At 71.4% G+C, this 922,746-nt stretch carries 833 protein-coding genes, 7 tRNA genes, 3 rRNA genes, 2 other RNA genes, 4 pseudogenes and 3 riboswitches (2 of these 852 running past the window's edge); of the genes and pseudogenes, 305 read left to right on the top strand and 544 right to left on the bottom strand.

Annotated features, from left to right (window positions below):
* The 8 genes in view from arc to hisF are tightly spaced (at most 55 nt apart) and all read left to right on the top strand, a layout consistent with a single transcriptional unit that may run on beyond the window.
* Positions 1-601, top strand: the 3' end of a protein-coding gene (gene arc, locus ATL40_RS06605; RefSeq protein ID WP_098468844.1) for a proteasome ATPase. It extends 1,022 nt beyond the left edge of the window; only the last 601 of its 1,623 coding nucleotides appear in the window; its start codon lies beyond the left edge, outside the window; the stop codon is at positions 599-601.
* A gap of 45 nt (positions 602-646) precedes the next feature.
* On the top strand, positions 647-2,230 hold the full coding sequence (gene dop / locus ATL40_RS06600) for a depupylase/deamidase Dop (RefSeq protein ID WP_281254886.1): 1,584 nt from the start codon (positions 647-649) through the stop codon (positions 2,228-2,230).
* Positions 2,231-2,261: 31 nt separating this feature from the next.
* Positions 2,262-2,441, top strand: coding sequence for a ubiquitin-like protein Pup (locus ATL40_RS06595; RefSeq protein ID WP_098468843.1), 180 nt, complete (start codon positions 2,262-2,264; stop codon positions 2,439-2,441).
* A gap of 29 nt (positions 2,442-2,470) precedes the next feature.
* Positions 2,471-3,277, top strand: a complete 807-nt coding sequence (gene prcB / locus ATL40_RS06590; protein WP_098470339.1) for a proteasome subunit beta — start codon at positions 2,471-2,473, stop codon at positions 3,275-3,277.
* Positions 3,274-3,978 carry a proteasome subunit alpha gene (gene prcA / locus ATL40_RS06585; RefSeq protein ID WP_098468842.1) on the top strand — a complete coding sequence of 235 codons (705 nt, stop codon included), beginning with the start codon at positions 3,274-3,276 and terminating at the stop codon, positions 3,976-3,978. The genes prcB and prcA overlap by 4 nt, the downstream gene beginning before the upstream one ends.
* On the top strand, positions 3,975-5,354 hold the full coding sequence (gene pafA / locus ATL40_RS06580; RefSeq protein ID WP_098468841.1) for a Pup--protein ligase: 1,380 nt from the start codon (positions 3,975-3,977) through the stop codon (positions 5,352-5,354). The genes prcA and pafA overlap by 4 nt, the downstream gene beginning before the upstream one ends.
* A gap of 13 nt (positions 5,355-5,367) precedes the next feature.
* Entirely contained in the window at positions 5,368-6,249 is an 882-nt protein-coding gene (locus ATL40_RS06575; protein ID WP_098468840.1) for an FKBP-type peptidyl-prolyl cis-trans isomerase, read from the top strand.
* Between the two features lie 55 nt (positions 6,250-6,304).
* A complete protein-coding gene (gene hisF / locus ATL40_RS06570) occupies positions 6,305-7,075 on the top strand; it encodes an imidazole glycerol phosphate synthase subunit HisF (RefSeq protein ID WP_098468839.1) in 771 nt (256 codons plus the stop codon).
* Between the two features lie 26 nt (positions 7,076-7,101).
* Here hisF and ATL40_RS06565 read toward each other — a convergent pair whose 3' ends face one another.
* Complete coding sequence (locus ATL40_RS06565; RefSeq protein WP_098468838.1) at positions 7,102-7,743, bottom strand: maleylpyruvate isomerase family mycothiol-dependent enzyme; 642 nt, start codon at positions 7,741-7,743, stop codon at positions 7,102-7,104.
* Between the two features lie 74 nt (positions 7,744-7,817).
* Between ATL40_RS06565 and hisI the strand changes: the two genes are divergently transcribed.
* The 14 genes from hisI (at position 7,818) to pyk (ending at position 23,917) form a co-directional block, all read left to right on the top strand.
* Complete coding sequence (hisI, locus tag ATL40_RS06560) at positions 7,818-8,222, top strand: phosphoribosyl-AMP cyclohydrolase (RefSeq protein ID WP_098470338.1); 405 nt, start codon at positions 7,818-7,820, stop codon at positions 8,220-8,222.
* A 10-nt stretch (positions 8,223-8,232) separates the two neighbouring features.
* On the top strand, positions 8,233-9,786 hold the full coding sequence (locus ATL40_RS06555; RefSeq protein ID WP_245866845.1) for an anthranilate synthase component I: 1,554 nt from the start codon (positions 8,233-8,235) through the stop codon (positions 9,784-9,786).
* Complete coding sequence (locus ATL40_RS06550) at positions 9,783-10,322, top strand: Trp biosynthesis-associated membrane protein (RefSeq protein WP_169925895.1); 540 nt, start codon at positions 9,783-9,785, stop codon at positions 10,320-10,322. Before ATL40_RS06555 ends, ATL40_RS06550 begins: the two co-directional genes overlap by 4 nt.
* A 109-nt stretch (positions 10,323-10,431) precedes the next feature.
* Positions 10,432-10,725: an HGxxPAAW family protein gene (locus ATL40_RS06545; protein ID WP_098468835.1), complete on the top strand. Its 294-nt coding sequence runs from the start codon at positions 10,432-10,434 to the stop codon at positions 10,723-10,725.
* A 5-nt stretch (positions 10,726-10,730) separates the two neighbouring features.
* The gene (locus ATL40_RS06540; protein WP_143556880.1) at positions 10,731-11,105 is read left to right on the top strand and encodes a hypothetical protein; all 375 of its coding nucleotides are present in this window, start codon (positions 10,731-10,733) and stop codon (positions 11,103-11,105) included.
* Positions 11,106-11,144: 39 nt separating this feature from the next.
* On the top strand, positions 11,145-11,681 hold the full coding sequence (locus tag ATL40_RS06535) for a DUF4190 domain-containing protein (protein ID WP_098468833.1): 537 nt from the start codon (positions 11,145-11,147) through the stop codon (positions 11,679-11,681).
* Between the two features lies 1 nt (position 11,682).
* Positions 11,683-12,117 (top strand): DUF2752 domain-containing protein, encoded by a 435-nt coding sequence (locus ATL40_RS06530; RefSeq protein WP_098468832.1) that lies wholly within the window; start codon positions 11,683-11,685, stop codon positions 12,115-12,117.
* Positions 12,118-12,208: 91 nt separating this feature from the next.
* Positions 12,209-13,021, top strand: a complete 813-nt coding sequence (gene trpC, locus ATL40_RS06525) for an indole-3-glycerol phosphate synthase TrpC (RefSeq protein WP_098468831.1) — start codon at positions 12,209-12,211, stop codon at positions 13,019-13,021.
* A 92-nt stretch (positions 13,022-13,113) separates the two neighbouring features.
* Positions 13,114-14,433 (top strand): tryptophan synthase subunit beta, encoded by a 1,320-nt coding sequence (gene trpB / locus ATL40_RS06520; protein ID WP_098468830.1) that lies wholly within the window; start codon positions 13,114-13,116, stop codon positions 14,431-14,433.
* A gap of 29 nt (positions 14,434-14,462) precedes the next feature.
* The gene (trpA, locus tag ATL40_RS06515; RefSeq protein WP_098468829.1) at positions 14,463-15,257 is read left to right on the top strand and encodes a tryptophan synthase subunit alpha; all 795 of its coding nucleotides are present in this window, start codon (positions 14,463-14,465) and stop codon (positions 15,255-15,257) included.
* Positions 15,254-16,246, top strand: coding sequence for a prolipoprotein diacylglyceryl transferase (gene lgt / locus ATL40_RS06510; protein ID WP_098468828.1), 993 nt, complete (start codon positions 15,254-15,256; stop codon positions 16,244-16,246). Before trpA ends, lgt begins: the two co-directional genes overlap by 4 nt.
* Before the next feature lie 97 nt (positions 16,247-16,343).
* Positions 16,344-20,921: a glutamate synthase large subunit gene (gltB, locus tag ATL40_RS06505; protein ID WP_211283074.1), complete on the top strand. Its 4,578-nt coding sequence runs from the start codon at positions 16,344-16,346 to the stop codon at positions 20,919-20,921.
* A complete protein-coding gene (locus tag ATL40_RS06500; protein ID WP_098468826.1) occupies positions 20,914-22,377 on the top strand; it encodes a glutamate synthase subunit beta in 1,464 nt (487 codons plus the stop codon). Before gltB ends, ATL40_RS06500 begins: the two co-directional genes overlap by 8 nt.
* 91 nt (positions 22,378-22,468) lie before the next feature.
* A complete protein-coding gene (gene pyk / locus ATL40_RS06495) occupies positions 22,469-23,917 on the top strand; it encodes a pyruvate kinase (RefSeq protein ID WP_098468825.1) in 1,449 nt (482 codons plus the stop codon).
* 55 nt (positions 23,918-23,972) lie between these two features.
* Here pyk and ATL40_RS06490 read toward each other — a convergent pair.
* Positions 23,973-24,046 (bottom strand) — tRNA-Leu (locus ATL40_RS06490).
* A 93-nt stretch (positions 24,047-24,139) separates the two neighbouring features.
* On the opposite strand from ATL40_RS06490, the gene ATL40_RS06485 reads away from it, so the two are divergent.
* Positions 24,140-24,724: an ANTAR domain-containing response regulator gene (locus tag ATL40_RS06485; protein WP_169926013.1), complete on the top strand. Its 585-nt coding sequence runs from the start codon at positions 24,140-24,142 to the stop codon at positions 24,722-24,724.
* Positions 24,725-24,866: 142 nt separating this feature from the next.
* On the top strand, positions 24,867-26,168 hold the full coding sequence (locus ATL40_RS06480) for an ABC transporter substrate-binding protein (RefSeq protein ID WP_098468823.1): 1,302 nt from the start codon (positions 24,867-24,869) through the stop codon (positions 26,166-26,168).
* 201 nt (positions 26,169-26,369) lie between these two features.
* On the opposite strand, the gene ATL40_RS06475 is transcribed toward ATL40_RS06480, so the two are convergent.
* Genes ATL40_RS06475 through ATL40_RS06460 form a run of 4 tightly spaced genes read right to left on the bottom strand, consistent with a single transcriptional unit; the run spans position 26,370 to position 30,518 of the window.
* Entirely contained in the window at positions 26,370-27,179 is an 810-nt protein-coding gene (locus tag ATL40_RS06475) for an ABC transporter ATP-binding protein (protein ID WP_098468822.1), read from the bottom strand.
* Positions 27,179-28,075, bottom strand: coding sequence for an ABC transporter ATP-binding protein (locus ATL40_RS06470; RefSeq protein ID WP_098468821.1), 897 nt, complete (start codon positions 28,073-28,075; stop codon positions 27,179-27,181). Before ATL40_RS06470 ends, ATL40_RS06475 begins: the two co-directional genes overlap by 1 nt.
* Entirely contained in the window at positions 28,068-29,051 is a 984-nt protein-coding gene (locus ATL40_RS06465; RefSeq protein WP_098468820.1) for a branched-chain amino acid ABC transporter permease, read from the bottom strand. The genes ATL40_RS06470 and ATL40_RS06465 overlap by 8 nt, the downstream gene beginning before the upstream one ends.
* A gap of 9 nt (positions 29,052-29,060) precedes the next feature.
* Positions 29,061-30,518 carry a branched-chain amino acid ABC transporter permease gene (locus tag ATL40_RS06460; protein WP_245866840.1) on the bottom strand — a complete coding sequence of 486 codons (1,458 nt, stop codon included), beginning with the start codon at positions 30,516-30,518 and terminating at the stop codon, positions 29,061-29,063.
* 204 nt (positions 30,519-30,722) lie between these two features.
* Here ATL40_RS06460 and ATL40_RS06455 point away from each other — a divergent pair, with 204 nt between their 5' ends.
* Complete coding sequence (locus ATL40_RS06455) at positions 30,723-31,430, top strand: GNAT family N-acetyltransferase (RefSeq protein ID WP_169925894.1); 708 nt, start codon at positions 30,723-30,725, stop codon at positions 31,428-31,430.
* Here ATL40_RS06455 and ATL40_RS06450 read toward each other — a convergent pair.
* Positions 31,349-31,747: a PaaI family thioesterase gene (locus ATL40_RS06450; protein WP_098468818.1), complete on the bottom strand. Its 399-nt coding sequence runs from the start codon at positions 31,745-31,747 to the stop codon at positions 31,349-31,351. The two genes, ATL40_RS06455 and ATL40_RS06450, sit on opposite strands and share 82 nt — an antisense overlap.
* Positions 31,748-31,781: 34 nt before the next feature.
* On the opposite strand from ATL40_RS06450, the gene polA reads away from it, so the two are divergent.
* The gene (gene polA / locus ATL40_RS06445; protein ID WP_098468817.1) at positions 31,782-34,517 is read left to right on the top strand and encodes a DNA polymerase I; all 2,736 of its coding nucleotides are present in this window, start codon (positions 31,782-31,784) and stop codon (positions 34,515-34,517) included.
* Between the two features lie 37 nt (positions 34,518-34,554).
* Here polA and ATL40_RS06440 read toward each other — a convergent pair whose 3' ends face one another.
* Positions 34,555-35,430 carry a class I SAM-dependent methyltransferase gene (locus ATL40_RS06440; RefSeq protein WP_342747604.1) on the bottom strand — a complete coding sequence of 292 codons (876 nt, stop codon included), beginning with the start codon at positions 35,428-35,430 and terminating at the stop codon, positions 34,555-34,557.
* A gap of 141 nt (positions 35,431-35,571) precedes the next feature.
* Here ATL40_RS06440 and ATL40_RS06435 point away from each other — a divergent pair, with 141 nt between their 5' ends.
* The 4 genes from ATL40_RS06435 to coaE all read left to right on the top strand — a co-directional run bounded on the left by ATL40_RS06435 (position 35,572) and on the right by coaE (position 40,004).
* Complete coding sequence (locus ATL40_RS06435) at positions 35,572-36,597, top strand: 6-phosphofructokinase (RefSeq protein WP_098468815.1); 1,026 nt, start codon at positions 35,572-35,574, stop codon at positions 36,595-36,597.
* Between the two features lie 236 nt (positions 36,598-36,833).
* Positions 36,834-38,306, top strand: a complete 1,473-nt coding sequence (rpsA, locus tag ATL40_RS06430) for a 30S ribosomal protein S1 (protein WP_098468814.1) — start codon at positions 36,834-36,836, stop codon at positions 38,304-38,306.
* Between the two features lie 94 nt (positions 38,307-38,400).
* Positions 38,401-39,015 carry a pyroglutamyl-peptidase I gene (locus ATL40_RS06425; protein WP_098468813.1) on the top strand — a complete coding sequence of 205 codons (615 nt, stop codon included), beginning with the start codon at positions 38,401-38,403 and terminating at the stop codon, positions 39,013-39,015.
* 20 nt (positions 39,016-39,035) lie between these two features.
* Positions 39,036-40,004, top strand: coding sequence for a dephospho-CoA kinase (gene coaE / locus ATL40_RS06420; RefSeq protein WP_098468812.1), 969 nt, complete (start codon positions 39,036-39,038; stop codon positions 40,002-40,004).
* 5 nt (positions 40,005-40,009) lie between these two features.
* Here the strand turns inward: coaE and ATL40_RS06415 are convergent, their stop codons facing one another.
* Positions 40,010-40,441, bottom strand: a complete 432-nt coding sequence (locus ATL40_RS06415; protein WP_098468811.1) for an OsmC family peroxiredoxin — start codon at positions 40,439-40,441, stop codon at positions 40,010-40,012.
* Between the two features lie 117 nt (positions 40,442-40,558).
* Between ATL40_RS06415 and uvrB the strand changes: the two genes are divergently transcribed.
* The 3 genes from uvrB to ATL40_RS06400 all read left to right on the top strand — a co-directional run bounded on the left by uvrB (position 40,559) and on the right by ATL40_RS06400 (position 44,834).
* The gene (gene uvrB / locus ATL40_RS06410; protein ID WP_098468810.1) at positions 40,559-42,640 is read left to right on the top strand and encodes an excinuclease ABC subunit UvrB; all 2,082 of its coding nucleotides are present in this window, start codon (positions 40,559-40,561) and stop codon (positions 42,638-42,640) included.
* Between the two features lie 164 nt (positions 42,641-42,804).
* Positions 42,805-43,812, top strand: coding sequence for a TerC family protein (locus ATL40_RS06405; RefSeq protein ID WP_098470336.1), 1,008 nt, complete (start codon positions 42,805-42,807; stop codon positions 43,810-43,812).
* 5 nt (positions 43,813-43,817) lie between these two features.
* Positions 43,818-44,834 (top strand): TerC family protein, encoded by a 1,017-nt coding sequence (locus tag ATL40_RS06400; RefSeq protein WP_245866838.1) that lies wholly within the window; start codon positions 43,818-43,820, stop codon positions 44,832-44,834.
* A gap of 21 nt (positions 44,835-44,855) precedes the next feature.
* Here the strand turns inward: ATL40_RS06400 and ATL40_RS06395 are convergent, their stop codons facing one another.
* Positions 44,856-45,152: a YciI family protein gene (locus ATL40_RS06395; protein WP_245866834.1), complete on the bottom strand. Its 297-nt coding sequence runs from the start codon at positions 45,150-45,152 to the stop codon at positions 44,856-44,858.
* 126 nt (positions 45,153-45,278) lie between these two features.
* Between ATL40_RS06395 and uvrA the strand changes: the two genes are divergently transcribed.
* The 10 genes from uvrA (at position 45,279) to ATL40_RS06345 (ending at position 57,098) form a co-directional block, all read left to right on the top strand.
* On the top strand, positions 45,279-48,137 hold the full coding sequence (gene uvrA / locus ATL40_RS06390) for an excinuclease ABC subunit UvrA (RefSeq protein WP_245866831.1): 2,859 nt from the start codon (positions 45,279-45,281) through the stop codon (positions 48,135-48,137).
* Positions 48,134-50,077, top strand: coding sequence for an excinuclease ABC subunit UvrC (uvrC, locus tag ATL40_RS06385; protein ID WP_098468809.1), 1,944 nt, complete (start codon positions 48,134-48,136; stop codon positions 50,075-50,077). Before uvrA ends, uvrC begins: the two co-directional genes overlap by 4 nt.
* Positions 50,074-51,051 carry an RNase adapter RapZ gene (gene rapZ / locus ATL40_RS06380; RefSeq protein ID WP_098468808.1) on the top strand — a complete coding sequence of 326 codons (978 nt, stop codon included), beginning with the start codon at positions 50,074-50,076 and terminating at the stop codon, positions 51,049-51,051. Before uvrC ends, rapZ begins: the two co-directional genes overlap by 4 nt.
* Position 51,052: 1 nt before the next feature.
* Positions 51,053-52,027, top strand: coding sequence for a gluconeogenesis factor YvcK family protein (locus ATL40_RS06375; protein ID WP_098468807.1), 975 nt, complete (start codon positions 51,053-51,055; stop codon positions 52,025-52,027).
* 54 nt (positions 52,028-52,081) lie between these two features.
* Positions 52,082-53,062, top strand: coding sequence for a DNA-binding protein WhiA (whiA, locus tag ATL40_RS06370; RefSeq protein ID WP_098468806.1), 981 nt, complete (start codon positions 52,082-52,084; stop codon positions 53,060-53,062).
* A gap of 195 nt (positions 53,063-53,257) precedes the next feature.
* On the top strand, positions 53,258-54,265 hold the full coding sequence (gap, locus tag ATL40_RS06365) for a type I glyceraldehyde-3-phosphate dehydrogenase (protein ID WP_098468805.1): 1,008 nt from the start codon (positions 53,258-53,260) through the stop codon (positions 54,263-54,265).
* A 114-nt stretch (positions 54,266-54,379) separates the two neighbouring features.
* A complete protein-coding gene (locus ATL40_RS06360; RefSeq protein WP_098468804.1) occupies positions 54,380-55,588 on the top strand; it encodes a phosphoglycerate kinase in 1,209 nt (402 codons plus the stop codon).
* A 3-nt stretch (positions 55,589-55,591) separates the two neighbouring features.
* A complete protein-coding gene (tpiA, locus tag ATL40_RS06355) occupies positions 55,592-56,374 on the top strand; it encodes a triose-phosphate isomerase (RefSeq protein WP_098468803.1) in 783 nt (260 codons plus the stop codon).
* 117 nt (positions 56,375-56,491) lie between these two features.
* Positions 56,492-56,737, top strand: coding sequence for a preprotein translocase subunit SecG (gene secG / locus ATL40_RS06350; RefSeq protein WP_098468802.1), 246 nt, complete (start codon positions 56,492-56,494; stop codon positions 56,735-56,737).
* Between the two features lie 10 nt (positions 56,738-56,747).
* Positions 56,748-57,098, top strand: a complete 351-nt coding sequence (locus ATL40_RS06345) for an RNA polymerase-binding protein RbpA (protein ID WP_098468801.1) — start codon at positions 56,748-56,750, stop codon at positions 57,096-57,098.
* A gap of 75 nt (positions 57,099-57,173) precedes the next feature.
* On the opposite strand, the gene ATL40_RS06340 is transcribed toward ATL40_RS06345, so the two are convergent.
* Genes ATL40_RS06340 through tkt form a run of 4 tightly spaced genes read right to left on the bottom strand, consistent with a single transcriptional unit; the run spans position 57,174 to position 62,974 of the window.
* Positions 57,174-58,118: a glucose-6-phosphate dehydrogenase assembly protein OpcA gene (locus ATL40_RS06340; protein WP_098468800.1), complete on the bottom strand. Its 945-nt coding sequence runs from the start codon at positions 58,116-58,118 to the stop codon at positions 57,174-57,176.
* The gene (gene zwf / locus ATL40_RS06335; RefSeq protein WP_098468799.1) at positions 58,115-59,638 is read right to left on the bottom strand and encodes a glucose-6-phosphate dehydrogenase; all 1,524 of its coding nucleotides are present in this window, start codon (positions 59,636-59,638) and stop codon (positions 58,115-58,117) included. The genes ATL40_RS06340 and zwf overlap by 4 nt, the downstream gene beginning before the upstream one ends.
* Positions 59,635-60,759 (bottom strand): transaldolase, encoded by a 1,125-nt coding sequence (gene tal / locus ATL40_RS06330; protein ID WP_098468798.1) that lies wholly within the window; start codon positions 60,757-60,759, stop codon positions 59,635-59,637. Before tal ends, zwf begins: the two co-directional genes overlap by 4 nt.
* Positions 60,760-60,811: 52 nt before the next feature.
* Positions 60,812-62,974: a transketolase gene (tkt, locus tag ATL40_RS06325; RefSeq protein WP_211283072.1), complete on the bottom strand. Its 2,163-nt coding sequence runs from the start codon at positions 62,972-62,974 to the stop codon at positions 60,812-60,814.
* 189 nt (positions 62,975-63,163) lie between these two features.
* On the opposite strand from tkt, the gene ATL40_RS06320 reads away from it, so the two are divergent.
* The 10 genes from ATL40_RS06320 to der all read left to right on the top strand — a co-directional run bounded on the left by ATL40_RS06320 (position 63,164) and on the right by der (position 72,399).
* Complete coding sequence (locus ATL40_RS06320; protein ID WP_098468796.1) at positions 63,164-64,189, top strand: heme o synthase; 1,026 nt, start codon at positions 63,164-63,166, stop codon at positions 64,187-64,189.
* On the top strand, positions 64,186-65,118 hold the full coding sequence (gene xerD, locus ATL40_RS06315; RefSeq protein WP_098470332.1) for a site-specific tyrosine recombinase XerD: 933 nt from the start codon (positions 64,186-64,188) through the stop codon (positions 65,116-65,118). The genes ATL40_RS06320 and xerD overlap by 4 nt, the downstream gene beginning before the upstream one ends.
* Before the next feature lie 99 nt (positions 65,119-65,217).
* Complete coding sequence (locus ATL40_RS06310) at positions 65,218-66,078, top strand: ParA family protein (protein WP_245867207.1); 861 nt, start codon at positions 65,218-65,220, stop codon at positions 66,076-66,078.
* A complete protein-coding gene (locus ATL40_RS06305; RefSeq protein WP_245866829.1) occupies positions 66,047-66,895 on the top strand; it encodes a segregation and condensation protein A in 849 nt (282 codons plus the stop codon). Before ATL40_RS06310 ends, ATL40_RS06305 begins: the two co-directional genes overlap by 32 nt.
* Positions 66,888-67,511, top strand: a complete 624-nt coding sequence (scpB, locus tag ATL40_RS06300; RefSeq protein WP_245866825.1) for an SMC-Scp complex subunit ScpB — start codon at positions 66,888-66,890, stop codon at positions 67,509-67,511. Before ATL40_RS06305 ends, scpB begins: the two co-directional genes overlap by 8 nt.
* On the top strand, positions 67,508-68,248 hold the full coding sequence (locus ATL40_RS06295) for a pseudouridine synthase (protein WP_098468793.1): 741 nt from the start codon (positions 67,508-67,510) through the stop codon (positions 68,246-68,248). Before scpB ends, ATL40_RS06295 begins: the two co-directional genes overlap by 4 nt.
* On the top strand, positions 68,245-69,405 hold the full coding sequence (locus ATL40_RS06290) for a prephenate dehydrogenase (protein WP_098468792.1): 1,161 nt from the start codon (positions 68,245-68,247) through the stop codon (positions 69,403-69,405). The genes ATL40_RS06295 and ATL40_RS06290 overlap by 4 nt, the downstream gene beginning before the upstream one ends.
* Positions 69,402-70,112 (top strand): (d)CMP kinase, encoded by a 711-nt coding sequence (gene cmk, locus ATL40_RS06285; RefSeq protein ID WP_098468791.1) that lies wholly within the window; start codon positions 69,402-69,404, stop codon positions 70,110-70,112. The genes ATL40_RS06290 and cmk overlap by 4 nt, the downstream gene beginning before the upstream one ends.
* Positions 70,105-70,815 (top strand): lysophospholipid acyltransferase family protein, encoded by a 711-nt coding sequence (locus ATL40_RS06280; RefSeq protein ID WP_098468790.1) that lies wholly within the window; start codon positions 70,105-70,107, stop codon positions 70,813-70,815. The genes cmk and ATL40_RS06280 overlap by 8 nt, the downstream gene beginning before the upstream one ends.
* A gap of 30 nt (positions 70,816-70,845) precedes the next feature.
* Positions 70,846-72,399 (top strand): ribosome biogenesis GTPase Der, encoded by a 1,554-nt coding sequence (gene der, locus ATL40_RS06275; protein ID WP_098468789.1) that lies wholly within the window; start codon positions 70,846-70,848, stop codon positions 72,397-72,399.
* 18 nt (positions 72,400-72,417) lie between these two features.
* Here der and ATL40_RS06270 read toward each other — a convergent pair whose 3' ends face one another.
* Entirely contained in the window at positions 72,418-73,848 is a 1,431-nt protein-coding gene (locus ATL40_RS06270) for a dihydrolipoyl dehydrogenase family protein (protein WP_098468788.1), read from the bottom strand.
* Between the two features lie 78 nt (positions 73,849-73,926).
* Between ATL40_RS06270 and ATL40_RS06265 the strand changes: the two genes are divergently transcribed.
* From ATL40_RS06265 to ATL40_RS06215, 11 genes and pseudogenes are all read left to right on the top strand, one after another.
* The gene (locus ATL40_RS06265; RefSeq protein ID WP_098468787.1) at positions 73,927-74,976 is read left to right on the top strand and encodes an MsnO8 family LLM class oxidoreductase; all 1,050 of its coding nucleotides are present in this window, start codon (positions 73,927-73,929) and stop codon (positions 74,974-74,976) included.
* A gap of 74 nt (positions 74,977-75,050) precedes the next feature.
* A complete protein-coding gene (locus ATL40_RS06260; protein ID WP_098468786.1) occupies positions 75,051-76,439 on the top strand; it encodes an MFS transporter in 1,389 nt (462 codons plus the stop codon).
* Positions 76,436-77,980: a pyridoxal phosphate-dependent decarboxylase family protein gene (locus tag ATL40_RS06255; protein ID WP_098468785.1), complete on the top strand. Its 1,545-nt coding sequence runs from the start codon at positions 76,436-76,438 to the stop codon at positions 77,978-77,980. The genes ATL40_RS06260 and ATL40_RS06255 overlap by 4 nt, the downstream gene beginning before the upstream one ends.
* Positions 77,970-79,460 (top strand): cardiolipin synthase, encoded by a 1,491-nt coding sequence (cls, locus tag ATL40_RS06250; protein WP_245866822.1) that lies wholly within the window; start codon positions 77,970-77,972, stop codon positions 79,458-79,460. The genes ATL40_RS06255 and cls overlap by 11 nt, the downstream gene beginning before the upstream one ends.
* Before the next feature lie 78 nt (positions 79,461-79,538).
* Positions 79,539-79,982, top strand: a pseudogene (locus tag ATL40_RS15680) (DUF222 domain-containing protein); the annotation flags it as partial.
* A 44-nt stretch (positions 79,983-80,026) separates the two neighbouring features.
* On the top strand, positions 80,027-80,800 hold the full coding sequence (locus ATL40_RS15375) for an HNH endonuclease signature motif containing protein (protein WP_098468784.1): 774 nt from the start codon (positions 80,027-80,029) through the stop codon (positions 80,798-80,800).
* 24 nt (positions 80,801-80,824) lie between these two features.
* Positions 80,825-80,898: transfer RNA gene (locus tag ATL40_RS06240), tRNA-Pro, on the top strand.
* 260 nt (positions 80,899-81,158) lie between these two features.
* Positions 81,159-82,745, top strand: a complete 1,587-nt coding sequence (locus ATL40_RS06230) for a metallophosphoesterase (protein ID WP_098468782.1) — start codon at positions 81,159-81,161, stop codon at positions 82,743-82,745.
* 90 nt (positions 82,746-82,835) lie between these two features.
* Positions 82,836-83,516, top strand: a complete 681-nt coding sequence (locus ATL40_RS06225) for a DedA family protein (RefSeq protein WP_098470329.1) — start codon at positions 82,836-82,838, stop codon at positions 83,514-83,516.
* Positions 83,517-83,560: 44 nt separating this feature from the next.
* Complete coding sequence (locus ATL40_RS06220; protein ID WP_098468781.1) at positions 83,561-84,526, top strand: aldo/keto reductase; 966 nt, start codon at positions 83,561-83,563, stop codon at positions 84,524-84,526.
* A 94-nt stretch (positions 84,527-84,620) separates the two neighbouring features.
* Positions 84,621-85,595, top strand: a complete 975-nt coding sequence (locus tag ATL40_RS06215) for an IS481 family transposase (protein ID WP_098468780.1) — start codon at positions 84,621-84,623, stop codon at positions 85,593-85,595.
* A 20-nt stretch (positions 85,596-85,615) separates the two neighbouring features.
* On the opposite strand, the gene ATL40_RS06210 is transcribed toward ATL40_RS06215, so the two are convergent.
* Positions 85,616-86,659 carry a LacI family DNA-binding transcriptional regulator gene (locus tag ATL40_RS06210; RefSeq protein ID WP_098468779.1) on the bottom strand — a complete coding sequence of 348 codons (1,044 nt, stop codon included), beginning with the start codon at positions 86,657-86,659 and terminating at the stop codon, positions 85,616-85,618.
* Positions 86,660-86,689: 30 nt separating this feature from the next.
* Entirely contained in the window at positions 86,690-87,931 is a 1,242-nt protein-coding gene (locus ATL40_RS06205; RefSeq protein ID WP_098468778.1) for a glutamyl-tRNA reductase, read from the bottom strand.
* A gap of 141 nt (positions 87,932-88,072) precedes the next feature.
* Between ATL40_RS06205 and hemE the strand changes: the two genes are divergently transcribed.
* From hemE to hemL, 8 genes are read left to right on the top strand one after another with little or no spacing between them, the layout of a single operon-like run.
* Positions 88,073-89,137 carry a uroporphyrinogen decarboxylase gene (gene hemE, locus ATL40_RS06200; protein ID WP_098468777.1) on the top strand — a complete coding sequence of 355 codons (1,065 nt, stop codon included), beginning with the start codon at positions 88,073-88,075 and terminating at the stop codon, positions 89,135-89,137.
* Positions 89,134-90,423: a protoporphyrinogen/coproporphyrinogen oxidase gene (locus ATL40_RS06195; protein ID WP_098468776.1), complete on the top strand. Its 1,290-nt coding sequence runs from the start codon at positions 89,134-89,136 to the stop codon at positions 90,421-90,423. The genes hemE and ATL40_RS06195 overlap by 4 nt, the downstream gene beginning before the upstream one ends.
* Entirely contained in the window at positions 90,420-91,082 is a 663-nt protein-coding gene (hemQ, locus tag ATL40_RS06190) for a hydrogen peroxide-dependent heme synthase (RefSeq protein WP_098468775.1), read from the top strand. Before ATL40_RS06195 ends, hemQ begins: the two co-directional genes overlap by 4 nt.
* Positions 91,079-92,290: a ferrochelatase gene (locus tag ATL40_RS06185; protein ID WP_098468774.1), complete on the top strand. Its 1,212-nt coding sequence runs from the start codon at positions 91,079-91,081 to the stop codon at positions 92,288-92,290. The genes hemQ and ATL40_RS06185 overlap by 4 nt, the downstream gene beginning before the upstream one ends.
* On the top strand, positions 92,287-93,261 hold the full coding sequence (hemC, locus tag ATL40_RS06180; RefSeq protein WP_098468773.1) for a hydroxymethylbilane synthase: 975 nt from the start codon (positions 92,287-92,289) through the stop codon (positions 93,259-93,261). Before ATL40_RS06185 ends, hemC begins: the two co-directional genes overlap by 4 nt.
* Complete coding sequence (locus ATL40_RS06175) at positions 93,258-94,010, top strand: uroporphyrinogen-III synthase (RefSeq protein WP_098468772.1); 753 nt, start codon at positions 93,258-93,260, stop codon at positions 94,008-94,010. Before hemC ends, ATL40_RS06175 begins: the two co-directional genes overlap by 4 nt.
* Positions 94,007-94,987 carry a porphobilinogen synthase gene (gene hemB, locus ATL40_RS06170; RefSeq protein ID WP_098468771.1) on the top strand — a complete coding sequence of 327 codons (981 nt, stop codon included), beginning with the start codon at positions 94,007-94,009 and terminating at the stop codon, positions 94,985-94,987. Before ATL40_RS06175 ends, hemB begins: the two co-directional genes overlap by 4 nt.
* Positions 94,984-96,348, top strand: a complete 1,365-nt coding sequence (gene hemL, locus ATL40_RS06165) for a glutamate-1-semialdehyde 2,1-aminomutase (RefSeq protein ID WP_169925893.1) — start codon at positions 94,984-94,986, stop codon at positions 96,346-96,348. Before hemB ends, hemL begins: the two co-directional genes overlap by 4 nt.
* Positions 96,349-96,352: 4 nt before the next feature.
* Here the strand turns inward: hemL and rnhA are convergent, their stop codons facing one another.
* Positions 96,353-96,787: a ribonuclease HI gene (rnhA, locus tag ATL40_RS06160; RefSeq protein WP_245866819.1), complete on the bottom strand. Its 435-nt coding sequence runs from the start codon at positions 96,785-96,787 to the stop codon at positions 96,353-96,355.
* Positions 96,788-96,824: 37 nt separating this feature from the next.
* Between rnhA and ATL40_RS06155 the strand changes: the two genes are divergently transcribed.
* From ATL40_RS06155 to ATL40_RS06120, 8 genes are all read left to right on the top strand, one after another.
* Complete coding sequence (locus ATL40_RS06155; RefSeq protein ID WP_098468770.1) at positions 96,825-98,234, top strand: UTP--glucose-1-phosphate uridylyltransferase; 1,410 nt, start codon at positions 96,825-96,827, stop codon at positions 98,232-98,234.
* A 46-nt stretch (positions 98,235-98,280) separates the two neighbouring features.
* Positions 98,281-99,189, top strand: a complete 909-nt coding sequence (locus ATL40_RS06150; RefSeq protein ID WP_143556877.1) for a DUF881 domain-containing protein — start codon at positions 98,281-98,283, stop codon at positions 99,187-99,189.
* The gene (locus ATL40_RS06145; RefSeq protein WP_098468768.1) at positions 99,186-99,518 is read left to right on the top strand and encodes a small basic family protein; all 333 of its coding nucleotides are present in this window, start codon (positions 99,186-99,188) and stop codon (positions 99,516-99,518) included. Before ATL40_RS06150 ends, ATL40_RS06145 begins: the two co-directional genes overlap by 4 nt.
* Positions 99,515-100,252, top strand: a complete 738-nt coding sequence (locus ATL40_RS06140) for a DUF881 domain-containing protein (protein ID WP_098468767.1) — start codon at positions 99,515-99,517, stop codon at positions 100,250-100,252. The genes ATL40_RS06145 and ATL40_RS06140 overlap by 4 nt, the downstream gene beginning before the upstream one ends.
* A 63-nt stretch (positions 100,253-100,315) precedes the next feature.
* A complete protein-coding gene (locus ATL40_RS06135; RefSeq protein ID WP_098468766.1) occupies positions 100,316-100,774 on the top strand; it encodes an FHA domain-containing protein in 459 nt (152 codons plus the stop codon).
* Positions 100,771-101,559 carry a transcriptional regulator FtsR gene (gene ftsR / locus ATL40_RS06130; protein ID WP_098468765.1) on the top strand — a complete coding sequence of 263 codons (789 nt, stop codon included), beginning with the start codon at positions 100,771-100,773 and terminating at the stop codon, positions 101,557-101,559. The genes ATL40_RS06135 and ftsR overlap by 4 nt, the downstream gene beginning before the upstream one ends.
* 18 nt (positions 101,560-101,577) lie before the next feature.
* Positions 101,578-102,078 carry a bifunctional nuclease family protein gene (locus ATL40_RS06125; protein WP_098468764.1) on the top strand — a complete coding sequence of 167 codons (501 nt, stop codon included), beginning with the start codon at positions 101,578-101,580 and terminating at the stop codon, positions 102,076-102,078.
* 161 nt (positions 102,079-102,239) lie between these two features.
* Complete coding sequence (locus tag ATL40_RS06120; protein WP_281254884.1) at positions 102,240-102,839, top strand: MerR family transcriptional regulator; 600 nt, start codon at positions 102,240-102,242, stop codon at positions 102,837-102,839.
* 14 nt (positions 102,840-102,853) lie between these two features.
* On the opposite strand, the gene ATL40_RS06115 is transcribed toward ATL40_RS06120, so the two are convergent.
* Positions 102,854-103,408, bottom strand: a complete 555-nt coding sequence (locus ATL40_RS06115; RefSeq protein ID WP_169925892.1) for a DUF1697 domain-containing protein — start codon at positions 103,406-103,408, stop codon at positions 102,854-102,856.
* Positions 103,409-103,416: 8 nt separating this feature from the next.
* Complete coding sequence (locus ATL40_RS06110) at positions 103,417-104,151, bottom strand: alpha/beta fold hydrolase (RefSeq protein ID WP_098468761.1); 735 nt, start codon at positions 104,149-104,151, stop codon at positions 103,417-103,419.
* A 111-nt stretch (positions 104,152-104,262) separates the two neighbouring features.
* Between ATL40_RS06110 and ATL40_RS06105 the strand changes: the two genes are divergently transcribed.
* Positions 104,263-104,466 carry a hypothetical protein gene (locus ATL40_RS06105; RefSeq protein ID WP_098468760.1) on the top strand — a complete coding sequence of 68 codons (204 nt, stop codon included), beginning with the start codon at positions 104,263-104,265 and terminating at the stop codon, positions 104,464-104,466.
* 4 nt (positions 104,467-104,470) lie between these two features.
* On the opposite strand, the gene ATL40_RS06100 is transcribed toward ATL40_RS06105, so the two are convergent.
* Positions 104,471-105,004: a shikimate kinase gene (locus tag ATL40_RS06100; protein ID WP_245866816.1), complete on the bottom strand. Its 534-nt coding sequence runs from the start codon at positions 105,002-105,004 to the stop codon at positions 104,471-104,473.
* Complete coding sequence (locus ATL40_RS06095) at positions 105,001-105,687, bottom strand: type I 3-dehydroquinate dehydratase (protein WP_169925891.1); 687 nt, start codon at positions 105,685-105,687, stop codon at positions 105,001-105,003. The genes ATL40_RS06100 and ATL40_RS06095 overlap by 4 nt, the downstream gene beginning before the upstream one ends.
* Positions 105,688-105,891: 204 nt before the next feature.
* Between ATL40_RS06095 and ATL40_RS06090 the strand changes: the two genes are divergently transcribed.
* Positions 105,892-106,236 (top strand): RNA polymerase-binding protein RbpA, encoded by a 345-nt coding sequence (locus tag ATL40_RS06090; protein ID WP_098468758.1) that lies wholly within the window; start codon positions 105,892-105,894, stop codon positions 106,234-106,236.
* A gap of 12 nt (positions 106,237-106,248) precedes the next feature.
* Here the strand turns inward: ATL40_RS06090 and ATL40_RS06085 are convergent, their stop codons facing one another.
* The 8 genes from ATL40_RS06085 to ATL40_RS06050 all read right to left on the bottom strand — a co-directional run bounded on the left by ATL40_RS06085 (position 106,249) and on the right by ATL40_RS06050 (position 115,787).
* A complete protein-coding gene (locus ATL40_RS06085; protein ID WP_098470325.1) occupies positions 106,249-106,995 on the bottom strand; it encodes a polyprenol monophosphomannose synthase in 747 nt (248 codons plus the stop codon).
* A 5-nt stretch (positions 106,996-107,000) separates the two neighbouring features.
* The gene (gene lnt, locus ATL40_RS06080) at positions 107,001-108,581 is read right to left on the bottom strand and encodes an apolipoprotein N-acyltransferase (RefSeq protein ID WP_098468757.1); all 1,581 of its coding nucleotides are present in this window, start codon (positions 108,579-108,581) and stop codon (positions 107,001-107,003) included.
* A 299-nt stretch (positions 108,582-108,880) separates the two neighbouring features.
* Positions 108,881-109,621, bottom strand: a complete 741-nt coding sequence (locus ATL40_RS06075; protein WP_098468756.1) for a hypothetical protein — start codon at positions 109,619-109,621, stop codon at positions 108,881-108,883.
* Complete coding sequence (locus ATL40_RS06070) at positions 109,618-112,458, bottom strand: DEAD/DEAH box helicase (RefSeq protein WP_098468755.1); 2,841 nt, start codon at positions 112,456-112,458, stop codon at positions 109,618-109,620. The genes ATL40_RS06075 and ATL40_RS06070 overlap by 4 nt, the downstream gene beginning before the upstream one ends.
* A gap of 40 nt (positions 112,459-112,498) precedes the next feature.
* Positions 112,499-113,458, bottom strand: coding sequence for a diacylglycerol/lipid kinase family protein (locus ATL40_RS06065; protein ID WP_169925890.1), 960 nt, complete (start codon positions 113,456-113,458; stop codon positions 112,499-112,501).
* Between the two features lie 7 nt (positions 113,459-113,465).
* Positions 113,466-113,798, bottom strand: coding sequence for a hypothetical protein (locus tag ATL40_RS06060; RefSeq protein ID WP_098468753.1), 333 nt, complete (start codon positions 113,796-113,798; stop codon positions 113,466-113,468).
* Complete coding sequence (locus tag ATL40_RS06055; protein ID WP_169925889.1) at positions 113,798-114,766, bottom strand: helix-turn-helix transcriptional regulator; 969 nt, start codon at positions 114,764-114,766, stop codon at positions 113,798-113,800. The genes ATL40_RS06060 and ATL40_RS06055 overlap by 1 nt, the downstream gene beginning before the upstream one ends.
* Positions 114,759-115,787 (bottom strand): helix-turn-helix transcriptional regulator, encoded by a 1,029-nt coding sequence (locus ATL40_RS06050; protein ID WP_098470324.1) that lies wholly within the window; start codon positions 115,785-115,787, stop codon positions 114,759-114,761. Before ATL40_RS06050 ends, ATL40_RS06055 begins: the two co-directional genes overlap by 8 nt.
* Before the next feature lie 33 nt (positions 115,788-115,820).
* Between ATL40_RS06050 and ATL40_RS06045 the strand changes: the two genes are divergently transcribed.
* Positions 115,821-116,984 carry a DUF3866 family protein gene (locus ATL40_RS06045; protein ID WP_098468751.1) on the top strand — a complete coding sequence of 388 codons (1,164 nt, stop codon included), beginning with the start codon at positions 115,821-115,823 and terminating at the stop codon, positions 116,982-116,984.
* Here the strand turns inward: ATL40_RS06045 and ATL40_RS06040 are convergent.
* From ATL40_RS06040 to ATL40_RS06020, 5 genes are read right to left on the bottom strand one after another with little or no spacing between them, the layout of a single operon-like run.
* Positions 116,981-117,430 carry a PH domain-containing protein gene (locus tag ATL40_RS06040; protein WP_098468750.1) on the bottom strand — a complete coding sequence of 150 codons (450 nt, stop codon included), beginning with the start codon at positions 117,428-117,430 and terminating at the stop codon, positions 116,981-116,983. The genes ATL40_RS06045 and ATL40_RS06040 overlap by 4 nt on opposite strands.
* Positions 117,431-117,433: 3 nt before the next feature.
* Complete coding sequence (hisG, locus tag ATL40_RS06035; protein WP_098468749.1) at positions 117,434-118,276, bottom strand: ATP phosphoribosyltransferase; 843 nt, start codon at positions 118,274-118,276, stop codon at positions 117,434-117,436.
* Between the two features lie 46 nt (positions 118,277-118,322).
* The gene (locus ATL40_RS06030) at positions 118,323-118,586 is read right to left on the bottom strand and encodes a phosphoribosyl-ATP diphosphatase (protein WP_098470323.1); all 264 of its coding nucleotides are present in this window, start codon (positions 118,584-118,586) and stop codon (positions 118,323-118,325) included.
* Between the two features lie 11 nt (positions 118,587-118,597).
* Entirely contained in the window at positions 118,598-119,626 is a 1,029-nt protein-coding gene (locus tag ATL40_RS06025) for an ABC transporter substrate-binding protein (RefSeq protein ID WP_098468748.1), read from the bottom strand.
* A 29-nt stretch (positions 119,627-119,655) separates the two neighbouring features.
* Positions 119,656-120,471, bottom strand: coding sequence for an ABC transporter permease (locus ATL40_RS06020; RefSeq protein ID WP_098468747.1), 816 nt, complete (start codon positions 120,469-120,471; stop codon positions 119,656-119,658).
* Positions 120,472-120,577: 106 nt separating this feature from the next.
* A riboswitch (FMN riboswitch) is annotated at positions 120,578-120,711 on the bottom strand.
* 54 nt (positions 120,712-120,765) lie between these two features.
* Between ATL40_RS06020 and ATL40_RS06015 the strand changes: the two genes are divergently transcribed.
* A complete protein-coding gene (locus tag ATL40_RS06015) occupies positions 120,766-121,644 on the top strand; it encodes an ATP-grasp domain-containing protein (protein WP_098468746.1) in 879 nt (292 codons plus the stop codon).
* Positions 121,645-121,657: 13 nt separating this feature from the next.
* On the opposite strand, the gene rpe is transcribed toward ATL40_RS06015, so the two are convergent.
* The 38 genes from rpe to ATL40_RS05825 form a co-directional block, all read right to left on the bottom strand.
* Positions 121,658-122,323, bottom strand: a complete 666-nt coding sequence (rpe, locus tag ATL40_RS06010) for a ribulose-phosphate 3-epimerase (RefSeq protein WP_098468745.1) — start codon at positions 122,321-122,323, stop codon at positions 121,658-121,660.
* A gap of 22 nt (positions 122,324-122,345) precedes the next feature.
* Complete coding sequence (locus tag ATL40_RS06005) at positions 122,346-123,818, bottom strand: RsmB/NOP family class I SAM-dependent RNA methyltransferase (protein WP_098468744.1); 1,473 nt, start codon at positions 123,816-123,818, stop codon at positions 122,346-122,348.
* Entirely contained in the window at positions 123,815-124,789 is a 975-nt protein-coding gene (gene fmt, locus ATL40_RS06000; RefSeq protein ID WP_211283070.1) for a methionyl-tRNA formyltransferase, read from the bottom strand. Before fmt ends, ATL40_RS06005 begins: the two co-directional genes overlap by 4 nt.
* Before the next feature lie 9 nt (positions 124,790-124,798).
* Positions 124,799-126,577 carry an HNH endonuclease gene (locus tag ATL40_RS05995; protein ID WP_098468743.1) on the bottom strand — a complete coding sequence of 593 codons (1,779 nt, stop codon included), beginning with the start codon at positions 126,575-126,577 and terminating at the stop codon, positions 124,799-124,801.
* Positions 126,578-126,727: 150 nt separating this feature from the next.
* The gene (locus ATL40_RS05990; protein ID WP_098468742.1) at positions 126,728-127,336 is read right to left on the bottom strand and encodes an HAD family hydrolase; all 609 of its coding nucleotides are present in this window, start codon (positions 127,334-127,336) and stop codon (positions 126,728-126,730) included.
* 12 nt (positions 127,337-127,348) lie between these two features.
* Complete coding sequence (locus ATL40_RS05985; RefSeq protein WP_098468741.1) at positions 127,349-129,442, bottom strand: primosomal protein N' family DNA-binding protein; 2,094 nt, start codon at positions 129,440-129,442, stop codon at positions 127,349-127,351.
* A gap of 58 nt (positions 129,443-129,500) precedes the next feature.
* Positions 129,501-130,712, bottom strand: a complete 1,212-nt coding sequence (gene metK, locus ATL40_RS05980) for a methionine adenosyltransferase (RefSeq protein WP_098468740.1) — start codon at positions 130,710-130,712, stop codon at positions 129,501-129,503.
* Positions 130,713-130,752: 40 nt separating this feature from the next.
* A complete protein-coding gene (gene coaBC, locus ATL40_RS05975) occupies positions 130,753-131,973 on the bottom strand; it encodes a bifunctional phosphopantothenoylcysteine decarboxylase/phosphopantothenate--cysteine ligase CoaBC (protein WP_098468739.1) in 1,221 nt (406 codons plus the stop codon).
* A gap of 17 nt (positions 131,974-131,990) precedes the next feature.
* Positions 131,991-132,254 (bottom strand): DNA-directed RNA polymerase subunit omega, encoded by a 264-nt coding sequence (gene rpoZ / locus ATL40_RS05970; protein WP_098468738.1) that lies wholly within the window; start codon positions 132,252-132,254, stop codon positions 131,991-131,993.
* A gap of 34 nt (positions 132,255-132,288) precedes the next feature.
* Positions 132,289-132,852, bottom strand: a complete 564-nt coding sequence (gene gmk, locus ATL40_RS05965; protein WP_098468737.1) for a guanylate kinase — start codon at positions 132,850-132,852, stop codon at positions 132,289-132,291.
* Positions 132,849-133,160, bottom strand: a complete 312-nt coding sequence (gene mihF, locus ATL40_RS05960; protein WP_098468736.1) for an integration host factor, actinobacterial type — start codon at positions 133,158-133,160, stop codon at positions 132,849-132,851. The genes gmk and mihF overlap by 4 nt, the downstream gene beginning before the upstream one ends.
* A gap of 103 nt (positions 133,161-133,263) precedes the next feature.
* Positions 133,264-134,121 (bottom strand): tyrosine-protein phosphatase, encoded by an 858-nt coding sequence (locus tag ATL40_RS05955; protein WP_169925888.1) that lies wholly within the window; start codon positions 134,119-134,121, stop codon positions 133,264-133,266.
* Complete coding sequence (pyrF, locus tag ATL40_RS05950) at positions 134,118-134,993, bottom strand: orotidine-5'-phosphate decarboxylase (protein ID WP_098468734.1); 876 nt, start codon at positions 134,991-134,993, stop codon at positions 134,118-134,120. Before pyrF ends, ATL40_RS05955 begins: the two co-directional genes overlap by 4 nt.
* Positions 134,990-138,295, bottom strand: coding sequence for a carbamoyl-phosphate synthase large subunit (gene carB / locus ATL40_RS05945; RefSeq protein WP_098468733.1), 3,306 nt, complete (start codon positions 138,293-138,295; stop codon positions 134,990-134,992). Before carB ends, pyrF begins: the two co-directional genes overlap by 4 nt.
* On the bottom strand, positions 138,295-139,479 hold the full coding sequence (carA, locus tag ATL40_RS05940) for a glutamine-hydrolyzing carbamoyl-phosphate synthase small subunit (RefSeq protein WP_098468732.1): 1,185 nt from the start codon (positions 139,477-139,479) through the stop codon (positions 138,295-138,297). Before carA ends, carB begins: the two co-directional genes overlap by 1 nt.
* Entirely contained in the window at positions 139,476-139,976 is a 501-nt protein-coding gene (locus tag ATL40_RS05935) for a PH-like domain-containing protein (RefSeq protein ID WP_098468731.1), read from the bottom strand. Before ATL40_RS05935 ends, carA begins: the two co-directional genes overlap by 4 nt.
* On the bottom strand, positions 139,973-141,280 hold the full coding sequence (locus tag ATL40_RS05930; RefSeq protein WP_098468730.1) for a dihydroorotase: 1,308 nt from the start codon (positions 141,278-141,280) through the stop codon (positions 139,973-139,975). The genes ATL40_RS05935 and ATL40_RS05930 overlap by 4 nt, the downstream gene beginning before the upstream one ends.
* A complete protein-coding gene (locus ATL40_RS05925) occupies positions 141,280-142,227 on the bottom strand; it encodes an aspartate carbamoyltransferase catalytic subunit (RefSeq protein WP_098468729.1) in 948 nt (315 codons plus the stop codon). Before ATL40_RS05925 ends, ATL40_RS05930 begins: the two co-directional genes overlap by 1 nt.
* Complete coding sequence (gene pyrR / locus ATL40_RS05920; RefSeq protein ID WP_098468728.1) at positions 142,224-142,832, bottom strand: bifunctional pyr operon transcriptional regulator/uracil phosphoribosyltransferase PyrR; 609 nt, start codon at positions 142,830-142,832, stop codon at positions 142,224-142,226. The genes ATL40_RS05925 and pyrR overlap by 4 nt, the downstream gene beginning before the upstream one ends.
* Before the next feature lie 69 nt (positions 142,833-142,901).
* Positions 142,902-143,357: a transcription antitermination factor NusB gene (nusB, locus tag ATL40_RS05915; protein WP_098468727.1), complete on the bottom strand. Its 456-nt coding sequence runs from the start codon at positions 143,355-143,357 to the stop codon at positions 142,902-142,904.
* Between the two features lie 7 nt (positions 143,358-143,364).
* Positions 143,365-143,922 carry an elongation factor P gene (gene efp / locus ATL40_RS05910; protein WP_098468726.1) on the bottom strand — a complete coding sequence of 186 codons (558 nt, stop codon included), beginning with the start codon at positions 143,920-143,922 and terminating at the stop codon, positions 143,365-143,367.
* Between the two features lie 78 nt (positions 143,923-144,000).
* Complete coding sequence (locus ATL40_RS05905) at positions 144,001-144,429, bottom strand: hypothetical protein (protein WP_098468725.1); 429 nt, start codon at positions 144,427-144,429, stop codon at positions 144,001-144,003.
* A gap of 24 nt (positions 144,430-144,453) precedes the next feature.
* A complete protein-coding gene (locus ATL40_RS05900) occupies positions 144,454-145,020 on the bottom strand; it encodes a hypothetical protein (protein ID WP_098468724.1) in 567 nt (188 codons plus the stop codon).
* Positions 145,021-145,101: 81 nt separating this feature from the next.
* Positions 145,102-146,199 carry a 3-dehydroquinate synthase gene (gene aroB, locus ATL40_RS05895; RefSeq protein ID WP_098468723.1) on the bottom strand — a complete coding sequence of 366 codons (1,098 nt, stop codon included), beginning with the start codon at positions 146,197-146,199 and terminating at the stop codon, positions 145,102-145,104.
* Positions 146,196-146,726: a shikimate kinase gene (locus tag ATL40_RS05890; RefSeq protein ID WP_098468722.1), complete on the bottom strand. Its 531-nt coding sequence runs from the start codon at positions 146,724-146,726 to the stop codon at positions 146,196-146,198. The genes aroB and ATL40_RS05890 overlap by 4 nt, the downstream gene beginning before the upstream one ends.
* Positions 146,723-147,910 carry a chorismate synthase gene (aroC, locus tag ATL40_RS05885; protein WP_098468721.1) on the bottom strand — a complete coding sequence of 396 codons (1,188 nt, stop codon included), beginning with the start codon at positions 147,908-147,910 and terminating at the stop codon, positions 146,723-146,725. The genes ATL40_RS05890 and aroC overlap by 4 nt, the downstream gene beginning before the upstream one ends.
* 43 nt (positions 147,911-147,953) lie before the next feature.
* A complete protein-coding gene (locus tag ATL40_RS05880; RefSeq protein ID WP_143556875.1) occupies positions 147,954-148,622 on the bottom strand; it encodes a prepilin peptidase in 669 nt (222 codons plus the stop codon).
* A gap of 20 nt (positions 148,623-148,642) precedes the next feature.
* Entirely contained in the window at positions 148,643-149,551 is a 909-nt protein-coding gene (locus tag ATL40_RS05875; protein ID WP_245866812.1) for a shikimate dehydrogenase, read from the bottom strand.
* Positions 149,545-150,729: an endolytic transglycosylase MltG gene (mltG, locus tag ATL40_RS05870; protein ID WP_143556874.1), complete on the bottom strand. Its 1,185-nt coding sequence runs from the start codon at positions 150,727-150,729 to the stop codon at positions 149,545-149,547. The genes ATL40_RS05875 and mltG overlap by 7 nt, the downstream gene beginning before the upstream one ends.
* Before the next feature lie 23 nt (positions 150,730-150,752).
* On the bottom strand, positions 150,753-151,205 hold the full coding sequence (gene ruvX, locus ATL40_RS05865; RefSeq protein ID WP_342747602.1) for a Holliday junction resolvase RuvX: 453 nt from the start codon (positions 151,203-151,205) through the stop codon (positions 150,753-150,755).
* 17 nt (positions 151,206-151,222) lie between these two features.
* On the bottom strand, positions 151,223-153,916 hold the full coding sequence (alaS, locus tag ATL40_RS05860; protein WP_098468717.1) for an alanine--tRNA ligase: 2,694 nt from the start codon (positions 153,914-153,916) through the stop codon (positions 151,223-151,225).
* 75 nt (positions 153,917-153,991) lie between these two features.
* Entirely contained in the window at positions 153,992-154,315 is a 324-nt protein-coding gene (locus ATL40_RS05855) for a hypothetical protein (protein WP_098468716.1), read from the bottom strand.
* The gene (locus ATL40_RS05850) at positions 154,312-154,677 is read right to left on the bottom strand and encodes a DUF948 domain-containing protein (RefSeq protein ID WP_098468715.1); all 366 of its coding nucleotides are present in this window, start codon (positions 154,675-154,677) and stop codon (positions 154,312-154,314) included. The genes ATL40_RS05855 and ATL40_RS05850 overlap by 4 nt, the downstream gene beginning before the upstream one ends.
* A gap of 127 nt (positions 154,678-154,804) precedes the next feature.
* Complete coding sequence (gene rpsD / locus ATL40_RS05845) at positions 154,805-155,428, bottom strand: 30S ribosomal protein S4 (protein ID WP_098468714.1); 624 nt, start codon at positions 155,426-155,428, stop codon at positions 154,805-154,807.
* A gap of 133 nt (positions 155,429-155,561) precedes the next feature.
* Positions 155,562-156,914 carry a replication-associated recombination protein A gene (locus tag ATL40_RS05840; RefSeq protein ID WP_098468713.1) on the bottom strand — a complete coding sequence of 451 codons (1,353 nt, stop codon included), beginning with the start codon at positions 156,912-156,914 and terminating at the stop codon, positions 155,562-155,564.
* A gap of 9 nt (positions 156,915-156,923) precedes the next feature.
* Positions 156,924-157,796 carry a GNAT family N-acetyltransferase gene (locus ATL40_RS05835; protein WP_098468712.1) on the bottom strand — a complete coding sequence of 291 codons (873 nt, stop codon included), beginning with the start codon at positions 157,794-157,796 and terminating at the stop codon, positions 156,924-156,926.
* Entirely contained in the window at positions 157,793-159,625 is a 1,833-nt protein-coding gene (aspS, locus tag ATL40_RS05830; protein WP_098468711.1) for an aspartate--tRNA ligase, read from the bottom strand. The genes ATL40_RS05835 and aspS overlap by 4 nt, the downstream gene beginning before the upstream one ends.
* A gap of 76 nt (positions 159,626-159,701) precedes the next feature.
* Entirely contained in the window at positions 159,702-160,901 is a 1,200-nt protein-coding gene (locus ATL40_RS05825) for a pyridoxal phosphate-dependent aminotransferase (RefSeq protein WP_098470320.1), read from the bottom strand.
* A gap of 282 nt (positions 160,902-161,183) precedes the next feature.
* Here ATL40_RS05825 and ATL40_RS05820 point away from each other — a divergent pair, with 282 nt between their 5' ends.
* Positions 161,184-163,007 carry a DEAD/DEAH box helicase gene (locus ATL40_RS05820; protein WP_425443363.1) on the top strand — a complete coding sequence of 608 codons (1,824 nt, stop codon included), beginning with the start codon at positions 161,184-161,186 and terminating at the stop codon, positions 163,005-163,007.
* A gap of 81 nt (positions 163,008-163,088) precedes the next feature.
* On the opposite strand, the gene hisS is transcribed toward ATL40_RS05820, so the two are convergent.
* Positions 163,089-164,501 (bottom strand): histidine--tRNA ligase, encoded by a 1,413-nt coding sequence (gene hisS, locus ATL40_RS05815; RefSeq protein WP_098468709.1) that lies wholly within the window; start codon positions 164,499-164,501, stop codon positions 163,089-163,091.
* A gap of 144 nt (positions 164,502-164,645) precedes the next feature.
* Here hisS and ATL40_RS05810 point away from each other — a divergent pair, with 144 nt between their 5' ends.
* Together ATL40_RS05810 and ATL40_RS05805 are read left to right on the top strand one after the other, a co-directional pair.
* Entirely contained in the window at positions 164,646-166,121 is a 1,476-nt protein-coding gene (locus ATL40_RS05810) for a DUF349 domain-containing protein (RefSeq protein WP_281254882.1), read from the top strand.
* Positions 166,122-166,183: 62 nt separating this feature from the next.
* Entirely contained in the window at positions 166,184-166,741 is a 558-nt protein-coding gene (locus ATL40_RS05805) for a hypothetical protein (protein WP_143556873.1), read from the top strand.
* A 30-nt stretch (positions 166,742-166,771) separates the two neighbouring features.
* Here the strand turns inward: ATL40_RS05805 and ATL40_RS05800 are convergent, their stop codons facing one another.
* The 26 genes from ATL40_RS05800 to ATL40_RS05675 all read right to left on the bottom strand — a co-directional run bounded on the left by ATL40_RS05800 (position 166,772) and on the right by ATL40_RS05675 (position 194,568).
* Positions 166,772-169,075, bottom strand: coding sequence for a RelA/SpoT family protein (locus ATL40_RS05800; protein ID WP_098468706.1), 2,304 nt, complete (start codon positions 169,073-169,075; stop codon positions 166,772-166,774).
* A gap of 20 nt (positions 169,076-169,095) precedes the next feature.
* The gene (gene secF, locus ATL40_RS05795; RefSeq protein ID WP_098468705.1) at positions 169,096-170,220 is read right to left on the bottom strand and encodes a protein translocase subunit SecF; all 1,125 of its coding nucleotides are present in this window, start codon (positions 170,218-170,220) and stop codon (positions 169,096-169,098) included.
* A complete protein-coding gene (secD, locus tag ATL40_RS05790; RefSeq protein WP_245866809.1) occupies positions 170,220-172,133 on the bottom strand; it encodes a protein translocase subunit SecD in 1,914 nt (637 codons plus the stop codon). Before secD ends, secF begins: the two co-directional genes overlap by 1 nt.
* 108 nt (positions 172,134-172,241) lie before the next feature.
* The gene (gene yajC / locus ATL40_RS05785) at positions 172,242-172,571 is read right to left on the bottom strand and encodes a preprotein translocase subunit YajC (RefSeq protein ID WP_245866808.1); all 330 of its coding nucleotides are present in this window, start codon (positions 172,569-172,571) and stop codon (positions 172,242-172,244) included.
* A gap of 45 nt (positions 172,572-172,616) precedes the next feature.
* Positions 172,617-173,687 carry a Holliday junction branch migration DNA helicase RuvB gene (gene ruvB / locus ATL40_RS05780; protein WP_098468703.1) on the bottom strand — a complete coding sequence of 357 codons (1,071 nt, stop codon included), beginning with the start codon at positions 173,685-173,687 and terminating at the stop codon, positions 172,617-172,619.
* A complete protein-coding gene (gene ruvA, locus ATL40_RS05775) occupies positions 173,684-174,346 on the bottom strand; it encodes a Holliday junction branch migration protein RuvA (RefSeq protein ID WP_098468702.1) in 663 nt (220 codons plus the stop codon). Before ruvA ends, ruvB begins: the two co-directional genes overlap by 4 nt.
* Positions 174,347-174,440: 94 nt before the next feature.
* Positions 174,441-175,040, bottom strand: coding sequence for a crossover junction endodeoxyribonuclease RuvC (ruvC, locus tag ATL40_RS05770; protein WP_098470318.1), 600 nt, complete (start codon positions 175,038-175,040; stop codon positions 174,441-174,443).
* Between the two features lie 22 nt (positions 175,041-175,062).
* Positions 175,063-175,821, bottom strand: a complete 759-nt coding sequence (locus tag ATL40_RS05765; RefSeq protein WP_098468701.1) for a YebC/PmpR family DNA-binding transcriptional regulator — start codon at positions 175,819-175,821, stop codon at positions 175,063-175,065.
* Between the two features lie 59 nt (positions 175,822-175,880).
* Positions 175,881-176,495: a pyridoxal 5'-phosphate synthase glutaminase subunit PdxT gene (gene pdxT, locus ATL40_RS05760; RefSeq protein ID WP_098468700.1), complete on the bottom strand. Its 615-nt coding sequence runs from the start codon at positions 176,493-176,495 to the stop codon at positions 175,881-175,883.
* Positions 176,492-177,037, bottom strand: a complete 546-nt coding sequence (locus ATL40_RS05755; protein WP_281254881.1) for an NUDIX hydrolase — start codon at positions 177,035-177,037, stop codon at positions 176,492-176,494. The genes pdxT and ATL40_RS05755 overlap by 4 nt, the downstream gene beginning before the upstream one ends.
* Entirely contained in the window at positions 177,034-177,954 is a 921-nt protein-coding gene (gene pdxS, locus ATL40_RS05750; protein WP_098468698.1) for a pyridoxal 5'-phosphate synthase lyase subunit PdxS, read from the bottom strand. Before pdxS ends, ATL40_RS05755 begins: the two co-directional genes overlap by 4 nt.
* Positions 177,955-177,962: 8 nt before the next feature.
* Positions 177,963-179,057: a PrsW family intramembrane metalloprotease gene (locus tag ATL40_RS05745; protein ID WP_098468697.1), complete on the bottom strand. Its 1,095-nt coding sequence runs from the start codon at positions 179,055-179,057 to the stop codon at positions 177,963-177,965.
* A gap of 54 nt (positions 179,058-179,111) precedes the next feature.
* Positions 179,112-179,666, bottom strand: a complete 555-nt coding sequence (locus tag ATL40_RS05740; RefSeq protein WP_098468696.1) for a hypothetical protein — start codon at positions 179,664-179,666, stop codon at positions 179,112-179,114.
* Entirely contained in the window at positions 179,663-180,787 is a 1,125-nt protein-coding gene (locus ATL40_RS05735) for a glycosyltransferase family 4 protein (protein WP_245866805.1), read from the bottom strand. Before ATL40_RS05735 ends, ATL40_RS05740 begins: the two co-directional genes overlap by 4 nt.
* A complete protein-coding gene (locus ATL40_RS05730; protein ID WP_098468694.1) occupies positions 180,784-181,731 on the bottom strand; it encodes a phosphatidylinositol mannoside acyltransferase in 948 nt (315 codons plus the stop codon). Before ATL40_RS05730 ends, ATL40_RS05735 begins: the two co-directional genes overlap by 4 nt.
* On the bottom strand, positions 181,728-182,357 hold the full coding sequence (gene pgsA / locus ATL40_RS05725; protein WP_098468693.1) for a phosphatidylinositol phosphate synthase: 630 nt from the start codon (positions 182,355-182,357) through the stop codon (positions 181,728-181,730). The genes ATL40_RS05730 and pgsA (ATL40_RS05725) overlap by 4 nt, the downstream gene beginning before the upstream one ends.
* Positions 182,351-182,929 (bottom strand): HIT family protein, encoded by a 579-nt coding sequence (locus tag ATL40_RS05720; protein WP_245866802.1) that lies wholly within the window; start codon positions 182,927-182,929, stop codon positions 182,351-182,353. Before ATL40_RS05720 ends, pgsA (ATL40_RS05725) begins: the two co-directional genes overlap by 7 nt.
* A 3-nt stretch (positions 182,930-182,932) precedes the next feature.
* Positions 182,933-184,933: a threonine--tRNA ligase gene (thrS, locus tag ATL40_RS05715; protein WP_098468692.1), complete on the bottom strand. Its 2,001-nt coding sequence runs from the start codon at positions 184,931-184,933 to the stop codon at positions 182,933-182,935.
* Between the two features lie 61 nt (positions 184,934-184,994).
* On the bottom strand, positions 184,995-186,161 hold the full coding sequence (locus tag ATL40_RS05710; RefSeq protein ID WP_143556872.1) for an MFS transporter: 1,167 nt from the start codon (positions 186,159-186,161) through the stop codon (positions 184,995-184,997).
* Positions 186,162-186,190: 29 nt separating this feature from the next.
* Positions 186,191-186,826 carry a DUF624 domain-containing protein gene (locus tag ATL40_RS05705; RefSeq protein ID WP_098468690.1) on the bottom strand — a complete coding sequence of 212 codons (636 nt, stop codon included), beginning with the start codon at positions 186,824-186,826 and terminating at the stop codon, positions 186,191-186,193.
* A complete protein-coding gene (locus ATL40_RS05700; RefSeq protein WP_098468689.1) occupies positions 186,823-188,781 on the bottom strand; it encodes a DUF4962 domain-containing protein in 1,959 nt (652 codons plus the stop codon). Before ATL40_RS05700 ends, ATL40_RS05705 begins: the two co-directional genes overlap by 4 nt.
* Entirely contained in the window at positions 188,778-190,523 is a 1,746-nt protein-coding gene (locus tag ATL40_RS05695) for a heparinase II/III domain-containing protein (RefSeq protein WP_098468688.1), read from the bottom strand. The genes ATL40_RS05700 and ATL40_RS05695 overlap by 4 nt, the downstream gene beginning before the upstream one ends.
* Positions 190,520-191,284: an SDR family NAD(P)-dependent oxidoreductase gene (locus ATL40_RS05690; RefSeq protein WP_098468687.1), complete on the bottom strand. Its 765-nt coding sequence runs from the start codon at positions 191,282-191,284 to the stop codon at positions 190,520-190,522. The genes ATL40_RS05695 and ATL40_RS05690 overlap by 4 nt, the downstream gene beginning before the upstream one ends.
* A gap of 39 nt (positions 191,285-191,323) precedes the next feature.
* The gene (locus tag ATL40_RS05685) at positions 191,324-192,262 is read right to left on the bottom strand and encodes a carbohydrate ABC transporter permease (protein WP_098468686.1); all 939 of its coding nucleotides are present in this window, start codon (positions 192,260-192,262) and stop codon (positions 191,324-191,326) included.
* Positions 192,262-193,188 (bottom strand): carbohydrate ABC transporter permease, encoded by a 927-nt coding sequence (locus ATL40_RS05680; RefSeq protein ID WP_098468685.1) that lies wholly within the window; start codon positions 193,186-193,188, stop codon positions 192,262-192,264. The genes ATL40_RS05685 and ATL40_RS05680 overlap by 1 nt, the downstream gene beginning before the upstream one ends.
* A gap of 63 nt (positions 193,189-193,251) precedes the next feature.
* Entirely contained in the window at positions 193,252-194,568 is a 1,317-nt protein-coding gene (locus ATL40_RS05675) for an ABC transporter substrate-binding protein (RefSeq protein WP_169925887.1), read from the bottom strand.
* A gap of 288 nt (positions 194,569-194,856) precedes the next feature.
* On the opposite strand from ATL40_RS05675, the gene ATL40_RS05670 reads away from it, so the two are divergent.
* Both ATL40_RS05670 and ATL40_RS05665 read left to right on the top strand, forming a co-directional pair.
* On the top strand, positions 194,857-195,912 hold the full coding sequence (locus ATL40_RS05670; RefSeq protein ID WP_098468683.1) for a LacI family DNA-binding transcriptional regulator: 1,056 nt from the start codon (positions 194,857-194,859) through the stop codon (positions 195,910-195,912).
* Complete coding sequence (locus ATL40_RS05665; protein WP_098468682.1) at positions 195,909-196,853, top strand: sugar kinase; 945 nt, start codon at positions 195,909-195,911, stop codon at positions 196,851-196,853. Before ATL40_RS05670 ends, ATL40_RS05665 begins: the two co-directional genes overlap by 4 nt.
* 3 nt (positions 196,854-196,856) lie before the next feature.
* On the opposite strand, the gene ATL40_RS05660 is transcribed toward ATL40_RS05665, so the two are convergent.
* The 5 genes from ATL40_RS05660 to ATL40_RS05640 all read right to left on the bottom strand — a co-directional run bounded on the left by ATL40_RS05660 (position 196,857) and on the right by ATL40_RS05640 (position 199,565).
* A complete protein-coding gene (locus ATL40_RS05660) occupies positions 196,857-197,948 on the bottom strand; it encodes a mandelate racemase/muconate lactonizing enzyme family protein (RefSeq protein WP_098468681.1) in 1,092 nt (363 codons plus the stop codon).
* Positions 197,949-197,952: 4 nt separating this feature from the next.
* A complete protein-coding gene (locus ATL40_RS05655) occupies positions 197,953-199,113 on the bottom strand; it encodes a glycoside hydrolase family 117 protein (protein WP_098468680.1) in 1,161 nt (386 codons plus the stop codon).
* A 187-nt stretch (positions 199,114-199,300) separates the two neighbouring features.
* Positions 199,301-199,375 (bottom strand) — tRNA-Val (locus tag ATL40_RS05650).
* A 7-nt stretch (positions 199,376-199,382) separates the two neighbouring features.
* Positions 199,383-199,453: transfer RNA gene (locus tag ATL40_RS05645), tRNA-Cys, on the bottom strand.
* Between the two features lie 39 nt (positions 199,454-199,492).
* Positions 199,493-199,565: transfer RNA gene (locus tag ATL40_RS05640), tRNA-Gly, on the bottom strand.
* A 155-nt stretch (positions 199,566-199,720) separates the two neighbouring features.
* On the opposite strand from ATL40_RS05640, the gene ATL40_RS05635 reads away from it, so the two are divergent.
* From ATL40_RS05635 to ATL40_RS05625, 3 genes are all read left to right on the top strand, one after another.
* Positions 199,721-200,578, top strand: coding sequence for an aminotransferase class IV (locus tag ATL40_RS05635; protein ID WP_098470316.1), 858 nt, complete (start codon positions 199,721-199,723; stop codon positions 200,576-200,578).
* Between the two features lie 89 nt (positions 200,579-200,667).
* Positions 200,668-200,739 (top strand) — tRNA-Val (locus ATL40_RS05630).
* Positions 200,740-200,811: 72 nt separating this feature from the next.
* Positions 200,812-202,467 (top strand): DUF389 domain-containing protein, encoded by a 1,656-nt coding sequence (locus ATL40_RS05625; protein WP_098468679.1) that lies wholly within the window; start codon positions 200,812-200,814, stop codon positions 202,465-202,467.
* Between the two features lie 9 nt (positions 202,468-202,476).
* Here the strand turns inward: ATL40_RS05625 and hrpB are convergent, their stop codons facing one another.
* Both hrpB and ATL40_RS05615 read right to left on the bottom strand, forming a co-directional pair.
* The gene (hrpB, locus tag ATL40_RS05620; RefSeq protein ID WP_245866798.1) at positions 202,477-204,981 is read right to left on the bottom strand and encodes an ATP-dependent helicase HrpB; all 2,505 of its coding nucleotides are present in this window, start codon (positions 204,979-204,981) and stop codon (positions 202,477-202,479) included.
* Positions 204,972-205,910: a magnesium and cobalt transport protein CorA gene (locus tag ATL40_RS05615; protein WP_245866795.1), complete on the bottom strand. Its 939-nt coding sequence runs from the start codon at positions 205,908-205,910 to the stop codon at positions 204,972-204,974. The genes hrpB and ATL40_RS05615 overlap by 10 nt, the downstream gene beginning before the upstream one ends.
* Positions 205,911-206,199: 289 nt before the next feature.
* On the opposite strand from ATL40_RS05615, the gene ATL40_RS05610 reads away from it, so the two are divergent.
* The 7 genes from ATL40_RS05610 to ATL40_RS05580 are packed head-to-tail and all read left to right on the top strand — an operon-like array spanning position 206,200 to position 218,888.
* Positions 206,200-207,687, top strand: coding sequence for an SDR family NAD(P)-dependent oxidoreductase (locus tag ATL40_RS05610; RefSeq protein WP_098468678.1), 1,488 nt, complete (start codon positions 206,200-206,202; stop codon positions 207,685-207,687).
* Positions 207,687-209,408, top strand: coding sequence for an alpha/beta hydrolase (locus tag ATL40_RS05605; protein ID WP_169925886.1), 1,722 nt, complete (start codon positions 207,687-207,689; stop codon positions 209,406-209,408). The genes ATL40_RS05610 and ATL40_RS05605 overlap by 1 nt, the downstream gene beginning before the upstream one ends.
* A gap of 37 nt (positions 209,409-209,445) precedes the next feature.
* On the top strand, positions 209,446-211,155 hold the full coding sequence (locus ATL40_RS05600) for an alpha/beta-hydrolase family protein (RefSeq protein WP_169925885.1): 1,710 nt from the start codon (positions 209,446-209,448) through the stop codon (positions 211,153-211,155).
* Positions 211,156-211,210: 55 nt separating this feature from the next.
* Positions 211,211-213,463, top strand: a complete 2,253-nt coding sequence (gene glgX / locus ATL40_RS05595) for a glycogen debranching protein GlgX (protein ID WP_098468675.1) — start codon at positions 211,211-211,213, stop codon at positions 213,461-213,463.
* Positions 213,463-215,922: a malto-oligosyltrehalose synthase gene (treY, locus tag ATL40_RS05590; RefSeq protein ID WP_098468674.1), complete on the top strand. Its 2,460-nt coding sequence runs from the start codon at positions 213,463-213,465 to the stop codon at positions 215,920-215,922. Before glgX ends, treY begins: the two co-directional genes overlap by 1 nt.
* The gene (treZ, locus tag ATL40_RS05585; protein ID WP_098468673.1) at positions 215,919-217,658 is read left to right on the top strand and encodes a malto-oligosyltrehalose trehalohydrolase; all 1,740 of its coding nucleotides are present in this window, start codon (positions 215,919-215,921) and stop codon (positions 217,656-217,658) included. Before treY ends, treZ begins: the two co-directional genes overlap by 4 nt.
* Before the next feature lie 9 nt (positions 217,659-217,667).
* Positions 217,668-218,888 (top strand): carboxylate--amine ligase, encoded by a 1,221-nt coding sequence (locus tag ATL40_RS05580; RefSeq protein ID WP_143556869.1) that lies wholly within the window; start codon positions 217,668-217,670, stop codon positions 218,886-218,888.
* A 12-nt stretch (positions 218,889-218,900) separates the two neighbouring features.
* Here the strand turns inward: ATL40_RS05580 and ATL40_RS05575 are convergent, their stop codons facing one another.
* The 5 genes from ATL40_RS05575 to ATL40_RS05555 all read right to left on the bottom strand — a co-directional run bounded on the left by ATL40_RS05575 (position 218,901) and on the right by ATL40_RS05555 (position 223,981).
* On the bottom strand, positions 218,901-219,656 hold the full coding sequence (locus tag ATL40_RS05575; protein ID WP_098468671.1) for an iron ABC transporter ATP-binding protein: 756 nt from the start codon (positions 219,654-219,656) through the stop codon (positions 218,901-218,903).
* Positions 219,653-220,723 (bottom strand): iron chelate uptake ABC transporter family permease subunit, encoded by a 1,071-nt coding sequence (locus tag ATL40_RS05570; protein ID WP_245866792.1) that lies wholly within the window; start codon positions 220,721-220,723, stop codon positions 219,653-219,655. Before ATL40_RS05570 ends, ATL40_RS05575 begins: the two co-directional genes overlap by 4 nt.
* Positions 220,716-221,738, bottom strand: coding sequence for an ABC transporter permease (locus ATL40_RS05565; RefSeq protein WP_098468670.1), 1,023 nt, complete (start codon positions 221,736-221,738; stop codon positions 220,716-220,718). The genes ATL40_RS05570 and ATL40_RS05565 overlap by 8 nt, the downstream gene beginning before the upstream one ends.
* Entirely contained in the window at positions 221,716-222,738 is a 1,023-nt protein-coding gene (locus ATL40_RS05560) for a siderophore ABC transporter substrate-binding protein (protein WP_098468669.1), read from the bottom strand. Before ATL40_RS05560 ends, ATL40_RS05565 begins: the two co-directional genes overlap by 23 nt.
* 97 nt (positions 222,739-222,835) lie before the next feature.
* Entirely contained in the window at positions 222,836-223,981 is a 1,146-nt protein-coding gene (locus tag ATL40_RS05555; RefSeq protein ID WP_169925884.1) for a M23 family metallopeptidase, read from the bottom strand.
* A gap of 173 nt (positions 223,982-224,154) precedes the next feature.
* Between ATL40_RS05555 and ATL40_RS05550 the strand changes: the two genes are divergently transcribed.
* Complete coding sequence (locus ATL40_RS05550; RefSeq protein ID WP_098468667.1) at positions 224,155-224,556, top strand: HIT family protein; 402 nt, start codon at positions 224,155-224,157, stop codon at positions 224,554-224,556.
* A gap of 39 nt (positions 224,557-224,595) precedes the next feature.
* Here ATL40_RS05550 and zapE read toward each other — a convergent pair whose 3' ends face one another.
* Positions 224,596-225,618, bottom strand: a complete 1,023-nt coding sequence (gene zapE / locus ATL40_RS05545) for a cell division protein ZapE (RefSeq protein WP_098468666.1) — start codon at positions 225,616-225,618, stop codon at positions 224,596-224,598.
* Positions 225,619-225,692: 74 nt separating this feature from the next.
* Between zapE and ATL40_RS05540 the strand changes: the two genes are divergently transcribed.
* The 5 genes from ATL40_RS05540 to ATL40_RS05520 all read left to right on the top strand — a co-directional run bounded on the left by ATL40_RS05540 (position 225,693) and on the right by ATL40_RS05520 (position 231,541).
* Positions 225,693-226,172, top strand: a complete 480-nt coding sequence (locus ATL40_RS05540) for a hypothetical protein (RefSeq protein ID WP_098468665.1) — start codon at positions 225,693-225,695, stop codon at positions 226,170-226,172.
* 76 nt (positions 226,173-226,248) lie between these two features.
* Complete coding sequence (locus ATL40_RS05535; RefSeq protein WP_245866787.1) at positions 226,249-226,836, top strand: DUF3000 domain-containing protein; 588 nt, start codon at positions 226,249-226,251, stop codon at positions 226,834-226,836.
* Positions 226,829-228,082 carry a ribonuclease D gene (locus tag ATL40_RS05530; protein ID WP_211283069.1) on the top strand — a complete coding sequence of 418 codons (1,254 nt, stop codon included), beginning with the start codon at positions 226,829-226,831 and terminating at the stop codon, positions 228,080-228,082. Before ATL40_RS05535 ends, ATL40_RS05530 begins: the two co-directional genes overlap by 8 nt.
* A gap of 133 nt (positions 228,083-228,215) precedes the next feature.
* Positions 228,216-229,427: a thiolase family protein gene (locus ATL40_RS05525; protein WP_098470311.1), complete on the top strand. Its 1,212-nt coding sequence runs from the start codon at positions 228,216-228,218 to the stop codon at positions 229,425-229,427.
* Entirely contained in the window at positions 229,424-231,541 is a 2,118-nt protein-coding gene (locus ATL40_RS05520) for a 3-hydroxyacyl-CoA dehydrogenase NAD-binding domain-containing protein (RefSeq protein ID WP_098468663.1), read from the top strand. Before ATL40_RS05525 ends, ATL40_RS05520 begins: the two co-directional genes overlap by 4 nt.
* Before the next feature lie 21 nt (positions 231,542-231,562).
* Here ATL40_RS05520 and pflA read toward each other — a convergent pair whose 3' ends face one another.
* Both pflA and pflB read right to left on the bottom strand, forming a co-directional pair.
* Complete coding sequence (gene pflA / locus ATL40_RS05515) at positions 231,563-232,396, bottom strand: pyruvate formate-lyase-activating protein (protein WP_098468662.1); 834 nt, start codon at positions 232,394-232,396, stop codon at positions 231,563-231,565.
* Between the two features lie 71 nt (positions 232,397-232,467).
* On the bottom strand, positions 232,468-234,738 hold the full coding sequence (gene pflB / locus ATL40_RS05510; RefSeq protein ID WP_098468661.1) for a formate C-acetyltransferase: 2,271 nt from the start codon (positions 234,736-234,738) through the stop codon (positions 232,468-232,470).
* Between the two features lie 160 nt (positions 234,739-234,898).
* On the opposite strand from pflB, the gene ATL40_RS05505 reads away from it, so the two are divergent.
* Genes ATL40_RS05505 through ATL40_RS05495 form a run of 3 tightly spaced genes read left to right on the top strand, consistent with a single transcriptional unit; the run spans position 234,899 to position 237,809 of the window.
* The gene (locus ATL40_RS05505; RefSeq protein WP_098470310.1) at positions 234,899-236,350 is read left to right on the top strand and encodes a GuaB1 family IMP dehydrogenase-related protein; all 1,452 of its coding nucleotides are present in this window, start codon (positions 234,899-234,901) and stop codon (positions 236,348-236,350) included.
* Entirely contained in the window at positions 236,347-237,069 is a 723-nt protein-coding gene (locus ATL40_RS05500; RefSeq protein ID WP_245866784.1) for a trimeric intracellular cation channel family protein, read from the top strand. The genes ATL40_RS05505 and ATL40_RS05500 overlap by 4 nt, the downstream gene beginning before the upstream one ends.
* Positions 237,066-237,809, top strand: coding sequence for an NUDIX hydrolase (locus ATL40_RS05495; RefSeq protein ID WP_098468660.1), 744 nt, complete (start codon positions 237,066-237,068; stop codon positions 237,807-237,809). Before ATL40_RS05500 ends, ATL40_RS05495 begins: the two co-directional genes overlap by 4 nt.
* Here the strand turns inward: ATL40_RS05495 and ATL40_RS05490 are convergent.
* Both ATL40_RS05490 and ATL40_RS05485 read right to left on the bottom strand, forming a co-directional pair.
* Positions 237,791-238,636 carry an ABC transporter permease gene (locus ATL40_RS05490; RefSeq protein WP_098468659.1) on the bottom strand — a complete coding sequence of 282 codons (846 nt, stop codon included), beginning with the start codon at positions 238,634-238,636 and terminating at the stop codon, positions 237,791-237,793. The genes ATL40_RS05495 and ATL40_RS05490 overlap by 19 nt on opposite strands.
* Entirely contained in the window at positions 238,633-239,595 is a 963-nt protein-coding gene (locus ATL40_RS05485) for an ATP-binding cassette domain-containing protein (protein ID WP_211283068.1), read from the bottom strand. The genes ATL40_RS05490 and ATL40_RS05485 overlap by 4 nt, the downstream gene beginning before the upstream one ends.
* 139 nt (positions 239,596-239,734) lie before the next feature.
* On the opposite strand from ATL40_RS05485, the gene ATL40_RS05480 reads away from it, so the two are divergent.
* On the top strand, positions 239,735-240,676 hold the full coding sequence (locus tag ATL40_RS05480) for an aminoglycoside phosphotransferase family protein (protein ID WP_098468657.1): 942 nt from the start codon (positions 239,735-239,737) through the stop codon (positions 240,674-240,676).
* Positions 240,677-240,792: 116 nt separating this feature from the next.
* Here the strand turns inward: ATL40_RS05480 and acnA are convergent, their stop codons facing one another.
* The 3 genes from acnA to ATL40_RS05465 form a co-directional block, all read right to left on the bottom strand.
* Complete coding sequence (gene acnA, locus ATL40_RS05475) at positions 240,793-243,576, bottom strand: aconitate hydratase AcnA (RefSeq protein WP_098468656.1); 2,784 nt, start codon at positions 243,574-243,576, stop codon at positions 240,793-240,795.
* Between the two features lie 121 nt (positions 243,577-243,697).
* On the bottom strand, positions 243,698-244,933 hold the full coding sequence (locus ATL40_RS05470; protein WP_098468655.1) for a class I SAM-dependent RNA methyltransferase: 1,236 nt from the start codon (positions 244,931-244,933) through the stop codon (positions 243,698-243,700).
* On the bottom strand, positions 244,930-246,951 hold the full coding sequence (locus tag ATL40_RS05465; RefSeq protein WP_425443360.1) for an APC family permease: 2,022 nt from the start codon (positions 246,949-246,951) through the stop codon (positions 244,930-244,932). The genes ATL40_RS05470 and ATL40_RS05465 overlap by 4 nt, the downstream gene beginning before the upstream one ends.
* Before the next feature lie 50 nt (positions 246,952-247,001).
* Here ATL40_RS05465 and ATL40_RS05460 point away from each other — a divergent pair, with 50 nt between their 5' ends.
* Together ATL40_RS05460 and ATL40_RS05455 are read left to right on the top strand one after the other, a co-directional pair.
* Positions 247,002-247,652, top strand: a complete 651-nt coding sequence (locus ATL40_RS05460; RefSeq protein ID WP_211283154.1) for a potassium channel family protein — start codon at positions 247,002-247,004, stop codon at positions 247,650-247,652.
* Positions 247,652-248,335: a potassium channel family protein gene (locus tag ATL40_RS05455; RefSeq protein ID WP_098468654.1), complete on the top strand. Its 684-nt coding sequence runs from the start codon at positions 247,652-247,654 to the stop codon at positions 248,333-248,335. The genes ATL40_RS05460 and ATL40_RS05455 overlap by 1 nt, the downstream gene beginning before the upstream one ends.
* Here the strand turns inward: ATL40_RS05455 and ATL40_RS05450 are convergent.
* Genes ATL40_RS05450 through dut form a run of 4 tightly spaced genes read right to left on the bottom strand, consistent with a single transcriptional unit; the run spans position 248,259 to position 250,679 of the window.
* Positions 248,259-248,981: a DUF3159 domain-containing protein gene (locus ATL40_RS05450; RefSeq protein WP_245866782.1), complete on the bottom strand. Its 723-nt coding sequence runs from the start codon at positions 248,979-248,981 to the stop codon at positions 248,259-248,261. The genes ATL40_RS05455 and ATL40_RS05450 overlap by 77 nt on opposite strands.
* On the bottom strand, positions 248,978-249,385 hold the full coding sequence (locus ATL40_RS05445) for an OB-fold nucleic acid binding domain-containing protein (RefSeq protein ID WP_098468653.1): 408 nt from the start codon (positions 249,383-249,385) through the stop codon (positions 248,978-248,980). The genes ATL40_RS05450 and ATL40_RS05445 overlap by 4 nt, the downstream gene beginning before the upstream one ends.
* 2 nt (positions 249,386-249,387) lie before the next feature.
* Positions 249,388-250,185 carry a DUF3710 domain-containing protein gene (locus ATL40_RS05440; RefSeq protein ID WP_098468652.1) on the bottom strand — a complete coding sequence of 266 codons (798 nt, stop codon included), beginning with the start codon at positions 250,183-250,185 and terminating at the stop codon, positions 249,388-249,390.
* Positions 250,185-250,679, bottom strand: coding sequence for a dUTP diphosphatase (gene dut / locus ATL40_RS05435; protein WP_245866779.1), 495 nt, complete (start codon positions 250,677-250,679; stop codon positions 250,185-250,187). The genes ATL40_RS05440 and dut overlap by 1 nt, the downstream gene beginning before the upstream one ends.
* Before the next feature lie 63 nt (positions 250,680-250,742).
* Here dut and ATL40_RS05430 point away from each other — a divergent pair, with 63 nt between their 5' ends.
* Entirely contained in the window at positions 250,743-251,219 is a 477-nt protein-coding gene (locus ATL40_RS05430; protein ID WP_098468650.1) for a DUF3093 domain-containing protein, read from the top strand.
* A 96-nt stretch (positions 251,220-251,315) separates the two neighbouring features.
* Here the strand turns inward: ATL40_RS05430 and ATL40_RS05425 are convergent, their stop codons facing one another.
* Both ATL40_RS05425 and ATL40_RS05420 read right to left on the bottom strand, forming a co-directional pair.
* Positions 251,316-251,615, bottom strand: coding sequence for a DUF4193 domain-containing protein (locus ATL40_RS05425; RefSeq protein ID WP_098470305.1), 300 nt, complete (start codon positions 251,613-251,615; stop codon positions 251,316-251,318).
* Between the two features lie 239 nt (positions 251,616-251,854).
* Complete coding sequence (locus ATL40_RS05420; RefSeq protein ID WP_245866776.1) at positions 251,855-252,718, bottom strand: inositol monophosphatase family protein; 864 nt, start codon at positions 252,716-252,718, stop codon at positions 251,855-251,857.
* A 102-nt stretch (positions 252,719-252,820) separates the two neighbouring features.
* On the opposite strand from ATL40_RS05420, the gene sepH reads away from it, so the two are divergent.
* Entirely contained in the window at positions 252,821-254,011 is a 1,191-nt protein-coding gene (gene sepH / locus ATL40_RS05415; RefSeq protein WP_098468648.1) for a septation protein SepH, read from the top strand.
* Between the two features lie 23 nt (positions 254,012-254,034).
* On the opposite strand, the gene ATL40_RS05410 is transcribed toward sepH, so the two are convergent.
* From ATL40_RS05410 to ATL40_RS05400, 3 genes are read right to left on the bottom strand one after another with little or no spacing between them, the layout of a single operon-like run.
* Positions 254,035-255,567, bottom strand: coding sequence for a lipopolysaccharide biosynthesis protein (locus ATL40_RS05410; RefSeq protein ID WP_098468647.1), 1,533 nt, complete (start codon positions 255,565-255,567; stop codon positions 254,035-254,037).
* Positions 255,564-256,565: a glycosyltransferase family 2 protein gene (locus ATL40_RS05405; protein ID WP_098468646.1), complete on the bottom strand. Its 1,002-nt coding sequence runs from the start codon at positions 256,563-256,565 to the stop codon at positions 255,564-255,566. Before ATL40_RS05405 ends, ATL40_RS05410 begins: the two co-directional genes overlap by 4 nt.
* Positions 256,562-257,305: a glycosyltransferase family 2 protein gene (locus ATL40_RS05400; protein ID WP_245866773.1), complete on the bottom strand. Its 744-nt coding sequence runs from the start codon at positions 257,303-257,305 to the stop codon at positions 256,562-256,564. Before ATL40_RS05400 ends, ATL40_RS05405 begins: the two co-directional genes overlap by 4 nt.
* A 583-nt stretch (positions 257,306-257,888) precedes the next feature.
* On the opposite strand from ATL40_RS05400, the gene ATL40_RS05395 reads away from it, so the two are divergent.
* Positions 257,889-260,657: a phosphotransferase gene (locus ATL40_RS05395; protein WP_098468644.1), complete on the top strand. Its 2,769-nt coding sequence runs from the start codon at positions 257,889-257,891 to the stop codon at positions 260,655-260,657.
* Here ATL40_RS05395 and ATL40_RS05390 read toward each other — a convergent pair.
* Complete coding sequence (locus ATL40_RS05390; RefSeq protein ID WP_169925883.1) at positions 260,636-261,790, bottom strand: glycosyltransferase family 4 protein; 1,155 nt, start codon at positions 261,788-261,790, stop codon at positions 260,636-260,638. The genes ATL40_RS05395 and ATL40_RS05390 overlap by 22 nt on opposite strands.
* Before the next feature lie 106 nt (positions 261,791-261,896).
* Here ATL40_RS05390 and ATL40_RS05385 point away from each other — a divergent pair, with 106 nt between their 5' ends.
* Complete coding sequence (locus tag ATL40_RS05385) at positions 261,897-263,258, top strand: glycosyltransferase family 2 protein (RefSeq protein WP_169925882.1); 1,362 nt, start codon at positions 261,897-261,899, stop codon at positions 263,256-263,258.
* Entirely contained in the window at positions 263,255-265,465 is a 2,211-nt protein-coding gene (locus ATL40_RS05380; protein WP_098468642.1) for a hypothetical protein, read from the top strand. The genes ATL40_RS05385 and ATL40_RS05380 overlap by 4 nt, the downstream gene beginning before the upstream one ends.
* A gap of 11 nt (positions 265,466-265,476) precedes the next feature.
* Here the strand turns inward: ATL40_RS05380 and ATL40_RS05375 are convergent, their stop codons facing one another.
* From ATL40_RS05375 to ATL40_RS05365, 3 genes are read right to left on the bottom strand one after another with little or no spacing between them, the layout of a single operon-like run.
* A complete protein-coding gene (locus tag ATL40_RS05375) occupies positions 265,477-266,628 on the bottom strand; it encodes an alkaline phosphatase family protein (protein WP_098468641.1) in 1,152 nt (383 codons plus the stop codon).
* Positions 266,625-267,191 carry a DUF5998 family protein gene (locus tag ATL40_RS15180; RefSeq protein WP_098468640.1) on the bottom strand — a complete coding sequence of 189 codons (567 nt, stop codon included), beginning with the start codon at positions 267,189-267,191 and terminating at the stop codon, positions 266,625-266,627. The genes ATL40_RS05375 and ATL40_RS15180 overlap by 4 nt, the downstream gene beginning before the upstream one ends.
* A gap of 28 nt (positions 267,192-267,219) precedes the next feature.
* Entirely contained in the window at positions 267,220-269,865 is a 2,646-nt protein-coding gene (locus tag ATL40_RS05365) for a GNAT family N-acetyltransferase (RefSeq protein ID WP_098468639.1), read from the bottom strand.
* A 97-nt stretch (positions 269,866-269,962) separates the two neighbouring features.
* Here ATL40_RS05365 and ATL40_RS05360 point away from each other — a divergent pair, with 97 nt between their 5' ends.
* On the top strand, positions 269,963-272,431 hold the full coding sequence (locus ATL40_RS05360) for a DNA gyrase/topoisomerase IV subunit A (protein WP_098468638.1): 2,469 nt from the start codon (positions 269,963-269,965) through the stop codon (positions 272,429-272,431).
* Here the strand turns inward: ATL40_RS05360 and ATL40_RS05355 are convergent.
* Both ATL40_RS05355 and ATL40_RS05350 read right to left on the bottom strand, forming a co-directional pair.
* Positions 272,428-273,462 carry a GNAT family N-acetyltransferase gene (locus ATL40_RS05355; protein ID WP_098468637.1) on the bottom strand — a complete coding sequence of 345 codons (1,035 nt, stop codon included), beginning with the start codon at positions 273,460-273,462 and terminating at the stop codon, positions 272,428-272,430. The genes ATL40_RS05360 and ATL40_RS05355 overlap by 4 nt on opposite strands.
* A gap of 79 nt (positions 273,463-273,541) precedes the next feature.
* Positions 273,542-275,668 (bottom strand): DNA gyrase/topoisomerase IV subunit B, encoded by a 2,127-nt coding sequence (locus tag ATL40_RS05350; protein WP_098468636.1) that lies wholly within the window; start codon positions 275,666-275,668, stop codon positions 273,542-273,544.
* Positions 275,669-275,795: 127 nt separating this feature from the next.
* Between ATL40_RS05350 and ATL40_RS05345 the strand changes: the two genes are divergently transcribed.
* Complete coding sequence (locus ATL40_RS05345; protein WP_098470303.1) at positions 275,796-276,002, top strand: DUF7455 domain-containing protein; 207 nt, start codon at positions 275,796-275,798, stop codon at positions 276,000-276,002.
* A complete protein-coding gene (locus tag ATL40_RS05340) occupies positions 275,986-276,729 on the top strand; it encodes a LysR substrate-binding domain-containing protein (protein ID WP_098468635.1) in 744 nt (247 codons plus the stop codon). Before ATL40_RS05345 ends, ATL40_RS05340 begins: the two co-directional genes overlap by 17 nt.
* A 107-nt stretch (positions 276,730-276,836) precedes the next feature.
* On the opposite strand, the gene ATL40_RS05335 is transcribed toward ATL40_RS05340, so the two are convergent.
* The 4 genes from ATL40_RS05335 to ATL40_RS05320 all read right to left on the bottom strand — a co-directional run bounded on the left by ATL40_RS05335 (position 276,837) and on the right by ATL40_RS05320 (position 280,441).
* The gene (locus ATL40_RS05335; RefSeq protein ID WP_098470302.1) at positions 276,837-278,282 is read right to left on the bottom strand and encodes an RNA polymerase sigma factor; all 1,446 of its coding nucleotides are present in this window, start codon (positions 278,280-278,282) and stop codon (positions 276,837-276,839) included.
* Positions 278,283-278,488: 206 nt separating this feature from the next.
* On the bottom strand, positions 278,489-278,872 hold the full coding sequence (gene gcvH / locus ATL40_RS05330; protein ID WP_098468634.1) for a glycine cleavage system protein GcvH: 384 nt from the start codon (positions 278,870-278,872) through the stop codon (positions 278,489-278,491).
* Between the two features lie 39 nt (positions 278,873-278,911).
* Positions 278,912-279,292 (bottom strand): universal stress protein, encoded by a 381-nt coding sequence (locus ATL40_RS05325; protein WP_098470301.1) that lies wholly within the window; start codon positions 279,290-279,292, stop codon positions 278,912-278,914.
* Between the two features lie 51 nt (positions 279,293-279,343).
* A complete protein-coding gene (locus ATL40_RS05320) occupies positions 279,344-280,441 on the bottom strand; it encodes a DUF4192 domain-containing protein (protein ID WP_169925880.1) in 1,098 nt (365 codons plus the stop codon).
* Between the two features lie 168 nt (positions 280,442-280,609).
* On the opposite strand from ATL40_RS05320, the gene ATL40_RS05315 reads away from it, so the two are divergent.
* Positions 280,610-281,695, top strand: coding sequence for a polyprenyl synthetase family protein (locus ATL40_RS05315; protein ID WP_098468632.1), 1,086 nt, complete (start codon positions 280,610-280,612; stop codon positions 281,693-281,695).
* Between the two features lie 5 nt (positions 281,696-281,700).
* Here the strand turns inward: ATL40_RS05315 and ATL40_RS05310 are convergent, their stop codons facing one another.
* On the bottom strand, positions 281,701-282,099 hold the full coding sequence (locus tag ATL40_RS05310; protein WP_098468631.1) for an Rv2175c family DNA-binding protein: 399 nt from the start codon (positions 282,097-282,099) through the stop codon (positions 281,701-281,703).
* An 81-nt stretch (positions 282,100-282,180) separates the two neighbouring features.
* Here ATL40_RS05310 and pknB point away from each other — a divergent pair, with 81 nt between their 5' ends.
* The gene (pknB, locus tag ATL40_RS05305) at positions 282,181-284,169 is read left to right on the top strand and encodes a Stk1 family PASTA domain-containing Ser/Thr kinase (RefSeq protein WP_211283065.1); all 1,989 of its coding nucleotides are present in this window, start codon (positions 282,181-282,183) and stop codon (positions 284,167-284,169) included.
* 52 nt (positions 284,170-284,221) lie between these two features.
* Here the strand turns inward: pknB and ATL40_RS05300 are convergent, their stop codons facing one another.
* From ATL40_RS05300 to ATL40_RS05290, 3 genes are all read right to left on the bottom strand, one after another.
* Positions 284,222-285,580, bottom strand: coding sequence for a class II 3-deoxy-7-phosphoheptulonate synthase (locus tag ATL40_RS05300; protein ID WP_098470299.1), 1,359 nt, complete (start codon positions 285,578-285,580; stop codon positions 284,222-284,224).
* 116 nt (positions 285,581-285,696) lie between these two features.
* Positions 285,697-286,926 carry a pyrophosphate--fructose-6-phosphate 1-phosphotransferase gene (locus tag ATL40_RS05295; protein ID WP_098468630.1) on the bottom strand — a complete coding sequence of 410 codons (1,230 nt, stop codon included), beginning with the start codon at positions 286,924-286,926 and terminating at the stop codon, positions 285,697-285,699.
* Positions 286,923-287,771, bottom strand: a complete 849-nt coding sequence (locus tag ATL40_RS05290; RefSeq protein ID WP_098470298.1) for a lysophospholipid acyltransferase family protein — start codon at positions 287,769-287,771, stop codon at positions 286,923-286,925. Before ATL40_RS05290 ends, ATL40_RS05295 begins: the two co-directional genes overlap by 4 nt.
* Positions 287,772-287,883: 112 nt before the next feature.
* Here ATL40_RS05290 and ATL40_RS14970 point away from each other — a divergent pair, with 112 nt between their 5' ends.
* Positions 287,884-288,447, top strand: coding sequence for a hypothetical protein (locus tag ATL40_RS14970; protein ID WP_169925879.1), 564 nt, complete (start codon positions 287,884-287,886; stop codon positions 288,445-288,447).
* Between the two features lie 22 nt (positions 288,448-288,469).
* Here the strand turns inward: ATL40_RS14970 and ATL40_RS05275 are convergent, their stop codons facing one another.
* Complete coding sequence (locus tag ATL40_RS05275; RefSeq protein WP_098468627.1) at positions 288,470-289,411, bottom strand: ROK family glucokinase; 942 nt, start codon at positions 289,409-289,411, stop codon at positions 288,470-288,472.
* A gap of 259 nt (positions 289,412-289,670) precedes the next feature.
* Between ATL40_RS05275 and ATL40_RS05270 the strand changes: the two genes are divergently transcribed.
* The 3 genes from ATL40_RS05270 to ATL40_RS05260 all read left to right on the top strand — a co-directional run bounded on the left by ATL40_RS05270 (position 289,671) and on the right by ATL40_RS05260 (position 293,668).
* A complete protein-coding gene (locus tag ATL40_RS05270) occupies positions 289,671-291,482 on the top strand; it encodes an AMP-dependent synthetase/ligase (RefSeq protein WP_098468626.1) in 1,812 nt (603 codons plus the stop codon).
* Positions 291,483-291,604: 122 nt separating this feature from the next.
* Positions 291,605-293,377, top strand: a complete 1,773-nt coding sequence (locus tag ATL40_RS05265; RefSeq protein WP_098468625.1) for a DEDD exonuclease domain-containing protein — start codon at positions 291,605-291,607, stop codon at positions 293,375-293,377.
* Positions 293,378-293,386: 9 nt separating this feature from the next.
* The gene (locus ATL40_RS05260; RefSeq protein ID WP_098468624.1) at positions 293,387-293,668 is read left to right on the top strand and encodes an Lrp/AsnC family transcriptional regulator; all 282 of its coding nucleotides are present in this window, start codon (positions 293,387-293,389) and stop codon (positions 293,666-293,668) included.
* Positions 293,669-293,683: 15 nt separating this feature from the next.
* Here ATL40_RS05260 and trpD read toward each other — a convergent pair whose 3' ends face one another.
* Complete coding sequence (trpD, locus tag ATL40_RS05255; protein WP_098468623.1) at positions 293,684-294,733, bottom strand: anthranilate phosphoribosyltransferase; 1,050 nt, start codon at positions 294,731-294,733, stop codon at positions 293,684-293,686.
* Positions 294,730-295,179 carry a response regulator transcription factor gene (locus ATL40_RS05250; protein ID WP_245866772.1) on the bottom strand — a complete coding sequence of 150 codons (450 nt, stop codon included), beginning with the start codon at positions 295,177-295,179 and terminating at the stop codon, positions 294,730-294,732. Before ATL40_RS05250 ends, trpD begins: the two co-directional genes overlap by 4 nt.
* Before the next feature lie 250 nt (positions 295,180-295,429).
* Between ATL40_RS05250 and ctaE the strand changes: the two genes are divergently transcribed.
* The 5 genes from ctaE to ATL40_RS05225 all read left to right on the top strand — a co-directional run bounded on the left by ctaE (position 295,430) and on the right by ATL40_RS05225 (position 300,397).
* Positions 295,430-296,032 carry an aa3-type cytochrome oxidase subunit III gene (ctaE, locus tag ATL40_RS05245; protein WP_483880241.1) on the top strand — a complete coding sequence of 201 codons (603 nt, stop codon included), beginning with the start codon at positions 295,430-295,432 and terminating at the stop codon, positions 296,030-296,032.
* A 73-nt stretch (positions 296,033-296,105) separates the two neighbouring features.
* The gene (gene qcrC, locus ATL40_RS05240; RefSeq protein ID WP_098470297.1) at positions 296,106-296,885 is read left to right on the top strand and encodes a cytochrome bc1 complex diheme cytochrome c subunit; all 780 of its coding nucleotides are present in this window, start codon (positions 296,106-296,108) and stop codon (positions 296,883-296,885) included.
* On the top strand, positions 296,882-297,991 hold the full coding sequence (qcrA, locus tag ATL40_RS05235) for a cytochrome bc1 complex Rieske iron-sulfur subunit (protein WP_098468620.1): 1,110 nt from the start codon (positions 296,882-296,884) through the stop codon (positions 297,989-297,991). Before qcrC ends, qcrA begins: the two co-directional genes overlap by 4 nt.
* Entirely contained in the window at positions 297,988-299,664 is a 1,677-nt protein-coding gene (qcrB, locus tag ATL40_RS05230; protein ID WP_098468619.1) for a cytochrome bc1 complex cytochrome b subunit, read from the top strand. The genes qcrA and qcrB overlap by 4 nt, the downstream gene beginning before the upstream one ends.
* A gap of 109 nt (positions 299,665-299,773) precedes the next feature.
* Positions 299,774-300,397 (top strand): superoxide dismutase, encoded by a 624-nt coding sequence (locus ATL40_RS05225; protein ID WP_098468618.1) that lies wholly within the window; start codon positions 299,774-299,776, stop codon positions 300,395-300,397.
* Positions 300,398-300,481: 84 nt separating this feature from the next.
* On the opposite strand, the gene ATL40_RS05220 is transcribed toward ATL40_RS05225, so the two are convergent.
* From ATL40_RS05220 to ATL40_RS05190, 7 genes are all read right to left on the bottom strand, one after another.
* Entirely contained in the window at positions 300,482-300,934 is a 453-nt protein-coding gene (locus tag ATL40_RS05220; protein ID WP_098468617.1) for a cytochrome c oxidase subunit 4, read from the bottom strand.
* On the bottom strand, positions 300,931-302,715 hold the full coding sequence (ctaD, locus tag ATL40_RS05215; RefSeq protein WP_098468616.1) for an aa3-type cytochrome oxidase subunit I: 1,785 nt from the start codon (positions 302,713-302,715) through the stop codon (positions 300,931-300,933). The genes ATL40_RS05220 and ctaD overlap by 4 nt, the downstream gene beginning before the upstream one ends.
* Entirely contained in the window at positions 302,715-303,572 is an 858-nt protein-coding gene (gene ctaC, locus ATL40_RS05210; RefSeq protein WP_098468615.1) for an aa3-type cytochrome oxidase subunit II, read from the bottom strand. The genes ctaD and ctaC overlap by 1 nt, the downstream gene beginning before the upstream one ends.
* 134 nt (positions 303,573-303,706) lie before the next feature.
* Positions 303,707-304,663, bottom strand: a complete 957-nt coding sequence (locus tag ATL40_RS15630) for an FKBP-type peptidyl-prolyl cis-trans isomerase (RefSeq protein WP_169925878.1) — start codon at positions 304,661-304,663, stop codon at positions 303,707-303,709.
* 99 nt (positions 304,664-304,762) lie between these two features.
* On the bottom strand, positions 304,763-305,137 hold the full coding sequence (locus ATL40_RS05200; RefSeq protein ID WP_098468613.1) for a HesB/IscA family protein: 375 nt from the start codon (positions 305,135-305,137) through the stop codon (positions 304,763-304,765).
* Positions 305,138-305,240: 103 nt separating this feature from the next.
* Positions 305,241-306,344 carry a glycerate kinase gene (locus ATL40_RS05195; RefSeq protein ID WP_098468612.1) on the bottom strand — a complete coding sequence of 368 codons (1,104 nt, stop codon included), beginning with the start codon at positions 306,342-306,344 and terminating at the stop codon, positions 305,241-305,243.
* Complete coding sequence (locus tag ATL40_RS05190; protein ID WP_098468611.1) at positions 306,341-307,747, bottom strand: M20/M25/M40 family metallo-hydrolase; 1,407 nt, start codon at positions 307,745-307,747, stop codon at positions 306,341-306,343. The genes ATL40_RS05195 and ATL40_RS05190 overlap by 4 nt, the downstream gene beginning before the upstream one ends.
* A gap of 58 nt (positions 307,748-307,805) precedes the next feature.
* Between ATL40_RS05190 and ATL40_RS05185 the strand changes: the two genes are divergently transcribed.
* Entirely contained in the window at positions 307,806-308,411 is a 606-nt protein-coding gene (locus tag ATL40_RS05185; protein ID WP_098468610.1) for a DUF3043 domain-containing protein, read from the top strand.
* Positions 308,412-308,432: 21 nt separating this feature from the next.
* Here ATL40_RS05185 and ATL40_RS05180 read toward each other — a convergent pair whose 3' ends face one another.
* From ATL40_RS05180 to ATL40_RS05170, 3 genes are read right to left on the bottom strand one after another with little or no spacing between them, the layout of a single operon-like run.
* Entirely contained in the window at positions 308,433-309,485 is a 1,053-nt protein-coding gene (locus tag ATL40_RS05180) for a quinone-dependent dihydroorotate dehydrogenase (protein ID WP_098468609.1), read from the bottom strand.
* 54 nt (positions 309,486-309,539) lie between these two features.
* Entirely contained in the window at positions 309,540-309,968 is a 429-nt protein-coding gene (locus tag ATL40_RS05175) for a hypothetical protein (RefSeq protein ID WP_098468608.1), read from the bottom strand.
* 1 nt (position 309,969) lies between these two features.
* On the bottom strand, positions 309,970-310,323 hold the full coding sequence (locus ATL40_RS05170; protein ID WP_098468607.1) for a hypothetical protein: 354 nt from the start codon (positions 310,321-310,323) through the stop codon (positions 309,970-309,972).
* Positions 310,324-310,399: 76 nt separating this feature from the next.
* Here ATL40_RS05170 and ATL40_RS05165 point away from each other — a divergent pair, with 76 nt between their 5' ends.
* The 4 genes from ATL40_RS05165 to ATL40_RS05150 all read left to right on the top strand — a co-directional run bounded on the left by ATL40_RS05165 (position 310,400) and on the right by ATL40_RS05150 (position 315,806).
* A complete protein-coding gene (locus tag ATL40_RS05165) occupies positions 310,400-311,878 on the top strand; it encodes a leucyl aminopeptidase (protein WP_098468606.1) in 1,479 nt (492 codons plus the stop codon).
* A gap of 135 nt (positions 311,879-312,013) precedes the next feature.
* Positions 312,014-314,104, top strand: coding sequence for a 2-oxoglutarate dehydrogenase, E2 component, dihydrolipoamide succinyltransferase (gene sucB / locus ATL40_RS05160; RefSeq protein WP_098468605.1), 2,091 nt, complete (start codon positions 312,014-312,016; stop codon positions 314,102-314,104).
* A 25-nt stretch (positions 314,105-314,129) separates the two neighbouring features.
* The gene (locus ATL40_RS05155) at positions 314,130-315,035 is read left to right on the top strand and encodes a TIGR01777 family oxidoreductase (protein WP_098468604.1); all 906 of its coding nucleotides are present in this window, start codon (positions 314,130-314,132) and stop codon (positions 315,033-315,035) included.
* 42 nt (positions 315,036-315,077) lie between these two features.
* On the top strand, positions 315,078-315,806 hold the full coding sequence (locus ATL40_RS05150) for a DUF4191 domain-containing protein (RefSeq protein ID WP_098468603.1): 729 nt from the start codon (positions 315,078-315,080) through the stop codon (positions 315,804-315,806).
* 77 nt (positions 315,807-315,883) lie between these two features.
* Here the strand turns inward: ATL40_RS05150 and adhE are convergent, their stop codons facing one another.
* Both adhE and ATL40_RS05140 read right to left on the bottom strand, forming a co-directional pair.
* Complete coding sequence (adhE, locus tag ATL40_RS05145; protein ID WP_098468602.1) at positions 315,884-318,625, bottom strand: bifunctional acetaldehyde-CoA/alcohol dehydrogenase; 2,742 nt, start codon at positions 318,623-318,625, stop codon at positions 315,884-315,886.
* Between the two features lie 119 nt (positions 318,626-318,744).
* Complete coding sequence (locus ATL40_RS05140; protein ID WP_169925877.1) at positions 318,745-319,167, bottom strand: RDD family protein; 423 nt, start codon at positions 319,165-319,167, stop codon at positions 318,745-318,747.
* A gap of 225 nt (positions 319,168-319,392) precedes the next feature.
* Between ATL40_RS05140 and glnA the strand changes: the two genes are divergently transcribed.
* Positions 319,393-320,817 carry a type I glutamate--ammonia ligase gene (gene glnA / locus ATL40_RS05135; protein WP_098468600.1) on the top strand — a complete coding sequence of 475 codons (1,425 nt, stop codon included), beginning with the start codon at positions 319,393-319,395 and terminating at the stop codon, positions 320,815-320,817.
* A gap of 116 nt (positions 320,818-320,933) precedes the next feature.
* On the opposite strand, the gene ATL40_RS05130 is transcribed toward glnA, so the two are convergent.
* The 4 genes from ATL40_RS05130 to ATL40_RS05115 all read right to left on the bottom strand — a co-directional run bounded on the left by ATL40_RS05130 (position 320,934) and on the right by ATL40_RS05115 (position 325,472).
* On the bottom strand, positions 320,934-322,073 hold the full coding sequence (locus ATL40_RS05130) for an NAD(P)/FAD-dependent oxidoreductase (protein ID WP_098468599.1): 1,140 nt from the start codon (positions 322,071-322,073) through the stop codon (positions 320,934-320,936).
* A gap of 52 nt (positions 322,074-322,125) precedes the next feature.
* On the bottom strand, positions 322,126-323,517 hold the full coding sequence (locus ATL40_RS05125; RefSeq protein ID WP_098468598.1) for a carboxylesterase family protein: 1,392 nt from the start codon (positions 323,515-323,517) through the stop codon (positions 322,126-322,128).
* Positions 323,518-323,527: 10 nt separating this feature from the next.
* Positions 323,528-324,829, bottom strand: a complete 1,302-nt coding sequence (locus ATL40_RS05120) for an ion channel protein (protein WP_098468597.1) — start codon at positions 324,827-324,829, stop codon at positions 323,528-323,530.
* 67 nt (positions 324,830-324,896) lie between these two features.
* Positions 324,897-325,472 (bottom strand): potassium channel family protein, encoded by a 576-nt coding sequence (locus ATL40_RS05115; protein WP_098468596.1) that lies wholly within the window; start codon positions 325,470-325,472, stop codon positions 324,897-324,899.
* Between the two features lie 132 nt (positions 325,473-325,604).
* Between ATL40_RS05115 and ATL40_RS05110 the strand changes: the two genes are divergently transcribed.
* On the top strand, positions 325,605-326,678 hold the full coding sequence (locus ATL40_RS05110) for a threonine aldolase family protein (RefSeq protein ID WP_098468595.1): 1,074 nt from the start codon (positions 325,605-325,607) through the stop codon (positions 326,676-326,678).
* Between the two features lie 40 nt (positions 326,679-326,718).
* Here the strand turns inward: ATL40_RS05110 and ATL40_RS05105 are convergent, their stop codons facing one another.
* Both ATL40_RS05105 and ATL40_RS05100 read right to left on the bottom strand, forming a co-directional pair.
* Positions 326,719-329,769: a bifunctional [glutamine synthetase] adenylyltransferase/[glutamine synthetase]-adenylyl-L-tyrosine phosphorylase gene (locus ATL40_RS05105; protein ID WP_098468594.1), complete on the bottom strand. Its 3,051-nt coding sequence runs from the start codon at positions 329,767-329,769 to the stop codon at positions 326,719-326,721.
* 4 nt (positions 329,770-329,773) lie between these two features.
* Positions 329,774-331,111 carry a glutamine synthetase family protein gene (locus tag ATL40_RS05100; protein ID WP_098468593.1) on the bottom strand — a complete coding sequence of 446 codons (1,338 nt, stop codon included), beginning with the start codon at positions 331,109-331,111 and terminating at the stop codon, positions 329,774-329,776.
* Positions 331,112-331,280: 169 nt separating this feature from the next.
* On the opposite strand from ATL40_RS05100, the gene panB reads away from it, so the two are divergent.
* Positions 331,281-332,099, top strand: a complete 819-nt coding sequence (gene panB, locus ATL40_RS05095) for a 3-methyl-2-oxobutanoate hydroxymethyltransferase (RefSeq protein WP_098468592.1) — start codon at positions 331,281-331,283, stop codon at positions 332,097-332,099.
* On the opposite strand, the gene ATL40_RS05090 is transcribed toward panB, so the two are convergent.
* Positions 332,087-332,335, bottom strand: a complete 249-nt coding sequence (locus ATL40_RS05090) for a hypothetical protein (RefSeq protein ID WP_098468591.1) — start codon at positions 332,333-332,335, stop codon at positions 332,087-332,089. The genes panB and ATL40_RS05090 overlap by 13 nt on opposite strands.
* Positions 332,336-332,409: 74 nt before the next feature.
* On the opposite strand from ATL40_RS05090, the gene ppgK reads away from it, so the two are divergent.
* On the top strand, positions 332,410-333,165 hold the full coding sequence (gene ppgK, locus ATL40_RS05085) for a polyphosphate--glucose phosphotransferase (RefSeq protein ID WP_098468590.1): 756 nt from the start codon (positions 332,410-332,412) through the stop codon (positions 333,163-333,165).
* The gene (locus ATL40_RS05080) at positions 333,162-333,557 is read left to right on the top strand and encodes a hypothetical protein (protein WP_098468589.1); all 396 of its coding nucleotides are present in this window, start codon (positions 333,162-333,164) and stop codon (positions 333,555-333,557) included. The genes ppgK and ATL40_RS05080 overlap by 4 nt, the downstream gene beginning before the upstream one ends.
* A gap of 43 nt (positions 333,558-333,600) precedes the next feature.
* Here the strand turns inward: ATL40_RS05080 and ATL40_RS05075 are convergent, their stop codons facing one another.
* The 3 genes from ATL40_RS05075 to rnpB form a co-directional block, all read right to left on the bottom strand.
* Positions 333,601-334,065, bottom strand: coding sequence for a PPOX class F420-dependent oxidoreductase (locus ATL40_RS05075; RefSeq protein WP_098468588.1), 465 nt, complete (start codon positions 334,063-334,065; stop codon positions 333,601-333,603).
* A gap of 9 nt (positions 334,066-334,074) precedes the next feature.
* The gene (locus ATL40_RS05070) at positions 334,075-334,437 is read right to left on the bottom strand and encodes a hypothetical protein (protein WP_143556866.1); all 363 of its coding nucleotides are present in this window, start codon (positions 334,435-334,437) and stop codon (positions 334,075-334,077) included.
* A gap of 58 nt (positions 334,438-334,495) precedes the next feature.
* Positions 334,496-334,862, bottom strand: an RNA gene (rnpB, locus tag ATL40_RS05065) — RNase P RNA component class A.
* 60 nt (positions 334,863-334,922) lie between these two features.
* Here rnpB and ATL40_RS05060 point away from each other — a divergent pair.
* The gene (locus ATL40_RS05060; protein WP_098468586.1) at positions 334,923-335,648 is read left to right on the top strand and encodes a YaaA family protein; all 726 of its coding nucleotides are present in this window, start codon (positions 334,923-334,925) and stop codon (positions 335,646-335,648) included.
* Between the two features lie 118 nt (positions 335,649-335,766).
* Positions 335,767-337,284, top strand: coding sequence for an MFS transporter (locus ATL40_RS05055; protein WP_211283064.1), 1,518 nt, complete (start codon positions 335,767-335,769; stop codon positions 337,282-337,284).
* On the opposite strand, the gene ATL40_RS05050 is transcribed toward ATL40_RS05055, so the two are convergent.
* The 10 genes from ATL40_RS05050 to ATL40_RS05005 all read right to left on the bottom strand — a co-directional run bounded on the left by ATL40_RS05050 (position 337,281) and on the right by ATL40_RS05005 (position 345,598).
* Entirely contained in the window at positions 337,281-338,012 is a 732-nt protein-coding gene (locus ATL40_RS05050) for a zinc ribbon domain-containing protein (RefSeq protein WP_098468585.1), read from the bottom strand. The genes ATL40_RS05055 and ATL40_RS05050 overlap by 4 nt on opposite strands.
* A gap of 63 nt (positions 338,013-338,075) precedes the next feature.
* Complete coding sequence (locus ATL40_RS05045; RefSeq protein WP_245866769.1) at positions 338,076-338,945, bottom strand: Nif3-like dinuclear metal center hexameric protein; 870 nt, start codon at positions 338,943-338,945, stop codon at positions 338,076-338,078.
* Positions 338,946-338,965: 20 nt separating this feature from the next.
* Positions 338,966-339,292, bottom strand: coding sequence for a metal-sulfur cluster assembly factor (locus ATL40_RS05040; RefSeq protein ID WP_098468583.1), 327 nt, complete (start codon positions 339,290-339,292; stop codon positions 338,966-338,968).
* Complete coding sequence (sufU, locus tag ATL40_RS05035; protein ID WP_098468582.1) at positions 339,289-339,804, bottom strand: Fe-S cluster assembly sulfur transfer protein SufU; 516 nt, start codon at positions 339,802-339,804, stop codon at positions 339,289-339,291. Before sufU ends, ATL40_RS05040 begins: the two co-directional genes overlap by 4 nt.
* Positions 339,804-341,096, bottom strand: a complete 1,293-nt coding sequence (locus ATL40_RS05030) for a SufS family cysteine desulfurase (RefSeq protein WP_098468581.1) — start codon at positions 341,094-341,096, stop codon at positions 339,804-339,806. The genes sufU and ATL40_RS05030 overlap by 1 nt, the downstream gene beginning before the upstream one ends.
* A 1-nt stretch (position 341,097) precedes the next feature.
* Positions 341,098-341,856 carry a Fe-S cluster assembly ATPase SufC gene (gene sufC, locus ATL40_RS05025; RefSeq protein ID WP_098468580.1) on the bottom strand — a complete coding sequence of 253 codons (759 nt, stop codon included), beginning with the start codon at positions 341,854-341,856 and terminating at the stop codon, positions 341,098-341,100.
* A 13-nt stretch (positions 341,857-341,869) separates the two neighbouring features.
* Positions 341,870-342,208 carry a non-heme iron oxygenase ferredoxin subunit gene (locus ATL40_RS05020; RefSeq protein ID WP_098468579.1) on the bottom strand — a complete coding sequence of 113 codons (339 nt, stop codon included), beginning with the start codon at positions 342,206-342,208 and terminating at the stop codon, positions 341,870-341,872.
* Complete coding sequence (gene sufD / locus ATL40_RS05015) at positions 342,205-343,407, bottom strand: Fe-S cluster assembly protein SufD (protein ID WP_098468578.1); 1,203 nt, start codon at positions 343,405-343,407, stop codon at positions 342,205-342,207. The genes ATL40_RS05020 and sufD overlap by 4 nt, the downstream gene beginning before the upstream one ends.
* Positions 343,407-344,834: a Fe-S cluster assembly protein SufB gene (gene sufB, locus ATL40_RS05010; RefSeq protein WP_098468577.1), complete on the bottom strand. Its 1,428-nt coding sequence runs from the start codon at positions 344,832-344,834 to the stop codon at positions 343,407-343,409. Before sufB ends, sufD begins: the two co-directional genes overlap by 1 nt.
* Positions 344,831-345,598: a helix-turn-helix transcriptional regulator gene (locus tag ATL40_RS05005; RefSeq protein WP_245866766.1), complete on the bottom strand. Its 768-nt coding sequence runs from the start codon at positions 345,596-345,598 to the stop codon at positions 344,831-344,833. Before ATL40_RS05005 ends, sufB begins: the two co-directional genes overlap by 4 nt.
* Before the next feature lie 142 nt (positions 345,599-345,740).
* On the opposite strand from ATL40_RS05005, the gene ATL40_RS05000 reads away from it, so the two are divergent.
* The 4 genes from ATL40_RS05000 to ATL40_RS04985 all read left to right on the top strand — a co-directional run bounded on the left by ATL40_RS05000 (position 345,741) and on the right by ATL40_RS04985 (position 352,565).
* Positions 345,741-346,718, top strand: coding sequence for an ABC transporter ATP-binding protein (locus tag ATL40_RS05000; protein WP_098468575.1), 978 nt, complete (start codon positions 345,741-345,743; stop codon positions 346,716-346,718).
* A complete protein-coding gene (locus tag ATL40_RS04995; protein ID WP_098468574.1) occupies positions 346,715-347,458 on the top strand; it encodes an ABC transporter permease in 744 nt (247 codons plus the stop codon). The genes ATL40_RS05000 and ATL40_RS04995 overlap by 4 nt, the downstream gene beginning before the upstream one ends.
* 115 nt (positions 347,459-347,573) lie before the next feature.
* Positions 347,574-351,497, top strand: a complete 3,924-nt coding sequence (locus tag ATL40_RS15560; RefSeq protein ID WP_143556865.1) for a S8 family peptidase — start codon at positions 347,574-347,576, stop codon at positions 351,495-351,497.
* An 81-nt stretch (positions 351,498-351,578) separates the two neighbouring features.
* On the top strand, positions 351,579-352,565 hold the full coding sequence (locus tag ATL40_RS04985) for a COX15/CtaA family protein (protein WP_098468572.1): 987 nt from the start codon (positions 351,579-351,581) through the stop codon (positions 352,563-352,565).
* Positions 352,566-352,572: 7 nt separating this feature from the next.
* On the opposite strand, the gene ATL40_RS04980 is transcribed toward ATL40_RS04985, so the two are convergent.
* The 26 genes from ATL40_RS04980 to argC all read right to left on the bottom strand — a co-directional run bounded on the left by ATL40_RS04980 (position 352,573) and on the right by argC (position 384,022).
* Positions 352,573-353,217 (bottom strand): NUDIX domain-containing protein, encoded by a 645-nt coding sequence (locus ATL40_RS04980; RefSeq protein ID WP_098468571.1) that lies wholly within the window; start codon positions 353,215-353,217, stop codon positions 352,573-352,575.
* Positions 353,214-354,905, bottom strand: a complete 1,692-nt coding sequence (locus tag ATL40_RS04975) for a CTP synthase (RefSeq protein WP_098468570.1) — start codon at positions 354,903-354,905, stop codon at positions 353,214-353,216. Before ATL40_RS04975 ends, ATL40_RS04980 begins: the two co-directional genes overlap by 4 nt.
* A 39-nt stretch (positions 354,906-354,944) precedes the next feature.
* The gene (locus ATL40_RS04970; protein ID WP_098468569.1) at positions 354,945-356,033 is read right to left on the bottom strand and encodes a glycosyltransferase family 4 protein; all 1,089 of its coding nucleotides are present in this window, start codon (positions 356,031-356,033) and stop codon (positions 354,945-354,947) included.
* A complete protein-coding gene (gene murJ / locus ATL40_RS04965) occupies positions 356,030-357,799 on the bottom strand; it encodes a murein biosynthesis integral membrane protein MurJ (RefSeq protein WP_098468568.1) in 1,770 nt (589 codons plus the stop codon). The genes ATL40_RS04970 and murJ overlap by 4 nt, the downstream gene beginning before the upstream one ends.
* The gene (locus ATL40_RS04960) at positions 357,789-358,619 is read right to left on the bottom strand and encodes a hypothetical protein (RefSeq protein ID WP_098468567.1); all 831 of its coding nucleotides are present in this window, start codon (positions 358,617-358,619) and stop codon (positions 357,789-357,791) included. The genes murJ and ATL40_RS04960 overlap by 11 nt, the downstream gene beginning before the upstream one ends.
* Positions 358,616-359,665, bottom strand: coding sequence for a copper transporter (locus ATL40_RS04955; RefSeq protein ID WP_098468566.1), 1,050 nt, complete (start codon positions 359,663-359,665; stop codon positions 358,616-358,618). Before ATL40_RS04955 ends, ATL40_RS04960 begins: the two co-directional genes overlap by 4 nt.
* 3 nt (positions 359,666-359,668) lie before the next feature.
* Complete coding sequence (gene steA / locus ATL40_RS04950) at positions 359,669-360,859, bottom strand: putative cytokinetic ring protein SteA (protein ID WP_098468565.1); 1,191 nt, start codon at positions 360,857-360,859, stop codon at positions 359,669-359,671.
* A complete protein-coding gene (gene recN, locus ATL40_RS04945) occupies positions 360,856-362,592 on the bottom strand; it encodes a DNA repair protein RecN (protein WP_098468564.1) in 1,737 nt (578 codons plus the stop codon). The genes steA and recN overlap by 4 nt, the downstream gene beginning before the upstream one ends.
* Positions 362,589-363,455, bottom strand: a complete 867-nt coding sequence (locus ATL40_RS04940) for an NAD kinase (protein WP_098470295.1) — start codon at positions 363,453-363,455, stop codon at positions 362,589-362,591. Before ATL40_RS04940 ends, recN begins: the two co-directional genes overlap by 4 nt.
* Positions 363,452-364,303, bottom strand: a complete 852-nt coding sequence (locus ATL40_RS04935) for a TlyA family RNA methyltransferase (RefSeq protein WP_098468563.1) — start codon at positions 364,301-364,303, stop codon at positions 363,452-363,454. The genes ATL40_RS04940 and ATL40_RS04935 overlap by 4 nt, the downstream gene beginning before the upstream one ends.
* Complete coding sequence (locus tag ATL40_RS14965) at positions 364,303-364,446, bottom strand: hypothetical protein (protein WP_169925876.1); 144 nt, start codon at positions 364,444-364,446, stop codon at positions 364,303-364,305. The genes ATL40_RS04935 and ATL40_RS14965 overlap by 1 nt, the downstream gene beginning before the upstream one ends.
* Positions 364,443-365,480 carry an HAD-IIA family hydrolase gene (locus tag ATL40_RS04930; protein WP_098468562.1) on the bottom strand — a complete coding sequence of 346 codons (1,038 nt, stop codon included), beginning with the start codon at positions 365,478-365,480 and terminating at the stop codon, positions 364,443-364,445. Before ATL40_RS04930 ends, ATL40_RS14965 begins: the two co-directional genes overlap by 4 nt.
* Before the next feature lies 1 nt (position 365,481).
* Complete coding sequence (locus ATL40_RS15175) at positions 365,482-367,683, bottom strand: hypothetical protein (protein ID WP_211283189.1); 2,202 nt, start codon at positions 367,681-367,683, stop codon at positions 365,482-365,484.
* Between the two features lie 264 nt (positions 367,684-367,947).
* Positions 367,948-368,066, bottom strand: a 5S ribosomal RNA gene (gene rrf / locus ATL40_RS04920).
* Between the two features lie 109 nt (positions 368,067-368,175).
* A 23S ribosomal RNA gene (locus ATL40_RS04915) occupies positions 368,176-371,287 on the bottom strand.
* 379 nt (positions 371,288-371,666) lie between these two features.
* Positions 371,667-373,194: ribosomal RNA gene (locus tag ATL40_RS04910) — 16S ribosomal RNA — on the bottom strand.
* Together the 16S, 23S and 5S rRNA genes form the textbook arrangement of a ribosomal RNA operon.
* Positions 373,195-373,703: 509 nt before the next feature.
* Positions 373,704-374,972, bottom strand: a complete 1,269-nt coding sequence (gene tyrS / locus ATL40_RS04905; RefSeq protein ID WP_098468561.1) for a tyrosine--tRNA ligase — start codon at positions 374,970-374,972, stop codon at positions 373,704-373,706.
* A gap of 98 nt (positions 374,973-375,070) precedes the next feature.
* Positions 375,071-375,715, bottom strand: coding sequence for a DNA-3-methyladenine glycosylase (locus tag ATL40_RS04900; protein ID WP_098470294.1), 645 nt, complete (start codon positions 375,713-375,715; stop codon positions 375,071-375,073).
* 13 nt (positions 375,716-375,728) lie between these two features.
* Complete coding sequence (locus ATL40_RS04895; protein ID WP_245867201.1) at positions 375,729-376,451, bottom strand: uridine kinase family protein; 723 nt, start codon at positions 376,449-376,451, stop codon at positions 375,729-375,731.
* Between the two features lie 13 nt (positions 376,452-376,464).
* Positions 376,465-377,955 carry an argininosuccinate lyase gene (gene argH / locus ATL40_RS04890; protein WP_245866764.1) on the bottom strand — a complete coding sequence of 497 codons (1,491 nt, stop codon included), beginning with the start codon at positions 377,953-377,955 and terminating at the stop codon, positions 376,465-376,467.
* 90 nt (positions 377,956-378,045) lie between these two features.
* On the bottom strand, positions 378,046-378,570 hold the full coding sequence (locus ATL40_RS04885) for an arginine repressor (protein ID WP_098468560.1): 525 nt from the start codon (positions 378,568-378,570) through the stop codon (positions 378,046-378,048).
* On the bottom strand, positions 378,567-379,508 hold the full coding sequence (argF, locus tag ATL40_RS04880) for an ornithine carbamoyltransferase (protein ID WP_098468559.1): 942 nt from the start codon (positions 379,506-379,508) through the stop codon (positions 378,567-378,569). The genes ATL40_RS04885 and argF overlap by 4 nt, the downstream gene beginning before the upstream one ends.
* Complete coding sequence (locus ATL40_RS04875) at positions 379,505-380,770, bottom strand: acetylornithine transaminase (RefSeq protein WP_281254880.1); 1,266 nt, start codon at positions 380,768-380,770, stop codon at positions 379,505-379,507. Before ATL40_RS04875 ends, argF begins: the two co-directional genes overlap by 4 nt.
* Positions 380,767-381,768, bottom strand: coding sequence for an acetylglutamate kinase (gene argB, locus ATL40_RS04870; protein WP_098468558.1), 1,002 nt, complete (start codon positions 381,766-381,768; stop codon positions 380,767-380,769). The genes ATL40_RS04875 and argB overlap by 4 nt, the downstream gene beginning before the upstream one ends.
* 17 nt (positions 381,769-381,785) lie before the next feature.
* Positions 381,786-382,949 carry a bifunctional glutamate N-acetyltransferase/amino-acid acetyltransferase ArgJ gene (gene argJ / locus ATL40_RS04865; RefSeq protein WP_098468557.1) on the bottom strand — a complete coding sequence of 388 codons (1,164 nt, stop codon included), beginning with the start codon at positions 382,947-382,949 and terminating at the stop codon, positions 381,786-381,788.
* Positions 382,946-384,022: an N-acetyl-gamma-glutamyl-phosphate reductase gene (gene argC / locus ATL40_RS04860; RefSeq protein WP_211283063.1), complete on the bottom strand. Its 1,077-nt coding sequence runs from the start codon at positions 384,020-384,022 to the stop codon at positions 382,946-382,948. The genes argJ and argC overlap by 4 nt, the downstream gene beginning before the upstream one ends.
* Before the next feature lie 87 nt (positions 384,023-384,109).
* Between argC and ATL40_RS04855 the strand changes: the two genes are divergently transcribed.
* Entirely contained in the window at positions 384,110-385,093 is a 984-nt protein-coding gene (locus tag ATL40_RS04855; RefSeq protein WP_098468555.1) for a quinone oxidoreductase family protein, read from the top strand.
* Positions 385,094-385,097: 4 nt separating this feature from the next.
* On the opposite strand, the gene ATL40_RS04850 is transcribed toward ATL40_RS04855, so the two are convergent.
* The 15 genes from ATL40_RS04850 to infC all read right to left on the bottom strand — a co-directional run bounded on the left by ATL40_RS04850 (position 385,098) and on the right by infC (position 399,086).
* Complete coding sequence (locus ATL40_RS04850; protein WP_143556864.1) at positions 385,098-385,661, bottom strand: hypothetical protein; 564 nt, start codon at positions 385,659-385,661, stop codon at positions 385,098-385,100.
* Positions 385,658-386,842 (bottom strand): hypothetical protein, encoded by a 1,185-nt coding sequence (locus ATL40_RS04845; protein ID WP_143556863.1) that lies wholly within the window; start codon positions 386,840-386,842, stop codon positions 385,658-385,660. The genes ATL40_RS04850 and ATL40_RS04845 overlap by 4 nt, the downstream gene beginning before the upstream one ends.
* Positions 386,843-386,892: 50 nt before the next feature.
* A complete protein-coding gene (locus ATL40_RS04840) occupies positions 386,893-387,564 on the bottom strand; it encodes an ABC transporter ATP-binding protein (RefSeq protein WP_169925875.1) in 672 nt (223 codons plus the stop codon).
* Between the two features lie 822 nt (positions 387,565-388,386).
* The gene (locus ATL40_RS04835; RefSeq protein WP_098468551.1) at positions 388,387-388,725 is read right to left on the bottom strand and encodes a hypothetical protein; all 339 of its coding nucleotides are present in this window, start codon (positions 388,723-388,725) and stop codon (positions 388,387-388,389) included.
* Between the two features lie 308 nt (positions 388,726-389,033).
* Positions 389,034-389,549, bottom strand: coding sequence for a flavodoxin domain-containing protein (locus ATL40_RS04830; protein ID WP_169925874.1), 516 nt, complete (start codon positions 389,547-389,549; stop codon positions 389,034-389,036).
* Positions 389,550-389,619: 70 nt separating this feature from the next.
* Positions 389,620-390,450 (bottom strand): SDR family oxidoreductase, encoded by an 831-nt coding sequence (locus ATL40_RS04825; RefSeq protein ID WP_245866762.1) that lies wholly within the window; start codon positions 390,448-390,450, stop codon positions 389,620-389,622.
* A complete protein-coding gene (gene pheT, locus ATL40_RS04820) occupies positions 390,443-393,037 on the bottom strand; it encodes a phenylalanine--tRNA ligase subunit beta (protein WP_098468549.1) in 2,595 nt (864 codons plus the stop codon). The genes ATL40_RS04825 and pheT overlap by 8 nt, the downstream gene beginning before the upstream one ends.
* The gene (gene pheS / locus ATL40_RS04815) at positions 393,037-394,152 is read right to left on the bottom strand and encodes a phenylalanine--tRNA ligase subunit alpha (protein ID WP_098468548.1); all 1,116 of its coding nucleotides are present in this window, start codon (positions 394,150-394,152) and stop codon (positions 393,037-393,039) included. The genes pheT and pheS overlap by 1 nt, the downstream gene beginning before the upstream one ends.
* Positions 394,153-394,296: 144 nt before the next feature.
* Positions 394,297-395,007 (bottom strand): nucleoside/nucleotide kinase family protein, encoded by a 711-nt coding sequence (locus ATL40_RS04810; RefSeq protein WP_245866759.1) that lies wholly within the window; start codon positions 395,005-395,007, stop codon positions 394,297-394,299.
* Positions 395,004-395,834, bottom strand: coding sequence for a TrmH family RNA methyltransferase (locus ATL40_RS04805; RefSeq protein WP_098468547.1), 831 nt, complete (start codon positions 395,832-395,834; stop codon positions 395,004-395,006). Before ATL40_RS04805 ends, ATL40_RS04810 begins: the two co-directional genes overlap by 4 nt.
* Before the next feature lie 72 nt (positions 395,835-395,906).
* Positions 395,907-396,878, bottom strand: coding sequence for a DUF1648 domain-containing protein (locus ATL40_RS04800; protein WP_098468546.1), 972 nt, complete (start codon positions 396,876-396,878; stop codon positions 395,907-395,909).
* Positions 396,875-397,243, bottom strand: a complete 369-nt coding sequence (locus tag ATL40_RS04795) for a GntR family transcriptional regulator (protein ID WP_098468545.1) — start codon at positions 397,241-397,243, stop codon at positions 396,875-396,877. Before ATL40_RS04795 ends, ATL40_RS04800 begins: the two co-directional genes overlap by 4 nt.
* A 293-nt stretch (positions 397,244-397,536) precedes the next feature.
* Positions 397,537-397,929 (bottom strand): 50S ribosomal protein L20, encoded by a 393-nt coding sequence (gene rplT / locus ATL40_RS04790; RefSeq protein WP_098468544.1) that lies wholly within the window; start codon positions 397,927-397,929, stop codon positions 397,537-397,539.
* Positions 397,930-397,957: 28 nt separating this feature from the next.
* Positions 397,958-398,152: a 50S ribosomal protein L35 gene (rpmI, locus tag ATL40_RS04785; RefSeq protein ID WP_098468543.1), complete on the bottom strand. Its 195-nt coding sequence runs from the start codon at positions 398,150-398,152 to the stop codon at positions 397,958-397,960.
* A 94-nt stretch (positions 398,153-398,246) separates the two neighbouring features.
* Positions 398,247-399,086: a translation initiation factor IF-3 gene (infC, locus tag ATL40_RS04780; protein WP_245866757.1), complete on the bottom strand. Its 840-nt coding sequence runs from the start codon at positions 399,084-399,086 to the stop codon at positions 398,247-398,249.
* A gap of 311 nt (positions 399,087-399,397) precedes the next feature.
* Between infC and ATL40_RS04775 the strand changes: the two genes are divergently transcribed.
* Positions 399,398-399,850 (top strand): DUF1844 domain-containing protein, encoded by a 453-nt coding sequence (locus tag ATL40_RS04775; protein ID WP_425443357.1) that lies wholly within the window; start codon positions 399,398-399,400, stop codon positions 399,848-399,850.
* A gap of 69 nt (positions 399,851-399,919) precedes the next feature.
* On the top strand, positions 399,920-400,564 hold the full coding sequence (locus tag ATL40_RS04770; RefSeq protein ID WP_098468541.1) for a DM13 domain-containing protein: 645 nt from the start codon (positions 399,920-399,922) through the stop codon (positions 400,562-400,564).
* A gap of 15 nt (positions 400,565-400,579) precedes the next feature.
* On the opposite strand, the gene ATL40_RS04765 is transcribed toward ATL40_RS04770, so the two are convergent.
* On the bottom strand, positions 400,580-401,365 hold the full coding sequence (locus ATL40_RS04765) for an alpha/beta hydrolase (protein WP_098468540.1): 786 nt from the start codon (positions 401,363-401,365) through the stop codon (positions 400,580-400,582).
* A gap of 167 nt (positions 401,366-401,532) precedes the next feature.
* Between ATL40_RS04765 and ATL40_RS15170 the strand changes: the two genes are divergently transcribed.
* The gene (locus tag ATL40_RS15170) at positions 401,533-402,276 is read left to right on the top strand and encodes a hypothetical protein (RefSeq protein WP_211283062.1); all 744 of its coding nucleotides are present in this window, start codon (positions 401,533-401,535) and stop codon (positions 402,274-402,276) included.
* Between the two features lie 99 nt (positions 402,277-402,375).
* On the opposite strand, the gene ATL40_RS04755 is transcribed toward ATL40_RS15170, so the two are convergent.
* The 6 genes from ATL40_RS04755 to ATL40_RS04730 are packed head-to-tail and all read right to left on the bottom strand — an operon-like array spanning position 402,376 to position 407,114.
* On the bottom strand, positions 402,376-403,191 hold the full coding sequence (locus ATL40_RS04755) for an SseB family protein (protein ID WP_098468539.1): 816 nt from the start codon (positions 403,189-403,191) through the stop codon (positions 402,376-402,378).
* 2 nt (positions 403,192-403,193) lie between these two features.
* Positions 403,194-403,937: a bifunctional 1-(5-phosphoribosyl)-5-((5-phosphoribosylamino)methylideneamino)imidazole-4-carboxamide isomerase/phosphoribosylanthranilate isomerase PriA gene (priA, locus tag ATL40_RS04750; RefSeq protein WP_098468538.1), complete on the bottom strand. Its 744-nt coding sequence runs from the start codon at positions 403,935-403,937 to the stop codon at positions 403,194-403,196.
* Between the two features lie 45 nt (positions 403,938-403,982).
* On the bottom strand, positions 403,983-404,642 hold the full coding sequence (hisH, locus tag ATL40_RS04745) for an imidazole glycerol phosphate synthase subunit HisH (RefSeq protein WP_245866754.1): 660 nt from the start codon (positions 404,640-404,642) through the stop codon (positions 403,983-403,985).
* A complete protein-coding gene (locus ATL40_RS04740; RefSeq protein WP_098468537.1) occupies positions 404,639-405,376 on the bottom strand; it encodes a hypothetical protein in 738 nt (245 codons plus the stop codon). The genes hisH and ATL40_RS04740 overlap by 4 nt, the downstream gene beginning before the upstream one ends.
* Positions 405,373-405,984, bottom strand: a complete 612-nt coding sequence (hisB, locus tag ATL40_RS04735) for an imidazoleglycerol-phosphate dehydratase HisB (RefSeq protein WP_098468536.1) — start codon at positions 405,982-405,984, stop codon at positions 405,373-405,375. The genes ATL40_RS04740 and hisB overlap by 4 nt, the downstream gene beginning before the upstream one ends.
* Positions 405,981-407,114 (bottom strand): histidinol-phosphate transaminase, encoded by a 1,134-nt coding sequence (locus ATL40_RS04730; RefSeq protein ID WP_098468535.1) that lies wholly within the window; start codon positions 407,112-407,114, stop codon positions 405,981-405,983. Before ATL40_RS04730 ends, hisB begins: the two co-directional genes overlap by 4 nt.
* Positions 407,115-407,212: 98 nt before the next feature.
* Between ATL40_RS04730 and ATL40_RS04725 the strand changes: the two genes are divergently transcribed.
* Together ATL40_RS04725 and ATL40_RS04720 are read left to right on the top strand one after the other, a co-directional pair.
* Positions 407,213-407,827, top strand: a complete 615-nt coding sequence (locus tag ATL40_RS04725; protein WP_098468534.1) for a TetR/AcrR family transcriptional regulator — start codon at positions 407,213-407,215, stop codon at positions 407,825-407,827.
* The gene (locus ATL40_RS04720; protein WP_098468533.1) at positions 407,824-408,819 is read left to right on the top strand and encodes an EamA family transporter; all 996 of its coding nucleotides are present in this window, start codon (positions 407,824-407,826) and stop codon (positions 408,817-408,819) included. Before ATL40_RS04725 ends, ATL40_RS04720 begins: the two co-directional genes overlap by 4 nt.
* Positions 408,820-408,892: 73 nt before the next feature.
* Here ATL40_RS04720 and ATL40_RS15675 read toward each other — a convergent pair whose 3' ends face one another.
* Positions 408,893-409,120 (bottom strand): hypothetical protein, encoded by a 228-nt coding sequence (locus tag ATL40_RS15675; protein ID WP_425443356.1) that lies wholly within the window; start codon positions 409,118-409,120, stop codon positions 408,893-408,895.
* Between ATL40_RS15675 and ATL40_RS04715 the strand changes: the two genes are divergently transcribed.
* The gene (locus tag ATL40_RS04715; RefSeq protein WP_425443355.1) at positions 409,011-411,134 is read left to right on the top strand and encodes a RecQ family ATP-dependent DNA helicase; all 2,124 of its coding nucleotides are present in this window, start codon (positions 409,011-409,013) and stop codon (positions 411,132-411,134) included. The genes ATL40_RS15675 and ATL40_RS04715 overlap by 110 nt on opposite strands.
* A gap of 47 nt (positions 411,135-411,181) precedes the next feature.
* Here ATL40_RS04715 and ATL40_RS04710 read toward each other — a convergent pair whose 3' ends face one another.
* Positions 411,182-411,475, bottom strand: a complete 294-nt coding sequence (locus tag ATL40_RS04710) for a PspC domain-containing protein (RefSeq protein WP_098468531.1) — start codon at positions 411,473-411,475, stop codon at positions 411,182-411,184.
* 91 nt (positions 411,476-411,566) lie between these two features.
* Positions 411,567-412,910 (bottom strand): histidinol dehydrogenase, encoded by a 1,344-nt coding sequence (gene hisD / locus ATL40_RS04705; protein ID WP_098468530.1) that lies wholly within the window; start codon positions 412,908-412,910, stop codon positions 411,567-411,569.
* Positions 412,911-412,972: 62 nt separating this feature from the next.
* Here hisD and ATL40_RS04700 point away from each other — a divergent pair, with 62 nt between their 5' ends.
* The 3 genes from ATL40_RS04700 (at position 412,973) to ATL40_RS04690 (ending at position 415,970) form a co-directional block, all read left to right on the top strand.
* Positions 412,973-413,194, top strand: a complete 222-nt coding sequence (locus ATL40_RS04700; protein ID WP_211283061.1) for an RNA-binding S4 domain-containing protein — start codon at positions 412,973-412,975, stop codon at positions 413,192-413,194.
* 106 nt (positions 413,195-413,300) lie between these two features.
* Complete coding sequence (locus tag ATL40_RS04695; protein ID WP_098468528.1) at positions 413,301-414,620, top strand: chloride channel protein; 1,320 nt, start codon at positions 413,301-413,303, stop codon at positions 414,618-414,620.
* Positions 414,621-414,629: 9 nt separating this feature from the next.
* Positions 414,630-415,970, top strand: a complete 1,341-nt coding sequence (locus ATL40_RS04690; protein WP_098468527.1) for a ClC family H(+)/Cl(-) exchange transporter — start codon at positions 414,630-414,632, stop codon at positions 415,968-415,970.
* Here the strand turns inward: ATL40_RS04690 and ATL40_RS04685 are convergent.
* Both ATL40_RS04685 and dnaE read right to left on the bottom strand, forming a co-directional pair.
* Positions 415,930-416,517 carry a GNAT family N-acetyltransferase gene (locus ATL40_RS04685; RefSeq protein WP_098468526.1) on the bottom strand — a complete coding sequence of 196 codons (588 nt, stop codon included), beginning with the start codon at positions 416,515-416,517 and terminating at the stop codon, positions 415,930-415,932. The genes ATL40_RS04690 and ATL40_RS04685 overlap by 41 nt on opposite strands.
* Positions 416,518-416,602: 85 nt before the next feature.
* Complete coding sequence (gene dnaE, locus ATL40_RS04680) at positions 416,603-420,163, bottom strand: DNA polymerase III subunit alpha (protein WP_098468525.1); 3,561 nt, start codon at positions 420,161-420,163, stop codon at positions 416,603-416,605.
* Between the two features lie 61 nt (positions 420,164-420,224).
* On the opposite strand from dnaE, the gene ATL40_RS04675 reads away from it, so the two are divergent.
* Positions 420,225-421,658 (top strand): cryptochrome/photolyase family protein, encoded by a 1,434-nt coding sequence (locus ATL40_RS04675; protein ID WP_098468524.1) that lies wholly within the window; start codon positions 420,225-420,227, stop codon positions 421,656-421,658.
* 18 nt (positions 421,659-421,676) lie between these two features.
* Here the strand turns inward: ATL40_RS04675 and ATL40_RS04670 are convergent, their stop codons facing one another.
* From ATL40_RS04670 to dinB, 21 genes are all read right to left on the bottom strand, one after another.
* On the bottom strand, positions 421,677-422,600 hold the full coding sequence (locus tag ATL40_RS04670) for an RluA family pseudouridine synthase (RefSeq protein ID WP_098468523.1): 924 nt from the start codon (positions 422,598-422,600) through the stop codon (positions 421,677-421,679).
* Positions 422,597-423,133 (bottom strand): signal peptidase II, encoded by a 537-nt coding sequence (gene lspA / locus ATL40_RS04665; RefSeq protein WP_245866751.1) that lies wholly within the window; start codon positions 423,131-423,133, stop codon positions 422,597-422,599. Before lspA ends, ATL40_RS04670 begins: the two co-directional genes overlap by 4 nt.
* 120 nt (positions 423,134-423,253) lie before the next feature.
* A complete protein-coding gene (locus tag ATL40_RS04660) occupies positions 423,254-423,919 on the bottom strand; it encodes a DivIVA domain-containing protein (RefSeq protein ID WP_098468521.1) in 666 nt (221 codons plus the stop codon).
* Between the two features lie 172 nt (positions 423,920-424,091).
* Positions 424,092-424,385, bottom strand: coding sequence for a YggT family protein (locus tag ATL40_RS04655; RefSeq protein WP_425443352.1), 294 nt, complete (start codon positions 424,383-424,385; stop codon positions 424,092-424,094).
* 29 nt (positions 424,386-424,414) lie between these two features.
* A complete protein-coding gene (locus tag ATL40_RS04650; RefSeq protein ID WP_098468520.1) occupies positions 424,415-424,903 on the bottom strand; it encodes a cell division protein SepF in 489 nt (162 codons plus the stop codon).
* 94 nt (positions 424,904-424,997) lie between these two features.
* Complete coding sequence (locus ATL40_RS04645; RefSeq protein ID WP_245866747.1) at positions 424,998-425,771, bottom strand: purine nucleoside phosphorylase YfiH/LACC1 family protein; 774 nt, start codon at positions 425,769-425,771, stop codon at positions 424,998-425,000.
* 2 nt (positions 425,772-425,773) lie between these two features.
* On the bottom strand, positions 425,774-426,994 hold the full coding sequence (ftsZ, locus tag ATL40_RS04640) for a cell division protein FtsZ (RefSeq protein WP_098468519.1): 1,221 nt from the start codon (positions 426,992-426,994) through the stop codon (positions 425,774-425,776).
* 189 nt (positions 426,995-427,183) lie between these two features.
* A complete protein-coding gene (locus ATL40_RS04635) occupies positions 427,184-428,089 on the bottom strand; it encodes a cell division protein FtsQ/DivIB (protein ID WP_098468518.1) in 906 nt (301 codons plus the stop codon).
* Positions 428,086-429,579 carry a UDP-N-acetylmuramate--L-alanine ligase gene (murC, locus tag ATL40_RS04630; protein WP_098468517.1) on the bottom strand — a complete coding sequence of 498 codons (1,494 nt, stop codon included), beginning with the start codon at positions 429,577-429,579 and terminating at the stop codon, positions 428,086-428,088. Before murC ends, ATL40_RS04635 begins: the two co-directional genes overlap by 4 nt.
* A gap of 11 nt (positions 429,580-429,590) precedes the next feature.
* The gene (gene murG, locus ATL40_RS04625; RefSeq protein ID WP_098468516.1) at positions 429,591-430,733 is read right to left on the bottom strand and encodes an undecaprenyldiphospho-muramoylpentapeptide beta-N-acetylglucosaminyltransferase; all 1,143 of its coding nucleotides are present in this window, start codon (positions 430,731-430,733) and stop codon (positions 429,591-429,593) included.
* Positions 430,730-431,989: a peptidoglycan glycosyltransferase FtsW gene (locus ATL40_RS04620; protein WP_245866744.1), complete on the bottom strand. Its 1,260-nt coding sequence runs from the start codon at positions 431,987-431,989 to the stop codon at positions 430,730-430,732. The genes murG and ATL40_RS04620 overlap by 4 nt, the downstream gene beginning before the upstream one ends.
* Positions 431,986-433,515 carry a UDP-N-acetylmuramoyl-L-alanine--D-glutamate ligase gene (gene murD / locus ATL40_RS04615; RefSeq protein WP_098468515.1) on the bottom strand — a complete coding sequence of 510 codons (1,530 nt, stop codon included), beginning with the start codon at positions 433,513-433,515 and terminating at the stop codon, positions 431,986-431,988. The genes ATL40_RS04620 and murD overlap by 4 nt, the downstream gene beginning before the upstream one ends.
* Positions 433,512-434,594 carry a phospho-N-acetylmuramoyl-pentapeptide-transferase gene (mraY, locus tag ATL40_RS04610; RefSeq protein ID WP_098468514.1) on the bottom strand — a complete coding sequence of 361 codons (1,083 nt, stop codon included), beginning with the start codon at positions 434,592-434,594 and terminating at the stop codon, positions 433,512-433,514. Before mraY ends, murD begins: the two co-directional genes overlap by 4 nt.
* Positions 434,591-436,000, bottom strand: coding sequence for a UDP-N-acetylmuramoyl-tripeptide--D-alanyl-D-alanine ligase (locus ATL40_RS04605; protein ID WP_245866742.1), 1,410 nt, complete (start codon positions 435,998-436,000; stop codon positions 434,591-434,593). The genes mraY and ATL40_RS04605 overlap by 4 nt, the downstream gene beginning before the upstream one ends.
* Positions 435,997-437,589 (bottom strand): UDP-N-acetylmuramoyl-L-alanyl-D-glutamate--2,6-diaminopimelate ligase, encoded by a 1,593-nt coding sequence (locus ATL40_RS04600; RefSeq protein WP_098468513.1) that lies wholly within the window; start codon positions 437,587-437,589, stop codon positions 435,997-435,999. Before ATL40_RS04600 ends, ATL40_RS04605 begins: the two co-directional genes overlap by 4 nt.
* An 11-nt stretch (positions 437,590-437,600) precedes the next feature.
* A complete protein-coding gene (locus tag ATL40_RS04595) occupies positions 437,601-439,406 on the bottom strand; it encodes a peptidoglycan D,D-transpeptidase FtsI family protein (RefSeq protein ID WP_098468512.1) in 1,806 nt (601 codons plus the stop codon).
* 58 nt (positions 439,407-439,464) lie between these two features.
* Positions 439,465-439,839: a cell division protein FtsL gene (gene ftsL, locus ATL40_RS04590; protein WP_098468511.1), complete on the bottom strand. Its 375-nt coding sequence runs from the start codon at positions 439,837-439,839 to the stop codon at positions 439,465-439,467.
* Positions 439,836-440,834: a 16S rRNA (cytosine(1402)-N(4))-methyltransferase RsmH gene (gene rsmH, locus ATL40_RS04585; RefSeq protein WP_098468510.1), complete on the bottom strand. Its 999-nt coding sequence runs from the start codon at positions 440,832-440,834 to the stop codon at positions 439,836-439,838. The genes ftsL and rsmH overlap by 4 nt, the downstream gene beginning before the upstream one ends.
* A 182-nt stretch (positions 440,835-441,016) precedes the next feature.
* On the bottom strand, positions 441,017-441,445 hold the full coding sequence (mraZ, locus tag ATL40_RS04580; RefSeq protein ID WP_098468509.1) for a division/cell wall cluster transcriptional repressor MraZ: 429 nt from the start codon (positions 441,443-441,445) through the stop codon (positions 441,017-441,019).
* Between the two features lie 496 nt (positions 441,446-441,941).
* Positions 441,942-442,310, bottom strand: coding sequence for a DUF3040 domain-containing protein (locus ATL40_RS04575; protein ID WP_098468508.1), 369 nt, complete (start codon positions 442,308-442,310; stop codon positions 441,942-441,944).
* 28 nt (positions 442,311-442,338) lie between these two features.
* The gene (dinB, locus tag ATL40_RS04570) at positions 442,339-443,562 is read right to left on the bottom strand and encodes a DNA polymerase IV (protein WP_245866739.1); all 1,224 of its coding nucleotides are present in this window, start codon (positions 443,560-443,562) and stop codon (positions 442,339-442,341) included.
* A gap of 90 nt (positions 443,563-443,652) precedes the next feature.
* Between dinB and ATL40_RS04565 the strand changes: the two genes are divergently transcribed.
* Positions 443,653-444,537: a spermidine synthase gene (locus tag ATL40_RS04565; protein WP_098468507.1), complete on the top strand. Its 885-nt coding sequence runs from the start codon at positions 443,653-443,655 to the stop codon at positions 444,535-444,537.
* A gap of 106 nt (positions 444,538-444,643) precedes the next feature.
* Here ATL40_RS04565 and ATL40_RS04560 read toward each other — a convergent pair whose 3' ends face one another.
* Both ATL40_RS04560 and ATL40_RS04555 read right to left on the bottom strand, forming a co-directional pair.
* The gene (locus ATL40_RS04560; RefSeq protein ID WP_098468506.1) at positions 444,644-444,847 is read right to left on the bottom strand and encodes a cold-shock protein; all 204 of its coding nucleotides are present in this window, start codon (positions 444,845-444,847) and stop codon (positions 444,644-444,646) included.
* A 195-nt stretch (positions 444,848-445,042) separates the two neighbouring features.
* Complete coding sequence (locus ATL40_RS04555; RefSeq protein WP_245866736.1) at positions 445,043-446,104, bottom strand: proteasome assembly chaperone family protein; 1,062 nt, start codon at positions 446,102-446,104, stop codon at positions 445,043-445,045.
* Between the two features lie 252 nt (positions 446,105-446,356).
* Between ATL40_RS04555 and ATL40_RS04550 the strand changes: the two genes are divergently transcribed.
* Together ATL40_RS04550 and serA are read left to right on the top strand one after the other, a co-directional pair.
* Positions 446,357-448,501, top strand: coding sequence for a HelD family protein (locus tag ATL40_RS04550; RefSeq protein ID WP_245866734.1), 2,145 nt, complete (start codon positions 446,357-446,359; stop codon positions 448,499-448,501).
* Positions 448,502-448,601: 100 nt separating this feature from the next.
* The gene (gene serA / locus ATL40_RS04545; protein ID WP_098468504.1) at positions 448,602-449,804 is read left to right on the top strand and encodes a phosphoglycerate dehydrogenase; all 1,203 of its coding nucleotides are present in this window, start codon (positions 448,602-448,604) and stop codon (positions 449,802-449,804) included.
* A gap of 21 nt (positions 449,805-449,825) precedes the next feature.
* Here the strand turns inward: serA and nrdR are convergent, their stop codons facing one another.
* Positions 449,826-450,278 (bottom strand): transcriptional regulator NrdR, encoded by a 453-nt coding sequence (gene nrdR, locus ATL40_RS04540; protein ID WP_098468503.1) that lies wholly within the window; start codon positions 450,276-450,278, stop codon positions 449,826-449,828.
* Positions 450,279-450,349: 71 nt separating this feature from the next.
* The gene (locus ATL40_RS04535; RefSeq protein WP_211283060.1) at positions 450,350-450,754 is read right to left on the bottom strand and encodes a LysM peptidoglycan-binding domain-containing protein; all 405 of its coding nucleotides are present in this window, start codon (positions 450,752-450,754) and stop codon (positions 450,350-450,352) included.
* Positions 450,755-450,970: 216 nt separating this feature from the next.
* Between ATL40_RS04535 and lexA the strand changes: the two genes are divergently transcribed.
* Complete coding sequence (gene lexA / locus ATL40_RS04530) at positions 450,971-451,726, top strand: transcriptional repressor LexA (protein WP_098468501.1); 756 nt, start codon at positions 450,971-450,973, stop codon at positions 451,724-451,726.
* Between the two features lie 63 nt (positions 451,727-451,789).
* On the opposite strand, the gene ATL40_RS04525 is transcribed toward lexA, so the two are convergent.
* The 3 genes from ATL40_RS04525 to hflX are packed head-to-tail and all read right to left on the bottom strand — an operon-like array spanning position 451,790 to position 456,365.
* Positions 451,790-452,767, bottom strand: coding sequence for an L-lactate dehydrogenase (locus ATL40_RS04525; protein ID WP_098468500.1), 978 nt, complete (start codon positions 452,765-452,767; stop codon positions 451,790-451,792).
* Positions 452,768-452,793: 26 nt separating this feature from the next.
* The gene (locus tag ATL40_RS04520; protein WP_281254879.1) at positions 452,794-454,878 is read right to left on the bottom strand and encodes an ATP-dependent DNA helicase; all 2,085 of its coding nucleotides are present in this window, start codon (positions 454,876-454,878) and stop codon (positions 452,794-452,796) included.
* The gene (gene hflX, locus ATL40_RS04515; RefSeq protein ID WP_098470279.1) at positions 454,875-456,365 is read right to left on the bottom strand and encodes a GTPase HflX; all 1,491 of its coding nucleotides are present in this window, start codon (positions 456,363-456,365) and stop codon (positions 454,875-454,877) included. The genes ATL40_RS04520 and hflX overlap by 4 nt, the downstream gene beginning before the upstream one ends.
* Positions 456,366-456,441: 76 nt before the next feature.
* Here hflX and ATL40_RS04510 point away from each other — a divergent pair, with 76 nt between their 5' ends.
* Positions 456,442-457,056, top strand: a complete 615-nt coding sequence (locus tag ATL40_RS04510; RefSeq protein WP_098468499.1) for a class I SAM-dependent methyltransferase — start codon at positions 456,442-456,444, stop codon at positions 457,054-457,056.
* Positions 457,057-457,092: 36 nt separating this feature from the next.
* Here ATL40_RS04510 and dapF read toward each other — a convergent pair whose 3' ends face one another.
* A complete protein-coding gene (dapF, locus tag ATL40_RS04505; RefSeq protein ID WP_098468498.1) occupies positions 457,093-458,004 on the bottom strand; it encodes a diaminopimelate epimerase in 912 nt (303 codons plus the stop codon).
* Positions 458,001-458,924, bottom strand: a complete 924-nt coding sequence (gene miaA / locus ATL40_RS04500) for a tRNA (adenosine(37)-N6)-dimethylallyltransferase MiaA (protein ID WP_245866732.1) — start codon at positions 458,922-458,924, stop codon at positions 458,001-458,003. Before miaA ends, dapF begins: the two co-directional genes overlap by 4 nt.
* Positions 458,925-458,957: 33 nt before the next feature.
* On the opposite strand from miaA, the gene ATL40_RS04495 reads away from it, so the two are divergent.
* Positions 458,958-459,506 carry a YbjN domain-containing protein gene (locus ATL40_RS04495; protein WP_245866729.1) on the top strand — a complete coding sequence of 183 codons (549 nt, stop codon included), beginning with the start codon at positions 458,958-458,960 and terminating at the stop codon, positions 459,504-459,506.
* The gene (locus ATL40_RS04490) at positions 459,503-459,928 is read left to right on the top strand and encodes a type III secretion system chaperone family protein (RefSeq protein WP_098468495.1); all 426 of its coding nucleotides are present in this window, start codon (positions 459,503-459,505) and stop codon (positions 459,926-459,928) included. Before ATL40_RS04495 ends, ATL40_RS04490 begins: the two co-directional genes overlap by 4 nt.
* A gap of 35 nt (positions 459,929-459,963) precedes the next feature.
* Here the strand turns inward: ATL40_RS04490 and miaB are convergent, their stop codons facing one another.
* Positions 459,964-461,592, bottom strand: a complete 1,629-nt coding sequence (gene miaB, locus ATL40_RS04485; RefSeq protein WP_098468494.1) for a tRNA (N6-isopentenyl adenosine(37)-C2)-methylthiotransferase MiaB — start codon at positions 461,590-461,592, stop codon at positions 459,964-459,966.
* Positions 461,593-461,840: 248 nt separating this feature from the next.
* Between miaB and ATL40_RS04480 the strand changes: the two genes are divergently transcribed.
* From ATL40_RS04480 to ATL40_RS04465, 4 genes are all read left to right on the top strand, one after another.
* A complete protein-coding gene (locus ATL40_RS04480; protein WP_098468493.1) occupies positions 461,841-462,587 on the top strand; it encodes an amino acid ABC transporter ATP-binding protein in 747 nt (248 codons plus the stop codon).
* Positions 462,588-462,714: 127 nt separating this feature from the next.
* Entirely contained in the window at positions 462,715-463,602 is an 888-nt protein-coding gene (locus tag ATL40_RS04475) for a glutamate ABC transporter substrate-binding protein (RefSeq protein WP_098468492.1), read from the top strand.
* Positions 463,603-463,683: 81 nt separating this feature from the next.
* Positions 463,684-464,370 carry an amino acid ABC transporter permease gene (locus tag ATL40_RS04470; protein ID WP_098468491.1) on the top strand — a complete coding sequence of 229 codons (687 nt, stop codon included), beginning with the start codon at positions 463,684-463,686 and terminating at the stop codon, positions 464,368-464,370.
* Positions 464,367-465,242, top strand: coding sequence for an amino acid ABC transporter permease (locus ATL40_RS04465; RefSeq protein WP_098468490.1), 876 nt, complete (start codon positions 464,367-464,369; stop codon positions 465,240-465,242). Before ATL40_RS04470 ends, ATL40_RS04465 begins: the two co-directional genes overlap by 4 nt.
* Before the next feature lie 476 nt (positions 465,243-465,718).
* On the opposite strand, the gene ATL40_RS04460 is transcribed toward ATL40_RS04465, so the two are convergent.
* From ATL40_RS04460 to ATL40_RS04450, 3 genes are all read right to left on the bottom strand, one after another.
* Positions 465,719-466,381 carry a regulatory protein RecX gene (locus ATL40_RS04460; protein WP_245866726.1) on the bottom strand — a complete coding sequence of 221 codons (663 nt, stop codon included), beginning with the start codon at positions 466,379-466,381 and terminating at the stop codon, positions 465,719-465,721.
* A 123-nt stretch (positions 466,382-466,504) separates the two neighbouring features.
* Positions 466,505-467,563 (bottom strand): recombinase RecA, encoded by a 1,059-nt coding sequence (gene recA / locus ATL40_RS04455; RefSeq protein WP_098468488.1) that lies wholly within the window; start codon positions 467,561-467,563, stop codon positions 466,505-466,507.
* A gap of 384 nt (positions 467,564-467,947) precedes the next feature.
* Entirely contained in the window at positions 467,948-468,199 is a 252-nt protein-coding gene (locus ATL40_RS04450; RefSeq protein WP_098468487.1) for a DUF3046 domain-containing protein, read from the bottom strand.
* Positions 468,200-468,243: 44 nt separating this feature from the next.
* Here ATL40_RS04450 and ATL40_RS04445 point away from each other — a divergent pair, with 44 nt between their 5' ends.
* Both ATL40_RS04445 and ATL40_RS04440 read left to right on the top strand, forming a co-directional pair.
* Positions 468,244-473,391 (top strand): DEAD/DEAH box helicase, encoded by a 5,148-nt coding sequence (locus ATL40_RS04445; protein WP_098468486.1) that lies wholly within the window; start codon positions 468,244-468,246, stop codon positions 473,389-473,391.
* Positions 473,391-474,173: an Fpg/Nei family DNA glycosylase gene (locus ATL40_RS04440; protein ID WP_098468485.1), complete on the top strand. Its 783-nt coding sequence runs from the start codon at positions 473,391-473,393 to the stop codon at positions 474,171-474,173. The genes ATL40_RS04445 and ATL40_RS04440 overlap by 1 nt, the downstream gene beginning before the upstream one ends.
* Before the next feature lie 65 nt (positions 474,174-474,238).
* Here the strand turns inward: ATL40_RS04440 and ATL40_RS04435 are convergent, their stop codons facing one another.
* The 6 genes from ATL40_RS04435 to dapA form a co-directional block, all read right to left on the bottom strand.
* A complete protein-coding gene (locus tag ATL40_RS04435) occupies positions 474,239-474,553 on the bottom strand; it encodes a helix-turn-helix domain-containing protein (RefSeq protein WP_098468484.1) in 315 nt (104 codons plus the stop codon).
* Between the two features lie 178 nt (positions 474,554-474,731).
* Positions 474,732-475,226: a CinA family protein gene (locus ATL40_RS04430; protein WP_245866723.1), complete on the bottom strand. Its 495-nt coding sequence runs from the start codon at positions 475,224-475,226 to the stop codon at positions 474,732-474,734.
* A 51-nt stretch (positions 475,227-475,277) separates the two neighbouring features.
* Positions 475,278-475,859 carry a CDP-diacylglycerol--glycerol-3-phosphate 3-phosphatidyltransferase gene (pgsA, locus tag ATL40_RS04425; RefSeq protein ID WP_281254878.1) on the bottom strand — a complete coding sequence of 194 codons (582 nt, stop codon included), beginning with the start codon at positions 475,857-475,859 and terminating at the stop codon, positions 475,278-475,280.
* A 70-nt stretch (positions 475,860-475,929) separates the two neighbouring features.
* Positions 475,930-479,013 (bottom strand): DNA translocase FtsK, encoded by a 3,084-nt coding sequence (locus ATL40_RS04420; RefSeq protein WP_098468481.1) that lies wholly within the window; start codon positions 479,011-479,013, stop codon positions 475,930-475,932.
* 111 nt (positions 479,014-479,124) lie between these two features.
* Positions 479,125-480,810 carry a ribonuclease J gene (locus ATL40_RS04415; protein WP_098468480.1) on the bottom strand — a complete coding sequence of 562 codons (1,686 nt, stop codon included), beginning with the start codon at positions 480,808-480,810 and terminating at the stop codon, positions 479,125-479,127.
* 40 nt (positions 480,811-480,850) lie between these two features.
* Positions 480,851-481,762 carry a 4-hydroxy-tetrahydrodipicolinate synthase gene (gene dapA, locus ATL40_RS04410; RefSeq protein WP_098468479.1) on the bottom strand — a complete coding sequence of 304 codons (912 nt, stop codon included), beginning with the start codon at positions 481,760-481,762 and terminating at the stop codon, positions 480,851-480,853.
* A 71-nt stretch (positions 481,763-481,833) separates the two neighbouring features.
* On the opposite strand from dapA, the gene ATL40_RS04405 reads away from it, so the two are divergent.
* Positions 481,834-482,400: a GNAT family N-acetyltransferase gene (locus tag ATL40_RS04405; protein ID WP_098468478.1), complete on the top strand. Its 567-nt coding sequence runs from the start codon at positions 481,834-481,836 to the stop codon at positions 482,398-482,400.
* A 1-nt stretch (position 482,401) separates the two neighbouring features.
* Here ATL40_RS04405 and ATL40_RS04400 read toward each other — a convergent pair whose 3' ends face one another.
* The 13 genes from ATL40_RS04400 to ATL40_RS04340 all read right to left on the bottom strand — a co-directional run bounded on the left by ATL40_RS04400 (position 482,402) and on the right by ATL40_RS04340 (position 496,080).
* Positions 482,402-482,845, bottom strand: coding sequence for a tetratricopeptide repeat protein (locus tag ATL40_RS04400; protein ID WP_098468477.1), 444 nt, complete (start codon positions 482,843-482,845; stop codon positions 482,402-482,404).
* Positions 482,846-482,847: 2 nt separating this feature from the next.
* Entirely contained in the window at positions 482,848-483,591 is a 744-nt protein-coding gene (gene dapB, locus ATL40_RS04395) for a 4-hydroxy-tetrahydrodipicolinate reductase (RefSeq protein WP_098468476.1), read from the bottom strand.
* A gap of 9 nt (positions 483,592-483,600) precedes the next feature.
* A complete protein-coding gene (locus tag ATL40_RS04390) occupies positions 483,601-484,959 on the bottom strand; it encodes a M16 family metallopeptidase (protein ID WP_098468475.1) in 1,359 nt (452 codons plus the stop codon).
* Between the two features lie 3 nt (positions 484,960-484,962).
* Positions 484,963-487,200, bottom strand: coding sequence for a polyribonucleotide nucleotidyltransferase (locus ATL40_RS04385; protein WP_098468474.1), 2,238 nt, complete (start codon positions 487,198-487,200; stop codon positions 484,963-484,965).
* A 243-nt stretch (positions 487,201-487,443) separates the two neighbouring features.
* Complete coding sequence (rpsO, locus tag ATL40_RS04380) at positions 487,444-487,713, bottom strand: 30S ribosomal protein S15 (RefSeq protein ID WP_098468473.1); 270 nt, start codon at positions 487,711-487,713, stop codon at positions 487,444-487,446.
* A 103-nt stretch (positions 487,714-487,816) separates the two neighbouring features.
* Positions 487,817-488,809 (bottom strand): bifunctional riboflavin kinase/FAD synthetase, encoded by a 993-nt coding sequence (locus tag ATL40_RS04375; protein ID WP_098468472.1) that lies wholly within the window; start codon positions 488,807-488,809, stop codon positions 487,817-487,819.
* Between the two features lie 139 nt (positions 488,810-488,948).
* Positions 488,949-489,674, bottom strand: coding sequence for an alpha/beta fold hydrolase (locus ATL40_RS04370; RefSeq protein ID WP_169925873.1), 726 nt, complete (start codon positions 489,672-489,674; stop codon positions 488,949-488,951).
* Positions 489,675-489,754: 80 nt separating this feature from the next.
* A complete protein-coding gene (gene truB / locus ATL40_RS04365; RefSeq protein ID WP_098470278.1) occupies positions 489,755-490,708 on the bottom strand; it encodes a tRNA pseudouridine(55) synthase TruB in 954 nt (317 codons plus the stop codon).
* 1 nt (position 490,709) lies between these two features.
* Entirely contained in the window at positions 490,710-491,180 is a 471-nt protein-coding gene (gene rbfA, locus ATL40_RS04360; RefSeq protein WP_098468470.1) for a 30S ribosome-binding factor RbfA, read from the bottom strand.
* Positions 491,177-494,107, bottom strand: a complete 2,931-nt coding sequence (gene infB / locus ATL40_RS04355; RefSeq protein WP_098468469.1) for a translation initiation factor IF-2 — start codon at positions 494,105-494,107, stop codon at positions 491,177-491,179. Before infB ends, rbfA begins: the two co-directional genes overlap by 4 nt.
* 105 nt (positions 494,108-494,212) lie before the next feature.
* Positions 494,213-494,563: a YlxR family protein gene (locus ATL40_RS04350; protein WP_098468468.1), complete on the bottom strand. Its 351-nt coding sequence runs from the start codon at positions 494,561-494,563 to the stop codon at positions 494,213-494,215.
* A gap of 15 nt (positions 494,564-494,578) precedes the next feature.
* Positions 494,579-495,589: a transcription termination factor NusA gene (nusA, locus tag ATL40_RS04345; protein ID WP_098468467.1), complete on the bottom strand. Its 1,011-nt coding sequence runs from the start codon at positions 495,587-495,589 to the stop codon at positions 494,579-494,581.
* Positions 495,589-496,080, bottom strand: a complete 492-nt coding sequence (locus tag ATL40_RS04340) for a ribosome maturation factor RimP (protein WP_098468466.1) — start codon at positions 496,078-496,080, stop codon at positions 495,589-495,591. The genes nusA and ATL40_RS04340 overlap by 1 nt, the downstream gene beginning before the upstream one ends.
* A 97-nt stretch (positions 496,081-496,177) precedes the next feature.
* Between ATL40_RS04340 and ATL40_RS04335 the strand changes: the two genes are divergently transcribed.
* The gene (locus tag ATL40_RS04335) at positions 496,178-497,218 is read left to right on the top strand and encodes a hypothetical protein (protein ID WP_098468465.1); all 1,041 of its coding nucleotides are present in this window, start codon (positions 496,178-496,180) and stop codon (positions 497,216-497,218) included.
* Here the strand turns inward: ATL40_RS04335 and ATL40_RS04330 are convergent.
* From ATL40_RS04330 to rpsB, 10 genes are all read right to left on the bottom strand, one after another.
* Positions 497,191-498,981 (bottom strand): proline--tRNA ligase, encoded by a 1,791-nt coding sequence (locus tag ATL40_RS04330; protein WP_098468464.1) that lies wholly within the window; start codon positions 498,979-498,981, stop codon positions 497,191-497,193. The genes ATL40_RS04335 and ATL40_RS04330 overlap by 28 nt on opposite strands.
* A gap of 76 nt (positions 498,982-499,057) precedes the next feature.
* Entirely contained in the window at positions 499,058-499,924 is an 867-nt protein-coding gene (locus tag ATL40_RS04325) for a GNAT family N-acetyltransferase (protein WP_098468463.1), read from the bottom strand.
* A 3-nt stretch (positions 499,925-499,927) separates the two neighbouring features.
* Positions 499,928-501,220: a M50 family metallopeptidase gene (locus ATL40_RS04320; RefSeq protein ID WP_098468462.1), complete on the bottom strand. Its 1,293-nt coding sequence runs from the start codon at positions 501,218-501,220 to the stop codon at positions 499,928-499,930.
* Positions 501,221-501,228: 8 nt separating this feature from the next.
* Positions 501,229-501,798 (bottom strand): cell division protein DivIVA, encoded by a 570-nt coding sequence (locus ATL40_RS04315; protein ID WP_245866721.1) that lies wholly within the window; start codon positions 501,796-501,798, stop codon positions 501,229-501,231.
* Positions 501,799-501,825: 27 nt separating this feature from the next.
* Positions 501,826-503,025: a dual-specificity RNA methyltransferase RlmN gene (gene rlmN / locus ATL40_RS04310; protein ID WP_098468461.1), complete on the bottom strand. Its 1,200-nt coding sequence runs from the start codon at positions 503,023-503,025 to the stop codon at positions 501,826-501,828.
* A 7-nt stretch (positions 503,026-503,032) separates the two neighbouring features.
* Positions 503,033-504,181: a phosphatidate cytidylyltransferase gene (locus ATL40_RS04305; protein WP_098468460.1), complete on the bottom strand. Its 1,149-nt coding sequence runs from the start codon at positions 504,179-504,181 to the stop codon at positions 503,033-503,035.
* A 3-nt stretch (positions 504,182-504,184) separates the two neighbouring features.
* A complete protein-coding gene (gene frr, locus ATL40_RS04300) occupies positions 504,185-504,742 on the bottom strand; it encodes a ribosome recycling factor (protein WP_098468459.1) in 558 nt (185 codons plus the stop codon).
* A gap of 79 nt (positions 504,743-504,821) precedes the next feature.
* Positions 504,822-505,586 carry a UMP kinase gene (gene pyrH / locus ATL40_RS04295; RefSeq protein ID WP_098468458.1) on the bottom strand — a complete coding sequence of 255 codons (765 nt, stop codon included), beginning with the start codon at positions 505,584-505,586 and terminating at the stop codon, positions 504,822-504,824.
* A gap of 111 nt (positions 505,587-505,697) precedes the next feature.
* A complete protein-coding gene (tsf, locus tag ATL40_RS04290) occupies positions 505,698-506,543 on the bottom strand; it encodes a translation elongation factor Ts (RefSeq protein ID WP_098468457.1) in 846 nt (281 codons plus the stop codon).
* 35 nt (positions 506,544-506,578) lie between these two features.
* A complete protein-coding gene (gene rpsB, locus ATL40_RS04285; RefSeq protein ID WP_098468456.1) occupies positions 506,579-507,466 on the bottom strand; it encodes a 30S ribosomal protein S2 in 888 nt (295 codons plus the stop codon).
* Positions 507,467-507,859: 393 nt separating this feature from the next.
* Between rpsB and ATL40_RS04280 the strand changes: the two genes are divergently transcribed.
* Positions 507,860-508,414: a murein hydrolase activator EnvC family protein gene (locus tag ATL40_RS04280; RefSeq protein ID WP_098468455.1), complete on the top strand. Its 555-nt coding sequence runs from the start codon at positions 507,860-507,862 to the stop codon at positions 508,412-508,414.
* Positions 508,415-508,446: 32 nt separating this feature from the next.
* Here ATL40_RS04280 and ATL40_RS04275 read toward each other — a convergent pair whose 3' ends face one another.
* From ATL40_RS04275 to ATL40_RS04095, 37 genes are all read right to left on the bottom strand, one after another.
* Positions 508,447-509,466, bottom strand: coding sequence for a tyrosine recombinase XerC (locus tag ATL40_RS04275; protein WP_098470276.1), 1,020 nt, complete (start codon positions 509,464-509,466; stop codon positions 508,447-508,449).
* Positions 509,467-509,540: 74 nt separating this feature from the next.
* Positions 509,541-510,071 carry a GNAT family N-acetyltransferase gene (locus ATL40_RS04270; protein ID WP_098470275.1) on the bottom strand — a complete coding sequence of 177 codons (531 nt, stop codon included), beginning with the start codon at positions 510,069-510,071 and terminating at the stop codon, positions 509,541-509,543.
* A 39-nt stretch (positions 510,072-510,110) separates the two neighbouring features.
* Entirely contained in the window at positions 510,111-511,370 is a 1,260-nt protein-coding gene (gene dprA, locus ATL40_RS04265; protein WP_098468454.1) for a DNA-processing protein DprA, read from the bottom strand.
* Positions 511,363-512,886, bottom strand: coding sequence for a YifB family Mg chelatase-like AAA ATPase (locus ATL40_RS04260; protein WP_245866716.1), 1,524 nt, complete (start codon positions 512,884-512,886; stop codon positions 511,363-511,365). The genes dprA and ATL40_RS04260 overlap by 8 nt, the downstream gene beginning before the upstream one ends.
* Entirely contained in the window at positions 512,886-513,242 is a 357-nt protein-coding gene (locus tag ATL40_RS04255) for a YraN family protein (protein ID WP_098468452.1), read from the bottom strand. Before ATL40_RS04255 ends, ATL40_RS04260 begins: the two co-directional genes overlap by 1 nt.
* A 114-nt stretch (positions 513,243-513,356) precedes the next feature.
* The gene (locus ATL40_RS04250; protein WP_098468451.1) at positions 513,357-513,668 is read right to left on the bottom strand and encodes a DUF2469 domain-containing protein; all 312 of its coding nucleotides are present in this window, start codon (positions 513,666-513,668) and stop codon (positions 513,357-513,359) included.
* A 7-nt stretch (positions 513,669-513,675) separates the two neighbouring features.
* Positions 513,676-514,368: a ribonuclease HII gene (locus tag ATL40_RS04245; protein ID WP_245866712.1), complete on the bottom strand. Its 693-nt coding sequence runs from the start codon at positions 514,366-514,368 to the stop codon at positions 513,676-513,678.
* Positions 514,369-514,393: 25 nt separating this feature from the next.
* A complete protein-coding gene (gene lepB, locus ATL40_RS04240; protein ID WP_098468449.1) occupies positions 514,394-515,131 on the bottom strand; it encodes a signal peptidase I in 738 nt (245 codons plus the stop codon).
* A 44-nt stretch (positions 515,132-515,175) separates the two neighbouring features.
* Positions 515,176-515,517 (bottom strand): 50S ribosomal protein L19, encoded by a 342-nt coding sequence (gene rplS / locus ATL40_RS04235; RefSeq protein ID WP_098468448.1) that lies wholly within the window; start codon positions 515,515-515,517, stop codon positions 515,176-515,178.
* A gap of 146 nt (positions 515,518-515,663) precedes the next feature.
* A complete protein-coding gene (trmD, locus tag ATL40_RS15625) occupies positions 515,664-517,094 on the bottom strand; it encodes a tRNA (guanosine(37)-N1)-methyltransferase TrmD (protein WP_211283059.1) in 1,431 nt (476 codons plus the stop codon).
* The gene (gene rimM, locus ATL40_RS04225; protein WP_245866711.1) at positions 517,091-517,624 is read right to left on the bottom strand and encodes a ribosome maturation factor RimM; all 534 of its coding nucleotides are present in this window, start codon (positions 517,622-517,624) and stop codon (positions 517,091-517,093) included. The genes trmD and rimM overlap by 4 nt, the downstream gene beginning before the upstream one ends.
* Positions 517,625-517,716: 92 nt before the next feature.
* On the bottom strand, positions 517,717-517,953 hold the full coding sequence (locus ATL40_RS04220) for an RNA-binding protein (protein ID WP_098468447.1): 237 nt from the start codon (positions 517,951-517,953) through the stop codon (positions 517,717-517,719).
* A 1-nt stretch (position 517,954) separates the two neighbouring features.
* Positions 517,955-518,392: a 30S ribosomal protein S16 gene (gene rpsP / locus ATL40_RS04215; RefSeq protein WP_098468446.1), complete on the bottom strand. Its 438-nt coding sequence runs from the start codon at positions 518,390-518,392 to the stop codon at positions 517,955-517,957.
* Between the two features lie 178 nt (positions 518,393-518,570).
* Positions 518,571-520,157 (bottom strand): signal recognition particle protein, encoded by a 1,587-nt coding sequence (gene ffh, locus ATL40_RS04210; RefSeq protein WP_098468445.1) that lies wholly within the window; start codon positions 520,155-520,157, stop codon positions 518,571-518,573.
* A gap of 33 nt (positions 520,158-520,190) precedes the next feature.
* The gene (locus ATL40_RS04205) at positions 520,191-522,020 is read right to left on the bottom strand and encodes a [protein-PII] uridylyltransferase (RefSeq protein ID WP_245866708.1); all 1,830 of its coding nucleotides are present in this window, start codon (positions 522,018-522,020) and stop codon (positions 520,191-520,193) included.
* Positions 522,021-522,034: 14 nt separating this feature from the next.
* Complete coding sequence (locus tag ATL40_RS04200) at positions 522,035-522,373, bottom strand: P-II family nitrogen regulator (RefSeq protein ID WP_098468443.1); 339 nt, start codon at positions 522,371-522,373, stop codon at positions 522,035-522,037.
* Position 522,374: 1 nt separating this feature from the next.
* Complete coding sequence (locus ATL40_RS04195; RefSeq protein ID WP_098468442.1) at positions 522,375-523,703, bottom strand: ammonium transporter; 1,329 nt, start codon at positions 523,701-523,703, stop codon at positions 522,375-522,377.
* 205 nt (positions 523,704-523,908) lie between these two features.
* Entirely contained in the window at positions 523,909-525,108 is a 1,200-nt protein-coding gene (ftsY, locus tag ATL40_RS04190; RefSeq protein ID WP_098468441.1) for a signal recognition particle-docking protein FtsY, read from the bottom strand.
* Entirely contained in the window at positions 525,105-525,605 is a 501-nt protein-coding gene (locus ATL40_RS04185; RefSeq protein ID WP_143556862.1) for a hypothetical protein, read from the bottom strand. Before ATL40_RS04185 ends, ftsY begins: the two co-directional genes overlap by 4 nt.
* 78 nt (positions 525,606-525,683) lie before the next feature.
* A complete protein-coding gene (smc, locus tag ATL40_RS04180) occupies positions 525,684-529,409 on the bottom strand; it encodes a chromosome segregation protein SMC (RefSeq protein ID WP_098468439.1) in 3,726 nt (1,241 codons plus the stop codon).
* Between the two features lie 7 nt (positions 529,410-529,416).
* A complete protein-coding gene (gene ndk, locus ATL40_RS04175; protein WP_098468438.1) occupies positions 529,417-529,839 on the bottom strand; it encodes a nucleoside-diphosphate kinase in 423 nt (140 codons plus the stop codon).
* Positions 529,840-529,904: 65 nt separating this feature from the next.
* Positions 529,905-530,342 (bottom strand): DUF4233 domain-containing protein, encoded by a 438-nt coding sequence (locus ATL40_RS04170; RefSeq protein ID WP_169925872.1) that lies wholly within the window; start codon positions 530,340-530,342, stop codon positions 529,905-529,907.
* Entirely contained in the window at positions 530,339-531,136 is a 798-nt protein-coding gene (dhaM, locus tag ATL40_RS04165; protein WP_098468437.1) for a dihydroxyacetone kinase phosphoryl donor subunit DhaM, read from the bottom strand. The genes ATL40_RS04170 and dhaM overlap by 4 nt, the downstream gene beginning before the upstream one ends.
* The gene (gene dhaL, locus ATL40_RS04160) at positions 531,133-531,777 is read right to left on the bottom strand and encodes a dihydroxyacetone kinase subunit DhaL (protein ID WP_098468436.1); all 645 of its coding nucleotides are present in this window, start codon (positions 531,775-531,777) and stop codon (positions 531,133-531,135) included. Before dhaL ends, dhaM begins: the two co-directional genes overlap by 4 nt.
* Positions 531,774-532,772 (bottom strand): dihydroxyacetone kinase subunit DhaK, encoded by a 999-nt coding sequence (gene dhaK / locus ATL40_RS04155; protein WP_098468435.1) that lies wholly within the window; start codon positions 532,770-532,772, stop codon positions 531,774-531,776. The genes dhaL and dhaK overlap by 4 nt, the downstream gene beginning before the upstream one ends.
* Before the next feature lie 391 nt (positions 532,773-533,163).
* Complete coding sequence (locus ATL40_RS04150; RefSeq protein WP_098468434.1) at positions 533,164-534,603, bottom strand: bifunctional folylpolyglutamate synthase/dihydrofolate synthase; 1,440 nt, start codon at positions 534,601-534,603, stop codon at positions 533,164-533,166.
* On the bottom strand, positions 534,600-537,974 hold the full coding sequence (ileS, locus tag ATL40_RS04145; RefSeq protein WP_098468433.1) for an isoleucine--tRNA ligase: 3,375 nt from the start codon (positions 537,972-537,974) through the stop codon (positions 534,600-534,602). The genes ATL40_RS04150 and ileS overlap by 4 nt, the downstream gene beginning before the upstream one ends.
* Before the next feature lie 269 nt (positions 537,975-538,243).
* Positions 538,244-538,771 carry a hypothetical protein gene (locus ATL40_RS04140; RefSeq protein ID WP_143556861.1) on the bottom strand — a complete coding sequence of 176 codons (528 nt, stop codon included), beginning with the start codon at positions 538,769-538,771 and terminating at the stop codon, positions 538,244-538,246.
* Positions 538,772-538,783: 12 nt separating this feature from the next.
* A complete protein-coding gene (locus ATL40_RS04135) occupies positions 538,784-539,311 on the bottom strand; it encodes a hypothetical protein (RefSeq protein WP_143556860.1) in 528 nt (175 codons plus the stop codon).
* 12 nt (positions 539,312-539,323) lie between these two features.
* Positions 539,324-539,854 (bottom strand): hypothetical protein, encoded by a 531-nt coding sequence (locus tag ATL40_RS04130; protein ID WP_143556859.1) that lies wholly within the window; start codon positions 539,852-539,854, stop codon positions 539,324-539,326.
* A gap of 12 nt (positions 539,855-539,866) precedes the next feature.
* Positions 539,867-540,409, bottom strand: coding sequence for a hypothetical protein (locus ATL40_RS04125; RefSeq protein ID WP_143556858.1), 543 nt, complete (start codon positions 540,407-540,409; stop codon positions 539,867-539,869).
* A gap of 14 nt (positions 540,410-540,423) precedes the next feature.
* Positions 540,424-542,577 carry a hypothetical protein gene (locus ATL40_RS04120; RefSeq protein ID WP_143556857.1) on the bottom strand — a complete coding sequence of 718 codons (2,154 nt, stop codon included), beginning with the start codon at positions 542,575-542,577 and terminating at the stop codon, positions 540,424-540,426.
* 99 nt (positions 542,578-542,676) lie between these two features.
* A complete protein-coding gene (locus ATL40_RS04115; protein ID WP_098468427.1) occupies positions 542,677-543,009 on the bottom strand; it encodes a hypothetical protein in 333 nt (110 codons plus the stop codon).
* Positions 543,009-544,010, bottom strand: coding sequence for a DUF6177 family protein (locus ATL40_RS04110; RefSeq protein ID WP_143556856.1), 1,002 nt, complete (start codon positions 544,008-544,010; stop codon positions 543,009-543,011). Before ATL40_RS04110 ends, ATL40_RS04115 begins: the two co-directional genes overlap by 1 nt.
* Positions 544,011-544,262: 252 nt before the next feature.
* Positions 544,263-544,790 (bottom strand): hypothetical protein, encoded by a 528-nt coding sequence (locus ATL40_RS04105; RefSeq protein ID WP_098468425.1) that lies wholly within the window; start codon positions 544,788-544,790, stop codon positions 544,263-544,265.
* 171 nt (positions 544,791-544,961) lie between these two features.
* A complete protein-coding gene (locus ATL40_RS04100) occupies positions 544,962-545,669 on the bottom strand; it encodes an HAD hydrolase-like protein (RefSeq protein WP_245866706.1) in 708 nt (235 codons plus the stop codon).
* A complete protein-coding gene (locus tag ATL40_RS04095) occupies positions 545,666-545,968 on the bottom strand; it encodes a thiamine-binding protein (protein ID WP_098468424.1) in 303 nt (100 codons plus the stop codon). Before ATL40_RS04095 ends, ATL40_RS04100 begins: the two co-directional genes overlap by 4 nt.
* 249 nt (positions 545,969-546,217) lie before the next feature.
* On the opposite strand from ATL40_RS04095, the gene ATL40_RS04090 reads away from it, so the two are divergent.
* The 3 genes from ATL40_RS04090 (at position 546,218) to ATL40_RS04080 (ending at position 551,354) form a co-directional block, all read left to right on the top strand.
* On the top strand, positions 546,218-547,336 hold the full coding sequence (locus tag ATL40_RS04090) for a calcium/sodium antiporter (RefSeq protein WP_098468423.1): 1,119 nt from the start codon (positions 546,218-546,220) through the stop codon (positions 547,334-547,336).
* A gap of 305 nt (positions 547,337-547,641) precedes the next feature.
* Entirely contained in the window at positions 547,642-549,546 is a 1,905-nt protein-coding gene (locus tag ATL40_RS04085; protein ID WP_342747596.1) for an ABC transporter ATP-binding protein, read from the top strand.
* The gene (locus tag ATL40_RS04080; protein WP_098468421.1) at positions 549,543-551,354 is read left to right on the top strand and encodes an ABC transporter ATP-binding protein; all 1,812 of its coding nucleotides are present in this window, start codon (positions 549,543-549,545) and stop codon (positions 551,352-551,354) included. Before ATL40_RS04085 ends, ATL40_RS04080 begins: the two co-directional genes overlap by 4 nt.
* A 110-nt stretch (positions 551,355-551,464) precedes the next feature.
* Here ATL40_RS04080 and ATL40_RS04075 read toward each other — a convergent pair whose 3' ends face one another.
* The 4 genes from ATL40_RS04075 to ATL40_RS04060 are packed head-to-tail and all read right to left on the bottom strand — an operon-like array spanning position 551,465 to position 555,256.
* Positions 551,465-552,382, bottom strand: coding sequence for a metal ABC transporter permease (locus ATL40_RS04075; protein ID WP_098468420.1), 918 nt, complete (start codon positions 552,380-552,382; stop codon positions 551,465-551,467).
* Positions 552,379-553,464, bottom strand: coding sequence for a metal ABC transporter permease (locus ATL40_RS04070; RefSeq protein WP_245866704.1), 1,086 nt, complete (start codon positions 553,462-553,464; stop codon positions 552,379-552,381). Before ATL40_RS04070 ends, ATL40_RS04075 begins: the two co-directional genes overlap by 4 nt.
* Positions 553,461-554,258, bottom strand: coding sequence for a metal ABC transporter ATP-binding protein (locus tag ATL40_RS04065; protein ID WP_245866702.1), 798 nt, complete (start codon positions 554,256-554,258; stop codon positions 553,461-553,463). Before ATL40_RS04065 ends, ATL40_RS04070 begins: the two co-directional genes overlap by 4 nt.
* A 2-nt stretch (positions 554,259-554,260) precedes the next feature.
* Entirely contained in the window at positions 554,261-555,256 is a 996-nt protein-coding gene (locus ATL40_RS04060) for a metal ABC transporter solute-binding protein, Zn/Mn family (protein WP_098468419.1), read from the bottom strand.
* A gap of 173 nt (positions 555,257-555,429) precedes the next feature.
* Here ATL40_RS04060 and ATL40_RS04055 point away from each other — a divergent pair, with 173 nt between their 5' ends.
* Positions 555,430-556,107: a pentapeptide repeat-containing protein gene (locus ATL40_RS04055; RefSeq protein WP_098468418.1), complete on the top strand. Its 678-nt coding sequence runs from the start codon at positions 555,430-555,432 to the stop codon at positions 556,105-556,107.
* A 35-nt stretch (positions 556,108-556,142) separates the two neighbouring features.
* Here ATL40_RS04055 and ATL40_RS04050 read toward each other — a convergent pair whose 3' ends face one another.
* From ATL40_RS04050 to ATL40_RS04010, 9 genes are all read right to left on the bottom strand, one after another.
* Positions 556,143-556,913 (bottom strand): SDR family NAD(P)-dependent oxidoreductase, encoded by a 771-nt coding sequence (locus ATL40_RS04050; RefSeq protein WP_098468417.1) that lies wholly within the window; start codon positions 556,911-556,913, stop codon positions 556,143-556,145.
* Between the two features lie 46 nt (positions 556,914-556,959).
* A complete protein-coding gene (locus ATL40_RS04045) occupies positions 556,960-558,309 on the bottom strand; it encodes an aspartate aminotransferase family protein (protein ID WP_098468416.1) in 1,350 nt (449 codons plus the stop codon).
* Positions 558,310-558,449: 140 nt separating this feature from the next.
* Positions 558,450-559,643 carry an ABC transporter substrate-binding protein gene (locus ATL40_RS04040; protein ID WP_098468415.1) on the bottom strand — a complete coding sequence of 398 codons (1,194 nt, stop codon included), beginning with the start codon at positions 559,641-559,643 and terminating at the stop codon, positions 558,450-558,452.
* Between the two features lie 57 nt (positions 559,644-559,700).
* Positions 559,701-560,453: an ABC transporter permease gene (locus ATL40_RS04035; protein WP_245866700.1), complete on the bottom strand. Its 753-nt coding sequence runs from the start codon at positions 560,451-560,453 to the stop codon at positions 559,701-559,703.
* 40 nt (positions 560,454-560,493) lie between these two features.
* Complete coding sequence (locus ATL40_RS04030) at positions 560,494-561,312, bottom strand: ABC transporter ATP-binding protein (protein WP_098468413.1); 819 nt, start codon at positions 561,310-561,312, stop codon at positions 560,494-560,496.
* A complete protein-coding gene (locus ATL40_RS04025; RefSeq protein ID WP_098468412.1) occupies positions 561,309-562,184 on the bottom strand; it encodes an ABC transporter permease in 876 nt (291 codons plus the stop codon). The genes ATL40_RS04030 and ATL40_RS04025 overlap by 4 nt, the downstream gene beginning before the upstream one ends.
* Complete coding sequence (locus ATL40_RS04020; RefSeq protein ID WP_098468411.1) at positions 562,181-563,227, bottom strand: TIGR03842 family LLM class F420-dependent oxidoreductase; 1,047 nt, start codon at positions 563,225-563,227, stop codon at positions 562,181-562,183. The genes ATL40_RS04025 and ATL40_RS04020 overlap by 4 nt, the downstream gene beginning before the upstream one ends.
* A 30-nt stretch (positions 563,228-563,257) precedes the next feature.
* Complete coding sequence (gene hydA / locus ATL40_RS04015) at positions 563,258-564,694, bottom strand: dihydropyrimidinase (protein ID WP_098468410.1); 1,437 nt, start codon at positions 564,692-564,694, stop codon at positions 563,258-563,260.
* 52 nt (positions 564,695-564,746) lie between these two features.
* Positions 564,747-565,595: a nitrilase-related carbon-nitrogen hydrolase gene (locus ATL40_RS04010; RefSeq protein ID WP_098468409.1), complete on the bottom strand. Its 849-nt coding sequence runs from the start codon at positions 565,593-565,595 to the stop codon at positions 564,747-564,749.
* Between the two features lie 164 nt (positions 565,596-565,759).
* On the opposite strand from ATL40_RS04010, the gene ATL40_RS04005 reads away from it, so the two are divergent.
* From ATL40_RS04005 to ATL40_RS03975, 7 genes are all read left to right on the top strand, one after another.
* The gene (locus ATL40_RS04005; RefSeq protein ID WP_098468408.1) at positions 565,760-567,187 is read left to right on the top strand and encodes an aminotransferase class I/II-fold pyridoxal phosphate-dependent enzyme; all 1,428 of its coding nucleotides are present in this window, start codon (positions 565,760-565,762) and stop codon (positions 567,185-567,187) included.
* Between the two features lie 152 nt (positions 567,188-567,339).
* Positions 567,340-568,431 (top strand): putative F420-0 ABC transporter substrate-binding protein, encoded by a 1,092-nt coding sequence (locus ATL40_RS04000; protein WP_245866699.1) that lies wholly within the window; start codon positions 567,340-567,342, stop codon positions 568,429-568,431.
* A 9-nt stretch (positions 568,432-568,440) separates the two neighbouring features.
* Positions 568,441-569,541: a putative F420-0 ABC transporter permease subunit gene (locus tag ATL40_RS03995; RefSeq protein WP_098468407.1), complete on the top strand. Its 1,101-nt coding sequence runs from the start codon at positions 568,441-568,443 to the stop codon at positions 569,539-569,541.
* Positions 569,542-569,545: 4 nt separating this feature from the next.
* Entirely contained in the window at positions 569,546-570,331 is a 786-nt protein-coding gene (locus tag ATL40_RS03990) for an ABC transporter ATP-binding protein (protein ID WP_098468406.1), read from the top strand.
* Positions 570,328-571,320, top strand: coding sequence for a 2-phospho-L-lactate transferase (gene cofD / locus ATL40_RS03985; RefSeq protein ID WP_098468405.1), 993 nt, complete (start codon positions 570,328-570,330; stop codon positions 571,318-571,320). Before ATL40_RS03990 ends, cofD begins: the two co-directional genes overlap by 4 nt.
* The gene (cofC, locus tag ATL40_RS03980; RefSeq protein WP_098468404.1) at positions 571,317-572,042 is read left to right on the top strand and encodes a 2-phospho-L-lactate guanylyltransferase; all 726 of its coding nucleotides are present in this window, start codon (positions 571,317-571,319) and stop codon (positions 572,040-572,042) included. The genes cofD and cofC overlap by 4 nt, the downstream gene beginning before the upstream one ends.
* Before the next feature lie 9 nt (positions 572,043-572,051).
* Complete coding sequence (locus ATL40_RS03975; RefSeq protein ID WP_245866697.1) at positions 572,052-572,675, top strand: helix-turn-helix domain-containing protein; 624 nt, start codon at positions 572,052-572,054, stop codon at positions 572,673-572,675.
* On the opposite strand, the gene ATL40_RS03970 is transcribed toward ATL40_RS03975, so the two are convergent.
* On the bottom strand, positions 572,588-573,349 hold the full coding sequence (locus tag ATL40_RS03970; RefSeq protein ID WP_098468403.1) for a DUF1028 domain-containing protein: 762 nt from the start codon (positions 573,347-573,349) through the stop codon (positions 572,588-572,590). The two genes, ATL40_RS03975 and ATL40_RS03970, sit on opposite strands and share 88 nt — an antisense overlap.
* Positions 573,350-573,479: 130 nt before the next feature.
* Between ATL40_RS03970 and ATL40_RS03965 the strand changes: the two genes are divergently transcribed.
* The 4 genes from ATL40_RS03965 to ATL40_RS03950 all read left to right on the top strand — a co-directional run bounded on the left by ATL40_RS03965 (position 573,480) and on the right by ATL40_RS03950 (position 578,664).
* Entirely contained in the window at positions 573,480-575,039 is a 1,560-nt protein-coding gene (locus ATL40_RS03965) for an ABC transporter substrate-binding protein (RefSeq protein WP_098468402.1), read from the top strand.
* A gap of 76 nt (positions 575,040-575,115) precedes the next feature.
* Positions 575,116-576,084: an ABC transporter permease gene (locus ATL40_RS03960; protein WP_098468401.1), complete on the top strand. Its 969-nt coding sequence runs from the start codon at positions 575,116-575,118 to the stop codon at positions 576,082-576,084.
* A gap of 79 nt (positions 576,085-576,163) precedes the next feature.
* On the top strand, positions 576,164-577,015 hold the full coding sequence (locus ATL40_RS03955) for an ABC transporter permease (RefSeq protein ID WP_098468400.1): 852 nt from the start codon (positions 576,164-576,166) through the stop codon (positions 577,013-577,015).
* Positions 577,012-578,664 (top strand): ABC transporter ATP-binding protein, encoded by a 1,653-nt coding sequence (locus ATL40_RS03950; protein WP_098468399.1) that lies wholly within the window; start codon positions 577,012-577,014, stop codon positions 578,662-578,664. Before ATL40_RS03955 ends, ATL40_RS03950 begins: the two co-directional genes overlap by 4 nt.
* 102 nt (positions 578,665-578,766) lie before the next feature.
* Here ATL40_RS03950 and ATL40_RS15555 read toward each other — a convergent pair whose 3' ends face one another.
* Complete coding sequence (locus ATL40_RS15555) at positions 578,767-580,548, bottom strand: HNH endonuclease signature motif containing protein (protein ID WP_169925871.1); 1,782 nt, start codon at positions 580,546-580,548, stop codon at positions 578,767-578,769.
* Positions 580,549-580,719: 171 nt separating this feature from the next.
* On the opposite strand from ATL40_RS15555, the gene ATL40_RS03940 reads away from it, so the two are divergent.
* Entirely contained in the window at positions 580,720-581,166 is a 447-nt protein-coding gene (locus ATL40_RS03940) for an SRPBCC family protein (RefSeq protein ID WP_098468397.1), read from the top strand.
* A gap of 123 nt (positions 581,167-581,289) precedes the next feature.
* Positions 581,290-581,844, top strand: a complete 555-nt coding sequence (locus tag ATL40_RS03935; RefSeq protein WP_098468396.1) for a hypothetical protein — start codon at positions 581,290-581,292, stop codon at positions 581,842-581,844.
* Between the two features lie 77 nt (positions 581,845-581,921).
* Here ATL40_RS03935 and ATL40_RS03930 read toward each other — a convergent pair whose 3' ends face one another.
* Together ATL40_RS03930 and ATL40_RS03925 are read right to left on the bottom strand one after the other, a co-directional pair.
* Positions 581,922-582,704 (bottom strand): DeoR/GlpR family DNA-binding transcription regulator, encoded by a 783-nt coding sequence (locus ATL40_RS03930; protein ID WP_245866694.1) that lies wholly within the window; start codon positions 582,702-582,704, stop codon positions 581,922-581,924.
* Entirely contained in the window at positions 582,701-583,747 is a 1,047-nt protein-coding gene (locus ATL40_RS03925; protein WP_098468395.1) for a zinc-dependent dehydrogenase, read from the bottom strand. Before ATL40_RS03925 ends, ATL40_RS03930 begins: the two co-directional genes overlap by 4 nt.
* A 198-nt stretch (positions 583,748-583,945) precedes the next feature.
* Between ATL40_RS03925 and ATL40_RS03920 the strand changes: the two genes are divergently transcribed.
* Positions 583,946-585,961, top strand: coding sequence for a PTS mannitol transporter subunit IICBA (locus tag ATL40_RS03920; RefSeq protein ID WP_098468394.1), 2,016 nt, complete (start codon positions 583,946-583,948; stop codon positions 585,959-585,961).
* A 180-nt stretch (positions 585,962-586,141) separates the two neighbouring features.
* Here the strand turns inward: ATL40_RS03920 and cofE are convergent, their stop codons facing one another.
* From cofE to lysX, 3 genes are all read right to left on the bottom strand, one after another.
* Positions 586,142-586,951: a coenzyme F420-0:L-glutamate ligase gene (cofE, locus tag ATL40_RS03915; RefSeq protein WP_245866691.1), complete on the bottom strand. Its 810-nt coding sequence runs from the start codon at positions 586,949-586,951 to the stop codon at positions 586,142-586,144.
* Positions 586,948-587,976 carry a TIGR03557 family F420-dependent LLM class oxidoreductase gene (locus tag ATL40_RS03910; protein WP_098468393.1) on the bottom strand — a complete coding sequence of 343 codons (1,029 nt, stop codon included), beginning with the start codon at positions 587,974-587,976 and terminating at the stop codon, positions 586,948-586,950. The genes cofE and ATL40_RS03910 overlap by 4 nt, the downstream gene beginning before the upstream one ends.
* 145 nt (positions 587,977-588,121) lie before the next feature.
* Positions 588,122-591,523 carry a bifunctional lysylphosphatidylglycerol synthetase/lysine--tRNA ligase LysX gene (lysX, locus tag ATL40_RS03905; RefSeq protein ID WP_098468392.1) on the bottom strand — a complete coding sequence of 1,134 codons (3,402 nt, stop codon included), beginning with the start codon at positions 591,521-591,523 and terminating at the stop codon, positions 588,122-588,124.
* 145 nt (positions 591,524-591,668) lie between these two features.
* Between lysX and valS the strand changes: the two genes are divergently transcribed.
* From valS to ATL40_RS03880, 5 genes are all read left to right on the top strand, one after another.
* Positions 591,669-594,434, top strand: a complete 2,766-nt coding sequence (gene valS, locus ATL40_RS03900) for a valine--tRNA ligase (RefSeq protein ID WP_098468391.1) — start codon at positions 591,669-591,671, stop codon at positions 594,432-594,434.
* 161 nt (positions 594,435-594,595) lie between these two features.
* Positions 594,596-595,408, top strand: a complete 813-nt coding sequence (locus ATL40_RS03895; RefSeq protein WP_098468390.1) for a transporter substrate-binding domain-containing protein — start codon at positions 594,596-594,598, stop codon at positions 595,406-595,408.
* Between the two features lie 2 nt (positions 595,409-595,410).
* On the top strand, positions 595,411-596,235 hold the full coding sequence (locus ATL40_RS03890; RefSeq protein ID WP_098468389.1) for an amino acid ABC transporter permease: 825 nt from the start codon (positions 595,411-595,413) through the stop codon (positions 596,233-596,235).
* Positions 596,232-596,996 carry an amino acid ABC transporter ATP-binding protein gene (locus ATL40_RS03885; RefSeq protein WP_098468388.1) on the top strand — a complete coding sequence of 255 codons (765 nt, stop codon included), beginning with the start codon at positions 596,232-596,234 and terminating at the stop codon, positions 596,994-596,996. Before ATL40_RS03890 ends, ATL40_RS03885 begins: the two co-directional genes overlap by 4 nt.
* A 32-nt stretch (positions 596,997-597,028) precedes the next feature.
* On the top strand, positions 597,029-598,864 hold the full coding sequence (locus tag ATL40_RS03880) for an AMP-dependent synthetase/ligase (RefSeq protein WP_098470264.1): 1,836 nt from the start codon (positions 597,029-597,031) through the stop codon (positions 598,862-598,864).
* A 127-nt stretch (positions 598,865-598,991) separates the two neighbouring features.
* Here the strand turns inward: ATL40_RS03880 and ATL40_RS03875 are convergent, their stop codons facing one another.
* From ATL40_RS03875 to ATL40_RS03815, 13 genes are all read right to left on the bottom strand, one after another.
* On the bottom strand, positions 598,992-599,303 hold the full coding sequence (locus ATL40_RS03875; protein WP_098468387.1) for a chorismate mutase: 312 nt from the start codon (positions 599,301-599,303) through the stop codon (positions 598,992-598,994).
* A complete protein-coding gene (clpX, locus tag ATL40_RS03870; protein WP_098468386.1) occupies positions 599,300-600,634 on the bottom strand; it encodes an ATP-dependent Clp protease ATP-binding subunit ClpX in 1,335 nt (444 codons plus the stop codon). Before clpX ends, ATL40_RS03875 begins: the two co-directional genes overlap by 4 nt.
* Before the next feature lie 180 nt (positions 600,635-600,814).
* Entirely contained in the window at positions 600,815-601,486 is a 672-nt protein-coding gene (locus ATL40_RS03865; protein ID WP_098468385.1) for an ATP-dependent Clp protease proteolytic subunit, read from the bottom strand.
* A 26-nt stretch (positions 601,487-601,512) separates the two neighbouring features.
* A complete protein-coding gene (locus tag ATL40_RS03860; RefSeq protein WP_169925870.1) occupies positions 601,513-602,127 on the bottom strand; it encodes an ATP-dependent Clp protease proteolytic subunit in 615 nt (204 codons plus the stop codon).
* A 177-nt stretch (positions 602,128-602,304) separates the two neighbouring features.
* Positions 602,305-602,673: a transfer-messenger RNA gene (gene ssrA, locus ATL40_RS03855) on the bottom strand.
* Positions 602,674-602,758: 85 nt separating this feature from the next.
* Entirely contained in the window at positions 602,759-603,172 is a 414-nt protein-coding gene (locus ATL40_RS03850) for a DoxX family membrane protein (protein WP_098468384.1), read from the bottom strand.
* A 62-nt stretch (positions 603,173-603,234) separates the two neighbouring features.
* Positions 603,235-605,103, bottom strand: coding sequence for a DUF2207 domain-containing protein (locus ATL40_RS03845; protein ID WP_098468383.1), 1,869 nt, complete (start codon positions 605,101-605,103; stop codon positions 603,235-603,237).
* A gap of 11 nt (positions 605,104-605,114) precedes the next feature.
* On the bottom strand, positions 605,115-605,621 hold the full coding sequence (gene smpB, locus ATL40_RS03840; RefSeq protein WP_425443390.1) for an SsrA-binding protein SmpB: 507 nt from the start codon (positions 605,619-605,621) through the stop codon (positions 605,115-605,117).
* Positions 605,622-605,708: 87 nt separating this feature from the next.
* The gene (locus ATL40_RS03835) at positions 605,709-607,223 is read right to left on the bottom strand and encodes a M23 family metallopeptidase (protein ID WP_098468381.1); all 1,515 of its coding nucleotides are present in this window, start codon (positions 607,221-607,223) and stop codon (positions 605,709-605,711) included.
* Between the two features lie 4 nt (positions 607,224-607,227).
* A complete protein-coding gene (gene ftsX / locus ATL40_RS03830) occupies positions 607,228-608,151 on the bottom strand; it encodes a permease-like cell division protein FtsX (protein WP_098468380.1) in 924 nt (307 codons plus the stop codon).
* Positions 608,148-608,939 (bottom strand): cell division ATP-binding protein FtsE, encoded by a 792-nt coding sequence (ftsE, locus tag ATL40_RS03825; RefSeq protein ID WP_098470262.1) that lies wholly within the window; start codon positions 608,937-608,939, stop codon positions 608,148-608,150. The genes ftsX and ftsE overlap by 4 nt, the downstream gene beginning before the upstream one ends.
* A 157-nt stretch (positions 608,940-609,096) precedes the next feature.
* Positions 609,097-611,817, bottom strand: coding sequence for a pyruvate, phosphate dikinase (gene ppdK / locus ATL40_RS03820; protein WP_245866687.1), 2,721 nt, complete (start codon positions 611,815-611,817; stop codon positions 609,097-609,099).
* A 225-nt stretch (positions 611,818-612,042) separates the two neighbouring features.
* The gene (locus tag ATL40_RS03815; RefSeq protein ID WP_425443350.1) at positions 612,043-613,851 is read right to left on the bottom strand and encodes a gamma-glutamyltransferase family protein; all 1,809 of its coding nucleotides are present in this window, start codon (positions 613,849-613,851) and stop codon (positions 612,043-612,045) included.
* A gap of 47 nt (positions 613,852-613,898) precedes the next feature.
* On the opposite strand from ATL40_RS03815, the gene ATL40_RS03810 reads away from it, so the two are divergent.
* Positions 613,899-614,285: a pyridoxamine 5'-phosphate oxidase family protein gene (locus ATL40_RS03810; RefSeq protein WP_098468377.1), complete on the top strand. Its 387-nt coding sequence runs from the start codon at positions 613,899-613,901 to the stop codon at positions 614,283-614,285.
* Between the two features lie 29 nt (positions 614,286-614,314).
* Here ATL40_RS03810 and prfB read toward each other — a convergent pair whose 3' ends face one another.
* On the bottom strand, positions 614,315-615,436 hold the full coding sequence (gene prfB, locus ATL40_RS03805; protein ID WP_098468376.1) for a peptide chain release factor 2: 1,122 nt from the start codon (positions 615,434-615,436) through the stop codon (positions 614,315-614,317).
* Positions 615,437-615,533: 97 nt separating this feature from the next.
* Here prfB and ATL40_RS03800 point away from each other — a divergent pair, with 97 nt between their 5' ends.
* Together ATL40_RS03800 and ATL40_RS03795 are read left to right on the top strand one after the other, a co-directional pair.
* On the top strand, positions 615,534-616,601 hold the full coding sequence (locus ATL40_RS03800) for a serine hydrolase domain-containing protein (protein WP_098468375.1): 1,068 nt from the start codon (positions 615,534-615,536) through the stop codon (positions 616,599-616,601).
* A 73-nt stretch (positions 616,602-616,674) separates the two neighbouring features.
* On the top strand, positions 616,675-617,688 hold the full coding sequence (locus tag ATL40_RS03795) for an aldo/keto reductase family protein (RefSeq protein WP_098468374.1): 1,014 nt from the start codon (positions 616,675-616,677) through the stop codon (positions 617,686-617,688).
* Positions 617,689-617,779: 91 nt separating this feature from the next.
* Here ATL40_RS03795 and ATL40_RS03790 read toward each other — a convergent pair whose 3' ends face one another.
* The 4 genes from ATL40_RS03790 to ATL40_RS03775 form a co-directional block, all read right to left on the bottom strand.
* Complete coding sequence (locus ATL40_RS03790; RefSeq protein ID WP_098468373.1) at positions 617,780-618,487, bottom strand: hypothetical protein; 708 nt, start codon at positions 618,485-618,487, stop codon at positions 617,780-617,782.
* Positions 618,484-619,443: an ABC transporter ATP-binding protein gene (locus ATL40_RS03785; protein WP_098468372.1), complete on the bottom strand. Its 960-nt coding sequence runs from the start codon at positions 619,441-619,443 to the stop codon at positions 618,484-618,486. The genes ATL40_RS03790 and ATL40_RS03785 overlap by 4 nt, the downstream gene beginning before the upstream one ends.
* Complete coding sequence (locus tag ATL40_RS03780; RefSeq protein WP_098468371.1) at positions 619,440-619,823, bottom strand: GntR family transcriptional regulator; 384 nt, start codon at positions 619,821-619,823, stop codon at positions 619,440-619,442. Before ATL40_RS03780 ends, ATL40_RS03785 begins: the two co-directional genes overlap by 4 nt.
* Positions 619,824-620,131: 308 nt before the next feature.
* Positions 620,132-621,268, bottom strand: coding sequence for a pyridoxal phosphate-dependent aminotransferase (locus tag ATL40_RS03775; protein WP_098468370.1), 1,137 nt, complete (start codon positions 621,266-621,268; stop codon positions 620,132-620,134).
* A gap of 119 nt (positions 621,269-621,387) precedes the next feature.
* Between ATL40_RS03775 and ATL40_RS14955 the strand changes: the two genes are divergently transcribed.
* Both ATL40_RS14955 and ATL40_RS03770 read left to right on the top strand, forming a co-directional pair.
* Positions 621,388-621,552 carry a hypothetical protein gene (locus ATL40_RS14955; RefSeq protein ID WP_169925869.1) on the top strand — a complete coding sequence of 55 codons (165 nt, stop codon included), beginning with the start codon at positions 621,388-621,390 and terminating at the stop codon, positions 621,550-621,552.
* On the top strand, positions 621,549-622,175 hold the full coding sequence (locus ATL40_RS03770; RefSeq protein WP_098468369.1) for an MBL fold metallo-hydrolase: 627 nt from the start codon (positions 621,549-621,551) through the stop codon (positions 622,173-622,175). Before ATL40_RS14955 ends, ATL40_RS03770 begins: the two co-directional genes overlap by 4 nt.
* A gap of 71 nt (positions 622,176-622,246) precedes the next feature.
* Here ATL40_RS03770 and ATL40_RS03765 read toward each other — a convergent pair whose 3' ends face one another.
* The 7 genes from ATL40_RS03765 to ATL40_RS03735 all read right to left on the bottom strand — a co-directional run bounded on the left by ATL40_RS03765 (position 622,247) and on the right by ATL40_RS03735 (position 630,910).
* Complete coding sequence (locus ATL40_RS03765) at positions 622,247-623,380, bottom strand: cysteine desulfurase family protein (RefSeq protein ID WP_098470261.1); 1,134 nt, start codon at positions 623,378-623,380, stop codon at positions 622,247-622,249.
* A gap of 125 nt (positions 623,381-623,505) precedes the next feature.
* Positions 623,506-624,381, bottom strand: coding sequence for a carboxylating nicotinate-nucleotide diphosphorylase (gene nadC, locus ATL40_RS03760; protein WP_098468368.1), 876 nt, complete (start codon positions 624,379-624,381; stop codon positions 623,506-623,508).
* Positions 624,381-626,027, bottom strand: a complete 1,647-nt coding sequence (gene nadB, locus ATL40_RS03755; RefSeq protein ID WP_098468367.1) for an L-aspartate oxidase — start codon at positions 626,025-626,027, stop codon at positions 624,381-624,383. The genes nadC and nadB overlap by 1 nt, the downstream gene beginning before the upstream one ends.
* Positions 626,024-627,379, bottom strand: a complete 1,356-nt coding sequence (gene nadA / locus ATL40_RS03750; protein WP_098468366.1) for a quinolinate synthase NadA — start codon at positions 627,377-627,379, stop codon at positions 626,024-626,026. The genes nadB and nadA overlap by 4 nt, the downstream gene beginning before the upstream one ends.
* On the bottom strand, positions 627,376-628,158 hold the full coding sequence (locus tag ATL40_RS03745) for an NUDIX hydrolase (protein WP_098468365.1): 783 nt from the start codon (positions 628,156-628,158) through the stop codon (positions 627,376-627,378). Before ATL40_RS03745 ends, nadA begins: the two co-directional genes overlap by 4 nt.
* A gap of 252 nt (positions 628,159-628,410) precedes the next feature.
* Entirely contained in the window at positions 628,411-629,856 is a 1,446-nt protein-coding gene (locus ATL40_RS03740; protein ID WP_245866685.1) for a multidrug effflux MFS transporter, read from the bottom strand.
* A gap of 577 nt (positions 629,857-630,433) precedes the next feature.
* On the bottom strand, positions 630,434-630,910 hold the full coding sequence (locus ATL40_RS03735; protein ID WP_098468364.1) for an arsenate-mycothiol transferase ArsC: 477 nt from the start codon (positions 630,908-630,910) through the stop codon (positions 630,434-630,436).
* A gap of 191 nt (positions 630,911-631,101) precedes the next feature.
* Here ATL40_RS03735 and ATL40_RS03730 point away from each other — a divergent pair, with 191 nt between their 5' ends.
* The 9 genes from ATL40_RS03730 to ATL40_RS03690 all read left to right on the top strand — a co-directional run bounded on the left by ATL40_RS03730 (position 631,102) and on the right by ATL40_RS03690 (position 640,928).
* A complete protein-coding gene (locus tag ATL40_RS03730; RefSeq protein WP_098468363.1) occupies positions 631,102-632,355 on the top strand; it encodes a TadA family conjugal transfer-associated ATPase in 1,254 nt (417 codons plus the stop codon).
* Complete coding sequence (locus ATL40_RS03725) at positions 632,355-633,218, top strand: type II secretion system F family protein (RefSeq protein ID WP_098468362.1); 864 nt, start codon at positions 632,355-632,357, stop codon at positions 633,216-633,218. Before ATL40_RS03730 ends, ATL40_RS03725 begins: the two co-directional genes overlap by 1 nt.
* On the top strand, positions 633,215-634,072 hold the full coding sequence (locus tag ATL40_RS03720) for a type II secretion system F family protein (protein ID WP_098468361.1): 858 nt from the start codon (positions 633,215-633,217) through the stop codon (positions 634,070-634,072). Before ATL40_RS03725 ends, ATL40_RS03720 begins: the two co-directional genes overlap by 4 nt.
* A gap of 26 nt (positions 634,073-634,098) precedes the next feature.
* The gene (locus tag ATL40_RS03715) at positions 634,099-635,502 is read left to right on the top strand and encodes a recombinase family protein (RefSeq protein ID WP_098468360.1); all 1,404 of its coding nucleotides are present in this window, start codon (positions 634,099-634,101) and stop codon (positions 635,500-635,502) included.
* Between the two features lie 591 nt (positions 635,503-636,093).
* Positions 636,094-636,384 carry a hypothetical protein gene (locus ATL40_RS14670; protein WP_143556855.1) on the top strand — a complete coding sequence of 97 codons (291 nt, stop codon included), beginning with the start codon at positions 636,094-636,096 and terminating at the stop codon, positions 636,382-636,384.
* 215 nt (positions 636,385-636,599) lie between these two features.
* A complete protein-coding gene (locus ATL40_RS03705) occupies positions 636,600-638,399 on the top strand; it encodes an AAA family ATPase (protein WP_143556854.1) in 1,800 nt (599 codons plus the stop codon).
* 411 nt (positions 638,400-638,810) lie between these two features.
* Positions 638,811-639,071, top strand: a complete 261-nt coding sequence (locus tag ATL40_RS03700) for a WhiB family transcriptional regulator (protein WP_169925868.1) — start codon at positions 638,811-638,813, stop codon at positions 639,069-639,071.
* Positions 639,072-639,219: 148 nt separating this feature from the next.
* Complete coding sequence (locus ATL40_RS03695; protein WP_098468356.1) at positions 639,220-639,465, top strand: hypothetical protein; 246 nt, start codon at positions 639,220-639,222, stop codon at positions 639,463-639,465.
* 332 nt (positions 639,466-639,797) lie between these two features.
* On the top strand, positions 639,798-640,928 hold the full coding sequence (locus ATL40_RS03690; protein WP_098468355.1) for a phage major capsid protein: 1,131 nt from the start codon (positions 639,798-639,800) through the stop codon (positions 640,926-640,928).
* 1,322 nt (positions 640,929-642,250) lie between these two features.
* Here ATL40_RS03690 and ATL40_RS03685 read toward each other — a convergent pair.
* Complete coding sequence (locus tag ATL40_RS03685; RefSeq protein WP_098468354.1) at positions 642,251-642,547, bottom strand: hypothetical protein; 297 nt, start codon at positions 642,545-642,547, stop codon at positions 642,251-642,253.
* The gene (locus tag ATL40_RS14665; protein ID WP_143556853.1) at positions 642,544-642,723 is read right to left on the bottom strand and encodes a hypothetical protein; all 180 of its coding nucleotides are present in this window, start codon (positions 642,721-642,723) and stop codon (positions 642,544-642,546) included. Before ATL40_RS14665 ends, ATL40_RS03685 begins: the two co-directional genes overlap by 4 nt.
* A 322-nt stretch (positions 642,724-643,045) precedes the next feature.
* Here ATL40_RS14665 and ATL40_RS03680 point away from each other — a divergent pair, with 322 nt between their 5' ends.
* The 4 genes from ATL40_RS03680 to ATL40_RS03665 are packed head-to-tail and all read left to right on the top strand — an operon-like array spanning position 643,046 to position 644,601.
* Entirely contained in the window at positions 643,046-643,234 is a 189-nt protein-coding gene (locus ATL40_RS03680) for a hypothetical protein (protein ID WP_098470259.1), read from the top strand.
* Complete coding sequence (locus ATL40_RS03675; RefSeq protein WP_281254913.1) at positions 643,231-643,638, top strand: TadE/TadG family type IV pilus assembly protein; 408 nt, start codon at positions 643,231-643,233, stop codon at positions 643,636-643,638. Before ATL40_RS03680 ends, ATL40_RS03675 begins: the two co-directional genes overlap by 4 nt.
* A 10-nt stretch (positions 643,639-643,648) precedes the next feature.
* Positions 643,649-644,134, top strand: a complete 486-nt coding sequence (locus ATL40_RS03670) for a pilus assembly protein (protein WP_245866683.1) — start codon at positions 643,649-643,651, stop codon at positions 644,132-644,134.
* Entirely contained in the window at positions 644,131-644,601 is a 471-nt protein-coding gene (locus tag ATL40_RS03665) for a glycosyltransferase (protein ID WP_098468352.1), read from the top strand. Before ATL40_RS03670 ends, ATL40_RS03665 begins: the two co-directional genes overlap by 4 nt.
* A 340-nt stretch (positions 644,602-644,941) precedes the next feature.
* Here ATL40_RS03665 and ATL40_RS03660 read toward each other — a convergent pair whose 3' ends face one another.
* Positions 644,942-646,093, bottom strand: a complete 1,152-nt coding sequence (locus ATL40_RS03660) for a benzoate/H(+) symporter BenE family transporter (RefSeq protein ID WP_098470257.1) — start codon at positions 646,091-646,093, stop codon at positions 644,942-644,944.
* 66 nt (positions 646,094-646,159) lie between these two features.
* Positions 646,160-647,209, bottom strand: a complete 1,050-nt coding sequence (locus ATL40_RS03655) for an SLAC1 anion channel family protein (RefSeq protein ID WP_098468351.1) — start codon at positions 647,207-647,209, stop codon at positions 646,160-646,162.
* 109 nt (positions 647,210-647,318) lie between these two features.
* On the opposite strand from ATL40_RS03655, the gene ATL40_RS03650 reads away from it, so the two are divergent.
* From ATL40_RS03650 to ATL40_RS03585, 14 genes are all read left to right on the top strand, one after another.
* The gene (locus tag ATL40_RS03650) at positions 647,319-648,017 is read left to right on the top strand and encodes a TetR/AcrR family transcriptional regulator (protein ID WP_169925867.1); all 699 of its coding nucleotides are present in this window, start codon (positions 647,319-647,321) and stop codon (positions 648,015-648,017) included.
* Entirely contained in the window at positions 648,014-649,042 is a 1,029-nt protein-coding gene (locus ATL40_RS03645) for an ABC transporter ATP-binding protein (RefSeq protein WP_098468349.1), read from the top strand. Before ATL40_RS03650 ends, ATL40_RS03645 begins: the two co-directional genes overlap by 4 nt.
* Positions 649,039-649,836 (top strand): ABC transporter permease subunit, encoded by a 798-nt coding sequence (locus ATL40_RS03640; RefSeq protein WP_098468348.1) that lies wholly within the window; start codon positions 649,039-649,041, stop codon positions 649,834-649,836. The genes ATL40_RS03645 and ATL40_RS03640 overlap by 4 nt, the downstream gene beginning before the upstream one ends.
* Positions 649,837-649,999: 163 nt before the next feature.
* Positions 650,000-651,451: a sugar porter family MFS transporter gene (locus ATL40_RS03635; protein ID WP_098468347.1), complete on the top strand. Its 1,452-nt coding sequence runs from the start codon at positions 650,000-650,002 to the stop codon at positions 651,449-651,451.
* A 105-nt stretch (positions 651,452-651,556) separates the two neighbouring features.
* Positions 651,557-653,179 (top strand): DHA2 family efflux MFS transporter permease subunit, encoded by a 1,623-nt coding sequence (locus tag ATL40_RS03630; RefSeq protein ID WP_425443349.1) that lies wholly within the window; start codon positions 651,557-651,559, stop codon positions 653,177-653,179.
* Between the two features lie 352 nt (positions 653,180-653,531).
* Positions 653,532-654,836, top strand: coding sequence for a GAF domain-containing protein (locus tag ATL40_RS03625; protein WP_245866680.1), 1,305 nt, complete (start codon positions 653,532-653,534; stop codon positions 654,834-654,836).
* Between the two features lie 190 nt (positions 654,837-655,026).
* The gene (gene exaC / locus ATL40_RS03620; protein ID WP_098468346.1) at positions 655,027-656,550 is read left to right on the top strand and encodes an acetaldehyde dehydrogenase ExaC; all 1,524 of its coding nucleotides are present in this window, start codon (positions 655,027-655,029) and stop codon (positions 656,548-656,550) included.
* 219 nt (positions 656,551-656,769) lie between these two features.
* On the top strand, positions 656,770-657,168 hold the full coding sequence (locus ATL40_RS03615) for a DUF779 domain-containing protein (RefSeq protein ID WP_098468345.1): 399 nt from the start codon (positions 656,770-656,772) through the stop codon (positions 657,166-657,168).
* A gap of 67 nt (positions 657,169-657,235) precedes the next feature.
* Positions 657,236-657,976, top strand: a complete 741-nt coding sequence (locus ATL40_RS03610; RefSeq protein ID WP_098468344.1) for an SOS response-associated peptidase — start codon at positions 657,236-657,238, stop codon at positions 657,974-657,976.
* A 53-nt stretch (positions 657,977-658,029) separates the two neighbouring features.
* Entirely contained in the window at positions 658,030-661,830 is a 3,801-nt protein-coding gene (locus ATL40_RS03605) for an FG-GAP-like repeat-containing protein (protein WP_098468343.1), read from the top strand.
* 188 nt (positions 661,831-662,018) lie between these two features.
* Positions 662,019-663,491 carry a sensor histidine kinase gene (locus tag ATL40_RS03600; RefSeq protein WP_245866676.1) on the top strand — a complete coding sequence of 491 codons (1,473 nt, stop codon included), beginning with the start codon at positions 662,019-662,021 and terminating at the stop codon, positions 663,489-663,491.
* Positions 663,488-664,207: a response regulator gene (locus ATL40_RS03595; protein ID WP_098468342.1), complete on the top strand. Its 720-nt coding sequence runs from the start codon at positions 663,488-663,490 to the stop codon at positions 664,205-664,207. Before ATL40_RS03600 ends, ATL40_RS03595 begins: the two co-directional genes overlap by 4 nt.
* Positions 664,208-664,354: 147 nt before the next feature.
* Positions 664,355-664,792, top strand: coding sequence for a hypothetical protein (locus ATL40_RS03590; protein WP_098468341.1), 438 nt, complete (start codon positions 664,355-664,357; stop codon positions 664,790-664,792).
* Between the two features lie 47 nt (positions 664,793-664,839).
* Positions 664,840-666,051 carry an aminotransferase class I/II-fold pyridoxal phosphate-dependent enzyme gene (locus tag ATL40_RS03585; protein WP_098468340.1) on the top strand — a complete coding sequence of 404 codons (1,212 nt, stop codon included), beginning with the start codon at positions 664,840-664,842 and terminating at the stop codon, positions 666,049-666,051.
* A gap of 32 nt (positions 666,052-666,083) precedes the next feature.
* On the opposite strand, the gene ATL40_RS03580 is transcribed toward ATL40_RS03585, so the two are convergent.
* A complete protein-coding gene (locus tag ATL40_RS03580; RefSeq protein ID WP_143556852.1) occupies positions 666,084-666,515 on the bottom strand; it encodes a hypothetical protein in 432 nt (143 codons plus the stop codon).
* A 197-nt stretch (positions 666,516-666,712) separates the two neighbouring features.
* Here ATL40_RS03580 and ATL40_RS03575 point away from each other — a divergent pair, with 197 nt between their 5' ends.
* Entirely contained in the window at positions 666,713-666,961 is a 249-nt protein-coding gene (locus tag ATL40_RS03575; RefSeq protein WP_098468338.1) for a WhiB family transcriptional regulator, read from the top strand.
* 88 nt (positions 666,962-667,049) lie between these two features.
* On the opposite strand, the gene ATL40_RS03570 is transcribed toward ATL40_RS03575, so the two are convergent.
* Both ATL40_RS03570 and ATL40_RS03565 read right to left on the bottom strand, forming a co-directional pair.
* Complete coding sequence (locus tag ATL40_RS03570; protein ID WP_098468337.1) at positions 667,050-667,445, bottom strand: hypothetical protein; 396 nt, start codon at positions 667,443-667,445, stop codon at positions 667,050-667,052.
* 250 nt (positions 667,446-667,695) lie between these two features.
* A complete protein-coding gene (locus ATL40_RS03565; protein WP_098470253.1) occupies positions 667,696-669,177 on the bottom strand; it encodes a sensor histidine kinase in 1,482 nt (493 codons plus the stop codon).
* Positions 669,178-669,249: 72 nt separating this feature from the next.
* Here ATL40_RS03565 and ATL40_RS03560 point away from each other — a divergent pair, with 72 nt between their 5' ends.
* Positions 669,250-670,011 (top strand): glycerophosphodiester phosphodiesterase, encoded by a 762-nt coding sequence (locus tag ATL40_RS03560; RefSeq protein ID WP_098468336.1) that lies wholly within the window; start codon positions 669,250-669,252, stop codon positions 670,009-670,011.
* Positions 670,012-670,130: 119 nt separating this feature from the next.
* On the opposite strand, the gene ATL40_RS03555 is transcribed toward ATL40_RS03560, so the two are convergent.
* Positions 670,131-673,559, bottom strand: coding sequence for a proline dehydrogenase family protein (locus ATL40_RS03555; protein ID WP_342747595.1), 3,429 nt, complete (start codon positions 673,557-673,559; stop codon positions 670,131-670,133).
* Between the two features lie 184 nt (positions 673,560-673,743).
* On the opposite strand from ATL40_RS03555, the gene ATL40_RS03550 reads away from it, so the two are divergent.
* Positions 673,744-674,268 carry a GNAT family N-acetyltransferase gene (locus ATL40_RS03550; protein ID WP_098468335.1) on the top strand — a complete coding sequence of 175 codons (525 nt, stop codon included), beginning with the start codon at positions 673,744-673,746 and terminating at the stop codon, positions 674,266-674,268.
* Positions 674,269-674,340: 72 nt separating this feature from the next.
* On the opposite strand, the gene ATL40_RS03545 is transcribed toward ATL40_RS03550, so the two are convergent.
* On the bottom strand, positions 674,341-674,772 hold the full coding sequence (locus ATL40_RS03545; protein WP_169925866.1) for an OsmC family protein: 432 nt from the start codon (positions 674,770-674,772) through the stop codon (positions 674,341-674,343).
* A gap of 221 nt (positions 674,773-674,993) precedes the next feature.
* Between ATL40_RS03545 and ATL40_RS03540 the strand changes: the two genes are divergently transcribed.
* From ATL40_RS03540 to ATL40_RS03500, 9 genes are all read left to right on the top strand, one after another.
* The gene (locus ATL40_RS03540; RefSeq protein ID WP_098468333.1) at positions 674,994-675,800 is read left to right on the top strand and encodes a thymidylate synthase; all 807 of its coding nucleotides are present in this window, start codon (positions 674,994-674,996) and stop codon (positions 675,798-675,800) included.
* A gap of 26 nt (positions 675,801-675,826) precedes the next feature.
* A complete protein-coding gene (locus tag ATL40_RS03535) occupies positions 675,827-676,348 on the top strand; it encodes a dihydrofolate reductase (RefSeq protein WP_098468332.1) in 522 nt (173 codons plus the stop codon).
* A gap of 13 nt (positions 676,349-676,361) precedes the next feature.
* The gene (locus ATL40_RS03530; protein ID WP_098468331.1) at positions 676,362-677,144 is read left to right on the top strand and encodes a DUF4129 domain-containing protein; all 783 of its coding nucleotides are present in this window, start codon (positions 676,362-676,364) and stop codon (positions 677,142-677,144) included.
* Entirely contained in the window at positions 677,141-677,743 is a 603-nt protein-coding gene (locus ATL40_RS03525; protein ID WP_098468330.1) for a hypothetical protein, read from the top strand. Before ATL40_RS03530 ends, ATL40_RS03525 begins: the two co-directional genes overlap by 4 nt.
* Positions 677,740-678,756 (top strand): AAA family ATPase, encoded by a 1,017-nt coding sequence (locus ATL40_RS03520; protein ID WP_098468329.1) that lies wholly within the window; start codon positions 677,740-677,742, stop codon positions 678,754-678,756. Before ATL40_RS03525 ends, ATL40_RS03520 begins: the two co-directional genes overlap by 4 nt.
* 9 nt (positions 678,757-678,765) lie before the next feature.
* On the top strand, positions 678,766-680,133 hold the full coding sequence (locus ATL40_RS03515) for a DUF58 domain-containing protein (protein ID WP_098468328.1): 1,368 nt from the start codon (positions 678,766-678,768) through the stop codon (positions 680,131-680,133).
* The gene (locus tag ATL40_RS03510) at positions 680,130-680,843 is read left to right on the top strand and encodes a hypothetical protein (protein ID WP_098468327.1); all 714 of its coding nucleotides are present in this window, start codon (positions 680,130-680,132) and stop codon (positions 680,841-680,843) included. The genes ATL40_RS03515 and ATL40_RS03510 overlap by 4 nt, the downstream gene beginning before the upstream one ends.
* 69 nt (positions 680,844-680,912) lie before the next feature.
* The gene (locus ATL40_RS03505) at positions 680,913-681,869 is read left to right on the top strand and encodes a DNA-formamidopyrimidine glycosylase family protein (protein WP_098468326.1); all 957 of its coding nucleotides are present in this window, start codon (positions 680,913-680,915) and stop codon (positions 681,867-681,869) included.
* A gap of 129 nt (positions 681,870-681,998) precedes the next feature.
* A complete protein-coding gene (locus ATL40_RS03500) occupies positions 681,999-683,255 on the top strand; it encodes an APC family permease (RefSeq protein WP_245866673.1) in 1,257 nt (418 codons plus the stop codon).
* Here ATL40_RS03500 and ATL40_RS03495 read toward each other — a convergent pair.
* From ATL40_RS03495 to ATL40_RS03470, 7 genes are read right to left on the bottom strand one after another with little or no spacing between them, the layout of a single operon-like run.
* Positions 683,164-684,024, bottom strand: a complete 861-nt coding sequence (locus tag ATL40_RS03495; RefSeq protein ID WP_098468324.1) for a GDSL-type esterase/lipase family protein — start codon at positions 684,022-684,024, stop codon at positions 683,164-683,166. The two genes, ATL40_RS03500 and ATL40_RS03495, sit on opposite strands and share 92 nt — an antisense overlap.
* Complete coding sequence (locus ATL40_RS03490; protein ID WP_098468323.1) at positions 684,017-685,219, bottom strand: glycosyltransferase family 4 protein; 1,203 nt, start codon at positions 685,217-685,219, stop codon at positions 684,017-684,019. Before ATL40_RS03490 ends, ATL40_RS03495 begins: the two co-directional genes overlap by 8 nt.
* Positions 685,216-686,328, bottom strand: a complete 1,113-nt coding sequence (locus ATL40_RS03485) for a glycosyltransferase family 4 protein (protein WP_098468322.1) — start codon at positions 686,326-686,328, stop codon at positions 685,216-685,218. The genes ATL40_RS03490 and ATL40_RS03485 overlap by 4 nt, the downstream gene beginning before the upstream one ends.
* A 36-nt stretch (positions 686,329-686,364) precedes the next feature.
* Positions 686,365-687,516 (bottom strand): ABC transporter ATP-binding protein, encoded by a 1,152-nt coding sequence (locus tag ATL40_RS14660; protein ID WP_143556851.1) that lies wholly within the window; start codon positions 687,514-687,516, stop codon positions 686,365-686,367.
* On the bottom strand, positions 687,513-688,325 hold the full coding sequence (locus tag ATL40_RS14655) for an ABC transporter permease subunit (RefSeq protein WP_143556850.1): 813 nt from the start codon (positions 688,323-688,325) through the stop codon (positions 687,513-687,515). Before ATL40_RS14655 ends, ATL40_RS14660 begins: the two co-directional genes overlap by 4 nt.
* Positions 688,322-689,164 (bottom strand): ABC transporter permease subunit, encoded by an 843-nt coding sequence (locus ATL40_RS03475; RefSeq protein WP_211283057.1) that lies wholly within the window; start codon positions 689,162-689,164, stop codon positions 688,322-688,324. The genes ATL40_RS14655 and ATL40_RS03475 overlap by 4 nt, the downstream gene beginning before the upstream one ends.
* Positions 689,161-690,405, bottom strand: coding sequence for an ABC transporter substrate-binding protein (locus ATL40_RS03470; protein ID WP_098470250.1), 1,245 nt, complete (start codon positions 690,403-690,405; stop codon positions 689,161-689,163). Before ATL40_RS03470 ends, ATL40_RS03475 begins: the two co-directional genes overlap by 4 nt.
* Positions 690,406-690,496: 91 nt before the next feature.
* Between ATL40_RS03470 and ATL40_RS03465 the strand changes: the two genes are divergently transcribed.
* Positions 690,497-691,204: a CDP-alcohol phosphatidyltransferase family protein gene (locus ATL40_RS03465; protein WP_098468320.1), complete on the top strand. Its 708-nt coding sequence runs from the start codon at positions 690,497-690,499 to the stop codon at positions 691,202-691,204.
* A complete protein-coding gene (locus ATL40_RS03460; RefSeq protein WP_098468319.1) occupies positions 691,201-691,920 on the top strand; it encodes a TVP38/TMEM64 family protein in 720 nt (239 codons plus the stop codon). The genes ATL40_RS03465 and ATL40_RS03460 overlap by 4 nt, the downstream gene beginning before the upstream one ends.
* Positions 691,921-691,925: 5 nt before the next feature.
* On the opposite strand, the gene ATL40_RS03455 is transcribed toward ATL40_RS03460, so the two are convergent.
* From ATL40_RS03455 to ATL40_RS03435, 5 genes are all read right to left on the bottom strand, one after another.
* Positions 691,926-693,368 carry a dihydrolipoyl dehydrogenase family protein gene (locus ATL40_RS03455; protein ID WP_098468318.1) on the bottom strand — a complete coding sequence of 481 codons (1,443 nt, stop codon included), beginning with the start codon at positions 693,366-693,368 and terminating at the stop codon, positions 691,926-691,928.
* Entirely contained in the window at positions 693,365-693,643 is a 279-nt protein-coding gene (locus tag ATL40_RS03450; protein WP_098468317.1) for an anti-sigma factor family protein, read from the bottom strand. Before ATL40_RS03450 ends, ATL40_RS03455 begins: the two co-directional genes overlap by 4 nt.
* The gene (locus ATL40_RS03445; protein ID WP_211283056.1) at positions 693,640-694,263 is read right to left on the bottom strand and encodes an RNA polymerase sigma factor; all 624 of its coding nucleotides are present in this window, start codon (positions 694,261-694,263) and stop codon (positions 693,640-693,642) included. Before ATL40_RS03445 ends, ATL40_RS03450 begins: the two co-directional genes overlap by 4 nt.
* 165 nt (positions 694,264-694,428) lie before the next feature.
* Positions 694,429-694,505: transfer RNA gene (locus tag ATL40_RS03440), tRNA-Met, on the bottom strand.
* Between the two features lie 128 nt (positions 694,506-694,633).
* Complete coding sequence (locus tag ATL40_RS03435; RefSeq protein ID WP_245866670.1) at positions 694,634-697,666, bottom strand: UPF0182 family membrane protein; 3,033 nt, start codon at positions 697,664-697,666, stop codon at positions 694,634-694,636.
* A 168-nt stretch (positions 697,667-697,834) separates the two neighbouring features.
* On the opposite strand from ATL40_RS03435, the gene ATL40_RS03430 reads away from it, so the two are divergent.
* The gene (locus ATL40_RS03430; protein ID WP_098468316.1) at positions 697,835-698,419 is read left to right on the top strand and encodes a PPA1309 family protein; all 585 of its coding nucleotides are present in this window, start codon (positions 697,835-697,837) and stop codon (positions 698,417-698,419) included.
* 18 nt (positions 698,420-698,437) lie between these two features.
* Here the strand turns inward: ATL40_RS03430 and ATL40_RS03425 are convergent, their stop codons facing one another.
* The gene (locus ATL40_RS03425; RefSeq protein WP_098468315.1) at positions 698,438-699,586 is read right to left on the bottom strand and encodes a YlbL family protein; all 1,149 of its coding nucleotides are present in this window, start codon (positions 699,584-699,586) and stop codon (positions 698,438-698,440) included.
* Positions 699,587-699,747: 161 nt separating this feature from the next.
* Between ATL40_RS03425 and ATL40_RS03420 the strand changes: the two genes are divergently transcribed.
* Entirely contained in the window at positions 699,748-701,247 is a 1,500-nt protein-coding gene (locus ATL40_RS03420; protein ID WP_098468314.1) for a zinc-dependent metalloprotease, read from the top strand.
* A gap of 31 nt (positions 701,248-701,278) precedes the next feature.
* On the opposite strand, the gene ATL40_RS03415 is transcribed toward ATL40_RS03420, so the two are convergent.
* Positions 701,279-701,830, bottom strand: a complete 552-nt coding sequence (locus tag ATL40_RS03415; RefSeq protein ID WP_098470247.1) for a M48 metallopeptidase family protein — start codon at positions 701,828-701,830, stop codon at positions 701,279-701,281.
* A 165-nt stretch (positions 701,831-701,995) separates the two neighbouring features.
* On the opposite strand from ATL40_RS03415, the gene ATL40_RS03410 reads away from it, so the two are divergent.
* Complete coding sequence (locus tag ATL40_RS03410) at positions 701,996-703,156, top strand: hypothetical protein (protein ID WP_098468313.1); 1,161 nt, start codon at positions 701,996-701,998, stop codon at positions 703,154-703,156.
* Between the two features lie 32 nt (positions 703,157-703,188).
* Here ATL40_RS03410 and ATL40_RS03405 read toward each other — a convergent pair whose 3' ends face one another.
* The 3 genes from ATL40_RS03405 to ATL40_RS03400 all read right to left on the bottom strand — a co-directional run bounded on the left by ATL40_RS03405 (position 703,189) and on the right by ATL40_RS03400 (position 706,098).
* Positions 703,189-703,527, bottom strand: a complete 339-nt coding sequence (locus ATL40_RS03405; protein ID WP_098468312.1) for a WhiB family transcriptional regulator — start codon at positions 703,525-703,527, stop codon at positions 703,189-703,191.
* A gap of 140 nt (positions 703,528-703,667) precedes the next feature.
* Positions 703,668-703,808 (bottom strand): hypothetical protein, encoded by a 141-nt coding sequence (locus tag ATL40_RS14950; protein WP_169925865.1) that lies wholly within the window; start codon positions 703,806-703,808, stop codon positions 703,668-703,670.
* Positions 703,809-703,980: 172 nt separating this feature from the next.
* Positions 703,981-706,098 carry an ATP-dependent DNA helicase UvrD2 gene (locus tag ATL40_RS03400; RefSeq protein ID WP_098468311.1) on the bottom strand — a complete coding sequence of 706 codons (2,118 nt, stop codon included), beginning with the start codon at positions 706,096-706,098 and terminating at the stop codon, positions 703,981-703,983.
* A 172-nt stretch (positions 706,099-706,270) separates the two neighbouring features.
* Between ATL40_RS03400 and ATL40_RS03395 the strand changes: the two genes are divergently transcribed.
* Positions 706,271-706,528, top strand: a complete 258-nt coding sequence (locus ATL40_RS03395; RefSeq protein WP_098468310.1) for a mycoredoxin — start codon at positions 706,271-706,273, stop codon at positions 706,526-706,528.
* Positions 706,529-706,563: 35 nt separating this feature from the next.
* Here ATL40_RS03395 and nudC read toward each other — a convergent pair whose 3' ends face one another.
* Entirely contained in the window at positions 706,564-707,592 is a 1,029-nt protein-coding gene (gene nudC, locus ATL40_RS03390) for an NAD(+) diphosphatase (protein ID WP_245866667.1), read from the bottom strand.
* 68 nt (positions 707,593-707,660) lie between these two features.
* Between nudC and ATL40_RS03385 the strand changes: the two genes are divergently transcribed.
* Positions 707,661-708,632 carry a phosphotransferase gene (locus tag ATL40_RS03385; protein ID WP_245866665.1) on the top strand — a complete coding sequence of 324 codons (972 nt, stop codon included), beginning with the start codon at positions 707,661-707,663 and terminating at the stop codon, positions 708,630-708,632.
* Here the strand turns inward: ATL40_RS03385 and ATL40_RS03380 are convergent.
* Together ATL40_RS03380 and ATL40_RS03375 are read right to left on the bottom strand one after the other, a co-directional pair.
* The gene (locus ATL40_RS03380; protein ID WP_098468309.1) at positions 708,619-712,080 is read right to left on the bottom strand and encodes an ATP-dependent helicase; all 3,462 of its coding nucleotides are present in this window, start codon (positions 712,078-712,080) and stop codon (positions 708,619-708,621) included. The genes ATL40_RS03385 and ATL40_RS03380 overlap by 14 nt on opposite strands.
* Positions 712,080-715,502: an ATP-dependent helicase gene (locus ATL40_RS03375; RefSeq protein WP_098468308.1), complete on the bottom strand. Its 3,423-nt coding sequence runs from the start codon at positions 715,500-715,502 to the stop codon at positions 712,080-712,082. Before ATL40_RS03375 ends, ATL40_RS03380 begins: the two co-directional genes overlap by 1 nt.
* Before the next feature lie 146 nt (positions 715,503-715,648).
* On the opposite strand from ATL40_RS03375, the gene ATL40_RS03370 reads away from it, so the two are divergent.
* Positions 715,649-715,870, top strand: coding sequence for a DUF3107 domain-containing protein (locus ATL40_RS03370; RefSeq protein WP_098468307.1), 222 nt, complete (start codon positions 715,649-715,651; stop codon positions 715,868-715,870).
* A gap of 141 nt (positions 715,871-716,011) precedes the next feature.
* On the opposite strand, the gene ATL40_RS03365 is transcribed toward ATL40_RS03370, so the two are convergent.
* Positions 716,012-716,722: a ferritin-like fold-containing protein gene (locus ATL40_RS03365; RefSeq protein WP_098468306.1), complete on the bottom strand. Its 711-nt coding sequence runs from the start codon at positions 716,720-716,722 to the stop codon at positions 716,012-716,014.
* A 223-nt stretch (positions 716,723-716,945) separates the two neighbouring features.
* On the opposite strand from ATL40_RS03365, the gene ATL40_RS03360 reads away from it, so the two are divergent.
* Positions 716,946-718,799: a DEAD/DEAH box helicase gene (locus ATL40_RS03360; protein WP_098468305.1), complete on the top strand. Its 1,854-nt coding sequence runs from the start codon at positions 716,946-716,948 to the stop codon at positions 718,797-718,799.
* Between the two features lie 96 nt (positions 718,800-718,895).
* Here the strand turns inward: ATL40_RS03360 and ATL40_RS03355 are convergent, their stop codons facing one another.
* The 4 genes from ATL40_RS03355 to ATL40_RS03340 form a co-directional block, all read right to left on the bottom strand.
* Positions 718,896-719,624 carry a hypothetical protein gene (locus ATL40_RS03355; RefSeq protein WP_098468304.1) on the bottom strand — a complete coding sequence of 243 codons (729 nt, stop codon included), beginning with the start codon at positions 719,622-719,624 and terminating at the stop codon, positions 718,896-718,898.
* 213 nt (positions 719,625-719,837) lie between these two features.
* A complete protein-coding gene (locus ATL40_RS03350) occupies positions 719,838-720,461 on the bottom strand; it encodes an L-threonylcarbamoyladenylate synthase (RefSeq protein WP_098468303.1) in 624 nt (207 codons plus the stop codon).
* 170 nt (positions 720,462-720,631) lie between these two features.
* Positions 720,632-721,471: a PHP domain-containing protein gene (locus ATL40_RS03345; RefSeq protein ID WP_098468302.1), complete on the bottom strand. Its 840-nt coding sequence runs from the start codon at positions 721,469-721,471 to the stop codon at positions 720,632-720,634.
* Positions 721,472-721,584: 113 nt separating this feature from the next.
* Positions 721,585-724,842, bottom strand: a complete 3,258-nt coding sequence (locus ATL40_RS03340; protein WP_098468301.1) for an efflux RND transporter permease subunit — start codon at positions 724,840-724,842, stop codon at positions 721,585-721,587.
* Positions 724,843-725,038: 196 nt separating this feature from the next.
* Here ATL40_RS03340 and ATL40_RS03335 point away from each other — a divergent pair, with 196 nt between their 5' ends.
* Together ATL40_RS03335 and ATL40_RS03330 are read left to right on the top strand one after the other, a co-directional pair.
* Positions 725,039-726,565 (top strand): aminopeptidase P family protein, encoded by a 1,527-nt coding sequence (locus tag ATL40_RS03335; RefSeq protein ID WP_098468300.1) that lies wholly within the window; start codon positions 725,039-725,041, stop codon positions 726,563-726,565.
* On the top strand, positions 726,562-728,004 hold the full coding sequence (locus ATL40_RS03330) for a DUF2079 domain-containing protein (RefSeq protein WP_169925864.1): 1,443 nt from the start codon (positions 726,562-726,564) through the stop codon (positions 728,002-728,004). Before ATL40_RS03335 ends, ATL40_RS03330 begins: the two co-directional genes overlap by 4 nt.
* A 75-nt stretch (positions 728,005-728,079) precedes the next feature.
* Here ATL40_RS03330 and ATL40_RS03325 read toward each other — a convergent pair whose 3' ends face one another.
* Entirely contained in the window at positions 728,080-728,631 is a 552-nt protein-coding gene (locus ATL40_RS03325) for a hypothetical protein (protein ID WP_098468298.1), read from the bottom strand.
* A gap of 214 nt (positions 728,632-728,845) precedes the next feature.
* Positions 728,846-729,895, bottom strand: coding sequence for a YflT domain-containing protein (locus ATL40_RS15165; protein ID WP_211283055.1), 1,050 nt, complete (start codon positions 729,893-729,895; stop codon positions 728,846-728,848).
* A 118-nt stretch (positions 729,896-730,013) separates the two neighbouring features.
* Between ATL40_RS15165 and ATL40_RS03315 the strand changes: the two genes are divergently transcribed.
* From ATL40_RS03315 to ATL40_RS03295, 5 genes are all read left to right on the top strand, one after another.
* Positions 730,014-731,297, top strand: a complete 1,284-nt coding sequence (locus ATL40_RS03315; protein ID WP_098468297.1) for a magnesium transporter MgtE N-terminal domain-containing protein — start codon at positions 730,014-730,016, stop codon at positions 731,295-731,297.
* Entirely contained in the window at positions 731,290-732,015 is a 726-nt protein-coding gene (locus ATL40_RS03310) for a DUF1003 domain-containing protein (protein WP_098468296.1), read from the top strand. Before ATL40_RS03315 ends, ATL40_RS03310 begins: the two co-directional genes overlap by 8 nt.
* 82 nt (positions 732,016-732,097) lie before the next feature.
* Positions 732,098-732,991, top strand: coding sequence for an ABC transporter ATP-binding protein (locus ATL40_RS03305; protein WP_098468295.1), 894 nt, complete (start codon positions 732,098-732,100; stop codon positions 732,989-732,991).
* Positions 732,988-733,827 (top strand): ABC transporter permease, encoded by an 840-nt coding sequence (locus ATL40_RS03300; protein ID WP_098468294.1) that lies wholly within the window; start codon positions 732,988-732,990, stop codon positions 733,825-733,827. The genes ATL40_RS03305 and ATL40_RS03300 overlap by 4 nt, the downstream gene beginning before the upstream one ends.
* A 53-nt stretch (positions 733,828-733,880) precedes the next feature.
* Positions 733,881-735,029, top strand: coding sequence for an Mrp/NBP35 family ATP-binding protein (locus ATL40_RS03295; protein WP_098468293.1), 1,149 nt, complete (start codon positions 733,881-733,883; stop codon positions 735,027-735,029).
* A 63-nt stretch (positions 735,030-735,092) separates the two neighbouring features.
* On the opposite strand, the gene ATL40_RS03290 is transcribed toward ATL40_RS03295, so the two are convergent.
* From ATL40_RS03290 to sigE, 4 genes are all read right to left on the bottom strand, one after another.
* Positions 735,093-735,560: a twin-arginine translocase TatA/TatE family subunit gene (locus tag ATL40_RS03290; protein WP_143556849.1), complete on the bottom strand. Its 468-nt coding sequence runs from the start codon at positions 735,558-735,560 to the stop codon at positions 735,093-735,095.
* A gap of 81 nt (positions 735,561-735,641) precedes the next feature.
* Complete coding sequence (locus ATL40_RS03285; protein ID WP_245866662.1) at positions 735,642-736,823, bottom strand: S1C family serine protease; 1,182 nt, start codon at positions 736,821-736,823, stop codon at positions 735,642-735,644.
* Positions 736,816-737,772 carry an anti-sigma factor family protein gene (locus tag ATL40_RS03280; RefSeq protein WP_098468292.1) on the bottom strand — a complete coding sequence of 319 codons (957 nt, stop codon included), beginning with the start codon at positions 737,770-737,772 and terminating at the stop codon, positions 736,816-736,818. The genes ATL40_RS03285 and ATL40_RS03280 overlap by 8 nt, the downstream gene beginning before the upstream one ends.
* Positions 737,769-738,353, bottom strand: a complete 585-nt coding sequence (gene sigE, locus ATL40_RS03275) for an RNA polymerase sigma factor SigE (RefSeq protein WP_245866659.1) — start codon at positions 738,351-738,353, stop codon at positions 737,769-737,771. The genes ATL40_RS03280 and sigE overlap by 4 nt, the downstream gene beginning before the upstream one ends.
* Before the next feature lie 105 nt (positions 738,354-738,458).
* Here sigE and ATL40_RS03270 point away from each other — a divergent pair, with 105 nt between their 5' ends.
* Positions 738,459-739,097 (top strand): O-methyltransferase, encoded by a 639-nt coding sequence (locus tag ATL40_RS03270; RefSeq protein ID WP_098468290.1) that lies wholly within the window; start codon positions 738,459-738,461, stop codon positions 739,095-739,097.
* 69 nt (positions 739,098-739,166) lie between these two features.
* Here ATL40_RS03270 and ATL40_RS14945 read toward each other — a convergent pair whose 3' ends face one another.
* The 7 genes from ATL40_RS14945 to ATL40_RS03240 all read right to left on the bottom strand — a co-directional run bounded on the left by ATL40_RS14945 (position 739,167) and on the right by ATL40_RS03240 (position 745,750).
* Positions 739,167-739,538, bottom strand: coding sequence for a hypothetical protein (locus tag ATL40_RS14945; protein ID WP_169925863.1), 372 nt, complete (start codon positions 739,536-739,538; stop codon positions 739,167-739,169).
* Complete coding sequence (locus ATL40_RS03265) at positions 739,535-740,125, bottom strand: hypothetical protein (protein ID WP_098468289.1); 591 nt, start codon at positions 740,123-740,125, stop codon at positions 739,535-739,537. The genes ATL40_RS14945 and ATL40_RS03265 overlap by 4 nt, the downstream gene beginning before the upstream one ends.
* A gap of 435 nt (positions 740,126-740,560) precedes the next feature.
* Entirely contained in the window at positions 740,561-740,728 is a 168-nt protein-coding gene (locus ATL40_RS03260; RefSeq protein ID WP_098468288.1) for a DUF3117 domain-containing protein, read from the bottom strand.
* A 162-nt stretch (positions 740,729-740,890) separates the two neighbouring features.
* Positions 740,891-741,652, bottom strand: coding sequence for an LOG family protein (locus ATL40_RS03255; RefSeq protein ID WP_211283054.1), 762 nt, complete (start codon positions 741,650-741,652; stop codon positions 740,891-740,893).
* Positions 741,649-742,806: a succinyl-diaminopimelate desuccinylase gene (gene dapE / locus ATL40_RS03250; RefSeq protein ID WP_211283053.1), complete on the bottom strand. Its 1,158-nt coding sequence runs from the start codon at positions 742,804-742,806 to the stop codon at positions 741,649-741,651. The genes ATL40_RS03255 and dapE overlap by 4 nt, the downstream gene beginning before the upstream one ends.
* A gap of 46 nt (positions 742,807-742,852) precedes the next feature.
* A complete protein-coding gene (locus ATL40_RS03245; protein WP_098468286.1) occupies positions 742,853-743,944 on the bottom strand; it encodes a hypothetical protein in 1,092 nt (363 codons plus the stop codon).
* Positions 743,945-744,094: 150 nt separating this feature from the next.
* On the bottom strand, positions 744,095-745,750 hold the full coding sequence (locus ATL40_RS03240) for a tyrosine-protein kinase domain-containing protein (protein WP_169925862.1): 1,656 nt from the start codon (positions 745,748-745,750) through the stop codon (positions 744,095-744,097).
* 529 nt (positions 745,751-746,279) lie between these two features.
* On the opposite strand from ATL40_RS03240, the gene ATL40_RS03235 reads away from it, so the two are divergent.
* The gene (locus tag ATL40_RS03235) at positions 746,280-747,392 is read left to right on the top strand and encodes an O-antigen ligase family protein (RefSeq protein WP_143556848.1); all 1,113 of its coding nucleotides are present in this window, start codon (positions 746,280-746,282) and stop codon (positions 747,390-747,392) included.
* A gap of 855 nt (positions 747,393-748,247) precedes the next feature.
* Here the strand turns inward: ATL40_RS03235 and ATL40_RS03225 are convergent.
* Positions 748,248-749,198, bottom strand: coding sequence for a GlxA family transcriptional regulator (locus ATL40_RS03225; RefSeq protein ID WP_098468282.1), 951 nt, complete (start codon positions 749,196-749,198; stop codon positions 748,248-748,250).
* Between the two features lie 70 nt (positions 749,199-749,268).
* Between ATL40_RS03225 and ATL40_RS03220 the strand changes: the two genes are divergently transcribed.
* Positions 749,269-749,865 carry a cysteine hydrolase family protein gene (locus ATL40_RS03220; RefSeq protein ID WP_098468281.1) on the top strand — a complete coding sequence of 199 codons (597 nt, stop codon included), beginning with the start codon at positions 749,269-749,271 and terminating at the stop codon, positions 749,863-749,865.
* Positions 749,866-749,901: 36 nt separating this feature from the next.
* Here ATL40_RS03220 and ATL40_RS15335 read toward each other — a convergent pair whose 3' ends face one another.
* A complete protein-coding gene (locus tag ATL40_RS15335; protein WP_245866656.1) occupies positions 749,902-750,138 on the bottom strand; it encodes a transposase in 237 nt (78 codons plus the stop codon).
* 615 nt (positions 750,139-750,753) lie between these two features.
* A pseudogene (locus ATL40_RS03210) lies at positions 750,754-751,776 on the bottom strand (ISL3 family transposase); the annotation flags it as partial.
* A gap of 117 nt (positions 751,777-751,893) precedes the next feature.
* Here ATL40_RS03210 and ATL40_RS03205 point away from each other — a divergent pair.
* On the top strand, positions 751,894-753,213 hold the full coding sequence (locus tag ATL40_RS03205; protein ID WP_425443336.1) for an ISL3 family transposase: 1,320 nt from the start codon (positions 751,894-751,896) through the stop codon (positions 753,211-753,213).
* A 20-nt stretch (positions 753,214-753,233) separates the two neighbouring features.
* Here ATL40_RS03205 and ATL40_RS15670 read toward each other — a convergent pair.
* The 7 genes and pseudogenes from ATL40_RS15670 to ATL40_RS15665 form a co-directional block, all read right to left on the bottom strand.
* Positions 753,234-753,542: pseudogene (locus ATL40_RS15670) on the bottom strand (ISL3 family transposase); the annotation flags it as partial.
* 625 nt (positions 753,543-754,167) lie between these two features.
* Complete coding sequence (locus tag ATL40_RS03195) at positions 754,168-755,082, bottom strand: nitroreductase family protein (protein ID WP_169925861.1); 915 nt, start codon at positions 755,080-755,082, stop codon at positions 754,168-754,170.
* 20 nt (positions 755,083-755,102) lie between these two features.
* The gene (locus tag ATL40_RS03190) at positions 755,103-756,308 is read right to left on the bottom strand and encodes a hypothetical protein (protein WP_143556847.1); all 1,206 of its coding nucleotides are present in this window, start codon (positions 756,306-756,308) and stop codon (positions 755,103-755,105) included.
* A 78-nt stretch (positions 756,309-756,386) separates the two neighbouring features.
* Positions 756,387-757,499, bottom strand: a complete 1,113-nt coding sequence (locus ATL40_RS03185) for a polysaccharide pyruvyl transferase family protein (protein WP_143556846.1) — start codon at positions 757,497-757,499, stop codon at positions 756,387-756,389.
* Positions 757,500-757,657: 158 nt separating this feature from the next.
* The gene (locus ATL40_RS03180; RefSeq protein ID WP_211283052.1) at positions 757,658-758,707 is read right to left on the bottom strand and encodes a polysaccharide pyruvyl transferase family protein; all 1,050 of its coding nucleotides are present in this window, start codon (positions 758,705-758,707) and stop codon (positions 757,658-757,660) included.
* Complete coding sequence (locus ATL40_RS03175; RefSeq protein ID WP_245867191.1) at positions 758,704-759,618, bottom strand: glycosyltransferase family 4 protein; 915 nt, start codon at positions 759,616-759,618, stop codon at positions 758,704-758,706. The genes ATL40_RS03180 and ATL40_RS03175 overlap by 4 nt, the downstream gene beginning before the upstream one ends.
* Before the next feature lie 106 nt (positions 759,619-759,724).
* Positions 759,725-760,795, bottom strand: a complete 1,071-nt coding sequence (locus tag ATL40_RS15665) for a glycosyltransferase family 4 protein (protein WP_143556845.1) — start codon at positions 760,793-760,795, stop codon at positions 759,725-759,727.
* A 1,377-nt stretch (positions 760,796-762,172) separates the two neighbouring features.
* Here ATL40_RS15665 and ATL40_RS15325 point away from each other — a divergent pair.
* Complete coding sequence (locus ATL40_RS15325; RefSeq protein WP_245866653.1) at positions 762,173-762,427, top strand: hypothetical protein; 255 nt, start codon at positions 762,173-762,175, stop codon at positions 762,425-762,427.
* 85 nt (positions 762,428-762,512) lie between these two features.
* On the opposite strand, the gene ATL40_RS03165 is transcribed toward ATL40_RS15325, so the two are convergent.
* On the bottom strand, positions 762,513-764,015 hold the full coding sequence (locus ATL40_RS03165; protein ID WP_098468275.1) for a sugar transferase: 1,503 nt from the start codon (positions 764,013-764,015) through the stop codon (positions 762,513-762,515).
* Between the two features lie 129 nt (positions 764,016-764,144).
* A complete protein-coding gene (locus ATL40_RS03160; RefSeq protein ID WP_098468274.1) occupies positions 764,145-765,641 on the bottom strand; it encodes an NAD(P)H-quinone dehydrogenase in 1,497 nt (498 codons plus the stop codon).
* A gap of 117 nt (positions 765,642-765,758) precedes the next feature.
* Here ATL40_RS03160 and ATL40_RS03155 point away from each other — a divergent pair, with 117 nt between their 5' ends.
* Positions 765,759-766,631: a purine-nucleoside phosphorylase gene (locus ATL40_RS03155; protein WP_245866649.1), complete on the top strand. Its 873-nt coding sequence runs from the start codon at positions 765,759-765,761 to the stop codon at positions 766,629-766,631.
* A 98-nt stretch (positions 766,632-766,729) separates the two neighbouring features.
* Here ATL40_RS03155 and ATL40_RS03150 read toward each other — a convergent pair whose 3' ends face one another.
* From ATL40_RS03150 to ATL40_RS03095, 12 genes are all read right to left on the bottom strand, one after another.
* A complete protein-coding gene (locus ATL40_RS03150; protein WP_098470241.1) occupies positions 766,730-767,848 on the bottom strand; it encodes an adenosine deaminase in 1,119 nt (372 codons plus the stop codon).
* A gap of 10 nt (positions 767,849-767,858) precedes the next feature.
* Positions 767,859-768,743, bottom strand: coding sequence for a hypothetical protein (locus ATL40_RS03145; protein WP_098468272.1), 885 nt, complete (start codon positions 768,741-768,743; stop codon positions 767,859-767,861).
* 70 nt (positions 768,744-768,813) lie between these two features.
* Positions 768,814-769,386: an arsenate-mycothiol transferase ArsC gene (locus tag ATL40_RS03140; RefSeq protein WP_098468271.1), complete on the bottom strand. Its 573-nt coding sequence runs from the start codon at positions 769,384-769,386 to the stop codon at positions 768,814-768,816.
* 40 nt (positions 769,387-769,426) lie between these two features.
* The gene (locus ATL40_RS03135) at positions 769,427-770,722 is read right to left on the bottom strand and encodes a thymidine phosphorylase (protein ID WP_098468270.1); all 1,296 of its coding nucleotides are present in this window, start codon (positions 770,720-770,722) and stop codon (positions 769,427-769,429) included.
* A complete protein-coding gene (locus tag ATL40_RS03130; protein WP_098468269.1) occupies positions 770,715-771,239 on the bottom strand; it encodes a cytidine deaminase in 525 nt (174 codons plus the stop codon). Before ATL40_RS03130 ends, ATL40_RS03135 begins: the two co-directional genes overlap by 8 nt.
* A complete protein-coding gene (locus tag ATL40_RS03125) occupies positions 771,239-772,525 on the bottom strand; it encodes an ABC transporter permease (protein ID WP_098468268.1) in 1,287 nt (428 codons plus the stop codon). Before ATL40_RS03125 ends, ATL40_RS03130 begins: the two co-directional genes overlap by 1 nt.
* Positions 772,522-773,787, bottom strand: a complete 1,266-nt coding sequence (locus ATL40_RS03120) for an ABC transporter permease (RefSeq protein ID WP_098468267.1) — start codon at positions 773,785-773,787, stop codon at positions 772,522-772,524. The genes ATL40_RS03125 and ATL40_RS03120 overlap by 4 nt, the downstream gene beginning before the upstream one ends.
* Positions 773,780-775,393: an ABC transporter ATP-binding protein gene (locus ATL40_RS03115; RefSeq protein WP_098468266.1), complete on the bottom strand. Its 1,614-nt coding sequence runs from the start codon at positions 775,391-775,393 to the stop codon at positions 773,780-773,782. Before ATL40_RS03115 ends, ATL40_RS03120 begins: the two co-directional genes overlap by 8 nt.
* A 165-nt stretch (positions 775,394-775,558) precedes the next feature.
* On the bottom strand, positions 775,559-776,698 hold the full coding sequence (locus ATL40_RS03110; protein WP_098468265.1) for a BMP family lipoprotein: 1,140 nt from the start codon (positions 776,696-776,698) through the stop codon (positions 775,559-775,561).
* A gap of 233 nt (positions 776,699-776,931) precedes the next feature.
* Positions 776,932-778,242 carry an amidohydrolase gene (locus tag ATL40_RS03105; RefSeq protein WP_245866647.1) on the bottom strand — a complete coding sequence of 437 codons (1,311 nt, stop codon included), beginning with the start codon at positions 778,240-778,242 and terminating at the stop codon, positions 776,932-776,934.
* Between the two features lie 70 nt (positions 778,243-778,312).
* Positions 778,313-779,470, bottom strand: a complete 1,158-nt coding sequence (locus ATL40_RS03100; protein ID WP_245866645.1) for a mannose-1-phosphate guanylyltransferase — start codon at positions 779,468-779,470, stop codon at positions 778,313-778,315.
* A gap of 59 nt (positions 779,471-779,529) precedes the next feature.
* Positions 779,530-780,711, bottom strand: coding sequence for a substrate-binding domain-containing protein (locus ATL40_RS03095; RefSeq protein ID WP_098468264.1), 1,182 nt, complete (start codon positions 780,709-780,711; stop codon positions 779,530-779,532).
* A 191-nt stretch (positions 780,712-780,902) separates the two neighbouring features.
* Between ATL40_RS03095 and ATL40_RS03090 the strand changes: the two genes are divergently transcribed.
* The 10 genes from ATL40_RS03090 to ATL40_RS03045 all read left to right on the top strand — a co-directional run bounded on the left by ATL40_RS03090 (position 780,903) and on the right by ATL40_RS03045 (position 791,416).
* Positions 780,903-781,883 (top strand): hydroxyacid dehydrogenase, encoded by a 981-nt coding sequence (locus ATL40_RS03090; protein WP_098468263.1) that lies wholly within the window; start codon positions 780,903-780,905, stop codon positions 781,881-781,883.
* Positions 781,880-783,868 (top strand): DUF2264 domain-containing protein, encoded by a 1,989-nt coding sequence (locus tag ATL40_RS03085; RefSeq protein ID WP_098468262.1) that lies wholly within the window; start codon positions 781,880-781,882, stop codon positions 783,866-783,868. Before ATL40_RS03090 ends, ATL40_RS03085 begins: the two co-directional genes overlap by 4 nt.
* The gene (locus tag ATL40_RS03080) at positions 783,868-785,226 is read left to right on the top strand and encodes an ABC transporter substrate-binding protein (protein WP_245866642.1); all 1,359 of its coding nucleotides are present in this window, start codon (positions 783,868-783,870) and stop codon (positions 785,224-785,226) included. The genes ATL40_RS03085 and ATL40_RS03080 overlap by 1 nt, the downstream gene beginning before the upstream one ends.
* Positions 785,227-785,305: 79 nt before the next feature.
* Positions 785,306-786,244 carry a carbohydrate ABC transporter permease gene (locus ATL40_RS03075; protein WP_098468260.1) on the top strand — a complete coding sequence of 313 codons (939 nt, stop codon included), beginning with the start codon at positions 785,306-785,308 and terminating at the stop codon, positions 786,242-786,244.
* Entirely contained in the window at positions 786,244-787,128 is an 885-nt protein-coding gene (locus ATL40_RS03070; RefSeq protein WP_098468259.1) for a carbohydrate ABC transporter permease, read from the top strand. Before ATL40_RS03075 ends, ATL40_RS03070 begins: the two co-directional genes overlap by 1 nt.
* A complete protein-coding gene (locus tag ATL40_RS03065) occupies positions 787,125-787,826 on the top strand; it encodes a DUF624 domain-containing protein (protein WP_098468258.1) in 702 nt (233 codons plus the stop codon). Before ATL40_RS03070 ends, ATL40_RS03065 begins: the two co-directional genes overlap by 4 nt.
* A gap of 112 nt (positions 787,827-787,938) precedes the next feature.
* Positions 787,939-788,376 carry a succinate dehydrogenase, cytochrome b556 subunit gene (gene sdhC, locus ATL40_RS03060; protein WP_098468257.1) on the top strand — a complete coding sequence of 146 codons (438 nt, stop codon included), beginning with the start codon at positions 787,939-787,941 and terminating at the stop codon, positions 788,374-788,376.
* 1 nt (position 788,377) lies between these two features.
* Entirely contained in the window at positions 788,378-788,833 is a 456-nt protein-coding gene (sdhD, locus tag ATL40_RS03055; RefSeq protein ID WP_098468256.1) for a succinate dehydrogenase, hydrophobic membrane anchor protein, read from the top strand.
* 52 nt (positions 788,834-788,885) lie between these two features.
* Positions 788,886-790,655, top strand: coding sequence for a succinate dehydrogenase flavoprotein subunit (gene sdhA, locus ATL40_RS03050; protein ID WP_098468255.1), 1,770 nt, complete (start codon positions 788,886-788,888; stop codon positions 790,653-790,655).
* A complete protein-coding gene (locus tag ATL40_RS03045) occupies positions 790,655-791,416 on the top strand; it encodes a succinate dehydrogenase iron-sulfur subunit (RefSeq protein WP_098468254.1) in 762 nt (253 codons plus the stop codon). The genes sdhA and ATL40_RS03045 overlap by 1 nt, the downstream gene beginning before the upstream one ends.
* Positions 791,417-791,439: 23 nt before the next feature.
* Here the strand turns inward: ATL40_RS03045 and ATL40_RS03040 are convergent, their stop codons facing one another.
* The 4 genes from ATL40_RS03040 to trpS form a co-directional block, all read right to left on the bottom strand.
* Positions 791,440-792,522 (bottom strand): hypothetical protein, encoded by a 1,083-nt coding sequence (locus tag ATL40_RS03040; RefSeq protein WP_143556843.1) that lies wholly within the window; start codon positions 792,520-792,522, stop codon positions 791,440-791,442.
* A gap of 197 nt (positions 792,523-792,719) precedes the next feature.
* Positions 792,720-793,925: a YihY/virulence factor BrkB family protein gene (locus ATL40_RS03035; RefSeq protein ID WP_245866638.1), complete on the bottom strand. Its 1,206-nt coding sequence runs from the start codon at positions 793,923-793,925 to the stop codon at positions 792,720-792,722.
* Positions 793,926-793,976: 51 nt separating this feature from the next.
* Positions 793,977-794,534, bottom strand: a complete 558-nt coding sequence (locus ATL40_RS03030; RefSeq protein WP_245866634.1) for a 2'-5' RNA ligase family protein — start codon at positions 794,532-794,534, stop codon at positions 793,977-793,979.
* Complete coding sequence (trpS, locus tag ATL40_RS03025) at positions 794,531-795,547, bottom strand: tryptophan--tRNA ligase (protein WP_098468252.1); 1,017 nt, start codon at positions 795,545-795,547, stop codon at positions 794,531-794,533. Before trpS ends, ATL40_RS03030 begins: the two co-directional genes overlap by 4 nt.
* Positions 795,548-795,737: 190 nt before the next feature.
* On the opposite strand from trpS, the gene galK reads away from it, so the two are divergent.
* From galK to ATL40_RS03000, 5 genes are all read left to right on the top strand, one after another.
* Positions 795,738-797,027 carry a galactokinase gene (gene galK, locus ATL40_RS03020; protein WP_098468251.1) on the top strand — a complete coding sequence of 430 codons (1,290 nt, stop codon included), beginning with the start codon at positions 795,738-795,740 and terminating at the stop codon, positions 797,025-797,027.
* 164 nt (positions 797,028-797,191) lie between these two features.
* Positions 797,192-798,253 (top strand): hypothetical protein, encoded by a 1,062-nt coding sequence (locus ATL40_RS03015; protein WP_098468250.1) that lies wholly within the window; start codon positions 797,192-797,194, stop codon positions 798,251-798,253.
* On the top strand, positions 798,250-800,028 hold the full coding sequence (locus ATL40_RS03010) for an efflux RND transporter periplasmic adaptor subunit (RefSeq protein WP_098468249.1): 1,779 nt from the start codon (positions 798,250-798,252) through the stop codon (positions 800,026-800,028). The genes ATL40_RS03015 and ATL40_RS03010 overlap by 4 nt, the downstream gene beginning before the upstream one ends.
* Positions 800,029-800,108: 80 nt before the next feature.
* Positions 800,109-800,765, top strand: a complete 657-nt coding sequence (locus ATL40_RS03005; protein ID WP_098470236.1) for an ABC transporter ATP-binding protein — start codon at positions 800,109-800,111, stop codon at positions 800,763-800,765.
* Positions 800,762-801,985, top strand: a complete 1,224-nt coding sequence (locus tag ATL40_RS03000; RefSeq protein WP_098468248.1) for an ABC transporter permease — start codon at positions 800,762-800,764, stop codon at positions 801,983-801,985. The genes ATL40_RS03005 and ATL40_RS03000 overlap by 4 nt, the downstream gene beginning before the upstream one ends.
* A gap of 49 nt (positions 801,986-802,034) precedes the next feature.
* Here the strand turns inward: ATL40_RS03000 and ATL40_RS02995 are convergent, their stop codons facing one another.
* The 11 genes from ATL40_RS02995 to ATL40_RS02945 form a co-directional block, all read right to left on the bottom strand.
* A complete protein-coding gene (locus tag ATL40_RS02995; RefSeq protein WP_143556842.1) occupies positions 802,035-802,778 on the bottom strand; it encodes a hypothetical protein in 744 nt (247 codons plus the stop codon).
* A gap of 2 nt (positions 802,779-802,780) precedes the next feature.
* A complete protein-coding gene (locus ATL40_RS02990; RefSeq protein ID WP_098468246.1) occupies positions 802,781-803,503 on the bottom strand; it encodes a hypothetical protein in 723 nt (240 codons plus the stop codon).
* Positions 803,500-804,081, bottom strand: coding sequence for a hypothetical protein (locus tag ATL40_RS02985; protein ID WP_098468245.1), 582 nt, complete (start codon positions 804,079-804,081; stop codon positions 803,500-803,502). Before ATL40_RS02985 ends, ATL40_RS02990 begins: the two co-directional genes overlap by 4 nt.
* A complete protein-coding gene (locus ATL40_RS02980; RefSeq protein WP_098468244.1) occupies positions 804,078-804,764 on the bottom strand; it encodes a signal peptidase I in 687 nt (228 codons plus the stop codon). Before ATL40_RS02980 ends, ATL40_RS02985 begins: the two co-directional genes overlap by 4 nt.
* Positions 804,765-804,837: 73 nt before the next feature.
* Positions 804,838-805,488, bottom strand: coding sequence for an alternate-type signal peptide domain-containing protein (locus tag ATL40_RS02975; RefSeq protein ID WP_143556841.1), 651 nt, complete (start codon positions 805,486-805,488; stop codon positions 804,838-804,840).
* A gap of 37 nt (positions 805,489-805,525) precedes the next feature.
* The gene (locus tag ATL40_RS15160) at positions 805,526-806,095 is read right to left on the bottom strand and encodes a DUF7507 domain-containing protein (RefSeq protein ID WP_211283050.1); all 570 of its coding nucleotides are present in this window, start codon (positions 806,093-806,095) and stop codon (positions 805,526-805,528) included.
* A gap of 478 nt (positions 806,096-806,573) precedes the next feature.
* Positions 806,574-807,218 (bottom strand): alternate-type signal peptide domain-containing protein, encoded by a 645-nt coding sequence (locus tag ATL40_RS02965; RefSeq protein ID WP_098468242.1) that lies wholly within the window; start codon positions 807,216-807,218, stop codon positions 806,574-806,576.
* Positions 807,219-807,573: 355 nt separating this feature from the next.
* On the bottom strand, positions 807,574-808,401 hold the full coding sequence (locus ATL40_RS02960) for an exodeoxyribonuclease III (RefSeq protein WP_098468241.1): 828 nt from the start codon (positions 808,399-808,401) through the stop codon (positions 807,574-807,576).
* A gap of 185 nt (positions 808,402-808,586) precedes the next feature.
* Positions 808,587-809,477, bottom strand: coding sequence for a bifunctional 5,10-methylenetetrahydrofolate dehydrogenase/5,10-methenyltetrahydrofolate cyclohydrolase (locus ATL40_RS02955; protein WP_245866632.1), 891 nt, complete (start codon positions 809,475-809,477; stop codon positions 808,587-808,589).
* On the bottom strand, positions 809,474-810,757 hold the full coding sequence (gene glyA / locus ATL40_RS02950; RefSeq protein ID WP_098468239.1) for a serine hydroxymethyltransferase: 1,284 nt from the start codon (positions 810,755-810,757) through the stop codon (positions 809,474-809,476). The genes ATL40_RS02955 and glyA overlap by 4 nt, the downstream gene beginning before the upstream one ends.
* 50 nt (positions 810,758-810,807) lie before the next feature.
* Positions 810,808-810,905: riboswitch (ZMP/ZTP riboswitch) on the bottom strand.
* Positions 810,906-810,937: 32 nt separating this feature from the next.
* Positions 810,938-811,459: a GNAT family N-acetyltransferase gene (locus ATL40_RS02945; protein ID WP_098468238.1), complete on the bottom strand. Its 522-nt coding sequence runs from the start codon at positions 811,457-811,459 to the stop codon at positions 810,938-810,940.
* A 50-nt stretch (positions 811,460-811,509) separates the two neighbouring features.
* Here ATL40_RS02945 and purU point away from each other — a divergent pair, with 50 nt between their 5' ends.
* On the top strand, positions 811,510-812,361 hold the full coding sequence (gene purU, locus ATL40_RS02940) for a formyltetrahydrofolate deformylase (RefSeq protein ID WP_098468237.1): 852 nt from the start codon (positions 811,510-811,512) through the stop codon (positions 812,359-812,361).
* A 59-nt stretch (positions 812,362-812,420) separates the two neighbouring features.
* Here purU and ATL40_RS02935 read toward each other — a convergent pair whose 3' ends face one another.
* Positions 812,421-813,176 carry an ATP-binding cassette domain-containing protein gene (locus ATL40_RS02935; RefSeq protein WP_098468236.1) on the bottom strand — a complete coding sequence of 252 codons (756 nt, stop codon included), beginning with the start codon at positions 813,174-813,176 and terminating at the stop codon, positions 812,421-812,423.
* Positions 813,173-814,342, bottom strand: coding sequence for an ROK family transcriptional regulator (locus tag ATL40_RS02930; RefSeq protein ID WP_098468235.1), 1,170 nt, complete (start codon positions 814,340-814,342; stop codon positions 813,173-813,175). Before ATL40_RS02930 ends, ATL40_RS02935 begins: the two co-directional genes overlap by 4 nt.
* A gap of 316 nt (positions 814,343-814,658) precedes the next feature.
* Between ATL40_RS02930 and mmsA the strand changes: the two genes are divergently transcribed.
* The 3 genes from mmsA (at position 814,659) to ATL40_RS02915 (ending at position 818,713) form a co-directional block, all read left to right on the top strand.
* Complete coding sequence (gene mmsA, locus ATL40_RS02925) at positions 814,659-816,179, top strand: multiple monosaccharide ABC transporter ATP-binding protein (RefSeq protein WP_098470235.1); 1,521 nt, start codon at positions 814,659-814,661, stop codon at positions 816,177-816,179.
* A gap of 24 nt (positions 816,180-816,203) precedes the next feature.
* Positions 816,204-817,493 carry a multiple monosaccharide ABC transporter permease gene (gene mmsB / locus ATL40_RS02920; RefSeq protein ID WP_098468234.1) on the top strand — a complete coding sequence of 430 codons (1,290 nt, stop codon included), beginning with the start codon at positions 816,204-816,206 and terminating at the stop codon, positions 817,491-817,493.
* An 83-nt stretch (positions 817,494-817,576) separates the two neighbouring features.
* Positions 817,577-818,713, top strand: a complete 1,137-nt coding sequence (locus tag ATL40_RS02915) for a substrate-binding domain-containing protein (RefSeq protein ID WP_098468233.1) — start codon at positions 817,577-817,579, stop codon at positions 818,711-818,713.
* A gap of 150 nt (positions 818,714-818,863) precedes the next feature.
* Here the strand turns inward: ATL40_RS02915 and ATL40_RS02910 are convergent, their stop codons facing one another.
* The gene (locus tag ATL40_RS02910) at positions 818,864-819,853 is read right to left on the bottom strand and encodes a malate dehydrogenase (protein WP_098468232.1); all 990 of its coding nucleotides are present in this window, start codon (positions 819,851-819,853) and stop codon (positions 818,864-818,866) included.
* 128 nt (positions 819,854-819,981) lie between these two features.
* On the bottom strand, positions 819,982-821,199 hold the full coding sequence (locus tag ATL40_RS02905; RefSeq protein ID WP_098468231.1) for an NADP-dependent isocitrate dehydrogenase: 1,218 nt from the start codon (positions 821,197-821,199) through the stop codon (positions 819,982-819,984).
* Positions 821,200-821,485: 286 nt separating this feature from the next.
* Between ATL40_RS02905 and ATL40_RS02900 the strand changes: the two genes are divergently transcribed.
* Positions 821,486-822,745, top strand: a complete 1,260-nt coding sequence (locus ATL40_RS02900; protein ID WP_211283049.1) for an aquaporin — start codon at positions 821,486-821,488, stop codon at positions 822,743-822,745.
* A gap of 52 nt (positions 822,746-822,797) precedes the next feature.
* On the opposite strand, the gene ATL40_RS02895 is transcribed toward ATL40_RS02900, so the two are convergent.
* The 10 genes from ATL40_RS02895 to ATL40_RS02850 form a co-directional block, all read right to left on the bottom strand.
* Positions 822,798-823,085, bottom strand: a complete 288-nt coding sequence (locus tag ATL40_RS02895) for a DUF3017 domain-containing protein (RefSeq protein ID WP_098468230.1) — start codon at positions 823,083-823,085, stop codon at positions 822,798-822,800.
* A gap of 299 nt (positions 823,086-823,384) precedes the next feature.
* Positions 823,385-825,061, bottom strand: a complete 1,677-nt coding sequence (purH, locus tag ATL40_RS02890; protein ID WP_098468229.1) for a bifunctional phosphoribosylaminoimidazolecarboxamide formyltransferase/IMP cyclohydrolase — start codon at positions 825,059-825,061, stop codon at positions 823,385-823,387.
* Positions 825,062-825,082: 21 nt separating this feature from the next.
* Positions 825,083-825,190, bottom strand: a riboswitch (ZMP/ZTP riboswitch).
* A 79-nt stretch (positions 825,191-825,269) separates the two neighbouring features.
* Positions 825,270-825,959, bottom strand: a complete 690-nt coding sequence (purN, locus tag ATL40_RS02885) for a phosphoribosylglycinamide formyltransferase (RefSeq protein WP_098470234.1) — start codon at positions 825,957-825,959, stop codon at positions 825,270-825,272.
* Between the two features lie 25 nt (positions 825,960-825,984).
* Complete coding sequence (locus tag ATL40_RS02880; protein WP_143556840.1) at positions 825,985-827,457, bottom strand: cell division protein PerM; 1,473 nt, start codon at positions 827,455-827,457, stop codon at positions 825,985-825,987.
* 171 nt (positions 827,458-827,628) lie between these two features.
* Positions 827,629-828,504, bottom strand: coding sequence for a succinate--CoA ligase subunit alpha (sucD, locus tag ATL40_RS02875; protein WP_098468227.1), 876 nt, complete (start codon positions 828,502-828,504; stop codon positions 827,629-827,631).
* 33 nt (positions 828,505-828,537) lie between these two features.
* Positions 828,538-829,704 (bottom strand): ADP-forming succinate--CoA ligase subunit beta, encoded by a 1,167-nt coding sequence (gene sucC / locus ATL40_RS02870; protein ID WP_098468226.1) that lies wholly within the window; start codon positions 829,702-829,704, stop codon positions 828,538-828,540.
* Positions 829,705-829,854: 150 nt separating this feature from the next.
* Positions 829,855-830,310 (bottom strand): TA system VapC family ribonuclease toxin, encoded by a 456-nt coding sequence (locus ATL40_RS02865; RefSeq protein WP_245866629.1) that lies wholly within the window; start codon positions 830,308-830,310, stop codon positions 829,855-829,857.
* Positions 830,307-830,558: an antitoxin gene (locus tag ATL40_RS02860; protein WP_098468225.1), complete on the bottom strand. Its 252-nt coding sequence runs from the start codon at positions 830,556-830,558 to the stop codon at positions 830,307-830,309. Before ATL40_RS02860 ends, ATL40_RS02865 begins: the two co-directional genes overlap by 4 nt.
* A gap of 99 nt (positions 830,559-830,657) precedes the next feature.
* Positions 830,658-833,387: a DNA helicase PcrA gene (gene pcrA / locus ATL40_RS02855; RefSeq protein ID WP_098470232.1), complete on the bottom strand. Its 2,730-nt coding sequence runs from the start codon at positions 833,385-833,387 to the stop codon at positions 830,658-830,660.
* Positions 833,388-833,449: 62 nt separating this feature from the next.
* Entirely contained in the window at positions 833,450-834,628 is a 1,179-nt protein-coding gene (locus ATL40_RS02850) for a class I SAM-dependent methyltransferase (protein ID WP_098470231.1), read from the bottom strand.
* A 102-nt stretch (positions 834,629-834,730) separates the two neighbouring features.
* Between ATL40_RS02850 and ATL40_RS02845 the strand changes: the two genes are divergently transcribed.
* Both ATL40_RS02845 and ATL40_RS02840 read left to right on the top strand, forming a co-directional pair.
* The gene (locus tag ATL40_RS02845; protein WP_098468224.1) at positions 834,731-836,164 is read left to right on the top strand and encodes a sensor histidine kinase; all 1,434 of its coding nucleotides are present in this window, start codon (positions 834,731-834,733) and stop codon (positions 836,162-836,164) included.
* Complete coding sequence (locus ATL40_RS02840) at positions 836,161-836,922, top strand: response regulator (protein ID WP_098468223.1); 762 nt, start codon at positions 836,161-836,163, stop codon at positions 836,920-836,922. Before ATL40_RS02845 ends, ATL40_RS02840 begins: the two co-directional genes overlap by 4 nt.
* A 5-nt stretch (positions 836,923-836,927) precedes the next feature.
* Here ATL40_RS02840 and ATL40_RS02835 read toward each other — a convergent pair whose 3' ends face one another.
* The 3 genes from ATL40_RS02835 to ATL40_RS02825 form a co-directional block, all read right to left on the bottom strand.
* Entirely contained in the window at positions 836,928-839,297 is a 2,370-nt protein-coding gene (locus ATL40_RS02835; RefSeq protein WP_211283048.1) for an FAD-binding protein, read from the bottom strand.
* Positions 839,294-840,202 carry an LLM class flavin-dependent oxidoreductase gene (locus ATL40_RS02830; RefSeq protein WP_169925829.1) on the bottom strand — a complete coding sequence of 303 codons (909 nt, stop codon included), beginning with the start codon at positions 840,200-840,202 and terminating at the stop codon, positions 839,294-839,296. The genes ATL40_RS02835 and ATL40_RS02830 overlap by 4 nt, the downstream gene beginning before the upstream one ends.
* Before the next feature lie 150 nt (positions 840,203-840,352).
* The gene (locus tag ATL40_RS02825) at positions 840,353-841,912 is read right to left on the bottom strand and encodes a helix-turn-helix domain-containing protein (protein ID WP_098468221.1); all 1,560 of its coding nucleotides are present in this window, start codon (positions 841,910-841,912) and stop codon (positions 840,353-840,355) included.
* A gap of 248 nt (positions 841,913-842,160) precedes the next feature.
* Here ATL40_RS02825 and aceA point away from each other — a divergent pair, with 248 nt between their 5' ends.
* Positions 842,161-843,519: an isocitrate lyase gene (gene aceA / locus ATL40_RS02820; protein WP_098468220.1), complete on the top strand. Its 1,359-nt coding sequence runs from the start codon at positions 842,161-842,163 to the stop codon at positions 843,517-843,519.
* Between the two features lie 36 nt (positions 843,520-843,555).
* Positions 843,556-845,181 (top strand): malate synthase A, encoded by a 1,626-nt coding sequence (gene aceB, locus ATL40_RS02815; protein ID WP_425443344.1) that lies wholly within the window; start codon positions 843,556-843,558, stop codon positions 845,179-845,181.
* Between the two features lie 193 nt (positions 845,182-845,374).
* Here the strand turns inward: aceB and ATL40_RS02810 are convergent, their stop codons facing one another.
* Both ATL40_RS02810 and ATL40_RS02805 read right to left on the bottom strand, forming a co-directional pair.
* Complete coding sequence (locus ATL40_RS02810) at positions 845,375-845,797, bottom strand: organic hydroperoxide resistance protein (protein WP_098468219.1); 423 nt, start codon at positions 845,795-845,797, stop codon at positions 845,375-845,377.
* Positions 845,798-845,808: 11 nt separating this feature from the next.
* Positions 845,809-846,297 carry a MarR family winged helix-turn-helix transcriptional regulator gene (locus ATL40_RS02805; RefSeq protein WP_245866623.1) on the bottom strand — a complete coding sequence of 163 codons (489 nt, stop codon included), beginning with the start codon at positions 846,295-846,297 and terminating at the stop codon, positions 845,809-845,811.
* 482 nt (positions 846,298-846,779) lie between these two features.
* Between ATL40_RS02805 and ATL40_RS02800 the strand changes: the two genes are divergently transcribed.
* On the top strand, positions 846,780-847,691 hold the full coding sequence (locus ATL40_RS02800) for an ABC transporter ATP-binding protein (protein ID WP_098468217.1): 912 nt from the start codon (positions 846,780-846,782) through the stop codon (positions 847,689-847,691).
* Positions 847,691-848,839 (top strand): ABC transporter permease, encoded by a 1,149-nt coding sequence (locus ATL40_RS02795; protein WP_098468216.1) that lies wholly within the window; start codon positions 847,691-847,693, stop codon positions 848,837-848,839. Before ATL40_RS02800 ends, ATL40_RS02795 begins: the two co-directional genes overlap by 1 nt.
* A gap of 78 nt (positions 848,840-848,917) precedes the next feature.
* On the opposite strand, the gene ATL40_RS02790 is transcribed toward ATL40_RS02795, so the two are convergent.
* The 4 genes from ATL40_RS02790 to ATL40_RS02775 form a co-directional block, all read right to left on the bottom strand.
* On the bottom strand, positions 848,918-849,400 hold the full coding sequence (locus tag ATL40_RS02790) for a DUF456 domain-containing protein (RefSeq protein WP_098468215.1): 483 nt from the start codon (positions 849,398-849,400) through the stop codon (positions 848,918-848,920).
* 66 nt (positions 849,401-849,466) lie between these two features.
* Entirely contained in the window at positions 849,467-849,811 is a 345-nt protein-coding gene (locus ATL40_RS02785) for a hypothetical protein (RefSeq protein ID WP_098468214.1), read from the bottom strand.
* 26 nt (positions 849,812-849,837) lie between these two features.
* On the bottom strand, positions 849,838-850,566 hold the full coding sequence (locus ATL40_RS02780) for a LuxR C-terminal-related transcriptional regulator (protein ID WP_098468213.1): 729 nt from the start codon (positions 850,564-850,566) through the stop codon (positions 849,838-849,840).
* Positions 850,563-851,948, bottom strand: coding sequence for an ATP-binding protein (locus ATL40_RS02775; protein ID WP_098468212.1), 1,386 nt, complete (start codon positions 851,946-851,948; stop codon positions 850,563-850,565). Before ATL40_RS02775 ends, ATL40_RS02780 begins: the two co-directional genes overlap by 4 nt.
* 125 nt (positions 851,949-852,073) lie before the next feature.
* Between ATL40_RS02775 and ATL40_RS02770 the strand changes: the two genes are divergently transcribed.
* Both ATL40_RS02770 and ATL40_RS02765 read left to right on the top strand, forming a co-directional pair.
* Positions 852,074-853,633, top strand: a complete 1,560-nt coding sequence (locus tag ATL40_RS02770; RefSeq protein WP_169925860.1) for a PspC domain-containing protein — start codon at positions 852,074-852,076, stop codon at positions 853,631-853,633.
* Positions 853,630-853,842, top strand: a complete 213-nt coding sequence (locus tag ATL40_RS02765) for a hypothetical protein (RefSeq protein ID WP_098468210.1) — start codon at positions 853,630-853,632, stop codon at positions 853,840-853,842. The genes ATL40_RS02770 and ATL40_RS02765 overlap by 4 nt, the downstream gene beginning before the upstream one ends.
* Before the next feature lie 58 nt (positions 853,843-853,900).
* On the opposite strand, the gene ATL40_RS02760 is transcribed toward ATL40_RS02765, so the two are convergent.
* The 3 genes from ATL40_RS02760 to ATL40_RS02750 form a co-directional block, all read right to left on the bottom strand.
* Positions 853,901-855,112, bottom strand: coding sequence for a glycosyltransferase family 4 protein (locus tag ATL40_RS02760; protein WP_098468209.1), 1,212 nt, complete (start codon positions 855,110-855,112; stop codon positions 853,901-853,903).
* A 37-nt stretch (positions 855,113-855,149) separates the two neighbouring features.
* Positions 855,150-856,739, bottom strand: a complete 1,590-nt coding sequence (gene guaA / locus ATL40_RS02755; protein ID WP_098468208.1) for a glutamine-hydrolyzing GMP synthase — start codon at positions 856,737-856,739, stop codon at positions 855,150-855,152.
* 77 nt (positions 856,740-856,816) lie between these two features.
* Positions 856,817-857,269: a DUF3817 domain-containing protein gene (locus tag ATL40_RS02750; RefSeq protein WP_098468207.1), complete on the bottom strand. Its 453-nt coding sequence runs from the start codon at positions 857,267-857,269 to the stop codon at positions 856,817-856,819.
* Between the two features lie 120 nt (positions 857,270-857,389).
* Here ATL40_RS02750 and ATL40_RS02745 point away from each other — a divergent pair, with 120 nt between their 5' ends.
* From ATL40_RS02745 to ATL40_RS02735, 3 genes are all read left to right on the top strand, one after another.
* Positions 857,390-858,388 (top strand): hypothetical protein, encoded by a 999-nt coding sequence (locus ATL40_RS02745; protein ID WP_098468206.1) that lies wholly within the window; start codon positions 857,390-857,392, stop codon positions 858,386-858,388.
* 90 nt (positions 858,389-858,478) lie between these two features.
* On the top strand, positions 858,479-860,335 hold the full coding sequence (locus ATL40_RS02740) for an ABC transporter ATP-binding protein (RefSeq protein ID WP_098468205.1): 1,857 nt from the start codon (positions 858,479-858,481) through the stop codon (positions 860,333-860,335).
* Positions 860,332-862,107, top strand: a complete 1,776-nt coding sequence (locus ATL40_RS02735; protein ID WP_098468204.1) for an ABC transporter ATP-binding protein — start codon at positions 860,332-860,334, stop codon at positions 862,105-862,107. Before ATL40_RS02740 ends, ATL40_RS02735 begins: the two co-directional genes overlap by 4 nt.
* 146 nt (positions 862,108-862,253) lie before the next feature.
* Here ATL40_RS02735 and ATL40_RS02730 read toward each other — a convergent pair whose 3' ends face one another.
* On the bottom strand, positions 862,254-863,075 hold the full coding sequence (locus tag ATL40_RS02730) for an SURF1 family protein (RefSeq protein WP_098468203.1): 822 nt from the start codon (positions 863,073-863,075) through the stop codon (positions 862,254-862,256).
* Positions 863,076-863,192: 117 nt separating this feature from the next.
* On the opposite strand from ATL40_RS02730, the gene ATL40_RS02725 reads away from it, so the two are divergent.
* Genes ATL40_RS02725 through ATL40_RS02715 form a run of 3 tightly spaced genes read left to right on the top strand, consistent with a single transcriptional unit; the run spans position 863,193 to position 868,990 of the window.
* Positions 863,193-865,676: a phosphoketolase family protein gene (locus ATL40_RS02725; RefSeq protein ID WP_098468202.1), complete on the top strand. Its 2,484-nt coding sequence runs from the start codon at positions 863,193-863,195 to the stop codon at positions 865,674-865,676.
* Positions 865,677-865,723: 47 nt separating this feature from the next.
* Entirely contained in the window at positions 865,724-867,799 is a 2,076-nt protein-coding gene (pta, locus tag ATL40_RS02720) for a phosphate acetyltransferase (RefSeq protein ID WP_098468201.1), read from the top strand.
* A 6-nt stretch (positions 867,800-867,805) separates the two neighbouring features.
* A complete protein-coding gene (locus ATL40_RS02715; RefSeq protein WP_098468200.1) occupies positions 867,806-868,990 on the top strand; it encodes an acetate kinase in 1,185 nt (394 codons plus the stop codon).
* A 102-nt stretch (positions 868,991-869,092) separates the two neighbouring features.
* Here ATL40_RS02715 and ATL40_RS02710 read toward each other — a convergent pair whose 3' ends face one another.
* From ATL40_RS02710 to ATL40_RS02695, 4 genes are all read right to left on the bottom strand, one after another.
* Positions 869,093-870,127, bottom strand: a complete 1,035-nt coding sequence (locus ATL40_RS02710; protein ID WP_098468199.1) for an Acg family FMN-binding oxidoreductase — start codon at positions 870,125-870,127, stop codon at positions 869,093-869,095.
* 117 nt (positions 870,128-870,244) lie between these two features.
* A complete protein-coding gene (locus tag ATL40_RS02705; RefSeq protein WP_169925859.1) occupies positions 870,245-871,654 on the bottom strand; it encodes a class II fumarate hydratase in 1,410 nt (469 codons plus the stop codon).
* Positions 871,655-871,774: 120 nt separating this feature from the next.
* Positions 871,775-872,635, bottom strand: a complete 861-nt coding sequence (locus ATL40_RS14640; protein WP_143556839.1) for a DUF4190 domain-containing protein — start codon at positions 872,633-872,635, stop codon at positions 871,775-871,777.
* A gap of 17 nt (positions 872,636-872,652) precedes the next feature.
* Positions 872,653-873,777, bottom strand: a complete 1,125-nt coding sequence (locus ATL40_RS02695) for a GuaB3 family IMP dehydrogenase-related protein (protein ID WP_098468197.1) — start codon at positions 873,775-873,777, stop codon at positions 872,653-872,655.
* 72 nt (positions 873,778-873,849) lie between these two features.
* Between ATL40_RS02695 and ATL40_RS02690 the strand changes: the two genes are divergently transcribed.
* Positions 873,850-874,719, top strand: a complete 870-nt coding sequence (locus ATL40_RS02690) for an exonuclease domain-containing protein (RefSeq protein ID WP_098468196.1) — start codon at positions 873,850-873,852, stop codon at positions 874,717-874,719.
* A 115-nt stretch (positions 874,720-874,834) separates the two neighbouring features.
* Here ATL40_RS02690 and ATL40_RS02685 read toward each other — a convergent pair whose 3' ends face one another.
* The 6 genes from ATL40_RS02685 to ATL40_RS15155 all read right to left on the bottom strand — a co-directional run bounded on the left by ATL40_RS02685 (position 874,835) and on the right by ATL40_RS15155 (position 881,051).
* Positions 874,835-875,548 carry an ABC transporter permease gene (locus ATL40_RS02685; RefSeq protein WP_098468195.1) on the bottom strand — a complete coding sequence of 238 codons (714 nt, stop codon included), beginning with the start codon at positions 875,546-875,548 and terminating at the stop codon, positions 874,835-874,837.
* Positions 875,548-876,285: an ABC transporter permease gene (locus tag ATL40_RS02680; RefSeq protein WP_098468194.1), complete on the bottom strand. Its 738-nt coding sequence runs from the start codon at positions 876,283-876,285 to the stop codon at positions 875,548-875,550. Before ATL40_RS02680 ends, ATL40_RS02685 begins: the two co-directional genes overlap by 1 nt.
* On the bottom strand, positions 876,285-877,397 hold the full coding sequence (locus ATL40_RS02675) for an ABC transporter ATP-binding protein (RefSeq protein ID WP_098468193.1): 1,113 nt from the start codon (positions 877,395-877,397) through the stop codon (positions 876,285-876,287). The genes ATL40_RS02680 and ATL40_RS02675 overlap by 1 nt, the downstream gene beginning before the upstream one ends.
* A 13-nt stretch (positions 877,398-877,410) precedes the next feature.
* Positions 877,411-878,373 (bottom strand): ABC transporter substrate-binding protein, encoded by a 963-nt coding sequence (locus ATL40_RS02670; protein WP_098468192.1) that lies wholly within the window; start codon positions 878,371-878,373, stop codon positions 877,411-877,413.
* 151 nt (positions 878,374-878,524) lie between these two features.
* The gene (gene guaB / locus ATL40_RS02665; protein WP_098470228.1) at positions 878,525-880,045 is read right to left on the bottom strand and encodes an IMP dehydrogenase; all 1,521 of its coding nucleotides are present in this window, start codon (positions 880,043-880,045) and stop codon (positions 878,525-878,527) included.
* Positions 880,046-880,154: 109 nt separating this feature from the next.
* Positions 880,155-881,051 (bottom strand): MerR family transcriptional regulator, encoded by an 897-nt coding sequence (locus ATL40_RS15155; RefSeq protein WP_211283047.1) that lies wholly within the window; start codon positions 881,049-881,051, stop codon positions 880,155-880,157.
* Between the two features lie 349 nt (positions 881,052-881,400).
* Here ATL40_RS15155 and ATL40_RS02655 point away from each other — a divergent pair, with 349 nt between their 5' ends.
* Positions 881,401-881,691 (top strand): WhiB family transcriptional regulator, encoded by a 291-nt coding sequence (locus ATL40_RS02655; RefSeq protein ID WP_098468191.1) that lies wholly within the window; start codon positions 881,401-881,403, stop codon positions 881,689-881,691.
* A 196-nt stretch (positions 881,692-881,887) separates the two neighbouring features.
* Here the strand turns inward: ATL40_RS02655 and groES are convergent, their stop codons facing one another.
* Positions 881,888-882,184 (bottom strand): co-chaperone GroES, encoded by a 297-nt coding sequence (gene groES / locus ATL40_RS02650; RefSeq protein WP_098468190.1) that lies wholly within the window; start codon positions 882,182-882,184, stop codon positions 881,888-881,890.
* 226 nt (positions 882,185-882,410) lie between these two features.
* Between groES and ATL40_RS02645 the strand changes: the two genes are divergently transcribed.
* Entirely contained in the window at positions 882,411-883,625 is a 1,215-nt protein-coding gene (locus tag ATL40_RS02645) for a class I SAM-dependent methyltransferase (protein ID WP_098468189.1), read from the top strand.
* Positions 883,625-884,794: a glutamate--cysteine ligase gene (locus ATL40_RS02640; RefSeq protein WP_098468188.1), complete on the top strand. Its 1,170-nt coding sequence runs from the start codon at positions 883,625-883,627 to the stop codon at positions 884,792-884,794. The genes ATL40_RS02645 and ATL40_RS02640 overlap by 1 nt, the downstream gene beginning before the upstream one ends.
* 58 nt (positions 884,795-884,852) lie before the next feature.
* Here ATL40_RS02640 and ATL40_RS02635 read toward each other — a convergent pair whose 3' ends face one another.
* Together ATL40_RS02635 and tsaD are read right to left on the bottom strand one after the other, a co-directional pair.
* Positions 884,853-885,518, bottom strand: a complete 666-nt coding sequence (locus ATL40_RS02635) for a GNAT family N-acetyltransferase (protein ID WP_098468187.1) — start codon at positions 885,516-885,518, stop codon at positions 884,853-884,855.
* 157 nt (positions 885,519-885,675) lie between these two features.
* On the bottom strand, positions 885,676-886,731 hold the full coding sequence (gene tsaD / locus ATL40_RS02630) for a tRNA (adenosine(37)-N6)-threonylcarbamoyltransferase complex transferase subunit TsaD (protein WP_098470227.1): 1,056 nt from the start codon (positions 886,729-886,731) through the stop codon (positions 885,676-885,678).
* An 83-nt stretch (positions 886,732-886,814) separates the two neighbouring features.
* Between tsaD and ATL40_RS02625 the strand changes: the two genes are divergently transcribed.
* A complete protein-coding gene (locus ATL40_RS02625; RefSeq protein ID WP_098468186.1) occupies positions 886,815-887,423 on the top strand; it encodes a malonic semialdehyde reductase in 609 nt (202 codons plus the stop codon).
* A 58-nt stretch (positions 887,424-887,481) separates the two neighbouring features.
* On the opposite strand, the gene ATL40_RS15320 is transcribed toward ATL40_RS02625, so the two are convergent.
* From ATL40_RS15320 to ATL40_RS02600, 6 genes and pseudogenes are all read right to left on the bottom strand, one after another.
* Positions 887,482-888,462, bottom strand: coding sequence for a sulfurtransferase (locus tag ATL40_RS15320; RefSeq protein ID WP_425443389.1), 981 nt, complete (start codon positions 888,460-888,462; stop codon positions 887,482-887,484).
* Between the two features lie 3 nt (positions 888,463-888,465).
* Positions 888,466-888,846, bottom strand: a pseudogene (locus ATL40_RS15315) (GNAT family N-acetyltransferase); the annotation flags it as partial.
* A gap of 38 nt (positions 888,847-888,884) precedes the next feature.
* On the bottom strand, positions 888,885-889,565 hold the full coding sequence (tsaB, locus tag ATL40_RS02615) for a tRNA (adenosine(37)-N6)-threonylcarbamoyltransferase complex dimerization subunit type 1 TsaB (RefSeq protein WP_245866620.1): 681 nt from the start codon (positions 889,563-889,565) through the stop codon (positions 888,885-888,887).
* 294 nt (positions 889,566-889,859) lie between these two features.
* Positions 889,860-890,354 (bottom strand): tRNA (adenosine(37)-N6)-threonylcarbamoyltransferase complex ATPase subunit type 1 TsaE, encoded by a 495-nt coding sequence (tsaE, locus tag ATL40_RS02610; RefSeq protein WP_098468184.1) that lies wholly within the window; start codon positions 890,352-890,354, stop codon positions 889,860-889,862.
* Positions 890,351-891,511, bottom strand: coding sequence for an alanine racemase (gene alr / locus ATL40_RS02605; RefSeq protein ID WP_098468183.1), 1,161 nt, complete (start codon positions 891,509-891,511; stop codon positions 890,351-890,353). The genes tsaE and alr overlap by 4 nt, the downstream gene beginning before the upstream one ends.
* On the bottom strand, positions 891,508-893,127 hold the full coding sequence (locus tag ATL40_RS02600) for a bifunctional ADP-dependent NAD(P)H-hydrate dehydratase/NAD(P)H-hydrate epimerase (RefSeq protein ID WP_098468182.1): 1,620 nt from the start codon (positions 893,125-893,127) through the stop codon (positions 891,508-891,510). The genes alr and ATL40_RS02600 overlap by 4 nt, the downstream gene beginning before the upstream one ends.
* Positions 893,128-893,268: 141 nt before the next feature.
* On the opposite strand from ATL40_RS02600, the gene ATL40_RS02595 reads away from it, so the two are divergent.
* Complete coding sequence (locus ATL40_RS02595) at positions 893,269-894,093, top strand: DUF1275 family protein (RefSeq protein ID WP_098468181.1); 825 nt, start codon at positions 893,269-893,271, stop codon at positions 894,091-894,093.
* Positions 894,094-894,190: 97 nt separating this feature from the next.
* Here the strand turns inward: ATL40_RS02595 and ATL40_RS02590 are convergent, their stop codons facing one another.
* The 5 genes from ATL40_RS02590 to glmS all read right to left on the bottom strand — a co-directional run bounded on the left by ATL40_RS02590 (position 894,191) and on the right by glmS (position 899,944).
* Positions 894,191-894,601 carry a hypothetical protein gene (locus ATL40_RS02590; protein WP_098468180.1) on the bottom strand — a complete coding sequence of 137 codons (411 nt, stop codon included), beginning with the start codon at positions 894,599-894,601 and terminating at the stop codon, positions 894,191-894,193.
* Complete coding sequence (locus ATL40_RS02585; RefSeq protein WP_098468179.1) at positions 894,601-895,818, bottom strand: CaiB/BaiF CoA transferase family protein; 1,218 nt, start codon at positions 895,816-895,818, stop codon at positions 894,601-894,603. The genes ATL40_RS02590 and ATL40_RS02585 overlap by 1 nt, the downstream gene beginning before the upstream one ends.
* Before the next feature lie 14 nt (positions 895,819-895,832).
* A complete protein-coding gene (gene oxc / locus ATL40_RS02580; protein WP_098468178.1) occupies positions 895,833-897,536 on the bottom strand; it encodes an oxalyl-CoA decarboxylase in 1,704 nt (567 codons plus the stop codon).
* Between the two features lie 207 nt (positions 897,537-897,743).
* Positions 897,744-898,094 carry a holo-ACP synthase gene (locus tag ATL40_RS02575; protein WP_098468177.1) on the bottom strand — a complete coding sequence of 117 codons (351 nt, stop codon included), beginning with the start codon at positions 898,092-898,094 and terminating at the stop codon, positions 897,744-897,746.
* Positions 898,095-898,096: 2 nt separating this feature from the next.
* A complete protein-coding gene (glmS, locus tag ATL40_RS15150; protein WP_098468176.1) occupies positions 898,097-899,944 on the bottom strand; it encodes a glutamine--fructose-6-phosphate transaminase (isomerizing) in 1,848 nt (615 codons plus the stop codon).
* 72 nt (positions 899,945-900,016) lie between these two features.
* Between glmS and coaA the strand changes: the two genes are divergently transcribed.
* Positions 900,017-901,018 carry a type I pantothenate kinase gene (coaA, locus tag ATL40_RS15145; protein WP_425443343.1) on the top strand — a complete coding sequence of 334 codons (1,002 nt, stop codon included), beginning with the start codon at positions 900,017-900,019 and terminating at the stop codon, positions 901,016-901,018.
* 24 nt (positions 901,019-901,042) lie between these two features.
* Here the strand turns inward: coaA and ATL40_RS02560 are convergent, their stop codons facing one another.
* From ATL40_RS02560 to rplM, 4 genes are all read right to left on the bottom strand, one after another.
* Positions 901,043-901,690 carry a DedA family protein gene (locus ATL40_RS02560; protein ID WP_098468175.1) on the bottom strand — a complete coding sequence of 216 codons (648 nt, stop codon included), beginning with the start codon at positions 901,688-901,690 and terminating at the stop codon, positions 901,043-901,045.
* A gap of 190 nt (positions 901,691-901,880) precedes the next feature.
* Positions 901,881-903,269, bottom strand: a complete 1,389-nt coding sequence (glmM, locus tag ATL40_RS02555) for a phosphoglucosamine mutase (RefSeq protein ID WP_098468174.1) — start codon at positions 903,267-903,269, stop codon at positions 901,881-901,883.
* A gap of 11 nt (positions 903,270-903,280) precedes the next feature.
* Positions 903,281-903,754, bottom strand: coding sequence for a 30S ribosomal protein S9 (gene rpsI / locus ATL40_RS02550; protein ID WP_098468173.1), 474 nt, complete (start codon positions 903,752-903,754; stop codon positions 903,281-903,283).
* A 34-nt stretch (positions 903,755-903,788) separates the two neighbouring features.
* Positions 903,789-904,241, bottom strand: a complete 453-nt coding sequence (rplM, locus tag ATL40_RS02545; protein ID WP_098468172.1) for a 50S ribosomal protein L13 — start codon at positions 904,239-904,241, stop codon at positions 903,789-903,791.
* 382 nt (positions 904,242-904,623) lie between these two features.
* Here rplM and ATL40_RS02540 point away from each other — a divergent pair, with 382 nt between their 5' ends.
* Positions 904,624-905,100 (top strand): DUF5709 domain-containing protein, encoded by a 477-nt coding sequence (locus ATL40_RS02540; protein WP_211283046.1) that lies wholly within the window; start codon positions 904,624-904,626, stop codon positions 905,098-905,100.
* Here the strand turns inward: ATL40_RS02540 and truA are convergent.
* The gene (truA, locus tag ATL40_RS02535; RefSeq protein WP_098468171.1) at positions 905,082-906,008 is read right to left on the bottom strand and encodes a tRNA pseudouridine(38-40) synthase TruA; all 927 of its coding nucleotides are present in this window, start codon (positions 906,006-906,008) and stop codon (positions 905,082-905,084) included. The genes ATL40_RS02540 and truA overlap by 19 nt on opposite strands.
* 60 nt (positions 906,009-906,068) lie before the next feature.
* Here truA and ATL40_RS02530 point away from each other — a divergent pair, with 60 nt between their 5' ends.
* Positions 906,069-906,818, top strand: a complete 750-nt coding sequence (locus ATL40_RS02530; RefSeq protein ID WP_098468170.1) for an ROK family protein — start codon at positions 906,069-906,071, stop codon at positions 906,816-906,818.
* Here ATL40_RS02530 and ATL40_RS02525 read toward each other — a convergent pair.
* The 26 genes from ATL40_RS02525 to rpsS form a co-directional block, all read right to left on the bottom strand.
* Positions 906,757-907,599 carry an alpha/beta hydrolase gene (locus tag ATL40_RS02525; protein ID WP_143556838.1) on the bottom strand — a complete coding sequence of 281 codons (843 nt, stop codon included), beginning with the start codon at positions 907,597-907,599 and terminating at the stop codon, positions 906,757-906,759. The two genes, ATL40_RS02530 and ATL40_RS02525, sit on opposite strands and share 62 nt — an antisense overlap.
* Positions 907,596-910,400 carry a helix-turn-helix transcriptional regulator gene (locus tag ATL40_RS02520; RefSeq protein WP_098468168.1) on the bottom strand — a complete coding sequence of 935 codons (2,805 nt, stop codon included), beginning with the start codon at positions 910,398-910,400 and terminating at the stop codon, positions 907,596-907,598. The genes ATL40_RS02525 and ATL40_RS02520 overlap by 4 nt, the downstream gene beginning before the upstream one ends.
* A gap of 321 nt (positions 910,401-910,721) precedes the next feature.
* Positions 910,722-911,234, bottom strand: coding sequence for a 50S ribosomal protein L17 (gene rplQ, locus ATL40_RS02515; RefSeq protein WP_098468167.1), 513 nt, complete (start codon positions 911,232-911,234; stop codon positions 910,722-910,724).
* A gap of 51 nt (positions 911,235-911,285) precedes the next feature.
* Entirely contained in the window at positions 911,286-912,296 is a 1,011-nt protein-coding gene (locus tag ATL40_RS02510) for a DNA-directed RNA polymerase subunit alpha (RefSeq protein WP_098468166.1), read from the bottom strand.
* A gap of 111 nt (positions 912,297-912,407) precedes the next feature.
* Positions 912,408-912,818 carry a 30S ribosomal protein S11 gene (gene rpsK / locus ATL40_RS02505; RefSeq protein ID WP_098468165.1) on the bottom strand — a complete coding sequence of 137 codons (411 nt, stop codon included), beginning with the start codon at positions 912,816-912,818 and terminating at the stop codon, positions 912,408-912,410.
* A gap of 56 nt (positions 912,819-912,874) precedes the next feature.
* Complete coding sequence (rpsM, locus tag ATL40_RS02500) at positions 912,875-913,252, bottom strand: 30S ribosomal protein S13 (RefSeq protein ID WP_098468164.1); 378 nt, start codon at positions 913,250-913,252, stop codon at positions 912,875-912,877.
* Between the two features lie 139 nt (positions 913,253-913,391).
* Positions 913,392-913,505 (bottom strand): 50S ribosomal protein L36, encoded by a 114-nt coding sequence (rpmJ, locus tag ATL40_RS02495; RefSeq protein WP_098468163.1) that lies wholly within the window; start codon positions 913,503-913,505, stop codon positions 913,392-913,394.
* Between the two features lie 52 nt (positions 913,506-913,557).
* Positions 913,558-913,779, bottom strand: a complete 222-nt coding sequence (gene infA, locus ATL40_RS02490) for a translation initiation factor IF-1 (RefSeq protein ID WP_098468162.1) — start codon at positions 913,777-913,779, stop codon at positions 913,558-913,560.
* A 184-nt stretch (positions 913,780-913,963) separates the two neighbouring features.
* On the bottom strand, positions 913,964-914,533 hold the full coding sequence (locus tag ATL40_RS02485; protein ID WP_245866618.1) for an adenylate kinase: 570 nt from the start codon (positions 914,531-914,533) through the stop codon (positions 913,964-913,966).
* Entirely contained in the window at positions 914,530-915,837 is a 1,308-nt protein-coding gene (gene secY, locus ATL40_RS02480) for a preprotein translocase subunit SecY (RefSeq protein ID WP_098468161.1), read from the bottom strand. The genes ATL40_RS02485 and secY overlap by 4 nt, the downstream gene beginning before the upstream one ends.
* Before the next feature lie 114 nt (positions 915,838-915,951).
* Positions 915,952-916,452 (bottom strand): 50S ribosomal protein L15, encoded by a 501-nt coding sequence (gene rplO, locus ATL40_RS02475; RefSeq protein WP_098468160.1) that lies wholly within the window; start codon positions 916,450-916,452, stop codon positions 915,952-915,954.
* A complete protein-coding gene (gene rpmD, locus ATL40_RS02470; protein ID WP_098468159.1) occupies positions 916,452-916,634 on the bottom strand; it encodes a 50S ribosomal protein L30 in 183 nt (60 codons plus the stop codon). The genes rplO and rpmD overlap by 1 nt, the downstream gene beginning before the upstream one ends.
* Positions 916,634-917,314 carry a 30S ribosomal protein S5 gene (gene rpsE / locus ATL40_RS02465; protein WP_098468158.1) on the bottom strand — a complete coding sequence of 227 codons (681 nt, stop codon included), beginning with the start codon at positions 917,312-917,314 and terminating at the stop codon, positions 916,634-916,636. The genes rpmD and rpsE overlap by 1 nt, the downstream gene beginning before the upstream one ends.
* A 46-nt stretch (positions 917,315-917,360) precedes the next feature.
* On the bottom strand, positions 917,361-917,738 hold the full coding sequence (gene rplR, locus ATL40_RS02460; RefSeq protein ID WP_098468157.1) for a 50S ribosomal protein L18: 378 nt from the start codon (positions 917,736-917,738) through the stop codon (positions 917,361-917,363).
* Positions 917,739-917,740: 2 nt separating this feature from the next.
* On the bottom strand, positions 917,741-918,277 hold the full coding sequence (gene rplF, locus ATL40_RS02455) for a 50S ribosomal protein L6 (RefSeq protein WP_098468156.1): 537 nt from the start codon (positions 918,275-918,277) through the stop codon (positions 917,741-917,743).
* Positions 918,278-918,289: 12 nt separating this feature from the next.
* Positions 918,290-918,688, bottom strand: a complete 399-nt coding sequence (gene rpsH / locus ATL40_RS02450) for a 30S ribosomal protein S8 (RefSeq protein ID WP_098468155.1) — start codon at positions 918,686-918,688, stop codon at positions 918,290-918,292.
* Positions 918,689-918,755: 67 nt separating this feature from the next.
* On the bottom strand, positions 918,756-918,941 hold the full coding sequence (locus ATL40_RS02445; protein WP_098468154.1) for a type Z 30S ribosomal protein S14: 186 nt from the start codon (positions 918,939-918,941) through the stop codon (positions 918,756-918,758).
* A 1-nt stretch (position 918,942) separates the two neighbouring features.
* Entirely contained in the window at positions 918,943-919,530 is a 588-nt protein-coding gene (gene rplE, locus ATL40_RS02440; RefSeq protein ID WP_098468153.1) for a 50S ribosomal protein L5, read from the bottom strand.
* A complete protein-coding gene (gene rplX / locus ATL40_RS02435; protein WP_098468152.1) occupies positions 919,530-919,877 on the bottom strand; it encodes a 50S ribosomal protein L24 in 348 nt (115 codons plus the stop codon). The genes rplE and rplX overlap by 1 nt, the downstream gene beginning before the upstream one ends.
* A gap of 2 nt (positions 919,878-919,879) precedes the next feature.
* The gene (gene rplN, locus ATL40_RS02430; protein ID WP_098468151.1) at positions 919,880-920,248 is read right to left on the bottom strand and encodes a 50S ribosomal protein L14; all 369 of its coding nucleotides are present in this window, start codon (positions 920,246-920,248) and stop codon (positions 919,880-919,882) included.
* Positions 920,249-920,318: 70 nt separating this feature from the next.
* Positions 920,319-920,654 (bottom strand): 30S ribosomal protein S17, encoded by a 336-nt coding sequence (rpsQ, locus tag ATL40_RS02425; protein ID WP_098470223.1) that lies wholly within the window; start codon positions 920,652-920,654, stop codon positions 920,319-920,321.
* A gap of 11 nt (positions 920,655-920,665) precedes the next feature.
* A complete protein-coding gene (rpmC, locus tag ATL40_RS02420; protein ID WP_098468150.1) occupies positions 920,666-920,905 on the bottom strand; it encodes a 50S ribosomal protein L29 in 240 nt (79 codons plus the stop codon).
* Entirely contained in the window at positions 920,905-921,324 is a 420-nt protein-coding gene (rplP, locus tag ATL40_RS02415) for a 50S ribosomal protein L16 (RefSeq protein WP_098468149.1), read from the bottom strand. Before rplP ends, rpmC begins: the two co-directional genes overlap by 1 nt.
* Positions 921,325-921,327: 3 nt before the next feature.
* A complete protein-coding gene (gene rpsC / locus ATL40_RS02410) occupies positions 921,328-922,077 on the bottom strand; it encodes a 30S ribosomal protein S3 (RefSeq protein ID WP_098468148.1) in 750 nt (249 codons plus the stop codon).
* A complete protein-coding gene (gene rplV / locus ATL40_RS02405) occupies positions 922,077-922,436 on the bottom strand; it encodes a 50S ribosomal protein L22 (protein WP_098468147.1) in 360 nt (119 codons plus the stop codon). The genes rpsC and rplV overlap by 1 nt, the downstream gene beginning before the upstream one ends.
* 50 nt (positions 922,437-922,486) lie before the next feature.
* On the bottom strand, positions 922,487-922,746 hold the 3' portion of the coding sequence (rpsS, locus tag ATL40_RS02400) for a 30S ribosomal protein S19 (protein WP_098468146.1). Its footprint extends 22 nt past the window's final position; 260 of the gene's 282 nt are visible here — the last part of the coding sequence; its start codon lies beyond the right edge, outside the window; the stop codon is at positions 922,487-922,489.

Raw genomic sequence — 922,746 nt, 5'->3', positions numbered from 1 at the left:
CGGGGCCTCCAACCGGGAGGACATGATCGACCCCGCGATCCTGCGCCCGGGACGCCTGGACGTGAAGATCAAGATCGAGCGTCCCGACGCCGTGGCCGCGAAGGACATCTTCGGCAAGTACCTCACCGAGAACCTGCCGCTGCACCCCGATGACCTCGCTCGGCACGGGGGCGACGCCGCACGGGCCGTGGCCGGCATGGTCGAGGCCACGGTGGAGCGGATGTACCACACCGGCCCCGAGAACGAGTTCCTCGAGGTCACCTACGCCAGTGGCGATCGAGAGGTGTTGTTCTTCAAGGACTTCGCCTCGGGAGCCATGATCCGCAATGTCGTCGACCGCGCCAAGAAGTCAGCGATCAAGGCGCTCCTGCAGGGAGGGCCGCGGGGGATCAGCGTCCAGCACCTGTTGGACGGTGTCGCGGCGGAGTTCCACGAGAACGAGGACCTGCCGAACACGACGAACCCGGACGACTGGGCCCGCGTGTCCGGCCGCAAGGGCGAGCGCATCGTCTTCATCCGCACGATCGTGCAGAAGAAGAGCGCCGGCTCCCAGGCCCCGCGCGCCGTCGAGACGGCCGCTAATCCCGGCCAGTACCTGTAGTCCCGCAGCCTGCCGGCTCTGCCGGAGCACCCTAGGCTGGTGGCCGTGCCTGTGATCGGAATCGAGACGGAGTACGGGGTTCTCGGCGCGCCCGACTCCCGGGTGAACGCCATGACCGCCTCCGCGCTGGTGGTCGCCGCGTACGCCCAGGGGGACGGGGTCGCGCCCGGGGTGCGCTGGAGCTACGAGAGCGAGGATCCCCTGGCGGACGCACGCGGGTGGCACCTGGCACGCCAGGACGCGCACGCGAGTCAACTCACCGACTCCAGCATCGGGCAGGACGGTGAGATCCAGCGCCGCGCCCGCCGTGACATGGAGCCGAATGTCACCAACGTGTTGCTGACCAATGGCGCGCGGCTGTACGTGGACCACGCGCATCCGGAGTACTCCGGCCCCGAGGTCACCACCGCGCGCGATGCCGTGCTCTGGGACCGCGCGGGGGAGGAGGTCATGCTGCGCGCGGTGCGCACGCTGGCGGCGTCGCCCCACACGCCCGACATCGCGCTGTACAAGAACAACGTCGACGGCAAGGGCGCCTCCTACGGCACGCACGAGAACTACCTGGTGGACCGCGCGGTGCCGTTCGACGACCTCGTGCGGCACCTCACCCCGTTCCTGGTCACCCGACCGATCATGGTGGGTGCGGGTCGCGTGGGTCTGGGACAGGCGGGGGACGAGGCCGGGTTCCAACTCTCGCAGCGCGCGGACTACATCGAGGCCGAGGTGGGCCTGGAGACCACGCTGCGCCGACCGATCATCAACACTCGTGACGAGCCGCACGCCGATCCGCGACGCTACCGCCGACTGCACGTCATCATCGGCGATGCCAACTGTCTCGAGGTGGCGACCTACCTGAAGGTCGGCACGACCGCCCTGGTGCTGCGCGTGCTGGAGGAGGCGGAACGCGGTGGCGAGGTGCCGCTGGGGTGGGAGGGGCTCACCCTGGCGGATCCGGTGGCCGCCGTCCGGGAGGTCTCCCGTGACCTCACCCTGGAGCGGGGCCTGGAACTGATGGCGGGGCGGGACCTCACGGCCTGGGAGATCCAGCGGGCCTACCTCGAGGGGGTCGAGCAGGCACTGGGCGAGGACCTCGACGAGGACGAGCGAGAGGTGCTCCGGACATGGCGGCGGGTCCTGGACCTGTTGCGGGAGGACCGCGACGCGGCTGCGGCGGAGGTGGAGTGGCTCGCCAAGCTCCGCGTGTTGGAGGGCCTTCGGGCGCGCCACGCACTGACGTGGGACCACCCCAAGGTCCAGGCAGTGGACCTGCAGTGGTCCGATGTGCGGCCAGAGCGCGGCATCTACGCCCGACTGCGCGCCTCGGGCGCCGTTCGCACTCTCGTGACACCCGAGGAGGTGACGCGTGCCATGCTCACGCCCCCGGCTAGTACCCGGGCCTGGCTGCGCGGGGAAGCGGTCCGCCGATTCCCGCGTGCCGTGGTGGCTGCGGGCTGGGACGGCGTGGTCTTCGACCTGCCGGGGCAGGCCACGCTCCTGCGCCTGCCGATGCCGGATCCACACCGCGGCACCCGCGACCTGGTGGGTGAGGCGCTGACGGGCGCGCAGGATGCCGCGCAGTTCCTGGCCGCACTGGGCGTCACACCGACGGCGCGCGAGGATCACGCCTAAGATCGAGCACGAGACGCCAAGGAGGTAGCCCGTGGCACAGTCACAGGAACACGTCACCCCGCCCGGGGAGCCCGACGACGGCGAGCAGCCCGTCCCCAGCCACCAGGTCTCGACCCAGGCGGTGGACGATCTGCTGGACGAGATCGACGACGTGCTGGAGACGAACGCCGAGTCGTTCGTGAAGGGCTTCGTCCAGAAGGGCGGGCAGTGACCCGCACCGACCCACCGGGCGCGCACCGGATGTGGGCGGACGGCGCAGCGTCCTTCCTCGACCTGGTCCGGGATCAGGCACCGGACCGCCTGCTGGCCTGGGCGCGTGAACCCCGAGCGGGCGAGGGCGGCGAGATGGGCGCCCCCCCACTTGCCCCCCACGCCACCACGATCGTGGCGCTCACCTATCCCGGGGGCGTGGTGATGGCGGGGGACCGGCGCGCCACGAGCGGCACCCACATCGCCCATCACGAGATCGAGAAGGTCTTCCCTGCCGACGACCACAGCGCCGTGGGCATCGCCGGCGCCGCGGGTGTGGGCCTGGAGCTGGTGCGATTGTTCCAGCTCGAACTCGAGCACTACGAGAAGATCGAGGGCACGACGCTCTCGCTGGAGGGCAAGGCGAACCGGCTCGCACATCTCGTGCGTGGGAACCTGCCGCTGGCCGCTGCGCACGGGCTCCTGGCACTGCCGCTCCTGGCGGGATTCGATGCCGCGCGTGCCACGGCGAGCCTGTACTCCTTCGACGCCGTGGGCGGTCGGTACACCGAGCGCCGTTATCACGCGATCGGCTCCGGTTCCCCATTCGCGCGCGGGAGCCTCAAGGCGACCTACCGGGCCGACGGCGATGCCTCCTGGGCGATTGCCGCGGCCGTGGCGGCCCTGATGGACGCCGCGGAGGACGATTCGGCCACCGGCGGCGTGGACCTGACACGGGGCATCTTCCCCGTGGTCGCGGTGGTGGACGCCGCCGGGTACCGCCGGGTGGCCGACGGCGATCTCGCAGGCCACGTCGCTGAGATCTCGCGGTTGCGGACGGAGGCGGGCCGGGAATGAGCATGCCGTTCTACGTCGCGCCCGAGCAGTTCATGCAGGACCGCGCGGACTTCGCACGCCAGGGCATCGCGCGGGGGCGTTCGGTCGTGGTGATGTCCTACGCCGGCGGCATCCTGTTCGCGACCCACAATCCCTCCCGCGCGCTGCACAAGGTGAGCGAGATCTATGACCGGATCGCTTTCGCCGCAGTCGGCAAGTACCACGAGTTCGAGTCGCTGCGGGTGGCGGGGATCCGCTACGCGGACCTTCGCGGCTACACCTACGACCGCGCGGACGTGAACGTGCGGGGCCTGGCCACCAGCTACGCGCGTACCCTGGCGACCGTCTTCACCCAGGAGGCCAAGCCGTTCGAGGTCGAACTCGTGGTGGCGGAGGTGGCGCAGGACGTGGCCCACGACCAGATCTACCGGCTCTCCTTCGACGGGTCGCTCACGGAGACACCCGGCTACGTGGTGATCGGGGGCGATGCGGAGCAGCGCACCGATCACCTCGCCTCCTCCTGGTCGCCGGACGCGGCGTTGCCTGCGGCGCTGCGCGGCGCGCTGGCCGCGCTGGCCGTCGGTGCCGACCACGACACACCGCCGACGGGCGAACTGGAGGTGGCCGTGCTGGGCCGCTCCGGTCCGCGCCGGGCGTTCCGGCGTCTGGCGGAGGCCGACCTCGCGGGCGCACTGGACCCGGCGGGCGGCGAGCAGCCGTGAGTGAGGCCGACCGCCGGATCTTCGGGCTCGAGACCGAGTACGGCATCACGTGCGCGACCTCTGCCGGGCAGGGGATGAGCGCGGACGAAGCCGCGCGCTACCTCTTCCGCACGGTGGTCGCCTGGGGGCGCTCCAGCAACGTGTTCCTGCGCAACGGCGCCCGCCTGTACCTCGACGTGGGCAGCCACCCCGAGTACGCCACCGCTGAGTGCGACTCGATCCGGGACGCTGTGGTCCAGGACGGTGCGGGGCAGCGGATCCTGGACTCCCTCGCGCAGGACGCGAACGCTCGGATGGCAGCCGAGGGGCTGCCGGGAACCATCCACCTGCTGCGCAACAACGTGGACTCCGTGGGCAACTCCTTCGGGTGCCACGAGAACTACCTGCTGCGCCGCCGCGCGGACTTCGCCCGGACCGCCGAGGTGCTCGTCCCGTTCTTCGTGACCCGTCAGATCCTCACCGGGGCCGGGCACGTTCAGGAGGGTCCCCGCGGACCGAGGTACGTCTTCTCGCAGCGCGCCGACCACATCTGGGAGTCGGTGTCCTCGGCCACCACCCGATCGCGTCCCATCATCAACACCCGTGACGAGCCGCACGCCGATGCCGAGGCGTACCGGCGGCTGCACGTCATCGTGGGGGACTCCTCCATGGCCGAACCGACCACCATGCTGAAACTCGGGACGACCGACCTGGTGCTGCGGATGCTCGAGCACGGCGTCAGCCTGCGTGAGAGCGCGCTGGAGAACCCGGTGCGTGCCATTCGGGACATCAGTCACGACCTGACGGGCCGGGCCGAGGTGCGGCGAGCCTCCGGTGGCACGACGACGGCGATCGAGATCCAACGGGATCTGCTCGAACGCGCCCAGGCCTTCGTCGATCGCACGGGCGATGACTCCGCGAGCACCGCCTGGGTACTGCAACTGTGGGAACGTGGACTGCGCGCCGTCGAGACCGGCGATCACTCCCTCGTGGAGACGGAACTCGACTGGGCCATCAAGGAGCGCCTGATCGAGCGGTACCGGGCGCGCCACGGGATCGGCCTGGACGATCCGCGCGTCGCGCGGCTCCAGCTCGCCTACCACGACATCTCCCCGACCTCGGGCCTGTTCGCCTCGCTCACCGCGCGGGGTCTCGTGCAGCGGATCACCACCGACGAGGAACTCGAGACGGCCCGCAACATCCCGCCTCAGACCACGCGTGCGCGCCTGCGTGGGGCGTTCGTTCGGGCGGCCCAGGAGGCCCGCCGCGATCACACGGTGGACTGGGTCCACCTGAAGGTGAACGATGCCGCGCAGCGGACCGTGCTGTGCTCGGACCCGTTCCGATCCCACGACGAGCGTGTGGATCGGCTCATCGAGAACATGCAGGCGACCTAGGCACAATGGCAGCATGAAGACTCCGGGCACCCTCGTCCTCGCCGTGGCCCTGTTCCTGACCGGCTGCAGCCCGGAGGAGCCCGAGCCCGAGCCGGCCGCCACGGTCGAGGTCGCCGGGGAGTGGGGCCAGCGACCTTCCATCACGGTGCCGGAGAACCTGGAGGTGACCGAGTCCCTCACCTCGACCTTGATGACCGGGGACGGGCCGGCCGTCGAGGAGGGTGCGCCGCTCCTGCTGCACTACCGCGCGGTGAACGCCGTCACGAGCGAGGTGGCCGCGGACACCTACGAGACCCTGCCCGAGATCCGGTCGCTGACCGAGGAGGATCTCGGCGAACCGCTGTTCGACCTGCTGGACGGCGCAACCGAGGGGTCGCGCCTCATGCGCGTGGAGCTCGGGACCGCCGAGCGGCCGGATCCGCACGTGCTCGTGGTGGACGTCCTGCCGACCACGGCCACCGGAGTGCCGCGTGACCCGGTGGCAGGGATGCCGACCGTCACGGTCGAGGAGGAGGGACCCGCCGTCTCGGTCCAGGACGCGGTGGAGCCGGCCGAGGTGACCACCTCCGTCCTCCTCAAGGGCGAAGGGACACAGGTCGCCTCGGACGCCACGGTCATCGTGGGGCTCCGCGCGATCGGGTGGTCCGACGGCGAGGTCCTGGACGACACCTGGGGCCAGCCGCCCCGCGAGGTCGCGCTGACCGAGCTCCCGCCCGGGCTCAGCGCGGGGCTGGTGGAGCAGACCGTCGGCTCGCGTGTGCTGGTCGTCACCCCGCCGGCGGAGGGGTTCGACGAGACGGTCGTGTACGTCGTGGACATCCTGGCGGCATCCGGGGTGGTGCTGCCCTCGGCGACCCCCAGCGCCGAGACGACCGAGGCCGAGGAGGCCGGGTGACGCCGCAGGCGCGGGTGAGCGCGGCGGCGCGGGTGGCGCGACTACTCTGGTCATCATGAGCGTCGCCCTGCGTGTGATCCCGTGCCTGGACGTCGACGCCGGTCGGGTGGTCAAGGGAGTGCGGTTCGTGGGGCTGCGAGATGCTGGCGACCCGGTCGAACTCGCGCGCCGTTACGACGCCGACGGCGCCGACGAGGTCACGTTCCTGGACGTCAGCGCCTCCAGCTCGGACCGGGCGACGACAGTCGAGACGGTCACGAGTGCAGCCGAGCAGGTCTTCGTGCCGCTCACCGTCGGCGGCGGGGTGCGTGGCGTGGCGGACGTGGAGCGTCTGCTGCGGGCCGGCGCCGACAAGGTGGGGATCAACACGGCGGCGATCGCCCGCCCCGAGGTGATCACCGAGATCGCCCGCCGCTTCGGGAATCAGGTGGTGGTGGTCTCGGTGGACGCCCGTCGCTGCCGGGACGGTGCCGTCACGCCGTCCGGGTACGAGGTCACGACGCACGGGGGCCGGCGCGGCACCGGGATGGACGCGGTCGCCTGGGCCGCGGAGGCGGCTGACCGCGGCGCCGGGGAGGTGCTGCTGAACTCGATCGACGCGGACGGCACCACGGACGGGTTCGATCTGCCCATGCTGCGTGAGGTCCGCGCCGAGGTCGACGTGCCGCTGATCGCCAGCGGCGGCGCGGGCACGGTGCAGCACTTCGTGGAGGCAGCGGACGCAGGCGCCGACGCCGTCCTGGCGGCGAGCGTATTCCACTTCGCCACGCTGGGGATAGCCGAGGTGAAGGAGGCCCTGGCGCGCGCGGGTCACCCCGTGCGCTGAGTCGCGGCCACCACGCCGGGCCGGCCCTACCTCAGCGCCCCCGACAGCGCGGCCACGGCCTCACCGTCGCCACTCCACTGCGTGAGACTGGCCTCACCGCGCCCCCACAGCGCAAGGAGTAGTTCGACCGGTTCACCGGTCAGCACCGCCGAGGTGGCGCCGCGGCGCACCACGGCACGAGGACCCTCGGGTGTGACCAGCACCAGGCCATGGCCGTCCCGGTGACGCAGCAGCCGCATCCGTGCCATCGCGAGGCAGGACCGCCACACGGACGCGGATACGCGGGGTCCCAGGCGCGTGGGCGAGGAGGGCAGGGCCTCGCCTCGACGCACATCCTGCTCGTGCACCAGGAACTCCGTCAGGGTCGCGGCCCGCGTGGCCATCGGTGAGAACCGCCAGGGGCCCTGGGTGATCTCCTCCACGAGCCGGGTGTACCCGGGCAGCTCCGCCGCGTCGTCGGCCACCGCCCCCAGGTGACCACCCGTCACCGGGGCACGGCGCAGCAGGTCGGCGACGACCCGATGCGGTGCGCGCTCCCGCAGCATCACGTGGGCGGCGAGGTGCCGCGCCTGCCAGCCCTCGCACAACGTGGGCGAGTGGGGCGTCACGGCGGCGAGCGCCGCCGCCAGCCGGATGCGTGGGGTGGTGTCCGGGTCGTCGTGGTCCATGGCCCTATCCTCACCCGCCCGCCAGGCCCGTGCCGAGCGGTCGGCGGTGGGTGGCCGCGTGGCAGGATGACGTGGTGAGCCAATCCCGACCCGACACACCCGCCGCACCGGTCCTCGCGCCCACGATCGCCTCCAGGCTCAAGAGGGATGCGGACGGCCTCGTCGCGGCCATCGTGCAGGACCACTCGACCGACAGGGTCCTCATGCTCGGTTGGATGGACGACGAAGCGTTGCGCCGGACCCTCGCGGAGGGCCGGGTGGTGTTCTGGAGCCGCTCCCGGCAGGAGTACTGGCGCAAGGGTGACACCTCCGGTCACGCACAGTACGTGCGTGGTCTGGAGATCGACTGCGACGGCGATGCGCTCCTCGTGCGGGTGGCGCAGGTCGGCGCGGCCTGTCACACGGGTGCCCTCTCCTGCTTCGATGCGGGCGGCGAGCTGCCCGCCGTGACGTCGCTGCCGGAGCCGTCCCGTGGCTGAGGCGCCGAGCGTGGAGTTTCCTGCGGATCTTCCCAGCGGCGCCATCTGGCCCACCCTGTCGGAGTTCCGCGACCTCGGCCGCGATCACCGCGTGGTGCCGGTGGTGCGCCGCCTGCTCGCCGATGCCCTCACGCCCGTGGGGATCTACCGCGCGCTCGCCCAGGGCAGGCCTGGCACGTTCATCCTCGAGTCGGCCACGAGTGAGGGCTCGGGTGGTCGCTACAGCTTCATCGGAGTGGCCTCCCGGGCGCTGCTCACCGCTCGCGACGGCGAGGCCGCCTGGCGGGGCGACGTGCCCCGGGGGTTGCGGCACCAGGGGAATCCGCTCGAGGTCCTCGATCACGCCCTTGCCGCCCTGCGTACGGAACCGATCGCGGGGCTCCCGCCGCTGACGAGCGGTTTCGTGGGCGCCATCGGGTGGGACGCGATCCGGTACTGGGAGCCGACCCTGACCCCGACCGGGCAGGACGAGCTCGGCCTGCCCGATCTGTCCCTGGCACTGGTGGAGGACCTCGCGGTGGTGGACCACCACAGCGGCTTGGTGTGGTTGATCTCGAACGCAATCAACGCCGACGGGCTGCCGGGTGGGATCGGGGATGCCCACCGCCGCGCGGTGGGTCGCCTGGAGGACATGACGGCGGCGCTCACGCGCCCGGTGCCAGGCGGCACCATGCGTGAGGACCCCACGGCCCCGGCACCGCGCGTGCGTGCACGTTCCACCCGCGAGGAGTACGAGGACGCCGTGGAGCGGGCCAAGGAGCACATCCGCGACGGTGACGTGTTCCAGGTGGTCCTCTCCCAGCGGTTCGACGTGGAGTGCGCAGCCGAGCCGATCGACGTCTACCGTGCGCTGCGGGCACTCAACCCGAGTCCCTACATGTACTGCGTGCACCTGGAGGATGCCGAGGGGAGACCCTTCGCGGTGGTGGGTTCCAGCCCCGAGACCCTGGCGCGGGTCGAGGGTCAGGAGGTCATGACCTACCCGATCGCCGGGTCCCGGCCCCGTGGGAAGGACGCCGCGCAGGACGCGGAACTCGCCGAGGAACTGCTGGCCGATCCCAAGGAGGGCTCCGAGCACCTGATGCTGGTCGACCTCGGCCGCAACGACCTGGCAAAGGTCGCTCGTGCGGGAACCGTGGCCGTGAGCGAGTTCATGGACATCAAACGCTTCTCGCACATCATGCACATCTGCTCGACCGTCACCGGCCAGATGCGCCCGGACGCGGGAGCGCTGGACGCCCTGACGGCGACCTTCCCGGCAGGGACCTTGAGCGGAGCCCCCAAGCCTCGTGCGGTGCAGTTGATCGCGGAGCTCGAGCCGACACGCCGCGGCGTCTACGGCGGCACTGTCGGCTACGTCGACCTGGCCGGGAACCTGGACATGGCGATCGCGATCCGCACCGCGATCATCGCGCGCGGAACTGCCCACGTGCAGTCCGGTGCGGGGATCGTGGCGGATTCCCAGCCGAGCGCCGAGTTCGAGGAGTGCCGCAACAAGGCCGCCGCGGTGATCGCCGCGGTCGATCTCGCCGGCCGGTTGGCGGACCGGGACGTGCCCGAGTGACGCGGCTGCGGCTGCTGGGCGCGGTGCTGCTGCTCGCCGCGCTCGCCGCGGCCGGCGCAGCCGCGACGTGGTTCTCGGCTCCGGTGGATGCCGCGACCGGCACCATCGTGGTCTCGGCCTCCGGTTTCGAGGCGTCCCCCGTGCTCGGGGCGCTGGTGTTGGTGCTCGGTGCGGGTCTGGCGGCGCTCCTGTTGGTGCACGGCGCCCTCGCGCGGGTGGTGACGGGGGTCATGGTCCTGGCCGCGCTGTCCCTGGTGGTCGCGGGTGTCCTGGCCTGGCGTGATCCGCACGCGGCGCTGGCCTCCGCGGCCGCGCAGGCCACGGGCGTGGCGCAGGTGTCGGGCGCCGTCACCACCACGGTGTGGCCGGTCGCCTTTCTCGTGGTGGGTGTGCTGCTGACCCTCACGGTGGCAGGCCTGCTGGCTGTGCCTGCGTCCGCCGCGCGGGGAGCCCGGTACGAGCGCGACGCCCGTGGGTCGCACACGCCCGCTGACGACTGGGACTCGCTCTCGCGCGGGCAGGACCCGACCGCGTAGAGCGGTGCCGCGCGGAGCCCGCCGGTCGGCGTCGGGTCGCCGGTACACAGTAGGGTGGGGGCAGGAGATGCACGGCGGGCGCAACAGCCCCACACCCGGAGGTCGGCACGTGAGTGAGAAGTCCCTGATGCTCGTCTCGGAGGGCGGCGACGCCATCCCGCAGTACGTGCCCTTCCACAACGAGGGCAAGACGACCGCGGGTTGGCTCGTGTGCTACGGGCTGATGCTCGCTGCCACGATCGTCGGGGTGGGACTCGTCGCCCACCTCACACCCGTGTGGTGGGCCGGCATCGTGGTCGGTGTCCTCTCACTCGTCGTGGGTGGCGCGCTGCGCGCGGCAGGGCTCGGACAACCCGCACCGCACCGGGTGGATCGCGCGGGCGCGGACCACATCGCCTCCTAGTCCCCATGGCGCGCCGTTCCCGCGCGAGGGAGCACCCGGAGGTGCCCGCATACGGCACCCCGGAGCCCTTCCTGGGCGAGCCGCGAGCGGTGCCCGTGGCTGCGGACGACCTGCCCGTCGACCCACCACCGCGCTCGCGTGAGCGGGTGGTGTGGATCCGGGAGCTGGTGTCCCGTCCGCTGGTGAGCACGTCACCGTGGGTCATGGTGACCGCGGTGCTCGCGACCCTGATCGGGTTCGTCCCGCTCGCGGTGCCCGGCGTGGTGCTCGCCGGACGGGCCGCAGTGGGCCCACGGGGTGTCCGGGACCGGGCGTGGTCCCTGGCCTTCTCGCTGTTCGCCCTCGGCTGCCAGGCGGGCGTGATCGCGCTCGTCGCGTGACTACGCTGGGTGGGCAGCAGTAACGAGACAGGAGCAGCAGTGAGCAATCCCCCGGACGAACCACGCTACGGAGCGCGCCTGCCCGAGGGGCAGCAGCCGCCCGCCTCGGGCGCCTGGGGCAGCCCTCCTGGTACGAGCGGGACCCCGCAGGACCCCTACGGCACGCCGCCGGGTTACGCCGCACCGCCGAACTACTCCGCATCACCGAACTACGCCGCCCCTCCCACCCCGTACGGCACGCCGCCGGGGTACTCGGGGCGCGGAGGCGGTGGTGGGTTCGACCCGTACCGCACGGGCAAGGAGCGCAACGCCCTCGGCATCTGGTCGCTGGCGCTGGGGATCGCCAGCCTCGTGCTGTTCTGTACCACCTTGGTGGCCGCCACGATCGGACTCGCGGGCATCATCACGGGCGCCATGGGTGTCTCCGCTGCGCGCCGTGGCCTCGCGAGCAACCGGACCATGGCGATCACCGGACTGGTCCTGAGTGTGCTCGGGGCCCTCGTGGGCGTGGGCTACCTGCTCTGGGTGATGACCACCCCCGAGTACGCCGAACTGATGAACCAGCTCGTGGGTTGAGATGACCCGGGGTGCGCCGTCGGCCCATGGCCGTGCCGCGAGGGCGCAGGCCTGGTCCTTCGGTGCGCTCCTGGCGGGGGGAGTGGCGCTGGTGGTGCTCGCGGCGCCGAGCGAGCACCACTACGTGACCTGCCCGAGTCTGCTGATCGGCCTGGTCTGCCCCGGATGCGGCGGACTGCGCGCGGTGGACTCCCTCCTGCACGGTGATCTCGCCACGGCGTGGGCCTACAACCCGCTGGTGGTGGTGGGCCTGGTCGCGGTGGCCGCCGCCGTGATCCGCTGGGCCCTGGATGCGAGGGCGGGTCGTGAGCCCTGGGAGCCTCCCGCGGGTGCGGTGGTCACGCTCGGCGTGGCGGTCATCGGTTTCTGGGTGCTGCGCAACGTGCCACTGCTGGTGCCGTACCTGGGACCTCTCGCCCAGCCCGCGGCCGGGTGAGTCCGCTCTCGCCGGTGCCACGGGTCCGTGGTCCCGACCTGCCGCGCGGGGCATTAGCCTGGGAGCACGGGGTCGATCGGGAGGACACAGCGTGACAGTGTTGGAGGACATCGTTGCCGGTGTGCGCGAGGACGTCGCGGCGCGCCAGGAGCGCGTCACGCTGGAGGACCTGAAGGAACGCGCGGGCAGAGCACACCCGGCGATCTCCTGCCTCGGCCGGTTGAAGAACGACGACGGCGTGCAGGTGATCGCGGAGATCAAACGCGCCAGCCCGAGCAAGGGACCCCTGGCCCCGATCCCGGACCCTGCCGCGCTCGGTGAGGCCTACGAGTCCGGAGGGGCGTGCGCGGTCAGCGTGCTCACCGAGGAGCGCCGCTTCCTCGGCTCTCTCGCCGACTTCGATCAGGTGCGCGCTCGGATCGACATCCCCATGCTCCGCAAGGACTTCGTGGTCACCCCCTACCAGGTCTGGGAGGCCAGAGCGCACGGAGCCGATCTGGTCCTGCTCATCGTGGCGGCCTTGGAGCAGAGCGTGCTCACCTCGCTGGTGGAACGCGTCCACTCCCTGGGCATGACGGCCTTGGTCGAGGCGCACGACCAGGGTGAGGCACAGCGCGCTGTCGACGCCGGCGCCCACATCGTGGGAATCAACGCGCGTAACCTGCACACCCTGCAGGTGGATCGGCGCACCTTCGAGGAGGTGGTCCGCGTGCTGCCCGAGCATGTCGCGAAGATCGCGGAGTCGGGGGTGCGGGACGCACGCGACGTGCGGGACTACGCCCGCTCCGGTGCTGATGCCGTCCTGGTGGGGGAGAGCCTCGTGCGCTCCGCCGACCCCCGAGCCGCCGTGGCCGAGTTGGTCGCGGCCGGCTCCCACCCCTCGTTGCGCTCCACCCGTCCCTGACCGCCGCGATCCCGCCGGCGCCCGGTCCCACACCGGGTATCGAGGCGGGCCACGCCCCGCGCACCGTCCGCTCCGACGCCCAGGAAAGACTGATGTCCGACTTCGAGCCCACGCCCCCCACTGCCCCCGATCCCAGCACGATCAGCACACGATCGGCCCCCGCGCGCGACGCTCACCGAGAGACACCGCTCGCGGACGTCGCCGGACCGTACTTCGGGGCCTACGGTGGCCGCTACGTGCCCGAGGCGCTCATCGCCGCGCTGGACGAGCTCACCGACGCCTGGGAGAAGGCGGGCACCGATCCGCAGTTCGCGCGCGAGCTCGCGGCGCTGCACCGGGACTACACCGGGCGGCCCTCACCGTTGACCGAGGTGCCCCGGTTCGCCGCCCATGTGGGATCGGGCGTGCGGGTGTTCCTCAAGCGCGAGGACCTCAACCACACGGGTTCGCACAAGATCAACAACGTCCTCGGCCAGGCGCTGCTGGTCAAGCGCCTCGGCAAGACCCGGCTCATCGCGGAGACCGGTGCCGGTCAGCACGGGGTGGCCACGGCCACCGCTGCCGCCCTCATGGGGATGGAGTGCACGGTCTACATGGGCGAGGAGGACACCCGCCGGCAGGCGCTCAACGTGGCCCGCATGCGGCTGCTGGGCGCCGAGGTGGTGCCGGTGACGATCGGCTCCCGCACCCTCAAGGACGCGATCAACGAGGCCTTCCGCGACTGGGTCGCGAACGTGGAGAACACCCACTACCTGCTCGGCACCGTGACCGGGCCCCATCCCTTCCCCCAGATGGTCCGCGACTTCCACCGCGTGATCGGTGAGGAGGCCCGCGCGCAGGTGCTCGAGCGGACCGGACGGTTGCCGGACGTCGTCGCCGCCTGTGTGGGCGGTGGCTCCAATGCCATGGGGATCTTCAACGCGTTCCTCGACGACCCCGGCGTGGACCTCGTGGGATTCGAGGCGGGCGGACACGGGATCTCCTCGGGGGAGCACGCCTCGCGCTTCTCCGGTGGCTCCCCGGGGGTCCTGCAGGGGGCGAGGTCCTATGTGCTCCAGGACGAGGACGGCCAGACCAGGCCCACCCATTCCATCTCCGCCGGACTGGACTACCCCAGCGTCGGTCCCGAGCACGCCTGGCTCCACGAGACGGGCCGCGCGCGATATGAGCCGGTCACGGACGAGGAGGCAATGGCGGCCTTCCAGTTGCTGTGCCGCACCGAGGGGATCATCCCGGCGCTGGAGTCGGCCCACGCCCTGGCGGGCGCGCTGCGACTGGGCCCGGCGCAGCCGAACTCCTCCGCGCCGGCCACGGACAGGATCGTGCTGATCAACCTCTCCGGACGCGGAGACAAGGACGTGGAGACTGCCGGACGTTGGTTCGGCTACCTCGAGACGGGAGAGACCGAGTGACCGCCCCCAGCAGTAGCGAGACTTCCCCGGTGGGTTCCAGCATCCGCGCCATCGAGCGTGCGCGCCAGGAGGGCAGGGCGGCGTTGGTGGGTTACCTCCCGCTCGGGTACCCGAGCGTGGCGGGGTCGGTCCGCGCCGCGCGTGCCATGGTCGAGGCCGGGGTCGACGTCGTGGAGCTCGGGATCCCGTACTCCGACCCCGGGATGGATGGTCCGGTCATCCAGGCAGCCGCCGACCATGCGCTGCGGGGCGGCACGCGGGTGCGTGACGTCTTCGACGCCGTCTCTGCGATTGCGCAGACGGGCGCTCCCGTCCTCGTGATGAGCTACATCAACCCGGTGCTGGCCTATGGCACCGCGGCGTTCGCGCGTGACCTGGCCGCAGCCGGGGGTGCGGGGCTCATCACGCCCGATCTGATCCCGGACGAGGCCTCGGAGTGGATCGCCGCCTCCGACGAGCACGACCTGGACCGGGTCTTCCTGGTCGCACCCAGTTCCACACCGCAGCGCCTCGCGATGACCAGCGCGGCCTGTCGCGGTTTCGTCTACGCGGCCTCGACGATGGGCGTCACCGGTACCCGCGCGAGCGTCGGATCGGGTGCGCAGGAGCTCGTCGCGCGCACCCGCGAGACCGGCGCCCCGCGGGTGTGTGTGGGCCTCGGGGTCTCGACCGCCGAACAGGCCCATGAGGTCGCCAACTACGCCGACGGTGTCATCGTCGGCTCGGCGCTCGTGAAGGCGCTCGGCAGTCCCGACGGTCCCGACGGCGACTACGAGGCCCTGCAGTCGCTCGCCGCCGAACTCGCGGCGGGAGTGCGTCGATGATCCTCGCTGACGGCATCCCCAGCCCCTCGCAGAGCGTGTGGTACCTGGGACCCCTGCCGCTGCGCGCCTACGCCCTGTTCATCCTCGCGGGCGGTGTGATCGCCTATCTCATGCTGCGCCGGCGGTACGCCGAGCGCGGCGGTGACGCCGAGAAGGTCGCGGACATCACCGTGTGGGCCGTGGCATTCGGCATCGTGGGTGCGCGGCTGTACCACGTGTTCAGCTCGCCGGACGCCTACTTCGGGCCGAACGGGAACCTTGCCCTGATCCCACAGATCTGGCTCGGGGGCCTGGGCATCTGGGGGGCGATCGCGGGTGGTGCGCTCGGCGCCTGGATCGGTCTGCGTCGAGCGGGCCTGCGGATGGCTCCGTTCGCGGACGCGCTCGCGCCCGGGCTGCTGGTGGCGCAGGGCATCGGGCGGATGGGCAACTACTTCAACCAGGAGCTGTTCGGCGCTGCGACGACCCTGCCGTGGGGTCTGCAGATCGACGAGCGGTACCTACCCGACGGCTACGCGGTGGGCACCTTGTTCCACCCCACGTTCCTGTACGAGCTCCTCTGGAATCTCGCGGCGGCCGCGGTGCTGCTGTGGCTGGACCGCCGGTTCCGGCTGGGTCACGGCCGGGTGTTCTGGCTCTACGTCGCGCTGTACACCACCGGGCGGGTGTGGATCGAGATGCTGCGGGTGGACGAGGCGCAGATCATCCTCGGACTGCGGCTCAACGTGTGGACCTCGATCCTGGTGTGGCTCGTGGCCGTGGTCACGTTCGTGGTCCTGTCCCGACGCCACCCGGGTCGGGACGAGACCGTGTGGCTCCCCGGCCGTGAGCCCGAGGGTGCGTCTGAGCCCGAGGGTGCGTCCGTGGGTTCGGACACGGCCGCCCCACACGAGGGTGAGAGCAAGGACGAGAACCAGGGCGAGAACGAGGTCGACTCGGCGGCGGACGAGCGAGGGACCGGCGCCCCTCCGAGCACGACGTCAGGGTAAACACTGGGTATAGTGCAGGTGTTGTGGGCCGACGGCGTCCCGTGGACATTCAGGCGTGATCCCCCGGTTGTGCCGGGGAGTGAGGACGGTCGCCCGTATGAGCAGTACGACGCAGTGGTCGCATGAGGTCAGCGCTCCGCTCCGCGCGCCGGAGGCGACGGGGCTCTACGACCCGAGCGCCGAGCACGACGCCTGCGGTGTCGCCTTCGTGGCCACCATGCGCGGCACCCCAGGTCGCGACATCGTGGACGCCGGGCTGACCGCCCTGCTCAATCTCGATCACCGTGGCGCCGTGGGAGCGGAGGAGGACACCGGGGACGGCGCGGGAATCCTGACGCAGATCCCCGACGCCTTCCTACGCGATGTGATCGACGCGGAACTGCCGCCCGTGGGTCGCTACGCGATCGGGATGGCGTTCCTGCCCGCGCAGGAGGACGCTCGTGCGCGGGCGATCGAGGAGATCGGCGCGATCGTGGACTCCGAAGGTCTCGCGGTCCTGGCGTGGCGTGAGGTCCCGGTGGTCGCCGAGCTCGTCGGTCCGAGTGCTCGCGCCACGATGCCGCACTTCCGTCAGCTCGTGATCGCCGACCCGGACGCCGCACTGGCCGGGATGGACCTGGAACGGCGCACCTACCGGGTGCGTAAGCGCGTGGAGCGCGAACTCTCGGTGTACTTCGCCTCGCTCTCCTCTCGCACCCTGTCCTACAAGGGCATGCTGACGACGGCGCAGCTGGAGCCGTTCTTCCCGGACCTGTCCGACCCCCGCTACGCCAGCGAGCTCGCCCTGGTGCACTCGCGGTTCTCCACCAACACCTTCCCCTCCTGGCCGCTCGCGCAGCCGTTCCGGATGATCGCGCACAACGGCGAGATCAACACGGTGAAGGGCAACCGGAACTGGATGGCGGCCCGGGAGGGCATGCTGCGCAGCACCGCGCTGGGGGAGCTGGAGCCCCTGATGCCGGTCGTCACCCCAGCCACCAGCGACAGCCAGTCCTTCGACGAGGTCGTGGAGTTGCTGCACCTGGGCGGGCGGTCGCTGCCGCACTCGGTGCTGATGATGATCCCCGAGGCGTGGGAGAACCACGCCACCATGGATCCCGATCTGCGGGCCTTCTACGAGTACCACTCCACCCTCATGGAGCCGTGGGACGGTCCGGCGTGCCTCACCTTCACCGACGGTACGGTGATCGGTGCCGTGCTAGACCGCAACGGGTTGCGCCCCGGTCGGTACTGGGTCACCGAGGACGGCCTCGTGGTGCTCGCCTCCGAGGCGGGTGTCCTGGAGCTCGACCCCGCGACCGTGGTCAGCAAGGGCCGGCTCGAGCCGGGCCAGATGTTCCTCGTGGACACCGGCGCCGGTCGGATCGTGCCCAACCACGAGATCAAGGCCTCGCTCGCGGCCCAGCGCCCGTACGCCGCGTGGCTCGCCGAGCACCGGGTCTCCCTGGACCAACTCCCGCCGCGCGAGCACGTGCGCCACACCGCCGCCTCCGTGCTGCGCCGGCAGCGCACCTTCGGGTACACCCAGGAGGAGTTGCGGGTGCTGCTCAGCCCGATGGCCTCCAGCGGCGCCGAGCCTCTGGGCGCGATGGGCAGCGATACCCCGATCGCGGTGCTCTCCCAGCGCCCGCGGCTGCTGTTCGACTACTTCACGCAGATGTTCGCGCAGGTGACCAATCCGCCGCTGGACGCGATCCGCGAGGAGTTGGTCACCTCGATCGGTGGCGCGATCGGGCCCGAGCCGAACCTGCTCGAGGACACGCCGCTGCACGCCCGCAAGCTGGTGCTGCCCTTCCCGGTGCTGAACAACGACCAGCTCGCCAAGGTGGTGAAGGTGGACCGCGACCCGGAACTGATCGGGAAGTTCCGCAGTGTCGTGGTCCGTGGTACCTACCGGGTGGCCGGGGGAGCGCAGGCCCTGGCCGAGCGGTTGGAGGAGATCTGCCGGCAGGTGGACCGCGCGGTCGCGAACGGCGCGAGTTTCCTGGTGCTCTCGGATCGCGACTCCGATGCCGACATGGCGCCGATCCCCTCGCTGCTGCTGCTCTCGGCGGTGCACCACCACACCATCCGCAACCACACCCGCACCCAGATCTCCCTGGTGGTCGAGGCGGGTGACGTGCGTGAGGTGCACCACGTGGCGCTCCTGATCGGGTACGGAGCGGCTGCCGTCAACCCCTACCTCGCGATGGAGTCCGTCGAGGAGCTCGCCCGCACGGGGTACGTCTCGGTCAGCCCTGAGCAGGCGGTGGCGAACCTCATCAAGGCCCTCGGCAAGGGCGTGCTGAAGGTCATGAGCAAGATGGGGATCTCCACGATCTCCTCCTACCGCGGCGCGCAGGTGTTCGAGGCGGTGGGCCTGGCCCCGGACCTCGTGGCGAAGTACTTCACGGGGACCACCTCACGCGTGGGTGGCGTGGGCCTGGAGGTGCTCGCGAGGGAGGTCGCCGAGCGGCATGCCGACGCCTACCCGGCCAGCGGCAACCCCGCTCCGCACGAGCAGCTCGAGGTGGGCGGTGAGTACCAGTGGCGGCGCGACGGCGAGGAGCACCTGTTCGACCCGGAGACCGTCTTCCGTCTGCAGCACGCCACGCGTACCCGCCGGTACGACATCTTCCGCTCCTACACCTCCCGGGTGAACGACACCTCCGCGCGGCTCATGACCCTGCGTGGTCTGCTGCGATTCGCCTCGGACCGCCCGAGCATCCCGATCGAGGAGGTGGAGTCGGTCGCGGACATCGTGAGCCGGTTCAACACCGGGGCGATGAGCTACGGCTCCATCTCCCAGGAGGCGCACGAGACGCTGGCGATCGCCATGAACCGGCTCGGTGCCCGTTCCAACACCGGCGAGGGCGGCGAGAACCCGGAGCGCCTGCACGATCCGGAGCGTCGCAGCAAGGTGAAGCAGATCGCCTCGGGCCGCTTCGGGGTGACCGCGGAGTACCTGACCAACGCGGACGACCTGCAGATCAAGCTCGCCCAGGGCGCCAAGCCCGGTGAGGGCGGGCAGCTCCCGGGGCACAAGGTCTACCCGTGGGTGGCACGGACCCGGCACTCCACGCCGGGGGTGGGCCTGATCTCGCCGCCGCCGCACCACGACATCTACTCCATCGAGGACCTCGCGCAGCTGATCCACGATCTGAAGAACGCCAACCCGGCGGCGCGGGTCCATGTGAAGCTCGTGAGCGAGTTCGGGGTCGGGACCGTGGCCACCGGCGTGTCCAAGGCCCACGCCGATGTCGTGCTCATCTCGGGGCACGACGGCGGCACCGGGGCCAGCCCGCTGACCTCGCTGAAGCATGCCGGCACCCCGTGGGAGATCGGCCTCGCCGAGACGCAGCAGACCCTGGTGCTGAACAACCTCCGCGACCGCATCACGGTGCAGGTGGACGGGCAGCTCAAGACCGGGCGCGATGTCGTCATCGCCGCGCTCATGGGCGCCGAGGAGTACGGTTTCGCGACGGCGCCGATGGTGGTCTCCGGCTGCATCATGATGCGGGTGTGCCACCTGGACACCTGCCCGGTGGGCGTGGCCACGCAGAACCCCGAGCTGCGGGCGCGGTTCACCGGTAAGCCGGAGTTCGTGGAGACGTTCTTCGAGTACATCGCCGAGGAGGTGCGCGAACTGCTCGCCGAGCTCGGGTTCCGCAGCCTGGAGGAGGCGATCGGCCAGGTCCAGGTGCTGGATGCGAGCGACGCGGTGGAGCACTGGAAGGCGAAGGGGATCGACCTCGCGAACGTGCTCGCTCGTCCCGAGCCGGTTGCGGGTTCCGGCCTCACCAAGGTGCGTGAGCAGGACCACGGGCTGGACAAGGCGCTGGACCGTCAGCTCATCGCGCAGGCGGAGCCGGCGCTCGAGCGGGGTGAACGCGTGGAGATCTCCCTGCCCGTGCGCAACGTCAACCGCACGGTCGGCACCATGCTCGGGCACGAGGTCGCGCGCCGCTACGGTGACACCGGCCTCGCACCGGACACGATCCAGGTCACGCTCACCGGCTCCGCAGGCCAGTCCTTCGCGGCCTTCGTGCCGCAGGGCATCACGCTGCGGCTGTGGGGCGATGCGAACGACTACGTCGGCAAGGGCCTGTCCGGTGGTCGGGTGGTGGTCCGCCCGGACGAGGTCGCCAGCTTCGAGGCTGGGTCCAACGTGATCGCCGGCAACGTCGTCGGCTACGGCGCCACGGCCGGGGAGGTCTACCTCTCGGGCCTGGCAGGGGAGCGCTTCGGGGTGCGTAACTCCGGCGCCACCCTGGTCGTGGAGGGCACCGGCGACCACGCCCTGGAGTACATGACCGGTGGCACCGTGATGATCCTCGGCCGCACCGGCCGGAACGTCGGGGCCGGGATGTCCGGCGGCACCGCCTATGTGCTGGACCTCGACGAGGACCTGATGAACATCGCGGCGATGTCCACCGGGGAGTTGCAGTTGTCCGCGTTGGACGCCGCCGACCGTGAGGTGGTCACGGCGCTGCTGCGCACGCACGCCGCCGAGACCGGCTCACCGACCGCGCACGCACTGTTGGCCGACCTTCCGGCAGCGCTGGCGCGTTTCACCCGCATCCTGCCCACCGACTACGCCCGCATGCGCGATGTCCTGGAACAAGCGCAGACCGAAGGCCGTGATCCCTCCGCCCCCGGCGTGTGGGAAGAACTCCTGGAGGCCGCTCGTGGCTGATCCCCGTGGATTCCTCAAGACCCGGGAGCGCGAGCTCCCCACCTCCCGACCGGTCCCGATCCGGCTCGCGGACTGGAAGGAGGTCTACGAGAAGCGCGAGGCCGACAGTCCGTACCTGACCCGGCAGGCGGGTCGATGCATGGACTGCGGCATCCCGTTCTGCCACTCCGGGTGCCCCCTGGGGAACCTGATCCCGGAGTGGAACGACCTGGTGTGGCGAGATCAGTGGCACGAGGCCAGCGAACGGCTGCACGCCACCAACAACTTCCCCGAGTTCACCGGACGGATCTGCCCCGCCCCGTGTGAGAGCAGTTGCGTCCTCGGCATCAACCAGCCGGCGGTGACCATCAAGAACATCGAGGTCTCGATCATCGACGAGGCCTTCGATCGCGGTTACGTGCAGCCGGTGATCCCCGAGCGCCTGACGAGTTCGACGATCGCGGTGGTGGGATCCGGCCCCGCCGGGCTCGCCGCGGCCCAGCAACTCACCCGCGCCGGTCACACCGTGGTGGTGTATGAGAAGGACGACGCCGTCGGTGGCCTGCTGCGCTACGGGGTGCCGGACTTCAAACTCGAGAAGCGGCACATCGATCGACGCATCGCGCAGATGGAGGCGGAGGGCACCCGCTTCCGCACCGGCGTGCGGATCGGCGAGGACATGACCTGGGACGAACTGCGCACCCGGTTCGACGCCGTCATCGTCGCGACCGGGGCCTCCGTGGCGCGCCCGCTGCGGGTGGAGGGTGCCGACCTCGACGGGGTCGTGGAGGCCATGACCTACCTGCACCAGGCGAACGAGGTGGTTGCCGGTCGCGAGGTCCCCGACCAGATCCACGCCGAGGGCAAGCACGTCATCATCATCGGTGGTGGCGACACCGGCTCGGACTGCCTCGGCACGGCTCTGCGGCAGGGCGCGGCCTCCGTGACCACGCTCGCGATCGGGTACCAACCCCCGCTGGACCGTCCCGAGGACCAGCCGTGGCCCACCACGCCGAAGGTGCTGGAGATCTCCAGTTCCCACGAGGAGGGCGGGTCGCGGGAGTTCCTCGCCTCCACCGTGCACCTGCACGGTCAGCACGGCGCGGTGCGATCGATCTCGGTCGCCGAGACGGAGTACCTCGCGGACGGCCGCCGCGTGCCCAAGCCGGGGACGGAACGCGACCTGCCGGCGGATCTGGTCCTGATCGCGATGGGATTCTCCGGCCCGGAGACCACGACCCTGACCTCCCAGCTCGGTCTCGAGGTGGGCAAGCGGGGTTCGCTGGCGCGCGAGGAGAGTTACGCGACTGCGGTGCCCGGCGTCTACGTCGCGGGTGATGCCGGGCGCGGCCAGTCCCTCATCGTGTGGGCGATCGCGGAGGGCCGCGCCGCGGCCGCCGAGGTCGACCGCTACCTCACGGGTGCGACCGACCTGCCGGTGCCGGTCCGCCCTGCCGACCAGGGTTTCACGGTCTGAGACGACGTCTCACACTCGTTCCCTGGTGTTCATGCGACGGTCGGGACTTCCGGCCGTCGGCCCCGTTACCCATCCCATTAGGCTGAAGCACATGCGTAGAGCAAAGATTGTCTGCACCCTCGGTCCGGCGACCGCGTCCACCGAGAAGATCCAGGAGCTGGTCGACGCCGGCATGGATGTCGCCCGCATCAACCGCAGCCACGGTTCCTCCCAGGAGCACGCCGAGGTGATCGAGCGGGTCCGGGACGCCGCCGAGCGCGCCGGCCGCGCCGTCGCGATCCTCGTGGACCTGCAGGGCCCGAAGATCCGCCTGGAGCGGTTCGTCGAGGGCGGTCACGAGCTCGCTGTGGGTGACACCTTCACCATCACGGTCCGCGACGTGCCCGGCACCAAGGAGATCGTCGGCACCACCTACAAGGGACTTCCGGGTGACTGCACACCCGGGGACGTCCTCCTGATCGACGACGGGAAGGTCTCGGTGCGTGTCACCGAGGTCACCGAGACCGACGTGGTGACCACGGTCGAGGTCCCCGGCCCGGTCTCGAACAACAAGGGCATCAACCTGCCGGGCGTCGCGGTCTCCGTGCCGGCGATGAGCGAGAAGGACGTCTCGGACCTGCGCTGGGCGCTCGGCCTCAAGGCGGACTTCATCGCGCTGTCCTTCGTGCGTTCGGCGAAGGACTACGACGACGTCGCCGCGATCATGGCCGAGGAGGGCTACAAGGCCCCCGTGATCGCCAAGGTCGAGAAGCCGCAGGCCGTGGAGAACCTCGCCGAGATCGTCGATGCGTTCGACGGCATCATGGTCGCCCGCGGCGACCTGGGCGTGGAGTTGCCGCTCGAGCGGGTGCCGCTCGTGCAGAAGGAGGCCATCGCGCTGGCGCGCCGCAACGCCAAGCCGGTGATCGTGGCCACCCAGGTGCTGGAGTCCATGATCCACTCCCCGCGCCCCACGCGCGCGGAGACCTCCGACTGCGCCAATGCGGTGCTCGACGGCGCGGATGCGGTCATGCTCTCCGGCGAGACCTCCGTGGGCGACTTCCCGATCGAGTGCGTGCGCACGATGGCGAAGATCATCGAGGCCACCGAGAAGCACGGCATGGAGCGCATCGCCTCCTTCGCATGGACGCCGCACACCCGCGGTGGCGTCATCACGGCGGCGGCGAACGAGATCGGCAAGACCCTCGCCGCCAAGTACCTCGTGACCTTCACCCAGTCGGGTGACTCGGCTCGCCGGATGTCGCGCCTGCGCTCCGAGCTCCCGCTGATCGCCTTCACACCCGACCCGCGCACGCGCCGTCGTCTCGCCCTCAGTTGGGGCGTGCAGAGCATCGTGACGCCCACCGTGCCGCACACCGACGCGATGGTGGCCGAGGTCGACCGGTCCCTGCAGGGCCGCGACCTCGCCGTCCCGGGCGACCGCGTCGTGGTGGTCTCCGGTGCACCTGTCGGCCGCGCCGGCACCACGAACCTCGTGCAGGTGCACACGATCGGTGACGACACCGATCGTCACCAGCCGACCCCGGCGCCCGCGGGCTGAGACCAGGACTGACGAAGCGGCCGGTACCCGATCGGGTACCGGCCGCTTCTCGTTGTGCCCCGGGAGGGATTCGAACCCTCACTGTGCCGGGTTTGAGCCGACTGCCTCTGCCAGTTGGGCTACCGGGGCCCTCCGGACGTATAGGCTACCGGGGTGAGCACGGAATCGAAGAATCCGTCCGAGAAGGACGCGAAGGACGAGAGCAGCGCCGAGAACGTCGGCATCGGCAAGGGCCGCCGCGTGGTGGTCGCCGAGGACGAGGCCCTGATCCGGATGGACGTCGTGGAGACGCTCGCCGATGCCGGGTTCGACGTCGTGGGCGAGGCGGGTGACGGCGAGAGCGCGGTGAAGCTCGCGACCGAACTGAAGCCGGACCTCGTGGTGATGGACGTCAAGATGCCCGTCCTGGACGGCATCAGCGCGGCGGAGCAGATCGGGCGCGACCGGATCGCGCCCGTGGTGCTGCTCACGGCGTTCTCCCAGACCGAGTTGGTGGAGCGGGCGCGGGATGCCGGCGCGATGGCCTACGTGGTGAAGCCGTTCACCCAGGCGGACCTGCTCCCGGCGATCGAGATCGCCCTGCACCGTCACTCCGAGATCCTGGCCCTGGAGGACGAGGTCGCGGACCTCGCGGACCGCTTCGAGACCCGCAAGCGCGTGGACCGCGCCAAGGGCCTGCTGATGACACGGATGGGCTTGAGCGAGCCCGAGGCCTTCCGGTGGATCCAGAAGACCTCCATGGACAAGCGTCTGACCATGCGCGAGGTCGCCGACGCGGTCATCAACCAGGTCGGTTCCGACGACTGACGTCAACCCACCAGGGGCGTTACCGCATTGTTGCCCGTCGTGACGGCGCGGTGACAGGTGCGTCACACCGGCGACACACGGAGTTGGTGTCCTTCTCGTGTCCACTGCACCACGGGTGCAGATCACACGAAGGAGACGCTCCATGAACCGATCCATCCCTCGCGTGGCGGCGGTGGCGGGTGCCCTGGCACTCGTCCTCGCGGCCTGCAGCAGTGACAGCTCGAGCGAGTCCGCCGAGGGCGGTGAATCGAGCGAGTCCGCCGAGGGCGGTGCGTCGGGTGAGGGCGGTACGCTCCACATCGGCACCCTCCTGCCGGTCACGGGATCGCTGGCTCAGCTCGGTCCGCCCGAGATCGCCGGAGTCGACCTGGCGGTCGAGGAGATCAACGAGGCCGGCGGAGTGTTCGGCAACGACGTGACCGTGACCCACACCGACTCCAGCGACACGGAGAACGCCTCGGTGGCCACGGAGTCCTCCCAGACGCTGATCTCCGAGGGGGTCCAGGCCGTCATCGGCGCCGCGTCCTCGGGCGTGACCTTGAATGTGATCGACGACATCACCGGCGCCGGGATCGTGCAGGTGTCCCCGGCCAACACCGCGACCTCGCTCTCGGCCTACAGCGACTACTACTTCCGCACCGCCCCGCCGGACACCGTGCAGGGTGACGCCCTGGCGAACCTCATGCTCGGCGACGGCGCGGCGAACCTGGGCATCCTGGTGTTCAACGACCCGTACGGCACCTCGCTGCGCGACGTCGTCCAGGGCGTCACCGAGGAGGCCGGCGGCTCGCTCGTGTACGGCACCGAGGGTCAGGAGTTCGACCCGAACGAGACGAACTACACCGCGATCGTCTCCGATGCGATCGCGTCCGAGCCGGATGCGATCGCGATCATCGCCTTCACCACCCAGACCCCGCTGATCGTGCGCGAGCTCGTGGCGCAGGGGTGGGACATGTCGAAGACGTACTTCGTGGACGGCAACCTGCAGAACTTCGGCACCGAGGGCGACACCGGCTTCCCGGAGGGCACCCTCACGGGCTCCAAGGGAACGCTGCCCGGCGCCTTCCCCTCCGAGGAGTTCCAGGAGCGGATGCTGGGCGTGAACCCTGACCTGACGGAGTTCTCCTACGGGGCGGAGTCCTACGACGCCACGATGCTCGTGGCACTCGCGGCGTTGAAGGGTGGCGCGGCCACCGGTGAGGCGATCCAGGCGAACATGGCGGCCGTCTCCGGCGCAGACGGCGGCACCGAGTGCACCGGGTGGGAGGAGTGCTCCACGCTCATCACGGACGGCGAGGACATCATCTACCAGGCGGTGGCGGGTGTCGGTCCGTTCAACGACGCCAACGACCCCTCCTCGGCCTACATCGGGATCTACGAGTTCGGTGCGGACAACAACTACACCTTCCTCGAGAGCCAGCAGGGCGAGGTCCCCGAGGGCTGAGCCGCCCCGGATCGGCCTGAGCGCGAGGGCCCGGACACCCCAGGGTGTCCGGGCCCTCGCCCATGCCACCACCCGCGCCTCTCTGTCGCCGAGCGGGTGGTTCGGCCGGGTCAGCGCGCCGGCGGGATGCGCAAGCACCCGCTCGGCGAGCCGGAGGGCTCGTCGAACGGGTGCTTCGGGCGGATGGTGCGGGGCGGCCGCTCAGGCGCCGTGGTCCTCCTCGGCGGCCTCGACGTCGGCCGCGAGCGTGCCGAGGTAGAGCTCGATGACCTTGGGGTCGCTCATCAGGTCCCGCCCCGGGCCGGAGTAGGCGTTGGTGCCCTGGTCCAGCACGTAGGCCCGGTCGCAGATCTGCAGGGCGCGGCGCGCGTTCTGCTCCACGATCACCACCGAGACACCTGCCTTGTTGATGCGCCGGGTGCGCAGGAAGGCCTCGTCCTGGCGCACGGGGGACAGGCCGGCGGACGGCTCGTCCAGCAGGAGAACGGACGGTTCGGGCATGAGCGCGCGGGCCATCGCCACCATCTGGCGCTCACCACCGGAGAGGGCACCGGCGCGTTGCTTGCGGCGCTTGCCGAGCTCGGGGAAGAGGTCGATCACGGCCTCCACCCGCTCGGCGTACTGCTTGGGCGTCTGGAAGACGCCCATCTGCAGGTTCTCCTCGATAGTGAGGGAGGGGAACACATTGTTGGTCTGCGGCACGAACCCGACGCCGCGGCGCACGAGGGCGTCCGCCCGCATGTTGGTGATCTCCTCGCCCTTGAGCGTGAGCGTGCCGGATCGGATGTTCACCAGCCCGAACAGCGACTTCAGCAGCGTGGACTTCCCGGCGCCGTTGGGTCCGATGATCCCGACGAGTTCCCCGGGGTGCAGCACGAGTGAGCAGCTCTGCAGGATGTTGACGCCGGGGAGGTACCCCGCCACGAGGTCGTCGGCGAACAGCAGCGGCTCGCCGCTCGGCGCACCGCGGTGCACCTCGGCGAGCGTGGCGGTCTGCGATTCCGGGGTCATCACGCGCTCTCCTTCGTGCTGGGCTCCTCGAGCAGGGCGTCGTCCCCGAGGTCGGTGTCGTGGTGCGCCCCCAGGTAGGCGTCGACCACAGCCTGGTTCGCCATGACGTCCCTCGGTGGACCCTCGGCGACCACCTTGCCCTCGGCCATCACCACGACCCAGTCGGAGATGTGGCGCACCATGTGCATGTCGTGCTCCACGAACAGCACGGTGGTGCCGGAGTCGCGCAGGTCGATGATGTGGCCCAGCAGGGACTGTGTCAGGGCCGGGTTCACGCCGGCCATCGGTTCGTCGAGCATCACCAGGGCCGGATCGGACATCAGGGCACGGGCCATCTCCAGCAGCTTGCGCTGACCGCCGGAGAGCGAGCCGGCGAAGTCCTGTGCCTTGGCGTCGAGCTTGAACCGCTCGAGCAGGGACATCGCCTTCTCGGTGATCTCCTTCTCCCGTGGTCGCCACAGTGCCGGGACCAGGGCGGTGAAGAGGTTCTCCCCGGGTTGGGCGCGGGCGCCCAGGCGCATGTTCTCCAGCACCGTCATCCGCGAGAGGGCCTTGGTGAGCTGGAACGTGCGCACCATCCCGCGGTTGGAGACGGTGCTGGCGGGGACACCCGCCAGTGGGGTGCCGTCGAACTCCCACTGGCCGGCATTCGGCTTGTCGAAACCGGTCATGAGGTTGAAGAACGTGGTCTTCCCGGCGCCGTTGGGTCCGATGAGCGCCGTGATGACGTTCTTCTGGACCTCGAGCCGTTCCACGTCCACGGCGTGAACGCCGCCGAACGTGCGCTGCACGCCCCAGGCCTTCAGCACGGCGTCCGGCTTGACCACGCCCGGGGTGTGGGCCACGGTGCCGAGGTCGGCACGGGCCTGCGCCACGATGGGAAGCATCTCAGCCATTGATCGCCAGCTCCTTCTTGTCGCCGAGTATTCCCTGTGGTCGGAACACGATGAGCAGTGCGAGGGTGATGCCCACGAGCACGAATCCGAGCGGCTCGATCTGGGGGCTGCTCAGCACGCTCTCGGGCACCACGCCGCGCAGGACCCCACGCACGAGCACGAGTGCCGCCCAGAACAGGATGGAGCCGAGTACCGGCCCGAAGACGGTGGCGGCGCCGCCCAGGAGCAGGATCGTCCAGGTGTTGAAGGTGACCGGTCTGCCGAGGGAGTCGGGTTGGACCGAACTGGCGAGTACGAACACGATCCCGCCGAGGGCGCCGAGCACACCGCCCAGGACCAGTGCCTGCATCTTGTAGCTGTACACGTTCTTCCCGAGCGCCCGCACGGCGTCCTCGTCCTCCCGGATGCCCTTGAGGACACGGCCCCAGGGCGAGCGGATGAGCAGGTAGACCATGAAGCAGGCGAGGGCCACGAGCGCCCACCCCGCGATGCGCAGCCACCAGGAGTTGGACTGGTTCATCGGAAGGGTGATCGGCCCAAGGCTGACCACACCGTCCGGGAACGGCGAGGCGTCCTGGAAGGTGTGCTTGAAGGTGTTGCCGAGGAGGCCCTGGGAGCCGCCCGTGATGTCGTTCAGCGCAACGGAGCGGCCGATGTAGCGGACGATCTCCGCGGCCGCGATCGTGACGATCGCGAGGTAGTCGCCGCGCAGTTTGATGGTGGGGAAGCCGAGCAGGAGCGCGAAGGCGATGGCGGCGAGCACGGCGATCAGCAGGGCGACCAGGAGGGGCAGTCCCGCAATCGTGGAGATCGCGAAGCCGTAGGCACCGATGAGCATGAAGCCCGCCTGGCCCATGTTGATCAGCCCGGTGAGCCCGAAGTGGATGTTGAGGCCGATCGCCGCGAGGGCGTAGGCGATCGCTGTGGGCCCGGTGGCCTCCCGCAGCGCGTTGACGAGGAGATCTGCGATGTCCATGGTGGCTCCTTATCCGATCCGCTGCGCTCTGCCGAGGATGCCCTGGGGTCTGATCAGCAGCACCACGATGAGGATGCCCAGCGCGGTGGCATACCGCAGGTCGTTGGGCAGGAAGAGGGTCGAGGTCTCCACCACGATCCCGATCACCAGCGCGCCGAGCAGGCCACCCAGCGGGGACCCGAGGCCACCGAGGGTGATGGCTGCGAACATCAGCAGCAGCAGCACGGAGCCGAAGTTGAACCGGGTGGACCCGAGGTAGAGACCCATCAGGGCGCCACCGAGCGCCGCGAGGCCCGCGGAGGAGACCCAGACGCCGCGGATGATCGCCGCGACGTTGATGCCGGATGCCGCGGCCAGCGGCGGGTTGTCGGAGACGGCGCGAGTGGCGCGCCCCAGTCGGGTGCGCTGCAGCACGAGCGCGACGGCGACCAGCACGACGACGGCGACCGCGACCAGCACGAGCGACTGCGGGCTGAGCGAGAACAGACCGAAGTTCACCTGGGTGGAGATCTCGGTGACGATCGGGAGCGGATTCGCGCCGAACAGGACCAGGAACACGTTGAGCATCGCCAACGCGATACCGATGGTGACGATCAGTTGCTGGGTGATCCCGACTCCGCGGCGGCGCAGGGGGGCGAACACACCCGCGTCCAGGAGCCAACCGGCGGCGCACCCTCCGACGACGGCGACCACGATGGCGAGCCACAGCGGCAGTCCCCACCACTGGACACCGGCGAACGCCAGGACACCGCCCAGCGTCACGAGATCGCCGTGGGCGAAGTTGCTCAGCCCGGTGGTGCCGTAGATCAGGTTCGCCCCGACGGAGGCGAGTGCGAGCAGGATCCCGAACACCAGGCCCGAGACGAGCAGCTGCACCACCCGGTTGTTGCCGGCCAGGCCCGCGCTCTCGGAGGAGGTGCCGCCCTCGGTATCGGTGGCGGTGGTGTTGGTGGCGGCCGCCGTGCTCTCCTCGGCGGCCTCAGCCGTGGCCTCGGCCGTGGACTCCTGCGTGGACTCCTGCGCGCCGGCGCCCGATCCGGCCGCGACGAGCGGGAAGAGGGCCGCGCTGTCGCGCCCGAGCTCGACCGTGACGGTGCGGGGGTTGTCCGCACCCTCGCGCAGTTCCTCCCCCTCGGGAAGGGTAGTGACATCGAGCAACACCGTGTACTCCCCGGACTCCTGGAGGGCCACGTCCCAGGTGCCGTCCTCGCGGGAGATGGCCTCGGTCTGCGCGCCAGGCCCGGTGACGGTGAGCACCGCCCCGGAGACGGGGTCGCCCTCGGAGGTGCGCAGCGTGCCGTTGATGCACGCGGTGGTCGGTCCCGATTCGCACGCGGCACTCTGGGCGGAGGCGGGTGCTGCACCGCCGCCGAGGAGGCCGAGCACGAGGAGGCCGAGCACGACGGCGAGGATCACCTGCCAGGTGCCGGGGACTCGCGCCGGGGCGCGGGAGGTGGGTGGCGTCACGCCGTTCTCCAGTTCGCCAGTCGGTGACGGTCAGCGGTCGCGGCCGTCTTCTCTGCTGCGCCTGAGGCTAGGGAGGTCGTGTAACGGATGGATGTGTCGGCGTGTCGGTTGTGTTACGTCTGGCCCGCGTCTGGCCCGGTCCGCGCGATCGACGAGGCAGGCGTATCATCACGAGCACAGGGGGCGGTCACGAGTGGAGGACCGTTGGCACGAGCGATCGACATTCACGCGGCCGGGGAGACCGAACTCGCCGAGGTCGCCGATCTCTTCGAGGCGGCGCACCGGGAGTTGCGATGGTCCTTCGAACCGGAGGGGCTGGACGCAGCGACGACGCTGCGGCGGTTGCGCGCGTTCGCAGAGAACCACGATGCGCGCATCGCGGTGGCGCACGAGGGCGCGCACGCCGTCGGGCTGCTCGCGGCCGAGGTGCGGCCACCCGGTCTGTTCTCCGACACCCGTTCAGTGCAGGTGGAGGCGATGTACGTCCGCCCGGAGGCCCGACGACGCGGCGTGGGGCACGCACTGCTCGCCCACCTCGTGGAGTACGCCGACCAGGCTGGGGCGGGTCACATCGTGATCATCCCGGCCAACCGCTCACGCGCCGAGGTCCGCTTCCTCTCCCGTGAAGGCTTCGTCGACGACCGGGGTCGGCGGGTGATTGCCACGCAGAGCCTGCGTCGCCGGCTGGACCACCCGCCGACGCCGGCCCGTGGCATCGATCTCGTGCTCGCCCGGCGGCGGGCCGCCCAGGCCAGGCGCGAGCAGTCCGAGGCCGAGACCCAGGAAGGCTCCCCGCGCGGCGACCTGCCCACCGGGGGCGAGGGGAGCGATCAGGCGTTCTCGAGCACCAGGCAGGTCAGTCGGGCTGAACTGACGCGGACGTCGTCCTCGGTCACGACCGCTACCTCGTAACTGGCGATCGTGCGCCCCCGGTGCAGCGCCGTCGCGGTGGCGATCACGTAGCCGGAGCGCGCGCTGCGGTGGTGGGTGATGGACAGATCGAGTCCGACCACGTGGCGATCGGCGCCCGCGTGCGCCTTGGCGGCGAAGGATGCCGCCGTCTCCGCCAGCGCCGCGCTCGCCCCGCCGTGCAGCAGACCCATCGGCTGGGTGTTCCCGGACACGGGCATGCGCACCACGCAGCGCTCGGCGGCGACCTCGAGCACCTCCATCCGCATGCGTTCGAGCAGGGTGCCCGTGGGGTCGTAGCCGAGGGCGATGTCAGTCATGGGATCTAGGCTGGCACCCGTGAGTACCTCGAGCATGTCCAACGCGCCGGACGAGACGATCCAGGAGGTGTCCGCCACCGCGTCGCTCGACCCGGGCACGCCCGCGCGGGTCCTGCTGATCGATGGGCACTCGATGGCCTTCCGCGCCTATTTCGCGCTACCGGTGGAGAACTTCGCCACCACCTCGGGCCAGGCGACGAACGCCGTGTACGGGTTCACCTCGATGCTCATCAACCTGATCCGGGATGAGGACCCGACCCACGTTCTCGTGGCCTTCGACAAGTCGGCCCCGACGCACCGCACGCAGGCCTACCCGGAGTACAAGGGGACGCGCGCGGCCACGCCTGAGGAGTTCCGAGGACAGGTCCCGTTGATCCAGCAGGTACTGGACGCGCTGCGTATCCCGCACGTGGGGATCGAGGGTGTGGAGGCGGACGACATCCTGGCCACGCTCGCGACCGTGGCGCAGGCGGAGGGTGCGCAGGTGCTGATCTGCTCCGGCGATCGCGACACGCTGCAGCTCGTGACCGATCAGGTCACGGTGCTCTACCCCCGCAAGGGCGTCTCGGACCTGGTGCGGATGACGCCGGTGGCGGTCGAGGAGAAGTACGGCGTGCCGCCGCAGCGCTACCCCGACCTGGCTGCCCTCGTGGGCGAGACCAGCGACAACCTCCCCGGCGTCCCCGGGGTGGGACCCAAGACCGCCGCGAAGTGGATCGGTGCGCACGGCGGACTCGACGGCGTCATCGCGGCCGCCGGGGAGATCCGCGGCAAGGCGGGGGAGAACCTGCGCGAGCACCTGTCCCAGGTGATGCTGAATCGCCAGCTGAACGCTCTCCTGCGCGACGTCGAGGTGCCGCTCACGTTCGCTGACCTGGCCCGCGTGCCGATCGACCGCGAGGGGGTCCACGAGGTCTTCGATGCGCTGCAGTTCACCGTGCTGCGGGACCGACTGCTGAAGATGATCCCGCAGGAGGAGGACGACCAGGTCTCTGCCGGTGCCCTCGGGATGACCACGACGGTCCTCGAGCCCGGCGGCCTGGCTGCGTGGCTGCAGGCTCGGGGTGGGCGCATGCTCGCGCTCGCGGTGGACGGCGCGGGCGCCCGGGGCGCGTGGGACGCCTGGCGGGTGGCACTCGCGGACGGCGAGGAGGTCATCACCCTGGACCTCACCGCGCTGGAGGAGGCCGACGAGCAGGCGCTGGCCGGTTGGCTCGTCGACACGGACCGCCCGGTGCTGGTGCACGACGGCAAGCCGGCGGCCCACGCACTGGCCGCACGCGGCATGCCGGTCCACGGGGTCCGGGGCGACACGTTGCTGGCCGCCTACCTGTGTCACCCCGACCAGCGCTCCTACGACCTGTCCGACCTGGTGCTGCGCTACCTCAAGCGAGAACTCCCTTCGGCGCAGGGGGAGCAGGCGCAGGGCGCTCTCGACCTGGGATTGGCGGGAGAGTCGGACGCCGCAGCGGATCTTGCTGCCCGTGCCGTGGCGATCGGTGAGCTCGCCCCCGTGGTGGACACCGACGTTCGCGCCCGCGGCGCCGAGGATCTCCTGCACCGGGTGGAACTCCCGGTGCAGGAGATCCTGGTGGACATGGAGGCGGCCGGTATCGCGGTCGACGGCGACCATCTGGACGGCCTGGCCGCGCAGTTCGACGCCGCGGTCGGGCAGGCGGCGCAGGCCGCGTACGACGCGATCGGGCACGAGGTGAATCTCGGCTCGCCCAAGCAGCTCCAACAGGTGCTGTTCGAGGAACTGGACATGCCCAAGACCCGGCGCACGAAGACCGGGTACACCACGGATGCCGATGCGCTCGCCGAGCTGTTCGCGAAGACCCAGCACCCGTTCCTGGAGTCGCTGCTGGCGCACCGTGAGTCGATCCGTCTGCGCCAGACCGTGGACGGGCTGCGCAAGACCGTCGCCGCCGACGGACGCATCCACACCACCTTCCAGCAGACGGTGGCGGCGACCGGCAGGTTGTCCTCCACGGACCCGAACCTGCAGAACATCCCGATCCGCACCGAGGAGGGGTATCGGATCCGCGAGGCCTTCGTGGTGGGTGCGGGCTACGAGTGCCTGCTCACGGCGGACTACTCCCAGATCGAGATGCGGATCATGGCGCACCTGTCCGGGGACCAGGGCCTGATCCACGCGTTCAACGAGGGTGAGGACCTGCACCGGTTCGTCGGCTCGCGGGTGTTCGGGGTGGACCAGGCAGACGTGACCTCCGCGATGCGCGCCAAGATCAAGGCCATGTCCTACGGGCTGGCGTACGGACTGTCGGCGTTCGGTCTGTCCAAGCAGCTCGGGATCGATGTGGGGGAGGCCCGCGGGCTGATGGAGGACTACTTCGACCGGTTCGGTGGTGTGCGGGACTACCTCACCGGTGTGGTGGAGCAGGCGCGTCGTGACGGCTACACCGAGACGATCCTGGGGCGTCGGCGCTATCTGCCAGATCTGGTCAGCGACAACCGGCAGCGCCGCGACATGGCGGAGCGGATGGCGCTGAACGCGCCGATCCAGGGTTCCGCCGCGGACATCGTCAAGGTCGCGATGATCCGCGTGGCCGATCGAGCGCGCAGGGAGGGTCTCGCCTCGCGCCTGCTGCTCCAGGTGCACGACGAGCTCGTGGTCGAGGTGGCGCCCGGCGAACTCGAGGCCGTCACGAGCCTCCTGCGCGAGGAGATGGCGGGCGCCGCGGATCTCAGCGTGCCGCTGGACGTCTCCGTCGGCTCCGGGCGCACGTGGCGCGAGGCGGGGCACTAGCAACCGCCCGGATGCTCGGTGCCGGGTGGAGGCGGCGTCAGCCGTCCACGAGCCGGCGAGCGCTGAGGATCAGCGTGCCGGGCAATGTCCGACCACGCAGTTCGCTCCACCCGCCCCAGGTGCGCCGGCCCGGCTGCCATCGCGGTTCCCGCAGGTCCACGACGGCGAAGCCCGCCGCGACCAGAAGCGCCACGTGCTGCTCCAGGGTGCGGTGATACTCGCTGTACAGGGCCTCGCCGTCCTCGGCGCGCTCCCGGTAGGGCCGGTCGTCGTAGTAGGAGCGTCGTGCCGTGAGGCCCTCGGGGCCAGGATCGTCCGGGAACGCCCATCGCACCGGGTGCGTGGTGGAGAAGACCCACCGGCCCCCCGGCCGCAGCACCCGTGCCACCTCCCGGTGGACCGCACCGAGGTCGGCGACGAAGGGGATCACCCCGTAACTGGTGAACACCACGTCGACGGTGTTCGCAGCGAACGGGAGGTGGCGGGCGTCCGCCTGCACGAGCGGGATGTCGACCTCGCCCTCCTTCGCCCTGCCTCGCGCGGCGCGTCCCGCCGCGAGCATCGGATGCGAGATATCGGAGGCGATGACCTCGGCACCATGATCGGCCAGCCATGCGCTGCACGGCGCGCTCCCGGCCCCGATCTCCAGGATGCGCCGGCCACGCACGTCCCCCAGGAGCCGCGCATCGGCCTCACGCAACCCCTCCGGCCCCCAGGTGAAGTCCGCCACGCCGAGGTCGGTCGCGTGGTCGGCGAGGTACTCCGTGGCGTTCGCGTCCCACCAGCGGCGGGCGGTGAGTGCGTCGTCCACCGTGCCCTCGGTGCTGCCGGGTGGTTCCTCGTAGCCGGCCCACGCGAGTGCGGGGAGCGTCGGGTCGTCCGGGGCCTCGCCCACGGGATCGGATGAGTTCACCTGGTCTTTACCTCGCATCTAGGTCCTTTGACCGCGTGCGAACGGAGCGCTGCGGATAATGTGAAACCGTACGCCGCCGACGGCTGCGCGCGCGGCCAGCCGCGCGCACAGCCCGGCGATCGGAATCGGCAAGGAGAACACATGCGAGTCGGACTTCTCACCGGCGGCGGGGACGTCCCCGGGCTGAACGCGGCGATCCGGGCCGTCGTCAAGCGGGGGGTCGGAGAGTACGGGCACCACATCGTGGGCTTCCGCAACGGTTGGAAGGGCGTGGTCGACGGCGACGTCGTGCCCCTGGACCGTACTCACATCCGCAATGTGCTCCCGGTGGGCGGCACCCTGCTCGGCACGGCGCGATTCCACCCGCACGCGGCGGACGGCGGCCTCGACGCGGTGCTCACCACGATCGAGAACGAGCACATCGACGCGTTGATCTGCATCGGTGGGGACGGCACCCTGCACGCCGCCAGCAAGATCGCCGAGGCCGGGGTGAAGATCGTTGCCATCCCCAAGACGATCGACAACGACGTGTGGGGCACGGACAGTTCGATCGGCTTCGACACGGCCGTGACGATCGCGACGGATGCGATCGACAGGCTGCACACCACCGCCGAGTCCCACAACCGCGTGATGATCGTGGAGGTCATGGGGCGTTCCGCGGGGTGGATCGCCGCGACCGCCGGTATCGCGGGTGGAGCGGAGCTGGTCCTGGCACCCGAACAGCCCTTCGACATCGAGCGTGTGGTGCGCTTCCTGAAGCACCGCCACCGCTCGCACGCCTCCTTCTCGATCATGGTGGTCGCCGAGGGCGCCGTCCCGGCGGAGGGGAGCGCGATGGACTACGAGATGCAGCTCGGCCAGTTCGGGCAGATCGTGGCGGGCGGCATCAGTGAGCGGCTCAAGGTCGAGATCGAGGAGCGCACCGGATTCGACACCCGGGTCGCCGTCCTCGGTCACATCCAGCGCGGCGGCACGCCCACGGCGCAGGACCGGATCCTCGGCTCGAGGTTCGGTGTGGCCGCGATCGACGCCGTCACGCGGGGGGAGACCGCCGTCATGACCGCGGTGCGTGGGGAGAACGTCGAACTCGTGCCCCTGTCGGAGATCGCCGGCAAGGTCAAGCACGTGCCCACCGACATGCTCGAGGTGGCACGCGCGCTCGCCTGATCGCGTCGCCTGCGTCGGGGCGCACCGGAGTTGCCGAACGGTCGCGCACCGGCGTAAGGTATCCGGCGGTGCTGTGTGGGCTGTGCCCGCGCACCGGTGGAGTGTTGTCACGCGGTCACGCGGACGGCGGTATCAGCGGCTGGCGCGCGCGGAGCGATGCACGGTACTTCGGGACCCGAACCCGGGTGCCGAGACATTGTCCGCTCTATCCCTGTCCGCAACGGAGTCTCTCCTACATGACCATCTCCACCCCCGCCCCGACGGTTCCCCAGGTCGCCATCAACGACATCGGAACGTCGGAGGACTTCCTCGCCGCCGTCGACGCCACCATCAAGTACTTCAACGACGGCGACATCGTCGAAGGCACCATCGTCAAGGTCGACCGTGACGAAGTGCTCCTCGACATCGGGTACAAGACGGAGGGGGTCATCCTCTCCCGCGAGCTCTCCATCAAGCACGATGTCGACCCCGAGGACGTCGTGTCCGTCGGTGAGGTCGTCGAGGCGCTCGTCCTCCAGAAGGAGGACAAGGAAGGCCGCCTCCTGCTCTCCAAGAAGCGCGCCCAGTACGAGCGCGCCTGGGGCACCATCGAGAAGGTCAAGGAGGAGGACGGCGTCGTCACCGGCACCGTCATCGAGGTCGTCAAGGGCGGCCTGATCCTGGACATCGGCCTGCGTGGCTTCCTCCCGGCGTCGCTGGTGGAGATGCGCCGCGTCCGCGATCTGCAGCCGTACGTCGGCCGCGAGATCGAGGCCAAGATCATCGAGCTGGACAAGAACCGCAACAACGTGGTGCTCTCCCGCCGCGCGTGGCTCGAGCAGACCCAGTCCGAGGTCCGCTCCACCTTCCTCAACACGCTCGCCAAGGGCCAGGTGCGCCCCGGTGTGGTCTCCTCGATCGTCAACTTCGGTGCGTTCGTGGACCTGGGTGGCGTGGACGGTCTGGTGCACGTCTCCGAGCTGTCCTGGAAGCACATCGACCACCCGAGCGAGGTCGTCGAGGTCGGCCAGGAGGTCATGGTCGAGGTGCTGGACGTCGAGCTGGACCGCGAGCGCGTCTCGCTGTCGCTCAAGGCGACCCAGGAGGACCCGTGGCAGCAGTTCGCCCGCACCCACGCCATCGGGCAGGTCGTGCCGGGTAAGGTCACCAAGCTCGTCCCGTTCGGTGCGTTCGTGCGCGTCGAGGACGGCATCGAGGGCCTCGTGCACATCTCCGAGCTGGCCGTGCGCCACGTCGAGGTGCCCGAGCAGGTCGCGAAGGTCGGCGAGGAGGTCTTCGTCAAGGTCATCGACATCGACCTGGAGCGTCGCCGCATCTCGCTGTCGCTGAAGCAGGCCAACGAGGGTGTGGACCCGGCCTCGGACGACTTCGACCCCAGCCTGTACGGCATGGCGGCCGAGTACGACGAGCAGGGCAACTACAAGTACCCCGAGGGCTTCGACCCGGAGACCAACGAGTGGCTCGAGGGCTTCGACGCCGAGCGCGAGGCCTGGGAGGCGCAGTACGCCGAGGCGCAGGCTCGCTGGGAGGCCCACAAGGCGCAGGTCGCCGCGGCACTGGCCGCGGACTCCGAGCCGGAGGGCGAGGCCCCCGAGGCCGCCGTGGAGAGCTCCTCCTCGAGCTACACCTCCACCCCGGCTGCCGGCAGCGGCACCCTGGCCTCCGATGAGGCCCTGGCCGCGCTCCGCGAGAAGCTCACCGGCAACTGATCCTGATCGCATGATCAGCGACTGATCCGGTCGCACGGCGCCCGTCACCTTCGGTGGCGGGCGCCGTCGCATGTCCGGGTGGGAGACTGTCCCCATGACACGAACCGTTCTGGTCACCGGGTTCGAGCCGTTCGGCGGCGATGCGACGAACTCCTCCTGGGAGGTGGCACGTGAGGTGGCCCGGACCTGGGAGGGTCCGGGCGTGCTGGTCCCGGAGCGGCTCCCGGTGACGTTCGCCGGCGCACCCCTCGCGCTGCGTGAGGCGATCACCCGGGTTCGCCCCGCCGTCGTGCTCTGCCTCGGTCTCGCGGCGGGCACCGACCGGGTGCGCCTGGAGCGGGTGGCGATCAACCTCGCCGATGCGCGCATCCCCGACAACGACGGCGCGCAGCCGGTGGACGAACCGGTCGATCCCGCGGGGCCTGCGGCCCGGTTCACCACGCTCCCCGTCAAGGCGACCCTGGCGCGGGCCGCGGAGCGGGGCCTGCCGCTGACCTCCTCGCTCAGCGCCGGGAGCTATGTGTGCAACGCCGTCATGTACCACGCCCTCGGCCTGCTGCCCGGCGCCCCGGTCGGGTTCGCGCATGTGCCCGAGCTGCGCGCCGAGGAGGACGTGGCGGACTTCGCCGCGTGCGTCCGGGAGGCGCTGGCCACCGCGCTGGAGCTCGGCACCGCGGATTCGCGCCTGATCGGCGGGGCGATCGCCTGAGCAACCCCTAGCCTGGAGCCATGCTGCTCGTGGGCCTGACCGGGGGGATCGCCTCGGGGAAATCGACCGCCGCCTCTCACCTCGCCGCGCTGGGGGCGGTGGTCGTGGATGCCGACCGACTCTCCCGCGAGGTCCTCGAACCCGGGACCCCGGGCCTCGCGGCCGTGGTGCGCGAATTCGGCCCCGCGGTGCTCCAGGAGTCCGGGGCCCTGGACCGCGCGGCGCTGGCCCGCCTCGTGTTCTCCGACGACGACGCCCGGTCGGCGCTCGAGGGCATCGTCCATCCCGCCGTGGCCAGGGCGTTCGAGGCGCGGGTCGCGGCGGCACCCCAGGATGCGATCGTGGTGCACGACGTGCCGCTGCTGGTCGAGAACGGCCTGGCCCCGCGCTACCACCTCGTCCTGGTGACGCACGCCCCCGAGGCCGAGAGGGTGCGGCGGGCGGTCTCGGAACGCGGGATGGACTCGGAGGCGGTCGAGCGGCGGATCGCCGCCCAGGCGAGCGACCAGGAGCGGGCGGCGGTGGCCGACGTGTTCCTGGACACGAGCGCGGGGCCGGCGCACACCCGGGCCGCGCTGGAGCGGCTCTGGAGCGAACGCCTGGTGCCGTACGAGGCGAACGTTCGCGAGCGGCGCGCGGTGGAGGGCGACTCCGGCCGCCTCGATCCCGCGGCGGCGGCACGCCTCGCGGCACGGATCCGGCACCTCGGGGGTGACCTGGTGGCGGGGATCGACCACCCGGCACCCCCCGGGGAGGACGACACGGACGGCACGGACGGCACGGACGGTGTCGACCTCGTCGTGCGGGTGGTCGTGGGGGTGTCCAGCGCGCGGCGGGCGGGCGGGCCTCATCCGGTGTCCACGGTGCGGGACCGCCTGCACGAGGGCGGTTTCCCGCGGCTGCCCGCCGGGGTCGATGGCGAGGGCGGTCACCTGCATGGCAGCGCGGACCCGGGCCGAGAAGCCCGGATCCGCGTCGGCACCGCCTGATCGCCTCAGCGCAGCGTGGCCGCCAGCGTGATCGGCACCGCCGAGAGCGCGGCCGAGACCGGGCAGCCGGTCTTGGCGGCCTCGGCGACGGCGAGGAAGTCCTCCTCGGAGATCCCGGGCACCTCGGCCTCGACCGTCAGGGCGATGCCGGTGATGCCCTCACCGGCCACGAAGTCGACCGCGGCGGAGGTCTCCACCCGGGTGGGCGGGGTGCCCTTCCCGGCGAGCTCGTGGGAGAGCGCCATCGCGTAGCAGGACGCGTGCGCCGTGGCGATGAGCTCCTCCGGGGTCGTCTGGCCGCCCATCTCGCCGGTGCGCGACTTCCAGGAGACGTCCACGGGGCCGAAGGCGCCGCTGGCGGGTTCGGTGCGGCCGGAGCCGGAGGCGAGGTCGCCGAGCCAGACCGTGCTCGCGCTGGAGGTGGTGGGGGTGGGCATGGCAGTCCCTTCGTCGACGGGTGGTGGCGTGCGCCACCTCGTCACCATCCTGCCCCCGTGGGTGTGGTCGGTGTCGAGTGGTGTCAGGATGTCGGAGGGCCCACGTACCGTTGTCGCATGCGACCCGTATCCGATCTGCAGCGCACCGTCGCCCCGTTCGAGGTGGTCTCGGAGTACACGCCCTCAGGCGACCAGCCCACGGCGATCGCGGAGTTGACCGAGCGGCTGAACGCGGGGGAGAAGGACATCGTGCTGCTCGGCGCCACCGGCACCGGGAAGTCCGCGACCACCGCGTGGCTCATCGAACAGGTCCAACGCCCCACCCTGGTGATGGCGCCGAACAAGACCCTTGCCGCGCAGCTGGCCACGGAGTTCCGGGAGCTGCTGCCGAACAATGCGGTGGAGTACTTCGTCTCCTACTACGACTACTACCAGCCCGAGGCGTACGTGCCCTCCTCGGACACCTACATCGAGAAGGACTCCTCGATCAACGAGGAGGTGGAACGGTTGCGGCACTCCGCCACGAACTCGCTGCTCACCCGGCGCGACGTGGTGGTGGTCGCCTCCGTGTCCTGCATCTACGGCCTGGGCACGCCCCAGGAGTACGTGGACCGGATGGTGCGGCTGCGGGTGGGGGACGTGGTGGATCGCGACGCGCTGCTGCGGCAGTTCGTCACCATGCAGTACGCCCGCAACGACGCCTCCTTCCAGCGCGGCACCTTCCGGGTACGGGGGGACACGGTGGAGATCATCCCCGTGTACGAGGAGCTGGCGATCCGGATCGAGTTCTTCGGGGACGACATCGAGGCGATCGCCACCCTGCACCCGTTGACGGGTGACGTGGTGCGGCAGGAGGAGGAGATCCACATCTTCCCGGCCACGCACTACGTCGCCGGCCCCGAGCGCATGGAGCGCGCGATCGGCACCATCGAGGCGGAGCTCGAGGAACGCCTCGCCGAACTCGAGGGCGGTGGCCGGTTGCTGGAGGCGCAGCGGCTGCGGATGCGCACCACGTACGACATCGAGATGATGCGGCAGATCGGCACGTGCTCCGGCATCGAGAACTACTCCCGCCACATCGACGGCCGCGTGCCGGGGTCCGCACCCAACACCCTGCTGGACTTCTTCCCGGAGGACTTCCTGCTCATCATCGACGAGTCGCACCAGACCGTGCCGCAGATCGGCGCGATGTTCGAGGGCGACTCCTCCCGCAAGCGCACCCTCGTGGACCACGGGTTCCGCCTCCCGAGCGCCATGGACAACCGGCCGCTGCGCTGGGAGGAGTTCCTGGAGCGGATCGGGCAGACCGTGTTCTTGTCCGCGACCCCCGGCGACTACGAACTGGGGCAGTCCGACGGCGTGGTGGAGCAGGTCATCCGGCCCACCGGGCTGGTGGATCCGCAGGTGGTGATCAAGCCCCCGAAGGGGCAGATCGACGACCTGCTCGGGGAGATCCGCCAGCGCACCGAGCGCGACGAGCGCGTGCTGGTGACCACCCTGACGAAGAAGATGGCCGAGGACCTCTCGGACTACCTGCTCGAGCGGGGGGTGAAGGTCGCCTACCTGCACTCGGAGGTGGACACCCTCAGGCGCATCGAACTGCTGCGCGACCTGCGGATGGGCGTGTACGACGTGCTGGTGGGAATCAACCTGCTGCGCGAGGGCCTCGACCTACCCGAGGTCTCCCTGGTGGCGATCCTGGATGCCGACAAGGAGGGGTTCCTGCGTTCGGAGACCTCCCTCATCCAGACGATCGGTCGCGCGGCGCGCAACGTCTCGGGCCAGGTGCACATGTACGCCGACACCATCACGCCGTCCATGCGGCGCGCGCTGGAAGAGACCGACCGGCGCCGGGAGAAGCAGCTCGCCTACAACGCCGAGCACGGGATCGACCCGACCCCGCTGCGCAAGCGGATCACCGACATCACCGATCAGCTCGCGCGCGAGGACGTCGACACCAAGGAACTGCTCGCGGGTGGCTACCGCAAGGGCGGGGCGGCGCCGAAGCCCACGGGCTCCTCGGCTCGTGAGCGCCTGGCCGGTGCCGCGGCATCGGACCTCGCGGAGCTCATCCAGGAACTCTCCGACCAGATGCACACCGCAGCCGCCGAGCTCAAGTTCGAGGTCGCGGCGCGGCTGCGCGACGAGATCTCCGACCTGAAGAAGGAGTTGCGCCAGATGGTGGCCGCCACGAGTTGAGGGCGGGCGCGCCCTCATCGCGTATGCTCTGACGACGAAGGGGAGTACTCCCGAGCAGCAGCATCGTCACCACGGCGCCCAACGGCGGGTTCCCGGTGCTGCTGGGCCGCACGCGGCCGGAGAAGACCTTCGGTTCCCAGTCGTCGGTACCGAAGGGTGTACCCATGGATGTTCCTGTCTGGTTGTGGGCGGTCACAGTGGCCGGCATCGTCGCGATGCTGGCCGTCGACCTGTTCGGCCACGTCCGTAAGCCGCACGCACCGACCCTGCGCGAGGCGGCGATCTGGTCGGCGGCCTACGTCGCGATCGCGCTGCTGTTCGGGGTCGCCATCCTCGTGATGTTCCCGAGCCCCTACGGCGCTGAGTACTTCGCGGGCTACATCACCGAGAAGAGCCTCTCCCTGGACAACCTCTTCGTGTTCGTCCTGATCATGGGCGCGTTCTCGGTGCCGCGCGAGAACCAGCAGAAGGTGCTGTTCGTCGGCATCATCCTGGCACTCGTGCTGCGCACGATCTTCATCTTCATCGGTGCGGAGATCGTCAACAACTTCGCCTGGGTGTTCTACATCTTCGGTGCGTTCCTGATCTGGACGGCGATCGCGCAGCTGCGTCACACCGAGGAGACTGACGAGAAGCGCGAGAACTTCCTCGTGCGCTGGGTGCGCCGGATCTTCCCGGTGACGGATTCCTACCACGGCGACCGGATCTGGGTGAAGCACGACGGCCGCTGGCACATCACGCCGATGCTGCTGGTGATGGTGGCGATCGGCAGCGCCGACATCCTGTTCGCGATCGACTCGATCCCCGCGATCTTCGGCCTCACCCAGGAGGTCTTCCTGATCTTTGCCGCCAACGCCTTCTCCCTGCTGGGGCTGCGGCAGCTCTTCTTCCTGGTGGACGGCCTGCTGGACCGCCTCGTGTACCTGAACTACGGCCTGGCGGCGATCCTCGCGTTCATCGGGGTCAAGCTCGTGCTGCACGCGTTGCATGAGAACGAGCTCCCGTTCATCAACGGCGGTGAGCACGTCAGCGTGCCCGAGGTGTCCATCGCCTTCTCGCTGATCTTCATCGTCGGGGTGCTGACGATCACCACCGTCGCGAGCCTGGCCAAGTCCCGGCGGGATGCCGCGCTCACATCCGCCGCGGCCGACGACGACGGCGCGCGGGACTGATCGGGGTGCTGGGCACGCACGAGCTGCCGCTCTGGTTCGAGGTCGCCTCACTGGTGGTACTCGCGGCCATCCTCGTGATCGACCTGGTGGTCGTCGGGCGGCGTCCGCACGTGCCCAGCTTCGCCGAGAGCGCGCGCTGGGTCGCCTTCTACGTCGGCCTCGCGCTCGTGTTCGCCCTCCTTGTCCTCACGGTGGGCGGCAGCGCGCCGGCGGGGGAGTTCCTGGCCGGGTGGCTCACGGAGTACTCCCTCTCGCTGGACAACCTGTTCGTGTTCGCCCTCATCATGGGCTCCTTCGCGGTGCCGCACCTGCAGCAGCAGCGCACCCTGATGATCGGCATCCTCATCGCCCTGGTGCTGCGGGCGGGCCTGATCCTCGTGGGTGCCGCGATCATCGAGCGCTTCAGCTGGGTGTTCTACCTCTTCGGGGTGGTGCTGCTGGTCACCGCCGTGAAGATGGTCGGCGGGCAGAACGAGGAGGAGTACTCCGAGAACGTCCTGGTGCGGGTGGTGCGGCGCGTGATGCCCGTCGCCCCGGACTACGACGGTGCGCGCCTGACCACCCGCATCGACGGCCGGCGCATGGTCACGCCGATGCTCCTGGTCATCCTCGCGCTCGGCACCACCGACCTGCTGTTCGCGCTGGACTCGATCCCGGCGATCTTCGGGCTCACCAGTGACCCGTTCATCGTCTTCAGCGCCAACATCTTCGCGCTCATGGGCCTGCGCCAGCTGTACTTCATGCTGGATGGGCTCATGGAGCGCCTCGCCTACCTCAGCTACGGCCTCGCGGCGGTGCTCGCCTTCATCGGGGTGAAGCTCATCCTGGAGGCCCTGCACGGCAACACGGTGCCGTTCATCAACGGTGGTCAGGGGGTGCCGTGGGCGCCGGAGATCCCCACCTGGCTCTCGCTGGCGGTCATCATCGGCTTCCTGGCCATCGCCGCCGTCGCGAGCCTGCTCTGGCCGCCGCGCGTCCAGGACACCCAGGACACCCAGGACGCCGAGGACGCCTCCCGCTGACCGTCCCGCCCCGCGGGTCCCTCAGATCCGGTCGGCGAACGGGCCGATCACCGGCTTCCACCCGCGGACCCCGACCTCGGCCACCACACCCTCGGTCAGGAACGGGTCCTCGGCGAGTAACGCCGTCGCCGCCTCGGCATCGGGCGCCACGAGGAGCAGCATCGCGCCCGGAGTCTCGACCAGCGGCCCGGAGGCCAGCAGGCTCCCGGCGTCCAGGAGGGTGCGCAGGAAGTCGCGGTGCCGCGGGCGCACCTCGTCGCGCAGCCGCTCGGCCTGTGCGCCCACCTGGTAGCGGTACTCGACGATCTGAACGGCCACGGTGTCCTCCGGTGGTTGCGCGACGGGCCGGTCCCGGCCGCGCGATCAGCCTAGCGAGCACGATCTGGATTCCGCTCTGCTCGAACATCTGTGCGAGATGGGGGTGGGCGCGATTAGCATGGCGGCGTGAGTCTCATCGTCTCGGGTGCCCGCGAGCACAACCTGCGCAACGTCTCGATCGACCTGCCGCGTGACAGCCTGGTCGTGTTCACCGGGCTGTCGGGATCCGGCAAGTCCTCCCTGGCCTTCGACACCATCTTCGCCGAGGGCCAGCGTCGGTACGTGGAGTCCCTGTCCGCCTACGCCCGGCAGTTCCTGGGGCAGATGGACAAGCCGGACGTCGACTTCATCGAGGGACTCTCCCCGGCCGTGTCGATCGACCAGAAGTCCACGAACCGCAACCCGCGCTCGACGGTGGGCACGATCACCGAGGTGTATGACTACCTGCGGCTGCTGTTCGCCCGCGCCGGGACCCAGCACTGCCCGGTCTGTCAGGAGCGTGTCACCTCCCAGACCCCGCAGCAGATCGTCGACCGCCTGCTCGAGCTGGAGGAGGGCACCAGGTTCCAGGTGCTCGCACCCGTGGTGCGGGGCCGCAAGGGTGAGTACGAGGACCTCTTCCGCGACCTGCGGCAGCAGGGGTTCGCGCGCGCCCGGGTGGACGGCGAGGTGGTGCCGCTCGCGGAGCCGCCGGCGCTGGAGAAGAAGCTCAAGCACACCATCGACGTGGTCGTGGACCGCCTCGTGGTCCGCGCCAGCGCGAAGCAGCGCATCACCGACTCCGTCGAGACCGCACTGCGTCTGGCCGAGGGCCTGGTGCTCGTGGACCTCGTGGACCTGGAGCCCGAGGACCCGCAGCGCGAGCGGCGCTTCTCCGAGAAGCGCGCCTGCCCCAACGACCACCCGCTCGCGCTGGACGAGATCGAGCCGCGCACGTTCTCCTTCAACGCCCCCTACGGTGCCTGCCCCGAGTGCACCGGCATCGGCACGCGACTGGAGGTGGACCCCGACCTCGTGGTGCCCGACGACGAGCTGAGCCTGGCCGAGGGGGCGATCGCGCCCTGGACCCAGGGCAGTGCCGAGTACTTCCAACGGCAGATGACCGCCCTGGCGGAGCAACTGGGGTTCGCCATGGACGTCCCGTGGCGCGCCCTGCCCGCCCGCGCGAAGAAGGCCCTGCTGCACGGTGAGGACCACGAGGTGAAGGTCCGTTACACCAACCGGTGGGGTCGGCAGCGTCAGTACTCCTCCGGCTTCGAGGGGGTGCTTTCCTTCGTCAAGCGCCGTCACGCCGAGACCGAGTCGGACTACTCGCGCGAACGGTACGAGGGCTACATGCGTGAGGTGCCCTGCCCGGTGTGCCAGGGCGCCCGCCTCAAGCCCGAGGTGCTCGCCGTGCGGGTCTCCGGCTACTCCATCGCGCAGTTGTGCGACCTGTCCATCGACGGCGCCAAGGAGGTGCTGGAGCGCCTCGAGCTCGGGCCCCGCGAGCAGGTCGTGGCCGGCGCCGTGCTCAAGGAGATCCAGGCTCGGCTCTCCTTCCTGCTCGACGTGGGCCTGGACTACCTCACCCTCTCGCGTCCGAGCGCCACCCTCTCGGGTGGCGAGGCGCAGCGCATCCGCCTCGCCACCCAGATCGGTTCCGGACTGGTGGGCGTGCTCTACGTGCTGGACGAGCCCAGCATCGGGCTGCACCAGCGGGACAACCGCCGCCTCATCGACACCTTGACCCGGCTGCGCGACCTCGGGAACACCCTCATCGTCGTCGAACACGACGAGGACACCATCCGCGCCGCGGACTGGGTGGTGGACATCGGCCCGGGCGCCGGCGAACACGGCGGCCGGATCGTGCACTCGGGGGACTACGCGGGGCTGCTGAGCGCGAAGGAGTCCGTGACCGGGGCCTACCTCGCCGGCCGCCGCTCGATCCCCGTGCCCGCCACGCGCCGCGCCCCGACCCCCGGGCGCGAGGTCACCGTGGTGGGTGCCCGCGAGAACAACCTGCACGACGTCACGGTCACCTTCCCGCTCGGCGTGCTCACCGCCGTCACGGGGGTCTCCGGATCCGGGAAGTCGACGCTGGTGAACTCGATCCTGTACACCGTGCTCGCGAACGAACTGAACAAGGCGCGACGCGTCCCCGGTAGGCACAAGCGGGTGACCGGCCTGGACAACCTCGACAAGGTGGTCCACGTGGACCAGGGGCCGATCGGCCGCACGCCGCGCTCCAACCCCGCCACCTACACCGGCGTCTGGGACCACGTGCGCAAGCTCTTCGCGCAGACCCAGGAGGCGCAGGTGCGCGGCTACGGGCCGGGGCGGTTCTCCTTCAACGTCAAGGGCGGACGCTGCGAGGCGTGCAGCGGCGATGGCACCCTGAAGATCGAGATGAACTTCCTGCCGGACGTCTACGTGCCCTGCGAGGTGTGCGAGGGGGCGCGGTACAACCGGGAGACCCTCGAGGTGCGCTACAAGGGCAAGACGGTCGCCGAGGTGCTGGACATGCCGATCTCCGAGGCGGCGGACTTCTTCGCCGCCGTCCCGGCGATCGCGCGGCACCTGACCACTCTGGTGAACGTGGGCCTGGGGTACGTGCGGCTGGGGCAGAGCGCGACGACCCTCTCGGGCGGCGAGGCGCAGCGCGTGAAGCTCGCCAGCGAGTTGCAGCGGCGCAGCACCGGTCGCACGGTCTACGTGCTGGACGAGCCGACCACGGGTCTGCACTTCGAGGACATCCGTCGCCTGCTCGAGGTGCTGCAGGGCCTGGTGGACAAGGGCAACTCCGTGCTGGTGATCGAGCACAACCTGGACGTGATCCGCAACGCCGACTGGGTGATCGACATGGGACCGGAGGGCGGCTCCGGCGGCGGGCGCGTGGTGGCGCAGGGCACACCGGAGGACGTGGCCCGCGTCCCGGAGAGCTATACCGGTTCCTTCCTGCAGGATCTCCTGGAGGCACCCGAGCGCGAGCGCGTCGGGGCGTGAGCGACCCCGCCTCCTACCGTCCGGCCCCCGGGGAGATCCCCGACTCCCCGGGGGTGTACCGCTTCAGCGACCCCACCGGCCGCGTCATCTACGTCGGCAAGGCCAAGAGCCTGCGCGCGCGTCTGGCCAACTACTTCGCGCCGCTGCACACCCTGCATCCGCGCACGGCGCGGATGGTGACCACCGCGAGTCAGGTGCAGTGGACCGTGGTGGGCACCGAGGTGGAGGCACTGAGCCTGGAGTACTCCTGGATCAAGGAGTTCGACCCGCGCTTCAACGTCAAGTACCGTGACGACAAGTCCTACCCCTACCTCGCCGTCACGATGGCCGAGGAGATCCCCCGGGTGCAGGTGATGCGCGGGGCGAAGCGCGCCGGCACCCGCTACTTCGGGCCCTACTCCCATGCCTGGGCGATCCGCGAGACCGTGGACCTGCTGCTGCGGGTGTTCCCGATCCGCAGTTGCAGCGCGGGGGTCTACCGGCGCGCCGCGGCCAGCGGGCGCCCGTGCCTGCTGGGCTACATCGAGAAGTGCTCGGCGCCGTGCGTGGGTCGGATCTCACCGGCCGAGCACCGTGACCTGGCGGAGGACTTCTGCCGGTTCATGGCGGGGGAGACCGCGACGTTCGTGCGGCGCGTCGAGCGGCAGATGCGGGAGGCGTCCGACGAGCTCGACTTCGAGCGTGCGGCGCGCCTGCGCGATGACCTGGCGGCGCTGCGCCGCGTGGTGGAGAAGAATGCTGTGGTCCTGCCGGATGGGACCGACGCGGACGTGTTCGCCCTGGCCAGCGACGAGCTGGAGATCTCCGTCCAGGTCTTCCACGTCCGCGGCGGCCGGATCCGCGGGCAGCGGGGCTGGGTGTCCGAACGCGTGGAGGACCTCGACGAGAGCGAGCTCACCGAGCGTCTCCTGCAGCAGGTCTACGCCGAGCGTGGCGTGGAGGTGCCCCGGGAGGTCCTGGTCCCGGTGCTCCCCGCGGACGCCCCCGAACTGACCGAACTGCTCAGCAACACGCGCGGCTCCCGGGTGGAGATCCGGGTGCCCCAGCGCGGGGACAAGCGCGCCCTGATGGACACCGTCCGCAGCAATGCCGACGGCGCCCTGGCCCTGCACAAGACACGCCGCGCCGGCGACCTCACGGCTCGGTCGCTGGCGCTCGCGCAGCTGCAGGAGGAGTTGGACCTGCCGGCCTCGCCGCTGCGGATCGAGTGCTACGACATCTCCACCACGGGCGGTACGCACCAGGTCGGGTCCATGGTGGTCTTCGAGGACGGACTGCCCAAGAAGTCCGACTACCGCCAGTTCGTGGTGCGGGGTGAGTCCGGCGAGGGTGCCAGGGACGATACCGAGGCGATGCACGAGGTCCTCACGCGCCGCTTGCGGCGCCTGGCCCAGGAGCGGGAGGCCTCGGCCACCTCCACCGAGGTGGATGCCGACGGCGTGCCGCTGGGGCGGGTGGACCCCGACACGGGCAGGCCGCGCCGCTTCGCCTACCCGCCCAACCTCATCGTGGTCGACGGCGGAGCCCCCCAGGTGGCGGCCGCCGCCCGGGCCGTGTCCGAGGCGGGTGTGGTGGATGTGGCGCTGATCGGTCTGGCCAAGCGCCTGGAGGAGGTGTGGCTACCGGGGGAGGAGTTCCCCCTGGTCCTGCCCCGCACCTCCGAGGGCCTCTACCTGCTGCAGCGGATCCGGGACGAGGCCCACCGCTTCGCCATCACCGCGCACCGCAAGCGGCGCGGCGCGGCGATGACCCGGTCCGTGCTCGACGACATCCCGGGCCTCGGCCCGGCGCGGCAGAAGGCCCTGCTGAAGCAGTTCGGTTCCGTCAAGGGCATCCGGGCTGCGAGCGTGGAGGAGATCGCCGCGGTGAAGGGATTCGGCCCGCGGCTCGCGGCCACCCTCAGCGAGGCACTGGCGGCACCTGGCATCCTGGAGCCATGACCGAGAAGCCGCCGCCCGACCCGCCTGCGGGCGAGGCACTGCCCGGTGAGGCAGACCCCGTGACCGTTCCAGATGGCATCCCACTGCTGGAGGCGCGGGCCACGGCGCCACCGCGCGAGCGGAGCGAGGTCCTCATCGTCTCCGGGATGTCCGGCGCCGGGCGCACCCGCACGGCGGCCGTGCTGCAGGACCTGGACTGGTACGTGGTGGACAATCTTCCACCGCGGCTCCTGGCGCCGATGGTGGGGATGATGTCCCCGAGCGGTGGCGTGCGGCGTCTCGCGGCGGTGGTGGACGTGCGCGGGAAGGAGTTCTTCGCCGAGCTCTCCGCCGTGCTGGAGGCATTCCGTGCGCAGGGGATCGAATACCGCATCGTGTACCTGGACGCCGACGACGCCACCCTGGTGCGTCGCTACGAGCAGGTGCGCCGCCCGCACCCGCTGCAGGGTGAGGGCACGATCATCGATGGGATCGCGGCCGAGCGCGACCTCACCCAGGACCTGCGTCGTCGGGCGGACACCTACCTGGACACCTCCACCCTGACCGTGCACGAACTGGCCGGCAGGGTGCGCGAGATCGTGGCGGGGGAGGACTCCCACCCGTTGGCGATCACGGTGCAGTCCTTCGGCTTCAAGTACGGCATCCCGCTGGACGCAGACCATGTGGTGGACGCACGGTTCCTCGCGAACCCCTACTGGGTGACCGAACTGCGTCATCTCACGGGGAAGGACGCCCCCGTGGCCGAGTACGTGCTCGGTCTGCCGGGCGCCGCCGAGTTCATCGAGGGCTATGCCGCGTTGTTGGACCCGATCCTCGCGGGCTACGTCGCGGAGCAGAAGCACTACCTGACGGTGGCGGTGGGCTGCACCGGCGGCAAGCACCGCTCGGTGGCACTCAGCGAACGCCTGGGAGTGCTGCTGCGGGCCAGGGGTCACCTCGTGCGCAACGTGCACCGCGACCTCGGGAGGGAGTGACGTGCGCGCCCTGGACCCGCTGCGGATCGAGCCCAGTCGGATCGTGGCGCTCGGGGGCGGGCACGGGCTCGCGGCCTCGCTGCTCGCCCTGCGGCATCTGACCCCTGACCTCACCGCCGTGGTCACGGTGGCGGACGACGGTGGCTCCTCGGGGCGGCTGCGCCACGAGATGGGGATCCTGCCACCGGGCGACCTGCGCATGGCGTTGGCTGCGTTGTGCGACGACACCCCCCAGGGTCGGGCGTGGCACGACCTGCTCCAGCACCGGTTCGCCACCGACGGTCCGTTGGACGGGCACGCACTGGGCAACCTCATGCTCGCGGGTGCCTGGGCCGAGCGTGGAGACGTGGTGGAGGGACTCACCCGTCTCGCGCTGCTCATGGGGGTGCGCGGACGGGTCCTGCCGATGGCCGAGGAGCCGCTGGTCATCGAGGCGGATGTGCACCGCGAGGGCTATCCCGACCGCGTGGTTCGGGGCCAGTCCCGTGTTGCGGTCACCACCGGCCGGGTCGCCCAGGTGCGGTTGCTACCCGAGGAACCCCGGATGTGCGGTGCGACGCTGGAGGCGATCCGGGCCGCGGACTGGGTGGTCCTGGGACCCGGCTCCTGGTACACCTCCGTGCTGCCGCACCTCCAGGTGGCGCCCCTGCGCGAGGCGATCCACACCGCATCCCACCTCGCGCTCACCCTGAACCTGCAGCAGCAGGAGGGGGAGACCGACGGCTTCACCGCCGCCGACCACGTGCGCGTGCTGGCCGAGGTGGACCCGGACCTGCGCCCCGACGTCGTGCTCGCGGACCCCGCCTGGGTGGACGATGTGAGCGACCTCGAGGACGTGACCCGCTCGCTGGGGGCACGCCTGCTGCTGCGCCAGGTGCGGGCCGATGACGGGACCGCGCGGCACGATCCGCTGCGGCTCGCCGCCGCCTACCGCGATGCGTTCACGGCGACGTGGGGTGACGTCACGGATCGTTGAGGCAATCTCGATCGGAGTGGGACGCGGAGGCGGTTCGGTGGCAGGATGGCGACCATGTCTCTGACCGCAGCCGCCAAGGACGAGCTGGCCAGAGTTCGCATCGATCGGACCTCGAGCCGAAAGGCCGAGGTGTCCGCGACGCTGCGTTTTGCCGGGGGTCTTCACATCATCTCCGGGCGCATCGTGATCGAGGCCGAGCTCGACAACGCCGCCGCAGCACGCCGTCTCCGGGTCGCTATCGCCGAGGTGTACGGCCACTCCAGCGAGATCATCGTGGTCTCCGGTGGAGGCCTTCGCAAGGGCAACCGGTACGTGGTCCGGGTGGTGCGCGAGGGGGAGGCGCTCGCCAGGCAGACGGGCCTGTTGGATCAGCGCGGTCGCCCGGTCCGAGGGTTGCCGCCCCAGGTGGTCTCCGCCAGTGTCGGCGACACCGTGGCGGCGTGGCGTGGTGCCTTCCTCGCCCACGGCTCGCTCACGGAACCAGGTCGTTCCTGTGCCCTCGAGGTGACCTGCCCCGGGCCCGAGGCCGCACTCGCCCTGGTGGGCGCCGCGCGGCGCCTCGGCATCACGGCCAAGGCGCGTGAGGTGCGCGGGGTGGACCGGGTGGTGGTCCGCGACGGTGACGCGATCGCGGCGCTGCTGACCCGGATGGGCGCCCACGACGCGGTGCTGGTCTGGGAGGAGCGGCGCACCCGCCGGGAGGTCCGTGGTACTGCGAACCGGCTGGCGAACTTTGACGATGCGAACCTGCGTCGTTCCGCACGCGCCGCCGTGGCGGCCTCGGCCCGGGTGCAGCGTGCCTTCGAGATCCTGGGGGAGGAGGTGCCGGAGCACCTCGTGGAGGCCGGCCGCCTGCGGCTGGAGCACCGCCAGGCCTCCCTGGAGGAACTGGGCCAGTACTCCGATCCGCCGCTGACAAAGGACGCCGTGGCCGGCAGGATCCGGCGGCTGCTGGCGACGGCGGACAAGCGCGCCGCGGAACTCGGGATCCCCGACACCGAGAGCATCCTCACGCCGGAGATGCTTGACCTGTAGCAGACACCGGGTCTGGTGCCTCATGGTCCGGCCCGCCCGGTTACGCCACGGGCTGAGCGGGCATTTGGTCCCCCCGGCGAATCCGGTGGTGCGTAGTAGGGTCGTTCATGGAGAAACGGGGACGACCCCCTCCGCGTGTCCTGACCGGGCACGCCACCGGACGAGAGCGTGTGACACACGCATGGAGGACTCATCGTGACCATCCGCGTCGGGATCAACGGCTTCGGCCGCATCGGCCGCAACTTCTACCGGGCGATTCTCTCCTCGGGAGCTGACATCGAGGTCGTCGGAGTCAACGACCTCACGGACAACAAGACCCTCGCTCACCTGCTGAAGTACGACACCGTCCTGGGTGTCCTGCCCCAGTCGGTCGAGTTCGACGACGAGAACATCGTCGTGGACGGCAAGGCCATCCGCGCTCTGGCCGAGCGCGACCCCGCCAACCTCCCTTGGGGTGAGCTGGGCGCCGACATCGTGATCGAGTCCACGGGCTTCTTCACGGACGCTACCAAGGCCAAGGCGCACATCGACGCCGGCGCCAAGAAGGTCATCATCTCCGCTCCGGCGAAGAACGAGGACGCCACGTTCGTGGTCGGCGTGAACCACACCGACTACGACCCGGCCACGCAGCACGTGATCTCCAACGCGTCCTGCACCACGAACTGCCTCGCCCCGATGGCCAAGGCCCTCAACGACGCCATCGGCATCGAGAAGGGTCTGATGACGACCATCCACGCCTACACGGGTGACCAGAACATCCAGGACGGCCCGCACAAGGACCTGCGCCGCGCCCGCGCTGCCGCGCAGAACATCGTGCCGACCACCACCGGTGCCGCCAAGGCCGTGGCCCTGGTGCTCCCCGAGCTCAAGGGCAAGCTGGACGGGTTCGCGCTGCGCGTCCCGACCATCACCGGTTCCGCCACCGACCTCACCTTCGAGGCCGGCCGCGACGTCACCGTCGAGGAGGTCAACGCCGCGGTCAAGGCCGCCGCGGAGGGCGCCATGGCCGGGACCCTGGAGTACACCGAGGACCCGATCGTCTCCTCGGACATCGTCACCAACCCGCACCAGAGCATCTTCGACGCCGGGCTGACGAAGGTCTCCAACGGCAACCTCGTCAAGGTCGTCTCCTGGTACGACAACGAGTGGGGCTACTCCTCGAGCCTGGTGAAGCTGACGGAGTTCGTCGGCGGCAAGCTCTGACCTCTCGCTCGACCACGATGCCCGCGCTCGTACCCCTCCGGGTGCGGTCGCGGGCATCGTCCGTCCCACCCCATTCCTTCGACCTTCCGCCCTCGGGCGAACTGGAGAGACGCTGTGAAGACGCTCGCTGACCTCGGCGACCTGCGCGGCAAGACCGTGCTCGTACGCTCCGACTTCAATGTGCCGCTGGACGGCACCACCATCACTGACGACGGCCGCATCCGCGCCGCACTGCCCACGCTGACCGCGCTGCTGGACGCCGGCGCAAAGGTCGTCGTGACCGCGCACCTGGGCCGCCCGAAGGGCACCCCGGACGCGAAGTACTCCCTGGCCCCGGTGGCCGCCCGCCTGGGTGAACTCCTCGGCAAGGACGTGACGCTCGCGGGCGACCTCGTCGGCGACTCGGCTGACGCCGCCGTGGCCGGTCTCGGCGAGGGCGAGGTCGCCCTGCTGGAGAATGTGCGTTTCGATGCGCGCGAGACCTCCAAGGACGCCGACGAGCGCGCCGCACTGGCCGCCGAGCTCGTGGCCCTCGGCGACGGCGTGGATGCCTTCGTCTCGGACGGCTTCGGTGTGGTGCACCGCAAGCAGGCCAGTGTCTACGACGTCGCGCTCGCACTGCCGCACGCGGCGGGTCTGCTCGTGCAGACCGAGGTGGACGCGCTCGGCAAGGCGATCTCCGACCCGGAGCGGCCCTACGCGGTCGTGCTCGGTGGTTCGAAGGTCTCCGACAAGCTCGGCGTGATCGACAACCTCATCGAGAAGGCCGACACGCTGCTCATCGGTGGTGGCATGGTCTTCACGTTCCTCGCGGCCAAGGGCTACGAGGTGGGCAAGTCCTTGCTCGAGGCGGACCAGATCGAGACCGTCAAGGGCTACCTGGCTCGCGCCGAGGCCAAGGGTGTGCGCATCGTGCTGCCCACGGACATCGTGGCGGCCGAGGCGTTTGCAGCCGACGCCGCTCACGAGGTCGTCGCCGCGGATGCGATCCCGGCCGAGGCCATCGGCCTGGACATCGGTCCGGCCTCCGCCGAGGCCTTCGCCGAGGCGATCAAGGAGGCCCGCACCATCGTGTGGAACGGCCCGATGGGTGTGTTCGAGATGGCAGCCTTCGCCGCGGGGACGCGGGCGGTGGCGCAGGCCATGATCGATGCGACCGCCGCCGGTTCGTTCTCCATCGTCGGTGGTGGCGACTCCGCGGCCGCCGTCCGCACGCTCGGCTTCGACGAAGCCGGGTTCAGCCACATCTCCACCGGGGGCGGCGCCTCCCTGGAGCTGCTCGAGGGCAAGACCCTGCCCGGACTCGCCGTACTGGAGGACTGAGAGATGACCGACCGCACCCCCTTGATGGTGGGCAACTGGAAGCTGAACCTGGACCACCACCAGGGCATCCAGCTCGTCCAGAAGCTCGCCTGGTCCCTGAAGGACGCCGAGCACGACTACGAGGCCGTCGAGGTCGCCGTGGCGCCGTCCTTCACGAGCCTGCGCAGCGTGCAGACGCTCATCGACGCCGACGAACTCGGCATCAAGCTCTCCTCGCAGGACATCTCCTCCCACGCCAAGGGCGCCTACACCGGTGAGGTCTCCGCCGAGCAGCTCACGGCGCTCGGGGTCGACTTCGCGATCGTCGGTCACTCCGAGCGGCGTGACTACCACGGCGAGTCGGACACGATCGTGGGAGCCAAGGTGGCCGCAGCAATCGCCGCGGGCATCACACCCATCCTGTGCGTGGGGGAGAAGCTCGAGGTCCGCCAGGCGGGCGAGCACGTCTCGCTCACGCTGAGCCAGATCGACGGCGCGCTGGAGGGGCTGAGCGCCGAGCAGGTCGCCGACGTCGTGGTCGCCTACGAGCCCGTCTGGGCGATCGGCACCGGTGAGGTGGCGACGCCCGAGGATGCGCAGGAGATGGCCGAGGCGATCCGTGCGCGTGTCGCCGAGACCGTCGACCCCGATGTGGCCGCAGGCATGCGGATCCTCTACGGCGGCAGCGTGAAGGCCGACAACGTGGCGGCCATCATGGCCAAGCCGGATGTGGACGGCGCCCTCGTGGGCGGCGCGAGCCTGGTCGTGGAGCAGTTCGCCGCGATCGCGGGGTTCCGCTCCCTGTGACAACGACACGGTGATCGGGCGGGGTGTGGCACCCCGCCCGATCGCCTATCCTTGACGGGCCGGACGGCCGGCATCGCTCAGCGCGGCTGAGCGCGACTCGACGAAGGGCAAAGTGGCGTGGACGCGCTCCGAATCGGACTCCAGGTGATCCTGGTCCTCACCAGTGTGATCCTGGTCCTGACGATCCTCATGCACAAGGGACGTGGCGGGGGAATGTCGGACATGTTCGGTGGTGGTCTCTCCAGCGGTTTCAGTTCATCGGGGGTCGCGGAGCGGAACCTGAACCGCATCACGATCGGCACGGCGGTGCTGTGGGGCACCTGCGTGATTCTGCTGGGACTGATCCAGCGCTACTCGTTCTGAGGGGACAGACATGGCTGGTGGAAGCGCGATACGTGGATCCCGCGTCGGAGCGGGGCCGATGGGTGAGGCCGAACGGGGTGAGGCCGCACCGAGACTATGGATCTCCTACTGGTGCGCCGCCGGTCACGAGACCCGGCCCAGTTTCGCCGCCGAGGCCGGGGACGAGGCGCCCGAGACGTGGGACTGTCCGCGATGCGGGCTCCCGGCCGGGCAGGACAAGGCCAACCCCCCGCAGGCCCCGCGCAATGAGCCCTACAAGACACACCTCGCCTACGTGAAGGAGCGTCGCAGCGAGGCAGAGGGCGCCGAGCTGCTGGACGAGGCCATCGCCGCGCTGCGGGAGCGCCGCGGCGGCGCCTAGAGCGACCTGGTCAGACGACCCGACGACGAACGGCCGGTGGAGCATCGCTCCACCGGCCGTTCGCGTCACGGCTACTCAGTCCTGCGAGTCCAGGAATGCGGGCAGGCCTCGGGTGAGGACGTCCTCGTACACGGTGTCGGGGTCGAGCCGTCGCAGGTCCTCGATCAGCGAGTCCGACCGGGTCCGCAGCGGCAGGGACACCCGGTGATGGATCCCGCTGGGTTCGGTGATACGCAGGATCGTGGTGTCCACCGGTCGGTCCAGGACGAGGTCGCCCGCGCCGCCGCTCAACGTCACCCCGACCAGCGCCGGGGCCTGTGGCGCGTCGGCGATCGTCACCGGGACACCCAGCGCCCCGTACAGCCAGGCGGCCAGGAGCACCACCGAGGGGTGGTCGGCGCGCCCGGTCACGGTGATCGAGGTGAGGTCCTCGACGTCGACGTCGTCCAGCGCCGCGGCGAGCAGCCCCCGCCACAGGGTGGCACGTGCCCAGGCCAGGTCGGTGTCGCCGGCGGCGTGGTTCTCGGCCAGTTCGCGCAGATGACCGAGCGGGTCCTCACACCCGAGCACATCCGTGATGCGCCGCTGGGCCATGCGCCCGAGTTGATCACTGGAGGGAACTGCGGGCGCCGTCGTCGGCCACCACGCCACGATCGGCGCGTCCGGGAGCAGCAGCGGCATCACCAGGGTGTCCAACTGCTCTGCGGCGCCCCCACGGGGTCGCAGCACGATGATCTCGGAGGCTCCGGCGTCGCGCCCCACCCGGATCTCCGCGTCCAGCCCGTCCTCGGTGCGCTCGGGATCGGACCGAGGGCCCTCGGAGGCGATCACGATCACCCGGCACGGGTGCTCGCGGCTGGCTGCATTGGCGGCCTCGATCGCGTCCTCCACCGCGTCGGCCTCCGCGGCCACCAGGAGGGTGAACACGCGTCCGAGCGCCACCGCACCGCCCTCGTCCCGCAGGTGCACGAGCTGGTCGGCGATGGCGGAGGAGGTCGTCTCCTGCAGGGTGATCTTCACGGTCGCCTCCAGGCTCGGCCGTCGCGGGCCATCATCTCGTCGGCACTGGGCGGACCCCAGGTGCCGGGGCGGTAGGCATCGGGCAGCACACTCGAACTCTCCCAGTGCTGCAGGATCGGGTCGAGCACCCGCCAGGAGAGCTCCACCTCCTTGCTGTGCGGGAACAGCGGCGGATCGCCCAGCAGCACGTCCAGGATGAGCCGTTCGTACGCCTCCGGGGAGTTCTCCGTGAAGGCGTGCCCGTACCCGAAGTCCATGGTCACGTCCCGCACCTCCATCACGGTGCCCGGGACCTTGGCGCCGAAGCGCAGCGTCACACCCTCGTCCGGCTGGACCCGGATCACCAGCGCGTTCTCCCCGAGCTCGACCGTGTCCGGCAGCGGGAACGGCAGGTGCGGGGCCCGCTTGAACACGATGGCGATCTCGGTGACCCGGCGCCCCAGGCGCTTGCCGGTGCGCAGGTAGAACGGCACGCCCGCCCACCGTCGGGTGTTCACGTCGAGCCGGATCGCGGCGAAGGTGTCGGTGATCGAATCGGCCGGGATGCCGTTCTCCTCGTGGAAGCCCTTGACCTTCTCCCCGCCCTGCCAGCCCGAGGCGTACTGGCCGCGCGCGGTGTGGGCCGCGATGTCCTCGGGCAGCGTGATGGCCGAGAGGACCTTCTCCTTCTCCGCCCGCAGCGCCTTGGGGTCGAAGGAGACGGGTTCCTCCATGGCGGTCAGCGCCAACAGTTGCAGGAGGTGGTTCTGGATCACGTCGCGCGCACTGCCCACGCCGTCGTAGTACCCGGCGCGGGAGCCGATGCCGATGTCCTCGGCCATCGTGATCTGCACGTGGTCCACGTAGTTCGCGTTCCAGATCGGCTCGAACATCTGGTTCGCGAACCGCAGCGCCAGCAGGTTCTGCACCGTCTCCTTGCCGAGGTAGTGGTCGATGCGGAACACCGAGTCGCCCGGGAAGACCGACTCGACCACGGACTGCAACTCCAGCGCGGAGGCCAGGTCGTGGCCGAAGGGCTTCTCGATGACCACGCGACGCCACGCGTCGCCCTCGCTCTCGGACAGGCCCGAGCGCGCGAGCTGCCGGCACACCAGCGGGAAGGCGCTCGGCGGCACGGACAGGTAGAAGGCGTGGTTGCCCGCGGTGCCGCGCTCCGCGTCGAGCTCGCGCACGGTCGCCGCGAGCCGGTCGAAGGCGTCGTCGTCGTCGAACTCGCCCGGGACGAACCGGATGCCCTGCTCCAGCTGGCGCCACACCCGCTCCCGGAACGGGGTGCGGGCGTGCTGCTGCACTGCCTCCTTGGTGACCTGGGCGAAGTGATCGGCGTTCCAGTCGCGCCGCGCGAACCCGGTCAACCCGAATCCGGGCGGTAGCAGGCCGCGATTGGCGAGGTCGTAGACCGCGGGCAGCAGCTTCTTGCGCGCCAGGTCCCCGGTCACGCCGAAGATGACGAGACCCGCCGGCCCCGCGATGCGGGGGAGCCGGCGGTCCTCGTCATTGCGCAGGGGGTTCGGGCTCACGCGGCGTCCTGGAGGGCGGCGGTCACCGTGGCCAGGAGGTTCTCCCAGCTCGCGATGAAGGACTCCACGCCCTCGCGGGTCAGGGTGGCGATGATCTCCTCGTACGGCACCCCGACCCGCACCACGGCCTCCAGGGTGGCCACCGCGTCGGAGACAGTGTCGGTCACCGTGTCGAAGGCGTCCTCGCCCGCGGGGACACGGGCGTGGTCGAAGGAGGCCTGCAGGGTCTTCTCCGGCATGGTGTTGACGACATCGGCCACCACGAGCTGATCCACGTACATCGTGTCGGGGTAGTCGGCGTTCTTCGTGCCGGTGGAGGCCCACAGCGGTCGCTGCACCTGCGCACCGGCCTGGGCGAGCGACTGCCAGCGCGGCGAGCCGATGATCTCCAGGTAGGCGCCGTACGTGGCGCGGGCACCGGCGATCGCGGCCGTCCCGCGCAGTTCGAGCGCCTCCGGGGTGCCGATGCCCTCCAGCACGGGGTCGATCTTCGCGTCGATCCGGGAGAGGAACACCGACGCCACCGAGGCGATGGCCGACAGGTCCACTCCGGCGGCCTTCGCGCGCTCCAGCCCGTCGAGGTAGGCGAGGGCAACGGCGCGGTAGGTGTCGACGTCGAAGATCAGCGTGGCGTTGACCGAGATCCCCTCGGAGATCACCTCGGTGATCGCGAGCAGGCCCTCGGGTGTGGCCGGGATCTTGATGTACACGTTCGAGCGGTCCACGAGGCTCCACAGCTCGCGGGCCTGGGCGATCGTGCCCTCGGTGTCGTGGGCCAGGCGCGGGTCCACCTCGATCGAGACGCGGGCGTCTCCCGGCCGGGCCTGCGGCAGCTCGGCGGCGAAGACGTCGGCAGCGGCGCGCACGTCGTCCGTGGTCATCGCCCGGACCGCCTCCTCCACGCCGGCCCCGGCTGCGGCGAGCGCTGCCACCTGCTCGGCGTAGGCCTCCCCGTCGGCGATCGCCTTGTCGAAGATGGTCGGGTTGGTGGTCACCCCCACCACGTGGCGGGTGCGGATGAGTTCCGTCAGGTTGCCGGAGGCGAGTCGAGCGCGCGAGAGGTCGTCGAGCCACGGCGACACACCGGATTCCACGATGCGGGCGAGGGGGTCGGTTGCCATGAGAGTCTCCTGTCGTCGGTGAGTCAGGGTGTGATGTCGAGTGGGGGCGGGGTCAGGACTGGTCGCCGGTCCCGGAACCGCCGGCGGTGGCGCCGACCGGGGTCGGGTCCGGGTTCCCGGCGGCTGCCGCGAGCGACTCGCGCGCCGCAGCGACGACGGCCTGCGCCGTGATACCGAACTCGCGGAAGAGGGTCGCGGCGTCTGCGGAGGCGCCGTAGTGGTCGATGCCGACGATGCGTCCGGCGTCCCCGACGATGCCGTGCCAGGACAGCGGCACGCCGGCCTCCACGGCCACCCGGGCGCGCACGTCACCGGGCAGCACCGCGGAGCGGTAGTCCTCCTCCTGCGCGGCGAACCACTCCAGGCACGGAGCGGAAACCACCCGGGTGGGCACTCCCTCGGCCTCGAGCGTCTCCCGTGCGGCCACGGCCAGCTGCACCTCGGAGCCGGTACCCACGAGGATGACCTCGGGCGTACCGGTCGAGGCCTCCTGCAGCACGTAGGCGCCGCGAGCGACCGCCTCCTCGGCGAAGCCCTGCTCACCACGCGGGAACACCGGGAGGTTCTGGCGCGACAGGATCAGGCCGGTGGGGCCGCCCTTGACGAGCGTGGCCAGCCAGGCGGCAGCGGTCTCGGTGGCGTCGGCGGGTCGCACGACGGCGAGGCCCGGCATCGCGCGCAGCGCGGCCAGGTGCTCGATCGGCTGGTGCGTCGGGCCGTCCTCACCGACTCCGATGGAGTCGTGGGTCCACACGTAGGTGACGTCCACGCCCATGATGGCGGACAGCCGCACGGCGCCCCGCATGAAGTCGGAGAAGGTCAGGAACGTGCCACCGTAGGGGCGGGTCAGACCGTGCAGGGCGATGCCGTTGAGGATCGCGCCCATCGCGTGCTCGCGGATGCCGAAGTGCAGCGTGCGGCCGTAGGGGTCACCCGCGAACTCCGCAGAGGAGCGTTCGACCGGGAGGAAGGAGGGCTCCCCCGCCATCGTCGTGTTGTTGGAGCCGGCGAGGTCGGCGCTGCCCCCCCAGAGCTCGGGCAGCGGGTCGGCGAGGGCCGCCAGCACCTTCCCGGAGGCGGCACGTGTGGCGAGTGAGGTCCCGGCCTCGAACGTGGGCAGCGCCTGCGCCAGATCGGCGGGCAGCTCGCGTGCGACGAGACGGTCCAGGAGTGCGGCGCGCTCGGGGTTCGCCTCCCGCCATGCCTGGTACCGGATGTCCCACTCGGCGCGTGCGGCCCCACCCCGCTCGCCGAGCGCTCGGGTGTGTGCGAGCACCTCCTCGGCGACGGCGAAGGAGGCCTGCGGGTCCAGGCCGAGCGCGGACTTCAGCCCCGCGACCTCCTCGGCGCCGAGCTTGGAGCCGTGGGCGCCGTGGGTGTCCTGCTTGGTGGGGCTGGGCCACGCCATGATGGTGCGCAGCCGGATGATCGAAGGCTTGCCCGTCTCCGACTTCGCCGCGGCGAGCGCCGCGGCGAGCGCGTCCACGTCCTCGCGGTACTCCGTGCCGCCGTGGGTCCAGTCCACCGACTGGGTGTGCCAGCCGTAGGCCTCGTAGCGAGCGAGCACGTCCTCGGTGAACGCGATCGAGGTGTGACCCTCGATGGTGATGTGGTTGTCGTCCCAGATGACCACGAGGTTGCCGAGGTCCTGGGTGCCGGCGAGGGAGCTGGCCTCGGAGGAGATGCCCTCCTGTAGGCAGCCGTCGCCGGCGATCACGTAGACCATGTGGTCGAACGGGCTCTCGCCGGCCGGCGCCTGCGGGTCCAGCAGACCGCGCTCACGGCGCGCCGCCATGGCCATGCCGACGGCGGATGCCAGCCCGGTGCCCAGCGGTCCCGTCGTGATCTCGATGCCGTCGGTGTGCTTGTACTCAGGGTGGCCCGGGGTCTTGGAACCCCAGGTGCGCAGTGACTCGAGGTCCTCCAGCTCCAGGCCCCAGCCGCCGAGGTAGAGCTGGATGTACTGGGTGAGGCTGGAGTGCCCGGCGGAGAGCACGAACCGGTCGCGACCCAACCAGTGGGGGTCGGCGGGGTCGTGTCGCATCACGTTCTGGAAAAGCAGGTACGCGGCGGGGGCCAGGCTGATCGCGGTTCCCGGGTGACCGTTGCCCACCTTCTCCACCGCGTCCGCGGCCAGTGCCTTGGCGGTGGCGACGGCGGCGAGGTCGAGGTCGTTCCACCCGACGGTGGTGGCGTTCGGAGAGGCGACGTTCACTGGTGCTCCTTGCTCTGGGCGGGTGCGGGCGTACTCTGACGTCACGCTGGTCGGTCGTGCGCGCGTCAGCCGACGGTGGCCCCGCGCTGCGGGACCTCCCGGCGGTGCACCATCGACCCTACCCGGCGAGGGCCCTGTCCAGCACGGGCAGGGGCGGCCCGTCTCACGCATCGGCCCGGCACCCATAGGATGGGGGTGGACCGCGGACCCAGACGGAAGGACTGCCACGTGGCGCACACGGACTCCCGGCCCGCACGGGTGACTTCCGGCGCCCCCGGGAGGGTCACGCACACGCCCGGGACGGTCGGTCATCGGCCCACGTGGCGTGGCCGGCTCGCGGCGTACGTTTCGCTGACCAAGCCCCGCGTGATCGAGCTCCTGCTCGTGACGACGGTCCCCACCATGATCCTCGCCGCGGACGGCTGGCCAGGGCTGTGGCTGGTGGTGGCGACCCTCGTCGGTGGCGCCGTGGCCGCCGGCTCGGCGAACGCGCTCAACTGCGTCTTCGATCGTGACATCGACGCGAAGATGGGCCGCACCAAGCGCCGCCCGCTGGTCACGGGGGAGATCTCGCCCCGTGCCGGGACGATCTTCGGCCTCACCCTGGGTGTGGTCTCGATCGCCTGGTTCGCCCTCCTGGTCAACGTGGTGGCCGCGGCACTCACGCTGGCCGCGATCCTGCTCTACGTCGTGGGCTACACCATGATCCTGAAGCGGCGCACATCCCAGAACATCGTGTGGGGCGGAGCTGCAGGCTGCATGCCAGTCGTGATCGGGTGGTCGGCGGTCACCGGCTCGCTGGCCTGGCCCGCCCTGGTGCTGTTCGGGATCATCTTCCTGTGGACACCCCCGCACTACTGGCCCCTGTCCATGAGGTTCCGTGCCGACTACGAGGCGGCCGGCGTGCCGATGCTGCCGGTGGTGGCATCGCAACGTAGGGTGGCTGCCGAGATGCTCGGGTACGCGGTCGCGATGGTCGCCTGCAGCCTGCTGCTGACCCCGGTCGCCGGGATGTCCTGGGTGTACACGGTGGTCGCGGCGGCTGCCGGTGCGTGGTTCCTGGTGATGTGCGTTCGTCTGATGCGGCTGGCCTCCCGCCCGGAGACCGAGCGCACCGCCGGGCGTGCACCGGCCATGGCGGTCTTCCACGCCTCGATCACCTACTTGACGCTGGTGTTCGCCGCGGTCGCCGTGGACCCGTTCCTGCCGTGGTGACGCGGGGCCTCACCCGGCTCCTGGAGGACTACCTGGCGCACCTGTCGGTGGAGCGCGGGGTGAGTGCCCACACCTCCGCCGCCTACCGCCGCGACCTCACGCGGTACCTGTCCTACCTCACGGCTGCCGGCCACAGCGACATCACCGCGGTGGATACCGGTGGCGTGGAGCAGTACGTCGAGGTCCTGCGGCTCGGTTCCGACGGTGGCCGGCCGCTCTCAGCAGCCTCCACCTCCCGCGCCGTGGTCGCCGTGCGCGGTCTGCACCGGTTCGCCGTGCAGGAGGGACACCGTGAGGACGACCCGGCCGCCGGGGTGCGCCCGCCGGCTGGGACCAAGCGGTTGCCGAAGGCGATCAGTGTGGAGGAGGTCGAGCGTCTCCTGGAGGCGGCGTCCGCCAGCGAGGGTCCCGCGGGACTACGCGATCGCGCGCTCCTGGAACTGCTCTATTCCACCGGGGCGCGGATCTCCGAGGCGGTCACCCTGGCGGTGGACGATCTCGACCTCGACGCGCCCGAGCCGGTGGTCCGGCTCTTCGGTAAGGGCCGACGGGTCCGCGTGGTGCCGGTCGGCTCCCACGCCACGCGTGCCGTCGGGGCCTACCTCGTGCGGGCGCGGCCCAGCCTTGCTGCCCGTGGCCGTGGGGGAGCGGTCCTGTTCCTCGGTCAGCGCGGCGCGCCGCTGTCCCGGCAGTCCGCGTGGGCCGTGCTGCAGGCATCAGCGCAGCGTGCCGGTCTGGACGCGCACGTCTCCCCGCACACCCTGCGGCACTCCTTCGCCACGCACCTGCTGGCCGGGGGCGCGGACGTGCGGGTGGTCCAGGAGCTCCTCGGGCACGCCTCGGTCACCACCACCCAGATCTACACCCACGTCACGGTGCAGACCCTGCGCGAGGTCTACGCCACCTCCCATCCCCGCGCACAGGGCTGAGGGGACGAGGCAGGGGGCTGCTCCCGTGCGTTCCGGCACGACTCGGCACGTCTCGCCCGCCAGGGGCGCCCGGCGCGATACGGTGAGCCGGTGAGTGATGTGCAGCCGACACTTGACGTCGACACGGCGACCGCGGGGACGACGCCCGCCGATTTCCCCGAGCCTGCGCCACTTGCCTCGCACGGGCCCGCGCGCATCATTGCGATGTGCAACCAGAAGGGCGGCGTGGGGAAGACCACGACCACCATCAACCTGGGCGCCGCGTTGGCGGAGTACGGCCGGCGTGTGTTGCTGGTCGACTTCGACCCGCAGGGTGCCGCGTCGGCGGGTCTGGGGATCAACGCCAACGAGCTCGAGGCCACGATCTACACGGCGTTGATGGCGCCACGATTCGATGTGCACGACATCGTCCACGAGACCTCGGTACCGGGCCTGAACCTGGTGCCGGCGAACATCGATCTGTCCGCCGCCGAGGTACAGCTCGTCAACGAGGTCGCCCGGGAGCAGGCGCTGGCCCGGGTGCTTCGTGGCGTGTCGGAGGAGTACGACGTCATCCTCGTGGACTGCCAGCCCTCGCTCGGCCTGCTGACCGTGAACGCGCTCACCGCCGCCCACGGCGTGATCGTGCCGCTGGAGACGGAGTTCTTCGCGCTGCGCGGGGTCGCGCTGCTGCTGGAGACCATCGAGAAGGTGCGCGATCGCCTCAACCCGCGCCTGCGTACGGACGGCATCCTGGCCACCATGTTCGACGGGCGCACCCTGCACGCCCGCGAAGTGCTCGCGCGTGTGCGGGAGGCATTCGGGGAGGACGTGTTCACCACCGTGATCGGGCGCACCATCAAGTTCCCCGATGCCTCGGTGGCCACCGAACCGATCACCACCTACGCGCCCTCGCACCCGGGCGCGCTCGCCTACCGCACGCTCGCCCGTGAACTCGTCTCCCGCGGCGACGTCGCCTGAGGACCGCAGCCCGGACCGCACCGCGCAAGGTTCCGGCGGCTTCGAGGTCAACCTCGAGAACTTCTCCGGACCGTTCGACCTGCTGCTCTCGCTGATCGCGAAGCACAAGATGGACGTCACCGAGGTGGCGCTGGCGGTCGTCACCGACGACTTCATCGCCCATCTCGCGGCACAGGGCACCTGGGAACTGGACACCGCGAGTGAGTTCCTCGTGATCGGCGCCACCCTGCTCGACCTCAAGGCTGCCCGGCTGCTGCCCGGAGCCGACACCGAGGACCCCGAGGACATGGAACTCCTGGAGGCTCGCGACCTGCTGTTCGCGCGGCTGCTGCAGTACCGCGCGTACAAGCAGGTGGCGGCCGACCTCGGGGACCGGTGGGAGCGTGCCGCGCACTCCTTCCCCCGTGCGGTGGCCCTGGAGGAGGAGTTCGCGGCGCTGTTGCCGGAGTTGGTCCTGGCCATCGGCCCCCAGGACCTGGCCAGGCTGGCGGCACGCGCGTTGACGCCACGGCCGGAACCCGTGGTGGGGATCAGCCACCTGCACACCGCGGTGAGCGTCGCCGAACAGGCCGCCGTGCTGACCGCGCGGCTGCGCCGTGTGCGGGCGGCGACCTTCGCGGAACTGACGGCGGATGCGGACGGTGCGGGCGTCGTCGTCGCGAGGTTCCTGGCGCTGCTGGACCTCTACCGCCGGGCGGCGGTCGATTTCGAGCAGGCCGAGAGCCTCGGCACCCTGACCGTGACCTGGACCGGGGGAGCGGCCGAGGTGGTGGTCTCCTCGGAGTTCGACGAGCCGATAACCTCACCTGGTGACTGAACGGCAGCCGGTACACCAGGCCACCCCTGACGCGGCCGATCTTCCCGACCCCGCTGAGTTGCCGGGCGGTGAGGCCGCCGTGCTCGAGGCGATCCTCGCGGTCGTGGACGAGCCCATCAGCACCGCCCGGATCGCGGCGGTGCTCGGCACCAGCCACGCCGAGGCGCACACCCTGGCGCTCTCGCTGGCCGCGCAGTACCGCGGTGAGGACGGCTCCCGGCCCCGCGGCTTCGAACTGCGGGAGGTCGACGGCGCCTGGCGGCTCTACTCCGCCCCCGCCTACTCCGCGTTCGTGCGCCACCTCGTGCTGGAGGGACAGACGGCGCGGCTGACGCAGGCGTCCCTGGAGACGCTCGCGGTCATCGCCTACCGGCAGCCCGTCACGCGGGGGAGGATCGCGGCCGTGCGTGGGGTGAACGTGGACGGCGTGGTGCGCACACTCCTGGGGCGTGGACTGATCGAGGAGGCGGGACGCGACGGCGAGGGCGGCGCCGTGTTGTACCGCACCACCACCTACTTCCTGGAGCGGATGGGGCTGTCGGATCTCGGGGATCTCCCGCCGCTGGCGCCCTACCTGCCCGAGATCGACGAACTGGACGGGAGCGACCTACGGTGAGCGAGGAGACGAGCGGACGGATCCGCCTGCAGAAGGTACTGGCCGGCGCGGGATTCGGGTCCCGCCGCGCCTGCGAGAACCTGATCGTGGACGGGCGGGTCTCGGTGAACGGCGAGGTGACCGACCAGCTGGGCAGCCGGATGGACCCCGCGGTGGACACGCTGCACGTGGACGGACTGCGGGTCCAGTTGGACGCCTCGAGCCTGACGCTCGCGCTGAACAAGCCCGCGGGGGTGCTCTCGGCGATGTCGGACGACCGCGGCCGCCCCACCCTCGCACCGTGGGTCGAGTCCGCCGGCACCCGCCTGGTGCACGTGGGCCGGTTGGACGCCGAGACCACCGGACTGCTGCTGCTGACCAACGACGGCGAGCTCGCCCATCGTCTCGCGCACCCCTCCTACGAGGTCCCGAAGACCTACGTCGCCACGGTGCGAGGCAGCGTGGGCGCGGGTGCGCGTCGCGCGCTCCTGGCGGGGATCGACCTGGAGGACGGAGCGGTCCGGGCGGACACCTTCAAGGTGCTCGAGGCCCGGGCGAACGCCTCCGTGGTGCAGCTCTCGCTGCACTCCGGGCGCAACCGCATCGTGCGGCGGATGCTGGAGGCCGTGGGGCACCCCGTCACGCAACTGACGCGCACCCAGGTCGGCGCGGTGCGACTCGGCTCGTTGCGCGAGGGGGAGACGCGCGTGGTCGCCGGCACAGAGCTCGGCACGCTGATGGCGCAGGTGGGCCTGTGAACCCGGGAGCGGGACTGCGCGACGGTGCCGCCATCGCCACCGCGGGACCGGTTCGCGTCATCGGCACGGGACTGCTCGGGGCGAGCCTGGGCCTGGCGTTGGCGCGACACGGCGTTCCCGTGCAGCTCGCGGACGCCTCGCCGGCGGCCTCCGCGCTCGCACGTGACCTCGGGGCCGGCGACCTCGTCGCCACCGCCGATGCGATGCCCGAACCCGCCCTCGTGGTGGTGGCGGTCCCGCCGGATGTGACCAGCGATGCCGTCGCCGAGGCGCTGCGGGCGCATCCGGGCGCCGTGGTCACGGACGTGGCCAGCGTGAAGGCCGTGGTGCTCGCCGAATTGCGCGCGCAACGCGAGCGGGGCGACCTGATCGGGAGCGACCTCGCCCGCTACGTGGGCTCCCACCCGATGGCAGGCCGCGAGCGCTCCGGCGCCGCGGCGGCGGATCCGGACCTGTTCGCCTCCCGGCCGTGGGTGATCGCCCCGCACGAGGACTCCTCGAGCGCGGCCGAGCTCGCCGTGCGCACTCTCGCGGTCGACGTCGGAGGGATCCCGGTGCGGATGGCCGCCGGCGAGCACGACGAAGCCGTGGCGGTCGTCTCGCACGTGCCTCAGGTGGTGGCCTCCCTGACGGCCTCGTTGCTGACCGACACCCCCACCGAGGCGCTCGGCCTGGCCGGGCAGGGCCTGCGGGACGTCACCAGGATCGCTGCCAGTGATCCGCGGCTGTGGTCGGCGATCCTGGTCGGCAACGCCGGTGCGGTCGCGGCCAGGCTGGCCCGGGTGCGCGAGGAGATCGATACCCTGGTGGCGGCGCTGGAGCGCGCGGCCGCCGAGGGTCCCCTCACCCCGGGCGCGATGGCCGCGGCCAGTGCGGTGGTGCGGCGAGGCAATGACGGCGTCGCGCGCATCCCCGGCAAGCACGGCGGCGTGCGGCGTACCTACGCCGAGGTCACCGTGTTGGTGCCGGACGAACCGGGAGCACTCGGGCGGCTGTTCGCCCAGGTTGGAGAGTTGGACGTGAACATCGAGGACTTCGAGATGGAACACGCCCCGCGTCAGCGGGTCGGCCTGGCGATGCTGTCGGTGATGCCCGACGCCGCCACGGCGCTCGAGGAGGGCCTCACCGCCCGCGGCTGGCGTGTGGTGGTCGCATGAGCGGCGTCGTCGTCGCGCTCGACGGTCCCTCCGGGTCGGGGAAGTCCACGGTCGGGCGGCACCTCGCGACCACCTTCCACCTGGCCTGCCTGGACACCGGCGCGATGTTCCGCGCCGTGGCGTGGGGATGCCTGGCCGACGGCGTGGACCTGAGCGACCACGCCGCCACCGAACGTCACGCCCGCGACCTCGACATCACGATGGGCCTGGACCCCGACGATGCCCGGGTGTGGGTGCGTGAGCACGACATCACCACCGAGATCCGCACCGACCGGATCACGACGGCGGTCACCGAGGTCGCCACCAACCTCGGGGTGCGCGCCGAGCTGAAGCGGCGTCAGCGCGCCATCATCGAGGCCGAGCGCACCGGGGGGTACAGCGGCGGTCACGGCATCCTCGCCGAGGGGCGGGACATCACCACGGTGGTGGCGCCGGATGCCGACGTGCGCATCCTGCTGGTGGCGGGGGAGGAGGCCCGGCTGCGCCGCCGGGCGTTGGAGACCCTAGGCCGCGACGACGCCGAGGCGCTGGAGGCCACGCGCGCCCTGGTGGTCACCCGGGACCAGCGGGACTCCACGGTCTCGCAGTTCCTCACGCCGGCCGAGGGCGTCACCCCGCTGGACTCCTCCACCCTGAGCCTTGCCGAGACCCTCGAGGCCGCCACGGCGCTGGTCACCGCGGGCCTCGAGCGGCTGCGCCGTGAGTAGGGCACAGCGGCACTACGGCCGCGACGTCACCCCGGGCGACATCCGGCGGTGGGGACCGCGCTGGTCGCGTCACGTCGGGGCGTTCCTGGACCACGTCTGGTGGAACACCCGTGTGGTGGGTGCGGAGCACATCCCGGCGAGCGGACGGGTGCTGATCGCCCCCAATCACACCGGCATCGTGGACGGACCCGTGGTCCACGGCGCCCTGCCCCGGGGTTCGCACTTCCTCGTGAAGGAGGAGTTCTTCACCTCCCGGCTCGGGTTCCTCATGGAGCTCTCGGGGCAGATCCCGGTGGACCGCAGCCAGGGGCACCCGGCGCTCGTGACCGCGCAGGCGCTCCTGGAGGAGGACCGCGTGGTGGGGGTCTTCCCGGAGGGCACCCGCGGCCGCGGCGACGTCGCCTCCGCCCGCGCGGGCATCGCGTGGCTCGCCGCCCACACCGGGAGCCCGATCGTGCCGTGCGCGGTGCTGGGTACCCGGCCGGACGGCACGCCCCGCGGCCACGTGCCCCGGCCCCGCTCCCGCCTGCACGTGGAGTTCGGGCCCGCGATCCCCGCCCCGCCGGATTCCTCGCGCCGGTCGGTGGCCCAGACGATGGCCACGCTGCGGGCCGCCATGGTGGAGTTGCTGGCCGATGCCCAGGCCCGCACCGGGATGCGGCTGCCGGCGGATGCTGCCGAGGCGCCACCGCCCGCGGTGTGAGGCGCCCCGAGGACCTGGGACAATGGCGGGGTGAGTGAGTCAGAACACCCCGACGGCGCCCCGATCACCGACGAGCACCCGGACGAACACGAGTCCACGCTCGACGGCGTGAGCCTCGCCGACCGCCTGACCGAGTCCGAGGAGGACCTGAGGGCGAGCGAGGTCATGCGCGCGGGCCTCGAGGCCTACGAGCTCGGCGAGGAGGACCAGGCCGTCCTGTCCGGGGTGCGCGAACTGGACCCCGATGAGGTGCCCGACTCCTCGCTCCCGGTGCTCGCCGTCGTCGGCCGGCCGAACGTGGGTAAGTCCACGCTCGTCAACCGCATCCTCGGGCGCCGCGAGGCCGTGGTGCAGGACACCCCGGGTGTCACCCGGGACCGGGTGCGCTACCGCGCCGAATGGGCCGGCCGCCCCTTCATCCTCGTGGACACCGGGGGCTGGGAGCACGACGCCCGCGGCCTGGACGGCAGGGTGGCGCAGCAGGCGGAGATCGCGATCTCGCTGGCGGATGCGGTGATGTTCGTCGTGGATGCCACCGTGGGTCCCACCAGCACCGACGAGCACGTGGTGCGGGTGCTGCGCCGTTCGGGCAAGCCCGCGCTGCTCGTGGCCAACAAGGTCGACTCCCATCGGGACGAGGCGGACGCCGCCACCCTGTGGGGCCTCGGCCTGGGGCAGCCCTACCCGGTCTCCGCCCTGCACGGGCGGGGCAGTGGTGACCTGCTGGACGCCGCGATGCTGCTGCTGCCCGACGTGACCGCGGTCGGCGGCCAACTGCCGGCCGGCGGACCGCGCCGGGTGGCGCTGGTGGGCCGTCCGAACGTCGGGAAGTCCTCGCTGCTGAACTCGATCCTGGGTCAGCAGCGCGTGGTGGTCGACGACGTGGCCGGCACCACCCGCGACCCCGTGGACGAACTGGTGGACGTGGGCGGGCAGCCGTGGGTGTTCGTCGACACCGCCGGGATCCGGCGCCGGGTCAATCAGACCCAGGGCGCGGACTTCTACGCCTCATTGCGCACCCAGGCCGCGATCGAGAAGGCCGAGGTGGCGGTGGTGCTCATCGACGCCAGCACCCCGATGACCGAGCAGGACATCCGGGTGGTGCAGATGGCGGTGGACGCCGGCCGCGCGCTGGTGATCGCCTACAACAAATGGGACCTCGTGGACGAGGACCGCCGCCCGTTCCTGGAGCGGGAGATCGAACGCGAACTCGTCCAGATCACCTGGGCGCCGCGGGTGAACATCTCCGCGCGCACCCGCTGGCACGTGGACCGGCTCGCCAAGCACCTGGACGCCGCGCTGGAGGGGTGGGAGACCCGCATCCCCACGGGCCGGTTGAACTCCTTCCTCGGCGAGCTTGCCGCCGCGCACCCGCACCCGGTGCGAGGCGGCAAGCAGCCGCGGATCCTGTTCGGGACCCAGGCCGACACCCGGCCGCCCCGATTCGTGCTGTTCGCCACCGGGTTCCTCGAGCACGGCTACCGCCGGTTCATCGAGCGCCGGTTGCGCGAGGAGTTCGGGTTCGTCGGCACGCCGATCGAGATCAGCATGCGGGTGCGGGAGAAGCGCAAGAACCGCCGCTGAGGCCCGCACCCGCCCCTCTCAGCGCGTGAGCGCGCTGTCCCGGCCGAGCTCCTCCAGCAGGCGCAGCCAGATCTCGCTGATCGTGGGGTAGGCGGGGACCGCGTGCCACAACCGGTGCACGGGGATCTCGCCCACCACCGCCATGGTGGCGGCCTGCACGAGTTCGCCCACGTCCGCGCCCACGAACGTGGCGCCGAGCACCACCGACCGCTCGGTGTCCACCACCAGGCGGGCCTGGCCGGTGTAGCCCTGCGCGAAGACCGCGGCTCCGGCGACCCAGCCCAGGTTGTAGTCGACGGCCTTCACGCGCTGCTCGCCGAACCGCTCGGTGGCCTGCGCGGCGCTCAGCCCGACCGAGGCCACCTCGGGTCGGGTGAAGGTGACCTGCGGCACGGCGTCATGGTCGGCGGTGGCGACGTGGGCCCCCCACGGGGCGTCGTCCAGGGCGCGGCCGGAGGCGATCGCCGCGATCGCGTCTCCCGCGGCGCGCGCCTGGTACTTGCCCTGGTGGGTCAGCAGCGCCCTCCCGTTCACGTCGCCCACGGCCCACAGCCACCCCAGCGGCGCGCCGTCGTCGTCGAGCACCCGCATCGCCTCGTCCACCTGCACCCGCTCGGGTGCGCCCTCGGGCGGGGCGGGGCGGCGCCCGGTGGCCACGACGACCTCGTCGGCCTCGATGACCTCGCCCGAGCCGAGCGTGGCACGGACCACGCCGTCCTGCCCGCGCTCCACCCGCTCGGCGCTCGTGCCCAGGCGCACGTCCGCGCCCATCTCGCGCAGGGAGGCCGCCACGGCCTCGCCCGCGAACGGTTCGTTGCGTTCCAGCAGCCGCTCACCGCGCACGAGCATCGTGACCCGGCTGCCCAGGTCCGTGAACGCCGTCGCGAACTCGCTGCCGACCACGCCGCCGCCGATGATCAGCACGCGCTCGGGCACGCTCTCGGCCGAGATCGCCTCCCGGTTGGTCCACGGCGAGGCCTCGGCCAGGCCCGGGACGGGCGGGATCGTGGGGCGGCTGCCGGTGGCGAGCACCACCGCGTGGCGAGCGGTGAGCACCAGCGGATCCTCGCCGTCGCGCACCACCTCGACCGTGCGTTCCCCGGCCAGCCGGCCACGACCGCGCACCAGGTCGATACCGGCGCCGGACAGCCAGGAGACCTGACCGTCGTCCTTCCAGTGCGAGGCGAAGGAGTCCCGGTAGGCCAGGCTCGCCGCGGCGTCGATCCGCTCGGCGGTGACCTCCCGGGCGCCGGGGACCGCCCGGGCCGCCGCGAGGGCGTGCCCGGGGCGCAGCAGGGCCTTGGTGGGCATGCACGCCCAGTAGGAGCACTCGCCGCCCACCAGTTCGGCCTCCACGATGACGGCGCTCAGTCCGCCCTGGACGGCGCGGTCGGCCGCGTTCTCCCCGACGGGGCCGGCCCCGATCACGATGACGTCATAGGTGTTCATCACCCGAGGCTAGATGCGCGGGAGCGCGGGCGCCATCGGGTGAGGGAACACCGGGGGCCTGACGGCGTTGTACCAGGGGTGAAGCTCAGCGTCCTCGACCTCATCCCCACCCGCACCGCCCAGACCTCCGCGCTCTCGCTCGCCGCCAGCGCCTCCCAGGCGCGGCTCGCCGACGCCCTCGGCTACACCCGGTACTGGGTGGCCGAGCACCACAACATGCCGGCCGTGGCCTCCTCGGTGCCCGGCGTGCTCATCCCGTTCCTCGCCCAGGGCACCTCACGGATCCGGTTCGGCTCCGGGGGAGTGATGCTGCCCAACCACACCCCGCTCGCGGTCGCCGAGCAGTTCGCGCTCCTGGAGGCCATGTTCCCCGGCAGGATCGACCTGGGCCTGGGCCGGGCACCCGGATCCGATCCGGTCACGAGTTACCTCATGCGCGGCGGCGGCGCGGATGCCGCGGAGCGCTTCGAGCAGGACGTCGAGTTGCTGCGTGAACTGCTCGGGCGGGGCCGCACGGGCGTGGGGGAGCCGGTCTCGCTCTCCCTGGCCGGGCGGCCGTATGAGGTGCGGGCGACGCCGCGGGCGACCTCCGCCCCCGATGTGTGGCTGCTCGGGTCCTCGGGGTTCTCCGCCGACCTCGCGGCCCGCACCGGCCTGCCGTACGTGTTCGCGAATCACTTCGGGATGCCCGGGCTGGAGCGCGCGCTGGCGACCTACCGCGAGAACTACCAGCCCTCGGACGCTTACCCCGAGCCGGTGACGATCCTGCCGGTCAACGTGGTGGCGGCGCGGGACGCCGCCACGGCGCGCCGGCTGGCGCGACCGCAGGCGGTGCAGATGGCGTTCCTGCGCACCGGGGCGCCGCTGCGGCCGCAACTCACGGTCGAGGAGGCCGAGGCCATCGCGCTGACGACGGCGCAGGCCGAGCTCGTGGCGGCGACCTCGGGTGCCGCGGTGGTCGGCACCCCGCAGGAGGCGGCCGAGCAGCTGCGGGCGATGGCGCGGCGGCACGGTGTGGACGAGGTGATGATCTCCCCGGCCGCGGGGGCGTTCGAGGCCGATCCGCTGGACCGGGTCCCGGCGCGGGAGGAGACCCTGCGGCTGCTCGCCGAGGAACTGCTCGCGTGAGCAGGGACGCGCGTTTGACCGGGAGATGACCGGCGCGTAGCGCGCCGATGGCGAGGCGATGACGTAGCGTTCGGATGGTGCAGGAACCGGTCGTCCCCGAGCCGCGGCTGCCCCGCGCCGTCGTGCGGCGCTATGCCCTGGGCTCGGTGGGGACCGGAGGGTTCGCGACGCTGCCCGGCCTGGTGCTGATCTTCTACCGCACCGACACCCTCGCGGTGGCCGCCTGGGTGGCGGGCCTGATCGTGACCCTGGTGCGGGTGTGGGACGTGCTCATCGACCCCGTGATCGGCGCCCACAGCGACGCGGCCCTGGTGCGCTGCGGCACCCGGGCCCGGGCGATGGTGGTCGGCGCGCTCGCCCTCCCGGTGCTGTTCGTCGCGACGTTCGCGGTGCCACCGGGCACGGGGGCGGCACTCGCCGCGCTGTGGGTGGGTGTGGCCTACCTGGCCGCCTCCACGGCCTTCTCGCTGTTCCAGGTGCCCTACATCGCGCTACCCGCCGAGCTCACCGGCGACTACGACGAGCGCTCCAGGCTGCTGGGCTGGCGGGTGGCCGTGCTGAGCCTGGCGATCCTCGCCTTCGGCGGGCTGGGTCCCCTGCTGCGGGACGTCGGCACGGAGTACACGGGGTACCTGCTGATGGCGGCTGTGGCGGGGCTGACGATCGGCGCCGGACTGCTGATCTCCACGCGCGTTGCACCCCGGATGCCCCCGGGGGCGGCGGGCGGGGTCCGCGCCGCGGGAGCCTCCGGTGCCATGGCCGCCTACCGCGCCGGGCTGCGGGTGCTGCGCCGCAGCGCGGCGTTCCGGGTGCTGCTGCTCGCCTTCGCGCTGCAGGCCGTGGCCACGGGAGCCATGCTCGCCGGCGCCAACTACGTGGCCGTGTGGGTGATGGAGTCCGAGCTCGCGCTCTCGCTGCTGTTCGCGGCGTTGATCGCCCCCGCGATCGCCCTCGCGCCGCTGTGGGGGCGCCTGGCGTACCGGATCGGGAAGAAGCGCTCCTTCACGTGGGCGAGCCTGCTGTTCACCATCGGCACCCTGGCCCTGGTGGCGAGCGCGTTCGCGCCGGGAGCCTGGATGTACCTCCCGGTGGCGCTGGCCGGGGGCGCCTATGCCGGCATGCAGGCCATGCCGATGGCGATGCTCCCGGACGTGATCGGCGACGACGCCGCTCGCCACGGTGAGGACGTCGCCGGGGTCTTCGGCGGGGTCTGGACGGCGGTGGAGACCACCGGGATGGCCCTGGGCGCCGCCGCGCTGACGGTGGTGCTCACGATGACGGGCTATGTGGAGACCTCTGGTGGCGTCACCGTCACGCAACCGGCCCCCGCCGTCGTCGGTATCGCCCTGAGTTTCTCCCTGCTGCCCGCCGTGCTCACCGCCGCGAGCCTGCTGCCGCTGTGGCGGTACCGGATCGATGCGCGGGCGAGAATGGACGACGACGCATCGAAAGGACGGCCATGACCCCACCACCCCCACCCGGGGCCGGCGAGCCCACCAGCACGGTGATGGACCGCCTGCGCGCGCTGCGGACCCTCGACGCCCCCACCCACGGAGGCCGCCTGCTCTCCTACGTCTACGACTCCGGTCAGGCCGAGCTCGACGACCTCGCCGCCCAGGCGGTTCACACGATGCTGCCGGTGAACGGGCTCGACCCCACGGCCTTCCCCTCGGTCGCGGTGATCGAGTCGGAGATCCTCGCGTTCGCGATCGAGGCGTTCGGCGGGAGTTCCGCGGGCGAGGTGGTCGGCAGCGTGACCTCCGGAGGCACCGAGAGCTGCCTGCTCGCGGTGAAGACGGCGCGGGATGCCTGGCGGGCCCGTCGCGGCGCGGGCCCCGGGAGCGTGCCGCGCCTGGTGGCGCCCTCGACCGTGCACGCCGCCTTCCACAAGGCGGCGCACCTGTTCGACCTCGGGCTCGACCTGGTGCCGGTGGACGCCGAGACCGGGCGCCCGCGCGCGGCGGACCTCCTGGACCGCCTCGGCGACGATGTGGCGTTGCTGGTGATGTCCGCACCCAGTTACCCGGTCAGCGTGCTCGACCCCATCGCCGAGGTCGCGCCCCGGGCGGCGGCGCTCGGGGTCGACGTGCACGTGGATGCCTGCCTCGGCGGCTTCGCGCTGGCATTCTGGCCCGAGGACCTCCCGCCCTGGGACCTGCGCGTGCCGGGCGTGGTGAGCCTGTCCGCCGACCTGCACAAGTACGGCTACGCGCCCAAGGGCGCCTCCGTCCTGCTCCAGCGCGGCCGCGACCGGCAGCGCCTTCAGTACTTCGCCACCGCCCGCTGGCCCGGGTACCCGGTGGTCAACCCGACCCTGCTGGGCTCGCGCAGCGCCGGGCCCGCGGCCGCCGCATGGGCGATCCTGCGCCACCTCGGGCGCCGCGGCTTCGAAGAGATCTCCCGGGGCCTGGCCGCCACGACGTCCTCCCTCGCGCAGGCGCTGAGCGAGATCGAGGGGCTACGGATCGTGGGGGAGCGGGTCGGTCCGATGATCGCCCTCGCGGCCGACGAGGCCGTGCCAGCGGCGCAGCGCGTGGACCCGCACCGGTGGGCGGATGCCATGGGGCGGCATGGCTTCGCGATCCAGCAGCAGCCCGGTCACCGGCAGGCTGACGGGACCCGCCTGCCGCACACCGCGCACCTGACGATCACCCCGGTCACGACGCAGGTCCTGGAGCCGCTCGTTGCCGCGGCCGCCGCGGCCGCCGCCGAGGTGCGCGGCGCTGCGCCGTTGGACGTGCGCGAACAGGCGGCCGCCCTGGTGGCCGCTTTCCGGGAGGGTGATGCCCAGGGCGGGGCCGTCATGACCTCGGGTGCTGCGCTCGCGGCGCTCCAGTCCGCCGGGCTGCTGACAGGCGCCGAGGGCGCGGGTGCGCTGCCCGACGACCTGGCCCCGGTGCTCGCCCTGGTCGAAGAACTCCCCGCGCCGGTCGTGGAGCGCCTGCTGATCGAGCTCCTGGCGCGCGGCTTCGAACCCCCCACGGGAGGTGACGGTGTTCACTGACACCGGCATCGACTGGTCCGTGATCGTCGCCGTCACCGGCGTGCTCGCCCTGGTCCTGGACGGCGTGGTGCGGGTGCTGTCCGTCGGCGTCGTCCCCGGCAACCGCAAGCCCTCCACGGGGATGGCGTGGATCCTGCTGATCATGTTCATCCCGGTGGCCGGGCTGATCATCTTCTGGCTCTTCGGGCGCGTGGATGTGGGCCGACGGCGCCACCTGCGCCAGATCGAGGCCCGTAAGCGGGTGCGGGAACAGGTCGGGGCGTTCCCCGCGGTCGCCCCGCCCGCCGACTCCTCACCGCTGATGCCCGCCGTGGTGCGGCTCAACGACAACCTCGGGGCGCTGCCCCTGGTGGCGGACAACGACGTGCTCGTGATCGAGCAGTACGAGGACGTCATCGCCGAGATGACCGCGGAGGTGGAGCAGGCCCAGCGCGCGGTGCACGCCGAGTTCTACATCGCGGCCTGGGACGAGCTGACCGGCCCGTTGTTCGAGGCGATGGCACGGGCGGCCGAGCGCGGGGTGGACGTCCGGTTGCTGTTCGATCACATCGGCTCGCGGCGTCTGGCGGGGTACCGGGACTTCACCCGGCGGTTGGATGCCACGGGGATCCGCTGGTACCCGATGCTGCCGATCATGCCGCTGCGGGGCCGGTTCCGCCGCCCCGACCTGCGCAACCACCGCAAGCTGCTCGTGGTGGACGGCGCCGTCGCGTTCACCGGGTCCCTCAACCTCACCGAACGCGGCTATCACAAGGCCCGCAATCACCGGCTGGGGCGGCAGTGGGTGGAGTGCATGGTGCGGCTGCGTGGGCACGCGGTCTCGGCGTTGGACGCGGTGTTCGCCACCGACTGGTACTCCGAGACCTCCGAGGTGCTCGATGTCGAGGTCGCCGAGCCCGTGCGGGTGGGGGACGGCGCACAGGTGCGGAGCGTGTCCTGCCAGGTGGTGCCGAGCGGCCCGGGGGTGCGCGCGGAGAACAACCTCGCGCTGTTCACCACGCTGATGTACTCCGCGACCCGGCGCATCTCGTTGACCAGCCCGTACTTCGTGCCGGATGAGTCCCTGCTGTACGCGGTGAAGGCGGCCGCGCAGCGCGGGGTTGAGGTGGAACTGTTCGTCTCGGAGCAGTCCGACCAGTTCATGGTGGGACATGCCCAGGCGTCCTACTACCGCACGCTGCTGGAGGCGGGGGTGCGGATCTACCTCTACCCGGCGCCGTACATCCTGCACTCCAAGCACTTCACGGTCGACGACGACATCGCCGTGATCGGTTCCTCCAACATGGACATGCGCTCGTTCGCGCTGAACTTCGAGATCTCGGTGATGATGCTCGGCGAGCCGATCACCACGCGCATGCGCGCGGTGGAGGACCACTACCGGGAGATCTCCCGCGAGCTGCTGCTCGAGGAGTGGTTGGCGCGCCCGAGGCACCTGAAGTACCTCGACAACGCGATGCGGCTGACCTCGGCGCTGCAGTAGGCGTCCATCCCCAGGCGTCGTTCGACCCTGGCGCCATGAGTCGAACAGGCGTATCATATCGTCATGGGGACGGGCTAGGTGGTCGTTGCGGAGGGGGCGGCACTGCTCGCCTGCGCCCTTGACCCAGCCACTCCCTCAGTCCTTGCCCCTGCCTCGCTCGGCGCCTTCGACACCTCGGGTCCGCAGTGGGCGGAGGTCGAGGACCCGACGCTCTCGTGGGACATCTGCCCGGCCACGGTGCCGCGGAATCGGCTGGGCGAGGCGCTGCAGGTGACGCACCGCGCCGATGCGGCGCACCGCGCGCGGGCCGGGCGCGTGCACCCGGTGCGCTCACGCGGTCACGGAATGGCCACGCTCGGGGCCACCGTGCCGGCGCCCGCGGCCGCCGCGTTGGATGCCACGTGCGAGGCGGCTGCGCGTGCCGCCCATGCGGCGGGCGATGCACGCTCGCTGCAGCAGTTGCGTGCGGACGTCCTCGTGGCGATGGCGCAGCAGGCCCTGGTCACCGGGACGGCCGGGGTCCGCGGTGCGACCGACGACACCTTCACGTTCGACGCCGACGGGCCGTGGTGCGGATCGTTGCGTCGCCGCGGGCCCAGGCGGGGAAGGCGGATCAGGCGGTCAGCCTGGTGGATGCCGACGCCTGTGCGATCCGGGCCCCTGAGGCTGCCGATCCCGTCGCCCGGTCGCCGTTCCTCGGGTACCAGCCGCCCGCAGCATGCGTGGCCGGACGGGACGTGCCGCAGGTGGTCGGGGTCGGGCCGATCGCGCCGCGCCTGGTGCCCGCGCTGGTCGATCGCCCCTGGGTCGAGGTGGTGACGCCCGTCGTGCACCACGCCGACGCCGCAGGCGAGCCACTCCCGGGCGTCGTCCCACCCCCGTGCGAGGGCTATCGACCCTCAGCCACACTGAGCCGCTACGTCCGCACGAGGGACGGCATCTGCCAGGCGCCCGGCTGCTGCGTCTCGGCCTGGTGGTGTGACCTCGATCACGTCATCGAGTGGCCGCGTGGCTCGACCAGCGCCGGGAACCTGGTGGCGCTGTGTCGCCGACATCATCGGCTTCGCACGCACGAGGGCCATCGCTCCACACGCCTGGATGATGGCTCGCTCCTGTGGCGCACACCCCTGGGACAGGCGTTTCTGAGGCTGCCCGACGGGCGGGTTGCCTTGCCGAACGAGCGCGGCCTCCGCGCCGCACCCGGACCGTCCCGTCAGGAGCGCTACCTCGAGTCGGTCGAGGCCCTCCAGCCGGCCGATGGGCCCGTGGCGGGTCGGCTCGATGCACTCTACGACCGCCTGCACGCGGACGAGTTCGGAGACTGGCCTGTGGCGGTGTAGAGTGTCCGAGGCCCTACGGGGCAACGGGCTGTGGCGCAGTTTGGTAGCGCACTTGACTGGGGGTCAAGGGGTCGCAGGTTCAAATCCTGTCAGCCCGACCGTGTGATGTCTCAGGACATCGGAATGGCCCGAACCCACGGATGTGGGTTCGGGCCATTCGTCATCGTGGGCCGTGCGGTGATCAACCCGACCACACTCGTGGAGTTCGGGGAGAACGGGTGGGTGAGCGCGGCTGCGCCGACTGAGGTGTGGTGCACATCACGCGGATCACTCCGGTTCCCCACCGTGGACGACCTGCCACTTAGCATGATCGCCGCAGAGGTGTCCAGACACTTCTGAACAGTCTCTATCCTCGATCATGGCCAAGGACCCCCTCATGACGTTGCCACAGCGCCGCCTGACCACTCGAACTGCCATCGCCCTGCTCGCTGCCGCCCCCGTGTCCGCACTCCTGGTGGTCGGAACGCCACTGACGACCGCCTCGGCGGACACCGCCGCCTGCTCCGCTCTCGAGGACCCGATCCACGAGCGGGTGAAGTCGAGCACCGATCAGACCCTGTTGACCCAGTGGGGAGGCGAGGCGGACGGCGCGATGACGCACTACGGCTTCGACGACTCCTGGGGTTCGCCGTTCGAGGCGAGCATCCACGAGCGTGAGGGGCTCGTCGAACTGGTCCGGTTGTGGCACCCGCGCACGGGCAACTTCGTGTGGATCCAGGCGGGGGGCGAGGTAGACACTGCCGTCGCGAAGTACGGGTACATCCGCTCGGGGTCCCCGTTCTACGCGGCAGCGAACGGCGGTGAGGGCTGCATCGAGGTGCACCGACTGCTCAAGGGCACCATGCACGCCTTCGCCGCGGGCGACTTCGAACGCGCCCGGCTCGAGTCGGAGGGTTGGACCTACGAGAAGGTGGCGTTCTACGCCGCGCCGGGGGAGGACTTCGTGGCAGACGGCGCGGCTGCGGCCCCGTCGCCACAGCCCGTTCCCGTTCCCACACCCGAGCCTGAGCCTGAGCCTGAGCCTGACGCCGATTCCACCTTCACGGTGGCCGTCATCCCGGACACCCAGACGTGGGTCGGTACGCGGGATCCACGCTGGAGCGGCTTGACGAGCTGGCTCGCTGAGAACGCCGACGACCTCGACCTGGAGTTCGTGATGCACTCCGGGGACGTCGTGAACTGGGGATGGCTGGACCAGTCGCAGTACGACGTCGCCAGCGAGGCCACCGACATCCTCGCTGAGGCCGATATCCCGTTCGTGCTGAGCATCGGCAACCACGACACCCGTGCCGTGGGGGTGGGTGGCAGCGCCTACATCAACTCCGGGGAGTGCGAGGCCCGTCTCGGTGCAGACGCCTGCCACACGAGCAAGTTGCTGCGCGCGACCCAGGAGTTCAACGAGAACTTCACCGCGGAGGACTTCGGCGGGGTCGACGGCGCGTTCGAGGCGGGGAAGGTCGACAACGTCTACTCCACCTTCAGCGCCGGCGGCAAGGACTGGATGGTGCTCTCGCTCGAGTACAACCCGCGGGCCGAGGCGGTCGCCTGGGCGCAGGACGTGGTCGAGTCGCACCCCGAGCACAACGTGCTCCTGTCCACCCACTACTACCTCTCGTGGGACGGCAGCATCCACGGGGGCGCCGTGGGTAACAACGCGACCAACGGCCGCTATGTCTACGACCAGCTCGTGAGCAAGTACCCCAACATCTCCATGGTGTTCTCCGGTCATATCGGGTCGTCTGCCACGCGCACGGACACCGGCGCGCAGGGGAACACCGTGGCCGCGATCCTCAACAACGATGTCACCGGGAACAAGGCGAACGGGGTCACCCTCGTCACGATCGACGCCGCCACCGGCGAGACCACCACGCGCATCTACGCCCCGAGCAACGACACCCACTACTCCCAGTACGACTACGACGTGACGCTCGACCTCGTGGGCTGAGGACTCCTCGCGATCAGGTGCTTCCTGCCGCTCGGTTAGGCTCGTCGCAGGTACCGGTGCGAAGCCGCTCGGACCGATCGGAGTGTGTGGGTGAACGAGGTGATCAGCGCGGCGCTCGACGCCGTGGCCGAGGTCGACCCGTGGCTGCGCACCCTTCTCGCGGGGCTCGGCATCATGCTGGAGACGAGCGTGCTGATCGGGTTGATCTTCCCCGGCGACACCGTGGTGATCGTGGCCGGCACCGCTGTGACCACACCGTTGCAGGGCGTGCTGCTCGGGGTCGCCGTGGTGCTGGGCGCCTTGGTGGGGGAGAGCATCGGCTTCTGGCTGGGCCGCATGCTCGGCCCTGCGATCCGGCGTTCGGCACTGGGCCGCCGGATCGGGGAGGACAACTGGCGCCGGGCCGACCTCTACCTCGAACGCCGCGGCGGTGTGGCGATCTTCCTGTCCCGCTTCCTGCCCGTGCTGCACTCGCTGGTACCGCTCACGGTGGGTATGAGCACCTACACCTACCGGCGCTTCCTCGCCTGGACCCTGCCCGCGTGCGTGGTGTGGACCACGGCGTACGTCTCGGTCGCCGCCGCCGCGGCCGGCACCTACCGCGAACTCGCCGACCGCGCGCACTATGCGGGCTACCTGTTCGTGGGCATTGTCGTGCTGTTCCTGCTCGCCGTGCTCGTGGCCAAGAAGCTCATCCAGCGCAGCGAGGGCAGGTACCTCACATTGGAGGAACGCCCGGGGGAGTCGGGATCCGAGGCCGACCGGGACTGAACGGTTGTCGGGAATACGAGACGCTGCACTGCGTTGCAGGTGACATGATCACCGGAAGCGACACGGAACCCACCACCCTGGGCACGCTCGACCTCGCCGCGGCGCCGCTGGTGCTGGGCGGGAACGTATTCGGATGGACGGCCGACCGCACCGCGACCTTCGAGGTGCTGGACGCCTTCCTCGCCTCAGGCGGCCGCATGGTCGACACGGCGGACGCGTACTCGGCCTGGGTGCCGGGCAACGACGGCGGTGAGAGCGAGACCCTGATCGGGCAGTGGCTGGCTGCCTCCGGACGGCGCGACGACGTCGTGATCGCCTCCAAGGTCTCCAAGCACCCGCAGTTCCGCGGCCTGTCCGCCTCCAACGTCGCAGCGGCGGCGCGCGCCTCGTTGCAGCGCCTGCGCACCGACCGGATCGACCTCTACTACGCCCACTTCGACGACACCGACACCCCCATCGCGCAGACCGCAGCCGCGTTCTCCCGGCTCAAGGACGAGGGACTGATCCGGGAGATCGGCATCTCCAACTACACCCCGGAGCGGATCGCTGAGTGGTTCGAGGCCGTGGAGCGAGACGGTCTGCACGCGCCCGTTGCCCTCCAGCCGCACTACAACCTCATGGAGCGTGGCTTCGAGGACGGCCTGCGCGGCGCGGCTGAGCGCTTCGGCCTCGGGGTGCTGCCGTACAGCGCGCTGGCGTCCGGCTTCCTCGCGGGCTCCTATCGCGACGGCACCAGCCACGACTCGCCCCGCGCCCGCGGCGCCGGGAAGTACCTCGACGACCGTGGCCGCGCGGTGCTCGCGGCGCTCGACGAGATCGCCGCTGCGCACGTGGTCGAGGTGGCCACGGTGTCGCTCGCGTGGCTTCGCGCCCAGGCCACGATCGCCGCTCCCATCGCGAGCGCGCGTCACACCGGCCAGCTGCCGGCGCTGATGGCCTCCATGAGCCTGGAGCTCTCGGCCGAGGAGATCGGCACCCTCACCGAGGCCTCGCAGGTCACCGGGGCCTAGCTGTACTGACCAGGAGGGTTGTTGACGTAGCGAGAGACCTCCGTGTCGAGTTGGGACTGCTGAAAGTGCCCAGATCGATCAACGGAGGTCTCTCGTGTCTCACGCTAACGCCCGGCTGACCCCTGCCGGCAGGCTCACGATGGTGCAACGGATCGGATCCGGTCGAGCAGTGGCTCATGTCGCGGCCGAGATGGGTGTCTCCCGCACCACGGCCTGGCGCTGGTGGCGACGATTCCAGACCGAAGGACTACCCGGTCTTCAGGACCGCTCGAGCGTGGCCCACAGCCACCCGGGACGAACCCCGGCCTGCATCGAGACCCGGATCCGGATCGAGCGCCTCCTGAGCCGCCGTGGCCCGGTCTGGATCGCACGCCGCCTCGGCCTGCCCGCCTCGACCGTTGGCCGGGTCCTGGCTCGTCACCACACCCCACGTCTGTCCGAGTGCGACCCGCTCACGGGCCAGGTCATCAGGGCCCGGCGCCGCAGCGCTCAGCGCTACGAGCACGCCTACCCCGGCTCGTTGATCCACGTGGACGTGAAGAAGCTCGGGCGCATCCCCAGCGGCGGTGGCTGGCGTGCCCACGGCCGCCGCGAACAGGTTCGCGGACGCGGGAACGGCTACGACTACGTCCACGCCGCGATCGATGACCACACCCGGCTCGCCTACGCCGAGATCCACCCCGACGAGAACACCGCCACCTGCGCCCAGTTCCTGACCAACGCCGCGGCCTACTTCGCCACCCACGGCATCACACGGATCGAACGAGTCATCACCGACAACGCCCTGGCCTACCGCCGCGGCACAGCCTTCATCAGCGCGGTCGCCATGCTGGGAGCGAAGCAGAAGTTCATCCGCCCCCACTGCCCCTGGACCAACGGCAAAGTCGAACGTCTCAACCGCACCCTGGTCACCGAGTGGGCCTACACCCAGGTCTGGACCAGCAACACCGACCGAGCAGCAGCCTTGCCAACCTGGCTCGAGCACTACAACCTAGAACGACCCCACCTCGGCATCCGCGGTCAACGCCCCATCGACCGCGTCAACAACCCCACGGGTCAGTACACCTAGCGCGGGCCCCGTCAACGCCGTCAGCGCAGCGGCGGGGGAGCGGTGCTCTCCCGCTCAAGGAGGCCCACAGGGAGCACCTGGTTCCGTGGCGGCACCTCGTCCCCGCCCGAACCAGGTGCGCCGGGGATCTGCGCCAGGAGCGCAGCCACGAGATGCCGACCGACCGCATCGAAGTCCAGATTCACCGTGGTCAGGGGCGGGTACAGCACCTCGGCCAACTCGATGCCATCGAACCCGACGACCGAGACGTCGTGCGGCACGCGGCGTCCCGCGCGATGCAGGGAGAGCATGACCCCGGCCGCCATCTCGTCGTTCGCGCACCACACGGCAGTCACCGTGGGGTCCTGGGCGAGGCGGGTACCCACCTCCAGGCCTGAGCGCGCGGTCCAGTCACCTCGTACCACTGCGGGCACTGGCGCTCCGGCGGCGGTGAGCGCGGCCCGCCAGCCGCGCTCGCGGAGCAGGCCCGGCACGGAATCGGCCGGACCGCCCACGTGGTGCACCGTACGGTGCCCGAGACCGAGCAGGTGGTCCACGGCGAGGGCGCCGCCGCCGAAATCGTCCACCGTGACGGTGGTGTAGTGGGGCGAGGGGCGCGAATCGGCCACGACCACCGGGATGCGAGCCGGGAACAGGAACTCCGGGGGAGTACCTTCCGCGCGCAGGATGATCAGCCCGTCCACGGCCTGGTTCGTCAGTCGTCGGGCTGCGTCCGCCACCCGCTCGTCGTCGGGCTCCTCCACGTCCACCAGGGTGACGGTGTAGCCGACGTCGCGTGCGCCGTCGACCACGGCCTCGGCGATCCGGCTCTCGCCGGTGCGGGAGAGCCGATGGGCGATCAGGCCGATGCTGGCGAACGTGCCCGAGCGCAGGGCGCGTGCGGCCTGATTGGGCACGTAGCCCAACTCCGTCATCGCGGCCAGGACGCGATCGCGGGTCTCCGGGCGAACGTTGGAGGCGCCGTTGGCCACCCGGGAGACGGTCTGTTGGGAGAGCCCGACATGGCGGGCGACATCCGTGATCGAGGGCCCCGGACGCGACGTGCGGGATTCCCTGGGCGGCATGCCCCGGAGCCTAGCAACCAGCCGGGTGGCTCATGGCGTGACCGGGGCACCCCGGACGCCGAGGACACGGTCCAGGGCCGAGTCGAACTCCGCGAGCGTGCCCTGTGCTGCGGCCTGACGCGCCCGGATGGTCGGGCCGTGCTGCAGCACCCCAGCGAGGTGTCGTAGTGCAGCCTCGGTGCGGTCGGCCTCCTCGACGTCCTGTGCGCGGCGTCGGGCCCGCATGATCTCCGCGTCCAGGATGTCGCCGACGTGGCGGCGCAGGGCCACCACCGTGGCTGCGGCGTCCTGGTCCGCGCTCAGGTCGGCCACGGCGTCGTGGATGAGGGTGGCCGAGACCTCATCGGTGCGTAGGCCCGGTACCTGGGCGTGCTTGCCGATCGTGTCGAGATCCAGCAGGTCCACGCCGGGAAGGTCCGCCACGTGCGGATCGACGTTTCGGGGGAGTCCGAGGTCGATCACGAGCAGGCGCCCCCGGGTGCGGTCGGGGAGGTCAGAGGCGGCGATCGCGGTCCGGGAGGTGCAGGTGAGCACGATGTCGGCCTCGGCGAGCGCCGGACCGAGATCGGGCACCGCGCGCACGCCATGTCGCAGTGCGAACCGCTCCGCGCGGCCAGCAGCGGAGTAGACGGCGACGTCGCGGACGCCGCGCCCAGCCAGGGCGACCACAGCGGTGCGCGCGTGTGCCCCGGTGCCGATCAGGAGCACCTGCGCGCTGCGCAGGTCCTCGACGTGCCCGGAGGCGAGTTCCAGGGCGAGCTGGGTCACGGACGCCTCACCGCCGCCGACCGGACCGGCCGCGCTGCGCACCTCACGTGAGACGCGCTGGGCGCGCTGGAACACGGCGTCGAGGTCGGGGGTGGTGTGCCCGGCCTCCCGCGCTAGGTCGTAGTCGCGGCGCACCTGGCCGGCGATCTCACCCTCGCCGCGCACCAGCGAGTCCAGGCCGCTGGTCACGGTGAACAGGTGGGTGGCGGCCTCGTCCCGGCGGCGGACGGCCACGGCGTCGCGAATCGTCTCGACCGGCTCCCCGACGCGCGCGGCCAGGGCGCCGAGCACCGCGGTCGTGACATCGCGCTCCCGGTCGGGATGGATGTCGAGGTAGGCCTCGAGGCGGTTGCACGTGGTCAGGAGCACAGCCCCGTCGATGTGGTCGTGGGCGAGTGTGCGCTTGAGCACCTCCGGTACGAGCATCCCCGAGACGGCAGCGGTGGCGCTCTCCAGCGTGGCGAACCCAGCCGTGGCATGGGTCATCGACAGCGCCAGCAGCATGGGCACACGGTAGGCAACGCACCCGCCCCTCGCCAGTTAGGCTCACCTGAGCGTTTTCGCAGGTCAGAGGGATATGACGCACTGTCACGACGTCCCGTCACCTCGTGCTCACGGGGGCGGACCAGGTGCCACAATGACGCCGTGCCCCTCCCCGAGAACCACCCGCTCGAGACCGGACAGACCCGGGACTCGGCCCTGCTGCGCTCCTACCGTGGCGAGTACGTCACCGCTCGCCCCGTCTGGTTCATGCGGCAGGCGGGCCGTTCGCTGCCGGAGTACCGGGCGCTGCGCGCCGACATCCCGATGCTGCAGGCTTGCCTCGAGCCCGAGCTCGTGACGGAGATCACGCTGCAGCCGGTCCGGCGACACGGGGTCGATGCCGCCATCCTCTTCAGCGACATCGTCATCCCGGCACTGCTCGCCGGGGTCGAGGTCGAGATCGTGCCGGGTCGTGGTCCGGTCTTCGCCCACCCGGTGCGCACCCGGGCCGATGTGCACGCCCTCCCGGACCTCGATCCGCAGGCGCTGGACGTCATCCGACGCGCCGTGGCGCTCACGGTCGCCGCGCTGGGGACCACCCCCCTTATCGCGTTCGCCGGTGCCCCCTTCACCCTCGCCTCCTACCTGGTGGAGGGCGGTCCCTCCAAGGATCAGCTCCGCGCCCGCACCATGATGCGCGCCGACCCCCAGACCTGGGACGCCCTGGCCCGCTGGTGCGCCCGCGTCTCGGGCGCCTTCCTGCGTGCCCAGGTCGAGTCGGGTGCCAGCGCCGCGCAGGTCTTCGACTCCTGGGCCGGCTCGCTCGATCGCGAGACCTGGCGCCGGCACGCCGCGCCGCACACCGCGCGCACCATCGCCGCCCTGGACGGCCTCGCCGTGCCACGGGTGCACTTCGGGCTGGGCACCGCCGGGGTCTACGACCTGCTGCCGGACCTCGGTGCCGACGTGATCGGGGTGGACTGGCGCACGCCGCTGGACCTGGCACACGAGCGCGCACCCCGCGTGCCGCTCCAGGGCAACATCGACCCGGCCGTGCTCGGGGCGGACTGGCCCGCGGTCGCCGACCACGTGCACGACGTGCTGCGCCGCGGGGCCGCGGCCCCCGGGCACGTGGTCAACCTCGGCCACGGCGTCCCGCCGAGTACCGACCCGGACGTGTTGACGCGGATCGTGGAGTTGGTCCACGCCACTGAGGTGCGAGGGTGACCGACCCGGTGATCGTGGTGGGCGGCGGGATCGCCGGGCTCACCCTGGCCGCCGACGTCGCGGCGGCGGGCCGGGAGGTCACGGTGCTGGAGCGCGCCGAGCGGCTCGGCGGTCAGGTCGAGGGCGCCACCCTGGCCGGCCACGCGATCGACCTCGGGGCGGAGGCCTTCGCCACCCGCGGCGGCGTGCTCGCCGGCCTCGCCGCGGACCTCGGTCTCGACGTGGAGACCCCGGCCACCGGCCCGGCCTGGGTGGTCGGCCCGCACGGCGCCTACCCGCTCCCCGCCGCCGGTGTGCTCGGCATCCCCACGCACCCGCTGGCGCCGGAGGTGCGCCACGCCATCGGGACGCCGGCCGCGCTGCGCGCCTGGGCGGACCGTGTCCTGCCGATCCGGGCCGGCGGGGAGGGCACGCTCGGCGAGGTGGTCCGCCGACGCATGGGTCGCCGTGTCCTGGAACGCCTCGTGGACCCCGTGGTGCGCGGGGTGTTCTCCAGCTCGGCCGAGAACCTTCCCGTGGCGACGGCGAGCCCCGCCCTGGCCCGCGAACTCACCTCCGGTGCCTCGCTCGCCGCGGCGGCGCAGCGGGTGCGGGCTGCCTCACCCGCCGGCAGCCAGGTGGCCCGCGTGACGGGCGGGATGTCCACCCTCGTGACCGCGCTGCAGTCACGACTCACGGCGGCCGGGGGCCTCATCCGCACCGGCGCGGAGGTCACCACGGTGCGGCCCGACGGCGTGGAGCTGGCCGGCGGTGAGCACCTCTCCGGTCGTGTCGTGCTCGCGGCCGCGGACCTGGTCGCGCCATCCCGGACCACGCGCCGGATCGCCGTGGTCGCCCTCGCCGTGCGCTGCCCGGCACTGGATGCGGCGCCTCGCGGCACCGGAGCCCTGGTCGCGCGCGACACACCGGGCATCACCGCCCGCGCACTCACGCACACGAGCGCCAAGTGGAGCAGTGGTGCCGGTGACGGCGTGCACCTGGTGCGCCTGTCTTACGACGAGGCGCCCGCGCAGGCCACCCCGGCCGCGGACCTCGCCGCCATCACGGGTGTGCCCGACGGCGGGATCGAGATCCTCGACGTCGCCCGACGCACCTGGGTGCGCACCATCGCGGTCGAGGGCACCGCCCTCGAGTCCGCGATACCCGGGATTCCCACGATCGGGGAGGCGAGCGGCCGCACCGGTCTCGCCGCGATCGTGTCGCATGCCCGCGAGGTCGCCGCACACCTGAGCGATGAGATCCGGCTTCCCGGACCTGAGAACCCGATGCAGAGCGAGGAACGATGACAGTGCACACCGAGACACCAGCCCGCCCGTACTACACGCTCTGGGCCACGTTCGCCCGCGCGGGCAGCCACGAGGTCGGCGACCTGCACGAGGCGGTCGCCGACCTGCCGGACACGGTGACCCTGCGCGGCCTCTACGACGTCTCCGGGCTGCGCGCCGATGCCGATCTCATGGTGTGGCTCATCGGGCCCGACCCGCAGGACCTGCAGGCCGCCCTGCGCCGCCTGCGCCGCGCGCAACCCCTGGCGTCCATGCGGCCGGTCTGGAACGCCCTCGGGGTGCACCGGGACGCGGAGTTCGCCCGCAACCACGAACCCGCCTACCTGCGCGGCCTACCTCCCAAGGAGTGGGTCACCGTCTACCCGTTCGTGCGCAGCTACGACTGGTACGTGCTGCCGGAGGAGGAGCGGCGCGCCATGCTGGCCGAACACGGTCGCAAGGGCAGCGAGTACCGCAGCGTGCAGACCAACACCGTCGCCTCCTTCGCCCTGGGGGACTACGAGTGGATCCTGGCCCTGGAGGCCGCCGAGCTCACCGAGCTCGTGGACCTGATGCGGCACCTGCGCGCCACCCGGGCGCGCCTGCACGTGCGCGAGGAAGTCCCCTTCTACACCGGCCGTCTGATCGGCCTCGACGAGATCGCGGAGGTCGTCTCATGAGCGAGAGCTCCACCCAGCCCACCGAGCCCACGTCACAGACCGTCCCGTTCGCGAGTCCGGCCGCCGCCGCGGGGCCCGAGCACGTCACGGAGCCGGTCGCCTACGACGGGATCCTGCTGGCCGGGTTCGGCGGCCCGGAGGGGCAGGACGACGTGATCCCGTTCCTGCGCAACGTCACCCGGGGCCGGGGCATCCCCGACGAGCGGCTGGAGGAGGTGGCGCACCACTACCGTCACTTCGGCGGCGTGAGCCCGATCAACGCCCACAACCGGCAGCTCAAGGCGGCCCTGGAGGCCGAACTCGCCCGCCGGGGCATCGACCTGCCGGTCTACTGGGGCAACCGGAACTGGGACCCCTACCTCCCCGACGCCCTGAAGGAGGCGGACGCCGCCGGGCACCATCGCCTGATCGCGATCGCCACCTCGGCCTACTCCAGTTACTCCTCCTGCCGGCAGTACCGGGAGGACTTCGCCCGCAGTCTCGTGGAGTCGGGGCTCGCCGGCACCACCACCATCGACAAGGTGCGGCCGTTCTTCGACCACCCCGGCTTCGTCACCGTGTTCGTCGACGGCGTGCGCGACGCCCTGGCCACGCTCGCGGTCGACGGCGAGGACGGCGCGGGCGTGCCCGCCGACCGGGTGCAGGTGCTGTTCTCCACCCACAGCGTGCCGACCGCGGACGCCCAGCGCTCCGGACCGGCCGAACTGGGCCTGGGGGAGGGCGGCGCCTACGAGGCCCAGCACCTCGCCGTCGCCTCCTACGTCATGGCGCAACTCGAGCCCACCGTGGGCGAGGTGCCGTGGCGGCTGGTGTACCAGTCCCGCTCCGGCCCGCCGAGCCAGCCCTGGCTGGAACCGGACATCGTCGAGGTGATCGAGGGCCTGCCCGAGGGCGAGGTCGACGCCGTGGTGATCGTGCCGCTCGGCTTCGTCAGCGACCACATGGAGGTGATGTGGGACCTGGACACCGAGGCGGTCGAGGCGGCGCAGGAGCGCGGCATGCGGGTGCTGCGCACCCCCACCCCGGGCATCGACCCGGGCTACGTCACCGGCCTGGTGGACCTCGTCGTCGAACGGCTGCAGGGCACACCTCCCGAGCAGCGACCCGCGCTGACGGACCTCGGCCCCTGGTACGACGTGTGCCGCCCCGGGTGCTGTGAGAACGTACGGCTCGGGTTCAAGCCCGCCGCCGCGGGCCTGGCACCGTGACCGAGGACACCGAGACAAGGGACACCGGGCGACCGCTGCGGGTCGGGACCCGCCGCAGCGCGCTGGCCCGGGCGCAGACCGAGGCGTTCTGCGCCCGGATGCCCGGGTGGCCGCACGCGGTGGAGATCGTCCCGATCACCTCCCAGGGCGACACCACAACGGCGAGCCTGGCCTCCCTGGGCGGCACCGGCGTGTTCGTCACCGCACTGCGCGAGGCGCTGCTGGCCGGGCAGATCGACGTGGCGGTGCACTCCGCGAAGGACCTGCCGACCGCCCCCTGCCCCGGACTGAGCATCGCGGCGTTCCCCACCCGGGAGGACCCGCGTGACCTCCTGGTGGCCGGCGCCCCCCTGGCGCAGTTGCCCGCCGGGGCCCGCATCGGCACGGGTTCGCCCCGCCGCCGCGCGCAGCTGCTGCGGCGCCGGGGTGACCTCGAGGTAGTGGACATCCGAGGGAACATCGACACCCGGATCGGCCGGGTGCTCGCCCCGCGTTCGCCGAGCGAACGGCTCGACGGCGTGGTGCTGGCCGGCGCGGGCCTGGCCCGCCTGGGGCGCACCGGGGACGCGGTGGAGCACCTGGACCTGCGCGAGTGGCCCACCGCACCCGCCCAGGGCGCGCTCGCGGTGGAGACGCGCACCCACAGCGAGGCCCACCGCGTGGTCGCCACCCTCGACGACCCGGCGACGCGACAGGCGGCGAGCGTGGAGCGGGCCGTGCTGCGGCTGCTCGAGGCCGGCTGCGCGGCGCCCCTGGGGGTCAGCGTGCTGGAGGCCGACGCCGCGACCGGTGAGCGCGAGGTGCTGGCGCGGGTCTACGCCCTGGACGGCTCGGGCGTCGTGGAGTCCCGCGGCCGGCTGCATCCCGACGCCCTGCAGGACGCGGAGGTGCACGAGGTGGCCCGCGGCATCGTCGCGGACCTCCTGGACCAGGGGGCCGCGGACCTCGCCCCGCTGCACGGGACGCCGTGACGGCGGCGAGCGCCGAGCCGGTCCGGCGGCCGCGGGTCCTCGTGCCCCACGGTCCGTGGGCGCAGCGGGTGCGCGAGCGCGGGGGTGAGGCCGTGGAGGCGGACCTGCTGCGGGTCGAGGAGGGCGAGACGCCCGCGCTGCGCCAGGTGATCGCCGAGTTGACCGGGCGCGCGGGGGAGCGGCCGTGGCTGGTGCTGACCAGCGCCCGCGCCGTGGCGGCGGTGCACGCCGTGGCGCGGGAGGTGCCCGCGCCGGTGCGCGTGGCCGCCGTCGGCCCGGCGACGGCGCAGGCCGCCCGGGAGGTGCTCGGTCGCGAGGCCGACCTGGTCCCGGAGCGGCACGACGCGGTCGGCCTCCTGGCGGCATTGGCCCGCCAGGCACCCGCGCTCGCCGTCCTGCCGCTCTCCAGCCTCGCCGCCGCCACCCTGCCCAACGGGCTGCGCGACCTCGGCTGGGAGGTGCGCGACGTCGTCGCCTACCGCGTGACGCCGCAGCCTCCCACTCCGCACGTCGCCGAGGCCCTGGCGACCGGCCGGATCGACGCCGTCGTCCTCACCTCGCCCAGTGTCGTGACCGCCCTGGCCGCCACCCTCACCACCACACCCACCACGGCCCTCGCCGTCGCGATCGGGGAGCGCACCGCGCACGCCGCGCGCGAGGCGGGGATCAGCCTCGCCGCCGTCGCCCCCACCCCCGAGGCCGTGATCGACACCGTGTTCAGATCGACCCCCACCGGAGACGAGAGATGACCCACGCCCCGAGAATCCGCCCGCGCCGGCTGCGCAGCAGCGCGGCCATGCGGGAGATGGTGGCCGAGACCCGGCTGCACCCCCGCAACCTCGTGCTGCCCCTGTTCGTCCGGGAGGGCGAGGGCACCCGGGAGATCGCCTCGATGCCTGGCGTGAGGCAGCACGACCTGGACTCCCTGGCCCGCGAGCTCCACGCCGCAGCGGCGGCGGGCGTCGGCGGCATCATGCTGTTCGGCGTCCCGGCCACCCGGGACGCCACCGGCTCCGGCGCCGACGACCCGTCCGGGATCCTCAACCGGGCCACCACCCTCGCCGTGCGCGAGGTGGGTGAGGCCCTGGTGGTCCAGACCGACCTGTGCCTGGACGAGTTCACCGACCACGGCCACTGCGGGGTGCTGGACGGCGCGGGAGGCGTGGACAACGACGCCACCCTGGAGCGCTATGCGGCGATGGCGCTGGCGCAGGCCGAGGCGGGCTCGGCGCTCCTGGGCCTTTCGGGGATGATGGACGGCCAAGTGGCGCACGTGCGCGCCGCGCTCGACGCCGCCGGTCACACCGACACCGCCCTGCTGGCCTACTCCGCCAAGTCCGCCTCCGCCTTCTACGGGCCCTTCCGCGAGGCGGTCGACTCCCAGCTCGTGGGCGATCGCCGCACCTATCAGATGGACCCGCGCAACGCGCGCGACGGCGTGCGCGAGGTGGCGCTCGACGTCGCCGAGGGCGCCGATGTGGTCATGGTCAAGCCCGCCGGCAGCCAGCTCGACCTGATCGCGCGGATCGCACCGCGGGTGGACGTGCCGCTGTGGGCGTACCAGGTCAGCGGCGAGTACGCGATGATCGAGGCCGCGGCGCAGCGCGGCTGGATCGACCGGGACGCCGCCATCGCCGAGTCCCTCGTGGCGATCCGCCGCGCGGGGGCGCAGGCCGTCCTGACCTACTGGGCGCTCGAGGTAGCGCGGAAGGAGAGCAGCCGATGAGCAGCGCACGGACGAACGACGCCGCACTCACGAACGACACCACACTCACCAACGACGCAGCGATGAGACGGGCACGCGCCGTCCTGCCCGGCGGGGTGGACTCCCCGGTGCGCGCCTACGGCGCGGTCGGTCTGACCCCCCGCGTGCTCGCCCGCGCCGCCGGGTCGCGCGTGTGGGACGTGGAGGGGACCGAGTACGTCGACCTCGTCGGCACCTGGGGGCCCGCGCTGCTCGGGCACGCCCACCCCCAGGTCGTGACCGCGGTGCAGGCCGCCGCGGCACGCGGCCTCAGCTTCGGCGCCCCCACCGTGGGCGAGAGCGACCTCGCGGAACTGGTGCGGGACCGGATGACGCTCGAGTCCCTCGCCCCGATCGAGCGGGTCCGCTTCGTCTCCACCGGCACCGAGGCCACCATGACGGCGATCCGACTCGCCCGCGGCGCCACCGGGCGCGACCTGGTGATCAAGTTCGCCGGGCACTACCACGGGCACTCCGACTCGTTGCTCGCGGAGGCGGGCTCCGGCGTCGCCACCCTCGGGCTGCCCGGGTCCGCGGGCATCCCCGAGGCGATCGCCGCCCAGACCATCGTGCTGCCCTACAACGACCCCGACGCCGTGCGTGCGGCCTTCGCCGCCCATCCCGGCAGGATCGCCGCCGTCATCACCGAGTCCGCCGGAGCCAACGCCGGCATCCTGCGCCCGGACCCCGGCTTCAACGCCGCCCTGCGCGCCCTCACCGCGAAGCACGGCGCGCTGCTGATCGTGGACGAGGTGCTCACCGGCTTCCGCGTCTCACCGGCCGGCTGGTGGGGCCTGGAGGCGAGCGAGGACGCCTGGGCGCCCGACCTGTTCACCTTCGGCAAGGTCATCGGCGGCGGGATGCCGCTGGCCGCGCTCGCGGGCCGAGCCGAGGTCATGGATCTGCTGGCGCCGCTCGGACCGGTCTACCAGGCGGGCACCCTGTCGGGGAACCCGCTCGCGGTGGCCGCCGGAACCGCGACCCTGCGGCTGGCCGACGAGGCGGTCTACACCCGCGTGGACGAGGTGAGCGCCGCGGTCCGCGCGGGGCTGGCCGAGGCGTTCGGCGCCGTCGGGCTTCCCGTGACGATCAGCGAGGCCGGCAGCCTGTTCTCCCTCGCCTTCCGGGACGCGCCGGTACGCACCTACGCCGACGCCCAGGACCAGGAGACCTGGCGGTTCGCCCCGTTCTTCGCCGCGATGGTCGAGGCGGGTGTGCTGCTGCCGCCGAGCATCTACGAGGCCTGGTTCCTCTCCGCCGCGCACACCGATGCGGATGTGGAGCGCATCCTGGCGGCGCTCCCGGCCGCGGCCCTCGCCGCCGCGGCGGCGAGGGGGGAGTGACGGACTAGCCGAGCTCCGCCACGCCCCGGTTCGCCAGAGCGTCGGCGCGCTCGTTGCCGGCGTCCCCGGCGTGCCCCTTCACCCATACCCACCGCACCTCGTGCCGCTGCACCTGCTCGTCCAGTGCACGCCACAGGTCGGCGTTCTTCACCGGCTGCTTCGATGCGGTGCGCCACCCGTTGCGTTTCCACCCGGCCAACCAGCTCGTCATGCCCTGCATCACGTAGGTGGAGTCCACGTGCAGGGTCACCTCGCACCGGCGCTTGAGGGCGCCGAGTGCCTCGATCACGGCCGTGAGCTCCATCCGGTTGTTGGTGGTTGCGGACTCCCCGCCCCACAGCTCCTTCTCGCTGCCGCCGGAGACCAGCAGTGCGCCCCACCCGCCCGGTCCGGGGTTGCCCTTGCACGCGCCGTCGGTCCAGATGTTCACAGTGCTCACCCCCACACGGTAGGCGCTGCCTGGCTAGGCTGGGAGCATGAGCGCCCGTGGACTCGACCTCGCCGTGACCAAGATGACCGAGGCGGGCGTCCCCGACCTCGCGATCGCCACCTTCGCCCGCCTCTACGGCGAACTGGAGGCCGGGAAGACCGGCCTGATCCGCGAGTCCGAGGTGGCCCCGCTGACCGGGATCGACCGCCAGGCCGACCTGGAGGTGAGCGAGGAGCAGATCGCCGAGACCCTGGCCGCCACAGTGGTGATCAAGCTCAACGGGGGACTGGGCACCTCGATGGGGCTGGAGGGCCCCAAGTCGCTGCTGCCGGTGCGCGACGGCGCCACCTTCCTCGACCTCATCGCCCAGCAGGTCCTCGCCGCCCGGGAGCGGTACGGCGTGAACCTCCCCCTGCTCCTGATGAACTCCTTCCGCACCCAGGCGGAGTCGCTCGACCTGCTCGCTGCCTACCCCGACCTCCCGGTGGACGGCCTGCCGCTGGACTTCCTGCAGAACAAGGAGCCCAAGCTCGACGCCGAGACCCTCGAGCCGGTCTCCTGGCCCGCGGAGCCTGACCTCGAGTGGTGCCCGCCCGGGCACGGGGACATCTACACGGCGCTGCAGACCTCCGGCGCGCTGGACACCCTGCTCGGTGCCGGGTACCGGTATGCGACTATCTCCAACGCAGACAACCTGGGTGCTGTTCCGGACGGGGCGATCGCTGCCTGGTTCGCCGCCTCCGGTGCCCCGTACGCCGCCGAGCTGGTGGCGAAGTCGGACGCCGACGTCAAGGGTGGGCAGCTCGTGGTGCGCCGCAGCGACGGCCAGATCATCCAGCGGGAGACGGCCCAGACCTACCCGGAGGAGCTTGATGTCGCCAACGACCGGCACGTGCACCCCTTCTTCCACGCCAACAACCTCTGGATCGACCTGGTGGCGCTGAAGGACCTGCTGGCCGAGCACGACGGCGTGATGCCGCTGCCGCTCATCCGCAACGTCAAGACGGTGGACCCGAGCGACAAGACCTCCACGGCGGTGTACCAGTTGGAGACGGCGATGGGCGCCGCGGTGAACGTGTTCCCCGGAGCCCGGGTCATCGAGGTGGAGCGCAAGCGATTCCTGCCGGTGAAGACCACCAACGACCTGTTCCTGCTGCGTTCGGACGTGTACGAGCTCACCGAGGAGAAGCACCTGCTCGCACGCACCGCCGCGCCGCTGATCTCCCTGGACGGCACGTACAAGCTGATCGGGGACTTCCAGGCCCGGGTGAAGCAGGTGCCCTCACTGGTGGAGGCGTCCTCGCTCACGGTCGAGGGGGACTGGCACTTCACCGCGCCGGCCCGCGTGGTCGGCGAGGGTGTGCTGCGCGCCGAGGACGACCTTCCCCACGCCGTTCCCGACGGCGCCACGATCACGGCGCACGGGATCTCCACCTCGAATGAGACCGGAGCGTGACCCGCGAGTGAGCCCGTGTCCTCGCGCGGCTGGATAGTCTGGGACGGTGACCCCCGCACGTTCGCACGAGGCATCGACGCGGCGCCCGGACGCCTCGATGACCCTGCTGCGGGAGTTGCAGGACTCACCGCTGGACCCGGCTTACGCGGATGCGCGTGCACGGCGTGAGCGGCGCGCGGCATCCGGCGCACGGGTGGAGTCCGGGTGGGGCCGCGTGGGGACCTTCCTGCTGGCGGCCGCGCTCGGTCTGGGCCTGACGATCGCGGCGACGACGCTGCGGACCCCGGACGGCTCCACCCGAGCCACCGAGTTGCTCACCGAGCAGATCGCGCAGCGGCGTGCGAGCACCGACGCACTCGAGGAGCGCAATGCCGCTCTCGCCGCGGAGATCCGGGACCTGTCCACCACGCAGCTGGCCGCATCCGATCCGGAGCTCGCGGAGCAGTTCGACGCGCTCGGGGTCGCCTCGGCGGTGACGGCGGTGACCGGTCCGGCGCTCACGGTGCGACTGAGCGACTCGGCACGCGCGCTGGAGGCTCCCGCGGAGTACCCCTCCGAGCGGGTGCAGGCGATCGACCTGCAGGTAGTGGTCAACGCCCTGTGGGCGGCCGGCGCGGAGGCGATCGCGGTCAACGGCACCAGGATCTCCGGTCTCGGCGCGATCCGATCCGCGGGCTCGGCCGTGCTGGTGGATCTGGTGCCGGTCACCTCGCCCTACGAGATCGTGGCGATCGGTCACTCCGAGCGGATGGTCAACGCCTTGGATCGTTCGACCGCCGGCGCCCACCTCGAGGTGCTCTCCGACCGGTACCGGATCCAGGTGACCACCGATCTCACGGACAGTGTCACCCTGGATGCCTCCCGGGTGATCCAGCCTCGCTACGCCGATCCGCTCGGGAACCCGGACGACGTCGGGACGAGTCAGGTCCCCGCAACCACAGGAGATGTCAATTGATCGCGGTCATCGGTCTGATCGTCGGGATCGTGCTGGGGCTCCTGGTCTCCCCGGACGTCCCCGCCGTGCTGCAGCCCTATCTGCCGATCGCCGTGGTCGCCGCGCTGGATGCGCTCTTCGGCGGCGTGCGCGCGCAACTGGAGGGCATGTTCAACGACCGGGTCTTCATCTCCTCGTTCCTGTCCAACGTGGTGGTCGCGGCGCTGCTGGTGTTCCTCGGTGACCAGCTCGGCGTCGGTTCGCAACTGTCCACCGCGGTGCTGGTGGTGCTGGGTATCCGCATCTTCTCCAACGCCGCCTCGATCCGACGCGCAATCCTCAAGGCATGAGCACTACACCGGACGCCCCGCACGCCCACCACTCCCATCGCGCCCCGCGACCGAGCTGGACGCGCCGCTCCCACCTGCTGGTGGCGCTGCTGGTCGCGGGCCTGGGGTTCGCTCTCGTGCTCCAGGTGCGGCAGGTGGCCGGTGACGACCTGGCTGCGCTGCGTCAGGACGAGCTGGTGCGTCTGCTCGACGAGATCACCCAGCGCAATGACACCCTCGAGGCCGAGCAGGCGCAACTGGTGCTGGACCGCGCGGACCTGGTCTCCGGCGCGAACGCCTGGGAGGTCGCACGCCGCAACGCCGAGGTCCAGGGAATCCTCGCGGGCACCATCCCGGTGTCCGGACCGGGCATCGAGATCGCGATCCTTGGCGCCGACGGTGTCCCGGCCTCGGGTTGGGTCAACCTGATCGAGGAACTGCGCATCGCGGGTGCGGAGGCCATCGAGGTGAACGGGGTGCGTGTGGGCGCCGCGAGCTGGTTCGACGACGCCGTGGGCGGGGTGCTGCTGGATGATGTGGAGATCTCCTCACCCGTCACGGTCAAGGCGATCGGGGACGGGCAGACCCTCGACGTGGCGCTGGGGATCCCCGGTGGCGCGCTGGCCACCCTGCGCTCCTACGACGCCCGAACGCAGGTGACGCGGGCCGATGCCCTGGTCATCACCTCCGTGGTGGAGCTCTCCGACCCGGTGTTCGCGACCCCGGCGCCGGAAGAGGACGCTGGAACCGGATAGGCTGGTGCCAGCGGAGTGCGACAGCGCGAACCGCGAGCACGTTGAGCGAGGGAAGGGTCGGCCATGGGCGCCAACGACGAGACATCGACTGACCTGCCGGAGTCGGCCGTCAGCACCACTGCCCACTTCGAGGCGATCACCGACGTCGAGATCCCCGGGGCACCGGGTGCGAGCGGCCAGGCTGCCGCCGCGATCGAGGCGCTCCCGGCGGGGAGCGCGCTCCTGGTGGTGCAGCACGGCCCGACGACAGGCGCGCGCTTCCTGCTGGACGCGGACGCCACCATGGCAGGCCGCGATACCCGTGCCGACATTTTCTTGGACGATGTGACGGTCTCCCGTCGGCACGCTGAGTTCCGTCGGGTACCGGACGGCTTCGAGGTGCGTGACATCGGTTCCCTGAACGGCACCTACGTCAATCGCGTGCGGATCGACGCCGTGCGGCTGCGTTCCGGCGACGAGGTCCAGATCGGCAAGTACCGGCTGACCTTCCACCCGAGCCCGCACGGGACTGCGGCCCCATGACGAGCGGAGCGCCGCGCCGCCGCGTGGGCGCCGCTGCGGACTCGTCCGGGGACGCCGCGGGCGAGTCCGCCGGCCTGCGCGCACTCGCTCAGGAGCCGTGGCCACGCGGTGTCTCGACGAAGCCGACCATGAACATCGGCGCAGTCCTGACGGTGCTCAAGCGGGAGTTCCCCGCCGTGTCCCATTCCAAGTTGCGCTTCCTGGAGGAGCAGGGCCTGGTGCACCCGCACCGCACCCCTGCGGGTTACCGGGTGTTCTCCGACGCCGATGTGGAACGGTTGCGCTACGCCCTGGCGGCGCAGCGCGATTCCTTCCTTCCGCTGCGTGTGATCCGGGACAAGTTGGCCGCGCTGGACGCCGGCCTCGACGAGGACGCCCTCGCGGAGCCGAGGATCCCCAGCGGCGGCGGTGCCCGGTTGAGCGCGGAGGAGTTGGTGCGCCTCGCGGACCTGACGCGTGAGGAATTGGACGACCTCGACGCCGCGGGACTGATCGTGGCGGACGCTGCCGGTCGCTATCAGGCCACCTGCCTGCCGGTGGTGCAGGCCGCCAGCGACCTGCGGCGCCGCGGACTCGACCTGCGGCACCTGCGCCTGATGCGCAGCGCGGCGGACCGCCAGGTGGACGTCATCGCGCAGCTGACCGCGCCCCTGCGTGGACGACCCAATGCGCCGCAGGACTCCCGCGCGAGGGAGAAGGCGATCCAGGAGGCCAACGACCTCTCCGGCCTGCTCAGCCGGCTCCACGGGGCGCTCGTCGCGGCGGGGGTCGACAGGATCGTCTAGAAGGCGGGGAGGATTCGCGTGCGACGCGTCTCGGTCCGAGGAGTGCGGGTCCATGTGCCCGACGGCGAGGTGGTACTGCTGCTCGAGGAGGAGGAGGGGCACCGGATGCTCGCGATCATGATCGGGCCACGCGAGGGTGCCGCCATCGCGACGGCCCAGGCGGGGGTCAGGCCACCACGGCCGCAGACGCACGACCTCGCCCTCGCCATGCTGGCCGCCACGGGGACCACCCTGACGCAGGTCGAGATGGTCGCGGTTCGTGACGGGATCTACTTCGCGGAGATCGTGTTCGGGGACGGCACACGGGTCGACGCCCGTACCTCCGATGCGGTGGCCCTCGCGCTGAGGGCTCAGGTACCGATCCTGTGCGCCGAGGAGATCCTCGCCAGCGAGTCCGTGATCGTGACCGGCGACGCGCCAGGACCCCTGGAGGACGGCGCAGGGGAGGATGAGCTCGCCCGCTTCCGACGCTTCCTCGATGGTGTCGAGGCTGACGACTTCGACGAGCGGGACTCATGAAAGAGTCACCTTCAGGTCAAACTTGAGACTTGGTCGATCGTGGCTCGGCGTGTCGCGCCGATGGGCGTTGACCGGCCCCGCACGCTTCCCTAGGTTGGCAGGTGAGCGAGGCAGACGGCAGTAGTATGAGCGTCACCACCGGTGGCCGAGAGGAGAGTCGCGTGTCCAGCACCGAGGCAGGGGCAGCGTCCACGAGCCACCAGATCACGCAGGGCGCGCTGTTCGGGGACCGCCTGCCGGACCTCGACGCGCACACCGGCTATCGCGGCCACACCGCGTGCCGCGCCGCGGGCATCACCTACCGACAGCTCGACTACTGGGCCCGCACCGGGCTGGTGGAGCCCTCGGTTCGGCCCGCCACCGGCTCCGGCACCCAGCGGCTGTACTCCTTCCGCGACGTGCTGGTGCTCAAGGTGGTCAAGCGACTGCTCGACACCGGCGTCTCGCTCCAGCAGATCCGTCAGGCAGTGGAGCACCTGCGCGAACGCGGCGTGGAGGACCTCGCGCAGATCACCTTGATGAGCGACGGAGCCAGCGTGTACGAGTGCTCCAGCGCCGACGAGGTCTTCGACCTGGTGCAGGGCGGCCAGGGCGTGTTCGGTATCGCCGTGGGCCGAGTCTGGCGCGAGGTCGAGTCCACCATCGCGGAGTTCCCGGTGGAGTCCACCGAGCCGCAGCCCGATGCGCTGATGGCGCGACCGGACCCCAAGGACGAGCTCGCGCGCCGCCGCGCTGCCAAGCGAGCACAGGCCGCCGGCTAGTCAGTCCGGTCGGTTCAACCGCTCATCAGCCGCCGCATCGTGCGGACATTGCGCGTCGTGGTCATAGCGCCCCGCGCCGCCGCCTCGATCGCGCTCGCTACGGGGGTCTGCATCGAACGCTCACCGTCCCGGGGGCGCGGGTACCACCAGTAGATCGCCGGAAGCGGGGCGGGAGCCGCGCACCAGTCCTCGTCCCGGTACCCGCCGGGGGAGGGGACCGCGGCCCGCAGGCCCTTCAACGCGGCCGCGTCCGGCACCAGCACGACGTAGGCGTGATGGCTCTGGCTGTCCGCCTCGTACGGGCACGCGGCCACCAACGCGGCAACCTCGGCCTGGGGGAGTGCCACCACTCCGATCGCTCGCCCGAAGGCCGCCTCGATGGCGCCTTCCGCGCGCGCACGCACCGCGCCACGATCCACCCGCGTAGTGGTCACCATGGCGTTGCCGCTGGCCAGGACCGTCCGCACGTCCGTGAAGCCCGCACCCGCCAGGCACTCCCGCAACGCGGCCGAGGTGACCGTGACGCCACCGACGTTCACGCCGCGCAGGAAGAGGGCGTACCGGGACACCGGCACGATTATGTCAACTCACGCAGGGCGGTCAGGAGGGTCTGCGCGAGGTCACCGGGACGCGTGAACTGCGGCCAGTGGCCGGTCGGCAGGTCCACCCAGGTGACGTCCTGGACGCGTGCCGTCTCCGCCAGGTAGGAGTGCCACGGGTGCTCGGGGTCCTCGGCGATCCCGCGCATCGTGGCTACGTCCATCTCGCAGCAGATCAGCGTGATCGGCACGGTGAAGCGGGCGGCATCGTTCAGGCGCTGGGGATCCGAGGCGACCGCGGCGGGTGTGGGGATCGCGACGCGTGCGAAGGCGGCGCGGATCACCGGGCTCATGTCGCGCAGGGATTCCTCGTCGAAGACCGACCAGTCCGGGAGCGGGATCTCGCCCTGCGCGGCCGGGAGGTCGGCATTGATGCACCCGCCGTCAGCGAGCGGCGCGGAGTCCACGTAGACCACATGGGCGACGGCGTGGGGGCGAGCACCGACGACCGCATCCACCACGGCGTGCGCGACGGCGCCGCCGCCGGAGTGACCGACCAGCACCACGCCGTCGGGCAACTCGTCCACGAGAGCGACCACGGCGGCGACATGATCGGCCAGGCCGATCCGCGCGCGGGTCTCGCTGATGTCGTCCGGCCCGAGACCGGGGAGCGTCACCGGATGTACGCGATGCCCCTCGGCACTCAGCGCGTCGGTGATCGGGGCCCAGGAGTCGCCGGTGAGCCAGAAGCCCGGGATGAGGATGACGTCCATGCACGGAACCTACCGCCGGTGCGCAACGGGGGCGAGAGCCGTTCGTGTAATGACATAATGTACCTTATCGGCGCCCGGTGTCACGGGGCGTGGCGTGTAGCCTGGGCAGCGATGAGCGCATACGACCTCGCCTGGACGGTCTTCCTTGTTCTCGCGATCGGCACGCTGTGCACGGCCCTCGCGGTGTGGCTGCGCTCCACCGACCGCAGCATCGTCGGCCTTGCGTGGTTCTTCGGGATCTTCGCCCTTCCCATCGCCGGACCCGTGGCGTACGTGCTGGGTGAACAACGCCGGCGGCGCCTCGAGGACGCCTGAGAACTCAGCCGAGCGTGTCCAGGATCACTGCGGCCACCCGGGCCGGCGAACGATGGTGCGTGGACACCTCGTGGGTGGCGACCTCCTGGTAGAGGCCTCGGCGTTCCGTCATGATCCGCGCCCAGCGACGCGCCGGTGACTCCGTTCCTGCCAGGAGCGGCCGGTTCTGATCCGCGCCGATGCGGCGCATGGCGTCGCGCTGGCTGACCTCGAGGTAGATCACCACACCGCCGCCCCTGCGGTACTGCGCCAGGGCACGCCGCGTGCCAGCGTGCACCACAGCGCCGCCACCCAGCGAGAGCACCCCGGTGTGGTCCTGCAGCGCCGCGACCACGGCCCGGTGCTCCAGCTCCCGGAAGCCCGCCTCGCCCTCGGCCGCGAAGATCTCCGGGATCGTGCGACCCGCCGCGGCCACGACGTCCTCATCGGTATCGCGCAGCGCCACGCCGAGGCTCGCCGCGAGGCGCCGGCCCACGGAGGTCTTCCCCGATCCCATGGGCCCGCAGAGCACCACGGCGGGGCGATGCGTCACGTTCACGAGGTCCCGCCGAGAAGCGCGAGGGCAGCCGCCACCTCGGAGACGGTCGGCTGTCCCGGCGCCGAGCCCGCCCCGTGCCGAGCAAAGGTGAAGGGAGCGCCCCACAGGGCACCCCCGACCCGGGTCAGCACCCCCCGCTCCCCCATCGCGATCGGCACGACCGCGCGTCCCAGCGTGTGACGCGCCGTGACCGCGGCCTCCAACAGCCGGATCACCTCGAGGTCGTCCCCGGCCGTCACGGCCACCTTCAGCACGTCGTGGCCGCGGCGCGCCAGCTCGGCGAATCGCGTGACGACATCGTCCGGAAACCCGGTGAAGTCGTGACTGGAGCCCACGGTAGGGACCTCGGCGCATCGGGCGGCCGCGACGATCGCGGCGACGTCCTCCTCCGGCCGGGACAGTTCGACGTCGACCGCGGCCAGCCCGCGGGGGTGCTCGAGCAGCGCCAGCAGCAGGTCCCGGTAGGCGTCATCGCCCAGCGGCCCGGCGCCGCCCTCGGCGATCGAGCGGTAGGTGGCCAGGATCTCCACGCCCACCTCCCGGGCCAGGCCCCCGATCGCGGCACCCGCATCGGCGAGGTCGTCCACCGCGAGGGCGTCCAGCCGCCACTCGATCACCTCGGCCCCGGCCCGCACCGCGGCACGAGAGGACTCCCGGGCGGCCGCCACGGTAGGCTCACTCACAGGGACAACGATCACGGGGACGGACGGGCTCAGCAGCACGTCCCTATCCCATCACGAACCGGCTCATCTTCACGCGACCTTCACGCGGGCAACCCGATCACGGGAACAATGCCGCGTTCGGTGACGTTGGACTGTGCAGAACAACCAGGTGTCGCACCCCCCACCGCGGCGGCACCGACTCACGCATCACGAAGGGATACGGCTATGGCAGAGCGAAGCCTGCGCGGAATGAGAATCGGCGCCAACAGCATGGAGACCGAGGTCGGCGTGGAGTTCGCGCCGCGCGTGGAGGCCGTCTACGACTGTCCGGACGGCCGCGTCATCGTGATCCCGTTCTCCGCCGACGCCGACATCCCGCCGGTGTGGGAGGCCCCGGGCGGTGGTGAGGCACTGCTGCGTGACGCCGAGCGTCCCGAGGACAAGCCCTCCAAGCCGCAGCGCACCCACTGGGACATGCTGCTGGAGCGCCGCTCCATCGAGGACCTCGAGGTGCTGCTCAACGAGCGTCTGGACCTGCTGCGCTCGGGCCGCCTTCGCAAGAGCGCCTGATCCCTCGCGGCCCTACAGCCGCGCACCCGAACGCCTCTGGCGCCGCACTCGGCGCCAGAGGCGTTCTGCTCCCCAGCGGGTGACGTTCACGAACGCCTCGAGCACGATGTCTCGGCTCATCTTCGACACACCCTCGCTGCGCTCCACGAAGGTGATCGGGACCTCCACGATCCGCCCCCCGGCCAGGTGCACCCGGTTGGTCATGTCCACCTGGAAGCAGTAGCCCTGCGAGGTGATCTCGGCCAGTGGCAGGGCGCGCAGCGTGGCCGCGGGATAGACCCGGAAGCCCGCCGTGGCGTCGTGCACCGGCAGACCCAGCGCCAGGCGTGCATAGGTGGTGCCGGCGCGGGAGATGGCCTGTCGGTAGGCGGGCCAGTCCACGATGCCGCCGCCCGGCACCCAGCGTGAGCCGATCACCAGGGCGACGTCCTCGTCCACGGCGTCCAGGAGGTCCGGCAGTTGCTCCGGCTGGTGGGAGGCATCGGCATCCATCTCCACCACGAGGTCGTACCCACGCTCCAGCGCCCACCCGAAGCCCGCGATGTAGGCCCGCCCCAGCCCCTCCTTTCCGGTGCGGTGCAGCACGTGGACGGCGCCGTCGCGCGCCGCCTGCTCCTGCGCCCACTCCCCGGTGCCGTCCGGGGAGGCGTCGTCCACGACCAGCACGTCGGCATGCGGAACCGCGGCCCGGGTCCGCACCAGCGTGCCGGGCAGCGCCGCCCGCTCGTTGTAGGTGGGAATGATCACCAGGACGCGCACACTGCTCACGCCGCCACCCTACGGCGAGGCGAGCGGGTGCGGGTGACCGCGCCGTGCGTGGCCGCAGCCACCAGCAGCAGCGCCGTGGCGGCCAGGACCACGTAGGCGGGCCAGGGCCCGATCCGCGCGGCCAGGGTGATACCCGTGCGCAGCGGCAGCTCCGCGACGCCCTGCGCCGCGGTGAACAGCTCTGTCTCCTGCGTGACCACGCCGTTGGGCGAGACCACCCCGGAGACCCCCACGGTGGAGACCTGCACGGCGGCGCGGCCCAGTTCCACGGCGCGGAAGGCGGTCATCGCGAGTTGCTGCTCCGACTCGGCGGTGTATCCGAAGGAGGCGTTGTTCGTGGGCACCACCAGCACCTGCGCACCGGCGAGCACCGCCTCGCGCAGCACGTCGTCGTAGGCCACCTCGAAGCAGATCCCGATCCCCCAGGGCACGACCCGGTCATCGGGGTAGGTGACGTCGAGCACGGCGACCTGCGTCCCGGGGGCCATGTCGACGGTGACGAGGTCCACGGCACTGGAGAAGCGCCGGGCGATGTCCCGCATCGGGATGTACTCCGCGAAGGGTGCGGGGCGCTGCTTGGCGTAGACGTCCACGGCCCCCTGGCCCGGTTCCCACAGCACGTAGTCGTTGTAGCGCTCGACGGCGTAGCCCTCCTCGTCGCGCAGGTAGGACTGGGTGCCGAGCAGGATGGGCGCCCCGATGGCCTCGGCCGCTTCCGCCACGAGCGCACCCGCCTCGGCGTCCTCGCGGGGGTTGTAGTCCGAGGCGTTCTCGGGCCACAGCACCACGTCGAGTTCGCCGGGGTACTCCTGCGCCAGCGCCAGCGTGCCGGCCGTGTGGTTCTCGACCACCTCCCGGGCGTTCGCGAATGCGCCCAGGCCCGGGTTGGCGACGTTGCCCTGCACGAAGCCCACCCGCGTGGTGCCGGCTTGGGCGGAGGCATCCAGCGGCACGAGCACCGCGAGGGCCGGCACCGCGACGACGACGATGGCGGCCAGGGAGGCGCGCAGCACCCCACCGCGCCGCAGCGCCACGACTCCCAGGGCGAGGGCGGCCCCCAGGGCCGCCACCACGAAGGTCACGAGCACCACTCCCCCGAGGCTCGCCAGACGCAACAGCGGTCCCGTGCTCTGGGCGTAGGCGAGGCGTCCCCACGGGAAACCGCCGAACGGCGCCGCGGACCGCGCCACCTCCCAGGCGGAGAAGACCGTGGCGAACGCGAGCACCGACCACCAGGGATGCTCACGCAGCGCGGGCAGGCGACGCACCCACACCCAGCACGCTGCCGTGGCACCCACGGCCAGGGCCTGCGCGGCCGACAGCGCCACCCAGGGGATCACGCCGACGGAGTCGTTCGCCCACCAGATGTGGACGAGGAAGAAGGACAGGCCCCACACGGTGCCGACCAGGAACCCCCACCCGGCGTGGTCTCGCCGCAGGGCGAGCAGGAGCAGGGCGACCGCCGCGATGGCCAGCGGCCACAGCCCGCGTTGCGGGAAGGCCGCGTCGCACAGCAGGCCGCCGGCGACGGCGAGGAGCAGGCTGAGGGTTCGCGAGGGTTGGGCGGGTGAGGGCACCCCTCGAGGATACGGTGGCGGATACGGCTCCCCGGTCGCATGGACTTCGGACCGCGGACGCGGTGCGTCACGCGTTTTCTAATGCCCACGCGACCGGGAACCGAGCACCCCCTGGGTGCGTCCTCGCACCCCGGGCTCGAAGCTCAGTGGCGCGAGGACGAGACTTTCGTGATCCGATCGTGATGTCAAGCGGGTGACGGCGCAGGCCAGGGCCGTAGGCGCAGGTCAGCGGCACAGAAGAAATCCGGTCGAATCCTGCCTCGTCCGGCGTGTCGCCGCGACACGAGGGCCGCGGTCATCTAGATCGAGGACGGACCCGCAGCGTCGAGGGGGACCCCCTCCGGCCACCCCGCGTCCACGGGCGCATCCCACGCGGGCAGCACCGGGAGCGGGACCATGCCTGCGCGGGCGTCCACGCTCCAGCTCGAGCGGGCGGCGTCGGCCACCTGGATACCCAGTTCCGTGGACCGCCACCGCGTGAGGGACGCGGGTGATCCGGGCGCCAACACGCCCCGGATCATGGCGTCCGGGGCGGTGCTCGCCCGCCAGCCGCCCCGGGTGTGGGCGCGGAACGCGGCCCGCGCCGAGAGTCCCAGGCGCAGCGCCGCCGCCACCGTGCGCCAGGGCGTCACGCTCGGATCGGCCGATCCCAGCGCGAGGGGCACACCCGACCCGGAGACCGCGCCGAGGTCGAGGTCGTCGGCACCCTCGGTGAGCAGTCGCACGGGATCCACCAGGGCGACGGCGCCCGCCGGCCAGGACTGCGGGGCGCGCAGCGCGGCCGCATCGGCGTGGCGGCCGCTCGGAGCGAGCGGGAAGCCGGGGTCACCGATCGGGTCGACGAACGCGGGGGCCAGCAGGTCACCGCCGAGTTCGACGACGTGCTGCGCCTCCCGTTCGCGGGGCCTGGCCGCCTCCTCGTCCCCGAGCCACGCGATCGTCTCGCCCGCGGTCAGCAGGGCGGTGGCGAACAGGTCCCGTTCGCTGTAGACCGTGCCGCCGCGGTAGAGCACTGCCTGCATGGGCGTCGCGCCCTTCATGCGGTCACCTCGCCCGCCACCACGCCGCGTCGCACGGCGCCCACGGCGTGCTCCGCGCGTGAGCGCAGCGCAGCATCGGGGGCGGCGATGCGCACCTGGTCCAGCACGTCCAGCACCTGCTTGCACCAGCGCACCAGGTCCCCGGCGGCGATGTCGGTGCCACCCAGGGTGGTGGCGAGGCTCGCGCCGCTGGCCCAGGTGTGCATGATGCGCACCAGGCCGGTATCGATCCCGCTGGTGGGCACGAGGCCCGCCTGCTTCTCGGCGAGTTCGATGTCCACGGCGATCCGCGCCGTCGTGGCCAGCGCCGCCTCCAGCCGCGGCGGGATGCCGGCAGGGATCGCGGAGGGGTTGTCCTCCTCGCCGCGGGTGGAGTACACGATGCAAGTCAGCGCCGCGGCGAGCTCCGCGGGTGAGAGGCCCTCCCAGGCCCCGGAGCGCAGGCACTCCGCCAGGGTGAGGTCCCGCTCGGCGTACAGGCGGCGCAGCCACCGCCCCGAGTCCGTCACGCGGGTCTCGGGGGTGGACTCCTCCGCGGGGCGCAGGTACCCCAGCGTGGTCAGCACCTCGCACACCTTGTCGAAGTCCCGCGCGATGGAGGCGGTGCGGGCATCGATCCGGGCGAGGAGTTTCTCGTGGTCGGCCTGCAGCCCCTGGGCGCGCACCGCCCAGCGCAGGTGCTCGCCCCGGTCGGGGCAGCCGTGGCACGGGTGCTCGCGCACGGCCGCGCGGGCGGCGGCGAGGTCCTCGTTGCCGCGGCGCAGCACATCGCTCTCCCGGGAGGGGACCCCGGCCGCGACGGCGTTGCGCAGGCTGGAGGCGAGGTCACGCCGGGAGCGGGCATCGCGCGTGGTGAAGTCCTTCGGCACCTTCACCCGCCCGTGCGGGGCCAAGCCCCGCGGCACGTCCGCCACCGTCACGGTGCGCACCTGACGTTCCAGGGTGAGCACCTGGATGATCGGCCCGGAACGCCCCTGATCGGGCATGGAGACCACCACGGCCCACTGCGAGCCACGGCCACCGGAGAGGTCCACCACCATGCCGGGGCGCAGCGAGGCGATGTCCCGGGTGGCGGCCTTGCGGCCCTCCCGGGAGGCCTCGCGCTGCTCCGCGGCCTCCAGGGTGGTGACCCGCTCCCGCAGCGCGAGGTAGCCCGCGATGTCGCCGCGTTCGCACGCCATCGCCTCGCGGTATCCGGCCAGCGCCTCGGCCTGGCTGCGCGACTGCCGGGCCAGGTGCACCACGCCGCGGTCGGCCTGGAACTGGGCGAAGGATTGCTCCAACAGGTCGCGCACCTGCTCCTGATCGGCGCGGGAGAGCAGGTTGACGGCCATGTTGTACGTGGGGTGGAAACTGGACCGCAGCGGGTAGGTGCGGCGGGAGGCCAGGCCCGCCACCGCCTTGGGGTCCACCCCGGAGGCGTACAGGACGACGGCGTGGCCCTCCACGTCGATGCCGCGCCGCCCCGCGCGGCCGGTGAGCTGGGTGTACTCCCCCGGCGTGACCGGGGCGTGCTCCTTGCCGTCCCACTTGTCCAGGCGCTCCAGCACCACCGAGCGCGCCGGCATGTTGATCCCGAGCGCGAGGGTCTCGGTGGCGAAGACGACCTTGACCAGCCCCCGGGCGAACAACGCCTCGACGGCCTCCTTGAACACCGGCAGCAGCCCGGCGTGGTGCGCGGCGACGCCGCGCAGGCAGGCGCCCTCGAAGGCCGGCCAGCCCACCGCGTCGGCGTCCTCGGCCGGGATGCGCTGCTCGAATCCCGCGAGGACGGCCGTGATCTCCCGCCGCTCGGCCTGGGTGGTCAGGGCGATGCCGGAGGCGATCACCTGGTCCACGGCGGCGTCACAGCCCTTGCGGGAGAAGACGAACATGATCGCGGGCAGCAGCCCGGCCGCGTCCAGCCGGGAGACCACCACGTCCCGGCGCGGTGGGCGCACCCCCGCGCGCCGACCACCACGCGGGGCGTTGCCAGCGAACCGGCCGCCGCGGCGATCGCGGCCCTTGCGGCCACCCCCTCGGCCGTGGTCCCGGCCGCCCCCGCGGCGGGGGTCCTCGCTGGAGTGCTCCGCGCGCCGCACCGCCTCCAGCAGGTCCGGGTTCACCGGCGGGTCGGTGCCGGGGTTGGTAGGGTCCACCCGGGCGGTGTAGAGGTCCAGCACCTCGTGGCGCACCATCATGTGCTGCCACAGCGGCACCGGCCGGTGCTCGGAGAGGACCACCTCGGTGGCGCCGCGCACCTCGCGCAGCCATTGGCCGAACTCCTCGGCGTTGGACACGGTCGCCGAGAGCGAGACCAGGCGTACAGTCTCGCCCAGCAGCAGGATGACCTCCTCCCACACGGGTCCCCGGAAGGAATCGGCGAGGTAGTGCACCTCGTCCATCACCACGTAGCCGAGGTTCTCCAGCGCCGGTGAGGCGGCGTAGATCATGTTGCGCAGCACCTCGGTGGTCATGACCACCACGTCCGCGTCGGCGTTGATGCTCACGTCACCGGTCAGCAGCCCCACGTGCTCGTTGCCGTGCGCGCGGGCGAGGTCGAGGTACTTCTGGTTCGAGAGCGCCTTGATCGGGGTGGTGTAGAACGTCTTGCGGCCGGTGGCCAGGCCCAGGTGGACGGCGTACTCCCCCACGACCGTCTTCCCGGCGCCGGTGGGGGCGGCCACGAGCACGTCCACCCCGGTGGACAGGTGCTCGCACGCCGTGCGCTGGAAGTCGTCCAGGGCGAAGTCGAGGCGGTCGGTGAAGGCATCGAGCTCCCCGGCCAACGCCCCCATCGCCCGGGTCGCTCGTGCGCGTTGCTGGGCTGCCGCGAACCGCTCGGCGGGTGAACTCATGGCTCCACCCTAGGCGGCCCTCTCACCCTCGGCGGCCCGGTCAGGTGTGGACGGCGACCGCGCCGGGCACCACCCGCAGCCGCATCGGCAGCGTGCCGAACGGCTCCCCGTCGCCGTGCAGGTGCGGAGCGGGCGCGAGGCCCGCGGCGCGGGCGGCGGCGTCCTCGCGCAGCACCACCTCGCGGCCCCGGGTCACCGTGACCACGGGATGCTCCACGTGGGTGCCGGCGAACACCCGGGGGAAGACCCGCAGCAGGGTGCGCCGCGGCACGGTGACGGCGGTGACCACCTCGAGCACGCCGTCGGTGGGGTCCGCCCCGGGAGCGATGCGCATCCCGCCGCCGATCCACGCGGTGTTCGCGACCGTGGCCAGCGTGCCGCACAGGCCGAGATCGATGCTCTGGCCCGCACCGTCGACGACCTCCACCCGCACGGCGTAGCCACGGAAGCCCACCAACTCGGCCAGCACCCCGAGCACGTACCGCGCGGTACCCCGGGGCCAGGCGATCCGATTGGTGCGCCCCGCGACCGCCGCGTCGAAACCCGCGACCGCCGCGCTCAGCAGGTACCGGCCGCGGGAGGTGCCCGTGAGTCCGGGCGAGACGAGCACGGCATCCAGCCGCCGCGGATCGCGCGCCAGTGCGGCCACCAGGCGGTCCAGCACCTCCTGCCCGCGCACCGGTTGCCCCAACCCGCGGGCGGCGTCGTTGCCCGTCCCGGCCGCGACCAGCGCCAGCGCCGTGTGGGGACCGTGCACGAGGATCGCGTTCAGCGCGAGGTTCGCCACGCCGTCGCCGCCCACGGCCACGAGCACCCGCGGCCCGGGCTGCGCCACGAACTCGCGCGCCAGGGCGCGGGCCGTGGCCGGGTCCGGTGCGGTCAGATCGGTCACCTCGTGCCCCGCCGCGCGCAGCACCTGGATGACCCGTGGGCCTAAGTGTCGGGCGCGTCCCCGGCCGGCCGCGGGATTGACCAGGACGCCCAGGGTGCTGGCGCTCACTGAACCCTCACTGGGGGCCGGTGACCTCGTCCCAGCTCGCGCTGGCACGCTCGTAGCGGTCCCGACGGCGGGCCTCGCGGGTGGCGCGCACGGCCGCGCGGGTCTCGTGCAACTCGGCGCGCCGCTCTGGGCTGAGGGTCAGTTCGGCCTCGATGGCGCCGGCGGTGGCGGCGGCCTCCTCGAGGTCGGCGATCCGCTCCTGCAGCTCGTTCACCACGGCCTCGGCGCGCCGCAGTTCCGCGAGCAGCGCGCGGACCTGGCGGTACAGGCGCAGCCCGATCCAGATCAGGAACGCGAGGGCGGCGAGCACCAGGAGCACCCACACCAACCACCAGGGCACTACGCCACCTCCTCCTCGTATGCCGCGAGGGCCCGGGTGGCGCGTGCGGCGATGTCGCGGGCCAGCGTATCGGGCTGCAGGCCCAGCACGTCCGCGCCGAGATCCAGCACGAGCTGGGTGAGCCAGGCGGTGCTGGCGACGTCGAGCTCGACCTCGAGCGTCTCCCCCTCCGCCGTGACGGTGCCGCCGTAGCGTTCGGCGACCCAGCGGCTGCGCGGGGTGAGCGTCAGCGTCACGCGCAGCGCGGCGTCCTGCGGCCGCAGGGACGTGCCCACCTCGCCGGCCTCCGGGTGGGGCTGCGCGGCGCCGTCGGGCAGGAGGTCGAGGAAGCGGTCGAGGCGGAAGTGCCGCACCGCATCGGCGCGCAGGCACCATGCCCGCAGGTAGGAGTAGTCCCCGTCGCTGGTGAGTTCGAGCGGGTCCACCAGGCGCGTGGTGGTCTCATCGGCCGCGGACACGTATGTGAGCCGCAGCCGGGTGCCGGTGCGCATCGCCTCGCGCACGATCGCGGCGTGCTCGGCCACGCGCTGCGCGAGCGGTTCGGTGCGGGGCTCCAGGCTGACCTTCTCGGCGCCGGCGGCGGCGTCGCCGACCGCGGCGGTGAGCTTGGCGAGCGCCGTGCTCAGCGCCGGGGTGTCGGCCACGCCCGGGAGGGACTGCATGGCGCGCAGCGCGACCACGAGCGAGACCGCCTCCGTGGTGCCGAGCCGCAGCGGCCGGTCCATGCCGCGGGCGTTGGTCAGGGCGATGCGCTGCGCGTCGTAGGCGTCGGAGGAGAAGTCCAGCAGGTCGTCCGGCTGGTAGCCGGGGGTGCCGGAGACCCACAGGGTGTCGATGTCACGCAGGATCTGCGCCCGGCTGACCGCGAAGTGCTCCGCGAGCTCGGCCACGGGCACGTCGTCGTGGTCGGAGAGGTAGGTCACCAGCGCCAGGAGGCGGGCGAGGCGTTCCGAGGTCGACTCAGGCATCGGCGTCTGCCTCCTGTCGGTTCGGGGCGGGCTGTGCAGCGAGGGCCGCCGCGGCCCGCAGCCGGGCGATGACGCCCGCGCGCAGGTCGGCGGGGGCCAGCACGAGCACATCGGCGGTGTACCCGGCGATCATGCCCGCCAGGGCCTCCAGGTCGCTCTCGAGCACCACCACCCGCTCGTAGCCCTCGGGCACGGGTTCACTGGCAGCGTCCTCGGGGGCTTGTTCCTCGGGCCCCTCGACCACCGCCCGCAGCCGGAGCGCGGCCGCGCGGTCCGGGCGCACCGCCAGCACGCAGCGCCGCGGCGGCGCACCCTCGCGGCGCAGATCCGCTGGCACCGGTTGGGTGGCACTGTCCGCCTCGGCGACCGAGACCGACCCGGCGATCCGGGAGAGCCGGAAGAGCCGCTCGGCCTCGCGGTCCAGGTCCCACGCCTGCAGGTACCAGGCGCCGTCACGGGCCACCAGGCGCCAGGGCTCCACGCGCCGTCGGGCAGGGGTGATACTGCCGCGCGCCGAACTCGAGGCGGCCCGGTAGCGGAAGCTCACCCGGGCGCGGGTGGTCGCGGCGCGCACCAGCGGCTCGAACGTCGCCTCCGGCGGCGGTACCCGCAACCGGGCGCCCACGTCGTCGGCGGCGGCGGGTGAGATGGCGCGCAGCTTGGTCACGGCGCGGCGTGCCACCGGGTCCAGGTGCGCGCCCTGCCACACCTGCGCGGCGGCGCTGAGCACGCCGATCTCCTCCGGCGTCAGGTCGATCGCGGGGAGGCGGTAGTGCTCGGTGTCGATGCGGTAGCCGACGTCGTCCCCGTGCGCCTGGTTCACCAGGGTCACCACCGGGATGCCGAGGTCGCGCAGCATGTCCTTGTCCCGCTCGAACATCCGCTCGAACGCGTCGTCGTTCGGCGCGTCGGCATAGCCGTTGACCCGCGACCGGATCTCCGCGCGGGTCATCCGGTGCGGGGTGTGCGTCAGGGCGATCACCAGGTTCATGGCGCGTTCCGCAGGGGCCACGGTGCTCATCGTCTCCACCCTAGTGCGCGGCATGATGGACGCATGATCATCTGGCGCGACGGCGTGGTGGAGAACGTGCGGGGCACCTGGCCCGGTGCGGTGGAGCTCGAGGTGCGCATCACGGCGGGGCCGAGCGAGCCCGCGTCCGTGGCGGCGGGCGCCCGGGTGATGGCGCTGGCCTACCCCGCGCTGGTGGGCACACCGGGAGTGGGTGACCGGGTCTCCCTCACCTGCAACGCCCTCGCCCGGGGCCTGGGCACCGGCGGGTACGCCATGGTGGCGGCGCTGCCCGACGCGCTGCCCGCGGACCCCGAACCCGGCCCCGGCCACCTGGTGAAGGCCCGGTACACGCCCCTGCAGCCCATGGTGCTCGGCGTGGACGAGCAGGACTCCCCCGCCCACGGCATCCTCGCGGAGGCCGACGACCTGGGCGGGATGCCGGTCGTCGTGGCCGACCTGCACTCCGCCGTGCCGGCGATCCTCGCCGGGATGCGCGCGGAGGCTGCCGCGGTGGGGTCCCCCATGCCGCACGTCGCGTACCTCATGGCCGACGGCGGAGCGTTGCCGGCCTGGTTCTCCCGCTCCCTGGCGCAACTGCGCGAGGCGAACTGGCTGGAGGCCTCGATCACGGTCGGCCAGGCGTTCGGGGGCGACGTGGAGGCCGTCACCGTGCACTCCGGGCTGCTGGCGGCGCGCCACGTGCTCGGCGTGGACGCGGTGATCGTGGCGCAGGGGCCGGGGAATCTCGGCACCGGCACCCGGTGGGGGTTCTCCGGCGTGGCGGCCGGGGAGGCCCTGAACGCCGCCGGGGTGCTCGGCGGGCGGGGTGTCGCCTCGCTGCGGGTCTCCCGGGCCGATGCCCGTGGGCGGCACCAGGGGCTCTCCCACCACTCGACCACCGCCTACGGGCGGGTGGCGCTGGTGGCGAGCGACGTCGTCGTGCCGGTGGCCCAGGGTGAGGAAGTGACCGGGTGGGACTCCGAGATCGAGGCCGAGGTGGCGACCGCCGCCCGGGAGCTCGTGGACGGCTCGACGGCGGGCCACCGCCTCATCGAGGTGCCGCTGGCGGGCCTGGATGCTGCGCTCGCCGAGGTGCCGGTGCGACTGTCCACGATGGGTCGGGGCCTCGCCGAGGATGCGACGCCGTTCCTCGCGGCGGCGGCGGCCGGCCGGTGGGCCGTTCGGCTGCCGGCCGGCACGGCCTAGTCGTTGACGCTCGTGCCCCCGTAGCGTTCCACGAGCGTGGCCAGGCGCTGGGCCTCGTCCCGGGCGCGCGCGCCGTCGGCGTTCTGGATCGCCATGACGGCGATCGGGTCGTCGTCGATCACGTCCAGTTGCGCCCAGGCGCGGTCGGAGGAGAAGCGCACGGAGACCACCTCGGCCCACTCCACCCGCCGGGTGAGGACGAGATTGCGCACCGTGACACCGCGCTCGTCCGGCACCGCGGAGACGGTGGCCTGGCGCCACAGGATCGCGATCAGGATCGCGGCGAAGACGAGGACGATCCCGTAGTCCCCGGCGCCCAGCGTGGTCGCGGCGTTCGGGCGCACCGTGACGAACAACGCGATGACGCTCGCGATGACCACGGCGGTCAGCACCCACGCGACCGTCCGCGCCCGGCGGGCGCGGAACGGCGCGAGCAGGGGGTCCACGCGCTACAGCCGGGTGGCGTGGATCTGGGTGACGAGGATGCCGCGGGCGCCGAGCTCCTGCAGTTCGTCCATGATCCGGTGACTCGCGCGGCGCTTGACCATCACGCGCACTGCGGCCCAGGAGCCATCGTGCAGCGGGGACACCGTCGGGGACTCCAGGCCGGGCGCGATCGCGGCGGCGGCGTCCACCTTCCCCACGGGGATGTCGAAGTCCATGAGCACGTACTCGCGCGCGGTCAGCACGCCGAGGATGCGCCGATCGAGCTTGTCGAAACCGGGCCGCACGTCGCCGGTGGGGCGGATGAGCACGGCCTCGGACTCCAGCAGCACGTCCCCGAAGGTGGCCAACCCGGCCGCCCGCAGGGTGGAGCCGGTCTCCACGACGTCCGCGACGGCGTCGGCCACCCCGAGCTGCACGGTGGACTCGATCGCGCCGTCCAGGCGGATCACCTCCGCGCTCACGCCGCGCTCGGCGAGGTATCCCTCCACCAGCACGCGGTAGGAGGTGGCGATGCGCTTACCCGCCAGGCCCTCCACGCTGCTGATCGCGGCGGGCGGGGCGGCGAAGTGGAACCGGGAGCGGGCGAAGCCGAGCGGGCGGTGCTCCACGGCCTCGACCCCGGAGTCGATGAGCAGGTCGCGGCCGGTGATGCCGGCGTCCACGGTGCCCGAGCCGACGTACACGGCGATGTCGCGGGGACGCAGGAAGAAGAACTCCACGTCGTTCTCGGAGTCGTGCAGCACGAGCTCGCGGGAGTCGCGGCGAGCCTTGTAGCCGGCCTCCCGCAGCAGGGTGGTGGCGGGCTCGGACAGGGAGCCCTTGTTCGGGACGGCGATGCGCAGCATGGGGGTTTCCTTAGAAGTGTCTAGCGAGTCCGGACGCGGGGCGGCATCACAGATGTCGGTAGACGTCCTTCAGCTCCAGGCCGCATGCGAGCATCATCACCTGGGCGTGGTAGAGCAGCTGGGAGATCTCCTGCGCGGCGTGCTCCGGCCCCTCGTGCTCGGCGGCCATCCAGGACTCGGCGGCCTCCTCCACGAGCTTCTTGCCGATCGTGTGGACCCCGGCGTCGAGTTCCGCGACGGTCCCGGACCCCTCGGGGCGGGTGGCGGCCTTCTCGCTCAGCTCGGCGAACAGTTCCTCGAACGTCTTCACGTGGCGCAAGCCTACCGGCCCGCGCCGGAGGCGAGGTCGTTCGTGACGGCGCCCTCGGGCACCGCCTCGATGATGCCGGCGCCCACCATGGCCTCGCCCATGGCCTGCCACACCTCCAGGTCGGTCTCCGCGCCGTCGGACCACAGCGGGATGGTGGCCTCCAGCACGGCCAGGGCGTCCTCCCGGGCGTCCGCCGTCATCCCGGAGATGTGGCCCGAGGCGATCTCCACGGTGCCCTCGGGGTCCTCGGCCGCGGCCTGCGCGCCGCGCACGCTCGCCTCGATGAAGGCGGTGAGTGCCTCGGCCTCGCTCTCGATCTCCTCCCCCGTGGTGGCCACGCCCACGCTCACCAGGCTCGGCGGCTCGAGCATGGTCACGGGGGTACCGGCGGCCGCGATGCGCACGCCGTCGCCGTTGGAGAAGCCCATGACGGCGTCCACCTGCTCGGTCAGCAGCGCGGTGGTCTGGGTGTAGCCGATGCTCTGGATCGTCACGTCGTCCGCGCCAAGGCCCGCCTCCTCCAGCAGGGTCAGCAGCCCGAGGTAGGTGGAGCCGAACTCCCCCGGCGTCCCGATCGTCAGGCCCTCCAGGTCTGCGGCGCTCGTGATCCCCGCCTCCTCGGGGGCGATGAGGGCCACCGGGGAGGTGGCGTACAGGGTGGCGATCTGCACGACGTCGCTGCCGGCGGCGGCCTGGCCGAGCACCTCGTCACCGGAGGCGACGACCACGTCCTCGGCGCCCTGTTCCAGGGCCGTGAAGATCCCCTCCTCGGCGCCGTGGTGGCGCAGGGTGACGTCCAGGCCCGCCTCCTCGTAGAACCCGAGGTCCTCGGCCACGTAGAACGGCGCGAATTGGATGTCGGGCACGTAGGACAGGCCCACGGTCAGGGAGGTGGGTGTGGTGGCGGTGGCGGCGCTGGACTCTGCCGTGGAGGCATCTGTCGCCGGGCTCTCGGTTGCGGACTCGGTGCTGCATGCGCTCAGCGCGAGGGTCGCGATCCCGGCGACGGCGAGGAGGTGGTGGGTGTGACCTGAAATCATGGCGTGCCTTTCGTGAGGAGGAGGGGCTTCTAGCGTTCGGTCATGAGCGAGGCGCGGTACTCGGCCAGGCGCACCAAGCCGTACCCCGTCATGGACACGGCGCACACCACCAGGAGGGTGGCGAACAGGGCGGAGGTGTCGGCGCGGTCCCTGGCGGCGACCAGCAGCCGGCCCAGGCCCTCGCCGCCGATCACGAACTCCCCCACGATCGCGCCGATCATCGCCAGGGTGACGCCCACCCGGATGCCGGCCAGCAGGTGCGGCAGGGCGAGCGGGAGCTCGAGGTGACGCAGCATGCGGGCGGTGCCGGCGCCGTCGACCCGCGCGGCGTCCAGCACCTCACGGTCCAGGCTGCGCAGGCCGACGGCGCCGGTCACCACGACCGGGAAGAAGACCATGAGCGCCGCCAGCAGGGCGGTGGTGCCCGAGCCGTAGCCGAACCACAACACCAGCAGGGGGGCGATCGCCACGGCGGGAATGGCCTGGGAGGCGGCGATGTAGGGCTCCAGGGCCGCCGCGGCGTAGCGGGAGTGCACGATCACCCACGCCAGGGGCGCGGCCACCACGACGGCGAGCAGCACGCCGCGCAGCGCCGTCCAGGCGGTCGTGGCGGCGGCGGGCCAGAGGTCACCGGTCGCGGAGAGCTCGCCGAGCGCCGCGATCACGGAGGACGGCGAGGGCAGCAGGATCGGGCCGAGGCGGGGCGCCCAGGCGACCCACAGCGCGAGGATCGCGGCGCCGAGCAGCACGGGAGGCAGCAGCGCGGTGAGCCGGCGCGCGCGCAACGCGGCACGCTCGTGCCGTCGCCGTTGCTCAAGATCGCCTCGGACCAGCGCCTGCGTCATCCTCCACCCTTCGGTTCGCACCACTGCGACCGGGGTGAGGGCGTTGCGCCCCTGGGTTGCCGAGAACGCACCGGGCGCGTCAGGCGCGCCAGCGGCTCACGACACCCTCGTGCTTCCTCCCATCCGGACTTTCACCGTCGGTCCCGGAATTCCACCAGGTCAACCGCGCCCTCCTGACGGAGGGAGCGGGTCGCGGACTGTCACCGCCGGCTCGGACTTTCACCGACCCCGGAGCACGTAGCGTGTTCTGGTTCGATGATACTCACACCCACGAGACGGAGCACGATGCCGCCCATGCCCCGCGTCGCCGTGGCGACGATGGCCTCCTACCTGCCCACCGACCCCGACGTCGACACCCCGCTGCTGCTGCCGGCGTTCGCGCGGGCGGGTATCGCCGCCGACGCCGTGCCGTGGCGCAGCCAGGCGGACTGGGCGGCGTACGACCTCGTGCTGGTGCGCTCCACGTGGGACTACCCGCAGCACGCGGGCGAGTTCGACGCCTGGCTCACCCGCGTCGCCTCGGTGACCCGGCTGGTCAACTCCCCCGGCACGATCCGCTGGAATCTCGACAAGCGGTACCTGAGCGATCTCGCCGAGGCGGGCATCGCCGTCGTGCCCACCGTCTTCCACGACGACGCCGCCGCCCTCGGCGCGGACCTCGCCACGCGCTCGGGTGGGGTCGTGGTGAAGCCGACCGTCTCGGCCGGTTCCATGGACACCGGCTTGTTCGATGCCGCCGACCCCGGCGCGCCGACCCTGGGCGAGCGGATCCTGCGGCGCGGCGGCACGGTGATGCTGCAGCCGGAGGTCCCCGAGCTCTCCGAGGGCGCGGAGCGCTCGGTGTACGTGATCGGGGGCGAGCCCACCCACACCATCGCCAAGGGGGCGCTGTTGGAGCGCGGCGGCACCCTGATCGGCGGCGTCTACCAGGAGCACCCGGAGATCGTGACGGCCACGCACGCCGAGGCGGCGCTGGCCGCCCGCACCCTGGAGGCGGTCGCCGCCGTCACGGGTGAGCCCGCGCCGCTGTACGCGCGGATCGACCTGGTGACCTCCGCGCAGCACGGCGTGGTGGTGCTGGAGGCGGAACTCATCGAGCCCGCCCTGAACGTGAACCTCGCGCCGCATGCCGCGCAGGCGTTCGTGCGGGCGGTGGCGGAACTCCTGGTCTGAGTAGGCGTGTGGGTCAGTGCGCGTGTGCGCCCTGGGCCAGCGCCCGCAGCGCGTCGACCTCGGCGGCGGCATCCTCGGCCCCGTAGACGGCGGATCCCGCCACGAACGTGTCGGCCCCCGCCTCCGCAGCGCGTTCGATGGTGGCGCGGGAGACGCCGCCGTCCACCTGGATCCACACCGGCAGATCCCTCTCGCTGACCGCGGCGCGGGCGGCGCGGATCTTCGGGAGCATGGAGTCCAGGAACTTCTGGCCGCCGAACCCGGGCTCCACGGTCATCACCAGGAGCATGTCGATCTCGCCGAGCAGCTCCAGGTACGGCTCCACCGGGGTGGCGGGCCGCAGCGCCATCCCGGCGCGCGCCCCCTGCTTGCGGATCTCCCGGGCGAGGCGGATCGGCGCGGCCGCCGCCTCGGCGTGGAAGGTGACGCTGTGCGCACCCGCCTCCGCGTAGGCCGGCGCCCACCGGTCGGCGTCGGTGATCATCAGGTGGATGTCCAGAGGCACCGGTGTGACCGGTAGCAGCGCCTCGACCACCGGCAGACCCCAGGTGAGGTTCGGCACGAAGTGGTTGTCCATCACGTCGATGTGCGCGTAGTCGGCGCCCGCGATCTTCGCGAGTTCGCCGCGCAGGTCGGAGACGTCGGAGTTCAGGATGCTCGGTGTGATGCGGATACCCACACCACCACCCTAGCCACTGCCGCTAGCGTCGTCGCAGCAGCGCCAGGAACATCGCGTCGGTGCCGTGCCGGTGCGGCCACAACTGCAGGTAGGGACCCTCGCCGAGACCGTCGAGCCGGGCGCCGGCATCGCGGGCGGCGGCGACGGCGTCGAGCACCTCCACGTCGCGGCGCGCCACGGCCCGATCGACCACGGCGCGGGTCTCGGCCAGGTGCGGGGAGCACGTCACGTACCCGACCACTCCCCCGGGCCGCACGGCGCGCAGCGCGGAGTCGAGCAGGTCGGTCTGCAGCGCGGTCAGTGCGGGCACATCGGCGGGCTGGCGGCGCCACCGGGACTCCGGCCGACGGCGCAGCGCACCCAGGCCCGTGCACGGGGCGTCCACGAGGATCCGATCGAAGTGCTCGGGGTGCTCCTCACCGAGGGTGCGCCCGTCCCACTCCACGACCTCGACGTGCTCGCTCGGGATCGCCTTCACGCTGCGGCGCACGAGGCCCACGCGGTGCGGCTGCACCTCGCCGGCCACGAGCATGGGCGGGGCGTCGGCCGCTGCTCCGACCTCGTCTCGCCCCGCGCGCTCGGCGAGCACCGCGCCCAGCAGCGCGCTCTTGCCGCCCGGGCCAGCGCACAGGTCGGCCCAGAGGTCGTCGGTGCCCTCGATGCTCGCTCCGGCCATCGCGAGGGTGACGAGCTGGGAGCCGGCATCCTGCACGCCCATCCGGCCCTGCCGCAGCGCGGGGATCCGCTCCGGGGAGCCGCTGCGCAGCAGCCACGCGGTGGGGGCGGCGGGGTGCGATTCGAGGCGACCGAGCTCGTCCGCCTCCTCGAGTTCGCGATCATCCACCAGGCCGGGGCGTGCCACGAGGGTCACCTGCGGCGCCTCGTTGTCCGCGCGCAGCAGCTCACGTAGCTCGCCCTCGAGGGTGGGCTGATCGATCAGGTGTTCATCGCCGTCGTGCTGCCGCTGCTGCGCCAGTGAGGCGCGCAGTTCCCGCACGATCCACGTGGGGTGCGCCTCGATCGTGGCCAGCCGCTCGGTCTCGTCCGGGATCTCGCGCTCCAGGCGAGCGAACCACTCCTGCCTGCTGGCGCGTCCCACGCTGCGCAGCACCGCGTTCGCGAAGGTGGCCGCACCCGGTCCCGCGACGCCGCGCACGAGGTTCACGGTCTCCCCCACCGCCGCGTGCGGGGGCACGCGCATCCCGAGGAGTTGATGCGCGCCCAGGCGCAGGGCGTCCAGGACCCGCGGGTCGATCTCGCGCAGGCTGCGGGAGGAGCAGCGTTCCAGCACGGCGTCGTAGCGGCCCCGCAGCCGCAGCGTGCCGTAGGCCAACTCTGTCGCGAACGCGGCATCGCGCCGGCCGAGGCGACGCTCGGCGAGCATGCCGGGCAGCACGAGGTTCGCGTAGGCGTCGGAGTCGGCGACGGCGCGCAGGACGTCGTAGGCGGCCTGGCGGGCCGGGTCGGTGCCGGAGCGGCGCTGCGGCTGGGTCATGCCTGGTCCTGAGTTGCCTCGAAGCGCGCGCCGTCGATGGTTGCGCCGCGGGCCCAGTCGGCGGCGGGCATCCACTGCTTGCCGGCGGGTGCGACGTCGCTCAGTTGCACGCTCTCGCTGCCGGTGCCGACGAACACCGCCTGCTTGGTCGCCTCGATCTCCCCGGGAGCCAGGGTCCGGCTCGGCATGGCCGACCCCACGCGCGGCATGGACACCGGGGTGACGGGGCCGAGCTTGACGCGCCGGCCCGCCACCTCGCCCCAGGCACCGGGTGCGGGCGTCATGGAGCGGACGAGCCGGTCGATGGCGAGGGCCGGGTGCTCCCATCGCACGCGGGCATCGGCGACGTCGATGCGCGGCGCGAGGCTGATGCCGTCCGTGGGCTGTGGTACCGGGGTGGCGGAGCCGTCGGCGAGTGCCGCGACGCTCTGCAGCACCAGGGGTGCCCCCGCCACCGCGAGCCGGTCCAGGAGGTCCCCGGAGGTGTCGCGGGGACGCACCGCCTCGGTCATCGTGCCGACCACGGGTCCCTCGTCCAGGCCGGCGGTCAGCCGGAAGACGGTGGCGCCGGTGACGGGGTCCCCGGAGCGGACGGCCCACTGCACGGGTGCGGCGCCGCGCCAGGCGGGCAGCAGCGAGAAGTGGAGGTTCACCCAACCGTGCCGGGGCATCTCCAGCAGGGCCTGTGGGACGAGCGCCCCGTAGGCCACGACGACGGCGATGTCCAGGTCGAGGTCGGCCAGGCGGCGCCTGGCTTCCTCGGTGCGCAGGGTGGGCCACTCCAGCACATCGATCCCCCGCTCCCGGGCGGCCAGCGCCACCGGGGACGGCTCCGGTTCGCCGCGGCGACGACGGCGCGCGGGCGGTCGGGTGAGGGCCGCCACCACGTTGTGTGTCTCGGCGAGCGCGTCGAGGGTCGGGATCGCCACCTCGGGCGTGCCCGCGAACAGGACTCGTAGTCGATCGGTCACCCGGCGAGTCTAGATTCTCCGCGGGTAGGTCTTCCTCCGACCGGACTCGATCCCCGGTCCGTGGGTGGATCGCGCGACGGTGGGCGTCGGGCCCATCGGCGTCGCCAGGTGCACGATGCCGGCTCGTGTGCCGGGGACCCGGCGGGTGGTGCGGTCCCAGCGACAGCCAGCCGGCTCGCCGAGCGCGGCCTGACGGGTATTCGGTGGTGATGTCGCGCCGGGGAGCGGATCGGGTCGGCTGCGGTAGACGTGACCGGTCGGGGTGCGAAGCGACGCTGTCGCCGAACCTCCTGTTGCAGCACCCACCGCTGCGGCACCCACCGCTGCGGCACCCACGGCTGCCCGCGAGCTGCGGGGGACACCGCTCGCGTCTGCTCCCACGGTGGCGGCCCACCCGGGCGCCTGCTTCGCGTAGTTGCAGCGTTCGCACAGGCCCTGCAGATTCTCCGCGGTGGTCGGTCCGCCGCGTGCGACCTCGTGGGCGTGGTCGGTGTGCCGGATCGCCGCATCGCAGTACGGGGTGCGGCAGGTGCCGTCCCGCAGCACGACGAACCGGCGCAGTCCGGGCGGCGCCACCCGAGAGCGGGACTCCAGTGCGAGGAGTTCGCCGGTGGTGGGTTCGGTGAAGAGCCGACGCAGGGTGACGGCGGTGGCCGGGTCAGGTGAGCGACCGGCTGTGCCACCAGGCGTGCCCTCAGCCGTGCCATCAGTCGAACCATCGAGGGCTGCCGCGACGAGTTCGCGCGCCCAGCCGGCCGGGAGCGGTCCGATGCCCGCGGGCGGCGGCGCGAGTCGGCCGTCGCACGAACCCACGATGCCTGCTGGCTCGTCGCGACCGGGTGTCCCGGGTGGCGCCAGGAGCGCCGCGTCGGTCATCACGAGGTTCACGCCGACCGGAACCGGCGCGGCCGCCGCTCGCCCCGTCAGCCGCTCGACGAGCGTGTCCGCCATCACCTGCCCGCGTCCGCGCGCATCCCCAGCCGCCCGCGCCGCTGCGGCCGCGGCGTCAAGCGCCGCGTACGCGCTCACCCCCTGGGCCACGGGAAGCAGCGCCGTCAGGTACACCATGGTGTCCGGCGCCGGGCGGATCGTCACGGTGCGGTCCCGCTCGGCCTTGCGTGCCCGTGCGACCAGGCTCGCGGCGTCCAGGCGCTGCGCGACCCGGCGGGCCCGTGCCCCGAGCCTCCGGGCCCCGACGCCCACCAGCGCCTCCGGATCGCCGCAGACCTCGCGGTCGAGCTGCATCCGGTCCTCGACGGAGAGACAGGCCGACTCCCGCACGAGAACGATCGCCCGCCACTCATCGATCCGCCCGGTGCTCAGCGCACGCATCGTGCACGGCATCTCGGCGCTCAGCGCGCGGGCTACCCCGAGCAGAGTGCTGCCCTGGCTAGGCGAGACCCCACGAGCCAACGCCACCTGGTGGGCTATGCCGACGCCAACCTGCGCAGCGGGGACGCCGGCGTCTCGTTGCGCCCCACGCTGCCGGTCCGCGAGTTGCGCCGACAGGCGTGCCTGGGCGGCGCACGCCGCCGACTTCAGCGACTCCAGCGCGCTGATGGCCTCGACGAGCGCGGCGCTCGGGTCCAGCCAGGTGAGGCCTGTGGAGACAGCGGGGTCGGTGAGGCCTGTGGAGACAGCGGGGTCGGTGGGGTCGGTGGAGTCAGCGACCCGGGCGATGCGTTGCGTGAGGTTGTGCACCGCTGCGAGCAGGTCGGCCACACCCTCGCGGTGGCCACCGATACCGGGCCAACCCTCGCCGTGCCCGCTCGCCGCTTCCCTGTCCATGACCACACCATCTCACCGACCACCGACATCCTGACCCACGACCCTCTGACCTGTGAGAACACCTGACTCGAACGTGCGATCGAGCACAGATCCGATCGTGACCCGAACCCGCGTGACCCGCAGTACGAGCCGACGCGAGCCGCTCCGGCTCTACCCGGCCGCCACCTCGATGCCCCATGCCCGCAGCTCGACCCGGAGGGCCTGCGCGCTGGTGAACACCACCCCGCGCATCCCGAGTGCCTCGGCGGCGAAGACGTTCTCGGGCCTGTCGTCCACGAACACGGAGCGCGCGGGCCTCACGCGGTGCTCCCGCATCAGGTGGCGGTAGATGCGCGGATCCGGCTTGATCAACCCCACCTCGCCGGAGACGACCACGGCCTCCAGTGAGGCGACCGTCGGTGAGACCCGTGGCGCCACCGGGTAGGTTTCCGCCGAGAAGTTCGTCAGCCCGATCAGGCGCAGCCCGAGGGCTCGCAGCTCCGCCACGAGCTCCGGCATCCCCGCCACCGGCGACTGGATGCTGGCCGGGAATCCCGCGACGTACTGGGCCAGGAAACCCGCGCGCCGGGGATGCCGGGTCGCCACCTCCGCCTCCAGCGCGGCCCAGCTCTCCCCCGCGTCCGCGCGCAGGTTCAGATCGGCGAACCCGATCTCCTGGCAGATCCGCGCGTGCTCCTCGCGGGAGAGGTCGGGGTGGGCGAGGGCCGCGTCCCACTCCAGCAGGACGTTCCCCAGGTCGAGGATCACGGTGTCGATCACAGCGTCATCCTGCTAGAGCTCCCGAGGGTCCAGCACGATGCGCACCGCGCCGCGCCGCTTGTGCGCGCTGCGTACCGCCCGCGCGGCGCGCAAGGCCACCGCCAGGGCGACGCCCTGCGCCAGCGGTGCCCGCACCAGGGCGCGCACGACCTCGCCGTCCTCGCCGTCCTGGCCCTCGTCGAGGGACGCCGTCATCGCACCGGCCGGCGCCGGTCGTGGCGGGATGACCTCGCCGCCCTCCGGGGCCTCGAACTCGGCGAGCAGGTCCTCCACGGCGTCGATCGTGCCCGTGACCGTGGCCATCCGTACGGCCGGCGGGAAACGCAGCTCGGCGCGCTCGGCCAGCTCCCGCTCCGCGAACCCCACGGGATCGGCACGCACGAGGGCCTGCACCAAGGTCGGTTCTCCCCCGCCGACCACCACCACCCGACCGCCGTCCCGAGCGCTCCTGACCAGGGAGGTGGTGTGCATCCACCGTCGCATCGCCTCCTCGCCTCCACCCAGGCCCGGCAGCGACGTCGCCAGCGCGGCGTCCAGGAGCACCGCGGCCGCGTACCCGCCCGCGGCCTCGGGCTCGGCGCCGGGGGTCGCCACCACGATCCGGGGAGTCTCGTCCACGTCCGAGGCGATCGACCCGGCCTCGCTGGCCAGCACCGGCACCTGCGGGAACGCCCGACCGAGTTCCTCCGCGGTGCGCAGCGTCCCGATCCGCGCCGCACGCAGCCGGACGCCACCGCACTGCGAACAACGCCAGCCCGCCTCGGCGTGCCCGCACGCCGTGCACACCGGCGCCCCGCGCGCCGAGGGGAAGGCGAGCACGCCCTCGCACTGCGAGCAGCGCGCCACCTCCCGGCAGCGCGCGCACACGAGGTGCGGCACGTACCCGGACCTGGGGGTGGACACGAGGACCGGTCCGTGCTCGAGCCCCTCGGCCAGGGCGCGCCAGGCGGGCGTGGGAATCCGGGCGTGCTCCCCCGGTCCCGAGCGCCCGAGGTCCTCGGCATCCGGCGCCATCACCCGCGGCGCCCGTTCCCGCACCCACGCGCGCTGCGCACGCAGGGACGCGGCCCAGCCGGTCGCCACCAGGTGCTGGGCCCACACCGAGCGGGCGGGCGAGGCCAACAGGAGCGCGGCGCCCTCCCCCTCCGAGCGCAGCGCGAGCACCTGGCCGGCGTGCGGATAGGGCGAACGCTGCTCGACCAGCGAGTCGTCGCCGTCGTCCCAACAGACCGCCAGACCCAGGTGCTGCACCGGCGCCCACACCGCCGATCGGGTGCCGACCACCACCCGGGCCAGGCCGGTGGCGAGCCGCAGGTGCGCGCGCGCCCGCACCGAGGGGCCATCGCTCGCCACGAGCCTGACGACCTCGGCCGCGAGGGCCTCGTCGAGATGGCTCGCCACCCGATCCACATCCGCCACATCGGGCACGACGACGAGCACGCCCCGCCCGGAGGACAGCGTCACCCGGGCGGCGTGCACCAGCGCGTCGCGGAACGTGGCCGGACCACCCGTGAGGGTCCACACCGCGCGCGGCGCCTGCCGATCCGCGATCCGGCGCAGCAGCGCCTCCCCGCCGGGTACGTCCCGCCAGGGGCCGAGGTCGGCCGGCGCGTCGGGGCCGCCGACCGGCGCGCCGGGGCCGCCGACCAGCGCTGGACTCGGCTCGCCCGGCTCCGGGCGCTCCACTTTGCTGAGCGCGGTCAGCACCCCCGCCTCCGCGCGCGCGTGCCGAGGCGGCACCGCAAGGCGCAACACGTCCGAGAGGGTGCCCGCGTACCGGTCCGCCACCCGGCGCGCGAGCGCCGCGATCTCGGGGGTGAGCGCCACCACCGGGGAGACCAGGCGCTTCAGGGGGGCGAGAGCACGCACCTCGTCCTGCGGGGTGGCCGCGCGCACCGCCAGCACCCAGCCGTCGCGTTGCCGTCCGGAGAAGGTGACCTTCACGCGGGTGCCCACACCCACATCGGCGGGCGAGTCCGCGCCGTCCAGGTGCTCCGGGATGCGGTAGTCGAACGGGCGGTCCAGGTGCGCCAGCGGAAGGTCCACGCAGACCTCCGCGACGAGCGGGGGCGTCCCCGCCCGCTCACCACCTGCCTCCTGCGTCATGCGCTCATCAGATCACGAGCGACCGACAAGGCCGCGCGGCTGGGCCGGCCGGTGCCGCTCAGTCCAGTCCGGCGGCCGCACGCAGGGCAGGCACGCGGTCCGTGCGCTCCCAGGTGAACTCCGGCAGCTCCCGCCCGAAGTGACCGTAGTTCGAGGTCAGCGCGTAGATCGGGCGGATCAGGTCGAGGTCGGCGATGATCGCGGCCGGGCGCAGGTCGAACACCTCGTCGATGGCCGCGGCGATCCCCTCGGGCGTCACCCCGGGGGCCTGGGTACCGAAGGTCTCCACGTACACCCCCACCGGGTGCGCCTGCCCGATCGCATAGGCCACCTGCACCTCACAGCGCCGCGCGAGGCCCGCCGCCACCACGTTCTTGGCCACCCACCGCGTGGCGTACGCCGCCGAGCGGTCCACCTTCGAGGGGTCCTTCCCGGAGAAGGCACCGCCGCCGTGACGGGACATGCCGCCGTAGGTGTCCACGATGATCTTGCGGCCCGTGAGGCCCGCATCACCCATCGGACCGCCGAGGGTGAACGCCCCGGTCGGGTTCACCAGCAGCCGCACCCCGGAGGTGTCCACCCCGTGGGGCACGTGCTCGGCGAGCACCGGCACCAGGACCTCGCGGTGCAGGGCCTCGCGCAGCTCTTCCTCGCTGAGGGCGGGAGCGTGCTGTGCGGAGATGACCACCGTCTGCACGGCCGCGGGGCGATCGCCGTCGTACCCGATCGTCACCTGGGTCTTCCCGTCGGGGCGCAGGTTCGCCACGATCCCCGCCTTGCGCACGTGAGTCAGACGCTCGGACAGGCGGTGCGCCAGGTGCACCGGGAGCGGCATCAGGGTGGGGGTCTCGTCCGTGGCGTACCCGAACATCAGGCCCTGGTCGCCGGCGCCCTGCGCGTCGTAGGGGTCGATCGCCTCACCCTCGCGCTTCTCGCGGGAGGAGGTCAGGCCCTGCTCGATCTCGGGCGACTGCTGTCCGATCGAGAGCGAGACGCCGCAGGAGTTGCCGTCGAAACTCACCTCCGAGGAGGTGTAGCCGATGCCGGTGATGACGTCACGGACGAGGGCCGGCATCTCCACGTAACCGCGGGAGTTGATCTCGCCCGCCACGTGCACCAGACCGGTGGTGACGAGGGTCTCGACCGCCACGCGGGAGTGGGAGTCCACCCGCAGCAGGGCATCCAGGATGGAGTCGGAGATGAGGTCGCTGACCTTGTCCGGGTGCCCCTCGGTCACGGATTCGGAGGTGAAGCTGCGCAGTGATGTCACGGGAATGCAGCCTACGCCCGCCACACGGAGGCTTCTCGCGCTATGCGGACCGTCTCAGGATGAGGTCGGCGACGTGAGACACCAGCGCCGCGGCGACCTCCTCCTTGCTGCCCTCACTGCTTCCGACGAGGTCCCCCGCGGCATCCAGCACCGTGAGGGCATTCGGCACATCCCCGAAGCCACGATCATGCCCGACGGCGTTGACCGCCAGGAGGTCGGCGCCCTTGCGCCTGGCCTTGGCACGGCCGTGCTCCAGGGGGTCGGAGTCGGCATCCCCGGTCTCGGCGGCGAACCCGACGATCACCTGACCCGCGCGCCGGCCGGACACGAGCCCGGCGAGGATGTCGGGGTTCTCCACCAGCTCCAGCGTGAGTCCACCGCCGGTCTTCTTCAGTTTGTGCTCGCTCCCGGTCGCGGGCCGGTAGTCCGCGACGGCGGCGGCCATCACCACGATGTCGCTCGCAGCGGCGCGCGTGGCCATCGCCTCGGCGAGGTCCGCCGTGGAGACGACCTCCACGACGGCGTGGCGGCCCCCGTGCACCGCGGGTGCCACGTTGGCGGCCACCAGGGTGACCTGCGCGCCACGCGCCGCGAGGGCATCGGCCACGGCCACGCCCTGGCGCCCGGAGGACCGGTTGCCGAGGTATCGCACCGGGTCGATCGCCTCCCGGGTCCCCCCGGCGCTCACCACGGCGCGAAGACCAGCAAGATCCTGCGGCGGCGAGGACGGTTCGACGGCGCCCACCAACTCCAGGGCGGCCCGTGCGATGGCCTCGGGTTCGGGCAGGCGTCCGGGACCCGTGTCCGCGCCGGTGAGCCGGCCGGAGTCGGGATCCAGCACGTGCACACCGCGTGAGCGCAGGGTCGCCACGTTCGCCACGGTGGCCGGGTGCAGCCACATCTCGGTGTGCATCGCCGGCGCCAGCAGCACCGGGCAGGTCACCGTGAGCAGCGTGGTGGTCAGGAGGTCATCGGCGGCGCCACTCGCGGCCCGCGCGAGCAGGTCCGCGGTGGCCGGCGCCACGATCACGAGGTCGGCTGAGCGCCCCAGGGCGACATGCTCCACCCCCGCCGCGCCGGTGAAGACGTCGGTGTGGGCGGTGTGGCCCGAGAGGGCCTCCCACGTGGCGGCACCGACGAACCTCAGCGACGCCTGCGTGGGGATGACGTGCACATCGTGCCCCGCCTCGGTCAGCGACCGCAGCAGCAACGCCGCCTTGTATGCGGCGATGCCGCCGGTCACGCCGAGCAGGATGCGCACGAGGTGTCAGGAGTGGATCAGGCGTCGATCTGCTGGATGTCCAGCAGGCCCTTGTTGATCTCGCGCATCGCGATGGACAGCGGCTTCTCCTGCGGGCGGGTCTCCACCAGCGGGCCCACGTACTCCAGCAGGCCCTCGTGGAGCTGCGCGTAGTAGGCGTTGATCTGACGTGCACGCTTGGAGGCGTACAGCACGAGCGCGTACTTGGAGTCGGCGACCTCCAGCAGCTCGTCGATGGGCGGGTCGGTGATGCCCTCGGGGGCAGCGACGGAACCAGACAATGGTGCTCCTTCAGCGGGTGGACAAACGAGCAGTCTACTCGGTCATGAGGTGGGCGAGTTCCTCCGCCGCGCGGGCGACGTCGTCGTTCACGATCACGTGATCGAACTCCGGCTCAGCCGCGAGCTCCACCCGGGCGGTGGCCAGGCGGCGTTCACGCTCTTCGGCGTCCTCCGTGCCACGCCCCACGAGGCGGTGCACCAACTCCTCCCAACTGGGCGGGGCGAGGAAGACGAACCGGGCGTCCGGCATGGTGCGCCGCACCTGACGTGCACCCTGCAGGTCGATTTCCAGCAGCGTCGGCGTGCCAGCGGCCAGGCGCTCGGCGACCGGGGACCGGGGGGTGCCGTACCGATGCCGGCCGTGCACCACCGCCCACTCCAGCAGGTCGCCGGAGACCTCCAGTGCGTCGAACTGCTCCTCGGACAGGAATCGGTAGTGCACGCCGTCGACCTCACCGGGGCGGGGTGCCCGGGTGGTGGCGGAGACGGACAACCACACCTCGGGGTGCTGGGCACGGATGGCGGCCGAGACCGTGCCCTTCCCCACCGCGGTGGGGCCGGCGAGAACGGTCAGGCGGGCGGGGCTGCGGCCGCTCACCCGAACCGCGCGATCAGCGCCTCGCGCTGGTGATGCCCCAGGCCGCGCACCCTGCGGGTCTCGGCGATGCCGACCTCGGACATGATGGCCGACGCGCGAACCGGTCCCACGCCGGGCAGGGACTCCAGCAACGCACTCACCTTCAGCTTCCCGATGGCCTCATCATGCTCGGCTGCCTCCAGCACGCTGGACAGAGACGCGCCCGCGTACTTGAGGCGGTTCTTCACCTCGGCGCGCCTGGTGCGGGCCTCGGCCGCCTTGGCCAGCGCCTGGGCGCGTTCCTCGGGAGTGAGTTTCGGTAGTGCCACGGGAGTCTCTCCTGCCTGTGTGCAAGGTCCGGTAGTGCAACGTATCGGGACGGGCATCCAGGGGGCAACGGCGCAGGGGGGCGATGCGTCCTAGCGGGAGAGCCTACCGTGTCAAACGCTGTGCAACGCGCGCACGGGTCTGCTCGCTCACGCCGGCTGCCTCCAGGACACCGGCGAGGTCCCCGAACTGCCCCAGCGCCGCCGTACGTGCCGCCTGCAGGTACTCCACATCCACCCCGCGCAGCGGCGCCAGGGCCGCCGCATCGATCCCGGGCACGGTTGCGACCTCGCCCTGCTGATCGGCGGCGTGGTTGGAGTAGAGGTAGTCGCGGGTGACGGCGTCCGGGTCGGCGCCGGCCACCAGGCCGGCGAGCGCGACGGCCAGGCCCGTGCGGTCCTTGCCTGCCGAGCAGTGCACCAGGACGGCGCCCTCGGCCTGCGCGATCACCTCGAGGGTGGCGCCGAGCTGCCGCAGCGACGGCCCATCCGTGACGATGGAGACGTAGGTCTGCTCCATGAACTGCAGCATCAGTTCCCGCGGGTCCCCCTGCTGCAGCATCGCCGCGAACTGGCTCATGGCGTCGGCCATCGAGGACTGGGCGCCCGCGTCACCCTGGGCGATCGCCCCAGCGAGTTGGCCGCCGGCGGAGATGGGCAACTGGTGCACCGTGACCCCCGCGGGGACCCGGTCGGCCCCGTTGGCCGCCACCTCGCGCGGATCGCGCAGGTCGACGACGTCGCTCACCCCGAGCTCGAGCAGGCGTTCCTGCCCGGCCGTGGTCAGCTCGAACAGCGCCGAGGAGCGCAGCAGCACCCCGGGCGCGGTGCCCGCCAGCGTCGCGGAGTCACGATCGTTCCAGGCCCCCTCCAGGCCCAGCGCAGGTACGGCTCCCGCGGGTGCGCCGTGGTCCTCGTGCCTCGGATCCGAGGCCTCGCTGGTGGTGCTGGGCTGGGTGGTCATGCCATCTCCGTTCGTGCGGCGTCGGCCGCGGCGGCCAGGGCCGCGGCATCGGGTCCCGCCGCGAGCACGGCGCGGGAGATGGACGGCAGGGTCCATCGCCACGCGTCGCCCACCACGGCGTGCAATGAGCCTACGTCGCCACCCTGCGCGCCGACACCCGGGGCGAGGATGGGCCCGTTCAGCCCCACCAGGTCCACGCCCCCGCGGCGCGCGGCATCCCCGATCGTGGCGCCCACCACGAGACCCACACTGCCGGGGGCGTTGCCTCCCGCCTGGGCCGCGTTGTACGCCGCGGCCTGCTGGGCGATGTCCGCGGCGGTGCTCACCCCGTCCTGCGCGCGGGCCAGTTGCACCCGCTCCCCGTCGGGGTTCGAGGTCAGGCACAGCAGGAACACCCCGCGCCCATGCGCCAGGGCCGTCTCGATCGCCGGTGCCACCGCGCCCACCCCGAGGTAGGGCGAGAGCGTCACGGCGTCCCCGGCCAGCGGCGACCCCTCGGTGCAGTACGCGTCCGCGTACCCCTGCATCGTCGAGCCGATGTCCCCGCGCTTGGCGTCCACGATGCTCACCACCTCGGCCGCGCGGGCCGCCGCGATGACCTCCTCCAGGGCGGCGAGCCCGGCGCTGCCGTAGCGTTCGAAGAACGCCACCTGGGGCTTGACGGCCGCCACCCGCGTGGCCAGCGCCTCGATCACCCGCAGCCCGAAGTCCCGGGCGCCGATCGCCGTCGTCGGCAGCCCCCACGCCCGCAGCAGCGGCGGGTGCGGGTCGATCCCCACCACCACGCGGCCGCGTGAGTCCATAGCGCCCGCCAGTCGTTCCCCGAACGTGGGCCCCTCGGGCGCCAGGGACAGGGCGTCGTCGAGCCTCATCGGACCCTGCGCGGCACGTCGAAGGACTGCAGCGAGGCCACCCCGAACGGACCGCGGCGCAGCGCCTCGATCGCGAGCACGGCCACCGCGAACTGCTGGATCGTGGTGACGATCGGTTTGTCCGCCGTGGTGGTCGCCGTGCGGATGTCGTACCCGTCCGCGCGGGCACCCTGACCGTTGGGGGTGTTGACCACCATGTCGATCCGGCCGGTCTCGATGAGGTCGAGCACGGTGGGCTCCCCGTCCGGTCCGCGACCGTCGGAGGCCTTGCGCACCGTGCGTGAGGCGATGCCGTAGCGCCGCAGCACGTCCGCGGTCCCGGCCGTCGCGAGCACGTCGAACCCGAGTTCCACCAGGCGGGCCACCGGGAACACGATCGAGCGCTTGTCCCGGTCGGCCACCGAGACGAACACCGTGCCGGTGCTCGGCAGCCCGCCGTAGGCGGCCGCCTGCGACTTCGCGAAGGCGAGCGGCACGTCCACGTCGAAACCCATCACCTCACCGGTGGAGCGCATCTCCGGGCCCAGGATGGTGTCCACGCTGGTGCCGTCGGTGGTGCGGAACCGCTTGAACGGCAGCACCGCCTCCTTCACCGCGATCGGGGCATCCGGCGGCAGATGCGTGCCGTCCTGCTCGGGCAGGACTCCGCGCGAGCGCAGCGAGGCGATGGACTCCCCCGCCATGACCAGCGAGGCGGCGCGCGCGATCGGCACACCGGTGGCCTTCGCCACGAACGGCACGGTGCGCGAGGCGCGCGGGTTGGCCTCCAGCACGTACAGCACGTCCGAGGACAGCGCGTACTGCACGTTGATCAGGCCGCGCACGCCCACCCCGCGGGCGATGGCCTCGGTGGAGGCGGCGATCCGCTCCAGCTCCTTGCGGGAGAGGGTCACCGGCGGCAGCACGCACGCGGAGTCACCGGAGTGGATCCCGGCCTCCTCGATGTGCTCCATGATCCCGCCCACGAACAGTTCCTCGCCGTCGAAGATGGCGTCGATGTCGATCTCGATCGCCTCGTCCAGGAACCGGTCGATGAGCACCGGGGAGTCGAACACCTCCGCCTCGTCCCCGTGGATCGGGGTGGCGCGGCGCACGTAGTCGGCGAGCTGCTCGGCGTCGTAGACGATCTCCATGCCCCGGCCGCCCAGCACGTAGCTGGGCCGCACCAGCACGGGGTACCCCACGCCGTCGGCCACCTCCAGGGCCTGCGGCAGCGAGGTGGCGGTGCCGAACGCGGGTGCGGGCAGCCCCGCGGCCACCAGCACACCCCCGAAGCTGCCGCGGTCCTCGGCGGCGTCGATCGCCTCGGGCGGGGTGCCCCAGATCGGCAGGCCGGCGGCGGCCAGGTCGGCGGCCAGACCGAGCGGGGTCTGCCCCCCGAGCTGCACGATGATCCCGGCTACCGGGCCCACGGCGAGCTCGGCCTCGTAGACGGCCAGCACGTCCTCCAGGGTGAGGGGCTCGAAGTACAGCCGGTCGGCCGTGTCGTAGTCCGTGGAGACCGTCTCCGGGTTGCAGTTGACCATGACGGTCTCGTAGGTGTCCTTCAGCGCGAGGGCCGCGTGGACGCAGGAGTAGTCGAACTCGATGCCCTGCCCGATCCGGTTCGGGCCCGACCCGAGGATCAGCACGGCCGGGCGGTCGCGCGGTTGCACCTCGGTCTCGGCGTCGTAGCTGGAGTAGTGGTAGGGGGTGCGTGCCTCGAACTCCGCCGCGCAGGTGTCCACCGTCTTGTACACCGGCGCGAGCCCGTAGGCGCGGCGCACCTCGCGCACCGTGGCCTCCTCCAGGTGGCGGATCTGGGCGATCTGGGCGTCGGAGAAGCCGTGCCGCTTGGCGCGGCGCAGCACCTCGGGTCCGAGCGCGTCCACGGCCTGCAGCTCCTCGGCGATCTCCTGCAGGAGAAAGAGCTGGTCCAGGAACCACCGGTCGATGCGGGTGGCCTCGTACAGCTCCTCCAGCGTGGCACCGCCGCGGATCGCCTGCTGCACCTGCTGCAGCCGCGCCTCGGTCGGCGTCGCGCTCGCCTCGATGAGCGCGGCGGTCTGCTCGGCGTCGGGCTTCGGACCCCTCCAGTGCAAGCCCACCCCGCCCTTGTCGATCGAGCGCAGCGCCTTGTTCAGCGCCTCGGTGAAGTTGCGGCCGATCGCCATCGCCTCACCCACCGACTTCATGGTGGTGGTCAGCCGGGGATCGGCGGCGGGGAACTTCTCGAAGGCGAACCGGGGCACCTTGACCACCACGTAGTCCAGCGTCGGCTCGAAGCTGGCCGGGGTGGAGCCGGTGATGTCGTTCGGGATCTCGTCCAGCGTGTAACCGATCGCCAGGCGGGCGGCGATCTTGGCGATCGGGAAGCCCGTGGCCTTGGAGGCCAACGCCGAGGAGCGCGAGACGCGTGGGTTCATCTCGATGACGACCACCCGGCCGGTCTCGGGCTGCACCGCGAACTGCACGTTGCAGCCGCCGGTGTCCACCCCGACCTCGCGGATCACGGCGATGCCGACGTCACGCAGCTTCTGGTACTCCCGGTCCGTCAGGGTCATCGCGGGGGCCACGGTGATGGAGTCCCCGGTGTGCACGCCGACCGGGTCCACGTTCTCGATGGAGCAGACGACCACCACGTTGTCGTGCCGGTCCCGCATCAGCTCGAGTTCGTACTCCTTCCACCCCAGGATGGACTCCTCCAGGAGCACCTCGGTGGTCGGGGAGTAGTGCAGGCCGGCGCCCGCGATGCTGCGCAGCTCCGCCTCGTCGAACGCGATCCCGGAGCCGAGGCCGCCCATGGTGAAGGAGGGACGCACCACGAGGGGGTAGCCCAGGTCCTCGGCGGCGGCGAGCACCTCCTCCATGCTGTGGCAGATGGAGCTGCGGGCGGACTCGGCGCCGCAGCGCTCCACCACGCCCTTGAAGGCCTCACGGTCCTCGGCGAGGTTGATCGAGGCGATGTTCGCGCCGATGAGCTCCACGCCGTGCTCGGCGAGCACCCCCGCCTCGTCCAGGGCGATGGCGGCGTTCAGCGCCGTCTGCCCGCCCAGGGTGGGCAGCAGTGCGTCCGGCTTCTCGGTCTCGATGATCCGGGTGAGCACCTCGGGCGTGATGGGCTCGATGTAGGTTGCATCCGCGAACTCCGGGTCGGTCATGATCGTGGCCGGGTTGGAGTTGACCAGGATGACCCGCAGTCCCTCCTCGCGCAGCACGCGGCAGGCCTGCGTCCCGGAGTAGTCGAACTCCGCGGCCTGGCCGATGACGATCGGGCCGGACCCGACCACGAGGACCGAGTTCAGGTCGGTGCGGCGGGGCATCAGGCGTTCTCCTTCGCGGGGGTGGCGGAGCGGGACGTGATCATGTCGACGAACCGGTCGAAGAGGTAGGCGGCATCGTGCGGGCCGGCCGCCGCCTCGGGGTGGTACTGCACGGAGAAGGCCGGGATGTCCAGGCACGCCAGGCCCTCGACCACCTGGTCGTTCAGGCCCACGTGGGAGACGATCACCCGCCCGTAGCGCGCATCGTGCGGGGCGATGGTCTCCTGCCCGAGCGGGGCGTCGACGGCGAAGCCGTGGTTGTGGGCGGTGATCTCCACCTTGCCGGTGGTGACGTCCTGCACCGGCTGGTTCACGCCGCGGTGGCCGAAGGTCAGCTTGTAGGTGCCGAACCCGAGGGCGCGGCCCAGGATCTGGTTGCCGAAGCAGATACCGAAGTAGGGGATGCCGGCGTCCAGCACCTCACGCAGGCGCGCGACCTCAGCCTCGGCCGCCTGCGGGTCGCCGGGCCCGTTGGAGAAGAACACCCCGTCCGGGCGGTGGGCGGCGATGTCGGCGAACGAACCCCCAGCGGGGATCACCACCACCCGCAGGCCGCGCTCGGCCAGACGGGTGGGGGTCATGTCCTTGATGCCGAGGTCGACGGCCACCACCGTGGCGACCGGCTCGCTCCACTGGCCGATGGGCTCCACGACGTAGGGCTCGGGGGTCGTGACCTGGGAGGCCAGCGCCGCCCCGGCCATCGGCGGTGCGCTACGCACCCGCTCCAGCAGGGTGGCCAGCCGCGCCTCGCCGACCGTCTCGGGCAGCGCGTCACCGGAGAAGATGCCCGCGCGCATGGCGCCGGCCGAGCGCAGGTGCCGGGTCAGGGCGCGGGTGTCGACCTCGCTGATCCCGACGATGCCGCCGGCGATCAGGTCCTCCTCCAGGGTGGTCCGTGCGCGCCAGTTGGAGGGTCGCCGGGCGGGGTCACGCACCACGAAGCCGGCCACCCAGATCGCCCGGGACTCCGGGTCCTGCGGGTTCATGCCGGTGTTCCCGACGTGCGGGGCCGTCATCACCACGATCTGGCGGTGGTAGCTGGGGTCGGTGAGGGTCTCCTGGTAGCCGGTCATCCCGGTGTTGAAGACGATCTCGCCGAGGGTCTCACCGCGGGCGCCCCAGGCGCGTCCGATGTAGTGCGTGCCGTCCTCGAGGACGAGGATCGCGGGGGTCTCGTGCGTCATGCTGCGTCCTTCGTGTGGTGCGTGAGGGTGTTCACGGCGGAGATGAGGGGGTCGACCTGGTCGGGGTGGCGCAGGCGCAGGCCGGTGTCGACGTCGACCTCACCGCCCCGCCAGCGGATCACCACGATGCCGCCGCGACCTGTGACCTTCCCGGCGATGCCGTCCTCCCGGCGGGCCCCGCGCAGGTCGTCCTCGCCGATGACCACGTCACCGGCGCGACCGCGGCGCAGCGCGAGGCCGCGGGTACCGACCTGCACCGTCACCGGTGAGCGGGCGCCGAGACCGTCCGCGGTGATCCGCTCCAGCCACTGACCGGCGATCGTGGAGGAGACGTACACGCCGACGGCGCTCAGCGAGATATCCCCGATCTCGCCGGCGTGCTCGGCCTGCAGCCCGGTGCCGGTGCGGGCGGCGCGGCGACGCCAGCCCCACCACATCGCGGCCAGCGCGAGCAGCGCGAGTACGACGACGATGGCGACCCCGACCCAGCGGCTCACGCGGCGGCCACCACACCGTCGCGGACCGTGGCCCGGCCACGCAGGAAGGTCCAGCGCACCGCGCCGGGCAGTTCCAGGCCCCGGTAGGGCGAGTTGCGGCTGCGGCTGACGTGCTCGGCGGGCGTGACCACCCGACGGGCGGCGGGATCCACGAGCGTGAGGTTCGCCGGCTCACCGGCAGCCACCTCTCGACCCTGGTCCTCGACCCTCCCGATCCGCGCTGGCGTGTGGGACATCACTCGGGCGACGTCGGCCCAGGTGAGGATGCCGGTCTCGACCATGACCTGCTGCACCACCGAGAGGGCGGTCTCCAGGCCGGTCATCCCGAAGGAGGCCGCGGCCCACTCGCAGTCCTTGTCCTGCCCGGCATGCGGGGCATGATCGGTGGCCACGATGTCGATCGTGCCGTCCGCCAGACCCGCCCGGACCGCCTCGACGTCACGCTGGGTGCGCAGCGGCGGGTTCACCTTGTACACCGGGTCGTAACTGCGCGCGAGCTCGTCGGTGAGCAGCAGGTGGTGCGGCGTGACCTCCGCGGTCACGCCGATCCCGCGGGCCTTGGCCCACCGGATGATCTCGACCGAACCGGCGGTCGAGAGGTGCTGCACGTGCAGCCGGCCGCCCACGTGCTCGGCGAGCAGCACGTCCCGAGCGATGATCGACTCCTCCGCGACGGCGGGCCAGCCGGCCAGGCCGATCTGGGCGGAGACGTCGCCCTCGTGCATCTGGGCGCCCACGGTCAGCCGCGGCTCCTGCGCGTGCTGGGCGACCACGCCGTCGAACGCCTTGGTGTACTCCAGCGCCCGGCGCATCAGCACCGGGTCCCACACGCAGATCCCGTCGTCGGAGAAGACCCGCACCCGGGCCGCGGAGGAGGCCATCGCGCCGAGTTCGGCCAGCCGCTCCCCCGCCAGGCCCACGGTCACGGCGCCCACCGGGTGCACGTCCGCCATCGCGGCGTCGCGGCCGATCCGCCACACCTGCTCCACCACGCCGGCGGTGTCGGCGACCGGGGAGGTGTTGGCCATCGCGAACACGGCGGTGAACCCGCCCGCGGCCGCCGCCGCGGTACCGGTGGCGATGGTCTCGGTGTCCTCCCGGCCCGGTTCGCGCAGGTGGGTGTGCAGGTCCACGAGGCCCGGCAGCAGCACGAGGCCGTCGGCATCGATGGTCTCGATGTCCGCCTCCGCTGCGGCGCGCTCGCGGGCGGCGGCCCCGCGGGCGGTGATCGTCTCACCCTGGATCAGGACGTCGTCCGCGCCCTCGCCGAGCACGTCGGCGCCGGCGATCAGGTACCCGCTCATCACTCCTCCATCCCCTGCTCGCCCTGGGCGAGCAGTGTGTACAGCACGGCCATACGCACCGAGACCCCGTTGGCGACCTGCTCCACCACGGTGCAGCGCGGGGAGTCGGCCGCCTCGGCGGAGATCTCCAGGCCACGGTTCATCGGCCCGGGGTGCAGCACGATCGCGTGCTCGGGCAGCGCCGCCACCCGCAGGGCGTCCAGGCCGTAGCGGCGCGCGTACTCCCGCTCGGAGGGGAAGTAGCCGCTGGTCATCCGCTCGCGCTGCACCCGCAGCATCATGACGGCGTCCGGGCCCGCGGCAATCACGGCGTCCAGGTCGTAGGACACCGCGCAACGCCAGGTCTCCACGCCCACCGGCAGCAGGGTGGGAGGGGCCACGAGGGTCACCTGGGCGCCCAGGGTGGTGAGCAGTTCCACGTTCGAGCGCGCCACCCGGGAGTGCAGGATGTCGCCCACGATCACCACGTGCCGCCCGGCCAGGTCCCCGATGCCGGCGGAGAGGTGCCGGCGCAGCGTGAAGGCGTCCAGCAGCGCCTGGGTGGGGTGCTGGTGCGTGCCGTCGCCGGCGTTGATGACCGGGGTGTCGATCCATCCCGCGCTGGCGAGCCGGTGCGGCGCACCGGAGGCGGGATGGCGGACCACGACCGCGTCGGCGCCGATGGCCCGCAGGGTCTGCGCGGTGTCCTTCAGCGACTCCCCCTTGGAGACGCTGGAGCCCTTGGCGGAGAAGTTGATGACGTCGGCCGACAGCCGCTTCTCGGCCGCCTCGAAGGAGATCCGGGTGCGGGTGGAGTCCTCGAAGAACAGGTTCACCACGGTCAGGCCCCGCAGCGCCGGGAGCTTCTTGATCTGCCGGGACTGGGTCTGGGCCATCGACTCGGCGGTATCCAGCAGGGCGACGGCGCCGGCGTGGTCGAGGTCGGAACCGTTGAGCAGGTGCCTCATCGCGACTCCCCTTCCGTCCCGGCGATCGTGCGGGCGCTGATCGCGACGGCGTCCACGCCGTCGGTCTCCACCAGGCGCACCTGGACGCGCTCGCTGGTGGCGGTCGGGAGGTTCTTGCCCACGAAGTCCGCGCGGATCGGCAGTCGGCGGTGCCCGCGGTCCACCAGCGCCACCAGTTGCACGGCGCGGGGGCGGCCCAGGTCGGTCAGCGCGTCCAGCGCGGCCCGCACGGTGCGCCCGGAGTAGAGCACGTCGTCGACCAGCACCACGGTGCGCCCGTCGATACCGCCGGGCGGTTCGATGGTCGGGGTCAGGCCCCGTGTGGGGTGGCGGCGCAGGTCGTCGCGGTGCAGGGTGATGTCCAACTCGCCGACCGCGACCAGGGAGTCCACGCCGTCGGGCGACTTCCCCTCGGCGATCGCGATGCGCTCGGCCAGCCGGTGCGCCAGCGGCACCCCGCGGCGCGGGATGCCCATGAGGGCGACACCGTCCGCGCCGTGGTTGCGTTCCAGGATCTCGTGGGCGATGCGGGTCAGGGCACGAGAGATCTCGTGCTCGGTCAGCACCACCCGCTCGGCGGGGTCTCCCGCTGCGGTGGACGTCACGTCCGCTCCTTTCCCGCCTCTCTGGACGGAGTTAAAGGGATGTCGGTGCGCTGCACCCTCTGGCGCAGCCTAGTGTTCAGGGCCGTGCGGTGCCTCGGCTGTTCGCAGGGTGGGCGCCAGCCGCTGGAGCTGGCCCAGCAGGCCGTTGACGTAGCCCGGGGACTCGTCGGTGGACAGTTCGGAGGCCAGGTTCGTCGCCTGCTCCACGGCCACACCGTCGGGGATGTCGTCGTTGTACAGCAACTCCCAGACCCCCATCCGCAGGATGGAGCGGTCCACGGCGGGCATCCGGTCCAGGGTCCAGGCGGAGTAGGTGGCCAGCAACTCGTCGATGCGCTCGGCGTGCTCGTCGACTCCGAGCACGATCTGTGCGGCGTAGGTGCGCTGGGGCTTCAGGCCCGCGGGGTCGGCGAGCCGATCGGTCAGCGTGTCGCTGAGCGAGACCCGCTCACCGGCGCGCCGGCGCTGATCCACCTCGAAGAGCAGATCCAGGGCCCGACGGCGGTCCTTGCTTCGATCCGGCATGCGAGACTCAGGCGCGGCCGAGGTAGGCGCCGCTGCGCGTGTCGACCTTCACCTTGGTGCCCATCTCCACGAACAGCGGCACCTGGATCTCGGCGCCGGTCTCGATGGTGGCGGACTTGGTCCCGGCATTGGAGCGGTCGCCCTGGATGCCCGGTTCGGTGTAGGTGATCTCGAAGACGGCCGAGGCCGGCAGTTCCACGTAGATCGGGTTGCCCTCGTGCAGCGCCACGATCACCTCGGAATTCTCCAGCAGGTACTTGGCGGAGTCACCCACCAGCTCCTCGCTGAGATAGAACTGCTCGAAGTCACTGGAGTCCATGAACACGAACGACTCGCCGTCCTTGTACAGGTACTGCATGTCGCGCTTGTCCACGGTGGCCGTCTCGACCTTGAGGCCGGCGTTGAACGTCTTGTCCACGATCTTGCCGGAGAGCACGTTCTTCAGCTTGGTGCGCACGAACGCCGGGCCCTTGCCAGGCTTGACGTGCTGGAACTCCACCACGCTCCAGAGCTGGCCCTCGAGGTTGAGGACGAGGCCGTTCTTCAGGTCGTTCGTCGTTGCCACGCGTGATGTCCTTGTTCGTCTGGTGAGTGCGTCCGATGGACCTCATCCGCGCCGGTGGCACGGGTCCGAGGGGACATGTTACCCGCCGAGCAGGTTCAGACCCCAGCGACCCAGCGCGCCCAGGGCCGTCGCCCACAGCAGCGAGGCCAGGGTCCCGATGAGGAAGCGCTCCGAGATGGCCGCGGCGAGGTCGGCCGCCTCCCCGGTTCCCGAGGCGTCGGCTCGCTTGCCCGCGAGTTCCGGCAGCCGCCCCAGGCCCTTGACGGCGACGACCACGGCCACACCCTCCGGGTGCCCGAGCAGGATGGTACCGGTCACGGCGATGCGCTCCAGGACCCCGATCGTGGTACCACCTCGCAGCGCACGGGCCGCAGCGCCGGTCGCGGCCCGCTGCTCGCGGGAGTCGGCGAAGCGCAGCAGCGCCGAGACCAGGACCGAGCCACCGGCGGCGGAGATCGCCAGGCTGATCGCGGCGACGAGGCCGAGGAGGAGAGGCGTGTCGGTCACGGCGTCATCCTCGCATCAGGGCCGTCACGCCGCGTCCATGAGTTCCGCGAGCGCGTGCCGTGCCCGGACCTCGGTGTCCCACAGGGACGCACGACGGTGCCAGGAGACGGCCTGCGGGGTGATGTCCAGCGCCTTCGCCACATCCACCCCGGTCGCGCCGGTCTCCAGGAGATCGACGACCCGCCAGCTCGCCTCGCTGCGCTCACCGACCACGGCTGCCAGCAGGTGAAGGAGCGGTTCGAGCCGGCCGGACCGGGGGTCCTCGAGCGCGACGGGCACCGGGGGCCTGCGCCCCTTGGCGCGCTCGACGGCGGCGCGAGCGCGCACGAAGGCCGGACCGTCGCTGGCACGCGACTCCCCCGCCAGTCGGACCTCGCCACCCCCGATACCGACGCTCCACCGGCCGTCACGCACCAGCACCAGCGTGGCGCGCAGCGCATCGGCCGCCGTCGGCACCACGCCTTGGAGCTCGTCCCCGACGGTGCGGGTGAAGGGCAGTGTGGTGGGCACGGCGTCGAGGAGGTCCAGGGCCGCCGGCACCAGGTCGCTCCCCCGGCGCGAACCGATCTGATCCGCCGTGATCACCCACATGAGGAGGAGACTACCGCCCAACCGCCCCCACATCAAGGGGTACCGCTTTATCCAGTCCGATCACATGCTATCGCTTGATCTCTAGAGATCAATGCTACTGGCTTGATCCACCGCGACCTCGGCGTACGCTGCCGTCAGCAGAGTCGGATCGGGCCCCTCGAGCCGCGTCGGTCGGGCGACATCCTCCAGCACCACGAAGCGCAGCATGTCCCCGCGGGTCTTCTTGTCGCGCCGCATCGCCTCCAGCAGTCGCGGCCACCGATCGCCCCGGTAGGTGGTGGGCAGACCGAGGAGTTCCAGCACCGCACGGTGCCGCGCGACCACGTCCTCCGAGAGCCGCCCGGCCAGTCGCGCCAGCTCGGCCGCGTACACCATGCCCACGCTCACCGCCGCGCCGTGCCGCCAGGAGAAGCGCTCCGTGAATTCGATCGCGTGACCGAACGTGTGCCCGTAGTTGAGGATCTCCCGCAGCGAGGCCTCGCGCAGGTCCTGCGAGACCACGCTGGCCTTCACCGCCACCGATCGCTCCACGAGCTCGGCGAGCACGGCGCTGCCCGGTGTGCGGGCGCCGTCCGGATCGTTCTCGATGAGGGTGAGGATCTCCGGATCGGCGATGAACCCGCACTTGACGACCTCGGCGAGCCCGGCGACGAGGTCGTGGCGCGGCAGGGTCTCCAACGTGGAGAGGTCCGCCAGGACCCCGCGCGGGGAATGGAAGGAGCCCACGAGGTTCTTCCCCTCCGCGGTGTTGATGCCCGTCTTGCCGCCCACCGCGGCATCCACCATCGCCAGCAGCGTGGTGGGCACCTGGATCACCCGGATCCCCCGCAGCCAGGTCGCGGCCACGAAGCCGGCCAGATCGGTGGTCGCACCGCCGCCCAGCCCCACGATCGCGTCGCTGCGGGTGAAGTCCGCCTGCCCGAGCACGCCCCAGCAGAAGGCCGCGACCTGCGCGGTCTTTGCCTCCTCGGCGTCCGGCACCTCCGCGATGTAGGCCTCCAGGCCACCGGCGAGCAGGTCCTCCCGCATCGCCTCCGCCGTGGTGGCCAGAGCGTGCGGAGCCAGGATCAGCACGCGACGCACGTCACCACCGAGCAGGGGCGCGAGCTCGCCCAGCAGGGACGATCCGATCAGGACGTCGTAGGTGTGCTCGGCGGTCACCGTGATCCGGCGGGTCATACCTGTCCTTCCGTGATGAGCGTGACGATCTCGTGCGCGACCTGCTCCGCGCTGCGCTGGTCGGTGCTCACCGGCACAGCGCCCAGTTCCTCGTAGCGCGCCGCGGCCTGCTGTGCGAGCCTGGTCCACTGCGCGCGGGGATTACCGAGGAACACCGGGCGTGGCGCCGTGAAGGCCAGCCGCTCGGCCGCCGTCGCGAGCGAGACCGTGAGCTGGACCAGCACCGCGGTGCCGGCGCCCACGTGCTCGCGCACCGCGGCCGCCACCTCCTGGTCCTCCACGAGGCTGGTGCCCAGGTCCACCACCCCGCGGTGAGCGACCAACGCGTCCAGGGCGATGCGCACCTCGGTGGCGCGGAAGGTCTCCGCGCCGTGCGTGACATACGCCAGGGAGACGTCCTGCGTCCCCAGCGCCTCGGCCGTCGCCTGTTGCGTGGAGAGGGACTCCACGCCGAGCGCCTCGGCCGCGAGCCGCGCCACCACGGGCAGATCGGTGCCGGCCGGCCCCACCAGCAGGAGGTCCGTCATCGCATGGTCTCGGGGACGGACTCCAGGTACCCGCGCAGGTTGCGGGAACACTCCTGCACGCTGTCGCCCCCGACCTTCTCCAGCAGGGCCTGGGCGAGCACCAGCGCCACCATGGCCTCGGCCACGACGGCGGCCGGCGGCACCGCGCACACATCACTGCGCTGATGGATCGCCTTCGCCGCCTCACCCGAGGTGGTGTCCACCGTGTCCAGCGCCCGGGGCACCGTGGAGATCGGCTTCATGGCGGCGCGCACGCGCAGCACCTCGCCGTTCGTCATGCCCCCCTCCAGCCCGCCGGCGCGGTTGGTCCGACGGCGGATCACCCCGTGGGGATCACGCTCGATCTCGTCGTGTGCGAGCGATCCTCGACGACGAGCGGTCATGAAACCGTCCCCGACCTCCACGCCCTTCATCGCCTGGATCCCCATCAGCACCCCGGCGAGGCGCGCGTCCAACCGACGATCGGACTGGACGTAGGACCCCAGGCCCGGCGGCAGACCATAGGCGAGGACCTCGACCACACCGCCCAGGGTGTCCCCGGCCTTCTGGCAGTCGTCGATCTCGGCCACCATGGCGGCCGAGGTCTCCGGGTGCGCGCATCGCACCGGGTCGGCATCCAGCGCCGCGACGTCGTCAGGGCCCGGGAGCGGCGCGTCCTGCGGCACCGCCACGGGCCCGATACCGACCACGTGGGAGACCAGCCGCACCCCGGCGATCTGCTCCAGCAGGTGCGCAGCGACCACGCCGAGCGCCACCCGCGCCGCGGTCTCCCGCGCGCTGGCCCGCTCCAGCACGGGCCGCGCCTCCTCGAAGGCGTACTTCGTCATGCCCACCAGATCTGCATGGCCAGGCCGCGGACGGGTGAGCGCGGCGGCGCGAGCACCGGTGAGGGCCTCCGGGTCGACCGGGTCCGCGGACATCACCCGTTCCCACTTGGGCCACTCGGTGTTGCCGATCTGGACGGCCACGGGACCACCCTGGGTGCGGCCGTGGCGCACGCCCCCGAGCAGGGTCACCTGGTCCTGCTCGAACTTCATCCGCGCTCCGCGGCCGTAGCCGAGGCGGCGCCGGGCCAGCGCGGCGGTCAGGTCCGAGGTCGTCACCTCGACCCCGCTGGGAACACCCTCGATCACTGCCACGAGCGCCGGTCCATGGGACTCACCGGCCGTCAACCATCTGAGCATGATGCCGATCCTCCCACGTTCCCCCGTCCTCGTCCGCGCGTGTTCACCACACGGGCATCGTCAGGGCCGCGAGCGTTCCCGCGAGCAGGACGGGGCCGAACGGGATCGCCGTGCCCCGGCTCGCCTGCCCGAGTACCAGCAGCACGAGCGCGGTCACGCCACCGGTCAGGAAGGCCAGCGCGAGCGCCAGCACCGGGGCGGTGATCGAGAACGCGCCGGTGACGACGGCGAGGGCACCGGCGAGCTTGACATCGCCGAAACCCAGGCCGGGCGGGTAGAGCCACGCGAGTGCCGCCAACAATGACCAGGTCCCGGCGCTCGCCACGACGGCCCGCAGCAGGGTCTCGAGGTCCTGCTGGGCCAGGCAGCCGAGGGCGACCAGCACGATGCCGGCCACCCAGCCCCGGAGCACCAGCACGTCGGGAAGACGGTGCGCCGCGAGATCGACGAGGCAGGCGGCCGCCGCGGTCGCCACGATCACCAGGCAGCCGAGCGCCGCCCACCCGAGCGCCGGCACCACCGTCAGGGCCGAGAGACCCGTGGTCGCACCGGTCAGCAGGGGCGCCCAGGGGCGGCGCAGGTACCAGGGCGCCGGCCGTGCGTGGGCGAGTCCCGCCATGCGGGCGGCACCGACCCAGACGGCGAGCGCGCTCAGTACCGCAGCGGCCACCGCCACAATGATCGACACCGAGACCGATTCCGACGCCGTCATCGTGGTCGCCTGCACCGGCCTCAGCGCGTGGCCAGTGCGGTGGACAACGCCTCTCGCATCGGCGCGACACGGACCTGTCTCCCGGTCATCAGGCGCACCTGCTCGACCGCCTGGTGCAGGAGCATCAGCCAGCCGGCGGCGACGGCGCCACCGTGGTGCTGCCATGCGGCCGCGAGCGGCGTGGGCCACGGGTCGTAGACCACGTCCAGGAGTACCTGGTCCGCGCGCAGCGAGGCCGTGCCCAGCACGTCCCCCAGGCCGGCGGCGATCCCGTCTGCCGCCCCGGCGGGCGCCGTCTGCACCACGACATCCGCATCGGCGATCTCCTGCGCGGCACGGGTGAACCGGCGCAGTCGCACCTCCACACCCATCCGGTGCGCGGCCTGCAGGAGGCCGCCGGCCCGCGCCGGGTCACGGACACAGACCACGCTGCTGGTGAGGCCGAGCTCGGCGAGCGCGGCGAGAGTCGCGGCGGCGGTCCCGCCCGCGCCGAGCACCACCGCCCGCGCGGTCGGGGCGAGGCGGGCGGCGAGCCCGCGGGTCTCCCGCACCGCCTCGGCCACCCCGTAGACGTCGGTGTTCGCGGCCACCAGGAGTCGACCCGCACCCGAACCCGTGACCAGCACGGTGTTGGCGGCACCCACCGCCTCGGCCAGCGGCTGCACCACGTCCACGGCACCCAGCACATCGTGCTTGTGCGGCATGGTGACCGACAGCCCGAGCCACTGCTCGTCCAGGCCACCCAGGAAGCGGGGCGCCTCCCCCGCCGGGACCCGGATCGCCTCGTAGGTGTGCGGCAACCCCAGGGTGCGATAGGCGGCGGCGTGCAGCACCGGGGAGAGGCTGTGCCCGACCGGGTCTCCGATCACCGCGGCGCGGCGCGGCGCGCCCTCGCCCACGGTGGCCTCGCCCGCCGCTGGCGTCAGCACGTGCTCCCGTTCGCCTCGTACTGCTCGTTCCACGCCTGGAACTCGAGCTTGAGCTGGTTGAACTCGTCCTCGGACTCGGTGAACACGGTCTCCCCGGTGCACAGGTCCAGGGTGACGAACCAGACCCAGTCGCCCTCTGGCGGATTGATCACGGCCTGGATCGCGGTGGCGTCCACGCCGCCGATGGGCGTGGGCGGGAGACCCGGGACGTTGCGGGTGTTGTACGCGCTCGTGCTGTCGTTGTGGAGCTGCGGATCCATGGCCTCGCCGGGGTTCTCCCGATCCCAGGCGTAGCGCAGCGTCGAGTCCATGCCCAGGGTGTTGGCGCCCGTGGAGTTGTCCGGTTGGAGTCGGTTCTCGATGACGCGTGCCACCCGGCCGTAGTCCTCGGCGGAGAGCACCTCACGAACCGCGATCGAGGCCACGGTGAGCACCTCCTGGCGGTCCTCGGGCGCCACACCCGCCTCGTCGAGCGCCGTCACCGTGCGCTGCACCATCTCGGCGAGGACATCGGACACCTCGGCGTCCGGCGCCACCGTGTAGGTGCCGGGGAAGAACCACCCCTCCATCGGGTCGATCGCGTCCTCATCGGTGGTGGGAGCGCCGTCCAGGCCGAGCGCCTCGTAGTCACTCGCCGCGGCCTGGACCTCCTCGAGTCCCACCCCGAGCAGATCCGCCACCCGCTGGTAGGTCTGATCCGAGCGCCAGCCCTCGGGGATGGTGATCTGCGTGTCCACCCGGCGCGCCGGGTCCAGGAGCCCCGCCACGGCGTCGGCCGCACGCATCTCCTCCAGCAGCTGGTAGGTGCCCGCCTGGATGCTCGTGGCCGAGGAGTTCGCCGTGTAGGCATCGGTGAAGGCACCCACCGTGGCCACGACGCCGGCGTCGTAGAGGATCTGCCCGATGTCGGCTCCCGTGGCACCGTCGGGCACGGTGACCTCGACCGCGTCGGCACCGGGACCCGGGTAGTCGGTGACCACCACGGTGGCCTCCACGGTCGGGGAGAGCATGGGTCGCACGACGAAGAAGAGCAGGGCTCCCAGACCGGCGAGGATGGCGATCATCACGATGAAGCTCAGGATGGAACGCCGACGGGCCCCGCGGGCTCCGTCACGTCGCCGGGATCGTCGCCGCATGTCCTGCGGGGTGTGCTCCTGCGCACCAAAGATGTCAGTCAAGGTCCTGCGTCCTCATTCTCGTTTCAGCCCCCCGCTGTCACGATGCTTCCGGGTGCCCTCCCGGTGGAGCGCTCGATGTCGAGTGCGTGCTGCAGCACGATGACCGCAGCAACCTGGTCTACCACGGCTCGCTGGGAGCGACCCCGGCGACCCGCCTCCCGCATCTGGTGGTGTGCGCTGGTGGTGCTGAACCGTTCGTCGACGAGTCGGACCGGGATCGGGTGCAGGTGCGCCGCAAGGATCTGGGCGTAACTGCGCGCGCGGTCTGCCGCAGCCCGCTGTTTGCCGTCCAGCGAGCGCGGCAGTCCCACCACGACCTCGGTGGCGCCGAGGTCGCGAGCGTGAGCCACGATTGTAGCGGTGCCGTCGTCCCCGCTGGTGCGTTGCACCGTCTCGACCGGGGTCGCCAGCAACCCGTCCGGGTCGCTGCGCGCCACGCCGACCCGCACCGAACCGACGTCCACGGCGAGTCGCACGCCGTGTCGCATCCCGCTCAGGCCCGCACCACGGCGGTGACGGCGGACTCGAGGGTGGCGAGTGCCTCCGGCAGCCGGGAGGCATCGGGTGCGCCGCCCTGGGCCACGTCGTCCCGACCGCCGCCCTTGCCGCCCATCGCCTGGGTCAGTTCCCGCACCAGTGCTCCGGCCCGCAGGCCGCGCTCACGGGCCTGCGGCGAGGTGGCGATCACCAGAGCGGCGCGGTCCTTCGCCACGCCCCCGACCGCGACCACGCTGGCTCCACCCAGGCGCTCGCGCAGGTCGAGCGCGAGGGTGCGCAGGTCGTCACCACTGCCGACGGTGCCGGCGTCGTGCGCCACCACGCGCACGCCGTCGACCTCGCGCGCGTTCGCGGCGAGTGCTGCCGCGGAGGCCAGCAGTTGAGCCTGGCGCAGCGCGGCGATCTCGCGGTCGGCCTCCTTGAGTCGCTGCATCAGCGTGGCGACGCGATCGGGGAGCTCCTCGCTGCGCGCGCCGACCAACTGCGACAGTTGGGAGACCAGGGCCTGCTCGCGGGCGTGGAACCGGGTGGCGCTGTCGCCGACCAGGGCGTCGACGCGACGCACGCCGGAGCCGATGGAGGACTCCCCCAGGATCGTCACCGGGCCGAGCAGACCCGTGCTGGCGACGTGGGTCCCGGCGCACAGCTCGCGCGACCAGTCGCCGCCGACCTCCACGACACGGACCTGGTTGCCGTACTTCTCCCCGAACAGGGCCATCGCGCCCAGCGCCTTGGCATCCTCGATCGGCATCGTGCGGTCGGTCACCTCGAGGTTCTCGAAGGCGCGGGAGTTCACACGCTCGTTGATCTCGGCGAGTGCGCCGCCGGGGACCGCGCCGGTCGCGCGGAAGTCGAACCGCAGCCGGTGCGGGGCGTTCTCGCTGCCGGCCTGGGTGGCAGTCTCCCCGAGGGTCTCCCGCAGTGCCTTGTGCACGAGGTGGGTGGCCGTGTGGGCCCGCGCGATCGCGTGGCGACGCTCGGTGTCGATCGCGGCGACACCCGTCTCCTCCAGGTCGACCTGACCCTCGATCAGGCGCGCACGGTGCACGATCAGGCCGGCGATGGGTCGCTGCACGTCATCGACCTGCAGCACGCCCCCGCCGCGAAGCGTGACCTGGCCGTGGTCGGCCAACTGCCCGCCGGACTCCGCATAGAACGGGGTCTGGTCCAGGATGACCTCCACGTCGGCCGGTGCCGTCGCCGTGGGCGTGGGCACGCCGTCCACCAGCAGGCCCACCACCCGCACGTTCGCGGTGGCCTCGGTGTAGCCCAGGAAGCGCACGGGCGCACTCAGGTCTGCCGACAGCGTGGTGTACACGGAGGTGTCGGCGTGCCCGGACTTGCGTGCCAGCGCGTCCGCGCGGGCGCGGGCCTTCTGCTCGCCCATGAGGCGCCGGAACTCCTCGGTGTCGATCGACACGCCCTGTTCGGCCGCCATCTCCAACGTCAGGTCGATCGGGAACCCGTAGGTGTCGTGCAGCTTGAAGGCGTCCTGCCCGCTGAGCACGCCACCACCGGAGGTGCGCAGCGCCGTCACCGCGTCCTGCAGGATCGTCGTCCCCGAGGCGAGGGTGCGCAGGAACGCCTCCTCCTCGGCGTAGATGATCGCGGAGATCCGCTCGAAGTCGGCCTCCAGCTCGGGGTAGGACTCCTTCATGGCCTCCTTGGAGACCGGGAGCAGCTGGGGCAGCGAGGGCTCGGTGACCCCCAGCAGCCGCATCGCGCGCACGCTGCGGCGCAGCAGCCGCCGCAGCACGTAGCCGCGGCCCTCGTTCGCCGGGCGCACACCGTCGCCGACCAGCATGAGGGAGCTGCGCACGTGGTCGGCGACGACCCGCATCCGCACGTCGTCCTCACCGCCGGCCCCGTAGGCCTTGCCGGAGAGCTCCTGGGCGCGCTGGATGACGGGGAAGACCTCGTCGATCTCGTACATGTTGTTCTTGCCCTGGAGCAGGAACGCGATGCGTTCCAGACCCGCGCCGGTGTCGATCGACTTGGAGTCGAGTTCCTTCAGCAGCGGGTAGTCCTTGCCGCTGCCCTCCCCGCGCAGGTACTGGTCGAAGACCAGGTTCCAGATCTCCAGGTAGCGGTCGCCGATCTCGTCGGTCCACCCGGCGGCGCCGGTCGCGGGGTCGTAGGCGGGCCCGTACTGCGGACCGCGATCGACGTGGAACTCCGCGCACGGTCCCGCCGGGCCGGGCTGCCCGGTGTCCCAGAAGATCTCCTCGCGCGGGAGCGCCACGATGCGCTCGGCCGGGACCCCGATGTCGATCAGGGCGTGCCGTGCGACATCGTCCTCCTCCCAGATCGTGACCCAGAACAGGTCACGGTCCATCCCCAGGCCGCCCTGCTCGGTCGAGGAGGTCAGGAAGTGCCACGCGAAGGAGATCGCCCCCTCCTTGAAGTAGTCACCGAAGGAGAAGTTCCCCAGCATCTGGAAGAACGTGCCGTGCCGCGTGGTGCGGCCCACCGACTCGATGTCGTTGGTGCGGATGCACTTCTGGGCGCTCACGGCGCGGGAGTACGGCGCGTCCTGCGTGCCCACGATGTAGGGGATGAACGGCACCATGCCCGCGATCGTGAACAGGATGGAGGGATCCGGCGAGACCAGCGGGACGCTGGGCACGACGGTGTGGCCGCGATCGGCGAAGAAGTCCAGGTAGCGGCGGCGGATCTCAGCGGTGCGCAATGGGGTTCCTCAGACGGGGTGTGGGAGAAGCGAGCGGGTGTCGGGCCTTGCGGGAGGACGCTGGGGCGCGGGGACTCAGAAGTCCTCGTCGAACTCCCAGTCCTCGGTCCCGGGCCGGGCACGCGAGGCGCGCTCGGCGCGGTAGGTACGAGCGGCAGCCTCGTCGGCGGGATCCGGCAGCATCTGCGAGGTCAGGGTCGACTCCTGCTCGCGCATCGCCTCACCGACCTCACCCGCCACCGCGCGCAGTTCCGCGAGGCCGGCGGTCACGGCCTCGGCGAAGCCGACTGGGGTCAGGGTCCGCGCCACGGAGTCGGCGGCCGAACGCGCCCGTCCGATCTGGTGCAGCACCACGACAGCGATCGCCGCACCGCCCACGGCCCACAGCAGCGGCTTCATGCGCGGCCCTTGCGGCGGCGGCTGACGACGGCGCGCACCGCGTAGGTGAAGGACGCCGCCTTGATCATCGGCCGCGCCAGCGTCGCGGAGACCAGCGTCGTCAACGCGGAGACGTTCGTGCCGACCTCGGCGGCCGAGGTGGTCACCGTGTCGACCTTCGCGAGTTGGGCATTCGCGCCACGCACCGCCTCGGCGGCCTCGTCGATCACCGGGAGCGTGTGCTCGGTGACCTGCGTGATGCTCGAGCGGGTCTCGTCCAGCACGGAGCCGAGTCGCAGCAGCGGGACCGCGATCGCGATGACGAGTGCAACGAACGCGATGGCCGCGATGAGGCCAGCGATGTCGCCGAGGGATACCGACACGGTTCACCTTCCGATCCAGGGGTGCCCGCCGTCACCGGACTGCGGGCGTGGTCCGTACCGAGAGCCTACCCAGAGACGACTGTGCCCCGGATCGCTCCGGGGCACAGTCGCATCGATCAGGCGCAGATCAGCGGGCGTAGAGCTCGACGATCAGCTGCACGTCGGCGGTCACGGGGACCTCGGCGCGCTTGGGCTCGCGCACCAGCGTGGCGCGCAGCTTCTCCAGGTTGACCTCGAGGTAACCCGGGACGGCGGGCAGCACATCGCGGTGCGCGCCGGCGGCGGCGATCTGGAACGGCACCATCGTCTGGCTGCGCGGCTTGATCTGGATGGTCTGGCCCGGCTTCACGCGGAAGGAGGGACGGTCCACGATCTTGCCGTCCACCAGCACGTGACGGTGCACGACGGCCTGGCGGGCCTGGGCGGTGGTGCGGGCGAAGCCGGAACGCAGCACGAGGGCGTCGAGGCGGCGCTCGAGCAGCTCCACGAACGTGTCACCGGTCAGACCCGGGTGACGGCGCGCGTCCTCGAAGGTGTTGCGGAACTGCGCCTCGCGCATGCCGTACTGGGCGCGCAGACGCTGCTTCTCCTTCAACCGGACGGCGTAGTCGGAGTCCTGGCGCTTGCGGGCGCGACCGTGCTCCCCGGGCGGGTAGGGGCGCTTCTCGAAGGCGCGCTGCGCCTTCGGGGTCAGCGGGATGCCGAGGGCGCGCGAGAGGCGCACCTGGTTGCGGGCGCGGCTGGATGCCATGCGTAACTCTTCCTGTCTCGTTGTCACACCGGCACCCGCATCTCGAGCACCGGGTGGGACCGACCATGATGCACGCGGTGCGTGCGGCGGCTAGGGCCCCAGGGAGGCCCGCGCACTGGCGCGGGCAACCTGACTAGGTTACACCATCCAGGATGGCGCGGATCCGCTCGAGGCGCGCCGCCACCTGCGCCTCGTGGCCCCTGCCGGTCGGCTCGTAGTAGCGACGATCCGCGAGGTCCTGCGGCAGGTACCGCTGGGCTGCCACCCCGTGCTCCGCATCGTGCGCGTAGGTGTAGCCGACCCCGTGACCCAGGCCCTCGGCACCGGCATAGTGCGCATCACGCAGGTGCATCGGCACCGGGGGGATGTTCCCGGCGCGGACATCCGCCAGCGCGCGGTCGATTGCCGTGTAGGAGGCATTCGACTTCGGCGCGGTCGCGATGTGCACCACCGCCTGGGCGAGCACGATCCGCGCCTCGGGCATCCCGATGAAGCTCACCGCCTGGAACGCCGCCACGGCGGTGGCCAGGGCGCTCGGATCGGCCATCCCGACCTCCTCACTGGCGGCGATCACGATCCTGCGCGCCACGAACCGGGGGTCCTCCCCCGCCGCGAGCATCCGGGCCAAGTAGTGCAGGGCGGCGTCCACGTCGCTGCCGCGCATCGACTTGATGAAGGCGCTCGTGACGTCGTAGTGCTGATCGCCGCCCTTGTCGTAGCGCACCGCCGCCACGTCCACCGCGCGCTCCACGGTGGCCACGTCGATGGTGTCCGCCTCCTGCTCCAGTGCGGTGGCCGCCGCGGCCTCGAGCACCGTGAGGGCCTTGCGGGCATCGCCCCCCACCAGCCGTAGCAGATGGTCCAGGGCGTCCTGCTCGAGCGTGAGCCGACCGGCCAGTCCGCGCTCGTCTGCGACGGCGCGGCGCACCAGGGCGGCCACGTCGCCTTCCGTGAGCGGGCGCAGCGTCAACAACAGGGAGCGTGACAGCAGCGGGGAGATCACGGAGAACGAGGGGTTCTCGGTGGTGGCGGCGATCAGGGTCACCCACCGGTTCTCCACGCTGGGCAGCAGGGCGTCCTGTTGCGACTTGGAGAAGCGGTGCACCTCGTCGACGAACAGCACGGTCTCCTCGCCACCACCCGCGAGGCGGCGTCGGGCGTCCTCCACGACGGCGCGCACGTCCTTCACCCCGGCGGTCACCGCCGAGAGTTCCACGAAGCGGCGTCCCCCGGCATGCGCGACCAGGTAGGCGATGGTGGTCTTCCCGGTGCCGGGAGGGCCCCAGAGCACCACGGAGGAGGGTGGCGTGGCCCCGGGGCGCGCCGGCTCCACCAGACGGCGCAGCGGAGAGCCCGGCGCGAGCAGGTGGTCCTGGCCGACCACCTCCGCCAACCGCGCCGGACGCATGCGCACGGCCAGCGGGGCGCTCGCGCGCGAGGCGGGCACGCCGTCCTCGTCCAGAGCGGCAGCCGAGAAGAGATCCACCCCGACAGCCTAGGTCGAGTCCTCCACCTCCCAGCGCAGCGCGGCGGTCTCGACGCTGCGCAGGCGTGGTTGCTCGGGCAATGCGCGGTCCGGGTACACCGCCCGCACGCCCACCCGGGAGCGGGCGCGCACGCTGGCGTGGGTATAACTGGTGACGAGGCCGAGCTCGTGGAATCCGAGCCGCTCGTATATCGCCCGGGCCCGGTGGTTCTCGGCGTACAGGCCGAGGGAGACCCATGCCGCGCCGTCGGCCAGCGCCTCCCGGGTGGCCACGGTCACCAGGGCCGTGCCCAGGCCCTGCCCGCGGGCGCGGTCCCGCACGGCCACGCCGTGCAGGTGCCAGCTGTGGCTGCCGGGAACGTACCCGCCCTCGCGGACCGCACCGATCACGCCGTCCGGGGAGCCGTCGGCGCCGTCCACCACCCACCACACGATCTCGTCCGGCCCCTCGGGGTCGGCGTCGGAGCGCGGGTTGACCTCGTCCACGGTGGCCCGCAGGGCCTCCGCCTCGCGGGTGAGGTCGGCGCGCCGGACGCGGTCGGCATTCGGGTTGGGTGCAGGTGCCTCCTCGGTCCACATCCAGGCCCAGTCCGAGACGTGCCGCAGACCCAGCGCCCGGCGCTGCGCCGTGGGGACACGCGTGCCGCTGGTCACCGAGAGGCGCCGGACGAACACCCCGGGATGGGTGTTGAGGTAGGCCGCCAGGAGCTCCTGCAGCCGTGGCGGGCTCCCGCGCCCGGCGATCGTGGCACCGCGCCGGGCGCGCTGCGCCAGCAGCACGCCCTCGTCGTCGCCCGTCAACTCGGTGAACTGGGGCAGGTCCGCCAGGACCAGCCGATCGCGCCGCCAAGCCGGGGGAAGCGTGGCGATCGGCGGTCTCACGCCCCGGCGCCCCCGGCGCTCGCGACCTGCTGGTCGTCCTGCGTCGGCTCGCCGTGACCCTGCTGCGGCGGCCTCGCGTCCACGCCGGCCTCCTTGCGCTGCTGCGCCGTGATGGGCGCGGGAGCGCCGGTCAGCGGGTCGAACCCGCCGCCGGACTTCGGGAAGGCGATCACGTCGCGGATCGAGGCCGAGCGGGTCAGCAGGGCCACGATGCGGTCCCAGCCGAAGGCGATCCCGCCGTGCGGCGGCGCGCCGAAGGCGAAGGCGTCCAGCAGCCACCCGAACTTCTCCCGCGCCTCCTGCTCGCCGATGCCCATGACGGCGAAGACCCGCTCCTGCACGTCGCGGCGGTGGATACGGATCGACCCGCCGCCGATCTCGTTGCCGTTGCAGACGATGTCGTAGGCGTAGGCCAACGCGTTGCCGGGGTCGGACTCGAACGTGTCGATCCACTCCGGGGTGGGCGAGGTGAAGGCATGGTGCACCGCCGTCCACGCGCCGTCGCCCACGGCGACGTCGTCGTCCTCCCCGGTGGGCTTGAACAGCGGCGCGTCCACGACCCACACGAAGGACCAGGCGTCCTCGTCGATCAGGCCCGCGCGCTTGCCGATCTCCAGGCGTGCGGCGCCGAGCAGGGCGCGCGAGGCCGCCACCGCGCCCGCGGCGAAGAACACCGCGTCCCCCGGCTCCGCGCCCACCGCGGCGGCCAGGCCCTCGCGCTCGGACTCGGAGAGGTTCTTGGCCACCGGCCCGCCCAGGGTGCCGTCCTCGGCCACGGTCACGTAGGCGAGTCCCTTCGCTCCGCGCTGCTTGGCCCACTCCTGCCAGGCGTCGAACCCGCGGCGCGGGGTGGCCGCGCCGCCCGGCTGCACCACGGCGCCCACGTACGGCGCCTGGAAGACCCGGAAGGGGGTGTCGGCGAAGTACGCGGTGAGCTCGGTCAGTTCCAGGCCGAAGCGCAGGTCCGGCTTGTCGCTGCCGTAGCGTGCCATCGCGTCGGCGTAGGTCATCCGCGGGATCGGGGTGGACAGGTCCACGTCGATCAGGGCCCAGATCTCGCGCAGCAGCGACTCGGTGAGCGCGATGATGTCGTCCTGGTCCACGAAGGAGGCCTCGACGTCCAACTGGGTGAACTCGGGCTGCCGGTCGGCCCGGAAGTCCTCATCGCGGTAGCAGCGGGCGATCTGGTAGTAGCGCTCCATGCCGCCGACCATGAGCAGCTGCTTGAACAGCTGCGGGGACTGCGGCAGTGCGTACCAGGAGCCGGGCGCCAGCCGGGCGGGGACCAGGAAGTCACGCGCGCCCTCGGGGGTGGAGTGGGTCAGGGTGGGGGTCTCGATCTCGATGAAACCCTGGGCGTCCAGCACCCGGCGGGCGGCCTGGTTCACCTTGGCGCGCAGCCGCATCGCGTGGGCCGGCGCGGGGCGCCGCAGGTCCAGGTAGCGGTAGCGCAGGCGTGCTTCCTCGCCGATCTCGTTGCTCTCCGCCGCGTCCAGCGCGGTGGAGACCTGGAACGGGAGCGCCGCGGCGGTGTTGAGGACCACCACATCCTCGGCGATGACCTCGATCTCACCGGTGGCGAGGTTGGGGTTGGCGTTGCCGGCCGGACGCTGCGCGACGACTCCGGTGATCTGCAGCACCCACTCGGCGCGTAGCGGGTGGGCCACCTCCTCGTCGCGCACCACGACCTGGGCGATCCCGGAGGCATCCCGCAGATCGAGGAACGCCACTCCCCCGTGGTCGCGACGGCGATCCACCCACCCGGTCAGGGTGACGGTGGTGCCGATGTCGGATGCGCGCAGGTCGCCTGCATGGTGGGTGCGGAGCACGGACGTTCCTTCCGGGTTGCGTGGCTCGGCAGCCTGCGCGAGCCACCGACGATTGTAGGCGGCGAGGCGGGTCGCCTCAGCCGCGGGCGTGCGCGGTGACCGACCAGGCGGCGATCCGCTCGCACGCCGCTGCCACCACGGCGCTGCCCGGGGAGAAGGACAGACGCACCCAGTCGTCACCCTCGCGCGTATCGAAGTCGCCACCGGGTGCCAGCGCCACCCCGGTGTGGTCCAGGAGCCGCGAACAGTACTCGCGGGAGGTGAGACCGCTCCCCGAGACCTGCGCCCACAGGTAGAAGGCCCCGTCGGGCGGCGCGATCGAGCGCCATCCCAGGCGCGGGGCCCAGTCCAGCACGATCTCGCGTGCCCGGGCCGTCTCGGCCACCCTGGCGTCGCACTCGGCGTATGCCTGGGGCGTGAAGGCCCCGAGCGCGGCGGTCTGGGCGAGGGTCGGTGCCGCAAGTTGCAGGTTGCTGCCGAGCGCGCGTGCGGCCGGCACGAAGGACTCCGGGAGCACGAGCCACCCCAACCGCCACCCGGTCATCCCCCAGTACTTCGAGAACGAGCCCACGATCACGGTGTGGTCAGGTCGACCCGCCGTCAACGCGCACGCGCCACGGCTCCCGGTATAGGTGAGGCCGTGGTAGATCTCGTCGCTGATCAGGATCACCCCGGCCTCGGCGCACCACGCGGCCAGGGCCGCGACCTCCCGGGCAGCCAGCATGGTGCCGGTCGGGTTGCCAGGACTGGCCAGCACGACGGCGCGCAGCGGACGGATCCGGTGCGCGCGCTCCAGCGCGGCCGGCGTGAGGCGGAACTGCTCGTGGGGACCCACCCGGATCTCGACGACCTCGGCACCCAGGGCCGAGAGCAGGTTGCGGTAGGCGGGGTAGCCCGGGACGGTCAGCGCGACGGCATCGCCCGGCTCCAGTGCGCACAGGGCGGCGATCATGAACCCGCCCGAGGCTCCGGTGGTCACCATCACGCGCCCCGGATCCACCTCCAGGTCGTACCAGGCTCGGTAGTGGCCGGCGATCGCGTCCAGGAGCGCCGGCATCCCGGCCGCGGGCGTGTATCCGAGCGTTCCGGTCAGCGCCTCCCGTGCGGCGTCCCGCACGGACGCGGGGGCACCCCCACCGGGTTCCCCCACGCACAGCACGAGCGGGTCGGGGTGCCGGGCTGCGCGTTCGATCATCTCCATCACCTCGAACGGCGGCATCGCGGAGCGCAGCGACGGCGCGGGCGCGCGTGGGGGCGTGGGGGTCGGTGCGGACATCGCCCCATTCTGCCGCGCCGCCCCCACCGCCCGGGTGAGCGAGATCACGCCGGGTTCGCCTGATTGCTGCCCGCCGGCACTGTGCACAACGCATGATCCCCGCTAGACTTGAGGGGTTCTGGAGCGCAGATTCCCGCCACAGGGCCCCCCACGAGTGTCCCGACGACGATCGGGACCCACGATCGACGCAGGGTGCGACGATCGCATGAGACGGGCACGGACGCGGGCGAGCCGAGCATTGATCGGCCACATCGCTCCCCGCGCAACGACGAAACGGTTCCCGTGACTGACGCATCCATGCCCTCGACCCATTTCTCCGACCTCGGACTGCCCGAGGACCTGCTGGGCGCCGTCTCGGCTCTCGGTTTCACCACACCGACCCCGATCCAGGAGCAGGCCGTGCCGGCGCTGCTGTCCGGGCGCGACATCGTCGGCGTGGCGCAGACCGGGACCGGCAAGACGGCCGCCTTCGGTCTGCCCCTGCTCGCCGCGATCGACACCTCCCGACGCGGCCAGCAGGCGCTCGTGCTCACCCCCACCCGTGAGCTCGCGATCCAGGTCGCTGACGCCATCTCCTCCTTCGTGCCGCGCGGCAGCGGCATCGAGGTCGTCTCCATCTACGGCGGTTCGAGCTTCGTGCCGCAGCTGCGCGGTCTGCGCTCCGGCGCGCAGGTGGTGGTCGGGACCCCCGGCCGCGTGATCGACATGATCGAGCGTGGCGCCCTGGACGCCGCCTCCCTGCGCTTCGTGGTGCTGGACGAGGCCGACGAGATGCTCCGGATGGGCTTCGCCGAGGACGTCGAGACGATCCTCACCGACACCCCCGAGGATGTGCAGGTGGCGCTCTTCTCCGCCACCATGCCCGCCCCGATCCGCCGGGTGGCGGACACGCACCTGACGAACCCGGTCGAGATCTCCATCGCCCGGCAGTCCACCCCGATCGCCTCGGTGACGCAGAGTTACGCCATCGTGCCGTTCCGCAACAAGGTCGAGGCGCTGACCCGCGTGCTCGCCCTGTCCGACACCGATGCCGCCATCGTGTTCGTGCGCACCCGGGACGCCGCCGAGGAGGTGGGCCTCGCGCTCGCCGGCGCCGGCGTCTCCGTGGCCTCCATCTCCGGTGACGTGGCCCAGCGCGACCGCGAGCGGATCGTCGAGCGCCTGCGTGGCGGCGAGGTCGACGTGCTGGTGGCCACCGATGTCGCGGCCCGCGGCCTCGACGTGGAGCGCATCGGCCTCGTGGTCAACTTCGACATCCCCCGCGAGGGCGAGACCTACGTGCACCGCATCGGCCGCACCGGCCGCGCCGGTCGCACCGGTGAGGCGCTCACCTTCGTCACCCCGAAGGAGAAGGGGAAGCTGCGTCAGATCGAACGCACCACGGGTGGGAAGATCGCCGAGCGCCGCATCCCCACGCGCAGCGACGTCATGGAGCATCAGGTCGCCAAGGTGCTCGAGCGCGCGCAGGCCCGCCTCGGTGGTGCTCCCCTGACCCGTTCCACCGCCGCGCTGGCGGCGCACACCGAGCGCACCGGCACCGAGGTCGGCGACCTCGCGGCCGCGCTCCTCGCCCTGCTCATGGGCGACGACGGCGCACCGGTCACCGAGGAGGTCGACCTCGCCGACCGGGCCGAGCGCGGTGACCGGTTCGAACGCGGCGAGCGCCATGACCGCTTCGAGCGCGGCGGCCGCTCCGACCGTGGGCACGATCGTGCGGGTCGGGACCGCGGCGGACGCGAGCGCGCTCACCGTGGCGGGCAGGACACCGGCAACCGCTACCGCATTGCCGTGGGCCACCGCGACGGCGTGACTCCCCAGGGCATCGTGGGCGCGATCACCGGTGAGGGCGGCCTGCGCGGTTCCGAGATCGGCAAGATCGACATCTTCCCGAGCTTCTCCCTCGTCGAGATCCCGTTGGGCCTGGAGTCCGACGCGCAGCGGCGGATCGCCGCGGCGTCCCTCGCGGGCCGGCAGCTGAAGATCCGCTCCGACTCGGGTCCGCCCAACCGCGGCTCCTTCCGGGGTGACCGGGGCGATCGTGGCGACCGTGGGTTCCGCGCGGACCGCAGTGAGCGGCCCGCTCGGCGTCGTTTCAGCGACGCCTGAGTCCCCGGCGCCTGCGGCGCCGACACACCAACGGCCGGCCGGGATCACTCCCGGCCGGCCGTTGTGCTGTGACCGGTGACCTCAGCCTGCCGACGCCGCGCTCACGCTCGGCCACCGGTCCGCCGCCGGCGGCTCCCACGTGGTGGCGTCGGCATCCACCTGCTCACCGCTGCGGATGTCCTTCACCTGGCCGATCAGGTCACCCGCCTCAGTCGTGGAGTCCCCGGGGAACCAGACGAACGGGATGCCCCGCCGGTCCGCGTACCGGATCTGCTTGCCGAACTTCGCGGCATTCGGGGTCACGTCAGCGGGGATCCCCCGCGCCCGCAACGCATCCGCCACGGCGGTCGAGTGCGCGCGCCCCGCCTCGTCCGTCACCGCCACCAGCACCGCGGTGGGGACCGACCGGGACACCGAGACCAGGTCCTGAGCGAACAACCGCGACAGCACGCGCGAGACCCCGATGCTGATCCCGACCCCGGGGAACGTGCGCCCGCCGTCGGAGGCGAGTGCGTCGTACCGACCGCCCGAACAGATCGACCCGAGCCCCTCGTGCCCCACCAGGACGGTCTCGTACACCGACCCGGTGTAGTAGTCCAGGCCACGGGCCACGGAGAGGTCGGCCTGGACGAGTCCCGGCGCGCGCCGCTCGCACTCCCGCAGCAGGGAGCCCAACTCGCCCAGGCCCTGCTCCAGGAGGGCCTGCGCGGCATCCTCGTCCCCGGTCGCGGGCTCGTCCGCCCTCGCCCGCTGCGCGAGTGCCCGCACCTGCTCGAGCACCTCGACTCCGCCCCGGAGCTCAGCCAGCGCCAGGCATGCCTGGATGGCCGCCTCGCTCGCGCCGAGCCTCTCGCGCAGCGCGGCGGCCACGCCGTCCGCCCCGATCTTCGCCAACTTGTCCACGATGCGCAGCGTCTCGGCGACGTCGCCCAGGCCGATGGTGCGGTAGAAGCCCTCCGCGAGGCGACGGTTGTTGACCAGGATGCGCACCTCGGGCAACCCGAACTCCGCCAGTGCCGCAAGTGCCCGGCCCGCCACCAGCGCCACATCCACCTCGAGGTGGAAGGGCAGCTCGCCGTCGCCGACCACGTCGATGTCCGCCTGCCAGAATTCCCGGAACCGGCCCTCCTGCGGGCGTTCGCCGCGCCAGACCGGCTGGATCTGGTAGCGCTTGAACGGGAAGGTGAGCTTCCCGGCGTTCTCCAGGACGTAGCGAGCGAACGGGACCGTGAGGTCGAAGTGCAGGCCGAGGCGGTCCTTCTGGTCGGCGGCCGCCTCCCCCTCCGTGGCCTGCAGGCGGTCCAGGACATAGACCTCCTTGGAGGTCTCCCCCTTGCTCAACAGCCGCTCCAGCGGCTCCACCGCGCGGGTGTGCACGCTCGCGAAACCGTGCAACTCGAAGGTGTGGGCAATGCGCTCCAGCACGCGCTGCTCCACGATGCGTTGCTCGGGGAGCCATTCGGGGAATCCGGACAGGGGTGCGATGCGAGCCATGGGGGAATCCTAGGAGGCGGCAACGGCGCGTCGCGAACTTCGGTAGCGTGTGCCACGGGCCGGACCTCCCGGCCTCCCGCGCAGCGGATCCACCCGCTCAAGTACCACCGGCGACGGTGGTCATCGACAAGGACGTGACTGGCCGTGACCAACGAGACCCCCGACTCCCAGAACGCCCCGAGTGCACCTGCTGCACCGGACGCCGAGCAGTCGGCCCCCGCGGCGCGACCCGGCCCGCGGCCCGGACCGCGCCCCGGACCGCGCCCCACGCCCGCCGCGATGCCCCAACGGCCCTCCGCACCCGCACCCGGCGGGTCGAGCCCGGCCCCGGCTGCGGTGACGGTGGTGCCGGTGGCCGACGAGCAGGCAGAGATCCGTGAGGCGGCAGCCTTCGGATCGGTGGCCCCGGACGGCACGGTGTCGGTGCGCGACGGCGAGAGCGAGCGCGTGGTCGGGCAGTTCACCGATGCGGAGACCGCCCAGGCACTGGACCTGTACGTGCGCCGCTACCTGGACCTCAAGGCCCAGGTGCTGCTCCTGGAGCAGCGGCTGCCCACGCTCACGCCCAAGGAGGCGGCCGCCACGTTGGCCTCGCTCACCGAGCAACTCCTCGAACCCGCCGCGGTGGGCGACCTGCCGGCGCTGCGTGCCCGGCTGGAGGCGCTCTCCGGTGAGATCGCGGCGCGCGCGGAGGCCGCGGCCGCGGAGCGGGCCGAGGCGAAGGCCGAGGCCACCGCGGCACGCGAGGCGATCGTCACCCAGCTCGAGGAACTCGTGAGCACCGACCCCGAGCGGATGCAGTGGCGCGACGCCACCAGCCGGATCGGTGAACTCCTCCAGCAGTGGAAGACGGCGCAACGGACCGGTCCGCGCATCGACCGCGGGGTGGAGGACGCGCTGTGGAAGCGGTTCTCGAAGGCCCGCACGTCCTTCGACAAGGCGCGCCGCGCACACTTCGCCGATCTGGATCGGCGCAACGCCGATGCACACGACGTGAAGGCCGCCCTGGTCGAACGTGCCGAGGCGCTCTCCTCCTCCACCGACTGGCGGGAGACCTCCTCCGCCTACCGCGACCTGATGGACGCCTGGCGCGCCGCGCCACGGGGCAACCGGCGTGACGACGACCAGCTCTGGGCCCGCTTCAAGAAGGCGCAGGACGTGTTCTTCGCCGCACGCACCGCGCAGAACGCCGCGGTGGACGCCGAGTACCAGGCGAACCTCGAGGTCAAGCTCGGCCTCCTCGAGCGCGCCGAGGCGCTGCTTCCCATCTCCGCGGATGAGGACCTGGGCGCCACCAAGTCGGCATTGCGCGACATCCAGGACGCCTGGGACGAGGCCGGGAAGGTCCCGCGCGAGGCGATGCACGACGTCGAGCGCCGGCTGCGTGCCGTGGAGCGCGCGTTGCGTGATGCGGAAGCAGAGCAGATGCGGCGCAGTGATCCCGAGGTCAAGGCCCGGGTGGAAGGCGCCTCGGCAGCGCTCGTGGACTCCATCGCGGCGCTTCAGGCCGAGCTCGCGGCCGCCCGTGAGGCCGGGGACACCAAGGCCGCGCAGGAGGCCGAGCGCGCCCTGGAGACCCGCAAGGGATGGCTGGCTGCCGTCCAGGGCGCCCAGCGCTGATCTTTTCCACAGGGCGTCCCTCGCCGCGGCAGCGGTGCGGGACGCCCTGACATCCTCGGGGGATGGACTGGCACCCGCGCCCACTGATGCCCGTGCTCACGGTGCCCGAGACCGGAACCTGGCGACTGGACCACCTGAGCGGGCAACCCCTGACCCCGAGCGCGCGCAGCGCCGCTGACCTCGACGGTGGCCTCGTGCAACGCGCTGAGGTCCTCCCGGTACGCAGCGAGGTCTACGCCCTGTGCACCGCCGGTTGGCTCCATCTCGGCGGTGAGGTACCCGACCCGCTGGAGGTCGCCGCGCCGCGGGCGCGTCGCAGCAGGCACGACGGCGTGCGGCACCGCGTGATCTCGCACCATCCGGGCGAGGTGCTCACGGTCGCAGGCCGGCGCCTCACCACCCCGCTGACCACGGTCTGCGACCTCGTGCGCTACGCGGGTCGGGAAGGGAGCCTCGACCTATCGCCGCAGCGCGTGGCCGGCCTCGTGCAGTCCCTGGTGGCAGGAGGTGTGGACCCCGCCGAGGTCGAGCGGCGCCTCCTGACGGACGGGCCGATGCGAGGCAGGCGGCTGCGTGCCTCCCACACCCTGCGGGAGATCCTCACCGCATCGCGGGTGTGAGGGGCATCAGTGCCACTCTCAGCGTCAGTCTCAGTGCTGCGGCACCGGGGCGGCATCGGGGCGCACACCGGTGACCCGGTAGACGTCGTACACGCCATCGATCGCGCGCACCGCACGCAGCACGTGTCCCAGGTGGCTCACGTCGCCCATCTCGAACACGAACTTGCTCAGCGCAAGGCGGTCACGGGAGGTCGCGACCGTGGCCGAGAGGATGTTCACGTGGTTCTCCGAGAGCACACGCGTCAGATCGGAGAGCAGGCCGGCGCGATCCAGCGCCTCCACCTGGATCTGCACGAGGAAGACGCTCTGCGCATCGGGCGCCCAACTCACATCGACGAACCGCTCCTGATCGCCCTCGAGAGCGAGTACGTTGCGGCAGGAGGCCTGGTGCACCGAGACGCCCTGACCCCGGGTGACGAACCCGACGATGGGGTCACCCGGCACCGGGGTGCAGCACTTGGCGAGTTTCGTCCAGACGTCACCCATCCCGGCGACGACCACGCCACCGGAGGTGGAACGCGGGGTGGCCACATTGGCCCCAGGCCGGGTCACCTCGGCGAGGTCCTCCGTGGTGCCGTCCTCACCGCCCAGGCTCTCCACGAGGCGCCGGACCACGTTCCCGGCCGAGACGTGGTTCTCCCCGACGGCGGCGTACAGCGCCGAGACGTCCGCGTAGCGCATGTCCGAGGCGAGGGCGGTCAGGCTGTCGTGGCTGAGGAGGCGCTGGATCGGGAGGTTCTGCTTGCGCATCGCCTTGGCGATCTCGTCCTTCCCCCGCTCGATCGCCTCCTCCCGGCGTTCCTTGGTGAACCACTGCCGGATCTTGTTGCGCGCACGGGGCGAGGCGACGAAGGACAGCCAGTCCTGGCTCGGGCCGGCGTCCTGGGACTTGCTGGTGAAGATCTCGACGCTGTCGCCGTTCTCCAGCTTCGACTCCAGCGGCACCAGACGGCCGTTGACCTTCGCACCCACCGTGCGGTGGCCCACCTCGGTGTGCACGGCGTAGGCGAAGTCCACCGGGGTCGAGCCCCCGGGCAGGGACATCACCTCACCCTTGGGGGTGAAGACGTACACCTCGCTGCCGGACATCTCATACCGCAGCGAATCGAGGAACTCCCCCGGGTCGGCGGTCTCGCGCTGCCAGTCCACCAACTGGCGCAACCACGGCATCTCGCCGGCGCCCCCGGGCGCCGGTGCGCCCGCGCGGGCGGTCTCCTTGTACTTCCAGTGCGCCGCGACGCCGTACTCCGCCCGGCGGTGCATGTCGTGACTGCGGATCTGGATCTCGACCGGTTTGCCACCGGGCCCGATGACCGTCGTGTGCAACGACTGGTACATGTTGAACTTGGGCATCGCGATGTAGTCCTTGAAACGCCCCGGCACGGGATTCCAGCGCGCGTGCAGCGCGCCGAGCGCCGCGTAGCAGTCCCGGACCGAGTCGACCAGCACCCGCACACCCACCAGGTCATAGATGTCGGCGAAGTCACGTCCACGCACGATCATCTTCTGGTAGATCGAGTAGTAGTGCTTGGGCCTGCCCGTCACCGTGCCGCGGATCCGGGCCTCCTTGAGGTCCTCCCCGACCTTCTCCCGCACGAGAGCGAGGTACTCCTCGCGCGCGGGGGCACGCTCCCCCACCAACCGCACGATCTCGTCGTAGATCTTGGGGTACAGGGTGGCGAAGGAGAGGTCCTCCAGTTCCCACTTGATCGTGTTCATCCCGAGCCGGTGGGCCAGCGGGGCGTAGATCTCCAGGGTCTCGCGTGCCTTGCGCTCCGCGGAGGAGGAGGGCACGTAGCGCCAGGTGCGGGCGTTGTGCAACCGGTCGGCCAACTTCAGGACCAGCACCCGGATGTCCTTGGCCATCGCGACGACCATCTTGCGCACGGTCTCGGACTGCGCGGCGTCGCCGAAGCTCACCTTGTCCAGCTTCGTCACGCCGTCGACCAGCAGCGCGATCTCCTCACCGAAGTCGCGCCGCAACGCCTCCAGGGAGTAGTCGGTGTCCTCGACCGTGTCGTGCAGCAGTGCGGCGGCCAGCGTGGGCGGGGTCAGCCCGAGCTCGGCCACGATCGTGGCCACCGCCACGGGGTGGGTGATGTAGGGGTCCCCGCTCTTGCGCACCTGACCGTCGTGGGCGCGTTCGGCCACCTGGTAGGCCCGCTCGATGATCGCCACATCGGCCTTGGGGTGATTCGCGCGCACCACCCGCAGCAGCGGCTCGATCGCGGGCGGCGGACGGTGCCCCCGTGACCCGAACCGGACCAACGAGGAGCGCATCCGCGACCGCGGCACGATCGGTTCCAGACCCGATGCCCTCTGCTGCTCCGCCATTGGCCCATTCTAGGGCGGGCTCAGCGCCCCTTGCGACGCGGCTGGGCGGCCTGACCGCGGTGCCCCCCGGGCACGGTTCCCACCACGCGGGCATCCTCGTCCTGCACGTCGGAGACCGTGACGCGGAACTCCTGTGGGTCCTCCTCGGAGCCGGCGGACCCCGCGGAGGCCGCGCGACGGGACTGCAGGACCCGGGCGGTGTGGTCGTGGAAGCGCTGCTGACGTCCACGCAGCGCCACCTCGATCGGCGCCGCGAGGAAGATCGAGGATGCCGTGGAGACGATCAGGCCGATGAACAGGGCGAGCGCGATGTCCCGCAGCGTCCCGGCTCCGAGCAGGTACACGCCCACGAAGAGGATCGAGCCGATCGGTAGCAGACCCACCACGGAGGTGTTGATCGAGCGCACCACGGTCTGGTTCACCGCGAGGTTGGAGGCCTCGCCATAGGTGATGCGGCTCTGATCGAGGATCCCCTCGGTGTTCTCCCGCACCTTGTCGAACACCACCACGGTGTCGTAGAGCGAGTACCCGAGGATCGTGAGGAATCCGATGACGCTCGCGGGGCTCACCTCGAACCCGCTCAGCGCATACACCCCGACCGTGACCACGATGTCGCTCAACAGGGCGAGCACCGCCGCTGCGGCCATCGTCCACGCCCGGAAGTACAGGGTCATCACCAGCGTGACGAGCACGAGGAAGACCACGAGCGCGGTGACGGCCTTCTGCGTGACGTCAGCGCCCCACTGCGGGCCCACGAAGGAGGAGGTGACCTCACTGGGCTCCACGTCGTAGGCCTGCGCGAGCAGCAGCGCCAACTCCTCCGACTCCTGGCTGGTCAGCTGCTCCGTCTGCACCCGCACCGAGTCGGTGCCGAGCACCGCCACCTGCGGGACGTGCGAGGTGGTGATCTCGGCCACGGCCTCCTCGGCCGGGGCGGAGTCCGTGCTGGTGACGCCCGAGATGGTGAAGGACGAGCCACCGGTGAACTCGATGCCGGCGTTCAACCCCCGCGTGAGGAGCAGGCCCACCGAGAGCAGCACCAGGATGCCCGCGATCGCGAGCCAGAGCCGCAGCCGGCCCACGAAATCGTAGGAGCGCCGGCCCGTGTACAGGTCGTTGCCCAGCTGGGCGAAGCGGGAGACCATCAGCGGGTACCACCCTCGGAGTCGTGCGAATCGTGTTCGTCGTGGGCGTCCGCCGCGACGGAGACCGCCTCGGGCTCGCTCGCCTGTGGTGCCTCGACGTTGTTCTCAGCGGCCTCGAGCTCACGGCGCTCGTCCGCCTTGCGCTGGGCGATGGTGCGGGTGTCAGCGCCGGTGGCGGCGGCCTCGCGCTCCGGCTTGGAGCGCATCCGACCACGGCCGCGGTAGGCCGCGACGTTCACACCCAGTCGCACCGGGTCCAGACCGGACCACGGGTGGCCCTCACCGTAGAAGCGGGTGCGGATCAGCAGGCGCATCACCGGGTGGGTGAACAGGACCACGACGACGAGGTCCATGATCGTGGTGAGTCCAAGCGTGAAGGCGAAGCCGCGCACGCCGCCGACCGCGAGGAAGTACAGCACCACCGCCGCGAGGAAGTTCACCGCGTCCGAGGCGATGATCGTGCGCCGTGCGCGCAGCCAGGCGTGGTCCACGGCAGCGGACAGCGAGCGACCGTCGCGCACCTCGTCCCGGATCCGCTCGAAGTACACGATGAAGGAGTCCGCGGTCATCCCGATCGCGATGATCAGGCCCGCGACCCCGGCCAGCGAGAGGCGATAGCCCTGCGCCCAGGACAGCAGCAGGAGGGCGCCGTAGGTCAGGGCGAACGCCGCGATCAGGCTGGTGACCGTCACCAGGGCCAGGCCGCGGTACTGGAAGAAGGAGTAGATCACCACGAGCACGAGGCCGATCAGGCCGGCGAGCAGTCCGTTGCGCAGTTGCTCGGTACCGAGCGTTGCGGAGATCTGCTCCTGGGACTGCACCTCGAAGGTGATCGGCAGCGAGCCGAAGTTGAGCTGGTTCGCCAGGGACGTGGCCTCGGCGCGGGTGAAGGGGTCACCCGTGGGGCCGCTGATCTGCGCCTGGCCGCCGGGAATCGTGGTGGTGACCTGCGGCGCCGAGATGACCCTCCCGTCCAGCACGATGGCGAACTGGTTCAACGGCGAGGTCAGCTGGGAGATCCGCGCGGTGATCTCCTCGAAGATGTCCCCACCCTCGCTGGTGAAGTCCATCGAGACGACGGGGATGTTCGTGGCCGCACCCGTGCTGGAGGTCTCGAAGCCCATCTGCGCTCCGGAGAGGTCCGCGCCGGTGAGCTCGGCCGGGCCGAGGATGTACTTCAGGCTGCCGTCGTCGCTGCACGTGACCAGCGGGTTGTCCAGGTCGTCGTCGGAGCCGCCGGTCCGGTTCTCCGGCAGGGTGCAGTCCAGCATGTAGAAGTCGTAGAGCACCTGCTCGCTGACCCAGGCCTGGTCCGACGGGCTGGTCGGCTCCGTCTCCGGCTGGTCGGACAGCTCCCCGTCGCCGTTGGTGTCGGCGCTGGCCATCGCCGCCTCCTCGACCTGGTCGGCCGCGAAGGTCGGCTGGGTGGTGATCGCGTTGCCGTCCTCGTCCACCTCCCCGCTGTCCTCGGGCTCGGCATCCGGATCGATCACCTGGGTGGGGTCGATCGTGCCCGGGGCCGCCGTGTACAGCACCGTGCGCATGCGCATCTGCGCGGATGCGGTGATCAGGTCGACGGTCGCCGCGTCCACCTCGCCGGGGATGGCCACCACGATGTTGGATCCGCCCTGGCTGGTGATCTCGGCCTCGGCCACACCCGAGCCGTCCACACGCTGGCGGATGATGCCGATCGCCTGGTCGATGTCCTCGTCGGTGATCTCGCTGCCGTCCTCGGTCTGCGGGGTGAGGACCAGTTGGGTGCCACCCTCCAGGTCCAGCGCGAGCCCCGGGGTGAAGGACGCGTCGCCGTCCTCACCGCCGGTCGCCACACCGATCCCCACGGCCCCGTACATCACCACGAGGAGGAGCGCGAGGACATACAGCGGGCGTGCCGCTCTGCTACGTCGAGCCACGGATGTTTCTTCCTTCGTCGGGGCGACGCGCCACCTCAGCGCGCCGCCGTCGTGCGACCCTCGCCGCTCACCGGCCTGGGGCAAGGAGCACGGGGATCGTGCGGCGGATCAGATGCGGTCGCGCCGATCGGGGTCGTCGGGGTCGATCACGTCGTCCTGCGCGGGGACGGACTCGGCCGTGGCGAACTGGGGGGGAACGGCCTGGATCGCCGCCTTGACCCACCGGGTCACGACACCCGGGGTGGTCTCGATCAGCACCGTCTCCCCCACTACGCTGTGCACCGTGCCGAGTTGCCCGGAGGAGGTCATGACCTCGTCCCCCGGGTTCAGGGTGTTGCGGAACTCCTGTTGCTTGGCCTGCTGCTTACGACCGCGCGAGCTCATGAAGAACAGCGCGACGAGCGCAAGGCCCAGGAAGATGAACATCGTGTATTCCATCAGGAACACCCTCGGGTCGGTGACATGTGCGTCATCGAGTGTAGGTCACGCGGGCGGCGCACCGGACCCGTCCACGAAGAGCGTGCCCTGCGCCTGGGTTCCGGGGGCCGACGGCGGTCGCAGTCCGAGGTGGTCCCACGCCAGGGCGGTCGCGGCACGTCCGCGCGGCGTGCGCACGAGGAACCCCTCCCGCAGGAGATAGGGCTCGGCCACGGTCTCGACGGTCTCCGGCTCCTCTCCGACCGCCATGGCGATCGAGGTCAACCCGACCGGGCCACCACCGAATCGGACGCACAGCGTGTGCAGCACCGAACGGTCCAGGCGGTCCAGGCCGCGTGGATCCACCTCGAAGACCTCCAGGGCAGCTCGCGCCGCTGCCTCGTCAGCCGCACCGTTCCCACGCACCTGCGCCCAGTCCCGCACCCGTCGCAGCAGGCGGTTCGCGATGCGGGGTGTGCCGCGGGAACGCCGGGCGATCTCGCGACCGGCGGCAGGGTCCAGGGAGATGTCCAGGAGTCGGGCGGAGCGGGCGATCACCCGCTCCAGGTCGGCCGCCTCGTAGAAGTCCATGTGGCCGGTGAAGCCGAACCTGTCGCGCAGTGGCGCCGGCAGCAGCCCCGCACGCGTGGTCGCCCCGACCACCGTGAATCGTGGGAGCGAGAGCGGGATGGACGTGGCGCCCGCCCCCTTGCCGACGACCACGTCGACCCGGAAGTCCTCCATGGCCAGGTACAACATCTCCTCCGCCGGCCGCGCCAGACGGTGGATCTCGTCGATGAACAGCACGTCGCCCTCCTGCACGGAGGACAGGATCGCGGCGAGGTCACCGGCATGGGTGATCGCCGGACCCGAGGTGAGGCGTAGCGAGGCGTGCATCTCGCTCGCGATGATCATCGCGAGGGTGGTCTTGCCCAGACCCGGCGGGCCGGCGAGCAGCACGTGGTCCGCGCAGGCGCCGCGGCTGCGCGCCGCCTGCAGCACGAGGGCGAGTTGCTCGCGCACCACCCGTTGGCCGACGAACTCCTCCAGGCGCTTGGGCCGCAGCGCGGCCTCCGCTGCACGCTCGAGCTCGTCCGCCTCGGCGCTCGTGAGGGCCTCCTCGTCCACCGCCGTCACCGACCGGGACTCGCGAGCGACTGCAGTGCGGCGCGCAACACGGCCGCCGCGTCCTGGATGGGGGCATCACCGCGCTCGAGCACCCCCGCGACGGCGTCGGAGGCCGCCTTGCTGGGCCAGCCCAGCCCGACCAGCGCCTCGGCGACGTCCGCTTCGACCCCCGGGGTGGACGGGGAGTCCGCCGACGCTCCGGACCCGGCGGGACCCGACGGGCCCTCGCCCTCGCCACCAGGCGCATGCGCACCGGCCAGGGTGCTCGGCGGGCCGAGCTTGTCGCCGAGTTCCAGGACCAGTCGGCTCGCCCCCTTGCGTCCGATACCAGGCACCCGCACGAGGGCGGCGAGGTCCTCCTGCGCCACCGCGAAGCGCAGCGTCTCCGGGGTGTGCACCGCGAGCACCGCCAGGGCGAGGCGGGGCCCGACACCCGAGACGGACTGCAGGGTCTCGAACACCTCCCGCTCGTCCGCGTCCGAGAAGCCGTACAGCGTCAGGGAGTCCTCCCGGACCACGAGGGAGGTGTGCAGTTCGCACTCCTGGCCCACCCGCAGGGACGCCAGGGTCGCCGGGGTGGCGAGCACGCGCATCCCGACCCCCGAGGTCAGCAGCACGGCGTGGTCGAGGCCGACCGCCCTCACCTCACCCTGCACCAGCGCGATCATCGATCTCCTCTCGCAGGGGTATCCCCCCTACTCACCAGCCCCGGCGCCAGAGGCCCGAGGACATGGCGAACACCTGTACGAATCCGAGATCAGGCTAACGTCCCACGGTGGGTCGCGCCGCCGCGACGCGCCGAGGTGATCGCGCCGCGCGTCGCGCCGCCTCGCGCCAGGCGCGCTGCGCCGCCGTCCCGTCCCCGGATCCCTCGCTGACTCCCGTGGCGGGTGAGCCGCGCCAGGCGTGACAGATCGCGAGCGCCAAGGCATCGGTCGCGTCCGCGGGTCGCGGGACCTTGTCCACTCCCAGGATGCGGGCCACCATGGTCGCCACCTGTTCCTTGCCCGCCCGGCCGTTGCCGGTCACCGCGGCCTTCACCTCGCTCGGGGTGTGCAGCGTCACGGGCAGGCCGCGGCGCTGGGCGGCCACCATCGCCAGGCCCGCCACCTGCGCGGTGGATGCCACCGTGCTGACGTTGGACTGGGCGAACACCCGCTCCACGGCCACGGCGTCCGGTTGCAATCGGTCGAGCCATGCCTCGATCTCGTCCGCCACCCGCACCAACCGCGCCGCCAGTTCCTCCCCCGGCTCCGAGGTCGCCACACCGACATCGCGGATCCGCACCGCACGGTCGGGAGTCGCGTACACCGCCGCGAGCCCGCATCGCGTCAGGCCCGGGTCGACGCCGAGAATGGTCAGGCCGTGCGCCGCCACGGTGGGATCACTCCTCGTCGAGCTGCGCCATGACCTCGTCGGAGGCGTCGACGTTGGAGAAGACGTTCTGGACGTCGTCGGAGTCCTCCAGCGCGTCGATCAGGCGCATCACCTTGCGGGCTCCCTCCACATCCACCTCGACCTCCACCGACGGTACGAACTGCGCCTCCGCGGAGTCGTAGTCCAGACCCGCCTCCTGGACGGCCTGTCGCACCGCGAGGAAATCCGTGGCGGCACTGAGCACCTCGAAGGACTCCCCGAGGTCGTTGACCTCCTCCGCGCCGGCGTCCAGGACCGCCATCAGCACGTCGTCCTCGGTGAGCCCGTCCGTCTTGGGGACCACCACCACACCGCGGCGGGAGAAGAGATAGGAGACGCTTCCCGGGTCGGCGAGGCTCCCGCCACTGCGCGTGAAGGCAAGCCGCACGTCCGAGGCCGCACGGTTGCGGTTGTCGGTCAGGCACTCCACGAGCACCGCGACACCGCCGGGCGCGTAACCCTCGTACATGATGGTCTCGTAGTCGGCCCCGCCCGCCTCGGCCCCGGAGCCGCGTTTGACGGCACGCTCGATGTTGTCATTGGGAACGCTGGACTTCTTCGCCTTCTGGATCGCGTCGAACAACGTGGGGTTACCCGCCGGGTCCCCACCGCCGGTACGCGCCGCCACCTCGATGTTCTTGATGAGCTTGGCGAACAGCTTCCCGCGCTTGGCGTCGATCGCCGCCTTCTTGTGCTTGGTAGTGGCCCACTTGGAGTGACCCGACATCGTCTCGTCCTCGTCTCTACGTCGTCTTCAGACCCGTGGGCCACGGCGCTCGCCCGGCATCATCCGACACCTCGCACCAGCCTGGCGAACTCGCGGTGCACGCGCAGATCACCGGACACCTCCGGGTGGAAGGAGGTGGCCATCAGCACACCCGCACGGATCGCGACGATCCTACCCGCGGCCGGGCCGCCATCCGGGAGGCGCGCGAGCACCTCCACGCCCTCACCCACCCGTTCCACCCAGGGAGCGCGGATGAAGACCGCGCGGATCGGTGCGGGATCCCCCGTGAGCGCCGGAGCCACCAGATCGGCCTCGAAGGAGTCCACCTGCCGCCCGAACGCGTTGCGGCGCACCGTCATCGGGATCCCTCCCAGGCCCGTCTGGCCGGTGATCGCGTCCTGGATCTCCTCGGCCAGCAGGATCATCCCCGCGCACGAGCCGTAGGCGGGCAGACCACCTCGCAGCGCATCACGCAGCGGGGCGAACAGTTCCAGCCGGCGCAGGAGCTTCTCGATCGTGGAGGACTCACCACCGGGCAGGATCAGTCCGTCGATCCGGGCGAGCTCACGCTCGCGGCGCACCGGCACCGCCGTCTCGCCGAGGGCCTCCACGGCACGCACGTGCTCGGCGACGTCACCCTGCAGCGCGAGGACACCGATGGTGCGACCGGTCATGCCTGTCCTCCTCGCTCCTCGCTCAGGTGCCGGGTCACGCCGTCCCAGCCGGCGTGCAGGTCCGCCACGAGATCCGCGAGGCCGGCCGGGAACACCTCCACACTCGCCTCCCGCAGGTCCCCGGGTTCCCACCACGCCAGTTCGTCCACGACCTCACGCTCCAGCGCGGTCCACCCAGACACGCTCAAGGCGGCGGTGCCTGGCACCCGCGCCAGGAAGATCGCCTCGTGCTGCCGGCAGTGCTCGGAGAAGAAGTCGAACACCGCCGAGCGTGTCAGCACGGGCCCGATGAGGTGCTCCGCGTCCAGCCGCAGTCCGGTCTCCTCGGCGAGCTCGCGCACGGCCGCCTCCCGTTCGCTCTCCCCGGGCTCGATCCCGCCGCCCACCGTGAACCACCAGGTGCGGTCGGGCTGGTCGTCGTCGTGGCCGCGCACCAGGAGCACCCGGCCGCGCTCGTCCAGCACGATCACCCGGGCCGCGCGGCGCTCGCGCAGCCCGTCCGCGCCGCGCACCCAGTCCGGACCGAGCCGGGAGTAGCTCACCAGCCCCGCTCGGCCAGGCGATGAGGCTGCGGGACCTCGTCCACGTTGATCCCCACCATCGCCTCCCCCAGGCCTCGGGAGACGTTCGCGATCACGTCGGGGTCGTCATGGAACGTCGTGGCCTGCACGATCGCCGCTGCGCGCTTGGCCGGGTCGCCGGACTTGAAGATCCCCGACCCCACGAACACCCCGTCGGCGCCCAGTTGCATCATCATGGCCGCGTCCGCGGGGGTGGCGATCCCACCGGCCGTGAACAGCACCACTGGCAGCGCGCCGGTCCGCGCGACCTCGGCCACCAGCGGCAGCGGCGCGCCCAGTTCCTTGGCAGCGAGGTACAACTCGTCCTCGGCCAGGGAACTCAGGCGCCGGATCTCCCCGCGGATCGTCCGCATGTGCGTCGTCGCGTTGGACACGTCCCCGGTGCCGGCCTCCCCCTTGGAGCGGATCATCGCGGCGCCCTCCCCGATCCGACGAAGTGCCTCGCCGAGGTTCGTGGCGCCGCACACGAACGGCACGGTGAAGGCCCACTTGTCGATGTGGTGGGCGTAGTCGGCGGGGGTGAGGACCTCGGACTCGTCGATGTAGTCCACGCCCAGGCTCTGCAGGACCTGCGCCTCGACGAAGTGCCCGATCCGGGCCTTGGCCATCACGGGGATCGAGACCGCAGCCACGATGCCGTCGATCATGTCGGGGTCGCTCATCCGGGAGACGCCGCCCTGGGCGCGGATGTCCGCGGGGACTCGCTCCAGGGCCATCACGGCCACGGCACCGGCATCCTCGGCGATCCGCGCCTGATCGGGCGTGACGACGTCCATGATGACGCCGCCCTTGAGCATGTCCGCCATGCCGCGCTTGACGCGCGTGGTGCCGTGAGCGGACCGGGGGTCGGCGCCGGCCGACGGGGTCGAGGTGGTCATACTTCAGGTTAGCGCGCCGGCACCAGAGCCGATCGTGATCGCGCGATGGAGTCCAGCAACTGTGCCTCGGAGCGGTGGTGGTGGCGAAGGTCCGCTCGTCCCAGCACGGCGCGCTGCCGCAGGAACGCCAGCGACGTCGAGTCCCGGATGAAGGTGCGCATGCCCGCCCGCGCCGCCGGTGAGGTGGCGCGGGCCCATCGCCGAGCGCGGGTGCGTTGCCGCAGGGAGGCGAGCATCGCGATCTCCTGCTGGTTGAACCATCCCACGGCCGCGTACTCCTGCAGACGCGCGGCGATGACGCCGCTCTCCTTGCGGCGCAACCAGACCACCAGGACGATCGCCCCGAGGAACACCGGCACATGCACCAGCGCGTAGATGAGGAAGAACTCATCCCCCGAGACCAGGGTCGCGCTCCCGTTCCAGGCCGCGTGGGAGAGGATCGCGCCCAGCAGGCCCAGGGGGTAGCGCCACCACAGGCCGGCGCGATGGCGCCCGGCGGCGCTCCCTACCGCGATGCCGATGCAGATCGTGAACAGGACATGGGCGAACGGTGACAGGACGCCGCGCATCAGGAAGATCGTCGGGAGGTGCTCGGGCGCCTGACCGAAATAGAGGATGTTCTCCACGAAGGCGAACCCGGCAGCGATCGTCGCCGCGTACACGATGCCGTCAACGACACCGTCGAAGAAGCGCGGCCGCACCAGGAAGAGCAGCAGGACGCCCAGGCCCTTGATGCCCTCCTCCACGATCGGTGCCGACACGATCGGGGTGGCGAGCACGGCGTCATCGGCGGAGCCCGTGACCTCCCACGCCACGACCTGGAAGAGGCTGTTGAGCACCAGGGCCACGATGACGCTCACTCCCGCGCCCCACAGCAGCGCCAGGAGGAGCAGGGAGAACGGCTCCGGCTCCCACCGGTCGAGCCACGCGATAGCGGCGAGTACGACGGCGAGGGGAACCAGGGCGAGCAGGAAGCCCCAGGCCGCCGGACCCGGACCCGTCAGGGCCAGGACCGCGCCGAGGCTCGCGAGGACCACCACACCCAGCACCGCCGCGATGACCGTCGCCATGACCGCGCCCGCGCGCGAGGCCCTCTCCCCCATGGATGTCCACACTAGCGTCCCGCACCATCGTGACCGGGATCCGGTGAGGGCGCCTCAGGCCGTGGGCAGTGCGTCGTCCAGGTCCACCATGCGCGGCATGGGGGCGTGCCCCGCGAGCCGCAGCAGCCGCACGGAGAGTTTGCTGCGCAGGCGGATCGTCTGAGCCACCGCATCGTTGTGGAAGCGGCGGGCGTACCCCGCGCGGCGCCAGGCGGTCAGCACGTCCGCCACGAGCGGGTCCTCGGTGAGATCCGCGCCCTGCAGCCCCTCACGCAGCACGCGCGTGAGATCGGACTCCGCCTGCTCACGGTGAGGGCCGAAGTGGTCACCGGCCAGCACGTCGGGCAGCGCGGCGTCCGACGGCATCGGGTCGTGGGAGAGGCACTCCTCGGCGGCCCCACCCAGGAGGATGGAGGTCGCCGGGTCCAGGATCCCGGACCGCGCCAACTCGGCCGCGAGCCCCGCACGGCGCAACAGTTGCGCGTCCAGTGTGGCGGCGGACCGCGTGACCTTCTGGTGCAGCAGGTCGATGCGGTTGGCGCGGGCGAGGGTGAGCCACACGCCGATACCCACCAGGAGCACAGCGACGAGGGCGATCTCCGCGGTCACGGTGCCGCCACCTCCCCCACGGCCAGGCCGTAGACCTCCAGGACCCGTTCGGTGACCACGTCCCAGTCGAAGCGGCGCGACCACCGGTCGGCGTGGTCGCGCAATTGCGCGGCCCGGGCCGGATCGGCCAGTACCCGCGCGACCGCTGCGGCCAGGGCTGCGGGGTCGCCCGTGGTGAACAGTTCACCGGCGCGGCCCTCGTCCAGCACGCGGCGGAACGCCGACAGGTCGCTCGCGACCACCACGGCGCCCGCCGACATCCCCTCCACCAGCACGATCCCGAAGCTCTCCCCACCGGTCTGCGGCGCGATGTACACGTCGGCGGAGCTCAGCAGTCGCGCCTTCTCCTCCTCGGAGATCTCCCCCAGCAGTTCCAGGGTGTCCGGATAGGTCTCCTGGACCTCGCGGGCCCGGCTCATGTCGCCCCGTCCGGCCACGAGGATCCGGATGCCGGGAACGGCGTCCACCAGGGCGGGCATGGCCTCCAGCAGTACGCCGAAGCCCTTGCGCGCCTCGTCGGTGCGCCCGAGGAAGACGGCGGTGGGGCGCTCGGGTGTGCCCTGCCACTGTGGATCGGCGGCAGCGGCGCGGAAGACCCCGGTCTCCACGCCGTTGGGAACGATCACGGCGTCGCCACCGATGTGCTCCACGACGGTGCGCCGGGCCTCCTCCGAGACCGCGATGCGGGCCGAGATGCGCTCGAGGAAGCCCCGCACGATCGGGTAGGCGGCTCGCATGGCACGGGAGTGGTCCGTGGCGGTGTGGAAGGTCCCCACCACCGGGACGTCGGCCTGCGCAAGGGCCAGCACCGAGAGCGAGGGGCTCAGGGGCTCGTGGATGTGCACCACGTCGAACTCCCCCGCCTCCAGCCAGGAGCGGACCTTGCGGGCCGTGACCGGCCCGAAGGAGAGCCGGGCGACGGAGCCGTTGTAGTGCACCGCCACGCTCTTGCCGGTGCTGTCCACGAACGAGGGCACGGTGGTGGCGGGGTCGGCGGGGGCGAGCACCCGGACGTCGTGTCCGCGGTCGATCAGCCGCTGCGCGAGGTCGAGCACGTGGATCTGCACGCCACCGGGGGCGTCCAGGGAGTAGGGGCAGACGATCCCGATGCGCATCCTCATCCCTCCCCGTGGGAACGAGCCAGGCGCTCCATGTCGAGGTCGGCGTGGAAGACCTTCTGCAGCATGTGCCAGTCCTGCGGGTGCTGCGCGTAGGCCGCCATCAGCACGTCCACCCAGTCCTGGGTGATCTCCTGGACGCCACGGCGCTGCCCGGACTCGTCGTGGGTCGCGATCGCCGGCAGCAGGCGGATCACGAGCCCCCACCGCGAGCCGGCCGCGCGCCGCTGCTCGCCCCGCAGTCGCTCGTAGTGCACATCCACCGGCACCAGGGGGAATCCCGTCGCCAGGCTGAGCGCGGCCGGCCCCGCGGCCACCCGGGCCGGCAGCCCGGCGATCTGCACCTCCACGCCGTGCCTGGTCAGGTCGCGGTCGGAGAGCAGCGGGACCACCTGGGGCCGCTCCCCCGCACGACGCAGCAGGGTGCGGAAGGTGTTGCCGTCCTCCAGCGGCACGATCTCGATGCCGAGGGAGTTGCGGAACGCCACGAACTGCTCGTACAGGCCGTCGGGGAGCTTCTCCGCCACGGTGAGCACGGGGCCGAGGTCGTAGGCGGCCCAGGCACCGGCGAGGTCCCAGTTGCCGCTGTGCCCCAGGGCCATGACCACCGAGTCACCGCGCGTCAGGACCTCGGCCACGGCGGGCACCCCGGTGGGTCGCACCCGGGCGAGGACCTTCTCGCGGGAGAACCCGGCGACCTGGAACGCCTCCACGAAGTAGCGCATGTAGGAGCGCATCCCGGCGCGCGAGAGTCGGCGCAGTTCGCGGGCGCTCAGTCCGGGTCGGATCCGGGCAAGGTTGCGCTCGAGCTGCTTCACGCCGTCGGTGTGCAGCAACCAGGTGACGTCGGCCGCGACGGCGCCGGCGGCCTGCGCCGGCCACTCCGGCAGCCGCGGCGCGATGCGCCAGGCCCAGGCGTATAGGTCGGTGCTGGTCGGGAGTCTCACTCCGTCTCCTCCGGGGGGTCGAGGTGGGCGGGGTGGATCTGGGCGCGCACGTGCCAGATCCGGTGGATCGAGGTGGTGAGGGACAGCAGCGCGAGCACCCCGAGCACGACGACGAGGACCACCTGGGGCACGCCGAGGCCGACGATGCCGGTGGCCACCAGGGCGATGAGCAGACGGTCGCCGCGCTCGGCGATGCCCACCGTGGCGCTCGCCCCGACCGACTCCGCCTTCGCCCGCGCGTACGGGACGATCGAGCCGAAGACCAGGCACGCCAGGGCGAAGGCGGCACCCCACATCTCGTCCTGGGACACGAGGTACCAGGTCAGGGCGCCGAACACGGCGCCGTCCGCGTAGCGATCCAGGACCGAGTCGAGGAAGGCACCCCACGGTCCGCTGCGCCCGGCCGCCCGCGCCATCGCGCCGTCGATGACGTCGAAGAGGACGAAGAAGGTGATGACCATGGTGCCGGCGAACAGGTACCCGCGGGCAATGAACCCGAGCGCACCGACCACCGCCCCGAGGGTGCCGATCACGGTGACGGCGTCCGGGCTGATACCCATCCGCAGCAGGGCACGCGCCAGCGGGTCCAGGATCCGCGAGACCACGGCGCGCAAGTGCTTCAGCATGTCGTGACCGCCTCGACCTCGGCGTGCTCGGCCCACGCGGCGGCCAGGCGGTCACGGGTCTCTCCCAGCAGCTGCGGCACCGGCTTGGTGCCCGCCACGATGGGCATGAAGTTCGCGTCGCCCTGCCAGCGGGGCACCACGTGCTGGTGCAGGTGAGCGGCGATGCCCGCTCCCCCGACCGCACCCTGGTTCACCCCGAGGTTGAACCCGGCCGGCGCGGAGGTGGCGCGCAGCACCCGGATGGCGCCCTGCGTCATGGCCCCCACCTCGGCGAGCTCCGCCGTCGTGAGTTCGGGGTATCCCGCCACGTGCCGGTAGGGCACCGCCATCAGATGGCCGGGGTTGTAGGGGTAGAGGTTGAGCACCACGTAGGCCAGGTCCCCCCGGGCGACCACCAGTCCGTCCTCGTCACCACGCGCGGGGATCGCGCAGAACGGGCACTGCCGGGGGGTGTCGTCCGCCGGCTTGTCCGCACCGTCGATGTAGACCATCCGGTGCGGCGTCCACAGTCGCTCGAAGCCGTCCGCGTCTCCCGCGAAGTCCGCCGCGCGCTCACCGCCGGTGGCTGCCACGTCTCACACCTGCACGCGGTCGCGGATGGCCGCCTGGATCCGCTCGATCGCCTCGTCCAGTGGCACGCCGTTGTCCTGGCTCCCGTCCCGGTAGCGGAAGGAGACCGACCCGGCCTCGGCGTCCTCACCGCCGGCGATCAGCACGAACGGCGCCTTCTGCCTGGCCGCGTTGCGGATCTTCTTGTTGAAGCGGTCGTCGGAGGCGTCCAGTTCGGCGCGCACCCCCAGCGCCTTCAGCCGCGAGACGAGGCTACCGAGATAGTCGTTGAAGGGCTCCGCCACCGGCACCGCCAGCACCTGCACCGGTGCGAGCCAGGCGGGGAAGGCTCCGGCGTAGTGCTCCAGCAGCACGGCGAAGAACCGTTCGATCGAGCCGAACAGGGCGCGGTGGATCATCACCGGGCGTTGCCGGGAGCCGTCCGGGGCGGTGTAGGTGAGGTCGAACCGTTCCGGCAGGTTGAAGTCCAGCTGGATGGTGGACATCTGCCAGGTGCGGCCGATGGCGTCCTTGGCCTGCACGGAGATCTTCGGCCCGTAGAAGGCGGCCCCGCCCGGGTCCGGCACGAGATCCAGGCCGGAGGCCACGGCGACCTCGCGCAGGGTCTCGGTCGCCTCGGCCCACACCTCGTCCGAGCCCACGGACTTCTCCGGGTTGCGCGTGGAGAGCTCGAGGTAGAAGTCGTCCAGGCCGTAGTCCTTCAGCAGGTCCAGCACGAAGGTCAGCAGCGAGGCGAGCTCCTCACGCATCTGCTCGCGGGTGCAGTAGATGTGCGCGTCGTCCTGGGTGAACCCACGGGCGCGGGTCAGCCCGTGCACCACACCGGACTTCTCGTACCGGTAGACCGTCCCGAACTCGAACAGCCGCAGCGGCAGCTCGCGGTAGGAGCGCCCCCGGGAGTCGAAGACAAGGTTGTGCATGGGGCAGTTCATCGGCTTGAGGTAGTAGTCCTGACCCTGCTTGGTGATGTTCCCGGCGGCGTCCCGCTCCTCGTCCAGCCGCATCGGGGGGTACATCCCGTCCGCGTACCAGTCCAGGTGCCCACTGGTCTGGAACAACTGCGCCTTCGTGGCGTGCGGGGTGGTGACGAACTCGTAGCCCGCGGCCAGGTGGCGGCGCCGGGAGTAGTCCTCCATCTCCATGCGCACCATCGCACCGCGGGGATGGAAAACCGCCAGCCCGCTGCCGATCTCGTCGGGGAAGGAGAACAGGTCCATCTCGGCACCCAGGCGTCGGTGGTCGCGTCGCTCGGCCTCCGCCAGGCGCTCCTTGTAGGCGGTCAGCGCCTCCTTGCTCGGCCACGCGGTGCCGTACACGCGCTGCAGCTGGGCGTTGGCCTGATTCCCCTTCCAGTACGCGGCGGCGGAGCGCATCAGCGACCAGCCGTTGCCGAGCACCCGGGTGGTGGGCACGTGCGGACCGCGGCACAGGTCCTTCCACGCGACCTCGCCGCCGCGGCGCACGTTCTCGTAGATCGTGATCTCGCCGTCGCCGATCTCCACGGAGGCGCCCTCGGTGGCGGAGGCCTCGGTGTCCTCGACGTCCAGCAGTTCGCACTTGTACGGCTCCGCCGCGAGCTCCGCCAGGGCCTCGGCGCGGGTGACCTCGCGGCGCACGAAGGTCTGGCCCTCCTTGACGATGCGCTGCATCGCCTTCTCGATGGCCTTGAGGTCCTCGGGGGTGAAGGGCTCGGCGGCGTCGAAGTCGTAGTAGAAGCCGTCGGTGATGAAGGGTCCGATGCCCAGGGTGGTCCCCGGGTAGAGCTGCTGCACGGCCTGTGCCATCACGTGCGCGGCGGAGTGGCGCAGGATGTTCAGACCGTCCTCGCTGTCGATCCGCACGCGCTCCACCACGGCGTCGGCGGGCAGCTCACGCGCGAGGTCCCGCAGGTCGCCGTCGACCCGGACCGCGACGACGTCGCGTTCTCCCTGCAGCAGGGTGGTCGCCGTGGTGCCCGCCTCGATCTCGGTGGTGACGCCGTCGAGGGTGAGGGAGATGCTGGGCACGGGTGGGGCTCCGAATCGCGTGGGACGGTCGGGCGCACGCGGCGCCCATGGCCTCACCAGGCTACTGGGTGCCGGACGTCGCCGCCGACGGCGGCGCGCCCCCGGGGCCCCGGGTCCACAGCAGGGTCGCGACGGCGAGGCCCACCCCGACGAAGACGAACCACACCGCGGTGGACAGCGCTCCCCCGCCACCGGCGATGGTGTAGAGCGCACCGCCGGCGAGATTCCCGACGATGCCGCCGATCGCGCGGGCCAGTCCGGCCGCACCGAAGTAGGTGGCGATCGAGTGCGGCTCGGCGAACTGGGAGATCAGGGAGTTCACCGTCGGTTGGGTGAGCATCTGCCCCACGGTGAAGACCAGGGCGCCCGCCACCAGGCCGACGACGGAGTCCCACAGCCCCATCACCGCGATCCCCGCGCCCAGGGAGAGTCCCCCGAGCGCGATGACCCGACCGGGAGGCAGGTGGCGGGAGGCGAAGCCGGTCAGTGGCAGCATCGTGGCCACCATGAACACGGCCGCGCTGGTGTACACGAGGCCGACGCCGAACGAACCGTCCAGCACGGCGGCCGCACGCACGGGGACCACGAGGTAGAGCTGTCCCGAGAGCATCCACACGGTGCCGACCATGGCGAGCATCGGCACGAACCGTCGGTCCCGCAGCGCCGCACCGATCTTGGCGCGTTCCTTGCCGTGCGCCAGCGACACGGGCGGCAGACCCACCACGGTGATGACGAACGCCACGAGGAACAGGGTCGCCGAACCCAGCGCCACCCAGCGGAACTCCAGGCCGGCGAGGAGTCCCCCGATCATCGGCCCGAGCACGAAGCCGACGTTGGAGTAGAGCTCGCGGGTGGCGTACACCCGGGTCTGATCGCGCCCGGCCGAGAAGGCCGCGTACGCAGCATAGCTCGCCGGGTGGAACAGGGCGCCACCCAGGCCCGCCAGGATCGACCCCGCCACCAGGATGGGGAGGCTCTCGGTCAGCCCCAGCACGGCGAAGCCGCTCGCCCGGATCAGGACCCCGCCGCTGATCGCGGTGCGGTAGCCGATCCGGTCGGCGATCCATCCCGCGATCGGCTGCGTGCCGTTCTGGGCCGCCCCCCGGATCGCGGCCAGCATCCCGACCACCGCGACGGCGAGCCCGAGGTTCTCCAGGAAGTGGTAGGCCAGCAGCGGCACCAGCATGTAGAACCCGACGGCCATCGTCAGGGTGTCGGCGTAGAGCACCCAGAGCGCGTGGCGCGGTGCGACGCCTCTCACGCGGCGTCGGCGGGGCCGGGCTTGGCGATGAAGGTGAGGACCGCCAGGTAGATCGGCAGCGAGAGCACGAGGAACGGCCCCAGGGTCCACAGCACGACGCAGGCGCCCACCACGGCAACGGCGAGGATCAGCACGAGCAGCGCACGCAGCGGAGCGCGCATCACCAACTCCACGGCGACCCGGGACCACTCGCGCATCGAGGCCTGGGGTTCCAGCGCACTCGCGACCGGGACCAGGAGGCCGAGCAGGAGCACCACGAGCGCCACCGGGACGGTGGCCCCGGCGAGCAGCACCGCCGGCTGTGAGCCTTCCTGCCCGAACTGCGCGGCCAGGAACAGACTGTTCAGCACGAGCACCACCACCACGAGGCCGAAGAGCAGACCCCAGGCCCAGGTGCGACGCCAGGTGACGCGCAACTCGCGCAGCAGGTTGGTCACCACCGCGTCGTCCTCCTCGGTGCGCCACCTCGCCATGGATCGACCGAGCGCGATCAGCACCGGAAGGAGGGTGACGACGGGGATCGCCAGGAGGAAGGCGACGATCCCGCCGAGCACGAGGTTGGCCGGGACGGCCAGGACGCGGAGCGTCCCGGCCTCCCAGCCTCCACCGCGCCGCTGCGGACGCTCGCTCACTGGACGCTGTGCCCGCGGAAACCGGGACCGGTCACGCCCTCGCCGCTCATCTGCGCCAGTTCGGTGTCCAGGGTGACCGTCTCCGTCACGCCGCGATGGGTGATCGTGATGGTCACCTGGGTACCCGACTCCGAGACGGCCACCTCGGCCGGATCCGCCGCGAACCACGGCCGGGGCTGCAGCACGGAGACGAAGCGCGCGGTGGTGGACCGCGGGCTGGAACGCCGCAGGGTGTGCTGCACCTTCTCGATCGCCAGGCTCGGCGTGGAGGAGGTCGGGTTGGCATGCACCGCGGTGACCACCGACTCCACCTGCTCCCCCTCACCGATGGCACGCACGATGAGTCGGCCGCTGCCGGCGTCCGCGATCCACTGACCGCTCTCGCCCAGTTCCACCGCAGGGTTCTCGGTCTGCAACAGCCAGGTCCACACCCGGGGCTGGGCGGCACGCAGATCATCCAGGAGCACCAGGTTGCCGCGCGGGGTGAGCACCAGGTGTCGGCGCACGCGCTCGACGCCGAGCTCGCGGTCGTACATCGCTTGCGTCTCGCTCACCGCGTGGGTCCACCCGCCCTCGACACTCGCGGTGAGGATCTCGGCGGTGTACTCGTGTGCCAGGTCCTCGTAGACGTGGTATCGGTCCTCGTTCACGAAGCCGTTGCCGTCGACCAGGATCGCGTTGTGGTGCTCGGTCTTCTTGCGCGAGGAGTAGCCCTCGTCCAGCGCGAGGTAGGCGCCGTACCCGAGCAGGGTGTAGGTGCCGGCGTCCGGGTGGTGGTGACCGGCGTTCAGGGTGCTCCAGCCGGTCTCCTTCTTCAACCGGTGCGAGGTCTCCCACGCCTTGTGGCCGCCACCCGGGGATGCCTTGAAGGAGACCATCACGGCGTCGGGATCCCAGGAGGTGCGTCCCACCACGAGGCCCAGGTCGGTGAAGTACCGGCTCGCGGGGAGTTGGTAGGGGTCCTGGCTCGGCGCCGTGGGGTCGAACCACAGCAGTTCCTGGTATGCCTCGGCCCGTACGCCCGGGCGCACGTCGCTCTCGTAGGCCTCCCGCCAGAAGAAGTTGTCCACGACCGTGTCGGCCAGCCACTGGCACTGCGGGATGCGGTACTCCGAGGCCAACTTGTAGTACATCGCGACCGGGTGCCCACTGCGTCGGTCGTGGCAGTCACCGTGGTTGATGATCCGCTCGAGGTCGGGGGCCGCCTGGTAGAGGCGGTACCAGAACGTCTCGCGCAGGTAGTCGCTGCGGGCGAACCAGTCGATGCCCTCCTGCTGCTTCAGCAGGTCCAGGTAGATCACCAGCCACGGCACGCCGTAGCGCCAGTACACCACGCCCTCGTTGTTCGAGCCGTCCTCGGTGAGCATGTCCAGGACCGTGTCGAAATTGGCCTTGGCCCGCTCGGTCCACTCCCGCGCCGGCGGGTGCTCATCGGCGAGTGCGTACCCGACCGTGGCCAGACCCGCGTAGCAGATCCAGTTGTGGTTCTGCCAGTAGGAGACCGACCACCAGCCCCCCTCGGAGCCGACCGCGAAGTCGTACAGGCGGGTCCCCTGCAGGATGAGCTTCTCGCGCAGTGCCGTGCGCTCGCCCTCGCTGAGGGCGTCGCCCGCCCAGGTGTAGGCCTGCCCGAGTCCGTGGCACAACCACCCGGCGTCGAGGTCGTGGTCGGGAAGGTTCGCGCGGCCCCAGTGCGGGAAGGACAGCGCCGGCACCAGGTAACGACGCAACTCCTGCAGGTACTGCTCCTGGCCGGTCAGCCGGTAGGCCAACGCCAGGTTGGCGGCGCCGGCACCGATCCAGGTGATGGAGGCCAGCGGGTGCTCCTGCGGCAGTTCGAGCGTGCGCAGCCGCTCGCACTCCTCCAGCAGGCGGCGCAATTGCGGCCGGCGGACGTCGCGCAACTCTGCGCGCAGCTGGTCCTCACGGTCGGCGAACAACAGGGGGCGGGTCATGAGGTTACCTCGATCGTTCTCTCCCCGGCGGGAGTGTTGAGTCGGACGATCACGCGCTCTGGCGCGTCGATCTCGATGGTGCAGGGCACAGGGACGCCCTGCTGGTAGACGGAGACGAACTCGGCGCGGGGCGCCTGGACCTTCCAGTCCGCAAGGGTGCGGACCCTGGCCGGATCCTCGGAGGTGCCGCGCCCGGGCACGGCCTGGAGCGCGGCCTCGGGCCGGGCGGCGTGGGTGCCGTGCAGCTCGGCCCCGGTGTCGCAGCGCCATCGGGTGCTGGACACCTCACCGGCGGTGGCGATCTCGAGGTCGACCGCGGGACGCAACGCGAGAGCGAGGTTGCGCGGCGAGTCCGCTTCCACGCGGAACACGTCCACCACGACCCCGTGCTCGATGGTCACGCTGCGCTGCATCCGGATCCCCGGGTAGGGCTCGGCTTCCGCCAGCAGGCGACGCCCCTGGGGATCCCAACTGCGGATCTCCCCGGTGGTCGCGTCCTGATCCACATCGTCCACGCGGACGGTGGGATGCGCCAGGGTGCGGGCGTAGTACCCCCGCCGTAGGCCGCTGGCGTAGGGCGGCACGCCCGGTGCTGGCTGCCACGCGGCATTCCCGTACAGATACAGACCGAGCTTGTCCAGGTGTCCGTGGGAGCCGCCGTGCTCCCCCGCGTCCACCACCACCTGGATGCTGTCGGCCGCATCCCGCAGCACGGCGTAGCCCATCGAGGGGTAGTGGACGCAGCCGCGACTCACCTCGACGACGCCCTCGGGCGAACCGGTGAACCAGTCGCTGAGCAGGCGTTCGAGGCCGTCGTCCCACTCCCCGAGGCTGGCGCGCGCGAACTGCGCCACGCGTTCCAGGCCGGTGGAGGTGAACAGCCCGGAGGCCAGGGCATCGATCTCCAGGACCTCGCGGTGCGCCAGCGGGCGGTCGTAGGGCCCGTCGTGGATGGCGGGGAGCCGGCCGTCGGGCGCGGCCACCTCGGCGAGCACCCGCACCATGGCCGCGAGCCGCTCCCGGACCTGTGGGTCCAGCGATCCGGCATCGGCACCACGACGAGCCAGCAGGTGGCCACGCAGCACGAACAGGTGGTAGTAGGTGCTGCCCTCCCACTCCCAGCCATCGGCGGTGAGGCAGCACGCCAGGTGTCGGTCCGCACGCTGCACCCACAGCGCCGCGCGCTCGGCCGCCCCCTGGGCCTGCGCCACGAGCGAACCGGCTGCGCACAACCACGCGGTGTAGTTGTTGCGCTCGTCGTCGCGCTGGTCGACCAGCACGTGGTAGGCGTCCTCGAAGGTCTCCGCGAGGCCCGCGAGCAGGTCGGCCACCCCGGGTCGGGTGTGCTCGGGGTCGACCAGCAGCACCGCGTCGGCCACGAGGACCGCCCACTGCGCCTCGGTCAGCGCCTGCGCGAACATGCGCCCCCGCAGCATCCACGCCTCGGCCGACTCGTTCCAGCCCGGGCCGACCACGGTTGCGTAGACGCGGGCGATCTCGTCCAGGATCTCCAGGGCGGCCTGGCGGTCGGCGGAGTCTCCCGTGCGTGCCAACCGCCGCAGTTCCCGGGCCGCGGCCTGGTGCTGCAGTGTCCGCCAGGCTGCGTCGTAGCGGTCACCCACCACGACGCAGCCCCGCGTGCAGCCGTGTCCGGCATCGGCCGGGCCGGTGAGCTCGGTGTCGTGGGTGGGGCACACGTAGTCGTGCCACCAGCCACCGGCGCGATCCGGAACAGCGATCATCGGAAGTTCAGACCCCCGTTGATGTCCATGACCTGACCGGTCACGTAGGACGCGGCGTCCGAGGCGAGGAACGTCGTCACACCGGCGACGTCCTCCACGCTCCCGGCGCGACCGAGCGGGATACCGGCCACGATGTTCTTCTGCGCCTCTTCGGGCGTGAAGGTGTTGTGGAACGGGGTGTCACCGATGAAGCCCGGGGCCAGCGCGTTCACCGTGGTCCCCGTCGGCGCGAGTTCCTTGGCCAGGCCCCGGGTGAAGCCGATGACGGCGGCCTTCGCTGCGGCGTAGGCGACCGATCCGTTCCCGCCACCGTTCTCCGCGGCCAGGGAGGCGAGCGAGACGATGCGACCGTTGGCCGACTCGGTGAGCGCGGGGATGGCGGCGCGGGTCGCATAGAACATCGAGGACACGTTCACAGCGAACACCTTGTCCCAGTGCTCGTCGGACATCTCCGCCACGGTGTGGCGTCCCACGAGGTTGCCCACGTTGTTCACCAGGATGTCCAGACCACCGAGCTCGGCGATCGCGGCCTCGACCACAGCGGTCGTGGCAGTGGAGTCGGTCATGTCGCCGGGGATCGCCACGGTGCGGCGTCCCATGGCCGTGATCTGGGCCACGACCTCGTTGGCGCTCTCCGCGCTGCCGTAGTAGTGCACCACCACATCGGCTCCGGCCTGCGCCAGGCCGAGGGCGAGCGCCGCCCCGATCCCGTGCCCGCTGCCCGTGACGAGCGCCTTACGACCTTCAAGCGTGTTCTGCATGTCTCCTCTTTCGTGTGGTCGGTCCGGGGAGGACCCGGACTACTTGATGCCCGTGTTGGTGAAGCCCTGGATGAAGTACTTCTGGGCGAAGATGAACAGGAGGACCATAGGCACGGTGGCCAGGGTCGTGCCCGCCATCAGGTACTGCCAGGCCGTGGCGTCCAACTGCTGGAACACTGCCAGGCCGACCTGGATCACCCGCAGGTTCTCCGAGGTGGTCACCAGGAGCGGCCACAGGAAGTTGTTCCAGCTCTCCTGGAAGGTCAGCAGACCGACCGTGGCGATCGCCGGCTTGATCAGCGGGGTGTAGATCTGCGCGAAGATCCGGAACTCGCCGAGGCCGTCGATGCGGGCCGCCTCCTCCAGTTCCTTCGGCAGCGAGAGGTAGAACTGGCGGAAGAGGAAGATGGACGTCGCGGACAGGCCTCCGGGGATGAGCAGGGCCCACCAGGAGTCCAGCCAGCCCGATCCGCCCTGCCCGAGGATGTCGTTGCCGCCGAAGAGCGGCATCATCTTCACGATCAGGAACTGCGGGACGATCTTGGTGTAGGTCGGGATCATCAGCATCGCGACCATGGCGAGGAACACGATGTTGCGGCCTCGGAACGGGATCCGCGCGAGGGAGTAGCCCGCCATGGAGCCGAACACCAGGGTGATCAGGGTGTGCCCCGTCGCGATGATGAAGCTGTTGCGGAAGTACAGGTCGAACCGCGCTGCGTCCAGGGCCTCGGGGTAGTTCTCCCACCGCCACTCGGTCGGGAAGAACGTGGGCGGGTTGGCGGCGAGTTCCGCGTTGGTCTTCACCGAGGTGAAGATCATCCACAGGAACGGGATGATCATCGTGATCGCGCCGACCATCAGCAGCACGTGCAGGATGATCGTCGAACGCGTCTTGGCCCCCTTGGCAGAGGTCGTACGCGGGGCCTTGGGCGTCGCGCCGGGCTCCTCGTCGAGCACCAGGTCAGTCGTGGTGGACATCAGTCATCCTCTCGCGTCACGCGGCGACCGGCGAGGGTCATCACCAGCAGGAAGGCGAACAGCACCACGGACTGTGCTGATGCCAGGCCCATGCGGAACTTCTCGAACGCGGCGCGGTAGACCTCGTAGGTCATCATCGTGGTGGCGTTCGCCGGTCCGCCGTTGGTCAACACGTAGATCTGGTCGAACACCTGGAAGGCGTTGATGATCGAGATCACCAGGACGAAGAAGGTCGCGGGCTTCAGCATCGGCACGGTGATCGCGAAGAACTTGCGCACCGTCGAGGCCCCATCCATCGACGCCGCCTCGTAGAGGCTCTCGTCGACGTTCTGCAGCGAGGCGATGTAGATGAGCATCTTGATCCCGATGCCCTGCCACGCGCCGACCAGGATGACCGACCACAGCGCCCACTCCGGATCCACCAGCCACGCCTGGCCGGGGATGCCGAACAGGCCCAGGAAGGCGTTGAGCAGGCCCTGTTGCGGGTTGAAGATCCACAGCCACACCATGGCGATCGCCACGGTCGCGGTGACCTGCGGCAGGAAGAACGCGGTGCGGTACCACTTCTGCAGCTTCAGGCCCGTGTTCAGGGCCACGGCGATCACCAGGGCGATCGCCATGGAGACCGGCACGGTCCAGAAGGTGTAGACGATCGTGTTCCACGTCGCCTTGCGGAACACCGGGTCCTGGAAGATCTCGACGTAGTTGTCGAACCAGATCCAGTTCGGCGAACCGAGCACGTTGTAGTCGGTGAAACCGAGCACGAAGGTCGCGATCACGGGGATCGTGGTGAAGATCCCGATGTGGATGAGCGACGGGGTGACCATCCACCAACCGGTGCGGCGCAACTTGCGTTCGGCGGGTGAGGTCTTGTTCATCTTGCGGGGCGGTGCATCCGCCCTGGCGAGCTTCTCCGTTGTAGCCATGGCCTCCTGCTTTCTACGAGGGGGTGTCCGGGCGGATGTGCCCGGACACCCCACATCGATCCGTTAGGAGCGAGCCAGCGTGGACTCGACGAGCGCGGCGAGGTCGTTCAGGGCTTCCTCGGGCGTCTTCTGCTGCAGCAGTGCGGACTCGATCGCGGGAGCGAAGTCACCGCGGACCTCGAGCCAGGAGGCGGGACCACCCTCGCGCTGGGCGTACTCGAGGTTCTCCAGCGAGAACTGCACGAATCGGTTGGACTCCACGTACTCGGTCTCCAGCAGCTCCTTGAGCGCGGGCACGTTCCCTCGCTGCTCGTTGGCCGCCAGCGCGATGTCGGGGCTGGTGAGGAACTCCAGGAAGGCCTGGGCGGCCTCGGGGCTGCTCGAGTTCGCCGACCGGGTGGCGAAGGTGCCGCCGAAGAACATGCCCGGCTGCTCCCCGGTGATCAGGAAGGGCTCCATGTGCTGCAGGATCTCGGGGTCGACGTCCTCGGCCTGGGTCCACAGGTTGTTGTGGGACAGGCCCATGGCGGCTCGACCGTTGATCAGGGGGTGCACGGCCTGGTCGGTGGACGCGAACCCGATGTCCTCCACCTTGTAGGTGTTGATGAGTTCGGTCATCAACGTGAGCGCATCGATGCCGGGCTGCTCGTTGAACGCCGGCGCCGTGTTGTCCTCGTTGAACAGCGCGCCGCCCGCGGAGAACAGGAAGGTCTCGAAGACCTGCCGGGAGTCGTTGGAGAGCAGGTCGAACCCGGCGCGCTCCAGCGTGCCACCGTTGCGCACGGTGAGCGCCTCGGACATCTCGATGAGCTCGTCCCAGGTGGCGGGCGGGGCGTCGTAGCCGGCCTCCTCGAGGATGTCCATGCGCGCGATGCCGATGCGGGTGTCGAGCATGATCGGCACGCCGTACACGCCGCCGTCGTACATGCCGGCCTCCACGATGGTCGGCTCGTAGGACTCCAGGAGCACGTCCTGGGTCAGCCCGAGGTCCGACATGTCGGCGAGGAAGTCCTTGGCGGCGAAGCCCTCGATCCACCCCACGCCCATCAGCATGACGTCCGGGACCTGCCCGGAGACCGCGGCGGTGGTCAGCTTCTCGTTCAGGTTGCCGTAGGTGGTGTAGTCCACCGAGACCTTCACGTTGGGGTACTCGGCGTAGAACTGCGGGAGCAGTTCGTCCTCGAGGAGCTTCTGCCCCTCGGTCCCCTCGAAGATCGGGGTGAGCAGCGAGATCTCCCCGGAGACCTCGTCGGGGTCGACGTCCTCGAGCGAGCCCGAGGTGTCGGAGTCCCCGGAGCTGCAGGCAGCGAGGACCAGTGAGGCGGCAGCGAGCGAAGCGATGCCGGCGAGCGGTCGGCGGAGGTGCCGGGTATCGATCATCGTTGATCCAATCGTCGTGTGCGGTCGGCGGGGTGCCGGCGGGTCTGACGGTGACCCTGGTGCAACGGTGCACCAAACTAGACACCACCGGACCCCGGCGTCAAGGGAAACCCACCGGTGTGACGATTTACTCGACGATCGTGACCGTTCTGTGACCATCGCCACAGCCCCGGCCGTCCCGGGCCGGACCGCCCCTGATCGACTGCGGCCCCACGCTAGGAGTAGACTCACTGCAACGATGCACTAGCATGTCCGACGACACCCCACCGCTGACGTTGGAGGAATACCGTGGCACGCGTCACCATCCAGCAGGTCGCCGAGGCCGCTGGCGTCTCCCCGAGCACGGTCTCGAACGTCCTCAACGGGCGCACCAACCGCATGGTCCCAGCGACCAAGGAGCGCATCGACCGGGCGATCGCCGAGTTGGGATACCATCCGAACAAGGCTGCGCGGCAACTACGGACCGGGCGCACCCAGACGATCGGACTCATCGTGCCATCCGTGGGCAACCCGTTCTGGGGCGCCTTCGCGCGAGAGCTGGAACTCGCGGCGATGACGGTGGGGCACAATCTGCTGCTGTGCAACTCCGAGCGTGACGCGGAGCGCGAGCGGCGCTACGTCCAGGAGTTGTGGGAGGACGGGGTGCGCGGCATCGTGCTGTGCTCCTCCCTCCCGACCCTGGATCACGTGGCCGATATCGTGGCGCGCGGGCTACGTCTGGTGACCTTCGACCGTCAGGCACAGCCGGGCGATCCCGAGAACGTGATCAGCGTGAGCATCAACAACCTCGTCGGGGGGCACCTCGCGACCTCTCACCTCCTGGAACTGGGGCATCAGCGCGTGTCGTTCGTGTCCGGCTCGCTCGCCTCGGTCAACCGCGCCGGTCGATACCGGGGCTACTGCATGGCGCTGGAACAGGCGGGCCTGGACCCGGCCGAGATGCCCGCGTGGACCGGCGCGGATGCACCCGCCTTCGGGGACGTCGAGGCCGCCGAGGTCGGGCGTCGCGCCGCCCACGCCCTCTTCGAGGACCCGGCCACCGCGCCCACCGGCGTCGTCGCGATCAACGACATGACGGCTCTGGGACTGTGCCGGGGCCTGCGCGACCTCGGTCTCCAGGTCGGCACCGACGCCTCGATCGTCGGGTTCGACGACATCGTGCTCGCCGAACTCTACGATCCGCCGCTGACCACGGTGCGCCAGCCGATCGCCCGCATGGCGGCCCTCGCCCTGGAGGAGATGCTGGACGACACCGGCGAGGACCCGGGACGCACCGTGCTGCTGCGCCCCGAACTCGTCGTCCGCGGATCCACTCAGGCGCCCCGCGTGGGGGCCTCCCGATGACCGGGGTCCTGACCGTGGGTGAGTCCATGGCCCTGGTCGGCTCCTCCCGTCCTGAGCCACTGCATGCCGGAGCCACCATGACCCTGGGGATGGGGGGCGCGGAGAGCAACGTCGCCATCGGGCTGCGCCGGCTCGGTACCGCAGCCACGTGGGTAGGGCGGTTGGGCGAGGACTCCGCAGGCGACCTCGTGGAGAAGGTCCTGCGGGGCGAGGGTGTCACCACCCGCGCCCTGCGCACCCGCGATGTCCCCACGGGTCTCATGCTCAAGGAGCAACGCTCCACGATGGAGACCCGGATCTGGTACTACCGCGCGGGGAGCGCGGGTTCGCGGCTGCGCCCGGGGGATGTCACGGCGCAGGAGGTCGCCGAGGCCGATCTCGTGCACCTGACCGGCATCACCTCGGCGCTGTCCGCCTCCGCCCGCGACCTGGTCCTGGACACCGCGCGACTGGCCGCCGACGCCGGCGTCCCGGTCTCCTTCGACCTGAACTACCGCTCCCGCCTGTGGGACGAGGCATCGGCGCGCGCGCTGTATGCGCGCATCGTGCCGCAGTGCGCGATCGTGTTCGGCGGACTGGAGGAGGTGGAGATCCTGATCGGACCCGAGACGGACCCCGTCCGCGCCGGTCACGCTCTGCGCGCTCTCGGCGCCGGTATCGCGGTGGTGAAGCTGGGGGCGCAGGGCGCCGTCGCGGTATGGGACGGCGGCGAGGTGCGGGTACCGGCCGTCCCGGTCCAGGTCCGTGACACGGTGGGTGCCGGCGATGCCTTCGTCGCGGGGTTCCTTGCCGACCACCTCGCCGGGAACGACGTCGCCACCGCGTTGGCGACGGCGGCCTCGGTCGGGGCGTATGCCTGCACCGGGGACGGCGACTGGGAGACGCTGCCCACCCGTGCCGACCTGAGGCGACTGGGCGGAGCCGAACCCGTCACGCGCTGAGGCTCACGCCGCGCAGGCGTGGGCCAGCCGGTCGAAGTCGAGGAGGACGCCGTGCCCGGGGGTGTCGGGCGCGCGCACGTGCCCATCGATGATCGCCATCGGATCCGCCATGTACTCCTGGAGACCGAAGCCGTGCGCCTCCATGTAGGTGCGTGTCCCGGTGGCTGCCATCGCATGCACCGTGAGATCGTGCACCCCGTGGGAGGTCAGCCGGAGGTTGTTGGCCTCGGCCAGCGCCGCGACCTTGCGGAAGGTGGTGTAGCCGCCGATGTTGCTGACGTCGGGCTCGGGCAGCGTGAGGGCCTCGGACCGGATGGCGTGCTCGAACTCGTACAGCGTGTGCAGGTTCTCCCCACCCGCGATGGGATGGTGTCCCTCGCGCACGATCCGGGCGTATCCGCGCACGTCGTCCGGGATGGTCGGCTCCTCGATCCACCCGAGGTCGAACGGCGCCAGGGCACGGCAGGCACGGAGCGCCTCGTCCACCGACCACCGCATGTTCGCGTCCACCATCAGCGGGAAACCCGCACCCAGGTGCTCTCGCATCGCGGCCACGCGGGCCACGTCCTCGCGCAGGTCCGCACGACCGACCTTCATCTTGATCGCGCGGAAGCCCTCGGCGAGGAACGCGTCGGCCTGACGCCGCAGATCGTCCACGGGCAGCTCGAGATCGATGCCCCCCGCATACACCGGGACCCGCGGGTCGTGGCCTCCGAACAGGACCCACAACGGGAGGCCTGCCCGGCGGCCCAGCAGGTCCCACAGCGCGATGTCGACCGCGGAGATCGCCGAGGTGGCGTGCCCTCCTCGACCCGCATAGTGCAGCCGCCACCACATCGTGTGCCACAGATGCTCGATGCGGCCCGCCTCCACCCCGATCAGGGCATCGGCGAGGTCGCGTTCGATCATGGTCGCCACCGCGGCACCGCCGTGGTTCACGGTGTAGGTGTACCCGGTGCCCAGGAGTCCGTCGGAGTCCAGAACCCGCACCGTGATGAGATCGAACGCCACCATCGGTCCGTGCATGGCATCGGTGAGCATGGTGCGCAGGGGAACGCGGAACAGGTCCGTCTGGACGCGTTCGATGGTCGCCATCGGGTCACTCTCCTTCGTGCGCTCGGGGCGCCGGTAGCGCCCGCGGCGCGGGCAACGGTGTGGTCTCGGGACTGCGGCCCGAGGAGTACAGCGTCTTCTGACGTTCGTCCGCAGCGAAGCCCTGGATGAAGTGCCAGGGTCCGGTGACGTCGTGGCACAGCCCCCACCGGATACCGTCCAGCGGTTGCAGCGCCGCTCCCTCCAGGCGGAGCGGTCCCGGCGCCACCGGCGGCGCGGGCACATGGGCCATGATCGCGAAGTCGACCCCGTTGGGCGCGAACTGGATGGTGTTGCGCTCCGGCCCGTCCGTGGTGAGCAGTGCAGCGATGCCCTCGCCGTACCGCCACAGGCAGGTCTCATGTCCGCTGTTGGTGACCGGATTCGCCGCGCACCTGCGGTAAGGCCCCTCGATCCGATCCGCCACGGCCAGACCCCAGCGTGTGGTCCGCCCTCCCGCCGAGAATCCCTCGCCCATCTGCTCACCCTTGTAGTAGAGGAAGAACCGGTCACGGAACGGGATGAGGATCGGATCGTGCACCTTGAGGCTGTCGAACGAGCCACGCGAGGACACCGCGAGCCTGTCGTCCGCGGTACCTGACCACTCACCGTCCGCGCTGGGGCGCAGGATCGGCGCGTCGCCGCAGCGCCACGGACCCTCCGGCGCGTCCGCGACAGCGAGCGCGATCGACTCCTGACTGCGCAACCGGTAGGGCGCCTGGACCACCTGGTAGACCAGGAAGAAGCGACCCTCGTGGTGCAGGACCTCCGGTGTGAAGACGCTGCGGTCGTCGTATCGTCCGGCCTCTCCCCGCCCGACGGCGCGACCGCGCTCGACCCAGGTCTGGCCGTCCTCGCTCGTGGCGAACCAGATCTCCGAGAGGTCCCACGGGAACACCTTGGCGGCGGGGTCCTGTGTGCCGAAGCCGGCAGTCTCGCCGACCGAGCGGGTGTACCAGACGTAGTACCGGCCCTCGATGGTCAGGACGGAACTCGGGTCCCGACGATGGACGCCGGCCTCCTCCCCCAGTCCGCGCACCGGGAAGGTCACGAAGTCGGTGAACCAGGCGGTGTCCGTCGGGTAGGTGCGCGCCCGACGGGTCGCCGCACTCTCCGCAGCCGCACTCTCCGCAGGGGACCCCGAGGCGTCTCCAGGCCATTCACTCATCGTCACTCCATCGTGGTGAACCGGTTTTCTAGACCATAGCGCAGGAGACCCCTCGAAGCAAAGCCGAACGAGTAGGACACATCAGGGAGGGCAACAGCACCGAACCTGCTCGCGGAGCCACGCCTGTTCTCGCGATGTCGTGGAGACGCCGCAGCCCCCAGGCGTAGAGCGCCTGGGGGCTGCTGGGTGGTGGGCGATACTGGGATCGAACCAGTGACCTCTTCCGTGTCAGGGAAGCGCGCTACCGCTGCGCCAATCGCCCGGGTGCGAGGTGGGTACGGGATTCGAACCCGTGTATACGGCTTTGCAGGCCGCTGCCTCGCCTCTCGGCCAACCCACCGAGGTTGGTACTCATCGTTGGACCGCGGTGGATCCATCGAGCGGATGACGGGACTCGAACCCGCGACCCTCACCTTGGCAAGGTGATGCTCTACCAACTGAGCCACATCCGCGTTGCGCCTGGTCGAGGTCTCCGGCTTGGCCTTCGCTCTCGTCCGTGGCGCGGAGACGACTCTAACCCACGAACGGCGAGAGTACAAAACCGGCAGGATTCCGCGCTTCCCGGGTGGGTCCCGCGGCCCACACCCGGCGGTGGCAGGATCAGGACATGGACGATCGCGCCATCGCCTGGCTGAACGGGCGTCTCGTGGACGCCGACGCGCCTCAGATCACCCTGCGCGACCACGGCTTCACGGTGGGTGACGGCGTGTTCGAGAGCGTGAACCTGACGCCCGCGGGACCGTTCGCCCTCACCCGTCACCTGCGACGCCTGGCGCGCTCCGCCCGCGGGCTGGGGTTGGCCGAGCCCGACGAGGCGACGGTGCGCGACGCCGTCGCCGACGTGACGCGCGCCTGGCGCGAACACGGGGGCGAGCGCGGCGCCGCGCTCCGGATCACCTGGACCCCCGGACCCGGCGGAGCGGGTTCGACCCGACCGGCACCCGGTTCCCCGGGCACGCTGGCCGTGCTCGCCACCGCCAGCCGTGCGCACGCCCCCGCGACCGTGTGGCGCTCCCCCTGGCCCAGGAACGAGCGCGGCGCACTCGCGGGCCTGAAGACCCTCTCCTACGCCGAGAACGCCGCGGCGCTGGCGCACGCCCACCGGATGGGCGCCACCGAGGCGGTGTTCGGGAACACCCGCGGGGAGCTGTGCGACGGCGCGACGAGCACGGTGTTCCTGGAGGACGCGGACGAACTGGTCACCCCGCCCCTGTCCAGCGGCGCGCTCGCGGGAGTGACCCGTGAGCTCGTGCTGGAGTGGGCCGCGATGGAGGGGTTGCCGGTGCGTGAGCAGCACCTACCGCTGTCCGCACTGCTGAGCGTGCCGCACGTCGCGATCACGGCGAGCTCACGCGGGATCGCCCCCGTCGTGGCCGTGGAGGGTCGGGCGCGCCGACCCGGCCCGCTCACCCTGGCCATGGCCGAGGTCTTTGCCCGCCGCCGGACCTCGGACCCCGATCCGTAGCATCGCCTCAGCCGCGCGAGCCGCACCAGGACGCCGATTCGGCATCCGCGCGATTTCTGGGTATAGTTGCGGGGCCGCCGCGCGGCAGCGGGCGATTGGCTCAGTGGTAGAGCGCCTCGTTCACACCGAGGAGGTCACTGGTTCGAACCCAGTATCGCCCACCGACACCGCAACGCCCCGGGCACGGCCCGGGGCGTTCGTCGTCTCCCCTCTCCCTCCCCCTGGAGAAGCCCGTGGAGCAGCACAACCCGTCAGGGACCCTCTCCTGGCGCGACCGCGCCGCGCCGCTCGCCCACGCCACCCGAACCGTCTTTGCCGACCCCGTGGCACTGCGCGGGCTGCTCGCGGCGATCGCGGGCACGATCGTGCTGCTGCTACCGAACGCCACGACGGTGACGATGACCGTCGTCGTGATCGTCCTGCTCGCCCTGAGCGGCCTGGTCGACCTGAGCTACGCCGTCACCGGTCGACGCCGGTTCGGCCGCCGGATCCGGCGCTCCCTCGCCGCCGCACGCGGCCTCGCGGCGCTGCTGTTCGCCGCCTTCATGGTGGTGCTCACCCTCACCGGAGCCGGCCGCCTCACCCTTCCGCTGATCGGCGGCGTGATCGGGGTCTACGTCGGCATCCGCGGCCTGATCTCCGTGATCTCGGCGATCCTCAACCGCCGCACCCAGGACCCGGCCCTGCGCCTGGCCCAGGGCGGGGTCGCCGTCGTCATCGGGGTGCTCTCGGTCACGGTGCCGGAGTCGGTGGTCTCCGCCGCGATCGTCACGGCCGCGCTCGGGGCTCTGGTGACCGGCGTGATCATGATCGCGTGGAGCCTGCGCGGCCCCGCGCAGCGCACCGACGGCACCGATGCTCTCGACGGCGCCACCGCATCCATCCCCGCGGTGGTCTGGGACTGGATCGTCGGATCGGACATCGGGCGCCGGGAGCGCACCGCCCAGGCCGCCACCCTGTACTTCGAGGAACCCAACCGCCGCACCAAGCTCGGAACCTGGTGGGTGATGCTGCTCTCGGTCGCGATCGCCTCCTTCGCCGTGCTCGCCGACTCCACCGCCGTGATCATCGGCGCCATGCTCGTGGCGCCGTTGATGACCCCGATCCTGGGCCTGGCGGGAGCACTGGTGAACGGGTGGGGGCGCCGGGCGCTGTCCTCCGCCGCGCTCGTGACCTCCGGCGCGCTCGCCGCGATCACCCTCGCCTACGGTGTGGCCGCCTGGTCGCCCGTGGCGATCTCCTTCGCCACGAACTCCCAGATCGTCTCCCGGGTCTCCCCCAACACGATCGACATGCTCATCGCCCTGGCCGCCGGCGCCGCCGGCGCGTTCGCCACCGTGAACGCCCGCGTCGCCAGCGGGATCGCCGGTGTCGCCATCGCCGTCGCGCTCGTCCCGCCGCTCGCGGTGGTCGGAATCTGCATCAACGGCGGCCAGTTCGCCGACGCCGGCGGCGCCGCGCTGCTGTTCCTGACCAACTTCGTCGCGATCGTGCTCTCCGCCTCGCTCACGTTCGTGCTGACGGGTTTCGCGCGGCCGTACGCGCTGCACCACCGCCCGGCGCAGATCATCAAGACCGTCGCCCCGTTCGTGGTGGGCGCCGGGGTCATCCTCGTGCCGCTGATGGCCACCTCCGAGGGCCTACTGCAGTCCGAGACCCACGCCCGCAACGCCTCGGCGACGGTGACCGCCTGGCTCGGCGAGGACTCGGCGTTCACCCTGGCCGACGTGGCCGTGACCGATGGCACCGTCCAGGTCACGATCACCGGGCCCGGGCAGCCGCCCTCGGCCGAGGAACTGCTCGCCTCCCTGCAGGAGGGATTCCGGGATCCCGTCGGCCTGGAACTGACGGTGGTCCCGGTGGAGGTGACCGATCTCCCGGCGCCGTAGCCCCCGGCGCTAGGGGCGCTCCGGCCAGGCGTGCTTGGGGTAGCGTCCGCGCAGGTCGGCGCGTACTGCGCGGTAACCCGACTCCCAGAACCCGGCGAGATCGCTGGTGATGGCCGCCGGCCGCCCCGCCGGGGAGAGCAGGTGCACCACCACCGGCACCCGACCGCCCGCCAGCAGCGGCGTGGTACGCAGCCCGAACGCGTGCTGCACGGCCACCGCGAGGATCGGTCGGTCACCGTCGTAGGTCAGGCGCGCGCGGCGCCCCGAGGGCAGGTCGAGGTGGGTGGGGGCCAGTTCCTCCAGTCGCGCCGCCTCGGGCCACGGCAGGAGGGCGCGCAGGCCGGCGAGCGTGTCCACCTCCGCCACGCGACGCACCGGAGCAACCGAGGTGGTCAGCGCGGCCAGGAGCGCCTCGTCGTCGACGGCCGGCCAGGGCTCCCCGATCGCGGCGTGCAGGAAGGCCATCCGCTGCCGCAGCTCGCGTGCGGCGGGTGGCCACGGGAGCCGGTCGAGGCCCTCGGCCCGCAGGTAGTCCCTGAGCACCTCCTGCACCTGCTGCGGATCAGGTCGGCTGATCGGTCGCTCACGCACCCGGATGGCACCGAGCGCCTCCACCTCGCGCGCCACGATCCGGCCCTCCTGCACGACCACCTGGGAGAACGTGTGGCGCAACGCGGCCCCGGCCTCCTGCGCGATCGCGCCATCGATCGGGACGGCGGAGCGCACCAGGGCATCGGCGCCACGGGAGTCGTCGGCATCCGCGACGGCCAGCCATTCCTCCTCGCGCAGGGGCGAGCGCGCATCCACGTGGCATCCCGCGCCCGAGGCCAGCAGGTACCTCCCCTCCCCGCGGCTGCGCGCGATGCGCTCCGGGTGGGCGAGGGCGACCACCAGGCCCACGGCCGCGTCGTCCTGCGATCCCATGACGGCGAGTCCCGGCTCCCTCCGGTCTCCTCCGAGGCGATCCAGCGCCCGCTCGAGGTCCTCCCGGCTGCGACGCCAGGACACGGGCGCCTCCCGACGCAACTCTCCCAGGCGCCGCACGAGGTCGGCCCCGGGGGACCGCACCTCCTCAGCCAGCGCGGCCACGATCTCCGCGGTCACCCGCGATCCGAGCCGGCCCACCGCATCCAGCGCCGCCCGGGCCAGACGGACCTCCAACGGCAGCCGCAGCATGCTGTGGCCCCGCGGGGTGATCCTCAGCGCGTCCTGTGCAGTGCCGTCGGTGCCGTCGGTGCCGTCTGCGGCCAGGGCACCGAGATCCACCAGCACACGCTCCGCGTGCTGCAACGCGTGCTCGGGCGGGTCGTCGGGCAGCACCAGGTCGCGGGCTCCGCCCCGGCTCCACGCCCTCGCCTGCAACGCGAAGGTCGCCAGGTCCGCCGTCGCGATCTCGGGTGCGGGGTGCTCGGGCAGCGTGCCGTGCTGCTCGGGCGACCAGGTGCGGTAGACAACGCCCGGCGCCTCGCGCGCCGCCCGACCCGCGCGCTGCTCGGCCGAGGCCCGGGAGGCCGCGATCGTCTCGAGCCTGGCGAGGTCTCGGCGTCTATCCAGTCGCGGCACCCGCACGAGCCCGCTGTCCACCACCACCCGGACGCCCGGCACGGTGAGGGAGGACTCCGCCACGGGCGTGGCCACGACGATGCGGCGGACGTCGGCGCGCGCCAGCACCCGATCCTGTTCGCGCGGGTCGAGCCGGCCGTGCAGGCGCTCGACCCGGATCCCGGGGAGGCGGTCGAGCAGGGATCGCGCCGCCCGGTCCACCTCCGCCACGCCCGGGAGGAACACCAGGACGTCCCCCTCGGCCTCGGCCGCCGCACGGCAGGTCACCCCCACCACGTGGTCCAGGGCGGCGCGGGTCATGCCCCGCTCGTCGTGGCGCACCGCGGGGCCCGGGTGCCATCGCACCTGCAGCGGGTGCGGGCTACCCGGCACCACGATCACGGGCAGGTCCGCGCCGGTTCCCCACACGCGCTGCAAGGCCGCCGTCGCCGGTGTGGCCGAGGCCGCCACGACGGCGAGATCGGGCCGCAGCGCCTCGCGCACCTCCCGCAGCATCGCCGAGACCAGATCGGCCTCGAGGGTGCGTTCGTGGACCTCGTCCAGCATGACCGCGCCGACGCCCTCGAGGGCGGGGTCACGCTGGAGCCGGCGCAGCAGCACCCCGGTGGTGACCACCTCGATCCGGGTGTGGCGACCTCCCACCCGCTCGCCCCGCACGGCAAAGCCGACCTCCTGCCCCAGGGTGGTGCCGGTCACCGCGGCGATGCGCCGCGCCGCGGCCCGCGCGGCCACCCGGCGCGGCTGGGTGACCACCACGCGCTCCTCGCCGCGCCGCAGGTCCGCGAGGTGCCCGGCGAGCGCGGGCGGCAGCAGGGTCGTCTTCCCGCTGCCCGGGGGCGCCTGCAGCAGAGCGGTCCCGCTGCGCGCCAGGGCGGCACGCACCTCGCCGAGGCCCGCGGCGGCGGGCAGGTCGCGGGTCTCGGGCGCGAGCGCCCACGCGCTCACATCCACCGGCGCCGACGGAAGACGACGTACAGGATCACCGAGAACGCGACCATGCCCACCATCGCGAACGGGTAGCCCCAGGGCCAGGCGAGTTCCGGCATGCGGTCGAAGTTCATGCCATAGATCGCCGCCACCAGGGTGGGCGCGAACAGGATGGCCGCCCAGCCGGAGATCTTCTTCATGTCCTCGTTCTGCCGCTGCGCCACGATGGTGGCGTTCACGGTGAGGATCTGGGTGAGCGCCTCGCGCAGATCGGCCACCTGGTCGTTGACGCGGGCGAGGTGATCGGCGACGTCCTCCAGGTAGGCCGCCAGGGGGTCCTCGCCGTCGGCGGCCGCGCCGTCCACCGCCTGGCGGCTCACGTCGCGGAAGGCCTCGAGCACGTCCGCGAGCCCGGTGCTGGCCTGCTGCAGTTCCACCACCTCCTGGCTGAGGCGGTAGATGCGCTCGGTGGCCGCCGGGTCCCCGGTGAACACCTGGCGCTCGATCTGCTCCTTGTCCACCACCAGGCCGCGCAGCACCGGGAGGTAGGCATCCACGACGGCGTCCAGGAACCGGTAGGCCACGGCCCGCGGGCCCAGCCGCAGCAGGTCGTCATCGGCGAGCAAGGCGGCGATCCGGCGGCTGGCCGGGTCGCTGCCCTCCGGGTCCATCGCGTGCGCATCGGTGCCGTCGATCCACCGGCCGTCCTGGCACAGCACCGCCACGGCCCCCGGGCGCAGCAGGAGATGGAACTCCTCCAGGGCGATCTCCTCGGTCGCATCGAGGTAGCGGGCGGAGCGCACCACGAGGAACAGGTCCTGGCCGTGCCGTTCGAGTTTGGGCCGCTGGTGCCCGGTGTGCAGGTCCTCCAGGAGCACCGGGTGCAGGTCCCAGGCCGCGCCGAGTTCGGCGACCCTCTCCCGGGTCGGGTCGGGGTAGAGGGACAGCGTCATGGGGCCCGCAACCGTGCGCGTCAGGACCCGCCCGACCGGCGGTGACCCGGTCGCGGGGCCGCGTCGGCCGACCGCGCGCAGCGCGGACATCGGGGTGCGGCGAGCCTCGTGCGTCACTGGTCCTTCCCTTCCCGTCCCCCTGCGGGGACCCGGTGCACCACGCTACGCGGCCCACCTCGTGGCAGGTAGCGGCAGGTAGCGGTCCCGCACCTCGCCTACCATGGGCGGGACCGTTCCGGGCGCCGGGACGGGCCCACGCCCACCGCGCCCGCCTGCAGGAGGCCCTCCCATGACCACCCCTGGCGCTCCCACGCCCACCCCCGCCGCCGGTATCGACCCTGCCGACATGGCGGTCTTCCTGCGCGTCGCGCAGCAGGTCGCGCACCTCCCGTCGGACCACCCCGACCAGATCGCCGCCCGCCGGGCGACGTCGGGGCTGTACAAGCTGGCGAAGAAGGTCCGCCGGGACGAGCGCCGCAAGGACCTGCTGGCGCACGACGCCGCCGTCTTCGCCGCCACCGCGACCGCGAGCCCCGGGCGGATCGACGACGAGACGGCCGGCCTGCTCCCGAGCGCCACCGCCGCGCCGGGCGCCTCCGCCGGCACCCTGCGCCGCCCCCAGCCCTGCTACATCTGCAAGCAGCCCTACACCCGGGTGGACTGGTTCTACCACCAGCTCTGCCCCCGTTGTGCCGCGCTCAACCACGCCAAGCGGGACGCCCGCGCGGACCTGACCGGGCGGCGCGCCCTGCTGACCGGCGGCCGCGCGAAGATCGGCATGTACATCGCCCTGCGACTGCTGCGCGACGGCGCCGACCTGACCATCACCACGCGGTTCCCGAAGGACGCCACCCGGCGGTTCGCGGCCATGGCGGACTCCGCGGACTGGCTGCACCGACTGCGCGTGGTCGGGATCGACCTGCGCGACCCCGCCCAGGTGGCCACCCTGGCCGACCACGTCGGCGCCGCCGGAGAGCTGGACATCCTCATCAACAACGCCGCGCAGACCGTGCGCCGCTCCCCCGGCGCCTACTCACGGTTGAGCGAGGCCGAGCTCATCGACCTGCCCGATGACCCCGATGTACCGGTGCTCGCCCTGGAACGCAGCAGCGACGCCCACCCCGCCATGTTGGCCGGCGCGATCAGCGATCTGCCGCGTCACGATCTCGCTCCCGCGGACCTCGCGCGATCGCTGACGAGCGTGGCCACCCACGCCGCGAGCGCCTCGCTGCAGCGGCACCGGGAGGGCACCGCCATCGACGCCGGGGGCCTGCTTCCCGACGAGGTGTCGCACAACTCCTGGGTCGCGAGCGTGGAGCAGGTCGATGCGATGGAGCTGCTGGAGGTGCAGTTGTGCAACTCCACGGCGCCGTTCATCCTGCTCTCACGTCTGCACGGCAACCTCGCCGCGGCGGCCAGGCGGCGCGGTCGCGCCTACGTGGTCAATGTCTCCGCCATGGAGGGGGTCTTCTCCCGCGGGTACAAGGGCGCCGGACACCCGCACACCAACATGGCCAAGGCCGCGGTCAACATGCTCACCCGCACCAGCGCGGGCGAGCTGGCCGAGCAGGGCATCTACATGACCAGTGTCGACACCGGGTGGATCACCGACGAACGGCCGCACACCACCAAGCTGCGGTTGGCCGAGGAGGGCTTCCACGCACCCCTGGACCTGGTGGACGGCGCCGCCCGGGTCTATGACCCGATCGTGCGGGGTGAGGCCGGGGAGCTGCTGCACGGGGTGTTCCTCAAGGACTACGAGCGATCGGGATGGTGATGGCCGCACTGCAGACCCTCGCGCGGGCCCTGGTGGACTTCCTGCGCTCCTTGTCGGTGCCGGGGCTCGCGGTCGGCACGCTCGCGTTCGCCGCCTCCACCCAGCCCTCCCTGATCCCCCGCGGCTGGATCTTCTCCGCGGTGATCTCCGCTCTCGCGCTGCTGGTGGGTTACGTGGTGGGCGTGGCCGCACGCGCGCTGCTGCGACGGCTCGGGCTCGCCCGGGTGCTGCCGCCGCGGTGGCGCCCTGCCGTGCAGCGCGCGCTCCTGGTCGTGCTCGGTGTGGTCGCCGTGGTCACCACGGTGACCGGAGCCGCCTCCCAGCGCCGGCAGGCCCTGCTGTGGGGCCTGGAGCCCACGGCGGGCGGGCACGTGGTGACGATCGTGGCGGGTTCCCTGCTGCTGTTCGCGCTGCTGCTGCTCCTCGGGCGCGCCATCAGGCGCGGCATCCGGGCCCTGGGTCGTCTCCTGGCCCGGCACCTCCCGCGCCCGGTGGCGGCCACGCTGAGCTTCGCCCTCATCGTGGGCGGCACCGTAGCCGTGATCAGCGGCGCCTTCACCACCGTGGTCCTGGACGGGCTGACGCGCTCGTTCCTGGCGCGGGACGCCACCACACCGCACGGCGCGCAGCAGCCGCAGGAACCCGAGCGCTCCGGGTCGCCGCAGTCCCTCGTCGCATGGGAGGACCTGGGCTACGAGGGTCGCCACTTCGTCTCCGACGGCCCCAGCGCGCAGGAGATCACCGAGGTGACCGGGCGCCCCGCGCTCGAACCGATCCGGGTGTACGCGGGCCTGGCCACGGCATCGGGGCCGCTCCTGGACGCCGACCTGCAGGAGGTGGCCGACGCCGTCGTGGCCGAGCTGGACCGCACCGGGGCGTGGGATCGGGAGGTCCTGGCCGTGGCCACCACCACCGGGACCGGTTGGGTGGACCCGATCTCCGCGGCCACGCTGGAGTACCTGCACGAGGGTGACACCGCCGTGGCCACGATGCAGTACTCCGTCAACCCCAGCTGGGTGCAGCTGGTGACGGATCTGGACCGCCCGGCACAGGCCGGGCAGATCCTGTTCGACGCCGTCGCCACGCGCTGGGCGCAACTGCCCGAGGACCAGCGTCCCCTCCTGGTCCCGTTCGGCATCTCGCTCGGGTCCTTCGGGAGCCAGGAGGCGTTCACCTCCTTGGCCGCCCTCACCGACCGTGCCTCGGGCGCCGTGTGGGTGGGCACCCCGAAGTTCACCGAGCTGCGCAACGACATCGCCGAGACCCGCGTGGCGGGCTCCCCGCAGATCCATCCGGTCATCGGGCAGGAGGAGAGCGTGCGGTGGTTCACCGGGAACGGCGGGGACCAGCTCGCCGAGGTGCAGTGGCAGCGCGAGGCGCCCGCGGACGGCCAGGAGTGGCAGGCCCGCGTCGCCTACGTCCAGCACCCCAGCGACGGCGTGGTGTGGTGGTGGTGGGACGTCGCCTGGAACCGTGATCCCTGGTTCACCGAGCCCCCCGGGCAGGACGTGCTGCCGGGCATCCGGTGGTACCCGCTGATCACCGGGATGCAGGTGATGGGCGACATGTTCGTGGCGGGATCCCCCACGGTGCCGCTGGGCTACGGGCACAACTACGGCGAGGAGTGGGTGGATGCCTGGGTGTGGGTGACCACCCCCGAGGGCTGGGACGACGCGAGCCTCGCCGAGCTGCGCGACCTGGTGCACACCATCGAGCGGTGACCGAGCACGCGGCGCCGTGCCATGTCACCATGTCGGGGTGCGCCCCCGACTCGCCTCCCCCCTGCGCGCCGCCGCCCGTGCCGTGCGTGACTTCCCCGCCTCGTTGAGTGCGACGGGCCTCACCGTCGCATCCGCTGCCTCCTGGGCCTCCTCGCGCCCGACGCTGGCGCCCCGCACCTGGCAGACCCAGTCCGTGGTGACGGGCGTCTCGATGATGGTCGGGTACTGGGCGGGCACCCGCGGCAGCCAGGTCGCGCAATGGGCGCTGCCCCGGCTCACACCCGCCGAGGCGACCCGCTCCGTGGTGCGCAACCTCGCCGTCGCCGGCCTCGTGGCCACCACCGCGGGAGCGCTGGTGACCGGGCACCGCTTCGAGAGGCAGCGCGCCGCACTGTGGGGACGCAACCACGACGGCGCCCACCTCCTCACGGCGCTCCCGCTCTCGCTCGCCGCCTTCACCACCCCACTCCTCATCCAGCGCGGGGCCAGGCGTCGCATCCGGGCGCTGGACACCACGCTGGAGAGATGGATCTCCCACCCGGTGGCCGCCGTGGCGGGTGAGGTGATCTACCTGGCCGGCTGCGCCCTGGCCCTGCGCGCGGGGATCAACGAGGTGCTCGGCAAGGTGATCACCGGCATGTACGCCACGATCTCCGGCACCAAGATGCCACCTGGGGAGCCACCGACCGCGCCGGAGCGCTCCGGCTCCCCCGCCTCCTTGGTCTCCTGGGAGCAGGTGGGGTACGAGGGCCGACGCTTCGTCTCCGGGGGACCGAGCGCGGACGAGATCGCCGCCGTCACCGGCCGCATGGCCCGTGACCCGATCCGGGTCTACGCCGCGCTGCCGGTCCAGGGGCGCAGCGTGCTGGCCGCGGACCTGCACGAACTCGCGCAGACCCTCCTGGCCGAACTGGACCGCACCGGGGCGTGGGACCGGCGGGTGCTCGCGGTCGTCACCCCCACCGGGACCGGGTGGGTGGACGGCTGCGCGAGCGCCGCCCTGGAGTACCTCAACGACGGCGACACCGCCATCGCGGCGATGCAGTACTCGGTGGACCCGAGCTGGGTGCAGCTGGTGCTGAACCTCGCCGAACCCGAGCGTGCCGGGCGGGTGCTGTTCGAGGCCGTGCACGAGCGCTGGGCCGCCCTCCCGCCCGATCGGCGCCCGCTCCTGATGCTCTTCGGTCTCTCCCTCGGCGCCTACGGCAGCCAGGGCCCATTCCGCGGCCTGGAGGACCTGCGGGGCCGGGTCGACGGCGCGGTGTGGGCGGGCTCGCCGCGGTTCACGCCGCTGGCCGGCGCCCTGACCGCGCAGCGCGATGCCGGTTCCACCCAGGTCCACCCGGTGCTGGACGGCGGACGCCATGTGCGGTGGGCGACCCGCAACCACGGCGACCAGGGACTGGCGGCGCTGGGTCCGGGCGAGTCGCCACGGGTCGTCTACCTGCAGCACCCCAGCGACGGTGTGGTGCGCTGGTGGTGGCCCGCCGCGTGGCGCCGCGAGGACTGGTACCGCGAGCAGCCGGGCCAGGACGTGCTGCCCGGGATCCGGTGGTGGCCCGCCGTGACCGGGATCCAATTGTTCGCCGACATGATGAACTCCGACTCCGGGGTGATCCCCGCGGGTTACGGGCACCACTACGCCGGGGAGTACGTGGATGCCTGGCACTGGGCGACCCAGGCGCCGGGGTGGGACGAGGAGTCCTTGGCACGCCTGCGTGAGGTGATCGCGGCCGTCCCCCGGTAGCGAACGCCGCCGCGTCTTCCTGACAGGCGGGGCAGAGCGTGGGACAGTTGCACCCATGCAGATCTGGCCCGGCCACCCCTACCCGCTCGGTGCGACCTACGACGGCACCGGCACCAACTTCGCACTGTTCTCCTCCGTGGCGGAACGCGTGGAGCTGTGTCTCGTGGACGACGACGACACCGAGGAACGCATCGAACTCACCGAGGTCGATGCCCACGTCTGGCACGCCTACCTGCCCGGGGTCTCCCCCGGCCAGCGCTACGGATACCGGGTGCACGGCCCCTACGACCCGGCCGCTGGGCTGTGGTGCAACCCGGCGAAGTTCCTCCTGGACCCGTACGCGAAGGCGTTCGACGGCACCGTGGACGGTGACGAGTCGCTGCACTCCTACTACTTCGGCGACCAGCCCGGTGAGGGCGAGATCAACGACCTGGACTCCCGCGCCCACACCATGACCTCGGTGGTGCACAACCCGTTCTTCGCATGGGGCCACGATCACCCCCCGGCACACGAACTGCACCGCAGCGTGATCTACGAGAGCCACGTCAAGGGGATGTCACAACGGCACCCCGAGGTTCCGGAGGAGATCCGCGGGACCTACGCCGGCATGGCCCACCCGGCGATCATCGCCCACCTGAAGGACCTGGGCGTCACCTCCCTGGAGTTGATGCCGGTGCACCAGTTCGTCAACGACTCCACGCTGCAGGACAAGGGGCTGGCGAACTACTGGGGCTACAACACCATCGGGTTCTTCGCCCCGCACAACGCCTACGCCGCCTACGGCACCCGCGGGGAGCAGGTGCAGGAGTTCAAGGCCCTCGTCAAGGCGATGCACGAGGCGGACATCGAGGTGATCCTCGACGTGGTCTACAACCACACCGCCGAGGGCAACCAGCTCGGTCCGAGCCTGTCCTTCCGGGGCATCGACAATCCCGCGTACTACCGGCTGGTGGACGAGGACAAGCGCTACTACTTCGACACCACCGGGACCGGCAACTCCCTGCTGATGCGCTCCCCCGCGGTGCTGCAACTCATCATGGACTCGCTGCGGTACTGGGTCACCGAGATGCACGTGGACGGGTTCCGGTTCGACCTCGCAGCCACCCTCGCCCGCCAGTTCCACGAGGTGGATCGGCTCTCGGCGTTCTTCGACATCGTGCACCAGGACCCGGTGATCTCCCAGGTCAAGCTCATCGCCGAGCCGTGGGACCTCGGTGACGGCGGATACCAGGTGGGCGGGTTCCCCCCGTTGTGGACGGAGTGGAACGGGCAGTACCGCGACACGGTGCGCGACTTCTGGCGCAGCGAACCCTCCACCCTGGGCGAGTTCGCGATGCGCCTGGCCGGGTCGGCCGACCTGTACGAGCACACGGGGCGCAAGCCGATGGCCTCGATCAACTTCATCACGGCGCACGACGGCTTCACGCTGGCGGACCTGGTCTCCTACAACTCCAAGCACAACGAGGCCAACGGCGAGGACGGACGCGACGGCGAGAGCCACAACCGGTCCTGGAACTCCGGGGCCGAGGGGCCCACGGACGACCTGGCGGTCCGTGAGCTGCGCGGCCGGCGCCAACGATCCTTCCTCGCCACGCTGCTGCTGTCCCAGGGCATCCCGATGCTCTCCCACGGCGACGAGATCGGCCGTACCCAGGGCGGGAACAACAATGTCTACTGCCAGGACAACGAGATCTCCTGGATGGACTGGGACCTGAGCGAGGAGAATGCCTCGCTGCTGCAGTTCACCAGCAAGGTGATCGCGCTGCGGCGCGAGCACCCGGTCTTCCACCGCCGCCGGTTCTTCGCCGGGAGCACCCAGGACGTGGACGGCGACCCGGCGCAGGACATCATCTGGTTCACTCCGGCGGGCACCCAGATGACACCCGAGGAATGGGACACCACCTACGCCCGCGCGCTCATGGTCTTCCTCAACGGTGACGCCATCAACGAACCGGACGAGCGCGGCAACCCGATCCTGGACGACTCCTTCCTGCTGCTGTTCAACGCCGGTGCGGAGCCCGTGGAGGTCACGCTGCCGGAGAGCGCCTACGGCAAGGCGTGGACCGGGGTGTTGGACACCGACCACACGATCGAGGACTGGCACACCTTCGCCGCCGGGAGCACCCTGACCCTCTCGGCCTTCACGCTCGTGGTGCTCTCCCGCCCGAGCGAGGACGAGGACATCACCACCCCGAAGGTCGCCGTCTCCGCCACCGACCCGACCGTGACCGGTGAGGTCATCCGGGCCACCGACCCGATCGCGGCGTCGGCTGCGGCCGGGGACGACGCCGGGGAAGGTGACGCCTGATGGGGCGCACCCCGGTCTCCACCTACCGCCTGCAGCTCGGGCCGGACCTCAGCTTCGATGCCGCCCGCGGACTCCTGCCCTACCTGCACGAGCTGGGCGTGACGGACCTGTACCTCTCCCCCGTGCTGACCGCGGCACCCGGCTCCACGCACGGCTACGACGTGGTGGACCACGCCACGGTCAGCGAGGTGATGGGCGGCCGCGCCGGGCTGGAGCGGCTGTGCCATGCCGCGCACGCCGCCGGCATGGGTGTGGTGCTGGACATCGTGCCCAACCACATGGCCGTCCCCACCCCCGCCTGGCACAACGCGGCGCTGTGGTCGGTGCTGTCCGAGGGGCGCGAGTCCCCCTACGCCTCCTGGTTCGACGTGGAGTGGGACTCCTCCGACACCCTGTTGATGCCGCTGCTGGGCGATCGCATCGGGGCGGTGCTCGCCCGCGACGAGATCAGCCTGGAGGAGATCGAGGTCCCGGGCCGGGGGCTGACGACCGTGCTGCGCTACTTCGACCACGTGCTGCCGGTGCGGGCCGGCACCGAGGCACTGCCGCTCACCCAGTTGCTGCAACGTCAGCACTATCGGCTGGCCTACTGGCGGGTGGCCGCCGAGGAACTCAACTACCGCCGGTTCTTCGACGTCGGCACCCTCGTGGCGGTGCGAGTGGAGGACGAGGAGGTGTTCGAGGCCACGCACGCCCTCGTCGTCGACCTCGTGCGCAGCGGCCTGGTCGACGGCCTGCGTGTGGACCACCCGGATGGCCTCGCCGACCCCCGGGGCTACCTGCGCCGCCTCTGGGAGGCCACCGGCGGCGCCTGGATCGTGGCCGAGAAGATCCTCGAACCCCACGAGGAACTGCCCTCCGACTGGCCGGTGGCCGGCACCACCGGGTACGACGCCGCGTGGCGCATCAACCAGGTGCTGACCGACCCGGCCGGGTCCGGGCCGCTGGCCGCCACCATGCAGCAGATCGCAGGCGATGACCTGATGGCCTACCCCGCGCTGGTGGCGGCGAGCAAGGAGCAGGTGCTCGAGGACTCCTTGTACACCGAGGTGCACCGCCTGGCCCAGCTCATCGCCGAGGTCTGCGCCGACGACATCCGGCTGCGCGACCACACCTGGCGCGCGCTGCTGGACTGCGTCAAGGCGATGGTGGTGGCGATGGACCGCTACCGCGCCTACATCGTGCCGGGCGAGAACCACCCCGACGAGACCGCGGTGATCATGGAGACCGCCGAGCGGGCGGCCGCGATGCTCTCGGGCGAGCGCGGCGACACGCTGTCCGTCGTCGTCGACCTGCTGCTCGGCCGTGAGGTGGGCAGCGCCGGCAAGGCCCGTGAGCCCCGCCGGGACGAGATCATCGTGCGCTACCAGCAGGTGTGCGGCGCCGTGATGGCCAAGGGCGTGGAGGACACCACGTTCTACCGGTGGACCCACCTGACGAGCCTGTGCGAGGTCGGCTCCTCACCCAGCAGCTTCGCGATCGCCCCGGACCAGTTGCACGCGTGGGCGGGTCGGATGCAGCAGCGGTGGCCCACGAGCATGACCGCGGGCACCACCCACGACACCAAGCGCGGCGCCGATGTGCGCGCCCGGATCGGGGTGCTCTCGGAGCACGCCGAGTCGTGGCGGGACCTCGTGGCCGCGCTCCGGGCCGCCACGGCCCACTTCCGCCCCAGCGGGTTGCACCCCCGCACCGAGAACCTGCTGTGGCAGACCCTCGCCGGCACCTGGACCGAGGAGGGCCCCCTCGCCGCGGACCGACTCACCGGGTACCTGCTCAAGGCCGCGCGGGAGGCGAAGGACTGGACCACCTGGACCGAGTCCGACGGCGCGCGCGAGGGCAGGATGATGCGGTTCGCCGAACGGGTCCTGGCGGATGGGGACGTCGCGGCGCTCATGGAACGCTGGGTGACGCGCACCGCCACCTCCGTGCGGGCCGCCACCCTGGCCCAGGCCCTGCTGCAACTCACCCTTCCCGGTGTCGCCGACGTTTATCAGGGCACGGAGACCACCTCCATCGCCCTGGTGGACCCGGACAACCGGCGCCCGGTGGACCACGAGGCGCTCCACGCCATGCTGGCGCGCCTGGAGCGGGAGAACCCCACCACTCTCGGAGAGGAGAAGCTGCAGCTTCTCGCCGCGGTGCTGCGGGCGCGGCGCGCGGCCCCCGAGGCCTTCGTCGGCGAGCGAGCGGGATACCGGCCCCTGCCGATCTCCTCCGGCCACGCCGTCGCCTACGCCCGAGAGCTGGACGGCGAACCCCACGCGGTCACGCTCGTCACCCGCCACCCGGCCGCCCTGGCGCGCGTCGGCGGCTGGCGCGGGGCCCAGGTGGTCCTCCCGGACGGGGCGACGTGGGTGGACCCGCGATACCCGGACCTCGCCTTCCCCGGCGGCTCGGTGCCGCTGGAGGAGATCCTGACCACCTCCCCCGTGGCGTTCCTGGTGGCCCGGCGATGACCGCGATCAGCGTCTGGGCGCCCACGGCGAGCGAGGTCACCCTGGTGACCGGCGATACCGAGACGCCGATGGTGCCCGAGGCGGACGGGTGGTTCCGGGGTCCCGTGCTCGACCCGGGCACCGACTACGCCTTCCGGTTGGACGGCGGCGACGCGCGGCCCGACCCCCGAAGCCGGTGGCAGCCGCACGGCGTCCATGCCGCCTCGCGGGTCTTCGACCCCTCGGCCCACGCCTGGCGGGACGGGTCCTGGGCGGGCCGCGACGCCCGCGGCGCGGTCACCTACGAACTGCACGTGGGCACCTTCACGCCCGGCGGCACCCTGCACGCCGCGATCGAGCGGCTCGATCACCTGGTGGATCTGGGCATCGAGGTGGTCGAGCTCATGCCGCTCGCGGCGTTCAACGGCCCTCGCGGGTGGGGGTATGACGGCGTGGCGCTGTGGGCGGTGCACGAGGCCTACGGCGGGCCCGCTGCCCTGCAGGCGTTCGTGGACGCCGCCCACGCGCGGGGCCTGGCGGTGTGCCTGGACGTGGTCCACAATCACCTGGGCCCCTCGGGCAACTACCTCGGCGAGTTCGGCCCGTACTTCACCGACGCCCACGAGACGCCCTGGGGCAGCGCCGTGAACCTGGACCAGCCCGGCAGCCGTGAGGTGCGGGAGTTCCTCATTGGTTCGGCGCTGTCCTGGTTGCGGGACTTCCACGTCGATGCGCTGCGCCTGGACGCGGTGCATGCCCTGGTCGACGACTCCCCACGGCACGTCCTGGCAGAACTCGCCGACCGGGTGGCGGACCTCGCCGAGGAGGTCGGCCGCCCCCTCACGCTGATCGCCGAGTCCGACCTCAACGACGTGATCATGGTGACGCCCACCGCCGAGGGCGGCCGCGGCATGCAGGCGCAATGGGCCGACGACGTCCATCACGCCCTGCACGCCTGGCTCACCGGCGAACGCGCGGGGTACTACGTGGACTTCGGCTCGGGTGAGGTGATGGCCAAGGCCCTGACCGAGGTGTTCGTGCACGACGGCGGCTACTCCACCTTCCGCGGCCGCGACTGGGGCCGGCCCGTGGGTGACGTACCCCGCGACCGCTTCGTGGTCTTTGCCGCCAACCACGACCAGATCGGCAACCGTGCCACCGGTGATCGGCCCAGCGCCTCCCTCAGTCCGGGACGGGTTGCGGCCGCCGCGGCCCTCGTGCTGTGTTCACCGTTCACCCCGATGCTGTTCATGGGTGAGGAGTGGGCGGCGAGCACGCCGTTCCAGTTCTTCACCAGCCACCCGGAGCCGGACCTGGGGCGCGCGGTCACGCAGGGCCGCCGCCGCGAGTTCGCCTCCCACGGGTGGACCAGCGACGTGGAGGTCCCGGACCCGCAGGATCCCGCCACGTTCCAGCGCAGTGTGCTGCGCTGGCAGGAGCGTTCCACCGGGATGCACTCCCGGGTGCTGGCGTGGCATCGCGACCTGATCATGCTGCGGCGGGATCTGGCCGCGCTTCGCAGCAACGGAGCGCATGACACCCGGGTCAGCGTCAGCGGACCGGTGCTGCTGATGGAGCGCGGACAGGGAGCCGAGTGCGTCCAGGTAGCCGTGAATCTCGGCGAGGAGGTGGTCCACCTGGAGGGGCTGCTGTTGCTGGGGTGGGACGCCAACGCGCTGGGGCGGGAGGCGAGGTCGGGAGTCGACCTGGCGCCGGACGGCGTCGCGGTGCTTCGCGGTGCCGCACTCGCCGACTAGGCTCCCGACGTGACCCTTCCTCCCGTGCGCCCGATCGTCCTCGGCGGCGACATCGGCGCCTACGCGACCGCCCGCACCTTCCACGAGCGCTACGGCGTGCGCAGCGTCGTGCTGGCCGGTGTGGCCACCGGACCCGTGCGCGACTCGGTGGCGGTGGACCTGCGCATCACCGACGGCCTGGACGAGCCGGCCGGCATGCTCGCTGCGCTGCGCGCCGTCGTGGCAGAGCAGCCCGGTGCGCAGCACCTGGTGCTGGCCAGCGCGGACTGGCGGCTGGCGACCCTGTTGGAGGTCCGCGAGGAACTCGAGGCGGGCCCGGGTCATGTGCTGGTGCCCTACGCCTCACGCGAGATCGTCACGCGGGTCGGGGACAAGGCGGCCCTGGCGCACGCCTGCGCTGAACTCGGCGTCGCGACGCCCGCCACCCTCGTGGTCGAGCCCGGGAGCGCACCGGCGGCCGCCGACCTACCCGCGGACTTCCCGCTGATCGTGAAGCCGGCCTCCACCGCCGCGGCGCACGAGGTGTCCTACCCGGGCCAGGCCAAGGTGCACACGGTGCACGACCTGGCCGCGTTGCACGACCTGCTCGCCCGGATGGGAGCGGCGGGGATGACCGGCCAGGTCTGTGTGCAGGAACGGGTACCCGGCGCGGATGATGCGATGGCCGCCGTCAACGTCTTCCTGGACCCCGACGGTGCCGTCAGGTTCGCGCAACTGGGACGGGTGCTGCTGGAGGAGCACACGCCGACAGCGCTGGGCAACTCCGTGGCACAGGTCACGGTCCCCGGCTCCCACCCGGGCGTGGAGCAGGTGCTGGAGGACGTGATCCGCGTGCTGCGCCACCTCGGTATGACCGGCTTCGCCAACGTGGACCTGAAGCGGGACGCCGAGGGCACCTACCGGGTGCTGGAGGTGAACCCGCGGGTGGGTCGCAGCGGCTATGCCGTGACCGCATCGGGCTACGACATCGCCGAGATGTACGTCAACGCCTACCTGGAGAAGGTTCCGGCGCAGCGCATCACCGGTGAACACGAGCACCTGTTCACCGTGGTGCCTCTCGCGGTGCTGCACAGGTACGCACCCGACTCCGCGGCGCTGGTGCGGCGGCTGCGCCGAGCCGGCGCCGTGACCAACCCGCTGTACTACCGCGCGGAGCGTCACCCCCGGCGCTGGGCGTGGATCGCCGTCGCGATGGTGAACCAGGCGCGCAAGTTCGCCCGGCACTCCTGAGCCTGCCCGGTCCTACCAGTACACCGCGACGCGCCGGTCGCCGTGCTGCACCACGTCCACCGGGGTGTTGAAGACCTCGGAGAGCACCTCGGGGGTCATGATCTCCTCGGGCGTGCCGATGTGCCGCACCTGCCCCTGCGTCATCGCCACGATGCGGTCGGCATAGGCCGCGGCGAAGTTGATGTCGTGCACCACGACGACGATCGTGCGCCCCAGGTCCAGCGCGGCGCGGCGCAGCCGCTGCATCATCGCCACCGCGTGCTGCATGTCCAGGTTGTTCAGGGGCTCGTCCAGGAGCACGTACTCGGTCTCCTGGGCCAGCACCATCGCCACGAACGCGCGCTGCCGCTGGCCCCCGGAGAGCTCATCGACGTACCGGTCCTGCAGGTCCAGGAGGTCCAGGAACTCCAGTGCGCCCTCGATCGCCACGGCGTCCGCGGCGTCCAGGCGCCCCTGGGAGTGCGGGAACCGGCCGAGCGCCACGATCTGCCGGACCGTCAGCCGCGCCACGATCTGGTTCTCCTGCCGCAGGATCGCCAGGTGCTGCGCGAGCTGGCGGGGCTTGGTGGTGGCCACGTCCCACTCCCCCACCCGCACCGTGCCGGCATCGGCGCCGAGCAGACGGCCCACGATGGTCAGCATCGTGGACTTGCCGGCGCCGTTCGGGCCCACGAGGGCGGTGACGCCCCCGGAGGGGATCCGCAGGTCCACGGGTCCCAGGGCGTGCACGTCGCCGTAGCTCTTGGAGACGGCCTCGAGGTCGATCATCGCAGTCCCTTACGCAGCAGGTAGATCAGGAACAGGGTGCCGCCGACGAGTTCGATGACCACGGTCACCAGCCCGCCGGCGTAGAAGACGTGGCGCAGCACGAAGTAGGCGGCCAGCAGTGCCAGGGTGCCCAGGACGGCCGCCATGGGCAGCATCCGCGCGTGGGTCTGCTCCCGGACCAGCTGGTAGGTCAGCATCGCCACGATGAACCCCAGGAACGTCATCGGTCCCACCAGCGAGACCGACACCGAGACCAGCACCGCCACCAGCACCAGCACGATCAGGACCTCGCGGCGGTAGGCCACGCCCAGGCTGGTGGCGGTCTGGCGACCCAGGGCGACGACGTCGAGCACGTAGCGGCGACGCCACAGCACCGCGCACGCGCCGGCGACCACGAGCGCGGCCCACGGCAGGTAGGCACCGTCCGCGGTGGAGATGTTCCCGAACAGGCGGGCGGCCAGGATGTCGAACTCGCTCGGGGTGAGCATGCGCTGCATGAGGGTGGCGGCGGAGGAGAAGGCCATGCCGAGCACGATGCCCACGAGCAGGGTGACGTGCAGGGACAGCCGCAGCCGGGTGAACAACCAGCCGTACAGGATCGTGGCGAAGGCCACCATGAGCGCGCTCTGCAGGCCCACCTTGACCAGGCCGTCGGTCTCGGCGAGTGCGGCCGAGCCGAGGAAGAACACCAGCGCGGTCTGCACGAGGCGGTACAGGGCGTCGAAACCGAGCACGGCGGGGGTGAGGATGCGGTTGCCCACCAGGGTCTGGAACACCAGTGTGGCCACGCCCTGTGAGGCGCCGACCAGCACGATCGTGGCCACCGACTCCAGCCGTATCGCCACGATCGTGGGGAACCCGGCGTGGGTGAGGGGAACCGGGATCGCCCAGGTGAGGATGCCCACGGCGCATGCCAGCGCGAGCGCGAGCGCGATGAGCGTCACGGCGCCGTCATGGTGTGTGCGCCAGGCCTGACGGACCCGGTGGCGGCGGGGCGGGTGGTCGGCCACGGCGGGAGCAGCGGAGGGTGCGCGGACCTCGACCGCGCTCGTGTCCAGGTCAGTCACGTCGGGCTCCCTTCAGGACCAGCGCGATGAACACCACGGCGCCCACGACGCCGAGCACCATCGCGACCGGCACCTCGAACGGCCAGCGGATCAGGCGCCCGACGATGTCGCACGCGGTGACCAGGGCGATGCCGCCGAGCGCGACCCACGGTGTGGTCGCGCGCAGGTCGTCGCCCCGCAGGATCGAGACCATGTTCGGGACCACCAGACCGACGAACGGGAGGAACCCGACCACCACCGTGGTGACCCCGGTGGCCAGGGCCACCAACGCTGTCCCGGCGAACAGGACGCGCTCGTAGTTCACCCCGACCGTGGTGGCCACATCCCGACCCAGGCCCACGACCGTGAGGCGATCGGCCATGAGCATGACCATCAGCATCACGGCGGCCACGAGCCACAGCACCTCGTACTGACCCCGCACCACCGAGGTGAAGCTACCCATGAACCAGGTGCCCAGCATCTGCAGGTAGTTCGTCTGGAACGCGATCATGGTGGTGAAGGCGGATACCACCGCTCCGAGCATCATCCCGACCACGGGCACCACCAGGGTGGTGCGCACCTGGATCCGGCGCAGGATCGCCATGAAGACCAGCGTGCCGAGGAACGCGGTCAGGCTCGAGGCGATCATCTGCACCGTCAGGCTCGCCTGCGGCCAGAGAATCACCACGAGCAGCAGCCCCAGCATGGCCCACTCGGTGGTGCCGCTCGTGGTCGGCTCCACGAAACGGTTCTGCGTCAGGCGCTGCATCACGAGGCCGCTGACCGCCATCGCACTGCCCGCGAGCACGAGTGCGAGCGTGCGCGGCACCCGGGTGATGAGGAACATCTCCCCGCCGCCCTCGCTGCTCAGGTCGTAGACGCCGACGAACAACGAGACGACGACCAGGGCCGCGGTGACCAGTGCTGCGAGCAGCAGCGCGTGGCGCCGCACCCAACTGGGTGCGGCGCCACGCGCCTGGATCGTGCTCACCTCGGTATCAGCAGTCCGCGACTCAGGAGGCAGAGCCGAAGGCATCCGCGATCTGGTTGAACAGCGTGGTGTAGGACTGGATGTCCTCGGTGAGGTAGAAGGCGGGGTCGAGCACGATGACCTGGCCCTTCTCGACGGCGCTCACGCCGGCGAGAGCCTCGGAGTCCTCGATCACGGCGCTGGCCGGGACGTACTCACCCTCCGGCGGCACGGCGCCGTCGCGGTCCAGCACGATGATCCAGTCCGGGTTGGCCTCGGCGATCGCCTCCACCGAGATGTCGTCACCGTGGGTGGGGTCCTCGGCGTCGGACTCGATCGCGGCGTTCAGCCCCAGGGCCGGGAACACCATGCCGACGCTACGACCGGTGCCGGGCGCGCTGTAGGAGATCTCACCCCCGGAGGTGATCAGACCCACGACGGTGTCGGTGCCGTTGTAGTTCTCGCTCGCGGCGGCGATGGCGGCGTCCAACTCCTCGTTCAGGGCGGCGGCCTCGTCCTGGTGGCTGAAGATCTCCCCCAGGGCCGTGGCCTGGCGCTTCAGCTCGGCCACCTCGTCCTCTCCCTCACGCGGTGCGAGGTCGATCACCACGGAGTCGGGGTTCTGGGAGACCAGGTCCTCGTAGTGGCCTTGGAAGCGGTACCCGCCGATGATCAACTCGGGCGAGGCGGCGATGATCGCCTCGAGGTCGGGCTCGCCGTGATTGCCGATGTCGGCCACCGACTCGTCCTCGGTGTACTCCGGCCACACGGACCCCATGATGCCCTTGGGCGCGGCCACGAGCTCGACGTCCCAGTCCGAGAGGGTCTGGAACACGTGGTTGTCCAGCGCCACCACCGTGGCGGGGTTCACCGGGACCTCCACCTCACCGTAGTTGTCCGTGATCGTCACGGCCTCGGTGTCCTCGTCCGCGGCAGCGCTCGACTCGGTGCCCTCGGCGGAGTCGGAGGTGTCGGCGGACGAGTCCCCGCTGCTGCACGCGGCGAGGAAGAGGGCGGGCGCGATCGTCAGCGCGAGCAGGCGGCGCGCCGGGACAGACTTGAGCATGCGGGGCTCCATCGTTGAAACAAGTTGGTGAGGCGATCCTTACAAAGGACTGCCTAACCTTGCAACAACGAAGGGGCGACTTAGCCTGTGACGTGCCTCACTCCGCGGTCGCGCTCGGGGTCGGCGTCGGTTCGGTCGCGCTCGGCTCGGGGCTCGGCTCGGGGCCTGGGTCCGGGGTGGGCGACGGCGTGGGTGTCGGCGACGGGGTGGGTGTCGGCGACGGGGTGGGTGTCGGCGACGGCGTGGGTGTCGGCGACGGCGTGGGTGTCGGCGACGGCGTGGGTGTCGGCGACGGCGTGGGTGTCGGCGACGGCGTGGGTGTCGGCGTGGGCGACGGCGTGGGTGTCGGGGTGGGCGTGGGCGACGGCGTGGGTGTCGGCGTGGGCGTGGGCGACGGCGACGGCGTGGGTGTCGGCGTGGGCGTGGGCGTGGGCGTCGGCGTCGGGGCGTACGCCCCGGAGCGGAGCTTCTCCTGAGCCTCCAACCAGTCCTCCGTCAGCGGCACGGGCGTGATGCGCGTCCCCGACTCCAGGTCGATCCCGCGCGACCGCATGAACACCACCGGGTCCACCGCGTTGCCCTCGATGTGAACGGTGAAGTGGAGGTGCGGACCGGTCGAGCGGCCCTCGTTCCCGACGACCGCAATGATCTCGCCGCCGAGGACCTCCTCACCCTCGGCCACCAACACGCCGTTGCGGGACATGTGGTTGTACGTGGTCACGATCCCGTCACCGTGGTCGAGCGCCACGACCCACCCGGAGATCCCGCCGTACTGCGCGCTCCCATTGGTGACCGAGAGCACCGTGCCGGCGCTCGCGGCCCGGATCGGGTGCCCCAGGGGCGCCGCGATGTCGATGCCGTTGTGCAGTCCACCCACCGTCACCCCGGGGATCGCTGCGCGGTAGCCGAAGGGGGATGCGAAGCGGCCGGTCGGCAGCGGATGCACCCACCCGGCGTCGGACGCCTCGGCGTCCGGCGCCACCCGCGGGTCGTCCTCCTCCTGCGCGCTCTCGAGAACAGGCGGGATCGCGACCACGTGCGCGGACTCCCACCATGCACCGGGGCCTGCGGAGTCCACGGGGATCAGGTCGTCCATGTGGGTGTCGATGCCATGGACCCCGCTCGCCTGGATGAGCGCGAGATCGATCGGAGCCTTATAGCGGCGCTGGTCCGCCGGGTCGACCTGCGTGGCCATCGCACCCGGACCGAGCACGAGCGCCAACACCGCGACCAGGCTCGTCACCCATGCCAACCGCTGTGCTCGCATAGCCGTCCGTTCTCCGGGGCGCCCCACACCACCGGCTCACAAGAGTGGAGGCCGAATGGCCTGGATCACACGCTAGCGCACGTGCGTGTGCTCGGCACGCCGATGGCCAGAGCCCCAACCTCGGGTTCGCCCTCCGGTACGTTCGTGCCATGGCCACGCTCTTCACGCAGATCATCGCCGGCGAGATTCCCGGCCAGATCATCCACTCCGACCCGGAGTGCGTCGTCTTCCTCACCATCGCCCCGGTCACCCCCGGTCATGCTCTCGTGGTGCCCCGGGCCGAGATCGATCACTGGATCGAGGCGGATCCGGATCTGCTGGCACACCTCACTGCCGTGGCGCAGCGGATCGGGAGGGCTCAGCTCACCGCGTTCGGGGGGAACCGGATCGGGCTCGTCGTGCAGGGATACGGCGTGCCGCACCTGCACCTGCACGTCTTCCCCACCACCGGGCCCGAGGACTTCCGCCACATCGAGGGCGAGCAGGCAAGCCCCGACCAGCTCGCTCAGGCGGCGGATCGACTGCGCGCCGCGCTGGCGCACCTCCCGTAGGCCCTCGACGCCGGTCCCGACGTCGCAACCACCTCGTGGTCACTCGCCAGGCCACTCGCGGTGTGTCAGCGCACCCAGCCGGGACAGCGCGCGCAGGTACTTCTTGCGGTATCCCTTGGCGAGCATGCGCTCGCTGAACAGATCCGCCACGCCGCTCGGTCCGAGACGGACCGGCAGGTCACGGTCGTACAGGCGGTCCACGAGCACCACGAGACGCAACCCGACCATGTCCTCGTCGATCCCGTGCGCCCCGGTGATCACCACCGCATCCAGGTCGTCGACCAGTGCCCCGTACCGCGAGGGGTGGATCGTGGCGAGATGGGCGAGTAGGGCGTCCCACCCGTCACAACTGACGCGCGCACCGCTCGCCAACGCTCCCTCGAGCGCACGCTCCACCTGCGCCACCGACAGCCCCTCGTGCTCCGGCAGACCGGAACGATGCCGGTAATCGGGCCCGTCGATGCGCAGGATCTCGAACCGGGAGGCGAGCGCCTGGATCTCGCGCAGGAAGTCCTCGGCGGCGAAGCGGCCTTCCCCCAGCGCCTCGGGCAGTGTGTTGGACGTGGCCACGAGGGTCACGCCGGCGTCCGCCAGTTCGCGTAGCAGCCGGGACATCAGCACGGTGTCGCCCGGGTCGTCCAGTTCGAACTCGTCGATCGCGACCAGGGCGCGTCGGGAGAGCACCTGGACGCACTCCGCGAACCCGAGCGCACCCACCAGGTGGGTGTACTCCACGAACGTGCCGTACGCGGAGCGCTCCGGACCGATCTCGTGAGCCAGGGCCGCGAGCAGGTGGGTCTTGCCGACCCCGTAGCCACCGTCGAGATACAGGCTCGGCGGGGCAACGGGCCGTCGCAACAACCCTCGGCGGCGCGGGGTGCGGATCTGGTCCGCGAGATCCGCCATCCGCGCCATCGCCTCACCCTGGGAGGGGTGCGCGGGGTCGGGCCGGTAGGAGGAGAAGGTCGCGGCGGCGAACTGCGGTGGCGGGACGAGACCGGCGAGCAGGTCGTCGGGGGTGACGCGCGGCTGGCGCGAGGTCAAGGACTGCGACTCGGACACACGAGGAAGCCTACGGCGCGAGCGGCGAACGCCGTGGCGTCTAGGCTGGAGGCAGCGCAACGAGGAGGACCCACATGCCGCAGACCGTTCTGGTGCTCACCGAGCACGCCCTCTCCGACCGGGACATCGCCAACATCGAGGCGGTCTCTCCGAGCGAGGACGTGCGCTACCGACTGATCGTGCCGACCGAGACCTCCCGCAGCGTCGTCCTGCAGGTGATCGACTCCCTCGCGCTGCTCGACCTTCGCGAGGCGTGGGACAGCATGACCGGCGAGCGCAGCGGCCACGACCCCGCCGAGGCCGTGTTGACCGCCAGCCGCGAGGCCATGGAGGCTGCCGGGCTCGAGGTGGCCGCCGGCGTCGTGGCCGACGACCCGATCGCCACCCTGCGCGAGGAGTCCGAGTCCGCCGGGGACGTGCTGCAGGTCCTGACCGTGACCGACCCGCACGCCTTCGAGGACACGGTGCACCGATCCTGGGCGGATCGCGCACAAGATGCCCTGGGCCTGCCGGTGCTGCACATGTACGCCGGCACCTCCCGCCTGGGAACCTGACCCGGACGAGCACGAGGCGAGACCTCCTCGGCGCGCCCCCACCGTCACCCCGGCTGCTGCCCTCTACCCTGGCCAGGTGTCCACGACCGACGAGCCCGGGCTTCCCGAGGAGTTCGAGGCCGCGCTGCTGAGCCTGCGCGGCGTGCAGACGCGCCCCGAGGTGCACCTGGAGGAGGTACCCCCTCCCACCCGCATCGCGCCCTGGGCGCTCGCACTGACGGCCGAGGTGAACGCCACCGGCGAGGTGGAGGACATGCTCGGGAACGGCCGATTCGTGGTGCTGCACGATCCCGAGGGCCAGGAGGCGTGGGAGGGCACCTTCCGCGTGGTGGTCCTGGTACGCGCCACCCTGGAGGACGAGCTCGGCGAGGACCCCCTGCTGGGTCAGGTCGCCTGGTCGTGGCTCACCGATTCGCTACACGAGGCCGGGGCGAGTTACCACGCGCTCTCGGGCACCGTGACCCGGGTGCTCTCGGAGACCTTCGGAGGCCTCGAGGTCCGGGAGAACCAGGTGGAGATTGAGATCCGGGCGTCCTGGACACCGCACGGGACGGACCTGTCGGGTCACCTGGCCGCCTGGGCGACGGCCACGGCCTGGGCCGGTGGGCTCCCGCCGCTGCCCGCCAACGTCACGACCCTTGCCCAGCGCAGGCGTCGTGGCTGAGGACACGCGGGCCGCCACGGGCCAGGATGTCGAACCGCTGCTGGAGCCCCGCGAGGGCGTGCCCGCCGTCATCACCACGCAGCAGGAGTTGCACCGATACGCGCAGGCGCTCGCGGCGGGCAGCGGCAGCGTCGCTGTCGACGCCGAGCGCGCATCCGGGTTCCGCTACAGCCAGCGCGCCTACCTCGTGCAACTGCGCCGCGCCGGGGCCGGTACGGCGCTGGTGGACCCGATCGCCCTGCCCGATCTGAGCGTGTTGAACGAGGCACTGCGCGGCGTGGAGTGGGTACTGCACGCCGCCAACCAGGACCTGGAGTGCCTGCGCGAGGTCGGCATGACACCGGATGCGCTCTTCGACACCGAGCTCGCCGGCCGGATCCTGGGCCGCGATCGGGTGGGCCTGGGCGCCATCGTCGCAGCAGAACTCGGGCTCGGGCTCGCGAAGGAGCACTCGGCCGCGGACTGGTCCACACGCCCCCTCCCGGAGAACTGGCTGCGGTACGCCGCGCTGGACGTGGAGGTGCTCGTGGACCTGCGCGACGCGCTCCACGCCGACCTGGAGTCCCAGGGGAAGTGGGCGTGGGCCGAGCAGGAGTTCGAGCACGTGCGCACCCTGCCACCCCCTGCCGCACGCGTGGAGCCGTGGCGGCGGCTCTCCCGCATCACGACCCTGCGCGGCTCCCGGGCCATGGCCGTGGCCCGGGAGCTCTGGTACGCCCGTGACGAGGTCGCGCGCGAGCGGGACACCGCCCCGGGCCGGATCCTGCCCGATCGCGCCATCGTGGCGGCAGCCGCGGCCATGCCGCGCGACCGCGCCGGACTGGCGCGGCTGCCGGAGTTCAGCGGACGCGGCACGCGTCGGCGTGTGGAGCGCTGGTGGGCGGCCGTCGCCCGGGCCCAGTCGCTACCGGAGCAGGACCTGCCCTCCCGGCGGGGGCCGCGAACCGACGACATGCCGGCGTCGCGGAGTTGGGCGCCCCGTTTCCCCGAGGAGGCGGAGCGGTTGCGTGCCGTGCGCGCCACCCTGCGCCGGATCGCCGGCGAGGTCGGCACACCGCAGGAGAACGTGCTCACACCCGACACCCAACGCAGGATCGCGTGGGATCCGCCCTCGCCGGTCACGGCTGAGGCCGTCGGGGAGCGGCTGCGGGTCCTGGGCGCGCGCGCCTGGCAGACCGAACTCACGGCGCCGGCGATCGCCGCGGCGCTGCGCGACCCCGCGAGTGTGCCGGACGACGCGGCGTAGCGAGGCGGGGTTTCCGGTACGGCGGGTTTCAGGTACGCCGGGTCTCAGGTAATGTGTCCTGTGACATCGACGTCCAGTCGCATCGCAGCGACACCCCGGAGGCGCAATCGTGACCACATCCACCACCACCGGCATGCTCGGGCGCCGCGTCGTCCTCGTGGACGGCGCCCGTACCCCGTTCGGGCGGGCCAGGCCTGATGGCCTGTACGGCGCCACCCGCGCCGACGACCTGCTCGTTACCCTCGTGCGCGAACTCATGCGCCGCCACCCCGAGGTGAGCCCCGACCGCATCGGCGAGGTCGCGATGGCCGCCACCACCCAGTCCGGTGACCAGGGACTGACCCTGGGGCGCACCGTGGCCCTGCTGGCGGGTCTCGGCCAGGAGGTACCGGGCTACGCGGTCGACCGGATGTGCTCCGGAGCGATGACAGCCACCACCCAGGTCGCCGCGCAGATCGCGGTCGGTGCGATCGACATCGCCCTGGCCGGCGGGGTGGAGCACATGGGACGCCACCCGCTCGGCGACGGTGCCGACCCGAATCCGCGGTTCATGACCGAACGCCTGGTGGACTCCGACGCCCTGGTGATGGGCGCCACCGCCGAGAACCTGCACGATCGCTACCCTGCGTTGACCCGCGAACGCGCGGACGCCTACGGCGTGCGCAGCCAGCAGCGCTACGCCGCGGCGCTGGCCGCCGGGCGCATCGACGCCGACCTGGTGCCGGTCGCGGTGCGCGGCGAGGACGGCGCGTGGGGCCTGGCCACCGCCGACGAACCGCCCCGACCGGAGACCACCCTGGCGGGGATAGCGGACCTGAAGACCCCGTTCCGCCCCGGTGGCCGGGTCACCGCCGCCACCAGTTCGCCGCTGACCGACGGGGCGACGGCGTGCCTGATGATGGCCGAGGACGTCGCCGCCGACCTGGGCACCCCCGCCCGCATGCGGTTGGTCTCCTACGCCTACCGCGGCGTGGACCCGGCCCTGATGGGCATCGGTCCCGTGCCCGCCACCGAGATCGCCCTGGCGCAGGCTGGCCTCGAGATCGGGCAGATCGGCGCGATCGAGATCAACGAGGCCTTCGCGGTGCAGGTGCTGGCCTTCCTCGATGCCTTCGGCATCGCAGAGGACTCCCCGATCGTCAACCCCGACGGCGGCGCGATCGCCATGGGCCACCCACTCGCCGCGTCCGGGGTCCGCCTCGCCGTGCAACTCGCCCGGCGCTTCGAGGCCGACCCCAGCATCCGCTACGGCCTGACCACGATGTGTGTGGGCCTGGGCCAGGGCGCCACCGCCGTGTGGGAGAACCCCCACCACCCCGACTACACCCCGCAGGAGAAGAAGTGACCACCACCCGCGTCCTGGTCCGCGACGTCGACCTGCCCACCACCGACGCCCCCCGCGGCGGCGGCACGCTCGCTCTGATCACCCTCGACAACGGTGACCTGCGCGCGCCCAGCACGCTGGGTCCGGAGACCATCAACGAGCTCACCGGGGTGCTGCTCGGTCTGCGCGAACGCGCCGCCGCCGGGGAGATCGCGGCGGTCGCCGTCACCGGGAAGCCGTACGTGTTCGCCGCCGGCGCCGACCTCAAGCGCGTCTCGCAGGTGCACGAGCGCACCGCGGCGCTCGCTCTCGGTCGCGACGGGCACGCGGCCTACCAGTTGCTCGCGGAGCTGGGCGTGCCCTCGTTCGCGTACGTCAACGGGGTGGCCCTCGGCGGCGGGCTGGAACTCGCGATCGCCTGCGACTACCGCACCGTCTCCGCCACCGCCCGGCCGCTCGGACTGCCCGAGACCTCCCTGGGCCTGGTGCCCGGGTGGGGCGGTGCCACCCGCCTGGCCTCGATCGTGGGCACCCCGGCGGCGCTGGACATCATCCTCACCCGCGGGATGACGGGCCGGCACCTCTCGGCCCCGGATGTCGCCCGCCTCGGGCTCGTGGACGCCGTGTTCGAACCGGCGGACTTCCTCGAGCGCTCCATCGCGTGGACCGCGGCCGTCCTGCGCGGTGAGATCACGCCGACGCGCCCCGAGCCGGAGTCCCGGGCCTCGACGGATGCCGCGTTCGCCGTCGCCCGCGCCCAGCTCGACGCCGTGGTCGGTACCTCGCGTCCGGCGCCGCACCGTGCCCTCGACCTCATGGAGCGCGCCCGCGACCGCAGCGTGGCGGAGTCCTTCGTGGCCGAGGACGAGGCCCTGGCCGACCTGGTGATGACCGACGAGATGCGTGCCAGCGTGTACGCCTTCGGCCTGACCACCGCGGCCAAGCGACCGACCGGCGCGCCGCCGAAGGAGGCGGCGCGACCCGTGCGACGCGTCGGCATCGTCGGCGCCGGGCTCATGGCCGCGCAGATCGCCTACCTGGTCGCGCGCAAGATGAAGGTGCCGGTCGTGATGCGCGACATCGACACCGCGCGCGCCGAGGCCGGCCTCGACCACGTCTCCCGCGAGGTCGCGAAGGCCACCAAGCGCGGACGGCTCAGCGAGGGTGCCGCGGCACGGGTGCTCGGGAGCGTCTCGGCGACCACCGAGATCACCGCGCTGGCCGACTGTGATCTGATCATCGAGGCCGTCACCGAGAAGCTCGAGCTCAAGCAGCGGGTCTTCGCCGAACTCGAGGAGATCATCCCGGCCGAGACGGTCCTGGCCACCAACACCTCCGCGCTCTCCGTCACGGCGATGGCCTCACAGTTGCGCCACCCCGAGCGGGTGGTGGGCCTGCACTTCTTCAACCCTGTGGCCGCGATGCCGCTGGTGGAGGTCATCCGTGCCGAGCAGACCGACGAGTCCGCCCTGGCGACCGCGTTCGCGGTCACCAAGGCGCTCGGCAAGAGCGCCGTGGCCTCGGCGGACCGTCCGGGGTTCATCGTCAACCGGCTCCTGGTCCTGCTGATGGGCCGCATCATCGCGGCGGTGGAGAACGGCACCCCGGTCACGCAGGCGGACCACGCGCTGGACGAGTTGGGGCTGCCGATGCCGCCGTTCCAGCTCTTCGACCTGGTGGGCCCCGCCGTCGGCCTGCACGTGCTGACCTCGCTGCGCGAGGACCTCGGCGAGCGGTTCCCCCGCTCCCCCGGCCTGGAGGCGATCGTGGCCACCGGTGCCACCGTGGTGACTGAGGCGCCCGCGCCCGGGCTCCCCAAGCGGGTGGCGCCCTCGCTGCAGGCCGTCTTCGACGAGCACCGCGACCCGGCCGGTCAGCGCGGCCCCGTGCTGGACGCCGTCGGGGTGCGCGAGGACGTGCTGGAGGCGCTCGCCCGGGAGATCGACCTCATGCTCACCGAGGGCGTGATCAGCGAGCCGAGCCAGATCGACACCGCGATGATCCTCGGCGCCGGCTGGCCCTTCCACCTCGGCGGGATCACGCCCTACCTGGACCGCACCGGCTGGTCCCAGCGTGTGCGGGGTGCGCGGTTCCTGCCCGAGGGCGTCGCGGACGTGGGAGGACACCGATCCTGAGGCCCGTGGTCCCCTCGGGGCTCAGTAGGTGGTGAGCCCAGCCGCCCGGAACATCTCGCGCACCTGCTCGGTGCGCGCGGCATCCGGCGGCTGGGTCTCCCCCAGCTCGTACGGCAGCCCCAGCTCGGCCCACTTCTCCCGCCCCATCTGATGGAACGGGAGGATCTCCACCCTGCTGACAGAACTCAGGCTCGCCGCGTACTGCACGATCGGTTCGATGTTCTCGTCCACATCGGTCAGGTCGGGGACCTGCACGAACCGCAACCAGATCTCGATCCCGAGGTCGGCCAGGCGACGCCCGAAGTCCAGGGTGGGCTGCAGGTCGCGGCCCGTGACGCGGCGGTAGGTCTCCGGGAGTCCGGACTTCACGTCCAACAGCACGAGGTCCACATCCGCCAGGAACTCCTCGCTCGCATTGCGACCGAGGAAACCCGAGGTGTCCAACGCGGTGTGGACGCCCATCTCCTTGGCTCCCCGCAGGATGCGGTGCGCGAACGCCGGCTGCATCAGGACCTCGCCCCCCGAGAGGGTGATCCCACCCCTGGTGGCCTTGAACACGTTGCGGTAGCGGCGGATGCGGGCGAGGAGGTCCTCGGCTCGCACCGGCTTGCCGTCACGCATCTTCAGGGTGTCGGGGTTGTGGCAGTACAGGCACCGCAGCGGGCACCCCGAGAAGAAGGTGGTCATCCGGGTGCCGGGGCCGTCCACCGCGGTGACCAGCTCCCAGGAGTGGATCATCCCCACCTCCCCGGTGCGCATCCCCGCCAGCATCTCGCTGCGTTCGGCGTCCACGTCGCCCAGCCCGCCGAGCGCGCTGGGACCCGTCGGCATACCCAGGCCGATGCTCGTCGTCATGCACTCCACCCCTCATGGCGGCGCCGGGTGGGAGGACCTCCCACCCGGCGCACGATCGGTGACGCTGCGCGTCAGACGGACTCGTGGAACGTGCGGTTGAGCACGTCCCGCTGCTGCTCCCGGGTGAGCTTGACGAAGTTCACCGCGTAGCCCGAGACCCGCACGGTCAGCTGCGGGTACTTCTCCGGGTTCTCCATCGCGTCCACGAGGGTGTCCTTGTTCAGCACGTTGATGTTCGCGTGGAACAGACCCTCACCCATGCCGGCGTCCAGGATGCCGACCAGGTTGGTGACCTGCTCGTCCTTCACCCGGCCCAGGGCGGAGGGGGTGATGGTGTTCGTCAGCGAGATGCCGTCCAGGGCGTCGTCGTAGTTCAACTTCCCGACGCTCATCATCGAGGCGATCATCCCGTGCGTGTCCATCCCGTTCTCCGGGTTGGCACCCGGGGAGAACGGCTCCCCCTTGCGGTGCCCCGAGGGGAAGTTGCCGGTCGCCTTGCCGTAGACCACGTTGGAGGTGATCGTCAGCACCGACTGCGTCGGCACGGCGTCCCGGTAGGTGGGCAGCGCACGGATCTTGTCCATCACCGTCTTCACCACGAGCTGGGCGAGCTCGTCGGCGCGGTCGTCGTCGTTGCCGTAGATCGGGAACTCACCCTCGGTGATGTAGTCGACCACCAGACCGGTCTCGTCGCGCACCGGGGTGACCGTGGCGTACTTGATGGCCGAGAGGCTGTCCGCCACGATCGACAGGCCCGCGATCCCGCATCCGAGGGTGCGCAGCACCTCGTCGTCGTGCAGGGCCATCTCGATGGACTCGTACGCGTACTTGTCGTGGCTGTAGTGGATGATGTTGAGCGCCTCCACGTAGGTGGCGGTCACCCAGTCCAGCATCGCGTCGTACTTGTCCCAGACCTCCTCGAAGACCAGCGGACCGTCTGCGGTGATCGGCTCGTAGCCCGTGACGATCTGCTTCCCGGTCATCTCGTCCCGGCCGCCGTTGATGGCGTACAGCAGCGACTTCGCGGCGTTCACGCGGGCCCCGAAGAACTGCATCTGCTTGCCCACCCGCATCGGCGAGACGCAGCAGGCGATCGCGGCGTCGTCGCCCCAGTGGCCACGGATCTCGTTGTCGGACTCGTACTGCAGGGCCGAGGTCTCGATGGAGATGGCGGCGCAGAAGTCCTTGTAGCCCTCGGGGAGCTCGTCGCTCCAGAAGATCGTGATGTTCGGCTCCGGGGCGGGCCCGAGGTTGCGCAGGGTCTGCAGCAACCGGAAGGAGGTCTTGGTGACCTGGGTGCGGCCGTCCTCGCTCATGCCGGCGTCGGACCAGGTGGCCCAGTACGGGTCACCGGAGAAGATCTGGTCGTAGTCGATGGTGCGCAGGAAGCGCACGATGCGCAGCTTGATCACCAGGGCGTCGATGATCTCCTGGGCCTCGTCCTCGGTCAGGGTGCCGGCGGCGAGGTCACGCTCGAAGTAGATGTCGAAGAAGGGCGAGAGGCGGCCGATGCTCATCGCGGCGCCGTCCTGGCTCTTCACCGAGGCGAGGTAGCCGAAGTAGGTCCACTGCACCGCCTCCTTCGCGTTCGCGGCCGGGCGGGAGAGGTCGAACCCATAGATGGTGCCGAGGTTCTTCAGCTTCTTCAGCGCCTTGATCTGCTCGGAGTGCTCCTCGCGACGGCGCGCCCACGCCTCGGAGAACGGGGCGTCGACGTCGGAGTCCTTCTCCTTGAGCTTCTGCTCGATGAGGAAGTCCACACCGTACAGCGCCACGCGGCGGTAGTCGCCGATGATCCGGCCACGGCCGTAGGCGTCCGGGAGCCCGGTGACGATGTGGGCCGAGCGGGCGGCGCGGATCCGCGGCGTGTAGACGTCGAAGACGCCCTCGTTGTGGGTCTTGCGGTACTTGGTGAAGATCTCCTTGACCTGCTCCTCGGGCTCCTTACCGGCCTCGCGGATCGCGGTCTCCACCATCCGCCAGCCGCCGAACGGCATCATGGCGCGCTTGAGGGGGACGTCGGTCTGCAGGCCGACCACGACGTCGTCGTCGGCGCTGATGTACCCGGCCGGGAAGGCGTCCACGTCCGCGGGCGTGTGGGTGTCCACGTCGTAGACGCGGTTGGCGCGCTCCACCGAGAGGTAGTCCTTCTCCAGGGTGTCCCAGGTGCGCAGGGTCTTCTCGGTCGGGCCCGCGAGGAAGGCCGCGTCACCGGTGTAGGGGGTGTAGTTGCGCTGGACGAAGTCGCGCACGTCCACCGACTCCGTCCAGGGACCGGTGGCGAAACCGGACCACGCGTCGGCGCTCTGCGACTCTTCGACCGGGGGTGTGGCGATGCTCATGGCTTCCTCCTGCTTGTGGCTGGACCGAGGTGCTGGTTCTTGACCAAGACGTTACGCAGCGATGATCTCCACCGCGCGGGACCCTGGTCCCGAGGACCCTGTGACCCCCCTCACGCTATGTGATATGGGCCACCACGGCACCCTGACCTACGCTGAGGGCATGCGCTTTCTCCCGGGTCAGGAACCCTCGACCGACCTCACCTACGGCGACGTCTTCCTCGTCCCCTCGCGATCGGAGGTCACGAGCCGGTTCGACGTCGACCTCACCCCCCAGGACGGCACGGGCGCCACCCTGCCGATCGTCGCGGCGAACATGACCGCGGTCACCGGCCGGCGGATGTCGGAGACCCTCGCCCGCCGCGGAGCGCTGGCCGTGATCCCGCAGGACGTCCCGACCGAGATCGTCGCCGAACAGGTGGCCTGGCTCAAGGGCCGCCACCCGGTGGTCGAGACCGCCGTGCACGTCACCCCGCGCCACACCGTGCACGATGCGCTCGCGCTGATGACCAAGCGTTCCCACGGGATGGCCGTGGTGCTGCAGGACGAACGCCCCGTGGGCGTGGTGACGCCGGTGGACTGCCAGGGCGTGGACCAGTTCACCCAGGTCGGTGAGGTAATGGCCGCGACCCCCACCACGATCCCCGAGGCCACCCTGGAGCAGGAGGACGCGGTGGTGCGCGCCTTCGAGGAACTGCACCACGCCCGCCGCAAGGTGGCGCCCGTGGTCCGGGCGGACGGCACCCTGCTGGGCGTGCTGACCCAGTTGGGCGCGCTGCGTTCCTCCATCTACCGGCCCGCGCTGACCGCGCAGGGCGCGCTGCGCACCGCCGCGGCCGTCGGGATCAACGGGGACGTGGCCGCGAACGCCGAGGCGCTGCTGGACGCCGGGGTGGACGTCCTGGTGGTCGATACCGCCCACGGCCACCAGGAGAAGATGCTGCAGGCGCTGGCCGCAGTGCGCGCGGTCTCCTCCGATGCCGTGGTCGTCGCCGGCAACGTGGTCACCGCCCAGGGCGTGGAGGACCTGGTGGGCGCCGGCGCCTCCATCGTCAAGGTGGGCGTGGGCCCCGGCGCGATGTGCACCACCCGCATGATGACCGGCGTGGGGCGCCCCCAGTTCTCCGCGGTCCTGGAGTGCGCGGCCCGCGCCCGCGAGCTCGGCGCCCACGTCTGGGCCGACGGCGGGGTGCGCCACCCGCGCGACGTCGCCCTCGCCCTGGCGGCCGGCGCCTCCCAGGTGATGGTGGGGTCCTGGTTCGCGGGCACCCACGAGTCCCCCGGGGACCTGCGCACCGACGGCGACGGCCGGGCCTACAAGGAGAGCTTCGGGATGGCCTCCGCACGGGCCGTGAAGGCCCGCACGAGGGCGGACTCCGCGTTCCAGCGCGCCCGCAAGGCGCTGTACGAGGAGGGCATCTCCGCCTCCCGGATGTACCTCGACCCACAACGACCCGGCGTGGAGGACCTGCTGGACTCCATCACCTCCGGCCTGCGCTCCGCCTGCACCTACGCCGGGGCCTCCAGCCTCGCGGAGTTCCATGCCCGTGCCGTGGTCGGTGTGCAGTCCGCCGCGGGCTATGAGGAGGGCAGGCCACTGCCCGCCGGCTGGTGAGCTCCCTGCCCGAGGCGCTCCACACCGTGGGCTGGGTGATCGCCGAGGGTGTGGACGTGCCCGCGGCGAGCGGGGAGGTGGTCCGGGTGCTGGACCTGCTCGGTGTCGCGGCCAACGCCTTCCTCGCCTCCGTCCTGGCCCGGGAGCGCCGCTTCGACCTGGTCGCCTTCCTCGTGCTCGGGGTGGCGGCCGGACTCGGCGGCGGGATGATCCGCGACACACTGCTGCAGCAGGGACCGCCCGTGGCCCTGACGGACCCGGCCTACCTCAGCGTGGCCCTGGGCACCGCCGTGGTGTTCTACCTGATCCGGGTCGAGGCGCGCTGGTGGCGCGGCGGGATCCGGATCATCGACGCCGTGGCGCTGGGTACCTGGGGCGCGGTGGGAGCCCAGAAGGCGGTCCTGGCCGGGCTGCACCCGCTGCCCGCGATCCTCCTGGGCACCATCACCGCCGTGGGTGGTGGCATGGTGCGCGACCTGCTGCTGCAACGCACACCGATCGTGTTCGGCGGCAACACCCTGTACGCCACGAGTGCCACAGCGGCGGCCGCCGTCGTGGTCCTGGCCGATGCCCTCGCACCCGAGGGCTATGAGAGCGTGACCGTGCTGCTCGCCGCAGTGATCGGCGGCGGGCTGTGCCTGATCTCCTACCGGCGCGGATGGCGACTGCCGGAGGCGCGGGAGTGGCGCCTACGTCTGCGCGGACGGAGAGTGGAATGACCGTCCCGGCTCCCGAGGAGGCGCGGCGCGCCCTGCGTGCTCTGGTGGACCAGCCTCGCGCGTGGCACACCGATCTCGGGGAGGTTCCGAGCGGGACCGCCCTGCGGCGCTCGGCGGTGCTGCTGCTGTTCGGCCCGCTGGAGGAGTCCGATCACGTCGGTGCCGCCGCGCAGGCGGATGTGGACGTCCTCCTGACCCGCCGCTCCGACGCCCTGCGCCACCACCCCGGCCAGGTCGCCTTCCCCGGAGGCGGCATCGAGGAGGGTGAGGCCATCGAGGACGCCGCGCTGCGCGAGGCCGTGGAGGAGACCGGCCTGGACCCCCGGGGCGTGGAGATCCTCGGTGCCCTGAGCGCCGTCCCCGTGCTGGCCTCCGGGAACGCGGTCGTACCGGTCGTGGCGTGGTGGCGCCGCCCCAGCCCCCTGGTGGCGGACGGCGTGGAGACCGCCGAGGCGTTCCGCGTGCCCGTGCGCCACCTCGTGGACCCCCGGGTGCGCGGAACGGTGAAGATCGAGCGGCCCGGGCGGCGCTACCGCGGTCCGGCGTTCGCGGTGGACTCCGGCCACGTGGTGTGGGGGTTCACGGCACACGTGCTGGACGCCCTGCTGGAGGCCCTCGGGTGGGCCGGGCCGTGGGACCGCGACCGGGAGATCAACGCTCCCGGGTTCGGACCGGGCACACCCGGCACGTCGGTGCCGCCCGGTTCCTCCCCACCCGCCTCCTACCGCGGATCGCGGTAGCGCCACATCGTCAGGGTGCCGAAGACGGCGATCAGAGCGGCCGACCACCCCAGGGTCCACACGAGCTCCGGGCCGGGCGCGGCGCCCGCCATGAGGTCGCGCACCGCCGTGACCAGGTGCGCCACGGGGTTCACCCCCACCCACGCCTGCAGCCACCCCGGCATCGTGGCGGGGTCCACGAAGATGTTCGAGCCGAACGTCAGCGGGGTGATGATCAACATCGCCACCCCCATGATCGATCCGGGTGTGCGCAGGATGAGGCTGAGGAAGGTCCAGATCCAGCCCAGGGAGAACGCGAAGACGAGGATCAGCGCGACGCCCAGCACGACTCCGACCACCCCGCCCTGCGGGCGCCACCCGATCGCGAGCCCGACCAGGGAGGTGATGACGGCGGCGATGGTGAACCGCACCGCATCGCCCAGCAGCATGCCCACCAGCGGCGCCGGACGCCACACCGGCAGCGAGCGGAACCGGTCGAAGACCCCCTTGCCGATATCGGTGCGCAGGGTGTGCCCGGTGTACATCGTGATCATGATCAGCGACTGCACCAGGATGCCCGGGAGCAGGAACTGCACGTACCCACCGGTCGACCCCGCGAGCGCACCCCCGAAGAGGTAGGTGAACAGCAGCGTCATCATGATCGGGAACACGGTGACGTCGAACAGCTGCTCCGGGACGTGCTTGATCTTCAGCATGGCGCGCCAGCCGAACGTGAGGGAGGCGGACAGCGCGCTCGGGCGGGTGGGGCGGGCGCCGGAGGCCAGCGCGTGGGCGATCGTCACCGGGGCCTCCTGCTCCGGCTGCGTGGTGGCGGTGGGGGCGCTCACGCCGCCTCCTCCTCGCCGCCGGTCTGCGTCGCGTGACCGGTGAGCGCGAGGAACACCTCGTCCAGACTCGGTTGCCCGAGCGAGTACTGCGCCAACACGATGCCGCTCTCCTCCAGGCTCGTCAGGGCACGGGCCACGCGAGAGGTGTCCTCCAGCGTGACCGTCAAGGCCTGCGGGTCACCGGACTCCACCACCTCCACCCCCAGCGCCCGGGTGAGCAGATCCCGGGCAGCCGCCCGCTCGGAGGGGTGCATCACGCGCACGTGCAGCGATCCCGCGCCCACGGAGGCCTTCAGTTGGCTCGAGGAACCCTCCGCGATCACCCGGCCGGAATCGATCACGCCGATCCGGTCCGCGAGTTGATCGGCCTCCTCCAGGTACTGGGTGGTGAGCATGACGGTGGTGCCGTAGCGCACCAGGGCCCGGATGATCTCCCAGACCTCGTTGCGGCTGCGGGGATCCAGCCCGGTGGTGGGCTCGTCCAGGAACAGCAACTGCGGCGTGACGACGATGGAGGCCGCGATGTCCAGGCGGCGGCGCATCCCGCCGGAGTAATTCTTGGCCTGCTTCGCGGCGGCCTCGGCCAGGCCGAACGCCGCGAGCAGTTCCTCCGCGCGTTCCCGCGCCGCCCGCGGTCGATAGCCGTACAACCGCGCCAACAGGATGAGGTTCTCCGCGCCCGTGAGGTCCTCGTCCACGGAGGCGAACTGCCCGGTCATGCCCACCGCGCTGCGCACCGCATCGGCCTCCCGGACCACGTCGTGACCGAGCACCCGCGCCTCGCCCCCGTCCGGGGCCACGAGCGTGGCCAACATCCGGATCGTCGTCGTCTTCCCGGCACCGTTCGGACCGAGGAAGCCGTACACCCCGCCCTGCTCGATCGCGAGGTCGACGCCGTCGACCGCCCGCATCTTCCCGTAGACCTTCGTCAGACCCCGGGTCTGGACGGCAAGTGTCATGGGCCGCTCCCCTCCGTCGGTGATCGTGCTCCTCGGGAGCAGGGTAGAGCAGGGCACCGACATCGAGGAACGGAATTGTCGCGATCCACCCCCCGAGAGCACCCGACAGCACCCGACGGATTCCGACAGACTGGACCCCATGACGACGCAGCACCCGTCGCCGCCACCCCGCGGGGCGCCACCCGGGGACGTCGTCGTGACCGATGCGCTCGCCGCGGACCTCCTGGCGGCGCAGGCACCCGCGCTGCTCCCGCTCCCCCGACACGTGGCCGCGCAGGGCTGGGACAACGTCATGATCCGCCTCGGGGCCGACCTCGCGATGCGGCTGCCGCGACGCGCCGTGGCCGCGGAACTCGTGCTCGTGGAGCAGCGCTGGCTGCCCGCACTCGCCCCCGCGCTCCCCGTGCGGGTCCCCACGCCCCTCGTGCGCGGGGTGGCGCAGGCCGGGTACCCGTATCCGTGGAGCGTGGTGCCGTGGCTGCCGGGCGTCCCGGCGGCCACCCTGATGAGCGGCGGTACGCGGGTCGGGACGGGCGACGACGAGGAGCCCTGGGCCCGGGACCTGGCCGCCGTGCTCGCCGCCCTGCACCGGCCGGCCCCGGCGGATGCGCCGCACAACCCCGTGCGGGCGGTGCCCCTGGCCGGGCGCGCCGCGTCCATCAGGGAGCGGATCGAGCGGATCGGTGCCGACTGGGCAGTGCCGATCCTGGACGCCGGCGTGGGTGCGCCACGGCACGACGGGGTGCCGCGCTGGGTGCACGGCGACCCGCACCCCGGCAATGTGCTGCTCGGCGAGGCGGGCGAGCTCGCTGCCCTCGTGGACTTCGGTGACCTCAGCGCCGGGGACCCCGCGTGCGACCTCGCCGCGGCGTGGCTGCACTTCGGACCGAGCGGCAGGGCCGCCTTCCGCCGGCGCTACGACGACCTCGTGCCCCGGCACCGGGAGGGCCGATGGGAGCGCGCCGCCGCGTGGGCGCTGGCGATGGCCTGCGCCGTGGTGGAGCAGGCGCCGGACGACCCCACCAATCGCGGCTGGGCCGATGCGGCGCTGGACTCCCTGCGCACCGACGCCCCGGGGTGAGGACGGCCGGGACCTGAGGAGACCCCGCACGTGGCGAGAAGACCCCGGACATGGCGAGTGCCCCGCCGGTCCGGCCGGCGGGGCACTCGCGCGAGGTGTTACGGGGTGAGCACCACTCAGGCGACGAGCGAGCGCAGCACGTACTGCAGGATGCCGCCGTTGCGGTAGTAGTCCGCCTCACCGGGCGTGTCGATGCGCACCACGGCGTCGAAGGAGACCACCGTGCCGTCCGCCTTCGTGGCCGTGACGGCCACCGTGGCGGGCGTGGTGCCCTCGTTCAGCGCGGTGACCCCGGCGATGTCGAACGTCTCCGTGCCGTCCAGGCCGAGGGAGTCCGCGGACTCCCCCGCCGGGAACTGCAGCGGCAGCACGCCCATCCCGATGAGGTTGGAGCGGTGAATGCGCTCGAAGCTCTCGGTGATGACGGCCCGCACCCCCAGCAGGGCGGTGCCCTTGGCGGCCCAGTCGCGCGAGGAGCCGGATCCGTACTCCTTGCCACCGAGCACCACGAGCGGCACACCGGCCTCGGCGTAGGCCACGGAGGCGTCGTAGATCGAGGTGTCCTCACCGGTCAGGTGGTTGACCGTGAAGCCGCCCTCCACGCCCTTGCCCTCGTTGCGGTCGGCGAGCAGCTGGTTGCGCAGCCGGATGTTCGCGAACGTGCCGCGGATCATCACCTCGTGGTTGCCGCGGCGGGAGCCGTAGGAGTTGAAGTCCTTGCGCGCCACGCCGTGCTCGGCGAGGTACTTCCCGGCCGGGGAGTCCACCTTGATGGCGCCGGCGGGGCTGATGTGGTCGGTGGTGACCGAGTCGCCCAACTTGGCCAGGACGCGGGCCCCGGAGATGTCCGTGACGGGCTCGGGCGTGTGCCCCATCCCGTCGAAGTACGGGGGCTTGCGCACGTAGGTGGACTCACCGTCCCAGGAGAAGGTGTCGCCCTCGGGGGTGTCCAGACCGCGCCAGCGCTCGTCGCCGGTGAACACGTCGGCATAGTCCTTGGTGAACATCTCGCGGCTGATGGAGGCGTCGATCGTGGCCTGCACCTCCTCCGGCGTGGGCCACAGGTCGCGCAGGAAGATCGGCGCACCGTCCTCGGTACGGCCCAGCGGCTCGCGGTCGAAGTCGAAGTCCATCGTCCCGGCCAGCGCGTAGGCGATCACCAGCGGCGGCGAGGCGAGGTAGTTCATCTTCACGTCGGGGTTGATGCGACCCTCGAAGTTGCGGTTCCCGGACAGCACCGAGACCACCGCCAGGTCCTTGTCGTTCACGACCTCGGAGACCTTCGGGTCCAGTGGTCCGGAGTTGCCGATGCAGGTGGTGCAGCCGTACCCGACCAGGTGGAAGCCGAGCTTCTCCAGGTAGGGCCACATGCCGGCCTTCTCGTAGTAGTCGGTCACCACCTGGGAGCCGGGCGCCATCGAGGTCTTCACCCACGGCTTGGACGTCAGCCCCTTCTCCACGGCGTTCTTGGCCAGCAGCGCGGCGGCGAGCATCACGGAGGGGTTGGAGGTGTTGGTGCAGGAGGTGATCGAGGCGATCGCCACGGCGCCGTGGAAGAGCTCGAACTCCTTGCCGTTGGAGTCGGTCACCGGGAAGCGCGGCATCACGGCCTTGCCGATCGCCGGGGAGTCCGAGGCGGGGAAGGACTCCCGCTCCGACTCGTCGATCATGTTCATGATCTCCGGGGCGTACACGGTCAGGTCGCGGGCGAACTGCGTCTTGGCGTGCGAGAGCTCGATGCGGTCCTGCGGGCGCTTCGGCCCCGCGATGGAGGGGACCACCGTGGACAGGTCGAGCTCGAGGTACTCGGAGTAGACGGGCTCGATGTAGCCGGGGTCGCTCGGGTCGAGCCACATCCCCTGCTCCTTGGCGTAGGCCTCCACCAGCGCCATCTGCTGATCGCTGCGGCCGGTCAGGCGCAGGTAGTCCAGCGTCACTTGGTCGATCGGGAAGATCGCGGCGGTGGAGCCGAACTCGGGGCTCATGTTGCCGATGGTGGCGCGGTTGGCGAGCGGCACCTGCGCCACGCCCTCGCCGTAGAACTCCACGAACTTGCCCACCACGCCGTGGCCGCGCAGCATCTCGGTGATCGTCAGCACCACGTCCGTGGCCGTCACACCGGCGGGGATCGAGCCGGAGAGCTTGAAGCCCACCACCCGCGGGATGAGCATGGAGACGGGCTGACCGAGCATCGCGGCCTCCGCCTCGATGCCGCCCACGCCCCAGCCCAGCACACCCAGGCCGTTGACCATCGTGGTGTGGGAGTCGGTGCCCACGCAGGTGTCCGGGTAGGCGCGCAGCACCCGCTCGCCGTCGACCTCGACCTCGCGGGTCATGACGACCTGCGCGAGGTACTCGATGTTGACCTGGTGCACGATCCCGGTGCCCGGGGGGACCACCTTGAAGTCGTCGAAGGCGGTCTGACCCCAGCGCAGGAACTGGTAGCGCTCGTGGTTGCGCTCGTACTCGAACTCCACGTTGCGCGCGAAGGCGTCGCGACGGCCGGCGATGTCGATCTGCACCGAGTGGTCGATGACCAGTTCGGCGGGTGCCAAGGGGTTGATCTTGGTCGGGTCGCCGCCCAGGTCGGCCACGGCCTCACGCATCGTGGCGAGGTCGACCACACACGGCACGCCGGTGAAGTCCTGCATGACCACGCGGCCGGGGGTGAACTGGATCTCGGTGTCGGGCTGCGCGTCCGGGTCCCAGGAGGCGATGGCGCGGATGTGATCCGCGGTGATGTTCGCGCCGTCCTCGGTGCGCAGCAGGTTCTCCGTGAGCACCTTCAGGCTGAACGGGAGCTTGGCGGCACCCTCGACAGCGGCGAGCCGGAAGATCTCGTACGAGGCGCCGTCGACCTCGAGCGTTCCTTTGGCGTTGAAGCTGTTCGGTGTGCTCACGGGCTCTCCTTCAGTCGAGGCAATTTATCTTGACGTCAAGATATCGCAGGTGGACCCTCGAACGCACGCGGCTCGCGGGACTCCCCCAGCATCCCACCGCCGAGCGCCGGGCACCACCTGCTCATCCCTCGCGGTCCAGGACGGCGACCGCTTCGACGTGGTGGGTGTGCGGGAAGAGGTCCAGGCCCTGCACCGAGGTCAGGGTGTACCCGTGCTCGACGGCGATCGCCGCGTCGCGCGCAAGGCTCGCGGGGTCGCAGGCGACGTAGACGATGCGCCGGGGCGTGGCCGCGGTGATCGCCGCCATCACCTCGCGCCGCGCACCCGCACGGGGCGGGTCCAGGACCACCACGTCGGGGCGCTCCTGCGCGTGGGTGGACAGCTCGCCGACCACAGTGCGCACGTCCCCGGCGTGCAGCCGGATCCAGGGGTGCTCACGGGCGTTGCGGCGCGCGGCCCGCGAACCCGAGGCATCCCCCTCCACGGCGTCGATCCGACCGCGGGGGCCCACGGCGTCCGCGAGCGGGAGCGTGAGCAGACCCGCGCCGGAGTACAGCTCCCACACCCGCTCCCCCTCCTGCAGGTCGGCGGCCTGCAGCACGGTCTCGGCGATCACGCCGGGAGCCTCGCGGTGGGTCTGCCAGAACCCGTCCGCGGCCACCCGGTAGCGGTAGGTGCGCGGCAGGCCGTCCGGACCGGTCACCGTGACCTGCTCGGTGACCCAGCGCCCCTTGCCACCCTTCCGCTCACCGTCGGCCAGCACGAACGCGCCCGCGGACGGCTCCGAGGGTGCCACCAGGTCGAGACGGGTACCGGCCCGCACCCGGGAGTCCCACACCGCCAGGTCCGCCAGCGCGGGCACCGCCAGCGGCATCTCGCCGATCGGCACCAGCTCGTGGGAGCGCGCACGGTGCATCGCCGGGCGTCCCTCGGCGTCGGCCACCATCGTGATCCGGGTGCGCGTGCCCAGTCCGCCACGGTCCTCATCCCCCGGCGCCGCCCGCACCTCGAGGTCGGGGGCCTCCAGGTGACCCACCCGGGTGAGGGTCTCGATGAGCACCTCGCGCTTCCACGCGCGCTGCGCCGCCAGGCGCAGGTGTCCCAGTTCCGCGCCGCCCACGCCACCCGGACCGGCCGCCGGCCAGACGTGCGCGACACGGTCGGGCGAGGGCTCGTGCACCACGACCGCCTCGCCTCGCCAGAAGCGTGCGTCCGGCGCGTCCTCCTCCACCCGGACGTCGACGAGTTCGCCCGGTGCGGTGTGCCGCACGAAGATCACCCGCCCCTCGTGCCGGGCGACGGCGTGCCCACCGTGAGCGGGGCGCTCGACCCTGACCTGACCCAGCGTGCGACTCATTCGCGGTCCTCCCCGATCGTTTGTCCCGGCAACGTCACCGGTGGGGCATCCCACCGGGACTCGCCCTGTTCCTGTGCACTGACCAACTGCCACGGCACACTCGCCACGACCACACCCGGGGACCGCTGCAGCCTGGACTTCAGGCGCATCGCACTCTGGTTGTGCAGCGCACGCTCCCACCACCGGCCCACCACGTACTCCGGCACGTAGACCACCACGAGGTCGCGGGGCGAACGGCGACGCAGCCGCGCCACGTACTCCACCACGGGTCGGGTGACCTCGCGGTAGGGGGAGTCCAGCACCGTGAGCGGAACGGGGATCTGTGCCTCGTCCCACTCCTTGCGCAGGAGCTCCACCTCCGCCGGCTCCACCCCCACGGTGATGGCCTCCAGGGAGGAGGGACGCGTGGCTCGCGCGTAGGAGATCGCCCGCATCGTGGGCTTGTGCACCCGGGAGACGAGCACGATCGCCTGCACCCGTGAGGGCAGGGCTCGGGCGGCGGAGACGTCCTGCAGCGTCAGTTCCTCGCGCACGCTGGCGTAGTGGGAGGCGATGGCGCGCATCGCGACGAACACCACGGCCATGAGCAGCACCGCAATCCAGGCGCCCCGCGTGAACTTCGTCAGCAGCACGATCGCCAGCACCACGGCCGTGGTCGCGAAGCCGAAGGCGTTGATCGCGCGCGAGCGCGCCATCGAGGAGCGCACCCGGCGATCCACCTGCGTGCGCATCTCACGCGTCCAGTGCCGCACCATGCCGAGCTGACTGAGGGTGAAGCCCACGAAGACCCCGACGATGTAGAGCTGGATCAGCAGGGTGACGCGGGCATCGAAGATCCACACCAGCGCGATCGCCACCACGGCCAGGGTGAGGATGCCGTTGGAGAACGCCAGCCGGTCACCGCGGGTGTGCAGCTGGCGCGGTAGCAGTCCGTCCCGCGCCAGGATGGACCCCAGCACGGGGAAACCGTTGAACGCGGTGTTCGCCGCGAGCACGAGGATGAACCCCGTGGCCGCGGTCACGAAGTAGAACAGCGGCGGCACGTCCTGGAACACCGTCGCCGCGATCTGCCCGATGACCGGGTCCTGGCGGTAGTCCGCGGGCAGTGCCTGGCCCTGGAAACTCATCTGGGCGTGCGGGTCCTCCGCGTAGTGCACACCGGTCGCCTGCGCGAGGAAGAGGATCGCGAAGATCATGCTGACCGAGATCGCGCCGAGCAGCAGCAGCGTGGTCGCGGCATTGCGACCCTTGGGTTCCTGGAAGGCGGGCACCCCGTTGTTGAGGGCCTCCACACCGGTCAGCGCGGCACAGCCGGAGGAGAAGGCGCGTGCCACCAGCATGGCGCCGCCGATCCCCACCAGGCCCTGCTCGAAGCCCGGCTCCGCCACGAGCTCGAACGCGGCGCTCTCGGCGGGACGCAGCCCACCCGTGAGGTACTGGAAGGATCCCACCATCGCGAGGATCCCGAGCGCGGCCATGAAGAGGTAGACCGGGATCGCGAAGGTGATGCCCGATTCGCGCACCCCGCGCAGATTCATCATGGTGAGCAGCACGATCAGGCCGATCGCCACCGGCGCCTCGTACCCGTACAGGGCGGGGATGATGGTGGCCAGGTACTGCGAGGCCGTGGAGATCGAGACGGCCACCGTCAGGGTGTAGTCCACCAGCAGGGCGCTCGCGACGCCGACCCCGGCCGTGCGCCCGAGGTTGGCGGTGACCACCTCGTAGTCGCCGCCCCCGGAGGGGTAGGCGCGCACGGTCTGACGGTAGGAGGCCACCACCGTGAGCATCACCACGGCCACCGCCAGACCCACCCACGGGGACAGCGCATAGGAGGTGAGCCCGGCGATCGAGAGGGTCAGCAGGATCTCGTCCGGGGCGTAGGCCACGGAGCTCAGCGCATCCGAGGCGAACACGGGCAGCGCGATGCGTTTGGGCAGCAGTGTGCTCCCGAGGCGGTTGCTCGCCATCGGGCGGCCCACGAGGAGTCGCTTCACCCCGTCCAGAATTGCCGGCACGGTCACCCATGCTAGGCGCGTGTACCGTCATGGGCGTGCATGTCGTCATCATGGGAGCCGGCCGGGTCGGCACCACGCTCGCGGAGACCCTGGAGTCCCAGGGCCATTCCGTGGCGATCATCGACTCCAACGCGGATGCCTTCCGGCGCCTGAGCCCGGACTTCTCCGGCCGCCGGGTCACCGGCATGGGCTTCGACCGCGACGCCCTGACCCAGGCCGGTATCGAGGAGGCCTACGCCTTCGCCGCGGTCTCCAGCGGCGACAACTCCAACATCCTCGCCGCCCGCGTGGTGCGGGAACGGTTCAACGTCGAGAACGTGGTCGCGCGGATCTACGACGCGGGACGGGCCGAGCTGTACTCACGGTTGGGCATCCCCACCGTCGCCACCGTGCGCTGGACCGCCGACCAGATGCTGCGGCGCCTGATGCCCGCGCGGGAACTGACCGAGTTCACCGACTCCTCGGGGCAGATCGCCCTGGTGGAGATGGAGCTGCACACCGCATGGATCGGGCGCCCCATCGAGGAGTTGGAGTCGGCGTGCGGTGCGCGGGTGGCCTACCTGACACGGTGGGGTGTCGGTGAGGGCGTGAGCCCCCACACCGTGTTGCAGGAGAACGACGTGGCCCACATGGTGTGCCCGCCCGCGCAGGCCAACGCCGTGCAGCGGGTCCTGGCCACCCCACCCGGAGGGAACCCCTGATGCGTGTCGTGATCGCCGGAGCGGGCAGTGTGGGGCGTTCGATCGCCCGGGAACTCCTGGCACACAAGCACGAGGTGACGTTGATCGACCGCAACCCCGCGGCGATGCGCGTGGCGAGTGTGGTCACGGCCGAGTGGCTCCTGGGTGACGCCTGCGAGATGTCCACCCTGGAGGAGGCCCACCTGGAGACCTGCGACGTGGTCGTGGCGGCGACGGGCGACGACAAGGTCAACCTCGTGCTCTCCCTGATCGCACGCAACGAGTACGCGGTGCCCCGCACGGTGGCGCGCGTGAACAACCCGAAGAACGAGTGGATGTTCGACGCGACGTGGGGGGTGGACGTGCCGGTCTCCACGCCGCGCATCATGACCGCGCTCGTCGAGGAGGCCGTCAGCGTGGGCGACCTGGTGAAGTTGTTCCAGCTCCAGGCCTCCGGCGCCGGCGTGTACGAGGTGACCCTCGGGCCCTCCTCCGGCCTGGTCGGGCGCCGGGTCGGCGAGATCCCCTGGCCCCGGGACGTGGTGCTGGCCACCATCATCCGCGGCACGGTGCCGATCTCCCCGACTGCGGACGATGCCGTGGAGGGGCACGATCAGTTGATCTTCGTCATCGCCGATCGGTTGGATCCGGACCAGGACGAGGACTCCCCGGCGCAGCAGTTGCAGGCCCTGCTGGACTCCTGACCAGCAGCCACGTGAACCACAGCACCAGCGCCCACATCGGCAGCCCCATCACCAGGCGCGCCGTGCCGAGCCATCCCACCCAGTCGCCCAGGTAGAGCGGCACCTGCACCGCCAGGCGCAACGCGAAGGCGGCCGCCCACAGCCAGGAGGCCAACGTGTAGCGCCGCATCCGCGCGGGATCGCGCCGCCAGGTGGTCTCCAGCACCGGTGGTTCGGCATCGGCCTGGTGCGGGCGCGAGAGCCCGAGCGCGGCCACGACGATGCCCACCACCGGCCACCGGACCGCGATCGAGACCAGCACACCGAGGAGGAAACCGGCGTTGGTGATCAGGCCCCAGACGTAGTAGTTCGACGCCTCCCCCGAGCGCCATGCCCAGATCGCACCGACCGCCACACCCAGGAGCCCGCCCAGGGCGTAGGTCAGCGGGCTGCGGCGCGCCAGGCGGGCCAGCACTGCCACGAGCGCCACGGCCACCGACGCGATCACCGCGGGGACCACCTCACTGGTGGTCAGGTAGACCACGATGAACACGAATCCGGGCGCGATGGACTCCGCCATGCCCCGTACGCCGCCGAGCGCCGCGAGGGGCGAGGACCCGCCGGCCAACGCGCCCAGCCCGCCGGGCCGAGCCTGTGAACCCGTCACCGTCTGATCTCCCCGGTCTGCTCGTGCTCCCCGGGCAGCAGGGTGTAGCGCGGGTTGTTCAGCACGCAGCGCGAGGCGGTGGGCTCCGGAGCGGCCACCATCCCGGAGGCAATCAGGCGGCGCCCCGGGCAGATGCCGTGCACCTCGTGCCGGCCGGTCCAGCGCAACTCCACGCTGCCGGTCCCGTCGTACAACTCCGCCCGCAGTGGCTCGATCGAACCGCTCGGGGCGTAGGTGACGCTGCGCACCGTGCCGGCCACCTCCACGCGCTCACGGGGCTGGATCGCCGCAATGGTCCTCACGCCCAGACCCGCCACCCAGCGGCGCAGGTCCGCAGCGCGCAACTCCTCGTGAGAGGCGAGGAATCCTCTCGTGCGTTCGGTGGCACCCGGCGGCGCACCCATGGCTAGGCGTCCGCGCCCGGTTCGGCGACCGTCGGCGGCGTCGGGTCGGTCGGTTGAGCCGACGGCACTGCCGCCGCGTCGCCGGCGGCACCCGACTTGGTCGGCATCGTGAGCGTCAACAGTTCGGCCGGTGGCCGCGGCTCGTCGCCCCGCGCCACCACCACCTCGCTGAAGTACTCCTCCATCTGCAGCATCGCGGCCTTGTCCACCAAGGCCGCACCGGTCAGCACGCCGCGCAGGAACCAGCGGTCGCCGTCCACCCCGAGGAAGCGCGCCGGACGACGGGCGGGCTTGCCCTCCGCGTCCTTCACCGGGAGCAGAACGAGCAGCTCGGGACCGAATCGTCCGTTCCCCTGCTTCACGCTCCCGCCCTGCTTGCCGATCGAGGCCGCGAGCTGCGTGCGGATGTCGTCCCAGATCCCGGCCGTGCGCGGCGCGGAGAATGCCTGCAACTGCAGGTTCGACTGGCCGATCGTCACATTCGCGGCGACCACGCGCCGGGTGCGGCGGTCGAGTTCCATGCGCAGCGCCATTCCCGCGCGCCCGGGGATCCGCAGCGCGCCGAGGTCCACCAAGCCGGGGCGGTCCGGCGCCTCGGAGACGTCCCAGGGGCCCGCCGATCGCTCCTGCGACGCCACCGCGCCCGCGTCCTCCTGCCCCTGCGGAGCCTCCCCCGACTCTCCGCCGGTACCCTCACGGGCCTCCCGGGCGGCACGCGCCTGGGCCACGGCCTCGAGCTCAGCCGCGGACGGCTCCGGGGCCTGCTCCGCTCGCGAGCGGTTCCGACCGAACAGTGCCATTACTCACCCTTCCCTGCGGCGCCATGGCCGCCCGTGGATCCGAAGCCGCCGTCGCCGCGCTGTGTCTCGTTCAACTCTGCCACCGGCACGAACCGTGCGTGCACCACCGACTGCACCACCAGTTGCGCGATCCGGTCACCGCGGCGGATCGTGGCCGTGGCCTCGCGGTCGGTGTTGACCAGGAGTACGCGCACCTCACCGCGGTACCCCGCATCGATCGTGCCGGGCGCGTTCAGCACGGTCAGCCCGTGCCGCGCGGCCAGGCCGGATCGCGGGTGGACCAGGGCCACGAACCCGGGTGGGACCGCCACAGCGATGCCGGTCCCGATCAGCGCCCGTTCACCCGGCGCCAGGTCGACGTCGTGCGCGGCGTACAGGTCCGCGCCCGCGTCACCCGCACGCGCGTAGGAGGGCAGTGGCAGGTCGTCGTCGATACGTCGGACGGGCACGTCGAGGTCGGCGGCCTCGGGCACCTCGGGCACGGGGTTGGTCACGACGATCCACTGTACTGCCGGCCAGGTCCCGAGGCGATCACGCGGACGTGGCACCCTTGATGCATGGTGCGCGAGGTGATCACGAGCGAGGCACATGCCGAACGGCAGTGGCCGTCGGCGGCTGCGTGGCTCCTGGCCCCCGGCGCGGGCATCACGATGGCGCTGATCGTCTGGCCCCTGGCACCCGGAGCGGCACTGGCCGTGGGGCTCATCGTCACCGTGACGTGCGTGCTGCTGTTGACGCGCAGCGCCGAACGCGTGGTGGTCACCGACGGTGGGGACCCGGGCCTGCGGGTCGGTCCGGCGTTCCTGGACGCCTGGTCCATCGGGGAGGTCACGGCCCTGGACGCGGAGGGCACGCGCCTGGTGCTGGGGCCTCAGGCCGATGCCCGCGCCTACCTGGCGCACCGGGGCTGGATCTCGACTGCCGTGAAGATCACCGTGGTCGACTCGGAGGACCCCACGCCGTACTGGGTGGTCTCGACCCGGCGCCCGGAGCAACTCGCGCAGGCGGTGCGCGCCATCCGTCCGCCCAGCTGAGCCGTCCACCCGGGTGAATCGCGTGAATCGCGTGAATCGCGCGCGTGAGTCACGCCCGCGGTGTGGCGCGACGAGCCCGCGCCACACCGGCCGGTCTCAGCCCGCGCACTCCGTGCAGACGGGACCGAGGTCGTCGTGGGAGGCGAGCTGGCTGCGGTGGTGGACCAGGAAGCAGCGCGTACAGGTGAACTCGTCCGCCTGGCGCGGGAGCACGCGCACGCTGAGTTCCTCGCCCGAGAGATCGGCGCCGGGGAGTTCGAACCCCTCGGCGGCCTCCGTCTCGTCCTCGTCGACGGTCCCCGACCCCTTCTCGGCGCGACGCGCCTTCAACTCCTCGAGCGAGTCCTCGCTCATGTCCTCATCGGTCTTGCGGGGGGCGTCGTAGTCGGTCGCCATGGTGGCGTCACACTCCGTCATCGTCATGGTGGCAGGGGGCCACCGGGCAGTCATTCCGGCCGGCGGCTGAACCGCCCCCGACCGACATCCGGCGCGAGGATTGTGCCCTATTCCCCGGCGCCGCGCACACATCCGGTCACGTGTTCTCACTCACGTCCACGGCGGTGTACACCTGGGCACAGGCTCGAAACGTCGGCAAGGCCCAAAATGTTCCCGACGGGCGGGTCCGTTTCGCCAGGTCAGTCGGCGACGGCCTGGCGCAACGGACCCATCAGCCCCGGCGCGGCCGCGATGCTCACCCGCCCGAGCGGACCGTCGAGGTAGCACACCTCACCGCCGGCCTCGGTGACCACGAGGGCGGCTGCGGCGACGTCCCACGGGTGCAGGCCCAGTTCGACGTTCGCATCGCTGCCGCCCCGGGCCACATCGCACAGGTCGAGGGAGGCGGCGCCCGCCCGGCGGATGTCGCGCACGAGGGGCAACCAGCGCACCAGGAGCTCGGCTTGCGCACGCCGCACCTCGGGCCGGTAGGAGAAGCCGGTGCCCACGAGCGCCTGATCCAACGACGGCGCCGCCCCCATCCGCAGCGGTGCCCCGTTGCGGTGGGCACCCAGGCCGTGGCCGGCGGTGTAGGTGACCCCCATGGCTGGTCCGTGCACGCAGCCGGCGACGGGGGTCCACGCCGTGACGTCGGTGGGGTCGCCGAGCACCGCGGCGACCGAGACGGCGTAGTGCTCGCGCCCGTAGAGGTAGTTCACCGTGCCGTCGATCGGGTCGACCACCCAGGTGAGTCCGGACGTCCCGGGCCGCAGGCCACCCTCCTCCCCCAGGAATCCGTCCATGGGGCGCCGTTGCGCCAGTTCGTCCCGGATCAGTGCCTCGGCGGCCAGATCCGCGCGGGTCACCACATCGGTCAGCGTCGACTTCGTCAGTGCGACCTCCACGCTCTCGGCCCGCATCTCGTGCGCGAGTGCGCCGGCGCGTGTGGCCAGGTCGACCGCGAGCGTCCGCAGCTCGTGGACGGTCACATCCGGGGGCAACCGGGTACCCCCGGACGCGGCGCTGGAGAGGTCCGTGGGCTCGTCGGCATGGGAAGTACTCACCCCCCGAGCCTAGTTCGGCCGCAGATCCCGGGCGGGCCACTCCGAGGCAAATCCCGCGCGCACACGCCGCGGGATGGCAGTGTGGTGCCCCAAGGAGGCGCTATGCGTGAACTCAGGTTCGAGAGCCTGCACCCCGATGGGGAGTACATCGTCCTACGCGACGACACCGGTGAGCCCTATCGAGTGGTCATCGACGAAGGCCTGCGTCTCGCGGTGCGCCGAGATCGGCCGCAGTTGGAGGCCCACCGTGCGGCCGAGCGCAGTTCGCTGACGCCGAAGGAGATCCAGGCACGGATCCGCGCCGGAGCGACCGTGGAGGAGGTGGCCGAGGCGGGCGGGCTGAGCCCGGAATCGGTGCGCCGTTTCGAGGGACCCGTGCAGGCGGAACGGTCCTGGATCGCTCAGCAGACGCAGACCTTCACCCTGGGCCGGGACCTGGGTGCCCCCACGCTCGGGGACCTCGTGCTGGATCGCCTCGCGGCACGTGGGGTGGACTCCACCCCGCAGTGGGACGCCGTGCGCGAGGGCGGTCAGCCCTGGGAGGTGACCGTGCGCTTCGCGGCGGGCGACCAACCGCGCGAGGCGCGCTGGCGGGTGGACCTGGTCGCACGCACGCTGGTCGCCTTGGACGACGAGAGCAGGTGGCTCTCCGAGACCGAGCTGCCCAGCCGGCATCATCCCTACGACGTCGAGGGCGCCCGCGGCCACGTCGGTGCGGCCACGATCGCCCCGACCCGACCCGCTGCCCGCCCGACCCCTGCCGGCCCGGCCGTGACGCCTGCGCCCACGACGACCCCGGCACCCGCCGAACCTGCGGCCTCCGCGGCGTCCGCGGTGACGGATGCCCTCCTGGCGGACCTGGCGGATCGCCGTGGTCGGCCACGCCGGGAGGAACCCGAGGGCACGACCACCACTCCCCCCCAAGACACCGACCCTGCGCCCACCGCGGGTGAGGGGTCCGAGACCGGGTCCGCCGGTGAGTCGAGCGGACCCGACCAGGCGATCGGGGGCGGGTCGCCGCTGGATGACGCGCTGTTCCCCGCCGCCCCGGTGCTGCACCTGCGCACCTCGCGGGACGCAGGCGAGGGAACGCACCCGGAGCCGGCGGACGGCGACGCCGCACCCGATGCGGCACCACACGACCCTGCGCCGACCGGCTCGGATTCCGCCGAAGCGGAGACGACCGACGCCGCGCCACGCTCGAACCGCCGCGGCGCGCGGGCACGCTCACGCCGCACCTCGGTCCCCTCCTGGGACGAGATCGTGTTCGGGGCCCGCTCGGAGGAGCGCTAGGAACGCCCGCCGTGCGAGGTGCCTCAGGAGCCTCGTGAGTGTCGCGCCGCGTAGGTGCGGGTGAAGGGGCGGCACAATCGCAGGACGACGGCACCCGCGCGCCCCGGCATCACGGCCGCCAGGGTCGTCACGACCTCCGGGTAGCACACCAGCACAAGCCCCGGCGCGACGAGGAGGCCACCCAGCACCGTGACGATGACGAGCGCCCACCCGCTGAGTGGTGTCTGCGCCACGATTCCGGCCACGACTGCGATGCCCACCGCACCGAGCACGCCCGGGCCGAGCATCGACCACACCGCGGCCGGCGGTAGTCGCAGCAGGCGGGAGGCGATCGTCTGCTTGATCGCCACGAACAGGCACTCGGTCGCCAGGTGCGCGAACGCCACCCCGAGCACCCCCCACTGTGTGCCCAGCACCAGGGCAGGGATGAGGACGCACAGGCGCGCGATCGAGGTCCACAGGGAGATCATCGGCCGGCCGAGCGCCTTGTAGACCTCGTTCGCCCCATTGGCCATCGCCCGCACCCCGGCGTACAGGGCGAGGACCACGAGCACATCACCCGCGCTCGCCCACTGGGTCCCGAAGACGAGCGGCACCAGGTCCTGACCGATGACCGCCAGACCGACCCCCGCCGTCAGGCCGAACAAGACCTGAGCCTGCGTGCTCACCACCCAGGCGCGCTCCAGCAGGTGCGGCGTGGCCCGGGCACGGGTGTAGAGGGGGTACATCACCCCCGCGATCACGAAGCACACCTGGATGATCACCATCTCCGGCAACCGGAAGGCGAGGGTGTACACACCGAGCGCCGTGCTGCCCAGGAGGGCACCGACCACGAGGTAGTCGACGTCGAACGCGGCCCGGGAGAGGAACTGATTTCCCGCCACCGGTGCACCGAAGCGCAAGGTCGTGCGCATGTCAGTCGCGTCGACCCTGCCCCACAGGGACCTGGCGACACCGCGTGGCGCGAGCAGCCAGCAGCACACCAGGTAGCTCGCCGCGCCGGCAACCGTCCCCCACACCAGCGACCAGGGTCCCGACCCCAGGGCGAGGAGCGTCAGGGTGACGCCGGCGCTCGCCGCCCCGCGCAGCATCACGGCGTACGTGAGCCGCCGGAACTCCAGCGCCCGCCGCAGGAGGGCATCCGGGACTGCGGCGAGCGCCGTCAGGAGGACCACCACGCCGAGGGCTCGCACGAGGGGCTCCACCCCGGCCTGGCCGAACACTCGCGCGGCCGCCGGGGCCGCGGCCATCACCACACCGGCGAGCACCGTGCCCGCGCCGAGGGAGATCGCGAACGAGGCGCGGACGAGACCCGCCCGGCGCGGGAGGTACACCAGGGCCTGGGCGACGCCGGCATCGGCTACCGTCTCGACGAACCCGATGACCACGAGCGCTGCCGCGACGAGACCGTACTCCTCGACGCTGAGCACCCGCGCCAACACGATCGTGGCGATCAGGGTCAGCGCCCGGGAGACCACCTGCGCGAGGCTCTGCCAGGCCACACCGGAGGCACCGGCGCGGGCCAGGGTCTGCGCTTCGGCGGGCGCGGAACTCACCCCGTCCTCGTCCCCTCACGCTGCGCGGGGGGTGCGACCTGGCGCCGACGGCGTGCGAGTGTGTCGAGACTGCCGCGCAGATAGCCCGCGCCCGTGGCGGCGACGGCGAGCAGCACGGCAACCGCGCCGGCCGCGCGACCTGACCCGAGTTCCCGCAGGAGCGCGCGCGGCAGGATCCCCGCGAGGTAGGAGGACTCGGTGGCAAGAGCGTCACCCGGGCCGACCAGCGCGGCCACCGCGGACTTGGAGACTCCCTCGGCCCACCCCCGGGTGGCGAGGTAACGCCAGGTGACCCGGTCCTCGGAGACCCGGTGGTCCACGACGGCCTCCGGGACCAGCACGACCCGGGCGGGGGTATCACGTTGCCGCAGTCGGATCGACAGTTCCGTCTCCTCACATCCCAAGGGGGTGCGTCCGACGCGACCGAGGTCCTCGTGGAATCCGCCGGCCGCGACCATGGCCTCGCGGCGGATCGCCATCGCGCACCCCATCACGTTGCGCACCTGCGCGCGCGTGCGCGGCAGGCCGCGGTAGCTGCACCCCACGACCCAGTCGAGTTCTCCCCACTGCCCCGGCTGCGTCGGGAGGCAGGCGGGTCGGCCGGACGCGGGCCACACGGGTTCCGCTGCCCCGCCCACGGCGACCACGCGTGGATCCACGAACGGCTCGAGCATGCGCTCGAGCCAGTCGCGTCGCGGCGTGGCGTCGTCATCGAGGAACGCCACGATCTCGCCGTGTGCTGCGCCGACCCCCGTGTTACGGGCACCGGAGAGACCCTGCCGTCTGGTGTTCGACATCACCCGCACCGCCACGCCGGGCGCGTGAGCCGGGAGCTCGGCGGCGGCGCGGACCCGAAGGCCCTCATTGTGGTCGATCACCACCACGATCTCCTCGGGCGGCTCGGATCCTGCGGCCACGGCGGCGATCCCAGCGCACAGGTCGCGCCAGCGGCGCCCGGTGTAGGCGCACACGACGAGGCTGACGGAATGCGCGCTCACGCCGCGACGGAGGCGCGGGCGATCCCCGCTGCGCGGGAACGTTCCGAGAAGATGGTCCGAAGCACGCGCCACCCGTCCACGAAGGTGCGCAGGTTCGTCTCCCCGTGGATGCGCAGGCGCTCCACGCTGGGAACCTCCACGATCCGCACGTCGGCCGCGGCCATCCGGCAGTTGATCACTGTCTCGATCTCGAATCCGTCACCCCAGTGCATCTGACCGTCGGCGCGTTCCGGCGTTCGGGTATCGGGCAGCGAGAGGACCGGCACCATGTCCCGCCAGAACGCGTTGTAGCCGTAGCACAGGTCGGAGAAACGGGTCCGGAACGCGAGGTTGGCCACGACGTGCAGCGCGGCGTTACCCGCGCGGCGGATCGGTGTGATGTCCTCGCTGCCCCCGCCGGGCGCGAACCGCGAGCCCTTGGCGAAGTCCGCACCCTGGGTGAGCGCATCGACGAAGACGGGGATCTCCGCGGGATCCGCTGAGCCGTCCGCGTCGAACATCACGATGACGTCGCCCGTGGCGACCTCGAAGCCGCAGGCGAGCGCGTTCCCCTTCCCGCGACGCGTTTGCTCCACGATGCGGACGCCGGGCAGCGTCTCGCGCGCCGCCTGCACCGTGCCGTCCACCGAGCCGCCATCGACCACGATCACCTCGTGGACGGCAGGCAGCCTCGGCAGGACCTCACGCAGGTTCGCCGCTTCGTTCTTTGTCGGTACCACGATGCTGATCGTGGGTTGCACAGGCCTTGTCGGCATAGATCCCCCCGTGTCCAGTCGCCGAGGACGACACGACATCGCCTCGAGCGCGCCCGCCCCCTGCGGACACCGCAGCGCCATCTGAAGGACGCCCGGCGTTCACCATGCCACATCGTCACCAGCAGGGGGTAAACCACCTTCGTCGTGGGTCGTGGGAGGAGACAGGGATCTCGGGCACCGTTTCCCGGCCCCGGCGCAGCGCTCACGCCGCACGTTCCCGGCAGGCGAGCCGTACGCTGGGGCCGTGACGCACTCGACCCCCCGGCGCCACGCGATGCCGGCGACGTGCCGCTGCGGTCACCCACGCGCGGCCCACGAACACTATCGATACGGGAGCGAGTGCTCGGTGTGCCGGCGGTGCCCGCGGTACCGCCCACGGCTCACCGACCGTCTGCGGGCCCTGCGGTGGCGCTTCGGGTCCCGGTAGCCGGACCCGGTTGCGTGGCGACGACGGCGGACCGCGGTCGGGAGGCGCGGACACGCGAGCCACCACGAGGCGCCCGCCGTCGATTAGCGTGGCATCTCCCGCACGGCAATGGCGGGAGGAACCAGGGGGACCCACGTGTCGATGCCATCCGTTCATCCGCAGGCGCGCGCAGCCTTCGACGCGCTTGATCGGGCCGGGGTGCCGTGGCTGCTGTTGCGCGGTCGGCGCTCCCTCGCCCGGCCGGACCGGGACATCGACGTCCTCGTCTCTCGCGACTGGCGCGCGATCGCGCAGGAGTCCCTGGCTCAGTCCGGGCTGGTGCGGGTGCTCGCGCACGGGCACGGATCCCACCGCTTCCACTTCGCCTTCGGCCAGGACGGGTGGACCGGGCTCGACGTGGTGGACGAACTCGCCTTCGGTCGCTACCAGGACCTGGTGAGTCCGTGGGCGCCGCAGGTGTTGGCACGAGGGGTGGTGCGCGAGGGCATCCCCTCCCCCGACCCGAGCGATGAGGCCCTGCTGCTGCTGCTGCACCTCGTCCTGGACAAGGGTGGCGTCCCCGCTCACCGGCGAGCCGAGGCGCTCGCTGCGCTCCGGCACCGGCCCCTGGACTCCCCGCTGGCCGCCCGCCTGGACGCGATCGCCGGCGAGGGCTGCGCCTACCGGCTGACCCGGGTACTCGGGGACGAGGACGCGAGCGCACGGCTGTCACGTCTGCTCGCCGCCAGGTGGCGTCGCAGCGTTCCCGGGCCGGCGGTGACCCGGGCCGTCACCGCTCGCCTCGGCCGCAGGATCCCGGTGCGGGTGCCTGGTCGCCCCCGGGGCGTCGCGATCGGTGTCCTCGGCCCGGACGGCGCCGGCAAGACGACCCTGTTGGACGGCCTCGCCGCCTCGCTCCCCCTCACGACCCACTACCGTCACCTCGGTCTCTGGAAGCCGCACGCGTGGGACGCTCTCCTCGAGCGGGTCCCGGGGGCGCGGCTGGGGCTCGCGCTGACGCGGGTCAGCGCCACCGCTCTCAGTGTCGCTGTGCACCGGTTGCGCGGGGAGGTGGTGCTGCTCGACCGGCTGGCTCTGGACACCCGGCTCAGCTCGGACGACTCCTCCGTCGGGGGGCGCATCACGCGCTGGGTGGCGCACGCGGTGGCACCACCGGTGGACCTGATCCTCGTCCTGGATGCCCCCGGGAGCGTGATGTACCAGCGCAAACGGGAGCACAGCCCCCAGATCCTGGAGGAGTGGCGGCAGGAGTACCGGCGCATCGCCGAGGAGCACCCGCGCGCCCACCTTCTCGATGCGACCGCAACACCCGGGCAGACGCTCGCCAGCGCGACCAGGATCGTGTGGCGCACCCTGGTGGGGGACCCCCCAGGGCCCCTGCACGGTCGCCAGGCGGTCGACGCCGTGATGCTCGGCGACGGCCCGTGGTTGCAGCCGGGGGCACAGGTCGGGATCGGGTCCGTGCCCCTGCCTGCGGGCTGGGTCCGGGGGCTGCAGGAGGCGGGCGCCCAGGTCCGCCCGCTCGCCGGGGCACCGACCGCCACCCTGCACCTGGTGGTGACCCACAATCCGCACCGTCGGGAGCTCTCCCACGCTGCGCGGGCGCTGACGCCGGACGGCGCGATGCTCACGCTAGGCTCGGGCCTGCCGGGTCTGGGAGTGCTCCCGCGCCTGCGGAGCCGGATCCGTGCCGCCGGATGGACGGTGTCCGGGGTCACCTGGCATGCGCCGAGCCTGCACCGCTCCGCCCGCCTGGTGCCGCTGGACTCCGCCCCCGCACTCGACTCGACCCTGCGGCGCGTGGCGGGGATCCCGGCGGGAGCGCTGGTCGGCGTCGCGGCGCGAGGGACCGCACGCCTCGGCGCGATGCCCGTGCTGGTGGCCCAGGGAAGCCTCTGGTCGGCACGGGGAGGGATTCCGCGCACCTGGCTCGCGGGTCTGCTCGCCGACCCCCGGGCAGCCGACCGGATCGACGCCGCACAGGCGGCCGGCGCGGTCGTCATCACGCCGCGCTACGAGACGTCGCGGCACCTGATCGCCCTGCTCCACCACGGGCGAGGGGCGCGACCCTCGCTCGCCGTCAAGGTGCCGCGCGACCCCGGCGACACGGCGGGGATCGACCGGGAGTCCCGAGTCCTGACCCATCTCGGTGACCAGGGGTTCTCGGGAGTCCCGGAACTGCTCGGGGTCTGGGCCCATCGTGGCCGTCCCGCCATGGTCACCACCGCCCTGGCGGGCGAGGAACTCTCCCCGCAGCGCGTGCGTGCCGATCCGGTGGGTGCCCGCGGCGCGGTGCTGGCCTTCGTGGCGCGGCTGGGGCGCCTCCCGGCGCCCCCGGTCGAACCGGCCGCGGCGCTGCGCGGTCTGGTCGACCTCGCGGCGCGGTGCGGACAACCCTCCTGGCTCACCGCCCTCACCGCCGCGACACACGCGGCCATGCGCCCGGAACTGCTGACCGGTGCGGTCGAACACGGCGACCTCGGGCACCCGAACCTCCTGGTGGAACCCGCGAGCGGGAGGTTGACCGTGCTGGACTGGGAACGAGCCGACCTCACCGGCATCGCCGGGAGCGACCTCGTGTACGCCTGGCACTACCTCACCTGTGCCCTGGAGGGCGCCTGGCGCACGCAGGACCAGGTGGCTCTCCTGCGTCGGGAGTTCTCGCCGTCGGGAGCCGGCCTGTCCGCGCTACGCGGCCATCTCACCTCATGCGGCGCCGATCCTCGGCGGGCCGAGGAGGTCGTGATGCTCACCTGGGCTCGGTGCGCCGCCAGCCTGGCCGAACGGCTCCCCGCACGGGGTGCCGAGGCAGCCGTGGCCGTGGACCGGGACGTGGCGCTGTGGCGTGCGAGCGTGGTGCTGATGACCGGCACCGACCTCGATCCGGCTCAGGACAACGCGGCCAGGTAGTCCGCGGCCGCGTCCGCCCAGGTCCGCATCGCGACCCCGTGCTGGGACGGCTGCGCGGCCGGTGGGCGCTCCCACGCCGCCAGGACGGCCCCGGCGAGGTCGCGATCGCTCTCAGCGCGAGTCAGCAGCGGGTGTTCACCCTGTTCCCGTGCCGCGACGGCGGTTGCGACCACCGGGGTGCCCACCGCGAGCGCCTCACTGACGGAGTTGCGCTTGCCCAGCCCGTGAAGATCGGGGAACACGGCGACACGGGCGGAACGCACCAGGGCGGCAAGGTCAGGCACATTGGCTTGCACGGTGACCCGATCAGAGGCGAGCTCCAGCACCTGTGGCACGGGCGAACGACCCGCCACCACGATGCTCAGGTCGGGGCGCTGTTCCCACAGCAGGGGTGCCACGCGGTGGACGAGCCGGCGGGCGGACTCGACGTTCGGCGCGTAGTCGAGGCTGCCCACGAAGCACACATCGGGGGCGCCGCGGGGCGGGGCATCCGGCGGGACGTGGGGTGCTGGGCCCGTCAGTGCCGCGGTGTCCACGCCGTTCGGCACGGCTCGCACTGTCCGTCCCAGGGCGCGGGACCACGACTCGGCATCCGCCTGACCCACCGTGAGCAGCCGGACCTGCGCGGGCAGCGCACGCTCCAGGCGATGCCGCACCAGCGCGCTGTAGCGCCGGTACCAGGCGCGAGGACCGCTCGTCAGATGCGCCTCCATCGCGGTGCGCAGGGACCATGGATCGACGGTCTGGAAGGCCACGGGCGCAGCGGTCGGCGGCAGGCCGCGCAGCGCGCCCGCGAGATGCGGGCCGTGCACCAAGGTCGCGTCGTGCGTGCGGATCAGGTCCTGCGTCATCCTGCGCACACGCGCACTGCCGCGCCGCGAGTCCGCCGGGTACACCCCGCGCAGGAGGCCCGCGAGGTCGGCCGGACGCGAGCGGGGCAGGTCGATCTCGTCCACGTGCGCACAGCGCTCACGGATCTCCGGTGGCACGGCGGCGCCCCCTCGGAAGGACACCAGCGTGACCTCCACGTGACGCGGCAGCGCCCGGATCACCTCGTAGGGGATCATCGCGCTGCCGTCGGAGAACTGCGGGTCCCGGCTCGGTGCGGCCTCGGTCAGGTACAACATGCGCATCGAGCAGACGGTACAGTCACACGCAGGCCGATCGCGGGGGCGATCCATGGTGGCGTGTCCACCGGGGCCGGGGCGGGCGCGGGGGCGCCCGGTACGAGGGGGGACCATGACGGAGACCGGCGCGCCGACCGACACCGAGCGCGAGGCGGGGCGCGAGGCGATCCGGGACACACGACCCGACGAGCCCGCTGCCACCGGCATCGCCTGCGCCGGCATGGATCTCGCCGACGATGCTGCCCACTGGCTGCCCGCGCGCCGGGACCACACCCGCAGTCGCGTCCTGGTGAGCCTGCACGGCGAGGTCCTCGGCTACCTCGAGTTCGCGCTCGCCCCCCACGAGGTGACGGCGGCGCTCGTGCGCCAGGAAGCGACCCGCACGTTTGCCCCACGCATCGCCACCCACCTGCGCCTGGAGGGACGCCGCGCGTCCCCCGGCGCGGACCAGGTGATCGCCCCCGCGGGGCCGCTGTGCCCCCGGCGATGGACCGGCGGGCCGCTCCCCTCCCTCACGATCGCCGTGTGCACCCGCGATCGTGCCGACATCCTGGAGTCCTGCCTTCGGCACGTGATGGCGACCCCCGATCCGGAGGTCGAGATCCTGGTGATCGACAACGCGCCCTCCGACGAGCGCACGGCCGACCTGGTGACCTCGTTGCAGGCCATCGACCCGCGGTTGCGGTACCACCGCGAGGACCGCCCGGGGCTCTCCAGCGCCCGCAACGCGGCGCTCGCGCACGCGAGTGGCGAGGTACTCGCCTTCACCGACGACGACGTGAGCGTGGACTCCGGCTGGGCGAGCGCACTGCAGCAGGCCGCCGCCACGGGTGCCGGGTGCGTCACCGGCCTGGTCGCCACCGCCTCGGTCGACTCCCCGGCCGAGGCCTACTTCGACGCACGATCCCCCTCCTGGTCCGCGCGCTGCGAACCCGAGACCTTCGATCTCGCGCAGAACAGGCGAGCGGGGGCCCTCTACCCGTTCTCCGCCGGCATCTTCGGCACCGGCGCGAACATGGCGGTGCGCACCCGCCTGGTACAGGAACTCGGCGGGTTCGACGAGGCGCTCGGAGCGGGAACCCGGACCCGCGGCGGGGAGGACCTGGACATGTTCGTCCGCATCCTGCTCGCCGGGGAGCGGATCGTGTACGAGCCGTCCGCGCTCGTCTGGCACCACCACCGCGCGGACGACGCCGCGCTGCTGCGCCAGTTGCGCGGGTACGGCTCCGGTCTCACCGCCTACCTCACGGGCACTCTGCTCTCCCCTGGGTCGAGGGCAGCGCTGCTGCGCGCGATCGGTCCGGGTCTGTGGCGGATGCGGCAGATCGACCGCACCACCCGGGAACGGATGAGCGCGGGGATCGCCCCACCCCCGGGGGTGCGGCGCGCCGAGCTCGCCGGTGCGCTGCGGGGACCGTGGGACTACCTGCGCGCACGCCGCCGGGCGCGCGCGTCACGCCCAGCCGACGCATGACGACGCTCGGACGCCCGCTGCGGCACTCCGCGGCACCGCCACCGCGTACGCCGCCGGCCGGGTTCTCGGTTCGACGCGCGGTCGTCACCGATCGCTGGCGGTACGTGCTGGCCGTGGCATCGCTGCTCGCGGGTGCGCTCGCGCTGATCGCCCTGACCGGGGTCCTGCCCGCTACGCTCGCGCTCCTGACCTGGTGGGCGGCCGCGCTCACGACCGTGGGCCTTGCGCCATGGCAGTTCGCCCCCACGCTGCGCCTGCACACCCGCCTGGCGCTCGCGACCGGGTCGGCGCTGTCGCTGCTGACCCTGGGTGGCACCGCCATGACCCTCACCCTCTGGTTGCCGTGGCTGCTCGCGTTGCTCACCGTCGCCGGGATGGTGGCCCACGGGATCGTCCTGACGCGAGTGCGCACCTCCTGGAGCCGACGCCTGCCCGCCCGGGACTGGCTCCCGCGGCGCACCGGCTGGGGTGGGGTCGGGGTCAAGGGAGCCCCCGTGCCCATCGCGATGGCCCTGTGCGCAGCCGGGGGTGTGCTCGCCCTCGCGCTCGCGGCCGGAGCCACGATCATCGACCCTCCGGTGTGGGGCCTGCCGCTCGCACTCGGGTGGGGATGGATTGCCGGACTCCTGCTGTGCACCACCGCGTTGCCGCTGGCCACCGGCGCCCGGGAGTGGCCGCTGGCCGTGGCGGTCGGTGCGCTCGTGGCGGTGCTGAGCCTGTCCCCGACACTTGCCTACCCCGGCCCGTGGGGACAGTCGACGAACAAGCACGTGGACCTGGCGGAGCAGATCATCGAGACCGGTGCCCCCGTCTCCTCCGTCCAGGTCTACAACGACTGGCCCGGGATGTTCGCGGCGAGCGCCTGGGTGAGTGATCTCGCCGGTGCCGAGGTCGGGGACACCGCACGGTGGTGGATCGCGGCCGTCACGCTGCTGCGCCTACCGCTGCTGCGCTGGTTCTTCTCGGGCCTCGGCCTGAGCGGCACCGCCGCCTGGTGGGCTGCCGCCTTCACCACCCTGGCCGATGCGATCGGTTCGGACTACTTCTCCCCGCAGTCGCTCGGGACGCTCCTGGCGGTGGCGATCTTCGCGCTCGCCCTGCGCCGGCGGCCGGGTCGGGGCGGGGTCGTCCTCCTGGTCGTGTTCGGATGCGCGATCACGGTCACCCACCAGCTCAGCCCGTACATGGTCGCCGGTGGCCTCGTGGTCCTCGCCCTCCTGCGTCTGGTGCGATGGTGGATCCCGCTGACCGTGCTGGTCCCGGCCCTGGCGTGGACGGCGCTGCACGCGGATGCGGTGCGGTCCTTCCTGTACGTCTCGGCGCTCGGCGACCTGGAGAACTTCCGCCCGCCTCAGACCGTGGCCGATGACACCCTCACGCGCCACATCGCGGTGACCACCTCGGTCATCGCCCTCGTGGTGGGAATCCTGCTGATCTGCTTCCTAGCGCTGTGGTCGCTGACCCGGGTCTCGCGCCGCGCAGTCGTGCGTCGGCTGGTCCTCGGCCGGGCCACCCTGGCGGAGGCCCGCGCCTGGGCCTGTGCCCTGGTGCCGGCGGTCGGACTCGTGCTCGTTGCGGTGAACCCGTACGGGCAGGAGGGCATCTTCCGCGCTGCCCTGTTCGCCATCCCCTGGCTGGCGGCGCTCGCGGCCGTGGCCGTGCGCCCCCGGATGCTGCGCCGGGCCTACCAGGCGGGAGTCGCCGTCGTGCTGCTCGCCACCAGCCTGCTGGCCGGCCACGCCCTGGACGTCATCCATCAGGAGCGCCCGGCGGACCTGGAGGCGATGAGGATCTTCCATTCCTCCAGCCCGGACCCGGACGCACCGCGGTACCTGCTGGAGTTGGGCACGGGGAACCTGCCCACGATTCCCGCACGGATGTCGCTCGCTCCGGACGTGGTCTCCCGGGACATCCTGGGGCTGCCGGTCGCGGCCGGTGAGGACCCGGACGAACTCGCCCAGTCGTTGACCGAGTCGCTCGTGGGGTACATGGGCGGCGCCGATCCGGCGCAGCCGGCGTTCGCGCTCTGGTCGCCCACCCAGCAGGCGTTCGGGGAACTGTACGCCGTCCAGTCCGCCGCCGACTTCGCGCAGGTGCGTCAGGCGTTCGTCGACTCCCCCTGGTGGGAGGCGGAGTTCGAACGCGACGGGACCGTGCTGTTCCGGTTCGACACGGCGGCGTGGGAGGCAAGCGAGTACGCCTGGTGAGGCGTTGCTCGCTAGACGACCTCGACGATGCCGGGGACGTACACCTCGGCCGGGGTCAGTGACCCGTGCATGCCGATCAGCGCAAGTGACGCGGCGGTCTGGGTACGGGAGTCCGCCAGGGCCACGGTGCCCGTCATGGCCACCACGAGGTCGCCGATGAGGGGACGGTTGCGTTCCTCGACGACGCCGAACAGTCCGTGCTCGATCGCGTCGGTGCGCGTGAGCACCCAGGCGTCCTCGCCGAGCACCTCACGCCAGGTCGCCGCCGCGGTCGCCAGGTCCACACCCTCGCGCAGGTGCACGTGGCAGGCGCGCGGCTCCCCCGCCACCACCACGCTGCTTCCCGCGAGGGCGGGGATTGCCGCGACGTCCAGGGTGCGCGTCACGTCCACCATCCCGTGGTCGGCCGTGATGATCACCAGGGTTCCCGAGGGCAGTCGCCGCATCAGTCGCGCGATCGCGGCGTCCACGTCGCCCAGGGCCTCGCTCCACTCGTGGGAGGTCCAGCCGTGATGGTGTCCGACCTTGTCGACCTCACCCCAGTAGAGGTAGCCGAGACCACCGCGGGGGATCGCTCCCGCGATCGCGTCGACCCGGTCCTGCGGGGTGTTCGAGCCGCGGAACTCTCCCCCGCGCAGGGCGGCGAGGGTCAGCCCCGACCCGGCGAACCGACCGGGGCCGGTGCTGGTGACGGGTACACCCCGCGCGGTCAGGTGCTCGAACACGCTCTGGTGGGGCTGCCAGGCCTGGGGGTCGAGGGGGCGCCCCGCGCTCGTGGTCCAGGAGACGAGGTTGACCAGATCGGTCGGCCGGGTGTGCTGGGGGTCGCGCACCGTGTAGCCCAGGAGGCCGGTCTGTCCCGGCGTCAGTCCCGTTCCGAAGGAGGCCAGGGAGGCTGCGGTCGTACTGGGGTACCCCGCCGCGAGCGGTGTGCCCCCGCGGATCAGGCCGCGCAGGGTCGGCGCGTGCCCGGTGCGAGCCGACAATGCCTCCCAGCCCAGGCCGTCCACCAGCACCACGACCACACGCTCGGCCCGCGGCAGGTCGAGTGAGGCGGTGGCTCGCCCCGCGATGGGGTGACCGAGCGCGGCGGCGACATCGGGCAGCACCCCCGCCAGCGGCGGGTGCCCGACGGCGTGGAGCAGACCCGCGGGCGGCGTCACCGTCCCGCCGTGGCCGCCGAGAGGACCCCGGCGAAGCGAATGGCCGCATCGAGCGCGGCCTGCCCCTCGGCCAGCCCCGAGACCCGGATGACCAGGTCGTCCGGTGAGGCCGTCCCGGTGTAGCCGTGGTCCGCCTCGCACTGTGGGTCGCCGCAGGTGGCGGGCTCGAGGTCCAGTCGCTTGACCGCGCCCCATCCCAGAGCGATCGTGACATCGGTTGCGGCACGGGGTCCGCGAGCGGCCGGGTCAGCGAACCCTTGGGTGAGCATCACCGAACGCACCTCGCGCAGCGGGACCGACTCGGTGCTGGCGACCGCGCTGGCGGCGCCGTCGACCGCGTGATCGTCCACGTGGACCACCACCAGGCGCGAGGGTGTCAGCACCAGCGCCGTCAGGTGGCGCTTGACCTCGGCCTCGTCGAACGTGGTCTCCGGCTGGATGAGATGGCCGAGCACGTCCTCACCCGCGAGGGCGAGGTCGATGACCTGCCCGACGAGTTCGGGGTAGTACCCCGCCTGCCGGATGGCGGTGGCGAGATCATCGGGATTGGACCGGGTACGCACACCCCTATCCTCTCACTGTGCGCACGGGTCACTGCGCAGGGACGGCGGGGGCAGCCAGCAACGCCCGGCGCGCACCGTCGGGGCGGATCGTGGCTCCCACCACGACACGGGCGTGCAGTGCCACGGCGCCCTGGGCGGAGACCAGCACCGGTTCCAGGTCCAGGTGGCGCAGCTGGGGCACGGTCTCCATCACCTCGGAGACCCGCGCCAGGACGTCGCGCAGAGCGGCGAGGTCCGGCTGCTCGCCGCGCAGAGACGCCAGGAGTCGTGGGGCCGCGCGCACCCCCTCGATCATTCGTGTCACGTCACCGGTGCGAAGCGGCGCGAGCGCGTAGGAGACGTCGCCCAGGAGTTCGGTCGCATCCCCCGCGAGCCCGAAGGCGAGGAGCGGACCGAACAACGGGTCGTCCCAGGAACGCACCGTGCAGGCCACACCTGCCGGGGCCATCGCCTGGATCTCCACCTCCCCGCCCGCCTGGCGGGCGCGGATCTGGCGTACGGCGTCGACGAGATCCACCGGCCCCGCGATGTCCAGGCGTACTCCGCCGAGGTCGGAACGATGGCGCAGCGCCGGATCGGTGGACTTCACCGCGACCGGCCAGCCGAGGTCCCGAGCGGCCGCGAGCGCCGCGGGTGTCGAGCGCACCCGGCGGGTACGCAGCACGGTGATCCCGGCGTGCCGCAGCAGCGCCCGGGTCCGCTTCGCGCTGAGCTCACGCTCCTCGCCGGCTGCGAGATCGTGCAGTTCCTCGGCGACGAGCCCCCGGATCGCGGCGTGATCCACCCCCTCGGGGTCCACCAGCACGCCGTGGTCGCGCCGCCGCCACCGTGCGTAGGTGTGCGCCATCTCCGCGGCGGAGACGGCGTCCTCGATCGAGGCGTAGCTCGGCACGCACACGCCCTCGTGGGTGAGCTGCGGCGTCAGCCCGACGAGTTGGTGCACGACTCCCAGCACGGGGCGTCCCGCGGCATGCAGCCGGGCGCCGGTGGCGGCCAGCGCGTCGGTGACCCGCGGGGCACGCTGCCCCAGTGGTGGCGCGTACAGGACCAGGAGGGTGTCCCAGTCCGTCCGCTCCTGGCTGGCCTGGATCTCGTGGGCCAACCCCGCGTCGTCGAGAGCAGGCACCGCGTGCACCTGGGTCGGCCGGTTCAGGCCGGTGAACTGCGCAGCGGCGATCTGGGCGAGCGAGGTGGAGTTGGAGACGATCCGGATCCGGTCACCCGGCGGCAGCGGCTGTGAGGCGAGCAGGGTGGTGGCATCGAGCATGGCGCGCATGGTGGGCGCCACCAGCACACCGGCGGTGAGCATGGTCTGCTCCACCACGCGGCGGGTGGGACGCTCCCCCATCACCTCGCCCTGGGCGGCTCCCACCACGGCCACCACGGGAACCTCGGCACTCACCCGACGGACGACGCGGGCGAACTTGCGGGGGTTCCCGAGGGACTCCAGGTACATCCCCACGGCGCGTACCCCGTGGCTGGAGTCGAGGTACTGGAGCATGTCGTTGCCCGAGACGTCGGCGCGGTGACCCGCCGAGACGAAGGTGCGCACACCGGCCTGGCGCTGCGTGGCCAGGGCGAGCAGGCGCAGCGCCACCGCCCCGGACTGGCAGAACAGGGCCGTACCGCCCAGGGGTGGGGGCGAATCGGTGAGCGTGACGTTGGCACGTTCCGGCCCCGCGGTGAGCAGTCCGAACGAACGGGGCCCCACCAGTCGCAACCCCGCGGCCCGCGCCGCGGCGAGCAGGTCGGCCTGCCCGACGGCGTCCGGGTAGGTGTCGTCGAATCCTCCGGAGAGCACCACCACCCCCCGCACGCCGACGGCGGCCAGGTGGGGCATCCAGTCGATCACCTCATCCGGGGCGGCCGCGAGGACGGCCAGGTGATACGTGGTCTCACCCGCGTCCGCACCCGCGTCCTCGATCGCCGCGAGCCTGCGGTGACCGGACTCCTCGGCGACCTCCCGCAGCGCGGCACCCACGCAGGCGACGTCCCGGCGCCCTGCGAGGTGGCGAGCCACGGCCTGAGCGAGGCAGGCCTCCCGCGACCCAGCGAGTACCAGAACGCCCTGCGGGTCCAGCAGCGCACGCATCGAGGCCGCATCCGTGCGTTGCTCGCGGCTCGCCAGCACATCGAGGGAACGCTCGGTCGGGTCGATGGCGAACTCCAGCGAGATCACGCCGTCCTCGTAGTGCTGCACCACCTCGTAGCCGGCGTCGGAGAAGACCCGGATCATCTGGGCGTTACCGGGCAGGACGTCGGCGACGAACGTATCGACCCCACGCTCGCGCGCCGCGGCCGCGAGATGCTCCAGGAGCACCGACCCCACCCCGCGGCCCTGCAGGGCATCGGAGACGTTGAAGGCCACCTCCGCGCGCCCCGGCTCCACCACGTCGTATCGACCGACGGCCATGATGCGCTCGTCCTCGACCACGACCAGGGCGACCCGGTCGTGATGGTCCACGCGCACCAGGCGCTGCAGATCACGCTCGGGCAGCCGGCGCAGCGGCGCGAAGAAGCGGAAGTAGGTGGACTCCTCGCTCTGCGCCACGTGGAAGTCCTGCAGTGCGCCGGCGTCGTCGGGCCGGATCGGTCGGATCCGCATCGTCGCGCCGTCGCGCAGCAGCACATCCGCTTCCCAGTGGGTGGGGTAGGCGACGTCATCGCTGGCCATGGCCTCACCCTACGCGCGGTAGCCAGGGGTGGGGAAAGACCGGCCGCGGCGGCGAGGCTGGCGGGCACCGGGCCACACCTGCGTCATCATGGGCGATATGTCTCGTTCCACCCCTTCGACCGCGCCGGGCAGTGACCCCGGGCGCGTGGTCGACATCGACGTCGCATCCGAGATGCAGGACTCCTTCCTGGAGTACGCGTACTCGGTGATCTACGCCCGCGCACTGCCGGACGCCAGGGACGGCCTCAAACCCGTCCAGCGCCGCATCCTCTTCCAGATGGCGGAGATGAACCTGCGCCCCGACCGCGGCCATGTGAAGTCCTCGCGTGTGGTCGGTGACGTGATGGGCAAACTGCACCCGCACAGCGATGTCGCGATCTACGACGCGCTCGTGCGGATGGCGCAGCCGTTCGCGTTGCGCCTGCCCCTGGTGGACGGACACGGCAACTTCGGGTCGCTGGACAACGGCCCCGCGGCGCCGCGGTACACCGAGGCCCGGCTGGCACCCGCGGCCATGGTGATGACGGCGGACATCGACGAGGACGTCGTGCAGATGGTGCCGAACTACGACAACCAGTTGCTGCAACCGGAGGTGCTCCCCTCCGCCCTGCCCAACCTCCTGGTGAACGGCGCCTCCGGCATCGCGGTCGGGATGGCCACGAACATGGCGCCGCACAACCTCGTGGAGGTGGTGGCCGCCGCACGCCACCTGATCGCCCATCCCGAGGCGAGCCTGGAGGACCTGATGCGGTTCGTGCCGGGACCCGACCTGCCCACGGGCGGCAAGATCATCGGGTTGGAGGGGATCCGGGAGGCGTACGCGACCGGCCGCGGTTCCTTCCGCACGCGCGCGACCACCCGGGTGGAGAACATCACCGCACGCCGCAAGGGGATCGTGATCTCCGAGCTGCCCTACCTGGTGGGCCCGGAGAAGGCGAAGACCAAGATCATCGAGGCGGTGCGCGCCAAGAAGGTCCAGGGGGTGCACGACGTCGTGGACCTCTCCGACCGTTCCCGCGGCACCCACCTGGTGGTGGAGGTCAAGAGCGGCTTCAACCCCGAGGCCGTGCTCGCCCAACTCTTCCGCCACACGCCGTTGGAGGACTCCTTCGGCATCAACAACGTGGCCCTCGTCCAGGGGCAGCCGCGCACCCTGGGCCTGCGCGAACTGCTGCGGGTGTACGTGGACCACCGATTCGAGGTGGTGCGTCGGCGCACGGAGTTCCGCCTCGCACGTCGACGCGAGCGGCTGCACCTCGTGGAGGGCCTGCTGATCGCGGTGCTGGACATCGACGAGGTCATCGCGGTGATCCGTTCCAGCGACGACGCCGCGGCCGCACGTACCCGGCTACAGGCCGTGTTCGACCTCTCGCAGCCCCAGGCGGACTACATCCTGGAACTGCAGTTGCGGCGCCTGACGAAGTTCTCCCTGCTCGAGTTGCAGCGTGAGCGGGACGAACTCGTCTCGACCATCACCGAGCTCGAGGGCATCCTGGCCGACCCTGCGGTGCTGCACGCGCTCGTCTCGGACGAACTCGCCCAGGTCGCAGCCGAGCACGGCACGCCCCGGCGCACGGTGCTGCTGGAATCCGCCGGGAACGCCGTGGGCCCTGCGGCACGCGGCGCCGCGGCGGGTGCCGGTGCGATCCCGCTGGAGGTGCCGGACGCCGCCTGCCAGGTGGTGCTCTCGGTCACGGGCCTGCTGGCGCGCACCGCCGACGACGCCCTGCCGCCGCGCACCGCGAGCCGTGCCCGGCACGACGCGCTGCGCAGCAGCGTGGCCACGACGGCCCGCGCGACGCTCGGCGTGGTGACCTCCCGCGGCAGGATCGTGGAGCTCTCCGCCCTGGACGCCCCCACGCTGCCGGCCACCGACGGCCCCCTGAGCATCGCCGGCGGGGTGCCGATCACTGAACTGGTCACCCTGGAACGCGGTGAGCGCGCGATCGCGCTCACGGCCATCGACGAGGCCGCCCCCACCCTCGCGCTGGCCACGGCGCGCGGCACGATCAAGCGCGTCGCGCCGTCGGACCGCCCGGTGCGCGGGGATGCCTGGGAATGCATCGCGCTGAAGGAGGGGGACGAGCTCGTGGCGGCCACGCCGAGCGCGGACGACGACGAACTCGTGCTGGTCACCTCCGGTGCGCGGTTGCTGCGCTTCCCTGCGGCGGCGGTACGGCCGCAGGGACGCGGCGCCGCGGGCATGGCCGGCGTGCGGGTGGAGGGCACGGACGCGGTGCTCCACCTCGCCTCCCTCGCCCCCGCGCGTGCCGCCGACGCGGTCGTTGTCACGATCGCCGGTAGTTCCGACGCCCTCCCGGGAACCGCGCCGGGCTCCGTGAAGGTCTCACCGCTGGAGCTCTACCCCGCCAAGGGTCGCGGCACGGCCGGTGTGCGGGCACACCGGCTGCTGCGCGGTGAGGACGCCCTCGTCCTGGCGTGGGTGGGGCCGCACCCGGCGCACGCGGTAGCCGCTGGTGGCCAGAGCGTGGACCTGCCGGATCTCGACGAGCGCCGGGACGGCTCCGGGCGCCCGCTGAGCGCGCCGGTGGTCGGGATCGGTTAGTCCTCGATCTCGATCGTGTAGAGGCAGGAGCCCCTGGTGCGCCGGTACCCGAGGTGTTCGTACAGTCCGTACGCGCTGGAGGGGTTCTCCGTGTCGACCCCGAGCCCGGCGAACTGCATGCCGTCGCGCTGGTAGGCACGCATCGCGGCGCTGAGCAGCGCGGTGGCGACCCGTCGACCTCGCCACGCCCGGCGCACCCCGACGAGTTCGGTGTAGCCGACGCGGTAGCCGAGTGCCTCCCAGTCCTGCTCGTACCTGCTGGAGAGCAGGTACCCGGCGACTCGGGTGCGGTCGGTCGAGCGATCCATCACGATGAAGCTCCACTGTGGCGCGAAGTGCTCGCGGTGGTCCACCCACATCTCCGCCGGTGCGTCCTCACGGGCCCAGTGGTCGGCGAACGCCTCCTGGTGCGCCCGGTGCACCTCCTCCTCCAGCTCGCTGCTCCACGGCTGCAGCGTCAGGGACGCCGCCAGGGGCGTGGACGGGATCTCCTCCCCCAGGTCCCGGAGCATCTCGGAGTAGAAGCGCAGCGGGCTGAACCCGCCGGCACGCAACAGGTCGGCGTGCTCGGGCATGTCGTCCTCGACGTACGTCTCGATCCGCGCCGGTCCGGGGCTCTGCTGCGCGATGATCGCGCGTGCCCGGCTCACCTGCCACGCCAACAGGTCCGAACCGAGTCCGTCGCCACGCGCCTGCGGGTGCACCCCGCCGCCGATCGCCGTGCGGATCACCGAGTGCCCCGACAGCAGGCGCACACGTCCGTACCCGATGAGCGCGCCATCCGCCGCCACGGCCCCGAGCGTGTCCTCCTGCGGGTTGCGCCCTCGACCGACGAACAGGTCGGCCTCCAGTTCCGCCGCGGTCGTGCGATACGGCGGGTTGTCATGGGCCTCACATGCCGCGACGAGGTCGGCCAGTCGCGGCAGGTCGGACAGGCTCAGGCTGCGCCAGGTGAGCCCGGGGCGGCTGAGGGGGTGCTCGCCACCGGCACCCTGCGAGGCGGGCGCGCCCGCACTCTCACCGGGCGACACGTTCAACCGAACGCGGGACGGGCACACTCATGGTTCCGAGGGTACGCGAGCGCCCACCACGAGGGTGCCTGCCGACCGCTCAGGCATCGATGCGAGCGCGGTCCAGGCTCCCGGCCCCGGCGATGATGAACTCCTTGCGGGGCGCCACGTCGTTGCCCATGAGGAGCTCGAAGATCTGCTCGGCGCGCGCGGCATCCGCCATCGTCACCCGCCGCACGGTGCGCACCGCCGGATCCATGGTGGTGTCGGCGAGTTGATCGGCGTCCATCTCCCCCAGCCCCTTGTAGCGCTGGATCGGCTCCTTGTAGCGCCGACCCCGCCGCTCCAGCGCGGCGATCTGCTTCGCCAGCTCGGCATCGGAGTAGGTGTAGACGTATCCGCCCTTCTTCCCGCCGCTGCCGGCGTACTCCAACCGGTGCAGGGGCGGGACCGCGGCGTAGACCCGTCCCGCCTCGACAAGGGGTCGCATGTAGCGGAAGAACAGCGTCAGGAGCAGCGTGCGGATGTGGGCGCCGTCCACGTCCGCATCCGTCATCAGCACCACGCGGCCGTACCGAGCCGCCTGGAGGTCGAATGTTCGCCCCGAGCCGGCCCCGATCACCTGGATGATGTTCGCGCACTCCACGTTCGCGAGCATGTCCGCGAGCGAGGCCTTCTGGACATTGAGGATCTTGCCGCGGATGGGCAGCAGGGCCTGGAAGTCGGCGTCGCGCGCGGCCTTGGCGGTCCCCAGCGCGCTGTCCCCCTCCACGATGAACAGTTCCGACCGCTCGGTGTCGTTCGTGCGGCAGTCCGCGAGCTTCTCGGGCAGGGATGAGGTCTCCAGGGCGTTCTTGCGCCGCGAGATCTCCTTCTGGGTGCGGGCGGAGACCCGAGCCCGCATCTCGTCGACCACCTTCTCCAGCAGGGTCGTGGCCTGCGCCTTGCCGTGCCGGGAGGAGGAGGTGAGGTGCTCGGCGAGCGCGGAGTCGACCACCTTGGCCACCACCGATCGCACCGCAGCGGTGCCCAGCACCTCCTTGGTCTGCCCCTCGAACTGTGGCTCCGGGAGCCGCACCGTGACCACCGCGGTCATCCCGGCGGTGACGTCGTCCTTCTCGATCTTCTCCTTGCCGTTCTTGCCCGTGAGCTTCAACCGACGCGCATTCGCCTCGATCTGCTTGCGCACCGTACGCACCAGCGCCTGCTCGAACCCGGTCAGGTGGGTCCCGCCCTTCGGTGTCGCGATGATGTTGACGAAGGAGCGCACGGTCGTCTCATAGCCGCGCCCCCAGCCCAGCGCGATGTCCACCTCGCACGTCCGCTCGACCTCGGCCGGCGCGAGGTGCCCGGACTCGTCCATCTGCTGGACGGTCTCGGTGAAGGTGCCGGATCCACGCAGCAACCAGGTGTCGGTCACCGCGGCATCGGGACGCAGGAACTCCACGAAGTCCGCCGTACCGCCGTCGAACTGGAACACCTCGCTGACCGGACCCTCGGCCCCAGGGGTGTCGGGCAACCCGCGCTCGTCACGCACCTCGATCGCCAGGCCGGGGACCAGGAACGCGGTCTGCCTGGCGCGGTGCACCAGGTCCTCGTAGGAGAACGTGGCGCTCGCGGGGAAGATCTGGCGGTCCGCCCAGTACCGAATGCGGGTACCGGTGCGGGTCCGGGGGACCTTGCCGACCACGTCCAGGCGCGAGGACTCCTCGAACGGGGAGAACGGCGCATCGGGCGTGGGCCCGGAGGCCGGATCGCTGAAACGCCCAGGTTCGCCGCGCCGGAAGGTCATGCGATGGGTCCTGCCGTCGCGATCCACCTCGACGTCCAGGCGGGAGGACAGTGCGTTGACCACGGAGGCGCCCACACCGTGCAGCCCACCCGAGGAGGCGTAGGAGCCCCCGCCGAACTTCCCTCCGGCGTGCAGCTTGGTGAAGACCACCTCCACGCCCGAGAGCCCCAGCCGCTCCACGGTGTCGACCGGGATGCCGCGCGCGTGGTCGATGACCTCGACGGAGGAATCGGCGTGCAGCACGACCTCGATCCGGTCGCCGTGCCCACCCAGGGCCTCGTCGACCGCGTTGTCGATGATCTCCCAGAGGCAGTGCATCAGCCCGCGCGAGTCGGTGGAACCGATGTACATCCCGGGGCGCTTGCGAACGGCGTCGAGCCCCTCGAGGACCGAGAGGTGCCGCGCGGTGTAGGAGGTGTCCTGTGCTCGTGCCACCGGGCCATGCTAGGCGTGGACGCACCCCGGTCCCACGAGGCGCGCGAGCCGGCCGCCACGTAATACGCGTTCAGCGAACCGACACGTGGTCGCAATCGGGGCGTGGTTGCATAGTGGGGTGACCGAGATGAACGAACCCCAGTTGACCGTCTCCGACCGTTGCGACCAGTGCGGCGCTCAGGCGTTCGTGCGGGTCACCCTGGAGTCCGGCGAGCTCTACTTCTGCGCCCATCACGGCCGCGCCGCCTCCGCCGCCCTGAACGAGAGCGCCGTCAGCATCCTGGACGAGTCCCACCGTCTGCACGCCACGCCCGCCGGTGCCGGCGTGCACTGATCCACCACCCGACGACGCACAGGACACCCTGCGCGTCGCGGTGGTGCCCGGCGTCACCATCGGTCGCTGGGCCCAGACCTGGCGCGAGCGGGTGGGCAACGACCTGACCCTCATCCAGGTCCCCGCGCACCGTGCGGAGGCCGACCTGCTCGCAGGCCACGTGGACGCCGCCTTCCTGCGCCTCCCGCTGCGTTCCGCTCCTCCCGTCCTTCGGATACCCCTGTGGCAGGAGGTGAGTGTGGCCGCGTTGTCGCGGGAGAACCCGCTCACCCTCCTGGACGAACTCCACTCGCGTGACCTCGCCGAGGAGACCCTGATCGTGGCCGAGGACGACGTCCTGGCCTGGTCCACGCCCCCGGGCCTGCCCTTCACGGGTCCGCCCCCCGCGACCACGCAGGAGGCACTGGACCTGGTGGCAGCCGAGGCCGGGATCTGCGTACTCCCCCAGGCCATCGCCCGCGCGGCGCACCGCCGCGACGTGCTGACGCGACCGGTCACCGACGCCCCGACCTCCCAGGTCGCTCTCGCGTGGCTCCCGCTGGACGGGGAGACTCCGGCGCCCGTGGAGACCCTCATCGGCATCGTGCGGGGCCGGACCGTGAACTCCACCCGCGGCGCCCGCACCGCCGGGACGGCGCAAGCCGCGACGACATCACGACCCTCCGCACCGCGTTCCACTCCCAGGTCCACGCGGGCGAACCGGACGCGCCGGCGACCGGGCCGCTGAACCAGGATGTACCCCGGCTCAGCGGGCCAGGTCTCAGCGGGCCAGATCTCAGCACGACGCCCGGACCCACGAGGTGGATCCGGGCGCGTTCGGTGGTGGAGTCGCTGTCAGTCCAGGTAGTCCCGCAGCACCTGGGAGCGCGACGGGTGGCGCAACTTCGACATCGTCTTGGACTCGATCTGCCGGATGCGCTCACGCGTGACGCCGTAGACCTTGCCGATCTCGTCCAGGGTCTTGGGCTGACCGTCGGTCAGGCCGAAGCGCATCGAGACCACACCGGACTCCCGCTCCGAGAGGGTGTCCAGCACCGCGTGCAACTGCTCCTGCAGGAGAGTGAAGCTCACCGCGTCGGCCGGCACGATGGCCTCGGAGTCCTCGATGAGGTCACCGAACTCCGAGTCGCCGTCCTCGCCCAGCGGGGTGTGCAGGGAGATCGGCTCACGCCCGTACTTCTGGACCTCGACGACCTTCTCGGGCGTCATGTCCATCTCCTTGGCCAGCTCGTCCGGCGTGGGCTCACGGCCCAGGTCCTGCAGCATCTGGCGCTGCACCCGCGCGAGCTTGTTGATGACCTCGACCATGTGCACGGGGATGCGGATCGTGCGGGCCTGGTCGGCCATCGCCCGAGAGATCGCCTGACGGATCCACCAGGTGGCGTAGGTGGAGAACTTGTAGCCCTTGGTGTAGTCGAATTTCTCCACCGCGCGGATCAGGCCGAGGTTGCCCTCCTGGATCAGGTCCAGGAACAGCATGCCGCGCCCGGTGTAGCGCTTGGCCAGCGAGACCACCAGTCGCAGGTTGGCCTCCAACAGGTGGTTCTTCGCCCGGCGGCCGTCGGCAGCGATCCACTCCAGTTCACGGCGGGCCTGGAACTCCATCTCGCCGCCCTCGGAGAGCTTCTCCTCCGCGAACAGGCCGGCCTCGATCCGCTTCGCGAGCTCGACCTCCTGCTCGGCGTTCAGCAGCGCGACCTTCCCGATCTGCTTGAGGTAGTCCTTCACCGGGTCCGCCGTTGCCCCGGCGGTCACGACCTGCTGGGCGGGGGCGTCGTCGTCGTCATCCGACAACGCGAACCCGGACTCCTCCTCGGCGCTCTTCCCACTCTTCGCGGTGCTGCGCCCCTGCTTCGCGGGCGTCCCGACCTCGTGGACCTCGGCGGGCTCCTCGTCCTCGAGGTCCTCCGGCTCCATGACGTCCTCGGGCGCATCTGCCTCACCCTGCGCCGACGCGGCGGAACCCTTGCGGGTCGTCGCCTTCTTCTTCGCGGCCGGCCCCTTGGCCGCGCCGCCGGTCTTGGACGTGGTCGCGCGCTTGCGCGTCGTCCCGCCGGATGCCCGACTGCTCTTCCTCGCGGGGGCAGCGGTGGCCTCCGCGCCCTCGTTCGTCTCCGACGCCTCGGCGGTGGTCGCGCTCGCCTTCGGGCTCGCCGCCTTCGGGGTGCTCCGACGGCGCTTCGCGGGAGCCGCCTTGGGCGTGACCTCGCCCTTCGCGTCGTCGTCGGTCACGGCGGTGGTGGTGGTACTGACCGGCACAAGGGACCTTTCGGCTGGGATCGCCCCGAGCGGTTCACGATCTCGGGATGGCCATTGTAACGGCGGCGGGGACGCCCGCGGCGCGATGAGGGCACGCCGCCGGTCGTCTCTCGTCAACCACCAGGTCCAACGCGCGCCCTTGCGGGTTTGTTCCCGGGTCGACGCGATCAATCCTGCCCGAGCTCGTGGCCGTTGTCGAGCGCGAGCCGCGAGGGACTCCCCGCGCTCTACAGACCCTCGAGGAGCGCGCCGTAGGCCTGAGGGGCCATCAGCTCGGGCGTCTGCGCCACGCGCACCCGGAAGAGCCACCCCGCACCGTAGGGGTCCTCGCTGACGCTGCCCGGTTCGTCCTGCAGGGTCGTGTTCACCTCGGTCACCTCACCGGTCACGGGGGCGAAGACCTCCGAGACCGACTTGTGGGACTCGACCTCGCCGCACACCTCCCCTTGGCGCAGGTCGGCGCCGACCTCGGGCAGCGCCACGAACACCACGTCCCCGAGCTCACCAGCGGCGTAGGCGGTGATCCCCACGGTCGCCACATCGGCGGCGAGCGCGACCCACTCGTGGTCGCTGGTGTACTGCAGGTCCTGGGGGATGTCGCTGGTGGTCATCGGAGCACTCCGTTCGGTGGGAAGGGACGCGGCGGCCGGTCAGGCCGACTTCACCGCAAGGACGGGGGTGGGGGCGTCGAGCAGGATCCGTTGCGCATTCGAACCGAGGATCAACTTGCCCACCGGTGAGCGGCGCCGCAACCCGATCACGATGAGGTCGGCATCGACCTGCGTGGCTGCATCGATCAGGTCGTCGGCGACGTCCCCGGACTCCGAGACCCGCACGTCGTACCCGAGTTCGGCCGAGTCGAGGCGATCGCGCACCGCCTCCAGTTTCTCCTCGATCACCGCGAAGTCGTCCCCACGTCGCTGGGAGAAGAGGACCAGGAGCCGGCTGCCTCGACGCCGCGCCTCGACGATGGCCGCCTCGAGCGCAGCGTTGCCCTCCGCCGTCGGCAGGTAGCCCACCACGATCGTCACGTGCTCCTCCTCGTCCGGCCGCATTCGCGGCCTCACGGTTCTGATTGGAGGTTAACTCACCATCGGCCCCGGCGGGTGCACCCAGGCCGGTGGCACGCCACGCGCGAGGAGCTGCAGGGTGAGGCTCGCGAGCCGGTGTCGCGGATCCTCGTGGAGCGCCTGTCCGGCCAGCACCTCCGCGAGCGCCCCCTCGCCGCAGTGCCACGCGAGCCAACCCCCCGCGGCCAGCAACCTCGCGCGGTCGGCACCCTCGGCGAGCGCGGCACCCACCCGCAGCCAGGCCGCCAGCGCGCCGGTGCTGGCGTGATCCGGTGCAACGGCGGGCGGGGGCGATGCGGCCCACTGCTGCTGCACCCCCGGGGCGACCAGAGCACCGGCGTCCCGGCTCGGATCCGCGAGGGTCACCCACATCATCAGGGCGTCGCGCACCACGGAGTCCGCCACTGCCACCGCCAGGCGCGCGTGGTCGGCCACGTCCCGGCCCGTCACATCGCCGGTCCGGCACTGCCGGGCGATCCAGCGCGCCTCACGTGCTCGCCACAGGCGTCGGCGGCCGGAGTCCTCCTGCGGACCCCGCCGCGATCGGGCGAGTCGGCGTTCGCGGCGGAAGTCGGCCAGGACATCCGCGCGTTCCTCGCGACCGACCGCGAGTTCCTCGCGACCGGCCAGCGGAGCCGAGCCGCTGGCCACGAACCGCGTGGCGACCTCCGAGCACGCGATCTCCGCGACGGGGCGCCCGCCCGCCGGGCAACACTCCTCCCGGTCGCACAGGAGCGAACGGAAGCGGTCGGTACCCACCACCACGACGTCCACCGGCTCGGGCAGCTGCGGGGTGCGTGCGAGCAGGTCCAGCACCGACCCCACGGCGTCGTGGACCTGCAGGTCCCGCAGGGGTCGATCGTCGTAGATCGCCACGAACACCTCTCGTGCGCCGTCGCGCACAAGAGCTGATGCGAGATACCCGGCGAGGCGAGGCCCATCGGGCCCGAGCAGGTCACTCAGGTCCGTACGCGTGGTCAGGCCCACGCGACCACGCTCGGAGCGGATACCCAGGACCACCACGCACCGGCGGGGACGAAACCCCAGGGCATGCGGGACGAATGCGAGCAGATCGCGCGGGGAACGCGCTGATACGACGGGGACGGACATGGCCAACTCCTCGGGGTCGCGGTTGCGGTGCCTCATCGCACAACGCGCTCGCGGGGCGCCGCAGCGGGGCTGTGCACAACCCCCGTGGGGGCACGGCACGCCCCGCCTGGGGACAGCCGGCAACGGCGTCGTTTCGGGCAGGCATGTCCCCTGACCTACGGTGAGTGCATGGTGCACCCAGGAGCGACCCAGGCTCCCGACGAGGAATTGCGCGGACGGTTGGACGCGGCCATCGCCGCTCAGACGGCCGCGCTGGAACCGTGGGCCCGGGAGGTGGGCGGGGAACTCGATCCCTTCCTCCGGCAGGCCGGGGTCGCGGTCCGAGGCGGGAAGCGGCTGCGCGCGCTGCTGTGCCTGGCCGCCCACGAGGTCGCCTCCGGGCCGGACCTGCCGGACCACGTGATCCAGGCGGCCGCGGCGCTCGAACTGTTCCAAGCGGCCGCGCTGGTCCATGACGACCTCATGGATGGTTCGGACACCCGCCGGGGCGAACCCTCGGCACACCGCGCCCTCGAACTCGCGAGTCCCGGCGGACGCGACCGCGCCGGCTTCGGTGCGGGCGGCGCCATCCTCCTGGGCGACCTGCTGCTGGCACGCAGCTCCACCGTGCTGTTCGAAGCGACCCGCCACGCCGCCGGGCAGGCGGCCCACGCCGCCGCGCGGCTCTACAGCGACATGGCGACCGAGGTCGCCGTCGGCCAGTACCTCGACCTGCTCGCCTCCCACGCGCCGTGGGACGACGACGTCGACCTCGAGCGGGCGTTCCGCGTGATCCGCGCGAAGTCCGCGCGCTACTCCGTGGAGATCCCCTTGGCGCTCGGCGCGACCCTCGCGGGCGCGCGGGAGACCACCATCGCGTGGCTACGCGACATCGGGCACGAGATCGGCACCGCCTTCCAGCTCCGCGACGACCTCCTGGGGGTGTTCGGAGAGCCGGAACGCACCGGGAAGCCGGCCGGGGACGATCTTCGGGAGGGCAAGCGCACCGTGCTGGTGGCGCTCGCCCACGCCGAGGGCGACGCCACCCTGCGCGAGCGGCTGGAACGGGATCTGGGCCGCGGGGACCTGACCGCCGGTGAGATCCAGGACCTCACCCGCGCCATCGATGCCTGTGGCGCCCGCCGCCGGGTCGAGCACATCATCGCCGAACACCGGCAGCGCGCCGCCGACCTGCTCTCCCGCCCGCCCGCCGGGGTCACCGCGACGGCACGGCTGGAGCGGCTGCTGCGCGCCGCCGTCGACCGCAGCGTCTGATCGGCTCAGAAGGCCAACGCCTGCGCGGCCCGCCGCACCGAGGACGTGCGACCGCTGCGCAGCGCGTCGATGGGACGCGCGTCCAACTCCTCGTTGTGGGAGTACAGCCAGCGCAACGACTCCCAGTCGGCGTACCCCGCGTCCGAGAGCTGGATCAGGCTGCCGCGCAGTGCGGGCAACACCTCCTGCCGGCCGGAACGCGGATCGAGGGCGATCATCTCCTCCGGCACCGCCAGGGCATTGTTCGGCCCGACCCGGAAGGCCAACACGCGCTGCTCGCGCACCATCGAACGCACGCGCCGATCGCTCTGGCCGATCCGCTCGGCCACATCGGGCAGGTACACCCATTCGGTCACCAACGCGACTGCCGCGTCCCGTTCCGCTTCATCCTCACGACGTCTCACACCCGCAGCGTATCCCCGACCTCAGGCGCGGGTCGCCGCGCCTTCCCGCCATCCACGGCTGGCGCCGGTATCGTGCCAGCAGTGAGCGCGCTGACCTCGGACGCGATGATCGGCCTCGTGATCGACGGCCGATACGAGGTGGTGCGCAGAATCGCCCGCGGCGGGATGGCCACCGTCTACCTCGCGCGGGATCGTCGCCTGCAGCGCCGCGTGGCGCTGAAGATCATGCACCCGCACCTCGGCGACGGCGTGGACGTCACCGCACGCTTCCGCCGCGAGGCACGCGCCGCCGCCCGCCTGGCGCACCCCGGGATCGTCGCCGTCCTCGACCAAGGGATCGACGGCGAGACGAGCTATCTCGCGATGGAGTACGTGGCCGGGCGGACCCTGCGCACCGAGATCGCGGGGCGCGGCGCCCTGTCCATCGGCCAGTCGCTCGCCGTCACCGAGAGCGTGCTGGACGCCCTGGCGGCGGCGCACCGGGCCCACCTGGTGCACCGGGACGTCAAACCCGAGAACGTCCTGCTCACCCGGGACGGGCTCGCGAAGGTGGGCGACTTCGGCCTGGCGCGCGCCGTGACGGAAGCGACCGCGGCAACCACGGGCACGCTCCTGGGCACCGTGGCCTACCTCGCCCCGGAGATCGTGACCGACGGCGTGGCCGATGCGCGCGCGGACGTCTACGCCGTCGGCATCATGCTGTACGAGATGATCACGGGGCACACCCCGTTCGATGGCCCCACCCCCATCCGCGTGGCCTACCGCCACGTGCACGAGGACGTGCCCGCGCCCTCCGCCGAGATCTCCTGGTTGCCCCACGAGATCGACGCGCTCGTGGCCACGATGACCGCCCGTGACCCCGACTCACGCCCGGCCGACGGCGCCGCCGCCCTGGAGATGGTGCGCCAGGTGGCGGGTGAGCTGGACGAACGCGCCTTCTCGCTGCGCGCGGACGTCCCCGGACGGCCCGAGCTCCTGGAGTGCGCGGACGAGGGCGAGGAGACGATGCCGATCGCGCTGGACGATCCGCAGGACGCCGAGTCGCCCTCCCCGGGCGAGGAGACCGCACGCCTCGACGCCCGGACGGCGGGGCCCTCCACGGGCACGGTCTCGCTCCCGATCGGAGCCGTCACCCGTGAGGTGCCGCGCACCCAGGAGACCACCCCCCGACCTCGCCGCCGCCGAGTGTGGACCACGATCGGGATCCTCCTGGTGCTCGCCCTCGGCTCCGGTGCCGCCTGGTACTTCCTCATGGGCCCCGGCGCCCGCACCACCGTGCCCGTGCTCGCCGGGATGTCACGGCAGGAGGCGCTCGAGGCGCTCGAGTCCGCCTCCCTGCGCGGTGAGTTCACGACGGCCTACGACGACGTGGTCCCCGCGGACGAGGTCATCGCGCTGGATCCGCGCGCCGGGACGGTGGTACCCCACGACACGCTCGTGGCGGTGACCGTCTCCCTCGGGGTGGAGATGATCGACGTGGTGGACGTCGCCGGGCAGGGCGTCGCGGACGCTCGCGAGTCGCTGCAGGCCGCCGGCCTCACGGCCGGGACCACCCAGGAGGTCGCGGATCGCACGGTCCCTGCCGGCACGGTCATCCGGACCGAACCCGGGGCCGGCCAGAGCATCCCGCACGACCAGGAGGTCACGCTCGTCGTCTCCTCCGGGCCAGAGATGATCACGATCCGCGACTACGCCGGGCAACCCGCCGAGACCGCGCGCGAGGACCTCGCCGCGGCGCTGGATGTCGAACTCGAGGACGTGACCCTCGCGCAGGAGTTCTCCGATGAGATCCCCCAGGGTGCCGTGATCCGCAGCGAACCCGAGGCCGGATCCCGCCTCCCGCAGGGCAGCGAGGCGACCCTGGTCGTCTCCCAGGGGCCGGAGTTGTTCGAGGTCCCGGGTGTCGTGGGAGATCAGGTCGACTCCGCCCAGGCGGAACTGGAGAGCCTGGGCTTCGTGGTCGAGGTCGAGCGGGTGCTCGGGGGATTCTTCGGCACCGTGCGCAGCCAGAGCGTCGAGGCGGGCGAGATGGTGCCGGCCGGGACCCTCATCACCCTCACGGTGGTCTAACCCGGCGGCGCGCAGGCCCGCACGCGGCAGGAGCCTGACGGGCGCCGCAGGATCAGGCGGTGCGCTCGCGCAGCATCTCCGCGACCAGGAACGCCATCTCCAGGGACTGCGCGTGGTTCAGGCGCGGGTCGACCAGGGTCTCGTACGAGCGCGCCAGGCCGATCTCGTCGATCTCCTCGGCGCCACCCAGCACCTCGGTGACGTCGTCCCCGGTGAGTTCCACGTGCACCCCACCCGGGATCGTGCCGGCGGCCTTGTGCGCCTCGAAGAACCCGCGCACCTCGTCGATCACGTCGGAGAAACGACGCGTCTTGTAGCCGTTGGAGGAGGTGATGGTGTTGCCGTGCATCGGGTCGCACACCCACAGCACGGGCCGGCCGTCGGCCGCGACCTTCTCCAACAGCGGCGGCAGGGCATCGCGGATCGTGCCCGCACCCATCCGGGTGATGAACGTCAGACGGCCGGGGATACCCTCGGGGTTGAGGGCGTCCATCAGCGCGAGGGCGTCGTCTCCGGTCGTCGTGGGGCCCAGCTTCACACCGATCGGGTTGTGCACCCGCGAGAAGTAGTCGATGTGGGCGCCGTCGAGCTGGCGGGTGCGCTCACCGATCCACAGGAAGTGCGCCGAGCAGTCATAGGGATTCCCGTTGCGTGAGTCGATTCGCGTCAGTGGCCGCTCGTAGTCGAGCAGCAGGCCCTCGTGCCCCGCGTAGAACTCCACGGTGCGCAGGGCATCGAAGTCCGCACCCGCGGCGCTCATGAAGCGGATCGCGCGGTCGATCTCGTTCGCCATGCCCTCGTAGGAGCGGTAGGCAGGGGTCACCGTGAAACCCTTGTTCCACTCGTGGACACGGCGCATGTCCGCGAACCCGCCCATCGTGAAGGCGCGGATCAGGTTCAGGGTCGAGGCCGAGGTGTGGTAGGCGTCCAGGAGCCGCTGCGGGTCCGGGGTTCGGGAGGCCTCGGTGAAGTCGTGGCCGTTCACGATGTCGCCGCGGTAGGCGGGCAGGGTCACGCCGTCGCGCGTCTCCTGATCGCTCGAGCGGGGCTTGGCGTACTGTCCCGCCATCCGTCCCATCTTCACGATCGGCATCGAGGCCCCGTAGGTCAGCACGATCGCCATCTGCAGGATGGTCTTGATCTTGTTGCGGATCCGGCCCGCGTCCGCCTCGGCGAACACCTCCGCGCAGTCACCGCCCTGCAGCAGGAACGCCTCCCCACGCTGTGCCTTCGCGAGGTGATCGCGCAGGGCATCCGCCTCGCCGGCGAACACCAGCGGCGGGGAGGCCGCCAAGCGCTCGCTCACGGCGGTCAGCGCAGTCTGGTCGGGCCACGTGGGTTGCTGGCGCACCGGCAGGGAACGCCAGGCATCGAGACCGGCGAGGACAGCGGGATCTGCGGGGACACTCACGATCGGCCAGTCTAGGACGGCGCACACGCGGGCGGCGAACCGGCCACCCTGCGAGACGAGCGACGGCGGTGCCCCGACGTGTCCGTCGGGGCACCGCCGCCCGGGTCAGCCGTGGGTCAGTGCGCGGTGGGAGCCGCCGGCACGAGCGGCTGCCCCAGTCCGGCGAGCAGGTCCCCGAACCAGGGCAGGGTCACATCGAACGCCTTGCCCCCTGCGATGCGGGAGAACTCGATGGCGCGCAGCTCGTCCCCGGCGTCCTCGTCGTGGCCGATCACGCCCGAGGTCCCCGCCAGTGCGGAGTCGACCGCGAGCTCGACCATGCGCGCGATCAGTTCGAGGTCCTCAGGGTTGGCCGCGGCCGACCGGGAGAAGTACCCGCTCTTCTGCACCATCGTCTTCTCGGCGCCGATGCGCTCGGCGAACTGCTTGGCGAACCAGGCACCGGGGTTGATCGTGTCGAGCTTCACGTGCCCGAACGGGTCGCGCTGCACCTCCTCGCCACGCGCCTGCATCTCGGCGATGATCTCCGGGACGCCGGCACCCTCGGACAGGAAGATGTTGACGTTGCCGATCTCGTCCATCACGGCACGCAGTCGGGTGGCCTCGGCCTCCAGGTCGATCGCGAGCTCCGGGAGGAAGACGGCGTGCACGTCCCAGCGCTCCTTCGACAGGCCGATGCTGGGGTTCCAGGTGGGCTGCGCCTCGACCCAGGAGTGGTAGCGACGCGCGGCCTCCGCCGTCAGCCACCCGCAGTGCCGGCCCATGACCTCGTGCACGATCAGCATGCGCGGGTTGGACCGGTGCTCGCCGATGATGTTCTGTGCGAACCGGCTCGCCTCCTGCGCGGCGGTGTTGGCCCCGAGGCTCTGCCTGATCGGCACGATGTCGTTGTCGATTGTCTTGGGCAGGCCCACCACGGTCAGGCCGTAGTCGTGCTCCTGCAGGTAGTGCGCCAGGTCGGCCGCCGTGGTGTTCGTGTCGTCGCCACCGATGGTGTGCAGCACGTCCACGCCGTCGGTGCGCAGCTGCTCCGCCGCCTTCTCCAGCGGGTTCTCCCCCTCGGCCACGAGCCCGCGCGCCACGAGGTTCTTCGCGTTGGTCAGCTTCACCCGGGAATTGCCGATCGGGCTGCCACCGAAGGAGTGCAGCAGGCCGGCGTTCGCACGTGCCTCGTCGTCCACGACGACCTTCGTACCGGTGAGCAGCCCGTGATAGCCGTAGGTGTAGGCGATGATCTCGACCTCGGGGGCGAGCGCGGTATAGCGCTGGATCAGGCCGCCCACGGCGGAGGAGAGACAGGGGGCGAATCCGCCCGCGGTGAGCAGGGCGACGCGCTTGACGGTCATGCTGGACCTTCCTTGCTGGTGTCGGGGTTCGTGGTCTCGTCCTCATCGGGTTGCGCGGGTTCGGCGTCCCCACCCGAGGCACCCGTGGTGGCCACGGGGTCGTCGGCCTGCGCCGACTCCGGCGCCGATCGCCCACCCGGCGCGTCGGCCTGCGAGCTCGCGCTCTTGCCCGCAGCAAGCCGCGCCTTCGCGGTCGCCGCGTACATGTCCACGTACTCCTGGCCGGACAGTCGCATGATCTCGTACATGATCTCGTCGGTGATGGCACGCAGCACGAACCTGTCGTTCTGCATCCCCGCATAGCGCGAGAAGTCCATCGGCTCGCCGATGACCACGCCGATGCGCTTCAACCGTGGGATCCGGGTCCCGATCGGCTGGGCGATGTTGGTGCCGATCATGGCCACGGGCACCACCGGGACACCCGACTCCAGCGCCAAGCGGGCCACGCCGGTCTTGCCGCGGTAGAGGCGGCCGTCGGGGCTACGAGTGCCCTCCGGGTAGATCCCGAACAGGCCACCGTCCCGCAACCGAGCCAGCCCCGCGTTCAACGCCGCCTCGCTCGCCGCGCCACCGGAGCGGTCCACCGGGATGAGCCCCACTCCCCGCATGAACCAGGCGACGAACCGTCCGCGCAGGCCGGTCCCCTCCACGTAGTCCGACTTCCCCAGGAAGACGACCTCGCGAGGCAGCATGAGCGGGAGGAAGAAGGAATCGATCACCGCGAGGTGATTGCTCGCCAGGATCGCGCCACCGGACGCCGGCACCGCGTCGGCGCCGCGGATCCACGGCTGGTAGAAGACACGCAGGATCGTCCCGAGCGTGGCCTTCATGAACCGGTAGAACACCGCGTGGACCTTCCAGACCTGGTCGGGAACGGACGGGAGTCCGTCGGACAACCGGCCACCGAAGCGGTGGCCAGGGATCACTCTAGAGGGAATGGGCGCCTAGAGTGCTGCCATGGTCGGCGACGAGACTGGCGAGGAGGGCCGCGAGCGGCCGGAACACGAGGCGGACCAGGCGCGCTCCCCCGACCGAGCGGGGCGCGGGGACGCCACCGACCACGCCGACGCCACCGACCACGCCGACGCCACCGACCACGCCGACGCCACCGACCACGCCGACGCCACCGACCGGGACTGGGACGCCGAGTGGGCGGGCATCACCTCGGGGCTCTCCCTGCGCGAGACCCGTCACCTGCGCGGCGACCTCCCGCGCAGCGGACCCGGCACGGGGCCGCGGGACTACTCGCCCCCGGAGATGACCGCGGAACAGATCGAGGCCGACGCCCGGTATCAGCCCGCCGTGCCGACGATCCCGCGTGGCACGCGGTCCGCGCGCCTGGCCTGGGCGGGCATCGGCACCGGGCTCCTGCTCCTGCTGCTCGGTGTGCTGGCCTTCAGTCAGGCACCGTCGTGGTTCTTCCTCCTGTGCCTCGCACTCGTCGTCGCCGGGTGCCTGGTGCTGTTCGCCCGTCTTCCCGGCCGGCGTGACGACGACGGGGACGACGGCGCCCGCCTGTAGCGACGCCGTCGCCTCCGGGCGATCAGCGGGGAAGCCGCGCCAGATCGGCGGCGCCCACGATCCCGGCGTCGTTGCCCAGGGTGGCCAGGCGGATCTCCGGGAGCTCGCGATGGCCACGAGCGAACAGTTGGGCGTCCAACTCCTCGCGCGCCGGGCCGAGCAGCAGGTCCCCGGCGGCACCCACCCCACCGCCGATCACGTAGACGGCGGGGTCGAGCACCGCCGAGAGTGCCGCCATCCCGGCGCCGAGCCAGCGACCCAGATCGGCCAGCATCTGAATGCTCAGGGGGTCACCCTCCTGCGCAGCCTGCGTCACGTGCGGTCCGGTGACCTTCTTCGCCTTGCCCGCGATCGCGAGCAGCCGCTCGGCGCGTTCCGGCTCGATCGTGAGGGCGGCCTTCGTCTCGCGAACCAGGGCGGTGCCGGAGGCGTAGGTCTCCCAGCACCCGTCATGTCCGCAGCCGCAGGCCCGGCCGTTCGGGACCACGCGCATGTGCCCCACCTCGCCACCGGCGCCCGCGGCACCGCGCAGCAACTGGCCGTCGACCACGATCGCCCCGCCGAGCCCGGTCCCGACCGTCAACATCGCCATGTCCGCGACCTCCTGGGCCGCCCCGAACCGGAACTCCGCCCAGCCTGCGGCGTTCGCATCGTTCTCCACCACCACCGGCAGGCCCAACCGCTGCGCGAGGATCTCGCCCAGCGGGTGCTCCCGCCACGCGATGTTCGGGGCGAAGCGCACGATGCAGCGACCCGGGTCCACGAACCCTGCGGCGGCGACGCCGACCGCGCCGATCACGTACCGCTGCCGCAGTTCCGCCACGGCGTCAGCCACCGCCTCCTCGATGAGCTCGGGCTCCTGCGCACTCGTGGGCCGAATCGTCGACTCCAGGAGTTCGCCGTCCTCGTCGACCACACCGGCCGCGATCTTCGTCCCCCCGATGTCCACACCCACCGCGTGCATGTCCGCTCCTTCTCCCGGGCCGCTCCTCGCGTCCCGTCCGTTTCCTGAGTCCTGTGCCCAGTGACCGGATACCATCCTTGCCTACTCCTGCCCTGCTCGCCGACCTACGCGCGCGTCACGGACACCGGGGTCCGCCTCAGCGAGGGCACTTCGCATTCCTGGCGCCGGGCGCCTAAAGTGTGGTGCATATCACTGCCGCCCCGCGGCAGGGGCGTCGGTCACGATCCTTGACCCTCGCCACCGGACAAAGGAGCCCGACATGGACACCACCCCGCTGCGACCCGGCCCGGAGATGCCCAGCACCACCAGCATCACCGACCTGCTCGACACGCACGCACGTCAACGCCCGGATGCCGACCTCTACCGGGTGCCCCAGGGTGAGACCTGGCGTGGCCTGTCCACCACCCAGGTGCGGTCCCAGGCCATCGAGGTCGCCAAGGGGCTGATCGCCTCCGGCGTCGCACCGGGGGATCGTGTGGCGATCATGTCGCGCACCCGCTACGAGTGGACGCTCATGGATCTGGCCGCCTGGTACGCCGGAGCCGTTCCCGTCCCGGTGTACGAGACCTCCTCCGTCTCCCAGACCGCCTGGATCCTCGGCGACTCGGGCGCCGTCGCGGTGGTGGTGGAGACCGCCGAGCACGCCCAGGTGGTCCAGGAGGCCCTGGCCGAGGCCCCGGATGTCCGGCAGGTGTGGACGATCGAGGACGGCGGGATCGACGCGATCGCCGGCGCCGGAGCGGGCGTGGCGGACTCCGAGGTGACCGACCGCGCAGCCGCCGTCGGACTCGAGGATCTCGCCACCATCATCTACACCTCCGGGACCACCGGGCGCCCGAAGGGCGCCGAACTCACCCACGGCAACTTCGTGCTCCTGGCGCAGAGCGCCGTGGACGAGCTCCCGGAGGTAGTCAATCAGGAGGGCGGGTGCACCCTGCTCTTCATGCCGCTCGCGCACGTCTTCGCACGCTTCGTGGAGGTGCTGGCACTCGCCGCCTGCATGCCCCTGGGCCACACCCCGGACGTCAAGAACCTCGTGGCGGACCTCGGCACCTACAAGCCCACCCTGATCCTCGCCGTCCCGCGGGTGTTCGAGAAGGTCTACAACTCGGCCGAGCAGAAGGCGATCGCCGGCGGCAAGGAGAAGATCTTCAAGTGGGCCGTGAAGGCCGGCATCGACTACTCCAAGGCTCAGGACACCGGGCGCGTCGGTCTCGGCGCGCGAGCCAAGCACGCGATCGCCGACCGCCTCGTGCTGCACAAGTTGCGCGATGTCATGGGCGGGAGGCTGACGTACGCGGTCTCCGGGGGCGGTCCGCTCGGCGAGCGCCTCGGTCACTTCTACCGCTCGCTCGGCCTGAACGTGCTCGAGGGCTACGGGCTCACCGAGACCACCGCACCGTTGACCGTCAACGTGCCGGCCAAGGTCAAGATCGGCACGGTCGGCCCGCCGCTGCCGGGCAACCAGATCCGCATCGCCGCCGACGGCGAGATCCTCTCCCGGGGCATCGCGGTCTTCCGTGGCTACCACAACAACCCTGAGGCGACGGCGGAGGCCTTCACCGAGGGCTGGTTCCACACCGGGGACATCGGCGAGTTGGACTCCGACGGCTACACCCGGATCACCGGGCGCAAGAAGGAGATCATCGTCACGGCCGGCGGCAAGAACGTCGCCCCCGCGCTGTTGGAGGACGCCGTACGCGCGCACCCACTGGTGAGCCAGTGCCTCGTGATCGGCGAGGGCAAGCCCTTCATCGCCGCATTCATCACGCTCGACGAGGAGATGCTCCCCGGCTGGCTCGACGCCCATGGCCACCCGGCGATGTCGCTGGAGCAGGCGCGTACGGACGCGACTGTGCTGGCCGAGGTGCAGAAGGCGATCGACCGCGCCAACAGCACTGTCTCGCGGGCGGAGTCCATCCGCAGTTTCGTGGTGCTGGACTCGGACTTCACACAGTCCAACGACTACCTGACGCCGTCGATGAAGGTGAAGCGCACGGCCGTGATCCGGGACATGGCCGATCAGATCGAGGCGCTGTACAGCAACGCGAGCGCCGGCCGGGCGGGCTGAGACCCGCACGCTCCTCGCGATCGTGCGGCCGTCGCGGCGTCGCGGCCGCACGATCGCGGCCCCCTGGCCGCTCACCGGCGGGGCTGCGTCAGGATGTCAGTACCCTCGCCTACGGTGCGAGCATGAGTGGTCCGAGCCCAGACGCCCACGCCGGCACCGGCTCGCGGTGCGAGGCGGCCGCGCACGTGCAGCCCAGCCTCCTGGAGGGCACCCCGTTGCACGAGGTGCCGTTCGTGGTGGTGGACCTGGAGACCACCGGGGGCTCCCCGCACGCCGATGCCATCACGGAGATCGGGGCCGTGCGGGTCCAGGGCGGGGAGGTCACCGCGGAGCTCGGCACCCTGGTGAACCCCGAGCGCGGCATCCCCGCCCAGATCACTGTGCTCACCGGCATCACCAACGCGATGGTGATGGACGCACCCACCATCGAGACCGTGCTGCCGAGTTTCCTGGAACTGGCACACGGCGCCGTACTGGTGGCGCACAACGCACGTTTCGACATCGGCTTCCTGCGGGCGGCCGCCGAACGCATCGGGATGACCTGGCCCAACCCGCGCGTCGTGGACACGGTGGCACTGGCCCGGCGTGTGGTCACCAAGGACGAGGCCCCGAACCACAAACTCGCCTCGCTCGCACGGCTGTTCCACTCCGCGACCCAGCCCAACCACCGGGCCCTGAGCGATGCCCGGGCAACGGTCGACGTGCTGCACGGCCTGCTCGCCCGGATGGCGCCACTCGGCGTGACCCATCTGGAGGACCTGGCCACGGCCGCCGACCCGGTGCCCGAGGCACGACGGCGCAAGGCCACGCTGGCGCAGGACCTGCCGAGCACCAGCGGTGTCTACCAGTTCCGCGATGCGTCGGGACGCGTGCTCTACATCGGCACGGCCACCAATCTGCGCAGCCGGGTGCGTAGCTACTTCACGGCCTCGGAGAAGCGCAAGCGCATGGCCGAGATGCTGACGATCGCCGCATCCGTCCACCCGATCCCATGCCCCACCCCGGTGGAGGCCGCAGTCCGGGAGATCCGGCTGCTCGCCGAACACCGGCCGCCCTACAACCAGCGTTCCACCCGCCCGCACGCGCAGCCCTGGCTGCGCCTGACCCGTGAGCCCTACCCGAGACTCTCCATCGCGCGCACCCCACCCCCGCTGGGCGAACCAGGTGTGCTGGGCCCCTTCCCCAGCCGCGTGAGCGCGCAACTCGCCCTGGAGTGCGCCAGTCGCGTCTTCGGTCTGCGCACGTGCACCGCGCGACTGCCCGCCACGCCCGAGCCCCGAGCGGTGGCCTGCACGCTCGCCGAGCTCGGCCACTGCTCGGCGGTCTGCACCCGCGCCGAGGGAGCCACCGCGTACGCACACGGCCTCGAGCGGTACCTGGCCTTCGCACGCGGGGAGCGCAGCGACCTCCTGGACAGCGTGACCGACCGGCTCCGGGAGTTGAGCGCCGCAGAGCGCTTCGAGCAGGCGGCGCTGGAACGTGACCGCCTCCAGTCGCTACTGCGTGGAGCCGAGGCCGTACAGGACCTGACCTCGGGCTACGCACCCGAGATCGTGGCGGCGCGGCCACGGGCGGAGGGCTCGTGGGAGGTGGTCGTCACTCGCTTCGGGAGGCTGACAGCCAGCGGTATCGCGCTGCGCACCCGCGACGTGCCGGCAACGGCGAGGGCACTGCAGGCAAGCGCCCAGGACGTCCCCGAACCCACGTCGTGGTGCGAGTCCGCGCTCGCCGAGGAGACCCGTGTCCTCACCGCCTGGCTCACCGAGCCCCGGGTGCGCCTGCTCAGCGTGCAGGGCGCGGGGCCGCACCTGCCTGTCTTCGCTGCCCGGCGCGCACGGGCGGAACTGACCACCCTGCTGCAGGGCCCGGCGCGCGCGATACCAGGGGCTGCGTAGGCTGGTGCCATGTACACCGCAATCGCGCTGATCGACGCCGACGTCGCCCTGGTCCCGGAAGTCTGCGAGGCGGTGGCGGCGCTGCCCGGGGTGAGTGAGGTCTACTCCGTGACGGGAGACACCGACCTCATCGCGATGGTGCGCGTCAGCCGCCACGAGCAGCTCGCCGAGGTCATCGCCAACCACATCGGCAAGGTGCCCGGGGTCCTGGGTACGCGCACGTACATCGCCTTCCGCGCCTACTCCCGCCACGATCTGGAGGAAGCGTTCGCGCTGGGTGTGGAGGACTGAACCACCACCCGCCGCTCAGTCCCGGGTGCTGTGCTGGATCCAGCGCTCGAGCACCCCGGCGGCCGCACCCTCGTCGATGCTCGTCTCCGCCAACACGATCGCCTCACGCATCCGCGAGGTGAGCGAGCCGGCCGCGACCTTCCGCCCGTCGGCCACCAGCGCAGCGGCCGCGCCGAGCACGACGGCGTCGCGCACCGGGCCGGGTGCCCCCGCCAGGACCTCGCGCACCACGGCGGCATTCACCGCGGCGTCACCGCCACGCAGGTCGGCCAGCGTGGCCCGGGGCATCCCGAAGGCGTCACAGGCATCAATCACCTCGTGATGGATCTCGCCGTCCCGCACCTCCCATACCTGCGCGGGAGCCGTGGTGGCCCACTCGTCCAACCCGTCGAGGGACCGGTAGAGCACGACGTCCCGGCCCTCCCGCGCGAAGACACCGGCCATCAGGGGCGCCATCCGCTCGTTGGCCACACCGACCGCCGAGGCGGCCGGGCGGGCCGGGTTGGTCAGCGGACCCAGCACGTTGAACACGGTATGGATCCCCAGCTCGCGGCGAGTGGGCCCCGCGTAGCGCATCGAGGGGTGGAACACCATCGCGAACGCGAAGGTGATACCCACCTCCTGCGCCAGGTCCGCAACCCGCTCGGGAGTGGCGTCCAGGCGCACCCCGAGCGCCTCCAGCACGTCGGCGGCCCCGGAGGCGGAGGATGCGGCGCGGTTGCCGTGCTTCACGATCCGCAGGCCTGCCCCCGCCGCCACGAGCGCGGCCATCGTGGAGATGTTCACGCTGCGGTGCCGGTCACCGCCGGTGCCCACGAGGTCCACGGTGCGCCCGGGAACGGGCAGCGGCACCGCGGCCCCCACCATTGCTCCCGCGAACCCCGCGAGTTCCTCGACCGTCTCACCCTTGGCCGCCAGGGTGGCGAGCACGGCACCGAGCACCGAGGGCGGCACCTCTCCCGCCATCACCTGCGCCATGAAATCGTGCGCCTGCTGCGCCCGAAGGTCCTCACCCGCCACGAGCTGGGCGAGCAGGGTGGAGTGCGGTGCGCGCGCAGCGCTCACGCCGCAGCCTCGCGCAGGAGGCCGGCCACCGCCTCCGCGAGTGCCATGGGGTCCAGCGGATAGGGCACGCTGCCCTCGGCGTGCGACCACGCGGCCAACCACGCATCCTGCGGCCGGGCCACGAGCAGCAGGATCTGCGGGGCGTCGAACACCTCGTCCTTGACCTGCCGCGCCAGACCGAAGCCGCCCACCTTGGCGGTCTCGCCGTCCAGGATGAGCAGATCGACGCCGCCGGCGCTGACGGCCTCGAACATGGCGGCAGCCGTGGCCACCTCGGTCCATTCCAGGAACGGGGTGTCCTTGGAGGCCCGCCGACCGATGGCGCGCCGCACGGTGCGCCTGGTGTTCACGTCGTCGCTGTAGAGCACGACCCGCGCTCGCGTCGGATCCCCCTGGGCGACCTGGGACTGAGTGTGCTGGGACGTCGTCGTGGACTCTGCAGTCATGCCCCGAGCCTAGTGGGCACAGCGCGTCCAGGCACGACCGCCCCGCGCCACGGTACGCCTGATTTCTGACAGGGTTCACAGGCGCGTCAGAACCCGCTCGCGGCACCGCCGCCACTGGATGCACCATGCACCGCACCAAAGCGCGGGAACACGCCGTTGACCCAGGTCCTGCCAGCGCGGGGAGGCGACGATTCGCCATAATGACGGGGTGTCCAGCCATGCCCCCACTGCGCCCGCAGCCAATCCCCATGTGAGCGTCGACCGCCCGAACATGACGCAGGTCGGCACGATCGTGTGGCTCTCCAGCGAACTCATGTTCTTCGCGGGGATGTTCGCGATCTACTTCACCCACCGCGCCGTCGCCGGCCCGGAGGTCTGGGAGGAGAGCACCCAGCGTCTGAACATGACCCTGGTGATCATCAACACGATCATCCTGGTGTCCTCCTCGGTGACCTGCCAGTTCGGCGTCTGGGCCGCGGAGCGCCTGCAACCGCGCCGCACCGGTTCGCTGCTGAACATTCGCGGCTGGGGCATGCAGGAGTGGTACACGCTGACCTTCATCATGGGGGCGGTCTTCATCGCCGGGCAGGTCACCGAGTACGCCGAGCTGGTCGAACACGGCATCACCATCAGCAACTCCTCCTTCGGTGCGGTGTTCTACCTGACGACCGGATTCCACGGCATCCACGTGGTGGGCGGACTGCTCGCGTTCCTCTTCGTGCTCGGGTCCTCGTTCGTCGCGGGCCGGTTCACCCACCGCGAGGCGACCCGCGCCATCGTCACCTCCTACTACTGGCACTTCGTCGACGTCATCTGGCTCGGCCTGTTCTTCGCGATCTACTTCCTGCAGTGAGGCACGCGATGACAGTGACCACTCCAGGCCGACTCCCACTCTCCACCCCGATCAGAAACGAGGACACGTGATGGTGAACGCCCTCGCCAGAGCGCGACGGCACCGGGTCGCACCGGTGCTGCTGATGCTGCTCGCGCTGCTGACCGTCGGCGTCGGCTACGCCGTCGTGGCTCCCCAGCCGGCCCAGGCCACCGCCACCTCCGACGAGGTCGAGCAGGGTGAACGCCTCTTCCAGGCCAACTGCGCCTCCTGCCACGGCATGAACGCGCAGGGCACGGACGGCGTGGCGCCCTCCCTGATCGGCGTCGGCTCCGCGGCCGTGCACTTCCAGGTGGCGACCGGACGTATGCCGATGGCGGCCAGCGCTCCACAGGCCCCGAGCAAGAACCCGCAGTTCGACGCCGAACAGACGCGCCAGCTCGCCGCGTACGTCGCGACACTGGGCCCCGGCCCCGCGATCCCCACCGAGGAGCAGGTCGACCCGGAGCTGGGCGACGCCGCGGAGGGCATGCTGGTGTTCCGCACCAACTGCGCGATGTGCCACAACGCGATCGGCGCCGGCGGCGCCCTCTCGGAGGGCAAGTACGCCCCGTCGCTGTTCGCCTCGACTCCCACGGAGATCTACGAGGCGATGCTCACGGGTCCGCAGTCGATGCCCGTCTTCAACGACGCCAACATCACCCCCGAGGCCAAGCGCGACGTCATCGCCTACCTCATGGCGCAGCGTGAGCAGGACCCGGGCGGCGCGAACCTCGGTTCCGTCGGCCCCGTGTCCGAGGGTATGTGGGTGTGGATCATCGGGATGGGCTCGTTGATCGGGTTCGCGGTGTGGATCGGAGCGAAGTCCTCATGAGCAACAACGAACTGACGCCGCCCACCGCCTCGAGCGAGCTCGACGACGAGGTGTTCGGCGCGGAGCCGGACGGCACCACGGCGTTCGCGAACCCGGGGCTGCCCGAGCACGCACATCGGCTCTCCGACAAGGACCCCGAGCAGGCGAAGAAGGTCGAGCGGCAGGTTGCGCTGATCTTCACCGTCTCGATTCTCGCCACCATCGTGGGCATCTGGGGCTACTTCGCCTTCCCGATGGACTCCACGGTCGGGAACGTGCGCGCCTCCACCCTCAGTATCGGCGCCGGGCTCGGCGTCGGCATGCTCGGTATCGGCGTGGCCGCGGTGCACTGGGCCAAGGCCCTGATGTCCGACGTGGAGCACGTGGACGAACGCCACCCGCAGAAGAGCGACGAGGCCACCCGCGCTGATGCCGCCCAGCTGCTGGCAGAGGGCGCCGAGGACTCCCGCATCGGGCGTCGCCCGCTCCTCAAGGGCACCATGGTCGGTGCCCTGGCCCTCGCCCCGCTCGCCTTCGTGGTGCCGCTCGTGGGCAACCTCGGCGGCAACTGGAACGTCAGCCAGATGCGCTACACGATGTGGAACACCGGCGTGCGCCTCGCACGCGACCCCGACGGCGCGCTGATCCGTCCCGAGGACGTGACCATCGGATCCGTCTTCCACGTCATCCCCGACGGCCTGATCGGCTCCTCCCACATGCTGGAGAAGAAGGCCAAGGCGATCGTGCTGCTCGTGCGGATGGACCCCTCCGAGCTCATCGAGCAGCCCGGACGCGAGGGGTGGAGCTGGCAGGGCATCGTGGCCTACTCCAAGGTCTGCACGCACGTGGGGTGCCCGGTGGCCCTGTACGAGCGCCAGACCCACCACCTGCTGTGCCCGTGCCACCAGTCGACCTTCGACGTGTCCGACGGCGCGAAGGTGGTCTTCGGGCCCGCCAAGCGCGCCCTGCCGCAGTTGCCGATCATGGTCGACGACGAGGGCTACCTCGCGGCGCAGAGCGACTTCCACGAGATGGTCGGGCCCTCCACCTGGGAGATGCAGCGCTACGACGAGTACGGCAGTGATGTGACCGATCGCGAGGACGAGACGGCGGAGGCAGGACATTGAGCACCCAGACGTCCCCCGCGGCACGCGGTGCGGCCGCGACCGGTGACTTCTTCGACACCCGCGTGGGCGGGGCGAAGATCGTCAAGGAGTTCGCCCGCAAGGTCTTCCCGGACCACTGGTCCTTCCTCCTGGGTGAGATCGCCCTGTACAGCTTCATCGTGCTGATCCTCACCGGCACGTTCCTGACGATGTTCTTCGTTCCCTCGATGACCGAGGTGCACTACCCCGAGGACGCCCTGCCCGTCACGATGCAGGGCGTGGAGATGTCCGAGGCCTTCGCCTCCACGCTCGACCTCTCCTTCCACGTGCGCGGCGGCCTTCTCATGCGGCAGATCCACCACTGGGCGGCCCTGCTGTTCATGGCCTCGATCGTGACGCACATGATGCGGGTGTTCTTCACCGGGGCGTTCCGTAAGCCGCGCGAGCTGAACTGGCTCGTGGGTTTCACCCTGATGATCATGGGCCTGCTCGCCGGCTTCACCGGGTACTCGCTGCCGGATGACGTGCTCTCCGGCAACGGACTGCGCATTGCCGACGGCGTGGCCAAGTCGATCCCGGTGCTCGGGTCCTACATCTCCTTCGGCCTGTTCGGCGGGGAGTTCCCCGGCACGGTGATCATCCCGCGCCTGTTCACGGCCCACATTCTCCTGGTGCCCGGGATCATCCTGGCGCTCGTGGCGGTCCACCTCATGCTGGTCGTGGTGCACAAGCACACCCAGTACCCCGGGCCGGGGCGCACCAACCGCAACGTGGTCGGTTACCCGCTGTTCCCGGTCTACATGGCCAAGGCCGGTGGGTTCTTCTTCATCGTGTTCGGTGCGCTCGCCCTGATGGGTGCGTTCCTGTCGATCAACCCGGTGTGGAACTACGGCCCCTACGACCCCTCCCCCGTGTCCGCCGGTGCCCAGCCGGACTGGTACATGCTGTTCCTCGAGGGTTCGCTACGCCTCATGCCGGGCCAGACCGAGTACGTGATCGGCGGGTACACCCTCTCGCTGAACGTACTGATCCCGGCCGTGATCGTGCCCGGCATCCTGTTCACGGCGCTCGCCGTGTACCCGTTCCTGGAAGCGTGGGCCACCGGTGACAAGCGGGAGCACCACCTCCTGGACCGCCCCCGCAACGTTCCGGTACGCACCGGTGTCGGCGTGGCGATCCTGACCGAGTTCATCATCCTCGCGCTGGCCGGCTCCAACGACCTCATCGCCACCCACTTCGACCTGTCGATCAACTCGATCACGTGGGTCTTCCGGGTGCTCTTCTTCGTGGGTCCCTGGCTCGCGTTCGTCGTCACCAAGCGGCTGTGCCTCGCGCTGCAGCGCCGTGACCGCGAGCTCGTGCTGCACGGCCACGAGACCGGCCGTGTGGTGCGATTCGCCTCGGGTGAGTACATCGAGGTGCACCAGCCGCTCACCGACGCCGAGCGCTGGATCCTCGTGCAGCAGGATGATCGTGCCCCGATCGAGGCAGGTCCCGAGACCAACGCCCGTGGCGTGCGGCGCCCCGGCTACAAGAAGGACAAGCGCCGCGCCGCGGTGTCCCGGTTCTTCTTCGCCGACCGCATCGCGCCGGTCACCCCGGCCGAGTTGGCGGCCGCACACGACCATCACGGCAACGACGAGATCGACGGCGCACCTGCTCGCGAGGAGATCGCGAGCGGCAGCCAGCACTGACGCCGTCTCACGCAACACCCGGCCCCCCTCGCGGAATGCGAGGGGGGCCGGTTACGTTGGAACAGTAGGAACCGGGCACCGCCCGGAGCACCCACAAGGAGAGGAACGCATGACGTACACACTTCCCGAGCTCGGTTACGACTACGCGGCGCTGGAGCCCCACATCTCGGGCAAGATCATGCAGCTGCACCACGACAAGCACCACCAGGCGTACGTCACGGGCGCGAACACCGCGTTGGAGAAGCTCGCCGAGGCACGCTCCGCCGGGGATCTCGCCGCGGTGAACCTGCACTCCAAGAACCTCGCCTTCAACCTGGGTGGGCACGTCAACCACACCGTCTTCTGGGAGAACATGTCCCCCGAGGGCGGGGAACCCGCCGGCGAGCTGCTCGCCATGCTCCAGGACAGCTTCGGGGGCGTGGAGGCGTTCAAGAAACACTTCGCGGCCGTGGCCGCGGGGGTCCAGGGATCCGGCTGGGCGGTCCTGGCCTGGGACACCGTGGGCGCCAACCCGGTGATCGTGCAGCTCTACGACCAGCAGGCCAACCTCGCACTCGGCCTGGTGCCCCTGCTCATGCTGGACGTGTGGGAGCACGCCTACTACCTGGACTACCTCAACGTGCGCGCGGACTACATCGCGGCATGGTGGAACATCGTGAACTGGCACGACGTCGCCGCTCGTCTCGAGCGCGCCACCTCCCCCGGTGCCAGCGGGCTCATCGTCCCCGCCTGAGAGCCGCCACGGCGGCCCACCGCCGGATGAACGGGAACGGGCGCCCCTCCTGCTGGAGGGGCGCCCGTTCGTGTCCGCGAGGAGTCAGTGCGCGTGCTGCCCGCGGGAGAACTCGAAGATGAGGCCCACGAGGCCGATCACACCGACCACGAACCCGACGACGCAGACCCACCAGCCCACGGCCACACCGAAGAAGGTGATGGCCGCGCCGGCGGCGAGCACCAACGGCCACCAGGAATGCGGGGAGAACTCGCCGTACTCGCCGGCGGCCTCCGCGATCGTGCCGTGCGGGTTGTCCTCGGGGCGCATCGCGATGCGACGACCGGTGAGCCAGAGGAAGAAGCCCACCATGCCCGACAGCGCGCCCACGAGCGGGATGGCGAACAGGCCCACGGGCTCGTTGAAGTCGGTCAGCACACCGTAGACGACGGCAACCACCAGGAAGAACGGGACCAGCAGCAGGAACATGCGGGTCTCGGTGCCGAGCGGCTTGCGCTCGCGCGCCTGGTCGGGGCGTGCGGGGGTGTGATTGCTCATGCGTGGTCCTTCCCACCCGTGGAGCGCTGGTCGGCGAGCGAACCCTGCTGGTCACCGGTCCCGAAGACCTTCTCGTACGGCCCCCGTGGGGAGACCTGGTCGAGCGCGGCGACCTCGGGGTGATGCAGGTCGAAGGCCGGGGACTCCGAGCGGATGCGCGGGATCGAGGTGAAGTTGTGACGCGGGGGCGGGCAGGATGTCGCCCACTCCAACGAGCGACCGTAGCCCCACGGGTCGTCCACGGTGACCTGCGGCGCGGTGCGCCATGTCTTGATGACGTTCCACAGGAACGGCAGCGTGGCCGCGGCCAGGATGAACGCACCCACCGTGGAGATCTGGTTCCAGGTGGTGATGCCGTCCTCCGGGAGGTAGTCCACATAGCGACGCGGGAAGACCTTCGCGCCCATCCAGTGCTGGATGAGGAAGGTGGTGTGGAAGCCGATGAACGTCAGCCAGAAGTGGATCTTGCCGAGACGCTCGTTCAGCATCTTGCCGGTGAACTTGGGCCACCAGAAGTAGAAGCCTGCGAACATGGCGAACACCACGGTCCCGAAGATCACGTAGTGGAAGTGCGCCACCACGAAGTAGGTGTCGTGCAACTGGAAGTCCAACGTCGGCGAGGCCAGGATGATGCCGGTCAGGCCGCCGAACAGGAAGGTCGCGAGGAACCCGATCGACCACAGCATCGGGGTCTCGAAGGTGATCTTGCCCCGCCACATCGTGCCGATCCAGTTGAAGAACTTCACCCCCGTGGGCACCGCGATGAGCATCGTCATCAGCGCGAAGAAGCTCAGCATCACCGCGCCGGTGGTGTACATGTGGTGCGCCCACACGGTCACCGAGAGCGCCGCGATCGACAGGGTGGCCAGCACCAGGGTCTTGTACCCGAAGATCGGCTTGCGGGAGAAGACCGGGAAGATCTCCGAGACGATGCCGAAGAACGGCAACGCGATGATGTACACCTCGGGGTGCCCGAAGAACCAGAACAGGTGCTGCCACAGGATCGCGCCGCCGGACTCGGGTGCGAAGACGACGGCGTCCAGGCGGCGGTCCGCCAGCAGACCGAAGTAGGCCGCGGTCAGCACCGGGAAGGCCATGAGCGCCAGCACCGAGGTGATCAGCACGTTCCAACTGAAGATCGGCATCCGGAACATCGTCATACCCGGTGCCCGCATGCAGATGATCGTGGTGATGAAGTTGACCGAACCGAAGATCGTGGAGAAGCCGGTCAACCCGAAGCCCACGAGCCACAGGTCGGCACCCAGGCCCGGGGAGAAGGTCTCCGAGGCCAGCGGCACGTAGGAGGTCCAGCCGAATCCGGCCGCCCCCTCCGGGGTGAGGAACCCGCCGACGGCGAGCAGGCCACCGAAGAGGTACAGGAAGTACGCGAACATGTTCAGCCGCGGGAATGCGACATCCGGTGCGCCGATCTGCAGCGGCAGCAGCACGTTGGCGAACCCGGCGAAGAGCGGGGTCGCGAACAGCAGCAGCATGATGCCGCCGTGCATCGTGAAGAACTGGTTGTACTGCTCAGCACTGGTGAACAGCTGCCGTCCCGGCTCGAAGAGCTCCGCCCGGATCGCCAGCGCGAGCAGGCCCCCGAAGCAGAAGAACACGAAGCTGGTGACCAGGTACATGTACCCGATGGTCTTGTGGTCCGTGGAGGTGATCCACGTGACGAACGCATTGCCTCGGCGCTGGTGCGGGCCGCTGAGCCCCGGCACCCGCTCCGGCGCGCTGCGCGGCGGTGAGTCGTTGTACTGGACCTCATCGATGGCCATCAGTGGCTACCTTCCTGCTCGACCGCGCCCTGCAGCACGTCGTACTCGGGACCGAGGATTCCGGTGTTGCCCTGCGCCGCGAGTTCGTCCATGTAGGCCTCGTACTCCTCGGGGGTGACGACCTCGACGTTGAAGAGCATCGAGGCGTGGTACTCGCCGCACAGTTCCGCGCACTTGCCCTCGAAGACCCCGAGCTCCTGCGGCACGATCTGGAAGGAGTTCTCCCGACCGGTGATCATGTCCATCTTCATGAGGAAGGCCGGCACCCAGAAGGCGTGGTTGACATCGCGGGTGCGCAACTGCAGCTCCACGAGCTCACCCTGCGGGAGGTAGAGCGTCGGGAGCGTCTCGGGCACACCCTCCTCGCCCGTGAGTTCGGCCTGGACTCCGGAGAAGTGGACGTCGGAGTCCATGTAGTTGAAGTCCCATGACCAGCGCTTGCCGACCACCTCGATGGTCACGTCGGGTTCGGCGGAGGTGTCCACGATCTCGCCCATCGTGCGGGATGTCGTGGCGAACAGCACACCGACCATCACGATCGGCACGAACGTGTACATCAACTCCAGCGGCACGTGGTAGCGCAACTGGGGCGGGAGCTGGTTGTCGTTCTTGCGCTTGCGGTACACGATCAGGCACCAGATCAGCAGTCCCCAGACCAACACCCCGACCAGCAGCGCCGCGATCCAGGAGTTGTTCCACAACTCGATGATCATGTCGGTGTTGTTGGTGGCACCCGGAGCCTGCTCGGGGAGGAACCCCCGCTCGACGGCAGGGGTGCACCCGGCAAGACCGAGGCCGGCCACGGCAAGGCCGGGCACCAGCACTTTTCTCAGGGGGCGGCGGGGCGTAGTCGACACGTCGTCACCATACCCAACCCGCCCCTGGATGCGAGAAAGACCCGCGGCATTCCGCGGGTCTTCCCCAGGTGTGCGGCGCACGTGTACGCCGCGAGGCGACGCACGCTCACGCGCGCGTCAGAAACGTCGCAACCTCAGGCGCCCGGCATCGCGTCGACCAGGTCGATCACCACGGCAAGCGGCTGGGTGTCCTCCCCCTCGGCGGGAATGGTCAGGAGCACCCGTGAGCCGATGGCGATCCCCTCCAGTTCGTCGAAGGCGCTGCCCTGGCCCAGGGGGATGGCCGAGGTGATCCCGGGGCCCTCCGGCGGCCAGGTGGTCTCGGACTCGGCGTTGTCCCAGGTGGCCAGTGTGTACTGCGCGAACAGCTGATCCGTGGCGCCGAGCGGTTCGCCTGTGCCCTCCGCGAGCACCGTCACCGTCATCTCCTCCGGCTCCGCTGCGCCGTCGGCGACCACCACCTCGGTGACCGGCGAACCCAGGTCCCCGGTGATGGTGACGGGGACCTCGGCGTCGGTCGGGGTGGCATCGGCCTGCCCCGATGCGTCGGCGGCCACGGCGGCCTCCACGTCCACGACGAAGGCGAGCGTGTCGCCGCCGGCGATGAGATCGCCACTGCCCTCGTCCCCGTATCCGAGGTCGCTCGGGATGGTCAGCAGCACACGGGATCCGACGGGCACGCCCACCAGCCCGGTGCTCCAGCCCTCGATGACCCCGTTCAGGGAGAACGCCGACGACGCGCCACGGTCGTAGGAGTTGTCGAAGACGTCCTCGGACCCGAACACCTGCCCCAGGTAGTGCGCGACCACCACGTCTCCCGCGGCCACGGCCGCCCCGTCGCCCTCGCTGACGATCTCGACCTGCAGCTCCTCGGAGGGTTCCTCCGTCTCCCAGGTCAGGGTCGGCTTCTCACCGAAGGCGCCCGACGCGGAGAATCCGGCATCGTTGCCGATGGCGATGTCGCCACCGGTCGCCGACTCCTCGGAGGCGGAGGCGGAGGAGGAGGCCTCGGCCTCCTCACCGTCGGTGGAGCATCCGGTGACCAGCAGGGCAAGGGCCGCCAGCGAGGCGGCCGCGACGGAGTGACGCACGTAATCTCCAGGGTTGGGCCGCGCGGTGCGGCGGGTTCGATCCCCGCCGTGCGCGGGGGTCGTGCGGTGGCTGCGGATCAGCAGCCGTGGGTCAGCGGCTCAGTGGAAGGAGTCGCCGCAGGCGCAGGAACCCGAGGCGTTCGGGTTGTCGATGGTGAAGCCCTGCTTCTCGATCGTGTCGGCGAAGTCGATCGAGGCGCCCGCGAGGTAGGGCACGCTCATCCGGTCCACCACGACCTCCACACCATCGAAGTCGCGCAGGGCGTCGCCGTCCAGCAGCCGCTCGTCGAAGTAGAGCTGGTAGATCAGGCCGGAGCAGCCACCCGGCTGCACCGCGATCCGCAGGCGCAGGTCGTCACGCCCCTCCTGCTCGAGCAGGGAACGAACCTTCTGCGCGGCGACGTCGGTCAGGTCGACCTCGTGCGTCGGGATGTCGGTGTCCGCGGCGGCCGGGGTGGCGGCAGTCTCAGTCATGATGTCTCCTCTGCGGATGTCAGGTCCATCCAGACTACGCCGGATTCGCCGAGGCCCAGTCTGGGGCACGTGCCTTGGAGTTCCCTGGGTGTGCCCACACCCGCTACCAGCGCCACGCGGCTGCAGCGCGCCGGGCCGACTCGGCGAACTGCGCCGGGCTGCCGCCCACCTGTGCGGCTCCGGCGACCCCGAGGGTGGCACGCGCCCGCGGGTCGAACTCCCCGGAGGTGGTCAGTGCCACCGTCGCCAGCCCCCAGTGCGCGGCGGCGCGGGCGAACGCACCCACCACACCGGTGTCCGCCTCCACGGCGTCCAGGCGGTGCGCGGCCAGGACCACCAGGTCCGCGCTCCGGGCGCGGTGGGCCAAGGAGAGCTCCGAGCCCACGAACTCGGCGCCGGGCAGGATCCGCCCGCCGAGCGCTTCCACCGCCACGCCGAGCCCCCCTGCGCACCCCGCACCCGGTGTTCCGCCCCGCCGGGCACCCGATCCATCAGGTGTGCCCGCCAGGAGTCCGCCGGCCGTGGTGCGCGATCTGGCCGTCGCGAGCCCGAGGAGTTGCTGCGCCACGGGTGCCCGCTCCTGCTCCAGGGCCTGCGCGGCGCCGGCCCCGATCTGTTCGCGCAGCGCGGCGCCGGCGCCGCGCAGGCCTAGCGCCACGGTCGGTTCGGCGCTCGCCAGCACCACCTCCACCCCCGCCAGCGCCTCGACGGCCCGCGCCACCAGGCCGGGGAGATCCTCCCCGCCGCCACCGGCCTGCTCTGCGCCCGCCGCGAGACCCCGCAACATGCCGACCCCGAAGTCGAGCGAGGGGGTGGTGCCCGCGCCGATCACGACGCGGCGCGCACCCTGCGCCACCGCTGCACGCACGAGGGAACCGATGCCCTCGCTGGTGGCGTCCGCGACCTGGTGGGGGGTCACCGCTGTGGTGGCGAGCACGTCCGAGGCCTGCAGGTAGAGGGTGCCCGCCACCCGGAGGGTGACCACGGGGACGCGGGTCACGCCGTCGCCCGCGAGCACGGTGATCACCCCGCGCCGGCCCCCTCGATGCGCCTGGACGGCGTCGAGCAGGTCCGCTGCGCCGTCGCTCGCCACCACCGGGTCCAGTTCGGCCTGCGGGTTGCCCTCGCGCCACCCGTGCACGACGGCGTCCAGCACCTCCACGGCGCGGTGACCGTTGACCTGGGCGGCCCCGATCAGCACCTTCACGCCCGCGGGACTCCGCCGGAGAGGCCGCCCGCGCCGACGGCCGCGAGGAGCAACGCCTCGGCCTCCACGGCCTTGCGCAACTCCCCCAGGTGCACCGACTCATCCGCGCCGTGCGCCCGCGAGTGCGGGTCCTCGACCCCGGTGATGAGGATCGCGGAGTCCGGGTTGAGCGTCACCAGATCGGCGATGAAGGGGATCGAGCCACCGATTCCGACCTCGACCGACTCCCGACCCCAGGCCTGGGCGAAGGCGGCGTGGGCAAGGTCGCTGGCGGCGCCGCGCGGCGCGAGGAAACCGGAGCCGCGCTCCCCCGGGTGCAGCGTGACACGGCAGGTGGTCGGCGCCGCGGCCTGCAGGTGCGCCAGGAGCGCGGCCTCCGCCTCGCCCGGATCCTGCCCGGGAGCCAGTCGCATGCTGATCTTGGCGCGTGCGGTGTGCGCGAGCGTGTTGGAGGCACGGTCCACGGCGGTGGCGTCGATCCCGATGATGCTCAGTGCGCTCTTGCCCCACAGCCGGTCGGGCAGGCTGCCCGTGCCGGACAGGGTGAGTCCGGGCAGCACCCCGGCCTCCTGACGGAAGACGTCCTCGGGGTAGTCCAGATCCGCGGTGGGCACGCGGTCCAGCCCGGCCACCGCGACGTCGCCCGCGTCGTCGTGCAGCGTGGCCAGCAGCCGGACGAGCTGGGTGGTGGCATCCAGCACCGGGCCGCCGAACATTCCCGAGTGCACGGCGTGCTCGAGCACGTCGACCTGCACCACGGCGTCCACCAGGCCGCGCAAGGAGGTGGTGAGGGCCGGGATGCCCACCTTCCAATTCGCCGAGTCGGCCACGACCACCACATCGGCCGCCAACCGGTCGCCGTAGGTGCGCAGGAACTGCGCGAACGTGGGAGACCCGACCTCCTCCTCGCCCTCCACGAACACGGTGATCGCGGGAAGCGGCAGCGCTCCGGGGGCGGCCGAGGCCTGGGCGAGCAGCGCCCGGATCGCCCCGACGTGTGCCATCACCCCGGCCTTGTCGTCCGCCGCGCCCCGGCCGTACATCCGGCCCTCCCGGATCACCGGCTCGAACGGGTCGCTGCTCCAGCCCTCGCCCGGCGGCTGCACGTCGTGGTGGGCGTAGAGGAGCACGTGCCCGGCGCCGTCGCCCGCGCGGTGGGCGAGCACCGCGGGCGCCCCGCCGGGAACCGAGAGGATCTCGACCTGCGGCATCCCCGCGTCGCGCAGCAGTGCGGCGACCGCCCGGGCGCTCGCCGTCACGTGCGCGGGGTCGAATGCCGCGGCGGAGACCGAGGGGACACGCACGAGGTCGGCGAGGTCGCGCTGCACGCCCTCGAACGTGGCGGCGATGCCCTCGTGCAGGGCGTGGCGGAGGTCATGGGAGAGGGGAAGCTCACGTGTCACCCCACGAACCTACTGCGCCCGGGCCGAGACCCCCGCGTCCTCGACTACCCTGGAGGGCGTGTTCGGACAGAAGAAGGACAAGGGCGAGGCTGCACCCACCACGGTGACCGGCGCCCAGGACGCCCCGGTGACCGACCCGCGCTCGGGCAAGGGCCGTCCCACGCCCACCCGCAAGGAGGCGGAGGCCAAGCATCGCCGTCCCCTCGTGGTCAACGACCGCAAGGCGGCGCGCGCGGAGCAGCGCAAGCGCAACGCCGAGGCGCGGGCGAAGATGAACGAGGCGATGGTCACCGGCGACGACCGATACATGCCGCACCAGCACCGTGGTGAGCAGCGCCGCTTCATCCGCGACTACGTCGACGCGCGCTGGTCGCTCGGGGAGTTCTTCCTCCCGCTGGCTTTCGTGTTCATCCTGCTGACGTTCGTGTTCGGCAACGACGCACAGGTCGCCGTGCCGATGCTGCTGACCCTCTACCTGGTGGTCGGCGTGGCGATCCTGGACTCCGTGCTGCTCGGCCGCCGCATCCGCAAGCGCATCGTGGCGAAGTGGGGCGCCGATCAGTTGCAGAAGGGCGGCGTGATGTACGCCGCGATCCGCTCCTTCCAGATGCGTCCCACCCGGATGCCCAAGCCGCAGGTCAAGCGGGGACAGTTCCCCGCCTGAGGCGCCCGGTTCGACCGGCCGCTACCGGCCCAGTGCCCGGGCGACCTTCCCCGGCCATGCCGGCCCGGAGTAGATGAACGCGCTGTAGGCCTGCACCAGGGTGGCGCCGGCCGCGAGCATCGCTCGGGCGTCCTGCGTGCTGGAGATCCCGCCGACCCCGATCACGACCTTGCGCTCGCCCCCCTCGAGTGCGTCCAGAGAGGCCCGCACGAGGCGGACGACGGCGAGGGAGCGTTCCCGCAGCGGCTCGCCGGAGAGCCCACCCGCCCCGTGATCGTGCCGGATGGTGGTGTTGGTGGCCACCACCCCGGCCAGGTCCAGTTCACCCACGAGTCGCGCCACCTGCGTGATGTCCTCGTCCGCGAGGTCCGGGGCGATCTTCACCAGGATCGGCACGCTGCGTGGGGTGACGGATGCGACGGCGTCGCGCACCGCCGCGAGGATCGGGCGCAGGCTGTCCACGGCCTGCAGGTCCCGCAGCCCGGGGGTATTGGGGCTCGAGACGTTCACGACCAGGTAGTCGGCGTAGGGCGCGAGCGCTCGAGCACTGCGGGCGTAGTCCTGCGGTGCCTCCTCGCTCGGTGTCACCTTCGTCTTGCCGATGTTGACACCGATCACGGCCCGGGCCCCGGCACGAGTTGCCCGGAGCTGGGACAGTCGCTGCGCCACACGCTCGCTGCCCACGTTGTTGAAGCCCATGCGATTGACCAGCGCCCGGTCCGCCACGAGCCGGAAGAGCCGGGGTGGCTCGTTGCCGGGCTGCGCGTACGCGGTGACCGTGCCGATCTCGACGTGCGAGAAGCCCAGCGCAAGCAGGCCCAGCACCATCGTGGCGTTCTTGTCGAACCCGGCAGCCACGCCCAACGGGGAACTCAGACGCCTGCCGAACACCTGCGGGCCGCCTCCACCTCTGGCAGCCCCGCGGCCGAGGGTCGCCTCGAGCGCGCGCCGCGCCGGCTCGAAGGCACCGGCGGCGGCGATGGCGCGTGCCGCCCGATGATGGGCAACCTCCGGGTCCAGGCGGGTGAAGACAGCGCGGAAGATGAGGCCGTAGAGCGGGTGCGGGGAGGTCACCCCCACAATCTAGCGAGCACACGGCTCCCGGCCGGTGCATCCCCACCCACGCGGTCAGGCGCGCGCGAGGGCCGCCGGGTTCGAGCGCACCAGCCAGGCGATGCCGAGGATCGGCAGGACCAGCGGGACGAAGGCGTATCCCTGACCGAAGTGCGACCATACGGTCGCCTCCGGGAACGCTGCGGGATCGACGAAGGACCACACGCCCACGCTCACCACGCCGATCAGTTCCACCACCACCGCGACCCACGCGACCCGGCGCATGCGTCGACCGTTGTGCGCGAGCGCGATCGTGGCCACCACGTAGACGGCGGCGGCGAAGGCCGACAACGAGTAGGCCACGGGCGCCTGCGACGCGTCCCGGATGAGTTGAACGCTTGCCCGGGCGGTGGCCGAGACGGCGAACACGCCGTAGACGGCGATCAGCACCCGGCCGACCCCGTAGGCCCGGCGTCGGGTGTCCGCGACCCCGGAGTCTGTCATCTCACGCCCCCCACAGTTGGTAGACCCGCATCTGCATGGCCAGCACTGCCACCCCGGCCACCACGAGGACGACCGAGCTCCACCGGCTACGTTCCACGAACGCCCACCCGAAGGCGATCGGGAACATCAGCGCCACCGTGACCAGGTAGCCCCAGAGGGTCACCGGGTCGGCGACCCGGTGACCGGCGGCGATCTGGATGCCCGCGACGATCGCCTGAACGAGCAGGAGCACCTCGGCGGCCACGAGTGCGGGAACCTGGCGACCCAGCACCGGGCGGTCGGTGACCGCATGCACGAGTGCCCAGATCCCCACGACGGCGGCCGCTGCGCAGGCCAGGACGATCGCTAACAGCACAGGCCACAGACTAGGTCACGCGGGCCGCCGAGTCCTCACCGCTCGCAGGTGCGCAAAGGTGACTACGATCAGGAGCATGGTTGCTGCCCCGACTCTGCTGTCCCGTTCCGCCGACACCGTCGACTCCGACGCGCTGGTGATCCTGCTGGCCCAGGGCGAGGAACCTGGGACCGCGCAGCCCCTCGGCGAGGTGCCGGCCGTCCTCACGGACGAGCTGGCCGACGCGATCGCCGCGCTGCGCCTGAGGGGCAAGGCGGAGGAGGTCACGGTCATCCCTGCGCCGGCCGTGATGCGTGCCGATGTGGTCGTGACCGTCGGTGTGGGCGCCGTTGCCGGCGACCTCGAGGCCGACGCCGTGCGCCGCGCGACGGGAGCCGCGGTGCGCGCCCTGTCCGGCCGCTCTGCGATCGCTGTGCTCGCTCCGCGCGATGACGCCTCGACAGTGGCCGCCTGCGCCGAGGGCGCGACCCTCGGCGGCTACGCCTTCACGCGCTACCGGGCGGGCGAGTCGACCGAGGCGGCCCAGATCACTGTCCTGACCTCCAAGGCCCGCACGCGGGACGTGAAGTCGGCGGTCGCGCGTGCACACATCACGGCCACCGCAGCGATGGCGGTGCGCGACCTCGTGAACACGGCGCCCAACGACCTGTACCCGGAGGCCTTCGCCGAGATCGCCCGCAAGGCCGCATCCGGCACCAAGGTGAAGGTCTCGACCCTGGACGAGCAGGCGTTGCGCGCCGGAGGCTTCGGTGGCCTGGTCGGCGTGGGTCAGGGGTCCACGCGACCTCCTCGCCTGGTCACCCTGAGTTATGAGCCCACCCGCGCGAAGGCGCACGTCGCCCTGGTGGGCAAGGGCATCACCTTCGACTCCGGCGGTTTGTCGCTCAAGCCCCCGACGGGCATGACCACGATGAAGACCGACATGGCGGGTGCGGCCACGGTGCTGCACGCGGTGCTCGCGGCGGAGGCACTGGCTCTCCCGATCGCCGTGACCGGTTTCCTCGCCCTGGCGGAGAACATGCCCTCGGGTGCTGCGCAGCGCCCCGGGGACATCGTGACGATGCGCAGCGGGAAGACCGTGGAGGTCCTCAACACCGACGCCGAGGGGCGTCTGGTCATGGCCGATGCCCTCACCGAGGCGATCGCCCTGGAGCCGGATGCGGTGATCGACATCGCCACCCTGACCGGCGCCCAGATGGTGGCCCTGGGGCCGCGCGTCGCCGGTGTGATGGGCTCGCCGGAGGTTCGCGACGCGATCGTGACCCGTGCCACAGCCGCGGGTGAGTCCGCGTGGGCGATGCCCCTGCCGGAGGACCTCCGCGAGGGTCTGAATTCGCCGGTCGCCGACCTCGCGAACATCGGTGGGAAGTTCGGCGGCATGCTCACAGCGGGCCTGTTCCTGCGGGAATTCGTTGGAACCACGCCGTGGGGACACATCGACATCGCCGGACCGTCGTTCAACGAGAGTGGCCCGTGGGGCTACACCCCGAAGGGCGGAACGGGTTTCGGACTGCGAACCCTGGTGACCTATCTCGAGTCGTTCACCGAGAAGTAGGCACCAACCCACACCACGCTGGTCCCTGCTCGAGCCGCAGGAGTGCCAAGATAGAGATGATCGATACCTGCGACGAGGCCGCGCCGACGTTCGCCGGGTGATCCCGTAATGCGTCGGCACTATGAAGGAGAGACGATGGCAGAGTCCGTGAAGATGCCCGCCCTTGGCGAGAGTGTGACGGAGGGCACCGTGACGCGCTGGCTGAAGGAGGTCGGCGAGAGCATCGAGGTGGACGAGCCCCTGCTGGAGGTCTCGACCGACAAGGTCGACACCGAGGTCCCCTCCCCCGTGGCCGGCGTGGTGGAGAAGATCCTGGTCGAGGAGGACGAGACGGTCGAGGTCGGCGCCGAGCTCGCCGTCATCGGCGACGGATCCGGATCTGCGGGCGACGACGCGGCCCCGGCCTCGACGAGCGCATCCGAGGCCGAGCCGACGCCGGAGGCGCCCGCGGCAGAGCCGACGCCGGAGGCATCCGCCGCCCCGGCCGCGCCCGCCTCCGGCGAGGTCTCCGGCACCGAGGTCACCCTGCCCGCGCTGGGCGAGAGCGTGACCGAGGGCACGGTCACGCGCTGGTTGAAGGAGGTCGGCGAGAGCATCGAGGTGGACGAGCCCCTCCTGGAGGTCTCCACCGACAAGGTCGACACCGAGGTCCCCTCCCCCGTGGCCGGCACCGTCCTGGCGATCAAGGTCGCCGAGGACGAGACCGCCGAGGTCGGCTCCGTCCTGGCCATCATCGGCGACCCGTCGGCGGCTCCCGCCGAGAGCAGCCCCGAGGCCCCCGAGAAGGAGTCCCCCAAGCAGGAGGCCCCCAAGCAGGAGGCCCCCGAGCAGGAGGCCCCCAAGGCCGAGGCCAAGCCCGCCTCCGGCGACGTCTCCGGCACCGAGGTCACCCTGCCCGCCCTGGGCGAGAGCGTGACCGAGGGCACCGTGACCCGGTGGCTGAAGGAGGTCGGCGAGAGCATCGAGGTGGACGAGCCCCTCCTGGAGGTCTCCACCGACAAGGTCGACACCGAGGTCCCCTCCCCCGTGGCCGGCACCGTCCTGGCGATCAAGGTCGCCGAGGACGAGACCGCCGAGGTCGGCTCCGTCCTGGCCATCATCGGCGACCCGTCGGCAGCCCCCGCCGAGAGCAGCCCCGAGGCCCCCGAGAAGGAGTCCCCCAAGCAGGAGGCCCCCAAGCAGGAGTCCCCCAAGCAGGAGGCCCCCAAGCAGGAGGCCCCCAAGCAGGAGGCACCCAAGCAGGAGGCCCCCAAGCAGGAGGCACCGGCCGGCGATGACTCCGCGGTGTACGTCACGCCGCTCGTGCGCAAGCTCGCCGCCCAGCACGGCGTGGACCTGACCACGGTCTCCGGTTCCGGTGTCGGCGGCCGCATCCGCAAGCAGGACGTCATCGCGGCCGCCGAGGCCGCGAAGAAGGCGAGCGAGGCACCCGCCCCGGCTGCGTCGTCGACCGCCTCCGCTGCTCCCGCGGCGCCCGCCGCGGCGCCCAGCACGAAGATGCCGGTCTCGGAGTTGCGCGGCACCAGCGAGAAGATGTCCCGCCTGCGCAAGATCATCGCGCAGCGGATGCCGGAGTCGCTGCACACCATGGCGCAGTTGACCACCGTGGTCGAGGTGGACGTCACCAAGGTGGCGGCCCTGCGGGCGAAGTCCAAGAACGTCTTCGCCGAGAAGACCGGGCAGAAGCTCACCTATCTGCCGTTCTTCGCCAAGGCCGCGATCGAGGCGCTGCAGGCGTACCCGAAGATCAATGCCCGCATCGAGGACGACACGATCGTCTACCCCGGCGGGGAGAACCTGGCCATCGCCGTGGACACCCCGCGCGGGCTGCTGACCCCGGTGATCAAGGACGCGGGCGAGATGACCATCGCGGACCTGGCCGGCGGGATCAACGACCTCGCGGCTCGCACCCGCGACAACAAGGTCGGCCCCGACGAGCTCAGCGGTGGCACGTTCACCCTGACCAACACCGGGAGCGCAGGGGCCCTGTTCGACACCCCGATCGTCCCCGCCCCCACGGTGGCGATCCTCGGCGTCGGCACGATCGTCAAGCGGCCCGTGGTGATCTCGGGACCGGAGGGCGACTCGATCGCGATCCGCTCGATGGTCTACCTCGCGATCTCCTACGACCACCGCCTGGTGGACGGCGCGGACGCCGGTCGCTACCTCTCGCTGGTCAAGCGTCGCCTCGAGGAGGGCGCCTTCGAGGGAGACCTGGGCATCTGACACCCGCCCCACCTAGCATGGTCGTATGACGACCACACCTCAGCCCGGAGGCCCCGTCCTGATAGCGGGGGCCTCCGGGCTGATCGGTTCCCACCTGCGGCGCCACCTCGCCGAGCGGGGGATCGCCACACGGGTGCTGGTGCGGCGTCCGGCCCGAGGCGCCGACGAGGTGCAGTGGGACCCGACTGCCGCGATGCTCCCCGCCGCCGCGTTCGAGGGCGTCTCGGCGGTGCTCGTGCTCTCCGGGGTCGGCGTCGCGGACCGACGATGGACGAGGCGACGGCGCGAGGCGATCCTGTCCTCCCGGGTCGGCAGTGTCGACCTCGTCGCCCGGACGATGGCCGAGCACGGTATCGCCGCCCGCCTGGTCACGGCCTCGGCCGTCGGTTACTACGGCGAGGGCGGCCAGAACCGCCTGACGGAGTCGGCGCCGGCGGGCAACACGTTCCTGGCGCGGGTGTGCCAGGCCTGGGAGGGCGCGGCCGCCCCTGCGGCCGACGCCGGGATCCCGGTGGCCCACGCGCGCACCGGCATCGTGCTCACCCCCGAGGGCGGCGCCCTCGGCCGGCTGCTCCCGCTGCTCCGGCTCGGCCTGGCGGGGCCGCTCGGGTCGGGTCGCCAGTGGTGGCCCTGGATCACCCTCGAGGACGAGATCCGGGCGATGGCACACCTGCTGGAGTCCGAGGTCGTGGGCCCGGTCAACCTCACCGCGCCGGAGCCGGCCCGCAACGCCGACCTCACCCGCGCGTTGGCGCGTGAACTGCACCGGCCCGCCTTCCTCCCCGTCCCCGGCTTCGCCCTGCGCCTCGCGGTGGGCGGCTTCGCCGCGGAACTCCTGGCCTCCCAGAACGTCGTCCCCGAGGTGCTCCTCGCCGATGGGTTCGAGTTCACCTCCCCGGACATCGAGGCAGCGGCGCAACACCTGCTCTGAGCCACCCGAACCGGTCCCGTGCGCGGGTACCCTAGGGTCACCATGGCACGCAATTCAGGCAACGAGACGACAGCACCGAAGGTCAAGAAGCGCCGCTGGTATCACCAGGTCTGGGACGTCTTCCAGATGACGCGCAAGGCGGACCCGAGCGTGCCCTGGATCATGCTCGCGATCCTCCTGGTGACCGTCGCCGTCGGCTGGGTCGCCGGCATGCTGATCAACCCGGGGGTGACCTGGTACTTCCTGATCGTGTCATTCCCGATCGGGATCCTGATCGCCACGATCTTCCTGTCCCGTCGAGCCGAGCGCGCCGCGTACTCCCGCATCGAGGGCCAGCCGGGCGCGGTCTCCGCCGCGCTGGGAACCATCCGTCGTGGCTGGAACATCGAGGAGGAGCCGATCGCGATCGACGCGCGCACCCAGGCGATGGTCTTCCGCGCCGTGGGGCGCCCGGGCGTGGTCCTGGTGGCCGAGGGCGGGAACCGGGGCGCGCAGCACCGCCTGCTGGAATCCGAGCGCAAGCGGGTCAATCGGATCATCCCGGAGGTCTCCGTCAGCCTCGTGCAGTGCGGCCGGGAGGAGGGCCAGGTCCCGCTCCCGAAGCTGGCGAATGCGGTGCGCAAGCAGAAGTCCGAGCGTCGACTCACCAGCGCCGAGATCACCGAGGTGAACAAGCGGCTGCGCGCCCTGCACACCGCGAGGATGCCCGTCCCCAAGGGCGTGGACCCCACCCGGATGCGCCCCGACCGCAAGGCGATGCGCGGCCGCTGATTCCCAGCTCAGACCATGACGAACGGGCCGGTGAACCCCCTGGTTCACCGGCCCGTTCGTCGTGTGTCAGCCAGGTCTCAGCCGGCCGCGACCTCCTCGCGGGTGGCCCGGACCTCCTCGACGGACGTGCCGTAGTAGGCGGCCAGCATGATCTCCTTCATGTCCTCCCGCATCGGCATCCGCGGGTTGGCCGGTGCGCACTGGTCCTCGTAGGCGCCGGTGGCGACCTCGTCGAGGCGGCTGAGGAACTCCGCCTCGTCCACACCCTGCGCTTGGAAGGACTGCGGGATACCGACCCGCGCCCGCAGGGACTCCACGGCTCGGGCGTAGGACTCCACGCCCTCGGCCGGGGTGCTCGCCGGCAGACCCAGGTGCGCCGCGATCTGCTGGAAGCGCTCCGGTGCCACGTAGTGCTCGTACTTCGGCCAGCTCGTCAGCTTGGTGGGCACCTGACCGTTGTAGCGGATCACGTGCGGCAGCAGGGTGGCGTTCGTGCGGCCGTGCACCAGGTGGTAGGTGGAGCCGACCACGTGCGCCATCGCGTGCACGATCCCGAGGAAGGCGTTCCCGAAGGCCATGCCGGCGATGGTGCCGGCGTTGTGCATCTTCTCCCGCGACTCCCCGGTGCGGGGGTCCTCGGCGTCACCGGTGACGGACTGCGCCAGGTTCTCGAAGATCAACTTGATCGCGTGCAGCGCCATGCCGTCGGTGAAGTCGTTCGCGTACACCGAGGTGTAGGCCTCGGTGGCGTGGGTGAGGGCATCGAAGCCGGAGTCCGCGGCGAGCGAGCGCGGCATGGAGGCGGTGAGCGCCGGGTCGATGATCGCCACCGACGGGGTCAGCGCGTAGTCGGCCAGCGGGTACTTCTTGCCGGCCTCCACATCCGAGATGACCGCGAACGGCGTCACCTCCGCACCCGTGCCCGAGGACGTCGGGATGCACACGAGCTGCGCGAGCTGGCCCAGCGTGGGGAACCGGAAGGCACGCTTGCGCACGTCGAAGAACTTCTGCTTCAGGTCGGAGAAGTCGATCTCGGGGTGCTCGTAGAGCAGCCACATCACCTTCGCGGCGTCCATCGGCGAGCCGCCGCCGAGCGCAATGATCGTGTCCGGCTTGAAGTGGCGCATCTGCTCGGCGCCCTTCTGCACGGTCTGCACGCTCGGCTCGGGCTCCACCTGGTCGATGATCTGCATCGCGACCTTGTTGCCGCGCCGGTTGAGCACGTCCATGACGCGGTCGGCGAACCCGAGCCTGGTCATGACGGAGTCCGTGACGATCGTCACGCGCTCGACGTCCGGCATGTCGGCGAGGTAGCGGATCGCGTTCGGCTCGAAGTAGGTCTTCGCCGGAACCTTGAACCACTGCAAGTTGTTGTTCCTCCGCCCGATGCGCTTGATGTTGACCAGGTTGATCGCCGAGACGTTGTTGGACACGGAGTTGTGCCCGTAGGAGCCACAACCGAGTGTCAGAGAGGGGATGAAGGCGTTGTAGATGTCGCCGATGCCGCCCAGGGAACTGGGCGCGTTGGTGATGATGCGCACGGCCTTGACGCGTGAGCCGAACTCCTCCGCGAGGGCCTCGTCCTCGGTGTGGATGGCACCGGAGTGGCCCAGACCGTCGAACTCCACCATCTGCTCGGACAGCCGGATGCCCTCCTCCGCCGAACCCGCGCGCAGCACGGCGAGCACGGGGCACAGCTTCTCCCGGGTCAGGGGCTCACCGGGTCCGACCTCGCTGACGGGTACGAGGATGATCGAGGTGTCCTCGGGCACGGAGAAACCGGCCTGCTCGGCGATCCACGCCGGGTGCTTGCCCACGACCGTGGGGTTGAGCTTGGCGCCGCCGCAGTTGGCGGAGAACGCATCCACCCCGAAGATGAACCGCTCCAGCATCTCCTTCTCCTCGGCTGAGGCGAGGTAGGCGTGCAGCGTGGCGAACTCACTCATCGCCTCGTCGTAGATCTCCTCGTCCAGGATGACGGCCTGCTCCGAGGCGCAGATCATGCCGTTGTCAAAGGCCTTGGACAACACGACGTCGTTCACGGCGCGCTTGAGCTTCGCGCTGCGGGTGATGTAGGCGGGAACGTTCCCGGCGCCCACTCCGAGGGCGGGCTTGCCGCAGGAGTAGGCAGCCCGGACCATGGCGTTGCCGCCGGTGGCGAGGATGAGCGCGACCCCGGGGTGGTTCATCAACCGGCTCGTGGCCTCCAGGGAGGGTGCCTGCACCCACTGCACGCAGTCGGCGGGCGCACCTGCCGCCACCGCGGCGTCACGCACGATGCGGGCCGCGGCCACGGAGCACTCCTGGGCGCCGGGGTGGAAGGCGAAGACGATCGGGTTGCGGGTCTTCAGGGAGATCAGCGCCTTGAAGATCGCCGTCGAGGTGGGGTTGGTCACCGGGGTGACCCCGCAGATCACGCCGACCGGCTCAGCGATCTCCGTGATCCCGTTGAGCTCGTCCTTGCCCACCACACCCACGGTGCGCAGGTCACGCATCGAGTGGGTCACGTGCTCGCACGCGAAGATGTTCTTCACGGCCTTGTCCTCGAACACCCCGCGGCCGGTCTCGGCCACGGCGATCTCGGCGAGGGCTCCGTGCTGGTCCAGGGCAGCCACGGCGGCCTTGGCCACGATCCGGTCGATCTGCTCCTGGGTGAATGAGGCGTACTCGGCCAGGGCGCGCTGCCCGCGCGCCACCAGGTCGTCGATGTGGGCGGCGGTCGGGTCGGCGGTGGGGGCGGCGGCGTCCAGGGTCTCCTCGACGATGCTCTCGGCGTCCTCGGCCTCCGAGGCGACCTGGCCGTCAGCGGTGGTGGTCATATTCGGCTCCTGTGGGTCTGCGCTGGATGATGCTTCCACGCTAGGCCCCGTGATTCCGCCGATTCTGAGGCCGAGGTCCCGGGGACTTCGGTCCCCGGGACATCAGTCCCAGGCGCCTGCTACCACCGCACGATGGCGGTGCGCGCGGCGATATCGTGCAGCCCGCGGCCGTCGGCTCCCCACACCACCGCGGGGATGACCAGGCACATCAGGGCGGTGCGGATCACGGCGGCGAGCGGTGGGAGGGGGGAGGCGCCGTCGTCGTGGCGCACCAGACGCAACCCGCAGATCCGGTGCCCGATGGTGGCGCCGAGCGTCATGGCCAGCAGCGCCGTCATGCCCGCGAACACGCCGAGGGTGGCCATGGAGTCGAAGTCGAAGAAGCCGGCGCTGATCGCCGAGGCGATGGCCCAGTCGATCAACAGCGCGATCACCCGTCGCCCCAGCAGCGCCGAGTCCACGCCCGACGGCGCATCCTGGCCCACGCCGTCCCGGCGGCCGGGGCTCGGGTCGGCAGGTACGGGATCAGGTCGGGCGGGCACCTCTCGATCGTAGTCGCCACCGTCGGCGTCGCCCGTCGCCTGCGGTGGCCGCCCGGGCGCCCTCGTGGTGAACTGAGATCCTTCCAGGTTTCCCCACGGCCACCCCCGCGTTCCTCCAAGACGCGGGCTGCACTCTGTAACATTGAGGACACATCGAGGTCACGGGTGGGAAACCCGCTCCCCCTACGTTCGATGTGACCCAGGGACCAACCACGAAGGAGCCCCATGTTCAGTTCTGCCGAGGAGGCCATCGCCTTCACGAAGGAGCAGGACGTCAAGTTCATCGACGTCCGCTTCATCGACCTGCCGGGCGTGCAGCAGCACTTCAACATCCCCGTCGAGGCGTTCGAGGAGGAGGCCTTCTCCGAGGGCCTCATGTTCGACGGCTCCTCGATCCGTGGGTTCCAGGCGATCCACGAGTCCGACATGAAGCTCATCCCGGACGTCACGAGCGCCTTCATCGACCCGTTCCGCGCCGAGAAGACCCTGGTTGTCTACTTCTCCATCGTGGACCCCTTCACCGATGAGCCCTACGGCCGCGACCCGCGCCAGATCGCCGCGAAGGCGGAGACCTACCTGAAGTCGACCGGTATCGCCGACACCGTCTTCTTCGGCCCGGAGGCGGAGTTCTACCTCTTCGACTCGCTGCGCTACCAGTCCGAGTCCAACGGTTCCTTCTACGAGATCGACTCCATCGAGGCCGCGTGGAACACCGGGCGCGAGGAGGATGGCGGGAACCTCGGCTACAAGACCCGCTTCAAGGGTGGGTACTTCCCCCTCTCCCCCAGCGACAAGTTCGCCGACCTGCGCGACACGATGGTGACCACGCTGCAGAGCGTGGGCCTGCAGGTCGAGCGCGCACACCACGAGGTGGGCACCGGCGGCCAGCAGGAGATCAACTACCGCTTCAACACGCTGCAGTCCGCCGGCGACGACCTGATGAAGTTCAAGTACGTCATCAAGAACGTCGCGAACGTGGCCGGTCACGTCGCCACCTTCATGCCGAAGCCGGTCTTCGGCGACAACGGCTCGGGCATGCACTGCCACTCCTCGCTGTGGAAGGACGGCCAGCCGCTGTTCCACGACGAGTCCGGCTACGGCGGCCTGTCGGAGATGGCCCGCTGGTACATCGGTGGTCTGCTGCACCACGCGCCGTCGCTGCTGGCGTTCACCAACCCCTCGGTGAACTCCTACCGCCGCCTGGTGCCGGGCTTCGAGGCCCCGATCAACCTGGTGTACTCGGCGCGTAACCGCTCCGCCTGCATCCGGATCCCGATCACCGGGTCCTCCCCGAAGGCCAAGCGCGTGGAGTTCCGCGTGCCGGACCCGTCGGCCAACCCCTACCTGGCGTTCTCCGCGATCCTGATGGCCGGCATCGACGGCATCAAGAACCGCATCGAGCCGCCGGAGCCGGTCGACAAGGACCTCTACGAGCTCCCGCCGGAGGAGCACGCGGCCATCCAGCAGGTGCCGACCACCCTGCCGGAGGTGCTCGAGGCACTCGAGGCCGACCAGGACTACCTCACCGAGGGCGACGTGTTCACGCCGGACCTCATCGAGACCTGGATCGACTACAAGCGCACCAAGGAGGTGCTGCCGGTCCAGCAGCGCCCCACGCCCCTGGAGTTCGAGCTCTACTCCGACATCTGAGCGGGACTGCGGCTGCGGTCGTTCAGCACGGCCGAACGACGGCACGGAACAGCCGCTGACCTGTGCAATAGCGCCGCCGAGCGACCTCCTGGTCGCTCGGCGGCGTTTGCTGCTCCTCACCCGGTCGGACGCTGCCAGGGACCGGGTTCGGGCTGGTACGTCCTGAGCCACCGGCGGTCGATGTATCGCTTGAGGTGCAGCGGGCCGGTGCCGTACCACCACACTCGGCCGCGGACAGCGAGCCCGACGGCACCGCCGAGATCGAGGATCGACAGGGCACGGCGCTGGGGTTCGTAGACCGGCAGGGGCTCTGCTCGAACCCGCGCGAGCAGGCTGCGGTGCAGCACCGGTCCTTGCCGCACCCCGTGGACCCCGAGGCGAGGCAGCGGCCGTGGGAGGAAGTGGGCGCAGTCACCGACCGCGTAGATCTCGTCGCGGTCGACGTGCTGGAGCGTGGCCCGCACCGGCACCCCGTGCCCGTCGCCGAGTCCGAGAGCAGCGAGCAGCGGGGGTGCAGCGAGTCCGGTGGCGAGCACGGCGACATCGTGGGCCATCTGCGTACCGTCCTGGCACACGAGCTGTCGTTCGCCGATCTCGCTCACGACGCACCCGGTGTGCACCACCACGTCACGCTTGGTAAGGAGTCGGCTGATCCGCGTGCGCGCACCTGCGGGAAGGTCGGCACCGAGGAACGGCCCGGACTCCACCAACCGGACCTGGGCGACGTCGGGGCGGACCGCGAGGTGGGCCGCCAGCTCCAGGCCCGAGGCACCGCCTCCCACCACCGTGACCGCGGCACCGCGCTGACCCAGCGCTCGCAGGCGGACATCGAGATCGCCGAGACCACTCAGCGGTTTGACCCTCAGCACGCCAGGATGCACCTCCATGCCCTCCGGTGCGACGACGCTGCCGATATTGATCGAGAGCACGTCATACGGCAGGCGGGCGCCATCCGACGTCACCGCGATCCGCGCGTCCGCATCGAGCGACTCCACGGTCGCCTCGTGGAAGTCCACACCACAGCCAGCGGCCAGCGCCCGCACATCGATTCTCCCCGCGTCGCCGGACAGCGCCCCGGCGGCCCTCGCCGACGCGACGCCGCTGTAGTCGAAGAAGCGCGGGGCGAGAAGTTGCACCCGATAGCCGGCGGCGGCCAACTCCGCGGCGTGCTTGACGAGATAGAGATGTGTGTGGCCGGCGCCCACCAGGAGCAGCGCTGTCATCGCGGCCCCGGCATCGTGCCCCGGCTCAGGCATGTCACCGGTCCGAGGTTCCTTCTGAGCAGGCCGATGGCCTCGTTCGCCATGCCTAGTTCTCGACGCGGCTGGTCAGCGTGAGGATCTCCGCCGCCGCCTGCGCCGTCTCCTGCGAGACACCGCCCGTGCGGGCGAACTGCGCCCACACCGCCCGCATCAGCGCGGCCAACCGCTCCAGTTCCTCCGGCGGGGTGGCCCCGATCAGCAGGGCGCCCTCCCACGCCTGCGGTGTGCCCAGCAGCAGCGGCAGGTCGGAGTTGTGCCGCGCACCGAGCAGGGTGCCCTGCGGGCGCCAGTCCAGCAGGTACCGCACCGCGTTGCCCCCGGCCTCCCGGTGCAGACCTGCGAGATGATCGGCGCCGTCGGCGTAGATGCGCCGCGTGCTCCACTCGATGAGACCACCCTCGGTGAGGATCCAGTCCCGCCCGGAACGGCCCCGGGTGAACAGCGCTGCCTCCTGGGTGGTGTTCCCGATCATGAGGTCGATCTGCGGGGCGACGGCGCGCCATGCCGCCTCACGGTCTCGCTCCGCCGGCAGTGGCCGGTGCCCGTAGCGCAGACCGAAGGGCATACCGCCACGCAGACCGCCGGCGGTGAGGAAGCCGGCGGTGGAGGCCCGCGCCTGGCGGCGCAGCACCGCCTCGAGGTCCTCCCCCGGCTGCGGGGTGCCGGCGGCGCGCAGCATCGCCCGGTACATCGGTTCGCGGCCCGTGACGATCCCGAGTGGGGCGCTCTGGACGATCACGCGCCGCAGCAGACCCCGGGCGCCCGCCGCGATCATGAGGTGAGCGGCAGAGTCACCACCGGCGGACTGCCCGAACACGGTGACGCAGGCCGGATCCCCGCCGAAGCCCGCCACGCAATCGCGGACCCAGCGCAGCGCCTCGATCTGATCCAGCAGACCGAGATTCGCGGGACCCCCGCCGAACCCGAGATAGCCCAGGACCCCGAGGCGGAACGTCACGGAGACCACCACCACGCGCTCCTGACGCACCAGGGGCGCCGGATCGTAGATCGGCATGTCACCGGCGCCGCCCACGTAGCTCCCGCCGTGCAGCCACACCATGACGGGCAGGTCCTCCCCGGGCACGGCGTCCTCGGGTGCGGTGACCGACAGCCGCAGGCAGTCCTCGGAGATCACCAGGCGCTCGCGACCACCGCCGAGCACGTCGTGCGCCACGGGTGTGATGGGCTGCGGTGCGGCGGGTGCCGGGGTGTCGGCGAGGTAGGGCTCGTTCAGGCGTACGGGTTCGGCCACGGCGTACCGCTCGGCGCGGGCGTAGGGCACCCCCAGGGCCCGCAGCACGCCATCGCTGACGACGGCGTGCAGGGTGCCGCGTGGTGTGGCCACCGCGCGCGTGGCCGGGCTACCAGTGGCTCGACTGTGCGTGGCTCGGCTGTCGGTACCCGGGGCGTCGGTGGCCTGGCTCGATGCTGCGCTCACCTGCTCGAGGCTACCCGCGTTCGGGTGTGACCGCGGCGGCCTCCTCGGGCGGGGAGTCGAGTTGGCCCGGGGCGTGCACGATCATCTCGGGCACGCGCGCCAGCAGCAGCCAGATCGGCAGCAGCACGGCGATGAGGGCGGAGATCACGGTGGCATCCCCCACGATGATGACGCCGCCGAACAGGGCCATCCAGCCGCTCTTGCTGACGGCGAGCACTGTGCCGAGCACGCCCGCGCCCACCGCGAGGCCGATGGAGACGTCCGGCAGGATCGCGTGGCCGAGCACGCCGGTCGCGGTGCCGATGAAGATCGCGGGGAAGATCCGCCCGCCCCGGAAGCCCGCGGCCGCGGAGACCACGAGGGCGGCCGTCTTGATCACGAGGATCCCGACCAGGCTGCCCAGGGCGATGGTGTCGGCCTCGGAGATGATCTGCGCGGTGGCCGCGCTGCCCTTGAACATGGTGATCTCGCCGCCGATCGTGCCCAGCACGCCGAGCACGAGGCCACCGGCGGTGGTGTACAGCAGGGGCCGGCGCAGCCGACGGAATGCCCGGTGCGCGAGGGGCAGCAGGTAGGTCGCGGCAACGCCGAACGCCGCGGCGGCCGCCGCGATCAGCACCGCCCAGCCGGTCGAGGCGAGCGTCACATCGGCCGGACCGAGGTCCCCGATCAGGCTCGGCATGCCGAGCAGGCGTGCGGTGATCGAGGCGGCGACGGCGGAGACCATCGGCAGGAACATCCGGTCCCACAGGCCGCCGGGCCCCTTGGCTGCGGCGAGCGCCTCGGTGAGCAGCAGGGCTGCGGCGAACGGCCCGGAGAACATCGCCGCGATGATCCCGGCGAAGGCGGTGACCATCGCGAGCTGTACCGGGACGGCGGGCAGGAACCTCCGCGCCCCCCAGACGGTGACGCCGACGCCCAGCGCGATGATGGGACTCTCGGGGCCGAGACTCACGCCGCCCGCGAGAGCGAGCACGAGCACGATCGCGACCCCGGGGAGCGAACGCAGCGGGAGCGGCGGCGCATTCAACTCGATCTGGGCGGAGTCGTAGCCCGCGTGCCCGGGGGCCCGCTCGACCACCAGGCCGATCAGCGCGCCGGTGATCGTCAGGATCACCAGCGGCCACCACCGGGCCTCACCCACGCCGAGGGCGTCCGGCAGCGCACCCCACCACAGATGCTCCAGCAGCGCCGCGAGCTCCTCCGCCCCCCACAGCAGCAGGGCGCACACCACGCCCACGAGCGCCGCCGGGAGGGTCAGCGCCAGCAGGGTGCGTGCCAGGGGGGTCTCGGCGTCGGGTGCCTGGTTCACGGGTCTCCGGGGGCTCGGGGATGGGTGTGAATGCTCGGGGTCAGGGGGACGGTCGGGTTCGGTCCGCTCAGTCGTCGTCGGGCGGTGACGTGCCGTGAACGGTGGCGGCGCGGCGCTGACCCTGACGCAGGAGGTTGCGCACCAGGACGGCCACGAACCCCAGGGTGAGGGCCATCTGCACGGTCACCACGCCACGGGCCATCTGGCCCACGGCGGTGATATCGCCGAACCCGGTGGTGGTGACGATGGTCATGGAGAAGTAGAGCGCGTCGCCACGGCCGAGTTCCTCGCTGAACGAGGCGGGGTCCGCGGCCGACTGGCAGGCGTAGGTGTAGGCGAACAGGGTGGTGAATCCCGTGATCACCAGGATGATCGACTCCACCGAGGTCAGCAGGGGGCGCTCACTGCGCAGGATCCTGCGGAACTCGAACAGCACGAAGGCCACGAAGGCGGCGCCCACGAGCCCGATCATGATCAGGGCCATCACGTAGGAGGGTGCGTGCACCAGCGGCACCGCGAAGTACAGCGAGATCGCGACCACCACGGTCGCGCCGATGCGCAGCAGCATCCACGCGTCGGGTTTCGGCGCAGGTGTGGGCGCGGGAGCCTGCGGGGGGTCGGCGGGCAGGGCCGGGTCGCTCATGATCCACCGCCTCCGTGATCGCGCATCCGCCGGGCGCTCGGGGGGAGGCGGACGCCGCCCAGCCTAGTCAGACGACGCCGCACACCGCTCGCCGGGGTCATGGGCACCGACGCGTCGTGACAGGATCGAGCCATGCTGCGTCACGACCCCACCTCCATCGCCTTCGCCTCGGACAACTACGCGGGAGTGCACCCCGAGGTGATGGCGGCACTGGTCGAAGCGAACGGCGGGGACGTGGTCGCCTACGGTGAGGACCCCTACACTGCGGCGCTGCGGGAGTCCCTGAGCCGCACCCTGAGCGCGCCGGTCGCGGTCTACCCCACCTTCAACGGCACGGGCGCCAACGTGGTGGCGCTGCAGGCGATGCTGCCGCGATGGGGTGCGGTGATCGCGGCGGAGTCCGCTCACATCAACACCGATGAGGGCGGCGCACCGGAGCGGATGGGGGGCGTGAAGATCCTCACGGTCCCCACCCCGGACGGCAAGCTCACCCCTGAGTTGGTGGACCGCCAGGCCTGGGGTTGGGGCTTCGAGCACCGCGCACAGCCACTCGTGGTCTCCCTCACCCAGTCGACCGAGTTGGGCACCTGCTACACACCCCGGGAGATGCGGGCACTCGCCGATCACGCCCACGAGCGGGGGATGCGCTTGCACGTGGACGGGGCGCGGCTCGCGAACGCCGCGGCGCACCTGGGCTGCGACCTCGCAGCGATCTCCAGCGGCGCCGGCGTGGACGTGCTCTCGCTGGGCGGGACGAAGAACGGCGCCATGGGGGCCGAGGCGGTCGTGGTCCTGGATGACGAGGCCGCGCCGGGCATGACCTACGTGCGCAAGCTCTCGATGCAGCTGGCCTCGAAGATGCGGTTCATCTCCGCTCAGCTCCTGGCGCTCTACGACGGCGACCTGTGGTTGCGCAATGCCTCCCACGCCAACGCCATGGCCACCCGGCTGCGCACGCACCTGGTGACGGCGATCGAGAGCGGGCAGGCGCCCGGCCTGGCCTTCACCCAGGACACGCAGGCCAATGCCCTGTTCGCCACCCTGCCGGCCGCGGCTGCCGCGAGGGTGCGTGAACGCTTCCGGTTCTACGACTGGGACGAGGCCAGGGGCGAGGTGCGGTGGATGTGCTCGTTCCAGACCACCGCCGAGCAGGTGGACGCGATGGCTCAAGAAGTCATCGCGGCGCTGGCAGGAAGTCCTCGCTGAGTCCTGCTGCCCTCGCCGCGGTCACCGCACATCGAGTGGCCTACTCCCCGTAGAAGACTCGTTCGACGACCGCGCGGGCACGCCGCGCCACCCGCAGGTAGTCCTCCTCCAGGCGCCACGGGGACGTATCGGGGTACCCCATGAGGTGGGCGACGCCCGCGAGTTCGCGACGCTCGGAGGGCAGGACATCCAGTTTGGTACCGGATGTACGCCCGGTGTACAGCACGATGGCGTCACGGGCCCGCACGGCCATCGACCAGGCCCGGCGTAGCCGCTCCTCGTCGGAGGCGGTGATCAGGTCGGCCTCCTTGGCTGCCTGCAAAGCCTCCAAGGTGCGGGTGGTGCGCAGACCGGGGACCTCGTGTGCGTGCAACAACTGCAGGAACTGCACGGTCCATTCCACGTCGGCCACTCCGCCGCGCCCGAGCTTGAGGTGGCGCTGTGGGGAGACCCCGCGGGGCAGCCGCTCGCTCTCCACGCGCGCCTTGATCCGCCGGAACTCGCGCAATTGGGAGTCGTCCAGGCCACCGGGCGCGTAGCGGATGGGATCGATCAGGTCCACGAACCGGCGCCCGAGGTCCACGTCCCCCGCCACCGGCCGCGCCCGCAGCAGCGCCTGGCGTTCCCACCCGGAGGACCACCGGCCGTAGTACTCCTGATAGGCGGCGAACGAACGGGCCAGGGGGCCGTTGCGTCCCTCGGGCCGAAGGGTGGCGTCCACCTCGAGCGAGGGCTCGGAGGAGGTCTGCCCCAGCAGGTTCGCCACCCGTTGGGCGACGGCGAGTGCGAACTTCTGGGCGCGGTCGTGATCCTCGCCCGGGCGAGGGTCGTGCACGAACATCACGTCGGCGTCGGAGGAGTAGCTGAGCTCCTGACCACCGAGGCGACCCATCGCCACGATCAGCAGCAGGGTCGGGGTCTCCTCGATCCCCCACTCGGTGCACACATCGTGCGCGGCGATCCGCAGGGCGCCGCGCAGAGCGGCGTCGGCCGCGTAGGAGATGGCCGGCGTGTCCACGGCGGACAGCCGGGTCAGGACGTCCGAGAGAGCGGTACGGGCGAGTTCGCGGCGCCGCAGGAACCGCACCATGGTGATGGAGGACTCGCTCGAGGTGCGACGCCGCAGCGTGGCGTCCATCTCCGCCCCGAGCTGCTCGGGGCTGCGGGGTGTCAGGTCGCCACCCTCGGCGAGCCATTTCACCGACTCCGGGGAGCGCCGCAACGCATCCGCGGCGTACTTGGAGGAGGACAGCACGATCGCCAGGTCGTGGGCCACCACCCCGGAGTCGCGCAGCAGCTTGAGGTACCAGTACTCCGACCCCATCTCCTCCGAGAGCGCCCGGAAGCCGAGCAACCCGGCATCGGGGTCGGTGCCCTCGGTGAACCAGGCGAGCATCACCGGCAGGAGTTGGCGTTGGATGGCGGCGCGGCGCGAGACCCCGTCGGTGAGCGCGGAGATGTGCTTCATGGCGGCCTCGGGCGCGCGATAGCCGAGCGCCGCCAACCGTGCCTTGGCTGCCTCCGGCGAGAGTGCGGCGTCATCGGCGGACAGTCGCGCCGTCGCCGGCAGCAGCGGTCGGTAGAAGAGTTCCTCGTGCAGGCGCCGCACGTCACGGCGGGTGTGCCGCCACCGCACGAGCAGCTCGGTGGCGACGTCGGACTCCTCGTCCGGCACCAGGCGCATCGAGCGCGCCAGTCGGTCCAGGTCCGCCTCCTTGGTGGGCAGCAGGTGGGAGCGCCGCATCCGGTAGAGCTGGATGCGGTGCTCCATCAGCCGCAGGAACCGGTAGCACACGGCCAGGCGGGCGGCGTCGGCTCGGGAGACGAATCCCTCCGCGGCCAGGGCCGCCAGGGCGCGCAGGGTGTTGCGGGAGCGGATCTCCGGGGCGAGGCGGCCGTGCACGAGCTGCAGCAGCTGCACGGTGAACTCCACGTCCCGCAGTCCACCGGCGCCGAGCTTGAGTTGGCGGTCGGCGTCCTTGCGGGGCACGTGGTCCTCCACGCGGCGCCGCATCGCCTGGGCGTCCTCCACGAAGTTCTCGCGCTGTACCGCGGTCCACACCATCGGGCCGATCGCCTCCAGGTAGGCGTCGGCGAGGTCCCGGTCGCCCGCCACCGGGCGAGCCTTCAGCAGCGCCTGGAACTCCCAGGTCTTCGCCCACCGCTTGTAGTACGCGAGGTGGCTGGCGAGGGTCCGCACCAGCGGCCCCTGCTTGCCCTCGGGTCGCAGCGCGGCGTCGACCTCCCACAGGGCGGGTTCCTGCGAGGGCGAGGAGCACGCCCTGGCCATCGCCGAGGCCAGTCTCGCCCCGATGCGCATCGCCCGGTCCTCATCGATGCCCGCCTCGGCGGCGCCGTCGGCCGGTTCGGCCACGAAGACCACATCGACGTCGGAGATGTAGTTCAGCTCACGGCCACCGGTCTTGCCCATCCCGAGCACGGCGAGGCGCACGTGCTCGGCGTGCTCGATCTGGGCGCGACCGATGGCCAGCGCAGCCTCGAGCGCGGCGGCGGCGAGATCGGCCAGAGCGGCTGCCACGCCCGGCAGCACCGAGAGCGGATCGGGCCGGGTCAGGTCCGTGGCGGCCACCCGCAGCAGCTGGCGGCGGTAGGCGCGTCGCATCGCGTCCACGGCGCCAGGCAGCGCGTGCTGCGGTACGAGGGGCACCGGGGCGTCCGGGTCCGCCTCCACGGCGCGCAGCAGGCTCGCGCGCAGGTCCTCGGCGCTCTCCAGCAGGATCCCGGCGCCTCGTTCCCCGGTCACCACGGCAACGTCCGCCGGGTGGTGCACGAGGGTGTCCCCCAGTGCCGCGGAGGCTCCCAGGACCGCCAGCAGCCGCTCCCTCGGCTCCCCGGCCTCCAGGAGTACCGTGCGCAGCGCGTCACGCTCGGCAGCCGAGGCGTTGTCGTGGATCCGCACCAGGGTGAGCAGCGCGAGGTCCGGGTCGGCGCACTCCCCCACGGCGCGCAACGCGTCAGGGTCCTGGGCGTACAGATCGCCCAGCCACTCCTCCTGCATGAGCGAGGCCGCGCGAGTGGCGTCCTTGAAACCCCACCGGATGAGGGAGGTCGTCAGCGACGGCACTCTCATGGCGTCACAGCGCCCGCAGGAACTTCGAGACCTCGTACGGGGTGACCTGGGCGCGGTACTCCTGCCACTCCTGCCGCTTGTTGCGCAGGAAGTAGGCGAACACGGACTCGCCGAGGGTCTCCGCCACGAGCTCGGAGCGCTCCATGATGTCGAGCGCGTCCTGCAGGTTGTTCGGCAGCGGCGCGATGCCCATGGCCCGGCGCTCGGCGTCGGTGAGGCTCCAGACGTTGTCCTCGGCCTCGTCCGGCAGTTCGTAGCCCTCCTGGATGCCCTTGAGGCCCGCCGCGAGCATCACCGAGTAGGTGAGGTAGGGATTGGCCGCGGCGTCGATCCCGCGGTACTCCACGCGAGCGGACTGACCCTTGCCGGGCTTGTACATCGGCACCCGGATCAGGGCGGACCGGTTGTTGTGACCCCAGCAGACGTAACTCGGGGCCTCGCCGCCACCCCACAGCCGCTTGTAGGAGTTCACGAACTGGTTCGTGACGGCGGTGACCTCGGCGGAGTGGTACAGCAACCCGGCGATGAACTTGCGCGCGGTGTCGGAGAGCTCGTACTGCCCTGCCGGGTCGTGGAAGGCGTTGTGGTCACCCTCGAACAGCGAGAAGTGCGTGTGCATACCGGACCCGGGGTGCTGGATCAGCGGCTTGGGCATGAAGGAGGCCATGATGCCCTGGTCGAGCGCCACCTCCTTCACCACGGTGCGGAACGTCATCACGTTGTCCGCGGTGGACAGGGCGTCGGCGTAGCGCAGGTCGATCTCGTTCTGCCCCGGACCTCCCTCGTGGTGGGAGAACTCCACCGAGATCCCCATGGACTCCAGCAGGCTGATCGCGGCGCGGCGGAAGTCGTGACCAGTGCCTCGGGCCACGTGATCGAAGTACCCCGCCTCGTCCACCGGGATCAGCGGACCACCGGAGCTCACCGGGGTGTGGAAGAGGTAGAACTCGATCTCGGGGTGGGTGTAGAAGGTGAACCCGGCGTCCGCCGCCTTGTTCAGGGCGCGCTTGAGCACGTTGCGCGGGTCCGCGGCGGCGGGCTCGCCGTCCGGGGTGAGGATGTCGCAGAACATTCGGGCGGTACCCCGCTGGTCGCCCCGCCACGGCAGCACCTGGAACGTGGAGGGGTCGGGGCGCGCCAACATGTCCGACTCGGCCACCCGCGCCAGGCCCTCGATGGAGGAGCCGTCGAACCCGATGCCCTCGGCGAAGGCGTTCTCCAACTCGGCGGGAGCGATCGCCACGGACTTCAGCAGACCCAGGACATCGGTGAACCACAACCGGATGAAGCGGATGTCGCGCTCCTCGACCGAACGGAGCACGTACTCCTGCTGCTTGTCCATACCTCTCCCTGCCTCGAGTGGGACTCCGGCATCTCCGGCGACCTCCCGTTCCTATCATGTCGCGTTCCACGCCTGTGTGCCCACCTGCGCGGTGCGCGTCGAGCGGAGCCGACTACCCTGAACCGCAGCGAGATGTCCGCCCGCTGCCCTGGACTGCCGAAGGAGCACGATGTCCACCACGCCCGCGCCGGCCCCGTTCCGCGTGCCGCACCTGCGCCGCGCCAAGGAGAACGGCGAGCGTCTGACGATGCTGACCGCCTACGACGGCGCGACCGCGCGCATCTTCGATGACGCCGGCATCGACATGCTGCTGGTGGGGGACTCGATCGGCGACAACATGCTCGGCCACGCCACCACGATCCCGGTGACGTTGGAGGAGATGGTGCTCGCCACCCGCTCCGTCTCCCGCGCCACGCGACGCTCCCTCGTGGTGGCGGACCTGCCGTTCGGCACCTACGAGGCCAGCGCTCAGCAAGCGCACGCCTCCGCCGTCCGCCTGATGAAGGAGGGCGGCGCGGCCGCGGTGAAGATGGAGGGCGGCGAGCGGATCGCCGCCCAGGTCTCGCTCCTGACCGGCGCGGGCATCCCCGTGGTCGGGCACCTGGGCCTGACCCCGCAGTCCGAGCATCTCATCGGCGGCAAGCGCGTCCAGGGCCGTGGCGAGGAGGCGGCCGCGCGGCTGCGGCGCGACGCCCTCGCGCTCGCCGAGGCCGGTGCGGTGGCGCTCGTGCTGGAGATGGTCCCGGCTCCGTTGGCACGCGCGGTCAGCGCGGACCTGGAGATCCCGACCATCGGAATCGGGGCGGGCAACGGCTGTGACGGCCAGGTCCTGGTCTGGCTGGACATGGCGGGGATGGGCGACTGGTCACCCCGGTTCGCACGCCAGTTCGGGCAGGTGGGGGCCGCCCTGCACACCGCCACCACCGACTACATCGCGGCGGTGCGCGACGGCTCCTTCCCGGGGCCGGAGCACACCTACGAGAGCTGAGCGTTCCTCACCGGCGGTGAGCCACGCCGTCCGCCCCTACTCCCCCGCCACTCCTTCTCCGCCTCGTCCCAGGAGTCGTTGCGCCGCTGCGCGGTGGTCAGCGCCGACGCCGCCTCCTCGCGCGTGGCGTAGGGCCCCATCCGGTGCTTCCACGCGGAGACCATGCCCTGCTCCACCTCACCGGTGGTGATGTTGTAGTAGTAGCCGCGCTCGCGCAGATCGTCCTCGTTCGGCATCACGCCCACCTTTCCCTAGACTCATGCCCAAGCGTGCTGCCGCACGAGGTCAAGCGCAACGGAGAGGGCACGGAATGTCGGAGAAGATCGCGTTCGGGATCGACGTCGGCGGGTCCGGCATCAAGGGTGCCCCCGTGGACCTCAAGCACGGCGAGTTCGCCACCGACCGGGTCCGGATCCCCACGCCGCAGCCCGCCACCCCGGAGGCGGTCGGAGAGGTGCTCGGCCAACTCGTGCGCTCCTTCGACCTGCCGAAGAAGGCGCCGATCGGGCTCACCTTCCCGGCGATCGTGAAGAAGGGTGTGGCCTACTCCGCCGCCAACGTGGACGACTCCTGGATCGGCACGGACATCTCCGCCGTAGCGCGTGAGGCCACGGGCCGCAAGGCGGTCGTGGTCAACGACGCCGACGCCGCGGGCTACGCCGAGGTGAAGTACGGCGCCGCGAAGGGTGTGGACGGCCTGGTCATCGTGGCCACCCTGGGAACCGGGATCGGATCCGCGATGATCTACGACGGCGAGCTCATCCCCAACTCCGAACTCGGGCACCTCGAGATCGACGGCCACGACGCCGAGACCCAGGCCTCCAGCGGGGTGCGCGAGCGCGAGGGCTGGACCTTCCAGGAATGGGCGCCTCGCCTGCAGCGGTACTTCAGCCACGTGGAGATGCTCTTCTCCCCCGACCTGTTCGTGATCGGCGGCGGGGTCTCCAAGCACCACGCGAAGTTCCTCCCGCTGCTGGACCTGAACACCCCGATGGTGCCCGCCCAGCTGCGCAATGCCGCCGGAATCGTCGGCGCCGCGGCCTTCGCTCACAGGCACGCCGCGTGAGCGAGCCGAGCGGGAACGCCGAATCCGTCGCACAACTCGCGGCGTGGCAGGACGCATTCGGCCTGGAGAAGTGGTTCTTCATCGCCCGCGGGAGCGACGAGGAACCCACGCCGTTCGCGATGCAGATCGAGGAGCGGGGCGTGGTGGCCACCTTCACCTCCCCCGAACGCGCCGTCGCGTTCGCGGCGGCCTCGGGGCTCCCGGAGGAGGAAGGCCGCCGGCTGCTCGCGGTCCCGGTGGACCGGGTGACCGACCTGCTGATGGGCTACATGGAGTCCGGCGTGGACACCCTGGTGCTCGACCCCGGCACGCAGGACGCGGCCCTGCTGCTCGCGGCGCTACCGCACGTGAAGAAACTCGCGGCTATCCGCGAGGTCATCACGCCCGAGTAGCACTGTTGAGTCCCTGCCACGGGCGGCGGCGTCGGTCCACGAGTCAGTCGGCGAGACGCGCTGGGAAGCCACCGGTGGCCACCGGCCCCCACCGGGTGATGGTGAGGCGGATCAGGGACTTGCCCTGCGTGCGCATCGCCTCGCGGTACTCCTGCCAGTCGGGGTGTTCCCCACTGATCGAGCGGAAGTACTCCACGAGCGGTTCGACGGCATCGGGCATGTCGAGCACCTCGGCCTCGCCGTCCACCTGCACCCACGGGTCGGAGAACGCGGCGCCGAGAGACATGAGCGACGCCGCCGGGTTGCGGCGCGCGTTGTGGGCCTTGGCGCGCTCGGGATAGGTGGAGACCACCACGCGGCCCTCGCCGTCCACGCCGTAGGCGACCGGACTCAGTTGCGGCGAACCGTCCCGGCGCGTGGTGACCAGCACCCCCGTGTGCCGGGAACGCAGGAACTCCAGCAGCTCGGGGCGCTCGAGTCGGGTGGTGGTGGCGATCGTCCGCGGCATGTGCCCAGCCTAGGACGCGTCCATGAGGCTGAGTGCGCGCGGGCCGAGCTCGATCACCACCGGAAGGCCACGCAGGACCTCCACATCCGCGACAACACCGCGCCCCGCGAGGACAAAGGAAATGAGATCCAGTGGCAGTTCGTCGACTTCCGAGTCAGCAACCAGCGTGACCTTCGCCGAGTCGACGAGGGACTCCCGGGAGATCAAATCCCTCCGATAGCCGGGAGGTGCCAGAACGTCGAAACCGAAGTCGAGGGGAATCAGCACCCGTTCGCCTGAGACAAGAACAGCGTACTGATCGACCCGAAAAGAGGTGACGCTGCCTACACGCTCCGTGAGTTCACACACGGCGGTGAGTGACACAACGTTCATGACCACGTCTCCCAACCACCATCCGCCTGCACATCACCGCAGGTCACAGCAAGAACGGTGGATGAGTCGGCCGATACGCCGGGTTCTGTGAACGCCGCCGGTTACCCGGCGGCGAACGGCGACCATCCATCTACGACACGCGTTGCCGCGTGCCTCCAGCGGCCTACCCGGGAGCGTTGAGCGGGCGACTCACTCCCTGTCTGGCCTTGCTCCGGGTGGGGTTTACCGAGCCGCGGCGGTCACCCGCCGCGCTGGTGCGCTCTTACCGCACCGTTTCACCCTTACCCCCCGCGCTGCGAGGGGCGGTCTGTTTTCTGTGGCACTGTCCCGCGGGTCACCCCGGGTGGCCGTTAGCCACCACCCTGCCCTGTGGAGCCCGGACGTTCCTCGGTCCCCGAAGGGAACGCGGTCGCCTGGCCGACTCATCCACGGGTGAGTCTACCCGCGCATCCTCGGCCGCTCGTGCGTGGACCTAGGGTGGACTGGTGCTTCTCGTCCTTCCCCCCTCCCGCGGCCAGACCCCCGGCCCTCCCGGCGCCGCTCCTGTGCAGCTGGACTCGCTGGCCCTGCCCTCCCTGACCGAGGCCCGTACCCGCCTGGTCTCCGCACTCGCCGGCACCGAGCACGACCCGGTCACCCGACCCACCGCACCCGCTCACACGGTGTTCACGGGTGTGCTGTTCGCCGCCGCCGACCTGCCGGGGGCCGTGCGCAGCCGCGGCGCGGCGGCTCGCCGGGTGCGGGAGGACGTGGTGATCGCCTCCCCGCTGCTGGGCATGGTCACCCCCACCGATGCCATCCCCGCGAGCCGCCTGGCGATGGGGTCGGTGCCCGGGATCGGGTCCCTCGGGTCGTTCTGGCGCCCGGCGCTCACCGAGGCGCTCGCGCACCGCCCCTCCCAGGAACTCGTGGTGGACGTGCGCTCCTCGGAGTTCCTCCCGTTGTGGCGGCCCGCGCCGACTGCCGACTGGGTGCAGGTGCGGGTGGAGGAGGAGGTCGACGGCGAACGTCGGGTGGTCTCGCACGCCGCCAAGCACCTGCGGGGAGTCCTGGTGGGTCACCTCCTGCGCCGGCGGGGTGCCGAGCCGACCGACGCGCGCTCACTGCTGCAGGCGGCCCGCGGGCTGCGCACGAGCGGCGCGATCAAGGCCGCGGAGCTGCAGCACTCGCCCCGGTCCGGCACCCCGGCGGTCCTCACCCTCGTGTGCTGAGGGCGGCCCGCCCGCTGTTCACGTGCCGTTCACGCTCCGGTGACCGGCTGCGATGTCGCGCCGGCAGGGACCGCACTAGCGTGTGGATCACCCTCCCCCCGGACCGCGAAGGACCCCCGTGAGCACGAGCGCGCGCTCGATCCAGAGCTACCTCGACGAGACCCCGCAGTGGCCGGACGGCACCCGCCTCGTGCAGGCGCCGATGACCGGGATGCAGCAGCTCATCTTCGCCCTCGCGAGCGCCGGGAAGCTCTTCGAGGGTCTCGTGGTGTTCATGAACGGTGTGGCGTTGCCTTTGGTGACCCTGGACTTCTCCCTCACCACGACGCAGCAGGGCATGGTCACGGCCGCTCCCCTGTTCGGGATCCTGCTGGGCGCGATCGCGCTGGGCAACCTCTCGGATCGCTTCGGGCGCAAGCAGGTCTTCATCGCCGAGATGCTCGCCTTCACGGTGTTCCTGGTGGGGTTGGCGCTCGCGCCGACCTTCCCGGTCATGCTGCTGTGCCTCATCGGCACGGGCGTGGCGCTGGGCAGCGACTACCCGGTCGCCCACCTCATGCTGTCGGAGACGATGTCCTCCCGTGCGCGCAGTCGCACCGTGCTGGGGGCCTTCGCCTTCCAGGCGGTGGGTGCCGTGGTCGGCTCGATCATCGCCGTCGTGATCCTGCGCCTCATGCCGGGCGACGCCTCGAGCTGGCGGGTGATGTTCGCCGTCGCGATCCTGCCGGCGCTGGCGGTCTCGACCGGGCGGTTCTTCGTGGTGCAGTCCCCGCACTGGGCGCTGACCAAGGGGCACTCCGTGCTCGCCCACGAGGCCCTCACGCGACTGCTCGCCCGTTCCCCCGCCTACCCGGAGCGGGTGGTGATCAAGGCACCGAAGAAGCCCAAGGGCAAACACAAGGCCACCTTCGCCGACCTCTTCCGCAAGAAGAAGGCCCGCCGCGCCACGATCCTGGCCTCCGTCCCATGGTTCCTGCAGGACCTGGGGACCTACGGGATCGGGATCTTCACGCCGGTGATCGTCGCCACCACCTTCGGGTCCGGTGCCGCACAGACGGACACCGACGACCACTCGGTGGCCGCGGTCGTGGCCAGCAGCCTGGAGGGCGCGGAGGCCGCCGTCTTCATCGACGCATTCCTCGTGATCGGGATCCTCGTGGCCATCCGGTACGTGGACCGGGTGGGCTCGATCCGCCTGCAGATCTGGGGCTTCCTCGGGTGCGGCCTCGGCCTGGGGATCGCGGCGCTGTCCGGAGCGTTCGTGGGCGCGCCCCAGACGGCGCTGATCTTCCTCGGCTTCATCGTGTTCAATTTCGCCACGAATGCGGGACCGAACTCCCAGACCTACCTGCTGGCCGGGGAGGTCTTCCCCACCAAGATCCGCGGAACCGGCGCCGGGTTCGCGGCCGCGTTCGCGAAGATCGGTGCGGTGATGACCTCGTTCCTCTTCCCGATCCTGCTGGCGGCGATCGGGCAGACGGCGCTGCTGCTGATCCTCATCGCGACCTCGGCGCTCGGTGCGTGGGTCACCCACCGCTTCCAGATCCGCACCACCGGGGTGAACCTGGAGGAGATGCAGTTCGAGGACCCCGAGCAAACGGGGAGCGCCGGGGCTCTGGCGCAGCCCGCCCGTTAGTCCGACACGCGCACCAGGATGTAGCCGTCCTCCGAGCGCATCACCTGGTCAGCCGGGGCGGTGCGCAGGTCGTTGATCTCGCTCAGCGAGAGGTCCAGGGCGATCGGCTCGGTGCGCTGCCCCCGCACGGTGAGCACGGCCAGGCCCCCGGTCTGCGCGCGGACCTTCTCGTACAGCGCCAGCAGGCCCTCGTCCAGGCCCCGGATCGCGACTGCGCGCTTGGCTTCCAGTTCGGCGAGCTGGCCGTCCAGGTCCGCCAGTGCCTCGCGCTGCTCGGCCTCCACCCGCTCGATGTCGGCGGCGATGGAGGTTGCCTGCTCGCGGATCGCCGTGAGCTCGCCCTCGGCCGTCTCGACCGCCTCCATCGTCTCCAGCTCGATCTCCTCCAGCGCCGCCTGACGGCGGGCGAGGGACTCCAGTTCCGACATCATGGACACGGACTCCTTGGGGCTCAGGCTCCCGGAGTCCAGTCGCTGCTGGTCGCGGGCGGCACGCACCCGCACCTGCTCCACATCCGCGTCGGCCTTGGCCTGGGCGCGTTGCGCGTCCTTCAGCGTCGAGACAGCGACCACCTCCGCGCGAGCCAGGTCGGCGGCGCGGTCGCGCAGTTCGCTCAGCGTGGCGTGCGTGGGGTGACTGCGATGGGCGTGCGCCACCTTCGCGCGGGCGGTGTCGAGCGCCTGCACATCCAGGAGTCGGCGCTGATCGGTGGCGGGTGCTGTGCTCACGGGTTCACCTCGGTGCTGGATGCGGGGCTGTCGGACCCACGGCGCCCATCCGTGGCCCGCGGGTCACCGTCCGGCGACGGCGTCCCACGCGTCGGTACAGATGCTGCTGACGTGGACCTCCACCGTAGCGCCCCGCGCGGCGCAGTCCTGCGTCACCTGCTCGGCGAGATGCGGCAGCCAGGGCCACTCGCTCGCCCAATGCGCGGCGTCGATGAGGTACGGCAGCGGAGCCTCGGCCCGGAAGTCGGTCGCGGGATGGTGTCGCAGGTCGGCCGTGAGGTAGACCTCGGCCCCCACCCGGCGGGCGTCGGGGAGGAAGGAGTCGCCGCTCCCGCCGCACACAGCCACCCGTGTGACCTCGGCGTCCAGGTCACCGGCCACGCGCAGCCCCTGCGCGGTGCGGGGCAGCGCCTGTGCCACCCGCTCGGCCAGAACCCGCAGGCTGGTGGGCTCGGCGAGGGTGCCCACACGCCCGGTGCCCGAACCGGGGTGGGAGTCCGGATGGGTGGAGCGGATGAGCGGCTCCGCCTCCCGCAGGCCGAGGAGTTCCGCGAGCGCCGCCGAGACCCCGCCCGGTGCGTCATCGGCGTTCGTGTGCGCCGCGTACAACGCGATGTCGTGGCGGATCAGCTCGGCCAGCACGCGGCCCTTCGCCGTCGTCTCCGCCACCGTGTGGACGCCCCGCAGGAGATAGGGGTGGTGCACGAGCAGCAGGTCCACGCCGAGGTGAACCGCCTCCTCGACCACGTCCTGGTTCACCTCCACGGCCAGGAGGACACGGGACACCGTGCGACCGGGGTTGCCGGCGAGCAGCCCGACGGCGTCCCACTGCGCAGCCGTGGAGGGCGGGTAGCGTCGCTCCAGGTCCGTGATGAGGTCGCCGAGCAGCACGGGCCCGGTACTCGCGGGAGCGGACATCGCCTGGTCAGACATCGCGGCTTCGGACACCGCCCTCAGACGTTGAAGCCGATGGCCCGCAATTGCTCCCGACCGGAGTCGGTGATCTTGTCCGGCCCCCACGGCGGCATCCAGACCCAGTTGATGCGCAGCTCGGTCACCAGGCCCTCCACAGCCTGGTTCGCCTGGTCCTCGATGACGTCCGTCAGCGGGCACGCCGCGGAGGTCAGCGTCAGGTCCGCGGTGCAGGACCCGTCCGGGTCGATCACCAGCCCGTACAGCAGCCCGAGGTCGACGATGTTCACGCCGAGCTCCGGGTCGATCACGTCGCGCAGCGCCTCCTCGACGTCCGCGACGGTGGGTGTGCTTCCGATGGTGCTCATTCCTGCACCCTTCCTGTCGAATCCTCATCCGGCGCACCGCCGACCAGCGCGTGCGCCACGGCGTCCCGCAGCGCCATCCAGCCGAGCAGGGCGCACTTGATGCGCGCCGGGAACTGCGCGACACCCACGAACGCGGCACCGTCGCCGAGGTCCTCCTCGGCCGCCTGGTCGGTGAGCGGCTTGCCTCGATTGTGCATCAGCGCCCGGAAGGTCTCCCCGAGGTCCTCGGCGCGCCGCACGTCCACGCCGTCGACCAGTTCGGCGAGCACCGAGAGGGAGGCCTGGGAGATCGAGCACCCCACGCCCTCCCAGCCCAGTTCCGCGATCCGCGGGGCGCCGCCGCCGGCGGCGGGTTCCAGGCGCACCCGCAGGCGCACCTCGTCCCCGCAGGTGGGGTTGACCTGGAAGGACTCCCCCACCATCTCACCCTCGGCGGCGATGAGCCCCGAGCCGGTGCGGGCGCGGGCGTGGTCGAGGATCACCTGTTGGTAGAGCTGATCGAGTCCGGCCATCACTCCCCCAGTCCGAAGAACGGGCGCACCCGGCCGAGCGCCTCGAGGAACGTGTCGATCTCGGCCTGCGTGGTGGCGATGCCGACCGAGGCCCGGGTGGAGGAGGCGACCCCGAGGCGGCGGTGGATCGGTTGCGCGCAGTGGTGACCCACCCGCACCGCGATGCCCTCGGCGTCCAGGACCTGGCCCACGTCGTGCGGGTGCACGCCCTCGACCTCGAAGGCGACCACCCCGAGGCGGTCACTCGCCTCGTGCGGGCCGAGCACGCGCACGTGCGGGACGGCGAGCACGCCGGCCAGCAGTCGCCGCGTGAGGGCCTCCTCGTGTTGGGCCACCTGGGCCATCCCGAGATCGCTGAGGTACTGCGCGGCGGCACGCCAGCCGACCACCTGGGAGACCATCTGGGTGCCGGCCTCGAAGCGCTGCGGCGGCGGCATGTAGGTGGCCTCGGTCATGGTGACCACTTCGACCATCGAGCCGCCCGTGGTGACCGGCGGCAGCGCCTGCAGCAGTTCGCGGCGCCCGTACAGCGCCCCGACCCCGGTGGGGCCGAGCATCTTGTGGGCGGAGAACACCGCGAAGTCCACCCCGAGGGCGTGCAGGTCCAGCGGCAGGTGCGCCGCGGACTGGCACGCATCCAGCACCACGAGGGCGCCGACGGCGTGGGCCGCGGCCACCACGGCCGGGACGTCGGTCACGGCGCCGGTGACGTTCGAGGCGTGGGTCACCGCCACGATCCTGGTGCGCTCGCTGAGGGCCTCGCGCAGCGAACCCAGATCGAGCCGGCCCTCGTCGGTGGCCGAGACGGGGCGCAGCACCGCCCCGGTGCGTGCCGCGAGCTCCTGCCACGGCACGAGGTTGGCGTGGTGCTCCAGTTCGGTCACCACGATCTCATCACCGGCGGCCAGGGCGAACCGGCGGGCCGCCCGCCCGCCCCGGCCCGCGGTCGCGTTCGAGATCGCGTAGGCGAGCAGGTTGATCGCCGCGGTCGCGTTGGAGGTCCAGACGATCTCCTCCTGGTCCGCCCCCACGAGCCAGGCCACGGCGCGGCGGCCGTCCTCGAAGAGCTCGGTGGCCTCCGCGGCCAACGTGTGGGCGCCCCGGTGTACGGCGGCGTTGGAGTGCAGCGCGAAGTCCTGCTCCGCGTCGATCACGCACTCCGGGCGCTGGGAGGTGGCCCCCCAGTCCAGGTACACCAGGTCGCGCCCATTGACCTGGCGCGCGAGCAGCGGGAAGTCCGCCCGCACGCGCGCCAGCTCACTGGCGCCGAGCCCCACGTCGGCCACGCTCATCTCAGACCCCGGCGCCCAGGAAGCGGTCGTAGCCCTCGGCCTCGAGACGCTCGGCGAGCTCGGGGCCGCCCTCCTCGGCCACGCGGCCGTTCACGAACACGTGCACGAAGTCGGGCTTGATGTAGCGCAGGATGCGGGTGTAGTGGGTGATGAGCAGCACACCCACCTCGCTGGTCTCCTTGAGGCGGTTCACGCCCTCGGAGACCACGCGCAGCGCGTCCACGTCCAGACCGGAGTCGGTCTCGTCCAGCACGGCGAAGGCGGGGCGCAGCAGCTCCATCTGGAGGATCTCGTGGCGCTTCTTCTCACCGCCGGAGAACCCCTCGTTCACGTTGCGCTGGGCGAACTCACCGTCCATGCGCAGGGCCTTCATGGCCTCGCTGACCTGACCGGTCCAGGTGCGCAGCTTCGGGGCCTCGCCGTCGATCGCGGTCTTGGCGGTACGCAGGAAGTTCGCCACGGTCACGCCGGGCACCTCCACCGGGTACTGCATGGCGAGGAACAGCCCGGCGCGGGCGCGCTCGTCCACGCTCATCTCCAGCACGTCCTCACCGTCCAGGAGGATCTGCCCATCGGTGACGTCGTACTTGGGGTGCCCGGCGATGGAGTAGGCCAGGGTGGACTTGCCGGAGCCGTTGGGGCCCATGATCGCGTGGGTCTCGCCGCTGTTCACGGTGAGGTCCACACCGCGCAGGATCTGCTTGGGGCCGTCCGCGGTCTCGACGCTGACGTGCAGGTTCTTGATCTCCAGGGTGGACATCGTGGTGGTTCTCCTAGTTCGCAGGGCCATCGACGTCGACGAGCACCAGCTCGCCCTCGATGGTGACGGGGTAGGTCGCGACGGGCTTGGTCGCGGGAAGGTTCATCGGGCGGCCGGTGGTGACGTCGAAGATGGAGCCGTGCTTCCAGCACTCCACCCCGTTGCCCTCCACATCGCCCTCGCCGAGCGAGGCCCGGCCGTGGGAGCACTCGTCGTCCAGGGCGTAGACCGAGCCGTCGGCGGTGCGCACGAGCGCGATGATCATGTCCGACCCATCCGGGGCGGTCACGCTCACGCTCATCGCGGTGCCGGGCTCGAGCTCGTCCAGGAACGCTGCGCTCTGTGCGGTCACGCTCCCGTGACCTCCAGCTCGGCCTCGATCGCGGCGATGAGGCGGTCCTGCACGCTCGGCACGCCGATCTGCTGGATCAGTTCGGCGAAGAAGCCGCGCACCACCAGGCGGCGGGCGACGTCCTCGGGGATGCCGCGGGCCTTGAGGTAGAACAGCTGCTCGTCGTCGAACCGGCCGGTGGCGCTGGCGTGGCCTGCGCCCTCGATCTCGCCGGTCTCGATCTCCAGGTTCGGCACCGAATCGGCCCGCGCACCCTCGGTGAGCACGAGGTTGCGGTTCAGCTCGTAGGTGTCGGTTCCCTCGGCCTCCTTGCGGATCAGCACGTCACCGATCCACACGCTGCGCGCACCGGCGCCCTGCAGGGCGCCCTTGTAGGTCACGCGTGAGCGCGCGTTGGGCGCCGCGTGGTCCACGAACAGCTGGTGCTCCAGGTGCTGGTGGGCGTCGGCGTAGTACAGGCCGAAGAGCTCCACGTCCGCCCCGGGGGCGACCAGCGCGGCGGAGGTGTTCAGGCGCACTACCTTGCCGCCGAGGCTGACCACGGTGCCGCGCAGGCGGGCATCGCGGTGCAGGCGGGCCACGACCTCGCCGGCGTGCACGGCGTCGTCCTGCCACTGCTGCAGCAGCACGAGGTTGAGGTGGGCGTTCGCGGCCACGTCCACGGAGATGAACTCCCCGTAGGTGGCGCTGCCGCGGCGGTCCAGCACCACGGTGACCTCGGCGCTCTCCCCGACCTCGATGAGGACGTGACCACGCACGTCCTCGCCCTGCCCGGTGAGGGTGATCTCGACCGGGTCGGCCGCCACGGTGTTGCGCGCCACGCTGAGCACGGCGGCGCCCTGGGCGCGGCTCGCGGCGATCGCCGAGGCCCGGTCGCCGGGGGCGCGCACAGATCGGGCCATGGCCTGTTCGGCCCCGACCTCGGTCACGGTGACGCCCTCGGGCAGTGCGGGCACATCCCAGGTCAGGTGGCCCTCGGCGGGCGCGTCCTGCAGCAGGGGGTGCAGGGAGTCGACGGCGGAGAACCGCCACTCCTCCTCGCTGCCGGTGATCTCGCCGAACGCGGCGGGATCGAAGGATGCCAGGCGGGCGGCGCGGGAGGAGGCGGGGGCATCCCCGTGGGTGTGGGCGTCGTCCGCGGTGGCGCGGGAGTGATCGGTGGAGCGGCCCGTGGGCTCGGTCACGTCAGTGGTCGTCATCAGCCGACGGCCCCTTCCATCTGCAGTTCGATGAGGCGGTTGAGCTCGAGGGCGTACTCCATGGGCAGTTCGCGCGCGATGGGCTCGACGAACCCGCGCACGATCATGGCCATGGCCTCGGTCTCCTCCATGCCTCGGGACATGAGGTAGAACAACTGGTCCTCGCTCACCTTGGAGACGGTGGCCTCGTGACCCATCTCCACGTCGTCGACGCGCACGTCGACATAGGGATAGGTGTCGGAGCGGGAGATCTGGTCCACGAGCAGCGCGTCACACAGCACGTTGGACTTGGAGTGGGCGGCGGAGTCCATCACCTGCACCAGACCGCGGTAGGAGGCCCGTCCACCACCGCGTGCCACCGACTTGGAGACGATCGAGGAGGAGGTGTGCGGGGCCATGTGCACCATCTTGGAGCCGGTGTCCTGGTGCTGGTCCGCGCCGGCGAAGGCAATCGAGAGGGTCTCGCCGCGGGCGTGCTCGCCCATGAGGTAGACCGCGGGGTACTTCATCGTCACCTTGGAGCCGATGTTCCCGTCGATCCACTCCATCGTGCCGCCCTGCTCCACCGTGGCGCGCTTGGTGACCAGGTTGTAGACGTTGTTGGACCAGTTCTGGATGGTGGTGTACCGGACGCGGGCGTCCTTCTTCACCACGATCTCCACCACGGCGGAGTGCAGGGAGTCGCTGGAGTAGATCGGCGCGGTGCAGCCCTCCACGTAGTGCACGTAGGAGCCCTCGTCCGCGATGATCAGGGTGCGCTCGAACTGCCCCATGTTCTCGGTGTTGATGCGGAAGTAGGCCTGCAGCGGGATCTCCACGTGCACCCCCTTGGGCACGTACACGAAGGAGCCGCCGGACCACACCGCGGTGTTCAGTGCCGCGAACTTGTTGTCGCCGGTGGGGATGACGGTGCCGAAGTACTCCTCGAAGAACTCCGGGTGCTCGCGCAGCGCGGTGTCGGTGTCCATGAAGATCACACCCTGGCGCTCGAGCTCCTCATTGATCTGGTGATAGACCACCTCGGACTCGTACTGCGCGGCGACACCGGCCACGAGGCGCTGCTTCTCCGCCTCGGGGATGCCGAGACGGTCGTAGGTGGCCTTGATGTCCTCCGGAAGGTCGTCCCAGGTCTGGGCCTGCTTCTCGGTGGAGCGCACGAAGTACTTGATGTTGTCGAAGTCGATACCGGTCAGGTCCGCACCCCAGGTCGGCATCGGCTTGCGGCCGAAGAGGGTGTGACCGCGCAGGCGCCGCTTGAGCATCCACTCCGGCTCGTCCTTCAGGCGGGAGATCTCGGTGACGACCTCCTCGCTCAGACCGCGGCGCGCTGTGGCACCCGCGGTGTCGGAGTCGTGCCAGCCGTAGCTGTAGTTGCCGATGGAGGCAATCGCCTCATCCTGGGTCATCGGCTGGGCAGGAGTACTCATGCGAGTCCTTCCTCGTTCGTCTGGATCGGCTCAGGCGTCGCGGGACTCGGGCGCCTGGGTTGGGTCTGTGGGCGAATCTCGGGCGGGGGGCCGGGGATGTGCGTGGTGCAGGCGTGGCCGCCGCCGGCGATGGTGGCCAGTCGCTGCACGTGGACCCCGAGCAGCCGCTGCAGCATCTGCGTCTCAGCCTCGCACAGTTGGGGAAACTCCTGCGCGATCTCACGGACCGGGCAGTGTCCCTGGCACAACTGCACCACGGCAGCCCGTTCGGGCACGAGCGAGACCGTGCGAACCGATGCGGCGTAGCCGTCCCGAGAGAGCAGGTCCGCCAGGGCGGTCGCTCGGGCCTGCGGGGACTCCCCCACCGGCGCCAGTGCCGCGGCATACCGCTCCTCGGGTTCGCGCAACCACTCCCGCGCGAACTCCTGGACGCCAGCCGGCCCGGCGCTGCGCGCGAGCGCCCGCAATGCCTGCCGCGCCACGAGCGAGGAGTCATCGGGTAGGTGCTGTTGCGCGCGCCCCGTCGCAACGTATTCCCGCGGAGGTCGACCGCGGCCACGGGGAGCGGCGCGGACCGCGGCGCGCTCACACACCTCTCCCGCGTCCACCAGCGCCGTGAGGTGACGGCGCACAGCCGCGGGTGTGAGGTCCAGCCGCTCGGCGATCGAACTCGCCTGCACGGGCCCCAGTTCGATCACGAGCTCCCTGACCCGCGCACGGGTGCCGGAGTCCTCCTCTGCGGCGGGGTGCAGGGGTGTGGACACGCGGTGGCTCATCGCCCTCACCTCCACTCGGTCCCCGCTCGGTCACTTTAGGTAACAGTGTCCTTCTGTAAATCGGATTGTTCAAGCAAGGCATACCTCACCGGCCCCCGGCGAGGCGCCGCGGGCCGTAGTATCGATCCTCGTGCCCACCCCTGCCCTGGAGATCACCGACCTCACCGTGCGCTACGGCACGACCACCGCGGTGGCAGGGCTCACCCTCGCGGCCCAGGCGGGCAGCGTGACGGCGGTGCTGGGCCCCAACGGGGCCGGGAAGACGACCACGATCGAGTGCGCAGAGGGCCTGCGCCCCTTCCAGGGGGGCACGATCCGGGTGCTGGGGCATTCTCCCGGTTCCCTCCAGGCGCGCGCCCGGGTCGGGGTCATGCTGCAGGACGCAGGCCTCCCGCTCGGCCGGCGGGTGAAGGAGGTGCTGCACCTGGCGGGCCGCGTCCACGACCGGCCGCTCCCGATCGACCCACTGGTCGAGGAACTCGACCTCGGTGCGGTGCTGACCACCCCGGTGCGGCGGCTGTCCGGGGGGCAGCGTCAGCGCCTCGCGCTCGCGCTCGCCCTGATCGGACGTCCCTCGCTCGCCTTCCTCGATGAGCCGAGCGCGGGTATGGACCCTCACGCGCGGGCCGCCGCCTGGGCCACGGTGCGCCGCCTGCGCCAGAGCGGCTGCGCCGTCGTGCTCACCACGCACCACCTGGACGAAGCCGAGGAACTCGCCGATGAGATCCATATCCTGCAACGGGGGGCTCTCCTGGCCTCGGGAACGGCACCGGAGCTGATTGCGCGCTACGCCGCGTCCGGCAGTGTGGAGGTGGTGTTGGATCGGCGCCTCACGCCCGATCAGGCCGCTGACCTCGCCGACGCGATGCGGCCGGCCACCACGCGCGCCGAGGCGGACCGGTGGGTGCTCGCCGCGGCCTCGCCTGCCGACGTCCCGGCGCTGATCGCCGCGTGTGCCGCGTGGTGCGCGGACCAGGGCTGCGCGATCCTGCGCCTGACCAGCGGCGGCGGAACCCTGGAACACGCGTACCTGCGCGCCACCGACCGCGCGCAGCAGGACCGGTCGATGAGCGATGGCGACGCCCACCTCGGCGAGGCCGGAGCATGAGCGCCGCTTCACGCGTGCTCGCGCACGGTCGGTTCGAGCTCGTCGGATCCCTGCGCAACGGTGAGCAGTTGTTGGTCTCCCTCGTGCTGCCTGCGCTCGTGCTGGTCGGCCTCGGCGCGTGGGACACGGTCATGCTCACCCTCCCCGAGGGCGCTGCGCGCATCGACGTCGTCGTGCCCGGCGTGCTGGCCCTCGCGATCGTCTCGGCCGGGTTCACCTCGCTCGCCATCGCCACGGCTTTCGAGCGACGGTGGGGGGTGCTGCGCCAGCTCGCCACAACGCCGCTGGGCCCCTCGGGCATCGTGGCGGGCAAGTCCCTGGGCGTTGCGGCGCTGGTGGTCGCGCAGTGCGCCGTGCTGGGCGCGCTCGGGTTCGCGACCGGCTGGCGACCCGATCTCGCCGCATGGCCCGCTGCGGTCGCGCTGGTGGCCCTCGGGGTCGCCACGTTCACCTGCCTCGGACTCCTGGTGGCGGCCACCCTGCGCGCGGAGGGTGTGCTGGCCGTGGCGAACCTCGCGTGGGTCCTGATGGCGGCCGGGGGCGGCCTCGTGCTGCCGCTGGACTCGCTTCCCTCCGGGCTCGCGTCCGCGGTGTCGCTGCTGCCATCCGGCGCGCTGGGCGAGGGGTTGCGCGACGCACTGATCGACGGCTCCGCACCCGTGGCGCAGATCCTCACCCTGGCCGCCTGGTCGGTGGTCTCCGCGCTTGCCGCTCGGCGCTGGTTCCGCCCCTCCGAGTAGTCACAGTTTGGTCACGGATGCTTCACAATCCGACCTAATCAAACGTAATGTCTCCTCTCGTGGCCTTAACCAGGGCCACGGCGCACACGCGTCAGAATCCGAGCAGGAGAGTCGTGTGACTAATTCGAGTATGAGAGGTCGGTGGTGGCGTACCTCCGCTGCCACCGCCGCAGCGGCAGCACTGGTCGCGGCCACCGCCGCAGGTGCCACCGCCGCCCCGGAGGACCTTCCCACCGCCGAGACCGTCCCGTCCGATCGATCGCTCGAACTCTCGAGCGAGGGTGCGACATCCAACCTGAACCCTGACGAGGGTCGCGTCGCCGCGTTCGTCGAACTCACCTCCGAGACCACCCGCGAGGTCACCCTCGGCCGCTCCGGTCTGGCCGCGCAGCAGTCCGCCCAGCAGGCTGCTGCCGCGACGGACGCGCTGGCGAGCGAGGTCGTCGCCGCCATCGACGACGACGCGACCACGCTGTACACCACGGTCAACGCCGTCGCCGGGGTGGCAGTCGAGGCCGACGCCGCCGCCCTGCTGGAGATCGCCGAGCGCGACGACGTCGTCAGCGTGAAGCGGATCGTGCTCAAGGAGCCGACGCTGAACGCCGGCACGGACATCTTCACCGGCGCCACTGCCGCCTGGGAGGACCTCGGCGTCACCGGCGAGGGCGAGACGATCGCCGTCATCGACACCGGTATCGACTACACCCACACCGACTTCGGGCACAGCGACATCACCTACCCGACCACGCTGGACGCGGCCGCAGAGACGCAGTTCGTCACCGACCCGGGCTGGCCGCAGGGCAAGGTCATCGGCGGCTGGGACTTCGTGGGCCGTACCTACACCGGGACCAGCGCCGGCACCGAGGCGATGCCGGACCCGAACCCGCTGGACGAGTCCCCGGCGATGTGCACCGACGTCCCCGCGGACATTTCCCGAGGCGGGGGCCACGGCACCCACGTGGCCGGCACCGCCGCCGGCTACGGCACGAACGCCGACGGGAGCACGTTCGAGGGCGACTACGCCACCCTCACCTCCGAGGACCTGCTGTCCATGAAGGTGGGGCCGGGCTCCGCACCCGAGGCGGACCTGGTCGCGCTGAAGGTGTTCGGCTGCGCGGGCTCCACCGCCTATGTCAGCGCCGCCCTGGACTGGCTGGCCGACCCGACCAACGAGGTCGCCGAGCAGACCACCGTGGTGAACCTGTCCGTCGGCTCGGTCCTCAGCGCCGCCGACGACCCGGAGAACGCCTTCGTCGACGCGCTCACCGAGGACGGCAAGGTCGTGGTGATCTCCTCCGGTAACGGTGGCGACACCTTCGATGTGGGCGGCAGCCCGGGTAACGCCTCCTCCGCCCTGACGGTCGCCAACTCCATCGGCAGCACCTTCGAGTTCGCCGGTGCAACGGTGATCACCGGGGACACCGAGGAGGTCGTGGCCGGTCAGTACTCGATCAACTACGCCTTCGGCGACGGCACCGTGGGGCCGCTGGAACTCGTCACCCTCTCGGGCGGGTCCCTGAACTACCTCTCCGGATGCGAGCCCTACACCGCCGAGGACGCCGCGGCCGTGGCGGGCAAGGCCGTCGTGGTCGCCTGGGACGACAACAACACCCTGCCGTGTGGCTCCACCGCACGCACCACCTACGCCGCCGATGCCGGCGCCGAGGGCATCGTGTTCACGGGGTTGAACGAGGTCTTCTCCGCCGGCCTCAGCGGCGCCGCCTCGATCCCGACGTTCCAGTTCACCGGTCCGGTGACCGCCGATCTGCTCACCTACGACCCGAGCACCGGCGTGATCTCCGTGAACGAGCCGACCGAGATCATCTTCGACAACTCGCTGCAGGTGATCGCGCAGGCGCCGGCAATGGCCGACACCCTGAACGACTCCTCCTCACGTGGGGTCCACGGCACCTACGGGATCGTCAAGCCCGACGTCGCTGCGCCGGGCACCACGATCAGCTCGGCGGACGTCGGCTCGATCGACTCCGCGTCGATCAAGTCGGGTACCTCGATGTCCGCGCCGCACGTGGCGGGGATCGCGGCGCTCACCGCCCAGTCCCACCCGGACTGGTCGCCGGTGCAGGTCAAGGCCGCGGTGATGAACACCGCGAACCACGACGTCACCCTCGACGGCACGCCGTTCGGCCCGCAGCGAGTCGGCTCCGGCCGTGTCGATGCCCTGGACGCCGTGACCAACGACATCATCGCCTACTCCGCCGAGGAGGAGGACCTGGTCACGGTGACCTTCGGGATCGTGGCAGTCGATGAGTCCTTCTCCGAGACGAAGCCGGTCGAGATCGCCAACTCCGGCGACGAGGCCGTGACCCTGGACGTCGCCTACACGGCGCAGTCCGAGATGCCGGGTGCGCAGTACACGGTCTCCCCGAGTTCCGTGACCGTTCCTGCGGGCGGCACCGCCACGGTGGATGTCACGCTGACGATCGACGACCCGGCCGCGCTGGCCAAGGTCGCCGACCCGACGCTCTCCATGACCCAGCTGGGTCTGTCCCGTCAGTGGGTCGCCACCCCGCAGGGTTGGCTCGAGTTCGCCGGCGCCCCCGAGACCGACGGCGCCCTGCGCGTGCCGGTCTCCAGCGCCGTCAAGCCCGTGGCCGACCTGGGTGCGAACGACGTGACGTTCGGTAGCGCCCTGGCCACCTCCACGGTGCTCGAGATGACCGGCACCGGCCTGAACCAGGACGGCTACCTCTCGCTCGTCGCCCCGTTCGAGCTCGCGGGCACCTCCGGCCAGCTCGAGGAGACCACCCGCGCGCTGGACGAGGGCATGGACCTGGCAGCCGTCGGAACCGCCCCGGTGAGTTACGAGGTCGCCAACGACTACGTGTACTTCGGTATCGCCACGCACGACTCCTGGCCCACTCTGGGCGGATCCGCCTGGTTGGACGTCACCGTCGAGACCGGGGAGGGCACGTACAACGTCCAGACCATCAAGTACTCCGACGGGTTCGACTACTACGACATCCCGGTGGTCGGTGTGTGGGACTCCACCGGTGGCAACACGGGTCTGGAGTTCCTGAACGACATCCCGAACATCGACACCAATACCTTCGACACCTCGGTCGCGGTGCTGCCGGTCTCGCTGGACTCGCTCGGGTACTCCGCTGAGGAGATCGCCGCGGGCGACATCTCCTTCGAGTACTCGGTGACCGGGTACGTCGAGACCGACCCGGTGGACACCATCACCGGGCTGACCTACGACATGGCCACCAACCTGCGTTTCGGTGACACCAGCAGCGCGCTCTACGTGGGTGCACCGGGCACGGGGATCGAGGTGCACCGCACCGCAGCCGCGATGGCCGGGGCCGACGCCGAGGTCAACGACCGCGTGGAGGTCGAGCCGACGGGCACCGAGGTGCTGCTGCTCTCGCTGCACAACGGCGTGGGTGACCAGGCGATCACGCTCGAGACCCAGAACGTGGTCCCGAACGTGCCGGCCGACCAGGTGTTCATCGACGTGGCGCCGGGGAACCTGTTCTTCGACGACATCTCCTGGCTGTACGACCAGGGCATCACCACCGGGTGGGAGACGCCCGAGGGCCTGGAGTACCGCCCGCTGTCGTCGATCAACCGCGACGCCATGGCCGCGTTCCTCTACCGCTACGACCAGAAGTTCGGTAGCCAGGAGCCCTACACGCCGCCGACCACGTCCCCGTTCGTGGACGTGTCCACGAGCAACCAGTTCTACACGGAGATCGCCTGGCTCTACGAGCAGGGCATCTCCACCGGCTGGGAGACCGCGGCGGGGGTGGAGTTCCGTCCGCTGCAGCCGATCGCTCGTGACGCGATGGCGGCGTTCCTCTACCGCTACGACGACGTGGATGACTTCACGCCGCCCGCGGAGTCGGAGTTCCTGGACGTGTCCACGAGCAACCAGTTCTACACGGAGATCGCCTGGTTGGGCTCGACCGGCATCTCCACCGGGTGGGAGGTCGACGGCGGGTTCGAGTACCGACCGCTCGAGCCGATCGCTCGTGACGCGATGGCGGCGTTCCTCTACCGCTACGACAACCTCGGCTGAGTTCGCTCACTCGAGATCGCACCACCCCGTGGGCGTCCAGGCACTGCCTGGGCGCCCACGGGCGTCTCATAGACTGGCGGGGTGTCAGCCGTAGCGCCCTCCCCCACCCCAACCAGCACGCCGACCGCCTCCCGTGTGGTCCTCGGATTCGCGATCGCGAACCTCGCGGCGCAGATCGGGATCATCTTCACCGGTGGCGTGGTGCGCCTCACGGGCTCCGGACTCGGCTGCTCCACGTGGCCGCAGTGCGAACCGGGGAGCTTCACCCCGGTGCTGCACGCCGAGAGCGGGCTGCATCCCTACATCGAGTTCGGGAACCGGCTGCTGACCTTCGTGCTGGTCGTGGTCGCGGCCGGCCTCGCGCTGAGCGTGTGGCGCTCGGCCAGCACCCGCACCCGCCCCCGTTCGCTCAAGGTCCTGGCCCTCGCGCCGATCCTGGGCGTCGTGGTGCAGGCGGTCCTCGGGGGCATCACCGTGCTGGTGGACCTACACCCCGCCGTGGTCGGCTCCCACTTCTTCCTCTCCGCCGCTCTGGTGTGGCTGTCCACCGTGGTGCTGTGGCGCCTGCGGGAGGGGGACGCACCGGCTCGCGCGACCCTGACCGTCCCGGAGCGCTGGCGCACCTGGATGGGCGCGCTGCCGTGGGCGCTGGGCGTCCTCACCGCGATCGTGGTGGTGCTCGGCGTGCTCACCACGGGGTCCGGTCCGCACTCCGGTGACTCCGAGGTCGGCTACCGCTTCGCCCTGGACCCGGCCCTCATCGCCCGGTTCCATGCGGTGTCCGTCTGGGCGTTCCTCGCCGTGGTGGGCGTCAGCCTGGTGCCCGTGATGAGCCGCCGCTCCGCCGCAGGCGCAGCCGCCGCGGCGGTGCCCGCGGCGCTGCGCGCACGCCGGGCGTGGATCGTCCTGGTCGTCGTGACCCTCGCTCAGGGCGGAATCGGGTACGTGCAGTACTTCACGGGCTTGCCGATCCCGCTGGTGTCCCTGCACCTGCTGGGGTCGGGACTGCTGATCGCGGCCGTGACGGCCGCCGTGCTCTCGCTACGCACCCGCGAGCAGGTCCGCTAGGCGGGGATCACGCCGGGCGCGGGGAGTCCCGGAGCGCCCAGTCGGCCGCCACGGGGCGCGGTACGGATCCGGTGCGCAGCACCCGTTCGGCGGCCAGCAGCCCGGCCACCGCGCTGGGGTTGTGGATCCTGCCGGCGAGCACCGCCGCCACGGCCTCGGCCAGCGGTACCCACCGGACCTCGATCTCGGCTTCCTCGCCCTCACGCACGAAGTCGGAGTCGGTGACCGGCCTCAGGTCGCGCGCGAGGAAGATCCGCAGCACCTCATCCGACCCGCCGGGGGTCGTGGCGTAGTCCACGAGCACGTCCCATCGCGCCGCGGCGATGTCGGCCTCCTCGGCGAGCTCCCGCTGGGCGGCGCCCAGCAGGGTCTCCTGCGCACCGCCGTCGAGCAGCCCGGCAGGGATCTCCCACAGATAGGCCGCCACCGGCACACGGTACTGCCGGATCATGAGCACCCGCTCGGCCTCGTCGAGCGCGACCACGGCCACGGCTCCCGGGTGCCGCAGGTACTCGCGTGTGACGGTGCCGGCCTCCCCCAGGTCCACCGTGCGCGAGACCAGGTCGAACACCCGGCCGGTGTGCACCGTGCGCTCGGCCACGACCGGCCGTTCCCGCCGCTGATCGCCCAGGTCGGCGCCGTCCGGCGTCATCGGGTGGGGTCCACCTCGAGCAGGCGGGTCTCCCGCTGCCGGCGCAATGCGGCCTCGACCAGGCCGGAGAACAGCGGGTGCGCCCGGGTGGGTCGGGACTTGAACTCCGGGTGGGCCTGGGTGGCGATGTAGTAGGGGTGGACCTCGGGGTCGAGCTCCACGAACTCCACGAGGGAGCCGTCCGGCGAGGTGCCGCTGATCCGCAGTCCGGCCGCCTCCAGCCGCTCGCGGTAGGCGTTGTTCACCTCGTAGCGGTGCCGGTGACGTTCGGTCACCTCCCGGGTGCCGTACACCGAGGCGGCGAGGCTCTCGGCGCCGAGCGTGGCCTCGTAGGAGCCCAGGCGCATCGTGCCGCCCAGGTCGCCCTCGCCGCCCACGATCGCGAGCTGCTCGGCCATGGTGGCCACCACCGGGTCCGGGGTGGCCGGATCGAACTCCGAGGAGGACGCGCCCGTCAGGCCCAGTTCGGTGCGGGCGTACTCGATCACCATGCACTGCAGACCCAGGCAGATCCCCAGCGTCGGCACAAGGTTGCGCCGCGCCCACGTCAGGGCGCCCAGTTTGCCCTCGATGCCGCGCACGCCGAATCCGCCGGGCACGAGGATCGCGTCCACGCCCTCCAGCGCGCGCCGGGCGCCCTCCGGGGTTGCGCAGTCGTCGGAGGCCACCCAGCGGATCACGACGCGCGAATCCTGGGCGAACCCGCCGGCGCGCAGCGCCTCGGTCACCGAGAGGTAGGCGTCGGGCAGGTCGATGTACTTGCCGACCAGGGCCACCTCGACCTCGTGGGCGGGGTGGTGCACGGCGTCGAGCACCTTGCCCCAGGTGCTCCAGTCCACGTCCCGGAACGGCAGGTCCAGGCGCCGCACCACGTAGGCGTCCAGGCCCTCGGAGTGCACCACCTTGGGGATGTCGTAGATGCTCGGGGCGTCCACGGCGTTGGAGACCGCTTCGTCGTCCACATCGCACATCGCGGCGATCTTGCGCTTGACTCCCTCAGGCAGCGGACGGTCGCTGCGGCACACGATCGCGTCCGGCTGGATGCCGATGCTGCGCAGCGCCGCCACGGAGTGCTGGGTGGGCTTGGTCTTGAGTTCCTTGGAGGGGCCGATGTAGGGCACCAGGGAGACGTGCAGGAAGAAGACGTTCGCGCGACCGACGTCCTGGCGCACCTGGCGTGCGGCCTCCAGGAACGGCTGGGACTCGATGTCACCGACCGTTCCCCCGATCTCGGTGATGATGACGTCCGGCGCGCCCTCCTCGTGGGCGCGGGCGCGCATCCGCTCCTTGATGGCGTCGGTGATGTGCGGGATGACCTGGACGGTGTCGCCGAGGTACTCCCCGCGCCGCTCCTTGGCGATCACGGTGGAGTAGATCTGCCCCGTGGTGACGTTGGAGCCCTGGTCGAGCTCGACGTCCAGGAAGCGCTCGTAGTGACCGATGTCCAGGTCCGTCTCGGCGCCGTCCTCGGTGACGAACACCTCGCCGTGCTGGAACGGGTTCATCGTGCCCGGATCCACGTTGAGGTACGGGTCGAGCTTCTGCATCGTCACCCGCAGACCGCGCGAGCGGAGCAACTGCCCGAGACTGGAGGCCGTGAGGCCCTTGCCCAGCGAGGACACCACACCACCCGTCACGAACACGTGCTTGGTGACGTGGCTCTGCGAGCCCTGGCCTGTCAACGGCATCCGCCGGGATTCATCCACCACGGGATTCGATCGTACACCTCAGGATGCGAGCACACCCGCGTAGCGCTCCCGCCACGCCGCACTCACCTGCGCCGGTCCCGGCAGTTCGGCGAATCGCTGCCTCGCCCGTGCGCTCAGCGCGGCACGGTGAGCGCCATCCGCCACCAGGTGGGCCACCGCAGCAGCCGTCGCCCGGGGGTCACCCACCGGCACGAGCAGGCCGTTGCCGGTGACCAGTTCCGGCAGGCCTCCCACGTCGGTGGCCACCACCGGTAGGCCCGCACCCAGCGCCTCCTGGACCACCAGGGCGCGCGCCTCCCAGCGACTGGTCACCACGAGCAGATCGCTCGCCGCCATCCAGCGCGGCACGTCCTCGCGCGCTCCGACCATCTCCAGGGGGAGGTCACGGGCCGCGGTGCGCACCTGTGCCGCGATGTCGTCGTCGCCGTCGCCCACCAGGATCCACCGCCACGGCGGGAGGTCCTCGCGGGCGGCCAGCAGCCTGGCGGCCGCCACGAGGGTCGGGAGGTCCTTCTGCGGCGCGAACCGCGAGACGGTGAGGATCCACACCTCCCGCGGCTGTGTATCAGGCCCCTGCCCCAGCAGGCCCGAACGCGCCGCCTCGGCGCCGCCCCGCCACGATCCGGCGGCCGGCGCCGCGACCGGCGCGAGCTGCGCGCTGCGGGCACCCACCTCGCGGGCACGCTCCACCAGGTCACCGGAGGCACCCGTGACGAGCGCGGCACGCCGCGCCTGGAACCGTTCCGCGAGCGCGCCGATCCCCCGCTGCGCCAGGACGGTGTTGTGCCAGGAGACGATCACCGGGACTCCCGTGCCGAGCGCCGCCAGGCACGCCAGCGCCCCGGCCTGGTGACCGTGCGCATGCACCACGTCGCTGCCACGCACCAGGGTGCGAAGCGCCCGCAGGCCGCGCCACGAGGCGAGCGGCCTGCGGGGTGAGGGCCAGGGCATCGCTCGACTCGACCCGAAGGAGAATCGCTCGAGCGTGTCCGGGGGCGCGACGACGAGCACGTTCTCGCCGGCCTCCCGCAGCCCGCGGGCCAGATCGGCGGCGTGCACCGCGATACCGCCGCTGGCGTGCCCCAGCACCTGCAGAATGCGTGTCACTCCCGCTCCCGTCCCTCACTGGTGTCGACGCCACTCGCGCCGCTGGGATCATTCTCGACCAGCGCCTCCGGCGCCGCAGGAGCAGCCGCCGAACCCGAGCGCCGCGCCGCGATCAATCGACGCAGCGCCGCACGGTCCAGCAGGGCGAGCGTGGCCACCACCAGCAGCATCGCCAGGAGACCGGCGAGCGTCCCGACGATCCCCGCCCAGACCCCGGGCGTGAGAGGTTCGGGCGCACCAGCAGCCGAGGCCGGGTCGAGCAGCCACCGGCTGAGGGCTCCCCCGGCCAGGACACCGAACGTGAGGGCCAGCAGCCCACTGCCCGCGGTGCGCCCGAGTCCCGCGAGGGCGGCACCGCCGAGTCGGCGTCGCACCGCGACCAGGGCCACCACGCCCCCGACCAGGGTGCCCACCGAGGCGGCGAGCCCGAGCAGCGTCAGGGTCGCCACGCCGTCGCCGGGCTCGATCGCCAGCGCCCCACCGGCGGCGACGGCCGCCACCGTGAGCCATCCGACGCTGGTCGCGACCAGCGCGTCACGGCTGTGGGAGTCGGCCAGGAGCACCCGACTGAGGTGGTACATCAACGCCAGACCGACCACGCTCAGCGAGCCCGCGACGACCGCCTCGGCCAGGCCGTCGACGCTGCCGGAGCGGGCGACCGACCCGAACAGGGCCTCCACCGGCACGGCGGCGGCGGCGAGCGCCGCCGCCCCGGCGATCGCGATCGCGAGGATGGCGCGCGTGGACAGGGCGCTCTCCCTGGCCATCGCGCCGTGCTCCCGGATGGCCGCCAGGTGGGACAGTCGCGGGAACATCGCGGTTGCGACCGGGATCGCGAGCACCGCGTACGGCAGCAGCAGCACCGCCTGGGCACTCTGGTAGACGGTCAGGGTGCCATCGGGGGAACCGGCGGTGTTCGCGACCCGGATGGCCACGACCACGCTGACCTGCTGGGCGAGCAGTCCGCCGGCTCCGGCCAGCGCCAGGGAGCGGGCCCGCCGACCCTGACCGTCGGGGAAGGTGAGACCGGGGCGCAGGCGGATCCCCTCGCGCCACAGCGGCGGGACCAGCGGGAGCACGAGCATGACCACACCGGCCGTGGTGCCCCACCCCAGCCACGCGACGGCGGCACTCGACAGGTCGGCCGGGGCCACGCCGTCGGCGGTCAGGGTGCCGAAGAGGTAGTAGCTCGTCATCACCACGAGTGAGCTGAGCAGTGGTGCCAGCGCCGGCGCCACGAAGCGGCGGTGGGCCTGCAGTACCCCGGAGAGCACCACCGCCACGCCGTACAGCGGGATCTGCACGGCGAACATGCGCAGCAGCGCGACGGCGAGCTCGCGCTGATCAGCGGCGACCTCCTGGCCGGCGAGCAGGAAACCGATGAAGACCGGGGCCGCCAGCGCGGTCAGTGCACCGAGCGGCACGAGGACCAGCAGCGTCCAGCTCAGCAGCGCGGACGCCGCGCGGGAGGAGTCCAACCGGGTGCCGTGGGCGAGCGCCGCCGCCACCACGGGGACCACGGCACCGGCCAGGGCTCCGCCGGCGGCCACCTCGAACAGCACGTTGGGGATCGTGTTCGCGGTGCCGTAGGCGGTGCCGATCTCATTCGGGCCCACCCAGGCATTCAGCGCGAACCAGCGCAGGAAGCCGACGATCCGGGCCACCAGGGTGATCGCCGTGATCACCAGCGCGGCCCCCGCCACCGAGGAGGTCAGCGCGCGCAGTCGTCCGCCGCCCCCAGTGGCCGCGCCGCCCTCAGGGGGCACGGACGCCGAAGCGGTCGATCCGGTGCAACACCGTGTTCTCGGCGATCACCCGGGAGAAACTGATCCGCTCGCTGGCCAGGGTGGCTGCCACGGTGAGCGCGAGCACGCCGAGTCGCAGTTCCCGGCTGCGGTGCGTGGCGAGCGCGACCCCGAGTGCCGCCCCGAGGGCGTTGGCGCCGGTATCCCCCAGCATCGTGGTCTCGGCGAGGTCCGAGGGCGCGGCGGCAAGGCTGGTGCCGAGCACGCCCGCAGCCGTACCACCGGCCGCACCCGCGGCCATCGCGAGTGGCGCGGCTGCCGCCGCGGTGACCTTCAGGGCTCGTCCGGGGCGCAGGTCCAGCAGGTTGACGAGATTCGCGGTTCCCGCGATCAGACCTGCCGAGGTCACCGCGTCCAGCACCCGCCCGCGCGCGCTGCCGCCCCGGGCGGAGGCGATCAGGCACCCGGCGACGGCGGAGGCTGCGGTGATGCCGAGGAGCTTGGCGGCGCCGGTGGTCACCCGGCCCTGGGCGAGTGCTCGAAGGTGGCCCTTCAGGCCCTTGGTGCCGGAGTCCTGCGGTTGTTCGGTGAGGTCGTCCAGTGCCCCGAGTCCGCCCGCGGTGGCGACGGCGAGGCCCGCCGCCGCGCGCACGCGGGAGTCCTGCGTGGCCGCCAGGGTGCTCGCCAGGACCCCGGTGGCGGCGGCGATCCCCCCGCCGAGGCTGACGGTGCGGCCTGCGTAGTTGGTGCGTTCGAGCTGTGGGCGCGGCGCGCTGCGCACCTGGGCGAGCGCCGCCGTCGTCCAACTCGCCCCGACGAGGGCGGGGAACAGGCTGCTCACGGGGACTCCTCATCGGTCGGCTCGTCGGTCACGTCCGTGGCGGAGTCCTCGGGTTCACCGCCGTCGACGTCGGCCGGGTCGGGCAGCACCACGGTGGCCGGTGGGTCCAGGCGCACCACGGTGGGCACGTCCTGGGTGGCGCCGATGCCGTAGCCGTAGGCCTGGGGGTCCAGGCCAGACTGCGTCGCGGCGAGGGCGAGCGGCACGCTGATCCGCCCGACCGCGGAGGAGAGCCCGTCCACCGTGGTCACGGTCTCAGCGACGCGGATCGCGACCAGGACGTCGGCGTCGCTGCGGGCATACCCCGTCGCCACGGTGGTCGCCCGGTCCGCCACGGCTGCGGTGACCACACGCCAGGACTCGTTGCGCGCCGTCGTCTGGGCGATCTGCTCGTCGTCAGCGTCCTCGGCCAGGGTGGTCAACGGCGTCACCACCACCACCATGTCGGCTACTTCCTCGGAGGCCCAGTTCGCGACGAGCGGCTCCTCACCCTCGGTGAACGCGGTGCGGATGGCGGTCGCCTCCTCGGCGCCCGCGAGTGCGGCATCCTCCGTCAGCGCCTGAGCGAGGGCGTATCCGAGGACCACTTGGTCACCCGCCTCCTGCGGCTGCTGCGTGAGGTCGTCCCCGACGCGTGAGGCGAGCTGCGCACGGAAGGCGCCCTGACCGGCGTCCGCCCACATGTCGGTGAGCGCCACTGTGGCGGTCACCCGGCCACCGGCCTCGTCGATGCGCTCGGTGACGCCCTCCAGATCGTCCTCCGCCACACCCGGGAGGGTCACCACGGCCACCCGCCACTGCGGCATGACGTCGGAGAGGAGGGCGGGTGCGGTCGCCTCGATGTAGGTGGCGTTGCGGTCGAGCTGCACCCCGGCCTCCTCGACCTCGGCGCGCAGTTGGGAGCGTTCCTCGCGCAGGGTCTCCACCTGCACGGTCAGGGTGTCGGCGATGGCTCCCTGCAGCGGTCCGGCGCCGAGCACGATGCCGACGGCGAGGGCGAGCAACACCGAGATGAGTGAGACGACGTGGTAGCGGAAGTCGATCACGACTCAATCCCCCGAGAAGAGCTGGCTGATACTGGACGCGACATCGTCCCACCTCGCCAGGGCGAGTTCGACGAAGGTCTGCCCCACCGGGGTCGCCCACAACGCCACGAGCAGGGCGAGCAGGCCCGCGGCCACCAACAGCATGAGCTGCCCGGTGGACACGGTGGAGCGGTACAGGCGGGAGACGCCCTTGGCATCCACGAGCTTGCCGCCTACGCGCAGGCGGGTGAGGAAGGTAGAGGCCATGCCGGAGCGTCCCTTGTCGAGGAACTCCACGAGCGTGGCGTGCGTTCCCACCGCGACGATGAGGTCGGCGCCGAGGTCATCGGCGAGCAGCATCGCCACGTCCTCGCTGGTACCGGTGGCGGGGAACACCACGTGCTTCGCGCCGAGTCGCTCCACCCGAGCCTGCCCGGGCGCGCGGCCGTCGCGGTAGGCGTGCACCACGATCTCGGCGCCACAGGTTAGCGCGTCGTCGGAGACGGAGTCCATGTCCCCCACGATGAGGTCCGGGGTCCAACCGGCCTCGATGATGGCATCGGCCCCGCCGTCCACGCCGATGAGCACGGGCTTGCTCTCCCGGATGAAGGACCGCAGCATCGCGAGGTCCTCCTTGTAGTGGTAGCCGCGCACCACGATGAGAACGCTTCGCCCGTCGATCTCGGTGCTGATCTCGGGTGAGCCGATACCGTCCAGGAGCAGGTCGCGTTCGCGCACCATGTAGTCCAGGGTGTTCGCGGCGAACGCCTCGATCTGCTCCGACAGCCCCGCACGTGCCTCCTCGGTGGCGGCCGTGATCGTCTCCTGGTTCTGCAGGGCACCCGTGAACGTCTCCCCGCGCGCGGAGACGGTGGCTCCGGCCACCGCGACGGCGGAGCCCTCCTTGATCGCCATGACCTCCTCACCGACGTGGTCGATCAGGGGGATACCGGCGTCCAGCAGGATCTGCGGTCCGATGTTGGGATAGCGACCGGAGGTGGAGGCGGCCGCATTGATGACCGCAGCGGGCTTGCACGCCACCAGGGCCTCCGCGGAGACGCGGTCGATGTCGACGTGGTTGATGATCGCGATGTCGCCCTCGCGCAACCGCTTGGTCAGCGTCTTGGTGCGAGGGTCCACGCGGGCTGGGCCGCGCAGCGCCGCGTCGTCGGTGTGCTCCGGCTGCTTGCTCCGGAAAGGCAGGCGAGGTGTCATTGTGCGTCTATCGTCCCACGCGCGCCATGCAGCAGGGTGGCCGCGTGTTCCAGGGCGGTCGCGGTGGACTCGCCGGAGAGCATCCGGGCGATCTCGGCCACGCGCTCGGCTCCCGTCACCTGGCTGACCTCGGTGACCGTGTCGGTGGTGGACTGCCGCTTGTGCACCACGAGATGCCGGTCCCCGTACACGGCGACCTGCGCGAGGTGGGTGACGACCACCACCTGGCTGCGTCGCGCCAAGGTGGCCAGGCGCAGTCCGATCGAGCCGGCCGTGCGCCCGCCGATCCCGGCATCGACCTCGTCGAAGACGAAGGTGCCCGGCCCGGCTGCGCCCCGCTGCTGGGCGAGGGCGACCTCGAGCGCGAGCATGACGCGGGAGAGTTCACCGCCGGAGGCGCCCTGGCCCAGGGGGCGGGCCGAGGCCCCGGGGTGCGGGGCAAGGAGGATGGCCACGTCGTCGGCGCCCGTGGCGCCTGGCTGTGTGGGTTCGATGGACACCTCCACGGCCGCCGCGGGCATCGCGAGTTCCCGCAGCTCGGAGGTGACCGCCTGCGCGAGGTGTGCCCCCGCCGTGCGCCGGTTCGCGGTGACCTCGGCACACAGCCTCGTCAGTTCCTGGGTGAGTTCCTCCAGTCGCTCGGCCAACGCCCGCGGATCCGCCCCGGGGCCGGTGAGCTCCGCGAGTCGCTCGCGTGCGGCGCCCGCCCACGCCAGCACGGCATCCACGCTCCCGGCCGGCGGGTCCTCGGGCCTGCGCTCCCCGAAGGGCATGCCGTAGGAACGTGCCAGGGTGTTCAGCACCGCCCGTCGGGCGTGGATGGCGTCGAGCCGGTCGGGATCGGCATCCAGTTCCGTGGCGATGACGGCAAGCTCGGCGTCCAGATCGGCAGCGACGCGTGCCGCCTGCGTGGCACGTTCGGCGAGCGAGGCGAGCGCGGAGTCGTGCGAGGAGACCCGCGTCAACCAGCGCGCCGCCTCCTGCAGGTTCCCCGCGGCGCCGGGCGCCTCGGCATCCTGGCCCTGCAGGTTGCTGCGGGCGCTGAAGACGGCCTGGCGCAGGTCCTCGATGTTGTCCAGCCGGTCTGCCTCCTCCCGCAGTCGGTCGTCCTCGGCGGGTTGCGGGTCCACGTCGTCGATCTCCGCGAGCGCGGTGCGCAGCGACTCCAGTTCGATCCTGCGGGTGCGGGCGCCCGCCTCGAGCGCGTCGAGCGACTCCCGGGTGCGACGCGCCTCGTGGGCGGTCTCGGCGACCCGGGCCAGGAGGTCGGCGTGGCCGGCGGGGGCGAAGGCATCCACCAGGTCGCGCTGCCGGGCTGCGGAGCGCAGCCGCATCTGGTCGGCCTGCCCGTGCACGGTGATCAGGTCCTGGCCGATCTCGGCCAGCACCCCGGCGGGCACGCTGCGCCCGCCCAGGTGGGCACGGGAGCGCCCACCGTTGGTCAGGGTGCGCGCCACGATGAGGGTGTCCTCGTCGAGTTCAGCACCAGCCTCGCGTGCGCGCTCGGCGACGGCGGCGGGGACGGCGCGGAAGGTGCCCTCCACGCTGGAGCGGTCGGCACCCGCGCGGATCAGCGCGAGGTCCGCCTTGCCGCCCAGCAGGAGGTTCAGTGCGGTCAGCAGCATGGTCTTGCCGGCGCCGGTCTCCCCGGTGATCACGGTGAGCCCGGGGTGCAGCGCGAGATTGGCCTTCGCGATCACACCGAGGTCGGCGACCTCGATCTCCTCGATCACCGTTCGCGACCCCCCCGCCAGCCGTGCACCGGCAGGTCGAACTTGGCCACCAGTCGGGAGGAGAAGGGCCCGGGGCGCAGGCGTGCGATCGGGACGGCGTGCGATCCCCGGCGCACCGTGACGCGGCTGCCAGGGGCGAGGTCGAGGCTGCGGCGGCCATCGCACCACATCACCGCGGCGGTGCCGTTGCGCGCGAGGAGTTCCACCTCCAGCACGCTGTCGGGCCCCACCACCAGGGGCCGGGCGAACAGGGCGTGGGCGCTGAGCGGGACCAGGAGCATCGCCTCGACATCGGGCCACACCACCGGTCCTCCGGCGGAGAACGCATACGCGGTGGATCCGGTCGGGGTGGCCAGCACCACGCCGTCGGCCCCGAAACTCTCCAGGGCGCGCCCGTCGACCCCGACCGTCATCTCGATCATCCGCTCCCGGGCTGCCTTCTCGATGGCCGCCTCGTTCACAGCCCACGCGGTGCGGGTGGCGCCGTCGGGTCCGACGACCTCCACGTCCACGGTCATGCGGCGTTCCACGGTGTAGTCGCGGGCGGCGATCTGCTCGACCACCTGCTCCAGGTCCGTGTCGTCGAGTTCCGCGAGGAAGCCGATGTGACCGAGGTTGATCCCGATGATGGGCACGTCGGTGCCACGTACCGTCTCGGCGGCACGCAGGATCGTGCCGTCGCCGCCGAGCACGATGACCAGTTCGACACCCGGGGGCAGGGCGGCGGCGCCGTCGCTCGTGTGCGGCAGGTCTGACTCACTGACGGTGCGGAATCCGCGGGCGGCCAGGAGGTGGTTCACCTGTGCGCGGGCGCGCAGGGCTCGCTCATGGGTGTGCGAGACCACCAGAACGCAACGATTCACCACGTCTCCCATTCTGCGACGGCCAGCTCGCCGTTCGTGCCGCGCCGGGCCAGGTCACGCAGCATCTCCTCGACCCGATCCTCGGGCTCGAGCGTCGCATCCTGCGCTGCCGGTGCCTGCCACCATGCCAGATACTCCCGGTTGCCGTGGGTGCCGGGCAGGATCGAGGGAGCGACGGCACGCACCCGCCACCCGCCGGTGTGGGCGGCACGCAACACCCCTATCACCGCGTCGGTGCGGGCCCCGGCGTCCGTGACGATGCCCCCGGCACCGAGCCGCTCACGACCGACCTCGAACTGTGGTTTGACGAGGACGACGGCGTGGCCCCCCGGGCGCAGGCACGCGGCGAAGGCATCCAGCACCAGGCGCAGGGAGATGAAGGAGAGGTCGGCCACGAGGAGCTCCACCTGGCCGCCGATGTCGCCGGGGGTCAGAGTGCGCACGTTGGTGTGCTCCATGACAGCCACGCGTGGGTCGGCCCGCAGTGCCGGGTGGAGTTGGTCGGTGCCGACATCGACGGCCACGACCTGCTCGGCGCCACGCTCCAGCAACACCTGGGTGAATCCCCCGGTGGATGCGCCGGCGTCGAGGGCGCGCACCCCGGCCACGCGTGGCGCATCCGGCAGTGCGCCGAAGGTGTCCAGCGCGCCGAGCAGTTTGTGCGCGGACCGGGAGACGTAGTCCTCCTCACCGGCGACCGTCACGGCGTCGCCGTCCTGGACAGGGGTGGCGGCCCGGGTGACGACGGCGTCGTTGACCAGCACCCGGCTCTGCGCGATGAGACGCTGCGCACGGGTGCGTGAGGTGGCGAGGCCGCGCTGGACGAGCGCGGCGTCCAGACGTGCCATCAGGACGCCGAGGCGTCGAGACGTTCCGCGAGTCGCTGCTGCACCCGTTCCAGGAGGTCGGCCTGGTGATGCAGCGGGAGTGCGTCGAACTCCTCCGGCGTCGGCAGCGCCAGGTCCTGCGTGGCCTCGGTGGGCTCGCTCACGCGTGCACCGGCAGGTCGGCGGTCGGTAGGTCGCCGGCACTCTCACCGTCGTCGCTGAGGGTCCAGGCTGCTTCGCACAGGGCGCGCAACTCATCCATCGTGAGGTGGTCCACCGAGTGCGCGGCCATGGTCTGCTCACCGCGACGCAGGATGAGCTCGTCGGACCCCCGCTCCACGATCGCCGACCGGCAGCGCCAGCGGCCGCCGGACTCGGAGACCGCGGGGTGCTCCTGATGCAGACCGCGCAGGTCGAGGGCCAGCAGGTTCGGCCGCTCGGCCGGCGCTGCGCGCAGGAGGTGCGGCACCCGGCTCACACCCGTCAGGACGTGCATGCCGACGTAGCCTGCCGCCACGGCGCCGGCGAGATCGGTGTCGAGTCGATCACCCACGGCGATCGGGCGTTGGGAACCCACCAGCGCCGCGGCCTGGTGGAAGATACCCGGCTGCGGCTTCCCGGAGGAGACCGGGTCGACCCCTGTGGCGTTGCGCACCGCCGCGATGAGCGAACCGTTCCCGACCGCCATACCGCGCTCGGTCGGAAGGGTGGCATCAAGGTTGGTGGCCACGTAGGTTGCGCCGGCGTTGATGGCGTAGGCCGCCTCCGTGAGTTGCGGCCACCCGATGGTCGGGGCGAAACCCTGGATCACCGCCACAGGTTCATCGGTTGCGGAGTCCACTACCTGAAAGCCGTGGCCCTCGAGCGCCTCGATGAGGCCGGCGCCACCGACGGCGAGCACACGCGAGCCGGGTTCGATCATGGTGGCGAGCATTGCGGCACCCGCCAGGGACGCCGTCATGACGTGAGCCGGATCGGTCGGGATGCCGAGCGAGTCGAGCTGATCGGCCACCACGCTCGGGGGGCGGTTGGCGTTGTTGGTGACGTACACCGGGGTGGCCCCGGAATCGCTCAGGGCACCGATGGCCTCCGCCGCATGCTCGACGGGCTGTGCGCCGCGGTAGACGACCCCGTCGAGATCGAGCAGCACGGCATCGTGCACGGTGGAAGGGGCTGCGCTCTCGATCAACGTGGGCATGTCAGAACAGTGCTCCGTCCTCATCGGCGTCCGGGAGGTCCGCATTGAAGCCTACGGCAGGCTTCGTCGTCGGCTTGGACTTCGGCTCCGGCTCGGACTTCGGCTCGGGCTCGGACTTCGGCTCGGGCTCCGGCTCCGGCTCCGGCTCGACATCCGGCTCCGGCTCCGGCTCCGGCTCCGGCTCAACATCCGGCTCCGGCTCAGCCGCAACCTCCGGCTGCGCGTCGGCCTCGACGTCGTCCTCATCGGACTCGGCGAGGTCGAACACCTGGATGTCGTCCTCCTCGTCGTTCGATACGAGCGAGGAGTTCGACTCGATCGCGTCGGCCTCGTCGTCGCGACCGAGCGCCCGCAGTGCGGGCACCCGTGCGAGGTCGACGCGTGCCGCCAGCTCGGCGTGGCGCTTGGGCACCGAGAGCTCGTCCAGGCGAATCAACGCCATCTCGGGCTCGCCGAGGTCCACGCGTGCGCCGGCCTCGACGATGGCGAGTTCGATGCGCTCCGCCGTCGTCAGTGAGTCGGGCGCCTCCTTGACCAGTTCGAGCGCACGCTCCGGGCGCCCGAGGCCGCGTTCGGCGTCGGCCTCGATCGCCCGGTGCTCGTCCTGACCGCTGAGGCGGCGGACGGTCCGCAGCTCCCGAAGCGCCTCGGCGTAGCGACCTGTGGCGTAGGCCGTGAGTGCGACCGCCTCGCGCACCACGTCGATGCGTGCGCCACGACGGCCGGCCGCCTGGGCGTGTTCGTATGCGGCCTCGGGATCGCTGTCCATGAGACGGCCGGCCATCACCAGGTGCAGGCCGACGCGCTCGGCGTTGTCCTTGGTCAGACCGCGCAGAGAACGGCGCGTCTCGCGATCGAGCATGCTGAACTCGATGTCCTCGGGGAGGTCCGGCTCGGGCACGCGCTCGGCACGCCTCTCCTGGCCCGGGCGCAGGGACGGACCGCGACGGTCGTCCCGCCGGTCGTCCCGACGAGGACCGGAACCCCGGTAGCCGCCACCGCGGGAATCGCCGTACCGGCCACTTCCGCCACGCTCGCTGTTGCCGCGGTAGCCACCCTCGCGGCGGTCACTGTTGCCCCGGTAACCACCCTCACGGCGGTCACTGTTGCCCCGGTAACCACCCTCACGGCGGTCACTGTTGCCCCGGTAACCGCCCTCGCGGCGCTCACCCTCGCGGCGGGGGCCGCCCTCACGGGGACCGCTCCACTCGCGACGCTGACCGCCCTCACGGGGACCGCTCCACTCGCGACGCTGACCGCCCTCACGGCGGTCGCTGCTGCCGCGGTAGCCACCCTCGCGGCGCTCACCCTCGCGGCGGGGGCCGCCCTCACGGGGACCGCTCCACTCGCGACGCTGACCGCCCTCACGGCGGTCGCTGCTGCCGCGGTAGCCACCCTCGCGGCGCTCACCCTCGCGGCGGGGGCCGCCCTCACGGGACCCGCTCCACTCGCGACGCTGACCGCCCTCACGGCGGTCGCTGCTGCCGCGGTAGCCACCCTCGCGGCGCTCACCCTCGCGGCGGGGGCCGCCCTCACGGGACCCGCTCCACTCGCGACGCTGACCGCCCTCACGGCGGTCGCTGCTGCCGCGGTAGCCACCCTCGCGGCGCTCACCCTCGCGGCGGGGGCCGCCCTCACGGGACCCGCTCCACTCGCGACGCTGACCGCCCTCACGGCGGTCGCTGCTGCCGCGGTAGCCACCCTCGCGGCGCTCACCCTCGCGGCGGGGGCCGCCCTCACGGGACCCGCTCCACTCGCGACGCTGACCGCCCTCACGGCGGTCGCTGCTGCCGCGGTAGCCACCCTCGCGGCGCTCACCCTCGCGGCGGGGGCCGCCCTCACGGGACCCGCTCCACTCGCGACGCTGACCGCCCTCACGGCGGTCGCTGCTGCCGCGGTAGCCACCCTCACGGCGCTCACCACGGTCACTGTTGCCCCGGTAGCCACCCTCGCGGCGCTCACCCTCGCGGCGGGGGCCGCCCTCACGGGACCCGCTCCACTCGCGCCGCTGACCGCCCTCACGGCGGTCACTGTTGCCGCGGTAGCCACCCTCGCGGCGGTCACTGGCACGACCAGTGCTACTCGGTCGACCGTCGCTCCGGGAACCGGTAGAACGAGAGTCCCGCCAGTCGCGCCGACCACTACCGCTCCCCTGGGAGGAACTCGAGCGCGAATCGCGCTGACGGTCAGGATCAGTGGACATGGGTACTCCGGACTTGAGGGGCCTACAACGCCCAAGAACATGGGCCACCCCACGATACTCTCCACGCGCACCTCAGGCCGCGTGGAGCGACGTGCGTCGGGCCACAACTCATGGAAACCCCACCGCAACAGACTCCAAGACACCCCCTCACGAGGCCGGCCGGTGCGACGCGCTGGCAGCAGAGGAGGTGTCTCGCCGTGGGTGGGTGTGGGTGTGCGAGAGCCCCCAGACCCGGGTGGGTTGGGGGCTCTCGGCTTAATGGGTGTTCGGCGGTGTCCTACTCTCCCACCCCGTCTCCAGGGCAGTACCATCGGCGCTGAGGGGCTTAGCTTCCGGGTTCGGAATGGATGCCGGGCGTTTCCCGCCTCGCTATGGCCGCCGTAACTCGTGTGAACTTGTACCAGACCCTACCCGGAGGCTCCGGGTGGTGGGTGTGGTGGTTCGGGAACCGCACAGTGGACGCGTAGCACATTGTTTTTAGTGAGTGTGTTGGTGTTGAAGTGATCGGCTTATTAGTACCGGTCAGCTCCACAGGTCGTTAGTTCCTGCTTCCACTTCCGGCCTATCACCCAGTGGTCTACTGGGAGCCTCTCCACCAAATGGTGATGGAAACCTCATCTTGAAGCAGGCTTCCCGCTTAGATGCCTTCAGCGGTTATCCCTTCCCAACGTAGCTAACCAGCCGTGCTCCTGGCGGAACAACTGGCACACCAGAGGTTAGTCCGTCCCGGTCCTCTCGTACTAAGGACAGCCCTTCTCAAGTTTCCTGCGCGCGCAGCGGATAGGGACCGAACTGTCTCACGACGTTCTAAACCCAGCTCGCGTGCCGCTTTAATGGGCGAACAGCCCAACCCTTGGGACCGACTCCAGCCCCAGGATGCGACGAGCCGACATCGAGGTGCCAAACCATGCCGTCGATATGGACTCTTGGGCAAGATCAGCCTGTTATCCCCGGGGTACCTTTTATCCGATGAGCGACGGCGCTTCCACAAGCCACCGCCGGATCACTAGTCCCGACTTTCGTCCCTGTTCGACCTGTCGGTCTCACAGTCAAGCTCCCTTGTGCACTTACACTCAACACCTGATTGCCAACCAGGCTGAGGGAACCTTTGGGCGCCTCCGTTACATTTTGGGAGGCAACCGCCCCAGTTAAACTACCCACCAGGCACTGTCCCTGGTCCGGATCACGGACCGAAGTTAGATGTCCAAAGCGACCAGAGTGGTATTTCAAGGACGACTCCACACCAACTGGCGTTGATGTTTCACAGTCTCCCACCTATCCTACACAAGCCGCTCCGAACACCAATACCAAGCTATAGTAAAGGTCCCGGGGTCTTTCCGTCCTGCTGCGCGTAACGAGCATCTTTACTCGTAATGCAATTTCGCCGAGTTCGCGGTTGAGACAGCGGAGAAGTCGTTACGCCATTCGTGCAGGTCGGAACTTACCCGACAAGGAATTTCGCTACCTTAGGATGGTTATAGTTACCACCGCCGTTTACTGGGGCTTAAATTCTGAGCTTCGCCACTAGGTGACTAACCCGTCCTCTTAACCTTCCAGCACCGGGCAGGCGTCAGTCCGTATACATCGTCTTGCGACTTCGCACGGACCTGTGTTTTTAGTAAACAGTCGCTTCTCCCTGGTCTCTGCGGCCCTTACCCGCTCACCACCGCATGGGTGGGTCACGGTCCGGGCCCCCCTTCTCCCGAAGTTACGGGGGCATTTTGCCGAGTTCCTTAACCACGATTCTCTCGATCGCCTTAGTATTCTCTACCTGACCACCTGAGTCGGTTTGGGGTACGGGCGGCTCATACCATCGCGTCGAGGCTTTTCTAGGCACCGTAGGATCACCATATTCCCGCTAAAGCGGTCACCATCAGTTCTCAGACCTATGTGTGGCGGATTTGCCTACCACACGTCCTACAACCTTGGAAGGAGACAACCATCGCTCCAACTGGCTACCTTCATGCGTCACCCCTGTTAATACGCTTACCTACTACCCGTTAAGGTCCCACGCTCCCCACACCGGTGGAAGCCCGAAGGCTACCGGTGGTGTGGTTCGGATGGTTAGTATCACAAGGTTCGGTATGGGCGGTACTTCGCCGGTACGGGAATATCAACCCGTTGTCCATCGACTACGCCTGTCGGCCTCGCCTTAGGTCCCGACTTACCCAGGGCGGATTAACCTGGCCCTGGAACCCTTGGTCATTCGGCGGACGGGTTTCTCACCCGTCATTCGCTACTCATGCCTGCATTCTCACTCGTGTAGGCTCCACCACTGGATCACTCCGCAGCTTCACTGCCCACACGACGCTCCCCTACCCATCCACACACCTGAACCACAAAGGCTTAGTTATTGTGTGAATGCCACAGCTTCGGCGGTGTGCTTGAGCCCCGCTACATTGTCGGCGCGGAATCACTTGACCAGTGAGCTATTACGCACTCTTTCAAGGGTGGCTGCTTCTAAGCCAACCTCCTGGTTGTCTGTGCAACTCCACATCCTTTCCCACTTAGCACACGCTTAGGGGCCTTAGCTGGTGGTCTGGGCTGTTTCCCTCTCGACTATGAAGCTTATCCCCCACAGTCTCACTGCTACGCTCTCACTTACCGGCATTCGGAGTTTGGCTGACGTCAGTAACCTGGTGAGGCCCATCGGCCATCCAGTAGCTCTACCTCCGGCAAGAAACACGTAACGCTGCACCTATATGCATTTCGGGGAGAACCAGCTATCACGAAGTTTGATTGGCCTTTCACCCCTACCCACAGGTCATCCCCCAGGTTTTCAACCCTGGTGGGTTCGGTCCTCCACACGGTCTTACCCGCGCTTCAACCTGCCCATGGGTAGATCACTTCGCTTCGGGTCTAGAGCACGCGACTAACGCCGGTTAAGACTCGCTTTCGCTACGACTTCCCCACACGGGTTAACCTCGCCACGTACCACTAACTCGCAGGCTCATTCTTCAAAAGGCACGCCGTCACCCCAACCAAGGAGGCTCCGACGGATTGTAAGCAGCCGGTTTCAGGTACTATTTCACTCCCCTCCCGGGGTACTTTTCACCTTTCCCTCACGGTACTGTTCCGCTATCGGTCATCAGGTAGTATTTAGGCTTAGCAAGTGGTCTTGCCAGATTCACACGGGATTTCACGGGCCCCGTGCTACTCGGGAACACTCCCAGGAGGCCATGCCATTTCGTCTACGGGGGTCGCACCCTGTATCCCCACCCGTTCAAGAGTGTTCGACTATGACACGACTTTCTCACTCCTTCACCACTACGGCAGCGTGGCAAGGAAGGTCCCACAACCCCGCATACGCAACCCCTGCCGGGTATCACACGCACACGGTTTAGCCTCATCCGCTTTCGCTCGCCACTACTCACGGAATATCTCTTCCTGTCGGTACTGAGATGTTTCACTTCCCGACGTTCCCTCCACACACCCTATATATTCAGATGCGGGTCACACGACATGACTCGTGCGGGGTTTCCCCATTCGGACACCCTCGGATCAATGCTCGTTTGCCAACTCCCCGAGGCTTATCGCAGGCTACCACGTCCTTCTTCGGCTCCTGATGCCAAGGCATCCACCGACTGCTCTTAAACACTTCAACCACAAAGACTAAAGATGCTCGCGTCCACTGTGCAGTTCTCAAACAACCAACCCCACACACAAACCCCCACCCCTCCAACAAGAGAGACGAGAACCCGTGAGGGCCCAGCTTCGAAGTAACAACCCCACCCACACACCAAGCATGCGGGAGGCGTGTTGCCTCAAAACCCAACAGTGTGCCCCCACCACCAATCACCCGCATACAACGAGCAACCAACAGCAGGAGTGATGTAGACGTTCCACCCACGAAACACCAGGCACCCCCACCCACCACAAACTGGTAAGTGTTCGGCCACACCACCACACCACCACCACCACACCAACCCAAGCAGGGTCAGCGCGCCGGCGACGCGTGCAGCAGCATCAGTAGTGCTCCTTAGAAAGGAGGTGATCCAGCCGCACCTTCCGGTACGGCTACCTTGTTACGACTTAGTCCTAATCGCCGATCCCACCTTCGACAGCTCCCTCCCACAAGGGGTTGGGCCACCGGCTTCGGGTGTTACCGACTTTCATGACTTGACGGGCGGTGTGTACAAGGCCCGAGAACGTATTCACCGCAGCATTGCTGATCTGCGATTACTAGCGACTCCGACTTCATGGGGTCGAGTTGCAGACCCCAATCCGAACTGAGACCGGCTTTCTGGGATTCGCTCCACCTCACAGTATCGCAACCCTTTGTACCGGCCATTGTAGCATGCGTGAAGCCCAAGACATAAGGGGCATGATGATTTGACGTCATCCCCACCTTCCTCCGAGTTGACCCCGGCAGTCTCCTATGAGTCCCCACCATAACGTGCTGGCAACATAGGACGAGGGTTGCGCTCGTTGCGGGACTTAACCCAACATCTCACGACACGAGCTGACGACAACCATGCACCACCTGTACACGAGTGTCCAAAGAGACCACCATCTCTGGCGGCTTCCCGTGTATGTCAAGCCTTGGTAAGGTTCTTCGCGTTGCATCGAATTAATCCGCATGCTCCGCCGCTTGTGCGGGCCCCCGTCAATTCCTTTGAGTTTTAGCCTTGCGGCCGTACTCCCCAGGCGGGGCACTTAATGCGTTAGCTACGGCGCGGAACCCGTGGAATGGACCCCACACCTAGTGCCCAACGTTTACGGCATGGACTACCAGGGTATCTAATCCTGTTCGCTCCCCATGCTTTCGCTCCTCAGCGTCAGTAACGGCCCAGAGACCTGCCTTCGCCATCGGTGTTCCTCCTGATATCTGCGCATTCCACCGCTACACCAGGAATTCCAGTCTCCCCTACCGCACTCTAGCCTGCCCGTACCCACTGCACGCCCCAGGTTGAGCCTGAGGATTTCACAGCAGACGCGACAAGCCGCCTACGAGCTCTTTACGCCCAATAATTCCGGACAACGCTTGCGCCCTACGTATTACCGCGGCTGCTGGCACGTAGTTAGCCGGCGCTTCTTCTGCAGGTACCGTCACCCCGAAAGGCTTCTTCCCTACTGAAAGAGGTTTACAACCCGAAGGCCGTCATCCCTCACGCGGCGTCGCTGCATCAGGCTTGCGCCCATTGTGCAATATTCCCCACTGCTGCCTCCCGTAGGAGTCTGGGCCGTGTCTCAGTCCCAGTGTGGCCGGTCACCCTCTCAGGCCGGCTACCCGTCAAAGCCTTGGTAGGCCATCACCCCACCAACAAGCTGATAGGCCGCGAGCCCATCCCAAACCAGAAACCCTTTACACACCCACCCATGCAGGCAGGCGTCATATCCAGTATTAGCCCCGGTTTCCCGGAGTTATCCCAGAGTCTGGGGCAGGTTACTCACGTGTTACTCACCCGTTCGCCACTAATCCAGAGTGCAAGCACCCCTTCATCGTTCGACTTGCATGTGTAAAGCACGCCGCCAGCGTTCGTCCTGAGCCAGGATCAAACTCTCCGTCAAAACCAACACCCCACAAGGAGTGAAGATCCATACAAAGAAACCCTGACCCACCCACCACCACAGTGGCAGGCAAATCAAAACATAAACAAACAAGCAACAACCACCCACCAACACCCACCCCACAAACAGCAGGACAAGCAACGATGAGCAGCCATCACATGGCATCTACATCACAAAACACACTGTTGAGTTCTCAAACAACACACCCACACACACCAAACCCACCAACACCAGCCAGCAGACCCGATCCGGGGCAACTTCTCCACCCTACACCCCCCACACCCAAACCGCAAATCGCGATCCAGACCCAGAAAGAGGAAGGATGAGGAACCTCCGACCAACCACACAGGCTGTCCGTACCAGTCCCGCGTCACACACCCCCGGCCCTCACGGGCCCGTTCGGCGCAACAGGAGAAGAACTTACCCCCACACCACCCCACACGCAAATCGGGGCCCCCACCCCCATCGCTCGATGGAGGCAGAGGCCCCTGACCTGCGCAAACGCACCATCAGCCGGTCACGGACACCGCACCCAACACCCGCCGACCCCGCCGGAGCAGGATGTGACGACCACCACTGAGGAGGTCCTCGGCGCTCAGCACGCGGTCGCCGTCGTCCTGCTTCACGTTGTTCACGTACACCCCGCCCTCGGCGAGGGTGCGGCGTGCCTCGTTGCGTCCCTTCACCAGGCCGCTGGCGACGAAGGCGTCCAGTACGGTGGTGCTGCCCAGGGTCACCTCGGCGCGGGGGAGCTCGGAGACTGCGGCGTCCACTACCTCCGCCGGCAGGTCTCGCAGCTCGCCCCGCCCGAAGAGGGCCTGGCTCGCGGCCTGCACCGCGGTGGTCGCCGACTCACCGTGCACGAGCGTGGTCACGTCGCCGGCCAGGGTCCGCTGCGCCAGGCGCGCGGCGGGCTTCTCGGCGGACTCGGCCGTGATCGCCTCGATCTCCTCGCGGCTGCGGAAGGTGAAGGTCCGCAGCCACCGGGCGGCGTCCTCGTCCGAGGCGTTCACCCAGTACTGGTAGAAGGCGTAGGGCGTCATCATGTCGGGCGCGAGCCACACCGCCCCGCCCTCGGTCTTGCCGAACTTGGTGCCGTCCGCCTTGGTGATCAGCGGTGTGGTCAGGGCGTGCACGGCGGCGCCCTCGGCCTTGCGGATGAGTTCCACCCCTGCCAGCAGGTTCCCCCACTGGTCACTGCCGCCGGTCTGCAACGTGGCGCCGTAGCGGCGGTGCAGCTCGCGGAAGTCGTTGCCCTGCAGCAACTGGTAGGAGAACTCCGTGAAGGACAGGCCCTCCTCGGACTCCAGCCGCTTGGCCACGATCTCGCGGGTGAGCATGGTGCCCATCCGGAAGTGCTTGCCCACGTCGCGCAGCAACTCGATCGCGCTGAGCGGGCCGGTCCAGTCCAGGTTGTTGACCAGGAGCGCACCGCGCTCGCCGGAGAAGTCCAGGAACGGCTCGATCTGTCCGCGCAGCCGCTCGGTCCACTCCGCGACGGTGTCGGTGGAGTTCAGGACCCGCTCCCCCGACTGTCGCGGATCACCGATGAGCCCGGTGGCCCCGCCGACCAGCGCGATCGGGCGGTGTCCGGCCAGTTGGAGGTGGCGCAGCAGGATGAGCTGCACGAGGTGACCGTGGTGCAGGCTCGGCGCCGTGGGGTCGAAGCCCGCGTAGTAGGTGAGCGATCCCTGCGCCAGGGCGCGTCGCAGCGCGTCCTCATCGGTGCTCTGGGAGACGAGGCCGCGCCACCGCAGCTCCTCCAGGATGTCACTCACGAATCGGCTCTCTTCCGCTCGTGGCGGCGCGGGGCGCCGCCGGTTCTCGGGGCCGGCAACGGCCCCCGATGAAGCATACGCATCGGCCCTCGGCGCGCTCAGCCCATCCGGTATCGCGAGACGGTGGGCTCACCCTCGAGCCAGTACCGCCACGGGAACCGGCTTCCGTCGGCGCCTTCCCCCGAGACCCCCACTCGGGGTCCGTGCAGCCACGGCCCGGGTGCCACATCCGTCACCCGCAGCGAGGCGGTCACGCCGTCGCCGGTGCGGTGGCCCACCTCGGAGTCCAGCGCGAGGCCGTCCGCATGGCCGGTGATGCCCAGGGCCGTGGCCAGCCGCGCGGGCCCGCTGGCGAGGTCGTTCGCGGCGCGGGAGGTGGTGCGCCGGCGGCGTGCCAGCTCGCCCCCGGCCACGACCTCGCCGGCGCGCAGCAGCACGGCCGAGCCGGAGCCGTCGGCGCCGGTGACCACGTTGACGCACCAGTGCATCCCATAGGTGAAGTACACGTACAGCCGGCCCGGAGGGCCGAACATGCTCGCATTGCGGGCGGTGCGGCCGCGGTAGCCGTGGGAGGCGGGGTCGTCCTGCGCGCCGTAGGCCTCGACCTCGGTCAGTCTCACCGTCACGGTCCCCTCGCGGGAGGTGACCGACAGGTGCCCGCCGAGCAGATCGGTCGCGACCTCCTGGGGGCTGCGCGCGTACCAGGCGCGGCCGGGGGTTCGTGCCGGGGGGAGGGAGTTCACGGCCCCGATTGTCTCACTCGGCGCCCACCCCGGGGGCAACGGGGCTCGTCCGCACGATCCGGCCGACCTCGTCCAGCACCACGTCGGCGCGCTCGAGCGTGCGCTCCCGTCGCGTCACCGTGCGCTCATCGGCCATGAACGCGAGCCAGTGCTCCCGGGCGGACTCGCCGTCGCGCGCGAGGCCTCGGGCGAGGCGCACCTCGTCGGGTGCGGTGACGAAGACGATCAGGGAGGCGACGTCGTCCAACACCCGGGGTGCGCTCCCGCACCCCTCCAGCAGCACGACGGCGCGGCGGGGCACCTCGACCCGCTCGGCACGCCGGCCGCGGTGCCAGTCGTAGCGCCGGTAGGAACCCGACCCCCCGCGGGACATCGGGTCGATCAGGTCGGTCCGCAGCGTCTGGGCCGCCCCGGGCAGGCCGCCCCAGCCGTCGTAGAGGTCGTCCATGTGTACGACGGCGATCCCCGGCTCAGCCCGCTCGTCCCCACCCCGGCCGTCCCCTGCCAGGCGGGGCTGCAGCTCTCGGGCAAGATCGGCGGCCAGGGTGGTCTTCCCGGCGCCGGCGTACCCGTCCAGGCACACCAGGCGCACGCGCTCGCCCGCCGGGCCGAGGCGCGCGGGGGCGGTGAGCACCCGATCGGCCAGGGCCGTGACGACCTCGCGCGGGGCCCCGGCCCTCGCAGTGGCGCCCGAACTCGCCGTGGCGCCCGCAGTCGTCGGCGGCTCCTGTTGCATCACGACCCGCGGCTCACGCGGCCGGGGTGTCCCCGTCCGGCGCATCCCCCTCGGGCTCCGCCCAGGCGCGCAGGTCCGCGAGTTCCTCCCCCGCCCGGGCGAGCTGCTCGGCCACCCGGATCGGCGCCGTCCCGCCCTTGCCCGAACGCGAGGCGATCGACCCGGCCACCGTGAGCACCTCCCGCACGGCCGGCGTGAGGTGCTCGCTGATCCCGGCGAGTTCGGCATCGCTCAGCTCGGCGAGGTCGATCGCCGGGGTGTGGTTCTCGCACACGCGCACGCACTCCCCCGCGATCTCGTGGGCGTCCCGGAACGGCACGCCCTGGCGCACCAGCCACTCCGCCACATCGGTGGCCAGGGAGAAGCCCTGCGGGGCGAGCTCGGCCATCCGGTCGGCCTCGAAGGTGAGGGTGGCGACCATCCCCGCGACCGCGGGCAGCAGGGTCTCCAACTGCACGGTGGCGTCCAGCACCGGCTCCTTGTCCTCCTGCAGGTCCCGGTTGTAGGCCAGCGGCAGCCCCTTGAGGGTGGCGAGCAGCCCGGTCAGGTCCCCGATGAGCCGGCCGGCCTTCCCCCGCGCCAGCTCGGCGATGTCGGGGTTCTTCTTCTGCGGCATGATGCTCGAGCCGGTGGAGAAGGAGTCGTGCAGCCGCACGAAGCCGAACTCCTTGGTGGCCCACAGGATGACCTCCTCCGAGAGCCGGGAGAGGTCCACCGCGATCATCGCGGCCACGAAGGAGTACTCCGCGACCACATCGCGCGCGGCGGTGCCGTCGATGGAGTTCTCCACGGCGCCGTCGAACCCGAGCTCGGCGGCCACCGCCTCGGGGTCCAGGCCGAGGGAGGACCCGGCGAGCGCCCCGGAACCGTAGGGAGACAGGGCGGCGCGCGCGTCCCAGTCCCGCAGTCGGTCCACGTCGCGCAGCAGCGGCCAGGCGTGGGCGAGCAGGTGGTGGGCGAGCAGGACCGGCTGGGCGTGCTGCAGGTGGGTGCGCCCCGGCATCGGCGCGTCGGGGTGATCGGCGGCCTGGGCGATGAGCGCGTCCACCACGTCCAGGACCCCGGCGGCCACGGTGCGGGCGTGGTCGCGCAGGTACATCCGCACCATCGTGGCGATCTGGTCGTTGCGTGAGCGCCCCGCGCGCAGCCGCCCGCCCACCTCGGCGCCGACCCGCTCGATGAGCAGCCGCTCCAGCGCGCCGTGCACGTCCTCATCACTGGGGTCGGGATGCAGGGAGCCGGCGACGTAGTCGGCCTCCATGGCCTCCAGGCCCGCGATCAGGGTCGCGAGGTCGGCATCGGTGAGCATTCCCGCCCGGTGCAGGGCGCGCGCGTGCGCGCGGGAGCCGGCGAGGTCGAGCGGGGCGAGCACCCAGTCGAACTGGGTGCTGCGGGAGAGCTCGGCCATCGCCTCGGCGGGACCGGAGGCGAAGCGGCCGCCCCACAGGGCGCCGGTGTTGGTGCCGTGGTGGCCCTCGGGCCCGGGTGCGGTGGTGCTGGTCACGAGGGTGGTTCTCCTTGCCGATGGATGGTCTGCGGGCCGTCGCCCGCAGGCACGATACCGAGTCTGGTGATGCTCAGGGTCCTGTCCCGCTCAGCCCCGCTCGGGCTCCTGACGGGCGGCGAGCTCCAGGAGGCGGTCCACCACGTCGGCGGCGCCGTCCACGCTGCGGGAGATCAGCAGCACGGTGTCGTCGCCCGCGATGGTGCCCAGCACGTCCGGGAGGATCGACTGGTCGATCGCGGCCGCGAAGAACTGCGCCGCGCCCGGCGGGGTGCGCAGCACCGCCAGGTTGCCGCTGGCGTCCGCGGAGACCAGCAGTTCCGCGGTCAGCCGCTCCAACCGGCGTGCCAGGTACTCCTCCTGCTCCGCGCGGGGGTGGTCGTGATACGCGCCGCCCTCGGGCGGGATGGTGTAGATCAGGCCGTCCGGGGTGTGCACCTTCAGCGCACGCAGCTCCAGCAGGTCGCGGGAGAGGGTCGCCTGCGTGGCCGTGACGCCGTGCCCGGCCAGCACGCGGGAGAGCTCGGTCTGAGAGCGGATGGCGCCGCGGGCGATGACCTGCGCGATCAGAGCATGTCGGGCGGCCTTCGTGCCCGGGACACTCGTCTCGCTCACGCCGAGGCCAGGAAGGTCAGCACGGCCTTCTGCACGTGCAGCCGGTTCTCCGCCTCGTCCCAGACCACGCTGGCGGGCCCGTCGATGACCTCGGCGGCGATCTCCTTGCCGCGGTAGGCGGGCAGGCAGTGCATCGCGATCGCGTTCGGGTGCGCCAGAGCCAGCAGATCCTCGTCCAGCTGGTAGGGCACGAACACCGCCTCGCGGGCGGCCTGCTCCTCCTCCTGCCCCATGGAGACCCAGGTGTCGGTCGCCACCGCGTCGGCGCCCACCACCGCCAGGCGCGGGTCCTCCACCACCGAGAGCGCGGCGCCCGTCTCGGCGGCGATCGCCTGAGCGCGCGCCAGGATGTCCGGGCGCGGCTGGTAGTCCGCGGGTGCCGCGATGTGCACGTCCATGCCCGCCAGGGCGCCGGCGAGCAGGTAGGAGTGCGCCATGTTGTTGCTGCCGTCGCCCACGTAGGCGAAGGTGCGCCCCGCCAGCGCCGGGCCGGAGTTCGCCAGCCCGCCGGTGTGCTCGGCGATCGTCAGCAGGTCCGCGAGCGCCTGGCACGGGTGGTAGTCGTCCGTGAGGGCGTTGACCACCGGCACCCCGGACCACTGCGCCATGGCCTCGAGGTCGGACTGGAAGTAGGTACGCCACACGATGGCGTGCACCTGCCGGCCGATCACCCGCGCCACGTCCGCCACGGACTCCCGGGTGCCGATCTGGGCCATGGTGCCGTCCACGGCCATCGGGTACCCGCCGAGTTCGGCGATCCCGACGGCGAAGGACACCTGCGTGCGCAGGGTGGGCTTGTCGAAGATGATCGCCACGGACTGCGGCCCGGCGAACGGGGTGCGGGCATGCCGGTCGACCTTGAGCTCGGCGGCGAGCTCGAGGACCGCGCGCTGCTCGGCGCTGGTCAGGTCGTCATCGACGAGGAAGGAACGGGTCATGGCGTCTCCTGCTTGCTGGGGGCGGTGAGGATCTCCCGCAGCGCCCGGGTGAAGGTTCCCGCCTGCTCGGCGGTGAGGATCAGCGGCGGGACCAGGCGCAGGGCGCCGGGGGTGGGGGCGTTGATGATGAAGCCCGCCTCCAGCGCCTGTCGCTGGACCTCGGCGGCGATCGGGGCCTGGAGCTCCACGGCGATGAGCAGCCCCTCCCCGCGCACCTGCGCGACCCCGGGCAGCGCGGCCAGGTCGGCGCGCCACTGAGCGCCGACCGCGCGGACCTGCTCCAGCAGGCCGTCGCGTTCGATGACGGCGATGGTCGCCAGGGCCGCGGCGGCGGCCACCGGGTTGCCCCCGAAGGTGGTGCCGTGGTTACCGGGGGCGAACACCCCGGCCGCGTCCGGGCCGTAGGCCAGGACGGCGCCGATCGGGAACCCGCCGCCGAGACCCTTGGCGAGGGTCACGACGTCCGGGGTGATCCCCCCGATCGCGGGATCCTGGTGCGCCAGCCACCAGCCGGTGCGCCCCATGCCGGTCTGCACCTCGTCCAGCACGAGCAGCGCGCCGGACTCGGCGGTGAGCTCGCGGGCCAGGGCCAGGTAGTCCGGCCCGGGGGTGAGCACGCCCGCCTCCCCCTGGATCGGCTCGATGATCAGGCCGGCGACGTCCCCGGCCGCGAAGGCCTCCCGCAGCGCGGCCAGGTCGCCGAACGGCAGGTGCTCCACCCCACCGGGCAGCGGTTCGAACGGCTCGCGGTAGGCGGCCTTCGCGGTGAGCGCGAGGGCGCCCATGGTGCGGCCGTGGAAGGCGCCCTCGAGCGCCAGCACCCGGGAGGCGCCCCGGGCGCGGCCGTGCATCCGGATCATCTTGAAGGCGGCCTCGTTGGCCTCCGTGCCGGAGTTGGCGAAGAACACCCGGGAGCCCTCGGGTGCCTGCCCGATCTCCAGGAGGCGCTCGGCGAGGGTGACCTGGGTGGGGGTGGCGAAGAAGTTCGAGACGTGACCCAGGGTGCCCAGTTGGGCGCTGATCGCGCCGGTCAGGGTGGGGTGGCCGTGCCCGAGGGCGTTCACGGCGATGCCCGCGAGCAGGTCGAGGTAGCGGTGGCCGTCGGCGTCCCACACGTAGCAGCCCTCACCGCGCACGAGCACGCGCTGGGGGGCGCCGAAGGTGTTCATCAGCGAGGCGGAGTAGCGCTGCGCCATCGCGGCGGAGGCGCTCTGGCCCGCCGGGAGGTCCGCGGGGGTGGGCTGGGGCAGGATCTCGCTCACGCCGTCGTCCCCTTCTCCTTCTCCCCGGCCTTCTCCTCGTACTCGGCGGGGCGGTCCCCGGGGACCACCATGGTGCCGATCCCGGAGTCGGTGAAGACCTCCACGAGCAGGGCGTGCGGTTGGCGGCCGTCGATCACGTGGGCCTGACCCACCCCGCCGGTCACCGCCCGCAGGCAGGCCTCCATCTTGGGGACCATGCCGCTGGCCAGGCCCGGCAGGAGCTCGGCGAGCTGGTCGGTGCCGATGCGGCGCACCAGGGAGCCGCGGTCGGGCCAGGCGGCGTAGAGCCCCTCGACGTCGGTGAGCACCACGAGCTTGGTGGCCCCCAGGGCGGTGGCCAGGGCCGCGGCGGCGGTGTCGGCGTTGACGTTGAGGATCTGGCTGGGGTCGTCCTCGTCCACGGCCACGGTGGAGACCACCGGGATGCGGCGCGCCTCGAGGAGCTGCGCCACGGTGGTGGGGTCGACGGCGCTGACGTCGCCCACCTGGCCGACGTCGACCTCCTCGCCGTCCACGATCGCGGTGCGGCGCCGGCCGCGGAAGAGCCCCGCATCCTCCCCGGACAGGCCCACGGCGAGCGGTCCACGGTGGTTCATGAGGGTGACGAGGTGGCGCTGCACCTGGCCGGTCAGCACCATGCGGACCACGTCCATGGCCTCGGGCGTGGTGACGCGCAGTCCGCCGCGGAACTCCGAGTCGATGTCGAGGCGGTCCAGCATCTGGCTGATCTGCGGGCCGCCGCCGTGCACCACCACCGGGCGCATGCCGACCTGGCGCAGGAACGCGACGTCCTCGGCGAACGCCGCCTCCAGCTCGGGGTCGATCATGGCGTTCCCGCCGAACTTGATCACCACCACGGCGCCGGAGAACTTCTCCAGCCAGGGCAGCGCCTGGATGAGGACCTCGGCCTTCTGGTAGGGGAAGAGGTCCTTCTCGGTGTCGAAGTAGAAGTCCTCATTGGGCTCGGTGGCCACGTCGTTCTCGGGTTGCTGACTCATCGTCTCGGCTCGATCTCTCAGGTGGAGTAGGCGCTGTTCTCGTGGACGTAGTCGTGGGTGAGGTCGTTGGTCCAGACCGTGGCCTCGGCCTCCCCGGCGTTCAGGTCGAGCACCACCCGGACCTCCCGGGTGGCGGCCAGGTCCACGAGGGTGCGGTCCTCCCCCACGCCGGAGTCGCGGCAGACCTGCACCCCGTTGACGGTGACGTCCAGGTGCAGCGGGTCATACGGCGCCACGCTCTCCGGCACGGTCCCGGCGGCGGAGATGATCCGGCCCCAGTTCGGGTCGTTGCCGAAGATCGCGGTCTTGAACAGGTTGGAGCGGGTGATGGCACGGGCCACGGCCACGGCGGCGTCCTCGGAGCTGGCCCCGGTCACGGTGACCGCGATGTCGTGACTGGCGCCCTCGGCGTCGCCCACGAGCATGCGGGAGAGGTCGCCGCACACCGAGGCGAGGGCGTCCTCGAACTGCCCCGGGGCGGGGGTGGTGCCGCTGGCACCGGAGGCGAGCAGCAGCACGGTGTCGTTGGTGGACATGCAGCCGTCGGAGTCGACCCGGTCGAAGGTGGTGCGGGTGGCGGCGGCCAGGGCCGCGCGGGCGCGCTCGGCGTCGATGACGGCGTCGGTGGTGATCACCACGAGCATCGTGGCCAGGCCCGGGGCGAGCATGCCGGCGCCCTTGGCCATCCCGCCCACGGTGAAGCCCTCGCCCTGAGCGACGGACTGCTTGGCGTGGGTGTCGGTGGTCATGATCGCCGCGGCGGCGTCGTCCCCGCCGGTGACCGCGAGGGCCTGCGCGGCGCGGTCGATACCGGGCAGCAGGAGGTCCATGGGCAGGGGCACGCCGATCATGCCGGTGGAGCACACGAGCACGTCGCCCGGGTCCACCCCGAGGCGGGCGGCCGTGTGCTCGGCGCTGCGGTGGGTGTCGAGGAAACCCTGGGTGCCGGTGCAGGCGTTCGCGCCCCCGGAGTTGAGGATCACGGCGCGGGCCACGCCGTCGCCCACCGCGGTGCGCGACCAGGTGACCGGGGCGGCCTCGACGCGGTTGGTGGTGAACACGCCGGCGGCCACGGCCAGCGGGCCGTCGTTGACCACGAGGGCGAGGTCGCTCTTACCGGAGGGCTTCAGGCCGGCGGTCACGCCGGCGGCGCGGAATCCCTGGGCTGCGGTGACACTCACGGGGCGACTCCCGTCACGGGTAGGCCGAGGGTCTCGGGGAGACCCAGGGCGAGGTTGATGGACTGCACGGCGGCCCCGGCGGTGCCCTTGACGAGGTTGTCCAGGGCGCAGGTGACGATGACCTCGCGCCGGGCGGCATCGAGGGTGACCTGCAGCAGGGCGGTGTTGGCGCCTGTGGTGGCCGCGGTGGCGGGCTGGGTGCCCGGCGCGAGCAGGTGGATGAAGGCCTCCTCCTCGTAGCGTTCGGCCCAGCACTCCCGCACGGTCTCGGCGTCCACGTCGCCCACCAGGGGGGCGGTGATGGTGGCGTGGATGCCGCGGGAGGTGGGCACGAGCACGGGGGTGAAGACGACCTGCGGATCGCTTGCCCCGGCGGTGGTGAGGTTCTGGCGGATCTCCGGCACGTGGCGGTGCACACCGCCCACGGCGTAGGCGGTGGCGTTGCCCAGGCCCTCGCTGGCCAGCAGGTGCGGCTTGGCGGCCTTCCCGGCCCCGGAGTAGCCGACGGCGAGGGTCGCGGTGATCGCGGCCGGGTCGATCAGGCCGGTGTGGACACCGGCCTGGATGCCCAGGGTGACGGCGGTGACGTTGCAGCCGGGCACCGCGATCCGCTTGGTCTCGGCGAGCAGGTCGCGCTGCGCGGACGCGCGGCCCAGCTCCCCGGCGTGCACGAGTTCGGGCATGCCGTAGGTCCAGGTCCCGGGGTGCTCCCCGCCGTAGAAGGCCTCCCAGTCCGCGGCGCTCGCGAGGCGGTGATCGGCGCCGAGGTCCACGATGAGGGTCTCGGGGCTGGCCTGCTCGAGCTGGGCGGCGATCGCGCCGGAGGCGCCGTGCGGGAGGGCGAGGGCGACGACGTCGTGCCCGAGCAGTTGCTCCACGTCGGTGGGCGCGAACGTGCGCCCGGCGATGGCGGGGTGCGCGGCCAGGTGCGGCTGGGAGGCCGCGACGGGTTCACCGGCGTTGCTGTGCGCGGTGAGGGCGCCGAGCTCGAGGTCGGGGTGCGAAAGGACCAGGCGGGCGAACTCCCCGCCTGCGTATCCGCTCGCTCCTGCGATGGCTACCGAGAACGTCATCTGCATAACTATACACAGGGATGCATGAAACCTCGGGACTGGCGGCGTTGCCGCCCTCTACCCTCGCATGCCGCGTACGGTGGACGCATGCGCGCGATCCAGGCAGTCACCGCCGGCGGCCCCGAGGTCCTGACTCTCCACGAGGTCCCCGATCCCTCCCCCGGCCCCGGCGAGGTGCTGGTGGATGTGGCCGCCGCGGGCGTGAACTTCATCGACACCTACCGGCGCAGCGGCGTCTACCCGATGCCGTTCCCGCACATCGTGGGGTCCGAGGGCGCCGGGCGCGTCGCGGCGCTCGGCGAGGGCGTCACCACCCTGGCGGTGGGCGACCGGGTCGCCTGGTCCGATGCGGCCGGCTCCTACGCCCAGCGGGTGTGCGTGAGCGCGGAGCGCGCCCTGCCGGTGCCGGACGGCGTGAGCGACACCCAGGCGGCCGCGTTGCCGCTGCAGGGCCTCACCGCGCACTACCTGGCCACCTCCACCTTCCCGCTGCAGCCCGGCCAGTGGGCCCTGGTGCACGCGGGCGCCGGCGGCGTGGGCCTGCTGCTGATCCAGCTCGCGGTGGCGCGCGGCGCCCACGTGGTCACCACGGTGTCCACGCCGCAGAAGGCCGACCTGGCGCGCGCCGCCGGCGCCGAGGCCGTGATCCGCTACGACGAGCTCGCGGACCTCACCGCCGAGCTGCCCGCCCTGGTGCGCGAGGCCACCGGCGGTCAGGGCGTGGATGTGGTGTACGACGGCGTGGGCAAGGCCACCTTCGACGCCTCCCTGGCCTCGCTGCGCCCGCGCGGCATGATGGTGCTGTTCGGTGGCGCCAGCGGCCAGGTCCCGCCCTTCGACCTGCAGCGCCTGAACGCCGGCGGCTCCCTGTTCGTGACCCGCCCCACCCTGGTGCACTACACCGCAGACCCCGCCGAACTCCACCAGCGCGCCCGGGAGCTGTTCGACGCCGTGACCTCCGGGACCCTGGACGTGCGCGTCGGCGGCACCTACCCCCTCGCGGAGGCCGCGCAGGCGCACCGCGACCTGGAGGGCCGCCGCAGCACCGGCAAGCTCGTGCTGGAGATCTGAGGCCTCACTCCGCCGTACTACGCGCAGTTGGCCGCCGGACGAGAGTCACCACCGGCGGCACCAGCAGAAGCATCGGCGCGAGCACCAACGGGAGGTACCCGAGCGCCATTGACAGGGGCGCCGCCGGCGAGCCATCCACGAAGACCAGCAGTGCCCCGAGTGCGAACGGCACGATCCACGCCGCCGAGTTCAGCACGTGCACGGCGAGCGCCCCGCTCGTGAACACCATGGCGGCCATGAACGCCTCGGCACCGAGAACGGGCCCGGGTATCGACGTCCCCACCCACGCGAGAGCGAACCAAGCGGTGAGGGTCAGGCCTACCCCCAGCCGCACCGAGCCGCCACGCACAAACGTGGCACCCAGGTCAGGAACCGGCTCGAGCAGAGCAACGGTTCCCACCGTGGAGAGCACGATCGCCACGAGCAGGCGCACCGGGATGTCACGTTCCGCGAGCGGCACCCCGAGCGAATCTCCGGCGGCGAGCAGTCCGGCGACCGTGACGCACGCATAGACCGCGACCACCCCCGTGGCCCGGTGCGCGCGGACGAGGACGCCGAGCATGCTCACGGGAGGTACGTCCACGCCGGGGCACCCGCCGGCGAACACGACGCGAGCCACCTCATGGTCTCGCTCGCCGCCCGGTCGTCGCCCGGCTCGGTCGGCACACCACCCAGGACGTCGTAGACCCAGGCGGCCAGAGTTGCTTGAACGTCGAGGTGCTCCGCCGGCGGTTCCTCGTCGTACAGGAACGGGCAGGCGCGCGGGGCCACGAGCGCAGCAACGACATCGTCCACCCCGATGTCGGCGGCCGAGACCGCGACCGTATCTACGGCAAGGATCCCCACCTCCGGGTCGAGAACGCGCCCGTTGCCAGCCTCTTCGTACCGCGACGCCGCCACGACCCCCCGCTCAGCCAGTTGCTGGATGGCCCCATCGAGAGACTCGGCCGCCACCGAGTAGAGAGCGCGCGTCTCGGGCGCACCGCAGACCTCTACCGCGCCAGAGGAACTCACCTCGCACACGTTCGCGCTCGGTGTATTCACGCGTGCGGACTTCACTGGCTCGGCTGCGAGGTAGGCACCTAGGGCAACAGCAACCAGGATCACACTGCCCACCACCACGCTGGATCGAGCCGCTGAACGCGGACGGCACTGCACCCAGATCACGAGCAGCGCCATCAGGGAGATGGCGCCATGGACCAACAGATGCGTAGCGGTCACAACCGGGTTGGGAGCCGTACCGGCGAGCGTCCCGGTTGCTCCTCCCGCGAGAAACAGGTCACGCACCTCAATCACTTGCCCGAGCGTCAACGGGAGGAGGTAGACAGCAAGCGCGACGAGGGGTGCGACGACGACATGGTCCCAGAGGATTCCGGCCACCGCGCCGAGCGAGGCGGCAGCGAGAAGCGTCGTGAGTGCTGTCGCCGCGAGGGCAGGCTCAAGGCTGAAGCCGTCGGCCCTCTGGGCAGTGACGACGATCGCTGCGACGACACCCGCGAGCCAGGCGACAACGGCACCGAACCAGACAATGACTGTTCCGAGATACACTCCCCAGAATCCGTTGACAGATGATGAGGCAATACTTCCGAGTATCCCCCGTCCGAACTTTCGCGCGTCAAGGGCCGCAAGGCCTGCGGCTATCGGCGCGAGCAAGAGAGTCGATGACGTTGCCCAACTGATAGCCCGCCCCCACTCCCAGGACCATCCATCTCGACTAAACACGACGACGATGGCGACGACGGCGAGCAATGGCAATGCACCAAATGCGTGAGAGCGCCTGACCCTCAGCGAGAGCACGCTCATCGTGGGCCGTCGTTGATCACTGCGAGGAACCCTTCTTCGGTAGCCCGATTGTTGCCGTCGGAGCCATACCGTTCGAGCTCGGCCACAGTACCGTCAAACCGAATGGAACCCCGGTGCAGCACCAGGACGCGGTCGGCAAGGTCCCGCACGTCCTCCATTACATGAGAACTCAGGAGTACGGTGCCGCCCAGTTGCCTCACCAGCGCCACCATGCCGTGGCGTTGCTCCGGGTCGAGACCAGTGCTGGGTTCATCCAGAAGAAGGAGCGATGGCGACGAGACGATCGCCTGCGCCAAGGCGACTCGTCGACGCATGCCACCCGACATCCGACGGATCTTTCGCGAGGACTCGGCAGCAAGACCCACACGATCGAGCGCATCGGTCGCGGCACCGGCCGTCACGTGCGGCGGCATGCCACGCATCCACGCAATGTAGCGGACGGTCTCATGCGCCGTGAGATTCCCCGGAAACGAAGAGCCTTGCGGCATCATGGCGACGTGGCGCAACGCTCTTCGGCGGGAACGGCTGCGGTAGACGGCCTGTCCGACGACGGCGGCGAGCCCGCGGTCAGGCCGAAGGGATCCAGCTGCAATGTTCATCAGCGTCGTCTTGCCGGCCCCATTGACGCCAAGCAGTGCGGTGATTCCGGGGCGAAGTTCAAGGTCCACACCATTGAGAACAGAGACCTCCCGATAAGAAAGGTGAATACCCTCCAAGACCAACGGGGGCGCCGCAATCGAATCATGACTCAACTGAACCCTCGTTCCACTTCGCCCGGGAACCAATCATCGGTGACAATGAATCGGACTAGTATCCACTCTTGCTCTTGGAGCAGATATCTGGTCGCCAAGCCAGATCCTCACATGTCTTTCCGGTCTTGTAGGTGCCCGCTGAACCAGCCGAAAACCAGAGGTCACCGATCGCGACGTATCCCCAATACCGTGACGTCCTATTGGCGGATCGGGACTGCATATGCACGTTCCCCTTGCTGGCGCGCATGTGCATGTACGCGGCACCCGAGTTGGCAACAGGATCCTTGACGCGAGCACTTGTAGCCACGTAATTGTAGCCGGACCCGTACATCGATCCCGCCCCGTCCGCATAGGACACCCCATTGTACATTGCACGCTGAGGACTGGATGTCGATCCGATCGTCAGCGCGGATGCGGATGTTACTGCGCCAAATCACAATACCAGCGCGCAGGCAAGCCCCAGACCCCGTAGTCGAACACTCATGTTCTTGCTCACAGCCCCTCCTGATCTCCGTGGTTGCGTCGTCGCAACAGAACGGAACATAGCACCCTCTGCACCGCAGAGTCGGATCGGGTTCCGATAGTCAAACATTAAATCATGTCCGGACATCCTGTCCGAGGACGGTCGATTACTGACCGACCTGCGCTGGACCGCGTTTCACGCCCCCGGGGCACGGCAAGGCCCGACTATGGGCCCAGCCAGCGCTCGCCGACTACATCGGAACCCGCGGACCGCCCTCAAACGAGCAATCCGCCCACGCCCCGTGTCCACGCACCGACGGCATCCCAGTCGATGTGTTCGCCCGGCTCGGCGCGCACCATCGCCAGGACAGCGCGCTCCTTGAGGCTCCGGCCCTCGGTGGGGACGGTGTCGGCGAGAGTCACGCGCTCGTGGGCGCTCCGGGGCGGCAGCGCCACTCCAACCATCAGCTCGGGCACGTCGATCCCGACCTCGTCCGCCGCGCCGAACGACCGGCGCACCACGTCCAGGCCGTCCTCGCGCAGGGACTCGGCGATCTCATCGCCGACCGCCGCCCTCGTGCCTCGCATACTGAAGGTCACGAGCGGCACGATCATGCGACCACCATGCATTCAACCTCGCCACATGTTCCGGGGATAATGTACCGGTCAAGCCTCAGCGCGCCGGCGGAGTTCCCGGCGGGTCGTTCTCTCCCCACGGCAGCACCACTAGGCGCCGCGCGGCCGCCGGCAGCCATCCGCGCGCGCAGGGATGTCGGCGAGTGCGTGACCCGCAGGTAGCAGCCGGACCACTCGTCGACCTCACCGACGGCGACCGCGCGGGATGATGGTGCTGTTCGGTGGCGCACCGCGACCTGGAGTGCCGCCGCAGCACCGGCAAGCTCGTGCTGGAGATCTGAGGCGTCTCAGACACCCGGGACCGCGGCGGCCACGTCGCGGGCCCACGCCCGCACCGCGTCCCAGTCCGTGTGCTCCCCCGGTGCGGCTCGCACCATCTTCACGATGGCGCGCTCCTTCAGCGAGAGCCCGGAACTCGGGATCGTGCCACCGAACTTCACCCGTTCATCGGCCGTCGACCCCTGACGTGGCGCACTCCACTGCGCGCTCTCGGGCTCGTCGGTGACGTCCTGGAGTCCGAGGGCGAACGCAAAGACGGGAACGTCCGCGGCCAGCAGCGCCTGCTGCGCCGCGAGGGCACCCGGAGCCCACGCGTTCATGTACACGGCCGCGCCGAGCACCACCGCGCTGACACGATCGCGTACGCACGCGGTCACGAGGTCGTCCGTGACCCGGCCGGGCGGGTCCAGGGGGAGCGTGCGCGTGATCACCTCGTGGCCGGCCTCGCTCAGCACCTGCGCGACGACCTCACCCGCTCGGGAGGTGGACCCGTGCTTGCTGAATGTGACGAGCATCACCGACATGGCTCCAGCCTGACCGACTCCCCTACCCCGCACCCGGGACGTTGGTCCCGGGAGGGTCGGTGCCGAGTGGTCAGCGCACGGGGGTGAACCCGTCGCCGTGCGGGTCATCGGATCCCCACGGCGCGATCAGCAACCGACGAGCGCTCGGCGGAAGCGCTCCCTTCTCCAGGCGCGCGCGCAGCGAGGCGGGCGAGTCGTAGGTGACGCGCAGGTAGCACCCGGAGAAGGCGTCCAGCTCACCGGTCGCGATCGCGCGGATCATCTCGCAGGTGCGCTCCACCGGCGTGAAGTCGGTGCGTCCCTCGTGTTGCCGCATCGAGGAGGTCATGTCCGTCACGACCACGCCCGGGGCGAGGCCGAAGGCACGCAGCCCGAGGTCGAACCCGGCCTCGTGCAGGTGCCCGACCTGGCGCAGCAGCGCCGCCTTGGAGTCGGTGTAGGCGCTGGTCACCACCGTGTCGCGGGCGCCGGCGCCGGAGGCGAGCTCCACCACGCGGCCCGCGCCGCGCGCCACCATGCCGGGCACGACGGCGCGGGAGACGTGGAAGGAGCCGATCAGGTTGGTCTCGATCACCGCGCGCCACTGCTCGACGTCGGCCTCCCACAGCGGCACCTCGGCGTCGATCCGCCCGGCGTTGTTCACCAGCAGGGTCGTGGGGCCGAGCGCGCCCTCGAGGTGGGTCACGGCGTCGGCAGCGCCACCGGCGTCGGTGACATCCGCCGTCGCGACGGCGCACTCACCGCCCGCCGCGCGGATCTCGGCCGCCACCTGCGCCAGGCGCTCGCCGTTGCGGGCCAGCAGTCCGACGCCGAAGCCGGCGGCGGCCAGGTCCAGCGCGATCGCGCGGCCGATGCCGCGCGAGGCGCCCGTGACGATCGCAACCATCCCGGTCTCAGGCACGCAGTTCACCCCCGACTCGCTCGGAGGCCAGGGTCACGATCCGCTGCCGCACGTCCTCGGTCTCCTGCGCCGTCAGGGTGCGGTCCGCGGCGCGCAGCCGCAGCGCGAACGCGAGCGACTTGCGGCCCTCGGCGAGCTGGTCGCCGGTGTACACGTCGAACAGCTCCACAGACTCGGCGAGGTCACCCGCGGCCTCGGCCACGAGCAGACGCACGGTCTCGGCGGGCACCTCGGCATCCACCACGAGCGCCACATCCTCCTTCGCCAGCGGGAACGTGGAGAGCTTGCCCACCCGCGGGGCGCTGCCCGCGGCCTCCACCAGCACCTGCAGGTCCAGCTCGAACGCGGCGGCCCGGTGCGGCAGCGAGAACACCGAGGCGACCGTCGGGGCCAACTCGCCCGCATAGCCGACGACGGCGCCCGAGCGGGTGCGCAGCACGGCGCAGCGCCCGGGGTGGAAGGGGGCGTGCGGCTGCGCGACGGGCTGGGCGACGACCTCCAGGTCGGCACCGAGGGTCTCGGCCAGCCGCAGCACGGTCGCGATCACGGTGTGGGCGTTCTGCTCGCTCGCACCCTTGACCGTGGGATCGGCCAGCACCCCGGCCACGTGCTGCTCCTGGACCGGGATCGCCTGGTGGATCGCCGCGATGACCTCCTCGCCCGGGTGCGCGCCGCCCGGAGGCAGCGGGCTCGGTCCGCCGGGACGCACGAACGTCACCGACCCCACCTCGAACACCGCCACCTGGGCGGCGCCGCGGGCGAGGTTGCGCGCCGCGACCGGGAGCAGGGAGGCCAGCACGCTGGAGCGCAGCTCCGGCGCATCGTCCGCGAGCGGGTTCGCCAGGCGCTCCGCGGCGCGCCGCTCGTCGTCGGCGGCCTCGCCCAGCGCGTCGTGCACGCCCGTGCCCACGAACGGGAAGGAGAGCACCTGCACGTACCCGGACTCCGCCAGCGTGCGCTCGGCCGAGCGGCGCAGTCGCTGCGCGGGGGTCAGGCCCGAACCGGACCCGGCGCGGGGCGCCACCGAGGGGACCCGGTCGTACCCGAGCAGGCGGGCGACCTCCTCGGTCAGGTCGATCGGCTCGGTGAGGTCGGGACGCCAGCTCGGCGGGGTCACCAGCAGCTCGCGGTGGTCGCCGTCGGCGATGTCGGTGACGCTCGCCCCCAGCTCCTCCACGGCGTCGTGCACCTCGTCGTAGCTGTAGTCCACGCCCACCAGGGCCGCCACGCGCTGCGGGTCCAGCGTGATGGTGCCGCGCGGGTGGGTGGCGTCCAGGTCGGTCACCGCCGCATCGTCCGCGGTGCCGCCGCCGTAGGTGACCAGAAGGTCCACTACGCGCTGCGCGGCGATGGCCTGGAGCTTGGTGTCCACGCCACGCTCGAAGCGGCGCGAGGCCTCGCTCGGCAGCTTGTGCCGGCGGGCGGAGCGGGCGATGGAGATCGGATCGAAGTGGGCGGCCTCGATGAGCACGTCCTGCGTGGCGGCGGAGACCTCCGTGTCCGCACCACCCATGACGCCCGCGATGCCGATCGCGCGGGACCCGGATTCCCCGCCCGGGGAGTCGGTGATGAGCAGGTCCTCGGGGTGCAGGGCGCGATCGACGTCGTCCAGCGTCCGCAGCCGCTCACCCTCCTGGGCGCGGCGCACCACGATCGGCGCCGCCAGGGTGCCCAGGTCGTAGGCGTGCAGCGGCTGGCCCAGGTCGAGCATCACGTAGTTCGTGGCGTCCACCGCCAGGGAGATGGGACGCATCCCGGCCTGGCGCAGTCGGCGCTGCAGCCACTCCGGGGAGGGCGCCGCGGGGTCGATGCCGCGCACGATGCGCGCCACGAACCGGTCGCAGCCGACCTCGCCGTTGATCGGGGCGGTATCGGCCACCTCGATCGCGAACCCGTCCTCCGTGGGCGCCGGCACGGCCGGGGCGCTGCCACGCGGCGCGGGCAGGCCCGGGTCGGTGAAGGTGGCACCGGTGGCGTGCGCGTACTCGCGGGCCACGCCGCGCATGCTGAAGCAGTACCCCCGGTCCGGGGTGATGTTGATCTCCAGGACCTCCTCGGCGAGCCCGAGCAGCTCCAGCGCATCGGTGCCGGGTGCGGGGACGGTGCACTCCGCCGTCGCGCCGCCCGACGGGTCCTCGGCCCCGGCCTCGCCGGCGCGGGCGAGCACGAGGATCCCGTGCTCGGGGTCGGGACCCATCCCGAGCTCCTCGGTGGAGCAGATCATGCCGTCGGAGACGTGACCGTAGGTCTTGCGCGAGGCGATCGCGAAGTCCCCCGGCAGCACGGCACCGGGCAGGGCGACCACCACGGAGTCACCGACGCCAAAGTTGTGCGCCCCGCACACGATGCCCCGCGGGGCGTCCTCACCGACCTCCACCTGGCACCAGTTGATGGTCTTGCCGTTCTTCTGCGGCTCGGGTGTGAGCTCCAGCACCCGGCCGACCACCAGCGGACCGGTGATGCCGGAGGTGTGGATCTCCTCCTCCTCCAGGCCCACGGAGACCAGCGCGGCGGCGATGCTCTCGGCGGTGGCGTCCTCGGCCACCGCCACGTGCTCGGCGAGCCACGGCTTGATGACGTACGGCATCAGTTGTTCCCTCCAGACTCACCGGCGATCGCGAACGCCCGCGACAGGCGCACGTCACCCTCGATCAGGTCACGCATGTCCTCGATGCCGTACCGCAGCATCACGGCCCGCTCGATGCCCATGCCGAACGCGAACCCGGAGTAGACCTCCGGGTCCACGCCCACGCTGCGCAGCACGTTCGGGTTGACCATCCCGCAGCCACCCCACTCGATCCAGCCTGCGCCGCCCTTCTTCTGCGGGAACCACAGGTCCATCTCGGCGCTGGGCTCGGTGAAGGGGAAATAGCTCGGGCGCAGCCGGGTGCGCGCCTCCGGGCCGAACATCGCGCGAGCGAAGTGGTCCAGGGTGCCCTTGAGGTGCGCCATGGTCAGGCCCTTGTCGATCGCGATGCCCTCGACCTGGTGGAAGACCGGGGAGTGCGTGGCGTCCAGCTCATCGGTGCGGAACACCTTGCCCGGGCACGCCACGTACAGCGGGAGCTCGCGCTCCAGCAGGGCGCGCGCCTGCACCGGGGAGGTGTGGGTGCGCAGCACGAGGTGGTCCTCCTCCTCGCCGTCGGCAAGGAAGAAGGTGTCCTGCATCTGACGTGCGGGGTGGTCCGGGGTGAAGTTCAGCGCGTCGAAGTTGAACCACTCGTGCTCCACCTCGGGGCCCTCGGCGATCTCCCAGCCCATCGCCACGAAGATGTCCGCGATCTCCTCGGAGATCCGCGCAATCGGGTGGCGGGCGCCGGCCTGACCCGTGGTGGCGGCGGCGATCGCGCTCTGCGCCCGGGTGAGGGTGACGTCCATGGTCTCGGTGCGCAGCACCTCCTGCGCGTGCTCGGCCTCCAGCACGGCCTCGCGCTCCTTGATGGCGCCGGTGAGGCGGCCGCGGGAGCGTCCGACGATCTTCCCGGCGGTGGCCTTCTCCTCCTTCGCCAGGCCGCCGATCGCGCGGTTGGCCAGGGCGAGGGGGCTTCGGTCGCCGGTGTGGGCGATCCGCGCCTCCTTCAGCTCCTCCAGGGTGGCGGCGGCCGCGACGGCGGCCAGCGCCTGATCGAGGACGGCCTGGACGGCCTGCTCATCAGTGGGGGCAGGCACGGCGACGTCGGGCAGCGTGGTGTCGCTGGTCATGCGGGTCCTTCCGGTTGTCTCCCGGGGCGGTCCGGGCGGGGCTGTCGGGTTGATGCGGCCCCGGGCTCTGGCGCGGTGGTGCTCAGGCGCGCGTGGGCCCGGGGCGACTAAATCGCTCCGGGCGCGCGAAGGCACGGGCCATGCTCATGCGCCCATCCTGCCAGATGGCGGCGCCGCCGGGCGCAGGCGCAGCACCAGATCGGCTCGTTCCCGGCTCGCGGCCACGGCGCGCGCGTTGTGCTCGTCCGAGCCGTAGGCGAACGCGCGGGCCCGTTCGGGGTCCTTGCCGTGCGCGAGGTGGCGCGCCAGGAGCCGCTCCTGGCGCACCTGGGACGCGAGTTCCAGGAACCAGGCGGCGTCCAGCTCACCACGCACCCCGGCCCAGGCGCCCTCCGGCAGCAGCAGGTAGTTGCCCTCGGTGATCACGAGATCGACGGCGGGGTCGACCTCGACCGCATTGGCGATCGGGTTCCCGGCCCCGCGCTCGTACCGGGGGGCGTACACCCGCTCACCCGCGCGGATCCGGCGCAGCAGGTGCACGTACCCGGCGGCGTCGAAGGTGGCCGGGGCGCCCTTGATCTCGGTCTGCCCGCGCGCGATCAGCAGCTCCTGCGCGAGGTGATAACCGTCCATCCCCACCTCCGCGACCCGGAGGCCCTCGGCACGCGCCGCCGCCACGAGGGTGGCGGTCAGGGTGGACTTGCCCGCCCCGGGTGCACCCGCGATCCCCAGCACGGCCGGGTGGGCCGCGCCGCGGCGAGGCACCCGGGGCAGGAGTGCGGCGACCTCGCCCTCGGGCAGGTCCAGGAGCGCCGGCGACGCGGACGCCCCGGTGACTCCGGAGACTCCGGTCACCGGCGCACGCGCGCCGCGAGCGGCGCCTGGGCCCGCGAGGAGGCGTACAGGCACAGCGTGGCGGCCATCGCCACATTCAGGCTCTCGGCGTTGCCCCGCATCGGGATCCGCAGCACACGGTCGGCCTGCGCGCGGGCCAGGTCGCTCAATCCGGCGGCCTCCGTGCCGAACACCCACGCGCTGGGGCGGTGCAGCATCCCGAAACTCTCCAGGTCACCCTCCCCGGCGCCGTCGGCCGCCAGGATCGCCAGGCCCCGCTCCCGCAGGGCCGTGAGGATCTCCGTCAGGCTGCGTCCGCGCACCACAGGGAGATGGAACATCGATCCAGCGGTGGACCGGATCACCTTCGGTGAGGTGATGTCCACGCTGCCCTCGCTGAGCACCACCAGATCGGCGCCCACGGCATCGGCGGCGCGGATGATCGTGCCCGCGTTCCCCGGATCGGAGAGTTGCTCGCACACGGCCACCAGGCGCGGCGTGGTGATCCGTTCCAGCACCTGGGCCAGGGTGGGGCTGGCGTCCTCCAGGACGGCGAGGACCCCCTGGGCGTCGGTGGACATCCGGGCCATCACCGCATCGTCCGTGGGGTGCACGTACAGGCCGGCGGCCAGCGCGACCTCTTCGATCTCCGGCCAGCGCTCCCGCGCGCGGTGGGTCAGGTAGACATCCCGCACCCGGGGTGCCACGTGCCGCACCGCCTCTCGCACCGATTGCGGCCCCTCCACCAGGATGCGCCCGTACCGACGGCGCGCCGAGACCCGCTCCAGCGCACGGATGGCGCTGACGCGGTCGGCGCGTGGGTTGGTCAGGACGGCAGCGATCGGCACGGGACCAGTCTGGCACCTCTGAGGGGCGCCGGGCAGGTCGAGGTCACGACTCGGTGGCGTTGCCGGTGGGCGTCAGCGCGCCGCAGCGCGCTCACGGTAGGCCTCCAGGAGAGCGGCACCCTGCCCGGCGCCGTTCACCACCACCACCTCCCGGCGCCCCGACCGGGTGGTGACCACGATCCCCTCACCGGAGTGCAGCACGAACCCGCGTGCGCCCTTGAGGCTGCCGGCGATGCCCACTCGGTAGCCCCACCCGCCGAACTGACGGAAGGCGCTGACCTGCTCGGTGGCCACAGCCGTGATCTCCTCGGCCGGGATGTGGACACGGGGCCAACCCAGGCGGCCGGTCACCGTCAGACCGCCGGGCCCCACCGCCACGCGGATCGAGAGCAACGCGGCCATCACCAGCGCGAGCACGGCCGCCAGCGCGAGCAGCCACCACATCCGGCTGACCAGCGCCACGATGAGAACGAGGGCGACCCCGAGGATCGCGGCCACGCTCCCGGCGCTGCCCGAGGTCGCCGGCACAGCCCACACCACGTTCTCGCCCGCGGCCAACGGCATGGCCTCGGCCCGCACCCCCGCGGCCTGCCAGGGCGCGCGCCAGGTCGGCACGAGCAGCGCCGCCAAGGCCGCCAGGGCCAGCGCGGCAGCCGCGGCGATGACGAACCACCAGCCGGAGAAGGCGACGCCGGTGGCCTCCGTGAGGCCGCGCTGCGCGGCGATGCTCGCCAGCAGCAGGGCGTCGATGAACGCCACGGTGCCCACGGTGGTCGCCAGGAGGGTGCGGGCAAGACTGGGCGTGGAGGTCAGCGCGGACCAGACGGCGAGGGCCAGCCCGAGCACGCCGGTGATCACCACCGCCCACACCATCGCGCCCACGGAGGCGAAGCCGTCGGCGGACCCTCCGGTGCCCCAATGGGTCGCGACCGGGTCGGGCAGCGCGCTGCTCCAGGCACCGAGCAGGGCCACGGTCACGCCGGTGGCCACGGCAACGAGGAGGACTCCGGTGGCGGCGATGCGCACCGTGGGACGGGTGGTCATGGCTGGTATCCCTTTCGGATGGTCGCGGCGAGGTCGTCGGCGGTCAGGCCCAGGCGCCGGGCGGTGAGGTGAACGGTGGCGACAGCGTCCCGGAAGGCGGCGCGATCGGCGGAGGTGGCACCCTCGGCACCTGCGGTCACCACGGCCCCTCTGCCCCGGCGCACCTCCAGCAGGCCCTCCTCGCGCAGGATCGCGTATCCCCGCAGCACGGTGTGCACGTTGACGCCGAGGGTGGTGGCGAGCTCGCGGGCGGGCGGGAGTTTCTCCCCCGCCGCGATCTGCCCTGCGGCCACCCCGGAGCGCACCGCGGTGGCGAGCTGTTCGTACAGCGGGGTGCCCAGACTCGAGTCCAGTCGGATCAGCACACTGTCCTCCCCTCGCGTTGCGACACTCGCCTACTGCCTGTGGGCGACGGCAACCGCACCACGTCGGGGTGCGCTACGCCGTCGAGCACCAGCATATAGTTCTAGTTTCACTAGAACAAATGGCGCATCACCCGGTCCTCCTCACGAGAGAGTCTCCTTCACCCGAGAGAGTCCCACTGCGGGGCTCTCTCGACTCAATCAGGCTCTCTCACCGGCCGAGGGTCTCGACTCTCCCCGGAGACGCAACGAGGCCCGCCCCCGGAACGGGAGCGGGCCTCGTGAGTGCCTCAGCCTCAGGCGGCGGAGTCGGCCTTCGGCGCGTTGACGTCCTCCGGCAGAGCAGCCTTCGCGAGCTCGACCAGCGCGGTGAACGCGGCCGGGTCGTTGACGGCGAGCTCGGCGAGCATCCGACGGTCGACCTCGATCTCCGCGGCCTTCAGGCCCTGGATGAACCGGTTGTAGGTCAGGCCGTTGGCGCGGGCCGCGGCGTTGACGCGCTGGATCCACAGGCGACGGAAGTCACCCTTCTTGGCGCGACGGTCGCGGTAGCTGTAGGTGAGGGAGTGGGTGACCTGCTCCTTCGCCTTCCGGTACAGGCGGGAACGCTGCCCGCGGTAGCCGGAGGCGCGCTCGAGGGTAACCCGGCGCTTCTTCTGGGCGTTGACCGCCCGCTTCACGCGTGCCACGTGAGTCTCCTAACGTTGTTGACCCGGCTCAGCGGCCGAGAAGCTTCTTGGCCTTGCGGACGTCGGCCGGAGCCACGACCGCGTCCGAGCCGAGACGACGCTTGCGGGTGGACGTCTTGTGCTCGAGCAGGTGACGCACACCCGTGCGCTCGCGCATGATCTTGCCGCTGCCGGTCACCCGGAAGCGCTTCTTGGCACCGGAGTGCGTCTTGTTCTTCGGCATCTCGCCATCCTGTCGTCGGCCGCACGGGGTGCGGGGCTTGCTGGTCGTACATATCCGGTGCGGGGCGCCGCTCCGGGAGTTCGGTCCGCCTGGGTCAGGCGGGCTTGCGCGGCCCGGGGCGCGGTGCACGCGCCGCAGGCTTGGGCTTGGCAGCCGCGGGCTTCGCGACCGGCTTGGGTGCCGGGCGCGGGGTCGCGGGCCGAGGCTTCGCCGGGGCGGCCGGCGCGGCATCGGTCGGTGCCTCGGCGGCCGGTGCGGGCTCGGCGGCCGCTGCGGGCTCGGCGGGAACCTCGGCAGCGACAGGCGCGGGGGCCTGCTGCGGTGCCGGAGCAGCCTCGGTCTGCCTGGGCTCCTGCACCTGCTCGTTCGCCTCCGGCTGCTCAGGTGCGGTCTGCTGGCGGTCGCGGCCACGGGCGTTCGGACGGGCCTTGCCACGCTTCTCGTCGCGTGCCTCGGACTTCCGCTTGGTCGGCGCGAGCACCATGGTCATGTTGCGGCCGTCCTGCCGCGGCGAGGACTCCACCGTGCCCAGCTCGATCACGTCCTCCGCGAGCCGCTGCAGCAGCCGGATGCCCATCTCGGGGCGTGACTGCTCGCGTCCGCGGAACATGATCATGACCTTGACCTTGTCCCCCGCCCCGAGGAAGCGCTCCACGTGACCCTTCTTGGTCTCGTAGTCGTGCGCGTCGATCTTGAGGCGGAAACGGATCTCCTTCAGCACGGTGTTCGCCTGGTTGCGACGCGCATCGCGCGCCTTCTGGGCGGCCTCGTACTTGAACTTGCCGTAGTCCATGAGCTTGCAAACCGGGGGACGTGCGCTCGGTGCCACCTCGACGAGGTCGAGGTCCGCCTCCTCTGCCAGACGCAGGGCGTCCTCGACGCGAACGATGCCGACCTGCTCACCGTTCGGGCCGACGAGACGCACCTCGGGCACGCGAATACGCTCGTTGATGCGAGTCTCGCTGATGCTGTGCTCCTTGGTCTCGTGTGTCGTTGCGACCTCACACACGGGAAAGGCCCCCGGGTGCGGTGCACGCGGAGGCCATCAGGTCGGCGCCGCCACCTGGCGATGCCGTGGAACGCCACCGACGCCCGAGGGCGCGGCGTGGCGCTCCGACCTGGAACCTGACCCGGTCGGACCCGGGACGAGGTGGGATGGACTCCGCTTGCACATCGACCTCGCTCACACGCCCCCGGAAGAGGCGCACGGCGAAGCCGATCGGTCGACGTGTAAGACTACCAGATGTGACCGAGCAGCACAGCCGCGGCGCCCGCGGCGCCGACGCCACCTTCCGAGCAACGCCCGAGACCGACGCCACTGACGGGACCGACGCCACTGACGACACCGACCATGCCCTGGTCGGCGAGGCGGTGATCGACATCGCCCAGGCGACCGCCGTGGAGATCATCGGCTCTGCCGCCGTCCACCTGATGAGCGCCGCCGCCGTGAAGTGCGGGCTCGCGCCCGATGAGGACGGTGTGCGCGGCGTGGACATGATGGACCTCGCCGAGGCCCGCAAGCTCATCACCGCGTTGGCCGGGCTCGTCACCGCCGGCGCACCCGAGATCGGGGACCGCCACGCACGACCGCTGCGCGACGGCCTGCGCTCGCTGCAGCTGGCCTTCCGTGAGGCCTCCACCTACCCCGATGCCCCCGGTGAGGGTCCCGGGGAGAAGTTCACCGGTCCCGTGCGCTGATCCGCACCTGCACGCCGGTGCGCTCGGGCCGGCGACCCACATCCCGGCCCCTCCCGAACTGGAGCACCGATGAGCGCCACCCCGACCACCACTCGACGCACCCTGTGGATCGCGGGGGCGAGCATCGCCGTCGTACTCCTCGCGATCCTCGCCTACCTCTTCCAGCCCTGGCGAGCCTTCACCACGACCGTGGTGGACGAGGACCTGCCGCCGGTGGCGATCGCCTCCACCGCCGAGCCGAGCACCGAGCCCAGCGCATCCGCCGCGGAGGCGACCACCGCCGCGGAGGCCGGCCCCACGCCGTCGCCCACCACACCGAGCCCCACGCCGTCGCCCACCACACCGAGCCCGGAACCCACCTACACCACGCTCGCCGAGGGCTCGTTCATCACCCATGAGCACGCCACCACCGGCGCCGCGAGCCTGGTGGAACAGCCCGACGGCAGCGTGGTGCTCGCGATCGCGGCCCTGGAGACCAGCGACGGACCGGACCTGCACGTGTGGCTCACCGACCAGCCGGTGATCGAGGGCACCGCCGGCTGGCACGTGTTCGACGACGGCGAGTACGTGGAGCTGGGCGCGCTGAAGGGGAACGTCGGGGACCAGGTGTACGAGATCCCCGAGGGTGTGGACGTCAGCAAGTTCCAGAGCGTGTCGATCTGGTGCGCCCGGTTCGCGGTCTCCTTCGGCGCAGCCGAACTCCTCGCCGCGTAGCGCCCGTAACGCCCCTCAACCCCGGGTCGGGAGTCCGCGCACCTGACGCAACCACACCAGCACGTCCTGGATGCGCTGGTCCCAGTACTCCCACACGTGCTGTCCCGGTCCCAGGTGGGTGGTCAGGGCAATCCCGCGTTCGGCGGCCAGCGCCAGGAAGCGCTCGTTGCTCGGGCGCAGGTCGTCATCGTCCCCACACGCCAGGAACAGGGCGGGCAGGGCGGCCGGATCGGCCTGACGCAGCAGCGTGAGGAGATCCGCCTCGCTGCCGGCCACCTCGTGCTCGCCCCAGACGGTGGCGTAGAGTTCCGGCCGCCCGGCGCGCATCACGGGGTCGGCCACGTCCAGGGCCCCCGACAGGCTCGCGGCCGCCGCGAAGGCCTCCGGCTTGCGCAGCGCCCACCGGAACGCGCCGTAGCCGCCCATCGACAGTCCCGCCACGAAGGTGTCCTCGCGGCGGGCGGAGAGACGGAAGAACTGGTGCATCAGCGCCGGGAGTTCCTCCGAGAGGTAGGTCCAGTACCGCTCGCCGTGCGCCATGTCGTGGTAGAAGCTGCGCTCGACCCGGGGCATCACGACCGCGAGGCCCTCCTCGGCCGCGTACCGCTCGATCGAGGTGCGCCGACCCCAGATGGTGTCGTCGTCCGACAGCCCGTGCAGGAGGTACAGCACCGGGGGTTCCCCCGCGCCGCGCTCCCCCACCATGCCGATCTGGTTGTGGGTCTCCTGCGGGAGGATCACCGAGACCGAGGTGCTCATCCCGAGGGCGTCGGAGTAGAGGTATACGCGTGCGAGGGCCATGCCCCCATCCTGCCCCGTGGCCGCGGGCGCCGGGTGCCACCGCCTGCGCGATCGCCCGCGCCGCGTCGCACCGTGTCGCACCGTGTCGCACCGGGCGAGTGCCGCGTCGCGTTGCTAGCCTGCCAGTGAGTACCCGCATCCAGCACCCCGCCCCCAGGGAGCCCGTCATGTCGATCGCCTCCGTCCTGACCAACCTCACCGATGCCGCCAAGAACTCCCTCGGGATCTCCCGGGTGTACGGCGAGCCCGTGACCGCCGAGGGCGTCACCCTCATCCCCGTCGCCACCGTCATCGGCGTGCACGGCGTCGGCATGGGCGAGGGCCCGGTCCCGACCGATGCGATCGAGGTGACCGACGCCGACGGCGAGGTGGTCGAGGAGATCGCCTCCGACGGCGAGGGTTCCGGTGGCGGCGGCGGGTTCACCAGCGTCGGGTGGCCCGCGGGCGCCTACGTGATGAGCAACGGTGAGGCCACCTGGCGACCCGCGGTGGACGCGAACATCGTGATCCTCGCGGGCGCGAGCCTCGCCGGGTGCGTGGTGGCCTCGCTCGCCTCGGTGGCGGCGATCCGCGCGATCTCCTCGGGCACCGAGGCCGTGGTGCGCACCGGCGCCGAGGCGTTCGGCTCGGTCACCCAGACGGTGGCGCAGTCCGTCACCGGCGTGGCCTCCCACGCCGCTGGCGCGTTCACGCACGCCGCCTCGCACGCCGCGGGGGCCTTCACCCGGGCGGCAGAGCTGGCCTCGGGCGCCTTCGGGCACGCCACCGATGCCGCGACCCACACCGCCGTGACCGGCGCGGAGACCGCCGCCCGCACGGCGCTCGGCCTCGGTGAACTCGGTGCCTCCGCACTGGAGGCGACCACCCACGCCGTCGGCGGCGCGATCGCCGCGGCACGCCGCACCTCCTGACCCGCTCCGCGGACCTCGGCACCGCGAATCCGTGGCTTCGGCGGCGGGTACGTGGCCTGCGGCCACGTACCCGCCGCGTGCGCCACGGCCTCGCGGTCCTCAGGCGGTCGTGAGCGCCAGCTCCACGGAGTCCACCCGCTCGGCCACGAGCGCGCTCTCCCCCAACGCTGTGGCGGCCGCCCCGGCGACCTGCTGAACCTGCTCCCGGGTCAGTCCTGCCACGACGGCGAGGGCCACCTTCACCTCGGCGCGACCGCCCGGCTGCACCTGGACGGCGCGCACCCCCTCGACGGCGCCGACCACCCGCTGGATCTCCTCGACCACGGCGGGGTCGCGCGGCGAGGGCGTCCACTGCTCACCGCGTGCCAGCGCCCACACCGCGGGGCGGGGCACGAAGGCGGGCGCGGGGTCACCGGCGTCCAGCACCATGACGCCACCGGCCTCGTCCACCGCGGCCATCGCGGCCCGCACCGCCTGGTGCGGGACCGGCCGGGCGTCGGCGCGCCAGCGGCGCATCGCGTCCACGCTGGAGAAGATCGGCAGTGCCTCCCGGCCGTCGGGTGACTTCACCGTCACCATCGAGGCGGAGGCGTGCCGCTCCTCCTCGAACGCGGCATCGGCCTCCTCCAGCCCGCTCGCACCGCTGGCACCGGGGTCCGCATGCGAGTTCCCACCGGAGAACTTCTTGCGGATCGCCTCCTCGTGGTCGGTCTCCTCGTGCGCCACCACCGGCACGAGCACGCGCGAGGTCGCCAGCGCTGCCACCACCGCGTCGATGCGCTCGGGTCCCTCGGTGGCCAGCGCCTGCGCGAGGGCGGGCGGGCAGGAGCCGTCGTCACCCGCGAACGGGGAGGCCGGCGGCAGTTCGCGGCCGCGTTGCTGCCCGGAGCGGGGAAGGAAGTCCGCGGCGCCCATGCTCAGGCCCGCCCGGCCACGTCGAGCGCCTCATCGATGGTGAAGGCACCGGAGTACAGGGCGGTTCCGACGATCGCCCCTTCCACGCCCTCGCCCACCAGTGCGCGCAGCGCACGCAGGTCCTCCAGCGTGGAGATCCCGCCGGAGGCGATGACGGGCGAGTCGGTGGCGGCGCACACGTGCCGCAGCAGGTCGATGTTCGGGCCGCGCAGGGTGCCGTCCTTGGTCACATCGGTGACCACGTACCGCGCGCACCCGGCCGCCTCGAGAGTGGCCAGCACGTCGTCCAGCTCCCCGCCCTCCTGGGTCCAGCCGCGGGCCGCCAGGCGGGTGCCGCGCACATCCAGGCCGATCGCGATCCGGTCGCCGTGCTCGGCGATGGCCTCGGCGGTCCAGGCGGGGTTCTCCAGGGCGGCGGTGCCGATGTTCACGCGGCGCACGCCGGTGGCCAGCGCGCGGCGCAGGGAGGCGTCGTCGCGGATCCCGCCGGAGAGCTCCACCTGGATCCGGCCGGCGACCCGCTCCACGATCGAGGCGAGCAGCTCGTGGTTGGAGCCGCGACCGAAGGCGGCATCCAGGTCCACCAGGTGCAGCCACGGCGCCCCGGCGTCCACCCAGCGCATCGCGGCCTCGTACGGGTCGCCGTACTGGCCGCCGGAGCCCGCCACGCCCTGCACGAGCTGCACGGCCTGCCCCTCGGTCACGTCCACGGCGGGCAGGAGCTGGAGCACAGGCTGATCGGTCACGTCATTCCTTCGTTCGGTGCCCGACGATCGCCGTCGGGAGGGGTCTCAGAGCGTGTCCACCCAGTTGCGCAGGAGGCGCGCACCGGCGTCGCCGGACTTCTCGGGGTGGAACTGGGTGGCGGTCAGGGGGCCGTTCTCCACGGCCGCCACGAACGGGGCACCGTGGTCGGCGAAGGTGACCCGGGGCGGCGCGAACGGGGTGTCCCCACCGCCGAGCACCTGTGAGGGGTCGGTGAGCACGCCGTAGGAGTGCACGAAGTAGAACCGCTCCGCCTCCACCCCGGCGAACAGCGCGGAGTCCTGCGGCGCTCGCACGGTGGACCAGCCCATGTGGGGCACGATCTCGGCGGGCAGACGCTCCACCACGCCGGGCCACTGCCCCAGGCCCTCGGTCTCCTCGCCGTGCTCCACACCGCGATCGAACATCACCTGCAGGCCCACGCAGATCCCGAGCACTGGCCGCCCACCGGACAGGCGCCGGTCGATCATGCGGTCCCCGCCCACCGCGAGCAGTTGCTCCATCACGGCGGCGAAGGCTCCCACCCCGGGCACCACGAGACCGTCGGCGCGCGCCACGGCCTCGTGATCGGCGGTCAGGGCGACGCGGGCGCCGGCGCGCTCCAGGGCGCGCACGGCCGAGTGTGTGTTCCCGGAGCCGTAGTCCAGCACCACCACGTTGGGCGCAGTCACATCGGACGCGCTCACGAGTCCTCCTCGCGGCGACGGCGGAACAGGCCCCGGCCACGCTGCTGCTTCCCGAGGTCTGCCGAGGAGATGTACCCGGTGACCTCCGGTGCCTGGACGAGGCCGATGAGGAGCCGCTCCGCGACCGGATCGGCCTGCGCCAGCACCAGCCCGGGCGGCGGCTCGCCCGCCTTCTGACCGCCGCGGTAGCGACGGGCGCGGACCTGGCCGGTGACCTCGCCGCCGACCTCGTCCACCCGCGCGGCCAGCAGCACCACCTCGCTGCGGGTGGCGACCGAGAGCGCGGCGCCGAGCGCCTCGGCGTCCCGGGGCACGCCGTCGAGCAACTCGGCGGGATCGGTCTCGGACTCCAGTTGTTCCACGTACCGCACCGCCAGCGCGCCGCGGGTGCTGGGCACCACGGCCGCCTCGATGCCGGTCAGCGCGAGCAGACCGGCGAGCATCTTGGCCTGTCGCACCGCCGTGAGGACCACCGCCGTGGTGCGGATGACCTTGGGCTCGGCCGGCTGCTCATCACCCGCGCCTGCGCCCGCCCCGGCGGCGTCGGCGGGGGCAGCGTCGGCGGCCGTGGTGGCCTCGCCGTCGGGCCCCCCGCCTGCTTCCGCCTCGGGCTCGGCCGGTGCACCCGGCTGCGCCGCGTCGTCGTCGGCGAAGAGGGAGGAGAGATCATCGGGCACGACGACGTCGCCCAGGTCTCCCAGGTCGTCGCCGTCCTCGGGGCGGTCGGTGCTCATAGCGCCCCCTTGGTGCTGGGCACCCCGATGACGCGATCGTCCGGGGCGATCGCGGCGCGCAGGGCGCGGGCGAGGGCCTTGAACTGGGCCTCCACGATGTGGTGCGGGTCGCGCCCGGCGAGCACCCGCACGTGCAGGCAGATGCCCGCGTGCAGGGCGAGCGACTCCAGCACGTGCCGGGTCAGGGAGCCGGTGAAGTGGCCGCCGATGAGGTGGTACTCCTGCCCCTCGGGTTCACCGCTGTGCACGCAGTAGGGCCGGCCGGAGATGTCGACCACCGCCTGGGCCAGGGCCTCGTCCAGCGGCACCATCGCATCACCGAAGCGGGCGATACCGGTCTTGTCGCCCAGGGCCTGGCGCAGCGCCTCGCCGAGCACGATCGCGGTGTCCTCCACGGTGTGGTGCACGTCGATGTGGGTGTCGCCGCTGGCGCGCACCGTCAGGTCGAACCGGGCGTGGGTGCCCAGCGCGGTCAGCATGTGGTCCCAGAAGCCGACCGAGGTGTCGATGTCGACCACACCCGTGCCGTCGAGGTCGAGCTCGACCATCACGGTGGATTCCTTGGTGGTGCGTTCGATGCGCGCGGTGCGCCGCGTCAGCTCGCTCATGCCTGCCGTACCTCTCCTAGTGCGGTGCGGAACCGGGCCATCTCCTGCGGCGTGCCGACCGAGACGCGCAACCAACCCTCCGGGCCGGTCTGGCGGATCAGCACCCCGCGGTCCAGCAGGCCCTGCCAGATCGCGTTCCTGTCCTCAAACCTACCGAACAAGACGAAGTTCGCGTCGCTGGTGACGACCTGCAGTCCCTGCTCGGTCAGCCAGGTCGCCAGGGCGTCGCGCTCGGTGCGCAGGGAGGCGATCTGCGCCATGAGCTCGGCGCGGTGGGTCAGCGCGGCGCGTGCGACCGCCTGGGTCACGGCGGAGAGGTGGTAGGGCAGCCGGACCACCCGCAGGCGGTCCACGAGGTCGGTGGAGGCCGCGAGGTACCCCACCCGCGCGCCCGCCATCCCGAAGGCCTTGGACAGGGTGCGGGTGACGGCCAGGTGCGGGTTGTCCGCGAGGAGGTCCAGGGCGCTGCGGGTGCCGGTGCGGCGGAACTCGGCATAGGCCTCATCCACCACGACCACGCTCGCGGCGCCGTCGGGCCCGCTGGTGCGGGCGGCGGCCAGGATCGGGTTCAGTTCCTCCGGCCGCAGCGCGGTGCCGGTGGGGTTGTTCGGGCTGGGCAGGAGCACGACGGCGGGGCGCACCTCCTGGATGAGGCTCACCGCCCGCTCGGGATCGATGGTGAAGTCCTGCTCGCGGTTCCCCGTGACCCAGGCGGTGTGGGTGTCGCGGGCGTACTCCGGGTACATGGAGTAGGTGGGCGCGAAGGACAGCGCGGTGCGGCCCGGTCCGCCGAAGGCCTGCAGGAGGTGCAACATCACCTCGTTGGAGCCGTTGGCGACCCACACCTGCTCGGGAGCGAGGTGCGCGCCGGACTCCTCGAGCAGGTAGTCCGCGAGGTCGGCCCGCAGGTCGAGGAACTCCCGGTCCGGGTAGCGGTTGAGGCCGGACGCGGCCTCGGCGGCGGCGCGGGCGATCGAGTCGATCACGGCCGGGCTCGGCGGGTAGGGGTTCTCGTTGACGTTGAGCAGCACCGGCACATCGAGCTGCGGGGCGCCGTAGGGCTGCTCGTCGGCCAGTTCGGGGCGCACGGGCAGGCGCACGTCGGGCTCGGGCAGGGCGGGGCTCGTCACGGCGCCCGAGTCTATCGGCCGGGGTGTCGGCGGGGTCGGGGTGTCCACGGCGGGCGGGCCGCTGCTATATTAGGCAGATCGGTCTACCTAGGAGCCCCATGGCCCGCACACCCGCCCGCGAGCGCCTGCTGCGCGCCGCCGCGGAACTGTTCTACGAGAACGGCATGACGGCCACCGGCATCGATGCGGTCACCGCACGCGCCGGCGTCGCCCGCATGAGCCTGTACAACAACTTCGCCTCCAAGGACGCCCTCGTGCTCGCCTACCTCGCCGAACGTCACGAGGAATGGCTCGCCCTGTACCGCGAGCGCCTCGCGACGGCGCGAGGACCACGGGAGGGGGTCCTCGCCGTCGTGGACGCCTACCTCGACCACGCGCACCTGCCGCAGGCCGCCGGGTCGCCCTATCGGGGCTGCGGACTGTTGAACGCCGCCGCGGAGCTCGGGCCGCAGGATCCGGGCCGGGAGGCGGTGCGCACCCACAAGGAGGAGGTGGAGGCGATCCTGTGCGGCCACCTCGCCGAGGACCTCGCACCGGCGCGCGCCGCCGAGGTCGCCGAGCACATCGCCTTCCTGCTGGAGGGCGCCACCACCCGCGCCGGCCTGGAGGGCGACTCCGCGCGGCTGCGGCGCGCACGCACCCTCATCGCCGCGATCCTGGATAACGAGCTCGGCCCCACGGATGCCGCTCGCGCCGAGAGCGCCCGCGCGTGAGGGGCTCGGCGGGTGCCATCGGCGCCCTGCTGCTCACCTCCGTGCTGTGGGGCACCACCGGCACGGCGGCCACGTTCGTGCCGCAGGCCGGGCCGCTGGCGATCGGTGCGGCGTCCCTGGGCATCGGGGGGATCCTGCTCGGCCTGGTGGGCCTCGGCGCGATCCGTCGCGAGCGGGCGGCGCTGCGGGCCCGCTCGCGCACCATCGTGCTCGGCGCGTTCGCGGTGGCGATCTACCCGCTGGCGTTCTACGCCTCGATGGACCTGGCGGGGGTCGCGATCGGCACGGTGGTCTCGCTGGCGAGCGCCCCCGTGTTCGCGGGAATCGCGGAATGGGTGCGCGGCACTCCCCCGACCGGCCGGTGGCTGGCCGCCGCCTCCCTGGGCATCGTGGGCAGCGCGCTGCTGAGCCTGACCGGGCACGGCGAGGGCGGCGGCCAGCGATTGCTCGGGGTGGGGCTCGGCCTCCTCGCCGGCGCCACCTATGCGGCGTACTCCGCGAGTGCCCGCAGGCTCATGGCGGCGGGAATCAGCCGGGGCGCCTCGATGGGGTCGGTGTTCGGCCTCGGCGGCCTGGCGCTCATGCCGGTGCTGCTGCTCACCGGCGCACCCCTGCTGGACTCCCCCGGCACCCTCGCGGTGGCCGCATACATGGCGCTCGTGCCGATGTTCGCCGGGTACCTGCTGTTCGGCTACGGACTCGCCCGCACCAGCGCCTCGACCGCCACCACCGTCACCCTCGCCGAACCCGCTGTCGCGGCGCTGCTGGCCGTGGCAGTCGTCGGTGAACGGCTCGCGCCGCTGGGCTGGCTCGGGCTGGGGATCATCGCCCTCGCGCTCGTGCTGCTCGCCGTGGGCTCGAGCGAGGAGGCCCAGCACCTCGCTGCGGACGGAGAATCCGCGAGCGCCACGGGCACGCCGACGCTCCAGAATGCGCGTGACCTGGGCGAATGCATGGACGGTGCTGTCACCGCGACGGATTCTCCGTCCTGAGCGAGGCCGGTAGGTCCGTCGGTGGACAATCCACAGGGCAAGCGCGCCCGGTCCTGGATGTCGGGGGCTCGCCCTAGCCTGAGGACATGAGCACCACACCCACCGGCGAGACGGCCACGAGCGACCAGACGGCCCGCGCGCTGGAGCATGAGTCGCTGAGGGACCAGTCGCTGAAGGACCAGGCGCAGCAGGTGCTGCGCCGCCTCGTCGGGCGGGAGGATGCCGCCCTACGCGAGGACCAGTGGCGGGCCATCGAGGCGCTGGTCGCCCAGCAGCGCCGGGCCCTGGTGGTGCAGCGCACCGGGTGGGGCAAGTCCGCGGTCTACTTCGTGGCCACCGCCCTGCTGCGGGAGCGCGGCGAGGGACCCACGGTCATCATCTCCCCGCTGCTCGCGCTGATGCGCGACCAGATCGCCGCGGCCTCCCGGGCCGGGATCCGCGCGGAGACCATCAACTCCGCGAACACCACACAGTGGGAGGAGATCTACCAGCGCATCGCCGAGGGCGAGGTGGACGTGCTGCTGTGCTCCCCCGAGCGCCTGAACAATCCCGCCTTCCGCGCCGAGGTCCTTCCCCACCTCGCCGACACCGCCGGACTGGTGGTGGTGGACGAGGCGCACTGCATCTCCGACTGGGGCCACGACTTCCGGCCGGACTACCGCCGGATCCGCACCCTGCTGACCGACCTGCCCGAGGGCACCCCGGTACTGGCCACCACCGCGACCGCGAACGACCGGGTCGTCACGGACGTGGCCGAACAGCTCGGGGTGCGTGCCGAGCAGAGCGTTGAGAGCAGTGACGTACTGGTGCTGCGCGGCAGCCTGGACCGAGAGTCGCTGCGCCTGGCCGTCACGCCCCGCGCCGATGCGGCGGTGCGCCTGGCCTGGCTGCAGCGCTACCTCGCCTCCCGTGAGGAGGGCACCGGGTCCGGGATCGTCTACACCCTCACGGTGGCCATGGCCGAGCAGGTCGCGAGCCAACTGCGCGCCGCTGGCGTCAACGTGGCCTCCTACACCGGCGCCACCGACCCCGCCGAACGCGAACGCCTCGAGGCGGACCTGCTCGCCAACCGCGTGACGGCGCTCATCGCCACCTCCGCGCTCGGGATGGGCTTCGACAAGCCGGACCTGGGGTTCGTGGTGCACCTGGGGGCCCCGAGCTCGCCCATCGCCTACTACCAGCAGATCGGCCGTGCCGGGCGTGGCGTGGCTCGGGCCGAGGTGGTCCTCGTGCCGGGCGAGGAGGACCGCGCGATCTGGGACTACTTCGGCTCCCTCGCCTTCCCCGGCGAGGAGACCGTGCGCGCCGTACTCGCCGCCCTGGCCGACGCCCCGGACCGCACCGCTTCCCTGCCCGCCCTGGAGACCGCGGTCGACCTGCGCCGCTCCCGGCTGGAGATGATGCTCACCGTCCTGGACGTGGACGGCGCCGTGGAGCGGGTGCGCGGCGGCTGGCGCCTGACGGGGCAGGAGTGGGAGTACGACGCCACCCGCTACGAGCGGGTGGAGCGCGCCCGCCGGGACGAGCAGCGCGCGATGCTCGACTACGAGGCGCTGGAGACATCCGCCTGCCGGTTGGCGTTCCTGCGAGCGGACCTGGACGACCCGGAGCTCACCCCCGGGTGGCGCTGTGGGCGCTGCGACCTGTGCGCCGGCACCTTCGTGCCGCCGCTCCCCCAGGGCGAGGAGGTCGAGGAGGCCCGCACGGCCCTCGCGCGCGCCGGCGTGGACATCACCCCCCGGCGGCAGTGGCCCTCGGGGATGCCCACGCTCGGCATCGAACTCGCGGGCCGACTGGGCGTGGAGGAGCGCGCCGAACCCGGCATGGGCGTGGCGCGGATGGACGGCATCGGCCTGGCCGGCCGGGTGCGGTCGTGCCTATCGGAGCAGGCGGCCGACGACGTGGTGCCACCGGACCTGCGCGCGGCGGTGCGCGCGGTGCTCACCCGGTGGCGCGAGTCCGGGTTGGAGGTCGCGGGCGTGGTCGTGGTGGAGTCCGCGACCCGCCCGAGGTTGGGCTCCCATCTCGCACACGGCGCGGCGAGCGTGCTCGGTGTCCCAATGGTGGGGCGGATCGCCCCGCGCAAGCACATCCCACCGGGGCGGCACGACGTGAACTCGGCTCAGCGCCTGAGCACGGTGGCGCACCGCCTGGTGCTCGACCTCAGCCCGGCCGCACGCGAGGGCCTACCCGGGCGGCGCGTGCTGCTCGTGGACGACTACACCGACTCCGGGTGGACCCTCACCGTGGCAGCACGCGAACTGCGACTCGCGGGCGCCGCGGCGGTGCTGCCGTTCGTGCTCGGCGTCCGGTAGCGCCAGCCGCGCACCGCACCAGTGCTCGGGCACTGCGGAGACACTGCTCAGACGCTGGGCGGGGCGTCCTGGGTCGAGCCGCCCTGGCTCGACCCACCCGAGGGCCCACCCAGCCATCGCTGCAGCGGGATCGAGCCGTCCTGCCACGGCAGCAGGATCCACACGATCGCATAGACCACCCAGCTCAGCACCGGCAGGAGCATGAGCAGCAGAACCAGCGCCCGCACGAGCCACACGTCCACCCCGGTCTTCACGGCGATGCCCGCGCAGACGCCGCCGAGCAGACGATCGGGGCCGCGGGTGAGGCCGAGGGAACGAAGAGCGTTGAAGACGTTGTCCATGGTCACCACGGTAGGCGCCGCGTGGCGCCCGGCGCATCGGGGAGCACCCGGAGGCGTCCCCTGAGATTCCCGCGGTGCTCAGCGCTCCTGCTCAGCCCTCGCGTCGGGCGAGCGCGGCCTCCCCGTGGGCGGGCAGGTCCTCGATGCCGGCGAGCGCCACGAGGGGGTCGGTGACCTCCGCGAGCGCTGCGGCGTCGTAGCTGATGACCTGCATGGACTTCATGAAGCTCATCACGCCCAGACCCGAGGAGTAGTGCGCGCAGCCGCCGGTCGGCAGCACGTGGTTGGACCCGGCCAGGTAGTCCCCCAGCGAGACCGGGGAGTACGCACCCACGAACACCGCACCCGCGGAGGTGATGCGGGCGGCGTCCGCCTCGGCGTTCGCCGTCTGGATCTCCAGGTGCTCGGCCGCGTAGGCGTTGACGACCGCCAGGCCCTGCTCCACGTCGTCGACCAGCACGATCGCCGACTGCGGCCCACCCAGCGCCGTGCGCACCCGCTCGGTGTGCTTGGTGGCGGCGGCGCGCGCCTCCAGTCGCTCGGTGACGGCCGCGGCCAGGTCGGGGGAATCGGTCACCAGCACGCTGGCGGCGTTCGGGTCGTGCTCGGCCTGGGAGACCAGGTCCGCGGCCACGTGATCGGGATTCGCGGTGGCGTCAGCGAGGATCGCGATCTCGGTGGGGCCCGCCTCGGAGTCGATGCCGACGATGCCGCGCACCGCACGCTTGGCGGCGGCCACGTACACGTTCCCGGGCCCGGTGATCACATCGACCGGGGCGCACAGCTCGGAACCGGCGCCGCCGTCGGCGTCGTTCTCCCCGCTCGCGCCGTAGGCGAACATCGCCACCGCCTGCGCACCACCCACCGCGTAGACCTCCTCCACACCCAGCAGGGCGCAGGCGGCCAGCACGGTCGCATCCGGCAGTCCGCCATTGTCCCGCTGCGGGGGGCTCGCCACGGCGAGCCCGCGCACCCCGGCGACCTGCGCGGCGACGACGTTCATCACCACGCTGGAGGGGTAGAGCGCCAGCCCGCCCGGCACGTACAGGCCGACCCGGTTCACCGGCACCCAGCGCTGGCGGACGTAGCCCCCGGCCGAGAGCCGGGTCTCGGTGTCGGTGGGCAGCTGCGCCTCGTGGCCCGCGCGCACCCGCGTGGCAGCGAGGTCCAGCGCCTCACGCAGCGTGGGGTCCAGCCCCTCCAGGGCGCGCTGCAACTCCTCAGCCGGCACCCGCAGGTGGGTCGGCCGCACGCCGTCGAACCGCTCCGCGAGGTCACGCAACGCGGCCGCGCCCCGCTCATGCACCTCGGCGAGGATCGGCGTCACCGCATCGGTCGCGGCGGCCACATCCAGCTCGGCGCGCGGGATGGCGCGGCGCAGCTCGGCGGCGGTGAGCTCACGCCCACGCAGGTCGATCTCACTGATGAGGGCCATGCCTCCAGTCTAGGAGGCGGCGCGTGGGACTCCCGGCCCCTGCGCCATAGACAATGGGTGGCATGGAGATCGAGATCCGGGACGAGACCATCCGGCTCGGCCAGCTGCTCAAGCTCGCCGGGATCGTCGAGGACGGCGCGGCGGTCAAGGAGCTGCTCGCCGACGAGGCGGTGCGGGTGGACGGCGCCCTGGAGACCCGCCGGGGCGCGCAGGTGCGCCGCGGATCCGTGGTCGAGGTGGACCTGCCGGGCGGCGTGGAGCGCGTGACCGTCGCCGGGGATTAGGGCCGGCACGACGGCGCGGCACGCCCGGGCACCGCGACGTGAGACCCACCACATGGCCCGGAACGTCCCACCCTTGCGCGGCCGCCGGCGTCTAGCCTGAGTCGACGTGAGAGCGAACGCGGCCACCGACCCGTTCGCCCCGCGCGCGCAGTTCCTCTACTTCGTCTTCGCCTCCGTCCTGGCCGGCGTCCTCATCGGTCTGGTCGGGGGCGCCTTCCGGTGGGTGCTCGAGCGCGCGGAGGCCCTGCGCCACGTGCTGGCCGAGGACAGCCACGGCCTGCCCGGGTGGGGCTGGCTGCTCCCCGTGACCGCGGTGGCGCTGTGCTCCTTGGCGGGCTACGCCGTCGTCCAACTCTCCCCCCGCGCCGCCGGTAGCGGCATCCACGACCTGCAGCTGGTCTGGCACGCCGACCACACCCTTCCCGAGCCGAGCGTGGTCCCCACCCGGTTCGTGGGCGGCATCCTGTCCATCGGCTCGGGACTGGTGGTCGGGCAGGCCGGCCCCACCGTGCATCTCGGCTCCGGGATCGGCTCCGAGGTCGGGCGCTGGTTCCGACTCTCGGACTACCACCGCAAGCTGCTGTACACCACGGTCGGGGGCGCGGGCCTGGCCGTCGCGTTCAACACCCCCTTGGGCGGCGCGATGTTCACGCTGGAGGAGGTCACCAAGTCCCTCCGGCTGCGCTTCATCCTCATCGTGCTGGTCACCACGTCGGTGGCGGTGGGCGTCTCCCACCTGTTCATCCCCGACCGGCCCGAGTTCCAGGTGCCCGAGCCGCCCTCGCCCAACGCGCAGTCGCTGCTGATCTACCTCGCCTTCGGCCTGGTGACCGGCCTGCTCGGAGTGGGGTACAACCGCCTCGTCATGGGTGCGCTGCGCCGGGCCGATGCCAGCCGTCTCAGCCCGAGCCTGCGCGCCACCCTCATCGGCGCCGTCGTGGGCCTGCTGCTGTGGGTCGACCCCCTCATGGTGGGCGGCGGCACCGAGGTCACCCAGGTGGTGTTGGCCACCGGGAACCTGACGCTGTGGTCGCTGCTCGCGCTCATCGCGGTGCGCATCCTCGTGGGTCCCCTCTCCTACGCCGCCGGGACGGCGGGCGGGCTGTTCGCACCGGCGCTCGCGATCGGCGCCCTGTGGGGCGCGCTCGTGCAGTCCCTCGCCGGGCCCCTGCTGGGCGCCGTCGGCGCCACCCCGGTGATCCTCGCCATCGTCGGGATGACGGCGTTCTTCGCCGCGACCATCCGCGCCCCGCTGACCGGGATCGTGCTGGTGATGGAGATGACCGGCACCACCTCCCTGGCCGTGGGGATGTTCGCGGCGAGCGCCGCGGCCGTGCTGGCCGCCTCCCTGGCCGGCGCTCCCCCGATATACGAGAGCCTGCGGGAGCGGATGCTCCAGAACGCGAGCGCCGGGCGCGCTGAGTAGGCTCGGCGGGTGACCTCCCCCGCCCCTCACGACGGCCCCGCGCACCCCGAGCACGCCCCCCGGGGGCTGTTGACCCTGGCCCTGGCGACCCTCATCGCGGCGGCCGCCATCGGGTTCATCGGGGGCGCGTTCCGGTGGTGCCTGCAGCAGGCGATCACGCTGCGCGCTGACCTGGTGGAGTGGGCGCACGGGGTGCCGGTCGGCTGGCTGGTGCCGGTCGCCGTCGCCGCCCTGGGCGGTCTGATCGGGCGCCTGATCGTCAAGGGTTCCCCCCGCAGCTCCGGTTCCGGCATCCAGGACGTGGAGGCCGTGTGGCGAGGCGAGAAGGAACTGCCGGGGCCGAGCATCGTGCCGGGGAAGTTCGTGGGTGGCCTCGCCTCGATCGGCACCGGGATGGTGCTGGGGCGCGAGGGACCCACGGTGCACATGGGCTCCACCCTCGGTTCGGAGGCCGGCCGGCTACTGCGGGTCAGCACCGCGGACCGCAAACTGCTCTACACCACGCTGGGGGGCGCGGGCCTGGCGGTGGCGTTCAACGCCCCCATCGGGGGGGCGATGTTCGCCCTGGAGGAGGTCACCAAGTCCTTCCGGCTGCGGATCGTGCTGCTCACGCTGATGGCCACCGCCGTGGCCGTGGCCTGCTCACGCGTGGTGCTCGGGGACTCCCCCGACTTCGCGGTGCCGGCGATCCCCACCCCGGGCATCGAGACGCTGTGGGTGTTCGCCCTCTTCGGGGTGCTGACCGGGCTGGTCGGGGTGCTCTACAACCGCGTGGTGATGCGGATGCTCTACACCGCGGACGGGATGCGCCGGCTCTCCCCCGTGGCGCGCGCGACCCTCATCGGCGCGATCGTGGGCGCCCTGCTGTACGTGGACCCGAACCTCGTGGGCGGCGGGGACTCCCTCACCCAGGACCTCATCACCGGCATGTCGCTGAGCGTGTGGGGGCTGCTGGGGTTCTTCGCGGTGCGGTTCCTCATGGGGCCGCTCTCCTACGCCGCCGGCACCCCCGGCGGGTTGTTCGCGCCGCTGCTGGCGCTCGGGGCGCTGTGGGGTGCGCTGGTACACAGCGTGGCCGGTCCGCTGCTGGGCGAGGTGGCCGACTCCCGGCTGCCGCTGGCGCTGGTGGGGATGACGGCGCTGTTCGCCGCCACGGTGCGCGCCCCGGTGACCGGGATCGTGCTCATCGTGGAGATGACGGCGATCACCTCCCTCACGGTGCCGATGCTGGCGGCCTGCGCCTGCGCGGTGCTGACCGCCACGCTGCTGCGCTCCGCGCCGATCTACGATTCCCTGCGCGAGCGGATGCTCAACGCCCGCGCTGCCAGTCCCGGCGCAGCAGGGCCATGAGCACCGAGTCCTCCCGCTCGCCGTCGAAGATCACATCGTCCACCAGCACGCCCTCCTGGATGAACCCGACCCGCTCGTAGGCGCGGCGGGCGCGCGGGTTGGAGGCCAGCACGTCCAGGGAGATCCGGTTCATCGAGGTCGTCGCGAATGCGTGGTCCACGATCAGGCGCACCGCCTCGGTCCCCAGGCCCCGCCCGCGCCCGGCCGGTCCGATGAGGATGCGCAGGTTGCACGCCTCCTCGGCGGCGCGCACGTCGTTGAGCACCACCTCGCCCACGCAGGCGCCCGCCTCGCGGTCGATGATCGCCAGATCCAGCCGATCGGCCTGGTCGGCGCGGGTCTCATACCACTCCCGCACCCGGTCACCGAGCTCCGGGCGGGCCTCCTCGAGCTCGCGCGAGGTGGTGACCGACCCGGTCAGGCGCAACACCTCGGGGTCGGCGAGGATCGGCCCCATGGCCTCGATGTCGGCCGCCTCGAAAGGCCGCAGCACCACCCGCTGACCGATGAGCATCGGCTTCGCCGCGAACACGTCATCGGGCAGCATCAGACCGTCTCCGCTCGGATGCCGGAGTGCCGGGGGCACGACGGGCAGAGCGGCCCCCATCGCCCCAGGCGCACGGAAGCCAGCATCACACCAGGGCGCTCGGCCCGAGCAGCGCCTTGAGGTCCCCGAACAGCGGGGAGGAGCGCTCCACCCGCAGCTGGTCCTCCAGCCGCACCACGGTGGCGCGCCCGGGCCGGGTGACCCGCATGTGCACCTCGCTGGACCCGGGGTGGGCCTCCAGCACCTCCCGCAGCCGGCTGAGCACCGGGGCGGTGCAGCGCACTTCGGGGAGCTTCAGCACCAGGGGGGCGCCCTCGGCGGTGCTGGTGACATCGGGCAGGGTGAGGTCCATCGCCATGAGGGACATCTCCTCATCCCGGCGGCGCAGCCGCCCCTTGACCACCACGACCGCGTCCTCGGCCAGCACCGTGGAGTAGGCCATGTACGTCTCGCCGAAGAACATCACCTCGATGGCGCCCTCGAGGTCCTCGATGGTGGCGATCGCCCAGGCCTTCCCGGCCTTGGAGATCTTCATCTGCACCCCGGTGACCAGTCCGGCGATGGTGACGGTGGCGCCGTCGGGCCGGTGCTCGTCCTGCAGCAGGCTCGCGATCCCGACGTCGGCGGCGGCGTTCAGCACGTGCTCCACGCCGGCCAGGGGGTGGTCGGAGACGTACAGGCCGAGCATCTGCCGCTCGAAGGTGAGTTTCTGCTTCTTGTCCCATTCGGGCAGGTCCGGGACGGTCACCTGGAAGGAGGTGCCGCCCGCCTCCTCGGCCCCCAGGTCGGCGAACAGGTCGAACTGCCCCACGGCCTCCTTGCGCTTGACGTCGATCACGGAGTCCACCGCCTGCTCGTGCACCAGCAGCAGTGAGCGCCGGGTGTGGCCCAGGGAGTCGAAGGCGCCCGCCTTGATGAGGGACTCGATGGTGCGCTTGTTGCAGACCGTGGAGGGGACCTTGTCCAGGAAGTCGGTGAAGGAGGTGAACTCCCCCTTCGCCTCCCGGGCCGCGACGATCGCGTCCACCACGTTCTGCCCCACGTTGCGCACGGCGGCCATCCCGAACCGGATGTCCTCACCCACGGCCGTGAAGGTCCCCACGGAGGCGTTCACGTCCGGCGGGAGCACCGTGATGCCCAGGTGGCGGCATTCGTTGAGGTAGATCGCCGACTTGTCCTTGTCCCCGCGCGTGGAGGTCAGCAGCGCGGCCATGTACTCGGTCGGGTAGTTCGCCTTGAGGTAGGCCGTCCAGTAGGAGACCAGACCGTAGGCCGCGGAGTGCGCCTTGTTGAAGGCGTAGCCGGAGAAGGGCACGAGCACGTTCCACAGCGTCTGGATCGCGATGTCGGAGTAGCCGTTCTTCAGCATGCCCTCGCGGAAGCCCTCGAACTGCTCGTCGAGGATCTCCTTCTTCTTCTTGCCCATCGCGCGGCGCAGCAGGTCGGCCTGTCCGAGCGTGTACCCGGCGACCTTCTGCGCGATCGCCATCACCTGCTCCTGATAGATGATCAGGCCGTAGCTGGTACCGAGGATGTCCTCCAGCGGCTCCGCGAGCTCGGGGTGGATCGGCTGGATCTCCTGCAGCCCGTTCTTGCGCAGCGCGTATTTGGTGTGGGAGTCCGCGCCCATCGGGCCCGGCCGGTACAGCGCGATGACGGCGGAGATGTCCTCGAAGTTGTCCGGCTTCATCAGCTTCAGCAGCTGCCGCAACCCGCCGCCGTCCAGCTGGAACACCCCGAGGGTCTCGGCGCGCTGCAGCAACTCGTAGGCGGGACGGTCGTCCATCGGAACGTCCTCGATGAGCACCGGCTCCTTGCCGTTCATCGTGATGTTCTGCAGCGCGTCGTCGAGGATGGTGAGGTTGCGCAGCCCCAGGAAGTCCATCTTCACCAGGCCGAGGTCCTCCCCGGCGGGGAAGTCGACCTGGGTGATGATCGCGCCGTCGGACTCGCGCCGCATGATCGGGATGATGTCCAGCAGCGGCTCGGAGGAGATGATGATCCCGGCCGCGTGCACCCCCCACTGCCGCTTCAGGCCCTCGATGCCGCGGGCGGTGTCGGTGATCCGCTTGGCGTCCGGATCGGACTCGTACAGGGTGCGGAACTCCCCCGCCTCCGCGTACCGCGGGTCCTCCGGGTCGAAGATCCCCGACAGGGAGATGTCCTTACCCATCACGGCCGGCGGCATCGCCTTGGTGAGCCGCTCCCCCATCGCGAACGGGTAGTCCAGTACCCGCCCGGCGTCCTTGAGCGCCTGCTTGGCCTTGATCGTGCCGTAGGTGACGATCGAGGCCACGTTCTCCTCGCCGTAGCGGCGGGTCACGTAGTCGATGACCTCCCCGCGCCGGCGCTCGTCGAAGTCGATGTCGAAGTCCGGCAGGCTCATCCGCTCGGGGTTGAGGAACCGCTCGAAGATCAGGCCGTTCTTCAGCGGGTCCAGTTCGGTGATGCTCATCGCGTAGGCGGCGATCGAACCGGCACCGGAGCCGCGGCCCGGGCCCACCCGGATGCCGTTGTCCTTGGCCCAGTTGATGAAGTCCGCCACCACGAGGTAGTACCCGGCATACCCCTTGGAGGTGATGACCTCCACCTCGTACTTCGCCTGGTCCCGGGCGTCCTGCGGCACGTTGCCGTTGAACCGCTTCTCCAGCCCGGCCTCCACCTCCTTGACGAACAGGGAGATCTCGTCCTCACCCTCGGGCACGGGGAAGTGCGGCATGTACTTGCCGACCTGTTCGGTGAACTCCACATTGCAGCGTTCGGCGATCTCCAGGGTCGCCGAGAGCGCCTCGGGCAGTTCCTTGAAGAGCTCACGCATCTGCATCGCCGAGCGCACGAAGTAGCCCTCGCCGCTCAGCGCGAACCGGCTGCCGCCCTGCTCGTAGGTGGGTTCGGTGAGTTTGGAGCCGGACTGCACCGCCAGCAACACCTCGTGGGCGGACTCGTCCTCCTCGCGGGTGTAGTGCAGGTCGTTGGTGGCCACCAGCGGCGCCCCGATCTCCTTCGACAGCCGCAGCAGGTCCTTCGCCACGCGACGCTCGAGCTCGAGGTTGTGCTCCATCAGCTCGATGTAGAAGTTCTCCTTGCCGAAGATGTCCTGGAACTCTCCGGCGGCGCGCACGGCCTCGGCGTACTGCCCCAGCCGGATGCGGGTCTGGATCTCCCCCGAGGGGCAGCCGGAGAACGCGATCAGACCGTCGGAGTACCGGTTCAGCAGCTCCCGGTCGATGCGGGGCTTGAAGTAGTGCCCCTCCAGACTCGCCAGCGAACCCATCCGGAACAGGTTGTGCATGCCGGGTGTGGTCTCCGACAGCAGCGTCAGGTGCGTGAAGGCGCCACCACCGGAGACGTCGTCGGCCTTCTGGTGCGGCTCGCCCCAGCGCACCCGGGTCTTGTCGCCGCGGGCCGTGCCGGGGGTGAGGTAGGCCTCCAGGCCGATGATCGGCTTCACGCCGGCCTTGCGGGCCTTGCTCCAGAACTCGTACGCCCCCAGCAGGTACCCGTGGTCGGTGATGGCCATGGCCTTCTGACCCAGCCGAGCGGCCTCGGCCACCAGCTCCGGGACCTTCGCGGCGCCGTCCAGCATCGAGTAGTCCGAGTGGACGTGCAGGTGGACGAAGTCTGAACCGGGTGCCGCATCTGCCATACCCCGGAGTGTAGTTCGCCGCACGGGCCCGTCCCGGGCTCGACCTCCGTAGCCTGGGGGGATGCCGACCTCCCTGCTGTGGCTGCGCCGCGACCTGCGCATCGCCGACAATCCGGCCCTGCTGGCCGCCGCCGGGCAGCTCGGTGGCACGGGCGGGCCCGCGACGGCGCAGCCCGACTCCGCCCCCGACGTGCTGCCGGTCTACGTGCTGGATCCGCGCCTGTGGTCGCCATCCGGGGACCGCCGCCGCGCGCACCTGGTGGCCTCGCTGCGGCTCCTGGGTGAGCGCCTGGGCGGGATGCTGCTGCTGGCCGGGGACCCGGTCGTGCTCCTCCCGCAGCTCGCGCGCGAGGTGGCGGCCGATCAGGTGCACGCCGCGGCCGACGTCGGGCCCTACGGGCGGGACCGGGACGAGCGACTCGCGGCTGCCCTGGCCGCGGACGGACGCGTGCTGATGCGCACGGGATCGCCGTATGCCGTCGCCCCCGGCCGGGTGCGCAAGGGCGACGGCGAGCCCTACCGGGTCTTCACCCCGTTCCGGCGCGCGTGGCTGGACCACGGGTGGCGCGCGCCCGCACCCGAGCCGCAGGGCCTGCGCGTGATGGTGCCGCGAGCCTCGGGTGCGCTGCGGGCCGCGCAGCGGGAGGCCGAGGCGATGCTCGAGGCCGCGGCCGCCACGGGCGAGGTCTCCGGCGCCGGTGAGCTCGCCGCGCTGGAGCGCTGGGCGCAGTTCCTGGACGGGCCGATCGCGCGGTACGAGGAAGACCGCAACCGTCCCGACCGCGACGGCACCTCCCAGCTCTCGGTCGCCCTGAAGTGGGGTGAGGTGCATCCGCGCACCCTGTTGGCGGACCTGGCCCCGCTAGCGCAGCAGGCCGAGACGACCGAGGGCGCCGCCTCGCTGCGCAGCGAGCTGGGGTGGCGGGAGTTCCTCGCCGACGTGCTGTGGCATCAGCCGGACTCGGCCCGCACCTCGATGAAGCCGGCCGTCCCGGAGTCCTCCTGGGTCACCGGCCGCGCCGAGCAGGAGGCGCTGGAGGCGTGGCAGGCCGGGCGCACCGGGTACCCGATCGTGGACGCCGGGATGCGCCAACTCGCCCGGACGGGGTGGATGCACGGCCGGGTGCGCATGATCGTCGCCTCGTTCCTGGTCAAGGACCTGCACGTGCGCTGGCAGCGCGGCGCGCGGTACTTCATGACGCAGTTGCACGACGCCGACCTCGCCTCCAACCAGCACAACTGGCAGTGGGTGGCGGGCAGCGGCACCGATGCCGCGCCGTTCTTCCGGGTGTTCAACCCGGTGCGGCAGGGTGAGCGGTTCGACCCGGACGGGGCGTACGTGCGCCGGTGGGTGCCCGAACTCGCCGAGGTGCAGGGCAAGGCCGCGCACCAGCCGTGGCCTCAGGGCGGTCCGCGGGGCTACCCGGCGCCGATCGTGGATCACGACGTGGAGCGGAAGGTGGCGCTCGCGGCGCACCAGGAGCGGCCGCGGTGAGCCCACGCCGGCGATGGCTCAGGCGCCGCGCAGGGTCTCCAGCGCCGCGGCGAGGTCGTCGGGGTAGGAGGAGGTGACCTCGACCCACTCCCCCGAACCCGGGTGGGTGAAGCCGAGCCGCATGGCGTGCAGCCACTGCCTGCTCAGGCCCACCTCGCGGGCGAGGACCGGGTCCGCGCCGTAGGTGAGGTCACCCACGCACGGGTGGCGCAGCGCGGAGGTGTGCACCCGGATCTGATGGGTGCGGCCGGTCTCCAGGTGCACCTCGAGCAGGCTCGCGGCACGCATCGCCTCGATCACCTCGTAGTGGGTGACCGAGGGCTTGCCCGAGGAGAGGACAGCGAACTTCCAGTCGTGCTTGGGGTGGCGCCCGATGGGGGCATCGATCGTGCCGGTGGAGGGATCCGGGTGCCCCTGCACCAGCGCGTGGTAGACCTTCTCCACCGTGCGCTCCTTGAAGGCGCGCTTGAGGTCGGTGTAGGCGCGCTCGCTCTTGGCCACCACCATCAGGCCCGAGGTGCCCACGTCCAGGCGGTGCACGATCCCCTGCCGCTCGGCGGCGCCGGAGGTCGCCACGGCGATGCCCGCGGCGGCGAGGCCACCCACCACGGTGGGGCCGCTCCAGCCGGGGGCGGGGTGCGCGGCCACGCCGATCGGCTTGTCCACCACGACCACGTCCTCGTCCTGCAGCACGATCCGCATACCCTCGACCAGTTCCGCAACCGCCGCGGGGGCGGCCGCAGGCTCGGGTCGCTGCACCTCGAGCCAGGCGCCGGCCCGCAGCCTGTCGGATCGGCGCAGCGCCACGCCGTCCAGCGCCGCCCCTCCGGCATCGATGAGGTCCGCGGCGCGGGAGCGCGAGAGGCCCATCATGCGGGCCAGCGCGACGTCGGCGCGCTCACCGGCGAGGCCGTCGGGCACGGGCAGCGACAGGTCGCTCATGCGTGTTCCTCGTGCGTGGTGGCGAGGTCGGTGGCGGCCCCGCCTCGCGGATCGATCCCCAGCAGCGAGAGGCCCACCAGCGCGAATGCGGCGAGCACGATCCCGATATCTGCCACGTTGCCGATGAACGGGCCGTAGTCGATGAAGTCCACCACATGCCCCACGCCGAATCCTGGCTCTCGGGCGAGGCGGTCCACCAGGTTGCCCAGTGCGCCGCCCACCAGGGCGCCGAGGGTGATGGCCCACCACCGATTGCGCACACGCACACCGTAGGCGAGCACACCGATGCTCACGGCCGCGAGCAGGATCGTGAAGACCCACGTCACACCCGTGCCGAAGGAGAACGCGGCGCCCGGGTTGAACACGAGGGTCCAGCCGAGGAGATCGCCGATGGCCGGCACGCGCGCCCCGGGAGTGAGCTCGGCCAGCGCGATGGTCTTGGTGATCTGGTCGAGCAGGAGCACGACGACGGCGGTCACCGCGAGCGTCGCCATCCGCCGGGTGCCTGCGGACTTCTCGCGCGCCTGGGTCATGGGGTCCATCCTGCCTGGTTGCCCGGGGCACGCGCACACGAGGTGCGGACATGCGTGTGCCCGGGACGCCGCTGCGACGTCCCGGGCACACGCCCCGGGTGACGGTCCGTCAGGGACGGGTCAGAGCTGCGGGGTACCGCCGTCGACGCCGACGACGCTGGCCTGGGCGTCCAGGGTCTCCACGAGGGAGCCCAGGAAGCTCTTCAGGCGCATGCGGTAGTCGCGCTCGAAGCTGCGCAGCTGGCTGATCTTGTGCTCGAGGGTGGCCTGCTCGCTCTCGAGCTGCTTGAGCGTGCGCGCACGCTGGCCCTCCGCCTCGGAGACGAGACGCTCGGCCTCGGACTTCGCCTCGGAGACGAGTCGGTCGCCCTCGTCCTTGCCGTTGCGGACGTACTCGTCGTGCAGCCGCTGAGCGAGCTGAAGCATGCCGGTGGCGGACTCCGGGTCGCTGGTCACCGCGGCAGCGGCCACGGGAGCAGTCGGCTCGGGCTCGGGGGTGGCCTCGGGCTCGGGGGCGGCCTCAGGCTCGGGCTCGGGGGTGGCCTCGGACTCCGGCTCGTTCTCGACGGTCGCGTCCTGGACCGGGGTGATCAGACCCGTCTCATCAGAGGCGGCACCGCCGGCCTCGAGCTTCGCCTTGAGCTCCGCGTTCTCGCTGGAGAGCACGCGCAGGGTGTTGACGATCTCGTCGAGGAAGTCATCGACCTCGTCCTGGTCGTATCCCTCGCGGAACTTCGTCTGCTGGAACGTCTTCTGGAGAACGTCGTCAGCTGTCAGCAGCGTCATTTCGTCACCTCGGTTCGTCGGGGTCGCACGCAGGTACACATGCGGTCAATCGCGGACTACGTTAGCGGATGCCGGCTCCCGGCGCGTGCCGCCCGCGCCATCGTGTCAGGGGCAGAGACAGCAGCCCGGGGTCGCCGCGCGCTGGTCCCACCGCGGGCACGGACCCATGCCGTCAGATCGAGAGCCCGCCCAGGATCCCCATGAGGATCCACGCCAGGATCATGATGATGATGAACGCCAGGTCGAGCGCGATCCCCCCGAGCCGCAGCGGCGGGATAAAACGGCGCACCAGGCGTAGCGGCGGATCGGTCGTGGTGTAGACCGCCTCGGCGGCCACGAGCGCGATGCCGCTCGGGCGCCACTGGCGCGCCACCATCTGCACCACGTCGAACACGATGCGCACGAGCATCGCGACGACGAAGAGCAGGACGATGACATACCCGACGAGGGCAACGACTCCGATCACCGGATCAGTCTACGTGGCGCCGCGCGCCCTCAGCCCTGGTTGAACAGTCGTGCGCCACCCTCGGGCGCCGCGGACTCGCTCGTGACCTCGACCGTGGCCGGCGAGAGGAGGAAGACCTTGTTGGTGACACGCTCGATCGAACCGTGCAGTCCGAAGACGATGCCGGCCGAGAAGTCCACCAACCGCTTGGCGTCGGCGTCGGACAACTCGGTCAGGTTCATGATGACCGGCGTGCCGGAGCGGAATGCCTCACCGATCAGCTTGGCGTCGTTGTACGCACGCGGGTGCACCGTGGTGATGCGGCGCAGGTCCCCGCCCGGCACGGCAGAGCGCGCGGTCGAGATCGGGGTCACCGGCGCGGTGTGACCGGCCACCTCCCGGAAAGCCGGGGTCGGCAGCGGCGCATCGTCGTGGCCGGCGTCGTACGCGTCATCATCTGTCACGACATACTCCAGGTCGTCGTTGCGCTCGGGCTCAGACAGCCCGAGGTATTCCATCGTCTTGCGCAGCGCTCCCATGAGCGTCCCTTCCGGTGCCGAGATCAGGGTGTTCCTTGGGGAAACTATCCCGGTGCACTCGGGCAAATCCCCGCACGTCCCGCGGCGTGTCGCGCTAGAGCATCCCGATGACGGAGCCGAAGCGCCCTGAGCGGCCGTCGCCACGATGGGAGAAGAGGCGGGCGTCCTCCCGGGTGCACAGCCCACACTCGATCACCGAGGCACCCGCCGCTCGCGCCTGCTCGGCAGCAGCCCGCGGAAGGTCGAGCGCGGGCGTCCCCCACGCCGTCGTGGCCCACGCCTGCGGCACCACGGCGCTGACCTCGGAGCGCATCGCGTCCGGGACCTCATAGCACCGCCCGCAGATCGCCGGGCCGATCAGGGCCACCACGTGCGCCTCCGGCCGCGATCCGGCCACCTCGCGCAGCCGCTCGATCGCAGCCGTGACCACGCCGGCCTGTACGCCGCGACGCCCCGCGTGCACGGCACCGACGGCGAGCGGCGGCCCCTCCTGCTCCTGGCGCGCCACGAGCAGGAGCGGCACGCAGTCCGCGGCGAGCGCCGCGAGCGCCACACCCCGGCGGTTCGTGACGATCGCGTCCACATGCGGATCCGCGTCCATCGGGGCGTCGACCTGCAGAGCCTCCCGCCCGTGCACGGCGCGCAGCCAGGTGACGGGCATGCCCACCGCCTGCGCCACGCGCTCGCGGTTGGCTACCACATCCTCCGGTTCGTCGCCGACGGCGAAGGACAGGTTGAGGCTGTCATAGGGCGCCGCGGAGCGACCCCCCGCACGCGTCGTGATGAACGCACGCACCCCGGGGCCGAGTCCGAGCGAGAGGAGATCGGCCTCGGCCAGGGCGTCGCCCTCCGCAGCGACCGGCTCCACGGTCAGCGCAGGAAGTCCGGGACGTCCAGTTCCTCCGGCGCGCGGCGCAGCGGACGCTCCACCGCCGGCGCAGCCGGGGGCGTCGTCCGCACGGACTCCTCCCGCCCGATGCGCTCGGCCTGGGCCGGCTCGGGTGCACGCGGCGCAGCGCCCGCCGCCTCGGAGTCCGAGGGCTCCTCCTCCAGGGTCGGGACCTGCAGGCGCGGCGCCGCGGGCGCCTCCGCCCGGGACGCCACCTGGCCGATCCGGCGCTCACCGCGCCCGATCGGCTCCGGTTCCCCGCCGTCGAATCCGGCGGCGATCACCGTCACGCGCACCTCGTCACCGAGCGTGTCGTCGATCACGGTGCCGAAGATGATGTTCGCCTCCGCGTGCGCGGCCTCCTGGACCAGGCGGGCCGCCTCGGTGATCTCGAACATCCCCAGGTCGCTGCCGCCCTGGATCGACAGCAGCACCCCGTGGGCACCGTCGATGCTCGCCTCCAGGAGCGGTGAGGAGATGGCGAGCTCGGCGGCCTGCAGGGCGCGGTCCTCCCCGACTGCGGAGCCGATACCCATGAGCGCGCTGCCGGCGTTCTGCATCACCGACTTCACATCGGCGAAGTCGAGGTTGATCAGGCCGGGGGTGGTGATCAGGTCGGTGATGCCCTGGACACCGGAGAGCAGGACCTGGTCGGCGGACTTGAAGGCGTCCAGCACCGAGACGTTGCGGTCGCTGATCGAGAGCAGGCGGTCGTTCGGGATCACGATGAGGGTGTCGACCTCGGCGCGCAGGGCGTCGATACCGCTCTCCGCCTGCGTGGAGCGACGGCGCCCTTCGAAGGTGAACGGGCGGGTGACCACACCGATCGTGAGCGCGCCGAGCGAGCGCGCGATCCGTGCCACCACGGGCGCGCCACCGGTCCCGGTGCCACCACCTTCCCCTGCGGTGACGAAGACCATGTCAGCGCCGCGCAGCACGTCCTCGAGTTCCTCGGCGTGGTCCTCCGCGGCCTTCTTGCCCACCTCCGGGTCGGCGCCTGCGCCGAGACCGCGGGTGAGCTCACGGCCGACGTCCAGCTTCACGTCGGCGTCGCTCATCAGGAGCGCCTGGGCGTCGGTGTTCACGGCGATGAACTCCACGCCCTTCAGCCCGGCGTCGATCATGCGGTTCACGGCGTTGACGCCGCCGCCACCGATCCCGACGACCTTGATGACCGCCAGGTAGTTCTGCGGTGTCGTCACGTTGATCCCTCTCGTTCACGCCGACCACGGCCGACTGGGAAACTCTCACCCTCAGGTTGAGGCTGATACTTATGTCAGATTCCGATTGCCACTGACGTTAGGTGCTCCCTGCAGGGGGATCAACGATGTCGTGGGGTGTGTCTGGCGTGTCGCGCGATTCCCGCACCGGGTGCCGCGCGCCGCGTCGCATCAGGACGTGGTCGGTGCCAGCGGTGCACTGACGTCGTACTCCTGCGCCCCCACCTGGAGCAGTGTCTCCAGGACCGCCGCCTTGAGTTCCGGCTCGCTCCCGTCGCCCCACAACACCTGGGCGCCGTCGTCGAGCACCAGTGTGATCGAACGCGGTGAGGTCGCGGACGCCGATTCCACCCGCGCGCCCAGTGAGTCCGGGAGCGCGGCGAGCACCTCCAGGACACCCACAGCGGTCTGCGCTGCGTCCTCGGCGCTCATATCGATGGCGAGTTCAGCGAGTCCCCCCGGGGACTGCGCCGCCGGGACCGTCGCGATCACCACGCCGTCATCGCCCAGCAGGTCCACCGTGTCGGCACCCGTCACGCGAGCAACGGGCTCGCGCGGCTCGATCGTCACGCTCACCCCATGGGGCCAGGCACGGCTCATCGTGGCGTCCTGCACCCCCGGCAGTGCCAGGACCGGCTCGAGCACCGTTGCGCTGTCCAGTCGCGCCAACGGGGTACCGACCCACTCCCCCACCGCGTCGGCCACCTCGGTGGCATCGACCCAGGCACCCTCGCCGCGCACCGCCACGGCGTCGGCGCGCAGCGCCAGCAACGAGGAGAACATCACCGTCCACACCAGGAGTCCCACGAGCACCGCCGCCGTGAGACCCACGCTCGCCCGGACCGCCCAGCGGCGCCGGGATGCACGCTGGCGCTCGGAGAGCCTGCGGTGCAGGCTCGAGACCGGCGCCTGATAGGCACCGGCCGCGGACGGCGATGAACCAGACGCCCCGGACGTGCTCGAGGGGACATCGGCGGCGAGGGTCGCATCGAGGTCGGTCTCGCTCAGGACGAGGTCGGAGCCGTCACTGGGGTGCTGCGTGGAGCGGCCGGCGCGCGGCGCGTTCGGTCGCTTCACCGCGCCGATTGACCTGGCTCGGGATCGCGCGCCGACAACGCCCGAAGGATCTGCGGAGCGAGCAGGGTCACGTCGCCCGAGCCGACCGTCATCACCAGGTCGCCGGGTTCGGCGCGCTCCAGCACCCAGGCCACGGCGTCCTCCCGCTCCGGCACGAGCGCGAACGGCGAGGCTCCCCGCTCCGCGCGCTCCGCGGGCTGCGCATCCACGATCAGTGCGCTGGTCACGCCCGGGATCGGGTCCTCGCGGGACCCGAACACGTCGATCACCACGGCCTCGTCGGCGCCGTCGAGCGCGCGGGCGAACTCCGCGTAGAAGTCGCGGGTTCGGGTGAACAGCGCCGGTTGGAACAGCACGATCAGACGGCCCTCTCCCACCGCCAGGCGACCCGCCGCCAGCGCGTTCGCGACCTTGGTGGGGTTGTGGGCGTAGTCGTCGACCACGCGGACACCGGCCGCCTCACCGACCTCCTCGAAACGGCGCCCGGCGCCCCCGAATGCCCCCAGCGCCTGCGCCAGTCGGGCAGCACTGTGCGCATCGGTGCCCGTGGCCTCCAGCCCGGCGGCCCAGGCCGCTGCTGCGTCCAGCACGGTGTGCAGCCCCGGGGCCGCCATCCGCAGCGGTGTGATGCCGGCGGACTCGATCCCACCCAGCGGGTGCAGCATCGCCGCAGCGTGACCGGCGGTCAGCTCCACCTCCCGCACCGAGACGTGCTCGACGCCGAGCGGCTCACCCTGCGCCGTGACCGGGTCCGCCTGCCCGTAGGTGCGCACCCGCAGCCCCGCGGCGTGCGCCCGGCGCGCGACCTCGAGCGATCCCGGGTCGTCGCTACAGGCGACCAGCAGCCCACCGGGAACCAGGCAGTTGGCGAACGCGGTGAAGCCGTCGAGGATCTGCGCCAACCCGCTGTAGTAGGCGAGGTGGTCCTCCTCCACGTTGGTCACGATCGCCACCGCGGGGGTGTAGCGCAGGAAGGAGCCATCCGATTCGTCCGCCTCCGCCACGAAGGGCCCGCTGCCCACCCGGGAGCCCTTCGACCAACTCGTCACCGTGCCGCCGATGGCCGCACCCGGGTCGCAGCCCGCTCCCTCGAGCGCGACGGCGAGCATCGCGGAGGTGGTCGTCTTACCGTGGGTGCCGGCAACGGCGTAGAACGGGCGACCCGCCGTGAGCCTGGTCATCGCCTCGGAGCGGTGGATCACCTCGATGCCGAGCTCGCGGGCTCGCACCACCTCGACGTTCTCCTCGCGGATCGCCGTGGACACCACGACCACGTCGGCTCCCTCGACCTGTGCGGCAGCGTGCCCGATGTCCACCCGCGCGCCGCGCTCCCGCAGCCGCACGACCTCCTCGCCGGCCACCTGGTCCGAACCCGTCACCCGGTGTCCGAGTTCGAGGGCGATCTCCGCGAGCACGCTCATCCCGTGGCCGCCGATCGCGATGAAGTGCCAGTGCTGGCCTGTGCCGTGATCTGGGTGGTGAGTACTCATCTGCTCCGTGTTCAACGCTCGACTCCGCTCCGACCGGCCACGGCGCGCACGAGGTCGGCGAGTTGTGTGGCGGCATCCACCACACCGAAGGACCGGGAGGCCGCGGCCATGCGCTCGAGTCGGGCCCGGTCGGTGACGAGCTCGGGCACGTGCCCCAGGATCCACTCCGCGGTCATCTCGGAGTCGGCCACCACGATCGCACCGCCGGCGGATTCCAGGGAGCGGACGTTCAGCCGCTGCTCACCGTTGCCGATCGGGAGTGGTACGTAGATGCCCGGGAGCCCGACGGCGGCCTGCTCGCACACGGTCCCGGCGCCCGCGCGACCGATCACCAGGTCGGCGCAGGCATAGGCCTGAGCCATGTCGTCGAGGTACTCCTGCAGGTGGTAGTCCGCACCGGCGGCCTGCGCCGAGGGCGCCACCGCGGCGGCCTTGCCCTTGCCCGCCGAGTGCAGCACCTGCACCCCTGCCTCGGTGAGGCGCTGCGCCGCGCCGGCCATCGCCGTGTTCAGGCGCAGGGCGCCCAGGGAGCCGCCGGTGACCAGCAGGATCGGGCGGGCCGGGTCGAGGCCGAGCGCTCGCGCGCCGGACTCGCGCGCCGCGGCACGGGTGGCCTCATCCGCGGCCGCAAGCGCGGCAATGTCCGGCCGCAGGGGCAGGCCCGTGCGCACGGTCCGACCACGGCGAGCCCGCAGGGAGGTCTCCGGAAAGGTCAGGGCGACCGCATCGGCGCGGCGCGCCCCGAGCCGGTTGGCCAGCCCCGCACGCACGTTCTGTTCGTGAATCACCACGGGCACCCGCCGCCGGGCGGCGGCGCGGTAGGCGGGCGTGGCCACGTACCCGCCGAAACCCACCACCACGTCCGCCCGCATCTCGCGCACCGCATCCTCGGCGAGGGCGACCGCGCGGCGGAACTGGCCGGGGAAGCGCACAGCCGCCGCGTTCGGACGGCGCGGGAAGGGCACGCGCGGAATGGTCACGAGTTCGTATCCGCGCTCGGGCACGAGTCGGCTCTCCAGGCCCTCCGCGGTGCCGAGCACGCGGATCTCGGTCGCGGGATCGGCGGCCCGCAGCTCGTCGGCGAGCGCGAGCAACGGATTGGTGTGCCCCGCGGTTCCCCCTCCGGCCAGGAGCACGCGCAGGGGCGCGCTCATCGGCCGACCCCCGTGACGCGACCGGACCGGGAGGTCAGAACCGAGAACGAGCGGCGCACGGCGCCCCTGCGAGCGGCCAGCGCCTCGGCGGCGCCCGGCTCGCTGCGCGCGAACGCAAGCACCACGCCCAGCGCCAGGAGGGTGGCGATGAGGGAGGACCCGCCGGCGGAGACCAGCGGCAGAGGGATCCCGATCACGGGCAGCACGTTGATGACGACTCCGATGTTGACGAGGGCTTGGGCGAGGATCCACGACGCGATCGCACCGGTGGCGATCTTCGCGAAGGGGTCGGTGTGTCGCATCACGACCCGGGTCATCCCGACCGCGAGAAGAGCGAAGAGCACGAGCATCAGGAGGGTGCCGAGCAGCCCGAGCTCCTCCCCCACGATCGCCAGGATGAAGTCGTTGTGGGCCTCCGGCAGGTAGTTCCACTTGGTGCGCGATGCCCCGAGACCGACGCCGCTGACGCCTCCGGTACCCAGGGCCTGCAGCGCCATCTTGCTCTGGTAGCCCAGTCCCTGGGAGTCCAGCGCATCCGGTTGCAGCAGCGCCAGGATCCGCGCCGACCGAGTGGTGCCCTGCGTGGCGAAGAACGCCAGCACCGCCAGTGCCGGTACCCCGAAGGCCGCGAAGATCCGCAGCGGGAGTCCCGCCACGAAGAGCGCACCGGCAACGAGCGCACCGAGCACCAGCGTGGTCCCCAGGTCTTGCGTGAACCAGAACTGCAGGCCGACCAGGAGCACGCTTCCGCCGACCGGCAGCGCCACGTGCTTCAGCGAGGCGAGGTCCTGCCGCCGTGCCGCGAGCACCAGGCCGAGCCAGAGGGCGAGCCCCAGCTTCCCGAACTCACTGGGCGCGAAGGTGAACCCCGCGATGCCGACTCCCACCACGTTCCCGCCCACGGTGATCGCCAGGCCCGGCACGAGCGGCAGGAGTTGCAGACCGAGGGCGAACAGGAAGCCCGGCCACGCGAGCCGGCGCAGCCATCGCACGCTGACCCGCGAGGCGAGGAACGCCAACGGCAGCCCGATCAGCGCGTAGCGGGCCTGCCCGAGGAACGTGGTCAGCGGCGAGCCGGAGGCCGAACTGAGATCGTCGACCGTGGAACTGGACAGCACGAAGACCAACCCGAGGCAGGTCAGCACGAGCGTGACACCGCCGATGAGGTAGTAGGACGCGACCGGCGAGTCCCAGGCCGAGCGCAGCGCGCGGGCCGCGGGCCGGGTGGTCTCGCGGGGCACGCTGGGCGCGCTCACGAGACCTCCGGCGGTCCCTGGGCGTCGGAGAGTCGTGCGAGTACCGCCTGCGCGAACGCCTCACCGCGGTGGGCGTAACTGCGGAACTGGTCCCACGAGGCGCCTGCGGGCGCCAACAGCACGGTGTCACCCGGGCGCGCGTGCGCATGCGCCGCCGCCACCGCTGCCCTCATCACCTCTGTAGTGTCACCGTCGGGGACCTCGATCACGGGGATTGCGCTCGCGTGTCGCGACAATGGACCGCTCCAGGGCGAGGGGTCCTTCCCGATGAGCACGACGGCGCGCAACCGGTCCGCCTGGCGGCGCACCAGGTCCTCCAGGTCGGCACCCTTCGCGTCGCCCCCGGCGACCCACACGCAGGTACCGGCGGCAAGTTGCCGCATGGAGGCCTCGGCGGCGTGCGCGTTGGTGGCCTTGGAGTCATCGACCCAGCTGACGCCCTGGTGGCTGGCGACCGTGGCGATGCGGTGGGCATCGAGCCGGAACCCGCGCAGCCCTGCGGTGATCGCCTCGGGCTCCAGGTCGACCGAGCGCACCAGGGCTGCCGCGGCCATCGCGTTGGTGAGCACGTGGGGTGGGACGGTGTCACCGATCGCGAGATGCCGCAGATCCTCCACCCCGAACAACTCCAGCGCCTCGCGCTGTCGGCGCGCGTAGTACGCGCGATCGACCACGAGACCCTCCACGACCCCGATCTGGCCGATCCGCGGCGCGGCTAGGGAGAGGCCGACGGCGATCGCCCCCTCCGTCACATCCGCCTCCTCCACCATCGCGCGCGCACCGTCCTCCCACTCGGGGTAGACGCACGCACCGCGGGCGTGCTGGTAGACCTTGGCCTTCGCGGCCCGGTAGGCCGCCATCGTGCCGAAGTGGTCCAGGTGGTCCTCGGCGACGTTGAGGCAGATCCCCGCCTGGGGTTCGGGGTAGGTGGTGTCGTGCAACTGCAGCGCGGCGATCTCCACCGGCCACGCCTGCGGGGGGCGCACCGTGCCGGCCTCGTCCGCGATCCCCTCGAGCGCCACGGTTGTCATCGCGACGCCCATGTTGCCCAGGGGCGGGGCGTGCAGACCGGCGGCCTGCAGCAGGGCACTGGTCATCTGCGCGGTCGTCGTCTTGCCGTTGGTCCCGGTGACGAAGAACCACGGGGCGTTGTCCGCCCGGATCAGCCACGCGAGGTCGAACTCGGTCAGGATCGCCAGGCCCGCAGCGCGGGGGGCCGCCACGAGCGGTGAGCGAGGCGGGATACCCGGGGAGACGATGGCCACGCGAGGACCACGTGCGAGGGCCTCGGCGATCAGGGACTGCTCGTCCTGGCGCGCCGCGAGCACCCGCGCCGCCGCACCGAGTTCGGCGGCCGCGGCCTCGGCCACGTGCGGGCGGGTGTCGATCCCGGTGACACGCGCACCGAGCGCCACGAGGCTGCGTGCCGCAGCGAGGCCGGACAGGCCCAGGCCCACCACCAGGACGTGGGCGTCTCGCCACTGCTCGCGGCGCTCGTTCACCCCGCCATCGGTCTGTGGCCTCATCCGGTGATCCACTCGGCGTAGAAGATGCCGAGCCCGGCCGCCGCGAACACGGCAGCGATCAGCCAGAACCGGATCACGATGGTGACCTCGTTCCACCCCGCGAGCTCGAAGTGGTGGTGCAGGGGCGCCATGCGGAACACGCGTTTGCCGCCACTGATCTTGAAGAAGCCGATCTGGATCACGCTGGATGCCACGATCACCACGAACATCCCGCCGATGATCACGGCGAGCAGCTCGGTGCGGGTCAGGATCGACAGGCCGGCGAGGGCACCACCGAGGGCCAGGGAGCCGGTGTCACCCATGAAGATCTGAGCGGGTGAGGCGTTCCACCACAGGAACCCCGCACAGGCGCCCACGATCGCCCCGGTCACCATCGCCAGGTCGAGCGGATCGCGTGCCTCGTAGCACCCGGTACCGGGGCAGGCCTGGTTGAACTGCCACATCGTCACCAGCACGTAGGCGCCGAAGGTGAAGATGCTGACGCCCGTCGCCAGGCCGTCCAGCCCATCGGTCAGGTTCACCGCGTTCGACCAGGCGGTGACAAGGAAGTTCGCCCAGATCACGAACAGCACCAACCCCAGCGCCGGGGCGAGGGCGGCCATCGTCAGGGAGGTGTCCCGGATGAAGGAGATCGACATCGATGCCGGGGTCACGCCGTTCTCGTTCGGGAACTGCAGGACGAGGATCGAGAAGACGATGCCCACCCCGCCCTGTCCCAGGATCTTCGCCATCGGCGAGAGTCCGAGCGAGCGTTGCCGGGAGATCTTGGTGAAGTCGTCGGCGAACCCGACGGCGCCGAGCCCCACCATCAGGAAGAGCAGCAGCAGCGCGGAGGCGCTGGGCAGGGAGCCCGTGCGCGAGAAGGAGACGATCGCCGCGGCGAGATAGCCCACGAGGGTGGCCACGATGATCACCACCCCACCCATGGTGGGTGTGCCGCGCTTGGTGTGGTGCGTCGTCGGCCCGTCCTGGCGGATGAACTGCCCGTACTGCTTGCGCACGAGGTAACGGATGAACAGGGGTGTGCCCAGCAGCGAGACGAACAGCGCCACCGATCCTGCTACGGCGACCGGGATCATGCCCCACCCCCCACGAGCCGATCCGCCAGGGCGTGCAGCCCGGCGCCGTTGGAGGCCTTCAGGAGCACCACGTCACCCGGTTCGAGGGTGTCACGGAGCCACGCCTCCGCCTGGTCGGGATCGGTCACGAAGTGCGCCTCCTCGCCGAAGGAGCCCTCCAGCAGGGCCCCGGTGTACAGCGGACGGGCGCCCTGCCCCACCACGAGGAGCTTGTCGACGTCCAGCCGCACGGCCAACCTACCCAAGGCATCGTGCTCATCGCGCGAGGACTCCCCCAGTTCACGCATCTCCCCGAGCACCGCCACGCTGCGCCGACCGCGGGCGAGGGCGACCAGGGCGCGCAGTGCCGCCCGCATGGACTCGGGATTGGCGTTGTAGGAGTCGTCGATCAGGGTCACGCCGCCGGCGAGGTCGTGCCGGGCCATACGATGCGGGCTGCGGGGACCGGCCACGGCCAGCGCCTCGGCCACCTGCTGCACACTCATGCCGAGTTCGAGCGCCACCGCGGCGGCCGCCAGCGCGTTGGCCACGTGGTGCCCGCCGATGAGCGCGAGAGTGACCGACGCCCGCCCCTGCGGGGTGCACAGGTCGAACGAGGCCTGCCCTGTGTCCAGGACGCGCGTGTTCTCGGCGCGCACCTGCGCCTCCGGACGGCCGCTGGCGGAGTAGGTCACCACGCCGGCACCCACCAGCTCGGCGTCCGCTCGCATCGCCAGCACCCGGGCGTCGTCGTGGTTGAGCACGGCAAGCCCGCCGGGCCGCAGCGCCTGCACCAGTTCGGCCTTGGCGCGCTGCACCCCCTCGATGCTGCCGAAACCCTCCAGGTGCGCCCGGCCCACCGCGAGGACGACGGCCACGCGGGGTGGGGCGATGCTGGTGAGGTAGGTGAGGTTCCCTGGCGCGTCGGCACCCATCTCGGCCACGAGGACCCGAGTGTCCTGCGGGGAGTCGAGCACGGTGCGGGGCAGCCCGATCTCGTTGTTGAGGCTGCCGCGGGTGGCGTAGACGTGGCCGAGCGCACCGAGCACGTCCTGCACCAGGTCCTTGGTGGTGGTCTTGCCGACCGAGCCGGTGATGGCCACCACGTCCGGCGTGCCACCCTGCGCCTGCCGGCGCAGCAGGTCCGCGCGGGCCAGGTCCCCGAGGGCCGTCTGCGCGTCCTCGACCACCACGTGCGGACCTGCCTGCTCGCCGAGGTCGCGGGTGGTGAGCGATCCCGTGGCACCGGCGGCGCGTGCGGCGTCGACGAAGGCATGGCCGTCCACCCGCGCACCGGGCAGGGCCACGTACAGGTCGCCCGCACGCACGGCGCGCGAGTCGATGGCCACGGCCGTCACCTCCGCGCCGCCCTCGCCCACCAGGCGTCCACCGGTGGCCTGGGCCACCTGCTCCATCGAGAACTTCACGCGTCGGGTCCCTTCCTGCGGGTCAGTGCCACCCGCACCTCATGACGATCGTCGAGGTCGAGATCCACCCCCGCGACCTCCTGGATCGTCTCGTGCCCGCGTCCCGCGATCAGCACGGTGTCCTCGGGCGCAGCCTGGATCACGGCATGCTCGATCGCCGCGGCCCGGGGCGCGATCTCCAGGACCTGCGCCGCCCGAGCCGCATCCGACTCGGCCTCGCCGCGAGCGCCCCGCAGCACCGCGGCGCGGATGCGCGCGGCGTCCTCACCGTGCGGATCGTCGTCGGTCACCACCACGACGTCCGCCTCACGCGCAGCCGTGCGGCCCATCTCCTCGCGCTTGCTCGGGTCGCGGTCTCCCGTGGCGCCGAAGACCACCCACAGCCGACCGGCCGTGGTCTGGCGCAGGGTGCGGATCGCGCGGGTGAGAGCATCGGCGTTGTGCGCGAAGTCCACCACGCACCGGGGGCTGGTGCCGACCACCTCCATGCGGCCGGGAACGCCACCCGTCAGGTGCGCCGCAGCCCCACGGACCGCCTCGAGGTCCGCACCGGCGGTCAGCGCGAGCACCACCGCGAGCGCGGCGTTGGACACGTTGAAGTCGCCCGGCAGGCTGAGGTCCACCTCGATCCGCTCGCCACGAGGGCCCAGCAGGGCGAAACGGGAGCCCTGGTCCCGCAGCGACCGCTCGGCCACCCGCCAGTCCGGGTCGATCGCGCCATCGGAGCCGGTCGCGTCCGGGTGCTCGAGCGTGGCGAGCGTGACCACCGGGATGGTCGCCTCGGCCGCCAGTCGCCGTCCCCACTCCTCGTCCACGCAGACCACGCCGCGCCGCGCGTGCGCCGGGGTGAACAGCTGCGCCTTCACACCGAAGTAGCTCTCCAGGTCACCGTGGAAGTCCAGGTGGTCGGCGGTCAGGTGGGTGAACCCGACGACGTCGAACGGCAGGGCGTCCACCCGGTGCAGCGCAATGGCGTGGGAGGAGACCTCCATCACCAGGTCGGTGTCGCCCGCCGCCCGCATGGCCGCGAGCATCCCGATCACATCGGGCGCCTCCGGTGTGGTCAGCCGCGAGGGCTCCGCCACACCGCCCACCCGGGTCTCCACCGTGCCGATCAGACCCGCGCGCCGCCCGAGGTTCGCGAGGATCTCCGCGAGCAGGAAGGTGGTGGTGGTCTTGCCGTTGGTCCCCGTCACCCCCGTGGTCGTCATCTCCCGCCACGGCTCGCGATACACATCCGCGGCCAGGGCCGCGGCGATGGCGCGCGGTTCGGGGTGACACAGCACGGGGATCGCGAGCCCGCCGTCCTGCGCGATGAGGTCGGCACCGGCCTGGTCGGTGACGATCGCGACGACGCCCGCGTGCCGGGCCTGGTCGGCGTACCGGGCGCCGTGGGAACGCAAGCCCGGCACCGCCACGAACAGATCACCCGGGTGCGCCGAGGCCGTGGCGAGGGTCACGCCGCTCACCTGCACGCCCTGCGGCGACGGGCTGCGCTCATCACGCACGAGGGCGTGCGCGTCGGCCAGGTCGCTCAGCGCCCGGGGAGGGAGGTCAGCCGGCCTGGGATGCGTCGGGGTCGTGGTCACGGGGGGCCAATCTACCCGTCGGTCTCGTCGAGATAGGGATCGTCCGCGCCGTAGACCGGATACAACTCGGCGTCGGAGGCGGACGGCGCGATCCCGAGGCGTTCGACGGCGAAACTCGCGATCTCGTTGAACGCGGGGGCCGCGACGAGCCCGCCGTACTCGTTGATCTGGGCACGGTAGACGACCACACCGATGGCCAACTTCGGGTCGTCCGCGGGGATGGTCCCGACGAAACTCGCGGCCGTCTCGGTGAGCGCGCCGGTGTCGTCGGGTACCTCCGCGGTGCCGGTCTTCCCCGCCACCCGGTAGCCGGGGACGGCCGCCTTGGTCCCGGTGGCGCCGTCGTTGGCGACGACACCCTCGAGGATCGTGACCATCTCCTGCGCGGTCTGCGGGGTGACCACCTCCACACCCTCTGCGATCTCGGCGGGTTCGAGCACGCCGTCGCTTCCGGAGTAGCCGTCCACCAGGTGCAGCGGCATGCGCACGCCGTCGTTGGCGAGGGTGGCGATCACGCCGACGTTCTGCAGCAGGTTCACCCCGATGCCCTGACCGAACATCGTGGCGTAGCGGGTACGGCCGTCCCAGTTGGCGGGGTCCATGTTCAGCCCGCCGGACTCCCCCGCGAGCTCCACCCCGGTCGGCTCGTGCCAACCGAACGCCTCCATGTACTCGGCGCGGGTCTCATCGCTCATCAGGTCACCGATCTGCACGGTCCCGGTATTGGAGGAGACCGCGAGGATGCCCGCCGCCGTCATCTCCCGGTCCGGGTGCGGCGCGAAGTCCTTGAACGTCTGCCCGTTGGGGGTGGTGAACTGGTACGGGATGTCGAACACCGTCTCCGGCGTGACCACACCCTCGTTCAGCGCCGCGGCCATGGTGAGGATCTTCCCCGTCGACCCCGGTTCGTAGGAGTACTGCACGGAGTTGATGGTGGCGTAGCCCTCCGGGTCGTTGGGGTCGATCTGCGCGGAATCGCACAGCGCGATGATGCGGCCCGTGTCGACCTCGACCACGACCGCCGCGCTCCAACTCGCCTGCGACTCCTTCGTGTACCGGTCCATGACCTCCTGGCACTGGTACTGCACATCGGAGTTGATGGAGGTGTGGACGGTCAGACCGTCCTGGGCTGCCGTGGTGGACTGTGCGGCCGAGGGGATGATCTCGCCGCGGCGTCCGATCTCGACCGTGCGCTCGCCGTCGGTCCCGGTGAGTTGCTCGTTCAGGCTGTACTCCAGGCCGGCCGCACCCTCGTCGTCGGCGTTGAGCCACCCGATGATGCTGCCGGCCGTGGTACCCGCCGGATAGACCCGGGTGGTCGACTCACGCGTGGTCAGGCCGTTGATGCCGAGCGCCTCGATGCTCTCGCGCACCTCCGGCGTGACCTCGGAGGCCAGCAGCAGGTAGCCGCGGTCCCCCGTCAGTTGCGCACCGAGCTCGTGCGGGTCGCGGTCCAACAGGGGCGCCAGGAGATCGGCCGCCGCGACGGCACCGCGCGAGGCGATCTCGCCGTCCTCATCGAGCACCACGAAGGCGGGGATCTGGCGCTGGTCCACCTCGACGTCGTAGCGGATCTGGGAGGTCGCGAAGGTCACGCCGGTCGAGTCCACGATGTCGCCGCGCTGCGCCGCCAGGGTGTAGGTGCGCTCGCGGGTCGCGCGGGCCTCGGCGGCGAGCGCCTCGCTCTGGATCACCTGCACCTGCACGAGCCGGGCGCCGAAGAGCGCGAGCACGATCAGCACGCCCCAGAGCATCGCGCGCTGGCGGGTGTGCGGGGAGCCGACGCGGGGTGCGGTACCTCTGGCGCTGCGGCTCATGGCTCAGATGCTCCCAACTCGATCACAGGAAGGACGGGCGGACACGCCGCCCTGGGCGCTACTCGCCCCCGACCACGCGTCCGTCGGCGAGCCGCACGTACTGGATCCCCTCGCTCGGGGTCAGGCCCAGGCGCTCCGCACGGGCCATCACCGAGGCAGGTGCCCGCACCAGTTCCAGTTCCGAGCGCAGCGCGTCCACCTCGGCGGTGAGCTCGGTGACCTGGGCCTGCTTCGCGCTCATCGCGTGCGAGGTCGCGGCCATCACCGTGTTGATGGCAAGGGCCCCGAGCAGCGCGGCGATGAGGATCGCCGCACACAGCCCGAGGAACGGTGCCCGGGACCCCTCGTGCTTGGCCCCCCGCACCACCTGGAGGGGAGGTCGACGGCGCACGGTCGGCCTCGGCGCTGCGGTGCGCAGGGGTGCCACGCTCATGACTGCCTCCTCGGGTCGCTCTTCATGTGATCGGGGGTGGGACGGATGCGTTCGGCGGCGCGCAGGCGCACGGACGCCGATCGCGGGTTGCGGGCGACCTCGGCGTCATCGGCCTTCTCGGCGCCCCGCACCAGCAGCTCCAGGTAGGGGCGATGGGTGGGTGGCTCGATCGGCCACTCCCGCGGTGCGCTGCTGAGTGCGCCGCGGGCGAGTTCGCGCTTGACGAGGCGGTCCTCGAGGGAGTGGTAGGCCTCCACGACGATGCGGCCACCCACCGCGAGCGACTCCACGGCGCGCGGCAGCGCGTCGGCGAGGATGTCCAGCTCCCGGTTGACCGCGATCCGCAGCGCCTGGAAGGTCCGCTTGGCGGGGTGCCCCCCGGACTTCTGCTGGGCGTACGGGACTGAACGCTTCACGATCTCAGCGAGCTGATCGGAGGTGGTGATCGGCGTCGCCTGGCGGGCCGAGACGATCGCGCGAGCAATCCGGTGCGCCGAGCGCTCCTCACCGTAGGTGCGCAGGATGTGTACCAGCTCTCGTTCCTCGGACTCGGCGAGGAGATCGGCCGCCGTCGGGCCCGTCGTGGCGTCCATCCGCATGTCCAGCAGGGCAGGCCGCGAGTAGGAGAAGCCGCGCTCGTCGTCGTCCAACTGCAGCGAGGAGACGCCCAGGTCCATCAGGACTCCCTGCACCCCGCCCGGGGCATGCTCGGCGGCAACCTCGTCGATCTCGTCGTAGGTGGCATGCACGGGCACGAACCGGTCACCGAACGGCGCGAGGCGGCGCGAGGCGAGGTCGAGGGCGTCGGTGTCCCGATCGATCCCGATCACGGTGAGGCCGGGCACCTGACTCAGCGCTGCCTCGGTGTGCCCGCCCATGCCGAGGGTGGCATCGATCATGATCGCGCCGGGATCGCCGAGCGCGGGAGCCAGCAGGTCCACGCAACGCTGAGCGAGCACGGGGACGTGGAGGTCCTCGGCGGAGCGCTCAGTCATACGGGGTCCGTTCGTCGGTAGTGCCGGCAGTGGTGTCGGTGCCTGTCGGTGGCCTGTGGCTGGTGGACGGGTGGTGGGTGGTTGTCGGTCGTGGACTCCCTCCGGTTCTGGCACCGGGGAAGTGCGCCAGACGCGTCGGCGGGAGACCACGGACGACAACCCAGACATGGTTGCGACGGGCGTCAGTAGCCCGGGACCACCTCCTCGGCCGCATCCTCGAACGCCTCGGAGGCCCCGACGAGGTAGTCCTCCCAGGCGGCGGAGTCCCAGACCTCGAGCTTGTTGCCCGTCCCGACGACAGCCAGGTCGCGCCCCAGGCTCGCCCACTGCCGCAGCACAGGAGGGATCGTGATCCGCCCCTGCTTGTCCGGGATCTCGTCATGCGCCCCGGAGAGCAGCACACGGTTGAAGTCACGCGCCTGACGGGAGGTGAGCGGAGCATCGGCCAACTTGCTGTGCAAGGAGGCGAACTCCGCCATCGGGAAGACGAACAGGCAGCGCTCGTGCCCACGTGTCACGACGAGCCCTCCCGCCATCTGCTCACGGAACTTGGCTGGAAGGATCAGCCGCCCCTTGTCGTCGAGCTTGGGGGTGAAGGTGCCGATGAGCATTGGCGACCTCCTCCCAGGCCCGCGGAGACCCCTGTTCGCTCCGCCTTCCTCCACGATACTCCACTTTCCTCCACGATAGCCATACCCTCGGGCCATCGCACCCCTGAGAGGAGACATCGCCGCAGGTCAGAGGCGCTTCAGCAGAGTGGAGGGATTCGGCACGGCACTGTGTGGGGAGCGGCCCGTGGAGTCGGTTCGGACGCGGCACGGGGCCCGGGGCCGCCACGGACCGCACGGTGGCGGGCATGCGAGAGCCCGCCGGTCCACCATGGGGAGGGAAGCGGAGAGGGATCTGGGGAGGGATGTGGGGTGAAGCGGAGCGCAGAGCGCGATGGCGGCGCCGGCCCGCCCGCGTCAGCGCGTGTGGATGACGGCGTCGGTCACCTCACGTGCGAGGCGAACGCTCGGCGCCGGTCCGTGAGGAGAGAACGCGTGAGGCGCGCACCTCGATCGAGGTACGCGCCTCACGCGTGATGGAACCAGTCGGGGACGGGCGTCAGCGACCCTCGTCGCGACGGCGATCCCACCGCTCGTCCAACTTGGTCATGAAACTACTGCGCTGGGCCTTGGCGGCAGGCGCGGCCTCACCGCCCTTGGTGACACCCTTGCCGCGGCCACCGGACGACAGCGCGATCAGCGCCCCGGCGAACATCAACAGGAATCCCACGAGCCCCAGCCAGGTCCAGTGCTGGGACACCCCCACCAGCAGCACGCCAAGACCCGCAGCGAGCCCCAGCACCCCCAGCACCACGCGTGAGGTCTGGCGACCCTTGCCCGCGAAACTCTGCGCAAGCTTGGGGTCGTCAGAACTGAGCTGCTGCTCCATCTGAGCGAGCACTCGCTGCTCGTACTCCGAAAGCGGCATGACGTCCTCCTCGGCACATCCGATACCCCTAGGATATGTCCCCACGGGCCGTGCTGGTACCCGAACGGGACAGCAGACTTGCCGGCCCCGCTGAGCCGGCACCGAAACGACGCGACAAACCGTCCAACACCGCCTCAACATCCCGATGCGCCACGGGATCCTCCCCGAGCGCTCCCTGCACCGCGTGCCCACGGGCGGGTACGAGGTCATCGGCCCGCACCCCGACCAGGCGCACCCCGCTGGGAGGCATCCCGACCGAGGCCAGGAGGGCGCGCGCGGCGGCATGCACCTGCGTCGCCACGTCCGTGGCCACCTCCAGCCGGCGGCTGCGGGTGAGCGTGGTGAAGTCGCCGGCGCGCACCTTCACCGTCACGCCCTGCGCCAGCAGACCACCCTCGCGCAGCCGCCGCGCGACCTCATGGCTCTGCTGCAGCACCGTTCGTGCGACGCCCTCCAGGTCACGCAGGTCCCGGGGGAAGGTGTGCTCGGAGGAGATCGAACGCTCCACACGCGAGGTCACCAGACGGCGGTCATCCTGCCCCCAGGCCAGCGCATGCAGGCGCATGCCCTGTGCCCTTCCCAGCCTCGAGGTGAGCATCTCCCGCGGTGTGTGGGCCAGTTCCTCCACGGTGCGCACGCCGAGTTCCGCCAGAGCGCGCCGGGTCGCCTCACCCACCCCCCACAGCGAGGTGACCTCCAGGGAGTGCAGGAACGGGACGGTCGCCTCGGCCGGGACCAGGAGCACACCGTCCGGCTTCGCCCGGGCCGAGGCGATCTTCGCGACGACAGGTGAGGCCGCGAGCCCCACCGACGCCACCAACCCGAGCTCACGCCTGATCCGCTCCCGCAGCGCTCGCGCGATCTCCAACGGGGACCCGAGACGACGGCGCGCGCCGGAGACGTCCAGGAATGCCTCGTCCACCGAGAGCTGTTCGAGCTCGGGCGTCACATCGGCAAGGACCCCCATGACGCGAGCCGAGGCGCGACGATAGGCCTCGCGGCGCGGCTGCACGACGATCGCCTGGCGGCACCGCGCCCGAGCCGTGGCCATCGGCATACCGGAGCGGATACCGAAGGCACGCGCCTCATAGGTCGCGGCGAGCACCACGCCACGCTCCCCACCGCCCACGATCACGGGCCGACCTCGCAGCTCGGGTCGCTCGATCAACTCCACGGACGCGAAGAACGCATCCATGTCGAGGTGAAGGATCGGGGCTCCGGCGTCGTCCGAGCCCCACGGCGTCTCGGGCACACCCCATGATCGAACAGTCGTTCGATCGCCGTCAAGCCCGTGACCACACACGCACCTCGGCGCCTCCGGCAGGGTTCGTATGATGGCGGGGTGAGACGCCGTTCGCTGCCCGGCTCCCTTCCGCTCGATCCCGTCGAGATCGACACCGGCACGCTCGAACTCCTCCCGGATCCGGACCGCCCCAGCGCCTTCATGGTGTACGTCAACGGGGTGGAGTCCAGCTTCGTCGACCTCGAGGATCCAGGGCACCTGGAGTTCGAGTACATGCAGCAGATGCGCCTGGCGATTCGCGAGCGCCTGCGGGAGAAGCCCGCCTCGCGCATCCTTCACCTGGGCGGTGCCGCGTGTGCGTTCGCCCGCGCGCTGGCCACGGAGGAGCCACGCTCACGCCAGGTGGTGGTCGAGCTCGACGGCGAACTGGCGCGGCTCGCACGCGAGTGGTTCGACGTCCCGCGCTCCCCACTGGTGCGAATCCGCGTGGACGAGGCCAGGGCCGCGGTCAGCGCCATGCGCGAGGACGCGGTCGACATCATCATCCGGGACGCGTTCGCCGGGGCTCGCGTGCCGCGGTCCCTGACGACGAGCGGGTTCCTCGGCGAGGTGCGTCGGGTGCTGCAGCCCGGGGGCCTCTACCTGGGCAACCTCGTGGACTCCCCACCGTTGCCAGTCGCACGGCGGGAGGTCGCGACCGCCCTGGCGACCTTCCGGCACGTCATGCTCGCGGTGGAGCCCCCGATCCTCAAGGGCCGGCGGTTCGGGAACCTGGTCGTCCTGGCATCCGACGCCCCCATCGACTCCCAGCGCCTGCAGCGTGACCTGCTCGCACTGCCCGCCCCGGTTCGGCTGCTCGAGGGCAGGGCGTGCCGCGAGTTCGCCGGAACGGCGCTCCCGCTCCAGGACGAGCCGGATCCCCTGGCGCTCCCCGAGGAGTTCGTGGCCGAGTCGCCCTCGGACCACCGCACCGGCACGAGGTAGGGGGCACCCGGACCCGATGCGGTACCGGCGGCGGGGATCCGGTGCCGGCACAGCAGTGCGGCCCACCCCGCGAAGGGATGGGCCGCACCGATGAGAGACCTATCGGTCAGAGAGGACGAACGCTCTCCGCCTGCGGGCCCTTGGGGCCCTGCGTGATCTCGAACTCGACCCGCTGCGCCTCTTCGAGGCTGCGGTAGCCATCCGACTGGATTGCCGAGTAGTGGACGAAGACGTCGGCCCCGCCGCCGTCCTGGGCGATGAACCCGTATCCCTTCTCAGCGTTGAACCACTTAACGGTTCCCTGTGCCATCTTTGTCCTTCCGGGGACTCGTACTTCCCGGCCGTGTGCCGGGCTGCGGTGCTGCCATGATCCCCACGCCGTGCCCGAAGAACATTCGACAGAGAGAAGCCGTGCAACGCCTCTATTGTGGCAGAGGACCCAGGTTCGTCGCCACTGTGGCGATGCGTGTGTGTACGGGAGCCGGCACCTCACCTCGCGCCGCTCTCACCCCTCGTCGCCCTTTCGGTCCACCTCGGCCAGAAACGCCTCGAACTGCGCCCCGAGCTCGTCTGCGCTGGGCATCTCGCCCGGGTCCAGCAGGCTGCGACCCTGGGCCTGCACGAACGCGTCGTACTGGTTCTCCAGCGCCTGCACCACGGCCGCTACCTCCGAGGAGTCCTCGATCTGCTTCGTGATCTCTGCCAGCACCGACGCCGCGGACTCCTCCAGGGCACGGGTGTCCAGGTCCACGCCCGAGACCGCCGAGACCCGCCGCAACAACTCCACCGCTGCCGCGGGGTACTCGCTCTGCGCGAGATAGTGCGGCACGTGGACGGCGTAGCCGAGTGCGTCCTTCCCCCACTGGCCGAACCGGTACTCCAGCAGCGAGGCGGCGCTTCCCGGCACCTGCACCGTGCCGAACACGTCGGGCTCGGCCTCGATCAGGTGGGGTGAGGTCGCGTGGGAGGTCACCGAGATCGGGCGGGTGTGCGGTACCCCCATCGGGATGCCGTGGACCCCCACGGTGGTGGTCACGCCCAAGGTGGTGGTGATGTCGCGCACGGCTCGGGTGAATGCCTCCCAGTGCAGGTCCGGCTCCGGACCGTGCAGCAGGAGCAGATCCCCCGAGGGTGTGCCGACCAGGTCCAGCACGAGGGCCGGTTCGGAGTAGTCCGTGAAGGCACCCTTCTCGAAGGTCATGCTCGGGCGCCGCGAGCGGTAGTCCATCAGCCCGTCCATGTCGAAGGTCAGCACCCGGGTCGTGGGATGGGACTCCAGGAGGTGATGGGCCACCAGGGCCCCGGCGTGGCCGGCGTCCACCGAGCCCCGCAGAGCGTGCACCATCACGGTGGCGCTGATCTCCTCCACGCTGCCAGGGCGGCGCCCCACGTCCTCGATGCCGCCCACGACTCCCGCCACCACGTCCGGCGCGCCCGCGGGCGGGGTGTCCGACTGGGCCGATGGCGCCGGCGCCTCCTCGGCCAGGTGCGCGCCCTCGGACTCCGGCCGTGGCTCGGCGCCCGGGCGCCCCGCGAGGTCCCACCGGTACAACTGCTGCGGATCCATTGCACTTCCTCCTACCGCATCCATGTCTCTGATCATCTCAACGAGGCGCTCGACCACCTCATTCCCGCGCCGCGGAAGCCTCACGCACGAGTGCAGGACGTCGGTGGAATAATGGTCAGCCTGCCTGACACGCCACGAGGGAGGATGCGGGTGGAGTCGAGCACTCACACGGACACCGACAGCACACTGCACGCCGGGCACGGTACCGGCGCCGATTCCGCGTCAGCCACGTTCCCGGTCGAGCAGGCTGCCGTGAGCGCCATCTACTCGCGCCTGGACGAGTTGACCGAGCAAGCCGAGTCGAGCCTGCGGGAGGTCCGTGCCACGCGGGCCTCCGGCACCCATCAGGCACGCTCCGAGCGGGACTCCTTCGCCACGATGTACGCCGACCGGCTCGCCACCTATCGGGCGGTCCAGGACCGTCTGGTCTTCGGACGGTTGGACCTGCGCACCGACTCCTCCCCCCGCTACGTGGGCCGTATCGGCGTCTCGGACGTCGACCACTCCCCCATCCTGACCGATTGGCGCGCGCCCGCCGCGCGGCCCTTCTACCAGGCCACAGCGGCCCGCCCGGGAGACGTGGTGCGACGGCGCCACCTCGCGACCCGCGGCCGCAGCGTCGTGGGGGTCGAGGACGATCTGCTCGATGCCGACGCGCTCGACGACGACGCGCGCGCTCAGCTCGCGGGCGAGGGAGCGCTCCTGGCCTCGCTCAACGCCCACCGCACCGGCCGGATGCACGACATCGTCGCCACGATCCAGTCCGAACAGGACGAGGCCATCCGGGCGGATGCCGAGGGGATCCTCGTGGTCCAGGGCGGCCCGGGCACGGGGAAGACGGCTGTGGCGCTGCACCGCGCCGCCTACCTGCTCTACGCCAAGCGGGAGCGTCTGGCCCGCTCCGGTGTGCTGCTGATCGGCCCGTCCCGCACGTTCCTGCGTTACATCGAGCGCGTCCTTCCTGCGCTCGGAGAGACCGGGGTGGTCTCCACCACGATGTCCGCGCTGCTCCCGGGAATCCGGGCGACCGCACTCGAGGACGACGCCGTCGCTCAGGTCAAGGGGCGCCTGGAGATGGCCGACGTGGTCGCCCGTGCGGTGCGCGCTCGCCAGCGCGTGCCGCAGACGGAGACGACCGTGCGGATCGGGTCGGTCGACCTGGTGATCCGCCCGGAGGACATCCTCTCCGCCCGGACGCGGGCTCGGCGCTCGCATCAGGTCCACAACGAGGCCAGGGTGGTCTTCGTCCGCACCATGCTGTCCACGCTGACGACGCAGTACGAGCGCGCCGTGGGCAGCGAACTCACTGCCCCGGAACGCGCCGAGGTCTCCGAGGAGATCCGTGCCGACCGCGAGGTGCGCATCGCCCTGAACCTCGCGTGGATGCCGTTGAGCGCCAAGCGCCTGATCGCCGACCTGTGGGCTCGGCCCGATCGGCTGGCGCAGGCCGCGCCGGGGATGTCCCAGGCGGATCGCGACCTGTTGTACCGGGAGCGTTCGGCGCCCTGGACCGAGGCCGACGTACCCCTGCTGGACGAGGCCGCGGAGCTCATCGGCGAGGACATCGACCCGCAGGCGCAGCAGCGCGCGGACCGACAGGCCGCGGACCGCGCCGCCGAGTTGGCCTATGCACGCGACACCCTCTCGCAGACCCTCGCCGGCTCCGATGCCTCGGCCATGGTCTCGGCCGAGACGCTCGCCGAACGGATGGGTGAGGAGGGCGCCTGGATGACGACGGCGGAACGCGCCGCCGCGGACCGCAGCTGGACCTACGGGCATGTGGTGGTGGACGAGGCACAGGAACTCTCCCCGATGGCCTGGCGCGCCCTGGTGCGCCGTTGCCCGAGCCACTCCTTCACGGTGGTGGGCGATACCGGGCAGACGTCCTCGGCGGCCGGGGCCTCCACCTGGGGGGAGGTCTTCGACCGCATCGGCACGTGGCGCCTGGCCGAACTCACCATCAACTACCGCACCCCGCGCAGCGTGATGGACGCCGCTGGGGTTGTCCTGGAGGCGATGGCGCCCCGGCGCGCCGCTGCACGGGCCGCGGTGACCTCGGCGAGAGACGTCGCCGGCGCCCTGCGGATCACCGCGGGCACGTTGGAGGAGGAGATCGCTGCGGCGGCCACGCGAGGAGGCACGTGTGCGGTCATCGCCCCGAGCGACCAGCTCCAGGCCTTGCGGGCGCGCCTCGCGGTGCCCGCCCACGCCGACCTCACCGACGCGTTGCTCGTACTGGATCCACGAGGCAGCAAGGGGCTGGAGTTCGACTCGGTGGTGGCGATCGACGTCGCCACGATGTCGCCCGGCGATGCCTACGTCACGATGACCCGTCCCACGCGAAGCCTCTCCCTGCTCGGAGCCGTTCCCGAGGCGCTGCGCACCGCCGTGCCGTAACCGCGGTGCGGTGATCGGGCCCGCCGCGAGCACACAACCCTCGCGTGACACATCGTGGGAACGATTTGGGCGGCGCCCGCATCGGGGACACAATGCAGGGGTGCCCCGAGCCCTACTGCTGGAGAACATCCACCCGCTGGCGACCGAGATCCTCACGGACGCCGGTTACGAGGTGACCACACGCACCGCAGCCCTGGACGAGGACGATCTGATCGCGGCGCTCGACGGCGTCTCGGTACTGGGCATCCGGTCCAAGACGCAGGTCACCGAGCGGGTACTCGCGAACAGCACCCTGGACGCCGTGGGGGCCTTCTGCATCGGCACCAACCAGATCGATCTCGCCGCTGCTGCGCGCCGCGGCGTGGCCGTCTTCAATGCGCCGTTCTCCAACACCCGGTCCGTGGTGGAGCTCGCGGTGGGCGAGATCATCGCGCTCACCCGGCGCCTGACCGTTCAGAACTCCTCCCTGCACGCGGGCCTGTGGAACAAGTCCGCGACCGGGGCGCACGAGGTGCGCGGACGAACCCTGGGCATCGTCGGGTACGGGAACATCGGCACGCAGCTCTCCGTGGTGGCCGAGGCCCTGGGTATGCACGTGGTGTTCTACGACACCGCGGAGAAGCTCGCACTGGGCAATGCCCGGCGCATGTCCTCGCTCGAGGAGCTGCTCGAGCAGGCAGACATCGTGACGTTGCACGTGGACGGCCGTCCGGGCAATGCGGGAATGTTCGGCGCCCAGCAGTTCGCCGCGATGCGCACCGGCGCGATCTTCCTCAACCTCTCACGCGGCTTCCTCGTGGACTACTCGGTGCTGCGCGAGCGGGTCCTGGACGGCTCGCTCGCGGGAGCGGCCGTCGATGTCTTCCCGGAGGAGCCCCGTTCGAAGGGTGATCCGTTCGACAGCGAACTGCGCGGGCTCGCGAACGTGATCCTCACGCCGCACATCGGCGGATCCACCGAGGAGGCCCAGCACGACATCGGCGTGTTCGTGGCCGGCAAGCTGCGGGACTACGCCCGCGCGGGCGCCACCTACCTCTCGGTGAACGTGCCGGGCCTGGTGCTCGACCACCCCCGGGTGGGTACGCACCGGATCGCGCTGTTGCACTCCAACGTCCCCGGCGTCATGGCGTCGCTGAACGACGCACTTGCCAAGCACGGAGCGAATGTGGAGTACCAGGTTCTGGGAACCTGGGGGGAGATCGGGTACGCCGTCACGGACATCGCCGGCGAGGAGCCCGCCGCGATCGTCGCCGAGCTGGAAGCGCTGCCCACCACGATCCGCGCCGTCGTCCACCGCGGTTGAGCGCCGGACGGCCGGGCCGCGTCAGCCGCGGCCCTCGGCCCGTAGGGTAGCGATCGCCGCCTCGAAATCGGCGAGCGAACCGAAGTCCTGGTAGACGGAGGCAAAGCGCAGGTAGGCGACCTCATCGAGTTCGCGCAGCGGACCGAGGATCGCCAGGCCGATATCGTGCGCATCGATCTCCGCGGCTCCCGAGGCACGCAGGGACTCCTCCACGCGCTGGGCCAGCAACGCGAGACTGTCCTCCCCGACGGGACGGCCCTGACACGCCTTACGGACCCCGGAGACGACCTTCTCCCGGCTGAACGGCTCCACGACTCCCGAGCGCTTCACCACCGACAGGCTCGTGGCCTCCACGGTGCTGAAGCGTCGATGACACTGCGGACACTGCCGGCGCCGCCGAATGGACGAACCGTCCTCGCTCGCGCGCGAGTCCACCACCCGCGTGTCCGTGTGACGACAGAAAGGGCAGTGCACGTGGGTCTCCGTCCGGCTGGTCGGCCGCGATGCCGCGACCGGCGCCCATTCTGACACGCGCACCCGGCCGCTCAGGGAGCCGGTACCTGCAGTTGCTGGCCTGCCATCAGGTCCACGCTCGCCAGGTCGTTCAGCTCCGTCAGCATCGAGATCGTCTCGCGCACATCCTGCCCGGGCTGAGTGTGCCCCGCGGCGATGCTCCACAGGGACTCCCCGGCGCTGACCGTGTGAACCTGGGTGACCATCGCATCGCCGTCCGTGGCCGCCACGGCAACCCCCGCGACCGCACCGACGGCCAGGGCGAGCGCCACGCCCAACGAGGCGAAGACCGCACGGCCACGCCGGGTCAGGCGCATGGCTGCCGGGGCCGAGGCTCCCGGACGACTTGCCCGTGCACCATGCCGGATGCTCGCCCCGGCGCCGCGCGCCGGAGCGGGGGGCACCGCGGTGACCGTCGCCATCGTCATCGTCGTCATGTCCCGACTCCCTTCGAACGTCTGTACGTCGTACGGTTGTTCGATACCGTACCGCGCGACCCGCCGAATGTCGACACCCCGATTCGAACAGGTGTCGCACCAATTCACCCTCGAGGCCGTAGGCTGTGAGCAGTGGGTCACAGGGACACCACAGCACCGAGGACTGACATCCAGCCTTCGAGGGCGCCGTTGCCGCCGGAACCGGGAGACGAGACCATGTCGATACGCGAGACGCGAGTGCTGACCGTCCGCCAACGTGCGGTACTCGATGTCATCTCCGCCAGCATCACCGAGCGCGGGTATCCCCCGAGCATGCGGGAGATCGGCGAGGCGGTCGGCCTGACCTCACCCTCGAGCGTGAAGCATCAGCTCCAGCAGTTGGAGACGAAGGGCTACCTCCGGCGTGACCCGCACCGGCCGCGGGCCATGGAGGTGGTGGCGCTGCCCGAGACGGTCTCCGCCGCTCCGGGCATCACCCCCCGCTCGGACGCCGCCGCGGCGGCCGCGGCCACGGCCCGCACCATTCCCCTGCGCAAGAACCAGGACCAGGCCGGCGCTCAGGTCGCCCCCGTGGTGCTGCCCGAACCGCCCTCCTCCGACACCTCCTACGTGCCCTTGGTGGGCCGCATCGCCGCGGGCGGGCCGATCCTGGCCGAGCAGAGCGTGGAGGATGTGGTGGCCCTCCCCCGCCGCATCGTGGGCGACGGCACGCTCTTCCTGCTCCAGGTGGTCGGCGAGTCGATGATCGAGGCCGCGATCTGCGACGGCGACTGGGTGGTGATCCGCGAGCAACGCGATGCCGAGAACGGCGAGATCGTGGCCGCGATGATCGACGGTGAGGCCACCGTGAAGACGCTCAGGCGCACGTCGGACGAACTTTGGCTGATGCCCGCGAACCCCGCGTTCTCCCCGATCGACGGCCGCAACGCCCAGATCCTGGGGCGCGTGGTCGCCGTGCTGCGCAGCCTCTGATCGAACAGCGAAGGGCCGCCGCATCTCCTGGATGCGGCGGCCCTTCGCGTGACAGGCGGACGTTCAGAACCCGAGGCTACGCGCCGCCTCACGGATGCTGCGGCCGCTCGCCTGCACACGTGCCATCTCGTGCTGGCTCATCGGGATGCCCAGGCGCCGCACGGCGCCACCGGCGTCGACCACGGTGGGCATCGACAGGCACACGTCATGGATCCCGAGGAAGTCGTCGTCGATGCGGGTGGAGACCGGGAGCACGCGGTGCTCGTTGCGCAGCACTGCCTCGATGATGCGGGTGACGGCGAGGCCCACCGCGTAGTTCGTCGCCCCCTTGCCCTCGATGATCTGGTAGGCAGCGTGCACCACGTCACGACCGATGCGGCTGCGCACAGCGTCGGTGAACAAGGGCTCGCCGTCCTCCCCGAGCCAGTCCAGCAGCGGCACACCGCCGATGGACGCCGAGCTCCACATCGGCACCTCGCTGTCGCCGTGCTCACCGAGCACGTAGGCGTGCACGCTCTGGACGGCCACCTTGCACTCCCGGGCGATCAGGTAGCGCAATCGGGAGGAGTCCAGCACGGTGCCGGAACCGAAGACGTGGCTCGGTGGGAGCCCGGTGATCTGCTGTGCCGCGTAGGTGACCACGTCCACGGGGTTGGTCACCATCATGTGCATCGCGTTCGGCGCCACCTCCATCACCGAGGGCAGCACCTTCTTCACCAGTCCCACGGTGTTGGCCGCGAGATCCATCCGGCTCTGGCCGGGATGCTGCTTGGCGCCGGCGGTGAACACGACGAGGTCCGCATCCCGGCAGATCTCGATGTCATCACTGCCCTCGATGGTGGCCTGGGAGATGAACTCGATGCCGTGGCCGATGTCGGCGGCCTCGGCCTCGACCTTCGCCTTGTTGATGTCGTAGAGCACCACGTTGCGGGCAGCGCCGCGCACGAGTGCCGCGTAGGCGAGGGTGGCGCCCACGGAGCCTGCGCCGATGATGGCGACGGTGGAGGATGGCCGGGCGGTGGGGACTGGCGTCTCGGTCATACCCCGATCCTAGGGCCAGGGGGCCCTCACACGGGGGTGGTCTCACCCGCTAGACGCGCCAGCGCGGAGCGCACCAGCGCCGGATCGGTCGTCGGCCACATGTCCGGCAAGGAACGCAGGAGGAACGGCGCGTAGCGGGCACGTGCGAGGCGCGAGTCCAGGATCGCCACCACGCCGCGGTCACTGGTCGCGCGGATCAGGCGCCCGACGCCCTGCGCGAGCAGCAGCGCCGCATGGGTCGCCGAGACCGCCATGAAGTCGTTGGCTCCCCGTGCCGTGGCGGCCTCCGAGAGAGCCTGGATGATCGGGTCGTCCGGTCTCGGGAACGGGATCCGGTCGATGATCACGAGGCGATTGCTCGGCCCCGGCACGTCCACGCCCTGCCACAGCGAGAGCGTGCCGAACAGGCTCACGGCAGGGTCCGCGGCGAACCGGGAGACCAGGGTGGGCAGCACGTCCTCGCCCTGGCAGAGCACCTCGAGGTCAGTGGTGGCTCGCACGTGCTCGGCGGCGCGCTCCGCCGCTCGCCGCGAGGAGAACAATCCGAGCGCGCCCCCACCGCCGGCGACGAGGAGTTCGGTGAGTTCCGCCAGCGCCGCATCGGAGATCCCCGACGCCGGCGGCGGGAGGTGCCCGGCGATGTACCGGATGGCCTGCTTGCGGTAGTCGAACGGGGCGGGGACCTCGAGGCTGGCGTAGTCCTGGCCCTGGTGGAGGCCGATGTCGTGGGCGAAGGAGGTGAACTCACCCCCCACGCGCAGGGTCGCGGAGGTGAGCACGGCGTGATGGTCGGCGAGCAGGTTCTCGGCCACCAGGGGCGCCACCTCCAGGGGCGCGATCCACAGTCTCCGGGAGCCGTCCTCCCGCTCGGTGCACCACAGCACGTCGCGTCGGGTGGCCACGGAATCCGACAGCAGGCGGTCACAGACCTCCACGAGCGCGGTGAGCGCACTGCGCGCAGCGGTCAGACCTCCGGAAGGTGGCGCGCCCTCCCCCGGTTTGGTGGCGCGCAGGCCCTCGCGGCACGCCGCGCCCAGCTGGGTCACCACGCCGAGCAGGATCTCGTCCGCGCCGTCCTTCAGCCGGCCGGGCGGCACCTCCCGCATCACCTGGGCGAGCGCGACGGCGGCCGCGTCCAGGTCCTCCAGCACCACCCCCGCGCCGCGGCGCGCGGAGCGCGCCACCCGCTCCACGGCGGCCGCGGAGAGCTCCGCGGTGGCGGCGGCACGGGACCGGGCGACCAACTCGTGCGCCTCGTCGACCACGAGGACGTCGTGCTCGGGCAGCACCCCGGTCGAGCCGGAGGCCGCGATCCCGAGCATGGCGTGGTTGGTGACCACCACGTCGGCCTCCCGGGAGGCACGGCGTGCGGCCTCCGGGAAGCACTCCTCCAGCAGCGGGCAGCGGGTGCCGAGGCAGTCCATGGCCGGCACGGACACCTGACGCCAGGCGCGGTCGGTGACGCCGGGCACGAGCTCGTCACGGTCACCGGTCTCAGTGGTCTCGGCCCACTCCCGGACCCGCACCACCTGGTCCCCCAGGCCCTCACCGGGCTCGGCCCCGGGGTGCTCGGCGCCCCGCTCGAGCGCGAACAACGCGTCGTCCTCGGTGGGATACCCGCCGGCGAGTTTGTGGCGGCAGACGTAGTTGTGCCACCCCTTCAGCAGCGCCACCTGCGGCTCGCGCGGCAGGTCCGCGGCCAGGGCATCGACCACCCGCGGGAGGTCCTTCGCGAGCACCTGTCGCTGGAGCGCGAGGGTGGCGGTGGAGACCACCACCCGCTCCTGGTGCACGACGGCGTGGCGCAGCGCCGGAGCGAGGTAGGCGAAGGACTTCCCGGTGCCGGTCCCGGCCTCCACGAGCAGGGGCCGCTCACCGTCCAGAGCACGCGCCACGGCCCGCGCCATCGTGCGCTGGCCGGGTCGCTGCTGCCCCCCGGTCGCGGCGACCACCGCGTCCAGCGCACGCAGCGCCTCGCGCTCCTCGGTGCTCGCTCCCTCCGCGCCCTCGGCCTCGGGGGACTCGCCCTCGCCATGAGGTTCCCCGGGGCCCGCGCGCCCCTCCGCGGTGTCGGGACGGTCGCGGCGTGCGGAGTCCTGCTCGAGCGTCACGATGCCGCGGAGGTCTCCCCGCGCAGCGCGGCGGCGAGCGCGTGATCGACCCGCGCGTGCAGGCGCGTGCCCTCGGCGGTGTGCTCCTCGTGCAGGATCTGGCCGCCCTCGTGCACCCGGCTGACCAGGTCGCCGCGGGTGTAGGGGACCACGAGGTCCACCTCCACCGCCGGCAACGGGAGGAGGTCGGCGATGAGGTCGCGCAGTTCAGCGACGCCCCGGCCGGTGTGTGCGGAGACCGCCACCACGTGGGGGGCGATGGCGTGCAGTCGCGCGAGCACGCCGGGATCGGCGATGTCTGCCTTGTTCAGCACGATGATCTCGGGGATCTGCGCGAGGGTCTCGATCTCGGCGAGCACGGTGCGCACCGCGGTGATCTGCCCCTCCGGGTCCGGGTGGGCCGCGTCCACCACGTGCAGCAGCAAATCCGCGTCGCCCACCTCCTCCAGGGTGGAGCGGAAGGCCTCGACGAGCTGGTGCGGCAGGGCGCGCACGAACCCGACGGTGTCGGCGATCGTGAACGGCCGGCCATCGGGGGTGCTCGCCCGGCGCACCGTGGGGTCCAGGGTGGCGAACAGAGCGTTCTCCACGAGGGCGCCGGCCCCGGTGAGCCGGTTCAGCAGCGAGGACTTCCCGGCGTTGGTGTAGCCGGCGATGGCGACGGCGGGCACCGAGGAGGCGTTGCGCTGGGCGCGCTTGGCGGCGCGCGAGGGTGCCATGGCGGCGATCTCGCGGCGCAGCTTCGCCATCCGGTTGCGGATGCGACGGCGGTCCAGCTCGATCTTGGTCTCACCGGGGCCGCGTGAGCCCATCCCGGCGCCGGCGCCGCCGACCTGACCACCCGCCTGCCGGGACATCGACTCACCCCAGCCGCGCAGCCGCGGCAGCAGGTACTCCAGCTGCGCCAGCTCCACCTGCGCCTTGCCCTCCCGGGACTTGGCGTGCTGGGCGAAGATGTCCAGGATCAGGGCGGTGCGGTCGACCACCTTCACCTTCACCACGTCCTCCAGGGCGCGGCGTTGGGAGGGGGCGAGTTCGCCGTCGATCACCACGGTGTCGGCGCCGGTGGAGGCAACGATCCCGGCGAGTTCGCTCGCCTTGCCGGAGCCCAGGTAGGTGCCAGGGTCGGGGGTCCGGCGGCGTTGCAGCAGGCCGTCCAGCACCTGGGAGCCGGCGGTCTCGGCGAGCGCCGCGAGCTCGCGCAGCGAGATCTCCGCCATCTCGGCGTCGTCGGAATACATGCCGACCAGCACCACGCGCTCCAGGCGCAGGCTGCGGTACTCGACCTCGGTGACGTCCTGCAGTTCCGTCGAGAGCCCGGCCACGCGGCGCAGCGCCGCGCGCTCCTCGCGATCGAACTGCTCGCCGTCGGCGTCGGAGGCGGAGACGTCGCCCGACATGACGGCGGTGCCCGCCCGGGCAAGGATGCGCTCGACGACGCGTGCCGCCTCGTCGCGGTCGGAGCGCTTGGTGGTGTCTGGTTCCATGAGGCCGCTATCGTCCCACGCCACGCCGCGCAGTTCCACGGATTTCCCCAGGAGCGCAACCCCTAGGCTGAGGGCGATGACCGGAGACCACTACTTCACCGCACAGCCAGCCTCCCCCGCCGAGCTGCGCACCGTCGAGGTGACCCTGCGCGGCCACGCCCTGGAGGTGGTGACCGCCGGCGGGGTGTTCTCCCCCCAGCACCTGGACACCGGGACCCGGGTACTCCTGGACCACGTGCCCGAGCCACCCACGGGCGATCTGCTGGACCTGGGGTGCGGCTGGGGGCCGATCACCCTGGCCATGGCCCAGGCCTCGCCGGCCTCCCGGGTGTGGGCGATGGATGTGAACGAGCGGGCACTGGACCTGACCGCGCGCAACGCCGCCGCCCATGGGCTGAGCGGGGTGCGCACGGTGACGCCGGATGCGATGCCCCGCGACGTCACCTTCGCCGCGATCTGGTCGAATCCGCCGGTGCGGGTGGGCAAGCAGGTGCTGCACGGCATGCTCAAGGGGTGGCTCGCCCGGTTGCGGCCCGACGGCGAGGCGCACCTCGTGGTGGCCCGGAACCTGGGCTCGGACTCCCTCGCCCGGTGGATCCAGGAGTCGCTGGCGATGCCCTGTGAGCGGGTGGCCAGCGAGAAGGGCTTCCGGGTGCTGCGCGTGCGGCCACGGACTCATCCCGCCGCCTGAGGCACGGCCCGCTCGGGCGCGGCGCACCCTGCCCGATCAGCGCAGCGTGACGTCGGCGACCAGCTCGGCGGGGCCCGCGAGCTCGACCTGCGCATCCGGCCAGATCCGCACCCGCACCGTGCCACCAGGCACGTGCACGATCCAGCGCTCCGGCGCACCCTCGCCCATCCACACCCGGGCCGCGATGGCGGCGGCACACGCCCCGGTGCCGCAGGACTGCGTCTCACCGGACCCCCGCTCGTGGACCCGCATCCGCAGCACCCCGACCAGGCCGTCGGGCGTCTCGGTCTCGCCCATCGGGTGCACGATCTCCACGTTGGTCCCATCGGTGGGGACGGGCTGCACCCGAGGCGTGCGCAGCAGGTTCGCCGCAGCGACCTCCTCCTCGCTCGCGACCGCCAGCACCACGTGCGGATTGGGCATCGCGATCGACAGCCCCGGGCGTGCGCCCTCGATGCCGTCGACCTCGACCGCGGCGTCGGCCCCCAGGCGCAGCGCCTCCTCGCCCCCGGGCGCGCTCCACAGCCCCATCGCCACGGCGAACTCCTCGCCGTCGCGCTTGACCCACTTCACCCCGGCGCGGGTGCCGATCGCGAGGATCTCCCCGTCGCCGAGTGTCACGAGGCCCTCGGCGATCAGGTAGCGCACGAAGACCCGCACGCCGTTGCCGCACATCTCCGCGAGCGAGCCATCGGCATTGCGGTAGTCCATGAACCACTCCGCCTCGGGGTGGTCGGTCGCCAGGCGCGCCGCGACGCTCTCGCCGGCCGCGAGCGCCGCGGTGCGCGCCACCCGGATCACGCCGTCGGCCCCCACGCCGTGGTGCCGCGAGCACAGCGCCGCCACCTCCTGCGCGTTCACGGCGATCTCGGCGTCGGGGTCGGTGAACAGCAGGAAGTCGTTGCCGGTTCCGTGTCCCTTGGTCAGGCGCTGGCCGCGAAGCGTCATGACGTCCAGCCTACGGCGCGCTCGATCCCGGCGACTTGGGCGTCCAGGCCCGCCGTGCCCTCCAGCCAGGTGATGCGCGGGTCCCGCCCGAACCAACTGACCTGGCGGCGTGCCACCTGGCGGGTGGCGATGCTGGTCTGCTCGATGCCCTCCGCGCGGGTGAGTCGGCCGTCCAGGACCGCGAGGGCCTGCGCGTAGCCGACGGCGCGCGAGGCAGTCACGCCGCGCTCCAGGCCGAGTTCGCGCAGGTGCTCGGTCTCGGCCAGCAGACCCGAGTCGAACATGGCCTCGGCCCGCGAGGCGATGCGCTCCAGCAGCTGCTCGCGCGGCACCCGCAGGCCGACCTGCACGACGGCGTCGACGCCCAGGTCCGCGTAGGTATAGGTCGGCAGCGTGGCCGAGTACGGCCGACCGGTGAGCTCGATGACCTCCAGGGCGCGCACCAGGCGCCTGGTGTTGCGGCTGCCGATCCGCTCGGCGGAGGCGGGATCGAGACGTTCCAGCTCGGCGTGCAGCATGCCGGGCCCCTCGCGCTCGCCGCGTTCCTCCCACCGGGCCCGCACGGCCGGGTCGGTCGCCGGGAACTCCAGGTGGTCCAGGGTGGCGCGCAGGTACAGGCCGGAGCCGCCCACGAGCACCGGGGTGCGCCCGCGGGCGATCACCTCGGCGATGCACCGCCGAGCCAGCACCTGATAGTCCGCCACGGCGGCCTCCTGCGTCACCTCCAGGATGTCCAGGAGGTGGTGCGGCACGCCCGCCCGCTGCGCGGGGGGCGTCTTGGCGGTCCCGATGTCCATGCCGCGGTAGAGCTGCATGGCGTCGGCATTGATCACCTCGAGGTCGTGACGCTGCGCGAGGGCGAGGGCCGCGGCACTCTTGCCGGTGGCGGTGGCGCCCACGAGGGCGAGTACGACTGACACGGGCACCGACGCTACCCGCCGTAGACTGGGTGCGTGGTCCGAGGCTGGAGCAGGTTCCGTCGCGCGATCCAGGGTGCCCGCGGCGCACCCGAGCATGTCCCGCCCGGGCAGCACGCACCTGCCGGGTCCGGCGAGCCGCCCTCCCGCAACGCCATCGTCCGGCCCATGACGACCGAGCGCATCGCACAGGCACTCACGCGCCTGGACTACCGATACCTGCGCGACGAGCAGGGCGAACTCTGTGGCCTGTGGGGGTATCGACTCTTCACCTTCACCCTCGTCCACGAGCGGTTGCTGCTGGTCCGTGGCCGGTGGGCACGGCAGGGCGGGATCCCCCGCCGTACGGACCTGCTGGAGTTCGCCAACCGCTGGAACGCCACGAACGTGCGGCCGAAGTGCTACCTACGCGTCGGGGACGACGGCCGGGTTCACGTGCTGGCCGAGACGGCGCTCCCGGTCACCGCCGGCCTGAGCGACGCCCAACTCGACAACCATCTGAGCCTGAGCCTGAGTTCCGGGAGCCTGGTGTTCGACTCCCTGGACGAGCACTTCCCCGACCCGATCCTGGCGGACGAGGCGTGAACGGGGACCCCACGCGCGCGATCACGCTGGAGCACGTGCGTGCCGTGGCCTCGGCGCGCGGGGAGTACGTCCGAGACGAACCGGACGGTGTCAAGGGTCAAGTCGAGGGGCACGCCTACCGCATCGCGGTGACGCCGACCGACCTGGTGGTCTCGACCCGGTGGTCCCGGACCCTGCCGGCCTCAGCGGGTGCGGCCCTCGCCCACCTGGTCAATGACTGGAATCGCGACCGAGCGATCCCCACCCTCGCGGTCGTTCGCAGCCACGACAGCGAGCAGACGGGCGTCACCGTGCGCGCGCACATGGCGATACCGATCGCGGAGGGCATGACCACCACGCAGTTGGACGAGCACGTGGAGATCGCGGTGGAGGTGACCCGCACCGCGCTGCGAGCCCTGGCGAGCTCTGTCCCAGCGCCCTGAGACAGGGGCGGTGCAGTCGGTGGCGTCGGCGGAGGTCAGACGCCCCGGCGCACGGGGATCCCGAGGGAGACCGGTCCGGTTGGCGCCGCAGTGCTCGCTGCCCCGGGGCTGGGTGTGCACGAGTCGCCGCCCTCTTCCCGGCGCTGCCACGCGTCCCCGGCGGCCGTGCGCCGGATCCTGATCGGCGCGCCGTCCGCAATGAGGTGGTGCGGCGCCGAGGCGGTGACCCGCGTGGTGACCACATCACCCGGGCGGGGTCGCTCGGCCAGGTGCGCGGCGCCGTCGGGCACGGCCCCCAGACCCATGTGCACCAGGCGGTTGTCCCGCGCGCGGCCGGAGATCCGGCCGGAGGCGGAGTCCTTGCGACCGTCCTGCTCCGCGACGAGCACCTCGATCTCGCGGCCGATGAGGGCGGCGTTCTCCTCCGCGCTGATGCGCTCCTGCAGCGCGATCAGCCGTCCGTACCGCTCCGCCACCACCTCGGCGGGCACCTGGTCGGGCAGGTCGGCGGCCGGGGTGCCGGGGCGCGGGGAGTACTGGAAGGTGAAGGCGGCGGAGAACCGCGAGGCCTCCACCACCCGCAGCGTCTCGGCGAAGTCCTCCTCGGTCTCCCCGGGGAAGCCGACGATGATGTCGGTGGTGATGGCGGCGTCGGGCATGACGGCCCGCACCTTCTCCAGGATGCCCAGGAACTTCGCGCTGCGGTAGGAGCGGCGCATGGCGCGCAGGATCCGATCGGAACCGGACTGCAGCGGCATGTGCAGGCTCGGCATCACGTTCGGCGTCTCGGCCATGGCCGCGATGACGTCATCGGTGAAGGCGGCCGGGTGTGGGCTGGTGAACCGGACGCGCTCCAGGCCCTCGACCTGGCCGCAGGCGCGCAGCAGACGAGCGAACGCGTCCCGCTCCCCGAAGGAGACGCCGTAGGAGTTGACGTTCTGCCCCAGCAGGGTCACCTCCAGGGCCCCGGCGTCCACGAGCGAGCGGACCTCGGCGAGCACATCCCCCGGGCGGCGGTCGCGTTCCTTGCCGCGCAGGTGCGGCACGATGCAGAACGTGCAGGTGTTGTTGCAGCCCACCGAGATGGAGACCCATCCGGCGTAGACGCTCTCGCGGCGCGTGGGCAGGGTGGAGGGGAAGACCTGCAGGGACTCGTGGATCTCGACCTGCGCCTCCTCGTTGTGGCGGGCACGCTCCAGCAGCACCGGCAGGGCGTCGATGTTGTGGGTGCCGAACACGACGTCGACCCAGGGCGCCTTCTCCACGATCCGGTCCCGGTCCTGCTGCGCCATGCAGCCGCCGACGGCGATCTGCAGGCCTGGGCGTTCGCGCTTGAGCGCGGCGAGCCTGCCGAGGTTGCCGTACAGGCGGGTGGCAGCGTTCTCCCGCACCGCGCAGGTGTTGATCACCACGACGTCGGCGTGCTTGGCCTCCGCGACGACGTCGCTGCCGACGGTCCCCTGGTGGGCGGGGACCATGCCCATGCCGTCCAGGAGGCCGGCCATGCGCTCGGAGTCGTGCACGTTCATCTGGCACCCCAGGGTGCGGATGACGTAGCGGCGCGGGTGGGCGTCGGCATCGCCTAGCGCGCCCGCGGCGGGGTCGGGTGCGGCAGGGCTCGCAGCGGTGGGCGCGGCGTCGGGCGCGGGGAGGGTGGTGCTCACGGCGACCCATCCTACGAAACCGCCCTTCGGGCGCGGCGGTGCCCGTGCACGAGGGTCGTCGTGACGGTCGTACACGACTCATCGAACGGCCCGTTACCGCTGGTCACCGCCCGATATCGTCCGGTCGTGACCGAATCGTTGTGAAGCTGTGACACGCCCGCTAACCAACGCGCAACAATTGCGGACTACGTTCCTGGGATGACACACCAGCCAGTGCCTGCTTCGGGCACCGACTCAGGGGGAACACGATGAGCGATACGCAACCTCTGGTGCGCCTGGCCGCCGTCAACAAGCATTTCGGCGAGTTGCACGTGCTCCAGGACATCAACCTCGAGGTCGACCGCGGCGAGGTGATCGTCGTCATCGGACCGTCCGGCTCCGGGAAGTCGACCCTGTGCCGGGCCATCAACCGCCTGGAGACGATCGATGACGGGGTCATCGAGTTGGACGGGCAGCCGCTCCCGCAGGAGGGCAAGGCGCTCGCGCGGCTGCGCTCCGACGTCGGCATGGTCTTCCAGTCCTTCAACCTGTTCGCGCACAAGACGATCCTGGAGAACGTCACCCTCGGGCCGATCAAGGTGCGCAAGCTGAAGAAGGCCGCCGCGAACGAGGAGGCCATGGCGCTCCTGGACCGGGTGGGCGTGGCGAACCAGGCCCACAAGATGCCCGCGCAGCTCTCCGGTGGCCAGCAGCAGCGCGTGGCGATCGCCCGCGCCCTGGCGATGAAGCCCAAGGTGATCCTGTTCGACGAGCCGACCTCCGCCCTCGACCCCGAGATGGTCAACGAGGTGCTCGACGTCATGGTCTCCCTCGCCAAGGAGGGCATGACGATGATCGTGGTCACCCACGAGATGGGCTTCGCTCGCAAGGCGGCGGACCGCGTCGTGTTCATGGCCGACGGGCAGATCGTGGAGGAGGCCGACCCGGAGTCCTTCTTCACCAACCCGCAGTCCGAGCGCGCACGCGACTTCCTCGGCAAGATCCTGACCCACTGACCACCTCGATGGGGTCCCGAACCGGGAGCCCATGGACGCGGGTGCCGTACCTCGGCCTCCGCAGGCGTCACCGACGCCGAACCCGTTCGGGGGACCTCCCCGATTGGCACACGAAGGAGCACACACCATGCGCAACACCCGAGTGACGATCGCAGCGGTCGCAGCGGCGGCCGCGCTGACGCTCGCCGCCTGCTCGAGCGACAGCAGCGACACCGACACGGACGCCGGTGGCGACGCCGACACGACCTCGGAGGAGAGCGAGGACACCGGCGGCGAGGGCGGCGGCGACACGATCCGCATCGGCATCAAGTTCGACCAGCCCGGCCTCGGCTACCAGGAGGGCAGCGAGTACACCGGCTTCGACGTGGACGTGGCCACCTACGTGGCGGAGTCCCTGGGCTACACCCCCGACCAGATCGAGTGGGTCTCCGCGCCGTCCGCGCAGCGCGAGAACCTGCTGCAGACCGGCCAGGTCGACATGATCTTCGCGACCTACTCGATCACGGACGACCGCGACGAGGTCGTCGACTTCGCCGGCCCGTACTACGTGGCCGGCCAGGACCTGCTCGTGCGCGCGGACGACGACTCGATCACCGGCCCGGAGGACCTCAACGGGAAGAACCTCTGCTCGGTGACCGGCTCCACCTCCGCCGAGCGCATCAAGGAGGACTACGCCGAGGACGTCCAGCTCGTGGAGCAGGCCGGCTACGCCGACTGTGTGACCGTGCTGGAGTCCGGGCAGGTCGACGCCGTCACCACCGACGACATCATCCTCGCCGGCCTGGCCGCCACACCGGCGAACCAGGGCAAGTTCAAGGTGGTCGGCAACCCGTTCTCCGAGGAGAACTACGGCATCGGCATCCCCGAGGGCTCCGACCAGTGCGAGGCCATCAACGAGGCCGTCACCGCGATGATCGACTCCGGTGACTGGGAGTCGTTCGTCTCCGCCAACACCGAGGGCACCGGGTACACCCCGAACGCCGACCTCAACCCGCCGACGCTGCGCGGCTGCTGAGTCGATGACGGCCGGTCCGCGCCGCAACGCGCGGACCGGCCGTCGTTTCCACCGGCCCATTCGCTCTCGGGGGGAGACCATATGAACCTGTTCGAACAGATCGGGTACCTCTTCAGCAATTACGACGTCGTCGGATCGTTCTGGGTGAACATCCAACTGACCTTCTGGGCTGCCATCGGCGCCATGATCCTGGGCACCGTGCTCGCCCTCATGCGGGTCTCCCCCGCGCCCTCCCTGCAGTGGGCCGGCCTGACCTACGTGACCCTGGTGCGTAATACCCCACTGACGATCATCATCACGATGGGTGTGCTCGGTGTGTGGGGACAGCTCCAGATCACATTCGCGGACAACTTCGACCTCAACTTCTTCATCTTCGCCTGCATCGGGCTGGCCGTGTACCACGCGGCCTTCGTGTGCGAGGCCCTGCGCTCCGGGGTCAACACGGTCCCCCTGGGTCAGGCCGAGGCCGCGCGAGCCATCGGGCTCCCGTTCCTCACGGCCGCCCGTCTGGTGATCTTCCCGCAGGCATTCCGCGGCGCTGTGGCACCCCTGGGCAACACCCTCATCGCACTGATCAAGAACTCGACCGTGGCCGCCGTCGGCAGTGTCGCGACCGAGACCTCCAGTGTGATGCGCACGATGATCGAGTTCAACGGCAACATGGTGGTCCTGATCTTCATGATCTTCGCGGTCGGCTACGTGATCCTCGTGGTCCCGGTCGGCGTGGTCACCACCACCCTGTCCCGGAAGCTGGCGGTGGCACGATGAGCGCACAGGTCCTCTTCGACGCGCCGGGCCCCAAGGGCCGGCGCAACATGGTCATCGTCAACATCGTCGGGGCGATCGTGGTCATCGGGATCGCCGTCCTGGTGCTGATCCGCTTCGGGCAGACCGGTCAGCTCGAGGCCGATCGGTGGACCTCGATGTTCACCGCGAACGCCTGGATGAACTTCCTCATCCCCGGCCTGCGCAACACGTTGATCGCGGCGGCGTTGTCCATCGTGTTCTCGATGCTCTTCGGGATCGTGTTCGGGCTGGGTCGCCTCACGACCATCGCGCCACTGCGCTGGATCAGCGGCATCGTGGTGGAGTTCTTCCGCGCCGTGCCCGTGCTGATCATGATGGTGGCCTTCTGGCTCGGCTTCGGGTACGCGCAGACCTTCGACCCCAACACGGTGCCGCTGGTGGCCGTGGTGCTGGCGCTGACCCTGTACAACGGTTCCGTGATCGCCGAGCTCGTGCGCTCCGGCGTGTTCGGGCTCCCGAAGGGACAGCGGGAGGCCGCGGCAGCGATCGGGATGACGCACTCCAAGTCGCTGCGGCTGGTGGAACTCCCCCAGGCACTGATCGCCATGCTGCCCTCCCTCGTCTCCCAGTTCGTCGTGATCCTCAAGGACTCGGCGCTGGGCTCCTGGGTGACCTACAACGAGTTGCTGTTCATGTCCCGCCTGTACGGCTCGGGCAACGGCAACATGCTGCAGGCGCTCATCGTGGCGGCGCTGATCTTCATCCTGCTGAACTGGATGCTGACGAAGCTCGCAGACTACGTGGCGAAGCGGCTGTCCTCGCGGACCGCGGCCCCGGTGCACGCACCGGATGCGGACGTCCAGGAGGAGATCGAGGAGAAGGCGAAGGCCTGAGCCCCGACTCCTCGAGACGCACCGGAGGGCCGGGCACCGCTGGGTGCCCGGCCCTTCGCGTGCGCAGCCCACCCGGTGCGCCGAACGTGCCGTTGCGCCGACCCGCGCGCACCGAGCGTGCCGTTGCGCCGCAGCGCGCCAGCATCCCCCCGCCGAGCGTGCTGTTGCGCCGAGTTCACGCAAGCCGACGCTGCGCAAGCACCCGCTCGACGAAGACTCGCGTGCGCAACCGCACGTTCGGCGAACTGACCGACGCTATCCCTGCGCCGAGCGTGCTGTTGCGCCGCCGCGCGCCAGCATCTCCCCGCCGAGCGTGCTGTTGCGCCGAGTTCACGCAAGCCGACGCTGCGCAAGCACCCACTCGACGAAGACTCGCGTGCGCAACCGCACGTTCGGCGAAGACTCGCGTGCGCAAGCACCCACTCGACGACGGTCGGCGAGATTCAGGTAGACGCGATGCCAGCCAGTGGGATCGATCAATCGAAGGGGTCCAGCGGCATGTCGGCCGCCTCCGGTGCCTCCGCTGACAACTCCTCCGACACCAACCGGTAGGCAAGCCCGGCACCGTAGCCCTTGCGCGCGAGCATCCCAACGATGCGACGCACACGTTTGTCATGCTCGAGGCCGATGGTGGCGCGGACGCGCTTGCGCACCAGTTCTCGCGCAACTCGCTCCTCCTCCTCCGGCCCCACGCTCGCCAGCGCCTCCTGGGCGACCTCCTGGTCGATGCCCTTGCGCTGCAGTTCGTGCGCCAGCGCACGACGGCCGAGCCCCCGGTCGGCATGCTTGCTGCGCACCAGCATCGCGGCGTACTCGGCGTCGTCCACCAGGCCGACGTCCTCGAGTCTGTCCAGCACCTTCTCGGTGACGTCCTCGGGCACGTCCTTGCGCGCCATCGCCTCGGCGAGTTGAGCGCGGGAGCGCGGCATCCCCGCCAACTGGCGCAGTGCAATCGTGCGGGCGACCTGCTCCTGGTCGGCTTCGGCGTCCTGAGCGGCGGCGCCCGACGCCGGGGGTTCGGGTGCGTACCCTCTCCCCCGGCGTCGAGTGCGGCGGCGAGCGCGATCATCAGCGCTCGTCTCATCAGCGCTCGCCTTGTCAGCGATCACCCGGCCCGGGCTCGCCTGGTCAGCGATCACCTGGTCCGCGCCGTCTCGGTCGGTCCCGAGGTCGTCTGACCCCGGTCCCGACGCGCCGATCTCCCGGTCATGATCGTCCGCGCGGTTACCGCGCGCAGAGAATCTCCGAGCGCCGGCCATCGATCAGAAGTCGACGGGGGCCTCGTCGAGCTCCGAGGCGTCTGCCGGGACCGCGATGCCGATGCCCAGCTTCTCCTTGATGCGGGTCTCGATCTCGTCGGCCAGTTCGGGGTTGTCGATGAGGAACTTGCGGGCGTTCTCCTTACCCTGACCGAGTTGGTCACCCTCGTAGGTGAACCAAGCGCCGGACTTGCGCACGAAGCCCTCCTCGACACCGAGGTCGATCAGGCCGCCCTCCCGGGAGATGCCGTGGCCGTAGAGGATGTCAAACTCCGCCTGCTTGAAAGGCGGCGCCATCTTGTTCTTGACGACCTTCACCCGGGTGCGGTTGCCGACCGGCTGCGTGCCCTCCTTGAGGGTCTCGATGCGGCGCACGTCCAGACGCACGGAGGCGTAGAACTTCAGCGCCTTACCGCCGGTCGTGGTCTCCGGGCTGCCGAAGAACACGCCGATCTTCTCTCGCAGCTGGTTGATGAAGATCGCGGTGGTGCCGGAGGCCGAGAGTGCGCCGGTGAGCTTGCGCAGCGCCTGCGACATCAGGCGTGCCTGCAGGCCGACGTGGCTGTCCCCCATCTCGCCCTCGATCTCCGCCTTCGGCACGAGCGCCGCGACCGAGTCGATCACGATGATGTCGAGCGCCCCGGAGCGGATGAGGGAGTCGGCGATCTCGAGTGCCTGCTCGCCGGTGTCCGGCTGGGAGACGTACAGCACATCGGTGTCGACACCGAGCTTCTTGGCGTACTCCGGGTCGAGTGCGTGCTCGGCGTCGATGAACGCGGCGATCCCGCCGGCCTTCTGGGCGTTCGCGACGGCGTGCAGTGCCACCGTGGTCTTACCCGAGCTCTCCGGCCCGTAGACCTCGATGATGCGGCCGCGCGGCAGTCCACCGATCCCGAGCGCGATGTCCAGCGCGATGGAGCTGGTGGGGATGACCTCCACCGGGGGGCGGGTGTCCTGCCCCAGCTGCATCACCGAGCCCTTGCCGTACTGCCGCTCGATCTGACCGACCGCGGCCTCGAGCGCCTTCGCCTTGTCCGGCTTCTTCCCTGACTGAACCGCCATCGCGGGCCTCCTGTGGTGCGCATCCCCAGTGCGGGGACGGGTATCGGATAGTGCTGGCCTGTGCAGGCACTCCCTCTCCGAGAGAACCTGGGGCGAGAGTATGTCCGGCCACTGACATCGCGTCCCGACCGTGCTTTCCTGTGGAGAACCCGGCCACGGACGCTCACCCGTGGACAACTCTAGATCGTACGCGTGTTCGATACCGACATCGACACGCCGCCCGGGTCACATTGACCTCACCGCGCACCTGCGCCCAGGGCCCCGGCCGCCGACTCACCGCGTCAGACCGCCCACCGCACCTGGCGCTAGCGTGATCGGCGGCGACGCGGCGCCCGAGGCGATCGAGCCCCTGCTCGAACGCCTGCTCGAGCCCGTGCGACGAGCTCAGCCCCGGGGGCGGGAACGGCCCGGGCGCCGCCCCTGCGGGTCCTGACGGTGCAGGTAGCGCACGGCCTCGTCCTGGCCGGTGGCCTCGCAGACCGCCTCCCACACGGCGCGCGGCGGCTCACCGCCGTCCAGGGCCTGCTGCGCGGTACGTCCGTCGAGGCCACCGATCACGAGGTCGGAGGCGAGGCTGCGCGCATAGACAGGCCCGAACACGTCGTCCATCACCGACCAGAACTCCGAGTGCCGCACCCCGGCAGCCTAACGATGTCAGGGGGCCACGCCACAATGGGCGCATGACCTCACCGACGCCGCAGAGACCCGACCCGAGGGGGTCGGCGAGCGCCGCGGACGTGCTCGGTCTCTTCAGCGAGTCGACCGCCACGTGGTTCGCGGAGAGCTTCGCCGCACCGACAGCGGCGCAGGCCGGTGCCTGGCGGGCCGTGGCCGGGGGCGGCCATGCCCTGGTCGTGGCGCCGACCGGGTCGGGCAAGACGCTCGCCGCGTTCCTCTGGGCCCTGGACCGACTGCGCACCGACCCCACGACGGAGGACCGGCCGCGCTGCCGCGTGCTGTACATCTCGCCGCTCAAGGCCCTGGCCGCGGACGTGGAACGCAACCTGCGCTCACCCCTGATCGGCATCTCCCGCACGGCCGCGCGCCTCGGACTGCCCTCCCCGGAGATCCGGGTGGGCATGCGCACCGGCGACACCCCCGCCTCGCAGCGTCGGGCCCTGGTGGCCCATCCCCCGGACATCCTCATCACCACGCCGGAGTCGCTGTTCCTCATGCTGACCTCGGCGGCGCGCGAGAGCCTCGCCGGGGTGGAGACGGTGATCCTGGACGAGGTGCACGTGATGGCCGGCAGCAAGCGTGGCGCACACCTCGCCCTCAGCCTGGAACGTCTGGACGCGCTCCTGCCCGCCCCGGCCCAGCGCGTCGGGCTCTCCGCGACCGTGCGCCCCCTGGAGACGGTCGGGCGGTTCCTGACGGGCACCCGACCGCTGCCGGAGGGCGGCAGGCACCTGGAGATCGTCGCACCGCGGATCGCCAAGGAGATCCGCATCGACCTGGAGACCTCCGTCCCGGACCTGACCCGGCTCGCCGACGACGCCCCGGCTCCGGCGGCGCAGGAGGCGGTCGATGCCCCACCCGGACCGTGGCTGGCCGGATCGGCCGCGGGCCGGTTGCCCAGCGAGCCGGAGACGGGCGGCGCCATCCCGTCGCCATCCTCCGGCCTTGACGGCGGGTCACGCTCGGAGTCGACGCCCTCGATCTGGCCACACGTCACCCGCCAGGTGGTCGACATCATCGCCGCGCACCGCACCACGCTGGTCTTCACCGACTCCCGTCGGGGAGCCGAGCGGCTGACCGCCCGGTTGAACGAGGAGTGGGAGCGCCGCACCGCAGCGCCTTCCTCGGGTGGGGACCCGCCTGCCCAGGCACACACGCCCGGGCAGTCACCGGCACTCGAGCAGGCAACGCCGCTGAACGACGGCGCAACCTGGGCCGCGCAGGCACCCGGGCAGTCCGGTACCTCCCTGGGCGTTCCCGGTCGGATCGCCCGCGCCCACCACGGCTCGGTGTCGCTGGAGGAGCGGCGCGCCATCGAGGAGGAGCTCAAGAGCGGCCTGCTGCCGGCGGTGGTGGCGACCTCCTCGCTCGAGCTCGGGATCGATATGGGGTCGATCGACGTGGTGGTGCAGGTCGGCGCCCCGCACGCGGTCTCGAGCCTGGTGCAACGCCTCGGCCGCGCCGGGCACCAGGTCGGCGCCGTCTCGCGAGCCGTGGTCATCCCCGTGCACCGTGGCGAGCTCCTGCCCGCCGCGGTACTGGCCGAACGGGCTCGCTCCGGTCAGATCGAGGAGGTGCACCCGCCCGAGCAGCCGCTGGACGTGCTGGCGCAGCAGATCGTGGCCATGTGCGCCGACCGCGAGTGGACCCTCGGCGAGCTCGCTGCCCTCATCCGGCGCGCGAGCCCGTACCAGGGCCTGGGGACAGCCACCCTCGAGGCGGTCCTGGACATGCTGGCCGGCCGGTACCCGAGCGAGGACTTCGCCTCCCTGCGCCCCCGCCTCGTGTGGGACCGGGTGACCGACACCCTCACCGCCCGCCCGGGCGCCCAGCGTCTGGCCGTCACGTCCGGTGGGACCATCCCCGACCGCGGCCTGTACGGGGTGTTCCTGGCCGCGGGATCGCAGGAGGCAGCGGCGCGAGGCGGCCGTCGCGTCGGTGAGCTCGACGAGGAGATGGTGTTCGAGTCCCGCGTCGGGGACACCTTCACCCTCGGCACGAGCACGTGGCGGATCGAGCAGATCACACCCGACCGGGTGCTGGTCTCCCCCGCCCCCGGGCTTCCGGGCAGGCTGCCGTTCTGGAAGGGTGATGCCCCCGGCCGGGACGCCGAGCTCGGGGAGCACCTCGGGCGGCGGATCCGGGAGACCCTCCAGGACCCACGGGGGATCACCGCCGCCGTCGCCGAGTGGGAGGCGAGCGCGTGGACGCGGGACAACACGGCCGCCTACCTGCGTGAGCAGCTCACGGCGACCGACCTGCTGCCCACCGACGAGACCATCGTCATCGAGCGCTTCAAGGACGATCTCGGGGACTGGCGGGTGGTCATCCACTCCCCCTACGGCGCCAAGGTCCACGCGCCGTGGGCCCTGGTCATCGCCGAGAGGTTGCGCGAGCGCCTGGGCACGCAGATCGGGGTGATGCCCGCCGACGACGGGATCGTGCTGCGGCTGCCGGACACCGGCGACGTGCTGGAGACCTGGGAGCCGATCCCGGCACCCGAACCCTCCGCCCGCGGTCGGGACGGCGTGGTCTCCGCCCACATCGACCTGGCCGACCTCCTGCTCGACCCGGGCGAGGTGCGCGACGCCGTGGTGGCCGGGATCGGTTCCTCCGCGCACTTCGCGGGACGGTTCCGCGAGGCCGCCGCGCGTGCGCTGCTGCTCCCCCGCCGCCGGGCCCAGGGCCGCTCGCCGCTGTGGCAGCAACGACAGCGCGCGAGCCAGCTGCTCGCCGTCGCCGCGCAGTACCCCGACTTCCCGATCGTGCTCGAGGCCGTCCGGGAGAGCATCCAGGACGACTTCGACACCGATGCGCTCGCCGATCTGATGGCGCGCATCTCCCGGCGCGAGATCCGCGTGGTCGAGGTCACCACGCCCGCGCCCTCGCCGTTCGCTCGGTCCTTGCTGATGCGCTACGTGGGCGCCTACCTGTACGACGGCGACGCCCCCCTGGCCGATCGCCGTGCCGCCGCGCTCACATTGGACCCCGAACTCCTGGCGGAATTGCTGGGCGCGCAGGCGAGCGATCTCGCCGATCTCCTCGACCCCGAGGCGGTCGACCAGGTGGAGCGCCAGGTCGCTCTCCTGACCGCCGGCATCCGCGACGTCGAGGGCGTCGCCGACGCGGTGCGCAGGCTCGGGCCGATCACGACCCGCGAGGTCGCCCGCCGCCTCGCGGCCACCGACGACCCAGAGACCGGCACCGACACCGACACCGACGCCGAGAACGAGGGATCAGGGGATGAGCCCGGTCCGGCCCGCGCCGCCGCCCCCGCTGCCGCTGCCGAGCCTGCTGACCAACCTGCTGCGGAGGTCGTGGCACGAGCACAGGCCTGGCTGAGCGAACTCGAGGCGCAGCGACGGATCATGGCGGTGCGGGTGGCCGGCGTGGAGCAGTGGGCGGTGGTCGAGGATGCCGCGAGGCTGCGGGATGCGCTCGGCATCGCCCTCCCGATGGGCCTGCCGGGCGCGGTGCTCGAGGCCGTCACCGATCCCCTGGGGGACCTGGTGCGGCGTCACGCGCGCAGTCACGGGCCGTTCCTGCTGACCGACCTCGCCGAGCGGTTCGCGCTCGCGCCCGGGGCGCTGACCTCCGCGGTACGAGCCCTCCTGGAGGACGGCACCCTGCAGGCCGGCCGGATCCGACCCGGGACCCCGGCGCCGGACCACCCCGTGCCGTGGTACTCGGGACGGCCCGGCTCCCAGCAGTTGTGCGACGTCGAGGTGGTGCGACGCATGCGCCGCCGATCCCTCACGGCCGCGCGCGCCGAGGTGGAGGCCGTCCCCGCCGAGGCCCTCGGGACCTTCGCGCCGCGATGGCACCGGTTCGGCGCTCTGCGGGGGGTCGACGGCGTACTCGAGGCCGTCGATCAACTCGCCGGGGTCGCGTTCGACCTCGCCGACCTGGAGTCCTCGGTGCTACCGGCCCGCGTGGTGGACTACCGCGGCGACCTCCTGGACGACCTGACGACCTCCGGTGAGGTCGTGTGGGTCGCCGACCCGCAGGCCACCTCGGCCTCACCCGCGCCGGCCGTCACCCTGCTCCCCTCCGATGCGGTCGCCGCCCTCGCGCCCGAGCCGCGCGAGGTGACCGACCCGCTCGCCGTGGCGGTGCTGGATGCGCTGAACGGTGGCGGACGATTCTTCCGCGACATCGTTCAGGCGGTTCGCCAGGAGGCGCCTGATACCAGTGCCCCCGACGTGGAGCGTGCCCTATGGGAACTCGTGGAGGCGGGGCAGGTCAGCAACGACTCGCTCGCCCCGCTGCGCGCCCGCGCCTCCGCCACGCGCGCGCCCACCCGTAGCGCCCCGGCGCGCCGGCGGCTCTCCCGCCGGGCGTTGCTCGCCCCGAGCGCGCTGGATGGCGGGCGCACACCGGGACATGGCAGGCCGGAGCGGATCGCGACGCCGCCGACCGCCGCCGGGAGGTGGAGCGCGGTGGAACGCGATCAGATCGACCCCGCCACCGCGCTCGCGGCCCGTGTCGCCACGATGGTGCAGCGCCACGGTGTGCTGCTGCGCGGTGCGGCCGGGGCCGAAGGCGTGCCGGGTGGCTACAGCGCCCTCTACCCCTCACTCGTGCGCCTGGAGGAAGCCGGTGGTCTGCGCCGCGGCTACCTCGTGGAGGGCCAGGGCGCCTCCCAGTTCGCCCTGCCGGAGTGCATCGATCGGCTGCGCGCCGACGCCCAGCGCTCCACGGGTGCGGTGGTGATCGCCGCCCAGGACCCCGCCAACCCCTACGGCTCCCTGCTGCCGTGGCCCGAACACGGGTCGGGGCGCGCTCGCCGGGTGGCGGGTGCGGACGTGGTGCTGGTGGACGGCCGACTCGTGCTCTTCCTGGAACGCGGCGGCGGGAGTCTCCTCACCTTCACCCACGAGGAGGAGGTGATCACCGCCGCGGCCACGCAGCTCGGGCGGTCGCTGGCCTCGCGCGCCGTCCGCGTCACCATCCGGCGGATGGACGGCGACTCCGCCGCGGCGAGCACCGGCACCGCGCGTCGCGCGCTCGTCTCCGCCGGGTTCGTGCCGGGCCCGTCCGGGCTGCGGGCACCTCGCTCCCAGGACACCGGCTCGCAGGACACCGGCGGACAGGGCGGCGGCGGACAGGGCGGCGGCGGGCAGGCCCGTGCCACAGACGGCGGTGCCTGATGCCCGAGGGTGATGTGGTGCTCCGGGTCGCCCGGCGCCTGACCCTCGCCCTTAGCGGGGAGGAGATCACCAGATCCGACCTGCGCTGGCCGAGCATCGCCGGGGTGGATCTCGTCGGTCTGCACAGTCTCGGAACCGTGACCTACGGCAAGCACCTCCTGACCCGCCTCTCGGACGGACGCACCCTGCACTCCCACCTGCGCATGGAGGGGATGTGGCGCATCGAGCGCACCGGGAGCCCCGCCGCGCGAGGAGACCGAGGCGATGTGCGGGCGTTGCTCGCCACCCGCCACTGGACCTGCCTCGGGATGCGGCTGGGCATGATGGACCTGCTGGCGACCCGCGATGAACCACGGCTGCTCGCCGACCTCGGCCCGGACGTTCTCGCCCCGAGGTTTCCCGAGCACGCTGACCGGGTTCGGCAGCGCGCTCGGTCCGACCCCGACCGCGCGATCGGCGCAGTGCTGCTCGACCAGCGCGTGCTCGCGGGACTCGGGACCATCTACATGGCGGAGACGCTCTTCCGGCACCGGATCTCCCCGTGGCGCCCGGTCCAGGAGGTGCCCGACGTCGTGGACCTGGCGACCACCGCCCGTCACCTCATGCAGAGCGCGGCGGATGCCACCGCGGCGCCCGGCGAACCAGGTGCGCGCCCGGTCGCCGTGCACGGGCGCCTCGGGCTCCCGTGCCGACGATGCGGCGAGAGGATCCGGGTGGGCGAGGTCGGGGCAGCCCCGATGCAACGTCCGGCCTTCTACTGCCCGAGGTGCCAACCCTCCTGACCATGCAGAACGCGCGGGCCGTGCACCACACGAGGTGGCGACGGCCCGCGCGCTGCGAGCGGGTGTCAGTGGCTGCCGGCAACCAGGGTGCGGCGGCGGACGGCGGCCTCGAGTTCCACGGGCACGGTGTCCGGGATCCGGGCGCCCTCGGCGACCGCGATCCGATCGCTGATCTCACGCAGCACCGACCACAGTGGCACATCCAGGGCCTCGCACACGGAACTCAGCAGTTCCGAACTGGCTTCCTTCTGCCCGCGCTCGATCTCGGAGAGGTACCCGAGGGAGACCCGGGCCTGTGCGGAGACCTCGCGCAACGTCTTTCCCTGAGACAGGCGCACGCCCCGAAGGACATCGCCGAGCTCACGTCGTAGTAGCACCATCGGCTGTCCCTCCCGCTTCCCGTCATCTCCGGTCCCGCCGGCCGATGCCACGGAGGCTGTGCTCCGAGACTTCGTCGCGACACCATCACCGTACCTTCCCGGTGTGACAACCATGGGTCGCCGGTGTGACATGGGGCGTACGCCCCCCACCGCCGCACCACGAGTGGGCCGGGTCGGATCACCGCTGTTCTTTGTCATCGCATGGTGTAACGCCCATCGGGCGGTGGTTGTTCCCGAGGGCCCCCAGTGCCAGGGCGAGCGCAAGATCCCGCGCCGCGCGCCGCGTGCATTCCCGGGTTCCAGCCACCCGCCACGACCGCACCCACTGCCCCGCCGGTGTCACCGCGGCCACCGTGACGGTTCCCGCGGGCACGCCCTGCTCCGGACCGGGCCCGGCCACCCCGGTGGTGGCGATGCCGACGTCGCTCGCGGTCAATGCCACGACACCGTGCGCCATCGCGAGGGCCACCTCGCGGGAGGTGACCCCGCGCCGAGCGATCACCTCGGCGGGAACCCCGAGCACGTTCGTCTTCACCTCGGCGTGATAGGCGGCAACGCCGCCCCGCACCACCGCGGACGCCCCGGGCACCCGCACCAGCGCGTCCACCACGAGCCCCGCGGTCAGCGACTCCGCCGTGGCGATCGTCCACGCCCGCTGGTGCGCGTGCGCCACCAGAGCACGGGCCACCGGGGATGCCGCATGTCCTCCCATGAGCGACGTGGGTCAGCGGCTGCGGGCGATACGGATGCCCCGCACCACGTAGTCGATGCCCGTGGCGAGGGTGACGACCAGGGCGGCGTACAGCACCACGAGACCCACCGTCGTCATCCACGCCAGGGACTCGCTGAGCGAGGACCACGGCACCAGCAGGATCACGATCGCGAGCATCTGCAGCACCGTCTTCACCTTGCCGCCCATGGAGGCGGGGATGATGCTGCGGCGCGCGAGCACACTGCGCAATGCGGTGATCCCGAGCTCACGGATCGCGATCAGCACCGTGACCCACCACGGGATCACCCCCGCCACCGACAGCATGAGGAAGGCGCTCAGCGTGAGCGCCTTGTCCGCGATCGGATCCGCGATCGTGCCGAACGCCGTCACCAGGCCGCGCGAACGGGCGATGTGGCCGTCCAACTGATCGGTGATCGAGGCGACGACGAAGACCACCAGGGCCCACCAGCGGGACGCGGTCGAGTCCCCCAGCAGCAGCACGACGAAGACCGGGACCAGCGCGATCCGGCCCATCGTCAGCGCATTGGGCAGGTTCCACACCTGTGTGCTGAGCCTCGCGCCGTCGTCGTTCACCTGAGCCACCCTAGGCCACCGGGGGCCGAGCGGCTCGGCCGACCACCCGACACCTGGCCTCCGGTGGTCCTCATCGGCCCGTCAAACTCCAGGCGTCCTCGTCCTGGTCGTCCTCGTCGTCGTCCCACGGCTCGGCCTGCGGCCGGGAGGCGAGGTCCTCGGCCACCAGGTCCCGCGGGCCCTCGGCGGCGCCATTGTTCGCTCCCGAGGACGCCGGCCGGCTCGGCGCGTCCTCACCGCGCAGCATCGCCAGCGTGGCGGGCAGGTCGTCCGGCTGCACGAGCACATCACGGGCCTTGGAGCCCTCCGAGGGGCCCACGATCTCGCGGGACTCCAGCAGGTCCATCAGCCGGCCCGCCTTCGCGAACCCGACCCGCAGCTTGCGCTGCAGCATCGAGGTGGACCCGAACTGCGTGGTCACCACGAGCTCGGCGGCCTGCAGCAGCACGTCGAGGTCGTCACCGATGTCCTCGTCGATCTGCTTCTTCGTGGCCTCCACGGCCACGTCCTCGCGGTAGGTCGGTTCGAGCTGGCCCTTGACGTGGGCCACGACCTGCTCCACCTCGGACTCGGTGACCCAGGCGCCCTGCACGCGCATCGGCTTCGCGGCACCCATCGGCAGGAAGAGTGCGTCGCCCTGCCCGATGAGCTTCTCGGCGCCCGGCTGGTCCAGCACCACACGGGAGTCCGCGAGCGAGGAGGTCGCGAACGCCAGTCGGCTGGGCACGTTGGCCTTGATCAGGCCGGTCACGACGTCGACGCTCGGGCGCTGGGTGGCGAGCACCAGGTGGATACCGGCGGCACGGGCGAGCTGCGTGATGCGTTGGATCGAGGCCTCCACGTCCCGCGGGGCCACCATCATCAGGTCGGCGAGCTCGTCGACCACCACCAGGAGGTAGGGGTAAGGCACCAGCACCCGCTCGCTGCCCGGGGGCGGCTGCACCTTGCCGGAGCGGATGGCGCGGTTGAAGTCGTCGACATGCTTGTAGCCGTAGTTCGCCAGGTCGTCGTACCGGGCGTCCATCTCCCGCACCACCCAGTCCAGGGCCTCGGCGGCCTTCTTCGGGTTGGTGATGATCGGGGTGATCAGGTGCGGGATGCCCTCGTACATCGTCAGCTCGACCCGCTTGGGGTCCACGAGGATCATCCGGACCTGCTCCGGCGTGGAGCGCATCATGATCGAGACGATCATGGAGTTCACGAAGCTGGACTTCCCGGCCCCGGTGGCGCCGGCGACCAGGAGGTGGGGCATCTTGGCGAGGTTGGCGACCACGTAGCCACCCTCCACGTCCTTCCCGACGCCCATGATCATCGGGTGCTCGTCACGGCGCGCGACGGCGGAGCGCAGCACGTCCCCGAGCACCACCACCTCGCGGTCGGAGTTCGGGATCTCGATCCCGATCGCGGACTTGCCGGGGATCGGCGAGAGGATGCGGACATCCGCGCTCGCGACCGCATAGGAGATGTTCTTGCTGAGCGCGGTGACCCGCTCCACCTTGGTGCCGGCGCCCAGTTCCACCTCGTAGCGGGTCACCGTGGGCCCCCGGGTGAAGCCCGTGACCGTGGCCGAGACGCCGAACTGCTCCAGCACGTCGGTCAACGCCTCGACCACGCGGTCGTTGGCAGCGCTGCGGGTCTTGTGCGGAGCGCCCTCCACGAGCATCTCCGCGTTCGGCAACACGTAGCTCAAGGCCGGGTCCAACTCGTCCTGCTGACCTGCCCCGAGCATCGCGCCGTGCGCGGGTGCCGCGAGCGCGATCGGTTCGGTGTCCGCGTCGTGCTCACCGGGCACGGCGACGTCCTCGCTGAAGGCCACGGCCTGTGCGACGGGGTCGACGATCGGCGGGTTCGCCGGGTCCGCGGCCGCGGAGTGGGAGCGACCCGGGGTCGGCATCGCGGTCCCGCCCGCTGTGCTGGGACGCTGCGGGCCATGGTCCGCGTCGTACTCCACGGACGCGGAGCCCTCGTACGCCCCCTCCACCGAGTCCAGGGTCGGCATCCCGCGCGGGCGAGTCGTCTCCTCGGAGGGCTCATCCTGCGAGGGCGGGTCCTCACGCTTGCCGCGCCGCTTCTTCCGGCCGCGCCGTGCCCCCTCCAGGGCCTCCCGCGCCGCCAGGTCGTAGGGGTCCTCGGGGTTCGACCGGGACCGGTCCGACCGCGGCTCGTCGTCCACGTCGAACACGTCCGTCGCCGCATCGTCCTTGCCGGAGCGGGCACCGGAGCGGGCACCGGAGCGCCGGCCCGGTGGCGGCGTGGCCAGGCCCTGGCTGCGGTGGTCCTCGTCCTCCTCCTGTGACCAGTCCTCCGCGTCGCGCTCCTCGTCCACGCTCGCCCGACCGGTCAGTTCCCGCAGTCGGTCCGGGATCGCGCGTACCGGGGTCGCGGTGATCACCAGGATCCCGAAGAACGCCACCAGTACGAGCACGGGCACTGCCACCCACACCGAGAGCGCGCTGGAGAGCGGGTTGGCCGCGACCCATCCCAGGAGCCCGCCCGCACCGCGCAGGCCGGCCCACCCGTCGGTGATCTCAGGCAGGTCGAATGCGACCGCGAGCAGTCCGCTGGCGGCGAAGGCAAGGAAGCCCCACCCGATCGAGACGCGACCGTTGTCGGCGCCGCGGTCGGGGTGGCGCATCAGCCGCACGGCCAGGACCACCAGCAGGACGGGCACCACCACCGCGAGGTAACCCACGGCACCGGCCGCGATCATGTGGATCACGTCCGCGCCCGACCCGCTCAGAGCGAACCACTCGGTTGCCGCGACCGCGATCGCGAGGCCCACCAGGAGCAGGGCAAGCCCGTCGCGTCGCACCGCCGGGTCGATCCCGCGGGCGCCGGAGCCGATGGAGCGTGCCAGACCGCCGATGCCGTGCGCCACGCCCATCCACACCCCGCGCACGGCGCGGATGGGCCACGGCGGGCGGGTCGGCTGGGTCGTGGTGCGCGAGGAGGAACGGCCGGACGAGGACTTCCCCGCACCGGCCTTGTTCGCACCCGTGCGCGTCGAGGTGGAGGACCCGGTCTTCTTCGCGGTCGTCTTGGTGGTCGCCGCGGCCCGCGTCGTGGTCGCCGTGCGTGAGGTCGAGCCGGACGAGCGCTGTGATGCACGAGCCGCCGACGCGGTCCGCCCGGGGGACGGTCGCTTGTCGGCCATGGTTCCTCCTGGTGAGTGCGTGGCGCCCGCGGCTGTGCGCCGCGGGCACACGGGTCAACGCCACTCAATCACAGCGAACCACGCACCCCCGGGAGTGACACACGCGTGGCCTCAGGTGACGACCACCACAGGGATGATCATCGGGCGACGCTTCAGCCGTGTCCCGGCCCACCGGCCCACGACCCGACGCAGCACCTGCTGCAACTGGTGGGAGTCGACCGAGCCCTCGCCGAGCGCCTGCGCGAGGGCATCACGTGCCTGCGGCACCACGTTGCTGAGCACCTCGTCGCTCTCGGCCAACCCGCGGGCGTGGATCTGGGGCCCGGCCACGATGGTGCCCGAGGAGGAGTCCACCACCGCGAACACGGAGATGAAGCCCTCCTCGGACAGGATGCGCCGGTCCTTCAGGTCCGACTCGTCGATCTCACCGATCGAGGACCCGTCCACGTACACGTACCCGCACGGCACGGCGCCCACGATCTTGGCGCGCCCGTCCACGAGGTCCACCACCACGCCGTCCTCGGCGAGCACCACACGGTTGGCCTCGACCCCGGTCTTGACCGCCAGCGCGCCGTTGGCCACGAGATGGCGGATCTCACCGTGCACCGGCATCACGTTGCGCGGCCGCAGGATGTTGTAGCAGTACAGGAGCTCGCCGGCGCTGGCATGCCCGGACACGTGCACCCGGGCGTTGCCCTGGTGCACCACCTGGGCGCCCAGGCGCATCAGGCCGTTGATCACGCGGTAGACCGCGTTCTCGTTGCCGGGGATCAGCGAGGAGGCCAACACGACGGTGTCGCCGGGGCCCACCTCGACCCGGTGGTCCTTGTTCGCGATCCGGGACAGGGCGGCCATCGGCTCACCCTGGGAGCCGGTGCACATCAGCACGACCTCGTGCGGCGGGTAGTTGTCGATGCGCTTGACGTCCACCAGCACGCCCTCGGGCACCGTCAGGTAGCCCAACTCGGCGGCGATCGTCATGTTGCGCACCATCGAGCGGCCCACCAGCGCGACCTTGCGGTCATTCGCCCAGGCGGCGTCGATGACCTGCTGCACGCGGTGCACATGGGAGGAGAAACTGGCCACGACCAGGCGACCGGTCGCCGCGGCGAACACGTTCTCCAGCACGGGGCCGATCTCGGCCTCGGCGGTGGTGAACCCGGGGACCTCGGCGTTGGTGGAGTCGACCATGAACAGGTCGACGCCCTTCTCCCCCAGCCGGGCGAAGGCCCGCAGGTCGGTGATCCGGCCGTCCAGCGGGAGCTGGTCCATCTTGAAGTCACCGGTGTGCAGCACCGTGCCGGCGCCGGTGGTCACGGCCACCGCGAGCGCGTCCGGGATGGAGTGGTTGACGGCCACGAACTCCAGGTCGAAGTTGCCGACCTTGAGGGTGTCGTCCTCCGCGACCTGGCGGAGCACCGGCGTGATGCGGTGCTCCCTCAGCTTCGCCGAGAGGAAGGCCAGCGTGAGCCGGGAGCCGATCACGGGGATGTCCCCGCGGAGCTTCAGCAGATAGGGGACGGCCCCGATGTGGTCCTCGTGACCGTGGGTGAGGACGAGTGCGTCGATGTCGTCGAGCCGGTCCTCGATCGCGGAGAAGTCCGGGAGGATCAGGTCCACCCCGGGCTGGTGGTCCTCCGGGAAGAGCACGCCGCAGTCGATGATCAGGAGGCGGCCGTCGTACTCCAGCACGGCCATGTTGCGACCGACCTCCCCGAGGCCGCCGAGCGGGATGATCCGCAGGCCGCCCGCGGGCAGCGGCGGCGGGAGCGGGAGATCGGGATGTGGGTGGGACATGATTCCTTCTTCCGGGCCGTACGGCCCCAGCCGGGCGTCGCTAGGACGCGAGGAGCCCCGCGGTGCGCAACTGGTCGGCGAGGAGGGCCATTTCGCCCTCGGTTGCCTCCACCAGCGGTGAGCGCACGCTGCGGTGCGGGATGACGCCCTGGAGTTCCAGGGCTGCCTTGGCGAGCACGGCCCCCTGGCCGGTGCCCATGATGGCTTGCACGATCGGGTCGAGCTCGACCGCGAGGTCCTGCGCGCGGCCGAGGTCGCCCTCGCGGATGCGCTGGACCATCTCGGCGTACGCGCCAGCGACGACGTGACCCACCACGCTGACCACGCCCACCGCTCCGTGGGTCAGCCAGGCGAGGTTGAGGCTGTCGTCGCCCGAGTAGAAGGCGAGCCCGGTGCGTCGCATCCGCGCGAAGCCGGCGGGCACGTCCCCGGTGGCGTCCTTGACGGCCAGCACGTGCGGGTTCTGCGCGAGTCGATCCAGGGTGTCGTCGCTGATCGCGACGCCGGTGCGACCCGGGATGTCGTAGATCATCGCGGGGAGTTCGGCCGCGTTCACGACCGCGTCGATGTGACGGTAGACGCCCTCCTGGGAGGGCCGGTTGTAGTACGGGGAGACCACGAGGATGCCGTGCGCGCCGGAGGCACGCGCCCCGGCCGCGATCCGCTCGGCGTGCTTGGTGTCGTTCGAGCCGGCGCCCGCCACGATGCGGGCGCGGTCACCGACCGCCTCCACGACGGCGCGCACCACCTCGTCCTTCTCCGGTTGGTGGGTGGTGGGGGACTCCCCCGTGGTGCCGGACAGGACCAGGCCGTCGGCGCCGTCGGCCACCAATTTCTCGGCGAGGGTCACGGTGGCGTCGATATCGACCCTGCCGCGGGGGTCCATCGGGGTCACCATCGCCACCAGGACGGAGCCGAAGGCCTCGATCGCCGAGGAGTTGCGCACGCTCATGCCCCCGAACCTACCGCGATCCCCGCCCCCGAGCGCCAGCGGCCACCCCGTGGACCTGACAGACTGCCGGTATGAGTTCCTCCCACGCCACCAGCCCGACCGCCGACGTCAGTGTGCGCCCCGCGGTGGTGACCGACGCCGCGCGCATCGCCGAGGTGCAGCGCACGGCCTGGGCGGGGTCGCTGGGCGAGGAGGTGGCCGCTGCGGTGGATCCCGAGCGGGCGAGCGAGGCCTGGGCGGGCGCGATCGCCGCGGCGGATGCGCGCACGCGGGTGCTGGTCGCCATGGCCGGGCCGCACCTGGTCGGATTCGCCGCGGTGACACCGGCCCGCCGGGCGGACGACCCCACCGTGGTCGCCGAGACCGACGGCGGCTGGACGGCGGAGATCACCGCCCTGGAGGTGGATCCGGCCACTCGACGCGAGGGGCACGGCTCCCGGCTGCTGGCCGCCGTCGTGGACCTCTCGCGTGAGGCCGGCGCGCATCACGTGGCGGCCTGGACGCTGCAGGGCGACGAACCGCGCCTGGCGTTCCTGCGCGGCGCCGGGCTGGAGGAGGCCGGGCTGCGACGCACCCTGCCCCTGCCGACCGGCGAGGCCACCGAGGTCCTCCTGACGGCGCTGCTCGGCGAGGCGTAGCTCAGCGGGTGCGGCGCTCCAACTGCACCGCGGTGCGCAGGCTGGAGCGGGCCCGGCGCCGGTCCCCGGCGTCGTTGTAGGCCCACGCGAGGCGGAACCAGCCGCGCCATGCCTGCGGATCCGCCTCCACATCGGCGCGAACGGACGCGAACGCCTCGGTGGCCGCGGCACGGTCGATCCTGCCCCCGGGGCTGCGCGGGAGGTCGTCGGGGTCGAGGGAGCCCTCCTGCTCCATGATCCCCGCGAGGCGGTCCACCGCGCGCGCCATGGCGATCTCGCGCACGAGGAACCACACCGTCAGCACGGGGATCGCCAGCGCCGCCACGCCGATGCCGACCCCGAGTGCCTCACCAGAGATCAGCAGCCCGTAGGCGCTGCGCGCCACGAGCGCCACGTACAGCAGCAGCAGGGCGACCAGGGCGCCCGCGATCCAGCGCGAGCGCATCCTCACAGGTCCAGGTAGCCGTCCAGCCCGAGCGTGAGGCCCGGGCGGCCGGCGACCGTGCGCACCGCGAGCAGCACACCGGGCATGAAGGAGGAGCGGTCGAAGGAGTCGGTGCGGATCGTGAGCAGTTCGCCCGGATTGGACAGGAACACCTGCTCGTGGGCCACCAGGCCGGTCATCCGCAGGGCGTGGACGTGGACGCCGTCCATGTCCGCGCCGCGCGCGCCACCGGGATCGATCTCGGTGGCGTCCGGCATCGGACCCAGGCCCGCTCGCGCGCGCGCCGCGGCGATCCCGCGCGCGGTGTGCGCGGCGGTGCCCGACGGCGCATCCACCTTGCGGGGATGGTGCAGCTCGACGACCTCGGCCGAGGCGAACAGCGGGGCCGCCATCTCAGCGAACTTCATCGCGAGCACGGCGGAGAGGGCGAAGTTCGGGGCGATCAGCGCGCCCACGTCGGCGCGGCGGGACAGGTGCTCGCGCACCCGGCCCAGGGCGTCCTCGTCCCAACCGGTGGTGCCCACCACGGCGTGCACCCCCGCGTCGATGAGCGCATGTACGTTGGCCTCGGTGGCGCTGGGGACCGTGAAGTCCACGGCGACGTCCGCCACCCCGGCCAGGGCCGCGACGTCGTCGCCCATGTCGAGCGAGGCGACCAGTTCCAGGTCCTCGGCCGCCTCGATGGCGGCCACGGTGGTCTGACCCATGCGTCCTGCCGCGCCCAGCACGGCCACTGCGATACTCACGGGCCCAGCCTACGGGTGCAGGTCGGCCAGCACCTCGCCGGCCACATCGTGACCGTACGGCCCGACCACCACCAACGAGGTGGGCTCCGCGAGCAGGTCCGCGGCGAGGTCGCGCACGCGCTGCACGCTGACCGCCCGCAACTGCTCGAAGGTCTCCTCGAGGCTGAGATAGTGACCCACGCTGGTCTCCGAGCGCACCAACCGCGACATCCGCGACCCCGGGTCCTCCAGGCCCAGCACGATCGAGCCCCGCAGCTGTCCGACGGCGCGGCGCAGCTCCTCGGGCGAGATCCCTCGCTCGGCCACGTCCCGCCACTCCTGCATCACGACCTGGGTCACCTCGGCGACCCGGGCTGGGCTGCAACCGACGTAGGTTCCCACCAGGCCGGACTCGGTGTACCCGGAGGTGAAGGTGTAGACGGTGTAGGCCAGGCCGCGCTGCTCACGCACCTCCTGGAAGAGCCGGGAGGACATGCCGCCCCCGAGCGCGGCGCTGAGGACCGCGAGCACGAACCGGCGCTCGTCACCCGCCGAGAGCGCGCGCCCGCCGAGGATGAGGTGCGCTTGTTCGCTCTCGCGGCGCACGGTGCGCGCGACGGCCGGCGCGGTGGGGATCCGCGCCCCGGTGCGGCGGGGCGCGGGCCGCTCGGGTCGCGCCCCGGGCATCGCCGCCCAGGGTGAGGACTCGATGCCGGCGCGCACCTGGGCCACCAGGGCGTCGTGGTCCACGTTCCCGGCGGCGGCCACCACGAGCTCGTCGCTGCGGTAGGTGCGCCGGTAGTGCTCCACCACGGCCTCGTGCGGCACCTGGCGGATGGTCTCGGGGGTGCCCCCGATGGGGCGGCCCAGCGGGTGGGGGTCGAACACGGCGGCGTGGAAGGCCTCGTGGACCACATCGGCCGGGTCGTCCTCGGCGGCGGCGAGCTCCTCGAGGATGACGCCGCGCTCCATCTCGGTGTCCTCCTCGCGCAGCGAGGCGGAGGTGACCATGTCCAGCAGCACGTCGCCGGCCATCGCGGCGTCGGCGTCCAGGACCCGCGCGTAGTAGGAGGTGGACTCCTTGCCGGTGGCGGCGTTGGCCTCGCCACCGACCTCGTCGAAGGCCTCGGCGATCTCCCGGGCGCTGCGGCGGGGGGTGCCCTTGAAGAGCAGGTGCTCCAGGAAGTGGGTGGAGCCGTGGTGGCCGTCGTGCTCATCGCGCGAGCCGACGGCGAGGGTGGCGCTGAGGGACACCGACCGGGTTCCCGGCTGGGTCTCGCTCAGCACCCGGACCCCGCCCGGCAGCACGCTGCGTCGCAGCAGCGCCCCGCCGGGGAGGTTGACCTCCAACTCGCTCCCGGCCGGGTCGAGCGGGAGGTCATGGGGCATGGCTCAGGCCTCCGCGCCTGCGGGCTCGGCGGAGTCCTTCTCGTCCTCGTCGATGACCGCGTGCAGCGAGAGCTTGCCGCGGTTGTCGATCTCGGCGAGCTCGACCTGCACCTTCTGACCCACGGAGAGCACGTCCTCCACGCTCTCCACGCGCTTGCCGCCCACGAGTCGACGGATCTGGCTGATGTGCAGCAGACCGTCCTTGCCCGGCGTGAGGGAGATGAACGCCCCGAAACTGGTGGTCTTGACGACCGTGCCGATGAAACGCTCACCCACCTCGGGCATGTGCGGGTTGGCGATCGCGTTGATCGCCTGCCGCGCGGCCTCCGCCGACGGGCCGTCGGTGGCGCCGATGAACACGGTGCCGTCGTCCTCGATGGAGATGTCGGCGCCCGTGTCCTCCTGGATCTGGTTGATCATCTTGCCCTTCGGGCCGATGACCTCGCCGATCTTGTCGACCGGGACCTGCACCGTGATCACGCGCGGGGCGGTGGCGGCCATCTCGTCCGGGGTGTCGATGGCCTCGGCCATGACGTCCAGGATGGTCAGACGCGCCTCCTTGGCCTGCGAGAGCGCACCGGCCAGCACCGAGGCGGGGATGCCGTCGAGCTTGGTGTCCAACTGGATGGCGGTGACGAACTCGCGGGTACCGGCGACCTTGAAGTCCATGTCGCCGAAGGCGTCCTCGGCGCCGAGGATGTCGGTCAGCGCGGCGTAGCGCATCTGCCCGTCCACGTTGTCCGAGACCAGGCCCATCGCGATGCCGGCGACCGGGGCGCGCAGCGGCACACCGGCGTTCAGCATGGACAGGGTCGAGGCGCACACCGAACCCATCGAGGTGGAGCCGTTGGACCCGAGGGCCTCGGAGACCTGACGGATCGCGTAGGGGAACTCCTCGCGGCCCGGCAGCACCGGCACCAGGGCCCGCTCGGCGAGCGCGCCGTGGCCGATCTCGCGGCGCTTGGGGCTGCCCACGCGACCGGTCTCACCGGTGGAGTAGGGCGGGAAGTTGTAGTTGTGCATGTAGCGCTTGCGGGTCACCGGGCTCAGGGTGTCCAGCTGCTGCTCCATCTTGAGCATGTTCAGCGTGGTGACGCCCATGATCTGGGTCTCGCCACGCTCGAACAGGGCGGAGCCGTGCACGCGGGGCAGCACCTCGACCTCGGCGGACAGCGGGCGGATGTCGCGCAGCCCGCGGCCGTCGATGCGGAAGCCGTCGGTGAGGATGCGACGGCGGATGGCGGCCTTGGTCAGAGCGCGGTAGGCGGCGTGCAGCTCCTTCTCGCGACCGTCGAAGCCGGCCTGCAGGGCGCCGATGGCGGCGTCGCGGACCTCGTCCAGGCGCGTCTCGCGCTCCTGCTTGTCGGCGATCGAGAGGGCGGACTCCAGGCCCTCGGCGACCTGGGCGCGCATGGCCTCCAGGGCGTCGTCCTCGTAGTCGGGGAAGAGCGGGAAGCTGCGCACCTCCTTGGCGGCCTTCGAGGCGAGTTCGGCCTGCGCGTCCACGAGGGCGGCGATGAACGGCTTCGCGGCCTCCAGGCCCTGTGCCACGATCTCCTCGGTGGGCGCGGTGGCACCCTGCTCCTTGATGAGGCTCCAGGCGTTGACGGTGGCCTCGGCCTCGATCATGGCGATCGCGACGTCGTCGTTGCCCTGCTCGTCCTTGACGCGGCGGCCGGCCACGACCATCTCGAAGACGGCCTTCGCGGACTCGCTGTAACGCGGGAAGGCGACCCACTCACCCTCGATGTAGGAGATGCGCACCCCGCCGACCGGGCCGGAGAACGGCAGACCGGAGATCTGGGTGGAGGCGGAGGCGGCGTTGATCGCCAGCACGTCGTAGGCGTCGTCCGGGTGGATCGCCAGGACGGTCTCGACGACCTGGACCTCGTTGCGCAGGCCCTTGACGAACAGCGGGCGCAGCGGACGGTCGATCAGGCGGCAGGCCAGGATCGCCTCGGTGGAGGGGCGACCCTCGCGGCGGAAGAAGGAGCCGGGGATCTTCCCGGCGGCGTACTGGCGCTCCTCGACGTCCACGGTGAGCGGGAAGAAGTCGAAGCCCTCGCGCGGGTGCTTGCCGGCGGTCGTGGTGGACAGCACCACGGTCTCCTCGTCCAGCGTGGCCAGCACGGCACCGGCGGCCTGCTTGGCCAGGCGGCCGGTCTCGAAGCGGACGGTGCGGGTGCCGAAGCGGCCGTTGTCGATGACGGCCTCGGCGAACGTGATCTCGGGACCCTCCATGGGTGCCCTCCTTCGTGTCGGTGCACGCCGAGCGACGGAGGTCTTCGATCGAGGCCCACGCCCGGCTGCCCTCCCGCGGGAGGACCGGCCCGGAGGCCACTACCGAGGACCGACGGCGGAGACGGCGTGCGGTGTTCGGTGACTATTCCTCAGTGCCCGCGGCCGGGCCGCGGACGCACATGCGGACGGTGCCCGCATGCATGTGTGCCCGGACCCTGAGCGGATCCGGGCACACGATGGTCGTCAGCGACGGATGCCGACCCGCTCGATGATCGAGCGGTAGCGGTCGATGTCGACCTTGGTCAGGTAGGTGAGCAGACGGCGGCGCTGACCGACCAGCAGCATCAGCCCACGGCGGCTGTGGTGGTCGTGCTTGTGCGCCTTCATGTGCTCGGTGAGGTCGCTGATGCGGCGCGTGAGGAGCGCGATCTGGACCTCGGGCGAACCGGTGTCACCCTCGTGCGTCGCGTACTCGTTGATGATGGACTGCTTCACGGCGGCGTCGAGAGCCACGGTTCTCCTTAGGGTCGTTGCGCGGCGCACCCGGGCTTGTCCACCGGGGCAGTCGATCCGCGGCCGTTCTGACGGCGCAGCCATCCTATCGCACTGCGCGGGGTCAGGACACCGTGGCGACCTCGAGCGCGGCGAGCGCATCGGCACAGTCCCGGTGCATCTGCTCCACGAGCGCCTCCACCCCGGTGTAGCGCAGCGTCGGCCGCAGCCGCGTGACGAACTCCACCACGACCTCCTCACCGTACAGGTCCAGGTCGGTGCGGCCGATCACGTGCGCCTCGACCTGACGCACCTCGCCGTCGAAGGTGGGGTTGGTGCCCACCGAGATGGCGGCCGGCAGCCGCTCCCCCGCGCCGCCGTCCCGGCGCAGCCAGCCGGCATAGACGCCGTCGGCGGGCACCGCACCGGAGGAGGCCGGGTCGAGGTTGGCCGTGGGGAAGCCGAGTTCCCGGCCGCGCGCCTCGCCGTGCACCACGGCGCCCCGCATGGCATGCCAGCGGCCCAGCACGTGGGTGAGTTCCTCCAGACGCCCGGCGGCGAGCAGGTCGCGTGCCCAGGTGGAGGACCAGCGGCGTTCCTCGAGCACCCCGTGGGTCAGGGCAGCCGGATGGTGCTCCGCCCCGGCGAGCACGTCCTCGACCAGCACCACCTCGAACCCGTACCGCTCCCCCAGCTCGGCCATCGTCGCGCCGTCGCCGGCGTTGTCCGCCCCGAACCGCACGTCGGAGCCCACCACGACCACCCGGGGGTGCAGCGCCTCCACCAGGTAGCGACGGACGAACTGCTCCGGGCCCTGGGCGGCGAAGTCGGTGGTGTAGGCCACCACGAGCACGCCGTCCAGGCCGGTGGCGGCCATCAGGTCCAGCCGATCGGCGAGGCCGGTGATCTGCTCGGGCGCCTGCGCCGGGCGGTGCACCTGAGCGGGGTGGGGGTCGAACGTCATCGCCACGGCGCACAGCCCGCGTTCGTGCGCCCGGGCCACGACCTCCCGCAGCACCGCCTGGTGGCCGCGGTGGACGCCGTCGAAGTTGCCGATCGTCACCGCGGTTGCGCCGATGTCGGTGGGGACCCTGCCGATTCCGTGCCAGACCTTCACGCCCCCATTCTCACGCGTGCACGGCGATGCCCGTGCACCGGCCCGTCCCGAGAAGCGCCCACGCCGCGGGTCCGTGCCCCGCGCGCCGAGACCGTGCCCGCAGAGCACGGGCTGGGCGCAGGCGGTACGGCCTCGGCGGTCAGCCGAGGAGTCCGCGCACGAGGGCGGCCAACTCGCCCGGCGCCTCGCGCGGGATCATGTGGCCCACACCGGGGATCTCCACCAGGTCCCCGCGGGCCAGGGAGTCGGCGATGAGGCGGCTGTGCTCGGGCCGGATCACGTCCCGCTCCCCCACCACCACGAGCGCGGGCACCGCGATCCGCCCGAGCGCCGCCGGGTCGATGTTCGGGTCGGTCACCATGAGACCGAGCCGCTGCGAGAGGGTGCGCAGCCCGGGCAGCACGCGCGCCGTGGTGTGCGCCACGGCGTGCGCGACGTCGGTGGTCACCTTCGAGACCGGCTTCAGTCCGCCGGGGAACAGGTTCGCGCCGACCAGCACCAGGGCGCCGACGAGGTCCGGGTGGCGCAGCGCCAGTTCGAGCGCGATGTTGCCACCGTCGGAGAATCCGAGCACCGGCACCCCCGCCAGCCCGAGGCCCTGCAGGGTGGCGGCCACATCGTCGGCCATGTCCGCGATGCGCAGGTCCACGCCACCGCGCGGGGAGAGTCCGTGACCGCGGGAGTCCAGGCCGATGAGGGTGTAGCGGGACGCCAGCATCGGCACCAGGGCGTCGAAGACGTGGTGGTCCTCGGAGTTGCCGTGCAGGAGGACCAGGGGCGGTCCCTCCCCCGTCGCCACGGCCCACAGGTCGCCGATGCGGGCGCCCGGGAAGCGGATCGGCAGGAGGGGTGGATGATCGCTCACCGTGTCATTCTCGCGCCGGATCCTGGAGATCGCCTGGGCGGGCGCTGAACGACGTCGCGGGGGTGAGGAGAGCAGCCCGCTCAGGCAAAGACGATGACGGGGCGCGCGCGCAGCCCGCCCCGGCGCTCCTCGTCGCGCAGGATCGCGAGCAGCTCACCCCCGGGCCCGAGAGCGGCCACGGGCTCGGGGCTCCCGGTGGGCGCCAGCCAACGACCGTGACCGAGGTCGGCGGCCTCCTCGGGCCCCACGCGCCGCACCGGCAGGATGTGCTCGGCGGCCACGGCGCTGGGCACGACGGCGTCGCGCACCCGCGGCGAGGGCGCCTGGTCCGCCTCGGTGATGGCCTCCTGCGGCAGGGCGCCGGCGATCGGGAACCCGCCCACGCGGGTGCGGCGCAGCGCCGTGAGATGGCCGCCGCAGCCCAGGTGGGCACCGAGGTCGCGCGCCAGCGCGCGGATGTAGGTGCCGGAGGAGCAGGTGACGGTGGCGGTCACGTCGAGCACCGCGGTGCCGTCGGCGGCCGCGCCGGGAGTGATCGTGTGGATCGCGAACTGGGCGATGTGCACGGGCCTGGCGGCGAGCGCGACCTCCTCGCCGGCCCGCACCCGGGCGTAGCTGCGCTTGCCCTGGATCTTGATGGCGCTCACCGCGGAGGGCACCTGCTGGATGTCCCCGCGAAGCCGGGCCACGCCGTCGTGCACCGCCTGCGGCGCCACGTCGCAGGCACCGCGCGCGGCGGTGATCTCGCCCTCCGCGTCATCGGTCAGGGTGTCCTGGCCGAGACGGATCGTGGCCTCGTAGGTCTTGTCGGCTCCCACCACGTAGGTGAGCAACCGGGTGGCGCGGCCCACGCCGAGCACCAGCACCCCGGTGGCCATCGGGTCCAGGGTCCCGGCGTGGCCGACCTTCTTGGTGCCCAGCAGCCGACGGCAGCGGGCCACCACGTCGTGCGAGGTCCACCCGGCGGGCTTGTCCAGCACGAGGAGGCCGTCCGGGGGATCCCCGGACGGCCTCTCGTGCTCGTGCGTGCTCAGCTCAGGCCTCGCCGGCCTGCGCTGTGTCGGCCTGTGCTGCGTCGGCCTGCGAATCGCCGGCCTGCTTGTACGGGTCGGCCTCGCCGGCGTACTGGGCACCCTCGGCACTCTTGCGCAGCTCGGCGTCGCGGGCCGCGGCCACCCGCAGCGCCTCGGCGATGTCCGCGGCGGACTGCGGCGCGGAGTCGAGCCGGAAGGTGAGCGACGGCGTGAACCGCACCCCCGTCCGCTTCCCGACCTCGCTGCGCAGCAGTCCCTTCGCGGACTCCAGCGCCGCCTGCGTGGCGGTCACCTCCTCCGGTGAGCCGAGCACCGTGTAGAACACGGTGGCGTGCTGCAGGTCGCGGGTGACCTCCACGTCGGTGACCGTGACGAACCCGAGTCGCGGGTCCTTGACCCGCTTCTCGAGCATCGTCGCGACGATCGTCTTGATCGACTCACCCAGGCGGATGGCCCGAGTGTTCCCGGTCATGCCGAGCGCTCCTTCTCCCGGTTCTCGAAGGTCTCGATGACGTCACCCTCCCGCAGGTCGTTGAACGACCCGAGGCTGATGCCGCACTCGAAGCCCTCGCGGACCTCGGTGACATCGTCCTTCTCCCGGCGCAGCGACTCGATCTTGACGCCCTCCCCGATGACGACACCGTTGCGCAGCACGCGCGCGGAGGCGTTGCGGCGGATGAGACCCGACCGCACGATCGACCCGGCGATGTTGCCGAACTTGGAGCTGCGGAAGATCTGACGGATCTCCGCCGTCCCGAGCTGCACCTCCTCGTAGATCGGCTTGAGCATGCCCTTGAGGGAGCTCTCCACGTCCTCGATCGCCTGGTAGATGACCGAGTAGTACCGGATGTCGACACCCTCACGATCGGCGAGCTCGGAGACCCGCACATCCGGCCGCACGTTGAACCCGATCACCACGGCGTTGTCGACCGTGGCCAGGTTGACGTCGTTCTGCGTGATGGCACCCACACCGCGGTGGATGATCCGCAGGTCGACCTCGTCGCCCACGTCGATCTTGAGCAGCGCGTCCTCGAGCGCCTCCACGGCACCGGACACGTCACCCTTGATGACCAGGTTGAGCGTGGTGACCTTGCCGGCCTCCACGGCCTGGGTGAAGTCCTCCAGGCTCATGCGCTTACGGCGCTTGGCCAGCAGGGCGGCACGGTCGGCGGCATCGCGCTTGTCGGCGATCTGACGGGCGGTGCGGTCATCCGGCGCCACCAGGAAGGTGTCACCGGCGCGCGGCACCGAGGACAGCCCGAGCACCTGCACCGGCGTGGACGGGATGGCCTCGCTGAGGCTCTCGCCGTGGTCACCGAACATGGCACGCACGCGTCCGTAGGCGGTACCGGCCACGATCGCGTCACCCACGTGCAGGGTCCCGGACTGCACCAGCACCGTCGCAACGGCGCCGCGACCCTTGTCCAGGTTCGCCTCGATGGCGATACCGCGGGCGTCCTTGTCGGGGTTGGCCCGCAGGTCCAGGGCGGCGTCGGCGGTGAGCAGCACGGCCTCGAGGAGCTCGTCCAGGCCCTGGCGGCGCAGCGCCGAGACGTTGACGAACATCGTGTCGCCGCCGTAGGCCTCGGCCACAAGGTTGTACTCGGTGAGCTGCTGCATCACCTTGTCGGGGTTCGCCCCCTCCTTGTCGACCTTGTTCACGGCCACGACGATCGGCACACCGGCCGCCTGGGCGTGGTTGAGGGCCTCCACGGTCTGGGGCATCACGCCGTCGTCCGCGGCGACCACGAGGATCGCGATGTCGGTGACGTCGGCACCACGGGCACGCATGGCGGTGAACGCCTCGTGACCCGGGGTGTCGATGAAGGTGATCTTGCGCGGCTCACCCTCGTGCTCCACCGAGACCTGGTAGGCGCCGATGTGCTGGGTGATGCCACCGGCCTCGCCCGCGACCACATCGGTGGAGCGGACGGCGTCCAGCAGCTTCGTCTTACCGTGGTCGACGTGACCCATCACGGTCACGACCGGTGCACGCGGGCTCAGGTCCTCGTCGCCCTCGGCCTCGGCCTCGGCGTCCAGGTCGATGTCGAACTGGCCGAGCAGCTCGCGCTCCTCGTCCTCGGGCGAGACGATCTTGATGACGTAGCCGAGCTCGGCGCCCAGGGCCTCGAAGGTGCCCTCGTCCAGCGCCTGGGTGACGGTGGCCATCTCACCGAGGTGGAACAGCACGGTCACCAGGCTCGCGGGGTTCGCATCGATCCGGTCGGCGAAGTCCGACAGGCTCGCTCCGCGGCGAATACGCACCTCGGTGGTGCCGTCGCCACGGGGGACCTGGACACCGCCGACCGACGGCGCGGACATCTGCTCGAACTCCTGGCGCTTCGCGCGGCGCGACTTGCGTGCGCGCACCGGCTTGCCGCCGGCGCGACCGAACGCACCCTGCGTCCCACCGCGACCACCGCGACCGCCGCCGCCACCGGGACGACCGCCGAAGCCGCCGCCACCGCCGGGTCCACCGGGACCGCCACCCTGACCGCCACGACCACGACCGCCACCGCCGCCACCACCACGGGCGGGTGCGCCGGGGCGACCGACCGCACTGCGGCCGGGCATCGCGGCGGGCGAGGGGCGGGGACCGCCGGGACGGGGGCCGCCACCGGAGCGCTGACCGTCACGCTGACCCTCGCGCTGGCCGCCGCCGCCACCCGGGCGGGGTCCGGCTGCGCCGGGTCCGGGACGCGGTCCACCAGGACCGGCCTGCGCGCCCGGGCGCTGCCCGGGGCGGGGACCGCCACTGCCACCGCTGCCACCGGGGCGCGGCATGCCCTGCGAGGACGCAAACGGGTTGTTACCCGGACGCGCGGAGCCGCCGCGGCGTCCTTCGCCACCCCCACCACCGGGGCGCGGCATGCCCTGCGAGGACGCGAACGGGTTGTTACCCGGCCGGTTCGAGCCACCCGAGCGCTGGCCGCCCGGCTTGGGGCCGGGGGTCGGGGGCTTGGGGCCACCGGGCTTCGGGGCGCGGCGAGCATCGCCGGCCTCGGCCGCGGGGGCGTCTGCTGCGGGTGCCGACGGGGCCGGGGCCTCGGCCGGGCCCTGCGAGCTCGGCGCAGGCGTCGCCTCGGCGGCGGGCTCCTGTGCCGCCTTCGGCTCCCGGGTTACGGGAGCCTCGGCGGCGGGTTCGGGTGCCGGCTTCGGCGCGGGCTTCTTGGCCGGCTTCTGCTCCGTCTCGGCGGCCGGCTTCTTGGCCGTCTGTGCGGCCGACTTCTTCTCCGTCTCGGCGACGGGGTACTTCTCGCGGACACGACGCACGACCGGTGCCTCGATGGTCGAGGACGCCGCCTTGGCGTACTCCCCCATCTCCTGCAGCCGGGCCAGCATCGTCTTGCTGTCGATCCCTAGCTCGCGCGCGAGCTCGTGGACTCGGACCTTTGCCACAACTCTCCTTCTCCGGTCCGCCCGGAGAGGGAGGACCGCGTTCAGTGGTTCGAGCTCATTACTGAGTACTCATCGGGTGCCCATCGGCGTGTCAACCCGCTCTCACTACTCGACTCGATGCTCGGCGCGCTCGATCGCGCCGAACCATGTCCACACCGCGTGATCATCGATCGGACCCTGCATTCGCAGTGCCCGTCCGATCGCGCGGCGCCGTACCGCCTGCTCGAGGCAGGCAGATCGACAGTGCAACCACGCTCCCCTCCCGGGGGCGCTGGCGCGCTCATCGACCACGACGCGCTCTCCCCGGGCGATCAGACGCACGAGGTCGGCACGACGTCCGCGTTCCCTGCACCCGATGCACGTACGCACCCCGGCACCACCGAGACCGTCCTGGGACGGGTTGAGGTGGGCAGAAGAGCGCAGTGGACGCGGTGTCCGGAACGCGGACCCGCCCATCAGTGTACCCCCGCCTCAGGACCGCTCGGAGCCGCCACGCTGGTCGGCCTCGCCCTCGGCGTCGGAGTGGATGTCGATCTTCCAGCCGGTCAGGCGCGCGGCGAGACGGGCATTCTGACCCTCCTTGCCGATGGCGAGCGAGAGCTGATAGTCCGGCACCACCACGCGCGCGGTCCGCGCCTCGGGGTCCACCACCGTGACCGAGGACACGCGGGACGGCGAGAGCGCCGCCGCGACGAAGCGTGCCGGGTCCTCGACGTAGTCGACGATGTCGATCTTCTCACCCCGTAGCTCGGCCATGACGGCGCGCACCCGCTGTCCCATTGGGCCGATGCAGGCCCCCTTCGCGCCGAGTCCGGCAACGTTCGAGCGCACGGCCACCTTGCTGCGGTGACCCGCCTCGCGGGCCAACGCCATGATCTCCACGCTGCCGTCGGCGACCTCGGGAACCTCGTGCTCGAAGAGCCGCTTGACGAAGTTCGGGTGCGTGCGCGAGAGGGTGATGTTCGGTCCGCGCATGCCGCGGGAGACATCCGTCACGTACGCCTTGATGCGGGTGCCGTGCGGGAGGTCCTCTCCGGGCACCTGCTCGTGTGGGGGCAGGGCGCCCTCGACCCCGCCGCCGAGGTCCACCAGGATGGTGCCGTGCCGACCTCCCTGCTGCACCACACCGGTGATCAACTGCATCTGGGAGCCCTTGAAGGTGCCGAGCACCTGCTCGTCCTCGGCGTCCCGAAGCCGCTGCACGATCACGCTGCGGGCGGTGGCGGTGGCCACCCGGCCGAACCCGGCCGGGGTGTCGTCCACCTCGTGGGTGACCGCCTCCTCTCCCTCACCGATCGTCTCGGAGACCAGAACGCTCACGTGCCCGCTCGACCTGTCGACCTCGACCCGGGCACCGGCGCGTGCGTCGGGGGTCTTCTCGTACGCGGTCAGCAGTGCCTGCTCGATCGCACCCACGAGCACGTCCAGCGGGATCTCCCGCTCGCGCTCGATCATGCGCAGCGTGGCCATGTCGATGTCCATCAGTCGTCCTCCTTCACCCGACGCAGCTCGACCTGGACGGTCGCGTCGGCAATGTCTGCATAGGCCACCGTGCGCGGCGAACCGGCGACCTCGAGCGTTACCGAGCCATCGGGCTGTGGCTCGGCGCCGCTGACACGCCCGAGGACCCGGGCGCCGTCGCGCAGGCGCGCCTCGATCAGGCGCCCCGTTGCCCGCGAGAAATGCCGCGGCTGTGTCAGTGGCCGCCCCACCCCGGGGGTCGTCACCTCGAGCGTGTAGGCGCCGGGGACGGCATCCGCCCCGTCCAGCGCGGCGGAGATCTCACGGGAGAGATCACCCAGCCGGTCCAGGTCGAGGCTGCCCGGCCCCTCACGCAGGTCGAGGGTGACCACGACCACGCGCGCGCCGGAGCGCCGCCGGACGTCGACCTTCTCCACCACGAGATCATGGGGAGCCACCACGGCCTGTGCCAGCGCGTCCACGCGTTGGGCGAGTGCTCGATCCGCTGCCATGTCCTGCTCGCTCCATCCGCTTCCGGCTCTGTTGTCCCTGCACGTCGCCGCGCGTGGGGTACGAACGCGGCGCGACGGATAAGACTACCGTTGCCGTGTGCCTCGTCCGACCTCCTCGACTCATGCCGTCACCCGCCGTCCGCGTTCCGCGGCCGCCCGCGCGGTGGTGGCGCTCGGCGCGGCCGTCCTCCTCGCCGGTTGCGGTGTGCGCCTGGACACGCCCCCGCAACCGCTGCCCACGGCCGATGCTGCCGAATCGGCGCGCGCCTCGCTGGTGGCACAGTCCTTGGCGACGGCGCAGCTCGCCGAGGCGCTCGGCGAGCTGACGGCCGACGAGGCCCTCGCCGATCAGGTCGCTCAGGTCGCGGACGCCGCGCTGGCCCAGGCCGACCTCCTGGGCGGGCAGTGGGAGCCGCCGGCACGGCCCGACACGCCGACCGATACCGGAGCGGATTCCGGCGCGGGACCGGACGGCGGCGAGACGGGCGAGGCAGTGGACGCCGACGAGGACATCTCGCCGCAGGCCCTCGTGGACGGGCTCTCCCGAGCCGCACAGGATGCCCGCGAGGCGATCGGGGCAGCGCCGAGCGCCGAGGTCGCGGACCTGTACACCGCCGTCGCGGTCTGGCGTGCCTGGGCCGCGCAGGTCCTCGCGCACAGCACGGGCGCCGAGGCCCCGGCGCCGCAGCAGCCGCAGGTCGTGGCCGCCACGTGGCGCCTGGCATCGGTGGCCGGGACCCAGGAGCTCATCCGCGGCCTGGACGCCGCCGGCTTCGCGTACGAGTACCTCGCGGCGCGGGCGGAGGAGGGCTCCGAGGACTACCTCGAGCGGGCCCGCGAACTGCGCGCTCTCGCGAGCGACCTGGCGGTGGCGAGCGGGCTCGCCGGAACCGCGCAGGATCCCCGTTCGGCGCTGTACGACACCGCCGGCGTGGCACAGTCCACCCCGGCGGCGGCCGCCGCCATCGAGTCGGACCTGGTGGCGCTGTGGGTGCAGGCACCGCTGCCCTCCGCGCTGCGCGCAACCGCGGTGGACGGCGCGTTGGCCAGTCTGCTGGAGATCCAGCGGGTGGCCCCGCGCGCCGCCCTCGACCTGACCGCCCTCCCCGGCTATCCCGCCGCGGCCACCGACTCCTGAACCGCCCCGAGCGCCTGAGCCACGGGAACCTCGCGGCGGTCGCCGGAGGCACGCTCGCGCACCTCGATCACCCCGGAGGCGAGCCCGCGCCCGATGACCACGACCACCGGCATGCCCAGCAGTTCCGCATCCGCGAACTTCACACCGGGTGAGACCTTGCGGCGGTCGTCCAGGAGCACCTCGAGCCCCGCCTCCTGAGCGGACCGCGCGAGATCCTCCGCAGCGGCGAACACCGTCTCGTCCTTGCCCGTCGCCACGATGTGCACCTGGGCGGGCGCCACGGCCACCGGCCAGGTCAGCCCGGCGTCGTCGTGGTAGATCTCGGCAAGTGCGGCCACGGCACGGGAGACCCCGATCCCGTAGGAGCCCATGTGCACCACACGCGCCTTGCCGTTCGCGTCCAGCACGGTCAGCCCCAGGGCCTGGGAGTACTTCGTCCCCAGGTCGAAGACGTGGCCCATCTCGATGCCGCGAGCCAGTTCCAGCGGGCCGGAGCCGTCCGGCGCCGCATCGCCTTCCCGCACCTGGGCCACGTCGATCGTGCCGTCGGCAGTGAAGTCCCGACCCGCCACCAGCCCGAACACGTGGTGATCGGCCCGATCCGCTCCGGTGATCCACGCCGTCCCGTCCACCACGCGCGGGTCGAGCAGGTAGCGCACCGCCCCGCCTTGACCCTCCGCGTCCCGCGGCGCACCGTTGGGGCCGATGACACCGGGGCCGATGTAGCCCTTGACCAACTCGGGGTGGCGCGCGAAGTCATCCGGACCAGCGGCCTCCACCTCGGCGGGCGCGAGTGCCGCCTCCAGGCGCTTCAGGTCCACGTCCCGGTCACCGGGCAGGCCCACCACGATCGTCTCGCGCTCCCCCGTGGGCGCCGTGACGGCGAGCACCACGTTCTTGAGGGTGTCGGCAGCGGTCCAGGGCCGATCGGGGCGCGGGAAGCGCTCGTTCGCCACGTCCACCAGCGAGGCGATGGTCGGGGTGTCGGGGGTCTGCTCCACGCTCGCGGGCGGCAGGTCCTGCCATGCCCGTGCGGGCGGCGCCGGCGTGGTGACCGCCTCCACGTTGGCCGCGTACCCACCCGGGGAGCGCACGAACGTGTCCTCCCCCACCTCGCACGGCACGAGGAACTCCTCCGAGCGCGATCCACCCATGGCCCCGGACGTGGCGGCCACGATCACGTACGGCAGCCCGAGCCGGGAGAACACCCGCTCGTACGCATCGCGCTGACGCTGGTAGGCCGCCGCGTGCGCTTCCTCGTCGATGTCGAAGGTGTAGGCGTCCTTCATGATGAACTCGCGGCCACGCAGCAGCCCCGCGCGAGGCCGGGCCTCGTCGCGGTACTTCGTCTGGATCTGGTAGAGCGCGAGCGGCAGGTCCTTGTAGGAGGAGTACAGGTCCTTCACCACGAGGGTGAACATCTCCTCGTGGGTGGGCGCGAGCAGGTAGTCGTTCTCGCGACGGTCCTGCAGGCGGAAGAGGTTGGGCCCGTACTCGCTCCAGCGCCCGGTCGCCTCGTACGGCTCGCGCGGCAGCAGCGCCGGGAAGTGGATCTCCTGGGCGCCGGCGGCGGCCATCTCCTCACGCACGATCTGCTCCACCTTGGCCAGCACCCGCAGGCCCAGCGGCAGCCAGGTGTAGATGCCCGGGGCGGCGCGGCGGATGTAGCCCGCACGCACCAGGAGCTTGTGGGAATCGACCTCGGCGTCGACCGGGTCGTCGCGCAGGGTACGAAGGAACAGGGAGGACATCCGCATCAACACGGCCCCAGCCTACTGGCCGCCCCGCGCTCGCTCCGTCACCCACCGCTGCGCTGGACGCTCTCGGGGCAGCTCACGCTCACAACACGATCGTGGCGTAGGAGCCCTCCTGGACGAACCCCACGGTGGCGTACATCCGACGTGCGGCGTCGTTGTAGTCGTTCACGTAGAGCGAGACCACCTCGGCGCCTCGAGCCCGCGCGAGGTCGACCACGGCGGCCATGCCGGCCGTCCCCAGTCCGCGACCGCGTAGGTGCGGGGCCACCCACACCCCCTGGATCTGCGCCACACCCATCGCCATCGCCCCGATGTCGGCCTTGAACGCCACCCGGGGCAGACCGGCCGCCTGCTCCATCAGCACGAACGTGCGCCCCCCGTCGATGAGCTGGCGCACCCGGGTGGCATACGCCCCCTGCGGTGAACTCATCGGTGAGTACCCGTACTCGTCCGCGAACATCGCCACGCTCGCGGGCAGGACCGCCTCGAACTCCTCGGGCCGCGCCTCGCGCACCCGGGGATGCGGCGGCACCAGGGCCCGTTCGCGCAGCACGAGGGAGGGTTGATCGCCCCGCACCTGGCGGGGCGCGGGCCACTGCCCCGCCACCTCGCCCCACAGCGTCTCGACACTGCCCCGCTCGCCGACGATCGAGGACAACCGCCCACGCGAGTGCAGCAGCCGGGGAGCGAGCTCGGCGAGCCCGTCGCCGCTGGGGCTGACCGGGATGACATTCGCACCCAGCCAGACGAAGGAACGCAACTCACCGTCCCGATAGGCGCCCCAGGTGCCCCCGGCCCCGGCGGCCACGCCGGACTCGTTCAGCCGGACGGCCGCGAGCACCGAGGAGACCGGGTCCTGGCGGCACAGCGCCAGGGCCTGGCGCAGGTCCTGCGGCGCGAGCACGCGAGTCTGCAGCCGCCCCACGGACGACGAACGACGGCTGAACACCCGCTACCCCGAGAGTGTGACGGGCGCGACGACGTCGGCAACCAGCAGGAGCACGAACATCGCCAACAGGGCGATCACCACCACGTAACTGACCGGCACGAACCGGGAGGTGTCCAGCAGCCCGGGGTCGGGGCGACCACGCCACCGGGCCAACCGGCGCCGTCCGCCTTCCACCAGCGCGCCGAGCACGTGCCCGCCGTCGAGAGGGAGCAGCGGGATGAGGTTGAAAGCGAACAGCGCGACGTTGAGGCTCGCCACCATCTGCAGCAGCACGATCACGTTGCCCATGACCCCCACGCTGGAGGTGGTGGAGGTGGCCTCCCCCGCAAGTCGACCGACACCGACCAGGCCGAGCACCCCCTCGGAGCGATCGGTCCCGGTGATCGTCGCGGCGGCCACGTCCCACAGCTGTGCCGGGAGCGTGACGACGACCCCGATGGTGCCGCCGATCATGGCGCCGAGATCACGTGCGAAGGTGCCCAGGTCGGCGCGCTGGAGCGCGGCGGTGGGGGTGATCCCGACCACCGGGACCTGGGTGAGGTCACCGTTCGCGTCCTCCCGCTCCACCAGGGTCGGGGTCACCGTCAGGGTGCGCGGCTGCCCCTCACGACGTACCACCACGTCCGCGCTCGCGCCCTGCCCCGCGAGGATCGCGGACTGCACCTCGCCCCAGGTCGTGGTGGCCTGGCCGTCCCAGGAGACCACCACGTCCCCGGGCTCGATCCCTGCCTGCTGGGCGGGTGAGGCCGGGTCGGCCGCGGTGCACTCGGTCGAGGTCACGCAGGGTGAGACCTGCGCAATGGTGGTGGTCGCCGTCGGCAGGCCGATGCCGAGGTAGACCACCGCGAGCAGCGCGACGGCGAGCACGAGGTTGGCGAGCGGTCCGCCCAGCATCACGATCACCTTGCGCGGCGCGCTCAGGCGCGCGTAGGTGCGGGGTTCATCCCCCGGGAGCATCTCCTCGGCGGAGTAGGAACGGGCATCGGCAGCGATCTGCCGCAGCGTGCGTCGGACCCCCGTGGCCGAGCCGGGATCGCGTGTGGCGGCCCCGGCGGGAGCGAGCATGGCGTCCGTGGGGTACATCCCGACCATACGGATGTATCCCCCCAGCGGGATTGCCTTCAGTCCGTACTCGGTCTCACCGTGTCGCCGGGAGAAGACCGTGGCACCGAAGCCCACCATGTACTGCGTCACCCGCACCCCGAAGGCCTTCGCCGGCACCAGGTGCCCGATCTCGTGCCACGCGATGGACACCAGCAGGCCGAGCACGAGCGCGAGGACGCCCAACCAGAACATCGGTCAGGTCACTCGACCGACATGAGCACGTCGACGGCGTGATCGAGGAAGGCGTCCACCGGTCCCTCGGCATACGCGCGAGAACGGGGCGCCGAGGAGAAGGTGGCGGTGCGCACCGCAGCGGCGCTCAGCGGGGTCCCGTGGTCGAAGTAGGCGGTCAGCTTCGCCATGAGTTCGTCCACCTCATCGGCCGCATAGCCGCGTCCGTGCTCCGGCGGGGCGAACTTCTCCCCCGCCGGCCGGGTCAGCCGGCCGTAGAGTTCGGTCGCACGCTCCACCACGCGCGACATCCAGGCGTCCTGCCCGTGCTCGCGGATGAACTCGGTGCGCGCGGCCGCCACGAATGCGGACTCCAGGCGGTCCAGTGCGGCATCGACCACGGCGGGTTGGTACCCGCCGCGCACCAGGTCGAAGGAGGTGGCACGGATCGCGTTCGCGTCGATCCGCTCCTGCGGGGCATCCTCCCGGTTCTCGTACTGGGCACGCGCCGCCGCGATGAACGCGTTGACCTGCTGGGTGTCGTAGCCACGGGTCATCCCCGAGACCCGGGGGAAGAGGTCCTTGGTGGTCTCGCTCACGGTGTCTCCTTCGCTCACGTCGCCCGCTCAGTCCTCGACGGCGGCGGCCAGCTGCCCGCAGGCACCGTCGATGTCGCTACCGCGGGTGTCACGAATGGTGGTGGGGATACCCGCATCACGCAAACGCCGCACGAACTCCGCCTCCACAGCCGGGTCGCTCGCCGTCCACTTCGACCCCGGGGTCGGGTTCAGCGGGATCGGGTTGACGTGCACCCACCCCCGGCCGCGTTTGATCAGCTCATCGGCCAGGAGGGAGGCGCGCCACCCGTGGTCGTTCATGTCCCGGATCAGGGCGTACTCGATCGAGACCCGCCGCCCGGTGACCTCGAAGTAGTGGCGCGCGGCGTCGAGGGTCTCCCCGACCTTCCAACGCGAGTTGATCGGGATCAGTTCGTCGCGCAGCGCATCGTCCGGGGCGTGCAGCGAGAGCGCGAGGGTCACCGGGATCCCCTCGTCCGCGAGCTTGCGCATGGCCGGCACCAGACCGACCGTGGAGACCGTGACGTTGCGAGCCGAGATACCGAAACCGGAGGGCGCGGGTTCCACCATGCGGCGCACCGCACCGATCACGGCCTTGTAGTTGGCGAGGGGCTCACCCATCCCCATGAACACGATGTTGGAGAGCCGGCACGGACCCCCGGGCAGGTCACCGTCCCGGCTGGCACGCGCGGCCTGCCGTACCTGCTCGATGATCTCGGCGGTGGAGAGGTTGCGGGTCAGTCCCAGTTGCCCCGTGGCGCAGAACGGGCAGGCCATGCCACAGCCTGCCTGGCTGGAGACACACAGGGTGGTGCGGTCGCTGTACCGCATCAGCACCGACTCGACCTTCGCGCCGTCGTGCATCCGCCACAGCGTCTTGACGGTGTCGCCGCCGTCGGCCTGCATGACGTGCGCGGGGGAGACCAGATCGGGCAGCAGCGCCTCGACGAGTTCCTCGCGCCCCTGGGCGGGCAAGTCCGTCATCTCCTCGGCCGTGCGGCTGAGGTGGGAGAAGTAGTGGCGCGAGAGCTGGTCACCCCTGAACCCGGGGAAACCGAGCTCCACGAGCGCCTCCTTGCGCTCGGCCAGTGTCAGGTCCGCGAGGTGCCGCGGCGGCTTACCCCGTCTCGGTGCGGCCATCTGCAGACGTGGGCGGCCCTGCGGCGCCGCGACGGCGGTGGCCACGGGTGCCCCCGGCGCGGCGGCGGCGTCCTGGGTACTGGCTGCGGGTGTCGGTGACTGACTCATCGTGTCCTCATTGTGCTGCCACAGGCGCCAGGAAAGCGAACGCGCTCACCAGCAGCGGCGCGGCGACCAGCAGGGCATCGACCCGATCCAGCACACCGCCGTGGCCCGGCAGCACCGAACCCATGTCCTTCAGGCCGAGGTCGCGCTTGATCAGGGACTCCCCGAGGTCGCCCACCACGGCGGCGATCGTCGCGAGGGCCCCGACCACCAGGCCGAACCACCAGGCGAGACCCAACGCGAGGGTGACCACAGCGGTGCTCGCGCCACAGGCCAGCGCGAGGGAGCCCGCGAACCCCTCCCAGGACTTCTTCGGACTGACCGTGGGGGCGAGGGGGTGGCGACCCCACAACACCCCCGCGATGTACCCGCCGGTGTCGCTAGCCACCACGGCGACCACGACGAGGAACACCCGCCAGGCGCCGTCCGGCTGCGTCAGTGCCAGCACGAGGAAGGAGGCCAGGAAGGGCACATAGGCCACGACGAACACGGCGGCACTGCCCGAGCGCAACGCGGGCAGGCCATTGTTGTCCAGCACGCACCAGACGAACACGGCGCCGCTGGTGGCCACGAAGGCGACCAGCAGTGCCGCGGCCCCACCGAGGTAGGCACTGACGAACATACCGGCCGAGCCGACCGCGATCGGCAGGACCGGGACCTGGAGGTCTCGGGTCGCCAGAGCGGAGCGCAACTCGATCACCACCGCCAGGATCAGGACGAAGGCGAACGCGATGAACAGTTCGCTGCGCCAGAACAGGCTCCCGACGAACACGGCCCCCAGACCGACGCCCACGCCGGTCGCCACCGGCAGGTTACGACCCGCGCGGGAGGGTTGGTCACTCTCCACCGCACTGGGAGTGGGCTCGGGCACCAGCGGGTCGCTCACCGCTGCCCGCACCACGTCCGGATCGGTGGTCACCGGGACCGCGACCGGCGGCGCCGGATCGGTCGGGCCGGCCGGGGCGGGCACCGCCGACGGCGCGGGGAGTGCGGACTCGGTCGTGGCCGCGGAGGTCAGTGCAGCCGCGTCCTGGGCCGGCTGCTCCTGGGACGCCGCCGCCTGGGGGGCCTGTTCCTGGGCGGCGGCCTCCCGCGCGCGGCGCTCACGCAACTCGCGTCGGGTGAGCGGCCGCGTCGGCTCTGGCGCGTCGTGCGACATCGCTCAGACTTCGAGGAGCTCGCGCTCCTTGTGCGAGAGCAGGTCGTCGATCGTCTCGACGTGTGCCTTCGTCACGGACTCGAGTTCCTTCTCGGCGCGGGTGACCTCGTCCTCGCCGACCTCGCCGTCCTTCACCAGCCGGTCCAGTTCGTCCTTCGCCTTGCGGCGCACCGCGCGCACGGAGACCCGCGCCTCCTCCGCCTTGGTCTTGGCGAGCTTGACGTACTCGCGGCGACGCTCCTCGGTCAGCTGGGGCAGCGTCACGCGGATCACATTGCCGTCGTCGGTGGGGTTCACGCCGAGGTCCGACTCGCGCAGCGCGCGGATGATGTCGTTGCTGGCCGTGCGGTCGTACGGCGAGATCAGCACCACGCGGGCCTCCGGGATGGTCACGCTCGCGAGTTGCTGCAGCGGGGTGGGCGCCCCGTAGTAGTCGACCTCGATCTTGGTGAACAGACCGGCGTTGGCGCGACCGGTACGGATGGCGGCGAAGTCACCACGGACGACCTCCACCGCCTTGTCCATCTTGTCCTCGGCCTCGAGGAGTGTGTCGTCGATCACCCGTGCTCCGTTCGTGCGAGCCGTGCTCGCGTCCAGGCCGCGGCCTCCCGCGGCAGTGGTGTGTGACTGGTGGATCCGGTCAGACCGTCACCAGCGTCCCGATGTTCTCACCTTGCAGTGCTCGTGTGACGTTACCCGGATCGTTCATCCCGAACACGCGCATCGCCAGCGCGTTGTCACGGCACAGGCTGAACGCCGTGCCGTCCACCACACGCAGGTCACGCTGAATGGCCTCGTCGAAGGTCAGCCGCTCGAGTCGACGAGCATCCGGGTCCAGTCGCGGATCGGCTGTGTAGACGCCGTCCACCCCGTTCTTCCCGACCAGGACCTCATCACAGTGCGTCTCCAGCGCCCGCTGGATCGCGACGGTGTCGGTGGAGAAGTACGGCATCCCCGCACCTGCCCCGAACACCACGACCCGCCCCTTCTCCATGTGCCGGATCGCGCGCAACGGGATGTAGGGCTCGGCGACCTGGCCCATGGTGATCGCGGTCTGCACCCGGGTGCTCACGCCGGCCTTCTCCAGGAAGTCCTGCAGAGCCAGGCAGTTCATGACCGTCCCGAGCATGCCCATGTAGTCCGCCCGTGAGCGGTCGATGCCCCGCTGGGACAGTTCCGCCCCCCGGAAGAAGTTGCCGCCCCCGACAACCACACCCACCTCGACGCCGGCATTGGCAGCAGCGGCGATCTCATGGGCCACCGAGGAGACGACGTCCGGGTCGAGGCCCACGGTCCCTCCACCGAACACCTCCCCCGACAACTTGAGCAGAACTCGACGACGACCGGCGGGGGTGGGGGTAGTCACGGCGTTTCCTCCAAAGCTGTGCGCGGGTGCAGTGGGCATGGGCGGGATGGGGGTGTGGGCGAGCGAGCGACGAGCACTCGACCCGGTGGTGTGCGGCGGCCCCGCCGGACGGTCTCTCTCCGTGCCGGCGGGGCCGTGCGCAGTGGTCGGTCAGGCGCCGACGCGGTAGCGGACGAATCCGGTGATCGTCCCGCCCGCCTCGGACACCACCGTGCCGACGGACTTCTTCGGCTCGCGCGCGAAGGCCTGGTCGAGGAGCACCTGGTCCTTGAAGAACCCGTTCAGGCGACCCTCGATGATCTTCGGCAGCGCGGCCTCGGGCTTGCCCTCGTTGCGGGCCGTCTCCTCGGCGATGCGGCGCTCGTCGGCGACGGTCGCCTCCGGGATCTCCTCACGCTGCAGGTACAGCGGGGAGAAGGCGGCCACGTGCATCGCGACCTCACCGGCGATCTCGGCACCGGGCACGTCGCTCGCGACCAGCACACCGACCTGCGGGGGCAGGTCCTTGGAGGTGCGGTGCAGGTAGGTGGCGATGCGCTCGCCACCCAGCCGCGCCACCCGGCGCACCACGATCTTCTCGCCGAGCGTGGCGGCGGACTCGTCGACGAGCTCGGAGACCGTACGCTCGCCGACCGTGGCGGTCAGCAGGGCGTCGGCGTCCGCGGCACCTGAAGCGACCGCAGCCCCGAGCACGGTGTCGGCCAACTCGATGAACTTCTCGTTCTTGGCGACGAAGTCGGTCTCCGCGTTCAACTCGACCAGGATGCCGATCTGACCGTCGGCGTCAGGCGCGTCGACGACCGCAGCCACGACGAGACCCTCCGAGGCCTGGCGGTCCTCGCGCTTGGCGACGCCCTTCAGGCCCTTGATGCGGATGATCTCCATCGCCTTGTCTGCATCGCCCTGAGCCTCGTCGAGGGCCTTCTTCACGTCCAGCATGCCGGCGCCGGACTTCTCCCGCAGGGCCTTGATGTCGGCAGCGGTGTACGTAGCCATGTGTGCGCTATCTCCTTGCTCGGTGCGGGTGACGCTCAGGCGTCGGTGGACTCGGCGGCGGGGGCCTCAGCGGCCTCGGCGGCAGGCGCCTCAGCAGCCTCAGCGGCGGGCGCCTCAGCAGCCTCAGCGGCGGGCGCCTCAGCAGCAGCCGCACCCTCGTTGGCCTCGAGCAGCTCGCGCTCCCACTCGGCCAGCGGCTCGGCGGTCTCGCCGTCCTTCTTCTCACCGCCGGTGTGGCGGGCGATGGTGCCCTCGGCCACGGCGTCGGCCACCACCCGGGTCAGCAGGGCGACAGCGCGAATGGCGTCGTCGTTGCCTGGGATCGGGAAGTCGACCTCGTCCGGGTCGCAGTTGGTGTCGAGGATGGCGACCACCGGGATGTTGAGCTTGCGCGCCTCGGCGATCGCGAGGTGCTCCTTCTTGGTGTCGACGATCCACACCGCGGAGGGGACCTTGCTCATGGTGCGGATACCGCCCAGGGTCCGCTCGAGCTTGTCCTTCTCACGGCGCATCATCAGCAGTTCCTTCTTGGTGCGGCCGGAGGCGGCCACGTCCTCGAAGTCCACGTCCTCGAGCTCGGCGAGGCGAGCCAGGCGCTTGCTGACGGTCTGGAAGTTGGTGAGCATGCCACCGAGCCAACGCTGGTTGACGTACGGCATGCCCACGCGCGCGGCCTGCTCGGCGATGGCCTCCTGCGCCTGCTTCTTGGTACCGACGAACAGGATCGTGCCGCCGTGCGCCACGGTCTCCTTCACGAAGGAGTAGGCGCGGTCGATGTCGGCCAGCGACTGCTGCAGGTCGATGATGTAGATGCCGTTGCGCTCGGTGAAGATGAAACGCTTCATCTTCGGGTTCCAGCGGCGGGTCTGGTGCCCGAAGTGGACGCCGCTCTCGAGGAGCTGGCGCATGGTGACGACGGCCATGGCTCGTCCTTTCCGGCGCGGCGTGTCGCCGCGCGTCGTGGGTCGCGGGGCGACCCGTTCCGGTTCCTCGGCCGTCCGGGTTCGGACGACCGCCTGGTGTCCGCGCCTCCCCGCGACCACAGAGGGACCGTGGCGGGGCGGCTCGATCAACGCACTCCCCCGCGCTGCGGCGAGGGCTGTCGATCGATGTGCGGGCACGCGATGTCAGTCGACCGCAGTCGACTGCGTCACCCATGGTACTCCACGCCCGTCCGTCCTCGTGCAGCAGCACGCGGGTGTGGCGCCGGCGCGGCGCCTCGTTCACCCCTGTCCCCACCGCCCCGTTCCTCCGTGGTTCTCCACAGCGTGGGGACCGCGGCCCCGCCGGGCCGTGATCCTCGGCAGGCTGCGGGCATGCCTGCACCCTCGGGGCGCGCCGCGCTCCTGCTCACCCTCCTTGCCCTCACCGTGACGACCGCACTCGCCGTCGACTCACGCCCAGCGGCGTTGCACGCCGCAGTCCCGCACGGTCAGGCCGAGCCGGGCGCGTGGCCGGCCGAGCGCGTGCGCTACGACTGGCCCGTTGCGCAGCCCGTCGTCCTGCGGGCGTTCGATCCACCGGATCAGCCGTGGCTGCCCGGCCACCGAGGGGTCGACCTGGCGCTGGCGGCAGGAGAGCCGGTCCGTGCGGCGGCCGACGGGGTGGTGGCGTTCGCCGGTCCGGTCGCCGGGCGCACGGTGGTCTCGATCGACCACGCCGACGGCGTACGGACCACCTACGAACCGCTGGCAGCGATCGTGAGCACCGGGGAGTCGGTGCAGCGAGGCGCCGTGATCGGCCTGCTCAGCCCGGTGGAGCGACCAGGTCACGCGGCGGACTCGGGCCTGCACTGGGGCGCGCGGCTGGGGTCGGACTACCTCGATCCGCTCTCCCTGGTACAGCCGGTGGCGATCCGCCTGCTCGAGTGAGCGAGCCGAGTCGGATGCTCACCCGAGGCGGCTCAGGCGTGGGGGTGCGCCTGGCGGTAGGCGGCCATCAGCCGCTCGGAACTGACGTGGGTGTAACGCTGGGTGGTGGCGAGCGAGGCGTGCCCGAGGTACTGCTGGATGGCGCGCAGGTCGGAGCCGCCGTCGAGCAGGTGAGTGGCGGCGCTGTGCCGCAGCCCGTGGGGCGCGAGGTCCGGCACCCCGGCCGCGGCGCTCGCCCGGTGCACGATCCGCCGCACCGTGCGAGGGTCGATGCGGCGGCCCCGGACGCCGAGGAACAGGGCGCGGGTCTGCGCCGATTGCGAGAACTCCTGGCGCAGCCGAAGCCATTCCTCCAGCGCCCGTGCCGCGGGGGCCCCGAAGGGCACCATGCGCTCCTTACCTCCCTTCCCGAGCACGCGCAGCAAGCGCTCGCCCAGGTCGGCGTCGGACACCTCCAGTCCGCACAGCTCCGAGACGCGCAGAGCACTGGAGTACAGGATCTCCAGCATCGCGCGGTCGCGGGCGTGCACACCGCGAGCGCGTGCCGCCTCGAGTTCGCCGTCCTCAGCGGGTGCGCGCACCCGGTGGTCCCGCTCCCCCGCGGTGTCATCAGCCGCCTGCGCGGACACGGCCGGCACACCCGGTGTGGTCACGAGTGCCGCTGACTGCGCCGCCGTGAGCACCACGGGCAGCGTGCGGTCGGCGCGCGGCGAGCGCAACAGCAGCGCCGGGTCCGTGGCCAGGTGCCCACACGCGTGCGCCCAGGCCGTGAACGTGCGGACGGAGGCACCTCGGCGCGCGATCGTCGAGCGCGCGAGTCCGCGCTCGTGCTGCCGGGCGAGCCAACGCCGCAGCACCGCCAGGTCCAGCCGAGTCAGATCGGCGCCGGTCGCGTCGCCCGGGGCCTGCGCCAGAAGATCGGCGACATCGCCCGCATAGGCCCGCACGGTGTGTGCGGAGCGCCCACGCTGCAGCCTCAAGTGATCGCTGAACTCCTCCACGAGGGCCGCATCGCGCGGGCGTGCACTCGCCGGCGTGGAGCCCTGGACCATGGCCCCATGGTGCGCCCCTGCGCGGCCCTTGGCAATGACACGGCCCGGCAAGTCCAGGGTCTCGACCGACCGCGTCACCGGGCGGGCGCCAGCCGCTGGAACATCAGGTGGTCACGCCACTGTCCGTCGATGCTCAGGTACTGCGGTGCCAGGCCGTACTGCACGAACGCGTTACGCCGCAGCACGGCACGCGAGGGCGCGTTCTCGGGGAGGGTCTCGGCCTGCACCCGGTGCAACCCCAGCTGCGAGAACGCGAACCCGATCGCGAGCGTCGCGGCGCGGGTGGCGTGCCCGACCCCGGTGTCCGCCGCGCCCACCCAGTACCCCAGGGAACAGGACTGCAAGGCGCCGCGGACGATGCCGGCGAGAGTCACCTGCCCGATGACGCGGCCCTGCGTGGTGATCGCGAACGGCACCCCGTCGCCGTTCTCGTAGGCCCTCAGCAACTGCTCGACGTACGCGGTCTGCCCCTGCCTGGTGACGAACCGGGCGGGTCGGGTGGGTTCCCACGGCCGAAGGTGATCGGCGTTACGCGCCCGGAGCTCGGCCAGGAGCGGGGCGTCGTCGAGGTCGAGCAGGCGAAGCGAGGTGCGTGCGTCGTCCACGGCCACTCCTCCCTCGCTCGCCGTCCGGACCGCCCGAATTCAGTCAACCACAGGACCGTGGGCGCTGGAACGGCGAGGGCGCCTCGATCGCCGCAGCCGAGCGCCGTCCCGCTCCAGGTGACCGCCGAGTTCCAGCCTGCCCAGTGCGGCATTCACCTCCCGCGGAGCAAGGCCGCTGGCACGGATCAGGGCGTCGGGGGTGGCGCTGCCCCGTGCCGGCAGGGCCTCCCAGACCGCGAGCTCGCGTGCCGCGAGCCCCGGGGGCGGCCCGACCTGATCGCCCTGTGGTGCGCCGGGCTCGACCGTGGAGACCGATACCTGCTCACGAGCCTCCGGCCGAGTCGCGTCAGCGGACTCGACCAGGCTCATGACCTCGGGCACGTCCGTGACGCAGATCGCGGCCTGGTCCCGCAGCAGGCGGTGGCAGCCGGCAGAGGCCGCGGAGGTGACCGGCCCGGGTACGGCCCCGACCGGGCGCAGCAGCCGCGCCGCGTGCCCCGCGGTCGAGAGCGTGCCGGAGCGCCACCCCGCCTCGACCACCACGCAGGCTGCCGCGAGCGCCGCGATCAGACGGTTGCGCGTGAGGAACCGAGCCCTGGTGGGCGAGGACCCCGGCCCCAGCTCCGCCACCACCGCACCCTCCCGGGTCACCCGGTCCAGGAGTTCGGCGTTCCCCGCCGGATAGAGGCGGTCCAGCCCACCCGCCATCACCGCGAGGGTGTCACCGCCACGAGCAAGGGCGGCCTGATGCGCCACGGCGTCGATCCCGTACGCGCCGCCGGAGACCACCACCCCGCCGGCCGCCACCACCCCGGCAGCGAACTCGGACGCCACGTGAGCGCCGTAGGCGGTACTGGCGCGCGCCCCGACGATCGCGACGCCCCCGGAGCGGCATCGACGGGGCAGGTCAGGATCGCCCCGCACCCACAGGCAGTGCGGTTCACCGAGGCCGAGGTCGGCGAGCGCCCGTGGCCAGCGCGGGTCCTGGCGTGTCAGCACCGTCCCGCCCAGCCGTTCGACCACGGCGAGCTCCCGCTCGGGGCGGACCACCTCCAGCCGAGGTGCCCAGCGCTCACGCGCCCGATGCCACACCCGCGGGTCCCAGGGCTCACACGGCGGCTCGAGGTTCCCCCCGGCGCCACCCAGGACCCACCGCAGGGCGGCGACGTGGCCCCGATCAGCCACCAAGGTGGCGGCGGCCAGGTCCCCCGGTTCGGCCATGCGTCCCCACGCCACCGCCGCGTGCCGTGGATCCTCGGGGTCCCACCCCCGCACGGCGCTGCGCACCGGCTCACTCATGGCGTCCCCGCATCCGCAGCGTCATCGCGGTGGCCACGTCATCGGGTCCCGGGCGTTCGGCACCCGAGAGGTCGGCGATGGTCCACGCGAGCCGCGTCACCCGGTCGGCGCCGCGCAGGCTGAGGTGACCCAGTTCGACGGCGCGCCGCACCTCGCGACCGGCGTCATGCGTCAGCGGGTGCTGGCTGCGCAGCCATGCGCCGGGCACCGCGGCGTTGGTCTGCCACGGGGTAGCCCGCCAGCGTGCCGCCATGGCACGGCGCGCACTCGCCACCCGCTCCGCGACACTCGCGGAGGCCTCGCCGGGTGCCGCGCCCAGTGCGCCGGGCGTGGACCGCGGCACCTCCACCTGGATGTCGACCCGGTCCAGGAGCGGGCCGGACAGTCGTGCGGCATAGCGGCGCCGCTGCAGCGAACTGCACACGCAGTCCACGGCCTTCCCCGAGCCACGGCCGCACGGGCACGGGTTCGCGGCGAGCACCAGTTGGAACCCGGCGGGATAGTCGGCGCTGCCCACCGCGCGGTCCAGTCTGATGCGTCCGCTCTCCAACGGCTGACGCAGGGTGTCCAGGACCCTCGCGGGGAACTCCGGTGCCTCGTCGAGCAGGAGCACGCCGCAGTGGGCACGCGAGGCCGCACCCGGGCGTGGCACCCCTGAACCACCCCCCACGATCGCGGCCGGCGAGGCCGTGTGATGGGGCGCCTCCAGCGGCGGGCGGCGCAGCAGTCCGTTGCTCGGTTCGAAGGTGCCGGCCACGGAGTGCACCGAGGTGACCTCCACGGCCTGTGCCTCGGTCAGGTCCGGCAGGATGCCGGGCAGCCTCGCGGCGAGCATCGTCTTCCCGGTTCCCGGCGGGCCCACCAGGTAGAGGTGGTGGCCCCCGGCGGCGGCGACCTCCAGCGCATACCGGGCGAACTCCTGGCCGGCGACGTCGGCGAGGTCGGGCTCGACACGAGGTGGGGCCGCTGCGACGGTGCGGCGCACCGGGTCGAGCGCGCCAACGCGCACGTCCGCGCCGTAGCGAGCGGCGAGCTCGGCGAGATGCGTCACACCGGTGACCTGGGCCCCCGGCACCAGCCGTGCCTCGGCCACGTCTGCTGACGGCACGACCACCCTCGTGAACCCCGCCGCTACACACGCGAGGACCATCGGGAGGATCCCCCGCACGGGGTGCACCCGCCCGTCGAGGCCGAGTTCCCCCAGGTGCACCACCTCGGGGGTCTGCGTGGCCAGGATGCCCGCGGCGCCGAGCACACACACCGCAACGGCGAGGTCGAATCCGGAACCCGCCTTCGGCTCGGAGGCGGGCAGGAGGTTCACGGTGATCCGACGCGGTGGGAAGGTCAGCCCGCAGGACTGCACGGCGGCGCGGACCCGCTCCCTGGCCTCCGCGAGGGCGGGGTCGGGTCGACCCACGAGGCTGAAGGCAGGCAGCCCGAGCGCGACGTGCGCCTCGACCTCCACCACGGTGCCCGCCATCCCGCGAAGGTTGACGGCGCGGGTGCGGTACACCATCACGCCACCCCCCGCAGGTGCGTGACCTCGGGTATCCGGCCCGGAGCGAGGGTCACGGCGATCACGTCGATGCGCACCTCGCCTGTCCGCACGGTCTGCTCCGCGAGCCAGTGCCCGAACAATCGGCGCAGGCGCGCCACCTTCGGCGGTGTCACGGCCGCCAGCGCCCCTCCGAAGGTGGCGCTGGTGCGCGTCTTCACCTCGATGGCGACGACCGTGTCACCCTCGCGTGCGATCAGGTCGATCTCGCCACGTGCGACTCGCCAGTTGCGGGCGAGCAACTCCCAGCCCTGATCGACCACCCACTGCGCTGCGAGTTGTTCCCCCGCGCGCCCGACCTCGTCCTTGTACGCCACGGCGCATCACCTCCGCGACCAGCGTGCGCCGCTCGCGCGGGAGACCGGGGTGCGCCTGGGGACAACCGCACCGGGTGTGGTCGTGGTGCTACCTGGGGACAGCCAGGATCGGCGTCACGGCGCGTCCGGCATCTGCAAGTCCGCCGGCGAGAGCTCCTCGACGTTGACGTCCTTGAACGTGACCACACGCACCTGCTTGATGAACCGGGCCGAGCGGTACACGTCCCAGACCCAGGCGTCGGCGAGCGTCAACTCGAAGAAGACCTCTCCGCCCGCCGAGCGCACCTGCAGGTCCACCGAGTTGGCCAGGTAGAACCGGCGTTCGGTCTCCACCACGTAGTTGAACAGGCCCACGACGTCGCGGTACTCGCGGTAGAGGGCGAGCTCCAGTTCCGTCTCGTAGTTCTCCAGGTCCTCTGCGCTCACGGGACCATCATGCCAACTCGACCCCCCGCGACGGGTCCGCGACGCCGGGCAGACTCCACGATCGTCGGTGCAGCCCACAGGCTCCGTGTCGCGCGAGGGCGGCGATGTGGCTCGGGGAGGCGTACCCCTTGTTGGCGGCCCAGTCATAGCGCGGGTCCCGTGCGTGTTCGGCGCGCATGATGGCGTCCCGTTCCACCTTGGCCAGCACGCTGGCAGCGGCCACGCTCGTGCACAGCCGGTCGGCCTTGACCCGCATCACCACCGAGGCCGGAGTCTGGTCCTGATCGTCGGCCTCCACGCGGTCGGTCTCGAGCGAGGTGAGCAGGTCCTGCGGCGCGGTGAGCCAGTCGTGGCTGCCGTCCAGCACGACCACCTGGGGCCGATGTGCGACCGGGAGAGCCCGCAGTGCCCGGTTCCCAGCGAGCCGGAGCGCCGCGATGATCCCGATGGCGTCGATCTCCTGCGCGCTCGCGTGCCCGACGGCGCTCGCGAGCGCCCACCGCGTGATCGCGGGGACCAGCCGCTCCCGCGCCGAGGCTGTGATGATCTTGGAGTCCCGGATCCCCGGGGGTTGGCGACGGCGCTCGGCGTCGACGACGACGACGCCCACGCTGACCGGGCCTGCGAGGCAGCCCCGCCCGACCTCGTCCATCCCCGCGACCACGTTCGCGCTGCGCAGCAACTCGCGCTCCACCGCCATGGTGGGCGCGGGTCCCGCGGCGGGGCTAGGACGCCTCGGGGACATCCGCGAAGGTCGTACCCGGATTGCGCAGGAGTCCGACCCTGTCCAGCGGCCAGATGGTGACCTGGGCGACTCCGACGACGTTCTCGATCGGCACCGTGCCGCCACCCGGCGCACCCTGGTGGTAGCGGGAGTCGGCGGAGTTGGACCGGTTGTCACCGAGCACGAACAGGTGCCCCTCGGGCACCGTGACCTCGAAGGGCACGTCGCTGGGTGCGGCTCCCTCGATCACGTACGGTTCGTCGATCGGCACACCGTTCACCGTGACGCGCCCGTCCTGCCCGCAACACGCCACGGTGTCGCCCGGCAGACCGATCACGCGCTTGATCAGGTGGGAGCCGGTGTTGGCGGGCAGGAGTCCCACGAACTCCCCCACGGTGATCAACCGCTGCTTCAGGGAGTCGGGATCGGCGTCGTCACGCAGCCACCCGCCCGGGTCCTCGAAGACCACGATGTCTCCGCGGTGGACCTCCAGCAGGCCGGGGGCGAGACGGGAGACCAGGACCCGGTCGCCCACCTCGAGGGTGTCCTCCATGGAGGAGGAGGGGATGTAGAACGCCTGGACCAGGAAGGTCTTGACGAGCAGGGAGATGACCAGCGCGATCGCGACGACCAGCACGGTCTCCTTGAGCGCGGAGAGGGATCGCCGGGACCGGCTCGGCTGCGCCTGAGGGCCATCGGGCCCGGGGACGTCAGAACCCGGCTGCCTCGAGTCGGTCATCACGTTCCTTTCGAGGTAGCCGGGTCCTGATGCGGTGCTGCGAGTCAGCGCTTCTCGCGGATCTTCGCGGCCTTGCCTCGCAGGTTACGCAGGTAGTAGAGCTTCGCGCGACGCACGTCACCACGGGTCACGACCTCGATGTGGTCGATCGTGGGGGTGTGGATCGGGAAGATGCGCTCCACACCCACACCGAAACTGACCTTGCGGATGGTGAAGGTCTCGCGGACCCCGCCCCCGGAGCGGGCGATGACGACGCCCTGGAAGACCTGGACGCGCGAGCGGCTGCCCTCGACGACCTTGACGTGGACCTTCAGGGTGTCGCCGGGACGGAAGTCGGGGACGTCGTCGCGCAGCGAGGCGGCGTCAACCGCATCGAGCTTCTGCATGGGTGCTCCTCATCGTGGGCCACAGGTCACACGGTGGTGTCGTGGCGCCGGTCGGCGCCGTCTGATGATCGATCGGGTGGTCCCGGGTGCCGACAGTGCTCGCCCCTGTGGCAGCGGCATGCGGCGGTCGTTGCGGGACCAGCGACCTATTCTGCCACACCCCGCGGGAGGGTCCGCAGCAGCACGTGGTCGTGGTGTTCGGCGGCGCCCACCTGATAGGTGCGCTCGCCCACCGGCTCGAACCCGTGCCGCCGGTAGTAGCGCAACGCGTTGACGTTCTGCGCGTTGACCCCGAGCCAGACCGCGTCCGCACCGGCGTCCGCGGCGGCCCGCAGCACCGCTCGCATGAGTTCGGCGGCGCACCCGGTGCCCTGCGCGCGCGGGAGGACGTAGCACTTGGAGAGTTCGGCGAGCCTCCCCTCGAACGCGGGGGCGTCCGCGCCACGCCCGTCCAGGTGCACGAGGGCGTATCCGAGGGCGGCGTGTGCGTCGTCGTATGCCAGGAGCACGACCTCGCCCGGGTCGCGCAGGTAGTCGGTGAACACCTGGACCGAGAGGTGCTCGGCGATGTGGCGGCGCACATCGGCGAGGGTGGCGGAGTCCGGGCAGGCGAGCGGGAACGTCATGGCCGCGAGATCGGCCACCAAGGCGGCATCGGCGGGTTCGGCGCGCCGCACCCGCACCGGCCCGATGAGTCGCCCGTGTCTGCCTGGTTCGACCCCCTCCACCGCGAGTGCGGCCAGGTCGCGGCGGGAGAGCTCGGTGACCGTGAGCGGTGGCAACAGATCCGGGCGCCGACGCGCGGTGCGCTCGAGCGCGCGCTCCCGCCGCCAGCGTTCCACCGCGCCGTGGTTGCCCGAGGTGAGCACCTCGGGCACCGCCAGGCCCTCCCACAGCGCCGGGCGCGTGTAGACGGGGTACTCCAGGATCCCGTCCCCCTCGAACGACTCCTCGGCGATGCTCTCGGGGTTGCCGAGCACCCCGGGCAACAGTCGGACCACGGCTTCCAGGAGCACGAGTGCGGCGACCTCCCCGCCGTTGAGCACGTAGTCCCCGATGGAGAACTCCTGGACGCGCCGGATCGTGGGATCGCCCGCAGCGCGCTCGGTGACCCGCGCGTCGATTCCCTCGTAGCGCCCGCAGGCGAGCACATACCGCACGTCGCCGGCGCTCGCCTCGCGGGCCAGCGCGTGCGCATCGGGCTGTGTCAGCCGCGCGCCACTGGGGGTCGGGACGAGGAGAACGACCTCGCGCGGGTCGGCATCGACACCCTCGGTGCTCGCGCCAGCCACCGTGGCCCCAGCGCGTGCGGGACGCCGGCCCGTGGCCTCGATCGCGGACCACCACACATCGGGGCGCATCACCATGCCGGCGCCGCCCCCGAACGGGGAGTCGTCCACCGTGCGGTGTCGGTCAGTGGTGACATCCCGCAGGTCATGGACGGCGATGTCCACCAGGCCGCTCTCCCTCGCCTTGCCGACCAGGGAGAGATCCAGAGCGTCCAGGTAGCCCGGGAAGATCGAGACGACGTCGATGCGGGGAGCCAGATCGCCGCGGGCACCTGGTGAGGCGCTCACTGCGGCTCTCCCGGCTCATCGACCAGCAGGCCTCCGGGCGGGTCCACCACCAGGTATCCCTCCGACACCCTGACCTCGGGCACGATCGCCGTCACGAACGGGACCGAGGTGCGCGCTCCGGAGGGTTCGCGGATCTCCAGGAGATGGTGGGCCGGCATCTCGCGCAGACCGAGCACCTCACCGAGCACCCGACCGCTGGGATGGCGCACCTGCAGACCCACCAGGTCGGCGGGGTACCACGCGTCGTCCTCGGCGAGGGCCTCCCCGATGAGATGCACCCCACGTAGCCGCTCGGCCGCCGTGCGATCGCTCACCTCGGCGAAGCCGATCAACTCGGCCGATCCGCTGCGGCGGCGGCTGCTCACCGACAGGTCACCCAGCGCCGGGTCATCGGTGCCGACCCGCTGCCCGACGGCGAGGCGCTCCGGTGTGTCGGTACGGATCTCGAGCTTCACCTCCCCGCGCAGACCGTTGGCTGCGCCCAGGCGGGCCAGGATGACCTGGCCCTCGGGGATGCTCTGGCGACTCACGATGGACTCCTCGCTGCTACCGACTGCTGTGATGACGAAACAGGTCGCCCACCCCGTGGGGTGAGCGACCTGTCTCCTGGGTGTTGCGGGGCCTAGCGGCGGTCGACGTCGATGACGTCGATGCGCACCGGGTGCCCGGAGATCGCGCCGACCACGGTGCGCAGCGCTCGCGCGGTGCGACCGGAGCGGCCGATCACGCGGCCGAGATCGGCGGGATTCACGCGCAGCTCGAGGAGCTCACCACGGCGCAGCGATCGCGGCGTGACCTCGACGTCGTCGGGGTTGTCCACGATGCCACGCACCAGGTGCTCCAGAGCGTCCGCGAGCATCTCAGGCCTCGGCGTCGGTCTCGTCGCCGGAGGCGTCCTCGGCCGCGGCCTGCGCGGCCGCCTTCTGCTCGGACGCCTTCGCCTTGCGCAGCTCCGCGTCGGCCTCGGCTGCGGCCACGGCCTCGGCCGTCGCCTCGGCGGTCACGCCACCCTTGGTGCGCAGGGTGCCCTCGGCACCCGGAAGGCCCTTGAACTTCTGCCAGTCGCCGGTCACGCGCAGGAGCGCCGCGACCTGCTCGGTCGGCTGGGCGCCGACGCCGAGCCAGTACTGGGCCCGCTCGGATGAGATCTCGATGAGCGAGGGCTCCTCGGTCGGGTGGTACTTCCCGATCTCCTCGATCACGCGACCGTCCCGACGGGTGCGGGAGTCGGCGACGACGACACGGTAGTAGGGAGCGCGGATCTTGCCCAGGCGCTTGAGACGAATCTTGACTGCCACGGTGGTGGTACTCCTGATGGTTTCGGGTCGACGCGCTCCGCCACCCGGGCGTGGGGCACCCTCGGAGGAGTCGTCACGGACACGGCAGGCACGGTGAGAGGGCCGTGACCGCCGGGTACAGCGGTCCATTGTGCCAGATCCCCGGCACGAGTGCGCACACCGACCGGCGGCGTGGCACTCAGCGATCGAGAAACTTCCCCAGGCCGTCGGGTAGATCGAGCTTCGGGGGTGCGCCGTCCTGCGGCTCGATCCCGAAGGCGGAACCCGCCGGCGAACGCTGCTCGGCCTTCTGCGCGGCCGCGCGCTCCTGCGCCGCACGCTTGGCGGGGTTACCGCTCTTACCCTTCTTGCGCTTGTTCTGCTGCGGCGCCATCCGGCCCTTGGACTTCTTGCCCATCCCCGGCATCGAGCCCAGGCCGGCGGGCATGCCGCCGCCCGCCATCGCACCGGCCATGCCACCACCGCCGCGCGCCATCGAGCGCATCATCGTCTTGGCCTGGTCGAAACGCTGCATGAGCTGATTGATCTCGGTGACCGTGGTGCCCGATCCCCGGGCGATGCGCGAGCGTCGCGACCCGTTGATGAGCTTGGGGTTGCGCCGCTCGGCCGGTGTCATCGACCGGACGATCGCCTCGACCCGGTCCACCTCGCGCTCGTCGAAGTTCTCCAGCTGCTCGCGGATCTGTCCCATGCCGGGGAGCATCCCCAGCATCTTCTTCATCGACCCGAGCTGCTTCATCTGCTGCATCTGCTGCAGGAAGTCCTCCAGGGTGAAGTCGCCGTCGCCCGCGATCTTGTTCGCGAGCTCGGCGGCCTGCTCCTCGTCGAAGGCGCGCTCGGCCTGCTCGATGAGCGTCATCACGTCGCCCATGTCCAGGATCCGCGAGGCCATCCGGTCGGCGTGGAAGCGCTCGAAGTCCCCGACCTTCTCCCCGGTGGAGGCGAACATCACCGGGGCACCGGTGACCGAGGCCACCGACAGCGCGGCACCACCACGGGCATCGCCGTCCAGCTTGGAGAGCACCACGCCGGTGAATCCGACCCCATCGGCGAATGCCTGTGCCGTGGTCACGGCGTCCTGACCGATCATCGCGTCGATGACGAACAGGATCTCGTTGGGCTGCACGGCGTCGCGGATGTCAGCCGCCTGCTGCATCAGTTCGGCGTCCACGCCGAGGCGGCCGGCGGTGTCCACCACGACCACGTCGTAGTACTGCTCCTTGGCGTGCGCCACACCGGTGCGCGCCACTTCGACCGGGTCTCCGACCCCGTTGCCCGGTTCGGGCGACCAGACCGCGACCCCCGCTCCCTTGCCGACGATCTCCAGCTGCTGCACGGCGTTGGGTCGCTGCAGGTCGCTGGCCACCAGGAGGGGCGAGTGACCCTGCTCCTTCATCCAGCGACCGAGCTTGCCCGCCAGGGTCGTCTTCCCCGCTCCCTGCAGGCCGGCGAGCATGATGACGGTCGGCCCCCGCTTGGCCATGTGCAGGTCACGCGTCTCGCCGCCCAGGATCCGGGTGAGTTCCTCGTGCACGATCTTGACGATCTGCTGCGCGGGATCGAGGACCTGCGAGAGTTCCGCGGCCGCGGCCTTCTCCCGCACCGAGGCGGTGAACTCGCGCACCACGGGCAGCGCGACGTCGGCGTCCAGGAGGGCGCGCCGGATCTCGGCGATCGAGGCGGAGATCTCCGCGTCGGACAGTCGCCCCCGGCCGCGCAGGTTGGCGACGGCGGAGGTGATGCGATCGGACAGGGTGGCGAACACGTGGAACCTTCTGGCTGGGACTGGAGGTGGTCCTCAGGGTATCGCGAGCTGTGCCCGGATCCGGTGCGTGAGGGTCTCCACGAGGGAAGCGCGCCACGGTGTCCACGCCTTCGGGCCCGCGGCGCGGGCGTCGGCCTCGGTGAGCACGCGCAGCATCTCGAAGGTCTCCGCGTCGCCGTCGACCGCATCGATCACGGCCTGCGCGGTCTCGGGGTCCTCGGGATCGGATCGGGTGGCCTGCTCCGCCAGCACCAGGTGGACCAGGACGAGCCGCTGCACCAGCGCCGTCTCCTGCGGGTTGAACCCGAGCCCCGGCAGCATCTCCCCCACGATCTCGGCACCGGTCACGCTGTGGTCGGCGGCCCCGGCGATCTTGCCGATGTCGTGGAACAGGGCGGTCACCAGGAGCAGGTCGCGGTGCGGGGTCTCCTTCGGCGCCTCGCCGGCGTTGATCGCGGTCTCCACCATGTGGCGGTCCACGGTGTGGATGTGGATCGGATTGCGCTGGGGTCGGTTGCGCACCGCCCGCCACGCGGGGAACCACTGCGTGACCACGCCCTCGAGGTCCAGCGCCTCCCACACGTCGGCCTGCGCCCGCCCGGCCCCGAGGAGGTGGATGAGGTGGTGACGCGCCGCGCTCGGCCATGGTGTGGGCAGCGGGGGCGCGGTGGCCAGGGAGGCGACGGTGACCGGGGAGAGCGGCAACCCGCCGCGCGCGGCCGTGGCCGCCGCACGCAGCGGCAGGACCGGGTCGTGGGACAGGTCGACATCCGCGGCCAGCACGATCTCGCCGTCGTGCTCCACGAGTCCCTCCGCCACGGCCCGCAGCCGAGGCGCCACGCGACGCCCCCGGATCAAGGTGGGCCCGCGGCGCGGGCTGGGCCGGCGCAGCGCCTGCCGGGCGCGACGCACGGTGACGTCCAGGGAGTAGGCCACGGTGCGCGCGGCCTCGGCCAGGGAGGCCAGCAGGTCGTCCCGATCGTGGTACCCGCAGCGGCGCGCGACGGCGTCGCTGTCGCCCTGCAGCAGCCGGTTGGTGTGGCGCCCGGTCTCCAGGGCGACGGCGTCGCGCACCGTGAGCAGGTGGTCGTGCGCCCGGTCGAATGCGCCGTGGGGCCGGTCCGTCAGCCAGGTCGCGGCGAGAGCATGGACGACGACCGCGTCGCGGATTCCGCCCCGTGCCTCCTTCAGATCGGGCTCGATGAGGTAGGCGAGGTCACCGGTGCGCTCGGCCCGGGTGCGGGTGGAGGTCAGGAGTTCGGGCAACCGCCGACGCGCGGCGCTGCGCCAGTCCTCCAGCACGGCGCTGCGCGCGCGGTGCACCACGGCGGCGTCGCCCGCCACGTGGCGCAGGTCCAGCAACCCGACCGCGGCCACCAGGTCACGCGAGGCGATCTGGCGGCACTGCGCGAGGGTGCGCACCGAGTGGTCCAGGTCCAGGCCCGCGTCCCAGATCGGGTACCACAGCGCCTCGGCGAGCGCACCGACCTGCTCCTGGGTGAGGGTCTTGCCGTCGTGGATCAGCAGGCAGTCCAGGTCGCTGGTGGGCCCGGCGTCACGGCGGGCCAGGGAACCCACCACGGCGAGCGCCACGCCGTGGTCCAGGTCGAACCCGAGGCGCGCCGCGGCGTCCTGCCACAGCAGCGAGAGCGCGCCGTCGACCAGGTCGGCGAGGCCGCGCCGGTAGTCGGCACCGCACAGCAGGCTCGGGGCCTCGCCCGCGGCGAAGGGTGGTGCATCGGGCGCCTGGATGTCGTCGGTGTGGGCCACAGGTCCGCCGGGGGCGTCGAGCAGAGCGCGGCGGAGGTCCCGCACCCCAGGGTGCGGGACCTCCTGTCCGTCGCCTGCTCGTGCGTCGGGCACGTGCGAGTCGATGACTACAGCGCTCCTGCCCCGTGCTCGCCGGTGCGGACGCGTGCCACGTCCTCGACGGGCACCACCCACACCTTGCCGTCGCCGATCTTGCCGGTCTGCGCGGCCTGCACGATGACGTCGGTGACGGTGGACGCGGTCTCGGAGTCCACGAGGACCTCGATGCGCACCTTGGGCACGAGGTCGACCGTGTACTCAGCGCCACGGTAGACCTCGGTGTGACCCCGCTGGCGGCCGTACCCGCTGGCCTCGGAGACGGTCATCCCACGGATGCCGGCGGCCTCCAGGGCTGCCTTCACGTCGTCCAGACGGTGCGGCTGAATGATTCCGGTGACAAGCTTCATCTCAGTTGCCCTCCTTGATCAGGCGTCCGGCGGTGATGCCCTCGTAGGCGGACTCACCGTGCTCGGCGAGGTCGATCCCGGCGGACTCGACGTCGTCGCTCACGCGCCAGCCCATCACGGCCTTGATGAATGCGGCAATCACCCAGGTGATGACACCGGAGAAGATCAGCGCGACCACCGCGATGACGACCTGGATGATGAGTTGGTCGAAGCCACCGAAGCCGAAGGCGCCCTCGGAGAAGAACACCGAGCCGTCCACGGCCAGGAAGCCGATGAGCACGGTACCGACGAGACCACCGACGAGGTGGACACCCACCACGTCGAGCGAGTCGTCGAAGCCGAACTTGTACTTCAGGCTCACGGCGAAGGCGCAGCAGACACCGGAGATGGCGCCCAGGAAGATCGCTCCCACCGGGTTGATGGACCCGGCTGCCGGGGTGACGGCGACCAGGCCCGCGACGATGCCGGACGCGGCACCCAGCGAGGTGGCGTGGCCATCGCGCAGCTTCTCCACGACCAGCCAGCCGAGCATGGCGGCCGCGGTCGCGGTGGTGGTGTTGACCCAGGCCCAGCCGGCGACGCCGTCGGCCGCGAACGCGGAACCGGCGTTGAAGCCGAACCAGCCGAACCACAGCAGCCCGGCGCCGAGCATGGTCAGCGTCAGGTTGTGCGGGCGCATCGGCACGGTGCCGAAGCCCTTGCGCTTGCCGATGATCAGGGCGAGCACCAGCGCGGCGATACCGGCGTTGATGTGGACCACGGTGCCGCCGGCGAAGTCGATCGGCGCCGTGTTGGCCTCACCGTCGGTGGTCCCGAAGATCCCGGCAGCGATGGAACCCTCCGCGCCGGAGAGCAGGCCACCACCCCACACCATGTGGGCCATCGGGAAGTAGCTCAGAGTCACCCAGATGGCCGTGAAGACCAGCCAGGCGGAGAACTTCACGCGCTCGGCCAGTGCGCCGGAGATCAGGGCGACGGTGATGATCGCGAAGGTCACCTGGAAGGCGATGTCGATGACCTGGGGGTAGGCCCCGAGACCCTCGATGAACTCACCCGTCTCGTCGAAGATCGCTCCCGACAGCCCGAACTGGGCGAACGGGTTCGCGAAGATCCCGCCGACGCTCGCGTCCGGGGCGTAGGACATCGACCAGCCCCACAGCACGTAGACGACCCCGACCACGCCCATGGCGCCGAAGGACATCATCATCATGTTCAGCACGGACTTGGCGCGCGACATACCGCCGTAGAACAGCGCAAGTCCGGGGGTCATGAGCAGCACCAGTGATGCCGAGGTCAGCATCCAGGCGGCGTTACCGCTGTCCCACTCCATACGAATCCTCTCCTCGTGGCGCGACCGCTATCGGTCGCCGTACCCACGAGGGTGGTCGCTCGCCGTTTCCGCGACTTGGTGATCGTGTTACGCCCACGTGACGGATGGCGGGTCTGGGTGAAATTCTCGTTGCTCGGGGCATCCTCGCCACGATCCGATGCCCACCGGGGCGATCGGAAGTGCTACGGACGCTCAGGCCGTCTTGTCACGCCGCCTTGTCACCCAGGAGGGCGTCGACGAAGCCCTCCGGGTCGAAGGGGGCCAGGTCATCGGCCCCCTCCCCCAGTCCCACCAACTTCACGGGGATCCCGAGCTCCTTCTGCACGGCCACCACGATGCCGCCCTTGGCACTGCCGTCCAGCTTGGTCAGCACGATTCCCGTCAGGTTCGCCACCTCGCTGAACACCCGCGCCTGGCGCAGCCCGTTCTGACCCGTGGTGGCATCGAGCACGAGCAGGGACTCGCTCAGCGGCGCCCTGCGCGAGGAGACCCGCACGATCTTGCCGAGTTCGTCCATCAGGCCCGCCTTGTTCTGCAGCCGCCCGGCGGTATCGATGATCACCACGTCCACGCCCTCGGCCCCGCCACGCGCCACCGCCTCGTGCGCCACACTCGCGGGGTCGGCGCCCTCACGCTCGGAGCGGACCACCTCCACGCCGACCCGCGAACCCCAGGTGGCGAGCTGGTCGGCCGCGGCGGCGCGGAAGGTGTCGGCGGCCCCGAGGAGCACCGTGCGTTCCTCGGCACGCAGCAGGCGCGCGAGTTTGCCCACGGTCGTGGTCTTGCCTGTGCCGTTCACGCCGACCATCAGGACCGTGGCCGGCACGTTCACCATGGCCTCGCCCGCCTCGCCCGCCTCGCCGGCGTCGGACGCGCGTCCGCCGGCGAGGGGGCGGGGATCCAGCGAGAGCGAGCGGTCCATCGTGGGGTCCACCTGCGCGAGGAGGAGTTCGCGCAGGATGGCGCGCACCCGCTGCGGGTCGCGGCTGCCCTCGACCCGGAGTCGGGTGCGCAGCTCCTCCAGGAGCTCGGTGGTGGGCGCAAGGCCGAGATCGGCCTGCAGGAGGGTCTCCTCGAGTTCCTCCCATGCCTCCTCGTCCAGGGTGTCGCGCCCGAGCACGGCCAGGAGTGCCTGCCCCAGGGCCCCGGATCGTGCGAGGCGACCACGCAACCGGACCAGGCGGGAGTCCACGCTCTCCGGCACCTGGATGGCGGGTGCCGCGGTGGTACCTGCGCCCGATGAGCCCGGCGTGGGTGCCACCTCGGTGGTGACCTCGCGGGGAGCCCCCGGGGTGGACGGCGACTCCTCGGATCGGCGTCGGGACCGGATGACCAGGATCGCCGTGACGATCGCCGCCACCAGGACGATCGCGACGGCGATGAGGACGATCTGCTGCGTGGTCATCGAACGGTGCCCTCCCGGGTGGTCGAGGGCGCGCTGGCCTGGAGGCCGGCGTGTGCCGAGTCGGCGTGCGCGGAGTCGGCGTGCCCTGCCTCGGCGCCGTCGTCCTCACCGGCGCGCGCTCGCTCGAGGTCACGCTCCCGAGCCTTCTGCCGCTGGCGGGCCACGAACTCCTCCAAGCGCGCGTCGAAACGTTCCTCGTACCGCTGCGGCACCGTCAGGTAGCCCGGTCCGCTCTCCGCGTCCGCCAAGATGTCGGCGAGAGTGGCCTCGTCCTGGAGTTCATCGAAGCGATCACCGCGTGCACCGGCCCCGCGTGCGCCGGCCCCGCGAGCCGGGGCCTGCGCTGATTGTGAGGCCGTCGCGTCGTCCACGAAGACGCCGCGCAGCATTGCCCACCAACCCTGTTCCGGGCGGTGTGCGGACATCATCACGACCAGGATGCCGATCGTGAGGGCGACAGCAAGGAACACCACAGCGAGCGCGGGAAGGCCAGACATGTCATTCAGTATCCCCGTCCCGTTCCCCGCTCGACCCGCAGGCGGGGCGGAGGAGATGTGAAGGTCTCGTGAGTTCTCTCACACCCGCCCGGAGATCTCGGGCGGGGACTCCCCCGCGCCCCTGGTCGAGGGCGGACCGGCCGCTGAATCCGAGGAACCCAGCCGTTGGGAGACCACCCGCGAGACACCATCGCCGCGCATCGTCACCCCATAGAGGGCATCGGCGATCTCCATCGTGCGTTTCTGGTGGGAGATCACGATGAGCTGGGAATCCGACCGCAGTTCCGTGAAGATCTCCAGGAGTCGGGAGAGATTCACGTCGTCCAGGGCTGCCTCGACCTCGTCCATCACGTAGAACGGGCTCGGTCGGGCCCGGAAGATCGCCACCAGGAGCGCCACGGCGGTCAGGGAACGCTCCCCACCGGACAGCAACGACAGCCGCTTGACATTCTTGCCCGGTGGTCGCGCCTCCACCTCGATGCCCGTGGTCAGCATGGATGTGGGATCGGTCAGCACGAGACGGCCCTCCCCGCCGGGGAACAGACGGTCGAAGACCCCGCGGAACTCCCGCTCGGTATCTGCCCACGCCTCGGTGAAGACCTCCTCGACCCGTGCATCGATCTCCGCCACGATGCGCATGAGGTCCGCGCGCGTCTTCTTCACGTCGGCGAGTTGCTCCACGAGGAAAGCGTGTCGCTCCTCCAACGCCGCGTGTTCCTCCAACGCCAGCGGGTTCACCTTCCCCAGCAACGTGAGCGCGCGTTCCGCCGCTTTCAAGCGCTTGGTCTGGGCGGCCCGGTCGTAGGGCACGGTGCGCGGCTCGGCCGGTCCGGTGCTCTCTTCGCCGTCGGTGGGCGGGACCTCCTCCAGGACAGGCACCGGCTGATCCGGCCCGTACTCCTCCACGAGGATGTCCCCCTCGAGCCCGAGTTCGTCGAGCGCGCGTTGTTCCAGGGTCTCCACCCGCAGCCGGTGCTCGGCCCGAGCGACCTCGTCCCGGTGCGCGGCGTCGCTTGCGAGCCGCAGTTCCTCCCGGATCGACTCCACCTCGGAGCGGGCAGCGGCCAGCAGGCCGGCGGTCTCATCGCGCCGTGCCGCAGCGCCCTCACGCGCCAGGCTTGCGGCGGCGAGGGAACGCTCCAGGAGGGCCAGTGCCTCCTCCCCCTCACGTACCACGTCAGCCGCTGTCCGGCTGCGCCGCCGCCGTGCCTCGCGCGCGATCTCCGCCTCGCGCCGCGACTGGCGCTCCGCCTGCGCGGCGGCCGCCAAGCGGTGCGCCCGGCCACCCGCCGCACGCTGCCGCTCCTGCGCGGTGCGGGCCAGAAGGCGGGCGTCCGTCTCCGCCGTCCGTGCCGCCGCCGCCTCCTGTTGGGCGGCGTCGCGGGACTGTGTGGCCTTCGCGACGTCCGCCGCCTCCCCGGAGCCGTCCGCGTCACCCGTGCGGGCGGCAGCGAGGCGGTCCTGCAAGTCGGCGCGTTCGGCCTCGCGCTGCCGGAGGGCGTCCTGCGCGGTCGCGATCGCGCCCTGGGAGCGCTCCGCCTCGGCCGCAGCGGCACGAATCTGCGAACCCAGGCGCCCGAGCTGGTCGGCCACGGCGGCCAACCGGGCATCCGAGGCGTTCAGCGCCGCCAGCGCGTCACGCACCTGCGCGGAGGCCTCGGTGACCTCCTCCTGCGCGCTCGTCAGGTCGAACCGGGCGCGGTCCGCACGGGCGCGGGCATCCTCGAGCCCGGCCTCGGCCTCCGCCCGGGCAGCGTTCAGTGCGATGAGGTTGCGTTCCCGCGGCTGGCCGACCTCCACCCGCCCACGGGTGTGCACCGCACCGTCCCGGGTCACCACCTCCCGGACGTCGGCGCGCGCCAGAGCGGCGTCCGCCGCCGCCAGGTCCTCCGCGAGTGCGACTCCCGCCAGTTCCAGCGCGACGACGTGGCTTGCCTGGTCCTCGCACCGCACCACCGCGGACGCCCACATCGGAGGCTCACCGTCGGCAGCGTCGGCAGCGTCGGCAGCGTCGGCAGCGTCAGCAGCGTCAGCAGCGTCAGCAGCGTCAGCAGCGTCAGCAGCAGCATCGCCGTCAGCCGCAGCGCCCGCCCCCGCGGGCACCAACGCGAGGGAGAGCCGGGGTTGGTCCTCCCGGAGGACCCAGTCGGAGACCGCGAGCGCCGCGTCGGTGTGCACCAGCACGCCCTCCAGGACGTGCCGCAGCGCGACGGCGATCGCCGCCTCCCAGCCCTGGCTCACGCTGAGGTGGTCGGCGAGCGGGCCGAGCACCCCCGGCAACCCGGTCTGCAGGACGGCCGCGGCGCCGTCGCCCCGCTCGCTGGAGAGGGTGAGTGCCTCCAGACGTGCCTGCCACCGCTCCGCCTCACCGCCTGCCGTACGCAGGGTCTCGGTGAGGTGCTCCACGCGCTCGCGGGCACGGTCCTGCCGCTGGATCGCGCGCTCGTGCTCGGCGTCCAGGTCCTCCTCGCCCCGTTCGTCGCCGGCGACCTGCTGTTCCAGGTGGGCGAACTCGGCGCGCGCTCTCTCGGCCCTCGCGGTGGCGTCGGCTCGCGCGGCGGTGAGTCGTTCGATCTCGGCGCGCTGGGCCTCGATCCGGCTGGTGGCCGCGGCCACCTGCCCCTCCAGACGGGCCAGCCCCTCGCGGCGCTCCGCCGCAGCGCGATGCACCCGTGCGAGTGCGCGCTCATGCTCGGCGGCAGCGGCCTCGGCGGCCTGACGGCGGGTGGTCGCCTCGGCCAACGCCTGTTCGGCTGCCTCGACCTCCGCGGCGATCTCCGCGTCCAGTTCGCGGGCGCGCGCGGCCTGCGCATCCAGTTCATCCGGGTCCGGGCCCGTGCGTGGCGCACCGGCCTGGGAGTCCAGCAGTGCCCGCCGCTCGGCGGCGAGCGACACGGTTCCCCGCAGTCGTTCGCGGATACCGCTGAGGCGGTACCACTGCTCGGTGGCCCGGGCCAGGGCTGGAGCGGCCTGCTCCGCCTCGGCCTCGCGCTCCGCATAGCGCCGCTGGGCGCCCGCGAGCGTCGCCTCGAGTTCGCTCTTGCGTGCCTCGATCGCCGCCAGGTCGGCCTGGCCCTCCTGCAACCCCTGGCGCGCGGCGGCGAGATCATCCGCCAGGAGCCGGGCCGCAGCGTCGCGCAGATCGGCCTGGATCACGGCCGCTCGCCGGGCCACGGCGGCCTGTTTGGCCAGGGGGCCGAGCTGGCGTCTGATCTCGGTGACCAGGTCGCTGATCCGGGCGAGGTTCCCGGCCGTGGACTCGAGCTTGCGCAGCGCCTTGTCCTTGCGGCGGCGGTGCTTGAGGATCCCGGCGGCCTCCTCGATGAAGCCACGCCGTTCCTCCGGGGTGGCGCGCAGGACCGCATCGAGTTGCCCTTGCCCGACGATGACGTGCATCTGGCGGCCGAGGCCGGAGTCGGAGAGCAGGTCCTGGATGTCCAGGAGCCGGCAGGTGGTGCCGTTGATCGCGTACTCGCTGCCGCCGGAGGCGAACATGGTGCGCGAGATCGTCACCTCGGTGTAGTCGATCGGCAGTGCGCCGTCGGCGTTGTCGATCGTGAGGGACACCTCCGCACGGCCGAGCGCCGGCCGCGAGGAGGTGCCCGCGAAGATCACATCGGCCATCTGGCCGCCGCGCAGCGACTTCGCGCCCTGTTCGCCCATGACCCAGGCGAGGGCGTCGACCACGTTGGACTTGCCGGAGCCGTTGGGCCCCACCACCACGGTGATGCCCGGCTCGAAGGTGAGGCTGGTGGCGGACGCGAAGGACTTGAAGCCCCGCAGCGTCAGCGACCTCAGGTACACGTGGGTCTCAGGCGGCGAACCAGAGCGCGATCTCGCGCTCGGCGGACTCCGGGGAGTCCGAGGCGTGCACGAGGTTGCGCTGGACCTTCTCGCCGGTGTCGCCGGCGAGGTCGCCGCGGATCGAGCCGGGGGCGGCGGCGGTGGGGTCGGTGGCGCCGATGAGGGTGCGGATGCCCTCGATCACCCGGTAGCCCTCGACGATCAGCGCCACGAGCGGGCCGGAGCTCATGAACTCCACCAGCGGCGGGTAGAAGGGCTTGCCGACGTGCTCGGCGTAGTGCTCGGCGAGCAGTGCCTCATCGGCGGTGCGCATCTGCAGGGCGGTGATGGTGTAGCCCTTCGCCTCGATGCGACGGAGCACTTCGCCGGTGAGGCGACGCGCCACGGCGTCTGGCTTGAGCAGGACAAGGGAGCGCTGGATCTCGGTCACGGCTCCGAGACTACCGCCCGGCACTGGCACCGAGCGGGAGGTGGGTGTGCCGGCGGGTGTGTGTGCTAGCGGCTGGGGCGTGGCAGACCGGCGTGGTCGAGCTCGTCCAGGTAGCGCTCCTGGCGTTCGGCGTCGATCCGGGCGCCGAGGTGCAGCCCGATCACCCACAGCAGCGCGAACACGACCGCCACGATCAGGAACTGCACCCGCATCTCGGGGATCATCAGGCCCGCCACGAGCAGGCCTGCCTGGATCACCCAGCCGAGCACGTACCCTGCAGTCCAGCGCAGTGCGCCGGCCGCCACGAGGCAGGCCAGCGCCGCCACCGAGCCCACCACGATCAGGTGCCTGGTGGGGACGGCAGCCAGACCGTAGGCGGCGAGGGCGGCGAAGAACACCACGAAGGCCTCCAACGACAGGACGGTGGCGGAGAACAGGCGGCGCGCGGAGCGGGGCGCCGCAGGTGCCGACTGCGGCACCTGCGGCGCTGGTGCGGAACTCACAGTTCCCCGAATCCGTCCTCGAACGCCTCCACGACGGCGCGCAACGCCTCGCTCCCGGCGGGTCCCTCGGCCACGACCGTGACCTCGCTGCCCGCCTTCAGGCCCAGGCCCATGAGGGAGAGCAGGCTGGCGGCGTTCACCCCGTTGAGGGTGACCTGCGCGTCGAATCCCGCGACCAGTTGGGCGAGCTGCGCGGCGGGGCGCGCGTGCAGGCCCTGGGGGTTGCGCACCGCGACGACGGCGGAGACCTCCTGCGCGGCGGCTTCCTCCAGGAGTTCCTCGGCCTCGTCCACGACCGCGGCCTCCTCCAGGAGTTCCTCGGCCTCCTCCTCGACCTCGGCCTCGGCCGCTGCCTCGGCGAGCTCGCTGGTGATCTGCCGTGCCGCAGCGGCGACAGCGCCCACCACCTGGGCGATGTCGCCGCCGGTCTGGGCGGCCACCGCGGCGGCGACGGCACCCTCGGCGAACGGGCCCGGTGCGAGCACCACCCGCTCGTCCTCGAGCATGTCGATCACCGCCTCGGCGGTCATCCGGGCGGAGCCGATGTCGGCGAGCAGCACCACCCCGGTGCAACCGGAGTCGAGCTCGGCGGCCACGGCCCGCTCGACCACGTCGAAGCTCGTGCCCAGGCGGGCGTCGTCGGTGCCTCCGGCGGGCTTGAGCACCACGTCCCGGGCCATCTGCGAGGCCAGTTCGCAGGCGCCCGCGGCCAGTAGAGCGGAGTGGGACACCAGCACGAGTCCCACCGTGGCGGTGCCCACCGCCGTGCGCGCGGTGGCGTCCGGCGTGGTCATGCGGAGTCCTCGGCCGCGGCGCGTGCAGCGGCGTCCAGCAGCAGTGCGCTGGACTCGGCACCGGGGTCGCGGTGCCCGACGCTGCGCTCCCCGAGGTAGCTCGCGCGCCCCTTGAGGGCCACGAGCGGCTCGGTGGCCTCGGCCCCGCGGGCCGCGGCGTCGGCCGCCGCCCGCAGGGTCGCGGCCGGGCTCTCCCCGGCCGCGCTGGCCTCCCCGGCGGCCTCGACCGCGGGGGTCCAGGCGTCGACCATGGTCTTGTCACCCGCGTTCGCCTTGCCACGCGCGACGATGCCCTCCAGCGCCGCATCGAGCAGGGTGTGCACCCCGACGGCGTCGATCGCCTCGACGTTGCTCACCTTCGCCGCGCGCAGGAAGGCGGTGCCGTACAGCGGCCCCGCGGCACCACCGACGGTGGACATCAGCGTGGTCGCCACCAGCTTCAGCACCCCGCCCACGGTGTCGGCCTCGGACTCCTGGACCGCCCGGTTGGCGGCCGCGAAGCCGCGCGCCAGGTTCTCGCCGTGGTCACCGTCGCCGATCGCCCGGTCCAGTTCGGACAGATCCACCCGCTTGGTGGTCACGACGTCGGTGGCAAGGTCGATGAAGCGCCGCGCCCAGGCGGCGTTGAGCTGTGCAGTCACAGGCCCCACCGTAGCGCCGCCGTCTTGACCGGAGCGTCGTAGAGCTCCTTCATGGACTCACTCAGGCGCAGCACGGTCACCGAGGCACCCTGCATCTCCAGGCTGGTGACGTAGTTGCCCACCAGGGAGCGGGCCACGGTGATGCCGCGCGCCTCCAGCCGCGCACGGGCGTGGCGGTAGACGATCGCGAGCTCGGAGGCCGGGGTGCCGCCCATGCCGTTGACCAGCAGCAGCACCTCCTCCCCTTCGCCCACGCCGAGGTCCTCCACGACCGGGTCGAGCAGCATGTCGGTGATCTCGTCGGCGGAGGCCAGGGGCACTCGCCGGCGTCCCGGCTCGCCGTGGATCCCGATGCCGATCTCGATCTCGTCATCGGCCAACTCGAAGGACGGCTTGCCGGCGTGCGGCACCGTGCAGGCTGTCAGCGCCACGCCCATGGAGCGCATGTTGGCGTTGACGTCCGTGGCGACCTGGGTGACGGCGGCGAGGTCGTCGCCCCGCTCCGCGGCGGCCCCGGCGATCTTCTCCACGAGCACGGTTCCCGCCACGCCGCGGCGCCCGGCGGTGTAGAGGGAGTCCTCCACGGCGACATCGTCGTTGACGATGACGGTGGCGACCTCGATGTCCTCGGCGTCCGCGAGCTCGGCGGCCGTCTCGAAGTTCAACACGTCGCCGGTGTAGTTCTTCACGATGTGCAGCACGCCGGCACCGGAGTCGGCGGCCTTGGTGGCCACGACGATCGGGTCGGGTGTGGGCGAGGTGAACATGGCGCCCGGGACTGCGGCGTCCAGCATGCCGACCCCGACGAACCCGGCGTGCAGGGGCTCGTGCCCGCTGCCACCGCCGGAGACGATGCCGACCTTGCCCGCCACCGCGCCGCCGGCGCGCGCGACCACGAGGCCGTCGAGCTGGGTCACCAGGTCGGAGTGCGCCAGCACGAAGCCTTCCACGGCCTCGGAGGTGGCGTTGGTCGGATCGTTGATGAGCTTCTTCACGAGTGCGCTCCCTTGCGACATGGATGGGTGGGACACCCCTACTCTGCCAAGCCACGCACGGATGCGCGAGACGCCTGCACGCCCGTGCGCTCGCACCTGAGGAAAGCGCCCGAACGTGCGCGCCTCGCGCGCCCCGCCAGCCCCGCCGACCGTGCCCTTACGCACCACCCCACCCCGCCGACCGGGTGCTTGCGCACGAGTTTCGCGCGTGCGCGCTGCACAACCACACGCTGGGCGGGCGCGGGGCGGGGCCCACTCCGGAGTGGCTGGGCGTGAGGCGCGAGGAACGAGCGCCTGGGCAGAGTGGCCCCGCCCCGCGGCCGACCGACCGACGCCGACCGACCGACGCCGACCGCCCGACGCCGGCCGGCCGGGCGCCCACCCGGAGGCGTCAGGCGCCCTCGGCGCCCATCAGCGTGCGCACCTCGGCGGCCAGCACCACCGAGCCGAGCGCGATCACCCCGGCGTCGGTCCCCACACCCTCGCTCGCCGACTCCGCCAGGTCCACGGCGGTGGTGACGGCCTCATCGAGCCGCTCGACCACGTGCACCCGGTCCTCACCGAAGACGTCGCGGGCGATCTCGGCGAGGTCCTCGATCGGCATCGCGCGCGCCGAGTGCGGCTGGGTGATGACCACGTGCGCGAGGGTGCCCTCGAGCGCCACGAGGATGCCCTCGGCGTCCTTGTCCGCCATCACCCCGAGCACACCCACCACACTGGTGAGGGCGAATGCCTCCGTGATCGCGGTCATCGCCGCCGCCGCCCCGGCGGGGTTGTGGGCGGCGTCCACGAGCACGGTCGGAGAGCTGCGCACGAGCTCCAGGCGACCGGGCGAGGAGACGGCGTTGAACGCCTCCTCCACCACGTCGCCCGGCAGCGCCTGCCCGCCGAGGAACGCCTCCACGGCGGCGAGCGCAAGCAGCGCATTGTGTGCCTGGTGCTCCCCGTGCAGCGGCAGGAAGATGTCCTGGTAGGTGCCGGCGATCCCGCGCAGGGTCAGCAACTGGCCACCGACGGCGACCTGTCGGTCCACCACCGCCAGGCCCGGCGTGGTCAGGTCCACCTCGCCGTCCTCGTTCCGGGGGGCCTCGGCCACCAGGCGGGCGCCGGTCTCGGCGACCCGGTGCCCGATGACGCGCGCCACCTCGGGGCGCTGATCGGCGACCACCACCGTGGCGCCGTCCTTGATGATCCCGGACTTCACCCCGGCGATCTCCTCCAGGGTGTGCCCGAGCCAGCGCTCGTGGTCCATGGCGATCGGGGTGATCACGGCCACCTCGGCGTCGACCACATTGGTGGAGTCCCACTCCCCGCCCATGCCGACCTCGAGCACCGCCACGTCCACCGGGGCGTCGGCGAAGGCCGCGAACGCCATCCCGGTGAGCACCTCGAAGAAGGACAGTTCGCCGCCCGCGCCGTACTTGCCCGAGGAGGTCAGTTCGCCGTCCACGATCGCCACATAGGGCGCGATGTCCTCCCAGGTGCGAACCCAGGCGGCGGCGGAGATCGGCTCACCGTCGATCGCGATCCGTTCCCGCACCGTGCTCAGGTGCGGGGAGGTGAACCGGCCGGTGCGCAGGTTCAGCGCGCGCAGCAGCGCGTCGATCATCCGCGCGGTGGAGGTCTTGCCGTTGGTGCCGGTGAGGTGGATCGCGCGGAAGGAGCGCTGCGGGTCGCCCAGCACGTCGGTCAGCCGCGCGACCCGCTCGATCGTCGGGTCGAAATCGTGCTCCGGGGTGCGCCGCAGGATCTCGTGGTAGATCTCCCGCGCCTGCTTCTCCGCCTCGGCGAGTTCCGCGGCCCGGGTGACGTCGGCTCCCTCGCGGCTCATTCGGCGGCCTCCTGAGCGTTCTCGTTCTCGGCGACGCGGGCGAGTTGCACGACGGCGACACCGCCCTTGGGCACCTCGGCCTGCGGTGCGGCGTCGATCTCGACGGCGAGCGCGAGGGTTTCCTTGGCGATGACGTCGGCGTGGGCGCGGGCCGCGGCCAGGTGCTGCTCGGGCACCCCGAGGCGCAGTTCGATGCGGTCGGCCACGTGCAGGTCGGCGGCCTTGCGGGCGTCCTGCACCTGCCGCACCACGTCGCGGGCGTAGCCCTCGGCGCGCAGTTCCTCGTCCAGCGCCAGGTCGAGCACCACGAACCCGCCGCCGGGCAGCACGCCCACCGCGATCTCGCCGCCGGCGGCCCCGGAGGCGACGGTCGCGAGCTCGTACTCCCCCTCGGCCAGTTCGATGCCGCCCGCGGTCACCACGCCCTCGTGCTCGCTCCACTCCCCACTGCGGGCGGCCTTGATGGCCACCTGCACGCTCTTGCCCAGCCGCGGGCCTGCGGCGCGGGCGTTGACGGTGAGCTTGGTGGTGACCCCGTAGCGCGCGGCGGCGTCGGAGGCGAGGTCCTCCAGGGCCACGGACTTGAGGTTCACCTCGGAGGCCACCAGGTCGGCGAACGGCGCGAGCGCAGCCAGTTCGGCCTCAGGCACCACCACCGCGAGCGAACGCAGGGGCTGACGCACCTTGACCTGGTGGGCCTTGCGCAGCGCGTGGGCGGCGGAGACCACGTCCCGCACCCGGTCCATCGCCGCCACCAGGGCGGGATCGGGGACCAGGGAGGCCTCGACGTCGTACGCCCCGGCCGTGCCGGTCACCGGCCAGTCGGTCAGGTGCACCGACTCACCCCCGGTCAGGCCGCGCCAGATCTCCTCGGTCAGCAGCGGCGCGAAGGGCGCCATGATCCGGGTCAGCGCCTCCAGCGCGGTGAACAGGGTGTCGAAGGCGCGGGTGTCCTCCGCCCAGAACCGGTCGCGCTGGGTGCGCACGTACCAGTTGGTGAGCAGGTCGATGTGGTCACGGATGAGCGCGCACGCCCCGGCCACGTCGTAGGCGTCGGCGGCCTCGGTCACGGCGAGCGCGAGGTCGTGGGTGCGGGCCAGCAGGTAGCGGTCCATCTCCGGCAGCTCGGCCACGGCCTCGGGTGCCACGGGCTGCGCGAGGTAGCCCGCGCCGTCGTTCACCGTGCCCGCGTACAGCGCGAAGAAGTAGTAGGCGTTCCACAGCGGCAGCAGCACCCCGCGCACCTCGGCGCGGATGCCCTCCTCGGTAACGATGAGATTCCCGCCGCGCAGGATCGGGGAGGCCATGAGGAACCAGCGCATCGCATCGGAGCCGTCGCGGTCGAAGACCTCGGTGACATCCGGGTAGTTGCGCAGGCTCTTGGACATCTTGCGCCCGTCGTTGCCCAGCACGATCCCGTGGCTGACCGCGGAGGAGAACGCGGGACGGTCGAACAGGGCGGTGGCCAGCACGTGCAGGGTGTAGAACCAGCCGCGGGTCTGCCCGATGTACTCCACGATGAAGTCGCCCGGGTAGTGGTTCTCGAACCACTCGGCGTTCTCGTGCGGGTAGTGCACCTGGGCGAAGGGCATGGACCCGGAGTCGAACCACACGTCCAGCACGTCCGGGATGCGGCGCATCGTGGACTTCCCGGTCGGGTCGTCGGGGTTGGGGCGGGTGAGGTCGTCGATCCAGGGGCGGTGCAGGTCCGGCTCCCCGGCATCGTTGCGCGGCACGTCCCCGAAGTCGCGGGCGAGCTCGGCGAAGGAGCCGTAGACGTCGGTGCGCGGGTAGGCGGGGTCGTCGCTCACCCACACCGGGATCGGGGTGCCCCAGTACCGGTTGCGGGAGATGGACCAGTCCCGGGCGCCGGCGAGCCACTTGCCGAACTGGCCGTGCTTGATGTGCTCGGGGGTCCAGTCGATCTGCTCGTTCAGTTCCACCATGCGGTCGCGGAACTGGGTGACGCGCACGAACCAGCTGGAGACCGCCTTGTAGATCAGGGGGTTCCGGCAGCGCCAGCAGTGCGGATAGGAGTGGTCGTAGGTCTCGTGGCGCACCACCATGGCGCGGCGCTCGGCCGGGAGCGCGGCGAGCGGGCCGGTGCCGGCCTTGAGGTCGGCGATGATGTGCGGGTTCGCGTCGAAGACCTGCTGCCCGGCGTAGTCCGGCACGAGGGCGGTGAACTCGCCGGCCTCCCCGACGGTCACCACGGGCGTGATGCCGACGGCCTCGCAGGCCGCCATGTCGTCCTCACCGAAGGCGGGCGCCATGTGCACGAGCCCGGTGCCGTCCTCCACCGTGACGAAGTCGCCGGCGATCACCTGGAAGTTGCCCGGGTTGTCGGCCGGGGCGCCGCCCTGACCGTCGGTGAAGTACGGGAACGGCGGGGTGTAGCGGCGCCCGACCAGATCGGCCCCGGCCACCTCGGCGACCACCTGCGGGTCCTCACCGAGCTCACGGGCGTAGGCCGCCAGGCGCGGCTGGGCGACGACGACGCGGGCCCCCGGGTGGGAGGCGTCCAGCGGCGAGCCCTCCCCGGGGGCGACGACGACGTAGCTCACCTCGGGGTTGACGGCGATGGCCTGGTGGCTGGGCAGGGTCCAGGGAGTGGTGGTCCACACCAGCAGGTAGGCGCCGGCGAGTGCCTCCCCCAGCCGGTCACCCGCCTGGGGCGCCGCCAGCGGCAACCCCACGGTCAGGGCGGGGTCCTGCCGCATCTGGTAGACGTCGTCGTCCATCCGCAGTTCGTGGTTGGACAGCGGCGTCTGGTCGCGCCAGCAGTAGGGCAGCACCCGGAAGCCCTCGTACGCCAGGCCCTTGTCGTGCAGGGTCTTGAACGCCCAGATCACCGACTCCATGAACTCCGGGTTCAGGGTCTTGTAGTCGTTCTCGAAGTCCACCCAGCGGGCCTGGCGGGTGACGTAGTCCTGCCACTCGTCGGTGTAGGTCAGCACGGAGGAGCGGCAGGCGGCGTTGAACGCGGCGATGCCCATCTCCTCGATCTGCGCCTTGTCGGTGATCCCGAGGATGCGCTCGGCCTCGAGTTCGGCGGGCAGGCCGTGGGTGTCCCAGCCGAACCGGCGCTCCACCCGCTTGCCGCGCATCGTCATGTAACGCGGCACCACGTCCTTGACGTAGCCGGTGAGCAGGTGGCCGTAGTGCGGCAGGCCGTTGGCGAACGGGGGGCCGTCATAGAAGACGAACTCGTTCTCGCCGTCCTCGCCCGCGGGGCGCGCCTCGACGCTGCGGCGGAAGGTGTCCCCCGCCTGCCAGTGGGCCAGGACGCTCTTCTCGATCTCGGGGATGCGCGGGGAGGCCACGAGGTCGGCGCTGGCATGGCGCGGGTAACGGTGGCTCTGGTTCGTCAACGTGGTCTCCGGGTGGTGCGTGCTCGTGCGCGCGAGGGCGAACCGACCGGCGGATGCCGGCGGGCCGCGGTACCACCCCGCTTGCCGCCCGCCCTGGCGGGCGTGCGACCTCTCGTTGACGGCTGTGACGGGCCTACCCGTCCGGTTCTACTGGGGCCGGCCACGCCGTGCAGGCGCGGTCGGCCGGTTCTTCCGGAGGCTCACCGGTGATGGCCGGGTCGATGCCTGTGCGACCAGTGTAGCCACGGATCCCATGCAGGCACTGACACTCACACCAGCGACTCCCACTCACCCCACGCCGGGACCGGGAGATACAAATCCGCAACCGGCACATCCGTACGACGCGCCTCAGTGAACGTCTTGGCCACCAGACCATGCTCCTCCACACGACCGGTGCCATCCTCATTGTTGTACGCATGCCATTCCCGCACCGCACGATGCGCCGCCACCGGCAATTCCGGGTTGTACTCCCCGAACTCCCACACCACCGCAATATCCTGGAACAAACGCCCACCGCCCACATTCTTCCACCACGACTCGGACGTGACCACCCCCACCCCCGGAGCCACCGCCTCCTGACGCGACACCGTGAACGACGGATCCTCACCCGGCGTCACAGTAATGAAGAACGGCACAATCCCCGTCGCCTCATCCACCGGCGGCACCAACGTCACCCGCCGCACCGGCACATGAAACCGGCGCCGCGCCTCCCCCTCATCAATCCACCCCAGCTCCGAATCATTCGGAACCGCTGACTGCAACCGATAATTGAACATCCCACAAAAACGCCACTCCACGACCCACCCCCATCACACCAGCGACTCCCACTCGCCCCAGGCCGGGACCGGGAGATACAAATCCGCTACCGGCACATCCGTACGACGCGCCTTAGTGAACGTCTTGGCCACCAGATCATGCTCCTCCACACGACCGGTGCCATCCTCATTGTTGTACGCATGCCATCGCCGCACCGCACGATGCGCCGCCACCGGCAATTCCGGGTTGTACTCCCCGAACTCCCACACCACCGCAATGTCCTGGAACAAACGCCCACCGCCCACATTCTTCCACCACGACTGCGACGTGACCACCCCCACCCCCGGAGCCACCGCCTCCTGACGCGACACCGTGAACGACGGATGCTCCCGCGGCGTCACAGTAATGAAGAACGGCACAATCCCCGTCGCCTCATCCACCGGCGGCACCAACGCCAACCGCTCCCCCGGCACATGAAACCGGCGCCGCGCCTCCCCCTCATCAATCCACCCCAGCCACCGATCATCCGGAACCGCTGACTGCAACCAGTCATTGAACATCCCACAAAAACGCCACTCCACGACCCACCCCCATCACACCAGCGACTCCCACTCACCCCACGCCGGGACCGGGAGATACAAATCCGCAACCGGCACATCCATGCGACGCGCCTTAGTGAACGTCTTCGCCACCAGATCATGCTCCTCCACACGACCCGTGCCATCCTCATTGTTGAACGCATCCCATCGCCGCACCGCACGATGCGCCGCCACCGGCAATTCCGGGTTGTACTCCCCGAACTCCCACACCTCCGCAATGTGCTGAAAGAGCCGATCACCTTCTTCAGCGTGCCGCCACCACGACTGAGACGTGACCACCCCCACCCCCGGAGCCACCGCCTCCTGACGCGACACCGTGAACGACGGATGCTCCCGCGGCGTCACAGTAATGAAGAACGGCACAATACCCGTCGCCTCATCCACCGGCGGCACCAACGTCAACCGCTCCCCCGGCACATGAAACCGGCGCCGCGCCTCCCCCTCATCAATCCACCCCAGCCACCGATCATCCGGAACCGCTGACTGCAACCGATAATTGAACATCCCACAAAAACGCCACTCCACGACCCACCCCCATCACACCAGCGACTCCCACTCACCCCACGCCGGGACCGGGAGATACAAATCCGCTACCGGCACATCCGTACGACGCGCCACCGTGAACGTCTTCGCCACCAGATCGTGCTCCTCCACACGACCAGTGCCATCCTCATTGTTGTACGCATGCCATCGCCGCACCGCACGATGCGCCGCCACCGGCAATTCCGGGTTGTACTCCCCGAACTCCCACACCACCGCAATGTGCTGAAAGAGCCGATCACCTTCAGCGTGCCGCCACCACGACTCGGACGTGACTACCCCCACCCCCGGAGCCACCGCCTCCTGACGCGACACCGTGAACGACGGATGCTCCCGCGGCGTCACAGTAATGAAGAACGGCACAATACCCGTCGCCTCATCCACCGGCGGCACCAACGCCAACCGCTCCCCCGGCACATGAAACCGGCGCCGCGCCTCCCCCTCATCAATCCACCCCAGCCACCGATCATCCGGAACCGCTGACTGCAACCAGTCATTGAACATCCCACAAAAACGCCACTCCACGACAGTTCCTCTCATTGCGGTACTTTCTCTCAATGTGCTGGGTTGTGCGTCAGGACCGTGCCGTCCGCCCGGACCTCGACAACGGTACCGGGGCGTGGACCGAGCATCCATTCGGTGCCTGCCACGTCGACGACTTTGATCTGCCTCGTGGCGGCGAGCTCCAGCATTGCTTGGGGCACGGGCGCCGTCTGCACCGGCACCTCCAGGATGTTTCGACCCTCCAGCGGCATCCCGATGTGCTCGCTGGGGTCGAGCCCCACCGCCTCGAGGGTGCGCCGGTTGGAGGGCGTATCAGCGACGACCACCCCATCGCTGCGTACGCCGTACTTGGTCCTGATGTCGTCGAGGTATGCCCGCCATGTCCGGCCTCGGACGGCGGCGAGTTGGGTGTTCTTGCGTTCCACGATCTCGTTGCCGGGATCTATGCTGTCCACGCGGTTGTATGCCGACTGCCTGGGACTCGCCAGTCCGTTTTCTCCGAGGGTGGCACCGGGCCGCGTCACATGGAGTTCATTCACCGGGTAGCGGTGGTGGTTCTCGAGGTTGAAGATTGAGCCACGGAAGGCGTTGCGAATATGCTCCGGATAGTGGAATCCGCCGTTCCCATCGGTCCTGTCGATCAACCTCTGGTAGACATCGATCTTCGCCTGTACCTCCCGCGTCAATCCATCGGCGGCTGGCGGTGCCTGGTCCGTCGCCGTGCGGGCGTCGTCGATGAGCCCCTCCGGGACCTCGACCTCCACACCGTCTGCGTGAGGGCGCCACATGTCCAAGGGCGCCGTGTCGTTGTGCCCACCACTGTCCCCGATGCGCTGGCCGTACATCGGCGGACCGTCCGGGACCGCGCGCTGCGGCTGCGAACTGCCTGCGGAGTCACGCGCCGCCGACGTGCCGCCTCTGGTTGGCAGGTGCCCCGAGGAATCCGGCGTCATGTGCAGTGCCTGCGGGCCCGGGCCGGCGCCCGCGACGGCAAAGTCCGGCCCACCCAAGCCCGGCACCTTCATCGCATGAAGCCGGTCCCCTACCACTCGCAGTCCCTGCCTCGCGCCGGACGCCAGATGCGAACCACCACGCAAGGCTGCCTCGGCCACGGCGGCGGTTCCGCGCACCGCAGCACCGCCGGCGCGGACCGTCAGGGCGCCGGCCCGGCCGGCCATCGCTCCCCCCTTCGCGGCGCCGACGCCCGGGATGAGGAACGTCCCAGCCTCCACAAGCACCTGCGTGGCGGCCGCAACGCCGTCCTCCTGCCATGCGTGCCAACCGTCGCCGCCCGCTAGGTACTCCTGGTGGTCCCAGCCGATCATCGCCCCCCAACCGGTTGCGGCGACGTCCTGACGGTCCGAGACCCACTCGGAGCCCCCCGCGCCAGAGATCGCGGTCATCAGCACCGGGCTGGTCGCGATGACGGTGGACAACGCGAAGTCGCCCACCCCCCACCAGGTGGCACCCAAGGTTCCCCAACTCCACGTCATGGTCGCGGTGTCGAAGCCGACCATGGCCGCGGCACCGTCCCTCGCGGAGATCGCGGCATTCCCGAGCCCGTGGTTCACGGATTCCTCGCAGGTGCGATCCTCGGTCACAGCGTGGCCCCACGGCATCGCATCCGACGCCATGATGTCGGCAGCGCCGATCGCGGCCACCGGCCCGGCTGGGCAGGTTCCCGAGCGCAGACCCGTCAGCTCGGTGGCGCACTGGGCCGCCGCGAGTGAGAGCCGTTCGATCACAACCGCGTACTGCGCAAGCAGGTCGTTGTTCCGCTCGACGGCCGGTGTGTGCTCGATCCAGCTGACGTGCTCGCTCTCCTGGGTGTACCCGACTGTCTGAGCCATGCCGATAGGGCGGTAGGTGATCTCCTCGTACCCGCGCAGAGCCTCAGCGCGGAAGACCGCCGCGTCCCCCTCCAGGACCCGCAGGTCTGTCGCAATGACCTGCACATCCTCGGCGTACCTCTCGAGTGCGCGGGCCGCGCTTGCGAGCACCTCGTCGTTCTCCGCCACCGCAGTCTCGGCCGGAGCGAGTAGCGCAAGGACGTCGCTCTCTTCCGGCGCCCGGTATGCCTCGCTGAGCCCTGACCACGCCGCTGAGACCCCGGCCATCGATTCGACCATGCCCGAGCCAATGGCTCGCAGCTCGGACGCCGACCCGTAGATGCTCTCGCTGTCCAGGTCGGAGCTCCTGACCACGAACCGAGCCGGATCGATGAGCCCGTCCCCGGTGCACACGCCTATTTCTGTCACTGCGTCTCTCCCCCCGCCGTTTCCTGTCGTCCCTCGCGCGCTAGGTCACTCCCGCAGCCGCGCCACTCCTCGCGCCCTGCTTGTAATCGCTGCCAGCAGGTCCTCCACCACAGGCGCCGCGCCAGCCGGAACAGTCAGCTCGGTCCAGTACGTCCCATCGATGTGGACCCCGATCGCCGGCTCGGCGTCGCACGCCGTCTCCAGGTGCAGGCTGCGGAATGCTGTGAGCACCGGCTCGCCGGCGCCGGTCAGCGCATGGATCACTTCACCGCCGCGGAAGGAGATCACCTGACCGGAGGCGTCCACGTCGTGCATCGCCCAGGCATGCACCTCGGGCGTGACCTCGTCTGCGCTCACCACCACCCACTCGCTCGGCATCAGGTGCCTCCGAAGACGGCGGTCACGACGCGCTCGGGCGAGACCGCTGTCACCTCGCGCTGGAACTGCTCCCAGGTCGACCCGGCGCCGGTGAAGAGCCGCAAGACGGTAGGAGCGCGGCGGGGCCCCATCACGTCGGCGCTGGGGTATCGGCGCGTGTCCAGACCCAGTTGGGCGACGGCCACCGGACCGACTGCGACTCCCAGTGGACGGTCCACGGGGCGGGGCCCGGGGCGCCGTCCCCACGATCCGTGGAACTCCTCGCTCTCGCCCACGCTGATCATCGCTGCGTTGAGGCGAAAGCGCTGTGCCACCTGCGTCAGGTAGCCACGGATCCTCGGGTGTGCGGCCAGCGCGCCATCCCCCCGCTCGGCTGCCTGGGCCAGGTCAGGATCACGGGCGGGCACACATGCGCGCACGTGGTGCATCAATCCGTGCCGGGTGCGAGACACCGCGACGCTCAACCGCGCTCCGTGGGCGGTTCCGGCCAGGTGGCGGGCCGAGCGTGGCATCTGGCGGCGCAGCGAGTGCGTGACCTCTTCGTGGGACCACCGGTGTGTGAGAGGTTCCACGAGTCCCCACCGATCGATCGATCCTGCACCCAGCGCCTCCACCACGGTGTCCGGCAACGCGCCGATCCTGCGCCCGGGATCGGATCGCTCGCCCACGAAAGTCTCGACGATGATCGTCGGGACGATGCCGTCCCGAGTCGATGGCGGAGAGGGCAACGGTGGCTGCGACCACAGTTGCTCCCACGTCGCAAGAAGTGGTCCGCCCCACGCAGCGCGCACACCTGTGGCGCCGTCCACCGCCCAGCGCCCCTCGATTGCGCGAAACGCCTCGACCACGAAGGTGGAGATGTGAGCATCGTCCCGGGTGAGCAGCACGGCACGACACCGCGTTGACTGGGCCTCAGCCACGAAGTGCGCCATGGGCGCACTCATGGTCACCCGGCGCGCGTGGGAGCGGTAGATCGCGTACGTCTCGCCATTCTCATCCACCCGCAGATCCACCAGAGGATCAAGCAGCGCGCTCACAACCAGCACCCGATCGCAGATTCGCCCCTGCCGATGAAGGACTTCGTGAGCGTGCGCCAACAGCCTCTCACCGCGCGTCCCTCCCCTAGCCCTCGACCATGTCCGTGGGGACGCTAGCGGGCCTGCGGGGTCAGGACCATGGGGAGAAGTCCCCATCGGCGGGCGCGGCGCGACACTGCAACTGGCAGTGTCGCCTGCGCGCCAAGCGGCGAGGACTCACACCAGCGACTCCCACTCACCCCACGCCGGGACCGGGAGATACAAATCCGCTACCGGCACATCCGTGCGACGCGCCTTAGTGAACGTCTTGGCCACCAGATCATGCTCCTCCACACGACCGGTGCCATCCTCATTGTTGTACGCATGCCATCGCCGCACCGCACGATGCGCCGCCACCGGCAATTCCGGGTTGTACTCCCCGAACTCCCACACCACCGCAATGTCCTGGAACAAACGCCCACCGCCCACATTCTTCCACCACGACTGCGACGTGACCACCCCCACTCCCGGAGCCACCGCCTCCTGACGCGACACCGTGAACGATGGATCCGCACCTGGCGTCACAGTGATATAGAACGGCACAATCCCCGTCGCCTCATCCACCGGCGGCACCAACGCCAACCGCTCCCCGGGCACATGAAACCGGCGCCGCGCCTCCCCCTCATCAATCCACCCCAGCCACCGATCATCCGGAACCGCTGACTGCAACCGATAATTGAACATCCCACAGAAACGCCACTGCACGACAGTTCCTCTCATGGTGCTGGGGTGTGGATGCGCAAGAGGCCCCTGGGGCGCTCCAGGTCATCCCAAGCCCTGCCCGCCCGGATCGCCCCGCGGCAGGCCGAGCAGTCGGGCCCGATGAACGCTAGCGGGCATGCGAGGTCAGGGCCATGGGGAGTAGTCCCCACGTCCTCAGCCGACGCGCGGACGGACCTGGGCCGAGATCGCGGCCAGGAGATCGGCGACCGCGGGGACGATCGCGACGGCGCCCGCGAGCTCCCCCGGATCGGCGTACCCCCAGTCCACGCCCAGGCACGCGATACCGTGCTCGGCCGACCCCTCGACGTCGTGGTGTCGGTCGCCGACCATGACGATGCGCTCGGTGGTGGGCACCCGGGGGCCGAGGTCCGCGAGGGCATCGGCGATGACGGTCGCCTTGGAGGAGGGAATGTGGTCCAGGGGCGCGCCGTAGACACCGTCCACGAGGTCGCTCAGTCCGTACCGCTCGCAGATGGGCCGCGCGTAGACCTGCGGCTTGGAGGTGGCGATCGCGAGCGTGTAGCCCGCGCCGCGCAGCTGCTGCAGCACCTCGGGGACGCCCGCGAACACGCGGGAGTCCCACATGCCGCCCGCCTCGAAGGCGGCACGGTAGGCGGTGACGGCCTCGGTGAGTCGCTCCTCGGGCACCCCGTGCGCGCGCATCGAGGCGGGCAGCGGCGGGCCGACGAAGGAGCGCAGACCCTGCTCGTCCGGCACCGGCAGGCCGAGTCGCTCGAACGCGGCGATCACGCTCGCGGTGATCCCGGGGGCGGAGTCCATCAGGGTGCCGTCCAGGTCGAGCAGTACCAGGGGCGGCGGAATCGGGGTGGGGTGCTGGGCGGAAGCCTGCGCGGCGCTCACGCCAGTTTCTCCTGCACCCGCGCGATCTTGGAGTCCAGTTGTCCGGGCTCAGCGCCCGGGCGGATGTCCGCCTTCAGCACGAGGGAGACCCGGCCCGCGTCGGCGCCGGCGGCCTCACACGCGCGGCGCACCACGTCCATCAACTCCTCCCATTCCCCCTCGATCTCGGTGAACATCGAGCCGAGCCGGTACGGCAGGCCGGAGTCCTTCACGACCTGGACGGCGGCGGCCACGGCGGCCGAGACCGACCCGTCCGGGGAGGCGCTGGAAGTGGGGGCGACGGAGAAGGCGATCAGCATGACTCCATCCTCTCCCACGCCCGCTGGCGCTCGCTCCCGGCGGATCGCCGTCGCGCACGGCGGATGCGTGGCGGCTGCGCCCGACGCCGTCGGCAACGCCGCAGGTCACAGGCGTGCCGCTCGAGCGCGTGGCACGCACAACCGCCGTGGGCGAAGGCGATCCGCCGTCCGCGAAGCGCTGCCGGCGACACGCTGCAGCCCGCGACCGGCAACCGACACCTCGCCTCGCCACCTCCTAAGGTGGCGAGCGTGATTCTCCTCGAGGTGGGCTTCGTCGTCCTCGGCCTCGCACTGCTGGTCGCCGGCGGCGAGGGCCTGGTGCGCGGCGCCTCCTCCGTCGCCGTCCGCCTCGGCATGTCGCCCCTCGTGGTGGGCCTGACGATCGTCTCGGTGGCGACCTCCTCCCCGGAGCTCGCGGTCGCCGTCGGCGCGGTGCTCGGCGGGCAGCCGGAACTCGCGGTCGGCAACGTGGTCGGCAGCAACATCGCGAACATCCTGCTCATCCTCGGGATCTCGGCCCTCGTACTGCCGCTCGTGGCGCGACGCCGGTTGGTGCGGATCGACGTCCCGGTGATGGTGGCGCTCTCGGTGCTGCTCCTCGTGCTCGCCCTGGACGGCGACATCTCCGGGTGGGACGGCGCGCTGCTGCTCGCGGTGTTCGTGGCCCACATGGTCTGGGCTGTGCGCACCGGGCGCGGCGGTAGCGGCGCGGGGCCTTCCGAGAATGGTGAGGACGACGGGGACGCCGACAGCAAGCCGGCCACCATGGGCCGCTCGGCACTGCTCATCGTCGTGGGCGTCGGACTGCTGGTGCTCGGCTCGCAGCTGCTGGTGCGGGGCGCGAGCGCCATCGCGAGCGCCTTCGGGCTGAGCGACCTGGTGATCGGCCTGACCGTGGTCGCCGTCGGGACCTCCCTGCCGGAACTCGCGGCCTCGATCATCGCGGTGCGCAAGGGTCAGCGGGACCTGGCGGTCGGCAACGTGGTCGGGAGCAACATCGCCAACATCGGCCTCGTGCTGGGGCTGCCCTCGATCCTCTCCGCGGGCGGGATCCCGGTGGCCGATGCCGCCATCGCCCTGGACATCCCTCTCATGGTGGCCGTCTCCCTCGCCCTGCTGCCGATCGCGTTCACCGGGTTCGTCATTCAGCGCTGGGAGGGCGCGATCTTCCTCGCGCTCTACCTCTCCTACATGACCTACCTGGTGTTGTGGGCCGGGGATCACGCGGCGCTGCGCGGCTTCACCGCGGTGATGACGGGCTTCGTGCTGCCGCTCATCGTGCTCACCCTGGCGCTGTCCGTGGCGTATGAGATCGGGCTGCGGCGGGGACGCAAGAGCCTGGAGGGCGCCCCGAGCGACGACGGGTGAGCCGCCGGCCGCACCGGGCGGTCGGACGCGCTCGCTGACGGCGGTCGCGCGCGCTCGCTGACGGCGGACCGCCCTCGCCCGCGGCGGATACACGCGAGCGCCTCACGAGGGAGCCGGCATCACTGCAGGTCACAGGCCTGCAGCGCCAGCGTGGGCCGTGCAGAACCGCCGTGCGCGCAGCCGATCCGCCGTGCGCGCAGCCGATCCGCCGTGCGCGCAGCCGATCCGCTCGGAATCGCCCGCCGCCGAGGGCGATCTCGCCGGATGTCCCATCCGGACCGGCGACAGGAGGATAATCACCGGTGATGCCTCCGGATACCACCTCTGCTTCGCCTGCCCAGAATCAGCCGACCCCGGGCGAGACCGCCCCCAAGCCCCGCAGCACCGCCGCCACGATGGTGCAGATCCTGCGCTGGGCGCGCCCGGCCGTGCCCCGCCTCATCCTCGGCGGCATCGCGGCCCTCGGGGCGAGCCTGCTGGCGCTGGCGATCCCGCAGGTGCTGCGCGTGGTGGTCAACGGCCCGCTGCTGACGTCGGAGTCGCGCACGGGTGTGATCCAGGCGGCCCTGCTGGTGCTGGGGCTGGGGTGCCTGGAGGCGCTGCTGGCGTGGAGCCGTCGGGTGTTCATCGCCACCCCCGCCACGACCGTCGAACACGACATGCGCACCGACCTGTTCGACCACCTGCTGGACCAGCCCAGTTCCTTCCACGACCGGTGGGCCGGCGGTCAGCTGCTGCAGCGCTCGATGGGCGACCTGTCCTCGATCCGCCGCTGGGTCGCGTTCGGGCTGGTCATGCTCATCGTCTCGACCGTCACCATCGTGGTGGGCGTCGTCCTCATGGTCACCACCGCCTGGCAGCTCGGCCTGATCTACCTCGCCGGTGCGATCCCGATGGTCTGGCTCGGCTTCACCTTCCGCACCGACTACGCGCGCGCCGCCCGACGGGCACGCGACCAGGCGGGCGACCTCGCCGGCACCGTGGAGGAGTCGGTGCACGGCATCCGCGTGCTCAAGGCCTTCGGTCGCGGGGAGGACGCCCTGGGCGACTTCGCCCGGCAGGCGGATGAGTTGCGCGAGACCGAGGTGCACAAGGCCCGCACCCTGGCCCGGGTCTCCCTCGCCGTGACCGCGATCCCCGAGGGCACCCTCGCCCTCGGGCTCGGTGTGGGCATCTGGCTGGTCACCCAGGACGCCCTGAGCGTCGGCGCCCTGGTGGGCTTCATGGCCACCGCCGCCGTGGTCAACCGGCCTTTGGAGAACATCGGCCAGTTGCTCGCCACCACCCTGGACGCCCGCGCCGCGGCCGACCGCTACCTGGAGGTCATCGACCTGCCCAACGCCGTCGCCGACCCCGCCGCACCGCGCCCGGTCGGAACGCCCGGCCCCGCGGGCAGCACCGTGGAACTGCGTGACGTCCGCGTGGTGCTGGGCCACCGGACCGTGCTGGACGGCGTGGACCTCACCCTGCCGGCCGGGCGCACCACCGCGCTGGTGGGCCTGACCGGATCGGGCAAATCGACCCTGCTGCAGCTCATCCCGCGGTTGATGGACGTGGATGAGGGCAGCGTGCTGGTGGACGGGGTGGACGTGCGCGAGGTGCGCCGCGGGGACCTGCGCCGCGTGGTCTCCCCCGCGTTCGAGGACCCGGTGCTGTTCTCCGCGAGCGTGCGCGAGAACGTGCTGCTCGGCCTCGAGGCCCCCACGAGCCCCGCGGAGGAGGCCGAGCAGACGGCCCTCATGCAGCGCGCGCTGGATGCCGCGCAGGCGGGTTTCGTCGCCCGCCTCCCGCAGGGCGTGGACACCGGAGTCGGCGAGGAGGGGATGAGCCTGTCCGGTGGTCAGCGCCAGCGACTGGCCCTGGCGCGCGCCATCGCGGCGAAGCCCCGGGTGCTCGTCATGGACGACCCTCTCTCCGCCGTCGACGTGGCCACCGAGACCGCAGCCACCGACGCCCTCAAGGAGTTGCTGCCGGGCACCACCACGCTCGTGGTGGCGCATCGACCCTCCACCGTGGCACTCGCCGATCAGGTCGCCGTGCTGCAGGACGGGCGGATCAGCGCCGTGGGCACGCATGAGGAGTTGCTGCGCAGCCACGCGCACTACCGGTACGTGATCAGCGACATGGAGCATCCACCCGATGCCGCCGAGCCCGGGCAGGACGCCCCCACCCCGGCCCCCACGCCCGTCCCCGAGGGGGTGGGTCGATGAGCACCGCGCTCCCCAGCGGCCCGCGGCCCGAGGAGCAGCCCGGCCGCGACACCGAACGTGCGGCCGGCGCGCGCGCCTCCCTGCAGTTGCTCGGATCCCTCCTGCGGCCTGTGCGCGGCCGCGCCATCCTGCTCGCCATCACCGTCGCGGGTGCCCAGCTCGCCCTGGCCTCGGGGCCCACCCTGGTCTCCTACGGGATCGACTCGGGCATCCCGGCCCTCATCGACGGCTCCCCCGCCCCCGCCCTGGCGGCCGTCCTGGGCTACCTCGGGATCGCCGTCGTGGGTGGCGTGCTGGCCGCCGAGACGGTGCGGATGGCCGCCCGGGTCAGCCAGGCCATGCTGCTGGACCTGCGCACCCGCCTGTTCCGCCACACCCAGCGCCTGGACCTGGAGTTCCACGAGGGGTACACCTCGGGCCGGATCATCTCCCGGCAGACCTCCGACACCGAGGCGCTGCGCGAGCTGCTGGACGGCGGCGTCACCACCCTGGCCGCCAGTGGCCTCTCGATGGTCTTCACGGCGACCTACCTGCTGCTCCTGGACTGGGTCAGCGGCCTGGTGCTGCTGATCGCGATCATTCCCGGCGCCATCCTGACCCGCTGGTTCCAGTTGCGCTCGCGCGTGCAGTACACCAAGCAGCGCAACGCCTCGGCCCGCGTGATCGTGCGGTTCGTGGAGGCCATGACCGGTATCCGCGCGCTGCAGGCCTTCCGCCGCGAGCGGGTGGAATCGGCCCGGTACGACGGCGTGGCGCGCGACTTCCAGCGCAGCACCGCCGAGTCCATCCGGCTGTTCGGGCTGCTGGACTCCGGGCTCATCCTCATCGGCAACGTCACCGTGGCCGCGGTGCTGCTGGTGGGCGGGTTGCGGGTGCTGGCCGGCGACATCGAGGTGGGGGTCCTGGCCGCCGCCGTGCTGTACGCGAAGCGGTTCTTCGCGCCATTGGCGCAGATCGGCACCTTCTACAACTCCTTCCAGTCCGCGATCGCGGCGCTGGACAAGCTCGCGACGCTGCTCCTGGAGGAGCCCACCGTGCCCGAGCCGGAACGCCCGCGGCCGCTTGCCCATCCGCGCGGCGAGGTGCGGTTCGACGGTGTGGAGTTCGGGTACGGCCGGGGCGCCTCGGTGCTACCGGACCTTCACCTGGAGATCCCCGCGGGTCAGAACCTCGCGATGGTCGGCACCACCGGCGCGGGGAAGTCCACCATCGCCAAGCTCGTGACGCGGTTCTACGACGCGCGCTCCGGGTCGGTGAGCATCGACGGCGTGGACGTGCGCGACCTCGCCACCCCGGACCTGCGGCGCGCGGTGGTCATGGTCACCCAGGAGGCCTACCTGTTCTCCGGGTCGGTCGCCGCGAACATCGCGATCGGCAACCCCACCGCCACCCGCGAGGAGGTGATCGCGGCGGCCCGTGCCGTGGGGGTGCACGAGGTGATCGAGCAGTTCCCGCAGGGCTATGACACCCCCGTGGACACCCGCGGCGTGCGCCTGTCCGCGGGTCAGCGGCAGCTGGTGAGCTTCGCGCGCGCGTTCCTGGCGAACCCGGCGGTGCTCGTGCTGGACGAGGCGACCAGTTCGCTGGACATCCCCGGGGAGCGGATCGTGCAGCAGGGGCTGAGGACCCTGCTCGCGGGTCGCACCTCGATCGTGATCGCCCACCGCCTCAGCACCGTCATGAACGCCGACCGGGTGCTCGTGCTCGAGCACGGTCAGATCATCGAGGACGGCACGCCGGAGGAGCTGGCGGCCGGGACCGGGCACTTCGCGGCGCTGTACGCGGGGTGGCAGGCCACCCTGGGCTAGCGGCGGAGGCGGGGTTCGCGGGGGCCGGGCTGGCCGCGCAGTCCCTGCTCGATGAGTGGCGGGGCCGCCTCGGGTGGCCGCTGCAGCCGAGGCGTGGCGCCACCCCGTCCTCACGAGAGACGACGAAGCCCGCGAGATGGTGCGCCCGGCGTCGACGCTCGCGCGTTTCGCACCATCTCGCGGCCCTCACGTCGCCGCAGCCGCGTGGCCAGCAGCACCACACCGAAGGCGAGGCCGTAGAACGTCGCCATCCCCGCGCTGGTGGCGGCGTCCAGCACGTACGCGAGCCAGAACCCCGCCAACGCCCCGGCCGCCGCGATCCCCGCGGCGAACCCGAGCATCACCGGGAGCCGATCGGTCAGCAGCCGCGCCGTGGCCGGCGGGATCACCACGAGCGCGATCACGAGGATCGCCCCGGCCGCGTTGTACGCGGCGGTCACCGTGAGCGCCACCAGCAGCATGAACACGGCGTTGACCAGGCCGGAGCGGATCCCGATGGTGCGCGCGAACACGGGGTCGAAGGTGGTGAGGGTGAGGGTGCGGTGCAGCAGGGCGAGCACGACGGCGTTGAGCACCAGCATCCCGAGCATCAGGTACAGATAACGCGGCCCGAGCGCGAGCCCCGCGATCTCGAGCTGGTCCCAGGCGGCGAGGTTCAGGTCCCCCACGAGCACCGCGTGGGTGTCCAGGTGCACATTGGCCGCATTCAGCGTCACGAGGATCACCCCGATGCTGAACAGGGCGGGGAAGATCAGGCCCTGCGGCGCGTCCCCGGTGAGCAGCCCGGTGCGGCCGAGCCACTCCGCGCCGAGCACCACAAGCATGCCCGCGAGCGCGGCCCCGAGGATGAGCACCGGGGAGTCCAGGTCCCGCGTGAGCAGGTACCCGAGCACGATCCCGGGCAGCACGGCGTGGCTGATGGCATCGACCAGCATGGAGCTGCGGCGCAGCACCACGTAGGTGCCCGGCAGGGCGCAGGTGACGGCGGTGACGACGGCGAGCAGCGCCACTCCCAGGGCGAAACTCATGGCTGCGCTCCTTGCTCAGGTACCCGCTGCTCAGGTACCCGCTGCTCAGGCACCCGCTGCTCAGCCACCCGCTGCGCACGCGCCTCGTGCGCCCGCACCTCGCGCGTCAACTCCGCCTGGAGCGCGCGGCGTGCCCGACGGCGTCGCGCGGCCCGCAGCAGCACGCTGCGTCGCGGGGAGGCCAGCAGGGAGAGGAGCAGGATCGCGAACAACGTCAGCACGATCACCGGTCCGGTCGGCACGGTTCCCAGCGCGATGGAGAGATAGGCGCCCAGGGCGCTGCCGACGGCGCCGATCGCCCCGGCGAGTGCGACCATCGCGGGCAGGGACTGCGTCCACTGGCGGGCGGCCGCGGGGGGCGTGACGACGAAGGCAACCATGAGCACCAGGCCGACCGCCTTCACGCCGATGACCGTGGCGATCACGATCGTGGTGAACATGAGCGTGTCGACCAGGCGGGTCCGCATCCCCAGGGTGGCGGCGAGGTCGGGATCGAAGGTGCGCAGGGCGAACTCGCGCCAGTACACGAGCATGATCGCGAGCGCGACACCTCCCACCGTGAGTGAGGTCGCGAGGTCGGCGCGGGTGATCGTGGAGGCGTTCCCGAACAGGTAGTCCTGGATGCCGCCCTTGCCGGGGAAGTCGCCGTTGGTGACGATCCGCATGAGCAGCATTCCCACCCCGAAGAACGTGGCCAGCACGATCGCCATCGCGGCGTCGATGCGCAGCACGGTGAGGCGCTCGATCGCGTTGGCCGCGAGCACCGCGAGGGTGCCCACCACGATGGCGCCGGCGATGAGCCCACCCATGTTGCGTCCGTCCAGCCCCAGGGCGACGGCCGCGAGGAACACCACGAGGGTTCCGGGCAGGGCGGCGTGGGAGATCACGTCGGAGATCAGGGACTGCCGGCGCAGGTAGGCGAAGCTGCCGAGTGCCCCGGCGACCAGCCCGATCGTGGTGGTGCCGAGCACCACCATCCGGTAGGTGTGGTTCCCCCACACCTGCGCGAGGCTCGGGAGCTCGGCGAGCACGCCGGTGGCCACCGCGGCTGTGTCCCACACGCCTGCTGCCAGGTCGCTCACGGCGTCCCCCCGAGCAGCCCCCCGCCCAGGGCGCCCATCTCCCCCACCGGCACGTCGTAGGCGGTGGCGATCGACGCCGTCGTGAAGGCCTCGGCCAGCGGCCCGGAGGCCACCACTCGGCGGTTCAGCAGGGTGACGTGGTCGCAGTAGGCGCGCACGGTGGGCAGGTCGTGGTGCACGAGCACCACGGTGCGCCCGGCCGCGCGCAACTCGTGCAGCACGCGCACGATCGATTCCTGGCTGCGGGCATCGATCCCGGCGAACGGCTCGTCCATCAGGTACAGGTCGGGGCGGCGCACGAGGGTGCGGGCGAGGAAGACGCGCTGGCGCTGCCCGCCGGAGAGTTGCCCGATCTGCCGGTCGGCGAAGTCGGCCATCCCGACCTCCTCCAGGGCGACCAGGGCGCGGTCGCGCTCCTCGCGGCGGCGCCGCCCCAGGCGCGGTCGCCAGCCGTCGTAGGTGCCCATGGCGACGACGTCCGCTGCCGTGGCCGGGAAGTCCCAGTCCACCCCCGCCGCCTGCGGCATGTAGCCCACGCGGTCGCGGACCGCTCCGAGCCTCTGCCCGAAGAACCGCACGCTCCCGGTGAGGGCGGGCAGGAGTCCGAGCATGGCCTTGAGCAGGGTGGACTTCCCGGCGCCGTTGGGTCCGACGACGCCCATCACCACCCCGGCGGGCACGGCCAGATCGACCCCGCGCAGCACCGCATCGGCGTGGTAGGCCACGCTCAGGCCCCTCACCTCGGCGACCGGGGACGCCACGGGACCGGGGGAATCGGGCACAGGATTGGGCACGGTCACGGTGTTCCCTCCAGCGCGCCTTCTCCCTCCGGGGTCCCTCCGAGGGCGCGGGCCACGGCGTCGGCGTTGTGGCGGAACACCCCGAGGTAGGTGTCCACGCCCGCCTGCGCGCCGAGGGAGTCGGCGTAGAGCTCCTCGGTGGCGATCTCGACGTCCCAGCCGCGGTCGACCACGGCCTCACGCAGGCTGGTGATCGCCTGCGGGTTCGCCTGGTTGTCCTGGAAGATCACGGGCACCTCGTGCTCGGCGATGAGGTCGGCGAGCGCGGAGAGGTCCCCGGCGCTGAGCGCGGCCTCGGTGGAGACGAAGTCGGTGGCATGCACCTGCAGGTCGAAGGTGTCGCCGAAGTAGGCGAAGGCGTCGTGGCCGGTGATGAGGATGCGGGGCTCGGGGATGCCGGCAAGGGCCTCCTGCGCCTCCTGGGCGGCCTGGTCGATCTGATCGGTGTAGGCGGCGGCGTTCGCGCGGTAGGTCGCGGCGCCGTCGGGATCCAGCGTGGCGAGGTGGTCGGCGATGGCCTCGACGGCGAGGGACCACGCCTGCGGGCTGTTCCAGATGTGCGGGTCGTGCAGGGCGTTGCCCGCCTCGTCGCGCTCAGGCCAGTCCAACAACAGGTCCTCCGGGATCGCCTCACCGACCGCGAGTTGGACGTCGCCGAGGGAGGCGAGCTGGTCGTCCATCTGGGCCTCGAGGTGCAGTCCGTTCCACAGCACCACGTCGGCGCTGCGGATCGCCTGGATGTCCGCCGTCGACGGCTGGTAGGTGTGCGGGTCGCCGCCGGGCCCCACCATTGTGGTGACCTCGGCGTCCGGGGCGATGGTCGCGACGGCGTCGGCCAGGTAGCCGGTGGTGGCGTAGACGGTGAGCGCCTCCCCCGCGCTGGCCCCTGCGGCGTCACCGGCCCCGGGTGTCCCGGCGGAACAGCCGGCCAGGAGGCCGGCGGCGAGGGTCGCGGACGCGAGGCGGGAAGGGAGGTGGATCGCGTGAGACATCGGGCTCCTCTCGGGTGTGGGACCACCCTAGCCCAGGGTTTTGGCTTGCCAAACTTTCCTGACCTCAGCGTGCCGCGCGTCCACCGCATGGCTGGTGAGGGCACCCCGTCGCCACGTGAGAGCCTCGCGGCGCGACTCTCTCGCCGGCGGGTCACAGGCGATACCGTGGCGCCATGGCCCGCCGATCCCGCCGAGGAGAAGACACCGCGCCCGTGATCGACCCGGTCTCCCTGACGGACCTGCAGCCGGGCGACCGCTACGACCTCGAGGCGGAGGCCGACCTCGAGGGCTTCGAGATCACCGACCTCGACCTCGACGCCCTCGACCTGTCGCAGGCGAGGATCACCGGCTCACGACTGGCATCGCTGCGCGCACCCGAGGCGGACCTGAGCGGGGTGACCCTGCGCGACGTCGTCCTCGAGCACCTCGACGTCCCGGTGCTGCGGGGTGCGCGCGGCGATTGGCGCGACGTCGAGATCCACCACGCACGCCTCGGCTCCTTCGAGGCCTACGAGTCGCCCTGGCGGGCGGTGCACCTGGTGAACTGCAAGCTCGGCTACGTCAACCTGCGCGGCGCCACGCTGCAGGACGTGCAGTTCACCGACTGCACGATCGAGGAGCTGGACCTGCTCCAGGCCTCCGCGACCCGGGTGGCCTTCCGCGACACCCGGGTGCGCGCCCTCGATGTGCAGGGATCACGCCTGGCGCACGTGGACCTGCGAGGCGCCGAGGTGCAGGAAGTGCGCGGGATCGAGTCGCTGCGCGGCGCCATCATCGACTCCGTGCAGCTGAGCCTGCTCGCGCCCGTCCTTGCCCGCTCGCTCGGCATCGACGTGCGCGACGACGCCTGAGTCCGCCACGTGACCTGCAGACGCGTCGTGCGTACTCAGCCCTGGGTTCGGGCCACCGCCGTGTTCGTGGCCTGCGCGAGCGGCCGCATGATCATGAGGTCGATGTTCACGTGCCGCGGCCGGCTCAGGGTCCACACGATGCCCTCGGCCACGTCCTCGGCGCTCAACGCGTGCATGCCGGCATAGACGGCGGCGGCTCGCTCGGCGTCCCCGCCGAACCGGTTCAGGGAGAACTCCTCGGTCTCCACCAGCCCGGGGGCGAACTCCAGGATGCGCACCGGACGCCCGATGAGCTCCTGCCGCATGGTCAGGGCGATCTCACGTTCGGCGCGCTTCACCCCGGTGTACCCGGCTCCGCCGGGGTAGGCCCCGTGCGCGGCGGTGGAGGTCACGAACAGCACGTCTCCCCCGCCGTCGGCCTCCAGCAGCGGCAGGAAGGTCTGGGTGGTGCGCAGCGCGGCGAGCACGTTGCGCTCATACATGGTCTGCCAGTCCTCGATCCTGCCGCTGGCCACCGGGTCCTGCCCGAGGGCGCCGCCGGCGTTGTTGACCAGGGCGGTCAGCCCGCCGCCCGCCGCGACCTCCTCACCCAGGCGTGCGACGTCGTCGCTCACCGTGAGGTCCGCGGCCACCCAGTGGCAGCCGGTCTCCTGCGCGAGGGCCTCGAGTCGGTCGGCGCGGCGCGCGGTCGCGACCACGTCCCACCCCTGGCGGCGCAGCAGCCGCACCGTGGCGGCGCCGATGCCGGTGGAGGCACCGGTCACGACGGCGCGGGGCGGGATGGTCTCAGGGCTGGGGATGGTCATGGCTGCTCCTGGATTCGGGGGTAGATCATGAATCGGGGGTAGGTCATCAAGCCTGCTCGATGTCGGTGAGGGTGGCGTCGATCGCCGCCAGGCCCTCGGCGATCTCCTCGTCGGTGACGATGCACGGGGGGACCACGTGCAGGCGGTTGTCCTGGACGAACGGGAGCACCCCGCGCGCCATCGACCCCGCCTTCACCGCTCCCATCGCCGCAGCCGGTAGCGGCTCACGAGTGGCCCGGTCGGCCACCAGTTCCACCGCCCAGAACACCCCCATCCCCCGCACCTCACCGATCACCGTGTGCCGATCCGCCAGGGCCCGCAATCCCGGCCCCAGCACATCCCGCCCGATCCGCGCGGCGTTGGCCACGATCCCCTCGGACTCCATCACACCCAGCGCCGCCACGATCGAGGCCATCGCCAACGGATGCCCCGAGTAGGTCAACCCGCCCGGGAAGACCCGCTCATCGAAGTAGGAGGAGATCGCCTCGGAGATGATCACCCCACCGGCCGGCACGTACCCCGAGTTCACCCCCTTGGCGAACGTGATCAGATCGGGCACCACCCCGTAGGCATCCAGCGCGAACCAGTGCCCGGTCCGACCGAACCCGGCCATCACCTCATCCAGGATCATCACGACCCCGTACCGATCACAGATCTCCCGCACCCCCGTCAGGTACCCCGCCGGGGGCACCAGCACCCCCGCCGTCCCCGGGATCGTCTCCATCAACACCGCCGCCACCGAGGCCGGCCCCTCGGCCTGGATCACCCGCTCCAGGTGATGCAGCGCCCGTTCACACTCCTGCTCCTGGTCCACCGCCCAGAACTCGCTGCGGTACAGATACGGCCCGAACGCGTGCACATGCCCACGCGCGTACTCGTTCGGCACCCGCCGCCAGTCCCCCGTGGACACGATCGCCGCCCCCGTGTTCCCGTGATACGACCGGTACAGGGAGACCACCTTGTCCCGCCCCGTCACCTGCCGCGCCATCCGGATCGCGTTCTCGTTCGCATCCGCCCCGGCATTGGTGAAGAACACCTTCGCGAACCCCTCCGGGGCATGCGACAGGATCGACTCCGCAGCCCGGCCGCGCACCAGATTCGCCGTCGCCGGCGCCACCGTGGTCAACACCCCCGCCTGCTCCCGGATCGCCGCCACCACCACCGGATGCTGATGGCCGACGTTCGTGTTCACCAACTGGGAGGAGAAGTCCAGGAGGGTGCGGCCGTCGTGATCCCACACCCGGGAGCCGGAACCACCTGCAACCACCAGGGGCGTGCGCCCGTCCTGGGCGGACCAGGAGTGGAACACGTGCTGGGCGTCGAGGTCGAGGGCCTCGGCGTTCAGCGCATCACCGCTCGATGCGCCGGCGCCCGTGCCGGTCGTGGTGGGGGACATCGTGGTTTCCTCTCCTGATCAGGCCGCCCCAGGGTGCGTGCCTGCCTGCTGATCTGCCTGCCTCGATCCAACCCCACCGGCGCGATTCGCGCGCGGGCGGGGCCCCGCGGCCGGGCGATCGCCCGGCCGCGGGGTGTGGCTCAGGCTCCGCCCTCGTTGAGGGTGACCTCGATCGGGGCGAAGGACTCCCCGACCACGTCGTAGCCCTCCGCCTCGAGTTCGGCCAGGGCCTGCTCGATGTAGGTGGTGGACAGGGCCGACTCGGGCGGCTCGGTGCTGATGATCGTGGCGCCGGTCTCGTTGCTGGTGCCCAGCGCGAGGTCCACGGTGCGGTCCCACACCTCCTGGTCCACCAGGCCGATGCCGCCGGTGGTGGAGGGCCACACGAGCTTGTTGGTCTCGTTGGTCATCCACAGCTGGTGGCTCTCCCCGAGGGTGGAGCCGGCCTCGGTGACGATCGTGGCGGTCTCCTCGGGGTTGTCGCGGGCGTAGATCCACCCCTTGACGGTGGCCTTGAGGAACCGCACCGCGAGGTCGGCGTAGGCCTCGTCCGTCTCCAGCCGCTCGGTGTCCGCCCAGACGGCGTCCTGCAGCATGGCCACGCCCTCCTCGTTCCAGTCGATGACCACGAAGTCCTCGGCGGTGTACAGCTCGCCGGTGTCCGGGTTCACGGTCTCCAGCAACTGGGCGTACTCGTTGTAGGTCATCGCCTGCGCGGCGTCGATGTCGCCGTTGAGCAGGGCGAGCATGTCGAAGGCCTGGGTGACCATCTCGAAGTCCTCGACGCCCGCCTGGTTGAGGCCGGCGAACAGTTCCCACTCGTTCCCGTATCCCCAGGAGCCGATGCTGGCCCCCTCCAGGTCCTCCACCCCGGTGATGCCGGAGTCGGCGAAGGCCACCTGCAGGGTGCCGGAGCGCTCGAAGATCTGCGCGATGTTCGTGATGCCCGCGCCCTGTTCGATGGAGCCGAGCACCTTGGGCACCCACGCGATCGCGAAGTCGACCTCCCCGGCGGCCAGGGCGTCCTGCGGCACGATGTCACCACCGGACTCGATGATCTCCAGGTCGATCCCCTCCTCCTCGTAGTACCCCTGGTCCAGGGCCGCGAAGTACCCGGCGAACTGCGCCTGGGTGAGCCACTGCAGCTGAAGCGAGACGGGGGTGAGTTCACCGGAGTCCTGCGACCCCGACTCCTCTGACGACTCAGTCGACTCGCCGGACTCCGATCCGGAGTCCTCGCTCCCGGTGTCCTCGCTACCGCCCGAGCACGCGGCCAGCAGCAGAGCCCCTGCGGCGCCGGCGGCCAGGGCGCCGGTCCATCGTGTCCTTCGCATGGTTCCTCCAGGGATCGCGGCGGCGGAGATCTCCGCCGCCGGGCGGGGCGTCGCTGATCAGCGACGCCTGGTCACGGCCGCCTCGAGGGCGTAGGTGGCCGTGTAGAACAGCAGGCCGACGACGATCCCGCCCAGCACGTACGCCCAGGCGAGGGCGTAGTTGGAGCCGGCGGCCGCCGTCGTGATGAACGACCCGATGCCGGAGCGCGGGCCGCCGAAGTACTCCGCGACGATCGCGGCGATGACCGCCTGCGCCGAGGCGAGGCGCAGCCCGGTGAAGACGAACGGCAGGGCGGTGGGAATCGTGACGGCGCGGATCACCGTGGCCGCGGGTGCGGCCAGGGCACGCATCAGGTCGCGGTGCACCGCGCGCACCTGGTGCAGCCCGCGCAGGGCGTTGACGTACACCGGGACGAACGCCGCCAGACCCGCCACGATCACGCGCGCCTGCTCCGAGCTCGCTCCGTACATCGAGTACAGCACCGGGGCCAGGGCCACGATCGGCACGACGGCGAGGGCCGAGACCACCGGATCGGCCAGCGCGTCCAGGGCCCACAGCTGGGAGGCGAGCAGCGCGAGCAGCACCGCGAGCAGCGACCCGATCACCAGGCCCGCCAGGGCGTTGCCGGCGGTGACCAGGGAGGCGGTGAGGATCGGATCGGCGAACTCCCCCGCCTCGGCGGCGATGGCGCTGGGCCCGGGCAGCACGAACGGCGGGATCTCGGCGAGGGTCACCGCCGCCTGCCACAGGCCGATCAGCAGCGCGAGCAGGACCACGGGCGGCAGCGCCTGGCGCAGCACGCCCCTCACCGCGGAACCCGTCGTCGCAGACCCGCCATCGCAGACCCTCTCATCGCACGTCCACCCCGAGACCGGCGCTCTCCCCGGCGTGCAGGCTGTGACGCACCCGGGCGAGGGCCTGGGTGAAGTCCTCCCGGGCGCGCAGGTCGTCGGCGGCGGCCGCATCGGTGGCGCTCTCGCCGCGGTCCAGGGCCACCGGGATGATCTCCCGGATCCGCCCCGGGCGGGGGGACATCACCACCACGCGGTCGGAGAGGAACACGGCCTCGGGCACCGAGTGGGTGACGAATACGACCGCGGCCTTGGTCTCCTCCCGGATGCGCAGCAGCTGCGCCTGCAGGTGCTCGCGGGTCATCTCGTCCAACGCCCCGAACGGTTCGTCCATGAGCAGCAGGCTGGGCGAGGTGGCCAGGGACCGGGCGATCGCCACGCGCTGCTGCATCCCGCCGGAGAGCTCATCGGGGTAGCGCTCGGCGAAGTCGGCCAGGCCCACCATCTCCAGCAGATGATCGGCGCGTTCACGCCGGGTGCGGCGCCCGTCCCCGGCGACGGCGAGGGGCAGTTCCACATTGGCGCGCACCGACCGCCACGGCAGCAGGCCCGCCTGTTGGAACGCGATCCCGTAACTACGGGCCAGTCTGGACTGCCGCGCGCTCGTCCCGAACACCTCCAGGGTCCCGGAGGTGGGCTGGTCCAGGTCCGCGATCAGGCGCAGCAGGGTAGACTTCCCGCACCCGGAGGGACCGATGAGGGAGACGAACTCCCCCGGCTCCACGATGAGGGAGACCCCGTCCAGGGCGGTCACCGTCCCGCTCGCCGAGGCGAACACCCGCGTGAGGTCCACGGCGTGCACGGCGTGCGCGGTCATGCCGCCACCTCCCCGCGGCGGAATCGGCGCAGGCCGGAGCCCAGCAGCGCCACGGCACCGGCAGCGAGCAGCCCCATGAGCACGGCCCCGAAGATCGGGGCCCACGGCTTGGCCGGGTCGCTGCCGGCGAAGGCCGCGAACTCCACGATCATCCGGCCCAGGCCATCGGGCAGGCCGGTGGCGACCTCGGCCACCACCGTGCCGATCACGGCTCCGGCCGCGGCCAGGCGCAGCGCGGGGAGCAGGTACGGCACGCTGGCCGGCGACCGAAGCCGCAGCATCGTCGTCGCCCAGGTCGCTCCGCAGGAGCGCAACAGCTCCACCCCGATCGCGTCGGGTGAGCTCAGGCCCCGCAGCATCCCCACGGCCACCGGGAAGAAGGCGAGGTAGGAGGCGATCACCGCCACCGACATCCACGCCTGCCACTCGAAGGAGCCGAACTCCAGCTGGGAACCCCAGCTGCGCACCAGGGGCGCCAGGGCGATCAGCGGCACGGTCTGGGAGAGGATCACCAGCGGCAGCACGGCGCGCTCCACGATCCGCACCCGCTGCATCGCCACCGCCAGCACGACCCCTACGCCGACTCCGATGAGCCAGCCGACCACCGCGATCGCCAGGGACAGCATCATCGCCTCACCCACGGCCAGCCACAGCACCTGGGCGCCGGTGCCGCCGGTGACCGGCTCGAAGAGCCGGGCGACCATGTCCCAGGTGTGCGGCATCGCGACATCGGTGGTGCGCGGCAGGATCCGCGTCTCGCCGATCGACCACCCCTGCTCGGGCCCGAGAGCCTTGTAGGCCTCCCACACCGCGGCGAGCAGCACCACGGCCAGCACGGCCGCGACCGGCTTGATGCGCAGGGCTCGCCTCATGAGGTCGCCGTCACGGTCTGGGCCATCGCGGGGATGACGCGCTCGCCGTACAGCCGCATCGTCTCCTCCTTGTTGTCGTGCTGGAGGTAGACGGCGAACTGGGTGGTGCCCAGCGATTCGAGCTCACGCAGTCGTTCCACGTGCTCGTGCGGGGAGCCCAGCAGGCAGAACCGCTCCACGATCTCGTCGGAGACAAAGGTGGTGTGGGTGTTCCCGGCGCGGCCGTGCTGGTTGTAGTCGTAGCCCTCACGGTCGCGCACGTAGTCCGTGAGCGCCTTGGGTACGGCGGAGTCGGTGCCGTAGCGGCGCACGATCTCGGCCACGTGGTTGCCGACCATCCCGCCGAACCAGCGGCACTGCTCGCGCATGTGGGCGCGTTCGGCGGGCGCCGCGCCGTCGCCCACGTAGGCGGGGGCCGCCACGCAGATGTCCACCTCGTCGGGGTCCCGTCCCGCGGCCTCGGCGGAGTCCCGCACGGCCCGGATCATCCACCGGGCGATGTCGGGGTCGGCCAGCTGCAGGATGAACCCGTCCCCCACCCGGCCGGTGAGGTCGAGCGCCCTGGGGCCGTACGCGGCGACCCAGACGTCCAGCGCCGAGCCCCGCGACCAGGGGAACTGCACCCGCCGTTCGGCGTCCGTACCGGGGGCCAGCACGGCGCCGCGGGAGTTGCCCAGCTCGCGGATGACCGCGATGGAGTCCTCCAGGGTGGCGAGGTTGGAGGGGCGCCCGCTCAGGGTGCGCACGGCGGAGTCCCCGCGCCCGATCCCGCAGATGGTGCGGTTGCCGAACATCTCGTTCAGGGTGGCGAAGTGGGAGGCGATCACCGTCCAGTCCCGAGTGGCCGGGTTGGTGACCATCGGCCCGACCGTGACCCGGTGGGTGGCCGCCAGGATCGCGGAGTAGATCACGAACGGCTCCTGCCACAGCAGGTGGGAGTCGAAGGTCCACACGTACTCGAAGCCGTGGGTCTCGGCCTGGCGCGCCAGGTCGACGGTGCGCCACGCGGGCGGGTTGGTCTGCAGCACGACGCCGAAGTCCATGGCTGCTCCTCTCGTGGGGTGCCGGTGGTCTCAGATCAGGTACTGCGACAGCTCGCGCCGCTGGTAGGTGCCGTGCCCCACTCGGCCGTGGAAGGCGCCGCCGGCCACGATCACCTGGCCGCGGGAGAGGACCACGTCCACGTGCCCGTCGATCTCGTAGCCCTCCCAGGCGGAGTAGTCCATGTTCATGTGGTGGGTCTTGCCCACCCCGATGGAGGTGTGGCCGTGGGGGTCGTAGACCACGACGTCGGCGTCCGCCCCGGGGGCGAGCACCCCCTTGCGGCCGTACAGGCCGAACATCCGCGCGGGGGTGACGCTGATGAGCTCCACCCAGCGCTCCAGGGTGATCTGCCCGGTGACCACGCCCTGGTAGAGCAGGTCCACGCGGTGCTCCACGGACCCGATGCCGTTGGGGATCTTCGCGAAACTCCCCAGGCCCATCTCCTTCTGGTCCTTCATGCAGAACGGGCAGTGGTCGGTGGAGACCAGCTGCAGGTCGTTGGTGCGCAGGGACTTCCACAGGGACTCCTGGTGTCCCTCGTGCTTGGAGCGCAGCGGGGTGGAACACACCCACTTCGCCCCCTCGAAGTCACCCCACTCCTCGCTGACGGCGGCGAGCTGGTCCTCGAGGTTGAGGTAGAGGTACTGCGGGCAGGTCTCCCCGAACACGTTCTGCCCCGCGTCACGCGCCTGGGCGATCTGGGCGACGGCCTGATCGGCGGAGACGTGCACCACGTACAGCGGCGCGCCGGTGAGGTTGGCGAGCATGATCGCACGGTGGGTGGCCTCCGCCTCGGCCTGCCAGGGGCGGGTGTAGCCGTGATGGACCGGGGAGGTCTCGCCGCGTTCCAGGGCCTGCTGCACCAGCACGTCGATGACCGAGCCGTTCTCGGAGTGCATCATGATCATCGCGCCGTTCTCCGAGGCGCGCTGCATGGCCTTGAGGATCTGCCCGTCGTCGGACAGGAACACCCCCTTGTACGCCTGGAAGAGTTTGAAGCTCGTGACGCCCTCGGTGATGAGGGTGTCCATGGCCGTGAGGGAGGAGTCCTGCACGTCGGAGAGGATCTGGTGGAAGCCGTAGTCGATCGCGCAGTTCCCGGCGGCCTTCTCCTGCCACAGGGCGAACTGGGTCAGGGGGTCCTCCCCGGCGTACTGGACCACGAAGTCGATGATCGTGGTGGTCCCGCCCCAGGCGGCCGCCGTGGTGCCGCTCGCGAAGGTGTCGGAGGCGAAGGTGCCGCCGAACGGCATCTCCATGTGGGTGTGGGCGTCGATGCCGCCGGGGATCACGTACTTCCCGGTCGCGTCGATCACGCGGTCCACGCTGCCGGCGAGGTCGTGGCCCAGGATCGTGGACCCGGGCGGGAGGATCGCGGCGATCTGCTCGCCGTCGATCAGCACGTCGGCGCGGCTGCGGCCGGTGGCGTTCACCACGGTGCCGCCGGTGATGAGGGTGGTGGTCATGGCTGCTCCTGCGGGGGACGTCAGGTCACGGGGTGCTGGTCGCGGGCACGGGTCACGGGGCGCTGATCGGGCCGTAGCTGTCCGGGCGCCGGTCCCGGTAGAACTGCCAGGTCTCGCGCTGGGTGCGGACCTTGGACAGGTCCGCCTCCCGCAGGATCCAGCCAGCCTCGGTGCCCGAGGCGATGTCCCCCACGAAGTTCCCGTCCGGACCCACGAGGTAGCTCGAGCCGTAGAAGGACACCGCCTCCTCGCCGTACTCGTTCGCCTCCGAACCCACACGGTTGGCGGCGGCCACGAAGTAGCCGTTCGCCGCCGCGGCGGAGGGCTGCTCGATCTCCCACAGCCGGTTGGACAGACCCGGCTTGGTGGCGTTCGGGTTGAACACGATGTCGGCTCCCGCCAGTCCCAGGGCTCGCCATCCCTCGGGGAAGTGCCGGTCGTAGCAGATGTACATCCCGATGCGACCCACGGCGGTCTCGAAGACGGGGTAGCCGAGGTTGCCCGGGCGGAAGTAGAACTTCTCCCAGAACTTCTCCACGTGCGGGATGTGGTGCTTGCGGTACTTGCCGAGCAGGGTGCCGTCGGAGTCCACCAGCACCGAGGTGTTGTAGTAGATCCCGGCGTGCTCCTCCTCGTAGACGGGCAGCACCATGACGACGCCGAGTTCCTTGGCGAGGTCGGCGAACCGGTTCACCGTGGGCCCGGGGATGGTCTCGACGTAGGAGTAGTAGTGCGGGTCCTGCGTGATCCCGAAGTAGGGGCCGGTGAAGAGCTCCTGGAAGCCGACGATGTCCGCCCCGGCGGCCGCGGCCTCGCGGGCGTAGGTCTCGTGCAGATCGAGCATGGAGGCCTGATCGCCCGTCCATGGGGTCTGGGTAAGTGCTACCTGCACGGTCGTCATGCGCGTCTCCTCGCCTCGCTGGGTCTCGGCGAGGGGTGCGCGCGGGGCGTGGGCCCCGGCGCCCTCGCCACAATGTGATCCTGAGGATTGGACATTTCTGCGGCGTAACCCGGTGTTTTCTTTTCGCGAACATTGCTGACGCGTGACCGCACGATGCTGATCCGATGGACCTGGCCGAGCGCATCACCGACCGCTCACCGCGCGGGATCGCCGCCGCGATCGCCGCGCTGGTGCGGGCGGGCGACCTGGCGCCCGGGGACCGGCTTCCCTCGGTGCGCGAGCTCGGCCCCGCCCTCGGGGTCTCCCCCGCCACCGTCGGCAGTGCCTACCGCACCCTCGGCGCCGTCGGGATGGTACGGGCCCGAGGCCGCGCCGGCACGGAGGTGGTGGACCTGGCGGCCGGCGCCGCGCCACCGATGCCGCCCAGCTACCGCGCCCTGGCCGGCGGGAACCGCGCCACCTGGCTCGATCTCGCCCGCGGCACCCCCGATCCCCACCTCCTGCCCTCGATCGCACGCGCGCTGCACGAGGTGGCCGACTACGCCGCCGCCCGGGAGCACCCCTCACCCCTGGTGCGCGACGCCCGGGCCACGGGGTGGAACTACGCCGATCCGCCGCTGCTCGCCGACCTCGAGCGCGCCGTCGCCCCCACCTGGCCCTACCGCCCCGAGGCGCTGACGGTGATGGACGGCGCCCTGGACGCGGTGGTGCGCCTGCTGGAGCAGTCGGTGGCCTTCGGGGACGCCGTGGCGCTGGAGGACCCGGGGTTCCCCCCGTTCTTCGACGTGGTGGAGCGGCTCGGTGCGCTGACGGTACCGCTCACCGTCGACCGGCACGGGGCCACCCCGGACTCGCTCGGGGCGGCCCTGGCCGCGGGGGCGCGGGTGGTGGTGCTGCAGCCGCGGGCGCACAACCCGACCGGGGTCAGCATGACCGCCACCCGCGCACGCGAGCTCGCCTCCCTCGTGCGGCGGCACACCACGGAGCACACCGGGAGCGAGCGGGAGGCGGCCCCGGTGCTGCGCCGTCGCCGGGTGCTGGTGATCGAGGACGACCACACCGGCGCGGTGGCCTCCTCCCGGGACGTCACGCTCGGGGTGTGGGCGCCCGGTCACGTGGTGCGGGTGCGCTCCTACTCCAAGTCCCACGGGCCGGACCTGCGGGTGGCCGTGGTCGGCGGCCCCTCCGGCGAGATCGGCGAGTTGGTCTCGCGCCGGATGCTCGGCCCCGGGTGGACCAGCCGGATGCTGCAGCGCACCCTGGTGGCGCTGCTGGACGACCCCGACGCACGCGCCCAGGTGGACCGGGCCCGCCTGACCTACCGGCGGCGGCAGGAGGCCCTCGTCGCGGCCCTCGCCGCGCAGTGCCTGGAGGTGGCGGCCGGCGACGGGCTGAACCTGTGGCTCCCGGTGACCCACGAGAAGGACGCCCTGGACCGGCTCGCCGCGGTGGGGATCCGCGCCGTCGGCGGCTCCGCCTTCCATCGCGCGCCACGTCGCAGCGACCACGTGCGCCTGACGATCGCGGGGATCGCGGAGGATCCGGACGAGGTCGCGGCGCTCGCGCGGGCGCTGGCGGTGGCGGCCGGGTAACTCACCCGATCACCCCCGCCGGTGCGAGCCACGCGACGGCGCCGGGCGTAGACTGGAGGGGCGACCGTGGGGACTGGCTTGTCCCTCCAGGTGCGGACCGTCCTTGTCCGTGAGGTTGCCGACTCAGATCCCGCAGCGTCCCGGAGTCCGCCTTGTCGCACCCTCGTGCCCTGAATCCTCGCCCCGCGGCCACTGCGCGCCGCCGCGCGCTCACCACCCTCGCCGCCGTCCCCGCCGTCGCGCTGCTCGCCGCGTGCGGTTCGTCCGACCCGGCGGTGGACTCGCCGGACTCCTCGGCCGGCGGGTCCGCCACCAGCACCGAAGCCCCTGCGTCCACCGAGCCCACTGGGTCCACGGGGTCCGACGGCTCCACGTACCAGACCTTCACCGCCGACAACTGCGGCTTCGCCGTCGAGGTCAGCGAGCGCCCCGAGCGGATCCTGGCCATCAAGTCCTCCATGATCGAGCTCGCGGCGGCCCTCGGCGCCTCCGACCGCCTCATCGGGGTGGCGTTCAGCGACGGGGAACCGCCCGCCGACCTCGCCGATTCCCTCGCCGAGGTGCCGGTGGTCTCCGACGCCGTGCCCGGCCAGGAGGCCCTCCTGGAACTCGCCCCCGACCTCGTCCTCGGCGGCTGGGAGTCGAACTTCTCCGCCGACGGCGCCGGTGAGCGCGACGCCCTCGCTGGCCTCGGCATCGCTACCTACGTGGCCCCCTCCGCCTGCCAGGGCGAGGGATACCAACCGAACCCGCTCACGTTCGAGGGCATCTTCGACGACATCCGCGAGGCCGGCGCGCTCCTGGACGCGAGCGAGGCCGCCGAGCAGGTGGTGGCCGACCAGCAGGCGGTGCTCGACGCCGTCGACCCCCTGGACGGGCAGAGTGCGGTGTGGTGGTCCTCGGGGACCGACACCCCCTACATCGGCACCGGCATCGGGGCGCCGCAGATGATCCTGCAGGCCGCGGGGTTGACCAATGCCTTCGGCGACGTCCCCGAGACCTGGTCCTCGATCGGGTGGGAGGAGGTCGTGGCCGCCGATCCCGACGTGTTCGTGCTCGTGGACTCCACCTGGAACAGCGCCGAGGACAAGATCGCGGCCCTGGCCGCCAACCCGGCCACCGCCTCCCTGGATGCCGTGGTGAACGAGCGCTACGTCGTCGTCCCCTTCGCCGCGACCGAGGGTGGCGTGCGCAACGCCGACACGGTGGCGGACATCGTCGACCAGGTCACCGCCCTGGGCTGAGCCACCTCCATGACCACCGACCAGCGCCCCACCATCCCGGCCGCGGCACCCACCCCGGCCCCGACGGTGCACCCCGACACGACGGCGCACCCCACCCCGCGCCGCCGGCTCCCCCTGTGGCTCCTGGTCACCCTGGGCGCTGTGGCGCTCATCGCCTCCGTGCTCGTGGCCGTCACCATCGGCCCCGCGGACCTCGATGTCGCCCAGGTACTGGCGATCCTCGGCCACCACCTGGGCCTCGCGTCCGCGCCCACCGAGCCGCTGAGCGACGCCATCGTGTGGGAACTGCGGCTGCCGCGGGTGCTGACCGCCGCGTGCGTGGGCGCCGGCCTGGCGCTCGGCGGCGCCGTCATGCAGTCCCTCACCCGCAACCCGCTGGCCGACCCCTACCTGCTAGGACTCTCCTCCGGCGCGTCGCTGGGCGCGGTGGCGGTGCTGGTGCTCGGCGTGGCGATCCTGCTGCCGGTCGCGGCCTTCGCCGGGGCACTGGCGGCCCTGGCCCTCACCCTGGCCCTCGCGCGCACCGCCGGGGCCCTCACCCCCACCCGGGCCGTGCTCGCGGGTCTCGCGGTCTCCCAGTTGGCGGCCGCCGGCACCAGCTTCGTCATCTTCTGGACGGCCAGCGGCGATTCCTACCAGGAGATCCTCGCCTGGCTGATGGGATCGCTGGCCGGCACCACCTGGCCGGACGTGAGCATCGCCGTCGTGGCCCTCGTGGTGGTCGGCACCGTGCTGATCGCCAGCGGCACCCGACTGGACGCCTTCACCTTCGGGGACACCGCCGCCGCCGCGCTCGGCATCAACGTGGCCCGCACCCGCTGGACCCTGCTCACCCTGGTGGCCCTGCTGACCGGCGCGATGGTCGCGGTCAGCGGTGCGATCGGGTTCGTGGGCCTCGTGCTGCCGCACGTGGTCGCCGCACTCACCGGCCCCGCGCACCGGCGGCTGCTGCCGATGGCCGCCCTGGTGGGCGCCACCTTCCTGATCTGGGCCGACACCTTGGCCCGCACCCTGTTCGACCCGCGCGAGATGCCGGTCGGCATCGTCACCGCCCTCATCGGGGTGCCGGTGTTCGCCTTCCTGCTGCGCCGCAGGACGGCATGGAGCTGACGGCATGGAGCTGAGGATCGCCGCCGTCGGCACCCGACTGGGCGGCCGGTGGGTGCTCAACGGCGTGGACGCCACTCCCCCGCCCGGCGCTCTGACCGGGCTGCTGGGGCCGAACGGGGCCGGGAAGTCCACGCTGCTGCGCACCATCGCCGGGCTGCTGCGCCCGGAGGCGGGGGCCGTACTCGTGGGCGAGCGGGCCGTGCACGAGATCCCGCGCCGGGAGCGCGCCCGCCACATCGCGCTGCTGGAGCAGGAGAACGCCACCGTCACCGACCTCACGGCAGCGGAGGTGGTGGCCCTGGGCCGCATCCCCCACCGCCGCTGGGGCGGCTCACCAGCGGGCGCCGACCCGGTCGGTGATGCGCTGGCTGCCGTCGGGGCGAGCGCGCTCGCGAACCGGATGTGGTCCACCCTCTCCGGCGGTGAGAAGCAGCGCGTGACGATCGCGCGGGCGCTGGCGCAGGAGCCTCGCCTGCTGCTGCTGGATGAGCCCACGAACCACCTGGACATCTCCGCGCAGCTCACGCTGCTCTCGTTCGTGCGACGACTCGTGCAGGAGGAGGGTCGCACCGCCGTGGCCGCGCTGCACGACCTCAACCTCGCCGCCACCTACTGCGACCACGTGCTGGTGCTGCACCAGGGGCGGCTGGCCGCGGCCGGCACGCCCGCCGAGGTCCTGACCCCGGGGCTGCTGCGCCGGGTGTACGGCGTGGAGGCGGAGGTGCTGACGCACCGGGGCCGGATCCACATCGCCTTCGAGGGCGCCCACCTGCCGGAGGCGGTCTCGTGAGGATCACGGTGCTCTCCGGTGGGGTCGGCGGGGCCCGGTTCACGCGCGGCCTGCTCGCGCACCTCGCCACCGTTCCGGGTGATCACGAGGTCACGGTCGTGGCGAACACCGGCGACGACATGTGGTTGCACGGTGTGCGGATCTGCCCCGACCTGGACACCCTCATGTACACCCTGGGCGGTGCGGTGCACGAGGGGCAGGGCTGGGGGCGCGACGGCGAATCGACCCGGGTGGCGCAGGATCTCGCCGGGTACGGGCTGGGTTGGGACTTCTTCACCCTCGGCGACCTGGACCTCGCCACGCACCTCGCGCGCACCGAACTGCTCCGGCGTGGGCTGGGGCTCGCGGAGGTCACCCGCCGCCTCGCTGCGCGTTGGGACCTCGACCGTCATGCCGGGCTGCCCCAGGGCTCCGTCCGGCTGCTGCCGGCCACGGAGTCCGAGGTCGAGACGCACGTGGTGACCGAGGAGGGAACGATCCACTTCGAGGAGTGGTGGGTGCGGCACCGGGCCGCGCTGCCGGCGCTGGGCTTCGAGCAGGTCGGGGTCGCGCAGGCCCGGCCCGCGCCCGGGGTGCTCGAGGCCCTCGGCGGATGCGGCGTGGTGATGCTGCCGCCCTCCAACCCCGTGGTCTCGATCGGCACGATCCTGGGGATTCCCGGGATCCGGGACGCAGTGCGCGCCACGTCGGCGCGGGTGGTGGGGATCTCCCCGATCGTGGGGGGCGCGCCGGTGCGCGGGATGGCCGACGCCTGCCTGCGGGCCATCGGCGTGGAGGCGACCGCGAGCGCCGTGGCCCGGCACTACGGCTGGCGGGACGAGGGCGGCATCTTGGACGCCTGGGCACTGGATGCCGTGGACGCCTCCCAGGCGCGGGGGCTGCGCGGCCCATCCCACCACGTGGCGTCGTTTGACACCATGATGGTGGATGTGAGCGCCACGGCCCGGATCGCGCAGCGCACGCTCACGTTGGCGAAGGAGTCGGCGTGAGGTGGTGGCTGGTACTGCCCGTGAAGGAGGGCGGCCGCGCCAAGAGCCGGTTCGGCGACGCCGTGCCGCAGCCGCTGCGCGCGGACCTCGCGCGGGCGATGGCGCGCGACACCGCCCACGCGGCCGCCCAGGCCGCGACGGTGGCCGGGCTGCTGGTGGTGACCGACGACGCAGTGCTCCCCGCGATGCTGGCGCCCGCGCTGGCGGGGCGCAGCGCCGAACTGGTGACGATCGCCGAACCCCGGCGGGCCACCGACGGCAGCGGCGACGCGGCCGACGCGCCCGACGCGGCCGACGCGGCCGACGCGGCCGAACACGGCAGCACCACCGAGCACGGCCTCGACGCGGCCGCCCTCGCCGGGGCCCACGCCGCGCGGGAGCGCGACCCGGGGTGCGGTGTGGCGGTGTTGATGGCGGACCTCCCGGGGCTGCGCTGTCTCGACCTGGAGCTCGCGCTGCGCCGCGCCGGCGCACACGAGCGCGCATTCGTGCCGGACGCCGCAGGCACCGGCACCACGCTGCTGACCTGCCGGGCGCCGCACCTGCCCCGCCCGGCGTACGGCAGCGGATCGGCCGAGCGGCACGAGTCCGCCGGGCACGTGCGCCTCGATCTCCCGGACTCCTCGACCCTGCGTCACGACGTCGACCTCGCGCAGGACCTCACCGCCCTGGCCGGGCACCCCGGCGGGCTCACCGGTGCCCTGCTCGCGCAGCGCGCCTAAGGTGATCGGGTGATCTCACCCGACCCCGCCGCTGGCCCTGCCGATGACCCCGCCGCCGATACGGACGCCCTGCACGTCGCGGCGCTCGGCGCCACGGTGCGGGTGGAACGCGGCCGGCGCGGACTCTCGGTCGCGGCCCTCGCCGAGCGCGCCGGCGTGAGTTTCGGCCTGGTCTCCCACCTCGAACGAGGCCAGGGCAACCCGTCCTTCAAGGCGGTGCAGCGCATCGCGCGCGCCCTGGAGATCCCCCTCGCCACGCTCCTCGCGGGCGGTGAGGGAGACCGCATGGTGGTGCGCGCCGACGAGCGGGAACTGCTCCCGACGGACCCGACGGCGCCAGCCGAGCAGCGCGTGGTGCGCGAACTCCTCACACCGCGGTTGACCAGCACGCTGCAACTGATCCGCTCGACCCTCCCCGTGGGATTCAGCAACGAGGCGCAGCCCTTCCGGCACCTCGGCACCGAGGTGGTCACCGTGGAGCACGGCGCCCTGCTGGTGGTGCACGGGGAGCGACGCACCCGACTCCTGCCGGGCGACAGCGCCACCTACACCTGCTCGACCCCGCACTGGTGGGCCAACGACGCCTCCGAGGAGACCGTGGTGCTCGGCGCCGTGACCCCGTTCGAGGCCTGAAGGGCCGCGTCCCGCAGGCCCAGGAGACGCTCGAGCTCCGCCAGCGGCTCGTCGTGGTCGTCCACCCGGAGGTCCAGCGCGAGCTGGGGCGGCCACAGGCTGACCTGTTGCACCCGAGCCACCTGGATGGCCGCACTCTGTCGACCGCGGCTGTCCCCACCTGCGGCCTCGCCCGCGTGCATCGCCCGCAGCACGTGCCGGCCGACGTCGCAGGCGTGCAGGGCCTCACGTTCCCCGCGACTGCGGTCCGGCGATGCGCGGCCCTGCGTGGGAAGCTCCAGGGCGGTGACGATGTCGTCGACCACGGCCCGCGCGCTGAGCACGTTGCCCAGCACCACATAGCCGTCACCGACCCGCTGCGCGGTGTGGGGCGTGCACTCTGGCCCGGTCCACGCGCTCCCGCGCCCCCGCAGTCCGAGCAGGGCGACCTGGCGACGGGCCACACCCTCGTCCCACTCCGGCAGCCGGTCGATCACCTCGCCGGGCACCTGCCCCGCTCTCATCGCCGCGAGCGCACGATGGCGCAGCAGCGGATTGGTCCAGGCCTGGGAGGCCACGGCACCGACGGCGGGATCCAGCGCCAACACGTTGGCACCGACGCCGAGCGATCTCGAGGCCGTCGCTGCGGCGAGGTACTCCCCACGGGGGTCGCGGGCGAGGATCGTGAACGTCACGGCACCTCCAACGGGCCAGCTGCGTAACAAGTCTGTTTCAGGTTGCGCCATAGGCTTGCCAAGCGCTTGACCATGGTGACACATTCTGATGGTTCAATCATCATCTTGATGGAAACCGACGGGAGAGACCATGCGCACCCACTCCGCAGCCCTCACCGGAGTCGCCGTCGCCAGCATCCTTGCTCTCACCGCCTGCTCGGGCGGCGGCGAGAGCGTGGACCTGGACGGCACCACCGACAGTTCGAGCGAGTCCAGTTCCGAGGGCGCATCCGGCGCCACCGTGATCGCGGCGATCGCGGGCGAACCGGACCAGCTCGACCCCAACAACACCAGTGCGTACTTCAGCTTCCAGGTGCTGGAGAACGTCTTCGACAACCTCGTCGAACCGGACGAGAACCTCGAGATGCAGCCTGCACTCGCCGAGTCGTGGGAGCTCTCCGACGACCAGCTGACCTGGACTTTCCACCTGCGTGAGGGCGTCACCTGGCACGACGGCACCGACTTCACCGCCGGCGACGTGGCCTACACCTACAACCGCATCATGGACGAGGAACTCGCCAACGCCTGGCGGTTCTCCGCTGTCGAGAGCGTCGAGGCCCCGGACGACTCCACCGTCGTCATCACCGTGACGCAGCCCAGCCCGAACCTGCTCTCCTCCATCGGCGGGTTCAAGGGTCTGGGTATCGTCCAGGAGGCCAATGTGACCTCGGGCGAGATCCAGACCGCCCCGATCGGCACCGGCCCGTTCTCGGTCACGGAGTACGTCAGCGGTGACCACATCTCCCTCGCGGCGAACGAGGACTACTGGGGCGGAGAACCGGAGGTGGCCGGTGTGGAGTTCCGGTTCATCTCCGAGCCCTCCACCGCGCTCGCCGCCCTGCAGAACGGCGAGATCGACTGGACCGACAACATCCCGCCGCAGCAGGTCGCCGACCTGGAAGGCGACGACGCCCTCGTCCTCGGCGTGGAACCCTCCAACGACTACTGGTACTTCGCCCTCAACCAGGACGTCGAGCCGTTCGACGACGTGCGCGTGCGCCAGGCCATCGCCTACGCCGTGGACCGCGAGGCGATCGTGCAGGCGGTCAGCTACGGCACGGCCAAGGAGAACCAACTCGCCATCCCGCAGACCTCGGCGTGGTACACCGCCTACGACGAGTACAACTACGATCTCGAGCGCGCCCAGGAGCTCCTGGACGAGGCGGGCGTGAGCGATCTGGAGATCGACTTCATGGCCACCTCGGACTACCCGGAGTCCTCCACCGCGGCCCAGGTGCTCGCCTCCTCGCTGGAGGACCTGGGGATCACCGTCACCATCCGTACCCCGGACTTCGCCACCTGGCTCGACGAGCAGGGCAGCGGCAACTGGGATGCCCTGATGCTCGGATGGCTCGGGAACATCGACCCGGATGACTTCTACTACGCCCAGCACCACTCCGAGGGCGGATCGAACTTCCAGGGCTACTCCAACCCGGACGTGGACGCCCTCCTCGACTCCGGCCGGGTCGAGACCGACGAGGCCGCCCGCGCGGAGATCTACGCCGAGGCGGCCACGATGATCGCTGACGACGCCAGCTACATCTACCTCTACAACCCGGCGATCATCCAGGCCTGGTCGCCGGACCTGGAGGGCTACGTCGCGCGCAGCGACGCCGCGATCAGGTTCCACGACGTCTCTCTCGCCGACTGAGTCCGGTGGGGCCGGTCACAGGCACCGCCTGTGACCGGCCCCACCGGCTCACCTGCCCCTCAACCCTGGAGAAGGCGTGTCCCGCATCCTCGGTCACCCCGTCGTGGCGTTCCTCGCCCGCCGCATCGTGTACTCCGCGATCGTGCTGCTCGGCGTCATGGTCGTCACCTTCGCGCTCGTGCAACTCGTTCCGGGCGACCCCGTGCGGATAGCGCTGGGCACCCGCTACACCCCGGAGGCCTACGATGCGCTGCGCGCCGCGTCCGGCCTGGACCGCCCCTTGCCCCAGCAGTTCCTCTCCTATCTCGGGGGCGTCCTGACCGGGGACCTCGGGGTGAGCTTCCGCGACGGCCAGGCCGTTGCGGTCACCTTGATGGACCGGCTCCCGGCCACCGTCTCGCTCGCCGCCGTCGGGCTGCTCATCGCGATGCTGATCTCGGTTCCGCTCGGCATCTGGGCCGCGCTGCACGAGGGCCGGATCTCCGACGCCGCCATCCGCATCGGCAGCCAGTTCGGCGTCTCCATCCCCGACTTCTGGCTCGGGATGCTGCTGATCACCCTGTTCTCCGTCACCCTGGGGTGGTTCCCCTCCTCCGGGTACATCCCGATCTCGCAGAGCGTCGGGGGCTGGGCCCACCAGGTCGCCCTTCCGGGGCTGACCGTGGGTCTGGTGGCCGGGGCGATCATGACCCGCTACATCCGCGCGGCGGTGCTGGAGGTGGTGGACATGTCCTACGTGCGCACCGCCCGCTCCAAGGGCCTGCCGCGGCACACGGTGACCTTCCGGCACATCGTGCGCAACGCGCTCGTGCCGGTGCTGACCATCGCCGGGATCCAGCTCGCCACCATCCTCGGCGGGGTGATCGTGGTCGAGGTCGTCTTCGCCTGGCCCGGCCTGGGCCGCCTGGTCTACGACGCCGTGCTCATGCGCGACTACAGCCTCATCCAGGGCGCGGTCCTGCTCATCGCCGCCCTGTTCCTGCTGGTGAATCTGATCGTGGACGTGCTCTACGCGATCATCGACCCGAGGATCCGATTGTCATGACCATCGAGACCACCTCCCACTCCCCGGTGAGCCGGATCCTGGCGGCGCGCCAGCCCGGGAGGCCGCGCCGTCGGGGCGGATGACGAACCTGCAGCTGCTGGCCTCGAACGGACTGACGGTCGCCGCCGCGGTGGTCCTGTTGCTGATCCTCGTGATGGCGCTGTTCGGGACGGTGATCGCGCCGTACGGCGAGAACGACGTCGACGTCAGCCAGGCGCTGCAGCCGCCCTCGGGTGCGCACTGGTTCGGCACGGACGACCTCGGGCGGGACGTGTTCTCCCGCGTGGTGCTGGCGACCAGGGTCTCCCTGATCGTCGCGGTGGCCTCAGTGGCGTTCGCGTTCGTCGTCGGGGTCACCCTCGGGGTCGTGGCCGGGTACGCGCGGGGCTGGTTCGACACCGTCATCATGCGGGTGGTCGACGTCATGTTCGCCTTCCCCGTGCTGCTGCTCGCGCTGGCCATCGTGGCCCTGCTGGGACCGGGACTGGCGACGACGATGCTGGCCATCGGCATCGTCTACACCCCGATCTTCGCGCGGGTCGCCCGCGCCAGCGCCCTGTCGATCTCCACCGAGCCGTACGTGCAGGTCTCGCGCACCATGGGCACGCCGAGCCCGGACATCCTGGTGCGACACGTGCTGCCGAACATCTCCGGACCGATCATCGTGCAGACCTCGCTCTCGTTGGCCTTCGCGATCCTGTCCGAGGCGGCGCTGTCCTTCCTCGGTCTCGGCATCCAGCCGCCGGAGCCCTCCTGGGGTCGGATGCTCTCCGAGGCCCAGGCGTTCCTCGGCCAGGCGTGGTGGATGAGCGTGTTCCCCGGCCTGGCGATCTTCCTGACCGCGCTGGCCTTCAACCTCGTGGGCGACGGCCTGCGCGATGTGCTCGACCCGCGCCAACGCACCCGCATCGAGGCAAGGAGGAACCGATGAGCAGCCCGCAGAGCGTGCTCAGCGTGCAGGACCTGCGGGTCACGATCGGACGACGCGAGATCGTCTCGGGCCTGACGTTCGATCTGGCCCAGGGCGGGACGCTCGGGTTGGTCGGCGAGTCGGGCTCCGGGAAGTCGATGACGGTGCTGGCCGCGACCGGACTCCTGGACGCGCCCGCCTCCCACGTGAGCGGCTCCTCGGTGTTGCGCCGGGGCGAGGCCGAGACCCAGCTGGTCGGGGCGCGCGAGCGGACGCTGCGGCGCGTGCACGGGGACGCGGTCGGGTTCGTGTTCCAGGACCCGTCCACCTCGCTGAACCCCCTGCTGACGGTGGGACGGCAGATCACCGAGCCGCTGGAGGTGCACCGCGGGATGACGCGACGCGGCGCCCGCGCCCGTGCCCTGGAGTTGCTGGAGGCGGTGGGGATCCCTCACCCGGAGGCGCGGATCGACTCCTATCCGCACCAGATGTCCGGCGGCCAGCGCCAGCGCGTGATGATCGCGGTGGCGTTGGCGTGCGACCCGGCGCTGCTGGTGGCGGACGAGCCGACCACCGCGCTGGATGTCACCACCCAGGCGCAGATCCTGCAGCTGGTGCGGGATCTGCAGGAGCGGACCGGCACCGCGGTGATCTGGATCAGCCACGATCTCGGGGTGATCGGGCAGGTGGCCGACGACGTGGTGGTGCTGCGCCACGGCAGCGCGGTGGAGGAGGCTCCGGTGCTGGACGTCTTCGACCGACCCCAGCACCCCTACACCCGGGAGTTGTTGGCGGCCCGGCCCGTGCTGGGGCACGCCGGGCCGGCCCGACCCGCGGACGACGAAAGCCGAGATCGCGGGGCCGGCCCGGACGGGCCGGGGCCGCTGCTGGAGGTCAACGACCTCCACGTGACCTTCCCGGTGTCCACGCCCACCGGGAAGCAGCGGATCCACGCCGTGCAGGGGGTGAGCTTCCAGTTGCCGCGCGGGCGCACGCTCGGGATCGTCGGGGAGTCGGGGTCGGGCAAGTCCACGATCGCGAATGTCCTCACCGGGCTGGTGGATGCCGATTCCGGTGCGGCGACCCTGGCGGGGCGGGACGTACTCGGGGCCCGCGGCGCGGGTCGCCGGGCACTGCGGCGCAGCCTCGCGATGGTCTTCCAGGACCCGTTCGCCTCGCTGGACCCGCGGCGCAGCGTGGGGGCTGCGGTCGCGGAACCGTTGCGGGTCCACCGCATCGCGACGGGGCCGGCGAGGCGGGCGCGGATCGCGGAACTGTTCGACCTGGTCGGCCTGCCGGAGGAGTTCATCGACCGGTACCCGCACGAGCTCTCCGGCGGGCAACGGCAGCGGGTCTCGATCGCCCGTGCACTCGCGCTGGAGCCGGAGGTGGTGATCCTGGACGAGTCGACCGCGTCGCTGGACGTGTCGATCCAGGCCAAGGTCCTGGACCTGCTGCGCGACCTGCAGGAGCGGCTCGCGCTGACGTACCTGTTCATCGCCCACGACCTGGCGATCGTGCAGCAGATGAGCCACGAGGTGCTGGTGATGCAGTCGGGGAAGGCCGTGGAACAGGGTGAGGCGGCGGCGATCTTCGCCGAGCCGCAGCAGGAGTACACGCGCACGCTGCTCGCGGCCATTCCCCCGGAGCGCCCGCGGGCCGCTGCCTGAGCAGGTGGCACCCGGGGCGTAAGAGGGCGGCACTCGCCGCGTGAGCCGCTGACGCCCCGGCGAAACGCGGACGACCCGTCCGCCGGGGCCACCGGCCTCCGCCTACCAGAGAGGTGGCGACTCCCCAGCCCCGGGCGGCGACTCCCCAGCCCCGGGCGGCGACTCCCCAGCCCCGGGCGGCGACTCCCCAGCCCCGGGCGGCGACTCCCCTGCAATCGCCTCACTGCGGGCCAAGGCTGTACTCCCTGCTCGAGTTGGGGCCACGCTGGGGTCCTGCGGCGCGACTCGCATGCCTCTCGAAGCCTCCCGTCGCCGCGGGATCAGCAGGTCATCCTCGACCCTGCTCGACTCACCGATGTGGCGGCCGTCCTGCCGCGCGAAGCGGAACCCGGTGGCCGTCCGCGAGATGGTGATCCGCTCATCGTGGACCTGGTGGTGGTGCCGGGAGCAGAGCGTGATCGCGTTCTCCAAGGTGGTCTCGCCGTCCCGGCACCAGTGGATCAGGTGGTGCACCTCGCACCAGGTCGCTCGCATGTGACACCCGGGGAACTGGCAGTGCCGGTCCCGCACGAGAACCGCCCGCCGCAGGTCGCCCTCGTAGGTGCGCTTCGTGCGACCGACGTCCACGGGAACTCCGGCCGGGTCGAGCACCATGCGCTGCAGGTAGGCGTCGCATGCCATGACCTCCAGCGCCGCGAACGGGATCAGAGTGCCGTCCAGCAGCTGCGCCAGCGGTGGTTCTTCGCTGAGCCCCGAGGCCCCGAACGCGTTCGACGTCAGACGCCGGCGTTGGCCCACACCCACACCCACACCCGCACCCGCACCCGCACCCGCACCCGCACCCGCACCCGCACCCAAGCATCCCTGCCGCCGGCGCGCCATCAGGAGCAGCCAGGTGTCCTCACGGATGAGTACCGTCAGGTGCGGCCGGATCTGCGAGCCGCTGCGCTGGTCGCCGACGGACAGAGTGCGTTCGGCCAACAGGACCAGCGCATCCGCACGTCGAGCCTCCGGCGCGCGCGGATCGTCAGCCGAGGGCGCCTCCGTCAAGGACTCCAACGCGGTGCGCACCGTGGCGCCGGCGACCGGGTCCAGGAATCCTTCCACTGTCACCCCGCCTCGCCCGTTGATCAGCCGGAGGCTGCGCGATCGCCGAGCCGCTTCGTAGTCACGGTCGGCCTGATCCGCCTCCATGGCGGCGGCCTGGGCCCGCAGTTCCTTGCGCAGTTCGGGGACGCTCGCCTTCTTTGCGCGGTCGAGGATCTCGCCCTCACACGCGACCAAGCGACTCCGGGTCTGGCTGGAGACGCCGTCGAGCACGCCGGCGATCGCGCGGACGTGTCCCTCGCTCACGGTCCCGTCGCTCGCCGCCTCACACACCCGCGGCAGTTGTCCGAGCGCGGCACCCGCGGACGCTTCTGTCTTCGCCGCGCCCAGCCCCTGCCGGGACGACGTGGCACGCCAGGTGGTGAACTGGCGCTGTTCCCGCTCGTCGGCGATCGAGGTCCCGCTCCGACTCGGACCGCTGGCTAGCGCGACCACCCGGGTGCGCTGCACGCCGAGGATCGAGGAGGCGGTATCGAGCACCCGAATGGCTGACCGCAGTGCGGCGCGCTGGGAGGTAGGGCCCCCGGACGACTCGTCCGCGTCCAGGCGCGCGATCTCCTCCTCGGCGAGGGACACCTCGGCCGCGAGGTGCGCGACGGAATCCCTCACCCGCTGCGCGAGCGCGGACACCCGACCGGCTGCTGTGTCACCCGCAGGTGTGCGGCCCTCCGCTGTGTCACCCGCATCCATCGCACCGGGAGTCGTGAGCCCTGCGGCGACGCCGGCCCGCCACCGGGCCCCGGCCGACCCGGGCTCCTGCGCAACGACCTCCGCCACCACGATCATCACCCCCGCCCCATCGTTCGAACTGATGTGGCAACTGTACGGCTGACAACTGACATCCTGAGGTGCCTGAACTCATCTGTGGACAACGAGCACCGAGCAGCGCGACCGACACCCGACTCGCTCCCGCACGGCTGGGGAGGCGCCACCTCCTACCCTGAAGGCATGCCCGAAGTCAGCCGCACGATCCCGGCGAGCGCCCAGCGCACATTTGCCCTCCTCGCGGATGTCGAGCGCCACGATCGCTGGATCCCGCTGACCACGATCACCCGCCCACCGGGTGAGGCCGGCACTCCCCTGCGCCCGGGCAGCCGATTCCTGGCGGACACCGCCGGAATCCTCCCCGACCGGATGGTCGTCACCAGGGCGCACGACGGCGCAGCCCACCCGGGCGAACCCCTCGCTCTGCACCTGCGGAAACTGGGCCCGCTCCTGGTCGGCGAGACCTGGATCCGGGTCCAGCCCACCTCACCCGAGGCGACCACCTGCGTGGCCACGTGGGGCTACCGGGTGGGGATCGCCGTCGGGCATCGCGTCATCGCGAGACGCGCCACCACGGTCGGTTGCCTCGCGATGGCGCGCATGGTGCTCTGGCGAGCAGGCCTGGCTTGATGCGCAGACCAGGGCAACGTCGGGTAGCCTCGAGTCGACGCAAACGCTGACCGGCCGACGTAGTTGGCCACCGCGTGGAAACGATCGCGTCCCACACCAATTCGCCACGGGAGAGGGCCCATCATGCGAAACGACAACGCCATCGAGCTAGGGTTGCGCCGACGCTCCGTCCTCAAGGGCGCGGCCTGGAGCGTGCCCGTGGTCGCCGCCACGACCATGGCGGCGCCGGCCGCTCTCGCCTCGACAGGCGGGGTGTTCACCATCGCCGCCTCAACCGAGTGCTTGATCTCCCAGATCCAGAACCGACTGACGGCGACGAATACGAACTTGGAGTGGCCGAACCCGGCCTTCCCGCAAGGAACCCAGTTCACCTTCAGCATCACCAGCGAGGACTCGAGCATCGTGTTGCCCGAGATCGGGTTGGCTGCGGGATACTCGCCCGAATTGGTGACCTCAACCACGATCGACGCCTACACCGAGGTGTTCACTCTCACGAGTGACTACGGGCTCTCCGCGAGCATCCACTTCTTGGCAGACCTACCCACAGATTGGGACGCAGCGCAGCCGAACTGGGCGCTTCACCTGACGGTCGCCCTCCCTGCTGGCTCTACCTTCGGCGCGGGCAGTTCTCCGAGCGCGACGATCATCAAGGACGGCTCCCAGTGCCGGGAGGAGTAAGCGTCAGTTAGAAGTGTCGGGCGGCGCCTCACGCGCCGACGGACCTCCTGATCCACGGCGATTCGGTCACCGACGCCTCACACCCGGGCGACGTCCACCCCGGCCCCGTCGAACTGCTCCGCGGTCTCGTCATCGAGCCGCGCATCGGTGATCAGCAGGTCCACCTCGTCGGTGCGGGCGAAGCGGTGGAAGCTCACCACGCCCGCCTTGGAGGAGTCGGCCACCACCACGGCGCGGCGCGCCGCACGGATGAAGGAGCGCTTGGTGTCGGCCTCGATCCCGTGCGGGGTGGTGAAGCCGCGCTCCACATCCAGCCCGTTGGCACCGAGGAACGCGACGTCCACGTAGATGTCCTCCAGGGCCGCGCGCCCCCAGGAGCCCACGGCCGCCCCGGTGCGCCTGCGCACCGGGCCGCCGAGGATCACCAGGGAGGTGTCCGCCCGCTCGTACAGCAGCGATGCGATCGCCACCGAGTTGGTGACGACCGTCAGGTCGCTGTCCGCGGGGAGCGCCTGGGCGAGGGCCACCGTGGTGGAGCCGGAGTCCAGCAGGATCGTCCCGCCGTCGGGCAGCTCCTCCAGCGCACGAGCGGCGATCCGCATCTTCTCCTCGTGCGCCCGGGTCATCCGGCGCTCCAGGCTCGGCTCCACGCCGAGCCGGTCCACGGGGAGTGCTCCCCCGTGGACCCGGCGCAGCAGGCCGCGTCGCTCCAGGGCCGTGAGGTCCCGCCGCACCGTCTCCGGGGTTACCCGGAGCATCTCGGCGAGCGCCCCCACCTCCACCCGGCCCTTGTCGCGCGCGTGGTCGATGATGATCTGCTGGCGCTCGGGGGCATACATCGCCAGCGGGTTCTGACTCATGGCTCCACGGTAACCTTGATGGCCTCGCCGCGAGCGACGATGTCGAGTGCCTCCAGGGCCTGGTCCAGCGGCACGTGCCGCGTGATCAGGTCCTTCACCGGGATCTGCCCGGTGGAGATGTACTCCAGGGCCCGCTTGTGGTGGTCCGGCGCGGAACCGTTCGCTCCGTGGATGTGCAACTGGCGGTAGTGCACCAGGTTCGAGTCGCAGGTGATGGTCGGGTCGGTCTTGGGCAGCCCGCCGAAGAAGGAGATCCGGCCGTTGCGCGCGGCCATCGCGATGGCCTGCTCCTGGGTGATGTTCGCGGGCGTCGCGGTGATGATGACGTCCGCGCCGCGACCGCCGGTCAGCTCCATGACGCGCTCGACCACGTCCTCCTTCGAGGCGTCGATCACGCCGTCGGGCTGCACGGCCTCGGCGGACATCGCCAGGCGCTCGGCGTTGACGTCCACGAGCCAGACCTGGCCGACCTTGTGCACGCCGCGCGCGATCCGGATGTGCATGCACCCGATCGGGCCGGCGCCGAAGACGACCGTGAAGTCGCCCTCCTCGATGCCCATCTGCTCCTGGGCGTTGATGGCACACGCGAACGGCTCGGCGGCGGAGGCCTCGTCGAAGCCGACGTTGTCGGGGATCCGGTTGAGCCCATCCACCTTCAGGACCTGTTCCGGGACGATCATGTACTCGGCGAACCCGCCGTCGTACTGGTATCCGACCGAGGTCTGGTTCTGGCAGACCTCCATCCATCCCTTGGAGCACTCGTGGCACTCCCCGCACGGCACGGCGGCGATGACCTGGACCCGGTCCCCGACGGCGAAGCCACCCTTGGCCTCGGCGCCCACCTCCACGACCTCCCCGGCGATCTCGTGGCCCATCGTGGTCTCGCGCGTGATGTTGACGTGCCCGTTGTTGCGGATCTTCACGTCCGTACCGCAGGTGGAACAGTTGCGCACGCGGATCTTGACCTCACGCTCACCGCAGGTCGGCTCTGCCACCTCCTCGATGCGGACGTCACCCGGGGCGTGGAATCGCAGTGCCTTCATCGATGCTCCCATCAGCGCGGCGCACCGTCGACGTCGACGTCGACGCGTGGGCCTGTGTTTGTGTGGGTTCAGTCTGCCTGAGTTGGATCGTGTCGTCAATCCTCCTTGACACGGCGCGATCCAAACCGATATAAACATCAACACAGATCAACGGGGATCCGGGCAGGGTTGCCCAGACACGGCTGAGAGGGAAAGCGCATGACCACCACCACCGACGCCGCACCGGCGAAGGAGCGCGGCTCCGCCAGAGTCGCGGTGCAGAAGTTCGGGACGTTCCTGTCCAACATGGTGATGCCCAACATCGCGGCGTTCATCGCCTGGGGCCTCATCACCGCCCTGTTCATCAGCGACGGCTGGCTCAACGGCGTGGGCGCGGAGAAGAACTTCGCCGCCGACAGCTGGGTCGCGCAGATCGGTGGATGGGGTGACTTCGACGGCGGCGGCATCGTCGGCCCGATGATCACCTACCTGCTGCCGATCCTCATCGCCTACACCGGCGGCCACATGATGTACCAGGTGCGCGGCGGCGTGGTCGGCGCCATCGCTGCCGTGGGTGTCATCACCGGTACCAGCATCCCGATGTTCATGGGCGCCATGATCATGGGTCCGCTCGGCGGCTGGTCGATGAAGAAGATCGACGCGATCTGGGACGGCAAGATCCGCCCCGGCTTCGAGATGCTCGTCAACAACTTCTCCGCCGGCATATGGGGCGGGATCCTGGCGTTCGTCGGGTTCTTCGTGATGAGCCCGATCGTCACCTGGATCTCCGACACCCTCGGCGCCGGGGTGCAGTGGCTGGTGGACAACAGCCTCCTCCCGCTGACCTCGATCATCATCGAGCCGGCGAAGGTCCTCTTCCTCAACAACGCCATCAACCACGGCGTGCTCACGCCGCTGGGCACCGCCGAATCGGTCGAGGCCGGCAAGTCCATCCTGTTCCTGCTCGAGGCGAACCCTGGTCCCGGCTTCGGGCTGCTGCTGGCCTTCGCCGTCGCCGGCACCGGCCTGGCGCGGGCCTCTGCCCCCGGCGCGATGCTGATCCAGTTCGTGGGCGGCATTCACGAGATCTACTTCCCGTACGTGCTGGCCAAGCCGCGCCTCATCATCGCCCTCATCCTCGGCGGCATGACCGGCGTGTTCACCAACGACTTGTTCGACTCCGGGCTACGAGCCCCAGCGGCCCCCGGGTCCATCATCGCCGTGATGCTGCAGACCGCCAGCGACAGCTATGTCGGCGTCACCCTGTCGGTGGTCGCCTCGGCGACCGTCACCTTCCTGGTCGCCGCGTTCATGCTCCGCCTGGAGCGCAACCGGGGCGAGGTGGACCTGGCCGCAGCCGCCGCCGAGATGGAGTCGATGAAGGGCAAGAAGTCCTCGGTGGCCTCGACGCTGACCGCCCAGTCCGCCGAGTCCGGCCCGATCCGCAAGATCGTGTTCGCCTGCGATGCGGGCATGGGCTCCTCGGCGATGGGCGCCTCGGTGCTGCGCCGCAAGATCCAGAAGGCCGGGCACGGCCACGTGACCGTGGTGAACAAGGCCATCTCCAACCTCGAGGACGAGTGGGACCTCGTGGTCACCCACCAGGACCTCACCGACCGCGCGCGGCAGAAGAGCGGCTCCGCGATCCATGTCTCGGTGGAGAACTTCATGGACTCCCCGAGCTACGACGACATCGTGGACCTCATCGACTCGATGGGAGACGGCGGCGGCGCCCACCCGCGGACGTCGGCGCCCGCCCCGAGCGAGGCTCCGGTCGCCGGCGGCGCGGCCACGGCCACCCGCCCGGAGCTGCTGGTGGACGGCGCGGTGGTCCTCACCGGCACCGCCACCACCCAGGCCGACGCCATCAACGAGGCGGGCAACCTCCTGGTGGCGCAGGGGTACGTGACGCAGGACTACGTCACCTCGATGCACGAGCGCGAGAAGTCGGTCTCGACCTACATGGGCGAGGGCCTGGCCATCCCGCACGGCACCAATGAGGCCAAGGGCGAGGTGCGGTCCACCGGGCTCTCCTTCGTCCGCTACCCCGGCGGTGTGGAGTGGGGCGCCGAACGCGCCACGTTCGTGATCGGGATCGCGGCCGTGGGCGATGAGCACCTGAGCCTGCTGCAGAAGGTGGCCGTGGTCTTCGCCGACAGCGAGGCCGTGGCCCGCCTGGAGCGTGCCACCAGCGCGGCCGAGGTGCGCGCGGTGCTGGAGAGCGCCGAGGGCTGATCCGACGCGGCGGCCCGGGGGTGGTCGCCGACACCCAAGCGGCGGCGGGAGTCTCGGCTCCCGCCGCCGTCGTCGTGCCTGCCGACCTACGGCCGCGAACCCGTGGGGTCTGCGCCGAGCACGTGGCCCGGGACCACGGACTGACCGCCGGGGGCACGGGCTCGCGGCTGTGGTGCGGCGCTACGGCAGCGGATCCCCGGCGCGGCCACGCTCCCACGCCTCGCGGGTGCCGAGCGCAAACATGTCCTGCGCCCCGGTGCGGTTGAGCACGCGGGCGCCCGGTCCGTCCTCGTGGGTCACCACCCGGCCCATGCCGCGCACGACGGCGAGGGGCCGGCCCCCGGTGGGGCCCTTCAGCAGGTCCGCGGCCGCCGCGATCTCGTCCGCGACGGCGACGACGGTCACCTCCAGGGGACGGCCCGCGTCGTCGGTGCGGCCGCGGGCGTCGTCCAGCACCGCGATCCCGGCGGCGCCGATCGCCAGGTCAGCCACGCCGTCGCGCCACGGCCGACCGGCCGAATCGGACAGGATCACCCCGGGGCGCACGCCCCCGAGCCTGGCCGCGAGGCCCCGGCGCAGGGCGCGCGCGGAGGCGTCCGGGTCCTCGGGCAGCAGCAGCACGGTGCCGGGGTGGGTGTTGGAGGAGTCCACGCCCGCCGCGGCCATCACGATCCCCTGCCGGTTCTGGACGATCCGCAGCCGCGAGCCGTCGGCGTTCTCGCGGGAGGCCACCAGTCGCACCGTCTCGGCGTCGATCGCGGCCTCCCGATCTGGAGCCTTGATCAGCCGGCCCTCCGCCTTGGAGACCACCTTGGAGGCCAGCACGACGACGTCGCCCTGCGTGATCCCGACGCTCCCGTCCGGCCAGGTCAGGTTGGCCAGGATCGGGGTGAGCACCGCGGGAAGGTTCGTCGAGGAGGTGATGGCGGGGACGCCGTCCGGCGCCACTACCTGCAGCGCCGGCACGCCGTCGTTCACCTGCGCGCTCACCGGTGCAGCTGCGGGAGCACGTCCCGACCGAAGGTCTCGATCCACTCGGCCTGGTTGCGCCCCACGTTGTGCAGGTAGACGCGGTCGAAGCCGAGGTCGATGTACTTCTGGATCTCCGCCCGGTGGGCGTCCGGGTCCTCCGAGATCACCATGCGACCGGCGAAGTCCTCCTCGCGCACGAGCTTGGCCATCGCGGCGAAGTCGAACGGCGAGCGGATGTCACCCTTGGGGAACTTCATGCCGCCATTGGGCCACTGCTCCATGGCGTTGGCGAGCGCCTCCTCGTAGGTGGGAGCCCAGGACAGGTGCAGCTGCAGCACCTTCGGCATGGCGTCGGGGTCCCTACCCGCCTCGCGGGCGCCCTGCGCGAACTTGTCGAACAGGCCGCTGATCTTCTCCAGGGGCGCACCCACGGTGATGAGACCGTCCACGTGCCGTCCCGCGCGCTTGGCCGTGACCGGCCCGGCCGTGGCCACGAGGATCTCCGGCGGCACCTCCGGCATGGTCCACAGCCGCATGGACTCCATCTGGAAGAACTGACCCTTGTGCTTGACGTCCTTGCCCGCGATCGAGCCGGCGAACAACTTCTGGATGATCTCGATCGCCTCGAACATCCGGTTGATGCGCTCCGGCGCCTCCGGCCAGTACCCGGCCACCACGTGCTCGTTCAGCGCCTCACCCGAGCCCAGGCCGAGCCAGTGCCGGCCGGGGTACATCGCGGCGAGGGTAGCGCTGGCCTGCGCGACCATCGCGGGGTGCCAGCGCATCGAGGGGCAGGTGACGCCGGGTCCGAGGTCGCCGGTGGTGCGCTCGCCCAGCGCGGAGAGCACGTTCCACACGAACGCCGCCTCGCCCTGCGCCGGCACCCATGGCTGCACGTGGTCGGCGGCCATCTGCCCGGAGAACCCGTGCTTCTCCGCGAGCGCGGCGTGCTCGAGGATCTCGCTGGGATGGAACTGCTCGAGCGCCGCTGCGACGCCGACGGTCAGGGACTTCTCAGGCACAGACTTCGCGGAATCGGTCATGCCTTCATCCTCCCACCGCCACCGCGCCGAGCGTGCCCTTGCGCCACCCCACCCCCACCGAGCGGGTGGTTGCGCAGCCCGCCGGCGAACGAACCCCGCCTAAGCACCCGCTCGGCGAGGCGGTGGGCCGGCCAGGCCGGGCCCGCTACTGCGGCTTGGTGAACGGGAAGGTCAGCGTCTCGCGGATCGTGGCGCCCACGATGAACATGTACACCCGGTCCACCCCGAGCCCCAGGCCGCCGGTGGGCGGCAGCCCGAACTCCAGCGCGGAGAGGAACTCCTCGTCGATCTCCATCGCCTCCGGGTCACCCATCGCCGCGAGCAGCGACTGCCGGGTGAACCGGTCGCGTTGGTCCACCGGGTTGATGAGCTCGGAGTACGCGGTCCCCAGCTCCGAGCCGAAGGCCACCAGGTCCCACCGCTCCGCGAGCCTCGGGTCCACCCGGTGCTCGCGGGTGAGCGGCGAGGTCTCCTTGGGGAAGTCGGTGTAGAAGGTCGGGAAGGTGGTCTGGTCCTCCACGAGCTCGTCGTAGAGCTCGGCCACGAGCGACCCGTGGGAGTGGTCGATCCCGAACGCGATCTCGTGCTTCTCGCACAGTTCGCGCACCCGCTCGATCGGGGTGTCCGGCGTGATCTCCTCCCCCACCGCGCGGGAGACCGCCTCGTGGCAGGTCACCACCGGCCACGGCACGTCGAGGTTCACCTCGCTGCCGTCGTTCGGGTCGATCGCGATCGGCCGGCCGTGCACCGCACGCGCCGCCGCGATGATGAGTTCGCGGGTCAGTTCGCGCATCACGGTGTAGTCGGCGTAGGCCTGGTAGGCCTCGAGCGAGGTGAACTCCGGGTTGTGCTTGTAGTCCACGCCCTCGTTGCGGAAGTTGCGACCGATCTCGAAGATCCGCTCGAACCCGCCCACCGCGAGCCGCTTGAGGAACAGCTCCGGCGCGATGCGTAGGTAGAGGTTCATGTCGTAGGCGTTGATGTGGGTGGTGAACGGCCGTGCGTTCGCCCCACCGTGGATCGCCTGCAGGATCGGGGTCTCCACCTCCAGGTACTCCCGCTTGGCGAACTCCTGCCGCATCGCCCACACGGCCACGCTGCGCCCCTCCAGCAGGTGGGTGGGGGTCTTGTTCAGCGCCAGGTCGATGTGCCGCAGCCGGGCACGCTGGTCGGCGTCCTGCAGGCCTCGGTACTTGTCCGGCGGCGGGGTGAGGGCCTTGGAGGCCATCACCCAGGAACTGGCGTGCACGGTCAGCTCACCGGTGCGCGATCGCGTCACCTCGCCGGTCACGGAGATCGTGTCGGCCAGGTCCACCACCCGGGAGAACAGGTCCGGCCGTGAGTCGGGCCGGTCGGCCGTGACCATCACCTGCACCTCGTGGGTGCGCTCCCGCAGGACGGCGAAGATCACCCCACCGAGATCGCGCAGCCGCACGATCCGGCCGGAGATCGACACGACGGCGCCGCTCTCGATCATCGACTCCGTCACGTCTCCCACGCGGTGGGTGCGCGGCACCCCCACCGGGTAGGGGTCCATCCCGGCTTCGCGCAGCAGGTCCAACTTGGCGTACCGGGCGCGCTGCTGGTCGGTGAGTTTGCGCGGCGGCACCGCGGGCATCCGCAACTCGGCCTCCTGGGCGAGCACCGCCGTCGCGAGCTCCTCCCGTCCCGTTCCCTGTTCCAGGGAGGCGGCGCGCTCCCGCCGCCGCAACCACCGCGGGGCGGTGGGCACGAATCCCTCCGCCTGGCCGTAGGCCCACAGCGCGTGGGTGGTCTGGCCGGGGATCGTGCAGATGTATCGGGCCTGCCACTGCGGGTCGTACTTCTGGTTGGACTTGTACAGGGAGTCCATCTGCCAGATCCGGGAGGCTGCCAGCAGCACCCGGCGCACCAGGCGGTGCCAGGCGCTCGCGCCGACCTTCTCCCCCGAGGCGAACACCTCGCGCAGCATCGCGAAGTTCATCGAGATCTTCTCGATGCCCATCCCGCGGCCCTGGGTGGCCAGGGAGGTCACCATGAACTCGGTCACGCCGTTGACGGCCTCGGGCGAGCGGCGCATCACGTCCAGCGAGATCCCGGTACGCGCCCACGGCACGAACCCGAGCACCCCACGCAGGGCGCCGTGCGCGTCGTAGGCCGAGACGATCAGGGCACGCGGGTCGCGCCGGTCCCCGAACCGGGACAGCGACATGGAGTAGCCGCGCTCGTCACCGTGGCGCCACTCGTCCGCCTCGCGGATCAGATCGGCGAGGTCCTCGGGGTCGATGTCCTCGGCCCGCGCGATCTTGACCGTGTAGCCCTCCCGCCGCGGCCGCGCGATGGCGTGCCGCACCGCACCGAGCTGGGGGGAGGCGAGGGAGAAGGTCCGGGTGTCGATGACCGACTCGTCCCCGAGGGTGCTCACGGAGAAGCCGTGCTCGGCGTACAGCCGGGCACCGTGCTCCCCGGCACCCACCACGGCAGGCGCCCAGCCATAGCGCCGGGAGGTGGCGATGAACTCGTTGATCGCCTCCTCCCACTGCTGGGGGTCGCCGATCGGGTCTCCGGCGGCGAGCGCCACATCGGAGACCACCCGGAAGGAGACCGCGGCCTCGCCGTTCGGGGAGAAGACGGCGTGCCGGTCATCGCGCGTGGCGAAGTAGGCCAGGGAGTCGTCGTTCGGGTAGGTCAGTAGCAGGCGGCGCACCGCGAGCTCGGAGTCCCGGTCGGTCTCGGCGCTGCGGCTCGCGCCGCGCAGGAACACCACGATCGCCAGCAGCAGGCCGACCGCCGAGATCAGGCCGGCGACCACACGCACCCAGTGCGGGGCGCTGCCCTCGGCGAGGAACGGCGCGACATCCGGTGTGGTGCCGGCGGCCACCGAGACCGCCCAGTTGAATCGGTCGCGCAGCGTATCGAGGGAGTCCGGCACGATCTCCAGCAGCAGGAAGGTCACCACGACCGACAGCACCATGCCGCCCAGGAACACCAGGGCGGCCTGCCACCAGGCCCCGGCACGCAGCCGGGCGGTGAAGGCCTTGCGTGCGGTGAAGAGGATCGCCATCGCCACCAGGCAGCCCACGCCGGAGAGCCAGAACAGGACCGGCTCGTCCGTCAGGTCGACCTCCTGCGCCTGTCCCGCGGCCACCAGCACCGCGGAGCCGGCCACCACCAGCACCACCGGCAGCAGCCAGACGATCTGGATGAACCACAGCGCGGCACGCTGGCGGCGCAGCACGGCGCTGCCGATCAGCGCGGTGAGCACCACGGAGAACGGCGTGGGGTGCGGCAGGCCCACCACGTCCAGCCAGGAGGTGACGGTGTCCACGAAGCCGCGGGCGAAGGGCCGGATGATCAACGCGATCAGCTGCCAGACGGCCACCGCCATGAGGAGGCGACCGGTCCACCGCGCCACCTGCTGCGGCCAGGAACCGGTGCGGGGCACCACGACCTCCCGCTCGCGGCGGTGGTGATGGCGGGGCGCGGAGTCCGCGGGTGCGGGCGCGAACGAGCCGGGCTCGTCGGTCGGCTCTGGCCTCGCGGTCGGCTGGGGGGTGGGGGCGGTCATGCCGGCTGCCTCTTTCGTAGCGGCCGCGTCGCGGCACGCGGGTGGTACGCAGGTCTCCCCTCACCCTATGCCGAGGCACCGCCACACCGCCCGCCACACCGCCACGCCGCCCTCAGATGCGTGGCGGATCTGGGAGACTACTGCCATGACCACCGCTCACGAGGGCACCCCTGTGCCCACCACCGCCTCGGCCACCGCCCCTCCGACCGACGCCCCGCTGACCACCGTCAGTGTCCCGGACCGGGTAGGGGTGGAGGGCCTGGAGGAGAAGTGGGCACCGGTGTGGGACGAGCAGGGCCTGCACCACTTCGACCGCACGGCCACCCGCGAGCAGGTGTTCTCCATCGACACCCCGCCGCCCACGGCCTCCGGCAGCCTGCACATCGGGCACGTCTTCTCCTACACGCACACCGATGTGGTGGCCCGGTTCCGCCGGATGCGCGGGGAGAAGGTGTTCTACCCGATGGGGTGGGACGACAACGGCCTGCCCACCGAGCGCCGGGTGCAGAACTACTACGGGGTGCGCTGCGACCCGACCCTGGCCTTCGAGGGGGAGGACTTCACGCCCCCGCACTCCGGCGGCGCGAAGAGCGTGAAGGCCGCCGATCAGGTGCCGGTCTCGCGCCGCACCTTCGTGCGCCTGTGCGAGCAACTGACGGAGGAGGACGAGAAGCAGTTCGAGTCGCTGTGGCGTCACCTCGGCCTGAGCGTGGACTGGCGCCACCAGTACCAGACCATCGGGGCCTCGGCGCGGCGCGTGGCGCAGCAGGCGTTCCTGAACAACCTCGAGCGTGGCGAGGCCTACACCGCCGCCGCACCGGGACTGTGGGACGTCACCTTCCAGACCGCCGTGGCCCAGGCCGAGCTGGAGGCCCGGGACTACCCGGGGCACTACCACTCCCTGGCCTTCCACGGCACCGACGGCGATGTGGTCATCGAGACCACCCGCCCCGAACTGCTGCCCGCCTGCGTGGCGCTGATCGCCCACCCGGACGACGAGCGTTACGCCCACCTGTTCGGCACCACGGTGACCACGCCGCTGTTCGACGTCGAGATCCCCGTGCTCGCCCACCCGGGCGCGGAGGCAGACAAGGGCTCCGGCATCGCCATGTGCTGCACCTTCGGTGACCTGACCGACGTGCAGTGGTGGCGCGAGCTGAACCTGCCGATGCGCTCCATCGTGCAGCGCGACGGCCGCATCGCCCGCGAGACGCCGGAGTGGATCACCGCTGAGGCGGGGCGGGCCGTGTACGGCGAGATGGCCGGCAAGACGACGTTCTCCGCGCGCGCCGCCGTGGTGGAGGCGCTGACCGCGAGCGGCGAGATGCTCGGTGAGCCCAAGGCCACTCAGCGCAAGGCGAACTTCTTCGAGAAGGGCGACAAGCCGCTGGAGATCGTCACCTCGCGGCAGTGGTACATCCGCAACGGCGGCAAGGAGTGGCTGACCGACCAGGGCGAGCCCCAGCGCGACCTGCGCGCCGAACTGTTGGCGCGCGGCGAGGAGCTGGACTTCCACCCCGACTTCATGCGGGTGCGCTACAGCAACTGGGTCGGCGGCCTGAACGGGGACTGGTTGGTCTCCCGGCAGCGGTTCTTCGGTGTGCCGATCCCGGTCTGGTACCCGGTGGACGCCGAGGGCGAGGTGGACTACGACTCCCCCCTCACCCCGCGCGCGGAGCAGCTCCCGATCGACCCCTCCTCCGATGTGCCCGAGGGCTACAGCGCCGAGCAGCGGGGCGTGGCCGGCGGGTTCGTGGGCGAGTCCGACGTGATGGACACCTGGGCCACCAGTTCCCTCACGCCGCAGATCGCCGGCGGCTGGCTGACCGATGAGGACCTGTTCTCCCGGGTCTACCCGATGGACCTGCGCCCGCAGGGGCAGGACATCATCCGCACCTGGCTGTTCTCCACGGTGGTGCGCAGCCACCTGGAGCACGGCACGCTGCCGTGGAAGCACGCCGCGATCTCGGGGTGGATCCTGGACCCGGACCGCAAGAAGATGTCCAAGTCCAAGGGCAACGTGGTCACCCCGATGGACCTGCTCGTGGAGCACGGGTCGGACGCGGTGCGCTACTGGGCGGCCTCCGCGCGCCTGGGCACCGACGCCGCGTTCGAGATCGGGCAGATGAAGATCGGACGCCGGCTGGCGATCAAGGTCCTCAACGCCTCCAAGTTCGTGCTGACCACCGCCCCGGACTCCGCGATCACCCTGGACCCGGCGGCCGTCACCCAGGGCCTGGACCGGGCGCTGCTCGCGGACCTCGCCGATGTGGTGGATGCCGCCACCGAGGCCTTCGCGGCCTATGACCACGCCCGCGCGCTGGAGGTGACCGAGTCCTTCTTCTGGACGTTCTGCGACGACTACCTCGAACTGGTCAAGGACCGCGCCTACGGCCGCGGCGCCGCTGATGCGCAGGGCACGACGGCGCAGCTCACCGAGGCGGAGATCGCCTCGGCGCGGGCGACGCTCTGGTTGGCGCTGGACACGCTGCTGCGCCTGTTCGCACCGTTCCTGCCCTTCGCCACGGCCGAGGTGTGGTCGTGGTGGCGCTCCGGGTCGGTGCACGCCGCCTCCTGGCCCACCAGCGAGGGCCTGCGCGAGGCCGCGGGTGACGCCGCCGCGGACGGGCTGAGGGGCGTGGTGGCCACCGCCGGTGCGGCACTCTCGGCGCTGCGCAAGGTCAAGAGCGAGGCGAAGGTCTCCCAGCGCACCCCGCTGCTGGGCGCCGAACTGGTCGCCGATGAGCCCACGACGGCGCAGCTCGCCCTGGTCGCCGGCGACCTGCGCGCCGCGGCGAAGGTCACCGGGACCCTGGAGGTGCTGCCCGGGCAGGCCAGGGGCGCGGACGGCGAGTCGCTGCTGGTCGGGGTCGCCGCCGCCGCCCTCGGCGAGGCACCGCCCAAGCGCTGAACACACGCACCGCGCCGTCCGGTACCGGGTATCCCGGCACCGGGCGGCGCTGTGATGTCGGTGACGATTCAATACCGATCCGTGACCCGAAACGCCCCGTTCACATCCGACTTACTACAGTGACGGGCGTTCCAAGGAGTTTCAGCGAAAGGACACAACCCATGCGCTCTGCACGCCTGGCCACCGCCGCGGTGGCCGCAGCCGCCCTCGTCACGCTCGCCGCGTGTTCCTCCGACTCGGGTGAGGACGCCGCCACCGACGCCGCCACCGAGGGCACCGACGGCGCCTCCGCCGAGGTCGCCCTGATCTCCGAGGGTGAGCTCACGGTCTGCACCAACACCCCGTACGAGCCGTTCGAGTACGAGGAGGACGGCGAGATCATCGGGTTCGACATCGCGATCATGGACGAGGTCGCCACCGACCTCGGCGTCCAGCTCGCCGTGCTGAACACCGGGTTCGACGGGATCCAGTCCGGTGCGGCGCTGGAGGCGGACACCTGCGACGCCGTGATCTCGGCCATCACGATCACCGAGGAGCGCGAGGAGAACCTCGACTTCTCCGACCCCTACTTCGACGCCGACCAGGCCGTCATGGTGCAGTCCGGTTCGGACATCGCGAGCCTGGATGACCTCGACGGCGCCACCATCGGCGTGATGCAGGCGACCACCGGCGCCGACTGGGTCGCCGACCAGGGTTACGTCGGCACCGAGTTCGAGGACCTCGGCCTGCAGGTCCAGGCGCTGCGCAATGGCCAGGTGGACGCCATCGTCAACGACATCGCCTCGCTCGCCGCGTACGAGGACGACGAGGTCGTGGTGCTGGACACCATCGCCACCGGTGAGCAGTACGGCATCGGGGTGAAGCAGGACAACACCGCGCTGCTCGAGGCGATCAACGCCACCCTGGAGCGCATCCAGGGCGACGGCACCTACGACGCCGTGTACGCGGAGTACATCGGCACCGAGGCCGACTGAGCATGACCGTCGACCTGTCGGCCGAGGCCAGTACCGCGAGGTTCTCGCCGCGGCAACGCGCCCGCATCTCCCGCGGGGTGCAGTACACCGTGCTGCTCGCCCTGCTGGTGGTGGTCCTGGTCTCGGCCGACTGGTCACGCGTGGGTGAGACGGTCTTCAATCTGGCCTCCGCCCAGGAGCTCATCGGCGACCTGCCGCAGGCCTTCCTCAACACCCTCACCTACACTCTCGCCGCGTTCGTGGTCGGGATCACGTTGGGCACCCTGCTCGCCCTCATGCGGCTGAGCTCCGTGGGGCCCTACCGGTGGATCGCGACCGTGTACACCGAGTTCTTCCGCGGCATCCCCGCACTGCTGGTGGTCATCACCGTCTACTACGCGCTGCCGCAGGCGTTCGGCATCTCGCTCAGCTCGGTCGCGGCGATCTCCGCGATCTCCCTGGGGTCGGTGGCCGCGGCCTACATCGCCGAGACCATGCGCGCCGGGATCCAGGCGGTGCCCAAGGGGCAGGTGGAGGCCGCGCGCTCGCTGGGCATGTCCCACACCCGCACGCTGATCAAGGTGGTGCTGCCCCAAGCGTTCCGCACCGTGCTGCCGCCACTGACCAACGAGTTGCTGCTGTTGACCAAGGACACCTCGCTGCTGTTCGCGATCGGGATGACCCCGGTGCAGTACGAGCTCACCAAGATCGGCCGCGACGCCCTGTCCTCGGGTGCCGGCGGCGGCCTGACGCCCCTGTTCCTGGTGGGCGCGTGCTACCTCATCATCACCATCCCGCTCGGCTTCCTGACCCGGTGGCTGGAGCGACGCACGGGAGGGACGGCATGAGCGTCGTCAGCATCACCGGTCTGCACAAGTCCTTCGGGGACAACCACGTGCTGCGCGGCATCGACCTGGAGGTGGCGCAGGGCGACGTCGTCTGCCTCATCGGCCCCTCGGGGTCGGGCAAGTCCACCCTGCTGCGCTGCGTGAACCTCCTGGAGCAGCCGAGCGCCGGCACCATCCGCCTGCTCGGCGCTGAGGTCACCGACCCCGACGTGGACATCGACCGGGTCCGCACCCACGTGGGGATGGTTTTCCAACAGTTCAACCTGTTCAGCCACCGCAACGTGCTGGACAACTGCACCATGGCCCAGCGCAGCGTGCTGCGCCGCTCCCGCAAGGACGCCGAGGCCACCGCGATGGAGATGCTGGAGCGGGTCGGCCTCGCGCACCGGGCGCAGGCCCGGCCGCACGAGCTCTCCGGCGGACAGCAGCAGCGGGTGGCGATCGCCCGCGCGCTGTCGATGAACCCGGCGCTCATGCTGTTCGACGAGCCCACCTCGGCCCTGGACCCCGAACTGGTCGGTGACGTGCTCGCCGTCATGCGTGACCTCGCCGAGGGCGGGATGACGATGATCGTGGTCACCCACGAGATGACCTTCGCCCGCGAGGTGGGCGATCACGTGGTGTTCATGGACGGCGGCGTGATCGTGGAGCAGGGCGACCCGCACCAGGTGATCACCAACCCCGCGGAGGAGCGCACCCAGTCCTTCCTCAGCCGCGTGCTGGACCCCACCCACGCCCCGGATCCCGGGACGCCGGGCTGAGGAATCCCCGGTGACCTGATTGGATGGTCACCATGCTCCAGACCTACTCCTCCCCCACCGTCGTTCCGCTCGAACCCGAGATGTCGATCCCGGGTGCGCTGCGCCGTCGGGCACGGACCACCCCGGATCAGGTCATCGTGGAGCGACACGTGGACGGTGCGTGGCAGCCGCGCACCGCACGGGAGTTCTACGAGGAGGTCCTCGACCTCGCCCGCGGCCTCGTGGCCTGGGGCCTGGAACCCGGCGAGAAGGTCGGCATCATGGGCCACACGAGCTACGAGTGGACCCTGGCGGACTTCGCGATCTGGAGCGCCGGAGGCATCCCCGTCTCCATCTACGAGACCTCCTCACCGGAGCAGATCGCCTGGATCGGCACCGACTCCGAGCTGGTGCTGGTCATGGCCGAGTCCGAGCAGCTCGCCGAGCGGGTACGCCAGGCGGGTGTCCCCCACATCCGCGACGTGCAGCTGTTCGGCGACATCCCCGCGCTCGTGGGCGCCGGGGTGGAGGTGGAGATCGCCGAGGTGGTCCGCCGCACCGAGGCCCTCGCCGGCGGTGACCTCGCCACGATCATCTACACCTCCGGCACCACCGGGCAGCCCAAGGGGGTGGAGCTGGCGCACCAGTCCTTCCTCTACCTCGCGCAGAACGGGGCCCGCAGTTCCCTGCACGTCCTGTTGGACGACCCCTCCTACCGCACCCTGCTGTTCATGCCGCTCGCGCACGTGTTCGCCCGCTTCATCGAGGTGCTGTGCATCACCGAGGCCGGGATCCTCGGGCACGCCCCCGGCGCGAAGCACCTGGTGGCGGACATGCAGTCCTTCCGGCCGACCTTCCTGCTCGCCGTGCCCCGCGTGTTCGAGAAGGTCTTCAACTCCGCGCAGCAGTCGGCGGCCACCGGGGTGCGCAAGCGTCTGTTCTCCCTGGCCACGAAGACCGCGATCACCTACTCACGCGCCCTGGACACCCCCGTGGGGCCCTCGCGCGCGCTCAAGGCGCAGCACGCCGTGGCGATGCGCCTGGTGCTGAACCGGATCCGTGAGGCCATGGGCGGGCAGCTGCAGTGGGCGATCTCCGGCGGGGCCCCGCTCGGGGAGCGCCTCGGGCACTTCTACCGCGGGATCGGCGTGACCGTGCTCGAGGGGTACGGGATGACCGAGACGACGGCGCCCACCACGGTGAACATTCCCGAGCACGTGGCCATCGGCACGGTGGGCCCGGCCTACGCCGGCACGGAGATCGGCATCGCGGACGACGGCGAGATCGTGGTGCGCGGCCCGCACGTGTTCATGCGGTACCACAACAACCCCGAGGCGACGGCGGAGGCCTTCACCCCCGAGGGGTGGCTGCGCACCGGCGACCTGGGCAGCATCGACGAGCTCGGGCGGCTGCGGATCACCGGGCGCCGCAAGGAGCTCATCATCACCGCCGGCGGCAAGAACGTCTCCCCCGCCGTGCTGGAGGACCGCTTCCGTGGCCACCCGTTGGTCTCCAACGTGGTGGTGGTCGGCGATCAGCGGCCCTACATCGGCGCCCTGGTGACGCTGGACGAGGAGATGCTGCCCGGATGGTTGGAGGGCAAGGGTCTGCCGAAGATGACGATGGCGGAGGCCCGCCACCACCCGGAGGTGCGCGACTCCCTGGCGCGTGCCGCCCGCCGCGCGAACCGCGCGGTCTCGCGGGCGGAGTCGATCCGGCGGATCGTGATCCTCGAGGGTGACTTCACCGAGCACAACGGCTACCTCACGCCGTCGCTCAAGGTGAAGCGCAACCTGGTCCTGAAGGACTTCGCCGGCGCCATCGACGAGCTCTACGCCGCCAGCGTGGACTCCATCGAGGTCACCCCCGCGGACACCACCAGCGACTGACCTCCGCGAGGCAGGCAGGCACCTCCGCTACCTGCAGAACCACCTCGCGGTACCTGCAGAACCACCTCGCGGTACCTGCAGAACCACCTCGCGGTACCTGCAGAACCACCTCGCGGAGGTGGGTGGGTCAGCGGCCGGCGATGGCGTCGTGGTGGCGGATGACCTCCGCCACGATGAACGCGAAGAACTTCTCCGCGAACACGGGGTCGAGGCCGGAGTCCTCCGCCAGGGCCCGCAGGCGCGCGACCTGCTCGCGCTCCCGGGTCGGGTCGGAGGCAGGGAGGCCGAGAGTGGCCTTGAGGACGCCGACCTCCTGCGTGGCGCGGAAGCGCTCGGCCATGAGGTGCACGAGCGCGGAATCGATGTTGTCGATGGAGCGACGCAGTCCTGCCAGTTCGGCCGGGACCTCGCCTCCCAGCGGCGCGGGAACGCCGCTCACGCCGGCCGCTTCTCTCGCGTGCGCGTGCTGCTCCCACTGCTGGAGGCGGCCTCCTTGGCTCGCTTCGCCGCCGAGGTCTGCGAGCCCGGGGCGCCGAGCACCACGGTCGCCTCCGCGCCCTCGGTCACGCACTCGGCGGTGATGACCACCTTGGCCACGTCCTGACGCCCCGGCACGGAGAACATCACCGGCATCAGCACGTCCTCGAGGATCGCGCGCAGCCCGCGGGCCCCGGCCCCGCGCTCCAGCGCCTTCTCGGCCACCGCGGCCACGGCCTCCTCCTCGAACTCCAACTCCACGCCGTCGAGCTCGAACATCCGCTGGTACTGCCGCACCAGGGCGTTACGCGGCTCGGTGAGGATGCTCACCAGCGCTTCGCGGTCCAACTTGGAGACCGTCGCGACCACGGGAAGGCGCCCGATGAACTCCGGGATGAGACCGAACTTCTGCAGGTCCTCCGGCTGCACCTGCGCGTACAGGTCCTCCTTGTCCCGCTCGTTCAGGGGGGCGTTGAAGCCCACCCCGCGGCGGTGGGTGCGCGAGGCGATGATGTCCTCCAGGCCGGCGAACGCGCCGGCCACGATGAACAGCACGTTCGAGGTGTCGATCTGCAGGAACTCCTGGTGGGGGTGCTTGCGCCCGCCCTGCGGCGGCACGGACGCCACCGTGCCCTCCACGATCTTCAGCAGCGCCTGCTGCACGCCCTCACCCGAGACGTCACGGGTGATCGAGGGGTTCTCCGCCTTGCGGGCGATCTTGTCGACCTCGTCGATGTAGATGATGCCCGTCTCGGCGCGCTTCGTGTCGAAGTCCGCAGCCTGGATCAGTTTCAGCAGGATGTTCTCGACGTCCTCACCCACGTACCCGGCCTCGGTCAGCGCGGTGGCATCGGCGATCGCGAACGGGACGTCCAGCATCTTCGCCAGCGTCTGGGCGAGGTAGGTCTTCCCGGTACCCGTCGGTCCGATCATCAGCACGTTCGACTTGGCGAGTTCGACGCGCTCATCGTGCAACCGGGTGGGCTGGGCCTGGGCATGAACCCGCTTGTAGTGGTTGTACACCGCCACGGACAAGGACTTCTTCGCCCGCTCCTGCCCGACGATGTACTCCTCGAGGTGCGCGAAGATCTCCTGGGGAGTCGGCAGCGCGAGCGGTTCGGCCGCGGCCTGCTCCGCCTCGGCCAGTTCTTCCTCGACGATCTCGTTGCACAACTCGATGCACTCGGTGCAGATGTAGACGCCCTGACCAGCGATCAGGCGCTTCACCTGCTTCTGCGACTTACCGCAGAAGGAGCACTTCAGGAGTTCTGCTCCCTCGGTGGGGTGAGACATCCTCACTCCTCCCTCACCGCCACGGGACGCTCCCGCGGCTAGAACCTCGACGAGCCGTCCGATGCCCCCGGGCGCCGCCGTCAAAACCAGACTACGTCCCACCGGGCGCGGATGCCCGACTAAAACACGCGGGGCGTGTCCCGGCTTGTTCGCCGGGACACGCCCACTACTCCTGCGCGATCAGGGACGCGGCGGCAGCTGCGCCTTCTTGCGGGACTCCAGCACCTGGTCGACCAGTCCGTACTCCTTGGCCTGCGCTGCGGTGAGGATCTTGTCGCGCTCGATGTCCCGGCCGACCTCCTCGACCGGCTTGCCGCTGTGCGCCGCGAGGGTCTCCTCGAGCCAGTCGCGCATCCGCTGGATCTCGTTGGCCTGGATCTCGATGTCGGAGGCCTGGCCGTAGCCGCCGCCGGACATCGCGGGCTGGTGGATCATCACGCGCGCGTTCTGCAGCGCCAGTCGCTTACCGGGCGACCCCGCAGCCAGCAGCACCGCTGCGGCGGAGGCCGCCTGGCCGAGGCACACCGTCTGGATCTGCGGCGCGATGTACTGCATCGTGTCGTAGATGGCCGTGAGCGCCGTGAAGGAACCCCCCGGCGAGTTGATGTACATCGTGATGAGGCCGTCGGGGTCCTGGCTCTCCAGGACCAGCAACTGCGCCATCACGTCATCGGCGGAGGCGTCGTCCACCTGCACACCGAGGAAGATGATGCGGTCCTCGAAGAGCTTGGTGTACGGGTCCTGCCGCTTGAAGCCGTAGGCGGTGCGCTCCTCGTACTGCGGGAGCACATACCGGGAGGTGGGCATGTTCCCGGCGGTCGCGCCGAAGGTGGTGGGGTGGATGAGGTTCATGGGTGGTCTCCTCGCTCGCTCGCCGCTCAGGCCGACGTTCCGCCGCCGCCGCTGACGTTCGCAGCGGTCGCGACCACGTGGTCGATGAATCCGTACTCCAACGCCTCCTCGGCGGTGAACCAGCGGTCGCGGTCCGCGTCGGCGTTGATCTGGTCGACCGTCTTGCCGGTCTGCTCGGCCGTCAGCTCGGCCATCTGCCGCTTCATGTGCAGGATGAGCTGCGCGTTGATGCGGATGTCGGTCGCGGTGCCGCCGATGCCACCCGAGGGCTGGTGCATCATGACGCGGGCGTGGGGGGTGGCGTACCGCTTGCCCTTCGCACCCGAGGCGAGCAGGAACTGCCCCATGGAGGCGGCCATCCCGGTCGCCACGGTGGCGACGTCCGGCTGGACGTACTGCATCGTGTCGTAGATCGCCATGCCGGCCGTCACCGAGCCGCCGGGCGAGTTGATGTACAGGAAGATGTCCTTGGTCGGGTCCTCGGCGGCGAGCAGCAGCATCTGCGCGCAGATGGCGTTGGCGTTGTCGTCACGCACCTCCGAGCCGAGCCAGATGATGCGCTCCTTGAGAAGCCGGTTGTAGACGTGGTCACCGAGACCGAACCCCTGCGGGTCGGCCATGGCGTGGGGCATCTCGCTCACGTGGCGCTCCTGTTCTGATCGTCCTGCACGGCCTGCGTGCTGGGTCCTTGTAAGGACACTAACCGTCGGCGCTGACACTCCATGCCCGGTGCGGCGCCGTTTCGCTGTTGGCGCACACTGCCCGGCTCCGGACATGCGGCAGGCCGGCCCCCGGGTGGGGACCGGCCTGCGGTGAACTGGTGGAGGCGGCGGGAATCGAACCCGCGTCCGACGGTGTGGAGCCAGGGCTTCTCCGGGTGCAGTCAGCTAGACGTTCTGCTCGGCCCCGGCGTTGTCGCTGACAACTCGCCGACAGGCCCAGTTACCTAGGAGTCCCCGTCACCCCGGCAACGAGGGTGACGAGCAGTGGCTCTCTAGATGACGCCAGGACCCCGGTCGAGAGCACTCCGGGACTGACGGACTTCTACGCTCGCTCAGGCGGCGAGGGCGAAGTCGGTGCGCTTGGAATCGGCACCTATGGGTTTGCATGGAGCGTTGACGAGATGACCATGCATCCTCGACCCGCTTCCCCTGGCTGAACGGCCGTCGTCGAAACCGTTCGCCCCCCTGTTCAGTTGACAAGCCCCGCACGCGGCGGGACAGTCCAGTCTACGTCAGGTTCGACGGCGTAGCCAGCGAATTCCCGTGCGGACTACTTCTTCCTGCGCGTGAGAGCGTCCAGCATCAGCGAGAGCCCGATGCCGAGGAGGAACACGTCCTTCGCGATCGCGATGCCCTCGGGCGTGGGTCGCACCCCGTCCTTCGTCAGCCCCGGGGTCTTGTGGTACATCCACAGCAGGGAGCCGGAGAACGCTGTCAGGCCGGCGCCGGCGAGCACGCGCGGCACGAACGGGAGCAGCAGTGCGCCACCGAGGGCCGACTCCGCCGCAGCGAGCAGCTTGCCGAACTCGGCCGGCTCCAGCTCGGCGAGCTTCGGGAACGCCTGGGCGGCCATCTGCTGGTAGCCGGCGGCGGACTCGGCGTCGAGCTCGAGCTTCTCCACGCCGGAGTTGAGGATGAACGCGCCGGCAGCCAGGCGCAGCGGCAGGTTACGGATCGAGGGCATGGTGGTGCCTCCACAGGTCGACGTCGGGAACGCTCACCACCCTACGCGTGCTCGCGGCGAGGTCACCACCCCCCGCCACCACCCCCGCTCGCGCCGCCCCCCACGCTGCCGCCGGAGGTCCCGCTGCCGCTGCTGACCGGCGTGGACACGTTGGTGACGTGGTCGGAAACGCCGCCCTCGTCGAAGGCGACCCAGAACGGCACCGACATCGCGCCGCCGCTGTACCAGCCGGGGGTGATGTCCTCACGCGCGGGACTGTCCGCCCCGGGCCGGAACGCGTGGACCCACGTGGTCTCGATGTTCAGGGCGACGGCGTAGGGCAGGTAGCGGGAGAAGACCTCCTCCGCGCTGTCCCACCGGGCGCGGTCGCGCGCGAGGTTCTCCAGGTAGGACGCGAATCCCTGCGCGTGGCGCAGTGCCGTGGTGCCGGAGGCGGTGCGGGCGGGCGCCAGGCCGGCGCAGGCCATGGCGGCGATCCCCACGGCGATCACCGCGAGGCCGAGCAGACCCCATCCGAGGGTGAAGGCGAGCGCGACCGTGGCTGCGAGACCCACCAGGACGAGCAGGCCGCCCGCCAACAGCCACCGGCCGCGTGCCCGCGAGGGGGCGACGGCGTACCACCCGCGCTCCAGCACCGCGCCCTCGAGCGCCTGACCGAGTTCGTGGAAGGCGACCGTGGCGGCCGAGGGGTCCGCGCCGAGCTGCACCCGATCGCCCCCGGCCACCAGCCGCTCGAGGAATGCCTCCTCGTAGGGCCGCAGGCGTTCGGCCCGGCTGCGTTGGTCGGCCGGGACCCTCACCACCACGAGGTCCTCCCCGCCGGTGGCGTCGGTCGTCACCGCGCCGTCCTCCTCGAGCGCGGGTGCCGCCTCGAGGCGGATCCAGTTGCGCACCGCGAGGTCGACCAGCACCGCCACACCGTCCGACCGCTGCGCGCGGTGGTCGATGAGCACGCCGACCTCCCCCGGCCCGGCGCCTTCGGGCGGATCGGTGCGCGGCGGCTGGATCCCACGGCCGCCGTGCGGACGGGCATCGCGACCACGGGTCCGGGCCAACGCCACCACGCCCGCCACGCCGCCGAGTCCCACCAGACCGGCGGCGCCCAGCGGCGCCGCGTCCGTGGAGAAGGTATTGCCCAGGCTCGTGCGCGGGGCCAACTCGATCGCGGCCTCGGGGAAGGAACCGGCGGGGTAGTCCACCGCGATGGTCATGCCCTCCCCCGCGTCGAGCGAGTCCACCGAGGCGCCCACGACGCTCCCGCCAGCCGTGGCGTCGGCCGCGATCGGGCACCCCGTGTCCGATCCCACGCCCCCGTGGTAGCAGGCCATGGCCTCGGGCTCGGCGGGTGCGGACACGCCCACGGAGACATCCGTCAGTGGCACCTCCCACCCGTCGCCGACAACGTTCCAGTACAGGGCGTCCGGCCCGCTATCCGGCCCGGCCTCCCCCGCCGCTTGGTCCGGCTCGATCAGGCCGCCGATCGTGTACTCGATGACGTAGCGGTGCTCGCCCGTGATCTCGACCTCGGGATCACCGATGCGCAGTTCGGCCCAGCCGTCCTCGTGGGTGACCTGCAGGTCGGCGGGCGCCGTGGGGCTGCTGGCGGAGACCCCGGAGATCGGCAGCACCCGGTAGTGGTCGTCGTCGCCGGCGATCTCCTGCAGTTCCGGGAGCGTGAGGTAAGGGCCGTGGCCCGACTCGTCACCGAAGTCGAACGTCAGGTCCAGGGAGACCTGGGCTGCGCCGTCGGGCAGCAATTGCGCCTGCAGGGCGTACCGGGTGACCCGCCACTCCTCCGGCGCGTCGGCCGACGCCGGCACCGCCGAGACGACCGAGACCGTCATCAGCGCAGCAAGGAGGAGACCCAGGTACCCCACCAGCGTCACCGCGGGCCGACCGCCCCACCGGCGCGCGGCGAACTCCGGCGCCACAGCGATGCCGATCAGATCTGCCGCAGGCTCATGGACCGGTGCGCCTCGCGCAGGTCCTGCTGCTCACGCAGCGTCTGGCGCTTGTCCCACTCCTTCTTGCCTCGGGCAAGCGCGATCTCCACCTTCACGTTGCTACCCAGGAAGTACATCTCCAGCGGCACGATCGTGAACCCCTTCTCGCGGGTCTTCCCGGCGAGTTTGAGGATCTCCGCCTTGTGCAGCAGCAACTTGCGCTTGCGCCGCGGGGCGTGGTTCGTCCAGGTGCCCTGCGCGTACTCGGCGATGTGCGCGGCGTCCAGCCACGCCTCCCCACCGTCGATGTAGACGTAGCCGTCGACCAGGGAGGCACGACCGGCCCGCAGGGACTTCACCTCGGTCCCCGTGAGCACGATCCCGGCCTCGTAGGTGGCATCGATGTGGTAATCGTGCCGCGCCCGCTTGTTGCGGGCGATGACGACCTTGGCGGGCCGGTCGCTCTTGGCGGCCGCGGCCTTCGCGGCGCGCTCGGCGTTCTTCATGCGGGACATGCTCACCAGGGTAACGGCGCCCTACGACACCGGGCATGGGAATTACCCGTCACCCGCGCCGTGGCCTGCTGCGTGCGGTCAGTTCGTGCGGGTCCACCCGGGCAGCGACTCGGGGTCGATCGGGGAGCCGTTGCGCCAGACCTCCACGTGCACGTGGCAGCCGGTGACCGCGCCGGTCATCCCCGTGTACCCGATGACCTGCCCCTGGGAGACGGACTGACCCTGGGTGACGTTGAACGCCGAGAGGTGGTTGTAGACCGTGATCGTCGAGACACCGTTCACCAGCCCATGATCGATGTAGATCTGGTTGCCGTGTGTGCCGTTGCCCGCCGCGTAGCGCACCGAGGCGACCACGCCGCCCGCGGCCGCCACCTGGGAGTTCCCACATGCCGAGCGGATGTCGGTGCCGTTGTGCATGTAGCGACCCCCGGTGATCGGGTAGACGCGCATGCCGAAGGGCGAGGTCACATAGAACGGGGCGGAGACCGGCGGGATCAGGCTGAGGCTGCTGGAGGAACCACCGCTCGACCCCGACCCGGAGCCGCTGGACCCCGAGGAGCCGCTGGACCCCGAGGAGCCGCTGGACCCCGAGGACCCGCTGGATCCCGAGGAGCCTGAGGAGCCCGACGAGTTGCTCTGGGCCTCCTCCTGAGCCTGACGGGCGGCCTCCTCGGCGGCACGGCGGGCGGCCTCCTCCGCAGCGAGGCGGGCGGCTTCCTCCCGTTCGCGCTCGATCCGTTGGATCTCCGAGCGGATGCTGGCCTGATCGTCCTCGATCCGCTCCTGCTGGGCCTCGATCTGCTCGCGGAAACTCTCCAGTTCCACGGCGGTGGCGGAGTAGTCCGCCTCGAGGGCGGTCAACTCGTCGCGGCGCTGCTGCGCCACGGCGCGCGCCTCCTCGGCCGCGGCGAGCGCCGCCTCGGCCTCCACGCGCAGTTCCTCGATGCGCACCTGGACCGCGTCCAGCCGCACCTGGGCATTGCGCTGGGTGGCGGCCTGGGCCTCGAGATCGGCGAGCACACCGCCCTCGGCGCGCAGCGCGGAGGCGACCGCGGAGGTGCGCGTGGCGTACTCCTGCGCGCTGGAGGCACCGAGCACCACGGAGATGGCGGCCAGGCCGTCACTGCCGCGGTAGGTGGAGCGGGCGAGTTGTCCGATGCCGTCCTCGGTGGCGGCGATCTCCTCGGTCGAGGAGGTGAGCTCGGCCTGCAAGGTCGCCGCATCCGACTCCGCGACGGCCAGTCGGTCCACGAGGGAGTCGCGCTGCCGTTCTGCCTCGGCCACCTCGTTCTCCGCGGCGGAGAGCTCGGCCTCCGCGACCGGGATCTCGTTCTCCAGGCGCCGCAGCTCCAGGTAGACCTCCTGCAGCTCGGCGTTGGTGCCCTCGAGCTCGGAGGAGAGCTGCTCCTGTTCGCGGGCGTTCTCCTCCTGCTGTGCGCGCAGGTCATCGAGGGAGTCGGCCTGTGCTGCGGCGCCCCCTGCGCCCAGGGCGACGGCGAGCGTGAGGAGTGCCGCGGCCGCGCGCGAGCGCAGGCCCCCCGTTGAGCGGCGCGAACGGCCGGCAGGGGCGACGGCGTGGGTGCGGTCGATCATGAACCTAGACCTTCGTGTACCGGGAGAGGGAGACCACCGAACTGATGGCGGCGATGAGGATACCGGCGCCCGCCAGGATCGGTGCGATCAGCCAGACGTCCGCCGTGGTGATGTAGTCGCGCACGAACGCGATCGAGTCGGCGAGCCAGCCCTCGACCCCGTAGTGCACTCCCAGCCAGAGGGTCGCGACGGCGAGCGCGGCACCGAGCAGCGCAGCGAGCGCGCCCTCCAGCATGAACGGTAGTTGGATGAAGAAGCGGGAGGCACCCACGAAGCGCATGATCTCGGTCTCACGCCGCCTGCTCATCGCGGACAACCGAATCGTCGTGGTGATCAGCAGCACCGCCGTCACCGTCATCACCCCGGCGATGCCGGCGGCGATGAGCGTGGCCCGGTTCATCACCAGGAAGATCGGCTCGAAGATGGCGCGCTGATCCAGCACCTGATCCACGCCCTGGCGCCCGGAGACCTCATCCATCACGATGGTGATCTGGGTGGGGTCCACGAGGCTGACGCGGTAGGAGACCTGCATCTGCTCGACGTTCAGGAGTTGGAACCAGTCCTCGTCTCCCACCTGGTCGGCCATCGCGTCGTACGCGTCCTGCTTGGACTCGAAGAAGACCTCCTCCACGTACGGCTCCAGCGCGGGCGAGTTCAGCACCTCGCCGATGGCGTCGATCTGCTCCTGCGTGGCTTCGCCCTGGGAGCAGGTGGCCACCGTGGTCTCCCCCGGCGGGCACATGAAGACGGAGACCTCCACGCGGTCGTACCACTCGTCCTGCATCTTGCCGATCTGCATCTGCAGCAGCACGGCCGCGCCGACGAACGTGAGGGAGACGAAGGTGACCAGCACGATGGAGATGGCCATCGTGGCGTTGCGGCGTAGGCCCCGCCCGAGCTCGGACAGGACGAAGGAGAGGCGGCTCATGCGTCGGCCTCCCGGGCCTGCTCGCCGGGAATCGGGGAACCTGTGGTGCCGCGTGCACCGCTGCGGGCCACCTTGGTCGGGTCCTCGGAGATGACCACCGGCGCCAGGTCGGCGTAGTTCCCCTCGGCCTCATCGCGCACCACGTGGCCGTCCAGCAGCTGCACCACGCGCTTGCGCATCTGGTTCACGATGACCTCGTCGTGCGTGGCCATCACCACGGTGGTCCCGGTGCTGTTGATCCGCTCCAGGAGTTGCACGATCCCGGCGGAGGTGTCCGGATCCAGGTTCCCGGTCGGTTCGTCCGCGAGCAGGATGCTCGGCCGGTTCACGATGGCGCGGGCGATCGCCACGCGCTGCTGCTCACCACCGGACAGTTCGTGCGGTAGCCGCTTCTCCTTGCCGGTGAGCTTGACCAGTTCGAGGGTCTCGGGGACGTCGCTGGCGATGACGTGGCGGCGCTTGCCGGTGACCTGCTGGGCGAACGCGACGTTCTGGAAGACCGTCTTGTTGGGCAGCAGGCGGAAGTCCTGGAACACCACGCCGAGGTCACGGCGCAGCCGCGGCACCTTCCACTGGGACAGGGAGGTGATCTCCCGCCCTGCCACCCACACCCGACCGGACGTGGCCTGTTCCTCACGCAGCACGAGGCGCAGGAACGTGGACTTCCCGGAGCCGGAGGCTCCTACGAGGAACACGAACTCGCCGCGCGCCACATCAAGGGACACGCCATCGAGCGCAGGCCGCGCGCCGCGCTTGTACACCTTGGAGACCTTGTCGAACCTGATCACGTCTGCACTTCGCTCATCACGGACCAGTGTCGGGGACAGGAAACGCTGCTGGTCCACCGTCACCATAGGCAGACGGCGCCCCAGATCCCACAACGGCACGCCGCTGCGGGACCTGGGACTTCGCTGGGAAACGCGCGAGACCGACCGCCCCGGACTCCTAGCGGGAGTCGCTCGCGAGGTCCCCGACTGCCGCGCGCCCGGCCTCCAAGCGCGCCACGGGCACCCGGAACGGAGAGCAGGAGACGTAGTCGAGGCCCACGTCCTGGAAGAACCGGATCGACTCCGGGTCGCCCCCGTGCTCTCCGCACACACCCAGGGACATCCCCGGCTTGGCGGCACGCGCCTGCTCGGTGGCGATCTCCACCAGCCGGCCCACGCCGCGCTGGTCGATGCTCTCGAACGGCGAGACGGTGAGCACACCATTGACTGTGTACTGCGCGAAGAACGCCCCCTCCACGTCGTCCCGGGAGAACCCCCAGGTGGTCTGGGTGAGGTCGTTGGTGCCGAAGGAGAAGAAGTCCGCGGCACCCGCGATCCGGTCCGCGGTCAGTGCAGCGCGCGGCAACTCGATCATCGCGCCGACCGGCAGGTCGATCGCGATCCCGCGCTCGGCGCTGACCTCGGCCATGATGCGCATCGCGTCATCCCGCACCAGATGCAGCTCCATCGCGGAGCCCACCAGCGGCACCATGATGTACGCCTGCGGATCCCCGCCGGCGGCTCGCCGGTCGGCGTAGGCCTCGCAGATCGCGCGGATCTGCAGGGCGAACAGTCCGGGGATGACCAGGCCGAGCCGCACCCCGCGCAGCCCGAGCATCGGATTGGCCTCATGCATCCGCTCGACGGCGGCGAGCAGCACCTCGTCGCGCTCCACCTCGGGCCCGCTCGCCCCGCGCTCCTTGTGCAGCGCCACGCGCACCGCCAGGTCGGTCAGGTCCGGGAGGAACTCGTGCAGCGGGGGGTCGATGAGGCGGATCACCGTGGGCAGCCCGTCCATCGCCTCCAACAGGTCGGTCACATCGGCACGCTGCAGCGGCAGCAGGTCAGCGAGCGCCGCGTCCCGTTCGGCGTCGTCCGCGGCGAGGATCACACGCTCCACCAATTGGCGACGCTCCCCGAGGAACATGTGCTCGGTGCGGGCCAGGCCGATCCCCTCCGCGCCCAACTCGCGGGCACGGCGGGCGTCCTCGCCGGTGTCGGCATTGGCGCGCACGCCCAGGCGCCGGGCGGCGTCGGCGTGCCGCAGGATCCGGTCCACGGCGTTGATGAGTTGCACGGTCTCGGTGTCCTCACCCGCCTGGGCGACGGCCTCCTCCAGTCCGGCGGTCAGGTAGGTGGTGACCGGGGAGGGCACCACGGGCACCTCGCCGAGGAAGACCTCGCCGGTGGACCCGTCCAGGGCGATGACGTCGCCCTGCGCCACGGTGTGGCCGGCCACCGTGAACGTGGAGTCCTCAGGGTGCACCAGCACGTCCTCGGCGCCCACCACGCAGGTGCGGCCCATCCCGCGGGCGACGACGGCCGCGTGGGAGGTCTTCCCGCCACGGCTGGTCAGCACCCCGGCGGCGGCGATCATGCCCTCGAGATCGTCCGGGTTGGTCTCCTTGCGCACCAGGATCACCCGCTCCCCCCGCTCGGCCCACTCGTGGGCGGTGCGCGGGTCGAACACCACGCGACCCACGGCGGCCCCGGGCGAGGCGGCCATGGCGGTGGTCAGCAGGGTGCGCTCGGCCTCCCGGTCGAACTGCGGGAACATCAACTGGCTCAGTTGCTCCCCCGTCACGCGGGTCAGGGCCTCGTCCATGGTGATGACCCGCTCGCTCTCCAGTTCCGCGGCGATGCGGAACGCCGCAGGCGCGGTGCGCTTGCCCACGCGGGTCTGCAGCATCCACAGCTTGCCCTGCTCGACCGTGAACTCGATGTCGCACAGGTCGCGGTAATGGGTCTCCAGCCGCCGCATCACGGTGCGCAGTTCGGTGTAGACCTCGTGGTCGATCTCCTCCAGCGCCGAGAGGGGCAGGGTGTTGCGGATCCCCGCCACCACGTCCTCACCCTGAGCGTTGGGCAGGTAGTCGCCGTAGTCCCCGCCCTGCCCCGTGGCGGGGTCGCGGGTGAACGCGACGCCGGTGCCGGAGTTGCTGCCCAGGTTGCCGAACACCATCGTGACCACGTTGACGGCGGTGCCGATGTCGTCCGGGATGCGCTCGCGGCGGCGGTAGAGGCGGGCGCGCTCGGTGTTCCAGGAGTCCAGCACGGCCACGATCGCCAGGTCGAGTTGTTCGCGGGGGTGCTGCGGGAAGTCCCGTCCGGACTCGCGGCGCACCACCTCCTTGTACTCCTCGGTCAGCTCGCGCAGATCCTGCGCGGTCAGGTCGGTGTCGGCGGTCACACCGCGGGCGACCTTGGCGGCCTCCAGGGCATCGGCGAACACCGATCCCTCGATGCCGAGCACCGTGCGGCCGAACATCTGCACGAGGCGCCGGTAGGAGTCCCAGGCGAAGCGCTCATCGCCGGAGAGCTCCGCGAGGCCCTGCACGGAGGCGTCGTTGAGGCCGATGTTCAGGACGGTCTCCATCATCCCGGGCATCGAGTACTTCGCGCCCGAGCGCACGGAGACGAGCAGGGGCTCGTGGAAGTCGCCGAGCCGGCGACCCATCGTGTCCTCCAGGTGACGCAGCGCGCGGGTCACCTCCACGCGCAGGTCGGTGGGGACGGCCCCCGTGCGCAGATAGCTGCGGCAGGCCTCGGTCGTGATGGTGAAACCGGGCGGGACCGGGAGCCCGAGCCGGGTCATCTCTGCCAGGTTGGCGCCCTTGCCGCCGAGCAGGTCCTTCTGCTCCATCGATCCGTGGGCGAAGTCTTGGACGAAGTTGGCCACGCTGCACACCTCCAGGAGACGTCGGCGGCACACCATGGCCGCCGCTTGGGCCAAGACTGCCACGGTTCGACGCCGAATGCGTGAGACTTCAGTCACAAACAGGCTGAACTAAAGCCAACCGGACAGATACGGAGAGTTCGCGGCCCGTTGCGCTCCCCTCCTGGCCGCGGCGGGGGCGAGCCGCGCAGGCGGTGGGGCCCGCGCGAGCCGCGCAGGCGGTGCGGTTCAGCGACCGACGGCGTACCCCTGCATGCCGCGCGGGTTCGCCGCCGCGTGGCGCACCCCGTCCGCGCGGATCCCGGCGGCGCTGATGCGCCCCAGTTCCCACTCCCCGGCCGCCTGCACCCGGTGCCCGCGACCGTGCAGGTCCTCCAGCACCGCCTCCCCCACCCGCGACTCCAGCCGCACCGCGCCCGGCTCCGCGGCGCGCGGGGCGAACGAACTCGGCACGTGCATGCTGTGCCACGTGGGCGCGTCGATCGCGGCCTGCGCCCCCTGCCCGCCCACGAGGTGTCGCAGCAGGAACGGCACCGTCCACTGGTCCTGCTGGTCCCCGCCCGGCGTGCCGAAGGCCAGCACGGACCCGTCATCGCCCACCGCGATACCGGGACTCAGCGTGGTCCGCGGCCGGGCACCCGGCTCCAACGAGGCGGGCAGGCCCGGTTCCAGCCAGAACATCTGCGCCCGCGTGGGCAGCGCGAACCCCAGCCCCGGGATCACCGGGGAACTCTGCAGCCAGCCACCCGAGGGGGTGGCCGCCACCGCGTTCCCCCACCGGTCCACCACGTCGAGGTGACAGGTGTCCCCGCGGGGCGTGGTGGGCACGGTCGGCTCGCCCTCCCCGGGCCGGGAATCGGCCATCCCGCCCGGCCAGGCCCCTGCACCGGTCATGGCCCGCCGCACGTGCCCGGCCAGGCGCGGCGCGTGACCGCCCACGGACCCGGGACGCAGTTCGAGGTCGGCCCGCTCCCCCACGAGCGCCGCGCGCTCGCGCAGGTAGTCCGCGCCGAGCAGGTCCGCCACGCTCACCGGCGACCGCTCCCCGTACCAGGCCTCCCGGTCGGCGAGGGCGAGCTTCGTGGCCTCGATGGCGAGGTGCACGGTGGCGGGGTCGGCCTCCCCCGCCCAGGCCTGCGCCGTCGCCCCTCCCGCCTGCTGCAGCAACGCGAGCTGCTGCAGCAGCACCGGCCCCTGGCTCCACAGGCCGGGCTTGAGGATCGTGTGCGAGCCGAGCCGCCCCTCGGCCGGCGGCTCCTCGCTCGCGCGCCAGGAGGCGAGGTCCGCCCCGGTGAGGAAGGAGCGGTAGTGCCCTGCGCCGTCGTACACCTGCTGGGCCGCGAAGGCGTCGATGCGCTCGGCCACCACGCCCTCGTAGAAGGCGGCCCGGGCGGCCTCGGCCTGGGCGGCGACGTCGCTGCCGGCGGCCTCGGCCGCGGCGACCAGCCGCTCCAGGGTGTCGGCCAGATCGGGGTTGCGCAGCAGGGTGCCGGGGCGGGGCGCGCCGCCGCCCTGGAGGTAGATCGCGGCGGAGGTCGGCCAGTGCTCGGCGAACAGCGGCGCCATGGTCTCGATCGTGCGGGCGGCCGACGGCAGCAGCGGGTGACCGCCGCGGGCGTACCCGATCGCGAACCGCGCCAGGCGTGCCAGGGGCAGGGTGCCGCGGGTGGCGAGCAGGTGCATCCAGGCCCCGAACGTGCCCGGGACCACCGCCGCGAGGTGCCCGGTGCCGGGGATCAGGTCGACGCCGAGGTCACGGTAGGCCGCGATGGTCGCGGCGGCGGGGGCCGCCCCCTGGCCACACACGACGGCGCTGGAAGCGTCCGCCTGGCGCAGCAGCAGGGGCATGTCCCCGCCCAGGCCGTTGAGATGCGGTTCGACGACGTGCAGCACCAGCCCGGCGGCGATCGCGGCGTCGAAGGCGTTGCCGCCCTCCTCCAGGATCGCCATGCCGCTGGTGGAGGCGAGCCAGTGGGTGGAGGCGACCATGCCGAAGGTGCCGGTCAGGTCGGGTCGGGTGGTGAAGGTGTCGGCCACCGCTCGACCGTAACCCGCGCCACGCCTCGACATGACACGATCACGCCATGCGGATCGACCTGACGCCCGACGCCGAGCAGCTCCTGGCGGACTACCACCTGGCGACCCTGACCACCATCGGCCCCAGCGGGATGCTGCACGCCGTGGCGGTGGGCTTCACGCTGCACGAGGGGCTCGTGCGCATCATCACCCGGGAGGGCAGCCAGAAGGTCCGCAACATCGAGCGCGACCCGCGCGCCACCGTGGCGCAGGTGGCCGGGCCGCAGTGGCTGTCCATCGCCGGATCGGCGCGGATCGCGCGGGATGCCGAGACGGTGGCGCTCGCGGTGGAGCTGTACGCCCGGCGCTACCGCCGGCCGCGGCCCAACCCGCAGCGGGTGGCGATCGAGATCACCCCGGAGAAGGTGCTGGGATCGGCGGGGCTGTTCGGCTAGGTGGCCCGGCTGACGGCTGACGGGCTGCCTCAGGCCTCGGACTCGGCCTGCAGCTGCGCCTGGCGGCGCCAGCGGATGCCGGCGTCGATGAAGCCGTTGATGTCGCCGTCGAACACGGCCGAGGGGTTACCGGACTCGTGCTCGGTGCGCAGGTCCTTGACCATCTGGTAGGGCTGCAGCACGTAGGAGCGCATCTGGTCGCCCCAGGACGCCTTGACGTCGCCTGCGAGTTCCTTCTTCTTCGCGGCCTCCTCCTGCTGCTTGAGCAGGAGCAGCCGCGACTGCAGCACGCGCATGGCGGCCGCACGGTTCTGGATCTGGGACTTCTCGTTCTGCATCGAGACCACCACGCCGGTGGGCAGGTGCGTCAGGCGCACCGCGGAGTCGGTGGTGTTCACGCTCTGGCCGCCGGGGCCCGAGGAGCGGAACACGTCCACCTTGATCTCGTTGTCGGGGATCTCGATGTGATCGGTCTGCTCGATCAGCGGGACCACCTCGACCGCGGCGAAGGAGGTCTGCCGGCGGCCCTGGTTGTCGAAGGGGCTGATCCGCACCAGGCGGTGGGTGCCGGCCTCCACGCTCAGCGTGCCGAAAGCGAAGGGAGCCTTGACCTCGAAGGTCGCCGACTTCAGGCCCGCCTCCTCGGCGTAGGAGGTGTCCAGCACCTTGGCGGGGTAGCCGTTGCGCTCCGCCCAGCGCAGGTACATCCGCAGCAGCATCTCCGCGAAGTCCGCGGCGTCCACCCCACCCGCGCCGGAACGGATCGTGACGACGGCCTCACGCGCGTCGTACTCCCCGGACAGCAGGGTGCGCACCTCGAGGTCCGCCAACTGCTTGCGCAGGGTGAGGAGTTCCTTCTCCGCCTCGGCGAGCGAGTCGGCGTCGTCCTCCTCCCCCGCGAGCTCCACCAGGGTCTCCAGGTCGTCGATCGCGGCGGCCAGGTCGTCCAGCCGGTTCAGTTCGTGCTGGGCGTGGGAGAGCCGGGAGGTCACCTGCTGGGCGCTCTCGACGTCGTCCCACAGGTCCGGTGCGGAGGCCTCCTGCTCGAGCAGGGCGATCCGGGCGCGCAGCGCCTCGGGGTCGCTGACGAGCGTGATCTGCTTCAGGGTTGCGCGCAGATCCGCGATCTCGGATGCGAAGTCGGTGGCCACGATGAGCCAGCCTACCCGGGGGCTCGTGGCACCGGTGCGTGCCGGCGCCCGACAGAAATAACTCGACCGGGCCGGTATCGAGGTGGACCATGCGTCCATGGACACCTCACCCCCGCCCTCGCGCACGGCCTCGCGTGCGGCGCAACGCCCGGCAGCCAGCCCCTGGCCCCCTGCGGTGCGCGAGGCCGTGGACGAGGCGCTCGCTGAGCCGAGCGCGGGGGTGGCCAGGGTCGACGTGGACGGGCGGGTCGCGCTCGAGGCGGCCTGGGGCCTCGCGGACCGACGCCTCGAGGTCGCCATGCAGCCGTGTCACCGCATCGCCGTGGCGAGTGGGTCCAAGGGATTCACCGCACTGGCCGTGATGAGCCTGATCGCCCAGGGCCGGCTCGCGTTGGGCACCACGGCGCGCTCCGTGCTGGGCGCCGACCTGCCGCTGGTGGCCGCGGACGTGACCGTGGAGCATCTGCTCTCCCATCGCTCCGGTGTCGGCGAGTACCTCGACGACGATGCTGACCTGGCCGAGTACCTACTGCCGGGGGCGATGAGCGGGTACGTCTCCCCCGAGGACTACCTCGGTGTCCTGGACGGGCGGGAGCCGGCGTTCCCCGCGGGCTCAGGATTCGCCTACTGCAACAGCGGCTTCATCCTTCTCGCGCTGATCGCCCAGCGCGCCAGTGGCACACCGTTCCACGACCTGGTGCGCACGCGCGTGCTGGAGCCCGCCGGGATGGCGCGGACCGACTATCTGCGCAGCGATGCCCTACCCGGCGATGCCGCCATCGGTTACATCGAGGTCGACGGCGTGTGGCGGACGACTGTGCACCATCTCCCCGTCATCGGTGGCGGCGACGGAGGCGTCTACACCACCGCCGAGGACATGCACCGATTCTGGTCAGCCTTGCTGGCCGGGAGGATCGTGCCGATCCAGGCCGTGCGGGAGATGTGCCGGGTACGGTCTTCGGCCGAGGAGACCGGCGAGGGGGCAGGCTACGGACTCGGGCTGTGGCTGCCCGCACCCGGGGTGGTGCGGCTCGAGGGAATGGACGCCGGTTCGTCGTTCGTCTCGACCCACACGATCTCCTCGGCTCGCACCGTCAGCGTGTTGTCCACCACGGCGCACGGCGCGTGGGACATCGCCGAGGTGCTGGAGTCCGTCACCGGCTGAGTCGACCGGTCGCTCCTCGCGCGGCCACTCCCTGAGCCGCGGGGATGTCGGCCCGCGGGGGTAACGTCGAGGCATGGTCAACTACCGCTATCTCGGCAACTCCGGACTGAAGGTCTCGGAGATCACCTACGGCAACTGGGTCACCCACGGGTCCCAGGTGGAGAACGACGCCGCGATCAAGACCGTGCACGCGGCACTGGACGCCGGCATCACCACCTTCGACACGGCGGACGTGTACGCGAATACCGCCGCGGAGACCGTGCTCGGCGAGGCGCTGAAGGGCCAGCGCCGCGAGAGCCTGGAGATCTTCACCAAGGTGTACTTCCCCACCGGCCCCAAGGGTCCGAACGACACCGGCCTGTCCCGTAAGCACATCCGCGACTCCGTGCACGGCTCCCTGCAGCGCCTCGGCACCGACTACATCGACCTGTACCAGGCACACCGATTCGACTACGAGACGCCGCTGGAGGAGACCTTCGGCGCGTTCGCGGACCTCGTGCACCAGGGCAAGGTGCTCTACATCGGGGTCTCGGAGTGGACGGCGGAGCAGCTGCGCGAGGGCCACGCCCTGGCGAAGGACCTGGGGATCCAACTCGTCTCCAACCAGCCGCAGTACTCCGCGCTGTGGCGCGTGATCGAGGGGAAGGTCGTGCCGACCTCCGCCGAGCTGGGGATCTCCCAGATCGTGTGGTCGCCGATGGCTCAGGGCGTGCTCTCGGGCAAGTACCTGCCCGGTCAGCCGGTCCCCGAGGGCTCGCGCGCCACCGACGAGAAGAGCGGCGCGAACTTCATCAAGCGGTTCCTGAACGATGAGGTCCTCACCGCGGTGCAGAACCTCAAGCCGATCGCCGCCGACCACGGGTTGTCCATGCCGCAGCTCGCGATCGCGTGGGTGCTGCAGAACCCGAACGTGGCGGCGGCGCTGGTGGGGGCCTCGCGTCCCGAGCAGCTCGCCGACACCGTTAAGGCCTCCGGTGTGGTGCTGGAGGCCGAGGCGATGACCGCGATCGATCAGGCCCTGGCGGGCGTGGTCGTGGACGACCCCGCCGGCACCTACGAGGTCTCGCCGAAGACCCGCGTGGTCTGAGCGTCCCGCGCGCGGACGAGGCTGACGAGAACGCAACGAGGGCGGAACGGCATATGCCGCTCCGCCCTCGTGCTGTCCGGCGCGCTCGCCCTCAGCGGATCGCGATGCGGCGCAGCAGCGCCCAGACCATCCCCGCCGCGGCCACCGCGGCGAGCACGGCCCACAGCCAGCCCAGGCCGATGCCCACACCGGGCCGGCCGCCCGCGGCGTCGACGCCGAGACGGGTCGCCACCACGGCCACCGTCAGCGGCGCCATCAGGGGGATCAACGCCAGGGTGCCGAGCCAGCCACCGAGGGTGCCGAGCCCGCCGACGAAGGCCCGGTAGCTCGCGTGCACGGCCAGCCCGGTGAGGAAGGCGATCACGTTCACCAGCAGCAGTGCCACACCGGAGGCGGGGCTGAAGGCCACGAACTCCACCGCCGTGCGGGTGCTCCACTGCCAGTCCACGAGCACCTCGACGCCGACCTGCACGACGGCGGTGACCACCGCGAGGACGAGCGCCGCGACGCCCCACCCCTCGATGAGTGCGCGGCGGGTCACGCCCGCGGTGATGCTCACCGTGAGGTAGGTCGCCCCCACCAGGATGCCCATGATGAACAGGAGCACCTGGGGTGCCCCCGTGGCCATCGGCACGGTGAAAGAGGTGTCCGCGCTGACCACGGTCAGCGGGACGAGCATCAGCACGAGGAGGATCGGCCAGACGATGAGCGAGGCCCACAGGCTCATCCCGATCGCGGAGCGCGCGGCGCGGGTGCGGGCGCGGCTGGTCGCGGCGGCGGCAGACAGGGTGGCAGTCATCGGGTCGTCTCCTTCTCGGCGCCACTCGTGCTGCTCGAGCCGGCGCCGTCAGTCCGTGTGAGGTGGACGAACAGGTCCTGCAGGCCGGGCGCCTCCACGGCGACCCCCACCTCGGAGGCCTGCTGCGTGAGGTGAGCGACGTCGTCGCCCTCGGTCAGGAACACGGTGACCTGCGCCGTCGGGCCCAGGGTGGTGCGGGAGAGCACCGTGCGCCCGGCCGCGAGCTCCTCCACCGCGGGAGTGCGGCCCACGAGGGTGAGGCCGCGCGTGCGGATGTCGTCAGCGGTGCCGGCCATCCGCACGCGTCCGGAGTCGAGCACGATGACGTCCTCGAACATCTGCTCCACCTCACCGATCAGGTGACTGGACAGGATGATCGTGCGCGGGTGGGCGGCGTAGTCGGCGAGGATCGCGTCGTAGAACATCTGCCGATTGGTGGCGTCCATGCCGAGGTAGGTCTCGTCGAAGATCGTCAACGGCGCCCGTGAGGCCAGGCCGATGATCGCGCCGAGGGTGGAACGCTGCCCACGGGAGAGCTTGCCGGCCTTCTTGGTGACGTCCAGTTCGAAGGCGTCCACCAGGCGGCCGGCGAGGTCGCCGTCCCAGTTCGGCCGCAGATCGGCGTACCACCGCAGGGTGGTGCGGACCTTCTCGTCGTCGAACGCGTCCCCGCTCTCACGGATCAGCTGGGTGCCGGCCATGCCGCGGGGGTTCTCGAAGATCGGCTCACCGTCCACGAGCACCTCCCCCGCGCTCGGTCGCCGCAGGCCGGCGATCAGGGAGACCAGGGTGGACTTCCCGGCGCCGTTGCGGCCGATCAGCCCCGTGATGGTCCCGGGGCGGACCGTGAGGTCCACGCCGTTCAGTGCGGTGGTGCGACCGAAGGTCTGGGTGAGGCCGCGGGTCTCGACGGCGAGGCCGCGGGCGTGATCGGTGGTGGGGTCGGTGGTGGTCATGAGTTCTCCCTCCGGCCGGCGGGCAGCGCCGCCCGGCCGGCAATGTAGTCGTGCACCTCGTCGGTGCTGATGCCCAGGCGCTCGGCCTGGTCCAGTGCCGGGTCCAGGACCTCGGCGAAGTAGGCCTCGCGGCCCGAGCCCAGCAGTCGCTCGCGGGCGCCGGGGGCCACGAACATGCCCAGTCCGCGGCGCTTGTAGAGGACCCCCTCCTCCACCAACCCGGCGAACGCCTTGGCGGCCGTTGCCGGGTTGATCCGGTAGGTGGTCGCGAACTGCGTCGTCGACATCACCTGCTCCTCCTCCGCGAGATCGCCCGCGAGCACCAGGTCGCGCACGTGCGCAGCGATCTGCACGTACAGCGGTTCCGGTCCGTCGAACATCTCGTCCTCCTTGGGTTCATTACATGAGTAATGAACCACGGGAGTAGGGAGGGTGTCAAGGGTTCGGAGGGATGGAGGTGGGCGGCTAGGTCGCCCGGAGCGCGGGCACTCCTCGCTCAGGGCGGTGGACCCCTCGCTGAGGGCGGTACACCTGCGCTGAGCAGGCCGTTGCCGCGGCGTGTTGGGCGCGACACGCCGCGCGCCGGCCAAGTCGACCGCCCTGGGCGAGGGGTCCAACGCCCTGAGCGAGGGGCGACCGCTCTGGCTCAGTTCCGGAGGGACCCTGAGCAGTCAGGCGAGCACGGGAGTCAGGCGAGCGCGGCCACCAGCCGGTCCATGCTGCGCCGCGAGGCCGCCACGCAGATCCGGATCCAGCCCTCCCCCGAGCGCCCGAACGCACTACCGGGCGCCACCGCCACACCGGTGTCCAGCAGGAGCTTCTCGGCCCACGTCGCCACGTCGCCGCCGCAACGCTCGCGCACGTCGATCCACAGGTAGAACGCACCCCGCGGGCGCAGGTAGGGCACGCCGATCTGCTCCAGGCAGCCGGTGATGTACCCGAGGTTCGCGGCGTAGTGCTCGCGCGCCGCCGCCACCGCGTCCTGCGGCCCGGTGATCGCGGCCAGCGCCGCCCGCTGGGAGGGCGTGGTCAGGCAGGAGACCACCGCCTCCTGCAGGTGGGCGAGCCGCACCCCGTGCCCCGGCGGGGTGATGAGGTACCCCACGCGCGCACCCGTCAGGGCGTAGGTCTTGGAGACCGAGTGCACCGAGAGCGTGCGCTCCGCCGCCCCCGGGAGCGAGGCCAGCGGCACGTGCTCGACGCCGTAGGTCAACTCCTCGTACACCTCGTCGCTGATGATCCACAGGTCGTGCTCGACGGCGAGGTCCACGATCTCCTGCAGCACACCCCTGGGCAGCACGGAGCCGAGCGGATTGGAGGGCGAGTTCACCAGGATCGCGCGGGTGCGGGTGGTGACGAGGCCGGCGATCTCGCGCGCGTCGGGCACGAACTCGTGCTCCGGTCGCAGCGAGTACCCCACGGGAACGGCGTTCATCATTCGCGGCGCCATCGTGAAGGTGGTGTAGCCGGGGTCGGGGATGAGGATCTCATCGCCCGGGGCGAGGATCATGGTCATCGCCATGTGCAGCGCCTGGGTGCCACCGTTGGTCACGGTGACCTGCTCGGCGGCGACGTCGTGCCCCCGCTTGCGTGTGGCGAGCGCCGCGACAGCCTCCCGCAGCTCGGGGATCCCGTTGTTCGGGGTGTAGCGCACGTCCCCGGCTGCCCACGCGGCGCGCGCCGCCTCGGTCACGTGCGGCTGCGGCTGCTGATCGGGCTCCCCGACGGCGAGGTAGGCGGCGTCCGGCGTGCGCAGCGCGATCTCGAAGACCCGTCGGATTCCCGAGGGCGGCACGTGCGGGATGTGATGGGCGAGCGAGGGCACGAGCGCGAGGCTACCCGCGCCGTGTTGCCACCGTGTGAGCAGGCCTCGCCCGTGCCGTGTGCATCACGGCACAGCACCTGGGTCGTGCCTCGCGCCGGTATACGTGCCACGATGGCGTCATGCCGCAGACCGTGAGAGGCCGGGGCGCCCTGGCCACGGCCGAACCCGTCAGCCTCGTCGACATCGTGGACGCCGCCGGCACCGCGGGGATCGCGATCGACGGCGGGACGAGGGCCCTCAGCGAGTTCCACGGTCCCGCGCCTCGATCGGCGGTCGTGCGATGAGCGCGAAGATCCGCCGCGCCACCACGCAGGGGCACTTCAGCCTCGACGGCGAGACCTGGGACGTGGCGAACAACGTCTGGCTGATTGGGAACAAGCGTGAGGTGCTCGTGATCGATGCCCCGCACGACGCCGCCGCCATCCTGCGCGCCATCGGGGAACGCACGGTCGCCGCGATCATGCTCACCCACGGTCACAACGACCACATCAACGCGGCGCTGGAGCTGCGCGAGATCACCGGGGCCCCGCTCTGGTTCCCGCCGGGTGACCGGATGCTGTGGGACATGCTGCACGCCGACGAGGCACCGAACCTCGACCTGACCGACGGCACCGAGCTGACGATCGACGACGTGACGCTCCGCGCGATCGCCACCCCGGGGCACACCCCCGGCAGCACCTGCCTCTACTCGCCCCACCTGAAGGCGCTCTTCAGCGGCGACACGCTCTTCCAGGGCGGTCCGGGTGCCACCGGGAGCTCCTCCTCCTTCGAGACGATCATCGAGTCGATCTCCGAGAAGCTGCTCACGCTGCCGGCCGAGACCGTGGTCTACCCCGGGCACGGCGACACCACCACGATCGGGGACGAGGCGCCGCACCTGGCGGAGTGGATCAAGCGGGGTCACTGAGGGCACTGAGGGGCACAGAGGCGGCGTCGCGGAGCCGCTGGGGCGTGAGTGAGCAGCGGCCCGCGACCTGGCTAGCCCGTGACGGCGGCGACCGCCTCCACCAGCAGGCGAGCGGCGCCGTCGAGTTCCTCGGCTGTGCGGGCCTCCCCGAAGCTGAACCTGATCGCCGTCTGTGCCACCTCGGGCGCCAGGCCCATCGCGGTGAGCACCCCGGAGGGTTCGGTGGAGCCGGCGTGGCAGGCCGATCCGGAGGAGACGACGACGCCGCGCTCCTCCAGAGCGAGCAGGACCGCCTCCCCGTTCACGCCGGGCAGGACGAAGGACGCGTGACCCGGCAGACGCCGGGTGGCGTGCCCGGTCAGGGCGACGTCCGGGATCAGGGGGGCGACGCCGTCGAGCACCCTGGCAATGAACGCATCGCGCCGCTCGGCGAGGGCCTGGGCGCCCGGGTGACCGGCGGCCAGGGCGGTCGCCAGACCCACGGCCCCGGCGACGTCGACCGTGCCGGAGCGCCTGCCTCGTTCCTGGCCGCCACCGTGGATCAACGGCTCGATCCGCATGCCGCGGCGCAGCCACAGCGCGCCCGTGCCGCGGGGACCGCCGAGCTTGTGACCCGAGAGCGTCAGGGCGTCCACCCCGAGGGTGGCGACGTCGATCGGCAGCCAGCCGGCGGCCTGCACCGCATCGGTGTGGAATGCGGCGCCGACCTCGCGCGTGAGCGCCGCGAGCTCGGCGACCGGCTGGATCGTGCCCACCTCGTTGTTCGCCAGCTGCACGCTGACCAGGGTGGTCTCGGGGCGCAGCCGGGCGGCGAGCGCCTCGGGGATGACCGTGCCGGTGGCATCGACGGGGAGGCGCTCCACCTCGTAGCCGATCCGGCCGAGCCAGTCGGCGCTCTCCAGCACCGCGGCGTGCTCGACGGCGCTGACGAGCACGTGCCGGCCGCGCGGGCTCGCCAGGGCGATGCCCTTGATGGCCGTGTTGGCGCCCTCGGTGCCGCCGGAGGTGAACACGATCTCCCCGGGGCGGCCTCCCAGCGCGCGCGCCACGGTGCCGCGGGCGTCCTCGAGTGCGGCGTCGGCGTCCCGGCCGATCTCGTGCACGCTGGCGGGGTTGCCGAAGCGCGCGGTGAGGAAGGGCCACATGGCCTCGAGCACCTCACGGCGCGGCGGCGCGGTCGCGGCCTCGTCCAGGTAGAGCCTCATCGTCTCCTCCACATCCTGCAGAACCACCTCGCGGTACCTGCAGAACCACCTCGCGGTACCTGCAGAACCACCTCGCGGTACCTGCAGAACCACCTCGCGGTGCCTGCAGAACCACCTCGCGGTGGCTACAGAACCGCCTCGTCGAATCCCAGGTCGAGGGAGCCCGCGCCGTGGGTCAGGGCACCCACGGAGATCAGGTCCACGCCGGTCGCGGCGATGGCGCCGATCGTGGTCAGGGTGACGCCGCCGCTGGCCTCCACGAGGGCCCGCCCGGCCACCGCGGCCACGCCCGCGCGCAGGTCCGCGAGGGAGAAGTTGTCCAGCATGATCGTGCCGACCACACCGGAGGCGAGCACCGGCTCGATCTGGTCCAGCCGGTCCACCTCCACCTCGATGTGCGTGGTGTGCGGCAGCCGTGCGGCCGCCTCCTGCAGTGCCGCGGTGACGCTCTGCGCCCCCGGCCCCGCGAGCGCCGCGAGGTGGTTGTCCTTGACCATCACGGCATCCGAGAGGCTGTAGCGGTGGTTGCGCCCACCGCCGCAGACCACGGCGTGCTTCTCGATCGCGCGCAGCCCCGGCGTGGTCTTGCGGGTGTCGACCACCCGCACCCGCTCGCCGCGCGCGGAGCGCGCATCCCCCACGGCCGCCACATATGCGGCGGTGCGGGTGGCCACCGCGCAGGCGCGCTGCAGCAGGTTCAGCGCCACCCGCTCCCCGCGCAGCACGGCGCGGGCCGGGCCGGCCACGTGCGCCAGCACGGCGGCGGGCTCGAAGGCCTCGCCGTCGGCCAACACGTCGGTCACCGAGACGGCCGGGTCCACCTGGCGCATCACCTCGGCGATGACGGCGCCACCAGCCATGACGCCGGCCTCGCGCGCCGCGACGGCGATGCGCAGCGTCGCGCTCTCCGGCACGAACGCCTCACCGGTGAGGTCACCCCAGGGTGCGTCCTCGGCCAGCGCGGTGGCGACGATGCGGCGCAGTTCGGCGTCGGTGAGCATCAGGCCTCCACCAGCTCGCCGGCGGCCCATGCCCCGCCGCTGCGGGCGATCGGCGCGCACGTCCGCTCGGCGCGCAGCACGTGGTGCACCGCGGCACTGCCGGGTGCCGGCGTGCCGGCGTCCCGGCCAGCGTCGCTGCGCACGTGCGCCCCGAGGGAGCCCTCACGGGCGAGCGCTGCGGCCACCACGGCGCGGGCGGCGATGAGGAGATTGGCGTCCTCCACGTCGCGGCGATCCAGCGGGTCCATCGCGTCGGAGACGAGCTCCGGGGTGGCCATCGCGGCCAGGGCCCGGGCCCCGGCGCGCAGGCCGTCGGCGTCACGGGTCAGCCCCGCCACGCTCCACATGACCTCCTGCAGGTCCGCCCGGGTCCAGGGCAGGGCGTCGCGCGCATCGTCCAGGTCCACGGCCTCGGTCGCGGCCCAACCGGTGCGCTCGCCCATCGGCGAGAGGGGGCCGACCGCACCCCACACGGCCTCCTCGCCGCCCACCGGCTCGGCGAGCGCGGCCACGAGGCGGCGTGCGAACACTGCGGCCTCCAGCAGTGAGTTGGACGCGAGCCGGTTGGCGCCGTGCACGCCGGTGCAGGCGACCTCGCCGGCTGCCCACAGGCCGGGCACGCTGGTGCGCCCGGCGAGGTCCGTGCGGACGCCGCCCATCCAGTAGTGCGCGGCCGGGGAGACCGGCACCGGTGACCCCGCGAGGTCGAGGCCCCGCTCGCGGCACGCGGCCACGATCGTGGGGAAGCGCTCGGCGAGGTCGGCGGCCAGCGCCGTGGCATCCAGCATCACCGGGGAACCCTGCGCATCCGCCTGCGCGGCGATCGCGCGGGCGACCACATCGCGCGGGGCGAGCTCGGCGTCCGGGTGCACCGCGGGCATGAAGCGCTCGCCGTCAGAATCCAGCAGCACCGCACCCTCACCGCGCAGCGCCTCGGAGAGCAGGAACGGTCGCTCGTGCAGCAGCACGGTGGGGTGGAACTGGATCATCTCGGCGTCGGCCACCTCGGCGCCGGCGCGCAGCGCCATGCCCACGCCGTCGGCCGTGGCCACCTGCGGGTTGGTGGTGGTCGGGAACAACTGTCCCGCTCCCCCGGTGGCGAGCACGACGGCGTCGGCCGGCAACCGCTCGATGTCGCCGCCGGCGGGGAGCACGTCGAGCGCCACGCAGGCACCCTGCTCGTCCAGGACGAGGTCCACGGCGGTGGTGTGCTCGCGGATCTCCACGGCGCGGGTCAGCACGTCGATCGCCAGGGCGCGGATCATCTCCGCGCCGGTGGCATCGCCGCCGGCGCGCAGCACCCGCGGGTGGGAGTGGGCGCCCTCGAGTGCCCGGCACAGCACGCCGTCCTCGCGGTCGAAGCGCACCCCGAGCTCCAGGAGCCGGTCGATGGCCGCCGGGCCCTCGGCCGCCAGGGTCATCGCGGCGGCCGGGTCGGACAGGCCCGCACCGGCGCGGCGGGTGTCGGTCACGTGGGAGACCACCGTGTCCGGGCGCCCCCCGACCACCGCGATGCCGCCCTGGGCGTGCGCGGTGTTGGAGACGGCGAGGGCGTCCTTGGTCACCAGGGTGACGTGGTGGCTCGTGCTGGCCTCGATGGCGGTGAGCAGACCGGCCAGGCCCGAGCCGACCACCACGAGGTTCATCGCGCGCTCCCGGTCGCGGCGGTGGCGGCGGGTGCACCCTGCGCCGACCCGGTCAGCGGCTTCGGGGCGGCCGCGAGCATCCGCTCCAGCGCGGTGCGCGCGTGGCGAGCCACGTCGTCGTCCACCTCGATCCGGTTGTGGGTCTCGCCGGCCACCAGACCCTCCAGCACCCAGGCGAGGTAGCCGGGGTGGATGCGGTACATGGTGGAGCAGGGGCAGATCACCGGGTCCAGGCAGAAGATCGTCTTGTCCGGGTGCTGCGCCGCGAGGCGGTTGACCATGTTGACCTCGGTGCCGATCGCGATGACCGAGCCGGGCTCGGCGTCGGCCACGAACTGGCGGATGAGCTCGGTGGAGCCGGCGGCGTCCGCGGCATCGACCACGGGCATGGGGCACTCGGGGTGCACCACCACCTGCACGCCCGGGTACTCCGCGCGGGCCTTGTCGATCTGGGCGGTGGTGAACCGGCGGTGCACGGAGCAGAACCCGTGCCACAGGATGACCGTGGCGGCCTGCAGAGTGGCCTCGTCGTTCCCGCCCAGTGGCTTGCGGGGGTTCCACATCGGCATCTGCTCCAGCGGCACCCCCATGGCCTTGGCGGTGTTGCGGCCCAGGTGCTGATCGGGGAAGAACAGCACCCGCTCGCCGCGCTCGAACGCCCACTCCAGCACGGTGCGGGCGTTGGAGGAGGTGCACACGATCCCGCCGTGGCGGCCGCAGAACGCCTTCAGCGCGGCGGAGGAGTTCATGTAGGTGACCGGGACCACCGGCAGCTTGCCGCCGGGGTAGTCGGCGGGGTCGTCGCTGCCCTCGGGGTCGAACCCGTACGCCTCGGCGAGGTCGAGCCAGGCCTCCTCCACGCTGTCCTCATCGGCCATGTCCGCCATAGAGCAGCCGGCGGCGAGGTTGGGCAGGATGACCTGCTGGTCCTCGCGGGCCAGGATGTCGGCGGTCTCGGCCATGAAGTGCACGCCGCAGAACACGATCGCCTCGGCATCCGGGCGGGTCAGGGCGGCGTTGGCGAGCTGGAAGGAGTCGCCCACGAAGTCGGCGTGGGCCACGATCTCATCGCGCTGGTAGTAGTGCCCGAGCACGACGACGCGGTCCCCCAGCGTCTCCTTCGCCACCTCGATGCGGCGGTACAGGTCCGCCTCGTCTGCGTCCCGGTAGGCCTGCGGCAGCTGACCGGGGCGGGTGGTGGCGTTGGTGGTCTCGGCAGGCACGGCGTCGTCGACCGAGGCACCCGGACCGTAGGTGGTCAGGGCGTCGAAGTCCCAGGTGGGGGCCGCCAGGCCGGAGTCGCAGGACTCGGTGGGCGGGGCGACGGCGAGGCGAAGGGCCACGGAGGTCATGAGGCGCTCCTCGGGGGTGGGGTCGGACTGGTGGCCACGAGCTGGGCTCGGTACCGGTACAGGCTGGGCGGGCGGTGGGAGGCGCCGGTGAGCTTCTCCCCCGTCGCCTCGAGGTGCCCACGGGCGAGCATCTGGCGGCGGAAGTTCGCCGGGTCGATGTCGCGGTCGAGCACGGACTCGTACACCTCACGCAGGTCGGCGAGGGTGAACGCATCGGGCAGGAAGGCGTGCGCGATCGGGCTGTAGGTGATCTTGGCGCGCAGCCGGTCCAGGGCGTAGGTGAGGATCTCGCGGTGGTCGAAGGCGAGGTCCGGGAGGTCGTCCACGGGGAACCAGGAGACGTTGACCGGATCGATGCCGCCGGCGGCGTCGATCGGGGTGGCCGCAGCGTCCTCCTCGGGGCGCACCAGTGCCCAGTAGACGATGGAGACCACCCGCGGCGGGCGCACCTGCCCGTGCACCAGTTCTGCGCTCGGGAGCGGGTCGGAGGTGCCGCGTGCCCGGTCCAGCCCGCCGAAGCAGTACAACTGCTCCAAGTAGCGCGGGTCCAGGCCGGTGGTGCGGCGCAGGGTCTCGCGGGCCGCCTGCGCGAGGCCGCACTCCAGGCCGAGCGGGCCGCCGGGCAGCGCCCAGGAGCCCTGATAGGGCTCGCGGATGCGTCGCACCAGCGGGGTCCACAGGGTCTTGGCGGGGGCGTCGGTGGTGCGGGAGGTCTGGGCGCCCTCGGGGCGCGGCCGCAGCGCGAGGATCACACTGGAGACGGCGAGCTCGATGCTCATGCGCGCCTCCTCTCGTGCGGTGCCAGGCGCCCGCCCGGGCGGGCCACCGGTTCAGGTCAGTGCGACCTTAACCGTGGCGGCGACAGTAGCACCCTTATGGTCAGTCGCACAAGAACACGCCGGAGCGCCCCGCGGCCTCCCGCCGAGACCGTGCCTCCGGCGCCCAGCCCGTGCTCCGAGAGCACGGACGCGGCGCACACAGCACGGACTCGGCGAGGGCCCGAGGCGCCCGCGGCGCCCGCGGCGTAGCCCTCAGTCGCGCCCGGTCTCCCAGCCGCCCCGGCGGTAGGCGGGGGTGGCGAAGATGAGCACGAGGATCGCAGTGAACACCGAGGCGCCCATCACCGCGGCCATCGCCACGCCCGTGCCGCCGAAGACCCCCACCAGGGGGCTGATCGCCGCCGGCAGGAGCGCGTTCAGGGAACCGCACACGGCGGCCGCGGCGCCGGCACGCGCCCCGTGGCGCCCGAGGGCCAGCGCGGTGGCGTTCGGCGGCACGAAGTTCTGGAAGCTGATGGCCAGCGCCAGCGGGATGAGGAACAGCAGCGCGTTGTCGCCGCCGAACAGCGCCGCGGCCAGCAGCACCAGGATCGAGGCGAACTGCACCGGCAACGCGAGGCGGATGATCCGGATCGGGGCGTAGCGGTGCACCAGGTGGGCGTTGATCTGCGCCATCCCGACCAGCAGCACCCCGCCGACGGCGAAGAACAGCGCGAACTGGTTGGCGCTCAGTCCGTACTGGTTCTGCAGCACGAACGGGGAGCCGGAGACGTAGGAGATCAGGGCGGCACTGACGAGCCCGGGCAGGACTGCCAGAGCCATGAAGTGACGGTCACGCACCAGGGTGCGGTAGTTGCGCAGGGCGACGACGACGCCTCCCCCGGTGCGCTTCTCGGCCGGGTGGGACTCCGGCAGGAAGCGCCAGGCGGCGAGCAGCACCATCAGGCCGGCCACCGCGAGCACCCCGAACACGGTGCGCCAGCCCCAGTGTGCGGCGATGAAGCCGCCCACGGTCGGGGCGAACAGCGGCGCCACACCGATCACGAGCATGAGGCGGGACAGGGTCGCGGCGGCGACGGGCCCCGAGTAGCGGTCGCGGATGAACGCCTGGGCGCACACGCCCAGCGCGGCGGCGCCGATGCCCTGCAGCAATCGCAGGCCGAGGAAGACCTCGATGCCGGAGCCGAAGAGCACCAGGGCGCACGCGAGGCTGTGCAGCGCACCACCCACGATCACCGGGAGGCGGCGACCCACCCGGTCCGACCACGGCCCGATGACCAGCTGACCGATCGCGGCGCCGACCATCATCACCGAGATGGTGAGCTGCGCCGTCGCCTCCCCCACCTGCATCTCGGCCGCCACCCGGGGCAGCGAGGGCAGGTACATGTCCACGGTGATCGCGAACACGGCAGCCATGGCGCCCAGCAGCCCGACCAGGGCCGGGCGCGGGCGGGGGGCGCGCGCCGCGGGAGCGGGCATGCCGACGCCGGCGCGGTTGGTGCCGCCGGGTCCGGCAGGGCCGGTCGGTCCGGCGGGGCCGGCCTGCGTCTCGGGCGTCACCGCCACGGCGGGCGCGTCCTGGGCTGCACCCTCGGGCACGACGGCGGAGCGCGGCTCGGCGCTCGAGGCGCATGCGGTGGGGGCCGGGGTGCGGCGAAGGGATCGACTGGCGTGGGAGCGGGCCGGTGCGTGGGACATCGTCGAGACTCGGTTTCGCATGGAAGGAGTGGGAGGGCGCTCGCGGGCCTGAGGCCTACTGCGCCACTCACATCATGCACCTGCGAGGAGGATCGCGTCGAATCGATTCGAACGACCATAGTCACAGGTCACAGAGATGACCAAGGGAGGGTCAGGGGCACCCAAGAGATCGTCAGCGGCACCTCAAGGACGGCGCCCCCGGCCCGCAGTCGCGCCGCTCAGTGCGCGTTGACGCCGGCGAGCAGCGCCGCCGCACGGGCGTCTCGGCCTCCACCCGGCGCGTGCGTCGAGCCCGCCGCCCGAGGCCCTCGCACAGCGAGCCGCCGCCCGAGGCCCTCGCGCGGTGGACGGCGCTTCGCGCACGGCGGATCGGCTTCGCGCACGGCGGATGCGTGACGCCGCTCTGACCACCGCCCCGCATCGGTGCAGGTCACAGGGTCAGGGCCCGGCCGCCGTCGACGCTGGTCCGCCGTCCGCGAAGCCGATCCGCCGTGCGCGAAGCGGCCCGGGATGCGGCACCGCACTGCCTGGTACCGCACCTACCGGGGCGGGGATCCGACCAGCACCCCGCGCTCGCTCAACGCTGAGCGTCGGCCAACTCGGCGAGAAGCCCCTGCACGCGGGCATCGATGTCGTCACGGATCAACGCCATGCGCTCATCGCCTTCGATGCCGCGCAGCGACGGCTCGTCCGTCTCCCACCGCTCCACCGTGACGGACTCGAGCGGGAGTGCATCGCCGTCGAGAATCGCCTCACCGCCGATGAGCACCACCCGGTCCATCCGGGCGAACAGGTCGGGGTCGATCGGCTTGGTGTACTCCCCCTCGAACGTCGCGCCGACCTCGGCCACCGAGGCGCCAGAGGCGGCATTGAGCCCGGCGCCGGGTCTGGTGCCGGCCGAGTGGACCTCGACCGCGTCCCCAGCGCGCAAGCGCATCAACGCGGCAGCCATCTGGGACTTCCCGCCGTTCTTCACGCAGACGAACATGACAGCAGGACGATCGCCGCCGGGCGCGGGATCGACAGGTGTGAAATCGGCAGGCGTGGTGCTCATGCCTCGACCGTAGCGCCCACTGCCGGCACCCGCCCTTTCGCTCCATCATTGGCCATGGATTCGCGCCGAAACCGGGCCACGACCTGCGCAAATGGGGTTTATCCACAGCCGGGGAATCCCATTCCGCCATGCTCCTTCGAGTTCGCCTAGGTTGACCCACAGACGGCATCGTCATAGGTCAGGGGGCCCACGTGCTAGACGACACCGCGCGCCGCGTGGAGGCGGCAGTCCGGGAGCTGGTCCGCGAACGCGGCATCGACCCAGCCACCGAGACCCGTGCCTTCCAGGACCTGGTGCGCGAGGTCATCCAACTCGACGAGGAACGCTCCCTGCGCGGCCTCGTCCCGCCGATCCCCGACCCCGACGGCCTGCAGAAGTCCGTCGCAGCCGCCGTGGCCGGCCTCGGGCCACTCCAGCCGCTCCTGGAGGACCCCGAGGTCGAGGAGATCTGGATCAACGGACCCAACCGGGTGTTCGCCGCGCGCCGCGGCGTCAGCGAACTGACCACCATCGTGCTGACCTCAGCCGAGATCACCCACCTCGTCGAACGCATGCTGCGCCCCTCCGGCCGCCGCCTGGATCACTCCGCGCCGTTCGTGGACGCCACGCTGGCCTCCGGGGAACGCGTGCACGTGGTGATCCCGGACATCACCCGCCGCCACCTGTGCGTCAACATCCGCAAGTACGTCGCCCGTGCCCGCCATCTCGACGACCTCGTCGCCGCCGGCTCCCTGCCCAAGCCCGCGGCCACATTCCTGGACGCCGCCGTCGACATCGGCCTCAATGTCCTGGTCTCCGGCGCCACCCAGGCGGGCAAGACGACCATGCTCGGCGCGCTCACCGGGTCCATCCCCTCCTCCCAACGCCTGGTCACCTGCGAGGAGGTGTTCGAGTTGCAGCCCGCCTGCCGCGACCACGTCGGCATGCAGTGCCGCCAGCCCAACCTCGAGGGGAAGGGAGAGATCACGCTGCGCCGCCTGGTGAAGGAGGCCCTGCGGATGCGGCCGGACCGGATCGTGGTGGGTGAGGTGCGCGAGGCCGAGAGCCTGGACCTCCTGATCGCACTGAACGCCGGGCTGCCCGGGATGGGCACCATCCACGCCAACGGTGCGCGCGATGCGGTCCAGAAACTCTGCGTGTTGCCGCTGCTCGCCGGGGAGAACGTCTCCAGCCAGTTCGTGGTGCCGACCGTGGCCGCCGCGCTGGACCTCGTGGTGCACGTGGAACTGGACAGCACGGGACGGCGCAGCGTGCGGGAGATCCTCGCGGTCACCGGGCGAGCCGAGGGCGGTGTGGTGGAGACGGGCGAGGTGTACGTGCGAGCGCCGGGCGCCCCCGCCGGAACCCTGCGCCGCGGGGACGCCTTCCCTCCCGGCGCTGAGCGCTTCGAGTCCGCCGGCTGGGACCTCGCCGAGTTGCTCGCAGCCGACGGCTGGGCCGCCTGATGGGCGCCGTAGCGGGCTTGATGCTGGGGCTCGGGCTCCTGGCGGCATGGTCCTCGACCTGGCCGCCGACCCAGAGCCCGCGAGCGGGCCGACTGCGCACCTCGTGGGATGACCTCGCCGCACGCGCCGGGTTGCACACCGTGGGACTGGGCCCTTTCGCCGCCGTGTGCGTGGGCGTGTCGGTGGTGGTGTTCGTGGTGGCGCTGGGGTTGGGCATGGCGATCTCGGTGGCCCTGGCGTTCGCCCTCATCGCCTTGGGTGCTCCGATGGCGTACGTGCACCACCGGTCGCAGCGCCGCCGGGTGGAACTGCGCACGCTGTGGCCCGATGTCGTGGACGATCTCACCTCCGCCGTCCGTGCGGGCCTGACGCTGCCGGAGGCGATGGTCGCGATGGCCGAGCGCGGGCCCGTGGAACTGCGCCCCGACATGGCCCACTTCGCGGCGGAGTACCGGGCAACGGGCCGCTTCACCCAGGCCCTGACCGCCTGGCAGCTCCGGCTGGCCGATCCGGTGGCAGATCGGCTCGCCGCCGCCCTGCGGATCGCCTCGGAGGTGGGCGGCACCGACCTCGCCGCGATGCTGCGGACCCTCTCGGAGTTCCTCCGCACTGACCAACGCACCCGCTCCGAGCTCGAGGCGCGACAGTCGTGGACGGTCAACGGCGCGCGCCTGGCGGTCGCTGCGCCCTGGGTGGTGCTCGCGCTGATGAGCGGACGTGGCGAGACGGCGGCTGCATTCGACACCCCCGCCGGCGTGCTGGTGCTGGCAATCGGCGCCGCGGTCTCGGCTGTGGCCTATGTGACGATGCTGCGCATCGGACGGTTGCCCGATGAGCCCCGGGTCCTGCGAGGTGGCGCGTGATCCCCGTCGGGGCGCTCGCGGGCCTCGGTCTCGCATGCGGGATCCTGCTCATCGCCTCGGCCGTACTCGCCGGCAGGCCCTCCCTGATGGCGCGGGTGGAACCGTACGTGCGCGCGGCCGATACGCCGTCGCGCCCTACCCAGCTGGCCGACGGCGACGCCTCCTTCTCGGCGCGACTCCTGCGCCCACTCGCGCAGGACTCCGCTCGGGTGCTGGACCACCTCGGATCCTCCACAGCCTCGGTCCGCCACCGACTGCGCACCCTGGGCTCGCCACAGGCGCCCGAGGCGTTCCGCGTGGAGCAGCTGCTCTGGGCTGCGGGTGGTCTCGCGATCGGGCTCATCGCGGCGCTGGTCATCGGGGCGACGCGCGGTGGCTCGCCCCTCGCGCTGGCGGCGGTCGCCGTGGTCTGCGCAGTAGCAGGGGCGCTCGCGCGTGACCGCGCCCTCTCTCGCGCCGTGAAGCAGCGGGAGGTGCGGATCGCCGCGGAGTTCCCCACGGTGGCCGAGTTGCTCGCCCTGGCGATCGGATCCGGGGAGGCCCCCTCGTCGGCGCTGGCCCGGGTGGCGCGCTCGACCCACGGCGACCTCGCGGGCGAGCTCCGTCTCACCCTGGCCGATGTGCGCGCGGGGGCGACGATGTCGGCGGCGTTGGACGGGCTGGCACGGCGCAGCAACCTGCCCGCGATCGCCCGGTTCGCCGACGGCGTGGCCACCGCCATCGAGCGCGGCAGCCCCCTGGCGGAGGTGCTGCGCGCCCAGGCCGGGGATGCCCGCGACTCCGCCAAGCGGGAGCTGATGGAGGCGGGCGGCCGCAAGGAGATCGGGATGCTCGTCCCGTCAAGCGCTGGATAGATGTACTGCCGGACTACACTGGTGGTATGGCCCGAGGAGTGATCTACGCGCGAATCTCCGATGACCGCGAAGGCCGAGAGTTCGGCGTGGATCGCCAGGAGCGACTGTGCCGCGATCTGGCAGACCGGCACGGCATCGCCGTGGTGCATGTCTACCGCGAGAACGACGTGGGAGCCTCGACGCACTCGCGGAAGAAGCGCCCCCTCTATGCCGAGATGATCGACCGCGCCCGCGCTGGCGAGTTCGACACGATCCTGAGCTACTCGACTTCAAGGCTCACGCGCCGAGTCCGAGAGTTCGAGGACCTAATCGACCTCGCGGAGAACACCGGCGTGACGGTGCGCACGATCCGATCGGGAGACCCCGACTTCACTACCGCGATGGGTCGGGCACAGGCGCGGAACCAGGCGAACTGGAACGCCCTCGAAGCAGAGACGACCGCCGAGCGCGTACGGGACGCAGCACGGGACCGGGCGCACAAGGGGATGCAGCACGGGCGGGTCGGTTACGGGTGGCGACGGGTAGACGGCAAGGACGTGATCGACCCCGAGGCTGCGGCGATCCTGCGAGATGCAGCGTCTCGAATCCTCGCCGGCGATTCTTTGCGCTCGATCTGGAAAGAACTGAACGCCCGCGGAATCCCGACTCCCGACGGAAAGCGGTGGACGGGAACGAACCTGCGACAACTGCTATTGCGCCAGAGGAACAGTGGGCGGCGAACATACAAGGGTGAAATCGTCGCCCGTGGATCGTGGGAGCCACTGTGGGATGACGGCACCCAGGATCGCCTAATCTCGATCCTCCGTGATCCCGCCCGCAAATCGGCGCGAGGAACGCCACTCAAGTACCTACTCTCAGGGATCGCTTTGTGTGGTCGCTGTGGCGGGATAATCCGCCCCGCCTCGCCCGTTCGGCAGAGACTCGCGGACGGCACATGGAGCTACGGGAAGCAGGCCTACACCTGCGGAGAGTGCTACCGCATCCGCCGTGTGCAGGTGGACGTTGACGCCGTGGTCATCGCCGTAGTGCTGGCCCGCCTCGAACAGCCTGACGGCCCTCGACTGCTCGCGGGCGACCCCGACGAGATGCAGGCGCAGACGAAGCGGGCGGGCGACTTGAAGGCGCGCCTCGACCTCGCGGCGGACCAGTACGCCGAGGGCGCGATCACGGCTGACCAGCTCGCCCGGATCACGGCGCGGCTGCGACCCCAGATCGAAGAAGCCGAGCGCCTCGCACGACACGCAGGACCGCCCGCGGGTATGGAGGGAATCGGCGGGCCGGGCATCCGCGAGGCGTGGGGGCGGGCAAGCATTGAGCGCCGGCGCGCGATCGTGGATGCCCTATGCACCGTGACGATCCTTCCCGCGACCCCCGGAATGCCGTTTGACCCGGAGCGTATCCGCATCGACTGGAAAGGATCGGGAGAATGAGCCGGCGACGAAAAGGGGTCGAGCAACTATTCACGCAAGTCAACATCGTGTGCCGCTGTGGTGTCCAACTAGGGAAGGTCATCAAGCAGCAGGGACGCTACCTGGTGCCGAGGTCGATTGAGTTTCGCGACCAGCCAGACCCCACCCCGGAGTCCGGGAAGATTGTCCGCCGCTGCCCAGAGTGCGGGGCCGACTATCAGCGCCGCTGGTCTGCCGTGCGTCAGATTCTCGACAAAATGGAAGAGGACGGCGTGTCGCGGGGCACTCTCGGCCCGTAGTGCTGCTACTGTCACTCGCAGTAGCACGCAGAATGTGCCGGTCGGCAGCCGCTTACAGCCAGGCAGTGCGCCTCTCAGCGGAGGTGCGATTCGTCGTACCCGCTGGGAGGCACTTTCGTGTCAGCACGAGCAATCCGGGGACGCCTGGCCGCTGAAGTCAGACACCACCCCGACAAGGACCACACCGAACTGCGCCGGGAATACTACGCGCAAGCCCTCGCAGAGCACGTCTCGCGCGTGGTGGCAGCCGCGCCGCCCCTGACTGCCGAGCAGCGAGCACGAATCACCGCCGCGCTCGCTGGGGGTGGCCGCGGTGCCTGACCGTTCAAATGGGGATCGCCGCCCCCGCGACCAACGGGAGACGGCGACCGGCTATCCCATCAACACCTGCCCTTCAAGTATCGCCCTCGACGGGACCGCTCGCCAGGACGGCGCGCGCGACCTCGAAGCGCCGTATGCGGTCCTGCTGACGGGGACGAAGCGCCGCCGCGTGCTGTTCGGTTTGCCCGGCGCTGAGCGTGCCCTGAACCGCGCCCTCGCCCGTGGCGAGGATGACGCCCGGCTGCTGCTGGTGCGCCTCGAAGCGGTCGGGGGTGAGGTGTGATGGTCCCGACCACGACCGCCTACGATCGCCTACTCGACGCGCTACGGGAGGCCGGGAAGCGCGTGGAGACACGCGGGGATCGTGCGATGGCACAGTGCCCCGCCCACGACGACGGTAGGCCCTCGCTGAGTCTCACGGCAGGCGATGGGCGCGCCCTTGTCTACTGTCACGCCGGGTGCACGACCGAGGACATTGCGGGCGCGCTGGGGTGGACCATGCGCGAGCTGTTCGACGACCCGCGCGGCAAGACGTACGAGTACCGGGACGCGGGCGGACTCACCACGATTCGCACCGTCACCAGGACGCCGGAGAAGCGGTTTCGGCAGGCGGGGCAGACTCGCGGTGCCTCGCCCCTGTATCGGCTGCCAGAAGTGGCGCAGGCGGTCGCTGAGGGGCGCGTGGTGCACCTGACCGAGGGTGAACAGGACGCTGATACCGCGTTCGTCATGGGAGGCACCGGGACCACCGCACCACAGGGCGCGACGAACTTTCATCTCGCGGACGTGGAGCCGCTACGGGGTGGGCATGTCGTGGCCGTGGTGGACCGTGACGCCGCCGGGGAGAAGTGGGCCGGGATCGTCGCGGAGAAGTTGGCCGGGATCGTGGCGAGCCTCGCGTTCGTGGAGGCGGCGCACGGGAAGGACCTATCCGACCACTACGCCGCCGGGGGCACCCTGGGCACCCTCGCGGCCCGGCAGGCCCCACAGGAGGCGCAGGAGGCCCCACAGGAGGCCCCGGGGAGCACCTGGGCACCAGTGGACCTAGACGGCATCCTCGACGCGCTACAGGCGGGCACCCTGGAGCGACCCCGGCCCACTGTGGGGAGCCTCGATGGTGGGAGCGCCCTGTTCTACGCCGGGCGCGTTAACGGCCTCGCGGGGGAATCGGGAGGCGGGAAGACATGGGCCGCCCTCGCCGCCGTGGCGCAGGAGCTGGAGGCCGGTAACGGGGTCGCGTTCGTTGACCTCGAAGACGACGCCGCCGGCATCCTCTCGCGGCTGCTGGACCTGGGGACCGACCCCGAGGCGATCCGGGCGCGGTTCGCCTACGTGCACCCCGATCAGCGGCTGACCGAGGCCGACCGCGAACACATGGGGATGCTGCTGGACTCGCTGCGCCCCTCGCTGGTCGTCATCGACTCCACAGGCGAAGGCCTCGCGCTGGAGGGCGCGAACCCGAACGCCGATGAGGAGGTAGCGCGATGGTTCCGCATCCTGCCCCGGTGGGTCGCGGACCAAGGCCCCGCCGTGGTGATCCTCGATCACGTCACCAAGGCCGACAGTGAGGGACTGTGGCCTATCGGGTCGCAACGTAAGCGCGCGGCGATCTCCGGGGCGCAGTACATGCTGCGAGTGGTCAAGCCGTTCGACCGGACCACCGCCGGATATGCCCGCCTGGTCGCAGCCAAGGACCGATCCGGGAACTACCGGGCCGGTCAACACGTCGCGGACCTGAGAGTGTCACCCGGACCCGATGGGGTGGAGGTTGCCCTAGTCGCGGCGATCGAACGCGACCCCGCCGAACCGTTCCGACCCACCACGCTGATGGAGCGCGTATCCAAGGCCCTGGAGGACGCCGAGGCACCGCTGAGCTACCGGAGCATTGAAGGAGCCGTGACGGGGCGCAAGGGTGCCGCACGGGCCGCGCTTGACGTGCTGGTGGCCGAGGGATTCGTGAGCGTGGAGGACGGCGCGCGTAACGCCAAGATGCACACCCTCACTCGCGCCTACAGGCAGGCCGACGACCCGCAATCGGACACCTACACCGGCGGGGGACACTCAACCGAGAAAGTGCCCCCAATCGAGTGTCTGACTGTCCCCCGTCCTAGAGACGGGGACGGGGGACGGACAGTCAAAGCGTCCCCGGGGGACAGTCGGGGGACGGTGGGGGACGGTGGGACAGTCACCCCGATTCCCTCACGTTCGCCGGCCTGCCCCGAGTGCGCCGAACCACTCGACGGACCCGGCTACACCTCACGGTGCCGCCCCAACCACACCGGGGGATCGCGACCGTGAACGTGTACCTCGAACACGCCGGAGCCTGCGCCGACTGTGACGCTGACCTGATCGTGAGAGACGACGGGCCGGGGATCGTGCACATGACCGTCGCCCACGACGAGACATGCCCGACCCTCGCGACCTACCGGCGGGCCGACCGATGACCGCCGATGCGTGGACGCCCATGTGTGCCGTGTGTGCGCGGATGGGCGGGCCGTGGTTCGTGCACCGGGGGTCGCTGACGTTCGTGTGCGAGTCCTGCCGCTGGACGCGTGCCGCTCACCTGATCGCTTTCCCTGAGTGCCGGGTATCGGAGTCAGACCAGAGCGATGGCTGCCGGATGGACGGCCTACACGCCGATGAACCGCAGTGGGTGACCGGCGGTCAGCGCGAACTTGTGCAGTGGGTGCTTCGGCAATGGGAGGCGCGATGAGTCCGGCCGAGGATCGCCGCGAGGCCGAGCGGTTGCAGCTGCTGGACCGCCTCGCCCGCCGCGCGCGCGAGATTCCCTGCGTCATCTCCCCTGCCCCTGAAGCGTGGACGGCTGAGGAGATTCCCACTCAACGAGTCGCGGCTGCCGCGTGCTCGCCCTGCCCACTGAAGGTCGCCTGCCGCGCGTACGGCCTCGCCTGGCCCGATGAGGCCGGCGTGTATGGCGGCCTGACCGAACGCGAAAGGAAGTCCCGATGACCGACCCGTACGGGCTGATTCACCGCCCACACTGCCCCGCTTCGCCGCCCGTGGTGAAGCCCTCGACCTCTGAGCGCTGGCTGCTGGTCACGTGCCCGGACTGCCGAGCGCGCGCCCTCGCACACAACACACCACTCAAGGAGACCCGATGAACCCCGACCCGTTGATGAGCGACGCCGTTGCCGTCCTGCGAGCAAAGGCAGCCGGTAGCGGTGACGCGCTGGTGGCCATGCTTCGCGCGATGGACCACGCCGAACTCGAACACCTCGCGGTGCGCCTGGCCACGCTGGCCGAAATGGCCCACTCCGCCGACCCCACCGCGACCACGTTCGATGAATGGTTCACGCTGGCCGATGAGGCGTGGAAAATCGCCGCGAGAAATCTCGACGATTAGGCGTGTCGCTGGTGTCGATTCTGCCGCTCACAGGAGTAGGATCGACACCAGACGCGAAAGCGTTTAGAGCACGGCCAGCGGTCATAGCCACGGCCAAGGACGAGGAGCCGGAAAGCGGCCAAGGGTGAGAACCCGAGGAGCTGCTGAAGGCCAAGTCCGAGGAGCCGCCGGTTTCAACCCGTCCGCCTATCAGGCTCGCCGCACGACAGCACGGCCAGCGGTCACGCCAGCCTCGCCAACGACGCCGAGGCCCGGTTCAACCCGTCCGCACGTGCCAGGAGCGGAACCCACATTCAACGCGCCCATATTGGCGCACATTCGTAGGAGCAGTTATGAACCTGAAGGAGCAGCGCGAGGCCGCGTTCAAGGCCGCCGAAGCGCTCATTGAGAAGGTCAAGGCGGGCGACGAGTCCGCCGTCCCTGAGGCTGAGGCGAAGATCGCCGAGGTTAAGGCACTGAACGAGAAGATGGAGCGCGCCGCTGAGGGTGACGCCCTGATCGCGCAGATCAAGAGCATGGGTGCACCCGATGGGCGCGACGCGACCAAGAGGCTCGACTTCAAGGGCTTCGGCTCGCAGATCGCCGCCTCGATGCACCGCACCTCTGAGGACATGGGGCGAAAGTCGCTGGTTGCTTCGGGCGAGTCGATCGCCCCGCTGCCGGTCACCTATGAGGAGTTGACCCGCGAGGCCACCCGTCGCCCCACCCGCCTGGCCGAGGCTATCCCGCTGGCGCAGCGCGAGGAGTCGATCTACGCGTTCGTGCGTAGCGCCTCGGTCAGTGAGCCGGGCGGTGCTGGCGTGGTCGCACCCGGCAACCTCAAGCCCCGCCGGGCACTGGCCCTGGAGCGCGAGGAGTCCCGACTCCGCGTGGTCGCGGTCCTGTCCGACCCCATCGACAAGTACCTGCTTGCCGACCGCTCCAACGTCGGCACGTGGGTGGAGCAGCAGCTCGCCGCCGCACTGGCCGACGAACTGGAGAACCAGGTTCTCGCCGGGGACGGCACGGGCGAGAACTTCACCGGGATCGCCAACACCTCCGGTATCCAGACGCAGGCGTACGCGACCGATCCGCTCATCACGGTGCAGGCCGGTATCTCCAAGTTGCTGGCAGACGGGGTGAGTCCGGCATTCGTTGGTCTGAGTCCCGCCGACTGGCTGAGCATCCAGACCACCCGCAACGCGTCCGGCAACTTCGACGTGGGCGGCCCGATCGATGCCACCGCCCAGCGACTGTGGGGAGTCCCGGTTGTCGTGGCACCCGGCGTCACGGACGGCGAAGGCTACGTGATCGGTGAGCAGAGCGTGGTTCTCTCCACCGACCAGAGCGGCGTTCACGTGGAGTGGGGAACCTCCTCCGACATGTTCGAGCGCAACCAACTCATGGCCCGCGTGGAAGGTCGCTTCAACCTCGACGTGACCCTGCCTCGCGGCATCGTGAAGCTCGCCCTCACCGCAGCCTAGGCGAGGGTCTGGCGTCAACGTCACCGCGTCGCCCCGATGATGCCGGGAACTCCTAGCGACGAGAACGGAACGATGGCTGGATAGCACGCCGGTACCGCATCTCCGCCGGCAGCCGAGACCCAACCAGCGCCAGAACGGGCCGGTCACCACACGGTGACCGGCCCGTTTCACATGCCAGGGGTAGGGGCGTTACAGCCACGGGGAGGAACGCCGCACGGACAATTGCTCCGGGAGTTATCCGTCCCCCCCAGCCTCAATTCTGGCCCTCGCGCGCGCGATGGGGTGGGGGGTCTGCAGCCACGAGGATCACTGCCGGAGCCGTTTTCCGCGCGCCGCCCCCGTCGTGATCCGAACGCCCCTACCCGTCAGCGCCCATCCTCGCGAGCCTGAGAGGCATATCCGACCGCGGGCGTAACGGACGATTGTCCGATATCGGACAATCCACCACGCCCGGGCCGGAGGTGGACGAAGCGTTGAAACGAGTTCGTCCACACATGATCCTCACCACGCCCGGGCCGGATTCCATCACCTAGGGGACTCCGAGGTGATGCATTTGCATCACCTGAGTCTGCCCCCACCACGCCCGGGCCGGAGCGGCTCCGGGGCAGGTGCGTAGTTCTGCGCACCACCGCCCCCACCACGCCCGGGCCGGATGACTCCCCCGTCTAGCCCCGCTGGGCTAGACGGACATGATCCCCACCACGCCCTGGCCGGAGCCAGCGAGTTCTAGACAAGAACTCGCTGCCCCCGTCACCCCCCACCACGCCCGGGCCGGATGACCCCGGGCCCTGCTGGGCCCAGGGTTCTCCCGAGCCCCGTTGGGCCCCGCTGGGCCCGACGGGGCCCGAGCCCGAGCCCGTGACACTTTGGGCCCCGCTGGGCCCGAAGTTAGGTCTAGCCCCGCTGGGCTAGACCTATCCGGCGATGCCCCACCCGCACACGGGGGTGCGTTGGGCCCCGCTGGGCCCGACGCATCCACGCCCGGTTCTCCCGTGGCACCCCATCGTGACGCAACGGCGCGGACACCCTACGGGTGGCGCTTGTCTTGATCCCCTCCCCGGACTCCCACGAACCATGCCCCGTTATCGCGTCACGGCACACCTGAGGGCCGCGCCTCGAATCGTGAGCGCGGCTAGATTGGTGTGACCCCCGCCGTACGGTGCACGCGTACGGCGGGGGTGCCTGTGCCCGTTCACAGGACTGTGGTTGTCCGGGACACCCTCGGTTTACGGCTGAGGGGCAGGAGCGCCGTGGTGAGCCGAGGCCACCACCGCCCGCCAGGTGGTCGGAACTGACCACCTGAGGGACGGTGACTGCCTCGACTACACGCGCGTAGGCGCCTCCCCTGCCAGCTCGAAGGCTGCCCCGAGGATCACGTACGGATCGACCCCCAGCGCCTCGCTGACTGCCCCGACCCACGAGAGCGTCACGCGCCCCGGAGCCTCGCGACAGAACCGCGCCATGCGGGGAGGCTGCCCCGCCTGCGCCGTGACCGCCTCGACGGTGGTCCCGCGCGTCTCGCACGCCGCCAGGATCAACGCCGCGATATGCCGCGCCGTCGTGGTCGCGTGGTCCCGGATCGCCTCGACCCCACCACGGGGCACCAGCGCCCCGCTCACAGGTCCGCACCCTCACGCGAGGCCCACCAGCGCAGGACGGGGCGGGGAAGAACGTCAAGGGCATCGAGCCAAACCGAGATCTTGCCCTCATCGGTCAGCGCGTAGGGGATCGGTTGGTCATCCTGCGGTCCCCACACGTCATCGCTGACGGTGGGTTGGGTAGTGTCTGTGCTCACGGTTCGCACCTCTCGGTAGGCGCCCGGACCGAGGCCCCAGGTTGAGCGGTTGCAGCGCTCCCTGGGGCCGACCTATACCGGCCGGGATGCCCGCGAGTCTGTACTACGAATGCTCGTCCCCGTCGTCTTCTTCGTTTTACCTCTTACCGTGCTCTTTGCCCTCTTTCCGGGCATGTCCATTCTCAACATCGCCTGACTCATGCTCACACCATGAAAGGACCAGTTCATGTCGCAGCGACCCGACACCTCCTCGCGTCCGGCACTCCCCCACCGCGTCCGTCAGCGGGTCGCGGTGTTGCGGAGACACCTCCTCGAGAACCTGATGCGGGTCGCGATTCGCGCCGCCTCGAACCTGCGCGCCGTGCGGGCGCAACCCGAGCGTGGGGACGTGCCAGGGTGGGTGATGGTCACGCTCATGACCGCAGGCCTCGTCGCGGTGATCTGGCTCCTGGCCGACGACTGGCTACGGCAACTGTTCCAGCAGGCCGTGGACCGGGTCAGCGGACCCTGACCAGAGCCACCCGCGGGCACGATGGACCCTCGCACGGCGGGGAGCGGGGCTCGGCGATCGCGGAGTTCGTGATGGTGGGCGCCCTGGTGCTCCTGGTGATCCTTGCCCTGGTGCAACTGACGCTCGCGCTGTGGGTCCGCACCATGCTGATCGATGCAGCCGCCGAGGGGGCGCGGTATGCCGCTCTGGAGGGCTCCTCCCTGGAGGAGGGCACGCAGCGTACCCGCGAGGTGATCGCGATGAGTCTCGGCGCGGGCTATGAGGAGAGCGTGACCGCTCGGGCCGAGGACGCCGCGGGGTGGGGCGTGATCGTGGTGGAGGTGCAGGCACCCATGCCCGTGCTGGGCCTGCTCGGCCCGAGCGGCGGGCTCTCGGTCACCGGTCGAGCGGCTGTCGAGCAGTGACGGTGGTGGGATGAGGACCACGGTGAGGAGCGCCGTCGAGGGGGCGGACGCAGTCGAGGTGAGCGACGCCGTCGGCCCGCCCGCCTCCGACGGGGAGCGGGGAAGCGCCCTGGTGGAGTTCCTCGGGGTGACCGTGCTGCTCCTTGTGCCCCTGGTGTACCTGGTGCTCACCCTCGTGCAGCTGCAGGCGGCCGCCTTCGCCGCCGAGGGCGCGGCCCGCGACACCGGCCGGATCCTCGCCACCGGCGGCGGGCCGGAGCGCGTCGGAGATCTCGCGGCCCACAACGTCGAACTCGCCTTTGCCGATCACGGCTTCGAGGTGGACGGAGCCTCCGCCCTGCAGGTCCAGTGCGAGGCCTCCTGCGCACCGGGCGAGCAGGTCCTGGTCATGGTCACCACGTCCGTCCCCCTGCCCTTCCTGCCCGACGGCGTGACGGCGCTGCCGGTGCACGCCGAATCGCGCTCCACGATCGACACCTTCCGGGAACTCCCATGACGGGTGGCCGCCTGCCCGATCGGGCCCGGAAGCACCTCGCTCGGCTGCGCGCACAGACCCGGGAGGAGTCCGGGCGTGTGCTGGTGCTCTCCATCGGAGCCCTGGCGGTCGCGGCCATGCTCGTGGCGGTGGTCGCCACCGCGAGCGCCGTGTACCTGGACCGCAAGGCCCTGCTCTCGCTGGCGGACGCCACCGCGGCGCACGCCGCCGCCGCGATCGACCAGGGCGCCTATCTCTCCGGCGACCTCGGGGTGACGGACGGGTCCGTCGACGCCGCGGCCCTGGAGTTCCTGCAGGAGGCGCCCGACGGCGCGGCCGTCACCGGGCTGCAGGCCTCGGTCACCGCCGACGGCGCCGCCGAAGTCACCCTGAGCAGCCTGTCCCGCCCCGAGTTCCTCCCATGGGTGCTGGCGCCATGGAGCGACGGCATCGCCATCACCGTCACCGGGCGCGCCAACGCCTCCTAGCCAGCCGCTAGTGCCCCGCCTCGCCGCCTCAGAATCCACGCTCGCGCACGGCGGACCGGCTTCGCGCACGGCGGTTCAGCGCCGATCGCTCCTGGCACACACGGCGCTGACCTGCGCGGACGCACCAGCCCTCGGCGCGCGGCGCCTCGCATCCGCCCTGCGCGAAGGCGACCCGCCCTCCGCGAAGCGGGGAGGGTGCGCGCGGCAGTGCATCCGTTGAGGCAGGCCCTCCGAGCCGAGGGCTCACGGCCCCGCGCCCCGACCGCCGCCAGCCCAGCAGCGCCACCCACCGCCGCCAGCCCAGCAGCGCCCGCACCGCGAGGCCCGCGAGCAGCGCCGCCTACCTCCGCCAGCCCAGGAGCGCCCGCACCGCGAGGCCTGCGAGCAGCGCCCAGAACGCGGCGCTCACCCCGGCGATCGCCACGCCGGAGGCCGCGGTCACGAAGGTGACGACGGCGGGGATCTGCTCCTTTGCCTCCGCGAGGGCCGAGCGCAGGGACATCGCGAGGGTCCCCATGAGCGCCAGGCCCGCCACCGCGGGGATCACACCGGCCGGGGCGAGCAGCACCAACGCCCCGAACGCTGCCGAGCACAGGCCGAGCACCACCCACACCACCCCGGCGGTCACCGACGCGACCCACCGCCGGGAACGGTCCTCCCCCGCCTCAGGGCCGGCGGCGAGCGCCGCGGAGATCGCCGCGAGGTTGATCGCGTGCCCACCCGCCGGGGCCCCGAGCAGGGTGCCGGCGCCGGTCACGAGCATCGAGCCGCGCCACGGCACCTCATAGCCCAGGCCCCGCATCACCGCCGCACCGGGCACGTTCTGCGAGGCCATCGTGACCAGGTAGAGCGGCAGCGCGATCCCGACCACCGAGCCCAGGGTGAGGGTCGGGGTGGTGAGGCTGACGTGCGGGAGGAGGGCTGCGGCGTCGGGCAACTCGCCGGTCCCGGACACGTGCAAGGTGATGGCCACGGCGGCCGTCACGAACGCCAGGGGCGCCGCCCACCGGGAGGCGAACCGCAGCGCGAGCAGCCACACGATCACCACGGGCGCCACCTGCCACGGGTTCTCCGCGAGGCCCGTGACCGGCCCCAGGCACAGCTGCAGCAGGATCCCCGCGAGCATCGCCTGCGCGATCGCCGTGGGGATCCGCGCGATCAGCGCCCCGAGCTGCGGGAGCAGGCCGGTGGCCAGGATCAGTACCCCGGTCAACAGGAAGGCGCCCACGGCGGCGGGCCAGCCGCCCGGGATCGCACCGGTCGCGGCGAGCAGCGCGGCGCCGGGCGTGGACCACGCCACGGTGATCGGCAACCGGCTCCACAGGGACAGCGCGATGCTCGCCAGGCCCATGGTCACGCTGACGGCGAGCAGCCCGCTCTCCGCCTCCCGGCTGGAGGCACCCACGGCGGTGAGCCCGGCGAGCACCACCACGAAGGCGCTGGTGAAGCCCACGAGGCCGGAGACCACGCCGGCGGAGACGGGACGAACCAGGGTGTTCACCCGGGCACGGTAGTGGTCAGGCACCGCCGGGTGCTGCGACGTATCGCCTGACGGCCCTCAGCCCTCCTTGACGCAGATCTCCCCGCGTCGCACCCCGATGCCGGTGCGCACCCCGACCCCGATCACCACCGCGGTGGTCACCGCGAGCAGGGCCGCACCGACCCAGCGGTAGTCCACACCCCCGTGCACCGTGGAGGCGAGGTAGGCGCTGGCGGCCGCGGCGAGCGGGAAGGTGTACGCCCACACGGAGATCGCGAACGGCATGCGGCGCAGGGTGTCCGCCTGGACCGCCAGCAGCAGCAGTTGCATGGTCATCACGCCGAGCAGGATGAGGGAGAGCGGGTCCGTCCAGGTGCCCTCGAGCCGGTTCCACGCGAGGGCAGCCACGGCCGGGGGCGCCACGAGGATCGCGAGGGTCGGGGCGAGCCGGGCCGGGAGTGTGCCCACGGTGAACAGTCGCGTCAGGACCACCGGGAGCAGGCCCAGCCAGTACACCAGGCCGACGCCGAAGAAGTACCAGACGATCACCTCCGGGGCGTAGTCCACCCCGGCGATCGGGGCGACGTGGTTCCCCACCACGGGGATGAACCACGCCGGGTGGATGTGCCCGGGCTGCACGGTGGCGTTCTGGATCCAGTTGCGCAGCACCATCACGGTGATGACGGCCTGCCCCGCCCCGCCGATCCAGAACAGCACCTGCGAGAGTCCGGGGAGCCAGCCCGCCACCGCGATGGAGAGCACCAGCAGGGACACCGCGACGGTGGCCGTGAACGCGGACTTCACCGGGTGCGCCCACTCGGCGCGCACCACGGCCGGGTACCGCACCGCCTTGGCCAGGTAGCCCGCCCCCACCACCAGGAACGCCACGAGGCCCAGCACGGCCAGGCCGCGGGAGACCCACGGCGTGATCGACCACACCTGCGCGGCGAGGTGCCACGCCACGGCGCTTCCCCCCAGGCCCATGACCATCGCGAAGCCGCCCAGCGGGACGTGCTTCAGCCGCGGCTCGACGGCCGGCGCTGCGGCACCCTCAGCGGCGCTCTCAGCACCAGGCTCAGCACCAGGCTCGGCGGTGGGTAGAACGGCCGAAGCCGTGGTGGCGCTCATGGATCCTCCAGATCAACGATGGGTCTCGCCGACGATTCTATACCCCCTGGGGTATCTACTCATCGCCACACCCTTGCGCCCGACTGAACGCACGTTTAGTCTTTTGAACATGCGTTCAGCCGCCGGCGACTCGGGCACCCCACCCCCGGACGACCAGACCACCCGGGCCCGCATCCGCGACGCCGCCATCGCCCGGTTCGCCGCGGACGGCTTCCACCGCGCGAGCCTGCGCGCCATCGCCGGGGACGCCGCGGTCAGCCCGGCGCTGATCGTGCACCACTTCGGCGGCAAGGACGGCCTGCGCCGGGCGTGCGACGAGTACGTGGTCACCTCCCTGCTCGGCCCGAAGGAGCAGATGGCCGCGGAGCCCAGCCCCGCCCTCATGCGCGCCGCGCTGGACGCGGCCCCGCAGATGCAGGACCAGTTGGACTACCTCTCGCACATGCTCATGGAGACCGACGGCTCGGCCGATGAGCTCTTCGACCGCCTCTACGCGGGCACGCACGCGATGCTCGAGCGGCAGATCGCGGAGGGCACGGTGCGCGAGCAGGAGGATCTGGAGACCACCGCCGCGTACATGCTGCTGTACGGCCTGTCCGCGGTCCTGCTGCGCCGCCAGCTCGGCCGCACCCTCGGGGCCCCCGGCGAGACGGGCTTCTCCCCCGCCGTCGCCGCCCGCTCCACCCTGCCGATCCTCAGCCTGTTCACCCACGGCCTCTACGCCGACGACCGGATGCTGCGCGCCGCCCGCGAGGCCCTGCGCGAGCAGCCGCCCGGCGAGCCATCCCAGAAGGGGGACCCCGCATGACCACCGCGAGCACCGCCGTCGCCACCCACGGCCTGCGCAAGCACTACGGCAAGCACGAGGCCGTCCGCGGCCTCGACCTGCGCGTGGCCACCGGCAGCATCTTCGGCCTCATCGGCCCCAACGGCGCCGGGAAGACCACCACCCTGCGCATGCTGCTGGACATCATCCGGCCCACCGCCGGCAGCATCGAGGTGCTCGGCGCCAACCCCACCGCCGCGGGCGCCGACCTGCGCCGCCGCATCGGCTACATCCCCGGCGAACTGCGCCTGGTGGGCAAGATGACCGGCAGGCAGACCCTGGACTTCTACGCCGAGGTCTCCGGCCCCGTGGCGCGCGGCCGCCCCGAGGAGCTCGCCGAGCGCCTCGGCCTGGACCTGACCCGCCAGGTGGGCACCCTGTCCAAGGGCAACAAGCAGAAGGTCGGGATCGTGCAGGCGTTCATGCACGCCCCCGAACTGCTGATCCTGGACGAGCCCACCAGCGGCCTGGACCCCCTCGTGCAGCGGGAGTTCCTCGCCCTGGTGCGCGAGGCCCGCGAGGCCGGCGCCACCGTGCTGCTCTCCTCCCACGTGCTCTCGGAGATCCAGCAGGCCGCCGACGACGTGGCCGTCCTCGCCGCCGGCACCGTGGTGGCCGAGGGCGACGTCTCCTCCCTACGCCTGGGTGCCGTGCGCCGGGTGCGCGCCACCCTGGCCGCCCCCGCCGAGCAGGTCACGGCGCTCCTGGGCGGCGTGCCGCACCTGAGCGAGGTGGAGGTGGCGCCCGACGGCGCAGCCCCCGAAGCAGCGACGCCCACCTCCCAGCAGCCCACCTCCCAGCAGCTCACCTCCCAGCAGCTCACCTCGGTGACCCTGACCGTGCAGGGCGAGATCGACCCGCTGGTGAAGGCCCTGGCCACCACCAGCGTGCGTGACCTGGCGATCGAGGAACCCGACCTGGAGGAATCCGTGCTGGCGCTGTACGGACCGGGCGCCACCAGCACCGCCACCACTACCAACACCGCGAGCAAGGAGGCCGACCGATGAGCGCCACCCCCGTCCTGCGGCGCGCGCTGCGCGAAGGTGGCCGCGGTGCGCTCGGCTGGGGCATCGCCGTCGTCGGCGTGCTCATGCTCTACCTGCCCCTCTACCCCTCCATCGGCGCCAACGGGCAGATGCAGGAGATCATCGAGACCCTCCCGGAGGGGATGGTCAACGCCCTGGGGTACGACCAGATCGGCACCGGGGCCGGCTACACGCAGGCCACCTTCTACGGCCTCATCGGGTTCTTCATCCTCACCGCCGCGGCGGTGGCCTGGTGCAGCGACGCGATCGCGGGCGCCGAGGAGAACGGGCGCCTCGAGCTCGACCTGGCCCACGGCGTCGGGCGGCAGAGCTACCTCTACCAGGCGGCCGGCGGGGTGCTGCTGCGCCTCGTGCTGCTCGCCGTCATCGCCGGCCTCGTGGTCCTCGGTCTGAACTCCCCCGCTCAACTGGGGATCGAGCCGATCCACATTCTCGGCGCGAGCCTCGCCCTGCTCGGAGTCACCGCCCTGTCCGGCGCCCTCGCCCTGCTGGTGGGCGCCCTCAGCGGGCGGCGCACCTGGGCCCTGGGGGCGGGGGCCGGGATCGCGGTGCTGAGTTACGCCGTCAACGCGGTGGCCAACCAGAGCCCGGACCTGGACTGGCTGCACACCCTCTCGCCCTACTCCTGGGCCTACCGCACGCCGCCGCTCGCCGAGGGGGTGGCCGCGGGCGGCCTGATCGCGCTGTGGGTGGGGGTCGCTGTGCTCACCGCGGCGGCCGCGGTGGCGCTGCGCCGGCGCGACGTCGTCGGGTGAGTGACGTCGGGTAGCGCACCCCGACACGAAGCAGACAAAACCCCAGGTCAACGCTTGCCCGAACCGGCCGGGGTGGGGTGAGATGGAGGCACGAGCGTGACGGCGCCGTCCGCTGCGGTGGGCGGCGCTGTCGCGCGCCACCCCCGGACGGCAGGACCTCGCGATGAGCACATCCGCAGCACCACCCAGCAGGATCAACGGCCGGATCATCGGCATCAGCATCGGAGCCGCCCTCGGCGGGTTCCTGTTCGGCTTCGACACCTCCGTCATCAACGGCGCCGTCGACTCGATCGGGGAGGAGTTCGCCCTCGGCTCCGCGCTGCAGGGATTCGCGGTCTCCTCCGCGCTGCTGGGCTGCGCCGTCGGCGCCTGGTTCGCCGGCCCGATCGCCAACCGCCGCGGCCGCATCCCCGTCATGGTGATCGCCGCCCTGATGTTCCTGGTCTCCTCGATCGGCTCCGGCCTCGCCTTCGGGGTGTGGGACCTCATCCTGTGGCGCGTCATCGGGGGCCTGGGCGTGGGTGCCGCCTCCGTGATCGCCCCCGCCTACATCGCCGAGGTCTCCCCCGCGCACGTGCGCGGCCGGCTCGGGTCCCTGCAGCAACTCGCGATCGTGCTCGGCATCTTCGCGGCCCTGCTCTCCGACGCCCTGCTCGCGGGCGCCGCCGGCGGCGCCGACCAGGTCCTCTGGTTCGGCCAGGAGGCCTGGCGCTGGATGTTCATCGCCGAGGCGATCCCCGCGATCATCTACGGCGCCTTCGCGCTGCGGCTGCCCGAGTCCCCCCGCTACCTCGTGGCCCGCGGGGAGTACGACAAGGCCTCCGCGGTGCTGCACGACTTCACCGGCATCGTGGAGGTCAACCTCAAGATCGAGGAGATCAAGAAGAGCCTGCACCGCGAGGACCAGGAATCCCTGCGGGACCTGCGCGGCCCCTCCTTCGGCCTCAAGCCCATCGTCTGGGTCGGCATCCTGCTCTCGGTCTTCCAGCAGTTCGTCGGCATCAACGTGATCTTCTACTACTCCACCACCCTGTGGCAGTCGGTCGGTTTCGACGAGTCCAACTCCCTGCTGATCTCCGTCATCACCTCCATCACCAACATCGTGGTGACGATCGTGGCGATCCTGCTCGTGGACCGGGTCGGGCGCCGCATCATGCTGCTGTGGGGCTCCATCGGGATGGCGGTCTCCCTCGGGGTGATGGCCCTGGCCTTCTCCTTCGCCACCGTGGTGCCCACCGATGACGGCGGCACGACGGCGCAGCTCGCCGCTCCCTGGTCCGGCATCGCCCTGGTCGCCGCGAACGTGTTCGTGATCGCCTTCGGCGCCACCTGGGGTCCGCTGGTGTGGGTGCTGCTCGGGGAGATCTTCCCCAACCGGATCCGCGCCGGGGCGCTGGCCGTGGCCGCCGCCGCCCAGTGGCTGGCGAACTTCGTCGTCTCCACCACCTTCCCCGCCCTGGCCGGGGTGGGACTCACCCTCGCCTACGGTCTGTACGCGGCGATGGCGCTGCTGTCCTACTTCTTCGTGCTCGCCAAGGTGCCGGAGACCAAGGGCCGGGAGCTGGAGGACATGGACGACCTCAAGGTGGAGCGGCATCACCGCAGCCGTTCCTGAGCGCGGACCCCCGCGAGATCGGGCGCCGTCTCCCGCCTGCCCCGCACGGCGCCCGTCGAGCCTCTCGACGGGCGCCGTCGCCGTCCCTGACGTAGCGTCACGGGCGTGAAGAACGGCAAAGCACTCGCAGTCCTGGCCACCGGCCTCGGCATGATCATCCTGGACGGCACCATCGTGGCCGTCGCCCTCCCCGACATCATCGAGGACCTCAAGCTCGACCTCTCCGATGCGCAGTGGGTCAATGCCTCCTACTCGGTGATCTTCGCCGCGCTGCTGCTGACCTTCGGGCGGCTGGGTGACCGGCTGGGCCGCCGGGAGGTGTTCGTCGGGGGAATCGCGCTGTTCGCCGTCGGCTCGCTGTTGGCCTCCATGGCCACCGGGCCCGTGAGCCTCATCGGTGCGCGCCTCATCCAGGGTGTCGGCGGCGCGGCCGCCCTCCCGAGCGCGCTGTCCACGGTCACCGCCACCTTCACCGGCAAGTCCCGCGTGCCCGCCTTCGCCGTGTGGGGCGTGGTCGCCTCCGGCTCCGCCGCCATCGGCCCGCTGCTGGGCGGCTGGCTGACCACCGCCTTCACCTGGCCGTGGATCTTCCTGGTCAACCTCCCGATCTCGGTGTTCGTGATCCTCGGCGCGATCCTCTGGGTGCCGAACTCCAAGCAGACCGCCCTGGCTCCCGGCCTGGACATCCCCGGCCTGCTGCTCTCGGCGCTGGGCTTCGGCGCGATCGTGTTCGCGCTCGTGGAGGGGCAGACCTACGGCTGGTGGACCCCGCACGGCGCCCACAACGTGCTGGGGGTACAGGTCCCCGCCGACGCCCCGATCTCCGCGACCCCGGTGCTGCTGGCCCTCGGCGCGCTGCTGGTGGCCGGCTTCATCCTGTGGGAGCGCCACCGCGCCCGCGCGCAGCGCTCCGCCCTGCTCGACCTCACCCTCTTCCGCATCCCCACCTTCCGGTGGGGCAACACCACGGCCACCACGGTCGCGATCGGCGAGTTCGGCATCGTGTTCGTGATGCCCCTGTTCCTGGTGAACGTGCTCGGCCTGGACACCCTGAAGGCCGGCCTGGTCATCGCCGCGATGGCGTTCGGCGCCTTCTGGTCCGGTGCGATGGCGCGTCACCTCGCCGCCGCCATCGGCGCCCCCGGCACCGTGGTGGTCGGTCTCGCGCTGGAGGTCATCGGGACCGCCGCGACGGCGTTGGTCATCACCGCGACCTCCTCACCCTGGCTGCTGGCCGGGATGCTGGCGATCTACGGCTTCGGCCTGGGGCTGGCCTCCGCGCAGTTGACCGGCACCACGCTGCTGGAGGTCCCCGCCGCCGAGGCCGGTCAGGGCAGCGCCGCGCAGTCCACCGTGCGCCAACTGGGGTCCGCCCTCGGGACGGCGATCGTGGGCTCGGCCCTCGCCGTCGCCCTGGCCTCCGCGGTGCCCTCCTCCCTGGCGGGCACCTCGATCTCCTCCAGCGAGGCGGACCAGCTCGCCACCGCGACCTCGGAGTCCGCGGGCGGTGTGATCGAGCAGTTGCGCGAGCAGGGCACGAGCTCCCAGCTCGGCAGCCACACCACCGAGGCCGTCACCGCGCTCTCGGATGCGTTCGCCACCGCCACCAGCCTCGCGCTGTGGATCGCGACGGCGTTCCTGTTCATCGGGCTGATCTCCTCGATCCTGCTGGTGCGTCACTCCCCGAAGCACGTGAAGGAGTCCGCCGGGACGGTTGCGCCGGGCTGAGCGGCGCGCGGCCGCAGCAGCGCGACTCGCCGAGCGAGTGATTACCCCGAGCCCGCACGCGAGAACTCGGCCTAACAGCACACTCGACGAACTGAGGGCAGCGCAACCGCACGCTCGGCGAACGGGAGCACCGGCACCACGCGCCGAGCGGGTGGTTGCGCCGAGCCCGCGCACGCCTGGCTCGCCGAGCGGGTGATTACGCCGAGCCCGCGCGCGAGAACTCGGCCTAACAGCACACTCGGCGGACTGAGGGTGGAGCAACAGCACGCTCGGCGCACCAGGCGCCCCATGTGTGACGCAGATCACGTATCCTGGACCAACGCGCCGGGACGACGAGGTCGAAGGTGGGGACGTGCTGACGTCGACGCAACTGACAGCCAGGCAGATGGTCTGGATGCGTCGCGCGCACGAGCGGTTCCTCACCCGCGGCGAGGTGGCCCCCCGGGTGCGCAGCGCCGTCGCCGCCTCGTGGGAGCGCAGCGCCCGCGTGGGTGTGGACCCCGACGCCCCCACACCCCCCGTGGATCTCTCCGAGCAGGACGTCGCCGCCCTACGCCGCGACCACCCGCTCGCCTGGGCGATCCCCATCGCGCGCACCCTGCTGCTGGAACCGGATGCGGGCTGGGTCGCCGCGCTCACAGACACCGCCGGCCGACTGCTGTGGGTGGAGGGCAACGGTGCAGCCCGCCGCGACCTGGAGACCGTCGGCTTCACCGAGGGAGCGACCTGGCGCGAGGACTGCACCGGCACCAACGCCCCCGGCACCGCCCTGGCCACCGACTCCGCCGTCCGGGTGCTCGGCGCGGAGCACTGGGCCACCCCGATCCACGGGTGGAACTGCGCCGCCGCCCCCGTGCACGGCCCCACCGGCCAGGTGCTCGGCGTGCTGGACATCACCGGCGCGGACCCGGTCGCCTCGCCCCTGGCCGCGTCCCTTCTGCGTGCCACCGTGGCCACGATCGAGGCGCGCATGCTCGCCGCCAGCCTGGCCACGCCGTCCCGCACCGGCACCGGTACCGACGCCGACGCCCGCAGCGAGCTCGGCACAGGGTCCGGGTCCGCCGCCGAGCCCGGTGCCCCCACCGCCCGCCTGCAGGTGCTCGCCCACCGTCGCGCCCTGCGGCTGCCCGACGGCGAACGCACCCTCTCCCCCCGGCACGCCGAGATCGTGCTCCTGCTGGCGGAACACCCGGAGGGAATGACGGCGGAGGAGGTGGCCGTGGCGCTGGCGGAGCACGACCTGTCCGTGGTCACGGTCCGCGCCGAGGTCTCCCGGTTGCGGCGCGTGGCGCCCGATCTGCTGCGGGAGGGGTCGCCGTACCGCCTGCGGGGCGCCGTGCGCACGGACGTGGCCGCGGTGCGGCAGTCGCTGCGCGCCGGTGATCTCGCCGGGGCCCTGGCCACCTATCCGGGCCCGGTGCTGCCGGCCTCCCGCGCGCCCGGAGTGGAGACGATCCGCGAGGCCCTGGAAGGGGATCTGCGCGCAGCCGTCCTGGCCAGCACCGATCCGCACGCCGTGGCCCGCTGGACGGCGAGCGACTCGGGCCGGGAGGACTGGTGGGCCTGGCACCACCTCGGGCAGATCGCCGCGCCCGGCAGCGCCCTCGCACAGCGCGCCCGGGCCGAGGTGGCACGGCTCGACCTGAGCCAGGCCTAACGCCTGTGCCCCTAAGGCTCGTGCCGGCTTGTGCCGGCCGCTGCCGACGACCGTGCCCCAGCACAAGCCCGTGCCAGGGCGAGCCGATGCAACGGGATTGCAACGCCGTCGTCCCTACCGTGGCCCCCAACGGCGCAGCAACGAGGCTGCCCGAGGTCACGACATCGCCGTCGTGAGGAAAGGAGCAGAGATGACCGTCTACGCACAGCCGGGCACCGAGGGCTCGCTGGTGGAGTACCGCTCGCGCTACGACCACTGGATCAACGGGGAGTTCCGGGCCCCCGTCAAGGGCCAGTACTTCGAGAATCCCTCCCCCGTGACCGGCAAGACGTTCACCGAGGTCGCCCGCGGCACCGCCGAGGACATCGACGCCGCACTGGACGCGGCCCACGCCGCAGCCCCCGCGTGGGGCCGCACCACTGCCACCGAACGCGCCATCATCCTGAACAAGATCGCCGACCGGATGGAGGCGAACCTCGAGATGATCGCGGTCGCCGAGAGCTGGGAGAACGGCAAGCCGGTCCGCGAGACCCTGAACGCCGACATCCCGCTCGCGATCGACCACTTCCGCTACTTCGCCGGCGCGATCCGCGCCCAGGAGGGCACCCTCAGCCAGATCGACGAGGACACGATCGCCTACCACTTCCACGAGCCGCTGGGCGTGGTCGGTCAGATCATCCCGTGGAACTTCCCGATCCTCATGGCCACGTGGAAGCTCGCCCCGGCCCTGGCCGCCGGCAACGCGGTGGTCATCAAGCCCGCCGAGCAGACCCCCGCCTCGATCCTGTTCCTCATGGAGTTGCTCGCGGACATCCTGCCGCCCGGGGTGGTGAACGTGGTCAACGGGTTCGGTGTCGAGGCGGGCAAGCCGCTCGCCTCCTCCCCCCGGATCCGCAAGATCGCCTTCACCGGTGAGACCACCACCGGGCGCCTGATCATGCAGTACGCGGCGCAGAACATCATCCCAGTCACCCTCGAACTGGGCGGGAAGAGCCCGAACATCTTCTTCTCCGATGTGGCCCGGGAGCGGGACGACTACTACGACAAGGCGCTCGAGGGCTTCACGATGTTCGCCCTGAACCAGGGCGAGGTCTGCACCTGCCCCTCGCGTGCCCTGATCGCGAAGGACATCTACGCCGACTTCCTCGCCGACTCCATCGAGCGCACCAAGGCGGTCAAGCAGGGCAACCCGCTGGACACCGACACGATGATCGGCGCGCAGGCCAGCAACGACCAGCTGGAGAAGATCCTCAGCTACATCGACATCGGCAAGGCCGAGGGCGCGAAGGTGCTCACGGGCGGCGAGCGCTGCGGCCTGGGCGGGGACCTCGAGGGCGGCTACTACGTGACGCCCACGATCTTCGAGGGCAACAACGCGATGCGGGTCTTCCAGGAGGAGATCTTCGGGCCGGTGGTCGCGGTGACCTCCTTCGACGGGTTCGACGACGCGATCGCCATCGCCAACGACACCCTGTACGGGCTGGGTGCCGGGGTGTGGTCACGGGAGGCGATGACGGCCTACCGCGCCGGGCGCGCCATCCAGGCGGGCCGGGTGTGGACGAACAACTACCACGCCTACCCCGCGGCGGCGGCCTTCGGCGGCTACAAGGGATCCGGCGTCGGGCGGGAGAACCACCTGATGATGCTCGACCACTACCAGCAGACCAAGAACCTGCTGGTGAGTTACTCCGCGAAGAAGCTCGGCTTCTTCTAGGCCACCCTCACCCCGGGGCCGTCGCGACGGCGGCCCCGGAGCGACCCGGTCGGCGCGCATCCCCCTGCGCGCCGACCCTCCCGGTGCGGGTGCCCGGCGACTCGACCCCCTCTCTCTGTCGCCGGGCATCCCACCCACCGTGAGGCAGTCCGCCGCCGCGCGGCACTGTCGCCCCCACCGCGGCGTAGTCTGGGGGTCCGAGTAGGAAGGAGCACGATCATGTCTCTTCCCGAGCGCGTGGCCGTCACCGATGACGCCGCGACACTCCTGGCCAAACTCCGTGAGCAGCACGGCGAGCTCATGTTCCACCAGTCCGGCGGCTGCTGCGACGGGTCCTCACCCATGTGCTATCCGGCGGGTGAGTTCCTCACCGGCGACGCCGACGTCCACCTCGGCGACCTGACCATCCCCGTCGAGGGCGGGAGCGCGAGCGTGCCGGTGTGGATGAGCCGGAGCCAGTTCGAGTACTGGAAGCACACCCACCTGACCATCGACGTGGTCCCGGGCCGCGGCGCCGGGTTCTCCCTCGAGGCACCCGAGGGCGTCCGCTTCCTCATCCGCTCCCGGGTGTTCAGCGACGCGGAGTACACCGAACTGACCGCCGCTGGCGCCCTGTAACCGAGGGTCAGGTCGCGGACAACGCGCCCTCGTGCGCGGCTGGCGGGGGCCGTCCTACGCTGAACGCATGTGCGGACGCTACGCGGCCTTTCGGGAGGCGCAGGAACTGGCGGAGGAGTTCGACGTCGAGGACGTGGACGAACGCGCCGCGGCGCGCGAGCCGTCGTGGAACCTCGCACCGACCGACCCCGCCCGGATCATCCTGGACCGCCCCGCTACCGCCGAACGCGCGGCCACGCGCGAGATGCACCTCGCGCGGTGGGGCCTGCTCCCGGCCTTCACCAAGGACCCCAAGCGCGGCGCTCCCCTGTTCAATGCGCGGATCGAGACCGTCGCCGAGAAGCCCGCATTCCGCAAGTCCCTCGCCGTGCGCCGGTGCCTCGTTCCCGCCGACGGCTACTTCGAGTGGCGCACCGAGCAGGCCGAGGGTGGCGGCAAACCGACAAAGACTCCGTTCTTCATTCACGCCACGAGCCCGGACGGCGCGCCCCGCCCCTCCCTCGCCTTCGCGGGCCTGTACGCCTGGTGGCGCGACCCCAGCAAGGGCGAGGACGACCCCGACCGGTGGGTGCTGTCCACCACGATCATCACCACGCAGGCGCGCGATGGCCTGGAGGCCATCCACGATCGCGAACCCGTGGTCCTCTCCCGTGAGGCGGTGGACGCCTGGCTGACACCCGGGGAGCGCGACGCCGAAGCCTCCCTGGAGATCCTGCGCTCACCCGGCCCGCAGCTGAGTTGGCACGAGGTGGGCAGCGCCGTCGGCTCGGTGCGCCACAACAACCCCGGGTTGGTGCGCCCCCGCTGATCAAAGCGAGTTCCGGTGGCACGTCACCGGAGCGCCACGTAGCGTCGATCGGCATGCGACGACGTGGACCGCTCCTCGGCGCCCTGAGCGCCGCCGTCCTGGCCATCGCCGGCTGCACCACCGCGCCGCAGGCCGCCGCGCCCTCGGGTCCCCCCGACCCGGCCCCAGCCGACTCATCCCCAGCAGACGCAGCCCCCGCCGTCGCCCCCGCCTCTCTCACGCAGGACGGCCTCGCCGACCTCGTCACCGCGGCGATGACTGACCACGGGATCGACGCCGCCCACGTCCAGCTCACGATCGGCGAGGACGCGCGCACCACCAGCCGAGAGCGCGCGGATGCCGCCCCCGCCCCCATCACCCAGGTCGGCCTCGGCACCGCCACGGCCGCGCTCACCGGCACCCTCCTGCTCGCCGATCCCGGCTCCTTCCCGCTGGAGTCGCCCGTCACCGATCACCTCCCGGGCTCCGGCGTGACCGCGAGCCTACGCGAGGCCCTGCGGATGCGGTCGGGCCTCGGCGCCGCCGCGGGCCGCCCGTTCGCGCTGGACGCCGCCGGCGCCGACCTGCTCACCGAGATCGCGCGGACCTCCGAGCCGGACCTCACCGACCAGGTAGCCGAGGGCATCGCCACCCCCCTCGCCCTCGCCGACACCCACTGGGCCGGCGCGCAGGTGAGCAGTTCCGTGGCAGACCTCGGCGTCCTGGCCCGGGCCCTCGCCGTCGGCGATCTCCTGCCCTCGGGCACCCAGACCACCCGCATCGCCAGCCTGCAGGACTCCCCCGCCTCCGACACCTTCCACGGCACCGGATACGGGCTGGCCCTCGCGCGCTACGGGAACCTGATCGGCCACCCCGGCACCGCCGCGGACTCGGGCGTCTTCTTCGGGTACGACGACGCTGCCGACCTGACCCTCGTGGTCACCACCGGGGAGCCCTACGCGGGCGACGGATCCCCGGCCGCCGAGGCGATCGCCGTCGCCCTCCTGGAGCACCTCGGCGTCATGACTCCGCACCCCACCCCAGCCTCCGGGACCACCCCAGCCTCCGGGACTGCCGCGCCCACCACCGGGGCGGACGGGTCGTCCTCGGCCGCGGGCGTCCCGGGGCCCACCCCAGGCGAGGCCGGCACGGGCGGCCCGGCCCCCACCACCCCCGCGCCGCAGCCGGACCCCACCGGCCCGGCGCCGCAGCCGAGCCCCACCGGCCCCGTGGTGGACTTCGGCCCGTACTACTCCGACCCCGAGACCGTGCCGCTGACCGGCATCGAGAACCCAATGGACGACGTCCTGCTCACCGCCGAGCAGCGCGAGTCCGGCTACCTGCCGGCGCTCCAGGCGGACGGCTTCGACTGTGACCCCCGCCACCCCGAGTGCGGCGTCGCCTCCCTCCCGGCCTGGACCGCAGAGACCGGTTATCCGATCACCGACCTCACCGAGATGTACCCCGGTCTCGCCGGCCAGGTCACCGTCGTCGATCTCGACGGCGACGACTGGCCCGAGATGGTCGGCGTGAGTGAGAGCTGGGCGCAGATCTGGGGCTACGAGCCGCTCACCGACCAGTGCGCAGTCCTCGGCGAGGAGTGCGGCCGCTTCACCCCGTGGACGATGCACACGTTCTTCGGCATCCGCGGCACCGAGGCCACCCTGCCGGACGGCGCCACGGCCGCGGGATGGAACACCTACCAGGAGTGGGACGGAGTCGGCTCCTTCCGGGTGGGTGATTTCGACGGCGACGGCCGACAGGAGATCGCCGCCCGCACGCCCGGTGCCCCCGGCACCGTGAAGCTCATGGACTGGGACCCCGACACCGAGACGATGTCCCTGCACGCCGTGGACACCGCCGCCACCCAGCACGGCGGGCAGATGCTCGTGGCGGACCTGGACGGCGACGGCACCCAGGAGTACGTCATCGTGACCGATGACGCCTCCTACCGGATCTCCTGGGACGCCGGGCACACCGCCCACGTGGAGAACCTGCCCAGCCCCCGCACCTCCGGCATTCACGGACCGCTCGTGGCCGCCTCGCCGGACGGTGGACCCACGCAGGTGCTCCTCGCCTCCGCCTACGACCGGCTCACCAGCTTCGCCCTGCACGACGGCGCCTGGCAGGAGTCCCTGCTGACCCCGATCGGATCGATCCCCGCAGGCACCATCGGGCGCGAGCACGTCACCGACCTGATCGCCCAGGACCTGACCGGGGACGGCGTACCCGAGGTGATCGTGGTCGTCACCGACCCGCGGACCTCCTACGGCCCCGGCACGGACAGCCGGGACGTGACGGTCATCCAGTTGCCCGCCTCCGCGAGCGATGGGCAGAGTCACCACTGGCCGATCTGGATCGACGACGTCCAGGACACGATCCACATCGCCGACCTGGACGGCGACGGCACCTCCACGCTGCTGGTGCACGCCCGCGACCACGACGAGGTGTGGGGCACGGATCTGGACGTGACCGGCGACGACATCGGCACGGAGATCCTCACCGATCAGCGGATCGACGGCGTCGGCTCGCAGTACTCCCGCGCCGGGTGGATCCTGTCCACCTCCTGGCAGTCCGTCTCGGGTGCCGACCTGCTGGTCGCCCAGCACGAAACGGGGATGCGGGTGCTCGGCATGGCCGGTGGCGCGCTCATCCAGCCCGGCACCCAGGCGCCTGCGTTCACCGGCGATGAGCAGGACGCGTTCGCCGCGATCTCCCGCCACGTCACCTACGCGGCCACCGCCGACCTGCGCACCCGATACGCCGACACCGCGAACCTGAAGACCTACCAGGAACGACTGAACAACATGACACCGGCGCAGGCGCCCGGGGTGTCCGAGGCCGCGTTCGAGTCGGTCCACAGCGCACTCGCCTCCGAACTCACGGCGGCCTCCGCCGTGGCGACCTACGAGTTGCACATGCGCGATGAGCTGCACGTGGCCTTCTCGACCGATGCGGCACTTGGCCAGGCCGTCATCGACAACCTCGAGACGCAGGAGCGCCGCACGACGGCGGCGCACAACAACGTGGTCTCCCTGATCAGCGGGGTGGTCTCCGTGTCCGCCTCGGTCGCGAGCCTCGGGGTGGGGGCGGTGGCCGAGGAGGTCGCGAAGGCGGCGGCCTCCGAGGTCCAGGCGCTCGAGGAGACGGTGAGCGGCATGGACCGGGCCGCCACCCTCGACGGCATGGGCTCGGCCTCCAGCGCCGTGCTCGGGTTCCTGGAGCGGGACGTGGACGGGACCACCTACACCGCGGCGGCCGCAGAGGTCGCCAAGAAGCTCGCCACGGTGATGAACGACGGCGCCGCCGTGCACGACGCCCGTGTGGCCCACGCCAACAGCGACTACGCCCTGATGTTCGCGACGAGTCGGGTGATCGGGTCGGGCTACTGGACCATGCCCGGGACGCAGGCGACGGTCTATCGCAGCACGCTGCAGCGCGAGGCGGACCAGTACGTGTACGCCACGATCCTCCCGGCCGTCTCGGTGACATGGAGCTGCGTCGTCGCGGGCTGGTTTGCTCCCCCCGCGTGCACGAACGACACCAATCCGTATCCGGATGCGGTGATCACGCCGGGCAACGTGAAGGTCTACCTCGCGTGGAACGAGCAGGAGTTGGTCGCAGGCCGTGCCTCGACCTGGGGCTGGGGCGTGCCGCGCGCGGTGACGGACAAACTGTTCACCGCGACGACGAGCGGGTGCGAGACGACCTGGGCGCCGGATTGCGGCTTCGGGTACGACAAGCGCGCGTTCTACCTGGGCGAGACGCCGATCGCCATGGAGTGTCACGGCCTGCGCAACCAGCGCGGCTGGCCGGACTGGCGGGTGGACCACCTCGCGGATCGCTGCCTGACCGACCACTACTGGAGCGAGTAGCGGCGCTACCTTCTCGTGGCGCCTGCAGAACCACCTCGGGGTGCATGCAGAACCACCTCGCGGTGCCTGCAGAACCACCTCGCGGTGGCTGCAGAACCGCCTCGCGGTCAGTCCGTGGTCGGAGGCCGGCGGTGCGGACGCGACCTGGGGTGGAGGCCGCGGCGGGCCCGCGCCTCTACCCTCGCAGCATGACCGCCCCACCCGCAGACCCCGCGGGCACGCCCGCTCCGGGGTCCGTGCCCCCCGGAATCCCCATGGCGCCGCCGGTGCCCGAGGCGGAGTCGGCCACGACGCCGGGGGTGCAGTGGGACTCGTGGGTCTCGCGCCACTCGACCATGCTGGACCTGTGGACGGGTGTGGCCGCGTTCGTGGTGCTCGGTCTCCCGACGATCCTCCCGCCCTCGCCGCAGACCGTCGCGCAGAGCCTGGGCTTCCTGCTCGCCGGCGTGGGGCTGCCGGCGGCGATCTCGGTGCGCCACCGGTGGCCGATCGCGAGCGCGGTGGCCGTGAACGCGATCGCCCTGGCGCACGTGGTGCTCGGTGTGCCGTTGACCCCGGCGGATCTGCTCATCTACCTCTCGGTCTACTCCACCACCGTCCACGCGCCGCTGTGGGCGCGCCGCGTCAGCCTCGCCGCGGCCCTGCTGGGGTCCCTGATCCTCGCCGCCCCCGAGATCGGGCTGTTCGCCCGCGAGTCCTGGGACCCCGTCAGTGGCGTGTTCGTGGCCGTCGGCACGGCGACGCCGGCGCTGTTCGCGTGGGCGCTCGGGCTGCTGCGGCGCAGCACCCGGCAGCGGTGGGAGTCGCTCGCCGAGCGGGCCCGTCGACTGGAACGCGAACGCGATCAGCAGGCGCAGATCGCAGCCGCCGCCGAACGTGCCCGGATCGCCCGGGAGATGCACGACGTCGTGGCGCACTCCCTGTCCATCGTGATCGCGCAGGCCGACGGCGGGCGCTACGCGGCGCGCACCAGCCCGCAGGCGGCCGAGGCCGCGCTGGGGACGATCGCCGAGACCGGCCGGGAGGCCCTGGCGGACATGCGCCGCATCCTGGGGGTGCTGCGCACCTCCAGCGAGGCCTCCCCGGGCGCGGACGGACCCGCACCGGCGCAGCCGCCGCTGGCACCGCAGCCGACCGGCGAGGAGATCACCGCCCTCGTGGAGTCGGTGCGGGCGACCGGGCGCCGAGTCGACCTCGTCATCACCGGCCAGGAGCGGCGCCTGCCCGACGCGCTGGGCCTGGCCGCCTACCGGGTCTGCCAGGAGTCGCTGACCAACGTCCTCAAGCACGCCGGCCCGGGCGCCCGGGCGCGACTGGACCTCGCCTGGTACCCGAGCGCCCTGGTGGTGCGGGTGGACGACGACGGGGTCGGGGTCGCCGCACCGACGCCGGGCACACCCGGCACGACGGGGGCGCCGACCACCACCGGCGGCGATGCGGACACCGACACGGATCCCATCGGCTCACCGGGACACGGCCTCGTGGGCATGCGGGAGCGGGTCGCGCTCTTCGGCGGCGAGGTGTGGACCGGCGCCCGGCCCGGCGGGGGCTTCCGGGTCCAGGCGAGTTTCCCGCTGCACGGCGCACCGCTGATAAACCGAGCCACACCCGCCACACCCGTGATGACCGAACCAGGAACGACCCCCAGGAGCACCCCGTGACCGAGACCCCCGGCGCCCCGATCCGTGTGGCCCTCGTGGACGATCAGCAGCTCGTCCGGGCCGGCTTCGCGCTGGTGATCGGCTCGCAACCGGACATGGAGGTGGTGCTGGAGGCGGGTGACGGCGCGCAGGCGGCCCGCCTCATCCCCTCCTATCAGGTGGACGTGGTGCTGATGGACGTGCGCATGCCCCAGATGGACGGGATCGCCGCCACCCGCGCGCTCATCGATGCCGCCGGTCCCGGCGCGCCGCGCATCGTCATGCTCACCACCTTCGACCTGGACGAGTACGTGCTGGCCGCGATCCGCGCCGGCGCGAGCGGCTTCCTGCTCAAGGACACCCCGCCGGAGGACATGCTGGCCGCGATCCGCACCGTGCACGCGGGCGACGGCGTGATCGCCCCCTCCGCCACGCGCCGCCTCATCGAGCACGTGGCGACCACGACCCCGGCCACCGAGTTGACCGAGCCGAGCGGGCCGACCGGGTCGACGGGGGTGCCGGACGCCGTCGCCTCCCTGACGGCACGGGAGCTGGAGGTGCTGCAACTCATCGCACGCGGCCGCTCGAACGGCGAGATCGCCGCGGAGTTGTTCGTGGCGGAGGCCACCGTGAAGACGCATGTGGGCCGCCTGCTGGCCAAGCTCGAGGTGCGCGACCGGGTGCAGCTCGTGGTCCTCGCCTACGAGACCGGCCTGGTCGCCCCGGGCGCTCCGTAGGCGAAGGGTCACCGAACCACGCCGCGAGACCACGGCACCAGATCACGGCGGGAGATCACGGCACCAGATCGCGGGACCTCGCGGCGAGAGATCACCCGGGCGGGTGACCTAGGATTCTGCCCGTCCCCGCGCCCGAAGGAGTTCACTGTGTCGGCCTCTCGCCTGCTGTCCGCCGCCCTCGCCGTCCCCGCCCTGGTCGCCCTCGCGGCCTGCACCAGCGAGCCCAGCGAGGTCGCCACCCCCGAGGCGAAGGAGACCACCGCCGTGGTGATCCCCGAGGCGAGCGAGGCCGACCTCGTGCGGGTGGAGATCACCGGCGGCGCCACCACGGGCGGCGAGCCCGGCCTCCTGGAGGCCGGGGAGCGCCTGTCGATCGAGGCCGCGTGCCTCACCCCCGACGGCGCCGGGTACGGCGCCGTGACCCTGTTCGTGAACGAACAGGAGTCCACCGCCAAGGAGCTCCCCTGCACCGGGCACACCGTCACGATCACCATGGCCGAGTCCGGCGAGACCCGCCAGGTGCAGGTGGCCCTCGCCGTGCCGGAGGGCACCGAGACCGCCTACGCGGTGGGCGTCCTCGACTGACGGACAGCCCCGCCGGGCCGGGCGCGACCTGGTTACGCTGACCCGCGATGACCAGATGGACACACGTGGCCCGCGCCGCCGGCCTCGCCGAGCCCGGCGGCGCCCCCCGGCCCACGATCTTCGCCGAGATGACGGCCCTCGCCCAGCGCGAGGGCGCGGTCAACCTCGGCCAGGGCTTTCCCGACGTCGACGGTCCGGAGTGGATCCGTGAGGCGGCCGTGCAGGCGATCCGCGACGGCGTGAACCAGTACGCCCCGGGCGCGGGCCTGCCGCCGCTGCGCGAGGCGATCGCCGCGCACCAGCGCGAGCACTACGGCATCGCGGTGGACCCCGACACCCAGGTGCTGGCCACCACGGGCGCCACCGAGGCGATCGCCGCGAGCATCCTCGCGCTCGCCGGCCCGGGTGAAGAGGTCCTCACGATCGAGCCGTACTACGACTCCTACGCCGCGAGCATCGCGATGGCGGGCGCCACGCACACCACGGTGCCGCTGATCCCCACCGCGGAGGGCTTCCGGCTCGACACCGAGGCGCTGCGCGGGGCCGTGACCGACCGCACCCGCCTGATCCTGGTGAACACGCCCCACAACCCCACCGGCACCGTCCTGCGGCGCCCTGAGCTGGAGGCCATCGCCGAGCAGGCCAGGCGGGTGGATGCGGTGGTCATCACCGATGAGGTCTACGAACACCTCACCTACGACGGCGCGGCGCACCTGCCGATGGCGGCGCTGCCCGGGATGGGCGAACGGACCCTGACGATCTCCTCCTCGGGCAAGACCTTCTCCCTCACCGGGTGGAAGGTGGGCTGGGTCACCGGACCCGCGCACCTGATCACCGCGGTGAGCACCGTCAAGCAGTTCCTCACCTACACCTCCGGGGCGCCGTTCCAGATCGCGATCGCGCGGGCGCTGACCGAGGGACGGGCCGACGTCAGCGCGCTGCGCGAGGGGCTGCAGCGCCGTCGGGACCTGCTCGTGGCGGGCCTGCGGGAGGTGGGGTTCGGCGCCGTGGTGCCCGAGGGAACCTACTTCGTGTGCGCGGACGCCTCACCGTTCCTGACCCCGCAACTGCCCGACGGCGCCGCCCTGGCCCGCGCGTTGCCCCGCCTGGCGGGGGTGGCCGGGGTGCCGATCTCGGCGTTCTGCGTGCCCGGCTCGGACACCGCCGATGCGCTCGGCTCGTGGCTGCGGTTCACGTTCGTCAAGCGGGAGGACGTGTTGGCCGAGGGAATCGAGCGGCTGGGCCGGCTCACCGGCTGAGGCCACCGGCGTTGGTGCGCCCCACGGCCTGCTCAGTCGATCCCGAGCGCCTCACGGGTCGGTCGGGCGCTCGCCGCGAAAACCCCGGCCGCCCCGGCGAGCACGATCAGCGTGGCCACGAGCGGATTGACGCCGAACTGCGAGCCACCCACCAGGACCACCAGGATGGACCAGGCCACGCACGCCCCCCGGGCCCATCGCCGCAGGCGCCACAACGACAGGGCGAGGGCGCCCAGGATGAGGGCGAGCACGAGGAGGAAGACGGCCACGACCACTGAGCCGCCCACCTGCCCGTCGCCGCCGGCGGCCAGGAGTGCGGAGACCCCGAGGACCACCAGGGTGAGCGCCTCCAGGCCCAGCAACGCGACCACCACCCAGACGGTCACGGGGCGCCGGGCACCCCCCGGGAGCGGGTACTGTGAGCGGTGATCGGCGCGATCGCCGTGTTGCGGGGAGCCTGGCACGATCCCACCTTATGTCTCCCCGCGCAATGTGACGCACGACTCAGCGTGACCTGCCGGAAACCTCCCCGTCACCTCTTGTGCAACTTTGCAGTCCGTGTGACGCTTGTTCCAGCCCCGATACCACATGGGTGCTCCCCTCCGCTCACGCGTCCATCAGCACGCCCTGGGGGCACCCCTGTCCCGCAAGGAGATTCACGATGGACTGGCGTCACGAAGCAGCGTGCCTCACGGAGGACCCCGAGCTGTTCTTCCCGATCGGCAACACCGGCCCCGCCCTCGCCCAGATCGACGAGGCCAAGGCCGTGTGCCAGCGCTGCACCGTGAGCGACCAGTGCCTGAAGTGGGCGCTGGAGACCGGTCAGGACTCCGGTGTGTGGGGCGGCCTGTCCGAGGACGAGCGCCGCGCCCTCAAGCGCCGCACCGCCCGGGCCCGCCGCGCCGGCTGAGCGCCGCGCCCAGCGACACCCAGGAACCGCCGAGACGGGCGGGTCGGAGAGAATCCGACCCGCCCGTCTCGCGTTCGTTGCCCCGCCCTCACTCCTCGAGTGAGGAGGCCGGACGCAGCGAGGAGTCGACCTCGTCGCTGTCCCCGAGGTCGGCGAAGTAGTCCTCCAGCGGCACGCCCCAGGTGGTGTGCTGCGCCGGTGCGTCCGGCCAGGCGATCACCACGTCGCGCGGCTGGAGGAAGTACTGCGTGAGTTCCCGCGTGGATCCGTCGACCAGGTGGTAGCGCAGCCCGGTGACCCGCGCGGCCTGGAGGTCCTCGCCACGCGAGGCCAGGGTCCCGGCCGGGACGTCCGTGAAGGCTTCCACGAGCTCCTCGACCATGGCGGGATCCGTGATGGTCGTGCGATTCACCTCGCCGGGCACGGAGGCCGGCTCGTAGAAGTAGAGCTCCACGCGCAGCACCTCGCCCGGCTCGAGTGCCACCGAGTGCGTGCCGGGTGGCGTGCACCCGGCCAGGACGAGGGCGAGCGAGGCTGCCGTCGCCGCGCCCCACCTGGCCCTGCTACCGCGTCGAGCAGGCGCAGACGATACGTCCACGATTCCCCCTTGCGAATGGCTGCGTCACCCGCCTCATTGCGCGTGATCGCAGTTCCGAGCGCCCCTATGAGGCCGAACCTAGACCGCACACCGAGAGCGGTCAACGCATGCCCTCAGCTGAATCCGGGGCACCGCGTCAGAAACTGTCCGGCTCCCCGTCGCTGGGCTGGGCGAAGCCGAGGCGGGCCTGGATGGTGACGGCCGTGCCGCCCTCCTCCCGGCGCTCCCACTCCAGCGTGCCGTGCAGCTCCCCGGCCACCATCGTGCGCACGATCTGCATCCCCAGTCCGGTCCCGGAGGGCTTCGCGGTCAGGTCGATGCCGCGGCCGTCGTCGATCACCTCGACCGTCAGCGTGCGCCCGGCGCGGCCCGCGCGCACCGTGACCGTGCCGCCGGTACCCGCCAGCCCGTGCTCCACCGCGTTGGAGACCAGTTCGGTCAGCACCACCGCCAGCGCCGTCGCCTCCGTGGCCGCGACCTTGCCGAAGGATCCCTCCCGCGCCAGCCTCACGGGCGCCTCGGCCGCGGCCACATCCACCGCGAGCCGCAGGGTGCGCCCGAATACCGCATCGAAGTCGACCACCTCGTCGATGGTCTGCGACAGGGCCTCGTGCACGGTGGCGATCGTCGCCACCCGCCGCATCGCCTCATCCAGCGCGTTGCGTGCGTCGGTGGACTGCACCCGCCGGGACTGCAGGCGCAGCAGCGCGGCCACGGTCTGCAGGTTGTTCTTCACCCGGTGATGGATCTCCCGGATGGTGGCGTCCTTGGTGATTAGCTCCTGCTCGCGGCGGCGCAGCTCGGAGACATCGCGGCACAGCAGCACCGCGCCGAGCCGCTCCTTGCCCGCGGTCACCGGGATCGCCCGCAACGACAGGCACACGCCGTGCGCCTCCACATCCGTGCGCCACGCCGCGCGCCCCATAGCCACCAGCGGCAGGGACTCGTCCACGCTCTCGGCGTCCTCCACCTGCTCGGCGATGACCTCCGCGAGGGAACGCCCCACGAGGTCACCGATCACCCCGAGTCGATGGAAGCAGGACAGGCCGTTGGGGCTGCAGTAGATGACCTCCCCCTCGGCGTTCAGCCGCGCGAGCCCGTCACCCACACGCGGCGCGCCGCGCAGCCTGCCGGTGGCGGTGTTGGTGGAGGGGAAGTCGCCCGCGGCGATCATGGCGCACAGCTCGTCGGCCGCCTCGATGTAGTTGATCTCCAGCCGGCCCGGGGTGCGCGACTCCCCCAGGTTCGTCTCCCGGCTCATCACCGCGATCGCCCGACCCTCCAGCGTGACCGGGATCGCCTCCTCGCGAATAGCGATCGTGCCGGTCCATCGCGGGATCCGGGTGCGGCGGATCTCGCCACCGGCGAGCGCCTCGGCGAACGCGGCGGCCTGCCCCTGGGGCGCGGGGTGGCCCACCACGTCGTCGTAGTAGACCGTGCCACCGGTGGAGGGGCGGCAGTGCGCCACCGCCACGAAGCCCCCGTTGCCGTCCGGGAGCCACAGCACCAGGTCGGCGAACGCGAGGTCGGAGATCACCTGCCAGTCCCCCACGAGGAGGTGCAACCAATCGGCCTCCCGAGCCGACAGCGAGCCGTGGCGGGAGATCAGGTCACTCATGGTCGGCACCCGGCAAGGCTAGCCGACCTGCGCCGTCGCGCCTCCAGCGCCCGCGGCGCCTACCGTGGCCTCATGTCCACCGCCTTCCCGCTCGTCCCCGGCCCGGGACGCCCCCTGGTCATCGCCCATCGCGGCGCACCCGCCGCACATCCGGAGAACACGGCCGCCGCTTTCGGGGCCGCGGCCCGGGCCGGGGCGGACGCGATCGAGACCGACGTCCAGCTCTCCGCCGACGGCGTGCCGTTCCTGCTGCACGACGACACCCCTGACCGCACCACCGACGCCCTGGCACGTGGCTGGGAACCCGGCACGCTCGCCGAGCGCGCCACCTGGGAGACCCTGCGGGCGCTGGACGCCTCGGGCGGGACCGGGCCGGTGCAGCGGGTCCCGCACCTGGACGAGGTCGCGGCGGCGGGCCTCGCGGTGGACCTGGAGATCAAGACGCCCATCGTGCACGAGGCGCGCGACGTCGTCGCCGCGGTGGCCGAGGCCTGGCGATGCAACGCGGTCTGGCGCCCCCTGCTGGAGTCGGCCCGGGTGGCGGTGACCTCCTTCGACCCGATCGTGCTGACGGCTGCGCTCGACCTGCTCGCACCCTGGTCGGTGCCGATCGGGTTGATCACGGAGGCGGCACCGCAGGAGGAGGATCTCCCGGAGTTGACCGAGGCGGGGGTCTCGATGCTGGTACTGCGCCACGACACCGTGACGCCCGAACTGGTAGCGGCAGCCCACACGGCCTCGCTGACCGTGTGGACCTACACCGTCAACGCCGACGCCGACCGCGAGCGGGTGCTCGCGGCCGGCGTCGACGGGTACTGCACGGACCACCCCTGACCCCCCGTGAAGGCGGGCACCCCGCAACCCCGAGGACGTGGCGGCCGACGCGAGCACGTGCGCCCGGGCCACGGTCTCGGCGCGGGCGGCACGGACTCGCGGATGTCAGGCAAGCGCGCTCAGGCGTGCAGGTGCCCGTAGCGGTGCTTGGTGCGGGAGATCGCCTGCTCCCGGGTCACCGTGCGCAGCTCCAACTCGGGGTCGGTGAACACCGGCGCATCGATGAGGGTCACCTCGGCCTGCACCGCGGCGCTCCAGGTGCCCGACGGCGCGGACTCACCCCGGGCGCCGATCCACCGGATCCGCTCGGTGCTGGTGCCCTGCGCCACCCGGGCGGCGAAGTCCTCCTCGGTCTCGGTGCGCCAACTCACCACGCAGGCCGGTGAATCGGCCGGTTCGGCGGTGACCGGCAGACTCGGGTCCACGCTCACCACGACCCGCTGCACCCCGACCGTCTCGGCCGCCGCCAGCGCCCGGCGCAGGTCCCAGCGCGAGGACCCCGCCGCGGCGCGCACCGTGATCGCCGGGAAGGGGCGGTAGCGCAACGTGTTCTCCTGCGAGGCCAGGCCCGTGGGGTCGCTGCCCGCCAGTGCCTGGGCCGCCCAGGCTGCGTCCGCGGCGCGCACCTCGGCCAGGTCGATCGCGTCGTCGGTCAGCGCCGCCCGCTGCGACCAGCGCTCGGCGTCCTCGCTCCACGTGCCGAGCTGGGCCACGTACCCGGGGCCGCCCGCCTTGGCGCCCGGACCCATCACCGAGGCCTTCCAGCCGCCGAAGGACTGCCGCTGCACGATCGCACCGGTGATGTGGCGGTTGATGTAGGCGTTGCCCACCTCGACCTCCTCCAGCCACTGCGCGATCTCCTGCGCATCCAGGGACTGCAGGCCCCCGGTGAGACCGAAGGCGACCTGGTTCTGGATGTCGATCGCCTCGGTCAGGGTCGCGGCGGTCATCACGCCGAGCACCGGGCCGAAGCACTCCGTCAGGTGGAACCAGGAGCCGGGGCGCACACCCGAGCGCACGCCGGGCCGCCACAGGTGCCCCTGCCACTGCTCGCTGCCCGCCGGCGCGGGCAGCTGCTGGGGCGCGATGGCCCACCGCTCCCCCGGTTCCAGCGTGGTCAACGCGCGCTCCAGTTTCCCGCTGGGGGCCTCGATCACCGGGCCCATGCCCGTGCCCAGGTCCTGCGGCACCCCCACACGCAGGGAGGAGACGGCGTCGAGCAACTGGTTGCGGAAGCGGCGGGAGGTGGCCATCGACCCCACCAGGATCACCAGGGACGCCGCGGAGCACTTCTGCCCCGCGTGCCCGAACGCGCTGCGCACCACATCCGCCACGGCCAGGTCGATGTCCGCGCTCGGGGTCACGATGATCGCGTTCTTCCCCGACGTCTCCGCGTACACGGCCGGCCCGCCCGGGCGCTCGGCGCGCCAGTCGGCGAACAGGCGAGCCGTCTCCATGGCGCCGGTCAGGATCACCTGGTCCACGCCGTCGTGCGTGATCAGGTGCTTGCCCACCTCATCCTCCGGGACCCGCAGCACCTGCAGCGTCTCGGGGTCGTGGCCGGCGGCGGCCAGCGCCTCCCGGATCACGTCCGCGACCACCTCACCGCACCGGGTGGCGCTCGGGGAGGGCTTGAGGATCACCGCGGAGCCCGCCGCGAGCGCGGCCAGCAGCCCGCCCGCGCAGATCGCGACCGGGAAGTTCCACGGCGGGGTGACCAGGGTGACCGGCACCGGGGTGAAGGTGGCGTCCACATCCGCCAACGCCAGGGCGCTGCGGGCGTAGTAGCGGGCGAAGTCGATCGCCTCGGTGACCTCCGGGTCGCCCTCCCCGGCGGTCTTGCCCGCCTCGTGCGCCATCACCGAGAGGATCTCCCAGCGTCTGGCCTCCAGCCGGTCCGCGACGTCCGCGAGCACGGCGGCCCGCTGCGGCGCGCTGACCTGGCCCCAGACCTCGGCGGCGGCCTGCGCGAGCGCGACCACGTCGTCGACCTCCTCGAGCGAGGACGCCTGGGCGCTGGTGGGCGTCAGGTCGGGGCGCGAGGCCATGGCGGCGGTGGCCTTCTCCCGGATGATCGCCACGGACGGGTCGGCGTCGGCCGCGTTGCGGAAGGGCTCCTCCAGCGGCGGGACCGGGGCGGGCTCGCCCCGGCGCCGGGGCGTGGTGGTGACGCTGGCGGCGCCGCGCACGGAGGCGACGAACCGCTCGCGCGCCTCCTGCTGGCCCTCCTGCGTGAGGCTCTGATGCAGGTAGTTCTCCGGGGAGGCGTTCTCCTCCAACCGGCGCACCAGGTAGGAGACGGCCACGTCGAAGTCCGCCTTGGCCACCACCGGGGTGTACAGCAGCACGGTGCGCCCGATCGTCTCGCGCACCGCGCGGGACTGCGCCGGGGCCATGCCCTGCAGCATCTCGATGTCCAGGGCGTCGCTCACGCCACGCTCGGTGGCCAGCAGGTGCGCCAGGGCCAGGTGCGGCAGGTTGTGACCGGCCACGCCGATGCGCAGCACGGCCGCCACCTCGCTCTGCAGGGCGCGCTCCATCATCCGCACGTAGGTGGCGTCGCTCGCGGCCTTGGAGACGTGCGGGGCCTGCGGCCAGTCGTGCTGCTCGGCCTCCACCCGCTCCATCGCGAGGTTGGCGCCCTTGACCAGGCGCACCTTCACGCGCTTGCCGCCGGCGGCGACCCGGCGGCGGGAGATCTCGATGATCCGCTCCAGGGCCGCCGGGGCGTCCGGCAGGTAGGCCTGCAGCACGATCCCCGCGTCCAGGTCGGCGAACTCCTCCTCCGCGAGCAGCGCCTCGAACACCTCGATGGTGAGGTCGAGGTCGTGGTACTCCTCCATGTCCAGGTTCACGAAGGCGCCGCGGCGCACCGCCTCGCGGTACAGCGGGCGCAGCCGGGTCAGCACCCGGGCCACCGTGCCCGGGGAGTCCCAGTGGGAGATCTGCGAGACCAGGGAGGAGACCTTGATCGAGACGTAGTCCACGTCGCCGCGGCGCAGCAGCGCGATCGTGCGCTGCACCCGGGAGGCCGCCTCCTTCTCCCCGAGCACGGCCTCACCGAGCAGGTTGATGTTCAGCCGGTAACCCTCGCTGCGGGCGCGGGCCAGGCGCTTGGTCAGCGCGGCGTCCTCGGCGTCCACCACCAGGTGACCCACGAGCTGACGCAGCCGCATCCGCGCGGCCGGCACCACCACCTCCGGGGCCAGGGGCGCCACCTTCTGCCCGACGGCGAACAGCGCCCGGTCGCTCGGCGTCAGGAACGCCGCGGCCGCCTCGGCCGGCAGGTGCGCGAGTTCACGCGCGGCGACGGCCGGGTCCTCGGGGCGGGCCACCCGGTCCACGAACGCCACCGCCAGATCGAGCCCGGCCGGGTCCGCCACGAGTTGGGCGAGGGTGTCCGAGGCCGCGTTCTCCGCCTTGCTCGCGCCGGCGCTCGCGGCATTCGACCACTGCTGAGCCAGCGCCAGTGCCGGCTCCACCAGGTGCTCCATCGCAGCCGGTGCATCGCTCTCGCGTACCTGCGCCCGGGTCTTCTCCTTCGCCACGTCCAACCTCCTTCACGTGCCAGTACCCGGCACTCCCGGGCGCCCCTAGTTCATCACCGATTCGGTGTGATGCGTGACACGGTCCGCTCACCGATTGCTCGGCCGCTCGGGGACCCGATGATCCGTCACGAGACCGTAACGCCCCACTATCAGGCGGGACATGCCGCACTGCCAGGATCGGGGCATGGCACAAGGAGGCGACGTCCGGCTCGCAGCGCTCAATGCGACCCATTGGGAGCAGGTGTACGCGATCTACGCCGCCGGTATCGAGACGGGCCACGCGACCTTCTCCGACACCCCACCCACCTGGGCGCAGTTCGATCGGGAGAAGCTGCCGATCCTGCGCACCGTGGCGCTGGACGGCGATGGGCGGGTGCTCGGCTGGGTGGCCTGCTCGCCCACCAACACGCGCCTGGTGTACGTGGGGGTGCTGGAGGTCTCGATCTACGTATCGCCCGAGGCACGGGAGCGCGGGATCGGCGGGAAACTGCTGCGCAACACCGTCCGGGAGAGCGAGGATGCCGGTTTCTGGACCCTGCAGTCCGCGGTGTTCCCGGAGAACGCCGCGAGCATCCGACTGCACGAGTCCGCGGGGTTCCGGGTGATCGGCACCCGCGAGCGCGTGGGGAAGATGACGCACGGCCCCATGGCGGGCGTCTGGCGGGACACGGTGCTGCTGGAGCGCCGCTCCCCCGTCGTCGGCTCCTGACCCACCCCTTCGCGAGGCAGTTCTGCAGGCACCGCGAGGTGGTTCTGCAGGCACCGCGAGGCAGTCGCGCCCCTACGCCTCGCCCTCCAGGGTGAGGTCGACCTCGAGGCCGGCGGTGACCGACCGCGAGACCGTGCAGAGTTTGTCGACGGCGGTGCGCGCCGTGCGCAGCATGCGCTCCCGGCGCTCCGGGTCCATCTGGGAGGCCGCCACAACGAGTTCGACGGCGATCCGCTCGTACCGGTTCTCCTCCGCGTTCTTGTGCCGTGTGGCGCCCACCGACAGCGCGACCTCATCGCCGAGTTCGGAGGTGATCCGCCGCTCCGCGCTCATCCCGGTGCACGCCGCCACCGCGATGGCGAGCAACTCACCCGGGGAGAACACGCCGTCCTCCCCCTCCGGCCCGACGGCGACGCTCGCCCCCCGCTCGTTGCGGCCCTCCCACCTGTGGTCACCCAGGTACCGGGCGAGAAGGATCGGGTCGGGGGCTGCGTCGTCGGCCATGGCGCCATCCTGACACCGCGGTGCTGCGGGGCGAAAGGGCCCCGCGAACACCAGGGAACCGCCCTCGCAGTACCTGCAGAGCCACCTCGTGATGCCTGCAGAAACACCTCGTGGTGCCTGCAGAACCACCTCGTGGTGCCTGCAGAAACACCTCGCGAACGGGACGGGAGAACCTCGCGGACGGGTGGCGGGGAGGGGGCGTCGCGCGCCTACCATGTGGCATGACGTCGCAGCCCCGGCCGCCGTACGAGGACCTCCTGGAGCGCGTGCTCACCCAGGGCACCCCCAAGGGGGACCGCACGGGCACCGGCACCCGCAGCATCTTCGGCGCCCAACTCCGCTTCGACCTGTCCGAGGGCTTCCCCCTGGTCACCACCAAGCGGGTGCACCTGAAGTCCGTGGTCCACGAGCTGCTCTGGTTCCTCCAGGGGGACAGCAATGTGCGCTACCTGCAGGAGAACGGGGTGCGGATCTGGAACGAGTGGGCCGATGCGGACGGCGACCTCGGCCCCGTCTACGGCGTGCAGTGGCGCTCCTGGCCCACCCCGGACGGCGGACACATCGACCAGCTCGCGGGCGTGATGGAGCAGATCCGCCGCAACCCCGACTCCCGCCGACTGCTCGTCTCGGCCTGGAACGTCGCCGACCTGGATGCCATGGCGCTGGCGCCCTGCCACGCCTTCTTCCAGTTCTACGTGGCCGACGGGCGCCTCTCGCTGCAGCTCTACCAGCGCAGCGCCGACATGTTCCTGGGCGTGCCGTTCAATATCGCCTCCTATGCGCTGCTGACCCACATGGTGGCGCAGCAGGCCGACCTGGCGGTCGGGGACTTCATCTGGACCGGCGGGGACTGCCACATCTACGACAATCATCTCGAGCAGGTGCGCACCCAACTCGCGCGCGATCCCTACCCGCTTCCCCGCCTGGAACTACGGCGCGCGGACTCCCTGTTCGACTACACCTTTGAGGACATCTCGGTGCACGGGTATATCCATCACCCCGCGATCAGCGCTCCCGTGGCAGTGTGAAGGTCCCCCCAACGAGAGGTGACGACATGCTGGGCATGGTCTGGGCGCAGACGCCCGCGGGAACGATCGCTGCCGACGGCGACCTGCCGTGGGACGTGCCGGAGGACTTCGCGCACTTCCGCGAGACGGTCGCCGGGCACCCGGTGATCATGGGGCGCACCACCTGGGAGTCCATGCCGCCCTCGATGCGCCCCATGCCGAACAGCCGCAGCGTGGTCGTCACCCGCAACGCGGAGTTCGAGGCCACGGGCGGTGAGGTCGTTACCTCCCTGGAGGCCGCGCTGGAACTGCTCGCCGAGCCCGCGGACCTGGAGGAGGTGTGGGTGATGGGCGGCGGCCAGATCTACGCCGCCGCGCTCGCCTACGCCGATGAGCTCCTCGTCTCCGAGATCGACGTGGAGGAGCCGGAGGGCGACCTGACGCCCGCTCCCTCGATCGAGGAGGGGTCCTGGCGCGAGGACACCCCGAACGACATCGCCGGGTGGCGCACCTCGGAGAACGGGACCCGCTGGCGGGTGCGGCGCTGGGTGCGTGCCGGCCGCCCGTGATACGACTGGCGGCATGAGAACGGGGTGGTCGACGGCGCAGTCTCGCCTCGCGCTGGCCGCCGTCGGTCTCGTGGTCCTCACCCTGGCGGTGCTCGGTGCGGCCCTGCGCGGGCCGCTGGAGATCGTGCCGCGGGGCGGCACCATCGACCCGCGGAGTGGCGAGATCGCCACCCTGGCGCCGATGCCCACCCCGACCGACGAGCAGACGGACGAGCTCGGCATCGAGGGGGTCCAACCGACCGCTCCGGTGCTGGAGATCCCCTCGTGGGTGGCCTGGGTGGCCGGCGGTCTCGCCCTGCTGTTCGTGGTGACGTTGCTGGTGCTGATCCTGCGGGCCGTGCTCGCCCGTGACTCCCGGACGCAGGAGTTCGACGAGGACGTCACCGGGGAGGCCTCGGCCGCGCCGGCACCCTTGGACCTGACGGCGCCGCTGGCGGATGCCGCCCAGGCGCTGCGCTCGTGTGCGGCACCCCGCGACGCCGTGCAGGCGGCCTGGGTCGCGCTGGAGCAGCGCGCCTCGGCGGCCCACCTCGCGCGGGGCGCCAGCCAGACGCCCACCGAGTTCGCCTCCCGCCTGACCGGCGCGACGGCGGCCGATCCCGATGCCGTGGACGCGCTGCGTCGGCTCTACCTCGCGGCGCGCTTCGGTGAGCACCCGGTGGGCGCGGAGTCCGTGGCGGCTGCGCAGGCCGCGCTCGACCGCATCGGCGCGACGTGGCGGGACTCATCGGAGAGGCCCGAGGCGCCTCAGACCCGCAGTGCACCCGCCCGCGACCGTGCCGGTGGTGAGCGATGAGGACCAGCCAGGACGAACGCGAGCGCGTCCGGCGGGAGCGGGAGCACGCCCGGCAGGTGGCGGCGGCTGCCGCGCGGCGCCAGCGCACGCGCGTGATCACCCTGATCGCCGGGGGTGTGCTCACCGTGGCCGTCGGCGTCGTCACCTATGTGGTGGCGGGCCTGACGATCGCGGGGACGCTGCTCATCCTGTGCGCCATGCTCGCCGCCATCGTGATGGTCACGATGCTCCCGGAGGTCACGGCCCCGCCGTGGCCCCGCGCGCAGGCGGTGGAGCGCGGCGGACGCCGCTCGGAGATCTACCGGCTGTCCTGGAATGCCGGGGACTCCCACCGGTCCGCCGAGCTGCTGCGATCGCGCCTGCTCGCCACCCTGGAGACGCGTGCCGCGAGCGCCACGCCGCAGGATGCGCGGGCGCTGCAGGAGATCCGAGGGGAGCTCGGCTCGGCCCGGCCCGGCATGGGTCCGGTGGAGCGCGCGCTCGACGCCCTCGACGCGTTCGACTCGCGCGACTCACGCGACTCACGCGACTCACGGGGCACCCTGTCCGCCACCACATCACACGACCCACACGGCACCGCACGTCAAGGAGCGACATGACCGACCCCACCCCTGCACCCGCCGCTGCGGACGCCCCCGCGTCCGTCGAGGAGATCGCCGAGGCCGGCGCCGCCGTGCTCGCCGAGGTGCGCACCGCCGTGGTGGGCATGCCCGCACTGGACACCGCCCTGGCGACGGTGCTCGCGGGTGGCCACCTGCTCCTGGAGGACGTGCCCGGGACCGGCAAGACGCTCGCGGCCCGCAGCCTCGCCGCGGCCCTGGGCCTGGACTTCGCCCGGCTGCAGTGCACCCCCGACCTGCTGCCCGCCGATGTGACGGGCTCCCAGGTGTACGACCCGGCCACCACGTCCTTCGACTTCCGCCCCGGACCGGTCTTCACGGGCCTGCTGCTCGCCGACGAGATCAACCGGACACCGCCCAAGACGCAGTCGGCGCTGCTGGAGGCCATGGCCGAGCGCCAGGTGACGGTGGAAGGGACCACGCACCGGCTCGCGCGCCCCTTCCACGTGATGGCGACGTCCAACCCGGTGGAGCACGAGGGCACCTACCCCCTGCCCGAGGCCCAGCTCGACCGGTTCATGACCCGCCTGGACGTGGGCTACCTCGCAGCGGAGCAGGAGACCCAGATGCTGCAGCGCCGGCTCGCCCGGCACGCCGAGGAGACCAGCGTGTCCCGCGTGATCGACGCCGACGGCCTGCGGCGGCTGCAGGCCGGGGTCGAGAACCTGCACGTGGATGCGGACGTGTTGCGCTACTGCGTGGACCTGGTCGCGGCCACCCGGCAGGCACGCGAGGTGCAGGTCGGCGCCTCCCCTCGCGGCTCCCAGGCCCTGGTGCTGCTCGCGCGGGCACGTGCCGCGATGTCCGGGCGGGACTACACCACGCCGGAGGACGTCAAGTCGATCGCGATCCCGGCGTTGGCGCACCGCCTCGTGCTCACCCCGCAGGCGTGGGCCGCGGGCGTGCTGCCGACCACAGTGATCGGCGAGCTGCTCTCCCGCGTCCCCACGCCCAGCACCACCGCGGCCGCGACCGCGACAGCCGCGGGCTGATCGCACGCCATGAGCGCCTGGTACACCACCGGCCGCGGGGCGTCGCTGACGCTCGTCGGCCTGGCCGCTGCCGTGCTGGGGGTCGTGCTCGCCCGGTGGGACCTCGCGACCCTCGGGGCGCTCGCCCTCGCGGTGGTCCTCGCAGCCCGCGCCCTGCCCGGCCGCACCGTGCCGCTCGCGCCGACCACCACCGCAGACCCTGCGAGGACAGGCGACGCGGCCGCTCACACCGACGTTGAGGCCCCGACCGCCGCCGCCGCCGACGCCGACGCCGATCGTCGCCCGGCACCGACGATCACGCTCGGCGGCTCCACCGGGGGCCGCCACGTGGGCCTGCTCCGGCTGCCCGGGCCCACCCGGGTGCGGGTGACCGTTGCCGGGTACCGGCCCGCGGCCGCGCTGCTCGCCCCGGGCGAGGTGCGGCTCTCCTTCCGCTCGGTCCACACCGGGGTGCTCCCCACGTTCCGGGTGGACTACGCCGAGGTGGCCTCCGGGCTGCGGGAACGCGGACCGGCCACTCTGAAGGCTCCCCCGTTGATCGTGCAGCCCCGGGTGCTGCCGCTGGACGAGCTCCCGCTGCCGGGCCAGTTGCTCGGCCTGACCGGGGAGCACACCTCCCGCCGCCGCGGGGAGGGCGAGGACCTGCGCGATATCGCCACCTACGCCCCCGGTGACCGCCTGCGCAGCATCGACTGGCGCGTCACCGCGCGTCGCGGCACCACGGACCCGCGGCTGCCCACGCAGTTGTACGTGCGCCGCACTCACGCCATGGCCGAGGCCGTGGTGATGCTCGTGCTGGACTCGCGCGATGACGTCTCCCCCGACATCTCCTCCTGGGCGGGGGGCACTGAGACAGTGCCACACAAGGTGACCTCGATCGATGTGGCGCGCACCGCCGTCGCCTCCCTCGCCTCCGCCTACATCGGCCAGGGCGACCGGGTGGGGCTGGCGGACCTGGCCACACGGCGGCGAGCCGTCACCCCCGGCGCGGGCCCGCGGCACCTCGCGCGGCTGCGGTTCGCCCTCGCCCTGGCCAAGCCCGAGGGTGAGCCGGCGAGACTCTTCCGGGCGCCGCAGATCACCTCCGGCGCGCTCGTGGTGCTGGTCAGCACCCTGCTGGACGACGGCGCAGCCTCCGCGGCCGCGGACTGGGCCGCCCTGGGCCACCGCGTGGTGGTGATCGACGTCCTTCCCGAGCTGTCCATGCGCGGCCTGACCAAGCCCGAGATGGTGGCTGCGCGAGTCGTGCTCGCCGAGCGCGAGACCCGCGTCAGCGTGCTGGAACGCTCCGGGATCCCCGTGGTTGCCTGGCGTCGTGCCTCGACGTCGACCGGTGCCGCCGAGCAACTCCGAGCCCTCTCCCGGGTGCCGGCATGAGCGGCGGCACGGGCGGGAGTACGGGCGGCACCGGCGGCACGGGCGGCGCCAAGAACCCGCGCGGCCCGCTGACTGTGGAGATCACGGGACAGCGACTGCTGCGGGTCGGCTGGCTGTGGGCGCTGATCGTGGCAGCGGGCCTGGGCGCGGCGCTCGTGATCCCCACCCTGTGGCAGCTCACGGTGGCCGCCGCGCTCAGTGTGGCCCTCGTGCTGTTCCTGCCGCGCGGCCAGGCCGTGGGCTGGTGGCTCGCGGTCATCGCCTTCGCCGTGGTCGCAGGCGAGCCGCTCGGGCAGCCACGACTCGCCGCGCTCCTGCTGTGCGTCCACACGGTGATCCTGGCCTCCGGGCTGATCGTCAACCTCCACCCGCGCGACGGCGTCTCCTTCGGCGTGCTGCGTCCACGGCTGCGGCTCGCGGCCGCCGTGCAGCTCCTCGCGCAGGCACTCGGCCTGGCCGGGTGGGCGGTGAGCGCGACGGTCGCCCCCTCCCCGGACGGCGCGCAGTCCCCGATGATCTGGCTCGCGGTCGTCGCCGCCGTCGCGCTGACGGCGTTGGCGATCCCCCTGCTCGCCGAGACCCGCGGCGCCGCCACGGGATGGACCCGGTTCGCCCGGGCGCGTGTGGAGATGCGCGACCCCGCCGCCTCGCGACACCTGCGCGACCGGCGGCGGCAGGCACCCGCCACCCGCGCGCCGCTGGACGGATGAGCGCGCGACGCGCGCACGTTCGCTCGTCGAGGGAGTGACGCCGGGGCGCTGATCTGGCAGGCTCGACCCATGCCGGAGCTCCCCGAGGTCGAGGCGCTGGGCGCGTTCCTCACGCAGAACGCGGCCGGGCGGCGCGTGGTGGATACCCACGTCGCCTCCATGGGTGCGCTGAAGACCGTCGAACCGCCGCTGGAGGCGCTCGTGGGGCGCACGCTCGTGGGGGCGCAGCGCTACGGCAAGTGGCTGGCCGTGCGCACCGACGCCTCCGCCCCAGACACCACCGACACCACCGACACCACCGACACCACCGACACCACCGACACCACCGACACCGAGCCGCTCTACCTCGTCTTCCACCTCGCGCGCGCCGGGTGGCTGCGCTGGCAGGACTCGATGCCGCCCGCCGAGGCCCGCACCGGCAAGCCGATGGGTCGCGCCGCCGGAGCGCTCGCGCTGCGGGTGTGGCTGGAGGAGGGCGGATTCGACCTGACCGAGGCCGGGACCCGCAAGAGCCTCGCGGTCTACGTGGTGCGTGACCCCACCGACGTCCCACGGATCGCCTCGCTCGGCTTCGACCCGGTGGGCCTGAGCGTCGAGGAACTCGTGCCGAAGTTGCGGGTGGCGGCCAAGGTCCGCAATCAGCGGATCAAGGCGGCGCTGCGCGATCAGCACCTCATCGCGGGGATCGGGAACGCCTACAGCGACGAGATCCTGCACGCCGCGAAGATCTCCCCGTTCGCACTGACCGGGACGATGCGCGAGGAGGAGCTGCAACGCATCGCCGAGGCGGTGCACGACGTGCTCGGCGGCGCCATCGAGACCTCCCGCGGCTTCCCGGCCCCCGCGCTGAAGGACGCCAAGCGCCGCGCGATGGCGGTGCACGGGCGCACCGGGGAGGAGTGCCCGGTGTGCGGGGACGTGGTGCGCGAGGTCGCCTTCACCGACTCCTCGATGCAGTACTGCGCCACCTGCCAGACCGACGGCCGCATCCTCGCCGACCGCCGCCTGTCCCGCCTGCTGCGCTGACCGCGCCCCACGCCCCACTACCGCGGCGAAACCGTGGCATACGCGCCGAGACCGTGGCATATCGGCACGGTCTCGGCGCACACCCCACGGGCTCGGCGAGAGGGGGGCGCGTGGGGCACGATGGCGGGCGTGACGAACACCCTCCACCGACGCCTGGGTACCCCCGGCGCGGTCGCCATCGGACTCGGCGCCATGCTCGGCGCGGGTGTCTTCTCCGTCTTCACCCCCGCGGCCGGTGCGGCGGGAGCCGCGCTGCCCCTCGCCGTCGTGCTCGCGGCCCTGGTCGCCGTGCTCAACGCGACCGCCACCGCCCAGCTTGCCAGGCAGTACCCGGTGGCCGGTGGCGCGTACGTGTACGGCCGCAAACGCCTGGGCGAGTGGCCGGGTTTCCTCGCCGGTTGGGGCTTCCTCATCGGCAAGACCGCCTCCTGCGCCGCGATCGCGTGGACGCTGGGCGCCTACGCCCTACCCGGCCACGAGCGTTGGGTGGCACTCGCTGCCGTCGCGGTCCTCACCCTGCTCGCCCTGGGCGGCGTGACCCGCACCGCGGGCGCCTCGATGATCATCGCCGGCGCCGTGATCCTCGCCCTCCTGGCCGTGATCGCCCTCGGGTGGGCTGGAGTGATCTCGGGTCGGATGGCCGACGGCGCAGCCGCACCCCTCCCGTCCGGCGGCACCTGGTACGGGGTGCTGCAGGCGGCGGGTCTGGTGTTCTTCGCGTTCGCGGGGTACGCGCGGGTGGCCACCCTAGGGGAGGAGGTGGTGGACCCGGCCCGCACCATTCCCCGCGCCATCGCGATCAGCCTGAGCGTGGTCCTGGTGATCTACCTGGCGCTGGCGGTGCTCCTGGACCGGGCGCTGGGTGCGGACCTCGCCACCGCGCTCACCCCGATCGCCGACCTCATCGCTCCGGTGCTGGGGACCGGCGGCGAGGTCGCGGTGCGGATTGTGGCGACCGTGGCCTGCGCGGGGTCCCTGCTGGCCCTGATGGCGGGCATCAGCCGCACCACCGTGGCGATGGGCCGCACCGGCGATCTGCCCCGTGCCGTCGCCCGCATCTCCGATCGCGGGGTGCCCACCCGGGCCGAACTGTTGGTCGGTGTGGTCGTGGCCGCCGCTGTGCTGACGGTGGACCTGCGCGGCATGGTCGCCTTCTCCAGCTTCGGGGTGTTGCTGTACTACGCGGTGGCGAACCTCGCCGCGTTCACCCAGGCCCGCGAGGACCGGTTCGTGCCCCGCGCCGTGAACGCGGTCGGCGCGCTGTTGTGCGGGGTGCTGGTGGTGACCCTGCCGCTCAGTGGGTCGCTGGTCGGCCTCGGGGTGCTGGCGCTGGGGGTGGGGTGGCGGCTGCTGACGCGATCCCGGGCGCCTCGGCGCGCCGCGTGAGGCCCGTGAGGCGTCGCGCCGCGTAGGAGGCTCCCCGGGTCATCACCCACGCGGCCTGGTCCCGGCGCGTGACACCCGCCCCCGGTCGATCCCCCTCCCCCGCCAGTGCGACGACGGCGTCCCGCGCGGCAGTGTCCACGATCCCCTCGGCGTGCAGCATCCGCGCGTACCCGGCCGCGACCCGCCGGTGGCTCAGCGCGGACAGGTGGATCCCGTCCACCCCCACGAGCTCGCGCCGACCGAGGTCGCCACAGGTGACGCGCAGGTCCAGGTGCAGGTGCCCCGCCGCGGCGCTGCGCGCGGCGATCGCCTCGTTCAGTCGCGTCACCCGCTCACAGATGCGCCGCAGCCCCCACCCGGGGAACGGCAGCGCATCGGTGGGCAGCGGCATGCTCGCGGTCCCCACTCGCGCCCCGGCCGCGGCGAGTGCCGCGCACGAGTCGGCCACGGCGTCGGCCACCGCCTGCGCGTCGAAGGCGAACCGCAGCAGGTCGTTCAGGCCGAGCCACACGAACGCGACTGCGGGCCGGGCGTCCAACGCCATCGGGACCTGCCGCGTCAGGCCGTCCGAGGCGTCCGCGCCCGGCCAGGCCGTGGAGGTGAGCACCGCCGGGCTGCCCGAGGCCCGCACGCCGCGGGCGAGGTAGTCCGCGAAGGTGGGCTGGCGCGCATCCGTGCCGACGTCCACCACCCCCGCGGCCAGGGAGTCCCCCACCAGGGCGATGCGCAGCGGTGGCGCCGGCACGCGGGCCGTGACCGGGTCACTCACCCACGCCCTCCCGGGCCAGGCGGGCGTCGGTCACCCGGGTGCGCCAGGAGACGCGGCGCGGCGGCGCGAGGCGGGCGATCGCCTCGGCGTGGGTCGCGAGCATGGCGCACGCCGAGGCGTGCCAGCCCTGAGCCACGGCGCGGCGCCGGGCGCGTTCGCGTGCCACGGGGTCCGCGGCGAGCGCGCGGGCGGCGGCGGCGAACTGGCGTGGGTCCGCGTCGCGCTGGCTGCCGCCGATGCCCACGACCTCCGGCAGCGCGCCGGTGTCGCTGCACACCACCGGGGTGCCGCACGCCATGGCCTCCAGCGCGCCCAGGCCGAAGGTCTCCGCCGGGGCCGGGGCGAGCGCCACGTCCGCGTTGGCCAACGTCTCCGCGACCTGCGCCCGGGGCCGGTGCCCGAGGAACTCCACCGGCAACCCGGCGGCGCGCCGCTCCAGGTCACCGGCCAGCGGACCGCTGCCGAGCACCACGAGCTCGGCGTCCACCTCGCGCTGCAGCAACGCGCGCAGGGTCTCGATCGAGAGCCAGGGCCGCTTCTCCCTCGACAGCCGCCCCACGTGCACCAGCCGCAGCGGCCCGCCACCCGGGGTGCCGGGCGCGCCGGGCGCGCCCCCACCCGCACGCCCCGGGTGCACCCGCAGGCGCGGGTGGAACGCCTCGATGTCCACCCCGAGGGGAACCACCCGGGCGTGCACGCCCACCCGGGCGGGCTCCAGCGCCGCGTAGCGACTGGGGGTGACCACCGTGGTGGCGCGACGCCCGGCGCCCATGTTCGCCAGGTCCGCGACGGCGCAGCTCACCGCGCGGGAGAACCCGCGGGTGGTCAGCACGTCCTGCACGTGCTCGTGGGCCACCATCACGCAGGCGATGCCGCGGGAGGCGGCCCAGGCGGGCAACCACCGCAGGGTGGTGCGGTCGCTGAGCTCGATGACATCCGGGCGCCATCGGTCCACCAGACGCATCACCTCGGCCTGCGCGGTGATGAGGCGATACCCGGCCCCCACCGCCATCCCCGGGGTCGTGCGGGCGTCGGGGTGCTCGGGCCACCACTGCGCCGGGTCGTCACCGGCCTCGGGCACCAGCGCCGTCACCTCGTGCCCGAGCGCCTGGTACCGGCGGGCCCACGCGGCCAGGGCCGTGCGGATCCCGCCGGACTGGGGCGAGACGAAGTTCGCGACCTGCAGGATCCTCATGCGGCGACCCCGGTGGACTCGATGGCCGGATCCGCGCCGCGCAGCAGGTCGCGCCAGGTCGCGGTGAGCTGCCCCATGGAGGTCGGCATGCTGCGCCGGGCGGAGAGGCGGGCGGCGGCCGCGGCGTGGCGGCGGTGGTCGGCGAGGATCTCCAGCGCGGCGGCGTGGATCGCGGCGGGGTCCCCGACCGGCACCACCCGGCCGCTGTCGGGTGTCACGAGTTCCCGCACGCCACCGGAGTCGGGGACCACGGCCGGCACCCCGCAGGCCATGGCCTGCATCACCGACTGGCACAGGGTCTCGTGACGGCCGGGGTGGACCACCACGTCCAGGCTCGCCATCGCACGTGGCAGGTCGGCGCCGTCCAGGTGCCCGGTGAAGTGAGCCTCGGGCAGCTGCGAGCGCAGGGCGAGGCTCTGCGGCCCGTCCCCGATCAGCACCAGCTGGATGCGCGGGTCGGCGGCGAGCTGCGCCAGCAGCGGCAGTTCCTTCTCGGGTGCGAGGCGCCCCACGTAACCCACCACCGGGCGTCCACCGCCCCAGAAGGCGTTCAGCGCCTCATCGCGGCGCCCCGGGTCGAAGGTGTCCAGGTCGACCCCGCGTTGCCAGTGCCGCACCCGCGGGACGCCGTGCTCACGCAGCGCCTGGACGGCGTCCTCGGTGCAGGCCAGGTTCACATCCGCCCGGGCGTGGGTGCGCGCGATCCACTTCCACACCCCCGCCGCGGTGCCCTTGAAGCCGTTGGCATCGGCGAACGCGGCGACGTCGGTCTGGTAGACCGCCACGCTGGGGATGCCGAGCACGTTCGCCGCCCGCAGCGCCTGCGCACCCAGCAGGAACGGGGAGGCCACATGGACGACGTCGGGGCTCACCTCGCGCAGGTAGCGCACCATCCCGGGGGTGGGCAGGGAGGCGGCGTAGCCGAGACCGGCCAGCGCCACGGCCGAGGCGGTGAAGGTGGTGCGCGCCCGTGGTGCGTTGCGCGCCGACGCGCCGGGTCCGACCAGGTGGAACTCGACACCCGAGGTGTGCCGGAGTACCTGCTGCACGGACCTGACGACTCCGTTGGTGGCGGGGGCCCAGGATTCGGTGACGATCGCGATCCTCACGAGCCCCCAGGCTAGGAAGCGCGGGCGACGAGCCGGTCACCGCTGTGCGACCGGCCCGCGAGGGTCTGCCGAACGCTCGGTGAACACGGCGCCAGGAGTCTCCGCGGCGGGGTCGGGGTCGGGGCCGGGTGCGGGCACGGTCTCGGCCGCGGTCGCGGGTAGCGCCCACGCCGGTCCGGGTCCGGCCTGCACAACCGTCTCCTGTCCCACGCGCACATCCCGCCCGAGCGGGAGCTCCACCTCGATGGTGGTGCCGGCCGGCGCGCGGAGGGTGGCCACCACCCGGCGGCCCCGCACCCGGCGGTGCGTCACCCGGGCTGTGATGCCCACCGTCCCGGGCGTCGCCTGGGAGGTCAGCCGCAGGTCCTCGCGCCGCAGGAGCAACACGGCCGGTCCCTCGCCGAACAGGTCCACCGGCATCCGGCCCCAGTCGCTGTGGTGGATGCCGCGCCGCACGATCCCGGGCACCTCGGTGAACCCGCCGAGCATCCGTGCCACGGCGAGGCTCGCGGGCCGTGTGTAGACCGCGGCGGCGGGCGCATGCTGGTGGGCGACGCCGTCGATGACCACGAGCACCCGATCGGCCAGTGCCGCCTCGTCCAGGTCGTGGGTCACGAGCACGAGCGTGGGATCCAGCGCCGCGCGCACCTCGCCCACCAGATCGTGCATGGCCCGGCGCAGCTCGGAATCCAGGGCACTGAACGGTTCGTCCAGGAGCAGGACCGAGCGCTCGGCAGCCAGTGCGCGCGCCAGCGCCACCCGTTGCGCCTGACCGCCGGAGAGCGCTGAGACGGGGCGGTCCTGCAGCCCGGGGAGCCGCACGAGGTCGAGATAGCGCCGCGCGAGCCGGCGCGCCTCGCGCCGCCGTGCCCCGGCGAGCCGGGGGGCGAAGGCCACGTTCCCCGCCACGTCGAGGTGGTCGAAGAGGGTGGGCTCCTGGAACATCACGGTCACGTCCCGGCGCTCCACGGGCAGGTCGGTGACGTCGCGGCCCGCCAGGTGGACGGCGCCCGAGGTGGGGCGCACCAGTCCCGCCGCGGCGCGCAGCAGGGTGCTCTTGCCCGAACCCGAGGGTCCGACGACGGCGAGCATCCGCCCGGCGGGTACGGCGACGGAGACCTCGCTCAGGGCGGGGCGTTCGGTCCCCGGGTAGCGGTGGGTGATCCGGTCCAGCTCGAGTGCGGTCACGGCGAGCTCCTCTCCGTGGTGGGTCGTGGTCCCCGGGTCAGGGCCGCCACCGCACCCAGGAGCAGGAGCGGCGGCGCGAGCGCCGTCAGGGCGATCACCGCGACGGTGGCGGTGTTGCCACTCCCCGCCGCGAGTGAACCGAGCAGCACCGGGGCCGTGACCAGGCGACCCCCGCCCACCAGCACGGTGATGACGTAGTCGCTCCAGGCCACGAGGAAGGCCAGCAGGGCCGCGACCAGCAGGGAGCGGCGAAGGGCCGGGAGGAGCGCGCGCAGCGCCGCCTGCATCGGGCCGGCCCCCAGGGCCCGGGCCTGCTCGGCCAGGATCGGCGGGGTGCGGGCGAAGGCGACGGCGGTGGTGAGGGCCACGTAAGGCAACGCCGCCGCGGTCAGCAGCGCCAGGACGGCCACCGGCTCCGGCAGCCCCGTGCGCACCAGCACGGCGTCGAACCCGAGTGCGACCGCAACCGGGGGCAGCAGCACCGGCAGCAGCAGGATCCCGATCACCGGGCCGGGGTGCCGGGTCAGGCGCCACCCCAGCACCCATCCGATCGCCGCCCCGAGCGGCGTGGCGAGGGCCGTGACCGCCAGGGCCAGTATCAGGGAGCGCCCGAGCGCGGGCCCGAGGCCGGCGGAGGCGGCCTCCCGCCAACCCCGCACTCCCCATTCCTGCGGCACCAAAGCGGGGTGGGACCACCGCTCGGCGAGGATCCAGCCGGCGATCGGGAACAGGGGCAGCGCCAGCCACAGCAGCGCCGCCCCGGCCCCCAGCACGGTGAGCGCGCGCCGAGCCCGCCGGCCGCTGCTCATGCCGATCCCGGGGTGAGTCGACGCAGCCGGGGCAGCGCCACGAGCGCGGGCAGCGTCACACAGACCGCGAGCAGGGAGGCGGTGAGGGCCGCCGCCGCGGCCGCCGGCCGGGCGAGTAGGTCAATGGACTGCAGCAGCCGGGCGGAGAGCACCGGCAGGGGCTCGGGCACGGCCGCCGAGAGCAGCCAGGCCGCCTCGTAGGAGCCGATGGCGTAGACCAGGGTGACCAGGCCCGTGGCCAGCAGGGCGGGCGCCGCCGTGGGCAACGTGACCCGGCGCCACCGCTGCCACGGCCCCGCGCCCAGCCCGGCGGCGACCGCCATTCGGGTGCGGTGCCCGGGTGCCAGGGCTCCGGCGAGCACGAGCGCAACGAATGCGGATTCCTTCCACGCCAGCGCGAGCACGGTCGCGACCGGCACCGGGCCGGCCACCAGGGCCGGCCACCCGACGTCGAGAGCCACCGCCACCCTGGAGAGCAGTCCGCCGTCCCCCAGCAGCATCAGCATCGAACTCGCGGCCACGATGTGCGGGAGCAGCAGCACCACGAGGCACCCGATCCGCACGATGCCCGCCAGCCGATCCGGGCGCAGGAGGAGGCCGGCCAGCCCGGACCCGACCGTCACGGCCAGCGCGGTGGCCGGCAGGGCGATCCGCAGCGACTCCCCCACCCCGCGCACCAGGTCCTCACCGTGCACCTGCCAGGCGGTCAGGGTGGCCTGCGGCGGTCCGAACAGCGGCACCAGGCCCAGGGAGGCGAGCGTCACCGTGACCATCGCACCCCCGGAGATCACCGTGATCACCACGAGCCCGGGGGCGGCACCCCAGCTCGCCCGCCTCACGGGTTCAGCACCTGGCTGCGCCAGCCCTCGTCCAGGGGCGCGACCCAGCCGGACGACAGTTCCGGCAGGGCGCCCGCGGACAGTTCCTCGAACGGCGGGACCACCGGGGAGTCGGGCAGCGCGGCGAAGGCGGCGGCGTCCTCCTGCGGCAGGCGGGAGAGGTCCAGCACGGTGAACTGCCCCCACACCTGCGGGTCGGCCTTGGCCGCCTGCTGCTGCGGCGAGAGCGCGAGGTCCGCCACCACCATCGCCCCCGCGTGGTCCGGGGAACTGGCGGGGATCGCGAGGAAGCTCGCGTTGCCGACCGTGCCCTCCTCGAGCGTGAGCACGCGGGTGGTCGACGGGAAGGTGCCCTCGGCCACGAGGTCGGTGAGGGTCGCGGGGCCGTAGGTCATCGTGAAGTCGACCTGGCCGTCGGCGAACAACCGGTCCAGGTCCACCTGGTCGCGGGGGTAGGTGCGGCCCTCGCGCCACAGCGCCGGTGCCACCTCGCGCAGGGAGTCCCACAGGGTGGGCGTCGCGGCATCGAAGGCCGCCTGACTGAAGGCGACCGGCACCTGCGGGTCCAAGGCCTGCAGGGCCTGACGCACGAACACCGAGCCGGTGAAGTCCGGCGGTGCCGGGTAGGTGAACCTCCCGGGATTCTCCTGCGCCCAGGTCAGGAGGTCCTCGATGCTGCGGGGTGGCTCCGGGACCCGCGCGGCGTCGTAGACGAGGGTGAACTGGGCCTTGTGCCAGGGCGACTCGCAGCCCTGCACCGCGACCCCGAAGTCGTCGGTGACCAGCGGGTCCGCCGGGTCGAGGTAGGCGGCGTTCGGCAACTCGGACGCCCAGCCGCAGCGCCAGGCCCCGGCCTGCTGCGCGGTGGCGAAGTTGTCCCCGTTCACCCACACCAGATCCACCGACCCCGCCGTGGATCCCGCGGCGTGTTCGGCGAGCACGCGGCGGATCGCATCACGGGTGTCGGCCAGGGGGACCCGGCGCAGGGTGACGCCCAGGTCGGCGGCCGCCGGCGCCAGGACGTCGTCCACGTAGGCGTTGCCGCGTTCGTCCCCGCCCCACATCCACAGGTCCACCACCTGGCCCTCGGCCTCGGCCTCGGCCATGATTTCGGAGAACGCGCGGGCAGGTTCGGAGGCCTGCGGCGCCGGCGCCGCGCAGGCCGCCAGCACCAGGGCCGTCGCCACGCCGCCGGTGATCGTGGCACGGGCACGCGCCGGTCTGCCTCGGGCGGCTCGCATCATCGGCTCCTTCTGCCACGGTGGGGTCACTGAAAGGGAACACGGTGAGGGTCCCGCCGACTTCCCTCCCTGACGACCCTGGGAGGCAGAGATGTTCGACGCCCGGCTGCGCCGCCGGTTCGGTGGAGGCCTGGAGGCACTCGCGCGTGCGGTGGACCGCCCCTGGATCACCCCCGACGGGCTGACGCTCACCGGCCTGGTGGTGGGGCTGGGGAGCGCCGGACTCGCGGCCGCCCAGTGGTGGTGGTGGTCGCTGGCGGCCTGGCTCCTCTCCCGGGTGCTGGACGGGGTGGACGGGCCGCTGGCGCGTCGGCGCGGGCGGACCGGTTCGGCGGCCGGTGGCTTCCTGGACATCACCAGCGACTTCGTGGTCTACGGCGCCACGGTGATCGGCGTGGCGGTGGGCGTCACGCCGGCGTCGGCGTCACCCGGGGACTGGCTGCCGTTCGCGGCCGTGCTGCTGGCGTACTACGTCAACGGCGCCGCGTTCCTCGCGTTCTCCTCCCTCGCCGAGCGCACCGGGAAGCGGATCGAGGACGGCCGTTCCCTGAGCTTCCTCGGTGGCCTGACCGAGGGTGCCGAGACGATCGTGGTGCATGCGGCGTGGCTGATCCTGCCGCAGTACGCGGCGGACATCGCCCTCGTGTGGGCGGCCCTGGTGAGCCTGAGCGCGGTGCACCGGATCGTGACCGGATACCGGGTGCTGCGGGAACCGGGGCAACCGGAGCGGCCGGGGAAGCCGGAGGATCCCGGCGCACCGGGAAGCAGGCGCGGACCCGAGGGGGTTCCTCCCGTATGACCAGCCCCGTCTCCCCCACGGCCGATTCCCCACGCTCCCGCCGCGGGGCGGTGATCCGCCTGGCCGCCTTCCTCCTGGTGTACGTGGCCGCCGCGATCGCCCTGCAGGTCAGCGGCTGGAACGGTCCGCAGCAGTTGCAGGACCTCGTGGAAGACGCCGGGTGGGCGGGGAACGTCATCTTCGTGCTGGGCTACGCCCTGCTGGTCCTGGTCCCCTCCCCCGCCTCCGTGCTGACGATCCTGGGCGGGGCCCTGTTCGGGGTGTGGTGGGGCTTCCTGCTGGCCTGGAGCGGCGCGCTGCTCGGCGCGATCGGCGGCGCGTTCATCGGCCGCCGCGTGGGTCGCGCCTCGGTCGATCGCCTGCTCGGGGGACGTCTGCGCACGGCAGACCGGGTCCTGGTCTCCCACGGTCTCCTCGCCGTCCTGGCCGTGCGCCTGGTGCCGCTGTTCCCGTTCACGCCGCTGAATTACGCCTGTGGACTGCTCGGCGTGCGGATGCGCGACTACGTGCTCGGCACGGCGCTCGGGATCATCCCGGGGTCCCTCGCCTACGCGTCGGTCGGTGCCTCGGGCGCCGACCCGCTCGGGATCGTGCTCGGCGTCGGCGGCCTCGTGGCGCTGGCCGTGATCGGCGGGGCCTGGGGGCGGCGCCTGCTGCGGCCGGTCCCCGCAGAATCCGCCCCGCAGGAGGACGGACCTGAGCGGGACCAGGACTGAGGGCCCTAGGTGGCCCGCCGGTCCAGCCACCGCCGGCGCGACCCGACGATCAGCCGCACGGCGCGGCGCGCCAGCGGCGCGTCCAGCTGGGTCCGGGCGTCGGCGATGGCCGCCCCGCCGAGGCCGTCGTTCCAGGTGGGATAGGGGTGCATCAGGCCCGCCAGGTCCCGGGTGCGCATGCCGCGCGCGACGGCGAGGGCGGCCTCTCCCAGGGTCTCGCCCGCGCGGGGCCCCACGATGGTGGCGCCGCGCACCCGACCGCTGGAATCCACCGCGAGCCGGGTGAAGCCGTCCGTCTCCCCCTCGGTCACCGCGCGATCGACGTCGGTGTGCTCGCGGGTGACCACGCGCAGGTCGCTCCCGTCGGTCGCGGCGCCGAGTGCCGCCACCTCGGGGTGGGTGTAGGTCACCCGCGGCACCGTGGTCTCCGCCCGCCGCCGCACGCCGAGCACCGCATTGGAGGCGGCGAGGCTGCCGTGCGAGGCCGCCACATGGGTGAACTGGGGGTGACCGGTGAGGTCCCCCGCCGCCCAGATGCGCGGGTTGGTGGTGCGCAGGTGCCCGTCCACGCGGATATGGCCCCGGTCATCGCACGCCACCCCGATGCGCTCCAGACCGGCACCTGACGTGCGGGGGGTGCGGCCCACCGCGACCAGCAGCCGGTCGAAGGCGATCTCCCGGCCGTCCTCGAACTGCAGCCGACCCGCGCCCGCGCCCTCGGCCGGCGCGGCGTGCACGGCGGCGACCCGCGCCCCGGTCTGCACCCGCACGCCGTCGCAGCGCAGGGACCGTGCCACGGCGGCAGCCGCGGCGGGGTCCTCGCGCGGCAGGATCCGCTCGGCGTTCTCGACCAGGGTGACCTCGCTGCCCAGGCGTGCCATCGCCTGCCCAAGTTCGCAGCCGATGCTCCCGGCGCCGAGCACGGCCAGGCGACGCGGCGCCTCACGCAGCGACCAGAAGGAATCACTGGTGAGGTAGTCCACCTCGGCCAGGCCCGGCAGCGGGGGGATGGTCGGGGCCGACCCCATGGCCAGGACGGCCTGGCGGTAGCGGACCGGCACGCCGTCGACCGCCACCTCCCCCTCCCCCCTGAACACGCCCTGGCCGTGCCTCACCGGGACCCCGGCGGCGCGCAACGTCTCGGGGCTGTCGATGGGGGCGATCTCGGCGATCGCCTGCTGCACCCGGTCCATCACCCGTGCGAAGTCCACCCGGAGGGTGACCTCGAGGCCGAACCGGTCGGCCGTGCGCGCCGCCGCGGCCTGGTGGGCGGCAGCCAGCAGCGCCTTCGAGGGCACGCACCCGGTCCACAGGCAGTCGCCGCCCGTGCGCTCGCGCTCCACCAGCAGGGTGCTGGCACCGAGGCTCACGGCGGTCTTGGCCGCGACGATCCCCGCGGTCCCGCCGCCGAGCACCAGCAGGTCCACCGGGGCGCCGGGCGCGGTCATCCCTCCTGCCCCTCGGCCCAGTCGGTGACCATGCGGCGCATCCGCTCCAGGGTGCCGGGGTCCATCGGCACGCGCTGCGGGATCCGGGACATCGCCAGCCGCAACACCCGGTTCTCCCGGACCGCCTCGCGGCACCTGCCGCACGCCTCGAGGTGCTCCTCGACGCGCTCGACCTCCGCGGGCGTCAGTGGCGCGGCCGGGTCGTGGTCGAGGTAGCGCGGGATCCGGCGCCCGGTCCAGTGACAGCGCATCAGTTCCCGGATCGTGGTGATCATGGTTCTCCTCGCATGGGTCGAAGGGTGGGCGCGAGTCGGATCCGCAGCCGCTTGCGCGCCCTGCTCAGACGGGACATGACGGTGCCGATCGGGACGCCGAGCACGGCGGCGGCCTCCGCGTAGGAGAGGTCGTGGACGTCCACGAGCAGGAGTGCGGAGCGCAATCTCGCGTCGAGCGCGCCGATCGCCTCGCTCAGGGCGGCGTCGAGTTCCTGGGTGACGTAGACCTCCTCCGCACCGGGCGCCTGGTGCGCGCCGAAAGCGGGGCGGGAGGCGTTGATGAGTTCGGAGTCGTCCACCACGATCGGCCTGCGTCGGCGGTGCAGATTGAGGTGGGTGTTGCGCACAATCGTCAGCAGCCACGCCCGCGGGTGGCGTCCGTCGAACCGATCCACCGCACGGAAGGCGCGGACGAGGGACTCCTGCAGCAGGTCCTCGGCATCGGCGGTGGACCCGCTGAGCCCGCGCGCCACCCGCCACATCATCTCGATCTCGGGTTCCACCACGGCCGCGAAGGCGCGGCGTTGCTCGCGCTGAGCGGCAGCGACCTCGCCCGGCGCGGGGCCCGAGGTCGGGCAGGCCTCGGGATCGAGGTCTTCGTTCACGTCACGGGTCACCACGGGCAACTCCAGGTGGTCCGGGGGTGGGTGTCTGGGTGAGGAACCCGGCGGCGGGGCCGTCGCATTCCTCCCGGGTGGTAGGAACCTGGCTCCCCCGGCAGCCAACGTGCCCCGGAGAAAGCGAACGGCCCGGTCTCAACTCTCGTTGAGACCGGGCCGTTTCCCTGGTAGCGGGGGCAGGATTCGAACCTGCGACCTCCGGGTTATGAGCCCGGCGAGCTACCGAACTGCTCCACCCCGCGTCGGCTTGGACTACTCTACGGCAGGATCACCCAGGAACCAAATCGGCAGGATTCCAACGCTGCGGGGCCGTGGCGGTCGCCACGGCCCCGCAGTCGAGGTGCGCCGGGCTCAGCCGGCGCCCGCGAGATCAGCCGGCGTTGTCGATCTCGATCTGCGCATCGATCGCGCGCTGCAGCGCATCGTTCAGCGCATCCTGCGCCTCGCCGTAGGCGGCCCAGTCCCCGCTGGTCTGGGCCTCGTTGGACGCCTCGATCGCCGCACCGGCGTCGATCAGCGCCTGCGCGAGTCGGCCCTCGGCCGTGGAGGTGTCCGGCGTGGCGATGCCCGTGTCGGCCCCCGGGGTGCCGGAACCGGACGTCGAACCCTCGGTGGGCTCCGTCGTCGGCTCCTGCGTGGCCTCCTCGCCGGGCTCCTCCACCTCGGGCACCAGGGTGCCGTCGGGGTCGAGGGTGTCCGGGTCCACGTCGGCGTCGCCCGCCTCCGCGCCGGAGTCGCCGCCGAAGACCTGGTCCAGCGCCTCGTCCAGCGTGGTGGCGAACCCGATCTCGTCGCCGAAGGCCACCAGCACGTACCGCAGCAGCGGGTACTGGGTGCCCTGGGAGGCCTGGGCGTACACCGGCTGCACGTACAGGAACCCGCCGCCCACCGGCAGCGTGAGCAGGTTGCCTCGCACCGCCTCCGAACCCTGGGAGTCCAGGATGTTCAGGGTGTCCGCGGCGTCCTGATCGGTGTCGAAGTTGTTCTGCACCTGACCGGGCCCCGGGATCGCCAGACCGCTGGGCAGTTCCAGCAACCGGATCTTGCCGTAGCCCTCGCCGATCACGCCGTCCTCGTCCCCGGCATCACCGGAGACGGCCGCGAACCCGCGCAGCACGTTGCGGTTGGAGGCGTCCAGGATGAAGGACGTGGTCAGCGAGAACGCCGCCTCCTCCTCGCCCGGCATCCGCAGGGTGAGGTAGTACGGGGGCTGCGCCACGTTGCCCTCCGAGGTCGGGTCCTCCGGCGTGCGCCAGAAGTCCGACCCGGCGAAGAACTGGGCCGCGTCCGTCACGTGGTAGGTGTTCAGCAGGGTGCGCTGCACCTTGAACATGTCCTCCGGGTAGCGCACGTGCGCCATCAGGTCACCGGAGATGCCGTCGATGGACTTCACCAGGCCCGGGTACACCTCGTTCCAGGTGGACAGGACCGGGTCCTCCGGCTCCCACGCGTACAGCGTGACGCTGCCGTCGTAGGCGTTCACCACGGCCTTGACCGAGTTGCGGATGTAGTTGATGTTGTCCGGCTGGTTCAGCACGATCTGCTGACCGGTCTGCTCCACCAGCAGGGAGTCGACCGTGGCCTCCTCCAGCTGCTGACGCGCGGAGTAGGGGTAGTCGTTGGAGGTGGTGTAGGCGTCCACCACCCACACGACCTCCTTGGTCCCGTCCCCGTCGGTGTCGACCACGGCCGGGTAGGTGCGGGAGTCCACCGTCAGGAACGGGGCGACCTTCTCCACGCGGGTGCGTGGATCGCGGTCCCACAGCACCTGCGAGACATCGGTGACACGGTCGGAGAAGAGGATCTCCTGACTGCCGAACTTGATCGCGTACAGCGCCCGCATGAACAGGTTGGTGATCTGCGGTCCACCGTCGCCGGTGTAGGTGGACAGGACCTCACCCTCGGACTCGTCGGAGGGGAAGTCCACCTCCCACGGCGCGGTGCCCTCCGGCGCCCCCACGATGGAGTAGGTCGGGGAGTTCTGGCCGAAGTAGATCCGCGGTTCGTACTCGCCGAGCTCGCCGGTGCTGGGGATGTCGCCCTCGAAGAACTCCGGCTGCCCGCCCGCCCCGGGGGTGTTGCCGTAGGCGGCCACGACGCCGAAGCCGTGGGTGTAGACGGTGTGATCGTTGGTCCAGTTGCGCTGGTCGGCGCCCAAGCCGTTCAGGTCGAGTTCCCGCACCGAGATCACGGTGTCCTGACGCTCCTGACCCTCGATGTCGTACCGATCCACCGAGAGCACGTCCGGGAAGGCGTAGTACTGGCGGATCTGCTGCAGCTGCTGGAAGGTCGGGGAGACGATCGAGGGGTCCATGAGGCGGATGCTCGCGGTGGACTCCGCGTCCTCCCGCAGCGCGCCCTGCTCGGCCTCCGTGGTCGCGGAGTAGGGGATGGTCTCGATGTCCTGCAGGTCGTAGGCGCCCAGGGTTGCGTCGATGTTGCGCTGGATATAGGGCTGCTCCAGGGACTGCTCGTTCGGCACCACCTGGAAGCGCTGCACCAGCGCCGGGTAGATCCCCCCGAGCACGATCCCGGAGACGACCATGAGGCCGGCGGCCACGGCGGGCAACTTCCAACTCCCCCACACGGCGGCGACCACGAGCATGATCGCGACCACCACGGCGATACCCGCGAGGATCTCGCGCCCGGGCAGCACCGCGTTGATGTCGGTGTAGGAGGCGCCGTCGAACCGCTCACCCTCGTTGGTCAGCAGCGAGTAGCGGTCCAGCCAGTACGAGGCGGCGATGGTCAGCGCCAGCAGGGCGCCGATCACGGCGAGCTGGATGCGGGCGGCGCGGGTGACGTGCGGGCCCTGGCCGACCTGCAGACCCCCGTAGAGGTAGTGCGTCACCACGGCCGCGATCCCGGAGATCACCAGCAGCGCCATCACGAAGGACACGATGAACCGCAGCAGCGGCAGCGTGAACGTGTAGAAGGACAGGTCGATCCCGAACTGCGGGTCGGTGATACCGAAGGACTGGGCGTTCATCGCCACCAGCACGGTCTGCCACTGCGCGGAGGCCGCGGCGCCCCCGAAGAACCCGAGCACGACCGGCGCGCCGATCAGCACGGCACGGCGCAGCGGCTCCACGGCCTCGCGGTAGCGGTCCAGGTTGCGCTGCTCCGGGGTGACGGGCGCATACACCGGCCGATTGCGGTAGGCCAGGTGCAGGTTGAGGAAAGTCAGCCCGCCCATGAGGACCGCGCCGATCACGAACAGCACGATGCGGGAGATCCACTGCGTGGAGAGCACCTGAGTCGCGTCGAGTTGGGAGAACCACATCCACTCCGTGATCAGGCCCGCCGAGGCGAACACGGCGATCACGAGCACGGCGAGGACGAGGAACGTGATCCACAGGGCGGATCTCCGGCGATCGGGCCGGGCACCAGCGGTGGTGGTCACAGCTATTCAGCACCTTCAGGTCGAGGACAGGACGCGCTGCCGCACGGCAACACACGGACGAGCGGCGCTGGTAGGACAACGCCGCCACCCTCACACAAGTTTCACACGTGGCGCACGCGCGCAGTCACCCGCTCCCGGCACGCCCCTCGCGCCTGAAAGACTGGGGCCATGAGCGAACCCGTCGATCCCACCCACGCCGCCGACGCCACGCCCCCTTCCCGCGCCGACGCCCCGGATGCCACCGCCGCGCTCGCGCGGTGCCTGCGCGAGACCGAGGCCCACGTGGCGGGCGCCGGATGGGACGCCCCGATGCGACTGTTCGCCCTGGTGCGCCTGGCCGAGGCGCTGGCGGAGGACCCCTCGCTTGCCTCGATGCTGCCGGAGCCCGACGGCGATCCCCACCAGCTCATTGCGGTGGAGCAGGAGGGGCTACCGGAGGCGGAGACCCTGGAGGACCTGCTCGCGCAGATCTCCTGGCCCGAGAGCGTTGACGGGGCGGCGATCGTGATCGAGCGCGTGGTGGTGCCGCCCTCCGCGGAGGCCGAGGTGGACACGGACGACCCGCAGGCCGTGGCCGCCCTCGCGCAGCGGGAGGACGCCCAGGACGTGCGGATGGCCGCCGGGGTGCTGCGCTCGGGTGAACGCTGGTGCGCGCTGCGGGCCCGCAGCCACGACACCGACGACCAGGTGATGGGCGGCGCCGACCTCGTGCCGGGGCTGGTGGCCGCGCTGGCCGTCACCCTGGAGGACTGAGCGCCGCGCCCGGGAGGTTCAGTCGGCCTGTGCCAGCACGTCCTCGCAGGTGGGCAGGTCGGCGCTCTCCCCGGCGCCGATCGCGGTCACCGCGTCCCACGCCTCCCCCAGGGTGCTGACCGCGACCACGGTCAGCCCCTCGGGCTCATGGCCCACCACCTCATCGCAGTTGTCCGCGGGTGCCAGGAACGCCGTCGCCCCATCACGCCTGGCGCCGGCGAGCTTCTGCTGGATCCCGCCGATCGCTCCGACCTCCCCGCTCATGCTCATCGTGCCGGTGCCGGCGATCACCTCACCGCCCGTGGCGTCGCCCTCGGTCAGGCGCTCCATGATGCCCAGGGCGAACATCATCCCGGCCGAGGGTCCGCCGATGTTCTCCAGCGCGATGTCCACCTGCACGGGGGGTGTCACCTCCGGGGCCACCAGCACGCCCAGCACGCTGCCGCCCTCACCGTCGTCCCCGGTGACGAGCGCGACCACCTGGTCCTCGCCGTCGCGCTCGATCAGCACGGATGCCTCGGTGCCGGCGGGGATCACGGCGAGCGCCTCGGACAGCTCCCGCATCCCGTTCACCTCGGTGACCTCGTCCTCGGAGGAACCCACACCCAGCAGCAGGTCGCCCTCGGAGAGCACGTCCACTGCCCCGGTGCCCTCCACCACCCCGGCGACGGTGAGGGTGGCGGGCACCTCGTAGCCGAGCTCCTCCAACGCCGCGACGGTCGCGTTCTCCTGGGAGGTGCTCATCTGCACCTGCGACGCCTCGGCGGTCTCCTCGGCACTCTGGTCGTCGGGGAAGAGCGCTTCGCGCGGCAGCACCGAGGACGTGTCGTCGAACAGCGACTGCAGCACGCGCACGGCACCCACCGGGTACCCGGGGCCGCCGTAGGCCGACACGGTCGTCAACCGCAGTTCGCCCTCGGAGTCGAACTCCTGGTCGGCAGGGACCGTGATCAGGGTGGTCTCCCCGCTCTCGCCCAGGGTGTCCACAGTCGGGCCCGGGGTGCGCACCACGTAGGGCACCGGGATGATCAGTGCCAGGGTCAGCAGGGCGCACAGCGCCACAGCGATCGCGAGCACGCGCACCGAGACCCCGGCGGAGCGCCGGGGCAGCGGCAACGGGTCATAGTGCACAGCGGTCTGCTCACGGTCGCTCGGGGGCTGGGTCACCCGCACATTCTCACCCAGGTGCCTGACAGGATCCTGCGCCCTCCCCCTGCGGCTGATCCTGCGCCGTCAGCGAAAGGCTGCCGCCACGGCGTCCACCGGCGCGTGCTGCGGGATACGTTGGAGGCCGACGGCGAGTGAGCCGCACAGCGACGGGAGGCGTGATGACAGAGCCCACATCCGGAGACGGCGCCCGCGAACGGTGGGAGATGATCCTGCGGCAGGTGCTCGGCGAGGAGGGCGCCCGCGAGGCGATGTCCGCCCTGGAGGCCTCCGGCTTCGATCCCGCACAGATGGCCGGGGCGGCGAACCTGCCCACGGACCCCGCCGCGATCCAGGCCATGATGATGCAGATGCAGCGCATGATGGCCTCCGGCGGGGATGCCAGCGTGAACTGGCAGGTGGCACACGACCTCGCGCGCCAGGTCGCCCACACCGGGGGCGACCCCAGCGTCACCCACGAGCACGCGCGCCGCGTCACCTCCGCGTTGAGCGTGGCCGACCTCTGGCTGGACGCCGCGACCGACATGCCGGCCGCGGCGACGCCCCGGTCGGCCTGGTCGCGCGCCCAGTGGGTGGAGGCGACGATGCCGACCTGGAAGCGGGTCACCGGGCCCGTGTTGGACTCGGTCGCCGAGACCCTCACCACCATGCTCGCCGAGGGCGGCATCACCCCGGACATGGGAGCCATGGGCTTGCCGGAGTTGCCCCAGATGCCGGGCATGCCCGGTGGCGCCGGCCTGCCGGGGATGCCGGGGCTGAACCCGGCCACGATGCTGCGCCAGTTCGCCTCGATGGTCTTCGGGATGCAGGTCGGGCAGGCCGCCGGGACCCTGGCCCGGGAGGCGTTCGGCACCTCCGATCCCGGGCTGCCGTTGGTCGAGGAGCCTGCGACCGCGTTGGTGTGGGCGAACGTGGCGGAGTTCGCCGAGGGCCTGGACGCCTCCGAGAGCGAGGTGCTGCACATGCTTGCGGTGCGCGAGGTGGCCCACGTACGCCTCTACGCCCACGTGCCGTGGCTGCGCGCCCACATCCTGGGCCTGGTGGAGGAGTACGCCCGCGGGATCGACCTCGACCTGCAGGCCATGGAGGAGGCGATCCGCGAGATCGACCCCAGCGACCCGGAGGCGCTGCGGCGCGCCATGTCCGGTGGGGTGTTCCAGGCCAGTACCACGCCCGAGCAGAAGGCTGCCCTGGAGCGGCTGGAGACCGCCCTGGCCCTGGTGGAGGGCTGGGTGGAGCACGTATCGGCGCAGGCCGTGGCCCCGCACCTGACCCACGCGATCCCGCTGCGCGAGATGCTGCGGCGGCGGCGCGCCGCTGGCGGTTCCGCCGAGCAGGTCTTCGCCACCCTGGTGGGCCTGCACCTGCGCCCCCGGCGTGCCCGCGAGGCCGCCACCCTGTGGGCCACCCTGGAGGCGGAGGGCGGCTGGGAGCTGCGCGACTCGCTGTGGGCCCACCCCGACCTGTTGCCCGACGGCGACGACCTGGATGTGCCGAAGGAGTTCTCCGCGCGGCGGCGAGCGACGGCGCAGGGCGAGGCTGATCTGGATGCCGCCCTGGCCGAGATCCTCGGTGGCGCGGATCGGGCATCCGATGCGCCGCCGGATGAGGGAACCGGGGAGCAGGACCGGACGGTGCAGCCCCCCGAGGACGAGCGCTGAACCCGGGTGGCGGCGGGCCCTGGCGCGCCGCCTACCCGTGCTGGCGCTGCCAGCTGACGCCGTCCAGGAACGCCATCGCCTCGTCCATGCGCGGGTAGCGCTGGACCAGGTCCTGGAAGGCGGGCCCGTGGCTGTACTCCCGCAGGTGCGCCAACTCGTGGACGAGCACGGCGTCCAGCACGTGGGCGGGCATCTCCGCGAGATCGCGTGAGATCCGGATCTGCCCGGTCTGCTGGGTGCAGGACCCCCACCGCTTGTGCTGGTTGTCCACCCAGGACACGGCGGTGGGCCGCTCGCTGATCCGCAACACGGTGCGCGCCAGTTCCTCCGCCCGCCGTTCGAGGCGTTCGTCACTGCGGCGGGCGCGGGTGGCGGTGGCCGCCCGCTCGGTCATGGTGCGCACCCACTCCCGCTCCTGTCCCTCGGTGAGCCGATCCGGAATCGCGACCACGAACTGGCCGCGCTCCAGGAACGCGGACACGGTGCGCGTGCGCCGCCGGCTGCGACGCACCACCACTTCCGTGCCGTCCTCGAGGTGACCCACCACGGTTCGGGTGACGCCACTGGTGCCTGCTGTCCTCACGCGCCCAGGGTAGGTCGCCCGGGTGACATCCACCGGCGCCGTCCACAGATCCGCGCCGTCGGCGGCCCGCGTCACACTGCTGTCCACAGGTGAGCCACCACGTGCCCGCCATCGAACCGCCGACCGTGGCAGGCTGCCCGACACCAGGAGTCGAGGGGACGTGGAATGGACGGCAAGCGGCTACCGCCAGGGGTTCTCGCACTGTGGCGCGCTGAGACACAGGCGCAGTTGGGGACCGATCCACGCCACGCCGTCGTGCTCGAGGGGCTCAGCGCCGCCCAGCACCGGCTGTTGGAGGAGTTGGAGCGGGTCGGCACCCCTGCCCGCGCCCGGATGGACCCCGTCCTCGCGCTCGGTCGCCGGCTCGGGGTGCCGCCCGCGGAGGCGCGGATCGTGCGCGATCACTTGCGAGCCGCACGGCTGGTGCCGGCCACGTCCGGTCGGCCCACGTCACCCGCAGCGCCCACCTCACCCGGCGCGCCCGCCTCACCCGGCGCGCCCGCGCCTGCGGGCGCGGTGACCCAGCCGCCGGCGCCGACACAGTTCCGCCATCTCGCCTACCGTGCCGACCTCGCGGCGCACCCCGAGCAGGTGGCGCAACGCAGGGCAGCCGCGGCGGTCGCGCTCCTCGGGGGTTCCGCGCTCGCTCTCCTCATCGCGCGCCTGGTGGTGTGCGCGGGCGTCGGGTCGGTCAGCCTGGAGGACGAGCAGGAGGTGACCGGGCGCGATGTGATGCCGGGCGCCTACCTCTTGCGCGAGGTCGGCAGGAGCCGGCAGGACTCCGCGCCGGCGCACCTGCGCCAGAGCGGGCCCCGGGTGCGGACCGATCCGCCGCAGCGGCCCGACGTGGTGGTGAGTGTGGAGTCGCGGGTGGCGGTGCCGTTCCGCACCTCGGGCCTGATGGCGCGCGACGTCCCGCATCTCTCGGTGGTGGCACGGGAACTGGATGTGGTGGTGGGCCCCTCGATCCGGCCGGGGAGCGACCCGTGCCTGCGGTGCCTCGATCTCCACCGGTGCGATGCGGATCCGTGTTGGCCGGCGCTGGCAACCCAACTCGCGATCGCTCCCCCGCCCCAACACGAGGTCGCGACCTGGTACCTGGCTGCGGCGAGTGCCGCGAAGGAGGTGGTGGCGCTGGTGGACGGGCGGCCGCGGTTGACGGGCAGGAGCGTGGAGGTGGACGGCGTGGAGCTCACTCGGGTGCGCGTGTGGGCGCCGCATCCGCAGTGCGGGTGCGGCGCCGACGGCGCGCTCCCCGGGGTGGGGACCGGGCCGCCGCCGGGGGCCGGCGCGGCGGGCGGCCCCCTCGCCGAGGGCGGCGGGTGAGCCCGGCACGGGTGCCGGGGTCCGGTTCGCCGTCATGCGGCTACCTTGCGGGGACGGCCACGGCCGCGCTTGCGGGCCACGACCACGCCGTCCACCAGGACCTCACCTCCCCACACGCCCCACGGCTCGGCGCGGCGCAGGGCGCCGGCGAGGCACTCGGCGCGCAGCGGGCAGGTGGTGCACAGCGCCTTCGCTCGCTCGACGTCGTCGCCGCGTTCGGCGAACCAGAGGTCGAGGGTGCCCGGTTCCTGGCAGGGCAGGGCCTCGAGGATCGGGGCGGGTGATGTCGGTGTCGGTGTCGGTGTCGGTGTCGGTGTCGGTGTCGGCAGCACTGACAGGGTGGTCTCGGACCGGGAGTCCAGGACGGACATGAGAGTTCTTCCTACGTTCGTGTCGTCAGCAGAATCGGCTGGTGCCGTATAGACCCGTGGGTCCTGGTGCCGCAGGCGAGGCGCCGTCGGGCGCGAAGCGTGCGGGGCGGGAGAGGTGCGGCTGCGCACCCGACCCGTCTCTACCGGGCGCTGAGGGTGCCGCGGCGCGCAGAGCGCGGGCTGCCGAGCCTCAGTGTCCGCAGACGGGAACCGGACATGGCTGTGCCACGCACGGCGGGGGTGGTCACCGCGGCGAACGCGGTGGTCAGGGTGATCCTCATCTCGAACACCTCCTCTCGACTCGGACCCGGATGCTGGCTAGGCGGGGCCCATGAACACGAACTCGATGAGCGTACTCCTGCACCGCGGTGGGCGCGCAAGGGATTATTCGGAGGAGTTCCTGCGACCATCGCAGACGGGCCGACCGGGTGGCGCGGCCGGTGGAGTCCGGGGCTACGGCGCCTCGGGTGCGGGCACGTCCTCACCGCGCACGATCGCCAGCACCGCGGCGCCGTGTGCCTCGATCTTCGCGGCACCTATCCCGCGCAGCATCGCGAGCTGACGCAGGGTCTGCGGTTTGGCGGTCGCGATGGCCACGAGCGTGGTGTCGTGCAGGATCGTGTAGGCGGGCTTGCTCGTGGCGCTCGCGAGCGCGGCACGCCAGGTGCGCAGCGCCTCGAAGACCTCGGGGTCGGCATCCCCGCTGGTCAGGGCGTGCTCCACAGCCTCCGCCCGGGCGCGGCGCCGGGCACGGTCCGTGGTGCGTGCCGGCCCCTCCTCGCTGGGCCAGATGCCGTCCAGGAACCGGGAGGGCTTCCGGCTCGCGCGCCCCCCGACCGCCCGCGCCCGGGCGTAGGAGATCGCCAGGTGTTCGCGGGCACGGGTGACCCCCACGTACAGCAGGCGGCGCTCCTCGGCCACCGACTCCGGGGTCTCCGCGAAGCTGATCGGCAGCAGGCCCTCGCTCACACCCGCCAGGAACACCGCGTCCCACTCCAGGCCCTTCGCGGCGTGCAGGGAGGCCAGCGTGACGCCCTCCACGGTGGGGGCGTGCTGCTCGGCGGCGCGCTCGGTGAGCTCGGCCACCAGCGCCGCGAGATCGGCACCCCGGGTGGTGGCCAGGTCGTCCGCCAACTGCACGAGCGCATTGAGCGACTCCCACCGCTCCCGCACGGCGCCCCGGGTCGCGGGTGCCTGCGGGGCCCAGCCCGCGGAGGTCAGGATGTCCCGGACCGTCTGGGGCATGGGGGTGTCGGCGTCGGCCGAGCGCACCGCGCCGCGCAGCAGGCCGATGGCCTCGCGCACCTCGCGCCGCGAGAAGAACCGCTCACCGCCCCGCACCAGGTAGCCGATTCCCGCGTTGGCGAGGGCCTGCTCGAACGCCTCCCCCTGGGCGTTGGTGCGGTAGAGGATGGCGATCTCACTGGTGCGCACGCCGTGGGCGATCAGCCGCTTCACCCGCTCCGCGATGCCGCGGGCCTCCGCCTCGTCGTCGTCGTAGGCCGTAAAACTCACCGGCGGGCCCGAGGGGCGCTGCGCCACCAGCTGCACCGAGGAGGTGGAACGCTCCCGCCCGGCCCGGGCGAGCACGTCATTGGCGAGCGAGACCACCTGCGGTGTCGAGCGGTAGTCCCGCACCAGGCGCACCTCCACCGCCTCGGGATAGGTGCGGCGGAACTGGGTGAGGTAGCGGGGGCTGGCACCGGTGAAGGAGTAGATGGTCTGGGAGGCGTCCCCGACCACACACAGTTCCTGCCGCTCCCCCAACCACAGCTGCAGCAGGCGGTACTGCAACGGCGAGACGTCCTGGAACTCGTCCACCACGAAGTGGCGGTACTGGCCCCGCACGGTGCGGGCGATGTCCTCCCGCTCGGCGAGGATCCCCACCGTCAGCAGCAGCACGTCCTCGAAGTCGATCACGCCGCGCTCATTCTTGACGTCCTCGTACACGCTGAGCAGCCGAGCGATCGTGGTCAGGTCGTGCCCCGCCGCGCCGTCACGCCCCGCCTTGCTCGCGGCGGCCACGTAGTCGTCCGCGGTGATCATGGAGACCTTCGCCCACTCGATCTCGCCGGCGAGATCCCGCACCGCGAGCCTGTCGGCGCCGAGACCCAGCCGCCCGGAGGCCTCGCCCACCAGCGACGCCTTGTGCTCGGCGATCGGCGGCAGCGAACCACCCACCGCCTGCGGCCAGAAGTAGGACAGTTGCCGCAGCGCCGCGGCGTGGAAGGTTCGCGCCTGAACCCCCGGCACACCGAGATCCCGCAGCCGGCCCCGCATCTCCGACGCGGCGCGCGCCGTGAACGTCACGGCGAGCACCTGGGTGGGGACGAAGGCGCCCTGCGCCACGCCGTTGGCGATGCGGTAGGTGATCGCGCGGGTCTTGCCCGTGCCCGCGCCGGCGAGCACGCACAGCGGCCCCGACAGGTGCGAGGCGACCGCTCGCTGGTCCTCGTCCAACTGGGCGAGCAACTCCTCGGAACTGCGCAGGGACGTCTCGCCACCCGCGGGAGTCGCCTCCCCCGGGCGGGCGCCCTCGTTGTCCTGGGTGATCTTCGCCGTCGTCCTCATCCCTCACATCCTCCCACCGGCCACCGACATCGGGCCGTGCCCGCCGCCGCGCTGTGGGTTCGGGCGGTGGGTACCGGCTGTGGGTACCGGCTGTGGGTACCGGCTGTGGGCACCGGGAACACGACGGGCTCCCGCCGGGTTACTCCCCATGACCATCGATTGGAGCCCCAGCATGACCGCGACCCCCGAGGCCGGAACGATCACCATGTACTCGACGACCTGGTGCGGCTACTGCCGCCGGTTGAAGTCCCAGTTGAACCGCGAGGGCATCGCCTTCAGCGAGGTGAACATCGAGGAGCACCCCGAGGCCGCCTCGTTCGTGGAGCAGGTCAACGGCGGCAACCAGACCGTCCCGACCGTGCTGTTCCCGGACAGGTCGGCGATGACCAACCCCTCCCTCGCCCAGGTCCGCGAGCGCCTCGCCCTCTGACCCGGACGCCCGCCCGGGCCCGCCAGGATCTTCCCTCAGGCGGGTTCGGGCAGGTCACCCCCGTACCAGGACTCGATCAGGGCGCGGGCGATGGAGGTGCGCATCGGGACCCCGATCTCGCCGGTGGTCACCGCCCGCGCCAGTTCATCCCGGGTGAAGAACTCGGCGTGGGTGATCTCCACGCCGTCGGGCACCGGCGCCGCTTCTCCCCCCGGCACCAGCCAGCCGTGGAAGGCCACCATCAGTGACCCCGGGAACGGCCACGGCTGCGCACCCGCGTACTGCACACGACCGACCTCGAGCTGCACCTCCTCGGCGACCTCGCGCCGCACCGCACTCTCCAGACCCTCCCCCGACTCCACGAACCCCGCGAGCACGGATCGTCGGTTCTCCGGCCAGGCCGAGGAGCGGGCCAGCAGCAGCCGGTCCTCGTGGTCATGGATCGCCATGATCACCGCGGGATCCGTGCGGGGGTAGTGCACCGAGCCATCCACAGTGCAGGTGGCCGACCAGCCCGCCTCCGAGAGGTGCGTCGCTGCCCCGCAGCGGGGACAGAAGCGATGCCGATGCCGCCAGGCGGCCAGCGCGACGGCCGTGGTCGCCAGACCGGCATCGCGTGCGGACATCAGGTGCCCGGACTCCCGCAGCGACACCCACTGCGCATCGCCGTGGGTGGGTGCGTGTACCCGCTCATCGGCCGAGATCCGCTCGTCGGGGGTCCCCACAGCCGCGATCGGCACACCCCCAGCCTCGGGCGGGAGCGCGAGTGCGAGGTAGGAGGACTCCTCGTCCCGCCCCAGGTAGAACCACTCCAGCGGTGTGCCTGGATCGCCCTCGGCCGCATTCGTGAGGCCCAGGTCCGCGGGCGAGACCAGGCGCAACCTGTCGTGGGCTCCCGCGAGCCGCCCGCCGCTGACCAGCACCACGCGCGTGGCCGCATCGGTCCGCAGGGTGGCGATGAGGTCCTGGTCGGTGCGGCGCTCCGCATCCCGCGGGACGCTCCACCGACCCAACGGCAGGGCATCCATGGCCAACGGGGGGACCTCGGGTCCGGCATCGCTCACGCTCCCAACCTACGCTCTTGCGGCGCGGGAGGCGCGGAGCACCACTAGGCGGGGTTACGTTAGGTGGTGTGTCCGATGAGCAGATGAGTGACGGTCCGGGCGAGCCGTCACCGCCGCGATCCGCACTCGTCCTGGCGGCGCTGGCGACCGCTGCCGTCCCCGGGCTCGAGGTCGTGGCCACCCGCGAACCCCGTGGCGTGGAGGACCACCTGGAGTACACCGGCCTGCTGGACTCCGTGGGTCGCTCCTGGATCGTGCAGGCGCCACGTGATGTGCTCGGGGCGAGCACCCTGGACTCGGCATGGCGGTTCGTGCGTGCCCTTGAAGCCGACGGCGCCGCCCTCCCGTTCGCCCTGATCTCCCCCGCCGGGTTCGCCCACCTCGAGACCGGCATGCGAGCCGCCGTGTTCCCACAGCCGCCGGGCACGCCGCTGCGGCTGGAACTCCTGACACCCGGCCCCGGGCTCGCCGCAGGGCTGGGCCGGGCGCTGGCCGCGCTGCACGAGCTGCCGCACGAGGTGGCGGCGCAGGCCGGTGCGCCGGTCTACAGCGCCGAGGAGTGCCGCACCCGCCTGCTGAGCGAGGTGGACGAGGCCGCCCGCAGCGGACGGGTCCCTGCCGGACTGCTGCGCCGCTGGGAGGCTGCGCTGGAGGACGTCCGCGCCTGGCGGTTCCAGCCCACCGTGGTGCACGGCGAACTCGACGAGCAGAGGGTGCTGGTGGAGGACGACCAGGTCGCCGCCCTCACCGACATCGGCGGCGTGCATGTGGGCGACCCGGCGAGCGACCTGGCGTGGCTGGTCGCCGCCGCACCGGAGGACGCCCTGGAATCGGTCCTCGAGGCGTACTCGTTCTCGCGGTCCGGTGAGGTCGGCACCCTCCTGATCGCCCGCGCCCACCTGCTCAGCGAACTGGCCGTGGCTCGCTGGCTGATGCAGGGCCTGCGTACCGATCAGGCGGAGGTGGTGGCCGAGGCCGCCGCGATGCTCGCCGATCTGGCCGAGGCGGTCGACGGCGACCCGGGCCTCATTCCGACGTAGTCGCCCCCGGCTGGGCAAGCGCCGCCAGGTGGCCGGCCACGAGTCTCTCCACCTTCGCCTCCCCGAGCATGGGTGCGCCGATCGTCTCGCGCTGCGCGACATGGTGAAAGGATGCGGCGACCCGCTCGATCGGGATGCCGTGCAGCCGCGACCAGGCGAGCCGGTACACCGCCAACTGGAGTTCCCGCGCCGCACGCGCCTCGGCGCCCCGCGCGGGAACGCCGGTCTTCCAGTCCACGATGTGCACCAGCGGCGCCGGCTGCCCCGCAGGGGCGGGTACGGCCTCCCCGGGGAAGACCGCATCGATGCGGCAGCGCACCACCGTGCCCGCCACCGGGGTCTCGACGTCGGCCTCGATCGCCACCGGCTGCGTCCCCGCCCACGGGGAGTCCAGGAAAGCCTCCTGCAGCGCCAGCAACTCCTCGTCCGCCACCGTCTCGGCGGTGTCCAGGTCGGCGACGTCCAACAGTGCGGCACGTCCGTAGTGACGCTCCACCCAGGTATGGAACTGGGTGCCACGCCGCGCGGTCCGGCTCGGCCGGGTCGGCATCGGGCGGCGACGGTCCGCGGCGAAGGCCGCGGGGTCCTCGGCCAGCGCCACCACCGCCGAGGCCGACAGGTGCGAGAGGTCCAACGCCGCGGCTCCCCGCGCCTCATCCCGCTCGGCGAGCAGCGCGGCAGCCTGCCACCGCCAATCCGCCACGAGCGGGTCGTCCGTGGCCGGTGGTGACGTCGGGGGTGCCTGCGTCGTCGGGGGTGCCTGCGTCGTCGGGGGCGCCTGCGTCGTCGGGGGTGCACCGCCCGGGGATCGCTGCGGCGCATCGCCACGCGCGGACACCAGGTCGGCGGCAGCGCGTATCCGCGCGGTGAACCCCTCATCGATCGGCGCGGGCCACAGCGCCGTGGCGGGGGCCGCTGGCTCGCTCTGTTCAGGCGGCGCCTCGAGCGCATGCGGGTCCACACCCGGTAGCGGTTGCGCAATACCAGCCGCCACCAGCTCACGCAGGTAGCGACTGGGGGTGTTCGCCCTGCGCCGGTGCGACCACCAGCACCCGGTCAGCACCAGCACCCGGCGGGCACGGGTCACGGCCACGTACGCGAGGCGGCGTTCCTCCCGCAGGGCACGTTCGCCGTCGTCCATCCGGAACTGGGCAACGGCGTCACGCACCTGCGCGTGCGTGGCCCCCGCACCCACCTCCAGTTCCGGCAGGTGGTCGGCATCTCCCCGCAGTTCGTAGGGCAGGGAGCCGGTGGCGCTCAGCCAACCCGAGGACGTCGCGACCTCCTTGGTGTGGTTGACGGCCGGGAAGTCCTCCTCGTTCAGGCCCGCCAGCGCCACCACGTCCCATTCCAGGCCCTTGGCCGCGTGGATCGTCATGATCTGCACCGCATGCGGGTTCACGTCATCAGCGGGGGCGTCCAACCCGCGTTCGTGCTCGTCGGCCGCATCGAGCCACGCCAGGAACGCGCCGAGGGTGGGAGCCGTGGACCCCAGTTCGAACTGCGCGGCCACGTCAGCGAACTCGTCGAGGTTCGCCCGGCCGCGGCCACCCGCACCACCGTGCACCGCGACCTCCAGATCCAGCCCGAGCAGGTGCTCCGTGGCCACCACCAGGTCGGCCAACGCGAGGTGCGTCAGTCCGCGCACCTCCCGCAGCAGCGTGCGCAGGTGCCGCAGGCGCCGCAGACCGTCCGGCGAGAGGGTGCGTTCCCCCTCCTCACCGCCCCCGGCACGCGGGTGCGCTCGGGCACCCGGACCCGCGCTCGCGTGCTGATCCGGTGCCGTGGCATCACGGGGCAGGTGTTCCAGCGCCTCGATGATGCTCGCATCGTCGAGGTCCTCGCGCACATGACCCTCCTCGGGCCGGGACCGGGTGCGGCGGGAGGCCACCTGCGCCAGCGCGAAGAGGTCGGCTGCCCCCAGCCGCATGGCGGGCCCGGTCAGCAGGCGCATCAGCGCATCGCCGCGGGAGGGATCGTGCGCGGCGATCAGGGCGGCGCGCACATCACTGACCTCCGGGGTGCGCAGCAGGCCGGCGAGCCCGACCACCTGGCACGGCAGTCCGCGGGCCGTCAGGGCAGCACGGATCGACTCGAACTGCGCGCGCTTACGGCACAGCACGGCCGCGGTGCTGCCGTCCCCCGGTTCCCATGCCCGCGCGATCGCGTCCGCCAGGAGCGCGGTCTCCCCCGCCTCGTCCGCGGCGAAGGCCCACCTCACCGTGCCCGCGCCGGCCTGCGGTCGCGGCAGGAGTTCGGGGACTCCCGCCGCGGCGCGCAGGGGTGCCGACGTGAGATTGGCGGCCCTCAGGATCGTGCTCTCGTTGCGCCAGGAGACGGTGAGGTTACGGACCGGGGCTGCCTCGCCGTCGGGCAGCGGGAACTGGGTGGGGAAGGACAGCAGTGCGCCGGCCGAGGCGCCACGCCATCCGTAGATCCCCTGGTTCGGGTCGCCCACCGCGGTGACCGGGTGCCCCTGCCCGAACAGTGCCCGCAGCATCTCCAGTTGGGCCACGGAGGTGTCCTGGTACTCGTCCAGCAGCACCACCCGAGCGCTGTCGCGTTCGTTGCGCGCCACCAGCGGCTGCGTTCGCGCCAGCCGCGCCGCCGCCGCCACCTGATCGGCGAAGTCCATCACCCCGGCCGAACGCTTGAGCTCCTCGAAGGCGGAGACCAGGGTCATCAGTTCCGCGCGTTCGAGCAGCGAGGCGCCGACCTTCGCAACCTCCGCGTACGGGCTGCGCTTACGGCCCTCGGGCTGCGCATCCAGCAGTTCGTGGGCGATCATCATCATGCGCTCGCGCGCCTCGGTGGGTGTCAGGAGGTGCTCGGCGAGTTCACCGGCGAGATCCACCACCGCGCCGACCACGGTCGAGGGCGCCTTCGTGACGTGGTGCAGGTCGCCCGTCCAGGTGTCCACGAGTCGTTGGGCGAGTTGGTAGCGTCCTGCCTCACCGAGCAACGCGGTATCGGCCTCGATCCCGATCCGCACACCGTGGTCGGCCACCAGGCCTGCGGCGTAGGCGTTGTAGGTGGAGATCCGTGGCGGCTCGGTCAGGACGTCGGCGCTCGCCTCGCCGTCCACGAGCGGCGCCGCCCCCCGCCCGGTGGCATGCCCGGCCGCCTGCGTGGCTGCGTGCGTGGCCGGCTGCCCCCTGTTCTCGCCCCGGTCGGCGTCGAGTCGGGCGAGCCGGCGCAGGCTGCGCTCGATGCGGCTGGCGAGCTCCGATGCCGCCTTGCGGGTGAACGTGAGTCCGAGCACCTCCGAGGGTGCCACGAGGCCGTTCGCCACGAGATAGACCACCCGGTCGGTCATGGTGGCGGTCTTCCCCGACCCCGCGCCTGCCACCACGAGCATCGGCTCCAGCGGCGCCTCGATCACCGCGATCTGCTGGGGGGTGGGTGGCGGTGAACCGAGCAGATGAGCCAGTTCCAGTGCGCTGCGCATCAGCGGTTCCCTTCCGAGGACCCGAGGGTGGGTGCGCCCTCGGGCCGTGCGGGGCAACTGCCCTTCAGGGGGCAGACCCCGCAGTGCGGTCCTGTGGTGGCGAGGAAGGAGGACGCCGCCATCCTCTGGGCGGACTCCTGCACCAGGCGGGTGGTCCAGCCATCGGTACCGGGCGCGGGTTGGTCGCGCAGACCCGGGGACTTCCCCCCGGCGAGATGCACCAGCCGGGCGCCGCCCGGCACACCGCCGAATGCGCCTGCCTCCACGGCCGCCTGGTAGGCCGCGAGCTGAGGGTGGTGCGCGGCGTCCTCGGCGCTGACCCGGCTCTTCCCGGTCTTCAGGTCCACGATCCGCACGGCGCCGTCGTCCAGGTGCTCCACCCGGTCCACCCGGCCGCGCAGGTGCGCCCGCCCGATGACCACGTCGATCTCCTCCTCCACGTCCACCCGGCCGGGAACGGCTGCCAGGTACTGCGCGAGAAGGTCCACCATGGCCTGGGCGGAGGTGTACTGCAGTCGATCGGGCCAGGCAGTGCCGAGGCCCAGGGTCGGCCACCCCTGCTCCAGGGCGGCGAGGAGCTCCTCGTGGCTGCCCCGCGGCAGGTCGGCCGCGATGGCGTGCACCAGGGTGCCGACCTCGGAGGCGGTGGAGGACCCCGAACCGCCACCCGCGGTCTCCAGCGCCCAGCGCAGGGCGCATTGGTCGAGCCTGGTGAGCGCGGACGGCGAGACCCCCACCAGGTCCTCCTCACCCCACAGCGGCGCCCGGGTGGAGTCCTCGGCGTGACCCCACCACTGCGCCGGGTCCGCTCCGGGCACGCCCCGGGCGGCGAGGTCGGCGAGCAGCTCACCGGCAGCCTCGGCGCGGCGCCGCTCCCGGGCATCGGACTGGGCGAGGGTGCGACGGCGCAGGTGTGCCACCAACCCGCGCAGGTCCAGCGCGGGCGGAACGGGGGTGAGGGGACGCGGCTCGCCGGCCTCCTCGCGCGGGTCCAGGAGGTCGAGGAAGCCGGAGGGCCGGGTCTCGGTGTCCTGCACCGCGGTGAGCAGGAGATGACGCCGCGCCCGCGAGACCGCGCACGCGAGCAGACGCTGCTCGTCCTGCAGCACCGAACGGCGGGCCTCGAGCGGGCGGGGTGGCGTCGCGCCACGACCGGCTGCGACGTCGCTGATTCCCAGCGGGTCCAGCAGACGAGCCCGCAGCCGCAGGTCCGGCCACACCTCCTCTTGCAGTCCGGCCACGACCACCACGTCCCACTCCCGCCCGGCGGCGGAGGCGACGGTGATCACCTCGACCGCATCGCGACTGGCAGAGGCGGTCAACGAGTCCGGGGCGAACTCCTGACTCTCCAGCGCGGCGAGGAAGGTCGTCAGCGTCGCTCCCTCCCGCTGGGTCACGAACGACTCGGCCGCCAGGAACAGTGCCAGCACCGCGTCCAGGTCGCCATCGGCGCGTTCCGCCTGGGGCCCGCTCCCCAGGGCACGGCCGCGCCAGACCCGCGCGAGGCCGCAGGCGTCCCACAGGGCCCAGAGCGTGAGTTCCACCCCCTCGCCCTCGCGGACGGCGTTGGTACCGGCGGCGAGAACACGCGAGAGCCTGCGCACGGGTTCGCGAAGTCGCGTGGGGGCGTCCGCGACGACGGTCGGGTCGCCCACGGCCTCGACCAGCAACGCCCCGCTCGGGCGGCGACCGCCCTCGGCGCGCTCGCGGGTACGCAACCAACGACGCAGCGCGCGTAGTCCCACGGCGTCCATCCCCCCGAGCGGGCTCAGCAGCAGGTCCGAGAGCCGGTCCACCACAGGCGCGGCGCCGGGTGCGGCGTCGGGCGCGACGGCGGGGTCCGGCTCGGGCGAGGAGTTCGGCGGTGCCTCCTGCTGTGCGTCTTTCTGTGCGTCTTTCTGTGCGTCCTTCAGTGCGTCTTTCTGTGCGTCCTTCAGTGCCTCCTGCGGTGACGGCGCGGGGGGCCACGCCGTCGCCACCAGGTCCAGGGCCTGCAGGAGCGGGCGGACCGCAGGCTCCAGTCGCAGCGGCACCTCGCCCTGTGCGGTGGCCACGGGGACCCCGCCCATGCGCAGCCCTCGGCGCAGCGCCGGGACCTGCCCGCTGCTTCGCACGAGCACCGCCATCGAGGACCAGTCGGTCCCCGCGCGCAGGTGGTGTTCACGCAGCGACCGGGCGATCGCACGCGCCTGCTCCGGCACGCTGCGCAGCACAGCAACCGTCACGTCTGAGTCCTCGGCGACAGAGACGGCGGGTGCGCGCCGCCGCGTGACGTCGCCGAGCGCCGGAAGCCCGGAGGCCGCACGGCGCACCACCGCGCGTAGCCGCTCGTCCCCGCGCCAGACCACCGGGAGCACGTGGAGTCGTGCCCCCACCTCACCCGCGGGACTCGGGGCCGCCGGGTCCGTGGGCCGAGCACCCACGCCACGGGCACCACCGTGGCCACGGGTGCCACCTCCCTCGCCCGCGGTGAGGAAGCCGTCCCAGTCCAGGCCCGCGAGGGCGCCACCCGGCGCGGCCGTGGCCCGGTCCAGCAACGCAGGGACAGCGCCTCGGAAGGTCTGCACGGCGATGTCGGGATCGCCGAGCAGGACCAGCCGTGCGCCGTCGCCCGCGAGCACGTCCAGGAGCCTGGCCGTGGCGAGCGTGGCGTCCTGGTAGTCGTCATGGATCACCGCGCGCAACCTCGGCCGGGGGTGATCGGGCAGGTCCTCCTCCCACCGCCGCAGGGCGAGGACCGCTTCGTCCAGGATCGTCGCGGCGTCATACCGTCGGCCCCTGTCCGGGGTGGTCTCCCCCAGCCGGGTGATCTCCTCGTACTCCTGCAGCACCCGGCCGCAGGCCTCCCACTCGGGGCGCCCGAGCCTGGCCCCGCGCCACTGCAACTCCTCCCCGTCCCAGCCGGCCTCGGCGGCGCGCATCAGCACATCGCGCAGTTCGTGGCGGAAGGTCGCCAGCTCGAGTGCCTCGCGGGGCACGCTCTCGGGCCATCGCGGATCACGCCCGTAACCCGCGGCGTGGCCAGCGAGCATTTCCGTGAGGGTCGCGTCCTGGTCGGCCCCCGTCAGGAGGCTCGGCGCGCTCTCCCCGAGCAGCGCCGCACGCGAACGCAGGAGTGAGAACGCGAACGATGCCGGGGTGCGCACCAGGACCCGACCCACCGTGACGGGAAGGAGCGCGGCGAGCCCGTCCCGCAGTCGCGCCGCGGCGCGTCTGGTGGGGGCCAACAGCAGCACGTCCTCCGTACCCGCCTCGCACAGCGCGGCCATGACCTCGAGCGCAACCCTGCTCCGGCCGGATCCCGGCGGGCCCAGGACCACGTGATGGCCCCCGCCGAGCGCAGCCGCGACGATCTCGGAGCGCGCCGACTCACCCCGACGCGCCCGCTCGGCGCGCGACTCGGTGACCTCCAGCACTGCCATGTCCCGATCAGATCACAGGCCACTGACACGGCCGGACCGGACCCGCCCGTTCGCCCACCGCGAGAAGTGGTCACATCCCGTGCGCCACCAGCGAACACGCCGCCGAGTCGGCGGGCACGCCCTCACCGGCTGCCTACGATGGCGCCATGGACATCACCATCGGTGTGCGCCAGGTGGCGCGCGAACTCAGCTTCGAGACGCAGATGACGCCGGAGGAGGTCTCCGCCGCGGTCGAGAAGGCGCTCGGCGGCGGCACCTTGGAACTCTCCGACACGCGCGGCCGCAAGGTCATCGTGCCCGGCGAGTCGCTCGGCTTCGTGGAGATGGGCGAGGCGACCCCGCGTCGCGTGGGATTCGCCGGTCCGTGACCGACTGATCGCCCGCCCTCCTCGCCGAACCCGTGGCGTCTGCGGCGAGCACGTGGCCCGCCGCCACGTGCTCGGCGCGGCAGCCACGGGTTCGGCGGTGGTTCGCGCGGCGTTTCCGGTGCGGTCAGGCCGTCAGGCTGTTCAGGCCGTCAGGCCCAGCCGGCCCATTCGCCGGGCGTGCTCGCTGGTGAGGCGGCCCATAGTGGGTGAGAGCACCTCGGCCGAGACCTCCGTGCCCTCGGGCACGATCCCCGCGAGCACCGCGAGTTCCCGGTGCTCGGAGACCAGGCGGCTCGCCATTCCGAGCCCCTCCCCGACCACCCGGCGGCCCCACAGGGCCAGCCGCGCCGCCAGTTGCTGCTCCTGTGCCACGGCCGGCGCCAGTCGCTCCACCACGAAGTCCCCGAGTCCGCTGTCCGCCAACGCCTCCTGCGCGATCGCCGCCGGCCGCCCGGACATGCCCGCGACCAGCTCCCGCTGCAGGTCCAGCACCAGGCCGAACCCGATGTAGGTGCTGATGAGCCGCTCCCACCAGTCGCGTGGCACCGTGCGGGCCTCGAGGTCGGCAAGCAGCGCCCGGTAGGACCAGATCTGTTCCTCCACGGCGGCCTCGTCCATCCCGATCTCCCGCTGGTAGGCCTGCACGGGGTCCAGCGGCGCGAGCTCCCGGGCCGCCATCCGCGACAGCAGCATCCGGGAGGTCAGATCGGGGGCGTTTGCGGCGTCGTCGGCCAGCCAGGCGAAGCCCGAGAGCGCACCGGCCGCAATCAGGCTGAGCGCGCTGCAGACAGCGGGGTCCCCGCCCTCCTTGTGCGCGTCGGTGTGCAGTGTGTCGGGGTGTCCCGTGCTCATGGGCCCAGCCTACCGAGCGCGTCCAGAACGGCTCGGCCGGGTACACTGGCAGTGAGACCAGGGTGTCCGGTCGCATGGATGAACCCTTTCTGCCGCTGCCCCGCGGCGCGATGTGCGCGATCGGCTCCACGAGATCGCGTCGGCGACCCACCTGAGCCCCGAACGAGGGATGTTCCGGGTGAGCGGCGTCGTCGCGCAGGGGACAGTGAGGATGACAACCCGTATGACCGACAGCATCACCGACACCACCGCGAGCGCCGAGGGCACCGAGGGCACCGAGGGCACCGAGGGCACCGAGGGCACCGAGGGCACCGAGGGCACCGAGGGCACCGAGGGCACCGAGGGCACCGAGGGCACCGAGGGCACCGAGGGCACCGAGGGCACCGAGGGCACCGAGGGCACCGAGGGCACCGAGGGCACCGAGACCCTCGAGGACGTGGTGACCGAGAGTGTGGACGCTCCCGCGATCGACCCGCGCACCGAGGAGCCCGAGCAGACCTTCGCCGACTTCGGCGTGTCCGAGGCGGTGGCAGGCTCCCTCGCGGACGTCGGCATCCTGCACCCCTTCCCGATCCAGTCGCTCACCCTCCCGGTGGCGCTGACCCGGCAGGACATCATCGGCCAGGCCAAGACCGGAACGGGTAAGACCCTCGGCTTCGGCGTGCCGCTGCTGGAGCACGTGGTGGCGCCCGGGGAGGACGGCTTCGACGACCTCGCCGCCCCCGGCAAGCCGCAGGCCCTGGTGATCGTACCGACCCGCGAGCTCGCGGTGCAGGTGGCCGGTGACCTGGCGACCGCGTCGCGGCGTCGCTCCGTGCGGATCCTGCAGGTCTACGGTGGCCGCGCGTACGAGCCGCAGATCGACGCGCTCACCAAGGGCGTGGAGGTCGTGGTCGGCACGCCCGGCCGCATGATCGACCTGCTCAAGCAGCGCCACCTCGACCTCTCCCAGGCCCGCACGGTGGTGCTGGACGAGGCCGACGAGATGCTGGACCTCGGCTTCCTGCCGGACGTGGAGACCCTGCTGGCCTCCACTCCCCCGAACCGCCACACCATGCTGTTCTCCGCGACCATGCCGGGCGCCGTGGTCGCCCTGGCCCGTCGCTACATGAGCCGCCCCACGCACATCCGCGCGCAGGACCCCGACGACCAGGGCGTGACCCTGAAGTCGATCCGCCAGCTTGTCTACCGCGCCCACGCGATGGACAAGGTGGAGATGCTCGCGCGCATCCTGCAGGCCCGTGATCGCGGCCTCACGATCGTGTTCACCCGCACCAAGCGCACGGCCGCGAAGGTGGCCGACGAGCTCAACGACCGCGGTTTCGCCGCGGCCTCCATCCACGGCGACCTCGGCCAGGGTGCCCGCGAGCAGGCGCTGCGCGCCTTCCGCAACGGCAAGGTCGACGTGCTGGTCGCCACCGATGTGGCCGCCCGCGGTATCGACGTGGACGATGTCACGCACGTGGTGAACTACCAGTGCCCCGAGGACGACAAGACCTACCTGCACCGCGTGGGCCGCACCGGGCGCGCCGGGAACACGGGCACCGCGGTGACCCTGGTGGACTGGGACGACGTGCCCAAGTGGGCGCTGATCGACAAGCAGCTCGAACTCGGCACCCCCAACCCGCCGGAGACCTACTCCTCCACCCCGCACCTGCACACCGACCTCGACATCCCCGAGGGCACCAAGGGGCGGCTGCCGCGCTCCGAGCGCACCCGCGCGGGCCTGGGCGCCGAGCAGTTGGAGGACCTGGGCGAGACCGGCAAGAAGCACGGCGGTGGTTCCGGGCGCGGCGGGCGTGAGGGTGGCCGTGGCGGTTCCGGGCGCGAGGGCGGTCGCAGCAGCGGTGACGCCGGCCGCTCGGGCGGGCGTCGCCGAGGCGGCCGCAGCGAGAGCACCGGCCAGGGCGGCACGACGGCGCAGGGCGAGTCCGCGTCGTCGCCCACCTCGGGTGAGGGTGCTGCCGGCGGCGAGGGCGGCGAGCGCAAGCCGCGCCGCCGTCGTCGTCGCCGCAGCGGTGGCAGCGGGGCGGGCGCTCAGGGCGGCCGGCCCAGCACCTCCGCGGCCTCGGAGTAGCCGCCCTAGCATTCAGCACGACGCCGGCCCCCGCACCACCAGGTGCGGGGGCCGGCGTTCATCTGCGTCGGGGCCGGGCCGCGGCCTACGGTCGGACTAGAACCCCAGGCGGTAGCCGTAGGTGTCGATGCCGTCGCCGTCCCAGTCACCGGTGAACACGACGTACTCCCACGTCTCGCGGGAATCGTCCATGTGGGACAGATCCAGGTCGATGCGAAGGTTCGCGCTGCCCGGATCCTGGGCGACGAGGACGGCCTCGTCCTCCCCCATCCGCACCACCGCCACCGTGTCGGTGCCGTCGCCGTCCCAGTCGCCGACCTCGACCCACTCACCCGCGTTGCCGTACCGGAAGTCGTAGTCTGCACCACGGGTGGGATCAGTCTCGTTGGTCACGAAGAACCGACCCTCCCGGATCACCGCCAGTGTGTCCGTGCCGTCCCCGTCCCAGTCCCCCACGCGGGGCGCGTCCCAGTGATTGCCGTACCGGATCACGTAGTCCGCGCCGCGGGTGGGGCGGGATTCGTTGGTGATGTACCAGGCACGGCCTCGCTTGACCGCCAGCGTGTCCGTGCCGTCGCCATCCCAGTCCCCGACGTACGTACGGTCATCCGCGTCGCCGTACCGGATCACGTAGTCTGCGCCCGTGGTCGGGTCGGGGTCGTTGGTGACGAAGTACTCGCGGCCCCGGCGCACCATGAGAGTGTCGATGCCGTCACCGTCCCAATCCCCGACGAAAGCACCGTCACTCGCCCTGCCGTAGCGCAGATCCCGCACCTGCGTTGCCGCCGAGTCGCTGGGCGAGTCGTAGTTCACCACCGTGTACACGCGGGAGGAATGGACCCCTCCGCCGAATTCGACCAAGTTCTTCTCTGCGGTAGCGGGCGCCACAGTAGCGAGCGTCAATACCGCAACCGTTGCCACGATCATGGGCGTGCGTCGGTGCATGGTCATGTTCCCCCCCAAGGCTGGTATCAAACCTGTGAGGCCTTTCTAGCACCATGTCGTGGTGCAGGGGTTCACGGGCTGGTTCGGCACGGCCTACTCGAAGGGCGTGGGGTCCCCCGCCCCGCGGCGCACGACCTCGGGGGCCCCACCGGAGAAGTCGATCACGGTGGTCGGCTCGGTGCCGCACTCCCCCGAGTCCAGGACGGCGTCGATCTGGTGACCGAGGGTGTCGTTGATCTGCCAGCCGTCCGTCAGCGGCTCCTCGTCACCGGGCAGCAGCAGGGTGGAGGACAGCAGCGGCTCCCCGAGCGCGCGCAGCAGTTCCCGCACCACCGGGTGCTGCGGGATCCGCACCCCGACAGTCTTCTTCTTCGGGTGGTGCAGCCGCCGCGGCACCTCCTTGGTGGCCGGCAGGATGAACGTGTAGGCGCCCGGCGTGGCCGCCTTGATCGCGCGGAACGCCGAGTTGTCGAGGTAGACGAGGCTGCCGAGCTGGGAGAAGTCGGAGCACACGAGGGTGAAGTCGTGCTTGGCGTCCAGGTTGCGGATCTGCCGGATCCGCTCGGGGCCGGTCACGGAGTCCATCCGGGCGCCGAGGGCGTAGCAGGAGTCGGTGGGGTAGGCGATCAGTGCGTCGTCGTCGTTGAGCAACGCCACGGTCTGGGCGATCGCGCGGGGCTGGGGGTCCACGGGGTGAAGTTCGATGTATCGCGCCATTGGCCCAGGCTACTGGCGTGACCTTCCGTGCGCACCAGCCACACCGCGTCCCGCGGCACAACCACACACTCCGTTCGCCGAACGATGGACTACGCAGGCCCCGTGCGCACAAACTCGGCGCAACCACACGCTCGGCGCAGGGGTGGGATGAGAGAGGTGGGGATACCCCGCTACCGCAGCACCTCGAGCACGCCGAGCTCCTCGATGCGCTCGAGCACCTGCGGCGCGGTGGTGTTCTCCCCGAGCCGATTCGGCTTGCCGGCCCCGTGGTAGTCGCTGGACCCGGTGACCAGCAGTCCGAGTTCCGCGGCCAGGCCGCGCAACTGCGCGCGCTGCGCCTCGGTGTGGTCGCGGTGATCCACCTCCACGCCCACGAGGCCCACGGCGGCCAGGGCCGCGATCCGCTCGGCGGACAGGGTGCTGCCCCGCGCCGTCGCGAACGGGTGCGCGAGCACCGGCACTCCCCCGGCCTCCAGCACCAGCGGGATCACCTCGGCGGGTGAGGGGACGTCGTTGGGGATGGCGTAGGGCCCGCCGGAGTACAGCAGGTCGGCGAACGCCTGGTCCCGATCGCGCACCACGCCCGCGGCGATGAGGGCGTCCGCGATGTGGGGGCGCCCGATGGTCGCGCCGGGCGCCGCCTGCGCGGCCACGTCGCCCCAGGTCAGCGGGTAGTCCCGCGCGATCCGCTCCACCATGCGCCGGGCCCGGCCCTGGCGTTCCTCCCGGGAGTCCGCGAACACGCGCGCCAGCGCGGGATGCCGCAGATCGTGCAGATAGGACAGCAGGTGCACGCTCACGCCGCGCTCCCGGGTGGAGATCTCCGTGCCCCGCACCAGGGCCACGCCGAACTCACCGGCCGCGGCGGCGGCCTCGCCCCACCCCACGGTGGTGTCGTGGTCGGTCAGCCCCACGACGGCGAGCCCCTCCGCTGCGGCCGCGGCCACCACCTCCCGTGGCGAGGTCGTGCCGTCGGACGCCGTGGAGTGGGTGTGGAGGTCGATGCGCACCCACCCATCCTGCACCGAGCGAACCCCCTCCCGCCGAGTCCGTGGCGCGCGCGCTGAGGACGTGGCCCGACGGCACGTCCTCGCCGCGCGCGGCACGGGCTCGACGGCGGGAGTCAGTGCTCCGCTGCGGTGTCGGGTGCCACGTGCTTGCCCACGTGGCGCGCACCCGCGCCCGTCGGCCCTGCACTGTCAGCGCTCTCGCCGGCCCCGTCGCTGCCGGCGCCCTCGCCCCGCTTCGCGGCGCGCTTCGCGGCCCGCCGCTCCTTGCCGCGCTCCAGCAGCGTGTACAGCACCGGCACCACGATCAGGGTCAGCAGCGTGGAGCTGATCAGACCACCGATCACCACCAGGGCCAGCGGCTGGGAGATGAACGCGCCACCGCCGGTGATCCCGAACGCCATCGGGGTCAGCGCGAAGATCGTCGCCGCGGCGGTCATGATGATCGGCCGCAGTCGCTTGCGCGACCCCTCCATCACCGCGTCCGAGAGTGAGCGCCCGCGAGCGCGGTACTGGTTGATGAGGTCGATCAGCACGATCGCGTTGGAGACCACGATCCCGATCAGCATCAGCAGACCGATCAGCGAGGGCACCCCCAGCGGGGTCCCGGTCAGCAGCAGCGCCGCCAGCGCCCCGGTGGCCGCGAACGGCACCGAGACCAGCAGGATCAGCGGCTGCGCGAGGGAGTTGAAGGTGGCCACCATCACGATGAAGACGATCGCGATCGCGGCCAGCAGCGCCAACCCGAGGTCGGCGAACGCCTCCTCCTGGTCGGCGGCCACACCGCCCACCTCCACGCTCACGCCGGCGGGCAGGTCCAGGTCCTCGACCATCGCGGTCAGGTTCGCGGTCAGCGCGCCGAGGTCCTGGCCCGCCGGCGTCACCGAGACCGTCGCGCTCCGCTCCCCGTTCACCCGGGTGATCGATGTCGGCACCTCGGCGATCTCGATGTCCGCGATGTCCGAGAGCGGCACCGGCCCGGTGGCACCCTGCAACTCCAGGGCGGCGAGCTCCTCCTGGGTCTGCGGCGAGGGCGCGGTGACCAGCCGGACCGGGATCGGCCCCGCGCCCAGGTCCACCTCGCCGATGCTGCCCGGGCTGGCCTGTGCGGCGATGACGCCCGCCACCTGGGTCTCGGTGAGACCGGCGGCCGCGATCAAATCGCGGTCCGGCACCACCTGGATGACCTCCACGGCCTGGGCCACGTTGCTGACCACGTCCGTGGCGCCGTCGACCTGCGCGGCCCCGGCGGCCACCTCGGCGGCCGCCGCCTCGAGCTGCGCGGAGTCGGCGGAGCGCACCACGAGGTCCACGGTGGAGCTGCCGAAGGCGGCGTCACCCCCGCTGATCGTGAGGGTCTCCACCCGCTCGGCGTCGGTCTGGGAGTCCAGCGCGTCGCGGATCTCCGCCTCGGTCTCGCTCGCCGGGCTCTCGCCGTCCAGGGTGATGGAGAAACTCGCGGTCGGCGCGGAGGAGCCGGAGAAGGCCGCCATCTCCCCGCTGCCGGAGCCCACCGTGGACTGCACGGTGGCCACACCCTCGATCCCGGAGAGGATCTCCTCGACCTCGCGCGCCGCGGCGTCCTGCGCCTCGAAGGAGGTCCCGGAGGAGAAGGTCTCGGTCACCGTCAGGGTGTCCTGCCCGGTGTCCCCGAGGAAGTTCGTCTCCAGGCGCGTGGCCAGGCCGGCGGTCCCCACCAGCAGCAGCACGGCCACGGACATGGTGAGCGCGGGGTGCCGGATCGCGGACGAGAGGGTGGGCAGGTACGCGCGCTGCCAGGGGCTGCGGCGCTCCTTGGCCTCGGCAGCATCGCGCACCCGCGCGATCCGCGCCTCGCGTTCGTCACCTTCCGCGCCACCGGCCGGGTCCTGCCCGGCGGCGTCCTTGGGCGCCCGCACGAACCAGTACGCCAGCACCGGCACGATCGTCAGGGCCACCACCAGGGAGGCGAGCATCGCGATCGCCACGGTCATCGCGAACGGCCGGAACAGCTCGCCCACCATCCCGGTGGTCAACCCGATCGGCAGGAACACCGCCACGGTCGCGATGGTGGAGGAGGAGATGGCCCCGCCGACCTCGCGCACCGCGGTGATGATCGCGGACATCCGTTCCTCCCCGTAGGAGAGGTGGCGCTGGATGTTCTCGATCACCACGATCGAGTCGTCCACCACACGCCCGATGGCCACGGTGATCGCGCCGAGCGTGAGGATGTTCAGGGTGTACCCGACCACCTCCATCACGATGAAGGTGGACATCAGGGACAGCGGGATCGAGATCGCGGCCACGAGCGTGGGGCGGCCCGAGCGCAGGAACAGGAAGATCACCAGCACCGCGAACACGAGCCCGAGCAGGCCCTCGGTGGCCAGGCCCTCGATCGACTCCTCGATGAAGGGGGCCTGATCGAACACGATCGCGATCGTCAGGCCCTGCTCGGTGAGCACGGGCTCGAGGTCGTCGATCACCTCCTGCACAGCGTGGGAGACCTCGACCGTGTTGGCGTCCGGCACCTTGGTGACGGAGATCGCCACGGCGTCCTCGCCGTCGAGCCGGGAGGCAGAGGTGGCATCCGGGGAGACGAGCTCGACCTCCGCCACGTCGTCCAGGGGCACCGGCTCGCCGGACTCGCTGATCAGCGGGATCGCACGCAGTTCCTCCAGGGAGGTGACGCGTTCCCCGATCTGCACGCTGAAGGTCTGCTCCCCCTCGGTGATGGTGCCCGCGGGGATGATCACGCCGTTGTTCTCCAGCACGTCGCTGACGGCGCTGACCTCCACCCCGGAGGCGAACAGAGCGGCGGGGTCCAGGGTGATGTCGACCTCGGTGGTCGACTCCCCGGTCACGGCCACCGAACGCACGCCCTCCACGTCCCCGAGGCGCGGCGCCACGATCGTGTCGGCGGCCGTGTTCAGGGTCTCGTCGCTCGCCTCGGAGCCCGGCGCGATCGCCAGGGAGAGCTGCAGCACGGGCAGGTCGTCGATGGAGCCGGTGATGACCTGCGGGTTGAGGTCGTCGGGGAGCTGGGAGCGCACCTGTTCCAGCGCGGTGGAGATCCGCCCGGAGATGCGCTCCACGTCCGAGCCGTAGGTGAACTCCGCCGTCACCACGGACAGCGACGAGGAGGAGGTGGAGTTCAGGTCGCTGACCCCGGAGACCCCGAGCACGGCGCTCTCCACGAGTTCGGTCACGTTCTCCTCGACCACCTCGGAGGACGCCCCCGGGTAGACGGTCACCACGGCGGCGGCCGGCAGCTGCAGCGAGGGGATGAGCTCCTGCTTCAGCGCCCCCGCGGAGTACACCCCGAGGATCGCGATCATGGCGGTGACCAGGGCGACCAGCGCCCGGTTGCCGAGGGAGAGTCGGGCCAGCCGCTGCACGGCGCCTCCAGGGGTCGGTGTCTCGGGCCGGCGAGCGCGGGCCGAGCACACTCTAGGCACTCCCAGGATCCGCGCTCCTTCCGGTCTCAGCCGCGGCACAGGTAGCGGCTTCGCCCACCGCGCGGGCCGCGCCCGCGGCTCCGGCCGCGAATCGGGACCTCGCCGCCGAGTGCCACACAGTGAGACGATGGGCGGCATGTCCGAGAACACTGAGCAGCAGCCGATCACGGAGCGGAACGCGAACCGTTCCCGCCGCCCGAGTTCGCAGGCCTTCCGCGAGTTCATCGCCGGCAACTGGGCGCCGCGCGCCGCCGAGCCCGTGCAGGCCGGCCCGGCGGCCCCGTACGCGGCGGCCCGGCGTGAGGCCCTGTCCGCCGCGATCCCGGGCGACACCCTGGTGATCCCCGCCGGCGCGCTGAAGGTCCGCTCCAACGACACCGACTACGCCTTCCGCCCGCACACCGCGTTCTCCTACCTCACGGGGCTGGGCACGGATCAGGAGCCGGACGCGGTGCTGGTGCTGCACGCCCGCAACGATGACGAGCTGCCCGACGGCGCCGCGCACCACGAGGCGGTGCTGTACACCCGGCCGTTGGCGGGGCGGGACACCGAGGAGTTCTACGCCGACGCCCGCTACGGGGAGTTCTGGGTGGGTGCGCGCTGGACGCTGCAGGAGGCCGAGGCCCTCACCGGGATCCGCGCGGCCCACATCGATGAACTGCGCGACGCGCTGGCCAAGGACGCCGGCACCCCCGGGGTGAGCCTGCGGGTGGTCCGCGGGGCGGATGATGCCGTGGCGAGTCTGGTGGACGTGGTGGCCGCCGAGAATGGCCAGACCAGCTTCGAGGAGCGCGAGGCCGACGACGAACTGGCCCAGGTGGTCTCCGAGCAGCGCCTGATCAAGGACGAGTTCGAGATCGAGCAGATGCGCCTCGCGGTGGCCGCCACCCTGGAGGGGTTCGGCCGGGTGGCGCGGGAGCTGCCCCGCGCCGTCGCCCATCACCGGGGTGAGCGCGTGGTCGAGGCGACCTTCGCCACCACCGCCCGGGAGGAGGGCAACGAGGTCGGCTACGACACGATCGCGGCCGCCGGGGACCACGCCACCACGCTGCACTGGATCCGCAACGACGGGCAGGTGCGCGAGGGCGAGCTGCTGCTGCTGGACGCGGGCGTGGAGGTGGACTCCCTCTACACCGCGGACATCACCCGCACCGTGCCGATCAACGGCAGGTTCAGCGAGGTGCAGCGCCGGGTGTACGAGGCGGTGCTGGACGCCGCAGACGCCGCATTCGCCGCCGCCCGCCCGGGCGTGCTGTTCCGGGAGGTGCACGAGGCCGCGATGGCGGTGCTCGCGCAGCGGCTGGAGACCTGGGGCCTGCTCCCGGTGCCAGCCGCGCAGGCGCTGACCCCCGAGGGGCAGCAGCACCGCCGGTGGATGCCGCACGGCACCAGCCACCACCTGGGGATGGACGTGCACGACTGCGCCCAGGCCCGCGCCGAGATGTACATGGACGCGCCGCTGCGCCCCGGGATGGTGTTCACCATCGAGCCGGGTCTGTACTTCAAGGCCGATGACCTCGCGGTCCCCGCGGAGTACCGCGGGATCGGGGTGCGGATCGAGGACGATGTGCTGGTGACCGCCGAGGGCGTGGAGAACCTCTCCGCGGCGCTGCCCCGCACCGCCGAGGGCGTGGAGGCCTGGCTGGCCGAGCACCAGCGGTGAGCGACGCCGTCGCCGCGGCGCCCCCTGGCAGTCGGGGACGCCGGCGATCGCGCGCGCAGGCGCGCGCGCCGCTGGCCTACGGCGCCGCGGTGACCCTCGTGGTGGCGGCTCTGCTGTGGCTCTACTCCTCGCGGCAGTGGGCGCTGTACCAGGTGCCCAGTTGGGACCTGGGGATCTTCACCCAGCTGATGCGCGCCTACGCGGAACTGCGCAGCCCAATCGTGCCGATCAAGGGCGAGGGCTTCATGCTGCTCGGGGACCACTTCCATCCCCTGCTGGTGGTGCTGGCCCCGTTCTATGCGTTGCACCCCTCGGGCTTCACCCTGCTCGCCGTGCAGGCGGTGCTGTTCGGCCTCGGGGCCGGGATCGTGACGGTGTTCGCGGTGCGGGCGCTCGGCGCCTGGGGCGCCCTGATCGGGCTGGCGAGCGGGCTGAGCTACCTGATCGTGGAGGCGCAGGCCGCGCAGTTCCACGAGATCGCGCTCGCGGTGCCGCTCCTGGCCCTGAGCATGGGGATGCTGCTGGAGCGCCGGGTGCGCGCCGCCGTGCTGTGGTCCCTCCCGCTGCTCGGGGTGAAGGAGGACCTGGGGCTGACGGTCGCCGCGATCGGGTTCGTGGCGCTGCTGCGCGCCCGCGACCGCGGGGAGCGTGCCTGGGCCGTGGCGGGGATGACGCTCGGGGTGGCCGGCTTCGTGGTGGTGACGCAGTGGGTGCTCCCCGCCCTGAACACCGGCGGCGTGTGGGACTACGCGGACGACTCGATCACGTCGCTGATCCTCTCCGACCCCGGCGCCGCGCTCACCCAACTCACCACGGGCCTGGACCAGAAGCTCGGCATGATCGCGCTGCCGATCCTGGTGACCTGCGGCCTGTCCCTGCGCTCCCCCCTCGCGTTGGTCGCGCTGCCGACCCTGGCGTGGCGGGTGGCCTCGGACGTGGAGTTCCACTGGGGCACCGCGTTCCACTACGGGGCGGTACTGGCGCCGATCATGTACCTCGCGCTGGCCGATGGCCTCCTCTCGCTGCGGGCCTCCTGGCGGGGTCGCTCACCGCTGCCCGTGGTTCCCGTGGTCTCGTGCGCGACGGCGGTGATCGCCCTGGTGATGCTCCCCTCCTTCTCGCTGTGGTCGCTGACGAAGCCGGAGACCTGGCGGGACAGCGACCTGGCGGCGAACGCCCGGGCGGCCGAGGCGCAGGTCGCGGATGGGGAGCGGGTGGAGACCGACATCACGCTGATGGCCTACCTGGCGCCGCGCGCGCAGGTGCTGTGGCTGGGGAACGCGAACAGCGTTCCGGACGTGATGGTGCTCAACGCGGCATCGGGTGTGTTCTCGCAGCCGCCGGAGGATGTGGCGGCCTATGCCGCGGGCAAGCACCCGCAGATCGGGTGGGTGAACACCTGGGAGCAGGGCTCCTTCGGGGTGGCTCGCCCGGAGTAGGCGGGAACAGGAAGGCGCGGCCCGCACCGGGTGCGGGCCGCGCCGAGTCAAGTCGAGCAGCGTCGAGCTGTGCGCTCAGTTGACCTTGATGGTCGCGCTCCGCGGCGCCGGCAGCGGCGGCAGGAAGGTGGTGGGCCCGACTCCCGCCACGTCCATCTCCACCGGGGTGATGGCCAGGACCTCGGTGGTGACCGTGTAGGTGCCGGCCGCAGACACCGGGAAGCCCCGGGAGTTGGTCGCCTGCTGGTGCTCGTGGGCGTCGACCTGGTCGGTGCCCTCGTAGAGGTTGCCGAGGTGGGCGCCGGTGGCGTCGTAGACGGCCACACGCCACGTCACCATGAACGCGGCGGGGAAGGCGTTCCACACCTGGCTGGGATAGGGGTTCTGGCCGGCCCAGGCGGCCTCGATGGCCTCGGGCTGGTAGTCGACCTGTGCGCCGTAGAGGAAGATCGCGCGCTGGCCGTTGGTCCCCACGTTCGGGTCGTGGGTGACCACGATCGCCTCGCCGTAGTTCTTGGCCGTGGTGGAGTCCACGGCGTAGGCGGGCGCTGCGGCCACGACGGCGACCACGGGTGCGGACCAGGCGGCCGCGGACAGCACGGAGCGACGGGAGATGGTGCGGGTCATAGGGGGGATCCTTCTGCGGCGGTGGGGGACGCAGGTCACGTCGATGCCGGGGCATCGGCGCCGCTGGAGACCTGCGAAGCAAACCGGAATTCGACTTCCGATGATATGGGACCGCTCCCATGCTCATGGCCCGTTTGCGCCGAATCGGCGTGTGATCTCCCCCACAGCCTCGACGAAGGGCGCCCCTACGCCTTCTTGTGGCTCCTCGATGCGCCTAACGTCCAGATGTGGTGTCGTCGTTATCGTCGACGTCCATGTCCCCCTGCGGCTCACCCTGCGGCTGGGCGGGGTCGGCGGCGGGCATGGTCCGTTGCCCGTACTGCGGCGCCTGCGCAGCCGGTGTGCCCGCACCCGCTGCTCCCTCGCGGCGAGCGCGCGCGGCCGGCGGGTAGCCCCACGGCGAGGGCGCCGCGTGCGCGACCGGTTGCGGGTGCTGCGCCGCCGCCGGGTCGGTCTTGCTCATGGCCGGGGCACCGGCCGGTGCGCCGTCCTGCACGCGCTGCCCGTATCGCGGGGCGCCCAGGGGCCCGCTATCGGCTGCACCGGCCCGCGGTGCCGGGGTGTGCGTTGCGCCCGGGCCTGGCTGCGCCGTGGAGTCCCCCGCCGCGGGCGATCCACCGGTTGCGGCGCCCGGCACATCCTCCTGCCGTGCGCCGTAGCGGGGTGGGCCTGCCGGCCGCTCCACGGGCCTGGCCACCACGGCCGGCTGGGCGGGCCGGGCCGCAGCAGTGGGCGCCCCGGCGGCGCCGCCACGCTGGGCCACGGCGTGCGACGTGGTCGCGATGCCCTGCTGGCGCAGGTGGTCGCGGGCGTCCGGCGCGAGGTCGGGCAGGCACAGCACCGAGTAGCGGGAGGCGACCACCTGGGACTGGGAGGTGAAGTCGCGCTTACCACCCGAGAGCGCGTAACTGACCACCGCGAGGAACATCCCGAAGGCCGCGCCGATCGCCGCACACGTCAGCACGGTGACCATCACGTTGCCGAGCGAGTTCGCGAACAGCCCGAACATCAGGCCCACGAACAGGCCGAGCCACATCCCCGAGAGGGCGCCTCCCAGGGCCGCGCGCGGGTAGGTGAGCCGCGCCGTCACGCGCTCGACCATCTTCAGGTCGGTCCCCACGATCGTGACCGCACGGACCGCGAAGTTGCTGTCGGCGAGCACGTCGACCGCCTTCTGCGCCTCCAGGTAGGTCGCGAAGGAGGCGATCTCCTCCCCCTGGGGAGGAGTGGGAACGCCCGGGGTGCGTGGACTGCCGAATGCCATGCGTCCATTGTCCCCCGCGCGTCCTGGGAAAGCGATGTGAGGAATCGGAGAGCCTCGCGAGGGGGCGGAACTGCCGCACCAGGGCCGCTGGCCCGTACCCGCGCCCTACCCTGGGACCGTGAGCACCCCAACGCGCGTCTTCGCAGGCAGGCTGGCCGGGACCGGCGTGTTCGACCCGAACCGTGACCGGGTCGGCAAGGTTCACGACGTGGTCGTCATCACCCGCGCCAACGGACGGCTGCGCGCCGTGGGTCTGGTGGTCGAGGTCGCCGGCAGACGCCGCGTCTTCGTGCCCCTGACCCGCGTGACCAGCATGGACTCCGGATCGGTGATCACCACCGGGCTGCTGAACATGCGCCGGTTCGAGCCCCGGATCGCCGAGCGTCAGGTGCTCGGGGAGATCCTCGACAAGGAAGTGACCCTCTCCCCCCGGGACGGCGGCGGTACCGGCAAGGTGGAGGACCTCGCCTTCGAGTTGCGGCAGGGCCGCGATTGGGACGTGACCAAACTGTTCGTGCGCCGGCACGCGCCCGGCCTGCTGTGGCGCCGCGGTGAGACCCTCATGGTGGACGCCGACTCCGTCACCGGGCTCACCCAGCAGCAGACCGACCAGGGCGCCGCCTCCCTGCTGGCCAAGCTCGAGGGGCAGAAGGCCGCGGACGTGGCGGACGTGCTGCACGATCTGCCGCCGGAGCGCCGCATCGCCGTGGCCGAGGAACTCGACGACGAGCGCCTGGCCGATGTGCTGGAGGAGCTCTCCGACGAGGACGCGGTGGAGATCCTCACCACCCTGGACACCGACCGTGCGGCCCGGGTGCTGGACGTGATGCAGCCCGACGACGCGGCCGACCTGGTCCAGGAACTCCCCGACGATGCCGCGCGCGAACTGCTGGAGCGCATGGATGAGGAGGAGGCCGCGGACGTGCGGCGCCTGATGGCCTACGACGAGCACACCGCCGGTGGTCTGATGACCACCGAGCCGGTGATCCTCGGCCCGGAGTCGACCATCGCCACCGCGCTGGCCCACGTGCGCCGCCGCGACCTCGTGCCCACGTTGGCCACGGTGGTGTTCGTGGTGCGCCCCCCGCTGGAGACCCCCACCGGGCGCTTCCTCGGGGTGGTGCACCTGCAGGCGCTGCTGCGCGAACCCCCGCACGATTCCATCGGCACGATCCTGGACTCCGATGTGGAGTACGTGCTCCCGACCGATCCGCTGGGGAAGGTGACCCGACTGATGGCGACCTACAACATGGCGGCGCTGCCGGTACTGGATCCGGAGAAGCGGCTGCTGGGCGCCGTCTCCGCGGACGACGTGCTGGACCGGCTGCTCCCGGATGACTGGCGCGATGCCGATGAGGACGTCACCGACGCCTCCCTGACCCCGGGGGGCGAGCGTGGCTGAGCAGCGCACCCGGCTGGACACGCCGCTCCACAAGTCCCGCAACCCGTTCGTCAACCGCCGCCGCGCGGTGGGTGGGGACGACGGCGCGGGTCAGGTGGCCGAATCCATCGCCCGGTTCCTGGGGACCCCGAGCTTCATCATCTGGTTGACGGTGTTCTGCCTGGTGTGGATCGGGTGGAACACCCTGGCCGCCGAGGAGATGCGGTTCGACGACGCCGCGCTCGGCTTCACCGCGCTGACCCTCATGCTCTCCCTGCAGGCCTCCTACGCCGCGCCGCTGATCCTGCTCGCCCAGAACCGGCAGACCGACCGCGACCGCGTGGCCGCCGAGCAGGACCGGCAGCGCACGGAGCGCAACCTCGCCGACACGGAGTTCCTGGCCCGCGAGATGGCCTCGCTGCGCGTGGCGCTGCAGGACGTCGCCACCCGCGACTATGTGCGCGGGGAGTTGCGTGAACTCCTGGAGGACATCGGGGAGCAGACCCGCAAGGAGGTGCGCAAGGAGGTGCGCCGCGAGGTGCGCAACGAGATCCGCACCGAGATCCGCGGGGAACTGCGCAGTGAGGTGCTCACGGAGGTGCGCAGCGAGGTGCGCGAGGAGATCCGCGCCGAGCTCGCGGCCGAACGCAAGCGCCGCAAGCGGAAGGAACGCCAGGCCCGCCGGGAGTTCCAGGCCTACCTGGAGGAGCAGGAGTCGGACTCCCCGGAGGAGGAGTGAGGACGCGGGCCGGCGGACCGGTTCCCCTCGTCGTGTGGCCTGCGCACTTTCGCTCCGGCCCCGCCCGCGTCAGGCTAGGACCATGACATCCGGTGAACCCGCGGTCCGCGTGAGCGACCTGCACAAGCAGTACCCGAAGCACCGAGCCGTGGACGGCCTGAGTTTCGAGATCCACCGCGGGGAGACCTTCGCCCTGCTCGGGCCGAACGGTGCGGGCAAGTCCACCACCGTGGAGATCCTCGAGGGCTACCGGCGCCGCACCTCCGGGCAGGTCAGCGTGCTCGGCGAGGATCCGGGCACGGCCGGGCGCCCCTGGCGCTCCCGCATCGGGATCGTGCTGCAGGACCTGCCCGAGTCGGAGGTCTACGGCGTGTACTCCGTGCGGGAGCAGATCACCCAGCAGTCCCACTACTACCCGAACCCGCGCGATGTGCAGGAGGTGATCGACGCCGTGGGTCTGCGCGCCAAGGCCGACGCGAAGGTGCGGACCCTGTCCGGGGGGCAGCGCCGTCGCCTCGACGTGGCCCTGGGGATCATCGGCCGCCCCGAGTTGCTGTTCCTGGACGAGCCCACCACCGGGTTCGACCCCGAGGCGCGCCGGGAGTTCTGGGGCCTGATCCGGGGCCTGTCCGCCGATGGCACCACGATCCTGCTGACCACGCACTACCTGGACGAGGCCGCCGAGCTCGCCGACCGGGTCGGCATCATCATCGGTGGGCGGATGCGGGCGATCGGCCCGGTGGGCGAGATCGGCGGCGATGCGGCGCGCACCCCGATCGTCTCCTGGACCGAGCCCGACGGCGAGGCCCACTCTCAGCGCACCCCCGCCCCCGCCGCGCTGGTCGCCGAGCTCACCGCGCGGCTGGGTGAGCCGCGTGACCTGGAGATCCGCCGGCCCCACCTGGAGGAGATCTACCTCGACATGGTGGCGGCGCACGCGGCCGGCGCCGCGACCGGGACGGAGGACGTGGCATGAGCGAGTCCACGCTGCCCGGACCGATCGGCCTGGCCCGCACCCGCATCGCGTACGAGATCCGCGGCTACTTCCGCCAGGGCGACACGGTCTTCTTCACCTTCCTGTTCCCGGTGCTGATTCTGACGATCTTCTCCTCGATCTTCACCGGCTACCTCTCCCCCACCACCGGGATGCTGGACGAGCCCGCCCCCGGGGCGTTGTCGATGGCCACCTACTACCTGCCCGGGATCGTGGCCGCCGGACTGCTGCTGTCCGGGGTGCAGAACCTCGCGGTGGACATCGCCCAGGAGAAGTACAACGGGCGCCTGAAGAGGTTGGGCGGCACCCCGATGAGCCCGTTGACGTACTTCCTGGGCAAGCTCGGGCAGGTGTTCATGACCGGCATCGGGCAGTGCGCGCTCATCCTCGCGGTGGCGGTGCTGCTGTTCGACGTCACCCTCCCGAGCGACGCCGCGAGCTGGCTGACGTTCGCGTGGGTGTTCGTGCTCGGGCTGGCGGCCAGCGCCGTGCTCGGCATCGCCCTGTCGGCCCTGCCCCGCTCGGGCCGCTCCGCCAGCGCCGTGGTGATCCCGATCGTGCTGATCCTGCAGTTCATCTCCGGTGTGTACGTGCTGAACTTCCAGTTGCCGGACGCCGTGCAGAACGTGGCGAACGTCTTCCCGCTGGCCTGGCTCGCCCGAGGGATGCGTTCGGCGCTGCTGCCGCAGGACATGGTGGTGCTCGAGCAGGGCGAGACCTGGGCCCACGGCGCCACCCTGGCGGTGCTGCTGGCGTGGCTGATCGTCGGCACGGTGCTGGCACGGCTCACATTCCGTTGGATCCGGCGTGATGCCTGAGCGATCTGCCACGGCACGGCCGAGCACGTGAACCCCGTGCCTAGACTGGAAGCATGACCTCCCAGACAGCGACGACCGACGCCATCCAGGAGGCGCTCAGCGGGGTGCTCGACCCCGAGATCCGCCGGCCGATCACGGAACTGGGCATGGTGAAGGACGTCTCCGTCTCGCCCGAGGGCGTGGCGCGCGTGCTCATCGCCCTGACCACCGGTGGCTGTCCCATGAAGGACACCATCAGCACGAGCGTGGCCAAGGCGGCGGGCGCGGTCGAGGGCGTCAGCGACGTCGCGGTCGACCTCACCGTGATGACCGATCAGGAGCGCGCGGACCTGCGCACGCATCTGCGGGGCGGCGCGGCCGAGCCCGTGATCCCGTTCGCTCAGCCGGAGTCCCTGACCCGCGTGATCGCGGTGGCCTCCGGTAAGGGCGGGGTGGGCAAGTCCACGGTGACGGCGAACCTCGCCGTCGCGATGGCGCAGCAGGGCCTGCGCGTGGGTGTGCTGGATGCCGACATCTACGGCTTCTCGATCCCGCGGATGCTGGGCGTGACGAACCGCCCCACGAAGGTGGAGGACATGATCCTGCCGCCCGTGGCGCATGACGTGAAGGTGATCTCGATCGGGATGTTCACCCCGGAGGGGCAAGCGGTGGTGTGGCGCGGCCCGATGCTGCACCGCGCGCTGCAGCAGTTCCTCGCGGACGTCTACTGGGGCGACCTGGACGTGCTGCTGCTGGACCTGCCCCCCGGCACCGGTGACGTGGCGATCTCGGTGGCGCAGTTGCTCCCCGGCGCGGAGATGCTGGTGGTGACCACCCCGCAGGTGGCGGCGGCGGACGTCGCGGCGCGTGCCGGCGCGATCTCCCAGCAGACCCGGCAGCGGGTGATCGGCGTGGTGGAGAACATGTCCTGGCTCACCCAGAGCGACGGCACCCGCATGGAACTCTTCGGTGAGGGCGGCGGCAGCGCCGTGGCGCAGCAGCTCACCGCGGCGCTCGGTCACGAGGTGCCGCTGCTCGCGCAGATCCCGCTGGACATGACGGTGCGGCAGGGTGGCGACATCGGCGCCCCGGTCGCGGGGATCGCGGTCTCCGAGCCGGGATCCGAGACGGAGGGGGCGACGGCGCTGCGCACCCTGGCACAGCACCTCGCCACCGCGAAGCGCGGCCTGGCGGGCCGCCGTCTCGGCCTCAGCGTCATCTGACCGCGAGGCACTCCCGCACCCACCGCGAGGCACTTCCGCACCTACCGCGAGGCGATTGATGCCCTACGTGGCCTCGTCGTCGAAGGGCACGGGGCGATCACCGGTAGTACGGGCGATACCGTCGGCATGCCGGACGGCGAAGTCCTCCCTCGTTCCCGCGGGGCCGGCGGGCTCGGCCGGTGCAGCTGCGGCCGCACCCATGGCGCCGGCGCCCGCGGTGCGGGCTCCCGCAGCACGGGCCCGGGCGGCCGACGTGGCCTGCGCCCGTGCCGCGGAGGCCGGCGGGTCGTCCGCGAGCGCCTCCCGCACGATGCGCCTCGGGTCGTACTGCCGGGGGTCGAACTGGCGCAGTTCCTCGAAGTCGTCACCCATCTCGGCCTTGAGCTGAGACGTGGCGCCCTTGGCCATGGCGCGCAGTTCGCGTACCAGGCGTCCGATCTGTGCCGCATACCCCGGCAGTCGCTCGGGCCCGATCACCACGAGAACGAGGATCAGGATGAGCCCGATCTCCATCCCACCGATGTTGCCCATCACCTCGGCACCCTATCCACGCTCACTATCCATTCCATCCCGTGCGCCCACGCAACGGGAAGCGCAAGACCTGCGGCTCGGCTACTGCGAGCGCGCCTCACCCAGGACCACCTGGATGTCGCGGTCCCCGGAGGACTCGCGCACCGTCAGCGTAATCGTCTCGCCGGGCGCGTGCGCACGGATCGCGACGATGAGTTCATCGGACACCGTGACCGGGACACCGTTGATCGCCACGATCACGTCGCCCGCGGCGATACCCGCCGCCTCCGCGGCACCACCCGGTGTGACCGGCGCCACACCGTCGACCTCCGCGTCGACCACCTTCACGCCCACACCGGTGTAGGAGGAGTCGAGCAGCACCCCGATCACGGGGTAGGTCGCGAACCCGTCGGCGATCAGTTGCTCAGCGGTGCGCCGCGCCTGGTTGGAGGGGATGGCGAAGCCCAGGCCGATGCTGCCGGATGCCTCCTGCGTGGAGGCCTGCGCGATGGCGGAGTTGATCCCGATCACCTCCCCCGACCGGTTGAGCAGGGGGCCGCCGGAGTTGCCCGGGTTGATCGCGGCGTCGGTCTGAATGGCGTTGATGAAGGAGGTCTGGGTGAGGTCACCGGCCAGCACGGGTCGGTTCAGCGCCGAGACGATCCCGGTGGTCACCGTGCCCTGGAGCCCCAGGGGCGCGCCGACAGCGACCACGGGCTGCCCCACCACCACCTCGTCGGAGTCGCCGAGCACGAGCGGCGTGAGTCCCTCGCGCTCGACCTTGAGGACGGCGAGGTCGTAGTCGACCGTCTCCCCCACGATCGTGGCGGGGAACTGCTCACCGTCGCTGAAGACGACCACGAGGTCGGCGCCCTCCGATCCGGCGACGACGTGCGCATTGGTGAGGATGTAGCCGTCCTCCCGCAGCACGAACCCGGAGCCGCTGGCGGCGAAGGAGGCACCCGTTACCTCGATCGAGACGGTGCTCGGTAGGGCCGTGGCTGCAATGCTCGCGACGTCGTAGAGGGAGTCCTCCTCGAGGTCCGGCTGCAGCAGGGTCTGCGGCACCGACCCGGACTCGGGCGGGTCCGGCTGGGATGCCCCCTGCGGATCGGAGGGACTCGACGAGCTCTGCCCGCTCGAGGTGGTCTCGATCCCGAACCAGGGGGCCAGGGCGAGCCCGGCGCTCATCCCCACCAGGAGCGCCAGCACGGCGATCACGGCGACGGTGCCGCCGGCGACCCCCCGCCGGCGAGGACGGGTGCGCGCGTAACTCTCAACCACGGGCGAGCATCCGCCAGCCGCGTTCGATGCGCTCGGCGAACGTCATCGAACTCGCCTCGAAGGAGGCAAGCACGGCATGGCATGCCTCGTCGCTGCCGTGAAGAGCCACGATCTCCTGTCCCACCTGAGCATTCCACCAGCCTTCCACGAAGTGCGTCTCGACACCGCCCAGTCTCACACTTCGCTCCACCTCCAGTCCGGCCAGGTCGAGGTCGCCGCGGCCCTCCAGGAGGATCACCGGTTCGCCGTCGACCTCCAGTTCCACGCGCAGCACCTGGTCGGTGACCATCGCCGCCGAGACCAGCACGGTGCCCTCCGGAAGGTCGCCCGGCCTGCCCCAGTCCTCGGGCCAACTGGTGGCCACGCTCTGCGCGGCGCCGGCAGCCTGGTCCGGGGTGTCGCCCTGGGCCTCGTCCTGGAGGTGGGCCTCGTCCTGGGCCTGGGAGCCGGCCACGTCCAGGCCCAGCATCGCCAGGAGGTCGCCCGCATCCTGCCCGCCGGTCGCGACCGGCCCCACGTCCTGCTCGGTGACGGCGGCCGCGGCCACGGCGGTGAGCCCCACCGGTGTGGCGGTCATGGGCCGGCCGCCCACGAGGTAGAGAGTCCCGACCCCCACCACGGCCACACCGGTCACGCTCGCGACCGTCACGGTCACGGCCATGCGGATGCCACGGCTGCGCCGTCGGGAATCGGCCCACGGTGCGGGCGCCGGCACCTGGCCACAGGAGAGCTGCAGGAGCCGTTCCTGCAGGCTCGCCGGCACCTCGGGCGCCCCCAGGGATGCGGTGAGTGCGCGCTGGCGTCGCGCCTCGGAGACCTCGCAGGAGCAGCGCGAACAGTGCGCCACGTGCCGGTCCAGCCGCTCGCGGCGGGCCGGCTCCAGCGTCCCGTCCACGTACGGCCCCAGATCGGTGCCGACGTGCCCGAGGCGCAGAAAGTCGGGTATCACGGAGCGACCCCCGCGGCCCGTGGGCCGGTCAGGAAGCCGTCGCCGGACCCGGCCACCTGGGGGTCGCGGTGCGCGAGCATCTCACGCAGCTTGGCCCGCCCACGGTGAATACGGGAGCGCACGGTACCCATGGAGATGCCGAGCACGTCCGCGATCTCCTCATACGGCAGGTCCTCGATGTCACGCAGCACCACGGCGGCGCGGTACTCCGGAGCGAGCTGGGCGAGCGCGGCCTGCACGTCCACATCCAGGTTGCCGATCTCGAAGCCGCGCTCGGGTTCGTCCGCGCGCGCGGCACGTGGCACGTCCGCCTCGTACTCACCGAGGGCCTGGGTGCGGTTGCGGGACTTGCGGCGCACCTGGTCCAGGAAGAGGTTGGTGGTGATCCGGTGCAGCCAGCCGTCGAACGTGCCCGGCTGGTAGCGGTCCAGGGAGCGGAAGACGCGCAGGAAGACCTCCTGCGTGAGGTCCTCCGCATCCGCCTGCTGCCCGGTCAGGCGGTAGGCGAGCCGGTACACCTGGGGCGAGTAGTCGCGCACCACGGCATCCCACGTGGGTGGCTGCCAGTCTTCGGTCTCCACGACCCTGCCCTTCCTCGGCCCTCGGATCTCGGTGTTCAAGTCTACGAGCGGCACCTGTGAAAACGCTGGACTGCCTAGGATGGTTCCCAGACGAAGGGAGTCCCCATGGCGGGATCGAGCGCCAAGGCGCAGAACTGGGTGTACACCGAGGGGTTGGCAGTCGAGAGCGAGGCCGCGCAGCAGGCGCGCGCCGCGGCCGCGGAGGCGGGTATCGAGTGCGTCACCCCGGCGACCGGCGCACTCCTGGAGACCTTCGCGGCCATGGCCCGCGCCAAGCACGTGGTGGAGGTCGGCACCGGAACCGGGGTCAGCGGCACGTGGCTGCTGGCCGGCATGGCGAGCGACGGCGTGCTGACCACCATTGATGTGGAGGTGGACCTGCAGCGCGAGGCCCGCCGGGCGTTCGCGGCCGCGGGGATCGCCTCCTCCCGCACCCGCACGATCGGTGGACGTGCCATGGACGTGCTGCCCCGCCTGGCGAACGGCAACTACGACCTGGTGCTCGTGGACGCCGAGGTGACCGACGCCGCCGATCACCTCGCTCAGGCCAAGCGCCTCCTGCGCCCGGGGGGAACCGTGGTGGTCACCGAGGCGCTGTGGGGCGACAAGGTCGCCGATCCGGCCCGCCGGGACTCCGACACGGTCGCGATGCGCGAGGTGATCCGCACCGTCATGGAGGACGAGGGCCTGCATGCCACGCTCCTGCCCACCGGCGGTGGGGTCCTGGTGGCCGTCAAGCGCTGAGCCCTCCGCGCGCACGCCCCGCTGCGCTTCTTCTCCCAGTCCTGACCTCTGTCTGACGTGCCTGGAGGCCTAGTACCCCGGCACGCAATAGGTGAGGGTGATGTACCCCGGGTTGCGGACGTAACGGGCCGTGCCGCCGTTGCCGGCCGCACCTCGTGTGGCGACGATTCCGGCGGCCACGAAATTGCCACCACCCCCACCACCGCCACCGATACCGATCCGAGAGACCTCGCCGCTCCCATCCGCTCGGAGCGAGCCGGCAGCACCGCTGCCCCCGCCGCCGTAGCCACCGCCTCCGGCACCGGAGACGACGTGCGTGACACTGCTACCCGCAAGGACGTCGACACCACTGCCGTTCCCGCCGTTGCCCGAGGGGCCCGCGGATCCCGCCGAGCCGGCGCGAAGCTGACGCTCGGAGAACTCGATCCCGAGACCAGTCACAGTGCTGGCGGTTGCCACTGCCCCCCGGCACCCCCCGCACCACCGGCCAGGGCGGACAGTCCGCCAGGGGCCACGAGCCACTGGTTCGGGTAATTCTCCATCGTCGCGAGTTGACCGCCACCGTGGTGCCAGGGAGTACCTCCCACTGCGCCAGACGTTCCCCACGCCATGCTCGGCGCCGTGTTCAACTGCGCAAAGGAGCCGTTCCCCCCGCCGCCGCCGGCGACGACGAGCGGCGAACCAGCGAGCAGGATCGCCGAACCACCTCCACCGCTCCCCCCGAAGTTGGTCCCGCTGGGCCCGGCGGGGTTGACGACGTCGCCACCGTTACCGTAGCCGCCACCGCCGAGCGCCTCCTGGGTGGCGTTGCCGATTCCGCCTGCTCCGGTGATGAGTGTCAACACCTGGCCACCCGTGACAGCCATCTCGCCGGTGATGAGCGCACCCGAGCCGGCAGCACCGAGCGCGTTGGAGTAGCCGCCGCCGCCGCCGGCGACCGCGAAAGTGACCGAGGTGACACCCGCGGGCACGGTCCAGGTCGTCTCGGTGCGCGCCTGCCCGTCCGGCACCGGAGCCGGGTAGGACACCGGCGTACAGGGCTGGGACGCTTGGGCGTGCGCCGGCGCGCCAGCAGCGACCGCCACGACAGGAACCGACCACACCGCCGACTTGGTGATGCCGCGCCGTGATATTCCCCTCTGGTTTCCGTCAGCAGTCATCGTAAGAACCATCCCCTCGGTGAGATCAGTGCGATCGTTGTGATGGGTGCGTCTGGGCCGGACTGGCCACAGCGTCCTCGATCGCTGGCTAGCCTTCCATCACGCACCACCCGTCGGATGCCGCCAACGGGTGATTCGAGGGGTGAAAACGGGTGATTTGAGGGGTGAACCCGGGCGCGGGCGCGCAGGCGCAGCCCACTCCTGGTCAGCGCAGGTGGCGATGTCGACCGCAAGAAGGCGGGGGCCGACCGGGCATACGCCCGGTCGGCCCCCGCCTCGCTGTCCAGGAGTGGGGGCGTGTGCTCAGCCGACGACCCCGTTGAGCTCGGAGTACAGGGACTGCGCCTCCTCGGCGTTCAGCTCGACCACGAGCCGCCCTCCGCCGTCGACGGGGATGCGGACAACGATGCCGCGACCCTCCTTGGTGACTTCCATCGGTCCGTCACCGGTTCTCGGCTTCATCGCGGCCATCGCGGTAAATCCCTCCGTCGTCATGGGCCTGACCTGGTGGTCTGCCATTGCAGTGCACGGCCGGCGGGGCACAGCCCCGCTGACGCGTGATGAACACCAGTGTACTCCGCACGCCCCGAGGAACGTGGCGCGGCTCACTCCGCTGCGCCCACTCCGCTGCTGCTACTCCGCCAGGTCGGCCGCCACGCGCCGCACGTACGCGACCGCCTCGACCGGATCGTCCACCACGTGCAGCAGGTCGAGGTCCATCTCGCCGATCAGACCTCGCGCCGCCAGGGTGGTGCGGATCCACTCCAGCAACCCGCCCCAGAATTCCCGGCCCACCAGCACGATCGGGAATCTGCGCACCTTGCCGGTCTGCACCAGGGTGATCGCCTCGAAGAGCTCGTCCATGGTGCCGAATCCCCCGGGCAGCACGATGAAGCCGGTGGCGTACTTCACGAACATGACCTTCCGCACGAAGAAGTACCGGAAGTTCACTCCGCGGTCCACGTGCGCGTTCATGCCCTGCTCGAAGGGCAACTCGATGCCCAGTCCCACGGACTGCCCGCCCGCCTCCCGCGCCCCCCTGTTCGCCGCTTCCATGAGACCGGGCCCACCGCCGGTGATCACCGCGTAGCCGTGCCGCACCAGTTCACGTGCGATCTCCTGGGCGACCTCGTACTCCGGTTCGCCCTCCGTCAGCCGTGCGGAGCCGAACACGGAGACTGCGGACCCCAGTTCGGCCAGGGCGCCGAAGCCCTCCACGAACTCGGACTGGATGCGCAGCACCCGCCAGGGGTCGGCGTGCAACCAGTCGGCGCCGTTGCCCCCAGAGAGCAGGCGCTCATCGGTGGTGGTCTCGGGGACCTGCTCTCCGCGCAGCATGACGCGGCCCGCTTGCCGTTCGCGCCGGGCCGACCTCTCGCGCTCGGGCGTGCTCATGCGTCCTCCTTCTCCTGCGGTGCTGCGGCGCCTGGCGCTCGGCCCAGCCATGCGGCCAGGGCGTCGGCCACGGCGGTGAACTGCGCCGTCGGGCAGCGTTCGTCATCGGCGTGGGCGAGCATCGGGTCGCCGGGCCCGAAGTTCAGCGCCGGAACGCCGAGGCGGGAGAACCGCGCGACGTCGGTCCAGCCGTACTTGGGATTCACCTGCGCGCCGGTGGCCGCGCGTGCCGCCTCCACGAAGCCTTGCGCCACGGGGTGGTCCAGGCCAGGGCGGGCACCCTCGGACAGGTCCGTGACGGTGAAGGTGAGCCCGGGGATGTCGGCGAAGACCGCGCGGACGTACGCCTCCGCCTCGGCGGCGTCTCGCGAGGGGGCGAACCGGTAGTTCACGGTGACGGTGGCGCGGTCGGGGATCATGTTGCCCGCAATGCCGCCGGTGACGAACACGGCGTTCAGTCCCTCGCGGTAGTCGAGTCCGTCCACCGTCACGGTCTCGCTCTCGTGTGCCGCCAGCGCGGCGAGCACCGGAGCCAGATCGTGCACGGCGTTGTGGCCGCGCCAGGCGCGCGCGGAATGCGCGGTCGTGCCCGTGGTGGCGATCTCGATGCGGATGGTGCCGTTGCATCCACCTTCGATGTGCGCGCCCGTGGGTTCACCCAGGATCGCCAGGTCCCCGGCCAGCCAGTTGGGGTGGTTGGCCGCGACCCGCCCGAGCCCGTTCTTGGTGGCCTCGACCTCCTCGTGGTCGTAGAAGACGTAGGTGACGTCCAGGGCCGGTGCAGGCTGGGTGGCCGCCAGGTGGAGGGCGACGGCGACGCCCCCCTTCATGTCCACGGTGCCTCTCCCCCACAGCACCTCACCCTCCCCCTCAAGGGTGCGCAGCTGCGTGGGCAGGTTCCCTGCGATCGGCACGGTGTCGAGGTGCCCCGCAATCACCACCCGACTCGTGCGGCCCAGGCGGGTGCGGGCGAGCACGGCGTCACCGTCGCGGAGCACCTCGAGGTGCGCCTGGGCGCGCAACACCGCCTCGACGGCGTCCGCCAGGTTCCGCTCGTCCCCGCTGACGGAGGGGATGTCGCAGATGGCGCGCGTGAGCGCCACCGGGTCGGACAGGTGCGGTGTCAGGTCCGCTGGCTCACGTGTCTCGCTCACCGTGTGAGCCTACGATGCGACCGAGCTCTGCCGCAGTCACCGGCTCCTACACGCAGCGAGCCGTGGCGGTGATGAAGCCGGGGACCCGTTGCTGGATGGTGCTGAACTCGGTGGTGCCCACCGAAACAATCGTGACCGAGGTGCTGATGAAGTTCGATCCCGCGCCACCGTTGCCACCAATGCTCCAAGCCAGGTCCCCCAGCGGACTCGCGTAGTAGAAGGCTACGGAACTGCCGCTCGCCCCGCCCCGGTACCCGCCGCCACCGGCGCCGGAGCCCACCGAGAAGCGCCCAGCCGAGGTCGCGGAGACCGCACTGGCGACCCCGGCCCCGCCCGAGCCGCCTTCGGCTCCCGGCAGGCCGACTACGGGATCGACCAGCTCACCCGCGGTGAACGTCGAGGTGGCCGCCGTTGCGGACGGGACGCCTACCGCGGCGTCGGTCGCGTTACCCCCGGGGAAGACGGTGATCAGCCCGGAGGGCTGCCCGGACCCCGCCCCCGATCGGGAGATGACCGAACTGGTTGCCGCAGTCCCGAAGGCGCCGGCGTGGGTGCTCGGCGAGGACGGGTAGCTCCATTCCCAGCTCGCGGGGCTCACTCCCTCGAGCATTCCCCCGCCGCCACCGCCACCGGCGATGACCAGTGGCGTGCCGTTGAGCAGGATTGCGGAGGCGCCGCCACCGCTTCCGCTGGTCCCGGTGTCACCTGCGCCGCCCGGCGCCGGCACGTCACCACCATCCGCGAATCCGCGGCCACCGGTGTTCGTGGAGCCTGTGCTGCGCTGCCCGAATCCGCCCTGGCCCACGACGAAGGTCACCATGTCGTTCTCGGCGACGGAGAAGGACCCCTGGATGAGCCCTGCGCCCCCGCCTGCCGCGAAGGGCGACGCCCCGCCTCGCCCACCGGCGATGGTGAAGTCGATCTGAGTGATGCCGGGTTCCACGGTGTAAAAGGAGGAGGCGCCGTCAGCAGCGTCGACGCGGATGTCATCGATCTCGGGGATGGGTAGTACGACATCCGCTGGGCACGGCCCGCTCGTTTCGGCGCGGGCCGGAGCGGAAGCGGTGGCCGCCACGATCGGCACGGACCACGCAGCCCCTCGGATGAGGGCGCGGCGGTTGGGCTGAGGACTGGTCACAAAGGCCTCCTTGGGCTGTCGACGAACTCCTGGTGGAGTCTGACAACGCCCCCGCTGGATCGAGGCTATGCGTCTGGCGACACCGGCGCGATCGGAGCACCGTTTGGTATCGCGTGGCACCGCGACCGGTGCTGGCACGCGAGCGAGCCGCTAGCGATCCCGCCGAGTCCGGGTTGTGGACACCGCCTCGCCGCTCGGTGTGACGGGCTTCCATTGCACCGCGTGGTCGCCGGAGGCTGCTGGCGCACTGGCGGGCGGGTAGCTCGCCGGAGCGTGCGCCACGGGCGAAACAGGCGGCTCCTGCGTGGCCGGGGCCGCTGCGGACGGCTCAGCAGACGAGGGCGAGGCCCCAGCGGAGGCAGAATCGCCGACGGCGCTGGCGTCACGACCCAGGCGCTGGCGCTTGGTGCCGGCGGGGGTGAGGGACTGGCCCTGACCGTCGGTGGAGCCGTAGTAGCCGCCGTAGTAGGCGCCGTAGTAGCCACCCTGGTACCCGGTGGACTTCTTCGAGACGGCGTTGAGCACCGTTCCGAGCAGTCGCCCGTTGGCTGCCTCAAGGTCCTCAGCCGCTGCGGTCACCTGATCGATCGTGGTGACACCGGCGCGGGCCACGAGCACGGCGCCGTCCACGCGGGCGGTCAGCACGGCCGCGTCGGTCACGGGCAGCAGCGGCGGGGAGTCGATGATCACGAACGCGTGCTCCTTGAGCTCCATGAGCAGGTCGTGCATCACGTCGGAGCCGAGCAACTCGCTCGGGTTCGGCGGGGCGGAGCCGGCCGGCAGCACGGCGAGGTTCTGGCTGTGCGGCCAGATCTGGATCACATCGTCGATCTCCGCGGCGTGCACCAGCACGTCGGTCAGGCCGGCGCCCTCCACGAGGCCGAAGCGGTCCGCCACGGTGGGCCGGCGCAGGTCCGCGTCCACGATGATGGCGCGCTGACCGCTCTCCGCGATCGCGATCGCGATGTTCGCGGCGACAGCGGACTTCCCCTCACCAGGCAGGGCGCTCGTGACCACGATCACCCGAGGCGGATCGTCCACGTTCATGAACCGGAGGTTCGTGCGGATGCGGCGGAACGCCTCGAGCGTGGGGGCGTTGCTGCGGTCCTCACGACCGGTCAACGCACTGGTGACATCCCCCGTCGGGACGGCGCCGAGCACGCTGGAGTTGGTAGCCCTTCGCAGCGCCTCGATCGTGCGCAACTTCTTGTCCGATTGATTGCGAATCAGCGCGTACAGGACACCGGCCACCGCTCCGACGAGCAGTCCGAGGACCACGCCCAGTTCCACGTTCGGCGAGATCGGGCGGGTTGGCAGCGCAGCGGCCTCGATCGGGATCAGGGTGAGACTCGAGGCGCCATCAGCCTCGCCGCCCTCGAGTTCCGCGACTTCCGCTGACAACGCGTAGACCCAGGCGTCCGCAAGGTCTCGCGCGTCCTCAGGCGTCGATGCCTCGGCGCTCACGCGGATCACCGGAGTCAACTCCGCCTGGCTCACGCTCACCCGCTGAACCAGTTCCTCCGGCGAGACGCTGAGTCCCTCCTCCGCGATCACGCGCTCGGCCACCGCACGCGATGTCCCGATCGTCACCCAACTCTCCGCACGGCTACGAGCCAGTGACTCGCTCGCACTCTCGAGCGCGACGTTGTCGCTGGCACCGGCCGAGACGTAGCCCGAGGCGTTCGCCGAGTACACCGGAGTCTGAACAAGGGTGTACGCCATGGAGATGGCCACCCCGGCGAGCGAACAGATCACCAGCGCGAGCCAATGGCGGCGCAGGACGCGCACATAGTCCAGGAACTCCACAAACACTCCTCAATCGGCCCTCGGTGCACCTCACCGCGACGTCGCCAAGCAAGGCAACAGTCTGCCACGTTTGAACGCAATAGCCAGTGGTCGTCGGACATATCACATCGCGCGCTGCATGAGCCACCCAACCCCCAGAGATGGCTCTGCCGATGGCCGTAGCGAGACACACCGCCTAGAGTAGGGTGGTCGCGGCGACCCCCGCGTGATTGAGCGCCGTGGCGCAGCGAGCCGCCGTCGAGTGAGGAGTCCGCCTGGTGATCCCATCCGTCGTGGAGGACGCGACAGTCGCCGAGAGCGCGCCCGTCCCTGAGCGTCGCGAGTCGCTGCGATCGCTCTTCACGCGCGGGCCACTCTTCGAGCGACTCGTGCTCGCCGCTGTCGCGGTGATCCCGTTCCAGTACGCGCTTACTCTCCAAGTAGGATTCCCCCTCAAGGGCACCGAGGTGTTCCTCGCAGCAGGCGTAGCCGTGTACATACTTGGCCCGAAGCCCAGGCGCTCCCCCCTCCAACCGGCTCGCTCTTCGCTGTGCTGGCCCTCGCGGGCCTTCTGTGTGTTTCGTTCGTCACGAACCTCGCGGTGCGCAACGGACATGCCTCGACACGCCCCTACTCGACCTCGCTCACGGTCGACATCACGCAGTACTCACTGTACGGCCTGATCGCTCTGGGCTTCTGGGGCGTTCTCGCGATGGTACCGAGGGAACGAATCGCGCGAGCGTTCCAGGTCTCCGTCTGGCTGTGTGGCGCGGCCTCTCTCGCCCAGTACGTCGGCGTACGGGTGGGCGCTGCCCCGCTGCTCGCGCAATTGGGCTTTCGCGTCGAGGGCGTGGACGACACATTCGAGTCGCTACGGTCCGGACCATTCTTGGAAGGTCAGCAGCTCGGCTTCTATGCGGGCGGAGTACTGCTCGTCTGCCTCTGGCGGCGATACTGGATGAGCGCCGTCGTCGCTGGCGCCTTGGTGCTGTTCTCTGAGTCGACTACGGCCTACCTCGGGCTCATGACGGGCCTCGCTGCCGCACTGCTACTCTTGCCGCGCCCGCGAGTCGTGGTCACCACGATTGCTGTCCTAGCAGGCCTCGCGATCGCAGCGCTCAGTGTTCCAGCATTCGGGACCGTCGTCGGGCGCCAACTTGCCAAGCTTGGGTTCACGCAGTTCGCTCCGGACTATGCATGGGCGACCGCCTCGCTAGACCTCCGAAGCGTGAAGGCCGAAGTCGCATTCGCCATCGCACAGGACTACCCCCTGTTCGGAGTAGGCCCAGGACGGTTCGCTGCCTACTTTTACCAGTACGCCTCCGAGTACCGACTGCCGTGGCGCTACTACAACACCCAGACTCGACCCATTGCAGAAAATGCCTACGGTCACATCGCGTCCGAGCTCGGGCTCATCGCACTGGGAGCCTTCGTCATCTTCATCGCGACGCTCGCGCTGGCCGCTCGTCGAGTCCACCCGGTGCTCGTCGCCCTTGCGGGGTTCGTCGCGATCGCCGTCTCGACTCAGTCCAGCTGGACGTTCCTGCCCATTTGGGCATTCTTGGGGCTTCTCGCAGCCCAGAACTCCACGCGAGGAGCGGAGTCGAACCAAGCACCAAAGCCCGCGACACGTGCGAGGAAATCGACGCACCCCTCTACCTGACCGAGCCCTGCTCGTGGCGTTGTGCGCGCTACGGATACCCTGGCAGCATCGCCGCCGAACGTGGCCCACAAAGGGGCTCTTCGTCGTTCTGGTGGGGAGTGAGGGGTTCGGCGCGGTGAGTGGGGCATACGCCGAGGATCAGAAGCGCCAACTTACTGATCCAGTTTCCAGGAAGACCTCGACGTGCTTGACTGTAGGTCTTCAGGTGGCTGGTCTGGGGCCCGCTGCTGAGGATGGTCCCGGCTGTCCTTTCGAGGCGTGACTCCGTGTCTGACTGGCCGCGCTCGCGAGTGCCTTGGTAGCGACGTGTCCGCCTCGGTGGGGTGGCCGGCGCTGTCCTCGGCCCATCTCGGTGACCTGATCAGAAGGTTGTCCAGCCCCGCGCGCGGGCGTTGGGACTCATTCACAGTCCTGTCCGGTGGTGACTCCTCCCTGGGCCAGCGCCGCCCTTCGTGGCCGGACCGTTGCCCCGGAAGAGGAAGGACCTGAGCCGCTGTGACCATCCTCGCGCACAACCACCCAATCGCCATCGGCGTGGACACCCACGCCCGCAACCACGCCCTGTCGATCTTGGGGACGCCTCACGGCGAGGTCGTCGACGCCGAGTTCCCCGCCACGAGCTCGGGGATGGCCCGTGCGCTCGATTGGGTGGGGCGCTGCACCGGCAGCGACCTCGAAGCGCTGTGGGTGATCGAGTGCTCCGCCTCCTACGGGTCCAACTGGCCCGCGCGGTCACGACGGCGGGCTACCGGGTCGTCGAGGCCGCGCGGATGAGCGCCAAGGACAACCACGGGATCGGCAAGTCCGACCCTTTGGGCGCACGGCGCATCGCCGCAGACTACGAGGGTGTGAGGGCTATCTCGGCGTTGTGCGGCGGAACGCGGCCCGGTGCCCTGTCGGGCTGATGCCGAGCCGTTGACCGAAGTGCTTTCGCAGCAGATCGTCGCTGGCGTACCCCACAGCATTGGCGACTTCGAGGACCGAGAGTCCGGTCTGTTCGAGGAGTCGCTGTGCCTCCCGTACGCGGAGGTCGTTGAGCCAGGTCAGCGGTGTCGTTCCGACTCGGTCAGCGAACCAGCGGTGGAACGTGCGCGGCGACATCGCGCAGGCTCCGGCCAGGTCCACGACAGGCCATGGACGGCGAAGGTCAGCGCTCACGAGAAGCTGCAATCGCTCGACGCTCGGCGCCGTCGTCCTCGGCATCACGGTATCGGCATACTGCGCCTGTGAACCCGGTCGGAAGACCGGAGTGACCATCGACCGCGCGACGATCTCGGCGGCCTCCGCGCCCCAATCCAGGCGGACAAGGTGGAGGAGCAGATCGATTCCGGCCGTGACCCCCGCGGACGTCCAGACACCATCACCACCGCAGTAGAGGTCGCGCTCGCGCACCTTGACCTTGGGGAATCTGCGGGCGAGCTGTGCAGCGAAACGCCAATGCGTCGTCGCCTCGCGGCCCTCGAGCAAGCCTGCGGTCGCCAGCGTGAACGCCCCAGTGCACAACGAGGCGATGGGCACACTGGCGTCGGCCGCGCCGGCGACAGTCTCGACCTCGATCGTGGCCGGCTCGAGGAGTGGATCATCGCTCCCAGGCACGATGAGCAGATCGAGCCCGGCGACCGCGTCGAGAGGATGGGTGCGCCGCAAGGACTGGACCCCGTCAAGGTCCGTGACGGATGCCGCGGCGAGAAGCCGTACCTCCGCGCACGGTAGCCCCCTGTCGGTGCGATCGCCATAGACCTCTCTGACCGCCGCGATATCGAACGCGCGTCGCCCGGGGCCAATCAGGACACCAACGACAGTCATGGCGCAATCTTATCGATCTACGTCACTCCTGCCACTCCCGAGGTCGTGCCCTGCTTGGTGAGGTAGGAGCATGAAAGCCAGCACTCGCACAACACTCATCGTCATCGACATGCAGAAGGGGTTCGATGACCCAAGTTGGGGGCCAACGACCAACCGAGAAGGCTGCCAGCGCAACGTCACCCGTCTCATCGGGGCCTGGACCGAGCGCTCGCTGCCGATCGTGGTTGTTCGCCACGCCAGCGTCAAGGTTGACTCGTCGCTTCATCGCAGCCATCCCGGCAACGCACTCATCGATCCGGTCGCCGCTGCCCCCGCAGCCCTGTTCGTCACCAAGACCGTGAACTCTGCGTTCCACGGAACTCCCGACCTCGAGCGGTGGTTGCGCGCCGAAGGCGCAGAGCAACTGGTGATGTGCGGAATCCAGACGAACATGTGCGTTGAGACCACGGCACGCATCGGTGGCAACCTCGGCTTTGACGTGATCGTGCCCCTCGACGCGACCCGCACCTTCGACCTCGCGGGCCCGGACCGAAGTGTCACAAGCGCCACCACCCTCATGCAGACGACCGCCACCAACCTTCACGGCGGCAAGTTTGCACGCGTCACCACGACCGACATCGTCATCAACGAACTGGAGCCTCCCCCGGTTGATGTCTCGTCCTCTTGAGCCCGAGGCAATTCCATCACGTCGATCTGGTGGGGCTCAGGGGGTGAGTCCGATTGCGGCGAGGACCATGCGGACGCGATAGTTGTCGCGGTTGCGGTAGCTGTAGGAGATGCGGCGGTGGAGCTCGCTGATGCCATTCACCGCCCCGGTGGGTCCGTTGTTCGCCCTGCAGGTGGTGAAGTAGGCCAGGAACGCCTCGCGCCAGCGCCTGAGGGTCCGCATGAGGCGGGCGACCGCGGGGGTGGGGCAGGTGTGGAAGGAGTCCAGGATCATCTCCGCCCGCCCCTTGCCCGCTGCCGTCTCCTTGTCACGGGAGAAAGTTCAGAGGTCCTGGGCGCAGCGCCGGGCCGTGTAGACCTCCTCGTGGACGGGGTGGCCTCGATCGCGGTGGCGAGGCGGTCCGCTGCTTGGCGGTGAGGTCCGCCGCCCCGGCCCGCAAGATCGTGTGGATGCCGTAGAGGGATCACCCTTGCGGCCGCGGTGGCCCAGAGTGGCCTGCTGCACGCGGCGTCGGACCTCGTCCACGACCTGGGTACAGGACTTGACGACGTGGAAGGCGGCCAGGACCGCAACAGCGCCTTGTAGCCTCCGAACGGGTCCTGTGCTGCCACGGTGTAGTTCTTGCGGAAGGCGTCGCCGCGGGCGGTGAGCCAGTCCACATAGGCGTTCTCGGATCGGCCCGGGACCAGGTCCCGCAGTCGGGCGTGCACTCGTCCTTGCTCATCGCGGGAGAGGTCATGCCCGTCAACTCCTTCGGACCCTTCCTCCCGAGGTCACCGTGGTGCCCGATGTGTTCGTCGAACCCGCGGCGCTTCACGCGGGATTGTCACTTCCTGCGGGTAGGGGTGCAATCCCCGTCAAACCGGCTCTTCGGACATCCGGTGGGGGTCAGGGGGTGAGTCCGCCGGCGGCGAGGAGCATGCGTAGGCGGTAGTTGTCGCGGTTGCGGTAGCCGCGGGCGAGGCGGCGTGCGAGCTCGACGATCCCGTTCACGGCTTCGGTGCCGCCGTTGTTCGCGCGGCCGGTGGTGAAGTAGGCCAGGAACGCCTCGCGCCATTTGCGTAGCGTGCGGCCCAGGCGCGCGATCTCCGGGATCGGGCAGGTGTGGAACGTGGCCAGGATCTTCTCGGCCAGTGCCCGGCCGTGGGTGGTGTCCCTGGCCTGGTAGGCGGCTCGGAGGTCCTGGGCGCAGCGCCAGGCGATGTAGACGGCTTCGTGGGCGGGGTCGGCCTCGATCGCGGCCGCGAGGCGGTTCAGCTGCTTGTCGGTGAGGTTCTCTGCCCCGGCTCGCAGCAGGCGCTGGATGCCGTAGAGCGGGTCGCCCTTGCGGCCTCGATGCCCGGTGGTGTCTTGCTGGACCCTTCGTCGGACTTCGTCCACGGCCTGGGTGCCGAGCTTCACGACGTGGAAGGCGTCCAGGACCGCGACGGCGTCGGCGAGCTCGTCATCGATCGCGCTCTTGTAGCCCCCGAACGGATCCAGTGCCGCGATCTGGATCCCGGACCGGAAGACCTCTCCGCGCCCGGTGAGCCAGTCGGCGTAGGCCTTCTTCGACCGTCCTGGCACCAGGTCCAGCAGTCGGGCGTGGAGGCGGCCCTTCTCGTCGCGGGTCAGGTCGACCATCCCGGTCAGCTCCTTGGGTCCCTTCCTACGGGGGTCGCCGTGGTGCCAGATGTGTTCATCGACCCCGAGCGAGGTGACCCCGGCGAACCGGGACTCATCAGCGTCCAGCCGCTCCAGTTCGGGTCTGATCGCGCGCCAGGCCGTCTTCCACGCGATCCCGAGCTGGCGTCCCAGCCCGCTGATCGTGGCGTGCTCACGCCGTAGCTGATCGATCGCCCACCCGATCGCGCGAGTCGTGACCGATCCCCGCGCCGCGACCAGGCCCGGGACCTGCTCGCTGAACATTCCGGCTCTTCGGACATCCGGTGGGGAGTAAGGGTGTCGGCGCGGTAGTCCGGGGGTAGGGGTCGAGGTCCCCGATGATCAGTAGCGACCAAGCAACTGTTCGTTCCGGAGACCTCGACGTTGACCAACGCTACGGGGTGCCCTGCGGCACCCGCGACCACGGATCCATGCTCGCGCTGTGACGTGCTGCTCGGCTTGCCGGGCGTGCAGGTCGAGGCGGTGGAGCGCGAGGCGGACCTGCTCGCGGTGACGGTCTCGACGCCGTGGCGTCTGATGGGCTGTCCCGACTGCGGTGTCGTGGCTGCGAGCCGCGGCCGTCGGATGCGGCGCCTCCACGATGTTCCCCACGCCGGGGCACGTGTGGAACTGCTCTGGCGGCAACGATTGTGGCGCTGCCCTGATCCGGGGTGCCCGCGCGGAATGTTCAGCGAGCAGGTCCCGGGCCTGGTCGCGGCGCGGGGATCGGTCACGACTCGCGCGATCGGGTGGGCGATCGATCAGCTACGGCGTGAGCACGCCACGATCAGCGGGCTGGGACGCCAGCTCGGGATCGCGTGGAAGACGGCCTGGCGCGCGATCAGACCCGAACTGGAGCGGCTGGACGCTGATGAGTCCCGGTTCGCCGGGGTCACCTCGCTCGGGGTCGATGAACACATCTGGCACCACGGCGACCCCCGTAGGAAGGGACCCAAGGAGCTGACCGGGATGGTCGACCTGACCCGCGACGAGAAGGGCCGCCTCCACGCCCGACTGCTGGACCTGGTGCCAGGACGGTCGAAGAAGGCCTACGCCGACTGGCTCACCGGGCGCGGAGAGGTCTTCCGGTCCGGGATCCAGATCGCGGCACTGGATCCGTTCGGGGGCTACAAGAGCGCGATCGATGACGAGCTCGCCGACGCCGTCGCGGTCCTGGACGCCTTCCACGTCGTGAAGCTCGGCACCCAGGCCGTGGACGAAGTCCGACGAAGGGTCCAGCAAGACACCACCGGGCATCGAGGCCGCAAGGGCGACCCGCTCTACGGCATCCAGCGCCTGCTGCGAGCCGGGGCAGAGAACCTCACCGACAAGCAGCTGAACCGCCTCGCGGCCGCGATCGAGGCCGACCCCGCCCACGAAGCCGTCTACATCGCCTGGCGCTGCGCCCAGGACCTCCGAGCCGCCTACCAGGCCAGGGACACCACCCACGGCCGGGCACTGGCCGAGAAGATCCTGGCCACGTTCCACACCTGCCCGATCCCGGAGATCGCGCGCCTGGGCCGCACGCTACGCAAATGGCGCGAGGCGTTCCTGGCCTACTTCACCACCGGCCGCGCGAACAACGGCGGCACCGAAGCCGTGAACGGGATCGTCGAGCTCGCACGCCGCCTCGCCCGCGGCTACCGCAACCGCGACAACTACCGCCTACGCATGCTCCTCGCCGCCGGCGGACTCACCCCCTGACCCCCACCGGATGTCCGAAGAGCCAACATTCCGCGCGGGCACCCCGGATCAGGGCAGCGCCACAATCGTTGCCGCCAGAGCAGTTCCACACGTGCCCCGGCGTGGGGAACATCGTGGAGGCGCCGCATCCGACGGCCGCGGCTCGCAGCCACGACACCGCAGTCGGGACAGCCCATCAGACGCCACGGCGTCGAGACCGTCACCGCGAGCAGGTCCGCCTCGCGCTCCACCGCCTCGACCTGCACGCCCGGCAAGCCGAGCAGCACGTCACAGCGCGAGCATGGATCCGTGGTCGCGGGTGCCGCAGGGCACCCCGTAGCGTTGGTCAACGTCGAGGTCTCCGGAACGAACAGTTGCTTGGTCGCTACTGATCATCGGGGACCTCGACCCCTACCCCCGGACTACCGCGCCGACACCCTTACTCCCCACCGGATGTCCGAAGAGCCGTCAAACCCCTACCCGCAGGAGTTCACAAGCCCCCGCCCGAAGTACCCAGTGCCTCGAGGGCCATGTTCCATTTCTGTCCGAACAGGAAGGACCACACCGCATCCCACGTCACGGAATGCGCTCTGGACGCGGGCAAGATCAGGTGGCCCTGCACTACCGTCACCAGCCGTACCTCCGTTGCCGCGGGAACGACGCGCTTGATCCGTTTGCATGGAACCCACGGAACGAGATGTGCCCCGTCCCCTCACCCACGCGCAGCAGCAACCCTGCGATCAAGAAGCCCGGAGATCACGAAGGACATGCCACCCGCGAACCCGCCATGGGGCCAGGCCAAAGCGTGATCGAGGAACACAACCAACTACCCCCTAGCGCGCCTGAATCTTGGCTACTGCGGCGAAATACACTACAGGATTCCGCACATGGGGGCCATATGGGACCTCACGCAACACATTGACTGCCAGGCAGGCCATGACGACGCCATCACTCTGCCGGCACACCTGGAGTCGCCTATCTCCAGGAGACCACCACGTCATCGCGGCGCCGCCGAGGCGATCGCGCCACTCGAGCACCTTCCCGCGCGTACCCGAAGGCGATGAGACACATGATCTCCTCCTCCTCAGGGATGTCAGTCAAGTTCCGCAATTTCGCGGAGTGCACGTTCCGCTTCGACCAGTTAAGCATACAACTCGACACACCCATTTCGTGCAGTCCGGAAACAAACGCCATTCCAGCGAGTGATCCGTCGATCCACGCCTGGTTGCGCTCGCCTGCACCAGAGAACAGCGACAGTCGAGCTGTCAGCACAGCGACGTACGGAACGTCGCGGGAGAATCCTGAGCCACCACCCTGGAGCTCAAGGAGCCGCTCGATCATGCCACGGTCTCGGTAGAGGTGCAGACGTGCGGCCTGGCGATTGCACACCGACGGTGCTGACTGGAAGCAGTCCAGAGCGGCATCGAGCACATCGCTCGGGACCACACGTGAGAGATCGTAGTCACGCACGCTCCGGCGTGAAGTGAACCTCTGGCTGACTGTCGCCGGAGACTCTCCCGCGAACGGGGCGGGAACCGGGGCGACTTCGTCCGAGACTCTGGACTCGTCGTTCCACTGCCGGAGGGCATCGAGGGCAATCACGCCGTGCCCGGCTGCGGCGGCAGCATGAGACGAGTCACTCTGAAGCCCAGCCGGCAAGAGCCTCGCCAACCTCGCCTCCACCGCCGCGCCGAACGGTCGCTTCGGCTCGCGCAGGCTCAAACCCTTCTCTACTCGGTGATAGTCCTTCACCAGCTGGGTCTCGAGAGCAGTGTCATCGAGTTCGTTCGGCACAGCGGAGTCCGGCGGACCCGAGAAGCGTGCGAATCTCACGGCGTCCATCAGCGCCTCACGGTAGCCGTTGGCGCGATCGAAGAGCGTACGGCCCATCAGGGAAACTCTCGACAACATCACTCATTCACCTCTCTACGTGCATTGGCTTCTGCCCTGAGCCGACGGAATCCCGCCCACACAACCCACATCTGATAGATGGCAAGCGTCCCCTCCGAGCACGCAAGCGCCCAGAATGCTCCTGGCACGCCGAATGCGCTATACAGGAGAACGAACGCGACAACCAGGACGATGCCCGACCCCACGGCGCCCCAGAACAATGCGCGGATACGCCCAAGAAGAACCATCACGGAGTTGCCCGTGATGCCAGCCGCAAAGTACAAGGTCACAACGAGTCCGAGTGGGACAGCAACGTCCAGCCCCAGGGACATCGTGCCAGCGGACACTGGCCCGGACGCCAGAGGTATCACCACGATGGTACCCAGGCCTAGCGTGCCACCGACGAGCCAAGCCGCCACAATCCCACGGAGAGCACGCGCCTGGAGATCGCCCGATCCTCTGGACACGCGCACCTGCAGAGATTGCATCAGGGGTGTCATACCTGTGTTGGCCCACCGCAGGAACTTGTCACCAAGCGCTACCGCGGGAGCCAGTGCGGCATTTAGAATCGGACTCACGATCACGGCAAAACTGATTCGTCCGACGTTGAGCAAGGCGGCACCGACGACCGGCAAACCCTCCCGCAGGTGCGCAAGACTCACGCGGAAAGAAGCGAGACGGACATCGACGTCAAGTGCTCGCGCTTCCCGTCGCAAGCGTGAATACGGCCCGAGGACCGCCATACAGGACCCCAGCACGGTCACGAGGCCGAAGACCCAGACTACCCCGACAGAGCCCGCGATCACTGCGCCCACGAGAATCGAGAGCGCTCGGGGAATCGAGTCGATCAGGAGAAGGAGGATCGGCCGGTCGCTTCCGATGAGCACCCATGCGCCGCTCAGTCCGTACACTGCGCCGGTCAGAGCCGAGAGGATCGCAGCCACAGGGCTCGACAATGGGATAAGGAAGCAGGCTGCGACGGCGATGGGGATAACCAAAGCCAAGACGATGAGACGCGGGCGCAATGACTCGAAATAGTAGCGCAAGCGAGCGGGGCGGCTCATCGGTGCGGAACGCGTCAGCCCGATCGAGTTCCAGCTCCAGATCACAGTGGCCCGGCAGAGCTCACCGACTGACTGACCGACCGCGATACTCAGCCAAAGTTCATCACCAACCCCACGGATGAGCAGCGGGATCGAAAAGAGAGTCGCAAGACTCAGAACCACGGGCGAGAGCCCGAGGAGGCTTGCACTCGTGAAGTACGCGCGGACGCGGCTGAGATAGCCGCCACCCTGCGTGCGCACTTAGTGAGACCCGCCCGCGTCGAAGTTGCGCGCAGACAGTTCCTGCACACGGCCCAACGATGATGAGATTGTCGACGCAAACGAGGTGCGGTCGGCCAGGACGGACTCAAGTGCATTCACGATGGACTCTGCCATTCCCGGTGCAGGCTGAACGACCAGCTCAGGAAGTGAGAACATGTCGTACAGACCCTCGACCTTGCCCACAGTAGCCAACGTGACCGCGGGTACTGCGTTGCTAAGGGACATGATGGCGAAGTGCATCCGACCCGTGATGACGCAAGCGCACCCTCTGGCAACCGTCTGCACCTGAGCAGGGGACAGCTGGTTCTCAATCAGGAAGTCCTCGCCCAGGCCTACGCGCTCGACAACGTGACGAATCGCCACCAGGTCACTGTCACCCGCACGGAGCACGTGCGGGACAAACAGAACGCTGACATCCCGCGACCGGAGATGAGAGACAACGGTGACATACTCGTCAAGCAGGTCCTTGTTGCGAGCGATGAACCCACTGACGTTGAGGGCCACCACTCGACGTCCCGCCTCCTTTTGGGAGTCGAGCCAGGACTGCAAGTCAGCGGAAAGGTCAGCCTCACGTCGGTACGAGAACACCACGTCTGCGGCAGGCGTGATAGGTGCAACGTGCGATGCCTGCAAGCGCTCGACGGCGCGCGGGTCACGGGGGAACACCAGTGCACGCTTCGCGACCGACCGCATGAGGGTGGTCACTGATGCGGGCACGTGGTCCGACCAACTGAAACCCTGCACACGAGCCGCCGCGCCGGCGTCGTGGGCAAGCACGACCAAACTAAGACGGGCGAGGCTCGCGTGAGCGTGGCCCCCATCGATGGTGTCCGCACCGGGAACCATCACTTCGCTGGCACTCCCCGCGAGCGCCGCGAACGACCGCACGTCGGGGATCCGCCGGATGAGACCACCGCGGACGAGACGTGGCAGTACGTGCAACCGCACCCGGTGCAGATCAGAGACCGGCACACGAAGCGAGTTGCTGGAGTGCAGGACGATGTCGATCGCACCGTCGGTGTTCGCGAGAATGGCCTCGAACATGGCCTGGTCGCCGATGTTGCCCCGGCCAGACGGTGAGACGAGAACCACGCGATCCCGGCGTTCCGCGGGGAGCACACGCGAAGCTGGGCGCGCGGCGACCCGATCGTGCAACACCAGGAGCTTGGCGTAGGCGGGTGACGCCCACAGGCGGCGGACCCCGGCCTTTGCACGACCTATTGCGACCGTTCGTACTCGGCTGATAGAAATCACAACGCCTCCAAGGACGCAATCGACTGGACATCCCTAATGAGCGCTGCCCGACGCGACTCCAGACGCGAGCGAGCTTCGCGGAGAGTCGCGTCGTAGGCCTCGCGCACTTCGAGGGAGTTGAGCAGGGACGCGACCTGGGCATGGACCCGAGCTGGATCGAAGTCGTTCACGTTGTGCACGTACTCTGGCAGGCCGAGGTCCTGGAAGGCCCCGAAGCCCTTACGTTCGTACGCAAGATGGACCACCAGGTGCCCAGCGTTGAGAGCCATCAGCGCGGCATGCAACCGCACCGCAACGACCACACGCCGCTCGTCGCCCTCGAGGAGCTCACGTCGGGTCACAATACGCCGCGGCGAGATTGACTCGACCGCTGCTTGGTCCTGGTTCGATCCGACGGCACTCTGCACGTATCCGTCGAACGTCTCCAGCGTGTGCGTCAACTCGAGCACGTCTGTGGGCACTGATCCTGCGACGTTGCGCACCGACACAATCGGCGTCGCAGACGGCACTGCGCCGGAACGATCCCGGTACGAGCGCGCTAGGAGCGCCATGTCCGGGGTTCTCACCGTATTGGGCAACCGAACCTCGTGCATCGAGCGGTCGTCTCGGAGATGAATCCGCTGAACGCGCGCGGCGAAGTGGCGGACCATGCCCTGCGATCCGAAGCGCAACGGTCCGATGCTCTGGGGGAGGTAGATCACGGGTGTCTTGGTCATCGATGCCAGAACCAACTGGTAGCCGTGCACCGCCGTGGTCTTCAGCGCCTCGACGGGGTGTCCGAATCGCAAATAGCCGCCACCCACGGCAACGATGAGATCGAACGCATCGAACTTCGGGAAGTCACCACGGAGCGCGGCCTTGAGTGCGGAATCCGGGCGGGAGGGATAGAGGGCGAGGCCGAGCTCACGGAACGAATCGGGGTATTGACATAGCAACTCTACTTGCGGGTCACCAAACGCTTCGCGAACCAACTCGAGTGCCGCGCTGACCAGCAACCCGTCCCCGGCATTGTCAGCGGAATAGCCGTGAATCAGCAACACTCTCATAGCCGGGCCTCCAGCGCAGACCTATAGACACGAATGTGCGCATCGATACTGTCGTCCCACTTGAACCGCTGCGCCCATTCCGGTCCAGACTGTGCTGCACCCGCGAGAAAGTCACTGTCTTGGAGCGCCGCGGCAAGAGAGTTGGATAGGCCCTCTGCGGAGAGGTCATCCAACTCCCAGGAGGGCCCGGAAACCTCCGCGAGAGAGCCACGACGGGAACACGCAACCGGCGTGCCCACGGCCATCGCTTCGATCACTGGCATCCCAAATCCCTCATACAGCGATGGGAAGACGAACAGAGTTGCGCCCTGCATCAACGCAAGCCGGTCCTCGTTCGAAACGAAGCCCACATAGTGGACGTTCCGCGCACGATCGATCGCAGCTGCTGACTCTTCGAAGTTCCACGCCATTCTGCCCGCGATGACCAGCGGGATACCAAGGTCGGCAAGTGGAGTGCGGTCGAACGCTTCACTGAGTGCGATCAGGTTCTTCCGAGGCTCAACGTTTCCGAGGTAGAGAGCGTAGGGGCCGTCCGGCATTGCCTCACGCAACTCCTGGGAGATCCCCTCGGACTCGCCCGGATGATCCACTCCGTGCAGGATGACTTCGATACGAGACGGGTCAACCTGGAAGACGTTCGCGATGTCATCCGCAGCCGAGTTGGACACCGTGATGATCCGATCCGATGAGGCCATCGCACGCCCGACCCGTGATCGCCAGATGAACTCCTGGCGGGGATTGCGCGCAACGTCGATCCACCGACTCGCCACTCCGTGGACTGTCACCACGGAAGCCGTCCGGGTTTTCAGGAGGGCCCCAGTGTCAGCACTGTAGTGAATGACCTCATTCTCGCGCTTCGCGAGACCGGTAGCGGTCTCGGCAACGAGGTTCCCCAGCGCACCCCCCCGCATCGGGATCACGGCAGTATCAACCCCCCTTGCAATCATCCCCTCGCGAATTCGACGAGCGTAGGTCGTATTCCCACCAACATGCCGATCTACGATACGGCCAGGGTATCTAATTAGCACGGCTCTCCCACTCGACTCGTTCTCTCCTGGACACTTGCTCATACAGCCCCAACAGGCGCGTGCGCTGATGTTCCCGACTAAATCCCGAGAGCCCTTCTTCCGCTGCACGAAGGGCCTTTACCCGTTGGCCGCTCGCCTGTAGAGCAGCAAGACCGTCGATGCAGTCAGACGGTGAATTGACGTAGACTGGAAGGTCGATACCCTCGAACGCGCGGGAGCGGCGCACTACCGGCACAGCACCTAGCCGCACGGCCTCGAGGACGGTCACCGGGAAACCATCCCATGCCGCAGTGTGCAGGTAGATATCCGCCCCCGCCAGTGCTCGGTATACCTGATCCCTGGTCACCCATCCGGTGCACGCGATGTCGTGCACCTCTAGGACCGACTTCAGGGCATCATCGCCCCCCACCCATGTTGCCTCAACCTCGAGCCCAGCGGCCCTGGCCTCTTCTATGGAGCGCAGGAAGAACCCAGGGTCCTTCTGCCGGCTAGCTCTACCCACTCCGACAACGCGCAAGGGTCCATCGGTGGTCGGCCGGCAATCGTCAGCGCTTAGCGGAACAGCCGGAGGGACATTGGGCACCATGGCAACGGGACGTCGTGTCATGGGGAAGTCCGACAGTCGCGCCTCGCTCGGCGAACACGCGGCGTAGGCGGTGGTGTTGGTCGATAACATCCACTCGGTGGCGCGGAACGCGCCTCGTATCGCACGGTTCACGTCCAGCCGCTCAAAGGCGAATGCATGAGGCGTGTAGACGATGGGCGTACGCTTCCGATTTACGGCCAACCTCACATAGGCGCCCGCAAAACTCGAATGAGCGTGCACGATATCCGGGCGAAGTTCCGTCACGCTGCGCCTGACGCTCTGAATACGGGCCCAATGAGCTATCGGCATGCGCTCTACGCTCTTGAACGGTGCTAGATCGCTCTCAGCGATCTCCCCGTCAGCCCGAGGCGCGTAGAGTAGTGAGTGCTCGTACTCCGGAGTCGAGTTAACATAATCCAACACCGCGGTTGCGACCCCGCCAGCGTAGGACTCGGAAACATGAAGGACCTGCATTAGCGAAGTGCGCTCCTCGTCATCAGCCGCTTCGTGTTGCCGCCCCCCAAACCGCGCCCGGATGCGCAGAAGACTCCTTGAGTCTACCCGAGCCGCCCGAACGCCGTAGCCTGAGCAGCGAGCCCTGCGCCTCCAGGTAGCGTGAGACTCGCCACGTTGACAGCGCTGCAAGCGACACGCGACCGTACGGTGTTCGATACTCTTGGAGGTTGGATGGCTCGCCACAGCACGGCACAGCCGCTGACCCACCGTGAAGCGCTCCAGTTGGGCGCCGCCCTCATAGCCTGCATCGCCGACAACATCGGAGCTCGAGTCCTTCTGATCAAGGGCGACGTGTTGAGCGCACAGGGCCTTCGCCTCCCTCGCGTCAGCGCGGACGTCGACATCCTCGTAGATCCGGCCCACTTCGAGGCGCTTGTCGCTCGACTCACCGGCGCTGGCGCGGCCAGACGGTTCGAGGCCGCGAACGAAGGCCGAGTGCTCCGGGCGCACTCCGCCACTATGGTGCTGCCTTGGTTGGGATGTGAGATAGACGTCCACGAGTTCTATCCTGGGTTCCTGGCACCGCCCTCCCAAGTCTTTGAAGAGCTCTGGTCGCGCCGTGCACATATTCGGCGAGCGAACAGAGACGTTCCCTGCACTGATGCCTTGGGGAGCTTGGCGATCCACTGCCTTCATTCCGCCCGATCGAATCCGAACTGGATCGACTCCAGCGAGGTAGCCCACTCTATCCGCGCCTTCGATGTCGATAGGATTGGTCGATCCACGATCCAGACCTTCGCGTGGCGCACGGGCTCCACCGGTTCGCTCGAGCAATTGTGGACTGCCCTCGGCGTCTCTGTACCCCTCGACCGCGCCCACGCTGAGCGGGTTGCCGCTTGGGAGTTCCTTGTGGCGCGCTCTTCCCCGGGTGCGGGCAGCCACGTTCGTGCCCTTGCACGCTCAGGGTGGCGCTTCCCGTTGGTCGCGTTTCGACTCGCCTGGCCCCGCCATGAGGACCTCGGTGTCCGCTGGCTTCCCGCGACAGCTGAGCGGAGTGCATACACGCGAGCAAGAATCCGACGCCTACAGTACGGCTTGACCTCCTTTCCGGACATGTGGCGCGATGCCGCGCGCTCCTTTCGCATGCGTTCGGCGCTACGCTCCGGCACTAGCTACCTCGAGAAGGCAGACACGGCGCCGACCATTTCGGTGCCCCGTACTCCTGTGCCTGCACCCGGAGGACAACGTACGCAAACCGTCGCAAACCAGCCAAGAACAGGTACTGGCGGCGCGAATCGGCCGACGACGCCTGAACCGGATCGTCCTGCCGACCTCACTGGCGAGCGCTCCGCGTCCACTCATGATGCCGCGGATTCCATTACCATCCTCCCAAGCGTGATCTGGCACGTCAGTGAGAACCGAGTGTGCGTCGTCAATGCGCTCTCCCTAGTGGGCTTCGTTCCATTGGAAGGTGCAGCCGCCGAACTCTGGCTCGACATCGCCGAAGGGGCGAGGACACGAGGAGAACTCCAGGAGCTCGCTATGATGCGTTTCCCGGAATCGGCGCCCGAGATTCCCAGAGGAGTCGACGACGCCGTAACCCAACTGGCCTCATTCGGCCTGATCTCTACACGTACGGCGCCTTCCTGATCACATCGTGCAGAAATCGAAGTGAGCGGCGCTCATCAGTTCATCTGCGACACGGCGTCGGGACCGCCGCCGGGAGATCGGGCACTCAGTATGCGCCGTCGTTCTCGAAGACGGCCTTCACGGTCTTGGCAATGATGACCAGGTCACCGGCGAGCGACCAGTTCTCCACGTAGTTGAGGTCGAGTCGGATGCTCTCGTCCCAGGTCAGGTCTGAACGCCCGCCCACCTGCCACAACCCGGTGATGCCGGGCTTGATCAACAGGCGGCGGGTGGCGGCGGCGTCGTACTCCTCCACCTCGGCGGGCAGTGGCGGGCGGGGACCCACCACGCTCATGTCACCCACGAACACGTTCCAGAACTGGGGCAACTCGTCGAGGGAGTACTTGCGCAGGAACCCTCCGACACGGGTGATCCGCGGGTCGTTCTTCATCTTGAACAGTGGCCCGGCACCTTCGTTCTGCGCCATCAGCGTCGCCTTGAGCGCTTCGGCGTCCACGCGCATGGAGCGGAACTTCACCATCTTGAAGGTCGATCCGTTGGCCCCGGCTCGCTCCTGGCGGAAGAAGACTGGCCCGCCGTCCCCGGCCTTGACCAGGATCCCGATCACCGCGAACACCGGGAGGAGCACGAGGAGCACTGCGCCCGCGAACAGCACGTCGAACGCCCTCTTGAGGGCGTGTGCGGGCCCGGAGTACTGCGGGAGTGTCACATGCACGAGGGGCAGCCCCTGGACGGGCCGCAGGTGCATCCGGGGGCCGGCCACATCCGTGAGTCGGCTCACGAGGATCAACTCGACACCGTTGCCCTCGAGGTCCCACCCGAGGCGGCGGATCGCGTCACGCCCCCCGGGGAGCTCGCCGGCCACGATCACCGCCCGCAACTCATCCTGCGCCACACGCGTCACGATGTCCCGCTCCGCGATCTCCGGAACGGACGTCCACCCCGGGTTCCCCCACGAGGCGCTCGTGCCCGAGGTCAGGCTGTAGGCGACCGCCCGATAGCCGGCTTGCCGGTTCTCGGCCAACTCCGTCAGCACGCGCCGCACATCGGCGGGCTCGCCCATCACGATCGCGTCGCTCATGCAGCGGCCCATCAGTCGCAGATGGTCCAGCACGCGGCGCGTAATCCAGCGCCCCAGGACCAATAGTGCGAGTCCTAGGGGCAGCGCAACCAGGAAGAACCCGCGGGAGAGCCGGATCTCGAACAGGAACGCAAGGATCGCGGTCACGCCGAACGCCAGGACCGTAGCGTTCACCACGCGGCGGTACTCCTCGCCGCCCACGGCGAGCACCCGCTCCGAGCGACTGCGCTGCGCCGAGAGCGCCACGAGCCAGATGGCGCCGAAGAGCAAACTGATCTCGAGGTAGGAAAGCGGAACCCGGTTGCTCGCCACCGGCTCAGAGAATCCCCCGAACCACACATACTGTGCAGTGAGGAAGGTGAGCGCCATCATCGCTACGTCCGTCGCCAGGATCCCTGCCCGGACCTTCACGAGCCAGGGCAAGCCGGCGATCCCGCCGGATCGTGGCCGCACCTGCTCCGGCCCTCCCTCGCTCACCTCGTCAACCGCCACACTCGTCTGCACCATCCTGTAGCCCGCCTCACCGTGTCGCCTGTGGCCCCCACCGTTCAGCAGATAGGACGCTAGTCGATGGATGCGGACGGCGCTCCCTGAAGGGAGAAAAGTCACATGGATGCAACATGACGCCTCTGGACCTCAGCCATCCCCAAAGGTCGGCATATGCAACAGACGGGCGGCCTCGGCGATGCTCCCCGAGAGCGAGGGGTAGATCGTCATGGTGGTGGCGAGTTCATCCACCGTGCACCGCGTGGTCACGGCGAGCGTGAGTACGTGGATCAGCTCGCTGGCCCGAGGGCTGACCACCACACCACCCAGCACCGACCCGGAACCCTGCCGCGCCACCACCTTGATGAACCCCTCCTCGATGCCCATCATCTTCGCCCGCGGGTTGCGCGAGAGCGGCACCACCCGCACGCGGGCATCATGGGCCTCGGCATCGGCCGCCGAGACCCCCACCGTCGCGATCTCCGGAGAGGTGAACACCGTGGCGGGCACCTTGGAGACGTCCAGCGGCGCCACCGCGTCACCCAGCGCGTGCCACATCGCGATGCGCCCCTGGGTCGCGGCCACGGAGGCCAGCGGGAGCACACCCGTCACGTCTCCCGCGGCGTACACGCCGCGCACGGTGGTACGCGAGACCCGGTCCACCGTGATGTGGCCGCTCGGCGCGAGCGCCACACCCGCCTCCTCCAACCCCAGGCCAGCAGTGTTCGGCACGCCGCCCACCGCCACCAGGCAGTGCGAACCCTCGACCTCACGGCCGTCCTCCAGCGTCACCACCACACCCTCACCGCGGCGTTCCACCGCCGCCGCACGCGACCGGCTCAACACCTCCATGCCGCGGCGCCGGAAGGCGCCCTCGATGAGCTCGGCCGCATCGCCGTCCTCCCCCGGCAGCACACGATCACGGCTGGAGACCAGCACCACGTCACACCCCAGCGCCCCGTAGGCGTTCGCGAACTCCGCACCCGTCACGCCTGAACCCACCACGATGAGTCGCTCCGGCAGTTCCCGCAGGCGATACAACTGCGTCCAGGTCAGGATGCGCTCACCGTCCGGCACCGCGGTCGGGAGCACCCGCGGTGACGCCCCGGTGGCGAGGAGCACCACCTCGGCGGGAAACTCCCGCTCCCGCCCGGGGGTGGTCACCGCCACCCGGTCCGGGGCGAGGAGCCGCCCCTCGCCGTCCACCACCTCGATCCCGGCGCGCTCCAGGTTCGCGCGGATATCGGCCGACTGCTGATGCGCCAGGGTGAGCACCTGATCGTTCAGGCGAGCCAGGTCCACCTCGAGCCCGCTCTGCGGCTGCCCGCGAGAGATCCCCATCCACTCGGCCACCTCGGTCTTGGCGACCATGTTCGCCGAGGCGATGAGGGACTTCGAGGGCACCACATCGGTGAGGACCGCCGCACCCCCGATCCCGTTGCGCTCGATGAGTGTGACCTCGGCGTCGAGCTGCCGCGCCACCAGCGCAGCCTCGTAGCCGCCCGGCCCCCCACCGAGGACCACCACGCGGCTACCGCGCCGGGTGGGCGACGCCCCGCTGCCGGGCGCCGCGGGAACCTGCCCGTCTCCCCCCGAGGGCTCCACGCCGTCGGCCGGGTTCGTCTTCTCGCCAGGGTGTGCCGTCATGAGCCCAGTCTCCCGCGTCAACGGCCGTGCCTGCCACCGCCGCACCGGCCAGCGCCTATGCCCCGCCTATGTACCGCACGCGCGCGTGCACCGGCGCGCACGCGCTACGGTGACCCGGTGAGCACGCACACGCCCGACGGCCTCGACGACCCCACCACCTCGCCCTTCGACGTCGCGAAGAAGGCGGCACATCAGATCGCTGCGGCCACCGGTGTGACCAAGCATGATGTGGCACTGGTGCTCGGTTCCGGCTGGGGCGGCGCCGCCGAGATGCTCGGCGAGGTCGTGGCGGAGATCCCCGCCGCTGAGATCGCCGGTTTCTCCGCCTCCGGTGTGGCCGGCCACGGCGGCACGATCCGCTCGATCCGCATCGACCACGACGAGTCCTCCGAGACCGGTGAGGGCGCCTACGGGCACGACCGCTACGCCCTGGTGATCGGCGCCCGCACCCACTACTACGAGGGCAAGGGCGTGCGCCGGGTCGCGCACGGCATGCGCACCGCCGCCGCCGCGGGCGCCTCCACCGTGGTGCTCACCAACGGCTGCGGCGGCCTCGTGCCGGAGTGGGAGCCGGGTACCACGGTGCTCATCAACGACCACATCAATCTCACGGCGGACAGCCCCCTCGAGGGCGCCACGTTCGTGGACCTCACCGATCTGTACTCCCGCCGGCTGCGTGACCTCGCCCGCACCGTGGACCCGAGCCTGCCCGAGGGTGTGTACGTGCAGTTCCGCGGGCCGCACTACGAGACCCCGGCCGAGGTGCAGATGGCCAAGACCATCGGTGGGCACCTCGTGGGGATGTCCACGGCGCTGGAGGCGATCGCGGCACGCGAGGCCGGGATGGAGGTGCTCGGGATGTCCCTGGTCACCAACGCGGCCGCCGGTATCTCCCCCGATCCGCTCTCGCACGCCGAGGTGCTGGAGGCGGGCGCCGCCGCCGCACCGCGCATCGCCGCTCTCCTGGCGGCGATCGTGCGCGCTCTGTAACAGCCCAGGTCTGCCGGAGCAGATCCGGTTCGGTGCTGAAACGAACCGATGGCCTCGGCACCAGCCTTCTCAGCCCGGAGGGCTGACCCGGGGACGGGTCACGCCTCGCGTGCCGCGTCGTAGCCCGGGAGGATCTGCTCCGCCACGATCCGCTCGAGCACGTCCCGGTGGGCGAACCCCGCGAACGCGGCCGTGAGCGTGGCGGCCTCCAGGTCATCCAACGTCCAGTCCGACTCCGCGGCCAGCAGCGTCATTTCGCGGCTCAGCGTGGTGCCGGACATCAGCCGGTTGTCGGTGTTGATCGTGACGGCGAAGCCCAGGTCCCGCAGCCGCGTCACCGGGTGCGTCGCGATCGCGGACGCCACGCCGGTCTGCAGGTTCGAGCTGGGCGCCACCTCGAGGGGGATCTGGCGGTCCAGCACCCACTGCGCGAGCCTGCCGACCTGCACAGCGCCCTCGGAACCCTCCTGCACGGTGACATCCTCGATGATCCGCACCCCGTGCCCCAGCCGCAGCGCGCCCATCTGCAGGGCCTCCCAGATGGAGGCTGCGCCGTCGGCCTCCCCGGCGTGGATCGTCACGGGGAAGTTCTCCGCCCGCAGCAACTCGAAGGCCTCCCGGTGCAGCGTGGGGAGGAACCCGGCCTCCGGCCCCGCGATGTCGAAGCCGACCACGCCGCGGTCCCGGTTGTCCAGCGCCAGCCTGGCGATCTCGGGCGAGCGGTCCGCCTGCCGCATCGCGGTGATCAACGTGCCCACCGTGATGGTGCGGCCGTCCTCCTGCGCGTCGGCCACGCCGTCGTCCAGTCCCTGCTGCACGGCGTCCACGACCTCCTGCAGGGACAGCCCGCGCTGGGTGTGCTGCTCCGGGGCGTACCGCAACTCGCCGTACACCACGCCGTCCGCCGCGAGGTCCACCACGGCGTCCCGCGCCACGCGCCGCAGCCCCTCGCGGGTCTGCATCACCGCGATCGTGTGATCGAACGTCTCCAGGTAGCGCGGCAGGGAACCGGAGTCCGCAGCCTCCACGAACCACTCACCGAGCGCGTTCACGTCCGTGGTGGGCAGGGTGTGCCCCACCTCCTCCGCGAGCTCCAGCAGGGTCTGCGGCCGCAGCCCGCCATCGAGGTGATCGTGCAGCGACACCTTCGGCAGGTGGGCGATCATGTGCTCGGTCAGGGCGGGGGCGGGGGTGAAGTCGGCGGCGTCGTCGGTCATGGGCACCACGCTACTCGCTGCCGCGTTCCCCGCCCGGCGCCTCGCCCCCGGGGAACACCGAGGAGGGCAGCACGGCCCAGACCACGTGGGTCCAGTTCCCCAGCGCCGCCATCGGGCGCTCCCGCGCCAGCAGCGACTCCACCGTCACCTCACGGATCCGGCCGCTGCCGGGCTCGAAGATCCGCAGGCTCGGCAGGTCACGCCGCCACGGCAGCGCGAGCACCACGTGCCGGGGAAGGGCCGCGGCCGGGGAGGAACTCAGATCGCCGCCGGTGTACAGCAGCACCGGGATCCCAGCGCGGGTCGCGGCCTTGACCGCCTGCAGGATCGTGCGAGCCTGCGCCACGTCCCGATCGTTCACCGGGGTGTGCCGGTAGGTCACTCCGGGATAGCGGGCCTGACGTGCCGCTGCCCACGGCGGGGTCCCCCACCTCGCCGGCCAGGAGAACGGGCCGAGCGCGCGAGAGCGGACCTGCTCGAACACGCGACGTTCGGCGACGGCGATGCGCTCCTGCACACTCGGTGCCTCCAGCTGCGCCAGGGGCAGCCGGGCGAGCTCGGGCGGAGGCTGGGACCCGATCCGGCGCCCCGTGGTCAGCCACGCGGCCAGCACCGGGTCACCGAGGGCGGCGAGCAGCAGCAGGCTGCTCGCCCCGCAGGTCTGCGGTGTGGTCTGCGCGACGAGCGTCTCCGACCAGCGCAGCGGACCCACCCGCGAACTGCGGGTCAGGTTCACCGCCAGGCGTCGCTGCGGTGGCGCGAGAGCGCTGCGGCGCACCGAGGCGGTGTCACGCGCGGCGGGGGCGGCCGGTGGCGCCGTGGGCAGGCGGCGCTCCCCCACGCCCAGCGCGACCAGCAGAGCCCGTGCGGAGGACAGGGTGAGACGTCGCGGCATCCCCTCAGACTACGGCGGGCCAGCGCTGCGCGCTGCGCGGCGGGAGCGTTCCGGGGCGCCGCCTGACTGCTCAGACCTGCGGGGCGAGTGCCGCCGCGATGGGCCGCATCGCCGCCTTGATCTCCAGGTACACGCGCTCGAACACCTCGCGGTCCTGACCGATCGGGTCCTCGATGTCGAGCTCGTCATCGCGCAACGGGCAGCGGGCACGGTGCACGGCCGCGGAGCGCACCAGGGAGCGCCCGCCGCCGTGCACCTCCTCCAGCGCGAGCAGCGCCGCGAACTCCTTGATCGTGAACGTGCGGTTGAGCACCCGGGGTGCCTCCCGCAACACCGCTGCGCGGTGCTCACGGGTGGCGGTGAGCACCAGGAGCGCACCCTCGGCCATCTCCGGGCGGATCCGCCGGGAACGGAACTTCTCGCTCACGATCGCATCACGCGCGAGCAACTCCCCCATCCGCGGGTGCACCCGGGCCTTGGGAAGGCCCTGCGTGCCCGCCGACGCGACGCTCACGGCCGGCCCGGTGGCGTGCTGCAGCAGCAACTCACCCGCGGGTGAGCGGCAGATGTTCCCGGTGCAGACCACCAGGACGGCGGGTGCTTGGTCGGTCGGCGTCTCCTGCGCATCGCCGAAGATGTTCACGGAGCCTCCTCCGGGGGGTCACTGGGCGGCACGGTCGAGGTCACCCGGCGATGCGCTCGAGCACAACCCCCTCGCCGGTGCCGGGCCTCGAACCCGCGGGAGCAATCGTAGCCGCATCGGTGAGGATCTCGCGGGCCCGATCGAAGCGCTCCGGGGTATCGGTGTGCAGGGTCATCAGCACCTCACCGGCGCGCACTGTGGCGCCCGGCTTGGCGTGCAACTCCACCCCGGCGCCGGCCTGCACCTCGTCCTCCCGGCGGGCGCGTCCCGCGCCCAGGCGCCACGCCGCGACCCCGACCGCCAGGGCGTCCAGGCCCACCAGCACCCCATCTGCGGGCGCGAGGACCTGCTCGGTGTGCTTCGCCGTCGGGAGCGGGGCATCGGGGTCCCCGCCCTGCGCGGCGATCATGGCCCGCCAGGTGTCCATCGCCCGACCATCGGCCAGCGCCGCCCGCACGTCCACGCCCGGCTTACCTGCGGCGTCGAGCATCTCCTGCGCGAGCGCCACCGTCAGGTCCACCACATCGGCGGGCCCACCCCCGGCGAGCACCTCCAGGGACTCGCGCACCTCCAGCGCGTTCCCGGCGGTCAGGCCCAGCGGCGTGGACATGTCGGTCAGCAGCGCCCGGGTGTCCACCCCGGCGTCCGTGCCGAGGTCCACCATGGTCTGCGCGAGCTCGCGCGCCTGGGACAGGTCCTTCATGAACGCCCCGGACCCGACCTTGACATCCAGCACCAGGGCGGCGGTGCCCTCGGCGATCTTCTTGCTCATGATCGAGGAGGCGATCAGCGGGATCGCCTCCACGGTGCCGGTCACGTCACGCAGCGCGTACAGCCGGCGGTCGGCGGGCGCCAGCCCGGAACCGGCCTGGCAGATCACGGCACCCACGCCGTCGAGCTGCGCCATCATCTCCTCGTTGCTCAGCGCGGCGCGCCAGCCCGGGATGGATTCGAGCTTGTCCAGGGTGCCGCCGGTGTGACCCAGTCCCCGCCCGGACAGCTGCGGGACCGCCACGTCGAAGGTGGCCACGAGCGGCGCGAGCGGCAGGGTGATCTTGTCCCCCACCCCACCGGTGGAGTGCTTGTCCACCGTGCGGCGGCGCAGGCCGGAGAAGTCCATGCGCTCACCGCTGGCGATCATCGCCGTGGTCCAGGAGGCGATCTCCCGCCGGCCCATCCCGCGCAGCAGGATCGCCATCGCCAGGGCGGACATCTGTTCCTCCGCCACCACGCCACGCACATAGGCGTCGATCACCCAGGCGATCTGCGGGTCGGAGAGTTCACCGCCGTCGCGCTTGGTGCGGATGATGTCGACGGCGTCGAATGCCTCAGCCATGAGGGGTCTCCTTCTCGTTGTCGGTTGCGGCCGGCGTGCTGGGATCGGCCAGCGTGCCCGCCTCGAGGTCCCACGGCCCGAACGCGCCGGGTAGCACCTCACTCATCGGGATGATCCCGGCCCATGCGGTCTCCACGAGCAACTCCGGGCCGCCGTGCTCCCACAGCAGCTGCCGGCACCGCCCGCACGGGGCGATGGTCTGCCCGCGGGAGTCCACGCAGGTGAAGGCCACCAGGCGGCCCCCGCCGCCGGAGACCAGGTCGGAGACCAGGCCGCACTCGGCGCACAGGGTCACGCCGTAGCCGGCGTTCTCCACGTTGCAGCCCGCCACGATCCGGCCGTCGTCCACCAGCGCCGCCGCCCCCACCGGGTAGCGGGAGTAGGGCACGTAGGCGCGGGTCATCACCTCGCGGGCCCGGGTGCGCAGTGCCTCCCAGTCGATGGCGGATCGCTCGCCCGCCCCGCTGCCGGGAGTGGGCGCGGACCCGCCCCCGGCAGCGTCGTGTTCGCTGGTCATCACTTCACGTACGGGGTGTTCTCGGCGGCGGGTGCGCGCACCTTGCCGGCGAAGCCGGCCACCGCGAAGATCGTCACCACGTACGGGATCGTCAGCAGCAGGTTGGAGTTGATCGACACGCCCATGGTCGGCAGCAACTGGCTGAGGTTCTCCGCGAACCCGAACAGGATCGCGGCGGCCAGGGCGCCCTTGGGGCTCCAGCGACCCAGGATCATCGCCGCCAGGGCGATGAACCCTCGACCGGCCGTCATCTCCTTGCCGAACGCCAGCCCGGAGGCCACCGTGAAGTACGCGCCACCGAGGCCGGCGATCGCGCCCCCCACCAGGGTGTTGCGGAACCGGGTGCGGTTGACGTTGATGCCCACGGTGTCCGCGGCCTTGGGGTGCTCACCCACGGCGCGTAGCCGCAGCCCCCACTTGGAGCGGAACACCATGATCTGCAGGCCGATCACGAGCACGTACAGCAGGTAGACCAGCAGGTTCTGGCGGAACAGCACCGGCCCGAGCACCGGGATCTCCGAGAGCAGCGGGATCGGGATGGTCGGCAGCTGGGTGCGGTCGTTGAACCCGTCCAACTCGGTCAGCACGGTGGAGTAGAAGAACCCCGTCAGGCCGATGACCAGCACGTTCAGCACCACACCGACGATGATCTGGTCGACCATGTAGCGGATCGAGAAGATCGCGAGGATCAGGCCGACCAGGGCGCCGGCGATGGGCGCGGCGATCAGGCCGACGTAGGCGCTGGCGGTGATGGAGCCGACCACCGCGGCGAGGAAGGCGCCGGCGAGCAGCTGGCCCTCGATCGCGATGTTCACGATGCCCACGCGCTCACAGACCACGCCCGAGAGCGCGCCGAACACCAGCGGGGTGGCCAGGAACAGGGTGCTGGCCAGCACGCCGGTCAGGGCCACCACCTGCGACTTCCCGGCGCCCACGTGCACCAGGAACGCCAGCAGCAGGAGCACCCCGGCCAGCACCGTCACCCAGGTCAGGGACGGGCGGCGCTGCACCAGGCGCACGATGGTCCAGGCGGCCAGACCGATGATGACCACGCCCATGAGCGTGACAGTCAGCGGTGCGGGGATCGCGAAGACCGGGATCTGCACCGCATCGGAATTGGTGGACAGGCGGATCTGCGAATCGCCCGCGGGCACCGTGAGGATCAACAGCAGGGCGGCGACGGCGAGCAGGGCGTTGCCGATGACGCCGCGGATGTTCAACGGGTCGCGCAGCGCGGACTCCTCGGGTGCGGGAGTCGGGGCGGGCGCGGTGGCCACGGCGGTCATGCCGCCACCTCCTGGGACTGAGCGGAACGGGCCTTGCGCGGCTTGCGCTTCTGACCGGGCGTGGGTAACCGGAACACGGCCCGCACCAACGGCGGTGCCGCGATGAACAGCACGATGAGGGACTGCAGCACCGGGACCAGATCGATCGGGGTGCCGGTGCGGGTCTGCATCAGGCGGCCGCCGGCGGCCAGTGCGCCGAACAGGATGCCGGCGAGCACAGTGCCCAGCGGCTTGGAGCGGCCGAGCAGGGCCACGGTGATCGCGTCGAAGCCGATGGTGCCGGCGATCGAGGCGGTCAGCGCCCCCTCGGTGCCCTGCACCTGCATGGCACCGGCGAGGCCCGCGAGCGCCCCGGAGAAGACCAGGGCGAGCACGGTGATGGTGCGCACGTTCATGCCGGCGGTGGCCGCCGCGTGCGGGTTCGAGCCCACCGCGCGGAGCCGGAAACCGAACACCGAGCGTTCCAGCACCCACCACACCACGGCCGCGGCCAGCAGCGCGAGCACGAAGCCCCAGTGGAGCCGGAAACCGGACCCGAACATCAGGCCGAGCTCAGCCTCGGGCGCGATGTGCTGGGAGACCAGCGGCGTGGAGGAGGCGAAGACCGAGGTGGTCACCACCCACAGCACACCGAACGCCATGATGTTGTTCAGCATGATCGTCACGATCACCTCGTGCGCCCCGAAGCGCGCCTTGAGGAAACCGGGGATGGCGCCCATGATCCCGCCGCCGACCAACGCGCCCAGCAGCGCGAGCAGGGTGTGCAGCCCCGCGGGCAGGTTCAGCGTGAAGCCGAGGTAGGTGCCGAGGATCGCGCCGCCGATGATCTGGCCCTGCGCACCGATGTTGAACAGGCCGGCGCGGAAGCCCAGCGCCACCCCGAGGCCGGCGAAGATCAACGGGGTCGCGATCGTCAGGGACTCCGTCAGCGAACGGATGCCGCGGCTGAAGGTGTCGGCCTGGGTGTCATAGATCGCCCCCTGGAACAGGGCAATGTAGGCGGAGGACGCCGCATTCCACGCCGCGGAGAAGAAGTCACCGGGGCGGGCGAAGAAGTAGCCGGCGGCCTCCTGGACCGCCGGGTCCGCGGCGACGATGAGGATCGCACCGACCAGGATGGCCAGCACGATCGCACCCACGGTCACCGCCACCGAGGAGGACAGCATCTCCCGGATGATCCGGCTGCCGGTGGGTTCCTTGACCTCGGGGGCTGCGCCGTCGGGCTTCTCGGGTGTTGCCGTGGTGCCGGGTGCCTCACTCATCAGCGGACCCCTCCTCCTGCTGGATCTCGTGCTGGACGTCGATCTCGTCGTCGGTGTCGTTGCCGCCCAAGGTGGTGTGGTGCGACCGGGCCTGCTCGTAGGCCTCCTCGGCGGGCACGCCCGCCATCATCAGGCCGAGCACGTCACGGTCGGTGCCGCCCGGCACCACACCCACCAGGCGCCCGGCGCACATGACGGCGATCCGGTCACCCAGAGCGAGCACCTCATCCAGTTCCGTGGAGACGATCAGCACCGCGGCGCCCGCGTCGCGAGCGGCCACGAACTGCTTGTGCACGAACTCGATCGAGCCGACGTCCAGGCCACGGGTGGGCTGGGAGGCGACCAACGCGGTGAGGTCGTGGCTGAGCTCGCGCGCCAGCACCACCTTCTGCTGGTTACCGCCCGAGAGGGAGGCCAGGGTCTGGTCGATGGAGGTGGTGCGAACGTCGTACTCGGCCACCTTCTCGGTGGCGTGCGAGCGCAGGCGGGACATCTCCAGTGCGCCGCCGCGGGAGTAGGGCTTGGCCCCCACCCGGTCCAGCACGAGGTTCTCCACGATCGTGAAGTCGGCGACCACGCCATCGGTGGAACGGTCCTCCGGAACGAACCCGAGCCCCGCGTCCAACCGCTCCCGGACCCCGAGCTTCGTCAGATCCTTGCCGCCCATCGTGATGCGGCCGGCGGCCGGCTCCTGGATCCCGAGGATCGACTCCGTGAGCTCGGTCTGCCCGTTGCCCTGCACACCCGCGAGCACCACGATCTCCCCGGCACGCACGTCCAGGCTCACGTTCTTCACGACCTCCACGCCGGCGCCGTTACGCACCGAGAGGCCCTCGATGGCGAGCGCCGTGCCCGCGGGGTCGGCCTCGGGACGATCCACGCCCAGGGTCACCGAGCGTCCCACCATGAGCGAGGCCAGTTCGGTCTCGCTCGCGGAGGGGTCGGCGCTGCCCACCACCTTGCCCAGGCGGATCACCGTGATCGCATCCGCGACCGCCCGTACCTCGCGGAGCTTGTGGGTGATGAAGATGATGGAGGTACCGGCCTCCTTCAGGCGCCGCATGATCGCGATGAGCTCGTCGGTCTCCTGCGGGGTGAGCACCGCGGTGGGCTCATCCAGGATCAGCACGCTGGCGTCCCGCGAGAGCGCCTTGATGATCTCCACGCGCTGCTGCGCGCCCACCGGCAGGTCCTCCACGAGCGCGTCGGGGTCGATGTCGAACCCGAACATCGAGGAGAGTTCCCGCACCCGCTCGCGGGCCTTCTTGATGTCGATGATGCCGCCGCCCTTGACGGGCTCACTGCCGAGCACCACGTTCTCGGCGACGGTGAAGACCGGCACGAGCATGAAGTGCTGGTGCACCATCCCGATGCCGGCACGCATCGCGTCACCCGGGCCGTCGAAACTCACCGGCTCGTCATCGAGCAGGATCCGACCGCCGTCGGGCTGGTAGAGCCCGAAGATCGTGTTCATCATGGTGCTCTTCCCGGCACCGTTCTCGCCGAGGATCGCGTGGATCTCTCCCGGCTGCACGGTGAGGGAGATCCGGTCGTTCGCTGTGAACGACCCGAATCTCTTGGTCACCGCATCGAGCTCAAGCTTCATTGCCTCTCGGTCCCTCCGATATCCCCCGCCCGTGCGGGGATGAAGAATCCTGCCAGATCTCGGGCTGTGGTGCTCCCCCTTGTGTGCACCTCACCCGTGGGGCGAGAACGCGGGGCGGCCCGACCGGTGTCGGGCCACCCCGCGTTCAGCGTGCGGTGGCGGAGATCAGGAGGGCGAGTTGTCGCTCTCGACCGTGATCTCACCGGAGATGATCTGCTCGCGCAGCTCGTCCACGGCGGAGACGACCTCGGCGGGGATGACGTCCTCGAAGTCGTGGTACGGGGCCAGGCCCACGCCGTCGTTCTCCAGGGTGCCGACGTAGGGGGCGTTGGTGAACTCGCCGTTCACCTGCTCCTCGATGGCGGCGAACACCGCGGCGCCCATCTCCTTCATGACCGAGGTCAGGATGATCGAGCCGTAGTCGGTGGTGAGGTAGCCGTCGGAGTCGACCCAGATCATGTAGTGACCATCGCCGGCGGACTCCAGGGCCGAGGCGGCGCCCAGGCCGACCGGACCGGCCACGGGCATGACCACGTCAGCGCCCTGGTCGATGAAGCCCTGGGTGATGTTCTGACCGGCGGACTGGTCGTCGAAGCCACCGGAGAAGGAGCCGTCCTGGCTCTCCTTGTTCCAGCCGAGGACCGACACGTCGGCGCCGTTGTCCTCGTTGAACTTCGTGACGCCGTCCACGAAGCCGTCCATGAAGACGGTCACGGACGGGATCGGCAGGCCACCGAAGGTGCCCACGGTGCCGGTCTCGCTCATGCCGGCGGCCACGTAGCCCGCGAGGTAGGAGGCCTCGGCGGTGTTGAACAGCAGCGGCTTGGCGTTGTCCAGCTCGATCACGTTGCCATCGGCGTCGGTGAAGCTGGAGTCGATGAGGGCGAAGTGCAGGTCGGGGTTCGCCGTCGCGGCGTCCTCGATGGCCTGCTCGAGCAGGAAGCCGACACCGATGATGTAGGTGCAGCCGTCGTTCACGAGGCTCTCGACGTTCGGGCCGAAGTCTGCCTCGGACGCGGACTCGAGGGTGTTGATCTCGACGCCGAGCTCTGCCTCGGCCATCTGCAGACCCTCGTAGCCGGCCTGGTTGAAGGACTGGTCGTCGAAACCACCGGCGTCGGAGACCATGCAGGCCTTCACGTCGCTGGCGGCGGTCATGTCACCGTCGCCCTCCTCGGTGGCCTCCTCGGAGGTCTCCTCCGTGCCGGCGTCGGTGGTGGCCTCGTCCTCGGGGGCGGAGCCACACGCAGCGAGCGTGAGCGCGACGGCCGCGGAACCGGCAATCGCCATGATCGACTTCTTCACTGGACTCTCCTCAATGGTCACTGCGGTGGGTTGTGCCCCCGCTCAGACTGGAACCGCCCACGGGTCGGCAGAGATAGACCTCCGCCCATGGTCAGCGGAGAACGACGATACGACTCCCATGTGTCACGCAGGTCACAGACTGGCGTCAGGCACCGAATCGTGACCGAAACGTTGCGGATCGGCGCGTGTTCGGGGTGCCTGCGCGCCGTTTGGGCGCCGGCGCCAGGACGCCGTCAGGCCACCTGGGGCGGCTTCGGCGGCGCCGGGGCGAGGCCCGCGATCACCCCGGTGCGCGCGAGGATGCGCGCACCGATCGCGATGGCGGCCTCGTCCACGCGCAGGTCCGCGCGGTGCAGGTCGGTCACCGGCGTACCCGGCTCGCGCGAGCCGAGGCGGATCATTGCCCCCGGGCGCCGGCGCAGGTACCAGCCGAAGTCCTCCCCGCCCAGGGACTGCTCGGTCAGGTGCACGCCGTCCTCCCCCACCACCTCGTGGGCGGCCTGCTCGATGTGCGCGACCGCCTGCTGGGTGTTGACGGTGGGGGGCACCCCGCGGCGGTGGTCCACCTCCACCTCCACGTCGAACGGCGCGGCGATCTGCTCGATGGCGTGGCGGAGCACGCGGCCGGCGCGCTCCCACTCATCCGCGTCCAGCACCCGCAACGTGCCCTTGAGGCAGCCGGAGGTCGGGATCGCGTTGTTCGCGTTGCCCGCCGTGATCGCGCCCCAGGTGAGGTTCACCCCGGCACGGGGGTCCATCCGCCGCCCGAGTACCCCCGTGGCGCCGGTGACGATCTGCGCCAGGGCGTACACGACGTCGCCGGTCATGTGGGGCCGGGAGGTGTGCCCGCCGGGTGAACGCACGGTCACGTTCACGGGATCCGAGGCGGAAGTGATCGAGCCGATGCGCGAACCGATCGTGCCGGTGGGGATCTTCGGGTCGCAGTGCACCGCATAGATCTGCTCGGTGCCCTCCAGCACGCCTGCGTCGATCAGCGCCTCCGCGCCACCGGGCTGGATCTCCTCCGCGGGCTGGAACACCAGCCGCACCGTCACCGGGAGCTCCCCCGCCTCGGCGAGCGCCGCCAGCGCGTGCGCGGCCCCGAGCAGCACCGCGGTGTGTACATCGTGCCCGCAGGCGTGCATCACGCCGGGCTTCGTCGAGGCGAACGGGAGGCCGGTCTCCTCCTCCAGCGGCAGCGCGTCCATGTCCGCACGCAGCGCGATGCGGCGATGCCCCACGCCCGGGTGGGTCACGCCCTCGAGCGACCCGCGTGGGTCGGTGGCGTCCGCTCCCGGGACGTCACACACCACGCCCGTGGGGCCCACACGCTTCGGGCTCAGGCCGAGCGAGGTGAGTTCCTCCACGACCAGGGCGCTGGTGCGGTGCTCGGTGAAGGCGAGCTCGGGGTGGGCGTGGATGTCCCGGCGCAGGGCGACCAGGTGCTCCTCAGCGCGCGCCACGACGTCGTCGATCCGCACCCGAGCGCCCTCCGGGAGTTCCGGACGGGCGTGGTCGAGGTCGTGACGGGAGGTTCGCAGCACGGTACCCAAGCCTACGGGGTGAGGGATCCGGCGCGCCCCGGCCCAGTGCAGTCGGCCCAGTGCAGTCGCCTCAGACCAGGTCGTCGCGACCCGCGGCCTTGAGCTGATCCACCACGGCCTTCACCCGCTGGGCATGGGCGGCATCGGTGACCAGGAGGGCGTCCTCGGTCTGCACCACCACCGCCTCCGGGATACCGACCACGGCGACCGTGCCCGCGGCGTGCACCAGGGCGCCCGGGGCGTCCACCGCGACCACGTGCGATCCGGGGATCGGGGCGCGCACGCCGTCCTCCCCCGCCGCCAGCAGGGTCGCGAGGGAGGCCCAGTCGCCCACGTCGTCCCAGGTGAAGTCCCCGGGCACGACGGCGACTCCCCCCTGGGCCGCCACGGGTTCCGCGATCGCGTGGTCGATCGCGATCTTGGTCAGGCCGGGCCAGATCGCGTCCATCACGAAGTCCCGCTCGGCGGTGTCCCAGGCGCGGGCGATGACCTCCAGGCCCTCCGCGAGCGGCGGCTGCAGCTCGGTGAGGTGGTTCAGGAGCACATCGGTGCGTACCACGAACATCCCGGCGTTCCAGGCGTACTTGCCGGAGGCGAGGTACTCGGCGGCCGTCTCGGCATCCGGCTTCTCCACGAACTCCTCGACCACGCTCGCGGCGGGGCCGCCCTCACCCGGCGGCAGCGACTGACCGGCGCGGATGTAGCCGAAGGCGGTGGAGGCGTGCGTGGGGGCGATGCCGATCGTGGTCACGTAGCCGGCGCGGGCGGCATCGGCCGCGTCGCGCACCGCGCGGTGGAAGCTCGCGACGTCCGGCACCACGTGGTCGGCAGCGAAGGAGGCCACCAGCACGGGACCGTGGCGGTGCTGCAGGATCGCGGCGGCCAGCCCGATCGCGGCCATCGAGTCGCGCGGGCTCGGCTCGGCCACAAGGTTGGCGGCGGGCAGATCGCCCAACTGCTCGGCGACGGCCTCGGCGTGCTTGGCGCCCGTGACGACCATGATCCGGTCGGACCCGGTGAGCCCGGCCAGTCGATCCCAGGTGCCCTGCAGCAGCGTGCGTCCCTGACCGGTGAGGTCGAGGAGGAACTTGGGCCGGTGCTGGCGGGACAGCGGCCACAGCCTGGTTCCGGCGCCCCCCGCAGGCACGATCGCGTGGAGGTCGGGGATCTCGGCGTGGGTCGATGCGGGAACGGCGCTGGCGGGCTCGGAGCCGGGAGTGGTCGTCACGGTTTCGAACCTATCGGACGAGGTTGTCCAGCGCACTGACAACGCCCGTCAGGTACCACTCAGCCCTCGAGGCGCCGCGTGGAGCCACGTGCGTACAGCGTGGGACTCACCGTCACCCGGTGCGCGGGACGGCCGGGATCGGCGAGACGGGCCAACGCCAGGGAGACGGCGGTGCGCCCGATCGTGCGCCGCGGTGGCCGGATCGCGGTGAGCGCGGGGGTCGCCATCGTGGCGACCTCATCGTCATAACTCACCAGGGAGAGGTCCCGTGGCACCTCCACCCCGTGCTCCTCCCACCGCTGCATGAGACCGATGGCCTCCGGGTCGGAGTGCACGAGCAGCGCCGTCACGCCCGCACCCTGCACCTGCTGGAGGACCTCGTCCGCGCGTTCCCGGAAGCCCGGCTCATCCCGACCTGGGATCGCGGCATCCACGAGCGGCTCGCTCTGCAGTCCGAGCTCGTCCAGCGCGCGCAGCCACCCGGCGCGGATCAGACCCACGTGGGGCGACTCGGCCGAGAGCACCGCCCCGATCCGCCGGTGCCCGAGGCTGGCCAGGTGATAGACCGCCGTCGCGGCGCCCGAGGCGTGATCGGTGACGACGGACTCCACCGGTCGGCGTTCCGCGCCCACCAGGGCCTGGCGCTCCATCAGCACCACCGGGCACGGCGCCTCCTCCAGCCACGGTCGGATCAGGTCGCCACCCGCACCGCGCAGCGTGGGGGCCATGAGCAGGGCGCGCGCGCCGGCGTCGAGGAGTCGCTCGAGATGGGGACGCTCGTCCGCGGAGTCGTACACGGATCCGCGCAGCAGGAAGCGCATCCCGTGGGCGACCGCCTCCTCTTCGGCGCCCTTGGCCACCGTGGGCCAGTAGTAGTCCAGGGACGGGACGAGCACGCCGATCCCCCCGGCGGCGTCCGGCGCGTGGGCGGGACGCATGGAGGCGCCCGGCGAAGCCGCCGAAGCCCGTGCACCCCGTGAGGACGCCTGCGCGGTCGGCGCCGAGGAGGCGCCCGTACCATCCCCCTCCCCTGCCGCCCGTTCCAGGGCCGCCGCCCCACCGTGCACCCGGCGCACCAGCCCCTGCGCGGCGAGCGCCGAGACGTCACGGCGCACGGTGACCGCGGTGACGCCGAGTTCGCGCGCCAGATCCGTCACCCGGATCGTGCCGCGCTCCTGCACCGCCGCGAGGACCTCGGCGCGGCGGGAGGCCGCCAGCGGTCGGGCGTCGTCGTCGCTCATGTCACTCCTTTGTGGTCGCCAACGAAACGATCATATTCGATCACGCATTGGCCCCACTTGGCAACCCGGTTGACACATCACGCGCAAAGCGCTTACCGTTTCGGATCGTAACGACGACTTCGATCACCAAACGATCACACCTCAGTGAAGAGGCAGGAAAAGTGAACCGCCCACCTCAGACCCTCCTCGTCATGGCCCCCCGGACCTTCGAGCTCCAGTTCGGCGCCGGCGAGCGAGCGCGCCTGCATGCGCTCGCCACGCTCCCGGATGTGGTGCACGTGACCGAGTACCACGACCTCGGGCCCGACGAACTGGCCGAGATCGAGGTGCTGATCACCTCCTGGGGAGCGCCGAGGATCACACCCGCGCTCCTCGACGCGATGCCTACCCTCCGCGCGATCATCCACTCCGCCGGCAGTGTGCGAGACCTGGTGCCGCCGCAGGCCTATGAGCGCGGCATCCAGGTGTCCACGGCCGCCGACATGAACGCCGTACCCGTGGCCGAGTACACGCTCGCCGCCATCATCATGGCCGGGAAGCGCGCCCTTCCCCTCGCCGCCCGCGCGCGCCGCACCAGCCTCGGGTGGGGCGATGGCTTCGCCGCCAGCGATCTGAGCAACCTCGGGCGCACCGTCGGCCTGATCGGCTTCTCCAAGATCGGGCGCCGCGTGCTACGGCTGCTGAGCGTGCTGGAGACCGGCCCGATCCTCGTGTCCGATCCGTTGGCCGACCCCGCCGAGGTGGCCGCCGCCGGCGCCGAACTCGTGGAGCTGGAGGACCTGCTGGGTCGCTGCGACATCGTGTCCGTGCACGCCCCGCTCCTGCCGAGCACGCAGCACATGCTGGGTGAACGTGAACTGGGCCTGATGCGCCCGGGCGCCACCCTGATCAACACCGCCCGCGGCGGGCTGATCGACCACGACGCCCTGGTGCGGCACTGCTCCTCGGAGCGGCTGGACGCCATCCTGGACGTGACCGATCCGGAGCCGCTACCCCCGGGCCACCCGCTGCTCGCGCTGGAGAACGTGACGGTCACGCCGCACGTGGCCGGCTCCCTGGGCACCGAGACCCGCCGGCTCTCCCGCCACGCCCTGGACGCCCTGGAGGCCTACACCACCGGTGCGCCGATGCCCGGCGCGGTCGTGGCCGAGACCTCGGGAGTCTCCGCATGAGCACCCGCACGCCGATCACCACCCGCGCCGATCTCGCACAGTTCACGGACGGACTCCTCCTGGCGGCCCGTCGCTACTCCTCACCCAGCGGCGCCCTGCTCACCCTCCCCGGGACCCCCGGTGGCTACGGCACCGCCGTCGACGGGCTCGAGGGGTTCGCCCGCACCCTGCTCGCCGCGGGCTTCCGCATCGCCGGAGAGGGCGGCGCCGATCCCCACGGCCTGCTCGAGCGCTACGCCGCCGGCCTCGCCGCGGGCACGGACCCACGCCACCCCGAGCGCTGGGTGCGCCCCCGCGAGCACGGGCAGGCCAAGGTCGAGGCGGCCTCGCTCGCGCTCGTGCTCGACCTGACCCGCCCCTGGCTCTGGGACGCGCTGCACCCCCGGGTCCAGGAGCAGGTCGTGGACTACCTCGCCGAGGTGGTCGGCGACCGCGGCTACCCGCGCAACAACTGGCTCTGGTTCCGCCTCACCGTGGAGACCTTCCTGCGGTCGGTGGGAGGTCCGCACTCCCTGACCGACATGGCCGAGGACCTCGAGCGCCACGACTCCTACTACGAGCGGGATGGCTGGTATCGCGACGGTGAGGCCCGCAACTACGACCACTACGTGGGCTGGGCCATGCACCTGTACCCGACCCTGTGGTCGCGGATGGCGGGCGCCTGCGAGCTCGCTGCCGACCGCGTGGCACGCGACCGGGAACGGCTGGACCGCTATCTGCTCGACGCCGTGCACCTGGTGGGGGCCGACGGCGCCCCGCTGCCTCAGGGCCGCAGCCTCACCTATCGCTTCGCAGCCGCCGCGCCGTACTGGGTCGGGGCGCTCGCCGAGGTCCCGTCCGTGCGGCCGGGACTGCTGCGCACCGCCGCCCTGGAGATCGTGGAGCACTTCGCCGCGCGCGGCGTGCCGAACGCCCGGGGACTGCTCGACATCGGGTGGTTCGGCCCGTGGCGCCCGATCGCGCAGAGCTACACCGGCACCGGCTCGCCGTACTGGGCCAGCAAGGGCCTGCTGGGCCTGCTCATGCCCGCCGAGCACCCCGTCTGGACCGACCCCGCGCAGCCGCTGCCCGCGAGCACCGCCGACCACCGCGTCACGATCGCGGCCCCGGCGTGGGTCGTCAGCTCGACCGCCGCTGACGGGATCGTGCGCGTGGTCAACCACGGCGCCGACCACCAGCATCCCGGCGACACCGTGGCCGATTCCCCGCTCTACACGCGCCTGGCCTACTCCACCGGCACCTTCCCGTTGCACCGGGGCGTGGACTGGCACTCCCCCGTGGACCAGTCGGTGGTGCTGGTCGATGCGGATGGGGCACGCAGCCACCGCAGCGGCATGCGCAGCCTCGGCGACGCCGCCGACCTCGGCAGCGCCACCGTGATCGGCTCGGTCGCCGAGGCCCACTGGCTGACCCCGGACACCCCCGCCGTGCGGCACGGCGCCGGCCTGACCGGCGCCTCCCGCCCCGCCGGCACCCTCACCACGCTCTCCGTGGTCCGCGGCGCCTGGGAGGTGCGCCTGGTCCACCTCGCCGCCCCCGCGCACGAGGCCGCGAGCCTGCAGGCCGGCGGCTGGCCGATCGCCGACGACGCGGGTGTGGAGGTCACGCTCGATCCGGACCTGCCCCGCATCGACCTCGCCTCCACCACCCACCGGGCGGCCCTGGTGGGTCTGCACGGCTGGGAGGCGGCCCGCGCACACCACCGCGATGACGCCTCCCCGCTGGGTGCCCACGCCGTGACGGGCGTGCTGACCTCACCCGCGGGTGAGGGATGGCACGCGTGCGCCCTGCACCTGGCCGGTGTCACCGGAACGGACGCCGCCGCTGCCGGGAACCCGCCTGTTGCGGCACCGCAACTCACTCTCACCGACTCCCACGCAAGGATCGCGTGGGCCGACGGCGCCACCACCCAGGTGGCGCTCCCCCACCCCGGCGCCACCACGCCGTCGGGCCTCACCCCGCCCACCCCGGGCACACACCCCTGATGAGGAGAGATCTCGCAATGAAGCGCCGACTCATGGCCCCCGCCTCCGTCCTTGCGGCGGCAGCGCTCGTGCTGTCCGCCTGCAGCGGCGGCGACAGCAGCACCAGCACCTCCAGCGACGCTGGGAGCGACACCGGTAACGACGCCGCCTCCGGCGAGGCGGTCACCCTGACCCTCGCCGGTTGGAGCCTCGCCACCACGCCCGAGTTCGAGGCCCTGGCCGACGGGTTCATGGCCGCGAACCCGAACATCACGATCGACGTCGAGGACTACGACGTCAACAACTACGAGACCCAGATCACCGCGGACCTGGCCGCCGGGGTGGCCCCCGACATCTACACCGTCAAGCAGCTCATGACCTTCCCCACCTTCCAGGAGGGCGGGCAGCTGATGGACGTGAGCGACGTCGCGGCCGAGATCTCCCCGGACGTGGCCACCCTGGAGCACTACGAGGTGGACGGCATCACCTACGCCGTGCCCTACCGCGCCGACGCCTGGTACCTCTACTACAACGCCGACCTGTTCGAGACGGCCGGTGTCGAGATCCCGGACGGGCAATGGACGTGGGAGGACTTCGACCAGGCCGCGAGCGACGTGACGGCGGGACTCGCCGCCGCGGGCAACACCGACGCCCTGGGCAACTACCAGCACAGCTGGGCCTCCACCGTGCAGGGCTTCGCCAATGCCCAGGGCCAGGGTGACGGCGAGTTCCTCGAGGCCGAGTGGGACTACATGGTCCCGTTCTACGAGGAGGCCCTCGCGCGCCAGGCGGAGGGATCCCAGGTCGACTTCGGAGCCATCACCACGAACTCCCTGACCTACCAGGGGCAGTTCGGCACCCAGAAGGCCGCCATGATGGTCATGGGCTCCTGGTACGTGGCGACCTACCTCTCCCAGGTCGAATCGGGTGACGCCGAGTCCTTCTCCTGGGGGTTCGCCCCGGTTCCGCAGCAGACGACCGAGACCGCGGAGAACCCGGTGACGTTCGGTTCCCCCACCGCGATGGGGATCAACCCGGCGATCGATGAGTCCAAGGTCTCGGCGGCCAAGGCGTTCCTGACCTACATCGCCTCGGAGGATGCCGCGATCGCGCTCGCCGAGATCGGCATCACCCCGGCACTGACCAATGACGCCGTGGCCGACGCCATGTTCGCCAAGGACGGCATGCCCACCGACGATCTCTCACGCTTCGCCTTCACCACGCACCAGACGGCGCTCGAGGTGCCGCTCGGCACCGACTCCCCCGGCCTCCAGACGGTGCTGGGTGACGCCCACACCGCCATCATGTCCGGTTCCGTCTCCCCGCAGGACGGCATCGCCGAGGCCATGGAGCGCGCGAAGTCCGAAGTGCTCGACTGACCGCCCGACGCGGCCGGCCCGTTCACCCCGGGCCGGCCGCCCCGGGCCGGTGAACACAGACTCAAGGAGGAGTGAGGACATGGCAGTCCCCGTGCTCGAGAAGCCGGCAGCCGCGCCGGCACCACCGCCGCGCAGGAAGCCCGGCCAGCGACTGAAGGTGCGCAACGCCGTCATCGGGTGGACCTTCATCCTGCCGAACTTCCTCGGCTTCGCCACCCTGACCCTCGTTCCCGTGCTGATCCTCATGTACCTGGGGTTCACCAGTTGGAACGCATTCGGTCAGGCCACCTGGATCGGCACGGAGAACTTCCAGCGCCTGATCACCGACAAGACGTTCCACACGGCGCTGTTCAACACCTTCTACTACGCCGCCGTGCACATCCCGCTCACGCTGGGCATCTCCCTCGGCCTGGCCCTCCTGCTCAACCGCAAGCTGCGCGGCATGGGGTTCTTCCGCACCGTGGCGTTCTTCCCCTACATCACCTCGATCGTGGCGATCGCCGTGGTGTGGAACATGCTCTTCTCCCCCGACTCCGGGGTGATCAACCAGTTCCTCATGTGGATCGGGATCGACAATCCACCCGGATGGACCACCTCCACCGACTGGGCCATGCCGGCCGTGATCATCGTGGGCACCTGGCGCGACATGGGCTACTACATGCTGCTGTTCCTCGCCGGCCTGCAGGCGATCCCCGGTGAGCTCTACGAGGCCGCCCGGGTGGACGGCGCCAACGGCCTGCGGCGATTCCTGAACGTGACCCTGCCGTGCCTGCGCCCGACCACGTTCTTCGTCACGGTCATGCTGACGATCAACAGCTTCAAGATCTTCGACCTGATCCTCGTGATGACGGACGGCGGCCCGGGCACCGCCACCCTGGTCCTCTCGCAGTACATCTACCGCAAGGGCTTCGAGGAGTACGACTTCGGCTACGCCTCCGCGGTGGCGATCGTGCTCTTCCTCATCTGCCTGGTGGTCACGATCGTCCAGTTCATGGTGAACAAGAGGAGGGAACGCTGATGGCCACGCTCACCCTCGAGCGCCCCACGACCCCACGTCCCCTGAACCGCCCGCGCCGGCGCGGGCGCACCCTCGCGGGCCGCATCGCGCTGTACGTCACGCTGGCGATCGCCGCGGCAGCGATCATGCTCCCCTTCGTGTGGATGGTGATCTCCTCCCTGAAGACCAACAACCAGGTCTTCTCCATCCCCATCCAGTGGATCCCCGACCCCGTGGTCTGGGAGAACTACCTGGACATCTGGACCAAGTCCGACATGGCGACCTGGCTGCGCAACACGCTCATCCTCTCGGTGACGGTGACGTGCTTGCAGGTGCTGACCGGCAGCTTCGCCGCCTACGGGTTCGCGAAGACCCGCTTCCCCGGCCGCGACGTCCTCTTCCTCGCCTACATCGGCACGATCGCCGTGCCGTGGCAGGCGTACATGATCCCGCAGTTCATCCTCATGTCCCGGCTCGGCCTGAACAACACCCTCTGGGCGATCATCGCGCTGCAGGCCTTCTCCGCGTTCGGCGTGTTCCTCATGAAGCAGTACTACGAGTCCATCCCGGACGAATTGTGCGAGGCCGCCCGTATCGACGGACTCACCGAGTACGGCATCTGGCGGCGGATCGTCTTCCCGCTCTCCGGCCCGGCGATCGCCACCCTCGTCCTGCTCACCTTCGTCAACACCTGGAACGACTACCTCGGCCCGCTCATCTACCTGCGCAGCCCGGAGATCTGGACGATCCAGATCGGTCTGAAGTCCTTCGTCTCGCAGTACAACGCGGAGTACGCGCTCATCATGACCGGGTCGGTCATCTCCGTCCTGCCGATCGCGCTGATCTTCCTGCTCGGGCAGCGCTACTTCGTCCAGGGCATCGCGACCGCGGGGCTGAAGGGATGACCGCGCCCCGACGCCGCGGGCTGCTGCTGGGGGTGCGCCAGGAGACCTGGGGCACCGTCATCGGGACCGCCTCGGCGCTGGTCATCACCAATGCGCTCCTCGCGCTGACGTCGCTGCCGCTGCTGGTCCTGCTGGTGACCACGGACCCGCGCGCCTCCTGGCCCGCGCTGGCCGTCGCCGCCGTCATGGCCTTCCCAGGGTTGACGGCGGTGGCGACGGTCTTCGCCGCCTTCACCGACCGCAAGGAGACCGGCGTGTTCTCCGTGTACTGGGCCTCCTGGCGGCGCAACCTCATGCGCTCGCTCGCCCTCGGTGCGCTGGTGGTCGGCGCCCTCACCGTGCTCGTGGTCGATGCCGTGGCACTGTGGGGACTTCCCGTGGGCGCGGTGGCCATCCCCGTGGTCGCCGTGCTGATCGCCCTGGTGATCACGACGGCGCCGCTGGCGGTGGTCGCGTGCGCCGAACGGGAGGACGCGCGGCTGCGGGAGGTACTCAAGGCCAGCCTCTTCCTCGGTCTTCGGCGCTGGTACCTCTCCCTGCTCACCCTGGTCATGGTGGGCATGCTGTGGACCTTCTTCGTGCAGTTCCCCGCCCTGGCAGTGGGCCTGGCCGCGGCGCCCCTGCTGTACGGGGCGTGGTCCAACGTGCGCTACAGCCTGCGTCCGGTGCTGCGCGATCCCGAACCCGTTCCCGCCTGAGGAATCGAGGTGAGGCTTGCGCGTCTCGTGCGAGAGGAATGTCAGCATCCGTCTCGGGGGGTGACTAGAGTGGGACCAAAGAGCACTACAGCCGTCAGGAGGCTCAAGCACCGTGGCCAGCGCCCCTCCCGCCAGCTCGGCGACACCGCCGTCGGCGTCACCACCGAAGGGTGGACGCAAGAAGCGTGACACCCTCTACCGCGGCACCGAGGGCATGTGGTCCTGGGTCGCCCACCGCGTTACCGGAATGCTGCTGTTCCTGTTCCTCCTCGTGCACGTGCTCGACACCGCGCTCGTGCGGGTCTCCCCGGAGGTCTACAACGAGGTGATCGGCACCTACAAGACCCCGATCATGGGGCTGGGCGAACTCGGCCTCGTGGCCGCCGTCCTGTTCCACGCCTTCAACGGGATCCGCATCATCCTGGTGGACTTCCTCGCCCAGGGGACCCGCTACCAGCGCGTGATGCTGTGGATCGTGGTCGGCCTGACCCTCGTGCTGCTGGCCGGTTTCGCGCCGCGGCACCTGATGAACGTCTTCGGGGGGCACTGAGATGAGCACACCCGTGATCCCCGAACCGCGCGCCAAGGTCACGCGCAGTAATCAGATGCCCGGCGGCATCAACACGGAGATGTTCGCGTGGCTGTTCATGCGCATCTCCGGTGTGCTGCTGGTCGCCCTGATCTTCGGTCACCTCATCGTCAACCTCGTGGTCGGGGAGGGCGTCAGCGCCATCGACTTCGCGTTCGTGGGCGGCAAGTGGTCCAGCCCGTTCTGGCAGATCTGGGACCTGCTGATGCTGTGGCTCGCGATGATCCACGGCACCAATGGGGTGCGCACGATCATCAACGACTATGCCGAGCGCACCGGCACCCGCATCACGCTGAAGACGCTGCTCTATCTCGCGTTCGTGATCACCGTGGTGCTGGGGACGCTGGTGATCTTCACCTTCGAGCCGTGCCCGCCCGGTTCCCCGGACGACCTGCTGCCGAGCATCTGCTTCGGCTGACCCGGCCACCCAGACCCGTCGCCTGATCGACCCGCGAGCAAAGGAAACACACGTGCAGACGCACACCTACGACGTCGTGATCGTCGGTGCCGGCGGCGCCGGGATGCGCGCCGCCCTGGAGTCCTCCAGTCGGGCCCGCACCGCCGTCGTCTCCAAGCTCTACCCCACCCGCTCCCACACGGGCGCCGCGCAGGGCGGCATGTGCGCCGCGCTGGCGAACGTGGAGGAGGACAACTGGGAGTGGCACACCTTCGACACGGTCAAGGGCGGCGACTACCTGGTGGACCAGGACGCCGCGGAGATCATGGCCAAGGAGGCCATCGACGCCGTGCTCGACCTGGAGCGGATGGGGTTGCCCTTCAACCGCACCCCCGAGGGCAAGATCGACCAGCGCCGATTCGGTGGCCACACCCGCAACCACGGTGACGCCCCGGTGCGCCGCGCCTGCTACGCCGCCGACCGCACCGGCCACATGATCCTGCAGACGCTCTACCAGCAGTGCGTGAAGCAGGACGTGGAGTTCTTCAACGAGTTCTACGTGTTCGACGTGATCCTCACCGGCGACCCCCGCGAGGACGGTGAGGTGAAGGCCGCCGGCGTGGTGGCCTACGAGCTGGCCACCGGCGAGATCCACATCATCCGCGCCAAGTCCGTGGTGTTCGCCACCGGCGGCGCCGGGAAGGTCTTCAAGACCACCTCCAACGCCCACACCCTCACCGGTGACGGCATGGCCGTGGCCTACCGCCGCGGCATCCCGCTGGAGGACATGGAGTTCTTCCAGTTCCACCCCACGGGCCTGGCGGGCCTGGGGATCCTGCTCTCCGAGGCCGCCCGCGGTGAGGGCGGCATCCTGCGCAACGCCTCCGGCGAGCGCTTCATGGAGCGCTACGCCCCCACCATCAAGGACCTCGCACCCCGCGACATCGTGGCGCGTTCCATGGCCAACGAGGTGCGCGAGGGCCGCGGCGCCGGTCCCAACAAGGACTACGTGCTGCTGGACCTCACGCACCTGGAGCCGGCGCACATCGATGCCAAGCTCCCGGACATCACCGAGTTCGCCCGCACCTACCTGGGCGTGGAGCCGTACACCGAGCCGGTGCCGGTGTACCCGACGGCGCACTACGCCATGGGCGGCATCCCCACCACGATCGAGACCGAGGTGCTGCGCAACAACACCGACAAGGTCCCCGGGCTGTTCGCGGCCGGTGAGGTGGCGTGCGTGTCCGTGCACGGCTCCAACCGCCTGGGCACCAACTCGCTGCTGGACATCAACGTGTTCGGCAAGCGCGCCGGGATCGCGGCGGCCGCCTACGCGGTCGGTGCGGAGTTGCCCGAGCTCCCCGAGCACCCGGAGAGCTACGTGGAGGGTGAACTCGAGCGGATCCGGCTGGGCTCGGGAAGCGAGTCCGCCGCGGACCTGCGCCGCACCCTGCAGGAGGTCATGGACGCCGACGCACAGGTGTTCCGCACCCAGGAGTCCCTGACCAACGCCCTGGGCAAGATCACCGAACTGCGCAAGCGGTACGCCGACGTCAGCGTGGCCGACACCGGTACCTCCTACAACAGCGAGTTGGTGGAGGCGATGGAGCTCGGCTTCCTGCTCGAGCTCGCCGAGGTCGTGGTGGTCGGGGCGCTGGCCCGCAAGGAGTCCCGCGGCGGGCACTTCCGCGAGGACTTCCCGGACCGTGACGACGAGAACTTCATGCTGCACACGATGGCCCACCCGGTCGGGGAGGGTCAGGGCGAGGCGGGCTCCCGCGTGGAGCTGGCCTACAAGCCCGTGACCGTGACGCGTTACCAGCCGATGGAGAGGAAGTACTGATGACGGCGACGGCTGAGCGCGCACCCGAGGCCGAGGTGGGCGCGGTTCCCTCCTTCCAGGTCACGATGCGCATCGAGCGGTACAACCCCGATGTCGAGAACCCGCAGCCGTACTGGGAGGATTTCACCCTCACGGTCCACGGCACCGACCGCGTGCTGGACGCCCTGCACGCGATCAAGTGGGACCACGACGGCTCCCTGACCTTCCGCCGCTCCTGCGCGCACGGGATCTGTGGCTCCGACGCGATGCGGATCAACGGCCGCAACCGGCTGGCGTGCAAGACGCTCCTGAAGGACCTGGACACCTCCAAGCCGATCACGGTGGAGCCCATCAAGGGCCTGCCGGTGCGCAAGGACCTGATCGTGGACATGGAGCCGTTCTTCGCCTCCTACCGCGAGGTGATGCCGTTCCTCATCACCACCGGCAACCAGCCTTCCTCCGAGCGGCTGCAGTCGGCCGAGCAGCGGGCCCGGTTCGACGACACCACCAAGTGCATCCTGTGTGCGGCGTGCACCTCCTCCTGCCCGGTGTTCTGGTCCGACGGCCAGTACTTCGGCCCGGCGGCGATCGTGAACGCGCACCGCTTCATCTTCGATTCGCGCGATGAGGGCGGCACGCAGCGCCTGGAGGTCCTCAACGACAAGGAGGGCGTGTGGCGCTGCCGCACCACCTTCAACTGCACCGAGGCCTGCCCGCGTGGCATCGAGATCACCAAGGCCATCGCCGAGGTGAAGAAGGCGCTGATCACGCGGTCCTTCTGAGGCCCCGCTCGATCGGCACCCGACTAGGGACGGAGCTGCTCCTCGAACGCGAGGCCCGCGGCGATGTACTCCTCCAGCACCTCACGGTTCTCCTGGATGTGCGCGGCCTCGTACTCGAACTCGATCGCGAGCATCCGCGAGTCGTAGTCGACCTGCTCCCTGCACTCGTAGTCCGCGACGGCAGTCTCGATCTCTAGCGCATTGGCCTCGGCGACCTCCTCCTCGGAGGGAGCCTCGCCGTCGAACTCCTCGTGGTACTCCGCCAGGAGGTCCTCCTCCAGCGCGTACAGGCTGGCACGGGCCTCGCCCGGGTTCGCGAACTCGTAGCCGCCCTGCGCCATGCACGCGGCCCAGTCCGCCTCGATCTCGGCGTTGCGGGCGTCCTCGGCCGCATCCATGAGAACCTGCGTGAAGCCACGGAAGAAGTCGTTGAAGCGCGAGTACAGCTGAATGCTGTACGCCCCGTAGCCGGGGAACTCCGCGTAGATGGTGCGGGAGACTGAGCCGGAGCAGCCATGGTCGAAGCTGCGCAGGATCGACTCCTCGGCGGTGAGATCGAAGGAATCCTCCCCGTCGAGGGCGGCCCCGTTCATCGCCTCGTACCACCCGTCGCCGCTCCCAGGGTTCCGGTCGATCTCCCCGGACTCCGGCGGCAGGAAGGTGATGTCGTAGCCGATCTGCTCCGCGAACTCACGGGTTCCGCGCTCGGGCAACTCCACCTGCTCCGCCGCCTCCTGGGCGGTGAACTCCGGGACGTACTCGAAGCCCCGCTCGGCCATGCACTCCGCGAGGAGTTCCTCCTGGCGCACGCGCAGCGCGTACTCGACCTCACGGGTCTGCACCTCGAGCACCGAGGCAAGACCAGCCTCGGTGAGCTCGTGCGCGAGTGGCGAGTCGGCACGAGTCAGGCCCTCACCCGCCGCGCTGCTCGACGGCGCCTCGGCCTCCGGCTCGGAGTTCAGCGACTCCGCGGTGCTGACATCCGGGGAGGCGGTCGCCTCTGCCTCGGCGCCGCCCGGTGACGTGTCGGTCTCGGTGGCACACGAGGCGAGCACCGCACTGAGCGCGACGGCGGCGAACACCGCTGCTGGACGTGTGGTCGTCATGGACGTCATGACTGCTTCCCCCTTGGTGAGCGGTGTTCGCGGGAACTCCCGCCTGTCCTCGTCCCTTCACCTTGCCTCATGACAGGGCAAACGCGTGTGAAACTTTGGTGCAGGCATGACCTGGGATCTCACCAAGAAGTGCCTCCCGCGAATGCGACACAACCGCCTCGCGAATGCGACACAACCGCCTCGCGGGGCTACTCGGCCTCGGCGGCGGGGGCGTCGCTCGGGCGTCTGTCGGCGAACTGCCGCTCGACGGCGTCGCGCAAGCCCTCCTGCACGGCCTCCTGCCGCACCCGGTGCGCCGCCACCCGCATCCGGTGACGCACATACAGCCGGTGCAGCGGGCCACCGGAGCGACCGGCGGCACGCACCGCGCGCTCGAGCTGCTCGCGCTCCAACTCCTCCACCCGCGCCGCGAGTTCCCGTTCCCGACGCTCCGCCTCGTGTGGCTGCACCTTGCCCGTGTAGGCGTCGTGGTCCCAGTCCAGGGTGTGGGGGGCGCTGAGCGTCACGTAGTTGGGCCGCTCGCGCAGGTGCAACTCCTCGGGTGTCACCACGTCCTCGAAGCGCACCGGCGGGTTCGCCGTCCACGCCGCGATGTAGAGCATCAGCCGCGCCGCCAGGTTCACCCAGAGCAGCAGGGTCACGATCGCGGCGCTGGCCGCGAGGATCGCGTTGTCCGCCGATCCCACGAGCGAGGTGCCCGCGATCCGCAGCACCCCGGTGCCGAAGGCGCCGATCGCCGCTCCCCACCACAGGTCCCGGCGCGGTGGCCGCGCCCCGGCCAGGTACCTGATGAGGTAGGCGAAGACCACCATGTCCACACCGAAGGCACTGACCAGTCCCAGGCCGCGCACCAGCACCTGACCCCACCCCGACGGCAGGGCGAGCGTGTCCACCACCCAGGAGCCCGCGGTCCCGGCAATGATCCCCAGGGCGGCCGTCGCCACCACGGAGACCGCCAGGAACACGAAGCCGAGCAGGTCGGTCACCTTCGCGAGCACAGCGTTGCGCGGCGGCTTGGCCAACCCGAAGACCGCGCGGATGCTCCCGGACAGGGAGCTCATCACCCCGATCGCCGAGAGCAGCAGCACCGCGGTGGCCACGGCGCCGGTGATGGACAGCCCCTGGTCCAGCACCAGGGAGTCCGGGGAGACGAGCCCGTTCGGGTCGTCGTCGGTCTTGAGGATCCCGGGCAGCGCCTCCGCGATGTTGTTGAACACCGCGTCCTGCAGCCTCTTGCGGCCACCCAGCACCTGCATGAACACCGTCACCGCGATGGTCAGTCCCGCGAACACGCTGAACAGCCCCGCGTACGCGATGCCGCCGGCGAGTTGGGCACCCCGCACGGCGCCGTAGCGGCCGTTCATCCGTCCGAGGCGGGTGTGCTGGAACCACACGCCCAACGCCTTGCCACGGTCGATAGCCCGCGTCAGCCAGCTCGGCACTGCCTATCCCCCCAGGGTGAACGTCCGGATCGTGTGCCAGACCTCATCCGGTCCGAGCTCGTACAACACGAACGTACCCACCCTGAACCGCGCGCGGAACCCTGCCAGCTCATCTTCCGCGCGGTCCAGGGCCTGCGCCGAGACGTTCTGCGCCACGGTCACGTGCGGGTGGTACGGGTAGGCCAGCTCGGCGCTGAGCGGACCCGACTGCGCGAGCCGCTGCAGTTCAACGCACTCCGCCTCACCCTGGCTCAGGGCTGCGAACACGACCTCGGTGACGGGGCGGAACGTCCCCGCACCCCGCAGCTCCACCGTGAACGGCGCCACCCGGCGGGCCGCCTGATCCAGATGGACCAGCACCGGCGTGAGGTCCCAGGTCGGCAACTGGGTGGGCGGCACCAACGTGATGTGCGGCGGGATGATCTCCGCCGCGGCCTCCCCCTCGGCACGCAATCGCATCGCGCGCAGGCTCTCGCGATACTGCGCCGGCACCTCGATGGCCACGCCGATGCTCGTCCCCCTGGCGAACAGGGACGGGAAGGAGAGGGTGGGATTCGTCAACGGGCGCCACCCGCAGGGATCAGCCCGACCGCGTCGTACACCCGCGCGAGCGTCTCCCCGGCAATGACCCGCGCCCTGCGCGCGCCCTCCGCCAGGATCTCGTCCAGCTCACCCGGGTGGGCCATCAGGTCGGTGACCCGCTCCCGAATGGGTGCCACGGCGTCGAGCACCACCTCGGCGACGGCCACCTTCAGGTGGCCGTACATCTTGTCGGAGAACTCCGCCTCCAACTCCGCGATCGAGGTGCCGGAGATCGCCGAGTGGATCGCCAGCAGGTTGGAGACGCCCGGCTTGTTCTCCCGGTCGTACCGGATCTCCGTCTCGGCGTCGGTGACGGCGGACTTGATGCGCTTCGCGATCACCTTGTCGGTGTCCATCAATTCGATCAGGCCGCTGGGGTTGCCCGACTTGCTCATCTTCGCGGTCGGCTCCGCCAGGTCCTGGATCTTCGCGGTGTCCTTGACGATGTACGGCTCCGGCACCGTCACGATGTCACCGAAGCGGGAGTTCAGTCGCTGCGCCAGGTTGCGGGAGAGCTCCAGGTGCTGACGCTGGTCCTCCCCCACCGGCACGAGCTGAGCGTCGTAGAGCAGGATGTCGGCCGCCATCAGCACCGGATAGGTGAACAGGCCCACCGTGGTGCCCTCGGCACCCTGCTTGGCGGACTTGTCCTTGAACTGGGTCATCCGGGAGGCCTCACCGAACCCGGTCAGGCAGCCCAGGACCCAGGCGAGTTCGGCGTGCTCCGGCACGTGCGACTGCAGGAAGAGCATGGAGCGCTCGGGGTCCACCCCCGCAGCGAGGTACTGAGCCGCCGTGATGCGGGAGCGGCGGCGCAGCGCCTCCGGGTCGGGTGCCACCGTGAGTGCGTGCAGATCGACCACCGCGTAGATCGCGTCGTAGTCCTCTTGCAGGGCCACCCACTGGCGCAGCGCGCCGAGATAGTTGCCGAGGTGGAGGGAGTCCGCCGTCGGCTGCATGGCCGAGAAGACGCGGGGCTGGCTGTCGGTCATTGCTCCATCCTGGCAGGTTCTTCGGGTGCGTTCACACGCGAGCGGCCATGGTGGCGCCGCCACAGGTGGGTCCATCGCGAGCCCCGGCCTTTGGTCGCGCCCGCGTCACGCGCACGAGTGGCAAGATTCATGAGGGCGCCCCGCTCTGGTCGCCCTCCCGTCATGATCACCCGCCACCGAAGGACACGTGATGACGACCTGGCTTCAGGCCTGGACCCCCAGCGACGGCGCCGCGCGCGTGACCGCGCTGTTCACCTCCTCCTTCCCCGAACTGGGCGACGGCGTGGGCGGCGTGAGCGCACCATCGGGCGTGTGGGCGGCGCCCGGCCGGGTGAACCTCATCGGCGAGCACACCGACTACAACGGCGGACTGTGCCTGCCGATCGCGCTCGAGCACCGCACGTTCGTGGCGCTGCGGCCGCGCACGGACTCCCGGGTCCGGCTCGTCTCGGGCCAGACCGACCAGGCGTGGGAAGCGGACCTGGACACCCTGATCGAGGACGGCGCGCACGGGTGGGGAACGTACGTGGCGGGGGTCGCGTGGGCCCTGCGCGAGGCGGGTCTCGACGTGCCGGGCTTCGACGCCGCGGTCACCTCCTGTGTGCCGTTCGGCGCCGGCCTGTCCTCCTCCGCCGCGATCGAGGCCGCGGTGGCCGTGGCCCTGGACCAGGTTGCCGGGTTGGGGCTGATCTCCTCCGACGAGGGGCGTCGGCAGCTCGTGGAGGCCTGCATCCGCGCGGAGAACGAGGTCGCGGGTGCCGCCACCGGCGGGATGGACCAGGCGGCGTCGCTGCGCTCGGCCGAGGGGTTCGCGCTCGCCCTGGACTGCCTGGACAATTCCGTGCACCTGGAGCCGTTCGCGCCGGTCGGCTACGAGCTGCTGGTGATCGACACCCGCGCGCCGCACTCCCTGAACGATGGGCAGTACGCCTCACGCCGCGCCACCTGCGATGCCGCGGCAGCGCGCCTGGGCGTGCCCACGTTGCGGCACTGGCTGGACCGCTACGACGCGAATCAGACCGACCTGGCCGTGGCCGAGGCCATGACGGCGCTGACGGCGCTGACGGCGCTGACGGCGCTGACGGAGGAGACCGAACGCCATCGGGTGCGTCACGTGCTCACCGAGATCGCCCGCACCCGCGAGGCGTGGTCGCTGATGCGCGCCGGTGACTGGCCGGCGTTCGGCGCCCTGATGGATGCCTCGCACGAGTCGCTGCGCCTGGACTACGAGGTCACGGTGGGCGAGCTGGACACCGCCGTGGCCGCGGCGCGGGCCGCCGGCGCCGTGGGCGCCCGGATGACCGGGGGCGGCTTCGGCGGATCGGCGATCGCCCTGGTCCCGGAGGGGACGACGGCGCAGGTTGCCGCCGCGGTCCACGAGGCCTTCGCTCAGGCCGGCTTCGGCGCCCCGGCGTTCCTGGTCTCCCGGGCCGCGGGCCCGGCCGGCGCGGTCACCGTTCCGGCGTCCACGACCTCCTGACCGCCCCACCGCGGGCACGTGCGCCCCGGGCTGCTCAGAACTACCCAAAAGGATGACCCCGAAACGCGGCCGCATGAGGCAAACTCTCCCCAGGGACCTCTCAACGGGACACCATTCCTCCCGAGGCCTCATCACGCAGTACCTGTGCCTCGAAGGAGACTGGCATGGACACCACGCCTCACGCGACCCGCAAATTCATCTCGCTCGCCGCGGGAATCGCTCTGACGGCCACGCTCGCCGCGTGCAACAACAGCACCGACGACGGCAGCGGCGGCGACCTCACGTGGGAGGACTCGCCGATCTCTCAGGAGTTCGCCTCGATCGAGGCCCTGACCGGCACCGCGGACATGTCCGACGCGGAATGGCAGGCCCTGTACGACGCCTCCACGGTGCGCGCGGAGGAACTGACGGCCGAGTGCATGGCGGAACAGGGCTTCGAGTACATCCCGACAGATCTCGGCAGTTCCTCCACCACGGTGCTCTCCGATGAGGACACCCCGGAGTGGGGCACTCTGGAGTTCGCGGAGCAGTACGGGTACGGCACCTTCACCTGGGAGGACTCCTACGACGAGACCATCGAGGAGGACGGCGCCGAGGAGTGGACCGATCCCAACGCCGAGATCATCGAGTCCATGTCCGAGAGCGAGTACGTCGCGTGGTCCGAGGCCCTGTACGGCGCCCCGCAGGACATGGAGTCCGATCCGGATGCCGACCTGGAGGACTTCGAGTGGAACTGGGAGGACTACGGGTGCTCGGGGTGGGCCCAGCACGAGACCGAGCAGGACCTGCCGGGCATGGAGTTGGCGGGCCTCACCGAGGATCCCCGCTTCCAGGAGCTCTTCGAGGGCATGTCCACGTTGTACGAGGACGCGGCCGCGGACCCGAAGATGGGAGAGCTCGACGCGACGTGGGCGGAATGCATGGCGGAGGCGGGCTACGACTTCCGCACGCCTGCTGATGCCGAGCAGAGCATCTACGACCTGACCGAGACCATCTGGGGCTCTCAGGACGAGTACGTCGAACCCACCGACGACGTCCTGGCCGAGGCGAAGGCGCAGGAGATCGCAACGGCGGTGGATGACTACACCTGCCGCTCCGAGGTCGACTACGACTCCGGTTTCCTCGCGATCCAGTTCGAGCACGAGGAGGCCTACCTCGAGGAGAACCGGGCCCTGTTCGAGGAGTTCATCGCCGCCGCGGAGCAGTTCGAGAGCGAGTCGGAGTGATCCGGCGCCGCCGGCGCGAGGATCCCGTACCCCAGGAGCACCACGACCTCACCCACGTCACGCCGGGCACCGTGGGCACGCCCGCTACCGGCGGCGGGAGCGCCCTCGTGGCCCGAGCGGGCCGTTCGAACCGGACGGTCTGGGTGATGGCGATCATCGCCGTCCTCTGCCTCGCCCTCGGGTTGCTCGCGGGACGGTTGGTGAAGTCCCCCGCTCAGATCGCGGCGGAGAGCGCGCCGCCCGAGGCCGGACCGATCACGATCGCCGTGGAGCGGCAGGAACTCTCCAGCGACGTGGTGGTGCGCGGTGACGCACTCTACGACGGTGCGGTCTCGGTGACGGTGGAGACGGCCGACCTCGGCGGACCGGCCGTCGTCACGGGCGCCGTGCCGCAGGTCGGGGACACCGTGGAGCCCGGGAGCGTGCTGCTGGAGGTCACCGGTCGCCCGGTCATCGCGTTACCCGGCGAACTGCCCGTCTACCGCAGCCTGCGTGCCGGGGTCTCCGGCCCCGACGTGACACAGCTGCAGGAGGCCCTGGGCTCCCTCGACCTGGACGCCGGGAACTCCGGCACCTACGACGCCGCGACGGCTGCCGCCGTGGCGGAGTTGTTCACCCGCGCCGGGTACCCCGCGCCGGAGGCGGACGAGGCAGCGCGTGACGAACTCGCGATGGCCCAGGAATCGGTCACGGCTGCGGAGCAGTCCCTTGCCGCAGCGGAGAGCGACCTGCGCCAGGCGCAGTCGGGCCCGGCGGACTCCGAACGGCTCTCGTTGCAGGGCGCCGTGAACTCCGCGCAACGCGATCTCGACGAGGCCCGCGCCTGCTGGGCTGCGCCCGCCGAGCAGAGCACCGACCCGGAGACCGGCCAGACCCTCACCCTGGAGCGGTCCTGCCCCCGGGTGGCGGACCTGGAGGACGCGGTGCGGATCGCCGTCGCGGCGCGGGACGAGGCGCTGGCCGCACCCGACGTCTCCGCGCAGCAGGAGATGCGCGACGCCGCCGCGACGGCGCTGGCCGAGGCACGCTCCGCACTGGAGGAGGCCCGCCTCGGGGTCCTCACCCCGCTTCCCGCCGGCGAGGTCGCCTACCTCGCTGATCTGCCGCGGCGGGTGGACGAGGTCGCGGTCTCCCGCGGCTCGGCCGTCTCCGGTGAGGTGCTGCGCGTGTCCGGGGTGACGCTGCAGATCGTCGCGAGCGTCTCGGAGTCCGACTTCGACCTCATCCAGGAGGGCGCCACCGCCACGCTCAGCACCGGCGACCTGGAACTGCCCGCCACCGTGGTCCAGCTCAGCCGGGACGGTTCGGGCATCCTGCCGCAGGAGTCGGGTTCGGGCTCGGACTCGGGAGACGGGTTCGAGGAGTTCGACGACGGATTCGGCGGCGGGTCATCGGTGCCCACGGGGCCGACGGTGGTGCTCCATCCCGACGACCTCACCGAGGATCAGCGCAGCCAGTTGGCGGGCTCGAACGTGCGCGTCACCATCCCGGTCTCCTCCACCGCCGGTGAGGTGCTGACGGTGCCGGTCGCGGCGCTCACGGCCGGCCCCGGTGGGGAGAGCCGGATCGAGGTGATGCGCGACGGCGCGCAGGCCCCCGAACTCGTGGAGGTCACCACGGGCCTGGCGGCGGACGGGTACGTGGAGGTCGCCTCCAGCGTCTCACCACTGCAGGAGGGCGACCTCGTGGTGGTCGGCGTGGGCGGGTCCGGTGACGACGGCGACTCATCGCAGGAGGACGACGGCGTGCAGGACGCCGACGGGAGCGGCCGGTGAGCGCCACGCCCGCGCGCCAGCAGGCCGAGGTGGGTGCACAGGCCGAGGACGTCATCGTCCTCGACCCGCCCGTGATCGAGATGCGCGGGGTGACGCGCACCTTCCCCGGCCCGCCGAGCGTCGTCGCGCTGCATCCCACCGACCTGCTCGTGGAGCCCGGGGACTACCTCTCCATCGTGGGACCCTCGGGGTCGGGTAAGTCGACGCTGCTGAACCTGCTCGGGCTGCTGGACCGGCCGAGCGCCGGGGAGTACTTCCTGGACGGCGAACCCAGCCACGAGGTCAGCGAGCGCCGCCGCACCGCGCTGCGCGCGGGTCGGATCGGGTTCGTGTTCCAGGCGTTCCACCTCCTGCCGCACCGCACGGTGCTGGAGAACGTGATGCTCGCCACGATGTACGCCGGCATTCCGCGCGCCGAGCGGGCCGGGCGGGCGATCGCCGCCCTGGAACGGGTGCACCTGGCCAACCGCCTGGGCTTTCGCCCCACCACGCTCTCCGGTGGTGAGCGTCAACGGGTGGCGGTGGCGCGCGCCGTCGCGACGTCACCTGCGTTGTTGCTCGCCGACGAGCCGACGGGGAACCTGGATTCCACGACCTCCGGTGAGGTGTTGGACCTGTTCGACGAGTTGCACGGTGACGGACTGACCCTCGCCGTGATCACGCACGACCCGCAGGTGGCGGCGCGTGCGCAGCGCCAGGTGCGCATCACCGACGGCCGGCTGGAGGTGCTGCGGTGAGCGGGCGGCTCGCCGGCCTGCAGGACCTGTTCGTGGAGGCCTCTCACGGCATCGGGGCACGGCCGGGACGTCTCGTGCTGACGATCCTGGGCACCGTCCTGGGGATCGCGGCCGTGGTGGTCACGCTCGGAATGGCCCAGACCGGGGCGGGCCAGATCGCGCGGCAGTTCGACGCCGTCGCCGCCACCCAGGCCGTGGCACAGGCGGGCACCGTCAACACGATCTCGGGTGAGACACGAGCGCGCACCGCGTTGCCGTGGGACGCGCACGAGCGGGTCATGCGCCTGAACGGCATCGAGGCGGCGGCGCTGGTGGCGGACGTGCCGGTCGGTGATGCGCGGATCTCCGCGGTGCCGATCGCGGACCCGACCGCCTCGCGCACCGTGACCCCCACCGTCTCCGCGGCCTCCCCCGGTCTGTTGGCGGCGATTCGCGCCGAGGTCGCGACGGGGCGGATGTTCGACGCGGGCCACGAGTCGCGCGGCGACCGCGTGGTGGTGCTCGGGCCGGGTGCCGCGGAGCGGCTCGGGGTGTACCGGGTGGACTCCCAACCCTCGATCTTCATCGGCGAGGACTCCTACACGGTGATCGGGATCCTCGGCGATGCGGTGCGACGGCGTGACCTCCTGGACGCCGTCATCATGCCGATGGGCACGGCCCGGGTGGACTTCGCCCTGGCTGCTCCGGGTGAGGTGCAGATGCGGATCGCGGTGGGCGCCGGGGACGTGGTGTCCGAGCAGGTGCCGATCGCGCTCGCGCCGAACTCCCCCGAGAACATCGACGTGCAGGCGCCGCCGGCCGGCGGGGAACTGCAGCGGGACGTGCGCGGCGACATCAACGTCATCTTCCTCGCGTTGGGCGCGGTGGCGCTGATCGTCGGCGGACTGGGCATCGCGAACGTGACGCTGCTCTCGGTGATGGAGCGCGTGGGGGAGATCGGGCTGCGGCGGGCGCTCGGTGCCACACGTGGGCAGGTGGCGGCCCAGTTCATCATCGAGTCGGTGGTGGTCGGGCTCTTGGGAGGGATCATCGGGGCCGCGCTCGGCGTGGGTGTGGTGGTCGCGGTCAGCGCCGCGCAGGCATGGACGCCGATCATCGACCTGCCGCTCGCGCTCGGCGCCGCCCTGCTCGGCGGCGTGATCGGGCTGGTCGCCGGCGCCTACCCCGCGCTGAAGGCGGCGTCGCTGGAACCGGTCGCGGCGCTGCGTGGTGGGCTGTAGCGCCTCGGCGAGGCCGGTGGTGGGCGGCTCAGCCCGCGAGCGCTCGGTGCTACTGGGTGTCGCCGCGCCGTGCTCGTGACCAGAGCAGCGCACCGCCCCCGGCCAGGAGCGCCAGCGCCAGGCCCGCGGTCCATGCGAGGTCCGCGCCCGTGGTGGGCAGACCGCCACCCCCCGCTGCTCCAGGCGGCGCCGTGGTGGCACCACCGCCTGGCCCCGCTGTCGGCCCGGTCGTGGGGGTCGGCCCGGTCGTGGGGGTAGCCCCCGTCAACTCGAGGTAGACAGTCGTGCCGGCGCGTAACTCGTGATCGTTGTCCGCCTGGTTGCCCGACGTCGCTGCCGAGGGAAAGTCGTAGGCCAACGGAACCTGTCTGGTCGCACCCTGCGGCAACGGCACGCTCATGATTTCCCGATCGCCTGCGGCGAGCACCTCGAAGCTGGCCTCGCCGCCGTCCCACTCCAGCATCAGGTCGGAGTAGAACGGGTTGCCGGGCTCCGTGATGTGAGTGTCCACGAGCCAGACAGTGAGCGTGCCGTCGCCGGGACCGGCGTTGCGCACGGTCAAGGTCCGGCTGGCTGAGTCACCAGGCACGACCACCGGGAGGCCGAAATAGTTCTCGCTCGTACTGGGGGCGAGGGAACCGGGGTCGAATCCGAGTTCGATGGCATCCTGGTAGGTGGTGGCAACGGCCGGAACCCCTGCGCCGTGCAGGAGTGCAACGGCGAGGACAGCCCCGGCGCGCCGCACTCGGGCGCGCCGTGTGGGTCCGCTTGGAGCGTGGGTGCGGTCTGCCATCGTCAGGTCCCCGATCGGAAGGTCGTGTAGGAGAAGGTGACCACGGCGTCTCCCTGATCGTGGGGCGAAGCCACCACATCCAGATTCCACGGGTCCGCAGTCACCTCAACCGGGTTGCCCGTCTCATCGGTCGCGAGCACGCCGGGGCTGCCGGTCTGCGTCTGCTCCTGCGGTCGCTCCGCCACGGCCTGCAGGCACCAATACTCCACAACCGGGGCGCGGTCACCCGGGGCAGGTGACACCGGGGTGGAGGTGAGGGGATTCGGGGAGGGTACAGGCGTCTCCGTGTGGCACTGGTCCGGGCCCTCGGTGGCGAAGAGGCTTACCTGCGCTTGACCGAGCACCGAGTCCGGTTCGATCTCGCCCAGGAATGCCGTGTAGCGCAAGCCCATGCTGCCCTCGCTGAGCGAGGAGGTCTGCAGCACGCGCACGGCCGCGCCGTGGTCGAGCACGTCGTTCGCCAGGCTTGGGCCGTCCAGGGTGACTGTGACCTCCCCTCCCGGCTGCGGGACCGAACGTGTCCTCGGGTCGGCGTCGCTCGGCGCGAAGGTGAGCGACTCCCCTGCGATGCCTGCCGCAAAGCTCTCCTGCGCCCAGGTGAAGGTCGCTCCGGGGGCGACCGCGCGGTCGCTCCAGAGCGCGAACGTGGTGCCACCCAGGCCCACGATGGTCCCGACCGCGAACGTCGCGGCGGTCACCGCGGTTGCCGTGCTGCGGCGGGTCATGAGGTGTACCCCGCTCCCGCACGCACCTGCTGGACTTCCAGCGCGATCTCCGGGATCTCCACGGCCGCGCTTCCGCCGGCGGCAGCGGTGCCACCGATGGTCAGGGTGACCACCGCGGTGACCGGCAGCACGTCTGCGCCGATTCCCGAGGACAGGATGTCGCTCGGCGAACCGACCGCGGTGGGCTCGGTGGGGGCGCCGGCGTCGACGGAGAGGGTGTAGGTGGCTGTGACCCCGGCGGGGAGGGGTTCACCGAGGGTGAGTGTCGGTTCCACGTTGAGGTTGGTCCCCTCTCGCGTGATCTGGTAGGCCTGCTCCACCGTCAGCGTGTCGCCGGGGCGCACCGGGTAGGTGGCCGGGTCGATCACGCCGAGGCCGTCGCGCCACACCGGGGTGCCGGTGGCGACGACGCCCAGGGCGCCCGCCTGCAGGTGGGTGTTGGAGACGGCGGCCTCCCGCTGCCACAACGTGGCGTAGGTACCACCCGTGGAGAGCCCGAGGAGCAGGGCGCCGGCCAGCGCCGCTGGCAGAGCCCAGTTGCGCCGTCGGGGGGCCGCCACGGCATCGTGATCGGTCATGCGTCAGGTCCTTTGCGGTGACGTGTCACGCGAGGGGTGGAGCGCGAGGGACGTCGAGCTGAATCAGAGGTGGGTTGAGATCGGCGAGAGAGGTAGCGAGCGGGCACGAGCAGCGCCACGGCGCCGTAGCCGAGCAGCGCCACGGCGATCACGGTCACCACGGTGGAGCGGTGCTCCCCCACGGCCTGGGAGAGGTAGCCGACGTAGGGGATCGTGTAGATGACCTTCCCCATCACCTGCTCCTGCACGATCGGATCGTCGTCTGCGCCATTGGCGTCGCCGCGAGTCAGGTACGACGGGCCCCCAGGGCCGATGGTGACCCCGACCACCCGATGGGTCACCAGAGTGGGGTCGCCCGAGACAGGCTGGAATGTGACCACGTCATCGAGCTCGTAGCGTTCCTGCGGCACACTCACCACCATGTCTCCCACGGAGATCGCGGGTTCCATGGATCCGGAGAGCACCGTGAGCGCGGCGCCGCCCATCACCCGCGGTACCACGGCGACCGCCACTGCCAGGATCAGCAGGGCGGTCGCAAGGGTTGTCGTGACGATGGTGAGGACGCGCCGCGCTGTGCTGCGGCGCGCCCGCACCTGTGCCGGGGTGTGTTCCGCCATGGGCCGGCTGGAGTCCGTGGGAGCGGCTCCCGATGGCGGCACGACATCGGGCTGTGGTGCGTTCATCGAGAGCTCCCTTCTTCTTGGGTGTGCGTGACGGTTCTCGCCCGGCTGGTTGACCGGTCAGTGGGTTGACCGGTCAGGGGATGTAGCCGCCACCCACGCCGGCGTCGCGGGTCTGAGTCAGGGTGATCTTCAACTGGTCCAACTGCAGCTCCGTGGTGAACTCACCCGAGTCCTCCGCCTCGATGTCCAGGGTGACGCGGATGTTCGGGTCAGTGGGGAGCTCCGTGGGCAGGGTCGGCAGCGTGACGTTAGTGTTGTTCGAGTTGTCCTCCGAGGCGAAGTAGAACGGGCCAGCCGCGAGGCCGAACCCGTTGTCGTCGAGCAACACCCAGTCGGTGCCGTCGAAGTACTCGAAGTCGAAGCGCAGCTTCAGACCGTCGATCGGGGTGGGCGTGGGGTCGCCTACCGCGTAGCCCTCGACTGCGTACGCCAGAGCGGCGACCATGTTGTCGCCCTCGAGGGCAGCCTTGAACTCTGCGATGCCACGGATGTCATCGCCCGGGATGATACGGAAACTCTCCAGCATGATCTGGTGCGGGTCGTCCGTGCGGTCATCCGACACATCCCACCAGGTGTTGTCCGCGAACTCGATCTCGAGGTTCCCGGCAACCAGGTCGTCGTTGGACACAAACGCCTCGCCCTCCCAGAGCGCGAACGTCCCACCAGCGAGCAGCAGAGCCGCACCCGCGGCGCCCGCAATGATGCCAGTCGTCTTCTTTGACATGTGAATCTCCTTCATACGTCCTGCCACCACTGCGGTGTCAGATCAGGGGGTGGATGCCACCGGGGCCGGTGCCCCGGAAGCAGGTGATCGAGGCGCCGGCTGCGAGCTCCTCGAGCTCACAGACGGTGCCGCTCGGGGCGTGGTCATCGGTGATGATCACGTCGGTCACGGCGGTCTGCCCGGTATTGGTGACCGTGTAACTCCAGACGACGGGGGTGCCGGCAGGCACCACACTGTCCGTAGCCAATTCAGGGGCATCGGGCAGCGCATCTCCCGTGGCCGGGACCTCGCCGAGCTCCCACATGCGGGTCTCGAGTGCAAGCGACGAGGCGCCTTCCGAGTTGCGAGCGGGAGCCGGCTCTGGCTCTGGCTCTGGCTCCGGCTCGGGCTCCGGCTCCGGCTCCGGCTCCGGGACAGGCTCCGGCTCCGGCTCCGGGACGGGCTCCGGCTCCGGCTCCGGGACAGGCTCCGGCTCCGGCTCCGGGACGGGCTCGGGCTCGGGCTCCGGGACAGGCTCCGGCTCCGGGACGGGCTCGGGCTCCGGGACAGGCTCCGGCTCCGGCTCCGGCTCCGGGACAGGCTCCGACTCCGACGGCACCTCGGGCACAGGGGCCGACTCGGGGTCAACCTGCGGTACGAGTGCGGAAGTGCCATCCGTATCCACACTGGCACCTGCACCAGACGCCACGCCCAGGACCAGAAGAATCGCACCCGCGAGGGCAGAAAGCGGCGCCGGACGCCACTTTCCTGCCGCAAGCGGGGTACTTTCCCCACACGCGCCCATATCATTGACTCCTCAAGGGACGGTGACAGCATCACTGCCGAGTCTGTTCACAGGCCCCGACTTCACTGTCGGTCGCGAGAACTCCCACTAGAGTGCATCAGACCGGAGCCGAACACAACTCGTGGGACTTTTTCTCGCCCCTTCGGTTGCACACCTGGCCAGCACTTCGCACTGTTGACGTAAGACCTGGCACTCCGAGCGCATTTGGAGCGCTTGTGAGAGCGCAGTGTCAGGATTCCCTCCAGCAAGACTGCACGCCATTACGTGCTCGTCGGCCGAAGCCTGCGGGCCTGTTGAGGGATCAGGGGATGTAGCCGCCACCCACACCGGCGTCGCGAGTCTGCGTGAGCGAGACCTCGTAGTCAGCGACGTGAGCGACACCGGTGAAGACGCCCGAGTCGTCAGCCTTGATGTCGATGACCAGGCGGACATTCGGGTCGGCGGGGAGCTCCGTGGGCAGGGTCGGCAGCGTGACGTTCATGTTGTTCGAGTTGTCCTCCGAGGCGAAGTAGAACGGGCCAGCCCCGAGGCCGGCCACGTTGTCGTCGAGCAACACCCAGTCTGTACCGTCGAAGTACTCGAAGCTGATCAGTGTGGTCAGACCATCGACCTTGGAGAAGAACGGCGGCTCGAAGCCCGAGAGCACGTAGTTCAGACCGGCGACCATGTTGTCGCCCTCGAGGGCAGCCTTGAACTCTGCGATGCCACGGATGTCATCGCCCGGGATGATACGGAAACTCTCCAGCATGATCTGGTGCGGGTCGTCCGTGCGGTCATCCGACACATCCCACCAGGTGTTGTCCGCGAACTCGATCTCGAGGTTCCCGGCAACCAGGTCGTCGTTGGACACAAACGCCTCGCCCTCCCAGAGCGCGAACGTCCCACCAGCGAGCAGCAGAGCCGCACCCGCGGCGCCCGCAATGATGCCAGTCGTCTTCTTTGACATGTGAATCTCCTACGTACTTCCTGCCACCACCGCGGTGTCAGATCAGGGGGTAGACGCCACCGGGGCCAGTGGCTACGGCATGACGTGTCGAGGGAAAGCGGGGGACAATCCCTCACCTCAGCGCGAGCCTCCACTGCACTGTAGAAACGCGAAGAGTGTGGCTATGTTGCCTCAGCCCCAGAAGCGTCGCAACTCGGGAGAGAACTTCCGCACCAGATCCCTTGGCACCGTTAGAAACGATGAGGCACGCCAGGAGCAGGTGTCGTGGAATTTGGGGCCGGCAACTCGCGGCGCCGAGAATGAGGTGGTGCACCAATCCCGTGCGGAGAAAGTGTATGGCTCCGGCCCCGCTAGGTCAGTCGAGGGTGAGATCGTACCGGGCGAGCACGGGGGCGTGGTCGCTGATCCGCTCGGCGTAGCTCGGGGCGCGGCCCACCCAGCAGTCGGTGGCCGCCTGGGCGAGCTGCGGCGTCGTCATCTGCACATCGATGCGCCAACCGGAGTCGTTGTCGAAGGCTTTCCCGCGCCAGGACCACCAGGTGTAGGGGCCCTCCACCTCCCCGGCCACGGACCGGGCCAGGTCCACCAGGCCGAGGCCACCCTCCGCCGTCGCCCCGTACCAACGGTCCAGGTAGGCGCGTTCTTCGGGCAGGAAGCCGGCGGCCTTGCGGTTGCCCTTCCAGTTCTTCAGGTCGAGTTCGCGGTGACAGACGTTGATGTCCCCCGCCACGAGCGCGAGATCCTGGGCCGCGAGGTGCTCCAGGCGCGCGGAGACGCGATTCATGTGCGCGTACTTCTCGTCCATGCTCGGGGTCCCAGCGGTCCCGGAGTGCAGATACGCCGAGGCCACCGTGAGCAAGCGACCGTCCGCGAGCGCCAGATCGGCCTCGACCCACCGGCCGGTGTCCGTGTCGGGTTCGGCGGCGCCGTCGGGCAGCGGCAGCCGGGTGCGCACGCCCGCGAACGGCACCCGGGAGGCGATGGCGACGCCGGAGCGCCCCTTGGCCGCGGCCTCCACATCCACGATCTCCCAGCCGGGCAGGAGGTCACGCAGCACCTTCTCGTTCGCGCGCACCTCCTGCAGCAGCATCACGTCCGGCGCGGTCTGCTCGATCCAGGCGGGCAGGCCGCGGCGCACGGCCGCACGGATACCGTTGACATTGAAAGTGGCGATCGTCAGCACGCGACCACTGTGCCATCTGGCACCGACATCCCGCGAAAGCCCCGTGCCTGCAGAACCACCTCGCCGTACCTGCAGAACCACCTCGCCGTACCTGCAGAACCACCTCGCGAAGGGGCAGCCAACCGCGAGGCGGTTCTGCTGCCTCCGCGAGGCGGTTCTGCAGGTCCGGGCTGGTCAGGAGTTGCTCAGGCGGCGCGGCGCTCCGCGGCCTCCACGGCGTTGCGGAAGAGCAGGGCGATCGTGGTGGGACCCACCCCGCCGATGCGCGGCGTGATGGCGCCCGCCACCTGCTCGCACGCCTCGGCCACATCCGGCAGGAGCTTGCGGCCGGCGTAGCGCACTCCCCCGCCCACCACCGTCACGCCCGGCGTCAGGTGCTCCGGCTGCAGGATCCCCGGCACGCCCGCGGCGGCGATGACGATCTCGGCCCGCCGGGTGTACTCCGGCCAGTCCGGCACCCCGGTGTGCACCACGGTCACGGCCGCGTTCGCCGTCGGGCGCTTCTGGGACAACAGCAGCGCGAGCGGCCGGCCCAGCGTGGTGCCGCGGCCCAGGATGCAGACCTCCCGCCCCGAGACGGGGATCTCGTAGTACGCCAGCAGCGCCTCGATCCCCGCCGGGGTGCACGGCACCGGGCCGGGCATCCCCAGGGCCAGGCGGCCCATGTTCACCGGGTGCAGGCCGTCCACATCCTTGTCCGGGTCCAGGGCGAGCAGCGCCGCGTCGAAGTCGATCTGCGGCGGGGTGGGGTGCTGGATGAGCACGGAGTCCACGTCGTCGGCCTCGTTCATCTCCCGCACGGCCGCCTCGACGTCCGCCTGGGTGGCGTCCTGCGGCAGGTGGATGTGCGGGGAGGTGAACCCGAGCTCGGCGGCCTTGGCCTGCTTCATCCGGATGTACCCGGCGCTGGCGGAGTCCTCCCCCACCAGGATCGTGCCCAGGCCCGGCTGATGACCGGCCGCGGTGAGCGCCGCGATCCGGGGCGCCAGGTCGGCGAGCACCGCCTCGGCGACGGGTCCGCCCGGCAGCATCCGCGCCGTCGACCCGCCCACCTGTGCCACGGAGCCCGCGCTCACTGGGACAGCCCCGGGTAGAGCGGGAACTGCGCGGTGAGCGCATCCACCCGGGCGTGCAGCGCCTCCACATCGGCGCCGGTGCCGTCGATGAGCGCGCGGGCGATGATGTCGGCCACCTCGGTGAACTCCGCCGCGCCGAAGCCGCGGGAGGCCAGCGCCGGGGTGCCGATCCGCAGGCCGGAGGTCACCATCGGCGGGCGCGGGTCGAACGGCACCGCATTGCGGTTCACGGTGATGCCCGCGGAGTGCAGCAGGTCCTCGGCCTGCTGCCCGTCCAGCGGGGAGTTGCGCAGGTCCACCAGCGTCAGGTGCACATCCGTGCCGCCCGTCAGCACCGAGACCCCGGCGCCGGCGACGTCCGCGGCCGAGAGCCGCTCCGCGATGATCCGGGCGCCCTCCAGGGTGCGCTCGGCGCGCGCCTTGAAGTCCTCCGAGGCCGCCACCTTGAACGCCACCGCCTTCGCGGCGATCACGTGCATCAGCGGGCCGCCCTGCTGGCCGGGGAAGACCGCGGAGTTCAGCTTCTTGCCCCACGGCTCGAAGTCCTTGGCCAGGATCAGGCCGGAGCGCGGGCCGCCGAGGGTCTTGTGCACCGTGGAGGAGACCACGTCGGAGTAGGGCACGGGCGAGGGGTGCACGCCCGCGGCCACCAGCCCGGCGAAGTGCGCCATGTCCGTCCACAGCAGCGCGCCGGACTCGTCCGCGATCGAGCGGAACGCCTCGAAGTCCAGGTGCCGCGGGTAGGCCGACCAGCCCGCGATGATCACCTTCGGGCGCACCTCGAGGGCCTGCTTGCGCAGCGCGTCGTAGTCGATCCGGTGGGTCTGCTCGTCCACGCCGTAGGCGTGCACGTCGTACAGCTTCCCGGAGAAGTTCAGCTTCATGCCGTGGGTGAGGTGGCCACCGTGGGCGAGCGAGAGCCCGAGGATGGCATCCCCGGGAGTGGCGAGGGCGTGCAGCACAGCCGCGTTCGCCGTCGCCCCGGAGTGCGGCTGGACGTTGGCGTACCCGGCGCCGAAGAGCGCCTTGGCGCGATCGCGGGCGAGGTTCTCCGCCACGTCCACGTGCTCGCAGCCGCCGTAGTAGCGCCGACCGGGATAGCCCTCGGCGTACTTGTTGGTCAGCACGCTCCCCTGCGCCTGCAGCACGGCCCGCGGCACGAAGTTCTCGCTCGCGATCATCTCCAGCGTCTCGCGCTGACGGCCGAGCTCGGCCTCCAGGACCGCGGCGATCTCCGGGTCCAACTCGGCCAGGGGGGCGTTGGCGGCGTACTCGCTCATGGGTGCTCCTTCACTCGCGGGTACCGAGCAGGGGCATCCTGCTCGGTGACCGGAGAGGCCCAGGCGGGCGACCTCATGGCCTGCGCCCCTCGCGGGACGTCGTCGCTCCCCGGTGGTGATCCACCCGGCGCCAGTCACGACGCCGTCCAGCCTACTGGCTTCGTCGAAACCCTGGCGACCTCAGCCCTGCTGCCCGACGGCGTCGCCCTCCTCCTCGGGCACGTCGCCCAGGATCTTGCGCAGGTAGGCGTAGGTGAGCTGCCCGGTGTGCTCGTCGTGCTCGTGCTCGAACCCCGCTTGGGCGTACAGGCTGAGGTTCTGCTTGGAGTCCTTCCCAGTGAACACCCACACCTCCTCGGTGTGCTCCGGGAGGTACTGCAGCACCGCGAGCAGCAGTTGCGTGCCCACGCCGTGGCGCTGCAGATCCGGCACGACGGCGAAGCGCCCCAGGGTGGCCTTGTCACCCTCGAGTTCGACTCGCAGGGAGCCGACCATGCGATGGCCCTGCCAGCCGGCGAGCGTCACCACATCGGGGCGCGCCAGGTCCGCCAGGAGCTCCTCCATCGTCTGAGTCAGGGGCGGGATGTTCGGGTCGTTGTATCGCTGCGCCTCGGTCACAAAGGCCGCACGACGCACCGTGAGCAGCTCACCGGCATCGGCGGCCCCCACCACGTCGATCCGCAGTACGTGCTCCTCGCTCATGCCTTGATCATGGCAGATCCTGCCGGAGGGTTGCGGGTAGCCTTCGGCGGGTGACGACATGGGTTCTGACTCTCTCCTGCCCCGACCGCCCCGGGATCGTCGCCGCCGTCGCCGGCGCGCTGGCCGGTCTGGAGGGCAACATCACCGAGTCCCAGCAGTTCGGGGACCCCGAGACGGGCCTGTTCTTCATGCGGGTGCAGGTGGCGTGCGAGGCGGACCGTGAGCTGATCGCGGAGGCGATCGGCGCCGTCGGGCAGCAGTTCGCGATGACCTGGAACCTGGACGAGGTGGGCCGCCGGATGCGCACCGTGCTCATGGTCTCCACCGCCGCGCACTGCCTGCACGACCTCGCCTACCGGCAGCGCTCGGGGCAGTTGCCGGTCGAGATCACCGCCGTGGTCTCCAACCACGAGACGCTGCGACCGATCGCCGACTTCTACGGTCTGCCCTTCCACCACGTGCCCGTGGTCGGCGGTTCGGCGGAGTCGAAGGAGTCCGCCGAGGCGGAACTGCGGCGGATCGTGGAGAGCACCGGCACCGAGCTAGTGGTGCTGGCGCGGTACATGCAGATCCTCTCGGATGAGCTCTGCCGCGACCTGGCCGGGCGGATCATCAACATCCATCACTCCTTCCTGCCCTCCTTCAAGGGCGCGCGCCCGTACGCGCAGGCGCACGCCCGGGGCGTGAAACTCATCGGGGCGACCGCGCACTACGCGACGGCGGACCTGGACGAGGGCCCGATCATCGAGCAGGACGTGGCGCGCGTGGAGCACGACGACCCCGTGGCCCAGTTGCAGGCGATGGGTGAGGACGTGGAGCGGCGCGTGCTGGCGCGGGCCGTGGGGTGGCACGCCGAGCACCGCATCCTCCTGGACGGGCGGCGCACGGTCGTCTTCCACTGAGGGCTGCTTCCGCTGAGGACCTCTTCCACTGAGGGCTGCGGCGGGCGCGGGGTTGCGCGTCAGGGCCGGTGGCGAGAGACCCGCGTTGCGCCCGTCATGGCGGCAATCACGCTCTCGTAACTTGTCCGGGTCGCATCGAAGGATCCATTGTTCCGCCCGTGTCGCAGAACCTCCACCCGATCGGCGATCGCTCGCACATCGGTGAGATTGTGGCTGATGAGAATCACACCGAGCCCCAGGTCACGTAGCCCCGAGATGTGGTTGAGAACCTCCGCGGTCTGAGCCACGGACAGCGAGGCCGTCGGCTCGTCCAACACGACCAGCTGCGGGTTCCCCACCAGAGTGCGCGCGATTGCCACACTCTGGCGCTGACCGGCGGACAGATGCGCCAGCCGCATTCTCGGCGAGATACTACGAGCATTGAGAGTCTGCAAGTACTGGTGCGCGAGCCGTTCCATCTTCTCCTCGGCGAGCAGCGGCCCGTCCCGAAGCTCTCGACCGAGGAAGATGTTGGCCGTGACGTCCAGGTTCTCCGCAAGGGCGAGCTCCTGGAAGACGGCAGCGACGCCGGCGTTGAAGGCGTGAGACGGTGAACTGAACGACACCCTCGAGCCGTTCATCGACATCGTCCCGGTGTCGGGAGAGATCGCGCCGGCAATCATTCGCGCCAGGGTCGATTTCCCCGCCGCATTGTCGCCGACCAGCGCGACCACCTCATGGCGGTTCACCACGAGATCGACGTCGACCACGGCCTCGACTGCGCCGAAGCGCTTGCTCACTCGCGTCAGTTCAAGCAGCACGGGGCCCTCCCTCATACCGTCACCGCGCCTTCGCGATCGAGAACATGTGCCATGGCACCCAGCGCCTCGGCTCGGGGTCCCAACTCCGAGCGTATAACCGACACCGGTCCGTCAGTATTGAGAAGGACCCGGCGAGCGAGAGCGTCGCGCACGCCGGTCACGACGCTGTCACCCGCAGATCCCACCTCTCCGCCCACGACGATCAGCGAGGGATTGAGGACGACCGCGGCGTTGGCCACCACGGCACCGATCGCTGCACCCGCGTCCTCCAGCACCTGTCGGCACCCTGGATCGCCCTGCTGGGCCAGCGACAGCACGTCGCGCAGTGTGAGCGGCCCGTGGCTCACCCTCAGGGAATCGAGGACCGCATCCGACCCCACCACCGTGTGCAGGCACCCTCGGGATCCGCAGGGGCAGATCGACCCCTGCGGGTCGACCAGCACGTGCCCGATCTCACCCGCGAGCCCGCCGGGTCCCCGCAGGAGCACACCACCCGAGACGATGCCCACCCCGACGCCGAAGGACGCACGGACGAATATCAGGTCGGTCGCACCACGCGCGCCACCGAATCGGCTCTCACCCAACGCCGCCAGATTCGCGTCGTTGTCCGCCACCACGGGCCGCGCGAGACGTGCGGCGAGCACGTCCGCCACGGCGACGTCTTCCCACCCTCGCATCAATCCACGAGACGCCACGACACCGGACCCCGGATCCACCGGCGCCGAGATCGCCACGCCTACGCCGATCACCTCGTCGATCCCGGCTCCGACCTCCTCGAGAAGATCAACGGTCAGCAGCGCGGCGCGATCCAAGGTCGTGTCCGCCCGGTGGTCGTGAGGAAGTGGCAGGACTCTCTCTGCTACCACCTCGTACCCGACGTCCGCGATCAGCACCCGCAGCGAGCGGACCGCGAGATGCAATCCGACCACGAGCCCGGTACGCCTGGTCAGCGTCACCAGCGTGGCGCGCCGGCCGCTGCGGATGGTGGTGCGAGTCTCCACGGAGCCCTCGACGAGCAACTGCTTGACGATCGAGGAGACCGTGGCTGGTGACAGCCCGGTCGTCTCAGCGAGTTCGACCTGCGTGATGCCACCGTGCTGCTGTACTGCGTGCAACACGCGAGCGGCATTGGCTTCGCGCAGCGACGTCTGGGACCCGGATGGGGTTCCACGGCTCGCCATTGCGGCAGCATAGCCGGTCACTGGGAGTCGTTGGGTTCGCAGCCCGAACGCGGCGCGGCACTCGAGCCGCGGTGTCCGTGCGCACCCGGTTGCCCGGCCCCGGGCTGCGCGTGGCCCGCCCCCGGGACTCACCTGAGCCGAACCGCGCTCCGGCTTCCCTTCGGCTTCCATAACGAACTGATCACGGTTGTCTTCAGAAGTTGACGCCAACGGCGAGTGACCCTAGCGTGGTGCCTGCTGTGGTCCACGCCACAGGCAACCCACACTCGAAGACGCGTTGGGAGTTGACGTGGCAACGTCGAACACCATCCTGGAGATGCGACACATCACCAAGGAATTCCCCGGGGTCAAGGCCCTGGACAACGTCTCCATGCCGGTCCGCGGCGGAACGATCCACGCCATCTGCGGCGAGAACGGCGCCGGCAAGTCCACCCTGATGAAGGTCCTCTCCGGCGTCTACCCGCACGGCACGTACGAGGGCGAGATCGTGCTCGACGGCGCACCCGTGGAATTCAAGGACCTCAAGGCCTCCGAACACGCCGGCGTCGTGATCATCCACCAAGAGCTCGCCCTCATCCCGGAGCTGAGCGTCACCGAGAACATCTTCCTGGGGAACGAGGTCGTCTCCGGCGGTCTCATCGACTGGGATGAGCAACGGCGCCGCACCCTGGAGCTCATGGCCAAGGTCGGCCTGAACGCCGATCCCGACACCCCGATCAAGAATCTCGGCGTGGGTCAGCAGCAACTCATCGAGATCGCACGCGCGTTGTCGAAGAACGTGCGCATCCTGATTCTCGACGAACCAACGTCTGCGCTGAACGAAGAGGACTCGGCCAACCTGCTCGATCTCATGCGGGATCTGCGCTCACGCGGGCTCACCTGCTTGATGATCTCGCACAAGCTCAACGAGATCTCGGAGGTGTCCGACGCCGTCACCATCATCCGAGACGGCAGGACCGTGGAGACCCTCGAGGTCACAGACGCCCCCCTTGATGAGGATCGCATCATCCGCGGCATGGTCGGCCGCTCGCTGGAGGCGCGATACCCCGAGCACACACCGGACATCGGCGAGCCGTTCTTCGAAGTGCGCGATTGGACCGTGCTCGACCCCGTCGTTGAGGACAGGCTCGCGTGCGATCGGTCCTCATTCTTCGTCCGCCGCGGAGAGATCGTGGGCTTCGCTGGACTCATGGGCGCCGGACGCACCGAGCTTGCGCGCTCGATCTTCGGCCGAACCTACGGGAGGTACGTCTCCGGTGACATTCTGATCGAGGGTCGGCCCGTTGAACTGACGAGCGTTAAGCAGGCCATCTCCCAGGGCCTCGCATACGTGCCCGAAGACCGCAAGACCCTCGGGTTGAACCTTCTGGACACCATCAAGGACACGGTCGTGTCCGCCGCGCTGGACAAAGTGTCGCGGTACACCCTGATCGACGAGGAGAAGGAGTACCGCGAGGCGGAGTCATATCGCCGCTCCATGCGCGTGAAGACACCGACGGTGCGAGAGGTGGTGAGCAAGCTCTCCGGTGGGAACCAACAGAAGGTGGTCCTCGCGAAGTGGTTGTTCACCGACCCACAACTGCTCATCCTCGACGAGCCCACACGCGGGATCGACGTCGGGGCGAAGTTCGAGATCTACGGCCTGATCCAGACTCTGGCCGACGCGGGACGGGGAGTCGTGATGATCTCCTCCGAGCTCCCGGAACTCCTGGGCCTGTGCGACCGGATCTACACGGTATGCGAAGGGCGAATCACCGGCGTCGTCGATCGAGCAGACGCCGATCAGGAGTCGATCATGCGACTCATGACCACGACAACCGACCGGCCAGCGGCCTAGCACACACAGGCACAAGGGAAGACGATGAAGTCATTCAAGCAACTACTCGGTGGAGACACTCGCCAATTCGGCATGCTCTTCGCCCTCGTCGCGCTGATCCTCTTTTTCCAGTTCATGACTGGGGGGAAGGTCCTGACGCCGAGCAACATGATGAACCTGCTCAACGGCAACTCCTACGTGTTGATCCTTGCCATCGGCATGGTCATGGTGATCGTCGTGGGTCACATCGACCTCTCGGTCGGTTCCGTTGCCGCAGTCACCGGGATCATCGTCGCCCTCGCCATCAGGGACTGGGGAATACCATGGTGGGCCGGGATCCTCCTCGGGCTCCTCGTCGGCGGCGTCATCGGGGCCTGGCAGGGCTGGTGGGTCGCGTGGGTCGGAATCCCCGGTTTCATCACGACACTCGCCGGGATGATGCTGTTCCGCGGGCTCAATCAGTACATTGGTAAGTCGAACTCGATTCCGGTGCCCGAGGAACTTCAGTTCCTCGGAGGTGGCTACCTCCCGGAATGGGGGCCCAGCTGGACCGGGATGAACAACTCGACCGCCCTGCTCGGACTCCTTGCGATCGCGTGGGTTGTCAACCGCGAGGTCAAGCGCTACCGGCGGGCGAAGGAATTGGGCTCGCACGACGTGCCGGCCACCGTGTCCATCGTGAGGGTCGCCATCATTGTCGCAGTGATCGCGTATCTGACCTACCTGTACGGCACAGGACGCCCCGGTACGTCCTTCCCGGTTCCCGGGCTCCTCCTCGTGGTCCTCGTGATCGGGTACCACATCCTCACGCAGCGCACGACGATCGGGCGCCACGTGTACGCCGTCGGCGGGAACAAGGCCGCCGCCGCGCTCTCCGGGGTCAGCACGCGCCGCACCTACTTCTTCGTCATGATGAACATGTCGGTCCTGGCCGCGCTCGCCGGCATGGTGTTCATCGGGCGCTCGACGGCCTCCGGACCGTTCGATGGAACCAACTGGGAACTCGATGCGATTGCTGCCGTGTTCATCGGCGGCGCGGCGGTCTCGGGGGGAATCGGCACGGTCACCGGATCGATCATCGGTGGTCTCGTGATGGCCACGCTGAACAACGGACTTCAGCTCATGGGCGTCGGCTCGGACATGACCCAGATCATCAAGGGGCTCGTGCTGCTCCTCGCCGTCGCGTTCGACGTCTACAACAAGACCCAAGGCAAGCCCTCGATCACCGGCCTCCTCTTCCACCGGAGGAAGACCCGTCTTGAATCGTCCGTGGACGAACCGGCGCCTGAGGCGTCGGAGGTTCCGCGGTCGGGTCCGGTGCCACCCACCAACTGACGCTGATCGGCACCACCCGCGCATCCGCCAAGATGCTCCAACCCCGCATCCAATGATGGATGCACCACAGAAAAGGCAGAGACATGAGAAGCAGCACCCTCACGAAGATTCTCGCAGTCGGAGCCGCTAGCGCCCTGGCCCTGACCGCGTGCTCCAGCGAGCGGTCCACGGATTCCGCCGAATCCACGACCGAGGCCGAGTCGTCGACCGAGACCACCGAAGGGTCCGAGGTCTGTTTCGGGGAGGGCGCCACCATCGGCGTCGCCCTGCCTCAGAAGACGTCGGAGAACTGGGTTCTCGCCGAGGAGCTGTTCAACGACGGGCTTGCCGAGGCGGGGTACGAACCCCTCGTCCAGTTCGCGAACGGCGGCGTCACCGAGCAGCAGAACCAGATCGACTCCATGGTGCAGCAAGGGGCGGAGGTCATCATCGTGGGCGCCATCGACGGCTCACAACTGGGTGGCCAGCTGCAGAGCGCGAAGGACTCCGGCGCGACCGTCATCGCCTACGACCGTCTCGTGAAGAACACGGATGCCGTCGACGCGTACATCGCCTTCGACAACTACCAGGTCGGCGTGCTCCAGGGCGAGGCCCTGCTGCAGGGACTCGCTGAGCGCCAGGGCGAGGGCCCGTACAACATCGAACTCATCGCCGGGTCCGCCGACGACGCCAACTCGATCCCGTTCTTCGAGGGCGCCATGAGTGTGCTGCAGCCGAAGATCGACGACGGTACCCTCACGGTGGTCTCCGGGCAGACGACCTTCGAGCAGGCCGCGACGCAGGGGTGGAAGGCTGAGAACGCGCAGAAGCGGATGGACACGATCCTCTCCGGCTCCTACTCGGGGGACACCCCGCTGCACGGTGTACTCTCCCCCAACGACACGCTGGCCCGTGCCGCGCTGACGTCGGTCTCCCAGGCCGGGAAGGACACTCCGGTGATCACCGGCCAGGACTCCGAGGTCGAGTCGGTGAAGTCGATCGTCGCCGGCGAGCAGTACTCGACCATCTACAAGGACACCCGTGAGCTCGTGGCACAGTCCATCGCCTCCGTGAACGCGCTGGCTGCCTGCGAGGAGATCCCGATCAATGACACCGAGTCGTACGACAACGGCGTCAAGGTCGTCCCGTCCTACCTCCTGGAGCCGATCATCGTGACCCAGGAGAACGCCGCAGAGGTCTACGCGAACGACTCGACGCTCGCGCCGTTGACCGAGGGCTGACCGCCCGCCCGCATCCGGGCACCACCGGACCCGACGCTGATCGGGCGGGTCCCCGCGATCCCCGCAACACCCTGGTCCCAGGGAGTTGCGGGGATCGTCTCGTCGAGGGCGCCGGGTGTGGCTTGGGCGCCTCCTCGGTGGCCGGTCGTGCTAGATGAGGCCGAGGTGGCGCACGGCCTCGCGCTCCTCGATGAGTTCGGCCACCGAGGCATCGATGCGCGCCCGGGAGAAGGCGTCGACCTCCAGGCCCTGCACGATCTCCCACTCCTGGTCCCGGGAGATCACCGGGTAGGAGCACACCAGCCCCTCCGGCACGCCGTAGGAGCCGTCGGAGATGCGGCCGGCCGAGGACCAGTCCCCCTCGCGCACGCCGTGGAGGCGGCGGTGCACGTGATCGATGATCGCGGTGGCCGTGGAGGCCACGGAGGAGCCGCCGCGCGCCGCGATGATGGCACCGCCACGCTGCGCGACGGTGTCGATGAACTCCCCCTCGGCCCACTCCCGGTCCACGACCTCCAGCGCCGGTCGTCCCTGGATGAGGGCGTGGCGGACGTCGGGGTACTGGGTGCGGGAGTGGTTGCCCCAGATGGTCACCCGGGAGATCTCCCCCACCGGCGCCCCGCTACGGGCAGCCAGCTGGGCCAGGGCACGGTTGTGGTCCAACCGGGTGAGCGCGGAGAAGCGGTTGCGCGGCACATCCGGGGCATGGGCCGCCACGATCATCGTGTTCGTGTTCGCTGGGTTGCCGATCACCAGCACCCGGATGCCCTCGTTCGCGACGGAGTTGATCGCCTCACCCTGCGGGCCGAAGATCCCGGCGTTCACCTCGAGCAGGTCGGCCCGCTCCATCCCGGCCGTGCGCGGACGCGCGCCCACGAGGATGGCCAGGTCTGCGCCGTCGAAAGCCCGCCGCGGCTGATCGCTGATGTCCACGTCCGCCACGAGCGGCGCCGCGGCATCCTGCAGTTCCATGGCCACGCCTTCGGCGGCCCGCACTGCGCCCGGGGCCTCCAGCATCCGGATCCGCACCGGCTGATCGGGGCCGAACACCTCCCCGCTCGCCACCCGGAACAGCAGCGAATAGCCGATCTGCCCAGCTGCGCCGGACAGGGTGAGGGTCAGGGGGGCCGGCGTCGACATCGACGTGCCTTTCGTCGCGGGTACGGGTGCTCCCCCCACCCTAGGACGAAAACGCGCACCCGGGGCGGGACGCAGGTCCGTGGACCCACGCCGCACCCCCGGGTGCGCGCTCAGGCAGCGCCGGCCGATCAGGCCAGGCGGGCCGCCAGGTTCTCGTCCAGGCTCGCGAGGAACTCCTCGGTGGTCTGGTAGGCCTGGTCGGCGCCCACCAGCAGCGCCAGGTCCTTGGTCATCTTGCCGGACTCGACGGTCTTGATGACCACGTCCTCCAGGGTCTCGGCGAAGCCGGTGACCTCGGGGGTGGAGTCCAGCACACCGCGGTGCGCCAGGCCCCGGGTCCACGCGAAGATCGAGGCGATCGGGTTGGTGGAGGTGGGCTTGCCCTGCTGGTGCTGGCGGTAGTGGCGGGTCACGGTGCCGTGCGCGGCCTCTGCCTCCACGGTCTGGCCGTCCGGGGTCATGAGCACGGACGTCATCAAGCCCAGGGAGCCGAAGCCCTGCGCCACGGTGTCGGACTGCACGTCGCCGTCGTAGTTCTTGCAGGCCCAGACGTACCCGCCCTCCCACTTCATGGCCGAGGCGACCATGTCGTCGATGAGGCGGTGCTCGTAGTGCAGGCCCGCGGCGTCGAACTGCGCCTTGTACTCACGCTCGAAGACGTCCGCGAAGATGTCCTTGAAGGCGCCGTCGTAGGCCTTCAGGATCGTGTTCTTGGTGGACAGGTACACCGGGTAGTTGCGCTTGAGGCCGTACTCGAAGGAGGCCCGGGCGAAGTCGATGATCGACTGGGTGAAGTTGTACATACCCATCGCCACGCCGCCGTCGTCGCCGTAGTTGGCCACCACGTGCTCGATCGGGGCGGAGCCGTCCTCGGGGGTGAAGGTCACCGTCAGCGTGCCGGCGCCCGGCACCTTGAAGTTCGTGGCCTTGTACTGGTCACCGTGTGCGTGACGGCCGATGATGATCGGCTTCGTCCACCCCGGCACCAGGCGCGGCACGTTGGAGATGATGATCGGCTCGCGGAACACGACGCCGCCGAGGATGTTGCGGATCGTGCCGTTGGGCGAGACCCACATCTTCTTCAGGCCGAACTCCTCCACCCGCGCCTCGTCCGGCGTGATCGTGGCGCACTTCACACCGACGTGGTGCTCCTTGATCGCGTTCGCCGCGTCGATCGTGACCTGGTCGTCCGTCGCGTCGCGGTGCTGGATCGACAGGTCGTAGTACCGCAGGTCCACGTCGAGGTAGGGGTGGATGAGGCGGTCCTTGATGAACTGCCAGATGATGCGGGTCATCTCGTCGCCGTCGAGTTCGACGACGGGCCCTGCCACCTTGATCTTCGACATGCGGTCCCTCCAGTGGTCCCGTTCGGGGATATGTGTGATCGATGTCCCCCCAGGCTATCGGAGCGCGGCGGGATTTCTCGACGTCGAGACACCTGGCGGCGTCGGAAGCCCCTGTCCGGGAGCGCTGTGGGGAACGCGACACCGACATGGCGGCCCGTTCCCAGACACCGTCCAGCGCGGGATGGGAGGATGCCGAGCAGACGCGCACAGCCGGGAATGCCCGACGGGACACCCCTGTGCACGCCCCCGTGCGCGCACCATCACCAACGAGTTCAGGGAGTCCCGCATGTCCACCACCGACCTGTCCACCGGCGCCGAGGCGCCCAGCACTGTGGGTGAGGCCGATGCCGCAGGCCTCGACCTCGTGGACGAGCCGTTCGAGTACGGCCTGCTCACCAAGCTCGGCGCCGAGGCCTTCGGCACCTTCGTGCTCGTGCTGTTCGGCGTGGGCACCGCGCTGTGGGCGAACATCAGCGGCGTGGCCGGTGCGGGGCTCGCGGTGCCCCTCGGGTTCGGCATCGCCGTGATCGGGGCGGCCAGCGCCGTGGGGCACATCTCCGGCGGGCACTTCAACCCCGCCGTGACGTTCGGCGCCGCGATCGCGCAGCGCACCCGCTGGGCGCACGTGCTGCCCTACTGGATCGCGCAGATCGTGGGCGGCACCGTGGCCGCGGCGTTCCTGTTCCTGCTGATCCCCGGCGGCATGCCCGCGCTGTTCGGCCAGGCCGACGCCCGTGGCCTCTTCTCCACCACCAGCACCGGCTTCGGCGAGCACTCCCCCGTCTACACCACGATCGCGGCCTCCCTGGACAGCGCTGTGGCCGAGACGGCGACCTTCCAGCTCCCCGCCGCGCTGCTCATCGAGATCATCGGGACGGCGGTGTTCGTGGGCGTCATCCTCGGTGTCACCTCCAAGCGCGCCAAGCTCACCTACGCGCCCGTGGCGATCGGGCTCACGCTCGCGGCCGTGCTCGCACTGCTCGTGCCGTTCACCAACGGGTCGGTGAACCCGGCCCGCTCCCTCGCGACGGCGTTCTTCTCCGACACCTGGGCGCTGCAGCAGGTGTGGCTGTTCTGGGTGGCGCCGCTGATCGGGGCCGCGATCGCCGGCCTGATCGCCCTGCTCGCCGCGGGCGCACCGACTGCCGTGAAGCCCAGCGCCGACGCCGGCACCGAGGGCGCGTGGAACGACATGGTGGCCGAGGAATCGACCGCTCCGTCCGCCGCCACCGCTGCTGCCTCCGCCACCGCCGCCGCCGGCTCCGCGGCCGGTGCCGAGAGCGGCTCCGTGTCCGGCGCCTTCACCCCCAACGCCGACGCCGCGGAGATCGACGCGATGCTCGCGCGCCGCGCTGCCGACGCGGCCGCGACCGAGGCCGCTGCCGCCGAGGCCGCCGCCGAGGAGGCCGACGACGCCGCCGCTGCGGCGGAGGTGGTCGCGAAGGCGGCCGAGTTGGAGGCCGAGGACGCGGCGGTGGAGGCCGCTGCCGCCGAGGCCACCGCCGAGGACACCGAGGGCGACGAGGGCGGTCAGCCGCGCGCCTGAGACTCACAGCACAGCGCCCCGCCGTCCGATCGGACGGCGGGGCGTTGTCGGTTCAGGCGGGTGGTGGCGGCGGCACACCGGCCACGAGATCCGGCGCGAAGGACAGGTAGCCGATCACGGCGCCGAGGCCCCCCAGTAGCAGCACGTCGAAGACGCGGCCCCGCACGGCGAACGTCACGGCGCGGTCGCGGATCACGGCACGCTGGAATGCGAGGCCGAGCATCACGGTCGCCAGGATGCGCGCGCCCAACGGCACCGAGACCAGCACCGCGACGGCCACACTCACCACCACGGCGAGGACCGCAGCACGCTGCATGCCGTTGATGCGGGACGTCTGCACGCCCCGCAGCCTACGCGTCCGTCCTGGACGCCGCCTGCGCTGCTGCTGCTGCCTGACCTGCTCGCCGAGCGGGTGCTTAGGCCGCGGGCGCACGCGCAGGGGCTGCGCAACAGCACGCTCGGCGAGGAAGGGGCTGCGCAACAGCACGCTCGGCGAGGAAGGGGCGGCGCAACAGCACGCTCGGCGAGGAAGGGGCTGCGCAACAGCACGCTCGGCGAGGAAGGGGCCGCGCAACACCACGCTCGATGCAGAGGTGGGCGCGCGGCGGGGTGCCGCGCGCCCAGCCCCAGCCCCAGCCCTCAGTGGGCGAAGTGGCGCGTCCCGGTCAGGTACATCGTCACGCCGGCGGCGGCCGCGGCCTCGATCACCTCGGCGTCGCGCACCGAGCCCCCGGGCTGCACGATCGCGCGCACGCCGGCGTCGATGAGCACCTGGGCGCCGTCGGCGAACGGGAAGAACGCGTCCGAGGCCGCCACGGCGCCCCGCGCCCGCTCGGCGCCGTGCGCGTTCGCGCGCTCCACCGCCAGGCGGCAGGAGTCCACCCGGTTCACCTGGCCCATCCCCACGCCCACGGACGCCCCGCCGGAGGCGAGCAGGATCGCGTTGGACTTCACCGCGCGCACCGCGCGCCAGGCGAACGCGAGGTCCGCGAGCGTCGCCTCGTCCGCGGCCTCGCCGGTCGCCAGGGTCCAGTGGCGCGGGTCGTCCCCGCCGCTGGTGCCGGCCTCGCCGGCGACCTCGGCGTCGACCATGTCGCGCTGCTGCACGAGCAGTCCGCCGGAGATCGGGCGGGTCTCCAGACCCGGCACGGGAGCCCCGGGCACGGTGAGCAGCCGGATGTTCTTCTTGCGGGTGAGGATCTCCAACGCCTCCGGGACGAACGACGGCGCGAGCACCACCTCGGTGAAGACCTCCGCCACGCGCTCGGCCATCGCGGCGGTGACCTCGCGGTTGGTGGCGATCACGCCGCCGAACGCGGAGACCGGGTCGCAGGCGTGCGCCGCGGCGTACACCTCGGCGATGTCGGCCTCGACCCTGTCCGCCTGGCTCGCGGGCGCCGCGGCGATCCCGCACGGGTTCGCGTGCTTGATGATCGCCACCGCGGGGGTGTCGTGGTCGTGCGCGGCGCGCCACGCGGCGTCGGAGTCGACGTAGTTGTTGTAGCTCATCTCCTTGCCGTGCAGCTGCTCGGCCTGGGCGAGGCCCGGGGCGGCCTCGTGCGAGACGTACAGCGCGGCGCCCTGGTGCGGGTTCTCCCCATAGCGCAGCACCGCGGCCCGCTCCCAGGTGGCACCCGCCCAGGCGGGGAAGCCGGAGGCGACGGGACCGCCCTGGTCGGCCACGCCGTCGTCCGTGATGATCCCTCCCATCCAGGAGGCCACGGCGACGTCGTAGCTCGCGGTGTGCCGGAACGCCTCAGCGGCGAGTTGGCGGCGCTGGGCGAAGGAGAAACCGCCGGCGCTCACGGCGGCGGCGACGGCCTCGTAGCCGCTGGGATCCACCACCACGGCCACCGCGGCGTGGTTCTTCGCGGCGGCGCGCACCATGGAGGGCCCGCCGATGTCGATCAGCTCGATGCACTGGTCCTCATCGGCCCCGGAAGCCACCGTGTCGGTGAAGGGGTAGAGGTTGACCACCACGAGGTCGAACGGCTCGATGCCGTGCTCGGCGAGAGTGGCCATGTGCTCGGGCACGCGACGGTCGGCGAGGATGCCGCCGTGCACGCGCGGGTGCAGGGTCTTGACCCGACCGTCGAGCATCTCGGGGAAGTCGGTGACCTCCTCCACGCCGGTCACGGGGATGCCGGCCTCGGCGATGGTGCGGGCGGTGGACCCGGTGGAGACGATCTCCACGCCGGCGGCGTGCAGGGCGGTGGCGAGCTCGGTCAGGCCGGTCTTGTCGTAGACGGAGACCAGCGCGCGGCGCACGGCGATGACGTCGGGGGTCGGGTTGGCGGGGGTGGCAGCGTGTGCCATGGGGCTCCTTGGTGATCGGATCCCACGCGCCCAGGCGATCGGCGCACGAGGTGACGGTCAGGCACCAGGCCGCTCCCCGGTGGTTCTCCACCCTGTCGCAGTGACGGCTCGCCAGTCACGGCCCGGGACGAGTCTAGTCGCCGGACCGACCGGTCACACCAGGATCAGGCCGGCGTCAGGCCAGGCCGGCGTCAGGCGAGGCCCCCGGTCAGGCCAGGCCGCCGTGGGGGTGCGGAGCGCCGATGGTCACCCGTCGATCGCGCACCACCCAGCCATGCCGCGCCATACGCCCGACCACGTCCACGAGCTGGGCGCGTTCGGCCACCTTGATGCGCTCGGTGAGGGTCTCCACATCGTCCTCGTCCAGCACCGGCACCGCCGTCTGGGCGATGATCGGGCCGGCGTCCACACCGGCGTCCACCACGAACAGGGTCGCCCCAGCCACCTTCACCCCGTGGGCCAGCGCATCCGCCGGTGCCTGCATCCCGGGAAAGGCCGGCAGCAGGGAGTTGTGGGTGTTGAGGTAGCGGCCGCCGAACTGCGCCAGGAACGCGGCGCCGACGAGTTTGAGGAACCCGGCGGAGATGACCAGGTCCGGGCGGTACTCGGAGACCTGCTCGGTGAGCGCCTCGTCCCACTCGGTGCGCTCCGCGAAGTCCCCGACCCTGGTGACGAAGGTGGGGATGCCGCGCTCCTGCGCGAGGGCGAGGCCACCGGCAGTGAAGCGGTCGGCGCCCACGGCCACCACCTGGGCGCCGTAGCCGGGTTCCTCGCACGCGGCGAGCAGCGCGGCCAGATTGGAGCCGCCGCCGGAGATCAGCACCACCAGGCGAGCGCCGTGCGCGGCGTCGTGCGGCTGTGGGTCGGGAACGAGGGCGGGGGCGTCGTCGCGGGTCACGGGGCCACCGTAGCGCGCGGCCGGATCAGCGGCGGGCGTCGCGAAGGCTGCGCAGTGGGTGACGGACCGCGCGCAGCACACCGCGGGCGGCGGAGTCGGCGCCGAGATGACGATCGAGCACCTCTCGCGCTCGCTCCGGCACGCCCCAGCGCTGCAAGCCGAGGGAGACCGCCAACGCCAGACCCGCACCCAGCACGCCCACCACCAGAGCGGCGAGGGCGACCTCGGAGGCCGCCGTACCCACATCGCTCAGCGGTCCGACGCTCGCCCCCTCGCTCCACCCGCCGCTCAACCAGGCCAGTCCGGTCATGCCGAGCACGAATCCGGCCAGAGCCGTGCCGCCGGTGATCGCCCGGTCGAGCCAGGTGTGCGCGGCGCACAACGCCGGGACGAGGAGTGCGGCCACGACCAGCAACGGCACCGCCGCGACGATCAGGCCGTGGGCGTCCTGCTCGTTCGGGAAGGCGGCGAAGATCGGCAGCACGGGCAGCGGGCCGACCACCACCTCCAGGGGCGAGGCCTGCGCGAGGCCGATGTGGAACCCGGGCGTCAGGAAGAAGGCCGCTGCCCAGACCCCGAAGGTCGGCAGCAGCGCGAGTTCGGCCAGCACGAGCAGGGAACCCGAGAGGACGTCGGCTCGCAGCGCCTGGTGGATCTCGACCGTGGCGGCGAGGTCCCGCAGGATCGCGTACAGCACGGCGGCCACCCCCAGGGCCACCAGGGCGATCAGCGTGCGGGAGGCCGCGCGCAGGCCACGGTGCACGGTGACCGGACCAGGCATGCTCACCCACGGCAGCGCGAACCATGCCCGCGCGACGCCGAGACCGAGCAGGGCGAGTGCGATCAGCGTGCCCCGTACCGTGGGCGAGGCACCGACCGAGAGATACCCCACCACGAGTCCGAGCGCCATCACACCCCCGGTGATCGCCGCGGCCCAGGCGTGGAGGAGTTCAGCTCGCCGAAGGGCGCCGCCGATGAGCGCGAAGGCGATCAGTGGCAGCACCAGCGGGACCAGGGTCACGGGGGCGGAGTCGGACACGGGGAAGGGTTCACCCCAGCCGAGCAGCCACGCCCGGGTGCCCTGCGCCGTCGCATCCGCCCAACTGGACTCCCCCAGCACCGGGGAGGCAACGGTCGCGACATAGGTCGCCACGACGGGCACGACGGCGATCAACCAGGACAGCAGCACCGTCTCCAGCCCGGCGCGCACCGCGCGCCAGACCTCGCGCAGCGTGCCACTCGGTTCCGCTGCCCCGGGCTCGATCAGCCCGAACCGGCGGGTGGCACGGTGCTCGCTCGAGCCTCCGGGAAGGTCCAGCGGTTGCGGCTCACGCTCCAGGGTCGCGACGGCGCGGCTCACCTGGCGCCGCGGCGTGGCCCGCTCCCGCGGGGAGGAGTCGGAGGGCGCTTGCGCCCCCGGCGCGCTCGCCTGCGCGGAGCCGGGCGAAGGCCGGGCGCTCGGGCGCTGCACGGCGCGTGGGGCGGGTGGTCTGGGCACCGCTCCATGGTGCCGCGCCGCGCACGCCAACCCACGACTGCCACGCCGGGGCAGCCAGAGGCGGCCGGTCGCACACGCCTCTCGCACCTGGATGCGCGACGGCGCCGCCTCCTACTCCAGGAGGCGGCGCCGTCGGTCGGACTGCCGTTCAGGCCGCGCTGCGGGGCGACCTCAGCCGAGCAGGTCGCGCGCGAGCTGGGCGGTCTCGCTCGGCGTGGTGCCGACCTTGACGCCCGCGGCCTCGAGGGCCTCCTTCTTGGCGGCGGCGGTGCCCGCGGAGCCTGAGACGATCGCGCCGGCGTGGCCCATCGTCTTGCCCTCCGGGGCGGTGAAGCCCGCCACGTAGCCGACGACCGGCTTGGTGACGTGCGCCTTGATGTAGTCCGCCGCGCGCTCCTCGGCGTCGCCGCCGATCTCACCGATCATCACGATGACCTCGGTCTCCGGGTCCTGCTCGAAGGCCTCGAGGGCGTCGATGTGGGTGGTGCCGATGACCGGGTCGCCGCCGATGCCGATGGCGGTGGAGAAACCGTACTCGCGCAGCTCGTACATCATCTGGTAGGTCAGCGTGCCGGACTTGGAGACCAGCCCCACCTTGCCCGGGCCGGTGATGTTCGCCGGGATGATGCCGACGTTGGCCTTGCCGGGGCTGATGATGCCGGGGCAGTTCGGGCCGATGAGGCGCACGCCCTTGGCGGCCGCGAGGGCGTAGAACTCCGCGGAGTCGGCCACCGGGATGCCCTCGGTGATGATGACCGTGAGCGGCATGCCCGCCTCGATCGACTCCACCACGGCGGACTTCGTGTACGCCGGGGGAACGAAGATCACCGAGACGTCGGCGCCGGTCTCCGCCATGGCGTCGGCGACAGAGCCGAACACCGGCACGGAGGTGCCGTCGAAGTCCACGGAGGTGCCGGCCTTGCGCGGGTTCACGCCGCCGACGATCGTGGTGCCGGAGGCGAGCATGCGCGTGGTGTGCTTCATGCCCTCCGAACCGGTCATGCCCTGGACGATGACGCGTGAGTCGGCGTCAATGAAGATCGACATGTATCTGCTTCCTTGTCTGGCTGTCTCGGGCGATCAGGCGTTGGCCAGCTCGGCGGCCTTGTCCGCCCCACCGTCCATGGTGTCGGCAAGGGTGACGAGGGGGTGCGCGGCCTCGGCGAGGATGCGGCGGCCCTCCTCCACGTTGTTGCCGTCCAGGCGGACCACGAGCGGCTTGGTGGCCTCGTCACCGAGGATCTCCAGGGCCGCCACGATGCCGTTGGCCACGGCGTCGCACGCGGTGATGCCGCCGAACACGTTGACGAACACGCTCTTGACCTGGGCGTCGCCGAGGATCACGTCCAGGCCGGCGGCCATCACCTCGGCGGACGCACCGCCGCCGATGTCGAGGAAGTTCGCCGGGGTCACGCCGCCGTGCTTCTCACCGGCCAGGGCCACGACGTCGAGCGTGGACATGACCAGCCCCGCGCCGTTGCCGATGATGCCCACGGAGCCGTCGAGCTTGACGTAGTTGAGGTCGTTCTCCTTGGCCTTCGCCTCCAGCGGGTCCACCGCGGCGGCGTCCTCCAGGTCGGCGTGGTCGGGGTGGCGGAAGTCGGCGTTGGCGTCCAGCGTGACCTTGCCGTCCAGGGCGATGACGCGGCCGTCGCCGGTCTTCACCAGCGGGTTGACCTCCACCAGGGTGGCGTCCTCGCCGGTGTACACGCCGTACAGCTTCACCATGACGTCCGCGACCTTCTCGGCCAGGTCACCCTCGAACCCCGCGGCGGCGGCGATCTCGGCGGCCTTGGCCGCGTCGATGCCGGTGGTCGGGTCGACAGCGATGCGCGCCAGCGCCTCCGGGCGCTCGACGGCGAGCTGCTCGATCTCGACGCCGCCCTCCTTCGAGGCCATCGCCAGGTAGGAGCGGTTCGCGCGGTCCAGCAGCACCGAGAAGTAGTACTCCTCGGCGATGTCGGCACCCTCGGCGATCATCACGCGGTGCACGGTGTGCCCCTTGATGTCCATCCCGAGGATCTCACTGGCACGGTCGAACGCCTCCTGGGGGCTCTTGGCGAGCTTCACGCCGCCGGCCTTCCCGCGTCCGCCGGTCTTCACCTGAGCCTTCACCACGACCACGCCGCCGCCCAGCTCCTCGGCGGCCGCCTTGGCCTCCTCGGGGGTGGTGGCGACGATCCCGCGCAGCACGGGCACACCGTGCTTCTCGAAGACGTCGCGTGCCTGGTACTCGAACAGGTCCACAGAGGTCCTTTCGTACGCGCCCGTCCGGGGCGCTCGGCGCCGAGTTGTCTCGACGTAGAGACATCGTGACCCAGCCTAGGGGATGTGGCGGGAATCCGGGCAGTCGCGCGGCGCATGTCACATCGGCGCGCAGCGCACGGCCCTCGCCTCTTACGCGGGCGAGAACCAGTGAACGCCGGGGAACCGACCGAAGTCGGAGTCGAAGGTGACCACGCGCGCCCCCCACTGCACGGCAAGCGCCGCGAGGTGTGCGTCGTTGACGAGGTTGCCACCCCTGCCACCGGTGGCCGCGAGAAGGTCGGTCAGCCGCCGCACGTGGCGAGTGTCGGGCTCAGGGGCGACCACGTTGTCGCATCCCAGCCACCCCTCGACGATCCCGAGCGCCGTCTCCGGCGTGAGTGGGCGCTCGAAGATCCGCGGATGGGTCGTGAGCCGCACGAAAGCGAGGAGGCTGACCCACGGCATCAGCACGGTCTGGGTGCCCGCGAGCGCCTCGTCGATCCACGACTTCGCCCGGGAGTGGTGGGTGGAGGCTGTGTCGACGGCGTAGATCAGGACGTTGGCATCGACCAGGCTCGGGGCGCCGCCTGCGGTGCGCTGAGTCACTTCCCGACCTCACGGCGCCTCAGGAGCTCATCGTCCTCGAGATCCGCCGCCACGGACAGCGCGCGATCCAGCGGCACCCGGGCGCCGCCGAGGTCGTGGGTCGGCGTGACGTGGCCGGCAGCCCTGGCCGGGCGGAGCCCATCGAGGATGGCCTGGTTGATGGCGTCCTTGAAGGACAGGCCGCGTTCCCGCATCACCTGACGAATCAGGATCTCGGCCTCGGGCTCCAGGGTCACCGTCGTGCGCATGGTGCATCATAGCATCACACACATTGATGCGGTGATGCCTGAATGCCTACGTCCGGATCTCGATCTCGTGAACCCCGCATTCCTGGCGGAGGCTCCGTGTCAGAGTTTGGAGACCGGGGAGTAGCGCAGCAGCAGGCGCTTGGTGCCGGCGCTGCCGAAGTCGATCTTCGCGACGCTGGAGGATCCCGCGCCCTCCACGGCCACCACGGTGCCCATGCCGTAGGAGTCGTGGTTGACCCGGTCGCCGATCGCGAGGGAGGGGACGTCGGCCGCGCCGCTCTTGCCGCGCGCTCCCCCGCCGCCGGTGCCGCCACCGCTGCCGACCCCCGTGCGAGGACCGGTGGAGCCCCGCCGACCGGAGCCGTAACCACCAGACCCGTAGCCACCTGACCCGTAGCCACCTGCGCCGGTGCCACGTCCACTACTGCCGCGCCCGCCGGACCCGGACCCGTAGACGTACCCGCCGTCGGTGTCGTCGGTCTCGTAGCCGCCGTACCCACCGCCGGACCGGTAGCCGCCGCCACGTCCGTACCCGGAGCCGTACCCGCCGCCCCAGCCGCCGCGCATCGCCTCGGTCGCGGACTCCTCCCGCCGCCAGTCCATGACGTCGGCCGGGATGTCGTCCAGGAATCGGGAGGCCGGCATCTGGTTCGGCATGCCGTAGGAAGTGCGCAGCGCCGCACGGGTGAGGTAGAGCCGCTCCCGCGCGCGGGTCAGCGCCACGTAGGCCAGGCGCCGCTCCTCGCTGAGCTCGCTGGTGTCGGCCAGCGAGCGCTGGTGCGGGAAGGTGCCGTCCTCCAGGCCGGTGACGAACACGACCGGGAACTCCAGTCCCTTAGCCGTGTGGACCGTCATCATCGTCACGACCCCACCACCATCGTGCTCGGGGATCTGGTCGGCGTCCGCCACCAGCGCAACCCGCTCGAGGAAGTCCGCGAGGTCGCCCTCGGGTTCACCCTCGCTGAACTCCGCCGCCACCGCGTGCAGTTCCGCGAGGTTCTCCACCCGGGAGGCGTCCTGCGGGTCGTCGGAGGCGCGCAGCTCGGCGAGGTACCCGGAACGATCCAGCGCGGCATCGAGGATCTCCGCCGGGGTGGCCCCCGAAGCGGCGAGCTCGCGCAGCCCGAACATCAGTTCCGCGAAGCCGCCGACGGCGCCCGAGGCGCGGGCGGGCATCCCGATCTCCTCGTAGCGCTCCAGGGCGGCGCCGAAGGAGATCCGCTCCCGTTCGGCGAACCACGCGATCGCGCCCTCGGTGCGGTCCCCGATGGCGCGCTTGGGCACGTTGAGGATGCGGCGCAGGTTCACCGCGTCGTCGGGGTTCGCGATCGCCCGCAGGTAGGCGATCGCGTCCTTGACCTCCTTGCGCTCGTAGAAGCGCGTGCCGCCGACCACCTTGTAGGGGATGCCAGTGCGGATCAGCACCTCCTCCAGCGCGCGGGACTGGGCGTTGGTGCGATAGAAGATCGCGACGTCGCCGGGCTTGACGCCCTCGTTGTCCCCGAGGGAGTCGATCTCCTCGGCCACGAACCGGGCCTCGTCGTGGTCGGAGTCCGCCACGTACCCGATCACCTTCGCGCCCGCGCCCTGCGCGGTCCACAGGTTCTTCTTGCGCCGGTCGGGGTTGCGCGCGATCACCGCGTTGGCGGCGGAAAGGATGTTCTGGGTGGAGCGGTAGTTCTGCTCCAGCAGGATGGTGCGCGCCTGCGGGTAGTCCTCCTCGAACTCCAGGATGTTGCGGATCGTGGCGCCTCGGAAGGCGTAGATCGACTGGTCGGCGTCGCCCACCACGGTGAGTTGCCCCGGCGGCACCCGGCCGACGCTGCCCGCGGAACCGGCGGCGCCCTGAGCAGCCCCGCCCGGGGCGCCGGCAGGATCGTCTCCGGCGGCGCCGTCGACCGCCTCGTCCCAGGTGGCCAGCCGACCCTCCACACTCTCCGGGTTCGCCACCCCCGCGAGTTCCTTCACCAGCACGTACTGGGCGTGGTTGGTGTCCTGGTACTCATCCACCAGCACGTGGCGGAATCGGCGCCGGTAGTTCTCCGCAATCGCGGGGAAGGCGCGCAGCAGGTGCACGGTGGTGGCGATGAGGTCGTCGAAGTCCAGCGCGTGGGCCTGCCGCAGCCGCTCCTGGTAGGCACGGTAGGCGGCGGCGAGCGCCTGATCGAAGGAGTTGGACTCCGTGACGGTACGGGCGAAGTCGTCCGCGTCTATCAGCTCGTTCTTCAGGTCGGAGACCTTGTTGCTGATCGCCTTCGGCGGCACCTTCTTCGGGTCGAGGTTGAGTTCCTTGCACACCAGCTGCATGAGCCGCTGGGAGTCCGCCGCGTCATAGATGGAGAAGGAGGACCGCAGCCCGAGCGCCTTGTGCTCGCGCCGAAGGATCCGCACGCACGCGGAGTGGAACGTGGAGACCCACATCACCCGGGCGGCGGGGCCGACGAGTTCCTCGACGCGCTCGCGCATCTCCGCCGCGGCCTTGTTGGTGAAGGTGATCGCGAGGATCTCCCCCGGTCGCGCCTCACCGGTGGCCAGCAGGTGCGCGATGCGGTGGGTGAGCACGCGGGTCTTGCCGGAACCCGCCCCGGCGATGATCAGCAGCGGGTCACCGCGGTGGGTGACGGCCTCCTTCTGCTGCGGGTTGAGCCCCTCGAGCAGGTCCTGTGCGGAGCGGCGACGTCCACCACCTCGCGGCGACGCGGCGCCGTCGCCGCCGTCCATACCGGCCTCGCTGCGGGCGAGCGGGCTGATCCCGGGGAGGGTGGCGCCCGCGGCCGTCACCGCGGAGCCGCCCCCGGGCTGGGGGAGGTCGTCGAAGAGCGTCGTCATGATGGGACCAGGGTAGGCGGCGGGTGTGACATCGGCGGCACGCACAGCCGCCAGGCACCGGCTCAGCCGCGCGGCACGCTGCGCGTGACCGTGAAGGTGCCGTTGTCGCCCATCACCTCGGTGGGACCGACCAGGCGGCGCAGTTCCCGCGCCCGGGCCAGGCGGGAGTTGAACACGCACCACAGTTCCCCGCCCGGGGCCAGCACCCGGCCGGCGTCCCGCAGCAGGCCGCGGGCGGCGTCGGGTTCGACCGCCACGCCGGAGTGGAACGGCGGATTGCACACCACGAGGTCCACGCTGCGACTCGGCAGCGTCTCCAGGGCATCCGCGCGCACGGCCTCGACGCGGTCCTCGACCCGGTTGGCCCGCGCCGTCTCCCGGGCGGAGGCCACGGCCCAGGCGGAGATGTCGCTCGCCGTCACGTGCAGGTCGGGTCGGGCGCTCGCGAGGGCGACGGCGAGGATCCCCGTGCCGCAGCCGGCGTCCGCCGCGGTGGCCGCCTCGGGCGCCATCCGGTCGGCGAAGGTGAGCAGGTAACGCGACCCGAGGTCGAGGTCGGTGCCGGCGAAGGCGCCGCCGTGCGCCACCACCTGCAGCCCGAGATGCTCGGCGCGCTGCGGGTAGGTGCCGCGTGGGGCATCGGGGCGGGGGCCGGCGGCGTGCAGCACACGGGACTTCTGCCGGCCGAGGGAGGCGTGAACCTGGGCGAAGGAACGCTCCAGGACGTCGTTCATCCGCCGGGTCAGGTACTTCTCGCGTCCTCCGGCCACCACCCGCACGCCGGGGTCGGCGTGCTGCGCGATGAGTTCGCTGATCTCGGCCAGTTCCGCGAGCGCCCGCGGCAGCCGCATCACCACGAGACGGGCGCCGGACAGGAGATCGGGGCCCACGGCGTCCCCGGTCAGCGCAGCGATCCGCACGCGCTGCGTGAGACCGGCGCGCTGCGCGTTCGCCGCGATCGCGCGCTCACCGAGCACCGAGTCGGTGGCCACCACGACCCCGGCCCCGAGGGCAGCCAGCCCCAGGCTCAGGGCCCCGTGGGTGTCACCGAGCACGACGACGTCGCTCACCCCGGCGTCCCCGGCCGGCTCGGTCACGCCCGCCTGAGCGATGAACGGCGCGGCCTCGTCCAGGATCAGGCGATCGGCGGCGTCGTGCGCCTCGAGGTTCGGCCCCTCCAGATCGGGGCTGCGGCGCAGGGAGGTGAGGAGGTCGGCGAGGTCTTGTGAGGGTCGGGGCACCCAGCCATCCTCCCGCACCTGCCTCCCGCGGCCCGCCTCCCCCGCGTGGCGGAGGCCGCGGGGTGGAGGCGGGATGTCGGCGGGCGCGGCTACCGTGACGCCATGACCTCCACGGCCGATTCCCGTTCGAGCGCTCCCGCGCCCGGATCGGTGGACCCCGCGCCGCCCCTGGATCCGCGCCACGACCCGGAGTCCACCCTGTGGGCACGCCCCGGGCCCACGCCCGAGCAGGCGCGCGCCGATGTCGCGATCGCGGCGGCCTTGTTCGGGGCCGGCGTGCTCTCGCTGGCGCTCGGTCAGGCCATCGGGATGTTCTCCGACCCGGCGCCGCTGCCCCTGGCGGTGGCGATGCTCGCGCTCGCGGTCCTCCCGCTGGCGTGGCGGCGGGTGGCGCCCGCCCCGGTGATGGCCATCGTCGCCGTCGCGATGATCGTGGCCGGGGAGCTCTCAGTGCAGGAGACCATCATCCTCAACATCGCGCTCTTCAGCGCGATCTACACCGTGGGCGCGTGGGAGCGGGACCGACGCCGGGCGCGGTGGTCACGCGTGGCCGTGATCGTGATCATGTTCGCGTGGCTCGTGGTCTCCTTCTTCCGCGCGATCACCGACGCCCCGGACATGGAGGGTCCCGGCCTGGGCGCGCTCTCCCCGTTCGCGGCCGTGCTCATGCAGCAACTCCTGGTGAACGTCCTGTACTTCGCGGGCGCGTACTGGTTCGGGGAGCACTCCTATCGCGCGGCACGGCAACGCGCACTGACGGTGGCGCGCACCCGCGAGCTCGAGCGGCAGCGGGACCTGCTCTCCCGGCAGGCCGTCACGATCGAGCGGCTGCGGATCGCACGCGAACTGCATGACTCGGTGGCCCACCACGTCTCCCTCATCGGCATCCAGGCGGGCGCCGCACGGGTCCTGCTCGACTCCGATGTGGAGCGCGCGCGCGGGCAGCTGGCGGACCTGGAGTCCTCCGCGCGCAGCGCGGTATCGGACCTGTACTCCATGCTCGGCACGCTGCGGGACGAGGACGCCGGCCCCGTGGTCTCCGCGATCCGCCTGACCCAGATCACCGACCTGGTCGCGGAGTCGCAGGCCTCCGGGGTGGTCACGGAGCTGGAGGAGATCGGCGAACCGTCCGCGGTGAGCGATGTGGCACAGCTCGCGCTCTACCGGGTGTGCCAGGAGGCCCTGACGAACGTGCGCAAGCATGGGGGCACCGGCACCCACGCGGTGGTGCGGCTGCGCTGGCTCGAGGACGCGGTGGAACTGGAGGTCTCCGACGACGGCGCGGGCCGCTCCCGCGGATACGCCGGCGGCGCGCAGCTCGGGATCGCAGGAATGCGCGAGCGCATGGCGGCGCTCGGTGGCAGCCTCGAGGCCGGGCCGCGGGAGCGCCGCGGCTTCCTGGTCCGCGCCCGAGTGCCGCGGGACCGAACGGCACTGGATCGAGGGGCACAGCATCGAACGAGCCCGGAGCGAACGAGCCCGGGACCGGGCGTGCCGGACACGCCGCAGGAGGAGTCGGGAAGGATGGCGCCGTGAGCACCCCCGGAGAGTCCGCCGCCATCCGCACCCTGCTCGTGGACGACCACGCGCTGATCCGGCAGGGCATCGCCGTGATCGTGGGCGCCAACCCGGACATCGCGATCATCGGTGAGGCCGAGAGCGGTGAGCGGGCCATCGCGCTCGCGGCCGAACTGCGGCCGGATGTGATCTGCATGGACGTGGAGATGCCCGGGATGGGCGGCATCGCCGCAACCCGGCAGATCGTGGCCGCCGGGCACGCCCGGGTCCTCATCCTCACCACCTTCGAGCGCGAGGACTACCTCGAGGAGGCCCTGATCGCCGGTGCCAGCGGATTCCTGCTGAAGAACTCCCCGCCGGAGCGTCTCGCGGAGGGCATCCGCGCCGTCGCCGCCGGGGACAGCCTGCTCTCCCCCGAGGTGACGATGGCCGTGATCCAGCGGGCCGTGGCCGGTGGTGCACCCCTGCCCGGCCTCGCTCCGGGTGCGGACGTCACCGCCGACCCCGCGGCACCCCGGTCCACCCCGGCACCCGGGCCCGACCCCACCCCCGAGGTGCCGCTTCCGCCCGAGGTCGAACACCTGACCGAGCGCGAGCTGGAGGTGCTGCGCCTGCTCGCCCAGGGACTGTCGAACGACGAGATCGCGAGCACGCTGTTCGTGGGCCGGGCCACGGTGAAGACCCACGTCTCCAACGTCCTGATGAAGCTCGCGCTGCGCGACCGCGTGCAGGCCGTGGCCTACGCCTACCGCCACGGACTGGTGCCGCTCGACTGATCGCGCTAGGCGAGCACCACGTTGTCGCGGAAGACGTTGTGCGGATCCACCTCCCGCTTGAGCGCCAGGAGGCGCGGCAGGTTCGGCCCGAAGGTCTGCGGCTCCCGGCCCGGTTCAGTCTCGAAGGAGTGGTAGTTGCCCACGCCGAACGCCTCCACCGGGGCGAAGGCCGCGTTCAGGGCCGCACGCTCGCTCCCCATGGCCAGCACGGAGAACGCCCCGCGTCGGCCCGCGTACGCCGTCGCGTCCACGGGGACGTCCGCGGCGGCGCCACCCGTGGTGCGGATCTGGAAGAAGTGCACCTGACCGGAGGCGAGGAGGTCCGCCATGGCGGCGGCCGCCTCGGGGGTGATCTCCTCCAGCAGCACCGAGCGAGTGACGGGTGCGCCACGGCCCCGATGCGTCGGCTGGCTCGGCACCACCACACCCGCATACGGCGTGAGGACCACCTGCTGCTGCGCCAGCGGCGCGACATCCGCCAGCGGCTGCAGGTCCGCGAGGATCGCCTCCGGCTCGGACCGGTTCACCACCGTGATGCTCTGGGCCATGGCGTCCTGGCCCGCTCGGGCGCCCTGTGCCAGCAGGAAGGAGGTCACCTCCCGGGGGGCAGCGGCGGCCACCTCACCCCAGCGTTCCAGCAGGTCGGCGGCATCAGGCATCGGGTGCACCAGTATCGCGAGCCCGACGTCGCCGACCTCCTGCGCGCGCATCTCGAAGGCGGTGACGATCCCGAGTGCGGAACCCGCCCCTCGCACGCCCCAGAACAGCTCGGCGTTCTCGCTCGCGCTCGCACGCACCTGTGACCCGTCCGCCAGCACCATCTCCACGGCGGTGATGTGGTCGATCGTCAGGCCGAACTGTCGCCCGAGCAGCCCGATGCCGCCGGCGGTCGCCAGACCACCGACGCCCACGCCGCCGGAGTCGCCGGAACTGATCGCCCAGCCGCGGGGCGCGAGGGCCGCGGCCACCTCCCCCCACTGCGCGCCGGGGCCGATCCGCACAAGCCGCGTGGCGGCGTCGAGTACCTCGATGCTGCGCATCGCGCGCAGGTCGATGACGATCCCGCCGTCGTTCGTGGAGCGGCCGCTCATGCCGTGTCCGGCCGAGCGGATCGACAACGGCATCGCTTCGGGGGCGCCCTGCGCGCGGGCGTAGCGGACCGCGGCGGACACCCCCGCCGCATCCTGGGGACGCAGCACGAGGCCGGGCCGGCCGCCGCGCATGTAGGTGGAGCGCACGGTGCCGTAGCGCGGGTCGCCGGGTTCGATCGGGTCGAGCTCCGAGGGGATTGCGTCATAGTCGATCCCGGGCACGCGCGCCTGGCGCACCGCCAGGGACGGCCGGATCCCGACGGCGATGCCGGCCTGCTCGCGCGCGTCGGCCACCTCGCGGCGCACCCGGTCGGCGTTCTCGGCCCACACCTCCAGCTCCTCCACGCTGGCGGGCGCGATGAGGAACGTGGAGACACCGGCAGCAACCCCGAGCAGCATCGAGACCGGGAGGGAGTTGCCCGCCGAGAATGCGGGTGGCACCAGCACGGTGCCGACGATCTCGCGGGGGTCCCGCCCTGCGGCCACGGCGGCGTCGTCCACCTGCGTGCGGGCGCGCCGCCAGTGCTCCACCAGCGCGGCGATGCCCTCCTCGCCACCCTCGCCGTCCCCGATCGATGCGCCGATGGGCGCCTCGAGGCTCACCCAGGACTGCGCGAGGCGGCCGGCCATCCGCTGCGCGCGGCGGCGCTGCGCCACCAAGCCGAGGCGCAGCGGGTGAGCCGGCGCCGGGCCGCGCGGGGTCCCCGCCACCGTGACGTGCTCACCGCGGAAGCGCAGCTTGCCCGGGTCCCCGGTGTCCCAGATCCCCGTGATCACGCGGAGGGACTCGGCGGCCCGGTCCTCGGCGTGGTGGGGCTGGGGTGGCTCGCTGCTCGCGTCGAGAGGGCCGGGCACACCCGGGTCGAGCGCGAGCTCCAACCGGCCGCCGGAGAGCAGGTCCAGGCTCGCCGCCGCCCGGCCCAGGACGGCGGGGTTGCCCGCGGCCGAGACGATGGCGAGCAGGTCCATCGGGGCTCGCGGACCGGACTCCTCACCTGCCCCCTGGCGGGCGCCGTCGATCGGCGCCCCCGGATCGCCGCCCTCCGCGAGTGCCGACGCGAGATAGGCCAGCGTGGTCCACGCCTCACCGTCCTCACCGTCGCGCGCGGCCAGGAGGTCCACGCCGACCCGCGCAGCGGCCCAGGCGAGCTGCGTGGCCAGGGCAGGATCGTCGTCGGGTAGCAGGAGCCCCAGGCGCAGCGGATGTCCGAGGTCGCGGGGCTGCTCGGGGCTGTGGTCCGCTCCGCGGCTCCCGGGCTGGTCGTTCACGGGCTGGTCGTTCACGAGTGGACCGCCCGGGCAGCGGCCACTTGTTCGCGCGCGAGGGGCGCCACCTGCTGGCCGAAGGCCGCGAGCTGCGCCACGTCGTCGGTCGCGAGGATGAAGGTGTCCACGCCACGCTGCGTCGCGAGGCGCACCACCTCGTCGGCCCAGGCCTCGGGCGGACCGTCGAAGACGCCGGTGCCCTGCTGGGCGAATCGGCCGCCGATGTTGAGCATGCGGCGCACGGCAGCCGGGTCGCGCCCGGCCGCGCGGGCCGCGGTGTCGATGGTGTCGTTGCCCGCGGCGAGCTCGGCCATCGGGTCCTTCAGGTAGGCCATCGAGGGCAGCCAACCGTCGGCCTTGCGGCCCACCAGGCGCAGCATGCGCGGCTTGAGGGCGCCGAGCCAGATCTCCACCGGGTGCGCGGGTGCGGGGCCTCGTCTGGCGCCCTCGACCCGGTGGTACTCCCCACCCGCCACCAGCCGTTCGCGGCTGGAGGTGTCCCACAGCCCGCGGATGATGTCGATGCCCTCCTCCAGCGCGGTAACGCCCTGACCCGGGGTGAGTCGCTCCACCCCCATGCCGGCGATGCCGTCCCAGAACGCGCCGGCGCCCAGGCCCAGTTCCACGCGCCCGCCGGAGAGCAGGTCCAGGCTCGCCACGGCACGCGCCAGCACCGCGGGCGGGCGCAGCGGGAGGTTCAGCACGTTCCCGGACAGGCGGATGGTGCTGGTGCGGGCCGCGACCCAGGACAGCAGGGTCCAGGTGTCCAGGAAGCTGGGCTGGTAGGGGTGGTCCTGGAAGGTCACCAGGTCCAGGCCCACCTCCTCCGCGACGACCGCGCGGTCCACCACGGCCTCCGGGTCGGCGTTGCTGGGGGTGAGGAATGCACCGAAAGTCAGGTCACGCCCGTAGTCCATGTGCATGACAACGCATGGATCGCGCGGCGCATTCCGCCCCGAGTCGCCGGGCAGCTGCAGTACCCAGTCCGCGAGGGACGACGAAACCCGCGAGCGACGACCCCGGGCGCACCATCTCGCGCACGTCGTCGTCGCTCACGCCCGCACGCGCTACTCTCAGGGCGCGTGGGACTCCAGGAACTCGTACACCTCGGTGGTGTCCACGCCGGGGAAGGATCCGGTGGGCAGCGCCGCGAGCAGGCTGGTGGGGGTGCGCACCGAGGGCCAGGCGGCGTCCGACCAACGCGCCGCCAGCGCCTCCGGCGGGCGCCGGCAGCAGGACTCATCCGGGCACCGGGAGGTCGCGCGGTGCGTGGTCTCGCGGCCACGGAACCATTTGACCTCCTCGAAGGGCACCCCCACGGAGACCGAGTACTCCCCCTCCTTGGCCTTCTCCACCCGCGAGGTACACCAGAACGTGCCGGAGGGTGTGTCGGTGTACTGGTACCAGGGGCTGAAGCGGTCGGCGACGTCGAACACGGTGCGCGCCGTCCAGTTCCGGCACACGGTGGTGCCCTCGACCGCGCCGAGCGCATCGGAGGGGAAGCGCACCCGGTCGTTCTCGTAGGCCTTGATGACCGTGCCCGACTCGTGCACCTTCATGAAGTGCACCCGCAGGTCCAGTTGGGTCGTGGCGAGGTTGGTGAAGCGGTGCGCCGCGGTCTCGTAGGAGACCGCGAAGTGGTCGCGCAATTCCTCCATGGAGATCCGCCGCGCCTGCTTGGCCTCCCGCAGGTAGGGCACGGTCACCTTCTGCGGCAGCAGCACCGCGGCCGTGAGGTAGTTCGTCTCCACCCGCTGGCGCAGGAACTCCGCGTAACTGCGCGGCTCGGCGTGACCGAGCACCCGGCCCGCGAGCGCCTGCAGGATCGGGGAGCGGGAGTCGCGTGCGGTGGCGCCGTCGGTGGGCAGGTAGATGCGGCGGTGCTTGGCGTCGGTCACCGAGCGGGTGGAGTGCGGCAGGTCGCCCACGTAGTGCAGCGTGTAGCCGAGGCGCGTGGCGATGTCGGCCACCATCTGGTGACTCACCGGGCCCCCGGCGTGCCCGACGGCGTCCAGCAGCTCTCCCGCCGTGGCCTCCATCGCGGGCAGGTAGTTGTCCGCCTCGCGCATCTCCCAGCGCAGCACCGCGTTCGCGCGGCGCGCCTCCTCCGGGGTCGCGGCGCGTTCGGAGTGCAGGTGGAGGATCTCGTCGTGCAGGGCCAGCAGCGCGGTGAGCACCTCATCGCTCGTGCCCTTGGAGATCCGGAACGGCTCGAGGCCGAGGGAGGTGAACACCCCGCCGCGCTGCGCGCGCTCCACCTCGATCTCGAGCCGCGCGCGGGCATTGGGCGCGTCGGTGCGCATCAGGTCCTCCACGCTGGTGCCCACCGCGCGGGCGATCGCCGCGAGGAGCGTCAGTCGCGGCTCGCGCTTGCCGTTCTCGATCGCGGAGATCTGCGAGGGTGCGCGATCCACGGCCTCGGCCAGGCCGCTCAGGGTCATCCCGGCGCGCTGGCGGCGGTCCCGGATCCGGGCGCCGAGCGTGAGGGCGTCCACCACGGCGTCGTCAGCCGCCACGGCGGGGCGCTCGCTCGGGCGGGGCTCGCCGAGGCCGCGCGGCCGGCCCGCGGGTCGGCGTGATGAGGGGTGGTCGTGCGCAGAACTTCCGCGGTCCGCGCGGGGGTGAGCCGTCATGTGACCAGCATCACACGAGGGATCCCTTCTGGCCATCGGAACTTTCGCCGTCGTGCCGGGGCATTTCAGCCCCTTCTGCCCCTGGAGCGGCCCGACAGGCAGACCAGGTGTGAAGTTTCCCCTTCCTTCCACCGGCGCAGATTCCGGCGAACCTTCCCTCCCGGATCCGTCGGGCACCGCCGCCCGGCTCCCCCAGAGTGGAAGCACGCAGCCACCCCCGGCAGCACCGCTCAAGGAGGAGAGAGACCATGACCATCCGCACCGGTGACCAGCAGCAGACCGCCGAGCAGCTCGAGCTCGAGTGGCGCGTCGACCCCCGCTGGGAGGGCGTGCGTCGCGACTACACCGCCCAGCAGGTCATCGACCTGCGCGGCCCGGTCCGGGAGGAGCGCACCCTGGCCGCCCGTGGTGCGCAGCGCCTGTGGGAGCAGATCACCGAGAACACCGGCACGGCGCTGGAACCCGCCGCGGAGCCCACCTGGACCCGGGCGCTGGGTGCCCTGACGGGCAACCAGGCCGTGCAGCAGGTCCGCGCCGGCCTCCAGGCGATCTACCTCTCGGGGTGGCAGGTCGCGGCGGATGCCAACCTGTCCGGTCAGACCTACCCCGACCAGTCCCTCTACCCCGCCAACTCCGTGCCCGCCGTCGTGCGCCGCATCAACAACGCGCTGCTGCGCGCCGGGCAGATCGAGGGCACCCAGGGCACCATCACCGACTGGATGGCCCCGATCGTGGCGGATGCCGAGGCCGGGTTCGGCGGCCCGCTGAACGCCTACGAGCTCATGCACGGCATGATCGAGGCCGGCGCCGCGGGCGTGCACTGGGAGGACCAGCTCGCCTCGGAGAAGAAGTGCGGGCACATGGGCGGCAAGGTCCTCGTCCCCACCAGTCAGCACATCCGCACCCTGAACGCCGCGCGGCTCGCGGCGGACGTGGCGGGCACCCCCACCATCGTCATCGCCCGCACCGATGCGCTGGCCGCCACCCTGCTCACTAGCGACCACGACGAGCGCGACGCCCCGTTCGTGACGGGCGAGCGCACCGCGGAGGGCTTCTACAAGGTGGCGAACGGGCTCGAACCGGTCATCGCCCGCGGCCTGGCGTACGCGGAGTACGCCGACATGCTCTGGGTGGAGTCCGCGACCCCGGACCTGGACCTGGCGCGCCGATTCGCCGAGGCGATCCACGCCCGCTTCCCCGGTAAGCGCCTGGCCTACAACTGCTCGCCGTCCTTCAACTGGAAGCAGCACCTGGACGATGACCAGATCGCCGCGTTCCAGCGCGAGCTGGCCGCGATGGGTTACACGTTCCAGTTCATCACCCTCGCCGGCTTCCACGCCCTGAACCACTCGATGTTCGAGCTGGCACGGGACTACCAGGAGCGGCAGATGTCCGCCTACGTGGAGCTGCAGGAGGCGGAGTTCGCCTCCGAGGCCCACGGCTACACCGCCACACGTCACCAGCGCGAGGTCGGCACCGGCTACTTCGACCAGGTGGCCACCGCCCTCAACCCCACCAGCGAGACCCTCGCCCTCGTCGGCTCCACCGAGTCCGAGCAGTTCCACACCGACCACACGCCCGAGAGCTCGCCGCAGCTGCAGCACTGAGCCTCGGCGACGCAGACACTGGGAAGGACTCCCGCCATGACCATCATGATGGACCGCACCACCACCCCGACGAGCTGGATCACCCGCGTGGAGATCCTCCACGACGACCACGCCGAGGACCTGCTCACCCCCGAGGCGCTGGACTTCATCGCCGCCCTGCACGAGAAGTTCGCCTGCGAACGCGACGCGATCCTCTCCGAGCGGCAGCGCCGCCGCACCGAGGTCGACAACGGCCGCGACCCGCGGTTCGACCCCGAGACGGCCTGGATCCGGGAGGACCCGAGCTGGCAGGTGGCGCCGCCGGCCCCCGGCCTGGAGGACCGCCGCGTGGAGATCACCGGCCCCACCGACCCCAAGATGGCGATCAACGCCCTGAACTCCGGGGCGAACGTGTGGCTCGCCGACCAGGAGGACGCCACGAGCCCCACCTGGCAGAACGTGATCGGCGGGCAGCGCTCACTGCGCGAGGGGATCCGCGGCACCCTCACCTACACCTCCCCCGAGGGCAAGCACTACGCCGTCACGGCCACGGAGACCCCGACGATCGTGATGCGTCCGCGCGGCTGGCACCTGGTGGAGAAGCACGTGCGGCTGTGGAACCGGGAGGGTGATGCCCGCCTGGCCTCCGGGTCACTGGTCGACTTCGCGCTGTACGCCTTCCACAACTCCCGGGCGCTGATCGCGGCCGGTCGCGGGCCGTACTTCTACCTGCCGAAGCTGGAGTCGGCGGCCGAGGCACGGCTGTGGGACCAGGTGTTCACCTTCACCGAGGACCACCTGGGCCTGGAGCACGGCACGATCCGCGCCACCGTGCTGATCGAGACCATCCAGGCCGCGTTCTGCATGGAGGAGATCCTGTACGAGCTGCGCGATCACATCTCGGGGCTGAACGCGGGACGGTGGGACTACCTGTTCTCCATCATCAAGGCGTTCCGCACCCGCGGCGGCCGGTGGGTGCTGCCGGACCGGTCGAACCTCACGATGACCGTGCCGTTCATGCGGGCCTACACCGAGCTGCTGGTGGCCACCTGCCACAAGCGGGGCGCAATGGCCATCGGGGGGATGAGCGCCTTCATCCCCTCGCGCCGGGACCCCGAGATCACCGAGCGGGCCCTGGAGGCGGTCGCCGCGGACAAGCGCCGCGAGGCCACCGACGGGTTCGATGGCACCTGGGTGGCGCACCCGGGGCTGATCGAGACCGCCCGCGCGGAGTTCGACGAGGTGCTCGGCTGGGCGCCCAACCAGATCGGCCGGCAGCGCCCCGATGTCCAGGTGACGCAGGCGGACCTGCTGAACCTGGACTGCCCCGGGGAGATCACCGACGCCGGGGTGCGGCAGAACATCTCCGTGGCCATCCGCTACCTGGACTCCTGGCTGCGGGGCACCGGGGCGGCCGCGCTGGACAACCTCATGGAGGACGCCGCGACGGCGGAGATCGCCCGGGCCCAGCTGTGGCAGTGGCGCACCCAGGAGCGGGCGACGGCGGAGGGTCACCGGATCGACCTGCCCTACCTGGAGGAGGTGCTCACCGAGGTGGCCGGGCAGCTCCCGCGCGGTGAGGGCGACCGGATCGACGACGCGATCGACCTGGTCCGTGAGGTGGCGTTCGGAGAAACCCTCCCGACGTTCCTCACCCTGCCGGCCTACGCCAACTACCTGTAGGCCCGCGAGGCGGTTCTGTCCCCACCGCGAGGCAGTTCTGTCCCCACCGCGAGGCAGTTCTGTCCCCCTCACGGGTCCGGCCTCCACAAGAGGTGCGCACAGACCACGGCGCCCGCCCCTACCCGGGGCGGGCGCCGTCGTCATGCGAGATGGTGCCGGATGATCACGAACGGTGACGCAACGACCTCGCGGATCAGTCCTCGGTGACATCGAGGTGCACCTCGATGTTGCCGCGGGTGGCGTTGGAGTAGGGGCAGACCTGGTGGGCGGCGTCCGCCAGGCCCTGCGCCACCTCGTGCTCAACCCCCGGGATGACGACCTCGAGGGTCACGTCCAGGCCGAACCCGCCGGCGCCGTTGGGGCCGATGCCCACCCGGGCGCCGACAGAGGAGCCCTCGACGTCGACCTTCTGGTTGCGCGCCACGAGCTGCAGCGCCGAGTGGAAGCACGCGGCGTACCCGGCGGCGAAGAGCTGCTCCGGATTGGCGCCCTCCCCGCTGCCGCCCATGGCCGTGGGCACGGCGAGGTCGAGGTCGATCCGCCCGTCGCTGCTGCGGGTGTGGCCGTTGCGGCCGGCGCCCGTGGCGAGCGCCTCTGCGGTGTAGACGATGTCCATGTGGTCTCCTCTCAGTTCTCCGCGGCGGGGGCCGCGGACGTGTGTGGGGCGCTCGTCGCGGGCCGTGGGGCCTCGGCGACGGCAGTCATCGCCTCGGTCAGCAGCCGCAACCGCGAGATGAGCTCGCGCGCCTCGACCTCACCGATGCCCATGTGCCGCCCGACTTCTTCGCCGACCCCGGTCATGTGCTCGCGGATCTCCTCCGCCTCGGGAGTGAGGGCGATCAGCACGGAGCGGGCATCCTCGGGGTTGGGCCGGCGAGCAATCAGCCCACGGTCTCGCAGCCGACGCAGCAATGGGGAGAGCGTGCCGGAGTCCAGTCCAGTCTCCTCCTCCAGCCGCCGCACCGGGCACTCCCCCACCCGCCACAGCACCACGAGCACGAGGTACTGCGGATAGGTCAAGCCCCACGGCCGCAACAGCGCGCGGTAGGCCTGGGTCGTGGCATGGCTCGCCCCGTACATCGCGAAGCAGACGAGATCGTCCAGGGCTGCGGCCACGCCCGCCACCGTACGCGGCATATAGGTTGCGCACAACCATAACGGCGGACCCGGAGCTCCGGCGTGCCTCGGGCCGAGCTCTCCACGCCGCGCCGACCCTTCGCTGGCGGCGGATCGTCCTCGCGCGCGGCGGATACGCGAGACCTCGCCGCCGGGCGCAGCTCGCTGGCCTGCGGGAACGCGCCGGGCCGGCCGACGCGCCGTCACGCAACCGCCGTGCGCGAAGGCGATCCGCCGTGCGCGAAGGGAGCAGCCACCCCGCCCGACGGCGCAGCCCACCGAGCGCCCAGCCCACCCGACGGCGCAGCCCACCCGACGGCGCAGCCCACCGAGCGCCCAGCCCACCCGACGGCGCAGCCCACCCAAGCGCCCGGCCTCCCCCTCCCGATGGAGGAACCACAATCCGCCGCGAGGCCGAGGCGCCGAACCCCGGGAGTTCCTACGGTGGAGTCATCACCACCCGTCCAGCGGAAGGAGCCGCGATGCTCACGCTCCGGCACATCAGCAAGTCCTACGGCAGCCGCCGCGCCCTGCACGACGTCAGCTTCGACGTCGCCCGGGGCCGGTTGACCGGATTCGTCGGAGGCAACGGCGCCGGGAAGACCACCGCCATGCGCATCATCTTGGGCGTGCTCGGGGCGGACGCCGGCGAGGTCGCCCTGGACGGTCGCCCGGTGGACGGTGACGCCCTGCGCAGCTTCGGGTACATGCCGGAGGAACGCGGCCTCTACCCCAAGATGGAGATCGCCGAGCAACTCACCTACCTCGCACGCCTGCACGGCATCGACCGCGGCGCCGCCACCAAGCGCGCCGACGCCCTGCTGGACCGCCTCGGCCTCGGTGAGCGCCGCAGGGACAAGCTCGACGCCCTCTCCCTCGGCAACCAGCAGCGCGTCCAGGTCGCGGCCTCGCTGGTCCACGACCCCGATGTGCTGGTGATGGACGAGCCGTTCTCCGGCCTCGACCCCCTCGCGGTGGACGAGGTGCTCGCGGTGATCTCCGAGCATGCCGCCCGCGGCATCCCGGTGCTGTTCTCCTCCCACCAGCTCGACGTGGTGGAGCGGCTGTGCGACGACCTCGTCATCATCGCCGGCGGCGAGATCCGTGCCGCCGGCACCCGCGAGGACCTGCGCGAGCGCTACTCCGGCAGCCGCTGGGAACTGGACGCGCTGGCCGACGCCGGTTGGGTGCGCACCGTGCCGGGTGTGAGCGTGAGCGAACTCGCCGGCAACCTCGTCACCTTCACGGCGGGCGAGAACGCCGCCCAGGCCGTGGCGCGCGGCGCCGTCGAACGCGGCGGCCTGCGCACCTTCCGCCCCGTGCGTCCCACGCTCGGGGAGATCTTCCGCGACATCGTCGTGGATCACACCCGCAACGAGAACGAGGCAGCCTGATGAGCACCGTGACACCCACACGCACGCCCGCGGGCACCCCCGGCGGCACGCCCACCACGGGCGCGAGTGCCGTCTCCACCACGGCCGCGATCGGCCTGGTCGCCGAACGGGAGATCACCAGCCAGGTGCGCTCCAAGGCGTTCCTGATCTCCACCGCGATCACACTGCTGCTCATCCTGGGCGGCATCATCCTCAGCTCCGTGCTGGGCGGGGGCGGCGACGAGGAGGCCACGGACACGGTCGCCCTGGTCGGCACCAGCGAGACGGTCTCCGCCTCCACCCTGGACGTGCGCGAGGTCGCCAGCCGCGCCGAGGCCGAGGAGTTGCTGCGCTCGGGTGAGGTCGACGCCGTCGTCCTGGCGGATGACTCCCCCGCCGGTGTCACGGTGCTGGGCCTGGAGGAGGTTCCCGGCGGCGTGGTCGGCACCCTGACCGTGCAACCCGAGATCGAACTGCTCGAGCCGCCCACGGGGAACCCGGGCCTTCGCGCCGTCGTCGGCATCGGCTTCGGGTTGGCATTCATGATCACCGCGCTCGGCTCGGGCACGATGATCGTGCAGAACACGGTGCAGGAGAAGCAGTCGCGCGTGGTGGAGATCCTGCTCGCCGCGGTCCCCGCCCGGGTGCTGCTGGCCGGGAAGATCCTCGGCAACTGGGTGATCGGCGTCAGCACCGCCGCAGCGATGGCCGCCACGGCCGCCCTGGGTCTGGCCGTCACCGGGCAGGGGGAGTTGCTGGCGATGCTCACCGCCCCGATGCTCTGGTTCGTGCTGTTCTTCCTCGTGGGGTTCGTGCTGATCGCCTCGGTCTTCGCGGCCGCCGGCGCGCTGGTCTCCCGCCAGGAGGACACCGGCACGGTCATGCAGCCCGCGATGATGCTCGTGCTCCTGCCCTACTTCGGGGTGGTGTTCTTCGCCGACAACCCCCTCGTGATGACGATCCTGTCCTACGTGCCGTTCAGCGCCCCCGTGGGAATGCCGCTGCGGCTGTTCTTCGGGGATGCGGCCTGGTGGGAGCCGCTGATCTCGCTGGCGATCCTCGTGGTGACCGCGTGGCTGGTCTCGCTGGTGGCCGCTCGGATGTACGAGAACTCGCTGCTCAAGATGGGCTCGCGAGTCCCCCTGCGGGAGGCGCTCAAGCGCACCTGAGCCACCCTCATTCCCGACGGCGTCGCCCACCCCGGGCGGCGCCGTCGCGCTGTCTGCGGGGTCACCTCCCGAGCGGTGTCACCTCAGGATCAGCGCCACGACCCAGGTGCCCGCGATCAGCAGGGCGAAGGAGAGCTCCACGAGGATCGTCAGGCCGCTGGCCTTGATCGCGGCGAGGGTGGCGCGCCAGGCGTGTTGGTGAGCCCCGAGCCGGATCCGCTCCATCGCGTAGACACCGAGCACGAAGCCCACGAAGAGCCCGATGACGGGGATCACGAAGAAGCCGACGATGCCCAGGAGGCCACCCACGAGCATGGTGCGCCCGGGGACCTGCCGCTTGCGCAGGTACCGGCCGGCCACGACGTACCCCATCACCCAGGCCAGGGCCGTGAGGACCAGGGCGATGATCGCCGTCGTCCAGCCCAGGGTGCCGCCCGTGACGAGGCCCCAGATCGCCACCGCGGTCCCCACCAGGGTGGAGCCGGGCAGGACCTGCAGCACCGAGCCGAGCAGCCCGACGGCGATCGCCAGCGCGACGAGCAGGTCACCCCACCACGGCATCGGTCAGCGCCCCCTCAGGGCTGCAGAACCACCTCGCGGTGGCGGCAGAACCACCTCGCGATGTGATCAGCGCCAGAGCACGGCGATGAAGATGTTCACCACCGTGAGGGCCGCGATGAGGATGACGAAGCTGCGCTCCACCTTCTCGCGGCGCCCGCCCCACCAGACCAGGCCGGTGATGACCAGCGCGATCATGAACTTCACCGCGAGCTTGATGTGGTCCGGACCGCCGCCGTCGCTCGCGGCGATGGCCAGGAACGCCGCGAAGGCGCCGGCGATCAGCGCGGTGAGCGCACCGTGCAGCATCCCCAGGGGGATCTTCGGCTCGCGCACCGACACCAGCGAGCCGCCGAGCACGATGGCCCAGCCGATCATGTGGATGGCGACAAGAATCCCGATGGCAACGTCCATGGTGATGACCCTACGTCACCACACCCTCACAGCAGGCGACGCTGCGCGGCCCAGCGCGTGAGTTCGTGGCGGGAGGAGAGTTGCAGCTTGCGCAGCACCGCCGAGACGTGGGTCTCCACGGTCTTGATGGAGATGAACAGTTCCGAGGCGACCTCCCGGTAGGAACGTCCGCGGGCGATCAGCCGCATCACCTCCCGTTCCCGGGCGGTCAGGCGGTCCAGTTCGTCGTCGTGCTCGGCCTGCTCAGCGCTCCCGGCCGCGCCGACCGCGCCGAACGCGTCGAGCACGAACCCGGCCAGGCGCGGGGAGAACACCGCATCGCCGCCGGCCACGCGCAGCACGGCATCCACCAGGGCGTCCGGGGCGATCGACTTCGTCACGTAGCCGCGGGCCCCGGCACGGATCACGGCCACCACGTCCTCCGCGGCGTCGGAGACCGACAGCGCGAGGAACCGGGTGCCGGGCGCCAGGTCGGCGCAGGCCCGGGCCACCTCCGCGCCCCCACCCCCGCTGCCACCGGGCAGGTGCACATCGAGCAGGACGACGGCGGGGCGCGCCTCGTGCACCACGGCGACGGCGGAGGGGACGTCCCCCGCCTCCCCCACGATCCGCACCCGGCCGTCCAGGCTGGCGCGCACCCCGGCGCGGAAGACCGCGTGGTCGTCCACCAGCACCACCGGCACGGGTGCGGCGTCCGACCGAACCTGGGCTGCGCCGTCGGGCCCGTCACCGGGGAGGTTCGCTGGGGTGGTCATGACTGCTCCGTTCGCTCGTTCTCCTCCGGGCTGGTCTGCGAGCCCGGATCCGCGCCACCGGAGGGGTCCAGCGGCATCTCGAGGTGCACCTCGGTGCCGCCGTCGGCCAGCGTGGTGATCGTCGCCTTGCCCGCGCGCCGCCGCACCCGCCCCAGGATGGACTCCCGTACGCCGAACCGGTCCTCCGGGATCGCCGCCAGGTCGAATCCGTCCCCGTGATCGCGGACGACAGCCTCCACGGCGGTGGGGTCGGCCTCCACGTACACGCTCACCGGCGGCCGGCCGTGCGCGACGGCGTTGAGCAGGGCCTCGCGCATGGCGCGCAGCAGGGCGGTGGTCTCCTCCGTCGGGACCGCATCACCCACCACGACCGCCTCGATGTCGGCGGGGCTGCCGTCCGCGTGGGTGCGGGTGTCCTCGACCTCGGCGACCATCTCCTTGACCTGCGCGGCCACCGAGGTGGCGGCGGGGCTGCGGTCCTCGTACAGCCACTGCCGCAGGTCGCGCTCCTGGGCGCGGGCCAGGCGCACCACCTCGGGGTCACTGGAGCGGGCGCGGATGATGGACAAGGTCTGCAGCACCGAGTCGTGCAGGTGGGCGGCGATGTCGGCCCGCTCGGATTCCCGCTCGCGGGCGGCGCGCTCGTCGGCCAGCGCCCGGACCATGCCCAGCCACCAGGGCGCGAGCACGAGAGCGACCCCGGCCAGCACCGCGATCGCGGCGAGTGCCGACTGCAGCACCACGGTCGGCTGCGCGTCCTGGCCTACGAAGAGCACGATGGCGATGGCGGCGATCGCCACCCCGCCCACCAGGCGGATGACCCGCAGCCCCCGGCCCTCGGGGGCGCCGTTCTGGGCACCGTTGTGGGCGCCCTGTGGGGAACCGGCCTGCCGGGAGGAGGCCCATTGCCCCCACACCAGCGCGACCGCGACCACCAGCAGCAGCGCCGGGATCAGCCAGCCGTTGTTCCCGCCCAGGCGGTCCACCAGCAGCAGCGCCGCCACGGCGAGCAGGCTCAGGGCGATGACGACGGTGGAGGTGCGCAGCGGATCGAATCGGGTGCCGGACTCCTCACCGCCCGGCTCCTCCAGCGGCTTGGCCAGGCGCCGCCACGCCGGCGGGGTGGCGGTGCGCGGATCGGTGGGATCCCCCGCCGGGATCGTGAACCACCAGAAGACGTAGGCGACCACGCCCATCCCGCCGGCGAGGGTGGCCGCCAGGAACGCCAGGCGCACGAAGGTGACCCGCACCCGCAGGTGCAGGGCGATCCCCGTGGCCACGCCGCCCACCCAACGTCCGCGCTTCGGGCGCAGCAGGGGCGGCCGGGTCGGTGCGCCGGGTTCGGCGCCACCGCCCGTGCCGGAGGCCGCGGTGCTGGACACGACCCGATCGTTCCACGCCGGGGCCACCGAGGGAACGCCCGCAGGTCCGATCCGGGCCGATCTCCGGGGCGATCTCAGGGGACTCCCTGATGGTCCCGCGGGGCGAGGGAGAGCAGGCTGGAGCCATGTCCACTCCCACGTCCCCGACCCCGGGCCACACGCCCGGTGACGACTCCGCTGCACCGACCGGTCGTTCCACTCCCGGCCCCACGCCCACCACCGCCCCCGGAAGCGGCGGCGGGAGCGGCCCGGGGGTCGGTCCCGGTGAGCAGCCGCGCGGCGGCGCCGCCTTCTGGGCCTACCTGCGCGCGCTGCAAACCCCCCGCAGCGCGCAGCGCTGGTTCGGCGGCGTCGCCGGCGGCCTTGCCGCGCGGTGGGGCTGGGACCCGCTGCTGGTGCGCGGGCTGTTCGTGGCGGCCAGCCTCATCGGCGGCATCGGGTTCCTCGCCTACGCCGTGTGCTGGGCGCTGCTGCCCGAGCCCGACGGCCGCATCCACGCCGAGGAGGCCCTCAAGGGACGCGGAGACACCGCCTACGTCGGCATCGTCATCTTCACGCTCCTCGGCCTCGGGCCCGCCGGGACCCTCGGCCCGTTCGGCCTGTGGGGGCTGGGAACCGGGGAGGACGGCTTCAGCGTCTTCTGGCGCCTGGTGCTCATCGGCATCGTGATCTGGGCGATCGTCGCCCACCGCAGGCGCCGGGACGCCTGGCGGGCCGCGCACCCGGCGAGCGCACCGCCGCGGGAGGCTGCACCGTCGGGCACAGCGGGTTCCACGGAACCCGCCGCTCCGCAGGCACCTCCGGCCGAGCCGGGGGCGACGACGAGTGCGGCATCAGGACAGACCGCCGGCGGCTGGGGCTCCCCCGAGGCGCCCGCGCCGATCCTGGACGCCCAGGACGCACCCGCAGGTGCGGGCGACGGCAGCGACGGCGGTGCCCCACCGAGCTGGCACGGCTACACCCCGCCCCAGCCCGTTGCCACGACGCCGCGCCCGGCACGCCCGGTGCGCCGCGGCCCGGGGACAGCGGTGATCGCCAGCGTCCTGGGTGGAATCCTGCTCCTGGCCGCGTTCACCCTCCTGGCGGGCCGGGTCGGGGCGCTCCTGCACCCGGAGCTGGTGTTCCTCGGCGGATCGCTGGTCATCGTGGCCCTCGGGTTGATCGTGACCGCGCTGCGCGGACGCCGCGTGGGACTGTTGACGTTCCTTGCGATCATCGGACTCGTGGCGGGATCGAGCGCGGCCGGCGGAACGTTCTTCACGACCACCGGCTGGGTGGACGGGGAGACCTACGGCTCCGCCGCCGTGGTCCCCGCCACGATCGCCGAGGCCGAGGAGGGCGTGGCGTTCAATGTGGGCGACCTGACGCTGGACCTCACGCAGGTACCGCTGCCCTCGTCCGCGGCGCTGGATTCCGGGGCCGCTGCGTCCCTGACCGTGCCGGTGGACGTCTCCCTGGGCGACGTGGCGATCCTCGTCCCCGCCGAGGCCGACGTCCGCATCGACGCGGAGGTGAGGGCCGGTGAGGTGCGCTGGGAGGTGGGCGAGGGCCAGAGCACGCGTTCGGGCACCAGCCTGTCCGTGACCGAGCAGACCGCCGGCGTCGCCGAGGGCGCCGCGCCGCAGATCCAGATCGACCTCACCCTCGGTGCCGGTGTGGTCCGTGTGATCGGAGTAGAGGAATGAACCAGCAGTACGACGACAGCCCGCGCCCCGGGGCCCTGGTGTGGAGCCTGCTGGTGCTGGCCGCGGGCGTGGTGGTGCTCCTGGCCGCCGCGGGAGTCACGCTCGACCTGGGGCTGACCGCGATCGTGGTGGTCGCCGGCCTCGGCGGGCTGCTGCTCCTGACCGCGGTGCTCTCGGGGATCCGGGCGCGGCGGCGCAGCACCCGCTGAGCGCTGTGCCTGCAGAACCACCTCGCAGTGCCTGCAGAACCACCTCGCGGAGGGTGGGTCAGCGGGTGCGCGCGGCCACGTGCGCGGCGCGTTCGTACTCCCCCGCCGCGGCGGCCACCACATCGGCCCAGTCGGTGCGCGGCGGCACGGACGCGTTGTGCTCGCGGATCCGGCCGAGCAGCGCGCGGTCCTGCGCGAGCTGCACGATCGCCTCGGCCAGTCCGTGATCGTCCGCTGCGATCAGGCCCTCCTCGCCGTGGCGCACGAACGTGGTGATGCCGGTGCCCTCCAGCGCCACCACCGCCAGGCCCGCGGTGCGCCCCTCCAGTGCCGCGATCCCGAACGCCTCCAGACGCGAGGGCGAGAGGAACACGTCCCGCTCCCGGTACAGCGCGGGCAGGTCCTCGCGGGGCACCCGGCCCAGCAGGTCCACCTGGCCGCTCAGCCCCCGCCGCTCCACCTGGTGGCGGGTGTCGGCGAGTTCGGGGCCGCCGCCGGCGATCGTGAAGTGCACCGCGTCCGGGCCGAGCCGCCGGCTCACCTCCTCGGCGACGTCCACGATCACGCCGGTGCGCTTGCGGGGCGCCACGCGCTGGGTGGAGACCACTCGCAGCGGCAGGCCGCCCTCACTCGACTGCGCCGCACCCGTGATCTCGTGGGAGCCGGCGGGCGGCGCCCAGGTGGCCACCTCGATCCCGTTCGGCAGGATCCCGACCTCGTGCGCGCCGTCGCCGAACACGGCCCGCACCCGGCTCGCGGCGACCTCGCTGACGGCGGAGAGCGCCGCCGTCCCGGCGTTCCAGCCGGTCGCCCGCGCCCCCCAGTGCAGCGGGGTGCGGATCCCGTCCAACATGCAGTGCCAGGTGATCGCGAGCGGCAGACGCAGCCGTCGCGCCACGCTCGCGCCCTGGTAGGCGAACGGGGAGACCATCCCGGCCTGCACGTGCACCACATCGGGGCGCAACTCGCGCAGCGCGGTGGCGATGCGGGAGGAGCCGTTGACCGTGACCGGCAGGCCGCGGGTGACCCGGGAGGTGATGCGGTGCACGACGACGCCGCTCGCCAGTTCCTCCCGCTCGCCCCAGGCGGTGTGCACGGGGGCGCCGCCGGGCGCCAGGGGCGGCGGCGCTGCGCCGTCGCCCTCCGCGGTGGCGGTCAGCACATGCACCTCATGACCGGCCGCGACCTGATGCGCGGCGAGGTCACCGACCTGCGTCTCGATCCCTCCCACCCGCGGCGCGAAGCAGTCCGAGACGTGCACGATCCTCATGCGGTCACTCCCATTCGTGGTCACTGCCCGGCGAGTGTCACTCCCACTCGATGGTGCCGGGGGGCTTGCTCGTCACGTCGAGGGTCACGCGGTTGACCTCCGCGACCTCGTTCGTGATGCGCGTGGAGATCCGGGCGAGCACCTCGTAGGGGACGCGGGTCCAGTCCGCGGTCATCGCGTCCTCACTGGAGACCGGGCGCAGCACCACCGGGTGGCCGTAGGTGCGCCCGTCGCCCTGCACGCCCACGGAGCGCACATCGGCGAGCAGCACCACCGGGCACTGCCAGATCTCGCGATCCAGGCCCGCCGCGGTGAGTTCCTCGCGGGCGATCAGGTCGGCGGCGCGCAGCGTCTCCAGCCGCTCGTGGGTGACCTCACCCACGATCCGGATCCCCAGTCCGGGGCCCGGGAACGGCTGGCGCCACACGATCGCCTCGGGCACCCCGAGCTCGAGGCCGACGGCGCGCACCTCGTCCTTGAACAGGGTGCGCAGCGGCTCCACGAGGTCGAACTGCAGGTCGTCGGGCAGGCCGCCCACGTTGTGGTGGCTCTTGATGTTCGCGGCGCCCTCACCGCCCCCGGACTCCACCACGTCCGGGTAGAGGGTGCCCTGCACGAGGAACTTCACGTCCTCGCCGTGCGCGCCGGCGGCCGCGACGACGTCCCGCGCCGCGTCCTCGAAGACCCGGATGAACTCCCGGCCGATGATCTTGCGCTTGGTCTCCGGGTCGCTCACGCCCGCGAGCGCCGCGAGGAACCGCTCGGCGGCGTCCACCACCACGAGGTTCACCCCGGTGGAGGCCACGAAGTCCTGCTCCACCTGCTCGGCCTCACCGCTGCGCAGCAGCCCGTGGTCCACGAACACGCAGGTGAGCTGGTCCCCCACCGCCTTGTTCACCAGGGCCGCGGCCACGGAGGAGTCCACGCCGCCGGACAGGCCGCAGATCACCCGGGCGTCGCCCACCTGGGCGCGGATCGCGGCCACCTGCTCGGCCACCACGTTGCCGGGGGTCCAGGTGGGAGCCAGGCCCGCGCCGTCGTACAGGAAGTGCTCCAGCACCCGCTGGCCGTGCTCGGAATGCTTCACCTCGGGGTGCCACTGCACCCCGAACAGGCGGCGGCCGGTGTCCTCGAACGCCGCCACGGGGGCGCCCTCGGAGGTGGCGAGCACGGTGAAGCCCTCGGGTGCGGTGCGCACCGCGTCGCCGTGGCTCATCCACGTGTTCTGCTGCTCGGGTGTGCCGGCGAGCAGGACCCCCGCCTCGCACACCTCCACGTCGGTGCCGCCGTACTCGCGCAGCCCGGTCCGGGCGACCTCGCCGCCCAGCGCCGCAGCCATGGCCTGGAAGCCATAGCAGATGCCGAGCACCGGAACCCCTGCCTCGAACAGGGCCGGGTCCACGGCGGGTGCGCCCTCGGCGTACACCGAGGAGGGGCCGCCGGACAGGATGATGGCCGCGGGCTTCTTCGCGAGCATCGCGGACACCGGCATGGTGTGCGGCACGATCTCGGAGTACACGGCCGCCTCGCGCACACGGCGAGCGATGAGTTGGGCGTACTGGGCGCCGAAGTCCACGACCAGGACGGGCGCGGGTGTCGCGGCGAGGCTCGGGGTGGGAGACGTCACGGGCTCCACTCTAGGCGGAGCGACCGGGGAGACCCACTCGCGGTCGCCTCACACGGCTGCGGAGGGGGCGGACCGGCTCAGTGGCGGCTGCGGTCGGCGGCATGCTCGACGGGCCGGCCGGTGCGACCCACGGGCCAGCGCGCGGCCCGCGCCTCCACGATGAAGGACATCACCGGCACCACGCCGCCGGCGATCATCGCAGCCAGGCGACCCAGACCCCACCGCGCCTTGGACCACACCTGCAAGCACGTGACGGCGTAGACCACGTAGATCCAGCCGTGGATGATCGCGATCCAGTCGCCGAGCACGGCCTGATCTGGCCCGTTGACCTGCAGCACGTACTTCAACAGCATCTCCACGCACAGCAGCAGCAGGAATGACCCGGTCACGAACGCCATCACCCGGTAGCGACCGAAGGCCGCGCTCGTGAGCGGATTCCACCGCACCCCCGGGCCGCCGGCCGGGGACGTGGGCTCGGCGTCATGGGGGGTCTGCGCGGATGCGCCGTCGGGCGCGGAGGGGTGCGACATGTCCAGCCTTCCATCACGGTTCCCCTCCATCCTCTCACCGCGTGCGGACCGCTCGTTCACGCATCTGGACCGGTGTGCGTGTGCCGTGCGCAGGTGAGCAGTCCGTGGGAAAGTTGGCGCGTGCCCCCCACCGCCGCGATGTATCGCCGACGCCGCATCGCCACCGTCGTCGCCCTCCTGCTGATCGTCGTCCTCGGCGTGGCCGCGGTCTTCGGGGTGCGCTGGTTCCAACAGCGGGCCGAGGCCGAGCGCCAGCAGGAGCTGTACGCCACGAGCGCCGAGGCGGTGCGCGCCTACGAGGACTCCGTCCTGGCGCTGCTGAGCCCGGGGGTGGTCACGCTCGCCATGGTGACGGGCACCGCGGACGAGAGTGCCGAGACCGTGGCGGGGATCCAGGAGGAGTGCGCGAGGGTCAGCGAGTACGCCGACACCGTGGAGAGCGCGTGGACGACGCTGGGCGAGGCTCCCGAGGTTCCGGACGACCTCGACGAGGACTTCCCCGGGGCGGCCCAACTCCGGGTCCGCCCTGGGCAGGCTCAGTCCGCCGCGCAGGAGTACGCCGCGGCCATCGCGGACGCGGCCAAGCAGGTGGCGCGATTCTGCGGCGGCTATCCCGCCCTCGCGCAGATCATGGCGCAGCAGGACACGGCGGTGACCTCCCTGACCGAGTCCCTCACCGCGTGCACCGAGGCCGAGGAGGGTTGCCTCCCGCAGGACACGAGCGCGTGGCCCGCGCTGCGAGGCGACCTCGAGGCCGTGTTCGTCACGCCGCACCGCGAACGTGCCCAACTCCTGGCGGAGTGGTGCCCCACGGACGCGCTGGCGCCGGTGTGCGCGGCACGCGCCGAAGGGGACTCCGCGCTCGCGGCAGCCGGGGATGCGTACCTGGACGCCGTGGACTCCCAGTCCCGTGAAGCCGTGGCCGCCGCGCGGGCCGGGATCGCCGAGGAACGCGAGGCCGCAGATGCCCTGCTCGCGGCCGCGGTCACCGAAGCCCTGGGTGAGTCCGGGACCGGCGGCTCAGAGGAGCGGATCGCGGCCGCCATCCGGGAGTGGACCCGCACGGTGCAGGCCGAATGGCTTGCGGCCGACGAGGCCTTGATGCGGGCGGTCGGCTAAGAGCCCCGCCTTGCTCCCCACAGGCGTCGCCGCGCCCACGCCGGGGATAATCCCTGGGAGGTTGTCACCCTCCCGGCCTACCGTGAGCGCGTGATCGACCTCCACCGCTCCGCGAGCGCACCGCCACCCACCGCCGGGGTGTGGCGCCTACTCGCGTGGCGCGCCGCGCAGCAGCGCCGGCTCGTCGTGCTGGGCGTGCTGGTGGGTGTCGTCAACGTCGGGACCCAGGCAGCAGCGCCCTGGGTGCTCGGCCAGGCTGTGGACGACGGGCTCGAGCTCGGAGTCTCGGGCCCCCTGCTGACATGGTGCGCAATCCTGCTCGGGCTGTGGGCGGTGCGGGCCGTGAGCGGTGTGGTCGCACACCGCCTGGACGTGGCGAACTGGGTCCGCGCCGCCCTGGGGACCATCGAGGTGACGGGTGATGCGGTCGCGCGCAACGGCGAGGCCGTCCGTCGTGAGATGTCAACCGGGGAGATCGTGGCCACCGTGGCCTCCGACGCGCCACGGATCGCGGAGGTATTCGCCTTCGTCGGGCGTTTCCTCGGCAGCATCATCGCCTACCTCGCGGTCGCGGCGATCCTGCTCTCCGCCTCAACCACCCTGGGCACCGCCGTGCTCCTCGGCATCCCGCTCGTGGCCGGTGTGCTCGCGCTTGTCGTGCGCCCGCTGCAGGCGCGCCAGGCCGAGCACCGCGAACAGAACGGCCGGCTGACCACACTCGGCTCGGACACGGTCTCCGGGCTGCGGATCCTGCGGGGCATCGGAGGTGAGGCGGCGTTCGTCCGCCGCTACCGCGACCAGTCCCGGCGGGTGCAGGCCGCAGGCGTGCAGGTCGCCCGCACCCAGTCGTTGCTCGACGCGCTCCAGGCACTCCTGCCGGGACTGTTCCTGGTCGGGGTGATCTGGTACGGCGCCCGACTGGCGATCACCGGTGAGATCGAGCCCGGACAGCTCGTCGCGTTCTACGGGTACGCGGCCTTCCTCACCGAGCCGCTGGCAGCCGCAACCCAGGGGGTGCAGATCCTCACACGCGCCCGGATCGCGGCGAAGCGGGTACTGCGTGTGATCGGCCTTCCCGGCGAGATGACCACGGCCGCCGCGCCGCGTCCCCTCCCCTCGCAGCCCGCTGACCTGCACGACCCCGCAAGTGGGCTGCGGGTGTCGCCCGGTGCGGACATCGCGCTCGTCAGCGCGGATCCGGACGAGACCGCCGCCATCGCCACCCGCCTGGGTCGGTTGCGACCCGAGAGCACCTCGGCGCGTTACGGCGGCGTGCCCCTGGCCGAGGCCGCACTCGATGAGGTCCGCTCCCGCATCGTGGTCTCCGAGGCCACACCAACCCTGTTCTCCGGGATCCTCGCTGCGGAACTCGACGTCCGTGACCACGCGACCCAGGCCCAGGTGCTCGGCGCGATGCACACCGCAGACGCAGACGACGTGCTCGACTCGCTGCCGGGTGGACTCGCCGGGTACCTCCCCGAGAAGGGACGTTCCCTCTCGGGCGGGCAGCGCCAGCGTGTGGCGCTCGCCAGAGCGCTGCTCACCGAGGCCGAGGTGTTGGTGCTGGTGGAGCCGACATCCGCCGTCGATGCCCACACCGAGGCCCGCATCGCCCGGCGACTGCGCACCGCTCGAGCGGGGCGCACCACCGTGATCGTCTCGGCGAGCCCGCTCGTGCTGGACCAGGTGGAGCAGGTCGTGCTCGTGCAAGAAGGCCGCGTCGTGGCCAGCGGCCGACACCACCAGTTCATGCAGGACGCCGAACGTGCCGCGCGCGGGGAACTCGCCGGGGAGGCCGCTCACACCGCGATCGCCTACCGGCGGATCGTCTCGCGCAGCGTGGACGACTCCCCTGCCGAGACCCCCGGGACGAGGCCGGCCCACGCGTCGGACGCGACCGACACTGCCGACACTGCCTTCCCGCACGAGCCCCAGGAGGTGAGATGACCACCACGACACCGACCCCGCCGGCCAGCACCGGGACCGAGGCCGCGCTGCCGATCGCGGACGCCGCCCAGGTGCGCCGCGAGAGCACCGCGCTGCTGCGCCGGCACCGGCGCTCGCTGGTCGTGGTCGCGGTGCTGCAGGCGCTCGCGGCGACCGCCGGGCTCGCCGGGCCCTTCCTGCTGGGGCGCATCGTGGACGCCGTCATCGCGGGAGCGCAGGTCCGCACCGTCGACCTCGCCGCCGCAGTCCTCGTGATCGCCGTCATCACCCAGGCGGTCACGGTGCGCTACGCCCAACGCTCGGCCATCGTGCTCGGCGAGACGGTGTTCGCCGAGCTGCGCGAGGAGTTCATGGCCACGGTGACCGCGCTCCCGCTGTCCACGGTGGAACGAGCGGGGACCGGGGACCTGGTCGGCCGCACCACCAACGACATCGACCGCGTGCAGCACACGGTGAGGTTCGGCATCCCCCGGGTGCTGGTGGCGGTGACCACGATCGCCCTGACCGTGCTCGCCGCGTTCCTCACCGACGCGCGCACCGCGCTGGCCCTGCTGGTCGGCGTGCCGATCCTCGTGGTCGCGGTGCGCTGGTACCTGCGCCGCGCGACCGCTCGCTACCTGCGGGAGTCTGCCGCGTACGCGGCGATGAACGGCACGTTCACCGAGACCGTGGAGGGTGCGCGCACCGTGTCCGCGCTCGCCCTGACGGCGCGGCGCCGCGCGCGTCTGGAGGCCGACATCGCCGAGACCGTGGCGGCGGAGGCGGGCACCCTGCGGCTGCGCCAGGTGCTCTTCCCTGCGGTGGACATGGCCTTCGGCCTGCCCAGCGTGGCGGTGCTGCTGTGGGGCGGATTCCTCATCTCCCGCGGCGAGGTGACCGTGGGCGCCGTCACCACCATCGCGCTGTACACGGTCCAGCTGATGGGGCCGGTCTGGGAACTCATCTTCTGGGTCGATGAGATCCAGGTCGGCGCCGTGTCCCTGGCCCGCATCTTCGGGGTGAAGGATGTGCCGGGCGACCGCGAGGCTGGTGGGGACCGGCCCGTGGACGAGCACGTGAGGGCCGAGGGTGTGCGCTACGCCTACCGCGAGGACGTGGAGGTCTTGCGCGGGATCGACCTCGACCTCGCAGTCGGGGAGCGGCTGGCAATCGTGGGGCCCTCGGGTGCCGGGAAGTCGACGTTCGGCCGGATGCTCGCCGGAATCCACCCACCGACAGCCGGGCGGGTGGCGGTGGGCGGGGTGCCCCTGATCGAGTTGCCGTTGGACGAACTGCGCGGCCATGTGGCCCTGGTGACGCAGGAGCATCACGTGTTCGTGGGGACCCTCGCGGACAACCTGCGGCTCGCCCGGGCCGAGGCCGACGAGGCCGCGCTGCTGGAGGCGCTCGCGGCGGTGGACGCGGACTGGGTGCGTGACCTGTCGCAGGGTCTGGAGACGCAGGTCGGCTCCGGTGGCCACGAGCTGACCCCCGCCCAGGCTCAGCAGGTGGCGCTCGCACGCCTGGTGCTCCTGGACCCGCACACGCTCGTGCTCGACGAGGCGACCAGCCTGATCGATCCCCGCCAGGCGCGCGAGCTGGAGGCCTCGCTCGCCGGGGTGCTGCAGGGCCGCACCGTGGTCGCCATCGCGCACCGGCTGTACACGGCCCACGACGCCGACCGCGTGGCCGTGATCGAGGCGGGGCGCATCACCGAGATCGGTTCGCACCACGACCTGGTGGATGCCCAGGGCGAGTACGCCAAACTCTGGCACTCCTGGCAGAGCGAGTAGTCCCGGAACCACCCCTCGCCACTTGGCGGACCCGGGTCCGCCGAGCGTGCCCTTGCGCCTCCGCCCCCGCGCCGAGCGTGCCCTTGCGCACTGCGCAGGCAAGAAATCCCTGCGCAACCACACGCTCGGCGCACCGGGGCGCACCCTCATCTCTCGGCGTCGGCGTCTGCCTCCTCGCGGCGCTGCAGTGCCTCCTCGCGCACCAGGCGATACCAGACCACCAGCGCGAACGCCCCAAAGACGTACCACTCGACGGCGTAGGCGAGGTTGCGCAGGTCGACCTCGCCCCCGCCGTCGAGCTCGGGGCCCGGAACAGTGCGCAGGGCGGCGTCGTCGCTCTCGGCGAGCACCAGGTAGGCGTTGTAGATGGGCAGCCCCCACTCGCCCGCGAGGTAGGCAGCCGAGAGCGAGGGGATCTGCCCCGCGGGCAGGTCGGCCACCTGGTAGGACTCCGCGGCGGTCACGGCACCGGTGAGCTCGACCTCGCCCTGGGGCAGCGCGGGCGGCTGCTGGTCCGTGGTCTGCCAGCCGCGCACCACCATCAGCCAGGCACCCTCTGTGGTCCGCAGCGGCGCCACCACGAGGTAGGCGTCCTCGCCGTCGACCACGCGGTCGGGGACCACCAGTTGCTCGCCCTCATAGGTTCCCGTCACCGTGACGGGCAGCCCCACCATGGTCCCGGTGACGTGCTCGCCCGGGTCCACCATCTGTGCGAGCGGGGTCGGCGCGGTGGCCTGCTGCACCTGCGCCGCTGTGGCCGCAGCGACCTCGGCACGCTGGAACGCGCGGTCGATCTGCCAGGCACCGAGCCGTCCGCATACGATCGCAGCGGCGACCAGGAGAACGAGAATGGCCAGCATCCGGCGGGTGCGCGCCGCACGCCAGAACTCCCCGGCCGAGACCCTCGGACGGGTCGACCCGGCGGCGCGGCTCGAGTCGGCCTCCTCACGCGGCGCGGTGCTGGTCACCCGATCAGCCTACGACGAGCGCCGGGCACCGGATCCGGCCGGGGCATCACCCCGCTGCGATGGATTCAGGACCTCCAGCCCTCGCACAGCGGCCGAGATCGGGGCAGGCTAGGAACCATGGTCATCGAGCACACGGATTCCGCCGCCCCCACCTGGAACGCTCGTCCCGCCGAGCCCGTCTCGCAGGAGACTCTCGAGCGCATCGACAAGTGGTGGCGCGCCGCGAACTACCTGTCCATCGGTCAGATCTACCTGCTGCGCAACCCCCTGCTGCGCACCCCGCTGGACCGCGACGACGTCAAGCCGCGCCTGCTCGGGCACTGGGGCACCACGCCGGGGCAGAACTTCCTCTACGCCCACATGAACCGCGCCATCAACGAGCGCGACCTGAACGCCCTGTACATCTCCGGCCCGGGTCACGGTGGACCCGGCCTCGTGGCGAACACCTACCTCGAGGGCACCTACAGCGAGACCTACTCCGCGATCACGAAGGACGAGGAGGGTCTGCGCCGGCTGTTCAAGCAGTTCTCCTTCCCCGGCGGCATCCCCAGTCACGTGGCCCCCGAGACCCCCGGCTCGATCCACGAGGGCGGCGAACTCGGCTACTCCCTCTCCCACGCCTACGGCGCCGTCTTCGACAACCCCGACCTGCTCGCCCTGACGGTGGTGGGCGACGGCGAGGCCGAGACGGGGCCGCTGGCCACCAGTTGGCACTCCAACAAGTTCCTCAACCCGCTGACCGACGGCGTGGTGCTGCCGGTCCTGCACCTCAACGGGTACAAGATCGCCAACCCGACCGTGCTGGCACGCATCGGCGACGACGAGTTGCACGACCTCATGCGCGGGTACGGTCACAAGCCGCACGAGTTCGTGGCAGGGTTCGACGAGGAGTCCCACGCCTCCATCCACCGCCGCTTCGCGGAACTGCTGGACGTGGTGCTGGACGAGATCGTCCAGATCAAGCAGCGCGCCGCGGCCGGCGAGGAGACCCGCCCGCAGTGGCCGATGATCATCTTCCGCACCCCCAAGGGCTGGACCTGCCCGAAGTTCATCGACGGAAAGAAGGCCGAGGACTCCTGGCGCGCACACCAGGTGCCGCTCGCCAACGCTCGGGACACCCCCGAGCACCTCCAGGTCCTCGCGGACTGGCTCGCCTCCTACCGGATGGAGGAGCTCGTCGACGCCGAGGGCCGGATCATCGAGGACGTCACCTCCCTGTCCCCCGTGGGCAATCGTCGGATGGGGGCCAACCCGCACGCCAACGGCGGGGTCCTGACCAAGGCCCTGCGCCTTCCCGACTTCCGCGACTACGCCGTGGACGTACCCGAACCCGGCAGCGGCCTGTACGAGAACACCAAGGTGCTGGGCACCTGGCTGCGTGACGTGGTGAAGCAGAACCCGGACAACTTCCGCATCTTCGGACCGGACGAGACCGCCTCCAACCGGCTGCAGGACGTGTTCGAGGTCACCAAGAAGGTCTGGAACGCCGACTTCCACGACGGTGACACCGACACCACGCTGGGCCTGGAGGGCCGCGTGGTCGAGATGCTGTCGGAGCACCAGATGCAGGGCTGGCTCGAGGGCTACCTGCTGACCGGTCGACACGGCCTGTTCAACTGCTACGAGGCGTTCATCCACATCATCGACTCGATGCTGAACCAGCACGCGAAGTGGTTGAAGGTCACCGACGACATCCCGTGGCGCCGCCCGATCCCGTCGCTGAACTACCTGCTCTCCAGCCACGTGTGGCGCCAGGACCACAACGGCTTCAGCCACCAGGACCCCGGATTCATCGATCACGTGGTCAACAAGAAGCCCGAGGTGGTGCGGGTCTACCTGCCGGCGGACGCGAACACGCTGCTGTCCACCTACGACCACTGCCTGCGCAGCCGGGACTACGTCAACGTGGTCGTGGCCGGCAAGCAGCCGGCGCCGCAGTTCCTCACCATGGACGAGGCGATCGCGCACTGCACCCGCGGCCTGGGCATCTGGGAGTGGGCCGGCACCGAGGTGGACGGCACCGAGCCGGATGTGGTGCTCGCCTGCGCCGGCGACGTGCCCACCCTGGAGACCCTCGCGGCCGCCGATCTGCTGCGCCAGAACATCCCGGACCTGAAGGTCCGGGTGGTCAACGTGGTGGACCTGATGCGACTGAACAGCGAGACCGAGCACCCGCACGGGCTCTCTGATCGCGACTTCGACGGGATCTTCACCGACGACAAGCCGGTCATCTTCGCCTACCACGGCTACCCGTGGCTGATCCACCGCCTCACCTACCGTCGCACCAACCACAGCAACATCCACGTGCGCGGCTACAAGGAGGAGGGCACCACCACCACGCCCTTCGACATGGTGATGCTCAACGACCTGGACCGATACCGCCTGGTGATCGACGTGATCGACCGCGTCCCCGGCATGACCGAGCGGTACGCCGGGCTGCGTCAGCGGATGGAGGACAAGCGGATCGAGGCCCGCGCCTACACCCGCGAGCACGGCGAGGACCTGCCGGAGGTGTCCACCTGGGTATGGCCGGATGCCCGCGAGGTCACCGACACCGCTACGGTTGACGCAACGGCCGCCACCGGCGGCGACAACGAGTGATCGCTGCAGGTCAGCGGCACACGTCACACAACGAGTGAGTGGGAGTCATGGCGCGCACTGTCTACCTGACATCGCCTGAGGGGAACACCGGGAAGTCCACCATCGCGCTGGGTCTGCTCGACCTGTTCAGCGCGCGAGTGCAGCGCGTCGGGGTGTTCCGGCCCGTGGTCGCGGCCGACACCGGCCGCGACCGCGTGCTGGAACTCCTGCTCCAGCACGACGGCGTCGACCTGGCCTACGAGGAGTGCGTGGGCGTCACCTACGAGAAGGTGCACTCCGACCCCGACGCGGCCCTGGACGAGATCCTCACCCGGGCCCGCGAGGTCGCCGAGAAGTGCGAGGTGCTCCTGGTCGTCGGTTCGGACTACACCGACGTCGCCGGGCCCACCGAGCTCTCCTTCAACGCCCGGATCGCGGCGAACCTCTCCAGCCTGGTGCTGCTCGTACTGGGCGCACCCGAGCGCTCGGCCGAGCAGGTCCACCAGGTCGGCGAGGTGGCCCTCGCCGAACTCACCGCCCACCACGCCCAGGTGGCCGGTGTGATCGTGAACCGCTGCGATCCGGCGGTTCTCGACGACGTGCGCGCCCTGGACCTGGGGGTTCCCCTCTGGGCGGTGCCCGAGGTGCCGCTCCTGTCGGCACCGACGGTGCGGGCCCTGATGCACTCCCTGAACGGCGAGCTGGTCTCCGGGGAGGACGCGCTGCTGGACCGGGAGGCGGAGCACCTGCTCGTCTCCGCGATGGGCATCGAGCACCTGCTCGAACGCATCAAGGAGGGCTCGTTCGTCATCACCCCGGCAGACCGGGACGACGCGATCGTGGCACTGCTGGCCGCCAACGCCGCCCCCGACTTCCCCACCCTCGCGGGTATCGCCCTCAACGGCGGCTTCGAGCTCGGCAGCCAGGTGGAACGCCTGGTGGGCAGCCTCGGCCAGCGCCTGCCGATCATGCGCTCGGACCTGGGGACCTTCACCGCCGCGAAGGTGGTCGCCGCGACCCGCGGCCCCCTGTCCTCCGGGTCCCAGCACAAGATCGAGGTGGCACGCTCCACCTTCGAGGCGGCCGTGGACGCCGACGGGCTCATGGCCGCCCTGGACGTGGCGCGATCCGATGTGGTCACCCCCCTGATGTTCGAGCACATGCTCTTCCAGCGGGCCCGCTCCGACCGGCGTCACATCGTGCTGCCCGAGGGTGAGGACGACCGCGTGCTGCGCGCGGCGAGCACGGTCCTCTCCCGCGGCGTGGCGGACCTGACGATCCTCGGGGTGGAGGCCTCCGTGCGCCAGCGCGCCACGGAACTCGGCCTGGACATCGCCGCCGCCACCGTGCTGGACCCGGCCACCTCGGAGCATCTGGAGGCCTTCGCCCAGGAGTACACCCGGCTGCGCGCCCACAAGGGCATGACGGTCGAGCGTGCCCGCGAGATCGTCATCGACGTGTCCTACTTCGGCACGCTCATGGTGCACCTGGGAGTCGCGGACGGCATGGTCTCCGGGGCGACGCACACCACCGCACACACGATCAAGCCGTCCTTCGAGACGATCAAGACCACCCCGGGCGTCTCGGTGGTCTCGGGGTGCTTCTTCATGTGCCTCGCGGACAAGGTGCTGGTGTACGCCGACTGCGCGGTGAACCCGGACCCGGACGCCGAGCAGCTCGCGGACATCGCCATCTCCAGCGCCCGCTCGGCGGTGCAGTTCGGGATCGACCCGCGTATCGCGATGCTCTCCTACTCCACCGGGCAGTCCGGGAAGGGCGCCGACGTGGAGAAGGTGCGTGCCGCCACCGAGTTGGTGCGGATGCGCGCACCCGAGCTCGTGGTCGAGGGCCCGATCCAGTACGACGCCGCGGTCGACCCGGGTGTGGCAGCCGCGAAGATGCCCGGCTCGCCCGTCGCCGGTCAGGCCACGGTCCTGATCTTCCCGGACCTCAACACCGGCAACAACACCTACAAGGCGGTGCAGCGCTCCGCGGGAGCGGTGGCCGTCGGCCCGGTGCTGCAGGGTCTGAACAAGCCGGTCAACGACCTCTCGCGCGGCGCGACGGTCAAGGACATCATCACCACGGTCGCGATCACCGCGATCCAGGCCCAGGGCGAGAGCCGCCCGGGCCAGGAAGGCTGAAGAAGCATGGGTTCCGTCCTCGTTCTCAACTCGGGGTCCTCCTCGCTGAAGTACCAGCTGGTGGACGCCGACTCCGAGGTGGCACTGGCCACCGGATTGATCGACCGCGTCGGTGAGGACCTCTCGAACGTCAAGCACGAGGTCGGCGGCGAGAAGACCACTCGCCAGCTGCCGATCCCCGACCACGCCGCCGCCCTGCGCACCGTCCTGGCCCTGTTCGAGGAGCTCGGGCCGCGGCTGCAGGATGCGGGGATCCTCGCCGTCGGGCACCGCGTGGTGCACGGCGGGACGGCGTTCCTGAAGGCGACCGTCGTGGATGAGGCAGCGGAGGCCGCCGTCGAGGCGCTCTCCCCGCTCGCCCCGCTGCACAACCCGGCCAACCTCACCGGGATCCGGGTGGCGCGCCAGTTGCTGCCGCAGGTGCCGCACGTCATCGTGGCCGACACCGCGTTCTTCACCGACCTGCCCGAGGAGGCCGCCACCTACGCGCTGGAGAAGGAGATCGCGGAGAAGTACCAGGTCCGCAGGTACGGCGCGCACGGCACCTCCCACCGGTTCGTCTCCCGTACCGCGGCCGCCTTCCTCGGCCGGGACGTCGAGGCCGTCAACCAGATCGTGCTGCACCTGGGCAACGGGGCCTCGGCCTCGGCCGTGCGCGGTGGCCGCGCGATCGACACCTCCATGGGACTCACCCCGCTGGAGGGCCTGGTCATGGGGACCCGCACCGGGGACATCGACCCGGCCGTCGCCTTCCACCTGCACCGCAATGCCGGACTCTCGATCGATCAGATCGACGTGCTCTTCAACCGCCAGTCGGGCGTGAAGGGCCTGTCCGGGGTCACCGACATGCGCGAGCTGCACGAGTTGATCGCGTCGGGCGATGCCGATGCCAAGCGCGCACTCGGGGTGTACCTGCTCCGGCTGAAGAAGTACGTGGGCTCCTACCACGCCGAACTCGGCCGGCTCGATGTCATCTCCTTCACCGCCGGGATCGGCGAGAACGACGACATCGTGCGCGCCGGTGCCCTGGCGGGCCTGGAGGGCTGGGGCATCCACGTGGATCCCGACCGCAACGCGGTGCGCGGCGGCGAGCCGCGCGTGATCTCCCCGGACGGCGCCCCCGTGACCGTGCTCGTGGTCCCCACGAACGAGGAGTTGGAGATCACCAGGCAGACGCTCGCCGTCATCTGAGGACGCCGGCTGCCTCACCCGGGGTAGTACGGCGACGGGCCCCGATCGCGTGCGATCGGGGCCCTTCGCCATCGCTCGCCCGGGAGACGACCCGGGAGTCGGTCAGTCCAGGATGAGGTCGGTGACGGGCCGTCGTGGTGTGGCCGCGTAGGTGATCGTCCCGGCCGGGTGACCCAGGCGCAGGATCTGGTGCACCACCACGGGCGCGCCGAAGGACTCCTCCGCTGCGCCGTCGACCGCGGCCCGCGAGTCCGGCTCCTCCAGCGCCTGGCCGAGCACACCGATCCCCAGGCCCAGCGCGGTGGCCTCCAGCATGGCGCGCTGCATCGCGTACCCGGCGCGCAACTGATCGACGGGCGTGTCGGATGCGGCGTGCAGCACCAGCAGCGCCGGCGGGTCCTCGAAGAAGACGGCCTCCCCGTCGCCCGAGGACCCCATCGGGGTCTGGGTGAAGTCGCGGATCGGCACGTGCCCCTCGGCATCGGGGGCGCCGATGGCGCCGCGCGGGATCCCGGTGCCGGACGGCGCCTCGTTCTCGACCCAGTTCTGGATCTCCTCGAGGTAGTCCTCGTCCTCCTGGCGGGCATCCTCGGCGCGCGCTGTCAGGGACAGCAGGGAGCGCACCAGCGGCTCACTCGCCGGGGTCGCCTGGATGCCCGGCGCCCAGGCCACGGCGGCCTGCAGTTCGGCCCACTCCTCCTCGGTGGGAGGGCCCCCGAGCAGCGGCCCGCGAGTGGTGTGCCGCTCCTTGATGGCGCCGTGCAGGCGGGCCGCCGTCATCGCCGTGGTGGTCTCGGCGGCCTCCCCCAGGGTGATGACCGCCAGCGGTCCCTCCCCGTAGGCGGCGCCGCCCGCGAGGTCCGCGGCCTCGGGAATGGAGTCCCCCAGTGTGATCTCGGTGACCACCGCACGCCCGGTGCGTGAGGTGAGCGCCAACTCGAGGTTCGCGACCACGGCGCCGATGGAGGCGAGCGCCCATCGGCCGACCGGGTCAACGGTGCGGGGCGTCACTGTCGGGTCGAGGTGGACGGCCACGCCGCCCTCCACGAGTCGGAACCGCCAGGGCTGGCTGTTGTGGATGGAGGAGGCGTGCGTGGCGTCCTCCAGCGCGGCGATCAATCGGTCTCGCTCGACCATGAGAGTCCCTCCGGTTCGGTTCGTGGTGCGCCGTTCGTTCCCCACACTAGGGGGCGCGGGGTCCCAGGGCGCGGGCGGAAGGTCCCGCCCGCGCCGGTGTCGGGTTCGCCTCGCGGCTCAGGCGCGAGGCGCGGTCATCGCGGCCACGTCCAGCGCCGCATCGAGCTGCTCCTCGGTGAGCTCGCCCCGCTCCACGTAGCCGAGGTCGAGCACGGCCTGGCGGATCGTGGTGCCGTCGGCCACCGCCTTCTTGGCGATCTTCGCCGCGGCCTCGTACCCGATCAGCCGGTTCAGTGGCGTCACGATCGAGGGTGAGGACTCCGCGAGCGCACGGCAGCGCTCCACGTTCGCGGTGATGCCGTCCACACACCGCTGCGCGAGCACCCGGGAGACGTTGCCCATCAGCGTCATGGACTCCAGCAGGTTGTGCGCCATCACCGGCAGCATCACGTTGAGCTCGAACGAGCCGGTGGTGCCGGCGAACGCGATCGTGGCGTCGTTCCCGATCACCTGCGCGCACACCTGCAGGGTGGCCTCCGGCAGCACCGGGTTCACCTTGCCGGGCATGATCGAGGAGCCGGGTTGCAGGTCCGGCAGCGCGATCTCCGCGAGCCCCGTGAGCGGACCGGAGCCCATCCAGCGCAGGTCGTTGCAGATCTTCACCAGGGACACCGCCACCGTGCGGATCGCGCCGGAGGTCTCCACGAAGGAGTCCATCGCGCCCTGCGCCTCGAAGTGGTCGGTGGCCTCCACCACAGGCAGTCCGGTCTGCTCGGCCACGTAGGCGATGACCTTCTGCGGGAAGCCGGCCGGTGTGTTGATTCCCGTCCCCACCGCGGTGCCGCCCTGGGGGAGCTCGGCCAGTCGCCCCAGGGTGGCGGTGACCCGAGCGATCCCGTAGCGGATCTGGGTGGCGTACCCGGCGAACTCCTGGCCGAGCATCACCGGGGTGGCGTCCATGAGGTGGGTGCGTCCGGACTTCACCACATCGGCGAACTCGCTCGCCTTGGCCTCCAGGGACGCCGCGAGGGTCTCCAGGCCCGGGATGAGGACCGTGGTGGCGGCCTCGAGCGCCGCCACGTGGATCGAGGAGGGGAAGACGTCGTTGCTGGACTGGGAGGCGTTGACGTGGTCGTTGGGATGTACCTGGCGACCCAGGGCGCGGCTGGCGAGGGTGGCGATGACCTCGTTGGTGTTCATGTTCGAGGAGGTGCCCGAACCGGTCTGGAACACGTCGATCGGGAAGTGGTCGTCGAACTCCCCCGAGATCACGCGGTCCGCTGCGCCGATGATGGCGGCTGCGACGTCGTCCTCCAGCACCCCGAGCTCATTGTTGGCGCGGGCCGCGGCCTTCTTGATCTGCGCGAGGGCGGCGATGTGGTGGGCGGCGATGGTGTGATCGGAGATGGGGAAGTTCTCCACCGCGCGCTGGGTCTGCGCGGCGTAGGCGGCGTCCCTGGGGACGCGCACCTCCCCCATCGTGTCGTGCTCGATGCGGTACTGCTGCTCATCAGCGGGCATGGACATGGCGCTCCTTCGCGGTGTGGTGGGGTCCTGATGTCAGTCTGCCAGCCTCGGGCGGCGCGTGCGGTGACCACGCCGGCAGGGGCATCGACCTGGCTGTGCCCTGCTCGGGCCCTGGTGGGTTCAGGCGTTACCGGCGAACGCCTCCTCGCACCAGATGCCACCGTCGGTGAGCCCGCCACAGGTGTCGGCGAACTCCTCATACTCCGAGCCGGACGGTGACTGCTCGAACAGGGAGTCGCAGGCGAGCATGTCACCCTCCTCGCAGGAGTCCCACAACAGGTCGAGCTCGGGGTCGTCCCCGTAGTAGTGAGCATCGCCGAAGAGACTGGAGGAGGGGTCCTCGAGGAGCGAACTCCCGGTGCGACTGTCCTCGAGCGCGGTGAAGAACCCGATGGCGACCAGCACCACGATCACAGCCGTGAACAAGGTCTGAACGATGCCGAGCACCAGCCCGACGACCGCCATCCAACGCCCCTGCCGCACACCGTCCCTCGTCCTGCCGAGACCGAGGATGCCGAGCACGAGAGGCACGATCATGAGCCCAAGGAGCGCCGTCACGAATGCGGCGACGGACACACCGTCCCACTCCCGCTGCGGCCCCGTGTATTGCGGCCCCATGTACTGCGGCGCCGCATACTGCTGGCCCGGATACTGCTGGCCCGGATACTGCGGCACCGCATACTGCTGCTCCGGCTGCCCCCCGGGCGGATAGCCCTGCCCCGCAGCCGCGTACGGGCTCTCGCCGGCGCCAGCGGGCGCCCCCCATGGGTAGCCGCCGCCCGAACCCGCAGCCTGCGCCCCAGTCGGCGACGTGCCGGGGTACGGCGAGGAGTACGGCGGCTGCCCGCCTTCACCTGGCGAGGACGAGGCCGAGTCGCCGTTCGCCGTCGTCCCCCACGGCGTGCCGCTCGTCGAGGGGTACGGCGGCGGATCGTTCGGGTTACGCCCCGGCCCGTGTCCCGGGTGGTTCGGATCGCTCATGGTCCCCCTCCTGGTTGTCAGCGCGGCGCGTACGGGCTGAGGACGACCTCGACCCGCTGGAACTCCTTGACGTCGGAGAACCCGGTCGTGGCCATCGCGCGGCGCAGCGCGCCGATCATGTTCAGGGTGCCGTCCGGTCGCCCGCCGGGGCCGTGCAGGATCTCCTCCATCGACCCGACGGTGCCCACACGCACACGGTCGCCTCGCGGGAGGTCGGGGTGGTGCGCCTCCGGGCCCCAGTGCCAGCCACGGCCGGGAGCCTCGGTCGAGCGCGCGAGCGCCGCCCCGAGCATCACCGCGTCGGCGCCGCACGCGATCGCCTTGACGATGTCACCGCTGCGGCTCACGCTGCCGTCGGCGATCACGTGGACGTAGCGGCCGCCGGACTCGTCCAGGTAGTCCCGGCGCGCGGCAGCGACGTCGGCCACCGCGGTGGCCATCGGGGCGTGGATGCCCAGGCTCGTGCGGGTGGTGTGGGCGGCCCCGCCGCCGAAGCCGACCAGGACGCCGGCGGCGCCGGTGCGCATCAGGTGCAGGGCGGCCGTGTAGGTCGCGGCGCCGCCCACGATCACCGGCACGTCCAGCTCGTAGATGAAGCGCTTGAGGTTCAGCGGCTCGGCGGTGTTGGAGACGTGCTCGGCGGAGACCGTGGTGCCGCGGATCACGAACAGGTCCACCCCGGCGGCGAGCACCGTGTCGGAGTACTCCTGGGTGCGCTGCGGGGTGAGGGCGCCGGCCACGGTCACGCCGGCGGCGCGGATCTCCCGGATCCGCTCGGTGATGAGTTCCGGCACGATCGGCGCGGCGTAGAGCTCCTGCATCCGGCGGATCACGTCCCCGGAGGGGATCGTGGCGATCTCCGCGAGCAGCGGTTCGGGGTCCTCGTACCGGGTCCACAGTCCCTCGAGGTCCAGCACACCGATCCCGCCGAGGCGACCGAGCTCGATCGCCGTGGCCGGGGACATGACGGAGTCCATCGGTGCGGCGACCACCGGCATCTCCACCTGGTAGGCGTCGATCTGCCAGGAGACCGAGACGTCGCCGGGGGTGCGGGTGCGCCGGGAGGGGACGACGGCGATGTCATCGAAGGTGTAGGCGCGACGCCCCTGCTTGCCCTTGCCGATCTCGATCTCGTTGCTCACCCCACCAGGCTAGTGGGTAGGGCGCGGCGTGCGCGGCGGGTGGATGTCGGAGGCACCTGGCATGGTGGGGACATGACCTGGACGAGCGGCCGACTGTTGGGCTTCGACACCGAGACCACGGGTGTGGACACCTCGAGGGACCGCATCGTCACCGCCGCGCTCGTGATGCGCGATGGCCTCACGGGACTCTCCCGCACCCGCACCTGGTTGATCGACCCCGGGGTGGAGATCCCGGAGGGTGCGAGCGCGATCCACGGCATCACCACCGAGTACGCGCGCGCCCACGGTCGACCGCCCACCGAGGTGCTGGAGGAGGTCGCCACCGCGATCGCCGGTGCGATGGCCGACGGCGTCCCCGTGGTGGCCTTCAACGCCGCCTTCGACCTGACGATCCTGGAGTACGAGCTGGCGCGGCACGGGCTGCCGACCGTCACCGACCGGCTGGGCCGGGCACCCGGACCCGCCGTCGACCCCCTCGTGCTGGACCGGGCGCTGGACCGCTACCGCCCCGGCAAGCGCACCCTGGGAGCGCTGTCGGAGCACTACCGGGTGGTGGCTTCCGGTGACCTGCACGCCGCCGACGTGGACGTGGAGGCGACCCTGGACGTGCTGCGGGCCATGATCGCCCGGTTCCCCGAGCTCGCGCAGGTGCCGTTGAGCTCCATGCACGAGCGGCAGATCCGGGCCCACTTCGCGTGGGCACGCTCCTTCAACGAGTGGCTCCAGGCGAACGGGTACGAACGCCCGCCCGCCGACGGGAGCTGGCCCACACAGGGCGAGTACGCCCTGGACGAGGCCACGATCGCCGACATCGTCGCGAGGGCCCGCGCCGCGGCGATCGCGCACCGGGTTGACCAGGCCGCAGGGACGCAGGCCGCAGGGGTCGCGGGGGCTCAGACCGCAGGGGCCCGCGAGAGCAGTGCGGCGCGGGCCGCCGGATGACCACTGTCTCGAACACGTCCGTCGCCTGGGCCTCACGGTGGAGGAAGCGGTCACCCTGGTGCGCGACGCCGCTCGCCCCTGATCCGCGTCGGCGGTGACGTCACTGCCGACTCACTCAGCGGGCGACGGCAGCCCGCTCGTCGATGGCCTCCTGGAGTGCGGGGTCGCGCAACGCCAGCCTCCCGGTGCCTGGCTGCACCAGGCGCACCAGCAGCGCCAGCAGACCGTCCAGCACGAGCGCCAGCGCCGTCACGAGCACCGCGCCGACCAGCACCCGGGTGTAGTCGTACAGCGCCAACCCGTCGAAGATGTACCGGCCCAGACCGCCCAGGTTCACGAACGCGGCGATCGTGGCGGTGGCCACCACCTGCAGGGTCGCGCCGCGCAGCCCCCCGATGATCAGCGGCATGGCGTTGGGCACCTCCACGCGCCACAGCACCTGCCAGGGGGACATCCCCATGGCGCGCGCCGCGTCCACCACGGTGCGGTCCACGTTCGCGATGCCGGCGTACACCCCCGCCAGCAGTGGGGGCACCGCGAGCGCCACCAGCGCCGTGATCGGGGGGATCAGCGTGGAGGGGATGAGCAGCACCAGCAGCGTCATCAGCCCGAGGCTCGGCAGCGCACGCATGGTGTTCGCGAGCCCCACCACGAGCCCCTCCCCGCGGCCGGTGTGCCCGATCACCATGCCGGCGGGCACCGCGATCAGGGCGCCGATGCCGAGGGCGAGCACGGTGTAGTAGAGGTGCTGCAGCACGCGGGTGGTGATGCCGTTCGGGCCGACCCAGTTCGCGCCGTCGGCGAGATAGGCGGCGAAGTCAGCGAACATCAGCGACCTCCCGGGGCATCGGCGGCCTCCCGCAGGCTCGCGGAGCCGGGGATCTCCCGTGCGAGGCGGCGCAGCCGACGCTGTGAGGACGCCATGCTCGAGCCGCGGATCCACGGCGTCAGCGCACGCCCGAGCAGGGCGATCAGCCGGTCGAAGATGATGGCGAGGATGAGGATCAGCACCATGCCGGTGAGGATCTGCTCGGGGAAGTTGCGCTGGTAGCCGGAGGTGAAGAGCTGGCCGAGCCCACCGATCCCGATGACCGCACCGACCGAGACCATCGAGACGTTCGTGACCGCCACCACGCGGGTGCCGGCGGTGAGGACCGGCACCGCCAGCGGCAGGTCGACCGCGGCCGTCCGCCCCAGCCTGGAGTACCCGATGGCCTCCGCCGCCTCCCGCGTCACCTGCGGGACGGCGTCGAGCGCCTCGAAGGTGTTCCGCACCGAGAGCGCCAGGGTGTACAGCGACAGCGCGATGATCACGTTCAGTGGGTCCAGCACCTGCGTGCCGATCAATCCCGGGAGCACCACGAACAGGGCGAGACTGGGGATGGTGAAGATCGCGGAGGACACCACCACGGCCACGCTGCGAGCGGCCGGGCGGCCGTGCAACGCCAGGCCGATCGGGACTGCCAGGATCACCCCGACCACCGTGGGGATCACCGCCAGGTAGATGTGTTCCACCAGGTAGGGCTGGACGGCGGTGCTCCAGTTGCGGATGCCCCACAGGTCCATCAGGGCTGCTCCGCCCGGTCCGCGACGGCGCTCCCCGCGCCCCGCAGCGGCAGCGCCTCCACATCCCCCAGGATGCGCAGCGCCCCGACCACGTCCTCCGGGGCCAGGACGCCGCGGGCGGCGCCCTCGCCGTCCACGACCACGCCGGCGCTGGAGGGCGAGGAGAGCACGGCATCCAACGCCTGGCGCAGCGTGGAGTGGGGAGGGACCACCGAGCCGGGGCGGTGCTCGCGCCGCGACCCCGGTTCGATCCAGGCCAGCGGTCGCCCCTGCTCGTCCAGTCGCAGGATCCACTCGCCGCGTTCCGGCGCGGCCTGCCCGCGGGCGAGGGTGGGCACCTGGTGCACCGGCAGGTCCTCCACCCCGCGGAAGGACAGCGCCCGGTAGCCGCGGTCCTTGCCGATGAACTCGGTGACGAAGTCGTTGGCGGGCGCGGTGAGCACCTGCGCGGGCGAACCCACCTGCTGCAGCACGCCGCCGGTGCCGAAGACCGCCACCTGGTCCCCGAGGCGGACCGCCTCGTCGATGTCATGCGTGACGAACACGATGGTCTTGTGCAACTCGGCCTGCAGCCGGATCATCTCGTTCTGCAGGTCGGCGCGCACCACGGGATCCACCGCCGAGAACGGCTCGTCCATCAGCAGGATGGGTGGGTCGGCGGCCAGCGCCCGGGCCACCCCGACGCGCTGCTGCTGACCGCCGGAGAGCTGCGCGGGGTAGCGGGTGGCCATCCGCACGTCCAGGCCCACGCGTTCCATCGCCTCGAGCGCGGCACGGCGCGCCGTGCGCCGACGCTCCCCGCGCAGCAGCAGCACGGTGGCCACGTTGTCGATCACGGTGCGGTGCGGCAGGAGCCCGGCGTTCTGGATGACGTAGCCGATGCCGCGCCGCAACTGCGTGGGCTTGACCCCGGAGACATCGGCCCCGTCGACCAGGACCCGCCCGGCCGTGGGGTCGATCATGCGGTTGATCATCCGCATCGAGGTGGTCTTACCGCAGCCGGAGGGGCCCACGAACACCGTGAAGGAACCCTCCTCGACCTCGAGGTCGAGCGAGTCGACCGCCACGGTGCCCTCGGGGAATCGCTTGGTGACGCCGTCGAAGGTGATCATCGCCCGCCCCCGTTCAGCCCTGGATCAGGCCCTTCTCCTCCAGCCAGGCCCGGGCGGCCTGGGCGGGCTCCATCCCGCCCCCGGCCACCTCGCCGTTGAGAGCGAGCAGGTCCTGCGTGGTCAGCTGCGCCGAGACCGCATCCAGTACCGCGGCGATCTCCTCGGTCATCGCCTCGGCCGACATCACCGGCACTACGTTCTGCGCGGCGAAGTTGTTCTCGGGGTCCTCCAGGACCACGAAGCCGTTCTCCTCGATCGCGGGCGTGGTGGTGTAGATGTTCGCGGCCTGCACCTCGTCGTTGGCGAGGGCCTGCACGGTGGCGGGGCCGCCGCCGTCCGCGATCGCGACGAACTCCACCGGCTCGAAGCCGTAGAGCTCGGCGAGCCCGGGCAGGCCGGAGACCCGCTCGGCGAACTCCGCGTTGGAGGCGAACCGCACCTCCTCGTTGTACTCGGCCAGGTCACCGATGGTCACCAGGTCCCACTCCTCGGCGCGCTCCCCGGTCACCACGACCGCATCCTTGTCCTCGGCCGGCGCGGGCTCCAGCATCACGAGGTCCTGCTCGGCCAGGGCGTCCGGGAGGGCGGCGTTGACGTCCTCGGCGGAGGTCGCCGTCGCCTCGTTGTCCACGTACAGCAAGAGGTTGCCGGTGTAGTCCGGGATGAGGTCGATGCTGCCGTCCTGCAGCGCCGGGATGTACGCCTCGCGCGAGCCGATCTGGAAGCGCTCGGTCACCTCGAACCCGGCGTCCTGCAACGCGATGGAGTAGATGTTCGCGATGATCTCCGACTCGGTGAAGTTCGCCGAACCGATCGCGATCGTGCCGCCGCCCTCCGTCCCGGCGGAGGTCTCCGAGCCCGAGTCCTCGCTCTCGCCGCCATCCGTGCTCAACGGGTCCGAACCCCCCGAGCAGGCGGCCAACGCCAGGGCGCCGGCGAGCGTCAGGGAGGTCAGCAGGGTCCGCGTGGTGGTCATGACAGGCTCCTCGTGGGTCGCGGGTGACCCTCGAGGCTAACCACACCACGCCCACCACGGATACCGCAGGCGGAGAAGTCTCACCTGACGTTCGCGATCAGCGTGACCGGGAAGCCCACGCGTCCACGCGGTGTTGCGGGCGTTCTGCCCGCTACCGCCGCGCGTAATTCGGGGAATCGGCCACCATCTGCACGTCGTGCGGGTGGGATTCCTTCAGCCCGGCGGGGGTGATGCGGACGAATTCACCCCGGGCCTGCAGTTCGGGAATGGTGCGGGCACCCACGTAGAACATCGACTGGTGCAATCCGCCCGTGAGCTGGTGCGCCACGGCCGCCAACGGCCCGCGGTAGGGCACCTGACCCTCGATGCCCTCGGTGATGATCTCGTCATCACTCAGGTCGCCCTGGAAGTAGCGGTCCTTGGAGTAGGAACGACGATCGCCACGCGACTGCATCGCCCCGAGCGAGGCCATGCCGCGGTAACGCTTGTACTGCTTGCCGTTCATCAGCACCAGGTCGCCCGGGCTCTCGTCGGTGCCGGCGAGCAGCCCACCGAGCATCACGGTCTCCGCGCCCGCCACGATCGCCTTGGCGATGTCACCGGAGTGCTGCAACCCGCCGTCGCCGATCACGGGCACCCCCGCCTCGTGTGCGGCGAGGTAGGCCTCATAGATGGCGGTGACCTGCGGGACGCCGACGCCGGCGACCACCCGGGTGGTGCAGATCGAGCCCGGACCCACGCCGACCTTCACCGCGTCCACCCCGGCCTCGACCAGCGCCGCCGCCCCGGCGCGGGTGGCGACGTTCCCGCCGATCACCTGCACGCCGCGGGTGGCCGGGTCGCTCTTGAGCCGGCGCACCATGTCCAGCATGAGTCGGGCGTGCCCGTTGGCGGTGTCGACCACCAGCACGTCCACGCCCGCCTCCACCAGCGCCGTCGCGCGTTCCCAGGCGTCGCCGAAGAAGCCGACCGCGGCTCCCACGAGCAACCGCCCGTCGGCGTCCTTCGTGGCCTGCGGGTACTGCTCCGTCTTGACGAAGTCCTTCACGGTGATCAGTCCGCGCAACCGGCCACCGGCGTCCACCAGCGGGAGCTTCTCCACCCGGTGCTTGCGCAGCAGGGCCGCGGCGTCCGCGCGGGGAATGCCCACCGGCGCGGTCACCAGGGGGGCGGCGGTCATCACCTCGCGCACGCGGGTGGCCTCGTACTCCTCCCGGGGCACGAACCGCAGGTCGCGGTTGGTGATGATCCCGACCAGGATGCCGTCGCCGTCGACCACCGGCAGGCCGGAGACCCGGTAGGCGGCGCACAGCGCGTCCAACTCGGTGAGCGTCGCATCGGGTTCCACCGTGACCGGGTCGGTGATCATCCCGGACTCCGAACGCTTCACGAGGTCCACCTGGGCGGCCTGGTCGGCGATCGGCAGGTTGCGGTGCAGCACGCCCATCCCGCCCTGGCGGGCCATGGCGATCGCCATCCGGGACTCCGTCACCGTGTCCATCGCCGCCGAGATCAGCGGGATGCGCAGCGAGATCTCCCGCGTCAGGCGCGTGGTGGTGTCCGCCTCGCTCGGGATGACGTCCGTCTCTCCCGGCAGCAGCAGGACATCGTCGTAGGTGAGGCCCACGAAGCCGAACTTGTCGGCCACACTGCGGGCTGCCGGGGCGCCCATCGAGGCTCCGGTCACCGCCTCGCGGGTGGCGTCACTGGCGCTTAGGACTGCGGGCTGGATCGCGGCGTCTGACACCCCGCCATCGTACGACGGCGAGTGCGTCAGGGCGTCAGGCCTCGCCCTCCCCTGCGCTCGCGCGGGAGGCGAGCACGTCCAGCGCCTCAGGCAGCGCGGCGGACAGCGTGCGCACGCGGTGCGCCACCACGCCGGAGTCCGCATGCGAGCCCACCAGCATGAGGTCGTGCTCGCACTCGTCGCGATTCACCTCCACCCGGGTCCCGCCCACCACGTGGATCTCGATCGCCAGCGCAGCGCGCCCACATCCGTGGTGGGTGCTGGCCCCGTCCGCCCGTGGCCTGGCCACTCGCGCCCGGACACCGTGCTCGCCGAGGGCGCCGGCCAGGACGTGCGCCGAGAGCGGGAACCGCCCCTCCCCGACCACCAGGACTTCGCCGTCCACGCTCGGCGCGGCGAGCGCCGCGTGCTCGCGGACGATCTCCAGCATCGCGGCAGTGACCGCGACCTCCGGCTCGTGCCCGGGCACATCGGATCGCTCCGCATCCGCGAGGATGCCGAACGCCGGCTCCACCCGGCTCAGGTACGTCTCGAGAAGACCTCGGCGCCCGACCGAGGCCCGCAGTACCGTGACCAACCGGTCATGACCCGAATCGATCGCCGCCGCCGCGAGCGAGAGCGCATCGAGATCCTCCACGAGCGCGTCCGGCACCGGCGCGGACTGTTGCGCCATGCGTGCGGCATCGCCCAGTGCGACACCGCGCTCCGTCAGCGCTCGCATCGTCTCCAGTCGTGCCAGGTCCTCCTGCGAGTACCGGCGATGAGAACCGGCGGCGCGCCCCGATGGTCCCAGGCCGTAGCGCCGATCCCACGTACGCAGCGTCGAGGCGGCCACGCCCAGTCGCGCGGCGACCGCGGCCACCGTCAGGTGCGCCTCGACCGCGGCCCGCTCACCGCCGTTGGATGTTCCCCCATCCCGCTGGCTTGACATCGGTTCCCCCTTACCTCGGTCATGCAGCCACACGACGAGTCTGCCAGGAGGACGGCCCCGGGTGCGGAAGAAGTTTTGCGTGCAGTCACACCGCCTCAGACCGCAGCGAACGACCCCGAGGCCGCCCACGAACCACATACCCGCGCACAACGTCGTCCCAGGTCAAGAGCGCAACGACGCTCCACGACCCCGGTCGCGACCAGATGCGCAGGTCCTCATGCGTTCACCTCCGAGCCACCTCCGAGACGCCTAATGCCGCGAACTGGTCACGGACGCCCCTTGAATCGGAATTGAGTCGAATATAAGGTCGTCTCAGCCCGTCAGCCCCCCGACAGGAACGGAAGCCCTCATGGCTGAACTCTCCCGCCTCCCCGGACCCGCGATGCATCACTGGGAATGGCAGTACGAGGGCGCCTGCCGCAAGGCAGAACCGTCGATCTTCTTCCACCCCGAGGGTGAGCGCGGCAGCGCGCGGCGCCGCCGGGACGAGGCAGCAAAGGCAGTGTGCGCACAATGCCCCGTGGTGGCGATGTGCCGCGAGCACGCGCTGTCCGTCCGCGAGCCCTACGGCGTGTGGGGCGGACTGTCCGAGGACGAGCGGGTCGCCATCCTCGACGGCTCGCTGCGCCGGGCCGGCTGAATCGCCCTTCCCGCAACCGGCGCGCGCTCGGGAATCGACGACGGCATTCGCGAGCGCGCCGGTCCTCGATGCCCCTCGACCGGGAATCGCAATGCGGGATTGCGCGTGAGAGGTGCTGACACCGACGACAAACGCCCCGCTCCGGCATGGCCGGAGCGGGGCGTTTGTCGTTGCGCGGGTCAGCGCCCGCCGCGAATCACTTCTCGACGATCGCGAGGATGTCGCGAGCCGAGAGGATGAGGTAGTCCTCACCCGAGTACTTCACCTCGGTGCCGCCGTACTTGGAGTAGATGACGACGTCGCCGACTGCGACGTCCACCGGGACGCGGTTGCCGGAGTCGTCCACGCGACCCGGGCCCACCGCGAGCACCTTGCCCTCCTGGGGCTTCTCCTTGGCGCTGTCCGGGAGCACGAGCCCCGATGCCGTGGTCTGCTCGGCCTCGAGCGTCTGAACGACGATCCGGTCCTCGAGCGGCTTGATGGAGACCGACACGTCGGACCTCCCCTTCCGTATCTGATGGGAACGACAGGTTCAGCACCCTCCCTCGCACGGGTCCGCCGTCGCGGGGGTCGAACCACCACGAGCTCGGGTACTGGGCGAGGACCGCGCCCTCACGGGTGCGACCTCGATCCGCCGCCAGTCTAGGAAGCCGATTAGCACTCGGTCAAGGCGAGTGCCAACGGTCCGCTCCGCACCGAGAATGCGGCAGGATCGTGGGGTGGACCTCGACGCACTCTCCGCCCTGGCCGAACCCGCGGGATGGGCGCTCCTGGCCGAGCTCCCGCCCTACGACGAGAAGCGGAGCCTCGCGCTCGGCTCGGCGCTGCGGGAGGCCGGCTTCGATCCCGCCCTCGTCGCTGCTGCCTTGACCCAGTCCCGGCTGCGAGCCAAGGCGGTCACCAAGTTCGGCGACCTCGCGCGCGACATGCTCTTCACCCCCGACGGCCTGGAGCAGGCCACCCGGCTGAGCCTGGCCGGGAGGCACGCCCACCGCTACGCCCAGGCCGGCGTGCGCACCGTGGCGGACCTCGGCTGCGGCATCGGGGCGGACGCGATGGCGCTGGCCGGCATGGACCTGCGGGTGCTGGCCGTCGAGCGCGATCCCGCCACCGCCCTGGTCGCCGGCGTCAACCTCCGTCAGCTCCCCGAGGCCCGGGTGATCCAAGCCGACGCCCTGGACCCCGCGGCCGTGGACCTGAACGCGGTGGACGGCATCTGGGCCGACCCCGCGCGCCGCACCGGCAAGGGGCGCGTGCACCGCCTTGCCGACCACTCCCCCGACCCCCACACCCTCATGGCGCTGCGCGAACGCGTCCCCGCTCTGGGCATGAAGCTCGGGTCCGCCCTCGCCCACCGGGAGATCCCCGATGACGCCCACGCCCAGTGGATCAGCGTGGACGGCCAGACCCTGGAGGCCGACCTCTGGTTCGGCCCGCTCGCTCCCGAGGGCCCAGGGCGCAGCGCCCTGGTGATCCAGGGCGAGTCGGCCACCAACCTGACCTGGCAGGGCACGGCGAGCTCCGCCGTCGAGCAGGCCCCGGACGGCCCCCTGGCCGGGTATCTCTATGAACCCGACGGCGCGATCATCCGCGCCGGCCTGGTCGCCGAGGTGGCGCGCACCGTGGGTGGGCACCTCATCGACCCGACGATCGCGTACATCACCTCGGCCACCCTCACCCCTACCCCCCTGGCGACGGCGTTCCGCGTGCTGGACTCCATGGGCTTCTCCCTCAAGCGGCTGCGGGCCTACCTGCGCGAGCGCGGCGTGGGGCGCCTGGAGATCAAGAAGCGCGGCAGCGCCCTGGACCCCGCGACGCTCCGTGGACAACTCTCGCTTCGTGGCCCGAACTCCGCCACGATCGTGCTCACACGCATTCGTGGGGCGGCGCAGGTCCTGGTCGTCGAGCGGGTGCCCCACGCCGAGGAGACCTGATGGCCCAGCCTCACCCGCTCACCTTCGCCGAGTCCGCACGCGGCACCATCGGCCTGGAGTGGGAACTCGCCCTGGTGGACGTGGACTCCGGTGACTTGCGCCAGGTGGCCGAGCCGATCATCGAGGCGGTCGCGCCCCCCGGCGGTGGGGAGCACCCCAACATCAAGCAGGAGCTGCTGCTCAACACCGTCGAGGTCGTCTCGGGAATCAACACCACGGTCGACGGCGCCGCCACCGATCTCGATCGGGCGATCGAGGAGATCCGCGGGATCACCGATCCGCTGCGCGTGGAACTGCTGTGCGCGGGCACCCACCCCACGGCGCGGTGGCGGCGGCAGAAGGTCACGAACAAGCAGCGCTACGCCACCCTGATCGACCGCACCCAGTGGTGGGGGCGGCAGATGCTCATCTACGGCGTGCACGTGCACGTCGGCATCGAGGACCCCGCCAAGGTGCTGCCGATCATGCGCGCGCTGCTGACGGTGGTGCCCCACCTGCAGGCCCTCTCGGCGTCCTCGCCGTTCTGGGGCGGGGACGACACCGGCTACGCCTCCAACCGGGCGCTGATCTTCCAGCAGCTTCCCACGGCCGGGCTGCCGTTCCAGTTCGAGACCTGGGGTCAGCTGGAACAGTACGTCGGCGACATGATGCACACCGGCGTGATCGACACCTTCGACGAGGTGCGCTGGGACATCCGCCCCTCGCCCCGGCTGGGGACCATCGAGGTGCGGGTGTGCGACGGCACCACCAACGCGATGGAGCTGCGGGCGCTGGCCGCGATGGTGCACTGCCTCGTGGAGCACTTCTCCCGGATGCTGGACGCGGGCGAGGACCTGCCGACGATGCCGAGCTGGTTCGTGCAGGAGAACAAGTGGCGCTCGGCGCGCTACGGCATGGACGCGATCATCATCACCGACCGCGCCGCGAACGAGGAGCTCGTCACCGACTCCGTGGCGCGGTGGGTGGAGGACCTGCTCCCGATCGCCCGCGACCTGGGGTGCGAGCAGGACCTCGCGAACCTCCGCGTCGTCCTGCGGCTCGGGGCCTCCTACCAGCGTCAGCGCGCCGTGGCGCGCCGCAACGGCGGCGAGCTGGACGCCGTGGTGGGCTCGCTGATCCGGGAGATGCGCGCCGGGCGGCCGCTCCCCAACCCCGCGCGCGGCGCCTGAGCCCCGTTCCCCTCCTTCGCGAGGCAGTTCTGCAGCCACCGCGAGGCAGTTCTGCAGGTCAGTCGCTCAGGATGGCCCGGACCGGCTCGACGCCGTCGAGCACCACGGGCCCGCCCAACAGTGCCTGGTTCGCCTCCCGAACCTGCGCGAACCGCTCCCGGGTCATCACCCAGCGTCGTTGCTCGACGGCCGCGCCCTCCCGCACGAGGCGAGCGGCGCCGTCGGGCACATAGCCCACCCGCGCGGAGACGGCGTTCGAGGCCGGGTTGTCCGCGAACGCACCGGAGCGCACCACCTGCGCGCCGAGCCCGTCGAAGAGCAGCTCGAGCATGAGCGCCCGCATCCGGGTCCCGATCCCGCGCCCCTGGTACTCACGGCCGAGCCACGAACCGGTCTCGACCTCCCCGAGCACCGACCAGTCGGCGCCCGAGGCGCCCTGGATCCCGACGGGGACCCCGGCCACGAGCGCGCCGAGCTCGAGCACCACACGCGAGGGCCCGACGGCGCCGCGCACCTGCCACTGATAGGTCACCACGTTCCGGGCGACCTCGAGGGGCGTCCCGCGGGTCCAGGGCTGGTAGAACGGCATCGCGCCCGGGTCGTGGATGCCGCGCGAGGCGAGGTCGGCGAGGTCGACCATCAGAGCGTCGCCGATCCACCGCAGCTCCAGGTCGCCGGCGCGGGCGCGCAGGCCCGCGGCGGGCCATATCTCGGTGAGGTCCATGTGCCGATGCTGGCACAGGTGGCACCTGCAGAGTTGCCTCGCGGCGCCTGCAGAACCGCCTCGCGGTACCTGCAGAGTTGCCTCGCGGTGCCTGCAGAACCGCCTCGCGGCGCCCGCAGAGTTGCCACGCGGTACCCGCAGAACCACCTCGCGGCGTTTAGGCGGCGGGCGGCACCACCGTGACGCCCAGCGGCATCTGGGAGTCCACCGGCAGGTCCCACGGCGAGGCGGGCAGGCCGGCGCGCGCCACCGCGGAGCCGAGCGCCGCGATCATCGCGCCGTTGTCGGTGCAGTACCGGATCGGCGGGATCCGCACCTCCACCCCGGCCTCCTCACACCGCTGCGCGGCGAGCTCCCGCAGCCGCGAGTTCGCCGAGAACCCACCCCCGATCACCAGCGTGGAGGCGTCGTAGGCGGCGCATGCCCGCAGGGTCTTGGTGACCAGCACATCGGCGACCGCCTCGGAGAAGGAGGCGGCGACGTCGGCCCGCGAGTACGCCTCTCCCGAGGCCTCGTGGGCCTCCAGGTAGCGCGCCACGGCCGTCTTCAGGCCGGAGAAGGAGAAGTCGTAGGGGTGGCGCGCGAGCTCCTTGCCCTTGGACAGGCCGCGCGGGAACGCGATAGCCGCCGGATCGCCCTCCTTCGCGAGCCGGTCCACGTGCGGCCCGCCGGGGTAGGGCAGGCCCAGCAGGCGACCCACCTTGTCGAACGCCTCCCCCGCGGCGTCGTCGATGGTCTGCCCGAGCTCGACCACGTCGGTGGCGATGTCGTTGACCAGCAGCAGCGAGGAGTGCCCGCCGGAGACCACCAGCGCGAGGAATCGCTCCGGGAACGCGCCGTGCACCAGTTCGTCGACGGCGGCGTGGCCCACCACGTGGTTGACGCCGTACAGCGGCACCCCCAGGGAGAGCGCGAGCGCCTTCGCCCCGGCGGTCCCCACCGTCAGTGAGCCCACCAGGCCCGGGCCGGCGGCGACGGCCACGGCCTCCACATCGCCCAGGTCCACCCCGGCGCGGTTCAGCGCCTCGTCCAGGGTGGGGCGCAGCGCCTCGAGGTGGGCGCGCGAGGCGACCTCCGGCACGATCCCGCCGTAGCGCGCGTGCTCGTCCATCGAGGTGGCCGTGACGTCGGCGAGCAGCTCGCGGCCGCGCACCAGGGCGATGCCGGTCTCATCACAGGTGGACTCGATACCGAGAACGAGGGGTTCAGTCACGGGCACCGAGCCTACCGGCGCCGGGATCTGTGACACGCGCCACGGCGCGGAATACTCCGCCACCACGAGGGATTGCCCAGATCATGACCGCCGAGTCGACCACTACGCAGGAGTCCGAGATCGTCGCTGCCCTCTTCACCGAGGGCCGCACGGTGAACCACTTCACCGGGGGCGAGGTGGATCCCGCCGAGGTGTACGCGGCCTACGAGGTGATCAAGTGGGGGCCGACGGCAATGAACGCCTCTCCCCTGCGCCTCGCCGTGGTTCCGCAGGGCCAGGCGCGGGAGGCCCTGGCGCCGCACATGAGCGCCGGCAATCGGGACAAGACCGTGGCGGCGCCGCTGGTGGTGATCGCCGCCGCCGACTCCGACTTCCACGAGCAGATCCCGCTGCTGGCGCCCCACCGCGCCGCGTGGGCGGCGCAGTTGGCCGAGAACCCGGAGCAGCGGGCCGCATTCGCCCGCACCAACGCGCTGATCCAGATCGGCTACCTGATCCCCACGCTGCGCTCCCGTGGTCTCCAGGTGGGGCCGATGGCGGGCTTCGACGCCGCCGGGGTGGACGCCGCGTTCTTCGCCGGGTCGGGGTGGCGCAGCCTGCTGGTGCTCAACCTCGGGTGGGGGATGGCCGACGGCGGAGCGCACCCGCGTGCACCACGCCTGGATGCGGAGCTCGCCGTCCGCACGCTGTAGCGACAACACCGAGCCGGCATGTCCGGACTACCTCGCGATCGGAGCGGGACGGCCTCGGTCAGGCGGGCCCGGCGGCGACCTCGCGGTCGGGATCGTTGCTCCACTGGGAGAACGATCCGGGGTAGAGCGCAGCGTCGATGCCGAGCGAGGCCAGCACCGCGACGGTGTGGGACGCGGTGACGCCTGAACCGCAGTACACCGCGACCTCGGCTGCGGCGTCGTGCGCCTGCGCCACCACCCCGAGGGCGGCGAAGCGGTCCCGCAGGTCCGCCCGCAGGTGCCCGTCGCCGGTGAGGTTCTCGGTGGTCGGCGCGCTCACGGCGCCCGGGATGTGGCCCGCTCGCGGATCGACCGGCTCCACCTCACCGCGGAATCGCTCGCCCGCCCGCGCGTCCAGGAGGACGCCGTCGGCCGAGGCGGCCAGCGCCGCCGCGCCGTCGGCATCCACCACCGCCAGGTGCGCTCCCGCTGCGGGGTCCTCGAGGGTGATGTCGCCCGGTCGTGGGCGCACCGCGCCCTCCTCGAGGTGCTCCCCCGCCGCCACCCAGGCGCGCAGGCCGCCGTCCAGGATCGAGACCCTCCTCACGCCGGCGGCGCGCAGCAGCCACCAGGCGCGGGCCGCGGAGGTGCCGCCGGCGTCGTCGTACACCACCACGTCCCGCTGCGCGGTGATGCCCCAGCGGCGCGCGGCCTCCTGCAGGGTTGCGGTGGTCGGCAGCGGGTGCCGCCCGAGCGCGGGTGAGGCGGGTGCCGCCAGCTCGGTCTCCAGGTCCACGAACACGGCGCCCGGCAGGTGCCCGGCGAGGTAGGACTCGCGCCCATCACTGCGCCCGAGGGCCCAGCGGACGTCCAGCAGGACGGGTGCGTGCGGGCTCCACACCGCGCGACGCACCGCGGTGACATCCACGAAGGCGGGGGCGATCGGCGGCGGCGGCGTCGGCGCCGTCGTCGGCGTCTGGGGCTCGGCCGGTGGCAGGGTGGCCTCGGCCCCCACCGGCCCGACGCCGGCCGTGCGGGAGGGCGCGAGCGGCAACCGCATCACCACCGCGTCCAGCCCCTCGGGCTGGTAGTACTTGCGCCGCAGCGCCACCGGGGAGAACCCGGCGTTGCGGTACATCTGGGCGGCGGCGCCGTCGTTCGCGCGCACCTCGAGGAACAACTCCTCGCCACCGGCCTCGCGGACCGCCGCGATCAGGGCGTCCAGCAGCGCCGTTCCCACGCCGCGGCGCTGGGCGTGCGGGGAGACCCCGATGGTGGTGACCGTCCACTCCGGGTCGAGCGCCACGCCGGCCCAGCCGAGCAACACTGTGGGGTCCTCGTCCTCCACCGCGGCGACGTAGGTCTTGCCGGGGTGAGCGAGTTCGGCCTCGTAGGAGGCCCGGGACCATGAGCCCGCGCCGAACAGCACCGCCTCGAGGTCCATCACCGTGGTGAGGTCCTCGGGCGTGAGCGGCCGCAGCCTCATCGGCCGCCCGCCATCGCCGAGGCGGGCTTGCCGTGGATATCGGGTCGCCGCAGGTACAGCGGTTCGGTCGGTACCGCCTCGCCGCGCTCCACCCGCGCCGCGGCGAGCAGCGCGATCTGGGAGACGTCGAAGCTCGCCGCGAGCACGCGGGCCGCGGCGAACTCCTGCGGGTACAGGTCGGTGCCAGGTCCGGCCACCGCCTCACCCGTGGCCGCCAGGCCGGCGGAGCGCACGACGGCGTGGGGCTCGCTCAGGCGGATCCCGCCGGCGCTCCCGGGCTCGAGGCGGTAACGCGCGGTGTAGACCTCCTTGCGGCGCGCATCGGTGACGATGCGCACCTCGGAGAGACCCTCGGGTGCGTGGGCCGCGACGCCCGCGGCCCATGCGTCCAGGCTCGGCACCCCCCACACCGGCAGGTCGCGGGGCCGGGCGAGCATGGCGGCGGTCACGAGCCCCACGCGCAGACCGGTGAAGGGAGCGGGACCGGTGCCCACGGCGATCGCGTCGAGATCACCGATGCCGACACTCGCCTCCTCGAGGACGCCGGCGACCAGGGGCGTCAGGCGCTCGGCGTGCCCCCGCGGGTCGGGACTGCTCGCGCTCGCGAGCGTCACGCCGTCGCGCACGAGGGCGACGGCGCTGCCGGAGGAGGTGTCGAGGGCGAGGATCGTGGCCACCCCACCAGCCTAGATCCCCCCGCGCGCGCACCCCATACCCGCCGAACGATGAGTTACGCCGCCCCCATACCCGCCGAACGATGAGTTACGCAGCCCCGCAACACCGAAACCCGGCACAACCACCCGCTCGGCGAGAGGGTGCCTGCACAACAGCACGCTCGGTGGCGGGCAGAGGCAGGAGGTCTGGTGAGGGTGGGGGCCGCTCCGGAGTGGCTGGGCGTGAGGCGCGAGGAACGAGCGCCTGGGCAGAGCGGCCCCCACCCTCACCAGGCCGGACCGGACCCGCAGCGCGCCTCAGACCCGCAGCGGGGTGAGGTCCACGCCGGCCCAGCGCTCCCCCACGGCGACCAACGTCACGCTGCGGCCGCGCTCGACCTCGTCCCCGCGGGCCCGATCGATGCGCACCTCCAGCCGGTCGTCGCTGAGGTTCTCCGCGAGGCCCTCGCCCCACTCCACGACCGTGACGGACTCCTCCAGCGAGGAGTCCAGGTCGAGGGCGTCGAGCTCCTCCAGGCCGCCGAGGCGGTAGGCATCCACGTGCACGAGGCCGGGGCCCTCCCCGAGCGGTGGGTGCTCGCGAGCGATGACGAAGGTGGGCGAGGCGACCTGACCGCGCACCCCGAGACCGGTGCCGATGCCCTGGGTCAGCGTGGTCTTCCCGGCGCCGAGGTCGCCGGTGAGCACGAGCAGGTCGCCGGCGCGCAGCAGCGAGGCGAGCGCCGCGCCGAGGGCGCGGGTGGCGTCGGCGTCGGGCAGATGGATCTCGATGGCGGTCTGAGTCTGAGTCATGGGGTCCTCTGGGTGGTGGGCTGGATCGCCCCGTCGCGGTGGTGGACGCGCGGCACCCGCACCCCGAGTCGCGTGACGATCTCGTAGCTGATGGTCCCGGCGGCCTCGGCCCAGTCCTGGGCGGTGGGTTCGCCGTCGGTGCCGGCGCCGAACAGCACCGCCACGTCCCCGGCGGCCGCGCTCGAGTCGGCGCCGAGGTCGAGCACGAACTGGTCCATGCAGACCCGGCCGGCGATCGTGTACCGCCGCCCGGCCACCTGGACCGGTCCTGCGGACCCGGCGTGCCGCGGGATCCCGTCGGCGTAGCCCAGTGGCACGTCGGCCAGGACCGTCTGCGCGGTGGTGGTGTAGGTGTGGCCGTAGCTGACGCCCTGTCCGGCGGGCGCGTGCTTGACCACCATGAGGGAGGCCTCCAGCCGCATCGCGGGCTCCAGGCCCACCTCCCCGGCGCTCACGCCGGGCAGCGGGCTGAGCCCGAACACGGCGAGCCCTGGCCGCACCAGGTCGAAGTGCAGGTCCGGGCGCACCAGGGTCGCGGCGGAGTTTGCCAGGTGGCGCAGCTCCAGGTGGGCGCCGCCTGCCTCGGCGAGCGCCACCGCCTCCAGGAACACCTCGCGCTGGGAGGCGGTGGTGGCGGAGGTGACGTCCTCCGCGGAGGCGAGGTGCGACCACACCCCGACGACCTCGACCTCGCCGGCCGCCTGCGCGCGCAGGGCCTGGTCGAGCATGTCGCGCCAGGCGGGCAGGAACTGCCCGCCGCGCCCGAGGCCGGTGTCGACCTTGAGGTGGATCCGGGCGGTGCGCCCGGTGGCGGCGACGGCGGCGCGCACCTCCGCGAGCGCCCACGGTGCCCCGACCGACAGGTCGATACCGGCCCGAACGGCCCGCGCCAGCGGTGCCCCGGGGGCGTAGATCCACGTCAGCAGGGGCGCGTCGACCCCGGCGGCGCGCAGGTCCAATGCCTCGGACAGTTGCGCCACACCGAGCCAGGTCGCCCCGCCTGCCAGCGCCGCGCGGGCACTGGGCACCAGGCCGTGCCCGTAGGCGTCCGCCTTGACCACGGCCATCACCGGCGCGGTGGCCCGCTCGCGCAGGGCGGCGACGTTGCGCTGGATCGCCGCGAGGTTGATCAGGGCGCGTGCCGGGTAGTCGCTCACCCTCCCAGTGTCCCATCGAGCAGGTCACGGATCACGGACGGGAGCGCCTCGGCCACGTCGAGCGCCGTGATCGGGCCACCCACCGACCCGCCGGCTGGCGCACGCCTGGTCCTCGACGCCTCCACCCCTGCGGCCCCCTCCACCCCGGCCGCCCGCCGCGCCGCGCGCCCGTGCACCGAGGCGGCCACCGCCCCCAGCCGCGCGGTGAGTTCGGGATCGGCGCCGGCGCCCGTGAGGTCGCCCGCCCGGGAGGCGAGCACCATCCCGGCGAGCCCGGCGAGCACGTCCCCGGCGCCGGCGGTGCCGAGCCACGGCGTCGCCTCGGCCTGGGAGTGGACCGGCCCGCTCGGCCCGGCCACCAGCGTGGTGGCGCCCTTGAGCAGCACGGTCGCCCCGGTGAGGTCCACGGCGCGGCGCAGCGCCCGCACCGGCAGTGCCTCCACCCGGGCACGGTCCCAGCCGGCGCGGGGGTCGCGCGCGGCGAGCAGCCCCGCGAGCTCCCCGGCATGCGGCGTGAGCAGCACGGTGGCGGGCAGCCGCTCGGGCAGCACCGCGAGCGCCCCGGCGTCGGCGACCACGGGGATCCCGCGCTCGACGGCGTGGGTCAGGGTCCGCTCCAGCCACGCCAGGCGCTCGGTGTCCCCCGCCCCGACCCCGGAGCCCAGCAGCCACGCCTGCACGCGGCCCACCTGGTCGGCCTCACCCAGTCCGCGCACCACCTCGGGGTGCCGCGTGAGCACCTGGGCGGCCGCGGCGTCGGGCCCGGCGTAGCGGACCATGCCCGCGCCCGCGCGCACGGCCGCGCTCGTGGCGAGCACCGCAGCGCCGGGGTAGGTGTCCGACCCCGCGGCGATGCCGAGCACGCCGCGGGTGTACTTGTGGTCGGCCGGTCCGGGAACGGCCCACTCCTCGGCGAGGTCACCCGCCTCGAGGCGCACGACGGCGTGGCTCGCCCCCGTCAGGTCGAGGCCGAGCGCCACCGTGGTCACCTCCCCGGCCGCGACCTCGGCCGGCGGCAGGAGCAGTGCCGGCTTCGCGGTGCCCATGGTGACCGTGCGGTCGGCGGGGAGAACGCCCTCGGGGAGCGCGCCGTCGTCCACCCCCACACCGCTGGGCACGTCCACCGCCACGACCCAGGGCCGCTCACCACGTGGCCGGGAGGCCATGGCGCCTCGCAGCGCGGTCACGACCTCCAGCGCCCGCCCGCGCAGGCCGCTGGAGGCGCCGATCCCCGTGATGCCGTCCAGCAGCGCCGCGCAGCCGGCGAGGCGCCCCGCGAGCTCGCCCGCGTCCTGGTCGGCGTCCAGGAACCGCGCCCCGGCCGCCCGCGCCCGCGCGGCACCGGCCTCGTGCATCGCCCGCCCGACGCCCACGATCTCCACCGCCGCCCCGCGCCGCGCCAGGTGGGCGGCGGCGATGAGGGCGTCGCCCCCGTTGTTGCCGCCACCCACCAGGACCCCGATCCTGGCTCCGACCACGCGGCCGCGCCGCGCGCGCAGGTCACTCGCGACCGCGAGGGCGAGGGCGAACGAGGCGCGCTCCATCAGCGGGACCCCGGCTGCCAGCAGGGGCGTCTCGGCGTCGACGACGTCCGTCACCCGGTGCGCGGTTCTCATGCCCCTATCCTGCCGCGCGCCCCACCCGCGCACAGGGCCCGTGCGACCGAGGGGGCAATATCGCCGCAAACGGGTTAGCGTGTCGTCAGGCGCGCTTACGCGCCCTCGCACATTTTCTCGGTATTCCTGGAGTCTCCCCTCGTGACGACCTACAAGCAGATCGATTCCCACCCCGAGGCGGTGCGGTTCCCGCTGATGGAACTGCCCGTCATCGGATTCGTCCTCGCGTTCGTCTGCGGAACGCTGAACGCGTGGACGCTGATGAATGCCGCCACGTTCGCGACCGTGCAGTCCGGCAACGTGGCCTCCTCCGGCATCTACCTGGCCACCGGTGAGTGGTCGAAGTTCTTGTTCGCCTGGGGTTCGGTGATCGCGTTCGGCCTCGGGTCCTTCGTCTGCGGTTACTTCATGACCACCTGGCTGCGCAAGGGTCGCGTCTACACGGTGCCGGTGCTGTGGGCGGAGGGCCTCATCATCGCCCTCATGGCCGTGCTGTGGGCCACCAGCGTGATCCCCGAGACCAAGACCGGCGCGCAGATCGTCTGCTTCGTGGTGAGCTTCGTGGCCGGCGCCCAGGGCAACTCCTTCCACAAGAACCACGGCATGCTCTACGGCAACGTGGCGGTCACCTTCGTGGTGCAGGCCGCGTTCAACTTCCTCGTGCAGTCCTTCATCAACAAGAAGGGCATCAACGGCGAGCCGAACCTGAAGTGGTCCGGGATCTTCTTCCTGGTGCTGCTGGGCTTCGCCGGCGGTGGCGCGATCGGCGCCCTGACCAACGTGTGGCTCGGCTGGGAACACGACGCGACCCAGGACGGTGTGCTGGTCAACGGCACCCCGGTGGCGGGGACCGGGTGGGCGCTGCTGCTGCCCGCCGCGCTGACGATCATCCTGGCGCTCATCGCCGGCCGCCAGAAGCACCGCAACCTCGACCCGGACCCGACCGCCGGCGGCCTGATCCCGTGACCGGCTGACGCCGGCACACGCTCAGCACACGCTCAGGACAACCACAAGCGCCCGCGACCCATGGGTCGCGGGCGCTCGTGTGTGCGGCAGGTCGACCTCAGCCGCGTGCGGCGGCCGTCCACCGGGCGTCGGCGGGCAGGACCGCCTGCGCATCCCAGGTCCGGCTCGCCTGCTCGACCCAGGCCGCGACGTCGGGCAGCGTCATGGTGGTGGAGTTGATCTGGATGTCCGCCACCACCCGCTCCCCCTGCGCCGCCTCGGGGTCGGGGATGTGCTCGACCGTGACCCGGGAGTGCAGCTCGATCGCGCCCCACCCCTCCTCCGGCTTACCCGCCGCCACGGCCTTCGCCCACACCTCGGCCATGAAGGAGCTCGCCACTGCCCCGGCGTACAGGGTGTGGGTCGTCTCCTCGCCGCCACCCGAGCCGTGGGTGATGCTGTGCTCGGCGAACCCGGTCAGACCGGGAACGAACGGGGTGGCGGCGACCTCGGTGAACGGAGTGGCCATCAGGCGAATTCCGCCCGGATCGCCTCACCGTGCTGGTTCAGCGTGGGCGCGTCGTGCTGCGCCCCGTAGGAGTTCCAGGTGCCGAACTTCATCGGCGAGCCCGGCACCTCGCGGCCGTCCACGACCTTGACCATGCCGCGCTCGATGATCTGCGGCAGGCGGCGGGTGTCGTCCACGTTCAGCACGATGCCGACCGGCACACCCGCGGTCTCCAGGGCGTCACGCCACACCTCGGCGACATCGGTGGTGGTGACCGACTCGATCGCGGCCTTCACGTCCGCCCAATTGGTGGCGCGGTCGGAGTTGGTGACGAACCGCTCGTCGGTGACCCACTCGGGGTGCCCGAGTGCCTCGGAGAACACCTTCCAGAGGTGGTCGTTGCCCACGCAGACCGCCAGCGGCTGGTCCTTGGCCTCGAAGGTGTCGAACGGGTACATGAACGGGTGGCGGTTCCCGATCCGGGTGGGGCGCTCGTGCAGGCCGAGGGCGTCCATGAGTCCGTGCTCGAGCAGCACGAACGTGGAGTCGAGCATGGAGACGTCCACCGTGGAGCCCTTGCCGGTGCGCTCGCGCGCCACGAGTGCCGTGACGATCGAGGAGTACCCGAAGATCCCGGCGATGATGTCGGAGAGCGAGGTGCCCACGCGGGTGGCGGGACCGTCGGGGAAGCCCGTGGAGGCCATCACGCCGGACAGCGCCTGGATGATCGTGTCGTACGCGGCCTGGCTGCTCATCGGGCCGTACTGCCCGAACCCGGAGATCGAGGCGACGATCAGGCGGGGGTTCTCCTGGACCAGCGTCTCCGGCGCGATCCCGAGCTTCGCCATGACGCCGGGGCGGAAGTTCTCCACCACCACGTCGGCCTTGGCGATGAGCTTCTTCAGGAACGCGAAGTCGTCGGCGTCGGTGAAGTCCAGCGTGATCGACTCCTTGCCCACGTTCGCCAGGCGGAAGTACTCGCTCGAACCGTCCTCGACGTAGGGGCCCATGGCGCGGGTGTCGTCGCCCTTGGGCGGGCGCTCCACATGGATCACGCGGGCACCGGCATCGGCGAGCATGCGCGCACAGGTCGGTCCGGACAGCACCCGGGTCAGGTCCACCACGAGCAGCCCCTCCAGCGGGTAGGGCTTGCTGCGGTCGAGGTGGGCGTTCTTCGCCTCGAGGTTCTCGTAGTCCGGCTCGGGGGCGACCTCGGGCGTGACGGGGGGAATACTCATGACGAGTGCGCTCCTTACTTCGTGGGGATGGCCGTGGCCGGGTTGAGGTTCGTCAGGTGCCCGCTCTCGGTGCCCAGCGTCGGATCGATGACGGCGTTGATCACCGTGGGCGTCCCGGCGGCGAGCGCCGCGGTGAGGGCCTCGTCCAGTTCGGCCGGGGTGGTCACGTGGTAGCCGGTGCCGCCGAACGCGGTCGCGAGCATGTCGTAGCGGGCCTGGAGGTCCAGCACGGTGGGTGCCGGGTCGCTGCCGTGGGTGTTGACGCCGTCGCCCTTGTAGACGCCGCCGTTGTTGAGGATGACCACGACGATCGGCAGCCGGTAGCGGCAGATCGTCTCCACCTCCATACCGGAGAACCCGAAGGCGGAGTCGCCCTCCAGCGCGATCACGGGTCGTCCGGTCTCCACCGCGGCGGCGATCGCGTACCCCATGCCGACGCCCATCACGCCCCACGTGCCGGTGTCCAGGCGGTGGCGCGGCAGGTGGATGTCGATGACGTTGCGGCCGATGTCGAGCGTGTTCGCGCCCTCGCTCACCAGGTAGGTGTCCGGTTCGGCGTCGATGGCCTTCTTCAGCACCCCCAGCGCCCCGAAGTAGCCCATCGGGGTGTGCGGCGCCTGCAGGCTGGCGGCCATCTTGGCGGCGTTCGCCTCGCGCTTGGTGGCGAGTTCGGCGCGCCAGTCGCCGTCGGCCTGCACCCCGGCGGCGCGCAGCGCGGGCGTGAGCTTGCCGAGCACCGAGACGATGTCCCCCGCCAGCGGGGCGGCCACCGGCTGGTTGGAGTCGAACTCGGTGGCGTCGATCTCCACCTGCACGAAGCGGGCGTCGGGGTTGAAGTGCGGCGCCTCGCCGTGGGAGAGCAGCCAGTTCAGCCGGGCGCCGACGAGGATGACCACATCGGCCTCCTTCAGCGCGAGCGAGCGCGCGGCAGCCACGGACGCCTCGTGGGTGTCCGGGATGAGTCCCTTGGCCATGGACATCGGCAGGAACGGGATGCCGGTGGCCTCCACGAGCTCGAGCGCCTCCTGCTCCGCCTTGGCGTAGGCAGCGCCCTTGCCGAAGATGATGAGCGGCTTCTTCCCGGCCGCGATCACGTCGACGGCGCGGGCCACCGCATCGTCGGCCGGCAGCTGGGCGGGGGCCGGGTCGGTGACGGTGAACACCGAGGCCGCGGCCTTCTCGGCGTCGATGAGCGCGGAGAGGGTCTTGGCCGGCAGGTCGAGGTAGACACCGCCGGGGCGTCCCGAGGTGGCCGTGCGCACGGCGCGCGCCACGGCGAGGCCGATGTCCTCCGGGCGGTCCACCCGGTAGGCGGCCTTCGCGTACGGCTTGGCGGCGTTGTACTGGTCGAGTTCCTCGTAGTCACCCCGGGAGAGGTCGACGATCTCGCGCTCGGAGGACCCGGAGATGAGGATCATCGGGAAGCAGTTCACCGTGGCGGCGGCAAGGGAGACCAACCCGTTGAGGAACCCGGGGGCCGAGACCGTGAGCGCGACCCCCGGCTTCCCGGTGAGGTACCCGGCGGCGGCGGCCGCGGTGCCCGCCGGCCCCTCGTGGCGGAACCCGAGATAGCGCATTCCGCGGACCTGGGCCAAACGCGCGAGGTCCGTCACCGGAATCCCGACCACCCCGTACATCGTCTCGACGCCATTGGCCTGCAGCGCGTCGATGACCACGTTGAATCCATTGGTCTGCGCTGATTCGTTCTGCAGTGTCATTCCACAAGTCCTCTCAAGGCCCAGCTGCTGGGAATACGCGCGCACCGGGTGTTCCCGAAGCGAATCCGGTCCAGGGGCGACGGGGGTCGCCGCGTGCGCGTCACACCTCAACCCTAAGTTGCCGGACGGCGTGTTGCCAGCGGGTAAGCACCTCAAACGGGATCGGGCGCAATTTCCCAGCGCGCGCCTGCCCGTGCGTGGAGTAGGTCAGCCCTCGGCGATCACGAACGCGGAGGCGATTCCCGCGTCGTGCGAGATCGACAGGTGCCAGGTGGTGATGCCGAGTGACTGCGCGCGCCGCAGCACCGTTCCCCGCAGGTCCACCGTCGGCGGCCCGCCGGGTGTGCGGTGCACGGTGGCGTCGTGCCAGACGAGGTCGCCCGGTGCCCCGAGCGCCTTCGCGATCGCCTCCTTGGCCGCGAAACGCGCGGCCAGGGAGGCGTCGGGCAACTCGCGCTCCGCCGTCGTGAACAGCTTCTCCCGTAGCCGCGGGGTCCGCTCGAGGGTGGCGATGAACCGGGCGATGTCGACCACGTCCACGCCGATCCCGACGATCACGGCTACTCCACGGTGACGGACTTGGCGAGGTTGCGCGGCTGGTCCACGTCCAGACCCTTGGCGGTGGCGAGCTCGCTGGCGAAGATCTGCAGCGGCACCACGGCCACCAGCGGGGACAGCAGCGTGGAGGTCTGCGGCACCCGGAAGATGACATCCGCGTAGGGCACCACGGCCTCGTCGCCCTCCTCGGCGATCACCAGGGTGCGCGCCCCCCGGGCGCGGACCTCCTGGATGTTGGAGACGACCTTCTGGTGCAGCACGTCCCGCCCCCGCGGGGAGGGCACGATGATGAAGACCGGCTGCCCCGGCTCCACCAGGGCGATCGGCCCGTGCTTGAGTTCGCCGGCGGCGAACCCCTCCGCGTGGATGTAGGCGATCTCCTTGAGCTTGAGCGCGCCCTCCAGGGCAACCGGGTAGCCGACATGGCGGCCGAGGAAGAGCACCGAGGTGGCCTCGTGCATGGCCCGCGCCTCGGCGCGGACCTCCTCCTCCCGGGAGAGCACCTCGGCGACCTTGTCCGGGATCGACTGCAACTCGGCGAGGGCGTCACGCAGTTCCTCGGGGAACTTCGTGCCGCGCAGCTGGGCGAGGTAGAGGCCGAGCAGGTAGCACGCGGTGATCTGCGCGAGGAAGGCCTTGGTGGAGGCCACCGCGACCTCGGGGCCGGCGTGGGTGTACAGCACGGCGTCCGCCTCGCGCGGCAGGGTGGAGCCGTGGGTGTTGACGATCGCCAGCACGTGGGCGCCCTGTTCGCGGGCGTGCCGCACGGCCATGAGGGTGTCCATGGTCTCCCCGGACTGCGAGATCGCGACCACGAGGGTGCGCGGGTTCACGATGGGGTCGCGGTAGCGGAACTCGTGGGCGAGCTCGACCTCGACGGGGATGCGGCACCAGTGCTCGATGGCGTACTTGGCCACGTGGCCGGAGTAGGCGGCGGTGCCGCAGGCCACCACGATGATCTTGTCCACGGCGCGCAGCACCGACTCCTCGATGCGCAACTCGTCCAGCACGAGGGCACCGGTGGGGCTGGTGCGCCCGAGCAGCGTGTCGGCCACGGCCTTGGGCTGGTCGTGGATCTCCTTGTCCATGAAGGAGGGGTATCCCTCCTTCACGGCCGCGCTGGCGTCCCAGTCCACCGTGAAGGCGGTGGGCTCCACCCGCTCACCGGCGAAGGTCTCCACGCGGACCTCCTCGCCGGTGATCGTGACGATCTGGTCCTGCCCGATCTCCAGGGCGCGGTTGGTCGCGGAGATGAACGCGGCGACGTCGCTGCCCAGGAAGTTCTCCCCGTCCCCGAGGCCGACGACGAGCGGGGAGTTGCGCCGGGCACCCACCACGACCCCGGGCTGGTTGGTGTGCACGGCCAGCAGGGTGAAGGCGCCCTCGAGGCGATCCACGACGGCGCGCATCGCCTGGGTGAGGTCCCCGGTGTAGGCGCGCTCCAGGAGGTGGGCCACCACCTCGGTGTCGGTCTCGGACTGGAAGTGCGCGCCGTCCGCCAGGAGGGCCTGCTTGAGTTCGGCGTAGTTCTCCACGATCCCGTTGTGGATCAGCGCCAGGTCCCCCACGCGGTGCGGGTGCGCATTGGCGTCGGTGGGGGCGCCGTGCGTGGCCCACCGGGTGTGCCCGATGGCAGCGGTCGCCGGCGGGAGCGGCTCGGACTCCAGCGCAGAGGTCAGGTTCACCAGTTTCCCGGCGCGCTTGGCGGTGCTCAGTCCGTCCGGGCCCACCACCGCGACGCCGGCGGAGTCGTACCCCCGGTACTCCAGCCGGCCAAGACCGGCCAAGACGACCTCCAGGGGCCGGACCGATGGGCTCGCGCCCCCTGCGTATCCCACGATTCCGCACATGGGGGACACGATAGCCGCCGACCCGGGGTGTGGCCGGACGCGCACATCCTCGGCGTGCGGGAGACTGGTGCCGTGAGCCGCCATGTCCCCGACCTCATCGACGAGGTCCGCCTGCCCGATTCCGCCGCATCGGGGGCACCGGGTGCGAGTCCGTTCGTGGAGTTGGACCGGGCGGACTGGAGCAGGCTGTCGGCCTCCACGCCGCTGCCGTTGACCACGCACGACGTGGTGCGCCTGCGCGGACTGTCCGATCCGATCGACCTGCGTGAGGTGGACACGGTCTACCGGCCGCTGTCCCGGTTGCTCGGCCTGTACGTGGCGGGGGTGCGCGGGGTGCACCAGGCGGTCACCACCTTCCTCGCGGAGGGCGGCCGGCCCACCCCGTTCGTGATCGGGATCGCGGGGTCGGTGGCGGTGGGCAAGTCCACGACCGCCCGGGTGCTGGTGGAGATGCTGCGGCGCTGGCCCGAGATGCCGCGCGTGCAGTTGATCACCACCGACGGCTTCCTCCACCCCAACGAGGAGCTGAAGCGGCGCGGACTGATGGAACGCAAGGGGTTCCCCGAGTCCTACGACCGACGGGCGCTCCTGCGCTTCCTCGCGCAGGTGAAGTCGGGGATCCCCGAGGTCACGGCGCCGGTCTACAGCCACGTCACCTACGACGTGATCCCCGAGAAGCGGCAGGTGGTGGATCGGCCCGACGTCCTGGTGGTCGAGGGGCTCAACGTGCTGGCGCCGCCGGTGATCGAGCCCGGCACGCAGCGGGGACTGGCGGTCTCGGACTTCTTCGACTTCTCGATCTATGTGGATGCCGAGGTGCAGGACATCCGACGGTGGTACGTGGAGCGCTTCCTTCGGCTGCGGCGGACCGCCTTCACCCAGCCGGAGAGTTACTTCCGCCGGTACGCGGATCTGGACGACGACGCCGCGCAGGATGTCGCCAGTGGCATCTGGTCGCGGATCAATGAGCCCAACCTGCGCGAGAACGTGCTGCCGACCCGCTCCCGCGCCACCCTGGTGATGACCAAGGACGCCGACCACCGCATCCAGCGGGTGCTGCTGCGCAAACCCTGAGCAGGCACGCCCGGGGGTCCACGCTCACCCGCGCGGGGCGGCCTGGGCCGTACGGGGTTGCAGTTCCGCGGGCGCAACGCCCACCGCGCGCAGCACCCGATCGATGACCACACCCAGCGCGATGCCGCCGGCCACCCCCACCACGATCGCCACGAGCGGCGAGGACCCGAACAGGGCGCCCGAGACCGTGCCGATCGCGACGCTGTACAGGGCCCACAGGGTGGCCCCGATCGCGTCGAAGGCCACGAACCGACGGAACGGGAAGCCCACCATCCCGGCAGACATGTTCACGAGCATGCGTCCGACCGGGATGTAGCGGGCGGCGATGATGTAGGTGCCGCCACGCTTGGTCAATTGCCTCTCGGCGCCCCGGATGAGCGCCGCACCCCGCTCGCTGCGCAGGTAGGGGAGCGTGCGGAACGGGACCGTGCGGCCGATGAGGTAGGCCACGCAGTCACCCGCGAGCGCACCCAGCGCGGTTGCGAGGATCACGGCCCACAGCGGCTGCCCGACGCCGGTCATCGCGAGCGTCGCCATCGTGATCACAATGGACTCGCTGGGGAGCGGCGGGAAGAACCCGTCGATGAAGCACAGCGCGAACACGACCAGGAGCACCCAGGGTTGGCCGGCGGCAGCCACCACCCACTCCTCGATCGCCGAGATGATCTCCACGCCCCGCACCTTCCTGATCCGCCGGTTGCTCCATTCCACCGTGGCACGCGGGAGCAGCGGGCGCCTCCGCCCGCGGACTGATACCGCCACGGGGATCCACCCCAGGGACCACCCGGAGAACCTGCGGGCCGCCTCGGTGTCGGCCCGCGAAGCGGTCAGGCGCGCCGTCGCCCTCGTGGGCGACTCGGCCTCACAGCGCCAGGCGCGCCCGGACCACCTCGGCGAGCGACTCCGCCACGCGCGTCGCGCGGCGCGCGGTATCGGCCTCCACCATGACGCGCACGAGAGGTTCTGTACCCGAGGGGCGCAGCAGGACCCGCCCGGACTCCCCGAGGTCCGCCTCGGCCGAGGCCACGGCCTCAGCGAGCGCCTGGTCGCTACCCGCGCGGGTGCGATCCACGCCGCCCACGTTGATCAGGACCTGCGGCAGGCGCCGCACGAACGAGGCGAGTTCACCCAGGTCGCCCTCGTTGGCCACGAGCGCGGCCAGTTGGAGCGCGGTCAGGGTGCCGTCGCCGGTGGTGGCGTGGTCGGAGAAGATGATGTGCCCGGACTGCTCGCCGCCGAGGTTGAAGCCGCCCTGTCGCATCCGCTCCAGGACGTAGCGGTCCCCCACCCCGGTCTGTTCGATGGCGATCCCCTCGGCACGCATGGCCTGCAGCAGGCCGAGGTTGCTCATCACGGTCACCACGAGGGTGTCGTGGGCCAGGGTGCCGGCGCGGTGCATCATGCGGGCCATCAGCCCCATGATCTGGTCGCCGTCCACGAGGGCACCGGTGCTGTCCACGGCGAGGCAACGATCGGCGTCGCCGTCGAAGGCGACCCCGAGATCGGCGCCGGAGGCCACCACCGTGGCCTGCAGCTGCTCGGGGTGGGTGGAGCCGCACTTCTCGTTGATGTTGCGGCCGTCGGGCGAGGCATTGATCGCCACCACATCGGCGCCGGCCGCCCGCAAGGTCTCGGGCCCGACCTGGCTCGCGGCTCCGTTTGCACAGTCCACCACGATCCGCAGCCCCTTGAGGGAGGTGTTGGTCGAGGCGAGCAGGTGCTCCACGTACTCGTGGCCGGCACCCCCGGCGTCCCGCGCCAGGCGCCCGACGTCCGGGCCGATGGGCCGCTGCCACGGGTCGGCCATCCGCGCGGCGATCTCGTCCTCCACGCTGTCGGCCAACTTGTGCCCACCGCGCGCGAGGAACTTGATGCCGTTGTCCGCCATCGGATTGTGAGAGGCGGAGACCACGACGCCGACATCGGCGCGCCGCACCGCGGTCAGATGCGCAATCGCCGGCGTGGGCAGCACACCCACGTCGACCACATCGGCACCCGCGGAGGCCATGCCAGCGGCCAGCGCGGCGCTGAGGAACTCGCCGGAGGCCCGCGAGTCACGCCCGATCAGTGCGAGCGGACGGTCGTCGTGCGCCGTGAGGTGCCCCGGGTGGGGTGCGGAGATGTCCTCATCCTCGCCGCGGTGCGAAGCGAGCACATGCGCAGCCGCGACGCCAAGCCCGAGCGCGAGCTCGGGCGTGACGTCGCGGTTCGCGAGGCCTCGGACTCCGTCGGTGCCGAAGATTCTCGCCATGGCTGCGTGGATCAGCGCTTGGAGTACTGGGGCGCCTTGCGGGCCTTCTTCAGACCGGCCTTCTTCCGCTCCGTGACGCGGGCGTCGCGGGTCAGGAATCCGGCCTTCTTCAGCGCGGGGCGGTTGGACTCCACGTCCATCGCGTTCAGTGCGCGGGCAATGCCCAGCCGCAGCGCTCCGGCCTGGCCGGACACGCCGCCGCCGTCGATGCGGGCGACCACGTCGAAGCGGTCGACCAGCTCGAGCAGCGTGAACGGGGAGTTCACGAGCTGCTGGTGCAGCTTGTTCGGGAAGTAGTCCTCGAGGGTGCGGCCGTTGATCGTCCAGTTGCCGCTGCCGGGGACGAGGCGGACACGCGCCACGGCCTCCTTGCGGCGGCCGACGGCGGCGCTGGGAGCGGCGATGCTCTGGCCGCGGTTGGCGACAGGGGCGTCCGACTCGGTGGTGTAGCTGGCGGGTGCGTTCTCGTCCAGCTCGTCAGTCATGGGCTGAGCCACGATTCTCCTTCAGGTGATGTCGTCAGGCGCGGGACTGCGCGACCTGGCTGAACTCGTAGGACTGCGGCTGCTGGGCGGCGTGCGGGTGCTCAGGGCCTGCGTAGACCTTGAGCTTGCGCAGCTGGGCGCGTCCGAGAGAGGTCTTGGGGAGCATCCCCGCGATGGCCTTCTCCACGGCTCGCTCCGGCTTGGTGGCGAGCAGCTCCGAGTAGGTCACCGCCTTGAGGCCACCGGGGTGACCGGAGTGGCGGTAGGCGAGCTTCTTGTCCGCCTTGTCGCCCGTGAGGACGACCTTGTCCGCGTTCACGACGATGACGAAGTCGCCAGTGTCGACGTGGGCGGCGAACGTCGCCTTGTGCTTTCCGCGCAGCAGGGTGGCCGCGTGGCTTGCCAGACGCCCGAGGACGACGTCGGTCGCGTCGATGACGTACCAGGTGCGGTCGACGTCAGACGGCTTCGGGGTGAACGTACGCACAGTCGTAGCCTTCATTTCGGTGCATGGGCCTCACTGGCAGGGTTGGGGCCGACGAACACGACCCCTCCCCACCGGCGACGCCGGGTGGTTTCGGCGAGTGCGCCGATCCGGTGCACATGCGCGGGTCGCAAGACTCCGCCACGTGGCACCGCCCTGAGGAAGGACGCCGGGGCGGACTCCTGGGTCCGCGTCAGCGTCGCGACCGTGGGTCGGCAGGGCCGACACGAGCGCACAACGAGTCACTACTGTACTGCCTCGGTGTGCAGGTGGTCAAAACGGCCGGCTACGCCCCGCGGGGACTGCTCGCCGCCACCCGTTCGACGACCGCACACGCCGTCCGCATGCCCTGGCGTGAGCATCGCGGCAGTGACACAGTAGGGCAATGGACGCACAGCCGGGTTCACAGGCGGACTGGGACCACCACTCGGACATCGTCCCGGGCGAGAACGGCGCCGAGATCGACGGCGACCAGCTCGACCAGGACGACACCCTGGAGTCCTCGCGGGTGGAGGACGCGCTGGACGAGGGGGTCATCCCGCGCGAACGGGACACGCGGGACCATTGGGGTGAGACCGCCTGGGAGGCACGGCACGCCGAACCGCTGGACTCCCGCCTGGCCCAGGAACTCCCGGACACCGCCGACTCGGTCCGACGGGGTCAGGAACCCGACCGCGCCGGGCGTCTCGAGGCCGTGCGCGACGGCGCGTGGGGCCAGGACTCCTTCGCGCGCGACGCCGGGGTCGCCGGCGGCGCGGCAAGCAGTGAGGAGGCGGCCATGCACACCACCTCGCTGGAGGAACTGGAACGCGTGGAGGCGCGCGAGCGCGAGGGTCTGGACGGCTACGACGAGGAGGACTGACCCTCCTGCGGGGCACACCCGGCGCCGCCCACGCCACGCCGTGCGCCTTGGACGGGGCCATGGACAGGGCCACGGACCGCGCGTGCTTGCCTCGCTCGCTGGGCGAGGCCCTGCGAAGGTGGGTAGCCGACCTCCTCCAACACCAGGCCCGGCGCCGGCGCCAGCGGTACCGCGCCGTCGCGATGTCGCCGATCGAGCACCTCCCGGGGCCACGCCACTGCGCGGCGTCCCTCCCCCACCACCATCAAGGCGCCTACCAGCGAGCGCACCATCGAGTGGCAGAAGGCATCCGCGCGCGCCTCGATCGTCACGATGTCCCCCGCGCGGGCCACCGACAGACCGAGCAGGGTCCGGATCGTGGTGGCACCCGCGCGTGGCTTGCAGAACGCCAGGAAGTCGTGTTCCCCCACGAGTGTGCCCGCCGCCTGCGCCATCGCGAGCTCGTCGAGCGGGCGGCGGTGGTGGACCACCCAGGAACGCAGCAGGGGGTCGGGCGCCGCGCCGTCGTGGATCCGGTAGCTGTACCGTCGCCACAGCGCGGCGAACCTGGCGTCGAAGGCGGCGGGCACCACCTCGACCCGCCCCACCACGATGTCCGGCGGGAGCAGGCCCGCCATCCGGGCCAGCAGCGACGATTCCGGTGTGCGCTCGCTGCGCCCGGGCAGGGCGGCCCACTCCCGCTGGGTCACGTCGAGGTGCACCACCTGCCCGCGGGCATGGACACCGGCGTCGGTTCGGCCCGCCACGGTGACGGGGACGGGTCTGCGCAGCAGTGTGCTCAGCGCCTCCTCCAGGACCCCCTGCACCGTGCGCAACCCGGGCTGACGCGCCCAGCCGTGGCTCGCCGCGCCGTCGTAGGCCAGATCGAGCCGTACCCGGATCGACTCGTTCGGGAATGCGTCGGTCACCGCACGAACCTACCGCCCCAGGCGTCGCGGCGGCGTCCGAGGTATCGGTACGTTGGCCTCATGGACGCCACGCTCGCCGTCGACTGCGGCGGCGGCGGGATCAAGGCGTCGGTCCTGGACGAGACCGGCACCCCCCGTTGCGCCGCGCTGCGCGAACCCACCGTGTACCCGCTCCCGCCCGAGTCGCTGCTCGGTGTCGTCTCCAGCCTCGTGGACCGGCTCCCGCCGTTCGAACGGATCACCCTCGGGATGCCCGGGATGATCCGGCACGGCGTGGTGGTGTCCACGCCGCACTACGTCACCAAGGCGGGTCCGCGCACGCGCGTGCTGCCGGACCTGAGGGCGGCGTGGGAGGGTTTCGACATGCGAGCCGCCGTGGCGGCGCGCTTCGGCGTGCCCGCCCTTGTGCTCAACGATGCCGAGGTGCACGGGGCGGGCAGCGTGGCCGGGACCGGACTCGAGGTGATCGTGACCCTGGGCACGGGCCTCGGGAACGCCGTGTTCGACGGCGGGCGGCTCGCTCCGCACCTGGAGCTCTCCCAGGCACCGCTGCGGTGGGGGCTGACCTACGACGACTACATCGGCGAACACGAGCGACTACGTCTGGGCGACTCGCACTGGTCGCGGCGTGTACGCCGCGTGGTGGACGCCCTGCGCCCAGTGATCGCATGGGACCGCCTGTACCTCGGCGGGGGCAACTCCCGCCGCATCACGGCGGTGGCACGCGCTCGGCTGGGTGAGGACGTGGTCATCGTGCCGAACTCCGCGGGGATCGTCGGCGGGGTGCGCGCGTGGTCCCTGCCGCGGTGACGGACTCTGCCTGGGTCCGCATCAGTTCGCCCAGCAGTGCCCGGTTGTAGGCACGGGGCCGATGCAGGCTCACCAGGTGGTGGGCCCGCCGTATCAGCACCCACCGCGCCCGACCCGCGGCCACGGCCCGGAACTCGCGCTCGTGCAGACGGAAGTGGTCGAACTCCCCGATCAGGAACGTGGTGTCCATCCCGCGCATCAGGACCCGTTCGAGGTCCCCGAGCGGATCCAGGGGCAGTAGCGCGCGCAGCGCCGCCAGTTGCCCGCCCACGCTCACCCCGCCGGCGGAGATGTCGTGCGCGGCCTGCTCCCCCACCGCGAGGCGGGCGGCGCGGGCGCTGAGCCGGCGCCCGCCCGAGTCCCCGAGCACGCGCGTGAGCGCGAGGAAGCCACGATGCAGCACGCCCCCGGTTCGCGCCGTGCACGAACTCACCACCAGGATCTCGGGTGGGCAGCAGGTCCGCGCCGCCCAGTGCAGCGCGAGGTAGCCCCCCAGCGACAAGCCGACCACCGCCACGCGGGGGCAACGCACGCGAAGGGCCTCGACAGCCTCCTGGATGCGCTGATCGCAGGCGTCGAGGCTGAAGCGCTCAGCGAGCGCGGTGCCGTGGCCCGGCAGATCGACAGCAGTCACCTCGGCGCCCTGCCTGCGCAGGAGGTCGACCTGGTCGCGCCACATGGTGCCCGAGGTCCGCACGCCGTGCAGGAACACGACGCCGAGGCCCGCAAGCGGCATCGGGTCCGACGGCGCGCACGGGCCGGGAGCCGTGGTCGTGCTCACAGCTCGATGGCGCCGCTCGCCACGCCACTGGCCAGCGCCACGCGGCCCGAGACCCCGTACTGCTGGTAGACGCGTGAGAGATACAGTTCCACGGTCTTGACGCTGTAGTGCAGACGCTGCGCGATCTGATGATTGGTCAGGCCCTCGATCGCGAGCCGGGCCACCACGCCCTCGACCTCGCTCGCCTTCCCCCGCCGCCGGCGCTGCCGGGGTATCGGGATGCCGGCCGAACGCATGTGCCGGCGAGCCGTACTGACCAGGTCTGCGGCACCGAGCGTGCGGAAGAGATCGTGCGCCGCCACGAGGTGGGAGGAGGCATCGACACCGAGGGCTCCCAGGACCAGCCCGCTGCGCGCGGACTCGGCATGCATCCCGTGTGCGTGGGCGATCTCCCAGGACACGGACGCGTGCCGGGCCGCCGTGTCCGGGTCGGTCGCGCAGTACATCCGAGCGAGCGTGCGGTTGAGGTAGACGTCGTTGGCGGGCCAACCCAACGGCGCCGCCAGTTCGTGCGCGCCTCGAATGTGGGACAGCACCTCATCGTCCGTGTCGGATTCAGGCAGACGCGCCAGCTCCTCCGCGACCAGCCCGATGAAGATCGGTAGACCACGTTCGAGCTGCCAGTCGATCTGGCGGATGAGCCGGTCCCTGGCCGAGGCGATCTCACCGCCGCTGACGAGAACGCGGGCGTGCGCCGCCTCGACCAATGGCGCGCCTGCTGGTGCCCGCGCCACCAGCCCCCGCGAGAGGTCCGCTGCCTCTCGCGGCCTGGCCAGGTCGTCCAGCATCAACACGCCGAGTGCCCTGACCGCGTCCCGAGCGACGGACATGCCGGCGGACTCCTCGCCGCTGCGGCCCAGGTCCGCCCACGCCAAGGCCTCGTCCCAGGCACCCTCCACGAAGGACAGCTCGGTCTGTGCCAGCATCTGCGTGCTGTCCAGCCTCGGGGCCCAGTCCTCTCCGGTGAGTTCGGCGATCCGCCGGGCGTGGCGGCGCGCCTCGTTGGCACCACCGCCACCTTCCATGGCCAGCACCATGAGCGCGGCCCGCGCCTCGCGCTCCAGAAGTGGACCGAACTCACCCGCCTCCCGTTCGAGGCGCTCACGCAGTGCATCGCGGTCCTCACGGGCGAGCACCTGGGCGTCGAACGCACTCATCACCAGCCAGGCGAAGTACGCATCGCGTTCCATCGGTTCGTTCCTGGCGGCGAGGAGCGCCGCGGCGTCGGCCTCCTCCCGCCGACCCAGGCTGTACAGCGCATGTGCCCTGACCGGGGCGTGCGCGGGATCGACGACCCCGCTGCGCTCAGCGCGCGTCAGGACCTCCAGCGCATCCGCGAATCGACCCACCCCGAGGAGGTTCATGGAGTGCTCCCGCGCGAGGCGGGCGGTCCGCCCCCCGATCCCGTTCTTCTCCAGGACCTCCTCCGACAGCGCAATGGCCTCGGCGAGCCTGCCACCGTAGGACAGCAGTCCGACCCGGGTGGCATCGACATCGAACTCCCGTGGATCGCCGGGGAGCAGGCGCTCACGGGCGAGCCCGACCCATTCCGCCGCCACCAGCGGGGCTGACAGTCCCACGTGCTCGGCAACCTCGAGTGCCGCATTGAACCCGGCGTCGTCTCCCGGTTCGGTCGACTTCACAACGTGTGTCGCCCAGCCCACCAGATCGGTGACCCGGCCACCGCGCGCCTCCAGGTGTCTCGCCGCTCTTGCGTGCATCCGCACCCGCTGCGCTGCCCCGAGCGCGTCGTAGAGTTCCTCGCGCAACATCGGTTGCGCGAAGTGGAACTCGCGCCCCTCCTCGTACAGCACACCCATCCGGACCAGGCGATCGAATGCGCCCTCGAGGTCCGATGCCGGATAGCCGATGGCCTCCTGCACACACTCCAGGTCCACGAGGCGGATCGAGGTGAGGACGCTGAGCGCCTGTGCCACGCGAAGCGCCAGTGCGTCGTACCCGAGCAACCACTCCTGCAGGTGCATCCTCGTGCGCCGCGGATACGTGGACGCGTTGGCGGCGCCCTCGAGATGCTGGTGTACATAGGTATCAAGGAACAGAGGAAGCCCGCCCGTGCGTTCGTACGCGTCCGCGGCCAGCGCATCGATGTCCTGGGGACCGATCCCACTGCCCGCCTGGGCCACCCGCGCCTGGACGAGTTCACGCGCATCGGCGCGGGACAGCGGTTCCAGGTCAAGGACGACGGCACGCTTGTCCGCGGCTCGACGATTGACGAACGACTCCAGCTCACCTGTCCGGTCCTCGAACCCGTGACGCAGCGAGAGGAGGAAGACGACCGGCACATGGTCCAGGCTTCGCAGGCCGGTGGCGAGCATCTGCATCATCGCGGCATCCGCGTGATGCAGGTCCTCCAGCACCACCACTTGGGGGCCCTCCTGCGCCGCGGTGCGCAGGGCTCGCACCGTCAGGTCGAGCACACGTTCGGAGCCACGTGCTGCCTCGGCACCCGGCCGCGCCCTGACGGCGACCGGATCCACCACTGCGCGGAGGGTCTCCAAGGCCTCCCGCATGGCGTCCGAGAGCAACTCTGAGCGATTGATCGTGTCGAGCAGAGCCGCGTACGGGCGCGCCGCGTCCAGGGCATCCGCCCGGCCACGGGCAACCGAATAGCCCCGCTCGCGCATGCTCACGACGGCCTGGTCGAGCACGGTCGTCTTCCCCGAGCCCGGTGCGCCACGCACGAGCAACACCGCTGCGCGCGTGCCTTGGACCGCGGCATCCGCTTCAGTCAGGATCGCCGCGATCTCCGCTTCACGCCCGACGCAGAGCGCCCTGGTCACACCATCCCCCTTCTCCGTCCGCCGCTACGACATACTAGGGCCGATCCCGATCTCCTACCGCTGGGGAGAACCCCAGTATCCGATCGGCACCGCCGTGGGCATAGTGGAGGCAGTGAAGGACGCAAGCCCCTCACTACCCGGGTCAGCGGGGCCGAGGTGTCCGCCCCCTACACCTCGACCCCGCCCCCGGGTGCCACTGTCCGCAGGCGGACGGACCCCGTTCACGACGCCTCCCCCGACGTATGATCCCGTTCGACGCGGGCAGTTCTACACACGAAGGGCCCGGATCCTCACGGATCCGGGCCCTTGGTCATCGCGGGCTCACTTGGCCTCGTCGGTGCCTTCCTCGGCGCTCTCCTCGGCAGGTTCCGGCGCAGCCGGCGTCTCCTGCACCGGGGCGGTGGCCTCGGTCTCGGGCTTCGCGGCACGCTTGGTCGCGGCCGTGGCCTCCGCCACGGTCGCCTGCTTCGGGCTCAGCGGCTCCAGCACCAGTTCGATCACGGCCATCGGTGCGTTGTCACCCTTGCGGGGACCGATCTTGGTCACACGCGTGTAGCCACCCTGACGCTCAGCCATCTGCGGGGCGATGTCGGTGAACAGCTCGTGGACCACGGACTTGTCCTTGATCACCGTCATCACGCGACGGCGGGAGGACAGGTCGCCCCGCTTGGCGAAGGTCACCATGCGCTCGGCGAGCGGACGCAGGCGCTTGGCGCGGGTCTCGGTGGTCGTGATACGGCGGTGCTCGAAGAGCGAGGTCGCCAGGTTGGCCAGGATCAGCCGCTCGTGCGCCGGCCCGCCTCCGAGGCGGGGGCCCTTAGTGGGCGTAGGCATGGTGTCTCCTCATCGCAAGGTCACGGTCCGTGACCTCAAAGTGGTCTGGGCTCAGTTGTAGGTGTCGCCGTACTCGGTGTCCTCGCTGGCGTAGCTGTCGGACACGAGAGACGGGTCGAAGTCAGCGGGGCTGTCCTTCAGCGCGAGTCCGAGACCCGCGAGCTTCTCCTTGACCTCCACGATCGACTTCGCGCCGAAGTTGCGGATGTCCAGGAGATCGGCCTCGCTGCGCGCCACGAGCTCACCCACGGTGTGGATGCCCTCACGCTTGAGGCAGTTGTAGGACCGGATCGTCAGATCGAGGTCCTCGATCGGCTGCGCGAGGTCCTGGGCGAGTTCGACGTCCGTGGGCGAGGGGCCGATCTCGATGCCCTCGGCGGCGGTGTTCAGCTCACGTGCGAGACCGAACAGCTCCACCAGCGTCTTGCCGGCCGAGGCCAGCGCGTCACGCGGCGAGATGGCCCGCTTCGTCTCGACGTCGACCACCAGGCGGTCGAAGTCCGTACGCTGCTCCACACGGGTGGCCTCGACCTTGTACGTGACCTTCAGCACCGGCGAGTAGATCGAGTCGACCGGGATCCGTCCGATCTCGTTGTCGAAGGCCTTGTTCTGCGCCGCGGAGACGTAGCCGCGGCCACGCTCCACGGTCAACTCGACCTCGAGCTTGCCCTTGCCGTTGACCGTCGCGATGTGCAGGTCGGGGTTGTGCACCTCGACACCGGCCGGCGGCGTGATGTCGGCGGCGGTGACCGTGCCCGGGCCCTGCTTGCGCAGGTACATCACGACCGGCTCGTCGTGCTCGGAGGAGACGACGATGTTCTTGATGTTGAGGATGATCTCCGTGACATCCTCCTTGACTCCCTCGACAGTCGTGAACTCGTGCAGCACACCGTCGATGCGGATGCTGGTCACGGCTGCGCCGGGAATCGAGGACAGCAGGGTGCGGCGCAGCGAGTTCCCGAGGGTGTAGCCGAAGCCGGGCTCCAGCGGTTCGATCACGAACCGGGACCGGTACTCGTCCACGACCTCCTCGGACAGAGCGGGGCGCTGTGCAATGAGCACGTGTCATTCCTTCCTGTGACGTCCGCTATATGACGTCAATAGGTGACAGCCGCGCACCGGGACGGCGCGCGACGAGCCCGGCCACCGCCGAAGCGAGGGCCGGGCAACGAATCAGACGCGGCGGCGCTTGGGGGGACGAACGCCGTTGTGAGCCTGCGGCGTCACGTCGGAGATCGAACCGACCTCCAACCCGGTGGCCTGCAGGGAGCGGATCGCAGTCTCGCGGCCCGAACCCGGGCCCTTCACGAACACGTCGACCTTCTTCATGCCGTGCTCCTGCGCGCGGCGGGCAGCGGCCTCGGCCGCGAGCTGCGCCGCGAACGGGGTCGACTTGCGCGAGCCCTTGAAGCCGACCTGCCCGGAGGACGCGGACGCGATCACTGCGCCACTCGGGTCGGTGATCGAGACGATCGTGTTGTTGAACGTGGACTTGATGTACGCGTGGCCGTGGGAGACGTTCTTCCGCTCCTTGCGGCGCGCCTTACGTGCGCCGCCGGCGGCGGCACGAGTCTTGGGAGGCATCTGTGAGTTCCTTCGTCGAGGTCGTCGGACCGCTGCTGACCGAGGTCAGGCGGCTGCTAGCGACCGGCCTTCTTCTTGCCGGCCACGGTGCGCTTCGGGCCCTTGCGGGTGCGCGCGTTGGTCTTGGTGCGCTGTCCACGCACGGGGAGGCCGCGACGGTGACGCAGTCCCTCGTAGGACCCGATCTCGACCTTGCGACGGATGTCGGCAGCGACCTCGCGGCGGAGGTCACCCTCGGTCTGGAAGTTCGCCTCGATGTAGTCACGCAGGGCCACGAGGTGGGAGTCCTCGAGTTCCCGCACCCGCAGGTCGGGGCTGATGCCCGTGGCCTGGAGGGTCTCGGCGGCGCGCGTGCGACCGATGCCGTAGATGTAGGTGAGCGCAACCTCGAGCCGCTTCTCGCGGGGGAGGTCGACGCCGACTAGACGTGCCATGTGCACACTCTTTCGTCATGCAACCGGAGGTCGGTCGCCTCGCCGCCCCCAAGGGGCCCCGGCCTCCGGACCGGGCGTCTCCCGCGCTGGCGGGACTCGGCGAAACGCTGGTGGCAGGTGCGCCACCGTGGGGTGCTGCTCAGCCCTGGCGCTGCTTGTGGCGCGGGTTGGAGCAGATGACGATGACGCGGCCGTGCCGGCGGATGACCTGGCAGTGCTCGCACATCGGCTTGACGCTGGGCTTGACCTTCATGATGGTTCCCTTGCCGCCGCGCGCCCGCAGGGGCGGCGACTCCTCGTGGTGGTTACTTGTAGCGGTAGACGATCCGGCCGCGGCTCAGGTCGTAGGGAGTGAGCTCCACCACGACCCGGTCCTCGGGGAGGATCCGGATGTAGTTCTGGCGCATCTTGCCCGAGATCATCGCGAGCACCTTGTGACCGTTGCTCAGCTCCACGCGAAACATCGCGTTCGGCAAGGCCTCGACCACGACGCCCTCGATCTCGATGACACCGTCCTTCTTCCCCATATCCTCCGCTAACTCCTGGTGGCTGACCAGCCTTGCGGCCGCTGGCTCAGTGTGGCGCCGCCTTGCGACACCGGGCGCCCTGTGAAGTCACGGCAGGCGAACCCAACGAGACATCATACGCCATGGATCTGCGTGCTCCAACTCGGTGGCCGGCCGCACGGGCGAACCGACCGAACCGACCGGATCAGCGGGCGCGCAGCGCCTGCAGGATCTGCTCGGTGATCTCCGAAACCTCACCGGTCCCCTGCACGCTGACCTGCAGACCACGCTCGGCGTAGAGAGCCAGCAGCGGCTCAGTCTCCTGCTCGTAGACCGCCAGGCGCCGTTCGATCGCCTCGGCGGTGTCGTCCTCACGGCCTTCCTGCTCGGCACGCTTGGCGAGCCGGCTCAGCAGCTCATCGCGCTCCACCGTCAGGTCGACCACGGCGTCCAGTCTCACGCCGAGCTCGGCGAGCGTGACGTCGAGCGCACCGACCTGGGCCGCATTGCGCGGGTAGCCGTCAAGGATGAAGCCGTTGGCGACGTCCTCCTGCTGCAGTCGGTCGCGCACCATGTCGTTGGTCACCTCGTCGGGCACGAGCTCCCCACGCGCGCTGTAGGACTGCGCCAGCGTGCCGAGCTCGGTGCCACCCTTGATGTTCGCGCGGAAGATGTCACCGGTAGAGATCGCCACGACGCCCAGCGCCTCCGCGAGCCTCGCGGCCTGTGTGCCCTTGCCGGATCCCTGCGGACCCATGATCAGGAGACGGTTCACTTGAGAATCCCTTCGTAGTGACGCTGCTGGAGCTGGGAGTCGATCTGCTTCACGGTCTCCAGGCCGACGCTCACGATGATCAGCAGCGAGGTGCCACCGAACGGCACGCCCTGGATGTTCAGCAACACGAAGCCGATCGTGGGCAGGAGCGCCACCAGCAGCAGGTAGATCGAGCCGGCGGAGGTGATGCGGTTCACCACGTAGCGCAGGTACTCGGCCGTGGGTCGCCCGGCGCGGATCCCTGGCACGAAGCCGCCATAGCGCTTCATGTTGTCCGCCACCTCGTCCGGGTTGAAGGTGATGGAGGTGTAGAAGAACGCGAAGAAGACGATCAGCACCGAGAACGTCGCGAGGTAGAACGGCGAGGACTGTGTGGTGAAGTGCTCCACGATCCACCGCACCCACCCGGCGTTCGGGTCCCCGAACTGCGCAGCGAGCGGCGGGAGCATCAGGATCGAGCTCGCGAAGATCACGGGGATCACGTTCGCCATGTTGATCTTCAGCGGGATGTAGGTGCTCGTACCGCCGTACATGCGCCGGCCGATCATCCGCTTGGCGTACTGCACCGGGATCCGGCGCTGCGACTGCTCGACGAAGACCACCACGGTGATCAGCACGAGCGCCAGCACGAGCACGAGCGCGAAGGTGGTGAGCCCACCCTGCGCCGTTGCCACCGCCCACAGGGCCGACGGGAAGGTCGCGGCGATGGAGACGAAGATCAGCAGCGACATGCCGTTCCCGACGCCGCGCTCGGTGATCAGCTCCGCGAGCCACATCACCAGGCCGGTACCGGCCGTCATGGTCAGGATCAACAGCAGGATGCCCGGGACGGTGTCGTTCGCGATCACCGCGAGGCTGTCACCCGCCGCGCCACAGCCGTTGAACAGCACGCCGGTGCGGGCGGTCGTCACGATGACCGTTGCCTGCAGCACCGCGAGGAAGATCGTCAGGTAGCGGGTGTACTGCGTGAGCTTCGCCGTGCCTGCCTGCCCCTCCTTGTGCAGCGCCTCGAAGTGCGGGATCACCACGCGCAGCAGCTGAGTGATGATGCTCGCCGTGATGTACGGCATGATCCCGAGCGCGAACACGGAGAGCTGCAGCAGCGCACCGCCGGAGAAGAGATTGATCAGTCCGAGGACGTCACTGTCCGCGGTCGACGCCACGCACTGCTGCACGTTGATGTAGTCGACGCCGGGTGAGGGGACGAACGACCCCAGCCGGAAGATCACGATGATCCCCATCGTGAACAGCAGCTTGCGCCGCAGGTCCGGCGTCCGGAACGCCTGTGCGAATGCGCCTAGCACTCATTCCTCCAGGTCTGGATGGGCCGGTGCGCCGAGGTGCGCACCGGTCGTGGGACGACAAAGGGGTGGCGACGTAGATCCTACGCCGCCACCCCTGTCGTCACGATGTGGCCATCAGGCCGTGGTCACCGTACCGCCCGCGGCGACGATCTTCTCCTGCGCGGACGCGGAGAAGGCGTCGGCCGTGACGTCGAGCGCCACGCCGCCCAGGTCGCCGGCGCCGAGCACCTTGACCTTGTGGCCGTCGCGGACCGCACCTGCCGCCACCAGATCGGTGACCGTGACGGTCCCGCCCTTCGGGAACAGCTCCGCCAGCCGGTCCAGGTTCACGACCTGGTACTCGGTCCGGAACGGGTTGGTGAAACCACGCAGCTTCGGCAGCCGCATGTGCATCGGCATCTGGCCGCCCTCGAACCCGGCGGGCACCTGGTAGCGGGCCTTGGTGCCCTTGGTACCGCGACCCGCCGTCTTACCCTTGGAGCCCTCACCACGACCCACGCGGGTCTTCGACTGGTGGGAACCGGGTGCGGGACGCAGGTGGTGCACCTTCAGGGTGCGGCTCGCCGGCGTGCGCTCGGACTCGGCGGGCTGTGCCGCCTTCTTGCTCTCGGCCATCAGTCGACCTCCTCGACCGTCACCAGGTGGTCGACCACCCGGATCATGCCGCGCACCTGGGAGTTGTCCTCCTGGATCGAGCTGCGCCCGATCTTCCCGAGGCCCAGGGTGCGCAGCGTCTCGCGCTGGTTGTGCTTGCCGCCGATGGCGGATCGCGTCTGGGTCACCTGCAGCTGTGCCATCAGGCCACCCCCTCAGCGATCTTCGCGGCGGCCTCGGCCCGAGCCTGCGCCTGTGCACGCAGCAGCGGGGCCGGGACGACGTCCTCGATCGGGAGCCCACGACGCGCGGCGACGGCGGCCGGCTCCTCCAGGGAGCGCAGCGCTTCCACCGTGGCGTGCACGATGTTGATCGCGTTGGAGGATCCCAGCGACTTGCTCAGCACGTCATGGATCCCGGCGCAGTCCAGCACGGCGCGCACCGGACCGCCGGCGATAACACCGGTACCCGGCGAGGCCGGACGGAGCATCACGACGCCCGCGGCGGCCTCACCCTGCACCATGTGCGGGATGGTGCTGCCGATACGCGGCACGCGGAAGAAGTTCTTCTTCGCCTCCTCGACGCCCTTGGCGATCGCCGAGGGCACCTCCTTGGCCTTGCCGTAGCCGACGCCGACGGTGCCGTCGCCATCACCCACGACCACGAGGGCCGTGAAGCTGAAGCGGCGACCACCCTTGACGACCTTCGCCACGCGGTTGATCGTGACGACGCGCTCGACGAACTGATTGCGCTCGTCGCGGCCGCCGCGACCACCCCGGTCGCCGCCGCGACGGTCGTTGTTGCGGTCGTTGCGGGAGTTGCCCCGCTCGTTCTCGTTGCCACCGGCCGAGCCGGCGGACCTGCTGCGCTGCGGTGCAGCCATCAGACGTTCCTCTCCTGCTTCGCGTCGGAAGCGCTGGTCACGGTGCTCACAGGGTCAGCCCGCCTTCCCGTGCGCCGTCCGCCACGGCCGCGACGCGCCCGTGGTAACGGTTACCACCGCGGTCGAAGACCGCGGTCGTGATGCCGGCTGCGGCGGCCCGCTCGGCAATGAGTCCACCGACGACCTTGGCCTTGTCGACCTTGGCCTCGCCGCTGGCGCGCAGGTCGGCCTCCAGCGTGGAGGCCGAGACCAGCGTCGTGCCGGTGGCGTCGTCGACGAGCTGCGCGACCATGTGGCGGGACGAGCGAGTGACGACCAGGCGGGGGCGCTCGGCGCTCCCGGTGATGTGCTTGCGCAGGCGCATGTGCCGACGACGGCGGGCCGTGGCCTTGGATGCTCCGGCGTTCTTGATCGAGACGACCATGGCTACTTACCAGCCTTTCCGACCTTGCGGCGGACCTGCTCGTCCGCGTAGCGCACACCCTTGCCCTTGTACGGCTCGGGCTTGCGGATCTTGCGGATGTTGGCCGCGACCTCACCGACCTGCTGCTTGCTGATCCCGGAGACCGAGAACTTGGTGGGCGACTCGACGGCGAAGGTGATGCCCTCCGGTGCCGTAACCGAGACCGGGTGGCTGAAGCCGAGCGCGAACTCGAGGTCCTTGCCCTTGGCCTGCACGCGGTACCCGGTGCCGACGATCTCCAGCTTCTTCTCGTAGCCGTCCGTCACGCCGGTGATGATGTTCGCCAGCAGCGTGCGGGTGAGCCCGTGCAGCGAACGCGACTCGCGCTCGTCGTTCGGCCGCGTCACCACGAGGGTGCCGTCGGCCTCCTCGACCTTGATCGGGCTCGGGACGCGGTGCGTCAGCGTTCCCTTCGGACCCTTGACCGTCACGACGTCACCCTCGAGCGACACCTGCACGGCGGAGGGCACCACGACGGGGAGCTTCCCAATGCGGGACATGTGGTTCCTCCCTTACCAGACGTAGGCGAGGACTTCCCCGCCAACGCCCTTGGACTCGGCCTGACGGTCGGTGAGCAGACCCGAGGACGTGGACAGGATCGCCACGCCGAGTCCGCCGAGCACCTTCGGCAGGTTGTTGGACTTTGCATACACCCGCAGACCGGGCTTGGACACCCGGCGCACGCCGGCGAGCGAACGCTCGCGCTGCGGTCCGTACTTGAGGGTGAGCACGAGGGTCTTGCCGACCTCGGCCTCCTCCTCGCGCCACCCCGCGATGAAGCCCTCGGCCTGGAGCATCTCAGCGATGCGGGCCTTGAGCTTGGAGTACGGCATGGAGACCGTCTCGTGGTACGCGGAGTTCGCGTTGCGCAGACGCGTCAGCATGTCTGCGATGGGGTCTGTCATCGTCATCGGGCCTTAGCCCTTCCTCACCGTGGTTTCCCCCACGCGCGCGTGGGTGGGACCTGCGGTGTAGTTGTTACCAGCTGCTCTTCGTGACACCCGGGAGCTGACCCGCCAGGGCCATCTCGCGCAGGCAGATCCGGCACAGGCCGAACTTGCGGTACACCGAACGGGGACGCCCGCAACGGTTGCACCGGGTGTAGCCGCGCACGCCGAACTTCGGCTTGGCGGCCGCCTTCTGGACCTTCGCGGTCTTCGCCATATCAGTTCTCCTTGAAGGGGAAGCCGAGGTGGCGCAGCAGCGAGCGTCCCTCGTCGTCGTTCGTCGCCGTGGTCACGACCGTGATGTCCATGCCGCGGACCCGGTCGATCGCGTCCTGGTCGATCTCATGGAACATCGACTGCTCCGTGAGACCGAAGGTGTAGTTGCCGCGACCGTCGAACTGCTTGGGCGAGAGCCCACGGAAGTCACGGATACGCGGGAGGGCGATCGACAGCAGACGGTCGAGGAACTCCCACATCCGGTCGCCGCGCAACGTGGTGTGCGCACCGATCGGCTGACCCTCGCGCAGCTTGAACTGTGCGATGGACTTGCGGGCCTTCGTCACCTGCGGCTTCTGCCCGGTGATCAGGGACAGGTCACGGATCGCGCCGTCGATGAGCTTGGAGTCGCGCGCTGCGTCTCCGACACCCATGTTGACGACGACCTTCACGAGGCCCGGCACCTGGTTGACGTTCGCGAAGGAGAACTCCTCGCGCAGCGCCGGCACGATCTCCGCGCGGTAGCGCTCACGCAGTCGCGGCGCCACCTTGACGGCGGCGTCCTGCGTGGTCTCGATGGTCTCGGTCATCAGACGTCCTCCCCCGAACGCTTGGCGACGCGCACACGCGTGGTGCGCGTGCGACCGTCACGCTCGACTTCCTCGGTGCGGTAGCCCACCCGGGTGCCGCGCTTGGTCTCGGGGTCCACCAGCATCACGTTGCTGATGTGGATCGGGGCCTCGACGATCTCGATGCCACCGGTGCGGGCGCCGCGTTGGCTCTGCCCGACCTTGGTGTGCTTCGTCACGCGACGCACACCCTCCACGATCACGCGGTCGGAGTCCGTGAGCACGTCGAGCACGCGGCCCTGCTTCCCACGGTCCTCACGGTTGCCCGTGATGACGACCACCAGGTCGCCCTTCTTGATCTTCGCCATCTCTACAGCACCTCCGGGGCGAGCGACACGATGCGCATGAACTTCTTGTCACGCAGCTCGCGGCCGACCGGTCCGAAGATGCGCGTACCACGGGGGTCGCCGTCGGACTTGAGAATGACGGCTGCGTTCTCGTCGAAACGGATGTAGGAACCGTCGGGGCGACGGCGCTCCTTACGGGTACGGACGACGACCGCCTTGACGACGTCACCCTTCTTGACGTTGCCGCCGGGGATCGCATCCTTGACGGTGGCGACGATGGTGTCGCCGATGCCGGCGTAGCGACGTCCCGAGCCGCCGAGCACCCGGATGCACAAGATCTCCTTGGCCCCCGTGTTGTCGGCGACCTTGAGTCGCGACTCCTGCTGGATCATTCACCTGCTCCTGTCGTCGTGCTGGTTCTCGGCGCAAACCGAGCCTGGCCGAACGGATAGTTTCCTGTGGTCAGCGAGCCTTCTCGATGACCTCGACCACGCGCCACCGCTTGGTGGCGGAGATCGGACGCGTCTCCATGATCAGGACGCGGTCGCCGACACCGGCAACCTCGACCTCGTCATGAGCCTTGACCTTGGTGGTGCGGCGCAGGACCTTGCCGTAGAGCGGGTGCTTGACCCGGTCCTCCAGCTCGACCACCACGGTCTTGTTCATCTTGTCGCTCACCACATAGCCCTGACGGGTCTTGCGGTAGTTACGGTCCCCACCGTGACCGAGGCGGTGCGCCTCGGCAGCCTGGGCTGCCTCGACGTTCTCCTCGGGCGCGGCGCCAGTCTCGTTCGCCATGGTCTCCTCGCTCACTTCACGCTCTCAGGAGCGGTGCGGATGCCGAGCTCGCGCTCGCGCAGAATCGTGTAGATCCGCGCGATGTCACGACGGACCTCCTTGAGTCGGCCGTGGCTCTCCAGCTGACGGGTCGCCGCTGCGAAACGCAGGTGGAACAGCTCGTCCTTGGCCTTCTTGAGCTCCGCCGCGAGACGGTCGTTGTCGAAACCGTCCAGCTCGGAGGTCTGCAGGTCCTTCGAACCCACTGCCATCACAGGTCACCACCCTCGCGCCGCACGAAGCGGGTCTTCATCGGGAGCTTGTGCTCGGCGCGACGAAGAGCCTCGCGCGCAAGCGGCTCGGGGACGCCGGCCAGCTCGAAGAGCACACGACCGGGCTTGATGTTGGCGATCCACCACTCGACCGAACCCTTACCGGAACCCATCCGGGTCTCGGCGGGCTTCTTGGTCAGCGGGCGGTCGGGGTAGACGTTGATCCACACCTTTCCACCACGCTTGATGTGGCGGGTCATCGCGATACGTGCGGCCTCGATCTGACGGTTCGTCAGGTAGCCGCCCTCCACCGCCTGGATGCCGTAGTCACCGAAGGAGACGGCGGTGCCGCCCGTTGCGGTGCCGTTGCGGCGGGGGTGGTGCTGCTTGCGGTACTTGGTCCGCCGAGGGATCAGCATCTCTCAGGCCTCCGTTCCGGCGCGAGCGGGAGCGGGAGCGTCGCCGTCGCGGCGGCCACGGCCACCACGGCGAGGACGGGAGGGAGCCTGGGCCTGCTCGGCCGCGTACTCGCGCTCGGTCTCGTCACCCTTGTAGATCCACACCTTCACGCCGATGCGGCCGAAGGTCGTGCGGGCCTCGAAGAACCCGTAGTCGATGTAGGCGCGCAGCGTGTGCAACGGCACACGACCCTCGCGGTAGAACTCCTTGCGGCTCATCTCGGCACCGCCGAGTCGACCGGAGCACTGCACCCGCACACCCTTGGCACCGGCGCGCAGGGCCGACTGCATGCCCTTGCGCATCGCGCGGCGGAACGCCACGCGGCTCGCGAGCTGCTCGGCAATCCCCTGCGCCACGAGCTGGGCGTCCACCTCGGGGTTCTTCACCTCGAGGATGTTCAGGGTGACCTGCTTGCCCGTGAGCTTCTCCAGCTCGCCACGAAGGCGGTCCGCCTCGGCGCCACGGCGACCGATCACGATGCCGGGACGCGCGGTGTGGAGCGTCACGTGCACGCGGTCACGCGTGCGCTCGATCTGCACCTTGGAGATACCGGCGCGCTCGAGGCCCGCCGACATCAGGCGGCGGATCTCGACGTCCTCACGCACGTAGTCGCGGTAGCGCTGACCCGGCTTGGAGGAGTCGGCGAACCACTTCGAACGGTGCTCGGTGGTGATGCCGAGCCGGAACCCGAGCGGGTTGACCTTCTGACCCATCAGCGAGCCCCTTCCTTCGGTGCGACGACCACGGTGATGTGGCTGGTGCGCTTGAGCACGCGGTTCGCGCGCCCCTGGGCACGCGGCCGAATGCGCTTGAGGGTCGGGCCCTCGTCGACGTAGGCCTCCGCGATCACGAGCTCGCTCGGGTCGAACCGGACGCTCGCGGCGTCCGCCTTCACCCGTGCGTTCGCGATGGCGCTGGAGACCAGCTTGCGAACGTCGACCGCAGCGGCCTGGGGTGCGAACCCCAGCTGTGCCACGGCCTCCTCGGCCCGCTTGCCACGGATGGTGTCCACGACGCGGCGAGCCTTCTGGGGCGTGACGCGGACGTACCGCGCCTGCGCCTTGGCTTCCATGTGTCTGTCCTTCGTTTCCTGACCGTCAGGCATCGCTCACTGACCGGGGGTCAGCGGCGACGACCCTTCCGGTCATCCTTGTCGTGTCCGCGGTAGGTGCGGGTCGGGGCGAACTCGCCGAGCTTGTGACCGACCATCGACTCGGTCACGAACACGGGGGTGTGCTTGCGACCGTCGTGCACCGCAAAGGTGTGGCCGAGGAAGTCCGGGGTGATCATGGACCGACGCGACCACGTCTTGATGACGTTCTTGGTGCCCTTCTCGTTCTGGGCATCCACCTTCTTCTGAAGGTGGTCGTCCACGAAGGGAC

Origin of the sequence: Serinibacter salmoneus (assembly GCF_002563925.1) — a bacterium.
Lineage (GTDB): Bacteria > Actinomycetota > Actinomycetes > Actinomycetales > Beutenbergiaceae > Serinibacter > Serinibacter salmoneus.
Note: the sequence above shows the minus strand (reverse complement) of the source record. Positions and strands in the feature narration are given on the sequence as shown.

Coding starts and splice junctions, on each gene's coding strand:
- ATL40_RS03700 (WP_169925868.1), top strand. CDS start 638,811: ATGAGTCCGGCCGAGGATCGCCGCGAGGCCGAGCGGTTGCAGCTGCTG.
- ATL40_RS06450 (WP_098468818.1), bottom strand. CDS start 31,747: ATGACTGACATCGCCCTCGGCTACGACCCCACGGGCACCCTGCTCGAA.
- ATL40_RS04195 (WP_098468442.1), bottom strand. CDS start 523,703: ATGGAGTGGGACAGCGGTAACGCCGCCTGGATGCTGACCTCGGCATCA.
- rpmC (WP_098468150.1), bottom strand. CDS start 920,905: ATGGCAGTGGGTTCGAAGGACCTGCAGACCTCCGAGCTGGACGGTTTC.
- sucB (WP_098468605.1), top strand. CDS start 312,014: ATGGCAGAGTCCGTGAAGATGCCCGCCCTTGGCGAGAGTGTGACGGAG.
- ATL40_RS05385 (WP_169925882.1), top strand. CDS start 261,897: ATGACGGAGACCGGCGCGCCGACCGACACCGAGCGCGAGGCGGGGCGC.
- ATL40_RS03695 (WP_098468356.1), top strand. CDS start 639,220: ATGAACCCCGACCCGTTGATGAGCGACGCCGTTGCCGTCCTGCGAGCA.
- ATL40_RS04830 (WP_169925874.1), bottom strand. CDS start 389,549: ATGTCGGTGATGCTCGTCACATTCAGCAAGCACGGGTCCACCTCCCGA.
- ATL40_RS03175 (WP_245867191.1), bottom strand. CDS start 759,618: ATGCGGGGGGGTGCGCTGGGGAACCTCGTTGCCGAGACCGCTACCGGT.
- ATL40_RS05955 (WP_169925888.1), bottom strand. CDS start 134,121: ATGACCACCCAGCCCAGCACCACCAGCGAGGCCTCGGATCCGAGGCAC.
- ATL40_RS04420 (WP_098468481.1), bottom strand. CDS start 479,013: ATGGCCGACAAGCGACCGTCCCCCGGGCGGACCGCGTCGGCGGCTCGT.
- ATL40_RS03450 (WP_098468317.1), bottom strand. CDS start 693,643: ATGATCACCACGATCCGGGAACTGATGCGCTGTCACTGGACCGGGCGC.
- ATL40_RS04405 (WP_098468478.1), top strand. CDS start 481,834: ATGAGTTCCTCCCACGCCACCAGCCCGACCGCCGACGTCAGTGTGCGC.
- ATL40_RS02800 (WP_098468217.1), top strand. CDS start 846,780: ATGCTCACGCTCCGGCACATCAGCAAGTCCTACGGCAGCCGCCGCGCC.
- rplP (WP_098468149.1), bottom strand. CDS start 921,324: ATGCTGATCCCTCGGCGGACCAAGTACCGCAAGCAGCACCACCCCCGC.
- ATL40_RS04670 (WP_098468523.1), bottom strand. CDS start 422,600: ATGAGCGACCTGTCGCTGCCCGTGCCCGACGGCCTCGCCGGTGAGCGC.
- ATL40_RS03325 (WP_098468298.1), bottom strand. CDS start 728,631: ATGACCCGCACCATCTCCCGTCGCTCCGTGCTGTCCGCGGCCGCCTGG.
- ATL40_RS03680 (WP_098470259.1), top strand. CDS start 643,046: ATGCGGGTCGCGATTCGCGCCGCCTCGAACCTGCGCGCCGTGCGGGCG.
- ATL40_RS03940 (WP_098468397.1), top strand. CDS start 580,720: ATGCCCGAAGTCAGCCGCACGATCCCGGCGAGCGCCCAGCGCACATTT.
- glyA (WP_098468239.1), bottom strand. CDS start 810,757: ATGAGCGAGTACGCCGCCAACGCCCCCCTGGCCGAGTTGGACCCGGAG.
- ATL40_RS05930 (WP_098468730.1), bottom strand. CDS start 141,280: ATGAGCGGGTACCTGATCGCCGGCGCCGACGTGCTCGGCGAGGGCGCG.
- ATL40_RS03640 (WP_098468348.1), top strand. CDS start 649,039: ATGAGCGCCACCCCCGTCCTGCGGCGCGCGCTGCGCGAAGGTGGCCGC.
- rplS (WP_098468448.1), bottom strand. CDS start 515,517: ATGCAGAAGCTCGATGCGGTTGACGCCGCCTCGCTGCGCGACGACGTC.
- polA (WP_098468817.1), top strand. CDS start 31,782: ATGTCCAACGCGCCGGACGAGACGATCCAGGAGGTGTCCGCCACCGCG.
- ATL40_RS04710 (WP_098468531.1), bottom strand. CDS start 411,475: ATGGACAACGTCTTCAACGCTCTTCGTTCCCTCGGCCTCACCCGCGGC.
- lspA (WP_245866751.1), bottom strand. CDS start 423,133: ATGACCCAGGCGCGCGAGAAGTCCGCAGGCACCCGGCGGATGGCGACG.
- ATL40_RS03430 (WP_098468316.1), top strand. CDS start 697,835: ATGAGCGAACCCGTCGATCCCACCCACGCCGCCGACGCCACGCCCCCT.
- cmk (WP_098468791.1), top strand. CDS start 69,402: ATGAGCGGCGTCGTCGTCGCGCTCGACGGTCCCTCCGGGTCGGGGAAG.
- ATL40_RS05635 (WP_098470316.1), top strand. CDS start 199,721: ATGGACGATCGCGCCATCGCCTGGCTGAACGGGCGTCTCGTGGACGCC.
- prcB (WP_098470339.1), top strand. CDS start 2,471: ATGTGGGCGGACGGCGCAGCGTCCTTCCTCGACCTGGTCCGGGATCAG.
- ATL40_RS06255 (WP_098468785.1), top strand. CDS start 76,436: ATGACCCCACCACCCCCACCCGGGGCCGGCGAGCCCACCAGCACGGTG.
- ATL40_RS06185 (WP_098468774.1), top strand. CDS start 91,079: ATGAGCGAGAGCTCCACCCAGCCCACCGAGCCCACGTCACAGACCGTC.
- ATL40_RS06025 (WP_098468748.1), bottom strand. CDS start 119,626: ATGATTTCAGGTCACACCCACCACCTCCTCGCCGTCGCCGGGATCGCG.
- ATL40_RS03125 (WP_098468268.1), bottom strand. CDS start 772,525: ATGACCGCCGTGGCCACCGCGCCCGCCCCGACTCCCGCACCCGAGGAG.
- hydA (WP_098468410.1), bottom strand. CDS start 564,694: ATGACCACCACCCTCATCACCGGCGGCACCGTGGTGAACGCCACCGGC.
- ATL40_RS06540 (WP_143556880.1), top strand. CDS start 10,731: ATGGCGCGCCGTTCCCGCGCGAGGGAGCACCCGGAGGTGCCCGCATAC.
- glmM (WP_098468174.1), bottom strand. CDS start 903,269: ATGGCGAGAATCTTCGGCACCGACGGAGTCCGAGGCCTCGCGAACCGC.
- ATL40_RS02790 (WP_098468215.1), bottom strand. CDS start 849,400: ATGCCGTGGTGGGGTGACCTGCTCGTCGCGCTGGCGATCGCCGTCGGG.
- ATL40_RS04050 (WP_098468417.1), bottom strand. CDS start 556,913: ATGACCATCCCCAGCCCTGAGACCATCCCGCCCCGCGCCGTCGTGACC.
- rpsM (WP_098468164.1), bottom strand. CDS start 913,252: ATGGCACGTCTAGTCGGCGTCGACCTCCCCCGCGAGAAGCGGCTCGAG.
- ATL40_RS03045 (WP_098468254.1), top strand. CDS start 790,655: ATGACGGCGACGGCTGAGCGCGCACCCGAGGCCGAGGTGGGCGCGGTT.
- ATL40_RS03690 (WP_098468355.1), top strand. CDS start 639,798: ATGAACCTGAAGGAGCAGCGCGAGGCCGCGTTCAAGGCCGCCGAAGCG.
- rpmJ (WP_098468163.1), bottom strand. CDS start 913,505: ATGAAGGTCAAGCCCAGCGTCAAGCCGATGTGCGAGCACTGCCAGGTC.
- ATL40_RS03005 (WP_098470236.1), top strand. CDS start 800,109: ATGCGCGGGGTGACGCGCACCTTCCCCGGCCCGCCGAGCGTCGTCGCG.
- ATL40_RS03560 (WP_098468336.1), top strand. CDS start 669,250: ATGTCCACCGCCTTCCCGCTCGTCCCCGGCCCGGGACGCCCCCTGGTC.
- ATL40_RS03745 (WP_098468365.1), bottom strand. CDS start 628,158: ATGAGCATCGAGCTCGCCGTCTCCAGTGTGATCCTCGCGCTGCGGCCG.
- ftsY (WP_098468441.1), bottom strand. CDS start 525,108: ATGACCACGCAGCAGATCGTCCTCATCGCCGTCGCGATCGTCCTGGTG.
- ATL40_RS03800 (WP_098468375.1), top strand. CDS start 615,534: ATGGACACCTCACCCCCGCCCTCGCGCACGGCCTCGCGTGCGGCGCAA.
- ATL40_RS03740 (WP_245866685.1), bottom strand. CDS start 629,856: ATGTCCCACGCACCGGCCCGCTCCCACGCCAGTCGATCCCTTCGCCGC.
- ATL40_RS05360 (WP_098468638.1), top strand. CDS start 269,963: ATGTCTCGTTCCACCCCTTCGACCGCGCCGGGCAGTGACCCCGGGCGC.
- ATL40_RS06425 (WP_098468813.1), top strand. CDS start 38,401: ATGACACGAACCGTTCTGGTCACCGGGTTCGAGCCGTTCGGCGGCGAT.
- ATL40_RS03670 (WP_245866683.1), top strand. CDS start 643,649: ATGAGGACCACGGTGAGGAGCGCCGTCGAGGGGGCGGACGCAGTCGAG.
- ATL40_RS06220 (WP_098468781.1), top strand. CDS start 83,561: ATGATCACCGGAAGCGACACGGAACCCACCACCCTGGGCACGCTCGAC.
- ATL40_RS03510 (WP_098468327.1), top strand. CDS start 680,130: ATGAGCGGCGGCACGGGCGGGAGTACGGGCGGCACCGGCGGCACGGGC.
- ATL40_RS03995 (WP_098468407.1), top strand. CDS start 568,441: ATGACCACCGACCAGCGCCCCACCATCCCGGCCGCGGCACCCACCCCG.
- ATL40_RS03405 (WP_098468312.1), bottom strand. CDS start 703,527: ATGTCCGTCCTGGACTCCCGGTCCGAGACCACCCTGTCAGTGCTGCCG.
- ATL40_RS03255 (WP_211283054.1), bottom strand. CDS start 741,652: ATGAGCACGCCCGAGCGCGAGAGGTCGGCCCGGCGCGAACGGCAAGCG.
- ATL40_RS05295 (WP_098468630.1), bottom strand. CDS start 286,926: ATGACCGTCAAGCGCGTCGCCCTGCTCACCGCGGGCGGATTCGCCCCC.
- ATL40_RS03095 (WP_098468264.1), bottom strand. CDS start 780,711: ATGAGCGACGACGACGCCCGACCGCTGGCGGCCTCCCGCCGCGCCGAG.
- ATL40_RS05105 (WP_098468594.1), bottom strand. CDS start 329,769: ATGAGAGTGCCGTCGCTGACGACCTCCCTCATCCGGTGGGGTTTCAAG.
- ATL40_RS04055 (WP_098468418.1), top strand. CDS start 555,430: ATGGCCCGCCGATCCCGCCGAGGAGAAGACACCGCGCCCGTGATCGAC.
- rpmI (WP_098468543.1), bottom strand. CDS start 398,152: ATGCCGAAGAACAAGACGCACTCCGGTGCCAAGAAGCGCTTCCGGGTG.
- ATL40_RS03785 (WP_098468372.1), bottom strand. CDS start 619,443: ATGACCACCACCGACCCCACCACCGATCACGCCCGCGGCCTCGCCGTC.
- ATL40_RS03795 (WP_098468374.1), top strand. CDS start 616,675: ATGGTCAACTACCGCTATCTCGGCAACTCCGGACTGAAGGTCTCGGAG.
- ATL40_RS05315 (WP_098468632.1), top strand. CDS start 280,610: ATGGTGCACCCAGGAGCGACCCAGGCTCCCGACGAGGAATTGCGCGGA.
- pyrH (WP_098468458.1), bottom strand. CDS start 505,586: ATGCCCACTGCACCCGCGCACAGCTTTGGAGGAAACGCCGTGACTACC.
- mmsA (WP_098470235.1), top strand. CDS start 814,659: ATGCGACACATCACCAAGGAATTCCCCGGGGTCAAGGCCCTGGACAAC.
- ATL40_RS06045 (WP_098468751.1), top strand. CDS start 115,821: ATGATCATCTGGCGCGACGGCGTGGTGGAGAACGTGCGGGGCACCTGG.
- ATL40_RS04535 (WP_211283060.1), bottom strand. CDS start 450,754: ATGACGACGATGACGATGGCGACGGTCACCGCGGTGCCCCCCGCTCCG.
- pta (WP_098468201.1), top strand. CDS start 865,724: ATGGCGCGCACTGTCTACCTGACATCGCCTGAGGGGAACACCGGGAAG.
- ATL40_RS05735 (WP_245866805.1), bottom strand. CDS start 180,787: ATGAGGATGCGCATCGGGATCGTCTGCCCCTACTCCCTGGACGCCCCC.
- ATL40_RS03930 (WP_245866694.1), bottom strand. CDS start 582,704: ATGAGTCAGAACCCGCTGGCGATGTATGCCCCCGAGCGCCAGCAGATC.
- lepB (WP_098468449.1), bottom strand. CDS start 515,131: ATGACCGACTCGAGGCAGCCGGGTTCTGACGTCCCCGGGCCCGATGGC.
- ATL40_RS03910 (WP_098468393.1), bottom strand. CDS start 587,976: ATGACCGATTCCGCGAAGTCTGTGCCTGAGAAGTCCCTGACCGTCGGC.
- ATL40_RS03880 (WP_098470264.1), top strand. CDS start 597,029: ATGCTCCAGACCTACTCCTCCCCCACCGTCGTTCCGCTCGAACCCGAG.
- argB (WP_098468558.1), bottom strand. CDS start 381,768: ATGAGTCAGCAACCCGAGAACGACGTGGCCACCGAGCCCAATGAGGAC.
- ATL40_RS06205 (WP_098468778.1), bottom strand. CDS start 87,931: ATGCTGCTGGCGCTGTCGATGACCCATGCCACGGCTGGGTTCGCCACG.
- coaE (WP_098468812.1), top strand. CDS start 39,036: ATGCTGCTCGTGGGCCTGACCGGGGGGATCGCCTCGGGGAAATCGACC.
- ATL40_RS02675 (WP_098468193.1), bottom strand. CDS start 877,397: ATGATCACCTTCGACGGCGTCACCAAGCGATTCCCCGAGGGCACCGTG.
- ATL40_RS02725 (WP_098468202.1), top strand. CDS start 863,193: ATGGTCATCGAGCACACGGATTCCGCCGCCCCCACCTGGAACGCTCGT.
- ATL40_RS03370 (WP_098468307.1), top strand. CDS start 715,649: ATGGACATCACCATCGGTGTGCGCCAGGTGGCGCGCGAACTCAGCTTC.
- ATL40_RS05700 (WP_098468689.1), bottom strand. CDS start 188,781: ATGACCCGCCCCCTGTTGTTCGCCGACCGTGAGGACCAGCTGCGCGCA.
- hemL (WP_169925893.1), top strand. CDS start 94,984: ATGAGCAGCGCACGGACGAACGACGCCGCACTCACGAACGACACCACA.
- ATL40_RS05615 (WP_245866795.1), bottom strand. CDS start 205,910: ATGACGCTGTCCCTCTACCCCGACCCGACCCGGGAGAGGGTCGCCGAA.
- ATL40_RS06015 (WP_098468746.1), top strand. CDS start 120,766: ATGCCCCGCGTCGCCGTGGCGACGATGGCCTCCTACCTGCCCACCGAC.
- ATL40_RS03305 (WP_098468295.1), top strand. CDS start 732,098: ATGACATCCGGTGAACCCGCGGTCCGCGTGAGCGACCTGCACAAGCAG.
- ATL40_RS02900 (WP_211283049.1), top strand. CDS start 821,486: ATGTCCACCACCGACCTGTCCACCGGCGCCGAGGCGCCCAGCACTGTG.
- ATL40_RS04770 (WP_098468541.1), top strand. CDS start 399,920: ATGAGCGCCACCCCGACCACCACTCGACGCACCCTGTGGATCGCGGGG.
- glgX (WP_098468675.1), top strand. CDS start 211,211: ATGCAGATCTGGCCCGGCCACCCCTACCCGCTCGGTGCGACCTACGAC.
- ATL40_RS05575 (WP_098468671.1), bottom strand. CDS start 219,656: ATGATCGACCTCGAGGCCGTCTCCAAGAGCTACGGCGACGTGCACGCC.
- ATL40_RS04245 (WP_245866712.1), bottom strand. CDS start 514,368: ATGGCGGTGGAGCGCGAGTTGCTGCGCAGCGCGAACGTGGTCGCGGGG.
- ATL40_RS03530 (WP_098468331.1), top strand. CDS start 676,362: ATGAGAACGGGGTGGTCGACGGCGCAGTCTCGCCTCGCGCTGGCCGCC.
- ATL40_RS05660 (WP_098468681.1), bottom strand. CDS start 197,948: ATGGCGACCATCGAACGCGTCCAGACGGACCTGTTCCGCGTTCCCCTG.
- ATL40_RS05260 (WP_098468624.1), top strand. CDS start 293,387: ATGTACACCGCAATCGCGCTGATCGACGCCGACGTCGCCCTGGTCCCG.
- ATL40_RS03420 (WP_098468314.1), top strand. CDS start 699,748: ATGACAGAGCCCACATCCGGAGACGGCGCCCGCGAACGGTGGGAGATG.
- ATL40_RS02860 (WP_098468225.1), bottom strand. CDS start 830,558: ATGCGCACGACGGTGACCCTGGAGCCCGAGGCCGAGATCCTGATTCGT.
- ATL40_RS02910 (WP_098468232.1), bottom strand. CDS start 819,853: ATGTCGACGCCGGCCCCCCTGACCCTCACCCTGTCCGGCGCAGCTGGG.
- ATL40_RS05985 (WP_098468741.1), bottom strand. CDS start 129,442: ATGACGCAGGAGGCAGGTGGTGAGCGGGCGGGGACGCCCCCGCTCGTC.
- ATL40_RS04895 (WP_245867201.1), bottom strand. CDS start 376,451: ATGCAACAGGAGCCGCCGACGACTGCGGGCGCCACGGCGAGTTCGGGC.
- ATL40_RS03605 (WP_098468343.1), top strand. CDS start 658,030: ATGCGACGACGTGGACCGCTCCTCGGCGCCCTGAGCGCCGCCGTCCTG.
- ATL40_RS03225 (WP_098468282.1), bottom strand. CDS start 749,198: ATGACTGTCGTTGGTGTCCTGATTGGCCCCGGGCGACGCGCGTTCGAT.
- ATL40_RS03635 (WP_098468347.1), top strand. CDS start 650,000: ATGAGCACATCCGCAGCACCACCCAGCAGGATCAACGGCCGGATCATC.
- ATL40_RS05880 (WP_143556875.1), bottom strand. CDS start 148,622: ATGACGGCGTCGGAATCGGTCTCGGTGTCGATCATTGTGGCGGTGGCC.
- ATL40_RS02765 (WP_098468210.1), top strand. CDS start 853,630: ATGAACCAGCAGTACGACGACAGCCCGCGCCCCGGGGCCCTGGTGTGG.
- ruvA (WP_098468702.1), bottom strand. CDS start 174,346: ATGATCGCGCTGGTGCAGGGTGAGGTGAGGGCGGTCGGCCTCGACCAC.
- carB (WP_098468733.1), bottom strand. CDS start 138,295: ATGCCCCGCCGCACCGACCTGAACTCGGTCCTCGTGGTCGGGTCCGGC.
- ATL40_RS04935 (WP_098468563.1), bottom strand. CDS start 364,303: ATGGCACGTCTGGACGCCGCGCTCGTCCAGCGCGGCCTCGCCACCTCA.
- ftsL (WP_098468511.1), bottom strand. CDS start 439,839: ATGAGCGTGGCACCCCTGCGCACCGCAGCGCCGAGGCCGACCGTGCGC.
- ATL40_RS05455 (WP_098468654.1), top strand. CDS start 247,652: ATGCGTGTCGTGATCGCCGGAGCGGGCAGTGTGGGGCGTTCGATCGCC.
- ATL40_RS04275 (WP_098470276.1), bottom strand. CDS start 509,466: ATGGTCCAGGGCTCCACGCCGGCGAGTGCACGCCCGCGCGATGCGGCC.
- ATL40_RS06075 (WP_098468756.1), bottom strand. CDS start 109,621: ATGAAGGGCGCGACGCCCATGCAGGCAGTGCTCTACCGCGGCGGCACG.
- ATL40_RS06020 (WP_098468747.1), bottom strand. CDS start 120,471: ATGACGCAGGCGCTGGTCCGAGGCGATCTTGAGCAACGGCGACGGCAC.
- ATL40_RS03410 (WP_098468313.1), top strand. CDS start 701,996: ATGGACGGCAAGCGGCTACCGCCAGGGGTTCTCGCACTGTGGCGCGCT.
- ATL40_RS03455 (WP_098468318.1), bottom strand. CDS start 693,368: ATGACCGCGCCCGGCGCCCCGGTGGACCTGCTGGTGCTCGGCGGCGGG.
- ATL40_RS05030 (WP_098468581.1), bottom strand. CDS start 341,096: ATGAGCGTGGCCGACGTGGGGCTCGGCGCCAGTGAGCTGGCGCGCGTG.
- ATL40_RS02680 (WP_098468194.1), bottom strand. CDS start 876,285: ATGGACCTGTGGGGCATCCGCAACTGGAGCACCGCCGTCCAGCCCTAC.
- ATL40_RS04470 (WP_098468491.1), top strand. CDS start 463,684: ATGAACCTGTTCGAACAGATCGGGTACCTCTTCAGCAATTACGACGTC.
- ATL40_RS04660 (WP_098468521.1), bottom strand. CDS start 423,919: ATGACGCTGCTGACAGCTGACGACGTTCTCCAGAAGACGTTCCAGCAG.
- ATL40_RS02980 (WP_098468244.1), bottom strand. CDS start 804,764: ATGAACGCACCACAGCCCGATGTCGTGCCGCCATCGGGAGCCGCTCCC.
- ATL40_RS02600 (WP_098468182.1), bottom strand. CDS start 893,127: ATGAGAACCGCGCACCGGGTGACGGACGTCGTCGACGCCGAGACGCCC.
- ATL40_RS03550 (WP_098468335.1), top strand. CDS start 673,744: ATGGCACAAGGAGGCGACGTCCGGCTCGCAGCGCTCAATGCGACCCAT.
- ATL40_RS03395 (WP_098468310.1), top strand. CDS start 706,271: ATGACCGCGACCCCCGAGGCCGGAACGATCACCATGTACTCGACGACC.
- ATL40_RS03220 (WP_098468281.1), top strand. CDS start 749,269: ATGAAAGCCAGCACTCGCACAACACTCATCGTCATCGACATGCAGAAG.
- ATL40_RS03470 (WP_098470250.1), bottom strand. CDS start 690,405: ATGCGAGCCGCCCGAGGCAGACCGGCGCGTGCCCGTGCCACGATCACC.
- ATL40_RS04975 (WP_098468570.1), bottom strand. CDS start 354,905: ATGCCGTTGACAGGCCAGGGCTCGCAGAGCCACGTCACCAAGCACGTG.
- sufC (WP_098468580.1), bottom strand. CDS start 341,856: ATGTCCACCCTGGAGATCAAGAACCTGCACGTCAGCGTCGAGACCGCG.
- ATL40_RS04595 (WP_098468512.1), bottom strand. CDS start 439,406: ATGAGCCGCAGCGCCAGAGGTACCGCACCCCGCGTCGGCTCCCCGCAC.
- rpsE (WP_098468158.1), bottom strand. CDS start 917,314: ATGGCTGCACCGCAGCGCAGCAGGTCCGCCGGCTCGGCCGGTGGCAAC.
- mraY (WP_098468514.1), bottom strand. CDS start 434,594: ATGATCCCGGTCGCCGTAGCAGGATCGGTGGCGCTGTTCGTCTCGCTG.
- ATL40_RS02735 (WP_098468204.1), top strand. CDS start 860,332: ATGACCACCACGACACCGACCCCGCCGGCCAGCACCGGGACCGAGGCC.
- ATL40_RS03515 (WP_098468328.1), top strand. CDS start 678,766: ATGAGCGCCTGGTACACCACCGGCCGCGGGGCGTCGCTGACGCTCGTC.
- ATL40_RS02830 (WP_169925829.1), bottom strand. CDS start 840,202: ATGCACATGGACTACGGGCGTGACCTGACTTTCGGTGCATTCCTCACC.
- rplQ (WP_098468167.1), bottom strand. CDS start 911,234: ATGCCTACGCCCACTAAGGGCCCCCGCCTCGGAGGCGGGCCGGCGCAC.
- ATL40_RS02685 (WP_098468195.1), bottom strand. CDS start 875,548: ATGTTCGCTGACTTCGCCGCCTATCTCGCCGACGGCGCGAACTGGGTC.
- ATL40_RS05110 (WP_098468595.1), top strand. CDS start 325,605: ATGCTGCGTCACGACCCCACCTCCATCGCCTTCGCCTCGGACAACTAC.
- exaC (WP_098468346.1), top strand. CDS start 655,027: ATGACCGTCTACGCACAGCCGGGCACCGAGGGCTCGCTGGTGGAGTAC.
- ATL40_RS03065 (WP_098468258.1), top strand. CDS start 787,125: ATGACCGCGCCCCGACGCCGCGGGCTGCTGCTGGGGGTGCGCCAGGAG.
- hisB (WP_098468536.1), bottom strand. CDS start 405,984: ATGAGCGAGCTGACGCGGCGCACCGCGCGCATCGAACGCACCACCAAG.
- mraZ (WP_098468509.1), bottom strand. CDS start 441,445: ATGCTCATCGGCACCTTCACCCCCAAGCTCGACGACAAGGGGCGGCTG.
- tsf (WP_098468457.1), bottom strand. CDS start 506,543: ATGGCTACGTACACCGCTGCCGACATCAAGGCCCTGCGGGAGAAGTCC.
- ATL40_RS04200 (WP_098468443.1), bottom strand. CDS start 522,373: ATGAAGCTTGTCACCGGAATCATTCAGCCGCACCGTCTGGACGACGTG.
- ATL40_RS03925 (WP_098468395.1), bottom strand. CDS start 583,747: ATGAAGGCACTGCGATTCCACGCCCCGGGTGACGTCCGCATCGAGGAG.
- ATL40_RS05150 (WP_098468603.1), top strand. CDS start 315,078: ATGGCACGCAATTCAGGCAACGAGACGACAGCACCGAAGGTCAAGAAG.
- ATL40_RS03195 (WP_169925861.1), bottom strand. CDS start 755,082: ATGGGCCGTACGCTCTTCGATCGCGCCAACGGCTACCGTGAGGCGCTG.
- ATL40_RS04475 (WP_098468492.1), top strand. CDS start 462,715: ATGCGCAACACCCGAGTGACGATCGCAGCGGTCGCAGCGGCGGCCGCG.
- ATL40_RS02750 (WP_098468207.1), bottom strand. CDS start 857,269: ATGTCGCACCCCTCCGCGCCCGACGGCGCATCCGCGCAGACCCCCCAT.
- ATL40_RS04320 (WP_098468462.1), bottom strand. CDS start 501,220: ATGTTCTGGTTGGGCGTCCTCGCGCTCGTGCTCGGCCTGCTGGTGTCC.
- panB (WP_098468592.1), top strand. CDS start 331,281: ATGTCCACCACGCCCGCGCCGGCCCCGTTCCGCGTGCCGCACCTGCGC.
- ATL40_RS05040 (WP_098468583.1), bottom strand. CDS start 339,292: ATGAGCACCATCGGAAGCACACCCACCGTCGCGGACGTCGAGGAGGCG.
- ATL40_RS02995 (WP_143556842.1), bottom strand. CDS start 802,778: ATGGCAGACCGCACCCACGCTCCAAGCGGACCCACACGGCGCGCCCGA.
- ATL40_RS03080 (WP_245866642.1), top strand. CDS start 783,868: ATGAGGAGAGATCTCGCAATGAAGCGCCGACTCATGGCCCCCGCCTCC.
- ATL40_RS05250 (WP_245866772.1), bottom strand. CDS start 295,179: ATGACTGCAGAGTCCACGACGACGTCCCAGCACACTCAGTCCCAGGTC.
- ATL40_RS02905 (WP_098468231.1), bottom strand. CDS start 821,199: ATGTCGAAGATCAAGGTGGCAGGGCCCGTCGTCGAACTCGACGGCGAC.
- ATL40_RS03300 (WP_098468294.1), top strand. CDS start 732,988: ATGAGCGAGTCCACGCTGCCCGGACCGATCGGCCTGGCCCGCACCCGC.
- argF (WP_098468559.1), bottom strand. CDS start 379,508: ATGACCCGTTCCTTCCTCGTCGATGACGACCTGACCAGCGCCGAGCAG.
- ATL40_RS06110 (WP_098468761.1), bottom strand. CDS start 104,151: ATGGACGTCATCCTCATCCCGGGCTTCTGGCTCACCGGCGACTCCTGG.
- rpsA (WP_098468814.1), top strand. CDS start 36,834: ATGACCATCTCCACCCCCGCCCCGACGGTTCCCCAGGTCGCCATCAAC.
- ATL40_RS03610 (WP_098468344.1), top strand. CDS start 657,236: ATGTGCGGACGCTACGCGGCCTTTCGGGAGGCGCAGGAACTGGCGGAG.
- carA (WP_098468732.1), bottom strand. CDS start 139,479: ATGACGCACGAGACCCCCGCGATCCTCGTCCTCGAGGACGGCACGCAC.
- ATL40_RS03850 (WP_098468384.1), bottom strand. CDS start 603,172: ATGCCCTCGATCCGTAACCTGCCGCTGCGCCTGGCTGCCGGCGCGTTC.
- ATL40_RS05070 (WP_143556866.1), bottom strand. CDS start 334,437: ATGAACGTTGTGTCACTCACCGCCGTGTGTGAACTCACGGAGCGTGTA.
- ATL40_RS04030 (WP_098468413.1), bottom strand. CDS start 561,312: ATGACCGCGCACGCCGTGCACGCCGTGGACCTCACGCGGGTGTTCGCC.
- ATL40_RS05695 (WP_098468688.1), bottom strand. CDS start 190,523: ATGATCGCTGTTCCGGATCGCGCCGGTGGCTGGTGGCACGACTACGTG.
- ATL40_RS03085 (WP_098468262.1), top strand. CDS start 781,880: ATGAGCACCCGCACGCCGATCACCACCCGCGCCGATCTCGCACAGTTC.
- ATL40_RS06435 (WP_098468815.1), top strand. CDS start 35,572: ATGCGAGTCGGACTTCTCACCGGCGGCGGGGACGTCCCCGGGCTGAAC.
- pcrA (WP_098470232.1), bottom strand. CDS start 833,387: ATGACGACGCTCTTCGACGACCTCCCCCAGCCCGGGGGCGGCTCCGCG.
- ATL40_RS05800 (WP_098468706.1), bottom strand. CDS start 169,075: ATGGCGGAGCAGCAGAGGGCATCGGGTCTGGAACCGATCGTGCCGCGG.
- ATL40_RS02945 (WP_098468238.1), bottom strand. CDS start 811,459: ATGAGCGAGGAGCACGTACTGCGGATCGACGTGGTGGGGGCCGCCGAT.
- ATL40_RS05690 (WP_098468687.1), bottom strand. CDS start 191,284: ATGCAGAACACGCTTGAAGGTCGTAAGGCGCTCGTCACGGGCAGCGGG.
- ATL40_RS03070 (WP_098468259.1), top strand. CDS start 786,244: ATGGCCACGCTCACCCTCGAGCGCCCCACGACCCCACGTCCCCTGAAC.
- ATL40_RS05390 (WP_169925883.1), bottom strand. CDS start 261,790: ATGCGCATGTTGTACCTGACCGAGGCCGCACCGAGCCGGGACCCGCAG.
- ATL40_RS03575 (WP_098468338.1), top strand. CDS start 666,713: ATGGACTGGCGTCACGAAGCAGCGTGCCTCACGGAGGACCCCGAGCTG.
- ATL40_RS04510 (WP_098468499.1), top strand. CDS start 456,442: ATGACCGGAGACCACTACTTCACCGCACAGCCAGCCTCCCCCGCCGAG.
- ATL40_RS03365 (WP_098468306.1), bottom strand. CDS start 716,722: ATGAGCACGGGACACCCCGACACACTGCACACCGACGCGCACAAGGAG.
- ATL40_RS05320 (WP_169925880.1), bottom strand. CDS start 280,441: ATGTCCGTCCCCGTCGTATCAGCGCGTTCCCCGCGCGATCTGCTCGCA.
- clpX (WP_098468386.1), bottom strand. CDS start 600,634: ATGTCTCACCCCACCGAGGGAGCAGAACTCCTGAAGTGCTCCTTCTGC.
- ATL40_RS06005 (WP_098468744.1), bottom strand. CDS start 123,818: ATGACCCAGCCGCAGCGCCGCTCCGGCACCGACCCGGCCCGCCAGGCC.
- lgt (WP_098468828.1), top strand. CDS start 15,254: ATGATCCTCGCTGACGGCATCCCCAGCCCCTCGCAGAGCGTGTGGTAC.
- ATL40_RS05525 (WP_098470311.1), top strand. CDS start 228,216: ATGCTCGGGCGCCGCGTCGTCCTCGTGGACGGCGCCCGTACCCCGTTC.
- ATL40_RS04125 (WP_143556858.1), bottom strand. CDS start 540,409: ATGAGAGGAACTGTCGTGGAGTGGCGTTTTTGTGGGATGTTCAATGAC.
- ATL40_RS04340 (WP_098468466.1), bottom strand. CDS start 496,080: ATGGCAGCGGATCGAGCACTCGCCCAACGCGTGGACGCGCTGGCACAG.
- ATL40_RS05805 (WP_143556873.1), top strand. CDS start 166,184: ATGGACTGGCACCCGCGCCCACTGATGCCCGTGCTCACGGTGCCCGAG.
- ATL40_RS03585 (WP_098468340.1), top strand. CDS start 664,840: ATGACCAGATGGACACACGTGGCCCGCGCCGCCGGCCTCGCCGAGCCC.
- ATL40_RS03150 (WP_098470241.1), bottom strand. CDS start 767,848: ATGACCGACGACGCCGCCGACTTCACCCCCGCCCCCGCCCTGACCGAG.
- ATL40_RS03540 (WP_098468333.1), top strand. CDS start 674,994: ATGACGTCGCAGCCCCGGCCGCCGTACGAGGACCTCCTGGAGCGCGTG.
- whiA (WP_098468806.1), top strand. CDS start 52,082: ATGTCTCTGACCGCAGCCGCCAAGGACGAGCTGGCCAGAGTTCGCATC.
- dapA (WP_098468479.1), bottom strand. CDS start 481,762: ATGAGCGTGCGCAACTCCTCGGCGATCGAGGCCTTCGGCTCCGTCCTG.
- ATL40_RS04115 (WP_098468427.1), bottom strand. CDS start 543,009: ATGCCGAGCGAGTGGGTGGTGGTGAGCGCAGACGAGGTCACGCCCGAG.
- galK (WP_098468251.1), top strand. CDS start 795,738: ATGACGACCTGGCTTCAGGCCTGGACCCCCAGCGACGGCGCCGCGCGC.
- ATL40_RS06135 (WP_098468766.1), top strand. CDS start 100,316: ATGGGCGCCAACGACGAGACATCGACTGACCTGCCGGAGTCGGCCGTC.
- ATL40_RS02585 (WP_098468179.1), bottom strand. CDS start 895,818: ATGAGTATTCCCCCCGTCACGCCCGAGGTCGCCCCCGAGCCGGACTAC.
- ATL40_RS04280 (WP_098468455.1), top strand. CDS start 507,860: ATGCCTGCACCCTCGGGGCGCGCCGCGCTCCTGCTCACCCTCCTTGCC.
- ATL40_RS04555 (WP_245866736.1), bottom strand. CDS start 446,104: ATGGATCCGCAGCAGTTGTACCGGTGGGACCTCGCGGGGCGCCCGGGC.
- ATL40_RS02975 (WP_143556841.1), bottom strand. CDS start 805,488: ATGTCAAAGAAGACGACTGGCATCATTGCGGGCGCCGCGGGTGCGGCT.
- ATL40_RS04740 (WP_098468537.1), bottom strand. CDS start 405,376: ATGAGCACCGACCGCCCCGAGGACGGCGACGACCTGGGAGACCTGGGC.
- ATL40_RS03790 (WP_098468373.1), bottom strand. CDS start 618,487: ATGACTGCCACCCTGTCTGCCGCCGCCGCGACCAGCCGCGCCCGCACC.
- ATL40_RS02965 (WP_098468242.1), bottom strand. CDS start 807,218: ATGTCAAAGAAGACGACTGGCATCATTGCGGGCGCCGCGGGTGCGGCT.
- ATL40_RS04075 (WP_098468420.1), bottom strand. CDS start 552,382: ATGAGTTTCGCCCTGGGAGTGGCGCTGCTCGCCGTCGTCACCGCCGTC.
- sucD (WP_098468227.1), bottom strand. CDS start 828,504: ATGTCGATCTTCATTGACGCCGACTCACGCGTCATCGTCCAGGGCATG.
- ATL40_RS05100 (WP_098468593.1), bottom strand. CDS start 331,111: ATGGACAAGCAGCAGGAGTACGTGCTCCGTTCGGTCGAGGAGCGCGAC.
- ATL40_RS04220 (WP_098468447.1), bottom strand. CDS start 517,953: ATGCTCGCGGACGCTCTGGAGCACCTGGTGCGTGGCATCGTGGACAAC.
- ATL40_RS04480 (WP_098468493.1), top strand. CDS start 461,841: ATGAGCGATACGCAACCTCTGGTGCGCCTGGCCGCCGTCAACAAGCAT.
- ATL40_RS02445 (WP_098468154.1), bottom strand. CDS start 918,941: ATGGCGAAGACCGCGAAGGTCCAGAAGGCGGCCGCCAAGCCGAAGTTC.
- ATL40_RS04765 (WP_098468540.1), bottom strand. CDS start 401,365: ATGGCCCTCGCACGCGTATACCTCTACTCCGACGCCCTCGGGATGAGC.
- ATL40_RS05550 (WP_098468667.1), top strand. CDS start 224,155: ATGGCCACGCTCTTCACGCAGATCATCGCCGGCGAGATTCCCGGCCAG.
- nusA (WP_098468467.1), bottom strand. CDS start 495,589: ATGGACATCGACATGGCCACGCTGCGCATGATCGAGCGCGAGCGGGAG.
- ATL40_RS03505 (WP_098468326.1), top strand. CDS start 680,913: ATGCCGGAGCTCCCCGAGGTCGAGGCGCTGGGCGCGTTCCTCACGCAG.
- ATL40_RS03400 (WP_098468311.1), bottom strand. CDS start 706,098: ATGAGGACGACGGCGAAGATCACCCAGGACAACGAGGGCGCCCGCCCG.
- ATL40_RS14955 (WP_169925869.1), top strand. CDS start 621,388: ATGCCGCAGACCGTGAGAGGCCGGGGCGCCCTGGCCACGGCCGAACCC.
- ATL40_RS03705 (WP_143556854.1), top strand. CDS start 636,600: ATGCGCGAGCTGTTCGACGACCCGCGCGGCAAGACGTACGAGTACCGG.
- ATL40_RS03160 (WP_098468274.1), bottom strand. CDS start 765,641: ATGACGGCACACCCTGGCGAGAAGACGAACCCGGCCGACGGCGTGGAG.
- ATL40_RS06260 (WP_098468786.1), top strand. CDS start 75,051: ATGGTGCAGGAACCGGTCGTCCCCGAGCCGCGGCTGCCCCGCGCCGTC.
- ATL40_RS04040 (WP_098468415.1), bottom strand. CDS start 559,643: ATGCGAAGGACACGATGGACCGGCGCCCTGGCCGCCGGCGCCGCAGGG.
- ATL40_RS03465 (WP_098468320.1), top strand. CDS start 690,497: ATGTTCGACGCCCGGCTGCGCCGCCGGTTCGGTGGAGGCCTGGAGGCA.
- ATL40_RS14950 (WP_169925865.1), bottom strand. CDS start 703,808: ATGAGGATCACCCTGACCACCGCGTTCGCCGCGGTGACCACCCCCGCC.
- ATL40_RS04025 (WP_098468412.1), bottom strand. CDS start 562,184: ATGAGGCGAGCCCTGCGCATCAAGCCGGTCGCGGCCGTGCTGGCCGTG.
- ATL40_RS14970 (WP_169925879.1), top strand. CDS start 287,884: ATGGTCGGCGACGAGACTGGCGAGGAGGGCCGCGAGCGGCCGGAACAC.
- adhE (WP_098468602.1), bottom strand. CDS start 318,625: ATGACCACCACCGCTGACGGCCAGGTCGCCTCGGAGGCCGAGGACGCC.
- ATL40_RS02590 (WP_098468180.1), bottom strand. CDS start 894,601: ATGGCCACTCCGTTCACCGAGGTCGCCGCCACCCCGTTCGTTCCCGGT.
- ATL40_RS06270 (WP_098468788.1), bottom strand. CDS start 73,848: ATGAACACCTATGACGTCATCGTGATCGGGGCCGGCCCCGTCGGGGAG.
- ATL40_RS05045 (WP_245866769.1), bottom strand. CDS start 338,945: ATGTCTGACCAGGCGATGTCCGCTCCCGCGAGTACCGGGCCCGTGCTG.
- ATL40_RS14655 (WP_143556850.1), bottom strand. CDS start 688,325: ATGAGCAGCGGCCGGCGGGCTCGGCGCGCGCTCACCGTGCTGGGGGCC.
- ATL40_RS05565 (WP_098468670.1), bottom strand. CDS start 221,738: ATGCCTTCGGCTCTGCCTCCTGAGTCGCGGACTGCTGATACCGAGGTG.
- ATL40_RS04305 (WP_098468460.1), bottom strand. CDS start 504,181: ATGTCGCACGACGCGCCAGAGCCGACGCGGCCGCTCACCCGACGCGAG.
- ATL40_RS02690 (WP_098468196.1), top strand. CDS start 873,850: ATGACCTGGACGAGCGGCCGACTGTTGGGCTTCGACACCGAGACCACG.
- qcrA (WP_098468620.1), top strand. CDS start 296,882: ATGAGCAACAACGAACTGACGCCGCCCACCGCCTCGAGCGAGCTCGAC.
- ATL40_RS05495 (WP_098468660.1), top strand. CDS start 237,066: ATGACCGTCCCGGCTCCCGAGGAGGCGCGGCGCGCCCTGCGTGCTCTG.
- tsaE (WP_098468184.1), bottom strand. CDS start 890,354: ATGACTCAGACTCAGACCGCCATCGAGATCCATCTGCCCGACGCCGAC.
- ATL40_RS05380 (WP_098468642.1), top strand. CDS start 263,255: ATGACGACGCTCGGACGCCCGCTGCGGCACTCCGCGGCACCGCCACCG.
- ATL40_RS04010 (WP_098468409.1), bottom strand. CDS start 565,595: ATGACGACCGTGCAGGTAGCACTTACCCAGACCCCATGGACGGGCGAT.
- ATL40_RS03040 (WP_143556843.1), bottom strand. CDS start 792,522: ATGACGACCACACGTCCAGCAGCGGTGTTCGCCGCCGTCGCGCTCAGT.
- ATL40_RS02915 (WP_098468233.1), top strand. CDS start 817,577: ATGAGAAGCAGCACCCTCACGAAGATTCTCGCAGTCGGAGCCGCTAGC.
- murD (WP_098468515.1), bottom strand. CDS start 433,515: ATGAGGCCACAGACCGATGGCGGGGTGAACGAGCGCCGCGAGCAGTGG.
- ATL40_RS04080 (WP_098468421.1), top strand. CDS start 549,543: ATGAGCACCGCGCTCCCCAGCGGCCCGCGGCCCGAGGAGCAGCCCGGC.
- ATL40_RS02670 (WP_098468192.1), bottom strand. CDS start 878,373: ATGACCACCACGCGGACCCTGCTGACCTCCCTGACGCTCGCCGGCGCC.
- ATL40_RS04060 (WP_098468419.1), bottom strand. CDS start 555,256: ATGTCTCACGCGATCCACCTCCCTTCCCGCCTCGCGTCCGCGACCCTC.
- ATL40_RS03260 (WP_098468288.1), bottom strand. CDS start 740,728: ATGGCCGCGATGAAGCCGAGAACCGGTGACGGACCGATGGAAGTCACC.
- ATL40_RS06475 (WP_098468822.1), bottom strand. CDS start 27,179: ATGACCCCGGAATCGCAGACCGCCACGCTCGCCGAGGTGCACCGCGGT.
- ATL40_RS03645 (WP_098468349.1), top strand. CDS start 648,014: ATGACCACCGCGAGCACCGCCGTCGCCACCCACGGCCTGCGCAAGCAC.
- pflB (WP_098468661.1), bottom strand. CDS start 234,738: ATGAGCATCGCCACACCCCCGGTCGAAGAGTCGCAGAGCGCCGACGCG.
- ATL40_RS06105 (WP_098468760.1), top strand. CDS start 104,263: ATGAGCGCATACGACCTCGCCTGGACGGTCTTCCTTGTTCTCGCGATC.
- ATL40_RS05560 (WP_098468669.1), bottom strand. CDS start 222,738: ATGCTCAAGTCTGTCCCGGCGCGCCGCCTGCTCGCGCTGACGATCGCG.
- rplN (WP_098468151.1), bottom strand. CDS start 920,248: ATGATCCAGCAGGAGTCGCGACTCAAGGTCGCCGACAACACGGGGGCC.
- ATL40_RS05155 (WP_098468604.1), top strand. CDS start 314,130: ATGACGACCACACCTCAGCCCGGAGGCCCCGTCCTGATAGCGGGGGCC.
- ATL40_RS15175 (WP_211283189.1), bottom strand. CDS start 367,683: ATGTCCACTGATCCTGACCGTCAGCGCGATTCGCGCTCGAGTTCCTCC.
- pyk (WP_098468825.1), top strand. CDS start 22,469: ATGCGTAGAGCAAAGATTGTCTGCACCCTCGGTCCGGCGACCGCGTCC.
- ATL40_RS04700 (WP_211283061.1), top strand. CDS start 412,973: ATGGAGATCGAGATCCGGGACGAGACCATCCGGCTCGGCCAGCTGCTC.
- rplE (WP_098468153.1), bottom strand. CDS start 919,530: ATGACCGAGACCATCGAGACCACGCAGGACGCCGCCGTCAAGGTGGCG.
- tal (WP_098468798.1), bottom strand. CDS start 60,759: ATGGCAACCGACCCCCTCGCCCGCATCGTGGAATCCGGTGTGTCGCCG.
- ATL40_RS02780 (WP_098468213.1), bottom strand. CDS start 850,566: ATGACCACCCCAGCGAACCTCCCCGGTGACGGGCCCGACGGCGCAGCC.
- ATL40_RS05265 (WP_098468625.1), top strand. CDS start 291,605: ATGAGTGGTCCGAGCCCAGACGCCCACGCCGGCACCGGCTCGCGGTGC.
- ATL40_RS04835 (WP_098468551.1), bottom strand. CDS start 388,725: ATGATCGTGCCGCTCGTGACCTTCAGTATGCGAGGCACGAGGGCGGCG.
- steA (WP_098468565.1), bottom strand. CDS start 360,859: ATGACACCTCGCCTGCCTTTCCGGAGCAAGCAGCCGGAGCACACCGAC.
- ctaD (WP_098468616.1), bottom strand. CDS start 302,715: ATGGCCATCGATGAGGTCCAGTACAACGACTCACCGCCGCGCAGCGCG.
- ATL40_RS04465 (WP_098468490.1), top strand. CDS start 464,367: ATGAGCGCACAGGTCCTCTTCGACGCGCCGGGCCCCAAGGGCCGGCGC.
- nadA (WP_098468366.1), bottom strand. CDS start 627,379: ATGACCTCCGTGGCCCTTCGCCTCGCCGTCGCCCCGCCCACCGAGTCC.
- ATL40_RS03295 (WP_098468293.1), top strand. CDS start 733,881: ATGACCTCCCAGACAGCGACGACCGACGCCATCCAGGAGGCGCTCAGC.
- argC (WP_211283063.1), bottom strand. CDS start 384,022: ATGACGTTCTCGGTAGCCATCGCAGGAGCGAGCGGATACGCAGGCGGG.
- ATL40_RS05685 (WP_098468686.1), bottom strand. CDS start 192,262: ATGTCCACCACGACTGACCTGGTGCTCGACGAGGAGCCCGGCGCGACG.
- rapZ (WP_098468808.1), top strand. CDS start 50,074: ATGACCGAGAAGCCGCCGCCCGACCCGCCTGCGGGCGAGGCACTGCCC.
- ATL40_RS04525 (WP_098468500.1), bottom strand. CDS start 452,767: ATGACCGAGACGCCAGTCCCCACCGCCCGGCCATCCTCCACCGTCGCC.
- ATL40_RS03715 (WP_098468360.1), top strand. CDS start 634,099: ATGGCCCGAGGAGTGATCTACGCGCGAATCTCCGATGACCGCGAAGGC.
- ATL40_RS05540 (WP_098468665.1), top strand. CDS start 225,693: ATGCCGCAGACCGTTCTGGTGCTCACCGAGCACGCCCTCTCCGACCGG.
- ATL40_RS05175 (WP_098468608.1), bottom strand. CDS start 309,968: ATGACAGACTCCGGGGTCGCGGACACCCGACGCCGGGCCTACGGGGTC.
- ATL40_RS03120 (WP_098468267.1), bottom strand. CDS start 773,787: ATGAGTGAGGCACCCGGCACCACGGCAACACCCGAGAAGCCCGACGGC.
- ATL40_RS03015 (WP_098468250.1), top strand. CDS start 797,192: ATGGACACCACGCCTCACGCGACCCGCAAATTCATCTCGCTCGCCGCG.
- ATL40_RS15335 (WP_245866656.1), bottom strand. CDS start 750,138: ATGATCCTGGACTCCTTCCACACCTGCCCCACCCCCGCGGTCGCCCGC.
- ATL40_RS04390 (WP_098468475.1), bottom strand. CDS start 484,959: ATGCCCCATGACCTCCCGCTCGACCCGGCCGGGAGCGAGTTGGAGGTC.
- ATL40_RS06070 (WP_098468755.1), bottom strand. CDS start 112,458: ATGAGTTCACCCGCCGAGCGGTTCGCGGCAGCCCAGCAACGCGCACGA.
- ATL40_RS05395 (WP_098468644.1), top strand. CDS start 257,889: ATGCCATCCGTTCATCCGCAGGCGCGCGCAGCCTTCGACGCGCTTGAT.
- ATL40_RS03950 (WP_098468399.1), top strand. CDS start 577,012: ATGAGCAGCCCGCAGAGCGTGCTCAGCGTGCAGGACCTGCGGGTCACG.
- ATL40_RS02935 (WP_098468236.1), bottom strand. CDS start 813,176: ATGAGGGAGGGCCCCGTGCTGCTTGAACTGACGCGAGTGAGCAAGCGC.
- ATL40_RS03890 (WP_098468389.1), top strand. CDS start 595,411: ATGACCGTCGACCTGTCGGCCGAGGCCAGTACCGCGAGGTTCTCGCCG.
- ATL40_RS02760 (WP_098468209.1), bottom strand. CDS start 855,112: ATGAGGATCGTGCACGTCTCGGACTGCTTCGCGCCGCGGGTGGGAGGG.
- ATL40_RS02810 (WP_098468219.1), bottom strand. CDS start 845,797: ATGGACATCGTCTACACCGCAGAGGCGCTCGCCACGGGCGCCGGCCGC.
- ATL40_RS03600 (WP_245866676.1), top strand. CDS start 662,019: ATGACCGCCCCACCCGCAGACCCCGCGGGCACGCCCGCTCCGGGGTCC.
- ATL40_RS06465 (WP_098468820.1), bottom strand. CDS start 29,051: ATGGACATCGCAGATCTCCTCGTCAACGCGCTGCGGGAGGCCACCGGG.
- ftsR (WP_098468765.1), top strand. CDS start 100,771: ATGACGAGCGGAGCGCCGCGCCGCCGCGTGGGCGCCGCTGCGGACTCG.
- ATL40_RS05665 (WP_098468682.1), top strand. CDS start 195,909: ATGACCGGGGTCCTGACCGTGGGTGAGTCCATGGCCCTGGTCGGCTCC.
- trpB (WP_098468830.1), top strand. CDS start 13,114: ATGTCCGACTTCGAGCCCACGCCCCCCACTGCCCCCGATCCCAGCACG.
- ATL40_RS04150 (WP_098468434.1), bottom strand. CDS start 534,603: ATGAGCCGCGAGGGAGCCGACGTCACCCGGGCCGCGGAACTCGCCGAG.
- hisS (WP_098468709.1), bottom strand. CDS start 164,501: ATGGCTCGCATCGCACCCCTGTCCGGATTCCCCGAATGGCTCCCCGAG.
- ATL40_RS03835 (WP_098468381.1), bottom strand. CDS start 607,223: ATGATCGACCGCACCCACGCCGTCGCCCCTGCCGGCCGTTCGCGCCGC.
- ATL40_RS05745 (WP_098468697.1), bottom strand. CDS start 179,057: ATGGGGGAGAGGGCCTCGCGCGCGGGCGCGGTCATGGCGACGGTCATC.
- guaB (WP_098470228.1), bottom strand. CDS start 880,045: ATGGGCGCCCCGGCAGCCCGCAGTGTGGCCGACAAGTTCGGCTTCGTG.
- ATL40_RS05470 (WP_098468655.1), bottom strand. CDS start 244,933: ATGAGTCGCACGCTGGGTCAGGTCAGGGTCGAGCGCCCCGCTCACGGT.
- ATL40_RS04675 (WP_098468524.1), top strand. CDS start 420,225: ATGCCGACCTCCCTGCTGTGGCTGCGCCGCGACCTGCGCATCGCCGAC.
- ATL40_RS03770 (WP_098468369.1), top strand. CDS start 621,549: ATGAGCGCGAAGATCCGCCGCGCCACCACGCAGGGGCACTTCAGCCTC.
- ATL40_RS04400 (WP_098468477.1), bottom strand. CDS start 482,845: ATGCGCTCGCGCTGGATCGCGGGCGCCCTGGTCGCCCTGCTGCTGCTG.
- hisD (WP_098468530.1), bottom strand. CDS start 412,910: ATGGCCCTCATCAGTGAGATCGACCTGCGTGGGCGTGAGCTCACCGCC.
- mmsB (WP_098468234.1), top strand. CDS start 816,204: ATGAAGTCATTCAAGCAACTACTCGGTGGAGACACTCGCCAATTCGGC.
- ATL40_RS03920 (WP_098468394.1), top strand. CDS start 583,946: ATGACCACCACCACCGACGCCGCACCGGCGAAGGAGCGCGGCTCCGCC.
- ATL40_RS06470 (WP_098468821.1), bottom strand. CDS start 28,075: ATGGCTGAGATGCTTCCCATCGTGGCGCAGGCCCGTGCCGACCTCGGC.
- ATL40_RS05675 (WP_169925887.1), bottom strand. CDS start 194,568: ATGATCGATACCCGGCACCTCCGCCGACCGCTCGCCGGCATCGCTTCG.
- ATL40_RS03335 (WP_098468300.1), top strand. CDS start 725,039: ATGTCCGAGAACACTGAGCAGCAGCCGATCACGGAGCGGAACGCGAAC.
- purH (WP_098468229.1), bottom strand. CDS start 825,061: ATGGCACACGCTGCCACCCCCGCCAACCCGACCCCCGACGTCATCGCC.
- ATL40_RS04650 (WP_098468520.1), bottom strand. CDS start 424,903: ATGGGAGCGCTGCGCAAGACGATGGAATACCTCGGGCTGTCTGAGCCC.
- rsmH (WP_098468510.1), bottom strand. CDS start 440,834: ATGACTGAGCGCTCCGCCGAGGACCTCCACGTCCCCGTGCTCGCTCAG.
- ATL40_RS03885 (WP_098468388.1), top strand. CDS start 596,232: ATGAGCGTCGTCAGCATCACCGGTCTGCACAAGTCCTTCGGGGACAAC.
- ATL40_RS05605 (WP_169925886.1), top strand. CDS start 207,687: ATGGCCGCACTGCAGACCCTCGCGCGGGCCCTGGTGGACTTCCTGCGC.
- pheT (WP_098468549.1), bottom strand. CDS start 393,037: ATGCCGTACGTCATCAAGCCGTGGCTCGCCGAGCACGTGGCGGTGGCC.
- ATL40_RS05165 (WP_098468606.1), top strand. CDS start 310,400: ATGGTTGCTGCCCCGACTCTGCTGTCCCGTTCCGCCGACACCGTCGAC.
- pheS (WP_098468548.1), bottom strand. CDS start 394,152: ATGACCAGCGACACCACGCTGCCCGACGTCGCCGTGCCTGCCCCCACT.
- ATL40_RS03810 (WP_098468377.1), top strand. CDS start 613,899: ATGCGGATCGACCTGACGCCCGACGCCGAGCAGCTCCTGGCGGACTAC.
- ATL40_RS06320 (WP_098468796.1), top strand. CDS start 63,164: ATGGGGGTGGACCGCGGACCCAGACGGAAGGACTGCCACGTGGCGCAC.
- ATL40_RS04020 (WP_098468411.1), bottom strand. CDS start 563,227: ATGGACTTCGGCGTCGTGCTGCAGACCAACCCGCCCGCGTGGCGCACC.
- ATL40_RS04095 (WP_098468424.1), bottom strand. CDS start 545,968: ATGCTGATCGCCTTCTCCGTCGCCCCCACTTCCAGCGCCTCCCCGGAC.
- ATL40_RS04930 (WP_098468562.1), bottom strand. CDS start 365,480: ATGCCCACGTTGATCGAGAGCGCAGCCCCTTCCACCGTGCACGATGCC.
- dnaE (WP_098468525.1), bottom strand. CDS start 420,163: ATGGCAGATGCGGCACCCGGTTCAGACTTCGTCCACCTGCACGTCCAC.
- lysX (WP_098468392.1), bottom strand. CDS start 591,523: ATGACCGCCCCCACCCCCCAGCCGACCGCGAGGCCAGAGCCGACCGAC.
- smpB (WP_425443390.1), bottom strand. CDS start 605,621: ATGAAGAACGCCGAGCGCGCCGCGAAGGCCGCGGCCGCCAAGAGCGAC.
- ftsX (WP_098468380.1), bottom strand. CDS start 608,151: ATGAGCCGCCTCTCCTTCGTCCTGTCCGAGCTCGGGCGGGGCCTACGC.
- sdhD (WP_098468256.1), top strand. CDS start 788,378: ATGAGCACACCCGTGATCCCCGAACCGCGCGCCAAGGTCACGCGCAGT.
- ATL40_RS03780 (WP_098468371.1), bottom strand. CDS start 619,823: ATGTTCGACGGACCGGAACCGCTGTACGTGCAGATCGCTGCGCACGTG.
- treZ (WP_098468673.1), top strand. CDS start 215,919: ATGACCGCGATCAGCGTCTGGGCGCCCACGGCGAGCGAGGTCACCCTG.
- ATL40_RS04185 (WP_143556862.1), bottom strand. CDS start 525,605: ATGTCTGGCCTTCCCGCGCTCGCTGTGGTGTTCCTTGCTGTCGCCCTC.
- ATL40_RS04995 (WP_098468574.1), top strand. CDS start 346,715: ATGAGCGCCGCTTCACGCGTGCTCGCGCACGGTCGGTTCGAGCTCGTC.
- ATL40_RS02770 (WP_169925860.1), top strand. CDS start 852,074: ATGTCCACTCCCACGTCCCCGACCCCGGGCCACACGCCCGGTGACGAC.
- ATL40_RS03375 (WP_098468308.1), bottom strand. CDS start 715,502: ATGGCAGTGCTGGAGGTCACCGAGTCGCGCGCCGAGCGGGCGCGTCGG.
- hisF (WP_098468839.1), top strand. CDS start 6,305: ATGAGCGTCGCCCTGCGTGTGATCCCGTGCCTGGACGTCGACGCCGGT.
- ATL40_RS03270 (WP_098468290.1), top strand. CDS start 738,459: ATGGCGGGATCGAGCGCCAAGGCGCAGAACTGGGTGTACACCGAGGGG.
- pdxT (WP_098468700.1), bottom strand. CDS start 176,495: ATGACCGGTCGCACCATCGGTGTCCTCGCGCTGCAGGGTGACGTCGCC.
- ATL40_RS06345 (WP_098468801.1), top strand. CDS start 56,748: ATGGCTGGTGGAAGCGCGATACGTGGATCCCGCGTCGGAGCGGGGCCG.
- ATL40_RS03765 (WP_098470261.1), bottom strand. CDS start 623,380: ATGAGGCTCTACCTGGACGAGGCCGCGACCGCGCCGCCGCGCCGTGAG.
- ATL40_RS05445 (WP_098468653.1), bottom strand. CDS start 249,385: ATGGGTGCGCCGCCGGGTGCCACCGAACGCACGAGAGGATTCCTCGCC.
- rplX (WP_098468152.1), bottom strand. CDS start 919,877: ATGGCGAAGATCAAGAAGGGCGACCTGGTGGTCGTCATCACGGGCAAC.
- ATL40_RS02635 (WP_098468187.1), bottom strand. CDS start 885,518: ATGGACCTCACCGAGATATGGCCCGCCGCGGGCCTGCGCGCCCGCGCC.
- ATL40_RS04085 (WP_342747596.1), top strand. CDS start 547,642: ATGCCTCCGGATACCACCTCTGCTTCGCCTGCCCAGAATCAGCCGACC.
- ATL40_RS05480 (WP_098468657.1), top strand. CDS start 239,735: ATGACGACGCAGCACCCGTCGCCGCCACCCCGCGGGGCGCCACCCGGG.
- hemQ (WP_098468775.1), top strand. CDS start 90,420: ATGACAGTGCACACCGAGACACCAGCCCGCCCGTACTACACGCTCTGG.
- rpsH (WP_098468155.1), bottom strand. CDS start 918,688: ATGACGATGACAGACCCCATCGCAGACATGCTGACGCGTCTGCGCAAC.
- ATL40_RS05430 (WP_098468650.1), top strand. CDS start 250,743: ATGGTGCGCGAGGTGATCACGAGCGAGGCACATGCCGAACGGCAGTGG.
- ATL40_RS03090 (WP_098468263.1), top strand. CDS start 780,903: ATGGCCCCCCGGACCTTCGAGCTCCAGTTCGGCGCCGGCGAGCGAGCG.
- ATL40_RS06050 (WP_098470324.1), bottom strand. CDS start 115,787: ATGAGCACCGTGGCCCCTGCGGAACGCGCCATGAACCTGGTGATCGCC.
- rpsQ (WP_098470223.1), bottom strand. CDS start 920,654: ATGGCGAACGAGACTGGCGCCGCGCCCGAGGAGAACGTCGAGGCAGCC.
- hemB (WP_098468771.1), top strand. CDS start 94,007: ATGACCCACGCCCCGAGAATCCGCCCGCGCCGGCTGCGCAGCAGCGCG.
- ATL40_RS05225 (WP_098468618.1), top strand. CDS start 299,774: ATGACGTACACACTTCCCGAGCTCGGTTACGACTACGCGGCGCTGGAG.
- ATL40_RS05275 (WP_098468627.1), bottom strand. CDS start 289,411: ATGCACGCGGTGGGTGTGGACATCGGGGGGACGAAGATCGCGGCCGGT.
- ATL40_RS06405 (WP_098470336.1), top strand. CDS start 42,805: ATGGATGTTCCTGTCTGGTTGTGGGCGGTCACAGTGGCCGGCATCGTC.
- rpsI (WP_098468173.1), bottom strand. CDS start 903,754: ATGACTGACGAGCTGGACGAGAACGCACCCGCCAGCTACACCACCGAG.
- ATL40_RS03490 (WP_098468323.1), bottom strand. CDS start 685,219: ATGAGGATCCTGCAGGTCGCGAACTTCGTCTCGCCCCAGTCCGGCGGG.
- glnA (WP_098468600.1), top strand. CDS start 319,393: ATGTTCAGTTCTGCCGAGGAGGCCATCGCCTTCACGAAGGAGCAGGAC.
- murG (WP_098468516.1), bottom strand. CDS start 430,733: ATGAGCGCGCCCCTGCGCGTGCTCCTGGCCGGAGGGGGAACCGCGGGG.
- ATL40_RS03525 (WP_098468330.1), top strand. CDS start 677,141: ATGAGGACCAGCCAGGACGAACGCGAGCGCGTCCGGCGGGAGCGGGAG.
- rpmD (WP_098468159.1), bottom strand. CDS start 916,634: ATGGCACAGCTGCAGGTGACCCAGACGCGATCCGCCATCGGCGGCAAG.
- ATL40_RS03615 (WP_098468345.1), top strand. CDS start 656,770: ATGTCTCTTCCCGAGCGCGTGGCCGTCACCGATGACGCCGCGACACTC.
- murC (WP_098468517.1), bottom strand. CDS start 429,579: ATGAGTACTCACCACCCAGATCACGGCACAGGCCAGCACTGGCACTTC.
- ATL40_RS03895 (WP_098468390.1), top strand. CDS start 594,596: ATGCGCTCTGCACGCCTGGCCACCGCCGCGGTGGCCGCAGCCGCCCTC.
- ATL40_RS05130 (WP_098468599.1), bottom strand. CDS start 322,073: ATGCCTGAGCCGGGGCACGATGCCGGGGCCGCGATGACAGCGCTGCTC.
- ATL40_RS03520 (WP_098468329.1), top strand. CDS start 677,740: ATGACCGACCCCACCCCTGCACCCGCCGCTGCGGACGCCCCCGCGTCC.
- ATL40_RS06575 (WP_098468840.1), top strand. CDS start 5,368: ATGAAGACTCCGGGCACCCTCGTCCTCGCCGTGGCCCTGTTCCTGACC.
- ATL40_RS06565 (WP_098468838.1), bottom strand. CDS start 7,743: ATGGACCACGACGACCCGGACACCACCCCACGCATCCGGCTGGCGGCG.
- ATL40_RS04800 (WP_098468546.1), bottom strand. CDS start 396,878: ATGACCACCCGTCCCACGGTGCGCATCGCCGCCACCGGAGTCCTCCTC.
- lexA (WP_098468501.1), top strand. CDS start 450,971: ATGTCGATACGCGAGACGCGAGTGCTGACCGTCCGCCAACGTGCGGTA.
- ATL40_RS05485 (WP_211283068.1), bottom strand. CDS start 239,595: ATGACACTTGCCGTCCAGACCCGGGGTCTGACGAAGGTCTACGGGAAG.
- ATL40_RS04005 (WP_098468408.1), top strand. CDS start 565,760: ATGGACCTGGCCGAGCGCATCACCGACCGCTCACCGCGCGGGATCGCC.
- ATL40_RS03290 (WP_143556849.1), bottom strand. CDS start 735,560: ATGGGCAACATCGGTGGGATGGAGATCGGGCTCATCCTGATCCTCGTT.
- secF (WP_098468705.1), bottom strand. CDS start 170,220: ATGGTCTCCCGCTTCGCCCAGCTGGGCAACGACCTGTACACGGGCCGG.
- ATL40_RS05890 (WP_098468722.1), bottom strand. CDS start 146,726: ATGACGGACCTCCTGCTGGTGGGGCCGGCCGGCACCGATCTGCCCGTG.
- treY (WP_098468674.1), top strand. CDS start 213,463: ATGGGGCGCACCCCGGTCTCCACCTACCGCCTGCAGCTCGGGCCGGAC.
- ATL40_RS03990 (WP_098468406.1), top strand. CDS start 569,546: ATGGAGCTGAGGATCGCCGCCGTCGGCACCCGACTGGGCGGCCGGTGG.
- aroB (WP_098468723.1), bottom strand. CDS start 146,199: ATGACCCGCCGGATCACGGTGACCGCCGAGCACACCTACGACGTCCTG.
- oxc (WP_098468178.1), bottom strand. CDS start 897,536: ATGACACTGCAGAACGAATCAGCGCAGACCAATGGATTCAACGTGGTC.
- valS (WP_098468391.1), top strand. CDS start 591,669: ATGACCACCGCTCACGAGGGCACCCCTGTGCCCACCACCGCCTCGGCC.
- ATL40_RS04685 (WP_098468526.1), bottom strand. CDS start 416,517: ATGCTGCCCGATGACGTGTTCGCGGCGAAGCCGATGCTCATCGGTCAG.
- ATL40_RS02640 (WP_098468188.1), top strand. CDS start 883,625: ATGGCCCAGCCTCACCCGCTCACCTTCGCCGAGTCCGCACGCGGCACC.
- rpsB (WP_098468456.1), bottom strand. CDS start 507,466: ATGGCCGTCGTCACCATGCGCCAGCTCCTCGAGAGCGGCGTCCACTTC.
- ATL40_RS06230 (WP_098468782.1), top strand. CDS start 81,159: ATGGCCAAGGACCCCCTCATGACGTTGCCACAGCGCCGCCTGACCACT.
- ATL40_RS02990 (WP_098468246.1), bottom strand. CDS start 803,503: ATGACCCGCCGCAGCACGGCAACCGCGGTGACCGCCGCGACGTTCGCG.
- ATL40_RS06140 (WP_098468767.1), top strand. CDS start 99,515: ATGAGCACTACACCGGACGCCCCGCACGCCCACCACTCCCATCGCGCC.
- ATL40_RS02845 (WP_098468224.1), top strand. CDS start 834,731: ATGACCTCCACGGCCGATTCCCGTTCGAGCGCTCCCGCGCCCGGATCG.
- ATL40_RS03735 (WP_098468364.1), bottom strand. CDS start 630,910: ATGAGCACCACGCCTGCCGATTTCACACCTGTCGATCCCGCGCCCGGC.
- ATL40_RS06210 (WP_098468779.1), bottom strand. CDS start 86,659: ATGCCGCCCAGGGAATCCCGCACGTCGCGTCCGGGGCCCTCGATCACG.
- ATL40_RS03565 (WP_098470253.1), bottom strand. CDS start 669,177: ATGAGTGACCTGATCTCCCGCCACGGCTCGCTGTCGGCTCGGGAGGCC.
- ATL40_RS05345 (WP_098470303.1), top strand. CDS start 275,796: ATGAACGAACCCCAGTTGACCGTCTCCGACCGTTGCGACCAGTGCGGC.
- ATL40_RS05995 (WP_098468743.1), bottom strand. CDS start 126,577: ATGGACAGGGAAGCGGCGAGCGGGCACGGCGAGGGTTGGCCCGGTATC.
- rpsC (WP_098468148.1), bottom strand. CDS start 922,077: ATGGGTCAGAAGGTCAACCCGCTCGGGTTCCGGCTCGGCATCACCACC.
- ATL40_RS03665 (WP_098468352.1), top strand. CDS start 644,131: ATGACGGGTGGCCGCCTGCCCGATCGGGCCCGGAAGCACCTCGCTCGG.
- ATL40_RS06480 (WP_098468823.1), top strand. CDS start 24,867: ATGAACCGATCCATCCCTCGCGTGGCGGCGGTGGCGGGTGCCCTGGCA.
- ATL40_RS05425 (WP_098470305.1), bottom strand. CDS start 251,615: ATGGCGACCGACTACGACGCCCCCCGCAAGACCGATGAGGACATGAGC.
- ATL40_RS03165 (WP_098468275.1), bottom strand. CDS start 764,015: ATGGTGCAGACGAGTGTGGCGGTTGACGAGGTGAGCGAGGGAGGGCCG.
- aceA (WP_098468220.1), top strand. CDS start 842,161: ATGACCATCCGCACCGGTGACCAGCAGCAGACCGCCGAGCAGCTCGAG.
- ATL40_RS15320 (WP_425443389.1), bottom strand. CDS start 888,462: ATGCGGTTGCCGCTCGCGCCCTCCCGCACGGCCGGCGTCGGGCCGGTG.
- ATL40_RS04260 (WP_245866716.1), bottom strand. CDS start 512,886: ATGGTGTACCGCACCCGCGCCGTCAACCTTCGCGGGATGGCGGGCACC.
- ATL40_RS04560 (WP_098468506.1), bottom strand. CDS start 444,847: ATGGCACAGGGAACCGTTAAGTGGTTCAACGCTGAGAAGGGATACGGG.
- ATL40_RS02795 (WP_098468216.1), top strand. CDS start 847,691: ATGAGCACCGTGACACCCACACGCACGCCCGCGGGCACCCCCGGCGGC.
- trpS (WP_098468252.1), bottom strand. CDS start 795,547: ATGACCGACAGCCAGCCCCGCGTCTTCTCGGCCATGCAGCCGACGGCG.
- ATL40_RS05655 (WP_098468680.1), bottom strand. CDS start 199,113: ATGAGTGAATGGCCTGGAGACGCCTCGGGGTCCCCTGCGGAGAGTGCG.
- ATL40_RS06530 (WP_098468832.1), top strand. CDS start 11,683: ATGACCCGGGGTGCGCCGTCGGCCCATGGCCGTGCCGCGAGGGCGCAG.
- ATL40_RS15170 (WP_211283062.1), top strand. CDS start 401,533: ATGTCGATCGCCTCCGTCCTGACCAACCTCACCGATGCCGCCAAGAAC.
- ATL40_RS05200 (WP_098468613.1), bottom strand. CDS start 305,137: ATGACTGAGACTGCCGCCACCCCGGCCGCCGCGGACACCGACATCCCG.
- ATL40_RS03115 (WP_098468266.1), bottom strand. CDS start 775,393: ATGAAGCTTGAGCTCGATGCGGTGACCAAGAGATTCGGGTCGTTCACA.
- rplV (WP_098468147.1), bottom strand. CDS start 922,436: ATGGAAGCCAAGGCGCAGGCGCGGTACGTCCGCGTCACGCCCCAGAAG.
- rplO (WP_098468160.1), bottom strand. CDS start 916,452: ATGGCCGAGAGCAAGAAGGCGGCACAGCCCGCCGAGTCCGAGCGCACG.
- ATL40_RS03135 (WP_098468270.1), bottom strand. CDS start 770,722: ATGGCTGAGGCATTCGACGCCGTCGACATCATCCGCACCAAGCGCGAC.
- yajC (WP_245866808.1), bottom strand. CDS start 172,571: ATGGAATACACGATGTTCATCTTCCTGGGCCTTGCGCTCGTCGCGCTG.
- ATL40_RS05925 (WP_098468729.1), bottom strand. CDS start 142,227: ATGAGGCACCTGCTCAACGGTTCCGACCTCGACCACGCCGGCGCCGTC.
- ATL40_RS02530 (WP_098468170.1), top strand. CDS start 906,069: ATGGACGCCACGCTCGCCGTCGACTGCGGCGGCGGCGGGATCAAGGCG.
- tpiA (WP_098468803.1), top strand. CDS start 55,592: ATGACCGACCGCACCCCCTTGATGGTGGGCAACTGGAAGCTGAACCTG.
- ATL40_RS15155 (WP_211283047.1), bottom strand. CDS start 881,051: ATGTCAAGCCAGCGGGATGGGGGAACATCCAACGGCGGTGAGCGGGCC.
- ATL40_RS04725 (WP_098468534.1), top strand. CDS start 407,213: ATGGCCCGCACACCCGCCCGCGAGCGCCTGCTGCGCGCCGCCGCGGAA.
- ATL40_RS15165 (WP_211283055.1), bottom strand. CDS start 729,895: ATGGCATTCGGCAGTCCACGCACCCCGGGCGTTCCCACTCCTCCCCAG.
- aroC (WP_098468721.1), bottom strand. CDS start 147,910: ATGCTCAGATGGTTGACGGCCGGTGAGTCCCATGGACCGGCGCTCGTG.
- ATL40_RS02930 (WP_098468235.1), bottom strand. CDS start 814,342: ATGGCGAGCCGTGGAACCCCATCCGGGTCCCAGACGTCGCTGCGCGAA.
- ATL40_RS04415 (WP_098468480.1), bottom strand. CDS start 480,810: ATGTCCCACCCACATCCCGATCTCCCGCTCCCGCCGCCGCTGCCCGCG.
- prcA (WP_098468842.1), top strand. CDS start 3,274: ATGAGCATGCCGTTCTACGTCGCGCCCGAGCAGTTCATGCAGGACCGC.
- nadB (WP_098468367.1), bottom strand. CDS start 626,027: ATGAACCTCGTGGTGGTCGGCTCGGGCCTGGCCGGTCTGCTCACCGCC.
- ATL40_RS02825 (WP_098468221.1), bottom strand. CDS start 841,912: ATGACGGCTCACCCCCGCGCGGACCGCGGAAGTTCTGCGCACGACCAC.
- sepH (WP_098468648.1), top strand. CDS start 252,821: ATGCGTGAACTCAGGTTCGAGAGCCTGCACCCCGATGGGGAGTACATC.
- ATL40_RS02985 (WP_098468245.1), bottom strand. CDS start 804,081: ATGACCGATCACGATGCCGTGGCGGCCCCCCGACGGCGCAACTGGGCT.
- uvrB (WP_098468810.1), top strand. CDS start 40,559: ATGCGACCCGTATCCGATCTGCAGCGCACCGTCGCCCCGTTCGAGGTG.
- aceB (WP_425443344.1), top strand. CDS start 843,556: ATGACCATCATGATGGACCGCACCACCACCCCGACGAGCTGGATCACC.
- ATL40_RS02625 (WP_098468186.1), top strand. CDS start 886,815: ATGACCGCCGAGTCGACCACTACGCAGGAGTCCGAGATCGTCGCTGCC.
- ATL40_RS03460 (WP_098468319.1), top strand. CDS start 691,201: ATGACCAGCCCCGTCTCCCCCACGGCCGATTCCCCACGCTCCCGCCGC.
- ATL40_RS04440 (WP_098468485.1), top strand. CDS start 473,391: ATGCCCGAGGGTGATGTGGTGCTCCGGGTCGCCCGGCGCCTGACCCTC.
- ATL40_RS05825 (WP_098470320.1), bottom strand. CDS start 160,901: ATGTCCGCACCGACCCCCACGCCCCCACGCGCGCCCGCGCCGTCGCTG.
- dprA (WP_098468454.1), bottom strand. CDS start 511,370: ATGAGTGAGCCGGTGCGCAGCGCCGTGCGGGGGTGGGACCCCGAGGAT.
- ATL40_RS06415 (WP_098468811.1), bottom strand. CDS start 40,441: ATGCCCACCCCCACCACCTCCAGCGCGAGCACGGTCTGGCTCGGCGAC.
- ATL40_RS05460 (WP_211283154.1), top strand. CDS start 247,002: ATGGGAGCCGGCCGGGTCGGCACCACGCTCGCGGAGACCCTGGAGTCC.
- ATL40_RS02710 (WP_098468199.1), bottom strand. CDS start 870,127: ATGGTCGAGCGAGACCGATTGATCGCCGCGCTGGAGGACGCCACGCAC.
- nadC (WP_098468368.1), bottom strand. CDS start 624,381: ATGCTCACCGACGCCGAACTGCGCCGCATCGTCGCCACCGCGCTGGCC.
- ATL40_RS02785 (WP_098468214.1), bottom strand. CDS start 849,811: ATGGACGTTGCCATCGGGATTCTTGTCGCCATCCACATGATCGGCTGG.
- ATL40_RS03075 (WP_098468260.1), top strand. CDS start 785,306: ATGGCAGTCCCCGTGCTCGAGAAGCCGGCAGCCGCGCCGGCACCACCG.
- ATL40_RS03130 (WP_098468269.1), bottom strand. CDS start 771,239: ATGACCAGCGAACACGACGCTGCCGGGGGCGGGTCCGCGCCCACTCCC.
- ATL40_RS05765 (WP_098468701.1), bottom strand. CDS start 175,821: ATGTCGGGTCACTCCAAGTGGGCCACTACCAAGCACAAGAAGGCGGCG.
- ATL40_RS03180 (WP_211283052.1), bottom strand. CDS start 758,707: ATGAGAGTGTTGCTGATTCACGGCTATTCCGCTGACAATGCCGGGGAC.
- hisG (WP_098468749.1), bottom strand. CDS start 118,276: ATGCTGCGCATCGCCGTCCCGAACAAGGGCTCCCTGTCCGAGCCCGCC.
- dhaM (WP_098468437.1), bottom strand. CDS start 531,136: ATGACCACGCCGGACGCCACCGCGCGCACGGCGGTGGGCACCGCCACG.
- ATL40_RS15665 (WP_143556845.1), bottom strand. CDS start 760,795: ATGCAGGTCCTTCATGTTTCCGAGTCCTACGCTGGCGGGGTCGCAACC.
- ATL40_RS02655 (WP_098468191.1), top strand. CDS start 881,401: ATGGCTGAACTCTCCCGCCTCCCCGGACCCGCGATGCATCACTGGGAA.
- glmS (WP_098468176.1), bottom strand. CDS start 899,944: ATGTGCGGAATCGTGGGATACGCAGGGGGCGCGAGCCCATCGGTCCGG.
- ATL40_RS03545 (WP_169925866.1), bottom strand. CDS start 674,772: ATGGCCGACGACGCAGCCCCCGACCCGATCCTTCTCGCCCGGTACCTG.
- ATL40_RS05220 (WP_098468617.1), bottom strand. CDS start 300,934: ATGAGCAATCACACCCCCGCACGCCCCGACCAGGCGCGCGAGCGCAAG.
- dapF (WP_098468498.1), bottom strand. CDS start 458,004: ATGACGCTTCGCGGCCAGCGCCTGACCAAGGGACACGGAACCGGCAAC.
- ATL40_RS05090 (WP_098468591.1), bottom strand. CDS start 332,335: ATGCCGAACGAGGACGATCTGCGCGAGCGCGGCTACTACTACAACATC.
- ATL40_RS05610 (WP_098468678.1), top strand. CDS start 206,200: ATGACCACCCCTGGCGCTCCCACGCCCACCCCCGCCGCCGGTATCGAC.
- ATL40_RS06090 (WP_098468758.1), top strand. CDS start 105,892: ATGGCAGAGCGAAGCCTGCGCGGAATGAGAATCGGCGCCAACAGCATG.
- ATL40_RS03360 (WP_098468305.1), top strand. CDS start 716,946: ATGACCGACAGCATCACCGACACCACCGCGAGCGCCGAGGGCACCGAG.
- rpsK (WP_098468165.1), bottom strand. CDS start 912,818: ATGCCTCCCAAGACTCGTGCCGCCGCCGGCGGCGCACGTAAGGCGCGC.
- ATL40_RS05505 (WP_098470310.1), top strand. CDS start 234,899: ATGCGCTTTCTCCCGGGTCAGGAACCCTCGACCGACCTCACCTACGGC.
- ATL40_RS04445 (WP_098468486.1), top strand. CDS start 468,244: ATGACCTCACCGACGCCGCAGAGACCCGACCCGAGGGGGTCGGCGAGC.
- ATL40_RS04980 (WP_098468571.1), bottom strand. CDS start 353,217: ATGACGCCGGACGGCGCCGACCTGGGCGATCAGCGGCGGGAACGGCCG.
- sufU (WP_098468582.1), bottom strand. CDS start 339,804: ATGGCCGGACTCGATCAGCTCTACCAACAGGTGATCCTCGACCACGCC.
- ATL40_RS05680 (WP_098468685.1), bottom strand. CDS start 193,188: ATGGCTACAACGGAGAAGCTCGCCAGGGCGGATGCACCGCCCCGCAAG.
- ATL40_RS06155 (WP_098468770.1), top strand. CDS start 96,825: ATGAGCGCCCGTGGACTCGACCTCGCCGTGACCAAGATGACCGAGGCG.
- ATL40_RS14640 (WP_143556839.1), bottom strand. CDS start 872,635: ATGAGCGATCCGAACCACCCGGGACACGGGCCGGGGCGTAACCCGAAC.
- ATL40_RS02540 (WP_211283046.1), top strand. CDS start 904,624: ATGGACGCACAGCCGGGTTCACAGGCGGACTGGGACCACCACTCGGAC.
- ATL40_RS02715 (WP_098468200.1), top strand. CDS start 867,806: ATGGGTTCCGTCCTCGTTCTCAACTCGGGGTCCTCCTCGCTGAAGTAC.
- pdxS (WP_098468698.1), bottom strand. CDS start 177,954: ATGACCACCTCGACCCCGTCGGCCGGCGCCGACCCCCGGTCCGCTCAC.
- ATL40_RS06055 (WP_169925889.1), bottom strand. CDS start 114,766: ATGCCTGAGTCGACCTCGGAACGCCTCGCCCGCCTCCTGGCGCTGGTG.
- pyrF (WP_098468734.1), bottom strand. CDS start 134,993: ATGAGGCTCGACGACGCCCTGTCCCTGGCGCCCGAGGGGCCCACGTTC.
- pflA (WP_098468662.1), bottom strand. CDS start 232,396: ATGACGACGAGCATCGGCCTGGGTATGCCGACGGGTCCCAGCGCGCTC.
- ATL40_RS03965 (WP_098468402.1), top strand. CDS start 573,480: ATGCGCACCCACTCCGCAGCCCTCACCGGAGTCGCCGTCGCCAGCATC.
- infA (WP_098468162.1), bottom strand. CDS start 913,779: ATGGGGAAGAAGGACGGTGTCATCGAGATCGAGGGCGTCGTGGTCGAG.
- ATL40_RS05900 (WP_098468724.1), bottom strand. CDS start 145,020: ATGTGGGTGATCACGGCGGATCAGATCGGTTCGCGCCGGGGGAGCGAC.
- ATL40_RS02705 (WP_169925859.1), bottom strand. CDS start 871,654: ATGTCCATGCCCGCTGATGAGCAGCAGTACCGCATCGAGCACGACACG.
- ATL40_RS03955 (WP_098468400.1), top strand. CDS start 576,164: ATGACGAACCTGCAGCTGCTGGCCTCGAACGGACTGACGGTCGCCGCC.
- ATL40_RS04350 (WP_098468468.1), bottom strand. CDS start 494,563: ATGGGCGGGTCCGCGTTCCGGACACCGCGTCCACTGCGCTCTTCTGCC.
- ATL40_RS04755 (WP_098468539.1), bottom strand. CDS start 403,191: ATGGGCGCCGCGGACTTCCTTCCCCGCTCCGGGCAGCAACGCGGCCGC.
- ATL40_RS03725 (WP_098468362.1), top strand. CDS start 632,355: ATGGGCGCCGTAGCGGGCTTGATGCTGGGGCTCGGGCTCCTGGCGGCA.
- ATL40_RS03655 (WP_098468351.1), bottom strand. CDS start 647,209: ATGAGCGCCACCACGGCTTCGGCCGTTCTACCCACCGCCGAGCCTGGT.
- pgsA (WP_098468693.1), bottom strand. CDS start 182,357: ATGCTGAAGCACTTGCGCGCCGTGGTCTCGCGGATCCTGGACCCGCTG.
- gltB (WP_211283074.1), top strand. CDS start 16,344: ATGAGCAGTACGACGCAGTGGTCGCATGAGGTCAGCGCTCCGCTCCGC.
- ATL40_RS03650 (WP_169925867.1), top strand. CDS start 647,319: ATGCGTTCAGCCGCCGGCGACTCGGGCACCCCACCCCCGGACGACCAG.
- sufB (WP_098468577.1), bottom strand. CDS start 344,834: ATGAGTACTCCTGCCCAGCCGATGACCCAGGATGAGGCGATTGCCTCC.
- rlmN (WP_098468461.1), bottom strand. CDS start 503,025: ATGAGTCAGTCACCGACACCCGCAGCCAGTACCCAGGACGCCGCCGCC.
- ATL40_RS03935 (WP_098468396.1), top strand. CDS start 581,290: ATGCGAAACGACAACGCCATCGAGCTAGGGTTGCGCCGACGCTCCGTC.
- ATL40_RS03350 (WP_098468303.1), bottom strand. CDS start 720,461: ATGGCGCGATACATCGAACTTCACCCCGTGGACCCCCAGCCCCGCGCG.
- ATL40_RS03145 (WP_098468272.1), bottom strand. CDS start 768,743: ATGCCGCGACGTCTCACCCTGTCCTCCGCACGGGCTCTGCTGGTCGCG.
- recA (WP_098468488.1), bottom strand. CDS start 467,563: ATGGCGGTTCAGTCAGGGAAGAAGCCGGACAAGGCGAAGGCGCTCGAG.
- nusB (WP_098468727.1), bottom strand. CDS start 143,357: ATGCCGGATCGAAGCAAGGACCGCCGTCGGGCCCTGGATCTGCTCTTC.
- rbfA (WP_098468470.1), bottom strand. CDS start 491,180: ATGACCGGGAACACTCGGGCCATCCGCCTGGGTGAGTCGATCAAGACG.
- rpsD (WP_098468714.1), bottom strand. CDS start 155,428: ATGGCATCCAGCCGCGCCCGCAACCAGGTGCGCCTCTCGCGCGCCCTC.
- ATL40_RS05440 (WP_098468652.1), bottom strand. CDS start 250,185: ATGGCACTGTTCGGTCGGAACCGCTCGCGAGCGGAGCAGGCCCCGGAG.
- gcvH (WP_098468634.1), bottom strand. CDS start 278,872: ATGACCACCAGCGACATCCCCCAGGACCTGCAGTACACCAGCGACCAC.
- ATL40_RS03535 (WP_098468332.1), top strand. CDS start 675,827: ATGCTGGGCATGGTCTGGGCGCAGACGCCCGCGGGAACGATCGCTGCC.
- ATL40_RS05270 (WP_098468626.1), top strand. CDS start 289,671: ATGGACACCACCCCGCTGCGACCCGGCCCGGAGATGCCCAGCACCACC.
- ATL40_RS04385 (WP_098468474.1), bottom strand. CDS start 487,200: ATGGAGGGTCCCGAGATCACGTTCGCCGAGGCCGTCATCGACAACGGC.
- sufD (WP_098468578.1), bottom strand. CDS start 343,407: ATGACGACCACTGACGTGACCGAGCCCACGGGCCGCTCCACCGATCAC.
- ATL40_RS04435 (WP_098468484.1), bottom strand. CDS start 474,553: ATGGTGCTACTACGACGTGAGCTCGGCGATGTCCTTCGGGGCGTGCGC.
- ATL40_RS04045 (WP_098468416.1), bottom strand. CDS start 558,309: ATGTCCCCCACCACGACCGGCACGGGCGCCGGCGCATCGAGCGGTGAT.
- ATL40_RS04575 (WP_098468508.1), bottom strand. CDS start 442,310: ATGCCGCTTTCGGAGTACGAGCAGCGAGTGCTCGCTCAGATGGAGCAG.
- ATL40_RS05075 (WP_098468588.1), bottom strand. CDS start 334,065: ATGCCGCGGACGATCGCCACCACCACCCGACTCGAGCGCCCCGAGCTG.
- ATL40_RS03380 (WP_098468309.1), bottom strand. CDS start 712,080: ATGCGCAGCGCACTGGAACTGGCTCATCTGCTCGGTTCACCGCCACCC.
- ATL40_RS05855 (WP_098468716.1), bottom strand. CDS start 154,315: ATGAAGCCGCTGCTGTGGGCCGTGGGCGGTGCGGCGATCGCTGTCGTG.
- rplR (WP_098468157.1), bottom strand. CDS start 917,738: ATGGTCGTCTCGATCAAGAACGCCGGAGCATCCAAGGCCACGGCCCGC.
- ATL40_RS04855 (WP_098468555.1), top strand. CDS start 384,110: ATGCGCGCGATCCAGGCAGTCACCGCCGGCGGCCCCGAGGTCCTGACT.
- ATL40_RS05115 (WP_098468596.1), bottom strand. CDS start 325,472: ATGAGCGACCCGGCCCTGCCCGCCGACCCCCCGCAGGCTCCCGCGCCC.
- ppgK (WP_098468590.1), top strand. CDS start 332,410: ATGTCGGAGAAGATCGCGTTCGGGATCGACGTCGGCGGGTCCGGCATC.
- ATL40_RS03865 (WP_098468385.1), bottom strand. CDS start 601,486: ATGAACCTCATCCACCCCACCACCTTCGGCGCGACCGCCGGGAACATG.
- rplF (WP_098468156.1), bottom strand. CDS start 918,277: ATGTCCCGCATTGGGAAGCTCCCCGTCGTGGTGCCCTCCGCCGTGCAG.
- hflX (WP_098470279.1), bottom strand. CDS start 456,365: ATGGAACCAGACACCACCAAGCGCTCCGACCGCGACGAGGCGGCACGC.
- ATL40_RS05365 (WP_098468639.1), bottom strand. CDS start 269,865: ATGGCCAGCGATGACGTCGCCTACCCCACCCACTGGGAAGCGGATGTG.